Below are 907,559 nucleotides of genomic sequence, written 5' to 3' on the forward strand. Positions count from 1 at the left end.
CATCACCAATACGCGACGCTCGAGCATCTGTTGCTCTCCCTGATCGACGACTCCGATGCAGCCGCCGTCATGCGCGCCTGTAGTGTCGATCTCGACAAGCTCCGCACGAGCCTGGTTAATTATCTAGAGACCGAGTTCGAGAATCTGGTCACCGACGGCGCGGACGACGCCAAGCCGACAGCCGGCTTCCAGCGGGTGATCCAGCGTGCCGTGATCCACGTGCAATCCTCCGGTCGTGAAGAGGTGACCGGCGCCAACGTGCTGATCGCGATCTTCGCCGAGCGCGAGAGCCATGCCGCGTATTTCCTGCAGGAGCAGGACATGACGCGCTATGACGCGGTCAACTACATCAGCCACGGCATCGCCAAGCGGCCTGGCGTCTCCGAGGCGCGGCCGGTGCGCGGCGTCGACGAGGAGACCGAGACCAAGGGCGCCGAGGACGCCAAGAAGAAGGGCGAGGCGCTCGAGACCTATTGCGTCAACCTCAACAAGAAGGCGCGCGACGGCAAGATCGATCCGGTGATCGGACGCAATTCCGAAATCAACCGTGCGATCCAGGTGCTGTGCCGCCGGCAGAAGAACAACCCGTTGTTCGTCGGCGAAGCCGGCGTCGGCAAGACCGCGATCGCGGAGGGCCTCGCCAAGCGCATCGTCGACAGCGAGGTGCCGGAAGTTCTGGCGGCTGCCACGGTGTTCTCGCTCGACATGGGCACGCTGCTCGCGGGCACGCGCTATCGCGGCGACTTCGAAGAGCGCCTGAAGCAAGTGCTGAAGGAACTCGAGGCGCATCCCAACGCCATCCTGTTCATCGACGAGATCCACACCGTGATCGGTGCGGGCGCGACGTCGGGCGGGGCGATGGATGCCTCGAACCTGCTCAAGCCCGCGCTGGCCTCGGGCACCATCCGCTGCATGGGCTCGACCACCTACAAGGAATACCGCCAGCACTTCGAGAAGGACCGCGCTCTGGTGCGGCGCTTCCAGAAGATCGACATCAACGAGCCGACGGTCGAGGACGCCATTGCGATCCTCAAGGGACTGAAGCCGTACTTCGAGGACTACCACCGGCTGAAGTACACCAACGAGGCGATCGAGGCAGCGGTGCAGCTCTCCTCGCGCTACATCCACGACCGCAAGCTGCCGGACAAGGCGATCGACGTGATCGACGAGTCCGGTGCGGCGCAGATGCTGGTCGCCGAGAACAAGCGCAAGAAGACCATCGGCATCAAGGAGATCGAGACCACGATCGCCTCGATGGCGCGGATTCCGCCGAAGAGCGTGTCGAAGGACGATGCCGAGGTGCTCAAGCATCTCGAGCAGACGCTGAAGCGCACCGTGTTCGGTCAGGACAAGGCGATCGAGTCGCTTGCGGCATCGATCAAGCTGGCGCGCGCCGGCTTGCGTGAGCCGGAGAAGCCGATCGGTTGCTACCTGTTCTCGGGTCCGACCGGCGTCGGCAAGACCGAGGTTGCAAAGCAGCTCGCGGCAAGCCTCGGCGTCGAGCTGTTGCGCTTCGACATGTCCGAATACATGGAGCGGCACACCGTATCTCGCCTGATCGGTGCGCCTCCCGGCTATGTCGGCTTCGACCAGGGCGGCCTGCTCACCGACGGCGTCGACCAGCATCCGCATTGCGTGGTGCTGCTCGACGAAATCGAGAAGGCGCATCCTGATCTCTACAACGTGCTGCTGCAGATCATGGATCACGGCCGGCTCACCGACCACAACGGCAAGCAGGTCAATTTCCGCAACGTGATCCTGATCATGACCACGAACGCGGGGGCTTCCGATCTCGCCAAGCAGGCGTTCGGCTTCACGCGCTCCAAGCGGGAAGGCGACGACCACGAGGCGATCAACCGGCAGTTCGCGCCGGAATTCCGCAACCGTCTCGATGCCATCGTCTCGTTCGGCCATCTCAGCGTCGAGGTGATCGGCACCGTGGTCGAGAAGTTCGTGCTTCAGCTCGAAGCCCAGCTCGGCGACCGCGACGTCACCATCGAGCTGTCCGAGCCCGCCAAGGCCTGGCTGGTCCAGCATGGTTACGACGAGCAGATGGGCGCACGTCCCATGGCCCGCGTGATCCAGGAGCACATCAAGAAGCCGCTCGCCGACGAGGTGCTGTTCGGCAAGCTGAAGGGCGGCGGCCACGTCCGCGTCGTCCTGGTCAAGGACGAGGCTGACGAGACCAAGGAGAAGATCGGGTTCGAATTCGTCGAGGGCCCGGTCACGCCGAAGCAGGAGAAGCTGCCGGGGGCCCGCAAGCGGCCGCCGGGCAAGTCCAAGCCGGGCGGTCCCGGCGGCTCGAAGGGGCCGACCTCCAAGGGCCCGCTGGTCAAGGCTTGATCCAGCGCTCATCATGAACAGAAAGAGGCCGGCTGCGAAGCCGGCCTTTTTTGTTTCCGAGGCTGTGTGTGACCCTTACGTCCCGGCTTCGGGCGCGGCCGCTGGCGGACGCGGCTTGCGCGGCGCGGCCGGCCGCGCGCTGCGGGCGGGGGCGGTCGGCTGCATCGTCACGATGACCGGATTGGGCTTGTGATCGGTGGCCGCCCCGGTCGCGGCATCAACGCCCATGCCGATGACGCCGCCGGCGAGGAGATTGCCGGCGAAGCCGGCGGCGCCCGTGCCCGACACTTCCTTGGTGAGTTGCACCGTCTGGGGTTGATAGCCTTCCTTTTCGAAGGTGATCGTGATGTCGGCGCTACGCTTGGCGACGATGGCGCAAGGTGTTGTGCAGGTTGTCGGCACCTCAAGCCCGCTGACCACAGCCTCCACGCCCGACGGTGTCGATGAGATGCTGATGTTTTCGGTCGTGCCGCGCGTCACAGACGCGCAACCGCCCAGCATGACGCTGAGCGCCACAATTCCCAATGAACGCATGAAGTGCCCCTTATTCCCCGCGCCAATCAAGCGCAACCGGAGCGCGAGGGCAATAGGTCATTGGTCCTGATAGTTAAGCCACGCAGGGGTTGTGCACGGGAATAGCAGGCACCTGAAGGTGGGCTCTGTCAGTCGCCCCGCAGGCGCTGATCGTCCTGCACGCGGACGTGTTCGGCGCCGCGCGCGCCAGCCGGAGACAGCCGCAACATGCTCAGCACCGCGCCGCAGAGTGCAAACCCGACGCCTGCGAGCAGTGCCAGCCTGGTCCCCTCAACCGGATACCGTCCGAGCAACAACGCCACCAGCGCAGCGCCAGTGGTCTGGCCGAGCAGACGCGCCGTGCCAAGCATGCCGCTGGCGCCGCCGGCGCGCTCGCGCGGGGCGGCTGCGATCATGGTGCGGTTGTTGGGGGTCTGGAACAGACCGAATCCGGCACCTGCCAGCGCCATGCGCCAGATCACGTCGAACGGTGTGGGGTCCGCGGGCAGGAAGGCGAGCGCGGCGAGGCCGCAGGCGAACAGCGTGAGCCCGATGCCGCCGAGCAGGCCGGCCGGATAACGCTCGACCAGGCGGCCGGCCAGCGGCGCCGCGAACGCCACCGCGATCGGCCATGGCGTGATCAGGAGGCCCATATGCACCGCCGAATAGCCGAAGCGGCTCTGGAGGTAGAAGGGGATCGCGACGAAGGCCAGCATCTGCCCGCAGAACGAGGCGATCGAGGTCGCGATCGACAGCGCGAACACGGGGATGCGCAACAGGTCGACCGGCAGCAGCGGCGAGGTCATGTGGGTTTCGCGCCAGATCAGCAGCGCGCCTGCGACCAGAGCGATGGCGAACTGGATCAGGCAGGTGATGGCGGCCTCGCCATGACCGACGCTGTCGACGGCTGCGATCCCGACGCCGAAGGTGATCGCTGAAAGCCCCGCGCTCTGCCAGTCGAACGAATGGCTGGCGGGCTTTGTGTGCGGCAGGCTGCGCAGGCCCAGCACCAGCGTCACCGCGCCGAGCGGCACGTTGATGGCGAACAGCCACGGCCAGCTTCCGACCGCCAGGATGCCTGCGGCGAGCGTCGGGCCGATGGCGGCCGAGAAGGCGACGACGAGCGCGTTGAGCCCGATGCCGCGGCCGAGCTGGCTGCGCGGGTAAGTGAAGCGCACCAGCGCCGCGTTGACGCTCATGATGCCGGCCGCGCCAAAGCCCTGGATGATGCGCGCGATCGTGAGCAGCGGCAGCGTATGCGCCAGCGCGCAGAAGGCGGATGCCAGCGTGAACAGCACCAGCCCGACCAGATAGACGCGGCGATAGCCGACGATCTCGCCGAGCGAAGCCAGCGGCAGCAGCGAGATCGTGATCGCAAGCTGGTAGCCGTTGACGATCCAGATCGAGAAGGCCGGACTGGCGTCGAGGTCGGCCGCGATCGTCGGCAGCGCGACATTGGCGATGGCGCTGTCGACCACCGCCATGATGATGCCCAGCGCAATGGTCAGCACCGCCTGGTTGCGCTGTGGCTGCGGCAGGCCGTCGGCGTGCTCGATGGGGGCGGACGACATGATGGAGGCGCGCTTGATTCGAGCCGTGTTCCGTCTCCCGATTAGGAAATTGCAGGATGGATCGCAACCCGGCAGGACACGGACGGTTCCTGTGCCGCAGGCGGTCGGCATCGACCGGAACGGCCGCGCACCCTACCAGCGTGCTGTCGATTTCCCGAACACGTAGAGCGCAATGAGGCCGAGCGTCACCATCGTCGAGACGACCAGGACGGCGCGGTCCCGGTCGATCCGCGTCCGCTCGGTGCGGGTGAGATTGAGGACCGTGAACAGAGCCTTCATGGCAGATCGGCGCATCGGCGGCCTCGCGGCCGCATTGTGCCACGGCCGGCGCGAGCGGGCTTGATGCAGCTCAACGAGGCCTACACCGCCGGCGGGTTCCGGTCGGTGAAGGTCGTGCGCTGGTGCCAGTAGGGATAGGGCAGCGTCACCTTGCTCGCCGCGTCGAGTTTTGCGACCTGGTCCTTGGTCAAGGACCAGCCGACGGCGCCGAGATTTTCGCGCAGCTGCGTCTCGTTGCGCGCGCCGATGATCAGCGTCGATACGGTCGGGCGCTGCAGCAGCCAGTTCAGCGCGATCTGCGACACGCTCTTGCCGGTTTCCTTCGCGACCTCGTCGATGGCATCGACGACACGATAGACGTGCTCGTCCGGCACCGGCGGGCCGAACTCGGCGGTCTTGGGCAGGCGGCTCACCTCGGGCTTCGGCTGACCTCGGCGAAGCTTGCCCGTGAGGCGTCCCCATCCGAGCGGCGACCAGACCACGGCACCTAACCCCTGGTCGAGGCCGAGCGGCATCAACTCCCATTCGTAATCGCGCCCGATCAGCGAATAATAGGTCTGGTTGGCGACGTAGCGCGGAAAACCGTGCTTGTCGGCAACAGAGAGCGACTTCATCAGGTGCCAGCCGGAAAAATTCGAAACGCCGACATAGCGGATCTTGCCGGCGCGCACGAGCGTATCGAGGGTCGCGAGCACCTCCTCCGGCGGCGTGAAGGCGTCGAAGCCGTGGAGCTGGAACAAATCGATGTAGTCGGTGCCGAGCCGGCTCAGCGAACCGTCGATGGCTGCGAGCAGATGCTGCCGTGACGAGCCGATGTCGTTCGGGCCGTCGCCGAAGCGAAACGTGGCCTTGGTCGAGACCAGCACCTTGTCGCGGCGGCCCTTGATGGCCTCGCCGAGAACGCGTTCGGACTCGCCGAGCGAATAGACGTCCGCGGTGTCGAACATCGACACGCCGGCCTCAAGGCAGACGTCCAGCAGGCGCCGCGCCTCGGTCGCGTCCGTCGTGCCCCACGCGGCAAGGCGGCCGACGCCGCCGAAGGTGCCGGTGCCAAGGCTCAAGGCGGGCACCATGAGGCCTGACCGGCCCAAGCGTCGGTATTCCATCGAAATGCTCCTCGGCTGCCGCTGATTGATCGTTGCGGCCTCGGCATCGAGGTTAGCGCAAGCGGGTGCCTTGTCCTATCACGCGCTCACATACCGGCCTTGCTCGGACGCCCTAATCGTGCCGAAGCATATCGTCGAACGCGGCGTCAACGATGCGCGGGCCGACAAGCTTCGCCGAAAGTTTCGGCTCGTCCCTTGCCTGGGATGGGGGAGCGCAGCCGAGCTCTCGATTGCGCGTCTGCTGCGGCAGCAGAGTCAAACCCCATCCCACCACGACCAGCACGGCGAGACGGATCGCGATGACGCTCAGCAACAGCTCGCTTCCGCTTATCGTCGTCTGAGTCCTCATGCGTGGCAGCCTGATCCACGCCGCAACGCAAGACAATCTGGAATTGGCGAGCGTTGCCTTCGTCCAGGACGAAGGCTTGCGAAGATGGCTGCTCAGTGCCGCAGTTGGCTCTGCCTGAAATCGCGCGGCGACATGCCAAAATGCTCGCGGAAGACGCGGCCGAAATGCGAGAGGTCGTTGAAACCCCAGGCAAAGGCGATCTCGCTGATGTGGCGATGGACGAGCATGGGCGAGGCGAGGTCGCGACGGCACCGCGCAAGGCGTTCGGCGAGGACGTAACGTTGGAACGAGGTCTCTTCGTCGGCGAGAAGGTCGTTCACGTAGCGCGGCGAAATGCCGAGCGCAGCCGCGGTCTCCGGCAATGAAAGGTCGGGGTCGGCGAGATGGGCGCGGACATGCGCCTTGAGGCGGTAGATCAGCGCAGAGCGGTGGGTCGAGGATGGCAGCGACGTCTTGCCGAGCCGCTCGCTCAGCGCCATCGCGAGCAGATCGACGGCCTGTTCGGACAGAACAGCGGCGTTGCCAGGGGCGAGCCGGTCGGCACTCTGGCAAAGCCGGAAGATGAAATCATAGGCGAGCCGCTCGAGCGGTGCCTCAGTGCCAAACGACATCGCGGTCAGCGTCTCCGTGCCGCCGAGCCGGCGCTGCAACATCTCGCGCGGCACCTTGAAGATGGTCTGCGTGAAGGCGTCGTTGAACTTCAGCTCATAGGGGCGCGTGGTGTCGTAGAGCGCGAACTCGCCGGGATGAACTACAGTCTCGCGGCCGTCCTGCACCACGCCGCCGTCGCCGCGATGGCCGAGCGCGACCAGGACGAAATCCTGATCCGAGCGCGCGATGCGGGAGGGCGTACGGAATACGTGCTGGCGATCGGAGCAGACCTCGGAGCATACGGCCTTGCCGAGCGGGATTTGCGTGACCGAGCCGCGAAAGGCGCTGCCGAGATCGGATTTGCAGTCGAGCCCGACGAAGACGTCGCAGACGATGTCCTGCCAGAGGGCGAGCCGCCGGTAGCCCGGGCTGCCGTCCGTCGTGAACTGGATTGGCATCGGCAGGCCTCCCTTTCACATCCAGCGAAATCGCATGTTGGCGCAGATCCAGCCCGATCCGAGGCAAATCCCGTACCGGGCCGAAATCCCGGCCGGTCGAGTTTTTGTTCCGCCGCGGTCGAGCGGCTGGTTGCCCGCTTTGGCCCAATAGACTGCATCGGAGATGGCTTCCGATCAACCGGCAATGGAGGCGGCAATGGGCATCGAACATCCGAAATACAAGGTGGCGGTGGTGCAGGCGGCGCCGGCTTGGCTCGATCTCGACGCCTCCATCGACAAGTCGATCGCGCTGATCAGGGAGGCCGCGGAGAAGGGCGCCAGGCTGATCGCCTTTCCCGAGGCCTTCATCCCCGGTTACCCCTGGCATATCTGGATGGACTCGCCGGCCTGGGCGATCGGCCGCGGCTTCGTGCAGCGCTATTTCGACAACTCGCTGTCCTATGACAGCCCGCAGGCCGAGCGCTTGCGCGATGCCGTACGCAAGGCCAGGCTCACCGCCGTGATCGGCCTGTCCGAACGCGACGGCGGCAGCCTCTATCTGGCGCAATGGCTGATCGGGCCCGATGGCGAGACCATCGCCAAACGCCGCAAGCTGCGGCCGACCCATGCCGAGCGTACCGTCTACGGCGAGGGCGACGGCAGCGATCTCGCCGTGCATGCGAGGGCCGACATCGGCCGTCTCGGCGCGCTGTGCTGCTGGGAGCATCTCCAGCCGCTGTCCAAATACGCGATGTACGCCCAGAACGAGCAGGTGCATGTCGCGGCCTGGCCGAGCTTCTCGCTTTATGATCCCTTCGCGCCGGCGCTCGGCGCCGAGGTCAACAACGCCGCTTCGCGCGTCTATGCGGTGGAGGGCTCTTGCTTCGTGCTCGCGCCTTGCGCGACGGTCTCGCAAGCGATGATCGACGAACTTTGCGACCGGCCGGACAAGCACGCGCTGCTGCATGCCGGCGGCGGCTTTGCCGCGATCTACGGTCCCGACGGCAGCCAGATCGGCGAGAAGCTGGCGCCGGATCAGGAGGGGTTATTGATCGCCGAGATCGACCTCGGCGCCATCGGTGTTGCCAAGAACGCGGCAGATCCGGCCGGGCATTATTCACGGCCCGACGTGACGCGGTTGCTCCTGAACAAGAAGCGGTACCAACGCGTCGAGCAATTTGCCTTGCCGGTGGATACCGTCGAGCCCACGGACATCGCCGCGGCGGCGAGCTGATCACCGAGATCGAGGGGAGGGTACGATCGTGGAATCTGCAATTCCTCGGCATCTCGAAAACCCGCGCACGCGCCACAAGCGCGTGCCTGATGATTACCAGCCGCCATATCCGTCCTTTGTGGCGCGCTACAGGCCCGGCGTGAGCCGTGTCGTGATGGCCTATTTCGGCGTGCAGCATCGCGGCACGGCGCCGGTGGCCGCGACGGAGGCGCTCGCCGACATCGCGCGCTATTTCGCTGCGGCAGGCGGGCCTTCGCATTGGGATCGCGCGCACTATGTCGATCAAGCCGGATACGAGACCGTCGTCTCGGTGGGCTATTGGGACGACATCGCACGCTTCGACGCCTGGTTCGAAGCGGCGCGCGAGGCCTGGACCGGACGGCAGCGCGAAGGCATCGGCACCTTCGTCGAAGTGCTGCGTCCCATTGTAGCGCGGCACGAGACACTGTTCTCCTCGCCCGACCGGACTGAGGGCGTCGCCTCGATCGCCGGCGGCATGAGCGGCGAGGTGCAGGAGCACGCTTACTGGGGCGGCATGCGCGACCGTATTCCGCTGTCGCAAACCGACGCGATGGCGCCCGGTGGCGCGCCGGAGCTGATCCGGGACGGTGCGCGGCTGCGCGTGACGGCGCACGACAATCTCTGCCTGATCAGGTCCGGGCAGGATTGGAGCGATACCGAGGCATCCGAGCGAAAGCTCTATCTCGATGATGTCGAGCCGGTGCTGCGCGAGGGCATGGATTTCCTGCGCGACGAGGGGCTTGCGATCGGCTGCTATGCCAACCGCTACATGGAGGTGCTCCAGGCCGACGGCAGCGTGAGCGAAAAGTCCTACGGCCAGAGCTGGTGGAAGAGCCTGGCGGCGCTCGAACGCTGGGCGGAGTCGCATCCAACCCATGTCAGGATTTTTGGTGCCGCGATGAAGTATCTGTCCACGCTCGGCCCGTCAGCCAAGCTGCGACTTTATCACGAGGTCACGGTGGCAGCTGCGGACGAGCAGTTCTTCGAATATCTGAACTGCCACGCCAAGACCGGCATGTTGACGGCGGTGGAGACCGTCAGCGCCTAGCCCACGCAATGACCGAGCAGCTCGGGATGTGCGGCGCAGATGTGATGCGCGCCGGCGTCCCTGAGCTCGGTCTCGCTGCCATAGCCATAGAGCACGCCGATCGCGGTCATGCCGTTGGTGCGGGCGCCGATCACATCGTGGCTGCGGTCGCCGATCATGATGGCGCTGCTCGCGTCGACCTTGGTCTCGTCGAGCGCGTAGCGCAGCAGATCGCGCTTGTCGACGCGGGTGCCGTCGAGCTCGGACCCGAACACGCGCTCGAAATACGGCTTCAGGCCGAAATGATTGACGATGCGGGTAGCGTAGACCGCGGGCTTGCTGGTCGCCACGAACATGCGCGGCGTCGTCGCGGCCACCGCGGCGAGCGTGTCGTGGATGCCCTGATAGAGCGCATTCTCGAACAGGCCGACCTCGGAAAACCGCTCGCGGTAGAGTAGCAGCGCCCGGTCAGCAAGTTCGTCGGTTCCGACGAGCCTCTTCAGGCTGGCATGCAGCGGCGGCCCAATGCACCAGGTCAGCTCGTCCTGGCTCGGGACCGGCTGGTCGAGTTTTTTCAGGGCATACTGGATCGAACCGGTGATCCCGGGCTTTGGATCGGTGAGTGTGCCGTCGAGATCAAAATAGATTGTCCGCATTTTGGCCGAGCTCAGCGTTGATTATTCCGGCCGTTGCTAGTTGCCTTGGGGCCCGAGTTCAAGGGCTTGGAGCGAAATGCAGCTTGGTGGGGTCCAGAGGCTGATCTGGCAGCTGCTCGTGGCAGCGTTCGTCTGCACGTCGGCGCTGGCCGAGGACGCACCGGTTCCTCCCACGCAGCTCGGCCCCGAAGCCCCCGCAAAACCGTCGCCATCGCCCGAGTCGGCGCGCGAGAGCGACACGCGGGAGTCGATCTGCCTGATCATCGAGGCCGCCGCGCGCGATGCCAATCTCCCGCTGGAATTCTTCGCCCGGGTGATCTGGCAGGAAAGCCGCTTCCAGGCCGATGCGGTAGGTCCCACGACACGCAGCGGCGAGCACGCACAGGGGATCGCGCAGTTCATGCCGGGCACCGCGAGCGAGCGCGGGCTGCTCAATCCGTTCAATCCGGTGCAGGCATTGCCGAAGTCGGCAGAATTCTTGAACGAGCTACGCAACCAGTTCGGCAATCTCGGCCTCGCGGCCGCTGCCTACAACGCAGGTCCGCGGCGCGTGCAGGAATGGCTCGCCGGCACCGGCGGCATGCCGGAGCAGACCCGCAACTATGTCTTGGCCATCACCGGCACCAGCGTCGATGCCTGGGCCAAGGCAGGCGCGACCGGCAAGGGCCCGCCGAGCGCGCCGCCGACGAGCTGTCGCGACCTGATGGCGCTGCTCAAGCGCGCGCCGAATGCTTTCGTCGCCGAGCTCGAGCAGCATGTGGAGCTTGCGGCCGCAAAGGCCTGGGGCGTGCAGCTCGCCGCCGGCTTCGACCGTAACAGGGCGCTGGCGATGTACTCCCGCGCGGTCACGCGGCTCGGTGCCGCGATCGGCGAGCGTGATCCGAGCCTGCTGAGTTCGGTGATGCGCAGCCGCGGCACCCGTGCGTTCTACCAGGTGCGCATCGGCGCCGACACGCGCGGCGAGGCGGATGATCTGTGCAACCGCATCCGCAAGGCCGGCGGGGCGTGCTTCGTACTGAAGAACAAGGGTGTCGCGGGGTAGGCTGTCATTCCGGGGCGCGACGAAGTCGCGAACCCGGAATCCATCGCGAGGCTGTCTCTGCGGCCCGATGGATTCCGGGCTCGCGCTTGGCGCGCCCCGGAATGACGGCGCTGGGTGCGTCACGCATGCCAGCCCCGCCGCGCGCTTCCTTGACGCGAGGCGCCGCATTGCCCGTTATGCGGGCACGATTCCGCAACCCGGCCAAGACTCCCGTGGCGCTTCCTCCGCTCGATTCACCACAATGGAATAGCCGGTGGCTTGCCTTCGGCTGGGGCCTGCGCTCGATCACGCAGACGATCCTCACCATCGTGCTGTTCGTGACCTATCTCGGCATCGGCGCGCTGGCCCATGACACCCATTTCAGTCTGGCCTGGGCGCTCGCCTCGACGCTGTTCGTCTGGGCGGGGCCGGCGCAGATCATCCTGATCACCACGCTCGGCTCCGGCGCCACCGTCATCCAGTCGGCGATTGCAGTCACCGTCAGCGCCATCAGGCTGTTCCCGATGGTGGTCTCGGTGCTGCCCTTGATGCGCACGCCGACGACCAAACGGCGCGAGCTGGTCTTTGCCGCGCATCTCACCGCGGTGACGCTGTGGGTCGAGTGTCACCGTTTCCTGCCGCAGGTGCCGCGTGAACGGCGCATCGCCTTCGTTCACGGGCTCGGCTGTGGCCTCGTCTCGGTGTGCCTCGTCGCCAACACCTTCGGCTATTTCCTCGCCGCCAACCTGACGCAGACGCTTGGAGCGGCGATCCTGCTGCTGACGCCGCTGTCGTTCCTGTTCTCGACTGCGCGCAACAGCCGCGAGGTCGCCGATGTCGTCGCGCTCGTGCTGGGCATCTTGCTTTATCCGCTGGCCGCGAAGATGAACTCCGGTGTCGATATCCTGGTCAGCGGGGTGGTGGCCGGCACGATCGCCTATGGCGTGCATTGGTCGCGGGAGGTGCGCGCGTGAGTTTTGCGCAAGCGATCGGCGACTGGCATGCGCTGGCGGTGCTGTTCGTCGCCGGGGTCGTTCCCAACCAGATCTGGCGCATGCTGGGCCTGTGGTTTGGCGGCGGCATCGACGAAGGCTCCGAACTGCTGGTTTGGGTGAGGGCGGTCGCCACCGCCATCCTCGCCGGCGTCATCGCCCAGATCGTGGTCGAGCCGCCGGGTGCGCTGGCGAGCGTGCCTGATACCTTGCGTTATGGCGCGGTGGCCGCCGGCCTCGTCGTGTTCCTGCTGACCCGCCGCTCGATCTTTGCGGGCGTCGTGACCGGCGAAGTCTTCATGCTGGCCGGCAAGTGGTGGTTGGGCTAAAACCGCCGGCGAACAGCCAAGGAACAGGAAATATGGTTCGCGAACAGGAGCTCCGCGAGGGCGAGGTCGCCATCGAGCTGCCACCGACACAGGACGCCGGTCTCGTTTTCATCGGCCGCATCCGCACGCCCTGGACCTCGCGGCTGGAGACGCCGCGGCAGGGACGTCAGGACGGCCCGATCTGCCGCCTCGAGATCTTCGAGCCGTTCGTGCCGGCCATCAAGGGCGTCGATTTCTACAGCAATCTCGAAGTGCTCTATTGGCTCGACCAGTCGCGCCGCGACATCATCCTGCAGAGCCCCAAGAACAACGAGAAAACCCGCGGCACCTTTTCGCTGCGCTCGCCGGTGCGGCCAAATCCGATCGGCACGTCGATCGTGAAGCTGGTCGGCATCGAGGGCAATGCGATCCTGGTGCGCGGGCTCGATTGCCTCGACAACACGCCGCTGATCGACATCAAGCCAGATCGGTGCGAGTTCACGCCATTGGCGGCGCCCCAGCCAGGGGATTTCGAGACGGAGTGATCTGTCATTCCGGGGCGCGCCGAAGGCGCGAGCCCGGAATCCATCAGGCGTCAGAGTCGGTGGTGAAATGGATTCTCAGGTGCGCAATTGCGCACCATAGCTCGCGCCAAGGGGGCGCGCCCCGGAATGACATCAACCCTTTAACGCCGCGATCAGCTTCGCCGCGTGCTCTTCCAGCACCTTGGCATCTTCCTTGCGGCTGGCGGGCGGCAGCATCGCCACGCCGTCGTGCCGCGGCATCACGTGCATGTGCAGGTGAAACACGACTTGTCCACCGGCGGGCTCGTTGAACTGCTGGATGGTGATGCCGTCGGCCTTGAATGCCTGCATCGCGGCTGCGGCGATCCTGTGCGCGCCGCGGGCGACATGGGCGTAGTCGTCCGGCTTGATGTCGAGGATGTTGCGGGCAGGGGCCTTCGGGATCACCAGCGTGTGGCCAGGGACGCGCGGCATGATGTCGAGGAACGCGAAGACGTGCTCGTCCTCATAGACCTTGGAGCAGGGCAGCTCGCCGCGTAGGATCTTCGCGAAGATGTTGTTGGTGTCGTAGGCGGTCATGGCGGCTCCCCGAGAAACTTGCGCTTGGAATTTTGCGCTTACTGTCACCAGCGACGGCGAGGCGTCAAGGCGCCTCGTCGGCGCCTTTGCGGAACGGGCCGAGCTCGGCGAGCTCGCGTCCGGCTTCGGCGACATAAGCGCGCTCGCGCTTGAGGTAATCATCAATCGCGCGGCGCAGGCCGGGATCGGCGATGAAATGCGCGGAATGGGTTGTGCGCGGCAGGTAGCCGCGCGCGATCTTGTGCTCGCCTTGCGCGCCGGCCTCGACATGGGTGAGGCCGCGTTTGATGGCAAAGTCGATCGCCTGGTAATAGCAGACCTCGAAATGCAGGAACGGATGATGCTCGACCGCGCCCCAGTTGCGGCCGAACAGCGTGTCCGAGCCGATGAAGTTGATCGCGCCCGCGATCCAGCGATTGTTGCGGCGGACCATCACCAGCAGCACGTCCTCTGCCATGGTCTCGCCGATCAGCGAGAAGAACTCCCGCGTCAGATAGGGACGGCCCCATTTGCGCGAGCCGGTCTCCATGTAGAATGCGAAGAAGGCGTCCCAGGCATCCTCGGTGATGTCTTTTCCCGTCAGCCAGTGGATGGTGATCCCGGCGGGGAGCGCATCGCGCCGCTCGCGCTTGATCGATTTGCGGTGACGCGAGTTCAGGGTGCTGAGGAAGTCGTCGAAGCTCGCAAAGCCCTCATTGTGCCAGTGGAACTGCTGGTCGGTACGCTGCAGGAAGCCGTGCTCGGCGAGCAGCTTCCATTCTTCTTCGCGCGCAAAGGTGACGTGGACGGAGGAGGCCTTGCTGACGCCGCAGAGCGCTACCAGCCCGCTCGCCAGCGCGTCCATGATGCGCTCGCGATCGACGCCGTCACGGACCAGCAGGCGCGGGCCTGTGGCCGGCGTGAAGGGAACCGAGACCTGGAGCTTCGGATAGTAGCGCCCGCCGGCGCGCTCATAGGCATCCGCCCAACCGCGATCAAAGACGTATTCGCCTTGCGAATGCGATTTCAGATAGCAGGGCACGACACCGGCGACGCGGCCGTCGACCTTGGCCACGAGATGCCGCGGTCCCCAGCCCGTGCGGATTGTCGCCGAACCCGATTTCTCAACGGCCGAGAGAAAGGCGTGTGAGACGAACGGGTTATAGGCAGGTTTTGAGAGGCCGAGGGAATCGCCTGGAAGTCCAGATGAGGTTCCCGCGCCAAGCCCGTTGCAGGCCTTTTCGTTAAGAACCTTGCCGGGATTGGCACAGGCGTCCCAGTCCTCCCGGGATACCTCGCCAATCGAAGGTAGGGCCTCGAGCGTGATTTCGGATGATGCCATCGTTGCCCAAGATCGTGCATTGCAGCAGTGACTTCAAGAGGGCGCGGGAGCACGGCTCTCGTGCCCCGGGCGCAGCGCAGCACGCAGTGGTGCGCTGCTGAGCCGAAGCGTTGCAGCTTGTCCGAGACACGAGCGTGCCCTACGGCACGAACCCCTCAAAGATCATCTGGTCGGCATATTGCCCGACCCGCGTCCGCTGCTCCGGGGTGCGGACCGTCCAGCCGAGCAGGGCGCAGCCGAACAGATTGCGGGCGATCCAGGGGGCGGGGGCCGGGAGGTCGTCGACCCTGAAGGCGACGAAATGGGGCTGGGTCTGGAAGCCGTGGCGCAGGTACAACATGCTATCGCGCTGCGGCTGCGTGAGCTTGGCCCAATAGTCGTCCTCATAGGTCCGCTGCGCGACGATGCCGCGCGGGCGGGAGGGCAGCAGCTCGCGCAGTGCCAGCACCTGGTCGGGATCGAACGACATGCCGACGGCGGGGCCGTCATAGGACGCCAGCACCTCGGCCATCCGCTTCACCAGCTTGCGGTCGCCGCCAAAATGGCTCTTCACCTCGATCACCAGGGGCACGCGGCCGGCGACCATGGCGCAGAGGTCGGACAGCGACATCATCCGCTCGTCGGTGTCCTTGAATTTGACGGCCTTCAGCTCCGCGGCGGTCTTCGACACGACCTCGCCGGTGGCCTCGGTGAGGCGGCCCAGCGCATGGTCGTGATGCACCATGGCCTCGCCGTCGGCCGAGAGCTGGATGTCGACCTCGATCGAAAAATTGCCTGCGATCGCAGCCTGCACCGCGCCCGGCATGTTCTCAACGATGCCACGGGAAATGTCATGCAGGCCGCGATGGGCGACCGGCCGGGCTGTCAGCCAATCAGGAGCGCGCATTGTCCGTCAGGCGACCTCGAACACGCCTTCGACCTCGACCGCCGCGTCTGCCGGCAACGAGGCGACGCCGACGGTGGTGCGGGCATGGCGGCCCTTGTCACCGAAGGCGGCGACCATCAGGTCGGAGGCGCCGTTCAGCACCTTCGGCCCGTCCAGGAAGTCCGGGGCCGAGTTGATGAAGCCGCCAAGGCGCACCACGCGCACGACCTTGTCGAGGTCGCCGAGCGCCGCCTTGACCTGGGCCAGCAAATTGACCGCGCAGCCGCGGGCCGCCGCCGCGCCGTCCTCGATCGAGACGCCGGCGCCCAGCTTGCCCTTGGCGATCAGCTTGCCGGCGGGGTCGAAGCAGACCTGGCCGGAGACGAACAGCAAATTACCGGTGCGCACGAACGGGACGTAATTGGCCACGGGCGTGGGGGCCTCATGCAGCTTGATGCCCTGTTCCGCCAGCTTTTGCTCGACCGTGCCCGCCATGTTCGACCTCGTTGTCCAGAAATTCCATTCGCCCCGGCATCCGTGGGAGGCCGGCCGCGCCCTGTTTCGCCCATCGTGCCGCCACATGCAAGCAACCCGCAGCAGGCTGCCTTTTGCCGAGGCGAGGCCGCAGGTTCAACGGTGGGGCCGCAACTTTACGTGAAACGGCCTCAGTTGCGACGCAATGGAACGGTCATTAAAATGTCGAATCTGCGCATCCCAAGACGCGTCCCCAAGGAACAGACATGGTGCACCTTTTCCGGACTTCGCTCGGTGTAATGGCGCTCGCGGCGGCCGGTTTAGGCCTCGCCGACGGCGCGCAGGCCGCCAACGGTCCGTTCCTTGCGCACCAGGCGCTTTACGATCTCAGCCTGGTGAAATCGCGCTCCAATTCGGTCAATAGCGCGCGCGGGCGCATCCTCTACAACTTCACCGGAAGCTCGTGCGAGGGCTACACCTCCGAATTCCGCCAGGTGTCCGAGCTCGACAGCGGGGAGGGCAAGGTCACGCTGAGCGACCTCCGCTCCAACTCCTGGGAAGACGCCGCGGGCAAAAGCTATCGCTTCAAGATCGAGACTCGCATGAACGAGGCCGATGCCGGCCGCGTCGATGGCTCGGCCGAGCGCGACGGGGACCACATCAACGTCAAGCTGAAGCTGCCGGCGCCGAAGAATTTCACCCTCGACGGCAAGATCGTATTCCCGACCGAGCAGATCCAGCGCATCATCGCCGCCGCCAAGGACGGCAAGCCGCTGCTCGAGCTCTCCGTCTATGACGGCTCCGACGACGGCCAGAAGGTCTACAACACGCTGACCGTGATCGGCCAGCCGATCCCCGCCGACCGCGCCGCCGCGCCGGATCCGTCGACCTCCGACGAGCACATGAAATCGCTCAAGCGCTGGCCCGTCACGGTCAGCTATTTCGACCGCGAGGCCCAGCAGAAAGAGGGCGAGCAGACGCCGGTCTACGCGATGGCGTTCGAGCTCTACGAAAACGGCGTCTCGCGCCAGCTCGTGCTCGATTACAACGACTTTGTCATTTCCGGCGCGATGGGCAAGTTCGACGTCAAGGACAGCAAGCCCTGTAATTGAGGGGGTCATGCTCTCTCCTCCGTCATTGCGAGTGTAGCGAAGCAATCCAGAATCCCTCTGCGGCTGGCAGTCTGGATTGCTTCGTCGCAAGAGCTCCTCGCAATGACGGGGCTGGCTCTCCCGTCCCTCACCAGCTACGCTCCCTCCCAACCAAAAACCCCAGGGAGGCAACCCATGCCCAAGCTCGATCATCTCCGTCCCAGCGGCCTGCATCACAATCCCGCCTATTCCCACGTCGTCACCGCGACCGGCGCGCGCACCATCTACATTTCGGGACAGGTCTCGACCGACGAGGAGGGGCGGATCGTCGGCGAGGGCGATATCGCCGCGCAGACCACGCAGGTGATGCAGAATCTCGGACACGCGCTGAAGGCAGCCGGCGCGAGCTATTCCAACATCGTGAAGATCACGACCTTCGTCGTGAACTACAAGCCGGAGCTGCGCCCCATCATCGGCAAGGCCCGCTCGGCCTTCTTCGAAGGCATGGAGCCGCCGGCCTCGACCCTGGTCGGCGTCTCCGCGCTCGCCGCGCCGGAATGGCTGATCGAGATCGAGGCGATCGCCGTCGCGGATTGATTTTCGTAGCCCGGATGGAGTGCAGCGCAATCCGGGAGGCCTGCCGCCGGGCTACAAGTGCCTCTCGCTCGAAATCCCGTGAAGAACAGCCATCGCTTCGTCGGCCCTGTCGTCGGGTACAAGCAGATGGTCGTGGTGGAAGGCCGACACCGCGTTCACGCTGATGCCGGCTTCAGCGAGACGGGCCGTGATCGCGGCCAAGAAGCCCACCGCGTCGAGTGCCGAGTGAACCGTCAGGGTGATCAGGCGCGAGGGGAACGCGTAGCGCAGCCCCGCCGCTTCGGCCTCTTCGCGAGAGATCACCAGCGTCGTGCCTTCCGGTTCGCGGAACGTCAGCTGCGGTTTGAGTGCTTCGGGAATGGCCTCGCTGGTCGGGATCGTGCAAAATACGAAGGTGCCGTCCAGCATCTTCGGCCTCATGTGTCTCAGCAGCGCGCCGAGATTGTGCTCGCCCGTCATGGTGCCAGCTCCTGCAGAATCGTTTGAGCCCTTGCGCAGCTATCGGCGCCGGCGGCTGTTGAAGCCATGACGGGCATACGTTCGTATATCTCCCCGAATCCTTCTCATGCCCCGATCTTACGCTCGTACAATTGAGTAACGGCGGCGGATTCTTACAATTTGAGTCCACTCGGGTCACTACGAGGAAGCTCAATGAATGTCGTCATTCGAAAGCTCAACGGTTTGTGGCACCTCATTGTCGGGTCTTGTCAGATCCGAACTCCGTTCCTGGAAACGCAGGATCGGCAGCTGGTCGTTCAATATGCCCGGCGCGTCTATCCGGGTGCGCGGATATTCGAACGCGATTGAGTTGAGCAGGTCTCGATCACTCGGGCTGTCCTGTTTCAGGGCCCTCATACGCGATCCCGCGGATCACCGCCGCGCTGCCGAATTTCTTGCGCAGGCTGTCCACGGCGCGCTCGGCGTGGGCGGCGCGGCGGTCGAGCATGTCGGTGTCGTCGGCGGGCGAGCCCTCGCGCAGTGCGCTGACGCCGGCGCCCATCAGGCGGAAGGCGGTGCCGTCGATCTCCTTGGCCAGCATCTCGCGGCAGATCGAGAAGATCTTTGCGGCGAGCTGGGTCGGGGCCGCGATCGATTGCGAGCGCGTGCGCTGGCGGAAATCGGCGGTCTTCAGCTTCAGCGTGACGGTCGAGCCGGCGAGTTCGCTGCTCTTGAGCCGTGACGATGTCTTCTCGCACAGCCGCCACAGGATCTTCTCCAGCGTCGCGAAATCGCGGATGTCGGTCTCGAAGGTGGTTTCGCTTGAAATCGTCTTGGCGCCCCGATCAGGCTCGACGCGGCGGTCGTCGATGCCGCGCGCGAGCCGCCATAGCCTGCGGCCGTCGCTCGGAAACTGCCGCATCATCTCGATCTCGTCGGCCTTTTGCAGATCGGCGATGATGCGGAAACCGCGCTGCACCAGCCGCTCCTGCGTGGCGGGTCCGACGCCGAAGATGAAGCCGACGGGCTTGTCGGCAAGCATCGATCGCGCTTCCTCTTGGTCGAGCGCGGCGAAGCCCCGGGGCTTGTCGAGGTCGGAGGCGATCTTGGCCAAAAACTTGTTGCAGGACAGGCCGACCGAGACGGAGATGCCGATGTCCCGCTCGACGTTGCGGGCAAAACGCGCCAGCACCTTTGCCGGGATCATGCCGTGGACCCGTTCGGTGCCGGAGAGATCGAGGAACGCCTCGTCGATCGAGAGCGGCTCGACCAGCGGCGTCAGGGCCTGCATGGCCTGGCGCACCTCGCGCCCGACCCGCACATACTTCGCCATGTCGGGCGGGATCACGACTGCATGCGGGCAGGCGTCGAGCGCCTTGAACATCGGCATCGCCGAGCGCACGCCATAGGTGCGTGCGATGTAGCAGGCGGCCGACACCACGCCGCGTTTTCCCCCGCCGATGATGACCGGCTTGTCGGCAATGTCGGGGTTGTCGCGCTTCTCGACCGTCGCATAGAAGGCGTCGCAGTCGATGTGGGCGATGGTCAGGCCCGCGAGCGCGCGGTGGCGGACGAGGCGAGGGGAACCGCAGGCGGAACAGCGCCGCACGCCCATGTCCAAATCGGCCAGACAGTCCCGGCAAAAGCAGCGGGGCCCGACCGCATCAGAGGCGGTCACGGCACGTCGCGCTCCCAGGAGGGGTCGCCGAGCACGTCACCGAGGACCTGTCGCGCTGCTGCGACGTTGGTCGGATGCAGTTCCGCGGTCGAGGCAAAGGCCTTCACGGTGGCGTCATCGCGCATCACGAAATCGAGCACGCTGAGCAGGAAATTCGGGTCCGCGGCGGCATTGCGCAGGGTCTCCGGACCGACCCCCGTCTCGGCGAGAAACAGGCCCAGCCGCTCGGGATCGCTCGCAACGAAAGAGAGCGCCTGAATCGCAACGATTTCAGCGACTTCGCGGGGGTTGTGAACAGGCTTTTTCAAGGGGACGGTTTGCCTTTCCGTTAACTTTCGGTCTCTAATTTGGAATCATCATGCCCGAGTCTCGGCCCTGAGTCTTCCGACCCCAGGCAAGCAACTGGAAACCACATCGCAGAAAGTCGACCCTCGGGTTTAACGAAACTCAAGCGAATCTGAGGCTAGTTTGAATCCAGTTTTCGAAGCGCCGGCGAGCGGCGCCTGAGGCGTTACATGTATGGGTCTGCGGACCAATCAGGAGGGCGGGATGGCTAAGACCGTCCTGATCGTGGAAGACAACGAGCTCAACATGAAGCTCTTCCGCGACCTGTTGGAGGCGCACGGCTACCAGACCTCCGGCACCAGCAACGGCTACGAGGCGCTCGACCTCGTTCGCAAGATGCGGCCCGACCTCGTGCTGATGGATATCCAATTGCCGCAGGTCTCCGGGCTCGAGGTGACGCGCTGGATCAAGGACGATCCGGAGCTGCGTTCCATTCCCGTCGTCGCGGTCACGGCGTTCGCGATGAAGGGCGACGAAGAGCGCATCCGCGAGGGCGGCTGCGAGGCCTATTTGTCCAAGCCGATCTCGGTCGGCAAATTCATTGAGACGGTCCGGCGTTTCATCGGATAGGAAGTGAGTTCACAGTGTCCGCGCGTATCCTGGTCGTCGATGACGTCCCTGCCAACGTCAAGCTGCTCGAGGCCCGCCTCTCTGCCGAATATTTCGACGTGATGACCGCCTCGAACGGCACCGAGGCGCTGGCGATCTGTCAACGCGCCGAATGCGACATCATCCTGCTCGACGTGATGATGCCCGACATCGACGGCTTTGAAGTCTGCCGCCGCCTCAAGACCGATCCGGCCACGCACCACATTCCTGTCGTCATGGTGACGGCGCTCGACAGTCCCTCGGACCGCAACCGCGGGCTGGAAGCGGGCGCCGACGACTTCCTGACCAAACCCGTCTCCGACGTCGTGCTGATCGCGCGGGTGCGCTCGCTGACGCGGCTGAAGATGATGACCGATGAGCTGCGCATGCGCGCCATCACCTCGCTCGAGATCGGCATGCAGGCGCCCGAGCGCAGCGCCGTGGCCGACACCGGCAAGGGTGGCCGCATCCTGCTGGTGGACGACCGTCCGTCCTCCTACGAGCGGCTGGCGACGATCCTCGCCGCCGAGCACACCATCGACGTCGAACCGAACCCGACGGAAGCGCTGTTCCACGCCGCCGAGGGCAATTACGATTTGCTGATCGTCTCGCTCGACCTCAACAATTTCGACGGCCTCCGCCTCTGCAGCCAGGCGCGCTCGCTGGAGCGCACGCGCCATGTGCCGATCCTGGCGATCGCGGACCCCGAGAACTCGACGCGGCTGCTCCGCGGCCTCGAGATCGGGGTCAACGACTATCTGCTGCGTCCCATCGACAAGATCGAGCTCTTGGCGCGGGCCCGCACCCAGATCCGCCGCCGCCGCTATACCGATCATCTGCGCGACAACGTGCAGAACTCGATCGAGATGGCGATCACGGACGCGCTCACCGGCCTGCACAATCGCCGCTACATGGAGAGCCATCTGGCGACGCTCGCCGAGCAGGCCGCGACCCGCGGCAAGCCGCTGGCGCTGATGATCCTGGACATCGACTTCTTCAAGTCCATCAACGACAATTACGGCCACGACGCCGGCGACGACGTGCTGCGCGAGTTCGCGGTGCGGGTGCGCAAGTCGATCCGCGGCATTGATCTGGCCTGCCGCTACGGCGGCGAGGAGTTCGTCATCGTCATGCCGGAGACCGATCTCCACGTCGCCGGCATGGTCGCCGAGCGCCTGCGCCGCTCGATCGCGGGCGAGCCGTTCGCGATTCACAAAGGGGCGAAGCGCATCGAGGTCACGATCTCGATCGGCCTGACCACGCTGGAGCAGAAGGGCGAGGCGGTCGCCGACGTGCTCAAGCGCGCCGACACCGCGCTCTACCGCGCCAAGCACGACGGGCGTAATCGGGTGGTATCGCAGGCGGCGTAAGGTCCGGCTGCGCAAAATCGCGAAAACAACCCCATGCACAGTAGCCGGCGTTAGCTCGATCAATAGGTTAGGCGAGGGCAGCGAAATCGCTCGTGCGGAGGAGCGCGCCGTTCGACGCGTCCGGGCAATACAGGAGTGTAACGAAGCATCACGGTCTGTCCCGATGCGGCAGCAAGAGTCCGGCCAGAGAGAAATCGCCAGACATTGCTTCCGGGCCTCGGCGGCCCGGGCAAAACAGCTCCGGAGTGACGGGGCGCGTGGGGTTACGGGACTGACCTGTGCAGTCCACTCCTCTCAGGAGCGCTTGGGGCGCTAGCCGATGAATTGCGTCTGCATCGCGGGATTAGTCGCGCCAAACTGGGCCAGATAGCAAAATCCTGCAGCCACTAACGTGAAGCCTCCTCCGAACATGCAAAGGGCGAGAATAAAACCGAAAAGTCCTGCGCTCGCTAGTGTGTTAGCCTCGGCTGATCGCTCTTCCTCTGTGATCGCGTGCCTCTCGACATTCCACGGCGGTGTTTATCTCCGCTCCTTTCAAGCAAGCCGCCCCCGCCTTGCTATCTCGTCCTCAAGCTTTTTCAGCAACTTGAGGAGTGCGGGACCGTCCATGTCCTCACGCGCGGCGCGCATATAGTGCTCCAAAATCGTCGGCCCGGTTTCTGACAAAGGCCCTGGCTTGTTTCCCATTACCGTCTCCGATCCAAGAAGGCGGGAGCATTTCGATCTCCGCCTTCTGCTGATATGCGATAAGCGGAAAAATGTCGCATATGCGGTCTTTGCAGGGTGGTCAATTTTGCTCACATTGAGCGGTGACCGCATCCCTTCAGGGGATCAAGCGTTCCAGAGAGACTGTGGCGGAGGTTGATGCCACGACCCGGCCTCCGCCGTCTCTGACCTCGATCTTGGTGAAGCCTGTCCTGCGGTGACGGGCGTGATCGAGAATAGCTTGGCCTAGAGCTCAAGAGCTCGCGTCTCGGCAGCGCTCAGATCGGTAACTTCGGCCCCTTCGTCACCGATAAAAACGCCGCCGTCATGGTGGATATCGAAGGGGTAAATTGGCATGGGCGTTCAATCAGCCCATGGCCTCAAGGTTCCTAAGGTCCAGCCCTCAAGGGAGCGGCTACTACGCCAGCAGCCAGGCTGCGACAGCGTGGACAAGCAAAAAGAGCACGTACAGCCAGCCGGACATCGCGATGGTTATGGTGGCAAAGAAGAGTGAGCCGAGGACTAAATCAGCCAATCTCCCGCTCGCGGCCTTGAGAGGTGCCATCGGCGGGATCGAGGCGGGTGCGATCGGGAAGTGTTCGACGCCGAACGGGTGGGCCATCTTTGCCCCTCTCATGGCTGGCAGGGGAGCGCAAAAGCGGTCTCTCAGCCACCGACGTCTGCAGGACGAGCCATTGATCGGTGATGCGTCTTCAATGCGCGATGATAGGCAAGGTTCAATTCGTCCCTGAGGAGTGCCATTCCACTCCCTCAGGGATGCTGGACCACTCTCTTGCCCCGTTTCATCGCCGGCTTCGCTTCCCCGCCCACATCCACCCCCGCATTCCGCAGCAGCACCTTCGCCGCTTCCTTCGCCGCACGCGCCATCGCCGGATCGTCGCGGACGAGGTCCTGCGCGATCGAGCCGTCGACCAGCAGCACCAGCTGCGTTGCGAGCGCATCCGCCTCCGCCACGCCGAGCTCGTTCAGGCGGTCGCGAAACCAGAGGCGGCGGCTTTCCTTGAAGGCGATCGCGATCTTCTTCACGGCACGGTCGGCCGGGCCGAGCTCGGCGACCGCGTTGACGAACGGGCAGCCGCGAAAGTCCTTGGCCGCAAACCGCCGCTCCAGCGAATCGAAGGTGGCGAGGATCTGCTCGGCCGGCGGCTTGTCGGAGGGGCGCGCGCTCACGAAGCGGCGCTCGAGGTAAGCCGCAATCAGCGCGTCCTTGGAGGGGAAGTGGTTGTACAGCGTGCGTTTGCTGATGCCGATCTCGGCCGCGATGGTGTCGACGCCGATGGCACGAATGCCCTGCAGATAGAACAGCTTGTCGGCGGTCTCGAGGATCCGCTCTTTCATCGTCTGTGGGGCGGGCGGGGGAGCCATGCAGTGGAATGCGTCCTGTTCGCTTGACAGCACAGGTCGATCATAGCCTAAGTACACAGGTCTGTGTAACCAAAATCAACCGATATTTCAGACGACGGCATTTGCGCCGTGTCCGCGAGGGAGAAGAATATGCCCCTGTTGCAGGTCCTGCGTCCGACATTGCCCATCCTGATCGGCGCCTCGATCATGCTGACGCTCAGCATGGGGCTGCGGCAGAGCCTCGGCATCTTCATGCAGCCGCTGACGCACGACATCCACATTTCGATCTCGGATTTCACGCTGGCGCTGGCAGTGCAGAACCTCGCCTGGGGCTTTCTCCAGCCGCTCGCCGGCGCGATGACGGTGCGCTACGGCTTCCGCCCGATCATGATCGTCGGCGCGCTGATGTACATCGCAGGCCTCCTTCTGATGGCGACCGCGAACGGCCTCGTCAGCATCATGATCGGCGCCGGCGTGTTGATCGGCACATCGCTCGCCTGCACCGCGGCCGCGATCGCGATGTCGGTGGCGGCACGCGCGGTGCCCGCAACGGTGCGCTCCACCGTGCTCGGCATCGTCTCCGGCGCGGGCTCGCTGGGCGCGCTGCTGTCGGCGCCGATCGGGCAGATGCTCAATGAGGGGTTTGGCTGGCGCGTCGGGCTCGCCGGCTTCGTCGTCATGTCGGTGCTGATGATTCCGGCCGCGTGGTACGCGGGGCGCGTCGACCAGGTCCCGCTGCCGAAGCCGGCTGCCGACGAGATCGACGATGCCACGGCTGCGACCGCGGCGAGGACCGCGTTCGGCAATGCCTCCTTCGTGGTGATGACCTGCGCCTATCTCGTCTGCGGCATGCAGCTGGTCTTCCTCACCACGCATCTGCCGTCATACCTTGCGATCTGCGGCCTCGATCCGATGCTGAGCGCGCAGACGCTCGGCATGATCGGCGGCTTCAACGTGCTCGGCTCGCTGTTCTTCGGCTGGGCCGGCGAGCGCTGGAACAAGCTGGCGCTGCTGGGTGCGATCTACATCCTGCGCTCGCTGGCGCTAGCCTGGTACTTCATGCTGCCGGCAACGCCGTTCTCGACGTTGCTGTTCGGCGCCATCATGGGCTTCCTCTGGATGGGCGTAGGGCCGCTGGTCGCGGGCGCGGTCGCCGAGATGTTCGGCCTGCGCTGGCAGGCGATGATCCAGGGCCTCGCCTTCATGAGCCACCAGATCGGCAGCTTCCTCGGCGCCTATGGCGGCGGAGTGCTCTACGACGCGCTCGGCTCCTACACCATGGCCTGGCGCATCGGCGTGGCGCTGGGCTTGGCCGGCGGCATCGTGCAGGTCGCGTTCGCGCTGCTCCGGCCGTCGCAACCTCCGTCGCCGGTGTTGGAGGCGGCGTGAGGCGTTCGGTCCCCGCGCGATGCTGTGCATCGCGCCACTCGCACCTCAGGCGACGACGGCTTCGCCGTCGCGCCGGGATGACGGATTGGGATAAGCGCTTGCAGCAACCGGCGAGCGGTATGGACTAGCGATGTCCCGACCGCTTGAGATCGGCGACCTTGAACCTGTTGCCGGCCTGCAGGCTGCTGCAAAACCAGTGGGCTCTGTTTCGAAACTCGCCCAGGAACACCTTCGTCTCGACGCAATTTTCGTAGGATGTGTGGGTGATGGTGTCTCGGCACGTCGGCGAGAAAGGTCCATAGTTCACATTGCCGCCCGACTCGCTGCATCCAATCCAGGGCTCCTTGCCGTGCCGGAAGCTTGATGCACAGCCACCGTTGCAGCTGCTGGCGACTTTCTCCAGGCTGGCTATCCTCCCCATCACAGAACCTGGTGCATAGGAAGGCGTGCGCGCGGTTGCCGTTCGAGTGGTTGACGCAGTCCGACGCGGCGCCGTTGTGTTCGCTCCCCGCTCCGACACGTGCGGCTTTGCCACCTGCTTCGGCGCATCGATAGTGACGGGGGGAAGCGTGGCGGCGGGGCCTGTCGGGATTTGCGACGCTGCCGGGGCGCACAGCAAGGCGGTTGACAAGACAGCGATCGTTGAAGGCACGACAAGGCTCGATGACAATCTCATGACCATGTCCTTCCCAAATCCGGGCGGAAATTCCGTGCCGGGAAGTGCACGGTAACAGACATTACGGGTCGAGCAACTGAAGGTTGAAGAGCCGTTTGCGTAATGATGGGCCATGGTGGTCAGGAGAAAGTGGAGCACGTCAATTCATTGTGCGCTGCAGAGCCGGGGCCCATGCGGCCGCAGCGTCGCGTATCGCGTTCTGGGTCCCGGCTCTGCGCAGCAGCGCAAAGGCGCGCTGCAGCGCGTCCGGGACACGAGAGGGCCAAAATGAAACGGGGCCCGAAAGGGCCCCGCAAAACGCTTCAATGCTTGTCCGCGATCTGACTTGATCTTTTACTTGATCTTGGCTTCGCGGAATTCGACGTGCTTGCGCGCGACCGGGTCGTACTTCTTCTTGACCAGCTTGTCGGTCATGGTGCGCGAATTCTTCTTGGCGGTGTAGTAGAAGCCGGTGTCGGCCGAGGACACGAGCTTGACCTTGATGGTGACCGCTTTGGCCATGTTCTGAACCTCAGAAAATTGGGGAATCTGGAGCCGGCCAAACGGCCCGCGTTGGCCGGCAACCTAGCCAGAAACCGACTGATGTCAAGGTTTTAGGGGGCGGAAACCACCCAAAACGGCCCGATTATCCCTCGAAGAACCGATTTTTGGGGCGCGGCAGGCCCAGATTCTCCCTCAAAGTGGGCCCTTCATACTCTTTGCGGAAAATCCCGCGCCGCTGCAGCTCCGGGACCACCTTGTCGACGAAATCGTCGAGCCCGGCGGGCAGGAACGGGAACATGATGTTGAAGCCGTCGGAGCCGCGCCCGACCAGCCATTCCTCCATCTGGTCGGCGATGGTTTTGGCGGTGCCGACGAAGGACAGCCCGCCATAGCCGCCGACGCGCTGGGCGAGCTGGCGCACCGTCAGCTTGTCGCGCTTGGCGAGGTCGACCATGCGCTGCCGGCCGCTCTTGCTGGCGTTGGTCTCGGGGATGTCAGGCAATTGGCCGTCCGGATCGAAGCCCGAGGCATCGGTGCCGAGGATGACCGAGAGCGAGGCGATGGCGCTATCGTAATGCACGCGGCTGTCGAGCAGCGCGCGTTTCTCCTTGGCCTCATCGACGCTGTCGCCGACCACGACGAAGGCGCCGGGGAGGATCTTCAGATGCTCGGGATCGCGGCCGATGGTCTCCATGCGGCCCTTGATGTCGGCATAGAGCTTCTGTCCGTCGGCGAGGCTGCCGCCGCCGGTGAACACGGCTTCCGCCGTTTCGGCGGCGAGCTGCTTGCCGTCCTCGGAGGCGCCGGCCTGCACGATCACCGGCCAGCCCTGCACGGGACGCGCGATGTTGAGGGGGCCACGTACCTTCAGATATTTGCCGTTGTGATCGAGCGTATGCATTTTCGAAGGATCGAAGAATAGCCCGCTCTCGACATCGCGCACGAAGGCATCGTCGGCGAAGGAATCCCACAGGCCCGTGACGACATCGTAGAACTCGCGGGCGCGCTTGTAGCGCTCGGCATGCTCCATGTGATCGTCGAGGCCGAAATTCAGGGCCGCGTCCGGGTTCGATGTCGTGACGATATTCCAGCCGGCGCGGCCGCCGCTGAGATGGTCGAGCGAGGCGAAGCGCCGCGCGACGTGATAGGGCTCGTCGAAGGTGGTCGAGCCGGTGGCGATCAGGCCGATCCGGTCGGTGACCGCCGAGAGCGCCGACAGCAGCGTGAACGGCTCAAAGGAGGTGACGGTGTGGCTGCGCTTGAGCGCATTGACCGGCATGTTCAGCACGGCGAGGTGATCGGCCATGAAGAAGGCGTCGAACTTGCCGGCCTCGAGCTTCTGGATCAGCTGCTTGATGTGCGAGAAGTTGAAATTGGCGTCAGGCCAGGCCCCGGGATAGCGCCAGGCGCCGGTGTGGATGCTGATCGGGCGCATGAACGCGCCAAGCTTGAGTTGCCGTTGTGCCATCGCCCGGTGTCCGTTCTTGGTGACGCTGAGGAAAGACATAGGGACGCCGGGGAGCTGCGCCATTGGGGGAGGCGGGAAGATTTTTTCGTTTTTCGATGTCCGCTCAGCACAATCGCGTCATTCCGGGGCGCGCCCCTTCGCGCGAGCCACGATGCGCAATTGCGCATCTGAGAATCCATCAAGCCGCGCACACCGAGGAGGGCTACTGCCCCCGGGCCCTTTGATCGAAGGCGCTCAGCACGGCGAGCGTCATCGCGGTGACGCCGGTCTGGATGGTCGGTTTCGGCACCGGGGCGAATTGCGGCGAGTGATTGCCGGGAAGCGGCGGGCCGCTGCCGTTGCGCGCGGCGGCGACGCGGTCGGGCTCATAAACGCCGATGTTGAAGAACATCGACGGCACGCCGGCGTTGACATATTCCGAATAGTCTTCGCTGGTCGTGTTCGCAGGGCTGACGTTGAGCTTGTCGCCGAAGGCCGCTTTCAGCACCCGCTCGGCCTGGCCGACCACCGCGGCATCGTTCACTACCGCCTTGGTGCCTTCGTCGAGGTGGATTTCGGGCGCAGGCGCATCCGCCATCGCCGCCACCGCTTTCGCCGTTCGCTCGATCCCGGCCAGCATCCTCGCGCGCACCTGCGGCTTGAAGCTGCGGATCGTGCCGATCACCCTGGCCTCGTCGGGGATGACATTGCCGGCGGTGCCGGCGTGGATCGCGCCGATGGTGACAAGGCCGAATTCGGTCGGGTCCTTCTCGCGGCTGATCACGCTCTGGACATCGACGACAAAGCGCGATGCCATCATCACGGGATCGATGGTCGCCTGCGGTATCGCGCCATGACCGCCGCGGCCGACGAATCTGATGAAGAGACCGTCGACATTCGACGATCCGACCCCGACCCTGTAGGTCACGGAGCCGTAGGCCCCACTGCCGTCGTGCAGGGCAAATCCCGCATCGGGCTTCGGAAAGCGGGTGAACAGGCCATCGGCGATCATCGCCCTTGCGCCCGCGACCTCTTCCTCGGCGGGCTGCGCGATGAACATCAGCGTACCGTGCCACTGGTCCTTGATGCCGACCAGGGTCTTCGCCGTGCCGACCCAGCTCGCCATGTGGATGTCATGGCCGCAGCTATGGGCGACGAATGTCTCGCGGCCCTGCCAGATCTGCTTGTCGCGGCTGGCATAGGGCAGGCCGGTCTTCTCCTCCATGGGTAGCGCATCAAGCTCGGTGCGAACCATGATGGTGGGACCGTCACCGTTCCTGTAGATGGCAACAAGGCCCGTCTTGCCGACGTGCTCGGTGACTTCAAAACCAATCGCACGCATCTCGCCGGCGAGTTTCGCCGCAGTCTTCTCCTCCTGGAAGGCAATCTCGGGATGGGCGTGGATGTCCTTATAGAGCGCGTCGAGCTTCGGATATTCGCTCTCGAAGGCGGTCTCGATGGTTTGCTTCAACCTGGCGACGTCGAGCTCCGCATGGGCGGACGGCGAGAGCAGGCTATACAACGCCACGGAAGCGAGTAGAGGCCTTACGAAGCGCATCATCCGATCCTCCGGTTGTTTTTAAGCGCTCTTTTATTCACCTAGCACATCTCGTCGCATCTTTCCGCCATAGAAATGGAAGAACGGCACCGGCGCATCGCGGCGGAGCGGGCTGTCGCGTTGAGCAGGTTGCGCGTCATCGGATGCAGATTGGCGAGCGGTTTTGAGCCGAGCCCGACCCAGAGCGGCTTGTCCAGCCCCGCATCGAGGCGTCTCTTCGAACCAATCCGCTGCTTGCGCCGACCAAGCCATGACCCCGCGAGGAGACCCTTCATGGCCGGCGCAATGACCTTGGACGGCGGCATCGTCCGCATCGACCGGCCCATGCCATGGGTCGGCCGGCTGCTGTCGCTGCCGCTGCTGGCGGCAAGCGGCTATCTGCTGTGGAATGTCGCGCTCGGCCTGCGCCAGGATTTCTTCGGCTTCGGAAGGCTCGCCGACGATCTCGTGCCGGTGCTGGTGTTCACGGGGTTCGGGCTGCTCGTCGGCATCCCCGGCATCATCCTGCTGACGTTCCGCTACTTCGTCGTGCTCAACGAGACGCTGCGCCAGATCGTGATCACCAGGCAGTTCGGCCCGCTGAACATTCGCTCGTCGCGCAATCTCGCCGACTATCACTTCATCAGCGTCATCGACGACTACGATACGGATCTGAGGACGTACGACGTCAATCTCTGCGGCAACAAGGGCATCGAGCCGATCACACTTCAGAGCTTCACGCGTCGAGAGGAGGCGGATCAGCTCGCAAGCGAGATCGGCCGCGTCCTCAAGCTGCCGACGCGCGATTATGTCGGCACCGAGCCGGACGCGGACTGACTAGCCCAAAATATCCTTCTGCATCTTGCCGCCGTAGAAATGGAAGAACGGCACCGGCGCATCGTGGCGCAGCGGGCCGGTGGCAAGGCGGGTGTGGAGCTCGTTGAGCACGTTGCGCGTCATCGGATGCAAATCGGCCAGCGGCTTGGAGCCGAGCTCGACCCAGACCAGTTCGACCAGTTCGGCATCGGCATGGATCACGCCGTCGACGCGGTGGGCGATCGCGGAGGCGTCCGCGGTGAAGAAGCGCGTGTCGAACCGCTTGACGCGGCCGGGCGGGGTGATCGCGCGCGCGATCAGGAACAGGCTGGAGGGATCGGGCAGCAGGCCCGCATCGGCAAACGGCTTCCAGGGGCCGTCGAGTTTTGACACTTTGCCCTCGGCCGTCCGCCCGAGGCAGAGGCCGGTTTCTTCGCAGGCCTCGCGGATCGCGGCAATGGCGAGCGACTTCGCGCGCGAGGCCGGCGTCTTTGGGCTGCCCTTGGCGAGATTGGCCTCCAGTTCGGCGGTGATGGGCGCAGCACAGGGCACGCGATAGTCGGCCTTGTCGACGCGTCCGCCGGGGAAGACGAACTTGCCGGGCATGAACACCACCTTGTCGTGGCGCTTGCCGACCAGCACTTTCGGAATGGCACCGCTGCGGTCGACCAGGATCAGCGTTGCCGCATCCCTCGGACGGAAATAGGGATGATGATCGGCTTCCTTCTCCTCGTGGACCTTGGCCTTCTCCGCGACTTGCGCAATATCCGTCATGTCCTCACCCAACGCTTTTTACTTCTTGCTTACACCGGCGGAATACCATCCGGAGGGTTCTCGTCAAACCCGTGCATGCGCAGAGCCCATTGCAGGCCGACCACAGCTCCCTTCACCGGCTGTAGCAGCGCGAGCGAGGCGACGAAGGTGAAGGGCAGATAGGCCGCGAAGCTGAGCCAGACCGGCGTCGTGTAATTGGTCTCGATCCAGAGGATCGTGGGCACCACGATGTGACCGACGATGACGATCACGAGATAGGCGGGCAGATCGTCGGCGCGGTGCGGCGTGAAATCGAGGCCGCATTTGGCGCAATCGTCTGCGGTCTTCAGGAAGGCGCGGAACAGTTTGCCCTCGCCACAGCGCGGGCAGCGGCCGCGAAAGCCGCGCTTCATCGCCGTCCAGAGATCGCGCTTCTCGACGAGACCCGTCTCGCGCGTCCAGATTTTTGGGGCCGTGCTCATCGTCACCATGCTTTGCCCTTTTTACCGCCGCCTTTGCCCTTGTTCTTTCCTTTATTCTTTCCCTGGCCCTTCTTCCCCTTGCCGGATTTTGGCTTTCCCGGCTTGCGTTTTCTATCCGGGCTGCGTCCGGGCTGCGCCTTGAACGAGGGGCGGCGCTGCGGACCGGATGGTCTGCGTTCGCGCGGCGCGGTCTCACTGGAGGACGACAGCAGCTCGAAGCGCAGCGCGCCCGCGATCGGCGCTGCCTCGATCAGGCGGACGTCGACCACGTCCCCCAGCTGATACATGGTGCGGCTGCGCGTGCCGACGAGGGCGTGTCGGCTCTCGTCATAGTTGAAATATTCCGTGCCGAGGGATCGGATCGGGATCAGGCCGTCGGCGCCGGTCTCGGCGAGCTTGACGAACAGGCCGGCGCGGGTGACGCCGGAGACCCGGCCCTGGAAACTCGCGCCGATGCGATCAGCCAGGTGATGGGCAATCAGCCGGTCGACGGTCTCGCGCTCCGCCTTCATCGCGCGGCGCTCGGTCACCGAGATGTGGGCTGCGACCTCGCCGAGGCTTTCCGGCGTCTCGCTGTCGGGCAGGGCGCCTTCGCCGAGACCGAGCGCTCGGACCAGCGCGCGGTGCACGACGAGGTCGGCATAGCGGCGGATCGGCGAAGTGAAATGCGCGTAGCGGCGCAAATTCAGGCCGAAGTGCCCGTAATTCTCCGAAGAGTATTCGGCCTGCGCCTGGGCGCGCAGCACGACCTCGCTCACCAGCGGGTAATAATCATGGCCTTCGAGCCGGGCCAGCACGCGGTTGAATGTGGTGGGACGCAGAGCGCCTGATTTGGCGAAGGGAACGTCGAGCGTCTCCAGAAATTCCGCGAGTGCGTGGACCTTTTCCAAGGTTGGCTCGTCATGCACGCGGTAGATCAGCGGGAGCGACTTCTTCTCCAGCATCTCGGCGGCTGCGACGTTGGCGAGGATCATGAACTCCTCGATCAGCTTGTGCGCGTCGAGGCGCTCGGGCACGACGACCCGGTCGACCGTGCCGTCGCTCTTCAGGAGGATCTTGCGCTCGGGCAGATCGAGATTGAGCGGATCGCGCTCGTCGCGGGCGCGCTTGGCGCAGGCATAGGCGGCATAGAGCGGCCTCAATATCGGATCGAGCAGGGGGCCGGTGGTGTCATCAGGCCGGCCGTCGATCGCGGCCTGCGCCTGCGCGTAGCTCAGCTTGGCCGCCGAGCGCATCAGGATGCGGTGGAAGCTGTGCGAGCGCTTGCGGCCGTCGGGGCCGAGCACCATGCGCACCGCGAGCGCGCCACGCGGCTCGCCCGGCACCAGCGAGCAGAGATCGTTCGAGATGCGCTCGGGCAGCATCGGCACGACGCGGTCGGGGAAATAGACCGAATTGCCGCGGTCGAGCGCGTCGCGGTCGAGCGCGCTGCCCGGCTGGACGTAGAAGCTGACATCGGCAATGGCGACGTTGACGATGAAGCCGCCCTTGTTGTTGGGATCTTCATCGGGCTGCGCGTGCACCGCGTCGTCGTGATCCTTGGCGTCGGGCGGATCGATGGTGAGAAGCGGCACGTCGCGCCAATCCTCGCGGCCCTTCAAATTGGCCGGCTCCGCCGCTTCCGTATCGCGCATCGCGGCGGGCGAGAATTGCAGCGGGATGTCGTGGGCGTAGATCGCGATCAGGCTGATCGCCTTCTCCGACTTGACCGAGCCGAGCTTCTCTTTCACCCGGCCGGACGCCAGCCCAAAGCTGCGCGTGCGGACGATGTCGACGCTGACGAGATCGCCGTCCTGCGCGCCGTGTGTGTCGGCCGCGGCGATGTTCAGCTCGCGGTCCGCGGACTTCTTGTCGACGGGCACGAGCCGTCCGCCGCCTTCGGGCAGGCTGCGAAACACGCCGAGGATGCGGCTCTTGGCCTTGTCGAAGACCTTGATGATGTGGCCGCGATAGGCGGGGCCTTCGGTCTCGGACGTCGGCTCGACGCGTAGCAGCACGCGATCGCGGACGCCGGCGACGGTGCCTGGCTTTGGCCGGCGCGGCATCTGGATGCGGATTTTGGGGGGCTCGCCGCTTTCGACCTCGTCCCATTCGGTGGGGGAGGCGATCAATTCGCCGTCCTGGTCGCGGCCGGTAATGTCGGCGACCAGCGTCGGCGGCAGCGCGTCCGGCTCGGACACCTTGTGGCGCTTCTTCTTGACGGTTCCGTCGTCGGCGAGCTCGCGCAATATGCGCTTGAGCTCGACGCGATCGGCGTTCTTCAGGCCGAACTCGCGCGCAATTTCGCGGGTGCCGACGTTTCCTTGATTTGCCTTGATGAAGGCGACGATGGCTTGCCTGTCGGGAAAGCCACGGTCATTCTTGCGTTTCACTTAACCTCTAATTCTTGATCTCAAGTCTTGCCGGCACTCTTCTTGGCCGGGGCCTTGGGGGCGGCTGCCTTGGTCGGCGACGTTTTTGCGGTCGACGACACGGCTGCGCGCGCCTTGCTGGTGGATTCAGTTTTCGATTTGGCCGCCTTCTTCGCGGCCGGTTTCTTCTTCGGCGCGGCGTCATCGCCGTCCGCAGCCTTCTCTGCAGTCTTCTTGGCCTTGGCCGGCTTCGCTGCCTTCTTCGGCTTCTTGCCGCCGCCCTTGGCAGCCCGCTCGTCGATCAGCGCGATCGCCTGTGCCAGCGTGACGGTGTCCTTTTCGAACTCGGCGGGGATCGTCGCGTTGACACCGCCGGCGGTGACATAAGCGCCGTAGCGGCCGCTCTTCACGGTGACGGTGCCGAGCGAGGGATGATCGCCGATCGCCTTGCCGGGATCGGCGCCGAAGCGGCGGCTCGGGCCCTTGGCGACCTTTTCCGCGATCAGCGTCACCGCGCGGTTGAGGCCGATGTCGAACACCTCGTCGCCGGCCTCCAGGCTGGCATAGGTCTTCTCATGCTTGACGAACGGCCCGAAGCGGCCGAGGCCTGCGGTGATCGGCTGGCCGGTTTCCGGATGCTTGCCGATCTCGCGCGGCAGCGACAGCAGCTTCAGCGCAAGCTCGAGCTCGACATCGCCGGGCGACGTGCCCTTCGGAATGCCGGCGCGCTTCGGCTTCTCGCCTTCCGCATAATCCTTCTGCTCGCCGAGCTGGATATAGGGACCAAACCGGCCGGCCTTGACCCAGACATCGAAGCCGGTGTCGGGATCCTGGCCGAGCGAACGGTCGGCGCTGGCCTCGCCATCGGCGGCGAGCTGGCGGGTGTATCGGCACTCCGGATAATTTGAGCAGCCGACGAAGGCGCCGAACTTGCCGGCCTTCAGGTTGAGCCGGCCGGTGCCGCAGTTCGGGCACTGCCTGACGTCGCCGCCGTCGGCACGGGGCGGATAGATGTGCGGCCCGAGCATCTCGTCGAGCACGTCGAGCACCTGCGCGACGCGCAGATCCTTGATGTCGTCGACGGCGCCGATGAAACCGGTCCAGAAATCCTTCAGCACCTGCTGCCAGGAGATCTCGTTGTTGGAGATGCGGTCGAGCTGCTCCTCGAGACCCGCCGTAAAATCGTATTCGACGTAGCGGGCGAAGAAGCTCTCGAGGAACGCGATCACGACGCGGCCCTTGTCCTCGCCGTGCAGGCGCTTCTTCTCCAGCTTGACGTAGCCGCGGTCCTTCAGGACCTGCAGGATCGAGGCATAGGTCGAGGGCCGGCCGATGCCGAGCTCTTCCATGCGCTTGACCAGCGAGGCCTCGGAGAAGCGCGGCGGCGGCTCGGTAAAATGCTGGGTGACGGACAGGCTCTGCCGCTTGAGCGCGTCGTTCGGGCTCATCGCGGGCAGGCGGCGGGAGTCCTCGTCCTCCTCGTCGTCGCGGCCTTCCTGGTAGAGCGCGAGGAAGCCGTCGAACTTGACCACCTGGCCGGTGGCGCGCAGCTCCAGCGTGCGGGAGCCTGCCTTCGCCGTGATGTCGACGGTGGTGCGCTCGAGCTCGGCCGATTCCATCTGGCTCGCGATGGTGCGCTTCCAGATCAGCTCATAAAGCCGCGCCTGATCGGCATCGAGCTTGCGGCTCATGCTGTCGGGGCGGCGGGACATGTCGGTCGGACGGATCGCTTCGTGCGCTTCCTGGGCGTTCTTGGCCTTGGCCTGGTACTGGCGCGGAGCGTCCGGCACATAGGCGTTGCCGTAATCCTCGCCGATCACCTTGCGCGCCTGGGTGATCGCCTCGGGGGCGATCTGCACGCCGTCGGTACGCATATAAGTAATGAGTCCGGTGGTCTCGCCGCCGATGTCGATGCCTTCATAGAGGCGCTGGGCGATGCGCATCGTGTGCGCCGGCGCAAAGCCGTACTTGCGGCTGGCTTCCTGCTGCAGCGTCGAGGTGGTGAAGGGCGCCTGCGGATTGCGCCGGGCGGGCTTCGCGTCTACCGAGGTCACGGCATAGGCGGCCGTCTCCAGCGCCTTCTTGAAGTCTTCGGCTTCCGCGCCGGTTCCGATGTCCAGGCGCTGGATCTTCTTGCCGTCGGCGCCGACGAGGCGAGCCTCGAACGCATCGCCGCGCGGGGTGAGCAGGGTCGCGATCAGCGACCAATATTCACGCGCGACGAATTTCTCGATCTCGAGCTCGCGGTCGCACACGAGGCGCAGCGCCACCGACTGCACGCGGCCGGCGGAGCGGGCGCCCGGCAGCTTGCGCCACAGCACCGGGGAGAGGGTGAAGCCGACCAGATAGTCCAGCGCGCGGCGCGCCATATAGGCGTCGACCAGCGCGCCGTCGATCTGGCGCGGATGCTTCATGGCGTCCGAGACCGCCTGCTTGGTGATGGCGTTGAACACCACCCGCTCGATCTTCTGGTCCTTCAGCGCGCGCTTTTCCTTCAGCACCTCCAGCACGTGCCAGGAGATGGCCTCGCCCTCGCGATCAGGGTCGGTGGCGAGAATCAGGCGGTCGGCGTTCTTCAGGGACTTGGCGATGTCGTTGAGCCGGCCGGCCGCCTTGGGGTCGACCTCCCAGATCATCTTGAAATTGGCGTCGGGATCGACGGAGCCGTTCTTCGCGGGCAGGTCGCGGACATGGCCGAACGAGGCCAGAACCTCATAGGACGAGCCCAAATATTTGTTGATCGTCTTGGCTTTCGCCGGCGACTCCACAATGACGATATTCATGTAGTTCCAGTAACTTACGGGAAAATCTGAGGCCGAAAACGAAAGGACTCGGGTCGGCCGTTTCGCCCCGAACATGGGTGGTGAGGCGGGTCCTGTCAAATCGAGGGCTGTTGAAGGTCGCCCGGAGGGGAAAAGTTTCATATCGAGAAAGTTGCAAAATACCACCTTGGAGTTGCGATCGCTATCGGCGTAATGTTTCTGCGGGGCATGGATTCGGGTGGGGTCTGGTGACTAAGCCAGGAAAGAAACGGGCGCGCGCCGCATCAGGCGCGCCGGGAGGCTCGCGTCACGAGGAACCGGGGGAGGGCGGCGTGGACGAAGCCGTCGCCTTCATCGCCGAGCAGGTCGGGGCATTGCGCAAGCTCGCCGAGCGCCACAAGCTCGACGTGCTGCATTATCTCCTAGGCATGACCAAGCTCGAGGCCGACGAGCATGTGAGGCTGCGGAGCAAGCGCAAGCTGTCGTGAGGACACTACCCAACCCGTCATCCTGAGGCTCGCCCTGCCTTGCAGGACGAGCGCCTCAGGTCGACGGTCAAAGAGTTGAGAGCGCTGCTCCATCCCCGTCATTGCGAGCGCAGCGAAGCAATCCAGACTGTCTCCGCGGAGAGATTCTGCATTGCTTCCGCCTTCGCCAAGGCTTCGGCGGACAAGTCGCTGCGCTCAATGACGATGACGTTAGCCGTTGCGGCTGGCCGTTGCCGCCAATCGCTGGCCGAGATATTCGGCCGTGCTGACGTCGCTTTGAGGTAACAAGCCGCCAACCAAGTGGGTAGCCAAGCCAAGTTGGCTGCCCAACCGATTCCGGCCGCTCGGATCCTCCCCGCCCGGAATATCCAGCCCGCACCAGAGCATGCCGTGCTGCGCAGCCAGAATGGAGAAGTAGGTCAAGGTGTGGAGTTGATCGCCCCCCGCGAGAGCGCCCGCGGTGAATCCGGCTGCGAACTTGTTGGCCCATCGCTGCTGGGTCCACCGGTCGCTTGAGGCGTCTGCGAAGGCTTTGAATTGCGCCGCTGCTCCGCCCATGTAGGTCGGGCTGCCAAATGCGACGGCGCTGGCGCGGTCGATCGTTTCCAATAAGCTCTCATTCTGGAAGCGGCCCGACACGATATCGTCGCCCGTGATGCGACACAGCGCGACGTGCGCAATGCCATCCGCTCCGCGCGCCACTGCATGCGCCAGCGACTCGGTGGTGCCGGAGATGGAAAAATAGACGATGGCGAGCAGGGGCATGGGTGCCACTTTCGGCTATTTGAGCATCTTCGACGCCGTCTGTATTTTGTACAAGTCCTTTCAAGCCGTCATTGCGAGCGCAGCGAAGCAATCCAGAGCCTTTCCGCAGTGGCAATCTGGATTGTTTCGCTGCGCTCAATGACGCTGTGGTGGCAACCGTGCGTCATCACGCCGACCGCCGCCGCGGCGGCCGCGGCTTCAACATGGTGTCGGCGGGCGTAAGCAGCCGTCCGTCCTCCGCACGCATTTCGAGCTTCTTCACCGGGCGGTGCTTGGCGCGATCCACCAACACGGTCGCGATCTCCTTAGGGTGATCGTCGAACTCCTCGCTCCATTGTCTGAGCGCCACCAGGATCGGGAAGGTGCCGCGGCCCTTCGGGGTCAGCACATATTCCTGATAGGCGCTGCCGTCGGAGGCGGGGGCGGTTGCCAGGATGCCGTGGTCGACCAGCGAGCGCAGCCGGACCGACAAGATGTTCTTGGCCATGCCGAGCTTGCTCTGGAATTCGCCGAAGCGGCGCAGGCCGAACAGCGCCTCGCGGATGATCAGCAGCGACCACCAATCGCCAAGCGCGTCCAGCGACCTCGCGATCGGGCAGGCATCGCCCTCGAAGCTGGTTCGTTTCACCATCGTTCCGATTCCTGTCGCGTTCGCACGATCGTCGGGCCGATCACGCGCTTGTGTGGTTGCATCATAAAACCATATGCCCTAGATGGCAACATAGTTTTATGATGCAACCACTGGAGGCGAACGTGAGACTGAAGAACAAGACGGCCCTGATCACCGGCGGCAACAGCGGCATCGGGCTGGCAACGGCCAAACTGTTCGTGGCCGAAGGCGCCAAGGTGGTGATCACCGGACGCAACAAACAGACTCTGGAGGCGGCGGCCAAGGAACTCGGGCCGAACGCGCTCGCGCTCGCTGCCGACGCCACCGACATCGCGGCGACGGAAGCTGCGATCAAGCAGGGCGCCGAAAAGTTCGGCAAGTTCGACATCGTGTTCGCCAACGCCGGCATCGCCGGCGGCACGCCGCTCGGCTCTGCCACGCTCGAGGTCTTCGAGAGGGTTATCAGCACGAACCTGACAAGTGTATTCTTCACGGTGCAGGCGGCACTGCCTTATCTCAGCGACAATGCCTCGATCATCCTCAACGGCTCGGTGATCTCCGTGCTCGGCATTCCCGGCTACTCGGCCTATGGCGCGGCGAAAGCCGGCGTGCGCGCGATGGCGCGGATCATGGCCTCGGAGCTGTCGCCGCGCGGCATCCGCGTCAACGTGGTCGCGCCCGGCGCGACCCGCACGCCGATCTGGGGACCTGCGACGGCAACACCGGAAGCCGAGAAGGCGTTCGAGAAGCGGATCGCGCTGTCGACGCCTCTGGGGCGCATCGGCGAAACCGATCACGTTGCGAAGACGGTGCTATTCCTTGCCTCCGATGATTCCGCGCATGTGCAGGGCCAGGAGATCTTCGTCGACGGCGGCGCGGTGGCCTCGCCGAGCGGCGCGCCGATCTATCGCGGATGATCGCCTGAGCGAACCTGGTCGGGCGCAACGAGCGAGTTGCGCCCGACAGGTAATCTGTGGCGAGCGCTAGGCTGCGCGCAGGCTCGTTGCCGACTGGAGCGCGCCGGCGATCGCCTTTTCGCGGTGCTCCGGCCCGACCTGGATGCCGTCGGCCGGGATGAATTCGACATTGGTGATACCCATGAAGCCGAACACCCAGCGCAGATAGGTTTCGAGATGTTCGCCGGCCGCGTATGGCGTCTCCGCGCCGTAGTAGCCGCCGCGCGAGATCGCCACGATCACGCGCTTGCCGCCGGCAAGGCCTTGCGGTCCATTCGCCCCATAGCTGAACGTCTTGCCCGCAATGAGGATGCGGTCGATCCAGGCCTTGAGCTGGCTGGGAATGGTGAAATTGTACATGGGCGCGCCGATCACGACGATGTCGGCGGCGAGAAACTCGTCCAGCACGGCCGCGCTCGCGGCGAGGTCGGGTCCGAGTTCCGCCGGCGTCGGCGCGCCTTGCGCAGCCGCCAGATGCGAGCCGGAAAGATGGGCGAGCGGGCTCTCGGTCAGATCGCGATAGGTGATGTCCAGCGCAGGCGTCGCCTGGCGCAAGCGGTCGACGATGGCTGCCGAGACCTGCCGGCTGACCGAGTGGGGGCCGAGGACGCTGGAATCGAGATGGAGCAGTTTCATTTGGGGTCACCCTGGTATAAGTTTGTAACCAGGACTACATGAGTGACTGTCAAAATCCCCGCAAGAACGCACTTTTTTGAGCCATGGGCACATCTTTGAAACTTGAGAACACTGGTTTTCCTGCGACGCCGAGGCCCGATCCAATGCCGCATCCCGACCATGCGGACTGCCGTGGGGTCGCCTCCGTGCTGTCTCGCGTCGGTGACAAATGGAGCGTGTTCGTCATCATGATGCTGAGCGACGGGCCTAAGCGCTTCAACGAGCTGAAGCGCATGATCAACGGCATCTCGCAGCGCATGCTGACCTTGACGCTGCGCGGGCTGGAGCGCGACGGCCTCGTCACGCGCACGATCTTTCCGACCATTCCGCCACGCGTCGATTACGAGCTGACCGATCTCGGCCGCGGGCTGCAACAGCCGGTGAAAGCGCTCGGGCAGTGGGCGATCGACCATCTGATGCAGATCGAGGCGGCGCGCACGCAGTTCGACCAGCGCAACGAAGGCTAAAGCAGCGACACCAACCCGCCGCCGTGACGTTCGAGCTTTCCGGCAAGCTCGAGCTCCAGCAGCACGGTGCGGACGATCGCGGGCGAGGCGCCGGACATCCGCACGAGATCGTCGATCGAGATGGGGGTGGGGCCGAGCAGGCCGGTGATCTGGTCGCGGTCGTGGCCTTGCGGATCGCTCTCGAACGGCTCGCTGTCAGGCTCGCTGACGGGGTGCATCAGCGGCCGCTCCATGATCGGTGCGACAGCATTGATGATGTCGGCAGCTTCGGTGACGAGGGTCGCGCCCTGCTTGATCAGATCATTGGCGCCGGCGGCACGCGGATCGAGCGGCGAGCCCGGGACCGCGAACACCTCGCGGCCCTGTTCGGCCGCCATGCGCGCGGTGATCAGGGAGCCCGAGCGGTGCGCCGCTTCCACCACGACGACGCCGAGCGAGGCGCCCGAGATCAGCCGGTTGCGGCGAGGAAAGTCGCGGGCGCGCGGCTCGTGGCCGAGCGGCATCTCGGAGATCGCAGCCCCCGCGTGGTCGAGGATCCCTGCGAGCAGGTCGCCATGCTCGGGCGGATAGATGCAATCATGTCCGCCGGCGAGCACCGCGATCGTCCCGCTTGCGACACTGGCGCGATGCGCGGCCTGATCGACGCCGCGGGCGAGCCCGGAGATGACGATAAAACCGGCTTCGCCAAGCTCGCGCGCCAGCAGGCCTGCGAATTTCAGCCCGGCGCCGGATGCGTTGCGCGAGCCGACGATCGCGATCATCGGCCGCATCAGGGTTTGGGCATCGCCGCGCACCGCGAGCAGCGGCGGCGCATCGTCGATCATCGCCAGCCGGGCCGGATAGCCGTCCTCGCCGGGCGCGCGCCAGGCGATGCCGAATTTGCGGCTCGCGGCGAGCTCGGCCTTGGCCTCGTCGGCGCTGCAGATGCGCCCCGATCGCTGGGCGCCGCCGCGGCGCGCCAGATCAGGCAGCCGCTCCAGCGCAGCACGCGGGCTGCCGAAATGATCCACCAGCGAACGAAAAGTGCGCGGCCCGACATTGTCGGAGCGGATCAGCCGCAGGCGGTCGATCCTGTCAGCCTCGGTCAGCTCCACGCTCGGATTGATCGCGTCCACGGCGTCTCCTTGTAGTCACAGCATGGAACAACCTGAGGGCGTTGCGCAACAGCGACCTGCGCTTGCCTGGTCCCGCCCCGATGCTAAAAGCGATGCCAATAAGAAGGGTTTTGCCATGATTTCACTCGCCGACCTCCAGCGCCGCATCGAAGCGGGGGAGCTTTCGCCCGAGGCCGCCATCGCCCAGTCGCATGCGGCGATAGAGGCCAGGGAGAAGGACGTTCGCGCCTTCGTCCGCCACGACAAATCCGCGAAGGCGCAAAGCGCCGGCCCGCTGCGCGGTATCGCCGTCGGCATCAAGGACATCATCGACACCGCCAATATGCCGACCGAGATGGGCTCGGAAATCTATCGCGGCTGGCAGCCGCGCGCCGATGCGCCTGTTGTCATGATGCTGAAGCGGGCAGGCGCCACCATCATCGGCAAGACCACCACGACCGCGTTCGCCTCGCGCGATCCGACCCCGACGCTCAATCCGCATAATTTCGGCCACTCGCCGGGCGGCTCGTCGGCGGGTTCCGCGGCGGCCGTCGGTGCCGGCATGATCCCGCTGGCTCTGGGCACCCAGACTGGCGGCTCGGTGATCCGGCCCGCGGCCTATTGCGGGACTGCCGCGATCAAGCCGTCGTTCCGGATGCTGCCGACGGTCGGCGTGAAATGCTATTCATGGGCGCTCGACACGGTCGGCCTGTTCGGCGCCCGCGCTGAGGATCTCGCGTGCGGATTGCTCGCGATGACCGGCCGCAGCGAATTTTCCGGCATCGTCCCGGCGAAGGCGCCGCGCATCGGCGTGGTCAGGCAGGAGTTCGCCGGCGCCGTGGAGCCGGCGGCCGAAGAGGGCCTGTTGGCCGCGGTGAAGGCGGCGGAGCGCGCCGGTGCCAGCGTGCAGACGATCGATCTGCCCGAGGCGGTGCAGGAGGCCTGGCGCATCCATCCCATCGTCCAGGACTTCGAGGCGCATCGCGCGCTGGCCTGGGAGTTTTCGGAGCGTCACGACGAGATCGCGCCGATGCTGCGGGCAAGCCTCGATGCCACCGCCCATCTGACGCCGAAGGACTATGACGAGGCGCGCCGGATCAGCCGTCGCGGCCGCCGCGAGCTCGGCGAATTGTTCGAGGGCGTCGACGTGCTCCTGACCTATTCGGCGCCCGGCACGGCTCCGGCCAAGGAGCTCGCGACGACAGGCGACCCCCGCTACAACCGGCTCTGGACGCTGATGGGCAATCCTTGCGTCAACGTTCCCGTGCTGAAGGCGGGTGGCCTGCCGATCGGCGTGCAGGTGATCGCACGCTTCGGCAACGACGCGCGCGCGCTGGCAACGGCGTGGTTCCTCGAGGATGCGCTGGCGAAATCAGGCTAGCGCGGGCTCGTTGCTCGCGATGTGCTGATCGGATGCAGGTGAAGCTGCACTGACGGCGGTGCCTTGCCCGAGCCAGCGCTCGGCGGCTGCGCGACCGTTCCGGTGCAGCAGGCGAATGAAGCCGCGGCCGAGATCGGTGGACGAACGTTGGGCCAGACCGTCAACGGAATCTTCCGCCGCGATCCTGGTGAGGCGCAGCGACGGCGCGGCATGAGCCTGCGCCCATTCGATCGCCGCGATCTCGGCATTGAGGGCGGCGTTGGCCGCGATCTGGTCCAGCCGGCGATCGATCGCGGCGAGCGTGATCGGCACGTAGCTGTCGCGCGCCGGCGTGACCTGGACGAGCAGGACGTCGGACGTCGTCGTGTCCTGCGTCAGCCGCAGCAAGGGTGGATTGCCGCCTAAGCCGCCGTCCCAATAGGCTTCGCCCTCGATCTCGACGGCGCAGTGAACCAAGGGCGGACAAGTCGAGGCCAGCGCGACGTCGGCGGTGATGGCATCGTTGCGGAAGATCTGCTGCTGCCCGTCGCGGATCCGTGTCGCCGCGATCAGGAGCTTCGGGCAGTCCGGATTGAGTAGCGCGGCGAAATCGATGTCGCGCGATAGCGCCTGCCGCAGCGGATCGAGATCGAAAGGATCAAACTGGCCGGAGCGCAGCGTCGGACCGAACGCGACCGAGCTTCCCGCCGGCGAAAAGCCGCCGACCAGCATCAGCGAGCGGAACGAGGCCTCGTGCATCAGGCGGATCCAGAACCGGCTCAGCCGGCTACGTGCAGCTTCGCGGCCGCCCTCGGCAAGGCCGGAGGCGAGCAGGAGCGCATTGATAGCGCCGGCACTGGCGCCGCTGATGGTGTCGATCTCGATCGGCTCTTCCAGCAGCCGCTCCAGCACGCCCCAGGTGAAGGCGGCAAAGGTGCCACCGCCCTGCAGCGCCAGCGAGAGCTTTCTCGGCGGCCATTGGCCGGCGGGTAGCTGCGCGGGCGCAACGGGCGCGGTCGCGGTCACTACCTCGGCCGTCACTGGCGCTCGCGCGATCGGATCAGGCTGCGGCGCTGGCGGCAAGACGGGAGGAGGCGCGGGAGGCGGCGAGGGCGCATCGGACCAAATGTCGGTGGTCGAGAGCAGCCGGCTTGCCGCGGTGCGCAACGCACCTCGCGAACCAACCCCGTCATGCGCGCCGACCATCTTCTCGCTCATTCTGAGCAACCGCGTAACGCCATCTCGACTGTCAGGATGACAGGCATGGAACACATTCGCTACTGCCTGCCGCGAAAGCGCCGGCAGTTGCGAACAGGATTTGACATATAACGCAGAGAGGGGGCTTCGGTATCCGTAGATGCCCCGGCTTTAGACGCGGACCTCGAAGCGACTACGCCTTCTCGCCGATCCGGCTTTCTTTGCCAGCTTGCAATCGCTTGATGTTCTCGCGATGCGCGTAGAACAAGAGCAGCGTCAGCACCGCGAACAAGGCTGCGAGCGCAAGGTGCCCGAACCACCACAGGAACATCGGCGTGACGAACGCCGCCACCAGCGCGGAGAGCGAGGAGTAGCGGGTGGTGAAGGCGGTCGCCAGCCAGATCAGGCAGAACACGACGGCGCCGGGCCAGAACAGTCCGAGCAGGATGCCGATATAGACGGCCACGCCCTTGCCGCCCTTGAACTTGAGCCAGACCGGGAAGAGGTGGCCGAGGAAGGCACCGAGCCCGGCCACCATGGCGGCATTGGGTCCTGCGATGTAGCCGGCGATCACCACGGCCACGGTGCCCTTGAGCGCGTCGAACAGCAGGGTGCCCGCGGCGAGGCTCTTGCGTCCCGTGCGCAGCACATTGGTGGCGCCGATGCTGCCGGAGCCGATCGAGCGGATATCCTGGGTGCCGGCGAGCCTGGTCAGGACCAGCCCGAACGGGATCGAGCCGAGGAGGTAGCCGATGACGAAGGCCACCGGCAGAAATGCTTCAAGCCCCATGGCGGCAGCTCCAAAGGCTGTATTTCACGTCAGACATGCTCGTAGACCGTGCGTCCGCCGACAATGGTGCGCACCACGCGGCCTGTAAAGCGGGCCTCGTCGAACGGGGTGTTCTTGCAGGGCGATTTGAGATCGGCGGGATCGACCACCCAGGGCACATCGGGGTCGATCACGATGACGTCGGCCGGGCTGCCTGCGCGCAGGGTTCCGCCCGGTAGCCCCAGGATTTCGGCCGGCCGGGTCGACATCGCCCGGATCAGCGTCTTCAGTTCCAGCTCGCCATTGTGCACGAGGCGGAGGCCAGCGGGCAGCATGGTTTCGAGACCAACGGCGCCGGGAGCGGCTTCGGCGAACGGCAGGCGCTTGACCTCGACGTCCTGCGGATTGTGGTCGGACATGATGACGTCGAGCAGGCCGGAGGCGATTGCGGCCACCAGCGCGCGGCGGTCGTCCTCGGTTCGCAGCGGCGGCGACAGTTTCAGGAAGGAACGGTAGGGGCCGATGTCGTTCTCGTTCAGCGCAAGATGGTTGATCGAGACCGAGGCGCTGACGGCGAGCCCGTCGTCGCGGGCGCGCTGGAGGATCTCGAGCGAGTCGATGCAGGTCAGCGAGGCCGCGTGATAGCGGCCGCCGGTCAACGCCACGAGGCGCATGTCGCGTTCCAGGATCACGGCCTCGGCGGCATTCGGGATGCCCATCAGGCCGAGCCGCGAGGCGAACTCGCCCTCGTTCATCACGCCTTCGCCGACGAGATCGGGGTCTTCGGTGTAGTGGACGATCAGCGCGTCGAAATCGCGCGCGTAGGTCAGCGCGCGCCGCATCACCTGCGCATTGGTCACGCTTCTGACGCCGTCGCTGAAGGCGATCGCGCCCGCGGCCTTGAGCAGACCGAACTCGGTCATCTCATCGCCGTGCATGCCCTTGGTGAGCGCTGCCATCGGCTGGATGTTGACGATCGCGGTGTCGCGGGCGCGGCGCATCACGAAGTCGACGGTCGCCGAATTATCGATCACCGGAGAGGTGTCGGGCTGGCAGATGATGGTGGTGATGCCGCCGGTCGCGGCCGCCTGGCTCGCTGTGGCAAAGGTCTCGCGATGGCTGAAGCCGGGCTCGCCGACGAAGGCGCGCATGTCGATCAGGCCGGGCGCGACGATCTTGCCGGAGCAGTTGACGATGTCGGTGCCTTCGGGGACGCCGGCCGCGCCGATGCCGCGGCGGGTCTCGCGGATGGCGCCGTCGGCGATGAGAACGTCGCCGACACCGTCGAAATCCCGGGAGGGGTCGACGACGCGGGCGTTGGCGAGCAGGATGGGGCGGCGATCGGTCAGCATCGGCATCACGCGTTCGGCAGGTTGCGGGCGAGCGCTTCCAGCACCGCCATGCGGACGGCGACACCCATCTCCACCTGTTCGCGGATCAGGGATTGCGCGCCGTCGGCCACGATCGAGTCGATCTCGACGCCGCGGTTCATGGGGCCCGGATGCATCACCAGTGCGTCGGGCTTGGCGTAGGCGAGCTTCTTCTGGTCGAGCCCGAAATAGTTGAAGTACTCGCTGGATGACGGCACGAAGGAGCCGTTCATACGCTCGCGCTGGAGCCGGAGCATCATGACGATGTCGGCGCCGTTGAGCCCCTCTCGCATGTCGCGCGCGACCTCGACGCCCATCCGCTCGATGCCCGGCGGCAGCAGCGTGGTCGGGCCGACGACGCGGACGCGGGCGCCCATCGTGTTGAGCAGGATGATGTTGGAGCGGGCGACGCGCGAATGCAGCACGTCGCCGCAGATCGCGACCACGAGCCCTTCGATCCGGCCCTTGTTGCGGCGGATGGTGAGCGCGTCGAGCAGGGCCTGGGTCGGATGCTCATGGGCGCCGTCGCCGGCATTGATCACGGAACCGTCAACCTTGCGCGCCAGCAGTTCCACCGCGCCGGAGGCGTGATGGCGCATCACCAGGATGTCCGGGTGCATCGCGTTCAGCGTCATCGCGGTGTCGATCAGCGTCTCGCCCTTCTTCATGGACGAGGAGGACACCGACATGTTCATGACGTCGGCGCCCAGGCGCTTGCCGGCGAGCTCGAACGAGGATTGGGTCCGGGTGGAGGCCTCGAAGAAGAGGTTCACCTGCGTCCGTCCCCGCAGGACGGTGCGCTTCTTGTCAACCTGGCGGTTGAGCTCGACATATTCTTCGGACAGGTCGAGGAGGCCGGTGATGTCGGCCGCGGAAAGGCCCTCAATGCCCAGCAAATGCCGGTGGCCGAGGACGAAGGTCGATTTCGATGTCATTAAAACGAGAGCTATAGGCGCGGATGCATGAGGGGGCAAGGGCCAATGCCGGGGCGGGGAGTTATCCCCTGAGGAGTCTGGTACACGGTCATTCCGGCATGGCGCGCAAGCGCCAGACCCGGAATTTCGAGATTCCGGGTTCGATGCTTCGCATCGCGCCGGAATGACAGGGAAGTTTAGATGCGCTCCATCAAATCGATTTTGATCGTACTTTTAACAATCGCCTCCATCTCATCCGCGTTGGCCCAATCGCTCCCCGGCGGCTTCGTCTATCTGCGCGAGATCGATCCCGGCATCATCCAGGACATCCGCTACGCCACCTCGAACAATTTCGTCGGCCGGCCGCTCGCCGGCTACAATGCCGGTGAATGCGTGGTGAAGCGCGAAGTCGGGCTGCGGCTGAAGGCGGTACAAGAAAGGCTCGCGGCGCAAAACCTCTCGCTGAAGATGTTCGACTGCTACCGGCCGGCCCGGGCCTCGCTCGACATGGTCAAGTGGTCGCAGAACGGCCATGAGACGGCCGCCGAGCGGCGCTACAATCCCAAGATCCCCAAGACCGAGCTGTTCCGCCTCGGCTACATCGCGAGCCGCTCGCAGCATTCGACGGGTGCCGCGCTCGATCTCACCTTGGTCGATCTCAAAGCCGACAACGCCGCCAAATATGATGCGGCAAAGACCTATGCCGACTGCACGGCGCCGGTCGAAGCGCGCGCGCCGGAAGGCAGCGTCGACATGGGCACCGGCTACGACTGCACCGACACGAGGGGCCATACTGCGGCACCGTCGATCACACCGGAGCAGCGCGCCTGGCGCAAGCGGCTGGTGGCTGCGATGGCCAGGCAAGGCTTTGTGAACTATTCGAAGGAGTGGTGGCATTTTTCCCTGCCGGGGGCAGGCGGGGCAGCCTATGATTTCCCGATTCAGCCGCGCCGGAACTAAAGTCCGAGCCGAGGAAACCTGATGACCCAGCCGAGCTTCGCGACCCACGAGGTCTTCAACCAGTCGCCGCCGTTCGAGGATATCGACCTGTTCGCCGTGGATCGGCCGCTGGTCGATGCGGTGAAGGTCAATGGCGGCGCGGCGGCGGAACGCGAGCTGTCGGAGTTCGGCAGGCAGTGGGGCTCGGCCGCGATGGCCGATCGCGGGCGCGTCGCGAACGAGAGCACGCCGAAGCTGCGCACCTTCGACGCAAAAGGCAATCGCCGCGACCAGGTCGAGTTTCACCCGGCCTATCATGAGCTGATGGCACACAGCGCTCATGCCGGCGTCCACAATTCGACCTGGACCGCGAACGGCAAGCCTGCGGGCGATGCCGCCGAAGTCATTCGTGCCGCAAAATTCTACATGGCCGCACAAGTCGAGACCGGCCACCTCTGTCCTGTTACGATGACGCGCGCCTCGGTCGGTGCGCTGGCAATGCAGCCGGACCTGCTCGGCAGGGTGATGCCGGTGCTGTCGACCCGGAGCTACGACCCGAGCTTTGCGCCGTGGTGGCAGAAGCGCGGCATGACTCTCGGCATGGGCATGACCGAGAAGCAGGGCGGCACCGACGTGCGTGCCAACATGACGCGTGCGGTGCGCGACGGCGAGGCCTATCGCATCACCGGCCACAAATGGTTCATGTCGGCGCCGATGTGCGATGCGTTCCTGGTGCTGGCGCAGGCCGAGCAGGGTCTGACCTGTTTCTTCATGCCGCGCTTTGCGCCGGATGGTTCGGTGAATGCGATCCAGTTCCAGCGGCTGAAGGACAAGCTCGGCAATCGCTCCAATGCCTCGTCCGAAGTCGAGTTCGTCGGTGCCTACGCCGAACGGGTCGGCGAGGAGGGCAAGGGCATCCGCACCATCATCCAGATGGTGCAGCTGACGCGGCAGGATTGCGCGATCGCCTCCGTCGGCCTGATGCGCTCGGGACTTGCGCATGCGCTGCATCACGCCCGTCACCGCAGCGTGTTCCAGAAACATCTGGCCGATCAGCCGCTGATGCAGGCCGTGCTGTCGGACATGGCGCTGCATGTCGAGGCGAGCACAGCCCTGGTCATGCGGCTCTGCCGCGCCTTCGACCGCACGCCGCACGATGCGGCGGAGGCCGCCTATATGCGGCTGCTGACCCCCGCAATCAAATACTGGACCTGCAAGAGTGCGTCGCCGTTCCTCTATGAGGCCATGGAATGCCTCGGCGGCAACGGCTATGTCGAGGACGGCATTCTGGCGCGGCACTACCGGGAATCGCCGGTCAACGCGATCTGGGAGGGCTCCGGCAACGTGATGTGCCTCGACGTGCTCCGGGCGCTCTCGCGCGAGCCGGAGGCGGCGACGGCTGTGCTGCAATCGCTTGCGGCCAAGACGAAGGGCTTGCCCGGAGCAGGCGAAGCGATTGCGTTCATCGGTCAGACCTTCCGCCGCGCCGATGGCGAGCGCGTCGCGCGGCTTGCGGTCGAGAAGCTGGCACTGCTTGCCGCCGCTGCGGCGCTCAACGGCGTGTCGCCGCGCCACGCCGAACTGTTTGCCGCCACGCGCCTCGCAGCGACCCACGCCAGCATGTATGGCGCGGTCGAGCTGGAGAGCGGCGAGATGCGCGCGCTGCTGGAGCGGGCGCTGCCGTGAGTCTTCCCAACGAAAGCCTCCTGATGGATTCCCTCAATCCCGACCATCCGCCGTTGACCGTGACGCCAGCGACGCCGCGCCTCTGGATGTTCTGGGGCACCGCGCTGTGGGGCCTCTTCGTCTTCGTGGCGATGTTCGTCGGGCAGATCGGCGCCGTTGTCCTGCTGGTGGTGCAGCGTGGTCTTCCCATGGACTTCGCCTCGCTCCAGGCGGTCGGCCAGGATCCGCAGGCGCTCGCGCTGTCGGTCATCATGGGCCTGCCGGCGACGCTCCTGGCGGTGTGGCTCGCCATTGCCATCAAGAAAGCCTCCTTCGTCGACTATCTCGCGCTGCACTGGCCGTCCTGGAAGCAACTGCTGTTCGGTGCGGTCGGCCTCATCCTGCTGGTGCTGGTCTGGGAGACGATGTCGCGCGCGCTCGGCCGCGAGGCGACGCCGGGCTTCATGACCGATCTTTTGAAATCGGGCCGCGACAAGGGCGCGGCGCTGTTGCTGCTGTTCGCCTTCAGCATGGCTGCGCCGATGTCGGAGGAGATCCTGGCGCGCGGCTTCCTCTATCGCGGCTGGTCGGCGAGCTTCTTGGGCGTGCCGGGCGCGATCCTGCTGTCGTCGCTGGTCTGGACGGTCGTGCACCTGCAATACGACATGTACTTCCTCGCCGAGGTCTTCACCATCGGCCTGTGGTTCGGCTACATGCGCTATCGCGCGAATTCGCTCTGGCTCACCATCGTGCTGCACGCGCTGAACAATCTCACCGCGGTGGTGCTGACGATGTGGCTAGGGAGCTAGGCCGCCAGCGCGATCGCGATCGGCATCGTGATCGCCGCCAAAATCGTCTGCAGCGTGATGATCTGCGCCAGCAGCGGGGCATCGCCGCCCATCTGGCGCGCCATCACATAGGCGCTGGACGAGGTCGGCACCGCCGCGCAGATCGCCACGATCGCGCGGCTGTCGCCCGACAGTCCGAACCAGACGGCCAGCGCCAGTGCCAGCGCAGGCATCAGCGCGAGCTTGAAGACGACGCCGATGGCCGCGGCCAGGCTTGGACGCAAGAGGCCTTCGAGATGCAGACCGGCGCCGGTGACGAGCAAGCCGATCGCGAGCGAGGAGCGGCTGAGCGCGTCCGCCACCTCGTGCCAGAGTTTTGGCAACGGCAGGTGGGTGACGTTGACGAAGAGCCCGATCGCGCAGGCCCAGATCAGGGGATTGCGGATCACCGTCATGACGATGGTCCGCGCTGACTGCTTCTCCGGCGCGGCGTAATGGGCGAGCACCACGACGCTCAACACGTTGACGAGGGGAATGATCGCGACCATCGCCACGGAGGCGAGCGCCAGCCCGACATCGCCGAACATGTTGGCGGCGACCGACAGCCCGACGAAGGTCTGCCAGCGCGTCGCGCCCTGGAAGATCGAGGTGAAGGCGGGGCCGTCGATATCGAGCCGGGCCAAGGCAGGGCGCAGCGCGAGGCAGAGCAGCGACATCGCCAGCGCCGACAGCAGCAGCGCGCCGCCGACACCCGCGACCGGCACCTTGGAGAGGTCGGCCTTCACCAGCGTCTGGATCAGCAGCATCGGAAACAGCACGAAATAGGTCAGCCGCTCCAGCCCGTGCCACTGCGTGTCCAGCCGCATCAGGCTGCGCTTCAGCACGATGCCGAGCACGATGAGGATGAAGACCGGCAGCAGCGCCGCAATCACGACGGCCATCGGTCAGGTGGTCCCTGAACGGAGATTGGCGAGGCGGTCGAGCGCGCCTTGCAGGATGAAGATCGCGGCGTGCTCGTCGATGACCTCGGCGCGCTTGGCGCGGCTGACATCCATGCCGATCAGCTCGCGCTCGACGGCCGCGGTCGAGAGGCGCTCATCCCACAGGCCGATGGGGAGGGCGGTCAGGCCGGCGAGATTGCGGGCGAAGGCGCGGGTGGATTGCGCGCGCGGACCCTCGCTGCCGTCCATGTTGATGGGCAGGCCGAGCACGAAGCCGACCACCCTGCGCTCGGCCGCAATCGCGAGCAGCCGGGCGGCGTCCTGCTTGAACTGCTTGCGCTGGATCGTCTCGACGCCGGTCGCAAGCCGCCGGTCCGGGTCGGATACGGCAACGCCGATGGTCTTGGTGCCGAGGTCGAGCCCGACCAGCGCGCCGCGGGCGGGCCAGTGGGTTGCAGCATCGACGAGAGGCAGGATAAGAGCCGGCATGGCGTAGCGCATATCACGCGTTACGCCGCGGAGTGAACCCGGAACAATGGATGCGCTGACATTATTCGGTCTGTTCGCCGTCACGGCGATGCTGGTCAGTTACGCCCTGGAAGATCGCGGCCATTGGTTCGTGCTGTGGTTCGCCGCATCCTGCGCGCTCGGCTCGGCTTACGGCTTTCTCCAGGGCGCCTGGCCGTTCGGTCTGGTCGAAGCGGTCTGGGCCGTCGTGGCGCTGCGGCGGTGGCAGCTGAAGCCGCAGATTATCGGCGGCCGCAACATGCGCGGGAAATCGTGATGCACAAAGTGCATCGATCATTTGTGGCAAATCTCACACGGGTGACGTCGCGGGCCATGGCATGATGTCGCGTCTCCGGCAGCGCGCATCGATTGACGCTATGGTTGTGAAGCGGTAGAAATGTAGGTCTAAAGTAGTGTGGGGCACGTGCCCCGATTTCCAGAACGATCGGCAGCGACCGGCAGTCCCGCCCGTGCTGCAACCTTGGCGCAAATTTTTAATGCGCCCCGACCACGTCCCATATTCGCCCAATCATTTGAGAGGTCACGATGCTCATCAAGCCAAGCCTGATCGCGGGCTCAGAAAGGCGATTCAAACAAGCCGAGTTCTCACCCGAAGCCCTGAACCGGAAACTGGGCGACGGTCCGATCGAGATGACCGTCGAGAAGATGCGCCTGCGCCAGCGCCAGCTGCTGGCGGAGACGCAGGACGTGGAGAAGGCCGAGATCGGCCTGGAGCGGATCATCCAGGGCAATGATCTCGACAGCATCAATTATCTCGCCAAGGGGACCGCGGCCTCGCGCTCGATCTGCCGCATTCAGCTCAGGGATCCCAAGTCGAATCTGCTCGGCTACGGCTCGGGCTTTCTGATCGGGCCGGGCCTGTTGCTGACCAACCATCATGTCTTCGGCAAGCCGGCCGAGGCCGCCAATTCGATCGCCGATTTCAACTACGAGCTCGACGTCTCTGGACAGGAGCGCGTGCCGGTGCGGTTCGGCTTCGAGCCGGGCAAATTCTTCTACACCAATGACAGGCTGGATTTTTCGATCGTCGCGGTGGCGCCGACCTCGCTGTCGGGCGGGGAGGAGCTCGAGGATTGGGGATGGCTGCCGCTCAGCGGCGCGCCCGGCAAGGCAGACCCCGGCGAGTACCTCACCATCGTCCAGCATCCCAGCGGGCAGATGAAGCAGGTCTGTGTCCGCGAGAACAAGCTGCTCAAATATGTCGGCGACTTCCTCTGGTACAACACCGATACGACGGCGGGATCGTCGGGCTCGCCGGCATTCAATCGCTTCTGGCAGGTGGTCGCGCTGCATCACAGCGGCGTTCCCCGGAAGGATGCGCAGGGCCGCACCCTGACCAAGGACGGCAAGGTGTGGAAGTCGTCGATGGACGAATCCTCGATCGACTGGATCGCCAATGAAGGCATCCGGATCAGCGCGATCGTCGCCGATCTCAAAGTGGCCGTCGGCTCCCATCCCCTGATCAAGCCGGTGCTGGACGAGGAGGAGCCGCCGAACCGGCAGGAGATCGAGAAGGTCCGCGCACCGGTCGCCGCGCCCGCTTACGGCGCCAACATCTGGGTCGAGCAGTCGCTCGACGGCGCCGCGCTGGTGGTCCCGATCCGGGTGCCGTTGCCGATGTTCAGGAAGGACATTCCGTTCGCTCCGCTGGTACCCGTGCCGGGTCCGGCTGGGGGTAACGCAGGGACGCAGAACGGCGGTATGCCGAACGGTAGCAAGCCGTTGATCGCTCCGCCGGCCGGCCTCCTGCCTCGCATCAGTGCGAACGGCCTGCCCATGGAGGCCGTGCATATCGATCAGAGCACGCTGAAATCGCGTCCCGGATACAAAGCGAATTTTCTCGGCACCGGTAAATTCTCGGTGGCCCTGCCGAAGATTCCGGCCGCTCTCAAGTCCCGGATCGCGACGCTGAAGGGAAGCTCCAGGCAGTCCGAGCTGAAATACTTCAACTACAGCGTCGTCATGAACAAGGAGCGCCGGCTCGCCTTCTTCAGCTGTGTCAATATCGACGGCGGACAGCAACAGGACGTCGGCAAGCGCGAAGGCGATTCCTGGTTGCGCGATCCGCGCATCGACGACGATGCCCAGATCGGCGACGAGTTCTACCGCAAGCAGGCCACCTTCGAGGCGGACCGCAGCAAGAACCCGTTCGATCGCGGTCATCTCGTGCGCCGCCTCGATGCGACCTGGGGCGACACCGTCGCCGCGGCCAAGCAGCACGGCGACGATTCCTTCCACTTCACCAATTGCTCGCCGCAGTTCTTCTCGTTCAACCAGGGCAAGCAGCTCTGGGCGGGCCTCGAGGATTACACGCGCGACGTCCTGCTCGAAGGGGAGGAGAAGGGCATCGTCATGAACGGTCCGGTGTTCGACGGGCCGGACGCCGACGGATCCGATCTGCCCAATCCGGCCGGCCGGCCGCACAAGGATCCAAGCTTCGGCGGCGTTCAAATCCCGAAATATTTCTGGAAGATCCTGATCCGACGCAACGAGGATGACGACGCTCTCAAGGCGGCAGCATTCCTGATGAGCCAGCGAAAGCTGGTCATGGAAATCGATCGCATCCAGGAGGTGGACCTGCGCGAAAAGATGTCGGAGGAGGATGTCAGCGTCTTCCAGGTCTCGATCGCGGACCTGGCGAAATTGACCAAGCTCGACTTCGGCAATCTCGCCGACGCGGATTCGCACGAGGCGACCTCGGTCGGTCCGCGGCGGATCGAGTCCTATGAGGACATTCGACTCTAGAACAGCGCCGCCTGACGCGGCGTCACCGCGTCAGGCCGCGATGACGTCCTCGTCAGTCTTCAGGCAAGCGGCAAAACTGCAGAGCGCGCTGGTTTGATGGCCGGCGCGACGCTGGATGAACAGTGTCTCGACCCGCGCTTGCGACGGGCTCAGGGTGTGGATCGAGACGGTGCCATTCATTGCGCTACGTTCGACGACCGCGCGCGGCAGCAACGTCACGCCCATGTCGGCGGCGACGCAGCCGATCATGCCGTCGAGCGTGCCGAGCTCGAAGCGTGCGGCGGAAGGCCAGCCGAACTCGACGAAGATCTGCTCGAGCCGCTGGCGGTAGGTGCAGCCGGTGCGGAATACCAGCGCGGTCGGGCCGGACTCCGGCGTGCCGGCGCGCAGCTCGGCAAGCGAGGCCCAGCGACGCGCGCTGACCAGCACCAGCTCCTCGCGGAAGGCGCTCGTCGCAGCGAGGTCGTCATGCGCGATCGGACCTGCGACGAAGGCACCATCGAGCGCACCTTCGAGCACGCCGGCGACGAGGTCGGCGGTCGGCGCGGTACGCAAGGAAAGGCGCACGGCAGGAAAGCGGCGGTGGAAATCGGCGAGCAGCGGCGGCAGCCGCACCGCCGCGGTCGTTTCCATTGAGCCGATCGCAAGCGGTCCCTTGGGCTCGCCATCGTCGCGCGCGGCCAGCACGGCCTCGCGCGACAGCGCCGCCATCTTTTGAGCGTAGGGCAGGAGGCGCTTGCCGGCGCCGGTCAGCGTCATGCCCCGGCTGTGGCGTTCGAACAGCGGCGTGCCGATCTCCGCCTCCAGCGCCTTCACGCGCTGGGTGACGTTGGATTGCACGGTGTTCAGCTCTTCCGCGGCGCGAGTGATGCCGCCGGCGCGGGCGACTGCGGCAAAGGTGTTGAGATCGCTGAGTTCCATGGCCCGTTTCTCTTTCGAGATGGCAGCGTTCTGTAGAATTCAATTTTGAAGAATGATATTCGCGCCTAATCTTCCTGTCCAGAGCAGGAGGACTCATGCCGATTGCCACGCCGCTGACGGAGTTGCTGGGGATCAGGCATCCGATCTTGTCGGCTCCCATGGATACGATCGCCGGCAGCCGGCTGACGCGCGCTGTCAGCGAGGCCGGCGGATTCGGCATCCTGGGTGGTGGATACGGTGACCGTGTCCGACTTCAGATGGAGGCCGCAGAGCTGAAGGGCTTTGCGCCGTTCGGCATCGGCTTCATCACCTGGAGCCTGGCGAAGCAGCCCGAGCTGCTCGACATCGCGCTCGACGCTCGCCCGCAGGCCGTGATGCTGTCGTTCGGCGATCCCGCGCCATTCGCGCCGCGCATCAAGGCGTGCGGCGTGCGACTGATCTGCCAGGTGCAGAGCGAGGACATCGCCAGGCAGGCGCTCGATGCCGGCGCGGATATCCTGATCGCGCAAGGCACCGAAGCCGGCGGCCATGGCGCATCGCGCACCACCGTCGATATCGTGCCGGCGATCGTCGATCTCGCGGCCGGACGCGTGCCGGTCGTCGCGGCGGGCGGGATCGCCGACGGCCGGGGCCTTGCCGCAATGATGATGCTGGGCGCAGCCGGTGTGCTGATCGGCACCCGTTTCTATGCGAGCGCGGAGGCTAACGGGGCGCAGGAGGCCAAGGAGCGCATTCGCAGCGCTGACGGCAATGACACCGTGCGCGGCGTCATTGCCGACTGGTCGCGCAGCCTGTTCTGGCCGGCCCCGTTCACCGCGCGAACCCTGGTCAATGATCACATCAGGCGCTGGACCGGCCGCGAGATCGAGCTGATGCAGCGCGCGAGCGAGGTCGCCGTCGAGTATGCTGCGGCGAAGGCCGCGGGCGATTTCGAGGTCGCCGCGGTCTTTGCCGGCGAGGCGGTTGGCCTGATTCATGATATTCCGCCCGCAGCCGAACTCGTCGAGCGGATTGCGATTGAAGCCGAACAGCTCCTTGCCGGACGGCGCAACTCCATTGCGTCAGTCGCCTGAACCTAGAGAGAACAACCATGTGGCCTGACCGTCGACTGATCGACCTCTTCAAGACCGAATTTCCGATCGTGCTGGCGCCGATGGCCGGTGTGATGGATGCGGAGCTGGTGATCGCCGCGGCGCAAGGCGGAGCGCTGGGGTCGCTGCCGTGCGCGATGCTGTCGCCGGACAAGATACGCGAGCAGGTCAGGATCATCCGCAACGGCGTCACAGCGCCGGTCAATCTGAACTTCTTCTGCCACACGCCGGTCGAGCTCACGGCGGAGGCCGAGGCGCGCTGGAAGCAACGCCTCGCGGGCTATTACAGGGAACATGGCCTCGATCCGGCGGCGCCGGTCAATGCCGCCAACCGGGCCCCGTTCGATGCGGCGACCTGCGCGCTCGTGGAGGAGCTGAAGCCGGAGGTCGTGAGCTTCCATTTCGGGCTCCCGGAGCAGGCCTTCCTCGACCGCATCAGGGCAGCCGGGTGTCTCGTGATCGCCTCGGCGACCACCGTGAAGGAAGCCGTCTGGCTCGACCAGCGCGGTGTCGACGCGGTGATCGCGCAAGGCGCGGAGGCCGGCGGCCATCGCGGCATGTTCCTGACCGAGAAGATAAGCGAGCAGCCCGGCAATCTTGCGTTGGTGCCGCAGATTGTCGATGCCGTGAAGGTGCCGGTGATCGTGGCCGGCGGCATTGGGGACGGGCGCGGCATCGCGGCAGCTTTCGCGCTGGGCGCCTCCGGTGTGCAGATCGGAAGCGCTTACCTGCGCTGTCCTGAATCCAAAGTGACCGCGGCGGGGCGCGCGGCACTGGCGGAAGGACGCGATGATTCCACCGTCATCACCAACGTCATGACCGGGCGGCCGGCCCGCGGCGTCCAGAACAGGCTGATGCGCGAAGCCGGTCCAATCTGCCCGGATGCGCCGCCATTTCCCCATGCGGCAACGGCGCTGGTGCCGTTGAAGGCGGCGGCGGAGAAGCAGGGCCGCGCGGACTTCACCAATCTTTGGGCGGGGCAGGCGATCGCCATGGGGCGGGACCTCCCCGCCGCCGAATTGACCCGGGATCTCGCCAAATCGGCGCTGGCCCGCATGAAAGCGCTGGCTGGGTAGCTCCGGCCCCGGTTGCGGCGCAAAACCGGCCTCTGCTATACGGCACATAGGTTTTGCCGTGAGAGGCCTTATATAATGTCCGTCGACGCCGCTACCGTCCGCCGCATCGCGCATCTGGCGCGCATCGCGGTTTCCGAGGGCGAGGTTCCGCATCTGCAGGGCGAGCTCAACGCCATGCTCGCCTTCGTCGAGCAGCTCTCCGAGGTCAATGTCGAGGGCGTGGAGCCCATGACCTCGGTCACCCCGATGCAGATGAAGAAGCGGCAGGACGTGGTCGATGACGGCGAGATCGCCGACGATATCGTTGCCAACGCGCCCGCGACCGAAGGTCACTTCTTCCTGGTGCCCAAGGTCGTCGAGTAATTTTTAGGACGTGGTCCGATGTGTCTGCTTTGCGACGATGAGAAGGCCTATCAGGCCTACATGAACTATCTCGACAAGATGGAGCGGCAGGGCAAGGCTGCCGATCCCAACGTCGCCGTCAATGCCGTGCTCGACGAGATCGAGGCCGCCGCCAATGCCGCCGCCAAAAAAGACGACCCGGCCAACGACAAGACCCTGTCTCCGTTCTTCTGCAGCCCGATCAATAAATGACCGATTTGACATCGCTGACGCTCGCCGAGGCCCGCAAGGGTCTCGCCGACAAGACTTTCACGTCCCTCGAGCTGACCGACGCGCATCTGAGCGCCATCGAAGCCGCGCGGGTGCTCAACGCCTTCGTGATGGAGACGCCGGAGCAGGCGCGCGACATGGCCAGGGCCGTGGACGAGAAGATCGCCAAGGGCGATGCCGGTCCGCTCGCCGGGATCCCGCTCGGCATCAAGGATCTGTTCGCGACCAAGGGCGTGCGCACCACCGCATGCTCGAAGATCCTCGGCAATTTCGTGCCGACCTACGAGTCCACCATCACCTCGCAGCTGTGGCGCGACGGTGCGGTGATGCTCGGCAAGCTGAACAATGACGAGTTCGCGATGGGCTCGGCGAACGAGACCTCGTGCTTCGGTCCCGTCGGCAATCCCTGGCGGCGCGAGGGAAGCAACACCACGCTGGTGCCGGGTGGCTCGTCCGGCGGCTCTGCCTCGGCGGTGGCGGCGCTGCTGTGCATGGGCGCGACCGCGACCGACACCGGCGGCTCGATCCGCCAGCCGGCGGCGTTCACCGCGACCGTCGGCATCAAGCCGACCTATGGCCGCTGCTCGCGCTGGGGCATCGTCGCCTTTGCCTCCTCGCTCGACCAGGCAGGTCCCATTGCGCGCAGCGTGCGCGATTCCGCGATGCTGCTGCGCTCGATGGCCGGCCATGACCCGAAGGACACGACCTCGGTCGACATTCCCGTGCCCGATTACGAGGCGGCGATCGGCAAGTCCGTGAAGGGCATGAAGATCGGCATTCCCAAGGAGTACCGCCTCGACGGCATGCCGGCCGAGATCGAAAAACTCTGGAGCGAGGGCGCGGCGTGGCTGAAGGCGGCCGGCGCCGAACTGGTCGAGGTGTCGCTGCCGCACACCAAATACGCACTGCCGGCCTATTACATCGTGGCGCCGGCGGAAGCGTCCTCGAACCTCGCGCGCTATGACGGCGTCCGCTACGGCCTGCGCGAGCAGGCCAAGAACATCACCGAGCTCTACGAGAACACCCGCGCCGAAGGTTTTGGTGCGGAGGTCCGCCGCCGCGTCATGATCGGCACCTATGTGCTCTCGGCCGGCTATTACGACGCCTACTATTTGCGCGCCCAGAAGGTGCGCACGCTGATCAAGAAGGATTTCGAGGATTGCTTCGCCAGGGGCGTCGACGCGATCCTGACGCCGGCGACGCCGTCGGCGGCCTTCGGCATCGGCGAGAAGGGCGGCGCCGATCCGGTCGAGATGTATCTCAACGACATCTTCACGGTGACCGTGAACATGGCGGGCCTGCCCGGCATCGCGGTGCCCGCCGGCAAGGATGCGCAGGGCCTGCCGCTCGGCCTGCAGCTGATCGGCCGTCCGTTCGAGGAGGAGACGCTGTTCTCGCTCGGCGAGGTGATCGAGCAGGCGGCCGGCCGCTTCACGCCCGCGAGGTGGTGGTGAATGCCGCGGCGTTCATCGCGAGCCTCGACGGCGCGGCGCCCGCGCCACACCTGAGCGCGCCGCTCGCCGGCCTGTGGTGGGCCGCGAAGGGGGACTGGGACCGCGCCCACAAGATCGTCCAGGACGAGCAGGGTCGCGACGCAGCCTGGGTGCACGCCTACCTGCACCGCGTCGAGGGCGATCTCGGCAACGCCGGCTACTGGTACCGCCAGGCCGGCCAGCCGGCTGCAAAGGATTCATTGGAAGCGGAGTGGGAGCGGATCGCTGTCACGCTGCTCGGGAGCACGACATGAGCACGGCCACGCACAAGCTTCTCAAGGGCGCCACCGGTGACTGGGAGGTGGTCATCGGCATGGAGATCCATGCTCAGGTGACGTCGAAGTCGAAACTGTTCTCGGGCGCCTCCACCGCGTTCGGCGGCGAGCCGAACACGCACGTCTCGCTGGTCGATGCCGCGATGCCGGGCATGCTGCCCGTCATCAACGAGGAATGCGTCAGGCAGGCTGTCCGGACCGGGCTCGGTCTCAACGCGCAGATCAATCTGCGCTCGGTGTTCGACCGCAAGAACTATTTCTATCCAGACCTGCCGCAGGGCTACCAGATCAGCCAGTACAAGTCGCCGGTCGTGGGCGAGGGCGAGGTGATCGTCGATCTCGACGGCGGCCGCAGTGTCTCCATCGGCATCGAGCGGCTGCATCTGGAGCAGGATCCGGGCAAAATGCTGCACGACCGGTCGCCGTCGCTGTCCTACATCGATTTCAATCGCTGCGGCGTGGCGCTGATGGAGATTGTCTCGAAACCGGATATCCGCGACGCCGAGCAGGCCAAGGCCTATGTGACCAAGCTGCGCTCGATCATGCGCTACCTCGGCACCTGTGACGGTGACATGGAGAAGGGATCCTTGCGCGCCGACGTCAATGTGTCCGTGCGCAAGCCCGGCGCGCCGCTCGGCACCCGCTGCGAAATCAAGAACATGAACTCGATCACCTTCATCGGCCAGGCGATCGAGTATGAAGCGCGGCGCCAGATCGAGATCCTGGAGGACGGCGGTCAGATCGAGCAGGAGACGCGTCGGTTCGATCCCAACAAGGGCGAGACCCGCTCGATGCGGTCCAAGGAAGAGGCGCACGACTATCGCTACTTCCCCGATCCCGACCTGCTGCCGCTGGAGTTCAGCCAGGAATTCGTCGACGAGCTGAAGGCTGAGCTCCCCGAGCTGCCGGACCAGAAGAAGACGCGCTTCGTCGCCGATCTCGGCCTGTCGGCCTATGATGCGAGCGTGCTCGTCGCCGAGCGCGAGAGCGCGGTGTTCTACGAGACAGTGCTCGACAAGCTCGGCAACCGCGCGCGCGACGGCAAGATGGCGGCGAACTGGGTGATCAACGAGCTGTTCGGCCGTCTCAACAAGGAAGGCCGGGATATTACGGGCTCTCCGGTGGGCGCCGAGCAGCTCTCGGGGATCATCGACCTGATCGGCGAGGGCACGATCTCGGGCAAGATCGCCAAGGATCTGTTCGAGATCGTCTGGCAAGAGGGCGGCGATCCCCGCGCGCTGGTCGAAAGCCGCGGCATGAAGCAGGTCACGGATCTTTCGGCGATCGAAAAGGTTGTCGACGACATCATCGCGGCCAATCCCGACAAGGCCGCGCAGGTGAAGGACAAGCCGCAGTCGCTCGGCTGGTTCGTCGGCCAGGTGATGAAGGCCTCCGGCGGCAAGGCCAACCCGCAGAGCGTCAACGACCTGCTCAAGTCCAAGCTCGGCGTCTAGCGTCGCGCGTTCGAACGAGGTGACGGACACGCTTCGTCACCTCGCTTTCGGTTCGTGATGCGACGCTCGCGCGCATCCTCAGCGGCAAACTTCATCCCGACCAGAGGCGATGCGACGGCCGAATCGCCGTCACGCGATTCGCGCAAAAAGGCGGCTCGCACACGCTCTGGCGAGCGCTCGCGCCGTTAAGCATGAAAATAATTTCGTTGCCAAAAATCGCGACTCAGAGTCCGCGAAACGCCTTTGCAAGGTGATCTCGACCGTCACGATGCGCACCGTCGGGTCGATCGTGCGCGATGCGCGCGTGCAGGAAAATACTTGCTGCATAGAGTTTTCTGCAATCGCATCTCTCGCAGACATCGACGATGCGGGCACTCTGTGCGATCGTGCAAACGCGTCATGCAGCGTGCTTGCATCGCGCTCGCCAAGCGCACGCGCCTTGCGCCGTCAACACTTCTTTAAGCGAGACGCTGTTTTTTTCGTTGTGTTGGTGTATTCGGGATGAGTGTGCACTCGATCCCCGAATGCATGCAGCGATTAAGCCATCTCACACATCGGAGGGCAACATGGCCAAGAAAGCTAAGAAGGCAAAGAAGGCGAAGAAGGCGAAGAGCGCAGTGAAGAAGACTGCGAAGAAGACCCGCAAGGTCGCCAAGAAGAAGTAACTTCGCTTCTGAAGTTGCCGGCTCCTCGAGAGCCGGCACGTCATCAGCGCCTCCCAGAGGTTCTGGTCGACGATAGAGGGTGTCGGCGAGACATCAGGTCAACGGTCGGATCGCTCTCTTCGCGGTCCGGCAGAAGAAACAAGTTTTCTTCGTTCGGTGCGGGGCCGGTTCTCCGGTTCTGCAATTTCACGAGTGGCCTCACGGTCAAAGTGGAATCTGGTCCTGACGTGTTCGCCGACGCCCTCGTTCTCCTGAGGCCGGGGTATTGCCGGCATTCCTTTTCCCCACATTGCTGATTTGACCACAGCGTCATCGTTGCGCTGGCCGCTCCACCTTGGGCAGGCGAGGGCTGCGGCCCGATTGCGTGCTGCCGTGGCTTATCGAGCGACGTTGCAGTCTCTGGAATGCCGGGTCGTCCGCCCGCCGCATTGCTGAAGCTTCGGCATTCTAAGACGACGGGCCTCGGCGAAGCCTTGGCCGTAGCCGGGACGCCGGTGACGACAGCGAGTTGGGGACGCCGCAGGATGCGCCCACCGTACGCGATGGTTATCGATGTCCCAAAATCCCAGGGTAAACCAAATCTGACGAATCGCGGAAGTGCCTGCAAACCAGGGACTTCTAGAATTCTGTGCGCCGGCGCCGCGCGCTCGCGTTTACGTCTGCTTCATCGCGATACTTAAACTGCCATTCAAATTTGCCCGCCATCATCGCCTCCAACAAGCCGGCAAACGGCGTTGGGTAAAAAGACTAAGGGATGAGTTGAACAGTGCACGGTCCCGGGAAGGGGCATGCACATCAGAGTTGGACGGGAGCCGCGCTCGGGGGAGCAAGGCACAAGAAAAAGGGGATGCGTTATGTTTCAGGGTACTTTCGATCTGGAGACGGCAACGCCGATCGACGCGACCGCGCTGTCGGACGTGCTGTTCGAGCGGGGGATCTATTGGGCGAGCGGCCGTTCCGGGCTCGTCGATCTCGTCGCCGCACACAAATGGTTCAACCTCGCCGCCCTGAAGGGCCGCAAGGACGCCGTGACGCTGCGCCAGGAAGTCGCCGGGCAGATGTCGGATGCCGAGATCTCGGCCGCGCAGCGCGAGGCGAGGGCGTGGGTCTCCACGCACTGAACCGAGAATTGCATCCGCACCCGTGTTCGCACGGGTGGGCCTGGTTGCGCTGAATCAAGTTTCTTCGTCGTGCCGCCACATAAGACCCGTGCGGCATGAGCGAGCCCGACACTAAGAGACGATGGCTGCCGATTCAGATCGCTCCCGATGAGTGCGATCTGGAACTCGGACGTCCGCACAAGACGGGGATTCTGCCCTGGTCGTTCCCGTGCCGGCGCAGGTCCGGCGTCTGGTACAACGTCTGGGCCGGCGAGGCGGTGCTGATTTCGCCCTCGCATTGGCGGATCTGGCGGTTCCACCGGTAGGCACGGACCACACACATATAAGATGGCGCGAATCGAGCTGGAGCTCGCCGCGCCGATCCTTGCGCCAGGCTTTCGCGCGGCCTCACGAGCGCATTCAGGTGAAAGAACGCCCAGACTTTGATTGATTCTGCCGCTGGGTGGCGGAGAGGGAGGGATTCGAACCCTCGATACAGCTTGAGACCGTATGACGCTTTAGCAAAGCGTTGCCTTCAGCCACTCGGCCACCTCTCCGGTGCGAGCCTTATGCATCTAATTACTCGGGCCGGTCAATTTGGAAGCGTGTGTTTTCGCTCGAATATTCCCAGCGATTTTCGCAGCAAAGCAGTTTGCTCCCGGGGCGTGACCGTAACGTTGCGAGAATCGGGCACAGAGTTGGAGCGTCCGGCGCATCTCGAAGGATAGTTCCGCCCACGAGAACGTCTTAGCTCGCGTAAGGGACTGATTTTACTGGAAGAGTCGATTGAGCGGGGGCGGGCGGTCGAAAGTTCGATTCGTGGCATCTCCGTCAGCCGGCTCCAATAGCCCCGCTATCCACAAAGGTGCTCGTCGCGCACCTTAAAGCCACGCCTGCATCAGGCTGGGGAGGCGCGGAGCAGGTCGATGAGCTCTCCTTGAGTCTGCCTCCGATTCTACGATTCGAGTGCGTCAAAGCCCCTCCAGGCCGAGATCTCGCTTGCGGTGCCTTAAGTGCGGAACTTTGATGGCAAAAGGAATCGTCTCTAAAACATCAAAGAAAACAATTGGTTGCGAGGGCGCTCCGATCACATCTGCGTGTTATTTGTGCAACACCCGCCGGAAAACAAGCTTCATAGGCCCGTTTCAAAGCGTTCTCTTGTTGTGTGTGCAAGGACGTTCGGTAATTGTGACTGAGCGACGGAGGGGGGCATCCCGAGGTCGTCCCGTTTAGGTCATTTCGCTTAAGTCCCTCGCGTTCATGCGGGTGTGTCCGAAGACGCGAAGGAGCCCGGAGCGGTGATTTAGAGGGGGTTGGGGAATTGGCCGTCCGGTCAGTGACCTTCCCTGAAGAGCAACTTGGAGGTTTAACATGAAGTTGGTTAAGAGCCTTTTGCTCGGCTCAGCGGCGGGTCTGATCGCCGTGGGCGGAGCTCAAGCAGCCGATCTGCCCGTGAAGGCCAAGGCGGTCGAATACGTGAAGATCTGCTCGCTGTACGGCGCGGGCTTCTACTACATCCCGGGCACCGACACCTGCATCAAGCTGGGTGGTTATCTGCGCGCTGAAGTCGCGCTGAACACCAACTCCAGCTTCAGCGGTCAGCTCACGTCGAACAACGGTTCGCGCAACCGTCTGACGAACTACTACACCATGCGCGCTCGTGAAGATCTCAACATCGACACGCGCACCGCGACCGAGTACGGCGTCGTCCGTACCTTCTTCGACGGCGTGTTCTCCTGGACCACCGGCAACTACGCCGGTACGGGCAGCGCGACCGGCACGACCGCCTACAGCGGCACGCTGGCTCTCAACACCTCCGGCGCCACCCCGGCGCTCGTTGGTTCGTCGATCAACGGCACCGACGGCAACACCTCGGGCGGTTCGCTCGGCGTGTACTACGCCTTCATCCAGTTCGCTGGCTTCACCATGGGTAAGGCCGTGTCGCAGTTCGACGCGCCCTGGACCAACTATCCCGGCAACAACTTCGACAGCCTCGTCGGCGGCAGCGGCACGGTCACTGGTGTCAACCAGTTCACCTACACCGCTGACTTCGGTCAGGGCGTGACGGCGTCGTTCTCGGCGGAAGACGCGACGGCTTACTACCAGGCCGGCAACCTCAACATGACCGGCGCTTCGGCGACTGGCATGATCGGCGGTTCGTATGGCTCGAACGCCATCGGCGGTTCGCGTTCGCCGAACCTCGTCGGTATGGTTCGTGTCGACCAGGCCTGGGGTCTGTTCCAGGCGTCGGTCGCCGCGCATGACAACCACGTTGCCTACTACGGCGCCACCGAGCCGACTGGCCACCCCGACGACAAGTGGGGTTGGGCTGTTCAGCTCGCTCTGTCGATCAAGAACATCCCGACTGGTGCGGGTGACGTGATCAACATTTCGGGCGTCTACACCGACGGCGCGTCCCGTTACAACTTCCAGAACCTGTCGGGCGGCAGCTACTCGATGTTCGGCAGCTCGGGCGTTGCCTACCAGAGCGTCGGCTTCGCCATCGCTCCGGACACCGTGTTCGTGACCGGCTCGTCGCAGGAGACTGTGAAGACCTGGGGCTTCCGTGGTGCCTACACCCACAACTGGGATCCCTACTGGAACACCGCGCTCTACGGTGCCTACGCTCAGGCACAGTTCGGCTCGCTGGCCAAGACCACGCTTTGCGGCGCCGGTGGTGCTGGCGGCGTGTTCGGCGGTCTCGCCGGTGTGACGGGTTGTAATCCTGACTTCGCCATCGGCCAGGTCGGTATCATCACCCGCTGGACCCCGGTCAAGAACCTCACGTTCTCGGCTGACCTGAACTGGACCCATCTCGACCAGAAGTACTCCGGTACGGTTGGTTACGCTGGTGCCGGCACGACGGCCAAGCCGGCCGCTGTGTACGAGCTGAAGGATCAGGACACCATCACCCTGCTCCTCCGCGCTCAGCGCAACTGGTAAGTTCGGTCTAACGACCTGACAGAGAGCCCCGGCGGGAAACCGCTGGGGCTTTTCCTTTGCCGCGATGCTTGCCTTCTCGCTTGGCGCAATGGGCCAAGTTTGGCGCATCGCTCTCCATTGACGGTCTTCGTTGCGATCTGATGGAAGTCGTGGTGGGAGGGCAGGGCAATCGCACACGGCGTTTTCCGCCAACTGAGCGCGCGCCTCGTCATTCGAGACGACCGCGAAGCCTGTCATAAGGCCGCCCTTTGCGCGGCCCCGTGGCGGTCTCCTGAGGCTGAGGCCAAGCGGCATCAGTGCCCGTCAAGACTGCTGCCGCACACTCCGTCCTCATCCTGAGGGCCCGCCAACGGCGGGCGTCTCGAAGGTTAGCTACAGAGGGGGCGCTCCCAAATGCGATTGCTCCGGGGTGGGAGAGGGAAGCTCCGCGCTTCCCATCCCTGGCAGTGGCGCGCGGGCGGAGAGCTGCGCTGGCCGGCGCGGCCGCGCATACGCTTCGCTGGTCTGTCTTTGCAGCGGTGGCGACAGGCCCTTCATCTGCACCGTGAGGCAACGGCAGCGCTCGCAACCCATGCTCGCGGCTGCGAATCGAAAGAGCGGATCGCTATTCCACGCTGCCGGCGCCACGACGCAGATCGGCTTCGATCTGTAGCCGCGTGCCGCCGCCGAAGCGGGCACGGTAGACTTGCAGGTTCTCCATGATCCGCTGCACGTAGTTGCGCGTTTCGGAGAACGGAATCAGCTCGACCCAGTCGACCGCGTCGACCTTGGGGTCGCGCGGATCGCCGTAGCGCTCGACCCACTTCTTCACGCTGCCGCGGCCGGCATTGTAGGCGGCAAAGGTCATGATGTAGGAGCCGCGGTAATCCTCGAGCAGTCCGCCGAGCTCGGCCGAGCCGAGCGTGGCGTTGTAGACCGAATCGTTCTTCAGCCGCCCCAGATCGTAAGTCGCGCCGTGACGCTTGCAGACATAGCGCGCGGCGTCGGGCGTCACCTGCATCAGGCCGTAGGCCTGCGCCGGCGAGACCACTGACGGATTGAATGCGCTCTCCTGCCGCGCGATCGCATAGACGATGCTGCGCTCGACGTCGGGACCGATCGGGGTGAACTGCGGAATGCCGTTGACGGGGTAGGCGTAAAAGTCGAACGGCAGGCCGCGATTGAGCGCGGCCTTGCCGAGCAGCAGCATGCCGCGCGCATCGTTGTAGCGCTGGGTCAGCTCGCCGAGGCCGGCGAGTGCTTCGGGATCGCCGTTCTCGCCCATGTCGGCCAGCAGCGGTATCGCCATCTCGCGCTCGTCGAGCTCGTAGAGCAGGTGCGCGGCGCGCACGATCTCCAGCCGCTCGGCGCCGCGGCCGCGCGGCTGGCTGTTGAGCTCGATCTGCGGCAGGCCGAGCTTGGCCCGGGCGAGCTGGCCGTAATAGCTGGTCGATTGTTCGGCCGCGCGGGCATAGGCGTTGCGCGCCTCCTGCTGGCGCCCCGCCGCTTCCGCGGCGCGGCCCTGCCAATAGCCGGCACGCGCCAGCGCGGTCGGATTGACGCTGCCGACGCCGATGCGGGCGAAATGCTGGGTGGCGGCCGCGGGGTCGTTGAGGAAGCGCAGCGCGATCCACCCGGCCGTGAACTCCTGCTCGGTCTTGTAGATGTCGCGCGAGGGCAGTGCGGCGTCGCGCGCGATCAGATAGGCGCTGCGGAATTCCTCGGTGTCGATCATCTTGCGCGCCAAAAGACGCCGCTCGATCCACCATTCGTCGAGATTGTGGAGCCGGTTCGGATCCTTCGGCGCCGACAGCATGAGCTGGGCTGCTTCGGCGAACTTCTCCTCGCGGCGCAGCAGCTGGATCCTGCTGAAGGTGAAGCCGGGGTCGTTGTGCAGCTCGCGGGGCACGGCGTCGAGCAGCGCGCGCGCGTTCGGCGCCTTCTTGACGGCGGCGATGCGGGCCTTGGCGAGTGCGACATAGCCGGCGCCCAGGCGCTTTGCGGCGCGCAGCGCGGCCTCGTTCTCGCTGCCGTAGAGCAGGGTGTCCATCCGCGCCTTCTGGTCGCCCGGCGTCAGCAGGGCGCCGAACTGGTCGAGCGCGTTGTTCTCGGTGTCCTCGGACATCGGATCGCTGCGCCAGGCCTCGCGCACCAGCCGCTCGGCATTGGCGCGGTCGCCGCGCGCCAGCATCGCCTTGGCGAGCGTGAACCGGCCCTTGGCGGAGATCGGAGATTCGTTCTCGAACCACGACCACGCGACGGAATCGTCGCGCCTGTCGTCCCACATCGCGGCCTCGAGGCGCCGGCGCAGGAAGGTTTGCGACGGCCAGCTCGGATTGGCGGAGAGGAAGGCGCGGTAGCGCTCCACGGTCGCGCCATTGTCCTCGCTGCGCAGGATGATCCATTCCGCGAGTTTTCGCGCGACCGGATCCGAGATGCCCGCTGCGACGCTGCTGGCGTCACCCGCCTTGCGCTTGCGCACGAGCTCGATGACGCTCTCGAGGGCGTCCTTGTCACCCTGGGGCGTCGACGACGTCGCAGCGACCGCGGCCGGTATGACCGGCTTGCGCGGCGCGGCATGCTGGCGCGTCGCCGGGGCCAGCACGGGCGCTGCGGCCGGTCTGGCCGCGGGGGCGGAAGGTCTGACGGTGGCGGTCACGGCCGGCGCGGGGGCCGTTTTCGGCGGCGAACCGCTGGCGGCCGGATGCGATTTCGGCGCAGGGGTCGCTACGGCGGGCTTTGCGGCAGGCGTTGCTGCAGGCTTGGGCTTGTCCTTCGCGGGCTCTGTTCCGGCGCTCTTGCCGCCGTCCTTGCCGATCTCCTTGGCCGGTTTCTTCGCAGCGTCCTTCGCCGGAGCGCCAGCGGCACCCTTGCTCGCGCCCTTGCTTGCTCCCTGGCTTGCTCCTTTGGCCGCGTCCTTCGAAGTTTCCTTGCCGGTTCCCTTGGACGAGCCCTTCGCGCTGTCCTTGGCAGCGTCCTTGGCGGCTGGCTTCGCGGTGTCCTTGCCGGCTTCCGCCGTCGTCTCATTGGACTTGGCCAGGGCGGCGCAGCCGACCGACAGCCCTGCCATCAGGCACACGATGAGACCGGTGGATCGCCAGGCGGCACGAGGGAATGAGGTCACGGGTTTGGTCGCCCCGAATCAGTCAAGTGGCTCAAGATCTAGCTGTATTTGATTGAATATGCGGACAAAATACCAACAGCGGCTTACCGCGGGCGGGTTTGCACCACTACCACGGCAAAATCGCGGCCTAAACGGTGCGTCACACGGAAGCGGGCCTTTTACCGGCGGGATAGACCCGATATGAAAGGGGCTTGCTCAAGAGATAGCCGCGTACGGAGGAAGTCCATGGCAGCCAAGACGAAATTCCGGGGGTCGTTCACCGCCTTGGTCACGCCGTTCAAGAACGGCTCGCTGGACGAGGCGGCATTCCGATCCCTGGTCAACTGGCAGATTTCGGAGGGCACCAACGGCCTGGTCCCGGTCGGCACCACCGGCGAGAGCCCGACGCTCAGCCATGACGAGCACAAGAAGGTGGTCGAATGGTGTATCGCTGAAGCCAAGGGCCGCGTGCCTGTGATCGCCGGTGCTGGCTCCAACTCGACCAAGGAGGCGATCGAGCTCGCCCAGCACGCGGAGAAGGCCGGCGCGGACGCCGTGCTGGTGGTGACGCCCTACTACAACAAGCCGACCCAGGAAGGCATGTACCAGCACTTCAAGGCGATCAACGACGCGATCGGCATTCCGATCATCATCTACAACATCCCGCCGCGCTCGGTGATCGACATGTCGGTCGACACCATGAAGCGGCTGTGGGAGCTCAAGAACATCGCCGGCGTGAAGGACGCCACCGCCAGCATGGTGCGCGTGTCGCAGCAGCGTGCGGCGATGGGCGAGGATTTCAACCAGCTCTCGGGCGAGGACGCGACCATCATCGGCTACATGGCGCATGGCGGCCACGGCTGCATCTCGGTGACGTCGAACGTCGCGCCGCGCCTGTGCTCGGAGTTCCAGGCCGCCTGGGCGAAGGGTGACCATGCCACCGCGCTGAAGATCCACGACAAGCTGATGCCGCTGCACAACAACCTCTTCATCGAGAGCAACCCGGCGCCGATCAAGTACGCGATGTCGCTGCTCGGCAAGCTCGACGAGACGCTGCGGCTGCCGATGGTGCCGGTCTCCGAGCCGACCCGCGTTGCCGTGCGCAGTGCCATGGTTCATGCTGGGTTGATCAACTGATGGGTTGACCAATCGGGGGGGGCCGTTCATGAGCGTCGACGAGAAGGGCAGGCGGATGCTCACGGAGTTCCGCGAATTCGCCATGAAGGGCAACGTCGTCGATCTCGCGGTCGGCGTCATCATCGGTGCGGCCTTCGGCGCCATCGTCACCTCGCTGGTCGGCGACATCATCATGCCGATCATCGGTGCAGCGACGGGCGGCCTCGACTTCTCGAACTACTTCGCCCCCTTGTCGAAGGCGGTGACCGCCACCAACTTAGCGGATGCGAAAAAGCAAGGCGCCGTACTTGCTTACGGTAGCTTCCTGACGCTGACGATCAACTTCATCATCGTCGCCTTCGTGCTGTTCCTGGTGATCCGCGCCATCAACACGCTGAAGCGGAAGGAAGAGACCAAGCCCGCGGAGCCGCCGAAGCCGTCGGCGGAGGTCGTGCTGCTGACCGAGATCCGCGATCTCCTCAAGAAGTGACGCGCGCGCTTCATCCAAACTGTTAGCATCGCTGCGCATCGCGCTCAGGTTTCGTCGCCATGGCTGAAAAGAACGAACGTCCGATCAAGGTCATGGCGGAAAATCGCAAGGCCCGCTTCAACTATGCGATCGAGGATACGATCGAGGCGGGGATTGCGCTGACCGGCACCGAGGTCAAGTCGATCCGCAACGGCAAGAGCACGATCGCGGAGTCCTATGCCGATTCCAAGGACGGCGAGATCTGGCTGATCAACGCCACCATTCCCGAATATCTGCAAGGAAACCGCTTCAATCACGAGCCCAAGCGGCCGCGAAAGCTGCTGCTGCATCGCCGGCAGATCAACAAGCTGATGGGCGCCGTCGACCGTGAGGGCATGACGCTGATCCCGCTCAAGCTCTATTTCAACGAGCGTGGTCGCGCCAAACTGCAGCTTGCGGTTGCAAAGGGCAAGAAGCTCCACGACAAGCGCGAGACCGAGAAGAAGCGCGACTGGAGCCGGGAGAAGGGCCGCCTGATGCGGGCGAGGGGATAGCGAGATGAACCAACGGAACCTGCTCGAGGTCGATTGGAGCCAGATTCCCGCACCCGAAGACGACGGCGCCGCCGCGCATCTGACCGGCATGACGTTGCCGCCGATCGGCCTGCTCGCGACCAACGACACCTCGGTGACGCTGTCGGCGCTGCGTGGCCGGACTGTGGTGTTCGCTTATCCCCGCACCGGCGAACCCGGCAAGATTTCGTTGGTCGACGATTGGGACATGATCCCGGGCGCGCGCGGGTGCACGCCGCAGACTTGCGCATTTCGCGATCTGTTCGCCGAGCTGAAGGGCGCCGGCGCCTCCCACGTGTTCGGCCTCTCGACCCAGAGCAACGCGTACCAGACCGAGATGGCGTCACGGCTGCATCTGCCGTTCCCCGTGCTGTCGGACGAGAAGCTGGCGCTGACGCGCGCGCTCAATCTGCCGACGATGGAGGTCGCGGGCCTGACGCTGATCAAGCGTCTTGCGCTGATCGTCGACGACGCCAGGATCACGCATGTGTTCTACCCGGTGTTTCCGCCCGACCGGAACGCAGGCGACGTCCTGGACTGGCTCAAGGCCAATCCGGCCAAAGCCTGAACCCGGGCGCTAATCGAGATCGGCCTTCACCTTCGCGAACACCGACCGGAACATGTCCGGCGTCAGCACGCCGGTATTCGTGTTGTAGCGCGAGCAGTGATAGCTGTCGTAGAGCCTGAACGCGCCGGCCTGATGCACGGCGCCGTGGCCGAAGGGGGCCTGCGAGGCCTTCAGGTTCAGCGGCTTGAGCACGCTGTCGTGCGCAATCCGCCCGAGCGCGATGATCGCGCGCAGCTTCGGCATCGTCTCGAGATTCGCGACGAGGAACTGGCGGCAGGTGTTGATCTCGACCGGCAGCGGTTTGTTCTGCGGCGGAACGCAATGCACTGCATTGGCGATCCGGCAGTCGACCAGCTTCAGGCCGTCGTCGGGACGCGCCTGATAGGTGCCCTTGGCAAATCCATATTCGAGCAGCGTGGCGTAGAGCAGGTCACCGGCGTAGTCGCCGGTGAACGGCCGTCCCGTGCGGTTGGCGCCCTGCATCCCCGGCGCGAGGCCGACGATCAACAGGCGTGCCTTGACGTCGCCAAAGGGCGCGACCGGCGCGTTGTGCCACAACGGCTCGCGCGCCCGGTTCGCCTCGCGAAAGGCGACCAGGCGCGGACAGAGCGGACAATTGCGGTCGGGAACGACGGTTGGAGCCTGGCGACTTGACCGGGCCGCCTCACTCCTCGAAGTCGTCATCGCCCCTCGGCGCCACGGTGGTTGCGCGCTGGAGGAATTGCGGGGCGTGGTGGCGGGCCTCGCGATCGCCGCGGTCGCGCGGGGCGGGGCGTTCGGAGGGATCGCGGCCGAGCTTGGATTGCAGCTCGACGAGGTCGGTGAAGACGTCGGCCTGGCGGCGCAGCTCGTCGGCGATCATCGGCGGCTGGCTGGCGATGGTGGAGATCACCGTGACCCGCACGCCGCGGCGCTGCACGGCCTCGACCAGGGAGCGGAAGTCGCCGTCACCGGAGAACAGCACCATCTGGTCGATGTGCTCGGCAAGCTCCATGGCGTCCACGGCGAGCTCGATGTCCATATTGCCCTTGACCTTGCGGCGGCCGGAGGCGTCGATGAACTCCTTGGTCGCCTTGGTGACGACGGTGTAGCCGTTGTAATCCAGCCAGTCGATCAGCGGGCGGATCGAGGAGTATTCCTGATCCTCGATGATGGCGGTGTAGTAGAACGCCCGAAGCAGCGTGCCGCGGCTCTGAAACTCCTTCAGCAGGCGCTTGTAGTCGATGTCGAAGCCCAGAGTTTTCGCCGTCGCGTAGAGATTGGCTCCGTCGATGAAGAGCGCGATCTTGTCGGTAGAGGAAGGTGACATTCAGTTTGCTCGCGTAGTGTTCGTGATTGATCGTTTATTGTTGGCGCGGCGGCAGGAGGCCGCGCAATTGTAGAGTGCCGCTAAAACCCATCGAAACCGCAAATCCGGAGAAGTCGGGGCAAACAAGGTATAGTTATGGCGGACTTTCCATACACCCGGCGCCGCCATCGATGGCAGCCCGGGTAACCACCCATCCCAGCCCCAATGTGGGGGTAGCAGAGCCGTTTGGCGAGGCCAAATCACAAATTGGCCTTGCGAAACCGCCCCAGCCCCTATAACTAGCCCCAATCATCCACATATTTCGTCCCACCCACAACGGAGCGACAGTCCATGGCTCGCGTCACCGTAGAAGATTGTATCGACAAGGTCGACAACCGGTTTGACCTGGTCCTGCTGGCCGCCCACCGTGCCCGCATGATTTCGTCCGGTTCACAACTAACGGTTGACCGCGATAACGACAAGAACCCTGTTGTGTCTTTGCGCGAAATTGCTGACACGACCATTTCGCCCGAGGACCTGCGCGAGGAGCTGGTGCACTCGCTCCAGAAGTTCGTCGAGGTCGACGAGCCCGAGCCGGATACGGTGCCGTTGATCGGTTCCGCGGGCGCGAGCGTCGATGCGGACGATACCGAAGTCGCCGTCGAGCGCATGACCGAAGAGGAGCTCCTGAAGGGACTCGAAGGCCTTGCGCCGCCCGAGGAGCAGCCCGAGGAAGACGAGTAAATCGTCCGTCGCGATCGTCGATGTCTTGTGATTTTATCAAAGGCCCGAACCGGTGTTCGGGCCTTTGCTTTTGTTGACGTTTTCGTGGTTACCATGCGTTGTACTTGGCGATGCGTCCTGTCACTGAATTGATCGGACACAAGCGCGATCGGAGCTAAGATGTATACAGCGGGCCGGCTCGGGCTCGTTTGAAGGCAGGACGGGATGGTATATCGGCGCCGCAGATCCACGCAGATGCAGGCCGCAACCGAATCGGTTGCCGTGGCCCCGACTGCGCCGGTCGCGCGCCCGGCCAAGCCGCGTGCGCGCATGATGCGTCAATATGACCTCGTCGAGCGCGTCAGGTCCTACAATCCCAACACCAACGAAGACTTGCTGAACCGCGCCTATGTCTACGCCATGAAGGCGCACGGCTCGCAGACCCGCGCCTCGGGCGATCCGTATTTCTCGCACCCGCTCGAAGTGGCAGCGATTCTCACCGACCTCAAGCTCGACGACGCCACCATCGTGGCCGCGCTGCTCCACGACACCATCGAGGACACCGAAGCGACGCGGGCCGAGATCGACCAGATATTCGGGCCGGAGATCGGCGCGCTGGTCGAGGGCCTGACCAAGCTGAAGCGGCTCGAGCTGGTGTCGCGCGAGGCCAAGCAGGCCGAGAACCTGCGCAAATTATTGCTGGCCATTGCTGACGATGTCCGCGTGCTCCTGGTCAAGCTCGCCGACCGCCTGCACAACATGCGTACGCTGGATTTCGTGCCGACGGAATCGCGCAGGCGCATTGCCGAAGAGACGCTCGACATCTATGCGCCGCTGGCGGGCCGCATGGGCATGCAGGAAATGCGCGAGGAGCTGGAGGATCTGTCCTTCCGCACCCTCGATCCCGAGGCCTATTCGGTGGTGATGCAGCGGCTCGACGCGCTCGCCGAGCGCAACCGCAACCTGATCGGCGAGATCGAGGACCAGCTCTCCAACAATCTGCGCCACCGGGGCTTAGGGGCGCGGGTCTATGGCCGCCGCAAGAAGCCGTTCTCGATCTGGACCAAGATGGAGCGCAAGTCGGTCGGCTTCGAGCAATTGTCCGACATCTTCGGCTTCCGCCTCGTCGTCAACGACATCGAGGCCTGCTATCGCGCGCTCGGCATCGTCCACACCACCTGGCCGGTCGTGCCGGGACGCTTCAAGGACTACATCTCGACGCCGAAGCAGAACGACTACCGCTCGATCCACACCACGGTGATCGGCCCCGGCAACCAGCGCGTCGAGCTGCAGATCCGCACCGAGGCGATGGACCAGATCGCCGAGCGGGGCATCGCCGCGCACGTCTTCTACAAGGAGGGCGTCGGCTCGCCGACCGAATTCCTCAAGCGCGAGTCCAATGCGTTCGCCTGGCTGCGCCACACCATCGGCATCCTTTCGGAGAGTGCCAACCCGGAGGAATTCCTCGAGCACACCAAGCTCGAGCTGTTCCACGACCAGGTGTTCTGCTTCACCCCCAAGGGCAAGCTGATCGCGCTGCCGCGCCACGCCAACGTGATCGACTTCGCCTATGCCGTGCACACCGACGTCGGCAATAGCGCGGTCGGCTGCAAGATCAACGGCCAGTTCGCGCCGCTGTCCTCGGAGCTGCAGAACGGCGATGAGGTCGAGGTGCTGACCTCGGAAGCGCAATCGGCGCCGCCCTCGGCCTGGGAGACGCTTGCGGTCACCGGCAAGGCGCGCGCCGCGATCCGCCGTGCCACGCGGACTGCGGTGCGCGATCAATATGCCGGTCTCGGCCGGCGCATCGTGGAACGCCTGTTCGAGCGCGCCAAGATCGAATACGCCGACGACAAGCTCAAGGGCGCGCTGCCGCGGCTCGCGCGCACCTCGATCGAGGACGTGATGGCGGCGGTGGGCCGCGGCGAGATCAAGGCCTCCCACGTCGCGCGCGCGATGTACCCCGACTACAAGGAGGAGCGCATCGCGCGCTACGGCGTCAAGAAAGGGCTTGCCGCCAAGCTCAAGGAGAAGTCGTCGGAGCCGCCGCGCAGCCCGGTCGCGATCCCGATCCGCGGCATCAATTCCGACCTCCCGATCAAGTTCGCGCCGAATGGCGGCGCCGTGCCGGGCGATCGCATCGTCGGCATCGTCACGCCGGGCGAGGGCATCACGATCTACCCGATCCAGGCGCCGGCCCTGAAGGATTTCGAGGAGGAGCCGGAGCGCTGGCTCGACGTCCGCTGGGACATCGAGGACTCCGCGCCGCAGCGCTTCCCCGCCCGCATCAAGGTCGAGAACGTCAACGAGCCCGGTGCGCTTGCCCAGATCGCGACCGTGATCGCCGAGCACGACGGCAATATCGACAACATCAGCATGCAGCGCCGCTCGCCTGATTTCACGGAGACGACGATCGATCTCGAAGTCTACGATCTGAAGCACCTCAGCGCGATCCTGGCCCAGCTGCGCGCGAAGGCGGTCGTCGCCAAAGTCGAACGTGTTAATGGATAGACGTCTTCCGCAGCCGTCCGTCCCCCGATTTCGTGAGTTTCTGAAATGCCCGCAATTCCGCTTCGCCTCGGCGTCAATATCGATCACGTCGCAACCGTGCGTAACGCGCGCGGCGGCCGCCATCCCGATCCGGTGCGCGCGGCGCTGATGGCCATCGAAGCCGGCGCCGATGGCATCACCGCCCATTTACGCGAGGATCGCCGCCACATCCGCGATGAGGACATGGCGCGGCTGAAGGCCGAGATCTCCAGGCCGCTCAATTTCGAGATGGCGGCGACCGACGACATGATGCGCATCTCGCTCGCGACCAAGCCGCACGCGGTGTGCCTGGTGCCGGAGCGCCGGCAGGAGGTGACCACCGAAGGCGGGCTGGATGTGGTCGGCCAGCACAACGCGCTCGCGCCCTACATCGCCCGGCTGAACGATGCCGGCATTCGGGTCTCCCTGTTCATCGCCGCCGATCCCGCCCAGATCGAGATGGCGGCGCGGCTGCGCGCGCCGGTGATCGAGATCCACACCGGCGCCTGGTGCGATGCCGTGGTCGACGGCCACACCGCCAAGGCCGAGGCCGAATGGCAGCGGATCGTGGCGGGGGTGAAGCTGGCGAAGGCCGCCGGGCTGGAGGTTCATGCCGGGCACGGGCTCGACTATGCGACGGCGGAGACGATTGCCGCGCTTCCAGAGATCATGGAGCTCAACATCGGCTACTACATGATCGGCGAGGCACTGTTCGTCGGTCTTGCCGAGACGGTGCGCTGCATGCGCGCGGCGATGGACCGCGGCCGGAGCCGGGCATGATCATCGGCATCGGCTCCGACCTGATCGACATCACCCGCGTCGGCAAGGTGATCGAGCGCCATGGCGAGCGCTTCCTCGATCGCATCTTCACCGCGGCCGAGCGGGCCAAGGCGGAGCGGCGGGCCAAGAACGAGAAGATGGTGGTGGCGACCTACGCCAAGCGCTTTGCCGCCAAGGAGGCCTGCTCCAAGGCGCTCGGCACCGGGATCCGGCGCGGCGTCTGGTGGCGCGACATGGGGGTGGTCAACCTGCCGGGCGGGCGGCCGACCATGCAGCTGACCGGCGGGGCGCTGGCCCGGCTCCAGGCCCTGACCCCGGAGGGGTTCGAGGCGCGGATCGACCTGTCGATCACCGACGACTGGCCGCTGGCGCAGGCCTTCGTGATCATTTCCGCCGTCCCGCTGCCGAAACCCTGAGGGGGTCCGGCGATTTTACGATTTGTGTTGTAAGTCAATAACTTATCCAGTTTTGATGCGATCCTTGATTGCGTGGCCTCCGACAACCGTCTAAAAGTCCGCGGACACAAAATCAGCTTGGGCGAATTCGGCTTTACGCCGGAATTGGCCCTCACTATCAGAATCAGGACAATCTCCTTGCGCCGCGAACCGGTGGGCCGTTCGCGGGAGGAGGGCGCTCTGTGATCGCCGGGCGGAATTGAGAGAGCAATGAGCGTGACTTCAGGAACGAAAACTGAGAGCGGCGTCGGTGAAACGATCCGGGTCGTGATCCACGCTCTCCTGATCGCGCTGGTGATCCGCACCTTCCTGTTCCAGCCGTTCAACATCCCGTCCGGCTCGATGAAGGCGACGCTGCTGGTCGGCGACTATCTGTTCGTCTCGAAATATTCCTACGGCTACAGCCACTATTCGATTCCGTTCTCGCCGCCGCTGTTCTCCGGGCGGATCTGGGGCTCGGATCCGAACCGCGGCGACATCGTCGTGTTTCGCCTGCCGAAGGACGATTCCACCGATTACATCAAGCGCGTGATCGGCCTTCCCGGAGACCGCATCCAGATGCGGGACGGGCTGCTCTACATCAACGACACGCCGGTCGAGCGGCAGCGCATGAGCGAATATGTCGGCGAGGAGCCCTGCGGCTCGGAAGGTGGCGGCATCTCCCGCGTGAAGCGCTGGAAGGAAACGCTGCCGAACGGGGTGTCCTATGAGACGCTCGATTGCGCCGACAACGGCTACGTGGACAACACCAACGTCTACACCGTGCCAGCCGGCCATTTCTTCATGATGGGCGACAACCGCGACAATTCCACCGATAGCCGCTTCCTCGGCCAGGTCGGCTATGTGCCGCAGGAGAATCTGATCGGCCGCGCCCAGATGATCTTCTTCTCCATCGCCGAAGGCGAGCATGCCTGGATGTTCTGGCGCTGGCCGTGGGCGGTGCGCTGGAATCGATTCTTCAAAATCGTCCGATGAAAGACGAAGCCAAGGACATCGCGATCCAACCGACCGAGGCGCAAGCCGCTCCTGAGAGCGAAGCTGCAGCGAAGACGCCTGCAAAGAAGAAGCGGACACGGAGCAGCAAGGCCAAGGGCACCGATGCCAACGCGGCGCTCGAGGCGCGCATCGGCCATAGCTTCGCCGACCCGAATATGCTGATGCAGGCGATCACGCATGTCTCGGCGCTGAAGTCCGGGCGCAAGCGGGGCGACAGCTATCAGCGCCTGGAATTCCTCGGCGACCACGTGCTCGGGCTGGTCGTCTCCGACATGCTCTATCACGCGTTCCCGAACGCCGATGAGGGCGAGCTGTCCAAGCGTCTTGCCGAACTCGTGCGCAAGGAAAGCTGCGCCGACGTCGCCAAGTCGCTCGGTCTGCTCGACGACATCAAGCTCGGCTCGGTCGGCTCCAGCGCCGACGCGCGCCTGCGCAAGTCCATCCTCGGCGACATCTGCGAGGCCGTGATCGGCGCCGTCTTCCTCGACGGCGGGTACGCGGCGGCGTCCGAGTTCGTCAAGCGCAACTGGACCGAACGCATGCACAAGCCGCGCCGTCCCTTGCGCGATCCCAAGACCGTGCTGCAGGAATGGGCGCAGGGCAAGGGACTGCCGACGCCGGTTTACCGCGAGGTCGAGCGCACCGGCCCGCACCACGATCCGCAATTCCGCGTCGCGGTGGACCTGCCGGGGCTCGCGCCGGCCGAGGGCATCGGCGGCAGCAAGCGCGCGGCAGAGAAAGTAGCAGCTTCAGTGATGATCGAACGTGAAGGCGTTGGCGGCGGCAATGACGGCTGAAACAAGCGGCGAGGCGCCCACTGCCACGCGCTGCGGCTTCGTTGCGCTGATCGGCGCGCCGAATGTCGGCAAGTCCACGCTGGTCAACGCGCTGGTCGGGGCCAAGGTCACGATCGTCTCGCGCAAGGTGCAGACTACGCGCGCGCTGATCCGCGGCATCGTGATCGAGAACAACGCGCAGATCATTCTGGTCGACACGCCCGGCATCTTCCTGCCGAAGCGCCGGCTCGACCGCGCCATGGTTTCGACCGCCTGGAGCGGGGCGCATGACGCCGATCTCGTCTGCGTGCTGCTCGACGCCAAGACCGGGATCGACGAGGAGGCGGAGGCGATCCTCACCAAGGCGGCCAGCGTCAATCACGAGAAGATCCTCGTCATCAACAAGGTCGACCTGGTCCAGCGCGAGAAACTGCTGGCGCTGGCGCAGGCCGCCAACGAGCGCATGAAGTTCGCGCGGACCTTCATGATCGCGGCGATCTCGGGCGACGGCGTCGACGACCTCCGCAAGACTCTCTCCGAGATGGTGCCGGCGGGTCCGTTCCTTTACCCAGAGGACCAGATGTCGGACGCGCCGATGCGGCAGCTGGCGGCCGAGATCACGCGCGAGAAAATCTATCAGAAGCTGCACCAGGAATTGCCCTACCAGTCCACGGTCGAGACCGACAAGTGGGAGGAACGCAAGGACAAGTCGGTGCGGATCGAGCAGACGATCTTCGTCGAGCGCGAGAGCCAGCGCAAGATCGTGCTCGGCAAGGGCGGCGCCACCATCAAGTCGATCGGCGCGGACTCGCGCAAGGAGCTGATGCAGATCCTGGACGTGCCGGTCCACCTGTTCCTGTTCGTCAAAGTGCGCGAGAACTGGGGCGACGATCCCGATCGCTACCGCGAGATGGGCCTGGACTTTCCGAGAGAATAACCAAGAAAAGATCGGTATCCGATGAGCGTGCCCAGCAATGTCCGGCGCTTCGAAGCGCTGCTCTATGCGTCGTTGATGCTGGACGCCTTGTCCGTTGCGGTCCAGGACCGCACGCCCAGTGCCGAGGTGACCGAGCAGATGATCATGACGGGGACCTTGCTCGCCGGCGGCATGATCCTGCTCCTGGTCTACTTCGTCTGGTTAGCTGCGCATTGGCGCAAGAACTGGCCGCGCTGGGTGCTGGCGGCGGCGCTCGTGCTGTCGGTGATCTCGCTCGGCCAGATCATCGGGGAGAAGGGCATGGAGCTCGACAGCGCCATCGAGATCGTCTCCTGCGCGCTGACGACGGTAGGCCTGTATTTCTCCTTCAGCGGCGACGCGCAAGGCTGGTTCAACGCGTGAGGTTTTGCGCGGTGCCGTAGGGTGGGCAAAGGCGCCCTTGCGCGCCGTGCCCACCACAATCAATTAGCATCGGGTGGATCAAATTGGTGGGCACGCTTCGCTTTGCCCACCCTACGACAGCTCGAAATGCGGTAAGGTTCCTCCCATGGAATGGACCGACGAAGGCATCGTGCTGGGCGTGCGGCGGCATGGCGAATCCAGCGCCATCGTCGAGCTCCTGACGCGCGGGCACGGTCGTCATCTCGGCCTCGTCCGCGGCGGCGCCGGCTCGCGGATGCGGCCCTTGCTGCAGCCGGGCAACAGCGTCAGCGCGGTGTGGCGGGCTCGGCTCGACGAGCATCTCGGCACCTATGCCATCGAGGGATTGAAGCTGCGTGCGGCCACGTTGCTCGGATCATCCCATGGCGTCTACGGCGTCACCCATCTCGCCTCGATTGCGCGCCTCCTGCCGGAGCGCGATCCGCATGAGGAGATCTTTGCGCTGCTCGAGCATTCGCTCGACGATTTCGACGACATCGGGGGCGCCGCCGTGCACGTGATCCATTTCGAGCTGGCGATGCTCGCCGAACTCGGCTTCGGGCTGGCCCTGGAAAACTGTGCGGTGACCGGCGAGACCACGGACCTGATCTATGTCTCGCCGAAATCCGGCGGCGCGGTGTCGCGCGGCGCGGGCGAGCCGTGGCGCGACCGCTTGTTGCGCCTGCCGCCGTTTCTGCGCCAGGGCGAGACCGCAAGCGACCTCACCGAGCAGGATCTCCAGGACGGTTTTCGGCTCACCGGTCTGTTCCTGCTCCGCCATGTGCTGGAGCCGCGTGGACTGGGCCATTCCGACGCGCGCGCGGGCTTCATCAACGCCTTGATCCGGCAGCAGGCGAAAGCGGCAATTCCCGCGCCATGAGCCGAGCGGGACTCTGCTTTGCCTCCGGGCATGGAGTTCCCGGGAACGAAGTAGGGCTGGTTGAGTTCGCTTCCTCAGGTTCCATAGCGGGGACAGCCTAAATGTTGATCAGAGGATTCGCCTTGTCCGCGGCGCTGCTTGCGTTTGCGCCTGATGCAATGGCCGGCGAGCCGCAACCCGGCGTGTTTCGCCGGGCGTCCTGTACGGTCGTCCGGTACTATGTGGCGAAATATTCTGCTGCGGCCGCAGAGACATGGGCGCGGTCGAAGGGAGCGACGGAGGCTGAAATCGAGGCCGCCCGGCGGTGCCTGACCAATGTGCCGGCGCCGGCCCAAACGCCTGGTGGGACCCAGACCCAGACCGTGACAGCCGGCTGGGCCGGGCATTAGCCGCCCACAGGGAACCAATCCATCCTTGCCCGATTCGCTTCCACGGTTTAACCGGGCGGCATGGGAAAACGAATCGTTCCGCCGGAAGAACCGGCCGAAATTCACGAGGTGCCGCTGCGTGAAGCGCTCGAGGAGCGTTATCTCGCCTATGCGCTCTCCACCATCATGCACCGCGCGCTGCCCGACGCGCGCGACGGCCTGAAGCCGGTTCACCGTCGTATCCTCTACGGCATGCGCCTGCTCAGGCTCGACCCCGGCACGGCCTTCAAGAAATCCGCAAAAATCGTCGGCGACGTGATGGGCTCGTTCCATCCGCATGGCGACCAGGCGATCTACGACGCCATGGTCCGCCTCGCGCAGGACTTCTCCTCGCGCTATCCGCTGGTCGACGGCCAGGGCAATTTCGGCAATATCGACGGCGATAATCCCGCCGCCTACCGCTACACCGAAGCGCGCATGACCGACGTCGCGCGGCTTCTGCTCGACGGCATCGACGAGGATGGCGTCGAGTTCCGCGCCAATTACGACGGCCAGTCGAAGGAGCCGGTCGTGCTGCCCGGCGGCTTCCCGAACCTGCTCGCCAACGGCGCGCAGGGAATCGCGGTCGGCATGGCGACCTCGATCCCGCCGCACAACGCGGCCGAGCTTTGCGAAGCCGCGCTGCATCTGATCGAGAAGCCGGACGCCAAGTCCAAGGCGCTGATGCGGTGGGTCAAGGGGCCCGATTTCCCGACCGGCGGCATCTGCGTCGATTCCAAGCAGGCCATCGCCGAAGCCTACACCACCGGCCGCGGCTCGTTCCGCGTTCGTGCGCGGTGGGAGCAGGAGGAGGGCGCGCGAGGCGCCTGGGTCGTCGTCGTCACCGAGATTCCCTTCCTGGTGCAGAAGTCGCGGCTGATCGAGAAGGTCGCCGAGCTGCTCGACCAGAAGAAGCTTCCGCTGGTCGGCGACATCAGGGACGAATCGGCCGAAGACGTCCGCATCGTCATCGAGCCGAAATCGAAGAACGTCGATCCCGCGCTGATGATGGAATCGCTGTTCCGTCTCACCGAGCTCGAAAACAAGATTCCGCTGAACCTCAACGTGCTGATTAAGGGCCGCGTGCCCAAGGTGGTGGGTCTTGCGGAGTGCCTGCGCGAATGGCTCGACCATCTGCGCGACGTCCTGATCCGCCGCAGCAACTACCGCAAGGCGCAGATCGAGCACCGGCTGGAAGTCCTCGGCGGCCTCCTGATCGCCTATCTGAACATCGACAAGGTCATCAAGATCATCCGCACCGAGGATGAGCCGAAGCCGGCCTTGATGAAGGAGTTCAAGCTCACCGAAGTGCAGGCCGAAGCCATCCTCAACATGCGCCTGCGCTCCTTGCGCAAGCTCGAGGAGATGGAGATCCGCACCGAGGACAAGAACCTCCGGGCCGAACTCAAGGGCATCAACGCGGTGCTGGCCTCGGAAGCCGAGCAGTGGAAGAAGGTCGGCGAGCAGGTCGGCAAGGTCCGCGACATGTTCGGACCGAAGACGCCGCTCGGCAAGCGCCGCACCACTTTTGCCGACGCGCCCGAGCACGATCTGGCCGCGATGGAGGAGGCCCTCGTCGAACGCGAGCCGGTGACGGTCGTGGTCTCCGACAAGGGTTGGATCCGCACCATGAAGGGCCATGTCGAGGATCTCTCGGGGCTCGCCTTCAAGCAGGACGACAAGCTCGGCTTCGCGTTTTTCGCCGAGACGACCTCGAAGCTGCTGCTGTTCGCCACCAACGGCAAGTTCTACTCGCTCGATGTCGCGAAGCTGCCAGGCGGCCGTGGCCACGGCGAACCGATCCGCCTGTTCATCGACCTCGAGCAGGAGGCGGCGCCCGTCGCGCTGTTCGTCAACAAGGGCGGACGCAAATTCCTGGTCGCGAGCAGTGAGGGCCAGGGCTTTGTCGTCAACGAGGACGATTGCGTCGGCACCACCAAGAAGGGCAAGCAGGTCCTCAACGTCGACATGCCGAACGAGGCGCGCGTGGTGACCGAAGTGCTGGGCGACACCGTCGCGGTCATCGGCGAGAACCGCAAGATGCTGATCTTCCCGCTCGACCAGGTGCCGGAGATGGCGCGCGGCCGCGGCGTGCGGCTGCAGAAGTACAAGGACGGCGATCTCTCCGACGTTGCCGTGTTCGAGGCCAAGGCGGGCCTGACCTGGAAGGACTCCGCGGGCCGCGAGTTCTCCGCGACCATGAAGGAGCTGGCGGAGTGGCAGGGCACCCGCGCCGACGCCGGCCGCCTGCCGCCGAAGGGTTTCCCGAAGTCGAACAAGTTCGGCCGGGGGATCGGGTAGGGCGGGCTCGCGTCCCGGACGCGCTGCAACGCTCTTGGCGTTGCTGCGCAGAGCCGGGACCCATGCTGCACGGATTGCTCTGAGACATGGGCCCCGGCTCTGCAACGCACCGCCGAAGTGGCGCTGCGCTGCGTCCGGGGCACTCGTCAATGTGTGGTACACATCTGTCTCCCCTTCGCCATTGCGAGCGAAGCGACTTGTCCGCCGAAGCCTTTGGCGAAGGCGGGTGCAATCCAGAATCTCTCCGCGGCGGCAGTCTGGATTGCTTCGTCGCTTCGCTCCTCGCAATGACGCGCGGCGAAAGCGCCACTGTCCAAATGCCATCCTGCTGATATCATCAGCCATCCCGGTATTCTCCGTTGAGACCTAACGCGATGTACGATGTCATTGTTGTCGGCGGCGGCTCCGCTGGCGCGGCTGTTGCGGCACGGCTGTCCGAGGATCCAGCGCGGCGCGTGCTGCTGCTTGAGGCCGGCCGCGACTGGCGCGCCGATGAGGCGCCCTGGGAGGTGCGGACGCCGAATCCGATCCCGATCATCCACAAGCGCGAGTACCAGGAGAAATGGCAGTGGCCTGATCTGTTGTCGCGCCGCGTTGCCGGGCAGGAGGCGCGCTTCTACTGGCGCGGCAAGGGGCTCGGCGGCTCCTCGATGATGAACGGCCAGATCGCGATCCGCGGCGTTGCCGATGCGTTCGACGAATGGGCCGCCAATGGCTGCACCGGCTGGTCGGCCAGGGAGGTGATGCCGCTATTCTCCGTGATCGAGGACGATCTGGAGTTCGGCGATGCCGAGGGCCACGGCCGCGGCGGGCCGCTGCCGGTCTATCGCGCGCCGCCGGAGACTTGGGGACCGATCGATCGCGGCTTGCGAGATGCGGCGCTGGCGAGCGGCTATCCCTGGTGCGCCGACCTCAACGGCCCCGATGGCGAGGGCGTTGCCTGCTATCCCATCAACAGCCGCAACAGCCGCCGCATCAGCACCAATGAAGGTTATCTCGAGCCGGCGCGCGGGCGCGCCAATCTGGAGATCCGCGGCCATGCGCTGGTCGATCGCGTCCTGATCAGCGACGGAAGGGCAACCGGAGTCCGTGTTCATGTCGAAGGGCAGGGCACCCACGAGATCATCGCGCGGCAGATCGTGCTGTGCGCCGGCGCCATCCACAGTCCGGCGATCCTGTTGCGCTCGGGCGTCGGCCCGGCCGAGGAATTGAAGGCGATGGGAATTGGCGTCGCGCGCGACCTGCCGGTCGGCCGCCACTACTTCGATCACCCGCTGTTTCGCACCACGATTCAGCTTCGCGAGGAGCTGCGTCCCACCGACCCCGACACCCGTCACACCAATTGCTGCGTGACCTATTCCTCGGGTCTCGCCGAGGGCGGCAAGCGCGACATGATCCTGATCGCCTTCAATCATCGCGGCATCGGCAATCCCGGGGCGATCGGTGCGGGCCTGTTCAACGCCTATTCGCGCGGCACGCTGAAACTGGCCTCGACCGACCCCGCGATCGATCCCGTGGTCGAGGAGAACATGCTGGCCGATCCCCGCGACATGCTGCGCATGATGGATGCGGTGAGACGGCTCGCCGTGATCACGTCGCAGTCGGCGCTCTCAGGCATCGCGGACTGGATCCGGCTCGCCGACACCGATCTGACGCTGCCGCAGGCAGCTGCCCTGCCGGATCACGAACTCGATGCGGTGCTGCGCCGTGAGACCGGCGACATCCAGCACGCCGCCGGCAGCTGTCGCATGAGCGGCGCCGGGGATGCCGACGGCGTGGTCAATCCTGATGGCGCCGTGAAAGGCATCTCCGGCTTGCGTGTCGCCGACGCCTCGATCATGCCGTCCGACTGCCGCGCCAACACCCATTTCACCACGGTGGTGATCGGCGAAGCGATCGCGCGGATGATGATGCGGTAGCGGAATTGAGGGAGGCGCAGGGCGTCACAACACCGGTGTCATGCCTCGGCTTGACCGGGGCATCCAGTACGCCGCGGCGTCTTTTATCCGTCACGATTGCCTCTGAGATACTGGGTCGCCCGGTCAAGCCGGCGACGACACCGCGGGTGAGGTCAGGCCACCGTCACGTCAATGGTCATTTCCAACAGCAGGCGCACGTTCGCATTCTCGCGGCGCGTCTCGCCCGAGTCTTGCTTCTCGCACGCCCTCGAAAATGACAAGGGCGCAGGGAAGGCCGGGCGCCGGCTGGCACCCGAGATCCGTGCGCGACAGAAATGCACACGGGGTGGACCACAGGTGATGCCGGTCGCCCGGCCTTCCCTGCGCGAATGGTTTTAACGGTGTCCTTCGTGCTCTCCTCGGGGAGCGTTGCACTATTGCCCCCGTCGCCTTGCGGATGATCGATGCGCGCGCCGGTCGGCCGCCACATCACCGCAAGACTTGACGCACAGACCCCGGGCGTCGGGACCACACGACTTCTCCGTCCGCGCACGTCCTCGCTGGGAATCCGAGGGGTGGCGTGTGCTCGCCCCCGAAGCCATGCGAAGACGCTGTCAGCGTCGTGTCGTTCGCGCGGAAAGCCATTGCTCACGGCTGAAGCCGCCCTGCAATGCCCATCGCGCCCGACGCCGTCGCGTCCATCGCTGCCCAGCCCGCGGTTCGTGACGATCGCGATCCGCCCCTCGTCTCGGGCCAGGGTGATCAGTCTGTACGACAAATCCGAATTTCGGTAAAGTGGAATATTTTGCGGGACGGGGCTTGACAGGCGACGTAGCGGAATTGGCCGGCTGTTTTGCCCGACGGGCGCGCTGCGACGAGCGTTTTTTTGAGGACGGGTGTTCGCGAATGGCAGCTTCCAAGGGCAAAGCGGAACTCGTTCCGCTTGGTCGCCATCGACGGCTTGCGACCCGGACCGGAAGCTGACCGAGTTCGTGTATGAACCATTTGAATTGTGACCCCGACCAAGGGTCGAAGAGGGTTCGGGGAAATAGCAATAGGCTATCTTCGGCCGCTCCCGACGCCGCAGAAGCGATCGGGCGAGTGAAGAAGGCTTTGAGCCAAAAATGGTGAGCAATCGAGCTATGCAGAAGCGCTCAACCTTCAATGTAAGGCAATTCGGAGTTGATGGTCGAAAGACGTTCTTCTTGCTGCTTCTCCTTTTCGCGATCCCCGCGGGCGACTGCTCCGCGCAGACACCTCCGCCCCCAGTCAGCGAACATGCGTTCGAGCGCGTGCCGCCGACAGTCGTGAAGAGATTGGCGACCCGCTTTTCGCTAGGCGCATTCGCCGGCCGCTTCGAGGAGACGCGGCTCGGCGCGGTTCGTGAAGCCGTGGGCGAAGGGACCGTCCAACACCAGGGCGACGCTGGAGGTAGCATCTATTGGCTGTGCTATAGGCGCGCGCAGCATCGATTATGGGTCGTGTCCAGCGGAGAGATGGGCGGCCCGGACCATCTTGTCACAGAGGTCGTGGAAGAGCTCACCGAGAAAGACACCGAGACCTCGGCAGATTGCGCCATCATCCCGGAAAAGTTCGCGCCCCTCGTCTTCGACGGCAAGCTGCATTTGGGTATGTCGCGTTTGGAGGTAGTCAAGGCGCTGGGACCGCCGTCGAAGTCGGAAGCTGCTCAGATGGTGTATTACCACGAAGGAAAGCTCGCGGACGGTTTCGATGAGACCGCATGGTTCGTTCTCCGATTTCGTGAGAAAAAGCTCGTGTCCATGCGCGGCGGCAAGACCACGACGAATTGAAGTGGCAGCTATCCGCTCAATCTGGCGCTAAAGAGACGTTGTCTCTCGGTCATAAAGCAGACGCCACTTCGGGCGCCAAGGTCCGCTTTTGCCCCTTGCCGAAGGTCTCGCTGGTCATTGGAATGTCGCCCCACAGAGGTAGAGCGGACATCGTTTGGTTCGGCTGGAGGCGCGGCTTTTGACCCGAAGCAGACGTCGCGGCCGATTGGGTGTCACCATCGATTCCCTCAATCGCTTCCTACCGGCCGTGCGGCGGTCGAGCACATCAATTTTCGACTGAATTTCGCTGGCCTGACGCGGAATGAGGTGCGACACTCGCGTCGCGCGGTTTTTGTCACGCAGTAGGCCAGCATGGCTGACATCCCGGCCACTCGCTATGTTAAAAGTGACGACGTCCATATTGCCTATCAGGTGATTGGTGACGGTCCGCGCGACCTGCTGTTCGTCCCGGGTTTTGTCTCCAATCTTGAGGCGCTCTGGCAATCGCCGGCGCGCACCGCCTTTTTCTGCAGGCTTGCAAGGTTTGCGCGGATCATCATGTTCGATAAACGCGGCACCGGAATGTCCGATCGCGGCTCCCAGATATTCACGCTTGAACAGCGGATGCACGACGTGCAGGCAGTGTTGGACCAGGTCGGCTCCCGACGGGCCACCTTGTTCGGAATATCAGAGGGCGGTCCGATGTCGTTGCTCTATGCGGCGACCTATCCCGAGCGCACGTCGGCTCTGGTGCTTTACGGCACCTATGCACGACGCTCGTGGGCGCCTGACTATACATTCGCATGGACAGATGCGCAGTGGAGCACTTTCCTGGATGACATAGAGCACCACTGGGGCACGACTGATGCAATGAGTTTGCTGATGTGGGCGCCCAGCGTTGCCGGGAACAAGCACGCAGTCGAGCAAATTGCTGCCTACTTCAGGGCCTCGGCAAGCCCAGGCGCGGCATCTGCAATCATGCGTATGAACCGGGACATCGATGTCAGAGATATCCTGCCTGTCACGCGCGTACCGACGTTGATTTTGCATCGCACCGACGACCGCGTCATCGACGTAAAGCATGCCCGCTACATGGGCCAGCGGATTCCGCGCGCCAAACTGATTGAGCTCAACGGCGAGGACCATATGGTCTGGGTTGGCAATCAGGATGCAATTCTTGACGAGGTCGAAGAGTTCGTCACCGGGCATCGGCAAACAGCGGAGCCCGACAGGGTGCTTGCGACTGTGCTGTTCGTCGACATTGCGGGATCGACGGAACGCGCCGCCGCACTCGGCGACGGCGCCTGGCACGTGCTGCTCGATGCGTTCTATGCCAAAGCGCGGGGCGCGCTCGGCCAGTATCGAGGGCGCGAAATCAACACCGCCGGCGACGGGTTTCTTGCCACGTTCGACGGCCCGGCCCGCGCCGTGCGTTGCGCCAGCGCAATCCGTGATGCGGTGCGCCCGCTCGATCTGAAGATCCGTTGCGGTTTGCATACCGGCGAATGCGAATTCGTCGCTCACGACATTGTCGGCATTGCTGTACATATTGGCGCGCGTGTAGCGGCGCTAGCTGCCCCGGGTGAAGTTCTGGTCTCGCAAACGGTCCGCGATCTCGTGGCAGGATCCGGATTGGCCTTCGAAGAGAAAGGTACTCACCTGCTCAAGGGAGTCCCCGACCGTTGGCGTCTGTTCCGCGCCGTAACGGGCGAGCGCTTCGGTTGACGGCCTCTTTCATATTAGGCCAAGTCTGCGATGTCGCTTGTTGGCCCATCAGCGAAGTGACGCGCTCTCGGATTGACGTCCGCTCCGTGCGGCATGGCGGACTGGATCTGCTCACCCCGAGTTCTTCGCATTTTGACCCCGACTGAGACATTGGCGCTGGGCGTCTGTCGCTCGTTTTGCGTTCAGGACCAGGGCGGCTCTTCGCTCGTCCCGGCTGCCTCGTGGCGGATCGTGACATCCGCCGAACGCAACCCGGTCAGCAATACAGTTCTGACAGTGGCAGCATCAAATCCAATATCCTTGGCATTTGGTGGATGTGCCTCGCTGTTCTTCAATCGGAGCGCAAGGTGCAATTGCTCGCAAAGGTGCTGAACGATGAGATTGACCTGATCGTCAGTCATGATCGGCTTCTCCTGCGGCCATTCCGCTACCCAACCAGGTAGCGCACTTGAGAATCGGACGGTACGCGATTGGACCGCCCATGGGATCACCCTGTGCGATGACCATGGGCGGATGAATGAGACGCATTCGGTTCGCTGCAAGGCGCGAGTCCGAAATTCGACGACATCAGCAAGAGGGCGGCGCTCCCACGCAACTGTCGGCGTTTACGGCTACTTTATGCCCGAGGACCCATTAGGCTCTATGTGCACCAAAACCTCGCCGGTTGTGATTTCGGGAACTCCAAGATCGAGGTCAGGCAGACTTGCTTGAACAAACGCCAGTATCTTGGCATTTGCTGCATTGGCGCTTTCGCGGTCGTCAAATATCATCACGGCGATACCAGCACCGTCGCCCGCATCCAGCACAGAGTAAGATTTGAATCCGGGCGATTGCCTTAGGATCTCGCCGACGCCGCTCTTGGCGCGACGAGCAGCGTCCGCGACCGAACGAACCTTGGTATACTTGCGAATGACCATGTACATGGGGCCACCACGCGCCACACGCCCGCACGCATCAAACCACATCGGCCCTAGTCGGACTAGGGCCTACTACGGGATGGGTCACAGCGCCCGGTTGGGCGGACCGCGCAACGCGCTTTTTCCAATGAGCCATCCTCGCCCCGCAAGTGGAGGCCGAGGTGCTGAGGCTCAGGAGCCCTCGAACTTGAACGACACGGTGAGCTTGGCGCGATAGGCCTCAACTTTTCCGTTCTCATCCAGTTGCATATCGAGCTTGATGACCTCTGCAACGCGAAGATCCCGGAGAGATTTCGCAGCTTGCTCGACCGCATTGGCGGCCGCCTTCTCCCACGAGTCGCTGCTGGTACCGACCAGTTCTATGACCTTGTAGACGCTATCAGGCATGTCGTCCTCCTGTTCGGTATGACCGAGGAAATCTAGCATCAGGATCTCGACGCTGATACGCGGCTCTTGGCTCCGAATGGACTGCCGGGCCTGCGCCATCGTGTCCGTTCATGGCGGATCGATGGAAAAGCGTCCGATTGGCTGTCTCTTTTCAGTCTGCCCGGACCGGGAGGCAGCACGATCCGGTTGGCGCGCAAGCTCACGCTCGAACAAAACGGCTATGGCTCGCGCCGATCGCGAGAAAGATGCCCCAAGGAAGGAAGCTCTGGCTCGCACGCGGACCATCTCGGTCACCTGCCTCGCCGAAAATGGGGTAAAGTGCCCCAGGGCTCACATCCGAGGAGCAACAACATGACCCTACTCCCCGAGCTGGTTCCCGCCAGGATCGACTGGCATGTCTTCGCGGTTATGAGCAACGCGATGCCGCCTCGAGATCCTGATGACGACGAAGAAGATGACGACGAAGAGGATGAGGACGAAGAGGATGAGGAAACCGACGAATCGCCGGTCGTGCGCGAGCCGGACGAAGACTAAGCGGGATGCTTGGAGGTAGCCTGAGCTTCAGTGAGGGCGATCCCCAGCCTTGCGTGCGGCGCACTGGTGCGTCCGGCGGCTTTCAAGGTCGGTCTGATTTCGAGAGCCGCGGATAGACGCTGAATGGACCAAAGTTTCGGCGCAGCTCTATCGGCGTTCACGGGTAGAGGAGGTGAGCATGACCCTCATATGGCTTGGTGTGCTGCTTGTTTTCGGCGGCATACTCCAGATGGCGTTTCAGCCCATCTGGCGAGGCCGATTCAGCGGTGGAAGGTGGCTTCGCTCCGGGCGTGACACGCTGGAGCCTGAAAGGCCAGGTGGCGGCTTCGGCATCAAATCGAACTGGCCTGGACTTGTAATGGTCGCACTTGGCGGCACTTTCTTGCTGGCCGGAGCTGCCATCTGAGCTGAAATGAATGTCTCGGGCGTCGCCCGTTTTCTGGCCGCGCCAATGTGCTGGGGCCGTGTCTCTTCCTGGCCCCAAAGCCACCATGCAGCTCCGTCGGCTTCGATGTCGCCTTCCAACCGCAAACCCGACACAACGAACCGACGAGTACGTGCCTCAAATCACCCCCGCCATCCGCAGCGCCACCCCGGCCGCGCATGAGCCCGCAAGCACGGTCAGCATCCCCAGCTTGAACCGGAAGATCGCAGTTGCTGCCGCGATTGCCAGCACCAGTGCGGGGAGATCGACGCTCGTCAGCACCGGCCTGTCGAAATCCAGCGGAAACGCATGCACCGGCACCGTCTCGCGGAACAGCGTGTGCAACGCGAACCAGATCGAGAGGTTGAGGATCACGCCGACGACGGCGGCGGTGATTGCGCTGAGCGCGCCGGCGAGGCCCGTGTTGCCGCGGAGCCGCTCGATATAGGGCGCGCCGACGAAGATCCAGAGGAAGCAGGGCGTGAAGGTGACCCAGGTCGCGAGCAGTCCGCCATACGTCGCAGCCAACAACGGCGACAGGCCGCCCGGATCGCGGAACGCGGCCATGAAGCCCACGAACTGGAGCACCATGATCAGCGGGCCCGGCGTGGTCTCGGCCATGCCGAGGCCGTCGAGCATCTCGTGCGGCTTCAGCCAATGATAGTGCTCGACCGCCTGTTGGGCGACATAAGCCAGCACGGCATAAGCGCCGCCGAAAGTCACCAGCGACATTTTGGAGAAGAACAGCGCGATCTGGCTGAACACGTTGCCTTGCCCGAGCGCGAGCAGCAACACGACCACCGGCACGAGCCAGAGCGCCAGCCAGAACGCGCCGACGCCGATCGCGCGCGCGGTGTTGGGACGCACATGCTCGGGCACGGCTTCGCCGAGCATGCTGTCGATCAATGCCGTGCTGTCGCCATGGCCGTGACCGGCGGGGGCGAATTCGCCACGGCCGCTCCGCGCGCCAGCGTAGCCGATAAGGCCGGCGGCGATGATGATGATCGGGAAGGGGACGGCGAAGAAGAAGATCGCGACGAAGGCGATTGCCGCCAGCGCGATCATGACGCGGTTCTTCAACGCGCGCTTGCCGACGCGCACCACGGCCTCGACGACGATGGCGAGCACGGCGGCCTTCAGCCCGAAGAACAGCGCCTCGACGAAGCTGACATTGCCGTAGATGGCGTAGATGTAGCTGAGGCCCATGATGGTGATGATGCCGGGCAGGATGAACAGGCCGCCCGCCATCAGTCCGCCGGCGGTGCGATGCATCAGCCAGCCGACATAGGTCGCGAGCTGCTGGGCCTCCGGTCCCGGCAGCAGCATGCAGTAGTTCAGCGCATGCAGGAAGCGGCCTTCGGAGATCCATTTCTTTTCCTCGACCAGGATGCGGTGCATCACCGCGATCTGGCCCGCAGGCCCGCCGAAGCTCAGGCAGGCGACGCGGAGCCAGACGCGAAAGGCTTCACCGAAGCTGATGCCGTGACCGGCATCAGCTCCAGCTTGAACGTTACGGGTGTCCATTAAGCCTTCACCTTGTTGGTCGGCCAGTTGTGGGTCTCGGTGGTGGCATCACGGCACCAGCGGTAGAAGGCGTCGTACAGCGTCATGCCGGCCTCGAGCTGCGCGAGGTCGTCGTCATACATCCGCGACAGCCCGAGCGAGGCCGCGAGCAGGCCGGGCGCCTCCGGCGCGAGGTCGGGCCGCGCGGTGTCGGCGCCGCGCACCAGCGTGGCCAGCCGCAGCAAAGGCGGCGTTGCAATGCCGAACTCCTCGATCATCACGTCGAAAGTGCAGAGCTCGCCGCGGTGGCTCCAAAACACGTTCTCGATGTCGAAGGGGGCAGCATTGAATCGCTCGCCGACGGCGACCACCTCGGACGGCGCCACGTACAGGAACACCGCATTGGGATCGACGAAGCGGCGGATCAGCCAGGGGCAGGCGATGCGGTCGACCTTGGGTCGGGCCCGCGTGACCCAGACGGTGCGGCCCTTGGCATCGCGTGGCGGCAGCTTGCGGGCGTCGACCAGCGGCAGCTTGGCCGCCTTCCAGCCCTCGAAGCCGCCCTCCAGCGTCTCGGCCTCCACGCCGAGCTGGCGGAGCCAGGCCGCCGTGCCCTGCGCGAGCTTCTCACCGCGGAAGCACGAGACGACGGCCCGGCGGCCGGCGAAGTCGCCGCCCCAGTCCGTCACATTGTCGTGGCTGAGCTTGATGGAGCCGGGGATCAGCCGTCGGTCGGCGGCAAAATCCTCGTCGGTGCGCACATCGATCAGGGCAGGGCCGTTCGCCGTGCCGATCAGCCGTGCCAATTTGTCAGATGATATGGTCGTGAACGTAGACATGATGCGTCCTCGCATAAATCGAACGGGACGCGATACTTGGGCATGTCGCCTCGTGGGGAGATCGCTCAAATCCCCATGGCGCGGATTACAGCGAAACTAGGAAGCACTGTCAATCCGTGGGATGATTGGACCTTCGAAAAGTGATGCACGGCGACTATACTGTCCGCCAACAGAGCTGAATCTCCTGGAGAATTCGATGCATTCCCATTCCATCGAACAATGGACCCACGACCACGCCTTCCTCGGCCAGAAGCACGACGAGAACGAGCGGCGCACCTGGTTCGTGGTCGTCCTGACGCTGGTCATGATGGTCGGTGAGATCGTGGCCGGCTCGCTGTTCGGCTCGATGGCGCTGCTGGCCGACGGCTGGCACATGGGCACGCATGCCGCCGCGCTCGGGATCGCCGCCTTCGCCTATCGATTCGCGCGGCGGCACCTGGGGAATGCGCATTTCACCTTCGGCACCGGCAAGTTCGGCGATCTCGCCGCCTTCGCCAGCGCAATCATCCTCGGCCTGATCGCGGTCGAGATTGCCTATGAGAGCGTGCTGCGGCTGATCAATCCGGTGCCGATCGTCTATGGCGAGGCGATTGCGGTGGCCGCCCTCGGACTGTGCGTCAATCTCGCCAGCGCGTGGCTGCTGCGCGACAGCCACGATCATCACCATCACGGCCATGATCACGGCCACAGCCATGCGCATGATGACCACGACCATGATCATCACGGCCATCACCATCATCACGACAACAATCTTCGCGCGGCCTATGTCCATGTCATGGCCGATGCCGCGACCTCGGTGCTGGCGATCGCAGCTCTTGCCGTCGCCATGTATTCGGGATGGGTCTGGGCCGATCCGGCGGTCGGCCTGATCGGCAGCGTGGTGATCGCGAGCTGGGCGTTCGGCCTGATCAAGACGTCAGGCGCGGTGCTGCTCGACGTGCGCGCCGACGAGAAGCTGGAGCGGGTGATCCGGGCGCGCATGGAGGTCGGCGACGACCGCGTCACCGACCTGCATCTCTGGCAGGTCGGCCCCGGCCATTGCGCCGTCCTGCTCTCGGTGGTGTCCGACAAGCCGAAGCAGCCGGCGGTCTACAAGCGGCGGCTCGCCGGATTGAAGGGCCTCAGCCACATCACGGTGGAGGTCGAGACATGCCCGCATTGACGTGAACCGCGCAAGCGGAATTCCGCGGCGCGGCCGGGGTTGATCCTCGGTCGCAGCCCGCATAGCTCTACCGGAGGAACAATGATGCCCAGGATCACGTTCGCTGTCGCCATCGCTGCACTCGCTTTGTCCGGTTCCGCGGCGCTGGCGCAATCGGAAAAGGCCGGCGTCGAGAAGCTCTATGTGCTCAACTGCGGCGAGGGCACCGCAGGCGATATCTCGCGCTGGACGCCAGGCTTGAACGAAGGCAAGACGATGGACTTCGTCGACACCTGCTATCTCGTCAAGCACAGCAAGGGCTGGTTCCTGTGGGACACCGGCATCGCCGATTCCGTCGCAAGCATGCCCAATGGTCTCGTGCCCGCCGATCCCAAGGCCGTCACCTGGCGCCGGCCGAAGACGCTTGCCGCCCAGATCGAACAGCTTGGGCTGAAGCCCGATGACGTCAAGGCGATGGCGGTCTCGCACACGCATCCCGACCACACCGGCAATGTCGAGCTGTTCCCGCAGGCGACGCTCTTCGTGCAGAAGGCAGAATATGATTGGCCCGGCGCCAACAACGAGCCGCGCTTCAAGCCCTCGCACCCGGTGGAGCTGCTCACAGGCGACAAGGACGTCTTCGGTGACGGCAGCGTGACCATCCTGTCGACGCCCGGCCACACGCCCGGACACCAGTCGCTGCTGGTGAAACTGCCGAAGACCGGCGCGGTGGTGCTGTCGGGCGACGCCGTCCATTTCAAGGATAATTGGGACAACCGCCGCGTCCCCAGCATGAACGTCAACAAGGACCAGAGCGCAGCCTCGATGCAGAAGATCGCCGACACGCTGGCCAAGGAGAAGGCGCAGCTCTGGATCAACCACGACAAGGCCCAGCGCGACAGCCAGAAAATGGCGCCGGAGTTTTACGACTAGGGCGGATCAGCCTTTCGGTGCCGTCACTGTGGGCGGGCTCGCGTCCGGCGTCTTCTTGGGCTTGAGGGTGCCGGCGTAGAATGAGATCAGCCAGATCAAGAGGAGGGCGAGGAGGTAGACGCCCCAGGCCTGCGGCGGGGTGGTGGCCCAGCGCAGGAGGCTTTTGAATGTGCGGGGCGGGCCAGCGTCCTCGGTCATGGCCCGCTTGTGCTTGAAACCTCGGGCATGGTCAATCGGGCCGCGGCTTGGTGCGAACCAGGAACAGCGCCGCCAGCGCCGACAGGCTGAGCGCGGACGAGACGATCAGCACCTTGGCGCCCATGAGGTCGATCAGCAGGCCGAAGGTCAGCGGCGCCACCGCCTGCGCCATGCGTGCCGGCGCGCCGATGATGCCGAGACGGTAGCCGAAATCCTTCGGGCCGAAAATCGACAGCGGCAGCGTGCCGCGCGCGATCGTCAAGATGCCGTTGCCCGAGCCGTGGAACAGCGCAAACGCGCTCGCCGCGGCGCCGCCGAAGATCGCCACGATCACCGCGCCGATCGGGTGGGTGAGGCAGGCGAGCCGGGTCGACCACAACGGATGGAAGCGGCTGAGGAAGCCGGCCTCCAGGATGCGCGCGCCGACTTGCGCCGGGCCGATCAGCGCGCCGGCCGCGATCGCCTCGACCGGCGTTGCGCCCGTCGTCTCGAGGATGCGGGGGAAATGCGCGGCCATCGCGCCGGTGACGGTCCAGACCGCCGCGAAGATGAAGGCGAGCAGGATCATGGTGCGGTCGAGCGGCAGATGCGGTTTTTCCGCCGTGGCCGCCGCCTGCTTGGCGCCCTTGATCGTCGGCAGCACGAAGAAATTGAGCGGCAGGCCGATCAGGATGTTGGCGGCCGCCCAGGCAAAGCAGGTCTCGCGCCAGCCGATATGCGACAGGCCCCAGGCCGTGAGCGGCCAGCCGACGGTGGAGGCGAAGCCCGCCATCAGCGTGATACCCGTGATGGGCCTGCGCGCCTCGGTGCCGTAGATGCGCCCGAGGGCGGCGAAGGCGGCGTCGTAGAGCCCCATCGCCATTCCGATTCCGAGCACGAGCCAGGCGAACACCATCACCGGGACGGACTGCGCGAAGCCAAGCAGCGCGAGGCCGGCGGCAATCGTCAGGTTCGAAGCCGACAGCACCTGCCGGCCGCCGACGAGATCGATCTGACGCCCGATGCGCGGGCCGAGCATCGCCGAGATCACCAGCGAGGCCGAGAACGCGCCAAAGATCCAGTTGGAGGAGACGCCGAGGTCGCGCGCCATGGGATCGGCGATCAGCGCCGGCAGATAATAGCTGGACGCCCAGGCCAGGGTCTGCGTGGTCCCGAGCGCCAGGATGATCGGAAGCTGGCGCTGGCTCATAGTCTTGTATTTCTGGTCGGCAGGGACATCGGTTCCATTTGCAGCCGGCACGACACTGCGTCAACAGCGGTTGCGGCATATTCGACCTGCTGCAGGCGGGCGCCTTGGTTGCATGACGTTCGCGCGTGGCCTTCCGCTCGTCACGAATGCACGCCATAATGGCGCATGCAATTGACCTCGCGCCTTGCGCTGATGAACTGGCTGACCGGCCAGGGGCTCACGGGCCTTCCCGAAATCGACCTGCTCCGCGGCTTCTGCGAGCGCTGCCGCGCCGAGGGGCTGGAGCTGTCGCGTGCGCTGGTCGTGATCGATACGCTGCATCCGATCTACGAGGGCCGCGGCTTTCGCTGGAGCGACCGTCCCAGCAACGAGAGCGACGCGTTCGAATACGGCTCGACCGCCGAGGGCGACGCCGCCGCAAGCTGGCGCCGCTCGGTGTTCTTCCACATGCTGGAGCACGGCCACGACGAGATGGTGATCGATCTGGCCGACGCGCCGTCGATGGATTTCTCGCAGATCGGCGAGCTCGCCGAAAAAGGCCACAAGCACTATCTCGCCTTCGTGCACCGCTTCGGCGAGAACGGCGCGCTCGGCCTGATGGACTGCCTCTATTCCTGCTGGACCACGCGCCGCGACAGCGGCTTCAGCGACGGTGAGTTGGAGGCGCTGCGCGATCTCGTCCCGGTGCTGGGGCTCGCGATCAAATCGGCGCAGCAGGTCGACATCGCGCGCACGCTCGGGCGCGTCTATCTCGGCCGCGACGCCTCCGAGCAGGTGCTGCGCGGCCGCATCTCGCGCGGCGTCACCGAGCGCATCAACGCCGTGCTCTGGTACTCCGATCTGCGCGGCTCGACCGGAATCAGCGAGAGCATCGGCCCCGACGAGATCATCCCGTTCCTCAACGATTATGCGCAGGCCGTGATCGACGCGATCCACGAGGCCGGCGGCGACGTGCTCAAGCTGATCGGCGACGGCGTGCTCGCGATGTTCTGGGGTGAGGACATGGCGGATGCGCGGCGCGCTGCGCTCCGCGCCGAGCATCTGTTCCGCAAGAACGTCGCGGCGCTGAACCGGCGGCGGGAGGCCGACGGCCGTCCCACCACGTCGGCCTATATCGGCCTGCATGTCGGCGAGGTCTTCTACGGCAATATCGGCAGCGAGGACCGGCTCGATTTCACGGTTGTCGGGCCGACGGTGAACGAAGTCAGCCGCATCGCCTCGATGAGCCGCTCGGTCGACCGCGAGCTGCTGGCATCGGCGGAATTCTACAAGGGCCTGGATGCCGCCGGCCGGCGCTATCTCGTGTCCACCGGCCGCTACGCGCTACGCGGCATCGGCCGCGCGCAGGATCTCTACACGCTCGATCCCGAGGTCGATGCCAGCGAGCCTGTGACGGGGAGCTACGAGCGATATCTGGCGAATTAGCCCGGCTGCAGCAAACACACACCGTCAGTGCGAGCGCAGCGAAGCAATCCAGGGTCTTTCTACGGAGGGATTCTGGATTGCTTCGTCGCGAAGAGCTCCTCGCAATGTCGGCGTAACTAGCAGCGCACCGCCACCTCATCCCCCACCATGTCCGGCTGCCGGTCCAGCGCCACGGCCGGCGACAGCCAGATCACCAGCGCCTGCACGCCGAATACGGCGGCCGCGAGATAAAGGCAGGCTTCCGCGCTCCAGAGGCCGCCGACGATCGCGCCCAGCGCCGAGCCGAGCGGGCGGGCACCGTAGCTCATGATGTTGATGGCGGAGACGCGGCCCAAGAGGCGCGGCGGCGTCACCGACTGGCGCAGCGTCGTGGTCGAGATCACCCACAGGATCGGCCCGACGCCGAGCAGGAAGAAGCTCAACGCCGCGAGCCAGGGCGAGGGGATCAGTACCGTCAGCGCCATCACAACAGCTGCAACGAAACCCGTGACCGGGCCGAGGCCGACGACGGTGCCGAACGCGAGCCGCTGCATCACGCGCGTTGCGAACAGCGCGCCGATCACCATGCCGACGCCGTACATGGTCAGCACCGTGCCGACGCCGGCGGCGGTGAGGCCGAGATGGCGCACGGCATAGGGCACGAACACCGCGATCTGCAGGAACCAGCCGGTGTTGAAGATGAACTGGGTGATGAACACCGGCCGCAGCAGCGGATGGTGGAATACGAAGGCCGCGCCTTCGCGGATGTCCTGGAGCGGATGGCGCCGCGGGGCGGGGGCACGCGCGGGTTCAAAGATGCCCGAGAGCAGCACGACAGCGATGGCCGAGAGCGCCGCGGCAAAGCCGAAGGCCGGGCTGGCGCCCCACCATCCCACAAGTGCGCCGCCGAGGACGGGTCCGCTTGCGAAGGCGACGGTTCGCGCCAGCTCAATGCGGGCATTCGCCGCCGGCAGGAGGTCAGAGCTGACCAAGGACGGCACCAGCGCCGGCGCGGCCACGCTGTAGACCACTGTGCCGCACACGGCTGCGAAGCCGAGCAGCGCCAGCAGCGGAAGATTGAGGGCGCCGAGCGCGAGCAGCAGCACGATTGTCCCGAGGGCCACCGCCCGCAGCGCCTCGGCCCCGGCCATCAGCGAGCGACGCGAGATGCGGTCGGCGAGCAGGCCGGCCGGGATCGCGAACAGCACGAAGGGCAGGGTCAGTGCGGTCTGCAACAGGCCGGTCTGGCCTTCGGCGACCCCGAGCGTGAGCACGGCGACGATGGGAGCTGCGGCCAACGCGATCTGCTCGGCTGACTGCGCCGCGAGGTTGGACCAGGCGAGGCGGCCAAAGGTGTCGGGGAGGCGAGGCGGGTTTGACATGGCTCATTTCCTGCAAAGTCGGGTAGGCGCCAGTATCCGGCGCCAACGGCCGTCAAACCCACCCGCTTCCCGACACGGCGGCGAATAACGGCAGGAACGGGAACCCATGCCGCTAGATGCAGTTGCAAATGAGTTGCAATAAGACTCGATTTCGGTATTCTCGCCCCATGGATGCCCGATCGCCTGATTTGAGTCCCGACGCCGCCGGCTGGCGCGCTGATGCGCCCGTCACCAAAAGTCTCGCCGAGGTCAACGCCACGGTCGCCGTTCCGGCCGCTGGCCGCTGGTGGCGCCGGCTGCTCGCCTTTGTCGGCCCAGGCTATCTGGTCTCAGTCGGCTACATGGACCCCGGCAATTGGGCGACCGACCTCGCCGGTGGCTCCAAATTCGGCTACACGCTGCTGTCGGTCATCCTGCTTTCGAATTTGATGGCGATCCTGCTGCAGTCGCTGGCGGCACGGCTCGGCATCGTCACCGACCGCGACCTTGCGCAGGCCTGCCGCGCCACCTATTCGCCGGCGGTGAATTTGCTGCTCTGGCTGGCCTGCGAGGCGGCGATCATCGCCTGCGATCTCGCAGAGGTCATCGGCACGGCGATCGCGCTCAAACTCCTGTTCGGCATTCCCCTGATCGGCGGCGCGCTGCTCGCGGCGCTCGATGCCTTCCTGCTGCTGCTCCTGATGAACCGCGGCTTCCGTTTCCTCGAAGCCTTCGTCATCGCGCTGCTGGCGGTGATCGCGGTCTGCTTCGCGGTCCAGATCGTGGCTGCGGCGCCGCCGGTGGCGGAGGTCCTGCACGGCTTCATGCCGAAGAGCGAGATTTTCACCAACCCGGAAATGCTCTACATCGCGATCGGCATCATCGGCGCGACGGTGATGCCGCATAATCTCTATTTGCATTCCTCGATCGTGCAGACGCGCGCCTATGAGCGCAACGACACCGGCCGGCGCGAGGCGATCAAATGGGCGACGACGGACTCGACCATCGCCCTGATGCTGGCGCTGTTCATCAATGCTGCGATCCTGGTGGTCGCAGCCGCAACCTTCCACAAGAGCGGCCATTCCGACGTTGCCGAGATCGGCCAGGCCTTCGAGCTGCTGTCGCCGCTGCTCGGCCTCGGCATCGCCTCGACGCTGTTCGCGGTGGCGCTGCTCGCCTCCGGCCTCAACTCGACGGTGACGGCGACGCTCGCCGGCCAGATCGTGATGGAAGGCTTTCTGGACCTGCGTCTGCCGAGCTGGGCGCGCCGCCTGCTCACGCGCGGCATCGCCATCGTTCCGGTGATCGTTGTTACGGCGATCTATGGCGAGCGCGGCACGGCGGATCTGCTGGTGTTCAGCCAGGTCGTGCTGTCGATGCAGCTGCCCTTTGCGGTGATCCCGCTGGTCCGCTTCGTCTCCGACCGTCGCAAGATGGGGCAGTTCGCGATTCCGGGATATGTCGCGGCGATCGCGTGGATCGTCGCGGGCGTCATCGTGATTTTGAACGTGAAGCTGCTGGTGGATACGCTGTTCGGGTGAGAGCGGCGGCTATTTGTCCGGCCCGTTCAAGTGGGCCTTGCCCGGACGGCCCCCCGATCAGGCAGCGAGCATGACCTTTGCGAAAGCGAGCGTCTGCCCGGTTTGATGTGTTGGCTGGCGACGTTGCTTCCGTTTCGCGCGCAGGGGTTGCAAAACCTGGCGTCGGAACTCGATTTGGCAAACTGTCACTTTTCAATCTGTGCGGCGCGCGTATACTAGTTGCAATTGCTGACCGGGCGTACAATAATAACCCCTGTTTCAGCATTGATTTTGCTTCCGGCGGGATGATCGGCGGGTCCTGCGCCGGACCAAGAGCGGCCACTGCAAATCTCCGGGCTCATCTATCGGTTGTGCGCGAATATGGTTGGCGCACGAAATTTTTGGTTTGATCGTTTGGATTGATCGACAGCTTGTTTTTCTGCTGAGCGGGTTCACGCCCCGAAGGGGCGATGTTCAAGCCAGAACGCGTTGGTAATTTCGTTCAAGTCATTGATGAGTGTGTGCTGCCGTGACCAGGTGTCCCGCTTGTTCAGCCCGTATTTCCCGCGAGCATCGCTTCTGCTCTCAATGTGGCGCGAGTCTCAATCGTAACGCGGAGGAGCCGGGCGCCCCCGAGCGCGATGCGCACGTCGTCCAGCTGCACCATCATCTTCCCGTTCGCTCGCAGATGCTGACTGAAAACAAGCAGGTCAGCGTGCTGTTCGTCGACGTCTGCAACTCGACCTCCCTTTTGCAGCATGTCGACCCCGAGGAAGCCCGCGCCTATCTCGGCAGGGCACTGGACCGGCTGGCTGAGGCGGTCGAGACCTATGGCGGCACGGTGAGCCAGTTGCTCGGCGACGGCCTCGTCGCCTTGTTCGGCGCGCCCGTGGCGCAGGAAGACCACGCCCTGCGGGCGTGCCTTGCCGCTCTCAAGATGCAGAGAGCATCCATTCCAGCCCATGACGTCGGAGGCGTTGTGAGCCCGACGCTGCGCATCGGTATCAATTCGGGCGAGGTGCTGGTCGGTATCGTCGGACAATACCGGTGGTCCCATTACGGCGCGGACGGAAAGACAATCCATCTCGCCTCGCGGCTTGAAAAGATGGCGCCGCCCGGCGGCATCCTGATCAGCGCCGCGACGCAGCGGCTGGTCGCGCAGCAGATCGACACGCGTACGGCCGGCGTGCGGATCGTGCGCGGACTGGATGATCCGATCGAAGTGCATGAAGTCGTGGTCGAGACCGAAAGTTCGGCGGCAGCGCCGTTGACGCGGAAACAGCGCTGGGCGCCTCTGATCGGACGCGAAGACACGTTGAGGATCCTGGAAGGGACCCTGGAGACCGTTCAAAGGTCCGGAATGCGAACCATCGGGTTGTGCGGCGATGCCGGGATCGGCAAGTCGCGCCTGATCGTCGACTGGATGGACAGCCTCGCGCGGGAGGGGGTGGAAGTCTGCTTTTCCCAGGCGAGAGGATATGCGAGCACGCGGGCCTACAGCACCGCCACCGATCTGACCGCAAGTTTGGTCGGGCTTCCGCAAACCAGCGCGGCGGACATTCGGCATTCCGCCAAGCAGACGTTGATCGCGAAATGGCCCAATGACGGCGCCGAGCATCTGGCGGCGGTCAATGATCTCTTGGGACTTGCGGCGCCGGATGAGGCCTGGCTGGCGCTGAACCCGGCGCAACGACGGCGCCGGATCGGCGAGGCGCTGCTCTGGCTCGTGCGCAGACGCGTGCGGTCCGGCGCGTTCCTGCTCGTGCTCGAGGACGTCTTCCTGGCCGACCGCGAGAGCCGGCGGCTGTTCGAGGGCCTGCTTCCCAAACTTCAGGCGCTGCCGGTCCTGATTTGCGTCACCTATCGCCCGGATTTCGACCATCAGTGGCGTCGAGCCTCCTGGTTTTCCGAGCGCGTGATCGAGCCGCTGGGCGACGGAGAAATGCTCCAGCTCGCGCGCGCCTGTCTCGGCGATGATCCGTCCGTGCTCGGCGTCATGACCGAACTGGTCGCGCGTGCCGACGGCAATCCCTTCTTCCTGGAGCAACTGGTCTTCACGCTGATCGATGACGGGTCGTTGGAAGGGACCCCGGGCGCCTACCGTTTGCAGAGGCCTTTCGGAGAGCTGCGCGTGCCGGGCTCCATTGCGGCGGTGATCGGGGCGCGGGTCGACAGGCTGCCCGAAGCCGCAAAATCGGCGCTCGAGGCTGCGGCCATCCTGGGCGATCCCATCACGCACGATTTGGTTGCCGCGATGCAGGCCGTGGACCTCGAGCGCGCCGAAGAACTGCTAGGCCTTTGTGTCGCGTCCGGATTGCTGACGAGTCCGGATCAGGCGAGGGGCTCGCACGGATCGCACGCCTTCGCGTTCCGCCATGCGCTGGTCCGTGACGTCGTGCTCGGGGTGCTCACGCGCGCCAGGCTCAAGGCACTTCATCGCCAGGCCTTCCTGGCGCTGCACGCCCAGCCCGGGGCCGCCGATGTCGATGCCGCGCCGGCACTGGCGCATCATGCCTTCGGGGGCGAGGAATGGGAGCAGGCGGCAAGATTTGCCGTCAAGTCGATGGCTCGTGCCATCTCGCGCTCGGCCAATCAGGAGGCCGTCCAGCTGCTGGAAAAGGGCATCCAGGCGGCACGGCGCGTCGAGGGCGCGACGACCGCCCAGACCCTGGAGCTCGCGCTTCGGCTGGAGGCCATTGGCGCAATGCTGGCTCTCGGGCAGATCGACGAGATCTTCGACAACATGGAGCGGGCTGAAGCCATCGCAGTGCAACTGAACGATCAGCGTGCAAGGGCGGCGGTTTCGACCGAGACGGCGGTGTTTTTATGGATGCGCGGGCGTTTCGAGCAAGGTCTCGGCTACGCTTCGCAGGGACTGGAAGCGGCTCGCCTCGCACAGCGTCGTCACATGATGATGGCGGCGCATCAGACCCGCCTCATGCATCTGCATGCGCTCGGGCGGTACGCGGACGCGGCGGCCGAAGGTCACATCCTGCTGTCGGACTACGAACCGGAATTGTCGGCGCATTATGTCCAGTCCGGCTGGGCTGCGATTCCGATCATCAACCTGTACGCATTTCATGCCAGCACGCTGTGGCGCCTCGGGGATGGCGGCGCCGCGGACGATTTCTGCGCCAAGAGCTATGAGATTCTGTCGAACATCGATCACCCATATTCCCGTCTGTTGATCGACACGGTCCAATCGCAGATCTGGGTCGAACGCGAGGAGCTCGACCGTGCCGAGTCCCTGATGCGCACGGGTGTGCAGCAATGCATGACGCACAACGTGCCGACGATGCTGTCCGTGTGCACCGGCGTTCTCGGCAGCGCGCTGGCGCGCAATGGCAAGGCTGCCGAAGCGGTGCCCATGCTGGAGAAGGGGTTCGCCGATCGCATCTACGAGGCGGCCGGCCCCTATGGCAGGACGTTCATGCGCGTGAGCCTGGGTGTCGCCTATCGCAAGCTCGGACGACTGGATGATGCGATCGCTGTCGGACGCAAGGCGGTCGAGCAGGCCGCTGAGGAATACGGACACCAGACCGAAGCCCTGTACGAGCTCGCCGAAACGCTGCGGCAGGCCGGCGATCAGGCCGGGGCCGAAGCGCATTTCAAGCGAACCGCCGAGGCGGCGGAGCGTCTGGGTATGCCTCACTACCGGAAACGGGCCGCTGCGGCGCTCGCAGATCGGCGGAAGGACGGGTACGCAGCATGAAAATCTCAGCTGGCACTCCTGATGCAATGCCGCCGGGGCTCCGCAGCCTCTCCTATGGGATCTTCTGTTGGGCCAATCGCCGTCCGAGGGCATTGCGAACCGTCGGTGCCCTGTTTCGGCTCTGGCCGTTAGCGGGCGGCTGGTTCGGCATGGCGGCCCGCGCCAGTGCGGTCAAGGGTGTGCTGACCAGGCCGCAGAGTTTCTCGAACTCGGCTCATGCGGCCAATCTGGCCGCCGGCGATTACCTGATTGGCATGGATCCGGGTCCTACCTACCACGACGACAGGCGTCTGCTCGATGACCGGTTGGCTTTGCTGGCTGCGAGCCTGCCGGCCGCGGCCGATCAGGAGGTTCAGCGACGCGTCCAGCAGCTTGGGCAGCGCGGGACGAACAAGTCGTTCGACCTCATTGACGATTACCTGATGTGGATCGTGTTTCGAGCGATGGATCCGCTGTTCGGGGCGGCAACGGGCAAGGTGGTGGCGGGCGCGCATGGCAACGTCAACGATCCCGGGCTGCAACGGCAATATCTCCTGGAAATCAGGTATGTCGCAGGCCAGCTGCTTGCCGGAAGCACTGCGACGCTGAGGGTTCAGCGACGGGCGGAACTCTGCTCGGACGCGTTGCGGGCACGTATCGCCGCCGTGAGCCGCGACATCGAACAGGCTTGGGGTGTCCAGAGCACCGCCAGCACCATCACGCGGAATGCCGCCGGTCTTGCCTGGATTTCGCATCCGGTCACGGTGCAGTCGGGGGCACTGGCCGTGCAGGAGTTGCTCGGGCGCTCCAGGGTTCACCGGGCCTTGCGGGCCGAAGCCCAGCGGCTCGGGCCGGCCGGCGTTTGGCAAGACGCCAAGTTCCGCGATCTGGTGCGCGAGCACATGCTCGAGCTCATGCGCTTTCGACCCATCTTTCCGCTGCTCGCGCGCGACGTGCCGCGCGATACGGAATTCGAGACCGGGGCGCGGCACAACGCGCCGTGCTCCGCTGGCGGCAAGATGGCGATCTGGTCGATCGCCGCCCTGTTCGATTCCAGGGTGGTCAAGAAGAGCGGTCGGTTCTGTCCCGCCCGCAATTGGGGGCCGCACCAGGATTTGCGCTGGCTGATGTTCGGATACGGCACCCGCCAATGTCCCGCCAAGGATTACGCGGTCGAGATCCTGACGAGTGCGCTGATTGGTCTGCTGATCCTGCCCGAGTTGCGGCTCACGCGGGGCGAGGGCAAGGCCATCGCCTATGACGGCCCGCTGATGTCTCGCATGCGCGTGAACTTCGTCTGACGGATTGGAAGGACAATCCATGCTCAAAATGGTCCGGCAGCAGATGATCTGCATCATTGCGCCAGGCTGGCGCGGCGCGGTGGATTTTTCGGACTCCGGAGACATGCAGTCCGCGCTGAATGCACTTCTTCAGGACGTTGCGGTCATTCAGTTCGCGTCCATCGCCCTGTTGCCGGCGCGCACGGACGCACGGGAGCAGGCGCCGTCGCTGATGCTCGAGCTTGCCGTCGAGGAAGGCATCGATCCCAAGGACATGCTGTACAGGCTGGTCCATCATCCCAGCGGCGCGATGTGGTCGCTCTTCAGCTCCTATTGGCCCGGCGGCGGGCCTCCGCTGGTGAGCGCGCGCAACGGGCAATTGTTCGACAAGCTGATCGGGTGGCTCAGTCTCGCCGATGGCGGCTTCGTCGGTCCTCGCGACAGAACGGCCCGGCAGATCAGGAAGGAGCACGATCTCCTGATATGGACCCGGGATGAGGGACGCAAGTTGAGAGCCATGTACGGCGATGATCGTGCATCGTTCGCGCTTGCGCTGGCGCAGCGGGCATTCCAGGACCCGCGCTTCGGCTGGGCGATGCAGCCTGCGCCGCGCTCCTATTGGCGCGGGAAGGGTGCGAGCATCTCCGCAAAGGTCGGCTATGGGCTCGTGGTTTTCGGCTTGTGGCTGGCCCTCGTCTGGCTCCTGGGCGCACTGCCGCGCGGGTTGTTCGGCGCCATCACCTGGTTCGTCGGCGCATCCTATCCCCCGGTGCAGTCCGTGGTGGACGTCATCAGCAGTGTGAGCATGTGGATCGTGTGGGCGAGCGTCAGGGCACTGCTCGCCTTTGTCGGGCTGCTGTTCCTGGGATGGCTGCTCCTGGTCGCGCTGCCGGCCCTGTTCGCGCCGTGGCGGCGCTGGGTGGACAGCGTCCGCCGCGAACTCGAACGACCGACCGAGACGTGGTCGTCATTCTCCACCCGTGTTGTCGGCTGGATCGTGGTCGTCCCGTTGCTCCTCGCCATCCTGGTGTGTGCGGTGGTCTTCGTCTTCTATCCCAAGCCGATCATGGACGGGATCGAGGCTTTGACCGCGCGGGTTCCGGGATGGGAGCTCGCCCTCTTCGGCGTGCTTGCGATCGTCGCGCTGCTCTGCATCGGGTCCTTTTTCTCCTGGATCAATCGCCGGTTTGCGACCTTGAGCAAGTGGTTCTTTCATCCCTACGAAGACGATGTCACCCGGGCCCAGCAGGTTCATCCGTCAATCGACCAGTGCGAAGCGCTGTTGGCCAGTGGGACCGCGCACATGGTCAGCCTGACCGATATCCGCAGCCCGAACGGCTGGAGCGCCTGGTGGATCCGCGTGTCCCTGCGCGTCGTGACGTTCTTTGGGCGGGTGTTCTTCACGGAGGGGCGGCTCGGTGATGCACCGGGTATCCATTTTGGCCATTGGCACATTATCGAGGACGGTCGGCGCTTTCTATTCTGCTCGAACTATGACGGCAATTTCGGCGGTTACCTCGACGATTTCATCAACGGCGCGACGATAGGGACGACGTTGGCCTGGCGATGGACGACGCTGAGGCCGCGGGGATCGGCGGCGGTCGGGCAGCCGGACATCAAGGTGCCGCGCGATTTTCCGCCGACGCGTTTCGTGCTTTTTCGCGGCGTGAAGTGCGAGTTGAAATTCAAGTCCTACGCCCGCGACAGCATGCTTCCGCACATGTATCGCTTCGATGCGTGCAACGCGACGATCGAGGAGATCGACCTCGCGACCGGGCTGCGCGACGCCCTGTTCGGCGAGCGCAACGACAGGAACGACGACTTCATCATGAGGGCGATCGAAACATGAAGGCCTCGCATCTCTCCGAACAGCTCGCGGACATTCAGGGAATGCTCGGAAGCGGCTATGGCTGGTTGAAGACCAGCCGCTTCTGGCTGCTGACGATCAAGGCGGGCCGCGAGGACGATGCCCGGGCGTGGCTCGCAGGGCTCGTCGACAAGAAGCTGGTGGTCAGTGCCGCCGATGTCAGGAAATCGAGGACCCACCCCGTCGACGATGCCGTCGCGATCGCTTTCAGCTATTTGGGGCTGGCAAAGCTCGGATGCGACGAGACTGCTGCGCATCCGTTCCCGTCCCCGTTCAGCAGCGGCATGGGCTGCGACCTGCGCGCGTTGCTGTTGAGGGACAGTCCGCGAGAATGGCGCTGGTCCGATGTTGAAGGCGGTGCCGGCGGCCCCGTGCATGTCCTGGTTGGCGAATGGAGAATGCGACGGAGCGCTGCCGAGATGGCGAGCGCGCCGGAGAAGTCGGCAGAACTGGATCCTGATCCTGATGTGTTCGATGTCATCAAGGTCGACAACGATCCCTGCGCCTTCCAGCAAAAGGCGGGCGACGAGGAAGAAAGATTGTACGAGTCCTTCGGGTTCCGCGATGGCCTCGCGCAGCCCGTGATCAGCGAGCTCAGGGAGGAGCGCGGCGCCGAGCGCAAGAAGATCAGGCGGGATGCCGGCATCCTGTACGAGGACCGCGTCGTCGCCCCGGGGGAATTCATTCTGGGCTATCGCAACGAATACGACGAGCTGACCTATTGCCCCAACGTCAAGCGATGGCCCGGCGACGCCACGTATACGAGCGGCCGCTTCGCGCTGAACGGGACCTATCTCGCGGTTCGCCAGATCGAGCAGGATGTCGATGCGTTCGCGAAATTTGAAGCGGTATACGGCCAGGCTGTCTGCGAGAAGGTGATGGGCCGTCGAAAGAATGGAAAGCCATTGTCGTGGCAGGGCGATCCCGACGTTTCGATTTCGGATTCGGAAGCCGATGCATTTCGCTTTCGTGTCGACGACGCGAACGGCTTTGGCTGTCCGAAGGGAGCCCATATCCGCCGCGTCAATCCGAGGGATACGCTCGGCATCGACCTGCAATCGAGCATCAAGTCGGTCAAGCTGCACCGGCTGCTGCGCCGGGGGCGGCCCTATCGCGAGGAGGTTGCGAACGAAAAGCCGCGCAAGGGCATTTTCTTCATCGCCTGCAACGCCGATCTCGAGCGGCAGTTCGAGTTCATCTACCAGCGCTGGTTGCGAAATCCCCGGTTCGTCTGCCTCAACGACCAGGACGACCCTCTCGTCGGCAAGCCCGCTGCGACCAGGAGCTTCTCCATGCCGGGATTGGCAAGCGGCGAGGAAGTGTCCCTGGCCGCGTTTACGCAGACGCTGGGGGGAGGCTATTTCTTCCTTCCAGGAATCTCTGCGCTCAAATTCATCCTCGGGCGCGAGGGCAGTTCGAAGGCGGTCGGCCCAGAGGCCGTCGTAGCCTTGGCGCGCTGAAAGCCGGCGCGAGGCTGGACGGGGCAATCGTGAGGGTCAATCCTGCGGCTCGGACGCCGCGTCGCCCTGTGCGTCGACGCGCAGCCAGCCCGAGGGCGCGAGGCGCTGCTGCGGCAGGAAGCGGGCCTTGTAGTCCATCTTCTTCGAGCCCTCGATCCAGTAGCCGAGATAGACGTAAGGCAGCCCCTGCCGGCGGGCGCGGGCGATGTGGTCGAGGATCATGAAGGTGCCCATCGAGCGGCTGACCTGGCCCGGCTCGAAGAACGAATAGACCATCGACAGGCCGTCGCTGAGCACGTCGGTCAGCGCGACCGCGATCAGCTCCTCGCCACGGCCGGTGATGCCGCTGTCGGGGCCGCGCTTGCGGTATTCGATGATGCGGGTCTCGACATGGCTGTCCTCGACCATCATGGCGTAGTCGAGCACGGTCATGTCGGCCATGCCGCCATGGCGGTGGCGGGCGTCGAGATAGGCGCGGAACACCGAATATTGCTCGGAGGTCGGCACCGCGCTGCGCTGCTCGCCGATGATGTCGGAGTTGCGCGCCATCACCTTGCGGAAGTTGCGCGAGGGGCGGAACTCGTTGGCGACGACCCGGACCGAGACGCAGGCGCGGCACTGGTCGCAGGCCGGCCGGTAGGCGATCGACTGGCTGCGGCGGAAGCCGCCATGGGTCAGGAGGTCGTTGAGGTCACCGGCGCGCTCTCCCACGAGGTGCGTGAACACCTTGCGCTCATGCCGGCCCGGCAGATACGGGCAGGGGGACGGCGCCGTAAGGTAAAATTGGGGGGTATCGCGCGAGTGCTGGGTCAAGGGACGTCGTGGGCCTCCGAAGTGAGTATCAGCATCGCGCTACGGAAGCTCCCGGTCAATTGGTCAGCTTGGCAAGTCAGGTCAGCAGTCAGCTTAGAGGATCCCGGTTAGTAGGCCGTTGATCACCAGGTCCTCGCGGCCTGCGGCACCGGCGCGCGGACGGAATTGTTGATCACGACCGTTCCCAGCACGAAATCCTGCAGCAGGCGCCGGCGGCCGTTGAACAGGCCGAGCAGCACCACGAAGGGCGTCAGGAACGAGACCGACACCCAGAACAGCACGGCATGGGTGGCGCCCAGCACGAAATAGCCGGGTGCGCCGTACCAGGTGCGCAGCTCCAGATCCATCACCCGCATCCCGATCGTCGCGGAGGAGGGGCCACCGATACAGGCGCCGTAATAGACGATCGCCCAGATCACGGAGGCCGGCCAGGCCAGCCAGAACAGCGCCCAGCCGATGCCGAGCGTGACCACGCCAAACAATGCGATGAAGATGTAGCCGAGGATCACCGGCACCGAGATCACGACCATGTCGATCAGGAAGGCAAACACGCGCCGCGTCGCAACGCCACGGAACAGCTCCGGGTGCAGATAGGGGTCGTAGGCGTGCGGCTGCGCCCCGCCGTCATTGCGCCAGGCTCCTGAATTGCCCGAGTCGTACGACATGATCCGTCCTCCCAAGGGGGAAACAGAGGGGAAAACCCTCGAGGCAGGACATGGGAACAGGCTTTCCCCCTGCCAAGGGCGCAGGCGCATTAACAAGCCGAAATATTCCGGCGATTCGGGGGCGGGGGAGGGCACGATATTGGCGCCGCAAACACCGGTGTCGTCCCGGACAAGCGAAGCGCAGATCCGGGATCCATAACCACAGGGAGGAGTTTGGCGAAGACCGTTAGTTGATTTCGCCGGTACGAATACGGCGGATCACAGTTAGATCACGCGGTATGGGTCCCTGCGTACGCAGGGACGACAGTGAAGGTGCCCCGCCAGCTTACCCCTGCGCGCGCAGCTTCTCCGCCGCCTTCGGCGCAAAATAGCTCAGCACGCCGTCGGCGCCGGCGCGCTTGAAGGCGAGCAGGCTCTCCATCATGGCGCGCTCGCCGTCGAGCCAGCCGTTGTTGGCGGCGGCCGCGATCATCGCGTATTCGCCCGAGACTTGGTAGGCGAAGGTCGGCATCGCAAAGGTGTCCTTCACGCGGCGGACGACGTCGAGATAGGGCATGCCGGGCTTCACCATCACCATGTCGGCGCCTTCGGTGATGTCGAGCTCGACCTCGCGCAGCGCCTCGTCGGTGTTGGCGCTGTCCATCTGATAGGTGCGCTTGTCGCCGGTCAGCGTCTTGGCCGAACCGATGGCGTCGCGGAACGGGCCGTAGAAGGCGGAAGCGTATTTGGCGGCGTAGGCCATGATCTGCACGTCGAGCAGGCCGGTGCGGTCCAGGCCCTCGCGGATCGCGGCGACGCGGCCGTCCATCATGTCGGAGGGCGCGATGATGTCGCAGCCGGCTTCGGCCTGCACCAGCGCCTGACGCACCAGCACGGCGACCGTCTCGTCGTTCAAGATCCTGCCGTCCGAGATCAGGCCGTCATGACCGTGGCTGGTGAAGGGGTCGAGCGCGACGTCGCAGAGGATGCCGATCTCAGGAAACTCCTTCTTGATCGCGCGCACCGCCTGGCAGACCAGATTGTTCGGATTGGTGGCCTCCGAGCCTTCCTCGTCGCGCAAGGACGGCTCGGTGTAGGGAAACAGCGCGAGGCAGGGGATGGTGAGCTTCATGGCGCGCTCGGCCTCCCGCACCGCCTGGTCGACGCTGAGGCGCTCGACGCCGGGCATCGAGGCGACCTGCTCGCGCTTGTTGTCGCCGTCGATCAGGAACAGCGGCCAGATCAGATCGTCGGTGGTGAGGACGTTCTCGCGCACCATCCGCCGGGCCCATTCGGCCTTGCGGTTGCGGCGCGGGCGGACGGTCAGATCGAGGGCATGGGGCACCGCCGCTCCCTCGCGGCGCGAAACCTCGCGCAGTTCGATCGGACGTCCGTATTTGATCGCCATCACTCTTCCTCCGGCTGGAATTATTCTTATACCAGCTCGCATGGTTCCCGTCACCGCGGCTTGACCTGCCGCAACGTGATGGCAGCCGATTGATTTTGCGGGCCGAAGCAGCCAGAAGGGGGCCATGTCCGAGATTTCCACCCGCGATGCGGCCCGTGACGGCAGCCCCAGGGACGCCGTCAGAGACAGCGCCAGAGACAGCGCGATGTCGGTGGCTGCGATCTCGTCGGAGCGCTCGGAGTCCGACGACAATGTCTGGACTCGCCGCCTCGTGCTGTTCCTGCGGGTGATGGCGCTGCTCTCGATCCTGAAAGGTCTCTATCACTGGGCGCAGGTGACGGGCTTCGTCGGCGGCGAGGACGAGGCGTTCGAGAACCAGTCGATGGCCTGGCAGGCCGCGACCGTCTACTTCGCGGTGATCGAGCTCGTCGCCGCGGTCGGCCTGTGGCTGGCGACGCCGTGGGGCGCGGTGGTGTGGCTGACCACCGTAGTGTCGATGGCGGTGATCGAGCTGATGTTCCCGGGAATCTACGGCGGCAGCCTGATCGTCGTCGGCGTCGAAGCCTTCATGCTCGCCGCCTATCTCGCGCTCGCCTGGATGGCCGCGCGCGAGCGACCGCCGTAGGCGACACCTTCGATACATAGATACTCTCGTGCCCCGGACGCGACGCAGCGCGCCGCACTTGCGGCGTGCTGCGTTGCAGAGCCGGGGCCCATCTCTCCGCGATCCCGCTTTTGGCTTTCGGGGTCCCGGCTCTGCGCTCCGCTTGTCCGGGACACGCGAGTGGAGCTTGCGGAGTTGTGCCGGTTTGGTTGACCGTTGGTTGCCTAAAATTTGCGGTAAGTTCTCGTTGACCAGCCGGTTCCGCCACAGCCGTTACGCGCCCGTTTCGAAACGAAGCGGGGCTGTTCTGGAATGCGACAGTTGCGGCGGACGGAGGGTGAACAGGACCTTGCGAAGGTCAACAGAGCGTTGCGAAAAGTGCTTGTGGCACAGGCTTAATCCGCAATTCACTGTCTTAAATTCATGATCTCTTTATTCTCTTATTTAAGCCGATCTTCAAACGAGCCCCTTAAGTTGCACCTATCAGACGGGACACAAGTTTCGTCGAATAAGTGTCGATAAAAACGACAACAGGGGAAGTGTCATGATGAAAGCCGTCGCAACTGCGGCAGATACCGCAGAGCGCGTCTCCGGCCAGCAGGGTTCGGTGCAGTCGCTCTATCTGGAAGCTTTGACTCTGGTGGAGCGGCTGCATCGCCGGCTCCTCGACGTGATCAAGGACGAATTCGATCGCCGCGGCCGCGCGGACATCAACTCGGTGCAGGCTCTCCTGCTCTACAACATCGGCGACAAGGAGCTGACCGCGGGCGAGCTGCGCACGCGTGGCTACTATCTCGGCTCCAACGTCTCCTACAATTTGAAGAAGCTCGTCGAGCTCGGCTTCCTCGATCATCAGCGCTCGCGCGTCGATCGCCGCTCGGTGCGCATTCGCCTGACCCCGCAGGGCCAGGAAGTCCGCCGCATCGTCGATGCGCTCTACCAGAAGCACGTCAAGACGGTGGAGCAGGTCGGCGGCATCTCCGGCGAGGAATTCTCGACCCTCAACAAGTCGCTGCACCGCCTCGAGCGGTTCTGGACCGACCAGATCCTGTATCGGCTCTGAGTTTCCAAGGGATAAGGCCAAGCCGGCCCGCAACAAGACCGGCAAGCCGCCCGAACGTGCCTCAACTTCCCCAGCGCGCCGGCCCGGAGTTGCCCCCGGACCGGTGCGTTTTGCATTTTGCACCTGCGAAGAAAATTTTGCGACCCCGAGGAACCAGTTCCGGGCTTGGCGCTTATCTCCTTCGGATCGGAGACAGGGCGATGCTGGTCGAGCGCGGGTTGCAGGCGATGAACGTGGAACTCGTGAGCGAGGCCTACGCCATTGCCGCGAACTACCTTCGCCGGTCCGGCGCGATTGCCGATACGCTCGTGACCGACGAACATCTGCTCGGGATCATCATCAAGCTGCTCCAGAACGGGGAGTTCAACAAGATCCGGCTCGCCAACACGGCGATCGCCCGGTTCCAGGCGCAGGCCGAGGCCCGCGCGGTTGCCTGATCAACAGTCGCAAAATACCGACGAACCAAGAATATCGCACGAACCAGAGGGTGCCATGGAAGCCGCCATCGACCGCATCATGCAGACCTATGACCTGCTCGCCAACCGCACCGCCGCGGCCAGCGAGGAGGCACGGGCCAAGGTCACGAACTACCTCACCACCCTGATGGAAGCGGGCGAGAAGGACCCGCACAGGTTGACGGTCTGCGGCCTGACTTATCTGCGCCAGCTCGACGGCAGCGTGGACCCTGTGAAGGCGGGGTATACCGGGCTGTGATAGACAGCCGGCGGCTCCACGGATGAGGAGTTAGGGCCCAAAGCGGCCCCATTCGGGAGGGGTGGACGGGCGGCTCCCCAGAGCCGGCCCAAGTGCCGAAAACCGCCACCCTCCACCATATCTTGCATAAATATCAGGCCCGACCCGCAAATGCTTGGCCTGTTGCGGGCGATGTGGTAGATCGCGCTCGCCGCTTCCGATCGCCACACCAGACCCGCCCGTAGCCCGCCAAAAGGCTGCGGCGGTGGAGATATTCGCAAGATGACCGCACCCAAAACCGCCTCCGCGCCCGATTCGTTTTTCACCGCTCCGCTCGAGCAGGCCGACCCGGAAATCGCCGCCGCCATCAAGGGCGAGCTCGGCCGGCAGCGCCATGAGGTCGAGCTGATCGCCTCCGAGAACATCGTCAGCCGGGCCGTGCTGGAAGCGCAGGGTTCGGTGATGACCAACAAATACGCGGAAGGCTATCCGGGCGCGCGCTACTATGGCGGTTGTGAGTGGGTCGACGTCGCCGAGAACCTCGCGATCGATCGCGCCAAGAAGCTGTTCGGTGCCAAATTCGCCAACGTGCAGCCGAACTCCGGCAGCCAGATGAACCAGGCGGTGTTCCTGGCGCTGCTGCAGCCCGGCGACACCTTCATGGGCCTCGACCTTGCGGCCGGCGGCCATCTCACCCACGGCTCGCCCGTCAACATGAGCGGCAAATGGTTCAAGGCCGCGCACTACACCGTGCGCCGCGAGGACCAGATCATCGACATGGACGCGGTCCAGAAGCAGGCCGAAGAGGTCAAGCCGAAGCTGATCGTCGCGGGCGGCTCGGCCTATTCGCGTGCCTGGGACTTCAAGCGCTTCCGCGAGATCGCGGACAGCGTCGGCGCGTATCTGCTGGTCGACATGGCGCACTTCGCGGGCCTCGTCGCCGGCGGCGTGCATGCCTCGCCCGTGCCGCATGCCCACATCACCACGACGACGACGCACAAATCGCTGCGCGGTCCGCGCGGCGGCCTGATGCTGTGGAATGACGAGGCGCTGACCAAGAAGTTCAACTCGGCGATCTTCCCGGGGCTGCAGGGCGGCCCCCTGATGCACGTGATCGCGGCCAAGGCGGTCGCCTTCGGCGAGGCGCTGCGTCCGGACTTCAAGATCTACGCCAAGAACGTCGTCGAGAACGCCAAGGCGCTGGCCGAGGCGATGAAGAGCCACGGCTTCGACATCGTCTCCGGCGGCACCGACAACCATCTGATGCTGGTCGATCTCAGGCCGAAGGGCCTGAAGGGCAACGCCTCGGAGAAGGCGCTGGTTCGCGCTGCCATCACCTGCAACAAGAACGGCATTCCGTTCGACCCCGAGTCGCCGTTCGTGACCTCCGGTATTCGTCTGGGCACGCCGGCGGCGACCACCCGCGGCTTCGGCGTCGCAGAATTCCAGCAGGTCGGCGGCATGATCGCCGAGGTCCTCAATGCGATCGCGCAGTCGGACGACGGCAAGGCGCCGCTGGTGGAAGCCGCGATCAAGGAACGCGTCAAGGCGCTCACCGATCGGTTCCCGATCTATCAGTAAGGCTGGGCCACGAGGATGCGCTGTCCGAACTGCAATAGTCTCGATACGCAGGTAAAGGACTCGCGTCCGACCGAGGACTCTTCCGTGATCCGCAGGCGGCGCGTGTGCGTCGCCTGCAATTTCCGCTTCACCACCTTCGAGCGCGTGCAATTGCGCGAGCTCACGGTGATCAAGCGCAACGGCCGCCGCGTGCCGTTCGACCGCGACAAGCTGATGCGCTCGGTGCAGATTTCTTTGCGCAAGCGGCAGGTCGAGCCGGAGCGGGTGGAGAAGATGGTCTCCACCATCGTGCGCGAGCTCGAGACCGGGGGCGAGGCCGAGATCTCCTCCGAGGTGATCGGCGAGACCGTGATGGAGCATCTGCGCACGCTCGACGACGTCGCCTATGTGCGCTTCGCCTCGGTCTATCGCAATTTCCGCGAGGCCAAGGATTTCGCCGACGTGCTCGGCGAGCTCTCCGGTGAGGAGGAAGCGCGGCTCGCCGCGATCCGCAAATGATCTTCCGTATCCTGGAGGATCAGTTCGCGCAGAAGGCCCGCGAGGCCAGGGACGCCGATCGCCGCTTCATGGAGCTGGCGCTGGCGCTCGGACGCCGCGGGCAGGGACGCACCTGGCCCAACCCGGCGGTCGGTGCCGTCGTCGTCAAGGACGGTGTCATCGTCGGCCGCGGCTGGACCCAGGCGGGCGGGCGTCCGCACGCCGAGCCCGAAGCCCTGCGGCGGGCCGGTGAGACCGCACGCGGCGCCACGCTCTACGTCACGCTCGAACCTTGCTCGCATTTCGGCAAGTCGCCGCCTTGCGCCGATGCGGTGATCGCGGCCGGCATCAAGCGGGTGGTGGCGGCGATCGAGGATCCCAATCCTGAGGTCGCGGGGCAGGGCCATGCGCGCCTGCGCGCCGCCGGCATCACAGTAGATGTAGGCCTGTGCGCGGCGGAAGCCGCCTTCGACCATGCCGGGCATTTCCGTCGCATCCGGGACAAGCGCCCGCATGTGATCCTGAAGCTGGCGGTCTCGCCCGACGGCAAGATCGGCGCCGCCGGCGGCAAGCCGGTCGCGATCACGGGGGAGGCGGCGCGCAATCGCGTGCATCTCCTGCGGGCGCAGAGCGATGCGATCCTGGTCGGCATCGGCACGGTGCTGGCGGACGACCCGCTTCTCACCTGCCGCCTGCCGGGCATGGCGGCGCGCTCGCCGGTGCGCGTAGTGCTCGATCAGAGCCTGCGCATTCCCGGGGGAAGCAAGCTCATAGGCTCCGCGCGCGAGACGCCGCTCTGGGTGATGGGCTCCGACCTTGCGGAAGCCGCGGCAGCAACACGTCTCGGCGCGACCGGCGCGCAAGTGATCCGCATCCCGCCGGCAAGTGCCTCCGGGCTCGATTTGCCGGCCGCGCTGCATGCGCTGGCCGGGAAGGGCATCACCCGCCTGATGGTCGAGGGCGGCAGCCGCGTTGCGGCTTCGTTCGTCGCGGCCGACCTCGTCGACGAGATCTGGCTGTTCCGCGGCACGGAAGCGGTGGGCAGCGGCGGCGTCGATGCGCTCGATGCATTGCCCCTGTCGAAAATCACGCAGTCGCAGGCCTACAAGGTTCATGCTAGCGAAACATTCGACAAGGATACTCTCACCATCTACGAGCGCGCGTAATGTTCACCGGCATTGTCACCGATATCGGCGAGATCGTCAGCTTCACGCCTGTGGCGCAAGGGCAATTGCACCGGCTGCGCATCGCCTGCCGCTACGATCAGACCACCATCGCCGACGGTGCCTCGATTGCCAGCAACGGCGTCTGCCTGACCGTGGTTGCCTCCGGCGTCGCAGGCGGCAAAACCTGGTATGACGTCGATGCGGCGGCCGAGACGCTGGCGCTGACCACGGCAAAGCACTGGAAGCTCGGAACGAAGCTCAACCTCGAGCGCGCGCTCAAGATCGGCGACGAGCTCGGCGGGCACATCGTCGCCGGCCATGTCGACGGTATCGCGACCCTCGTCAGCCGCGAGGATCTGCCCGACATGGCGCGGTTCGAGCTCTCGACCACGCGGGAGCTGGCGCGGTTCATCGCCACCAAGGGCTCGATCACGCTCGACGGCGTTTCGCTCACGGTCAATACGGTCAGGGACGTGACTTTTTCGGTGCTGATCATCCCGCACACGCTCTCGGTCACGACGATCGGTGGCTGGAAGGCGGGGGACGAGGTCAATATCGAGGTCGACCTGATGGCCCGCTACGCGGCGCGGCTGACGGAAATGACGGCGTAGTCGTCATTCCGGGTTCGCTTCGCGCCCCGGAATGACAGTCTTTGAACTTGGCTTACGTGCCCGCGGCGACTACATAACGCGCCGACCCCAGTAAACGGATTGAGACGATGGCAGACGCGCGGCGCGCACCCCTGAAGGACCAGACCGACATTTCCGGCGCGCGCGCGCTGATTGTCGAGGCGCGGTTCTATGACGATCTCCAGGACGCGCTTCTGGACGGCGCGGTGACCGAATTGAAGGCGGCGGGCCTGACGCATGACGTGATCACGGTTCCCGGCGCGCTGGAGATCCCTGCGGCAGTCGCCATCGCGATCGACGCGGCGGCGGCGAACGGAAAGCCCTATGACGCGGTGATCGCGCTCGGCTGCGTGATCCGTGGCGACACCATCCATTTCGAGATCGTGTCGCAGGAATCCTCGCGCGCGCTGATGGATCTTGCCGTGGCGCGAAAGCTGCCGCTCGGCAACGGCATCCTCACCGTCAACAATGAGGCGCAGGCCTGGGCGCGGGCGCGCGCCAGCGAGCTCAACAAGGGCGGCGATGCCGCACGTGCGGCGCTTGCGATGCTGCGCATCAAACGCCGCATGGCGCGGGCCTGAAGCCATGGCTGATCCCACCAAGAAGCCGGCAGGGCCAAACGAGAAGAAGGCGAACCGGCGCGGCGCGGCGCGGCTCGCGGCGGTGCAGGCGCTGTACCAGATGGATATCGCCGGCGCCGGCATCAACGACATCTTCGCCGAGTTCGAGAGCCATTGGCTCGGCAACGAGGTCGAGGGCGACACGTACCTGCCGGCCGAGGCGGCCTTCTTCCGCGACGTCGTCTCGGGCGTCGTGCGCGACCAGAAGAAGCTCGATCCCCTGATCGACGAGGCGCTGTCGAAGGGCTGGCCCTTGAAGCGGATCGAAGCGATCCTGCGCGCGGTGCTGCGGGCAGGGGCCTATGAGCTGGAGCACCGCAAGGACGTGCCGGGCCGCGTCGTCATCTCCGAATATGTCGACGTCGCCAACGCCTTCGTCGACCGCGAGGAGACCGGCATGGTCAACGCCGTGCTCGACCAGATCGGCCGCCAGTTTCGCGGCGACGAGTTCGGACGGGGGTAGACATTCACTCCGCTGTCATCACCCGCGAAAGAGGGTGATCCAGTACGCCGCGGTAGCGGTGATTGATAATCGGCTTCGCGGCGTACTGGATCGCCCGGTCCTGGTGCGCAAGTGCGCACTGGCTGGGCGATGACAGCGAAGTTTGAGGCCGGCGCCGATGACGAACACGCAAAACCCCTCCGCCGAAGACTCCCTCATCGCGCGCTATTTCAAGCCGCTGGCGACCGATCCCGGCGCGTTCGGTCTGGTCGATGACGCGGCGGTGCTGTCGTCGTCCGGCGACGACATCGTCGTCACCACCGACGCCGTCGTCGAAGGCGTGCACTATCTTGCCACCGATCCCCCTGACACCATCGCGCGCAAGGCGCTGCGGGTGAACCTGTCCGATCTCGCCGCCAAGGGCGCGACGCCTGCAGGATTCGTGCTGACGCTGGCGCTGCGCAGCAGGGAGGATGCCTGGCTCGGGCCCTTCGCGGACGCGCTGGGCGAGGACGCAAAAGAATTCGCCTGTCCGCTGCTCGGTGGTGACACGGTGTCGACGCCGGGTCCGCAGATGATCTCGATCACCGCCTTCGGCCGCGTGCCGCAGGGGCGGATGGTCGGCCGGACCGGCGCGAGGCCAGGCGATCGCATCCTGGTGACCGGCACGATCGGCGACGCTGCGCTCGGCCTCGACGTGCTCACGGGCGGTGCCGCCGCGGCAGCGCTCGCGACCGATTCCGCTGCAAGGGAAGCCCTGGTCTCCCGCTATCGCGTGCCGCAGCCGCGCAACCCGCTGGCATGGGCCGTGCGCGATCAGGCGACCGCGGCGATGGACGTCTCCGATGGGCTCGCCGGCGATCTGACCAAACTCTGCGCAGCATCCGGGGTCTCGGCCATGGTCGACGTGGCAAGCGTGCCGCTCTCGGCCGCGGCAGCAAGCCTGATTGCCCACAACGTCGTTTGCGTCGAGACGCTGCTTGCGGGGGGCGACGATTACGAGGTGCTGTGCACCGTCCCGCCCGCGCAGGCCGATGCGCTGATTGCCGCGGGGCGGGCGGCCGGTCTTGCCGTCACCGCGATCGGCACGATCGTCGCGGGCAAGCAGGGGCCGCGCTTCCTGGACGGGCAGGGCCAGGACTTGGTCTTGAGGCGGCTGTCCTACAGCCACTTCTAGGAATTGCTCCAAACCGGCATCTTAGTTCGCTGCACTTGGTCTAAATACCTGCCGAGATCGGCGTTTTCGGCCTTATCCGGCGTTGCACCCTCAATTTGATTTTGGCAAGCTTGCGACCGACTAAGGCCGCCCCTTTTGGGCAGGGGGCGGCTTTGTTCGAAATCAAGGCGCCGCACCGCTCGACGGACAACAAAAGGCGCCGGGGGTACATCAAGGATCTGAGGCAAAAATCACATGACAGCATTATGGTTGATAGTGCTCTGCGGAGTGCTTTCCGTCGTCTACGCGATTTGGGCGACGTCTTCGGTGTTAAGTGCGGATGCGGGGTCGCCGCGCATGCAGGAGATCGCGGGGGCGGTCGCTGAGGGTGCACAGGCGTATCTGCGGCGCCAGTACACGACGATCGGCATCGTCGGCGTGGTCATCTTCCTCTTGCTTGTCTATTTCCTCGGAATCTACGTCGCCATCGGCTTTCTGATCGGCGCCGTCCTGTCGGGGGCGGCCGGCTTCATCGGCATGAATGTCTCGGTCCGCGCCAATGTGCGGACCGCCCAGGCGGCGACCACCTCGCTCGCCGGCGGCCTCGAGCTAGCCTTCAAGGCGGGCGCGATCACCGGCATGCTGGTGGCAGGTCTCGCATTGCTCGGGGTGACGCTCTATTTCGGCTTCCTGGTGCATTCGCTGAAGCTTGCGCCTGACAGCCGCACCGTCATCGACGCCATGGTGGCGCTCGGCTTCGGCGCCTCGCTGATCTCGATCTTCGCCCGTCTCGGCGGCGGCATCTTCACCAAGGGTGCGGACGTCGGCGGCGACCTCGTCGGCAAGGTCGAGGCCGGCATTCCCGAGGACGATCCGCGCAACCCGGCCACCATCGCCGACAACGTCGGCGACAATGTCGGCGACTGCGCCGGCATGGCCGCCGATTTGTTCGAGACCTATGCGGTGACCGCGGTCGCCACCATGGTGCTCGCCGCGATCTTCTTCGCCAAGACGCCGATCCTCGCCAACATGATGACGCTGCCGCTCGCGATCGGCGGCATCTGCATCATCACCTCGATCATCGGCACCTTCTTCGTCAAGCTCGGGCCGAGCCAGTCGATCATGGGTGCGCTGTACAAGGGCCTGATCGCAACCGGCGTCCTGTCGCTGATCGGCATCGCCGGCGTGATCTACAGCCTGATCGGCTTCGGCAAGCTCGATGGCGTCGACTATACCGGCATGGCGCTGTTCCAATGCGGCGTGGTCGGCCTCATCGTCACCGCGCTGATCATCTGGATCACCGAATACTACACCGGAACCGACTATCGTCCGGTGAAGTCGATCGCCCAGGCCTCGGTGACCGGCCACGGCACCAACGTGATCCAGGGCCTTGCCGTCTCGATGGAGGCGACCGCGCTCCCCGCGATCGTGATCATCGCCGGCATCCTGGTCACCTATAGCCTCGCCGGCCTGTTCGGCATCGCGATCGCGACCGCCACCATGCTGGCGCTGGCCGGCATGGTCGTCGCGCTCGACGCGTTCGGCCCGGTGACGGACAACGCGGGCGGCATCGCCGAGATGGCGGGCCTGCCGAAGGAGGTGCGCAAGTCGACCGATGCGCTCGACGCGGTCGGCAACACCACCAAGGCGGTCACCAAGGGCTACGCGATCGGCTCGGCCGGTCTCGGTGCCCTCGTGCTGTTTGCGGCCTACAACCAGGACCTCAAGTTCTTCGTTGCAGACTCCGCGCACCATCCCTACTTCGCCGGCGTCAATCCGGACTTCTCGCTCAACAACCCGTATGTGGTGGTGGGCCTGCTGTTCGGCGGCCTGTTGCCGTATCTGTTCGGCGCGATGGGCATGACCGCGGTGGGCCGTGCCGCGGGTGCGATCGTCGAGGAGGTCCGGCGCCAGTTCCGCGAGAAGCCGGGCATCATGCAGGGCACCGACAAGCCGGATTACGGCAAGGCGGTCGACCTGCTGACCCGGGCGGCGATCAAGGAGATGATCATCCCCTCGCTGCTCCCGGTGCTGTCACCGATCGTCGTCTACTTCCTGATCTACGCGATCGCGGGCGGCGGCGCGGCCGGCAAGTCGGCGGCGTTCTCCGCCGTGGGTGCCATGCTGCTCGGCGTCATCGTGACGGGCCTGTTCGTCGCGATCTCCATGACCTCGGGCGGCGGCGCCTGGGACAACGCCAAGAAGTACATCGAGGACGGTCATTTCGGCGGCAAGGGCTCTGACGCCCACAAGTCGGCGGTGACCGGCGACACCGTCGGCGATCCCTACAAGGACACGGCGGGTCCCGCGGTGAACCCGATGATCAAGATCACCAACATCGTGGCCCTGCTGCTGCTGGCGATCCTGGCGCACTGAGCGGCGCAGACGAGACAAGACAAACCCCGCGGCGCGAGCCGCGGGGTTTTTGTTTGTCGTGACAGTGCGTAGGGCGGATTAGCGAAGCGTAATCCGCCGCCGCCCAAACTGCATCGAAGGCGGATTACGCTTTCGCTAATCCGCCCTACAGATCGCGGCCGTGCGTCACTGCACGTCCATCTGCAGCCCTTCCTTCTGGATGATGCCGGCGAACTTCTTCGTCTCGGCATCCACGAAGGCGGCGAACTGCTCGGGCGTGCCGTAATCGGCGCGGGCGCCCATGGCGGCGATCTGCTTCTTGATGTCGTCGCGCTCCAGCATCGCCTTGACCTGGAGATTGAGCGCGCTCAGCACCTCGGGCGAGACGCCCTTCGGCAGGAAGACCGAGAACCACGACGAGACGTCGAAATTCGCCAGCTCCGGTGCGCTCTCGCGCATGGTCGGCAGGTCTTTCGCAAGGTCGCTGCGCTCGGTGGTGGTGACGCAGAGGCCGTTGAGCGTGCCGTTCTGCACCTGCGGCAGGCTCGGATAGAGATTGTCGAACAGGATCTGGATGTCGCCCGCCAGTGCAGCTTGAAGCGCGGGGCCCGCACCGCGGAACGGGATGTGCGTCATCTTGAGGCCGGTGAGCTGGAGGAACCAGGCGCCGGTGAGGTGAGGGCTCTGGCCGACGCCGGAGGAGGCGTAGCTGAGCTTGTCCGGATTGGCCTTGAGATAGGCGATCAGCTCGGCGACCGACTTGATGCCGGTCTTCGGATGCGCCGACACGATGTTCGGGATCCGGATCATGTTGGAGACCGGCTGGAGCTGGTCCGGCTTGTAGGTCAGATTCTTGAAGATGCTGTAGGCGATCGCGTTCGGACCGGGATTGCCGACCAGGATGGTGTGGCCGTCGGGCTTGGCACGAACCACCTCGGCGGTGCCGATCGTGCCGCCGCCGCCCGAGCGGTTTTCCACGACAGCCGACTGGCCCCAGGCGGTTTGCAGATGCGCGGCCAGGAGCCGGCCCAACACGTCGGTCGAGCCGCCGGCCGCAGCCGGCACGACGAGGCGGACGTTTTCGGTCGGCTTCCAGTCCGCAAGGCTCGATCGCGGCAGGATCGCTGCGGCCGAAAGGCCGGCCATTCCGGTGAGCACGCGACGTCGGGACAAAGTCTTAGGCACGAATCCACTCCCTGCTTTCTTTGCAGGGAGGGTAGGAAACCGCAGGTGCGACGGCAAGTCGCGCGCGGCGGTCAGTGCCGCGTGGACGGCGGCACGACGCCGCAGGCGAGGGCCATATACCTTCCGGCGGAATTGGAAGGCGTTCTGGGTGCTTGTCTTGAAGCGTTTTCCTGATGCGAGCCGGTCCCCGGCTTCACCCGAAAACGCTTCGGGGACTCAGTTGAAGCTGAGCAGCTTGAACAGCGGCGTGAGGTAGCTCATCTCCTGGCCCGACGTCGGCGTGGTGCGGCTGATGAAGTCGAAGATCTTGCCGTCCTGCAGACCGTAATTCGCGAGACGCCGCACGCGCCGGTTCTTGTCGAAATAGATCGCGATGACGCGCTGATCGACCACCTTCTGGTTCATGAAGGCGACCATGCGCTCCGAGCGCTGCGAGATGTAGTAGAACACCTCGCCGTCGAGGGTCGCGACCGTGGAGGGCGTGCCCATCACGATCAGCACCTGGTCCTGGCTCGCGCCGATCGGAATCTGCTCCAGCGCGCCGGGCGGCAGGATGTAACCCTTCTGGAATTGCTCGCCGGTGCAGCCCGTGAGCGCGGCGCCGACCAGGGCGACGGCGGCGAGCATGCGCAAGCCGCGCCAGCGAGCATGAAGGCCGCGCCGCTTGTCCGCGCGCAGGCTGATCTGGTTCGTTGTCGTCATAGCGGAACTGATTCCGTCCCCTTGCGTCGCGCGAGGCGCTGAAGTACCGGGCTGGGCGTCTGAATGCAACTCGCGCGCGCCCGCTTGCGGAAATCACAATGCTTTGGCCGTTCAATCACTTCAGGAAACCCCGGCTAACCCCGTCGGGCACCATTGAAGCCATCTATGGCATGATCGTGACGCAGGCGCGAGAACCCATATTTTACCGCGACTTGGGCGTGCCCGATACGGTTAACGGGCGTTTCGACCTGTTGCTGCTGCATCTGTGGCTGCTGCTGCGGCGCCTGCGCACGGTTCAGGGCGCCACCGAGCTGTCGCAGGCGCTGTTCGATCGCTTCTGCGAGGACATGGACGACAATCTGCGCGAGATGGGGGTGGGCGACCAGACCGTGCCGAAGCGGATGCGGGCCTTCGGCGAGGCGTTTTACGGCCGCGTCCAGGCCTATGACCAGGCCATCGAGGCCGGCGAGGCCCTGGCAGAGGCGATCCGCAAGAATATCTTGAACGGGACCGACCTGGACCAGGCGAGGCGGCTTGCGGCCTATGCGCGGGTCACCGAGGCCGATCTCGGCCGGGCCGACGAGGCCGCGCTGCTGCGCGCCTCCTTCAGGTTTCCTCCAGCGCTTCCCGAGGGCGACAAGCCATGAGCCGACCAAATACCGAGCCAGATCCCTGGCGGGTCCCGATCATCGTTGCGCAAATCCCCGACACCGGCCTGCACCGCAAGCTCGAGGCCTCGGCCGCCGAGCGGCAGGCGATGGCCGGGCTTGCGGGCCTCCGCGAAGTCCTGTCGGCCGAGGCCGAGTTCGACGTGGTGCCCAGGAGCGGCGGCCGGATCCAGGTGACCGGCAGCGTCCGGGCCCGAATCGGCCAGACCTGCGTGGTCACGCTCGATCCGATCGAAAGCGAGATCGAGGAGGAGGTGGACCTGATGTTCGCCCCCGAGGCCGAGGCGCGGCGTCTCGCCGACCTGATCGCGGAGGGGCAGGACGAGGAGGCACCGTCTGAGGTCGCCGACCCGCCCGAGGCGATCGTGGGTGGCATCATCGACCTCGGCCGGCTCGCCACCGACGCCCTGTTCCTGGCGATCGATCCCTATCCGCGCAAGGAGGGGGTCGTGTTCGAGGCGGAGGTCACCGCCCCCGACCCGGAGGACCATCCATTCGCAGCCCTGAAGGCGCTCCAGGACAACAAGAAGGGCCGATAGCCGGGCATTTCCCCGCGGGATCGTCTTGCGGGGGTGCGCCAGGCATTTGCCGGGATGGTTTCAAAGCGCTCTTTATCTGACTGATTTCAGTGTGTTTCTTGCAAATTTCGCGGTTCGCGGCCGGATCGCCCCGGATGCAAAAGCCTGGGGGCAAGAGGTTGTTTCGGGGTAACAAAACGCTATTGTCGCGCCCCGGCCCGGGTGCGGCGTGGCGCTTGGCCGGCCGCCATGTCCGTGGCGAACTCATTTTGCGGTCCCGCTGATCCAAGACCGCACCAGACCAGGTTTCCAGGACTTTTATGCCAAGCAAGGTTCGCATCGCGCTGGACGCCATGGGGGGCGACGCCGGCGCCGCCGTGGTCATTCCCGGCGCCGCCATCTCGCTTCAGAGGCATCGCGAGACCGAGTTCCTGCTGGTCGGGGACCGCGCCAAGATCGAGCCCGAGCTCGAGAAGCATCCGGCCCTCAAGGCCGCTTCGACGATCATCCACACCGACGTGGCCGTCAGCGGCTCGGACAAGCCGAGCCAGGCGCTGCGGCGCGGCCGCAAGACCTCCTCGATGTGGCTCGCCATCGATGCCGTGAAGAAGGGCGAGGCGGATGTCGCGGTCTCCGCCGGCAATACCGGCGCGCTGATGGCGATGTCGCGCTTCCACCTGCGCACGCTGAAGGGGATCGATCGCCCGGCGATCACGGGCGTTTGGCCGACCAGGCGCGGCGATTCCATCGTGCTCGACCTCGGCGCCACCATCGGCGGCGACGCGCACCATCTGGTGTCGCTCGCGGTGATGGGCGCGGCGATGGCGAGCGTGCTGTTCGACAGGAAGCGCCCCACGGTCGGGCTGCTCAATATCGGGGCCGAAGAGATCAAGGGGCACGAGGAGATCCGCGAGGCAAGCGAGATCCTGCGTGCCAGGAACCTGCCGGAGCTCGACTATATCGGCTTCGTCGAGGGCGACGGCATCGGCAAGGGGCTGGCCGACGTCATCGTGACCGAAGGTTTCAGCGGCAACATCGCGCTCAAGGCCGCCGAGGGAACCGCGCGGCAGATGGCGGACTTACTCCGCAACGAGATGCAGCGGAGCTGGCTGTCGAAGCTCGGCTATCTCTTTGCACGCAGCGCCTTCCAGGCCCTGCGCGACAAGATGGACCCGAACAAGTCCAATGGCGGCGTGTTCCTGGGTTTGAACGGATTAGTGGTCAAGAGCCACGGCGGAACCAGCGCCGAAGGCTTTGCCTATGCGATCGATGTTGGCTATGAGATGGCTCACTACGATCTCCTGAACAAGATCAATCAGATGCTCAACCGCGAGGGTGGTGCACTCAATTCCGTGCAGGCCGCGCAGGAGGCTGTTTCGTGACTCAAATTCGTTCGGTCGTGCTCGGCTGCGGCTCCTATCTGCCGGAGCAGGTGGTGACCAACGCCCAATTGGCGGCGCGTATCGACACCTCCGACGAGTGGATCGTGCAGCGCACCGGCATTCGCGAGCGCCACATCGCGGCCGAGGGCGAGTTCACCTCGCATTTGGCGATCAAGGCGGCGCAGGCCGCGCTGACCGATGCCGGCATGGACGCGCAGTCGATCGACCTGATCGTGCTCGCGACCTCGACGCCGGACAACACCTTCCCCGCGACGGCGGTCGCCGTGCAGCACGGACTCGGTATCACCCACGGCGCGGCCTTCGACCTCCAGGCGGTATGCTCGGGCTTCGTGTTCGCGCTCGCCACGGCCGACAATTTCCTGCGCACCGGCGCCTTCAAGCGCGCGCTGGTGATCGGCGCCGAGACCTTCTCGCGCATCCTCGACTGGAACGACCGCGGCACCTGCGTGCTGTTCGGCGACGGCGCCGGCGCGGTGGTGCTGGAGGCGCAGGAGCAGCCGGGCAAGGCCGCGACCGATCGCGGCATCGTCACCACGCATCTGCGCTCCGACGGCCGCCACAAGGCAAAGCTGTTCGTCGACGGCGGACCGTCCTCGACCCAGACCGTCGGCCATCTGCGCATGGAGGGCCGCGAGGTCTTCAAGCATGCGGTCGGCATGATCACCGACGTCATCGTCGACGCCTTCCAGGCCACCGGGCTCAATGCCGAGACCATCGACTGGTTCGTGCCGCACCAGGCCAACAAGCGAATCATCGACGCCTCCGCCCACAAGCTCCACATCGCGCCGGAGAAGGTGGTGCTGACCGTGGACCGTCACGGCAACACCTCGGCCGCCTCGATTCCGCTGGCGCTGTCGGTGGCCCGCAGGGACGGCCGTATCAAGAAGGGCGATATGGTCCTGCTGGAGGCCATGGGCGGCGGCTTCACCTGGGGCTCCGCGCTCGTGCGCTGGTAGAGCCACAGTCGATAAAATTTTGCCGGATTTTGCCGCGATTATCGATGCGTCTGCATTGATGAGCGCTGTTGACCGCCGTATCGTAACCTCATAATTTCAGACAACAATTGTTCGCCGTGATGTGGGGCAGGGCGATGACCGATCAAAGTAAAACCGTAACGCGTGTCGACCTGTGCGAAGCCGTCTACCAGAAGGTGGGCCTGTCGCGCACGGAATCGTCCGCTTTCGTGGAACTCGTGCTGAAGGAGATCACCGACTGCCTGGAAAAGGGCGAGACGGTGAAACTGTCCTCGTTCGGGTCCTTCATGGTCCGCAAAAAGGGTCAGCGCATCGGCCGCAACCCGAAGACCGGCACCGAGGTGCCGATCTCGCCGCGCCGTGTCATGGTGTTCAAGCCGTCGGCGATCCTGAAGCAGCGGATCAACGGCCAGCACCGCGCCAACGGTGACGCCAGCAAGGCTCAACAAGAGGCGTAACGCCTTCGGCAAAGGATTTGGCATTTGGACAAGGCGCCGGATGCGTTCCGAACCATCAGCGAAGTAGCGCAGGAACTCGACATTCCGCAGCACGTGCTGCGGTTCTGGGAGACCCGATTCTCCCAGATCAAGCCGATGAAGCGCAGCGGCGGCCGCCGCTATTACCGCCCCGACGATGTCGACCTGCTCAAGGGCATCCGCCGGCTGCTCTACGGCGAGGGCTACACCATCCGCGGGGTGCAGCGGATCCTGAAGGAGCACGGCGTCAAATCGGTGCAGGGCCTCGCCGACAGCGCCGCCGCGGTCTCGTTCGGCGCCATCGAGGACGCCATCGGCGCCAGCCTGATGGAGCCCGAGGACGAGGAGGCGCCCATCAAGGGCGTCGCCGACAGCGACGATGACGACTACCAGGGGGACGAAGAGGAAGGCATCGACTTCCGCTTCACCGAGGTCGACGACGAGGAAATCCTGACCACCTTCCGCAAGGGCGGCACGACGGCCGCAGCCCCGGCCGGCCCCAGTGCGCTGGACCGGGAGCGCCTCGGACGCGTCCTCGCCGACCTCGTCGCCTGCCGCGAAATGCTGGATCAGGTGCTGAAGGACGGGTGAAGGGCGGGTTCAGTCGGCTTTGCCGGCAGTTCCGGGCGCTTGGGCTCCGAGCCCATGGAGGGAGAGGCACCAAAATGCTGCGGCCTCGCCTTGCGCATCGCGCCGATCCTAGCTAATGGAACGACGTTCGGAGCGTGGCGCAGCCCGGTTAGCGCACTAGTCTGGGAGACTAGGGGTCGGAGGTTCAAATCCTCTCGCTCCGACCATTTCAAAGAATCAAATTTTCGGGCGGGCTACCGCGGGCCGCACGTTTGCGGTTGCAACGTTCCGCGAGTGTTGCCTTGACGTCACAGCGTGCAGCGTCAACATGATTTAAGAGTTTCGGGCGCGTTGGAATCGCGGAGGGGGCGTCCCGTGAGAAGAGTGCTGGCTGCTGTAGCAGTCTTGGCGAGTGTCGCGTCGGGGGCGGAAGCTGCTGACCAAAGCCCTTCACTTTTCACGAAAGCGCGCACAGCTGACCCCAGCCCGAGCTGGACGGGATTTTATATAGGCGGCAACGTTGGCGGCGCATGGGCAAACCGGTCCGTGGGTTTTACGAGTGACGCCGCTTCCGCTTTCCTTTTCAATCCCGGAGTTCCGCTTGTAGCTCCGTTTGCGGGGCAGGTTGCTCTCAGCGCTCACGATTTTTCGATGAATGGTGTAACGGGAGGTTTGCAGGCGGGCTACAATTGGCAGCTGGGTGGCAAATGGCTCGTCGGCGTTGAAGGCGACTTGAGCGCATCCAGTTTGCGCGGAAGCGGTCGCGAAACCGCGCCGATTCTGCCCCCAGCTTTCACACAGACCATCTCGGCCGAGCAAAAGATTGACTGGTGGGGGAGTATTCGTGGGCGCTTTGGGGCGCTGGTCTCGCCTAGCGTTCTTCTGTATGGGACCGGCGGCTTCGCTTTTGGTCGGGTGGCGACATTTGACGACTACATCGTAAACGGACCGCCTGGAGGCTTCAGTATCTCCGTCAGCGGCACTTCATTTGCTTGTACAACGGGATTGACGTGCTTCACGGGGAGCAATTCCCGCATTCAGACCGGCTGGACGTTGGGTGGAGGCGGCGAATGGCGCTTTGCGCCTCGTTGGAGCTTCAAGGCCGAATATCTTTACGTTGACCTCGGCAAATCGTCAGTGACGGCCAACGCACTCGCAACGGGTATTGGTCCGAACCTGTCCAGATACACTGCGAATTTCGGCCGGGCGGATTTCCACGTGGCGCGAGTGGGCGTGAACTATCACTTTTGAGCTTTGGAGCAGATCTCCGTAAGGGCCGCCTACCTCAAATACCCCACCACCATCCGCGTCGTCTCGTCCACCAGCGTCCGCACCATCTTCTCCGACAGCATCTCGGCGCCGTGCAGCACCGTGTTGTGCGCGATCGCTTCGATCGCGCTGACGCAGATGAAGGTTGCGACATCGAGATCGACCTTGCGCATCTCCTTGCGGCGGCTTTCGAGATAGGCGCGCACTAACGTTTGGATCTCTCGGTTGTAAGCTTCGACGTCTTTGAGCTGGCCGGTGCGTGGGATCTGCTCGGCGAGGACGCGGTGTAGCTTCGGATTGATGCGGTGGGCGTCGATCGCGACGGTGACGAGTTTTCGCACCGCCTTGTCGATCGGCAGATCGGCGACTTCAACGAGCGCGGCGCGGACGATGCCCATGATCTCGTCGTTGTGACGGTCGATCACGGCGGCGACGAGCGCTTCCTTGCTTGGAAAATACTGGTAGAGCGAACCGACGCTGACGCCGGCGATTTCGGCGATGCGGTTGGTGCTGGCCTTCTCAAAACCTTCGCGGACCAGAATGCGAGCGGTCGCCTCGACCAGAGCGTCGATGGTGGCGCGTGATCGCGCCTGCGAGGCATTTTTCCGGGGTTTTGTCGGCGGTTGGCGAGCCACGATCTTGTGATCCGAATGCGAGTAGGAAAAGCGAGCGAATACTCGCATTATATCGGCAGGTGGCGGTGGGTCGGCAAGCCCCTTGTCGCCGTTTCGAAAGTGCCAGATGGGGATGTGGCCATGAGCGTTGCCAGACTAGTGTCGGCCTTGCAGTTCTGCCCGGGCGGTTGCGTGTTCGGTCCACCGGCCCGGCGCGATCCCGCCCCAAGCCTGCAAAGTCGCGTCTTCAACATGCTGCTCGCCCTGCTGCCCTACAAGCAGCAGCTGGCATCAATCGAAGCCGTGCAGGCGCATGTGCAGAAGCTCGCCTTGCAGCCGGCCTCTTACGAGCCGACGGGCCTGGGGCGCGGCGTCGAGGCGACGCTGACCAAGATGGGCGGCTGGCCGGTCTATTACACCGCGCCGTCGTCGGGCTTTGAGGACTGCAACTACGTCATGTTCCTGCACGGCGGCGGCTTCATCAACGAGATCGCGCCGGCGCATTGGCGCTTCGTCGGCGAGATGACGCGCAAGGCGCGCGTGTCGTGCGTTGTGCCGATCTATCCGCTGGCGCCGCGCGCGACTGCCAAGGACGTCGTGCCGGCGACGGGCGAGCTGTTGCGCATGCTGCTGGAAGACGCCGGACCCGCAAAGGTCACGGTGGTCGGCAATTCGGCCGGCGCTGGCCTCGCGCTCGCCGCGTGCCAATGGCTGCGCGATCGCGGTCATCGACAGCCGGCGCGGCTGGTGCTGATCTCGCCCGCGGCAGATGCGTCGGTCAGCCGTCCCGAGCAAATCGAGATCGCCGCGCGCGATCCGATCCAGGACATTCCGGGGATCGTCGAGGCCGGGCGGCTCTATGCCGGCGAGCTCGATGTCGGCCATCCCTTCGTCAGTCCGCTCAACGGCGCCTTCCGCTTCCTGGCGCCGATGACGATCTTCGCTGGGACTCGCGATCTGCTCTATCCCGACAGCGTCGATCTCGCCGAGCGGGCGAGGGCGGTGGGCGTGCCGGTCGAGCTGCATCTGCTGCGTGACCAGCCACACAACTACGCGCTGATGCCGACGCCGGAAGGGCGCAAGGCGCGTGCGCTCATCATGCGCATGGTGGCTTAGGGGGACGGTGTGACCGTGGTCACAGGGCGCGCCGCCTCGATGGGGCTGGCGCTGACGGTGCTCGCGCGGAGGGCACGGCGGCCCCCGGGCGTTTCCTCGGATCAGTAGTTTTGCGGGGCCTTAGGCGTGGCCCTTGATCTCGTAATGGCCGGGCACGCATTTGTACCGATCCAGGCGCCAATTGGCGTGATAGATCGGATGCTCGCCCATCCATTTCGCGAGCGGCGCCTGTGCGCCGATCGCACATTGCATCATCGACATCTCGGGCGTCATGTTGCTGTCGGTCACGATTTCCTCGATGCAACTGCCTGAGCTGGCTGCACTCAGCCGGCAGAGCACGGCAACGACGGTCACGAACATTCCTGTCACCTCATCGGTAGTTTCAGACCACGAAGAGGATGCAAGCGGAGTGCCAGAGCCTGTGACACGCAAACAACACGCTGGCCTGGCCGACTCGACCCAGCGTCCGGAGTCCATTTGATGATTCGGATTGTAAAAAAAATGCCCATAAACCGAAGCCGGACAAATACGGGAACCGGGCATTTTTGCCCGACTGTGGCGGCAGCGACGCGGGCGCTCTCTCGCAACGGCCGGGCTATCGCGTGTGCTTCCTGGCGATGGCCGAGCAAGCGCCTCGTCCTTCGAGACGACCGCTGCGCGGTCTCCTCCGGATGAGGCTGATGAACATCGGTGCTCGTTGAAGGTGCTGCCACGCACCGAGTCCTCATCCTGAGGGCCCGCCAACGGCGGGCGTCTCGAAGGATGTGCCGCGGGCGAGGCTGCCTCACATGCACGGACCGCGTGGCAACAGCATCGGAACGGCCAATAGTCCGCGCGCCGAAATAACTGATGCTGAAGATTGCCTCGCCGATCCGCTTTCATTTGCGGATGCGGCGCTGCTACATTTCGTGCGCGCTCCAGTGAGTGCGCGATGACGAAGAAACATACCGACAAGGGAGGGGCCGAAAGTCCCATGAAGGATTTCGCAGGAAAGATCGCAGTCATCACCGGCGGCGGCACGGGAATGGGGCGCGAGCTCGCGCGGCAACTCGTCGCCGAAGGCTGCAATGTCGCGATGTGCGACGTCTCGGAGGCCGCGATGGCGGAGACCAAGCGACTCTGCGAGATCGAGAAGCTGCCGCAGGGCCTGCGCGTCACGACGCATGTCGCGGACGTCTCGATCGAGGATCATCTGAAGCGCTTTCGCGACGAGCTCGCCGAGCAGCAGAAGACCGACAGGATCCACCTGCTGTTCAACAATGCCGGCATCGGCGGCGGCGGCAGCCTGTTCACCAACACGCGCGAGCAGTGGGAGCGCACTTTCAACATCTGCTGGGGCGGCGTCTATCTCGGCGTGCGCACTTTCCTGCCGATGCTGGTCGCGGCGGACGAGGCCCACATCGTCAACACCGCGAGCGTCAACGGCTTCTGGGCCTCGATCGGCATGGGCCAGGCGCACACCGCCTACAGCTCGGCCAAGTTCGCGGTGAAGGGATTTACCGAAGCGTTGATCAACGACCTCCGCCTGCATGCGCCGCACGTCAAATGCTCGGTGGTGATGCCCGGTCACATCGGCACCTCGATCGTCTCCAACTCGCGCAAGGTGCAGAGCGCCGACGGATCGGAGCGACTCAATGCCGACGAGGTCGCGCTGACCCGCAAGCGGATGGTCACGGCCGGCGTGCCGGATGCCGACAAGATGTCGGACGAGGACATCCAGGCGGCGTTCGCCGAACGCGCCCGCAGCTTCCTGGAGGATGCGCCGACCACGGCTGCGCAAGCCGCGAAGATCATTCTCGACGGGGTCAAGGCGGAGCGCTGGCGCATCCTCGTCGGCGAGGACGCTGAGCGACTCGACGAACGCGTGCGCGCCACGCCGGAGCAGGCCTATGACCGCGCCTTCTACGAAAGCTTTACGCAGGAGGTCGGCTGGCGGCTCGGTTGAGACCGCCTCGAAAGGCGTGCCGATATAGGTATGATAATCATCATGGCAAGAGGCGCGCAGGTAATTGTACGTGCCACCTCCTGCCAATGTTCGTCGCCTCATGACGAATTGGAATGTCACGCATGCGAGGGGGCCGTTTCGTTCAAGCGATGGTGATCTCGAACGGCTCTCATTCGGTGCACGGCTGCTTGGTCGGTAAACTGAAATAGTTTACTCAATCGGGGATAACGCGATGATAGAGCGTAGCTCCGATGATTCCCGCATGCCTCTCCGACGACTGGATCCTTTGCCCGGAGCGGGAGGACATCTCCGCTGAATTTACGCGGCTCTTGACCGCGGCCCAGGAGGGCGGCGCCACGATCGCCGAATGCCTGATGATCGCGCGGCAGCTGAAGCGCGGTGACGACCGGTCCTGGCATCGCGAGTGGAAGAAGCTGGCGCAGGCCAATCGGCAGCGCGCCGAGGCCGCGTTCGCGGAAGGCCACATGGCGAGCGCGCAGCGCAACTGGCTGCGCGCCATGAACTACTACGGTGCGGCGGCGATGCCGCTCGACCCGGCCGACGAGCGCCGCTGGGTTGCGGTGCTCGCGATGCAGGAATGCGCACGCCGCTATCTCGCGGCGCGCGGGCCCGCCGGCGAAGTCGTGACCATCCCCTGGCTCGACGGACATGCGTTGCAGGGCTACTTCGTTCCCGCGCCGACGGGAAGCGGACGGGCTCCGACCGTGATCTGCATCGGCGAGCCCGGCCATCGCAAGGAGGAATTCCTGTTCAAGCTCGTGCCGCATGCGCGCGAGCGTGGATTCTCGATGCTGGCGCTCGATTTGCTCGGCGACCAGCGCGACGACTATCTCGACGCGCTGTTGCGGCGCCGGGATCTCGAGAGCGCAATTCCCGGCGTCATGGACTATCTGGAGACGCGCGGCGACATCGATTTCGCCCGGGTCGGGATCATCGCTGACGGCTGGGGCTCGTCCTTCGTGGCGCGCGCGGTGTTGCAGGAGCCGCGGCTCGCCGCCGCCGTCTGCGACGGCGGCCTGTGGGACCTGCACGAGCGGGCCTTCTTTGCCAGCCGATTCGCGATGAGCGATGTCAGCATCGTGCCGGTGCCGCATGCGCCGCTGATGGCCTCCAGCGCCGACTGCCCGGTGCTGATCACGCTCGGCGAGGACGGCTGGCTCAAGGCCGACCGGGCGCGTCAGATCGTCGAGAACTCCCGGCTCGCCAGTTCGGATGTCATGCTGAAGGTGTTCAGCGCGGCCGAGACCGGCGCGGCGCAGGCCCATGCGGACAATCCGAGCCTTGCCAACGAATACATCTTCGACTGGCTCGAATCGCGGCTCGGCACCGCCGCGCGGCGGATCTGAGCGCGGGGCCCTAAAGCATGATCCGGAAAAGTGCGCAGCGGTTTTCCGAAAAGATCATGCTTAAACAACAACCTGAAGCGCGATGACGATTCATCCTGATCGCATCGCGCTTTAGAAGTCGAGTGAGATCCGGACGCAGGCTTTCTGGAGGCGGTTCTTCAGCGTCGCGAGCTTGCCGGTGAATTCCGTCAATTCGTTCTCGTCGAACTCCTGGAAGACGAATTCGCGGATCGTCTTGTACTGCTCGTTGAGGCTTGCGATGTGCTTCTGGGTCTTGTCGGTCAGGGACAGCCGGACCACCCTGGCGTCGGTCGGCGAGGGGCGACGGCGGAGCAGGCCCTTCTTTTCGAGCAGCTTGGACTGGGTGGTGACGAAGGACGGATCCACGTGGAGGAGCTTGGAGACCACGTTGACCGGAATGCCGTCGTCCTTGTCGAGGTCGGAGATGGCCATCAGGATCAGCCATTGCGGGCCGCTGATGCCGAGCGTCTTCGCCCAGAACTGACGCAGTTCCTCCAGATACATGTTGATCGACGATATCTCCCAGGTGAAGCGCCTGATGATATCCAGGTTGCCGATCGAGCGCAGGCGCGCTCCTTCTTTCCTCGTCGCGGACACAGCGTCACTCCCGTGAACCGATTGTTCAGGCCGGTGTTCGTGGAGGGCCATAGTCCACGCAAGCCTGCTCTGACGCAAGTGCAGGGCAGGGTAATTTCGTCACTAAAACTACAAAGATGATCAGCTCAGCGATCGGCTTGGTCCCGGTGTTGCGCGCGGGGCACAGGCTTAGCGAAAACCGGAAAGCTGACTTAATAAAGTATTTTGATTAGCGAACGACGCAGGCATATTGGTGCGCGACGGTGGGGGGTACTCGATCGTCCCGTTGCAGGTGGTTCGCTGACGTTGCTCGCGTCGAAAGCGGGTGTGTCCGAAAGCGGCCGAGCGGATTGATAGAGACGGGGATCTTGGGGGGCCTCACGGTCCGGTCTCCGTAAAATGAGCAACTTGGAGGTTTTTAAGATGAAAGTGGTGAAGAGCCTTTTGCTCGGCACTGCGGCGGGTCTGATCGCCGTCGGTGGAGCCCAGGCGGCCGATCTTCCGGTCAAGGCCAAGGCAGTCGAGTACGTCAAGATCTGCACGCTGTACGGCGCGGGCTTCTACTACATCCCGGGCAGCGACACCTGCATCAAGCTCGGCGGCTATGTGCGTGCCGAAGTGGCGCTCAACGCCGGCGGCAATTACAGCGCCCAGTACAACGGCGTGTTCGCGGCCAACAACCGCCTCACCAACTACTACTCGATGCGCGCTCGTGAAGACCTCAACATCGACACGCGCACCGCGACCGAGTACGGCGTGGTCCGCACCTATTTCGACGCGGTCTTCACCTGGACGACCGGCAGCTATGGCGGGACCGGTTCGGGCACGGGTGCGACCCAGTACAGCGGCACGATCGGCCTCAACGCGGCCGGCACCGGCCTCACCGGCTCGAGCGGCGGCAACATCAACGGCACCGACGGCAATCTCTCCGGCGGCGCGCTCGGCGTCTACTACGCCTTCGTCCAGTTCGCCGGCTTCACCATGGGTAAGGCCGTGTCGCAGTTCGACGCGCCCTGGATCAACTATCCCGGCAACAATTTCGACCAGCTCGTCGGCGGCAGCGGCACCACCAACGGCGTGACCCAGTTCACCTACACCGCCGACTTCGGCCAGGGTGTGACGGCCGCGTTCTCGGCGCAGGACCAGACGCAGGTCTTCCAGACCAACATCTGGAACACGGCGGGCATGTCGACCACCGGCGTTCTCGGCGGTGCCTACGGCTCGAACGACATCGGCGGCACCCGCTCGCCCGACCTCGTCGCCATGGTTCGCGTCGACCAGGCCTGGGGCCTGTTCCAGGCGTCGGTCGCCGCGCATGACAACCATGTCGGCTATTACGGTGCGACCGAAGCCACCGGTCATCCCGAAGACAAATGGGGCTGGGCCGTTCAGCTCGCGTTGGGCATCAAGAACATCCCGACCGGTGCCGGCGACGTGATCAACATCTCGGGCGTCTACACCGAAGGCGCGAGCCGCTACAACTTCCAGGAGCTGGCCGCGACCAGCTACTCGATGTTCGGCAGCTCGAACGCCGCCTATCAGAGCATCGGCTTCGCCGGCGTGTCCGATGCGGTGTTCGGACCGGGCGGCCAGCTCGAGCTGACCAAGACCTACGGCTTCCGGGGTGCCTTCACCCACAACTGGAGCCCGTACTGGAACACGGCGCTGTACGGCGCGTGGGCTGCGGTCAATTACAGCGGCACGGCGAAGAGCATGATCTGCGGCAGCGCGGCGTTCGCCACCCTGACCGGCTCCTGCAACCCGGACTTCAACATCGGCCAGGTCGGCGTCATCACCCGCTGGACGCCGGTGAAGAACCTGACCTTCTCGGCTGACTTCACCTACAGCCATCTCGACCAGAAGTATTCGGGCGTGATCACGACCGGAGCACTGACGGGCGTCGCCAAGCCGGCGGCGACCTACGAGCTCAAGGACCAGGACACCTACAGCATGCTGCTGCGCGCCCAGCGCAACTGGTAAGCTCGAGGTCTTCTCCGATCCGACACGGCCCCGGCGGGACACCGCCGGGGCTTTTTTTGTGGGAGCCTTCGGAAATCCGAATGGCCCGTGCGGAAGGCGAAGACGAGCTATGCGATTCCGTCGGCCCCGATTTATTTACTTACATGAGTTACTAAGCTATATATCTCGCAGCCAAATACGAAAGTTGCGGCTCTTAGCTTCATGCTAAGCCTCCAGAAACCTCCGGCGATGCCCCGCCGGAGGTTTTTCGTTTTTGGGAGGCACAGCGTTTTCGAGCGAAGTGGATACCGGTTCGCGTCAAGAGAACGCGTCAAACAGATGCTAGCCGCGCATCACGCGGGCGCGTGAGTTCGGCCGGTAGGCGAGGCGGCTATGGCCGGCGCAATAGGGCTGAGCGTCGGGCGCGGCGTTGCCGCAGAAGCAGAAATCCTCGGCGCCCGGCGTCGAGATCGGCCAGCGGCAGCGGTTCTCGGCCAGCTCCATCAGCGAGCAGCGATTGGCGTCGTCGATCGGACCTGTGGCCACGGGTGCGTCGGTTTCGCCATAGATCGTGGCGAGCATCTCATATTGCAGCCGCGGCACGGCTCTCGGCGCCCGCGCCGGCCTGTCCTGAACCTTGCGCTCGTCGATGGTGCGGCCGCGCGTGAGATTGAGGCGGGACAGCTTGCCGATCACCGCGTTGCGGCTGACGCCGATGTCGGCGGCGATCTCGCGGCAGGAGAGGCCGGCCTCGAAATGCCGCTTCAGAAGTTCGATGCGCTCGTCGGTCCAGGTTTTCGAGGAATAAGTCCTCGCGGAATAAGTGCTTGAGGAAGACGTCGGCGCAGGACAGGTCGATGAAGACGTTGGTGAGAGAACAGGCATGTGTCACGGTCCCAGGTTGCAGATGTGGCCATCCGCCTTGCCGAGATCCGTCCGCCTCGCATTCGGCGCGCGCTCACGTCCTGCCATTGTCGCGAATCGACAAAAGCCCGTCCTTGATGGCGAGACGGATGCCTTCCTCGATCAGGGTACGTGCGACGCCGGGAACGCTGGTGCCGTGGGTGCCCTGTCTCACCAGCTTCTCCAAATAGGTGATGGTCGAGAGCGCCAAGGTTACGGGAATACGGTCAGTCTCGGCTTTTTCGGTGGCCATGGCGCGAACGCTAGCCTCTTACTCGGGTACATAAAAGTAACGATTAAGACTCTATTTAGGTTCGGGGGTGGAAGTCAAATGCAGGCTGAGCTTGATGCTCAGAACGTTGGAATCGCACGGGAAATTAGACGCGGCGAGGCGCGCCGCGCGGGAGTCCCGGCGGCGGCGTGGCGTCGACAGGTCAGGAGGTGCGGGCCGGCTCAGCCGTGCACGATCGCCTTTTCGATCATGCAATGGATGCCCTTGGCGCCGTTGACGGTCTGGGTCACCCTGAGATCTGCGGCCAGGCTGCACAACGTGTAGGCATCCTCGCGCGACAGGTTTCGCCGCTCGCCGAGCAGCGCGATCATGCCCCGCAGCGCGCGTACGACGCACTGGTCGAGGTCGGGATCCATCGCCATGGTCATGTAGTGGGTCGCCGTCTCGGCGCGGGGATAGTCGAACTTCAGGTCCTTGCGCAGCGTCAGGCGGAAGCGGCCCTGCAGCGCGGTCTCGATCGCGGTGACGCACACCTCGCCGTCGCCCTGCACGCCGTGGCCGTCGCCACAGGAGAACATCGCGCCCGGCACGAACACCGGCAAATAGAGCGTCGCGCCGGCGCCGAGCTCCTTGTTGTCGAGATTGCCGCCCATGGCGCGCGGGATCAGCGAGGAGATGCGGCCCCAGCCAGGGGGCGGCGACACGCCCATCACGCCGAAAAACGGCTTGAGCGGCAGGTCGAGGCCCCACGGCATGCGGCCGGTCATCCGCGTCCGGTCGAGCGGGATGTTCAGGATGCGGGTCTCGTGGAAATCGTCGGGCAGGGTGCCGGACAGTGGCTTGATCATGTTCCAGCCCCAGTCCTGCCGGAGCTGGACGTCGAGGATCTCGACCGCGAGCACGTCGCCGGGCTCGGCGCCTTCGACCGCGATCGGGCCGGTGAGAATGTGGCCGGGCAGCATGCGCTCGTTGTTGGCGTGAACCTCGAACATCTCGGGGGGAATGTGAAACTTGTCGCGGTCGGGCAGCATGTCGGGGCCGCCGCTGATGGTGTCGACCGTCACCTCGTCGCCGCTTTTGATCGTCAGCACGGGCTTGAGCGCGGCTTCGAAGAAGCCCCAATGGCAGGTTTTGGGGCTGGAATGCAGGTGGTGATGGGTCATGTGCCGCGTCCGGTCGCTTTCATCAGGCCGGGCTTGACCCGGCGATCGATCCTCTTTCAAGAAGATTTCTGAAGATCGCCGGGCAGGTCAAGCCCCGCGCGGACCGGCCAGTTCATTCCAGCGAGGCTCCCCTGTTTTTCGTCCTTTCCAAGACGCTTGGCACCGCGTTGCTGCCGATCAACTTCATGGTCGAGCTCGGCATCCTGTCGCTGGTGCTGATGGCGACGCGCTTTGCCGCGCTCGGCCGCAAGCTTGCCGTGACCACGCTGGTGCTGCTGGCGCTGGCGGCGTTCTCGCCGCTCGGCAATCTCCTGATCTATCCGCTGGAGTCGCGCTTTCCGGCGTGGGACCCTGCGCGCGGCGCGCCCAACGGCATCATCGTGCTCGGCGGCTCCGTCGACACCGATCTGTCGGCGGCGCACCGCACGCCCGTGGTCGCGCACGCTGCCGATCGCCTGTTTGCGCCGGCCGAGCTCGCGCGCCGCTATCCGAATGCGCGCATCGTGTTTACCGGGGGGACCGCGAACCTGGTCGCGACAGACGCGAAGGAGGCCGACTACTCCGCGCCGATCCTGGAAAATCTCGGCATACCGAAGCAGCGCCTGATCCTCGAGCGCAATTCCCGCAATACCTGGGAGAATGCGATCTTCACAAAGGAGCTGGTGGCGCCGAAGCCGGGCGAGCGCTGGCTTCTGGTGACATCGGCCTTCCACATGCCGCGCTCGATGGGGATCTTCCGCAAGGCCGGATTCGACGTCGAGGCCTATCCCGTGGACTGGCGGATGGGCGGACGTGACGATCTCTTCGCCTTCACCAATATGGGCGCGGACGGGCTGGGCCGAACCGAAGTCGCGGTGCGCGAGTGGATTGGCCTCGTGGCCTACCGTCTGATGGGCAGGACCGGCGAGTTGCTTCCGGGACCGGGCAAGGACTAGAACGAGAGCTGTAAAACAAGAACACACGGCGCACGATCGCCGGGCCGGAGGAAGCCATGCAACAGCAGAGTGCAGACAGCATCGATCTTGGCGGCCTCGTCGCCGATCTCAACAGCCTGCTGCGGCTGAAGACGACAGTGATCGGCATGAAGCTGTTCGCGCAAGCGGCAGAGATGGAGGCGATCCCGAAAATCCGGCGGCCGAATGCGATCCATACCACCGACCAGATCGTCAGCATGGCCGCGCGCCTGGGCTGGACCGTCGGCATCACGGCCGATGACCTTGTCGGCGCGCAATGCCGCGCGGTGATCGGGCTCGCGCCGCAGGACGAGAAGTGGCTCGCCGGCGAAAATTATGTCGGGGTCTGGCACGGCGCGGCGGAGGACGCGCGCAAGCGCCAGGAGGCGCTGGACGTGGTTCCGTTCGGACACTATCAGGCGCTCGCCGTCAGTCCGCTCGCCAGCGGCCGGCTCGATCCGCCCGACATCTGCCTGGTCTATGCGACGCCGGGACAGATGATCATCCTGATCAACGGGCTGCAATATACCGGCTACAAGAAGTTCGAATGGGGCGTGGTCGGAGAGACGGCTTGCGCGGATTCCTGGGGGCGGGCGCTCAAGACCGGGGAGCCCAGCCTGTCCTTGCCATGCTATGCCGAACGGCGCTATGGCGGCGTGCCGGACGAGGAGATGCTGATGGCCTTGAAGCCGTCGCATCTCGCCAAGGCAATTGAAGGCATGAAGGCGCTGGCCAGGAACGGCCTGCGCTATCCGATCCCGCCCTATGGCATTCAAAGCGACGTCCGTGCCGGCATGGGCGTGAGCTACGCGAAGAAGTAAAGGCCAGTCATGAGCTCTGCGAAATTCGACATCGTCGTCTACGGCGCGACCGGTTTCACCGGCCAGCTCGTCGCCGAGTATCTGGCGGCACATTACAAGGACGACAAGGCGCTGACATGGGCGATGGCGGGCCGCAGCCTCGACAAGCTCAAATCGGTGCGCGACGCCATCGGCGCGCCCGCGGATACGCCGCTGATCGTGGCGGATGCGTCGGACGCTGCCTCGCTGAAGGCGATGGTGGCGCAGACCAGATCGGTGATCACGACGGTCGGACCGTACCAATTCTACGGTGAAGAGCTGCTCGCAGCCTGCGTTGCACAGGGCACAGACTATTTCGATCTCTGCGGCGAGCCGGTCTGGATGCGCCAGATGATCGACAAGTACGATGCGGCGGCCAAGGCGAGCGGCGCGCGCATCGTGTTTTCCTGCGGCTATGATTCCGTGCCGTTCGAGCTCGGCACATTCTTCGTGCAGGAAGAGGCCAGGCGCGTGTTCGGCGCGCCTGCTGCGCGCGTCAAGGGCCGCGTGCGCGACATGCGCGGCACGCTGTCAGGCGGGACAGCGGCGAGCGCGAAGGCGACCTTCGATGCCGTCGCCAAGGATCTCAGCCTCGTCGCCATCCTCAACGACCATTTTGCGCTGACGCCCGGATTTACCGGTCCGAAGCAGCCGAAAGGCAACAGAGCGGCTTACGAGGAGGATCTGCAATCCTGGGCCGCGCCGTTCATGATGGCGCTGATCAACACCCGCAACGTCCATCGCTCCAACATGCTGATGGGCTTTCCCTACGGCCGCGAGTTCGTCTACGACGAGATGGTCCTGACCGGTCCCGGCGAGAAGGGCGAGGCCAACGCGAAGCGCGTGATGGCGGTCAATGCCGAGAAGACCGGGCCGAATGCGCCGAAGCCAGGCGAGGGGCCGTCGAAGGAAGAGCGCGAGAACGGTCTATTCAACCTGCTCTATGTCGCGATCGCGCCCGACGGCCGCATGGTCCGCGCCGGCGTCACCGGCGACCGCGATCCCGGCTACGGCTCGACCTCGAAGATGATCTCCGAATGCGCGATCTGCCTGCTGCGCGACGCCGCGGACGTTCCGGCCGGCTTCTGGACCCCGGGCGCAGCGATGCAGCACAAGCTGATCAAGCGGCTGCAGGATCATGCCGGGCTGAGGTTTACCGTTGAGAGCTAGCTCGGTGCCGTAGGGTGGGCAAAGGCGCAACGGGCCGTGCCCACCATTGTCCCGATTTGCCCTGCGGCAGCGTTCGTGCTGCTTACACCGCCCGCGCATCATACGCGTACATGAACTCCATGCTTTTCGATCCCAGCGGCAGCAGCCATTTCAGCATCTGATTGCGCACCCACGCGCCGGTGGCGCTGAATTCGCGCTTGCTGTTGCCGTTGCGGCGCGCCATGGCGACGATCTTCTCGGTGCGCGGGCGACGCTCGGCCTCGAAGGCCTGGAAGGTGGCGCCGAGCTCCTGGCCGTCCTGCATCAGGCGGGCAAGGCGCATCGCATCCTCGAGCGCCAGCGAGGCGCCCTGGCCGGCATGGGGGCTGGTCGCATGCGCGGCGTCCCCAATCAGCAGCGAGCGCTTGCGCGACCAGGTCGGCAGGCTCGCGACGTCGAGCGTGTCGGTGACCACGATGTTCTCGGCGGCCTCGATGATGTCGGGGATCGGGTCGTGCCAGCCGCGGTGGAAGCCGCGCAGATGCTGCTTCAGCGTCGATGGGTCGAGCGCGCGGAACATCGCGGCGTCCATGCCGTGCGCGGGCTGCGTGCTCCACCACATCACGCCGTCCGTGGGATCGGGGCTGCAATAGCCGTAGCCGAAGAAGCCGCTCTGGCCGAACGTGGTCTCGACGTGCCGGCCGATCGATCTGCCGTCGAGCACGGCGTGCGGCACGAAGCCGCCGAAGCCGATCAGTCCGGTGTTGAACGGCTGGGGTCCGTCCGGCACCACCTGCCGACGTGTGATCGAGTGCACGCCGTCGGCACCGATCAGGAAGTCGCCCTCGGCGGTGGTGCCGTCGGAGAAGTAGGCGATGATCGGCTGGTCGCCGCGATCCTCGACCTTGATCAGGCGCTTCTCGAAATAGAGCGAAACGCAGGCGCACCAGGCCTTGTCGATCAGGATTTCGTTCAGCGTGGCGCGGCAGACGTTCACCGCAGGCTGGCCGAAGCGCCGTTCCATGTCGCGGTTGATCGAACCGAGCCTCACGCCGCCTTGCGAATAGAAGTCGAAGGATTCTGCGACCGAGCCGCGGCCGATCAACTCATTCGCCAGCCCGATCTCGTCCATCACATGCATGCCGTTCGGCGCGATCTGAAGGCCGCCGCCGATGCCCTTCGAATAGGGCCAGGCCTCGAAGATCGCGGACTCGATGCCGGCGCGGCGCAGCAGGATCGCGGCCACGGGGCCGGCAATGCCGGCGCCGATGATCAGGGTCTTGCGAGGTCGATAGGACATGGCTTGCTCCCGACGTTTCCGTGGTGCTAGGAGGAATTACGGTCGCTAAATATCTTAGTTACTAAGATATATATCGCCTAAGATATGAGGTCGGCCTTGTCAAGGACGAAGGCGCGCAACGCGCTGCTGCAGGAGCTCGAGGACGCCATGCGCCGGTCGTCAGCGCAAGGCGTGCTCTATGGGCAAACCGTTGCCAACGTTGCCGGAATCGCCAATTCCGATCTCGAATGCATGGACATCCTGTATCTCGAAGGACGCGTCACTGCAGGGAGGCTCGCCGAGGTCACGGGCCTCACGACCGGTGCGATCACCGGCGTGGTCGACCGGCTCCAAAAGGCCGGCCTGGTTCGCCGTGAACGGGATGAGAAGGACCGCCGCAAGGTCTTCATCGCGGTCGTGCCGGACGCGGCGATGAAGATCGGCCAATTCTACGTGCCGATGCAGCAGGCGATGGAAAAGGTATTCGGCGGCTATTCCGACGAGGAATTGAGGCTGCTGCTGCGTTTCGCCAACGAGGGCTACAAGGGTGTGCTCGCGGCAACCGAGGCGCTGAAGAGCCTGCTCGACACGCCGCCGGAAAAACGTCCGGCTCTCAAGCTGAAGACGCGTCCTCGCCAGCCCTGATCTTGCAGATCTGCGCGGCCGCGATCATGCCCCACATCGCGCCCAGCATCATCCAGAAGTGCCGCCAGTGGTCGGTGTCGATCACGAAGCTTTCGCCGACGGTGCCGACGAAGGCGGAGAACACGGCGAGATAAGCGCGCTGCCAGGGCACCGGGACGAAGATGTGCCGGAAGCCCATGATGACGGTGGTGAAGACCAGCGCGGGATAACACACGCCGGACAGCCAGCCGCCGGACATGAAGGCGTTGAGATAGGAGTTGTGGGTGTCCTCGGGGAAGAAGCGGTGGAATTGCAGGGGGCCGATGCCGAACGGCAGGTCGAGCGCCATCTCTGCGCCCAGGATGTGGCGGCCGAACCGGCCGAAGCGGCCCTCGTCGTAGCTCTGGTCGAAGCTCGCGCGCTGCTTGAACATCTCGGCGGTGGAATCGAACGACAGCAGCACCGCGATCAGCGCGAGCCCCAGCACGGCGGCGACGATCGCCATGATGATGATGCGCGAGCGCTGCGCGTTGGTGCGGCTGGTCAGCACCATCAGCGCCAGCATGAAGGCGGAGGTCAGCACGAGGCCGCCCCAGGCGGCACGTGAGAAGGCGAGCAGGATCGCGAGCGACATGATGCCGAAGGCGATGACGTTGCGGAACGCCTTGCCGAGCTTGTCCGAGACCACGCTCTGCAGCGCGAACAGCGCCGGCAGGATCAGGAAGGCGCCGAGCACGTTCGGGTCCTTGAACGTGCCGCGCGCGCGGCCGTAGAGCGTGAGGAGGTCGTTGCCGCCGGGCACCAGGTGGAAATAGCCGGCGACCGCCAGCAGTGAGGCGATCATCGCGCCGACCACGAGGCCGCGGCGGAGCATGTCGAGCCGGGCCGCGGTGTCCTCGGACGTGACCATGGCGAAGAAGACCACCGTCACCGCCATGTACCAGGAGGTTGCGATCCAGCTCACCACCTCGGGCTGCTCGAACAGCGGGATCGCGCTGATGGTGTAGCCGACATTGAGCAGGACCAGCATCAGCACCAGCGGCATCAGCGCGAGCCGCAGCCGCAGGCCGGTGGCGAAGAACGTGACGGCTGCGAGCAGCGTCATGATCTCGTAGGGGCTCGGCTCGATGAAGACGACCGCCCCGGAGGCGCCGACCAGCCACACCAGCGCGCGCTGCAGCGCCAGCACGCCGGGCGCAGCCGGTACGGCTACGTTCACTCCACCGGCTGTCGCCGCATACGCCATCACATGCTCACGCTATTCGGACGCCAAACACCGCTGTCATCGCCCGGTCAAGCCGGGGCATGACGGAAAACTCAATACGCGTTCTCGTTCTTGGTCAGCAGCGAGATCGGCGTCTTCAGGAGAATGTAGAGGTCGAACAGCACCGACCAGTTCTCGATGTAATAGAGGTCGAACTCGACGCGCTTCTGGATCTTCTCCTCGTTGTCGATCTCGCCGCGCCATCCATTGATCTGGGCCCAGCCGGTGATGCCGGGCTTGACGCGGTGGCGGGCGAAATAGCCGTCGACGGCTTCGTCGAACAGCCGGCTCTGCAGCTTGCCCTGCACCGCATGCGGGCGGGGGCCGACCAGGGAGAGATTGCCGGAGAACACCACGTTGAAGAGCTGCGGCAGCTCGTCGAGGCTGGTCTTGCGGATGAAGCGGCCGACGCGGGTGACGCGCGGATCGTTCTTGGTCACGACCTTGGAGGCCGTGGGATCGGCCTGATGGTGGTACATCGAGCGGAACTTGTAGACGTCGATGCGCTCGTTGTTGAAGCCGAAGCGCTTCTGGCGGAACAGCGCCGGGCCGGGGCTGTCGAGCTTCACCGCCAGCGCCACCAGTCCCATCACCGGCAGCGCCACGAGCAGCGCGAGACTGCCGACGACGCGGTCGAACAGCCATTTCATCACCAGATCCCAGTCGGTGATCGGCGCCTCGAACACGTCGAGCGTCGGCACCTCGCCGAGATAGGAATAGGAGCGGGGCCGGAACCGCAGCTTGTTGGTGTGCGCGGAAAGGCGGATGTCGACCGGCAGCACCCAGAGCTTCTTCAGCATTTCCAGGATGCGCGTCTCCGCCGAGATCGGCAGCGCGAACAGCACGAGATCGACGCGGGTGCGGCGGGCGAATTCGACGATGTCGTCGACCTTGCCGAGCTTGCGCGCGCCGGCGCAAGTGTCGAGCGCGCGGCTGTCGTTGCGGTCGTCGAACACGCCGAGCACGTGGATGTCGGAATCCTCCTGCGCTTTGAGCGCTTCGACCAGCTGCTCGCCGTTGCTGTCGGCGCCGACGATGATGGTGCGGCGGTCGAGCCGGCCCTGGCGCGCCCAGCCGCGCACCAGCGATCGCAGCACCAGACGCTCGGCAAGCAGCGCGGCGAGCCCGAGGAAATAGAAGGCGGCAAGCCACAGCCGCGAGATTTCGCTGCCGTATTTGGCGAAGAAGGAGATGCCGATGAACAGCAGGAAGACGAACGACCAGGACGAGATCATCCGTGTCATCTGCCGGAGCTGACCGCGGAACAGCTGCACCTGATAGATGTCGGCGGCCTGGAAGCAGATCACGGCTGCGATCGATACGGCGATGACCTCGGCGGGATAGACCCAGCTGAAGCCGGAGAGCGGCATGACGTAGCCGACATAGAGCGCGATACCGACGAGGCTGAGCAGCGCGAAGTCGGCCACGCGCACGAAGCCGGCGATCACGATCGGCGAATAGGCGCGGGCGACCTTCTGGTTGACGACGTCGAGGGCTGCGGGCGAGAGCCGGCGGCGGCGCTCCACGAAGGGTTGGTCAGCGGGTTTCGCCGCGGCACTGGTCGCGGCATCGAGCATCGAGCGTGCGTTGAGCGGTTCCACGGGCGTCCACGTCCATTTCAAGCACCCGCGGGCCAATGGCGTTGGCGCCCCGGGCGGCATCCCCCGGTCCTTCGATTATCGAACAAATCGGAAGATTTTCTAAAGCGGGCTTAAGGATGGTTAATGATTGGCAAATGCATCGCGATAGCCGGCGATCACGCCGTCGACCATGGCGGCTTGCGAGAAATGCGCCGAGATGCGTTCGCGCAAGGACACGGCGCGCTGCGCCGTTGCGGTGGGATCGTCGAGTGCGGCCGCGATCGCCTCGGCCATGGCCTCGGAATTGCTCGGCGCGAACAGGGCCGGACTGTCGGAGCCGAAGATCTCGGGAATGCCGCCGATGCGCGATGCGATCATGGGAATGCCGGCCGCGCCGGCCTCGATCACGACATAGGGCATGGAATCGCCGCGCGAGGGGACGACCAGCAGCCGCCCCTTGGAGAAGCCGTAGCGCGCCTTGACGTGACCGATGAAGCGGATGGCGCCGGACAAACCGAGCTTCTCGACCTGCGCCTTCAGCGCCGCCGTCTCCTCGCCGTCGCCCCCGAGCGTCAGCGTGACCTTCTTGCCGCCCTCGTGCAGGCGCGCCACGGCATCGACCAGGAGATCGGCGCCCTTGATGTGCCTGAACTCGCCGACATAGGCGAGGTCGGTCGCATCGTCGGTGGTCACGACCGGCTCGAACTCCTCGGGCGTGACGCCGTTGAAGACGCAATGCACCACGCCCTTGGGCGTGCCGACGATGCGTTGATAGGTGTCGCGGGCAAACGCGCTTTCGAACAGGAACAGGTCGGTCGAATCCATCAGCGAGCGCTCGAGTCGCGCGTAAAACTCGCCCTTCAAGGTGTTGAGGGGATAATGCAGCGAGCCGCCGTGCGGCGTGTAGATGCGGATGGTGTCGTCGGAGCGTCGCCGCATGCGGATGAAGGCGCCGGCCTTGGCGCCGTGGCCGTGCATGACGTCGGGCTTCAGGGTGGCAATCAGGCGCCGCATGCGAAGCCACACCAAAACGTCGTCCGGAGAGGGCTCGCGGCGGATCGCCATCCGGTGCACGCCGAGCTTCAGCCGCGGCGCGAGCTCGGCGAGGGCCTTGTCGGCGCGCTCGCCGCCGGTGAGGCTATCGGCGAGGATGCCGACATGGTGGCCGCGGTCGACCTGGCCGTTGGCGACGTCGAGGATGTGGCGGAAGATGCCGCCGACCGGAGCACGCACGGCGTGCAGGATACGAAGCGGCCGGTCAGGAGAGGGGGGCATGAATCAAAACCAGCGCTCGACGGCGAATGCCGAACAATTCCTAGGAAAATATCGAGACGGATTAAGGGGCCTCGTGGTTAACAAACGGTGACGCGTGCGCCTGCGCAAGTCGCCGCATGCCGCGATTAACCCAGCGGCAACCTTAATGGAGTGTAATCGCCGGGGTTGAGGTAGCTTAGTGGCGTTGCCCCTGCGGGAGTGTTCGATGCGTTTAGCGTTCTGGCGTGCCGGCAAGGACAAGGCGGTGGTTGCGCGGGCTGTTGGAAAGTCCAAGGCCGAAGTCGCGCCCAAAGCTGACGTCAAGGCTGAAGTCCAAGTCGAGCCCAAGATCGAGCAGAAGATCGAAGTCAGGCCTGCGCCGATCGTCACGAAGCAGGCCCAAGTCGAGTCCGGCGATATCGACCTGCACGCGCTCGGCGCGGCATTGGCGCGCAAGCGCGGCTGGATCATCGTGCCGACGGTGCTGGCGCTGGTCGCATCCTTTGCGATCGTCAATCTCGTCACGCCGCGCTACAAGTCCGAATCGCGCATTCTCATCGACGGCCGGGAGAACGTGTTCCTGCGTCCGAGCAGCGACCGCGCCGAGGAGCGGCAGGCGCTCGACGCCGAGGCCGTCACCAGCCAGGTGCAGCTGGTGCTGTCGCGCGATCTCGCGCGGGAGATCATCAAGAAGAACAAGCTCGCCGAACGCCCCGAGTTCGATCCGGTGCTGCAGGGCATCTCGCCACTGAAGTCGCTGGCCGCGATGATCGGTATCGGCCGTGATCCGTTCTCGATGACGCCGGAAGAGCGCGTGCTCGACGCCTATTACGAGCGCCTGCAAGCCTATGCCGTCGACAAATCGCGCGTCATCGTGGTCGAATTCCAGTCCGCCGATCCGGATCTTGCCGCCCGCGTCGCCAATTCGATCGCCGACGGCTATCTGGTGCTCCAGCAGAATGCGCGCCAGGACCAGGCCAAGAATGCCAGCCAGTGGCTCGCCGGCGAGATCGAGAGCTTGCGCAAGAAGGTCTCCGACGCCGAGGCCAGGGTGGAGGACTTCCGCTCCAAGTCGAGCCTGTTCATCGGCACCAACAACACCACGCTGTCGAACCAGCAGATGGGCGAGGTGAACACCCAGCTCAACAATGCGCGCTCGCTGAAGGCGGATGCGGAATCCAAGGCTAGGCTGATCAAGGAGATGCTCCAGAGCGGCAAACCGATCGAGGCATCCGAAGTCGTGAACTCCGAATTGATGCGGCGGCTGTCGGAGCAAAGGGTGACGTTGCGTGCGCAGCTCGCCGAGCAGTCGTCCACGCTGCTCGGCAATCACCCGCGCATCAAGGAGCTGAAGGCGCAGCTTGGCGACCTCGACAATCAGATCCGCGACGAAGCGGCCAAGATTTCCCGCTCGCTCGAAAGCGACGCGCGGATCGCCAGCGGCCGCGTCGATGGCCTGACCGTGAGCCTCGAGCAGCTCAAGAAGCAGGCGACCTCGACCAACGGCCAGGACGTCCAGCTCCGCGCACTCGATCGCGAGGCCAAGGCGCAGCGCGATCTGCTGGAAGGCTATCTCGCCAAGTACCGCGAGGCCAATACCCGCGAGACCATCGACACGGCGCCGACCGACGGCCGCGTCATCTCGCGCGCCATCGTTTCGAACACACCGGCCTACCCGAAGAAGCTGCCGATCGTGCTGATCGCGACGATCGCGACGCTGCTGCTTTCGTCCGGCGTCGTCGTCACCGGCGAGCTATTGCGCCAGACCGCACCGCGCGCTGTGGCCGCGGTCGGCCCGGCGCAAACGCAGGCACCGGTGCGCCGGGAACCGGTTGTCCAACCGGTCGTCCAGCCGGTTGTGCGGCCCGAGGTCGAGCCGATCGCCGATCCGGTCATGGCAGAGGCCGCGCCGCTTCAGCCGGAGATGACTGATCATGCCGACGTCACCGAATTCACCGAGATCGAAAATCTGGCCGGCAGCCTGCGCGCCGCGGGCGCTGCGGCGAAGAAGGTCACGGTGCTCGGCACCGCCTCCGGCGAAGCCATTACGCTGTCGACGCTGACGCTCGCCCGGCATCTGGCGCGCGAGGCGCGCGTCGTCGTGATCGATCTCGCTGCGTCCTCGCCGACGATTGCCGCGGTGTCCGTCGATGCTTCGGCGCCCGGCCTTGCCGAGCTGATGCAGGGCCAGGCGTCGTTCGCGCAAATCATCACCCGGGACAAGCTGTCACGGCTCCACCTCGTCATGGCCGGCCGTCCCGGCTTCGACCGCAGCGTGCTGCAATCGCCGCGGGTGACGCTCGCCATCGACGCGCTGCTGCGCGCCTATGATCACGTGCTGGTCGACGCCGGCAGCGCCTCCGACCTTCCGGCCGAGCTGCTGACGGCGCATGCCCGCGCCGTCGTGGTGCCCGATGCCTCGATGGCGAGCGATGCGCGCACGCTGATGTGCGAGCAGCTCCGGGCGGTCGGCTTCAGCGAGGTGACGATGCTGAGCAAGCCCGTGCAGGCTTCGGATGCGGTCGACGCGCCGCGCGTGGTGGCGGCGTAGGCGTTTCTTTCTCTCTCCGCGCACTCGGAATCGTAGGGTGGGCAAAGGCGCGTTCGCGCCGTGCCCACCACCTATTCGATACAGTAACAGAAGACGTGGGCACGCTTCCGTCTTCGCTCTGCGAGCTACGGCGGACAAGTCGCTTTGCCCATCCTACGATATCGGCGTTCGCGGAGAGGCTTTACCCGAACGCCTGCCGTAGTCGCCTGGCCAGATCAAACAGCATCTGGTTCTGCTTCACCAGCCGCTTGCCGTGGCTGAGCGAGGACATCGCCATCGCCGCGAGCTTGCCGCGCGAGGTCAGCGGGACAAAACTGTCGAAGATGTCTTCGTCGTCCTTGCAGAACATTCGCTTGTAGTCGTCCGAACCGATACCGAGGTCGAGCGAGCGGTAGCCGCGCTCGCCGTAGCGATCGATGATGTAGCGCATCAGGATCAGGCCGGGGCTGTAGCGGGCGTGCTCGGACATCGTGTAGGTGTTGAACATCATCGAGAAGCGCTCACCGTCGGCGACGCCGGCGAAGATCGCGATCACCTCGTCGCCGCATTCGAGCGCGTGGATGTCGATGACGCGGCCTTCGCCGCGCGGCGCAAGGCAAGCGCTGCGGACGAACTGCTCGACGCCCGGCTCGGCGAAGACGTTTGGAAGCTTCTGTTCTGCCATCCGCACCGGCTTGACGCGGAAGAACCAGTCGAGCAGGCGGGTGACGTCCGCGTCTGACGTGGCAAGGTGATAGCGATAGCCGGCGAGCGCCTGGAGCTTCTTTTCCTTGCTCTTGAGGCGGCGGCGGAAGGAATTGCTGATCCGCGATGCCGGCGGCCCGCCCGGCTCCAGCACCAGTTGCGGGCAGCCGTTGATCGGGCTCTGCCGCGGCAATAGGGCAAACGGGTTCTGCTGGCCGTGCCAGCGCTGCGGCTGCTGCGTCAGCGCGAGCACGTCGATGTGCTCGCGCAGCGGCGCAAGCAGCGTATCGAGATCTGCGGCAGTGGTCTGCGCAGCACACGCGGCGTTCCACAGGCCCATGTTGAAGGTCGTATGCTTGCCGCCCATGAAGCAGGCCGTACGCACGCCGTGGCTTTGGCGCAGCGAGAGCGGCAGCAGCATCAATGGCGTGTGATCGGCGTCGCGGCCGATCACGACGAAGGGCCGCGCGCCCTCGCGCTCGCCGACCAGTCGCTGCCAAGGGCTCAGCAGATCGAACCGCTGATAGGGCGTGAAGAGATGGCCGGGCTCCTCGAAGGCGCGCCAGACCGCCTCCGCGGCGCCGAGATCGGTGACGATATCGACATGCGCGATACGGCTCGCTTTCGACCGCGCTGGCGCTTCTGCCGTCCGGCTTTGCATCGCCGCAGCCATGGTCATTCGCGAAACCTGTCGAGAAATCAAAATAGACGTAATTCGGCCTGTGGCCGACCTTTGCAAAGAAATGTCAACAAAGGGTAAGGACAATGGAGAGGGAACGGGCGCCTTCAGGGCGCGAAGGGTCAAGATTTTGGCATCCGACGACAGATGGCTGGAACGGCTGCGCCTCGAGCTGGCCTGGTTCACCGGCCAGGCTGCGCTGCGCAGCCGCGGTGCCGGCGCCATCCTGCGCTTTGCGCGGGTGCGGCCACGGCGGCGCGGCGGGTTTCAGCCGCTGCGCGCGGACGAGATCACGCCGCAATTTCTCGACCGCGCCGTTCGCGCGTTGAAGCGCTGGAACTACGATTTTCTCGGCATGGACGAGGTCTGCCGGCGCGCGGTGACACTGCCGGAGAAGCGGCGTTTCGTGGCGCTCACTTTCGACGGCGCGAACAAGGATCTGATCGACTTTGCCTATCCGGTGCTGGCGCAGCACGCCGTGCCCTTCACGATCTACGTGCCCACCGCGTTTCCCGATGGCGTCGGGCAGGCCTGGTGGCTCGGGCTCGAACAGGTGATCGCGCGCGAGAGCCGCATCAATCTGATAATGGGTGAGAAGGAGCAGCGCTTCACCGTCACCGGCAATGCCGAGAAGAAGGCGCTGTTTTCTCATCTCGAGAGCTGGCTGCGCTCGCTGTCGCCGGCGGATCTGTCGGCCGCGATCGCCGATCTCTGCACGCGCTACCGGATCGATCTCGCCGCGCTCTCGCGCGAGGCGTCGATGGATTGGGAGGATCTGGCCAAGCTCGCCGCCGATCCGCTCGTCACGATCGGCAGCGCTACGGTGAACTATCCGGTTCTCGCGAACATGAAGGATACGGCAGCCTCGCGCGAGATGGCGATGGGCAAGGCCGTTGCCGAAGCGGCCTTCCGCCGCGATGTCAGGCATCTCGCCTTTCCGTTCGGCGATCGTACCTCGTTCCGGCGCGGCCACGTTGTGATGGCGGAGGAGGCGGGCTTTGCCAGCGCGGTGTCGACGATCCCGGGCATCGTGGACGCGGAGGGGCGGACCAATCTGCGCGCGCTGCCGCGGATTTCCTGGGACGGTCGCGTGCGCTCGCTGCGCATGTTGCGCGTGCTGGTGTCGGGTGTTGCGTTTGCGCCGGTGAGGCCGACCGCTACGAGCCAGACTTGATGCGATCAGGTCGCTGCATCCAGCTCACGATCGGCATCGCCGGCAGCACCCAGCCCATGCCGACCACCACGTAATAGATCGCCTGCCGCCAGCCGGACTCGGCGATCCACGGCATCTGCGCCGCCGCCATGCCGAGCAGGGCCCAGACCGTGGCCAGCACCAGGAGCAGGATGGCGCCGAGGAACTTGCGGGTGCGGATCGTCATGGCTGACTATTACGGCCTTCGCGTAACTTGCGCTGCGGGAGCGGGGGACTATAAGGGGCACGCAGTCCGGTTCAAGCCCTGGTTTTAGCGCCTTGACGACGAATTCCGTTCCAACCAACTCGCATCGCGCCGTGCGCTGGTGGCTGATCTCCGTCGCCGCGCTGATCGCGCTGATGGTGCTGGTCGGCGGCGCGACGCGGCTCACGGAATCCGGCCTTTCGATCGTCGAATGGAAGCCGGTCACGGGCAGCGTTCCGCCACGGTCGGAGGCGCAGTGGACCGAGGCGTTCGAGGCCTACAAGAGAATCCCGCAATATCGCGAGCTCAACGCGGGCATGAGCCTGTCCGAGTTCAAGCAGATTTTCTGGTGGGAATGGAGCCACCGGCTGCTCGGCCGTTTCATTGGCGTCGCCTATCTCTTGCCGTTCCTGTTCTTCCTGTGGCGCGGTGGCCTGTCCGGTGAATTGAAACGTAGACTGTGGCTTCTATTCGCGCTTGGCGGTCTCCAGGGCGCGGTCGGCTGGTGGATGGTCGCCTCGGGTCTCACCGAGCGGGTCGAGGTGTCGCAATATCGGTTGGCGACGCATCTTGTGCTCGCGCTCCTGATCTTTGCTGGCATCGTCTGGACGGTGCGGCGGCTCAAGGAGCGGCCGCAGATCGCGGCGTCTGCGCGGTTGCGCTTCACGGGCGCGCTGCTCCTCGTCGTGACGTTCGTGCAGATCTATTTCGGTGCGCTGGTTGCGGGCCTGCGCGCCGGGCGCGCCTACAACACCTGGCCGCAGATCGACGGCGCGTTCATTCCCTCGGCCGAGCGGCTGTGGTTCGAGACCCCGTGGTGGCGCAACATGTTCGACAATGTGCTGACGGTGCAGTTCGAGCACCGCATGACCGCCTATGCGCTGTTCGCGCTGGCCGCGCTGCATGCGATCGACGCGGTGCGTTCGCGCGCAGGTGCGGCCGCAAGCGGCGCGCTCTGGCTGTTCGCGGCGGTGAGCCTGCAGGCGGTGCTCGGCATTCTCACGCTGCTCAACCAGGTGCCGATCGACCTCGCGCTGTCGCATCAGGCCGTCGCAATCGTCGTGTTGACGCTCGCGGTGATGCAGGTGGAGCGGCTCGCTTCGCGGCGATCTGCGGAGGCGCAGCCGCGTGCGGTTCCGATTAGCCAGCCCGGCTGATCAGCAATAGCCGTAGATGCCGCACGCGTAGGGTAGGCGCCAGAAATAATCGACCTGCTTCCCGCCGTAATACGCGCCCTGATAGTCGTAGCTCCAGGGGCGGCCGTAGTAGCCCGGCAAGGTGTGCGAGCCCGGCAGCAGCGGCGTGCCCGGCAGATTGCGGATATAGCTGCCGATGCCATAGGCCGGCGAGATCAGCGCATCCGGGTCGGTATCGACATAGACCTGCGGCGGCTCCTGTGGCGGAGCGGCGGCGCGCCGCTTCGGCGTGGCCGGCAAGTCAGCGGCAACGGCGGCTGAAACCGTCAGCATCGCCGCAAGGGCAGGCACCATCCAGCGCAGCATCGTCGGCTCCGAATCAAAAGGGCGATCCAAGGACGATGTATGGGGCAGATATGGTTAATGACTGTTAACCGGGACGTCATTCCGGGGCGCATTCAGGCGTCCCGGAATGACCGGGAAAGCTACGCCCCCAGCGCCTGTTCCAGATCGGCGATCAGGTCTTCCTTGTCCTCGATGCCGATCGAGAGCCGCACCACGTCGGGGCCGGCGCCGGACTTCACCTTGGCGGCGTCGTCGAGCTGGCTGTGCGTGGTGGACGCCGGATGGATCACCAGCGAGCGGGTGTCGCCGACATTGGCGAGATGCGAGAACAGCTGCAGTTTCGACACCAGGCTGACGCCGGCGTCATAGCCGCCCTTCAGGCTGAAGGTGAACACGGCGCCCGCGCCCCTCGGTGCGTATTTGCGCGCGAGCTGGTTATACTTGTCGCTTGCCAAGCCCGCATAGCTAACCGACGCCACCGCCGGATGGCCGGCGAGGAATTCGGCGATCGCTTTCGCATTGTCGCACTGCTTCTGCATGCGCAGCGGCAAGGTCTCGATGCCGGTCAGGATCATGAAGGCGTTGAACGGCGACAGCGCGGGGCCGAGGTCGCGCAAGCCCAGCACGCGGCAGGCGATCGCGAAGGCGAAATTGCCAAAGGTCTCCTGCAGGCGGATGCCGTGATATTCCGGCCGCGGCTCCGACAGCATCGGATATTTGCCGCCCGTCGACCAGTCGAAGGTGCCGGCATCGACGATGATGCCGCCGAGCGAATTGCCGTGACCGCCCAGGAACTTCGTCAGCGAGTGCACGACGATGTCGGCGCCGTGGTCGATCGGGCGGATCAGGTAGGGCGAGGCCAGCGTGTTGTCGACGATCAACGGCACGCCCGCCTTCCGCGCCACCGTCGAGATCGCCTCGATGTCGGTGATGCTGCCGGCGGGATTGGCAATGGACTCGATGAAGATCGCCTTGGTGCGCGGCGTCACCGCGCGCTCGAAGCTTGCGATATCGTCGGGATCGGCCCACACCACGTTCCAGCCAAAGCTCTTGAAGGCGTGCGTGAACTGGTTGATAGAGCCGCCATAGAGTTTTCGCGCGGCGATGAACTCGTCGCCGGGCTGCATCAATTGCTGCAACACCACGACCTGTGCGGCATGGCCCGAGGCCACCGCAAGCGCGGCCGTGCCGCCTTCGAGCGCGGCGACGCGCTCTTCCAGCACCGCGTTGGTGGGATTGCCGATGCGGGTATAGATGTTGCCGAACGCCTGCAGGCCGAACAGCGAGGCGGCGTGGTCGGCATCGTTGAACACGAACGACGTCGTTTGATAAATCGGAGTCGCGCGCGCGCCGGTGGTGGGGTCGGGCTGTGCACCGGCATGCACGGCGAGGGTTGAAAATCCCGGAAGGCGATCGCTCATTGAGGGCGTCCTGTTCTCTTGGTCTGAAATCGCGCGGCATGCTGATGGGCGCCGCGCTCGGCGTCAAGGCGCCGTGTCACATCAAGACCATTTGGGAATGATCTTGCTACGCATTGTCGCGTTGGCAAAATGAATCCCTCGCAATTGCGTCAGCTTTGCTCGGTCTTGTTTTTGGCGGCACGATCGGAGGCCGCAGTGTCGCCGCCGCCGACGCTCATCCGATTGAGGGATAGCCGCATGCCTTGCGTCGGTGCCGGCGCGCGCTTGGAGCTGAGCGTGCGCGAATTCACGCCCATCCAGGAGATCTCGGACGACAGGCGGCCATATTCGATCTTGGGGCAGCGGTTCATCACCACCTTGATACCGACCGACTCGGCTTTCGCTGCCGCCACGTCGTCACGTGCGCCAAGCTGCATCCAGATCACCTTCGGCAGCGGGTCGAGCGTGAGCGCTTCCTCGACGACAGGCATGATGTGGCTGGAATTGCGGAAGATGTCGATCATGTCGATGGGACGGCCGATGTCGGACAGCGAGGCGATGAAGGGCTTTCCGAGCAGCTCCTTGCCGACATGGCCGGGATTGACCGGGATCATGTCGTAGCCACGCTGCGCCAGATATTTGAACGCGAAATAGCTCGGCCGCACATTGACCGGCGAGGCGCCGACCATCGCGATCGACTTCACGCTGTTGAGGATGGCGCGGATGTAATTGTCGGAATAGGCGTCGTGGTTCATTTGTTCTTTTTCCTTGTCATTGCGAGGAGCGAAGCGACGAAGCAATCCAGTCTTTTTCCGCGGAGGGATTTCTGGATTGCTTCGCTTCGCTCGCAATGACGAATTCTATTCATCCCGCCATGTCGGCGTGCGCTTCTCGATGAAGGCGCCGATGCCTTCCTCGGCATCGCGTGCCATCATGTTCTCGGTCATTACCTCTGCGGCATAGCGATAGGCATCCGCAAGGCTCATCTCGGCCTGGCGATAGAACGCCTCCTTGCCGAGCTTGACGGTGTAGGCCGATTTCAGCGCGACCTGCTCCGCCAGCGCGATCGCGGCGTCGCGTTCGGTGCCGGCGGGCACCACGCGGTTGATGAGGCCGATCTCGCGGGCGCGCGCGGCCGTAACAGGCTCGCCCGTCAGCAGCATCTCCATCGCCTGCTTGCGCGGCACGTTGCGCGATAGCGCCACCATCGGGGTCGAGCAGAACAAGCCGATGTCGACGCCCGGCGTTGCGAATTTCGCGTCCTCCGAGGCGATGGCGAGATCGCAGCTGGCCACGAGCTGGCAGCCGGCCGCGGTCGCGATACCCCGGACGGATGCGACCACAGGTTTTGGCAGGTGCACGATCGCCTGCATCATCGCGCTGCAGGCGGTCATCATCTCGGCAAAGAAGGCGCGGCCACGATCGGGGTCAGTGCGGCGCGCGGTCAGCTCCTTCATGTCGTGGCCGGCGGAGAAGGCGGGACCGTTGGCGGCGATCACGACACCGCGGACGGCCTTGTCGCTGCTGATATCATTGAGCTCGGCATGCAGGCTTGCGATCATCGCCGCCGACAGGCTGTTGCGCGCGGCGGGGCGGTTCAGCGTCAGTACGGCGATCGGGCCTACGGTCTCGCGCAGCAGGATCGGCGGTTGCGGGGAGGGAGCGCGGGCAGCCTGGGCCGACATCGAAGCGTTTCCGTTGGATTATTGCATTTGAATGACGCAGATAACTTAATGTAACAGGGCAAGTGAAGCGAGGGTGGGGAACAGCATGGCGTTAGCGAAAATGAGCGTGGCAGAGGTCGAGCAGTTCCTCCGCCACGAGTTTCCCCAGGCCTTCAGCGGCGACGACATCACGATCGAAAGCGCGGACGGCCAGACCTGCCTTTTGCGCCAGCGCTACAGCGAAAGGATGCTGCGACCGGGCGGAACCGTGTCCGGCCCGACGCTGATGGCGCTGGCCGATTTCGCGATGTACGTGGTCCTCCTGTCCGCGATCGGGCCGGTCGGGCTCGCCGTCACCACCAATCTCAACATCAACTTCCTGCGCAAGGGCGGGCCCGGGCAGGACGTGCTGGCGGAGGCGCGGCTGCTCAAGCTCGGCAAGCGGCTGGCGGTCGGGGAGGTGAAACTGTTGTCCGGCAGCTCGCCCGATCCGATCGCCCATGTCACCTCAACCTATTCCATTCCAAATGTTTGAGCTTTTTGCAGGTAATATAGCACCATATTTTTAAGTCATTGATATTGTGGTACTAATTTCCGCTGCCGGGCATTGACCGTTGCGTGTCTCTTCTCTAGAAAACCGCGCAGTCCGGTGCGGTGTTCGCGCCGATGCTCCCCGTCCACGGAAACTCTGACATGAAAACCTTTTCGGCAAAGCCGGCTGAGGTGACGAAGAAGTGGGTGCTGATCGACGCCAAGGGTCTGGTCGTCGGCCGCCTCGCCACCATCGTCGCCATGCGCCTGCGCGGCAAGCACCTCCCGACCTACACCCCGCACGTTGATTGCGGCGACAACGTCATCATCATCAATGCGCAGCATGCGGTCCTCACCGGCCGCAAGCGCGAGCAGAAGACCTATTACAAGCACACCGGCTATGTCGGTCACGTCAAGGAGCGCACCGCGCGCCAGATCCTCGAGGGCAAGCATCCCGAGCGCGTGCTCGAGAAGGCCGTCGAGCGCATGATCCCGCGTGGCCCGCTCGGTCGCGTCCAGATGGGCAATCTCCGCGTCTATGGCGGCGCCGATCATCCGCACGAGGCACAGACGCCCGAGAAGATCGACATCGCCAAGTTGAACCGCAAGAACACGAGGGCCGCATAACATGGCCGAATCCATCCAGTCGCTCGACCAGCTCTCGCAGCTCAAGACGGCGGCGGCGCCCGATGCGCCCAAGCACGAGAAGAAGGTCGACAAGTTCAACCGCGCCTATGCCACCGGCAAGCGCAAGGACGCGGTCGCCCGCGTGTGGATCAAGCCGGGCGCCGGCAAGGTCACCGTCAATTCGCGCGAGGTCGAGGTCTATTTCGCCCGTCCCGTGCTGCGGATGATGATCGAGCAGCCGTTCTCCGTGGCCGCGCGTTCGGGCCAGTACGACGTGATCTGCACGGTTGCCGGCGGCGGCCTGTCCGGCCAGGCCGGCGCGGTCCGTCACGGCATCTCCAAGGCGCTGACCTATTTCGAGCCGGAGCTGCGCTCTGTGCTCAAGAAGGGCGGCTTCCTCACCCGCGACTCCCGCGTGGTCGAGCGCAAGAAGTACGGCAAGGCCAAGGCCCGCCGGTCCTTCCAGTTCTCGAAGCGTTAATCGCTTCGGTCACATTCGCCGCGAAAGCGGCTTCAATGAGATGCAAAAGGGCGCTGATTTCAGCGCCCTTTTTGTTGTTCGTTTGTATGCAAATTGATGGCGTGTTTCCCGAAAACTTGGCCTCCCGCGAAAACCTGAATGGAACTCGCGCGACCTAGCGTCGCATTCGGAAGGGCGCGCAAATCGGCTGGGCCGGTCGCGCAACTGCTATGTTCTAGAGGGGGCCGACATGATGTCGCTCGATAGCATCACGCTCTATTTGGTCGCCACCATGGTTGCCGCACTGCTCGGCGCCATGATGGTGTTTTTCGGCAGGCAGGAGAACAGCCCTGCACTGAAATGGTGGGGCACCGCGTATCTGCTCGGTGCCGCCTCCGTCGCGCTGTGGACCGCGGCCGGCGACAGGCTGGGCCCGCATCTTTACCTTGCGCTGAACGCGGTCGGCTTCGTCGCCTGCGGCATGGTGTGGAATGCGGCGCGGGTCTTCCACGGCCGCAAGCCGAACTGGCCGGGTCTCGTGCTCGGCGCGCTCGCCTGGGTCGCCGCCGTCACGCTGCTCGACCCCGAGGCATCCATGTTGCGGATGATCATCGGCGCCGGCATCGTCTCGGTTTACGCGGCATTGACCGCCAGCGAGCTCTGGACCGAACGGCGCAAGAGCCTGCAGCGGCGCTGGCCGGCCTTCGTGATGCCGGTGATGCATGGCTGCGTGTTGATGCTGCCGGTCCTGATCGGCAGCTTCCTGCGTCCGCACGATGCCGGCTTCTCCCAGAGCATCTGGGTCAAGGTGTTCGCGGTTGAACTCATCCTCTACGCCGTCGGCACCGTGTTCGTGATCTTCATGCTGGTGTCCGAGCGCACCGTGACCGCGCACCGCACCGCCGCGTCGACCGATCCCCTGACCGGCATGCTCAACCGGCGCGGCTTCTCGGAAGCCTGCGGCCGCGTGATCGAGCGCGAGGCCAAGGCCGGACGTCCCGTGACCGTGATGATCTTCGACATCGATCACTTCAAGTCGATCAACGATCGCTTCGGCCACCCCGCCGGCGACGAGATGCTGAAGCTGTTCTCCACCGTCGTCGTCAGTAATTTGCGCATCACCGACATGTCGGGCCGCATCGGCGGCGAGGAGTTCGCCGCGCTGCTGCCGTGCTCGCTGGAGGAGGGCGTGCTGGTCGCCGAGCGCGTGCGCGAGGCGTTCGAGACCTCCGGCGTCGTAGTCGACGAAGGCCCGGTCGACACCACCGTCAGCATCGGCGTCGCCGGCGGGCCCGCCGGCACCGAGCTCGAGGTGCTGCTGGCATCCGCCGACACTGCGCTCTACCAGGCCAAGCGCGGCGGCCGTAACCGCGTCGAGGCGGCGGAGGAGCTGCCGCTGTCGCTGGAGAACTGGCGCCGACAGAGCGCCGCGCGGATCAGTGCGCCGCAGCCGCGGCCGGCCACCGCCTGAGACGCGGGGGCAGCACCCGCGGTAATCCTCTGTTTACCATTCGATCCCTACCATTGCGGTCATGGAATCGATCCGTCGACAGAACCCGCAAGCTGCCCTGATGTCGCTCGAAGCCGCTGCGGCCTCGGCACGCAGCGGCTTCGCCTGTCTGTTCTCCACTGCGGATGAATACGAGAGCGCGCTGATCACCGAGCGCCGCGCGCAGGGGCGTTACACGCAAGGCCGCCGCAGCTACTGGCCGCTCGCGCTGTTCATCGGCTGCGCCCTGATCGTGGCGGGCACCGTCCTGCTGCTGATCTGAGAGACCTGCATTTTTGGGCCGACCAGGGCGCCGTTTCGGCGCCTTTTTCTTTCTTGCTGCCTGCGCTAGACACGCCCATCGAACAAAAAGGGTGGAAACCGATGATCACCGAGATCGCGCAAATCGACGTCAAGCCGGGCAGCGAGAAGGACTTTGAGGCCGCCGTCGCCAAGGCCAGGGCCGCCTTCGGCCGCTCCAAGGGCTTTCACGGCTTCGAGCTGCACAAATCGATCGAGAAGCCGCAGCGCTACCGGCTGATGGTGAAATGGGCGACGCTGGAAAATCACACCGTCGATTTCCGCGGCTCGGAAAACTTCACCGAATGGCGGGGCCTCGTTGGCCAGTACTTTGCCTCGCCGCCCGAGGTGGAGCACACCGAGACCGTGCTGACGACCTGAGGGTTTATTTCTGGAGCATGATCTTATCGGAAAACCGCTGCGCACTTTTCCGGATCATGCTCTAGGCCGCTTCTGCCAAAGGCGGCGCCTCATAGGTCTTGAAATGGTCGATCATGACCTTGGCGATGGCGACCAGCGGCAGTGCCAGCGCCAGGCCCCAGATGCCGAACACGACGCCGAGCACGATCTGGAACGCGAACAGGGTGGCCGGCGGAATGTCCAGCGCCTGCCGCTGCAGGATCGGTGTCAGCACGTAGCTCTCCATGGCGTGCACGCCCATGAAGAGCAGAAAGGCCGATAGCGCCGGGATCCAGCCCGAGGCGAGGCTCGCCAGCACCACGACGACGCCGGCGATGATGGCCCCGATGGTCGGGATGAAGGCGAGCAGGCCGGCCTGAATTCCCAGGATGAACGAGCTGGGGATGCCGATGATGGCAAGCCCGATCCAGGTCACCACGCCGACCGCGAGCATGACGATGATCTGCGCGATCAGCCAGCGCTCCAGAGTCTCACTGATGCGATCGATGATGAGGGCGACGCGGGTGCGGTGCCTGGCAGGCGCCAGGAATAGCAGACCATCGTGATAGACGGCCGGCTGGGCGGCGAAGGCGAAGCCCAGGAACAGCACGATGAAGATGTTGCCGACACCGTGGATGGTGCCGAGCAGCAGCTTGAAAGTCTGGCTCACGATCGCCCCGCCACTGGAGGCCAGCGCGCCGGCGCCGGGCAGGGGACCGCGCGAGGGCGCTGCTGGTGCGGGCGCCGTCTCCGACGGCGCAGTGGCCGAGGCGTCGGTCGCGCCGTTGCCGAAATCGAAGAAGCTGGTGTCGATGCCGTGGTTGTCCAGGAAGGACTTCACGTTCCCGATCTGCGACTTGATGGTCTTGCTCAGCAGCGAAGCCTGTTCGGCAATGGTGGCGCCGCCGAGATAGGCGATGCCGGCCAGCATCAGGGCGAGCGCGGTGCAGACGATCGCGAGCCGCACCGGATGCGGCAGGGGCACGCGGCGGCCGAGCGCGCCTGTCAGCGCGTTGAGGCCGAGACCGAGCAGCATGCCGGTGAAGATCAGCAGCAGGGTGGCGGCGAAATACCAGGTGAAGGCGAGCAGCGCGGTGAACAGCACGACGCCGATGCCCCCGACCGAGATCGCCCAAGCGAGGTCGCCGCGGGTCCGGGAGCGTTCATCTTTGGACGACATGGTCACATCGGGTCCTTTTCAGCGCAATGCGCGCTGCACTCTCCGGGCAAACGCGCTTCGGATCAAGACCGCGTCAACACGCTGGTTTGACGTCGGCGTGCCGACGGTGCAGAGCGATGAGGAAAGAGCAATGGGGGCGGTTTGAGCTTCATCAGCAAATGGGCCGGTCTGCTCGGGCTTCTCGCCGTGCTCGTGGTCGGCGACCAGATCCGGATCAACCGGCCCGGCCACAAATTTCGTCTCACGGTCGAGGTCACGACGCCTGACGGGATCAAGGCCGGATCCGGCGTTCTGGCCGTCGTGCCCGACCGCAACTATAACCGTGGCGGCCGCACCACGATGCGCGGGGAGGCGGTGTTCGTCGATCTCGGTCAGAGCAAGAATCTGGTGGCATTGCTGGCGCACCGGCAGGACGCCAAGCTGGACTTCGACGACATCAACTATGTCGCGCTCCGTGCCTATGGCGCCGCGCGCGGCAACCGCGTCTCGTTCAACGATATCCACCGGCAGACCGGCGTTGTCCCGGTGCAGGCAGACCTCGTGCCGGTGCTCGTGAGCTTTGGCGATCCCAAGGATCCTAAGACGGCCCGCCTTGTCGCCGGCGACCATGCGGAGGCGGTTCTGGGCGAGGGCTATGCGATCCGGGGCATCACTGCCGAGGTCGAGCCCAACGGGTTCTGGCCGATCGATTTCGGTGGGGTGCTCGGAGAGCCCGTGACGCGCGGCATCGATGCGAAACTGCCCTGGCTGGCCGCCCCGGGCGATCCTGCCGCAACCGCACTGCAGGCCGCCGGGCTGCCCGCCGGGGGCGAGGCCCGGGAGGCATTTGCGCGAAAATAGCATTGCCGTCCCGCGATCCCTTCTGTTGAATTTGTTCCAGCCCAAGGGCATGTTTGGAGAATCTTCTTATCGGAGAGGCGCGGAACGACAGATGAGAAAGCCGGTCGTCGGCGTGATCGGGAATGCCTATCGCGTCGAAAATCGATTTCAGGTCCAGATGGTCGGCGAGCGCAATTTGCGCGCCGTGGCCGAGGTTTCCGGTGGCCTGCCGATGATGTTCGCGGGCGCGCCTGATATCACCGATATCGGCGCGCTGCTCGACGTGGTCGACGGCATCGTGCTCACCGGCGCCCGCGCCAACGTCCATCCGACCCGCTTCAATGTCGATCCCTGCGAGCGCCACGAGCCGTACGATATCCATCGCGACGAGGTGGCGCTGGCGCTTTCGGTCGCCTGCGTCGCCCGCGGTGTGCCGCTGTTCGGCATCTGCCGCGGCCTCCAGGAGATGAACGTCGCCTTCGGCGGCTCGCTGCATCCCGAGATCCGCGAAATTCCCGGCCGCATGAACCATCGCATGCCCAGGCTCGAGAACGGCGAGATCCACCCCGATCCGACCGTGGTGTTCGCCGACCGTCACGACGTCGAACTGACGCCGGGCGGGGCGTTCGCAAAACTGCTCGGCTGCGAGAAGATCAGGGTCAATTCGCTGCATGGCCAAGGCATCCTCGATCCCGGCAAGCGCGTGCTGGTCGAGGGCGTCGCCGAGGACGGCACCATCGAGGCGATCCGGATCGCGGAAGCCCCGACCTTCGCGCTCGGCGTGCAATGGCACGCCGAATACGATCCCCAGCGCAATCCGGTCAACCGCAAGCTGTTCGAAGCCTTTGGCGAAGCCCTGGTCGCGCGGCAACGCGCGGCGGCGTAGGGTACTCTCGTGTCCCGGACAAGCTGCAACGCGTATGCGTTGCGGCGCAGGGCCGGGACCCAGCGCCGCACCGCGCACCGCTGTGACGTGGGCCCCGGCTCTGCAGCGCACCGCTAAGGGGCGCTGCGCTGCGTCCGGGGCACGAGAGGCGGCTGAGGCGCTTTCTCCCACCGTCATTGCAAGCGTAGCGACTTGTCCGCCGAAGCCTTGGCGAAGGCGGAAGCAATCCAGAATCTTTCCGCGGTGGGATTCTGGATTGCTTCGTCGCAAGAACTCCTCGCAATAACGGAGCAAGGTGCATCGTCGGCATCTCCACGCTCTCAGCGCAACTCGCAGACACGCCTTCGCGCTCTCGCGGCGCGTTTCGCCCGAGGCTTGCTGTCGTTCGCGCTCCTTGAAGACCAAAGGGCGCAGGGAAGGCCGGGCGCCGGCGGCACCCGCAAGTCCGTGCGCGACGAAGATGCACACGGGGTGGACCACAGGTGATGCCGGTCGCCCGGCCTTCCCTGCGCGGCTGGTTTTAACGGTGTCCTTCGTGCTCTCCTCGGGGAGCGATGCACTATTGCCCCCGTCGCCTTGCGGGATGATCGATGCGCGTGCCCGGTCGGGCCGCCGCATCACCGCAAGCCTTGACGCACAGACCCCGGGCGTCAGGACCACACGACTTCTCCGTCCGCGGACGATCCCGCCGAAATCCCGGAAGGCTTGCGTGTGCTCGCCCTCTGGCATCGACGAAACCGCTGTGACCGCGCCGTGTCGTATCGCGTGGCCTGAGGACTCACGGTTGCCCGCCCTGTCATCATGCCGAGCCGCGCCGGCGCTACCGCGTCCACCGCCACCCGGCCCGCATCTCGTGACGATCGCGAAGCGCCCCTTTGGCAGGGGCCGGGATGGGCGAGGGTATGCCACAAATCCGAAATTCGGGAAAGCGGAATATTTTTGCGCCAAGGGCTTGACCGGGTGTTTTGCCCGACGCGTCTCGGGGAGTGATCCCCATCGCTGACCGAGCGGACCGGAAGGGATTGCGCTATCCCAATGCCGGTAGCTGCTTTATCGGGAAGACTTGTTTGGTGGATTTGGCAGATACAACTAAAGTTCTGCCCAAGACGGAGGATGACCTTCATGAGCAGACCTGTGAAGACGGAAAGCGAACTGATCGCCATGGCGAAGGCCGAGTTGAAGGTCCACGCCGATTGTCCCGATGGAATGACAATCTCGATCCTCCGAGATGGTACTTCCTGGGAGTTTCGAGCCAGCGCGGACCAGGCCACCTCGGACCGGCCCGGCTACCCTGAATGCGTTGCCATGCTGGTCCAGATCGGTGATCACCTCTGCAAGCAGTACGACGTGGAAGGGTAGGCGCGCCCGCGCTTCGACCATGCCCCGCAGGTCAACCCGTTAAGCACTGCGACGATGTTTTAGACCCCGCTGCGGCAAACTGTCCAATTTTCCTGTTGACCCGGAATTGGGCGACGGTAATGGTGGCCTCGCTTCACGCGGCGGGCGAGACCTGAACGTGTCTTGTCTTGCCCAAAACAAGAACGGGCGGAAGCATCAGGAGGGGAACTAGCTCCCGCGCAGAAATGGAAGGCTGCTGCTGCAGCGCCATGGTCCTGCTCGCCTGGGGGGTAGCACTCAGCGAGCGGGGAAAAGGCATCGATGCGCCCATTGTTGGCGGTAAGTACGGCTATCGACTGGCTGAATGAAAAAGTCGGCAACGTCTGCAACGTTTTGGTGCTCGCGGCCTGCGTGGTCAGCGCTGCAAATGCGATGATCCGTTATGCCTTCAGTTACAGCTCCAACAGCTGGCTCGAGACGCAGTGGTATATGTTCGCCGTCGTCGTGATGTTCGGCTCGTCCTATACTTTCAAGCGTAACGAGCATGTGCGCGTCGAAATCATGTACCTCATGCTTTCCGAGCGCGGCCAGCTGTGGCTCGACCTGATCGGGACATTGGTATTCCTCGTCCCGGCGTGCCTGCTCCTCAGCTACCTCTCATGGGCGATGTTCCACAACTCGTTCATCATCGGCGAAATGTCCAACAATGCCGGCGGCCTCCTCCGGTGGCCGATCAAATTTGTCCTGCCTGCGGGATTCTTCATGCTGGCTTTGCAAGGCGTCTCGGAGGCCATCAAACGCATTGCGGCCTTGCGTGGTGAAGTCACGATCGATGCGAAATACGAGCGGCCGACCCAATGATCACGATTGAAATGATGCCGCCGATGATGTTCGGCGGGCTGGTCCTGGCCATGCTGATCGGATTTCCGGTCGCCTTCACGCTGGCCGCTCTCGGGCTTTCGTTCGGATTTCTCGCGATTCACGAGGGATTTTTCGGGTTCAGCTTCCTCCAGGCCATCCCGGAGCGCATCTACGGCAGCGTTCTGGCCAACGAGCTGCTGCTGGCAATTCCTTTCTTCACGTTCATGGGCTCGATCCTCGAACGATGCGGCCTCGCCGAGGATATGCTGGATTCAATGGGGCAATTGTTCGGTCCCATTCGCGGCGGCCTCGGCTATTCCGTGATCATCGTCGGCTTCATCCTCGGCGCCATCACGGGCACCGTGGCGGCGCAGGTCATCGCGATGGCGCTGATCTCGATGCCGGTGATGATCCGGTACGGCTACAACATGCGCTACATCACCGGCGTGCTCGCAGCCTCCGGCACCATTACCCAACTGGTGCCTCCCTCGCTGGTTCTGATCGTGCTCGCGGACCAGCTCGGGAAGTCGGTCGGCGATATGTATCTGGGCGCCTGGGGCCCCTCGATCCTCCAGATCGCACTGTTCGCCGGCTACACGTTTGCGCTGAGCGTGATCAAGCCGGGCCATGTTCCGGCCGTGCCCAAGGAAGCAAGGACGCTCACTGGCTGGGCGCTCTGGCGCAAATGCCTTTTGGGCATCATTCCGTCCGCCGTCCTGATCTTCGTGGTGCTCGGTACGATGATGCTGGGCCTCGCCACCCCGACCGAAGCAGGCGCGATGGGCGCCGTCGGCGCGATCGTCCTTGCCGTCATCCATCACAAGGATTTCAGCCTGGCTGGCCGCAAGATATTGCTCGTCGGCGTTGCGGCGGCGGGTGTCGGCACCATCATCGGGATCTACTTCACGCAGAATCTGGCGTTCAAGATCGCCTTCGCGATTGCCTATCTCGCCGTCGCCTGGGTCTGCATCGAGGCGGTCAGGATTCCGGACCTGCGCACCCTGGTCAAGCAGGGCTACGAGACCACGATGCGCATCACCTGCATGGTGACGTTCATCCTGATCGGATCGACCTGCTTCTCGATCGTCTTTCTCGGTTGCAACGGTGGTGTCTGGCTGGAGCACATGCTGACATCGCTGCCGGGCGGGGTCTGGGGATTCCTGATCTTCATGAACCTGTTCATCTTCTTCATCGCCTTCTTCCTCGACTTCTTCGAGATCGCCTTCATCATCATCCCGATGATCGCGCCGATCGCGCAGAAGCTGCTCACTCCCGTCGTCGGGGCGGATGCTGCCTTGATCTGGTTCGGTGTCATGCTCTGCGTCAACATGCAGACCTCCTTCCTGCATCCGCCGTTCGGCTTCGCCTTGTTCTACCTGCGGGGTGTTGCGCCGAAGGAGGTCAAGAGCTCGGACATCTATTGGGGCGCTATGCCCTGGATCGGCCTGCAGGCGATCATGGTTGCGGTCGTCATCGCATTCCCGATCACGGTCACGGGGCTGCTGGATGCTCCGAGGAAGGTGGATCTGGACAAGATCAAGATCGAAATTCCGGACATCGAGCTGCCGCCGCCGCTTGATTTCGGCCAGCCGAAGAATTGAGGAAGTATCTCCGCCCGGGGATTGATCCAAAGATATTGGAGGGCTGCCGGTGACCTGCGAACGCTGCCCTTGCACGGGGAGCGGCGGATCTCGATTGCGACGTCGCAACTGATCAGCAGGCTGGCGGAGTAGACGGTCGCCTCGCGCTGTGGCTAAGTCCGGGCCCAGAGCAGCGAAAGGGGCGCCCGATGCCGTATTTCCCGTCTGGACACGACCGAGACTTCCGCGTCTGCAAGGTGCTTGCCGACCTGTTTTGCGCAATCTTGCTCGGGACCTTTTCCATCGTCTTCTTCGGCTGGGTCGGCGGCATTGTCGCGTTCGTTGTCCTCGAAGTGTGCCTGATCGGGCTCGATTGGCTGATCCCGAGCACGGACGACGCGGCTGGCGTTGTTCGCTAAGGGCAGCGATGAAGCGCAGCGCCACCGTCACGGTCCTTCTCCTGCTCGCATCCTCCGCATTCGCCCAGAGCGGGCCGTAGGGCGGATTAGCCGAAGGCGTAATCCGCCATCTTGTCTTGATTGGGCAGCTTCAATGCCAAACTATCGCCGTGCATTTGTTGCGGGTGGTTGCTGGTTCTTCACGGTCAATCTTCTCGACCGCAAGCAGAGGCTGCTCGTCGAGCACATCGCAGCGCTGCGCGCGGCTGTTGCAGCGACGCGTCGGGACTATGCTTTCGCGATCGATGCGTTTGTCGTTCTTCCGGACCACCTTCATGCAGTCTGGACGCTTCCGGACGGCGATGCCGATTTTTCCATGCGGTGGAGATTGATCAAGACGCGCTTCGCGAAGACCTTGCCGAAGACGGAGCCTTTGACCGCGGTACAGATCGCAGGACGGGAGCGTGGCATATGGCAGAACCGATTCTGGGAGCACCTCATCCGCGACGAAACCGACTACGCACGCCATGTCGAGTATTGTTACATCAATCCCGTGAAGCATGGTTATGTGACCCGCGTGTTGGACTGGCCGCATTCGTCGTTCCACCGAGATGTCGAGGCGGGCCTGTTTCCTGAGGATTGGGCAGGAGAGAGCAGCACGGACGGTGACTTTGGCGAACGCGCGTGAGCGTCGCGAGCAGTCGGCGGATTACGCCTTCGGCTAATCCGCCCTACGTAAACCAATCAGTAGGAATTGGTCCGCCCTGATTTTTGCGGCTCTGATTTGTTCTTTGAGAACGAAGTGGAGTCGGATGCGGAACGAAAGCGGACGGCTCGAAGGCGTGTCACATCGTCCGCTCCATCCGTCGCGCGCGATAGGCCTGCGGTGACATCAAAGTGAGCTTGCGGAACGCCTTGCGAAAGCTGCTCTCGTCTTCATAGCCGGTCGTGCGTGCGATCGCCTTGATCGGCTGTGTCGTCGTCTCCAGCAACGTGCGCGCGTGCTCGACGCGGCGGCGCATGATGAAGGCCTGCGGCGGCTCGTGCGTGAGCTCCTGAAACTTCCGGTTCAGCGTCCGCTCGCTGAGGCCGAGCGCGCCGGCAAGCCGTTTGACCGTCATGGGAGCCTTGCCGGTGCGGCGAACCAGGAGGTCGGCCCTGGTCAGCAGCGGGTCCTGCGAGAGCAGATAGCCGACGGGCATGAAGATCGACTGGGTGCGCTGCGCGGTATCGATGACGACGTAGTCCGCGCATAGTTTTGCGGTCTCCTTGCCCTCGACCAGCTCGATCAGCCTGAGCAGCAGGTCGACCCACGACATCGGGCCGGCTGCGCAGACGATGCGGTCCGCAACCGTGATGACGGCGTCGGCGGCGAGGTCGATGGTGGGATGACGCTGCCGCAGTTCGCCCTGCAGCCACCAGGTGATGGTGGCGCGGCGGTTGTCGAGCAGGCCGGCGCCGGCCAGCAGGAACACGCCGCTGCAGAACGCGCCGATCAGCCGGCCGTTCGCGTGTTGCTGCCGGAGCCAGGCGCCGGCCCGGGCATATTGCGGTTGCAGGCGCTCGGCCGTGACGTGATCGACGAGGTTACCGGGGACGAGGATCGCGTCGAAGCGAGCGCGTTGCCCGATCCCGCCATCGACCACGACCATCCGGCCGCCGCCGGCGCGCACGGGTTTGCCGTCGAGCGAAAGCGTCTGCCAGCTGAAGCGGGATTTTGCGCCGCTCTGCTGCATGACGTGATTGGCCAGCGACAGGATGTCGGCGACGCCGGCGATCGCCGAATGCATGCAGCCTTCCAGTGCCAGAATTGCGAGCTTCATGAGACCCCCCGGGGTTGACGCCGCGATCCTATCCGATGGGGTCCGCGGGCGCGTGGCGGAAATTGCCTGATCTCTGTCTTATCCGCCACTGCCTTGCGGAGAGCGTCCGGTCCAATCTGCCGCCGTCGTCAACCGACATGATTGGAGAGAGACATGCCTTACGTCACCATTTCCACCGTCCGCGGCATTCTGGATGCCGCGCAGAAGAAGACGCTGCTCGAACGCGTCACCGACCTCCTGGTCGAGGTCGAAGGGCAGGGCAGCCCGGATTTCCGCCGCAACGTCTGGGTCAGGATCGAGGAGCAGGAGCCCTCGCACTGGTCGCTCGGCGGCATGCAGCCGACAGCTGAGATCATCGCGAGCACGTTCGGCCCGATCGGGACGGACGGGGTGCGGATCGCGCGGCGCTAGCAGCACGGAATGCGTGGGCGGATCAGCTCAAGGCATGGTCCGCCCGCCACCGCCCCGTGCTCAACCGATCTACGGGGCGGTTTCCATTGCATCGCACAATCAGGACAAGGGCCTACACCAGCACACGGCTGCATTGAGGTTCGAGAGGCGAACACCATATGCTCTGCAAGGGAGCCCTGCCGTGCAGACCATGAAGGCGGCCCTCGTTGCGGCGATTGGCGTCGTGGCTTTGATCTGCTGCCTCCTTCCCAGTTCAGCGGAGGAGAACGGCCGTCTTGCACTGATTGTGTCGATCGACGGAGCCATCGGCCCTGCGTCGGCCAGTTACGTGAAGGAGGCCTTGGCCAAGGCAAGCGAACGGCGCGCCGAGGTCGTGCTTCTGAGAATCAACACGCCCGGCGGCCTCAATACCAGCATGCGCGAGATCATTGCGGATGTGCTGGCCTCGCCCGTGCCCGTCGTCGGTTACGTCGCCCCCTCCGGCGCCCACGCGGCGAGCGCGGGGACCTATATCCTTTATGCGACCCACATCGCGGCGATGGCGCCGGGCACCAATATCGGTGCGGCAACGCCGGTGCAGATTGGCGGACCGCTGCCGGGGCTGCCGGGCGGTACACCGGACAAGGGCGGCAAAGACAAGAAGGACGGCGACCAGCAGAGCGAGAAGGATCAGCCCAGAGATCAGCCCAAGGATGCGATGACGGCAAAGGTGACCAATGATGCGGTTGCTTTCATCCGCAGCCTTGCGGAGCTGCGTGGCCGCAATGTGGACTGGGCGGAGAAAGCGGTCCGTGAGGCCGCCACTCTCTCTGCCAACGGCGCGCTGCAGGCCCACGCCATCGAGCTGGTCGCGCGCGATCAGGCTGAATTGCTGAGGCAGCTCGATGGCCGTGTGGTCGAGGTTGCAGGTGGCAAGACGCAACGTCTCGCGACCAAGGATGCGGTCGTCGAAGCCATCGACCCCGGATGGATATCCCGCTTCCTGGCGGTCATCACCGATCCGAATGTGGCGTTCATTCTCCTGATGGTCGGCATTTACGGCCTGATCTTCGAGTTCATGTCTCCCGGAGCCGTCGCTCCCGGCGTGGTCGGCGCGATCTGCCTGCTGATCGGTCTCTATGCGCTCAATTTGCTGCCGATCAACTATGCCGGCCTTGCCCTGATGCTGGTCGGCATCGTGCTTCTCACCGTCGAAGCCTTCAATCCGACGGTGGTGATCGGTCTCGGGGGCATCATCGCTTTCGTGCTGGGAGCGCTGATGCTCTTCAGGGTCGAGGCGCCCGGCTACCACCTGTCGTGGTGGGTGATCGGCATCACGGCAGCCGTGTTCGCCGGCTTTGCTCTGGTCGTGCTCGGTTCGCTTCGGCGTGCCGCCCGGGCTCCGGAACGGGTCGGCGCGCAGGCGATGCGAGGTTTGCCCGCCGAGGTTCTCGACTGGAGTGGGAGCGAAGGTCACGTCTTCGCCCATGGCGAGCGCTGGCAGGCGCGTGGCGCCGAAACGTTCAAGCCCGGAGAGACGGTCGAAGTCGCGAACGTCGTCGACCTGACGCTGCTGATACGGCGCGCACCGGCCAGGACCGGTGAGGGAGGTACATCATGATGCTGGAATATCTGACCTATGCGGCGCTTCTGCTGCTCGTCATCATGTTTCTATCCCAGGCCATTCGGATCCTGCGCGAATACGAGCGTGGCGTCATCTTCACGCTCGGCCGTTTTACCGGCGTGAAGGGCCCGGGCCTCATCATCCTCATTCCGGTCGTGCAGCAACTCGTCAAGGTCGACCTCCGCGTGATGGTGCAGGTCGTGCCGCCGCAGGACGTGATTTCGCGGGATAACGTGTCCGTCAAGGTCAACGCCGTTCTGTACTTCCGCATCGTCGACCCCGAACGTGCCATCATCAAGGTCGGTGATTACATGGCCGCCACCAGCCAGCTCGCGCAGACCACGTTGCGCTCGGTGCTCGGCAAGCACGAGCTCGACGAGATGCTGGCCGAGCGCGACAGGTTGAACGCCGACATCCAGGAGATCCTCGACAAGCAGACCGACGTCTGGGGCATCAAGGTGACCGGCATAGAGATCAAGGACGTCGATATCAACGAAACCATGGTGCGCGCGATTGCCAAACAGGCCGAGGCGGAACGGTTGCGGCGCGCCAAGGTGATCAATGCGATGGGCGAGCAGCAGGCTGCCGAAAAGCTCGTCGAGGCCGGCCGGATTCTCGCGCAGGAGCCTCAGGCGATGCAGCTGCGTTATTTCGCGGCCCTGCACGATATCGCGGGCGAACGGTCGTCGACCGTGGTCTTTCCGCTGCCGACGGGCCTGCTCGACCATTTTATGCCGCGGCGGGACAATCCTTAGCGACAAGCAACAGGCCGACCCATCTTCGGCCCCATTGGGCGTATCGAATGTCGATCCCAACTTGAACGGGAGGAGAATTCGATGACGCAGCATGCCGCCAGACCCGCAATCCACCGCCGAAATCGGCCGTCGATCCTCGCCGCTCCGCTGATCGCCCTCGCACTTTGGTCGTGGGGGATCGCCGCGGCGCAGGCCGCCGAATCGGGCAAGGACGCGATGGCTGCCGGCCTGCCGCGCATTCTCGTGCTTGCGACCGGCGGCACCATCGCAGGCCAGGCCGACGCGCGTGCGACCGGCGCCTACAAATCCGGCCAGATCACGGGCGAGCAGCTGATGCAATCGGTGCCGGGCCTGGACAAGCTCGCAAAGCTGAATGCCGAGCAGATCTCGTCGATCGGGTCCCAGGACATGAACGACAAGGTCTGGTTTGCGCTGGCCCGTCGCATCCAGGAGGCCTTCGACAAGAACGAGGCCGATGCGGTCGTCATCACCCATGGCACCGATACGCTCGAGGAGACCGCGTTCTTCCTCGACAACGTGGTGCGCGGCGACAAGCCGGTGGTGATCGTCGGCTCGATGCGGCCGGCGACGGCCGTCAGCGCGGACGGCCCCGGCAATCTCTACGAGGCCGTGCAGGTGGCGGCCGACCCACGGTCGCGCGGGCGCGGCGTGCTGGCGGTGCTGAACGACAAGATTCAGGGCGCACGCTCGGTCACCAAGACCAACACCACCAGCATCGAGACGTTCAGCTCGGCCAATGACGGGCCGGTCGGCTATGTCGACAGCGCCGGTGGCATTCGCTTCATGGCGCAGGCTCAAGGTCTCAAGCGCGCGACCTATCAGCTTCCAGCCGGCGAGCAATTGCCGCGCGTCGCGATCGTGTACTCGCACGCCAACATGGACGCCGTTCCGATCGAGGACGCCATCTCGCACGGCGCCAAGGGCATCGTGCTGGCCGGCGTCGGCGACGGCAACACCTCGAAGCCGGCGCTCGATGCGCTCGAAGCTGCGGCGAAGAAGGGCGTCATCGTGGTTCGCTCGACGCGGGTTCGGTCGGGCTTCGTGACGCGGAACGTCGAGGTCGATGACGACAAGAACGGGTTCGTCGTGTCCGAGGACCTCAATCCGCAGAAGGCGCGGGTGCTCACGCAATTGCTGATCGCGGGCGGCGTGACCGCGCCGGCAGAGCTGCAGAAGGCCTTTACGGCGACGTGGTAGCGGGCAGGTCGTACACCCTACGATTCAAACGAAAAGGCGCTCCTTGCGGAGCGCCTTTTGCTTGTCGGATACCTTCCGGGCCGTTTAGCCCGAATAGTACATCTCGAACTCGACCGGATGCGGGGTCATTTCGAAGCGGGCGACTTCGGTCATCTTCAGCTCGATATAGGCGTCGATGAAGTCGTCGTCGAACACGCCGCCGGCCTTGAGGAAGCCGCGGTCCTTGTCGAGGTTTTCGAGCGCCTCGCGCAAGCTACCGCAGACGGTCGGGATCTGCTTCAGCTCTTCCTTCGGCAGGTCGTAGAGGTCCTTGTCCATCGCCGGCCCCGGATCGATCTTGTTCTTGATGCCGTCGAGGCCGGCCATCAGCATCGCGGCGAAGCCGAGATACGGGTTGGCCATCGGATCGGGGAAGCGCACCTCGACGCGCTTGGCCTTCGGCGAAGCGGTGTAGGGGATGCGGCAGGAGGCCGAGCGGTTGCGCGCGGAGTAGGCGAGCAGCACGGGGGCCTCATAGCCCGGGACCAGGCGCTTGTAGGAGTTGGTCGACGGGTTGGTGAAGGCGTTGATCGCCTTGGCGTGCTTGATGATGCCGCCGATGTAGTGCAGGCAGGTCTCCGAGAGGTCGGCGTATTTGTTGCCGGCGAACACCGGCTTGCCGTCCTTCCAGATCGACTGGTGCACGTGCATGCCCGAGCCGTTGTCGCCGAAGATCGGCTTCGGCATGAAGGTGGCGGTCTTGCCGTAGATGTGCGCGACCTGGTGGATGCAGTACTTGTAGATCTGCATGTGGTCGGCCATCAGCGTCAGCGTGTCGAACTTCATGCCGAGTTCGTGCTGGGCGGACGCGACTTCGTGGTGATGCTTCTCGACCTTGACGCCCATCTTGGCCATGGCGCCCAGCATCTCCGAGCGCATGTCCTGCACCGAGTCCTGCGGCGGGACGGGGAAGTAACCGCCCTTGGTGCGGATGCGGTGGCCGAGATTGCCGCCTTCATATTCGGTGTCGGAGTTGGTCGGCAGCTCCGAGGAGTCGAGGCGGAAACCGGTCTTGTAGGGCTCGGCCGAATAGCGCACGTCGTCGAACACGAAGAACTCGGCCTCGGGGCCGACGAACACGCTGTCGCCCACGCCCATCGACTTCACCATGGCCTCGGCCTTCTTGGCGATGCCGCGGGGGTCGCGGTTGTAGGGCTCGCCGGTGGTCGGCTCGAGCACGTCGCAGGTGATGACCATCGTGGTCTCGGCGAAGAACGGGTCGATCGTCGCGGTGACCGGATCGGGCATCAGGCACATGTCGGACTCGTTGATCGCCTTCCAGCCGGCGATCGAGGAGCCGTCGAACATCGTTCCTTCGGCGAAGATGTCATCGTCGATCATGCTGACGTCGAACGTCACATGCTGCCACTTGCCGCGCGGATCGGTGAAGCGCAGGTCGACGTACTTGACGTCGTTGTCCTTGATCGATTTCAGGACGTCTTTGGCGGTCTTCATGCATACCCCTTTTGGCTCTGCGGGTCGGTTTCCAGATGAGCAAAATTATTCTCGCTCGGGCGAGTTTTGCGCGACCGCACAAACGAAATCAGGCCGCCGAAGCAGCCTTCTTTCTAGTCGGAGTGTCGCAAAATTCGGGATAGCACCCGGCTCAGATAGCGTCCAGCCCGGATTCGCCGGTTCGGATGCGGATCGCCTCTTCGATGTTGGAGACGAAGATCTTACCATCGCCAATGCGTCCGGTTTGCGCGGCGCGGCGGATCGCGTCGATGGCGCGCTCGACCAGATCGTCGCCGATCACGATCTCGATCTTCACCTTGGGCAGGAAGTCGACGATGTATTCTGCGCCGCGGTAGAGCTCGGCGTGCCCCTTCTGCCGGCCAAAACCCTTGGCTTCGGTGACGGTGATGCCCTGAAGGCCGACTTCCTGAAGCGCTTCCTTCACCTCGTCGAGCTTGAATGGCTTGATGATGGCTTCGATTTTCTTCACTGCGCGCCTCCGGCCTTTCGATCAAATAGCAACGTCTTCGTCAGGATGCGCTTTTCTTAACGCACGATCTTGTCTTCGCTATGCCTGAAACCCTGACCAGTCCGGCAACAACGGCCGGCCACACCCTGATAGATGCCAGTGAGCACGACGAACCGAAGCGGCTTCCTCGAAAGCAGGGTCTATGCCAAGTTGCACATGTCCTGATTGTTGGAGCGTTATCAGCCTTTTAACGAGCATCTCTGAGTAGTGGTGCCGACCTGCACAAAATACCGAAGACTACGAAATAGGCAAACGGTTCAATAAGTGTGCAGATCGATGTTCCCCAGGGTGGGGCGGCGCGGCATGTGCCTGTTGAAAAGGCGTTTGGACCAGGGAAGTGGCATGGAAGTTCTGACCACCGCTGAAATGCAGCGCGCCGACCAGCTCACCATCGCGGCCGGCACGCCCGGTTTCAAGCTGATGCTGAGCGCGGGCCAGGCCGTCGCCGAGGCCGCCCAGGCGCTGGTGGAGGAGGGGCCGATCCTGATCGTGGCCGGCCCCGGCAACAATGGCGGTGACGGTTTTGTCGCAGCCGCCGAGCTCGCCGCGCAGGGGCGGGAGGTCTCGGTCATCCTGATGTGCGAGCGCGACCAGCTCCAGGGCGACGCGGCCTCCGCGGCGCGCGGCTGGAAGCATCCGGTGCTGCCGTTCAATCCACAGGCGATCGGACGCCCGGCGCTGATCATCGATGCGCTGTTCGGCGCAGGCCTCAGCCGTCCCGTCGACGGCGAGGCGCGCGCGATGATCGAGGCGATCAACGCCAACGGCGCCCCGGTGCTCGCGGTCGACCTGCCGAGCGGCATCAACGGCACCAGCGCGGCGGTGATGGGCGCGGCGGTGAACGCCACCGAAACCGTCACCTTCTTCCGCAAGAAACCGGCGCATCTCTTGCTGCCCGGCCGGATGCATTGCGGCCGCGTGCGCGTCGCCGACATTGGCATCGACGCGCAGGTGCTGGACGAGATCGCGCCGCAGACGTTCGAGGACGATCCGGATGTCTGGGGCGCCGCTTTTCCGGTGCCGCGCATCGACGGCCACAAATACGCGCGGGGGCATGTGCTGGCAGTCTCCGGCGATGCGGCGGCGACCGGCGCTGCGCGGCTCGCCGCGCGCGGCGCGCTGCGGGCAGGGGCGGGTCTGGTGACGCTGGCGAGCCCGCGCGATGCGCTCGCGATCAACGCGGCCGCGCTCACGGCGGTCATGGTTCGCCCCGTCGACACCGTCGTCGAGTTCGGCGAGCTGCTCGGCGACAAGCGCTACAACACCTGCATCATCGGCCCCGGCGCGGGCATCGGTGAGCGCACCTGCGATCTCGTTCACACCGCGCTCGGCGCGCAGCGTCATCTGGTGCTCGATGCCGATGCCCTGACGAGCTTTGCCGCAACCCCCGAGCGCCTGTTCGAATCGATCAAGTCATCGCAAGACAACGCGGTGGTGCTGACCCCGCACGAGGGCGAGTTTCCGCGCCTGTTCTCGGACCTCAGCAACAAGCACCCGGGCCGCTCCAAGCTGGAGCGCGTGCGCGACGCCGCCGAGCGCTCCGGCGCGGTGGTGCTCCTGAAGGGCCCGGACACCACCATTGCCGCCCCCGACGGCCGCGCCACCATCGCCGCCAACGCGCCGGCCTGGCTCGCCACCGCCGGCGCCGGCGACGTGCTCGCCGGCATCATCGCCGGCCTGCTGGCGCAAGGCGTGCCGGCCTTCGAAGCCGCCAGCATCGGCGTCTGGATGCATGGCGAGGCGGGACGAGAAGCCGGGCCGGGCCTGATCGCGGAGGATCTCACCGAGACGCTGCCGGCTGTGCACCGGCGGATCTATGATGCGCTGGGGGTGGAGTACTAGTGCTCAGACAGCTTGCGCTCGCCGACATGGGCGCGGCAGCGCAAGTCCATCGGATCGCATTCGACCAGGCGATGCCGTCGCTCCTCGGGCTACGCACGCCGGATGAGGAGTTCTACCGCGAGCGCGTCTTTCCGACGTGCCGCGTGTGGGGACGGTTCGAGGGTGATGTGCTGAGCGGGATCATCGCGGAACGAGGAGAGAGAACCGGACACCCGCTACGTTTGGAGGCGCAGAACACTTGATTTGTGTTTGCTTGTAGTCTAAAAACTACAGGTGGTCGAGCTCAAGCAGACTTGAAACATTTCGGAAGTGGCGATCGCGACTCAAGGATGAGCGTGCCAAAGCACGGATTGCGTCGCGATTGGACCGGTTGGCACTAGGCCACGCAGGCGATGTCGAGCCGGTGGGCGATGGAATAAGCGAACTGCGTATCCATTACGGCCCCGGCTATCGCATCTATTTCCAGAAGCGCGGCAGCCTGATCATCGTTTTGCTGTGCGGCGGCGACAAGAGCACGCAGGCGAAAGACATCAAGGCGGCTAAACGCCTTGCCGAGACGTGGAGCGAATGAGATGGCCGAGAAGCTGACGACTTATGACCCGGCCGAGGACCTCCAGTCCGACGAGGCCATTGCCGTCTTTATGGAAGAGGCGTTCAAGACGGAGGATGCAGCCTATATTGCACATGCCCTTGGGGTCGTCGCCCGCGCCAAGGGGATGACGCAGATTGCCAGGGATACCGGCCTGTCTCGCGAGCAGCTCTATCGCTCGTTCAGCACCAACGGCAATCCGACGCTCAAGACGACGATCGCGGTGATGAAGGCGCTTGGAATCGAACTCACGGCCAAGCCGCACGCCTAATCGCGGCCTCACTCCACCCCATACCATCGCACCAGCCGCGGCGCGGCCCAGTCGGTTGCGACGGATTCGATCAGCCATTGTCCGGGGGAGGTCGCCGCGAAGGCGATGCGCTGGGTCTGGCCGGGCTCGATGGCGAGCGTGTCGAGCCAGTACGGCTTCCAGCCGTCGTCGAGCTTGTCGAGCAGGCGGAAGTGGTGGCCGTGGAGGTGGAAGACGGTCGTCACCGGGCCTGTGTTCTTGAGGGCCAGCACGACGGTGCGGCCCGCCTTGGCGCGGAGGGCCGGGGCGGAGGATCTGGAGAAGTCGGCACACCGTGCCCATCCAGTGTCGGCAGCGCCGAGCGCGACATCGAACCGCAGGGCGCCTCGGAGATCCAGCTTGTCGGGCAGGTCGTTGGAAGGGAGCGGCTGCGGCGGCAACAGCGGCGCGCGGCGCTCCAGTCTGCCGGAGACCGCAAGCGAGCCGATCCGGTGCGCCTCCTTGCCGTCATGGAGCAGAATCGGGGCCGAGCTGGCCGCATCCACAATGGCATCGGCACGCCCGCCCGGGGCCAGGACCAGAGCGCCGTTGCGCGCCGGGAACGGTTCGGCGGGTTGTCCGTCCAGGGCCATTACCCGGACGTCGTGGTTTTCCAATTTGATCGCCAGAACAGTGCGTTGGGAGCCGTTGATGAAGCGCAGCCGCAAACGCTCGCCAGCTGCAGCTGAGAGTTCAAATGAAGTCTGTCCGTTAAGCGTATAGAGCGGCGTCACGTCTTTTGGGGCCTGTCCCGGGGGGAGTGCGGTGCCGTCCGGCCGCAACCGCCACTCCTCGATCAGCAGGACCTCGTCGCGATCGACCGCGCCAGCGTTTGCCTCCTGCGCGATGACCGGAAGCGGGCGCGCAGGCCGCGTCAGGACGTCCTCGAAGAGGCGGAAGTCCGCCAGCAGGGTTCCCGCGCTTGGTACTGAAATAATTGAGGTTTCGGTCGCGCCCGGGGGAGCGGGCGCGCGCCCGCGCAACGGGTCGGCCGTGGCCGGGCCATTGAGGCCGTACCAGGCTGGGGCAAGTGGGACAGGCAGGTCGTTGCGAAACACCACCTCGCAGCGGTCGCCGCGCTTGAGACGGACGCTCCCGAGGTGGCTTACGGCGGCCAGCTCCCAGATTGGTGTAGCTGGTTGACCCGGCCTGAGAGCCAGGGTTTGCGGCCTTGCCTGAAGGGAAAGCTGGGCGGTCAGGGCCGGGGCGGCACTGCTGGCGACCAACCCGGCCGCCGAGGCGCCAAGCCCGGCGGCAAGGCCGGCCAAAAGCTCACGTCGGGTCGGGTCGAAGAACCGCGTTTTCATGGGCCGATCCGGACCACGCTACGCTGGATAAGTCCAGCCGTCGTGCCTACGTAAAGCCTGCCTCCATCGGGCCATTTTTTTGCTGCGAACAGTCAGGCACATGTTATAAGCCCGGCCGCCCGCGGCATCGCGGCCGGTCTTGATGCAAATTTACGCGGGCGTGGCGGAACTGGTAGACGCGCTGGATTTAGGTTCCAGTGACGAAAGTTGTGGGGGTTCGAGTCCCTCCGCCCGCACCAAGCGCTTATCGCGTTTGCACGGATTACGAGACCTGCTTTCGCGCGGATGTTTGTCCGCCGGGAGCCGGTTCGATGAAGCACCGGCGTTGAGGCGTTTGCCTCGCGCCGGATCGATTAATGACAGCGTCCCGACGCATGCGCGCCGGGACCGAACGGGAAGAAGATTGGACGCCATGCAGGTCACAGAAACCCTCTCGGAAGGTTTGAAGCACGAGTTCAAGATCAGCGTTCCCGCGTCTGATCTCGACGCCAAGGCCGGCGCCAAGCTCGTCGACCTCAAGGACAAGGTCCGCATCAACGGCTTCCGCCCCGGCAAGGTGCCGGTCACTCACCTGAAGAAGGTCTACGGCCGCTCGGTGATGGCCGAGACCATCGACCAGACCATCCGCGACACCAATACGCAGCTGTTCTCCGAGCGCGGCTTCCGCCTTGCGACCGAGCCGAAGATCACCATGCCGAGCGAGCAGGCCGAGGTCGAGGAGCTGCTGAGCGGCAAGACCGATCTGACCTACACGGTCGCGATCGAGGTGGTGCCGGCGATCGCGCTCGCCGACTTCAAGACCTTCCAGGTCGAGAAGCCCGTGGCCGACGTCACCGACGCCGACGTCGACGAGGCGATCAAGCGCATCGCTGATACCAACCGCGGCTATGCCGCGAAGGCCGAGGGCGCCAAGGCCGAGTCGGGTGACCGCGTCACCATCAACTTCAAGGGCTCCATCAACGGCGAAGTCTTCGAGGGCGGCACCGGCGAAGGCATCCAGGTCGTGATCGGCTCCAACACCTTCATTCCCGGCTTCGAGGAGCAGCTGACCGGCATCGGCGCGGGCGAGACCCGCACGCTGAAGGTGTCGTTCCCGAAGAACTACATGAACGACAAGCTCGCCGGCCAGCCCGCCGAGTTCGAGACCACCGCGACCTCGATCGAGGCGCCGCAGGACATCGCGATCGACGACGAGTTCGCCAAGACGCTTGGCCTCGAATCGCTGGACAAGCTCAAGGAAGCCGCGCGCGAGCGTCTGAACGTCGAGTTCGCCGGCGCGACGCGCCAGCGCGTCAAGCGCGCACTGCTCGACCGCCTCGACGAAGCCCATCGCTTCGAGGCGCCGCCCTCGCTGGTCGACGAGGAGTTCAATCTCATGTGGAACTCGGTCAAGGCCGAGATGGACTCCGCGGGCAAGACCTTTGCCGACGAGGACACCACTGAGGACGCCGCCAAGGAAGAGTACCGCAAGATCGCCGACCGCCGCGTGCGGCTCGGTCTCGTGCTCTCCGAGATCGGCGAGAAGAACAAGATCACCGTGACCGACGACGAGGTCGGCCGCGCCGTGATCGAGCGCGCCCGCTCGATGCCCGGCCGCGAGAAGGAAGTCTGGGACTATTACCGCAGCAACGCCCAGGCGTTGGCCCAGCTCCGTGCACCGATCTATGAGGACAAGGTCGTCGACTTCATCCTCGAGCTCGCCAACGTGACCGAGAAGAAGGTCTCGCGCGAGGACCTCTACAAGGACGACGAGGCGGAAAAGACCGCAGCCTAAGGCCCGTTCCGATACCATCGGAATGGGGCTCTGAGGCAGCCATCCATTAAGGATGATCGGCAAAGAGGCCCAGCTAGCCAGATGGCCGGCTGGGCCTCTTCGTACGAATCAGCTTCAACTGCCCCGCGGATTAAGCCTTAATGCGCTCCGCACTTGTCAGGTGCGAATTGGGCTATATCTGTCGGTACGCCTTCTACCTCTACCAAGTTCCTGCATCACGGGACGTGCATCGGCCTTCAGCAGATCCAGCCCAAACTGGCAGTCAAGACTGGCGATGTCCGCCTCTTAAAAACCCTAGGTGACTCATGCGCGATCCGGTTGAAACCTACATGAACCTCGTGCCCATGGTGGTCGAGCAGACCAACCGTGGCGAGCGCGCCTACGACATCTTCTCGCGCCTCTTGAAGGAGCGCATCATCTTCCTGACCGGTCCGGTCGAGGACGGCATGTCGACGCTGGTCGTCGCACAGTTGTTGTTCCTCGAGGCGGAAAATCCGAAGAAGGAAATCTCGATGTACATCAACTCGCCGGGCGGCGTGGTGACGTCGGGCCTTGCGATCTACGACACCATGCAGTTCATCCGCCCGCCGGTCTCGACGCTGTGCACGGGGCAGGCGGCCTCGATGGGCTCGCTGCTGCTCGCCGCCGGCGAGAAGGACATGCGCTTCTCGCTGCCGAACGCGCGCATCATGGTGCATCAACCCTCCGGCGGCTTCCAGGGCCAGGCCACCGACATCATGCTGCATGCGCAGGAAATCCTGAACCTGAAGAAGCGGCTCAACGAGATCTACGTGAAGCACACCGGCCAGACCTACAAGGCGATCGAGGACGCGCTGGAACGCGACAAGTTCCTGACCGCGAACGACGCCAAGGAGTTCGGCCTGGTCGACAGGGTCATCGACAAGCGTGCCGAGGAACCGGCGGCGGCGAAGACCCCGTAGCACTACTGGGGCTGCGGCGATCCCTTGTTAGACCCTCGGGCATCGCCGGGCACCATCAGGGCGGCGTTCACGTTTAGGACGCGTGTGCGCGTCGCAAAACGGTATTTTGCGCCCTGCGGCAAGCAGAAGGTTCCGCTTTCGTGCTTGTTTTTCGTGGCAATCCAGCAACGCCGGGGTGATTTCGATCACTTCGCCCGTGCCAAGACCGGAAATCACGGTATTGTCACGGGTAGCCGGCGACCCCCGATTAGCGAATTCTTGATAGTCGGGTGACAGCATGGTTGGCTACGAATGATCGGCTAAGATCGCGGAGAATCGAGTGACCGTGATTCGCACGGGATGTAACGCGTAGGGTCTTTTTTGGTACGGAATTTGCTCTAGTTAAGCTTCATGCCGACCATCGTGTCGGAATGGAGCGATCGAGCGGAACGGGATCGAACCGCGGACGGAGACATGAATGAGTAAGGTCGGCACGAGCGACTCCAAGAACACGCTATATTGCTCGTTCTGCGGCAAGAGCCAGCACGAAGTCCGCAAACTGATCGCGGGTCCCACGGTCTTCATCTGCGACGAGTGCGTCGAGCTCTGCATGGACATCATCCGCGAGGAGAACAAATCCTCGCTGGTCAAGTCGCGCGACGGCATTCCGACGCCGAAGGAAATCTGCAAGGTCCTGGACGACTACGTGATCGGCCAGAGCCATGCGAAGAAGGTCCTGTCGGTCGCGGTGCACAACCACTACAAGCGCCTCAACCACCAGACCAAGCACAACGACGTCGAGCTCGCGAAGTCGAACATCCTGCTGATCGGTCCGACCGGCTCGGGCAAGACGCTGCTCGCGCAGACGCTCGCCCGCATCCTGGACGTGCCGTTCACCATGGCCGATGCGACGACGCTGACCGAGGCCGGCTATGTCGGTGAGGACGTCGAGAACATCATCCTGAAGCTGCTCCAGGCCGCCGACTACAACGTCGAGCGCGCCCAGCGCGGCATCGTCTACATCGACGAAATCGACAAGATCAGCCGCAAGTCCGACAATCCCTCGATCACGCGCGACGTGTCGGGTGAGGGCGTGCAGCAGGCGCTGCTCAAGATCATGGAAGGCACGGTGGCTTCGGTCCCGCCGCAGGGCGGCCGCAAGCATCCGCAGCAGGAGTTCCTGCAGGTGGATACCACCAACATCCTGTTCATCTGCGGCGGTGCCTTCGCCGGCCTCGAGAAGATTATCTCGGCGCGCGGACGATCGACCTCGATCGGCTTCGCAGCCCAGGTGATGGCGCCGGAAGACCGCCGGACCGGCGAGATCTTCCGTCATGTCGAGCCTGAGGACCTCCTGAAGTACGGCCTCATCCCCGAGTTCGTCGGCCGTCTGCCGGTCGTGGCGACGCTCGAGGACCTCGATGAGACCTCGCTGAAGAAGATCCTCACCGAGCCGAAGAACGCGCTGGTGAAACAGTACCAGCGGCTGTTCGAGATGGAGAACATCGAGCTGACCTTCGCCGACGAGGCGCTTGGCGCGGTTGCCCGCAAGGCGATCGAGCGCAAGACCGGTGCGCGCGGATTGCGTTCGATCCTCGAGGCGATCCTGCTCGAGACCATGTTCGATCTGCCGGGCCTGGAAGGTGTGGAAGAGGTCGTGATTTCGCGCGAAGTCGTGGAAGGAACGGCGCGTCCGCTCTACATCTACGCCGATCGGTCCGATCGCGCCGTCGAGAACGCCAGCGCCTGATCTTTCGGCGCTGGAACGCTCCAATTGTATCCTCAAAGTGGGCTGCGGAAGTGTATCTCCGCAGCCGACGTTGCGTCGCTTACCGCGTTGCGTAAGCGCCTGATGGCGCGCGTTTTTCAATGACTTGACACCCCCCGGGTCGATAGCCACCTAATGTCGGCGGCGAGCGAAAATTCTCTTCCAGATTCGCCTCAGTTCCGATCCGGCGAGCCGGTCCAACGCGAAAAACGGACCGATCGGTTTTGCGGATCACCTCGGCACCTTGTGGCGGTTGCGCATGAGCATGGCGGGCTGCGTGCAAGGGGGCAAAGCAAAAGGAAAAGGCCATGACTAATCCAAAACCCAGGCCAACCATCGTTCATGGCGAAACGCACGCCTATCCCGTGCTGCCGCTGCGCGACATCGTCGTCTTCCCGCACATGATCGTTCCGCTCTTCGTCGGTCGCGAGAAGTCGATCCGCGCGCTCGAAGAGGTGATGAAGAACGACGCGCTGATCATGCTCGCGACGCAGAAGAATGCGTCCGACGATGATCCGGCGCCCGACTCCATTTACGAGACCGGTACGCTTGCCAGCGTGCTGCAGCTCTTGAAGCTTCCCGACGGCACCGTGAAGGTGCTGGTCGAAGGGCTCGAGCGTGCGCGCGTGCAGAAATACACCGATCGCGCCGACTATTACGAAGCGACCGCCGTTGCGCTGGCCGACACCGATGCGAAGTCGGTCGAGGCGGAAGCGCTGTCGCGCTCGGTCGTGTCCGACTTCGAGAGCTATGTGAAGCTCAACAAGAAGATCTCGGCCGAGGTCGTCGGCGTCGTGCAGGCGATCACCGATTTCGCCAAGCTCGCCGACACCGTTGCCTCGCATCTCGCCGTCAAGATCGCGGATCGCCAGGGTATCCTGGAGACGCTGTCCGTCACCACGCGCCTGGAGAAGGTGCTGGGCCTGATGGAGAGCGAGATCTCGGTGCTGCAGGTCGAGAAGCGCATCCGCTCCCGGGTCAAGCGCCAGATGGAGAAGACCCAGCGCGAGTATTATCTCAACGAGCAGATGAAGGCGATCCAGAAGGAGCTCGGCGACGACGACGGTCGCGACGAGCTCGCCGATCTCGAAGAGAAGATCGCCAAGACCAAGCTCTCCAAGGAAGCGCGCGAGAAGGCGCAGCATGAATTGAAGAAGCTGCGGCAGATGTCGCCGATGTCCGCGGAAGCGACCGTCGTGCGCAACTATCTGGATTGGCTGCTGTCGATCCCGTGGAACAAGAAGTCCAAGGTGAAGAAGGACCTGGAATCGGCGCAGGCCATCCTGGACTCCGATCACTACGGGCTGGAGAAGGTCAAGGAGCGCATCGTCGAGTATCTCGCCGTGCAGTCGCGCGCCAACAAGCTCACGGGCCCGATCCTGTGCCTGGTCGGGCCTCCCGGCGTCGGCAAGACCTCGCTCGGCAAGTCGATCGCGAAGGCGACGGGGCGCGAATTCGTGCGCGTCTCGCTCGGCGGCGTGCGCGACGAGGCCGAGATCCGCGGTCACCGCCGCACCTATATCGGCTCGATGCCCGGCAAGATCATCCAGTCGATGCGCAAGGCGAAGTCGTCCAATCCGCTGTTCCTGCTGGACGAGATCGACAAGATGGGCGCCGATTTCCGCGGCGATCCGTCCTCGGCTCTGCTCGAGGTCCTCGACCCCGAGCAGAACGGCACCTTCAACGACCACTATCTCGAGGTCGACTACGATCTGTCCAACGTGATGTTCATCACGACCGCGAATACGCTCAATATTCCCGGGCCGCTGATGGACCGCATGGAGATCATCCGGATCGCGGGCTACACCGAGAACGAGAAGGTCGAGATCGCGCGCAAGCATCTGATCCCGAACGCGGTGTCCAAGCATGGCCTGGACTCCAAGGAGTTCTCGATCGACGACGACGCGCTGCTGCTTTTGATCCGCCGCTACACCCGCGAAGCGGGCGTGCGTAATCTGGAGCGTGAGCTCTCCACACTCGCCCGCAAGGCGGTGAAGGAGCTGATGATCTCCAAGAAGAAGTCGGTCAAGGTCACCGAGAAGACTCTGGAAGAGCTGCTCGGCGTGCCGAAGTACCGCTTCGGCGAGATCGAGAGCGAGCCGCAGGTCGGCATCGTTACCGGCCTTGCCTGGACCGATGTCGGCGGTGAGCTGCTCACCATCGAAGGCGTCATGATGCCCGGCAAGGGCAAGATGACGGTCACGGGCAATCTGCGTGACGTGATGAAGGAGTCGATCTCGGCGGCGGCGTCCTACGTCCGCTCGCGGGCGATCAACTACGGCATCGAGCCGCCGATGTTCGACCGCCGCGACATCCACGTGCACGTGCCTGAGGGCGCGACGCCGAAGGACGGCCCGTCCGCGGGCGTCGCCATGGCCACCGCGATCATCTCGGTCATGACCGGCATCCCGGTCCGCCACGATGTCGCGATGACCGGCGAGATCACGCTGCGCGGCCGCGTGCTGCCGATCGGCGGCCTGAAGGAGAAGCTGCTGGCTGCGGCCCGCGGCGGCATCAAGACGGTGCTGATCCCCGAGGACAACGCCAAGGATCTCACGGAGATTTCCGATGCGATCAAGGGCGGCATGGAGATCATCCCGGTCTCGCGCCTCGACGACGTCGTCGCCAAGGCGCTGGTGAAGAAGCCTGTGCCGATCGTCTGGGAAGAGGACACCAAGGTGACGGTGAAGCCGGACGGCGATGAAGCCGCCGGCGGCCTGACCGCTCACTGAGGTTCGGCGAAAAAATGATAGAACGGCGCCTTCGGGCGCCGTTTTTGTTTTGGGGGCAAGGGGAGGAGGGCGATGCAGATCGACGGGCAATGCCATTGCGGGACAATCACCTTCGAGGCCGAGGTCGATCAGGAGGAGGTCTCGGTCTGTCACTGCACCGATTGCCAGACGCTGACCGGCTCGCCGTTCCGGGTGACGGCCGTCTGCTCCGGCGTTGATGTCCGCCTGACCGGCGGCACGCCCAAGGTCTACGGCAAGCGCGGCGACAACGGCCGGATGCGCTTCCAGCACTTCTGCGCCGATTGCGGTTCCCCGCTGTTCACCAGCGGGGAGGGCGATGAGGCCGACGATTGGGGCATCCGCTGGGGCTCTATCCGCCAGCGCGACAAATTGCGCCCCGTCAGGCAGATCTGGTGCCAGTCGGCGGCGGTATGGATCGACGCGGTGCCGCTGCTGCCGGCGAGGCCGCAGGATTGAGGTTGGCCTGCCGAGCCGTAGCTCTCACGGCTCAAAGCCCGCCTTCGCCCGTTGGGCTTCGGCGCGGCAGCCTTCGCTCACTTTCGCGCCACGAGCACGAATGCTGGCCTGCCGAGTTGCCGGCTTGCCCAGCCGTAGCTCGCGAAGCGAGCGAAGGCTGGTGGGCGGTCACGGATTCGAACCGCGGACCCTCTCGGTGTAAACGAGATGCTCTAACCAGCTGAGCTAACCGCCCCACGGCGCCTCTTTAGCGCCTCGGCGGGTGTCGGAGCAAGGGCCGAGCGCGCCCGAGAAGGCGGCGATCGTGCTCGCCGCTGCTGCGCAACGCCTCGGCCCGGAACCCCGCCTGATTGTCAGGCTGTCTTGGTGAACATCGTCAGGACACCATCGGCGATGTTGATCGCGACGACTTGTGACGAGCTCAAGCCCTTGGCCTTGAGCACGGAGGCTGCTTGCGGTGTGGCGTCGATGGACTGCCGGAGCGACTGGATGTCCTTGTCGCTTGTGTGCGCCACGAGTTCATCGACCTTCGCGCGCACGGCCGGCTGCAATTCCTTGACGTCCACAACCTGTATGCTCCGGATCTCGGTGCTGGACTGCGTGGACGGCTGTTCCGCGCCGGGTTGCGACGATGCGCCCTGTGCCTGCACCAGAGCCGGTGTTCCGAGACAGAGAGCTGCAACGATGACGGATGCCGTGAAGCTGCGCATGGTCATGCCTTTTCCAGTTTGAGGAACGGCAAAACCTATCGACGAAATCTGGTTGGCATCTGATTCCGATGTGGCCGTTCGGTGAAACCAATGCGGCCGTAATGCGCACGGATGAGACCGGCTGCGCCGGGTCTGGTGATGTCTACGGCAAGGGGTTAGCTCAGCTGGTTAGAGCATCTCGTTTACACCGAGAGGGTCCGCGGTTCGATTCCGTGACCGAAAGTGAAGAACAGCCAACTCTGGGGCCGAAAAATTCGACCCGGCTAAACTCCTGAAGCTGCCGAAGAGTTAGGGACACACTTCCCTGTATCCGACCGATCCCGCACCCGACGAGCTCCCACTCTCGACCCGGCATCCCGATTTGACCGGACGACAGCCTGCGTTGCCGCATATAAGCTGCCCGCTTGCCTGAGGCTTGGATGGTTTGGCTTCCGTTTGCTTGCGCTCAGTATCCCGCTTCTTGGCGTCCTCGCGCGTCGCGACCGGCTTCTTGTCCTGCACCTTCTCGCATTCATTGTCGTCATTGACGCGGTAGCCGGCGCGGCAGGCGATCTTGGTGCAGGTGTCGCCGTCTGCCCTGAAGCCGCGGTCGCAGATCAGCGGACAGACGCGGCCGGGCTTCGCCTTGATCGCGTCCAGCGCATCGAAGCTTGCAAGCTTGGCGTCGAATTTGGTGCCGGCATATTTGTTGAACAGCGCCAGCGAACGCTGTGATGAGGCATTCCAATCGCCGTCTGCGGAAGCTGTCAGACAGCCGACACGGCGGAGCTCCGACTGAACCAGCTTCGTCGTTTCCTGCGGCGACATTGTCGGCGGGGTCGAAGAGGGCGCTATCGCTGCGACCTTCTGCTCCGCGCTGGCAGAGGCTTGTTTCTCCGCGGCCAGCTTGGCGGCCGTCTCGGCGGTGGCCTTGTCGTTCGCCAGCTTCTCGGCGAGCGCCTTCTCCGCGGCCAGCTTCTCGGCGAGGGCCTTCGCCGCTGCCGCCTCGGCGTCCTTCCGGCGCTGCTCGGCTGCGGCGGCCTTGGCTTCCTCGACGTGCTTGGCCTTCTCGGCCGCAAGACGCTTCTCCTCGGCCGCCTTGGCCGCGGCCGCCGCCTTCTCCTGCTCGGCCTTGGTGGCGCGCTCGGCTGCGAGCCGGGCCTTCTCCTCTTCCGCCTGCCGAGCCTTGTCCGCCGTGGTCGCGCGGGTTTCTTCGGCAGCGATCTTGTTCAACTGGCCTTTGGCAAGATCGGTATAGAAGCTACTCGGAAAGCGGTTGAGGAAGGCTGTCCAGCCGTCACGCGTACCGAGCTGAAGCGCCAGTTCGTAGTCGCGCCGGATCTCACTGTCGGGGTTGGCCTGGGGGCCGGCGACGACCGGTTTCGTCGCAACCAGCGGCACGTCGTCGCCGCCCAGCGAGCCATAGACATAGGGCTCCTGCTTGTAGCCGGTGTTCTTGAGGACATCGTCGCGCACGAAGCCGAAGGCCTTGCGCAGGTCGAGCCCCGGCGTCGGCAGGCGTTCGACCAGCGCTGCGGCAAACGGGCTGTTTTTGGCGTCGCCGTCCGAAGCGGTCGAGCCCGCCTTCGCCGCGAAGGCGACCATGGTGTTCGGGCTGGTCGGCTCGACCTTGGCGAGGCCGCGGCCGATGGCGCGCGCGGCGATCGTGCGCTTCATGGTCTTGGCAAAGGGATTGTCGCGGCAGGCATCGAGGATGACGAGGCGGAGCTGCTTGGCCGGTTCGACCGCGAACAAAGCGCGGTCCAGCGGCAGCGTCTCGTCGAGGACGTCGCTGTCGGTCTCGAGCGTTGCGTCGGTGGGGATCAGATAGTTGGTGCCGTCGAGCTCGATGCCGTGGCCGGCATAATAGACGACGGCGACGTCGGCCTCACGTGCTTTGCCACCGAAGTCGCGCAGCGCACGCCGCATCTCGGCGGCATTGAGATCGAGCTTGATGTCGACGAGGTCGAATCCGGCCTTCTTCAACATGCCGCCGACCGCGGAGGCGTCGTTCACCGGATTGGCGAGCCTCGGCGCGCTCTTGTAGGCGGAATTGCCCATCACCAGGGCGACGCGCTTTTCCGCGTGCGCCGGGCCGCAGCCCAGGCACAAGACCGTCAATAAAAATAGAAAAAACCGAAACACGCCCATTGCAGCCCCAAATCGCAATGTGACCAGAATAGTCCAGAGCATGCCATCAAGGCAAAGCCCCCTATGTGACCAACGTCACAGGCGTCCGGGCCAGCCCGCGTGGGGTTAATAGGTGGCGATGCGGTTGGCTCAGCTGGTTAGAGCATCTCGTTGAAACCGGGAGGGTCCGCGGTTCGAATCCGTGACCGCCCACCACCAGCCGATCAGTTGCACACTTCAACCTGATGCGCTGCAGACCCGTACTGGCCTCCGACCCTCAAACGCTCGATTCGACACCCGGGCTTCACTGCCCGGCAGCCGGCGTCGTTGCAGAGGATTTGACCTGATGCTTGCGGCTTCGCCGGTGCGGTTTCGACCTGCCTGCGCTGCTCATCCCGCTTCTTGGGTTCATCGCGCGTGGCGACCGGCTTCTTCTCCTGCACCTTCTCGCATTCGTTGTCGTCATTGACGCGGTAGCCGGCGCGGCAGGCGATCTTGGTGCATGTGTCGCCGTCGGCCTTGAAGCCGTGGTCGCAGATCAGCGGGCAGACGCGCCCCGGCTTGGCCTTGATCGCGTCGAGCGCATCGAAGCTCGCGAGCTTGGCGTCGAATCTGGTGCCGGCGTATTTGTTGAACAGCGTGAGCGATCGCTGTGAAGAGGCATTCCATTCGCCATCCGCAGCGGCGGTCAGACAGCCGACGCGGCGCAGCTCCGATTGGACAAGCTTGGTCATTTCCTGCGGCGACATCTCCGGCGGAGTCGAAGAGGGCGCAACGGCCGCGATCTTCTGCTCCGCATTGCCTGAGGCCTGTTTCTCGGCGGCCTGCTTGTCGGCCAGGGCCTTTGCTGCTGCCGCCTCGGCGTCCTTCCGCCGCTGCTCGGCTGCGGCCGCCTTGGCTTCCTCGATCTGCTTGGCCTTCTCGGCGGCGAGACGCTTGTCCTCGGCCGCCTTGGCCGCGGCTGCCGCCTTCTCCTGCTCGGCCTTGTTGGCGCGCTCGGCGGCGAGGCGGGCCTTCTCCTCTTCCGCCTGCCGGGCCTTGTCTGCCGTGGTCGCACGGGTTTCCTCGGCGGCGATCTTGTTCAACTGGCCTTTGGCGAGATCGGTATAGAAGCCGCTCGGAAAGCGGTTGAGGAAGGCGGTCCATCCGTCGCGTGTCCCAAGCTGAAGCGCCAATTCGTAGTCGCGCCGGATCTCGCTATCGGGATTTGCTTGGGGTCCGGCGACGACAGGCTTCGCCGCGATCAGCGGGACGTCGTCGCCGCCGAGCGAGCCGTAGACATAGGGCTCCTGCTTGTAACCGGTGTTCTTGAGGACGTCGTCACGGACGAAGCCGAACGCCTTGCGAAGGTCAAGGCCGGGTGTCGGCAGCCGTTCGACCAGGGCTGCGGCAAACGGGCTGTTCTTGGAGTCGCCGTCCGAGGCCGTCGAGCCGGCCTTGGCGGCGAAGGCGATCATCGTGTTCGGGCTGGTCGGCTCGACCTTGGCGAGGCCGCGGCCGATGGCGCGCGCGGCCACCGTCCGTTTCATCGTCTTGGCGAACGGATTGTCGCGGCAGGCATCGAGAACGACGAGGCGAAGCTGCTTGGCCGGCTCGATGGCGAACAGCAGCCGATCGAGCGGGAAAGCCTCGTCGAAGACATCGGTATCGGTTTCCAGCGCGGCGTCGGTCGGAACGAGATAATTGTTGCCGTCCAGCTCGATCCCGTGGCCGGCATAATAGATGACGGCGACGTCGGCCTCGCGCGCCTTGGTGCCGAACTCGCGCAGGGCCTTGCGCATGTCGACGACGCTCAGGTCGAGCTTGACGTCCACGGTGTCGAAGCCGGCCTTCCTGAACATGCCGCCGACCAGCGAGGCGTCGTTCACCGGATTGGTCAGCCGGGGCACGCTCTTGTAGGCGCAATTGCCGATGACGAGAGCCACTCGCTTTTCAGCGTGCGCCGATCCGCAGCCCAGGCAGAATATCGCCAGAAAAAATAGAAAAATCCGAATCGTGCCCATTGCAGCCCCAAATCGCAATGTGATCAGAGTAGTCGGAGTATGCCCTGGAGGCAAAGGCACCTAATGTGACGAACATCACAGGCGCCCGTACGGGCATAGGCCAATGTCCGCTCGCAAGTCACAACGGAGGGTTGGCCAATGTGCGCTCTGCTGGATCTCATCTACCGACGTGTCTGCCGGGCGTGCCTGCGCGAAGCGCGTCGCATGAGCCGAGACCGTTCGACCATCGCAATCTCGTAATTCCGGGCCCGGCGCGCGACCCGCCTTGACTCCTTGAAGGGGTGCGCCCGCCATCCCGACGTGGTATCGCCCCTGTGCGGTTGCAAAACCGACGGGATGGGCATCGCGAATGGGAATGACCGGGAACACCATGCAGCAGCCGAGCGGACACGAGCAAAACGCCGACCAGATCGCCTATTGGAACGGCCCGAGCGGCCAGCGCTGGGCCGATCGCCATGCGGCGCAGGAGAGCCTGCTCGGACCGATTGCCGCGGCGCTGATCGACCGCGCCAAGCCGAGGCCCGGGGAGCGCGTCCTCGATGTCGGCTGCGGCTCCGGTGCGACGACGTTCGCGTTCGCCAAGGCGGTGGCGCCCGATGGGTTTGCGCTCGGCCTCGATGTGTCAGAGCCGATGCTGTCCCAGGCGCGCGCGTTCGCGCCAAAAGGCCTGCCGCTCGATTTCGTGCTGGCGGATGCAACGGTGCATCCGTTCGAGCCGGCGAGCTTCGATCTTTTGGCCTCGCGCTTCGGCGTGATGTTCTTTGCCGATCCCATTGCGTCCTTCAGCAACTTGCGGCGCGCGCTGAAGCCGACCGGGCGGCTCGCCTTCGCCTGCTGGCGCGAGCCAAAGGAAAACCCGTGGATGATGGCGCCGCTGATGGCGGTCTACAAGCACGTGCCGAAGATGCCGCCGGTCGGGCCGGAGGAGCCGGGCCCGTTTGCGTTCGCCTCGGAGGAGCGTGTGATGCGCATCCTGAAGGGAGCGGGTTTCGTCGACATGGCGATGGAGCCGCATAATCTGGAGATGGATGTCGCGATCGGTGGCGGCCTCGATGCCGCGGTTGACGGTGCCCTGCAGATCGGCCCAGCCAGCCGCGCGCTGCAGGGACACCCGCCGGAGACGTATGCGGCCGCAAAAGCCTCGATCCGCGAGATGCTCGCGCCCTTCCAGAAGGAGCAGAGCGTCGCGTTGCAGGGCGCGATCTGGATCGTGACCGCGAAGGCGACGTAGTCGCCCCCAACTCCCGGTTGCGAGCATTGAAGATGAATCCAGCACTGAACCAGCGCACTGGTCTTTGGTCCGCCTTGCCCCGGTGGGTGAACTCCATCGCGTGGTTCTGGGTCTGGGTTTGCGCGATCGGCCTGGCCTTGATGGTTCACCTTGCTTTCCTGATGAACTGGCCGGATCACTTCATCCATGAGGACAGCGCGGCCTATATCATACAGGCCGAATCCATCCTGAGAGGACAATATCTCGAGGATATGATGAAGCGGCCGTACGGTGTGGCCGCCTTCCTTGTGCTGCTGTCAAAACTGTTCGGCCCGCACATCCTCGTCTTCGTCATCGCGCAGCACCTGATGAGCGTCGGCACTGCGCTTTTCGTTGCAGGGATCGTGCGTTTTGCCGGCGCGCCGCGTTTCTTCGCGCTCGTGGCCTTTTGTCTGGCGGCGTTGCACGGCCGCATCGTCCACTACGACAACACGATCGGTGCGGAGACGATCTCCAACTTCCTGGTCAGTCTTGCGGCTTTCATCGCCGCGGGCGCCGCCTTCAGGAAATGGCCGGCGTTGCCGGCCGCAGCGGCCGTGGGCTTGACGCTCGGCGCCGTGATGACATGCCGGTCGGCGGCGATAGGTCAGGCCGGGGTCATTCTGTTGTGGCTGGTGGTGGTGCTGGACGCAGGGCTCCTGCGCCGGCTTGGCGTGCTTGCACTGGCAGGCTTTTTCGCTTCGGCCGTCTACCTGACGCCGGCGGCGATCAACTTGGCGATCGGCAAACGCCCCGCCGGCAACGAGATCGTGGCCGCGATGGCCTTCGTGGTCGGCTATTCCGGCGATTTCGAGCACGGCGTTCATCTCGACCGGAAGGCGCAGGCGCGGGGATACGTCGAGCAGATGCGGGCTGCGGACACTCCTCAGGGATGGCCCGACACCGGTGTCTATCAGTGGCCGTTCGGCGCGATACACCGGCTGGCGAAGCCCGGCGACAGCGAAGTGGATCTCGAGCGGGTCGTGCGTGACATCTTCATCGAAACGCTGACGACGCCATCGACGCTCTATCGACACCTCACGAAGCACTTTTTCCGGGAAATGTACTTCCTGCTGTTCGACGCAAATTCGGTTGCGCGGCGGACGCCCAATCCGCAGGGCTACGAATATTTCATGGACCGCGACAGGTTCCCGTTCTTTGGCAGCCCGACCGGGTTGAAGTCCGGACAGTTGGTTCACGACTACTACAAACCCTGGTGGCCACTGTCGCGGCTGCTCTCCGCGGATCGGCTTCAGCTCACCCTGAACCGCCTTTTTGCGCGTGGCTACGCGCCCAACTCGGAGCTGGTCGCGCTGTGCTGCGGGGTGGAGGTTTCGACCGAATACGACGATTTCCCGGGTCCGATCTGGTGGCTGTCCGCGGCGACACTCGGCCTCGCTCTCGTGCTTCTGATTGGCGTCCCTGCGAGCCATGCGGGTTTGGTGCGGTGGCCGACCGGCCGCCTTGTTGCCGGCGGTAGCTTGATGATCCTGCTGGCGTTGGCCAGCGCCGCATTTCCGACCTTCCTCGTTTATGGGCTCAATCGCTACGCGTACTACGTCATTCCCTTCCTCGCCGGCTCGAGCGCAATCCTGGGGAGTGTGCTGTTCGATTGGCTCAGGGCCGGGGCCAAGTCCGAGCGGGCCGAGCGCGGCGAGGCATAGACGCGGTCACACCACATCATCCGGCGCCAGCGCGCAGCCATTGTCCGGATGGGTCTCGACCTGAAGCGTGGTGTGGCCGATGCGATGGGTCGTCTTCAGGAGCTGCGCCGTCTCCATCAGGAAGGCATCGCCAGCCCCAGTGGGCATGACGAGGTGGCAGGTCAGCGCCGTCTCGGTGGTCGAGATCGGCCAGACATGGAGATCGTGGATCGCGGACACGCCGGGACGCGCGAGCAAGAACGACCTGATCGCGGCGAGGTCGGTGCCCTTGGGCGCTGCCGCCATCGACATGTCGATGGAGCCGCGCAACAGGCTGGTCGTGCTCCACAGGATGGTGGCGCAGATGACGAGGCTGGTGAGGGGGTCGAGCCAGAGCCAGCCGGTCCAGATGATCAGCGCCGCCGAGACCACGACGCCAAGCGAGACCGCTGCGTCGGCGGCCATGTGCAGATAGGCGCCTTCGACGTTGATGTCGTCCTTGCGGCCGCTCGCAAACAGCATGGCCGTGAAGCCGTTGATGAGGATGCCGATGCCGGCGACCACCATCACCGTGACGCCCGCGACCGGCTCCGGCTCGCGCAGGCGCAGGATCGCCTCCCAGCCGATTGCGCCGGTTGCGACCAGCAGGAACACCGCATTGGCCAGTGCCGCCAGAATGGTGGAGGCGCGAAAACCGTAGGTGAAGCGTCCGCTCGGCGCGCGCCGTGCCGCGATCGAGGCGCCCCAGGCCACGACCAGTCCGAGCACGTCGGACAAATTATGGCCGGCGTCCGCGAGCAGGGCGGTGGAATTGCCGAGATAGCCGTAGACCGCCTCGGCCACGACGAGGGCGGCGTTGAGCGAAATGCCGATCGCGAACGCCTTGCCGAAATTGGCGGGCGCATGGACATGGCCGTGACCGTGGTCGTGACCATGACCAGGACCATGGTCGGCGTGATCATGGTGATGATGACCGTGATGGTCGTGGCTGCCCAATTCTAGCGCTCCCCGGACGTCGCCAAATCAGCTGCCATTGTAGGCGTTTCGTTTGCGACGTCACGGCGGAACAGCACGTAGAGCGCGGGCAGCACCAGCAATGTCAGCACGGTCGAGGAGATGATGCCGCCGATCACCACGGTCGCCAGCGGCCGCTGCACCTCGGCGCCGGCACCGGTCGCGAGCGCCATCGGCACGAAGCCGAGCGAGGCGACCAGCGCGGTCATCAGCACCGGGCGCAGCCGCGTCAGCGCCCCCTCGCGCACGGCGTCCGCGATGGGCCGCCCCTCGCTGCGCAGGCGCTCGATGAAGGCGATGATGACGAGGCCGTTGAGGACAGCGACGCCCGACAGCGCGATGAAGCCGACGCCGGCGCTGATGGAAAGCGGAATACCGCGCAGCAAGAGCGCGGCGACGCCGCCGGTCAGCGCCAGCGGCACGCCGGAAAACACCAGCGCTGCGTCCGCCGCCGACCCCATGCCCATGAACAGCAGCAGGAACACCAGCAGCAGCGCCACCGGCACCACGATCATCAGCCGTTTTGTCGCGGAGACCAACTGCTCGAACTGGCCGCCCCAGCCGATCCAGTAGCCGGGTGGCAGCTTGACCTTCTCCGCGACCGCCGTCTCGGCTTCGGCCACGAAGGAGCCGAGGTCGCGCGCGCGGACATTGGCCGTGACGACGATGCGCCGCTTGCCGTTCTCGCGGCTGATCTGGTTCGGGCCGGGCGTGGCATCCACGGTTGCGACCGACGACAGCGGCACATAGCGCATCTGGGTGAGCGGGGAGGCGGACAGCGCGGTGCGAACGGCCGTGCCGGTTGCTGCGTCCTCGCCGGGCGGCAGAGGGATCGGGATCGCCCGGATCGCCTCGAGATTGCCGCGTAGATGCTCCGGCAGGCGAACCACGATATCGAAGCGGCGGTCGCCCTCGAACAGCTTGCCGGCCGATTTGCCGCCGACGGCGATCTCGACGATGCCCTGCACCTCACCGACGCTGAGGCCGTAGCGGGCGAGCGCCTGGCGATCGAGGCGGACGGTGAGGATCGGAAGCCCTGCGACCTGCTCGATCTTGACGTCGCTGGCGCCGCGGACGCCGCGGATCGCGGCCTCGACCTGCTTGGCGGCGCCTTGCAGGATGTCGAGGTCATCGCCGAAGATCTTGACGCCGACGTCGCTGCGCACCCCCGAGATCAGCTCGTTGACGCGGAACTGGATCGGCTGGGAGATCTCATAGGCGCTGCCGGGAATGTCGTCGGCGGCCTTGTCGATCGCTTCGATCACCTCCGATTTCGATTTGCCCGGGTCGGGCCATTCGGCGCGCGGCTTCAGCATGATGTAGCCATCCGTCTGCGCCGGCGACATCGGATCGGTCGCGATCTCGGCGGTCCCGATGCGGGTGAAGAACTCCTTCACCTCCGGAATCTGCGTGATGCGCTTTTCCAGCGCCTTCTGCAGGTCCAGCGATTGCGTCAGACTGGTGCCGGGAATCCGGATCGAGGCCAGCGCGACGTCGCCTTCGTCCAGGCTCGGAATGAACTCGCCGCCCATTCGCGAAGCGGCGATGCCGCTTGCGACCACGATGAATGCGGCCATGACGGCGACCGCGAGCCGGTTGTCGATGGCAAAGCGGAGCAGGGGGAGGTAGGCGCGCTTGGCCATGCGCATGAACAGGTTTTCGTGCTCGGACACCTTGCCGGTGACGAAGATGGCGACGGCCGCCGGCACGAAGGTGATGGAGAACAGCACCGCGGCGCCCAGCGCCATCAGCACGGTCAGCGCCATCGGCGTGAACATCTTGCCCTCGACGCCCGTCAGCGTCAGCACGGGCAGATAGACCACGGCGATGATCAGCGTTCCGAACAGGCTCGGCTTGATCACCTCGCTGGACCCGCGCAGGATCGCACGGAGCCGCTCAGAGGTCGTGAGCAGGCCGCCTTTCTCGCGCTGGGCCGCGGCCAGCATGCGCAGGCAATTCTCGACGATGATCACGGCACCGTCGACGATGATGCCGAAGTCGATCGCGCCGAGGCTCATCAGGTTCGCGCTGACTTTCGTCTCGACCATGCCGGTGATCGTCATCGCCATGGACAGCGGAATGACGCAGGCCACCACGAGGGCGGCGCGGATGTTGCCGAGGATCAGGAACAGCACCGCCACCACCAGGGCGGCGCCTTCGAGGAGGTTGTTCCTGACGGTACGGATGGTGGCTTCGACCAGATCGGTGCGGTCGTAGACGGTTCGCGTCACGACGCCATCGGGCAGCGATTTGGCGATGTCCTCGAGCCGGGCCGCGACGCGGCGGGCCACCGTGCGGCTGTTCTCGCCGATCAGCAGCATGGCGGTGCCGAGCACGGTCTCCTCGCCATCGCGCGTCGCCGCGCCCGTGCGCAGATCGCGGCCTTCCGTGACGGTCGCGACATCCCTGATCCTGACGGGATTTCCGCCGCGCGAGCCGATGACGATGTCCTGGATCTCGCCGATATTGCCGACCTGGCCGGGGGAGCGAACCAGATATTGCTCGCCGTTGCGCTCGATATAGCCGGCGCCGACATTGGCGTTGTTGGCGGCGAGCGCCGTCATGACGTCGCGAAAGCCGAGCCGGTAGGCCATCAGTTTGCCCGGGTCCGGCAGCACATGGAATTGCCGCTCGAAGCCGCCGATGGTGTTGACCTCGATCACCCCTGGCACGTTGCGAAGCTGCGGCTTGATGATCCAGTCCTGCACGGTGCGCAAATCGGTCAACGAATAGTCGTGACCGCCTTGCGTCTTCGCGCCCGTCTTGACTTCCACGGTGTACATGAAGATCTCGCCGAGCCCGGTCGAGACCGGGCCCATCGCGACCTCGACGCCAGCCGGAAGCTGGTCTTTCACCTGCTGGATGCGTTCGCCGACGAGCTGGCGGGCGAAAAAGATGTCGGTGCCGTCCTTGAAGACGACCGTCACCTGGCTGAGGCCGTAGCGCGACAGCGAGCGGGTATAGTCGAGCTTGGGCAGGCCGCCCATCGCGGTCTCGACGGGGAAGGTGATGCGCTGCTCCGTCTCGAGCGGCGAATAGCCGGGCGCGCGGGTGTTGATCTGGACCTGGATGTTGGTGATGTCAGGCACCGCGTCGATCGGAAGGCGCTGGAAATTCCAGGCCCCGAAAGCAATGGCGCCGAGCGCCAACAGGAGTACCAGCCAGCGCTGATGCAGCGAGACGGCGATGAGGCGCTCAATCATGTTCGGCCTCGCCCTTGCCCATCTCCGCCTTCACGACGAAGCTGTTCTCGGCGACGTAGTGCTCGCCGGCCGACAGGCCGGCCTTGATCTCGACATGGCGCGGATCGGAATCCCCTGTTTCAACCGGGCGTGCCTCGATCTTGTCGCCGTCCTCGCGGACGAACACGATGGTCCGGTTCTCCAGCGTCTGGATCGCGCTGCGGCGTACGGCGACCGCGACGTTGCGCGCGGCGAGGATCAGCCTCGCCGTGACGAACAGGCCGGGCCGCAGGCGGCCATCCGGATTTTGCAGCACCACGCGTGCAAGCGCTGTCTGGGTCTCGCTGGAGCCGATCGGCGCCATGTAGGAGATCGTGCCCTTGATCTCGCCGCGGCCATCGTCGGGATCGATCAGCACCTCGTCGTTGAGGTGGACGCGCCGGAGATCCTGCCGATAGATCGACAGGTCGACCCAGATGGTCGAGAGGTCGGCGACGACGAAGGCCGGCTTCTGTTCGGAGGCATATTCGCCGAGCGAGATTTGTCGCTCGATGATGGTTCCGGCAATGGGAGCTTTCAGCTCGTAGACGGTGAGGCTCTGGTTGCTCTCGATCGCGGCGAGCAGATCGTCCTTGCCGACCTTGTCGCCGATGCGCTTCTGGATCGATTTGGCGAGGCCCGGAAAGCGCGGCGTCACCTGCACCACGGCTTCCTGGTTGGCACGCAGAATGCCATTGAAGGCGAGCGTGTCGGTCAGGGTCGCGCTCGCGGCCTCGGCGAGCGTGACGCCCGCGGCCGCCAGCTTGACGTCGGAGATGCGGATGCGGTCGGCACCATGCTCATCCTGCTCGACATGGTCGTTCGGCTTCTTTTCGGAATGCTCAGTGTGCTCGGTATGCGCGGGCGTGGCCGGCGCGAGCAGGGAATAGCCGTAAGCGCCGAGCGCGGCGGCAACGATGGCGACGAGAATGGTGGAGGACGTCTTCATCGTGCGCTCTCCCGCGCCAGCGTGAAGGGATTGCCGACGAGACCTTCGATGGTCGCAACGCCTGCGTGGAAATTCTGAAGCGCCTCCTGCTCGCGCAGCCGCGCCTGGGTGACGCTCGCCTCGGCGTCGAGTACCTCGAGCAGGGTGAAGCGGCCCTGGCCGTAGCCTTGCGAAATCGCCTCGGACGCCTCGACGGCCTTGGGAATGGCGGTCTCACGCAGCACGGCGAGCTCGCGCAGCGAGCCCTGCAACGAGTCGTAGGCGCGGCCGGCAATCACGATCAAGGTGTTGCGGTTGGCCTCGCGCTCGGCCTTGGTCTTGGCGAGGCTTTCCTGCGCCGAGAGGATATTGCCCTGGTTCTGGTCGAACACGGGGATCGGCACCGAGAGGGAGAGCCGCACCGCATCGTCATTGGTCTCGTTGAAGTGGCGCCAGCCGGCGGCGATCCGCACGTCCGGATAGGGCTTGAGCCGGGCCAGCAGCAGCTCGGCATTGCGCTGGGCGAAGACGGCGGTCCAGCGCACCAACTGCGGATTGGCATCGATGGCGGCGACCACCGACTGGAACGTCGGCGGCTTGCCCATGGTGTCGAGACGGCCGGAGACCTCGCCGAATTTCGCGGATGCGTCGCCCATCAGCACGGCAAGCTCGCGCCGGGCGCTGGCCAGCGTTGCCTTGAAGCGTTCGCGGTCGGCCTTCACCAGGGCGGAGGCCACTTCGGCGCGGCCAGTCTCGGCCGGCGAGGAGGCGCCGGCCTCGACGCGGCGGCGCAGGAGCGGCGTCAAGCGGTCGATCGCCGCAATCTGCTCGTCGAGGATCTGGATGCGTCGCTGCGCGCCGAGCACGCTGAGGAAGGCGATCGCGGTCTCCGACAGCACCTCCAGCCTGACCGCCTTGCGCTGGATCGCGGCGACCTCGATCCCGGCCGCGCCGGCCGCGATCCGCGCGTCGCGCTTGCCGAACAGCTCAAAGGCCTGGCTGATCTGGAGCGTGGTCTCGGCCGATCGGGTCCCGCGATATTTGCCGGAGCCGAATGAATCGTCCTGCTCGTAGGACAGTTCCGGATTGAGCAGGGCGCCCGCCTGGATGCGCTGGCCCGTGGCGATGCCGACGTCGCGCTCCGCCGCCGTCAGCCGTGGGCTCGCGGCCAGCGCGCGCGACAGCGCGCTCCGCATCGTCAAAGTCTGGGCGTGCGACGGCGCAATCGCCGATCCAGCAATCAGACACGCCACCGCGCACGCCAGGCGCGCGGCCATTCTCCTGCGCAACATAAAACCGACCTGTGAAGGATGAACCTAATGGGCGCGGACGCCCCGACCAATCCGTTCAGGCAATATGTTTGGGAGGCGGGGAATCGGTATCGGGGGTAATTCCAGCGAGCCGGGGTACAGGCTGCGGGCTCGATGCGGCTGCAGGCGCGACCGAAACGGCCGCCGGCGGCGGCTGTGTCACCGTCAGCGAGAAGCAGCCATGGCAATGATGTCCGCCGATGGCCTTGTGGTCGCTGTGGCCCGTGGGGCCATCAAGGACCGCTGCGATCTCCGAGCCGCCGCCCGGCGTGGTGACGTCGATGTCGTGCGAGCCATGCAGCGCGCTCGCGAGCAGGTAGGCAACCGCGATCAGCACAGACAGCAGCCCGCGCCAGTTGCGCCGGCGGCAAGTTGCTGAGGGCTGGCGGTTCGCGGGCACGACGTCACTCTGGTTGCGGTCTATGCCCGGCCTAGCATGGGGGTGGGAACAGTGTCGACCTGCAACATTGTTACGTCCCTTGAAGAATTGCCGCAGTGCTGGCCGCAAACGCCAACACGCGTCTCATTGGCGCGTGATCAGGCCCAGTTGAGCGTCGGCTGCTGCTTCGCATGCCACCTCTGGAAGATCGCCGGTGTCGCCGGCTTCGGCCGAGACGATTGCGCAACGGCCGGCTTCCATCGCCGCTCCAGCCATTTGATGGCTTCATTGACCCATCTGTCGTGCTGCTCGGGATCGGCGATCGCCTTTTCCCGAAATGCATCTGCCTGATGAAGGCACGCCGTTCTGCGGTCCACGCGGCTCTCCCCGATCCGGAGGTTCCGCCCCGGTGGCATCCTTTATGATCGCAGAGCCGGCGTCGCTAACATAGGACAGGAAGCGCAAAAGGAAGGCCCCAGCCCGGGGCTGACCGGCTGAGGCCTTCGTGCTCACAATCTTCATCCTTGGGACTCGAACAGGCAACGCCCGTCTCGCCGGTTCGTTCCGCAATTGATGCCGAATTAGGAACGTTCCTCATATCTCGCGATTTAGCGAGCAGGAGAAACTGAGGAGGACGGGACTATGGACGGACTGATTTATCTCATCGGCTTGATCGTCGTGGTCATGGCGATCCTGTCGTTCTTCGGCCTGCGCTGAGAGAACGGCAATGGAAACCCTCGTACGCGACAACATGATGGAGCGCGGTGCCACGGCTGCCGACGACCGCCGGACCATCCAGTGGAGCTCGGTGCTCGCAGGCGCTCTCGCCGCCGGCGCAATGTCGTTCATTCTGGTCGGCTTCGGTGTCGCGGTCGGCTTGGGTGTCAGTTCGGCCTCGCCGACTTGGCGCGATGCCTCGGCGGCGCTGGCGCTGCTCTCCGGGCTCTATCTGATCGTCCAGGCGATCATCAGCTTCGGCTTCGGCGGCTACATCGCTGGCCGGACGACGCGACCGGCGCCTGCGCTTGCAACGATCGAGGATGATGGCGAGCGGCGCGACGGGCTGCATGGCCTGACCGCCTGGGCATTGGCCGTGCTGGCTGGCGCAGCTCTGCTGGCGCTTCTTGGCGCTGCTGCGATCGACCGTTCGCCGATGCGCAGCTCGGCGAGCAATACCTCCGCAGCCGAGCCGCTGCTGAGCTATGAGCTCGACAAGCTGTTCCGCGCGCCCCGCCGCGCGCCAAACACGGATCTGAGGGAAGCCCGCGCCGAAGCGGGGCGTGTCCTCATGACGTCATCCAGCCACAGCGGCGTCAGCGCCGATGACCGGACCTACCTCGTGCAGCAGGTTGCCGCAGTAACGGGACTGGCGGCCCCTGACGCCGAACGGCGCGTCGATGTGCTGATCGCAGACTCGAAGACGGCCATCAACCGCGCGCGGCGCAACGCGATCATCGTGGCCTTCTCGGTCGCAGCCGCGACCCTGATCGGCGCCGCGGTGGCTTGGGCTGCGGCTGTCGCTGGCGGACGGCATCGTGACGGAGAGCCGTTGCCGAACTGGATGGCGAGCTCAAATCGCTTCCACCGCAGCCCGCGCGCAATGCCGGTGCCGTAGGTTCCAAAACAAATGGCCGGGCGCAAGCCCGGCCATAACGGACGCCTGCAGGAAGTTTCAGGCTTTCTCCTCCCAGATCATCGCGAGATGCACGATGGTCTGCACGGCTTTTTCCATGTCCTGCCGGCTGACCCATTCGAGCCGCGAATGAAACGCGTGCTCGCCGGCAAAGATGTTGGGGCAGGGCAGGCCCATGAAAGACAGGCGCGAGCCGTCGGTGCCACCGCGGATCGCGGTGCGCATCGGGCGCAGGCCGGCGCGGCGGATCGCCTCGATAGCGTATTCGAGCACGTGCGGGTGACGGTCGATCACCTGCTTCATGTTGCGGTACTGCTCCCGCACCTCGAACGTGTAGGTCGAGCGCGGATAGTCCTTCATCACGTCCTTGACGATGGTCTCGAGCAGGACCTCCTTCTCCTTCAGCCCTTCCTCGGTGAAGTCGCGGACGATGAACGAGAGCCTCGCCTGTTCCAGCGCACCCTCGATGCCGATCGGATGCAGAAAGCCCTGCTTGCCCGAGGTCGTCTCCGGCGAGCAGCCTTCCTTCGGCAGCCGCTCGACGATGGCGGCCGCGATCTTGATCGCGTGCTCCATCTTGCCCTTGGCGTAGCCGGGATGGGCGCTGACGCCGTTGATGGTGATGGTGGCGCCGTCGGCCGAGAACGTCTCGTCCTCGACGCAGCCGGCGCTTTCGCCGTCCATGGTGTAGCCGAAATCGGCACCCAGCTTGTTGATGTCGACATTGTCGACGCCGCGGCCGATCTCCTCGTCCGGCGTGAACAGGATCTTGATGGTGCCGTGCTTCACATCGGGATTGTTGATGAAGAAGTGCGCGGCATCCATGATCTCGGCAACGCCCGCCTTGTTGTCGGCGCCCAGCAGCGTGGTGCCGTCGGTGGTGATGATGTCGTTGCCGATCTGGTTCTTCAGCGCGGGATGCTCATTGAAGCGGATCACCTGGCTGGCATCGCCCGGCAGGGTGATGTCGCCGCCGCGATAGTTCCTCAGAACTTGCGGCTTCACGTCCTTGCCGGTGACGTCGGGCGAAGTGTCCATGTGCGAGCAGAAGCAGATCACCGGCACCTTCTTGTCGGTGTTGGCCGGGATCGTTCCGTAGACGTAGCCGTAATCGTCGAGATGCGCGTCCGCGACGCCCATGGCCTTCAGCTCGGCGGCGAGCACGCGGCCGAGATCCTTCTGCTTCTCGGTCGAGGGCGAGTGAGGGGATTCCGGATCGGACTGGGTGTCGATGGTGACGTAGCGCAGGAAGCGCTCGGTCACGGTATGCGAAAAGGTGAGGGAGGACATTTCTGGTCAAACCGCCGGGGTCAGGGAAGCAGCCGGTATACCAGAAAAGCGGGCCGCGTTGCGGCAGGAAGGAGGTGGGATCAGGCTTAACGAAGAGTAGCCTCAGATCGCCTCTTTCAGTTCCTTGACCGGGCGGAAGGTGACCTTCTTGCTGGCCTTGATGTGGATCGGCTCGCCGGTGGCGGGATTACGGCCGGTCCGGGCGGCGCGCTTGCGGACCTGGAGGATGCCGAGCCCGACGATGCGGACCCGATCGCCCTTCCTGAGGTGCTTGGCGATCAAATCGACCATGTCGGTCAGGACCGCCTCGGCGTGCTTTTTCGACAGATCCTGGCTCTCGGCGATATCGGCGGCGAGCTGCTTGAGCGTGATGGTGGCGGGAGCGGCTGCCTTCTTCGCCGAATCCTTCTTGGCCGAATCCTTCTTAGCCATGACTGGCCTCCCCGGTTGTCCAATGACAGGGAATCCCTGGAAAAGCCGAGAATGCGTGGGGATCCCTCTAAGTCCTTTGAGACGTAGACGATTCGGGCGCGGGCTGACTATGCCGAGAGTTCCCGCCAGCGGCAGGGAATCGCCGGCGCAGATGCGGCAGAAGTCGAGAAGTTCAAGCTAAGACTATGAAGGGGTTGCCAAAATGGCGCGAGAGACGGGGCTCGAACCCGCGACCTCCGGCGTGACAGGCCGGCGCTCTAACCAACTGAGCTACTCCCGCGTGGTTCGCTCGATGCGCGCGGAACGAGGGGGGAATTAAAGGCGGGGCTGAGTGAAGTCAAGGACGTTGCGCTGGCACGGTGTATCTCGGCTAAGCATTGCTCTGGAAAACGAAAAGGCCGCCCGGAGGCGGCCATCGGTCAGCCCGGAAGCGGACCTTTCAGCGAATCTCGGACATGCCGGCGCTCGTCACCACCACCGGCTTGCCGGCCTTGATCACGTGGGTGGACTGGGCGGTCTGGCTGTAATCGGCATTGGTGCGGGCTGCGATCCCGAAGGCCGCCACTGTGATGCCAGCCACCAGCGCCACCACCACGATCTTCAGGTGGGTCGCACGATCAGCAGAGTGAATTGAGTGGTTCATCTGAGCCTCCCGACGGGCTTTGCCGCCGTCTATGGGCTCATGTCTTAAGGACCATCTGTTTCCGGATGGTTTCGCGGGTTCCGCAAAATGGTTTCATCTCGCCGCCCGGCCTGTTTCGCCGGGCGGGCCCAACCGGGCCGGTCTCAGGCCGCGGCACGGCCGATGTCGTCCCGGATCGCGCGGGCGGCCCAGATGAACAGGAGTGCGCCGAGCGTGGTCGTGACCGCCGCCGAGAGCAGGGAATAGCGCACGGCCTCTGCGCCATAACTGCCCTTCAGCGCGTCATTGACCATGCCGACCGCGAGCGGGCCGACACCCTGGCCGAAGCAGGTGGCGGTGAGCGCAATCAGCGCGGAGGCGAGCGCGCGCATGCTGGGCTTGGCCACCGTCTGCGCGATCGCGAAGATCGGGCCGAGATGGAAGCCGACCAGGAACGAGGTCAGCGCGAGCATGGCGACCATCATCGCGAAATCCTGCGTCAGCATGCACAGCGCGAACACCGGCCCGGCGAGTCCCGAGGTGATCGCGGGCGCCCACAGCTTCCAGCGGTCGTCGCGGCGGCTGACCTGCGCCACGACGAAACCGCCGAGCAGGGTGCCGGCCATGCCGGCCAGGCCCTTGAAGGTGCCGGCATAGGTGCCGATCTCGGCGCTCGACAGATGATGCACGCGGGCCAGGAACGGCGGGATCCAGGCCGCGGTCGCGTAGTTCGTGTAGGTGGTGAGGCAGAAGCCGATCAGGACGATGATGAAGCTGCGCTGCGAGGCGAGAAAGCGCAGCGTCGGCCCGAGCGGCTCGGGCACGAAACTCTCCTGCATCGCGCCGCGCTTCGGCTCGGAGATCGTCAGCCACAGCACCAGTGCGAGCAGGATGCCGGGCAGGCCGGCGACATAGAAGGCCATCCGCCAGCCATAGTGCTGGTTGACGTAGCCGCCGATGAAATAGCCGAGGAAGACGCCGAGATAGGTGCCGATGGCGTAGATGCCGAGCGCGCGCGGGCGCTCGTTCTTGGCGAAGAGGTCGGCGACGATCGATTGCGAGGCCGGCGAGCCCGCGGATTCGCCGACGCCGACGCCGATGCGCGCCAGCGCCAGCGAGGTTACGCTGGTGGCCGCGCCGCACAGCGCGGTCATCGCGCTCCAGAACGCAAAGGCCAACGCCACGATGTTGCGGCGGTTGAGCCGGTCGGCAACACGCGCAATGGGAATGCCGAGCAGAGAATAGAACAGCGCAAAGCCGAAGCCCGCGAGCAGGCCCATCATGGTGTCGCTGAGGGCAAACTCCTTCTTGATCGGCTCGATCAGCACGTTGAAGATCGTGCGGTCGAGGAAGTTCAGCGCGTAGATGATGGTGAGCAGCCCCAGCACGTAATAGCGCCGCGCCGGGGGCTTTGCCGCGGCAGCCGTTTGCACCGACATCTGTGACGTCACATCGACCATCGCTTCCCCCAATCTGTCGTTGTTATCGTTGTCGGTCCAGCTCCGTTTGGAGCTGGTAGATCAGCCTTCGCGGATGTAATTCCCCGCTTCGAATGCGACCGGAGGCGCGCCGGCATCGAACGAGACGCCGATCGGATCGCGGCCCGCGGCGAGCGCATCGAGCTGGTCGCTCAGCATGCGCCGGATCAACAGGATGCCGCGGTCGCTCTGGCCGAAATGCTCCTCGGAATGAACGGTGACCTCGCCCTGGCCGACCTGGGCCTCGTAATCGCCCGGAAATTGCTGGTGCTCTTGCTCGGTCATGTCCCACCAGAACTTGCCGTTGAACTTCGAGCGCATGCGGCTGATGTCGCCGGAGTTCTTGACGCGACCGGCGACATAGATCCGGAAGGAGCCATCGTCGATCGGAAGAACCCAGCCGATCGACTCGACGCGGGCGAACTGCGCGACGCGCGGGTTCGGCACGACGCGTAAGGTCGGCAGCGCGGCCTCGCTGACGCGATAGAACACCTTGCCGTCGTCCTGCTTGCGCTCGGAGCGGACGAGGACGCCGCGCGGCGATTTCTCGAACGTCACCTCCGGGATCGACGCCATCATGTTGGTGAATTGCGGGCCCGAGAACGAGCCGTGCAGCACCGGCACGTGATAGGGATCGACCACGTTCTCGAAATGCTGCAGCCAGTTGCACGGAATGATGGCGGGGCCACCGCCGCCGATCGAGGAATCATCGGCCTCGACCAGCTCGCCGTCGTCCATTGTCTCCAGGCATTCGTAAGCCGGCAGCACCGGGCGTTTCTCGGCCGGGCCCATATAGGCGAAGATCAGTCCGTAGCGTTCCTCGACCGGATACCAGGGCTGGCGCACCTTGTCCTTGAACTGACCGCCATCGGGCTCGCAGGGCTGCTCCAGGCAGTGGCCCTCGGTGTCGAACTTCCAGCCGTGATAGCAGCAACGGATGCCGTCCTCCTCGACCTTGCCATAGTAGAGCGTAGTGCCGCGGTGGCAGCAGCGGGCGTGCAAGAGGCCGGCGCGGCCATGCTTGTCGCGGAACAGCACCAGATCCTCACCCAGTGCGCGGACCTTCCTCGGTGTGTCGGTGGCGTCACCGACGAGCCCGACCGGGTGCCAGTAACGGCGCAGCAGTTCGCCCATCGGCGTGCCGCGCACGACCGAGGTCAGCTCGGTGCGGGTGTGCGCCGGCTTCATCGCATAGGCCGTGCCGAGATCGCGATCCCGCTGGGTGATGGTCATGCTGGTCCTCCCGCTTTGGCCGTGATGGCCGGGGCCTTTTCGATGCCTTGGATCCAGTGAAAGATAATTCGATGACAATGTCAACGATCTTCCAAATGCCTCTTAGTCGCATTTGATGAGGCGGGCGGCGGGGCTTGGCAGGCTCGGGCTTGGCAGGCTCGGGCTTTCTTGGCAGAGGTGGATCATGAGCCAGACCGAGAGCAGGGGCGGGGCGACGTCGCCCGCAGACGAGAACGAACCGTCGGCCCCGATCACCGTGATGCTGTCGTCGCGGCTGATGGTGCTTGCCAATCTGCTCAAGCGTGGCGCGATCCTGCGCTACAAGCGCCTCACCGGATTGTCCTCGGTCGAGTTCGGTCTCGTCGCCTCGCTCGGCCGCCGGCCGCCGATGAGCGTGGCGCGGCTTGCCGAGGCCGTCGGCCAGGACAAGGGACAGATCAGCCGCGCGCTGGCAAATCTGCTCTCGCGCAAGCTGATCGTGAAATCGGCTAATCCGAAAGATAGCCGCGAAGTGCTGATCTCGCTGACGGCGGCGGGCCTCGCCGCGCATGATGCGATCGTCGACGGCGCGCAGGAGCGCAACCGGCGCCTGCTGGAACAGCTGAGCGAAGCCGAGTTCCACACGCTGCTGGGTCAAGTCGATCGGCTCACGGCGATCGCCGCCGAGATGCTCGAGAGCGAGAAGAACGCACGCTGATCTCGCAGCGCTCTCTCGACAGGTTGGATCCCTTCTAAGAGTCCTTCTAAGAAGCTTTCAATTAGGGAATTCTCGCGCCCTCCCATAAGCGTCGCCGGTGAGCGCATGCCGTCCGGGGACAGGCGGCATGACGCATCGAACATGCAGCTTCGGGGTGGCGCGTTGAACAGTCTGGGAATGCTGCGGTCGGCCGTGTTGGCGACCGCGTCCGCTTGGGTTTTGATGCCGCAGGCATCGCTTGCACAATCGTCCGCGCAGGGTGGCGCAGCGAGCCTGCCGCCGGTGACCGTCACCGCGCCGGAAGCGCGCCGCCGCGCCGCCACGACCCCTCAGCGCCGCGCGCCGCGGTCGTCGGAGCAGACTGCCAACAGGAACAGGCCGCAGCTGCAGCGCAACGTCGGCTTCGTCGAGACGCCGCGCGGCCCGGTGAACGGCTACGTCGCGGGTCGCAGCTCGTCCGGCACCAAGACCAACACGCCGATCATCGAGACGCCGCAGTCGGTGTCCGTCATCGGCGCCGAGCAGATCCGCGACCAGAAGCCGAACAAGCTCGATGAGGTCCTGCGCTACACCGCCGGTGTGCGGGCGGGAACGTTTGGCACGGACACCCGCAACGATTGGTGGCTGATCCGCGGCTTCAAGTCCGAGGACATCGGACTGTTCCTCGACGGCATGCAGCTGTTCTACACCTCCTATGCGAGCTGGAAGCTCCAGACGCCGAACATGGAGCGGGTCGAGGTGCTGCGCGGTCCGTCCGCGGTGCTCTACGGTGGATCGAGCCCGAGCGGCATCGTCAACGTCATCAGCAAGTTGCCGCCCGCCGAGCCGATCCGCTACGTCGAGACCGGCGTCAACAATTTCGGCAACGCCTATGTCAGCTTCGATTTCGGCGGGCCGGTCGCGACCAGCCCCGAGAACGGCAAGCTGTTCGCCCGCGTGGTCGGCCAGGTCCAGAACGGCGGCACGCAGGTCAACTTCACGCCCGACAACAACTACTTCATCGCGCCATCGTTCACCTGGAAGCCGGACGCCGACACGAGCTTCACGGTGCTGGCCTCGGCCTCGAAGCAGGACACCCGCGGCATCAACTTCCTGCCCTACCAGGGCACGGTGACCAACGCACCGTTCGGCAAGATTCCGACCAGCTTCTTCGTCGGCGATCCCAGCGTCGACAAGTTCACGCGCGAGCAGGAGATGCTCGGCTATCAGTTCGCGCGCAATCTCACCGAGGACCTGACGTTCCGTCAGAACGCCCGCTTTGCGCATGTCGACATTACCTACCGCGGCTATGTCGGCAACGATTGGGCCAATATCAACACGGCCACGCTCAATCGGTACAATTGGTATGCAAAGAACACTGCCAATCAGGCCAATCTCGACAACCAGCTCGAGTATCGCTTCAATACGGGCCCGGTCAGGCACACGATGCTGTTCGGCGTCGACCTGAAGGGATACCAGATCGACGACTACCAGGCCTTCGGGGGTGGCGTGCCCGCGATCAACGTCTTCAATCCCGCCTATGGGGCGGCCGAGGTCGCACTGCCGGCCGCTCCGTTCCGGAACTTCCTGATCACTCAGAAGCAGGCCGGCACTTATCTTCAGGACCAGATGAAGCTCGGCAACTTCACGCTGGTGCTGAGTGGCCGCAATGACTGGGTCGAGACGACGCAGGAAACGCGTGACACCGGCGCCACGGTCGGGAGCCGCAACGACAGCAGGTTCAGCGGCCGCGCCGGGCTGATCTACAATTTCGACAATGGCATCGCACCCTACGTCTCCTATTCGACGAGCTACAATCCGATCATCGGGCTCAACGCCCAGAACCAGCTGTTTCTGCCGGAGACCGCCAAGCAGGCCGAAATCGGCGTAAAGGTCGCGCCAAAAGGCTTCGACGGTTATTTCACGGTCTCGGCTTTCGATCTGGTCCGTCAGAACGTCGCGACGACGTTGCCGGGCAGCGTTCCAGTCCTGCAGAACCAGACGGGCGAGGTGACCTCGCGCGGTATCGAGCTCGAAGCGGTGGCCAATGCCACGAAGGAGCTGAAGTTCATCGGCTCCTTCACGGCCTATCATCTCTTCAACAGCAAGGATCTAGATCCGACGCTCGTCGGCAAGACACCGACCAACACGCCTGAGCTCCTGGTCTCGGGCTGGGCCGACTACACCTTCAAGGACGGACCGCTGGAAGGATTTGGTTTCGGCGGCGGCGTTCGCTACATCGGCGCGTCCTGGGCCGACACTGCCAATACCCTCGAGGTTCCCGCGGTGGTGCTCGGCGATCTCGCGGTCCATTACGAATGGCAGAACTGGCGGACGGCGCTCAACGTGATCAACGTGACCGACAAGATGTATGTCGCGAGTTGCGCGTCGACCACCTCCTGCTTCTACGGCGACCGCCGGCGCGTCACCGCCAGCGTTTCCTACAAATGGTGAGGACAGGTGAGGGCGGCTGACATCTGGTGCCGCCGGTCCTCCACCACGAGATAGATGAGCACCCGGGCTATGCCCCCCAGCCCGAAGCTCATCGGAGCGCGGCGCGCGCGACGGCCCTCCACGTCGCCGCTCGCCGCGCTCGCGACCGGTCGGGCCGCAATATATCGCAAGCCCGAGTTGTCTTCGCAGCAGGCAGGCCCGGTCCGGCCCCGATGCATGGCTCGTCAGATCGCTTGCGCCTGTGGATAGGTGTCTTTGCTCCGGGGCGCTCGGCATTATGTCGCCGGGGTGACAGTCAGTCGGGGCCTAATGGCGGCCGCAGCTCGGTTTGGGTGCGCTGCCGCACCAAAAAACCAGGTGCTTTTCTCGTGCAATGCGTGGCAAAAAGCTGCCTTGGCTCGCGCGGCCGCAATCTCAGAACGGCTGCCCTGCAAAACGGTGGCCGCCCTTGCTGGCCTTGGCGATCTGCTCCATACCAGCGCGGGGTGATTCCGGGATTTTCACCGTTCTGGGGGCGGCAAAGGGCCTAAAAAGAGCGTGTCTTGCGCCCATTGGTGCACTGCGCTAAGGCTCAGAATAATTCCAAATCGGACGAATCCGTGGCTGTCCCGAGGCTGCGGGAAAAAGGGCTCGCCATGAGCGGCATTCTGCAGAACTATCTTCCACTCGTCGTCTTTATAGGGGTAGCGGGCCTCATTGGCCTCGTGCTGCTGATTGCGCCCTTCGTCGTGGCGTTCCAGCAGCCGGACCCGGAAAAGCTGTCGGCGTATGAGTGCGGTTTCAACGCCTTCGACGACGCGCGCATGAAGTTCGACGTCCGCTTCTATCTGGTCGCCATTCTCTTCATCATCTTCGATCTCGAGGTGGCGTTCCTGTTTCCCTGGGCGGTGGCGTTCGGCAAGCTTGGCGCGACCGGCTTCTGGTCCATGGTGGTGTTCCTCGCCGTGCTGACGGTCGGGTTCGCCTATGAATGGAAGAAGGGAGCACTCGAATGGGATTGAACCCCGTGTCGTCCACAGGTCCGGCTATCGCGCCGGCCCCCAAGGGCATCCTGGATCCGTCGACCGGCCGGCCGGTCGGGGCCAATGATCCGTTCTTCCTCGAGGTCAACTCCGAGCTGTCCGACAAGGGCTTCTTCGTGGCCGCGACCGACGACCTCATCACCTGGGCCCGTACCGGCTCCCTGATGTGGATGACCTTCGGTCTCGCCTGCTGTGCGGTCGAGATGATGCAGGTGTCGATGCCGCGCTACGACGTCGAGCGCTTCGGCTTCGCGCCGCGTGCCTCGCCGCGCCAGTCCGACGTGATGATCGTCGCAGGCACGCTGACCAACAAGATGGCGCCGGCGCTGCGCAAGGTCTACGACCAGATGCCCGAGCCGCGCTACGTCATCTCGATGGGCTCCTGCGCCAACGGCGGCGGCTACTATCACTATTCCTACTCGGTCGTGCGCGGCTGCGACCGCATCGTGCCGATCGACATCTATGTGCCGGGCTGCCCGCCCACGGCGGAAGCGCTGCTTTACGGCGTGCTGCTGCTGCAGAAGAAGATCCGGCGCACCGGCACCATCGAACGCTAAGGTTTTACGTCATGGACGACGCCAAGCTCGACGCCCTGGGGCAGACGATCGTTAGCGCGCTTCCGGGCGCCGCCATCGGTCATTCGGTGGCCTTCAACCAGCTGACGGTTGATGTCGAAGCCAGCAAGATCGTCGAGGTGGTCAAGTACCTCCGCGACGACCCGAACTGCCGCTTCATCAACTTCACCGACATCACGGCCGCGGACTATCCGTCGCGCGAGAAGCGCTTCGACGTGATCTATCACTTCCTGTCCCCGACCCTGAACGCGCGGATCCGGCTCAAGGCCCAGGCCGACGAGACCACGCAGGTGCCGTCGCTGATCGAGGTGTTCCCCGGCGCCGACTGGTTCGAGCGCGAGGCTTACGACCTCTACGGCGTGTTCTTCGTCGGCCATCCCGACATGCGCCGCATCCTCACCGATTACGGGTTCGAGGGCCACCCGCTGCGCAAGGACTTTCCGACCACGGGATTCGTCGAGGTCCGCTACGACGACCAGGAGAAGCGGGTTGTGTACGAGCCCGTCCGGCTCAACCAGGAATTCCGCAAGTTCGACTTTTTGTCTCCGTGGGAGGGGGCCGATTATCCGGTCCTTCCAGGGGATGAAAAAGCGGGACCGAAGGTCTGATCATGAACGAGCAACCCGAACAGCTTCGCAACTTCACCATCAATTTCGGTCCGCAGCATCCGGCGGCGCACGGCGTGCTGCGTCTGGTGTTGGAACTTGACGGCGAAGTCGTCGCCCGCGTCGATCCCCATATCGGCCTGCTTCACCGCGGCACCGAGAAGCTGATCGAGCAGAAGACCTACCTCCAGGCGATCCCGTATTTCGATCGGCTCGACTACGTCGCGCCGATGAACCAGGAGCACGCCTTCTGCATGGCGGCTGAAAAGCTGCTCGGCATCGAGGTGCCGCGCCGCGGTCAGCTCATCCGCGTGCTCTATTGCGAGATCGGCCGCATCCTGTCGCATCTGCTCAACGTCACCACGCAGGCGATGGACGTCGGCGCGCTGACCCCGCCGCTGTGGGGTTTCGAAGAGCGCGAAAAGCTGATGGTGTTCTACGAGCGCGCCTCGGGCAGCCGTATGCACGCAGCCTTCTTCCGCGTCGGCGGCGTGCATCAGGATTTGCCGCAGAAGCTGGTCGACGACATCGAGGCCTGGTGCGATCCGTTCCTGAAGGTCGTGGACGACCTCGACCGGTTGCTCACCGCCAATCGCATCTTCAAGCAGCGCAACGTCGATATCGGCGTGGTCCCGCTGAAGGAAGCCTGGGAGTGGGGCTTCTCCGGCGTGATGGTGCGCGGCTCGGGCGCGGCCTGGGACCTGCGCAAGTCGCAACCCTATGAATGCTACGCCGAGATGGATTTCGACATTCCGATCGGCAAGAACGGCGACTGCTACGACCGCTATCTGATCCGCATGGAAGAGATGCGCCAGTCCATCCGCATCATGAAGCAGTGCATCCAGAAGCTGAACGCGCCTGAAGGCAAGGGCCCGGTCGTCGTCGAAGACAACAAGGTCGCGCCGCCGCGCCGTGGCGAGATGAAGCGCTCGATGGAAGCGCTGATCCATCACTTCAAGCTCTACACCGAAGGCGTCCACGTGCCGGCCGGCGAAGTCTATGCCGCGGTCGAGGCGCCGAAGGGCGAGTTCGGCGTCTATCTGATCTCCGACGGCACCAACAAACCCTATAAGTGCAAGATCCGCGCGCCGGGCTTTGCGCATCTGCAGGCGATGGATCACATCTGCCGCGGCCATCTGCTCGCCGACGTCTCGGCAATCCTCGGCTCGCTCGACATCGTGTTCGGAGAGGTCGATCGGTGATGGGGCAGCAGGCGCCAATCCAGTTTGACCGCGCCTCGGGGGCCCTTGAAGGGGCCAACCTGTGGGAGCGGACGGCTGCCTTGGCGCTGGTGACGGGATCGAAGATCTCCTCGCACTTCTCGCATATGGGCTACATCGCCTGCGCGAATTTGCTGCGGAAGACGCTGCCCGAGCGCAACATCGCGATCAGGCTCAATCCCGACGCCGTGTTCGAATTCCCTTACGGCGACGGCTATTGGAGCAAGCTGCTCAACCGCTCCTACAATTACGAGGACGAGCTCGAACTGCTGTTCGCCGATTCCGTCGACGTCGACTACACGCTGCTCGATTGCGGCGCCAACTACGGTTATTGGTCGGTGCTGGTGTCGAGCAGGCCGTTCGGTTCGCACAAGGCGATCGCGATCGAGCCGTCGGGGCAGAACTATCCGAAGCTCGCCAACAACGCCCGCGTCAACGGTAATCGCTTCGAGACCATGAAATGCGCGATCGGCGCCAGCCGCGGCACCGCGCGTCTGTCAGGCACCAAGCACGAAGCCTTCAGCATCGCCGGCGATCCCTCCGCGGGCGGTGAGGAGGTGCCGGTCATCGCACTCGACAATCTGATCGAGGACGGCAAGGTCGCAAGCACCGGCAAGTACCTGATCAAGCTCGACGTCGAGGGCGTCGAGATCGAGGCGATCAAGGGCGGCGCGCGTCTGCTCCAGGCCGACAGCGTCATCATGTGCGAGGAGCACGGCAGCGACCGCTCTCATGCGGTGTCGCGCTTCATCCTCGAGCAGACCCCGCTGAAGCTGATCGTGTTCGATCCGCGCAGCAACCGGATGGAGACCGTGACCGAGCTGTCGATCCTCGACCGCATCAAGGTCTCGACCCACGTCGGCTACAACGTTTTCGGCACCGCAAGCGCATTTTGGCAGGACAGGATCGAAGCCCTGAATGCGAAAACAGCGCGCCGCATGCAGTGAGAGATTGAAGAGATGTCCGTTCGCCGATTAGCACCGAAGGAAGTCCAGCCCGCGAGCTTTGCGTTCACGGAGGAGAACCTCGCATTCGCCAAGCAGCAGATCGCGAAATATCCGGCGGGACGTCAGGCCTCCGCCGTCATCGCCATCCTCTGGCGTGCCCAGGAGCAGCACGACGGCTGGGTCTCGGAAGCCGCGATCCGCGTCATCGCCGACATGCTCGACATGCCCTACATCCGCGTGCTGGAAGTCGCGACCTTCTACACGATGTTCCAGCTTGCCCCCGTCGGCAAGAAGGCCCACGTCCAGGTCTGCGGCACCACGCCGTGCCGCCTGCGCGGCGCCGAGGATCTGATCCACGTCTGCGAACACCGCATCCATCACGAGCCCTTCCACCTGTCCAAGGACGGCAATTTCAGCTGGGAGGAGGTCGAGTGCCTCGGTGCCTGCGTGAACGCGCCGATGGTGCTGATCGGCAAGGACACTTATGAGGACCTCACCAAGGAAAGCTTCGGCAAGGTGCTCGACGGTTTCGCTTCGGGCAATCCGCCCAAACCCGGTCCGCAGAACGGCCGCCAGTTCTCGGCGCCGATCACCGGGCCGACCACGCTGAAGGAGAGCACCTGATGGGTGGTCTCTCGCAGCCTTCCGTGCAGGGGAGCGGTGCCATGAAAAAGTGGGGCTTCATCGCGTTGCACGCCGCCGTGGCGGCCGCTTTCATTTTCCTGCTGCAGCGTTTCAGCCTGAACGCGTCGCTGGAATCCAGTCTGCTCTGGGCGCTGACCTTCGCCGTCTGCGCCGCCGGACTTGCCTACAAGCAGACCATTCGTTGATCGGAAAGCACTGATATGCTCGAGGACAAGGACCGCATCTTCAAGAACCTCTACGGCCTCCACGATTGGGGGCTCGAGGGTGCGCGGCGCCGCGGCGCCTGGGATGGCACCAAGAACATCATCGACAAGGGCCGCGACTGGATCATCAACGAGATGAAGGCGTCGGGCCTGCGCGGCCGCGGCGGCGCCGGCTTCCCGACCGGCCTGAAATGGTCGTTCATGCCGAAGGAATCGACCGACGGCCGGCCGAGCTATCTCGTCGTCAACGCCGACGAGTCCGAGCCCGGCACCTGCAAGGATCGCGAGATCATGCGGCACGATCCGCATCTCCTGATCGAGGGCTGCCTGATCGCGAGCTGCGCGATGAACGCGCATGCCTGCTACATCTATGTCCGCGGCGAGTTCATCCGCGAGCGCGAGCATCTCCAGGCCGCGATCGACCAGGCCTATGAGGCCAAGCTGGTCGGCAAGGACAACGTCAACGGCTGGCCGTTCGACATCTACGTCGCGCACGGCGCCGGCGCTTACATCTGCGGCGAGGAAACCGCGCTGCTCGAAAGCCTCGAGGGCAAGAAGGGCCAGCCGCGGCTGAAGCCGCCGTTCCCGGCCAATGTCGGCCTGTTCGGCTGCCCGACCACCGTCAACAACGTCGAGTCCATCGCGGTTGCGCCCGACATCCTCAGGCGCGGCGCGGCGTGGTTCGCCGGCATCGGCCGTCCGAACAATGTCGGCACGAAACTCTTCTGCATCTCCGGCCATGTCGAGCGGCCCTGCAACGTCGAAGAGGCCATGGGCATTCCGTTCCGGGAGCTGATCGACAAGCATTGCGGCGGCATCCGCGGCGGCTGGGACAACCTCAAGGCCGTGATCCCCGGCGGCTCGTCGGTGCGCATGGTGCCGGCCGAGCAGATCATCGACACGCCGATGGATTTCGACAGTCTGAGCAAGCTGCGCTCGGGCCTCGGCACCGCGGCTGTGATCGTGATGGACAAGTCCACCGACCTGATCCGCGCGATTGCCCGCATCTCCTATTTCTACAAGCACGAGAGCTGTGGCCAGTGCACGCCGTGCCGCGAGGGCACGGGCTGGATGTGGCGCGTCCTCACCCGCATGGCCGAGGGCCGCGCCCACAAGCGCGAGATCGACATGCTGCTCGAGGTGACCAAGCAGGTCGAGGGCCACACCATCTGCGCGCTCGGCGATGCTGCGGCATGGCCGATCCAGGGCCTGATCGCGCATTTCCGTCACGAGATCGAAGCGCGCATCGACCAATATTCGCACAGGGCCGACATCGACGATATCGGCGTCCGCGATCCCGTGAACATGGTCGCGGCGGAGTAAGAAGAATGACCAAGCTCATCATCGACGGCAAAGAGATCGATGTGCCCGCCGAGTACACGCTGCTTCAGGCGTGCGAGGCGGCCGGCGCCGAGATTCCGCGCTTCTGCTATCACGAGCGGCTGTCGATCGCCGGCAATTGCCGGATGTGCCTCGTCGAGGTGAAGGGCGGCCCCAAGCCGGTCGCAAGCTGCGCCTGGGGTGTGCGCGACTGCCGTCCGGGCCCCAAGGGCGAGCCGCCGGAGATCTCGACGCGTTCGCCGATGGTGAAGAAGGCGCGCGAAGGCGTGATGGAATTCCTTCTGATCAACCATCCGCTGGATTGCCCGATCTGCGACCAGGGCGGCGAGTGCGACCTGCAGGACCAGGCGATGGGCTATGGTGTCGACACCAGCCGCTTCGCCGAGAACAAGCGTGCAGTCGAGGACAAATATCTCGGCCCGCTGGTCAAGACCTCGATGAACCGCTGCATCCAGTGCACGCGCTGCGTCCGCTTCTCGGCGGAAGTCGCCGGCGCGCCCGAGATGGGCGCCACCGGCCGTGGCGAGGACATGGAGATCACGACCTATCTCGAGCACGCGCTCACGTCGGAGCTTCAAGGCAATCTCGTCGACATCTGCCCGGTGGGCGCGCTGACCTCGAAGCCCTACGCCTTCGCGGCGCGTCCGTGGGAGCTCGGCAAGACGCAGTCGATCGACGTGATGGACGGCGTCGGCTCGGCAATCCGCGTCGACACCCGCGGTCGTGAGGTGATGCGCGTGCTGCCGCGCATCAACGAGGCCGTGAATGAGGAGTGGATCTCCGACAAGACCCGCCACGTCGTCGACGGCCTGCGCACCCAGCGCCTGGACCGGCCCTATATCCGTGAAGCCGGCAAGCTGCGCGCGGCGAGCTGGACCGAAGCCTTCGCCGCGATCGCCGCCAAGGCGGCGCGCACCGACGGCAAGCGCATCGGCGCGATCGCGGGCGATCTCGCCGGCGTCGAGGAGATGTTCGCGCTGAAGGATCTGCTCGCCAAGTTCGGCTCGACCAATATGGCGGTGCAGGGCGGCGACGCCTTCGACCCCGCGCTCGGCCGCAGCTCCTACATCTTCAACCCGACGCTGGTGGGGGTGGAGCAGGCGGATGCGCTGCTCATCATCGGCGCGAACCCGCGGAAAGAGGCGGCCGTGTTCAACGCCCGCATCCGCAAGCGCTGGCGTGCCGGCGGCTTCAAGGTCGGCTTGATCGGGGCCAAGGTCGATCTGACCTACGACTACGATCACCTCGGCGCGGGCACCGAGACGCTCGGTGATCTCGCGGCCGGCAAGCATTCCTTCATGGACGTGCTGAAGAACGCCAAGCACCCGATCATCCTGGTCGGCGCGGGCGCGGCTTCGCGTCACGACGGCGCCGCCATTCTCGCCAGCGCCGCCAAGCTCGCGCTCGACGTCGGTGCGGTCAAGGACGGCTGGAACGGCTTTGGCGTGCTGCACGAGAGCGCCTCGCGCGTTGGTGCGCTCGATATCGGCTTCTCCGCGACCGGCGGCGGCCTGAACGCCGCGCAGATGACGACGTTCGGCACGCTCGACTTGCTGTTCCTGCTCGGCGCCGACGAGATCAACGCGCCTGACGGTACCTTCGTCGTTTATATCGGCACCCATGGCGACCGCGGCGCGCATCGCGCCGACGTGATCCTGCCGGCGGCCGCCTACACCGAGAAGTCCGCGATCTACGTCAACACCGAAGGCCGCGTTCAGATGACGGGCCGCGCCGCGTTCCCGCCGGGTGAAGCCCGCGAGGACTGGGCGATCGTCCGGGCGCTGTCGGAAGCGCTCGGCAAGAAGCTCGGCTATGACTCGCTTTCGGCGCTGCGCCAGGCGATCTTCAAGGCCGTGCCGCACCTGATCCGTCTTGACCAGATCGAGGCCGGCTCGGCCGACCAGATCAAGAAGCTGGCGGGGAAGGGCGGTTCGCCCGAGAAGGCACCGTTCAAGCCGCTGGTCGAGGACTTCTATTTGACCAACCCAATCGCGCGTGCGTCCGCCGTGATGGCGGAATGCTCGCGCCTCGCCTCCGGGCACATGCTGACCGCAGCGGAGTGAGCGTGATCTGATGGAATTCTTCGAAAGCGCATTCTGGACCGGGTTCCTCTGGCCGCTGATCATCATGATCGCGGAGAGCGTCTTGGTGCTCGTCGTCCTCCTGGTCGCGATCGCCTACATCCTGCTCGCCGACCGCAAGATCTGGGCGGCGGTGCAGATCCGGCGCGGCCCGAACGTGGTCGGCCCCTGGGGCCTGCTGCAATCCTTCGCCGACTTGCTGAAGTTCGTGCTGAAGGAGCCGATCATCCCGGCCGGCGCCAACAAGGGCGTCTTCCTGCTGGCGCCGCTGGTCTCCTGCGTGCTCGCGCTTGCCGCCTGGGCGGTGATCCCGACCAATCTCGGCTGGGTGATCTCCGACATCAATGTCGGCATCCTCTTCATCTTCGCGATCTCGTCGCTGTCGATCTACGGCATCATCATGGCCGGCTGGTCGTCGAACTCGAAGTACCCGTTCCTGGCCGCGCTGCGCTCGGCGGCGCAGATGGTGTCTTATGAAGTTTCGATCGGCTTCGTCATCATCACGGTGCTGCTCTGCGCCGGCACGCTGAACCTGTCGGCCGTTGTCGAGGCCCAGCATGTCCGCGGCCTTGCCAGCCTGATCGGGCTGCCGCAGCTCACGATCCTGAACTGGTACGTCTGGCCGCTGTTCCCGATGTTCGTGATCTTCTACGTTTCGGCGCTGGCGGAAACCAACCGCCCGCCGTTCGACCTCGTGGAAGCCGAATCCGAGCTCGTCGCCGGCTTCATGGTCGAGTACGGCTCGACCCCGTATCTGCTGTTCATGCTCGGCGAGTACGTCGCGATCGTCACGATGTGCGCGATGGCGACGATCCTGTTCCTCGGAGGCTGGCTGCCGCCGGTCGACCTGCCGCCCTTCAACTGGGTGCCGGGGATCATCTGGTTCTCGCTCAAAGTCTTCTTCATGTTCTTCCTGTTCGCGATGGCAAAGGCGATCGTGCCGCGCTACCGCTACGACCAACTGATGCGCCTCGGCTGGAAGGTGTTCCTGCCGCTGTCGCTGGCGATGGTGGTCGTGGTGGCCGGCGTGCTGCATTTCGCCGGCATCGCGCCGAAGTGAGGGCCGTCATGGGTATCAACGTCAACGCCACTGCACGCTCGCTTCTGCTGTCGGAATTCGTCTCGGCGTTCTTCCTCGCCATGCGCTATTTCTTCCAGCCGAAGCCGACCCTGAACTATCCGTTCGAGAAGGGCCCGATCTCGCCGCGCTTCCGCGGCGAGCATGCGCTGCGCCGCTATCCGAACGGCGAAGAGCGTTGCATCGCCTGCAAGCTCTGCGAGGCGGTCTGCCCGGCGCAGGCCATCACCATCGAGGCCGGCCCGCGTCGCAACGACGGCACCCGCCGCACCGTGCGCTACGACATCGACATGGTGAAGTGCATCTATTGCGGCCTCTGCCAGGAGGCCTGTCCGGTCGACGCCATCGTCGAAGGTCCGAACTTCGAGTTCGCGACCGAGACCCGCGAGGAACTGTTCTATGACAAGGCCAAGCTGCTCGCCAACGGCGACCGCTGGGAACGCGAGATCGCGAAAGCGATCGAGCTCGACGCGCCGTACCGGTGAGGTGAGGGCATGATCCTTCCCGCGCTGTTCTTCTATCTCTTTGCCGGCGTCTGTGTCGCCTCGGCCGTGATGGTGATTGTCTCGCGCAATCCCGTGCACTCCGTGCTGTACCTGATCCTGGCCTTCGTCAACGCCTCCGGCCTGTTCGTGCTGATGGGCGCCGAGTTCCTGGCGATGATCCTGATCGTCGTCTATGTCGGCGCGGTCGCGGTGCTGTTCCTGTTCGTGATCATGATGCTCGACGTGGACTTCACCGAGCTGCGCGAGGGCTTCATCGAGTACCTGCCGGTCGGCCTCGTGATCGGCGGCATCTTCCTGTTCGAGCTACTGCTCACCGTCGGCTTCTGGGTCATCAATCCCGGCGTCGCCAAGACGATCACGGCGGCGATCCCGGCCAACGTCTCCAATACCGAGGCGCTCGGGCTCGTGCTCTATACGAAGTACATCCACTACTTCCAGCTCTCGGGCATGGTGCTGCTGGTCGCCATGATCGGCGCCATCGTGCTGACGCTGCGGCACAAGGCGAGCGTGAAGCGGCAGGACATCAACGTTCAGAACGCGCGCACGCCCGACATGGCGATGGCGATGCGCAAGGTGGCGCCGGGGCAGGGGCTCCAGGACTCTGACGCGGCGGAGTGGGTGAAATGACGATCGGGCTCGGACACTATCTGGCGGTCGGCGCGATCCTGTTCACGCTCGGCATCCTCGGCATCTTCCTGAACCGCAAGAACATCATCGTCATCCTGATGTCGATCGAGCTGATCCTGCTCTCGGTCAACATCAACCTCGTCGCGTTCTCGACCTTCCTCGGCGACATCGTCGGCCAGGTCTTCGCGCTTCTGGTGCTGACGGTCGCTGCCGCTGAAGCCGCGATCGGTCTCGCCATCCTGGTGGTATATTTCCGCAACCGCGGCTCGATCGCGGTTGAGGACGTCAATCTGATGAAGGGCTGAGCTCTCAAATGGTTCAGGCAATCGTTTTCCTGCCTCTGCTGGGCGCCATTCTGGCCGGGCTGATCGCGCTGTTCGGCGCGCATGCCCGCAACCCCTCGGGTGACGAGGTCGAGCATCACGGCGATCACGGTCATGGCGATGCCCATGCCGCGGCCGCCCATGACGACCATGGCCACGACGATCACGCCCATGACGACCACGGCCACGGCCCGGTCGAGCCGCCGGCGGCGGGCTCGCGCGGCGCCGAGCTGATCACGACGGGTCTGCTGTTCGTGTCGGCGGCGCTGTCCTGGATGACGCTCGTCGACGTCGGCTTCATGCACCATGACGCCCGCATCCAGCTGCTGCCTTTCATCTTTTCCGGCGACCTCCAGGTCTGGTGGACGCTACGCGTCGACACGCTCACGGCCGTGATGCTGGTGGTGGTGACGACCGTGTCCTCGCTCGTGCACCTCTATTCCATCGGCTACATGGACGAGGACCCGAACCGGCCGCGCTTCTTCGGCTATCTCAGCCTGTTCACCTTCGCCATGCTGATGCTGGTGACGGCGGACAACCTCGTGCAGCTGTTCTTCGGCTGGGAAGGCGTGGGTCTGGCGAGCTATCTGCTGATCGGCTTCTGGTACCAGAAGCCGTCGGCGAATGCGGCCGCCATCAAGGCCTTCGTGGTCAACCGCGTCGGCGACTTCGGTTTTGCGCTCGGCATCTTCGCGATCTTCATGCTGACCAGCTCGACCGATTTCGAGACCATCTTCCATGCCGCGCCCGGCCTGACCGGCAAGACCATCAACTTCCTCGGCTGGCACGCCGATGCGCTGACCCTGACCTGCCTGTTGCTGTTCATGGGCGCGATGGGCAAGTCGGCGCAGTTCCTGCTGCACACCTGGTTGCCGGACGCGATGGAAGGCCCGACGCCTGTGTCGGCGCTGATTCACGCCGCGACCATGGTCACCGCGGGCGTCTTCATGGTAGCGCGCCTGTCGCCGCTGTTCGAGCTCGCCCCGAACGCGCAGGCCGTCGTGATGTTCTTCGGCGCGACCACCGCGTTCTTTGCCGCGACCATCGGCCTCGTCCAGAACGACATCAAGCGCATCGTCGCCTATTCGACCTGTTCGCAGCTCGGCTACATGTTCGTGGCGATGGGAGCAGGGGCCTATTCGGTCGGCATGTTCCATCTGTTCACGCACGCCTTCTTCAAGGCGTTGCTGTTCCTGGGCTCCGGCTCGGTGATCTACGCGATGCACCACGAGCAGGACATCCGCAACATGGGCGGCCTCTGGCGCAAGATCCCCTACACCTATGCGGTGATGGTGGTCGGGACGCTGGCGCTCACCGGATTCCCGCTCACCGCCGGCTACTTCTCCAAGGACGCAATCATCGAGTCCGCCTACGCCTCGCACAATCCGTTTGCGATGTACGGTTTCCTGATGACGGTCGTCGCCGCCGGCCTGACCTCGTTCTACTCCTGGCGCCTGATCTTCAAGACCTTCCACGGCGAGCCGCATGACGAGCATCACTACGAGGCCGCACATGAGGCCCCGCTCTGGATCCTGATCCCGATCGGCGTGCTCGCGGTCGGCTCGATCATCGCCGGCTTCCCGTTCAAGGAGCTGTTCGCAGGTCACGGCATCGAGGAGTTCTTCCGCGAGTCCGTGAAGATGAGCCCGCACATCATCGAGGAGATGCACCACATCCCCGAGACCATCGCCGTCCTGCCGACGGTGATGATGGTGCTGGGCTTCCTCGTCTCGTACCTGTTCTACATCCGCCGGCCGTACATCCCTGTGCAGCTCGCTAAAGAGCAGCCGATGCTGTACCAGTTCCTGCTCAACAAATGGTACTTCGACGAGCTCTACGACATCATCTTCGTCCGTCCGGCGAAGTGGATCGGCTATCAGCTCTGGAAGAAGGGCGACGGCTTCATCATCGACGGCCTCGGTCCCGACGGCGTTTCGGCCCGCGTCCTGGACGTCACCCGCAACGTCGTGAAGATCCAGACCGGCTATCTCTATCACTACGCATTCGCCATGCTGATCGGCGCCGCCGGCCTGATCACCTGGTTCATGTTCGGCTTTGGAGGCCAGTAAATGACAACCTGGCCCATCCTATCGGTCACGACGTTCCTGCCGCTGGTCGGCGCGCTGATCGTCTATCTCAGCCGCGGCGATGACGAGGCGGCCAAGCGCAACTCGCGCTGGATCGCGCTCTGGACCACGCTGATCACCTTCGCGGTGTCGGTGATCCTGGTCATGCGGTTCGACCCGACCAATCCCGACTTCCAGTTCGTCGAGAAGGCGAACTGGCTCGCGACCGGCATCACCTACCACATGGGCGTCGACGGCATCTCGCTGCCGCTGGTGATCCTGACCACCGCCGTGATGCCGTTCTGCATCATCGCGAGCTGGAAGGCGATCACCAACCGCGTCCGCGAATACATGATGGCGTTCCTGATCCTGGAAACGCTGATGATCGGCACCTTCTCGGCGCTCGATCTCGTGCTGTTCTACCTGTTCTTCGAAGGCGGCCTGATCCCGATGTTCCTGATCATTGGCGTCTGGGGCGGTCCGCGCCGGGTCTACGCGTCGTTCAAGTTCTTCCTCTACACGCTGCTCGGCTCCGTCCTGATGCTGCTCGCCATCATGGCGCTGTACTGGAATGGCGGCACCACCGACATTCCGACCCTGATGCACACCGCCGTGCCGCGCTCGCTGCAGACCTGGGCCTGGCTCGCTTTCTTCGCCTCGTTCGCGGTGAAGATGCCGATGTGGCCCGTGCATACCTGGCTTCCCGACGCGCACGTCGAGGCGCCGACGGCCGGCTCCGTGGTCCTGGCCGCGATCCTGCTGAAGATGGGCGGCTACGGCTTCCTGCGCTTCTCGCTGCCGATGTTCCCGCTGGCCTCGCACGACTTCGCGCCGCTGATCTTCACGCTGTCGGCCATCGCCATCATCTACACCTCGCTGGTGGCCTTGATGCAGGAGGACATGAAGAAGCTGATCGCGTACTCCTCGGTCGCGCATATGGGTTTCGTCACCATGGGCATCTTCGCCGGCACCATGCAGGGCGTCGCCGGCGGCGTGTTCCAGATGATTTCGCACGGCATCGTCTCCGGCGCGCTGTTCCTCTGCGTCGGCATCGTCTACGACCGCCTGCACACCCGCGAGATCGCGGCCTATGGCGGCCTCGTCAACCGGATGCCGCTCTACGCGCTGACCTTCATGGTCTTCACCATGGCCAATGTCGGTCTGCCCGGCACCAGCGGCTTCGTCGGCGAGTTCATGACGCTGCTCGGCACCTTCAAGGTCTCGATCCCGACCGCGTTCTTCGCCAGTTTCGGCGTGATCCTGTCGGCGGCCTACGCGCTGTGGCTCTACCGCAAGGTCGTGTTCGGGGCGCTGGTCAAGCCGTCGCTGGCGAGCATGAAGGATCTGACCCTGCGTGAATGCGTGATCCTGTTCCCGATGATCGCGCTGACGATCCTGTTCGGCGTCTATCCGAAGCCGGTGCTCGACATGTCGGCCGCCTCGGTCCAGCAACTCGTCAACAACTACAACACCGCTGTGACGGCCGTGAAGGCCGCCGCACTGCTCCAGTGATCGGGCAGGTCAGGATATCGCCATGAGCTTTGAGACTGCAGGTTATCAACTGGCGCCGGTGCTGCCCGAGATCGTGCTCGCGATCGGCGCCATGGCTCTGCTGATGCTGGGAGCCTATCGCGGGCAGGGGACGACCGGTGCGGTCACCTCGCTGGCGGTCGTGCTTCTGGTCGTGGTCGGCGTGCTCGAGTACATGCTGCCGGCGGGCAAGCAGGTGACCTTCGGCGGCAGCTTCATCGTCGACGACTTCGCCCGCTTCATGAAGATCCTGGCCCTGATCGGCTCGGCGGTGACGCTGGTGCTGTCGACCGAATTCCTGTCCGACCCGTCGCGCCGGATCTTCGAATACGCCATCCTGGTGCTGCTCTCGACGCTCGGCATGATGGTGCTGATCTCGGCCGGCGACCTGATCTCGCTCTATCTCGGCCTCGAATTGATGTCGCTGGCGCTCTATGTCGTGGCGGCCTCGAACCGGGACAACGCCAAGTCGACCGAAGCCGGCCTGAAGTATTTCGTGCTCGGCGCACTGTCCTCGGGCATGCTGCTGTACGGCGCCTCGCTGATCTACGGCTTCACCGGCACGGTCAGCTTCACTGGTATCGCGGCGGCCGCGACGGTCTCGAATGTCGGCCTCGTCTTCGGTCTGGTCTTTCTGCTCGTCGGCCTCTGCTTCAAGGTTTCGGCCGTGCCGTTCCACATGTGGACCCCTGATGTCTACGAGGGCGCGCCGACCCCGGTCACCGCCTTCTTCGCGTCGGCGCCGAAGGTCGCCGCGCTCGCCGTGTTCACCCGCGTCACGCTCACCGCTTTCCCGGGCATCGTCTCGCAGTGGCAGCAGATCCTGGTGTTCGTGGCGATCGCCTCGATGGCGCTCGGCTCCTTCGCCGCGATCGGCCAGAGCAACATCAAGCGCCTGATGGCCTATTCCTCGATCGGTCACATGGGCTTCGCGCTGGTCGGCCTTGCCTCCGGCACGGTCGAGGGCGCGCAGGGCGTCCTGATGTACATCGTGATCTATGTCGCGATGACGCTGGGCTCGTTCTCGATCATCCTTGCCATGCGCCGCAACGGCCAGGCGGTCGAGCAGATCAGCGATTTCGCCGGCCTGTCGCGCACCAATCCGCTGCTCGCCTTCATGTTCGCGATGCTGCTGTTCTCGCTCGCGGGCATTCCGCCGCTCGCGGGCTTCTTCGCCAAATGGTACGTGTTCGTCGCCGCCATCAAGGCGAATTTGTTCACGCTCGCCGTCGTCGGCGTGCTGACCAGCGTGGTCGGCGCCTACTACTATCTCGCCATCGTCAAGACGATGTATTTCGACGAGCCGGCCGGCCAGGTCGATCCGGTGCGCGTCGAGGTGAAGACGGTGCTGGCGGTGTTTGGCCTGTTCAACATCCTGTTCGCGCTGTTCGCAGGTCCCGTGGTGAGCGTCGCCTCCGCCGCGGCAAAGTCGCTGTTCTAGGATGGGGTTCGCGCTCGGTCCTCGCGCATCATCCGCGGGCTACAGGCTCGCGGCCTTCGAACGGACCGGCTCGACCAATACCGAGGCGATCGAGCAAGCCAGGCGCGGCGAGCGCGGCCCGATGTGGTTCGTCACGTCGGAGCAGACCGCCGGCCGCGGCCGCCGTCAGCGCGCCTGGATCGCGCCGCGCGGCAATCTCGCCGCCAGCATCCTCGAAGTCATGGACGTGGCTCCCGCCGTCGCCGCAACCCTCGGCTTCGCCGCGGGCCTCGCCGAGGAGGCCGCGCTGGAAAAGGTCAGCCTCGAGGCCGCAATCCGCCTCGGCCCTGATCGTCCGCGCTACGCCCTGAAATGGCCGAACGACGTTTTGGCCGGTGGCAAGAAGCTGGTCGGCATTGGCCTCGAAGCCGAAGCCATCGGCGACCGCCTTGCCGTCGTCGTCGGCATCGGCACCAATGTCGTCGCAGCGCCCGAGGGCATGCCGACGCCTGCGGTGTCGCTGGCCGCGCTCGGGGTGCAGATCAGTGCGGAGGAACTGTTCTCGGCGCTCTCCGACGCCTGGGTCGAGTTCCGCGGCATCTGGGACAATGGAAGCGGCTTTGCCGCGATCCGCAAGCTGTGGCTGGAGCGCGCCGCGGGGCTCGGCGAGCGGGTCGCAATCCACACGGGAGCGATGACGCTGGAAGGCATTTTTGACACGATCGACGACACCGGCTGCCTGATCGTCCGCACTGCGGAGGGCCGCCGCGTGCCGGTGGCCGCGGGCGAGGTGTTCTTCGGTTCGGCCGCGTCCGTAGGAGCTGCGTGATGGCGAAGCCCGAAGAACTGGTGTTTGCGCCGCTGGGCGGCGTCGGCGAGATCGGCATGAACCTGTCGATCTATGGGCTCGGCAGCCGCCAGCAGCGCGCCTGGATGGCGGTCGATCTCGGCGTCTCCTTCGGCGACGAAGAGCACCTGCCGGGCATCGACCTGATCATGCCCGACATCAGCTTCCTGGAGAAGGAGCGCAAGAACCTGATGGGCCTGGTGCTGACCCACGCCCATGAGGACCATTTCGGCGCGATCATCGACCTCTGGCCGAAGCTGAAATGCCCGATCTACGCGACGCAGTTCAGTGCGGCCCTGTTCGAGGCCAAATGCGCCGCCGAGCGCAACGCGCCGAAGATCCCCGTGACGGTGGTGCCGTCCGGCGGCCGCGTCGACGTCGGCCCGTTCAACGTCGAGTTCATTCCCGTCGCCCACTCCATTCCTGAAGCGCATGCGCTGGCGATCCACACCGAAGCCGGCACGGTGCTGCACACCGGCGACTGGAAGATCGATCCGACCCCGACCCTGGGGAGCCCGACCGACGAGAAGCGTCTGCGCGAACTCGGCGAGGAGGGCGTGCTCGCTCTGATCGGCGATTCCACCAATGCGGTGCGCGACGGCCGCTCGCCGTCCGAGGCCGAGGTCGCCCGCACCATCATCGATCTGGTGAAGGCCGCAAAGGGCCGCGTCGCGGTGACGACCTTCGCTTCCAACGTCGCGCGCATCAAGGCCGTCGCTGCCGCTGCCAAGGCCGCCGACCGCGAGGTCGTCGTGGTCGGCCGCGCCATGGAGCGCGTGGTGCAGGTCGCGCGCGAATGCGGCTATCTCGACGGCGTGCAGAATTTCCGCTCACCCGAAGTCTACGGCCATCTGCCGCAGGACAAGGTGCTGGCGCTGTGCACCGGCAGCCAGGGCGAGCCGCGCGCGGCGCTGGCGCGCATCGCCAATGACGATCATCCCGAGATCACGCTGAACCGCGGCGATAGCGTCATCTTCTCCTCGCGCACCATCCCGGGCAACGAGAAGGCGGTCGGCTCGATCATCAACAATCTGGTGCTGCAGGGCGTCGAGATCATCACCGATCGCGACCATCTCGTCCACGTCTCCGGCCATCCCCGCCGCGACGAATTGCGCGACATGATTGGCTGGGTGAAGCCGCAGCTCCTGATCCCCGTCCACGGCGAGGCGCTGCATCTGAACGAGCACGCCAAGCTGGCGCGCGCCGCCGGCGTGCCGCGTGTGCTGGTGGTCCGCAACGGCGACCTGATCAAGCTCGGCCCGGGCGATCCCGGCATCATTGGCGAAGTGCCTTCCGGCCGCCTCTACAAGGACGGCACGATCCTGGAGGATTCCAAGTCCCGCGCCGTGGTCGAGCGGCGGCGCATGGCGTTTTCCGGCTGTGCCTTCGTCGCCATCGCCATGACCGAGCAGGGCGAGCTGGCCGACGATCCCGAGGTCGATCTGGTCGGCATCCCCGATAAGAACAGGGCAGGCGAGCCCTTCGACGACCTCGTCTTCGATGCCGTGGTCTCCACCATCGAGGGCCTGCCGAAGGCGCGCCGCCGCGACCCCGACGCATTGGGCGAGTCTGTGCGACGTGCTGTCCGGGCCGTGATCAACGAACATTGGGGCAAAAAGCCCCCCTGTCTGGTACACGTACTGACAGTATAATTTGGGCATGATCTTCTCGGAAAACCGCTTCACATTTTTCCGGATCTTGCCTTAGGGGAGAAGACACATGCTGGGCCGGCTCAACCATGTCGCGATCGCGACCAAGGACGCCGTCAAGGCCGCCAGGATCTATGGCGCCGCGTTCGGCGCCGAGATTTCGGAGGCTGTCGCGCTGCCAGAGCACGGCGTGACCACCGTGTTCGCGACGCTCCCCAACACCAAGATCGAATTCATCGAGCCGCTCGGCGAGACCTCGCCGATCGCAAAATTCCTCGAGCGCAATGCCGACGGCGGCATCCACCATGTCTGCTACGAGGTCGTCGACATCGTCGCCTCGCGCGACACGCTGGTGAAGGAGGGCGCGCGGGTGCTCGGCGACGGCGTGCCGAAGATCGGCGCCCATGGCAAGCCGGTGCTGTTCCTGCACCCCAAGGATTTTTCCGGCGCGCTGGTCGAGATCGAGCAGGCATAGGGCCGAACCATGGCCATCCAGATCTCAACCGCGATCGCAATCTACTTCGTCATCTGGTGGGTCGCGCTGTTCCTGACGCTGCCGTTCGGCGTGCGCAGCCAGCACGAGGATGGCGTCGGTGCGCCCGGCACCGACCCCGGTGCGCCGATCCTGACGCGGATGGGCCGCAAGCTGATCTGGACCACCATCATCTCGGCGATCATCTACGGCCTCGGCCTCGCGGCCTATCACGCCGGCTATCTCTCGATCGAGCGCCTGTCGAAATTGATGGGAATGCCTTTCTAGACGTTCTTGCTAGACGTTTTTGCCGACGACATTGTTTGGGGGGAACGAATGACTTTTCAGAGGATCGTCATTGCACTTCTGGTGCTGATCGTCGCCGGCATCGGCGCCATCGGCTATTTCGAATGGCGGATGGCCGCGCAGGTGCGCACCCTGAAGGCGTTCGTCGAGGGCTATGTCTTCAACGAAGCCGTGATGGCCTGCGAGCAGGCCAAGAGCTCGACGCCGTTCAAATGGAACGGGGGCAAGAGCACCTCGGTGATCGGCCTGAACTCGGCCAAGCTGGACAAATACACGGTCAGCGCCAGCTACACGCTGGTGGCGGACAGCGTCTACTGTGATTACGATCCGATCAAAAGAAAGGCCGAGATCGGCTCCAGCTTTTTGGAGCGGGAGTAACGATCCGGCGCTGGCAGGCATGAGCGCGCCGCCGCCTGCTCGATGCGGCGCGAGTTCGCGCACGCCCGATCGGCCGCTTACGCAGTCGGGCTAGATCGCTCGGCGTTGTCGGCCGGCGATGAGCCCGTAGACGAACAGCACGATGATCGCGCCGACGACTGCACCGATCAGTCCCGCACCTTCTTCGGCACGATACCAGCCGAGCGCCTGCCCGAGATAAGTCGCAACGAAGGCGCCGACGATCCCGAGGATGGTCGTCAGGATGAAGCCGGACGGCTCGTTGTCGCCAGGCATGATGAACTTGGCGATCACGCCGGCGACGAAGCCGATGATGATTGTCCAGAGAACACCCATTTCCACACCTCTTCCAGGTTAAGCGGCAACAGCTATGCCTCAGGCAGACGTCCATCCGGCGTGTATTTGTCGACCGCCGAGGGCAATTCCCGGGATAGCCTTGTGAGGATCTCGTCTTGCGAGAGCCCCGTCTGCTGTTCGAGCTTCTCCAGAACGTCGGAGCCGATCGCATTCCTCAGCTCAGGCGACGAAATCTCCTTGTTGGGTCCGGGCTTCACCCATGAATCGGCGACTTCACCCTGGCCGTTCTGGTTGAACCGCTCCAGGAGCTCGCCAATACCGCCATTGAGCAGGCCCCCGATCCCGCCCGCGCCGAGCATGCCGCCGAGATTACCAAGCACTCCCCCAGGCGGCTGCTGACCGCCCGCGGACGAGCCGCCGGTCGCACCTTTCAGCAGCTCAGCCAATTTGTCGCGATTCTGATAGCCGGCCATCGCCAGCATCGCCAGAAGGGCAGTCATGGAGGGCATCCCGCGGTTCATTGGCAACTCCTTTAAAATCTCAGAAACGCAAAACTGTCTCAGCCCGCTTGTGTTCCAAAAATCGGCAAATCGTGGGCTCGCGACCGCGCGGCCCGGCCTGGTCGCCCGACACGGAAAACTTTGCCTGCAACTGCTCCTGGCGTGCGCCGGCGACACTCAGGTGGCGGACCGCCTTGATTGCGATTACGATCCGATCAAAAGAATGGCCGGGATCGCCCAAGCTTCCCAGGAGCGGGAATTGCGATCAGGCCATGCCAAGCATGGGGTGGGATCGTCATGACCGGGGACCGGGCAGGGGACTATCGAATTCTGCATGAAGCGGCGCTGCGGGATTATCTGGCAGGCCTTCCTGATATCGCCGCACTCCTGGGCGGCGAGCCGGCCTCATGGGAGATCACCGAGGTCGGCGACGGCAATCTCAATCTCGTCTTCATCATGAAGGGCGCGCGCGGCGGCGTCGCCGTCAAGCAGGCGCTGCCTTATGTCCGCCTCGTCGGCGAGAGCTGGCCGCTGCCGCTGTCGCGGGCCCATTACGAGTATCTGGCTCTGTCCCGGCAAGCCCAGCTCGCGCCCGGCCTCGTGCCGGCTTTGCTGCATCACAACGAGGCCCTGGCGCTGACGGTGATGGAGCTGCTCGAACCCCACATCATCATGCGCAAGGGGCTGGTTGCGGGAACGCAATACCCAGGCTTCGTCGGTGACATCACCACCTTCATGGCGCGAACGCTGTTCTTCACCTCCGACCTCACGCTGTCCGCGGCCGAGAAGAAGCAGGGCATCGCCGCGTTCGCCGGCAACCATGCGCTCTGCAAGATCACCGAGGATCTGATCTTCACCGATCCCTACCGCATCGCCGAACAGAACCGCTGGACTGCGCCGTATCTCGATGCCCTCGCTACAAGCCTGCGTGATGACATGGAGCTGCATGTCGCGATCTCCCGGCTGAAGCTGAAGTTCATGGCAGGCCCCGAGGCGCTGCTCCACGGCGACCTCCACACCGGCTCGATCATGGTGACGGACAACCAGACGCGGGTAATCGATCCCGAATTTGCGTTCTATGGTCCGATGGGGTTCGACGTCGGCGCCGTGATCGCCAACCTCGTGATGGCTTATTTTGCCTCCGCCGGCCACGAGCGCTCACCGGGCGAGCGGGCTGCGTTCGAGGCCTGGGTGCTGGAGACGGTCGAACAGGTCTGGAACGAGTTTGCACGAAAGTTCCTCGACCTCTGGCGGGCGAATGGCACCGGTGATGCCTATCCGGTCTCACTCTTTGCCGGCGCGCAGGGCGCTGCGCGCCTGGAGGCCGAGCGGCAGGTCTACATGCAGCGTCTGTTCGCCGACACCGCCGGCTTCGCGGCCGCAAAGACCATCCGCCGCATCTTCGGCCTTGCCCACAACATCGATTTCGAGCTGATCGAGGACCCGAAGAAGCGCGCCGTCAGCGAAGCCCGCGCGGTGCGGCTCGCACGGGCGATGATGGTGGAGACGGGGACGTTTCGGACGATCGCCGACGTTACGAGTGCTGCGCGAAAACTGCGGGATTGGCAGCCGGAGCTAGCGGGTTGAAGACGTCGCGAAGGATGGACCCGCATACTCCGTCATTGCGAGGAGTCGCGACAAAATTGCGTAGCAATTTTGCGCTAATGCGACGAAGCAATCCAGACTGCCACCGAGATTCTGGATTGCTTCGCTTCGCTCGCAATGATGGGGAGGGAGCGCAGGCTGGCCCTCAATACAGCCGCATCGGCAGCGGGACGCCCTCGGGTCCGACCAGCAGCCCCCAGGTCTCGTTGACGGCGACCTCGAACGCACGCGTCTGGGCCGCGCTGCCTTTGAGCTTGAGGGTGATCTTGTACTTGCCCGGCGGCAGATCGATCTTCTGGCCATCAGGCAATTTGTCCGCGGCGGCGTCGGAGTCCATCAGGTTCTCTCCGGCGTGAGCCGCCAGTCTGATGGTTCGCTCATTGACCGTGATGTCGGCCGCTTCATCGGTCTTGTTGCCGAGCAACAACATCACTTGTCCCGGCGCCGGCCGGATTTTGGCCGTGGCGGCCAACGGCTTGCGCAGCGCAAGGTCGGCGATCGTTGTGTTGTCCTGACGGACGAGCCGGAGCAGCGCCGGCCCGTCCGACGTCGTGAAGGCGACAACGGCCCTGTCTGGCTCGACGACGGCACCGTCGTTCTCGGTCCAGCCGCGTTTTTCGAGTGCAGCGCGATAGAAGCCGAGCACGGCCTCGAGACCGAGCGGCGTCTCGACGTGAGCCGACCTCATGAAGGGCGAATTCTTCGCGGTCATCAGGGCCCAACGGTCGACCAGCGGCAGGCCCATGTCGTCGGACATTTTGGCCTCGAATGTCCGGCCCGTGGCTTGTGTCAGAAGCCCGATAGTGCCGCAGAGCAGGCGCTCGCCAAGATAGTCCGGGGCGCAACGGTCCCTTGTCGCCCACCATGTATCGTCGACAAATCCGCTTGACCGCTTGGTGTGGGACCAATTGATTTGAATGTTTTTCGTCGCGCCGTCGCGGGCAGGGTCCAGCGTGACGGGGATCGCCATCGCCGCTGTCGCGGCGACCAGACTGCCGGCGAGCAGAATACCTAGCGTTCGGCGGGTCATTTTTTGCGCGATCCCTTGGGCTCAGATAACGATCCTGAGCTTGGTCGCGTCGATCACGGAAAATGTTCACTATCCCTGGTCGCCGGATGACGCACCGCGTCAATCGACGGCTTGCATCGCCGGACGGATGCAACCTGACTTCCGGGTCCTCCATCGAAGAGCCGCCTTCCGGAACTGACATTGGTCTCCATCAAAAACGAAGCTTGCGCTCGACGGGCAACGAATGATCAAATCCCTGATCGGAATACCTGCGCTGGTGGGGACACACACACATGATGTTCAGGATGATGGCGATCGTCGCGGGCTTGGGACTGGCGCTCGCTGGATCTGCGGAGGCCCAGACGCCGCGCAAGGGCGGAACCATCCGCATGACAGCGCCCTATGGCTCGAGTTTCACCAGCCTGGACATTCACACCACACAGCGCGCCCAGGACGAGATCTACGCCAAGGCGCTGCATCGTTCGCTCTACATCTGGAATTCTGCGGAAGGAAAGCCGGTCCTGGAGCTTGCCAAGGAGGATGTGGTCTCGGGCGGAGGCCTCGTTCACACCTTCAAGCTGCGCGATGACGCCTATTTCCACCATGGCCGCAAGATGACGGCCGACGATATCATCTGGTCGTACACCCGCATCATGGACGGCACCAAGGCCTATCCCGGCGCGCGGTTTGTCCGCGTGATCGAGGGCGCGGCCGCGGTCGAAAAGGGCCAGGCCAAGGAGATCTCCGGGCTGAAGAAGATCGACGACCTCACCGTTGAGATGAAGCTGACCGAGAAGGTCGATCCCGGCTTCTACTTCTTCACCGCGCTGACCTCGATCTATCCCGCCGACGAGGGTGCCAAGGAGAGTTTTATCCAGAAGCCGATCGGTCTCGGGCCCTTCAAATTCGTCGAGCACGTACCGGGATCGCGCATTGTCCTGGAGCGGTGGGACCGGTTCTACAAGCCCGGCAAGCCCTACGCCGACAAGATCGTCGTGTCGATCATGGGCGAGGCCGCGGCGCGCGATGTCGCCTTCCGCAACAAGGAGGTCGACACCTCGGTGCTCGGGCCCGCGCAGTATGTGGCCTACCAGTCCGACGCCAATCTCAAGGGCACCATCGTCGAGGTCGCCGAGGTCTTCACCCGCTACATGGGGATGAATCCGTCATTCAAGCCGTTCGCCGACAAGCGCGTGAGACAGGCGATCAACTACGCGATCGATACCGACCTGATCATCAACAAGCTGGTCAAGGGCAAGGCCTATCGCGCCACCAGCTGGCTGCCGCTGACCTCGCCCGCTTACGACAAGGCGATGAAGCCGTACGCTTACGATCCCGCCAAGGCGAAGCAGCTGCTTAACGAGGCCGGCTATCCCAACGGCTTCGAGTTCGAATGGACCACCAGCCAGAACGAAAGCTGGGGCTTGCCGATCGTCTCGGCCGTGATCCCCATGCTGGACAAGGTCGGCATCAAGGCGAAGGTCAAGCAGGTTGAGACCGCGGTGCTGGCGGAGGTGGTTCGCACCGGCGACTACCAGGCCTTCATCTATTCCCAGGCGAGCGGCCCCGATCCCCAGGCGGCCCTCAAATGCTTCCACTCGTCGACGCCGCAGCCAGCCTGCAACTACATGATCTTCAAGAACGCCGATTTCGACAAGATCGTCGACGAGGCCGGGCAGGCCGACGACCCGGCAAAGCGCGCCCAGCTGCTGCAAAAGGCCAATGCGCTGCTCTATGAGGAGGCACCGGTCTGGTTCTTCAACTACAACAAGGCGGTCATGGCGGTGCAGCCATGGCTCAAGGGGATTCAGCTGAACGCGACGGAGCTGACCCATCAGAACGTCGAAGACCTCTGGGTCGACGAGACCTCGCCCGCGAAGTGACATGCGCTCTCGCGCTCTCTCCGTCGCCACAGACGATGGAGGGAGAGAGGAAAAGTGCCGATGCTCTCCTTCCTGTTCCGTCGCCTGCTGCAAACCGTTCCGACCGTGCTTGCCGTCGTGCTGCTGGTCTTCGTGTTGTTCAGCGTGGTTCCCGGCAGCATCGTCTCCTCCATGAGCGACGACAGCGATCCGCAGGTCGAGCTGCGCATGAAGAAGCAGCTCGGCCTCGACGATCCCGTTTACGTGCGTTTCGGCGTCTACATTGCCAAGCTCGCGACCGGTGATTTCGGCACCTCGTTCCGGACCCGCGAGCCTGTCACGACCATGATCGCCAAGCGGGCTTGGCCGACGCTGCAACTGATCTTCGCGGCCATGGCGTTTTCCGTCGTGATCGGCGTGCCGCTTGGCTTCATCGCGGCACTGCGACCGGGCGGAATCGTCGATACGCTTGCCATGGTCGTCGCGGTGTCGGGCCTTTCCATCGCCAAATTCTGGCTCGGACTTGTTCTGATGTACCTGTTCGCGTTGAAGCTCGGCTGGCTGCCGAGTTTCGGCTATGGCGACGGCGGACTGAAATATCTGCTGCTGCCGGCCGTGACCCTCGGCGTCTCGCCCATGGCGCTGTTTGCCCGGACGACGCGCGCCGCGGTCCTCGAGATCATGACCGCCGATTTCGTCCGCACCGCGCGCTCCAAGGGCATGAGCGAGACGCGGGTGGTGAAGTGGCACGTGATGCGCAACGCGCTCGTCATCATTCTCACCACCGTCGGCCTGCAATTCGGCGCGCTGATGGGGCAGGCGGTCGTGGTCGAGAAACTGTTCTCGTGGCCAGGCATCGGCTCATTGCTGGTCGACAGCGTCTTGCAGCGCGACATTCCGGCGGTCCAGGGCTCCATTCTCGTGGTGGTGCTGGCCTTTCTCGCGATCAATCTGCTGATCGATTTGCTCTACGGCGTGATCGATCCCAGGATCAGATACGCATGAAGCTCCGCGCCAATCTCGTCATCGGTGGGGTGTTGTTCGCGCTGGCGATCCTGGTCGGTTTGCTCGCGCCCTGGCTGGCGCACACCGATCCCGTCATGGACGCGAATTTGATGAACGCGGAGGAGCCCCCGAGCTGGACCTGGTGGTTCGGGACCGACGACCAGGGCCGTGACATCTATTCCCGCGTCGTGTACGGCGCGCGGGTTTCGCTGACGGTCGGCATCATCTCGCAGCTCATCAACAGCGTCATCGGCGTGGCCTTGGGGCTGAGCGCCGGCTATTTCGGCGGTTGGTGGGATGATGTCGTCAACGCCCTGACCAATCTCATGCTCGCGATCCCCTCGTTGATCTTCGCGCTCGCGATCATGGCGGTGCTCGGACCCGGCCTGACCAGCCTGCTCATCGCGCTCGGGCTGACCAACTGGTCCTTTACGTGCCGGATCGCGCGGGCCTCGGCGCTGTCGCTGAGGAGCCAGGGCTATGTGCAGGCTGCGACCGTGCTGGGCTACGGCGATCTGCGTATCATGATCACGCAGCTGCTGCCGAACATGCTGGGCCCCATCATCGTTATCGGCACGCTCGGCATGGGCAGCGCGGTGTTGTCCGAAGCTGCATTGTCGTTCCTCGGCCTCGGCGTCCGCCCGCCGTTTCCAAGCTGGGGCAGCATGCTGTCGGAGGCCCGCGAGCAGATCACGACGGCGCCGTGGCTCTCGGTGTTTCCGGGCCTGGCCATCTTCCTGACGGTGCTTGGCCTCAACCTGCTCGGTGATGGCCTGCGCGACATTCTCGATCCCCAATCGCGGAGCCGGCGGACATGACCGGCTCGCCGCTGATCGAAGTCGAGGATTTGCGCATCGATCTCGACGACGGATCGAGGCGCGTCGCGGCGGCCGAGGGCGTTTCGTTCCGCATCTCACGCGGCGAGACGTTCGGCCTCGTCGGCGAATCCGGTTGCGGCAAGAGCATCACGGCGCTGGCCTTGATCGGGCTGTTGCGGCCGCCGCTCTCGATCGGCGGCGGCGTCATCCGGTTCGAAGGACAGGAGATCCAGCACCTCTCCGCCGCCAGGCAGCGGGAGTTGCGCGGCAACCGCATTGCCATGATCTTCCAGGAGCCGATGACGGCGCTGAACCCCGTCTCGCCCGTGGGTCGGCAGATCGCCGAGATGTTCGTGCTGCACAAGGGCAAGAGCTGGCGGGAAGCGAGCCGGCTGGCGGTCGAGGCTCTGGCGAGCGTCCGCGTCCCCGCGCCCGAGCGCCGCGTCCACGATTACCCGCATCAGCTCTCCGGCGGCATGCGACAGCGCGTGATGATCGCGATTGCGCTCGCCTGCGGTCCGGATCTCCTCATCGCCGACGAGCCGACCACGGCGCTCGACGTCACCGTGCAGGCCGAGATCATCGAGCTGATGCGGAATTTGTGCGCCGAGCGTGGAACGGCCATCCTGATGATCAGCCACGATCTTGGCCTGGTCGCAAACGTCTGCCGCCGCGTTGCCGTGATGTATGCCGGCCGCATCGTCGAGGAGCGCGGCTCAGCCGATATTTTTCGAGCTCCCTCGCACCCCTATACGCAAGGCCTGGTCGCCTCGCTGCCGCGGCTCGGCAGCCGCGCTGCGCTCGGGCGCACCAAGCTCAAGGAGATCGCGGGCGTCGTCCCGGCGATCACGAATTTCCCTGATGGCTGCCGGTTCAATCCGCGCTGCGCGCAGGCGACCGAGATCTGCCGGACAGTCGTGCCGGAGACGGATGTACTGGACGCGGGCGGTCTGGTCAGGTGTCATCACCATGCATGAGCCGCAAAGCATGCTGGGTGACCGAAGGCCGGACGATGACCTCATCCTCAGCGTCGAGGATCTCGCGGTTCACTTTCCGCTCGGCGGCGGCCTGCTGGGCCGCGGCAAGCGGATGCTCCGGGCTGTCGATGGCGTCGATCTCAAGCTGAAGCGCGGCGAATGCCTCGGCCTCGTCGGTGAGTCCGGCTCCGGCAAGTCGACGGTCGCATTGTCGATCCTTGGGCTGCTGACGCCGACGCGCGGCCGCATTGTGCTGGACGGGCAGGTTGTGAGGAGCAGGCAATCCGGCGATCGGAAGGCGTTGGCGCGCACCGTGCAGATGGTGTTTCAGGACCCCTACGCCTCGCTCAATCCGCGCCAGACCGTTCGCCGCACGCTGGAGGATCCCCTGCGTGTGCACGGCGTCACGGCGAAGAGCGAGATCGAGGATCGCGTCGCGACCATGCTGCGGCATGTCGGCTTGCGGCCCGAGCAGTCGGGCCGCTACCCGCATGAATTCTCCGGTGGCCAGCGCCAGCGCATCGGCATTGCGCGTGCGCTGATCCTCAACCCCAAAATCGTCATCTGCGACGAGCCGGTCTCGGCACTCGACGTTTCGATCCGCGCCCAGATCATCAACCTGCTGCTGGAACTGAAGGACACGCTCGGCCTGTCCTACATCATGATCAGCCACGACCTCGGCGTCGTCGAGCACATGAGCGACCGCGTCGCGGTGATGTATCTCGGCCGCATCGTCGAGAACGGCCACTGGCGCGAGATCTTCGAACGTCCGGCGCACCCCTATACGCAGGCCCTGATCGCCGCCATCCCCGATCCCTTGCGCCACGCCCCGCTGGCGACCACCGGCGGCGACCTTCCCAACCCGCTCAATCCGCCGAACGGCTGCGCCTTCAGCCCAAGATGCCGTTATGCGGAGGCGGTGTGCCGCCGCGAGCCGGGGCCGCTGCTGGAGACGCGAGCCGATGGACATGCCGTGAGGTGTTGGCGGGCAGACGAGATCGGTGCAGCGGGCCTTGCCCTATCACCGTCACCCTGAGGTGGCCGCTTCTTCAGCGGCCCTCGAAGGACGACGGCCCGGCTGGCAGCGTGGCCGTTCATCCTTCGAGGCTCCGCATGCGATGCTTTCGCATCGCCTGCTCCGCACCTCAGGATGACGGGTCCTCGCACGACGTTTCACTTCAGCCCGGCCAACACGACATCACGCACCACCCGGACAGGCGGCATCCATTGCTGCTCGTCGGCGTAGTTTCCGCAGGTGATGGCGACCACGATGCCGAGGTCGGGCATCGCGAACAGCCGCTGGCCGCCATAGCCGAAGCCGCCGATCCAGTGCGTGATCGGGCGGTTCGGCGGCTGGCCGTATTGAAGGTCGCCGCTGTACCAGAAATAGCCGTATCGGCGCTGCTCGTCACATGGGACGTAGGGCTGGAACGATTTCGCGAGCCAGTCCGACGAGACGACCTGACGCCCATCCCATTGCCCGCGGTTGAGGATCAATTGCCCGATGCGCGCGAGATCGCGCGGCGTCATACGCAGTCCTGAGGCGGGCGCGGGCTGCCCGTTGAATCCCTTGGTCCATTCGGTCGGACCGATCCCGAGGGGATCGAACAGGTTTGCGCGCGCAAAATCCGGCAGCGACTGGCCGACGCCCTTCACCAGCAGATGTCCGATGAGCTCGGTGCCCGCCGCGCCGTAGATCCAGCGGGTGCCGGGATCGGAGATGAAGGGCCGACTGAAGATGTAGCGCAGGCGATCGGGCGACTGCTCCATCTGAATTTCGCTGTTGGTCGGGTCCTGGTAGGGAATGTCCTCGTTCCAATCGAACCCCAGCGTCATGGTGAGCGCGTGCGCAACTGTCAGACGCTGGAGACGGGGATCGGTCGCGGCGTCGGCGCATTCGGGGAATTGCGCGATCAGATTCTGGTCGGGCGCGGGCACCTTGCCGAGGTCGAGCGCGATGCCATAGAGCAGGCCGAGAATGCTTTTCGTGACCGAGCGCAGGTCGTGCAGCGTGTCGGGGCCGAAGGCGACGCGGCCGCGCGGAGCACCCCAGACTTCGTCCTCGCCGGTGAAATAGCGTTCGAGCACCAGCTTGCCCATGCGCGTCACGACGACGCCATGCAGGCCCCAGGCGCGCTTGTCCGCAATCGCCTTGTCGAGCCGTCCATCGAGGTCGGGCGCAAAGCCGGCGTCGGGTGGGGTGATCGATCGCCATTCGAACGGAGCGGAGGCAAGCGGGCCTGTCGTCAAGAGAAGCGCTCCTGCACCCGCAAGGGCAGCGCGACGATCGATGGCAGCCATTCGGGCGCTCGCTCCACGGGGCACGCGATCGGTGCCATGATGAAGTTGTGCTCCTGCTTTGCCCGACGTGTCAAACGTCAGCGCGGCGGCAGTCCCTCACTTGCAGGTTCGGTAAGCGGCTGAATTCTCTCACAGTTTCTACTGTGCATGGGGTTGTTTTCGCGTTTTTTGTTTTGGGCTCGTCTAGTCCGCCGCCTTTTCCCTCAGCCGCTGCGCATAGACGTTGATGACAAGCGCTGCCAAGAGGATCAGGCCGCGGATCAGGATCTTCAGGAAGCTGTCGATGTTGACGTGGTCGAGGCCGTTGTTGAGAACACCGAGCACGAAAAGCCCGACGATGGTGTTGCCGATGCCGCCGCGGCCGCCGAACAGGCTGGTGCCGCCGACCACGACGGCGGCGATGGAGTCGAGCAGATAGGTGTCGAACTCGTTCTGCTGCGCGCTGCCGAAATGGGCTACGCCCAGCATGCCGCCCATGCCGGAGCACACCGCCGAGATCACCATGACGGCGCCGAGGATGAGCTTGACGTTGAGGCCGGAATATTCGGCCGCTTCGCGGTTGCCGCCGACCATGTAGACGTAACGGCCGAAGCGCGTGTAGGTCAGCACCAGATGGCCGCCGAGCAGCATCAGCGCGGCGATGATGACGAGCCAGGGGATGCCGCCGATCGAGCCCGAGCCGAGCGTGGTGATCAGGCTGGGCACCTTGTAGGCGATCTGGCCGCGCACCAGCAGCGCGGAGATGCCGGCGGCGATCTGCATCATCGCCAGCGTCATGATGAAGGAGGGGATGCCGATCACGGTCAGCCCCAGCGCGTTGACGAGGCCGAGCAGGGCGCAGAGCAGGATCGACAGGATGATCGCGACCGCGCCGGGCAGGGGAATGTTGGCGATGTTGACGTAGGATTCCTGCAGCGTGAAATAGGCGACCGCGATGCCGGTGACGTTGGCGATGCTGGCGATCGAGAGGTCGATCTCGGCGCAGAGGATCACGAAGGTGAGGCCGACCGCGATGATGCCCGTGACCGACACTTGCGTGAGGATATTGCCGAGATTGTCGAGCGTCGCGAAGGAGGGGCTTGCGAAGGCGAAGAAGCCGGACAGGAAGATCAGGGTCAGGAACGGGGCGATGTTGCGCATCTGCGAGCGCAGGAAGGGCGCAACGCCTCGCGCCCGCTGCCCCGCCGCCAAAGCCGTTTCGCTGCTCATGTGCTTCTCCGTCACGCCGCTTCCAGCAGGCGGTCCTTGCTGACCGGCTCGTTCTTGAATTCCCGCACCAGTGCGCCGCGCTTGAGCACGAGAATGCGGTCGGCCAGCGACAGCACCGTTTCAGGCTCAGTCGACAGCACGATGATCGCAAGCCCCTTGGCGCGGAGGTCGCGGACGATGTTGATGACGTCGTTCTTGGCGCCGACATCCATGCCGCGGGTCGGCTCGCACAGCACCAGCAGCTTGGGCGGGTAGGTCAGCCATTTTGCCAGCGCCACCTTCTGCTGGTTGCCCCCGGAGAGCATGCCGAGGTCGAGGCCGACCACCGGCGGCCGGATCTGCAACTGCTCGACCTGGCGCTGCGCGATGTCGCGCTCCTGCGCCGGCTTGAGCAGCAGCGCCGAGATGCGGTCGAGAATGCTGATCGAGATGTTCTTGTAGACCGGCTCCTGGTGAAACAGCATGTCGCGGCGGCTCTCGGGCACCAGCGCCACGCCGGCGCGCCGCGCCGCCGCCGTGCTGGCAAAGGTTTTTGGCTTACCCTCGACGAGAAGCCCGCCGCTATCAGGCTTCAGCTTGCCGAACAGGATTCTCGATAGCTCCTGCTGGCCGCAACCCATGAAGCCGTAGATGCCGAGCACCTCGCCGGCGCGCGCCTCGAAGGAGATGTCCTTCAGGCTACGGGCCAGTGACAGCTGGTCGACTTTCAGAACGACCGAGCTGTCGCTCGGCTGCGGCAGCATAAGGTCGTCGGTGTAGCTGTGCTCGAGCGCCTCGCCGCCGCGCCCGATCATGGCCTCGATCAGCGCGCCCTTGCTGGTTGCGGCGCTTGCCGTCTCGGCGACCTTCCGCCCGTTGCGGAACACGGTCACCGTGTCGGACACGCGCAGGATGTCCTCGATGAAATGCGAGATGAAGACGATGCTGGTGCCTTCTTCACGTAGCCGCCGCAGCGTCGCGAACAGCCGCTCGACCTCGGGCGGAGAGAGGGCGGAGGTCGGCTCGTCCAGGATGACGATGCGGGCCCCGGAGAACAGCACGCGCGCAATCTCGATCAGCTGCTGCAGCCCGATGGGCAAGTCACCCAGCCGGCTCATCGGATCGACGTCGATGCCGAAGCGGGCGAGCTGCTCGCCGGCCTCGCGCGCCATGCGCCGCCACTGCACGAGGCCAAGGGCGTTGGTTGGCTGGTTGCCCAGGAAGACGTTCTCGGCGACCGTGAGATCAGGCGCGACACTGAGCTCCTGATGCACCATGGCAATGCCGGCCGCGTGCGCATCGCGCGCCGAGCGGAAATGCGTTTCCTGACCGTCGATCAGGAAGCGGCCGGAAAATTCGGTGTGCACGCCGGCGATGATCTTCATCAGCGTGCTTTTTCCCGCGCCGTTCTCGCCGACGAGACCATGGATCTCGCCGGGATGGAGCGCGAAGTCGACACCACGAAGCGCTTCGACGCCGCCGAAGCTCTTCGTGATGCCCTGCAGTTCAAGGATGGGCGAACGCACCTCGGGCATGAAAGTTCAGATCAGGAAGTGATCCTGCATCCACTGCATCCCGGCGGCATTGGCCTTGGTCACCACCGGGCCGTCGGTGACGACGTTCTTGGGAATGCCCTGGCCGCTCTTCTCGCCGCCGACCACGGCAGAGACGCCCGCAATGATGGCGCCGCCATGGATGCGGCAGGAGGGATTGCGGACGGTCGCGAACATGCGGCCTTCGCTCACCGCCTGGATCGCCGGCGGCATGGCATCGACGCCGCCGATCAGGATGTTGGTGCGGCCTCGCGCCTTCATGATGTTGGCCGCCGCGAGTGCCATGTCGTCATTGTGGAAGAACGCCGCATCGATCTGCGGATACTTGGTCAGATATGTTTCCCAGAGGCGCGCGGTCTTGGAGACGTCCCAGTCGGCCGGCTGGGTGTCGAGCACCTCGATCCCCGGGAATTGCTTGACCACAGAGGTGAAGCCCTTGGCTCTTCCTTGCGCGCCTGTATGCCCGAGCGCGCCCTGCGTCATGATGATCTTGCCCTTGCCGCCCATGGCATTGCACAGCGCCTGGGTCACCGAGGCGCCCATGAACTCGTTGTCGGGGGCGAGGAAGGAGTGGACGTTGATCTGGTCGAGCGGCGCGATCAGCGTGTCCATGTCGATCACGGGCGTGCCGGCGTCGATCATCTTCTGCACGGGCTGGGTGAGGGTGCCGATGCCGAAGGCCTGGATCGCGACGAAGTCCCATTTCTGCGAGGCCATGTTGTCGATCGCCGCGCGCTGCTTCACGGCGTCGAGCTGGCCGTCGAACCAGGTGACTTCGACGTTGAACAGCTTGCCCCAGAATTCGGCGGCTTGCTTTCCTTGCGCGCACCATGTGGCCTGCAGGCCCGCATTGGAGAACGCCGCCTTCAGCGGCTTCTCGCTTCGCCCGACCTCGGCGGCCAATGCGGGGTTTATGCCCATGCTGCCGAGGAGGGCAGCTCCGGCGCCGGCGGTCGCAGCCGCCTGAAGAAGATCGCGCCTCGTCGTCGAGAAATCTTTCGTCCCGGACATCGCTCGCTCCCATAAACTTTATCGTCGACGCGTCATTGATTGCGCGACCGATGTCGAAAGTGTCTCACAAGAGTTGATGCCACTCAATCTGCAATCACACGCGCCATCGCAGTACGCCGCGTGGTGCAGCGCAAAGCGTCAGGCGGTCGATCCGGTGAGTGCGTCGATGTCGACGAGCAATGTGTCCCAGGCTCGCGCGATCTCGATGGACCATTCATCGCCGAGCAGATCGCGCAGCGTATCCCTGATGATGGTGAAGAAGGCGGTGAACAACTGGCGCGACATGCCATAGGCGTCGTGCGAGGCAAGTTCGCAGGCAATCAGACGGAAATGCCCATGACGCATCCCGGCAAAATCGAGAATCGCCTCGATCGTCAGCGCGAGCATCGATCCCTTCACGAGGTCGCTGCCCTTCGAGCGGAACATCGCCTGCGTTTCGGGATGCTCGTCGAACAGGCGCTTGTAGACGAGGGGCGTGAGATCCGCGCAGCGCGAGGCGGCGAGTTCAAAGCTGAGTTCGACTGGATTGGAGGGCATATTCATCGGCGAAAGTGCCATGCAGACAAAAAAAGAGCGGGGCCCTGGCCCCGCTCAAAAATTGTGTCGACCCTATTATCCCCGATTCTAAGATTTGCTCTTGATTGACGGGGCGACGCTGCGTTTTGCGCGCCAGGGGCTCCTCCCGAGACTTGGACCACCAGACTTCGACCTCACGGCCAGCCTGAGCAAGGGGGATGCTAGATCAACTTTTCTCACTTGTCATCATTTTCGGCAACGAATGTTCAAAATTCGAGCAATAGACGAAATGATCGGGCTTTTGGCCCTGCAAGTATATGACAAATATAAGAAATCTGTGGATGTCGGGCCGTTTGATTTGCCTCAAACGCCCCCGCTCGGTGCCGTGCTGGGGTACCACGGTCACAGTTTTCGCCAATTTGCGCTGGGCCAAGAAGGCGGCGGAACTGATCTCGACTTGGGCCCGGCGCGGTGTTTAGTTAGCAGACGAACGAACGGTTCGGCAGATGCGCGCGCGGTTACAGAAATTCCTACCCCTGGTCCTGCTCGCCCTGGCGATGCAGGTGCTGGCGCCGATTGCCGCCTGTTGGGCGACGGGCCAAGCCATCGCCGATCCGCTGTCTGCCGCCGTCATCTGCCACAGCGCGAGCGATCAGGGTGGCCTCGACGATCGGACGGGGACCCCGACCGCGCATGCCGGCGCGTGCGCCCTGTGCTGCCTCGCCCAGGCGGGCGCGTCGCTCGATTCGCCGACGCACGCGGCACTCTCGATTCCCTTCCGCCATGCCGCGCGCGTGGTGTGGCAGCCGGCGGATGCGTCCGCCATCGCCGCTCCCAGGGGTTCGAGCGCTCAGGCCCGCGCCCCACCTCAATTTTCCTGACGTAGCGACAAACCGAACCGTTGGCGCGCGCCGTTGCCGCCGATGGCGTGCTCAATGGACCGGCCGAGGCGCCGGATGTCAGGAATTCAAGAGATGTTACGCATTCGTGCGATCGGAAGTGCGGGCTTGCCCGTGCTTTTCGGGCTGGTGTCCCCGATCGGTTCAGACGCGCTCGCCCAGGCTGCGTCGGAAGCGATTCCCGCAGTGACGGTCGAGGCGCCTAAGGCGTCCCGTCCCAAACCAATCACCCGGCCAGCGCGGCTGCGTTCCGCTTCGGCGGCGCGCGCAGCGAGGCCGGTCGCGCCGATCGGGACCGATGGCGCCCAGGGGCAGAACAACACGATGTCCGCCGGCGCAGTGCGAGCCGGTCTCAATCAGGCGCCGGCCGGCCAGACCGCGACGACCATCGATCGCAGCCAGTTCGACAACCGGCCCTCGTTTTCGGTCAGCGACGTCTTGCGGGACAGTCCGGGCATTTCGATCAAGCAGGGCAACGGTCCCCGGGACTTCGGCATCTCGATTCGCGGGTCCAACGCCCGGAACGGTTTCGGCATCCGCAATCTCGTGATCTTCGACGACGGTTTCCCCGTCACGCAGCCGGACGGCCTGTCGCGCAGCGACCTGATCGATCCCCACGCCTATGGCGCGATCGACGTGATCCGCGGCCCCTCGTCGGCGCTCTATGGCAATTACGCGACCGGCGGCGCGCTCAATTTTCGCACACGGCCGGGCGGCACGATCGACGGTGTCGAATACGGCGTCGACGGCGGCAGCTATGGCTACCTCAACAATTACCTGGCGGCCGGCAAGAAGGTCGGGAATTTCGAGGGCTCGCTGTTCGCGAGCGACACGCGAGGCGACGGCTATATCGGCAATAGCTGGTTCAACACGCAGACCGTCAACTTCCTCGGCACGCTCAAGGCGACGCCGGACGACCGTTTCACGGTCAAGATCATCAACAACGATCTCAGCGCGCGGCTGCCGCTTCGCTCCACGCTGAACCAATACTATCAAAATCCCTTCCAGCAGGGTTGTGCGACCGGTGCCACGGCCGCGCCCGGATGCGGTACAGTCAGGCTGTTCAACAATGGCTTCAACGCGACCGCCGGAACCGATACGGAGACGGCCGTGCAGGCCGGGCTCGGCCGCAACGACCGCCGCACCATCGTCGGGGGCCGGTGGGAGCACGATTTCGACAACAACACGACGTGGCGCAACCAGTTCGTGTTCGACGACCGGAACATCAATCAGCCAACTGGCTCAACCAGCTCGATCGGCGACTTCCCGTCGTACAACTACATGAGTGAGCTCACCAAGCGCGGAGAGATTCTCGGCCTGGAGTCCACCGCGTTCTTCGGCGCCTTCTACAATACCCTGACGGCGTCGAGCGACACGCGAAACGTGATGCCGGGAGGCAACGCAACACTCGGCAGGCTGTCGAGCAATCTCTACAGCGAGACGACCAATTATGGCGTTCGTGCCAGGGAAGAGCTCAAGCTTACATCGTCGCTAACGGCCGTTGCAGGCATCGGTTGGGAGACAACCTTGCTCAAGGGCACCAATACGGCCTATTCGTACGCCGGTCCAACCGGCATCACCACGACAACGCCGACGACCGCGGACCGGCAGTTTCAAAATACTGCACCAGAGTTGGCGCTGCTCTACAATCTCAGTAATGAATGGCTATTCCGGGCACGCGTTGCCACGGGGTATGGCACACCGCAGGTCTCGAATCTCTTTGTCGCTCAGACAGGATTGTCGGGCAACAATACCCAGCTCCAAGCCCAGAAGAATCTTGGCTACGATCTCGGTTTCGATTGGACGCCGAACAGCGCGCTCAAACTCAGCGCGACTGGCTTTTACGAGTTCTTCCGTAACGAGATCGTCAACCAGGCGACGCCGGTCGCGGGCGTAAGCTATTCGTTCAACGCGCCGCGGTCGGAGCACCGCGGCATCGAGCTTGCAGCCTATTGGAAGTTCTATCCGGGCTGGCGGTTCATGGCGGCCTATACCTATCTCGACGAGGTCTACACCGAATATGTCGAGAACATCACCAATGGCGCCGTCTTCAGCTTCAACCGTGCCGGCAACAAAATTCCCGGTATCTCGCCCAACGAGCTGACGGCTCGAATTGGCTATGACGAGTTCGCCGGGCCGCTGGCAGGCCTCGGGGGCTTCGTCGAGGTCCAGTGGAAGGACTCTTTCTACATGGACAACGCGAATCTGCTGAAGGCGCCGGGCTACGAACTGGTCAATGTGAATGTCCACTACAAGACCGACTTGGTGTCCGACACCTTCAAGTCACTCAATCTGTTTCTTGAGGTCAGGAACGTGTTCGATCGCACCTATGTTGCGTCGGCAAACAACATCGCAAACACGGTGACGGCGGCCGGCCTGCAAATTCCAGGGAGCACGCTCGCAAGCACGGCGCCCGGATCGATCTATGCGGGCTCGCCACGCCTGTTCGTTGCAGGTATGAAGGTGGCCTTCAAATGATCCGGGCTCTCGAAGGGAATAGGGCCATGATCCGAACTGGCTTGCTCGCGATAGCCGCTCTCGCCTGCCTGCAAGGTGCGGCGCTGGGGCAGATGCACGGCAAGCACGCGTCCGAAGCCGCGTGCGAGGAGCCGACGCTGCGCTGTGCGACCAAGGCGACGCCTGCCTTCGGTCCGGACGGCGCGCTGTGGCTGGTCTGGATGGCGGGAGGGCAGGTCTCGGTCGCAAGTTCGCAGGATGCGGGCCGAAGTTTCTCGACGCCCACGCAGGTCACGACGACGCGGCTGAACCTCGATTGGGGGCCGGATGCGCGGCCGAAGATCGTGGTCGACCGCAAGGGGGGCATTGCGCTCGCGTTCTCGACCTTCAGGGACGAGGCCTTCAACGGTCAGGTGCTCACCACGCGCTCGGCCGACGGCGGGAGGAGCTTTGCCGAGCTGAAGCCGATCACCGCCAGCAACGAGAGCCAACGTTTCGAGGCGCTGGCGCTCGATCAGGATGGAACAGTATTTGCGGCGTGGTTGGACAAGCGCAATCGCATTTTTGCGAAGGAAGCGGGACAGAAGTACGAGGGAGCCGGGCTGTTCTTCACTTCGTCCAGCGACGGCGGCACCACCTACGCAGAAGCGAAGCTGGCGCGCGAGGGCACCTGCGAATGCTGCCGGTTGGGGCTGGCATTCGCTGCGTCCGGGCGGCCGGTCGTGATCTTCAGGAACATATTTGAGGGCGGCGTGCGCGACCACGCGGTGATGACCTTCACGGACGTCGCGACGCCAGGCGAAGTCCGTCGGGTCAGCAACGACGACTGGCAGATCAATGCCTGCCCACATCATGGGCCGAGCCTCACCGTTGCCCCGAACGGCACCTATCACGTCGCCTGGTACACCAACGGGAAGGCGCGGAAGGGATTGTTCTACGCCCACTCGCGCGACGAAGGCCGCACGTTCTCTTCGCCGATGGTGTTGGGGCGGCCGGATCGTAATCCGACGCGCCCCTTCGTGCTCGCGGGCGCGGCGGGAACGGTGATGGTCTGGAAGGAGTTCGACGGTGAAAAGACCTCGGTCCAGATGACGGTCTCCCGCGACGATGGCGAGACGTGGTCGGCGCCGAAGGCGATATCGAGCACGACCGACACGTCCGATCACCCTTTGCTGGTCTCCAGCGGCAAGCAGACCTACCTGTCGTGGATGACGAAGGCGGACGGCTATCGGCTCACGGCAATCGAGGACCAACCATGAGATTTCGATTTGCAGGCATTGCCAGCCTTGTTGTTCTGATCGCATCGGCGGCTGCGCTCGGCGCATCTCCGGCTCTGAAGCCATTCGAACGCGGCACGTGGCAAGGCGTCCTGAGGGGGCACGCCGGCCGCCCCGTGCTCGTGCATTTCTGGGGTGTGACCTGCGGGCCTTGTAAGGTCGAGCTGCCGCTGCTCGGGCGGTTTGCAAAGGAGCATCCGGAGATCGACGTCGTCACGGTCAGCGCCGATCTCGTGCCGAACCTGCCGGCCGCCACGCAATCGATGCTCGACAAGGCGGGTCTGGCGTCGACCGAAAATTTCATCTTCAACGACGGCTTTGTCGAGCGCTTGCGGTTCGAGATCGATCCGGCCTGGCAGGGCGACATCCCCAGGACCATGCTCATCTCCCCGGAAGGGACCGTCACGACGATCGAAGGCTCGGCCGAAATTGCCGATCTCGAAAAGTGGTCGGCGCAACAACGCTCCAAACACTGAAGTTAAAGACTGCAAAGGGAATACCGACATGAAGACAATCTCGAAAAACGTGCTGCTCGCCGCGTTCGCTCTCGCGATCTCCGCAGCCCCGGCGGTCGCCGACGACGTCAAGGCCGGCGATCTCGTCGTCTCGCAGGCCTGGAGCCGTGCGACGCCGGGCGGTGCCAAGGTCGCCGGCGGCTATCTGACCATCGAGAACAAGGGCACTGCGGCCGACAGACTGGTCAGCGTGTCCGCCGATATCGCGGGCAAGGCCGAGATCCACGAGATGGCGATGGACAGCGGCGTGATGAAGATGCGCCCGCTCGACAAGGGGCTGGCGATCGATGCCGGCAAGACGGTGAAGCTCGCGCCCGGCGGCAACCACTTGATGCTCCAGGAGCTGAAGGGCGCGTTCAAGCAGGGCGACAAGGTGCCGGTGACGCTGCAATTCGAGAAGGCCGGCAAGGTCGCCGTGTCCCTCGACGTCCAGGGCGTCGGCGCGCAGGCGCCTGGCGATGCCGGGCATTCAGGTCATATGGACATGAAGAAAATGCCGGATCACTCGGGAATGAAGATGAAATGAAACGGATCTGGACTCTCGGGAGGCCGAACATGTCGAAGCAATCCTGCCTGATCCTGATTGCCGCGCTCGCCGCCTCGCCGGCGGCGGCGCACGTGTCGATCGAGACCAAGCAAGCCACGGTCGGTACGTCCTACAAGGCCGTCTTCACCGTGCCGCATGGCTGCGCGGGCTCGCCGACGGTGAAGATCCGGGTGCAGATTCCGGAAGGGGTGATCGCAGTGAAGCCGATGCCGAAGGCCGGCTGGACCATCGATGTCGTCGAGGGCAAATATGCCGGGGAGTACGACTATCACGGCAACAAGCTGTCCTCCGGCGTCAAGGAGGTGGCGTGGTCCGGCGGCAAGCTGCCGGACAAGAACTATGACGAGTTCGTCCTCAGCACGTTCCTGACCGATAGCCTGAAGCCGAACACGGTTCTGTACTTCCCCGTCGTTCAGGAATGCGAGGCCGGCGTCAGCCGCTGGATCGAAATTCCGGCGGCGGGGGCAGGGCATTCACATGAGGGCAAGTCCGAGGGCAAGTCGCCGGCGCCGGGCGTGAAACTGTTGCCAAAACCCTGATGCGCCTCTTCGCCGCGCTTGCGACGCTGCTCCTCGTTGCCGGCTTCGCAAGCGGTGCGTCGGCGCATGCGGCGCTGGTCTCGGTCGAGCCGGCGAGCGGCAGCATGCTCAAGGCCGCGCCCAAGGCGGTGGAACTGCGCTTTAACGAGGCGGTGACGCCGGGCGCGATCCGGCTGATCGATGGCGCGGGCAGGGCACGAAATGATGCGCGCGTCAGCGCATCGGGCGAGACGATTTCGGTCGTGATGCCGGTGGATCTGCCTGAGGGCACCGCGGTCGTCAGCTATCGCGTGATCTCGCAGGACGGCCATCCTGTCACCGGATCGGTGATCTTCTCGATTGGCATGCCGACCGCGACGAAGCCTGCCGCCGCTGATTATAGCGGGTTGAACGCGCTGATCTGGCTGGCGCGCGTCGGCCTGTACGTTGGGCTGTTCATTGGCGTCGGCGGCGTGTTCTTCGCGCGCTGGGTTGCGTGGTCGATGACCCGCATGGCCGTGCCGCGCATGGCGCTCGCCATCGGCATCCCAAGCGCGGTGGCGTCCGTCGGCGCGTTGGGCCTCGATCTCCTCGGGCTGCCACTGGCAGCCCTTGCGACCGCCGCTCCCTGGAAAGTCGCGCTCGCGACCAGTGCCGGCCCTGCGCTGCTGGTTGCTCTGCTTGCGATGCTACTCGCGTTGATGGCGCTGCGCAGTGCGTGGTACGCGCGTGCTCTTGCGATCATGGCGTTGGTCGGCGTCGGTCTGTCGCTCGCCATGACCGGGCACGCCGCAACGGCACCGCCGGAGGCGTTGACCCGGCCTGCAATCTTTCTCCACGGCCTCGGTGTCACCATTTGGATCGGTGCTCTCGCGCCGCTCGTGGCGCTGGTGTCGAAGCCGACGATTGCGACGCTCGCGATTGTGAACCGCTTTTCCCGCATTGCTGCGCTCGCGGTCGGCGTGTTGGCCTTGACCGGCCTCGCACTCGCGATCGTGCAACTCGAAAAGCCTGAAGCGCTGGTCGGGACCCGCTACGGGCTAATCCTCTCCGTCAAGCTAGTTCTGGTCACGGGATTGCTGGCGCTGGCCGCGCTCAATCGGTTCCGGCTGACTCCGGCTCTGGCCCGGAACGAGACAGGGACGCCCGCGCTCAAGCGCTCCATCGTGCTGGAAGGTACGATTGCTCTTGCCATCCTGGCCGTGGTCGCCGGCTGGCGCTTCACGCCGCCGCCGCGGACGATCGTGCCGGAGACACCTTTGGCGATCCACATCCATAGCGACAAGGCGATGTTCCAGGTCCTGGTCTCGCCAGGCAAGGCGGGGGCCAATGATGTCGTGCTCCAGCTCATGACCGGCGAGGGGACGCCGCTGGCGGCCAAGGAGGCGACGTTGACCCTGAGCCTGCCCGAGCGCGGCATAGAGCCGATGGAGCGAAGGGCCTCGCTCGGGCCCGACGGCTATTGGCATGTGCGCAAGGTCGAACTGCCGTTTGCCGGCCGCTGGCACGTGCGGATCGACGCGCTGGTGACCGACTTCGAGCAGATCACGCTCGAGGATGAACTCGACGTCACGCCGTCGTGAGACGCAGCTTGGGCCGAACCTGAAGTCCGACGGAAAAATGACAGGAATTCCGTTGCGTTAGCGGCTTTTCCTCATTCCCGGTCTTGTGTTTTCGCTCTCAATCCGGTTTCACTGCAACCCATCACTGATTCCCAGAGTATTACCATGCGGTTGTCGCGGTTCTTTCTGCCCATCCTGAAGGAAAATCCGAAAGAGGCTGAGATCGTCTCGCATCGGCTGATGCTGCGCGCCGGCATGATCCGGCAGGAGGCCGCCGGTATCTATGCCTGGCTGCCGCTTGGCTTCCGCGTGTTGAAGAAGATCGAGCAGATCGTGCGCGAGGAGCAGGACCGGTCGGGCGCGCTGGAGCTGTTGATGCCGACGCTCCAGCTTGCCGACCTCTGGCGCGAGAGCGGCCGCTATGACGCCTATGGTCCGGAGATGCTCCGCATCGCCGACCGCCACAAGCGCGAGCTGCTGTACGGGCCGACCAACGAGGAAATGATCACCGAGATCTTCCGCGCCTATGTGAAGTCCTACAAGAACCTCCCGCTGAATCTCTATCATATTCAATGGAAATTCCGCGACGAGCAACGTCCGCGTTTCGGCGTGATGCGCGGCCGCGAGTTCCTGATGAAGGACGCCTATTCGTTCGACCTCAACGAAGCGGCCGCGCGCGTCGCCTACAACAAGATGTTCGTGGCGTATTTGCGCACCTTTGCGCGGATGGGGCTGAAGGCGATCCCGATGCGCGCGGAGACTGGCCCGATCGGCGGCGACCTCAGCCACGAGTTCATCGTGCTGGCCGAAACCGGGGAATCCGGCGTTTTCATCAATCGCGACGTGCTCGACCTGCCGGTGCCGGGCGAGGACGTCGACTACGACAGCGACCTGACGCCGATCATCAAGCAATGGACCTCGGTCTACGCCGCCACGGAGGACGTCCACGACGCCGCGCGGTTCGAGCAGGAAGTGCCGGCGGACAAGCGGGTGAACACCCGCGGCATCGAGGTTGGGCAGATCTTCTATTTCGGCACCAAATATTCCGACGCGATGAAGGCCCTGGTGGCGGGCCCCGACGGCGTCGACGTGCCGATCCATGGCGGTTCCTATGGCGTCGGCGTCTCGCGCCTGCTCGGCGCGATCATCGAAGCCTGCCATGACGATGCCGGCATCAAATGGCCGGAGGCCGTCGCGCCGTTCCGCGTGTCGATCCTCAATCTCAAGCAGGGTGATGCGGCGGTCGATGCGGCCTGCGAGAAGCTTTATGCCGAGCTCACGGCCAAGGGCGTCGACGTGCTCTATGACGACACCGACCAGCGCGCCGGAGCCAAATTCGCCGCCGCCGACCTGATCGGTATCCCCTGGCAGATCATGATCGGGCCGAAGGGGCTCGCCGACGGCAAGGTCGAGATCAAGCGGCGCAGTGACGGCTCCCGCGAGACTATGTCGCCAGCGGACGCGGTCGCAAGACTTGTGGGCTGATAAGCCTGGTCGGCTGAATATTGTTCATCGCGATATCGCGGCCGCCAATCCGGCCACAATTGACCCCGAATCATGGGATTATCGAGCGATGGATGAGACCATGACCGAGACCGTGCAAACCGCGCCTTTTGCGCCATTCGAGTGGATGCTGTCGGCGCGCTATTTGCGGGCGCGCCGCAAGGAGGGATTCATCTCGGTCATCGCCGGGTTCTCCTTCCTCGGCATCATGCTGGGTGTGGCGACGCTGATCATCGTCATGGCCGTGATGAACGGCTTCCGCAAAGAGCTGCTCGACAAGATCCTGGGGCTGAACGGGCACATCCTGGTGCAGCCGCTGGAATCGCCGCTGACCGACTGGAAAGACGTCGCCGACCGCCTCAGCCAGGTCAAAGGCATCCGGCTCGCCGCGCCCGTGGTGGACGGCCAGGCGCTGGCGTCCTCACCCTGGAACGCCTCGGGCGTGCTGGTGCGCGGCATCCGCTCCGACGACCTCAACAACCTCACCTCGATCGCCAAGAACATCAAGCAGGGCTCGCTCGAGGGCTTTGACGACGGGCAGGGTGTCGCGATCGGACGGCGCCTCGCCGACCAGCTGTCGCTGCATGCCGGCGACAGCATCACGCTGGTGGCGCCGAAGGGCGCGGTCACGCCGATGGGCACGACACCGCGCATCAAGCCGTACAAGATCGTCGCCGTGTTCGAGATCGGCATGTCCGAATACGATCTCGGCTTCGTGTTCATGCCGCTCGCGGAAGCGCAGGCCTATTTCAATCGCAGCAACGACGTCACCTCGATCGAGGTGTTCACCACCAATCCCGATCAGATCGTCGCCTTCCGCCAGGCCGTGACGGAGGCTGCGGGCAGGCCGGTGTTCCTGGTGGATTGGCGGCAGCGCAATTCGACCTTCTTCAACGCGCTCCAGGTCGAGCGCAACGTGATGTTCCTGATCCTGACCATGATCGTGCTGGTCGCGGCTCTGAACATCGTCTCAGGCCTGATCATGCTGGTGAAGGACAAGGGCAGCGACATCGCGATCCTGCGCACGATGGGCGCCTCGCAGGGCTCGATCATGCGCATCTTCCTGATCACGGGCGCCTCGATCGGCGTGGTCGGCACGCTGGTCGGCTTTGTCGTCGGCCTCGTGATCTGCCTCAACATCGAATCCATCCGGCAATTCCTGTCCTGGCTGACCAGCACCGAGCTGTTCTCGCCAGAACTCTATTTCCTTTCGAAACTGCCCGCCGAGATCGACGTCGGCGAGACCACGGCCGTCGTCATCATGGCGCTGACGCTGTCGTTCCTGGCGACGCTGTATCCGTCGTGGCGCGCCGCGCGCCTCGATCCTGTCGAAGCGCTGCGGTACGAGTGAGGGGTTGATGGAGCAGCAGCAGGGGGCGGAAGACGTACCGGTCATTTATCTCCACGAGATAAAGCGGCAGTACTTGCAGGGCGAGGTGCCGCTGACGATCCTGGACGGCGCCAAGCTCGCGCTGTGGGCCGGGCAGTCTGTCGCGCTGGTGGCGCCGTCGGGCTCGGGCAAATCGACGCTGCTGCACATCGCGGGGCTGTTGGAAGCACCCGATTCCGGCGAGGTCTATGTCTCGGGCGCGCCGACCTCGCAGCTGCCCGACATCGAGCGCACCCAGCTGCGCCGCACCGATATCGGCTTCGTCTACCAGTCGCACCGGCTATTGCCGGAGTTCTCGGCGCTGGAGAATGTGATGATGCCGCAGATGATCCGCGGCCTGAAGAAGTCCGAGAGCGTCAAGCGCGCCAAGGAGATCCTCGGCTATCTCGGTCTCGGCGACCGCATCACCCATCGCCCGGCCGAGCTGTCCGGCGGCGAGCAGCAGCGCGTCGCGATCGCGCGCGCGGTGGCCAACGCGCCGCGGGTGCTGTTCGCGGACGAGCCGACCGGCAACCTCGATCCGCACACGGCCGATCACGTGTTCCAGGCGCTGATGCAGCTGGTCAAGGCGACCAAGGTTTCGATGCTGATCGCGACCCACAACATGGAGCTCGCCGGCCGCATGGACCGGCGGGTGTCGCTGTCGAACGGCCAGGTGGTCGAGCTCGAGTAGAAAATCGCGAAAACAACCCCATGCACAGTAGCCAAGTGCTTGGGCCGACTGACGAAAAAATCGATGACGACGGGCACGCCGTCGTCTGAATTTTTCAAGGCCGGATCACCGTCATTTTGAACGGCCCGCCATTGGCGGCGGCGTGCGCCACCGCCTCGTTGGCATGGTCGAGGTCGAAGGCCGTCGTCTCGTATTCCTCCAGCCTGAGCAGACCCGCACGCACCAGCGCGATCAGACGGCTCGCGGCATCCGGCGGGTACATCCAGACGCCGTGGATGCTGATGCAGTTGCGCATGATCCAGGGGTAGGGCAGCTCGAGGCCCGCGCCGCCGGCCATGCCGACGCCGCCCATCAGTACGACGCGCCCATAGGGGCGCACCGTCATGATCGCTGCACGCACGACGTCGGTGCTCACGGAGGGCGGCATGATGTCGAACGCGCAATCGATCGGGCCGGGCGCTGCGCGCTTCATCGCCTCGCGGTCGTGATCTTCATTGCCAGTAAGCTTGACCGGTTGCACGCGGCTGCCGAAGCGTCGGACGAGGTCGGCGAGGATTTTCTCGTTGCGGCCGGGCGCGACCACGCTGGCTGCGCCCATCGCCAACGCAACCGAGACGGCGGCGCTGCCGAAATTGCCGGTAGCCCCGCTCACCAGCACGGTCTCGCCCGCTCTAAGGTTCGCAGCGAGGAAGCCGCCGTAAGGCACTAGCAGCGTGCCCAGCGCGCACCATTGCGTCGCGTCCTCGGGCGTGATCGCACCGAGCCGCTTCACGTTCTCGGTCGGCACCCTCATTTGTTCGGCAAAGGAGCCGTGGCGAAAATGCTGTTGCAGCCGCATGCCGCCGGGCCCGGCAGCGGTGAGCCCTTGCAGAGCGATATCGGGCGCAACGGTGTCGTCGCGCGAGCGCACCGTCGGGTCGCAGAACACCCAGTCGCCCACGCCGAGCTTGGTGGCATCCGGGCCGACCGCGCGCACCCGGCCGATGCCGCCGGGACCGGGGATAACAGGCAGATCGAGCGCGTAGTTGCGTGTCCCGTCAAAAACCTCGTTCATGTACGACAGGACGCGCGTGGCGACGATGTCGACAACGACTTCGCCGGTACCGAGGGTCGGCTTCGGAACGTCCTCGATCACCAGCGGCGATCCAAGGGATTTGAGTACGGCAGCTTTCATGGATGTTCACCTCAAAGTCGCGGTGAATCCCATATGCGCCGCCTTGGAGGGGCCAAGAAGGCCTGGTATTATCCTAGTATTCCAAAGACCCTCCATGTGGGAGCGACATCATGGCCGATCCGCGCCGCGTTGAATTCGGCGACTTCCTGAGGTCTCGCCGCGAAAAGCTGTCGCCGAAGACGGTTGGTCTTCCGGTCGGCCGGCGCCGGCGCACCGCGGGGCTACGCCGCGAGGAGGTCGCGCAGCTCGCCGGCATCGGCGTCGACTGGTACATCCGCCTCGAACAGGGCCGCACCGTCAGCCCGTCGGTGACCACCGTCGATGCGCTGGCCCGCGCACTCCGCCTCAGCAAGACCGAGCATGCGCATTTGAAGGCGCTGGCGCGCGACGGCGCCAGGGGGGCGTTCACGCGCGAGACCGTGCCGCCGCCCATTCGGCGGATGATCGAGAGCCTGCACCAGCCGGCCTATATCACGGGGCGCCGCTGGGATGTGCTGGCCTGGAACGCGGCGGCCGAGGAGGTCTTTGCCTTCGGTCAGTTGCCCGAGCAGGATCGCAACACGCTGCTGCTGGTGATGACCAACAAGCAGACGCGAAAATTCTACGGCGCGAGCTGGACCGACGTCGCCAGGAGCATGGTCGCGATGTTCCGCGCCAATCACGACGTCTGGGCCGGCGATCCCGCTTTCACGGAGTTGCTGACGCGGCTGCGCCAGGGCAGTCCGGAGTTCGTCAAATGGTGGGAAGCCCACGACATCCGCAACACCGCCTCAGGCCTCAAGACCATGAACCATCCGACCAGGGGCGTGCTCCGGTTCGAGCACACCAGCTTCCAGGCCAACGACGATCCCGCGCTGAAGCTCGTGATCTACACGCGGGTCGAGGGCTGAGGGAGGGGGCAGGCTTCAGCTCTTGAAGACTGTTGCAAGCCTGCGCGCTACGGCGCAGGCGTTGCGCTGACGTTCGGCAGGGTACCACCTGCTTTCCATGGACTGTCCGTCCAGGGTGTCGGCTGCAGAGAATTCGCCGGCCAGGGTTTTGCCGGGCCCGTCGCCACTGAAGTGCACGACGTCCCGAGTTGCGTCCACACCGACGCCAAGCCGGTCGTGTCGATGTTGAAGCTTGTGACGTCAGCCCGTCCCTCTGGTTCCGGCGTGGTTTCCCGGACCTGCAGGGAGTGCGAGGCCAGCACCGCCTTGACCATGTCCGGGTCGACGGCGCCGTTCCAGACCTCGTACTTCCCGAACCGCACCGGAGGCCCTCCCGCTTGCTTGCTCATGTCGGCGCTGGCCGCGATCAGGATCGTTTTCTTGCCGGCGGCCGATGCGTCGATCTCACCCGCGAACATCAGCGGCACGCGCTTCTTGTTTTCGCAATACAGGCGCCATTCCATGGTCCGGAACGAGGCATCGTTCTCCTTCTTCACCGCGGCGATCTTGCTGATGAACGGTCGCGCTCCCTTTTCCAGCCGCCACATCGTCTCGGCCAGCGGTCGCGTGTCGATCCCGAACCGGTAGAGTTCGGGCCGCGTCAGCACGTGCAGGTTTTCGAATTTCACGGTGCTGATCAGTGCATCGAGCTCGCGACTGATTCTCATCGCCGCAATGAACGCGGCGCGGTCGCGGTCGGCACCGGCGATCCGGCGCCGCCGCGCTTCGGCGACCACTTCCGGAGGCGGATTGCCTTGAAACCGGAGGATGAGCCTGGAGTTATGGACCGCCAGCGCGGCATCGGGCGCAACCTCGCGAGAGGTCGCTCCGAGAAACAGGTAACCGCAGGCCGAGTTGCACATCGCATGATAGGTGCTGAGTTCGGCCTCGACCTCGCCGTTCCCGTTCTTGATCTTCTGGCATGCGGCGTCGATCTGCGTGCCCGCGGCGCACGCCGTCGCGATCGTCCGGCCAACCCGGGCGATCGCCTTGCGGCTGCGCAGCAGCCGGGCGATCACATAGGACTGCTCAACGTTTCCGCCGGGCGAATGGAGGTAGATCGGGCGCTGCAGGTCCTTGACGCCGGCGAGGAAGCGGCGAATGCGGGACGCTGCGTCTTGATCGATCTGGCCCTCGATCGCGATCCAGCGGTCGCAGCCCGGCCCGCACGCGTCGGGCGCGCCTTTGGCAAGATAGATCGTCAGCCTGGAGGCAAAGCCGGGTTTCTCGGCCGGGGTCCCTTCGGCACGCAATGCGCCGGGAAGCGACAGCAAGGCCAGCAGAAGCAGGGCACGGACGAGCATGAATTGTGAGACCACGAGGTGCATCCTGATGCTGACGCTATACGACCAAGGGTGCGTCCACAACTTGCGGTGGCGCGGGCAGTCGCGTTTATTTTCTGCCGACACCTGCAGATGGCCGCGTCCGGGGACACGCAACTTTGACGCCGGCAGCGTGTCCATCGGCCCAGGCGCTCACGCTGTTGCGGCGAGGCGGTCGAGGTCGCGGCAGCATGCGCTAACTAAGCACTGACGTCGTGATTTGCTCGAGCCCGCGCATGGCACAGGCCGGGCCGGAACCTTGATGCCTTCATGAAGTTATCAGAACGCGCGGGTGCCACTCTCCCGCTGGCATCGTCGTCGGCCTGAAGCGGATGCCGCAAGAAACGCTATTCGGTGACGAGCCAAGTGTCAGGGGAGGTCAGATGACATCGACGGCCGGGGAGAACTCGACCGATCGCAATGCCGTCCTGGCTGCACTTGGCGATTACATCCGAGAGATCGCCAACCCCGACGATCTCGCTTATGCCGCGGCAGAGCTGCTCGGCCGCAGCCTCAAGGTCAGCCGGGCAGGCTACGGCACGGTCGACACATCGGCCGAGACCATTACCATCGCCCGTGACTGGAACGCGCCGGGCATTTTGAGCCTGGCGGGGGTGCTGCACTTCCGCGACTATGGCAACTACATCGAAGATTTGAAGCGCGGCGAGACGGTCATCTGTGCCGATGCGGAGAAGGATCCTCGCGTTGGCGACCGCGCGCGCGCGCTCGAAGCGATATCCGCTCGCGCGCTTGTCAACATGCCGATCTCCGAGCCCGACGGAGTCGTCGCGCTGCTCTACCTCAACAACGCAACCCCGCGGGTCTGGAGCTCCGAGGAGCTCGAGCTCATCCACGATGTCGCCGAGCGCACGCGAACCGCCGTCGAACGTCGACGCGCCGAGGCGGCGGTGCGGGAGAACGAGATCCGTCTGCTCTTCCTTGACGCCCTCAACAAGGAGACGGCCAGGACCCGCGATGCCGACGGCGTGATGGCAGTGACGACGAGAATGGTCGGAGAGCACCTCGGCGTCTCGAACTGCGCTTATGCCGACGTGGATCCCGATCAAGACGGCTTCACCATCCGCGGGGATTGGGCGGCTCCTGGTGCGATGCATATCCTTGGCCACTACAGCCTGGCCGACTTCGGTGAGAAGGCGGTGCGAGAGCTCAGTGCTGGCAGGCCTCTCGTCATCAATGACAATTTGAAGGAGATCGCGCCGGAGGAGGCGGCCACCTTTCAGAACATAGGAATAGGTTCGACGATCTGCATGCCCTTGGTCAAGGAAGGGCAGCTCACGGCCTTGATGGCCATTCATCACCGCGGCCCGCATCGGTGGACGGCGCGCGAGCTCGCGTTGCTCACGGAGGTCACCGAGAGATCGTGGGCCCACATCGAGCGGGTTCGTTCGGAACAGGCGGCGCGAGAAGCTGCCGAACGCCTGAGTCTTGCGAACAGGGCGGCTGGTATAGGCATCTGGGACTATAATCCGGTGACCGACGTTCTTGGATGGGACAACCGCTGCAAGGAGGTGTTCGGTTTGTCGCCGGACGCCGAAGTGAGCTACGAAGGGGCGTTCCTGAAGGGTCTCCATCCAGACGACAGGCAGCGGGCACACGAGGCCGTCTCCGCAGCCCTGACGCCGGATTGCCCGAAAAGCTACAACATTGAATTCCGAACCATCGGCATCGAGGATGGTGTCGAACGCTGGATCGCGGCGACCGGGCAGGCGATCTTTTCCAATAGGCAGGCCGTCCGGTTCATCGGGACGGTTCTGGATATTTCCGCGCAAAAGAAGACCGAACGCCAGCTTCGAATACTGAATGATACGGGGGCGTCGGTCGCCCGCGAACGCGACCTCGAGAAGATCGTGCAGATCGTTACAGATGCCGGCGTGGAGCTGACGGGCGCCCAGTTCGGAGCCTTCTTCTACAACGTTCTGGCGCCGGACGGCGGCAGCTACATGCTGTATTCGCTGTCCGGAGCGCCGCGATCCGCCTTCGAGAAGTTTCCTATGCCGCGCAACACCGCGGTGTTCGAGCCCACGTTCAAGGGTACGGGCGTGGTGAGGTCTGACGACATCCTGCAGGACCCGCGCTATGGCAGGAACGCGCCGCGTAAAGGCATGCCGGAGGGGCATCTTCCAGTCCGATCCTACCTCGCGGTCCCCGTCATCTCGCGAACGAGCGAAGTCCTCGGCGGACTCTTCTTCGGCCATGCAGAGACGGGTAAATTCCAGGCAGAGCACGAAGCCGCCTTGCTCGGGATTGCCGGCCACGCCGCCACGGCTATCGACAACGCTCGGCTCCTGACCCGGCTCGAGGCGCTCAATGCCGAACTGGAGCAACGTGTCGCCGACGAGATTGCCGAACGCATGAAGGCCGAAGAGCAGTTGCGCCAATCCCAGAAGATGGAGGCCGTGGGGCAGCTGACCGGAGGCATCGCCCACGACTTCAACAACATGCTGGCCGTGATCCTCGGCAGCTTGAATCTCGCCAAACGACGGCTCGGCAAGGGAGAGGTCAACATTGACCGCTTCATCGAGGGTGCAATCGACGGCGCAAATCGCGCGGCCACTTTGACGCAGAGGCTGCTGGCGTTCTCGCGCCAGCAGCCTCTGGCGCCTGAAGTCGTGGACATCAACAAGATGATCGGGGGGATGAGCGAACTGCTCGAACGCTCGCTCGGAGAGCTTATCCGCCTCGAGGCAGTCCTGGCGGCCGGTCTTTGGCGCGTCAAGGCAGATCCGGCCCAACTGGAAAGCGCCGTGATCAATCTTGCGGTCAATGCGCGCGATGCCATGCCGAAGGGCGGGCGGCTGACGATAGAGACCAGCAACGCCTCGATCGATCGGAAATTTGCCCGGGAATATGCCCTGTCGCCCGGACAATATGTTCTCGTTGCCGTGACGGATAACGGCACCGGAATTCCGCCCGACGTGCTGGGAAAGGTGTTCGACCCGTTTTTCACGACCAAGGTCGTGGGTAAGGGCACCGGCCTCGGCCTCAGTCAGGTCTACGGCTTCGTGCGGCAGTCGGGCGGCCACGTCAAAGTCTACTCGGAAGTCGACGTTGGCACGACGGTGAAGATCTATCTTCCACGCTTCGCCGGCGACGAGGGAGTATCGACCCCATCGCAAGGAGTGACGCATCCCGGCGCAAGCCTTCAAAGTGAGACCATTCTCGTCGTCGAGGACGACGAGCGGGTCCGCAGCATCTCATCCGAAAGCCTGCGGGAGCTTGGTTATACGGTCATCGAGGCCGCGAGCGCCAAGGAGGCGATCAGGATGATCGAAAACGGTCTCGTCCCGGATCTGCTGTTTACCGACGTCGTCATGCCCGACATGACCGGCGCTGAACTTGCGGGCGAACTGTCGAAACGATACCCGGCTTTGAAGGTGCTGTTCACCACCGGCTACACGCGCAACGCAATTGTTCACAACGGCATGCTCGATGCCGGCAAGCATCTGCTGTCCAAACCCTTTGCGATCGAAGATCTGGCCGCGAAAGTCCGTGCCTTGCTGGACGAAATTTGATCGTCTATTCGGTCCGGCAAATCCAGCCGGTCCAGCCGACGGGTATCCATTCAAGCCCTGATGCTCTCGTTTGCAGCCGACTGGCGAAACCGTCGGCCTGCATGCGGCACGGTGGCCCCGGATTCCTCGAATGGCGAGGGCCGCACGAGATCCGAAACACGCATCGGTCTCAACATCATGACTTGGCCGATGTTCGACACCAAGAAACGGATCAAGGGTCTGATCGCAGCCACTCCGAAAAGGCTCGGATGGTTCTTGCGCGCGGATGGCCTGCCTTACTGACCACATGGAAGCCGTAGCCAGGCAAGCTCAACTTGAACGCCTTCACGAGCGTACCGGCGGCGAGGTCGTGTGCCGTGAGCACATCACTGAACACTCCTATTCCTTGTCCTGCGATCACCGCCTCGATGGCGTGCAATTCCTCGCGGAAACTCAGGTGCTGCATGTCCTTGAACGGGGGGACGTCACGCCATCTGCGCTGAGCCGCGGCGAGCCATCGCTGCCAGGTGGGCGGCTCACGATCGGCCGGCGACCAATAAGAGTGGATCAGGACGTGATTTGCGAGGTCGACCGGTCGCATCAAGCGCCCCGTTGCAAGCAGGCGCGGACTGCAGACGGCCCAGAATGTATCGGTGAAGAGATCTTCGACGATGCCGTCTGTCGGCCGTACTCGGCTGGTCGCGTAGCGAATGGCGACGTCGCCGTCTCCGGCCTGCAGATCGAGCACCGTGTCAGTGCCGATGACCTCCAGCGGCACGTCGGGATGCAACTTGCGCCACAGGGGCAGGCGGGGCACGAGCCAGCGGCTGGCGAACGCGTTGGTCGTCGTCACGCGGAGAGGCTGTTGGGCGCCTTCCTGCTTGACGCTCGCAACGGCGGCGGCAAACGCCTCGAGCCCGCCGCGTATGACGGGGAAAAGCCGCGCTCCGGCATCGGTCAGCGAGAGTGGCCGTGGTCTGCGGCGGAACAGAGCGCGACCGCAATATTGCTCGAGCAACCCGATCTGGTGGCTGATCGCCGTTGGCGTCACGCCGAGTTCTGCCGCCGCCTTCTTGAAGCTCAGATGGCGGGCGGCGGCTTCAAAAGCGCGAAGCTCGATCAGGGGCGGGAGCTTGTGCATGCCGGCCAGTCTAGGTGAAATCAATTCATCGTCACCTGAATTCTTCGGATTTGCGCGGAGATCGTGCGCGGCCAAGGATATGGCGGGTCAAGCTGAGGAGATCAGGTCATGTCGTCCATCGCATCTGTCGCCAGCGCTGCCGCCGATCTTGGCGCCTCCTTCGGAGGACAACTGCTCAAACCGGCGGACGAGGGCTATGAGGAGGCGCGAAAGGTCCATAACGGGCTGGTCGACAAGCGGCCGGCATTGATCGCCAGGTGCCGCAGCGTGGCCGACGTCGTCGACGCCGTCGCTCTTGCGACCAGGCTCGGCCTCGAGGTCGCCGTTCGCGGCGGTGGCCACAATGTAGCAGGACGCGCAACCATCGACGGCGGGATCATGATCGACCTCTCGCCCATGAAGGGCGTCCGGGTCGATCCGGTCGGCAAGACCGTCTGGGCGCAGGGCGGGGCCACCTGGGGCGAGCTCAATCGCGAAACGCAACTTCACGGACTTGCGGTCACCGGCGGCGTGGTCTCGACCACCGGGATTGCCGGCCTGACCCTCGGCGGAGGACTGGGCTGGCTGATGGGCAAGTACGGTCTGGCACTGGACAATCTGCGGGCCGTCGAACTCGTCACCGCCGATGGCAGGGTTTTGCGCGCCAGCAGGCAAGAGGAGCCCGATCTGTTCTGGGCTCTCCGCGGCGGCGGCGGAAACTTCGGGATCGCCACCAGTCTCGAATACGATCTTCATACAATCGGGCCGATCATCACCGGCGGCCCGATCGTCCATCCCATCGAACGCTCCCGCGAGGTGCTCGAATTCTTCCGGACCAGCACGCGGTCGCTCGCGGACGAGCACATGCTGTTCGCATCCCTGACGCATGCGCCAGACGGCTCCGGCACGGAGGTCGCGGTCCTGGTCACCAGTCACTGCGGACCGCTGGCGGATGCCGAACGAGCGGTGCGGCCGCTGAAACAGTTCGGGACTCCGATCCTGGATGCAGTCGGGCCGATTCCCTATTGCGACCTCAACCGCATGCTCGACGCCAACTATCCGAAAGGCGCCTTCAACTATTGGAAATCGAACTTCCTCGCGGAGCTCAGTGATGGCGCGATTGCGACCATGATCGAATGCTTCGCGCGCTGCCCGACTCCCATGGGGCAGTTTCTGGTCGAACACGTCCACGGCGCGGCGGCCCGCGTCGATGCCGTGGATACGGCATTTCCGCATCGGCAGGAGGGCTATAATTTCCTGATTCTCGCGCAGTGGATGCAGGCCAGCGATACCAGCCGCTGCATGTCCTGGGCGCGCGACACCTACGAAAGGATGCGGCCCTTCTTCGCCTCCGGCCGCTATGTCAATTATCTCGATGATGACGAGACGGGCGATCCCGTCGCGGCCGCCTATGGACCGAACTACCGGCGACTGCAGCGGATCAAGGCGAAATACGACCCGACCAACTTCTTCCGCATGAACCAGAACATCCGGCCCCTGGCCTGATTGCCGGCTGAGGATTTCGTCGCTCCCATGGGCCGTGTTGATCTCTTCGGGAGGATTCGAGAATGGCTGTCGTGTGCCGGCCCGCTTGTAGCGACGATTTGGCGAGAGCCGACGAGATCGTGGTCGCCAGCATCAACGAACTCACGGAACGGCGGGGGTTCGGCAAGATGGCATCCTCTCGCCCGCACCATTTTCAGGCCTTCTCGCTTGCGGATGATCCCGAAGGTCTATGGGTTGCCGATGACGACGGAGACATTGTCGGCTTCGCGTGGAGTTGGGTGTGTGGCGAGCTTTGGTTCTTGGCGCAGTTGTTCGTGGCGCCTGATCGCCAGAGCGACGGCATTGGCAATCAATTGCTCGGGAAGTCATTCGCTCACGCGGCGACGCGCGGAGCATCCGTCAAGGCGTTGATTACCTTCACCTTCAACAACGTGTCTCAAGGCCTCTACATCCGTCACGGATTATTCCCGCGCTGTCCGATCTACATGGTCAGCGCGCCTCGTGACCGCCTGGCGTCACGGTTGGCTGAGCCGCTCCTGCGTCTTGAACCTCTTGCCGCCGCGACGGCCCGGTTCGAGGACCTGGTGCCCATTGATATCAGCGCTCTCGGCGTTTCCAGAGCGAAGCATCACCGATATCTCCTGGGCGACAGCACGACGAACGGGTTCACCATTCACGCCGGCCGCGAGTGCGTCGGGTACGTCTACGTTTCGGATGGACACATTGGTCCGCTCGCGGTCCGCCGGCAGGATCTGGTTGGCCCCGCCCTTGCGGCTGCGCTGTCGCTCGCGGCACGGGGCGGTGTTCCAACCATCTCGGCCTTCGTGCCGGGTACGAGCGAGCCGGCGCTCAAAGTGGCGACCGACCACGGCATGCATCTGACGCTCCCGATGCTGCTGATGTCCAATCGGCAGTTCGGAGATTGGGTTAGTTACCTCCCGCGTAATCCGGGTTTCATGTAGATCTTGCGATCCCGCGTTGGCGGAACGCTGACTAGGCCGCGCGAACGATTCTGGCGTACACGCTGCGTTTGCAAGCCGACCTCGCAGGGGCTATGTCCGGGCCTCCCGGACAAGAGCCCTGACATGACAATCTCCGATGACAACGACCTGACGCGCCTGAAAGAGATCGGTCGCATCGTCGCCAATACGCTGGAGGCGATGGGCAAGGCGATTGAGCCGGGCATGAGCACCTCCGAGCTCGACCAGATCGGGCGAAAGCTCCTGGAGGCCGCCGGCGCGCGTTCGGCCCCGGAGCTGGCCTATGATTTTCCCGGGGCGACCTGCATCAGCGTGAACGAGGAGATCGCTCACGGCATTCCGGGCGAACGGCGGATCGCGCGCGGCGACCTCGTGAACATTGACGTGTCAGCCGAGAAGAATGGCTTCTTTGCCGATACGGGTGCTTCCTTCGCCGTTCCCCCCGTAAACCGCGCGATCGAACGTCTTTGCCGGGACGGCCGACGGGCGATGTGGACCGGCCTGCAGCAGGTCGGCGCCGGCAAACCGATTGCCGGGATCGGCCAGGCGATCGGGACCTTTGCGCGGAAGAAAGGCTACAGCCTGGTCAGGAATCTGGCCAGTCACGGCGTCGGCCTGTCGCTCCATGAGGAGCCGACGGAGATTGCAACCTGGCCCGACCGCTCCGAACGCCGCATCATGAACGATGGCCTCGTGTTCACCGTCGAGCCGTTCCTCTCCATGGGTGCCGAATGGGCGGAGAATGGCGACGACCCATGGACGCTCTACAGCAGCCCCGAGGCGCCGACCGTTCAATACGAGCACACCGTGATCGCCACCCGCAACGGACCCTTGATCGTGACGCTGGCGGGTTAAGCTGCCGACGCCGGAGTCGGATCACGTAGGCGGTCGATGATCTGAAGGAGCCGGTCGCAGGACGCCTCGATCCTTTTGAGTGGAGACGTCGCGACGCCTAGCAACAGTCCCGGGCGCGCCGAAGCCTTCGAGGCATACCAGAGCGAGAGCGGCGTGGGCGCAAGTCCGAACGATGCAGCTTGCCTGGCGATGGCAAGATCAGGCGCTCCGTCCGGCAAGCGCAGGACCGCGGCCAGTCCTGCAATCGCAACGTTCGTGGTGCGCGTTCGAAGCTGCTTCAGCAGTGCATCGCCTTGCGCGGTGTAGGCGCGCTTGGTGCGCCGCAGATGCCGCAGATAATGGCCCTCGCGGATGAAGTCTGCCGTGGCGAGCTGCACCGCGGGGCCGGGTGCCGGCGCGAGGCACGCTGCGGTCTCGGCGAATCGCGACGCCAGAGCGGCCGGTGCAACGACAAAGCCGAGCCGTAGGGCAGGGGTTACGGTCTTGCTGAAGGAGCCAATGTGAATGACGCGGCCGGCGCGATCGAGCGAGGCGAGCGCCGGCGTGGCCCGGCCCTTGAGCTGAAGTTCGCTGAGATAGTCGTCCTCGATCACCCAGGCGTTGTTTTGGTTCGCCCAGTCGAGCAGGCGCGATCGACGTGCCAGTGACAGCGTGGATCCGAGCGGCGCCTGCTGCCCCGGTGTCACGACAACCAGCGCGGCGTCGGGCGCTTGTTGCAGGCCGTCATCGACATCGATCCCATCTGCGTCAACCGTGATTGGCACGATCGACAGGCCCGCAAGTTCGAGGCCGTGCCGGGTGAAGGGAAAGCCGGGATCCTCCATCCAGACTTTCTTCCTTTGCCCGAGGTCGAGGACACGGAGCGCCAGGCCGAGGCCGCCGCTGAAGCCGCTGGTGATGATGATCTGGGACGGTGCGCATTCGATCCCGCGCGCCAGCGCAAGGTAGGCCGCGATCTCGCGTCGCAAGTCCAGTTCGCCGCGCGGGTCGGGGTAGATCGCAGGTGCGCTCATCTCGACGCGAACCGCCCGTGCGCGCATTCGCGCGAGCAGCGTCGCAGGAAAGGTCTCCTGCGAAGGAACGCCCATCTGGAAGATCGCCGGCCCCGCCGTGAGCTCCTGGTACATCTCCATGAACGAGCCGGGGTCCGGCGCCTTGTCGCGCCGCACGGGAATGGACGGTCGGTCGGCGACATGCGTGCCTGTCGCGCGGGCCGCGATGATCAGTTGGGCCGATGAGAGCTTTTCATAGGCTGAGCGCACGGTGCCGCGCGCGACGCCAAGCTGGGCCGCCAAATCCTGCCATGAGGGCAGGCGCGCGCCCGGGGCGAGCACGCCGCGCTCGATGGCGGCCCTGATCCCCCTGTGGATTTGCTCCGCCAGCGGCGTCTTCGCCGACCGGTCGAGCTTCAGCCGCAGCGATCTGGTCATGATCCTTGGTACACGATTTTCCCGTGTTCTTGGTCCTTTTTTATAGACCACGGCAGGGGCATCTGAGGGAGGAAAGAGGGGCTCCGTCGATCATCAAGGAGAAAGCGGATGAGTGAACGCCTCAACTACAACCACATTGCACCGGCAGGCGCGAAGGCACTGGGCGGCGTCTATGGCTACGTCATGCAGAGTGGGCTTCCCGCGACGCTGGTGACCCTCGCTTACCTGCGCGTCTCACAGATCAACAACTGCGCCTACTGCCTCGACATGCACACGCGGGATCTGCTGAAGAGCGGTGTGAAGGTCGAAAAGCTCGCGCTGCTGCAGGCTTGGGCCGAGGCCGGCGATCTCTTCGACGACCGCGAGAGCGCGGCCCTCGCCTGGGCCGAGACTGTCACCCGCGTCGCCGAGACCAACGTGCCCGATGAAGCCTATCAAGCCGCCCGCAAGGTCTTCAGCGAGCGCGAGCTTGTCGATCTCACGATCGCAATCAGCCTGATGAATGCGTACAATCGCATGTCGATCAGCTTCCGAAATACTCCGCAGGCCGCGCTCGAGAAGGCGGCCTGACGGATCGCGCGGCATCAGTCGAAATGCAAAGTAGGAGCTTGAAGATGATGAGCGTGATTTCCAGCGTCAAAATCCCCGACAGCAAGCTGGCGCGCGAGGCGGCTGAACTGGTGCGCAGCCACGAAGACGACATGCTTTTCAACCATTCCGTCCGAGTCTACGTCTTCGGTGCCATGAAGGGGCTGCGTCAGCAGCTGAAATTCGATCCCGAACTTCTTTACGTCGCGGCGTTGTTTCACGATCTAGGCCTCGTCGACCATTACCACACGCAGACAAAGCGATTTGAGGTTGACGGAGCCGACGCTGCGCGTGAGTTCCTGCGGGCGCGCGGCATCGCCGAGCCGCAAGCCGATCTGGTGTGGGAGGCAATCGCGCTGCACACCACGCCCGGCATTCCGCAATTCATGCGGCCGGAAATCGCGCTCACCAACGCGGGTGTCCTGGTGGACGTCGTGGGCATTGGGTATGACGACTACACGCCGGAGCAGCGCGACCAGGTGATCTCGGCGTTTCCGCGCGGCGACTTCAAGAACGAGTTCCTGAAGGTGCAGACCTGCTCGGCGCTGAAGAAGCCGCAGACGACGTTCGGGACGGTCAATTTCGACTACATCGAGGATCACGATCCCAGCTTCCGCAAGCCGAATGCGTGCACGCGCATCCGCAGCACGCCCTGGCAGAGCTGAGCCGATGACGGCATTCGCCGCACGCCTACGCCGCCCTATCTCCGGCGGAAACTGAACGGTTAGGATCCGGGGCGAGGCGGCGCGCTCGAGCGGCGAGGGCGCGTTGGTTTCTTCAGCGGAAAATACGGGTTCACCACGCAACTCGCCGAGCGTCCGACGGCGAGATATCGGCACTGCTCGAGCGAGCCGTAGCGGCAGTCGAAATAGCCGACGGGGCCGTAGATCTGCATGCACACGGGATAGCTCGGATCGTAGGTCTGCGCGGGTGCAGATCCGCCCGCGAGAAGCAGGCCGATCACGACCAGTGCGAGGCGAGCCCGGCGCATCTCAGCGCAGGAAGTAGCCTGGTGAATAGCCCGGCGTCTGCGCGCGCGGACGATTCTGGTAGGCGTAGGGGTCGTCGCTCTGCCCGACGAAATACGGATTGGCGATGCAGGTCAGCGCGCGTCCCGATGCGCTTGCCTGACACTGCGCGTAGGTGTCGAACCTGCAATTGCTCAGGCCCGGCCATTCATCGCCGGTGAGGCAGAATGGATGATGCGTTCCGAACGCGCGTGCGGGTGTTGATGTGCTCGACACGAGCGCAAATGTGGCGGTAGCGAGCGAAAGTGTGGCGACAATGGGGAGGACAATTCGTCTGCGCATCTTCAATTCTCCATCACGCGAATGTGCGCGCGACGTTGTTACGCGCGCATGCAATTTATCTCGTGTCGCCGACAATGGAACTACAGAAAACACTTATTTCAAAGGGTTTCCAGAACGCGCTGATAAATCTTCATTAATGAAGCGCGGGCCTTTGGAGCGAACTGTTGCGTCGAGGTTACAGCAATTCCGTCGATCACTGTTATGACCACGCTGCGGCCAGGGGGCCTAACGACGAAACTGGAACGGGACTCAAATGAAGAAGAATTTGTTGCTTGCCGCTGTGAGCCTTGTCGCGCTGAGCGCGACTGCGCCGGCGCTGGCTGCCGACCTCGCAGCTCGGCCGTACACCAAGGCGCCGCCGGCGGCGATCGCCGCGGTCTATGACTGGAGCGGCTTCTACATCGGCATCAACGGCGGCGGCGGTTCGTCGCACTCGACCTGGGATCTCGTCGGCGGCGGCCGCGAAGGTTCGCATGATGCGACCGGCGGCACGGTCGGTGGTCAGATCGGCTATCGCTTTCAGTCCGGCCAGTGGGTGTTCGGCGTGGAAGGTCAGGGCAACTGGGCCGACTTCTCGGGCGACAATGTCAGCGCGCTGTTCGCAACTCGCAACCGCTCGAAGATCGACTCGTTCGGTCTGATCACCGGTCAGGTCGGCTACGCCTGGAACAACGTCCTGCTCTACGTCAAGGGCGGTGCGGCTGTGGTCGGCGTCAAGTACGACGTTTCCAGCACGGTCTCGGGCGCGCTGCTGTCCTCGAACGACCAGACCCGGTGGGGTGGTACGGTCGGTGCCGGCCTCGAGTACGGTTTTGCGCCGAACTGGTCGGTTGGCGTCGAGTACAACCACATCTTCCTGTCGGACAAGGACGTCACCTTCGCCGGCCTCGCGGGTACCGACCGCATCAAGCAGGACGTCGACATGGGTCTCGTCCGCCTGAACTACAAGTTCGGCGGCCCGATGATTGGCCGTTACTGAGACTGATCGTTCTTCGTTGAGCGGTCCTCGAAAGCCCCGGCCTTGGCCGGGGCTTTTTTATTGCGTGAATTCAGCGAGTTAACCATTGCTCCTGGAGGTCGTCCGCCGCGCTTGACTCTTGAGAACGAAATGAGAACAATGTTCTTCATACGTTCCAACAAGGGAGCAAGCCATGTTCAGGGTTTTCGTGGAAGAGGCCGCCGCACTGGCGTCGATCACGCTGTTCGTCGGGATGATCGCGATCTGGGCGCAGGTCATACCGCAGCTCTAGGGGCAGCGGTTTTGTAAACCGCAGCTCCCCTTTACCGGTGCCCCCTTGGGGAAAAGCAGGACGACGCGGCCAATTGGCCGCTCCGGCGTAGACTCTGAAGCTGCGACACCTCACCATTGCGAGGCGAGTCGGCAAACGAAGGCAAACGGCGAGTGCATGATGCCTTGAGGAGCCGGCGACCGCTCCATTCCATCTGCAAGAGGCCGTCACGCGACCATGCCGAGCGCCGGATTTGTCCACCTTCACGTTCACTCGGCCTATTCGCTGCTCAAGGGCTCGATCAAGATCGCCAAGCTCGCCGAGCTTGCCAAGAAGGACCATCAGCCGGCGCTGGCGCTGACCGACACCGACAATCTGTTCGGTGCGCTGGAGTTTTCCGACAAGATGGCGGGCTCCGGCATCCAGCCGATCGTCGGCTGCGAGCTGGCGATCGATTTCGGCGACCAGGATCCGAATGCGCGCAACGCGATGGGGCCGTCGCGCGTGGTGCTGCTGGCCGCGCAGGAGCGCGGCTATCGCAGCCTGATGCGGCTCAACTCGCGCGCCTTCCTCGAATCGCCGGATAGCCATGCTCCGTTCGTCAAATTCGACTGGTTCGAGGGCGAGACCGAGGGGCTGATCGCGCTGACGGGCGGACCTGACGGGCCGATCTCGCTGGCGCTGGCCGGCGGTCATGCCGAGCTCGCCGCCTTGCGCTGCGAGCGTCTGGCCGGCCTGTTGGGCGACCGCCTCTACATCGAATTGCAGCGCCACAACACCGAGAAGGAGCGGCGCGTCGAAAGCGGCCTGATCGACCTCGCCTACGCCAAGGGACTGCCGCTGGTTGCGACCAACGAGCCGTATTTCGCCGCGACCGACGATTACGAAGCGCATGACGCGCTGCTGTGCATCGCCGGCGGGCGGCTGATCGCCGAGACCGAGCGCGAGCAGCTCACGCCGGATCATCGCTTCAAGACGCGCGCCGAGATGGCGGTGCTGTTCGCCGACATTCCGGAGGCGCTGGCCTCGACGGTGGAGATCGCCGAGCGCTGCTCGTTCCGCCCGATGACGCGCAAGCCGATCCTGCCGTTCTTCACCGTCGGTGCCGCGCAGAGCTCGGACGCCGCCGCGGTCGAGGCGGCGGAACTGAAGCGCCAGGCGGAGGAGGGGCTCGTCAATCGCCTGCGGGTCCATGGCCTGTCGCAGGGCATGACGGACGAGGATTACAGCAAGCGCCTGGCGTTCGAGCTCGACGTCATCATGCGCATGAAATACGCGGGCTACTTCCTGATCGTGTCCGACTTCATCAAATGGGCGAAGGGCCAGGGCATTCCGGTCGGGCCGGGCCGCGGCTCCGGCGCAGGCTCGCTGGTCGCCTGGGCGCTCACCATCACCGACCTCGATCCGATCAAGTTCGGCCTGCTGTTCGAGCGCTTCCTCAATCCCGAACGCGTCTCGATGCCGGACTTCGACATCGACTTCTGCCAGGACCGCCGCGGCGAGGTGATCAGTTACGTGCAGCAGCGCTACGGCCGCGATCAGGTGGCGCAGATCATCACCTTCGGAACGCTGCAGGCGCGCGGCGTGCTGCGCGACGTCGGCCGCGTGCTGCAGATGCCCTATGGCCAGGTCGACAAGCTGACCAAGCTGGTGCCGCAGAATCCCGCCGCGCCCGTCACGCTCGCGGCCGCGATCGAGAGCGAGCCGAAGCTCCAGGCGTTCCGCGACGAAGACCCGGTGGTGGCGCGCGCCTTTGACATCGCCCAGCGCCTGGAAGGCCTGACCCGCCACGCCTCGACCCACGCCGCCGGCATCGTGATCGGTGATCGCCCCCTGAGCGAGCTCGTGCCGCTCTACCGCGATCCCAAATCCGACATGCCGGTGACCCAGTTCAACATGAAATGGGTCGAGCCCGCCGGCCTCGTGAAGTTCGACTTCCTCGGCCTGAAGACGCTGACCGTGCTCGACGTCGCCTGCAAGCTGCTCAAGCCGCGCGATATCCATGTCGATCTCGCCACGTTGCCGATCGACGATGCCGAGAGCTACCAGATGCTGGCGCGCGGTGAGGTGGTCGGCGTGTTCCAGGTTGAAAGCCAGGGCATGCGGCGCGCGCTGGTCGACATGCGCCCCGACCGTTTCGAGGACATCATCGCCCTGGTGGCGCTGTATCGCCCGGGCCCGATGGCGAACATCCCGACCTATTGCGCGCGCAAGCACGGCGACGAGGAGCCGGAATATCTGCATCCCGTGCTGGAGCCGATCCTGAAGGAGACGTTCGGCGTCATCATCTACCAGGAACAGGTGATGCAGATCGCGCAGGTGATGTCGGGCTATTCGCTCGGCGACGCCGACCTGCTGCGCCGCGCCATGGGCAAGAAGATCCGCGCCGAGATGGACAAGCAGCGCGACATCTTCGTCGCGGGTGCGGTAAAGAACGGCGTGCCGAAGGCGCAGGCCGAGACCATCTTCGAGCTGCTCGCCAAGTTCGCCGACTACGGCTTCAACAAGAGCCACGCGGCGGCCTATGCGCTGGTGTCCTATCACACCGCCTACATGAAGGCGCATTATCCGGTGGAGTTCATCGCGGCGTCGATGACGCTCGACCTCAACAACACCGACAAGCTCTCCGAATTCCGCGCCGAGGCGCAGCGCCTCGGTATCAAGGTCGAGCCGCCGAACATCAACCGTTCCGGCGCGACCTTCGAGGTCGGCGACAAGGTCATTTACTACGCGCTCGCAGCGTTGAAGGGCGTCGGCATCCAGGCGATCGAGCAGATCATCGAGGAACGGGCCAAGCGCGGACTGTTCACCTCGCTCGCCGACTTCGCCGCGCGGGTCAATCCGCGCGCGATCAACAAGCGTATCATCGAAAGTCTTGCCGCCGCCGGCGCCTTCGACACGCTGGAGACGAACCGCGCCCGCGTCTTCGCCGGCGCGGACTCGATCCTCGCCGCCTGCCAGCGCGCGCATCAGGCCGAGACCATCGGTCAGAACGACATGTTCGGCATGTCGGCGGATGCGCCGACCATCATGCTGCCGCAGATCGAGCCGTGGCTGTCGGCCGAAAAGCTCCGCCGCGAATACGATGCCGTCGGCTTCTTCCTGTCGGGCCATCCGCTCGACGATTACGCCACCGTGCTGAAGCGGCTGCGGGTGCAGAGCTGGGCCGAGTTTTCGCGCGCGGTGAAGACCGGTGCCACCGCCGGCAAGGTCGCAGCCACCGTGGTCTCGCGCATGGAGCGGCGCACCAAGACCGGCAACAAGATGGGCATCATGGGGCTCTCCGATCCCACGGGCCACTTCGAGGCGGTGCTGTTCTCCGAAGGCCTCGCGCAATATCGCGACGTGCTGGAGCCGGGCGCTGCCGTGCTGCTGCAACTCGGCGCCGAGCTTCAGGGCGAGGACGTCCGCGCCCGCGTGTTGCATGCCGAGCCGCTGGACGATGCCGCCGCCAAGACGCAGAAGGGCCTGCGCATCTTCCTGCGCGACACCAAGCCGCTGGAATCGATCGCCAAGCGTTTGGCCGGGCCCGACATGGCCGCCTCGAACGGCGCCGCGCCGAAAGTCGGCAGTCCGGGCATCGCACCGCGCTCGAATGGCGACGGTGAGGTCTCGCTGGTAATGATGCTCGACCTCGAGACCGAGGTGGAGATGAAGCTGCCCGGCCGCTTCAAGGTCTCGCCGCAGATCGCCGGCGCGATCAAGGCGGTCGCGGGCGTGGTAGACGTGCAACAGCTCTGACATTGCGGGCCCCGCCGCAAACCAAAGCTTAACTATTTGGCCCGCGCCCGGTTTCGAAGTCGCTCGCGCGCAGCTATCAGTTGTTGTCACGAGAATCGCGTTGGGCGGGAAGCCAGGAAGAACAACAACCATGTGCGACAAATGCTCCGAAAATCTGCTTCAATCGACCGCTCCTTCGCGGCGCTCCATGATGCTCTTTGCCGCTTCGGCGCTCGGAGTGGCAGCGTTTGGCGGGACCGCGTTGGCCAAGGAGGCGAAGGCGCCGCCCAAACCTCAGAACGTGCTGTCGCCCGATGCGGCGCTCAAGAAGCTGATGGAGGGCAATGCGCGCTACGTGTCGGGTGTGTCGCGCCGCCACGACTTCACGCATGAGCGCGAAGCGCTGGTCGGCGGTCAGAATCCCTACGCGGCCGTTTTGAGCTGCGCCGATTCGCGCATCGCGCCCGAATATGCCTTCGACAGCGGACGCGGCGATCTGTTCGTGTGCCGTGTCGCCGGAAACTTTGCCGGCGACGAGACCGTCGCGAGCATGGAATATACCGTCGCCGTGCTGGGCACGCCCCTCATCCTGGTGCTCGGCCATGACAATTGCGGCGCGGTCGATGCGACCATCAAGTCGCTGAAGGACGACAAGCCGCTGCCGGGACACATCCCCACGCTGGTCTCCGCGATCGCACCTTCGGTGAAGACGGCGGCCGGGCAGAGCGGTAACGCGCTCGACAACGCCATTCGCCAGAACGTCATCGACAATGTTGCCAAGCTGAAATCCGCCGCCCCGCTTCTCAACGCAGCGGTCGAACAGGGCAAGCTCAAGGTGGTCGGCGGTATCTATCGGTTGCGCACAGGGGCCGTCGAGTTGATCGCGCAGGGCTAAAGCCCAGCTTCGGGAACACCGGAGCCAGGCGGTCGGCCTCCGTCGGGCAAGAGGCCGGCCGCCATACAGCCGTCTGTGGGATCCGCGCAAGGGTCGATCTGATCGCGCAGGGCAGGGACTTGAAGGAGCCTTGCGAAGTTTCTAGGCTCGCGGCCTTGAGGCTGGCGTGAGCTGATTTGCAGCTGACCTGAAGCTGACGCCAGCAGCCGCGTGGCCACGCCACCGCCTCAATCCGAGCTTTTCGTTCAACCGCCGTTCAGCCGGCTGCGCGCCTCATGCGTGGTGGCACCTCAACTACAGTAGCGGGCAAGCAAGCCATGCGTGGGACGTTTCGAGTCGTCATTTGCCTTCTCCTGCCGATCGTGGCCCTTGCCGCCGGCGCGCCGGGAGCAGCAAACGCGCAGCAGCAGGAGAAGCGCATCGCACTCGTGGTCGGCAACGGCGCCTATGCCAAGTCGCCGCTGGCAACGACCGCGAACGACGCCGGCCTGATCGCGCAGACGCTGCAGGCAGCCGGCTTCGACGTCGTCGGTGCGCGCGATCTCGACGGCGATACGCTGCGCAAGAGCTTTCGCGACTTCATCCAGAAGGCCCAGGCCTCGGGGCCGGGCACCGTCGCGATGATCTATCTTTCCGGCTACGGCGTGCAGCTGGCCGGCGAGAACTATTTCATCCCGGTCGATTCCAACATCACCCGCGACACCGACGTTCCGACCGAGGCGTTGCGGATCAGTGACTATGTGCGCCAGCTCGCCTCGATCCCGCTCAAGGCCAACATCGTCGTGCTCGACGCGGCCCGCGCGCAGCCCTTCATCGAGGGCGGCCAGCCGATCGCGAGCGGTCTGGCGCTGGTCGAGCCCGAGCCGAACATGCTGATCGCGTTCAACGCCGCGCCCGGCACGGTCGCGCCGGAGGAGGCGGGGCCTTACGGCATCTACGCCCAGTCGCTGGCCGAGATGATCCGGACCGGCGGCCTGCCGCTGCCTGAGGTGTTCGACCGCATTCGCCTGCGCGTCAATGAGGCCTCCAAGGGCGCGCAGGTGCCCTGGAACGAGCAGAAGATCTCGGCGCCATTCTCGTTCTTCGAGCGCGGGCCCGACGCGCCGCCCCCGGAGGCCGCGCCCGACCAGGTCGCCGCGATCCGGAGCAAGCCGATCCGCGACCTCGGCGTGCGGGATGCCTATGCCGCCGCGCTCGAGCGCGACACGCTGCCGGCCTATGAGGAGTTTCTCGCCGCCTATCCCGGCGATCCCCTGGCGAAGCGCGTGATGGCGATCGTCGCGGCGCGCCGCGAAGCGATCACCTGGAGGCGCACCTACCGGAACGATACCCCGGAAGCCTATTGGTCGTATCTGCGCCGCTATCCGCGCGGGCCGCATGCGGCGGACGCGCGCCGGCGCCTCGCGATCCTCACCGCGCCGGCCGAGCCGCCGCCGAGCTTTGCGATGATCGACTACGACGTGCCGCCCCCGCCGCCGGAGGAGGTGGTCTATGTCGACCGTCCCGTGCTGTATTTCAGCGATCCCGATTTCGGCTTCGCGCCGCCACCGCCGCCGCCGGTCTACTATCTGCCGCCGCCGCCGCCGGATTTCGTCGTGCTGCCGCCGCCGCTGCCCGTGGTCGGCCTGTTCGTGCTGCCGCAGCCGGTGTTCGTGCCGATCCCGGTGTTCGTCAGGCCGCCGGTCTATGTCGCGCCGCCGCCGAACAACATCATCTACCAGAACATCCATAATACGACGGTGATCAACACCGTGATCAACCGCCTGCCGGCACCAGCACCGGCTACGGGGGCAGGGGCCGGACCGGGCAATCTGGCGCCAGCGATTGCCGGCCGTGCCAACCCGGCCGGGCCTGCCGTGCCGCAGGCGGTCGTGCAGCGCGCCGCGCTGATCCAGCAGGGCAAGGCGCCGATGCCGCCGAGCGCGGCGATCCAGCCGACGGCGAGGCCCGGCCCGCCTCCGGTGACGCCGACGACGGCAGTCGCGCCGACCGCAGCGCCATCCGCTGCGCCGCAGACGGCGCCGACACTTGCTCCGCAGACCAGGCTGCCCCAGGCCAACACGCTGCCGGTTCCTGGTGCCCATGGTGGCCCGCCGCCACCGCCGGCCGGGGCAGGGGCTTTGCCGGGCGGAAGGCCCGTGCCGCCGACGGCGACCGCACCCGGTGCGACACCGCCGGCTCGTCCGGGGGCGCCGACCACAGCTGCACCCGGCACAACGGCTGCTCCTGGCACAACACTGCCTGCCCATTCCAATGCGCCAACGGCTGCCGCGCCGGCAACCGCTGCGCCCACTGTGGCCAACCCGACTGCTGTGCCCGGCCAGGCGCCCAAGCCGCCGGTGGCACAGACGCCGCCCGGCGCCGGGCCTGCGGATCGCGCCAAGTCTGCGACCCGTGAGCCTGCAGGCTCGCCGCCCGCCGCCGCGGGCGCGCCGGCGACACCTCCGGCCGCGGCCGGGAGGCCGATCGCGCCGCCGCCTTCAGCGGCACGTGAGCCGATCAGGCCGCAGCATCTGCCATCGGCGGCCCCGCCGCAGGCGGCCAGACCGGCTGCACCGCCGCCGCGGCCGCAGGCCGTAGCGCGGCCCACGCCACCACCCCCGCCGCGGGTGTCGGCGCCGCCACCGAGGATGGCCGCACCTCCGCCGCCACGCCCGGCTCCTCCGGTTGCCGTCGCGCGCCCGGCGCCTCCGCCCATGGCGCGGCCCGCACCCCCGCCGCCGGTGGCTCGACCGGCACCCCCGCCGCAGCCGCGTATGGCCGTTGCACCACCACCCCCGCCGCGCCCGGCCGCGCCTCCACCGCGCCCCGCACCCCCACCGCCGGCGGCCAAGAAGTGCCCGCCGAACCAGCCCAGGTGCTAGTCAAGTGTTAGTCACGTGCTAATCAAGTGCTAGTCGGGCGTTAGGGAGCGGCCCGGTCTCCAGGGAAAGGGCCTCTCGCGGGCGAAATCCGCCCCCGAAAGGCCCTTATTTCCTTGCTTCTGGCCGAAATGGCGCTATACAGCGCCGCATCTCACACGGAAGCATGGCTCACAAGGCCGTCCGGTGGCAGCCGGGGCGACAACGCTCCGTTTTGCTCACACGCTTCCGGAGGAACCAACCGGAGAACTAGAACGATGGCGCTACCCGATTTCACCATGCGTCAGCTGCTTGAAGCTGGCGTGCACTTTGGTCACCAGTCTCACCGCTGGAATCCGAAAATGGCTCCGTTCATTTTCGGCGCTCGCAACAACATTCACATCGTCGACCTCGCGCAGACCGTGCCGATGCTGCACACGGCCTTGCAGGCGGTCAGCGACACCGTCGCCAAGGGCGGCCGCATCCTGTTCGTCGGCACCAAGCGCCAGGCGCAGGACGGCGTCGCGGACGCTGCCAAGCGCTGCGCGCAGTATTTCGTCAATTCGCGTTGGCTCGGCGGCACGCTGACCAACTGGAAGACGATCTCGGCCTCGATCAAGCGCCTGCGTCACCTCGACGACGTGCTGTCGGGCGGCGATGCCAGCTCCTACACCAAGAAGGAGCGTCTGACGCTTCAGCGCGAGCGCGACAAGCTCGACCGCTCGCTCGGCGGCATCAAGGACATGGGCGGTCTGCCCGACCTGATCTTCGTGATCGACACCAACAAGGAAGACATCGCGATCCAGGAAGCCCAGCGGCTCAACATCCCGGTCGCCGCGATCGTCGACACCAATTCGGACCCGAAGGGCATCACCTATGTGGTGCCGGGCAATGACGACGCCGGCCGTGCGATCGCGCTTTATTGCGACCTGATCGCGCGCGCTGCCATCGACGGCATCTCCCGCGCTCAAGGCGATTCGGGCATCGACGTCGGCGCCTCGGCCCGTCCGCTCGCTGAAGAGCTGCCGGCAGCTTCGTCGAGCGGCTTCCAGGGCCTCGCAGGTCCGCGCGGCACCGCCGACGACCTCAAGAAGCTCCCGGGCGTGTCGGGTGCGATCGAGAAGAAGTTCAACGACCTCGGCATCTTCCACTTCTGGCAGCTCGCCGAGCTCGATCACGACACCGCGCACACGATCGGCGAAGAAGTCGGTCTGCCGAGCCGTGCGGACGCCTGGGTGGCCAAGGCCAAGGCGCTGACCGCGGAAGCGGAATAGTCAAGAGAGCGATGGGTTGGCCGGACAAGATCCGGCCACCATTTCAGTTGACGCGAATCCCTGAGATGGACCGCGGCGGGGCGCTTCGATGCCACGCCGCGGCGAACCAGCAGGCACAAAGGATTTTCAACGATGGCAACGATCACAGCTGCGATGGTCAAGGACCTGCGCGAGTCGACCGGCGCGGGCATGATGGACTGCAAGGCCGCGCTGACCGAAAACGACGGTAACATGGAAGCGGCGCAGGATTGGCTGCGCAAGAAGGGTCTGTCCAAGGCTGCCAAGAAGTCGGGCCGCGTCGCGGCCGAGGGCCTGATCGGCGCCCTGACCAAGGGCACCAAGGGTGTCGTGGTCGAGGTCAACTCCGAAACCGACTTCGTCGCGCGTAACGGCCAGTTCCAGGGCCTGGTCAAGATGGTCGCCCAGGTCGCATTCGACGCCGGCTCCGATGTCGAGAAGATCAAGGCCGCCAAGGTCGGCGACGTCACGGTCGAAGCCGCCATCAATGACGCGATCGCCACCATCGGCGAGAACATGACGCTGCGCCGCGCAGCTTCGCTCGAAGTGAGCCAGGGCGTGGTGTCAAACTACGTCCACGGCGCGGTCGTCGAGGGCGCCGGCAAGATGGGCGTGATCGTAGCGCTGGAATCGCCCGGCAAGGCCGACGAGCTCGCAACGCTCGGCCGCCAGATCGCGATGCACATTGCCGCCGCGAACCCGCTGGCGCTCGATCCGTCCGGCCTCGATCCGGCGGTCGTCAAGCGCGAGAAGGACGTGCTCGCCGACAAATATCGCCAGCAGGGCAAGCCCGAGAACGTGATCGAGAAGATCGTCGAGTCCGGCCTCAAGACCTACTACAAGGAAGTCTGCCTGCTCGAACAGGCCTTCATCCACGACACCGGCAAGTCGGTGGCGCAGGCGTTGAAGGAAGCCGAGGGCAAGGTCGGCGGGGCCCTGAAGATCGCCGGCTTTGTGCGCTATGCTCTTGGTGAGGGAATCGAGAAGCAGGAAAGCGACTTCGCGGCCGAGGTCGCTGCGGCCAGCGGCAAGAAGTAAGCGCCGGAACACCTCCTTCCGGCGTGCCGCCGGAAGCGGCGCCCGGACAAGGAAAGTGCTCATGTCTGATCCGGTCTATCGTCGCGTCGTGATCAAGCTGTCCGGCGAATATCTCGCGGGACAGCAAGGCTTTGGCATCGATCAGCCGACCGTCGACCGGGTTGCGGACGACCTGATTGCGGCCCGCAAGCTCGGCACCGAGGTCGCGGTCGTGATCGGCGGTGGCAATATCGTGCGCGGCGTCGAGGTCTCCGCCCGCGGTGTGTCGCGCCCGACCGGCGACACCATGGGCATGCTCGCCACCATGATGAACTGCCTCGCGCTGGAAGCGGCGATCGAGCGCAAGGGCACGCCGGCGCGCACACTGTCGGCCTTCGTGATGCCCGAGATTTCCGAGCTGTTCACCCGCACTGCGGCGCACAAATATCTCGCCGAGGGCCGGATCGTGCTGCTTGGCGGCGGGACCGGCAATCCGTTCTTCACCACCGATACGACCGCGGTGCTGCGCGCCGCCGAGATCGGCGCCCAGGCGGTTCTGAAGGCCACCAATGTCGACGGCGTCTACTCGGCCGATCCGAAGAAGGATCCGGCCGCCACGCGGTTTGACCGGCTGACCCATTCGCAGGCGATCGAGGGCGGCTACAAGGTGATGGATGCGACCGCCTTCGCGCTTGCCCGCGAGACGTCTCTGCCTATCATCGTATTCTCGATCGCGGAGCCGGGTTCGATCGGCGCGATTCTACGTGGCGTCGGCCACGGAACCATTGTCGCCGGCTGACCGCTCATCTGTCGCGCGCCTTCAGGGAAGGTCGCGGGAGCGGTCGCCGGGATCTTGAAGGAGAAACGTGATGTCCACGGGTACTTTCGACCTCAACGAAGTGAAGCGCCGCATGCAGGGCGCCGTCCAGTCCCTCAAGCACGAGCTCGGCGGCCTGCGGACGGGGCGCGCCTCCGCCTCGATGCTCGATCCGGTGCAGGTCGACGCCTATGGCAGCCACATGCCGCTCAACCAGCTCGCCACCGTCAGCGTGCCGGAGCCACGCCTGATCTCGGTGCAGGTCTGGGACAAGTCGATGGTCAAGGCGGTGGAGAAGGCGATCGTCGATTCCAACCTCGGCCTGTCGCCCGCGACCGAAGGCCAGGTGCTGCGCCTGCGCATCCCCGAGCTGAACGAGGAACGGCGCAAGGAACTGGTGAAGGTCGCGCATAAATATGCGGAGGCCGCCAAGGTTGCCGCGCGCCACGTCCGCCGCGATGGCCTCGACGTTCTCAAGAAGCTCGAGAAGAACCACGAGATGTCCGAGGACGACCAGAAGCGCCACGCCGACGAGGTGCAGAAGGCGACCGACGGTACGATCACGGAAATAGACCAGTTGCTGGCCGCCAAGGAAAAAGAAATCCTCACCGTTTAAGGCCACCTTCAATGTCCAACGCCGCCGCGCCCGCAACGGAAGGACCCGACCGGTCCGAGGCGCCCGCGCACGTCGCCATCATCATGGATGGCAATGGGCGCTGGGCGGCCGCGCGCGGTTTGCCGCGTGCGGAGGGGCATCGCCGCGGCGTCGAGGCTCTGCGCCGCGTCGTGCGTGCCTCGCACGAGCTCGGCATCCGCTACCTCACCATCTTCTCGTTCTCGTCGGAGAACTGGTCGCGTCCGGCGAGCGAGATCGGCGATCTCTTCGGTCTGCTCCGCCGCTTCATCCGTAACGATCTCGCCAGCCTGCATCGCGACGGCGTCAAGGTCCGCATCATCGGCGAACGCGATGGGCTCGAGAGCGACATCTGCGCGCTGCTCAACGAGGCCGAGGAGCTGACGCGTGACAACACGCGCCTCACGCTCGTCGTCGCCTTCAATTACGGCTCGCGGCAGGAGATCGCGAAGGCGGCGCAGAAGCTCGCGCGCGAGGTCGCCGAGGGCACGCGCAATCCCGATACGATCGACGCCGAGACGCTGGGAGCGCATCTCGATGCGCCCGACATTCCCGATCCCGATCTCATCATCCGCACCAGCGGCGAGCAGCGCCTGTCCAATTTCCTGATGTGGCAGGCGGCCTATAGCGAGCTCGTGTTCGTGCCGATCCACTGGCCCGATTTCGACAAGGCGGCGCTGGAAAGTGCGATCGCCGAATTCGCCAGGCGCGAGCGCCGTTTCGGCGGCCTGGTCGCGAAAACCGCCTCGTGAGCGAACAAGACGCCGCACCGGCGGGCGCCAAGCCTGCCCCGAGCAATCTGGTGATGCGGGTCCTCGCAGCGCTGGTGCTGGCGCCGCTGACCATCGCGGTCGCTTATGCCGGCGGCTGGTTGTGGGCGCTGCTCGTCACCCTGGTGTCGATCGGGCTGTTCGCGGAATGGCTGACGGTGGTGGGCGCGGGCTCGGCGGCGCTGACCGGGGCAGGGACGATCGTCATCGCGATGATGGGGGCTGCGGTCGCTTTTGGCGGGCTCAAGACCTCCGTCATCGTCGGCCTCGTCGGCGGCGCGATCGTGACGCTGATCGCGCGCGGCAAGTTCATCTGGGCTGCGACGGGCTTTGCTTATGCAGCGGCAGCGCTGCTGGCCTCGATCCTGGTGCGAAAGGATCTCGTCAACGGCTTCTCCGCGCTGATGTTCGTGCTGCTGGTGGTGTGGGCGACCGATATCGGCGGCTATTTTGCCGGTCGCAGCATCGGCGGGCCGAAGCTCTGGCCGCGCGTCAGCCCGAAGAAGACCTGGTCCGGGGCGCTGGGCGGCTTCGTCGCAAGCCTTCTGGTTGCGGTGGGGTTTGCGGCTTGCGGGTTCGGAAAGATGGGGCCATTGCTGCTGGTCAGCGCCATCCTTTCGGTGGTGTCGGCATTGGGCGATCTGTTCGAATCCGCGGTCAAGCGGCGCTTCGGTGTCAAGGATTCCAGTCACTTAATTCCCGGCCATGGCGGGCTTATGGACCGCCTGGACGGTTTTGTCGCCGCCATCCTGGCGGCATGGATTATCGGCTTTCTCCGCCATGGTGTGCATAGCGCCGGAAGCGGTCTTATGGTTTGGTGAGGATATGAGCGCGGTCCCATTGCGTAATAACAAGGCTGCGGCGTCCAGCGTCCGCAGCGTCACAGTTCTCGGCGCTACCGGCTCGATCGGCGACAGCACGATGGATCTGCTGCGCGCTTCGCCCGAGCGCTATCGCGTCGAGGCGCTGACGGCGAACGGCAATGTCGAAGCGCTGGCAAAGCTCGCGAAGGAATTTTCCGCGCGCTTCGTCGCGATCGCCGACACCTCCAAGCTCGCCGAGCTCAAGGCCGCGCTCGCCGGGACCAGCACCGAATGCGGCGCCGGCGAGAGCGCGGTGATCGAGGCCGGCGCGCGTCCGGCCGATTGGGTGATGGCGGCCGTGAGCGGCGCTGCCGGATTGAAACCGGCGCTGGCGGCGGTCGATCGCGGCGCGCATGTGGCGTTGGCCAACAAGGAATGTCTGGTCTGCGCCGGCGATTTCTTCATGCAGCGTGCGGCCAAGGCCGGCGCCTGCATCCTGCCGGCCGATTCCGAGCACAATGCGCTGTTTCAGGCGCTTGCTTCGGGCAATCGGGATGAACTCGTCCGTGTCATCATCACCGCCTCGGGCGGCCCGTTCCGCACCTGGAAGCCGGCTGACATCGAGCAGGCGACGCTCGAGCAGGCTCTGAAGCACCCGAACTGGAGCATGGGCCAGAAGATCACGATCGATTCCGCGTCGATGATGAACAAGGGGCTCGAGGTGATCGAGGCGTCCTATTTGTTCGCGCTGTCGCCTGACGAGATCGACGTCCTCGTGCATCCGCAGTCGATCATCCACGGCATGGTCGAGTTCTCCGACCGTTCGGTGATGGCCCAGCTCGGCGCGCCCGACATGCGCACGCCGATTGCGCATTGCCTCGGCTGGCCCGACCGGATCAAGGGGCCGGCGGCCAAGCTGGACCTCGCCAAGATTGGCCAGCTGACCTTCGAGGCACCGGACTTCGAGCGCTTCCCCGGATTACGGCTGGCTTTCGATTCGCTCCGGACCGGGAAGGGGGCGACCACCGTCTACAACGCGGCCAATGAGGTCGCGGTCGCCGCCTTCATTGCCGGCAAGATCCGGTTCGGCGCGATTGCCCGGCTGGTGGAGGCAACATTGGATGACTGGATCCGCAGCGGGAACCAGGCGCCCCTGACGTCGGCCGATGATGCAATCTCTGTTGACCATGTTGCTCGAAATAGAGCTGCCGCCCTATTGCCTCAAATTGCCTTAAAGGCATCCTAGATGGTTCGGGGCCAGGGCCTTGCGGCGCTGGATGAGGGAATTCGATGATCGACTTTTTTGTCCATAGTTTCAATACGTTGAGCCATGGGCTCCTCGGCTACGCGGTTCCCTTCCTGTTCGTCCTGACGATCGTCGTGTTCTTCCACGAACTCGGCCATTTCCTGGTCGCGCGCTGGGCGGGCGTTCGCGTGTTGACCTTCTCGCTCGGTTTCGGACCTGAGCTGGTAGGTTTCAATGACCGCCACGGCACCCGCTGGAAGATCTCGGCCATCCCGCTCGGCGGCTACGTCAAGTTCTTCGGCGACGAGAGCGAGGCCTCGACCCCCTCGGCCCAGACGCTCGCGGCCATGACGACCGAGGAGCGCGCCGGCAGCTTCCACCACAAGAAGGTCGGCCCGCGCGCCGCCATCGTCGCGGCCGGACCGATCGCCAATTTCATCCTGGGCGCGCTGATCTTCGCGGGCATGGCGCTGTATTACGGCAAGCCGAGCACGATCGCGCGGGTCGATGGCGTCGTCGCCGATGGCGCCGCGGCTGCGGCCGGCTTCAAGATCGGGGACGTCGTCGTCCAGATCGACGGCAAGCCGATCGAGAGCTTTGCCGACATGCAGCGAATCGTTGCGATGAATGCGGGTTCGGCGCTTGCCTTCCAGGTGAAGCGGGACGGCGCCATCGTCTCGCTGACCGCAACGCCGGCGCTGCTCGAGCGCAAGGATCCGTTCGGCAACAGCCACCGTCTCGGTGTGCTCGGTGTGGAGCATAAATCTCAGGCCGGCGAGGCCTCGACCGCCCCGGTGGGCATCGGCGAGGCGCTCAAGATCGGGGTTGAGCAGGTCTGGTTCATCATCACCAGCACCTTCAAGTTCCTGGGCTCTCTGTTCGTCGGAAACGGCAATCCGAACGAGGTCAGCGGGGTTCTGGGCATCGCGAAGATGTCGGGGCAGGCGGCCAGCGCCGGGTTCCAGTTCGTGATCAATTTGTGCGCGGTGCTGTCGGTGTCGATCGGCCTGCTGAACCTGTTCCCGATCCCGCTGCTCGATGGCGGCCACCTGATGTTCTATGCGGCGGAGGTCGTCCGCGGCCGACCCCTGTCCGAGCGGACTCAGGAGATGGGGTTCCGAATCGGGCTCGGTTTAGTGCTGATGTTGATGGTGTTTGCGACCTATAACGACATCCTGCGGATGGCGGCATCTTGATGGAGGCTTTTTTGTGGCGTTGCTGATGAGCAACGTCTTGGAATGAAATTGAAATTACGGCGCTTTCGGCCGTTTGCGGCGTCGGTGAAATTGGCTACAAGCGGCCTGAACTTGGGGAATCTTCCAGACCGGCGTTGGGGTTGGGTCTGGCTCGGAATGATAAGGGCGCGTTGCGCGATGAAGTTTGGACTGCGACTCCGGGGGGGCTTGCTCGCAACCCTGATCATGTTCGGCGCGCCGGTGATTGCCCCGGTCGGGGCTGTTTTTGTGTCTTCGTCTGCGCTCGCTCAGACCGTGCAGTCGATTTCCGTCGAAGGAAATCGCCGGGTCGAGGTGGAGACGATCCGCTCCTATTTCAAGCCGGGTCCGGGCGGGCGCCTGGATCAAGGCGCCATCGACGACGGCCTCAAGGCCTTGATCGAGACCGGCCTGTTCCAGGACGTGAGAATCAACCGCGGCGGCGGCGGCCAGATCGTCGTCTCCGTGGTGGAAAACCCGGTGATCGGCCGGATCGCCTTCGAGGGCAACAAGAAGATCAAGGACGAGCAGCTCACCACTGAAGTCCAGTCCAAGGCGCGCGGCACCTTCTCCCGCGCCATGGTGCAGTCCGACACGCTGCGAATCGCTGAAATCTATCGCCGGTCCGGCCGCTACGACGTGCGCGTCACGCCCGAGGTCATCGAGCAGCCGAACAACCGCGTCGACCTCATCTTTACGATCGAGGAGGGCGCCAAGACCGGCGTCAAGTCGATCGAGTTCGTCGGCAATGTCGCATTCTCGTCCTATCGCCTCAGGGACGTCATCAAGACCCGCGAATCGAACCTGCTGAGCTTCCTGGCCAGCGGTGACATCTATGATCCCGACCGCGTCGAAGCCGACCGCGACCTGATCCGCCGCTTTTATCTCAAGAACGGTTTCGCCGACGTCCAGGTGGTGGCCGCGCTCACCGAATACGATCCGGAGAAGAAGGGCTTCAACGTCACCTTCAAGATCGAGGAAGGATCGCAGTACCGCGTCGGCGCGCTCGACTTCCGCTCCAGCATTCCGAACTTCGATCCCTCGTCGATGCGCGCCTATTCGCGCGTCAATGTCGGCTCGCTCTACAACGTTGAATCGGTCGAGAAGTCGGTCGAGGAGATGCAGATCGAGGCCTCGCGCCGCGGCTACGCCTTCGCCGTGGTCCGGCCCGGCGGCGACCGCAATTTCGAGGCGCACACCGTCTCCGTCGTGTTCAACATCGACGAAGGTCCGCGCACCTATATCGAGCGCATCAACCTGCGCGGCAACACGCGTACCCGCGATTACGTGATCCGCCGCGAGTTCGACATCTCCGAGGGCGACGCCTACAACCGCGCCCTGGTCGACCGTGCCGAGCGGCGCCTGAAGAACCTCGACTACTTCAAGAGCGTGAAGATCACGACGGAGCCGGGCTCGTCGAGCGATCGCGTGGTCCTGATCGTCGACATGGAAGAGAAATCGACCGGCGACTTCTCGATCTCGGGCGGTTACTCCACCACCGACGGCGCGCTGGCCGAAGTCTCGATCTCCGAGCGCAACCTGCTTGGCCGCGGTCTGTTCGCCAAGGCGTCGGTGACCTACGGCCAATATGCACGCGGTTACTCGCTGTCGTTCGTCGAGCCGTATCTGCTCGACTACCGCGTCGCGCTTGGCCTCGACCTCTATCAGCGCCAGCAGCTGTCCAACAGCTACATCTCCTACGGCACCAAGACGCTCGGCTTCTCGCCGCGCCTCGGCTTCTCCTTGCGTGAAGATCTGGCGCTGCAGCTGCGCTACTCGATCTACCAGCAGGAAATCACGCTGCCGTACTACCTGGCGAACTGTAACAACAATCTGGGTACGTCGGCCTTCAATCCGAGCCCGGCCTTCGTCAATGCCAATGGCGGCGTTCCGGATCTCAGCTCGACCAACGGTCTCGGCTGCTACAGCGACGGCGAAGCTTCGCTGCCGGTGCGCAGGGAGCTCGCCAACGGCAAGACCCTGACCTCGGCGCTTGGCTATACGCTGACCTACAACACGCTGGACAACAACAAGAACCCCACCGACGGTCTGCTCGTCGACTTCCGTCAGGATTTCGCCGGCGTCGGCGGCGACGTCTCCTACCTGAAGTCCGTCATCGATGCGAAGTACTATACTCCGCTGGTGTCTGACATCGTCGGCCTCGTCCGCGTGCAGAGCGGCATGCTGAACAAGATGGGCAGCGATCTGCGCATGCTCGATCACTTCCAGATGGGTTCGAACCTCGTCCGCGGCTTTGCCCCGAACGGCATCGGCCCGCGCGATTTGAACCCCTTTGGTACGCAGGACGCCCTCGGCGGCACCAAGTACTGGGGCGCTTCGCTCGAACTGCAGATGCCGTTCTGGTTCCTGCCGAAGGAAGTGGGTCTGAAGGGCGCGGTCTATGCCGATGCCGGCGGCCTCTACGACTATAAGGGACCGACCGGCTGGACCACGACCAACGAAGTCAATGTACCGGGCTGCATCCCCTCGAGCATCAATCCGTCGTCTGCGGGCACCTGTACCGGCCTCGTCTACGACGACAGCAAGGTCGTCCGCTCGTCGGTTGGTGTCGGCCTGATCTGGCAGTCGCCGTTCGGTCCGCTGCGCTTCGACTACGCCGTGCCGCTCAGCAAGGGCAAGTACGATCGCACGCAGGAGTTCCGGTTCGGCGGCGGCACCACGTTCTAATTCGATCAGCACGGCACGATCCGGATCACTGGAACCGGTTTCCGAAAGGGATCGTGCCGATCCAAGAGATGGAGCATGATGCGGCTCGACCGCTTCATGCCGAAGCCGGACCGCGACGGGGTGGAATGGCGCAGCCGACCTTCTTCATAAAGCCGCCTGCCTCAACGCTGGCTGACATTGCCACGCTGACCAAGGCGCAGCTGGTCGATCCCGCCAGGGGCGACCACATCATCACGGGCCTTGCTTCGCTTGACGAAGCGGGCCCGATGCATCTGGCGTTCTTCGACAACCTCAAATACGCCGACGAGATCAAGGGGACCAAGGCCGGCGCTTGCCTGGTGAGCCCGCGCTTCGAGCCCCAGGTGCCCGCGCACGTGGCCGTGCTGCGGGTGGCGCAGCCGTTCCGGGCCTTTGTCAGGATCGCGCGGGAATGGCACGGCGAAGCGCTGAGGCCCCAATCCTGGGTCGGCAATGACGGCATCGCGCCGTCGGCGATCATCGATCCCTCGGCCCGGCTCGAGGACGGCGTGATCGTCGATCCCCTGGCCGTGATCGGCCCGGATGTGGAGATCGGCAGCGGCACGGTGGTCGGCGTCGGGGCGGTGATCGGGCCCGGCGTCAAGATCGGCCGGGACTGCAATGTCGGCGCGCGCACCGCGATCCAGTGCGCCCTGATCGGCAACAATGTGCTGATCCATCCCGGCTGCTCGATCGGCCAGGACGGCTACGGCTTCATTTTTTTCGGCCCCGAGGGCCATCTGAAGGTGCCTCAGACCGGGCGGGTGCTGATCCAGAACGATGTCGAGGTCGGCGCCGGGACCACGATCGACCGCGGCAGCTTGCGCGACACCGTGATCGGCGAAGGCACGAAAATCGACAATCAGGTCCAGATCGGTCACAATGTCACGATCGGCCGGCATTGCCTGCTGGCCGCCCAGATCGGGCTCGCCGGCAGCCTGTCCATTGGCGACAACGTGGCACTCGGAGCGAAGGTTGGCATCAACAACCACCTCAAGATCGGGGACGGGGCCCAGGTGACCGCGATGAGCGGCGTCAAGGACGACATCCCGCCGGGCGGACGCTGGGGTGGTTTTTTCGCCAAGCCGACCAAACAATGGTTCAAGGAGATCATCGCGGTGGAGCGCTTGGTACGCGACAGCAGGGCTGATCCGAAGGATGAGGGACGGGAATGACGGAGGAATCACCTGTTAAGTTCGAGCTGGTGGACATCAATGCCATCCTCCAGACGCTGCCGCACCGTTTCCCGATGCTGCTGATCGACCGCGTGATCAACATCCGGGCCGACTACAGCGGCATCGGCATCAAGAACGTCACCTTCAACGAGCCGGCCTTCCAGGGGCATTTCCCGGAGCGACCGGTCTATCCCGGCGTCATGATGATCGAGGCGATGGCGCAGACCGCGGGCGTGATCGGCATCAAGTCGGTCGAAGGCACCGACAAGCCGCGGGCGGTCTATTTCCTCACCATCGACAAGTGCAAATTCCGCAAGCCCGTGCTGCCGGGCGATACCATCGAGTATCACATGCGCTCGCTCGGCCGCCGCAAGGCCATGTGGTGGTTTCACGGCGATGCCAAGGTCAACGGGCAGGTGGTCGCGGAGGCCGACGTCGGCGCCATGCTGACGGACTGAGCGGCACGCGGTCCTCGCTGGACGGGCTCACGCGCCGCAATCGTAGCGGCCGCCAGGAGCCTCGCGCTTAATGTTTTGGTTGAAGAACTGACCCATGGATGGCGCGCCCAGGAGACGGTCGGCGGTCTCGGCCGCGACGCCGCAATAGCGCGCATAGCTGCCGCCAGTCGCGACGACGAGGTCGTGATGCGCGCGGTCGTAGCAGACCCGCTGAAGCACAGTGCTGCGGCTGATGTCGCGGCATTCGAATGTCGCGAGGTCGATGCGGCGGCGTTCGCCGGTCTCGACCGTCTCGGACACGATCGGTGCGGCCGCGAGCTGTGCGAGCAGAAGTGCCAGGGCCCTGACCATGAAAGCTGAAGCTCCGCATGAAGTTGTTGAGGAGCCGGGACGACCGCCTCATCCGGCACTTGAAACCGGCAGAGATGATACGTCACTGGACAGATCGGGCATAGTCGCGCTAACCACCGGAAATCTGAGCGACTTCAACGCATAACCAGACCTTCTTGAAGAGTAAGATTGCTTGATGAGCAAGATTGATCCCACCGCACGGGTCGCGGACGGCGCCGTGATCGGCGAGGGCACCGAGATCGGGCCCTATTGCATCATCGGCCCGAATGTCGTGATCGGCGCGAACTGCAAGCTGATTGGGCATGTTACCGTCATCGGCCATACGTCGATCGGGGACGGCGGCGTGATCTCGCCGTTCGTGGTGCTCGGCGGCGCGCCCCAGGATCTCAGCTACAAGGGCGAGCCGACGAAGCTCGAGATCGGCTCTGGCTGCGTCATCCGCGAAGGCGCGACGATGAATGTCGGCACCATCAAGGGCGGCGGTCTGACGCGCGTCGGCAACGGCGGCTACTTCATGAACAACAGCCATGTAGGCCATGACTGCATGGTCGGCAACAACGTGATCTTTGCGACCTCGGCGACGCTCGGCGGCCACTGCGAGATCGGCGACGCCGTCTATATCGGCGGCCTCTCCGCAGTGCACCAGTTCACGCGCATCGGCCCCTACGTGATGGTCGGCGGGGTCTGCGGCGTACGCGACGATGTCATCCCGTATGGGCTCGTTAACGGCCAGTATGCGGTGCTCGAGAGTCTCAACCTGATCGGCATGAAGCGGCGCAAGTTCACCAGGCAGCGACTGGCGACGGTGCGCGGGTTCTACCAAAAGCTCTTCCATGGGCCCGGCACATTCGCCGAGCGGTTAGAGGCGTCCAGGCCGCTTGCAGGCGAAGATCCGGCGATCGCCGAAATCCTCGACTTCATCGGCAAGGGCAAGCGCCCGCTCTGTCTTCCTGCCCTCGCGAAGTGATTTTGGGATGGCCGCGGACATGACATCGGCGGCGTCGGACATCTCATCGCCGGTCGGCATCGTCGCCGGCGGCGGCGCGATGCCGTTCGCAGTCGCCGACTCGCTTGCCGCGCGCGGCATCACGCCGGTGCTGTTTCCGCTGCGCGGGGCCTGCGATCCCGCGCGGGTGGAGAAATTCCGCCATCGCTGGATCTCGGTCGGCCAGCTCGGTCGCGCGATGCGACTGTTCCGCGAGGAGGGCTGCCGCGACCTGATCTTCATCGGCACCTTGGTGCGGCCCTCGCTCTCCGAGATCCGGTTCGACGTCAAGACGATGCGGCTGCTCGGCAATGTCATCCGCGCCTTTCGCGGCGGCGACGATCATCTCTTGTCCGGCGTCGGCCGCATCCTCGAGCAGGATGGCTTTCGCATGGTCGGCATCAAGGACCTCGCCCCCGATCTCCTGATGCCCGAGGGCTGCATCAGTCGCGCCTGGCCCAGCGATACCAGCAAGACCGACATCGCGCGCGGCCGTGCGGTGCTGACTGCGCTCGGTCCGTTCGACATCGGCCAGGCTGCGGTGGTGATCGACGGCCATGTGGTCGCGGTCGAGGACATCGAGGGCACCGATGCGCTGCTCGCGCGCGTCGCGCGGCTGCGCGAGGAGGGGCGCATTCGCGCGGCCGCCGGCCGCGGCGTGCTCGTGAAGGCGCCGAAGAGCGGCCAGGATCTGCGTTTCGACCTGCCGACGATCGGCCCGCGCACCATCGAGGGCGTCGCGGCGGCCGGCCTTGCGGGCCTCGCCGTCATCGCCAGCAACACCATCGCCGCAGAGCCGCAGGCGATGATCGCCCTCGCGGACGCCAAATATCTCTTCGTCATCGGTCTGCCGGCGTGATGCAGTCGCGCGATCCCAAGCGCAAGATCTTCCTGATCGCCACGGAGGAATCCGGCGACCGGCTCGGCAGTGCCTTGATGAAGGTCCTGCGCCAGCGTCTCGGCGACGGCGTGCAGTTCGTCGGCGTCGGCGGACGTACCATGGCGCGCGAAGGGCTGGAATCGCTGTTTCCGATCGAGGAGCTGTCAATCGTCGGATTTGCCGCGGTGGTGCAGCAATTGCCGAAAATTCTGCGGCTGATCCGCGAGACGGCCGACGCCGTGGCCGACGCCGCGCCGGACGCGCTCGTCATCATCGACAGCCCCGATTTCACCCATCGCGTCGCCCGCCGCGTGCGCGCGAAGAATCCTGCGATCCCGGTCGTCGATTACGTCTCGCCGCAGCTCTGGGCGTGGCGGCCGGGGCGGGCGCGGACCATGCTCGGTTATGTCGACCATGTGCTCGGTCTGCTGCCGTTCGAGCCGGAGGAATACCGCAAGCTCGGCGGACCGCCATGCAGCTATGTCGGCCATCCCTTAGTCGAGCAATTGCCCTCGCTGCGGCCGAACGCGGAGGAGCAGGCACGTCGCGACGGCGATCCGCCGGTGCTTTTGGTGCTGCCCGGCAGCCGCCGTAGCGAGGTCAGGCACCATCTCGATGTCTTCGGCGGGGTGCTCGGCCGCTTGCAGGCGGAAGGCCACGCCTTCGAACTGATACTGCCGACCATGCCGCATCTCGAGGCCACCATCCGCGAGGGCATCGCGAGCTGGCCGGTCAAGCCAAGGGTCGTGACCGGCGAGAACGAGAAGCGCGCCGTGTTCCGTATCGCGCGTGCGGCGCTGGCCAAATCCGGTACGGTGACGCTGGAGCTCGCACTGTCGGGTATTCCAATGGTGACGGCCTATCGCGTCGGTGCGATCGAGGCCTTCATCCTGCGTCGCGCGATCCGCGTCTCCTCGGTGATCCTTGCCAATCTCGTGATCGGCAAGGATGTCATTCCGGAGTACCTGCAGGAGGAGTGCACGCCGGAGAAACTGGCGCCGGCACTCGCCGAGGTGCTGACGGATTCGCCGCTGCGCAAGCAGCAGGTCGAGGCCTTTGCCCGGCTCGACCAGATCATGTCGACCGGCCACAAATCACCGAGCGTGCTCGCCGCCGACATCGTGCTCGAGACGATGCGCAAGGGACGGCGGTAACAGAGGTCTCGTAGGGTGGGCAAAGGCGCGTCGCGCCGTGCCCACGATTCGTCGCGATGAGAAGAATTCGTGGGCACGCTTCGCTTTGCCCACCCTACGAGACCGTGAACGTTGCGCCATTGTGGCCGGATCAAGTTCTACGCAAGTCCTGCATCCACCCGAAAACACTGGCTGGTGATGCGCTGGCTTTCGTCGGAGGCGAGGAATAGCGCCATGTTGGCGATGTCCTCGGGCGTCACTGCATCCGGAACGGCCTGACGGGAGCGCATTTCGGTGATGACCTGCTCGTCCGGATACCACAGCCGGCGTTGACGTTCGGTGATGACCATGCCTGGCGCAATCGCGTTGACGCGGATGCGGTCGGGGCCGACCAGCCGGGCCAGCGAGTTGGTGAAACCGACGATCGCCGCCTTTGCCCCGGCGTAGACCGGCAGCGCCGGTGCACCGCGCATCCAGGCGATCGACGACATGTTGATGATCGAGCCGCCGCCGCGCGCCTGCATCTGCGGCACCACCGCTTGCGCCGCAAAGAAGACGTGCTTGAGATTGAGGCCGATCATCCAATCGAACTCTGCCGGCGTCACCTCGGCCAGCACCTGGCGTTGATCATTGGCGGCATTGTTGACGAGGACCGCGGCATCGCCGAGCGATCGCTGCACCTGTGCCATTGCGGCCCGCAAGGCCTCGATGTCCAGGAGGTCGCATGGCACGAACAAGGGCGCGGCTTCGGACGCAGCGCTCACCTCCGCGACCAGCGCCCCGCCGGCTTCTTCATCCACATCGAGGAACGCGACGCGCGCTCCCTGGGCCGCGAAGGCGCGCACGAAGGCGGCCCCGATGCCGCTGGCGCCGCCGGTGATCAGTACGACGCGGTCCGCAAGTCCGGCATAGCTCGTCTTTGTCATGCGATCAGTCGCTCCGTCTCGGGGTCGAACAGGCAAATGCGGCGCGTGTCGAGCGCGAAGGGGGCTGCCGTCCCCGGCGGGGGGCGGATGTCCGGCGTGATGCGCGCCAGCGCGGACTCGCCGCCGAGCCGCAGCAGCACGATGGTTTCGGCGCCGGTGGGCTCGACCATCTCCACCGGCGCGTGGACGACGATGGGCGGACCGCCGGAGAACACGCGGTTGCCCTCCGCGATGCATTCCGGCCTGATCCCGAACACCACCTCGCGGCCAAGATAAGGGGCCGCCGCATCGTATCCCTGTAGATGAAGGCGAACCTCGTCCGGCCGCCCCGCGCCGATCACGACCACGGGACCGCCGGCGTCGGCCTCGAGCCGCGCCGGCATGGTGTTCATCGGCGGGGAGCCCATGAAGCGTGCGACGAACAGATTGGCGGGATAGCGGTACACGGTATCGGGATCGGCAAACTGCTGCACCACGCCGCGATGCATCACGGCGATCCGCGTCGCCATCGTCATCGCTTCGATCTGGTCGTGGGTGACATAGATGATGGTTGCGCCGATGCGCTGGTGCAGCCGCTTGATCTCCATCCGCATCTCGACGCGCAGTTTTGCGTCGAGATTGGACAGCGGCTCGTCGAACAGGAAGAGCAGGGGATCGCGCACCAACGCACGGCCCATCGCCACGCGCTGGCGCTGGCCGCCGGAGAGCTGCGACGGCTTGCGGCCCAGCAGCGCCTCGATCTGGAGCAGTTTGGCGACATTCGCGACCGCAGAGTCTTGCTCCGCTTTGGGTACGTGACGGCATTCCATGCCGAAGGTGATGTTCTGGCGTACGGTCATCGACGGGTAGAGCGCATAGGACTGGAACACCATGGCGATGTCGCGGTCCTTGGGCGGGACGTCATTGACCACGCGTCCGCCGATCTCGACGGTCCCTGCGCTCGGATGGTCGAGCCCGGCGACGATGTTGAGCAGCGTGGACTTGCCGCAGCCGGATGGCCCGACCAGCACCGTGAACTCGCCGCTTTCGATGTCGAGATCGACGCCCTTCAGCACCTCCAGATTGGCGTAGCGCTTCGACAGGGTTCGAATGCTCAGTGCTGCCATGACAACTCCATCATTTCACGGCCCCGGCAGTCAGGCCGCGGACGAAGTATTTGCCACCGAGGAGATAGATCAACAGCGTTGGGAGCGCCGCGATGATCACCGCGGCGCTCTGCACGCCGTGCTGCGGGATGTCTGCGACTGCAGCGGACAGCGCGATGAGAGCGGCCGTGACGGGCTGCTGCTGGCCGCTCGTGAACGTCACGCCATAGAGGAATTCGTTCCAGATATGCGTGAACTGCCAGATCACGGTGACGATCAGGATCGGCGGCGAGAGCGGCAGGATGATGCGCCAGAAGATGCGGAAGAACCCGGCGCCGTCGATGCGCGCGGCCCTGATCAATTCATGGGGGATGGCGACATAATAGTTGCGGCAGAACAGCGTGGTGAAGGAGAGCCCCTGGATGGTGTGAATCAGCACGAGGCCCGCCAGCGTGTTGATGAGACCGATGTCGCGCAGCACGATGGTCCAGGGAAGCAGGCGCATCTGCTGGGGCAGGAACAGGCCGAGGGTCACGATGCCGTAGATCCAGGTGTCGCCGCGAAAACGCCAGAGCGACACGGCGTAGCCGGCAATGGCACCGAGCAGGGTCGAGAAGATCGTCGCAGGAATCGTGACGAGGGCGGAGTTCAGCATGTACGGCCGGATGCCGGCGCAGGTCTCGGCAACGCAGAAGCCGCTCCAGGCAGCCAGGTAGTTGCTCCAGGCCCAGTGCTGCGGCCAGCCGATCATCGAGCCCTGCGCGATCTCCTCGTTGCTGCGGAGCGAATTCAGCACCACAACAGCCAATGGCGCGAGCCATGCTGCAGCGATCAGCAGGACGATGAGGTAGATCAAGATCCGGCTTGGTGCGAAAGTCCGCTCACGCATGGGCGGCCCGCCGTCGCTGAACATATCGCCACGCCGCATACGGCAGCAGCACCGCGAGAAGAATGAGCAGCATGAGCACCGCCGCCGCCGCTCCCCGGCCGAGCAGGCTGCGCTGGAACATCAGGTCGTAGACGACCAGTGCTGGCAGCTGGGTCGCGATTCCCGGCCCGCCGTTGGTGAGCGCGCGCACGAGGTCGAACGTCGAAATCGCGAACTGCAACTGGATCACGACGACGGTGATGGTGATCGGCCAAAGCGACGGCAGAATGATGCGCCGGTAGATTCGAAATGTTCCGGCGCCGTCGATCTGCGCGGCCTTGATGATGTCGGTGTCGACGGAGCGAAGGCCGGCAAGGAACAGCGCCATGGCGAAGCCCGAGGATTGCCAGATCGCGGCGATCACGATGGTCCAGATCGCCATGTCGCGATCGATCAGCCAGTCGAACTTGAAGGAGGTCCAGCCGAGGTCGTGGACGAGCTTCTGGATTCCGAGGCCGGGATTGAGCAGCCAACTCCAGACCGTGCCGGTGACCACGAACGACACCGCAAGCGGATAGAGGAAGACGGATCGCAGCAGGTTCTCGCCGCGAATGCGCTGGTCGAGCAGGATCGCAAGGGCGAGGCCGGTCACCAAACTCAGCAGCACGAAAGCGCTGCCGAACAACAGCAGATTGTCGAAGGCGATCTGCCAATTCCGCGATGCCGCCACCGCCGAGTAGTTGCGCAAGCCCACCCAGCCCGTAACAGGGACCAGCGTGGATGGCGTGAACGAGATCCAGATCGTCCACAGCGAGAACGACACGAGGTGCGCGGCTGACAGCAGCAGCGGCACCCAGATCATCAGATATTCCGGCAGCCGGCGCACCCATTCCGGAAGCGCCGGCCGGCCCGGTCTTATCGCGGCGGCATTGCTCAACGTGCGCCCTCGACGGCCTCGGCCAGACGAGTGGCTGCCTGCTCCGGCTTGATCGTCTTGTTCTTTACGTACTCCGTGATCACGTCGATCATCGCGGCGGTCATGCCGTTTTCCTGCGCCATGTTGTGCGCGAGGCTCAGGACCGCCTGGTTGCTGGCGATTGCGTCCTTCAGAGCTGCCGCGGTGCGCCGCTGACCGTCCGACCAGCCTTCGCCGGACAGATCGACGTCGGTACGCACGGGGATCGATCCCGTGATCTGCGAATACATGGTCTGGATCGCCGGATCCATGACGAGCTGGGCCATCAGCGTCTGGCCGGCCTGCAGGTCAGGCTCCTTGCGCTGCCAGAAGATGAAGGCATCGGCGTTCAACAGGAACACCGGCTTGCTATTGTCGCTCGGACCTGGCGCGATCATGAAGTCCTCGAACTTGAAACCGGCATTGCGCAACACGCCCTGCGCCCAGCCGCCCATGATCATCATGCCCATGTCGCCGTCGATGAAGCGCTTCAAATTGGTCGAGAAGTGCTGGGCGCCGACGTTGGGGTCCATCCAGTCGGCGATCTTGCGCACCTGTGCGAACGCAGCCTTGATCTCGGAGCCCTCCAGGGCCTTCTTCTCGAGATTCATGATGGCGGCGCGGTATGCGAGGGGACTGATGCCGGCCAAGGCAGCCTCGAATTTTTGCCCGTCGTCGGGGCGGGTGCCGCCGTTGGCGATGGGATAGGGGACGCCGCCCGCTTTCATCTTGTCGGCGAGCTCGTTGAAGTCTGCCCAGGTGACGGGGATCTTGTCGGCCTTGGCCTTGTCCATCGCGCGTTTCGAGAGAAACAGCATGTTGGTGCTGTAGATCTGCAACGGCAGTGCGATCCATTTGCCGCCCGGCTTGTGCAATTTCGCAAGGTCCGGCGCGACCACCTTCTCATAGCCGGCGGCAGCGACGACGGCGTCGAGATCGACGGTCGGGGCAATCTTCGACCAAGCTGCGATCTCGGGACCCTTGAGCTGCGAGCAGGCCGGCGGATCGCCGGCCATGATCTGGGCGCGCAGCTTGTTCATCATCTCGGTGGTGAACCCGGGGACGGGCGAGTGCTGCCAGACGCCGCCCTTCTCCTCGAACTTCTTGCCGAGCGCGGTGATGGCTGCCCCATCGCTGCCCGCGGACCATTGCGAGATTGCGGTCAGGCGCGGCTTGACCGCGCCTTGCGCGCGGGCAAAGGCCGGCAGTGCGAGCGCGGCAGCGGATCCAGCGAGCAGACGGCGCCTTGTTGTCGTGATCGGCATGGCAGTTCCTCCCGGTGTGAACTCTCTTGCGCGCGAGCCGCGCAGCTTCAGGCCGTCTCAGGCGGCCTCCGTCGACGCGGCCGGCATGCCGCCGCGGCAGGCGAGGCAGAACGCGGCGAAGGCCAGCGCGGCCCTGGGATCATTGCCGTTCGACGGCGGCACGAAAGCCAGCGACACCTGCGCATGCTTGCGGCCGCCGAGCAGGCAGGCATCGACGCCGTCGACCAGCGCTTTCCGATCGCCTTCCGCAAGGAGCGAAGGCCAGCCGGAGATGGCGACGCCGTGACAGGGCTTGACGTTCAGCGTGTTGCCGATCGCGAGCCCAAGGCGATACAGGCGATGCCGCAGCTCCTGACGCACGCGCGAGGAGATCGGGATCGCGCTGACCCAATCGCTGCCGAGCTGGAGCAACTCCGGCTCGGGCACGCCGAGAAGCTCGGCCAGCGCCGGAAGCGAAGTATAGGCCTCGACACAGCCGAGGTGGCCGCAGCGACAGCGCGGCCCGCCTTCGCCAAACACCATGTGACCGAGCTCGATTGGCTGGAGCGCGTCGGTCTCGACGGGATCATCCATCCAGGCGCCCGCAACGCCATGGCTGACAAAGACGAACAGGTGCGTGTCATTGAATGGATAGTTTTCGGTGCGACAGCGATGGAATGTGGCGTGCGCCACGACCGAATTGGTAAATTCGACGGGCACGTCGGCGAACATCTCGCCGAACATGTCGCTGATGCGCCCGACGTCACAGGGAATGATGGGGTTGCCCGCGGCGCTGAGCCGGCCGAGGCCCGGAATGGAGACGCCGACCTGAGAGAGGACGACGCCGCGGCGCCGCGTCCAGTCGCGCAGCAATGTCATCGCTTCGCGAAACGCCCGGTCGACGGTCTCGACGGTCGGCGACTTCGGCAGGGGCACGCGCTCGGTGTAGTGCAGCTCGCCCGACAGGCCGCCGACGCCGAGGCTGAGGTGCTGAGCGGTCAGTTCGAAGGCTGCGAGGGCAACCGAGCCGTCGAGCGACACGAGTCCGGTCGGGCCGCCGACGTAGGGGGCAGGGCGCCGCACTTCCTCGATCAGGCCTTCGGTCTTCAGGTCAAGCAGGATGCGCGACAGGCTCGCTTCGGACAGGCGCACGGCCTTGGCCAGCGGCGGGCGAAACGAGCCACCCGACTGAAGCAGGTGAGTCAAAATGGCAGCGCGCGTCTGCCGCCGACTTCTCGGCTGCTCCGGCATTTCCATCCCTGTCGTCATTCTTACTTAGTGTAAGAATTTGCGCGCGGAGCGCTCTGACTGTCAAGGCGTTTGCGGCCGCAGGTGTGGACTTTGTTGTTGTGCGCGGCAGCAAGCGTGTCACGGCCCGATTGGTCTCGTAGGGTGGGCAAAGCGAAGCGTGCCCACGACTTCGTATCTGTTGCGGAGAGGTGGTGGGCACGCTGCGCTTGCGCACCCTACGGCACCTCCATAAACAAAAACGGCGCCATCTTGCGATGGCGCCGCTTCGAAAGCCGTATCGGCTTGGAGTTTACTTGCGATCCCTGATCGCGACGTAGTCGCGGCGGGTGACGCCGGTGTAGAGCTGGCGCGGACGGCCGATCTTCTGCTGCGGGTCCTCGATCATCTCGCTCCACTGGCTGATCCAGCCGACGGTGCGGGCGACCGCGAACAGCACGGTGAACATCGAGACCGGGAAGCCCATCGCCTTCAGCGTGATGCCCGAATAGAAGTCGACGTTCGGGTAGAGCTTGCGGTCGATGAAGTACTGGTCGCTGAGCGCGATCTTCTCGAGTTCGAGCGCCACCTTCAGCATCGGATCGTCGCCATGGCCGGTCTCCTTGAGCACGGCGTGACACATCTTCTGCATGATCTTGGCGCGCGGATCGTAGTTCTTGTAGACGCGATGACCAAAGCCCATCAGGCGGACTTCGGAGTTCTTGTCCTTCACCTTGGCGATGAATTCGGGAATCTTGTCCACGGAGCCGATCTCGGCGAGCATCGCGAGGGCTGCTTCGTTGGCGCCGCCATGCGCCGGACCCCACAGGCAGGCGATGCCGGCGGCGATGCAGGCGAACGGGTTGGCGCCGGACGAGCCGGCGATGCGCACCGTCGAGGTCGAGGCGTTCTGCTCGTGGTCGGCATGCAGGATGAAGATCTTGTCCAGCGCGTCAGCGAGCACCGGGTTGATCTTGTAGTCCTCGCACGGCACGGCGAAGCACATGTGCAGGAAGTTCTCGGCGAACTTGAGCGAGTTCTTCGGGTACACGAAGGGCTGGCCGACCGTGTACTTGTAGGCCATCGCCGCCAGCGTCGGGATCTTGGCGATCATGCGCATGGAAGCGATCATGCGCTGCTTCGGATCGTTGATGTCGGTGGAGTCGTGATAAAACGCGGCGAGCGCGCCGACCGCAGCCACCATGATCGCCATCGGATGCGCGTCGCGGCGGAAGCCCTGGAAGAAGCGGGCCATCTGCTCGTGCACCATCGTGTGATGGGTCACGCGGTCGTCGAAATCCTTCTTCTGCGCGGCGGTCGGCAGATCCCCGAACAGCAGGAGATAGCAGGTCTCGAGGAAGTCGCCGTTCTCGGCGAGCTGCTCGATCGGGTAGCCGCGGTATTCCAGCACGCCCGCGTCGCCGTCGATATAGGTGATCTTCGACTGGCAGCTCGCGGTGGAGGTGAAGCCGGGATCGTAGGTGAACAGGCCGGACTGGCCGTAGAGCTTGCCGATATCGACGACATCAGGCCCGACGCTGCCGCTGTGGATCGGGAGATCGTAGTTCTTGTTTCCGACCGTCAGCGTAGCGGTCTTATTGCTCGGTTTTGCGTCCATCGTAGGTCCCCGATGAAATGTGAAGCGGGCCGGAGCCGGAGGCCCCCTTTGCGAGATGATGGGGCAGGCCGGATGTTCCAGAAGGTACGGGGGAGATGGGTATATTATTGCTGTGTGCGCTGCAAGATCACCGCACGCATGCTCGACTTACGTCTTAGTCTGGTCCTTGGACTGATCCTCAAGCCGGCCGAGGCTTTCCTGGCGTCCCAGGACGTCCAAAACCTCAAATATACCAGGCGACGTCGTCCGCCCGGTCAGCGCGGCCCGCAAGGGTTGGGCGACCGCGCCGAGCTTGAGACTATTTTCCTCGGCAAAAGCGCGTAGCGCGGCTTCGGTGGTGGCGCCGCTCCATATCTCGACTTTCTCCAGCGCGGAATGAAGCTGGCCGATCAGCTTGCGGTTCTCTGGCGTCAGCAGCGCTTGTGCCTTGGGATCGAGCTCCAGCGGCCGGTCGGCGAAGATGAAATAGGCGCTGTCGATCAGCTCGATCAGCGTCTTGGCGCGCTCCTTCAGGGCCGGCATGGCCTTGAGAAGCTGGGCGCGCGTAGTGTCGTTTAATTTGGCCTTAATCTCGTCGCGTGCGGGCACGAGATGGTCGAGCACGTCCTCGAACATCTTCACGAGTGATTGATCGTCGGCGTGGCGGATGTAGTGGCCGTTGAGGTTTTCCAGCTTGGCGAAATCGAAGCGGGCAGCGGCGCGGCCGACGCTGGCGAGGTCAAACGCCGCGATCATCTCCTCGGTCGAGAAGATCTCCTGGTCGCCATGGCTCCAGCCGAGCCGGACGAGGTAATTGCGTAGCGCGGCCGGCAAATATCCCATGGCGCGGTAGGCATCGACGCCGAGCGCGCCGTGACGCTTGGAGAGCTTCGAGCCGTCCGGGCCGTGGATCAGCGGAATGTGGGACATGCTCGGCAGAGCCCATCCCATCGCATCGTAGATCTGCTTCTGGCGCGCGGCGTTGATCAGATGGTCGTCGCCGCGGATCACATGGGTCACGCCCATGTCGTGATCGTCGACCACCACGGCGAGCATGTAGGTCGGGTTGCCATCGCCGCGCAAAAGCACGAGGTCGTCGAGGTTCTCGTTCTGCCAGACCACGCGGCCCTGGACCTGGTCCTCGATCACGGTCTCGCCGGTCTGCGGCGCGCGCAGGCGGATCGTCGGCTTGACGTTGGACGGGGCTGTCGCGGGATCGCGGTCGCGCCACATCCCGTCATAGAGGCGGGTGCGCCCTTCCGCGCGCGCCTTCTCGCGCATGGCGGCGAGTTCCTCGGCGGTGGCGTAGCAGCGATAGGCCTTGCCGTCGGCGAGCAACTGCTCGGCGACCTCGCGGTGGCGCGCGGCACGGCTGAACTGGTAGATGACCTCGCCGTCCCAGCCGAGCTCCAGCCATTTCAGACCATCGAGAATGGCGCCGATCGCCGCCTCGGTGGAGCGCTCCCGGTCGGTGTCCTCGATCCGCAGCAGCATCTTGCCGCCGTGCTTCTTCGCGTACAGCCAATTGAATAGCGCTGTGCGGGCGCCCCCGATATGGAGGAAGCCGGTCGGCGAGGGAGCGAAGCGCGTGACGACGGAATTGGTCATTCTTGGCAGGGCCTATGCTTTGGAGGCGGTGGTGTATAGCAGGAACGGGACATAAACAAAGCCCGTCGGCGGACCTGCCAGGCCCCGCTTGAGGCCTGCTTAAGCTCTTGGCTCAGCCTCCCGAATTTGGCAGAAGAACCGCTGATTTCCCGACAGGATTTTCGTAATGACAGAACCGGTGGCAGCTGAGGTTGGGCGCGATTTCATTCGTGACATCGTCCAGGCCGACCTCGACCAGGGCAAATACAGGGAGATCGTGACCCGGTTCCCGCCGGAGCCGAACGGCTATCTGCATATCGGCCATGCCAAGTCGATCGCGCTGAATTTCGGCATCGCCCAGGAGTTTCCGGGCCGCTGCCATCTGCGTTTCGACGACACCAACCCGGTCAAGGAAGAGCAGGAATATATCGATTCCATCCAGGCCGACGTGCGCTGGCTCGGCTTCGACTGGGGCAAGAACCTGTTCTTTGCCTCCGACTATTTTGACCGCCTGTACGAATGGGCGGAGCAGCTGATCCGCGACGGCCTCGCTTATGTCGACGACCAGACCCAGGAGGAGATCCGCCTCTCGCGCGGCACGCTGACCGAGCCCGGCAAGAACTCGCCGTTCCGCGACCGCAGTGTGGACGAAAACCTCGGCCTGTTCCGCCGCATGAAGGCCGGTGAATTCCCGAACGGCACGCGGGTGCTGCGGGCCAAGATCGATATGGCAGCCGGCAACATCAATCTGCGCGATCCCGTGCTGTACCGCATCCTGCATGCGCATCATCCGCGCACCGGCACCAAGTGGCACATCTATCCGAGCTACGATTATGCGCACGGCCAGTCGGACGCGATCGAGGGCATCACGCATTCGATCTGCACGCTGGAGTTCGAGGACCACCGGCCGCTCTACGACTGGTTCATCGAAAAACTGCCGGTGCCGTCGCAGCCGCACCAGTATGAATTCGCGCGGCTCAACCTGACCTATACGCTGCTGTCCAAGCGCGTGCTGACCCAGCTCGTCCGCGACGGCCATGTCGCGGGCTGGGACGATCCGCGGATGCCGACCATGGCGGGGATGCGCCGCCGCGGCGTGCCGCCGGCCGCGCTGCGTGAATTCGTCAAGCGCATCGGCGTCGCCAAGGCCAACAGCGTGGTCGACGTCGGCATGCTCGAGTTCTGCATCCGCGAGGAGCTGAACCGCACGTCGCAGCGACGCATGGGCGTGCTGCGGCCGCTCAAGGTGGTGATCGAGAACTATCCGGAAGGGCAGACCGAGGAGCTCGAGGCGATCAACCATCCGGATGACCCGTCCGCCGGCACGCGCAAGATCACGTTCGGCCGCGAGCTCTATATCGAGCAGGACGACTTCATGGAGAACCCGCCGAAGAAGTTCTTCCGCCTGTCGCCGGGCAACGAGGTGCGACTGCGCTACGCCTATTTCGTCAAGTGCACCGGCGTGATCAAGAACGACAAGGGCGAGGTGGTGGAGCTGCGCTGCACCTATGATCCCGCGACCAAGGGCGGCAACGCGCCCGACGGCCGCAAGGTCAAGGCGACGATGCATTGGCTGCCGGCGGCGGCGTCGGTGCCCGCGGAGATCCGCATCTACAACCAGCTGTTCGCCAATCCGAGCCCGGACGCCCAAAACTTCGCGGCCGATCTCAATCCGAACTCGCTGGAGATCCTCAGCGACGCGCGGATCGAGGCATCGGTCGCAGCGAGCAATTCGACCGAGCCGATGCAGTTCGAGCGGCAGGGCTATTTCGTCCGCGACAAGGACTCGACGCCGGGCAAGCCGGTGTTCTCCCGCACCATCGGCCTGCGCGACACCTTCGCGAAGGAAGTCGCAAAGGGGTGATGCGCATATGAGCAACGAAGCCGACGCCATCGTTTCCGCCATCATCGCGAAATGGTGCGCCGGCTTCGCGACGCTCGATGCGGCCGCGCTCTCGTCGCTCTATGCGAAAAACGCGTTCTTCTTCGGCTCGAACCCGAAACTCTATCGGGGCAGGGACGGTGTTGCCGATTACTTCAACGGCCTGCCGCGCTGGCGCAAGCCGAGCGCCGTATTCTCCGACGTGAACGCAGCGCAGGCCGGCCCCGATCTGATCAACATGGCCGCGACCATCTCGTTCGACCTTGCCGGCGAGCGCCCTGATCTCGTCGTCAAGATGAGCTGGGTCATCGTCCGCGAGGACGGCGACTGGAAGATCGTCAATCACCACGCTTCGGCGAAGGCGCCGCTGATCTGATTGGCGCTCTTCATCAGTTTGTCATTCCGGGATGGCCCGAAGGGCCAGGCCCGGAATCCATAACCCCAGCTTGTGGTTATGGATTCTCCGATGCGCAATTGCGCATCATAGCTCGCGCCAAGTGGCGCGCCCCGGAATGACAGCAGAATACGAACCGAAGCTCTCTCCGCGCGTTGAGGTGGCTCCAACCAAGGATCCCACCATGCAGAACATTGCAGAGCATATGGAAGTCATCGGCGCCGACGGCGTTCATGTCGGCACGGTCGACAAGGTCGAAGGCAATCGCATCAAGCTGACCAAGAAGGACAGCGGCGAGGGCAGCCACAAGGGCCACCATCATTTCATCGACAAGGGCCTCGTCGCCGGTGTCGAGGGTAACAAGGTGCGGCTGTCGGCCAAGGCGAATGTCGCCGTGACGATGGAAGAGGAAAAGTAGGGGGAGGCCCCCGTCGTTCTCGATTTGTACCGCTATTCGCGCGGCCGCACGTTCCGGTAGCCTTGGCGACAATCGCGTCGCGTAGGGTGCAGGGATATGGCGGAGCCGGGCCGGCCAGCACGGTCCCAGGGTATAGCCGGGACGTGGCCGGTCGGTCGTGCTGCGCAGGCGGGCGGCTTGGTGCCGGCGGGCTTTGGCGCCTGGTCGGCAATCGTCGAGACGCTGCGTGAATGGGCCCGCGCGGAGGCCGGCGCCGGGCGACTGTTGCCGTGGGTGCCTGTCGCCTTTGGCGGTGGCATCGCACTCTATTTTGCCGCCGATCATGAGCCGGTGCTGTGGGTCGTTGCCGCGACGGCTATCGCGCTCACGTTTGGCGCGGTGCTGTTGCGGCGGAGCCGGCTGTTTGCGCCTGCGATCATGATTGCGGCGGTCGCTTCCGGCTTTGCCGTGGCAACCTGGAAGACGGCGCGCATCGCCCACCCCGTGCTGGCCAAGCCGCTCTATTCAGTGTCGCTGTCGGGTTTCGTCGAGGCCCGCGATATCCGCGAGCGAACCGATCGTTTCGTGCTGCGCGTCACGGCCATGGAGGCGCAGCGCAGCGAGGTCAAGCTGGAACGCGTCCGCCTGTCGGTGCGCAAGGGCACTGCGCCCGAGGTCGGCAGCTTCGTGCAGCTCAAGGCGCGGCTGATGCCGCCGCTCTCGCCGGTGCGCCCCGGCAGCTACGATTTTTCGCGCGACATGTTCTTTCAGGGCATCGGCGCCTCCGGCTTCGTGATGGGCGCGATCACGGCTTCAGTCCCGCCCGATGCCGGCGGCCTGCGGCTGCGTTATGCCGCCTTCATGCAGGGCCTGCGCGATGCGATCGACGCCCGCATCCGCGCCACGCTCGAGGGCGACAACCGCGCGATCGCGACAGCGCTGCTCACCGGGCGGCGCGATGCGATTTCCACGCCGGTCAACGACGCGATGTTCATCTCGGGGCTCGGCCATGTGTTGTCGATCTCCGGCTATCACATGGCGGTCGTCGCCGGCGTCGTCTTCTTCGCGGTGCGCGCACTGCTGGCCTTGATCCCGGGACTGGCGGCCGGCTTTGCCATCAAGAAATGGTCGGCGGCCGCAGCGCTGGTGGCGGCTGCGTTCTATCTGCTCTTGTCTGGCGCGGAGGTCGCGACGCAACGTTCGTTCTTCATGACGGCGGTGGTGCTGATCGCCGTGATGGTCGATCGCCGCGCCATCACCTTCCGTACGCTCGCGGTGGCGGCGCTGATCGTGCTCGCGGTCGCGCCGGAAGCGCTTGTGCATCCGAGTTTCCAGATGTCCTTTGCCGCGACGCTCGGTCTCGTCGCGCTGGTACAGATCGGCATGCCGAACCTGTTTGCCTCACCCGATCATTCGGCGACCGCGCGCGTCGCGATGTGGGGCGGCCGCGAGATCGCGATGCTATTCCTGGCCTCGCTGATCGCCGGGCTTGCGACCACGCCCTACGCCGCCTTCCACTTCCACCGCGTCACGCCCTACGGCGTGCTCGCCAATCTCGGTGCGATGCCGGTGGTCTCGGCGCTGGTGATGCCGGCGGGGCTGCTGGGATTGCTCGCAGCGCCGTTCGGGCTCGACGGCGTGTTCTGGTGGCTGATGGGGATCGGCATCGACTGGATGGTCGCGGTCTCGCGCTGGGTGGCGGCATTGCCGGGCGCGGTCGGCCGCATCCCGGCGTTCGGCATCGCGCCGCTGATCGCAGCGAGCCTGGGGGTCATCGTGATGGGCCTGTTGCGTACGCCGTTGCGCTGGGGCGGTGCCGTCGTGCTGCTGGTTTCCATCGGCTGGGGGCTGTCGGTGCGCCAGCCCGATATCCTGATTGCCGGGGACGGCGCGAGCGTCGCGGTGCGGGGCGGGGACGGGCGTTTGCATCTGATCAGGGCAGGCAAGGACAATTTCGTGCTGAGGGAGTGGTTGGCTGCCGACGCCGATCCGCGCGATGCCGGCAGTAGCGCGCTGGCGAGCGGCATATCGTGCGACGAGTCGGGCTGCGTAACGCCGCTCGCAGACGGACGGCTGGTCGCGCTGGCCTCGCGCATCGACGCGTTGGCGGACGATTGCAACCGGGCTGCACTGGTGGTGACGTCAAGGCCCGCGCCGCCCGATTGTGCGGCGATGGTGGTGGATCGGCAGCGGCTCGCTCGCCAGGGCGCGCTGGCATTGACCCGGCGTGGCGACGGCTTTTCGGTTCAGGCGGTGAGGGCAAGAGGCACGAACCGCCCGTGGTTACCGGCCGGTGCGGGCGAAGGTGACTTCGACGGCAGCCTTGCGCAGAAGGCGGCTCCCCGCAGCCGCGACGCAACGCCATCGGAGACCGACTTGCAGGCCGACGATTGACGCCATCGATTACAGATACCAGGCCAGCACGGCTTCGAGCTTTGCCTTGCCGATGACCGGCAGGGCCACCATTCGGCTCAGCCCGGCTGCGCAGGCCTCAGAGCCCGCGATCGAGCCGTCATGAGTGAGATCGTCGTTGAGCGCGGGCATGCCGGCGGCCCAGGCGCCGCCGATGCTGCCTTCGCCTCTGGCAATGGAATTGGCGGCATAGCGGGCGGCAAGGTCGGTCTGCGCGCTGCAATCGCCGGCGCGAAAGACCAGCGCCGAACGGGCCTCGTTCGGGACCCAGATCTCGAAGCGTCGCGCAATCGGCGTTGCCTGCGCGGAGAGGAAAGTCAGGACCCAGGTTTGGTCGGTGCCGGTTCGGTAGGGCACGCCGACACCCAGATTGATCCCGACCTTGGCTGCGTCCTCCCAGCGCAGGAAGCTCTTGGCGTCGTGCAGGTCCTTGATGATCAGCGGCAGGCCCGCCTTCCAGGTGCGTCCGGGAAGTCCGAAGCCGCGAGGAAATTTAGTGTGGCGCGAGTTGAATTCGAACATGTCCGCCGCGCCGTAATAGCCGTCGACGAGGCCCATCTCGTGGGAGAGATCAGGATCGTTGTGCCAGAGTTCGATCGCGCCGACATGCGCCTCGTCGTCGCCGCAGAACAGCACCATCACGGCTTGCAGAAATTCGCCTGCAAACACCGGCACCGCCACGCCGCAGGTGAGGCCGGCGGCGACGGCCTGATCGGTCCGCTTGAAATAGGAGTTGGCGAATTTCGTGAGGATGACGGGATGGCCGCAGGCCCAGGTCTTGCCTGGAAGCCCCTCGTCATATCCGAAGTGCAGCTCTTCGCTGACGGCCTTGAACGCGGACAGCCCTTCATCGTAAAGGCCGCCGCCGAATTCCAGCCGCATGCGCGTCCGGTCAGGCACCCAGAGTTCAACAACGCGAATAAAGGTTTTCATCGAGCGTGTCCGCCGCCTCAAACCACGACAGCATCGGTCATTTGGCTGCGGAGCGGAGGTTCAAAATTCAGGCAGGACGGCCCAAACTTCGTGCGGCGACGAGGTGCGGCGGCGCTCGCCGATCGAATTTCGTGAAACACAAACCCACCGGGCTCGCCGGCATCGGCCGGCGACGGCATTTCAATCCTGGCCCCGGACCCGCCGGGCCGGAGGGCGTCAGCCGATCGGCAGTCGCGTGACCGTCGGGCGACTGTCGGCGATGATCTGCGGCTTGTGCTCGCGCTCGCCGATCGGCTGGGTCACCGGCAGTTGCAGCACGGTTGCGCGCTGGCCCTCGACGAGCTGCGTCACCAGCACGGATTTGCCGTCCGGGAATTCGATCGCATCATGATGGCGATCGGGAATGTGCGGATCGATCTTGCCGAACTTGCCGACGCGGGAGTTGACGGTGCGCGTCCAGATCCAGCGGTTGTCGTAACGGACGTTATCGGCGAAGGCGAGCTCCGTTCCCGGCAGCAGGCAGACCGCGACGGAGAGATCGGCTTCGGAGGCGAAGCCGCGCGTCGAGGTGCCGCGGAATGTTGTCGTGACGATCGTCTCGCCGACTTCTGCGGGGCGCGTCGCGACGGCATGCAGGCTGTAGTCACACATCGGGTGCTCCTCTATGCAGAGATAGCGACCCGCACCCCTTTTGGAGGCGCAGGCCCCTACCAGAGTGGAAGCACGTGACGGTCTGCTTGGTTGTAGGCAAATCTGCGGCTGGGATCCGCGAGCCCCGATCACATTATCTTTTCCATCTTTTCCGAAGTCGATAGGAACAAAGTCGGCTTCCGTGCATTTGGCAGGCGCGCGTCAACGAGGCGAAACCAGCCAGCCCGAGTATCGTCAGCTCGGCTGCGTGCGCGCTGCATTGCGGTCGTTGCGGATTTTCTGGATCACGGCCGTGTCCTAGCCGACATGATGATGCGACATGATGCGACCAGCGTTGCTGCGGCTGCGCTCAAACGATCCGGCGCATTTGGGCTGTCCCCCTCGAACTCGAAAGGCCGCGAAGCGATGTTGCTTCCCGCGGCCTGCCGAGGATGTCGCGAAAGGGGGAGGGGCCGGACAATCTGGGCAGAACCAGAAAGACTATCCAGCCGGAGCGGACCATCATCCGCTCCAATCTCTGATCGGCGATGCCGACCGAAGGCGCGCGCGAGGCGCTGAAGACTCCGGTATCAGTACTTGCGGTAAAGCCCGATCAGCTTGCCCTGAATCTTCACGCGGTTCGGCGGCAGGATGCGCACCTCGTAAGCGGCGTTGGCGGGCTCCAGCGCGATCGAGGCGCCGCGGCGGCGGAAGCGCTTGAGCGTGGCTTCCTCGTCGTCGATCAGCGCCACCACGATGTCGCCGGTATCGGCGCTCTCGTTGCGCTGGATCAGCGCCATGTCGCCGTCGAGGATGCCGGCCTCGACCATGGAATCGCCGCGCACTTCGAGCGCGTAATGCTCGCCGGAGCCGAGCATGTCTGGAGGCACGCTGATGGTGTGGCTGCGGGTCTGCAACGCCTCGATCGGGGTGCCGGCCGCGATGCGACCCATCACGGGCACCGCAACGGGCCGCTCGCCCTCGTCCGCGGACGGGCTGGAGCTCGCGCGTAGCTTGCCGAGATTGCCCTCGATGACGCTTGGCGTGAAGCCGCGTCGGTTGCCGGCGGCAGCCTGGAGCTCCGGCAGCTTGATCACTTCGATGGCCCGGGCGCGGTTGGGCAGCCGGCGGATGAAGCCGCGCTCCTCCAGTGCGGTGATTAGGCGGTGGATGCCTGACTTCGAGCGCAGGTCGAGCGCATCCTTCATCTCGTCGAAGGACGGCGGCACGCCGCTTTCCTTCAAGCGTTCGCTGATGAACCGCAGAAGCTCGTATTGTTTGCGCGTTAACATCTCGACCAAAGTCCCCCGGTTGATGTCGTTCGATTCCGAGACGATGAGTTCAGCGATAAGCCGCTACATCCTCGAAACAAATCATGAACGGACACTATATGTTCGATACATGTTCCGCAACTGCTTAATTTACCGTGAACAGAGCGAAACTCGCGGAATGCGTGTGGCCGCGCAGTTCAGACGGGGAGCCGCAGCACTTCGCAGGGGCTGCCGGCCTCGGCCTTTGGCGCAAACGGTGCGCGCACGAGAAGTACCTGTGCTGCAGCAAGATTCGCAAGCAGAGAGGAGTCTTGATGGCTGACGGGAAGGGCGACGAGCGTGCCGTCGTCGCGCGGCTCCAGGCGCGCGCGCAGATAATCCTCGCGCTGGTCATTGGCGCCGAGATCGCGGCCCAGCACGGCGCGCTCGCGATGGTGATGAATCACCGAACGGCCCGACAGCGCGCGAATCAACGGCACCATGAACAGGAAGGCGCACACGTAGGACGACACGGGATTGCCGGGCAGGCCAATGACGCCCATCGTCCCTAAGCGTCCGTGCATCATCGGCTTGCCGGGCCGCATCGCGATCTTCCAGAACGCCAACGCGATGCCTTCGTCCTTCAGCGCCTGCTGGACCAGATCGTGGTCGCCGACCGATGCGCCCCCGGTCGTGACCAGGACGTCGGCGCCGCTTTCGCGCGCGCGGCGGATGCCGGCGGTGGTGGCCTCCAGCGTATCGGCGGCAACACCGAGGTCGATGGTCTCGGCGCCCTCGCTGCGGGCGAGCGCGTGCAGGGCATAGCCGTTGGAATAGACGATCTGGCCGTGCCCGGGCGTCGAGCCCGGCATCACCAGTTCATCGCCGGTGGCGAGGATCGCGACCTTCGGACGACGGCAGACGGCGAGTTGCGGGTGATTCATTCCAGCGGCGAGGGCGAGATCGCGCTCTGTCAGACGGGTTCCCTTGCGCAGGAGGACGTCACCCTCGCGGAAATCAACGCCGGCGGGGCGGATGTGCCGACCCACGATCGCGGCTTCCTTGATCGTTATGTGCTTGCCCTCGGCGATCGTGTCCTCCTGGATCACGACTGCGTCGGCGCCGTCGGGAACGACGCCGCCGGTGAAGATCCGCACGGCTTCGCCGGCGCCGACCCTTTCCGTGAACGGACGGCCCGCTGCGACCTCACCGATCATCGTCAGCCTGGAATCGATCGTTGCCGCATCGGCCGCGCGCACGGCGTAGCCGTCCATCGCCGACATCGCCTGGGGCGGTTGGGTGCGCCGCGCAGCGACGTCCTGCGCGAGCACGCGATGGTAGGCTTCGTCGAGTGAAACCATCTCTGCAGGCAGCGGCTCTGCACCCGCCAGCACCGCAGCAAGGGCGTCGGAAACCGGCATCAAGGCCACGGCGAAACTCCTGCTCGGCACGTTCGGACGAAATTTTCCGACAGTCTTCTAGCCGAGCGCGGGAGCAGAGGCAAAAATGCGGGCACAATTTATCTTGCCGCTTTCCGGCCCTGGATCGAAGGCAGGCTCAGGCCTGGCGTGGCATGATCCAGAGAACGAGGCCGATCGGCAGGAGGGTGGCGATGGCGAGGACGAGAATGACGAGTGCCACGGCCGGCATCGCTCAACTCCCGCTCGGCCGGTCCGGCCCGTCGTCCATCGCGACGTCGGGAGCCTTCGGCCCTTGATCCTTGTCGGGCAGCGGATCGGCCTGGGATTTCAGGTCGGCGGCCTTGCTGATCAGCTTGGCGGAAAGGTCAGAATCCGAGGTGGTTCTTGCGAATTCAAGCAGGAGAGAGGCTTGCTTGGTGAGATAGGTTTTGCCCAGCACGTCCATAAGTCCGGTGTAGAAGTCCCAACGGACTCAAGAGTCCGGAAGGGGCCATTCCGTTCCCGGAACTCCGTACAAAAATGCACAAAGCGCTCTGGTTCCTCATTTTGGGCAAAATTGGGTCCGGGAAGGCTGCCCGACGTTGGCGCCTCCCGATGAGCGGAGATCGTCAGATGCCCAATGCCTTCAAGGCGTTCTCGACGTCGCGCGGCGACGTCACATGCACCGCCGTCAGCCCGCGCGACCGCGCGCCTTCGATGTTCTCGGCGAGGTCGTCGAAGAACACGATACGTGCTGCGGGCACGCCGATCGCGGCGACGACATGGTCGAAGGCTTCCGCGTCGGGTTTGCGCAGGCCGATGCTGGACGACAGATACAGCGCGCGGAAATGGCCGAGCAGTTCGCCATATTCCTTCGAGAAATAGTCAACATGCGGCCGGTTGGTGTTGGAGAAGGCATAGAGCGGCATCTGTTTCGCCGCGCGCGGCAGCAGCTCGGCGATATCAGGCATCTCGCCGGCGAAGATCGCGTTCCAGCCTTCCAGGAACTGGGCGTCCGAAATGCCGATGCCGAGCGAAGCACGCAGCGAAGCGAAATAGTCCTCGTCGCTGATCTTGCCGACCTCGTGCAGCCGGTAAGCCTCGTCACGCACATAGCGCGCGACGATGGCCTCGGGCTGGCAGCCGGCATGTCCCGCCCAGCAGGCGATCGCCTTGGAGAAGTCGATGTCGAGCACCACGCGCCCGAGATCGAACAGCAGCGCATCCGCGCTGCCGGGAGAGAGCGATGTCATTGCGTCCTTTTCACTCAGTATCGATACGGATCGTGGTCGAACAGCGGGAATGCGCTGAACACGCTCGGCGCGTTGGTGGCGGTCGCCGGATGCAGGCAGGATTTGTCGACCTCGGCAAATGACGTGGCGCCCAAAAGGCCGAGGCAGCGCAGCACCTCGTCCTCCAGCAGCTCCAGCATCCGCGCGACGCCGGCCTCGCCAGCCGCCGCCAGCGCCCAGCATTGCAGCCGGCCGATCCCGACCATGTCCGCGCCCGCCGCGATCGCCTTGACGATGTCGGTGCCGCGACAGATGCCGCCATCGACCATGATCTTGGCGCGGCCCTTCACGGCATCGACGATCTCGGGCAGCACATGCATGGCGCCGCGGCCATGGTCGAGCTGGCGGCCGCCATGGTTGGAGACGTAGATCCATTCGACGCCGTGATCGACCGCGATCTGGGCGTCCTCGGCGGTGGCGATGCCCTTCAGGATCAGCGGAATCCTGAACTTGTCCTTGATCATCTTCACGGTCCGCCACTCCAGGCCCTTCTGGAAATCGCCGCCGGTGGCACGCAGGCGGCTCTCGCGAACGTAGCGCTTGGCGATGTCACGCTCACGACGGCTGTAATGGGCGGTGTCGACGGTCAGGCAGAAGCCGGCATAGGCGTTCTTCTCGGCCCGGCTGACGACATCCGCGACAAAAGCATCGTCGCCGCGGACATAGAGCTGATAGAGCCGCAGCGCATCCGGCGCGGCTTCGGCGGTCTGCTCCAGGCCTGGCTCGGACACCGAGCTCAGCATGTGCGCCGCGCCGAAGGTGCCGGCAGCCCGCGCGACGCTCGCCGCGCCATCCGGGTCGAAGATCTCGAGCGCGCCGACGGGGGCGAGCACCACCGGCAGGCGCATTTTGCGGCCGAACTGCTGAACCGAGCCGTCGACCTTTCGGACGTCGCGCAGCACCCGCGGGCGGAAGGCGATCTCGTCCAGCGCCATGCGGTTGCGGCGCATCGTGGTTTCGGTCTCGGCGGCTCCGACGATGTAGTCCCAGGCGTTCTGGTTGAGGTTGGCCCGCGCTTTCCGAATGAATTCGTGCAGGTTCTGGAACGGCTCGTTGCTGGCGCCGAGCTCGACGTTCCGTTCCGGCCGGATCCGGGGTGCTTCGTTCATTGTTATCCTCCCGAGAATTTGAAGCCTTGTGTCATCGCCTAACCCGTCCAGCGTTCCAAAACCATCCTAAAATGGCATGGCTGCGCGGCGTGGACGGGCGCACCGATTCCCCCTTTAGGTCCCTTTGGGGGCGGGCCAGTCCTGCAACGTTGCCAAAAGTTTAGGCCCGAACGAAGCGATTTTTGCGGTGTACCGGTCGGCGGTGCACCCCGGCCTTGAAGAAACCAGAATGGTATTGTGAAAAGTGGACTGGATCGCCAATTGCATGGCGCCTCCCAAGTGTGCTTCCCAGGTCTCGAGAGACGAGCCCAAGCAAGCTCAAGCGAACCGCCAAGCAAAAAGGCAAGCCCATCCATGCGGAAAACCCTGCTGTTCCCTCTGGGCGCGCTCACCGGAGCGTGTCTCACCCTTCTGGTCGCCAGCCCGCACGGTGGTGTATGGGCGGCACGGGCGGCAGCGAGCGCGGACGATGCCTATTCCCAGCTCAACCTGTTCGGAACGGTGTTCGAGCGCGTCAAGGCGAGCTATGTCGAGAAGCCCGACAACGCCAAGATGATCGAAGGCGCGATCACGGGCATGGTGACCTCGCTCGATCCGCATTCGCGCTACATGAACGCGAAGGCCTGGACCGAGATGCAGGAGACCACTTCCGGCGAGTTCGGCGGCCTCGGCATCGAGGTCACCATGGAAGACGGCCTCGTCAAGGTCGTTTCCCCGATCGACGATACGCCCGCCTCGAAGGCCGGCCTGATGTCCGGCGACCTCATCAGCAAGATCGACGGCGAGGCCGTGCAGGGCATGACGCTCGAGCAGGCCGTCAACAAGATGAAGGGCCCGGTCGATACCAAGACCAAGCTCACCATCGTGCGCAAGGGCGCTGACGCGCCGCTCGATGTCGCGATCACGCGCGAGATCATCCATGTGCGCCCGGTGCGCTTCCACGTCGAGAACGGCGACATCGGTTATATCCGCGTCACCTCGTTCAACGAGCAGACCACCGACGGCCTGAAGAAGGCGATCGCCGCGATCGCCAAGCAGGTGCCGCAGGAGAAGCTCACCGGCTATGTGATGGACCTGCGCAACAATCCGGGCGGTCTGCTCGACCAGGCCGTGTCGGTGTCGAGCGCCTTCCTCCAGCGCGGCGAGGTCGTTTCGACCCGCGGCCGCAGTCCGGAAGAGACCCAGCGCTTCACCGCGCATGGCGGCGACCTCACCAAGGGCAAGCCGCTGGTGGTCCTGGTTAATGGCGGCTCGGCCTCGGCTTCCGAGATCGTGGCCGGCGCACTGCACGATCACAAGCGTGCGACCATCATCGGCACGCGCTCGTTCGGCAAGGGTTCGGTGCAGACGGTCATTCCGCTCGGTGCCGGCAATGGCGCGCTGGCGCTGACCACCGCGCGCTACTACACGCCGTCCGGCCGCTCGATCCAGGCCCAGGGCATCGCCCCCGACATCGAGATCCTGCAGGACGTGCCGCCGGAGCTGAAGGGCCGCATGGACACCATGGCGGAGTCCCAGATGCGCGGGCATCTCTCAGCCGGCGAGGGCGGCGAGCAGACCGGATCGCAGTCCTATGTTCCGCCGAAGGAGGAGGACGACAAGGCCCTGCATGCCGCGTACGACTTCCTGCACGGCGTCACCGCCAACGCGGTGGCCGCCAAGCCCGCGTCGAAGGCCGCGGTTCCGAACTAAGGTCTTCGACTTTCAGAGATCGATATCGCCCGGGAGTGGATGTCCGCTCCCGGGCGAATTCGTTTTGGGCGTTCGCGAGCGGCGGAATCACTGCGCGATCGTCATTGCTGCTTCTTCGGACCCGTGTGATGCGGGACTTCGGTCTTGGGTCCGCCGCCGTAATGGTGGCTGCCGCCAGATCCGCTGGTCGTCCCGCCGTCGCTCTCTTTCTTGCCCATATGGTGAGGGACCTCGGTCTTCGGTCCGCCCGAGTAGTGATGGCCGTTCTTCTCATCGGCCGTGCTCGTCTGTGCCATGGCGGGCAACGCAACGAACGACATGATCGCGGCGGCGACGATCAGCTTGCGGTGACTCATTCTGGTTTCTCCTGTTGATCTCGTCGAGTTGGTGTCAATCAAGTCCCGGTGGCTCGATCGAGCAGCAACCAAACCCGGAGCTTGATTGTGTAGGTTGAGCAAGATCAAATGTCGACGCGCGCACTCGCGAGCGTCGTTGCGCGGATCGCCGTGTTGCCGCAGGCGACGAGAAACGTCGATCTTCTTACAGAGAAAAATTCCCGCCGCTGCGAGAAATCGCAGGTCGCGCGCAAAGCCCGCGAGCATGCCGAGAGATATCGTGGCCGATGGCTCTTCCGGTGGAGGACGACGGGCGCCTCGATTCATTACGCGCTTGAATCACAAAAAGATTTGGCTGGTGCGCCGATCGGGTTTGATGTCCGTCAAACCTGCGTCGATGACGCAACCTAGCGTGCCGCGCGAATGAGCGGCGACACGGTTGCGATCCGACAAAAATTGACCGCAGAGATGGAGAACGCACCGTTGACTGACGAGACCATTCACGCCCCCGGTCGGCCCTTGCAAGTTGCGTTTCTCCGGTTGTGGGAAACGATCACGATCAGGTCGGTGCTGGTCAAGCAACGGCGCGATGTGCGACTGGATCTGTTTCGCGGTTTGGCGAACTGGTTGATCTTTCTCGGGCACATTCCAGATTCTGCGCTCGCCTGGTTCACGACGCGAAACTACGGCTTCAGCGATGGCGCCGATCTGTTCGTGCTGATCTCCGGCTACACCGCGACGTTCGTATTCGGCTCGATGATGATGGAGCGTGGCTTCGTCATCGGCGCAACCCGGCTGCTGCGGCGGGTGTGGCAGCTCTATGTCGCTCACCTGCTGTTGTTCCTGGTCTATCTCACGGCGGTGCACTACATCGCGCACAGCTTTGACGATCTTCATCTGATGGATCAGTTCAACGTCGCGCCGCTCATGAACTTTCCCGTCGAGACGCTCTCGCAGGGCCTGATACTCAAGTTCAAGCCGCTCAATCTCGACGTTCTGCCACTCTACATCGTGCTGATGGCCGCGTTTCCCGTCGTGCTCTGGTTCATGCTGCGATGGCGCAATGCAGTGATGATCGGCTCGCTCGGTCTCTATCTGGCCGCCCGACATTACGAATTGAATCTGCCGTCCTATCCGGCCGGAGTCTGGTATTTCAATCCGTTCGCCTGGCAATTGCTTTTCGTATTCGGAGCCTGGCTGGCGTTGGGAGGGGCGGCGGCAAGCCGCTGGCTGCTGTCGTCCCGCACGCTGCTCGTCCTCAGTAGCGGCTTCCTGATCCTTGCGCTCGCGATGACGCTGGCGGAACGAGTTCCGGGACTGCGGGACTACATTCCCGAGGGGCTCGCCGCCGTCTTCATTCCAAACGACAAGACCAATCTGGGGCCTTATCGCGTCATCCATCTGGCGAGCCTGGTGTTCATCGTCGGCTCGCTCATTCCGATCGACTGGCCCGGTCTGAGGTCACCGGTGCTCCAACCCTTGATCAGATGCGGTCAGCAGTCGCTGTCCGTGTTCTGTGTCGGCCTCTTTCTGTCGTTCGTCGCGCATTTCGTGCTCGAGTCCGGATCCGAGGGGTTGTGGGCCCAGCTGCTGGTCGGTGCCGCCGGCCTGTGGATCATGACGATCGTCGCTTACTACCGGACGTGGTCGAAGGGCGTGGACAGAAGCCGATCGTCCGAGCAGCGCGGGGAGGCTGGCGAATGACGACCTCCGAGTTGGTCGCAGCGGCCTTTGACACCTTCGTGCGTAAGAGTTGCCGGCGCTTCGCGTCTATATGGCCTGACCCGCCCCACGCTGTCCTCATCGCAGATCTCGATGAGCAGAGAACCATCCGAATCAAACCCCTGGAGAAAGACCATGGACCTTTCGAGAAAATTCGCCTTGAGCGCAGCCGCCTTTGCCGTCCTTGCCCTGGGGCCGGTTGGGCTGTCGTCCGCGATCGCCGCTGGCCATACGCAGTCCGCGATGATGGATGACGACAAGATGTCGAAGATGCCGGCCCCGTCGGATTCCAGCGACAAGATGAACATGGGCCAGCCAGCGGGGCAGCCGCAGAACATGAGCGGCGGTCGGATGAACGACGACAACAAGATGAAGATGCCGCCGCAAGGCCAGGACAATTCCGGCATGATGCAGATGATGCAAATGATGGAGAAGATGATGCGCGGCCAGATGGGTTCGTCCGGCAGCAGCGGTGCGATGAGCGGCCCCGTGGATGTGACAGAGCGGATCGAGGGGCGGATCGCCTTCCTGAAGGCCGAGCTGCAGATCAGCGACAAGCAGGCGGCCGACTGGAACGGTGTCGCCGACGCCTTGCGTTCGAGCCGGCAGCACCTGCTGGAAGCGCGCAAGATGCTCGCGATGGATGACAGGTCGGGAAGCGCCGATCGTCTGGAGCACTACGAACGGCATTTGTCCGAGCGTCTGGAGGCCATCAAATCGGCCCGTCAGGCCTTCACGCGGCTCTACGCGTCATTGAACGAGAGCCAGAAGCAGACGGCCGACACGATCCTGCTGCCCTTGATTGCATCGTTCTGAACTCCGGAATCGAGAGCGAGATCATGTTCGGTCTGCCCCTTCGATGTCGAGCCGGCTTGTCTGCGCTCGTCGTCCTGACGAGCCAGCTTGTGGCGAATGCGGCGCTCGCTTCGGACTTCGGCCTCGGCCGCGCGCATCCGACGGGGCAGGTCGCTCAGCGTTGGGAGCTGGCGCAGGCAGAGGACGACCACGCTACACATCATCCCGCAGCGTCCGGCTCCACAGGCGGTGCGGCCGATGTGCCGCCCAGCGGCGCCGCGCCGGGGATGATGGGTGGAATGGACGGCATGATGGGCCGGCCGCGCAAGGAGTTCTACCCGGCATTGATGGACATGCCGGCGCTGTCCGCCGAGCAGCGGAGCAGGCTGGAGGTTCAGGCGCGCGAGCGGATCAGCGCGGAGGCCGATCGGCTGGCGACTGCCAAAATGGATCTGCGGCACGCTATCGCCGGGGGCGATAGCGTCGCGGCGGATCAGGCGTCGCGGCGGCTTCGCGAGTCCCTGAACGCGGTTCAGAGCGGCGTGGTCGCGCTGCGTTCGTTGCACGAGGGCAAGCCGCCGCAGCAGATCACGCAGGCGTGGTTCAAGTCGCAGATGAACCTGCTGCCCCAACGCGGTGCTATGGCTGCGGATGACGACACGCAGGGAATCTCCTGGTTTCACGTCACGACCATGGCGGTGCTGGTGCTGTTCTCGCTCACGCTGATTGCCGTCTATGTCGCGCGCATGCGCCGGGCGAACGCGCTGGTCGATCGGCTGACGCGCGCTGCGGCCGTTCCGGCTGTTGCCGCGGCCGGCCCATCCGCGACGGCCGTCAGCTCGCCGGACGAGAAGGCCGTGGTGACACCTGCGCAACAGACAAATCGCGACACTGCACGAGTCGAACCGGGCCGCTCCTGGAAGGGCAGACTGAAGATCTGCGCGATCTATCAGGAGACGCCGAACGTGAAGACCTTCCGTCTGCAGGCACCGGACGGCGGCGCGATTCCTTTTGCGTTCCTGCCGGGACAGTTCCTGACCTACGCCATCGAGATCGACGGAAAGACCGTCAGGCGCTCCTACACGATCGCGTCGTCCGCGGCCCAGACCGCCTATGTCGAGACCACGATCAAGCGCGAAGACGGCGGGCTTCTGTCGGACTACATGCATGGCCAGCTGAAGGCGGGAGACCTCATCGAGGTTGCGGGCCCCTCCGGCGGCTTCACGTTCACCGGCGTGGAAGCCGACAGCGTCGTCCTGATCGGCGGCGGGGTCGGCATCACGCCACTGATGGCGGCGATCCGGTATCTCTCGGACATCGCGTGGCCCGGCCAGATCTACCTCGTCTATGGCGCGCAGACGACCGAGCAATTCATCTTCCGGGACGAGCTGGAATATCTCCAGCGCAGGATGAACAATCTGCACGTCGCGGCCACGATGGTGCGGGCCGCGGGCACGTCGTGGATGGGAAGCGAGGGGCAAATCACGGCCGAGTTCCTGACGCAGGCTGTGCCTGATCTCACCAGACGACGCGTTCATTTGTGCGGTCCGCCCGGCATGATGGACGCGCTCAGGAAAACCTTGATCGGGCTCGGCGTGCCGCGCGAGCAGATCAAGACGGAGGCCTTTGGGCCGGCCCGCGGCGCCGTTCCACCTCCCGGCAAAGTCGCGGCCGAAGCGCAAATGCCGGCGACTGAGGCGAGCAATCAAGGGGCTGCAACAATAGGTCCGGCAACGGCGACCATTCGCTTTGCGACATCCGATAGGGTTGTGGCGCTGCCTCCGGACAAGAGCGTCCTGGAGGTGGCCGAAGGTGCAGGCGTTTCGATCGATTATTCCTGTCGGGTCGGGGTCTGCGGCGTCTGCAAGACACATCTGTTGCAAGGAAACGTCACGATGGAAGTCCAGGACGCCCTGACCGCGGACGACAAGGGGAACGGTCTGATCCTGGCCTGCCAGGCGAGATCGGTCGGCGATCTGGTCGTTGAGGCCTGACATGATGGATCGGAGAGGGCGCCTGATCGCCGACGTCACTCTGGCGGCCCTGTTGTTGCTGGTGCCGGCGTTCCTGCTGCACTCCGATATCAGGTTCGCAGGAAGCCTCGCCGGCTTTGTCCTCGGGGCCGGTGCGGCCGTGCTGATGATTCTTCTTCTCGTCTATCCCATGACGAAATACAGCGTGGGTTTGAAGGCCCTGGTCACGCGATGCGCGTCGATGCCGACGCTCCTGGCATTTCACGCCTATGCAGGAATCGTCGCGGCATTTTTCGCGCTTCTGCACACGGGCCACAAATTTCAAAGTCCGCTCGGGATCGCGCTGGTGGCCAGCATGCTGGTCGTAGTCGTCACCGGATTTGTCGGGCGCTACTACCTGCCGCAGACCGCGATGGAACTCCGTCAGCAGCAGTCGCATCTGGCGACCTTGAGGTCGGCCTATGAGCACATGGCGTCGGCTATGTCGTTGCCCGATCGGGGGGTGCGTGACGGGGCCGCCGTGCCTGCATCGGCGTTGCAGAATGTGCCCGTGCTGCAGCTCGTCGATGGCATTTCCGACCTCGAATCGGCGATCGGATCGAGCGAAGCAATCAAGAGAATCTTCCTGCAGTGGATCGGGCTGCATGTCATGGCGGCGATCGTCATGTATGCGTTGCTCGTGGTGCATGTGGCGGCCGAGGTCTACTACGGGCTGCGGTGGCTCGCGTGACGATCAGGGGCGTGCTCTACGCCGTGGTCGCGACACTGGTCGTCGCGAGCGCGGCGGTTGTGTTGATCGCTCTCTATCGGGGCAGCTCCGAGGTCGTTCCGGGGTGGACGAGGCTTGTGACGCCAGGGCCGCTTTCCGAGAAGCATGCATTTCTGTCCGACAAATGCGAGAGCTGCCACACGCCGGTCAGAGGCGTCGATCCGGTGGCCTGTATTTCCTGTCATGCGCCTTCCGCCGGGGATCTCGCCAAGCAATCGACGGCGTTTCACGCCGCGGCGGGCGGTCAATGTTCCGGCTGCCATCTTGAGCACATCGGCGAGCGGCGGCCGATCAGGATGGATCACGCCTCACTTTTGCAAATCGCAAGGCCTCCCCCCGGCGGGGCATGGTTCGACCGGGCCGCTTCCGACCAACTGACGGCGGACCTGAAGACATTTCTGGGCCTGCCAAAGTCCGACCGGCGGGAAAGGGCGGAGCTCGATTGCGTCGGCTGCCACAGCAACCGGGAGCCGCACCGCGAATTGTTTGGACGGGACTGCGCGGAATGCCATGGGCTCGCGTCCTGGAAAATCGCAGGCTTCCTGCACCCCTCGCCAACGTCGAGGGACTGCGCCCAATGCCATCAGGCGCCGCCGAGCCACTATATGGGCCACTTCGTCATGATGGACCGGATGATCACGGGGCAGGAGCACGCATCGGTCAATCAATGCTTTCTGTGCCACAGGACCGACTCGTTCAATGACATCAAGGGCGTCGGCTGGATGAAGCATCATTGACCGGTTCGAGCGTGCGACGGAGATGGGTGCTGCACATTACAGAATTCGGCAAAAGAAATATGAGGCTCATTTCGCGATGAATCGCGCGGCCGGATAGAGGCGCCGAACCTTGAAATCCTGCGCAGAGCACGACGCTCATCGTCGCTCTTGCATTGACGATGCCGCGCGTGTCGTTTTCTGTTGGCCGTCCCTGCAACCAGAGCTATATGTTCCGGGTCGAGGCAGTGGGTGCACAGATGATTGGCTTGAGAAAGCCAAGGCGAAGGTGGTGGGGATGGCTTGTCGCCATCGCATATCTGCTTGCCTCGATGACACCGTCGCTTGCGATCTCGACCGCTCTGGATGCATCGATTCAATGCGAGCATCCGGCCGATCAGCCCGCGCATGAGCACGCGCACGATGAAGGTGCCACTGTGCATTCGCATGACGTTGCGATGGCCGGGGATTGTGACGACGATCAGGGCCGGCCTGGCGACCGGCATGCCACCTGCTGCGGCTCGGTGCTGTGCTTCAGCGCCGTGTCGCCTCAAGCTCCCGCGATTGCGGAGTTCGTCGTGCCCCATGCGCGTTGTGAAGCGCAGCCTGATGTGATCGGCGACGCGGGTGCGTTCCGCCGTCACTACCGGCCCCCCATCGCCTGAGATAGCTCCCGAAGATCGAACTGCGTCGCTCCAGGTTTGAGCGCGGATCGGCACGTCTGCGAGGGGCGCCATGCCCCGGCGGATGACGGCGATGCGTACCCAGACTTCGCACACCGCGATGCGACAGGACCGGTCTCGGTCGTTGATCGCGTGCGCCGCGTGTTGAGCGGAAGAACGCCGACGTCGCGATCATCGGCTTGCGGAAGGCGAGGTGACCGCGTGAGCGACGTTCGAGCGGTGATCTTCGCGACTCTTGTTCGGGGGCTGCCGCATCCGCGGATCGCCGCCGTGACCGATTTGACGCGTTCCCGCTCCAACGAAGCAATCTACCGAATGTCACGCAAGGACGATGCGTCATGAAATCGCCGAACGAGAGTCTGCCAGTGCGGACAGTCGGCTCCCCGGATGCGCAGGACGCCGTCGTTCGTGCCGCCCTCGTCGGCAGTTACGATCGCCTCCGCAGCTATCTGCAGCGACGCTTTGGCGGGAAGGCGGAAGCGGAGGAGGTGCTCCAGGCGTTCATGCTGCGCGCGCTGGAGCGGTCCGGCGACATTCGCGACGCGGATTCGGTCCGAGGCTGGTTGAGCAGGGTCCTGGCGACCACCATCGCCGATTTTCACCGTCAGATATCAAAGAGCAGAACGCGGGAGATGCCGTTCCCGCATGAGCTCAACGAGCGTCTCGCAGCCGATCCGGAGGCCGCGGCGAATGCCGCGGTCTGCGAGTGCCTTCATACCCATCTATCCCTGCTGAAGCCGGAGCATGCCGAAGTGATCAGAAGGGTGGACCTCGGTGGTGAGTCGCGGGAGCTCGTCGCGGCCGATCTGGGCGTGACCGTCAACAACCTGACCGTTCGCCTTCATCGCGCGCGACACGCCCTGAAAGAGCGTCTCGAGCAGACATGCGTTGTATGTCTCGAGGAAAGCTTCTGGGAATGCCGCTGTGCCGACAACCGAGGTCCGACCTAGCTCGCCTCGCGGCGACGGGCTTTCGCGCCGCCGCGCTGGGCGAGCCGGCTGCGATGCAGCGCGAACAGCTCCAGCACCTTGTCGGCGGGCTTCGCGGCGCTGAACAGATAGCCCTGCATCTCGGAGCAGCCGAGCGCGCGGAGCAGACGCTGTTGCTCCTCGGTCTCGACGCCCTCGGCCGTGGTGGTCATGCGGCGCGCGGCCGCCAGGTTGACGACGGCCTGGACGATGCTGGCCGAGCCGTCGGGGCCGCCGATGTCGTCGACGAAGCAGCGGTCGATCTTGATCTTGTCGAACGGGAAGCGGTGCAAATAGCTCAGCGACGAGTAGCCGGTGCCGAAATCGTCGAGCGCGATGCGCACGCCGATGGCGCGGAGCTGGTGCAGGATCGCCAGCGCCGTGTCGTCGTCGCGGATCAGCACCGCCTCTGTAATCTCGAGCTCGAGCCGGCTCGCCGGCAGGTTGGAAGCAGCGAGCGCCGCCATGATCTTCAGCGCCAGCGTGCCGCTCTTGAACTGCACCGGCGAGACGTTGACGGCGAGGCGGATGTCGTCGGGCCAGTTCGCAGCGTCCCGGCAGGCGGTCGCCAGCACCCATTCGCCGATCTCGTTGATCAGGCCGGTATCTTCGGCGATCGGGATGAACTCCGCCGGCGAGACCATGCCGCGCGCGGGATGACGCCAGCGCACCAATGCCTCGCAGCCCGTGATGCGATCATCCTTCAGGCTGAGGCAGGGCTGGTAATAGACCTCGAGGCCGCCATCGCGCCGCCCTTGGGCGATGGCGTGGCGCAGGTCGCTCTCGAGCTGCCGGCGCTCGCGGATTTTGGCGTCCATCTCCGGCTCGAAGAAGCGATAGGTGCGGCGTCCGGCGGACTTGGCGGCGTACATCGCCATGTCCGCGTTCTTGAGGACCTGGTCGAGCGCCGTGCCGTGTTCCGGCGCAAGCGCAATGCCGATGCTGGCGTCGGTGGTGAGATGATGGCCCATGCAGTCGAACGGCGCGCGGATGGCCGCGAAGACCCGCGCGACGAGCTCGTTGACCTGGTCGAGCGACGTCACCGCGCTCTGGACGATGGCGAACTCGTCGCCGCCGAGTCGCGCCACGAAATCCGCCGGGCCGGCACAACGGCGCAGGCTTGCGGCAATCGATTTCAACAGCTCGTCGCCGACGAGATGGCCGAGCGCATCGTTGACGCCCTTGAACTCGTCGATGTCGATGTAATGCACCGCGATCTGTTCGTCGCTGCCGACTGCGGCCAGCTCTTCGCGCAGATGCTCGTGGAACATGGTGCGGTTCGGCAGGTCGGTCAGCGCGTCGTAATGGGCTAGGTGGGTGATGCGCTCCTCGATCCGGCGGCGCTCGGTGATGTCCTCATGGGTCGCCACCCAGCCGCCGTCCGTGAGCGGCTCGTTGAGGATGTGGATCGAGCGGCCGTCGGAGGTGTCGACTACCATGGAATTGCGCGTATGGACGCCCTTCAGCACGCGCACGACATAGTCGTCGATGTCGCCCGTGAACGAGCCGGTCGCCTTGCGATGGGCGATGATGTCGTGGAAGCTCGAGCCGGGCTTCACGATCTCGGCCGACAATCCGTACATTTCGAGATAGCGCTGATTGCAGACTACCAGCCGCTGCTCGGCGTCGAACAGCAAGAGGCCCTGCGTCATGTTGTTGACGGCGCGATCGAGCCGCTGCTTTTCCAGCGTCAGCCGTTCCCGCGAGAGGCGGTGCTGCTCCAGAAGCTTGCGCACGACCGCGATGAGCACGCCCGCGATGGCGAGTGCGGAAGAGGCTGCCACCGAGATCAGGATGCCGATCTGCTCGCGCCAGTCCGTCAAGGCGGAGGCGCGCGTCGTGGTGGCCATCATCAGGATCGGGAAGTGGGGCAGGGCGCGCGAGGAGATCAGCCTGTCTTCGCCGTCGACGGGGCTCATGAATCGTCCGGCGAAGTGATCGAGGCCGAAGACTCTCTGCTGCGCGGACGTCCCGTTCTTGAAATTCCGCCCCATCAATTCGCTGGAATGGGGATAGCGGGCGAGCAGCGTGCCGTCCCGATGCAGCATCGAGATCGTCGCGCCTTCGCCGAGCACGACGGAGGCGAAGAACTTCTCGAAATTGGCGGGCTCGATGCCGCGCCCGACGACACCCAGGAACTCGCCGTTCGGCCCGACGATCCTGCGCACGATCAGGACGGTCCAGGCGCCGGAGATGCGGCTGTGCAACGGCTCGATGAGGACATCCGGCGAATAGGGATCGTATTTGAAGGTGCGAAAATAGGCGCGGTCGGCAACGTTCACTTTCGGAGCCGGCCATGCCGTCGATGAATTGATCAGATTGCCTTCGGCATCGATGATGTTGACGCCGCCGATGTAGGGCAGCGCCTCGATCTTCGAGCGCAACATCCGGTGGACGTCCTCGCCGGCGAGGCGCTTGCGATAGTCCTCCACGGTCCTGATTCCGGTCGTGCGGACGTGATCGACGAAGTCCTTCTGGATGACCGCGAAATCCTGCAATTGCTGATCGAAATGATGGGCGAGCAGCAGCACGGTGTTTTCCAGCTCGCGGCTGGAGTTGCGCAGCGCCCGCTCGCGGAAATTCTGCGCCATCAGGACCGAGCCAATGGCGATGGCGGCGATCAGCAGGGCGCCGCCCACCACCAGCCAGCGGATCGGTCCGCTGCGCACGAAGGCGTGGTCAAAGAGGCGACTGCCGAATCTCGTCATCATGCTGGATCATTGCCGTGCACACGTCAGGATCAATTCTTGGCCCCGAAGACACCCGTTGGTTTACGGGAACGGTGTGGAGGCGAAGTTAGGAAGCGCGGTTAACGCTGTGTGAACGGCCGCGCGCAAATGCAACCGAGGTCCGCGATTACAGCGGGCAGGAATTGCCGAAGGCGTTCGAGGGTGCCGGTCAGTTCCTGCCGGCTATCCCACAATCAACCAAGGCCTAACCATCTAACGTGTTGAGGATCCTCGCCTCGGCATTGGCACGTGATTTGCGAGATGCCCGCTGACGACACAGAGAGGACGCAACGATGAAAAACAACCTGAAGAACTTCCTTGCCGACGAGCGTGGGGCAACCGCGATCGAGTACGGCCTGATCGCGGCCGGCATCGCGCTGGCCATCATCACCGTCGTGAACGGCATGGGCGCCAAGCTCAACAGCAAATTCACCGCGATCAGCGCGTCGCTGCGCTGATCGCGTGGGTGCCGCTGTGCGCCAGTATCGCCACCACGATCAGCGCCGCGACGATGTTCGCGGCGGCACTGATCAGGATCGGCATCGTGTAGCTGTGGTTGACGTCGTAGGCGAAGCCGGCCGCACTCGGGCCAATCAGCGTGCCGAACGCCACGCTGGTATAGAGAATGCCGATGATTCCGCCGACATTGCGTCCGCCAAAATAGTCCATGACCACAGAGGGCAGCACCGCGACCCAGCCGCCGTAGAACACGCCGTAGATGAAGGCAAAAGCGGCGAGGGTCCAGACATCAGCGGCAATGGCCCAGATCGCCATCGCGAGCGCCATTCCGGTCAGGACCATGATCAGCGCGCGGTCGCGGCCCATCCGGTCGGCGAGTGCGCCGAGAAAGAAGCGGCCTGCGGTGCTGCCGGCCCCGATCACGCCGAGCAGCAGCACAGCGGAGGATGCCGCGACCCCGCGGTCGCGGGCATAGGGCGCGAGGTGGACGAACGGGACGAAGGCTCCGAACGAGCAGACCAGGCACGATAGGTAGAGAGCGACAAACCGCGTCGACCGGATGGCCTCGCGCACGGATGCGCCGCCGGCGTTGTTGGCGCCCGCGGCATCGCGAGGCGGATCACCGTCGGGTCCGAGCCCGCGGTGCTTCGGATCGTTCTCGATGAGCAAGGACATCCCGCCGCCCAGCACCAGCGCAATCGCGCCCAGCACCAGATAAGCGCCGCGCCAGCCCACCGAGGCGATCAGCAATGAGGCGAGCGGCGGCATCGCCAGCGTACCGAGCCCGATGCCGCTCACCGCGAGCCCGGAGGCAAAGCCGCGGCGTCTGACGAACCAGCGTTGCACCGCGCCGATGGCTGGGACATAGGCGCAGCCGACGCCGAGACCGACGCCGAGCCCGTAGGCGAGATAGACCTCGACGACGGACCGGGCAGCGCTCGCGGCCGCAAGTCCGACCGCGACCAGGATCATGCCGGCGACGGCCAGCGGACGCGAGCCAAACCGGTCGGCGAGTGGACCGCTGACGAGGCCGAGCGCGAAGTACAGAAAGCCCGCGATCGAGAACACCAGCGAGATCGAACCGCGCGAGGCGCCGAAATCGCGCTGAAGCGGCTCGAGGAATGCGCTGAACGTGTAGGCGGAGCCGAAGCCGACGAACATGACGGCAAATGCCGCCGCGACGACGAACCAGCCATGGAAAATGTTTCGCTGAGCGAGCGTGGATCGAGTGGTCAATGCTGCCTCCGCGAGGTGAGGGAAGGATGGCGACGATGCCAGGACGTGACCCGCTGGAAGGCCGCGCCGGCGCGCACGAGCGTGGCCTCGTCCAGATGGGCGGCGACGAGTTGGAACGCGATCGGCAGTCCGTCCGCGGACGCACCACCTGGCAGCGTGATGGTGGGATGACCGGTCATGTCGAACGGGCAGGTGTAGCGCTGCAGCTTCGCGATCAGATCCGGCTGTTCGCCGAGCGTCTGGATCATGGCAAGCGTCACTGGCGGGAACGGGTGCACCGGGATCAGCAGCAGGTCGATGGTCTCGAACAGCGCAGTCACCCGGCCGCGTAGCGCCAGCCGTCGCAGCAGGATCTTCTGATAGTCGAGAGCAGAGAGAGCGCGGCCGGTCTCGAGCACGGAGGCGAGGATCGGACCATACTCATCCTTGCGGGCGGGATAGGTCGCCTCATGAGCGACCGCAGCTTCCACCGCACAGTTCGGCGTCCAGTCGGCGATCGCCTGCGTGACGTCGGGAAATCGGACATTGACGGTGTCGGCGCCAAGCGCGCGGAAAGCATCGATGGTATCCGCCAGCATGCGCTGGGTCGCAACGTCCACGTCGTCGCTGTTCCAGGCGGGATCGACGCCGATCCGCAAGCCCCGCACGTCCTGTGCGGCGGCGGCCAGATAGTCGGGGACCGGATCGACCAGCGACGTCGGGTCGTTCGGATCGTGTCCGGCGATGACGCCGAGCAGTGCGCCGGCGTCGGCGGCGCTACGGCCGATCGGTCCGACATGGTCGAGCGTCGCGGCAAGCTCGAAGGTGCCGTGGCGGCTGACGCGGCCCCAGCTCGGTTTCACTCCGGTCAGGCCGTTGGCGGCGCAGGGCCAGCGGATCGAACCGCCGGTGTCGGAGCCGAGCGAGCCGAAGCAAAGTCCGGCAGCCGTTGCGACCGCCGAGCCGCTGGACGAGATGCCCGGCCAGTAGCTTGCATTCCACGGATTCTTCGGCGGTTTCACCAGCGGATGGTGATCGGCATAGGCGCCCTCGGTGAGTTGCGCCTTGCCGAGGATCACGGCGCCCGCGCTCTTGAGCCGGCGCACGACGGTTGCGTCTTCACTGGGACGAAAGTCGCGATGAAGCGTGGTGCCTGCCGCCGTCGGAATGCCCTCGGTCCAGAACAGGTCCTTGAGCGCAATCGGCACGCCATGCAGGGGCCCCCGATACCGGCCCTGCGCGATGTCGGCGTCCGCGGTTTCCGCCTCGGCCATGGCCGTTTCCGCCATCACGTGAACGTAGCTGTCGAGATCGCAGTCGATGGAATCGATCCGGTCAAGTTGCGCGCGCGTCACCTCCAGCGCCGAGATTTCGCGCGCCTTGAGGCGTGCCGCGAGCGCGGTGAGTTCGAGATAGTGCAGGGCGTCGGCCACGGCTCGATTCTCCATTCCGATGATTGGAGGCGCTCGACCCCGAAGGATCGTTCGACACCAGTATAGATAAGATACAGGTGTTGATTGCTGTCAACCGGTAAATCTGTTTTACTGGTGTTCAAAATCTTTGGAGTTCCGATGTCGAAAGAGTCGCGCAAATTCCAGGTTCCGGACGCGTTGGCGAACCTCTACGATTTCGCCAACACGCTCGATGTTCGCCACTTCACGCATTTCGGCGTGGAGCACCCGGAGAGCGATGCGCTTGGCGGCCCGAAGGACCTGGCGGACTGGATGCGGGAACGCGGCCTTGGCGCCAAGGGCGGCCATGTCACGCCCGCAATGTTCGAGACTGCGCTGAGGATGCGCGAGGCCTTGCGTGCCTATCTGCAGTGTGAGCCGAGCGAGCGGCTCCGGAACAAGAGCGTTCTCGGCACGCTCAATGACGCGCTGGCGCCGTTTCCGTTGCGGGTGGAGGCGCACGCAGGCCGTGGCGCGACGCTGTCAGCAGCGCGCGAGGATGCGCTCGCCGGCCTGTCGGCCATCGCGATCGAGCTTCATGACGCAACCCTCGTGGGAACGCTGGACCGGCTGAAGATGTGCGCGTCGGAGGAATGCCGCCGGGTGTTTTTCGACCGGTCGAAGCCATCGACGCGGCGGTGGTGCATGTCGACGCTATGCGGCAACCGGATGAAGACGCGCGCTTATCGCGAGCGGCAGCGCGAGGCGAAATAGAGCGGATTGCGCAGTCAGGCGCGGTAGTGGCCGGACTTGCCGCCGAGCTTCTCGACCAGATGGATGCCCTCGATGCGCACGCCGCGCTCCACCGCCTTGATCATGTCGTAGATGGTGAGGCAGGCGACCGAGACGGCCGTGAGGGCCTCCATCTCGACGCCGGTCGGACCCGTTACCTTGACGCTGGCGCGGACGAGGCAGCCCGGCAGTTTTGCGTCGGGCTCGATGTCGAGCGTCACCTTCGACAGTGCCAGCGGATGGCAGAGCGGAATCAGCTCCGAGGTTCGTTTGGCGGCCATGATGCCGGCGATGCGGGCGGTGCCGAGCACGTCGCCCTTCTTGGCATTGCCGGACACGATCAGATCGAGCGTCGCCTTGGTCATGACGACCCGGCCTTCCGCGACCGCAAGCCGCTCGGTCGCCGGCTTGTCCGACACGTCGACCATGCGCGCCTCGCCGGAGGCGCCGATATGGGTGAGGGCCGGGACGGCCTTCTTGGCCGGATTACGCGCCATATCAGCGCGTGCCCGTCGCGCGCGCCGTCGTCTCGCGCGCGAGCAGCGTGCGCGTCGCGGCGGTGACGTCGGCCTGCCGCATCAGGCTCTCGCCGACCAGGAAGGTCGACATGCCGATGCGCTCGAGCCGGGCGAGATCGGCGGGCGTGAAGATGCCGCTTTCGCCGACCATCAGCCGATCCCCAGGGATCAGCGGCGCCAGTGTTTCGCTGGTCGCGAGCGTGGTCTCGAAGGTGCGAAGATTGCGGTTGTTGACCCCGATCATGGGCGAGCGGAGCTTGAGCGCGCGGTCGAGCTCGGCGCGGTCGTGGATCTCGATCAGCACATCCATGCCGTAGGCGAGCGCGGCGTCCTCGATGTCTTTTGCCGTGGCATCATCGAGCGCGGCCATGATGATCAGGATGCAATCGGCGCCGTGCGCGCGCGCCTCAGTCACCTGATAGGTGTCGAACATGAAATCCTTGCGCAGCACCGGCAGTGCCGTCGCTGCACGCGCCGCCACCATGAAGTCGAGATGGCCCTGGAACGAGGGCGTGTCGGTCAGCACCGACAGGCAGGCCGCGCCGCCGGCCTCATAGGCCTTGGCGAGCTGGGGCGGATCGAAATCGGCGCGGATCAGCCCCTTCGACGGCGAGGCCTTTTTCACCTCCGCGATCAGCGCGTAGTCGCCATTGGCGTGCTTGGCCTTGATCGCGCGCACGAAGCCGCGCGGTGCGGCTTGCGCCTTGGCCTTCACCTCGACCGCCGACAGCGGCTGCGCGCGCTTGGCGGCGGCGATCTCTTCGCGCTTGTAGGCTTCGATCTTGGTCAGGATGTCCGACATGTCAGGCTCAGCCGTTCGAGATCGCGATCAGGTGCTTCAGCTTCGCGTTGGCGGCACCACTGTCGATCGATTTCATGCCGATCGCGACGCCCTCCTTGAGGTCCTTGGCGCGGCCGGCCACGACCAGCGCGGCGGCGGCGTTCATCAGTGCGACGTCGCGGTAGGCGCTCGGCTTGCCGTCGAGCACGCTCTGCAGGGCGATTGCATTGGCGTCGGCATCACCGCCTTTGAGCGCGCCGGCCTCGCAGCGCGGCAGGCCCGCGTCCTCCGGCGTCACCTCGAAATTGCGGATTTCGCCATTGTGGAGCGCGGAGACGAAGGTCGGGCCGGTGAGGGTGATCTCGTCGAGACCATCGGAGCCGTGCACCACCCAGGCGGATTCGGAGCCGAGGTTCTTCAGCACCTGCGCCAGCGGCTGCACCCATTGCCGCGAAAACACGCCGACCATCTGCCGCTTCACGCCGGCCGGGTTGGACAGGGGGCCGAGCAGATTGAAGATCGTGCGTGTCGCAAGCTCGACCCGGGTCGGGCCGACGTTCTTCATGGCCGGGTGATGGGCGGGAGCGAACATGAAGCCGATGCCGCATTCGCGCATGCAGTGGCCGACCTGATCGGGCCTGAGGTCGATTTTCACCCCGAGCGAGGCCAGCACGTCGGCGGCGCCCGAGCGCGACGACAGCGCGCGGTTGCCGTGCTTGGCCACTGGCACGCCGGCGCCCGAGACGATGAAGGAGGCGCAGGTCGAGACATTGACCGAGCCGGAGCCGTCGCCGCCGGTGCCGACGATGTCGACGGCTTCAGGCGGTGCCGTCACGCTCAGCATCTTGGAACGCATCGCCGTAACGGCGCCGGTGATCTCGTCCACGGTTTCGCCGCGCACCCGCAGCGCCATCAACAGGCCACCCATCTGCGAGGGCGTGGCCTCGCCCGACATCATGGCGTCGAAGGCGGAAGCCGCTTCCTCACGCGACAGGCTGGCGCCGGTCGCCACTTTTCCAATGATCGATTTCAGGTCGTCCATCGCGTGCTTTCAACTTACTGCTGGTTCGCGCCGGTCACCTGCGCGAAGGCGGCCTGATTAATGGTGGTCCCGATGTCGGTTTCAAGCTTGTTGACGTAGGAAGCGACCTGCTCCTCGGTCTGGGCACGGTCGAGGCTTTCCTTCAGCTTCTTGACCGCGTCGGAGGCGGCGTCGACCGCGGGTTCGACGATGTCGGTGACGCGGAAGACGATCACCTCGGTGCCGCCGGTCACCGGCGTCTGTCCGACGCCGTCCTTGGCGGTGCGGAAGGCAGCCGCCACGACGGCTGCGGGCACGCTGGCGGGCGTATCGTCGCGCTTGAAGCCGGTTGCTGTCTCGACCTTGGCGCCGATCGCTGCGGCTTCATCGGCAAGCTTGCCGCCTGCTTCGAGCTTCTGCACCATCTCGGTCGCCTTGGCCTTGAGCTTGGTGGCGATCTGGTCCTGGCGCCAGCGCGCCTCGACCTGGTCGCGGACCTCGTCCAGATTGCGGTCGCGCGACGGCGTGATGGCGAGCACGTCGTACCAGACATAGCCGCCCTTGAACGAAATCGAGTCGTTGTCGACGCCGACATCGGTGTTGAAGGCTTGCGACACCACGTCGAGGCCCTGCGGAATGTTGGCGACCGGCTGGCCATTGGGGGCGCGGCCGGAGCGGTCGACCGCGTCGATGGTCACGGCGGTGAGGCCGAGCTTCTGCGCCGCGTCGATCACGCTGGCGCCGCCGCCGCGCTCGTCTTCCATCTTGTCGCGGAGATCGGCGACCTTGACGCGCGCGCGCTCGGTGGCGATCTCGCGCTTGATGTCGCCGGCAAGGCTGGCGTAGTCCGCCTCTTTGCCCGGCTCGATCTTGTCGACCCTGACGATCGCGACGCCAAGCCCGCCCTGGATCGGCTGGCTGATCTCGCCGGCGGGAAGCGCGAAGGCGGCATCGCCGACGGCGGCAGCGAGCGAAGACTTGGTCACGAGGCCGAGGTCGACGTCGGAGGCGCTCAGCCCGCGCTCCTTGCCGAGATCCTCGAACGACATTCCGCCGACGAGGCGCTCGCGTGCGGCCTGCGCGTCGGTCACGTTGGGAAACACGATCTGCTGGATCTGGCGCTTCTCCGGCGTGCCGAGCCGGTCCTTGCGCTGCTCGAACACCTTCTTGGCGTCCTCGTCGGAGACCTCGCTCCACTTCCCGATGTCTTCCGGTGAGACCACGACGAAGGAGATCTTGCGGTATTCGGGCGCGCGGAACTGGACCTTATGATCCTCGAAATAGGCGGCGAGCGTCTCGGGCGAGGGCGCGTCGATCTGGCCGGCCTGGGCGGCGTCGAGCCTGACGAATTCGATGGCGCGCTGCTCGTTCTGGAAGCGCGTCAGCACGTCGATCATGGCCTTCGGCGGCTCGAGGCCGGCGCCGATCGTGCCGGTAATCTGCCGGCGCAGCGACACCTTGCGCTGCTCGGCGACGTAGCGCTGCTCGGTATAGCCGAAATTGCGGATCACGGCCTGGAACCGGTTCGCATCGAAGCTGCCGCCGACGCCCTTGAAGTTGGGGTCGTTCATGATGACCTGGCGGATCTGGTCGTCGGACTGGCCGAGCCCGAGCCGGCGCGCCTCTTCGTCGAGGGCGGCTTCGGCGATCGTCTGCTGCAGCACCTGGCGGTCGAGGCCGAAGGCACGCGCCTGGTCGGGCGTCAGCGGACGGCCGAACTGGCGGCTGATCTGTTGCAGGCGGTCCGTGTAGATCTGGCGGAACTCGTTCAACGAAATCTCGGTGCTGCCGATCTTGGCCACCGTGGACTGCCCGAAGCCCTTGAAGATGTCGGCGATGCCCCAAATGCCGAAACTGACGATCAACACGCCCATCACCACGGCCATAATGGTCTTGCCGAGCCAGTTTGATGAGGCCTTGCGCATTCCTCGAAGCATTTGGTCCAACTTGTTTGAGCAGGAGGGGAACGGGAGCGCGTCTTAATGCAGATTCAGCAAAAGCGCGTCACCAAATTGATCAATCATCATAAAGTGGTGGCTTTCCCCCCGCAACCTCGGGTCCGGCGACCGTTTGCGGCTGCGGTTAAAAGCCTCTGGTCTCTGGAACTGCAGCAGGTCCTCTGCTAGCGCATGCACAAACCTCATTTTGCTGGAAATTGACATGACCGACGCCATCCGCCCCCTGATCGCCGGCAATTGGAAAATGAACGGCCTGAAGGCCCAGGCTGCCGAGTTCGACGCCATGCTCGACGGTGCGGCCGGGGTGAGCGGCAAGGCCGATCTGCTGGTCTGCCCGCCTGCGACCCTGATTGCCACCTTCGCCGACAAGGCGCGCGGCAAGAAAGTCGGGGTCGGCGCCCAGGATTGCCACCCCAAGGCCTCCGGTGCCCATACCGGCGATATCGCCGCCGAAATGCTGGCTGATGCCGGGGCAACGGCCATCATCGTTGGCCATTCCGAGCGCCGCGCCGACCACGGCGAGGGCGATGCCCTGATCCGGCAGAAGGCCGAGGCCGTCTGGCGCGCCGGTGCGACGGCGATTGTCTGCATCGGCGAGACTCAGGCCCAGCGCGACGCCGGCCAGACCCTGGACATCCTGCGCGGGCAACTCGCCGGCTCGCTGCCTGAGGGCTCGACGGCCGCGAATCTCATCGTGGCCTATGAGCCGGTCTGGGCGATCGGCACCGGGCTCACCCCCACAGCCAAGGATGTCGAGCAGATTCATGGGTTTATCCGGGAGGTCCTGACCTCCCGGTTCAAAACCGACGGGGCGAAGATGCGCATCCTCTATGGCGGCTCGGTCAAGCCCTCGAATGCGGCCGAGCTGATGGCGGTCAAGAACGTCAACGGCGCCCTGGTCGGCGGCGCCAGCCTGAAGGCGGCTGATTTCCTTGCGATCGCCAAGGGCTGCCCCTAGCTAACCTCAAAGCGGCTGATCCGGACCTGATCGGGGGTGGCAATGCCCCCTCTGATCGTGTAACACCGCGCAACTTCAGGAAAACCCGCGAAGCGCGATCGGCCGCCGTCAGGCGCCGCCCGCTTGTGACGGAAGGATACTATGCAGACCGTTGTCATCGTCATCCATCTCATGATCGTCGCCGTCATGATCGGCGCTGTCCTGCTGCAGAAGTCGGAAGGCGGCGGCCTCGGCATGGGCGGCGGCGCAGGCTTCATGTCGAGCCGCGGCACCGCGAACCTCTTGACGCGGACCACAGCGATCCTCGCCGCTGGCTTCTTCCTCACCAGCATGTTCCTGTCCTGGCATGCGGGCTACAGCCGCGCGCCGTCGTCGATCATCGGCACGCCGGCGTCGCAGGGCCAGCCGGCCGGCGGATCGCCGATCGCGCCGCCGACCTCGGGCGGCATCCTGGATTCGCTGAAGAAGGCCGACGAGCAGCAGCAGGCGCCGGCTCCGAGCGGCCCGCAGGTGCCTCGTTCGCAATAAAGCAGGGGGGCCATGCAGGGCGGTGGCTACCGTCCTGCATCAACAATCCCCATCAAGGCACTGTCACCACTCTTAGTTTTGGCTCACCCACAGGCCCGCAGAATCTTTGGGGCGGAATACGAATCGCTTTGGCGAATCGAATTCGAGGGATTAGAGGTTAAGTCCCATGGCGCGGTACATATTCATCACCGGCGGCGTGGTTTCTTCGCTCGGCAAGGGTCTGGCTTCAGCGGCACTCGGTGCGCTGTTGCAAGCCCGGGGCTACAAGGTCCGCCTCCGCAAGCTCGACCCCTATCTCAACCTCGATCCCGGAACGATGTCGCCGTATCAGCACGGCGAAGTGTTCGTGACCGATGACGGCGCGGAGACCGATCTCGATCTCGGTCACTACGAGCGCTTCACCGGCCGACCTGCGACCAAGCAGGACAACATCACCACGGGACGCATCTACCAGGACATCATCTCCAAGGAGCGCCGCGGCGATTATCTCGGCGCGACCATCCAGGTGGTTCCGCACGTCACCAACGCCATCAAGGAATTCGTCCTCTCCGGCAACGACGATTACGACTTCGTGCTGGTCGAGATCGGCGGCACCGTCGGCGACATCGAGGGCCTGCCGTTCTTCGAGGCGATCCGCCAGCTCAAGAACGAATTGCCGCGCGATCACGCCATCTACATTCACCTCACGCTCCTGCCTTACATTCCGAGCGCCGGTGAGTTGAAGACCAAGCCGACGCAGCACTCCGTGAAGGAGCTGCGCTCGATCGGCATTCAGCCGGACATCCTGCTCTGCCGCACCGACCGCGAGATCCCGAAGGAAGAGCGGCGCAAGCTGGGGCTGTTCTGTAACGTGCGCGAAAGCGCCGTGATCGAGGCGCGCGACGCCGACAGCATCTACGCCGTGCCCGAAGCCTATCACGCGGCAGGCCTCGACGACGAAGTGCTTGCCGCCTTCGGTATCGAAGCGCGCATCCCGCCGGTGCTCAAGAGCTGGCACCAGATCAACGAACGCATCCGCAATCCCGAGGGCGACGTGACCATCGCCATCGTCGGCAAATATACCGGCATGAAGGATGCGTATAAGTCGCTGATCGAGGCGCTCTCGCATGGCGGTATCGCCAACAAGGTCAAGGTCAACCTCGACTGGATCGAGAGCGAGATCTTCGAGAAGGAAGATCCCGCGCCGTTCCTCGAGCACGTCAACGGCATCCTGGTGCCCGGCGGATTCGGTCAGCGCGGTGCGGAAGGCAAGATCCGCGCGGCGCAGTTCGCGCGCGAACGCGACGTGCCGTATTTCGGCATCTGCTTCGGCATGCAGATGGCGGTGATCGAGGCCGCACGAAATCTCGTCGGCATCGAGGACGCCAATTCCACCGAGTTCGGCCCGACCAAGGAGCCGCTGGTCGGCCTGATGACGGAGTGGCTGCGCGGCAACGAGCTCGAGAAGCGCTCGCAGGCCGGCGATCTCGGCGGCACCATGCGGCTCGGCGCTTATCCCGCTGCGCTCAACCGCGGCAGCCGCGTCTCGCAGGTCTATGGCGGCGCGACCGAGATTTCCGAGCGCCACCGCCATCGCTACGAGGTCAACACCGCCTACAAGGCCCGCCTCGAGCAGCACGGTTTGAAATTCTCAGGCCTGTCGCCCGACGGCGTGCTGCCTGAGATCGTCGAGTACGAGGACCATCCCTGGTTCATCGGCGTCCAGTTCCACCCCGAGCTGAAGTCGCGGCCGTTCGAGCCGCATCCGCTGTTCGCCTCGTTCATTCAGGCGGCGATGGTGCAGAGCCGGCTGGTCTGACGGCTCAGCGCGCGGCGGAGTAGTCGCGCGCGCGCTGCATCGGCTCCAGCGCGGCCCGTGCGGATGATTCAGGCGCAACCGATCCCGCGACGATCTTCATCTGCGGCCGCCGCGTCAGCCTGTAGACGGCGGCAGGTGGCACGTTCAGCAAGGCGCGATCGACGAGCTTGGCGCGCAGGCCGAGCCGATCGAGCACGGGCCGCGGCACCGGGCAGCTCATGCCGTAGGTGAACTGGTAGAAGGCGCCGCCAGGGCGGACATAGCTGAAAGCGCCACCGATGATCGAGACGACCTTGCGCGTTGACATGTTGAGCAGCGGCAGGCCGCTCACGACGGCGCCGACGGGAGCGCCATCATAGAGGCGCTCGGTCGCAAGCCGGCCTGCGTCCATCCACAGCACGCGCGCCCCGGGAAAGCGCATCTGCAGGAGCTTCATGAAGTCGGAGCCGTATTCGATCAGCGTGAGGTCCTGCGGACGGACGCCGCGCTTGAGCAGCTTGTAGGTGAACGCGCCGGTGCCGGGACCGAGCTCGAGGATCGGACCCGTCGTTGCGCTGATCTCGCGCGTGATGAGATCGGCGAGCGCCGCACCCGACGGTGCGACCGCGCCAACCCGACGCGGGGACGACATCCAGGACAGGAAGAAGGAAAGAAAATCGTTGGGCATGCGCACTCCCGAATCTTGCTTTGCACCTCAATGAGGTGCGACGCATGCAGTGTCGCGGGAGCGCATTGCGACAGCATTGCGCTGACCCGTGCGAATGCGAATTGAATCAGCTCTGCCGCATTTCCGGCAGCGTCATCCGGAAACAGGCGCCGCCCTCCGGTCCGTCCGCGACCGAAACGTGGCCGCCATGCAGCTGCACGATCTCGCGCACCATGTTGAGGCCGAGGCCGGCACCGCGATCGAGCGGCGTCAGCCGGTAGAACGGCTCGAAGATCTGCTCGCGCTGACCGGCGGGAATGCCGGCGCCTTCGTCCGCGACCTCGATGCTCGCAGGCCTGCTGACGCGAATCCCGATCGTGCCGCGGCGCGGGCCGTGCTGGATTGCATTCTGCACGAGATTGGTCAGCGCGCGCTCCAGCGCCGCCGCATCGCCGATGGTCTCGATCGGTGTCGCCGGCGCGTCGAGGGCCAGCTCGTAGCCGGCGGCAATCGCCAGCGGCGCGAGATCGGCGCCGACGCTTTGCGCAACGGTGACGAGATTGACGCGCGTGAAGGGATGGCCGCAGCGGTCGATCCGCTGGATATCGAGCAATTGTTCGGCGAGCGTCGCCAGCCGCGCGGAATCCTCCAGCAGACGGGTCTTGTCCGGCCCAGGGGCCAGTGACTCCAGCCGGGTGTTCAGGATCGCGATCGGCGTACGAAGCTCGTGCGCGGCATCGGCGACGAAGCGTTTGTGGCGGGCATAACCCTGGTCGAGCCGCGCCAGCGCGTCGTTGATCGCGCTCACGAGCGGCATGACCTCCAGCGGGATGCGCTCCACCGGCAGCCGCGCGCCGCGCTGATGGATGTCGATGCGCCGCGCCTCGTCCGCCGCGCTATCGAGCCCCCTGAACGCGCGCCGCACGATCATCGGCGTGGCGATGAACGTCGCCGTTCCCATCAGCAGCAGGCCGGGCAGGGCGATGCCGAGGAACGCAAGTGATGTCATGTACAGCGCCCTGGCGCCGGTCAGACGTCCTTGTGTCGCCGTGATGACCTGCACGTTGCCCGCATCGGTGTCGACCCGCTTCAGCCGTGCCGCCGGCTTGTGCGGATTGTCCTCGAACATCTGCCAGCCGAGCCGCGCCTGGCTGATCTGGTCGAGGCCGTTGCCGATCGCAGCGAATTCGGCCGGCACGGTGCCTTCGCTGAGCGAGTGGCCTTGCCGGTCGCGCACCAGAAACCAGAGGTCAGGTGTTTCACTGCGCAACTGCTTCAGCTCTGCGGTCGGCTGCAAGGCCAATCCGCCTTGCGCCTCGCGTGTGAGCGCGTGCTGGACGACGTCGATGACGCGGTCCTCGTCGCGCTCGGCCAGCACGAAGCCGGAGGCACAGAGCCCGGCGAGGACGACCGCAACCAGCGCGACCAGGATCGCGGCCTGAAGCGAGAGCAGGCGCCAGCTCAGCCGCGAGCGCAGGCAATAGGGATCGTCGTGCTTGCTCATATCAGCTTCTTGAGAAGATAGCCGACGCCACGGATTCCGTGGATCTCGATGCCCGCATCGGCTTCCGCGAGCTTTCGTCGGAGCCGCGACACGTGCGTGTCGAGCGCGTTCGACTGGATCTCGTCGTCGAAATTGTAGACCGCCTCTTCGAGCGCCGAGCGCAGCACGGTCCGGCCCATGCGCCGGACCAGGGCCTCGAGCACCAGCAGCTCCCGGCGCGGCAGTTCGAGCGGCACACCGTCGATGCTGGCCTCGCGGTGACTGAGGTCGAAGGCGAGGCGGCCGGCGCGGATCACATCAGGGGAGAGGCCGGCCGGCCGCCGCAGCACCGCGCGCAGCCGCGCCAGCAGCTCCTCGACGGCAAACGGTTTGGCCAGATAGTCGTCGGCGCCGCGATCGAGCCCGGCGACGCGGTCGGCGACCTCGCCGCGCGCCGTCAACACGATGATCGGCACCCCGTCGGCGCGGGCCCTCAGCTTCGGGATCAAGGCGAGACCGTCGCCATCGGGAAGCTGGCGATCGAGCAGGACGGCGGCGTGGACGTCGGCAGAAATGGCCTCCTCCGCCTCGGCGAGCGTTGGGGCATGGTCCACCACCATGTCGTAGCGCTTCAGCGCCGACGCCAGCGCGTCGGCCATTTCGGCCTCGTCCTCGACGAGCAAAATCCGCATGATCCGGCACCTCAACCTCACCCGTGCCATTCTAGCGGCCGTACCATTGCGGCAGCATTGCGGGAACCGGCCGCGACAGAGTGGCCTTGAGCGGGCCCCAGCCATGCGCGGAACGCGACAGGGGCGGTCGGGCGGGGCTCAAGACACCGTCAGGGCCAGTCGTTATAACCGCCGAACTTGGTCAGGGAGAAACAAGAATGATCTACGAAATGCGCATCTATCGTTGCGTGCCGGGCCGTCTGCCGGCGCTGCTCAAGCGATTCGAGACCGCGACGCTGAAGATCTGGGAGAAGCACGGCATCAAGCAGGCCGGATTCTTCACGACGCTGATCGGTGACTCCAATCAGGAGCTGACCTATTTCCTGGCCTGGGACTCACTCGCCGAGCGCGAGAAGAAGTGGGGCGCGTTCATGACCGATCCGGATTGGATGAAAGCACGCGCCGAGAGCGAAGCGGACGGCCAGATCGTCGGCAATATCGTCAGCCAGCTCCTGACGCCGACTGCCTTCTCGGCGGTGAAGTAGGAACCTGCCGATGCAAGGGCGGCGCCGGGGACCCCGGCGCAACCCTGATATTCGACCGGCCCTGGCCGAATAGGGTTGATCCGACCCTCATGGCGGCTATGGTCGCGCCGAAACGAGGGATTTGCCTTGAGCTCTTCGCATTCAGCGGCGCCGGTCGTCACCATTGGCACGGTCAAGTTCGGCAATGATCTGCCGATCTCGATCATTGCAGGACCATGCCAGCTCGAAAGCCGCCAGCATGCGCTGGAGGTGGCTTCCGCGCTGAAGGAGATCGCGGCGCGGCTGAACATCGGCCTCGTCTACAAGACCTCGTTCGACAAGGCCAACCGCACCAGCGCGTCGGCGGCGCGCGGGCTGGGCCTCGCGCAGTCGCTGCCGATCTTCGCCGAAATCCGCTCCTCGCTCGGCCTGCCTGTCCTGACCGACGTGCACGATGCCGCGCAATGCGCCGAGGTGGCGCAGGCCGTGGACATCCTGCAGATCCCCGCCTTCCTGTGCCGGCAGACCGATCTGCTGCTGGCTGCCGCCGCAACCGGCAAGGTCGTCAACGTCAAGAAGGGGCAGTTCCTGGCGCCCTGGGACATGGCGAATGTCGTCACGAAGATTACCAGCGCTGATAATCCCAACGTGCTCGTCACCGAGCGCGGGGCGTCCTTCGGCTACAACACGCTGGTCTCCGACATGCGTGCGCTGCCGATCATGGCGCGGACCACCGGCGCGCCTGTCATCTTCGACGCCACCCATTCGGTGCAGCAGCCGGGCGGGAAGGGGACCTCGTCGGGCGGCGAGCGCGAATTCGTGCCGGTGCTCGCACGCGCCGCCGTGGCGGTCGGCGTCGCCGGTGTCTTCATCGAGACCCATCCCGATCCCGATCGCGCGCCGTCCGATGGGCCCAACATGGTGCCGCTGCGCGAGTTCGAGGGGCTGATCGCCAGGCTGAAGGCGTTCGACGCGCTGGCAAAGAACCTGCGCTGATGCAGCAAGGCGAGGCGCGGTCGCACGATCACGGCCTGCCGACAGCGCTCTACGTCATATCAGGAGCTAGCTTCGCCGCGGCGCTTTCGGCGCGCGCACTCGACCCGGTGTTGCCGCACGTCGCCGAGGATTTTGGCGTCAGCATTGCCACCGCCGCAGGCTTTGCCGCGGTGTTCGCCTTCACCTTCTCGATCATCCAACCCATTGTCGGCGCTGCCGCCGATCTGTTCGGCAAGACGCGGCTGATGATCGGCTGCCTCGCGCTGCTCGGCCTTGCCAACATCCTCGGCGCGCTCTCGTCCTCGTTCTCGGTTCTGTTTGCGACCCGCATCCTCGCCGGCATCGGTTCCGGCGGCGTGTTTCCGGTGGCGCTGAGCCTGACCAGCGATCTCGTCGGGCCCGAGAAACGCCAGGTCGCGATCAGCCGCACGCTTGCCGGCGCAATGACCGGCAATCTGCTCGGTGCCTCGGCCTCCGGGCTGATCGGCGACCTTCTCGGCTGGCGCGGCGTGCTCGCGGTGCTCGGCGCGCTCGTGATCGTGGCGTCTATCGCGGTCGCTGCCGGCTTTCGCGGCGCCAAGGTCAAGCACCCGCCGAAGACGAGCCTGTCGGCGCTAAAGGCCGGCTATCGCACCATCTTCACCAATCCGAACGCCTATGTCTGCTATTCGGCGGTGTTCATCGAAGGCTGCTGCGTGCTCGGCCTGTTTCCCTACATCGCTTCGTTCCTGTTCGAACTGGGGCAGACCTCGCTGTCGATCGCCGGCATGGTCATCGCGGGCTTTGCGGTCGGCGGTTTGTTCTACACGCTGACGGTGTCGCGCCTGCTGCCCTGGCTGGGCATGAAGGGCATGATGATCGCGGGCATGACGCTGGTCGCCTCACAACTCGTCGCCGTGGCCTTCGGGCCGCGCTGGGAGGTCCAGGCGCTCAATCTCATCGTCATGGGCTGGGGCTTCTACATCGCCCATGGCTGTCTCCAGGTGTTCGCCAGTGAGCTCTCGGTCGAGGCGCGCGCCACCGCGCTGTCGCTGCATTCGTTCTTCTTCTTCATGGGACAGACGGTCGGGCCGCTCGCCTATGGCTTCGGGCTCCAGCATGCCGGCAAGATGCCGACCCTGTTCGCGAGCGCCGCGATCATGGTCGTGCTGGGCTTCGTCTGCGCTCGGCTGCTCAAGCAACGTGCGCCGGCGGATGCGCGCGTTTGAGAGCTGTGGCGTGGGACTAACCCGGCAGCCATCTGTCGCCCCTGCCGCGATGGGCTGTCGGGCGAGAGGCGCCTGGTCTATTGTCCAGATCATCACCTGTGTGTCCTGCGCCATGTCAACGCAATTTGAGATCGAAGACCTTCACCGCGAGCCGAAAAGGGACGCGCTGCTCCACCTGAACAATGCGAGCGCGCGCGAGACTTCGTTGCTCACGCCGGAGCGGTTCGACCGATTGATCGGATCGGCGCGGCTGGCGCTGTTCGTTCAACCCGGCGCAGCGCTTCTGCTGGCGTTCGAACAATCCGACGACTACGACGGCGGACACTTTCTTTGGTTTCGCGGTCGGTTCGACAGATTTCTCTATGTCGACCGGGTTATCGTTGCCGAGGCGTACCGGCGCCACGGTATCGGACGCTTGCTCTACGCCCATCTGCTGGAGCGCGCGGGGGAGCTCGACCATACCCGCGTCGTTTGCGAGGTGAACCTCGATCCGCCCAACCCTGTCTCCGACAGATTCCATGCAGCCCTGGGCTTTGTCGAGGTTGGAAGGGCAACCATCGAAAACGGCGCGAAGACCGTGCGCTATCTCGCCGCCAGTTTGTAGGACGAGCATGGTTGCCAGCGCGGCTTTGTCGCGTTCCAAAGCCGCGGAAAATGCGACCGGTTGGCCGCTAACCCCGCCCGCGATACGGCGCAACGCCTTGCTCGGGCACCCACAGGCCCTTGGGCACGCGGCCGGTCTGCCAGAACACGTCGATCGGGATGCCGCCGCGCGGATACCAGTAGCCGCCGATCCGCAGCCATTTCGGCTTGATCTCGCTGGCAATGCGCTTGCCGATCATCACGGTGCAGTCCTCGTGGAATGCGCCGTGATTGCGGAAGCTCGCGATGTAGAGTTTGAGAGATTTCGATTCCAGCAGCCACGCACCCGGCGCGTAGTCGATCATCAGATGCGCGAAATCCGGCTGGCCCGTGACCGGGCAGAGCGAGGTGAATTCCGGCACGGTGAAGCGCACCAGATAGTCGGTGCCCTTTTGCGGATTGGGCACGCGGTCGAGCTGGGCATCTTCCGGTGTGTGCGGCCACTCGACCGCGCGGCCGAGCTGGAGGGATTTCTTCGCCATCGTCGTCACATCCTTTGGAGCATGATCCGGACCCGAAGGGCCGCGTTAGCGCAAAGTGGGCACCGGTTTTCCGAAAGATCATGCTCAACAGAAATCGGAGCGCGACAAGATCGCGCTCCAGAGGATGCCGGGATGGACGCAAATGCCGCTGCCGTCAACCGGCGGCAATTGTCTGGATCAGCACGATGCGATCGTTGCCGGACTCGCAGCCCCAGAGTTCGCCCGGTCGGCCGTCGAGCTGGCGCACATTGGCGTTGGCCTTGTCGCTCGCGAACACGTTGAACCGCTCGGTGGCGGGATCGAAGCGGACAATCGCGTTGGCGGAGAAATCGGTCAGCCAGACCTTGTCCTTGTCGTCGACGAAGACGGCGTAGGCGCGGGGACGTTCGCCCGGCAGCTTCCAGCTCTTCCACGACCCATCGGCGGGATCGTGGACCGAGACATGGCCGCTGTTCCACTCGCTGACCCAGATCCGGCTCTTCGAATCCGACCAGACGCGCCGCGATCCCTGGCTTGGCGTTGGCGGCTCGACAACGCTGGCATGGCCGGTCGCCAGATCGATCCTGGCGATATAGCTGCCGGCAAGCGAGGCGTACCAGACCTCGCCCTTGGGCGTCACGGTGATGCCATAGGGGCCGACGCCCTTGGGCGCCCTGAACACATTCATGTCGCCGGACTTCGGCGCGAGCCGACCGTAATAGCCGGACTGGCCGGTGAACCAGTAAGTGCCTTCCTTGTCGAACACGCCAGTGTTGAGATTGGCCGAGGCGAACTTTTCCGGCAGGCGGAACAGCGTGACCTTGAGATCGCCGGGATCGACCCGTGCGATCGCGTTCTGGCCGCCCTCGGTGATCCAGGGCGCGCCATCGGGGCCGATGGTCACGCCATGCGGAGCGGCGCCCTGACCGAGGCCGACGGTCTTGAAACTGCCATCCCGGGGATCGAGCCTGCCGAGCAAGCCCTTGCCCTGCGCCGTGAACCAGACCGAACCGTCAGGGGCGGGCGTGAGATCGTGCAGGCCGATACCGGCACTGATCGGGAAGTATTTTGTCCGGAACGGGCCCTCTTGGGCAAAACTTGGGCGAACCACGAACAGGGCGGTGCTGGAAGCAAGAAACTGGCGGCGATTCATGGCGTTACCCCGACTGCTTGGGATTGAGGATGCACGCACAGACCCGATGCCCGCGACCTTAATCCTGGCGACTTCACGCGTCAGTCGAAGTGCCACCCTCAAGCGTTCACATTTGCTTGCGGCCCGTGTAAGACCCGCGGCGAACCGATCAGCTCCAACGAACGGAAGTGCACATCATGACCGCCATCATTGACATCATCGGCCGCGAAATCCTCGATAGCCGGGGCAATCCCACCGTCGAGGTCGATGTCGTTCTGGAGGATGGCGCGCTCGGCCGGGCCGCGGTGCCGTCGGGCGCCTCCACCGGTGCCCATGAGGCGGTGGAGCTGCGTGACGGCGACAAGGCTCGCTATCTCGGCAAGGGCGTCTCCAAGGCGGTCGGTGCCGTCAACGGCGAGATCTTCGAGGCCCTCAGTGGTCTCGATGCCGAGCAACAGGCCCAGATCGACCAGATCATGATCGACCTTGACGGCACGCCGAACAAGAGCCGGCTCGGGGCCAACGCCATCCTTGGCGTCTCGCTCGCCTGCGCCAAGGCGGCCGCGAATTCGCTCGACATGCCGCTCTATCGGTATGTCGGCGGCACCTCGGCGCGCTTGTTGCCGGTGCCGATGATGAACATCATCAATGGCGGCGTGCACGCCGACAACCCGATCGACTTCCAGGAGTTCATGATCCTGCCGGTCGGCGCGTCCTCCTTCGCTGAAGGCCTGCGCTATGGCGCTGAAGTCTTCCACACCCTGAAGTCGGAGCTGAAGAAGGCCGGCCACAACACCAATGTCGGCGACGAGGGCGGCTTCGCCCCGAACCTGCCGTCGGCCGACGCCGCGCTGGAATTCGTGATGAACGCGATCGGTAAGGCCGGATTCAAGGCGGGCAGCGACATCGTGCTCGGGCTCGACTGCGCCTCGACCGAGTTCTTCAAGGGGGGCAAGTACGTCTATGAAGGCGAGGGCAAGACCCGCTCGATCTCGGAGCAGGCCAAGTACCTTGCGGACCTTGTCGGCCGTTATCCCATCGTGACCATCGAGGACGGCATGTCGGAAGACGACATGGACGGCTGGAAGGAGCTCACCGATCTCATCGGCAAAAAGTGCCAGCTCGTCGGCGACGACCTCTTCGTCACCAACGTCAAGCGCCTCGCCGACGGCATCAAGACCGGCCGTGCCAACTCGATCCTGATCAAGGTCAACCAGATCGGCACCCTGACCGAGACACTCGCCGCCGTCGAGATGGCCCACAAGGCCGGCTACACCTCGGTCATGTCGCACCGCTCCGGCGAAACCGAGGATTCCACCATCGCCGACCTCGCGGTCGCCACCAATTGCGGTCAGATCAAGACCGGCTCCCTTGCACGTTCCGACCGCACCGCCAAATACAATCAGCTCCTGCGCATCGAGCAGCAGCTCGGCAAGCAGGCGCTGTACGGCGGCAAGGCGGCACTGAAGGCGCTGGCATAAGCCAGCGCTTCGACTCGAGAAAAGACGGACAGGGGAAGATCGACATGAGCGACGGCAAGACCGGACTGCAACTGCGTTCGCTGCTGAAGAAGAGCGGCGAGCTGGAATTGTCGCTCGTGAATGTCCCGACGCCGGAGCCGGCCGACGATGAGGTCGTGGTTCGCGTCGAGGCCACGCCGATCAACCCGTCCGATCTCGGCCTCCTGATCGGGCCCGCCGACATGTCCGCCGCCAAGGCGTCCGGCACGAAGGAGATTCCGGTCATCACCGCGACAATGCCGGAGGCTGCGATGCGGATGATGGGAGCCCGGCTCGATCAGTCGCTGCCGGTCGGCAACGAGGGCGCCGGCACGGTGATCGCGGCCGGATCGTCGGACGCCGCGAAGGCGCTGATCGGCAAGACGGTGTCGATGATCGGCGGCGCGATGTACACGCAGTACCGCGTGCTGAAGGTCCGCGACGTCATGGAGCTGCCGGCGGGCACCACGGCCGCCGACGGCGCGTCCTGGTTCGTCAATCCGCTGACCGCGCTCGGCATGACCGAGACGATGCGGCGGGATGGCCACAAGGCGCTCGTGCACACGGCGGCTGCGTCCAATCTCGGCCAGATGCTCAACAAGATCTGCATCAAGGACGGCATCGGCCTCGTCAACATCGTCCGGAGCAAGGAGCAGGCCGATATCCTGCACAAGATCGGCGCCAAGCACGTCGTGGATTCCAGCGCGCCGAGCTTCACAGACGATCTCACCAATGCGCTGGTCGAGACCGGCGCCACGATCGCCTTCGATGCCATCGGCGGCGGCAAGCTGGCCAGCCAGATTCTGACCGCCATGGAAGTTGCCGCCAACAAGACGGCGAAGGAATACAGCCGCTACGGCTCCAACGTGTACAAGCAGATCTACATTTACGGCAGCCTGGACAACCGTCCGACCGAATTGAGCCGGTCGTTCGGACTGACCTGGGGCGTCGGTGGCTGGCTGCTGACGCCGTTCCTCCAGAACATCGGCCCGGCCGAGATCGGACGGTTGCGCCAGCGCGTCGCGTCCGAGCTCAAGACCACCTTCGCCAGTCACTACACCAAGGTGGTGTCGCTGACCGAGGTGCTTGATCCCGCCAACATCGCCGTGTACGCCAAACGTGCCACTGGCGAAAAATTCCTCATCAACCCAAATAAATAATCGTGATCTGCGACGGCAGGTCATCGAAGGAAGGTCTTGCCTTCTGAGCGAAGCGGGGGATTATTCCGCCGCCATTGAATGCGGAAAACCGCAAGGCTCAGAAGGGGACTCCATGACCGATCTCAATCGTCGTCATTTGCTCGCTGGCGCCGCTGCCGTCGGCGCGGCCGCAATAACCGGCCTCCGACCGGCCGCCGTCAATGCCGCGGTGCCGCAGGCCGGGACGCAGGCGCCGGGCTTCTATCGCTACAAGGTCGGCGCTTTCGAGTGCACGTCGATCAATGACGGTGCGCGCACCTTCCCGATGCCGGACAAGTTCGTCGCCAACCTGCAGAAGGACGAGGCGCTGGCCGCCGGCGAGGCGGCCTACATGCCGAAGGGCATGGTCACGGTGCCGTTCAACCCGCAGCTCATCAACACCGGCTCCAAGCTCGTCTTGATCGACACCGGCAACGGCATTGCGAATTTCGAAGCCAGCAAGGGCGCCGTCGGCCGCACCCTGCAAAATCTCCAGGCTGCCGGCGTCGAGGCGAAGAACATTGACGTGGTGCTGCTCTCACATCTGCACCCCGATCACACCAATGGCATTCGTCTCGCCGACGGCGCGCTCGCATTCCCCAATGCGGAGATCATGGTGCCGGGCAAGGACTGGGAGTTCTGGACCAGCGAGGGCAACGCCGCCAAGGCCGAGTCCAATCCGATGATGAAGAATTACTTCGCCAACGTGAAGAAGACCTTCGCCGGCCTCGAATCCAAGGTGACCAAATACGAGTGGGGCAAGGAGGTCGCGCCGGGTATCACCTCGATCGCAACCCCGGGCCACACGCCGGGCCACACCTCGTTCGCTGTCGCGTCCGGCGATGCCAAGGTGCTGATCCAGTCCGACGTCACCAACATCCCGGAATTCTTCCTGCGCAATCCCGACTGGCACGTGATGTTCGACAACGATGCCGCGCTGGCGCAGGAGACCCGCCACAAATTCTACGACATGGCGGCGGCGGAGAAGGCGACCGTCATCGGCTTCCACTTCACGTTCCCGGCGGTCGGCCATGTCGAGAAGGACGGCGCCAAATATCGCCTGATCCCGTCGGCGTGGAATCCGACGATCTGATCGGGACCTGCAGCTTTGCGCGTACGTTCGGGCCGCCACTTGGCGGCCCGATTGTTTTGGATCGCATCCACGAGCACTGAATTGTAGCCCTGATGGAGCGCAGCATCATCCGGGACCGGCGTAGCTTGGGGTAGGGCCCTGGGTTACGCCGGCGCTCCATCCCGGCGACGGCCCAAACGTCTGCTTTCGCGAAACACAGCGTTTCCAAATCGGGCGGGTTCATGCACTTGCATCCACCACACGAGATCGCTTAAGTGCCGTCGCGGCACTCCAGCTCAAGCCCTCAAGGACAATCCATGGCCTACAACATCGTCACGATCGCCGGCAGCCTGCGCAAGGACAGCTTTTCGCTGAAGATCGCCAATGCGCTGGCCAAGCTTGCGCCGGATACGCTCAAGCTCGAGGTCGTCACGCCGGCGGGCATCTCGTTCTTCAACCAGGACCTCGAGGGCGCGCCGCCCGCGGACTGGCTGGCCTTCCGCGACAAGCTTCAGAAGTCGGACGGCGTCATTTTCGTCACGCCGGAATACAACCGCGCGATCCCCGGCGTCCTGAAGAACGCCATCGACGTCGCCTCGCGGCCCTACGGCAAGAGCTCGTTCAACGGCAAGCCGGTCGGCATCGTCTCGAACTCGCCGGGTCCGCTCGGCGGCGTCAGCGCCGCAAAGACGCTTCAGAACATCCTGCCGGGCATTGCAGGCCCGATCATGCAGCAGCCGGAGATCTATCTGAATGCGGTCGGCGACGCCTTCGACGCCGAAGGCAACCTCACCAAGGACTCGCTGAAGCCCGTGCTCCAGGCCTATATCGACGCCTTCGCCGCGCACGTCGCCAAGCACCACGGCTGAGGCTTTTCCGCCGAAGCTTGCCCAACTCTCCGTCATGGCCGGGCAAAAGCGCGAAGCGCGTCTTCGCGCTGGATGTCCCGGCCATCCACGTCTTGGCCCCGAGCGACGAAGAACGTGGATGCCCGGGCCTTCGCCGCGCCGAAGCGGCTTCGGCCGCGCAGGCGGGACAAGCCCGGGCATGACGACGGGCAGGGGCAATTAGCACTCCCTTAACCAACCTGTCTCATCTTCCCAAGATGGTCTCCCGCGCGCGCCTGAAATCGATCCTGACCGGTCTTGCCCTCTACGCGATGGCGGCCGCCATCGTCGGCTATTTCGGCGTCAACGCCTATACCGGCAAATACGGCCTCAACGCCCGCCAGGAGCTCGACCAGGAGATCATCGCGCTGACCAGCGAACTGGCCCAGCTCAAGCGTGAGCGCGCCAGGAGCGAGCAGCGGGTGTCGCTGCTGCGGTCCGAGCGGATCGACCCCGACATGCTGGACGAGCGGGCGCGCTTCCAGCTCGATTACGTCAATCCGCGTGATCTCGTTCGGATGATCCCGGCGAAGTAGCGTTTTCCGCAAGCTTTCGAAACCGACAGCGAAAGCCGCCGCCGAAATCCGACCACCGTGCCTTTCCTCCTGCGAAGGTCGTAAGTCCGGAACCGGGCGACCGCCTTGACGGCAGTGCCGCGGCGGGGGCATGGCTTCTGTGGCGCTCGCCGAAGTTGACGCAGATCAAACGGGCGAGGCCGGCACGATCTAGTCTGTCATCCGGAGGAAACAGTGATGAATGGGTCAATGCCCCGGCATCACGCGGCCCGCGTCGAGGCCGCCATCGCGTCAGGCCAGGCGGCACGATCCGCGCTCGTGGCCTCGTGGCGCCGTTCGTCCAGATTGCATCATCTCGATCCCGGCGGCCGCACCTCGCCGATGCGGCTGACCGAAGCCGAGCTGCACGAGGCGCGCGAGCGCATCGCGCCGCTGCTGGCGGCGGCGCAAGGCGCGATGGACCGGCTCTATCAGGCGGTCGGCGCGAGCGGCTGCTGCGTGCTGCTCGCCGACGGCGAGGGCGTGCCGGTCGATCGTCGCGGCACAGCGGCGGATGACGCGACGTTTCAATCCTGGGGCCTGTGGACCGGTGCGCTCTGGAGCGAGGAGCACGAGGGCACCAACGGCATCGGCACCTGCCTCGTCGAGCAGCGTCCGCTGACGATCGACCGCGACCAGCATTTCTTCACCCGCAACACGCTTCTGAGCTGCACCGCCGTTCCGATCTACGACCATGAGGCGGCGCTGGCGGGCGTGCTCGACGTCTCCTCCTGCCGCGCCGACCGCACCGACGCGTTTTCCAGTCTGATCGCGCTTGCGACGGGCGAGGCGGCCAAGCGTATCGAAGCCGATCTGTTCCGCAGGGCGTTCAGCCATGCCCGCATCGTCTTGACGCAAGCTGCGGACGGCCAATGCGGCGGCCTCATTGCGGTCGATGCGGACGATCTCGTGATCGGCGCGACCCGCTCCGCCCGGGCGGCGCTGGGAATCGCGCCCGGCCGGGCGTTGCAGCCGGTGCCCGCAGCCGATCTGCTCGGCGGCGAACCCGCGCGCGATCATCTTGCCGGCGGCCAGCGCGCGGTGGTGCAGAGGGCGCTGCTCCGCGCCGGCGGCAATGTCTCGGCGGCCGCCAAGGCCCTCGGCGTCAGCCGCGCCACGCTGCACAGGAAGCTCAAGCGGTTCGAGCTGAACCACTAGGCCGCGCTATTTCCTGAAATCGTGCGCTCGAAATTCCGGTCTCGTGCCCCGGACGCAGCGCAGCGCGTCGCACTTGCGACGTGGTGCGCTGCAGAGCCGGGGCCCATGTCTCAGCATTCTCCCGTGCCGCCTGGGTCCCGGCTCTGCGCAGCAACGCGAAGAGCGTTGCAGCGCGTCCGGGACACGAGAATGAGCCGGGACACGAGTGTGTGTCGCAGAACTGCGACAGGTCGGCCCCGCCATCGCTCCCATCGGGGCTGACAGAAAACATCTCCCGCGACATCGTCGGCGCAAGTCGCGACCACGCGACGAATTGCGCAAACAGCAAACATCGGGAGTGATCAATGAACAAGGTGGAATTCCTCAATGTGACCAAAGTTCCCTTTGCCGAACGCTATGACAACTTCATCGGCGGCAAGTTCGTCGCGCCGATCTCCGGCAAATATTTCGACAATGCCTCGCCGGTGAACGGCCAGATCGTCTGCAAGATCGCGCGCTCGGACGCGCAGGACGTCGAGGCGGCCCTCGACGCGGCGCATGCCGCCAAGGGCGCCTGGGGCCGTACCAGCGTCGCCGAGCGCGCCGCGGTCCTGAACCGGATCGCCGACCGCATGGAAGAAAATCTCGAGCGTCTCGCCATTGCCGAGACCTGGGACAACGGCAAGCCGATCCGCGAGACCCGCGCCGCCGACATCCCGCTCGCCATCGATCACTTCCGCTACTTCGCCGGCGTCGTGCGCGCCCAGGAAGGCTCGATCGGCGAGATCGACCACGACACCATCGCCTATCATTTCCACGAGCCGCTCGGCGTGGTCGGCCAGATCATCCCCTGGAACTTCCCGCTGCTGATGGCCTGCTGGAAGCTCGCCCCCGCGCTCGCCGCCGGAAATTGCGTCGTGCTGAAGCCTGCCGAGCAGACCCCGGCCTCGATCATGGTCTGGGCCGAGATCATCGGCGACCTGCTGCCGCCCGGCGTCCTCAACATCGTCAACGGCTTTGGTCTGGAAGCCGGCAAGCCGCTGGCCTCGAGCCCGCGCATCGCCAAGATCGCGTTCACCGGCGAGACCTCGACGGGCCGGCTGATCATGCAATATGCCAGCCAGAACCTCATTCCGGTCACGCTGGAGCTCGGTGGCAAGTCGCCGAACATCTTCTTCAACGACGTCACCGCCGAGGACGACGATTACTTCGACAAGGCGATCGAAGGCTTCGTCATGTTCGCGCTGAACCAGGGCGAGGTCTGCACCTGTCCGAGCCGCGCGCTGGTTCATGCGGACATCTATGACCGCTTCATGGAGCGGGCGCTGAAGCGCGTCGCGGCGATCAAGCAGGGCGACCCGCGCGATGCCGCCACCATGATCGGCGCCCAGGCATCCGGCGAGCAGCTCGCAAAAATCCTGTCCTACATCGACATCGGCAAGCAGGAGGGGGCCAAGGTGCTCGCCGGCGGCGGACGTGCCGAGCTCGGCGGCGATCTCGCCGGCGGCTTCTACGTCAAGCCGACCGTGTTCGAGGGCCACAACAAGATGCGAATCTTCCAGGAGGAGATCTTCGGCCCCGTGGTCTCGGTCACGACCTTCAAGAACGACGACGAGGCGCTCGAGATCGCCAACGACACGCTCTACGGCCTCGGGGCCGGCGTCTGGAGCCGCGATGCCAACCGCTGCTACCGCTTCGGCCGGGCGATCCAGGCCGGCCGGGTCTGGACCAACTGCTACCACGCCTATCCTGCCCATGCGGCGTTCGGCGGCTACAAGCAGTCGGGCGTCGGTCGCGAGACCCACAAGATGATGCTCGATCATTATCAGCAGACCAAGAATCTCCTGGTCAGCTACAGCCCGAAGAAGCTCGGCTTCTTCTGATCGAGGTGCGGAGAGGGCGGCGCCATCCTGGCGACGTCCGCTCCGAAGGCCCGGATCGGCATGGTCCATAATTCTTGATCCGGTCACGAATCCACAGGCGCACATGGCGCGCATAGATTTGTTGCCCGATCAGCGCCAAAGATTTTCCAATATTTCGACCACGTTGCACTGCGGCATAATGAAAGTCGTGTCATGCCGCTGCGGTGCTTTCCAAGGGCGTTTGAGTTGGGTTAGAGAGGACGAAAGTTTTCTCTGACCCGGAATTCCCATGGCCGCACCCAAGAAAGCCGCCGCAAGCACTCCACAGGACAAGACCGACGGCGGTTCGCCCCCGGAATTCACGAGGGAGCAGGAGCTCAAGGCGCTCCGCGACATGCTCCTGATCCGGCGGTTCGAAGAAAAGGCCGGCCAGCTCTATGGCATGGGCGCGATCGGCGGCTTCTGTCACCTCTATATCGGCCAGGAGGCCGTGGTGGTCGGCATGCAGATGGCCCTGAAGCAGGGCGATCAGGTCATTACCGGCTACCGCGATCACGGCCACATGCTTGCCACCGGGATGGATGCCAACGGCGTCATGGCCGAGCTCACGGGCCGCCGCGGCGGCTATTCCAAGGGCAAGGGCGGCTCCATGCACATGTTCAGCAAGGAGAAGCACTTTTACGGCGGCCACGGCATCGTCGGCGCCCAGGTATCGCTCGGCACGGGTCTGGCATTCGCCAATAACTACCGCGGCAACGACAATGTCAGCGTCACCTATTTCGGCGACGGTGCGGCCAACCAGGGCCAAGTCTATGAGAGCTTCAACATGGCGGAGCTCTGGAAGCTGCCGGTGATCTACGTCATCGAGAACAACCGCTATGCCATGGGCACCTCGGTCTCGCGCGCCTCGGCGCAGCAGGATTTCTCCAAGCGCGGTGCGTCCTTCAACATCCCCGGCAAGCAGGTCGACGGCATGGACGTCCGCGCCGTCAAGGCCGCCGGCGACGAAGCCGCCGCCTGGTGCCGCGCCGGCAAGGGTCCCTTCATCCTGGAGATGCAGACCTACCGCTATCGCGGCCACTCGATGTCCGACCCTGCAAAATATCGCACGCGCGAGGAGGTCGAGAAGGTCCGCCACGACCAGGACCCGATCGAGCAGGTGCGTAACCGCCTCTTGGCTGCCAAGGTCAGCGAGGCCGATCTCAAGGCGATCGACGCCGAGGTGCGCGACATCGTCAACGCGTCCGCCGATTTCGCCCAGCATGATCCCGAGCCGGATGCCGCCGAGCTCTGGACCGACGTTTACCGCTGAACGCGCGCAAGCTTTCTTTTGGAGTCGATATGCCAATTCAAGTGCTGATGCCCGCGTTGTCGCCCACGATGGAGAAGGGCAACCTCGCCAAATGGCTGAAGAAAGAGGGCGAGACGATCAAGTCGGGTGACGTGATCGCCGAGATCGAGACCGATAAGGCGACCATGGAGGTCGAGGCGACCGACGAAGGGACGCTCGGCAAGATCCTGATCCCCGAGGGGACCGCCGACGTCGCGGTGAATACGCCGATCGCGACCATCCTCGCCGACGGCGAAAGCGCGGCCGATCTTGCCAAAGCGCCTGCACCGGCCGCGCAGAAGGCTGCCGAGTCCGCTCCGCCTGCCGCCGCAAAGGCCGAGGTGCCCGCGCCCAAGGTTGCGCCGGCCCCGCAGGCTGTCGCCGAGCCGGATCCGGAGGTGCCTGCCGGTACCGAGATGATCACGCAGACCATCCGCGAAGCCTTGCGCGATGCCATGGCCGAAGAGATGCGCCGCGACGCCGACGTCTTCGTGATGGGCGAAGAGGTCGCCGAATATCAGGGCGCCTACAAGGTCACCCAGGGCCTGCTCCAGGAGTTCGGCGCCAAGCGCGTCATCGACACCCCGATCACCGAGCACGGCTTTGCCGGCGTCGGCGTCGGCGCCGCGATGACGGGCCTCAAGCCCATCGTCGAGTTCATGACCTTCAACTTCGCCATGCAGGCGATCGACCAGATCATCAACTCCGCGGCCAAGACGCTCTATATGTCCGGCGGCCAGATGGGCTGCTCGATCGTGTTCCGCGGGCCCAACGGCGCCGCTGCGCGCGTCGCCGCCCAGCACAGCCAGGATTATTCGGCCTGGTACTCGAACGTCCCGGGCCTGAAGGTCGTCGCGCCATTCTCGGCCGCCGATTACAAGGGTCTTCTGAAGGCTGCGATCCGCGATCCCAATCCGGTGATCTTCCTCGAGAACGAGGTGCTCTACGGCCACACCGGTGAGGTGCCGAAGCTCGACGATTTCGTGATCCCGATCGGCAAGGCCCGCATCGTGCGCTCAGGCAGCCATGTCTCGATCATCTCCTGGTCGAACGGCATGACCTATGCGCTGAAGGCGGCCGATGAACTTGCCAAAGAGGGCATCGAGGCCGAGGTGATCGACCTGCGCACGCTGCGTCCGATGGACACCGAGACCATCATCAACTCGGTGAAGAAGACTGGCCGTGCCGTCACGGTGGAAGAGGGTTGGGCCCAGAGCGGCGTCGGCGCCGAGATCGCCGCGCGCATCATGGAGAACGCCTTCGACTATCTGGACGCGCCTGTGACGCGCGTCTCCGGCAAGGACGTGCCGATGCCCTATGCCGCGAACCTGGAGAAGCTCGCGCTGCCGTCGGCGGCAGAAGTCGTCGAGGCCGCCAAAGCCGTCTGCTACAGGTAGACCATGGCGGGCCCGAAGGAGCAGCCACTTCCGCCCGACGTCATGACCCGCGACGACGCGGTCGAGATCCTGCGCGTGTTCGTGCTGGACGGCGGGCTGTCGATGGCGTTCCAGCGCGCCTTCGAGGAGCCTGACATGTGGGGCCTGCTGCTCGTCGATCTCGCCCGCCACGCCGCGCGCGCCTATGCGCGCGAGAGCGAATATACCGAAGAGGACGCGCTGAACCGGATCCTGGAGATGTTCCAGGCCGAGATCGAGCGTCCCACCGACACCGGCACCACGACGCCGCGCGGCAAGGGACACTGACCGTGGCGATCGAAGCTCATCATTTCGATTTCATGCTGGAGGCGATCCGCGAGGCGGAGGCCTCGATCGCACAGGGCGGCCTGCCGATCGGCGCCGTGCTGACGCGCGACAACAAAATCATCGCCCGCGGCCACAACAACCGCGTGCAGGAAAACAATCCGATCCTGCACGGCGAGATGAGCTGCCTGCGCGAGGCCGGCGCGATCTCATTCCACGACACCGTCATGTACACCACGCTGTCGCCATGCTCGATGTGCGCCGGCGCGCTGGGGCTGTTCAAGGTCAAGCTCGTGGTGATCGGGGAATCCGTCACCTTCGAGGGATCCAAGGACATCCTCGACAAGTTCGGCATCCCCTGGATCGATCTTGCCGACGACCGCTCGATCACCATGATGAAGAATTGGCGTTCCATCCCTGCCAATGAGCGCCTGTGGCAGGGCGACATCGGCAACTAAACCTGGTCTGTTCGTCTCCGCTGTCGGAGGCGACGTTTTGCAAAGTTCTTCTTGAGGTCAGCATGCCCATCAACATCCTGATGCCCGCTCTCTCGCCGACGATGGAGAAGGGCAACCTCGCCAAGTGGCTGAAGAAGGAAGGCGACAAGGTCAAATCCGGCGACGTCATCGCCGAGATCGAGACCGACAAGGCGACCATGGAGGTCGAGGCCATCGACGAGGGCACGATCGCCAGGATCCTGGTGCCCGAGGGCACGCAGGACGTCCCGGTCAACGACGTGATCGCGGTGCTCGCCGGCGAAGGCGAGGACGTGAAGGCGGCGGGTGCCGCCAAGCCCAGCGCTTCGGCCGCACCTCCGAAGGCGGCCGAGGCTCCTGCTGCGGCGCCGGCTCCCGCAGCTGCGCCTGCCGCGCCCAAAGCCGCGCCGTCGCCGGCTGCTGCACCTGCGCCGCAGGCCGCTACTCCGGCCGCGCAGAGCAACGGCCAAGGTGGTCGCGTGTTCTCCTCGCCGCTGGCGCGGCGTCTCGCCAAGGACGCCGGCATCGACGTGTCGATGGTAACAGGCACCGGCCCGCACGGCCGCGTGGTCGCCCGCGACGTCGAGCAGGCCAAGTCGGGCAAGGGCCTCAAGGCGCCCGCCGCGGCACCATCAGGTGCGCCCTCGATCGCGCCCACCATGTCGGACAAGCAAATCCTGTCGCTGTTCGAGCCCGGCTCCTACGACATCATTCCGCATGACGGCATGCGCCGTACCATTGCGCAGCGCCTGACTGCATCGATCCAGAACGTCCCGCACTTCTACCTGACCATCGACTGCGACATCGGCAAGCTCCTCGCTGCCCGCGAGGAAATCAACGCTGCCGCGCCGAAGGACAAGGAGAAGAAGCCGCTCTACAAGATCTCGGTCAACGACTTCGTCATCAAGGCGATGGCAGTGGCGCTGCAGAAGATCCCGAACTGCAACGTCAGTTGGACCGAAAGCGGCATGGTCAAGCACCATCATTCCGACGTCGGCGTTGCGGTCGCAATGCCGGGTGGCCTGATCACCCCGATCATCCGCAAGGCCGAGACCAAGACGCTTTCGACCATCTCCAACGAGATGAAGGATTTCGCCGCGCGCGCCCGCTCGCGCAAGCTCAAGCCCGAGGAATACCAGGGCGGCACCACCGCAGTTTCCAACCTCGGCATGTACGGCATCAGCCACTTCACCGCCGTGATCAACCCGCCGCATGCGACCATCCTCGCGGTCGGCACCAGCGAGGAACGCCCTGTGGTACGCGGCGGCAAGATCGAGATCGCGCACATGATGAGCGTGACCTTGTCCTGCGATCACCGCGCCATCGACGGTGCGCTCGGCGCCGAGCTGATCGGCGCCTTCAAGCAGCTGATCGAAAACCCCGTCATGATGATGGTCTGACGCGGCGGCAGAGGGCGCAATTTTGCATGTCCGTACCCGCTGGCCATGGATATCGCTGCTGCTCGGAGCCGCGGTTGCGCTTAACCCGATCGGGCTCGATTTTCTGCACTCTGCGTTCTTTGCCGGTGAGCAACTGGCACGGAACATCGCCCAGCCCGTCGTGCTCATCGCTCTGGCCGTCATGGTCCTGGCGGTGATGCTCGAATGGCTGGTGAGGTCTTTTCTGGTCAAGCGCCGCGCCCGCGGCGCCTCTTGAGTTGAACGGGAGCCGCCATGGCCGACACATCCTTCGACGTCATCATCATCGGCTCCGGTCCCGGCGGCTATGTCACCGCGATCCGCGCCGCTCAGCTCGGCTTCAAGGTCGCGATCGTCGAGAAGTCGTATCTCGGCGGCATCTGCCTGAACTGGGGGTGCATCCCGACCAAGGCGCTGCTGCGCTCGGCCGAGATCTATCATTACATGCAGCATGCCGGGGATTACGGCCTGTCGGCGGAGAAGGTCTCGTTCGATCCGGAGGCGGTGGTGCAGCGCTCACGCGGCGTCTCCAAGCGGCTCAACGACGGCGTCGGCTTCCTGATGAAGAAGAACAAGGTCAGCGTGATCTGGGGCGCGGCCACGATCGACGCGCCCGACAAGGTCACGGTGAAGAAGTCCGACGTCGAGGGCCCGAAGGGTGCGCTGGGCGAGGGGACCTATCAGGCCAAGCACATCATCGTCGCGACCGGCGCGCGGCCGCGCGTGCTGCCGGGGCTCGAGCCCGACAAGAAGCTGGTCTGGACCTATTTCGAGGCGATGGTGCCGGAGCGGATGCCGAAGTCGCTGCTGGTCGTCGGCTCCGGCGCGATCGGCATCGAGTTCGCCTCGTTCTTCCACACCATGGGTTCCGAAGTCACCGTCGTCGAGGTGCTGCCGCAGATCCTGCCCGTCGAGGACGCCGAGATCGCGGGGCTCGCCCGCAAGCGCCTGGAGAAGCAGGGCATCAAGATCATGTCCTCGACCAAGGTCACGAAGCTGGAGAAGAAGTCCGACAGCGTCGTCGCCACCATCGACGACGGCAAGGGCAAGCCCGTCACATCAGAGTTCGAGCGCGTGATCTCCGCAGTCGGCGTCGTCGGCAATATCGAGAATCTCGGCCTGGAAAAGCTCGGCGTGAAGACCGACCGCGGCTGCATCGTGATCGACGGCTACGGCAAGACCAACGTCCCCGGCATCTATGCCATCGGCGACGTCGCGGGGCCCCCGATGCTCGCACACAAGGCCGAGCATGAGGGCGTGATCTGCGTCGAGGCGATCAAGGGACTGCATCCGCATCCCATGGACAAGAACATGATCCCGGGCTGCACCTATTGCCAGCCGCAGGTCGCCTCCGTTGGCCTCACCGAAGCCAAGGCGAAGGAGAACGGCCGCGAGATCCGCGTCGGCCGTTTCCCCTTCGTCGGCAACGGCAAGGCGATCGCGCTCGGCGAGGACCAGGGCCTCGTCAAGGTGATCTTCGACAAGAAGACCGGCCAGCTGCTCGGCGCCCACATGGTCGGCGCTGAAGTCACCGAGCTGATCCAGGGCTACGTCGTCGCCATGAATCTGGAGACGACGGAAGAAGAGCTGATGCACACGGTCTTCCCGCATCCCACGCTGTCGGAGATGATGAAGGAAGCCGTGCTGGATGCGTATGGAAAGGTGTTGAATATTTGATGGAACGAGGGCTGCGGCGCAGCGTGCTGCCATCAGTCCCGTCATCCTAAGGTGCGAGTTCGGCGGCGCACCGCGCCGCCGAGTGACCCTCGAAGGATGAACGGCCGAGCTGCAGCAGCCGGGCTCGTTGCCCTTCGAGGCCTCCGCTTCGCTCCGGCGCCTCGGGGTGGCGGGTTTGATAGAGAAATACGAAAACAACAAAAGGGAATGAACCCATGCACGACAACGACAACCTCATCGTCGAACGCCCGACCTTCGTCACCCATCTCGAATGCGCAATGGAGGGCGATCATTACGCCGCCGACCAGGTCCACAATCTCTCCAAGGCCGGCAAACCGCTGCTGGTACGCTACGACCTCGCAGGCGTGAAGAAGGCGCTGACCAAGGACGCGCTCGCGCAACGCCCCGGCGACATGTGGCGCTACCGCGAGCTGCTGCCGGTGCGCAAATGCAAGGACATCGTCTCGCTCGGCGAGGTCACCACGCCCCTGATCCGGCTGCCGAAGCTCGGCAAGAAACTCGGCGGCGGCGAGATCATCGTCAAGGACGAGGGACGGCTGCCGACCGGCTCGTTCAAGGCGCGTGGCCTCGTGATGGCGGTGTCGATGGGCAAGGCGCTCGGCATCAAGCACATGGCGATGCCGACCAACGGCAACGCGGGGGCTGCGCTGGCGGCCTACGCCACCTCCTGCGGCATCAAGACCACAATCTTCTGCCCGGCCGATACGCCGGAGGTGAACGTCAGCGAGATCGAGCTGCAGGGCGCGACCGTCTACCGCGTCAACGGCTATATCGACGATTGCGGCAAGATCGTCGGCGAGGGCAAGGCCAAGGTCGGCTGGTTCGACACCTCGACGCTAAAGGAGCCGTACCGCATTGAAGGCAAGAAGACGATGGGCCTCGAGCTTGCCGAGCAGCTCGGTTGGGACGTGCCCGATGTGATCTTCTATCCGACCGGCGGCGGCACCGGCCTGATCGGCATGTGGAAGGCCTTCGACGAGCTCGAGAAGATCGGCTTCATCGGTTCGAAGCGCCCGCGCATGGTCGCGGTGCAGGCCTCGGGCTGCGCGCCGATGGTGCGGGCCTATGACGCCGGCACCGAGCACGCCACGCGCTGGGAGGACGCCCACACGATCGCCTCGGGCATCCGCGTGCCGCAGGCAATCGGCGACTTTCTCATCTTGCGCGCGGTCCGCGAGAGCAAGGGCTTTGCCATCGCGGTCGACGACGACAAGATCTCGTCGGCGCTGAACGAGGTTGCGCGCGAGGAGGGGCTGCTGCTCTGCCCCGAGGGCGCCGCGACCTATGCCGCCTACAAGGACAGCCTCGCCGATGGCCGCGTCTCGAAGGGTGACCGCGTCATGCTGTTCAATTGCGCGACCGGCCTGAAATATCCGCTGCCGCCGGTGACCCGCACGCTCGATCGCCACGAGCCGATCGATTACACACAGTTCTAGCTTGCTTCTCCTTCGCCCCGCTTGCGGGGAGAGGGTTGGGGTGAGGGGGAGTCTCCGCGGGGGCGGTGACAGCTGAACCTGCGGAGACCCCCCTCACCCGAATTGCTTCGCAATTCGACCTCTCCCCGCAAGCGGGGCGAGGTGAAGAAAAACAAGAACGACATCGCTGGGGAGAAGACAATGACGAAGGCCGTCTGGGCTGCGCTGTTTGCTATTCTCGCTGTGACCGGCGCCGCGCGCGCCGATGACTATCCCTCCCGTCCCATCACCATCATCGTGCCGTTCGCAGCCGGCGGCCCGTCGGATGCGATGGCGCGCGTGCTCGCCGAGCGGATGCGCACTCCGCTCGGCCAGCCCCTCGTGGTCGAGAACGTCACCGGTGCGGGCGGGTCGATCGGCGTCGGCCGCGCCGTGCAATCGCCGCCGGACGGCTACACCATCTCCTTCGGCCATCTCGGCACCCACGTCGCCAATGGCGCCGTCTACAAGCTCAAATACGACCTCGTTGCCGACCTCGAGCCGGTGGTGCTGCTGCCGAGCAATCCGATGATCGTCGTCAGCAAGAACGCGGTGCCGGCGACGTCGCTGAAAGAGCTGATCGAATGGCTGAAGTCACGGCCGTCGCCGCCGACAGCGGGCACCGCCGGCGCCGGCTCCGGCAGCCACATCGCCGGCGTCTATTTCGAGAGCGTCTCCGGCATCAAGCTGCAATACGTGCCGTATCGCGGCACGGCACCCGCGTTGAACGATCTCATCGCCGGCCAGATCGACGTCATCATCGACCAGACCTCCAACTCCATCGCGCAGGTCCGCGCCGGCACCATCCGCGCCTACGCCATCACCGACAGCAAGCGCCTTTCCTCGGCCCCCGAGATTCCGACCGCGGAGGAGGCAGGGCTCAAAGGCTTCAACATGACGCTGTGGTCGGGCATGTGGGTGCCGAAGGGCACGCCAAAGGAGATCGTTGCCAAACTCAATGCTGCGGCCGTGGAGGCGCTGAACGATCCTGCCGTGAGGAAGCAGCTCGAAAGCCAGGGGCTGGAGATGACGCCGAAGGACCAGCTCACGCCCGAAGCGCTCGGCACCCGTCAGAAGGCCGAGATCGCCAAATGGTGGCCGATGATCAAGGCGGCCAACATCAAGGTGGATTGAGCATGCCGCATGGCCGCAGACATGTCGTGGCCGTGGGGACGCGGGGCCGCCGCATCACATCGTGGCGTCACCGGGGTCCGACAATGCGGTCTCCAGGCACTGGATCAGGGCTGGGGTTGAAAACGGCTTGGCGAGAAAGCAGATCGCGCCGGCCCTGAGTGCGCGGTCGCGTACGGCCTCATCCGGAAAAGCCGTCATGAAAATGAAGGGCGTGACGCGCCCGAGGCCGCGCATGTGCGTCAGCAGCTCGACGCCGCTCATGACCGACATCTGCACGTCCGTGATCACGCAGCCGGTCGTCTCCAGTTCGGCGGATTGGAGAAATTCGTGAGCCGAGCCAAAGGTGTGGACCGTATACCCGCGCGACGTCAGGAGGTTGTTCGTCGCAAGACGAACGGAGGGATCATCATCAATGACGGAAATGATCGAAGACACTGGCAATATAATGCTCCTGCACGGGGAGCCGCCGGCTGCGATTCAGCCGCTTGAGGGAAGGTGGGCCACCGGAGCGAGATTGGAAAGCATACTTAGGTTTGCAAATGACCCCTGTTGCGCGGAATTCCGAGCGCGTCGGTCATTCTGACGAGGTCGGCCAACGACTTCGCCGCCATTTTCCGCATGATCTGGCCGCGATAGATCTTCACGGTGATTTCGGCCAATCCAAGCTCGGCGGCGACCTGCTTGTTCATCAGGCCGGATGCAACCAGGGCGAGGACGTCGCGTTCGCGCGCCGTCAGTCCCTCGAAACGGGATCGCACACCCGAGATCGACTGCTCGGCATCGCGCCGCTTGCGATCGCGTTCGATCGCCGCCTGCACGGCATCCAGCATGTCCTGGTCGCGCACCGGCTTGGTCAGAAAATCGACGGCACCGCTTTTCATGGCTCTTACGGTCATGGGAATATCGCCGTGACCGGTGATGAAGATAATGGGCGTGTGAATATTGGCTTTGGCGAGGTCCGCCTGGAGGTCGAGGCCACTCAAGCCCGGCAGGCGGATGTCGAGCACCAGGCAACTGGGGACCGCCGGCGGTTTGGCTTCCATGATCTCCGCCGCCGAGCTGAAGGCTTCGACCTTGAGGCCGACCGATTGAAAGAGATTGGTGAGCGCACGGCGCATCGACGGATCATCATCGACGATCAGGACGATCGGATCACCGGCGCTCGCCTGGGCCTGCTTGGCATGATCAGTCACGACGTGTCCTTGTGTGGCAAGGGCAGGGCGATCTGGAATGTTGCTCCGCTCCCTTCATTTTGAATGGCCGAAAGCCGGCCCGCATGAGCCTCGATGATCGATCGGCAGATCGAGAGTCCCATTCCCAGACCGCCCGATTTCGTCGTGAAGAAGGGGGTGAAGATGCGTTCCTTGACGTCTTTGCCAAGGCCGACACCGCGGTCTGTCACGGTGAGGAGCAGGCGGTCGTCGTCCGTCCGGCTCGAGCGGATCGCCAGCTCGCGCGGGCGGTCGACATTGGCATGCATGGCTTCGATGCCGTTCACCACCAGGTTGATCAGCACCTGCTGAAGCTGGATCCGGTCGCCGCAAATCCTCGGCAGGTCGGACGCCAACTCCATTCGCACCGACACCGCATGGATCGCCAGCTCGCGCCGAACCAGCGCCACTGCCTCCCTGACGACCTGGTTGATGTCGAGTGGAGCCATTTCGATCTCGGTCTTCTTCGCAAGCGCTCTAATCCGGCGGATCACCTCGCTTGCCCGATTGGCATCCTCGACAATCCACTCTGCGGAACGGCGCGCGGCCTTCAGGTCGGCGGGGTCGCGGTCAAGCCAAGCGATGCACGCGTCCGCGTTGGAGATCACCGCGGCGATGGGCTGGGTGATTTCGTGGGCAATCGAGGTGGTCAGTTCCCCGAGCGTCGTGACGCGGGTGACGTGGGCGAGCTCGCCTTGCGCCTTGCGCAGCGCCTCTTCCGCCTGCTCGACGCGGATCGCCGCCGTGACGTCGCTGCTGACGCCGCGATAGCCGAGAAAATTGCCTGTCGCATCATGGAACGGCTTGCCGCTGGTCCGCACGTAGATTGGAGATCCGTTACCATCCCTGCTGCGGTAGATCAGATCGCGGAACGCAACGTGGGCATCGAGCGCCGCGCGATGCTGCTCCCATTTCTCCGGCTCGAACTCGGCGTCGGGCGGAATGTCCCAGCGGGCCAGGCCGATCAGGCCCTTCGGCGCAGCGCTGGAGGTTTCGGCGTGCTCCGATATCCTGGTAATGCGGTGGTCCGGCCCGGTCTCCCAGAACCAGTCCGATGCGGTTTCGGCATAGTCGCGGAAGCGCTGTTCGGATGTCTTGAGCTCATCGAACGCCTGATGCAGGGCATCTTTCGCCGCGAACTGCTCGGTGACGTCCACGTGCGTGCCGATGATTTCCATCACCTCGCCGTCGCGGCCGATCACAGGATGTCCCTCGCTGTGGACGTGTCTGATCGAACCGTCGGGGCGCACAATCCGGAAGTCGATCTGGAAGGGCTGCTTTTGCCTGACAGCTTCACGTTCCACCTCGACAATCCGCCGAAAGTCCTCCGGCAGGATACGTTGCTGAAAAGCCCGGGCCGGGACATCGGTCTGGTCCAGCTCAAATCCGAACAGGCGGTACAGTTCAGCCGACCGGTAGGCGAACTCCTGACGATGAACGTCCCAGGCCCAGCTGCTCGTATGGCTGAGGCGTTGGGCTTCGGCCAAATAGGCTTCGCTGCGACGCAGCCTCTGTTCCGCTTCCTTCGCAATCGTGACATCGGTCACCGCTCCGACGAACTCGATGCGCCCGGACGGGTGCCGCACGGCGCGCGCCACGGAATGGAGATATTTGATCGATCCGTCGGGCATCAGCAGGCGGTATTCGTGGTCGAAATCCTCCGCCAGCCGGTAGGCCCGATCAAGGGTGCCGCGGACTATGTCGCGATCTTCCGGATGGATGCGCTGAAAGGCGAAGTTCAGGGTCGGCTTCGTCGCAGGGTCGCATTGGAAGATGCGGAAGGTCTCCCTCGACCAGACCGCCTCGCCGGTGGCGAGGTTCAAGCCGAAGCTGCCGGTGTGGCTCAATTCCTGGGCCTGGGCGAGGTAGGCCTCGCTCTGTCGCAGCGCATCCTCGGCTTCCTTGCGCTGGGTGATGTTCTCGCAGGCGACCAGCAGGATCGGCGTGCCGTCGCCGCGCAGCATCGCCTTGGCGTTTTCGCGGACCCAGAGCACCGACCCGTCCTTCCGGAACTTGCGAATCTCCCAGGTATGCGACTGGTCCACGGTCGTCAGGCACAAAGCGACGCATTGACGAACGAAGTCGTGGTCTTCCTCGAAGAAGACGTTCAGCACGGATTGGCCGATCAGCTCGGCCGTCGAGTAGCCCAATTGTGCGGCGCCAAACGTATTCACGTTGAGCACCGTTCCGGACGGATCGACCATGAAGTACATGACCGGATTGTGCTCGAACACCTCGCGCCATTGCTTCATGGCGTCGCGCAGATCGGTGTTCTGCCGCGAGGCGTCTGCGACCGCGGACCGGTCCTTCTCGCCGTTGCCGAATGATCGAAGCGCCGCAAGGCCGCCGAGCAGGAATTGTGCGGCCGAAGTCCCGATTTTCGTGATTTGGCCAGGCATCATCGCAAGCGTCCCGGCGCGCTAGCGTCAAGGCGAGTAGAGCACTTTGCCAGAACAGGGGCAATTGCCCCCGACCAAAGTCGGATTCCCGGCAAAGCTCCCGGTTGCCGTGCAGCTTGCGCGCGTTGCGCCGTCTCGTTGCGCGGGTGGGCCAGGACCGCAAAACTACGGCACAAACCTACGTATAGCTCGCACAACCCTAGTTCTAGCGCGCATTTACCTCCGTACAATTGAGCGATGCGGTGCAGGCGGCCTAGTTTTGCGGTCAATCGAGAGGAGACGATTGCGGAGCACATTCGCTGAAAGGCTCGGGGTGTTGCCCCCAAAGAGCCAGGCTCCGCATCCGCCCCTGACTTGCCGGACGAATTGGCGGTCACGATTGAGAAGCCGCATTTTCCGTGACGACCGTGGCGACCCGAGCTTGCGCACAAGGAAGCCGGGACCCCTGAGAGGTCAAGAGGAGAGGATGATGTGCGATAGCCCAGAGCATTCCGAGCGCCGTCCCGAGACCAAAGGCTGTGCCGTCTGCACGGCGAAGTTTGGCCTGATCCGATACTATTCCTGGCGGACGCCGCTCTGCTCGAGGAAATGTCTCGACCGGTTCAGGGCGCGCCGCGAGCGCGACCGCCGCTGGTTGTTCCGATATCAGGCGGCCTGAGGACCAGCCGCCGCGCCTGCCACCTCAGGCAATTTCTTCGTCGGGAGGCTGCGTTGAACCGTACCTGCAAGCTCCTGTTGGCGATCGCGCTGCCGCTTCCGCTGGTGACGGGCGTGGAGGCCGACGAAGCCGGAGGGGATGGGCCACATCGTCACCATCCGCCCCAGGATCAACTGCTGCACGAGAAGTTCTATTCGAGCTGGCACATGCCGGACAATCCGGTTCTGAGCTGCTGCAACAATGCCGATTGCTACCCGACCGAGATTCGCTACGTCGACGGCAGGATCTACGCGCGGCGCCGGGAAGACGGCAAATACATCCTGATCCCGTCCCAGAAGGTCGAGCGCAACAGGGACAATCCCGATGGCCGCAACCATATCTGCGCGCCACCGCCGTCCGCCTCTCTGGTCGACTTGGTCTACTGTTTCGCGTTGGGAGGTGCCACGTGAGATTCATATTGGTGAACGGCAGAACCCCGTTCCGCAAGACGTCGTGCCTTTGGTGCTGCGAGGAGATCGATGGTGGCTATCTGCGGGACGCCAGGACGCTGCTGCGCTACTGCGGCTACGAGTGCTTCGCACTTCATCACGAGGCCGCGCCGTTGATCGAGGGACGTACGCGCGCGGCATCTTGAGCCGTCAGGCTGGCAGGACGCATTCGGCAGGAGAGGACACGGCATTGAGATTCATGCTCGTCAATCAGGAACATCCCTGCCACGGCGTCTGCGGCGCATGCGCGCGGCCGCTGGGTGCGAGTTACGTCCGGCATGTGTCCAAGCAAGAGCGGTATTGCGACTACGGTTGCTACCGTCAGCAGACGGCCATGGACATGCTGTGGCCCCGCAGCCCGTTCGAGGCGTTCGCGGTGCTGACGGCGATCTCGAGCTGGGGCTGGATGATTCAGATGGGCGCGCTGTCGCGCTCATTGGCCGAGGCATATCTGCGCGAGTACGACCTTCTGACCATGGAAGGAGGTGACGGCTAGCTCGATGACGGCCGCGCAGAACAGTCGGCCGCAGTCACCGCGTCCAGCCCGCGCCGCGTCCAGCCCCGGCGGTGGCGAGGCTAGGGCGAGGGGGCTGCGGCCGATCCCGTTGGTGCCGCGCTCACTTCCTGCGTCGTGACGCGCTGGTCGGACTTGCCGGCGATCATGCTGCTGCCCTCGAACCTGGCGCGGTACACCAGCACGTTCTCCATCACGCGCTGGACGTAGTTGCGCGTCTCCGACAGCGGAATGCGCTCGACCCAGTCGACCGGATCGACCTTGGGATCCCTGGGGTCGCCGCGCGCCTGCACCCATTCGCGCACGCGGCCGCGGCCGGCATTGTAGCCGGCAAAGGTCATGATCTGGTTGCCGCGATATTCCGACAGCAGCGCGCTGAGCTCGGCCGCGCCCATTTGCGTGTTGTAGACGGGATCGGAGACCATCTTGTCCCAGTCGTAAGTCAGGCCAAAGCGCTTGGCGGTGTCGCGGCCGGCTTCAGGCGTCACCTGCATCAGCCCGACCGCATTGGCCGGCGACTTGTCGCGCTGGTCGAACGAGCTTTCGGTGCGCGCCACCGAATAGATCACGCTGGTCTCGATCGCGGGCGCGACCTGCTGGTGCTCGGGGATGCCGATGGTCGGAAAAGCGTAATGGTCGAGGGCGAGCCCGCGCGCCAGCGCCGACTTGCCGACCTCCAGCATCACGCGCGCATCGCGGCGCTGTCCGGCGAGTTCGCCGAGGCCCTCGAGGGCCGCCACGTCGGTGCTCTCTCTGGCGAAATCCTCGGCGTAATAGAACACCGTGTCGCGCTCGCCGATGCCGTAGAGCATGTCGGCGGCGCGCACGCGCTCGTCTGCGGGCGGGGTGTCGAGCGCGGCCAGCACGGGCGAGGGCGGTCGCAGCTCGATGCGATCGAGGCCGAGCTTTGCGCGCGCAAGCTGGCCGTAATAGGCGGTCGGATAGCGCGCGGCCGCCCGGTAGCTCATGCGCGCATCGGCCGTCGCCCCCATCGCCTCGGCGGCACGGCCGCGCCAGTAATGGGCGCGCGACAGCGCGATCGGATTGGCCGAGCCTTCGTCGATGGCGGCGAAGTGCACCATCGCCGCCTGGGGATCGCCGAGGAAGCGCAGCGCGATCCAGCCGCACATGAAATGATAATCGACGCGGTAGACTTCCTTCTCGGGCACCGCGGCGGTGCGCACCACGTCATACGCCGTCTTGAACTTGCCCTGGTCGAGCAGCTTGCGCGCGAGCAGGCGACGCTCGCGCCACCAGGCGTCGGTGTCCTGCGCGGCCATGGTGTCGGGCGCGGCGGCCAGGATCACCTCGGCGGCGTCGTCGATGCGGTCCTTCTGGAGGTGCCATTGGGCGCGGCACAGCACATAGCCGAGATCGCGGCGCGCTTCAGTCGGTACGTCCTCGAGATCATCCTTGGCCTTGCTGGCCTTGCCGGTGACGGCGGCGCAAGCCTTGACGATCGCCAGCGCATCCTCGCCGAGCCGTTTTGCCGCGCGCCGCGCACCGGCATAGTCCTTGGCGCCGAGCCGCTTGTCCATGCGGGCGCGATGATCCTCGGAGTTGAGCAGATCGCGGAACGCTTCGTAGGAATCCTCCTCGCTCCGCTCGGACAATTCGTCAGTGCGCCAGGCCTCGCGCACGAGCCGGGTAGCCCTGTCGACGTCGCCTTCAGCGAGCAGCACGCGGGCGAGGGCGAACTTGCCCTTGGCGCTGGTCGGGCGGTCCATGGTGAATTTGTGCACGGTGGCCGCGTCGGCCTTCTCCTGCCACAGCCGCGCCTCGGCGCGGCGGCGGAGCAGGGCGCTGCTCGGCCAACCCGGATTGGCGGCAAGGAAGGCGGCATAACGCTTGAAATTCGCCGTGCTCTCGGAATGGCGCAGCATGAACCAGTCGGCGAGCTTCTGACCGGCGGGATCAGTGATGCGGTCGCGCGCCGCGCTCGCGTCATCCGTCTTGCCCTTGCGCGCGAGGTCGATCGCATCCTTCAGCGCGGCGAGGTCGCCGGTGAGGGGCGGGGCGGCCGGTTTCTCTGATGGCTCGTCGCCGGTCTTCTTCGACTTGCGCTTGGCCTCGGCATGCTTGCCGTGACGGGACTTGGCCACGGCATGTCGCTGCTTGCCGGCTTTCGCCTCATGCGACTTTTTCGGCGCAGACGATTTGTGGCTGCTCTTCGCCGCCAGCTCGGTGGGGAGGAGGGCCATTGCGGCCACGGCAACGAGACACGCGAGCGAGCGTAGGCACTGGTTCATCCCATGGTCCCCCTGCGAAACCACTACAAACCAAGGTCCGCGACGACATGCGGCTTGAGAATCAACGACATCGAGAACGATGCCACGGCATCGTTTCGCATTCCTCACGCTGTCGCAACAATGCGGCAAAATACGGATGTGACGAGGGAACTTCCGCTGGGGGGCAGTTCCTTTAACCTTTGTTAACGATCCGGGCTCGCGCGACGACCGGCCATGGTCTGGGCGCCAGGAGGAACCAGATTGCGCGTGTTCCCGCAGCAAGATCCGGTGTATGGAGTTCCCTTGCTCCGTCCCTTTGGCCTTTGTCCCCTGCAGCTATGCCGATTTTCAACCAGTCGATCAGGCGCAAGATCGTCGGTATCGCCCTCGGATTGATCGTCCTGATGCTGGTCACCTCGATCCTGTCGATGGTGATGTCGAGCCAGGTCGGCGTCCTGCTCGACGAGCTGACCAACCGCTACATCCCGGCCTATGGCGATCTCGCGCGCGTCAACATCCGCTCGCTGGAGCGATCGGTGGCGCTGCGGCGGATGATCATGACGAAGATGCAGGCGTCCTCGGACGAGGAGGCCTATGCGGCGCGCCTTCGCGAGTTCGAGGACGCCGACCGCAAGATCGAGGAGGAGGCCGAGCGCGCGCGCAAGCTGATCAACGCGATCATAGACGACCCTCGCACGCCGTCCGACAACGCCGCGCTGGCACGGATCGAGACCCGCATCGAGACCGCCGTCGGCGAGCTGCGCCGCGATCAGAAGGAGAGCCACGCGAAACTCCTCAACCAGATCGACGCACAGCAGATGGCGGAAGCGCGCATCACGCTCGAGCATATCGACGCGCTGCGCGACCAGTTCAACCAGAAGATCGATGCGATCCGGGCCGATATGCTCAAGCAGGTCTTCGCCAGCACGTCGCAGGTGATCGGCCATCAGCACCAAGCGATCATCGTCTCTGGCATCGTGACGTTGCTCGCGGCGATCGTCGGCTTTGCCTTTGCGCTCCTGGTGTCCAGCGGCATCACGCGCCCGGTGCGGCTGCTGCTCGCCGGCACCCGCGAGGTCGAGGCCGGCCGCTTCGACAAGACCATCACCGTCTCCACGCAGGACGAGATCGGCGAGCTCGCCGCGGCTTTCAACCGCATGACCGAGCAGCTCAGGCACAATGAGCGCATCCGCGAGACCTTTGGCCGCTACATCGATCCCAAGGTGGTGCAGGGGCTGATCGACCGGCCCGAGGTCGCGATCGACGGCGAGCGCCGGGTCATGACCATCATGTTCTGCGACATGAGCGGCTTCACCTCGATGAGCGAGGGCATGACCCCGCGCGGCCTCGTCAGGGTGATGAACCACTATTTCACGGTGATGTCCGGACCGATCAGGGGTAATCGCGGCATCATCGACAAATATATCGGCGACGCCATCATGTCCTATTGGGGCCCGCCCTTCATCGAGGAAGACGAGCAGGCGCTCCTGGCCGGCATCGCCGCAACCGAGATGGTCGACCAGGTGCCCGCGCTGCAGAAGCAGCTGCCCGACCTGCTCGGCATCCGCGCCATGCCGGCGCCGTGTGACCTGCGGATCGGCATCGCCACCGGCGAGGTCCTGACCGGCAGCATCGGCTCCGAGCTGATGATGAGCTTCACCGTGATGGGCGACGCCGTGAACCTGGCCTCGCGGCTGGAGGCCGTCAACAAGGTCTACGGAACCCGCATCCTGATCTCGCAGGCAACTGCTGACGCGATCGGAGCGCGGCTCGAATTGCGCGAGATCGATCGTCTGGCGGTCGCGGGCCAGAGCGCGCCGCAGCCGATCTTCGAGGTGATGGCGCGGGCGGGCGCACTCACCGGCGCGCAGGACAGCCTGCGCACGCATTATGCCGAAGCGCTCGCCGCCTATCGGGCCCGCCGCTTCGACGAGGCGCGCGCCGCCTTCAACGCCGCGCTCGAAGCCGTCCCCGGCGACGGCCCCTCGCGCACGATGCTCGGCCGCATCGCGCAGTTCGAGGCCAAGCCGCCGGAAGAGGGGTGGGACGGCGCCTGGCGGCTGGAGCAGAAATAGCCGTTTTTGTTGCGCCAGCTCGCCCTGTCCGGAAAAAACGTTTCTACTCGATAACGATGTTCGCCGTGACCTATTTCCCGGGCTTAGGTTGGATGTCCTTGAGGCGTTTGACGGGGACACGCCGATGACGGAACTTCAGGACAGGCTGGAACGGTTCGAGACGCTCACCGCCGAATGCGAGCTGATCGCCAAGCTCGCCACCGACAGCACCAAGCGCGAGTTCTATCTGAAACTCTCGGAGCAATACCGTCAGCTGGCGGTGGACATGCGGCAGGCGATCGCGACCAAGGCTGCTGCCTGACGCCGGCTGCAATCCGTTCTTAAGGTTTGGCGCGCATCCTTGACCTCGCGAGCGATCGCTCGTGGTGGAAAGGCCGGGGTTCGCTGCAATGCAGCGCACCTCGCGAGTGTCATTTGCCATGCTTGACAGGGCAATCACATGCGCCTCGTTGCCGTGATCATATTCGCGCTCATGACGGCGGCCTGCGACCAGGAGCAGGATATCACCGGCTCGACGCCGACCTGCCCGATGCGGAACTACAGCTACAATCCCCGCGACATGAACCAGTGCGTCAATGCCTGCAAATCGTGCGATCGCGGCACCACGGTCACCTGCACGACCTCCTGCACCCTCAAGGGCGCGCGCTGAGCGCACCGCCTTCTGCCTTGTAGGGATGCAACCAGTGGAATGGGCGGTGCCTGGGCACCGGAACGATTCACATGGGTCAATCATTGAAGCAAGTGGGCAGGACGCGGAGTCCGATGGAAATGGGTATGCTCGATCCCGGCCGGTTTCTGGTGTCGTGCTCGCATTGCGATGCCTGGCCGATGGCAGCCAACGTGAAGCGGTCGAGTTGGACGGCGTCTCCACACGAGGTGCGCTTTGTCTGCACGCGCTGCCGGCGCGAGGAGACCGCGATCGTCTCGGCCTCCGGCGAATTGACCCCGATCAAGCGCGTCGATGTTCCGCCGCGCGACGTCGCTGCCGCCTGGGCCCAGGCGCAACGGGTGCGAGGGCGGACCTGAGCGGCCGGCACCTAACGGTCGATTGACTCCCGGGGCGAACGGCTCGTAAATGATCGGCGACGGTTCTCCTCATGGAGATCAAAAGGGAATGTGGTGCGGGATTGTCCCAACGCCGGGATTATCTCAACGCCACGGCTGCCCCCGCAACTGTAAGCGGTGAATCTTTCGTCTCATGCCACTGGGAAACTCGGTCCTGGGAAGGCGACGCAAGGTCACGACCCGCGAGCCAGGAGACCTGCCGTCAGCCGTGGTCACACGCGAAGATGTCGGTCGGGGAGTACAGACATTAGCTTCACCGGAGCAATCCATCGCTCTGCCGTGAAACCTCGTTCGCTGTGACGTGCCACTGACGTCATACCGAGGTTACCATTGTGTCCCGTCTCGTCTCTGCCGCCAGGCGCTTTGCCGCCGGCCTGCTCGCATCCGTTTCCCTGCATTCGCTCGATCCGTCCTCCGCCTTCGCCCAGCAGGCGCTTGCCGAGCAATTGCCGCCGATCGAGGTGACCAGGTCCGACGATCAGAACCGAACGCGCGCCAGGGCGATCGGCGATGGCGAGGCGGGGGTGAGGACGAATGTCGCGCCGGCAGGCAATGGCGCCGGCTCATCCGGCTCCGGCGGTGAGGCTGCCGCCGGCAGCGGCGGCATCGTCGGGGCCGCGACGACCGTCATCACGGCAGCCGATATCGCGCATTCGCCATCGCAGACGCTCGCCGAGATCATTGCGACGCAAACGCCGGGGGCCCAGATCACGACGTTCTATGGCGGCCAGATCGGCGCCAAGACCAGCGTGGACCTGCGTGGCTTCGGCGCCTTTGCCACTGCCAACACGCTGGTGCTGGTCAACGGCCGGCGGCTGAACGACGTCGACATGGCGCAGGTGGATCTCTCCACCATCCCGCTCAATTCCATCGAGCGCATCGAGGTGACGCGCGGCAATTCCGGCGCGGTGCTCTATGGCGACAACGCGGTCGGCGGTGTGATCAACATCGTCACCAAAAACGGCGTCGGCGGACCGCCCGTGACCGCGCGCATCGAGGCCGGCTTCGGCTCGTTCAACACCAGGCTCGGCAACGTGTCGACCTCGCTCAATTCCGGTCGGTGGTCGACCTCGTTCTACGGCAATACGGTCAGGACCGATGGCTATCGCGACAACAACCGCTATTCCCAGCAGAATGGCGTCGGCAATCTCAATTACACCACGCCAGGCCTGACTGCTTTTCTCACGGTTACCGGTGATAATCAGGAGCTGCGACTGCCGGGCGGCCGCACCGTCGATCCCTCGATCGGCCTCGACGAGCTCAGGGCCAACCGGCGAGGGACCAGCACGCTGTTCAACTACGCCAACCAGCAGGGTTTTGGCGCGACTGCGGGTTTCACCAAGACCCTGATCAGCGGCGTCGATCTCATCGTCGACGGCGGCGTGCGCGACAAGAAGCAGCAGAGTGCATTCTTTTCCAGCCCGACGCCGGTTCCGGCCTTCTTCTCGTCGACCTATGTCGGTTCCCATCTGACGACATGGTCGATCACGCCGCGGCTCAGCGTGAAGAGCCTGCTGCTCGGCATGCCGTCGCAGCTTCTGACCGGCATCGACTATTACGATGCGAGCTTTGAGCAGAACCGCGGCGCCGGGCAGGGGCTCGCCCCCTGGCACAATTACGACCTCAGGCAGCAGACGGTTGCGGGTTATTTCCAGCACACATTGGGAATCGCCCCCACGACAGACATCTCCTACGGCGCGCGGTTGCAGAACGTCAGTCTTGCGGCACGCGACAATTTCGACCCGGCAGCTCCGTTCAACGCCGACATCGGCGCGTTGCCGCTGACGAGCAACGAGACCCAATATGCGCTGCATCTCGGCGCCGAGCATCGCCTGAACGACCAGGTCTCGCTGTTCGGCCGCGTAGCGCGCGCGTTCCGCACGCCTGATGTCGACGAGCGCCTGTCCTCAGGGCCTTCGTTCGATCCCTTGACCTTCGCTGCGATCCCGCAAACGTTCCAGCTCAAGACCCAGACCTCGCAGGACATCGAGGGCGGTGTTCGCATCAAGGGCGGCGGGTTGCAGCTGCAGAGCAGTCTCTATCTGATGGATCTCACCAACGAGGTCCATTTCAATCCGGTCCTGTTCTACAACACAAATCTTGATCCGACCCGCCGCTACGGCTCTGAGACCAGTCTGTCCTATCGCGTCAACGACGCCCTGCTGCTGCGCTCCGGCGTGGCCTATACAAGTGCGGTCTTCCGCGAAGGTATCTGGGCCGGCAACGACGTGCCGCTGGTCTCGCGCTACACGGCGAGTGCGGGTGTCACCTGGAACATCTGGCAGAATTACGTGGTGCTCGATGCCACCGCGCGCTTCTGGAGCGAGCGTCGCATGGACAACGACCAGGCGGGCACCCAGAAGCCGATCCCCGCCAACGGCACGATCGATCTCAAGCTCAGCGGCCAGGTTGAGCGCTACTTCTGGTCCCTCAGCGTCAACAATGTGCTGAACGCGCTCTACTACGACTACGCCATCGCGAGCACCTTCACGGACGGCCGCTTCAGCGCCTATCCGCTGCCCGGCCGCACCTATCTGCTCAAGGCCGGCGCAACGTTCTGATTTTCGCCAGGGCCGTCACACGCCCTCAAACGGACTAGAATTCGAAGAGAAGGAGATTCAACCATGGCTCTCGGCATCCTGCCGTCTGGTGACGATCGCTCCCGGCTTCACCCGGTCGCGCCGCGCCTTGCGCCGATGTTCTGCTTTGCGCTGCTGACGGCGTCATGCGCGCTCGCAAGCTTTGCGTTCGCGTGCGCCACGCCGTTCGCGGCCTTCGCCGTCATTGCCGCGGCGATGCTGCCGCAGCGTCCGGCGCTGCTCGTCGTCACCGGCGCCTGGCTCGTCAACCAGATCATCGGTTTCGGCGTGCTGCATTATCCCGTTGATGCCAGCACGATTGCCTGGGGCTTCGTCATCGGCGCGGCTGCGCTTCTGGCGACCGCGGCAGCTTCGGCGGTGCTCGGCCTGCTGCCGCAGGGCCGCACGCCGTTGGCGCTGCCGATCACGCTCATCGCCGCCTACGGGATTTACGAGATCGCGCTGCTCGCCGCGACGCCGTTCCTCGGCGGCGAGGGCGCCTTCACCGCCGCCATCGTGACGCGCATCGCTCTGACCTGCGCCGTCTGGCTCGCCGGCCTCGTCGCGATCTGCGAGATCGTCCGTCTGGTCGACCCGGCCGGACGCAAGCGTGCGATGTCGGCCTGAGCGGCCGCTCGTGGCCGTAGCCTGTGTCGCCCTCTGTCAATCCGCGTCGCTGAAAATATTCCACTTTACCGAAATTCGGTTTCGGCGTATGTGTGGTCCATCCCGGCTCACCAAGAGGGGCGATCATGTGTCGTCACGCATCGCGAGCCGGGCTTGCGGTGGACGCGGCAGCGTCGGCACGAGAGGCGCGGGCAGGGCGGGGTGTCCCTGTGAGCCCGAGGCTTCGTGCGACGAGCGGCGCTGTCAGGCTTCGTCTCGTCTGTAAGTTTCCGGCTTCGTCGACAGGGCCAGGAAAAACTGCGGCGAAATGGCGGGCCGCGCGTACGGCAAAACCGTGTGGTCCTGGCCGTCGTTGCTACGGTCAAGCTTCCGCGGAGGTGCGAGCGAGCCCAACCGGGCAGACTGCATCATCCAATTCGCGGGGCGAGGGAGGCCAGAAGGAATGGTCGGCTCCCGGGAGATCACGGCATAAGCCGTCCAGCCACCGCGCAGGGAAGGCCGAGTGATCGGCCACACCTGTATGCTGCTGTGCGGTTCTTTCTGCGTGTGCATTTCGCGCAGCGGACCGCGGGTGCGAGCCAGCACCCGGCCTTCCCTGCGCCCTCTTGGATTGGAGGGTGGAGAGTTGAATCAAAGCTCGGGCGAAATCCGCCGCGAGGACGCGAAGACGTGTCTACGATTTAAATGCAGGTTGGAGGAGTGCCGCCACCTCATACTCCGTCATTGCCGAGCAGGAGAGAGCCTACGTCAAACTCTCGTCTCGTGCCTCGGACGCAGCGCAGCGCCCCGGCGATGCGAAAGCATCGTCCGGTGCGCTGCAGAGCCGGGGCCCATGTCTCCGCGAGCGCTATCTGTGGTTTCTGGGTCCCGGCTCTGCGCCGCAACGCTCGCGCGTTGCGACTTGTCCGGGATACGGGAGGGAGTAGCCAACGAGCGGAAGGGCACACCGACTCACTTGCGCACGCCTGGTCGCCGAGGAGGAGTTGGGCGCAGTGTGCGTGCCACAAAATCTGAAGTTGTGGATCGTCATCTTCCTGAGGGTATTGCAGTAATCCAACCCGTGTCTTCCCGGTAACGATTGTGCTGTCTCCGCAACACTCATCCCGGATTTAACCCTCATCACCGGCGGTTCGCATCGCCGCCGCTTTTTGGCCACACCCGAACATGAATAAAATCACTCTAATGTTTTACGGGCAGCGGCGGTCTTCGAAGGGCCACGAGAAAATCCCAAGGTCGATTCAAATCTTGGCTCTGATTTTTCGGGTCTGAAAGGGTTGACCGAGGAAACTGGTTTGCGATGAACGCGAAGACCGACATCAAGCAGAGGCTGCCGAGCCGTCACGTGACGGAAGGCCCTGCGCGCGCGCCGCATCGGTCCTATTTCTACGCCATGGGTCTGACCACCCAGCAGATCCACCAGCCTTTCGTCGGCGTTGCCTCCTGCTGGAATGAAGCCGCTCCCTGCAACATCGCGTTGATGCGCCAGGCGCAGGCGGTGAAGAAGGGCGTGGCGTCGGCCGGCGGCACCCCGCGTGAGTTCTGCACCATCACCGTCACCGACGGCATCGCCATGGGGCATGACGGCATGCGCTCCTCGCTGCCGTCGCGCGAATGCATCGCCGACTCCGTCGAGCTGACCGTCCGCGGCCATGCCTATGACGCCCTGGTCGGGCTCGCCGGCTGCGACAAGTCGCTGCCGGGCATGATGATGGCCATGGTCCGCCTCAACGTGCCCTCGATCTTCATCTATGGCGGCTCGATCCTGCCCGGCACTTTCCGCGGGCAGCAGGTCACCGTGCAGGACATGTTCGAGGCCGTCGGCAAGCATTCGGTCGGCGCCATGTCGGACGAAGACCTCGACGAGATCGAACGCGTGGCGTGCCCCTCGGCGGGCGCCTGCGGCGCGCAGTTCACCGCCAACACCATGGCGACCGTGTCCGAGGCGATCGGCCTCGCACTGCCTTACTCGGCCGGTGCCCCGGCCCCCTATGAAATCCGCGACGCCTTCTGCATGACCGCGGGCGAGCAGGTGATGGACCTGATCGCCCAAAACATCCGGCCGCGCGACATCGTCACCCGCAAGGCGCTGGAGAATGCCGCCGCCGTGGTCGCCGCCTCTGGCGGCTCGACCAATGCTGCGCTGCACCTACCGGCGATCGCGCATGAGTGTGGCATCAAGTTCGACCTGTTCGACGTTGCCGAAATCTTCAAAAAGACACCATATGTCGCGGATTTGAAGCCGGGTGGCCGTTATGTCGCCAAAGACATGTTTGAAGTAGGTGGCATACCGCTTCTGATGAAGACGCTGCTCGACAACGGCTTCCTGCACGGTGATTGCCTTACCGTCACGGGCCGTACGATCGCCGAAAACCTCAAGAGCGTGAAGTGGAATCCGCACCAGGACGTGGTGCACCCGGCAGACAAGCCCATCACCGTGACAGGCGGTGTGGTCGGTCTGAAGGGCAATCTGGCGCCAGAAGGTGCGATCGTGAAAGTCGCGGGAATGTCCAACCTCAGGTTTACCGGTCCGGCCAGGTGCTTCGACCGCGAGGAGGATGCTTTCGAGGCGGTCCAGAAGCGCACCTACCGCGAAGGCGAAGTCATCGTGATCCGCTACGAGGGGCCCAAGGGCGGCCCCGGCATGCGGGAAATGCTCCAGACCACCGCGGCGCTGACCGGCCAGGGCATGGGCGGCAAGATCGCGCTCATCACCGACGGCCGCTTCTCGGGCGCCACCCGCGGCTTCTGCATCGGCCATGTCGGGCCGGAAGCTGCCATTGGCGGCCCGATCGGGCTGCTCGAGGACGGCGACATCATCGAGATCGACGCGGTCGCCGGTACCCTTAACGTAAAATTGAGCGACGCCGAGCTCGCCCAGCGCAAGACCAAATGGACCGCTCGCGCGACTAACCACACGTCGGGTGCGCTCTGGAAATATGCTCAACAGGTTGGACCAGCGGTCGGGGGGGCAGTGACCCATCCGGGCGGCGCGCACGAGAAACAGTGCTATGCGGACATCTAGGCGTGCCATAGTTGCGTTTGTGTTGGGGGTCGGTGCGCTGGCCGCGCCGGCGCTTGCCTTCGACGGGGCTCCGGTCAACCCGAAGGACGCGACCATCCCGGTCGTGACCACCTTGCCGGGGAGCGCGGCGACCGCACGCGGCAAGGTCGCGCCGGCGGCCGTGCCTCAGGCGACCTCGCTTAGTGCGCTGCAATATGCCGCCGAGGGTGGTCACCCCATCGCGCAGTGGAAGCTCGGCCGCATGTACGCCAATGGCGACGGTGTCGCCCAGGACGATCTGCGTGCCTTCGAATATTTCAGCCGGATCGCCAATGCGCATGCCGAGGACAGCCCGTCGGCACCGCAGGCGCAGATCGTGGCCAACGCCTTCGTCGCGCTCGGCCGCTACTATCTGAGCGGCATCCCGAACTCGAAGGTCAAGTCGGACCCGGAGCGGGCGCGGGAGATGTTCTCCTATGCTGCCTCCTATTTCGGCAATGCCGACGCGCAATACGATCTCGCCCGGCTCTACCTGAAGACGCCGGACGCCTCGCGCGAGGATTTCCGCTACGGCGCGCGCTGGCTCGGCCTCGCCGCGCAGAAGGGCCAGCACGAGGCGCAGGCGCTGCTCGGCCAGATGCTGTTCAACGGCGACCGTCTGCCGCGACAGGCCGCGCGCGGCCTGATGTGGCTGACGCTGGCGCGCGACAGCGCCGGTGCCGACGAGACCTGGATCAAGGAAAGCTACAGCCGCGCCTTCGCCAAGGCCTCCGACGACGACCGCGCCATGTGCCTGCAAATGCTGGAACAGTGGGTGCAGGGCGGCCGCCGCGAGTAGGGCGGCAACTCGGTGCCGGTAGGGTGGGCAAAGCGCAGCGCGCCCACCAACTCTGCGGACGTTAGGCTGCCTCCAGATCCAGATCCGCCCACACCGGCACGTGGTCCGAGGGCTTCTCCCAGCCGCGCACATAGCTGTCGATCCCGACATTGGCCAGCCGGTCGCTGGCCTGTGGCGACAGCAGCAGATGGTCGATCCGCAGGCCCTGGTTCTTCTGCCAGGCCCCGGCCTGGTAGTCCCAGAAGGTGTAAAGCCCGGGTTCATCCGTGACGGCCCGCAAGGCATCGGTGAGGCCGAGGCCGAGCAGGGACTGAAAGCTCTCCCGCGTCTCGGGCTTGAACAGGGCGTCCTCGGTCCAGGCGGCCGGATTGTGCACGTCGCGGGCGTGCGGGATGACGTTGAAATCGCCGGCGAGGATCAGCGGCTCCTCGGTCTTGAGGCGCTCTTTCGAATAGTCAAGAAGCCGGGACATCCATTTGAGCTTGTAGGGATATTTCTCCGTCCCGACCGGATTGCCATTGGGCAGATAAAGGCAGGCGATGCGCAGCACCCCGCGCTTGAGCGTGACCACACCCTCGATGAATCGGGCATGGGCGTCCTCGTCGTCGCCGGCGAGCCCCGACTTGGTCTCGTCGAACCGGAGCTTGGAGAGCAGCGCGACGCCATTGAACGTCTTCTGCCCGTGCGTGACCACGTTGTAGCCGAGCGCCTCGATCTCGAGCCGCGGGAAGGCCTCGTCGACGCATTTGATCTCCTGGAGGCAGACGATGTCCGGCTGGCACTCCCTCAGCCAGGTCAGCAGGAGGTCGATCCGCTGCCGGACCGAGTTCACGTTCCAGGTGGCAACTCTGATGGTCATGTCGGCGGGCTCCGGGCAGGGGCCATGGTTAGAACAAACTGCAAACGCGCCCGTCAAGGACGCCGCAAAATCTCCCACAAAATTAACCCGGCTTAAGCAGGCGGCAGGCCATTGATCGTCAAAAGGTTCCGCGAATGGGATGGCCGGACAAATCGATGAAGCGAACCGAGCCGCGTGACGGCCTGATCGGCGCGTTCCTGTATTGGCTCGGCGGCTTCGAGATCGAGGACGGCCTGACCGCCGATCTCAGCGAGCGCGAGATTCGCCGCATCCGCGCCAAGCAGATCGACGCCGTAACGCGGCTGATCCCCGTGACGATGGCGGTGACGATGCTGAACGTCGCCATCGTGCTGATCCTGTTCTGGGGCCGGGGATGGAACGACTTCCTCGCGATCTGGGGCCTGACGCTCGCCGCCACCGCCTCGCTCGCGGTGCGCGCCTGGCGGCGGTCGCATCAGAACCCGCCGCAGGAGGCCTCGCCCCGCGCCGCGCGGCAGATGCTGCGGCAGGCGGTCTTGCTCGCCGCGATCTGGGGCGCGTTGCCGCTCGCTCTGTTCAGCCGCATCGAGCCGACCAGCCAGCTGATCCTGGCCTGCCTGATGGTCGGCATGATGTCGGGCGGCGCCTTCACGCTGTCGACGTTCCCGCGCGCCGGCCTCGTCTATCTCGCCACCATGACGACCGCCTGCGCCGGGGCGCTATTGCTCTGCGGCGCCGGGCCGTATCTGGTGACGGCGGTGTTCCTGCTGCTGTTCGCATTCTTCATGGCGCGCAGCATCGTCTCGCAGGGCAATCTGTTCCTCGGCAATCTCAAGGCCCAGCTCGAACTCGAACGCCAGACCGAGATCATCTCGCTGCTGCTGAAGGACTTCCAGGAGAACGCCAGCGACTGGCTGTGGCAGACCGATGCCGAAGGGCATCTGGTCGATGTGCCCGAGCGCTTCGCGGACGTCGCTCAGTTGCCGCTGCCGCTATTGAAGGGATCGCATTTCGCCGACGTGCTCGACATGCTGTGCCCCGAGGACAAGAGCGCGGCCTACAACGTCGTCGGCCTGATGGAGCAGAACGAGCCGCTGCACGAGATGAACCTCAAGGTCGTCGCCGGCGGCGAGGCGCGGCTGTGGTCGCTGACGGCCAAGCCGGCCTATGATCGCGAGGGACAATTTTTGGGCTATCGCGGCTTCGGCCGCGACGTGACCGAACGCTGGCGCGCGGAAAAGGCCGAGGCCGAGAGCCGCGCCAAGTCGGACTTCCTCGCCGTGATGAGCCACGAGATCCGCACGCCCATGAACGGCGTGCTCGGGCTTGCCAGCATGCTGCTCGAAACCAAGCTCGATCCGGAGCAGCGCGAGGCCGTGACCACGATCCGCGAGTCCGGCGACAATCTCCAGCGCATCCTCAACGACATCCTCGACCTGTCCAAGCTCGAGGCCGGGCGCTTCACCTTCGAAGTGATCGACTTCGCCCCGCAGGCGCTGGTGGAGGCTGTCGTGACCGTGGTCCGCGCGAGCGCCAAGGGCAAGGGGCTGACGGTCAAGCTGGCACTCGACCCGAACCTGCCGCCGACGCTGCGCGGCGACGTCGCGCGCATCCGCCAGGTGCTGCTCAACCTCGCGTCCAACGCGGTGAAGTTCACCGATGAAGGCGAGGTGACGATCTCGGCGACCTGCCAGGCGCGCCGCGATCTGCTGGCGACCGTCGAATGGACGGTGACCGACAGCGGCATCGGCATCGCCCCCGAAAAGCTTGGCCAGCTCTTCAGCGACTTCGCGCAGGCCGACGCCTCGATCAGCCGCCGCTTCGGCGGCACCGGGCTCGGGCTTGCGATCTCCCGGCGCATCATCGAGCAGATGGGCGGCACCATCGGCGTCACCTCGACGCCGGGCGAGGGATCGACCTTCCGCTTCACGCTGGTCCTGCCCTGGAGCCAGGCGCAGGCCTCCGAGCAGACGGCCGGCCACGATGAGGCCGACGAGCTCAAGACCCGTATCGCCGGTCTCGATCGGCCGCTGAAGGTGCTGGTCGCGGAGGACGATGCGGTCAACCGCATGGTCGTGAGCAAGATGTTGGGGGCCTTCGACGTCGAGCTGCGCGTCGTCACCGACGGCACCGAAGCCGTCGCGGCAGCATCCGAAGGCAATTACGATGTGGTGCTGATGGACGTGCGCATGCCCGACATGGACGGGCTTGCCGCCACCCGCGCGATCCGCGCGCAAGGCGGGCGCTGCGAAGCTTTGCCGATCGTCGCGCTGACCGCCAATGCCTTCCCCGAGGACGTCAGGATCTGCCGCGAGGCGGGCATGTCGGACTTCCTCGCCAAGCCGCTGCGCAAGCCGGCGCTGGTCGCGGCCTTGCTGCGTGCGCTCGACGGCCACGTGATGTCCGAGGACGCGCCGCTGCAGCCGGAACTGTTGCCGGCCGAGATGGAGTGGACGGATGAGGAGAAACAGATAACCGGCGTTTAGCCGGTCAGACCGAGAAGCTGGTGCCGCAGCCGCAGGATGCCGTTGCGTTCGGATTGTTGACGCGGAACGAGGCGCCGATCAGATCGTCGACGAAATCGACCTGCGACCCCGCCAGGAATGGCTGCGAGGCGGAATCGACCAGCACCACCGCATGGTCCTGCTCGATCACGAGATCGTCGTCGGTTCGCGCACGGTCGATGTCGAATTTGTACTGGAAACCCGAGCAGCCGCCGCCCTCGACCGAGATGCGCAGCATCGCGCCAGAGCCTTCGCCCTTGAGGATCTCCCCAATCCGGCGTGCGGCGCGGTCACTGATGGTCACGTCGGTCGTCATGGCTCGTCTCCGATAGTCCCGCGGTCATACCAGGTTCACTTGCCCAATTCATTTGGTATCCCGCGTCCGGCATAGTTAAGTGCAAGGATACGCAGAATCAAATGGATAGGGACTAAATTCGTCGTGTCCGTCGGAATGGCTGCCCCCCATGCGCCCTATGCCTGCGATCCCGACCGCAGCCGCGGCCGGCTGGTCGCGGAGCCGCCGAGCCGGACCCGCAGCCCGTTCCGGCGGGATTGCGACCGGGTGATCCACTCCACCGCGTTCCGCCGCCTGAAGTACAAGACCCAGGTGTTCGTGTTCCACGAGGGCGACCACTACCGCACCCGGCTGACCCATTCGCTGGAGGTGGCGCAGATCGCCCGTGCGCTGGCCCGGCAGCTCGGGTTGGACGAGGATCTCACCGAAACCCTGGCGCTGGCCCACGATCTCGGTCATCCCCCGTTCGGCCATGCCGGCGAGCGGGCGCTGGACGCCTGCCTGAAGGATTTTGGCGGCTTCGACCACAACGCCCAGACGCTCCGCGTCGTCGCTTCGCTCGAGCATCGCTACCCCGATTTCGACGGGCTCAACCTGACCTGGGAGTCGCTGGAGGGCATCGTCAAGCATAACGGTCCGCTGACCGACCGCAGCGGCGCGCCGGTGGGGCGCTATCGCGAGCACGGCATTCCCGTCGGCATCGCCGACTATATCGAGACCTACGACCTCGAATTGTGGAGCTTCGCCTCACTGGAGGCGCAGGTCGCCGCCATCGCCGACGACATCGCCTATGACGCCCACGACATCGACGATGGTCTGCGTGCCGGCCTGTTCCATCTCGACGATCTCAAGGTGATGCCGCTCACGGCTGAGATCATCGCCGAGACCTCGGCGCACTATCCCGACCTCGAAGACCTCAGGCGCGGTGCCGAGCTGGTGCGCGAGCTGATCTCGCACCTGATCGGTGCGGTGTTCGCGCAGGCGCAGAAGAACCTCGCCGCGGTGAAGCCCCAATCGGCCCAGGATGTCCGCCAGCAGAGCCGGGCGCTGGTCGCATTTCCGGCCGAGGTCGCCGAGGAGGAGGCCGCCATCAAGACCTTCCTCTACCAGCACATGTACCGTCACAAGCGGGTGATGCGGGTGATGGGGGAGGCGGAGCAGATCCTGTTCGACCTGTTCGCGAAATACCTGAAATCCCCGGGCGAGCTGCCGCCGGAATGGCTCTCGGGGGCGGAGGCTGACAATGAGGGTGACCGGGCCCGCCGGATCGGCAATTTCATTGCCGGAATGACCGACCGTTTCGCCCTGACCGAGCACCAGCGGCTTTTTGACTCGACCCCGGATTTGCGTTAGGCGGCGGCCATGCCCGACACATCCTCAGCACTGCATTTGTTCGCCGACGTGCTTGCACGCGTGCACGCCGCCTGCCGTACGCTGGCGGCGGAAGCCAACTGGCCCGAGGGCATCGATTTCTCGCGCGTGGTGGTCGAGCCGCCGCGCGATCCCTCCCATGGCGACATGGCGACCAACGCCGCCATGGTGCTGGCGAAAGAGGCAAAGGCCAAGCCGCGCGACCTCGCCGAGCAGATCGCCGAGCGGCTGCGCGCGGACGCGCTGATCGCCAAGGTCGACGTCGCCGGTCCCGGCTTCATCAATCTGACGCTGCAGCCCGCTGCCTGGGCCGAGGCGCTGCGGATGGTCCTGCGCGAGGGCGCCGATTACGGCCGCGTCCGCGGCGGCTCCAAGGTCAATATTGAATACGTCTCGGCCAATCCGACCGGGCCGATGCATGTCGGCCATTGCCGCGGCGCCGTGTTTGGCGACGCGCTGGCGAGCCTGCTCCGTTTCGCAGGCCACGACGTCGCGCGCGAATATTACATCAACGACGCCGGCGCCCAGGTCGACGTGCTCGCGCGCTCCGCGTTCCTGCGGTACCGCGAGGCGCTCGGCGAGGACATCGGTGCGATCCCGGAAGGCCTCTATCCGGGCGACTATCTGAAGCCGGTCGGCGCGGCGCTGGCGAAAGAGCACGGCGACAAGCTCCTCGCGATGAGCGAGGTCGAATGGCTGCCGACGGTGCGCGCCAAGGCGATCGCGATGATGATGGACGAGATCAAGGACGATCTCGCCGCCCTCAACATCCGTCATGATGTGTTTTTCTCGGAGCGCTCGCTGATCGAGACCGGCAACAACAAGGTTGCCGAGACCATCGATTTCCTGAAGGCCAAGGGCGACGTCTACGAAGGCCGCCTGCCGCCGCCAAAGGGCGCGCCGGTCGAGGATTGGGAAGACCGCGAGCAGCTGCTGTTCAAGGCGACGGCTTACGGCGACGACGTCGATCGTCCGCTGATCAAGTCGGACAATTCCTACACCTACTTCGCCGCCGACATCGCCTACCACAAGAACAAGTTCGACCGCGGCTTTGCGGAAATGATCGACGTCTGGGGCGCCGACCATGGCGGCTATATCAAGCGCATGCAGGCGGCGGTAAAGGCGACGACGTCGGGCAAGGGCTCGCTCGACGTCAAGATCGTCCAGCTCGTCAAGTTGCTGCGCAACGGCGAGCCGGTGAAAATGTCCAAGCGGAGCGGGGACTTCGTCACCTTGCGTGAGGTGGTGGATGAGGTCGGCCAGGACGCCGTCCGCTTCATGATGCTCTACAGGAAGAACGACGCCGTGCTCGACTTCGACCTCGCCAAGGTCATGGAACAGTCGCGCGACAACCCGGTGTTCTACGTCCAGTACGGCCACGCTCGCGGCCACTCGATCTTCCGCAACGCGCGGACGGAGGTGTTCCCGGAACTGCCGGAGGATGCCGGCGAGCGGATCGCCTGGCTCGCTGAGTCGGCGGTGGAACGGCTCTCAGACCCCGTCGAGCTCGACCTGCTCAAGCGTCTCGCAATATTTCCGCGCATGCTGGAAGCCGCAGCCGCGGCCCACGAGCCGCACCGAATTGCCTTTTATCTCTATGATTTAGCCAGCGAATTTCATGCACTTTGGACGAAGGGGCGCGATTTGCCCTATTTACGCTTCATTATCAATAATGATGCAGAGCTTACAAAGGCGCGACTGGCCATGGTCCAGGGCGTCGTCTCGGTTCTGGCATCGGGCCTCGCCATCCTCGGCGTCCATGCTCCGAACGAGATGCGGTAGTTTGGGGCGAACTACTTAAGGGGAATATCGGGGGTAACCGGCAGAAGCCGGATCGCTTAGACTTGGTTGAAAGCCTTGTGGGTCGAAAGCCGTGCCTTGGTCGAGGGGCGCGCGGCTTTCCCGAAGGGACGCATCATCACGATGGCCGAACGATATCAGGACAGACCGTTGCCCTCCGATGACTATGGTCGCGGCGGCGCCCAGCATGGCAAGGCGGAGAGCGATCCCTTAGCCGAGCTCGCCCGCCTGATCGGACAGACCGATCCGTTCGCAGCTCAGGGGCGGCCCGGCGCACATCCGCCGGCAGCCCCCGCGCCCGCGCAGGGCTATCAGGACGACGACTATCGGCAAGAGGATCGACAGGACGATTATCAACAGGACTATGCCGAGCAGGCCCCCCCGGCGCAGCCCGGGCCGCCCTCATGGATGCGGCGGGCCAACGTGCAGCCGCAGCCGGCGCCAGCTCCCGAGCCAGACTATCCCGTGTCCGTAAACCCGGTCCACCCGTTGCACCGCTATTCAGCCCAGCCTGCCGCGCCCGAGCCTGAACTTCATCAGCCCCAGGCTTATCAGGATCACGCCTATCAGGCGCAATCCTACCAGGATCAGGCCTCCCAGCAGGATCAGGCTTACCAGCAACAGGCCTATCAGGAGCCACATCAGCAGCCCGATCCGGCGCGTTACGACGATGCGCTCTACGGCCGGCTGGAGGCAGGCGAGCAGGATTATCAGCGCGATCCCGCCTATCCCGACGATCCCTACGCGTATCAGAGCGACTATCCGGAGGCGGAGCTCGAAGAGCCCAAGAAGCAGCGCGGTGGCATGATGACGGTCGCAGCGATCCTGGCGCTTGCCGTGGTCGGCACCGGCGCCGCCTTCGCCTACAAGACCTATGTCGGCTCGCCCCGCAGCGGTGAGCCGCCGATCATCAAGGCCGACAACACCCCGACCAAGATCGTGCCGGCGCCGACGGATTCCTCGGCCAAGGTGCCGGATCGCATGGTGAGCGGCGATGGCACCGAGAAGATCGTGCCGCGGGAAGAGGCGCCGGTCGACGTCAACGCCAAGGCGGGCGGTCCTCGCGTGGTGTTCCCGCCGCTGAACCAGAATGCGAACCCGCCGTCGGTGGCGAGCGTGTCGCCGTCTGCGGTGCCGCCGCCGAGCACGGGCGCGAGCAACGGCACGATGTCGAACAATTCGCCGCGCCCGATCAGGACTGTCGCCGTGAAGGGCGATCAGACCGACAGCGCCACGCCGCAATCGGCCGCTGCCGCCAGGCCAACGGCTGCGCCGAAGCCTGTGGCTGCGCCCGTTGCGCCGGTCGCGCCGCGCAATCCGCCGACCTCGGCCAATGCCAGCGCCAACCAGCCGATGTCGCTGGCGCCGCAATCGGTCCCGGCAGCCGAACCGCCGCAGCGGATGGCTGCGACCACCCCGACGCAAATCGCGCCCGCCAGCAGCGGCGGTGGCGGCTACATCGTGCAGGTCTCCTCGCAGCAGAGCGAGGATAGCGCGGCCGCGTCGTATCGCGTGCTTCAGAGCAAATATGGCAGCGTGCTCGGCTCCCGTTCGCCGGTGATCAAGCGGGTCGACCTCAGCGACAAGGGCAAGGGGGTCGTCTACCGCGCCTTCGCTGGGCCCTATGGTTCGGCAGAGGAAGCGACGCACGCCTGCAACAGCCTGAAGTCCGCAGGCTTGTCCGCCTGCTTCGTCCAGAGGAATTAACGGCCGTTTCCTTGACCCCCTCGCGGGTCAGGGTTAATCGGCCGTTATGAGCACGCGGGCCTTCATTACCGGTGTATCCGGAACGGAACTGACCGCCGTCGAGCGGGAGTTTATCCGCGACCAACGCCCATGGGGCTTCATCCTATTCAAGCGCAATGTCGCAACGCCAGCTCAAGTCGCTGCACTGGTTGCGGAATTGCGGACGGCGGCAGGTGCTGCCGACGCGCCCATCCTGATCGATCAGGAAGGCGGTAGGGTACAGCGGCTCGGTCCGCCGCACTGGCCGGTCTATCCGCCGGGCGCCGTTTTCTCGACCTTGTACGGCACTGATTCGGCGCTCGGGCTCACCGCGGCGCGCCTGTCCGCCCGCCTGATCGCGGCTGATCTTGCCGATCTCGGCATCACCGTGGATTGCCTGCCGCTGGCCGACGTGCCCGTCGAGGGTGCCGATGCTGTCATCGGGAACAGGGCCTATGGCACCGAGCCCGGCAAGGTCGCGGCGATCGCGCGCGCGGTCACCGAGGGCCTAGCGCAGGGCGGCGTGTTGCCGGTGCTCAAGCACATCCCCGGCCATGGCCGGGCCACTGCCGACACCCATTTCAAGCTGCCGACGGTCGATACGCCCAGGGACGAGCTGGAACGGACCGACTTCGCCGCCTTCAAGCCGCTGTCGGACCTGCCGATGGCCATGACTGCACATGTTGTGTTTAGCGCGGTCGACCCCGCCCATCCGGCGACGACATCTGCGACAATGATTGCTGACGTGATTCGCGGCGCAATCGGGTTCCAGGGTTTGTTAATGAGTGATGACGTGTCGATGAACGCGCTGTCGGGGAATATCGCCGAGCGGACCCGCGCCATCTTCGCGGCCGGCTGCGATGTGGCCCTGCATTGCAACGGCAATATCGAGGAGATGCGCGAGGTCGCCGGCCAGACACCTGAGCTGTCGGGCAGGGCGCTGGAGCGGGCGAACGCCGCGCTCGCCGCGCGCAAGGCGCCGCAACCGCTCGATCGCGTCGCCGCACGCACTGAGCTGGACGCATTGATCGCACGGGCAAACACGGCATCGGCATGACCGCAGAAATTCTATCTTTCGAAACCGGGCGGCCCGCAGAGCTTGCCGAGGGTGAGCCGGCGTTGGTGGTGGACGTCGAGGGCTATGAGGGTCCGCTCGATCTGCTGCTCGCGCTGGCGCGGCAGCAGAAGGTCGACCTCGCCAAGATCTCGATCCTGGCGCTGGCCGACCAGTATCTCCACTTCATCGAAGCCGCGCGAAAGATCCGGCTCGAGCTCGCCGCCGATTACCTCGTCATGGCGGCATGGCTCGCCTTCCTGAAGTCGCGCCTGCTGCTGCCGGAGCCGCCGAGCGCGGAAGGCCCGAGCGCCGAGCAGATGGCGACGGCGCTCGCCAACCGCCTGCGCCGGCTGGAGGCCATTCGCGAAGCCGCCAACCGGCTGATGAACAGGCAGCAATTGCTGCGCGACATCTTCCCGCGCGGCGAGCCCGAGCAGATCGCCGAGATCAAGCACCCGAAATACACGGCGACGCTGTACGATTTGCTCACCGCCTACGCCTCGCAGCGCCAGTCGCGCGTGCTGGCGAGCGTGCATCTGGCCAAGCGCACGGTGTGGTCGCTCGCCGAGGCGCGCGCCACGCTGGAGCGGCTGGTCGGCAGCATCAGCGAGCAGGACGATTGGGGCGTGCTCGACGACTTCCTGGTCCGGCACGTCGCCGATCCGACGCAGCGCGCGACGGTGTTCGCCTCGAGCTTTGCTGCTGCGCTCGAATTGGTGCGCGAGGGTCAGCTGGAGCTGAACCAGAAAGAGGCGTTTGCGCCCATCTATTTCCGGAAGGGGCGCCCCAAACCGGTGCCGGACGCAGCTCCTGCGCCTGATGCGCCGGTCGGTTAAGTGCAAGAAGGAGAAGCTGCCATGGCAAGCCTGGCTGAAGTGCGGGTAGAAGAGGCCGAGCCGATGGAGAACGAATCCCAGGCACGTCCCGAGGAATTGCGGCTGCTGGAAGCACTGCTGTTCGCTTCGAGTGAACCGCTGGATACCGCGACGCTGGCCAAGCGCATGCCCGAGGGCGTCGACGTCAAGGCCGCGCTCGAGCAATTGCAGGCGGACTATTCCTTGCGCGGGGTGAACCTCGTTCGCGTCGCCAACAAATGGACCTTCCGCACCGCCGGCGATCTCGCCTGGCTGATGACGCGGGAGAGCACCGAGACCCGCCGCCTGTCGCGCGCGGCAATCGAGGTGCTGGCGATCATCGCCTATCACCAGCCGGTGACGCGCGCCGAGATCGAGGAGATCCGCGGCGTCGTCACCTCGAAGGGCACGCTCGACGTGCTGCTGGAGACCGGCTGGATCAAGCCGCGTGGCCGCCGCAAGACGCCGGGCCGTCCGCTGACCTTCGGAACCACCGAGGACTTCCTGTCGCAATTCACCCTGGAACAGCTCGGCGATCTGCCGGGCCTCGAGGAGCTGAAGGGCACGGGCCTCTTGGATTCGCGCCTGCCGACCGGATTCAGCGTGCCGACGCCGTCGGACGACCCGCAGCTCCGCGAGGACGAGGATCCCTTGGAACCGGGCGAGGATCTCGATCTGGCGCTGGCGCCTGCGGTTGAGCCCGAGACTCCGGAGGAGGCACCGGAAGGCGGCCAAGAGGAGGGCGGCGAAGGCGGCACCGAAGAGTGAGGCCTTTGCGTTTTACCGGTGCCCTGCGACCGGTTAACACTAGCAAGATTACGTAGTGCCAACAGCGAATTGGCGCTGCCTTGGTCCTTGTTTTTGACACCCGCCAAGCCTAGGTTTCAGTGAAGATCGGCCGGGTCCCCGGCCATGCGCGTTTGGAGGGTTGCAGGATGGGTTCACTCAGCATTTGGCACTGGATCCTGGTGATCGCAGTGGTCCTGCTGCTGTTCGGCCGCGGCAAGATTTCGGATCTGATGGGCGACGTGGCGCAGGGCATCAAGGCGTTCAAGAAGGGCATGCAGGACGACGACAAGCCCGCCGAGAAGCCCGAGCCGGCCAAGTCCATCGAGCACAACAATGCGCCGACCGCGGCGCGGTCCGACGTCGGCAGCAAGGCCGTCTGAGCCAAAGAGCACGCGAGACGCGGGGTGCGGCCCGATCCTGCGCGCAAGGGATTGGGTCGGCTGCGGCTTCGCGTGAACGGAAGACCTCATGTTCGACATCGGGTGGAGTGAACTGGTCCTGATCGGGGTCGTGGCCTTGATCGCCATCGGCCCGAAAGAGCTGCCGGGCGTGCTGCGCATGGTCGGACAGTGGATGGGCAAGGCCCGCAAGATGGCCGCCGAATTCCAGGGCCAGTTCCAGGAAGCGATGCGCGAGGCCGAAATGGCCGACCTCAAGAAGAGCTTCGACGAGGTCAAGGAAGCCGCGACCGGCTTCAATCCGCTGTCCTCGCTCCAGAAGGACGTCAGCGACGCGCTCCGCGTCGACGCGCTGGACAAGCCCGCCGAGACGCCGACCACGACGGCTGTCGAACCACCGGCGACTTCAATTGAAGCGCCTGTCACTCCTACCACTCCGGAAGCGCCGACGCCCGCGACCTTCATGGAAGCCGAGGCGCATGCGGCTGCGAACGAGCCGCTCGCCATCACCCGTGAGGTCGAGCAGGCGCAGGTTGCGCAGGACACCGCGCCATCCGAAGCGATCAAGGACGCCAAAGCGTCATGAGCGACGCCGATATCGAGGCCAGCAAAGCCCCGCTGATGGACCACCTGATCGAGCTGCGCTCGCGGCTGATCAAGGCGCTGCTCGGCTTTGGCGTGGCCTTCATCTTCTGCTTCTTCTTCGCCAAGCAGATCTACAACGTGCTGGTCTGGCCGTTCGTATGGGTCGCGGGTCCGGAGAATTCCAAGTTCATCTACACGGCGCTGCTGGAATATTTCATCACCCAGCTCAAGCTCGCTTTGTTCGGCGCCGGCTTCATCTCGTTTCCGATCGTGGCGACGCAGATCTACAAATTCGTCGCGCCCGGGCTGTACAAGCACGAGAAGCAGGCCTTCCTGCCGTACCTGGTCGCGACCCCGTTTTTCTTCGTGCTCGGCGCGGCGCTGGTCTATTTTGTCGTGCTGCCGATGCTGGTCCGCTTCTCGCTCGGCATGCAGCAGGCCGGCAGCGACGAGACCGCGCAAATCCAGCTTTTGCCCAAGGTCGGCGAATATCTGTCGCTGATGATGTCGCTGATCTTCGCCTTCGGCATCGCCTTCCAGCTTCCGGTGATCCTGACGCTGCTCGGGCGGATCGGCATCGTGACCTCGAAGATGCTGCGCGAGAAGCGCCGCTATTTCATCGTCATCGCCTTCGTCATCGCGGCGGTGCTGACCCCGCCGGACGTGCTCAGCCAGTGCTCGCTCGCGCTTCCCTTGCTCTTGCTCTACGAGGGTTCGATCATCGCGGTGGGGATGGTGGAGAAGAGGGCGGCGGCAGCCTCGCAGGCGACCACCGGCACCGACGTGTCGACGCCGGCCAATCCGGCGGAGTAGGGCGCTTTCGCTCTATCATAGCGCCATTCAGCCCATGATTCGTCATACCCGGGCTTGACCCGGGCATCCACGACTTGATCTAAGGCGGCAGATACGTGGATGGCCGGGATTAACCCGGCCATGACGGGAAGGCAGCCATGCACGACATCAAATCGATCCGCGACAATCCGCAAGCCTTCGACGCCGGCCTCGCCCGGCGCGGCCTGAAGCCGTTGTCGGCCTCGCTGCTCGCGATCGACGAGACGCGGCGCGCGGCGATCCTGGCCTCCGAGCAGGCGCAGGCTCGGCGCAACGCGGCCTCCAAGGAAATCGGCGATGCCAAGAAGGCGAAGGACGAGGCGCGCGCGGCCAAGCTGATGGCCGAGGTCGCCGAGCTCAAGACCACGATGCCGCAGCTCGAGGCCGCCGCGAAAGCCGCCGATGAGGAGCTGACCAAAGAGCTGTCCGCGATCCCGAACATTCCGTTCGACGACGTGCCCGATGGTGTCGACGAGCACGGCAACGTGCAGCACCACGTGTTCGGCAACAAGCGCAACTACGGCTTTGCGCCGAAGCTGCATGACGATCTCGGCACCGCGCTCGGTGACATGGATTTCGAGGCGGCGGCAAAGCTCTCCGGCGCCCGTTTCGTCGTGCTGAAGAAGGGACTGGCGCGGCTCGAACGCGCGCTCGGCCAGTTCATGCTGAATCTGCATGTCGACGAGCACGGCTATACCGAGATCAATCCGCCGCTGCTGGTGCGCAACGAGATCATGTTCGGCACCGGACAATTGCCGAAGTTCGAGGATGATCAGTTCTGGGCGATCAAGGGCGAGCTCCTTGCCTCGCCCGACCAGGAGCGGCTGAGGACAGAGCGCCTCGGCCTCATTCCGACCGCTGAGGTGTCGCTGACCAACCTCGCGCGCGAATCCATCCTCGACGAGAAGCAGTTGCCGATGCGGCTCACCGCGCTGACGCCGTGCTTTCGTGCCGAGGCCGGCGCGGCCGGACGTGACACGCGCGGCATGATCCGCCAGCACCAGTTCACCAAGGTCGAGCTGGTCTCGATTACGACGCCGGAGGTGAGCAAGGACGAGCTGGAGCGCATGCTGTCCTGCGCCGAGCAGGTGCTGCAGCGGCTCGGGCTGCATTATCGCGTGATGACGCTTTGCGCAGGAGACATGGGTTTCTCGTCGCAAAAAACCTATGACATCGAGGTCTGGATGCCGGGGCAGGGCGAGGGCGGGGCATTCCGCGAGATCTCGAGCTGCTCGGTCTGCGGCGACTTCCAGGCACGACGCATGGATGCGCGCTCGCGCGGTCCCGACGGCAAGCCGCGTTTCGTCCACACGCTGAACGGCTCCGGCACCGCGCTCGGCCGCGCGCTGATCGCCGTGATGGAGACCTATCAGCAGGAGGACGGCTCGATCGCGGTCCCCGACGTGCTTCAGCCCTATATGGGCGGCGTGAAGGTGATCGGGCGCGAGTAGGGCGTGTTACCTGCCTGAAACGCAGAAACGTTTGGTTGCGAAGATCGGGCGGCCGGCTATCCTGCCGGCCACCCGCAACGCGAACCCTCCGTTCATGGCCTTGCACCGCGACATCTTCTGGGTCGGCCGACAATGGGCGGTGACGGGGGCCGGGATCCAGGCCGTCGATCAGCGCCTGCGCGGCGTGCTGGACATCGAGATCGCCCGGCTCTGGGACGACGATCTCGTGCAGAGCCGGCGGGCCAAGCCCGGTGTGAACGCTGCCGACTTCGACAACGCGCTGACGGTGGCGCGCGAACGCTTTCCGCGAGAGCCGGAGCCGGATGCGTTCGTTGCGCAATTGGAGGCGCTCGGCGTGATCGAGGCTGCCGTCGTCAGTCCGGCGGTGCCTGCGATGAGTCTGCGTGCTGAGGGGCGGCTGGCGCGCTTCCTTCCACAATGGCGCATCCGCCGCTAACGGGTTCAGGCAGGAACCCCTGATCAGCCGGTTTGCCTGATCGGCCGGAGCCGGATAAGACGGCTTGGACCCCGCTTTTTTGGAATCGAACCTCCGCATGCGCATTCTCTGCACCAATGACGACGGCATTCACGCCCCCGGCCTCAAGGTGGTCGAGGAAATCGCGCGCGCGCTGTCCGACGACGTCTGGGTGGTGGCGCCCGAGCTCGACCAGTCCGGCGTGTCGCACTCGCTGTCGCTGAACGATCCCTTGCGCTTGCGCGAAGTCGGGCCGCGGCACTTTGCCGTGCGCGGCACGCCGACCGACTGCGTCATCATGGGCGCGCGCCATATCCTCGGTGCCAAGCTGCCTGACGTCGTGCTGTCCGGGGTCAACAAGGGCCGCAACGTCGCCGAGGACGTGGTCTATTCCGGCACCATCGCCGGCGCGCTGGAAGGCACCATCCTGGGGTTGCCGTCATTCGCGCTGTCGCAGGAGTTCAGCGTCGAGACCCGCGAGCGCCCGCCATGGGACACCGCGCGCAAGTTCGGGCCCGACATCCTGCGCAAGGTGATTGCCGCGGGCATTCCGAAGGACACGGTCATCAACGTCAATTTCCCGTCCTGCGCGCCGGAGGATGTGCTGGGCATTCGCGTCACGCGCCAGGGCAAGCGCAATCTCGGTTTCCTCAGGATCGACGAGCGCCAGGACGGCCGCGGCAATCCCTATTTCTGGATCGGATTCGAGCGCGCCGCGATGATGGATACGCCGGCCGACGGCACTGATCTGGCGGCGCTTCGCGAGCGCTATGTCTCGGTCACCCCGCTCAGGCTCGACCGCACCAACGAAGCGTTTTCGGAAGAGCTCAGCGCGACGCTGAAGTAACGCTAAAGCGCGATGCGATCAGGATGAATCGTCATCGCGCTTTAGGTTGTCGTTTAAGCATGATCTTTTCGGAAAACCGCTGCGCACTTTTCCGGATCATGCTTTAGCCACCGCGAAGCGCGGCTTCGATGGTCTTGCCGAGCGCGTCGAGCTGGAACGGCTTCTGGAGCGCCGGCCGGTCGCGGTACTGCTCGGGCAGGCCGGAGGAGCCGTAGCCGGTGGCGAAGATGAACGGGCAGCCTTTCGCCTTGATCACATCGGCGACCGGCGAGATCACCTTGCCGTTGACGTTGACGTCGAGAATGGCGATGTCGAACTCGGTCGCCTGGGCGAGCCGCATGGCCTCGGTGATGTCGCCCGCCTCAGCTGCGACCTTGTAGCCAAGCTCCTCGAGCATGTCCGCGACCATCATCCTGATCATCACCTCGTCCTCGACGAGGAATACAGAGCGGCCGGAAAGCCCTGTCGCGGTCATAGTTGAGTCCCTTGCCCATTGCCAAAAACGTTCGCAGATAACACGAATTGACGCAATGCGCGTTTCGACGAACGGATACCTGAAAATGGTCATCGCGGCTCGCCCATGGCAAGCCAATTTGTGGTCAAATGCTCCAGGCGAAGGTTATCATGGGTTCCTGAGCAGGAACACGATTCCTGCGCCCGGGCTTAACGTCCACCGGACCCGGCACGACAGCACAAGCAGGCAATGACCCCCGATCAGCATCCCCCGGAAAAGATGATGTTTCAGCTCTCGCTGAGGCGTCGGGGCATCAGCGATCAGGCGGTGCTGCGAACCATGGAGGAGGTGCCGCGCGAGCTTTTCGTCGACGAGGCCGATCGCGAGGGCGCTTATCGTGACAGCGCGCTGCCGATCGCCTGCGGGCAGACCATCAGCCAGCCCTTCGTCGTGGCCTACATGACCGAGCAGCTCCAGCTTCAGAAGCGGCACCGCGTGCTCGAGATCGGGGCAGGTTCCGGCTATCAGGCCGCCGTGCTGTCGCGGCTCGCCGGCCAGGTCCTGACCGTCGAACGCTATCGCAAGCTTGCCGATACGGCGCGCGCTCGGCTCGAAAAGCTCGACTGTCACAATGTCGAGGTGATGCTCGGCGACGGGCTCAATCTGGCGCCCAATATCGGCCCGTTCGACCGCATCATCGTCACCGCCGCAGTGGAGCGGCTTCCGGACAATTTGGTCGAGCGGCTCGAGGTCGGCGGAATCCTGATCGCGCCGGTCGGCCCGCATCAGGGCGTGCAGACGCTGGTCCGCCTGACCCGCACCGAAGCCGGGATCGAGCGCAAGGAACTCGTCGAGGTCCGCTTCGTGCCGGCACTGCCCGGGGTGGCGCGGGAGCTGTAGATTTCCGGATCGGCTGCGCGGCCAACATCTTATTGGGAGGGTTAAGCCGTTATTTACTCGGCGCGTGTTTACTTAAAACACCAGTTCTGTTGCGTACGAGTGAGTAACCATGTCCGTCGTCGCCGAGTTGCTTTACTCGCGCCGCGTACCGCAGGTCGCGGTGCTGGCGCTGATCTCCTTCAGCTTCGCAGGGTGCAGCGCCGACATGTCGTCGCGGCTGTCCCAGTCGAACTTCTCCAACCCCTTCTCCTCTGACCAGACCGGTTCGGTGCAGCAGGCCCCGCCGCCGCAGCAGCGCGAGCTGCCGCAATATTCGCGGCCGCAGACGCAGCCGGGCTATTATCAGTCGCAGCCCTTGCCGCCGCCGGCGGTGGCCGCACCGCAATCCTATCCAGTCACGGGTGGTGGTGGCGTGTCCGGAGGCGGGCGCGGCGTCAGCTCCTACGCGCCCCCGGCGCAGCCGCATCTGGAAACCACGGCCACCGTGCCGCCGCGTTCCGTTGCCGCGGCTCAACCGGCCGGAGGGACCAAGATCATCGTCGGCACCAGCGATACGCTCGACGTGCTCGCCAAGCGTTATCGTGTCACGCCGCAGGCGATCCTCGCGGCCAACGGCTACAAGGGGCCGCGCTCGCTCTCGCCCGGCCAGCAGCTGATCATCCCGCATCCGGCCACCGCCGCTGCACCCGCGCCCGCGTTGGCTCCCGTCGCGGCGGCTCCCGCGATGGCGCCTGCAGCCAAGCCGGTTGCGGCGTTGGCTGCGCCGCTGAGCACCCACTTCGTCAATCACGGCGACACGCTCGCCAGCATTGCCCGCAAGAACCATATATCGTCGGCTGAGCTCGCCCGTGCCAACGGCCTCGATCCGTCGGCCAAGCTCAAGCTCGGCACCAGGTTGACCGTGCCCGGTGCCAAGACCGCTGTCCTCGCGGCGCCGGTTGCGGCGGCTCCCGTGGGGGCTGCTCCGGTTGTCGGGACGCTCCAGCCGGTTGCTGCCGCTCCTGCGCCCGCCACCAAGATGGCGGCTATCGCCGCACCGGTGCAGAGTGCTCGGCTGGCTCAGGCCACGACCAATGTCGAAGAGAAGCCCGCCGAGGCTCCGGCGAAAGCCGCGGAGACCACCAGCGCGCTGCCGACCTTCCGCTGGCCGGTGCGCGGCAAGGTGGTCACCACCTACGGCGCCAAGACCAACGGCAAGTCCAATGACGGCATCAATCTCGCGGTGCCCGAGGGGACGCCGGTCAAGGCGGCCGAAGACGGCGTCGTCGCCTATTCCGGCAATGAGCTGAAAGGTTACGGCAATCTGGTCCTGGTTCGGCACTCCAACGGCTACGTCACCGCATATGCCCATGCGAGTGAGCTGATGGTGAAGCGCGGCGATACCATCAAGCGCGGTCAGGTCATTGCCAAGTCGGGTCAATCCGGGGAGGTGGCGTCGCCGCAGCTCCACTTCGAGATCCGCAAGGGATCGAGCCCGGTTGACCCGCTTCAATTCCTGAACGGGGCGTAAGGCCTAAATTGCCTCCGCATTGAAGCTGTCGTCGCCCGGCCTGGCCGGGCGACCCAGTATTCCAGAGACAGTCATTGTTGAGCCGAAAAGCCGCGGCGTACTGGATTCCCGCTCCGGTGCGCAATTGCGCACAAGGCGGGGAATGACAGTTGTGGGCGGGGCTATAGCTAGCCTTACTTCGCCGTCAGCTTCACGCCGAGCCGGCCCGCCAGCTCCTGCACGAACTGCCAGGCGACGCGGCCCGAGCGGGAGCCGCGGGTGGTCGACCATTCCAGCGCCTCGCGCTCCAGCGGCTCATCGTCAACTTCAATGCCGAAATGGCTGCAATAGCCGCGCACCATGGCGAGGTATTCGTCCTGGCTGCAGCGGTGGAAGCCGAGCCACAGGCCGAAGCGATCTGACAGCGAGACCTTCTCCTCGACGGCTTCGCCGGGATTGATCGCGGTCGAGCGCTCGTTCTCGATCATGTCGCGCGCCAGCAGATGGCGGCGGTTGGAGGTGGCGTAGAGGATGACATTCTCGGGCCGGCCCTCGATGCCGCCTTCGAGCACGGCCTTCAGCGATTTGTAGGACGCGTCATTGCCGTCGAAGGAGAGGTCGTCGATGAACACGATGAAGTGGAAGCTGGCGTCCCGGAGCTTCTCCATCAGCATCGGCAGCGTTTCGATGTCCTCGCGGTGGATCTCGATCAGCTTCACCCTGTCCGCCGGCTTGCGCTCCGCGTTGATGCTGGCGTGCGCCGCCTTCACCAGCGACGACTTGCCCATGCCGCGCGCGCCCCAGAGCAGCGCGTTGTTGGCGGGCAGGCCATTGGCGAAGCGCTCGGTGTTCTCCATCAGGATGTCGCGCATCCGGTCGACGCCCTTGAGCAGGAACAGCTCGACGCGGCTGACCCGCGGCACCGCGGCGAGGCGGCCGTCGGGGTGCCAGACATAGGCATCGGCCTGCTTGAAGGACTCGCGTTCGAGGGCCGGCTTGCCCTGGGCGGACAGGTGCGCCGCAATGGTCTCCAGCGCGCGGACGATGCGCTCCTGGGAGAGGTCTGGGGCGGCCTTGACGGCCCCCTTGGTCGTCCCCTTGGGGCGTTTTGCCGCGACGGGGGCGGGCTTGCGGGCAGGGGTGCGGGGGCCTTTGCCGGCCGGGCTTTTGCTAAGGTTTTTGGGCATGTCCGAAGTTCCTGAGAACGCAGCCTTATCGGGCCTGACGGCGCGCCGCAAGGTGGGTCAAAAGGGCAGTCTGGCAGCGTTGCAATTGGGGCAATGGCCGCTATAGTCCGCGCGAATTTGACCGAACCGGTCGCCTTTGAGGGCCTGACCGGCTTTCCCCCGTTCTCACGAGGATCGTCCGAATGCTGATTACCCCTGCGTATGCCCAGGCCGCGGGCGCCGGCGACACCAACAGCATGTTGATGTCGCTGCTGCCGTTCGCCCTGATCTTCGTGATCATGTACTTCCTGATTCTGCGTCCGCAGCAGAAGAAGGTCCGTGATCATGCCGACCTCGTGAAGAATATCCGCCGCGGCGACACCGTCGTGACCTCGGGCGGCCTCGTCGGCAAGGTCACCAAGGTCGTCGACGACGACCAGATCGAGTTCGAGATTTCCGACGGCGTCCGCGTGCGGCAGATGCGCCAGATGATCTCGGGCGTGCGCGCCAAGGGCGAGCCGGCGAAGGAATCCAAGGATAGCAAGGAAGCCGCCAAGGACGACGCCGCCTCGAAGTGAGCGCGTCCGCGAGCATCTCAAGTCTCCTGATCTGACAGGTCCAGTCGATGTTGTATTTCACGCGGTGGAAGGCGCTCGGGATCATCCTGACGGCGCTGATCGTGTGCCTCTGCGCGGTCCCGAACTTCTTCCCCGAGGCCCAGGTCAAGACCTGGCCCGCCTGGGCGCAGCGCCGGCTCGTGCTCGGCCTTGACCTCCAGGGTGGCTCCTACCTGCTGCTCGAGGTCGATTCCAACTACGTGAAGAAGGAACGGCTCGACCAGGTCCGCGACGACGTTCGCCGCACGCTGCGCGATGCCAAGATCGGCTTTACCGGCGGCGTCACCGTGCGCAACGACGCGGTCGAGGTTCGCATCACCAAGGAATCCGACGCTCAGGCGGCGCTCGCCAAGCTGCGCGAGCTGTCTCAGCCGCTGGGCGGCCTGATGGGATCCAGCGGTCAGCGCGACCTTGAGGTGACCGATGCCGGCGGCGGGGTGATCCGCCTGAGCGTCCCGCAGGCCGCGATGCTCGATCGCCTGCGCAAGACCATCGAGCAGTCGATCCAGATCGTCGAACGCCGCGTCAACGAGCTCGGCACCGTCGAGCCCGTGATCCAGCGCCAGGGGAATGACCGCATCCTGGTGCAGGTCCCCGGACTTCAGGACCCGACCCGCCTGAAGGAACTGCTGGGCAAGACTGCGAAGATGGAATTCCGCATGGTCGACACCTCCGTGCCGCCGGATCAGGCGCAAGCGGGCAGGTTGCCGCCGGAATCCGAACTCCTGATGAGCGCATCGCCGCCGCCCACGCCCTATGTGGTCAAGAAGCAGGTGCTGGTCGCCGGTGGCGATCTGACCGACGCCCAGGCGAGCTTCGACCAGCGCACGGGCGAGCCGGTCGTCAGCTTCAAGTTCAACACCTCGGGTGCGCGCAAGTTCTCGCAGGCCACACAGGAGAACGTGGGCCTGCCGTTCGCGATCGTTCTGGATAACAAGGTGATCTCGGCGCCCGTCATCCGCGAGCCCATCACCGGCGGCCAGGGCCAGATCTCCGGCAGCTTCACCGTGCAATCGGCCAACGATCTGGCGATCCTGCTGCGCGCCGGCGCATTGCCGGCGCCGCTGACGGTGGTCGAGGAGCGCACCGTCGGTCCGGGCCTCGGCCAGGACTCGATCGAGAAGGGCGAACTCGCGGCCTATGTCGGCTCCATCCTCGTCATCATCTTCATGCTGCTGACCTATCGGCTGTTCGGGGTGTTCGCGAACATCGCCGTGGCCATCAACGTCGCCATGATCTTCGGCCTGCTGTCGCTGCTCAACGCCACGCTGACGCTGCCCGGCATCGCCGGCATCGTGCTCACCGTCGGCATCGCCGTGGACTCCAACGTGCTGATCTACGAGCGCATCCGCGAAGAGCTGCGCGGCGGTCGCAACGCGATCTCGGCGATCGACGCCGGCTTCAAGCGGGCGCTCGCGACTATCCTCGATTCCAACATCACAACCTTCATTGCCGCCGCGGTGCTGTTCTACATCGGCACCGGCCCGGTGCGCGGCTTCGCCGTGACGCTCGGCATCGGCATCATCACCACGGTGTTCACCGCCTTCACGCTGACGCGGCTGATCGTCGCCTGGTGGGTGCGGTGGAAGCGGCCGCAGAGCGTGCCGATCTAGGAGCCTGATCGTGACTCACACCGTTCTCATCGGGCTCGGCGTCCTCATTGCCGTCCTCACCGTGGTTGCCGCGCTCGGCCTGCTGCCGTCGCTGCGTATCGTCCCTGACGAAACGCATTTCGATTTCACGCGCTTCCGCCGCATCAGCTTCCCGATCTCGGCGGCGCTGTCGATCGTCGCGATCACGTTGTTCTTCACCCATGGCCTGAATTTCGGCATCGACTTCCGCGGCGGCACGCTGCTGGAGGTCAGGGCGAAGTCGGGCGCCGCCGACATCGCCGCGATGCGCACGACGCTGGATGGATTGCGTCTCGGCGAAGTGCAGTTGCAGCAGTTCGGCGATGCCGCGAACGTCCTGATCCGCGTCGCGGAGCAGCCGGGCGGCGATGCCGCGCAGCAGGAGGCGGTGCAGAAGGTTCGTTCCGCGCTCGGCGATTCCGTCGAGTATCGCCGCGTCGAAGTGGTCGGCCCGCGCGTCTCCGGCGAGCTGCTGGCCTTCGGCATGCTCGGTCTGATGCTCGCGATCGTCTCGATTCTGATCTATCTCTGGTTCCGGTTCGAATGGCAGTTCGCGTTAGGGGCCATGATCGCCAACGTGCACGACATCGTGCTCACGATCGGCTTCATGTCGATCAGCCAGGTCGATTTCGACCTGACCAGTATCGCCGCGCTGCTGACCATTCTCGGCTATTCGCTCAACGACACCGTCGTCATCTACGACCGAATCCGCGAAATGCTGCGGCGCTACAAGAAGATGCCAATGCCGCAGCTGCTCAACGAGTCCATCAACTCGACGCTGTCGCGCTCGATCATCACCCACTTCACGGTGACGCTGGCGCTGCTGGCGCTGCTCCTGTTCGGCGGGCACGCGATCCACAGCTTCACCGCGGTGATGATGTTCGGCGTGGTGCTGGTCGGCACCTACACCTCGATCTTCATCGCGGCGCCGATCCTGATCTATCTCGGCGTCGGCGAGCATCGCGAGGATGCGCCCGATACGGCACCACCGGCGAAGAAAAGCAAGGCATGATCCGAACCGCATGCCCTCGCAGGCGTTTGCGAGGGCAGTAAGCCCATTCGGACGAAGCTCATGGCCGGCGATCCCAATGCACCGCATTTCCCGCGCTCGGCGCCGATCGAGGCCTATGGCAAGGGCGGCTTCGCCTTCGCCGGCATGTCGCATCGGGGCTCGCTGCTTTGCCTGCCCGACGCGATCTGGGCCTGGGACGTGACGGATCCCCAGAAGATCGACCGCTATTCGCTGGACCGGGTCTTCACGGCCGCCAACAGCATCGACACGCTCCTGATCGGCACCGGAACCGGGGTCTGGCTGCCGCCGCCGGCGCTGCGGCAGGCGCTCAAGGCGGTGAGGGTGGTGCTGGATACGATGCAGACCGGCCCTGCGGTGCGCACCTACAACATCATGATCGGCGAACGGCGGCGGGTTGCCGCTGCACTGATCGCGGTGCCATGAACAGCACATGAGCAGCGCCGCGCCGCCGCCCGATTCCGTCACCTTCTGCGCCGATCTCGTGCGCAGCCATGACTTTCCGCGCTACGTCGCGACGCTGTTCGCGCCCGCCGCCGAGCGCCGCGCGCTGCTGGCGCTCTATGCCTTCAATGTCGAGATCGTCCGCGTCCGCGATCAGGTGAGCCAGCCCTTGCCCGGCGAAATCCGCTTTCAATGGTGGACCGACATGCTCTCCGGCCACGTCCATGGCAGCGCCGAGGGCAATCCGGTGGCGGCGGAGCTGCTGCGCGCGATCCGCGATTTCGACCTGCCGGTCGAGCCGCTGTCGCTGCTCGTCGACGAGCACCAGTTCGACCTCTACAACGACCCGATGCCGACCATGGCGGCGCTGGAAGGCTATCTGGCCGCGACCTCATCGGCGCTGTTCGCTCTGGCGGCGCAGATCCTGGCGCCGCCCTCGGACGCCACCGAGCATCTCGCCCGTCATGCCGGGCTGGCGCAGGGCATCGTCCAGGTCATTGCAAACCTGCCGCGCGACGCCGCGCATCGGCAATTGTTCCTGCCGCAGCAGGTGCTGACGAGCCACGGTTGCAACATGGAAGATGTGTTCGCCGGCAAGGAGACGCCGAATTTGCGTTCCGTGCTGGAGCAGCTCGCGGGCGAAGCGAGGCAGCATCTGGCTACGGCCCTGTCGTTGCTGCCGGAGGTGCCGGCAGCGGCGCGGGCAGCATTTCTGCCGATTGGACAGGTGCGGGCCGACCTCAAGCTGCTGTCGCAACCCGGGCGCAATCCCTTCACGCCGAGGCCATCGTCCCGGCTGCGCACGCTGTGGACGCTGTGGCGGGCTTCGCGGTCGCGCGAGTTTACCAAATAGCGGCTGGCTTATCGCCTGAGCCGGCCAAATGCCCTATGCTGTCCTATGGCTGACTTGTCCCCAATCCCACCCTTTGATCTCAGCGGTCTGCCGGTCGCCCCAAGCGACATTGCTGCCGCAGCCGAGACGATCAGGGGCGCCGTCGTCGAGACGCCCTGCAGCTACAGCCGCACGCTGAGCAGCATCTGCGGCTGCGAGATCTGGCTCAAATTCGAGAACCTCCAGTTCACCTCCTCGTTCAAGGAGCGGGGCGCGCTCAACCGCCTCACCGCGCTAACGCCGGAGGAGCGCGCGCGGGGCGTGATCGCGATGTCGGCCGGTAACCACGCGCAGGGCGTCGCCTATCACGCCAAGCGGCTCGGCATTCCCGCCACCATCGTCATGCCGGTCGGCACGCCCATGGTGAAGGTCGAGAACACCAGGCATCACGGCGCTGAAGTGGTCGTCACAGGCGCGACGCTGGAGGAGGCGGCCGCGTTCGCGCGAAGCCACGGCGAAGCCAAAAGCATGATCTTCGTCCACCCCTACGACGATCCGCTGGTGATCGCGGGGCAGGGCACGGTCGGGCTGGAGATGATGAGGGCCGTGCCGGAGCTCGACACGCTGGTCGTGCCGATCGGCGGCGGCGGCCTGATCAGCGGCATCGGCATCGCGGCGAAATCGATCAAGCCGTCGCTGCGAATTCTGGGCGTCGAGGCCTGGCTCTATCCCTCGATGTACAACGCCATCCATGACGGCAATCTGCCGGCGCGGGGCGACACGCTCGCCGAAGGCATCGCGGTGAAATCGCCCGGCAAGATCACGACCGAAATCGTCCGACGCCTCGTCGACGACATTGCGCTCGTCAACGAGGCCGAGCTCGAGCGCGCGGTCGCAACCCTGATCTCGATCGAGAAGACGGTCGTCGAGGGCGCCGGCGCCGCCGGCCTTGCCGCGCTGATGTCCGATCCGTCACGCTTTGCCGGCCAGAAAGTCGGTCTCGTCCTGAGCGGCGGCAATATCGACACGCGGCTGATCGCATCCGTCCTCACGCGCGAGCTGGCGCGCGAGGGGCGGCTGACCCAGCTCTCACTCGACATTCCAGACAGACCCGGGCAATTGGCCGCCGTCGCGGCCCTTTTGGCCGAGGCCGGCGCCAACATCATCGAGGTTTCGCACCAGCGGACCTTCTCCGACCTGCCGGCCAAGGCCACACTCCTGCAACTCGTCATCGAGACCCGCGACAGCGCCCATCTCGACGAGGTGATGGCGAAGCTCAGTGCGTCCGGACTGAGCGCGCGCTGCACCTAGGGCACGTTGAAGACGCCAGGCCGAGCCGAGCGCTACTCCGGAAGGCCTGCGATGCGGAGGGCGTCGCCGAGCGAGGAAGCAAGCGCTGGCGCGCAGTTGACGCCCTGAAATTGACGGCCATAGCGGAACGTCGGGTGCAGCTCCAGCACCCGCGCGGCCGCCGCCTTCGCCTCCTGCAATCGTCCAAGCTTTGCCAGCGCCGCGGCCAATTGCACATGGGTGATGCTGTGGCGAGGATTGGCCTGAACCGAGCGGTAAGCGGCGCGGCACGCATCCTCATATCGGCCGTGATGGAAGTGCCCGAGAGCCTGGGCGTCGAAAGCGGCGAAAGCCCATGGATCGAACGGGCTGAGCCGCAGGCCTCGTTCGCTCCATTCGATAGCGCGGTCAGCATCTCCGCCCCAGCCGAGCATGACGCTGCCGAGGATGTAGGTCAGCGCCGATGATGGGCTGATGGCGAGCGCGGCCTCGAACGCGATGAAGGCTGCGGGGCGATCGTGCCCGTCCATGCCGATCGAAAAGCCTGCGAGCGTGAGAGCAAGCGCATCATCCTGGCCATGGGCGATGGCCGAGCGCGCGTGGCGGATCGAGGCCTCGCGATTGGCCTCCTGCAAACCGGCTCGAAGAAACAGGCAATGATGGCACATCGCTGCATTGCCGTGCGCAAGCGCATACGCAGGCTCGAGCGCGATCGCACGTTCGAGCAGCACGAGCGCCTGGGTGACCTGGGCTGGCATGCCGGAATCAACGTCCGGCTGGGCGCGCAGGACGAGATCATAGGCATCCAGGCTGTCCGGCCGCTTGCGCCTGACCCTGTTGATCTCGGCGCGCCGCAGGCTGGGTGCGATCGCACCGACGGTCGACGATGCGATGTCGTCCTGGAGGGCGAAGACGTCTTCGGACCGGCGGTCAAATCGCTCGGCCCATACGTGCATGCCAGTCGACGCATCGATCAACTGACCGGTGATGCGGACCAGCGTGCCGGTCTTGCGGACACTGCCTTCCAGCACGTAGCGTACGCCAAGTTCGCGGCCGACCTGCTTCACGTCCACCGCGCGGCCCTTGTACGCGAACGTGGAATTCCGCGCGATCACGAACAGCCAGTTGATGCGCGAGAGGCCGGTGATGATGTCGTCGACCATCCCGTCGGCAAAATAGTCCTGCTCCTCGTCGCCGCTCAAGTTCGTGAAAGGTAGCACTGCGATCGACGGCCTGTCGGGCAGTGACAGCAACGGCGCTTGCGGTGTTGCTCGTGCGGGATCCGGATCGGGCTTCGTCACGGTCGGACCGACATAGCGATAGCCACGGCGCGGCAGCGTTTCGATCCAACGCGCCTCGCCGGAGATGCCCGCCAGCGTGCGCCGCACCGCCGCGATCTGGACGGTCAGGTTGCTGTCCTCGACGGCCTGGGCTGGCCAGGCCGCCTCGATCAAGGCCTCCTTCGAAACCGGCACACCAGCCTGCCGGACGAGGACCGCCAGCAGCAGCACTGCGCGCTGGCCGAGAGCGGTCGGCTCAGCACCGTGGAACAGGATCCCCGCATCGCCATCGAGCCGAAAGGGACCAAATTCAAGGATCGTGGCCATCGCCGAAGAAGGCCACATTTCGCAGGTTTTTTGCAACGTTTTCCGAACGGCTTCGCGACTTTCCGGCTGGACGGGACCACCATCGCGCGAGCCGTGAGGAACGCTGCAACAGCGATGGAGGTGTACATGACCGCGAAACACGTCATCCGCAGGCCCGGCGAGACCGAGGGGGTCACGCTGCGCGGCCAGCCAATGGCCTTCCTGGTGACGGGCGAGGACACCAGGCACACGAGCATGTTCGACTGGACAATTCCGGCAGGATTCGCCACCGGCCGGCACGTTCATCGTGTTCAGGAGGAGACCTTCTACATGCTCGAAGGCGAGTGTGAATGGTTCGTCGGGGATGAGATTGTCCGGGCAACCCCAGGAACCTTCCTCTTCATTCCTCCCGGTGTTCCCCACAACATCACCAACGCGAGCGAGAAGCCCGCGCGTGTGCTCATGACCGTATCCCCGCCGGGACACGAGCATTACTTCGAGGAGCTGGCGAAGCTGACAGCAAGCGGTCGCCCGGATGCGAAGGCCATCAGCGAGCTACGCGCCCGCTTCGATACCGACCAGCTCTCGGCGCTGACGACAAGAGCTTGAAGCCCAGACGGCGCGACTGTGGACCGACTTCAAGGCCCGGCCGCGCCGGCCTTTTGTTACCGTGCCGCCAGATCCGCCAGATGAGCGATCAGTCGATCGATCTCGGCTTCCGTGTTGTAATAATGCGGCGATGCCCGCACGACATGCGGCAAGGCGCGAAGTTCGGCATCGATGCGCGTGCTCGACGGATCTGAAGCGCCGATGGTGATGCCTGCTGCAGCGGCACTGGCGACAACGGCGTCCGCCTCGTGCCCGTCCAGCGTGAAGCTGACGATGGCACCCGGCGCGCGTCCGAGGTCGCGAATGGTGATGCCGGGAAGGGCCGCGAGGCCGTTGCGAAGACGGCCGGCAAGCATTCGGCAGCGTTGTTCGATCGGAGCGATGCCGATCTCCAGGGCGTAGTCGACGGCGGCGCCGAGGCCCAGCCGGGCCGCGTAATTGTTCTCCCAGGTCTCGAAGCGGCGTGCATCGTCGCGAAGCCGATATTCATCGCGCGAGACCCAGGGCGCGGCGAAGTGATCGATCATCGGCGGCTCGAGCCGTTGCAGCAGTGCGCGGCGAACGTAGAGAAAGCCGGTGCCGCGCGGGCCGCGCAGGAATTTGCGACCCGTGGCCGACAGCATGTCACAGCCGATGGCTTCGACGTCGACCGTCATCTGGCCGACCGCCTGGCAGGCGTCGAGCAGATAGGGAATGCCGCGTGCCCGCGCGATCTTGCCGACCGCTGCCGCCGGATTGACCAGTCCGCCATTGGTCGGGACCCAGGTGATCGCGATGAGCTTTACGCGCTCATCGATCATGCGCTCGAGCGCGTCAACGTCGAGCTCGCCGCTGGCATCGCTCGGCACGACGTCGATCGTCGCGCCGGTCCTCTTGGAGACCTGTAAGAACGCGACATAATTGGCCGCGTATTCCGCCTCAGCAGTCAGGATGCGGTCACCCTTGCGAAACGGAAGCGCGTAGAACGCCATCTGCCAGGCGACCGTCGCGTTCTCCACGAGCGCGATCTCGTCGGGTGCGGCATTCAGCAGACGCGCCACCGAGCCGTAGACCGCTTCGAGCCGGTCGGTCTCGCGATCCGCGGCCGCATAGCCTCCGATCTCGCTTTCCAGATCGATATGCTGCTTCATCGCCGCGACAACGGAGGTCGGCATGAGCGCCGCCCCCGCATTGTGGAGATACGCGAGCCGACTGGCGGCCGGTGTGTCAGACCGAATTTGGTCGATGTCGATCACCAACGCCTCCACTTCTCGCGATCCCTCATGCATGAATTAGACGCGCCGAAGGGGCCGAGCAAGACGTCAGGCCAGGGACGTCGGCTGGATCTCAGATGCAGAGGCCGAGCAGCTTGACGTGGCAGTTGCTCGATTTGGGCTTGCTTGCGGGCGCAGCTTCCCGCTTCACGGCAATTAGGGGCTCCTTGTCCTTGTTCTTCTTGCCCTTGCCCTTCGGCTCATAATCGCCGGCGATCACCATGGCCCAATAGGTGCGCTTGCCGCTGGCATTCCTGGCGCTGGCGATGCCGACGCGGGAGGCGTTGTGCAGCAACAGGTTCTTGCGGTGCCCGGACGAGTCGATCCACTGTCCCAGGGTCTTCTCGAAATTGTCGTAGCCGTAGGCGATGTTCTCGGCGGCGCGGCCCGCGCCGGCGGGCGCGACGCGGCGATTGAAGGGGCCGAGCGCGTCGTGACTGAGGTCATCTTTCGCCGCCATCGCGCGGGCCTGGTCCATGGCGATGCGGTCGAGGGTGGAATCGCGGACGACGCGAACTTCACCGTGCTTGAGGCGGAAGCTGGAGATCAGCTCGGCCGGGGTCTCGGCCATTGCGGGCGCGGCCGCCAGCAGCAGAAGGCCGGCAATCAGGCCGCCCACCAGATGATGCATCATCGTCCCCTGAGCGCCCATGACCCCGCCGCGCCTGCCTTGTCCGACCGCTTCTCTATCGCCAATGTGGACGCTTCAAGGCGAGGGGGGCCGTCAGTGAGTTGGCAGATCCGCCTCGAAGTTGAAGCGGTCGCGCAGATTTTTTCGCTGTTCCAGGATGTCCTTGAGGAAAGCTCGGTCCTGGTCGTTCTTCATCATCGGCTCGATCAGGTCGAGCTGGTTCATGGCAACCAGTTGCAGGATCTCGGTGCGCGGCTTGCCGCCGGCGTCGCGCGGCAGCGCGTGCACCACTTGGATGTGCTCCGGCGGTTTCGGCCCCTTTGCGGCCGCAAGCTCGTTCCGCAACTGGCCTTCGAGCGTGGCCTGGTCGGCTTCGACGAAGGCATAGAGCCCGACGCCGGAGCGGCGGTCCGCGAAAGCCACGATGGCGGTGTCGCGCACGGCCGGGTTTTTGCGGATCAGCTCGGTCAGCACCGGCGCGTCATTCACGAGCCTGCGGCCGCCGCCCTCGCGATCGGTGAAGTTGAACAGGCCGCGCGTGATCGCGCGGTAGATCTTCTTGCCGGTGACAAGCCACAGGCTGGCGGCAAATGACTTCTTCGCAAGGATCTTTCGCTCGCGCGGCGTCAGCGCCTCAGGTGCGTAGGAGCGCTTGTGCTTGAGCAGATGCCGAAGGTCTTCATAGGCCAGGATGCGATAGAGCCGGCCGCGCCGTGCAAAGCAGGCGGCGAGCTGGAAGTCGGTGACATAGGCGAGGCCGTCGCGGCCGACCAGCCAGTTCTGTTCCTTGGCAAGATCGTTGTGGCAGATACCGGCGCGGCGCAGCCGGCGCAGGGCCGCCTTGGCCGAGCGGAAATAGGCGAGGTCGCCGTGCGGCTTTGCCAGATGCAAGGCGACGCCGTCGACGAAGCCGCGCACCAGCGCACGGCGTCCGGCCCACAGCAGCTCCGGACCAACGTTGAGGCCTTTGGCGAGCGCCAGAGCGTGCTTCTCGCGGGCGAACAGATGGCGCGCCAGGAGAAACGACCACCACGGCACCTCGTCGAGCCGGCGCAGCACGGCATCGACCTCGCCGCTCTCGCCGCGGAAGCGCCCGCGCTCGACGGTCGAGAACACGTCGCGCTTGAGCAGCACGCCCTCGGTCCAGCGCGCCGAGAGCGTCGCGGCGTCGTCTTTGGGGAGGCTCATCGCAAACTCACGCGGCTGCGGCAATGCGCAAATGATCGGCGATCCAGCGATCGAGATCGGCGAGTGCCAGTGCGCTCATCGCCTGCTTCTTGGCCACCGTCTTCTCGTTACCGCGCAGGCGCGTGCCGTCGGGTTTCTTCGTCGGCGCGGTCGCAAGCGGTGGGAATAGACCGAAATTGATGTTCATCGGCTGGAACGACCGTGTGCCGGGCTCGATGGTCTCGATATGGCCGCCGGTGATGTGGCCGAGCAGCGATCCGAGCGCGGTCGTGCCAGGCGGGCTGACAAGCGTCTCGCCGCGCGCGTCCGCGGCTGCATAGAGACCGGCGATCAGGCCGACGCTGGCCGATTCCACATAGCCCTCGCAGCCCGTCATCTGGCCGGCGAAGCGCAGCCGCGGCTGCGCGCGCAGGCGCAGCTGACTGTCGAGAAGCTTTGGCGAGTTCAGGAAGGTGTTGCGATGCAGGCCGCCGAGGCGGGCGAACTCGGCCTTCGCCAGCCCGGGAATGGTGCGGAAGATGCGCTGCTGCTCGCCATACTTCAGCTTCGTCTGGAAGCCGACGATGTTGTAGAGCGTACCGAGCTTGTTGTCCTGGCGCAGCTGCACGATGGCGTAGGCTTTGGTCGTGGGATCGTGCGGATTGGTGAGGCCGACCGGCTTCATCGGGCCGTGGCGCAAGGTCTCCGGGCCGCGCTCCGCCATCACTTCGATCGGCAAGCAGCCGTCGAAATAGGGCGTGTTGGTCTCCCACTCCTTGAACTCGGTCTTCTCGCCGGCGATGAGCGCAGCGACGAAGCCGTCATACTGCTCCTTGGTCATCGGGCAGTTGATGTAGTCCGCGCCGGTGCCGCCGGGGCCGACCTTGTCATAGCGCGACTGAAACCAGGCCACCGACATGTCGATGGATTCGCGGTGCACGATCGGCGCGATCGCGTCGAAGAAGGCGAGCGCGTTCTCGTCGGTCAGCTCGCGGATGGCATCGGCCAGTGGAGCGGAGGTGAGGGGACCGGTTGCAACGATGACGTTGCTCCAATCGGCCGGCGGCAGGCCCTTGACCTCGCCACGGGCGATCTGGATCAGGGGATGGTCGTTCAGCGCCTTGGTGACGGCCGCGGAGAAGCCGTCGCGGTCGACGGCGAGAGCGCCGCCAGCAGGCACCTGGTTGGCGTCGGCTGCACGCATGACCAGCGAATCGAGCCGGCGCATTTCGGCATGCAGCAGGCCGACGGCGTTGTTGGCGGCGTCGTCCGAGCGGAACGAATTGGAGCAGACGAGCTCTGCGAGCCCGTCGGTGCGGTGCGCTTCGGTCATGCGGGTCGGCCGCATCTCGTGCAGCACCACGGGCACGCCGGCCTTGGCCACCTGCCAGGCGGCTTCAGAGCCGGCAAGGCCGGCGCCGATCACGTGCACGATGTTGGATTGAGGTCCTGTCATGGGGCGGACAGGTAGCGCTTTTCGGCGGGGAGTGGAATCGCCGAGATCGAGTTTTCTGCCGCTAGATGCGACAACGCCCGCACGAGGCGGGCGCTATCGGTCCGTTCCGGTGGAAGGGCTGAAACGATATCAGCCCTGATACTGACCGGCGGCAACGCGCGGGATGTCCGAGCGATCGAGGCCGATATCGGCCAGTTCGCGATCGCTGAGCTGGGACAGCTCGGCAACATTGCGCTGATAGTCCCGGAAGGCCTGGATCATGCGGATGAGCGAGAGCAGCATTGGTAGTCTCCTGTAGTTCGATTCAGCCCTTGCCCGGACTGCATCGTTGAAATGAATATAAGTGAGAGTGGTGCAGTGCGAAAGTTCCGATGTTGCGATGCAGCTAAGCGAGTAACGCATACCGTGAGTAAGGGACGCTTAACCTCTCGCCAGCCTCGCCCAAGGCTTCGGCCGTATGCATCGAATCTAGCCACAAACGCCCGTGTAATCACGGGTTTAAGGGCTGTCGATTGATCTCGATCATAGCCGAAATAGGTTGCATTCCTGTCACCGGCAAGTCGGACGCTCAGCTTCTATACCCAAGTCCGGCATGCGTGATTCGCATGAGACGAACCTCGCCGATCTGAATTTAAATTCACTTCTTGTAATGGTCCTAGGGGCTTTGCCGGAGCAGGTTGGGCGACGAAATGCAGCGGAACGGCCCATTCGCACCCCACGATAACGCAGCGCACACACGCCGAGCGTGTGGCGATGATTACCGAGATGTAATGAAAATCAGAAATTTCGCATGCGGCTCTGCGTGGCGCGCAACATCACGCAATTCTCGCGGGGAATTTATTGCGGCAAGTTGCCGCGTCGGGAGGAAAGTCATGTTGCAGATTCCGGCAATGTCGCCGGGTCTGTCCCAAGATCAAGAGAAGGAAGGTAACGTCATGACGAAGTTACTCGGGGTTATCGCAATCGCCGCCGTCGCGTTCGCCGTCGCGCCGGCCCAGGCCGCCAAGCACGCCACGGGCGGTTGCAGCTCGGCCAATCTGGAGAAGACGGAGACCGCGATCGAGAACATGGCCGACGGTGACAGCAAGTTTGTGGCGCAGAAGGAGATCGCGGCTGCGCAGGATTCGCTGCTCAACGGCAAAATGGGCGCATGCGGCGCGCATCTGAACAAGGCGATGCACGCCACCATGGGCAAGTGATGGGTAGGTAGACGCACAAGAGAGGGCCGGTCGCCGGGCGATCGGCCCCTACGCGTTTGTTGATGGGTGTTTAGGGGGCGCGCGCCAGCTGGGTGGCGAAATAGGCGACGGTTTTGGAATAGACCTCGCTCTTGTTCCACTGCTGCAGCACCGCGAAATTCGGACTGCCCGGCTGCCAATCCTTGCCCTTTTGCCAGCCATAGCCGGCAAGATAATTGGCGGTGGAGGCGAGCACGTCGGGCGCGTTGTGCAGGAGGTCGCGCTTGCCGTTGCCGTCGAAATCGACGGCGTATTTCATCCAGGACGACGGCATGAACTGGGTCTGGCCGAGCTCGCCTGCCCAGGCGCCCTTCATCTCGGCTGGCACGAGATCGCCGCGCTGGACGATGCGCAGTGCGTCCAGCAGCTCGGCGCGAAACTGCTCCGCGCGCCGGCAATCATAGGCCAGTGTTGCGAGTGAGCGGATCGTGCCGAACTTGCCGGTGTTGACGCCGAAATCGGTCTCCAGGCCCCAGATCGCGACCAGGACCTCGCCGGGAACGCCATAGGTCTGCTCGATGCGCGACAGCACCGAGCCGTACTGCTTCATCCTGTTGGAGCCGCGTTCCAGACGCGGCGGCACCATGCGGCCGGAAAATTCCTCGAAGGTCTGGGCGAAGACCTTTTGCGAGCGGTCGCGGTTGAGCACGCTCTGATCGAGCGTCACGCCGGCGAGACCAGATGCAATGGCCTGCTGTGAAATGCCCTTGGCCGCAGCGTCGGTCTTGAAGTCCGCAAGCCAGGCATCGAAATTGCCCGAGCCGCAGGCAACCGCGGCGAACGCTGGCTGGGCGGACAGGATTGACGCGGAGAGAGCGAAGGCTGCGAGAGCGAGACGAGAAATCGTCGAGGTCATTCGAGGTAATGAATTCCGTGAAGCGATCTGGCCGGCCGGCAATCTCGATCGGAACCGCGGCCAAAGCAAGGCGTGCGACAGGCCGCGATCCTGCCCGAACCAGGGCAGGATCGCATGTCACGATATCGTCAGGCGTCCGTCCTGTTACGCCAGGGGAAGAGGTTGGCCGGGAAGTCGGCAGCCGGCTTGCGCGGACGATGCGGCGGGGGCGGCACCGGACGTGCACCGGGCTCCGAGACGATCACCTTGCGGTAGAGATGCCAGGTGGCATGGCCGAGCAGGGGGATCACCACGGCAAGGCCGAGGAACGCCGGGATCGTGCCGAGCGCGAGCAGGACCGCGACGATCAAGCCCCAGGCCGCCATCGGCACCGGGTTCCTGGCGACCACGCGCAGCGAGGTGCTCATCGCCTCGAACGCGCCGGCATGGCGGTCCAGCATCAAGGGGAACGACACGGCGCTGATGCACAGCGCGGCGAGCGCGAACAGGAAACCGACGCCGCAGCCGACCACGATCAGCCACCAGCCCTGCTGCGTCGTCAGCACGCGCGTCATGAAGTCCGAGAGCCCGGTGACGCCCTCATAGCCGAACGCCGCGACATAGATCGCCTGCGCGGTCGCAACCCAGGTCACGAACAGCGCGAGCAGCAATGTGCCGAGGCCGAGCATCGCCCCGAACGAAGGCGAGCGCAGCACCTCCATCGCATCCCAGGCGCTGGCTTCCTCATAGCGTTCGCGCCGGCTGGAGAGCTCGTAGAGACCGAGGGCCGCGAAGGGCCCGATCAGCGCGAAGCCGGCGGCCAGCGGAAACAACAGTGGCAGCACCGAATAGCCCATCACCACGCGGGCGAGCACGAGGCCGAGCACCGGATAGATCACGCAGAGAATGATGGCGTGGCTCGGCACGGCCTTGAAATCTTCCCAGCCGCGCCTCAGCGCATCGTGCAGATCGGACAGCTGGATGGTTCGGATCACCGGTCCAGCCGCATCAGTGGGCTGGGCCATCGTGGGGACATTGCCCTGGTAGAGTGTGGCCATGGTCGCTAGCTCCCTTGCCGAGCGGCCGAATTCGGCGCCGGCAAACGGCGCGAGCGGCCGCCATTCTCTGAAGTCCCGCGATCCCGACCAGACGCGAATTCCGGATGACATCGCGAGCTGAGCTGGAAGCGTACGCCCATTTGCGAGTCCTGTCCCTCACGCTTGGGTGAAATTCGATGCCGCAGCGCAACTCGACGGTGTCATTCGGTCGTCATTTCGCCGCAGATAAGCTGATGCTGCGTGCTGGCTCGCGGAACTTTGCGGGCGCTACGCAGTAACTTGGTCTATAAGTGCCACTCAAGGCCCTTCCAACGGATCCTTTTCGGGGAGCAGACATGAGCATTTTCGGGAAAATCATGAGCGCGATCTTCGGCAGCCAGCCGGCTTCCGCCGCGCCCGCCGGTGGCGCAGCGCCGGGCAGTGCGCCCGCAGGCGCCGCGCCGGACGCTTCGGCTCCGGCAGGCGCGCCCATGGCCGCGGTCGACGTGGCAGCGATCGTCGACAAGGCGGTGGCCGCGCACAAGGGCGAGAAGCTGGAATGGCGTACCTCGATCGTCGACCTGATGAAGGCGCTCGACATCGATTCCAGCCTCGCTGCGCGCAAGGATCTCGCCAAGGAGCTCGGCTACAGCGGCGACATGAATGACTCTGCCAGCATGAACGTCTGGCTGCACAAGCAGGTGATGTCCAAGCTCGCCGCCAATGGCGGCAAGCTGCCGCCGGAGATCAAGCACTGACTGCAAGCACTGACCGACCGCCGGTCGTGTCGCAAGGGCCCGCAGTCGCGCGGGCCCTTTTGCTTTCAGGCGACCAGATCCGCGTCCTCCGGATGCCTGTCGAGATAGTCGACGACGAAGCCGCAGCCGGCAATCACCTTGCGGCCGTCGCGCCGGATCAAATCCAGCGCGCCCTTGATCAGCTCGGAGGCGATGCCGCGGCCGCGCAGCGCGCGGGGCGTCTCGGTGTGGGTGATGATGACCGCCGTCGGGGTCAGCCGGTAACTGGCGAAGGCGACCTCGTTGCCAACACCGAGTTCGAAGCGGCTCCTGTCCTTGTTGTCCCGTACCGATGCCACCATGCAAGATCCTTCCGCCGTGCGTCTGACGCGTTGATCTAGGAGCCCGTCCCCGTCCTTGGCAAGGCGCGGCCATGGGAGCTTGCCGCACGGCAGATATCTGCAAACGCGCGTGCCTGTAGCTGCAGCGCAGTACGAGAAGCCATCCTTGGTGAACACCACGCCGGCTCCAATAATTACCGGCGACACCCTTGCAAGTTCCACGGCGGCTCCCACGTCCTCTCAAGGACATACGCCCGAATGCGGCCGGCAGGGTCGCTAGACATTCGGAGTGTCATGATTGCCAGCCGCAGACGTATGCCTCTTTGCAGGAGGTTACGATGTCGGACTTTGGTTTCTTGAATACTCATCGAACATGGGAAGACTGGTGCGGGATGCTGCTCGGCGCGCTCATCGTGGCTTCGCCGTGGTTTCCCATCCAGGATCCGGCGATTGCCGGGCACCCGACGGCGATCCTGAATACGGTCGCAATCGGCCTGGTCGTATTTGGCATCAGCCAGCTCGAATATGTCGCCTTGCAGCGCTGGCAAGAGGTGACGACGATCCTCGTCGGACTGTGGCTCATCGCCTCGCCTTACGCCCTCGGCTATTCCGCTGACGGCTTTCTCCGCATCTACCACACGAGCCTCGGCGCGGCGGTGGTGCTGCTGGGCATCCTTCAGCTGTGGCAGGACTGGGATCTGAACGATCAGGACATGCTCAAGCACGGACGATAGGCCGTAGATGTCGGCAGGCCCGCTGGCTTCGGGCGGCGGGCCTGTGCTCTCACCTCGCCACGAGGTCGGAATAGTCCGGATGCTTTTCGATCCATGCCTTCACGAACGGGCATTGCGGGATCAGCTTCAATCCGGCGGCGCGGACCTGGTCGAGAGCGCCTTGCACCAGCTTCGAGCCGACGCCCTTGCCGCCGAGCTCCTTCGGCACGTCCGTATGCTCGAATGTGATGACGTTGCCATCGAGCTTGTAATGCTCGGTCGCAAGATTGCCATCCACTGCGAGCTCGTAGCGGCAGTGGTCCTTGTTGTTGATGACGTTGCTCATGTTGTCGCCCCTCCAGCTGCCAGCCTCGCGCACCAAGTCATAACGCACGGTCGCGCCGGCCGGTTAGATGTTGAGGTCGTTCGGTTCAATCGGCCGCTTTGGCGAGCCTGGAATCTTCGGGCTGCTGCGGCGGGCGCAGGCATCCCTGGCAGATGACCAGGGAGCGGTTGACCCTGGCATCCTGCTCGGCCTCGCTGGCATCCTGCGCCTGCCACCATTCCTTCGACTGAGGCTGAAGTCCGGCCTGCGATGTGTTGCGCTCGGATCGCGCCGCGGTCCGTGCTGGTTGTGCGGCTGCCCGCGGCCGATTGGGATCCTCGCCGGCGCCATCCCAGGCGTAACGCGCAGGCTTGAAGGCGGGATCGGAGGCCAGATGCGCCTGTGGCGCCACGGCACATCCGGCGAGCGCCAGCGACAACAGGAGGAAGGCGGGCGCTTTGACCATGACGCGGCACTCTTTACGCGAGAACTGAGCGAGGGTGCGCCGATCATGTTTAAAATTCCCTGAACGATTGCGGCCGCGCCGGCGACAAACGCGCATGCGCTATTTGATGCTTCTGCTCGCTCTGTTCGTCTCCGCCGCGCGCGCGGAGGATGCAAAGCCGTTCAATCCCTCCGACTATCCGCCCGGCGTGCAGAAGGCACTGCGCTACGCCAACGAGGAATGCACCAGCCAGGACGGTGGCGAGGTGACCTTCGCGCCCGATACGGTGCGTAAGATCGACCTGACCGGTGACGGCCGCGACGACTACATCGTCGATTTCCAGGACACCAAATGCGGCGATCGCGAGACGACCTATTGCGGAACTGGCGGCTGCGTCATCAACATCCTGGTGGCGCTGCCGGACGGCAACGTTCGCCCGGTGTTTGACGGCTATGTCCTCCGCTACAAGATCATGGCCCCGCCGATGAAGCGCGGCGCTGCGCGCACCGTCCGCTTCGATCTTCATGGCAGCTTCTGCGGCGGCTTTGGCCCGCAGACCTGCGTCAAGCAGAAGGCGATCACGGCGACGCCGTTTGCGTTCAAGCAGCCGTAGGGGAGCCGTGCATCCGCCGGCCTTGCAGGGGCGCGGGCGATGGCGATAAATGGGATGCAATGAGCCGGCGGCCAGCGCGCCGTCCGCCCTCGAAGAGGAATCCCCATGCAGCCCCTGCGCATGTCCCGCCGCGTCATGAATCTCGCTCACATGCTGACCCAGAATGCGCGGCGGCATGGCGCGCGTCCCGGTTTCGTCTGGGGTGACAAGTCCTGGAGCTGGCGGCAGATCGATGCGCAGGTCTCGGCGCTGGCGGCGGCGCTCGCCGCGCGTGGCATTGCCAAGGGCGACCGTATCCTGGTCCATTCCAAGAATGGCGACGAGATGTTCTTCTCGATGTTCGCCGCGTTCCGGCTCGGCGCGGTCTGGGTGCCCACCAATTTCCGCCTGATGCCGGATGAGGTCACCTATCTCGCAGAGGCCTCCGGCGCCAAGGCGTTTCTGTGCCATGTCGATTTTCCCGAGCATGCGGCGGCCGTGAAAGGCGGCGCGCTCGAGTTCACCTGGAGCGTCGACGGCAAGGGCGCGTTCGGCGAGCGCTCGGTTGCTGAGGCCATTGCCTCGCAGGCCGGCGCCAATGTCGCGAATGTCGCTGTCGAACACGACGATCCCTGCTGGTTCTTCTTCACCTCGGGCACCACCGGCCGCTCCAAGGCCGCGGTGCTGACCCACGGCCAGATGGGCTTTGTGATCACCAACCATCTCGCCGATCTGACGCCCGGCGTCACCGAGAACGACGCCTCGCTGGTGGTGGCGCCGCTGTCGCATGGCGCCGGCGTGCATCAACTGGTGCAGACCGCGCGCGGCGTCTGCACTGTCTTGTTGCCGACCGAAAAATTCGACATCAACGAGGCGTTCCGCCTGATCGAGATCCATCGGGTCGCTAATCTCTTCACGGTGCCGACGATCCTGAAGATGATGGTCGAGCACCCCGCCGTCGACAAATACGATCATTCCTCGCTGCGTCACGTGATCTATGCGGGGGCACCGATGTATCGCGAGGATCAGAAAACCGCGCTGAAGAAGCTCGGCAAGGTCATCGTGCAGTATTTTGGCCTCGGCGAGGTCACCGGCAACATCACCGTGCTGCCGGCAGCGCTGCACGATCCCGAGGACGGCCCGCACGCGAAGATCGGCACCTGCGGCTTCGAGCGCACCGGCATGCAGGTCTCGATCCAAGACGACGAGGGCCGCGAGCTCGCGGCCAACCAGAGCGGCGAGATCTGCGTGATCGGGCCGGCGGTGCTCGCAGGCTATTACGACAATCCCGAAGCCAATGCGAAGGCGTTCCGCAACGGCTGGTTCCGCACCGGCGACCTCGGCCACATGGATGAAGAGGGGTTCGTCTACATCACGGGCCGCGCCTCCGACATGTACATCTCCGGCGGCTCCAACATCTATCCGCGCGAGATCGAGGAGAAGATCTTGACGCATCCCGCGGTCGGCGAGGTCGCCGTGCTCGGCGTACCCGATGCGACCTGGGGCGAGGTCGGCGTCGCCGTCTGCGTGGCGCGTGCCGGCGAGAAGGCAGTGAGCGAAGCCGAAATGGCGGCGTTCCTCTCGCCGAAGGTGCCGCGCTACAAGATGCCGAAGCGGTTCTTCTTCTGGGAGGCGCTGCCGAAATCCGGCTATGGCAAGGTCCCCAAGCGCATGGTGCGCGACGAGCTCGAGGCGCGCGGGCTGCTCGATCTCGACAAGACGAAGACAGGCTGAGCGCAGGTGATGAGGAGTATCACGCAGCCGGGCGCGCCCATCGCGGAACGCATTCAATGGGTGGAGGCGAGGGGGCGCGCCTTCTCGTTCACGCTTCCGGCAGGTCTGCCGCTGCTGGAAGCCGCGCGGCGTGGCTTTGCGGCGGAGGGATTTGCCGGCGGCGTGCTCAACTTCCGGCACGGCGCGCTCGGGCCGTTCGCCTATGTCATGCCGGCGCTGTCGAAGACCGGCGAGAACGCGGCGTTCTATAGCGACACGTACTGGCCCGGCGGCGTGACGCGCACGAAGCTCGGGAGCATGACGCTCGGCATGCGCGACGGCGTGCCGTTCTTTCACTGCCACGGGCTGTGGACGGAGGCGGACGGCAAGGCGAGAGGTGGCCACATGCTGCCGGACGAGACTGTTGTCGCCGAACCGTTCGAGGTCGAGGCCTTCGGCCTTGATGGCGCGATGTTCGCCGCCGAGTCCGATCCCGAGACCAATTTCAAGCTGTTCGGGCCGGTGGCGGCTGCGAGCAGCGGCGCGCGCACCACGGCCAGCGCCTTCGCGCTGCGGCTGCGCCCCAATCAGGATCTTGCTGGCTCCCTCGAAGACTTCTGCCGCACGCATGGCATCGCGCGCGCGAAGATCCATGGTGGCGTCGGCTCGACCATCGGCGCGCGCTTCAGCCATGGCGGTGTGACCGAGCCGTTTGCGACCGAGCTTGCGGTGACGGCCGGTCTGATCGCGCCCGGGCACTCCGGTGCGATCGAAGCGGCGCTCGACGTCGCGCTGGTCGACTACACCGGCGGCTTGGCGGAGGGGCGGCTGGTCCGCGGCGACAATCCCGTGCTGATGACGATGGAGCTGGTGCTGGAGGCGCTGGACTAGGTTGCGACCGGGGCTCGCCGGGAGCCCCTGCCACTTGCGCGGCATCATTGTTCCCGTTACGTTCCGGTTTGAGATCGCCGGTGGCGGAACGGACGGAGAGACGACCATGAGCCGGCGAGGTCATCGCACGATCAACCTGCCGGCACCGTATCTGAAGCGGGTCTGGCTCGACCCGTCGAAAGTTCACGATCGCGAGGCCTATCCGTTTTGCCTGCCCATCTTCCCGGATGATTTCGAGCTCAATTTCGACGCTGCCATCACGATTATCGTTGGAGAGAACGGCACCGGGAAGTCGACGATCCTCGAGGGCATCGCATCACTCGCCGGCTACGACGATGCCGGCGGCGGCAAGGGCTATATGCCGGTCGACCATTCCGAGGCGCGCGAGAAGATGGGCGGCCAGCTCGGCAAGGCGCTCCGCGCGAGCTGGCTGCCGAAGATCAGCAATGGCTGGTTTTTTCGTGCCGAGAGCTTTTTCTCGGTCGCGCGGTATCTGGACAAGGCCGCGCGTGATGCCGGCCAGGCCGGTCCCGATTTCCTGTCGCACTCCCACGGCGAAGGCTTCCTGCGCTTCTTCGAGGAGCGTTGTCAGCGCCAGGGCATCTTCATCTTCGACGAGCCGGAATCGGCGTTGTCGCCGGCGCGCCAGATCGAGTTTTTGAAGCTGCTGCGACGCATGGAGGATTCCCGGATCTGCCAGGTCATCATGGCGACCCATTCGCCGATGCTGATGGCTTACCCGAATGCGCGGCTGCTGCGGCTGGCGAAATATGGGCTGGAGCCGGTGACGGTCGAGGAGACGGATCATTACCGGTTGATGCGGGAGTTTTGTGCTGACCCGCGCGGGTTTGTGGAGGCGACGCTGGAGGAATAGCTGAACGTGTCTGACGGCTGTTCTCTCCGCTGTCGTTGCGAGGAGCCCTTGCGACGAAGCAATCCAGGATCTTTCCGCGGCGGCAGTCTGGATTGCTTCGCTGCGCTCGCAATGACGGTAGGTGAAGTAGCGGCATTTTCCGCTCTGGTGTCCCGGACAAGCTGCAACGCGCATAGCGCGTCGAAGACGCGCGTAAACGCGCTTATGGCGGCGCAGAGCCGGGACCCAGGAGCCTCACATATCGCTGTTGCATGGGCCCCGGCTCTGCAGCGCACCGCCGAAGGGGCGCTGCGCTGCGTCCGGGGCACGAGAGTTGTATCCATCTCGCATTCCTATCCAGATCTCGCGCGGTTTTGCGTTCTCGCGGCCTGTTCGGCCCGAGCTTTGTGATCCTTTCCGCCCTCAAAAGTGCCGAGGGCGCAGGGAAGGCCGGGTGCCGGCTGGCACCCGCGGTCCACTGTGCGAAAGCGTGTGCTTAAAAAGCTGCACAGCGGCATACAGGTGTAGCCAAACATCCGGCCTTCCCTGCGCAGTGGGTTTACGGCTTATGTCGTGCTCTCCCCGGGGAGCGATGCACTATTGCCCCCGTCGCCTTGCGGATGGCTGATGCGCGCACCCGGTCGGGCCGCGACATCACCGCAACACTTGGCGCACAGACCCCGGGCGCCAGGACCACACGATTTTGCCGTACGCAGGCTGCACCGGTCGTGTGCGCGTTAGTCCTTGCTCACGGTGTGACCCGCCCTGCAAACCACCTTCGCGCCGACGCCGCCTGCGTCCACCACGTCCCATCCCGCGTGTCGTGACGATCGCGTTGCGCCCCTCGGCCGGGTTGGGATGATCGTCTATACGATAATCCGAAGTTCTGATAAAGAGAAATATTTCGATTTGGTGGCGTTGACCCTCCCGTGGGTGTTTTGCCCGCCGGGTCGCGCAAGGGCTTGTGGGTCGCGCCGGGCTCCGCCGCAACGGCGCCACGAACCGGTCTCCCCTCGGCCCCAAAATGCGCTAGGATGACCGCAGCGCGCATTCCAAGTCGCGCACGATCAACTGGACGTAAGAGGAAACGAGATGAGGGTGACGATTGGACGGCGCACGGCTGTGGCTGGCGCGCTGGCTGTGTGTGGGGCGGCAGGCTTGACGGCAGCCTTCGGGCCGTTTTTTTCACCGGCGGCCTGGGCGCATGGGCCGACCCGGCAGAAGGTGCGGGAATCCATCGAGATCAACGCGCCGCAGGACAAGGTCTGGGCTGCGATCCGCAACTTCCAGGACATGGGCTGGCTTCCGCCTGTCACCAAGACCACCGGCGAGAAGGGCAACGAGATCGGCGCGACGCGCCAACTGACGCTGACGGGCGGGGCGACTGTCGATGAGGAGCTCTACAAATACGAGCCCGACATGATGAGCTATTCGTACCGTATCACCAAGGTCGACGTGAAGGTGCTGCCGGTGACCAATTATTCCTCGACGTTGACGGTGTCGCCGGCTTCCGACGGCAAGTCCAAGCTGGAATGGGCCGGGGCATTCTACCGCGGCTTTCCCAACAACGATCCGCCGCCGGAGCTGAGCGACGAGGCCGCGGTGAAGGCGGTGAGCGGGCTCTACAAGGCCGGCCTCGAAGCCCTGAAGAAGAAGATCGAGAGCGGTAGCTGATCGTGCGGATGCTGGTTCTGGCGGCGCTCGCCGCCAGCCTTTGTCATGCCAGCCTCGGCAGCGCCGCTGCCGAGGAGGCGTTCGTCACCAACCAGCTCAGCGACGATCTGATGGTCGTGGATCTCGCCGCCGCGCGTAGCGTCGCGACCATCCCGATCGGCGGCAAGCCGGCCGGCGTCGCCGTCAGCGCGGACGGCCGCTTTGCCTATGTGACGAGCCCGGACGCCAAGGCGGTGACGGTGGTGGACGCCGCAGCCCGGCAGGTGGTCGGGCGGATCGAAGTCGGCGGCGGGCCGCTCGGCATTGCCGTGGCGCCCGATGGCCGCACCGTCTATGTCGCCGATTGGTATGCAGCCGCGGTGCGGGTGATCGACGCCGCGAGCCGCAGCGTCACGGCCAGCATCGCGGTCGGCGCCTCGCCATCGGGCCTGGCGGTGACGCCGGACGGCAGGCTGCTGCTCTCGGCCGACCGCGACGATGACAGCGTCTCGGTCGTGGACATGGCGACGCGCCAGCGCAAGGCGACCATCAAGGTCGGCACCCGACCATTCGGTGTCACCATCGATGCCGAGGGCAAGCGCGCCTACACCGCCAATGTCGGCTCCGACGACGTCTCCGTGATCGACATCGCCGAAGGGCGCGAGATCGGCCGCGTGTCGGTCGGCATGCGCCCCTATGCGGTGGCGCTGACGCTGGGCCGCGGCTTCGTCACCGACCAATATGGCGGCACCGTCAGCGTGTTCGATCTGGCGAGCCTGAAGCCGGTCAAGCGCATCAATGTCGGCGACTATCCCGAAGGCATCGCTGCGACCGCCGACGGCAAGCGCGTCATCGTCGCCTGCTGGGAGAGCAACACGCTAAGCATCATCGACGCGACTGATGTGAAGGTGATCGGCGAGATCAGGACCGGCGACGGCCCGCGCGCGTTCGGGGCGTTCCTGCGCAAGACGGAGTAGGGTGTGTAGGGTGTGTAGGGCGGATTAGCGAAGCGTAATCCGCCATCTTGCATCGACGATCGGTCGGCGGATTACGCTGCGCCAATCCGCCCTACGATTACACAACACGTCCGCAATCTCGTCCATCCGCTCGAACACGTGATCCGGCCCGTGCGCGCGCAGCGCCGCCGGGGCCGCATAGCCCCAGCACACCGCGCCGCAGGCAATGCCCACCGCGCGTGCTGCCTCGATGTCACGAACCTCGTCGCCGATAGCGACGACCTGGTTTGGCGCCACGCCGGCGCGGCGGATGACGCGGTGGAATTTCGCGGGCTTGCCGAACAGCGATGCCGAGCAGTCGAAATGCGAAAACAGCGCGGCGGCCTCGCCAAGCTTTTCGCGCGCATTGGCCTCGCTGTCCGACGTCACCAGCGCGAGCTGCACGCCGTTGTCCGCCAGCGTCCGCAGCATCGCCTCGACGCCCGCAAACAGCGGGATCTCGCTAGCTGCCTCTCCCTTCAGCCGCCGCGCATGCCGCGCGATCGCCGGTAGCTTCCACAAGGGTACCTCAAGGCGGCTGAGGATCTCGCGCGTCGAGGCATGCCGCAGCTCCTCGACGTCCTCATCCCGCACGCGGCGAAAGCCGAAGCGGTCGGCGATGTCGTTGACGGTGCGCAGGAACCACGGGAAGCTGTCGGCCAGCGTGCCGTCGAGATCGAAGATGGCGAGGGTGTAGGGCATGGAGGCGAGGGCTACGTCGGCCAAGCTGGTCTCACTTCTGCATGCAGGTCTCTTGCAAGGAAAGGTTGTAAGCGGTCTAGTGAGTAGCTATTGGTACTAAGATTCGGTCTCTGCGACGTGCAGGAGGCGGTCTGTTTACAGCTCAGATTGGTTGTTAAAGTCGTGGCTCGCATATTCCTGTCTTATTCGAAGTCTGATGCGAACTTCGCGCTACAGCTGGCCGAACGTCTTAAGTCGCTTGGCAATGAAATCACAGTTGATGTTGAGTCTTTGACCGCAGGGCAGGATTGGCGCACACGCCTATCTGAAGGACTGAGGCGGGCGGAGCTCTTCGTCGTGCTGATATCGCAGTCCTCGATAAGGTCGCCGTCGGTATTGCAAGAGATCGGCGCGGCTAGGGCATACGCCGTTGAATCAGACCGGATGCTCGTGATCCCCGTCCTGATTGATGACATATCAATACCATCTGTCGTCCAGGACATACTCGTTCTCATGGCGGCCGATCGAGATCTCGATAAAATTGTTTCCGATATCTCGGTCTCAATTTCGCAGTTCGTCGGCCGGAAGGCCGCTAAGGACGAAAGAGCGGCAGAAGTCGCAAAGAGAATCGAGATCAATGCCGCTTCCTACATTGATGATGCTGTGCTGTCTCAAAGCAATGCCGAGGCGAGAAACCGCGTCATGGGAATCATTTGGTATGTCGCGGGGTTCATTTCCCTTCTAAGCGGCATTGCGTTTGCCGCGTTTGCATTGGCGCACGGAGACGCAAACAGGCCGACCGAATGGACAGATTTGGCAGTCGCAACCTTAAAAGGCGTTGTCGTCATTGGTCTCTTAGCTGCATGCGCAAGGTATGCGTTCTCACTGGGGAAGTCTTACGTCAGCGAGGCATTAAAGTGCTCGGACCGCATTCATGCGATCGCGTTTGGGAAGTTCTACTTGCAGGCCTATGGCGATAAGGCAACCTGGGTAGAGCTAAAGGAAGTATTTCAGCATTGGAATATTGATAGAACATCAACATTCTCGTCGCTGGATACTGCTCAAATTGATCCTCAAATCTTGAGCCTGCTAGGCGACGTGGTTAAGACCGCCATCGGAAAAGCGAAAAGCCCGCCTTAGCGCGGTCGAGATAACGGTTAGGCGATGCGCCTCACTCCGCCGCCTCGCTCGTGCTCCGCCGCTTCGGCTTCCTCGCCTTCTTCAGCACCGGCTCCAGAAACTTGCCCGTGTAGCTCCGCGGCGCCTTGGCAATGTCCTCCGGCGGGCCCCAGGCGACGATCTCGCCGCCGCCGTCGCCGCCTTCGGGGCCGAGGTCGATGACCCAGTCGGCGGTCTTGATGACTTCGAGATTGTGCTCGATGACGACGACCGTATTGCCCTGCGCGACGAGCTCGTGCAGCACTTCCAGGAGCTTCTTGACGTCGTGGAAGTGCAGGCCGGTGGTGGGCTCGTCCAGGATGTAGAGCGTGCGGCCGGTGGCGCGCTTCGACAGCTCCTTGGCGAGCTTGACGCGCTGGGCTTCACCGCCCGATAGCGTGGTAGCCTGCTGGCCCACGTGGATGTAATCGAGCCCGACGCGGTGCAGGGTCTGAAACGTCTCGCGCACGCGCGGCACCGCCTTGAAGAACTCGGCGGCTTCCTCGACGGTCATGTCGAGGACGTCGGCGATGCTCTTGCCCTTGAATAGCACCTCCAGCGTCTCGCGGTTGTAGCGCTTGCCCTTGCAGACGTCGCAGGTGACGTAGACGTCGGGCAGGAAGTGCATCTCGATCTTGATGACGCCGTCGCCCTGGCAGGCCTCGCAGCGGCCGCCCTTGACGTTGAAGGAGAAGCGGCCGGGCTCGTAGCCGCGCGCCTTGGATTCGGGCAGGCCGGCGAACCATTCGCGGATCGGCGTGAAGGCGCCGGTATAGGTCGCGGGGTTGGAGCGCGGGGTGCGGCCGATCGGCGACTGGTCGATGTCGATGATCTTGTCGATGTGCTCGAGGCCCTCGATGCGGTCGTGCGGGGCCGCGCCCTCGCTGGCATTGTTCAGCTTGCGGGCGATGGACTTGTAGAGCGTGTCGATCAGCAGCGTCGACTTGCCGCCGCCGGACACGCCGGTGACGGCGGTGAACAGGCCGAGCGGAATTTCGGCGGTGACGTTCTTGAGATTGTTGCCGCGCGCGTTGACCACCTTGATGGTGCGGCGATGGTTCGGCGGCCGCCGCTCCGGCACCTCGACCTCGAGCTCGCCGGTCAGGTACTTGCCGGTGAGCGATTTCGGGTTGCGCATGATCTCGGCGGGCGTGCCTTCGGCAATGATGTTGCCGCCATGCATGCCGGCGCCGGGGCCGATGTCGAGGACGTGGTCGGCGAGCAGGATGGCGTCCTCGTCATGCTCGACCACGATCACGGTGTTGCCGAGGTCGCGCAGCCGCTTGAGGGTGTCGAGCAGGCGCGCGTTGTCGCGCTGGTGCAGGCCGATCGAGGGCTCGTCCAGCACGTAGAGCACGCCCGTCAGGCCCGAGCCGATCTGCGAGGCCAGGCGGATGCGCTGGCTCTCGCCGCCGGACAGCGTGCCGGAGGAGCGGGATAGCGTGAGGTAGTTGAGGCCGACGTCGAGCAGGAAGGTGAGACGCTCGCGGATCTCCTTCAGGATGCGGCCGGCGATCTCGTTCTGCTGCGCGTTGAGCGCCTCGGGCACGGTCTCGAACCATGCGCCGGCGCCCTTCACCGACAGCTCGGAAATCTCGCCGATATGCTTGCCGCCGATCTTGACGCAGAGCGCCTCGGGCTTGAGCCGAAAGCCCTTGCAGCCCTCGCAGGGCACGTCGTGGAAATACTTCGCCAGCTCCTCGCGCGCCCACTCGCTCTCGGTTTCCCGATAGCGGCGGTTGATGTTGGTGATGACGCCTTCGAACGGCTTCTTGGTGTCGTAGGAGCGCACCCCGTCCTCGTAGGAGAACTTGATCTCGTCCTCGCCGGAGCCGTGGAGGATGGCGTTCTGCGTCTTCTTGGCCAGGTCCTTCCACTTGGTGGTCAGCGTGAATTTGTAGTGCTTGCCGAGCGCAGTCAGCGTCTGCACGTAATAGGGCGACGACGATTTGGCCCAGGGCGCAATCGCGCCCTTGCCGATGGCGAGCTCCTTGTCGGGGATGACGAGGTCTTCGTCGACATGCTGCTCGACGCCGAGGCCGCCGCAGGCCGGACACGCGCCGTAGGGGTTGTTGAACGAGAACAGGCGCGGCTCGACCTCGGGGATGGTGAAGCCGGAGACCGGGCAGGCGAACTTTTCCGAGAACAGGATGCGCTCGGGTCCGCTCTTGTCGTGGATCTTGGCGGTCTTCTTCTTTTCCTCGGCGGGAGCCGCCGCCGGCGCGTCGGCGAATTCGACGACGGCGAGGCCTTCGGCGAGCTTCAGCGCGGTCTCAAAGCTCTCGGCGAGGCGCTGGCCGATGTCGGCGCGCACCACGATACGATCGACCACGACGTCGATGTCGTGCGGGAATTTCTTGTCGAGAACAGGCGCTTCCGCAAGCTCGTGGAAGGTGCCGTCGATCTTGACGCGCTGAAAGCCCTTCTTGAGCCATTCGGCGAGCTCCTTGCGGTACTCGCCCTTGCGACCGCGCACGACGGGGGCGAGCAGATAGAGGCGGGTGCCCTCGGGCAGCGCCAGCACGCGGTCGACCATCTGCGAGACGGTCTGGCTTTCGATCGGCAGGCCCGTGGCCGGCGAATAGGGCACGCCGACGCGGGCCCAGAGCAGGCGCATGTAGTCGTAGATCTCGGTGACGGTGCCGACGGTGGAGCGCGGGTTCTTCGACGTCGTCTTCTGCTCGATCGAGATCGCCGGCGACAGGCCGTCGATCTGGTCGACGTCAGGCTTCTGCATCATCTCCAGGAACTGGCGCGCATAGGCCGACAGCGATTCGACGTAGCGGCGCTGGCCCTCGGCGTAGATGGTGTCGAAGGCGAGCGAGGATTTGCCGGAGCCGGAGAGGCCGGTGAACACCACCAGCTTGTCGCGGGGAATCTCGACGTCGATGTTCTTGAGGTTGTGCTCGCGCGCGCCACGGATCGTAATTGCGCGCAGGCTGGAGCCCGCGTTCTGTTGTTGGCGCTTCGCCTTGATCACTTCATCCATCCGAGTTGCCCTCAAGGAATCCCATGGGTGCGCGACCGCGCCAATAAAAAAGGCGCGCTCGCCCGGAACCGGGATCGGCGCCGATGGGGTTGTCAGCGAACGTAGGAAGAACGGAGACGGATTTCCAGTGGGACTTGCGAATCGTCAACGGAATGTTGGCGCGCTGGCGGCATCTGGCAGCAGTTGCTTTTGCGGAACTGCGCGGCAAGTGCCGCGAAAACAAAAAGGCCGGCGCAAGGCCGGCCTTTCGTGACGATGGGACGTCGGCAGCGATCAGGACTTCAGATCAATACCGGGCGACCACGGGGCCGCCGAAAGTGTAGTTGAGGCGGACGGTGCCCATGTCGACGTCCTGCTTGATCCGATCGATACGGTCGTTGACGCCGAGGATCGTGAACGAGTTGTTGCGCTTGCCCATGAACAGATGGTCGTATTCGATCGCCACGGACCAGTTCGGTGCGAAGCCGAATTCGATGCCGGTGCCGACCGCGCCACCCCAGCGCGTCTCGCTTGCGCTGTCGAGGACCACGCCGCCCAGCAGGCCGTTATATTTGGCGTGCGTGACGGCCGCGCCACCCTTCACGTACCAGAGCACGTTGTTCCAGGCATAGCCGACCTGGCCGGTGAACAGGCCAAGCGCGTCGATCTTGGTCTGGTTGACCAGCGGCCCAAGCACCACGCTCGTATTCGAGCCCTTCAGGTTGGCCCAGTCGCCTTGGGCTTCAAGGCCGAACACCCAGTTGGCCGACTGCCAGCGATAACCGACCTGTCCGCCGACGACGCCGCCGGTCGCATTGTGACAGCCTTCAGCCGTGTCCGGACCCGCAACACCGAAGATGTTGTTGACGTCCCAGCAATTGCGGCTCGAGGCGCCGCCGCCGTTGATACCGATGTAGAAACCGCTCCAATTGTACATCGCGATCGGCGCGACCGGAGCCTTGGTGTAGGGGCGGGCCGCCAAATCGGCCGCCGAGGCCGGTGCCAACGCGCTGAGTGCGAACAAACCGGCCGAAGCCAGCAAAAGCTTCTTCATATCCATTCCCCAGTTCCGTTTCTCTTTCTGATCTTCCGGAAAGCGGAAGAGCCAGCGGACCTATGACCCGACTAATGTCACTGCTTTACACCATTAAAGCCAAAGGTTGTGTCACCCGGGCGCCACATCTCTCCGAAAACGCGAGCGAGCCGGTTGGCTCGCGAAAAAACAAAAAGGCCGGCGCGAGGCCGGCCTTTCGTGACGATGTGACGTCGGTAGTGATCAGTGCTTCGCAGATCAGTACTTGGCAACCACCGGGGCGCCGAAGTGGTAGTTCACGCCGACCTGCACGGTGTGGAAGTTGAGCGTGCCGGTGGTGATCGGAGCGCCGAGACCGGAGAAGTAGGTCTCGCCACCGAGGCTGCGATAGAGGTACTCGCCCTTGACCGACCACTGCGGAGCGAAGAACGCCTCGACGCCGGCGCCGACGGTCCAGCCCGAGTGGAACTTGCTGTCGGAGACAGTCACGCCGAGCGCGCTGACGCTGACCTTGTTGTCGATCCAGGCGTAACCACCGGTGCCGTAGAACAGCACGTTGTTGACGGCCCAGCCGATGCGGCCGCGGACGGTGCCGAGCGCGTCGGTCTTGGACGACACGGTGAGGCCGAGAGCGGTCGCCGAGGCGCTGACGTCAGCCCAGGAGCCATCGGCCTCGATGCCGAACACGACGTTGCCGGTCTGCCAGTTGTAGCCGGCGGTGCCACCGACGAAGCCACCCTTCATCTTCGGGTCGCCGGAAGCGCTTTCCCAGGCGCCGCCACCGACGATACCGAGGTAGAAGCCGGTCCAGTTGTAGACGGCCGCCGCCGGAGCGATCGGAGCCTTGGTGTAGGGGCGGGCTGCGAGGTCGGCCGCCGAGGCGGGCGCAGCGAGAGCGAACAAACAGGCCGAAGCCAACAAAACCTTCTTCATTTTCAACTAATCCCAGTCCCAGTTTCTGTTGTTGCCTTCCTGACCGGAAGGGCAGCGGACTCAACGGCCCAACTGACGCCGTGCTTACACCACCAAAGCCGCAAGTTGTGTCTCCGAAAAGCCACAGCGGTCGAAAAGGTGATGGTTACTGACTTATTGCCTCCCGTTCATGTCGCGCCAAACGAAAAAGGCCGGCGCGAGGCCGGCCTTAGACGTCAATGATATCAGATGGATATCAGTAGCGCGCGGCGACCGGCGCACCCCAGTTGAAGTGATAGTTCACACCTGCCTTGACCGTGTGAACGGTATCGGTCCACTCGGAGCGGTTGGTCACGACGGGGCTGTACTGAATCGTGCTCTTGCCGAAATCGATGTAGTTGTATTCGACCTTGGCCGACCAGTTCGGAGCGAACATGTATTCCGCGCCGGCGCCGACGGTCCAACCCCAGCGGGTGTTGTTCTGGATAAAGACGTTTCCGGGGATGCCATCGTAGCGATGCTGAATGTCGCCGACCGCAGCGCCGCCGCTGACGAACAAGAGAGCGGGGCCGGTCGAGTAGCCGAGACGGCCCTTGATGTCGCCGAAGCCGCGGATTCTCGTGAAATAGGTGTCGCCGAGGCCGGCATTGATCTCGGCCGAACGACCGTTGATGTCAGCCCAGTGATAGTCGCCCTCGATGCCGAACACCCAGTTGGCAGCCTGCCAGTTGTAGCCGACTACGCCACCGACAAAGCCGCCGGTGGTGTCGTAGTTCTGACTTCCAGCAAAGATCGCCGTATTCGGACCGCCAAAGAAGGTTTCGTCGCTGCGGCCCCAGGCACCACCGCCCTGCACACCAATGTAGAAACCGGTCCAGGTATAGATCGGAGCGGGGGGCGCGATCGGCGCCTTTGTATAGGGACGGGCTGCAAGGTCGGCAGCACCGGCCGGAGCCGAGAGGGTCAGCGCAACCGCGCCGGCAAAGCCAATCAAAATCTTCTTCACTGTAATCTCCCCAGTCGTGTCCGCCTCTCTGAGTTCCCCAAGGCGGACTATCAGGCGCGAGGCCCATTGCATCAATTCCAAGCACGACGATAGCTCGATTCTGCGGCAGAGTCCGTGCCCGGAGTGCAACAGTTGGGTGTAATCGACCTACTTCTAACTTAATGAATGTTAAGTGATTTTGCCGTTCACGGGAACCCCGATTTGGTTCCATCCCAATTGCCATCACAGCGCCATATAGACGCCATCCCGTCTCCACATTTGGCGGCGATTTCTGCAGGAACAAATCTGGAACAGACCGCCGGTCGGTGCTATATGTGGGGATAACCTTGGGGGTGACGGGCTGAGCAGCCCCTGCAAGCGTATAGGGTCGCCCTAACAGGGCGCAGAGGAACGCGGGCAGCGCGCTCGGCCTTAGGAAATTCAGTGGCATTCGGAGTGGAGAGCGGCGATGGCGGGAAGCGTCAACAAGGTCATTCTGGTTGGAAATCTCGGCAAGGATCCTGAAATCCGCCGCACCCAGGACGGGCGGCCGATCGCGAATCTGAGCATCGCGACCTCCGAGACCTGGCGCGACAAGAACAGCGGCGAGCGCAAGGAAAAGACCGAGTGGCATCGCGTCGTGATTTTCAATGAAGGGCTCTGCAAGGTCGCCGAGCAGTACCTGAAGAAGGGCGCGAAGGTTTACATCGAGGGCGCGCTGCAGACCCGCAAATGGACCGACCAGAGCGGCGTCGAGAAATACTCGACGGAGGTCGTGCTCCAGGGCTTCAACTCGACGCTCACGATGCTCGACGGCCGCGGCGGCGGCGGAGGCGGCAGCTTCGGCGACGAGCCGGGCGGCGATTTCGGCTCCTCCGGACCCGTCAGCAGCGCACCGCGCCGTCCCGTGGCCGCCGGCGGCGGTGGCCGCAACAGCGACATGGACGACGACATCCCGTTCTGAGCAGGGACCGGACGATGAGGGGGCGCAGGCTGGCTGAGCGGCGCCTTCCCATTTCGTGTCAGCAAACCTTACTAATCGGCAGAAAGGGCTCGGGATTTCCGGGCCCGCTTCATGTTTGGGTTGAACTCGGATTGCGCCAGAGCAATCGCGTCGATGGCGCGCGCCGGCCGCGCGATTGACGAGGTCCCGGAGGTGATTTCGGAAGGCCTGTTCCGGGTCCCTCCGAAACGCTCTCCGTAAGGCCGTAAGTTGTTGGAAAAATAAGCGGAAAAAGCGCTTCCCTGAAGCCTGCGAGGGTGGTTATCAGGGTCTCGATGCGCTATATGATTCCCAGCTAAAACCTCACCGGATTTCCCCTTGGCTGACGACGACAAGCCCGGCGACCAGCCGGCGCAACCCTCGGATATTCGCCCCGTCTCCATCTTCGAGGAGATGAAGAAGTCCTATCTCGACTACGCCATGAGCGTGATCGTGGCGCGGGCGCTGCCTGATGCCCGGGACGGTCTGAAGCCGGTGCACCGCCGCATCCTGTTCTCGATGAACGAGCAGGGGCACACGCCCGACAAGAAGTACGTCAAATCCGCCCGCGTGGTCGGTGACGTCATCGGTAAGTACCACCCGCACGGCGACCAGTCGATCTACGACGCCATGGTCCGCATGGCGCAGGACTTCTCGATGCGGGTGCCGCTGATCGACGGCCAGGGCAATTTCGGCTCGGTCGACGGCGATCCCCCGGCTGCCTATCGTTACACCGAAGCGCGCCTGACTAAGGCCGCGCTGGCTTTGCTGGCCGACATCGACAAGGACACCGTCGACTTCCAGCCGAACTACGACAACAACGAGACCGAACCGTCGGTCTTGCCGGCCAAGTTCCCGAACCTTCTCGTCAACGGCGCCGGCGGCATCGCGGTCGGCATGGCCACCAATATCCCGCCGCACAATCTCGGCGAGGTCATCGACGCCTGCGTCGCGCTGATCGACAACCCCGCGCTCACCATCGACGAGCTCATCAACATCGTGCCGGGACCGGATTTCCCGACCGGCGGCGTCATTCTCGGACGCGCGGGCATTCGCGCCGCCTATCACCTCGGCCGCGGCTCGGTCGTCATGCGCGGCAAGGTCGCGATCGAGACCATCCGCAAGGAGCGCGAGGCGATCATCATCACCGAGATCCCCTACCAGGTGAACAAGGCGACGATGGTCGAGCGCATCGCCGAGCTGGTCAAGGAAAAGAAGATCGAGGGCATCGGTGACCTGCGCGATGAATCGGACCGCGACGGTTACCGCGTCGTCATCGAGTTGAAACGCGACGCCGTGCCGGATGTGGTGCTGAACCAGCTGTACCGTTTCACGCCGCTGCAAACCAGCTTCGGCGTCAACATGGTGGCGCTCGACAGCGGCCGTCCTCGGATCATGCATCTGAAGGACCTGCTCGCGATCTTCGTCGACTTCCGTGAGCGGGTCGTCACGCGTCGCACCAAGTACCTGCTCGCCAAGGCGCGCGATCGCGCCCATATTTTGGTTGGTCTCGCGATCGCGGTGGCCAATATCGACGAGATGATCCGCGTGATCCGGACCTCGCCGGACCCGACCACCGCGCGCGACACCCTGATGTCGCGCGACTGGCCGGCCCGGGATGTCGAGGACATGCTGACCCTGATCGACGATCCCCGTCACCGCATCAGCGCGGACGGCACGATCCGGCTGTCGATGGAGCAGGCCAGGGCCATTCTCGATCTGCGCCTTCAGCGCCTCACCGCGCTCGGCCGCGATGAAATCCGCGACGAGCTCGACAAGCTTGCCGGCGAGATCGCCGATTATCTCGACATCCTGCGCTCGCGCGAGCGCGTGCTGGGCATCATCAAGACCGAGCTTGCCGAGGTGAAGGCCGAGTTCGCCACACCGCGGCGCACCGTCATCATCGAGCAGGAAGGCGAGGTCGAGGACGAGGACCTGATCCAGCGCGAGGACATGGTCGTCACGGTGTCCCATGCCGGCTACGTCAAGCGCGTGCCGCTGTCGGCCTACCGGGCCCAGCGCCGCGGCGGCAAGGGCCGCGCCGGCATGCAGACCCGCGACGAGGATTTCGTCAGCCGCCTGTTCGTGGCCTCCACGCACACGCCGGTCCTGTTCTTCTCCTCGCGCGGCCAGGTCTACAAGGAGAAGGTCTGGCGTCTGCCGATGGCCGCGCCGAACGCGCGCGGCAAGGCGCTGATCAACATCCTGCCGCTGGAGCAGGGCGAGCGCATCACCACCATCATGCCGCTGCCGGAGGACGAATCCACCTGGGGCAACCTCGACGTGATGTTCGCCACCACGGGCGGCAACGTCCGGCGCAACAAGCTGTCGGACTTCGTCGACGTCCGCCGCTCCGGCATCATCGCCATGAAGCTCGACGACGGCGAGTCGATCGTCGACGTGCAGATCTGTACCGAGCGCGACGACGTGCTGCTGACCGCCGCCGGCGGCCAGTGCATCCGCTTCCCGGTCCCCGATGTGCGCGTGTTCACCGGGCGGACCTCGATGGGCGTGCGCGGAATCGCGCTCGGCGAAGGCGACAAGGTGATCTCGCTGGCGATCCTGCGCCATGTCGAGACCACCTCGGACGAGCGTTCGGCCTACCTGAAGATGCGCCGCGCCGTCGCCGGCGAAGCTGCGGCCGAAGACGCCGCCGTGGACGCCGAGGCCGAGGAGACCTCCGGCAGCTTCCAGCTCGCGCAGGAGCGTTACGCCGAGATGTCGGCGCAGGAGCAGGTCGTGCTGACCGTCTCCGTCAACGGCTATGGCAAGCGGACATTGTCCTACGAGTACCGTACCACCGGCCGCGGCGGCAAAGGCATCGTCGCCATGAGCGTCAACAACCGCAACGGCAATCTGGTCGCGTCCTTCCCGGTGGAGGATGCCGATCAGATCATGCTGGTCACCGACAAGGGCCAGCTGATCCGCTGCCCGGTCGAAGGCATCCGCATCGCCGGCCGCTCGACGCAAGGCGTGATCGTGTTCGACACCGCCGAGGACGAGCATGTCGTCTCGGTCGAGCACATCACGGAAGAGGCGGAGAGCGGGAACGGAGCGAACGGGGAGTCGAGCGGGGAGTGATAAGTCACTCCCTGTGGCCCGGATGGAACGAAAGCGAAATCCGGGGCTCTCACGCCTGGCGAAAATCCCGGATTGCGGTTTGCTCCATCTGGACTACGAAGCTCGCTAAATCTCCAGCTCCGTGCCGAACTCCACCACCTGCTTGTCGGCACGCCGAAGAACGCGGCAGAGCGTTCGGCGTTGCGCTGGAGGAAGGCGAACACGCCTTCGCGCCAGACCCACATGCCCGGAATGTCCTCGCTGGGAATGATGGTCTCGCGGCCGACATAATAGGTGATGTCGGAGAGGTCGATGCCGGGCAGCTTGCTCTGGCGGCAGACGAGATTCAAGCCTTCATAGATCGTCGGGTTCTGCATGAAGCCGTAATGCAGGATCACGCGGGTGATGCCGGGAATGATCTCGATCACCTCGCCGCGTTCTTCGTCCGCGATGTGCGGCAGCTCCTCGATCAGCACGGTGACCAGCAGCACGCGTTCGTGCAGCACGCGGTTGTGCCTGACGAACTGGGTGAGCGCGAGCGGCACGCCGCGCGGTGCGGAGGCCAGGAACACGGCGGTGCCGGGCAGCCTTGCGCTGCACTTGTTCACGGCGGTCTCGATCAGATCTTCCTCGGGCTGCCGCAGCCGGCCCCTCGCGGCCTCGACCAGCTTCACGCCGGCGCGCCAGGTCAGCATCAGGAAGGCGACGAGGCCGGCGAGCAGCAGCGGAAACCAGCCGCCCTCGAACAGCTTGATCGAGTTGGCCGAGAAGAAGATCACGTCGATGACGAAGAAGGCGCCGTTCACGGCCACCACCAGCCAGGGCGAATAGCCCCACTGGATCGCGACCAGCGCGGCGAGCAGCGTCGTGATCGCCATCAGCAGCGACACCGCGATGCCGTAGGCGCCGGCAAGCGCGTCCGACGTGCCGAAGCTCAGGACCGCCCCGAGCGTCGCAGCCGCAAGCAGCCAGTTCACCAGGGGCACGTAGATCTGGCCGATCGCGTCGCTCGTGGTGTGACGGATCAGCATGCGCGGCAGGAAGCCGAGCTGGATCGATTGCTGGGTCAGCGAGAACACGCCGGAGATGATCGCCTGCGAGGCGATCACGGTCGCGACCGTCGAGAATGCGACCAGCAGATAGTGCAGGGCGTCGGGGCAGAGCTGGAAGAAGGGGTTCTCGATCATCGCGGGATCGGTGATCAAGAGCGCGGCCTGGCCGAAATAGTTCAGCACCAGCGCGGGCAGGCAGATGGCGAACCAGGCGAGGCGGATCGGCAGGCGGCCGAAATGTCCCATGTCGGCATACATGGCCTCGCCGCCGGTCACCGCGAGAAAGGCCGCGCCGAGAATTCCGAACGAGATGTGGAAATCCTGGTGGATCAGGAAGTCGAAGGCGTAGAGCGGGCTGAGCGCCATTAGCACCGCCGGCGCCTTGACGATGCCGTGGATGCCGAGCGCCGCGAGCACGACGAACCAGGCCAGCATCACCGGCCCGAAGATGCGGCCGATGAAGCCGGTGCCCTGCTTCTGCATCATGAACAGGCCGATCAGGATGGCGACGGTCACGGGTACCACGGCCGGCGCAAGCGAGGGGGCGTCGACCTTGAGGCCCTCGATGGCCGAGAGCACCGAGATGGCCGGCGTGATCGCGCCGTCGCCATAGAGCAGCGCAGCGCCGACGAGCCCGACCACCAGGAGGTGGGCGCGCCATGTGCCTGGCTCGGCGTGGCGGGCATGGAGCAGCGCCAGCAGCGCGACGATGCCGCCTTCGCCGCGATTGTCCGCGCGAAGGATCAGCAGCGCATATTTCAGCGAGATGATGAGCAGCAGGGCCCAGAGGATCAGCGAGGCAATCCCCAGGACAGCGTCGTGACTGAGTGTGCCGCCATGGGCAGCCGCCTTGGCGGCTTCCTTCAGGGCATAGAGCGGGCTTGTACCGATATCGCCATAGACCACCCCGAGGGCGCCCATGGTCATGGCAAGCGGTAGCGGATCAGGATGGTGGCCGGAAGCGACAGCGGGCGTACTGGACAATGGCAACCCCCCGATGGGATCGCGCCCGACGGGCCATTCCGGCGGGCGCGAGCAAACCAGTCTGCGACGAGACGTCGCAAAACTCCATCGGGATTATGTGACGTGAAGCTGACAGGCCAGCCTACGGGGTGCGGTTGGCGGTCACGAGGCGAGCCTCGCGGACATTCGCCTTGGTGCCGGCCTTGCGCAGGCAGGAGGCCTCGAAATTCGGCCAGGCCTGCTGCGAGCAGTCCTTGCCGATGGCGCGGATATCGAGTCGGTCACTCTTGGCCAGCGGCTGCGGCACGCTGGCCTCGACGCTCGGGGCAAAGCCGGGCAGGAGGGTAAGGGCGGCGGCGACACACGCAGACAGAGCGATCGCTGAAAGAGCCTTGATCATTTGACAGTCCCCTGTGATGCGGCCGCCTACGCCCAGTGTGCGGCCCGTCATTCGTTGGCCGGATTAGTAACCATGGCCAGTTTCCGGACGTCTTCGCCGGCACGGGAAATGGTTTCGTGTCCGCGCCGCTTTGTTTCGTGGTCGCTCTCAGGACGAAACAAACCGGCCATCGCCGACACGGCCGGCGGGATATTTCGCCGGAAACGGCTGGGGAACCGGCCCGGCTTGCCGGGCCGGGCCGGGCGCGGTAGGAGGGGGCCATGCCGCGCATTGCCTTCTATCCCGGTTCCTTCGACCCCATTACCAACGGCCATCTGGACGTGGTCCGGCACAGCGTTTCCCTGTGCGACCGGCTCGTGGTCGCGATCGGGGTCCATCCCGGCAAGAAGCCGCTGTTCTCGACCGAGGAGCGGCTGCAGATGCTCCATGACGTCTGCGGGCCGCTGGCCGCCAAGGCTGGTTGCGTGCTCGAAGCTGTGACGTTTGACGATTTGTCGGTCACGGCGGCGCGCAAGCACGGTGCGACGATCATGATTCGGGGCCTGCGTGACGGCAGCGATCTCGACTACGAGATGCAGCTCGCCGGCATGAACGAAGCGATGGCGCCGGAGGTGCACACGGTCTTCCTGCCGGCCTCTCCCATGGTTCGCCCGATCACCGCCACTTTGGTGCGGCAGATCGCCGGCATGGGCGGGGACGTCTCGGCCTTCGTCCCGCCGCAGGTCGTGGCCCAGCTCAAGGCAAAATTCGCCGCATAACGGCGCGCTTCCTTTTTCTCTCTGATCCGGAGTTGTCATGATCCGAATTCTCGCAGTTCTTGCCGCGCTTCTGTTCGCGGTGCCGGCGGTGGCGCAGCAATTGCCGGCCAACCTCGACAAGGCCAACGCCATCGTCATCGACACCACCAAGGGCCGCATCGTCATCAAGCTGCGCACCGATATCGCGCCCCAGCATGCCGAGCGCATCAAGCAGCTCGCGCGCGAGGGCTATTACAACAACGTGCCGTTCCATCGCGTCATGGACGGCTTCATGGCGCAGACCGGCGACGGCCAGAACTTCAACGGCACCGGCGGCTCGAAATATCCGAACCTGAAGCAGGAATTCTCCAAGGTGCATTTCGCCCGCGGCATCGTCGGCATGGCCCGGCGCGGCGACAGCGTCGACAGCGCCAACTCGCAGTTCTTCATCATGTTCGCCGACGGCGGCAGCCTCGATAACCAGTACACCGTGATCGGCGAGGTCGTGCAGGGCATGGACGTCGTCGACAAGCTGAAGAAGGCTCCTCCCGGCTCGGCCGGCGGCGCCGTGACCGATCCCGACAAGATGGTGAAGGTGCAGGTCGCCTCCGACATCAAATAGGAGACGGCGATGGCGCGCTGTGGCGACAAGCTCCTGCTGGTTGCTGTGGTGCTGTTGCTCGGCGTGTCCAGTGCGGCCGCCGAGGATAGGCAGGTCAATACCATCCAGGATATCTTCCGGCATCTGCGCACCTGCTGGAAACCGCCGCCGGCCGCCAAGGCCCGCCCACTCGACATCACCGTCGTCGTGAGCTTTAACCGGTCCGGCGACATTCTGGGCCATCCGAGGATCTCCTATGAATCCGCGGAGGCCTCCGACAATGACCGGCTGCAATACCGGATCGCGGTGATGGAGGCGTTGCAACGCTGCACGCCGATGCCATTTACCGAGGCAATGGCCGGCGCCGCCGCGGGACGTCCATTCGCGATCCAGTTCCGCAGCCGCAAAACGCCTGACAAGACTTCACCTCCAACTCAAGAGAGACGAGCATGAGCGCCACCGAAAACACCCTGATCCTCGAGACCACCCAGGGCCCGGTCACCATCGAGATGCGGCCCGACCTCGCGCCCGGCCATGTCGCGCGCATCAAGGAACTGGTCCGGGAGGGCTTCTACGACGGCATCGTGTTCCACCGCGTGATCGACGGCTTCATGGCGCAGACCGGCTGCCCGCAGGGCACCGGCACCGGCGGCTCGGGCAAGAAGCTGAAGGCCGAGTTCAACAAGGAGCCGCATGTGCGCGGCACCACCTCGATGGCGCGCGCCGCGAGCCCGGATTCCGGCGATAGCCAGTTCTTCATCTGCTTCGACGACGCCCGCTTCCTCGACAACCAGTACACGGTGTGGGGCAAAGTCACCGAAGGCATGGAGAACGTCGACAAGATCAAGCGCGGCGAGCCGGTGCAGAACCCCGACAAGATCGTCAAGGCGCGGATGGCCGCGGACGCTGAGTAAGCGCCGCCCCTCATCCTGAGGAGCGCGGAACGCGCGTCTCGAAGGATGAAGGCCACCCTGCTGCAGTTCGGCCTTCATGGTTCGAGACGGCGCTACGCGCCTCCTCACCATGAGGGTCTGGCTCCGTCGCGCCCGGCACCCACATGCGCACCGATCTGTTCGATTTCGACCTGCCCGCCGAGCGCATCGCGTTGCGCCCGGCGAGCCCGCGCGACTCCGCGAAGATGCTGGTCGTGGAGAGCGGCGCGCTGCGCGACCAGACCATCGCCGACCTCGCACAATGGCTGAAGCCGGGCGACCAGCTCGTCGTCAACGACACCAAGGTGATCGCGGCGCAATTGAAGGGCCGCCGCATCGGCCGCGAGACCGAGCCGAAGATCGAGGCGACCCTGATCAAGCGGCTCGACGGCTCGCGCTGGCAGGCGCTCGTGAAGCCTGCGAAGAAGCTCACAGCTGGCGACCGCATCCGCTTCGGCAATGAAGGCAAGGTCTGCCTGCTCGGCCATCTCGATGCCGAGGTCGAGGCCAAGGGCCTCGAGGGCGAGGTGACGCTGTCGTTCTCGTTCCACGGCCCGGCGCTGGATCAGGCCATCGCCGAGCTCGGCAGCCCGCCGCTGCCGCCCTACATCGCCTCCAAGCGCACGCCCGACGATCAGGACCTCGCCGACTACCAGACCATGTTCGCCGTGAACGAAGGCGCGGTCGCCGCGCCGACCGCTGGATTGCATTTCACCCCGGCGCTGGAGCAGGCGCTGCGCGCGCGTGGCGTCGACATCAACCAGGTCACGCTGCATGTCGGGGCAGGGACGTTCCTGCCGGTGAAGGTAGAGGACACCGAAGGCCACAAGATGCATGCCGAGTGGGGCACGATCTCGGCCGAGACGGCGGAACGGCTCAATAGCGCGCGGAAAAATGGTGGCCGCATCATCGCCGTCGGCACCACGTCATTGCGCTTGCTCGAGAGCGCAGCGCGCGAAGACGGCACCATCCAGCCCTTCGCGGCCGAGACCTCGATCTTCATCACGCCCGGCTATCGCTTCCGCGCGGTCGATATTTTGATGACGAATTTCCATTTGCCGAAGTCGACGCTGTTCATGCTGGTGTCGGCGTTTGCGGGGCTGGAGACGATGAAGGCGGCGTACGCTCATGCGATTGCGAGCGGGTACCGGTTTTATTCGTATGGCGATGCGTGCTTGCTCTTCAGGTCGCGCGGCTAAGCGCCGGCGCTGCAGGGTGGGCAAAGCGAAGCGTGCCCACGTCTTTCTTGAATAGGGGGGTAAGAGTGGTGGGCACGGCGCTTGCGCGCCTTTGCCCACCCTACGATACCTGTTCCTACGGCGCCGGTTACGCCATCACCCGCTGCGGCAACAGCTCCGCGATCTGAACCGCATTCAACGCTGCGCCCTTGAGCAACTGATCCGCCGCCACGAACATCGAGATCGAATGCCCGGAGGGATCGCTGAGATCCTTGCGGATGCGGCCGACCAGGACGTCGTCCTGGCCCGAGGCGTCGATCGGCATCGGGAAGTAGTTCTTGGCGCGATCGTCGACGACCTTCACGCCGGGCGCCCGGGCCATGATGGCGCGGACCTGGTCCTCGGTGATCTCCTTCTCGCATTCGAAGGTGATGGCCTCGCAATGGGCGCGGAGCACCGGCACGCGCACGCAGGTGACGCCGATCGCGATGGTCTCGTCCTCGAAGATCTTGCGGGTCTCCTTGATGACCTTGGTTTCTTCGTCGTTGTAGCCGGTGTCAGGGTCGACGGCGGTGTTGTGGTTGAAGAGATTGAAGGCGTAGGGGTGCGGCATCACCTTCGGCGTATAGACCTGCCCGTTGAGATTGGCGCGGGTGGATTCGACCAGCTCCTCCATCGCGGCCGCGCCGGCGCCGGAAGCGGCCTGGTAGGTCGAGATGATCACGCGCTTGATGCGGTTCTTCTGGTGGATCGGCCACAGCGGCACCAGTGCGGTGATCGCCGCGCAGTTCGGGTTGGCAATGATGCCCTTGTGGTCGCGGATGCGGTTCGCGTTGATCTCGGGGATCACCAGCGGCACGTTCGGGTCCATGCGGAAGGCGGAGGAATTGTCGACCACGACCGCGCCGGACTTCACCGCGATCGGCGCATACTTCTTGGAGATGCTGCCGCCGGCGGAGAACAGGGCGATATCGACGCCTTCGAAGGAGCGCTCATTGAGCTCCTCGATCACGACCGGCTGGCCGCGGAACGACACCGTCTTGCCGGCCGAGCGGGCACTGGCCAGCGCCTTGAGCTTGCCGACGCGAAAGCCGCGCTTGTCCATGGTGGCGATGAATTCGGCGCCCACCGCACCGGTGACGCCGACAATCGCGACGACGGGATCGTTACTCACTTTGTCCTCCATTGAATTTGCGAATGAGACAACAAAAAAGCCCCGGACCAACGAGGGCGGGGCTTGCCGTAGAGCTGATGCGTTTTAGTCGACGACTACGCGCGCACGCCTCCCCGGGCCCCTGAGGCCGTGGTGGTTTTGGTCGTGCGTTTGGTGGTCGTGAACATGGTGGCGACTTATGCGGGAGAGTTTTGCGCCCGTCAATGGCTTTTCACCCCGGTCGATGCCCGGGGCCGGACTCCCGCTATTTCGCCCTGGCGCCCGGCGGCTCGAGGGTGACCTCCTTGAGGTCGTCGCCGCTGACGACGACGATCGAAAAGTTCAGCCGGCCACGTTCGCGCACCAGCCCGCCGCTGATCGCCTTGCCCGAGGCGGCGCGTTCGGCGACGCGCACGGCATCGGCGAGGCGGTGCCTGATCGCACCGAGCGCTGCGAGGTTGTCGCGATCCTCGTGGTCGAGCTCAGTGAGGGGGAGGGCGGCTTCGCCGCCGACGAGCTCGCCGGTCGTGGCATTGATGGTGTGGCGCCAGATCCGGTCGTTGTGCAGGGTCTTCACCCGATACACCGGCACGCGGGCGGCCCCGTCGAAACTCACATCCGCCGTGGTGGCGCCGGCGTGCCGGGCTTCGGCGATCGACATGGCCTGGCTGATCGAGATCGACGAGCTGCGGAAACGCTCGATCTCACGGCTGACGGCTTGGCGGTCGGCCTCGGCATCACCATCTGTGTCGCTGTGAAGGGCGGTCGGCGTACCCGCGGTCACGATCGCCCGCGCAGGCGCGACGATGAGCAGCGCAGGCAAGGCGATCACAAGCAATCGCGAGGTCCATCGTTTGGCTGTCGTCATGCTCGAAACCCTCGGCCAGCGAGTGTGCCGGATGATCGTAAAGAATTCGCGGCCGGCCTTGGGCATCGGCCGGCCGCGGAGCGCCGCACCGGGCTGTACCCGGCACGGCGATCTCAGCGGTACGGGCCACTTTTGGGGCTGGTGAAAAAAGCGGTCCGTATCGCTTATAACTAAACCATACCGTATCGTTTTATTTTGGTCAACGGCGCGGGCGGTTTCCCATGGGGAAAGCGCGCAATCTCACGGAATTGTCAGCGCGGGGGGCGTCGCCGCGACGAGGCTTTGGTGGTGCTTTGGACGCGGTCGGCAGGTCCTAGCGCCCCGGCGAGGAACAGCTTGATGGCGGTGCGCATCCGCTTTTCGGCGGCCTTCAATTCGAGCGCAGTCCCGAACGTCGCCATGCGGTGGGTGTGACCGACGACCACGTCGAGAAACACCTCGGCGGCAATTGTGGTGTCCTCGATGTCGAGCGCGCCTTGCGCCACCAGACGGTCGAAGAAACGTGCCGTGGTGGCGACGGCTTTCATCCAGCCTTCCTCCTTGCCGAGCTTGGCAACGTCGGGGAAGTTGATGGCCTGTGACGTCATCATACGGCTGAAGGCGACAGCGTCGGGTCCGCAGGTGAATGTCAGCATCTCGCGCCCGATCTCGACCAGCCGCTGCTCGACCGAGATGTCGGAGGCGCTGGAGAGCTGCGTCTCGGCGGCGGCCGACAATGGGGCAAGCCAGCGCGCGATCTCGCGTCTCAGCACGGCGGCAAACAGGCCGCGCTTGTCGCCGTAGCGGGAATAGACGGTGGGCTTGCTGACCCGGGCCGCTTCCGCGACCGCGTCCAGCGAGGTGGCGTCGAAGCCGCGGTCCAGGAACAGGCGGGTGGCGACCTCGATCAGCCGCAGGTCGCGCTCGATGGCGGCGGTTTTCGTCGGCCGGCCGCCGCGGGATTTCGGCACTTCGCGCCGCGGCCCTGCCGGTCTCGTCCTGGTCGCAGTCAATCCCATGCCCAGTGATTCCTGCGCGTTTCTGACAGTCGTCATTCGCTCTATATCGCGCAGGAGCGGAGGCGTCATCGCGAATCTGGCCGGATTGGCCGCATCGTCAACGGTTTCGGCAGGGCCTCGTTCCGTCTCACGGCACCGTCGAGCCCCAGGCCTGACCGGCAGCGGCCTTGTCATAACCGTATTGATAGAGCGCCCGCATATAGCCGGTGTCGAAGCCTTCCGACGGCGGCGCCGGATACTCGCGCGCGATGTAGGAGAGGTGGAAGCCGAGGCGGTTGCGCTTGGCGAAATCATAGGTCGAGAAGATGATCGAGCGTGTCTGCGACTGGGTGATCGCCGACAGGCTGCGCGAGGCGACATCGATGGTGCCGTTGGAGACCAGCTCGAAATTACGTTCGATCTTCTTGTTGACGAGGATGTAGATGTCCATCTTCGCATTGCCGGGCAGGCGGCTGCCCTGGAACAGCAGGGCTTCCGGCAGCGTCAACACCGGGGCGGTCACGCCGCCGTCGACATGCATCTCCTGAAACTTGCGGCCCTGGCCCTCGGCGTCGATCATGATCGGCGGAAACACCAGGGGAATGCTGGCGGAGGCCGCCATCACGTCGCGAAACAGTTTGAGCGCCTCGGGTGTGCCGACCGCGGCGATCTTGCCCATGTCCCAGATCGCGGTGCGCTGGGTATCGAGATCGGTCGTCACCACCAGAAGCTTCCGGCCCTTGGCATTCTCGCGCGCGACTTGCGCCATGATCTCCGGCCCGACATAGCGGGCGACGAGCTCGCGCAGCCTCGTGTTGCCGAACAGGCCGGATCCGAACAGCACGCGCATGATGCTGGGATCATTCAACAGGGTCTCGGCGATGCCGCTGGTATAGACCTCCTTCAGCGTGTCGTCGTATTGCGAGCCCAGAAACGCAAACGGCGCGATCAGGCCGCCCGTGCTCACGCCCGAGACGACGGAGAAGGTGGGGCGGGTTCTGGCCGCGGTCCAGCCGTTGAGCACGCCGACGCCGTAGGCGCCGTCGGCGCCGCCGCCGGAGAGCGCCAGATAGGACTTCGTCGCGGTGCTGGTGTCCTTCTCGAAGCTGAATTTCGTGATGGGCTCGTCGGCGTAGCGCCTGAGGCCGTCGATCTCCAGCACGCGCGAGGTGCTGGCTTCTGCGGCCGTATAAGGCGTGCGGGGCAGCGAGGTACAGGCGCCGAGCACCAGGCTGCACGCCAGGAGCAGAAATCCGGCCAGGCGGCCGCCTGTCTGCCTGATCCAGTCATGCGGGCGGCCGGCGACATCAGTCGAACAGGAAGCGAAGGGCATTGTCGGTGGCTGGCGATCACGCATTTACCGCCGCCGGCAGATTTGCCGCGGCATTCTCGTCCAGCCCCCAGGATAAAACTACACTGTATCGTTTTGTTTAACAAGGGCGGTGGCGCTAAAATCCACCGTGTCCCAGTCTGAAGCACCCGCCGGCTGCCGCGTGGCGGGTTGATCGGCCTTCTCCGACACGCAATAAGCACGGCCATGAATCCGGACCATGATCTTCCCAATCACTTTGAATTGCTCGGCACTGATGGCGCCGCGCGGACCGGGCGCCTGACCACGCCTCATGGCGTGGTGCGCACGCCCGCCTTCATGCCGGTCGGCACCGCCGGCGCCATGAAGGGCATGCACTGGCGCGAGGTGCGCGATGCCGGCGCCGACATCGTGCTCGGCAACACCTATCACCTGATGCTGCGTCCGAGCGCCGAGCGGATCGCCGGCCTCGGCGGCCTGCAGCGGTTCACCGGCTGGAACGGGCCGATGCTGACGGATTCCGGCGGTTTCCAGGTGATGTCGCTGTCGGACTTGCGGAAGGTCACCGAGAACGCCGTCACCTTCCGCTCGCATATCGACGGTGCCAAGGTCGAGCTGTCGCCGGAGCGCTCGATCGAGGTGCAGCGCTTGCTCGGCTCCGATATCGCCATGCAGATGGACGAGTGCGTGCGGCTGCCGGCCGAGCGCGCCGACATCGAGCGCGCGATGCAATTGTCGCTGCGCTGGGCCGAGCGAAGCAAACGCGCCTTCGAGAGCGCCCCCGACGGCTATATGCTGTTCGGCATCGTGCAGGGCGGCGACATCCCGCAGCTTCGCCACGAGAGCGCGCGAGGTCTCGTCGCGACCGGTTTCCACGGCTATGCAATCGGCGGCCTTGCCGTCGGCGAGCCGCAGGCGGTGATGCTGGCGATGATCGACGAGACCGCACCATTGCTGCCGAAAAAGCGCCCGCGCTATCTGATGGGCGTCGGGACGCCCGACGACATCCTTGAAGCCGTCAAGCGCGGCATCGACATGTTCGATTGCGTGATGCCGACGCGCAATGGCCGGCACGGTGTCGCCTTCACGCGCTTCGGCCAGGTGAATTTGCGCAATGCGCGCCACGCCGACGATCCGCGTCCGCTGGATGAGGAGAGCTCATGGCCGTCGGCGCGCAACTGCGCGCGCGCCTATCTGCACCATCTCGTCAAGGCGGGCGAGACGCTGGGCGCGATGCTGCTGTCCGAAATCAATATCGCTTACTACCAGTTCCTGATGCAGGGCATCAGGGACGCGATCGCGCAGGGAAGGTTCGACGAGTTCTACCAGCGTACGCGCGCGGACTGGGCGAGGGGCGATATCGCCCCGCGCTAGGTCAACGGTCCAAGCTCAATTGCACACGATCCGCTGCTTGACGGCGTGCTTGGTGACGAAGCCGTAGCCGCAATTGTCGCAGGTCCAGAGATAGCTGATGACGTGGTCCGAGATGTAGGCGGATGCTTCGGCGGCGACCATGGAATCGGCGCAGACGGGACAGGTCGGCAATTCGCTGCAACGCGGATCACGCCTTAGCGCTACGGTCGGCATCACTTCAGCAACTGCTGACATCGTGTGACCTCCCTGCTTTGAGACCTAAGTCTAACATAAGCAGAATCAGTTGACGAGGTCGCAACACAAATGCGTTGGTTTTCTGCTAAATAAAGCTCACGCGATTTTGCGATGCAGCGTATTTAACATGTGCCGCAATTGTCGCTTGCGTGTCGTCGCAGGCTATCCGTAACTGCGCATGAGCCGCGTAAGAAGCGCAAATGTGGTCACAGGGAGTTCATCATGGACGCATCGTCCAACACGGGTGCAGCGCACCAACCCGGCCGCGGCCGGATCTATGACTCGATTGTCGAGGCCTTCGGCAATACACCGACTGTGCGCTTGCGCCGGCTGCCCGGCATGCACGGCGTGAACGCGACCATTTTGGCAAAACTTGAATATTTCAATCCGGCCGCAAGCGTGAAGGACCGCATCGGCGCGGCCATGATCATCGCGATGGAGAAGGCGGGCATCGTCAAGCCCGACACCGTGCTGATCGAGCCGACCTCCGGCAATACCGGCATTGCGCTCGCCTTCGTGGCGGCTTCGCGCGGCTACCGGCTCAAGCTGGTGATGCCGGAATCGATGTCGATCGAGCGGCGCAAGATGCTGGCATTTCTCGGTGCCGAGCTGGTGCTGACGCCCGCGGCGCAGGGCATGAAGGGCGCGATCGCCGCCGCCGAGGAGCTGTTGAAGACGACGCCGAACTCGGTGATGCCGCAGCAGTTCAAGAATCTCGCCAATCCCGAGGTGCACCGTCGCACCACCGCAGAGGAAATCTGGAACGACACCGGCGGCAATATCGATTTCTTCGTGGCCGGCGTTGGCACCGGCGGCACGATCACCGGCGTCGGCCAGGTGCTCAAGCCACGCAAGGCCTCACTGCGCGTCGTCGCGGTCGAGCCGGAGGAAAGCCCGGTGCTGTCGGGCGGACAGCATACGCCGCACAAGATCCAGGGCATCGGCGCCGGCTTCGTCCCTGACATCCTCGATCGCGCCGTGATCGACGAGATCGTGAAAGTCAACTCGACGACGGCGATCGAGACCTCGCGCGCGCTGGCGCGGCACGAGGGGATTCCGGGCGGCATCTCCTCGGGCGCGGCGATCGCGGCCGCGCTCCAGATCGGCAAGCGGCCGGAAGCGGCGGGAAAGACCATCCTGGCGATCGTGCCGTCCTTCTCCGAGCGGTATCTTTCGACAGCGCTGTTTGAGGGAATCTAGGACATGGCGGATCAACCACCGAGGCGGCCGCGCACACTCGGCGATGCCAGGACAGAGGCCGAGGCGGCGTTCAAGAAGGTGACGGCCAAGGTCGCCGCGGCGCCGCCGAAGCCGAACGTGGCACCGGGGATCAAGGAGCAGGTGACGCTACGCATCGATCAGGACGTGCTGGAGTTCTTCCAGGAGGGCGGCCCCGGCTGGCAGGACCGCATCAACGAGGCGCTGCGCAAGGCTGCGGGGAAGTAGCCAACCTCGTCATTGCAAGCGCAGCGAAGCAATCCAGAAATGTATCCGCAGAGAGATTCTGGATTGCTTCGTCGCAAGAGCTCCTCGCAATGAGGAGCATGCTGCGACACCGTCGCACAATAGAAAAAGCCCGGCGCGAGCCGGGCTTTTGTGTTTTCAACCTCACCGCATCTCAGCGGCGGAACATGCCGCCCATCATGCCACCGACGACGCCACCCACGAACGCCGCGCCGGCGGCATCGCCGGGATTGCTGCGCTGGGGAGCCGGTGCCGGTGCCGGTGCGCTGCTGCCTGCGGGCGCGGCGGCACGGCGGGCCGCCTTCTGGCTGGTGTCGCTCGCGGTCGGCGGGGCGGCCTGGACCTCCGAGATCAGGGCCTTGTGCTGGTGCTTGTTGAGGTAACCCGATGAGGGATAGCCGCGCGCGGCCTGCCAGCGCTTGAGCACGGTCCGGGTCTCATCGCTGAACACGCCGGTCTGCTTGGTATCGAAGCCGAGCCCGGTGAGACGACGCTGCACGTCGCGGCGCTGGGTCTTGTCGAGGCCGATCTGATCCTCGGTGAGCTGGGTGGCCTCGTCGGTGAAGGTCGCAGGATCGACGCCGGCGTTGAGGGTGCGCGTCGCGGTCGAGGGACCGCTCTTGATGGCCGCAAGGCGTGCCAGCGCCAGCGCCTTGAACTGACCGTTGGGATAGGCGGCGAGATAGGCGTTGAGCTCTTCCGGCTTGTTGGACTCTTTCACCGAGCGCCAATATTCGAGCTCGACGCCGTCTGAGCTGCCGCTCGCCGCCGGCACGATGCCAGAAGCGGTCGGCGCCGCGTTGGCGACCTGGGTTGTCGGAGCCTGGTTGAGATAGACCGAGCCGGTCAGGTTGGTGTGGCCCCAGGGCAGCTGACCCTTGCGGGTCTCTTCATTGACCTGGGCGCGCACCGACGTCATCGCCTGCTGGATCTCGATGCCGGGCTTGGTGATGTTGTCGATCAGCGCACGGGTGAACGGGCTGTTGTTGCCCTCCTGACCGTCGAGCGCGGTCTGGCCGGGGCCGGTGGCGAACGCGATGAGAGTGCCTTCGCCGGATTTCATCTCGGCAAGACCGCTCTGCACGTTGACGCTGCGCGTCGCGGAGTTCGACTTGATCTTGGCGGCGAACGGATTGTCGCGGCAGGCATCGAGGAACACGAGCTTGACCTTGGCATCGCCCATGGTCTGCTCGAGCGTCAGGTCGATGTTGATGGCGGCGCCCAGCTTGACGTCCATCTCCGACTTGATGTCGGCGTCGACGGGCAGCAGGTAATTGGTGCCGCTGACGGCGATGCCGTGGCCGGCATAATAGAACAGCGCGATGTCGGAGCCCTGCGCCTTGCGCCCGAAGTCGAGCAGCTTCTCCGTCATCTGGTCGCGGCTGAGATTGGAGCCTTCGATCACCTCGAAGCCGACATTGCGCAGCGTCGACGCCATCGCCTTGGCATCGATCGGCGGGTTCGGCAATTGTGCGACGTTCTTGTAGGAGCCGTTGCCGACGACGAAGGCGACGCGGCGGTCGGCCTTCGCGGCACTGACCGACAGCGCCATGCACATCAGCGAAGCGAGGAGGGTGAGGTAGCGCATTCTGAAATCCCCAGAATCGAATTGCAGGCAGCAACGAATTGGCAACGAACCTACACGAAGTGCCCGACTTCGCGCCACCGAAACGGCGGTCCGTTGCATGCAACCCGCTGCTGTGTGGCCGAATGTGCACGATGGGAATGTTTCCCAACGTGATCCAAATCACACGGCCACTTTGTTTTGTCGCGCGAGGCAGCGCGAGGTTCACCCCGCGCGGGCGGGAATCGCTGAGACCGGCTTCAAATTCAGGAGATTGCCGCACAGGATCAGCACAGCACCGAGCACGGTCCAGGCGTCGAGCCGCTCGGAATACAGCAGCCAGCCGACCGTCGCCGTCAGTGGAACCCGGAGGAAGTCCATGGGAACCACGATCGTTGCGTCGGCATATCGGAGCGCGCTGGCAAGGCAATAGTGCGAGAAAGTGCCGCAGACACCGATGACGAAGAGCCATCCCCAAAGGTAGGCTGACGGCCAGGTCCACACATAGAGCGTCGGCAGCAGGCCCACGACCATCTGCACGATGATCATCCAGAACAGGATCGATAATGCGCTCTCGGTTCGGGTCAGCGATTTCGCCAGAATCATGGATACGCTGAAGCCGATTGCGGCTCCGAGCGCGATCAGCTGGCCGGGATTGATCTCCCCGGTGGCGGGCCGCACGATCATGACGACGCCGACGACGCCGAGCACGACGGCGGCGATCTTCCAGACCGTCATGCGTTCAGACAGGAACGTTGCGGCCAGCACCGCAGTCCAGATCGGCATGGTGAACTCGATCGCCACGACCTGGCCGATTCCGATCAGCGTCAGTGCGTAGAACCAGCCGAGCTGCGCGAAATAATGGACCCCATTGCGTGCAAGGTGCTGCGGCAGGCGTTTGGTCGCGACCGCCTTGAAGCCGCCGGCGCGGTAGATGAGCGGCAGGAGCAGCGTGAGACCGATCACCGAACGCACTTCCATGATCTGGAAGACGTTGAGCTCACGCGTGGTCTCGCGCCCGGCAACCGCCATGACCAGCATCAGCGACAGCCAGCCGGCCATCCACAATGCAGCCATCGTTTTGGACGGTGTCGCGCTCATTGGGCAGGGGTTTGGGGGGCAGGGTGTTGGAGGTTGGAATGTGAAAGGACGGCCGGTATCGACGACATCGCCACCGTTTGCAACGGCCAAATCTGCGGATGCAGCGATGCAGGGCGACGTGCTAAGGCATCAACGAACAACGACAAAAAATGGGAGAACTCCGCTCATGCAGATCTTGCAGCCGGCCGAATGGAAAAAACCGCGCGGCTTCTCTCACGGCGTTGTGGCGGAGGGCCCTGGTCGCTGGGTGGTTCTGGCCGGCCAGACCGGCGGCGACGAGACGGGTAGCTACGCGCCCGACATGGCGGTGCAGGTCGGAGCCGCGCTGAAGCGGATCATCAAGCTTCTGGCCGAGGCCGGTGCCGGCCCCGAGCACATCGTCCGCCTGACCTGGTATCTGACCAGCCGCAGCGAATACGAGGCCGCGGGCGTGGGTATCGGCGCAGCCTGGAAGGAGACGCTCGGCCGCAATTTCCCGCCCTCGACGCTGCTCTATATCGGCGGCCTCGTGGACGAGCGGGCCAAGGTCGAGATCGAGGTCACGGCGTTCGTGCCGAACGCATAAAAAAATCGATCCGGCGCGGGCGCCGGATCGATTGCCGTGTCACTCTACAGTCTTACTTCGACAGCGAGATATTGGCGCCGCGGAACTGGCTGTCCGCGCGGATCGAGACGTTCTGCTTGTTGCCGCTCGTCTTCAGCGCGATGTTGGCATTGAAGCCGGCCGCGGAGGCGACCACTTCGAAGTTCCCGCCGCCGCCGCGGCCCTGGAGCGAGCCGGAGATGTTGCGGCTGGCCTCGGACCAGCTGCCGGTGATGGCGCTGCCCTCGGCCCTGACATTGGCTCCGAGGTTGAACTTGTAGGCATCGCTGGCACAGGTCAGCGACATCTCCATGGTCGGGCCGATCGGGGCGTATTTGGCCCGGCAGCGGATCCGCTCGGTCGAGCCGTCGTCCAGCGTGACGACGCCGCCGCCGCTCCAGCTTCCTGCCATCGGGGCGAACGGGCCGGACTGGGCCTTGCTTTCAGAGTTGGCGATCCCTGCCGCAAACAAAACGGCGGCCGCGATCAGCAGCCGCCGCTTCCGGGCGCGAGCCACACTTGGTTTACTGGCGCGATGCTTCCCACCGCCCGCTGCACGGTATGCCTGCAGATGCTCCATTCCACTTCCCCGATCCGGCGTTGCCGTTGAGTTGACCGTTGGCATATGCACCATTGATCGAAACTTTCACAAGTCCCCCGCTACCGATGGTGCCGGAAACGTTAGCGCCGGGCGCGGTGATCCTGCCGTCGGCAACTGTCAGCATGGAGCTTGCGGTCGGCTCGCAGGTGCCGCTCTTGGTGACGATGACGACCTGCCAGTTGCCGTCATAGGGGCTCTGGGCGAGGGCGGGAGCGGCGAGGGTGCCGGTCAAAACTGAAGCGGCACAGAACGCCGCGATGCGACCAAAACGCATGAATTCCGTCCTTGAATTTGTCTGATATGCTGACGCTTATTCGGACGAAATGTGACGGAAATTTGTTGCAATGCCAAATCGAAAATTGTTCCTGTGGAAACAATGGTTTATTTGCGTTCCCGGTTCCGATTTTCTAAGCGGAATCAAGGCCCCCTCACGTTAAGGGTAAACGTCAGGACAGACTCGGTGCAGAAGTCGCGAACTGCTCGTCCTGAGTCTTGGACGGCAGCGCCTTGTGGACCTTGGCATAATCGATCACGTCGGCCAGCAATTTGAGGCCGAGCGGAGCGAGCGCGCGCTCCCAGAGTTCGCGGGCGGTCTCGCCCTTCCTGACGAAGCACCAGTCCTGGGCGGCGATGGCGCCGGCGTCCATGCGGTCGGCGAGATGATAGATCGTGCCGCCGGCAATCGGATCGCCTTCCTTGATGGTCCATTCCACGGCGGCCTTGCCGCGATGGCGTGGCAGCAGCGAGGGGTGATAGCCGATCCCGCCGAACTTGGCGGCGGCGAGCGCGTCCTTGCCGATCCGGGCGTGGCTGTGCGCCGTGATGATCAGGTCGGTATCGGGGGCAATCTCGGAGGCCACCACCAGCTTCGGATTGGCCTGGACCGCGACGTCGATACCGGCCGCCTTGGCGGTCGCGGCGAGCCGATCCTCGGCATCGGCGACGACGACCCGGACGACCGAGACGCCGTGCTCCCGGAGCATGTTCAGGGTGGTCACGCCGAAATGGCGGGAGCCGACGAGGGTAATGCGCATGGGTGTCCGATCCGGTCTCGCAACTGCGTCATCCCCCGATAACACGTCCGGACGCCCTGTCACCACCCGCGCAGCGTTTGCGCCGGTTATCAACAATGTGCCGGCGCGGGACGCGACGCATTTCGCGATTGCGCAGGCGGCCGTTCCAGTGCTCCATACCTGCATTGCACGGCTCGGGAGCGAGTGCATGCGAGGCGCCTGGCTTTTCCTTTTCGCGACACTGATCGTAGCCCCTCCGGCTCATGCCGGCGGGCCGTACCCGGCCGTGCCGCCGGAGACCGGGGTCGCGCCGTTCATGGGGCCGACCTGGGACGCCTATCGTTGCGCCGGAGGGACGGTCACCAACTTCTATCACGGTGCCTATTACGGTGAGGAGCCGCCGGCGCTCTATCGCGGCTATGCCTACCGGCCGTATTATCGCTACGGCGCCTATCGCAGATATCCGCGCACCTATTTCTGCGTCACGGACTAGCGTTGCCGCGCGGCCACGACAGGCCGGCAAGGAGGCGATAAAACCGGTTCCTGTGTTTGGTTTTTAACAGAGGTATTCGCGGCCGGCTGCTAGACATGCGCCCACCGGGGCTGGCGACATTTCAACCCGCATCCGTTTTCGAACCCGGCTTTGGCCGCTGGCGTATTCGCCAGCGGCCTTTTCGTGCCACCCATCACGAAATCATCGAATGGTAACACGATCTCAACCAGCCTGGCGTATCGACGAATCCGTCGCGGATTTGTATTGCGTACCGCGACACCGAAAATGTCCCGCCGGCCTTTGTGCGCCGCGCGGGCCTTTTTCGCCGGGACAGATTTCATGCCGAGCGCAATTGAGCAGATCGTCGACAGCTATGTGCGGCTGAAGAACCGGCGCGGGCTCGACGAGCTGATGATGCACAGGCAGCGGCTCGCGGTCGATCTGAAGAGCAGGTCCGGCTATGATTTCAGCCTGCCGATCGGCCAGATCGACGAGGAGATCGCGATCATCGAGGCCGGCCTCAGCCGGCTCAAGGCGGAAAATTCCAGCCCGGTCTAGCGGGGGCGGCGAGGCGGGCTCTCGCGTGGCGTGGGGACGACGCATCGTCGCAGCCGGAGGCCGGTTCATGCATGGTTCAGGCCGGCCATGTCTCAATCCCCGGGTTGTTTCGTGGGACACGAATCCTGCTAGGCTTGTCCCCGTGATTTGGAGGAGACGTCATGATCGAGCTTGCGCTGGCCGGCCTGCTTGCCTTTGCAACCGTGCCTGCGGCATCGCCGGAGCCCATGGTGGAGCAAGTTCAGTTCAGGGCTGCTCCGGGCGGACGATGCCCGGACGGCTATGATTTCAACCACTCGAACGGCCGCTGCTACCCCAACGATTATCATGCGCCGGGTGTCTACACGCGGAATCCCGGGCCGCACGAATACTACGGACGCCAACGCGGCGGCGGCCTCTGTCCGCACGGCTACGATTACAACTATTCGCGCGGACAGTGCTTTCCGAACGGCGCACGCGCGCCCGGCATGTACGGGCGGTAATCGATCGCCGAGCTGAGGCGGTCGCGCTCAGTCGCTCCGGCCGCCGTCGATCACCGTGAACAGCGGCCGAGCCGGGGTCGGCTCGACCAGCAATTCCTCCACCAGCGCGGTGGCTGCATCGACATATTTGCGTGTCGGCTTGTCGAGGGGGCGCTTGGCCTCGTCGTCGAGCGCGATCTTTGCGGCTTCGACCAGCTTGCGCATCCGCGCCGCATGGTCGTCGCCCGCCGTCAGCGTCGCGCGCGCCAGCGAGCGCAGCACGAACAGCTCGCCCTCGAGGCGGAGCAGGCGGTCGTTGAGCCTGGTAAGGACGGCGTTGAGATCGGCCATGTCTGCTGTTCGGCGCGGAGGATCCGTCCTGATCTAGCGGCGATCGGTGAACGGAGTCCAAACGGTTCCGGTGCAATTCGGCCGATCCCGGTCCGTCCAGGATGACCGGCGCGGCGCAATCACAGCGCCGTGGACTGCCTACCACTCGACGTCGGCCCAGCGCCTGCCGAACACGGGCGGCCGTGTCTTCACCGCCTGCCAGCCGAAGAAATGATGCTTGCCGGACCAGGCGTGCACCACGCCGCTACAGATGCTGCATTTGAAGCTGCCGGTGTGGGCTTCGCTGTGCTCTTCCCTGGTCGCGGTGTAGTTCATGCCGCAACCCGCACAGGTGAATTCTTCGATCGTCCAGATGCTGTTGGCCATTTGACGGAATGCTTTTTGTTGTCCTCGACCCACGGTAGTCATGGGCATTTGCAGCGGCGTAAACCAGGGCAGGGAAATCCGGTTAACGGGCGTTAGCCACGCCCGGCCGCCGTCGCGGGCCATGCGAGATCGGCGCGACCTCGCAGCCGGATCAGCTGTCGCTTCGCATATCCCGGTCGATGCGCATCTGCACCCGCCTGACCGCGAGCTGCCGCAGCCTGCCTTGCACCCGTCCGGAGCGGACCCTGGCGCCGATCGCATAGGCATATTGCCAATAGCCCGGCGCGGCGTTCGGCCTCAGGGAATAGCGGATGCCGCGGTGCATTCCCGCGCGTGCATCGGATTCTCCGGGAGGGTCTGTCATCGCCTTTCGAATGCGGGATGGCCCCGATGTGTTCCTAATCGTGGCCCCGAGCAGTTCCAGTCGCCTTGACGCCGGATGCGTTGCTGGCAATAACGGCTGGACCTCGCAAGCACCGGAAGTTGCGTTCATGCCGCAAGGAAAGCAGTGCCCGTGAAAAGTCTCCGTCAGCTCCTGACGGGAGAGGATGTCATCCAGCTCGTGATCCGGCTCGGCCTGCTCGCCCTGCTGATCATCTGGACCTTCCTGATCATCCGCCCGTTCGTGCCGATCCTGGCCTGGAGCGGCGTGCTCGCGGTCGCGTTCTATCCGGCCTTCAGCTGGGTCGCAAAAATCCTCGGCGGCCGGCCCAAGACCGCAGCAGTGATCCTGACCCTGATCACGCTCGGTATCGTCATTGGCCCGGCCACCTGGCTTGGCATCAGCGCGGTGGACGGCGTGCGTGAGCTGGCGCATCAGCTCGGCACCGGCGATCTGGCGCTTCAGGCCGCGCCCGAGCAGCTCAAATCGTGGCCGCTGGTCGGCCCCTTGCTCTACGAGCTCTGGGACCAGGCCTACACCAACGTCCGCGCGGTGGTACGCGAGGTGGCGCCGTATCTCCAGCCGTTGGCGGGCCCGCTGCTTTCGCTCGCGGGCGATGCCGGCGTCGGCACGCTCCAGTTCCTGGTGTCGGTGTTCGTGGCCGGCTTTTTGTTTCCACATGGGCCGCGGCTGGTCGCGGCCAGCCGCGGTTTCCTGTTTCGCATCGTGCCCGAGCAGACCGAGCATTTCCTGTCGCTCGCGGGTGCGACCATCCGCGCCGTGGCGCAGGGGGTGATCGGCGTCGCGATCGTGCAGGCGCTGCTCGCCGGCATCGGCTTCAAGCTCGCCGCGGTGCCGAGCGCCGGCCTTCTCGCCTTCATCGTGCTGCTGCTCTCGATCGTGCAGATCGGCGCCTTCCTCGTGCTGCTGCCTGTCATCATCTGGATCTGGACCGCCAAGGATGTCACCACGGCGCTGCTGCTCACCGTGTTTCTCGTCGTGGTCGGCTTCCTCGACACCATGTTGAAGCCGCTCGTGATGGGGCGCGGCCTGACCACGCCCACTATCGTGATCTTCGTCGGCGTGATCGGCGGCACGCTGGCCCACGGCATCGTCGGCCTGTTCATCGGGCCGATCATCCTGTCGGTGGCCTGGGAGATGATGATGGCCTGGATCAGGACCGAGGATCGGGCGGGAGCGGCCGAGGGCTGATCTTGCCTCGATCGGCGCGATCTTTCCGCCGTGCCGCCAGGACCAGACGGATCGCGGCCTGTGATCAAAACGTGCCGGGAACTTGTCTGTTCGACTAGACAAGTTACGATCGGGACGATTCTGGTTTCAATGACGGCAGCAATGGCGAAGTCTTCCAAACTGGTAGCCGCCCGGCGCGGCAAGGTCTTGTTGGTCAGACGCCGGTCGGACGGCCTGTGGATGTTCCCGGGCGGCCGCAAGCGCGCGCGAGAGTCCGACAAGGACTGCCTGCGGCGGGAGATCAGGGAGGAGCTGCCCAAGCTGAAGCTCGGCAGGATCAGCCTCTGGAAGGAAGTGACGGCGAGGAACAAGCGCTCCGGTCGTAAGATGAGCGACGCGATCTTCATTGCCAAGACGGCTAAAGGCAGGCTGGCGATCGGCGACAAGAAGGAGATCGACCGCGCCGCCTGGCAGAAGCCGCGCGGCATCCGTCTGACGCCGACCTCGCGCTATATCCGCGACCGCCTGTTTCCGAGGAAGCAGAAGCGGCGGTGAGCTAGTCCTCGCGTCCCGCCGATCGTGTTCGTCCGGCGAACCTCCTCGACTGCTGCCCCTGCGGTTCGGGCGCCGCCAGCTTCGCGGCCTCGGCCTCGCGCATCTCCTTGCGGACCTTGCGCGCATCGCGCATCGCGCGCTTGACGAAGGGATGCTGGGAATCCTCGGCGAAGAACAGCACCACTTCGCAGCTCGGACATTGTCTGGAATAGCCGTCCTGCAACCGCCCGGCGCGATCGCGAAACACGTTCTTGCACCGCGTGCACTGAATCTGGACCGAACTCATGCGCGGACAACAATGATTTTGGGAAATGGATCGTCAGATGATCCCAAATGTCTGAAGAAAGCTTGAATGCCTTCGTGGTCGGATGCTCGCGGATCGCGCGGGCAAGCGCCATCGGCCGCGGCCGGCGGCGGAAGAGGCCGGTTGGAAAACGGTCAGCCGCTATTGCTTGGCCGCCATCGTGTCCAGGCACTGGTTGAGAAAGGCGGTGCGATCCCTGGGCAGCACTTTCTCGAGATCCGCCTTCAGCGCGCATTCGCGCTGGCGCAACTGCTCGGCCCGGCGCTTCTCGGCCGCCTCGCGGAATTCGGGAGCAACCTTGTTGGGATCGACCAGCGGCTGTGAGCGGGCGGGAGCCGTCGCAAGCAGTGCAATGGCGGCAATGAAAAAGATTGGTTTCAAATGAGCCTCCGTAAAAGAAGGCATCCTAGCGCGCGGCGGGGGCGTGCTCAAACCGGGGGAGCGCGGTACCCCGTTCCGGCGCGATTGGCCGCGCGGGCGAACCTCCAGCGGCGGCTTTGGAACGACTGGGCGCTGCAGGCGTCGAATCCAGGCTCGCGGCCCATCCCTAAGTCCCCAAAGCCCCCGGGCCGCGAGAAAACCTTCCCCACAAAGGTTGGCGACCTCGGTTCACCGGGGTCGTTTGTTTGCCGCAACATGTGAACCAGTTCACAAGCGCGGGGTGAAATCGCTGCTATGAAGACGTCATTGCTTGACCAGTTCATTTTGCTCGAAACGCCCCAGCGTGGCTCCAAGCGCTGGGGTTTTTCGTTTCTCTCCGGGCGCAGAATGTTTACAATCGCGCCAAGCGTCGCATCGACAGACGCAGATCTCGCGCCGCGCTAGTTCCGGCCCGAGCTCGATCAACAGCCAAATTGTCGGGATCGCGGCGCCGCGCCGAACGTTGCCACCAGGCGTGCGTTCATCGGGCAAATCCCATATGCAAGGCGAGAAGTCGCCGAATCGGAATGAGGGCGGCTGGCGTTCAGTTGACGACGGCTTACGACCAGAAACGGATTCAAGTGAGGCTTACCAAAAAGGCGCGGGTGGCCAAGACGCCGCCGAAGAAGGCGTCACCGCACAAGACGTCACCGAACAAGACAACGGCGAACAAGAGGTCGCCACGCAAGGCGCTGCCAAGGAAGAGCAAAGATGCGCAGCGCACTGCGATCTCGTCCTCTTCGCCGCTCGGCGTGCTGGCACTCCATCTGCTTGCCCAATGGACGCAGTCCGGACGCAGCGGCATCGTTTTTCTCGCCGAGAGCGAGAACAGGGCGGAGCGGCTCGGCAGTGTCATTCACGCGCTCGACCCCTCCTGTGAGGTGCTGGTATTTCCGCGCTTGAACACTCTGCCGTTCGATCAGCTCGAGCCGTCGCACGAGCTGGCGGGGCGCAGAGCTTCCGTTCTCAGGCGCCTTGCAAAATCCAAGAAGCCGCTCTTTCTCGTCTCGACGGCGGAAGCCGTGATGGAGCGACTGCCGCTGCCGGCGAGCCTGTCGCGCCTGAGCGTGAGCCTGAAGGTGGGCGGCACGTTCTCCGAACAGGATCTTGAGACGCGCCTTGAAGCCCTCGGATACGATCTCGATGACGAGCCGGATTATCCGGGTGGGGCGCTGTTTCACGGCCAGACCTTCGAGATTTTTCCCGCCGGCGCGCTGGGGCCGTTCCGGATCGAGCATTCGGATCGCGCGATCAGGCGGATCGTGGCGTTCGATCCGAACGAGCACAGGATCATCTTCGAGACCAAGGAGCTTGTCGTCGATCCCATGTCGGAGCGGCTTGGCCTTGCCGGCAAACGCAGCAAGCGCGCGAACCTGTTCGACTATTGCGGACGCGCCAAATGGATTGCCGATGCCGGCGTGCCGATGCATGCCGACGGCTGGTTTGACACGATCGAGGAGGCCGCGCCGCGTGCGGAACGTGAGCGCGAATATCTCGGACGGCGCGACTGGAAGCAGCTCTCCCGGGGGATGAAGGTGTTGCCGCGCGCGTCGTCCTTCCAGACCATCCCGGAGTTTTCGAAATTGACATCCTCCCGGAAGGCGCTGCGTGCCTTCGTCGAGGAGACGCGCCGGGCCGGATCGCGACTGATCCTCGCCGCAGCGCATGAGGACGATCTGCGCGTGATGGAGCGGATGAGCGGCCTCAAGGCGCCGCGCTGCGAAGATTGGGACGACGCGGCGCGCGGGCGCAGCGGCGAGGCAGCGCTGCTGGCCGATCTCGATGCCGGTTTCGTCATGCCGGGGAAGAAGCCTCTCGTCGTCGTGACGGCGTCCGACGTGCTCGGCAGCCGGGCGCATCATCCGCAGCCGATGGCGCGCGCCTGGAGCGCGGCCTTCGACCATGCCGACGTGCCCGAGCAGGGTACGGTGGTCGTCCATCTCCAGCGCGGCCTCGGCGTGCTCGACGGCCTGCAGACCGTGAACACCGGCGGCGGCGCAATGCGGGAGATGATCCGCCTGAAGTTCGCCGGCGACAATGCGGTCCTGGTGCCGCCGCCCGATCTGGCCCTGATGTGGCCCTACGCGGCCGAGCTCGGCAAGCTCTCGCTCGACAAGGCGGACGGCAGCACGTGGTGGGCCCGCCGCGGTGAGGCCGAGCGCGAAATCCAGGTGGCAGGCAAGGCGCTGGCCAAGCACATCAGCCAGCGCCGCAAGCGGCGCGGCGACAAGCTGGTTCCGCCGGGCTCGGCCTACGAGAAGTTCGTCGCGCGTTTCCCTTACTTCACGACGACCGACCAGGCCAAGGCGATCGCCGACGTGCTGGACGATCTTGCGTCCGGTCACCCGATGGACCGGGTGATCTGCGGCGACGTCGGCTTTGGCAAGACCGAGGTAGCGCTGCGTGCGGCGGCCGCCGTCGTGCTGTCGGGCAAGCAGGTGGCGATCGCGGTGCCGACGACCGTGCTGGCACGGCAGCATGTCGCAACGTTCCAGAAGCGATTTGCACCGTTCGGCATCGAGGTGGGAAATCTGTCGCGGGCAACCTCGGGCGCGGAGCTGCGCGAGACCAAGGAGGGACTGCGCAGCGGCCGGATCAAGGTCGTGATCGGCACGCAGGCGCTCGGTGGCAAGGACGTCAGGTTCGACGATCTCGGCCTCGTCATCATCGACGAGGAGCAACATTTCGGCGCGGCCGAGAAGGCCAAGCTGTCCGGCCTCGCCAAGAATGTCCATGTGCTGATGATGAGCGCGACGCCGATCCCGCGCACGCTTGCCGCGGGCCTGGCCGGCTTCCGCGACCTCAGCGTGATCGCTTCGCCCCCGGTGCACCGTCTGCCGGTCGCGACCAGGATCGCGCCGCTGTCGGATGCGGCGATCGCCTCCGCGCTGCTGCGTGAGCAGCGCCGCCACGGCCAGAGTTTCCTGATCTGTCCGCGCATCCAGGATCTCGATCCGATGCTGGCGCGGGTGCAGGCAGTGGCGCCGGACCTGCGCATCGTCTGCCTGCACGGGAGACTGGCGGCCGACGAGATCGACGACCGCATGATGAGCTTCGTCGAGGGCAGGGCCGACGTGCTGCTCGCGACCAACATCGTCGAAAGCGGCCTCGACATCCCCCGTGCCAACACCATCGTGGTCTGCTGGCCGGAGAAGTTCGGCCTCGCCCAGCTGCATCAGCTGCGCGGGCGCGTCGGCCGCGGCGGCATCCGCGCTTTCGCTCATCTGTTGACCGAGACGCAGTCCGGACAATCCGAGAAGCGGCTGGCGGTGCTCGAAGAGTTCAGCCGGCCCGGCGCCGGCTTTGCCATCAGCGAGCGCGACCTCGATCTGCGAGGCGCGGGCGACCTGTTCTCGGAGCAGCAATCCGGCCACGTCCAGGTGTTCGGGCCGGTGCTCTACAGCCACCTCCTGAAGATGGCCTCGGAGAAGCTCGATGAGGGGCAGGCGGTGTGGGTGCCGGACCTGAACCTGCCGGTCGCGGACATGCTGCCCGAGACCTATGTGCAGTCCGAGCCGGTGCGGCTCGAGCTCTATGCGCGCGCGGCAAGATGCACGGACGAAGACGACCTCGAAGACCTCGAAGAGGAAACCTCCCGCCGCTTCGGCCCGTTGCCGAAGGTCGCGCGCGACTTCTTCGCCGCAGCCAGGCTCAGGCTGGAGTGCAAGCGCAGAGGTATCATCCGCCTCGACGTCGGGCCTGAAGCTGCGGCCGCGACGTTCCTGCCCGGACGCTTGCGGAAGTCGAAGGGAAGGTCGCTTCAACGCGACGGCGACCGCGTGGTCCATTACGCCAAGATGCAGGATGCACCATTCGAGCGGGTCGAGGAGTTGTTCGAGGTCCTGGACGAGGGGTGAGGGGCTCGCGCGTTCGTCAGCGCGAACAACTGCGAATTCGTAGCGGAATCCCTGTTCCACCCTTATAGTCAGTTGGGGCGTGGCGAAGGAGATTGTCCGATGTCACATGCCATTCCTCCAATCATCGCGATTGTCGCAAGCTCGTGTCTGTTGGCCCTGGTGCAAGCAGGCGGCGCAAATGCCGGGTCGGCAGGAGCTGGCATGGGAACCGGGCCGGGTAGCGCTGGCGGCTCGGCGCCTTCTGGAATGGGGACGAGTGCGGGCAATGCAGGTCCTTCCGCACCCGCGGGGATGGGGACAAAGGACAGCGCCGCCGGCGGCGATCTGGGCACCAACAGCCAACCGACCAATCCGAACGTTCAGCCCGCCACGCCCGCAAGGTCGCGGGCGGCAGCTCAGGCCGCGAGAAATGCCGGGGCTGGTCACGCTCAAAATGGCCTGCCGATCGGCGCGATTGGGAGCGGCACGAGCAATGAGGATCAAACGGCCACTGGTTCGGCGTCCTCCCAAAACAGATTCCGGCCGGCAACACAGGCTCAGGGAAACAGCGGCGTTGGTTCGGTTGGTCTGGCAGGGAGAGGCTCGACCCTTTCAGAGCAGCGAGCCGCACGAGCTGGAGACAAGGTGCTGGATGCCAAGGCCCAGGTCGAGCGGCGAACGACTTTGTCGCGCAAACGCGCTACGAGCCCGATAGGACCAGATTTGTAATCTGCGAGCGGATGGAGGAGCTGTTCCGAGTGCTCGATGAGGGGAGAGCGCATCAAAATGCGAAAACAACCCCATGCACAGTAGCTAAGTGCTGCTGGCGCAAGGTGTTTTGAATCCGGCGGCAACGCCCGTTTGCTTTGTCGGGCAAAACGGTGGCATGATGCCATCTTCGGGAAATCCGCTAGTCGGGATGCGGACTTAGGAACGGCTGCCGTAGGGTAGGCAAAGGCGCAAAGCGCCGTGCCCACCATGCATCCAAGCCCCGGCGATCGAAGCGGTGGGCACGCTTTCGCTTTGCCGACCCTACGGCAATGTCAGCGTAGCGCCTCCTCTTCGCACGGTCCCCCGTAGTCGGCCGGGGGCGGCGTGCTCGGCCGCTAACGTGGAATTAATCGGAAATGCTCACAATTTTTGACAGTTGTGTAAGGGTGCTGCGTACAAGGGGTCGTCGCGAGGACGGTCCAGGGGCGGTTTCCTGTTGCTCGCTCACTGGGGTCAATGCAAATGACCACGACCTTCGAAATGCAAAGCTTCGCCGAGGAACTCGACGCTGCAGCACTTGCAGCCGCCGCAGCAGCGGACGAACCCGAAATCTCCGAAGCTCCAGCCCTGATCAAACGGTCCAGCCGGAAATCGGTCCTGGCCCTGTCGGTCTGTGCCCTGGCCATCAACGGCGCGGCGGCGATCTACACATCGCCTTCCGATTTTAGTTCGCTGAATGTCGGCAGGCTGGCTGAGCTGCTTCCGCGTTTGGAGGCGTCCGAACCAAAGCCGGATCCCGTTATCGCTGCGTTGAAGGACATTCAGGCGGCCCAGCGGCAACACACCGCGTTACTGCAACAGACCAATCAGGCAACGGACCAGAACTCGGTTATGCTGCAGCAGGATTCGATGGTGCTGCTGTCGCTGCGGCAGAGCATCACGGACGAGCGGGTCGACGTGAGGAAGATCTCGTCGCAGCTGTCCACGTTGATGGCGAAGATCGATGCGCTGCAAAACACGACGACGTCGGACGTCACCTCGTCCATCCGACGAGCGCATGCGCGCTACGGACTGTCCGCCGCGATGCGCAAGCGGATGGTTCGGGAAGCAAAGCCCCTGGGTCCCGTTTCGGTCGGAGGCGCCCCGCTGACTGTGCCGGCTGCGACGGCTGCTCCGGAAAGCTGACGACCAACTTCCGGATTGACCGAGTCGAGCCGAAATTGGCCGTCAGGTCCGACAGTCCGTCACTTCGCGGCGTGGTCGATCTTGTGCTGCAGATGCCCGGTGTCGTGATCGCGACGCAACTGGCTCAGCGACGTCTCGTTCAGCTGAAGCAGGACCTCGCTGAGCTCAGTCGTATCGGGATAGCCGGCCGCAAAACCTCTTCCGTAAATCTTGCGCAACGTGCCGACCAGCGTGTTGCCGTGCTTCTTGCCGATCGCGCCATCCTTGTCGCGGTGGCGGCCATCCAGGCCGTGTTCCTTCATGGTTCGCTCCCTGTGCGGCGTCTTGAGCGCCTCGAGAGAGCCTGCTCCCAAACGAGTTGACTGGCAATGGCATGGCGCGCGGCAGTTGCGAGCTGCTTGCACCAGCGCAGGTGCCCGCGCTTCTCTCCTGCTTGTGAAGCCGCAATCGGTTGTGGTGAGCCGATCGGGCATCAGATGACAGCGGGCGATTGCTCGATTGGAGTTGCTGCGATGCGCGCTCTTATTGCCATGGGTCTGTTGCTGGCGCTGTGCACCTCCGCAAACGCCGCGCCGGTGCATCACCCCCGCGCACGCCATCCTGCGGTGGACCGGCCCCGCGCGAATGCAACTCCGCCGGCGCGCTTTGCCGTCCCTGGCTGGAGCGACGATGCAACGCTGCGCTGGCTGAACAACGCCTCGTCAAACGTCGGCCGAGGCGGATAGCCGCGGAAGCGGAGGCTGGTGATGGCTCGAATGGCGGGGCGGCTAGGCGGCCTGCTCTTCAAACGAGGTGTAGATCCGGCCGGCGGGATCAACGACCCGAACGTCCCAGCACCCGTCCTCTGTAAGCTCTTTGGCTTTCTTGAGGGCGGCGGCGAGTGACAGCCGCTTGAGACTGACGACGCCCGCCGTGTCGAAACCGTTGATTTCAAACATGCCGTTCCTCCGGTTTTGGTGAATCCTACACGTTTCCGGCGGGTTGTCAGCGGGTTTTTGGGGGCGGGCCTGGGCGAACGGCGAGCTCAGAAAATCTCGCAGCATCGGCAGGCGCAGCCTTCCGCAGGCGTGTCTTTCAATAAGCGGCGCGCCTTTCTAGGGCCGAGACGGGGCAGTCGCGGTCTTCCGCTCGAGCATGGCCATTTCAACTTGGTCAGCCAGGACCGTGAGGTGGCTTGCAAGCCGGTCGAACAATTCGCGCTTGCCTGGATCGGTTGCCAAATCGCGGATCAGGGCGCATTCGGCCGCATCTTTCCGAAGTTTCTCGATCTGGACGAGATAGTCCTTCATCGGCAATTGCTCCGTTCCCCGCAAATGGAATGGTACAGGCAATGTACGAAAGCGAACAGAAGTGATTGCCGCTTTTTCCTAGTCTACGCTTGCTTCGGCCCTTCCCAAAAGGTCCAGGCACCTCCAGCGGCCCCGGCCTCCACCCCAGAAGCCCCCACAGCCGGGGCCGTCACTGGCAATGGAGCCCGCTCGATCCCCCGTGAATCTGACCTTCTGCGCGTTCGCGATAGGGGGCGTTGAGCCTTTTGCAGCGCACGCCCGCGCCTACGGCGCGGCACTTTCAATAGGAACTGTCCCCTCGCCACCGCATTTCCGATTTGCATAGTTTTCCCGGTTGTCTCGGTCGATCTTCGAGTAGCCCAGGGGGCGTACAATGGGCACTGGTGATCACGCCGCTGTGCTGAAACAGCGTTTCGACGAGCTTGCTTCCGGGCTTTCCGAGTTAGAAAATCTGCGCTCCCGCGTGATCGCGGCTGAGCAAATGCAAAAGATGCGTAGCGCCGACCGCAAACCGGCCGCATCAATCCACCGGACTGCTAAACTCAAATCATCGTCGGCAAAATCCGATCGGCCAAAGAGGCGCCTGGCGCGGCCGCCCAGCGTCGGGCAATGACGTCGACGCCGGGCTTCCGGCAATGCCAATGCCGGCTAGACTTTGGCAACCGTCATCAGCATTCGAGCGTGGCCAAAATACTCAACTAGTGAACTACGCGGAGAAAATAGTAGCCGACGCCGCCGATGACGAGCACCGTAGGGACGGCCCAGAGTATGAATACCGGCATGTCTACCTCCTTCAGTTACCTCCGGTAGCGGGATAACTTGGCAGAGATGGTGCCGTTCCCGCCTTATAAAGGCGGGGATAATCTTCGCGTTGCACACGCGTTGCACGGCTTGAGCAGGTTGAGCTTCGAGAGATTCGGATTGGCGCGTTACGGGTGTAGCACTTGCGAAACCCATCGCTGGCAAGTCGGTCGGCCACTTCGCTGCCTTTTGAGGATTGCTCCGATAACCGATGGCGGATCGCAGCGGCGCTGATCGCAACGAGTGACGGGTTTTGCAAGAGCTCAAACCGACTTAGGCGCCGAGTGCTATGCCAGCGGAATGGTGTCGACGCGCAGACAGGGGCGGCACTGGAAAGCATGGACTGCAGGCAGATTGAGGATGGCAGGAAGCGTCGCCAAGAACGTCATCGGCCGTCCGCACTTGGAGCAGATCAGAACGGGCGGGCTGTCTTTCGCTGCGCAGACCATCGCCAAAATGCCTGAAGGGGTAGGGCACAATAGGCGGATGCTGCGGGGAGTTCATCTCGGGGCGACTACTGGGGTTTTTATCGGAATCTGGCACGCTCGTTTGCGGCGACCAGCTACCAGAGCTCTATTGCGCATGAACTAGAGCGCGAACCATGCTCGGCGTCGAAATCGCGACCGGCCGTCGTCGAATTGTACATTCCTCAGTCCGGAGACGTCGATTGCGTTTTTAGCCTCACGCCGCGCTACCTTCCGAAGTTCGCGCGCGACGAGGTCGCAGGGGGAGGTGCTTCTCAGCTCTGCTCAAGCGCAATTAGCAGGTCAGAAGTCCCCGGTCGGGTGCGCTTCTACAGCGGCAAGTACGGACCAGCGACAGAAAAGTGCGATTTTTTGAAACCCGCTGTCGCTAGACGTCAGCGCATGTCGAGATGGAACGACACTCCGCTCGGAGACCGTGTTCTCGGGCTGTGGGACTGACGCGCCAAAGCGCCCTCCGGAAGGGGATGCGGACTTTTCGCGTAGGTCTAGTGCAACACGCGGGCGGCCTCGGCGAGCCGAACCCTTTCTCTCAGCTCCTCGAGCTCCTGAAGCATTTTCAGGAGATCGGGCAGGACGTTTGCCCGCTTCAAAATTCGGGTCGTTTGTCCCATCGCTATACGCCTCCATAGCCTCCTGACGGCGAGCCACATCAAGGCGCACAGAGGCAAATTTTCCCCTGCAAGGGAATGAACAATCTTAACCAGATCAGGGTGGGATGATCGCGGAGCCTGGACAACGCGAAGCGATCCTATGCCGGGGATTGCGCGTCATCCGCGATAGGCGGACCATCGGCCTTGCCGGGCCTCATCGGCTCAGCGGTTGCCACAGCCAGCGTAGACAAAGCGCGGCTCGATATCAGACAGGCGGACATCATCAGGCCAGCGATCGGCGCTCAGCGCTACGTGATGGCCGCAGTGGCGGTAGACCACGACGCCCTGCAAGCCCATCTCGCGCATCTTGCCGAACATGATCTTCACTGCTCGGCCGTCCGCGTGCCTCCGTGATGATTGCGCCCACGCGTCGAGATAACGCGCAACCGTCGCGGGTATGTCCTTAAACTCCGCAGGAATGTTCTTCATGTTCACGCGCAATCGATTCGCCAACACGGGGCCCACACAGAGCTTTTCGGTTCGGTTGGTCTTGTCGGCTAAGCAGTCGATCCGGCCTTTGGTGAGCGCGCTGGGGCTCGAACCCAGGACCCCGTGATTAAAAGTCACGTGCTCTACCGGCTGAGCTACGCGCTCCCATGGCCGCTGATGGCTTAAAGAGATCGCCATCGTGGTCGGACATTCGAGAAGCATGTCTTGCCGCTGCGCTTAAGCTGGCGTCGCGGGGAAAAACCGGCTGTTTCCGGATCATGCTTTCGGCTCGCGCTGTGTAGGGGGATGGGGCACTGAGGTCAATAGCGAGGGTGGTTGCCGAAAGTCGCGGCAGGGGCGGGGATTTGCTTGCTAACTCCGCTGGTTAGGCGGGGAGTTTCAACCTGAATGGCGGCCGTCATCCACGCTGAAGTGCGGGAGGTCGCCGGAAGAGTTCGGCCCGCATGGTTCGCCCGGCGATGCGGAGCATCGTCCGGAGACGCCCGCTTTGGCGGACTCCTCACATGAGGGTTCGGCAATCTCGCCGCGGGCTCGACCTCATCCTGAGGGTGCCCGCCGGAGGCAGGCGTCTCGAAGGAGGGCTGCAAGCGAACCTCAGCCCGTCACTGGGTTTCCCGCCGCACCTCGTTCGGCACCGGCTGCGGCGTGCCGGGGGCCGGCAGCGCGACCGGACGCAGGCCGATCAGCTCGGCGGTACGGATCGCGCTGTCGCGCCAGAACTGGAACGAGTTGATGCGGCTGAGCTCGAGGATGGCGATGGCGACCGCGGCCAGGAACGGCAGGCTTTGCAGCACCAGCACGCCGGCGAAGATGTAGATTTCGGTGATCTGGCGGTAGCTGTTGGTGGCGATCAGCACGCCCGCGCCGATCAGGAGCAGGGTGCCGATCACGGCCTCCCAGAACGCCTGGAACTCGATCGACATCCGGGACAGGCCGCCCTTGGAGGTGCGGGCGAAGGCGATGTGCTCGGTGATGAGGCCCTGCGCCACCGCGCGCGACACCGTCCACTGCACGCTCATCGCCGCGATCATGGCGCCCAGCATCTGGCCGGGCTTGATGGCGACGCGGGCGCGGTACATCGACAGGAAGTGCGCCAGCGAGACGATGAAGGCGCCGATGATCGGCAGCGTCAGGATCTTGTCGGGAATGGCGATGTCGGCGAAGGCGACGATCGGCACCCAGACGAGGTTGAGCAGCGCCACGACCACGCCGAGGCTTTCCGCGCCGAGCCAGTTCAGCCAGCCCAGGCCATATTCGCGCTTCTGGTCGGGCGTCAGCCGGCTCTTGCCGGGCAGGAAATAGCGCCAGTGCTTCTTGACGATCTGGAGGCCGCCATAGGCCCAGCGGTGACGCTGCTTCTTGAAGGCCTCGTAGGTGTCGGGGAGGAGGCCCTGGCCGTAGCGGTGGTTGGTGTAGTGGGTGGTCCAGCCGAGCTCCTGGATCGCAAGGCCGAGATCTGAATCCTCGCAGATCGTGTCGGACGACCAGCCGCCGGCCATGTCCATCGCCGCGCGGCGGATCAGGCACATCGTGCCGTGCACGATGATGGCGTTGGCCTCGTTGCGCTGGACCATGCCGATGTCGAAGAAGCCGGCATATTCGCCGTTCATGATGTAGTGCATGATCGACAGATCGCCGTCGCGATGCTCCTGCGGCGCCTGCACGAGGCCGACACGCGCATCGGCGAAGGCAGGCACGAGGTCCTTCAGCCAGTCGGGATCGACGGCATAGTCGGCGTCGAGGATGCCGATGATCTCGGCATCGGCGGCGGTGCGCTCCATCGCAATCCGAAGAGCGCCGGCCTTGAAGCCCTGCACCTTCTCGGCGTTGATGAACTTGAAGCGTTCACCGAGCGCGCGGCAATGGTCCTGGATCGGCTGCCAGAACGCGGGATCCGGCGTGTTGTTGATGATGACCACGCATTCGTAGTTCGGATAGTTCAGCCGCGACAGCGCATCCAGCGTCTGCTTGAGCATCTCGACCGGCTCGAAATAAGCGGGGATGTGGATCGAGACCTTTGGGCAGTAATTCTCGGGAACGTTCTCGACCGGCTTGCCCTTGCTGAGCAGCCGCTGCGGCGACCGGCCGAAGGCGACGGCTGCGATCTCGTCGATGCGCGCCATCGCAATGAGGACGAGGGGCACAAGCAGGATCATGCCGAGCGTGAGCGCGAAGGCCGAGCCGATGATGAAGTAATGGCTGTTCCAGAACGCGAACACGGTCGCGGCCCAGGCGCCGACGCCGTTGGCGGTCGCCGACAGCAGGAAGGCCTGCTTCGCGGTCGGCTTTTCAATCCGCAGGATCGGCAGCGACAGCAGGATGCCGACCAGGAGCGCGATGCCCATCAGCTTCCAATAGTCGGGGTTCTCGACCGGACCGGTCCAGGCGAATTTCGGCTCGCGGCTGGCGTTGAGGATGCCCCAGTAAGGACCGACGCCGCCTTCGAAGAATTTCCAGGGCTGATCGATGGCCTCGACGATGTTGTATTCCATGCCGATGGCTTCGGCGCGGCTGACGAAATTGCGCAGGATCAGGGCTTGCTGGAACGGACCCGGATCGGCGTTGCGCAAATTGTAGCCCTGGCTCGGCCAGCCGAACTCGGCGATCACGATGCGCTTGCCGGGGAACAGGTTGCGCAAGAGATTGTAGCGGTCGACGGCCTGGTCGACCGCCTGGTCGGAGCGGAAGTTTTCCCAATAGGGCAGCACGTGCGCGGCGATGAAATCGACGCTGGAGCCGAGGTCGGGATTGTCGCGCCAGATGTTCCAGATCTCGCCGGTGGTGACGGGCACGCGGACCGAGCCCTTCACCTTCTTGATCATGTCGATGAGGTCTTCGACCTTCTGCTCGCCGCGGTAGATCACCTCGTTGCCGACGACGACGCCGACGACGTTGCTGTTCTTGCGGGCGAGCTCGATGGCGGCCTTGATCTCGCGCTCGTTGCGATCCTTGTCCTTGTCGATCCAGGCGCCGACGGTGACCTTGAGGCCGAACTCGGCCGCGATCGGCGGCACCAGTTCCACGCCGCCGGTGGACGAATAGAGGCGGATCGCGCGCGTCATGGTCGACAGCGTCTTCAGGTCGGCGCGGATTTTCTCGACGGTCGGGATGTTGTCGATGTCGGGGTGGGCCGAGCCCTCGAACGGCGCGTAGGAGACGCTGGGCAACAGGCCCTTGAAGTCGGGCGCGGGTTCCTTGTCGCGCAAGACTCCCCATAGCCCTGCGTGAAGCGCAGACACGAGCAACAAAACGGCGGCGACAACGCGCATCGCGGCTAAACCAAAAGGGGCTGAGGGGGCAGGGAAGCGGATCCGCCCCCGAGATCCGACCAAGTCCGCGGCAAAGGGAGCATATCTCCGTCGCACGGTTTCACAACTGTCATGGCCTCATGTCCTTATGAGGGCATGGCCTTTTTCGAACGACGCGCGGCGGTGCCAACCGCGTCTATGGCCGATCGTTTCTGAACGACAGCTGAAACGATCGCGGCTATTTCTGGGGCGCCGGTGTCGGGCTTGCCGCGGGCGATGGGCTGGCGGCCGGCTGCGGCTGCGCATTGTTGGCCGCGGGAGCGGCCGGCTGTGCCGCTGCGGCCGCCGCCTGCTGCGGCTGGGCCGCCGGGTTGATCCAGCAGGCATGCACGCGGCTGTCCAGGGTCTCGGCGACCTTGGGATCGATCTGGCCGCCGAACCGGGTCAGGCAGCGGAAGGCCGCCTGGATGTGGCCGCCGGGGCAGCCGAAGCGGTCATAGAGGTCGAGATGGCGGAACGCGGTATCGAGGTCATCCCGCCACATCAGCCGCACCACGCGCCGGCCGAGCCACACGCATTCGGGATTGCCGGCCGGGCCGCTGATGACCTGGGCCGCTTCGGCGAATTCGTCGGTGCGGCGCTGGTTCTGGGCCGCATCCTTGGCGGCGTCGGCGGGCTGGGCGGCGGCCTTGCCCTGGTCCGGCGCGGGCGTGCCGCTCTGGGCGGAAGCGCCACCGAGACCGGCGAGAACGAGAAGAAGGCAGGAGACGGCCAAGGTGGCGGCGAACTGCCGCAGGACCGCATTTCGTGACTCGAACACCCGTTGCCGCATGAATTCCCCAATGTATCCGCTGGCCGTCCGCGTCAGGATCCCGCGGACGCGCCGGTGATGGCGTCCAAATGGGTCTCCAATGCGGCGGAAAAGTCTTTCCGAGTCCATGACCTGTATTTGGAATTTTGTCCAGCAAAGTCACGATGCTAGGCCCCGGTCGAACAGCCGCAGCCCCATTCCTTTGGGGCAGGCGCGGATCCTTGAGAGTGGATCGGCATTTGGACACCCTCTTTGGACACCCCCTTGGCAGACGGCGTGCAAGCAGGTAATCGACGGACCCTTCGCGGAGGACGGAACCGATTTCACTTCGTACGCCACTGGCGCTTCTGCTCGTTTCACTGGGTGCGATTGCTGCCGTGTGGTGGTGGTTGGCGACGCCGATCACGCTCGCGCGCGCCCCGATCGATCCCGCCGAGAAGGTCCAATGCGTCTCCTACGCGCCGTTCCGCGGCGAGCAGACGCCGCTGAACGCGTGGACCCATATCGAGGCCGAGCAGATCGAGCAGGACCTGCGCCAGCTCAAGGAGATCACCGACTGCGTCCGCACCTATTCGTTGGAGAACGGGCTCGACCAGGTGCCGGCGATCGCCGCCAAGGTCGGCGGGCTGAAAGTGCTGCAGGGCATCTGGCTCTCCAGCAACCGAGCCAAGAATTTTGAGCAGGCCGCGCTCGCCATTCGTCTCACCAAGGAATTCCCCGCGATCATCACCGCCGTCATCGTCGGCAACGAGGTGCTGCTGCGCGGCGAGATGACGACGGCGGACCTCGTCTCGATCATTCGCCTGGTGAAGACGCAGGTCAGCGTGCCCGTCACCTATGCCGACGTCTGGGAATTCTGGCTGAAGAACCGCGAGGTCTATGACGCCGTCGACTTCGTCACCATTCACATCCTGCCCTATTGGGAGGATATGCCGGTGAAGGCGAAGTTCGCCTCCGCCCATGTCGAGGCGATCCGCGAGCGCATGGCGGTGGCGTTTCCGGGCAAGGAAATCCTGATCGGCGAGACCGGCTGGCCGAGCGAGGGGCGCATGCGCGACGGCGCGCTGCCCTCACGCACCAACCAGGCGCGGGTGGTCTCGGAAATCCTGGCTCTGGCGAAGGCGCAGAAGTTTCGCGTCAATCTGATCGAGTCCTACGACCAGCCGTGGAAGCGCAAGCTGGAAGGCACCGTCGGCGGCTATTGGGGCCTGTACGACTCGGTGCGCCGCAGCTTGAAATATCCGCCGGGCGAGCCGATCAGCAATTTCCCGTACTGGAAATGGTACATGGGCGCCGGCATGGGCCTTTCCGTGCTGGTGTTCGCGGTTGCGCTCATCACGTTGCGCCGGCGGCCGTGGACGCCGCGCTTCTCGGCCTGGCTCGGCGTCGCCATCTCGGCGACGACGGCGGGCAGCCTGCTCGGGATCGGCGCCGACAAGCTTTATTATGAGAGCTACGGCATCGGCGGCTGGCTGCTCTGGGGCGCGCTGCTCGCGGGCGGTATCCTGTCGCCGATCTTCTGCGCGCAGGCGATGGTGATCGGCCGCAGCCTTCCGACCTTTCTCGATCTGCTCGGTCCGCGCGAGGGCCGAAAATGGTCGAAGCTCACCGCGGTGCTCGGCCTGACGCTCGCGGTGACGGCCGTGATCGCGGCCGCGACTGCGCTCGGTTTCGTTTTCGACCCGCGCTACAAGGATTTTCCCTACGCCGCGCTGACGATGGCGGTCGTGCCGTTCGCGCTGTTGATGCTGAATCGGCCGCAGATCGGCCAGCGTCCGATCGCGGAATCGGTGTTCGCGGGCGTGCTCGCGTTGTCGGCGGTGTTCGTGCTGTTCAACGAGGGCCGCGACAATTGGCAGTCGCTGTGGACCTGCACGATCTATCTGTTGTTCGCGCTCACGCTGTGGCGGGCGCGGGCCGAGCAAACCCAAGAATGAACAGGCCGATCGCCAGGCCCGACAGCACGACATTGTAGAGCACGATGCCGAGGCCGGCGGCGATGATGCCGACGGTGAGCAGCACGATCGACGGCCGCATCAGGTTCAGCGTCGCAACCACCAGCGCGACGATGCCGAACACCGAATTCTTGAACAGCACCGTCGAGACCGACCGCGCCTTGCAGATCATCGTCTGAAGCCCGGCGTCGCAGGTGAGAGCGACCTGCGACAGCTCGATCGCAAGGTAGCGCAGATAGAGCGCATAGCCGACGGACGCGAAACCGACGACGATCAGGAACTGCACCTGGTAGGGCGAGAGGCGGAAGGGCTTTTTTGTCATGGCTGCAATATGGTCGTGATGGCGCGGGCAGGCAACAGGGCAGGCGATGTTTCTGTTGATCCGGCTCGCCCACGACGTGCGCGAGGGGCCGTCAAAGCCGGCTTTGCGTCGCCCGATTCTGGTCCGCGAGCCGTCGCTCGTATTTCTCAGCCAATGCAAGCAGGCGTTTTCTGATGTAGGGGTCCGCCTGCTCGGCCAGCTCGCGGATCAACGCGAGTTGCTCCCGCAGAAACTTCGCGTCCGTCATCTCCGCTCCGAATCAAAATCCGTCGCGGATACTGCCGCCTTACGCGGACCTCTTCCGTATCATTTGGTATGTTTGCTATTTCAATCCCAGCCGGCGCTCGACCCAGCCAAGAACGAACAGCACGAGCAGCGTGACGGCGATCGCTGCGGCGACCAGCAGCCAGGCTCCGAGCGCGCAGGCAATCCCGAGGCCCGCCGCAATCCAGACGGTTGCCGCGGTCGTGAGGCCGTGCACGGTCTTCGCCTTGGCGTCGTGCAGGATGACGCCCGCGCCGATGAAGCCGACACCGGTCAGCACGCCGGCAACGACGCCCTGAATGACCCGGGAGATCGCATCGGGGTGGTCACGCAGATTCTGGAACTCGATCACGGAGATCGAGACCAGCGCGGAGCCGAGAGCGACAAGCGCCAGGGTGCGCATTCCGACCGGCTTGTCGTTCATGTCGCGGTCGATGCCGATCAGCAGCCCTGTTCCCGCCGCGACGAGAAGCCTCAGCACATCATCCAGTTCGTTCATCGAAGCTCGTGCGTTTCGGGAGACGGACGCTTGGCGTGCGCCCGGCAGATCGGGACTAAACGCCAACTTGGTGAGAAAGAGCCGCTGAGATCCAAGCGTCCGATGGTCGCATGCCCGCGAACTCCGAGCGATCATCGGCGATCAGGCAGCGCGAGCCGCCGTTCGACAAGGCGATGGCGCCGACCAGCCTGGTCGACGCCATCTGCCAGAGTAGAACGCGACCGCGCACCATCACTTCTTGCTGGTGTTCGAGCCCGTGGTGGTCTGCATCTTCTGTCCCGGCGCGCTCTCCGAGTGGCCCGGTCCCTTGGTGGTATTGGTCTGGTGACCAGGGGCGTACTCGGACGCGCCGGGTCCCGTCGAAGGCTTCTTTGTGTTGTGCATTTGCTGACCCGGCGCGTTGCTCGAGGCGCCCGGCGATTTCGTCGTTTGCGCAAGCGCCGGAGATGCCGCCAGAAGCGCGGCCGTTGCGATGATCAATGTCTTCACGTGGGTTTCTCCCGAGGTCATGGAGGCGGGCGCGCGTGATTTCTCACATCGGCCGCTCCGGTTCACGACCGGGACAACTTGGCAATTGGCGGGTGGTTTCTCTTCTCGGACCGAAATTTAGGTTCATCGGCGCGCGCAAAAACACGCCGGCATTCACCGCCCGTTCAGGTGCAATGTTTATCGCCTGAAGAACGACGACAGCGTCGATCCCGCGGACGCAGACGCGGTCTCCGGCTTCGCCGGCGCGGGCTGCGCCGCAGGCGGGGGCGCGGGCTCTTCGCGCTTCGACGAGCGCTTGGAGGAGTAGCTGCGGCGGCGCTGCGGCTTCTCGGGCTTTGCACTCGGCGCGGGCGCGGTTTCGGCTTGCGGGACCGCGTCCTGGTTCTTCTCGGAGTTCTTCTCTTGAACTCTGTCCTGGGACTTCTCTTGTCCCTTCTCCGATCCGCCGCGCATCGAGAGGCGCTGGCCGTCGAAGACGGCGGTCTCGCAGTGACGATCGTTCTCCGCGAGGCTCGCGCAGAATTTTGCGGCGGCGGCGGCGTTGACCAGCGGACCGGCACCCAGGCGAAGCTGCATGCCGAGGCCGGTGTTGCCTTCCTTGATCATGATGATCGGTCGCAGTGCTGCGATTTCCGGATTGGATTTGCTCAGGCCGCGCCAGAGCGCGCGCAGGCCGTCGATCGAATTGGCGCCGCCGAGGTCGATCGCAAAACGCGTCTGCTGGACCGCGATGGCGGGGGATTCGTTCTCGGCTGCCTCAGGTGCCTTCGCGGCTGTCGCGACGACTTCGGTCGGGGCGGGCGCCGGCTCGACTTTCTTCTCGGCGGCCTTCTCGTTTGTCTCGGGTTGAATCAATTTCGACGCGGCTGGATCGGGCGGCGCCATGATCGACTTGGACGGCACCAGCGGTATGGTCGGCAACGCCGAAGTCGTTGCCAGCGGCTGCTGCACGAGCGAGGCGGCGGCGGCAGTCTGCGGTGGCAGGCTCGACGGCTCCTTTGCAACTTCCTTGAGCGTATCCTTGACCGTGACCGTATCCTTGGGCGTGTCCTTGGGCGTGTCCTTGGCGGCCTCGGTGCGGGGCTTGTCGCCGGCGGAGGCGGGGGTCGAAGCGACCGGCGCGACGCTGGGCGCCGTCGGCGTGGCATCCTGCGGCTTGCCGGGCTGCGGTGGTGCGGTGGGTTGCTTGGCGATGGCGCCGGTGACGGAATCGAGCCCTTGCTCGACCACGGTGACACGGGAATAGAGCCGGTCGCGATCCGTGTTCAGCGTCTCGATGGCGGCCGCAAGCCGGCGGGCCTCGTTCTGGCTCTCCTTGGCCAGCGCCTGGAGCCGCTCTGCCTGGCGCGCGAGATCGGCGGACGCAACCTGGTCGCGCCGCCAGCCGAGTTGGGCCTGATTGGCCATCACCGCGATGACGACGGCGCCTACGGCTGCCACACCCCAGGAGCCCAGCCGCCACATCATGCGGCGGTCGAACGCGCTTTCCTCGGCCACAAGTCCGGAGAACAGCCCGCCGGTCTCCTTGGTGCCGAAGGCATCCGCCAGTGGGTCGGAATCCTTTGCCATGAACGTTAAGTGCCCAGCCCTGTCCGGCTTCCCCGAATCAATCAGGGAACATTAACAGGAAAAGCGTGTCGCACTTGAATTCCGGGCGTTTGCGGGGGTAGCAAGGCAAGAGCTTTTGAGGGTGGCTGCCCGCCCGTCGCGCCAATTGATTCGGCCGTATCTGACAGGATTTCGATGACCGCCCGTTCCAGCCTCACGATCGTGCTCGCCGCCGGCGAAGGCACGCGCATGCGATCGAACCTGCCGAAAGTGCTGCATCCGGTAGCCCACCAGACCTTGCTCGCCCACGTGCTCGCCGCGGCACCCCAGGGAACCGGCACCTCGCTCGCGGTCGTGATTGGCCCCGATCACCAGGCGGTCGCGGACGAGGCAAAGCGCATCCGGCCCGACGCGCTCACCTTCGTGCAGGCCGAGCGGCTCGGCACCGCGCATGCGGTGCTGGCGGCGCGCGAGGCGATCGCGCGGGGCGTGGACGATCTCCTAATCGCCTTCGGCGATACGCCGCTGATCTCGGCCGAGACCTTTGCACGGCTGCGCGCGCCGCTCGCCAGGGGCGCGGCGATCGCCGCGCTCGGCTTTCGCGCCGCCGATCCCACCGGCTATGGCCGCTTCATCGTCGAGGGCGAACGCCTGGTCGCGATCCGCGAGCAGGCCGATGCCAGCGCAGAGGAGCGCAAGATCGATCTGTGCAATGCCGGCGTGATGGCAATCGACGGGCGCCGGGCGCTCGAAATCCTCGGGCAAATCGGCAATGCGAATTCAAAGGGCGAGTATTATCTGACCGACGCGGTCGAAATCGTCCGCAAGCAGGGATGGGAGTCCGTGGTGATCGAGACCAGCGAGGATGAAGTGCGCGGCATCAACACCAAGGCGCAGCTTGCGGAAGCCGAAGCCGTGATGCAGGCGCGCTTGCGGAAAGCGGCGATGGAGGCCGGCGTCACGCTGATCGCGCCCGAGACCGTTTATCTGTCCGCCGACACATTGTTCGGCAAGGACGTGATGATCGAGCCTTTCGTGGTGATCGGCCCCGGCGTGTCGATCGCCGACGGCACCGTGATCCACTCGTTCTCGCACATCGTGCAGACCACGCTTGGCAAGAACGTTTCGATCGGCCCCTATGCGCGCTTGAGGCCCGGCACCTCGCTCGGCGACGGCGCGCGCATCGGCAATTTCGTGGAGACCAAGGCGGCGACGCTGGAGGCCGGCGTCAAGGTCAATCATCTCTCCTACATCGGTGACGCCACCGTCGGCGCCAATTCCAACATCGGCGCCGGCACCATCACCTGCAACTACGATGGCTTCAAGAAACACAAGACAATCATCGGGCAGGGCGCCTTCGTCGGCACCAATTCCTCGCTGGTCGCCCCGGTCAAAATCGGCAATGGCGCCTATATCGGCTCGGGCTCGGTGATCACCCGCGACGTGCCTGACGATGCGATGGCACTGGAGCGCAACCAGCAGACCATCCGCGAAGGCGGCGCTGCGCGCTATCGCGAGCTGAAGACGGGCGGCAAGAAACCGGAGAAATAGGCACTATTCTGTTGTGTCGCAGCACACGCCGCCCTCATCCTGAGGGCCCGCTGGAAGCGGGCGTCTCGAAGGAGGGCCGCGGGCGAGATGCGGGGGCTTCATGGCTCGAGACGCGCTTTGCGCTCCTCACCATGAGGGTCTTCGTCCGTAGGCGCTATTCGTCGTCGGCGAATTCGGAGAAGATCGCGCGGGTCAGGCGCCAGCCGCGCGGCTTGGCGCGTTTGGCCGGCTCGCCTTCAGCGTGCTTCAGGAAGACCGGCTTGCTTTCCTTGCCGCGCTGGGGCGGCGGCCAATGCGCCAAATGCGTGCCCGTGGTCTCGCTGGCACGCAAGTACATCGATGACAGACCTTTGCGGTCGGACGAGCCTTTCATGGCTTTGCTCTCCTGCACCGGAATCGTTGGTCAAACATATTGACAACAAGTTAACGTGCGCTGTCTAAGGCCGGCCAATTCGACGCAGGCGAAGCTCAGGTTGCGGTCCATGCTGTCTCAATCCGCAATAATTATTGAGTATATGGTTCCCTGGGATTTTCGCTAAAAACCGGGCGCGTCGTTTAGGCGATTTTTCGACGATTTGGGGGATAGTGATCCGCATGTGCGGGATTGTCGGCATTCTCGGGCGCGAGCCGGTTGCAGAGCAGCTGGTGGATTCGCTCAAACGTCTTGAATATCGCGGCTATGACTCGGCGGGCGTCGCCACGCTCGAAGGCAAGCACATCGAGCGCCGTCGCGCCGAGGGCAAGCTGAAGAACCTGGAGAAGCGGCTGGAAGCCGAGCCGCTCCAGGGCACCACCGGCATCGGCCATACCCGCTGGGCCACCCACGGCAAGCCCACCGTCAACAACGCCCATCCGCACGCGACCGAGCGCGTCGCCGTGGTCCACAACGGCATCATCGAGAATTTCCGCGAGCTGCGCGAGGAGCTCGAGAAGAAGGGCACGGTGTTCCACACCGAGACCGACACCGAGATCGTGCTGCACCTGGTCGACGATTTGCTCACGCGCGGCAACAAGCCGGTCGAAGCCGTCAAGCTGGCGCTGGGGCGACTCCGCGGCGCCTTCGCGCTCGGCTTCATCTTCGCCGGCGACGGCGACCTGATGATCGGCGCCCGCAACGGGCCGCCGCTGGCGATCGGCTATGGCGACGGCGAGATGTATCTCGGCTCGGACGCCATCGCGCTCGGCCCGTTCACCGACACGATCAGCTATCTCGAAGATGGCGACTGGGTCGTGTTGACGCGCAAGAGCGCGTCGATTTTCGACAAGGACGGCAATGCCGTCCAGCGCGACAAGATCAAGCATGCCGCCTCGACTTCGCTCGTCGACAAGGCGAACTATCGCCACTTCATGGCGAAGGAGATCCACGAGCAGCCGGAAGTGGTCGGCCACACGCTGGCGCGATACGTCGACATGGCGACCGAGCGCGTCGCGCTGCCGGTCAAGCTCCCCTTCGACTTCAAGAACATCCAGCGCATCAACATCACGGCCTGCGGCACCGCGAGCTATGCCGGCTACGTCGCAAAATACTGGTTCGAGCGCTTTGCGCGCGTGCCGGTCGAGGTCGATGTCGCCTCCGAATTCCGCTACCGCGAGGCGCCCTTGCGCAAGGGCGATCTCGCCATCTTCATCTCGCAGTCGGGCGAGACCGCCGACACGCTTGCGGCACTGCGCTATGCCAAGGCCGAGGGCGTGCATACGGTCGCCGTCGTCAACGTGCCGACCTCGACGATCGCGCGCGAGAGCGAGACCGTGCTGCAGACGCTCGCGGGCCCCGAGATCGGCGTCGCCTCGACCAAGGCCTTCACCTGTCAGCTCATGGTGCTCGCAAACCTCGCGATCGCGGCCGGCAAGGCGCGCGGCGAATTGTCCGACGAGGATGAGACCAAGCTGGTCCATGGCCTCGTCGAGGTCCCGCGCCTGATGGCGGATGCGCTCACCACCGAGCTGCAGATCGAAAAGCTCGCGCACAGGATCGCCAAGTCGCGCGACGTGCTCTATCTCGGCCGCGGCACCAGCTTCCCGCTTGCGCTCGAAGGCGCGCTGAAGCTGAAGGAGATCTCCTACATCCACGCCGAGGGGTATGCTGCCGGCGAGCTCAAGCACGGGCCGATCGCGCTGATCGACGAGACGATGCCTGTCGTCGTCATCGCGCCTTACGACCGGGTGTTCGAAAAGACGGTCTCCAACATGCAGGAGGTCGCCGCGCGCGGCGGCAACATCATCCTGATGACGGACGCGAAGGGTGCGGAAGAGGCGACCGTGGAGTCCCTCGTCACCATCGTCATGCCCGACATGGCGGCGGCCTTCACCCCGATGGTCTATGCCGTTCCCGTGCAGCTGCTCGCCTATCACACGGCTGTCGTCATGGGGACCGACGTCGACCAGCCTCGCAACCTCGCGAAATCGGTGACCGTGGAATAGGCAGAAGGGATATCAGTCGGTCGCGGACTTCCAAAACCTGCTAGAAGACCCTAGCTTGTGTGCTGCGACCGACCTGGAACCCGAATGACCCCCCGCGACGACGCGCCTGCGCCTCTTGATCCCCTCCCGGAACCGCATACCGGCCTGATGGGCCGCTTCCGCAACTATTTTCTGACTGGCCTCGTGGTGACGGGCCCAATCGCCATCACCCTGTATCTGGTCTGGTGGTTCGTGACCTGGGTCGACGGCGTGGTGCGGCCGTTCGTGCCGCTGGCCTACCGGCCCGAAACCTATTTGCCGTACGTCATTCCCGGCTGGGGATTGGTCGTCGCATTTTTCACGCTGACGCTGGTCGGATTCCTCGCCGCCAACCTGATCGGCCGGACGCTGGTCGATGTCGGCGAGACCTTCCTCGGCCGGATCCCGGCCGTGCGCGCCATCTATCGCGGCCTGAAGCAGGTGTTCGAGACGCTGTTCTCGGGCAAGGGCTCGAGCTTCCGCAAAGTCGGGCTGGTCGAGTTTCCCTCGCCAGGCATGTGGTCGATCGTGCTGATCTCGCAATCGCCGAATGAAGAGGTCGCGCGCAGCCTGCCGGGGCAGGAGGAGCATGTCTCCGTGTTCCTGCCGTGCTCGCCGAACCCGACCACCGGATTCTTCTTCTACGTGCCCAAGAGCAAGATCGTCGAAGTCGACATGAGCACCGAAGACGCCGCGACCTTGATCATGTCGGCCGGCGTGGTGCAGCCGGGCTCGGCACCCGATCCGAAAAAGGCCGCCGCGCTCGCGGGCATGGCGAATGCCGCGCGCATCGCCAACGCCTCGGCGCTTCGGCCCGAGCCTGCGAAGGTGGAGTAGGGCCATTCCGCTGCGGGATGGCCGCCGATCACGCGCGCGTTCGCATCCTCTGATATTCTCCGGTTCGCCTGAGCGCCTCGCTCGGAATCGATCTGGAGTATATGATGTCCAAAACCATTGCGATCCTCGCACCCGGCGCCATGGGCAGCGCCGTCGCCCGCCGCTTCAGTGAGCACGGCGCGCGCGTGCTGACGTCTTTGGACGGGCGGAGCGAGGCGACGCGGAAACGCGCGGCGGATGCCGGCATGGTCGACGCCGATGACAATCAGATTGCGGGCGCCGATATCATCCTCTCGATCGTGCCGCCGGGCGAAGCCGTCGCGCTGGCTGAGCGGCTGGCCGCGCTGATCGTCAGGCGCGAGAAGAAGCCGGTCGTCGTCGATTGCAATGCGATCAACGTCGACACGGTGCAAAGGATCGAGGAGATCATCGGCTCGGCGCAGGCGCGGTTCGTCGATGGCGGCATCATCGGCTTTCCGCCGCAGCCCGGCGGCAAGAGCCCGGCCTTCTACATGTCCGGCGAATACGCCAAGGAGGTCGCGGTGCTGAAGGATTTCGGCCTCGACGTGCGCATCGTCGAGGGCCCGGTCGGCGCCGCGTCGGCTTTGAAAATGTCCTATGCCGGCATCGTCAAGGGCCTCGCCGGCATCGGCTCGGCGATGGTGGTCGCGGCGACGAAAGCGGGCGCAGCGGACGCGTTGCGTGACGAACTGGCGCTGAGCCAGCCCGCGATTCTGGCGCGGCTCGAGGTCGCGCTGCCTGACATGATCCCGAAAGCGTATCGCTGGGTCGCGGAGATGCGGGAGATTTCCGGATTCCTCGGCCCGGATCATCCGGCCAGCCAGATCTATGAGGGCTTTGCGAGATGGTTCGAGCATCTCGCCGAGGATGCAAATGGTGAGGCGGCGGATGCCGCGCTGATGAAGGCGTTCGCTGCGGGGATCGCGCAGAAGAAAGCCTAGTCGCTCCCGCGAGCCGGTTTGCTTCAGATGTAAAGGTCTCTCTCCACACGAGGGGGAGTCTCCGCGAGTCCCTTTGCGACGATCTTTGCGGAAGCCCTCAGCCCGCGCCGATCAGCGGGATCGCCTCGTCGCGCTCATACAGATACAGCAGGCACCGCAGCGCCTCGCCGCGCTCGCCCTTCAGCTTTGGATCGTCCTTGAGGATGCGAAGCGCCTCGTCGCGCGCCTGGGTGATGAGCTGGCCGTGGACCTCCGAGCGCGCGATGCGGTAGCCGGGCAGGCCGCTCTGGCGCACGCCAAGCACGTCGCCTTCGCCGCGCAGCTTCAAATCCTCCTCGGCGATACGAAAACCGTCGGTGGTCTCCCGGATCACCTTCAGCCGCGCCTTCGACATCTCGCCGAGCGGCTCGGAGTAGAGCAGCAGGCAGGTCGAGGCCTCCGAGCCGCGTCCGATCCGGCCGCGCAGCTGGTGCAGCTGGGCGAGGCCAAAACGCTCGGCATTCTCGATCACCATGATGGTCGCCGCCGGCACATCGACGCCGACCTCGACCACGGTGGTCGCGACCAGCAGGCCGATCTCGTGGGCGGCGAACTGGCCCATCACGCGGTCCTTCTCGGTGCCCTTCATCTGGCCGTGCACGAGCCCGACGCGCTCGCCGAACCGCTTCTGCAGGCTCTCGAAACGCTTCGTCGCGTTGGTGAGGTGCTCGGTGCCTTCGGCCTCGGATTCCTCGACCAGCGGGCAGATCCAGTAAACCAGCTTGCCCGCCTGCAGCGCGCGGCCGATGCTGTCTGTGACTTCGGCGAGGCGGCTGATCGATATGGTGCGGGTTTCGATCGGCTGGCGGCCGGCGGGCTTTTCGCGCAGCTCGGAAATGTCCATGTCGCCGAAATAGGTCAGCACCAGCGTGCGCGGGATCGGCGTCGCGCTCAGCACCAGCACGTCGACGGCCTCGCCCTTGGACGTCAGCGCGAGCCGTTCGCGCACGCCAAAGCGGTGCTGCTCGTCGACGATCGCGAGGGCAAGATCGTGGAAGATCACATCGTCCTGGATCAGCGCATGGGTGCCGACCAGGAGGTCGATCTCGCCGGCTTCGAGCTGCGCGATGATCTCACGCCGCTCCTTGCCCTTTTCGCGGCCGGTGAGGATCGCAACCCGCATGCCGGCGCGCTCGGCGAGCGGGGCGATGGTCTTGATGTGCTGGCGCGCCAGGATTTCGGTCGGTGCCATCAGCGCGGCCTGCTTGCCGACCTCCGTGACGGCCGCGGCCGCGAGCAGCGCGACCACGGTCTTGCCGGAGCCGACGTCGCCCTGGAGCAGGCGCAACATGCGCACGGGCTGTTGCAGATCGCTGGCGATCGCCGCGGCCGCGTCACGCTGGGACAGCGTCAATGCATAGGGCAGGGCGTCGATGATCTTGTTGCGCAAGTGCCCGTCACCGGAATTGCGCACGCCGGCGGGCCGGCGCAATTGCGCGCGGATCAAGGCGAGCGCGAGCTGGCCGGCCAGGAGCTCGTCAAAGGCGAGTCGCGACCAGAACGGCTGATCGGGCAGGATGTCCGTGAGCTCGACCGGCTGGTGCACACGGTTGAGCGCCTCGGTGATCGCAGGAAGATTGCAGCGGCGCATCACCTCCGGGCTGATCCACTCCGGCAAAGCCGGCAGCTTCTGCAGCGCCTGCGCGATCGCGCGGCGGAGTGAGCCGAGCGCGAGGCCCTCCGTCAGCGGATAGACCGGGTCGATGCCGGAGAGCTTTGCGATCGCCTCCTCGTCCAGCACGCGGTCGGGATGCACCATTTGCGGGATGCCGTCGTACATCTGCAGCGTGCCGGAGACGTAGCGCTTCTCCCCCATTGGCAGCAGTTTTTCGACATAGCCGGGCTTGGCGCGGAAGAAGGTCAGCACGACGTCGCCGGTGTCGTCGCTGGCATAGACGAGATAGGGTGCGCGCGCGTTGCGCGGTGGAGGCGGGCGGTGGCGGTCGACGGTGACCTCCAGCGTCACCATGGTTCCGACCGCGGCGTCGCGGATCTTCGGCCGGGCGCGGCGGTCGATGACCTGGCTCGGCAGATGCAGCAGCAGGTCGACCAGCCGCGGCGTCTCGCTGCGGCTGAGCAAATATTGCAGCAGCTTGTCCTGCTTCGGACCGACGCCGGGCAGGCTGGTCACGGGAGCAAACAGCGGATTGAGCAGGCTGGGGCGCATGGATGCGAATCTAGGATCGTTTCGGCCCGTCATGCCCGGCTTTATGCCGGGCATCCACGGCTTTTTTCGCGGCCGCACCCGGGCGGCAGGCTTGCCAAATCGAGGGCTGACACGGCCACCCCGAATGGCTATATCAGCCCCGCCCGGCACGTCCGGGCTTTCTGCGTTTGACTGGATTTGAGACATGACGGGAACGACACGATCGAGCAGCGGGCTGGACGACCGCCGCAAGCGGCTTTTGTTCCGCTGCTGGCACCGCGGCACGCGCGAGATGGACCTGATCCTCGGCCGCTTTGCGGATGCCGAGATCGGCAATCTGTCGGACGCCGAGCTGACCGAGCTCGAGACCTTGCTCGAGGTCAACGATCCCGATCTCTATGCCGCCATCACCGGCGACAAGGTGCTGCCGGCTGATGTCACCGGCGCGCTGTTTGCCCGCATCAAGGCCTATCCGATCGCGGACCGCGACGCATGAAGCAGGGAATGAAATCTCCGGCCGAGCTGCTTGCGCCCGGCCGTGTGCTGACGCTTGCCAATGTCGCGGAAGGCGCCGAAGGCCTGGTCGTCTCCGATCTCGCCCGCGCCATCGCGGCGCGGCCGAAGAAGCCGGCCGTCAGCCTTGCCGTGGTCTGCCGCGACGGTCCGCGCATGCAGCAGCTCGAACGCGCGCTGCAGTTCTTCGCGCCCGATCTGCCGGTGCTCCAGTTCCCGGCCTGGGACTGCCAGCCCTATGACCGCGTCTCGCCGCATGGCGGCATTTTGGCACAACGCCTGACCACGCTGGCGCGGCTGGCCTCGCTCACCGGCAGCGACAAGCCGCTGATCGTGCTGACCACGGTGAATGCGATCGTGCAGCGCGTGCCGGCGCGTGAACTCGTCGCGGCGCAGGCGCTGTCGGTGGCACCCGGCAACGTCGTGCCGATGGACACCATCGTCGCCTGGCTCGAGCACAACGGTTACAACCGTTCCTCGACCGTGCGTGAGCCCGGTGAATATGCCGTGCGCGGCGGCATCCTCGATCTGTTTCCGGCCGGCCTCGAGCAGCCGGTGCGCTTCGACTTCTTCGGCGACAGCCTGGAATCGATCCGCTCCTTCGACGCCGAGACCCAGCGCACGCTGCTCGACATGCGCTCGCTCGACCTCGTGCCGATCTCGGAATTCCAGCTCGTCACCGACACCATCCGCCGTTTCCGCATGGGCTATGTCGCCGAGTTCGGCGCGCCCGAGCGCGACGATGCGCTGTATGAAGCCGTCAGCGAAGGCCGCCGCCATCCCGGCATGGAGCACTGGCTGCCGCTGTTCCAGGACCGGATGGACACGCTGTTCGATTATCTGCAAGGCGCGCCCATCGCGATCGAGCCGCAGGCCGAGGACGCCGTCCGCGAGCGATTCAAGCAGATCCAGGACTATTACGAGGCCCGCCGCGATGCCATGGAGCATCCCGCCGGCGGCGCCATCTACAAGCCGCTGCCGCCGGACCGGCTCTATCTGACCAGCGAGGAATGGACCAGGCGCGAGAGCGACATGCCGCTGCTGCGGTTGACGCAGTTCTCGGTTCCTGCCGACGGGACCAGTGTCATCGACGCCGGTGCCCGCAAGGGCCGCGATTTCGCGCCGGAGCGCAACGACAACACGGTCAACGTGTTCGAGTCCGTCGTCAGCCACGTCATGGCGCTGCACGCCCAGCGCAAGAAGGTCGTGATCGCGCTCTGGAGCGAGGGCTCACGCGACCGCATGAATTCGATGCTGCGCGACCACAAGCTGGCCCACACCACCAGCGTCAACAGCTGGCGGACGGTGCAGGCCACCCCGCGCAACGAGACCATGCTGGCCGTGCTCGGCCTCGAAAGCGGTTTCGAGACCGATGAGATCGCGCTCATCAGCGAGCAGGACATCCTTGGCGATCGCCTGGTGCGGCCGCGCAAGGCCAGCCGCAAGCTCGACAATTTCATCTCGGAGATCACGAGCCTTGCCGCGGGCGACATCGTCGTCCACGTCGACCACGGCATCGGCCGCTTCGTCGGCCTCCAGACCCTCGACGTCGCCGGCGCGCCGCACGACTGTCTCGAGCTGCATTATGCCGCCGAGACAAAGCTGTTCCTGCCGGTCGAGAACATCGAGCTGCTGTCGCGCTACGGCTCCGACCAGACCACGGTCGAGCTCGATCGCCTCGGCGGCGGCGGCTGGCAGACCCGAAAAGCAAAACTCAAGAACCGCATCCGCGAGATCGCGGGCGAATTGATCAAGATCGCCGCCGCGCGCCATTTGCACGAGGCGCCCAAGCTGCCGGTGCAACCGGGCCTGTACGACGAGTTCTGCGCGCGCTTCCCGTATGACGAGACTGAGGACCAGCTAGGGGCGATCGAATCCACGCTGAAGGATCTCGAACTCGGCCGTCCCATGGACCGGCTGATCTGCGGCGACGTCGGCTTCGGCAAGACCGAGGTGGCGTTGCGCGCGGCCTTTGCCGTCGCGCTCGAAGGCAAGCAGGTCGCCGTGGTGGTGCCGACCACGCTGCTCGCGCGCCAGCACGCGAAGACCTTCACCGAGCGCTTCAAGGGCTTTCCGGTCAACGTGGCGCAGGCCTCGCGCCTGGTCGCGACCAAGGAGCTCAATTTGGTCAAGAAGGGCATCGCCGACGGTTCGGTCGACATCGTCGTCGGCACTCATGCACTGCTCGGCAAGGCCATCAAGTTCCGCGACCTCGGCCTCGTCATCGTCGACGAGGAGCAGCATTTTGGCGTGACCCACAAGGAGCGGCTGAAGGCGCTGCGCTCCGAGGTGCACGTGCTGACGCTGTCGGCAACCCCGATTCCGCGCACGCTGCAGCTGGCGCTGACCGGGGTTCGCGAGCTCTCGATCATCGCATCGCCCCCGGTCGATCGCCTCGCGGTGCGCACCTTCGTCGCTCCGCATGATCCGCTGATGATCCGCGAGGCGCTGCTGCGCGAGCGTTATCGCGGCGGGCAGGCGTTCTACGTGGTGCCGCGCATCGACGACCTCGCCGAGGTCAAGGATTTCCTCGACAAGAACGTGCCGGAGATGAAGGTCGCGGTCGCGCACGGGCAGATGCCGCCTGCTGTGATCGAAGACATCATGACCGCGTTCTACGACGGCAAGTTCGACATCCTGCTGTCGACCACGATCGTCGAGTCCGGCCTCGACATCCCCAACGCCAACACGCTGATCGTGCACCGCGCCGACATGTTCGGCCTCGCCCAGCTCTATCAGCTGCGCGGCCGCGTCGGCCGCTCCAAGCTGCGTGCGTATGCGCTGTTCACGCTGCCGGCGCAGCAGAAGATCACCGCGCAGGCCGAGCGCCGGCTCACGGTGCTGCAATCGCTGGAGACGCTGGGCGCAGGCTTCCAGCTCGCCTCGCACGACCTCGACATCCGCGGCGCCGGCAATCTGCTCGGCGAGGAGCAGTCCGGCCACATCAAGGAGGTCGGCTTCGAGCTCTATCAGTCGATGCTGGAGGAGGCGATCGTCAACCTCAAGGCCGGCGTCTCCGAGCCCGCCGCCGACCGCTGGTCGCCGTCGATCACCATCGGCATGCCCGTGCTCATTCCGGAGGATTATGTCGGCGATCTCTCGGTGCGGCTGTCGCTGTACCGGCGGCTCGCCGATCTCGACACCGAGGAGGAGATCGAGAATTTTGGCGCCGAGATGCGCGATCGCTTCGGCGTGCTGCCGGACGAGGTGCGCTACCTCTTCAAGGTCGCCGCGATCAAGGCGTTCTGCCGCCGCGCCAATGTCGGCAAGATCGATGCCGGCCCGAAGGGCGCCGTCATCGCCTTCCGCGACAATTCCTTCGCCCATCCCGATCGTCTGGTGAGCTTCATCCGCAGCTACGGCCAGGCCGCCAAGGTGCGGCCCGACATGAAGGTGGTGTTCCTGCAGGATTGGGAGACGCCGGAAGAGCGCCTCGTTGGGACGACGGAGATCATGCGCCAGCTGGCGCAGCTCGCGGAAAGCAAGAAGGCGGCGTGAGGCGCTGTGATATCTGCAGAGGCGATGCGGCTTGAATCGTTGCGCGGCCTCTGGATCCGAAGACAATGACGTATGGTCACTTGCGGAATGACCGAGCAGTATCTATATCCAAATCATCGAGTTTCGGCCGAACGACTTGGCCTCGCCGCTTTCAAGCGCGCCTGACTGACGACCCTCCCTCCAGATCTCGACGACATCGACCGCGCTTTTGAGCGTGGCCAAACGCTTATCTATCGTAAAGGACGACCCCATGACGACGGGAACTGTGAAGTGGTTTAACAGCCAAAAGGGTTTCGGATTCATTCAGCCCGACCAGGGCAGCCAGGATGTGTTCGTTCATATCAGCGCCGTTGAACGCGCCGGCATGAATACCCTCAACGAAGGGCAGAAGGTTTCATTCGAAATCGTTGCAGACCGCCGGACCGGCAAGTCTGCTGCTGAAGATCTGCGCGCCGCATAGGCTGTCGCAATCGACATGACGTTGCTTTGACCACGGATGTACTGGCAGAGCTTCGGATCTCTTGACCCGCGACGGTTCACCGGCCGCGGGTTTTTTGCACCGGTTACCGCCTGATCGCGAATGCGAATGGTGGCGTTTCGCGCGAAAATACCCATATAGACTTCATGACCAATTGGCAGAAGTCGACCACACGACAAGCACCCAAGACCAAGGCAGAGCTCCGCCTGATGCTGACCGAAGCGGTCCGCAATACGCAACCGAGCCTCGAGTCAGAGCGAAGATTGAAAGCCAGGAAGATCGCGGCCGGGACGGCTCGCGCCGATCCAGCCTCCGGGGTCGCCTTACCGGTTCGCTAAGCCGCGAGAAGGAGCAGCATGCGCAAGCTTCCCCAGCCCACCGAGCAAGAGCTTCGGGAGGGCCCTCAGGCGGTGTCCTTCCAGATCGCGAACGGGAACACGCGGCAGAGCTGTATTCTTCAAACAAATTTCCCGACCAAGGCGCAGGCGCAGAGATACCTTCTGGCGAACTGGCCGGCCGTCGAGAAGATGGCGCGCGACGCTCTCGCGATGGGGACCGTCGAGGACGGCCAGATCAAGCTCATGATGGTTTGAGCGATCGAGCCGTGCCGGCGGATGCTACGATGCCGCCCGCGACGCATCCGCCGACAGCCGCCCCAGCAGCGACCTTGCCGTATCCGACGGCGACAGCGAATCCACGCTGACCACGGGCTCGCTGCGCATCTCGTGCTTGCCGTTGGAGGTGTGCCGCATCACCGCCGAGAGGCGGCGGGCGATCATGTGGGCGGTGCGGAAGTCGGTCTCCGCGAACACGACGATGACCGAGCCGTCCTTCTGCGCCGCGCCGAAATCCATCTGCCGCATCAGGCGGCTGAGGATCCGGGCGGCATCGAGCTGGGCGCGGGAATTGCCGGGGTCGAAGGCGAACCGCGCGACCGACAAACCACCGCCGCGGGCGAGCGTCTGCTCGACCGCCTTGGCAAAATCGCGGGCGAAGGCTTCAACCGTGAGCAGGCCGCTGCGCGGATCGAGCCAGCCGCCGGCATCGATCGAGCGGAGCGTGCGGCTCAATTGTGCTTCCATCGCATGCTGGCGGATCAGGGGCAGCGCATTGGCCGCGACGTTCGCCGGCTCGCCCGGGATCAGCTCGAGATTGGGCAGATCGTAGGTCTGTGTCAGCTGGTGCGCGGTGACGACGACGGGCAGGCTGCGGAAGCGGGAGTCCTCGGCGAGCACCGTTAGAAAGGCGTCGGTGACGCGCGCGGTAAAACCTTCGGCGAGCACGACGCCGTCGAGGTCACGGGTGTTGAGATGTTTCGCGGCGGCCTCGATCGAGAGCGCGCCGACGACGCCGGCACGTTCGCCGAGCGCGACGGAGAGCGCGGGATAGGCCGAGCCGCGGCCGATCAGGAGCACGGTGGCATCGCGGGCGGGATCGCCTTGCGGCAGCGCGACCTTCACTTCCGGCAGCCGGCGCAGCACCGTGGCATGCAGGGTGCGCACGCGCAGAGCGGCGCGAAGGCGCGCGATCAGGCGGTCGGAATTGCCGCCGCGCGAGGAGAACGGCAGGGCGTTGTGGGGCAGCGTGCCCGCAGCATCGAGGGCCACGAAAGGAAGGTAGAGCGACTGGTCGGCGATCTTCTTGGCGAGCGGCGCGATATGCGGCTCATGACCGCCGGACATCTGGGCGAGAACCGCGGCCGGCTGGACCTGCTCGACCGCGCGCGCTGCGCTGGCCCAGTCGGTGTCGACGACGGGAAAGAGCCGGGCCTCGTCCAGCGCCGCAATGAAGGGCGGCCGCTCGGCATTGGACACAAACAGGATCGGGCCCGCCTGGGACATTCGCAAAACTCTGATCACGCGACAGATGCCCCGCAATCTAGTTTGGCCGCCTTAATGCAGCGTCAACGTACCAGGCGAAACCGCGCCTAGCCGGGGCCGGAACGGTCGCGAAAAGCTTCGACCATCAGGGGGTTAAGCCCGAGCTCGCTGAGCGCTTCGCGGGCCCGGGTATTGTCCTGGGCGCGTCCGGCCAGCCGGTGGCCGGAAAGCCGGTCGGGCAGCGCGGTGAGCAAGGCGCCCTGGCCGAGCCGGCGAGCCCATTCCTGGAGGTCGTTGGAGAGGAAGCGGTAGCCGCCGACGGCCATGATGCCGGAGGGGGGCGCGGTGATGCAGATCGCGCCGCTCGGACGGTCGAGCCGGGCGGCGTAGCCGGTGTCGACATAATCGCGCGGCGGCTGCGCGATCAGCGTGTCGCCGACCGGCTGCGGCGGGGCATAGGCCGCGATCGGCACCATCGCGCCGCGGAGGCCGAGCGTGCCCTTCGGCGTCAGCAGGATCTCGCCCGCAATGGACGAGCCGGATTGCTCGCGCGGGGCGCCGTGCGGCCCGGGCATCACCGCAACGGGCATACCGTCCTCGCCGCGGCGGGCGCCGAACAGCCCGGCCTCGCCGAACAGGTAGACGTCGGTCAGCGGGGCATGGGGCGCGATCCAGGCATCGCTCGCCGCCACCTGCTCGGGCGCGCGCCACAGGCCGATGACATTGCGCAAGGTCGGCATCCGCGCCGCCAGGTCGGCATCGCCAAGACGCAGCGCGAGCTGCGCCGGCGCGATCAGCACCTCGCATTCATGCTCGTTGATCTGCTGCTCCAGCACCTCGTTCTCGAACGGATGATGCAGCGCCAGCGCGCCGCCGGAGAGCAGCCACACCGCGAGCGAGGAGGCGAGCCCTGCGAACGACATCGGCGTGAACGCCGCCATCACGGTCGCGCCCTGCCTGATGTCGGCTTCCAGCGACATCGCAAGCCCGCCGGCGATCAGGCTGAAATGCGGCCGCGGCACCGGGCGAAAGCCTTCGGCCGTGACGTCGAAGGAGATCATCGCCGCCTTGCGGCCGTCCTGAATCACGGCGCGCGTGGTGCCGGGCGGGCGGGCCAGCACCTCGTCAAGCGAAGCCATGCCTTCCGGTAGATCGGTGCCGAAGCCGCAGACGTGACGGATCGAGAAGGCTTCCGCGGCCGCATGCATCGCCAGATCGGCATAGCTGACGCCGTCGACCGTGCTCATGGTGACGATGGCGCGCGCCGCGGTGCGGTTCAGCGCGGCGGTCAGTTCCGCGTGCCGCCAGAGCAGCGGCAGCACCGCGACGACGAGGCCGGCGCGATGGGCGGCGAGCACGGTGAGCACGAACTCGACCGTGGCAGGCAATTGGATCGCGATGACGGAATTGGCCGGCAGGCCTGATTCGACGAAATAAGCCGACAGCGCCTCGATGGCCGTGTCGGCTTCGGCATAGGTCATCCGCCGCGGCTGGTGCCCGGTCACGCGGGCCTTGTTGAGGGGATCAAGCAGGGCGGGCGCGTGCGGCTGCCGGATCAGCGTGCGCTGAAACAACGTGTCGAGCGTCGGCGATACGGCTGGCTGGTTCACGGCGTCACTTTGCTTGATGAGCTTGCGGCTGCCCCTTCGACCACCAGGTCTCCGGCAAATAGCCTGAGAGCGAGGTGGCCTTGGGCCGTTCTATCCGATTCCAGCGCGCGATCCATTGCTCGGATACGTTAAACAGGGGGATTGTGTAGAAGCCCGCGATCAGAGCGCGGTCGAGCGCCCGCACCGACGAGACGAAATCCGTATGTTCCCGGGCCTCGAGCAGGGCGGCGATCATGGCATCGATCGCCGGATCCCTGGCGCCCATGTAGTTGCGGGTCCCCGGATTGTCCGCGCCAGCGCTGCCCCAGTAGAAATATTGCTCGTTGCCGGGTGACAGCGACTGGTCCCAGCGGTTCTGGATCATGTCGAATTCGTAAGCGAGCCGGCGCTGATCGAACTGCACGGGGTCGACCGTTCGCACGCTCGGCTCGATGCCGGCGCGCTTGAGGTCGCGCTGGAAGGCGAGCGCGATGCGTTCCTGGTCGCGGGTCGTGACCAGGATCTCGAAGTTGAGGGGCGCCTTGGTCTTGCGATTGCGCAGCACGGTGCCGTCGAGCTCATAGCCGGCGTCCGACAACAGCTTCAGCGCGGCGCGCAGCGTGGTGCGGTCGCGTCCCGATCCGTCAGTCACCGGCAGACGGTAGCTGCCGTCCATGACATCGGGCCGAATTTGCGCGGCGAAGGGTTTGAGCAGCTCACGCTCGCGCGCGTCCGCGGGCCGGCCATAGGCCGACAGGTCGGAGCCGGCGAAATAGCCGGCAACGCGCGAATAAAGCCCGAAAAAGTAATTGCGGTTGACCAGCTCGAAATCGAACAGAAGCGTCAGCGCCTGGCGGACGCGGATGTCGGCGAAGATTGGACGGCGGGTGTTGAACACCAGGAATTCGGAGGGTTGCGGCAGGCCCGGCTTGACGCTGTCGCGGATCACCTCGCCGCTTTTGGCGGCTGGAAAATCGTAGCCGTCGTGCCAGCGCAGCGGCTCGTGCTCGACGCGGAAATCATAGAGGCCGCGCTTGAAGGCTTCGAACTGGCCGTTGGCCTCGCGAAAATAGTCGAGCCGGATCTCGTCGAAATTGTAGAGCCCGCGGTTGATGGGCAGGTCGCGGCCCCAATAATCGGGATTGCGGGTGAGCGTCACGCTGGCCCCGGGCTTCACCGCGGTGATGCGATAGGGGCCTGAGCCAATCGGGCTCGTCAGCGTCGTCTCCTCGAAGGTCGCGACGTCGACGGCTTGCTTCGACAGGATCGGCATCAGGCCGAGGATCAGCGGCAGCTCGCGGTCGTTGGCGCCCGCGAGGTCGAAGCGGACGGTGAGGGGATCGGGCGCCTCGGCCTTGGCAACCTTGGCATAGTATTGCCGAAGGTTCGGACGACCGCGGTCGCGCAGGAGCTGCCAGGAGAACAGCACGTCTTCGGCCGTGACCTGCTTGCCGTCGGAAAAACGGGCACGCGGATCGAGACGGAACGTGACGAAGCTCCGCTCATCGTCGGTTTCGACGCTCCTGGCGAGCAGGCCATAGAGCGTGAATGCCTCGTCATTGCCGCGCGCGAGCAGGCTCTCGACCACGTAGCCCCGCATCTGCTGCACGGCTAATCCCCTCACGATGAAGGGATTGAGGCTGTCGAAGGTGCCCAGAACACCCCAGGTCAAGCGGCCGCCCTTGGGGGCATCGGGATTGGCGTAGGGCATGTGGGTGAAATCGGCCGGCATGGCCGGCTTGCCGTGCATGGCGATGGCGTGGGCTTCCTCGGCCCGCGCGCTGCCAGCGCACAGCCCACCCGCGAGCATAGAGGCAAGGACGCAAAGGCGGAGACCGGGGCCCTCGAAAAGGCGCTGGAACTTGAACATCGGCACACGTTGATTCGAGGACCGGCTAGCCTCGAATCCTATCACAGGGAATTTCACCGGGCGCAGCCGCGGATGTGGCCAAAGACGGTTGTCGGCATTGATCTTTTCGTCGGCCACGTTAAGAAGGCGGGCAATCGCGCAAGAGCGCCGAGCCCGTCACTTATCTGCCTCAATTGACGGGAAGAGAGCCGCGCCCAAGGCGGCTTGGTTCGGCGCTTCGGAGCGGTTCGGGCGCTTCCCGTTCAGAAAGGGTTTTCCGCAATGAATTTCCGTTACTTGGCCGCGTCCGTCCGGCCGCGTGGGCGACTTCTCGCCCTGTTGACGGCGACGGCGTTGGCCGTTCCGTTTGCCGCCGAGGCCCAGACCCCGGCGCCGGCCCCGGCCCCGGGTGCGCCCAAGGCGGCTCCGGCCCCGAAAGCGGCTCCCAAGGCCGCCCCGAAGGCTCCGGCACCGGCCGCTCAGGCCCCCGCGCAGCAGGCTCCCGCTGCAGGCGCTCCGGCGCAGCAGGGTGCGGCTCAGCCGGCCGACCAGCAGATCCAGCTGATCTACGCCCCCTGGACCAAGTTCTGCCTGAAGGGCCAGGACGCCAACGCCAAGCAGGTCTGCTTCACCGGCAAGGACGGCCGCATCGAATCGGGCCAGCCGGTCATCGCCGCCGTGATCATCGAGCCGGAAGGCGAGCCCAAGAAGATCCTGCGCGTGACGCTGCCGCTCGGCATGCAGCTCGTGCACGGCACCCGCATCATCGTCGACAGCAACGCGCCGCTGCAGCAGCCCTATGTGATCTGCTTCCAGAACGGCTGCATGTCCGATTACGAGGCGACGCCCGAACTCATCAACAGCATGAAGAAGGGCCAGAATCTCGTTGTCCAGGCGATCAATGCCAACGGCGCGCCACTGACGCTGCCGCTGCCGCTCGCCGGCGAATTCCAGAAGGCTTATGACGGTCCGCCGACCGATCCGAAGGTGTTCGAGGAAAACCAGAAGAAGCTCCAGGAAGAGCTTCAGAAGAAGGCTGATGAGCAGCGCAAGAAGCTTGAGCAGAGCGGTGCTGCCCCGGGCGCGGCTCCGGCCGGCCAGAAGTAATCGGGCGTCAGACGTCCAGACATGAAGAAGGCGCTCATCTCGAGCGCCTTTTTTGCTGGCTGGGTGCTGGTGGTGAAAACCTAGTTCAGCGACGGGTTGCGCGGGCGATAGCCGCCGGCCTTGTCCTTGATGAAGATCTCGGCGACCTGGGAATGCCGGACCGGCTCGCCGGAATCGTCGGGCAGAAGGTTCTGCTCCGAGACATAGGCGACGTATTCCGATTCCGCGTTCTCAGCGAGCAGGTGGTAGAACGGCTGGTCCTTGTGGGGCCGCACCTCCTCGGGGATCGACAGCCACCACTCCTCGGTGTTGTTGAATTCCGGATCGATGTCGAAGATCACGCCCCGGAACGAGAAGATCCGGTGGCGCACGACCTGTCCGATCTGGAATTTGGCGGTCCGCGCTTTAATCATTCCCCGTCGATAGACCAGGATTGTGGCCGATGCTAGTGGCCTCATCTGGAATTAACGTTCACTTTGGGGGCAGATAGCCCCCAAGTCTTCAGAAAACACTTCATCAATGGTCGATATCCTCAATCTGGCGCTACCTTATTTCGGCTTGATCTTCGTCGGTTTTGCCTGCGGCAAGGTCAAGTCCCTGCCGGAATCGGGTCTCGCCTGGATGAACTTCTTCCTGCTCTACGTGTCGCTGCCGGCGCTGCTGTTTGCGATCATGTCGAAGACGCCGTTTGCGGAATTGAACAACCCGCCGTTCCTGATAGCGACCACGCTCTCCACCGTCGCCGCGTTCACACTGGCGCTGGTCGTGGGCAAGGTTTTGGGACGGCTGACATTGCGCGAGGCGACGCTCGCAGGCCTCTCCGGCGGCTACGGCAATATCGGCTATATGGGGCCCGGCCTGGCGCTCGCCGTGCTCGGGACCAAGGCGGCGGCGCCGACCGCGCTGATCTTCTGCTGCGACAGCATCTTCCTGTTCACGATCGTGCCGCTCTTGATCGAGCTGTCCGACCGCGACCATCCCTCGATCGTGCACGCCTTCGGCGTCGTGCTGAAGCAGATCGTGCTCAACCCGCTGATCATGTCGGCCTGCTTTGGCGCCGCGGTCGCGGCGCTACATATCGAGATGCCGGTCGTGCTCGACCGCACCATCACCTTCCTCCAGAACGCCGCCGCGCCGACCGCGCTGTTCGTGCTCGGCGTGACCGTGGCGCTGCGTCCGTTCGACCGGGTGCCGTGGGAAGTGCCGGGCGTGATCGCGGTCAAGCTCCTGATCCATCCGCTGGCGGCGTTCGGCCTGATGCTGGCGTTCGGCCCCTTCGCGCAGCCCTGGGCTGCGACCGCCGTGCTGATGGCCTCGCTGCCGCCGGCGCTGAACGTATTCGTGATCGCCCGGCAGAACGATGCCTGGATCGAATCGGCGTCCGTCGCGGTGCTGCTCGGCACCTTCGCGTCCGTGGTCACGCTGACCAGCGTGATGTGGCTGCTTCAGAGCGGACGGCTGGTGTTTCCGTGAGAGAAGTTACCGCCGCCAGGTCGGCGTCAGGCCTTCGCGCATCGCAAAACGCCGGAGCGGGCCGATGGCGCCGAGCAGGTGCATGCCGACGGCACGGACCGGCTGAAGCGGAAGGAAATCGTTGAGCAGCGAGCGGTTGGCGATGTCGATCGCAAAGGTGCGGCTCAAAACGTCCGGACGCCGCGCGCGGTCGTAGCGTTTGAGCACGTCGGGCGCGCCGGGATCCTGGCCGGCTGCGATGACCTCGCCCGCGAGCCTGGCAACATCGGCGGCATCGCGCAGGCCGAGATTGAGGCCCTGGGCGCCGATCGGCGGAACCACATGGGCGGCTTCGCCAACCAGCGCGATGCGGTCGCGGCCGAAGGATTTCGGACGTTCGATCGCGAGCGGAAACAGGTTGCGGCCGGGCTCGACCGTCATGCGTCCCAGGATCGAATGCGACTGTTTCTCGATCGCGGCCGACAGCTCGGCATCGCTGAGGCCGCGGAGCCGCTCCGCCTCCGCAGGCGCCGAGACCCAGACGATGCTGGAGCGGTCGCCGGGCAGGGGCACGAACACGCAGGGTCCATGCGGTGTGTGGAACTCGGTCGAGACGTTGCGATGCGGCCGCGTGTGACCGACGTTGAAGGTCAGCGCCGTCTGCGTCAGCTCGCGCCGCGTCACCGCGATGCCGGCAGCTTCGCGGCACAGCGAATGTCGGCCGTCGGCGCCGACCACCAGGCGGGCCGAGAGAAACTGCGCCGAGGCGGTGCGGACCGCGACGTCGTCGGCTTCGATGACGATGGTTTCGGCCTCGTCGTCGAAACGGACGAGATTGGGCAGCTCAGCCGCACGCTCTTCCAGAGCCAGCATCAGCGAGCGGTTGTCGATGTTGTAGCCGAAGGCGTCGAGCGCGATTTCGTGACAGGAGAACCGGACCTCCGGCGCGCGGAACAGCCTGCCGGTGTCGTCGACGAGGCGCATGACCTCGAGCGCGGCGGCCTTGTCCTTGCAGCGGGACCAGACGTCAAGCGTCTCCAGCAGCTCGACGGAGGCGCCGAGCAGCGCGGTGGTGCGATTGTCGGCATAGGGAACGCGCCGCGCCACCAGCGCGGTCCGCGCACCCGCCTGCGCCAGTGCGATGGCCGCCGCAAGTCCGGCCGGTCCGCCGCCGATCACGGCGGCGTCATGGAGTGTCGATGCGTCTGTCATGGAGCGACAAATGACACGCTCCGCGGCAAATTCAAGCCCGCTGATTGTGCCTGATTTTATGACAGATTGTGCGACCGGGCGTCGCAATGGCGGATGTGCAAACCGGCCTCATTCTGATAGCAGAAGCCATGGATACCCAGCAGGATTCCCTGAAGCCGAAACCGGCGATCCGCGCCGCGGCCTTCTCGGTGCACATCTTCACCGCGTTCGGCGCGGCGATCGCGCTATTGGCGATGCTGGAGGCCGTGCGCGAGCACTGGGCGGCGATGTTTCAGTGGCTGGGCGTCGCCCTGATCATCGACGCGATCGACGGGCCGATCGCGCGTCGCCTCGACGTCAAGAACGTGCAGCCGAACTGGTCTGGCGACGTGCTCGATCTCGTGGTCGACTTCGTCACCTATGTCTTCGTGCCGGCCTACGCGATCGTCGCCAGCGGCCTGCTGCTGCCGGTCGCAGCTCCCTTGCTCGGCGTCGCCATCATCGTCACCAGCGCACTATATTTCGCCGATCTGCGCATGAAGGCGGACGACAATCATTTCCGCGGCTTCCCGGCACTGTGGAATGCGGCTGCGTTCTATCTGTTCCTGCTGCATTGGCCGCCGCTGTGGTCGACGCTGCTGGTGGCCGCGCTCGTCGTGCTGACCTTCGTGCCGTTCCACGTGCTGCATCCGGTCCGCGTCGTGCGGCTGCGCTGGCTGACGATGTCGCTGATCGCGATCTGGGCGCTGCTTGGCCTCTACGTGCTGGAGATGGATTTCCGCGTCGGCGCCGGCGTCACCATCGCACTCTGCGCGATCGCGCTCTGGATCAGCTTCAGCGATGCGCTGATACGTCTGGTAAGATCGTTCGCATGATGCATCTGTTGACCAGTCCCGAAGCCTGGGCCGCGCTGCTCACCCTGACCGCGCTCGAGATCGTGCTCGGCATCGACAACGTCATCTTCCTGTCGGTGATCGTCTCGCGCATCCCCCAGCAGCAGGCGGACCGCGCCCGCAAGATCGGACTCGCTCTCGCGCTGATCTTCCGCATCATCCTGCTCAGCGTCCTGGTCTGGCTGATCGGCCTGACCGCGCCGGTTTTTTCATTCAAGGGCGCGGACTTCTCCTGGCGCGACCTCATCCTGATCGGCGGCGGCCTGTTCCTGATCGCGAAGGCGACGCACGAGATCCACGCCGAGGTCGAGGCCGATGACGGCGAGGCCGATCAGAAGTCCGGCGGCAGCGCCTTCTTCTGGGTGATCATCCAGATCATCGTCATCGACATCGTGTTCTCGCTGGATTCGATCATCACCGCGATCGGCATGGCCCAGGATATCGAGATCATGATCGCGGCGGTCGTGATCGCCTGCCTGATCATGTACATTTCGTCGGGCCCGGTGTCGCGCTTCGTCGCGGAGCATCCGACCACGAAAATGCTGGCACTGGCGTTCCTGGTGCTGATCGGCGTCGCGCTGGTCGCGGACGGATTCCAATTCCACATTCCGCGCGGCTACATCTATTTTGCAATTGCGTTCTCGGCCGCCGTCGAATTCTTCAACGTGCTGGCCAAGCGCAACCGCAGGAAGATCAGCAAGCCGTCGGTTTAGGCGTTCCAGCTACATCGAGTTGACAAGGCGGGCGCGATGTCTTTCGCTGGCCTTTGAGAAGAGGAGGTCAGGTGATGACCAAAGCGGTCCGTGTGCACAAGGTCGGAGGCCCCGAAGCCCTGGTCTATGAGAGCGTCGATGTGCCGGCGCCCGGGCCCGGCGAGGTGCGCATCCGCCAGCATGCGGTCGGCCTGAACTTCATCGACGTCTATTACCGCACCGGTCTCTACAAGGCGCCGGGGCTGCCCTTCATTGCCGGCAACGAGGCCTCGGGCGAGGTCGTCGCCGTCGGGCCCGGCGTGACGCATTTCCATCCCGGCGATCGCGTCGCCTACTACCACAATCTCGGAGCCTATACCGGCGAGCGCAACCTTCCCTGGGAGAAGCTGGTCAAGCTGCCCGATCACATCACCCACGAGCAGGGGGCCGTGCTGATGCTCAAGGGCCTGACGGTCTGGTATCTCCTGCACAAGACCTTCAAGGTCGAGCCGCATCATCGCGTGCTGATCCACGCCGCGGCCGGCGGCATCGGCCTCTTGGCCTGCCAATGGGCGAGGGCGCTCGGGGCCCACGTCATCGGCACGGTCGGCTCGCGCGAGAAGGCCGAGCTCGCCGAGGCCAATGGCTGCGATCACGTCATCCTCTACAACGAGGAGGACTTCGTCGCGCGCGTCAAGCAGATCAGCCGCAACGAAGGCTGCGACGTCGTCTATGACGGCGTCGGCAAGGCGACCTTCCCGGGCTCGCTGTCGTGCCTGAAGCCGCGCGGCATGTTCGTCTCCTTCGGCAACGCCTCCGGCCCGGTGCCGCCGTTCTCGATCGCCGAGCTCAACAATCACGGCTCGCTGTTTGCGACGCGGCCGAAGCTCAACGACTACGTCGGCACGCGCAAGGAGCTGCTCGAAGGCGCCGACACGCTGTTCGCCGCCGTCATCAACGGCAAGCTGCACGTACCGATCAACCACGCCTACGCGCTGAAGGATGCCGCGAAGGCGCATATCGATCTCGAGAGCCGCAAGACCACGGGGGCTTCGATCTTGAAGCCGTAGCGCTCGTGTCCCGGACCAGCCGCAACGCCTGAAGCGTTGCGGCGCAGAGCCGGGACCCAGATGCAACACGCACTGCGGAGAGATTGGCCCCGGCTCAGCAGTGCACCGTCGAAGAGACGCTGCGTTGCGTCCGGGGCACGCGACGGGTGCTACGCCACGCGCCGTGCCGCGCCGGCCTTGGTCAAGATCCCGTCGAGACAATCGATCATCTCGGCGATCTCTGCCTTCGCGACGTTCAGCGCAGGCATGAAGCGCAGCGTGTCGAGCTGCGGCGCATTGAGGAGCACGCCGGCTTCGAACGCTTGCGCGACGATGCCGGGCGCGATCGGCAGCTTGAGGTCGAGCGCGAGCAGCAGCCCGCGTCCTCGCACGCCGCCGAGCCCATGCCGGGCCGAGACCTTCTGCAGCTCGCTTTCGAGCAGCAGGCCGGTCTCGGTGACCTGTTTCAGGAAGTCCGGCTTGCCGACCTCCTCGAGCACGGCGAGCCCCGCCGCGCACATGATCGGGTTGCCGTTGAACGTGCCGCCCTGGTCGCCGTGCTCGAAGCAGGAGGTATGCTCGGTGGCAAGCAGGGCGGCGAGCGGCACGCCGCCGCCGATGCCCTTGCCGAGCGTCATGATGTCGGGCGCGATCCCGGCGTGCTCGTAGTGGAAGAGTTTTCCGGTCCGGCCCATGCCGGTCTGGATCTCGTCGAAAATGAGCAGCAAGCCGTGGGCTTTGGTCAGCGCGCGCAGCTGTTGCAGGAACTGATCGGTCGCTGGCCAAACGCCTGATTCACCCTGGATCGGTTCGAGCATCACCGCGACGGTGTTGTCATTGATCAAGCTCTCGACCGAGGCGATGTCGTTGAGCTTCGCCTTCTTGAAGCCTGCGACCTTCGGCTCGAACAGCGGCTCGAACGCCTTCTTGCCCGAGGCCGACATCGTCGCCAGCGTTCGGCCGTGAAAGCCGCCTTCGAAGCTGATGATCTCGAACGCGCCGCCTTTGTGCAGGGTGCCATATTTGCGCGCGAGCTTGATCGCGCCCTCGTTGGCCTCCGCGCCGGAATTGGCGAAGAACACCTGGTCGAAGGCGCTGTTCGCGACCAGCGCTTGCGCCAGCTTCAGGCTCGGCTCGTTGTAGAAAGCCGGGCTCGGCGTCAGCAGCCGCCTGGCTTGCGCACTCAGTGCGTCGGCGATCGCAGGCGGGGAGTGGCCGAGGCAGTTCACGGCCCAGCCCTGCACGAAATCGAGATAGCGCTTACGGCCATCGTCCCAGAGGTAGGAGCCCGCGCCGCGGACGAACACGGCCTTGGGCCGTGCGGTGATGTCCATCAGCGCGTCGTACGGTTGCGTGGTCATGTCGAACTCCTCTGGAGGCGGGTGGAAAACGGGCGCAAAAAGCAGAAAGGCCGCACCTTGCGGGTGCGGCCTTTCTCGAAAACTTCAGCTGAATTCAGTGGTTCAGCGGCGTCGTCGGACATGGCGCACCCTCTCATCGTCGCGGGAGCGACGACGGAGCATTTCGGTGCGCAGGTGGGTCCGGGAATTGATCATGGGGCGGGTCCCTACAGCCGAATGGCAGGGCTTGTCAAGCGGCCGTTTTGCAAAACACCCGCCTGGCGTGCATCGATCAGGTCCATCTTCGTTGCCCAAGAGGCTTACTCGACGCCGTAATGTGCGAACTCATCGACGATCCCAGCGTTGATCGCTTTCGCTGCCGCGATGTCGCGCTCGGCGCCTTCGTTGTCGCCCTTCTTCCGCTTTGCGAGCCCACGGCCGTAGAGCGAGCTGTCGTACGCGGGCTTGGTGCTCAGTGCCGCGTCGTAGTCCGCAATCGCCGCGTCGAGATTGCCGAGCTTGAGGTAGGTGAGGGCGCGGCTGTCCAGGGTGTAGGGATCGTTCGGGGCCATCTTCAGCGACTGATCGCAATCGGCCAGCGCCTCCTGCAGACGGCCGAGGATCGCGCGCGTCATGCAGCGCGAATTGAATGCGCCGGGATAGCTCGCATTGGCCTTGATCGACCGATCGTAATCCTCCAGCGCCAGCGCATGATCGTGCGCATCGAAATACATGTTCGCGCGCGCATAGAAATCGCGGTCGTTGTTCGGGCTGAGCTGCAGCGACTTGGCGAAGTCAGCCAGCGCGCGGACCCGGTCGCCGCGATCGCGGTAGAGGCGTGCGCGGTTGCCGTAAGCCGGGCCGTAGGTCGGGTCGAACTTGATCGATAGATCGAAATCCGCAAGCCCGCGCTCGTCCTCGCCGTGGTTGCGATAAGCGGTGCCGCGGTTGAAATAGGCCAGCGCGAATTTCGGGTCGAGCTTGATGGCCTGATCGTAGTCGGCGATTGCGCGCTCGTAGTCGTTCTTGTCGATGAGGGAGTTGCCGCGGTTGTTGTAGTAGAGCGGGTCGCGGGCGTTGAGCCGGATCGCGCGTGTGTAATCGGCAATGGCGTGATCTTTCTCGCCGAGATCGTCATGGGCAATCCCCCTGTTATACCAGAGGTCGGAATGTCCAGGATTGAGCTCGATCGCACGGTTGAAGTCCACCAGCGCACGCGCGGCGTCGCCCCTTCGCCGGAGCATTTCGCCGCGATTGGCGAGCGCATGCACATCGTTGGGATTGGCCTTGAGCACCGCCGAGCAGCCCTCGACGCGCTGCTCCTCGCGGCTCCCGTCGTCGTCCGCGTAGCACCATTGGCGCAGCTGTGCGGCTGAGGGGGATCGCGCCGCAGCGGGGGCGGATAGCGCGAGCAGGGCCATCGTGAGGCCGATGGCCGACAGCTTGAACCAAATTGCTGATGTTTCGTCGTATTCCATTTGCGTACCGCGTCGAAACCATTGCGCCTCTAGCGCGTTTGTGATCGAAGGACGCGACTTGGTTCGAACCGGACGCAACTCGGGCGAGACCAAGAGGGACGGGACCAACCAGACAGTTTTCAGCCTTGTCCGATACGCCTTATCCCATCGACCTCGACAGCATTCGCGGCGCATTTCCGCCGGGTATCGAAGTGCCACCGCTGCTTGTCGACTTTGCCACCTGGCTCAAGGGGCGTCCCTGGGGCAGCGTCGGCTGCTTCTCGCTGCAGGGGCAATTCTCGGATCACGCGCCGATCACCGACGGCAGTCCCTTGCGGGACAGGTTTTCGCTGTTCATGCGGCTGCCGGACGGCTCGGCCGTCGGCGGCTGGTACGGCGCCGGTCTCGACCGCGACAATCCGCCGATCGTGGGACTGGGCTCGGAGGGCGACTACGAGCTGCTGGCGGCGAGCCTCGACGGCCTGCTCGCCAAACTGACGTCGCAACAATTCGACAATGCCTGGAGCGATCTCAAACCGCATGACGAGGTCGAGCCGCAGACGGTCGAGCTTGCGCAATGGCTGGCCGGACGGCCGCTCGGCGAGCCGGCGACGCCCGACGACAATTCGTCGGAACTGCCCGATTTCCGCGGCTTCATGGAAAAATGGAGCCGGGATCGCGAAGATTACTGGGCCAATCATCGCCTGATGGCCGAGCTCGGCTGGCGGCTGGCCGCCCATCTGCCCAAGGGCAAGAAGCCCTGGGACCGGACGAGATTCGAGATCGCGATCGTCGGCAAGCAATACCAGGCGCGCGTGCTCTCGCACGGACCACAGCCGTTCGAGGAAGCCGCCTCGGTCGAATCCCTGCTGCGCGACCTGCGCGAGGAGATGCGCCGCGCCCAGCCCGAGCTTGGCCTGTGGTACGCGATGAATTTTGGGCTCTATGCCGACGGCCGCGTCATGCCGAATTTCGAGTACGATCTACGCCCGACCATCGACGGCGATCCAGCGTTGCTCTCCGAGGCGAAAGCCGATCTCGCCCGCGCACCCCGGCCTGAGCGCTGGGTGCCGAAATGGCTGACGGAAGCCTGAAGTCTCGGAATTCCGCGACGCTGCCGTGCAGTCGGCACGCCGAGACCTTCTGCTGTCGCACCATCAGTGCGTTGTAACTCTTGCTTGACCTCGCGGGGACGGGCACCTTCGATCCCTCTTGACTTAGAGCGCGCTCGAAGGGGTATCTGTACGTGCGTCAGTACGAGAACGGGCACACATGAAGATCGGCGACCTCGCAAGACGAACCGGCTTGTCGACCCACACGCTGCGCTACTATGAGCGCATCGGGCTGCTGCCATACGCTGACCGGGATCGCTCCGGTCAACGTGACTTTGACGCATCGATCCTCACATGGATCACATTCATCGGTCGGCTCAAGACCACGGGAATGCCGATCCGGGACATGTTGCGTTATGCGGCGCTTCGTGACGACGGCGACGCCACCGGGCCAGCCCGGCGGCAGATGCTGGAAATCCATCGCGAACAGGTTCGCACGCAGATTGCCGAACTCCAGGAATGCCTGCTCGTCCTTGATACCAAGATCGCCGGCTATGCCGGCGACGAACAGAGGACGAAGGAAAATGACGCACGCCCCGACACATGCCGAAAGCCGCTTCGATCGCGGCCAGCGGGCCCTGTCACGCATTGACGGCAAGGCCGGCGAAAAGGTCGTCGCCTCACTCGCCGACATCGCTCCGGATTTCGCACGCTACGTGATCGAGTTTCCCTTCGGCGACATTTACTGCCGCCCGGATCTCGGCCTGCGCGATCGAGAGATCGCGACGATCGCCGCGCTGACGGCGCTCGGAAATGCCGCGCCTCAGCTCAAAGTGCATATCGAGGCGGGGCTGAACGTCGGGCTTTCTCGCGACGAGATCGTGGAGATCATCATGCAGATGGCCGTCTATGCGGGCTTCCCGGCGGCGGTGAACGGGCTGTTCGCAGCCAAGGAGGTGTTCGCCGCGCAGGACGGACGGCAGGCGTCGGGAGACGCGACCTGACGAACGTCGGCGCGGTGTATCGTGCATCGCCGTAGTTCAGTGCGCGCAGCCTGAACGCGGGCAAGTTGAATGGCTGGGCGCGCGCCGGTCGCGCCCGCGAGCGCTGGGGACCGCAATGGCTGTCGGCGCCTTGGAACCTCAGAACCCCGCGACGCTGCCGTGCAGGTCGTACTGGTCGGCGCGCTCGATCTTCGCGGTGACGATCTCGCCGACGCGCAAGGGGCGGCGGCTCGTCAGATAAACCGCGCCGTCGATCTCCGGCGCATCGGCCTTGGAGCGGCCCTTGGCGACGGTCGGGCCGACTTCGTCGATGATGACCTGCTGGCGCGTGCCGACCTTGCGCTTCAGCCTGCGCGCGGAGATCTTCTGCTGCCGGGCCATCAGCGCGTTGTAGCGCTCCTGCTTGACCTCTTCCGGCACCGGGTTCTCGATCGCGTTCGATGTCGCGCCTGCAACCGGCTCGTATTTGAAGCAGCCGAGGCGATCGATCTCGGCCTCGTCGAGCCAGTCGAGCAGATAGGCGAAATCGGCATCGGTCTCGCCGGGGAAGCCGACGATGAAAGTCGAGCGCAAGGCGAGATCGGGGCACTCTTCGCGCCAGCGCTTGATCCGCGCCAGCGTCTTGTCCTGCGCCGCCGGGCGCTTCATCGCCTTCAGCACCTCCGGGCTCGCATGCTGGAACGGGATGTCGAGATAGGGCAGCACCTTGCCCTCGTTCATCAGTGCGATGACCTCGTCGACATGCGGGTAGGGGTAGACATATTGCAGCCGGACCCATGCGCCGAGCTCGCCGAGTTCGCGCGCGAGGTCGAGGAATTTGGCGCGGACCTGGCGGTCCTTCCACGGGCTCTCGGCATATTTGAGATCGACGCCATAGGCCGAGGTGTCCTGCGAGATCACCAGCAATTCCTTGACGCCGGCGCCGACCAGGCGCTCGGCCTCGCGCAGCACGTCATTGGCCGGGCGCGAGACGAGGTCGCCGCGCAGCTTCGGGATGATGCAGAAGGTGCAGCGGTTGTTGCAGCCCTCGGAGATCTTCAAATAGGCGTAGTGGCGCGGCGTCAGCTTGATGCCCTGCGGCGGCACCAGGTCAACATGCGGATTGTGCGCCGGCGGCAGCGCGCGGTGCACGGCGTCGAGCACGCTCTCGTATTGCTGCGGGCCGGTGATGGAGAGCACGCCGGGATAGGCCTGCTCGATCTGCTCGGGTTCCGCGCCCATGCAGCCGGTCACGATCACCTTGCCGTTCTCGGCCATGGCCTCGCCGATCGCCGAGAGCGATTCCTGCTTGGCACTGTCGAGGAAGCCGCAGGTGTTGACGATGACGATATCGGCGCCATCATGCTTGCGGGCGAGCTCGTAGCCCTCCGCGCGCAAGCGCGTGATGATGCGCTCGGAATCCACCAATGCCTTGGGACACCCGAGCGACACAAAGCTGACCTTGGGCGCAGCCGCCTGATCCATATCCAAATCTGCCTGATTGACCGGCCTGAGCTAGTCCCAATTGCCCACAATTACAACCCTTTGCAGGGCGTTCCGGCGTGCTATGGATGAATCACCTGCCGTGAGTGAGCCATGAGCGCCGAACAGTCACCCAAAATCGTGATCGTCGACGAAAGCCCGATCCGGGCTGCGATCCTGGAGGAGGGATTGCGGGAGGCCGGATTCACGCAAGTGGCCCACATCCGCGAGATGCAGAGCCTGCTCGCCCGTATTTATGCGGTGGACCCCGACATCATCCTGATCGATCTGGAGAACCCCAGCCGCGACGTGCTGGAGGCGATGTTCCAGGTCAGCCGCGCCGTGAAGCGGCCGATCGCGATGTTCGTCGACCAGAGCGATTCAGCCTCGATCCAGGCCTCGGTCGAGGCGGGGGTATCCGCCTACATCGTAGACGGGCTGAAGAAGGAGCGCATCAAGCCGATCCTCGACCTCTGCGTGTCGCGCTTCAACGCCTTCGCCAAGCTGCAGGAGGAGCTGGAGCGCACCAAGTCGCAGCTCGAGGACCGCAAGATCATCGAGCGCGCCAAGGGCATCCTGATGAAGGTGAAGGGCCTCACCGAGGACGAGGCCTACGTGCTGCTGCGCTCCACCGCGATGCGCGAGAAAAAGAAAATCGGCGAGATCGCCCAGTCGATCATCACCGCGTCGGAGATGCTGAAATGACTGCTCCCCTCCGCATCGGGTTCATCCCGCTGGTCGATGCCGCAGCCCTGATCGTCGCCGTCGACAAGGGATTTGCCGCCGCCGAAGGGCTCGAGGTCGAGCTGGTGCGCGAGGTGTCCTGGTCCAACGTCCGCGACAAGCTCAATATCGGCCTGTTCGACGCCGCGCATCTGCTCGCGCCCGTCGCGATTGCGTCCTCGCTCGGGCTCGGTCACGTCAAGGTGCCGATCGCAGCCCCCTTCAATCTCGGCATCAATGGCAATGCCATCACGGTGTCGCCGGCGCTTCATGCGGCGCTGATGGGGGAGATTGACGGCGATCGCTTTGACCCGATGGTTACGGCGAAAGCGCTGGCGAAAGTGGTGGCCAAGCGGCGCAAGGCGGGTGCCGAGCCGCTGACTTTCGGCATGACCTTCCCCTTCTCGACCCACAATTATCAGCTGCGGTTCTGGATGGCGGCGGCCGGCGTCGATCCCGACGAGGACGTGCGCCTCGTGGTGCTGCCGCCGCCCTACATGGTCGACAGCCTCAAGAGCGGCCATGTCGATGCATTCTGCGTCGGCGCGCCCTGGAATTCGGTCGCCGTCGATCTCGGCATCGGCCACATCCTGCATTTCGTCTCCGACATCCTGGTGCGCGCCGCGGAAAAGGTGCTCGCGGTTCGTCAGGTCTGGGCCGACAAGAATCCGGACGTGGTCGCTAGCCTGGTGCGCGCGGCGGTGAAGGCCGCCGCGTTCATCGAGAGCCCAGCGAACCTGGCCGAGGCGGCGCAGATCCTGGCGCGGCCCGAGCGGATCGGCGTCGATGCCGAGGTGATCCAGCGCTCGCTCATCGGCCGCCTGAAGATCTCGCCCGAGGGAGAGGTGCGCGAAAGCGGCCGCTATCTCCTGGTGGGGCGGGAAGAGGCGGGGCGGCCCGATCCGGTCCAGGCCGCCTGGCTCTATGCGCAGATGGTGCGTTGGGGGCAGACGACGCTCAGTCCGGAGGGCGTCAAGACGGCGATGGCCGTGTTCAGGCCCGACCTCTACGATGCGGCCCTCGGCCGCCGGCCGCCCGAGCAGGCTCCCGCCGCGTTCGGGGCGTTCGCCGGGCCCGTCTTCGATCCCGACGACATCCGGGGGCATCTCGAGGCCTTCGAGGTCCGGCGTTGGAAGGCCTGATTCGGAGCCGCGCCTTTTTTAGGCAAGAAGTTTCATTGCCTAAAGTTTGATCCGGCTGCCCGAATTTCGTGAGAGTGCGCCGCCCGGGGTTTCCGGGGGAGGCGTCTAATCATCTGAAATAGCGTTGTTTTCCATTTTGGCCAAGCTGGCACGCAACTTGAATGTTGCAGTGCGGCCAGCTTGTCACAGGTGCCTGCTGAGCCGAGTCCCGCAGCAACGAAGCTGATCGGACCGTTGGGTAACGAAGCCGGCTCTTAAGGGCCAGCCCAGTTCCTCACGGGTCGCGCCAATGTCCGTCGATGCCACCCAGGTGGCCGCAGGAGCTTCGTTACCGACCATGAAAATCGATACGCTCGCAGTCGACTTTACCGACGAGCAGAAACGCTATCTCGAAGGTTTTACGACCGGTTTGCAGATCAGCCGGGTCGGTCGTGGTCTCGGCGGTGGAGGCGGCGCCGGCAAGGCGAACGCCGAGCCTGTTGGCCCCGATGCCGTGCACATCAAGGCGCAGGACAAGGTGATCGCGTCGGGCAAGAAGCTCGCCGATCAGGAGAAGTTCAAGCGCGACGAGCATCCCTTCGATGCTTATCCGCGGCTTCGCCAGCAGGCGCACGACAACACGCCGCCGAGCCCGGCGGACAATTTCCGCTGGCGCTATTACGGCATCTTCTATGTCGCGCCGACGCAGGACTCCTACATGAGCCGCCTGCGGATTCCGAACGGCATCATGAAGCATTGGCAGATGTCGGGTCTTGCCGATCTCGCCGATGAGCTCTGCGGTCCCTACAGCCACGTCACGACGCGCGCCAATCTCCAGCTTCGCGAGATTCCGCCGAAGAACGCCGTGAAGCTGATCGAGGGTATCCAGGACCTCGGCCTGTGCTCGCGCGGCTCCGGCGCCGACAACATCCGCAACGTCACGGGAACGCCGACGGCCGGCATCGATCCGCAGGAAATCATCGACACGCGGCCCTATGCGCGCGAATGGCACTACCACATCCTCAACGATCGCTCGCTCTACGGCTTGCCGCGCAAGTTCAACGTCGCCTTCGACGGCGCCGGCAGGATCGCGGTGCTGGAGGAGACCAACGACATCGCCTTCACGGCGTATGAGGTGAAGGAAGGCTTCGGCGTCGAGCCCGGCATCTGGTTTCGCCTCGGCCTCGGCGGCATCACCGGCCACAAGGACTTCGCTAAATATTCCGGCATCATCGTCAAGCCGGAGCAGGCGACGGCCGTCGCCGATGCCATCGTGCGCGTGTTCATCGACCATGGCGACCGCACCAACCGCAACAAGGCGCGGCTGAAATATGTGCTCGACGCCATGGGTCATGACGGCTTTCTCAAGCTCGTCGAGGAACGATTGAAGACACCGTTCACGCGCGTGCCGGAGGAGGCGTTCCAGCCGCGCCCTGCCGCGGACCGCATGGCGCATGTCGGCGTACACAAGCAGAAACAGGACGGCCTCAACTGGATCGGCGTTTCTCTGCCGCTCGGCAAGCTTACCTGCGACCAGATGCGCGGTCTTGCCAAGGTCTCGCGCGACCTCGGCGACGGCGAGATCCGCCTGACCGTCTGGCAGAACCTTTTGATCTCGGGCGTGCGCGACGAGAATGTCGCGCTCGCCGTTGCGGCGATCAAGCAGATCGGGCTTGCGGTCGAGGTCTCGCACATCCGTGCCGGCCTGATCGCCTGCACCGGCAATGCCGGCTGCCGTTTCGCGGCGTCCAACACCAAGCGCAGCGCAGCCGAGATCGGTGATTGGTGCGAGCCGCGCGTCGCCATGGACAAGCCGGTCAACATCCACGTCACCGGCTGCCACCATTCCTGCGCGCAGCATTACATCAGCGACATCGGCCTGATCGGTGCGCGCGTGCCGGTGAACGAGGACGACACGGTCGAGGGCTACCACCTCTTCACTGGTGGCGGGTTCGGCCCCGACGCGGACGTCGGGCAGGAGGTCTATCACGACCTCAAGGCCGAGGACGCGCCGAAGACGGTCGAGGGACTGCTCAAGGCCTATATCGCCCATCGCTCGTCGCCCGACGAAACCTTCCTCTCCTTTGCGCGCCGCCATGACGGCGAGACGCTGCGCAAGCTTGCCGATGCACAGGTGTCCGCATGAACCAGATCACGCCTCCGCCGAAACTCGATATCATTCCCGCCAGCGCACCGTTCTCCGATGCGCAGCGCTCTTGGCTGAACGGCTTCTTTGCCGGGCTGCTGTCGCCTGATGTCGCCGCGCCGCTGTCGGCGGAGCAGGGCGCCGCCGTCATGCAAGGCGCAGCCGGCGACGGTGACGACGGTGAAGCACCGTGGCACGACCAGACCATGCCGATCGCCGACCGGATGAAGCTCGCTGAGGGGCGCCCGGTGCGCCGCAAGATGATGGCGGCGATGGCGCAGCAGGATTGCGGCCAGTGCGGCTACAATTGCCACGACTATTCGGAAGCGATCGCGGGCCGCAGCGAGGCGCGGCTCAATCTCTGCGTCCCCGGCGGCAAGGAAACCGCGCGGATGCTGAAGTCGCTGTACGAGGAGCTGGACAAGGCCCCGGCGGCCAAGACGGGTGACAAGGCAGCTGACAAGACGGATGCGGTGACCGCGCCGGCCGTGACCGTGACGATCGCAGAGCCGGGCCGCTCACGCGACAACCCCGTGACCGCGACCTTCCTGTCGCGCCGTCTGCTCAACAAGGGCAAGTCGGAGAAGGAAACCTATCACGTCGAGTTCGATCTCTCCGAGAGCAAGCTCGACTACGTCGTCGGCGATAGCTTTGGCGTGTTCGCGCGCAACGAGGTCGGCCTCGTCGACCAGATCATCGCACTGCTCGGCGCCTCCCACACCACCAAGGTCAACGGCAAGACGTTGCGCGAGGTGCTGATCGACGACGTCTCGCTGTCGCCGGCACCCGACACGTTGTTCGAATTGATCTCCTTCATCACCGGCGGCGCGCAGCGCGAGAAGGCGCGGGCACTGGCGCAGGGCGAGGATCCCGACGGCGATGCCGCCACGCTCGACGTCATGGCGGCGCTGCAGAAGTTCTCGGGCACGCGGCCGCATCCGGAGGCTTTCGTCGAGGCGCTCGAGCCGCTGCAGCCACGGCTCTATTCGATCTCGTCCTCGCACAATGCGACGCCCGGAAAGCTGTCGCTGACGGTCGATTCCGTGCGCTACGTCGTCGGCAAGCGCAAGCGCCTCGGCGTCGCCTCGACCTTCCTCGGCGAGCGCATCGGTGAAGGCGAGAATCTCAAGGTCTATGTGCAGAAGGCGCACGGTTTCGGCCTGCCGCAGGACCCGAAGACGCCCGTGATCATGATCGGTCCCGGCACCGGCATTGCGCCGTTCCGCGCTTTCCTGCTCGACCGCAAGGCGACCGGCGCACCCGGCAAGAACTGGCTGTTCTTCGGCCATCAGCGCAGCGATTGCGACTTCTTCTACCAGGAGGAGCTCAATGCGATGAAGACCTCGGGTCTGCTGACGCGCATGTCGCTGGCCTGGTCGCGCGACGGCGAGAAGAAGTTCTATGTGCAGGACCGCATGCGCGAGGTCGGCCGCGAGGTGTGGACGTGGCTCGCCGAAGGCGCGCATCTCTACATCTGCGGCGATGCCAAGCGCATGGCCAAAGACGTCGAGCGCGCGCTGGTCGACATCGTCGCCCAGTTCGGGGCGCGCTCGACCGACGAAGCCGTCAGTTTTGTCGCCGAACTCAAGAAGACTGGCCGCTTCCAGGCCGACGTCTACTAAAGCGATCGTCAGGCTGCCGTCATCCGGGCCGGTTCCAAACGGCTCGGATTTGAACGAATAAGATTCTCGGAACCTGCGCCTGGAGAGAATTTACGTCTGCAATGCGGCCGCTTCGGAGGAGGCGCATCGCTATTTCCTCCGGCATCTTGCCTCCCGCCCTGGTTGATCCCTCATAATCCCGCAAATGGGGCGTTGGAGATCGACCATGCGCGAACTATCGGCGGAAGCCAGGCTGCACTTCTACGCGCGCTCGCTCTCGCGGCGGACCGGGGCGAGCATGCATCATTTCGCGCTCTACAGTGCGTTTGCCGTGATCGCTGCGATCGTGTTCGGCACGTTGTCGGTACATCCGTTCTAAAGCTCTCGTAGGGTGGGCAAAGCGAAGCGTGCCCACCAACTGCCTCAATCATGTAGACATCGTGGGCACGGCGCTATGCGCCTTTGCCCACCCTACGGCACCTGTCTTGCTTCACCCGCGCTTGAACGGCGCGACCTCGATCCCCGCATCCTTCAAGGCCTGACGCAAGGTCCGCGCGATCTCGACGGCGCCGTGCGTGTCGCCGTGGATGCACACCGTGTCCGTGCGCATCTTGATCACCTTGCCCGTCACCGAAACCACCGCGCCGTCCTGCACCATGCGCACCACGCGGTCGGCGATGGCCTTGGCATCATGGAGCACCGCGCCGGGCTTTTTGCGCGAGACGAGGTTGCCGTCGTCCTCATAGGCGCGGTCGGCGAACACCTCGTGCACCATCGGCAGATTGGCGTCCTCGCCGGCCTTCACCAGCTTCGAATTGGCGAGCACGACGAAGATCAGGCTGGGATCGACCGCCCTGATGCCGGCGGCGATCGCCTTCGCCGTCATGTCGTCCTCGCAGGCGACATTGGAGAGCGCGCCATGGGCCTTCACATGCGTGACCTTGTGGCCGGCAGCGGTCGCAATCGCCTGCAATGCGCCGATCTGGTAGGCGACGAGGTTCTCGATCTCGGACGCCTTCAGGCCCGCGATCGGATGGCGGCCAAAACCGTGCAGGTCGCGATATCCGGGATGGGCGCCGACCGAGACGCCGCGCGCCTTCGCCAATTCCACCGTCCGGCGCATGATGTCGGGGTCGCCGGCATGGAAGCCGCAGGCGACGTTGACCGAGCTTGCAAGCTCGATCATCGCGGCGTCGTTGCCCATCTCCCACGCGCCAAAACCTTCGCCGAGGTCGCAATTGAGATCGATCGTCTTCATGGGTGCTCTCCGCCTTTGGTCGTCGTGTCGTTTATGGCTCCGCCGTCACCTGCCAGGTTCCGGCATCCATGGCGCTCACAGCATAGCCCGCGACGTTGGCATCGCTGAGCGCCTCGATGTTGAGTGCGACACTGTCGGCAGAGCGCAGACGGGCGGGCAGGTTGCGGATCAGTTGCGCAAACTTCCTCGCCTCGTCCTGCGCCTCGGCCATGCTGACCGCCCTGAAGCGGAACGCGGTTCCCGCCGAGGTCTGGGCGAGGCGGCCGACATCGGCCGTGATCACGGTTGCGATCTTGGGATAGCCGCCGGAGGTGCCGCGGTCCATCATCAGCGCGATCGGCGAGCCGTTGCCGGGCACCTGGATGCTGCCGTTGACGGTGCCGTCGGAGACGATGTTGTGGCCGTGCAGATGCTTGATGGCGGGGCCCTCGAGCCGGTAGCCCATGCGGTCGGAGGTCGCCGAGATCTTCCACTCGCTGCCCAGGAACAGCGCCTTGTTGGCGTCGTCGAACTCGTCGTCCTGCGGACCCAGCACGACGCGGATCGGACCGCTAATGGGCTTGGGCAGTTCGATGCGCAATTCGCCCGCACCGCTTGCAGCATCGACCGAAAATTCGTCACCGGCCTGGAGCGGGCGCGGGTAGGGGCTGCCGAGGCCGGCGCGGGCATTCACCGCGAGACTGCCGAACACCATCTCGCCTTTGATGGCGCCTTCGATGGCGAGATACGTAAATGCGCCGCCGCGGGCAAAGCCCAGCGTCAGCGTCTCGCCGTCCTTCAGCGTCACCGATGTGTCCATCGCGACCGGGTTGCCGGCGACGTCCGCATTGCGCGGCGCGCCTGAAATCGCCACGCGCACGGCGCCATCGCGCGCGGTGAACGTGGCGCCGAACGGACCGATCTCGACGCTGGCCGCGAACGGCTCGTTGCCGACCAGCGTATTCGCCGCCGCCAGCGACAGCCGATCCATCGCACCACTCACCGTCAAGCCATAGCGCTGCGCGCCGTGGCGTCCGCCGTCCTGAACGGAGCTTGCCGGGCCGATGCTGGCGACGACGAGCCGGCTCATGCGTCCACCTGCTCGGCGACGATCTCTCCGGCTTCCGCAGCGCGGTCCAACTCCTCGAACGTCTTGTGGTCGATGGGGAAGAACGTCACGCGGTCACCGGGTTCGGTGAGGAAGGTTGGATCGCGGTGGAGTTGATAGGTTCTGACAGGCGTGCGGCCGAGCAGATGCCAGCCGCTGGGGGCGGCGAGGCACTGGATCCCGGCCTGGACGCCGCCGATCGAGATCGTGCCGGCGGGCGTGAGCAGCCGCGGATTTTGTCGGCGCGACATGTGCAGGGATTTGTCGAGGCCGCTGAGATAGGACCAGCCCGGCGTGAAGCCGATCATGGCGACCTTGTAGTCGCCGCCCGCGTGCCGTGCGACGATGTCATCAGGCGTGGTGTTCAGCGCCCTGGCGACATCCTCGAGGTCGATGCCGTGCTCGCCGCCATAGGCGACGGGAACGCGCCAGCGCCGCGCCTTGGTCACCGGCGGCGGCGGCTGAATGGCGACCGGCAGCAGCTTTTCGCCGAGCGCGTCGAAACCGATCTTGCCCGGATCGTAATGCACCAGCAGCGAGCGATAGGTCGGCACCGTCTCGGTGATGCCATCGATGGGGCTTGCTGCGAGCGCCTTGTCCAGCGCCAGCACGCGCTGGTTGGCATCGTCGTCGATGGTGCGGCTGAACTCGACCGTGACGGCGCTGTCGCCACTGGGCAGAAGGCGGGGCGGGGGGAGCGTCGCGGCCATTGAGCTGTCGAAGAGCTGTCGAAATCGGGCTTTTGCGGGAGCGGGCTCGAAGTTCCGCTCACCCCTGCTTCGCGTAAATGCGCCCGCAAGTCCAATAAATTAATGCAGGAGGCCACGATAAGGCTTTGTTATCGCGTCGCATAACAGCCCACCGGCCCTGCATTATTGATAGCCTCTTGGCCCTTGACGCAAAGCGCCCGGCTCGCAAGATGCGCCCGTTCTTTCCCGCCCATCCGGAGCTCGTCTGTTTCCATGTCGCTGTCCCCCGAAGCCCGCAAGATCCTCGCCGGCATCACCACTGCCACCATCACCACGGTCCTGCTGAAAAAGGGCTTGCGCAATGTGTGGATGCGGGGCGCGCGGCCGCTGCGCCCGGGCCTGCCGCGTCTGGTGGGGCCGGCCTTCACGCTGCGCTTCGTGCCGGCGCGCGAGGATCTGGCGACGCCGGAATCCTGGTCCTCGCCGATTTCGACCCGCACCGCGATCGAGGCGATGCCGGAAGGCTGCATCGCCGTGGTCGACGCCATGGGCATCACCGATGCCGGCATCTTCGGTGACATCCTCTGCGCCCGCATGATGAAGCGCGGCGTCACCGCGCTCGTCACTGACGGCGTCGTGCGTGACGTCGAGGGCGTGCTCGGCACCAATCTTCCGGTGTGGTGCGACGGCTATGCCGCGCCGCCCTCAGTGGCTGGCCTGACCTTCGTCGGCTGGGGCGAGCCGATCGGCTGCGGCGGGGTTGCCGTTTTTCCGAACGACATCGTGGTCGCCGACCAGGACGGCTGCGTGCTGATCCCGCAGGCGATGCTCGACCACGTCCTCAACGAGGGCGTCGAGCAGGAGCGGATGGAGGCCTGGATCGTCAACGAGGTGAACAACGGCGCCGTGCTGCCGGGTCTCTATCCCATGAACGCCGAGACCAAGGCGCGCTACGCCGCCAGCAAGAAGTAACGGAAGCGAGGTCATCCCCATGGAAATCACTGTTGCCGGCACGCGGCCGACCCGCCGCGCGCCCAAGGAAAACTTCACCGGTACCGTGTGGCAGGATCCCGTGATCATGGCGCCCGCGCCGGCACGGCTGAACTGCTCGCGCGTCGCGTTCGAGCCGGGGGCGCGCACCAATTGGCATCACCATCCGCTCGGACAGACGCTCTACGTCATTTCCGGCGTCGGCCGCGTCCAGACCAAGGGCGGTCCGGTCAGGGAAATCCGCCCCGGCGACACCGTCTGGATCCCGCCGGGTGAGCTGCACTGGCATGGGGCCTCGCCGACCAACGGCATGTGCCACATCGCCATGCAGGAAGCACTCGACGGCGTCTACTCGACCTGGCTGGAGCCGGTGACGGACGCGGAGTACGGCGCGGCGCTGGGCTGAGGCGCACATGTCCCGGATCGGCGGCCAGCGCTACAACGCTGCACCGCGTCCGGGACACCGCAACCTACATCCGTTCCGCCGTCCACGTGCCCCTGCACAGCGCACCGCGCCAGGTGCCGGAGCCCGAGGTGCCGCTGAGCCGGCCGAAGCCGACGGCGCGCTTGATGCCGGTGCTCAAGGTGACGTTGATGCTGCCGGCGTCCGCCACACGGCCCGATGCCGTCACCGCGGCGCTGGTCGATGCGATCTGCCCATTGTTGATACCGATCGCGACGGTGGCGCCGTTGCCGCAGGTCTCGCTCGAGGACGAGATCCGCACGTTCCAGGCGCCGTCGAAGCTCGTCGATGCTGCATTTGCCTGTCCGCAGAGCAGGGCGATGGCCGAGATCGCGGCAAAGATACCCTTGCAAGGAAGTCGCATGACACGCCCCATTGGCTGAACCTGGGGGAAATCGTGTCACGACGCGGGGCGGACCGATGTGAGGGGTGTCACGGATGCGGTCGAACGGCGCCGACGCGATCGTGTCCTAGCGTCAGCCGGGCAGAGGCGTGAAAGCAGGCGTTCGCGCCATCACCTTGCTTTCGCGGTGCGATTGAGCACGCGCGCCAGCGAGACGGCGGAGCTTGTATCGACCAGAGGGGCCTTGCCGACAGTCTTTCGCAATGCGAACGCCTCGGACGCAAAAAGCTTGTCCGGATCGTCCGGGGCGTCCTTGATGCCGGTGAGCAGGCGGATTTGCATGCCCTTCAGGAGCTCTGTCACGGCCGGTTTGGCGATTGTCTTGTCGTTGGGGTCGGCCAGGAGTGCCTCTTCCCAGCCGCGGTGAGCATTTTTCGGTGTCACGCGCTCCACGAGCTTGTCGTAGCTGGTCTGGTAGGCGCCGATGGCCACGAGACGATCGTTTTCGGCGAGCTCAGGCGAAGTGATCACTTCGGAGCGCAGCGTCAGCATCTGTTCGTCCGCATGCTCCAGCTCCCGCTTCATGATGCTGCTTGCAACACCCTGCCAGTGTCGATGAAATCCGAGCTGGGTGAGAGGGTTGATCGTATCCGGCCCCTCGGGCAGCAGGCTGGCTGTGAACTCAATGGCCAGGAGGCAATAGTCCAGGCCAGACACACGCTGACCGTCCAGCAGCAATCTGTCGTCGGTCACCACCAGCCGCTTGGCAACCGCTTCGTCGAGATCGGAGCCGGCAACCAGGAGATAGCCGCTGCGGCCGAGCGCATTGCCGTCGGCGTAGGAGAACAAGGGCGTGACGATGTTGAGTCCGAACAGGCCCGCGACCCGGTCGTAGATCTTTTCAGCCACGCGCAACCCGTCGGAAACACCCGGCGCGAGCCCGGTCTGTGTGGTCAGGTCGGCGGCCAATTGCAGGACCTGTTGCGCGACGTCGTGAAACGGAAGGCGGAACAGCCCGACGAACAGGGACAAATTGTCCTGCTTCATGGGCGCGCGCCTGACGGCGTAGATGTTCTTGAAGTCGACGTAACCAGGAGCGGCACCGGCCGCCTTCAGCTGAGCGGCGATCTCGTCGTTGCTCAGGATCGTGGGCCGGCGCTGACGCCCGTCGCCGAAGCTGAACTCGGTGAGCACGACGCCGAGCGGAAGGAACGAGCTGAAAAACTTGCCGCCCTCTCGCAAGCCCATTTCGACCATGCGCACGCCGAAATAGCTCGCTTCGGGCAGGAAGGTCTGTCCCGCTGTCATCGCGTTGCCACCGCTCGATGCGACGTAACCGACGTATGGGCGCCGCAACTCGCGGCTCGCCCAGTGCTCCACGACGTTCTTGAGTGTGGCCCAGACTGTCATGACATCCTTCCACTCCAAGCTGCCCAGTGGTTGCTCACTGGCAGCGTGCTGCCCAATCGGTCGACTGCGCCAGCAAGATCGGCGAGAGCCAGATCGGGCTCTCTTCGTCGTAGTTCAGGCTTTCCCACGATGCGCGGCAGGCTTTGCGGAACGCGACGCAAACGGACCGCGTCTTGTAGAGCTCGTCATAGAACTCCCTTGCGAACTGAGGCGCGCGTTCGTCCTCGACATTCCAGCGGAAGCCCAAGGCGTAGGGGATCCCGTTCATCACCAGTTGCTGAACGCAGCCCTTCGAGATGCCACGGCAGGCCGAGAGGTAGACCAGAGTCGTCGTTGAAAGCCCGTCGGATGCCGCCACCCTGTCGAGCTTCAGGCCGACCGCTTGCTGCGGTTGCAGTCCGGGAAGGACGAGGGTCGCGGTCTGCTGGCCATCGCTCCAGGCGTGACCGGCGTAGTGGAGAATGGTCGGCCGGAATGCGTCGAGCTGCTTCAGCAGATAGGGGGCGGCCTCGCCCGGAGGGGCGTCCGACAAGTTGACGATCTTCAAATCGAAACAGCCCGCGGCACCCAGCTGTTTCACATGCTCCAGTTCGGTATCGATGTTGCCAAGCTTGTCGAATTTCTTGCCATCGCAGATCGCACTGTCGAGCTTCAGATCGGGATGTTCACCGATCTGAGAACGAACGAACATCAGTTTTGCGCCCTGTTTGATCCGCGCTCGTTCGCTGGCCCTTCCGCGGACAAAGGACGGGATGCGCCGGACAATCGGCGCGTATAGAAGCACGAATGGCCCATTTTCCTCCGAGAGATAACGTACACTCGCCTCGAAGGGCACCGGATAAAAGCCTGCGTCGCTGATGACGAACCGGAACGACAGTCCCACCAATCCGCCCGCGGACTTCTCGATCTGCGAGAACAGATGTTCGCCGATCGCTTTGACAACGAAGCTCTTGAACAAGCGTGTTCCGATGTCCCGCGTTTGGCCGAGCCAGTTGTTCAGCGGCATCTCATCGCGCGCATAGGTCTGGGCGGCAGATTTGAGGTCATCGAGATCGCTGATGGTGTTCCAGCGAAGCATAGGAGAGCCGTCTTCACCCGTTCCGAGCCGGCATTCGACCTTGGCGCTATGGATTTCGATCTCGATCACGCGGAACGCGCCCGGAATCGCATTCGTCTCGTCGGGATGCCCGGTGAGAATCGCAATGAACGGGCGCAAGATCCGATGCCGGTGCAGCTGCAGCGCGTCCATCGGCAGGATTAGGGCGTTGCCTGCTGCTCTGCACTCTTCCTCCAGGTCCGCGCAGGTTCCGAACGAAGGCGCGATGACCAGCACGGAGGTGTGGGGGTCCTGGGCCAGGACGACGGTGTTGAGCACGTGCTTCGCGCCGAGTGTCGTACGTGTGTCGTAAACGGCGCTGGGATCAGTCGGCAACCGGGCGTCGAGCACGAGCAATTCAGTCTCATTCGCGATGAGCCACTCGCTGGTCTGGTCCGGGGTCATCAAAGGCTTGTCGTACAAGTCCTCCAGGGCCACTCCTGCCGCGAGCAGATGTCCCCGTAGCGTTTCGAACATGTTTGGTTCGGCGGTGGCTATGGCAATCTTTGCTGTCATACCGGTGCCTCCTGCACGCACAATGGCAGGTTGAACTCGAATCCCGCGCCGTCCAGCTCGATCAGATCGCCGTCGTGCTGCTCGGCAGCCTTGCGAATAGCCTCGACCGCGACGCTGGCCATCTGCCGTGCCCGGTGCTGGCTCTGCTCGATCGGGTCCGTCGCCGACGGTGTCAGAGCGTCGGCAATTGTCGCGGGTAAGCGCATGGACACCGAGAGACGATGCGGCGGCCGTTCCGCGATCGTCACGGTCAACCTGTCGTTCGGCGTGATGCGCAACAACAGGAGGGAGCTGAGCGCAGAGCGAAACGCAAAGCTCAACCTCTTCGTCCATCCCTTGACAAGCACCGGACGACGCATCGCAATCTCGTCGACGACGTGGATTGCGTCACGATCCTCGACGGGAAGGCCTTCGACCTCGTGATAGAGCACTTCCAATACGTCGAATTGCTCGGGGGCTTCCTGCGGCGTCTGCTGAACGGTCAGACGATCGGACAGACGTTCGAAAGTCAGGTCGGCCCTCAGCAGGTGGTTGGCGGCCTGCTCGAGCAGCTCGGCGCAATTTCTCATGAGCTCTGGTTTGCTCAGGAGCGATGCGGCGCCGCGCAGCAGGCCATCGGCCATCAACAGTGGGGCGCGGGTCTCGCGTGCGACGGCGGTGACGGTCTCTTCCAGATAACCCCAGTCGCTCTCCCGGCTTTGGTCGGCAAGGCTGGTGAACAGCCAGAGTTGATGACCATAGTCGTCATTCAACGGCTCGCGATTTGCGAGAGTCGTCAGCTCGGTGCGCGGTGCGTCGCCGATCGTCAGGTGGATGTGAAGGCGGTGCTGGATCCCGCATTCCGACAGTTGCATGGAATCTTCGTTCCGGGCGCCAAATGACGAGAGCTTCTTGTCACGCGCCCGGCCGAAGATGTTCTCCGCTGCACCATTCATGTGGCAGATCGTGCCGACGGCGTCCACGATGACGGCCGCCTGCTCGATTCTATCCATGAGCGCGTGCTCGATCGCTTCGTGCCAGCGAGCCGCAAAGATCTGTTCGCAGTCAGCGGCGAGGCCACTTGCCGCGTCCTGATCAGGCCCACGGAACGCGTTGAGCTCCGATGACTCCATGTCCAGAATCAGTTCGATCTTGCCATTCACGAACAGGGGAACTGTCATGGCGGATCGCTGATCGGGTGCGGTTTTGATGAAGCCGTAGTTCCGCTCGGTGTCGCTGATGTCAGGAACAACCAGAATGCTCCGCTCGGCCAGGCAGCTGCCGAGCATGCCGCTGGACAGCTCCTGGGTATATTCGGCCTTGCGGTCAGCTGCTTTCACGAGCAGGTTCCGGTCGTTCTTGACGTGCTCGGCGACCAGCACGAACTTGCTGCGGCGGCGATCGACCCGGAACACGCCGACATACTCCCAGCCCAGGCATTTCGTGGTGCCTGTGGCGAGCAGTTCAGCGATGGCGCGTGCGCTCGCTGCCTTGTTCAAATCGTCCTTGAGTTTGCGCAAGGCGCGTGCCTGGGCATGTTCCATGGCGGCGTCTGCGGCCTGCAATATCTCCTCGACGCCGAGATTTTGCAGCGTGCGCAGATCCGAGGCGGAGTATTTGTGCTTGCGGGACAGCAGAGCCAGTGAGCTTCCAAACCGGCCTCCGGCTTTGCGGATCGGCAATACGAGCATCGACTCGAATTCGTCGGCGATGATGGCCTTGCTCACCGGGTTGTCCATTTCCTCCGGATTGAGGCGCTCGACGAACGCGGCCAAATTGTTGTCCCACGTCTTGCCCTGCTCGAGCCAATCGATCACGCCGGGCGGCACCTTGAACCAACGCGTGCTCCACTCCCAGCCAGGTCTTGGAAAGACAGTGACCGCTCGCCAGTAATCGCTGAGATCGTTGTAGACCCCGAACGTGCTCATTTCGAATGGGATGACTTTGCCGATGACCTGAAGCGTTGCCTCGATGATCTTCTGCGGATCAGCGTGCTCGGCCAAAATCGTCTTGAGCTCGCGACGGGCGCGATCTTCGGCAAGAGGGGCGAACAGCACCAATAACCCGGCCGAGCTGTTCGGTGCTTCCATGTAGGGCGTTCCGCTGACCCTTGCCAGGACAGAACGACCGTCTTTTGGGCGGAGCCTGACGAAACTCGAGAAGCCCGTCTCCTTGGTGATCCATTCGGCGAACGGATTCGTCGTTCCCTCGTCCTCGGGTCCGAATACGAGGGAGAGCGACATCTCCTTGAGCTCTGATTCCGAGAAGCCCAGAACCTGCACCGCGCGCTCGTTTGCGAACCGGATCTTGCCTGTGAGGTCGGTGCGGAGCACGCCATCCTGCAAGGCATCGAGGCGGCTCTGTTCAGCGCTCTGGTCGAGAAGAAGTGCGTAATTGCCCGGCTTTCCGTCTTCGTCGCGCAGCGGGCCGATCTCGACTCTGACCTGACGAACCGCTTCGTCGGTCTGGATGTCAGCGCGCAAACTCGTGTTGTGATTTGCCCGGAGGGCCATGCACACATCGGCTGCACGGGATCCGAACAACCCGGAGAAAGCAGCGCCGCGCCTGCCGGGAATGAGCTTGTCGAATGCCGCGTTCGAATAGACGATGCGGCCGTCGTTCGCCAGTTCGACGAAGGGAAGCTCGCTGTAATGTGCGGCTTCATCGAGCGCGTCATACCGATCCGACAATACGCTCAGCATGGCATTTTGCGATTGCAGGATCTTGCCCACGGTCTGAGCGTCGAAACCGAACTCCGAAACGAGCATCCGCATTTGCTCGTCGACCAGAGGCTGCAGCGCGGTCGTCAAGCTTGTCTGCCGACTACGGAGCGCGCCGATCACATGGCGTCGTATGCTTTCCTCCGACATCAACAAGCCGGGGCCCCAGTCACCTGAGACTAGCGATGGCGTCGCACGGAGTTCCTCCATAACAACCTCGCTCGCTTACGCAACTATCGGCGCCGAAAGAAGATCGGCAAATGGTTCTTTTCGGTCTACTCAATCTCGGCGAAACGGCGCCGACTGCGCGGTAATCAGGTCGCAAATAGTCTGGCTATCAATCCAGACTAGAAGCAACGATGGCGGGCAGAGTATGAAATGGTTCACAGTGGGGGCATTTGAATCGAGCGGTCGTACGCACGAGGTCCCGGCGGGGATAGCGACGACTATCCCGGCAGTCGGATCATCGATTGCAGGTTGTGGAGCGAAAAAGCGTCAGCCTGGCTGCGCCATGTTGGCTCACGTGCTATCAGCCGCTCAATTCACGCGCGTCCAGGTCTGGCCGCCGCAGAACATGCCGCCGAAGGCGCAGCCCTGCACGCGCAGGCGGTCGGTGCCCTTCATCGCGATCGTCGAATCGTAGGTCGAGCCGGAGTTCGGATCGAGGATGCGGCCGGACCATTTCTGGTCCTTGCTGGGCTTCATGTTGATCAGAACCTGCTCGCCATTCTGGTTCGATTTGCCGTCGACTGAATAACCACACAGATTGGTGCCGCATTGCTCGATGCGGACCTTGCCTTCCTTCTCCTCGGTGAGCCAGACGCCGAGCGGTGAATTGAGATCGCGCGTAGGCGCGGTCGCAGGAACTGGTGGAGCGACGGCGGCGGCCTGAACGGGGGCAGGGGCCGGTGCGGGCGGTGGAGGCGGGGCCGCAGCCGGAGGTGCGGCAGCCACGGTCGGGGCCGGCGGCGGCGCGGCGGGCGCTGCCTGCTGCTCGACCGGCGCAGGGGCCGGAGGAGAGGGCGCGGGCGGCGGCGACACGGCGGTCTCGGCCGGCGCATTGCTGGCGGTCGCGGCCGGAGGCAGAGCAGGCGGCGGGGGTGCTACGGCGGCGGGGGCAGGCGAAGGCGCCTGCGCAGCCGCTGGCGGCGGGGCGACCGGCGCAGGAGCGGGAACTGGCGCAGCCGGCGTTTGCGGCTCGACGGTGGCTTGCTGCGGCGGCTGCTGGCCCGGGGTGGTCTCGTTCTTCTTGGCCTTCTTCGCCTTGCCCTGGCCGGTGTTGTCGTACACGCCCGGAATCTGCACGGTGCCGCGGTCCGGGTCGATGCGGATGGTGCGCCCGCCATATTCGAAGGTGTACTGCGCCTGCGCAGCGGTGCTCGCCAAAAGGAATGCGGCCGTGGCCAACAGCTTCCTCATTTCCATCTCCTGAAAAGGTGGTCCCCGCACCGACGCTTACGCGCCGGCTCGATCGTAAAAAGTGATCTAGATCACTGTCACGGTATGAGTCGTCGTCCTGCGGTTCCGGGTTCAATAGGCCAACAGCCGGTCCAAAGTTTGGCGGGGGCAAGCGACAGGAGGACGCGGCTGGAGCCCATTCAGTTCCGACGCAATCGGGACGGGGCTCTCGTTGCGCGAACCGGTACCCACTTCGTCCGAAAACGCTCTAATCGAACCAGGCGGCGTAGATTTTCCTGTAGCTGCCGTCTTCCATGGAAATGTGCAGCCATTGGTCGACGAAGGCCTTCAACGCCATGTCGCGCTGGAGCCAATAGGCCTTCTCGGAGAAGTCGAACGGCTTTTCGGGATGCACCGCGCAGAGCACGCCGGCGTGCTGCTTCTGCTGGTAGCGCGTCTCGGAGGCGTCCGTCATCATCAGATCGGCGTTGCCCTTGGCGATCTCGTCGAAGATCACGGTATTGTCGGAGAAAACGCTGATCTCGGCGTCCTTGATGTTGGCACGCGCAAAGCGCTCGTTGGTGCCGCCGGGATTGACGATCACGCGGGTGCCCTTCTTGTCGATATCAGGAAGCGTCTGGTACTTGCCGACGTCGGCGCAGCGCGTGATCGGCGTCTTGCCCTCGCGCATGATCGGCGTCGAGAAGAATCCCTTTTTCTGACGATCGAACGTGACCGAGACGCCGCCCATGGCGACGTCGAACTGGTCGGCCTCGAAATCCTTCATCAGCTTCGGCCAGGCCGTCGGCACGAACTCGACCTTGACTCCGAGCGCCTTGCCCAGTGACTCCGCCATGTCGACATCGAAGCCGCTGAACTGCTGCGTCGCCTTGTCCAGATAGGTGAAAGGCTTGTAGTCGCCGGTCATGCCGACGCGCAAGGTGCCGCGCTTGACGATCTCGTCGAGGCGCGAGGGCGCCTGCTGCGCGTGAGCCGAAAGGTTTGCCAGCAACGCCACGGCCGCAGCCACCACGATTCGAACAGCCATCCGAACGATCATCTCTTTTCCACCCCTGCGCGAGCTGTCATTGTGCCGCCCTTGAGGGGTGGATTTAGACCAGATGCCGGTCGCTGGCGAGATGGAATTGAAGGGAATCTGGACGTGACGATCTCGATGTACGAGGCCTCTGTCGGCCTCTTCGTCCCGCATTTGCGCAACCTGTCGGGGCTGCTCGACAAGGGTGTGGCGTATGCGGAGACCCGCAAGTTCAATCCGGCCGTTCTGCTCGGTATGCGGCTGGCCCCGAACATGTACGATCTGGCGCAGCAGGTCGGCGAGGCCTGCCGGCATGCGGTGGTCGCCCCGGCCTTGCTGGCGGAGCTCGAGCCGGTGGCGCTGCCGGCGCTGGAGCACAACATGGCCGGGCTTCAGGCGCGGATCGCAACCTCGATCGAGTTCATCGAAAGCCTGCCGCGCGCGGAGATCGATGCGGCGGCGGAACGGAATGTCTTCTTCAGGCTGAAGAACGGGACCGAGCTGCCCTTCACCGGGCGCGCGCTGCTGCTGACGTTCAGTGTCCCGCAGTTCTTCTTTCACGTCACGACGGCCTACGACCTGCTGCGGCACGCAGGCGTCGAGCTCGTGAAGAAGGATTATCTGGGAAGGAAGTAGTTGCCGAGGCTCGGCGTACACCTCTCCCTTCGGGAAAGGTGTACCGAGACCTCCGGCCGGAGCGCTAGGCTTCGCCCTTGCGCTCGTAATCGGCGAGCGAGCTGCGGCCGGCGATCTCGCTGCGCAGCTGCTCGAAGCGCCTGTTCGCCTCGTCCTGCTGGACGTCGACGAAATGTACCGCGGCCTCGCTGGTCATGGGGCCGCTGACCACGGGCGTGGACTGTTCGCCGATGGTCTCGTGGACGTAATACTGGCCGTCATCGCCGCGATGGACCGTCCATTTCAGGCGGATCGCCACCATGGGCCCGGGCCCGACCTTGCTGTAGCCGTCGGCATCGGTGTGCTCCGGCACCAGCGGCTGTTCCTCGACGACCGGATGCTCGTCGAGAGCCGGCTGTTCGTCGATGACTGCCTGCTCGTCGGAAGCCACATGCTCACGCTCGCCGGCGACCACGATTTCGGTCTCGGTGTGGCGGACGACGAGGACGGGCTCGGGGTGCTCCAGGATGCTGGCGATGGTCGCCAGCGCGTGGTCGGTCGGGTCGATCTCTGACAAGGTCCATCCTCCAGCTCGACGCGGCCGGCCAGTCTGTCCCACTGCCGCCGCGGCCGGGAACATTAGGCGCGTTTGATTAAGGCTGAGTTGGGGCTCGATCTGCACCAAAATGGGACGCATTCTGGCCTTCCGAAGGCGGGTAGATTAATCCGCCCGCCTTCGGCTTGTTCAGCCCAGCACGTCCTGATTGATGATGTTCTGCCTGATGGGATCGCCGTCCAGCACGCTCAGGATATTGCGCGCGGTCTGCTCGCTCATCCGGCTCACCGCCTCCACCGTGACGCCGGCGACGTGCGGGGCGATGATGACGTTGGGCAGCGCGAACAGCGCGTTGCTGACCGGCGGCGGCTCCACCTCGAACACGTCGATGCCGGCGCCGGCGAGCTTGCCGGAGACCAGGGCGTCGTACAGCGCGGCTTCCTTTACGATGCCGCCGCGCGCGGTGTTGATGAGATAGGATTTCGGCTTCATCCGGCGGATCCGCGCCGCATCGAACAGGCCGACCGTTTCCGGCGTCTTTGGGCAGTGGATGGTGACGAAATCGGCGTGAGGCAGCGCGGCGTCGAGGTCGGCGACAGGCTCGCAGCCGGCGGCCTTGATCTCGGCGGCTGGCTTGTAGGGATCGTAGACCTGCACGGTCATTTCCATCGCCAGGCACCGCTTGGCGGTACGGCTGCCGATGCGGCCGAAGCCGATGATCAGCGCGGTCTTGCCGTAGAGATCGAACGGCAGCATGCCGAGCCGGTCGGCCCATTTGCCGTCCTTGACGCAGGCGTGCAACTCGTTCGCGCGCTTGGCCAGCGTCAGCATCATGAACAGCGCCTGCTCGGCGACCGAGGGCGAGTTGGCGCTGCCCGCGACCATCAGCGGCACCTTGCGGCGGGAGAGGGCGGGCACGTCGACGGCGTCGTAGCCGACGCCGATGCGGGTCACGACCTTCATGTCCTTGGACGCCTCGAGCTCGGTCTCGCCGAAGGCGGTGGCGCCGAGCGCCACGCCATGGACCGGCGCATGGCTCTTCAGCAAGGCCTCGAAGTCCTTTGCCGAGATTAGGTTCGCAAACTCGACGAGTTCGATATCGTCCCGCTGGGTGAGGAGGGCGCGTGCCCCTTGCGACAAAGTTTGTGTAATGAAAATCTTCTTCTTGTTGGTCGCCATCGTCCCCTGCCTGCGCGAGTTTCTTGGACCGGCGTCACAACACGACGCCGGTCGCCTCGTTTAGCAGGTGCATGTTATTGAGGTCCATCGCCAAACGCATGGGTGCCCCGTCCTTGGCGCCGGCGTTGGGATCTACGCGGCCGCAGATCGGCGTGCCATCGAGCCCGAAATAGACCAGGGTCTCCATTCCCATCGGCTCGGTGACGTCGAGCACGGTGTCGAAGCTCTCGACGCCCGGCCCCAGATGCGCATGCGACTCAGTGAGATGCTCGGGCCGCAGGCCGAGCAGCAGCTTGTCGGTGCGCGGCAGCGCGTTGTAGCGCGCCGCGCGGGCCGGCGGCAGCGCGAACGCGATGCGGTCGGTGAGCCGGATCTGTAGCGTGCCGCCGGCGTCCTCGAGCCGGCACGGGATGAAGTTCATGGCGGGCGAGCCGATGAAGCCGGCGACGAAGCGCGTGGCCGGCTTGTGGTAGAGCTCGTTCGGGGTGCCGATCTGCTCGATCTTGCCCTTGTTCATCACCACCACACGGTCGGCCAAGGTCATCGCCTCGACCTGGTCGTGGGTGACGTACACAGTCGTGGTGCGGACCTTCTGGTGCACCTTCTTGATCTCGATCCGCATCTGCACGCGCAGCTTGGCGTCGAGATTGGACAGCGGCTCGTCGAACAGGAAGACCTTCGGGTTGCGCACGATGGCCCGGCCCATCGCGACGCGCTGGCGCTGGCCGCCCGAGAGCTGCTTCGGCTTGCGGTCGATCAGGTCGGTGATGTCGAGCAGGCGGGCGGCTTCCGTCACCCGCGCCTTGATCTCGGCCTTGGGATAGTGCTTCAGGCGCAGCCCGAACGACATGTTCTCGGCGACCGTCATGTGCGGATAGAGCGCGTAGTTCTGGAACACCATCGCGATGTCGCGGTCTTTCGGCGGCACGTCGTTGACGACGTCGCCGTCGATCATGATGTCGCCGTCGCTGATGTCCTCGAGCCCCGCGATCATGCGCAGCGTCGTCGACTTGCCGCAGCCGGAGGGGCCGACCAGGACGATGAACTCATGGTCGGCGATATCGAGATCGATGCCGCGCACGGCTTCGACGTCGTCGTAACGCTTAACTACCTTCCGCAATGCAACGTCAGCCATCAGACATCAACCCTTTGTCGCGCCGGCGGTCAGGCCGGCAATGTAGTAGTCCATCAGGAAGGCGTAGATGACCAGCGGCGGCGCAGCGCCGAGCAGCGCGCCGGTCATGATCTGTCCCCAGTTGAAGACGTCGCCCTTGATCAGCGTGGTGGTGATGCCGACCGGCAGCACCAACTGATCCACCGATGTCGTGAACACCAGGGGATAGAGGAACTGCGCCCAGGACACCGTGAAGGCGAAGATGGTGGCGGCGATCAGGCCGGGCAGCGCGACGGGAATGAAGATCCGCGTCAGCGTCTGGAGCCAGGAGGCGCCATCGATGAGGGCCGCCTCATCCAGCTCCTTCGGGATCGAGGCGAAATAGCCGATCATGATCCAGGTGCAGAATGGCACTGTCAGCGTCGGATAGATGAACACCAGCACGTACCATCGGTTAAGCAGCGTGATGCCGGTCAGGTCCTGGACCATCCCGAGCACCTTGAACAGGGGGATGAACAGAAGGCTGTCCGGAATCAAATAGGTGAGGAAGACGCCGGTGGCCAGCGTCGCCGAGCCCCAGAACTTCATCCGGGCCAGCGCGAAGGCCGCGGGGATGCTGATCATCATGGTTACGATCACCACGATGATCGAAATGATCGACGAATTCCAGAAGAAGCGCAGAAATTGGTTCGAGCTCAACAGCTCGACATAGTTCGATAGCGTCGGATGAAACACCCACCAGGGGTTGGTTGCCGCCGAGATCTCCGCGCTGCTCTTGAGTGAGGTGATCAGCATGTAGACCGGCGGCGTCAGGAAGAAGATGGCGAACAGCACCAGGAAGAAATAGGACCAGCGAAGCGCCCAGATGCGGTCGCGGCTCATGCTGCCGTATTTGACCTTGCGGGACGGTCCGGCCTTGTCGATTGCGAGCGTGCTCATCAGGCTTCGTTTCCGCGTTTGTTGACATCGCGCAGGATGAAGATCGCAGCGACCGCCAGGATCGGCACCATGAACAGGGAGACGCAGGCGCCGAGCGGAATGTCGCTGCTCTGGATGCCGACCTGGAACGCCCAAGTGGCGAACAGATGCGTCGTATCCAGCGGGCCGCCCGACGTCAGGATGCGCACGATGTCGAAATTGGCGAAGGTGACGATCAGCGAGAACAAGGTGGTGATGGCGATGATGTTGCGCATCATCGGCAAAGTGATGTGCCAGATCTTCTGCCACCAATTGGCGCCGTCGATCTCCGCGGCCTCGTACAGCTGGTCGGGCACGGATTTCAGCGCGGCCAGATACATGATCAGGAAGAACGGCGCACCGTACCAAACGTTGACGAGGATGACGGAGAAGCGCGCCCAGAAAGTGTCGCCGAGCCAGGGGATCGGACCGACGCCGAAGAAGGACAGCGTGTAGTTGAAGGCGCTGTAGGAGGGGTCGAACAGCCACAGCCAGGCCAGCGTGCTCATCGCCGGCGGAATCACCCAGGGCACCAGCAGCATGCCGCGCCATTTGCGTTGCTTCTTGCCCGGAATGTTGTGGACGAAATGCGCGACGATGAAACCGATCAGCGCCTTGAAGACCACCGCGGTGATGGCGAAGATGCAGGACTGCCGCACCACCATCCAGAACGTCTCGCGCTTGAACAGGAAGGTGAAGTTGCTGAGGCCGACGAACTTCGTCATCGCCTTGTTCAGGGTCGCGAGGTAAACCGAGTAGAAGGCGGGATAGAGCACGAGCAGGACGATCAGAAGGATCAGCGGCAGCGTCAGGAAGAACGCCACCGTCGATTTTCGCCCGAGCGCGTTGCGCAGGCTTGATCCCTTCCGCGCGCCCCTTGCACGGGCGACGCGACCTTGCTCGACGACGACATCGGCCATCTCAGCTTCCTTGAATCAGCTCTATCTACTTCTTTGTCCACCTCGAAGCCGGCCATTGGGGTCGGCTTCCCGGCCATGCGAATCCGATGACGGGATGCAGGCGGCTCACGCAGATGGCGTGAACCGCCCGCACACCCCGGCTAGCTCCGCATGAAGCCTTCGCACTCGCCCTCGGCCCAGGCGAGGGCCTGATCCATGGTCTCACCGCGCGCAAAACGCAGCGCCATCTTGGTCAGCGTCGCCTGGAAATAGATCTGCTGGGCGATCTTGGGCGGTGCTGGGGACGCCGCGATCGACAGCGTCTGATGCTTGTAGGGGTCGGGATAGTGAAACAGCGTTCCCTGCGGCGGTCCTTCCTCGGCCCAGGTCTTGAGCTTGGTCATGTTGGCGTAGGCCGGCAGGTCGTAGCCGCCGCTCACCGCGACGAACTTCTCGATCGACGACGGCGAGGACATGTGAACGAGCAGGCTCTTGGCCGCCTCCTTGTTCTTGCCAAAACTCCAGACACCCCAGAAATAGGGCAGGTACGGTGCAAACCGGCCCTTCGGACCGGACGGGAAGCCGTGCGTCCAGCACTGCTCGGCCACCTGCGGCGCATCGCGCTTGGCGACGGCCCAGGCGCTCGGCGGATTGAGGATCATCGCGCCGCGGCCGGAGATCAGCCATTTGTTGTTTGACGCGTCGTCCCAGGACGGCGCATCCGGCGGCAGGAACGCGATCAGCTTCTTGTAGAACTCCATGGCCTGGCGAACGGCATCGGTCTTCACCGTGATGTCGCCCTTGGCGTTGACGAGCTCGGCGCCGAACGACTGGAAGATCGCGCCGGCGGTGTCCACGCTGTCGGTGGTCTCGCCGAGACCGATGCCGAACGGAACGCCGGCCTTGTGGCAAGCCTCGGCTGCCTTCAGGAAGGTCTCCATGGTCCAGTTCTCGACCTTGGGTGGGCCGCCGGCCGGGTACATCTCCTGCACGTCGATGCCGGCATGCTTCTTCATCAGGTCGATGCGGGAGCAGGGACCCTTGATCTGGCTGCCGGGTGTCGCGGGCACTGCGAGCCATTTGCCGCCCGACTGACCGAGATATTTGACGGTGCCGTTCACCTCACCGTTCTGCTTGAGGAGCGGCTCCATGACGTCGTTGAGCGGCTCGAGATTCTCCGAATAGGCCTGCGGCCACCAGCTCGGCATCTGGAGGATGTCGTGACCGGACTTGGCCTGGGCTTCGGCCGCGGCGGTCAGCTCGATCTTCTTGTTGTTGCTGGTGATGTAGTCGATGGAGACTTCGACCTTCTCCTTCGCGGCCCATTCATTGACGAGATCGGTGGAGGCCTTGTTGGCGCCCGGCACCCAATGGTCCCAGAAGCCGATCGAGAGTTTGCCGGCGGCGTAAGCGCCCCGGACATAGGGCGCTGTGATCAGCGCCGCGGAGGACATTGCAGTGGCAGCCACAAATTGACGTCGCGTCAGTGTCTTGCGTGACATCTCGTTTCCTCGCCTGGGTGTTTGTTGTTGGAGTTTCCTCTAAGACTTCTTTTCCGAGCTCTTGTTGGATTTTCTTATTGATGCCATCGGCCCGAGTGAACAATTCACGCAGGCCGCAGCAAATTGGTAGCGCGATCAGATCATGATTGACCGCGTCTGTCGAGAAAGCCGAACGTCTCGCGCCTAGAACTAACGTTGCGTCCCCGAACGCGGCAGCGCTGTGCCGGTCGTGAGCTGCGATCGCTTGTTTTGCGACGCACACTTCGCGTGAACCGGCCCCGAACGATCCGTGCGCAATTACGCCGCAGTTTCGAATAAGCCTGCATAACCGCTTCGCGCGAAAGACTTTTCGGACGTGGACAGCATTCGGCTGCGTCTGGACCGCGAAGCGGCGGAAACGATAGAGTTGCAGCTGGCGGGTGACTCCGCCCTAACAGGCCAGTCAGATCGACGATGGAGACGAGAATGATCAACCCGGCGCCGTCTGCGCGGCTTCACATGCGGCGATGGCTTGCTCTGGGGGCCGTGCTTACGCTGCTGCTCGGTGCGGCCGCAATGGCCCAAGCTCAAGGCTTGGTCAAAGGCGTTCAGGACGGCGCGGCGGCCGGAAACAAGGCGGCAGGTCCCGTCGGTGGCGTGCTCGGCGGTGCAATCGGCGGTGTGGTCGGCGTTTTCACCGGCGTGCTCGGCGTCGGCAACAACAATGGCAATCAGGCCCCGGCCGCCAAGGATGCAGGCAAGGACGCCAAGCAACAGGGCGCGGCCAAGGACAAGGATGCAAAGGACAAGGATGCAAAGGGCGCCAAGGCAGGCAAGGGCGCCAAGGCGAGCAAGGAGGCCAAGAACGCACCGCAGGGCAAGGACAATAAGGATGTCACCGTCCTCACTCAGACCGGCGCGCCGCAGCAGACCGCCGAGCAGATCGTCGCCAACAGCGATTCCTATATCGAGCGGATCAAGACTCAGCTGAACCTCACGGCTGATCAGGAGAAGCACTGGTACGGCTTCTCGAGCGCAATGCACTACCTTGGGCATAATGGTGCAGAGCGGCTCAACTTGCGGGTTGCGCGCGCCAAGCGGGATCCGCCCGACGACATTATCGAGCAGATGCGCAACGAGGCGCAGTTCCTGATCGACCGCGCCGCCGACCAGCGCAATGTCGCCGACGCCGCCGAGCCGCTGTTTTCGAGCCTCGATGACAAGCAGAAGCAGGTCTTCATTCAGGAGATGGTGCGGCTGAGCCACGAGCGAGGATTGGATTGATCAAGTTGAATCGGATCGGGCGCGTGTGAATTAACGGCGCCCGCCACGAATTCGTGAATCTTCTCCGCAATTGAGTTATGATTAGTTTGGCAAGCTGACTGCGGGGTTGATATGGCGGACGGACTCTCCGTTTTCCTGGTCGAAGACGAGGCGTTGATCCGGATGATGATCGCCGACATGGTGGTGGAACTCGGCCACCACGTCGTCGCGGAAGCGGACAATGTCCGGGACGCAAGCGCGTTCGCCATGACCGCGCAATACGATATGGCCATCCTCGACATCAATCTGATGGGCGTTTACGTCGATCCCGTCGCCGACCTGATCGAACGTCGCGGAAAGCCGTTCATGTTCGCCACGGGATACGGTCCCGAACTGCTGCCGTCCTTGCTCCGGCGCAGGCCGATCCTGCGCAAGCCGATCGCAATGGATCAGCTCAAGGCGATGATCGATTCCATGTTTCCGGGAGCCCCGGTCAAAGCGCCGCACTGAGTGACGGCAAGGCGCCGCACTGGTGACGGCGAAGACGCCGCACTGAGATAGCCCAACGAAAATGGCCGCCCGTCGGGGCGGCCATCTGGCGACGGAATTTGTCGCGGTCTCACATCAGGCCGGCGCCGAGGTCGATGCCGTACGTCATCAGGCCGAACGAGGCGACCAGGCCCGTGCAGCAGAACAGCAAGATGGTCTTGAAGGACGAATCGGCGAAACGCGTTTCGACGACGGCCGGCATCGCGGCGATCGAAATCATGCTCACATTGCCCCCTTGTTTGACCCTGAATTGCATCAGGTGAGGGAACCCTAGAGCAAAAAGTTTGACGTCAGATTGCGGGGCGTCCTTAACGGAATCCCAATAGGATGCCGCGTTCTCCGGCGTCGCGGGCCGGATTGCAAGTCTCAGTTGCGGCCGTTCTTCAGCACCCTGGCAATGGTGTGGGCCGTCATGGCCGCGCGGTCCGAAGCGCGCTGGGCGGCCAGCCGGTCTCGCGCCTTTTCCTCGATCAGCAAGTCGATCAGGGCCAGCCGCTTGTCTTCGTCATCCGCCTCGCTCAGCAGGCGATGATAGCGGTGGTAGTCGAAACCCAAATCCTGCTTACGCATGTCACGCCCCCGCAACTACGCCACACACAAACACACGGCAGGATTGTTTCTCATCCGGAACACGCAGGCAAGCACGTTCCTGCGTGGAACCGCGTGTGCGCTGCAATCAGCTGTGTATTAATGGAACCATGAGCAGGGAGGACGACCGACTTCAGTTTGGATTGGAGTCGGCGAACATCTTCAGGCCGACGAAGCTCGCGTCTGGCTTGGTCACGAGCTTGGTCGGGATGTTGCGCAGATAGTCCTGGAAGCGCCCCTTGGCTTCGAAGCGCGCCCGGAACGCCGAAGCGAGAAGGAACTCGGGGAAGCGCGGCACGATTCCGCCGGCGACATAGACGCCGCCGCGGGCACCGAACGTCACCGCGAGATTGCCGGCGACCGACCCAAGGATGGCGCAAAACATCTCCAGCGTCGCGCGGCTGACGGGACAGGTGCCTTCCAGCGCGGCCTTGGTGATGGCGGCAGCGTCGCGGTGCGGCACCTGGGCGCCGTCAACCTCAGCCAAGGCTTCGTAGAGGTTTTGCAGCCCGGAACCCGAGAGCGCGCCACGCTCGATGGAGACGTGGCCAAGGCGTCGGCGCAAGCACGCAATCACACGTTCCTCGCGTTCGTTCTCCGCCGGCAGGGTCGCATGTCCTGCCTCGGTGACGACGGCGAGGCGCGCGCCATGGCGTTCGACCAGACAGGAGACGCCAAAGCCGGTTCCGGGGCCGACCACCAGCAACGGCTCGCCGGGCAGGCCATCCTGTCCGCCGAGCGAAATCAGATCGGCAGGCCGCAAGGCGGGCAGGGACCAGGCCACCACCTCGAAATCGTTGAGCACATGGACGCTGTCGAAGCCGAGAGCCGGCTGCAGCTCGTTGCCGTCGATGACCCAGGGACTGTTGGTCATGACGCAGCGGTTGTTGGTGACGGGACCTGCCACGGCCAGCACGGCTCTTTGCGGCTGCTCGCCGCCGGACCGGCGCGCCAGCACGTCCGCGATGGCTTCCCGAACGGTCGGGAAGTCGGCGACCTTCACATAATCGATCGGTCCGGTCTGGTCGCCGTTGCCGAGGTCGCCGTGGCCCAATTCGCTCCGGATCAGCGCGAAGCGCGCATTGGTGCCGCCGATATCGGCGAGAAGTATCTGTCCTGTCTTGCCGATATTCATGACTCCGTGGCTGCCGCCGCCTTGCGGCACGACAACCCTGTCCTCCAGTCCTTCGACCCGATCCGCGCAGTCGCGGACAGTGCGAGAATCCGCCCTTGGGTGCGCCTAGTCAACACGGACGAGGCCAAACCGTTGCATCATGGGGGTTTCCCCATGACCAATTCGCGCGGGGCTTCGCACGGCGTGGGCGGTTGCGAAGCGGCGCGGGAAGGCCGACACTCAGCGGACTTGTCCGGCGCCGGCGCGCCGGGCACATCGAATGAGCCCGGCGATGAAGATTTCCGACCGCGACGTGTTGCTGGTGATCGACGTGCAGAACGATTTCTGCTCCGGCGGGGCGCTTGCCGTTCCCGGCGGCGAGAAGGTCGTCCCTGCCATCAACCGAATCGCCCAAAAATTCGCCAATGTGGTGCTGACCCAGGACTGGCATCCGCGCGACCACGTCTCGTTCGCGCCGAACCATGCGGGCAAGCAGCCGTTCCAGACCATCGAGCTCGACTACGGCACCCAGGTGCTCTGGCCGGCGCACTGCGTGCAGGGTACCTCGGGTGCGGAGTTCCATCGCGATCTCGACGTGGTCGGGGCGAGCCTCGTGGTGCGCAAGGGCTTTCGCCGTGGCATCGATTCCTATTCTGCGCTGTTCGAGAACGACAAGCGGACGCCGACGGGACTGCTTGGATATTTGCGCGAACGCGAGCTGAAGACCGTGTTCGTCGCCGGCCTCGCGCTTGATTTCTGCGTCCGCTTCTCGGCGGAGGATGCCCGCAAGGCAGGGTTCGAGGTCGCCGTCATCGAGGACGCCTGCCGCGGCATCGATCTCGACGGCTCCGTCGCCGCGGCCCATCGGAGTTTTCGCGACCTCGGCATCTCCATCGTGAGCCTCGAGGCGTTCCTGTGACGATGGTGAGATAGCCATGGTGAATCAGGCCGGCAAACAGAGCGGCGCGCAGGGGCCCGTCCCGGACGACCCGCTGCTGTGGCCGTTGGCAGCGGCGCGCCTCGCCATGGACAGCTGCTTCTGGTGGCTGGAGCGCGGTCCGGCGGAGCAGGGCGACAGCACTTTGTCCTGGACGACCCCGAGCACCGTGGCGCTGGAGCTCGCGACCATGCGCCTGCGCGATTGCTCGCAGGCGCGGTCCGGCCAGCCGGCGCTGGTCTGCGCGCCCTATGCGCTGCATCGGGCCCTGATCGCCGATTTCGCCCCCGGCCACAGTGTGGTGCAGTCGCTGCAGACCGGCGGCATCGACCGGGTCTATCTCACCGACTGGCGGTCGGCGACGCCGGATATGCGCTATCTCTCGATCGACAGCTATCTCGGCGATCTCAATGTCGCCATCGACGAGATCGGCGCGCCGGTCGATCTGGTCGGCTTGTGCCAGGGCGGCTGGCTGTCGCTGCTTTATGCGGCGCGCTTTCCGGCCAAGGTGCGGCGGCTGGTGCTGGTCGGCGCTCCCGTGGATCTGTCGATTGAATCCTCGTTGTGCCGGCTCACCCGCAACGCGCCCGAGATGGTCTACGACCAGCTCGTCGCACGCGGCGGCGGCAATGTCCGCGGCGAGGAGATGCTGCGCTTCTGGTCCAAGGCGCCGAACCGCGACGACATCGTAACGGCGTTGCAGAGAGACCTCTCGGACGAGGAGGGCGCGGCGCTGCTCGCGCGGTTCGACCGCTGGAACGCCGAGACGCTCGATCTGCCGGGCAAATACTATCTGGAGATCGTCAACCGGATTTTCAGGGAGAACCAGATCGCTAGCAGCAGTTTCGTCGCTCTTGGTCGCACGGTCGATCCGACGGACGTCAAGGCGCCGGTCTTCCTGCTGGCCGGACTCGACGACGAGGTCGTGCCGGCTGCGCAGGCGCTCGCCACCGCCGGTCTCCTCGGCACGCCGCCGGCCTTCATTGCGGCGGCTTCCGAGCCGAGCAATCATCTCGGCCTGTTCATGGGCGCGCGCACCCACGCGCACGCCTGGCCGCGGATCGCCGCGTGGCTGCGCGACGATCTGTCCGGCGTGCTGGCCCGCAGCGCCTGAGCTCGCCAAGGTACCGGGCAGACCAAGGCGCTGGGCAGATGGCGCTGGGCAGACCGCGGCGCAAATCCGTTATGCATGACGGCGGATGGCCTGCACGGGACCGGGTCGATGGGCTACATAGGGTCTGGAGCTGACGGCTTCGGCAGCGAAGAGATTAAGGGTACTGCGCTCGATGACTTTCCACTCGATCTACGCCCACGGATTTGCGCGCGTGGCGGCCTGTGTCACCACGTCCCATGTCGCCGATCCCTCGGCCAACGCAAAGGCCGTGCTGGCGGCGGCCGATGCCTGCCATGAGCAGTCGGTGGCGGTCGCGGTGTTTCCCGAGCTGTGCCTGTCCGGCTATGCGATCGAAGACCTGGTCAAGCAGGATCCGCTGCTCGATGCGGTCGAGCGCGGCCTCGTAGGCCTCGTTGAGGCCTCAGCGGGACTGATGACGGTCCTGATCGTCGGAGCGCCGCTGCGCTTTGGTCATCGCATCTACAATTGTGCCGTCGTCATTCACCGCGGCAACATCCTCGGCGTGGTGCCGAAGACGTACCTGCCGACCTACCGCGAATTCTACGAAGGGCGGCATTTCGCCTCCGGCGCCGGCATGGTCGGAGAGACGATCGCGTTCGGCGGGCTGCATGCGCCGTTCGGCGTTGACCTCTTGTTTGCGGCCGAGGACGTTCCGGGCCTCACCATCGGCGTCGAGATCTGCGAGGACATGTGGATTCCAGTGACGCCGGCCTCGGAGCTGGCGCTTGCGGGCGCGAGCGTGCTGATCAATCTCTCGGGCAGCCCGATCACGATCGGCCGGGCGCGCTCGCGTGCGCTGCTGTGCCAATCGACATCGGCGCGCTGCCTCGCGGCGTACGTCTATTCGGCGGCTGGGGCCGGGGAATCGACCACGGATCTTTCCTGGGACGGCCAGACCTCGATCTACGAGAACGGCGTGCTGCTGGCCGAGGGCGAGCGGTTCCGCCAGGGCGGCCAGATCACGCTGGCTGACGTCGATCTCGATCTGCTCAGGCAGGAGCGTGCCTCGATGGGGACGTTCGATGACAACCGCCGGCAGCGCGAGGCGTTTTTCCGCAAGGTGACATTCGCGCTGAAGCCGCCGGCCGCCGACATCGGCTTCCTGCGCAAGGTCGAGCGCTTTCCGTTCGTGCCGAGCGACGAAAGCCTGCTCGAGCAGGATTGCTACGAGGCCTACAACATCCAGGTCGCCGGCCTCGTGCAGCGCATGCGCGCGACCGGCACCAAGCGCGTCGTGATCGGCGTGTCGGGCGGGCTTGATTCCACCCATGCACTGATCGTCGCCGCCAAGGCAGTCGACCTGCTCGGCCTGCCGCGCGAAAACATCCTGGCCTACACCATGCCGGGCTTTGCCACCGGCAGTGAAAGCAAGACCCATGCAATGGCGCTGATGCAGGCGTTGCAGACGAGCTGGCAGGAGCTCGATATCCGCACCACCGCGACGCAGATGCTGAAGGATATCGGCCATCCCTTCGGCAATGGCCAGAAGGTCTACGATGTCACCTTCGAGAACGTGCAGGCCGGCCTGCGTACGGATTACCTGTTCCGGCTCGCCAACCATCACGGCGGCATCGTCATCGGAACCGGCGATCTCTCCGAGCTCGCGCTCGGCTGGTGCACCTATGGCGTCGGCGACCAGATGGCACATTACAACGTCAATGCCGGCGTGCCGAAGACGCTGATCCAGCATCTGATCCGCTGGGTGATCTCATCGAAGCAGTTCGGCGACGACGTCAACCGGACGCTTGGCTCGATCCTGGCCGCCGAGATCTCGCCTGAGCTGGTGCCGGTTGAGCCCGGCCAGAAGCCGCAGAGCACCGAAGCATCCGTCGGCCCTTACGAGCTGCAGGATTTCAACCTATTCTACACCCTGCGGTTCGGCATGCGTCCGTCCAAGATCGCCTTCATGGCGCAGCACGCGTGGAAGGATGTCGCCAAGGGCGAATGGCCGCCGGCGTTCCCGAGCGACCGGCGCAAGGCCTATGATCTCAAGGACATCCGCCGCTGGCTCGAGGTGTTCCTGCGCCGCTTCTTCGCCTTCAGCCAGTTCAAGCGCTCGGCGATGCCGAACGGCCCGAAGGTCTCGGCGGGCGGCTCGCTGTCGCCCCGCGGCGATTGGCGTGCGCCCTCGGATTCGAGCGCGGCGGCATGGCTCGAGGATCTCGAGCGGAACGTGCCGAACTGATCGGGGAGGCGGATCGTTGGGGAGATGATCTGATGTTGGCAGGGGATGGAGCGGAAGCGGAGGAGGCCAGGGTCGTCAACGGCCTCTACATCTTCGACATCGAGATGCGCGACGGCAAGCGCGGGCAGGCGAGAGGCGTCGTCGTGCTGTGCGACGGACGCATCATGGGCGGCGACAGCTATTTCTACTACACCGGCACCTACACCTTCCGGAACGGCAAGTGGCGGGGCGACATGATCGTCAATCAGCATACCGAAGCGGTCGGCAGGACGCTTGCGTTCGGCGGCAGGGAGGTCACCTGCGGCTTCTCGGGCGACTATTCCGCAGGCGGTGCCGAGGTCGAAGGCATGGCACTGGTCGGCAAGACCAGCGTGACATTCACGGCCCGCCTCACATTGAAGAAGGACGCGATTTAAATCCGCGTGATCGGCCCTCGTTCCTGCTCAGGAACCTTCGCACCCACAGAGCGTTCGCGTCTGTTGTTGCGAATTGTCGAGGAGAGGGACCATGCGTCAACATTTGATGTTATCGACTGCGGCCGTCGGGCTCATGCTCGCGTCCGGCATCGCCTACGCCCAGGCGCCCGGTGAGCGCAGAGACGAGCCAAAACGGACCGAGGAACCGGCGAAAGGCGCCGCGCCCCGCGGTGGTGCAGCTCAAGAACGCGTCCAAGATCGCGCCCAGGGCGCACAAGAGAAGGTGCAGGGAGCCGGCCGCGAGGAGAAAGGCGGCGGCCGCCGTGCGGAGGAAGAGAAGGGACGACAAGGCACCGCCGCCGAACGCGGCCAGCCCAATGCGAAAGAGCAGGCCCAGGAGTCTCGCGAGCCATCGCGAGATCGCAACCGAGAAGCCGACACGGCGAAACAAGGTCGCGAGACCGGCAAGAGCAGCGCCGAGACGAAGCAGGATAAGTCTGCGCCGCAGAAATCAACCGCCGAGTCCGAGAAATCCAAGACCGGCCCCGCTGGCCAGCAGAACGAGCGCACGGGAGCTGCGGCCAACCAGAAAGAGCAGAACCAGCCTCCGCGCAATGCCGCCGAGCAACAGCCGGCGCAACAGAACAACCGGCCGGCCACCGCGACGGACACGAACCGCGCAGCTCCGACCACCAATGCGCAAACCGCACCTTCCGGTACGCAGACCAATCAAGCCAATCAGACCACCCAGACCAACACGCAGGTTGGTCAGCAGACCAGCGTGACCACCGAGAAGCAGGTGCGGATGTCTGAAACGGTGAGCCGCGCGCGATTGGCGCAGCCGGAGCGCAACCTGAACATCTCGATCCGGATCGGCGAGACGATCCCACCGCGCGTGCGTCTCTACCGGCTGCCGCCGGAGATCGTCACGATCGAGCCCCAATATCGGGATTACGAGTATTTCGCGACCGACGATGACGTCGTCATCGTTGAGCCGCGGACGCATCGCATCGTCAGCCAGGTGCCGCGCGATCCGTCGCGAGCCCGCGCGCAGATGGGCGGCGCGGCCTCGTCGAACGTGGCAGCCGCCGGCAGCGCGACGAACAATAGCGTGAATTGTCAGATCATGCGGCGTGATGCGTCGGGCAATGTCGCCCAGGCAGAGCCGTCAACGGTCGGCTCGACCGCGCGCACGGATTCGCTGAGCGTGACGGTTCAGATGCCGGATGGCAGCTCGTCCGCACCGGTCGCCCTTGGGGCGGCCGCCGGCAATATCGTGGTCGCGACGCAAGGGCAGGGCGACTGCTCGGTGACGATCGAGCCGCAAACGCGCTGATCGAAAGACGACGCTGAAACGACAACGCGCCGCCCGGATGCCCCAACCGGACGGCGCGTTGCTGCGTTCAATCTGAAAGTTTCGAGGTCCGGAGTGCCTAGGAGTCCGGACCTCGTCACCTTGCCCCAGCCTTCAATCCCCCGCCCCATGTGGTCCCCCAACCCCATGTAGCGCGATCAGAGGGTGATGCCCGTGGAAGTGGCCGCCGATCGATGCACGCGATGTACGTGACATCGCGATAGGATTCCATTCCGGATCACTACGGACATAGATACCGCTTGCCATGTGCCCGTTCTGCATCGGTGGTCTGATCGCTGTTGCCTGGTCCGCGGCACGCGATCGGCAGGATGTCCACATCTCCTCGGCGCCGCGCAACTCGAATTCACGGGCCTGTCATTGAACTGGTCTAGCGCTGCTCCCGTCATCGCTGACGGCGAAGGAGCAAGCCATGTCGAAGCCGGTGCTGGGCGCCGCATTGTCCATCAAATCGATCCCTGCACATCGCGACTGGCTCCTCGACCGGCAGCGCGATCTCGAAATCCAGGATTTCTTCCGCGCCGATCTTCTCGACAGCGACTGGCGGAGCACGGCCGGCGAGATCAAGCAGATGCTGGTAGGCCATACCGGCCGGCTCGGCATTCACGGCCCGTTCTGGGGCTTCAAGATCGACAGCCACGATCCCATGATCCGCCAGGCCGTGACCAAGCGCCTGCTTCAGGGCCTCGACGCCGCCGAGTTCCTCGGCGCGACGCAGATGGTGATCCATTCGCCGTTCACGACCTGGGACCACAACAATCTCGATCTCTATCCTGACAATCGCGGCAATCTGGTCGAACGTGTCAAGGCGACGCTCGCCGAGGTGATCGCGCGCGCCGAGACCATCGGCTGCGAGATCGTCATCGAGAACATCGAGGACAAGGATCCGCGCGGCCGGGTGCGCCTCGCCAGGGCGCTGGAAAGCGCCAAGGTCCGCGTCTCGCTCGACACCGGGCACGCCAACTACGCCCACATCTCCACCGGCGCGCCGCCGGTCGACTATTATGTCGAGACCGCTGGCGACATGCTGACCCATGTGCATCTGCAGGACACCGACGGCTTTGCCGACCGGCACTGGGCACCGGGCGAAGGCAACATCCCCTGGGTCGCCGTGTTCCGTGCCCTTGGACGGCTGAATTCCAACCCGCGGCTGATCCTCGAACTCCGCAACCACGACGACGTCCGCGCCGGCGCAGCCTATCTGGCCGCGCTCGGTCTCGCCGAATAACCGCATCATCTGGGGCTACCGCCATGAGCAAATTCACCCGTCGCGCCATCCTGAAAACCGGCGGCGCCGCCGCAGGTACGCTGCTGCTGCCGCGCTTTGCGATCGCGCAGGGCGACAACCGTCCGTCGGTGACGATCGCCGTGCAGAAGGTGACGAATGCGAACGTGCTCGACGTGCTGCGCGAGCAGTCCAATGTCGGCGAGCGCGTGTTCTTCTCCTCGATCTGGGAAGGCCTGATCTCCAAGAACTGGCGCGGCAGCCTCGAGGCCGTGCCCGGCCTTGCCACCGAATGGCGCCGCATCGACGACCAGACCGTCGAGGTGAAGCTGCGCCAGGGCGTCAAGTTCCACAACGGTGACGAGTTGACCGCAGAGGACGTCGTCTTCACCTTCAGCCGCGAGCGCATGTTCGGCGAGACCGAGGCGAAGAGCCGCTCCACCATCCAGGCCTTCGAGAAGATCCCGACGCCGCGGCCGGGCAAGGAATTGCCGCCGGACGTCCCCGCGGTCGCACGCCGGATTTGGCCGGACCTCGTGCGGGTCGATGCGGTCGATAAATACACGGTGCGCTTCTACAACGCGACGCCCGACGTCACGATCGAGGGCCGGCTGTCGCGCTACGGCTCCGACATCATGAACCGCCGCGCCTGGGACGAATCCGCGAGCTATCTCGATTGGGCGCGCAAGCCCGTGACGACCGGCCCCTACAGGGTTGTCGAGCTCAAGCCCGACGTGTCGCTGACGCTGGAAGCGCACGACGAATATTGGGGCGGCCGTCCGCCGCTCAAGCGCATCCGCTTCCTGGAAGTGCCGGAGGTTGCCAGCCGCATCAACGGGCTGCTCTCGGGCGAGTACCAGTTCGCCTGCGACATCCCGCCGGACCAGATCGCCGGCATCGAGAAGAACGCCGCGTTCGAAGTGCAGGGCGGCACCATCCTCAACCACCGCCTGACCGTGTTCGACAAGAACCACGCCCAGCTCGCCAATCCCTTGGTGCGGCGCGCCTTCACCCACGCGATCGACCGCCAGGCCATCGTTGACAGCCTGTGGGCCGGCCGCACCCGCGTGCCGAAGGGGCTGCAGTGGGAGTTCTACGGCGACATGTTCAACGCCGACTGGAGCGTGCCAGCCTATGATCCAAAGCTGGCGCAGGATCTGCTCAAGCAGGCCAATTACAAGGGCGATCCGATTCCCTATCGCCTGCTCAACAATTACTACACCAACCAGGTTGCGACCGCACAGGTGCTGGTCGAGATGTGGAAGTCGGTCGGCCTCAACGTCCAGATAGAGACCAAGGAGAACTGGTCGCAGATCATGGAGCGCGCGCCCACGCGCGCCGTGCGCGATTGGTCTAACTCGGCCGCCTTCAACGATCCGGTCTCCTCGCTGGTCGCCCAGCACGGCCCGAACGGCCAGCAGCAGCAGATCGGCGAATGGACCAATGTCGAGCTGAACAAGCTCTCGGAATTCCTGGAGACCTCGACCGACCGTGCCGCCCGTAAGAAGGCGTTCCGCCGCATGCTGGAGATCGCCGAGCGCGAAGACCCCGCCTACACGGTGCTGCACCAGAACGCGACCTTCACGGCCAAGCCGAAGTCGATCAAGTGGAAGGCCTCGCCGGCGTTCGCGATGGATTTCCGCGCCGGCAATTTCGAGGCCTGAGGTGTCACCACTGGTCAGCATTGCAGGCCTGAGCGTCGCCTTCAGCGGCGTGCCGGTCCTGCGCGGCGTCGATCTCGCTCTTGGCAAGGGCGAGGCGCTCGGCCTCGTCGGCGAGTCCGGATCGGGCAAGTCGGTGACCTGGCTTGCCGCGCTCGGGCTGTTGCCACGGCATGCCAAGGTCTCGGGCTCGGTGCGGCTCGACGGACGCGAGATCCTGGGCGCGCCGGCGGCCGAGCTCGACACGGTGCGGGGCGGGCGCGTCGCCATGATCTTCCAGGATCCGGCGAGCGCGCTCAACCCGGTCTTGACCATCCGCAGGCAGCTCTGTGAAGCGCTGGCGCTGCATCGCGATCTCCAAGGCAACGCCGTGAAGGCGGAAGCGCGACGGCTGCTCGATCTCGTCGGCATTCCCGATGCGGGCCGGCGGCTGGAGGCCTATCCGCACGAATTCTCCGGCGGCCAGGTCCAGCGCATCATGATCGCGATGGCGCTTGCCGGAAATCCGGATCTCCTGATCGCGGACGAGCCGACCACGGCGCTGGATGCCACCATTCAGGCCCAGATCCTGGAGCTGCTCTCGACGGTCCGCCGCGAACTCGGCATGGCGATGGTGCTGATCAGCCATGATCTCGGCGTCGTCGCGGAGAATTGCGACCGCGTCGCGGTGATGTATGCCGGCCGCATCGTCGAGCAGGCCCCCGCCAACCAGCTGTTCGCCGATCCCGTGCATCCCTATGCCCAGGGCCTGATCGGCGCGCTGCCGCCGCTCGACGGACCACGCCGCCGTCTCACCGCCATTCCCGGCACCGTGCCCGATCCCGCGATGATGCCTGATGGCTGCGCCTTCGCGCCGCGTTGTGCGATGGCGGCCGAGGCGTGCGGCGTTTCCGCGCCGAGTCTGGCGCCCATCGCCGATGATCGGGCTGTCGCCTGCATCCGCGCCGAAGCCTCGCGCCGCGCGCTGCTCGGGATCGCGGCCGAATGAGCCCGCCGCTCGTCGAGGTGTCCGCGATCGCTCGCAGTTATTCCCAGCGTTCCGGGATGTTCGGCCGCAGCACAGCCGTGCACGCGGTCGATGGCGTGTCGCTGACGATCCGCAAAGGCGAAACGCTGGGCCTCGTCGGCGAGTCCGGTTCGGGCAAGTCGACCACCGGACGCGTCGTGCTCGGCCTCGAGCCGCCCGATAGCGGCGAGGTGAGGTTCGACGGCAAGCCGATGGCTGCGCCGGGCACGCCGGCTTGGCGCGCAGAGCGCGCCCGCATGCAAATGATCTTCCAGGACCCGCTCGGCGCGCTGGACCGCCGTTTGCCGGTCGCGGCGCAAATCCGTGAGCCCCTCGACATTCACGGCGTCGGCTCACCCACGATGCGCGATGAGCGCGTCCGCGAATTGCTGCGCGCCGTCGAGCTGACGCCTGCGCATGGCGCGCGTTATCCGGGCGCACTGTCCGGTGGCCAGCGTCAGCGTATCGTGCTGGCGCGGGCGCTGGCGACAAAGCCCGATTTCCTGGTCTGCGACGAGCCGGTCAGCGCCCTCGACGTCTCGATCCAGGCGCAGGTGGTGAACCTGCTTTGCGATCTCCAGGCCCAACTCTCGCTCACCTTGCTGTTCATCAGCCACGATCTGCGCGTCGTCAGGCAGATCAGCAATGTCGTCGCCGTGATGTATCTCGGCCGCATCGTCGAGGTCGGCAGCGCCGACGATCTGTTCGCGCGACCGGAGCATCCCTACACCCAGGCGCTGGTGTCCGCCTCGCCGGCACCGGGCCGCCGCAGCGCAGGCCGCATCGTGCTCGCGGGCGACCCGCCGAACCCAGCCGCGCGACCGCAAGGCTGCGCCTTCCATCCGCGCTGCCCGCGCGCGATCGCGCGCTGTGCGCGCGAGGTGCCGGCGCTCGCGGCTGTCGGTGGCAATAGGCAGGTCGCCTGCCATCTCGTCACGGGCGCCGAGACACGGGACGCGGCGTGATGGGACGCTACTTCGCCATTCGCATTGGACGCGCGGCGCTCACGATCGTGCTCGTCGTCACCTTCGCCTTCGTCGTGCTGCGTCTGTCTGGCGACCCTGCGCTGATGATTTTGGGACCGGAGGCGCCGCCCGAGGTGCTCGCGGCGTTCCGCAAGGCCTGGGGCCTCGATGATCCCATCTGGTTTCAGTATCTCGATTATTTCGGCGCCATCGCCAAGGGCGAGCTCGGCCGCTCCATGCGCGACGGACGGCCCGCGATCGAGCTGGTGCTGGAGCGGATTCCGGCGACGCTGGCGCTGACCTTACCGGCCTTCGCCTTCAAGGTCGCGCTCGGCGTTCCCGCCGGCATCTACGCCGCGCTGCACCGGGGCTCCGCAATCGACCGCGCCGTGATGATGACGGCGGTGGCCGGCTTCACCGTGCCGAGCTTCGTCCTCGCGCTGCTGCTGGTGCTCGTGTTCGCCGTGCAGCTCGGCTGGCTGCCCTCGGGCGGGCAGGACAGCTGGCGCCACGCGATCCTTCCCATTGCGACGCTGAGCCTCGGCGGCGCGGCCGTGCTGGCGCGATTCACCCGCAGCGCGATGCTGGAGGTGCTGGGCCAGCCCTATATCCGCACCGCATCCGCAAAGGGCGTGCCGTGGCGCAGGGTGGTGACATCGCATGCGCTGCCGAATGCGGCGATCCCGACCGTCACCATTCTCGGCTTCATGGTGGGCACGCTGATCGCAGGCGCGGTCGTGGTCGAGAGCGTGTTTGCCTGGCCGGGAGTAGGGCGGCTTCTCGTCGTCGCGGTCGCCAACCGCGACCTCGCCGTCGTGCAATGCATCTTGCTGCTGGTCGCCATGACCATGGTCACGTCCAACCTCATTGTCGACTTCCTCTACGGTTTCCTCGATCCGCGGTTGCGCGCCAAAGGAGTGCACGCATGACCGACGCCACGCTGAAAGACACGGCCAGCGGCCGCCGCATCAGCCTGCCGGCGATCCCGGTCTCGGTCCTGCTTGCGGCCGCCTGGATCGTCGCGATGCTGGTGGTTGCGGCTTTCGCGGAGAAGATCGCGCCCTACAGCTTCACCCAGCTCGACCTGCGCAATCGGCTGGCCGCGCCCGGCAATGTCGCGCACTGGCTCGGCACCGACGAGCTCGGCCGCGACGTGCTCTCGCGCCTTCTGGTCTCGATCCGCATCTCGCTGCTGATCGCCTTCGGTGCGACCGCCATCTCCGCGATCGTCGGCACCACGCTCGGCTTCCTCGCCGCGCATTTTCGGGGCGCCGTGGAGCAGTTCGTGCTGATGCTGACCGACTTCCAGGCCAGCATGCCGTTCCTGATCATGGCGCTCGCGGTGCTCGCCTTCTTCGGCAATTCGCTGCCGCTGCTGATTGGCCTGATGGGCATGTTCGGCTGGGAGCGCTACGCCCGCATCGCCCGCGGCCTTGCCATCTCCGCCAATGCGCAAGGCTACGCCGCGGCGGTCCGCCAGTTGGGGGCGACGCCGCCCCGGATTTACCTCCGGCACATCCTGCCCAACATCGCCTCGACCCTGATCGTCTCGACCACGCTTGTCTTCCCCGAGGTGATCCTGATGGAGTCAGGCCTGTCCTTCCTCGGCCTCGGCGTGCAGCCGCCGATGACCAGCCTCGGCAACATGGTCGGCTACGGCCGCGAATACCTGACCCGGGCCCCCTGGATCATGCTGGCGCCGGCCGCCACCATCGTCGTGACCACGCTGGCAGTTTCGGTGATCGGCGACTGGCTGCGCGACCGGCTCGATCCGACGTTGCAGTAACGGATGCGCCTCGGGATCATCCGCCGTCATTCCGGGGCGCGCGAAGGCGCGAGCCCGGAATCCATTGTCCCGCGGGTGCTGCCGCCCGATGGATTCCGGGTTCGATGCTGCGCATCGCCCCGGAATGACGGAGAGAGGTAGGCTAGGCGCCGAAAACCCCGCGCCGGGAGCAGGGGAGCCCTGTCCGCCCCAAGTTCCCGTTGCGCGCGTTCCCCGCGTGCGCTATCCGGCCACAAAGGCCTGAGGCGGCACCAGATTTTCCCGCCCGGCCGGTCAAACCGAGGACGGAAACCGCCATGCCAGCCTATCGCTCCCGCACCACCACCCACGGCCGCAACATGGCGGGTGCCCGCGGCCTCTGGCGCGCGACCGGCATGAAGGACGCCGATTTCGGCAAGCCGATCATCGCGGTCGTCAATTCCTTCACCCAGTTCGTGCCCGGTCATGTCCATCTCAAGGACCTCGGCCAGCTGGTCGCCCGCGAGATCGAGCAGGCCGGTGGCGTCGCCAAGGAATTCAACACCATCGCGGTCGACGACGGCATCGCGATGGGCCATGACGGCATGCTCTACAGCCTGCCGTCGCGTGAGCTGATCGCCGACAGCGTCGAGTACATGGCCAACGCGCACTGCGCCGACGGCCTCGTCTGCATCTCCAATTGCGACAAGATCACCCCCGGCATGCTGATGGCCGCGCTGCGGCTCAACATCCCCGTCGTGTTCGTCTCGGGCGGCCCGATGGAGGCCGGCAAGGTCAAGCTGCAGGGCAAGACCAAGGCCGTCGACCTCATCGACGCCATGGTCGCCGCAGCCGATTCCAAGGTCAGCGACGACGACGTCAAGGTGATCGAGCGCTCGGCGTGCCCGACCTGCGGCTCCTGCTCGGGCATGTTCACCGCCAACTCCATGAACTGCCTGACCGAGGCACTGGGCTTGGCACTGCCCGGCAATGGCACGGTGGTGGCAACCCATGCCGACCGCAAGCGCCTGTTCGTCGAGGCCGGCCACACCATCGTCGATCTCGTCCGCCGCTATTACGAGCAGGACGACGCATCCGTGCTGCCGCGCAACGTCGCAAACTTCAAGGCGTTCGAGAACGCGATGACGCTCGACATCGCCATGGGCGGCTCGACCAACACCGTGCTGCATCTGCTCGCCGCCGCCCATGAAGGGCAGGTGGAATTCACCATGAAGGACATCGACCGGCTTTCCCGCCGCGTGCCCGTGCTGTGCAAGGTCGCGCCGTCGGTCGCCGACGTGCATGTCGAGGACGTGCATCGTGCCGGCGGCATCATGGGCATTCTGGGCGAGCTCGACCGCGCCGGCCTGATCGACACCTCGGTCTCGACCGTGCACGCGCCGACCATGAACGACGCTCTGGAACGCTGGGACATCAAGCGCTCCAAGAGCGAAGCGGTCCGCACCTTCTTCCGCGCTTCGCCCGGCGGCATCCCGACCCAGGTCGCCTTCAGCCAGGAGCGCCGCTACGACGAGCTCGATGCCGACCGCGAGAAGGGCGTGGTGCGCGACCTCGAGCACGCCTTCAGCAAGGACGGGGGCCTTGCCGTGCTCTACGGCAACCTCGCGCAGGACGGCTGCATCGTGAAGACCGCCGGCGTCGATGCTACCATCCTGAAATTCTCGGGCCCCGCGCGCGTGTTCGAAAGCCAGGATGCGGCCGTCGAAGGCATCCTGGGCGGCAAGGTTGTCGCCGGCGAGATCGTGGTCATCATCTACGAAGGTCCGCGCGGCGGCCCCGGCATGCAGGAGATGCTCTATCCCACGAGCTACCTGAAATCGATGGGCCTCGGCAAAGCCTGCGCGCTCGTCACCGACGGCCGCTTCTCCGGCGGCTCCTCCGGCCTGTCGATCGGCCATCTGTCGCCGGAAGCCGCCGAAGGCGGCAACATCGGCCTGGTGCGCACCGGCGACCGCATCGCCATCGACATCCCGAACCGCAGCATCAGCTTAGAGGTCTCCGACGAGGAGCTCGCCAAGCGCCGCGCCGCGGAAGAGGCGAAGGGCGATGCCGCCTGGCAGCCGGCTGCGCGCAAGCGCAACGTCTCGACCGCGCTGCAGGCCTACGCTGCGCTCACCACCAGCGCCGCGCGCGGCGCCGTGCGCGAGGTCAAGCGGCGATCGAAATAGCGCCTCGACACGCCTCAGGCGGGAGTCGATTTCTCCGAAGCGCTCGCGGTCCCCCCGCGAGCGCGCAGATGCGCTTTGCAGGACAGACAAATGAAGCCGGGACGGGTGGTAAAGAAACGGCCCCCGCCTCCTGGGGTGTGGGCTATTGGGGGGTGGAGGCGAGAGCCGCTTTGCGAAGTGGGCACCCGACGTGCGGGCTCGCCCGCCAGGCCCTGTGAATTTAGTGTATTTGTTCCCACTTTGCTATTTAATTTTTATTTATTTTCGTTGTTTTTTTATTTAATCGTGCAATCCTAAGAAAAATAGCCGAAATCCATTTTTCCGAATCCGGCCAGGCGGTCGCCGAATCCTCCGCAACAGTCCGGATGCCATTAGCGGAGTAAGCCATGAGTCAATCTCCATCGCTCGTGCCGCACATGACGACAGACCGGGACGTCTATCTCGTGCTCGATGATTTCGGCCGGCGGCTCGGCCGCGCCTGGTGTGAAACTGCCGAGGAGGACGCCAATCGGGCGACCCTGCTCAGACATCTCGTCGAGGGGCAATATCTCCATCCGGCACGTGTCGTGGCCTTCAATACCGCGGAAGGATGGTCACGAGATGCCACCGCAGAAATAGCGGACGAGCTGCGCCGCCGCTTTGTCGAATTCGAGGAGACAGATCCCTCGCTGCTGGAGTTTTTGGAAAGAGCGGCGAGGCGCTGAAGCGCGAGCTTGACGGAGGCGGATGAGGGCCTTTCGCGTTAATACGCGTGGTCAATGAGTTCTTACCGGGTGGCCGCGATCGGCCATTCGCATTAAGGATGCCCCGACGAAGTTCGGCAGCCCTGGATTTTGCGGCGTATACTGCCCTGCGACCTTCGCAAATCCATTTTTGGGCAACTGGGGCACCACCGCAATGTCTCGTACTCTCGCTGTTGTTTTCTCGACCGCCGTCGCCGCGATTTCCATGACGGGCGCAGCCTCCGCCGGCTGCTACAATTGCTACGCACCGCCGCCGTGCCAGACCTGCTATCAGCAGCAATACGTGCAGCCGCAATACCGCACCGTCGACGAGACCGTGATGGTCTCCCCGGGCTCCGTCGTCGCGCACCGCTCGCCCGCGCAGTACCGCACCGTGATGGTGCCGCAGACCGTGATGGTCGCGCCGCCGAGCGTCCAGTACGAGCGCATCCCCCCGCAATACGCCACGCGCCAGCGCGTCCAGATGGTCTCGCCGGGCTATTCCTATTACGCCCCGGTGCAGATGGGATGCGCGTCCTGCGGGTACTGAGCTAGAGGCAGTCACGAAGAACATTTGCGCGGCGCTCCTCACGGGGCGCCGCTTTCTTTTGCGCGGTGTAAAGGGAGCGGATCTTTGAACCGGTAAGCCCTTGTTGCCGAGCTACATGTATCAGAAGGCGGCAGTGTTTTGCGCGAGCTTGAGGCGTCGTCCGAGAGCTTCTATCAGGTCAGCGTCAGTACCATATGGACCGTATCAGCTTCGCGGCGTTCTGCGCGTTCGAACCCAAATCTGCCAAGAAGACTGAGCATCGCAGCGTTGTCCGGCAGCACCTCCGCGGTCAGTTTCTTCAGCCTGGCTTCGCGGGCAAGGCTGATCAGGTGACGCAGCAGCAGTCCGCCGATGCCGCGTCCTTGCCAGGCGTCGATCACCATGAAGGCCGTCTCGGCGCAGCCCGGCCCGGCTGCGACATATCGCGCGCCGCCCACGATGGTGCTCCGACCTGCATTCGCCACGCACGCGACCAGCGCCACATGGTCCTTGAAATCGACCTCGACGAAAAAGGCGCGTTCCTTCTCGGAGAAATGACGCTTTAGCATGAAGAAGCGGCGCTGGAGGGACTGTGTGCCCACCTCGCCAAGCGCGGCCAGCATGGCGGCCTGGTCATCTGGCCGGAGAGCACGGATCTCCACGGCCGTACCGTCGCGGAGCTGTTCGTTTCGCGCGTAATTTGCTGCATCCGACATGCGTTCGCGTCGCAATTGTTGAGCCGCTACGTGACAACGGCACCCGTCCGATCAGGCCGCTTTCAGTCCTTTGCCGGTTGATTTGGATCAAGCCTGCAGTCCCGGTCCGGCCGCTAGGCTTTCCGCATGGAGCCAATCAGCCGGGCGCAGGCCGCAGACCTTGAAGACACTTCGCCAACTTTTTTCCACCAGCGACGTCGTTCAGCTCGTGATCCGGCTCGGCTTGCTTGCGCTGCTAATCCTGTGGACGCTCCTGATCATCCGTCCCTTCGTGCCGATCCTGACCTGGAGCGCGGTGCTTGCCGTGGCATTCTATCCGGTCTTCAGCTGGCTCGCGAAATGTCTGGGCGGCCACCCGCGGACAGCGGCGGTGCTCCTTACCTTCACCATGCTCGGCATCGTCATCGGTCCGGCGGCCTGGCTCGGCCTCAGTGCGGTTGAAGGGGTCAGGGAGCTTGCAGGGCAACTCGGTAGTGGCGATCTCGCGCTGCAGGCGGCGCCGGAGCGGATCAGGGACTGGCCGCTGGTCGGGCCGCAGCTCTACGATCTCTGGAATCAGGCCTACACCAACATCCGCGCGGCCGTGCGCGAAGTTGCGCCATATCTGAAGCCGATTGCCGGCATGATGCTGTCATTCGCAGGCAGCGCCGGCCTTGGCACCCTGCAGTTCCTGATGTCGGTGCTGGTCGCCGGATTTCTCTTTCCATATGGTCCGCAGCTCGTCAGCGCGATCCGCGGTTTCCTGTTCCGAATCGTGCCGGAACAGAGCGAACATTTCCTCGAGCTGGCGGCTGGGACCATCCGGGCGGTGTCGCAAGGCGTCATCGGCGTCGCCATTATCCAGGCGCTGCTCGCCGGCATCGGATTCAAGCTGGCGGTCATCCCAAGCGCGGGGCTGCTCGCCGTCATTGTTCTGCTGCTGTCGATCGTGCAGCTCGGTGCAGGGATCGTCCTCATTCCGGTCGTCATCTGGATCTGGATGGACAAGGACGTCACCACGGCGCTGCTCCTGACTGTGTTTCTCGTCATCGTCGGTCTTCTCGACAACATCCTGAAGCCGCTGGTCATGGGACGGGGCCTCTCCACGCCGGCGCTCGTCATCCTGATCGGAGTGATCGGTGGCACGCTCGCGCATGGGATCATCGGTCTGTTCATCGGACCGATCATTCTTTCGGTCGCCTGGGAACTCACAGCGGCCTGGATCAGCATCGACCGGGCCGTGCGGCCTGCGCAGCTTGTCGCTGACCGTTGACTTAAATCAACGCCTCAGCGATGGCGGCGCCTCTTGAATGCCTTGCACGACGACGCAGCGTCCTCTTTTTGGACATCAAGCGCCAGCGCGGCGATTATTGGCAACTGAACCTGCCCGCAGGGTAATTCCTACTATCGCTATTGATGAACGCAGAAGCGCAAGTGAGGTCGGTTATGGCCGGAACGAACAAGCTCTCGGTCGAGAAAGCTCTCGAAAAATTGCGCCAAGATGATCGGATCAAATCGAGCGGAGAGCAGCGTGACGAAAAGAGTGAAGACCTGCGTCGAGAGATCAAGCGCATGAGGGCGCAGCGATCGCGGCTTGATCGCGCGCCCTCCAAGTAAAGCGTAGCTGTGTCCAGGCGTGACCATCTAAGTGCGCACGGATCGAGCCGGCCAAGGCTGGAGTAAAGCGATGTGGGTGCTGATGTATGTCTTTTCCTACTCGATCAGTCCTGCCGCGACGAACGACAAGGCGGAATGGCGACTCCTTCCGACTGTCGTCTTCCAGGAGTTTTCCAACGAAGAGCGGTGCCGGAAGGCCAAAGCCACGCTTGAAGGAAGCTTGAGCGGGGCGGGCGCCAAGCTCCGAATCGGCTTGGAGGATCTCAAGAGCCTGGGTAAAGCGGATCCAGCTCAGATCATCATCGCGTACAACGTGGAATGCCTGCCGAAATAGGCCCCTAGGCCGCGGTGTAGCCCAGGTGCCCGCATCTGTGGATGCGAACCGGCAATCGGCATGAGACCGCCGGCATCGTACCGATCGGTCCAAATTGGGTCCAAGTTCGCGTTGCGCTCAGTCCAAAGCTAAGCTAACTCCCTGGCATTGTTACGAGGGAAGGGTGGCCGAGTGGTTTAAGGCACCGGTCTTGAAAACCGGCGTGCCCGCAAGGGTACCGTGGGTTCGAATCCCACCCCTTCCGCCAGTATATTGTTCTCCACTGTTCGCAGTCGTTCGAACTCCACAGCAAAATCAGTACCTTGCGCCGAAGATCTGTACTTCGCAGTTCGTCGGTGTTCTCCCTAATCGGGATGCTGACCGTAGCTTTAGACCGTGGGTTCGGAGGACGGTTTTCCCGGAGGAACAATGGCTGGAAGGCTGAAACCACTTGACGTAGAGCGCCAAAACAAGCCCGGCAAATATGCCGACGGCGGGGGTCTCTACTTGATCGTCAACGGACCGACATCGAAGAGCTGGTCCTACCGATATTGGAAAGACGGCAAGGAGCGATGGCACGGCCTCGGCTCCTTCAAGGATGTGTCGCTAAAGGATGCGCGGCTCGCGAGGGATTCAGCCCGGCTCCGCGTGAAAGGCGATCGGAGCACCGCTGGCGTGGACATCGTGCAGGAGAGGCGAAAGGAACGCGAAAAGACAAAGGCCGTCGAAGCCAAGGTGGTGTTGTCGACGTTCGAGGAATGCGCGGAAGCGTACATCCGGACGAATTGGTCGACCTGGAGCGAGAAGCATCGCAATCAGTGGCCATCCTCTCTCAAGCGCTACGCCTATCCCACCATCGGCAAGCTGACGATTCCGGAGATCAAGCCGAGTCACATCCATGATCTCTTGCAGCCGATCTGGGTGGAGAAGCGCGAGACTGCGAACCGCGTTCGCGGCCGGATTGAAACTATCATTGCGAAGAACGTCGATATCGACGATCCAGACTTTCGCAACCCGGCCGAACTGACGAGGCAATTGCGTGAGAAGCTGCCAAAGCGCCCCAAACGGGTGGTCCGCCATCATCCAGCCTTGCCATATAGCGAGGCTCCGGCGTTCATGAAGGTCCTTGCGGGCGCGTCTGGAACGGCCGCCGCCATGCTGCGCTTCCTGATCTTCACGGCCTGCCGCACGAACGAGGCCGTAGAAGGGCGTTGGTGTGAAATCGATAGTCCGGCCGCCACCTGGAAAATCCCTGGCGAGCGGATGAAGATGGATCAGGACCATTACGTTCCCTTGACGGGTCCCGTCCTTGCGGTGCTCGACGAGATGCGCAATGGCAGCCAAGGTGAGCTGATCTTTACTAATCCCGATGGCGGAGCATTCTCCGAAAATGCGATGCTGGCGGTACTTGATCGTCTCGGTTACGGACACGTCACGGTGCATGGCTTCCGATCTACCTTCGCCACCTGGGCCGAGGAATGCACCGACTATCCTGATGGAGTTCGCGAGGCTGCGCTTGCCCATAAGTACAAGAGCGAGACTACTGCGGCCTATCAACGTGGCCAGAAGCTGGAAAAGCGACGAGCTCTGATGAACGATTGGGCTGCATTCCTATCCGGTAGCAATGTGATTCAATTGGCTGATCGGAGGGCAGGGTAGGGCGCAACCCGTTCTGGCCGCAGATGAAGAGACTCTGGGTGACCGAGGAAGTCAAACCGAAGTCTGTGCTCCCCCTAAAACGGCCCTAAGACGGGGTCGTGGACCGCGGCGGTTGAAGTGAGGACGGCCCGCGTCCGGGCGCACGGATAGCGGAAGTCTCAATGGCCTCCGCCTTGTTCGCATGACGGCATGCGGGAGTTATGAGATGGAGAGACCGAGGACGACCAAGAAGAAACAAGAACGCAAGCGCAGACCGCCGCCGGAGCCAGAGCACACGCTACTCGCGACTGTGAGATCGGTGACGGTAAGTTACTACGTGGGAAACTTCGGCGATGGTCTCTCCGACGAAGCCATCACCGATGTGCTTTGCGAAATCGTTGCGCTGACGCCTGACATGCCCGAGCATCTCGGCAAGGAAGTGACCTGCTCGCTCATGTGCTCGCGCCAGTATGGTCGCGTCGATGATCCTGACGAAACGGGATGGCCGCGTATCGGTAAGGGGAAGACTGTCCCGGAAAGGCCCTTCTTACTCAACATGCGGCTCGGCAGCGATGGAGGCTTGTTTTCCGCCTACCTGCCGGAGGCTGCATACTGGGCTTTGCAAGCCGACCTTAAGATCGGGAGGTTGAAGTTCATCGAGGTGAAATTCATCAGGTCGCGGCACGGGCATGGTGATTTGACCAGTATCTACTTGTCAGAAACACTGCCGGAGAAACCGTGAAAAGCATCCGCAATCATGGTCCGTGCATCTGGTGCGCCGAGTGCCAGCCCTGCGCCGTTTGCTGTGGGTCCAAAGCGGCGATCCAGCCAATTCGGCCCGGCGTCCGGTCTGCGGCGCTCGCAGATTTTGAACGGAGGTTCGCTTTCCTGTAACGCAACAGTCCGGAGACCTGCGATTCCACCTCTAGCTGGTTTCAAGGAGTGTTGCATTTCAAGCCACCTCGCTCGGCGTGCTGGCTGGCTAGACTGTTATTTCGGTGAGCCTTGTCCGTCCTGGATCTCGATTACTTTCGAGAGCAGATCGGCCGTCACTTGTAAGCTATTCCGCACCTCCGCGAGCCGTTGATTGGATAGCAGTGGCGGTCGATGCGACAGTTCTAGGATGAACTCGAAGACCCGATCCGAATTGCGCAGGAGCTGCAATAAATGCTCTCCGCTAGGGCCGTTCGTTCCAGAGAGCCAATTCTTAGCGGTTCTTTCATTCGCCCCCGTCCATCGCATCAAGGTCTTCTGAGCTTGATGGCTGTTGCCTAGCTCGGCCTTGAGAACATCTGCGATCAGGCTTGCGTAAGTCGGCGGCGCCTTTCCGCCGTTCGGAAACGTCCTGCCCGTTTTCGGAAACATGTTTCCCCCCGAGCTACGTTATAGTTTCAGATACTCGATCATTAATTTTTGACGCTAGTAGGGCGATGATGTTGGAGGAAACGTCTCATTCACGCGCTGAACCGGAGAGCCAGGCTGCTCAACCCGCGGCTGAGTACGTGCGTATGTCGACCGACCACCAGCAATACTCAACGGCGAACCAGTCACAGGCCATTCGCGAGTACGCTGCTCGTCACGGCTTTCGGATTGAGAAGACGTACGAAGATAGTGGCAAGAGCGGCCTCAATCTCGATGACCGACAGGCGCTAAAACAGCTCATAGAGGATGTTCAAAACGGGAAGGCCGATTTCTCAACCATCCTCGTTTACGACGTCAGTCGCTGGGGGCGCTTTCAGGACGCCGACGAAAGCGCCTACTACGAGTACATCTGCAAGCGCGCAGGCATATCGGTTCGCTACTGCGCCGAGCAATTCGAGAACGACGGCAGCCCCGTCTCAACCATTGTCAAAGGCGTCAAGCGCGCGATGGCTGGGGAGTATAGCCGAGAACTGTCAGTCAAGGTTTTCGCCGGGCAGCGGCGTTTGATCGAACTCGGCTACCGCCAAGGCGGCCCCGCTGGATATGGATTGAGGCGGCAGTTGATCGATCAGGACGGTGCCGCCAAAGCGGAGCTGGCTCGCGGCGAGCATAAGAGCATCCAAACAGACCGAATCGTTCTCATTCCTGGTCCGGAGCAAGAAATCGAGACTATTCGGTTCATTTACGATGCCTTTGTCGCTCAAGGCAAAAGCGAGCGAGAAATTGCAGACAGCCTCAATGCCAGAGGGATCACGACCGATCTGGGGCGCTCCTGGACCAGGGCGACGGTGCATCAAATCCTCATCAACGAGAAGTACATCGGCAACAATGTTTGGAATAGATGCTCATGCAAGCTCAAGGGGCGACGAATTCACAATCCTCCTGAACGCTGGATTCGTCGGGACCAAGCCTTTGAACCGGTCGTCGATGAAGATACTTTTAGATCTGCCCAAGCAATCATCTCCGAACGCTGCAGGCGCTACTCCGATGAAGAGCTCCTAGATGTGCTCCGCGGCCTGTTGGAGCAGCACGGTTATCTCTCTGGCATCATCATCGACGAACTCGAGGTCGGTCCGTCCAGCAGCATCTATCGCACGCGCTTTGGTAGTTTGATCCGCGCCTATGAGCTCATCGGCTTCAGTCCAGAACGCGACTATCGTTATATAGAGATCAATCGCGCGTTGCGCCGAATGTATCCCGACTTTATTGCCGCGACGGTGCACGGAATTGAAGAGATCGGAGGAGTGGTCCGCGCGAACCCGGAAACGGACCTTCTCACAGTCAACGACGAATTCACCGCTTCGCTCTGCTTGGTCCGATCGCAGGAGACCATAACTGGTTCTCACCGGTGGAAGATCCGCTTTGACGCGGGCCTGCGACCGGACATTACGGTGGCGATTCGAATGAACCAGATGAACAGCGCTGTGCTCGACTACTATCTGCTGCCCCGCTTCGAGATGGAGGCTGAGCAGGTCGCCTTGGCCGAATATAACGGGCTGGCGCTCGATGCCTATCGCTTCGACACCCTTGACATGCTGTTCGAACTGGCTGCTCGCTCGCAGTTGATGGAGGTCAGCTATGGGATCGGCCCAATGCATTGAGATCATTCCGGTCGGGGCCATCGACGTGGTCAACCCGCGCGCACGAAACCGACGGATTTTTAAGGAGATCGTCACGAGCGTCGCGGAGCTCGGACTGAAACGGCCGATCACGGTCAAACGGAAAGCTTGCGAGGGCGAGCCGCGCTACGATCTTGTGTGCGGTCAGGGCCGGTTGGAAGCGTACCAGGCACTTGGGCAGCGCGAAATTCCCGCTGTCGTCGTGGACGCCACCAACGAAGACAGCGCGATTATGAGCCTGGTCGAGAATTGCGCTCGCCGGCAGCACCGCGCAATCGACCTTTTACATGATATCGAGGGGCTGCGAGGGCGTGGCTATGAGTTCGATGACATCGCCCGCAAGACCGGATTGAGCATCGAGTATGTCAAGGGCGTGAGTAGCCTGTTGGAGAACGGGGAGCACCGGCTGCTCCGTGCCGTTGAGGCCGGACAGATGCCGGTCAGCATTGCCGTCATGATTTCCCAAGCTCAGGACGCCGACATCCAGTCCGTGCTGCAGCAAGCTTACGAAGAGAAGCTCCTCAGGGGCCAACGGCTCCTCGCAGCCAAGAAGCTGATTGAGCAGCGGCGGCGTCGGGGCAAGGGGTATAAGAGCGGTCCAAGACGGACGGATGGGGCGCCGATGAGCTCCAATGCGCTGTTGCGAGCCTACCGGCAGGACGTCGACCGCAAACGGGTGCTGATCCGCAAGTCGAATAGCACCAAGGCCCGGTTGATCTTCATCCTTGAAGCCTTGCGAAAGCTCCTGGTCGAGCCGGAATTTCTAGCCATTCTGGAGGACGAAAAGCTCGATACCTTGCCTAAAAACCTTGCATTGCGGCTGCATGGGCAGGGATAGACTATGGCACGTCGGCCTCACATTTCGGTTCGCATGGGCTTCGAAGAACGCACGTCGGTGGTGAGGTTGGCCGACATCCAGCCGTTAAAGCTGGTGTCCGAGGAGGTGAAGCGCTCGCCAAAATATCGCCAAATCGCGGCATCGGTTGCCGAGATCGGGCTGGTCGAGCCGCCCGTGGTGGCGCGAAGCCGCGACGGCCAGACTAAGTTCCTTCTACTCGACGGCCACTTACGCTTCGAGGTTTTGCGAGACCGCGGCCTCTTGGAAGTGGAGTGCCTGATCTCAACCGAGGACGAGGCGTTCACTTACAACAAACGCGTCAACCGCATTGCCATCATTCAAGAGCACCGCATGATCTTGAAGGCGATTGAGAACGGCGTGTCAGAAGCCAGGATCGCCAAGGCGTTGAATGTCGACGTTGCCAGCATTCGCAGGCGACGCAAGTTGCTGGATGGCATCTGCGTCGAGGCGGTTGACTTGCTCAAAGAGAAGCACCTGACCCTCAACTCGTTCTCGGAGCTACGCAAACTTGCGCCGCTGCGCCAAATCGAGGCGGCCGAGCTGATGATCGCGATGAACAATTTTTCTAACAGCTACGTGCGCTCGCTGGTGGCGGCGACGCCGCGCAGCCAGTTAGCTGCCGGCTACACGCCTCGGGCGCCTAAGGGATTGTCGGACGAGCAGCTCGCGTTGATGGAGCGGGAGTCAGCTTCCCTGGCCCGCGAATTCAAGGTGGCCGAACAGACATATGGGACCGATCATCTCGATTTGGTGCTGGCGGTCGGCTACCTGTCAAAACTGCTCCGCAACGGCAAAGTGGTTGGCTATCTCGCCAAGCACTTTCAGGAATTGCTGTTTGAATTCCAACGGATCACCGAATCCGAAGCCACTGCCGCTTAGGTGCTCGACGAGTTTGGCCGCATCAGCGCATGCGTTGTTATGAAAGAAACGCCGGATGCTTTGTAGGCCGCGCAAATGAACGCATTGGCTCAATAGGTGGCCGGGGCCGCCTAGGTCGCGCATTCAAGTGCGGTGTCTTGGGACCCATATCGTGGATAACGGCCGTGGCTTTGGACGAACGCGCCGAATAACGCCGATCTGCCAAGGGAATGTGGAGGAGGGAGTATCCTCAAAGAATGCACCAACCGCGGAGTTACCCGCGCAACTATGCTCGAAAATCCTAAGCACTTTCAGTGGCTTGCTAAGAACAAATAATTTCTATTTTGCCGAATGAAAAAATAGGTAGGAATTTCAGGAACTTATTCGGGTGCGATTTCGCCCGCAGGTCGCGCGGTTTTTGGATGCCCTGTTACCAAGGCAAATAACGTTGAGTTCGTTAGAAAGGAGCTGCGCCCAACGCCCTAGAAATGTTCAGTCGCCGAATACTGAACATCTAGGAACAGGGCGATGATTTCTACGAAAACGGAAGGCGAGCGCGCCGTAGTCGCGACCGTTAATGAGACTATGTTTGCGCTCAAGGTCGGTCGCGCGAAGCTCTACGAGCTGTTGCATTCGAGAGCGTTGGACAGTTACCGCGAAGGTGCTTCACGAAAGATCACTTGGAGCAGCATCGACGCATACGTCGAGCGCCGTTTGGCGGAAGAATCTAAACGGCGGGGCAGCGAGTAGTTTCATGCCCACGATCGCATCCCGAACAGCGACAGTGTCCTCGAACGGCGGTAAAGACGCTGCGAGGCAGGTGCCATTCCCTAGCGAAGGGAGGATTTTACGCATTTCGGGGCACTTAGGCTGGAGTTTGGGCCAAGCCCGCTTCATTGAAACTCAACGTGTTTCAACCCTGGCTCCCAAATGGCTTACCTTGGAAGGCGAGGAGGGCTGGCCTGCGGCCGCACCTTGCCGTTCGAACAAAGCCGACTTCGGCTTAGCCATTCCTGAACCGGACCCGCCAGACAAAAGAGAGCGCCCCCCGAGGGCAAATCGGGAGGCGCCGGCTTTCTTTAGTACTTGGGCAGCTGCTGATTCTGCATACCCGAACGAGGAGCTCCGTTCAAGCGCCCCAGCAATGTGGGGGCGTCCTTGAGCGAGAAATTCGACTGGGATGACGGGTGCCTCGTGGTGCCGTTCTATCCGGCGCAAAACAAAACCGCCGTATACACGAACCCTTATGGGGACATCGTGCTGCGGCAACACAATCCGGATTCCTGGAAGGACGATGAAGATAACGTCCTAATCTTCCGACCAGAGCATACGGAAACCATTGTTCGCGCGATCATTCAGGAGGTCGGGCTCCCTTACGTCCTGGTGCCAGAAGTTGCGGAGAACGCTTGTTCTCGCGATACAAGCCTCAAGGACAGGACCGCCGCGGAACGCCAGCGCCGCCGGCGCAAGAAGCTGCGCCAAGGCCGTGACTCCAATCGTGACGACAGCGTTGCCGTCACGGGAGTCACGTCCGATCAGCCGCTGGTCCTGCCCGATCGTGCCAACCTTGTCCTCCTGCGCGCTCCTGATGAGCAAGACGAGGAGAAGGTCCAAGACACGGCGCTCACGCGCTGACCGAACCGCCGCGTTCGGACGGCCGTGGGCTCCGCGATTGCGGGTCCGCTTCGGAGGCTCCCGCCGCAATCAAGGTACTTTGGCCGACCGTCGCGAGAATAGCGACGAGTCGAGATCGGCCATGATCTCGTCGCCGGGGAGGGAAGAGCACGACTCTTTCCCCCGCCGATGAATGACCGCCAGCGCGCCGCGAGCTCAAACAGCGGCAGCGAGCCGGACGCTACACGCCATTTGGCGATCGGAAACAAAATGCGCGGGTTCAGGTGTCCCCATTCCTCCCCGCGGCCTTCAGGTGCCCGGCACCCCCGGGAGCGGTTGAAGGCAAGTCGCGCCGTCAGCGGGATGACAACCCGAACCGGTCGACTTGCGGGATGAGCCGAAAAAATCATCCCAATCGTCACGCCCCTCCACAAGGCGCGACGGGCGGACGCGGCGGGGCCAACGGCGCGCGAACCCCACGAGGGTTCGAAGGGCAACCAAGTACGCGAGGCCGAGCGGGCCTTCTCCCTCGTCAGGAGCTTCAGAGTGGGACTTTCCCAGACTGAAGGCGGAAAGGGGCGGAGCTGTGCCCGCGAAGGCGATGTAGGGGCCTGCCATGTAACGCGGGACAAAGATCCGTTCGCAGCAGGCTCTGTATCGAGGCGTTGGAGGCTGGAAATTGAGACGTTTGGGAGGGGCACCAGCCGCGGCGCGGGCGCCGTCGCCGACGTGATCTATGAAATGAGACCCCGCGACTTGAGACGCCGATCCACATCTGACCACCACTAGCCGGAAGCTCACCGAGCGGCGTACCGGACGGTTAACCGCCCGCTCAAGGCAACAGGGAGCGACGAGCTGACGCGCAAAGGGCTAGAGTAGGTGACCAATGCTCGGCACGGAGCTCGCCGCTTAAGCCGGGCGAGGCATCGCGCTTGGGAAGGGGTGAGACAGGCGGTGAGACACTTGCGAATTAACTTGGTGTCTCACCGCGGGGACTCGTGGAAGCATGGAAAAACATTCGAGCTTGCGGCCGCGACAAGGCAATGACGGACCTAGGCACGCACCGAGGGGGTGTTTTGGATCGAATTCGACCGGCGAGACACCCCGAGTCACCGCGCCCGCAAATGAGACAGGTGTCTCAGGCCAGATTGAGAGAAAAATGGGGGTCTGAAGGCTGAGGGGAGAATGCCAGAGTCGGCACGCTCACCTCAGAGAGGTGTCTCCCGCCCGGGGGCGGCTGCGTCGAGAGCACCGGCAAGATTTTGCCCCGGGAGGGGCTCTTGGCTAAGCGGCGCGAGACACCGCCCGACTCGTGATCGAGATGAGACAGGGCTGCTACGCCGTCGACGAGCCGTGGGACCGCGGCAACATCTGAAGCCAACACCAAGCGAATGGGAAGCCACTGGCTTACCCATTGGCTAAGACACCGCAACAGGAGACGACATTGGACCGCAGCATGATGCTCGAACACCTGGAGTGGCTGGCGCTCGCCGGGCCTTACTCCCAAACGCCGGGACTGGCTGGGGGCCGAATGCTCAGGCGCCTGCGCTCGCCGAGGTGGCTGCGGCTGCGCTTGACGCGATCAAGGGCGGCTTCGACCCGCGCTGGCGGGCGCCATAAAGCGGCAGGAGCGCACCCGAGCAATGGAGCAGGGCAGGGCTAGCGACTGGCGCCCGATCGAGAAACGCCGATCCTGCTGGGGGGGGGGCGCGGCGACCGATACTTCTGAACGACCAGTGAGACACCGCGAGTCACCGCGCGCCCTCCGATGAGACAGGTGTCTCAGAGGCCGCCCGGGTGGAAACCCAATGCGAAAGAAAGACTTAGCATTGAGACCCCCCTCCAGCTTGCCGGTGAGACACCGGGGGGCAGTGATGCGAACCTATGCCTAGCAGCCAGTCGCTCAGCTATTGAGTGATCCTCGCTTCAACACATCCATGTTCCTAGCGGGTGCTGCTCGTCACGCGCTCTCCTTGCCTCTATCATCGTGTCGTAGGTACGCCTTAGCTCGGATCCGGGCGGCGCCTCGGCCCCTGTCTGATTCCATTCGGGCATAAGGGCCAATTGGAAGCACCGCCCAGGCTCGGCCGCACTGCGTCGGAAATGCTGGTCAGTTACTGCAATCCGCATTAGCTACGACTGGATGCTCGGCCGCTGCCTTACGGTCCTCAAGAAGATGGTCGACGAGCGCCGCGGTCGAGAGAGGAGGCCGCAATGCGCGGCCGACATCGTAGCGAGGTGCGCCCAGCTCTTGCCCGAGCAAAAAGCGATTGTCACGGTCGAGATTCACCGCATTCTGGCGGAGCGCGACGGCGCTGGCCTGTTTCTGAGCGCCGTGGCCTAGTTTCATTTTGGGAGTGGCCAAGTTTGGGAAAATTCCATGGCGCCCATGTTCAGCCGCAGTTCCGTCTTGGGATGTCATACCCGTCAAATGGACGGCTCATACATACAAGGGAAATACGCACATGGACCATATGGAGACCACCTATAGGCTAATCGAGCTTGGTGATCGTACAAATGCTGGCCAGACAGCACTTACCCCGGAGCTAGCCCGATTGGTTCCGGGAGATTTGGCGCGCTATGCAGACACGCGGCTTGGGATAGAGCGAACTGATTGGGTAGAACACTTCGGCAAACCAAAAATTGCACGCACCATTCTTATAGAGGCTGAGACACATCCTCACGAATGGAAGATCGGCGTCGATCCAGAAACCGAAACGGGACCACGACTTCGATTGAATAGAACCGCTGGATAGTGTCTGGACTTAGTAAATAGCTGGAGGCCGCCAACTGAGGCGGCCTCTTTCATTTCAAGACATCTTCGCGCGTTGGCAAGCCCTGAGACTTGCGGTCCACACATCACCGGATTTCGGCAGCCGCCGCTAAAAGACCCGCGATAATCGGATCGATTGGAGGCTGCTTTCCTCCGCCGACTGCACAGGAAGCGCGATCGTCAGCGACTTATGACGCACCGCCGGCAGTTGCGGGGCCCGCCGGTTAAAACTGGCGGGCCTTGGACCCCGTTTGATCACGTGTATCAAAAATGAATACACGCCTCGGTTTTACGGTTTGTTCCACTTTTTCCCGACTGGCGCGTGGCTTCGGTCCGCTCATAGGTCGCGCTCCATCGCCTGATAGCTGCGTTCTTGACCTTGATCCAGAACTTCTGCCGGCCGCCGCGGTACGGCCGGTCGAGGCGCTTCGAGCGCGCAACAGCTTAGGCTTGTCTGGTTCAATTTGGGTGTGCCCCATGCAAACCAGACTTTTGCATGGTTCAATAATATGTTTTGACAAACCTAACTGAACCATGTTCATGTGAACCATCCAAACCAGACTCGCAGGGGTTTACATGTTCATCCGAGCCTATCTTCGCGCCTCAACCGACGATCAGGACGCCAACCGCGCTCGCGATCAGCTCAAGACCTTCGCTGCCGATCGCGGCTTGAAGATTGCCGCCTGGTACGTCGAGAGCGAGAGCGGCGCCAAGCTGGCGCGGCCGGAGCTGTTCCGACTGATCGCCGACTCACAGCCCGGTGACGTTCTGCTGATCGAGCAGGTCGACCGCTTGAGCCGTCTGACGCAAGCGGACTGGGAAAGGCTCAAAGCCGAGCTGACGGCACGCCGCCTCCGCGTGGTCGCGCTCGACCTGCCGACCAGCTGGATGATGGCGGCGGGCAACGGCGACGAATTCACCGCCCGCATGTTCGACGCCATCAACGGCATGCTGCTCGATATGCTCGCCGCGATCGCGCGCAAGGACTATGAGGACCGTCGCCGCCGGCAGGCGCAAGGACAGGCCAAGGCGAAGAAGGAGGGCCGTTATAAGGGCCGCCCGGCGGACACCGAGCGCAACGCTGGCATCGCTCGCATGCTCGGCGCTCGCATGTCCTGGAGCGCTATCCAGGCCGCCACAGGGTGCAGCCGCGCCACCATAGCGAAGATTGCCAAGCAGGCCGCCTAATTCCCATCCGACAGCAACGTCTCGACGGGCCGTCTATGCGGCCCGTTTCGGGCAGCGTGCGGACCGCCGGTGAGAGGAACCTCAGGGACGGCGGGCAGTTATCGGCAGTATCCCCAGACAAGCGGAGTTCTCCCATGCGCGAGAAGCGCAGCATGGCAGCACCAGCAACCTCCGCCCGCACAACCAAGGCATCGATTGAACCTCTTCGGACCGGTTATGCCTTAATCGTCGACGGTCATGTCAAGGCGACCTTCACGGCGAAAGCGAGCGCCCTGGAAGCTGGCCTACAGCTGAAGAACCGATCCCCTCGGCTCCAGGTCAAGATCTACGACGCCGCAAACAAGGTCAGCGAGGTTGTTGAGATCGCCCGCGCTTGACGAGCAGATCGGCGGGCCGTTCGGAGTTGGTACCATGAGCGCCTCGCGCACAGGCGACAATCGAGCCATGAATATCTTGCGCGAATTGCACGAGGCCGAGAAAGAGTTAGTTGGCAAGGCTGTCGTCTTGACTGATGGCAAGGCTGGCACAATCGATGGCGTCTTCCTCGATGATGAGCATGGGCTCCGCATCTCGATCGCGGGGCACGAGGGTCGATGGCCGATCGCGGCGGTGAAGCACATCGAGAGCTGATCGCCCGCCGCCTTGCAGCCGCGCTGGCGTTCGGTTCGCGAGACACCGCGAGTCACCGCGCGCTCTGCCGCGGAAGTACCTAAACAATGCTACTCAGTCTGATGCATCCCGCTCAGTTAACCCATGAAGCGATTTAGTTGGTTCATGAGGCCGGTGAAGAGGCCCTAGATACTCGGCCAGTCGGCGCAATCCTACTGCCATGCCGTTCAGGCGGGCCGCTTCATAATCGCGCAAATTCGGCGTGCAAGCCCAGCCTTCGCACATGTCGGCAAGATGGTCGAGCTGTGAGCTCGATAGCAAGCCCAGTGTGCCCATTGGCGGAACGGCGAAAAAATCAATCAAGCTCAGCGCATCCGCTCTGGGTATTGACTTTTCCAGTGCTCCTCCTCGATCAACAATGACCTTCAAGAACTCTGGGAGCCTCCACATCCTGCATCGTCGTTCAGCTTTGGCCTCTGCGAGAGCGGCTTCTTTGATGATAGCGAGCTTGTGTTGCATCTCGGCGATCTCGCCAGCCGACGAGCTTGCTGCGATGTTCTCAGTGATCTGGGCGTACTTTTGCGCGCACAGCTGGATGTAATATTCGGGCTCGGATTTTCCAACCATTAAGACCTGCCAGCACAGTCGGTAATGCCGATTGGGGCGTTCAGACCGGTGCTTCCTGTTTGTTCAGGTTCACGCCCATCTTGCAGGTAGTCAGCTTCCCTTCGATCTTCGAGTCTTCTTCGTCCCTTCAGCGAAAATTTCCTGAAAGCTCACGCCTAGCGCTTGCGAGACATGCCAGAGCGTCACGATAGTCGCGTTACGGGTCCCAAGTTCAAGTCCGCTTACGTAAGAGCGATCGACACCCAACCGATTGGCCAATTCCGCCTGCGATAGCCCAGCGGCAGTGCGAAGCCGCCTAACATTATCTCCAACCAGCTGTCGCACGTCCTCTGCCATGGACACAATGCGACAGACCGTGCAATACATTGCGACGCATTATAGTGCACGGGGGAGGGCATTCCGGTGTGCAAAACCGCGCTAGCTAGCCTAGTTCTCTATTGCTTGCTGTTCTCATTTATAGATCCTGCTCAGGCAGGGGTTGTTGGGAAGATCTCATGCGACGGCCGATCGGTTGGCTTTGCGATCGATATCACTGGGCCAATAGAGCATGCTACCTTCGACGAAGTCCGCGAGGCATTTACGAAGTACCACCAGCAACAAAATGAAATTGCCAATGGCAGGATTTGTCCTGAGAAGGCTCTCAAGGACAAACCGCTCGATTTCAGTGCCTATGGTCGCCGCTTCTCGATCGACAGCACGGGCGGAAGTGTGATCGCGGCGATGAAGATTGGTAGGCTCTTGCGGCAAGAACGGGAGTCTGTGATGGTCGAGGGTGTCTGCTTCAGCGCGTGCGTGTTTGTGCTTGCCGGTGCGGTCGATCGAGCCGTCTTTCCCCCTGGCAAAGTTGGTATCCATCGTCCTTATTTAGCTTCATATACTTCTGATGCTCGGCGCGAGATCGAGAGTGCTTTGCACCTGATGCGCGACTATCTTCGCGAGATGGGTGTGTCTCCGCAACTGGCGGACGACATGATTGCTGTTGAACCAGAGGACAACAGGGTACTTACCGCTTCTCAGCTAGCAAGCTACGGACTCTTGGGCGTCGACCGCGCGGAGAAGCAACAGCGGGCGGTCGATCAGGAAGTGAAGGATCTGGAAGAGGCGAAGGCATTGGGACTGGATCGGCGGGAATACAATAGGCGCAAGTCTCGCGCCAAACTTCTTTGCTCTGGGCCCGAGGCGTCTCCCGATTGTCGGAAGATGATTTTGCAAACGGGGCAGCCATGAAGCTGTGCTTGCAACCATGGCTAGAGGCGCACTAATTTAGGCACGCATATCTTTGGGGGCGGGCCAACCATGCGAATCGTATCCATATTGCCGTGCCTAGCAGCGGTTTTATTGTCCGGCTGCATCACAACGTCTATGCAGGGTTATGCCGATCGAGATCTTCCGGCGCGCCCCGTCAAACACATAGCTGCCTACGTAGTTGCGCCAACGGGTCTAGCAACAAGTTTCCAGTCGAGTATTGCGCAAGAAGCCGCGAAACGCGGCATTCTGGCAGATGATGCCTATACGTTGTTGCCGCCTACTCGCAGTTACAACGATGCGGAAATCAGAAAGGTGCTCGTCGCAAGCGATATCGATGCCGTTTTAATCATCAACGTTGGCGACACGGGCGTTGTCAGAGAGTACGCAGGGACTTTCTTTCAAACTGAGTATTCTGGTTCTACCGATATGAGCGGGACTGTTACTAGAAACGGGAACGTTTCAAGTGTGGCCTTGACCGGAAGCACTTCGGGCACGGTGACTGGAATCTCCTCGCCAATTCATCGTTACAGCCGACAGACGGCTTTCAAGGCTCGCCTAGTTGAACCGGCGACTGGGCGTAGTCTTTGGGTCGGGTCTGGCGAGGTGAGCGCGGGCGGCCGCCTTTTTGTTGGAAACGGCAGTAGTGCATCTAGCTCGGCAACTGCGATATTCGATGATTTGAGCGCGAAAAGGATAATCTAAATCAAATCGCCCCACGCCGCACACACGGCTAGACGTTGAATCCTCTGACTGATCTTGCCCCCGCATAGGCACTGAACGGGAATTCCCATGAACCTTCCTGATCTCGACGAACCGTTCGATGTGGATTCGTTGTCTGTAAAGATGTGGGCGAGGGTCCCAGAGCCGGTCCGGCAGAAGGTCGAGCTGCATGTGGCAGCTCACCTTCCAGCCGAAATGCTTGCGAGGGTTCGCGGCCTGTACGCCCGCGGAATTAATATCAGTTCTGATCCGGAGTTTTTCCATTTTGGCGCCGGCATGGTCGTCCGAAACCTGTGCCGAGAACGGCTCAGCGACGACGAGCTGGTGATCTACTGTCCATTCGGCGGCGATTGGGACCACTGTTATCTCGGAGTGCTTACCGCCATTGCTGCGATGTGCCAAAGCGCTGACTGATCACGCACGCAACGCCGCTAGGCAGTGGAGCGCCAATCAGAATGTCGGGCAACAGCGGACGATTTTTGGAGTTAACAGCGCCCCAAGAAATGGGGAGCCGGTCGCAGATGCCGAAACATCCGGAGCGGTGAGGCGGATCGCCCAGGAAGGGCCGGACAGCTGGCCCCGCCGATACTGGTATCATCATACTCATGAGCGGCGGCGCCCCCGGGCAGGGGCGACGGCAATCGGTCGTTTTTTGACAGACCCGCTTTACAGAACCACATGCGTCGAAAGGCGGTGCGCGTCGAGGTTGAATAACTCGGCTGAGTTGTGGTGAGACTAAAGCGCTTGCGGGTTGAGAGATTCGTTTGGGGATGGGAATGGTCGCGAACTTGGTGGGGTCCACATGGAAGAAATGGGACCTGCACGTACATACACCGGAGTCCTTCTATCAGAATTATCCAGGGGGCGGAGAAGAGGCTTGGGCAGCGTTCTTAGCAGACATTGAGAGCCTAGCTGATGAATTCAAAGTCATTGGCATCAACGACTATGTGCTCGTTGATGGCTATGAGAGGGTGTTGAAAGCGAAGCGCGAGCAGGGCAGGCTGAAGAACATCGACCTGATCCTGCCAGTTGTGGAGCTGCGGCTGGATAAATTCGGCGGTGTCGTCCAGGGCGGAAAGAGCGGTAGGGCTCCGTCAAGTTGGAGCAGGATCAACGTCCACGTCATCTTCGATCAGGTGGACCCGGATTTTATCCGCCAGCAGTTTATCTCCGCAATTGCTCCGAGCTACCGTCTTCTTCCAGGGTCGACTGGCGAAGGAAAATGGAATTCTGTGATCTCCCGGCAAAGCATTGAAGCTTTAGGCGCGGCCATCATCGAATCGGTGCCTGCAGACAAGCGGGCGGAGTATGGGAGTCCTTTGATCGAGGGATTCAACAATCTCAACGTAAGCGCGGATGGCTTGCGCAGAGCTTTAGAGAACGACGCTCTCAAGGGCAAGTTCATCGTCGCAGTCGGCAAAACCGAATGGGAGAACCTAAAATGGGACGATCACTCAATTGCGGAGAAGAAGACGCTCATCAACGACGCCCAGCTCGTCTTCACCGCAGCTGCATCTCCAGAAGACTACGATAAGGCACGCGAGAAACTAAGCGCGGCAGGCGTCAACTCCAACTTGCTCGACTGCTCGGATGCTCACTGGCTTAGCAATTCGACTGACAAGGATCGAATCGGCAATTGCTTCACCTGGATCAAGGCGGACTCAACTTTCCAAGGTCTGTGCCAAGCGATCCAGGAGTTCAAGCATCGGGTCTATGTCGGAGACAACCCGCACAAGCGGGCCCTCGTCGCGATGAACAAGACTAAGTTCATTCGTTCGGTGAAGGTTACGAAGAAGTCAGACTCGACGCTTTCGGAACCATGGTTCAACGTCGATTTGCCGTTGAATCCTGACTTGGTCGCGATCATTGGCAACAAGGGAAGTGGCAAGAGCGCGCTGTCGGACGTCGTGGCCCTAGTGGGCAACACGAGGCACCATCAGAAGTTCTCTTTCCTCAAGGACACGAGATTCCGCAGCCCCAAGACCAGGTTCGCGCACCACTTTGTCGCGGAGCTTACGTGGCATGATGGCGCTCGAACCTCGCGAGACTTGGACGATGATCCAGACCCGATCGGAGTGGAGCGCGTCAAATACTTGCCACAGAGCTACCTTGAAGACCTCTGCAACGAGCTTGGCGACGGTGGATCAGCGACCTTCGACGCTGAGCTGCGCAAGATCATCTACTCTCACGTTGAGGAGGCCGACAATTTGGGCAAGCCCTCAATGGATGAGCTCCTTGAATTCAAAGTTGCGGAATTCAACAAAGCTCGCCATGCGCTGCGGCTGAAGGTCACCAAAGTGAATGGAGATATTGTGGAGGCGGAACGCAGGTTAACGCCTGAGTTCAAGCGGAGTTTGGAGGAGCAGCTCGCAGCCAAGCAGGCGCAATTGACCGCTCTCGCGATGCCTCAAGTCGTTGAAGACCCGAGCGCTTCCGAAGAGGCTCTGGCCGAGTCCAAGGAGGCCGCCGACCGCATCCAAGCTCTGGAAGGCGAGATCAAGAAGGTTGAGCAAGAGGAGGCTGATCTGCGCGACAAAAAGGTCGTTGCCTCCAAGAGGCAGGCGACCGCGCTGCGTATTCACCAGGCTCTCACGAACTATAAGAAGCAGCACGAGACCTTCCTTGGAGAATTGCAGCCTCTGCTCGCAGGGCTTGGTGCGGACATTTCCGCCGAAGCCGTGGTGCAGCTTCGTGTCGATCTTGAGCCTGTCGATGCGCTCGCCAAGAAGATGCAAGCGGAAATCGACGCGATCGATGCAAGCCTGCAAAGTGAGGAGCCGGGCGGTTACGCCAAGCGAAAAGAGCAGCTTGCCGCTTCCATCGTGGCGGCGAAAGGCAAACTCGGTGAGCGCCAACGGCAGTTTGTTCTGTACAAGGAGGATTTTTCCAAGTGGGAGAGGGCCAAGGCGGAGCTCATTGGCGGGCTAGACAAGCCAGCAACAATCGCGTGGCTGCAGGCGGAAATCGCATCGATAGAAACTATTCCAGAGCTGCTTGCCACGTTGAAGAAGACGCGGTCAGACTTGGCGACAGAAATCCACGGCCAGATCCAGGCCATGGTCGACGAATACAAGCGCCTCTATGGCCCGGTCCAAGGTTTCGTCAATTCGCCAGAACAGCGGGAGATGAACCTGCCGCTCGATTTTCAGGTGCGCATCGAGGAGTCAGGATTCGCCCAGCAGCTCTCCAACCGGCTCAATCAGCGTGTCCGTGGCTCGTTCTCAGGCGTTGAGGAGAGCAACCAAATTCTGAGGTCTCTGTTGCAGGAGGCAAGCTTTGCTACGCCTAGCGATGCGGTCACGTTCGCGGAAACGATCGACGACATGCTCCACTTCGACCGGCGGGAGGGGCAAGACGGCCGCGAGATTCGGCTGACCGATCAGCTTAGCCGTGGAACAACCGCACAGGATGTTCTCGATTTCGTCTTCGGACTCGAATACCTCTCTCCGCGCTATTCATTGACCTACGATGGTCAGGATATCGGTCAGCTCTCGCCTGGTGAGCGCGGGCTCTTGCTGTTGGTCTTTTACCTCTTGGTCGATAAAGACGACATCCCGATCGTTATCGACCAACCAGAGGAGAACCTAGATAACCAGACGATTTTCAAAGTTCTGGTCAGATGCATCAAGAGGGCGAAAGAGCGACGCCAAGTGATCATCGTCACCCATAACCCCAACCTTGCTGTGGTCTGTGATGCTGAACAACTCATCTACGCCTCTTGCGACAAGGCAAGTAAGCGTTTCGACTACGAGGCCGGAGCCATCGAGAACCCCAGCATGAAAGAGCGGGTCGTGGAGATCTTGGAGGGAACAGAGCCCGCATTCAGAAACCGGCAGTCGAAATACGCGCTCTCGTGAAATCGATTGCGCAGAACCTTAGGTGAGGCTGTATAGTGGCAGACATTCCCGATGACGGGGAGCCGTTGTCATGACCGCATGCGCTGTGGGGCAACAACTCGCTTGCTCAGCCACTGCGCTTTGGGGCGTGGGATCGCCGCATGAAACGTCCTGCAACTAAACGGGCGGCTGGTCCGTTTCCAGTGCAATACCTTGACCGCAAGGCTATTCACCTTTTGCTCGGGCATGTCCTCCACGGTCGCATCGGATCTCTGCCGGTGTCGCTGTTATTTTTCCAGCTGGAAGCGTTTTTGAGGAATTCTGAGCGCAACTTCGCGCCCGCAGTTGGCGCCATCCCGAGACGCCTGCTGGAACACAACAGGCAGCCCAGAAAGCTTCACGTGTGCGAAATGGCACAAATCGACGCTGACGTTGTCTTCACCTACGACGCGAGCACTAAGCGCACCGACATGCAGTGGAAGGCTTACTTCGAGAATCCTCAGTTCGCTCGTCCAGAGGGCCATCAGCGTGTGGTCCTGCACATTAGGGTCAAGGAGGAGAGCGGGCTGATGCGCAGTGTTAGCATTCCTCTTCAGCCATTGATGGTGGGCTATGGTGACGTAGCCGAGGGACACCAAGGCTACGCCCACAGTATTACCTTCCTGGACCCGACAGGTGAGATTCTCGACCAAGTGTACTACATCGGCGTGACCGGCAGGAATTGGCTGATCCGAATGGAGGAGCACCTGGCGGAAATCCGAGGTGGCAGCAATAAGCGCTTCCACGCTGCTTGGCGCGCATATGCCGGTGATGCCAACGTAATGCTCGGTTCTGAGTTGATCGTCTTGAACCACACTTTCCAAGGCGTCATGGCTTGGGAGGAGGAGCAGGTCGATGCAGTGATGGAAGCAGAAAAGTCGTTGAACATGATCCCCGGCGGTTTCAAGGGCATGCGCTTTTTACACGAGCAGCGGGTGACTGACAGAGTCGACATCAGCCTAGAGGAGCGCGACAAGGCCATTGCCGAGTATGTGCGCCGAGTTGGGGTAAGGGCTGGCGTACCGAACCTGTTCCTAGCCGAATTGTGGCGCGACGACGAGTTTTACCTGAAGGTGCTGTCGGGGCGCTCTGATGTGCTCACGCCAGGGCAGGTGCTCGCCATTCGTGATTTGGCTGCTAAAGGACGCACGGCTCAACAGATATTCGAGGCCGTGGGCGCTAGGAACGTTGAACAGGTGCAGCGCGTCTTGCGGGGCAAGACCTATAAGCGCGTTCAATTTGAGACGATGACCAAGCCTGCAGCAGCCGATGGTGACCTGCAAGCCGACTAGCCCCGCGCCGAGGGGCGTTTTCAGGTGCGTTTGCTACTTCACGCAGCCAGCCCCTTCACTAGCTCCCGCAGCTCCGCCGACGGCTGCCAGATAGCTCATCAGCCGCGCATCCAGATCGGAGTCCTGCACCTTCTTCATCGCACATTTGATGGCCGGGAGAATCCTGGCGGGTTGCCGAGAGCGCTCGACCAGCAAGGTGACGAGCACGATATCGGTTGGTCGCTTCAGCCACATGTACGACCGCTTTCATGCAGATCGAGCCAGCCTTGATCGACCCCAGCTATTTGGTGTCTCAAATAGCCGCGGGCAAAGTAATAGGATGCTTTGCAATAACGCTGTCAATTTTCGTTGAGGTGAAAGTGTAAGATTTGAGCGACGTGTTCGAAAGGGTTTTCGTTGCTTTAATATTCTCCTTAAGTCCCAGCACGAACGCATCGACCAATTCATTGATCAGATATGCATTAGCTTCGACGATTTTGAGTGCATCGTTGGAGAAACGTATGTCATTCGATGCGAGCTTTTGCTCGTAGCCGCTTTGGTCCAGCCCAGGATCCTTCATTCCCACAAGCACGCGGCTCAATTCTCGAATTTTGGACATGTCGTCTGAGGCGGTCGTTTCAAGAAAGCGCTTGCACAGCGACGGCTGACATTTTCCCTTCCCATCCAGGGATTGTGCCACGGACCCAGCATAAAGGACTGTCAGGCGCTTCTCGATAAACTCAATCGCATCAGTCATCTTGGGAAATGATAGGTGGTGGTCGGAATCGGCGCCGGCGCTATCAGGTTTTAGAACGATACTCCCGGGAGGGAAGCCAAGAGCTCGCCCGACGACGACATGGCCACACTCATGACGGATCATGTCACGGACTTGTTCCTCCGTGAGGTCGGCAAAAAGAAAAACATTCATGGAAGACTCGATGCTTTGGTTGGGAAAACGTCAGGCGGGTAGACTCCGCACTACGCAATTATACTCTCCAAGGTTGTCCGCGCAAATGAGCAGCGGATGAAGCGAGGCAAACTGTCGATTACTGGTGGCTCGGAGCGCGTGACGGGGGCGGCCTGGCGGGTGTCGATTGAACGGGATAGGCCGAGCCGAGGGCTCGCACTCCTGGGGAGCACCTACCATCCATAATCCCCAAATATCGAAAGCTAGAGGATATCCGCTCCTCCCAATCGGAGTGACCAACGCATTGATGGTTTGCAATTTCTGGCGTTCCGCAGAAGGCTTGTATGATTAGCTACGGCGACAAGCTATAAACTCTTATCAATGCGACCCTGTCCGACACAAAAGAGGGACTTCGCAATTCGCCAAAGCTGGCTGAAGGGCCACTTTCGGAGCGAAGCGGATATTTGGTCTCAGCTTGGCGTCCCCGATGGGACCAAGACCTGCTCTGTCAGGCTCCCGAAGATGACGCAGGCGCGCCGGCAGCCGCAACAGGGGGGCGGGTGGGTCATGTGCGGTATTTCGCGCGATAGATGAACGCGAATTTGTCCTCCGCTTCCAATTTCTCGTCGATGTCAATCTCGACGTTCGCCGGCGTATCGAGGCGTGACAATATTTCGGTTGGCTCGACGAACCCCACTTCTTTTCTCGGAACGCGGATGACTGTCCTCACACTTCGATACTGCTGATGCAGCAGTTGGCCTTCTCTCAGCGACTTGTTCGTGAAGAATTGCCGGAACTCCGGGTCAATGCGAGAAAGATGCTCCTCTCCAACAACCCTCTCCAAAGTCGGCCTCGGACTCTCCGTCAGCCACACAGTATCGGTAGCTTCTTTTGCCTCCACTCGGAAAACACCTTGTGAGGGGGTGTTGGTATGTGGAGTAGGCTCCGTCAAACGTGGCACTCCAGCTCTCCATTCAATGACGTAGTCGGCGGCGCTCCAGCCTGCAGAAATGCCACGATGCCGAGGATGGCGTTCGGTGAAATTCAACGCGGTAAGAGTGCCAGAATAGGCTACAATAGCAGATGGCCGGCGAGTTCCAGTTTTAAGCACCCCGGGTTCATACAGATAAAGCCATACCGCAGCCGGCGGTCGCATCGCTTTGTCATAGTCTGTGTTGTCCGGTCGGAGATGCACGAACCACGGATGAGGTTTCAAGACCGTGTGGCATTCCGCGTGGATCACCAACGTCTGCTCGGAGGGCAGGGGCGGTGGCGGATTGAGTGGATCAAAAAGGATTGCCTCCGCTCGGCACTGGTTAAGGTGCGCTAGTGCGTCGGCGAATACGGCCTCACCGCTGGTGCCGTCAATAAGAACGGCCGCTTCACAGTTCACGCCCTGCATCGCTGATGCGGTCAGGTTATGACTGCCCGTCCACAGCCGACACTGCTCGCCAGCTCTAGCATAAAATACTTTTGAATGCATGAGTCCCGGTCCGACGCCACGCTCGACCGGCGTCAGCGAGCCCAAATGGACATAAAGGTTGCCGGGAATAAATGTGTGAAGCTCGTTCAGGGCGTCGAGACTGGTGGGAGTGTCCCATGCCACAACCACGAAGGAATTCTGTTGTTTCAGACGGGCGGCATGTGGCTTCAGCGTTTCCACTCCGCCCGGAGTCAGAAAAGCACACGCGATAGCCAGTTGATCCGTTCCATAGGAGAGCAGATTATCTAAGTCTGGTTGCGCTCGATTTCGTGGGGCAGGTGCAATAAAACGCACATTCATGGTTCGATCTCATCGCTTCGGTTTGTTCGAGCGGCTTGTGGGTCGAGACTGAGGTGAAGTCGGGGAAATTACAGGCAGGTGGGGAATCGCTGCCTGATCAGGCTGGCGGTCAGCACGTGCGCCGTCAACAGCGGTCCGGGGCTCCTGCATCCGCGCGACTGGCGCGCTCCGTTTGCCGAATGGACTTCCACTTTAGGGTCAGAAGGCGACACAGCTAGATGGGCCGGTTTCCGACTAAAGCAAACGTCAAACGCCGGTAATGCCTGATCGCCGAAAAGAGGACGGTAACAATTCGCAACTGATGGACGAGTGCATGCTTGTTTGGCGAGGCCGAGGCGCTATTCGAGAGGCTGAAAACTACGGTTCCGATGATGCTGAGGCGGTCGTTGAGCTATTGATCCGGGGCGCAAGAAAAAGCGAGTTAGATCAACAAGGTTGACTAGACACCCCTTCTTGGACCCCGAACGTTGTTTTTGGTTAAGCGGACGTTCGTTGTGGGCCAGCCGACTATTGGGGGCTCGTCTTGGCAGAGACCATAGAGGCAATCGACGAAGCTGAAAATCTTACCCCGCGCTCGTTAGTAAAGCCCAGTTTGGCGAGCTCGTCGGCGACCTGACGCAGCGAGCGCTGGTGCCCCTTTGGCGATCGCCGGCGGAGGCGCTTTGCCGTTGCGACCAGCTCCGGATCGAGCTCCGCCCAACTCTTTCGACCCTCGACCTTTCCGATCGCCTCACGCTTGCGCTGACGCGCCGCGCGCAGCTTGGCCACCGTAGTCGCCTTCTCGAATTGGGCGATGGCACCGAGCACTTGGCGAACTAACACCGCCGTTGGAGTATCCTCGATAAAGAAGTCAGGCGAGCTTGCCGGAATCAGCGTGACGCCGAGGCTGCGGAGGTGATCGTGTCCCGCTAGCTGGACCGCTAAGTCGCGTGCAAAGCGGTCAGGGCTCTCGACTAGGATCGTCCTGACGCCATTGCCGGCGATGCGATTGAGCATTGCGGCAAAGCCAGGCCGCTCGGCGATCGGGTCGGCACCACTCACCGCCGCGTCGTAGAACTCTTCGACGAGCTGGTACCCATTTGCCTCTGCGAAGCTCTCGATCGCAGCGCGTTGACGGCGATCACTGTCCTTGTCGGTCCCCACGTTCGCTGCCGAGGAAGTCCTCAGATAAGCGAGAGCTTCCACCTTTTTTGCTTTTCTTCTCATGACGTTGCGCCTCTTATTGTACAGATTTCTTGAGAACACCGGACGATAACTTCCGCCGCCAGACGGCGGAGGTCTCCACATAATCGCAAAGGGGAGGGGTCGACGGAACGGGGCTCCTCCGCACCGGCTTCGCTATGCGATTGAGTTGAATTCGTTTTTGCGCAGAGCCCAGACGCTCGCCGGAAGCATCTACGGCGGAAAACTACGAATCGCGTTTTCCCAACTTACAGACGCCGCCGCTATTCCGCGCGTCGCTACCGCCGGCCTGCCTGCGGGTACCGCATGGCCCGGTCGACCAAGCTTCCGGAGGCTTGGTCCAAAGTAGGGTAAGGCCCTGAATATCAAACTGATTTTGTGAGTTATTTGCCTGAGAACCAGTCCGGGCCCTTCCCTTGGCGCGAACTTCCGTGCAACTTACGCGCGTCCTAGGTTGGGGACTGGGGGAAATGCAATATATATCAAATCCGCCCGATGCGGCGTCGTTGATGACGTCTGCCCGAAGCTTCGGCAATTATGATCTGCCGAGTGCTCTGGCGGATCTGATCGACAACAGCATCAAGGCGCGCGCCCGAAACGTTCACATAACCTGTCTCTACCAGTCGGGGTCACCTGCAATCAGGGTGCTCGACGACGGCTATGGAATGTCTCGTTCCGAACTGCACGCTGCCATGCGTCCGGCCAGCACCAATCCCGCGGAAGAACGGTCGCCTGATGATCTTGGTCGCTTCGGCTGGGGACTGAAATCCGCGTCCTTCTCCCAATGCAAAAAATTGACGGTCATTTCCCACAAGGATGGAGTGCTCTCGGGGGCGGAATGGGATCTCGACGAAATTTCCAATTGGAAAATGGGGGTCCTGACAGAGCGGGAGGTCAAAGGGCTGGCATCCAAAGCGCTTTCGACCGACGCAGGGACAGAAATCATCTGGTCGAAGTGCGATAGGCTATCAGAACACGGATCGCTTACCGCTGCCGAGTTCAATGATCTCGTCGTGTACGCAAGAGACAGGATCGCGCTTGTCTATCATCGCTATCTCGGGGGACTCGTCCGCGGACATTCGATCAGAATTTTTTTGAATGATCAGGAGATCAAGGGCTACGATCCGTTCTACAGCGATCATCGTGCTACGCAGCAGCTTGAAACCGAAGAGGTTCGGATCGAGAGCAAGCGTGTCAGGATTCAACCTTTCATTCTTCCCCATTATTCAAAGATTACGCTTTCAGAGTACGACCGGTTGGGCGGGGAGGAGGGGTTCCTCAGAAACCAGGGCTTTTACGTCTACAGAAATCACCGGCTGATTATTAACGGAACATGGTTTCGCCTCGCCAAGCATGGCGAGCTTTCGCAGCTCGTCCGTATCAGCGTGGATATCCCGAATTCGCTGGACAGCATCTGGAAGATCACCATCGACAAGGGAGATGCACAACTCCCTGCGGTATTGAGAAACCGACTGAAAGGCATAGTGGATGGACTGAAGAAGCGTTCTTCGAAAGTCTTCCGGTCAAAAGGTGGCCGTCTCGACCGGGACGAGAGCACTGTCTGGCAGAGACATGCAAGAAATGGAGAAATTCACTACTCGATCAACCGCGAACATCCTCTGATCGCAGTGTTCCTGTCAGCGGACGACGAAACAAGAGTGGCAGCGAAGGCTGTGATCGAAGTGATCGAGCAAAGTTTTCCGGTCATTGCGTTCAGTGACGATGTGACCAGGCGTCCGCTCGAAATTCGTCAGACCGAAACTGATCCGCGCGCCTTCCGCGATCAGGTCGAGACAGCTCTTCCCCTCATGCTGAACGATGTAGACGGCGATTTTTCCCGACTGTGGGATCTTCTGCGACACACAGAGCCGTACTCAAGCAATTGGGCCGCGGTCGAAGAGATATTGAAAGAAAAGGGTTGGACAAGTGCGCGCGCTTGATAGCGAGATAGCCTATTTCAGAATTCGGATTGCCCAACAGTTTGCGGCCCAGCTCAGTTCGTCCGAGCCGATACCGGAAGGTGCTATCCGGAACGAGGTTGTAAACGGCCCATTCAAGCTGCCGGACGAAGAGCTGGAAGAAATTATCAGGGAGCTGGAAAGCAATTTTACGACCAGCCAGAAGCGCGGTGCTGCCGTAACGAGCGACTACAAGCCTTGGCTTTCATCGAGGCGCAGCGCCATTGATTTCTATTACTGGAACCGTCTTCGCCGGTACTACCTTGAAGGTGGCATTCTGGCACCTCAAGTCGTGGCAACGCTTGACGCAGTAACCGATGAAGTTCTTGACTACCTCGGCGATCCCGCAAATGAGGGGTCTTGGTCCCGCCGCGGAATGGTGATGGGGCATGTCCAGTCCGGAAAGACAACGAATTATTCAGCGTTGATCTGCAAGGCGGCGGACGCCGGCTACAAGGTGATTATCCTGCTCGCCGGGATAACAAACTCGTTGAGATCCCAGACCCAGGAGCGGCTCGATGAAACGTTCATAGGGAAAAAATCGGTATTCCAGGCAACCGCACAAACAGCCTTGCCGCTTTTGACGTACGCGACACTCAAGCGGTTTCCTGCTTACGGAACTTCCCGTGATCAGGATTTCAACAAACGGTCTGCTGGCGTGATCTTCTCCCTGGAGGCGCACAGCGAACCTATGATCTTCATCACAAAAAAGAATAGAGGACCGCTCGACAGCCTTCAGTCGTGGCTCAAAGAGCAGGCACATGGGGACAAGATCAGCGCTCCATTGCTGCTGATCGATGACGAGGCCGACAACGCATCGATCAACACGTCGAAAACTCCTGCTGAAACGACAGCCATAAATGCCGGCATTAGAAGGATTCTGAATCTGTTCGAACGTTCCTCATACGTAGGATACACGGCGACGCCGTTTGCGAACATTTTTATTGATCCCGACAGCGATCAGCAGATGCTGTCTGATGATCTTTTCCCGCGCAACTTCATCAAGGAGCTTGATCCTCCTTCGACATATGTCGGGGCGGCGAGAGTATTCGCAGAAGACGGCGAGTTACGACCGGCGATGGTAAGGGTCATCGATGATTTCGCTGGGATACTGCCACTCGCGCACAAGAGAGACCTTCAGCCTGCGGCACTCCCGCCCTCGCTCTATACCGCCATTAGAATCTTCGTTCTGGCGCTGGCAATGCGGACCCTGCGAGGACAGGGAAAAAAGCATTGCTCGATGATGATTAACGTCAGTCGCTTCAACGACGTCCAGGAGCGCGTGCTGGGGCTTGTCTACGAATATCTCCACAAGCTGCGCAACTCCTTGATCGTGAATGGCGCAGTGCCTCCGGCGAAGAGCGGTGATCCCGAGATCATTGAGCTAAGAAAAGATTTCGAACGCGAGTTCAAGGCAACAGAATTCAAGTTCGCCGATGTGCTCAAGGCGTCAAGCGACGCTGCTGCCACGATCTCGGTAGTTACAATCAACATGAAGGGAGGAAAACTGGATTATCAGCAGCATGGGCAGGACGGACTGCATGTTATTGCAATCGGAGGTCTCGCGCTCTCGCGTGGCCTTACTCTAGAGGGACTGACAGTCTCGTACATTCTTCGAAATACGGCGGCGTCGGACACGCTCATGCAAATGGCGCGCTGGTTCGGCTACCGCCCGGGCTACGAAGATCTGTGCCGCGTGTATTTGCCTGAGGGGTCACTCGACCACTATGCCTACATACACGAGGCGATTGAGGAGCTGCGTACAGAGGTTCGCCGGATGCAGGCAATAGGGCTGACACCTCAACACTTTGGACTCAAGGTACGCCAGAGCCCTACCGCAATCCGGATTACCGCGGCAAACAAGATGCGCTCCGCATCTTCGCTGACGCTGGCCCAGGATTATTCGTCGAGGCACGTGGAAGGCTACTCTCTGGTCAATGATGACGCCGTGAACCGACGTAATCTCGAGCTCGTGCAGTCTTTCGTTCGGAGGGTGGGGTCTGCCGGCAAGTTCGAAGACACCACCAAGGCTCTGATCTGGCGAGATATTGCAGGATCGGAGGTGCTTGAGTTGTTCAGGAAATTCAGGTTTGCGGATACCCATCCCGACCTTGGACGAATTTCGGCAGACGCAAGTCTGTTGCAGGACTACATTGCCGACCGTATCCACGCTGATCTGAAGACTTGGGACGTAGCAGTCCCGTTTCCGGCGGGAGGAGAGCCGAGATCAGACATTCTGTCGGGGCAAAGTTTTCCCTTGCGGAGACGTGACTCGGGAATAATGGACGAGTTCGGAGCTTATCGCGTCACCAGGAAGAACAGGTTGGCAGACCCGGATGATGCCCGTCTGGCGCTGTCGGACAAGCAGCTCGCCGACGCAGAAGAGGAAAAAAGGCGCGAGGACGGCTTGCAGGGTGATCGAGCCTATTCGGCCCAGCGAAGCAAGCCTCTGCTCATAGTCCATCTCTTTACAGCAGAGAAGCCGCTTGGACTCCAGATTAAAGGTCCCGTTGTCTCGCTCAGCGTCTCTTTGCCAAAGACCGAGGTAGCGGCTCGTTCGCGACAGTACCAGGTCAACAAGGTCTATCAGAAGCAACTCCAGGAACTTCAGCCTGAGCCAGAGGACGACGACCAGATGCTGGAAACACCTCCGGATGCTTGATCCCTGGAACGAAATACCCGCGAGCGTCGACCCGGGCGTGGATAACGTTCGCCGGGTAGAGACAGCATACCCCATCGACTTCCGGAGGGGGCGAGACTTTCTCGGCAGGTACATATTTATTCTGGAAGGGCGGGCGCAGGTCGGCGAACTTCCATCAGCGCCCCGGCTCAGCGGCATTGACGTGGAGATAAGCTTTGATGCCTCCGGGACGTGCAGGCTCGTGCTCACGCTTCTCGATCGCGCTGATTTCGAGCTGTTCAAGGTGTTGTGTCATGATCTGCTGACGTCCACGTCAGGTCTCGCTCGGGGTGAAAACGGTCGAGGGCTGGTGGTTGTGCTTGCTCGGCTGGGCCGCTGGCAGGATCTGCTGAGGCGTCGTCAGGACCAGCTTCTCTCGGCAAATCAGATCATCGGACTTTTGGGTGAACTCCTGTTCTTGAGAGACCACGCCCTGCCTGCGCTCGGGAACGTTGCAATAAACACCTGGCGTGGACCGTTCGGGGATGAGCAGGACTTCGTCATCGGTGGCTGGATTGTTGAAACAAAAACACAGTTGAGTACGGCCGATCAGCGAATTCATGTCAGTTCGGAAGCTCAGCTCGACACGTCCTCGGGACGAATTCTCCTCCTGCATCAGACCATTGGTGCATCGGCTGATAGCAATCCGCTTTCGCGAAGCCTCAACGGACTTGTTCAGGAAATACGCAGTGAGCTCGCTGCTAACGATGCGGCACTGGTCAGCTTCGAGTTGGCACTGGTTGAATCCGGCTACAAGACGCGCCCGGAGTACGATGACAGCAATTACGTACTTGTTCGAAGGGTGGCTTACGAAGTCCGGGACGAATTTCCCAGGATTACGCCAACGATGCTAATGCCCGGCATCGAGAGGGTCAGATATCAAATCAGCATAGAGGCATGCCGTAGGTTCGAGATCGGCATGGAGAAAGCAATGGAGCTTCTGATTGGACAGCGAAACTGATTCTGCACAGGCGCATGACGAGTTCTGGGAGGACCTGTTCGTCGAGGCTGATCTATCCGGCAGCCCACAACAGGAGGCATTCTTTCGGCTCTACGCCCGAATGGCAGGCGAGGCCGGGGAGTGCACAGACCTGGTTTACACTCCAGCAAGAAAAGACGGACGTGGGGCGTACCAGATTGATGGGTATGCCCTCGAAAAGGACACTGAAGAGCTGTATGTCGCAGTATCGGATTTTCGGGAAGGTCGCGATCAATCCCTTAACGTGAGCCAGATTGAGACGCTGCTGCAGCGTACCAAGAACTTTCTGGAGCTTGCCGTCTCATCCGAATTCATTACAGCTCTCGAAGAAACCAGTCCGGCTTTTGAAGCTGCGTATCCCGTCTACTCGAACACTAAGAGTATTCGTCGCATCCGGATCATTGTCTTCTCGAACGCACGGCTTTCGACTCGTCGGCCACCTGAACATGCAGCGGAAATTATCGGCCGCCCGGTGGTGCTGAGCATTTTCGATTTTGCCCGTTATGACGCGATGAAGCGCTCGATGGGGCGCACCGAGGCCATAGAGATCGACGTCGCAAAGCTGAACGAGAAACCGTTGCCGGCGCTCGAGGTAATAACGGGCGAAAGCGGCTATTCGGGTTATCTCACGGCGATACCGGGTCCGCTCCTTTCGAGTATCTACAGTCTATATGGCGCAAGACTCCTCGAGCAGAACGTCCGCACATTTCTTCAGGCAAAGACAAAGGTAAATCGCGGGATTATCGAGACCGCCTCCACGGAACCGGAGATGTTCTTCGCCTACAACAACGGCATTACAGCGACGGCTTCACGAATTGAAGTCAGCAGGTCTCCGGATGGCGCTTGCGCAATCAAGTCGATTTCGGACCTCCAGATTGTGAACGGAGGACAAACGACGGCGTCGGTACTCTACGCCAAGGACCGGTCAGGGGCCGATCTCGGTCGTATTCTGGTGCCAATGAAGCTATCGGTTATTGAACGCGAGCGGATCGAGGAAACTGTTCCGAAGATATCCAGATTTGCAAACACGCAGAACAAGATCAGTGAGGCGGACTTCTTCTCAAGCCACGGCTTCCACGTAAAAATGGAGCAGATATCGAGGCGGCTCGTTGCCCCTGCCAAACCCGGCTTTCTGTCGGGTTCGAAGTGGTTCTACGAGCGTGCTCGCGGTCAATACAAGGATCAGCTTGCGTATGGGACGCCGGCGACGAGGCGGAAATTCGAACATGAATTTCCAAAGGATCAGGTGATCGACAAGACAGACCTTGGAAAGTTTGAACTGTCGTGGCTTTGCCAGCCTCATGTCGTTAGCCTCGGCGAGCAAAAGTGTTTCGTGGAATTCACAGGCAAGATCGGAAAGGAATGGGAGAAAGACGAGTCAGCGTTTGATGAAGAATGGTTCAGAAGAGTGGTGGCAAAAGCTATTGTGTTTCGCTGGACAGACCGGATGGTAGCTGCCTCCGATTGGTACAAGGAGGACAGGGGCTATAAGGCACAGATAGTCACCTACACTCTTGCGTGGACAGTCGCGTGGCTCAAGAGGGCTCGGAATTCAGAGGTGTCGCTGGACCGGATTTGGACAAACCAGGCAATATCGAACGAACTGGGTGCCATTCTTGAACATGTCGCTCGCGAGGTAGCGAGCAAGATCAAGGATACGCCCGGAAACGTGAAGAATGTCGGTGAGTACTGCAAGCAAGCTGCCTGTTGGGCAGCCGTCGAAAAAATGTCGATTCGAATCGGCAATACGTTCCCGTCGGATGTCCGGACGATTCAGTCTTCGCGTCAGCAATCCCTGAATTCGGGATCCGTTCAGGCTGACACGATTTCTGACGAGCTCCCGGGCCAGGAACGCATTCTGCACATTAGGCAGATATTCAGTGGATCGAGCACTCTCAGTCGAGAGCGGGTGATTGTAAGACTAGGTGAACTGTCGGGCTATTCGCAACTCGATGACGTCAGTCGAAGAGAAATGGAGAATACAATCCGGACCGCGGTCCGGCGCGGGATCCTCGAGAGCCACGGCGATCAGCTTTCGATCCAAGCGCACGCCATTACAGATTTCGACAAGGATTTCCTGAAAGAGCAGTTTCTCTCGTCTCTGGGAGGACGGGGTTGGGTCGACAGACAGGAGAGCATTCGTAATTTTGCACGCTGGCTGGGATATCGAAGGACGGGCCCCTGGATTGACGAAGCAGCAAGGTCGATCATGAACGGATTGATCCGACAGGGAAAGCTGGAAGGGGATGGAGCGCGAATTCGCCGGGTCGCGTAGTTTATCAGAGTGCTCGGCGGCACGGTCGAGAACGGCGAAGACTGCTCACAGGTGGTGCGGCGTGGAGGTTCGTTGGTACATTCCTTCCGACGACTCTTCGGCGACAGAATAAGGGGGTGGTTGAGCGCGTGGCGATTCTTTTAACTATGGATTGTCTCATGCGTCTTCGATCGTACCGAGGCGGGCTCAGATCCCAACGAGCTAGCGGGCCATGACGGGATCAATCCGACATCTGCCTCGTCTTTATCAGATTCACGAAGCCCTCGACGTTCATCAACCAGCTTCTCTGGGACTCGCGGTAGGTGGCGTGCAGAGCGGCGGGCAGCACGAGTTGCAGTTTCTTCGCGCGCATCTCGTCGGTCTGGTTCTCCGAGATGCCGGGCTCCAGTGTTAGGAGGTGCTTGTGCGGGATGCGCTCGGCTTCCGACAATACCTGCCGCCACCTGTCCTTGCAGGTCGACTTTGAGCCAAGCATGGTCAGCTTTTCGGCCTTGAAATTCAAGTCCTGGTAGGCGGCTTTGCCGGGAAAGAGAAAGTCGGGTTTGTTTCGCAACTCGGTCTCGACACCACGCTCGAACTTCAGCTTGCGGGCAGAGAAGAGCGCAGCGACGTGATGCTCCAGCGACTTGCCGGCGCGGGACTTGCGCCTGTTCTGAACGCTGAGGGAAAATGCGATGAAGCCGTCCACATCAGGGACCTTGTCGGTCAAAAAGCCGGCTCGCAGACGGTCTGCCACGACAAGTCGCTCCAGCCGCCTGAACAGAAGCTCCTCGCGTTCGATCCACGCCATCAGGACGGCGTCCGCATTTTCGCTGGCGTTCACGTTGGCCAGCGAGTCCCGCGCCAGCTTCGAGAAGTCGGCAGTGGCGGGGAAGTTGACGCCGAAGGGTTCAAGAATGCTGTCGAGCTTGTCGGCTTCCGGCTCCTCGGCATCGATCCCAAGCTCGTCAAGGATGTACCGTGCCGCAAAGTCCAGCCGCGATGACTGGTCCTCCGGAATCTCCTTCACCTTGAACGTGAAGTCTGGTTGCTCTTCAAGGCCGAACAGATAAACAAGCTGGCTCTGGATCGTAGTGTCCTTGGGCGTGACGATGATCATCGCCGTCCCGTCGGGACGCATCGCCACGAAGAACGTATCGCCTTCGCTCATCAACGCTGTGATGCCGTTCGCATAATAGTAGAGACGGTATTCTGCGGACCTGTGCGCCTGCTTCCTCCGGGAGTCGTACCAGCTCACGACGCTGTCTTCGGAGATCGCTTCCTGTTCGTCGCTGAGCCAGATGAACCGGGCAGGGATCTTCAGCCGGTCGTCATCCCCGAGCAACTTGCGGAGATGGCCACCTTGGAATTCATGCTGGTGCGAGCGCTTGGGATCGGCCTCGACTGCGCTGAGGCACTTGACAGCAACTCCCTCGAAGTAGTCGGACAGAAGCCCGCGCTGCATCCTAAGACCCGGTGAGTTCAAAGCGTATTCTGTTGGATTTTAGCCACTTCGAACAACTCTCGATTGCGCGCGAAGAGTCAAGGCGGGTTCGCCCCTTGAGGGCGCATTCCCACACGATCCCGACCCGCCAGCCGGCTTCCAGCAGCTTCGTGATGTTCGCCTTGTCGCGCGCGACGTTGCCGCTGATCTTGAGCCGCCAGAATTCCGGGCGTGAGGAGGGCCATTTGAACAAATGGCAGTTGTGGCCGTGCCAGAAGCAGCCGTGAACGAAGAGCAAAGCATTCCACTTCGGGAAGACCATGTCGGGTTTCCCGGGCAGAGGCGCATGGATCCGAAACCGAAAGCCCTGAGCGTGGAGGCCCTTGCGCAGGAAGATTTCAGGCTTGGTGTTCTTTCCCCGGATGCCAGACATCATCCGGCTGCGAACCTCCGGGGAGACGACATCAGCCATTGGCGACGCGCAGGTCGAACGCTTGCTGCGCGTCCTGCTCCGGCTTGATGGCCTCGACGAGATGCGGCTTCATCGCCTTGGCCACGAATTCAACGACCGGCACAACGACGGCATTACCGAACTGCCGATAGAGCTGGGTGTCGGACACGTCCTTAAGGATGAAGGGCTTCCCGGGTCGGTCGAAACCCATCAGGCGCGCGCACTCAAGCGGCGTGAGACGGCGAGGGCGGTTGCCCTTCTGCTCCACCAGGATCTCCGAACCATCCTTGTAGTAGCGCTGCGAAAGTGTCCGCGTGACATCGTTCGGACCGAACAGGCTGTAACCGAAGCCATTGCCCGCGGCGTTGTGCTTTTTCTTGTAGTCCTGCAGATATTTCCAGAGGTGAGCGGTCAGCGTATACTTGGGATCCACTTCCGGCTCCAGGATGCTGCCGAGCTTCGGTCCCTTCTCGGCCGGCGGCAACTTTAGCGCCTTGAAGTCGAGCGTGGTCGGATTCCTGAAACCGACGATAAAGATGCGTTGCCGCTTTTGTGGTACCCAAGGTTCCGAGCTGATGACGCGGTGCTGGACGTGATAGCCCAGCTCTTCGTTCAGCACCTTCATGATGGTCTTGAACGTCTTGCCGCCGTCGTGGCTTTCGAGGTTCTTGACGTTCTCCAGCACGAATGCCGAAGGTTCGTGATGCTTGATGATCTGTGCTGTGTCGAAAAACAGAGTGCCCTGCGTCTCATCGAGGAAGCCGTGCTTTCTTCCCAGCGCGTTTTTCTTCGACACACCGGCAATGGAGAAGGGCTGGCAAGGGAAACCCGCCAGCAGCACGTCATGCTCCGGGATGAGATCGGGGCTGTCTGAAAATTCGCGGATGTCGCCGGCAATTGGGTGATTGTCCGGGAAGTTGTTGGCGTAGGTCTTCTGGCTGTTCTTGTCCCACTCGGACGTGAAGACGCATCTGCCTCCGATGCTCTCGAAGCCCTTCCGTAGACCGCCGATGCCGGCGAACAGGTCAATGAAGCGGAACCAGCCGGGTGTGTCGGCCACACGGGCTGCGGCGGCCTGCTCCAGGAGCTTCAGCTCGGCGCCTTCGAGCCTGTTCTTGCCATTCTGGTACCGGAACCCGGTGCTGCGGGAAACGCCAATCAAATGAATGGCTTCGTCGAAGGACAGGCCGGCCTGCTGGCGTAATGTCGTGAATCGCGTCAGTTTAGCGGCCACCATTTGTCCCCCGAATCTGTGTCAGCGAGTCTCACCGTGACACAAAGATTCCCAGCGAACAATTAGAAAGTTCCCTATATGTTCTTAGATCACAGATATATCTGTGTGTTTTGTGCTCCTCGAACCGCATCCTGCAGCCACGGCAGGTGAAGGAGAAGCCGCAGAGCCAAGATCGAGGCGAGGGCTACTGAGCTGGGCTCGCAGATGATGGCACCTCATCCTTCCGCTCAGCAACCAATAAGTATGGAAGTGTGCGTCTGGCGCTCTTGCGCGGTCCCGAGGATCACCGCTCCTCCAAACGGGAATGACCAAGGCATTGCGTACTCTGCATTTTTCGGCAGGCAGCCCGAGCTCCGCTTGAGTAGCTACGGTGACAGGCTACAGATCTGCTCGCCGCTGCGAGCGGGCCCGAGGGGCAGGGCACTTTAGCAATCCGTCAAATCGCAAGAATTGGCTGACGCTTTCGATAACTTATCGTGAGCTTGTCGGCTCTCGGCGTGGAGCGGACAATGGAGAGGTAGTGGAGGTCTCCGAAGGGCCGATGCTGTTGAAAAGTCGAAAATAGTACCGGCGCACAATCTTGCTGAAATCAGCGCCGGGTGAACTCCGGCAACAAAACCGTTCGCGGCAAAGCTAGGAAGATCGCAGAGCGATCCAGGCTGTATTGACGCGGTCCACCGTGTCTAACGGCGTCGACCGCATCGGTAGGCCCTAAAAATAGGAATGCGCCCACATAGGGCATTTTCAACAGAATCGGCCATAAGCAGACGCGGTAAGCCTCCCCGCAACTACGCGCCCCCTAAACGAATAAGGCTGGCTCAAGGCCGAGTTCAAATGATCTCAAGCTTCGCTCTGGTCGACTGCCGGCGGGCCTAGATGGGTCACGCAGCGCAATTGATTATTGACACATACTCAAGTCGTCCCAAGTACGTTGTAGGCGGTGATAGGACGATGTAAGCCCTTGAGCGTTAGTTCGCCTACCGGCTGTGTGGTCGTTCTCTCGTCGATCGCCGCGCGCACCTTGCTATCGATCAAAATCTGGCCATCGCGCGCTTCCGCGCACAGCCGGGCCGCGAGATTGACCACTGTCCCGATCGCGCTGTACTCGGAGCGGCCCTCGAACCCGATAGGGCCGAGCGTTGCATATCCATGTGCGATGCCGATCCCAAAACCAAGTTCGTGGCTTTCCCGCCGCCATTTGCTGGACAATTCAGATAGACGGGTCCGCATCGCGACCGCCATTTGAACAGCTCGTGCGCACGGATCGGGACAAGGAATCGGATCTCCGAAAATTACCATGATTCCGTCCCCCATAAATCGCTCCAACGTGCCTTCAAACTCATGGACGAGAGAGCCCAGAGCTGTGTGATACTCGCTCATAACGGCCATCACCTCCTCGGGCTCGGCAATTTCTGAGAAGGCGGTAAATCCTCGCAAGTCACAGAAGACTATCGTCACCTGTCTGCGATGGGTCGCCAGGGACTCATTTGGCGAAGAAGAAAGGATGAGTTCTGCGATCTGCGGGGAAAGGAAACGCTTCAAACGACTAACACGTTCGATCTGTGCGATCTGTTCGGCGACACGCTGCTCAAGCGTTCTATTCCACGACGCGAGTTCGGCCGCCTGGGCTTCTGATCGATCGTGCAGTTCTTTAATACGGAGCATGGAGTGCACACGGGCAATCAGCGCTGCATGGTCGACAGGTTTGGTCAAATACTCGTCGGCGCCTGCGTTAAGTCCCGTGACAACATCCTTTGAATCGGCTCGCGCCGTAACCATGATGATTGGAACAAACCCCAGCGAAGCATCGCGCTTTAATCGCCGACAGACCTCAAAGCCATCGATTTTGGGCATCATCACGTCGAGCAGAATGACGTCCGGCGTAACCTCGCGCGCGACCGCAAGCGCTCTCTCGCCGTCTTCAGCCTCCCTTGTCTCATACCCCTCTGCGGCGAGGCGCGCGACAAGAATGCAACGATTATTCTCGTTGTCGTCTGCAATCAAGATTTGAGGTGGATCATGCATTTCCGTTCCCGGTCGACGCGCACTGGAACCTATGTCAGGTATCCATTGATCATTTCGAGTAGTTTTCGTGCGCTGTAGGGCTTCGCGACATAGGCATCGCAACCTGCCGCGCGCGCCTTTTCTTCATCCCCGCTAAGCGCGTAGGAGGTAACCACTATGATTGGAATATGCTGGAGGTCCGCTTGTGCTTTTATGCGCCGCGTCGCCTCGTAGCCGTCAAGATTGGGCAGTTGGATATCCATCAAAATAAGGTCTGGCTTTTCGCTTCGCGCCGCTATGAGCGCTTCTTCGCCGTCGTACGCTTCAATCATTTCGTAACCGGCGCTCGCAAGGAGATCGCGCAGAATTTGCCGATTATCCTCCTGATCTTCGACCACCAATACGCGCTTGCTCATGTCTGTGTCGCCTGTTGCTCAAGCCGGGCTTGCACCCAGAAGGAGAATTTTGCGCCGCGACCGGGACGGGATTCTACCCAGATCCGCCCACCATGCATCTCCACAATGAGCTTTGCGATGGCGAGGCCCAATCCCGCGCCTCCCTTTGCCTTGGTGATTGAATTGTCGACCTGCTGAAATTCTTGGAAGATTTTTGCTTGATCGGCTTCGTCAATGCCCGGGCCCGTGTCCTGGACGGAGAATGTGTAGGAGTCTCCTTTGGCCTCGACCTCGATCCGAACCTCTCCCGCCTCGGTAAATTTGATCGCATTACCAACAAGATTGAGCAGAACCTGAGCCAGCCTGCGTTCGTCTCCCCGCGCCGGCGGTAGGCCACCAGGAACAGAAATTTTCAATCCTAAATTCTTTTCGGCGGCGAGGGACTCAACGGAGGCGTAAACACCACTAAGCAGTTCTTCCACGGAATAGTCGGCCAAACAGAGGCGAAGCTGTCCGGCTTCAATCTTGGAGAGATCGAGGACATCGTTGATCAGCCCAAGCAAATGTCTGCCGTTCCGTTGGATCCGTTCAAGGGCTGACCGCATTTTTTCCGGAGGATCGCCGTATATGCCGTCGAGCAGGAGCTCCGAAAAGCCGAGCACCGCGTTCAGCGGCGTCCGAAGTTCATGGCTCATGTTTGCAAGAAACTGCGATTTGTGTCGGCTCGCCTCCGCAAGGTTTTCGTAGAGCTGCTGCAGCTCTTTGCAGGTTAAGTTGACGTGCGCCGCAAGCTCCCCAAGTTCGTCCCGATTGGGAACCTCGATGCGCTGGCTGAAGTCACCAGCCGCTATTCGATTCAAACCGTTGTGGATGATGCGGACTGGGTCAATCACCGATCGGGAGATCGCATGTCCTAAGACCAGCGTAAGTATGAAACTTGCGAGCGCGACGGCGCCGACAAGTAGCTGAGATCTAACATAGGTTTTCTGGCTCGCATCTATGCCAGCCACCATGTCAGCTTCAGCCCGGTTGACCAATTGATTGGTCAACCGTTCCAACTTGTCCGCGAGGGGGCTGAGCTCCAGGAGTTCGCTCTGTTTGGCCTCAGTCGTTTGCCTATTGCGGATGAGATCGACGATGTGTGAGACTACAGCAATGAAGCGACCATACTCTTCGCGCAACTGATTGAGCAGCGCCACTTCATCTTTTGCGACGAACGAGACACGGTCAAGGTCGTAGCCAAACTGGTTGATCTGCCGCAGCGCAACGGCCAATGTCGTTTCGTTCGGAAACGCGAGAGCCGTGGAGACGACGTAAAGCTGTCGAAGCGTTGCGTGTTGCATTTGTCGGTACGCTTCGATCTTGTGCTGCAGGGCGACGACCTGGTTCGCCCTCTGATCAGCTTCCCGCAAGGAAAGAAGGCCAATAAGCCCAACCGAGACCAAGAGTGCCTCGATGACGAGGAAGGCCATCAGCAACTTTGTGCGGAGTGAAGGTCGCGATGCGAAGCCGAAGAGAGCGCCCTTCACTGACGCTCTGCCCCCACTTGCTCGCGATGTTGCAGCCAGTTCGCGTTGACCAAGAAACGAAGTGGGGTCAGCTTCCAAGTTCACGTCGAACCTCGTTGAGGAACCGCCAATCGACGGCATCCGCGATAATTTTCGCAGGGTTCGATTTCAGCATCTTCGCTTCGCGCAGACGAAGTGCGTAAAAACGGATCGTATCTTCGGGATCGTAGTCTCGCCAGCGGTTGTAGGGTACGTCCGCTAATGTCTGAATGGCATAATCGTGGCGGGGCGTGAAACCCCTGTCTACCATGCGCTGGGCAACCAGAGCCGGTTCGCTAACGCACAAATCCGTCGCGCGCAACATGGCACGAACCACGCGCTTGGTCGCGACGGGATTCTTTCGGACGAATTCGCGGTTACCCGCCAACATGCAGCAAAAATACTGCGACCATGGGCGATCCAGGGCACTGTTGACGATAACATGGCCGATGTGCTGCGCGCGCAAGCGCTGTGGTTCGGGCGGAAATCCGAGGAAGGCGTCGATCTTGCCCGCAGCAAACAACTCGATCGGTTTGACTGACGCGCTCGTCACCCACTCGATATCCTTGGCAGGATCGAGTCCGACGAGCGTCGCCATCGCGCTGATGAAAACGTGCGGGCTACTTCCGACCCCCTGCTGGCCAACGGTTCGACCCTTCAGATCGGCGACGCTGCGTATGTCCTCCTTGGCGAATAACTCAAAGCAGCCGACATGAACCCCAGCCACAACGGTAATGCTTGCACCCCGATCGATCTCGAGAAGAAGTGGACCGGAGAAATGCAAGGTGAAATCGATGTCGCCCTTCGCTATTGCTTTGGTTTGTTCCACGCCTGCATCAGAGTCTACGTAAACGACGTTTGTGAATCCCTCGGCATTCAAGAGGTCGCTCAGCACGTACTGAGGAGCAATGCAGATGCTCGGATTCTTCGCAAGGCGGATTGTTGTTGTCTCTGGTGGCGGATTGGGCTGTTCGGCGCTGAGCCGAGCGCTAGCGCTCCAGAAAAGGGCAATGGACGCAGCACAGGCCCCAGTCAACAGCAAGTCGCGACGGTTCGTATCCATAAGAACCTCCTCGAGATTGCCTCGGAATCAGCCTCCAAGTTCACGTCGAACTTCGCTCAGGAACCGCCAGTTGGTCCCGTCCGCGATGAGTTTCGCAGGGTTTGATTTCAGCATCCCTGCTTCGCGCAGACGGAGCGCGTAGAAGCGGATAGTGTCCTCGGGATCGTAGTCGCGCCAGCGGTTGTAGGGCACCTCCGCAAGTGTTTGAACGGCGTCGTTCAAGCGGGCTGTGGACCCTCTTTCTACTATGCGCTGGGCAGTAAGAGCTGGCTCGCTCACGCATAGATCCGTCGCCCGCAGCATGGCGCGAACCAGCCGTTTGGTGGCCACGGGGTTCTTCCGGACAAATTCCCGATTCCCAGCCAACATGCAGCAAAAATACTGCGACCAAGGGCGATCCTGCGCGCTGTTGACGATAACATGACCGATGTTCTGCGCGCGCAAACGTTGAGGCTCTGGGGGAAATCCAAGAAAGGCGTCTATCTTTCCCTCGGCGAACAATTCGATCGGCTTGACCTTCGCGCTCGTCACCCACTCGAAATCTTTGTTTGGATCGAGTCCAACAAGTGTAGCCATCGCGCTCAAGAACACATGCGGAGGCGACTCTAGCGATTGAATGCCGACGGTTCGACCCTTGAGGTCGGCGACGCTGCGTATGCCATCCCTGGCGAATAGCTCGAAGCAGCCGACATGAATCCCGGCCAGAATCGTAGTGCTCAAGCCTTTATCGATCTCCAGAAGAAGGGGACCAGAGAAATTTAGGTTGAAGTCAACATCGCTTTTCCAGATAGCTTTATCCTGCGACGCGCCACTACCAGTGTACGTGCCGGTTTCGACATAAACGACGTTGGTGAAGCCCTCGGCATTTAGCAGGTCGCTTACCACGTAGACAGGTGCGATGCAGATGCTTGGGCCCTTCGCGAGGCGGACTGTGGTGGTTTCTGGCGGGGGCTCGGTTTGTTGGGCCTTGAGCCGAGCGGCCGCACTCCCGAATAGAGCCGCGGAAGCGGCGCAGGCTCCTGACAATAGGAAATCGCGACGGTTCGCAAACATCGGAACCTCCTCGAAACCACCGTTGCGGCAACTGCGGGGGCGTCGGACCGATGTGATTTGCGTGGCACAAAACGGCCCCGCTTGGCACATAGATAGCATGGTAAGGACGTGCCGGATACGACTGGTCGTCTGACGTTTCCCGCAGTCCAATAATCTTTCAAGCGTCGATGTCTTGTAGGGTATGTCGACTCCTGTAGTTGGCTTCGGGTCACGACCAGGGGCGGTAATCCTCAATCATCGAAACTCAGAGGATATCCACTCCTCCAAACTACTACAGCCAAGCCATTGAATATTCGCCAGTCTTCCGAAAGCGAGCTTGGAGTGTTCTGGGGAGCTACGGTGAAGAGCTACGAATCGGCGCATTTTGCCTGGCGTGATGTCTTGAATCTCGTAAACCAGCATAAGCGCCCATCAAAGCAGACGCGCGGGGGAGGGCGGCTCGGACAGAGCATTTCTCAGACTCGTAAATCACGAGAAGCTCTTTGGAGTTCGCCGTGTTGCGGGCTCGGGCTTCAGTTCAAACTTCAATCCGTCGCTGTTGAGAAAAAACAGAGGCGCTGACTGTGTTGGACCAAATGCTGCTGCCGTAAGAGGTCCCCCGAAGCAAGCTCCCGTATCGAGGTTGACGTGATTGGCTTGAACGTCGGGAGCACGGGTTGCCGTTGGTGTATGGCCGTGCACCACGAGAGCTCCGTGCCACAGCCTTGAGGACAGGAACGGCTCACGTATCCACAACATGTCGTCCTTGGACTGGGCCTCCAAGGCAACGCCGGGTCTTACTCCGGCATGAACGAACAACCTGTACTCGTCGCGAAATTGCAGAGGCAACGCTCTCATCCACGCGAGGTGCTCCCCCGGAAGATCGGAGGGGTCGTCCATGCCGTAGGCATCCAGTGTCTGCTCGCCGCCATTCGTCCACCACTGAATGAGTTCGGCATCGGCGCGGCTCCGATCCGCGGCGAGGCAAAGCATATGGTCGTGATTCCCCATGAGGCAACGGAATCGCGACGGGGCGCTGGCCTGTTCTCGCATCAGATAAGCAATCACCTGGTCGGAGGCGGGCCCCCTGTCGACATAGTCGCCCAGGAACAGGAAATCGTGCGCAATGGCGCCCGCGCTGCTTCGGCAGATTTCGAGCAGAGACCTGAGCTCCTCGAAGCATCCGTGGATGTCTCCAATCGCGAAGGTCATTCGTTCGTTCATATTGACCGTCCATTGCAATCAATCTAGGTGACATCAGCAGGGGGGTCTTCGCCAGGCAAATATTTTTGAGAATATTCCATAACGTGTGAATTTCTCGGGGCCTCGATTGAATACGATTGGATTGAGCGGGGGCGAGGTCGCGTAGTGAGATTGCGAATCCATCGGGGTACGCGGGAGATTGGCGGCACTTGCATCGAGTTGGAGAGCGAGGGGGCCCGAATTCTGCTCGATCTCGGTCTTCCGCTAGACGCCAAGGACCTTGCTTCCACACCGCTGCCCGACGTCGATGGGCTTTCCGCCCCCAGTGGCAGCCTTCTCGGTGTCGTCCTGTCCCATGGTCATCGGGACCATTGGGGCCTGGTGCCGAAGGTAAACCCTGCAATTCCGCTCATCATGGGACAGGCGACCGAGAGCATCATCCGGGCGGCCGCCGATTTCGTTCCCGATGCCGTGGCCTTGAAGGCAAGTCACCACCTCGAGCACCGCAAGCCGATTCAGCTTGGCCCCTTCACCGTTACGCCCCGCCTCGTGGACCATTCGGGCTTCGATGCCTACGCCATGGAAATCTCATCCGGTGGCAAGCGCGTGTTCTATTCTGGCGATCTGCGCGCCCACGGCCGCAAGGGCAGGCTGTTCGACGCGCTGATCAGCGATCCGCCCCGCGACATCGACCTCATGTTGATGGAAGGATCGAGCCTCGGTCGTTTGGCTAATGACGCGACGTTTCCGTCCGAGAAGGACCTTGAGGAGACATTCGTCGCGCGGTTCGAGCAGACCGAAGGCTTCGCGCTGGTCGCCTGCTCGGCCCAGAACATCGACCGGTTGGTCACGATCTATCGCGCGGCGAAGCGAACGGGCCGCAGCCTCGTCATCGATGCCTACGCCGCCGAAGTGCTGAAGGCCACGGGACACGACAGCATTCCCCAGCCCGCGCCGGGATGGTCGAACCTTGCGGTCTACATCCCGCAAAGGCAGCGCGTTCAGTTGAAAGCCAAGGGGATCGCCGCCCTGGTCGACGGCTATCGCGGTTTTCGGGTATGGCCCGGGCAACTCGCCGGGAGCGCGCCGCGCTCGGTCATGCTGTTTCGGGGCTGGATGATGTCCGATCTCGCGCAAGCCAACGCGCTCACGGGAGCGCGGGTGTTCTGGTCGCAATGGGATGGCTATCTGGCCGACGGCCAGGCCGGAGCGGCCCTGCAGGCCGATTGCGAACGCCGCGGCATCCCGTTCGAAACGGTCCATACCTCGGGACACGCTGGTCCGTCCGACCTGAAGCGTCTCGCCGCCGCAGTGGCGGCGAAACGCCTGATCCCCATCCATACCTTTGAACGGCTTCGGTTTCCGGAACTTTTTAGCAACGTGGAATTGGCAAACGATGGTGAATGGATTGGCGTCTGAACTGAACTTCCTGAAGCGCGGACTGTCTGGCTCGCAGATCTCAGGTCTGAAGGGACTTGCGGAGAAATCGGCCGACAATTGGTGGAAGGACGTTCTGGAGAGCGAGGACTTGCTGCTGGCAGTCCGAAACGGATACCTGAATGCCTATGTCAAGGGTCAGAGCGTCTTCAAGATTGCTTTCGGGAAAGGCAGCAGCGATGCCGGCCAGCCCCGCCTAGCCATCCACTACAAATACCTAGTGAAGCCGGATCTTGAGAAAAAGGATCCCTACGTGTCGTTCGACGGAAAGGAGTTCAAACTCGACCCGAGGACCATCGTGAACACCGAGTATGAGTCCAAGCTGACCTTGCCGCAACTGATCAAGACGGCTGCACGATTTGCTGGGCCGGAGAAAAGCGGCGTGCACAAGATCGCCAGGAACGAACCGAAGGTCATTGATCTCGAAATTGCCTTCACGAAGGCCGCAGAGAACGGCGATCTGTCTGCGCCGCGGATGGACATCGCCGTTTTGGTGCAGGCGGAGCCGGGCAAGGCCGAGCTAGTCTTCTGCGAAGCGAAGTGCGCGGACAATCCCGAATTGTGGGGCCTAGAAAAGCTTCCCAAGGGAGTAAAAAGCCATCCTCCTTCGGAGCGTTTGACTGCCGTTATCGCTCAAGTCAGGAAGTACGAGCAGTTCATTCAGACCAAAGAAATCCAGGAAAGCCTTATTGAGGGCTACGTCAGGGTCTGCATGAATCTGGTGGAGATCAGTGAACAAAGCCCGGGCAGGCGGGTCGATGATCTCGTCAAACGGGTCGCCGAAGGGAAGCTCGAGCTGTCAATTCATCCGCACGTTTATCTCCTGATCTACGATTTCGGCGAGGATGAGAAAAAAGGCCGGATCAAGAACAAGCGGTTGGAGCTGAAAAAAGCGGGCGTAAGGACCATCGCCAAGGGCGATCCCGGCGCCTTCGAGCTGGCGAATGACGTCGTGCGGGCGAGGACGGAATGGACTGTTTCGAGCGGCTGATGGCTCCCCGCGAGAGCAACTAAGCCTCTAAACGTCGATCCACGTCCAGTGTCATCGAATGCGGGAGGCTTTAGAGATCATCTGATCGCTCGCTTGATGGGCAGGTCCGGCTCGACGATCACACTCGCCGTGTCTACTGCCTATTATCTGAAAGAGTCGCGCTCTTAGGTGGCGCTGTTGCCAGGCCCCGCCGGACCCGTCCAGCCGTGCACGGTTGGCGCGTTGGTCGCGCTAAGGGACGGTCCCAACGGTCCCATCGGAAGTCCTATTTGTTCCGGTCCGAGGTGAGCTGAGAGACCGGGATCCACTTGGGCCAGGAAGTGCGCGATCTCGTCCTCGAGCCAAATGATAAGGCTGGGATCGCCACAGTCCAACTTGCCACCGTCAGCTACCGGTCTGCCATCATCGAGATGAGTGATCTGATTGCAGATCTTCCCATAGTAGCTCTGCAGTTTCGCTTGATCATTCGGCGAGTAGTTGGGTGCTACGAGTTTAGGATCTGTTGCGTTTCGCTTACCCAGAAACATCTCAATGAGATTACGAGCGTGAAGCCAGAAGCCTTCAATGATCAAGTTCCGTAGGTGCGGATCCCGTGACCCGTACTGCGGGAGCAGTCGATAAGCAGCGCGAAGATGATCGATCTCATATGGGAGGTCGATAGTGTGCGTAGTGGTCAGAGTGACTTGTGACATCGATGCTCTCTGCCGAATTCATTCAGTTAGCTGTTAGGCCAACAAATAGTTGAACTTAGCCAATAACCCAACCCCCAAGATACAAACGATTTTGAGGAGCAGGTGCCCAAGGTCTGGCTGGAGACGAGGGGCTCCGGCGCCGCCCCTCTGCTGGAAACTACGGTTGCGAGACCGTCAATCAAGCCGTGGTTTGGACCGTAGAATGCTCGCGACGCTGTCGCAAAAAGTCGAGCGATTTCAGCATAATTGACAGGACACCCCTTCCGCCAGTCTATCCGAACGGGGTCTCTCGGTCGGGCTTTCCCGAGCAGGTGATCGGTGGACCAGGCGTTAAATCCGGACGGGCTCGGCAAGCTCAAGCTCCGCATTCAGGCGTTGCGCGCCAAGACCATCGCCAATGGCTGCACCGAGGACGAGGCGCTGTCTGCCGCCGCCAAGGTCGCCGAGCTGCTGGATCGCCACGATTTGTCACTCTCCGACGTCGAGCTGCGCGCCTCGCCGTGCGAACGGAGGGTCTATGAGACCTATCGCAAGAAGCGAATTCCGCTCGACGACTGCATCGGCGCGATCGCTCATTTCTGCGATTGCCGGGTCTGGCGCGAGAAGAACCCGGCCGGCGAGAACATCTATGTGTTCTTCGGTCTCGGCGCCGATGTCGAGGTCGCGCATTACCTGGCCGAATTGATCGACGGCGCCGTGCGCGCCGAACTTGGCCGCTTCAAGACCTCGGTCGACTACGCCCGGTTCCGGCACCAGGAGCGGCATCTGGCCAATGCCTCCTTCGCGCTCGGGATGGTGGCGTCCATCGCGCAAAGGCTGGTGGCGATGAAGGCCAGTCGCGATCAGGTCAACGAAAGCACCGGTCGCGGGCTGGTCGTCCTCAAGACCTCGGTGGTCGATGCAGAATTAGACAAGCTCGACCTCAAGCTCCGGACCGCGCGCAGCACCAGCCGGATGGTGTCGATGACGGCCTATGAAGCCGGCGGCGCCGCCGGCGCGTCGCTGGCCATCAATCCCGGCCTTGGCGAGTCGCAGTCAGAGACCGCTCGCAAGGGAAGCTGAGGGGCGCGGCTTCGGCCGGAGTCGAGAGCATGGCGATGTCGGTCGTCTATGCTGCCGGCGTGCTGATAACATGCAGCGTCACCGTAATTCGGCGGAGACTGTGAGAGCGGAAGCGACGAGGGGCGGTAGCGACTTCGTCGCGCAGCCGGCACCGGACTCGAAGTGGAACAGCAGCTACCGCGAAGCGTCAGTAGCTGGTAGGTTCGGCACGAAGTGAGGACCGACATCATGGCGACGGACCGCTGCGAACAGAGCGGCTCTTGCTGCAGCCCCCCACCATTGAACCTCGAACCTGTTCGGCGCACAGAGTGCGGGTCCGCAGAGGCGGCGTGTGGTTGTTCCGGCGGTGTTCCGGTCTTCGACGGAATGGACCCCACGTACAAGCGGGTCCTCTGGACGGTAATCGCCGTCAACGGCTCGATGTTCTTGATCGAGATGCTTGCTGGGCAATTGGCAGGTTCACAGGCGCTGAAAGCCGATGCTCTGGATTTTCTTGGTGACACGGTGACGTATGGGCTCAGCTTGGCCGTGATCGGGGCGAGCCTGCGACGCCGAGCTACAGCCGCCCTTTTCAAGGGTCTCTCTCTCAGCGTGATGGCGCTCTGGGTTGTCGGGTCGACTGTCTACCAAACGCTCATTCTCGGTACGCCAAAAGCAGAAGTCATGGGAGTGATTGGATTTCTTGCTCTTGCGGCCAATCTCGGTTCGGTCTTGATGCTCAGGCCGTACAAGGACGGGGACGCGAACGTCCGGTCTGTTTGGCTCTGCTCGCGAAACGACGCAATAGGCAACGTGATCGTGATGGTCGCCGCCTTGGGCGTTTGGGGGACCGACACAGCTTGGCCCGACCTCCTCGTCGCTGCCGTGATGGGTGGCATCTTCCTGACCTCCTCGATCCAGATACTCCGACAGGCTTGGAGCGAGTTCAACGCGGATAACTCCGCAAGCCAGCAGACCGCTGCCGCTCGTTGACAACTCGGGCGGCTAATTAAGATTGGAAGCTTGTCCGCCAACATGAACAGTGATGCCTAGAACGTGCGACTCTTGAACACCTGAGCATTGACCAAAGCGTACGAGGAAGGCGGATGATCTGCACCCTTCCTCGCGCAGCCGTGGCCCCACACGCTTGAGTCCCCCCGTCTGTTCTGACGGGCAGCTCGACTGGAGAGAAAGCCTCAGCTCTTCGGATCGCCGCCCTTCAGCGCGTTCCAGGCGGCCTGGTTCGCCTGGTCGAACGCCTTGCGGGATTCGGCGAGCGCGGCGCTCAGGACCGACCAAGATTCGCTGCCGGCCTGCTTCAGCTTCTGCAGACGCGCTTCTGCTTCGGACGCATCGGATTTCATCTGCTGGAGCGCGGCATCGACATCGACGGTGCGGGCTGCAGCCACTTTACCCGCGGCTTCGCGGAATTTGTCCGCCGCTTCGCGCCACGCCTTTGCCTGGGCCGCTGCAACGTCCTTGAAGGTGGCCTGCTGCTGCTCGAACTGTTTTCCGGCGCCTTCGAAGTAGGTTTTTACCTGGGCTTCGAATCCAGCCCACTGCTTCTCCAGGTCAGCCTTGGCGTCCGTCCAGGCGGCTTCACCTGCTTCCGCCTGGGTCTTGAGCATCGCCTGAAACGCGTCACGGCGCGTCGTCAGATCGGACAGAAGTTGATCCGTCTTCACCTTGGACTCTGCCTTGGCCTGACCGGCCTTGACCTCGAACGAGGCCAATGCGGCGTCCATCTCGTCGATCCGCTCCTTGGCCCAATTGAGGTAGAAGTGCATGCTGCTCTGCTGTGACATGGCCGTCTCCATCTGCTTGCCGACGGCAGGTTCCCAGAGCTTCGGCTTGCTCGTATTGACCTGTCTCAATGATCGTGATCTCACGAAATTGCGACGGCGGCTTCGCACAGCGCAGACCCAGCGCCAGACAACCTCGACCTCCTGGATTTGTGGAACCCCTTGAGCGTTCAGCGCGTTTAGACGCGAATGCGATTGCGAGGTCCACCTGCTTCAGAGCTCATCCACCCTGATCCCCGGCGACACCGTCTGGCGGCGGTGCAAGGCGCGGCACGTGGCGGTTCTGAACGATGCTGCCGCTTATTTCGCGGCCCTGCGCGAGGCGCTGCTCGCGGCGGAAGATATCGTCTACATCATCGGGTGGGACATCCACAGCGAGACCCGGCTGGTCGGAGCGTCGGGGCGGGCGGACGACGGCTTGTCGGAACTGCTCGGCCCATTTCTGCGTGCCCTCGTGCACCGCCGGCCGGACCTGCGGATCAACATTCTCGTCTGGGACTTCGTCTCGTTCTACGCCTCCGAACGGGAATGGAATTCCGCGGCCAAATTCACCGCCGACACGGACGGCCGAGTCCGATTTCATCTGGACTCCACGCTTCCGTTCGGTTCGGCCCAGCACCAGAAGATCGTCTGTATCGATGGTTCGCTGGCGTTCGTCGGCGGGCTCGATCTGACGATCAGGCGCTGGGACACGAGCGACCATCGCGCCGATCACGAACTGCGCTGCGACCCCCAGGGCCAGCCATACCCGCCGTTTCATGATGTTCAATGCGTGGTCGACGGGGATGCTGCCGCCTCGCTGTTCGAGCTGGCCGAGGAGCGCTGGCGCGCGGCAGGCCTACAGATGCAGGATCGGCGTGCGCAAAAGGGGATGCGCTGGCCGGCGGATGTGCCGGTCGAGGCTGAGCTCATGCCGGTTGGGATCGCCCGGACCGAGGTGGTCTGTCCTGCAGGTTCGACCATCAGGGAGGTCGAACGCTCCTTGATTGCAGCGATCCGTTCCGCGACGAGCTTTATCTACATCGAGAACCAGTTCACCAGCGCCATCAAGATCGCGCGTGAGTTGGCGGAGCAGATGCAGCGCGTGCCGTCGCTCCGGGTTCTGGTCGTCGCTCCAAAACTGCATTCCTCGTGGCTGGAATCCCAGGCCATGCAGAATGGCCGTGGCGCGTTCATCGACTGCTTCAGCGAGGCCGGCGTGGCAGATCGCATCCGCTTCGTCTACCCGGTCTCACGAGAGGGAGACACGGAAGCGGCCGTGATGGTGCACAGCAAGCTCATGATCGTCGATGACAGGATCTTGAGGATCGGCTCGGCCAATTTGAACAACCGGTCGATGGGCGCCGACAGCGAATGTGATCTGATCTTTGAAGCCGTATCCGACGAACATCGGGAGTCCGTCGCTTCAGTTCGGCATCGCCTGATAGCCCATTTTTGTGGCCTCGACGAACAGAGCGTCAGGCAAAACGACGATCGTCTTCTTGCTCTTATGGACGAGGTGTCGAAAGCCGATGGCCCGAAGACGCTGCGGGCAGTGGAAGCCTCAGTCCCGACCAGCACCCTTGCCACGATGGTTCAGCCGGTGGCGGACCCTGAGCGGCCCCTTCATCTCGAGCGGGCGGCATCGCGCATGTGGAGCACGAAGACCGTCATCGGGATCTTATCGATCGCCGTGGCGCTTCTTGGCTTGGCAATAGCCTGGTCGTACACCTCCTTGGGCGATTTCGCCGACACGGGCCGCATCTCGAATTTGCTGTCGACCTATTCCCAGTCCGTCTGGGGGCCGCCACTCGCAATCGCGGTTTTTGTCGTCGGCGGGCTGGTGGTGTTTCCGGTGCTCGTGCTCATTGCAGCAACGGCTGCCGCGCTTGGGCCATGGCTGGGTTTCGCCACGGCGATCGCCGGTGTCTTGCTCAGCGCCTTCATCCTTTTCGTGATCGGGCGCGCCCTCGGACGGCAGCGGCTTCAGCAGTTGCTCGGACGACGTGCCGCGCGGATCCAGGACCGCGTTGTCGGCAAGGGCGTCCTGGCTGTCGTCGTCATCCGGATGATTCCCATCGCACCGTTCTCGGTCGTGAATGTCGTGGCTGGCGCGAGCACGCTGCCTTTACGCGACTTCCTGCTCGGAACCCTGCTTGGCATGACGCCTGGTATTCTTGCCATGGCCGTGCTGGGGGCTCAGATCGCGGATTTGGCCCGCAACGCATCCTGGAGCAGCATGTTGCTGTTGGTGCTGGCGTTCCTGGGCTGGCTCGGCGTCTGCGCGGGCGCGCAATTCCTCGCGACCTGGCTCGCCGGGAGGCGCTGATGGCGCCGGTGCGTTTCATGACGTGGAATGTGCACGGCACGTTCAATCTCAATCCGAAGTTCGATCTGGAGGGGGTCTGCTCCATCCTTCGCAAATGGGCCCCTGATGTCGTCGCGCTTCAGGAGGTGGATTCGCGATCGAGGTCCGACGATCCGTTTGCGAAGCTGGCGAGTGTCGTCGGCGATCACCGCGTTCACGCCAAGTCGATTGTCACTGCGGATGGCGACTACGGTCAGATGCTCCTGAGCCGCTTTCCGTTCTCCGGGGTGCCCGAAATCGTCGACGTGTCGTATCGGGAGCGCGAGCCGCGCAGGGCCATTGCCACTGGCCTCCTGACGCCGGTCGGTGACGTGCGCGTGGTTGCCACGCATCTCGGCCTGAGCATCCACGAGCGATATGCCCAGGCACAAACCCTGGTGAGCCTGGTGAAACCCGGAAGGACCGTCGTCCTCGGCGATTTCAACGATTGGTTTTGGGTCAAGTCGGTGCGGCGGGTGCTCGCGCAGGCCTGCCCCAACCGTACGCGGCTGCGCACCTTCCCATCGCGCCTACCCCTTATGCGGCTTGACCGGATTTATGCGACGTCTGATAGCCGGATCGAGAAGGTCTGGACCGACGTGGAGGCGAGAGCCTTCTCGGACCATCTGCCCGTCATTGCCGATGTTGAGATCCAGGGGCCTTCGAGAACCCAAGAAAATCTTTATTATCCAATAGCATAGCTACTGTGCATGGGGTTGTTTTTCGATATTTCTTGGAGCGGCCTTCGGGCACGGCGAACAGCTCGAGTTCCAATTTGCGGGTCCGCGGGGTCCACCTTATGGAACCCTTTCGCCGCGTCTGCGTTGTCTCCGCATGACTGAAGACCTTTCCTTCCGACGCAAACCCCTGACCCCCGAGCAGCGCCAGGCGCGCGATGCGGCACGCCGGATCGAGGCCGAAAAGGCCATGCGCGACCATGAAGAGGCGCAGAAGGCGTTTTACGCCAACAAGGAGCGGTTGAGGGCCGAACGGCTGGCGCGCGAGGCGGCGGCGGCGAAGGCCTGATCCTGCGCGGGTCCCTCCGGCAATATTCTGACGCGATCTGTCCGGGCGATGCCGCCGGCTAGTGCCTGTTCGGCGTCCTCGTCGCGCTCCAGGCCAGCCTCAGCGCCTGGACGGCACCGGTGAACGCGCCACGGGGCGATTGCGCTTCGATGGCTTCGGCTGCGATGCGGCAATCGTCGGCGACCTTGAGCAGCCCGCTTCGCGCGAGGTCCATGGCGGAGAGGGCGGCCTGCTCCAGGCAGACCCGTTCAAGCCGTCGAAACTCCCGCAGCTCTTTGTTCATGCCTCAGCTCTCGGTATGCCCCAAGCCATGCGGCGCTGAGTCTGCTTAACGATCGGTAAACGGTCTCTGCCTAGCCAAGTCGGCTGGCGCCGGGCTTGTGCGGGCCATGCACGCGCCCGGCGCGGGGGCGCATCGGCAGGCTTGACGGCGTTTGGCTTCCGCCGGAAGCTTCAACTGATCCGAACTGACGTGAAGCACGGAGACGTTCGCCCCCAGCCAGTCCGACACCCATCAGCGCAAGTGCAAATGGAGCTGACCATGACCACGTTCGACAAGCGCGAGCAGGGCTTTGAGGCCAAATTCGTCCACGACGAGGAGTTCATGTTCAAGGCCACCGCCCGGTCCAACAAGCTGCTCGGGCTCTGGGCTGCAGGCCAGCTCGGGCTCAGCGGCGATGCCGCGGCAAGCTACGCAACCACGCTGGTGACGGACCATCTGGAGAGCCGGGCGATCGCCGATGTCGTGGACAAGGTGTCAGGCGATCTCGCCGCCAAGGGCATCGCGCGTGAGCAGGTCGCGCTGAAGCTTCAGGAGTGCCTGCACCAGGCGCTGGCGCAGCTCGAAGTGGACAAGCAATAAGGCCGACGTTGGTAACCTCACTCGGCCTGCTTGCGCGTGCCGGAGTCACCGAGCTTGTCGACATAGGCAATGCCGATCGCCGAAACGACGAAGGTGAGGTGAATCAGCACCTGCCACATCACGCCGGTCTCGGTGAAGCCGGCGCGGTTCGAGCCGAGATTGCCGGCCTCGATGAAGGTGCGCAGCAGCGCGATCGAGGAGATGCCGATGATGGCCATGGCGAGCTTGATCTTGAGGACGCTTGCATTGACGTGGCCGAGCCATTCCGGCTCGTCGGGATGGCCCTGCAGGTCGAGCCGCGAGACGAACGTCTCGTAGCCGCCGACGATCACCATCACCAGCAGATTGGAGATCATCACGACGTCGATCAGCGCCAGCACGCTCATCATGATCTGCTGCTCGGTGAGATCGAGGGCGTGCCAGGAGAGGTGCCAGAGCTCTTTCAGGAACAGCGCGATATAGACGCACTGCGCCACGATCAGTCCCAGATAGAGCGGCAGCTGCAGCCAGCGCGAGCCGAAGATGATCATCGGCAGCAGGCCCAGGCGCGGCGGGGGCGAACGGGGTTCGGCACGAGGTTCGGATTGGGGTGAAGGCTCAACCGACATTCAGGCTGCATCCTCGCAATCGAAACGATCGCTTTTATCTAGCCCGACAACATGGCCGGCGGAAGACGCCCCGCGTGTCTCGCCTTCGGCGGACCTGGCCATTTCGTGCTAGCGTGCCGAACGGCCATCGCGCGACGATGTGGATCGGGAGGCGGGGAGTGACGAGGAGCGGCTTTCGCAGATGGTCCGGCGGCATCGCGCTCGCCGGCGCGATCATGATCGGCGCGGGCACCGCGGAGGTCTCGGCGACACCGCTGACGCCGTTTCGCTACGAGGCGCAGGCGCAGCGTCATTGCCCGCACGACAAGGTGGTCTGGCTCGACTTCAGGAAGGGCATCTACTACCGCAAGGGTCAGAAGCGGTACGGCCAGGGGTTCGACGGCAGCTTCGTCTGCCTGAACGAGGCCCGTGACGGCTTCTATCGTCGCTCCGTGCTGGGCCTGCGCTGAGAGCGGCGCCTGACGCCGGCTATTTCTGCGCCGGCAGCCTGACCGGCACGTGCGGGGAGGTGCTGATGACCCGGGGGCTGCCGTCGGGATAGGAGCGGTCGCCGCGGATCAGGGATTCCAGGACCAGGAAGAATTTCTCGGCAAGCATTCGCGTCACCCTCGTTGGTGATGGCCTCTGGAAATGAGTCGAGGCAGCGAACGCGGGAATTCAATCAACGGATTGGGAGCGGGACATCGGCGCCTGATGCGCCTGATGGAGCTGTGCTGGAGGGTAACGAAGCGGAGCGGGGCTCAGGCGAACGCCAGTGCCACGAGGCTCGAGCAGAGCAGGACCAAGCCGCCGGCGGTCAATGCCAGGAAGCCGTCAGATACCAGGTCATGGTTGCGCATGTGACACCTGCCGCTCTCGTTTTCGATGCTCGGTCGGATCGATCAAAATTGTCCGAACGCGCCGCTTGAAAGAGGTGATGCTTGCCGATCGCGCGAGTGCCCTCAGGCCCTCGTGCGGTAACCTTCAAACGCATGGGCCAGGAAGATCCCCGCGCTTACCAGACCCATCAGTGCCGAAACCGTCTCGATCATCGTTAAATTCCAAATCCCACCCTTGCATCCGAGAGAACGCGTGCGGCCTTGCACAGTCAAAAGAATTCCAGTGAAGGCAGCGACAATGGGGGTGGAGTGAGGATTTGGCGCAACAGAATGTCCAGCCGTGGCACAGAGTCGGTGCCATCGCTCCGTAGAACAACGGAAAAATGCGAACGTCTCGTTTACCATCCCGGCGGGATCGCCGTGGGCTCCCCATTTCCGCCGTGTTCGGGTTGCGTTATCGTTACCGCTTCCGACGCGGTGGTGGGCCGCCTCGGATTAGAGGACCGGACAGCGCTCCCCGTGGCCAAAGCGGGTTGGGTACGCCTCCGGCAAAGTGGTATTTGGGGCGCATGGGGATCCGTCGGTCAGATTCGGTTTTGCGGGCCGCGCGTGGTGCTGCGGCGGTCGCGGCCTGCGTTGCGCTTGCCAATTGCGCCTCCTCCAACAAATTCGCCAGCCGCGTCGATCCGAAATACGGCGTATCCTCGAGCCCCCGGGTCGTGGCGTTCGGGGACCCGGTCCCGAAGGGCGGCGGCACCTACCGCGTCGGCAAGCCCTATGTCGTGGCGGGCCGGACCTACGTGCCGGAGGAAGACGTCAACTATCGCGCCGAGGGCATGGCGTCCTGGTACGGCGACGACTTCCACGGCCGCCTGACCGCCAATGGCGAAGTGTTCGACATGACCTCGCTGACCGCGGCGCATCCGACCCTGCCGATGCCGTCCTATGCGCGGGTGACCAATGTCTCGAACGGCAAGTCGCTGATCGTGCGCGTCAATGACCGCGGGCCCTATCACGGCAACCGCCTCATCGACGTCTCGAACAAGGCGGCCGAACTGCTTGAATTCAAAGGCAATGGCGTCGCCAAGGTCCGCGTCGAATATGTCGGCCGGGCGCCGCTCGAAGGCTCCGACGACCGCCAGCTTCTGGCGACCCTGCGCACCGGCGTTCCGGCGCCGTCGCCCTCGATGGTCCGGGTCGCCTCGGCCAAGCCCTTCGTGCCGGAATTGCCGGGATCGAGCCGCGTTGCCATTCGCGGCGACGTGCCGATGCCGGAGGGGCGGCCCTATAATCTCGGCACCACCTCCGCCGACATGGCCTCGCTCAACGCGACCTCGGAAATGTCGGCCTCGAGCCGCAGCCGGGGCCGGGCGGTCCACAACACCCGCGCCGTGTCCTATGAAGAGGACGGCCGCTACGCCGCCGAGAATGCGCCGTCGTCGGCCGACGGGGCCGCCGAGGCCCGCAGCATCCTGAGCGGCCGCGGGCTCTACTAGACTGCGCTTTCGTTCAGGAATTGCACCAGCGCCGCGTTCACCTCGTCGGGCCGTTCCTGCTGCACCCAATGGCCGGCGCCCTCGATGATCAGCTTTCGCTTCAGATTGGGCAGCACGCGCTCGAGCTCGTTGACGCGCTTGGCGCCGATCAGGCCGGTGATGACGGCGTCCCTGGAGCCGGCGATGAACAACGAGGGCTGATGGATCTGCGCGTCCTGCCAGGGCGCCGTCAGCTCCCAATTGCGGTCGATGTTGCGGTACCAGTTCAGCCCGCCGCGAAAGCCGGACTTGCGGAAGCTCTCGGTGAAATAGGCGAGATCTGCCTCGCCGAGCCAGGCGGGCAGCGGCTCCTCGGCGGTCGCGTGGCTGAGAAAGCCCTTGCCCTCCTGCACGAACATGGCGGCGGTGGGATCGGCAAGGCCGCGTCCGCCGAGCACGATGCGCATGGTGCGGGCGACGTCGCGTTCCAGCTCGGCCTCGGCGACGCCGGGCGCCTGGAAGTACTGCCAGTAGAAATTGGTGACGCCGCCCTGGCGCAAGAGGTCGAGCGGCTTGCCGCGGCCGCGGAACGGCGGCGGCACGCTAAGGCCGGCGACCGCCGTGAAGATGTCCGGGCGGAACAGCGCCGCGTGCCAGGCGACCGGCGCGCCCCAATCGTGGCCGACCACCATCGCCTTGGTTTCGCCGAGCGCCTGCACCAGGCCGACCACGTCGCCGACCGTGTCGAAGATCGAGTAGGCGGCAACCTCAGGCGGCGCGGCGCTTTGGCCGTAGCCGCGCATGTCGGGGGCGACGACGTGAAACCCGGCCGCGGCGAGCGCGGGGATCTGGTGGCGCCAGGAATAGGACAGCTCCGGCCAGCCATGGCACAGAACGACCAGCGGACCCTGGCCGGCTTCGCGGATGAAGAGATCGATGCCGTTGGCCTTGATCACGCGGGTGGAAGACATCGCTTTTCCGCCTTGTTTCAGGGGTTTGGTCGAGAAACATAAGGCGCCACGATAGGGGCGCGGCGAGAATCGTGCAATCTCGCGGCAGGCGTCCAACGTCGTGTTGTTCGCACCGGTTCCAGCTGTTAGAACGCCGCTCTCAGGGCTTGGCCATGGCATTTCGTCCTTCTTCGCTTCGTCGCAGCCGCTTCACCGCGAGGGCGCTGGTGCGCGGGCTGATCGCGACGGTTGTGGTCGTGGGCGTCGGCTGGAGCGGGGCACTTCTGGCCGCCAACCAGAGCATCCAGGGGGCCAAGAAGCCGGACGATGCCGGCTTCGACGGCGATGCCCCGACTGCGATCCTGATCGAGGCCTCCTCAGGCAGCGTGCTGTTCGAGAAGAACGCCGACGAGCTGCGCGCGCCCTCCAGCATGATGAAGCTGATGACGGCGGAAGTCGTCTTCAATGCCATCAAGAAGGGCGACATCAAGCTCACCGACGAGTACCGGATCAGCGAGAATGCCTGGCGCCGGGGCGGCGCGCCCTCGGGCGGCTCGACCATGTTTGCCGCCATCAACAGCAAGGTCTCGGTCGACGATCTCCTGCACGGCGCGATCATCCAGAGCGGCAACGATGCCTGCATCGCGCTTGCCGAGGCCATGGCCGGCAACGAGAAGATCTTCGCGGCCGACTTCATGACCAAGCGCGCGCGTGAGCTCGGCATGACCAAGTCGACCTTCGGCAACTCCAACGGCTTGCCCGACCCCGCCAACAAGATGACGGTGCGCGAGCTCGGAATCCTCGCCCGGCACATTATCCTGGACTTCCCCGAATTCTACAAACTGTTCGGCGAGAAGGAGTACACCTGGAACAAGATCCGCCAGCCCAACCGCAATCCGCTGCTCAACTCGATGGAAGGCGCCGACGGCCTGAAGACCGGTTATACGAAGGAGGGCGGCTACGGTATGGTCGGCTCGGCCGTGCAGAACGGCACGCGGCTGATCGTCGTCGTCAACGGATTGGAAGATCCCGAGGATCGCGCCACGGAAGCCAAGAAAATGCTGGAGTGGGGTTTCCGCAATTTCGAGACCCGCACGCTGATCGCGGCCGAGCAGCCGGTCGGCTACGCCAAGGTGTTCGGCGGCGAGAGCCGTTCGGTCAAGCTCGTCGCCAAGACTCCGGTGAAGGTGATGGTGCACAAGAACGGCAGCGACAAGCTGATTGCGCGCGTCGTCTATAGCGGTCCGGTGCGGGCGCCGGTCGAGGCCGGCCAACGGGTCGGCGTGGTCAAGGTCTGGCGTAGCGGCAACATCGCGGTGGAGACGCCGGTCTATGCGGCCGAAGCGATCGGCACCGGCTCGACCGTGCGACGTGCGATCGACGGCGCCAGCGAGCTCGTGATCGGCATGTTCCGCGCAGGCGCCGAGAAGCTCTGATCATGAGTGAGAGCGCGCCACAGCGGCCGTCCGGACGCGGACGCTTCATCACCTTTGAAGGCGGCGAGGGCACCGGCAAGTCGACCCAGATCAAGAAGCTCGCCGACCGTCTCAAGGCGGCAAAGCTCCGCATCCGCGTCACCCGGGAGCCGGGCGGCTCGCCGGGCGCCGAGATCATGCGTCATCTGGTGCTGTCGGGCATGGGCAGGCTGCTCGGCCCCGAGGCGGAGACGCTGCTGTTTGCCGCCGCGCGCGATGACCATGTCCGCACCGTGATCCTGCCTGCGCTCAACCAGGGGACCTGGGTGCTGTGCGACCGCTTCGCCGACTCGACGCGGGCCTATCAGGGTAGCCTCGGCCAAGTGCCTGAGGGCCTGATCAACGCGATGCAGCGGGTCACGATCGGCGATCTCAAGCCGGACCTCACCATCATCCTCGACCTGCCGGTCGAGATCGGCCTGCAACGCGCCGCCGCGCGCCGGGGCGGTGGCACGCCGGACCGGTTCGAGGGCGAGAAGCTGAGCTTCCACCAGGGCCTGCGCGAGGCCTATCGCAAGATTGCCGAGGACGATCCCGCACGCTGCGTGCTGATCGACGCCAATTCCGACCCTGACACGGTTGCGGGCCGTGTCTGGACGGCGCTGCGCGATCGTCTTCTTCCCACGCCAGCCTCGGCGGTTTCCGTATGAGCCCGCGTCAGACCGAGCGCGAAACCGGCATTCCGCATCCGCGCGAGACATCGAAACTGTTCGGTCATCGCGAGGCGGAGACCGCGCTGTTGACGGCCTATCGCAGCGGCCGCATCCCTCACGCCTGGCTGATCGGCGGGCCGCAGGGCATCGGCAAGGCGACCCTGGCCTATCGCATGGCGCGCTTCGTGCTAGCCCATGGCCAGCCGCTTGCGCCTTCCGTGCAGCGCGCCGAAGACCTCGCGATCGATCCCGATGACGCCGTGGCGCGGCAGGTGGCGGCCGGCTCGCATGGCGGCCTGCTGACGCTGGAGCGTACCGCCAACGATCGCGGCGTGATGCGCACCGTGATCACCGTGGACGAGACGCGCGAGACGATCGGCTTCTTCGGCTCGACTGCCGCGGCCGAAGGCTGGCGCGTCTGCATCGTCGATACCGTCGACGAGCTCAATCCGAACGCGGCCAACGCGCTGTTGAAAATCCTCGAGGAACCGCCGCAGCAATCGCTGTTCCTCTTGGTGAGCCACGCGCCCGCGCGCGTGCTCGCCACCATCCAGTCGCGCTGTCGCAAGCTTCGCCTGCGATCGCTCGCCACGAATGATGTGATCGGGGCGGCGGCGTCGGCGGCCGAGCTCGATCCGAACGATCCAGCGCTGCGCGAGGCGGCGGAGGCCTCAGAGGGCAGCGTTGCACGGGCTCTGACTCTCCTCGGCGGCGACGCGCTCAAGCTCCAGCAGCGCACGGCGGCGCTGCTCGCGCGCCTGCCGCAGGTCGATCCGCGCGAATTGCACACGCTCGGCGATTCGCTCGGCACCAGTGACCGCGTCGCGCTCGCGGCCTTCATCGACGGCATCGATCGCTGGATCGCGGAACGCCTGCATGCGGACGAGGCCAATGCCAACCAGAACCTGCCGCGCCTTGCGCGCCTAGCCGAGGTATGGGAAAAGATCGTCCGCGCCGCGCGCGACACCGAAACCTACAATCTGGAACGAAAGCCCTTGGTTTTCTCGGTGTTCGGCTGGCTGGCGGACGCAACGCGCTAAAGCATGATCCGGAACAGTGCGCAGCGGTTTTCCGAAAGATCATGCGCAAATCAATAATCGAACCCAGGTTCGTCTCCAGATTTCGAGAAGCCGGTAAAGGAATTCGTCGTGGCAACGCGAGCTAAGAAAACTGCTAAAGGCAAGGGCCGCAACAAGGCTGCGAAGAAAGCCGCAAAGAAGGCCGTGAAGGCGCGCGCGTCCAAGGCCAACGCCAAGGCGGCCAAGAAAGTCAAGAAGACCAAGAAGGCCACGGCCAAGAAGGGCGCGAAGAAGAGCGCCGTGAAGACGGCAAAGAAGGCGGTCAAGAAGGCTGCGAAGAAGCCGGCTGTCGCCAAGAAGGCTGTGAAGAAGGCCGCCAAGAAGCCAGCCAACAAATCAGCCAAGACCCCCGCCAAGTTACCTGCGAAGACGGTGGCCAAGAAGGCGAGGCTGGTCGCGCCTGTGATCGCAGCGCCGGCCCCCGCCGCCACGCCGCCGAAGGCTGCCAAGCCGAAGGCCCCGCGCGCGCCGAAGCCCGCTGCAGCTCCGCAAGCCGCAGCGCCCGCAGCCGCACCAAAGGCTGCCGCGCCCGTTGCCGCCCCCGCACGCGACAACGTCTTCTACATCACGACCGCCATCGCCTATCCCAACGGCAGTCCGCATATTGGCCACGCCTATGAGGCGATCGCGACCGACGTGCTCGCGCGTTTTGCGCGGCTCGACGGCAAGGACGTGTTCTTCCTGACCGGTACCGACGAGCACGGCCAGAAGATGGTGCAGACGGCGGCCGGCGAGAACATGGCCGTATCCGCGCTCGCTGCCCGCAATGCCGGTCGCTTCAAGGAGATGGACGAGCGTCTGAACGTGTCGTTCGACCGCTTCATCCGCACCACCGAGGAGCAGCATCATCGCTCCAGCCAGGAGATCTGGCGGCGCATGGAAGCGAGCGGCGATATCTATGCCGACATCTATGCCGGCTGGTATTCCGTGCGGGACGAGGCGTATTACGCTGAGGATGAGACGCGCCTGAACGATGACGGCGTCCGGCTCGGCCCGCAGGGCACGCCGGTCGAATGGGTCGAGGAGAAGAGCTATTTCTTCCGCCTGTCGGCATACCAGGACAGGCTCTTGAAGCTCTATGCGGAACATCCCGATTTCATCGGGCCGGATTCCCGCAAGAACGAGGTGGTGAGCTTCGTCAGAGGCGGCCTGCGTGATCTCTCGATCTCGCGCACCACCTTCGATTGGGGCGTCAAGGTGCCTGGCGACGAAGAGCACGTGATGTATGTCTGGGTCGACGCGCTGACCAACTACATCACCGGCGTCGGCTTCCCCGATGAGAGCGACAAAAACTGGCGCTATTGGCCGGCCGATGTGCACATCATCGGCAAGGACATCATCCGTTTCCACGCGGTGTATTGGCCGGCGTTCCTGCTTTCGGCCGGCATCCCGCTGCCGAAGCGGGTCTATGCCCACGGCTTCCTGTTCAGCAGGGGCGAGAAGATGTCGAAGTCGGTCGGCAACGTCGTCGATCCCTTCAATCTTGCCGACCAATACGGCGTCGACCAGGTGCGCTATTTCTTCCTGCGCGAGGTGCCGTTCGGACAGGACGGCAACTACAACCACGAGGCCATCGTGGCGCGCATCAACGCCGACCTCGCCAACGATCTTGGCAACCTCGCGCAGCGTTCGCTGTCGATGATCGCCAAGCAACTCGGCGGCGTGCTGCCCGAGCCCGGCGAATTCAGCGCCAACGACAAGGCAATCCTGGCGATGGCCGACGGCATGGTCGCCGCATCGCGCGAGGCCATGGCAACGCAGCAGATCCATCACTGGCTCAACGCCGTCTGGGCCGTGGTTGCGGAGGCCAACCGCTATTTCGCGGGCGAGGCGCCGTGGGCGCTCGCCAAGACCGACCCGGCCAGGCAGAAGACGGTGCTCTACGTCACGGCCGAAGTCGTGCGCCAGATCGCGATCCTGGCGCAGCCAGCGATGCCGACCGCTTCAGGATTGCTGCTCGACAGCCTCGGCATCCCGGACGGGGAGCGCAACTTCGTCATGCTCGGCGGTTCCAAGCGCATCGCACCCGGCTCGACCCTGCCGGCGCCAACGCCGGCGTTCCCGCGCTACATCGAGCCGGCAGCCTAGGACGTTTGCGCGATGCTGGTCGACAGCCACTGCCATCTGGATTTTCCGGATTTTGCGGAAGATCTCGACGGGATCGTATCGCGGGCACGCGCGGCCGGCATCGGCCGCATGGTCACGATCTCGACCCGGGTCCGGAAGCTCGACCAGCTTCTGGCCATCACTGAACGCTATGACGATGTCTACTGCTCGGTCGGCACTCATCCACATAACGCGGATGAGGAGGACGGTATCGCGCCGGACGAGCTGGTTGCGTTGACGGAGCATCCCAAAGTCGTCGCGCTCGGCGAGGCCGGGCTCGATTATTTCTACGACAACGGCTCGCCAGAGGCGCAGGCGAGGGGCTTTCGCGCCCACATCGCCGCCGCCCGCACCACCGGCCTGCCGCTGGTGATCCACACCCGCGAGGCCGACGCGGACTGCGCGCGCATCCTGGAAGAGGAGGCGGCCAAGGGGGCGTTTCGCGCCGTGCTGCATTGTTACACCGGCGGGCGCGAGCTGGCGCTGAAAGCGGTGTCACTCGGGCTCTATATCGGTTTCACGGGCATCCTGACCTTCAAGAAATCGGAGACCTTGCGGGCGCTGGCGGCCGAACTGCCGGCCGATCGCATTCTGGTCGAAACGGACTCGCCCTATCTTGCGCCCGGCAAGTTCCGGGGCAAACGCAACGAGCCCGCTCATGTAGTCGAGGTCGCAAAAGTGCTGGCCGCGACGCGCGGCGTGTCGCTTGACGAGATCTCGCGCCAGACCAGCGAAAACTTCTTCCGCCTGTTCTCGAAGGTGAAAGCTTGAAACCGGGAGCCGCATGACGCTGACGCTGACCATCCTGGGCTGCGGCTCCTCCGCCGGCGTGCCGCGCCCGGCGCTCGGCTGGGGTGCCTGCGATCCCAACAATCCCAAGAACCGCCGCCGCCGCTGCTCGCTGCTGGTCGAACGGACCTCCGAGCACGGCACCACGCGCATCCTGATCGACACCTCGCCGGATCTGCGCGAGCAATTGCTCTCGACCAATGTCGATCACATCGACGCGGTGTTCCTGACGCATGAGCACGCCGATCAGACCCACGGCATGGACGATTTGCGTTCGGTCGTGATGCACATGCGCCGTCGTATCCCGACCTATTTCAACCAGTCGACGGCCAAGGACATCCTGTCGCGGTTCTCCTATTGCTTCATCTCGCCGGAGGGCAGCGACTATCCGCCGATCCTGACGCGGCATTCGATCGAAGCTGGCGAAAGCCAGACCGTTCTGGGGAAGGGCGGCGCCGTGACGATGACGGCCTTCCTGGTGCAGCACGGCAACATTCCCGCGCTCGGCTACCGCATCGGGGATGCGGCCTACACACCCGACCTCAACGACATCCCGCGCGAGAGCTGGGGTGCGCTGGAGAATCTGGACCTTTGGATCGTCGACGGTCTGCGCTACACCAACCATGTCAGCCATTTCAGCATCAACGACGCGCTGTCCTGGATCGAACGGTTCAAGCCGAAGCGCGCGGTCATCACCAACATGACGGCCGACGTCGATTACGAAGTGATCCGGCAATCGCTGCCCGCGGGCGTCGTGCCCGCTTTTGACGGGCTGCGGCTCGAGACGCACTGAGCGCACCGGCCTGGCGCGATACGGCCTCGCCGGCAATGGAGCGGGAGCCTCAACGCTGCCGAGACTTCCCGGCGCCGCCGGCGTCGATCCGCATTTGAAATGGGAAATCAGCTCAGGCCGAGATCGCCTTCACTGATCCCACTTCGTTGCGCAGCAGGAACTTCTGGATCTTGCCCGTGGACGTTTTCGGGATCGGCCCGAACACGACGGCCTTCGGTGTCTTGAAGCCCGACATGTGTTTGCGGCAGAACGCGATGATGTCGGCTTCGCTCGCGCTGGCGCCGTCCTTCAACTCGACGAAGGCGCAGGGCACTTCGCCCCATTTCGGATCGGGCTTTGCCACCACGGCGGCAAACAGCACGGCCGGATGCTTGTAGAGGATGTCCTCGACCTCGACGGAGGAGATGTTCTCGCCGCCGGAGATGATGATGTCCTTGGAGCGGTCCTTGATGATGACGTAGCCGTGCTCGTCGAGCACGCCGAGATCGCCGGTGTGAAACCAGCCGCCCTCGAAGGCTTCCCTGGTCGCCTTCTCGTTCTTGAGATAGCCCTTCATCACGATGTTGCCGCGGAACATGACCTCGCCGATGGTTTCGCCGTCGCGCGGCACCTCTTGCATCGTCTGCGGATCGATGACGGTGACGCCTTCCTCGAGCGGGTAGGGCACGCCCTGCCGGCGCTTCATGCGCGCGCGCTCGGCCGGCGGAAGCTCGTCCCAGCCGGGCTGCTCGGCGCAGACGGAGGCGGGGCCGTAGACCTCGGTCAGGCCGTAGACATGGGTCAGCTTGATGCCGATGCTCTCTGCACCTTCGAGCACCGCGACCGGCGGCGCGGCGCCGGCGATCAGGCCGACGACGCGGCGGGCCGCACCGCCCTTGGGCGCATCGGGTGCGTTGATCAGTGTGTTGTAGACGATCGGCGCGCCGCACATGTGGGTGACGCCGCGGCTCTTGATCAGCTCGAAGATCCTGGTCGGCTCGACCTTGCGCAGGCAGACATTGATGCCGGCGGCCGCCGCGATAGTCCAGGGGAAGCACCAGCCGTTGCAGTGGAACATCGGCAGCGTCCAGAGATAGACCGGATGCTGGCCGAGATTGCCGGCAAGGATGTTGCTGACGGCGTTGAGATAGGCGCCGCGATGATGGGTGACGACGCCCTTGGGATTTCCGGTCGTGCCAGAGGTGTAGCTCAGCGCGATCGCATCCCACTCGTCCTTTGGCGGAATCGCCGTGAACGCGGGATCACCTTCCGCGACTGCCGCTTCATATTCGATCTCGCCGATGCGACTGCCGCCTTTGAACGATGCGTCGTCGACGTCGACGACGAATGGCTTTGGCCCGCTCATCTGCGCGAGCGCGTCAGTTATGACGCCCGAGAACTCGGGATCGACCAGGATGATCTTCGCGCCGCCATGGTCGAGCTGGAATGCGATCGAAGGCGCATCGAGGCGGATGTTGAGCGCGTTGAGCACGGCGCCGGTCATGGGCACGGCGAAATGCGCCTCGTTCATCGCCGGGATGTTCGGCAGCATCGCCGCCACGGTATCGCCGACGCCGATGCCCTTGCGCGCGAGCCAGGACGCGAAGCGCCTGCAGCGCTCATAGGTCTGCGCCCAGGTGAAGCTGCGGCCCTCATAGACCGTGCTGACATGATCGGGATAGACGGCGGCGCTGCGCGCGAGGAAGCTGAGCGGACTCAGCGGCACGTAGTTGGCGGGTGTCCTGTCGAGCCCGATATTGTATTGGTTCTGCCGCTCACTCATCGACACCCTCCGTCAAACGCCTCAAAGGAATCCGATCGAGATCCACGGGAAGATCGCGACGATGATCAATCCCACCAGCAGCGCCAGCAGATAGCCCCAGATCGGGCGGATGCCTTCGGCCGGATCGACGCGTCCGATGGCGCAGGCGGCATAATAGCCGACACCGAAGGGCGGGGCGAATAGTCCGATGCCCATGGCGAGAATGATCACCATGGCGTAGTGCACCTCGTGCACGCCGACGGCCCGGGCGATCGGAAACAGCAGCGGACCGAACAGCACGATCGCCGGGATGCCCTCCAGCACGCTGCCGAGGATGGTGAAGGCCAGGATCGACACGGCGATGAAGGTCGCCGCTCCCCCGGGCAATCCGGTCATGGCCGCCGCCAGCGAGCGCGAGAAGCCTGATTGGGTCAGGCCCCAGGCCATACCTGTCGCCGTGCCGATGATCAGCAGGATGGCGCCCGACAGCGCCGCAGTCTCGACCAGCATCGGAAACAGCCGCGACCAGTCGAACCGGCGGTAGACGAGGAGGCCGACCAGGGCGCCATAGACGATGCCGATGGTGGAGACTTCGGTCGCGGTCGCGATGCCCTCGACCACGGCGTAGCGGATCACGAAGGGCAGCGCCAGCGCGGGCAGGGCGACGAAGAACGTCTTGCCGATCTCGCCACCGCTGGCGCGTCGGACATGGCTCATGTCCTCGTGGCGGTAGCGCCACCACACCAGCATGCAGAGCGTGATCGCGAGCACGACGCCGGGCAGCAGGCCGCCGGTGAACAGGGCGGCGATCGAGACGCCCGTCACCGAGCCGATCGTGATCAGCACGAGGCTCGGTGGAATGGTTTCGGTTTGCGCTCCGGTCGCCGCCAGAAGCGCGACGAGATCGCCGGGCTTGGCGCCGCGTTGTTTCATCTCCGGAAACAGCACGGGCGCAACGGCCGCCATGTCCGCGGCCTTGGCGCCTGATATGCCCGAGACCAGGTACATGGCGCCGACCAGCACGTAATGCAGGCCGCCGCGGACATGGCCGAGCAGGCTCGCCAGGAACGCCACCATGGCCCGCGCCATGCCGGTCATCTCGATCAGGAGCCCCAGGAACACGAATAGCGGCACCGAGAGCAGGATGAGGTGGCTCATGCCCTCGTCCATCCGCCCGACCAGCACCATGACTGGCGTGCGCGTGGTCAGCGCGAGATAGCCGAAGATCGCAAGGCCGAAGCCGAACGCAATGGGAACGCCGGCAAAGACGCAGAAGCCGGCGACGCCGACGAAGAAGATGATGAGGTTGAGATTGCCGAGCGGCCGCAGCAACGGCTCCGCCAGCCAGAACAGGCCGGTAATGACGGCAACGCTGACGACGGCAGCTGCGACCATCCGGTAATCGGCCGCGCGCAGCAGTCGCAACAAGGCAAAGGCCGCCATCAGCCCGATGCCGGCCGGCAGCGCGGCGGCGCGCCACATATTGGAGATCTGCAGCGCCGGCGTCGTGATGTAGCTCTCTTCGTAGGCGTAGTCGCAGGCTGGCCAGACGATCAAGACCAGGAACGCCAGCGCCGCCGAGGTCGCGACCAGATCCAGATAGGCCCGCATGGCAGGCTTGGCGCTGGCGACGATCGCGGTCATACGCATGTGCTCGGAGCGGCGGAACGCCACCGCTGCGCCCAGCATGGCGAGCCACAGGAACAGGATCGAGGCGAGCTCGTCCGACCAGATCAGCGGCCGGTGCAGGCCGTAGCGCGCGACTACGCCTGCAAACAGGATCACGATCTCGGCGACGACCAGGATCGCCGCCGGGATTTCGACGACGAGACCGAGCATGCGCTCGACCGAAGCCAGCACGGAAGGTCGGCGAGGGGACTGAAACGCCGCCTCGCCCACCACTGCGGTCACCTCGACCTCGACATGAGCCATGATGGCCCCAACGCGTTACGACAGCTTGCCGACGGCCTTTTCCAGGAGGTCCCAGGCCTGATCGCCATACTTGCCCTTCCACTCGGCATAGAAGCCGGCGGTCCGCAGCTTGTCGCGGAACGGCGCCACCGTGGGCTGATTGAAGGTCAGGCCCTTGGCCGCGAGCTCCTGCTGCAGATTGGCATTGAGCTTGGCGGTGTCCTCGCGCTCCTTGACGGCAGCGGCGTTGATGTTCTTGGCGACGACGGTGCGCACGTCCTGCGGCAGCTTCTCCCAGGCGCGGCGGTTGGCCAGGAACCAGAAGCCGTCCCACATGTGGTTGGTCAGCGAGCAGTACTTCTGCACCTCGTAGAGCTTGGCAGTGGAGATGATCGCCAGCGGGTTCTCCTGGCCTTCGACGATCTTGGTCTGGAGCGCCGAATAGACCTCACTGAAATTGATCGAGGCGGGCGCCGCGTCGAACGCCTTGAACATCGAGGTCCACAGCGGCGACACCGGCACGCGGATCTTGAAGCTCTTGAGGTCATCAGGGCCGGTGATCGGCTTGCTCGACGAGGTGGTCTGGCGGAAGCCGTTGTCCCAGATCTTGTCCATGACCTCGAGGCCGGCCTTCTTGATCTCGCCGCGGACATGGGCGCCGAGGTCGCCGTCCATGGCCTTCCAGACCGTGTCGTAGTCCGGGAACGCGAAGCCGATGCCGTTGATGGAGGCCGCCGGCACCAGGGTCGACAGGATCAGGCCCGATAGCGTGAAGAACTCGACGCCGCCGGAGCGGATCTGGCTCAGCATGTCGGTGTCCGACCCGAGCTGGTTGTTCGGGAAGATCTGGAGGTCGAACTTGCCGTTGGTCTCGGTCTTGATCGCCGCCGCCATCTCCTTGGCGCGTACGTTCAGCGGATGGGTGTCCGGCAGGTTATTGGCGTATTTGTAGGTGAACTCGGCGCTCTGGGCGCGGGCCACATGGGGCGCACCGATGCCGCCCAGGACCGCGGTCGCGGCGGAGGCCTTGAGAAGCGTGCGTCGGGAAAAACTCATGGGTCTGCTTCCTCGGAAGTTTGTTGTTGTTCTGAGACGCAAACCTATACGGACGGAAGGCCTGAAGGTCATCTGCGATCTCGCGAGGCCTCGCTTATTGCAGCCGGACAAGGTCCCGGCAATATCGGCTTTCGCAGAGATGGGGCCGGATTCAAAATCTGAAAAACGACCCCATGCACAGGAGCCGTCGAGAACCGGGGCAGCGTCGAGGCCCGGACCGAAAATCGCGTGAGGGCGAAGGTGCGATGACAGGAATTCCGCCTAAATAATTGATCTAATTGCATATAAAAATATTCCATAATATACCTTATGCGAATTACGGATTGGGCTATGGCCGTACGCGGCCTGCCAGTCAGATCTCGCCTGAACTGAGCGCCTATCGCTACACCTGGTGTCTGTTCCGCAGCCGAAGGACCTGCGGCCACTGCCCCGGCCGAGCGGCCATGCGGCTCTGAAGTGCGGCAGCTCTGATTGTTGCCGTAAGCGCGTCACTCCGCCGCAAGCGATCGCAGCCAGGCCAGTCTCGAGATCGCGCGCTCGGCCAGGTGCTGCAGGCTTTCGAGGTGGGCTGCGTCGCTCGACCGCTCGGCGCCGTCGAGGTAGCCGTCGACCAGGGCTTCGGCGATCTCCAGTGGATCCTTTCGTTCCATGGAGGCCGGAAAGCTGCCGAGGCCCGCGGCGGCGTCGGCCATCGCGATCGTCTGTTGGCGCATGTCCCGTGTCCGGACCGCGGCCGGCCCGCTCAGGCGCCGTTCGATATCGCCAAGTTGAGCAATCAGGCGAAGCTCGAGCCGCCGCGCATCGATTTGTGGCGGCCGAGGTGTCGATGCGTCGGCGCTGCTCCGTTCGTGTTCGAGATGATAGGCGCGGCGCCTCTCCTTCCGCAGCGTCGCGACATGGCCGAGCTCTTCCCTGGCCATCGCCTCGGATGCTCTCTTGATGTCAGGGTCCTTGGAATAGGCGGCGAGATAGGACCAGAATGCGAAGGCTCGCTCTTCGTTGCGGACCGCCATGGCGAGCGCGCGGTACGGTGTCATCAGCCGCGATGTCTTGACTTCGGCGGCAGCTTCCGGGGCAAGCGCTTCCGGCGCTTCCCAACGCACCAAAGCGGGATCCGGGCTCTTGCCGCGGCGCGATTGCGACCACTGCGTGACGCTGTCCACGTGCTCGCGCTCGGCGGCCGCGAGCTTAGTGAATACCTTGGCGAGATCAGCCTTGCCCTGCCCGCGCATGTCTTGCGCGAGAGATTCGTACCTGTTGGCGGCTTCCTGCTCCACTGCATGCGCTAGCGCAAAGAGCTCGTCGAGAGACTCCAATACACCTGCGGGCTCAGCACTGAGCAATGATGTGCGTAGGAATGGCATACCAAGGACTCCACATGCAGATTTCTGAACCGGTTCCGCGCACGCACAAATCTCAAGAGCGGGGTTGACAGAGTCAGTCGCGCGCGATGAGTGTTGCATGTCAGCGGCGACAAATCATCGAAGAAGATATCAAGGCACGCGCGCCTCTGTCCGTCGCGCAAATCGCATTTGTATCGATATGTTGATGCGACCGGATGACGATACCGCCTTCGCAAGGCGTGCAGCGCTAGCGCTCGCAGGCTTGCTGCTGATGTGTCTGACTTATATTTCGCCCGCGTGCGCCGCCGGTGACTTACCAACATACCTGCCGAAGATTACGCCTGCGGAATTTTTCCCGAATGCGGACCGTTTCGGCCCGCCGCAAGGCGATCCGCCCATCGTACCAGTGTACCGCGGCGACCAGCTCCAGGGATTCATCTTCCTCAACTCCGATTTCGCGAACTCCGTCGGGTACTCGGGCAAGCCGATTCACTTGCTGGCCGGGATCGATCCGAAAGGCGTCATCACCGGAATCAAGCTCGTCGATCACAAGGAGCCGATCGTGCTGGTCGGCATTCCCGAGGCCCGCATCGTCGCCGCCATGAACGCCCTGATCGGCAAGGACATGAAGCCGGTCGCAAGTGGTGCCGAGAAGCCGCCGCAGGTCGACATCGTGAGCGGCGCGACCGTTACCGTACTGGTAATGGGCGACAGTGTCGTCCGTGCGGCATCCAAGCTCATTCGCAGCGGTCGCGTCGGTGGCGGCGACGGCGCGGCGGCTTCGGCAGCCCTTCCCCCCGTCGTCAAGACGCTCGATCTCGCGCGCAGTGACGTGCGCGACTGGGAGAGCCTCGTCGGCGATGGCTCGGTACGCCGGCTTCATCTCGGCATCGGCGACATCAACGACGCCTTTGCGAAGTCCGGCAGCGCCGCGGCGGGCCAGTATCCCGAACCGGGTGAAGCGAGCGATACCTTCATCGAGCTCTACGTGGCGCTCGTGACCGCGCCCACGATCGGCCGCAGCCTGCTCGGCGAGGACGGCTATCAGCGGCTGAAGGACAGCCTGAAACCGGGGCAGCAGGCCATCGTCGTCGCCGGCAACGGCCCCTACTCCTTCAAGGGGTCGGCCTATGTCCGCGGCGGCATCTTCGACCGCATCGAAATCCTGCAGGACGGCAACAGCACCCGCTTCCGCGACCGCAACCACACCCGTCTTGGCGCACTGGACGCGGTCGGCGCGCCCGAGTTCAGGGAAATCGGCCTGTTCGTCACCCCGCCTGAGTTCACCCTGGATCCGACGCAGCCGTGGCAGCTTCAACTGCTGGTGCAACGCAGCCTCGGCGGCCGCGACAAGGCGTTCCTGACTTTCGATCTCGGCTACACCCTGCCCGACGGTTATATACGCCGCGAGCAGCGTGCGGTGACGGTACCGGAGAGCGCGGCGCCTCCGGCCTCGCAGCAGGCCACCGCTGCGGCCGCCCCGCCCCCGGATGCAGACGAGCCGTTGTGGATGCGGATCTGGCGGTCGAGCACCGTCTCGATCGGCATCACCGCGTTCATGCTGGCCACCCTCACCGGCATCTTCTTCTTCCAGAATCTGCTCGTGCGCCGCCCGGTGTTCTACACCTGGGTGCGGCGGGGGTATCTCGCCCTCGTTCTGGTCTGGCTCGGCTGGTACGCAAACGCGCAGCTCTCCGTCGTCAACGTCGTCACCTTTACCAATGCGCTGGTGACGGGCTTCCGCTGGGAGTTCTTCCTCGCCGCTCCGCTGATCTTCATTCTGTGGGCTGCAACGGCCGGCGGGCTTCTGTTCTGGGGGCGCGGCCCGTTCTGCGGCTGGCTGTGCCCCTTCGGCGCACTGCAGGAGCTCACCAACACGGCCGCGAAATGGCTGAAGGTGCCGCAGATAACGGTGCCGTGGGGGCTGCACGAACGGCTATGGCCGATCAAGTACATCATCTTCCTCGGTCTGTTTGGCTTGTCGCTCTATTCGGTCGACATGGCCGAGCGGTTCGCCGAGGTCGAACCGTTCAAGACCGCGATCATCCTGAAGTTTTCGCGAAGCTGGCCGTACGTGGCCTACGCAGTCGCCCTGCTCGTCATCGGACTCTTCATCGAACGCTTCTTCTGCCGCTACCTCTGCCCGCTCGGCGCCGCGCTCGCGATCCCCGGCCGCATCCGAACCTTCGAATGGCTCCGCCGCTGGGAAGAATGCGGGTCACCCTGCCAACGCTGCGCCAAGGAATGCCCGGTGCAGTCGATCCATCCCGAGGGTCACATCAACGTCAATGAGTGCATCTACTGCATGCATTGCCAGGAACTCTATTACGACGATCACCGCTGCCCGCACATGATCCAGGTGCGGCTCAAGCGCGAGAAATTCGCGGCGATGTCCTCGCCCGCGATGCGCTCAGGCGGCAAGGGTCCCGCGACCGTCATCACCGCCGGCGGCAAGCCTGTCGTGGCGTCACCCGTCGCAACTCCACCACCAAACTGAACCGAAAGCCGAGGAGGCAATCATGAGCGAGAACGAACAGGCAAAGGGCGTTAGCCGGCGAGCAGTGCTCGGAACGACGGCGGCTGCGGCGGGCGTAGGCCTTGCGGGCGGAGTGGCGCTGAAGGACGGCGGCTTCGTCTCGTCTGCCGACGCGCAGACCAAGAACGCAGCTCCGAAAGCGCCGGCGGCAAGGCCGGCGGTGCAGAAGACCGAGGTCGCGCCGGGAGAGCTCGACGAATACTACGTGTTCTTCTCGAGCGGCCAGTCCGGCGAGATGCGCATCATCGGCCTTCCTTCGATGCGCGAATTGATGCGTGTTCCGGTGTTCAACCGCTGCAGTGCGACCGGCTGGGGCCAGACCAATGAAAGCCTCAAGGTTCTGACCGAAGGCATGCAGCCCGCCACCCGCGAATTCCTCAAGAACCGCGGCGGCACGTTCATGAACGGCGATCTCCACCACCCCCATATTTCGTTCACGGACGGCACCTATGACGGTCGCTATGCCTACATGAACGACAAGGCCAACAGCCGCGTCGCGCGGGTGCGGCTCGACATCATGAAATGCGACAAGATCGTCGAACTGCCGAACCAGCACACGGTCCACGGTCTGCGTCTGCAGAAATATCCGCGCACGGGCTATGTGTTCGCCAACGGCGAGGATGGCGTGCCGTTGCCCAATGACGGCAAGGTCCTCGACGATCCCAAGCAGTATCACTCCATCTTCAGCGCGATCGACGGCGAAACGATGAAGGTGGCCTGGCAGGTGATCGTCAGCGGAAATCTCGACAATGTCGACGCCGACTACCAGGGCAAGTACTGCTTCGCGACCTGTTACAACGGCGAGGAAGGCGTCACGCTCGCCGAAATGACCGCCAGCGAGCAGGACTGGGTCGTCATCTTCAACATCAAGCGGATCGAAGAGGCCGTAAAGAAGGGCGACTTCAAGGAAATGAACGGCGTGCCCGTCATCGACGGCCGCAAGGGCTCGGCTTACACCCGCTACATTCCGGTCTCGAATAATCCGCACGGCATGAACACGGCGCCCGACGGAATCCACATCGTGGCGGCCGGAAAGCTCTCGCCGACCGTGACCGTGATGGACGTGCGCAAATTCGACGATCTGTTCGACGACAAGATCAAGCCGCGCGACGTCGTCGTCGCGGAGCCCGAGCTGGGACTCGGACCGTTGCATACTGCCTATGACGGCAAGGGTAACGCCTACACGACGCTGTTCCTCGACAGCCAGGTCTGCAAGTGGAGCATCGACCTCGCCAAGCGGGCTTTCAAGGGTGAGAAGGTCAATCCCATCATCCAGAAGCTCGACGTGCACTACCAGCCGGGTCACAACCATTCCTCGATGGGCCAGACCAAGGAGGCCGATGGAAAGTGGCTGATCTCGCTGAACAAGTTCTCGAAGGATCGCTTCCTGAACGTCGGACCGCTCAAGCCCGAGAATGATCAGCTGATCGACATTTCGGGCGATCAGATGAAGCTGGTGCACGACGGCCCGAGCTTCGCCGAGCCGCATGACGCGACCATCGTCCACCGCTCGAAGATCAACCCGATCTCGATCTACGATCGCGCGGATCCGATGTTCGCCGATGCGGTCAAGCAGGCCAAGGCGGACGGCATCAATCTGGAGGCGGATTCGAAGATCATTCGCGACGGCAACAAGGTGCGCGTCTACATGACGTCCACCGCGCCCGCCTATGGCCTCGATCAGTTCCAGGTCAAGCAAGGCGATGAGGTCACCGTCTTCATCACCAATATCGACGCGGTCGAGGACCTGACGCACGGCTTCTGCATCGTCAACTACGGCATCAACATGGAGATCGGCCCGATGGCCACCTCGTCGGTGACTTTCACGGCCGACAAGCCGGGAGTCTACTGGTACTACTGCTCCTGGTTCTGCCACGCCATGCATATGGAGATGAAGGGCCGGATGTTCGTCGAACCCAAGTCGGTTTGACGTCGGTCTGATTGGAGCGACCTCGTGGGTCTTCTCTTACGCATGTTTCCGGCGGCGCTGGTCGCCGCCGGATTGTCCGGCTTCGCCGATGCGGAGACGTTGACGGCTGCGCCGGGGCAGCCGCTTCAGGCGCTGCTGGATGGCGCGCGCGCCGGCGACGTCGTCGAACTTTCCCCCGGGGAATATCACGGTTCGATCCGGATCGACCGTCCCCTGGAGCTGGTTGGGAGCCGTGGCGCGGTGCTCGACGGCGACGGCTCCGGCAACGTCATCACCGTCACCGCGCCCGACGTCACGATCCGCGGTGTGACCATCCGGGCATCCGGCCGCGACCTGCAGGAGATGAATTCCGGGATATTCCTGCAGAAGACGGCAGAGCGCGCCAAGATCGAGGACAACCGGCTGGTGGGAAACCTGTTCGGTGTCTATGTGCATGGCGCCCAGGGTTCGCGCGTCGTCCGCAACGAGATCGAGGGACTGCGTGGCGGGCGTCTCAGCGAGGCTGGCAACGGTGTCTCGCTGTGGAATGCGCCCGACGTCACCATCGCCGGCAACACGTTCCGCTACGGCCGCGACGGCATCTTCACGATTTCGAGCCGAAAGGACCGCTTCATCGACAACCGCTTCGAGCAGGTCCGCTTCGCCGTCCATTACATGTACACCAACGACAGCGAAGTCAGCGGCAACGTCTCGATCGGCAACCACGTCGGCTACGCCATCATGTATTCGAACCGTCTGGTGATCCGCGGCAACTCCTCCGATCACGACCGCGACCATGGGATGCTCTTCAACTACGCGAACTATGCCCAGATCGAGGACAACCGGGTCACGGGCGGCCCGCTCGGCTCGATGACACAGAGTGCGGAGGAAGGTCCCGCCGACGAGAGAGGCATGCTTCCGCAGCAGGCACGGGAGACCACTCTCAAGAGCGGCCCGGAGAAATGCGTGTTCATCTACAACACCAATCACAACAAATTCCGCAACAACTGGTTCGAACGCTGTGCCATCGGCGTGCACTTCACGGCCGGCTCCGAAGGCAACGAAATCACGGGCAACGCCTTCGTCGGCAACGCCAACCAGGTGAAATATGTCGGCACCCGGCACCTCGACTGGTCGACCGGGGGGCGCGGCAATTACTGGAGCGATAATCCGGCATTCGACCTCAACGGCGACGGTATCGCCGACACGGCGTACCGGCCGAACGACCTCATCGATCGCGTGCTGTGGACGGCGCCGGCTGCGAAGGTTCTGATCAACAGCCCTGCCGTCCAGGTGATCCGCTGGGCGCAGGCACAGTTTCCAGCGCTGCTGCCGGGCGGCGTGGTCGACAGCCATCCGCTGGTGTCGCCGCCGCGGACCTCGGCGAAGGAAACACGATGACCAGCACGGTACGCGTCAGCGATGTCACCAAGGCGTATGGCCGGGTCGAGGCCGTGCGCGGTGCGTCGTTCACGCTTGGCCAGGGCGAGCTGGTCGCCTTGATCGGGCACAACGGCGCCGGCAAGACCACGCTCATGAAGCTCATGCTCGGGTTGATCCGGCCGACCAGCGGCGCCATTGAGGTTCTCGGAGACAATCCCGCCGCAGGCGAATTCGCCGGCCGACGACAGCTCGGCTACCTGCCGGAAAACGTCTCCTTCGACCCCGCCCTCACCGGCCGCGAGACGCAGGCCTTCTATGCCAGGCTGAAACGAGAGCCGGTCGCAAAGTCGCTGGAGCTGCTCGACGCCGTGGGTCTCGGAGCCGCCAGCCGCCGCCGGGTCGGCACCTACTCCAAGGGCATGCGACAGCGGCTGGGGCTCGCGCAGGCGCTGCTTGGCGAGCCGCGCGTGCTGCTGCTGGACGAGCCGACCACCGGTCTCGATCCGGAGCTGCGCCAGACCTTCTACGACATCATCGCCCGGCTCTCCGCTGCGGGCGCGACCGTGCTGCTGTCGTCGCATGCGCTGACCGAGCTCGAGGAGCGCGCCGGCCGGGTCATCATCATGAACCGCGGCATCAAGGTCGCGGACGGATCGATCGACGAGCTGCGTCGCCTCGCCCGCCTGCCCACCAGGATCCGCCTCAAGGTGGCCGGCCTTGCCCCGAGCGAGATGCCGCCCTGGGCGCCCAAGGACGTGGCCTGCCGTCGTTTGAACGGCCACATCGTCGAGATCGACGCTGCGCCGGAGCGGAAGATCGAGCTTCTGCATCGTGCGACGGCCGCCGGCAATTCCGTCGAGGACGTCGACGTGGTCCCGCCCACCCTCGACGAGCTCTATGCTCATTTCCTCCGGCAATCGGAGCAGGCGCCATGAATGTCCTGATCATCGCCGCCAAGGAAGTCCACCAGGCCATCCGCAATCGCTGGGTGCTTGCCGCAACGCTCCTGCTCGCCGGGCTTGCGCTGTCACTGACCTTTCTCGGTAGCGCACCGACCGGGAACGTCGGCGTTCGCACCCTGGACGTGGTCGTCGTCAGCCTGTCGAGCCTGACGATCTTTCTCGTTCCGCTCATCGCGCTTCTGATCTCCCATGACGCCATCGTCGGCGAGATGGAACGGGGGACGATGCTGTTGCTGCTGAGCTATCCGGTCGCACGATGGCAGGTGCTGCTCGGCAAGTTCTTGGGCCACCTCGCCGTTCTCGCGTTTGCGACCTGCCTCGGCTACGGCGCGGCGGTCGGAGCGCTGGCGGCGACGGGCAGCCAGATCGATAGCGATAGCTTTCTCGCGTTCGCGGCGATGGTGGGCTCCTCGGTGCTGCTTGGCGCCGCTTTCGTCGCCATCGGATATCTGGTCAGCGCGCTCGTGCGCGACCGTGGAACGGCGGCCGGCATCTGCATCGGATTGTGGCTGCTGCTGGTGCTGATCTACGACATGGCGCTGCTGGGCGTGCTTGCGCTCGATCAGGGACGCAGCATCTCGGCGAGTGTGCTCAACGCCCTGCTGCTGTCGAATCCGACCGACGCCTACCGGCTCATCAACCTGACCGGATTCGCCAATGTCAGCACCTTCGCCGGCATGGCTGGCCTTGCCCAAACCACGTCCCTGACGATACCGGTTCTTCTGACCGCCCTGCTCTGCTGGACGCTGCTGCCGCTGGGGCTGGCCGCGCTCGCTTTCTCGCGGAGGGAGCTATGAGGCGCCGAACGATCCTCTTCGCCTTGCTCGTGCCGCTCGCACTCGCGGGCTGCAACGAGAAGCAGGCCGCGAAGATTCCGCCGCCGCATCGGATGACCGCGGAAGACATCGGCCATTACTGCGGCATGAACGTGCTCGAGCACCCGGGACCGAAGGGCCATATCTTCGCCGCGAGCCTGATGGAGCCCGTGTGGTTCTCGTCGGTGCGGGACACAATCGCCTTCACCATGCTGCCGGACGAGCCCAAGGACATTCAGGCGATCTACGTGTCCGACATGGGCAAGGCGCCGGACTGGGACAAGCCCGGCGCCGACAACTGGATTGAGGCGCGCAAGGCGCTGTACGTGATCGAGAGCCGGGTCAAAAGTGGCATGGGCGGAGACGAGGCCGTTCCGTTCTCGGACCGCGCGGCGGCGGAGAAGTTCATCGGAGAGAACGGCGGCAGGATTGTCGGCTTCGACGACGTGCCCCGGGACTATGTCTTGACGTCGGTGAATGTCACCGGCGCCGCTGCGGCCGGCGAAGCGGCCGAAGCCCCGCCGGGCGAACGACCGAGGAGGACGCCATGACGCGAGCACTGACGCGCCGACGCTTCATCCGGATCAGCGCGGCGGCAGCGGGCCTCGGCGCGCTTTCCCCGGGACATCCTGCTCGTGCGGAGGTCGCGCCGGTGACGTGGCGTGGCACGATGCTGGGCGCGGTCGCCACGATGGAGATCCATGACGAAGACCGCAGCCGGGCGGAGCGGCTGGTCTCGCTGGCCTGCGCCGAGGCGCGGCGGCTCGAGCGGCTGTTCAGCCTTTATCTGAACGATTCCGCCCTGGTCGCGCTGAACCGGACCGGTGTCCTGATCGATCCCGCCGCCGAAATCGTCGATCTGCTGTCGACCTCGCAGCACTATTCCACCCTGACGGGCGGTCTGTTCGATGTCACCGTGCAGCCGCTGTGGGATCTCTACGCCAGCCATTTCGCGCGAGATGACGCGGATCCGGCCGGTCCTGCGCCAGCCGAGATCCAGACCGCGCTCGCGCGCATCGGCAGCAGCCGACTGTCGATCAGCCGCGACCGGATCGTGATGCCCAAGGGCATGACCGTCACCCTGAACGGGATCGCGCAGGGCTACGTCACGGACAAGGTGGTCGACCTGCTGCGGGCGCACGGCATCTCGCGCAGCCTGGTCGACATGGGCGAGCCCCGCGCGATCGGCGCGCGTCCGGACGGACTGCCCTGGGAGATCGGCATCGCCGATCCCGACATCGTGGGCCGCACGAAGACGGTGCTGCCGATCGTCGACCGCGCCGTGTCCACCTCGGGCGGCTACGGCTGCCAGTTCGATTCCGGGGCGCGCTTCAACCATTTGTTCGATCCCCGATCGGGCGGCTGCGCCCACCGCTATCGCAGCGTGACGACTGTGTCCCGCAGCGCCACCGCCGCGGACGCATTGTCGACGGCGTTCAGCCAGATGCCGGAAGATGAGATTCGATCGCTCTTGCCGCATGTCGACATCGACCGCGTGCATCTGATCGATGGGGCCGGCCAATCGGTCGAATTGTCGGCCTAACCTGCGCGCTACTGCGGTGGCAGCAGCTCCAACTGGCTCTGCGCCTTCTTCACGGCCGCTGCGTACCAGCTCTGGCTCGGCGCTTCCTTGGCGAAGCATGTCGTGTAGGCGTCCATGGCCTGATCCTCGCGGGCCATGTCGCCGCGCGGATCCTTCTTGTTGACGGGTTTGGCCATCATCTGTTTCCACACGCGCTCGCAGGCCGGGATTTCAGCGGTCTTTACCGCGTCCGATGTGGCGAGGAAGTAGACTTTATCGCCCTTGATCGCGACGACGTCGATTTCATCGGGCGCTCCCTTGAGCCCGCCATTGCCGCGCAGGCCGAGCACGGCGACTGCAGCGCTCGCGGATGCGGGCTTTGTGATCGGCAGCTCGGCATATTTGGCGAAGGCGGCGTCCTGGATCGCCTGATAATAGAAGCGGTCGGACTTGAACGCGGCGCCGCTGTCCTGCGGCATGCCGTCCTCGCGATGCTCGCGTAGCCAGTGCGTGAGCAACCCCGTGGTGGTCACCACGGCCTGCATCTTGTCGCCTTCGGAAGCGAAACCGAGCCCGTCGAGATGGCCGAACCCGATATCACTCTTGAAGAGCGTGTCGACGTTCGACTTGCCGTCTGCGGGGAGCACCTTGATCGTGACCGGTCCCACCAGGCCGCGCAGCACGCCCGCCAGCTCCTTGAGCGCCGCATCATGCTGCTTGTAGATCTCGTCGCTCTCCTTGGCACTCGAGAATTTTGCGATGTAGCGGTCGCGCAGGTCCAGATAGTGCTGCTCGGGCGTGGCCGCATGGACGGGCGTCGCTAGGACGAGCAGGCAGAGCAAGGCAAGCGATTTCATTCGATGTCCGCGGACTGGGAGCGATCTCCAGTCTTTGTGCCCGCTGCAGGCGGGAAGGTTCATCCGCAACGACCTTGCGGGAGCCCTACTCCGCCGGCGTCAGCTGCCGGGTCAGACGCACCGCCGCGGTCTCGCGGACGCGGATGCGGGCGCGGCGCTTGCGCCACCAGATCACGACGCCGGTCACCGAGAGTGCGGCGACCACCAGCCCCATGATCGAGATCAGGATGCGGCCGAACAGTCCGACGATGCGACCCGAATGCAGCGGAAATTGCGCCTGGACGAAGATGTCGGCGGCAGTACCGACCCAGGGCAGCCGCTCGCCGATCGGGCGGCCGTCCTCGCTGTCGTAATAGAGCTGGGCCGGGCCGACGCCGCCGGCGCCGTGATCGTCGCCGGGGTGGAAGAAGGCGGCGGCATAGACGCCATGGGCCGGGCCGTAATTGACCGAGCCGACCGGGATCGTCCACCCCCGCGCCTTGCCGTCGGCGGCGGCGCGTGCGGCGATGTCGGCGAAGGTCACCTTGGGCTCGATGGGATCGTCGAGATCGCGATAAGGCCGCTGTTCATAGGGTGTCGGCGTGTAGTTCGAGACCATCTTCATCAGCGGCGAGAACACCTCGAAATAGAGGTTCAGCGAGAACGCCGTGAAGGCGATGACGAACAGCACGCCCCAGGTCCAGAGACTGAAGGCGCGGTGGATGTCGAAATTGATCCGGTAGGCGCTGCCGGAGGTCTTGATGGTCCAGGCCGGCGCCCAGCGCGCCCAGAAGCCGCGGTCGAGCTGGCGCGTGACGGCAGGCGCCCGCGCCGCCTTGGCGCGCCGGCGCGAGGGCAGCGTCAGATAGAAGCCGACGAAGCAATCGATGGTCCAGATGATGGCGATCACGCCGAGCACGCGCATGCCCCAGCGGTCGCTGCCCCAGAACTCCGGGATGTGCATCGTGTAGTGCAGCTTGTAGAGAAACGAGACGAAGTTCTCCCGCGTGACGGGCCAGACCGCGCCCCAATAGCGCCGGCCCAGCTCCGCGCCGGTGTTGGGATCGAGGAAGACCTGATTGTAGTCGAGGGCGTAGCGCTTGCCGGTCGCCGGATCGATCCGCGGCATGACGAAGAACCACAGCGAATGGCCCTGCTCCGGCGTCATGAAGAGGTAGACGACGCGCGCGCGGGGATCGCGCTGCTCGATCGTCTTGGCGAGCTCGATCGAGGGGATCGCCGGGCCTTTGCTGCTGACGTCGAACAGATGGCTGTTCAGAACGTCGTCGATCTCGTGATCCCAGGAGATGATCGCGCCGGTGATGCCGGAAAAGAACAGGAATCCGGCCGTGAGCAGTCCCGCCCAGCGATGCAGCTTGCCGAATATCGCTCTCATGGTCGTCAACTCTCATCAAGCGGTCCGGCTCGCCTTTACCGGGACCGTCCTCAGAATGAACTCACCAGCGGTAAGTCAGCTTGCCGATGGCTTTCCGTCCCTCCGCATAGAAGCAGCCGGACAAGCTGTAGCAGGCGGCGACATAGCGCGTGTCGGCGAGATTGGTGACGTTCAGCGACAAGCGCCAATTGTCCCTGGTGTAGACGAGCAGCGCGTCCAGGACGGTCGCCGATCCTACCTTGAAGGTGTTGGCATCATCGCCCCAGGTCGCGCCGACATAACGGATGCCGCCGCCGAACTGCAGGCCTGCCAGCAGTCCGCTCTGGAGCGTGTAGTCGCTCCACAGCGAGGCGCGATTGAGCGGCACGGTGACCGGCGCCTTGCCGACATTCACAGGATCCTGCGTGACCATCGCATCGACATAGGCATAGGCCGCGCGCAGGTTCCAGCCATCGGCAAGCGACATCGAGCCTTCGAGCTCGATGCCGCGGGATTTCACCTGCCCGGTCTGTTCGGCTAAGTTGAGCGGCGGCGCGTAGGTGACGACGTTGTCGCGGGTCAGGTCGAAGGCGGCGAAGGTGAACAGCGCATTCCAGCCGAGCGGCTGATACTTGACGCCGACCTCGTACTGGACGCCGGTCTCGGGATTGAGCATCTGTCCAGCCGGACCGGTCGCGAGCACCGGCAGGAACGACTCGGAATAGCTGAAATAGGGGGCGATGCCGTTGTCGAAATTGTACATCAATGCGGCGCGGCCGGTGAAGGCTGACGCATCTTTCGAGACCGAGGTGTTCGAGAGTCCGCTGTCGACCTGCGTCGTCACGAAATCCTGGCGCCCGCCGAGCTGGAACGACAGCCGACCGAGCTTGATCTGATCCTGCGCATAGAGGCCGACCTGCGACTGCTTGACGCCGGTGTTGTCGCTCATGCCGCCGATGGTCCAGTCGTAGCTGTAGACCGGGTTGAAGACGTTGATCTCGGGCGCTGATGTGCTGACGGAGAAAGCGGTGTCGCGGAACGATGTGTTACGGTAGTCGACGCCAACCAGCGTGGTGTGGCTGAGGATACCGGTGGTGAACCTGCCCTGGAGCTGGTTGTCCACTGCAAAGGAGTTGATGTAGGAGTTGCTGTAGCTGCCGAAGCGCGCGAGCTGCCCCGCTGCCTCGTCGGTATAGCCGCCGCCGTAAAACACCTTTTCCTCGTTGTGCTGATAGGCGTAACGCAGGTTCTGCCGGAAGGTGATGTTGTCGGTGAAATTGTGCGACAGCTGGTAGCCGGCGGTCGCGATCTCGGTGTTGAACGCGTTGAAGCTCGGCACGCCCGCGAAGAACGAGACCGGAATGGTGCGGCCGTTGTTCGGCCACACCGTGCCCGAGGCCGGCAGGAACTGAAGGCCCCACCCTGCCCTGTCCCTCTGATAGTTGGCGAGCAAGGTAATGGTGGTGTCTTCGTTCGGCTTGAACGTGACGGCGGGGGCGATGAAGACGCGGTTGTCCTTGGTGAAGTCGACCTGGGTCTGGCCCTCGCGGACGACGCCGGTGAGGCGCCACAGCACCGTGCCTTCCTTGTTGGCGGCGCCGCCCATGTCGAACTGGCCCTGATAGCGGTTGAAGCTGCCGCCGGAGATCGAGACCTCGCCGAACTGCTGCGCCGTCGGCAGCTTGGTCACGTAGTTGAGGATGCCGCCGGTGCCGCTGCCGCCATACATCGCCGAGGACGGTCCTTTGAGCACCTCTAGGCGCTCGGCCCCGTAGGGATCGAGGCCGTTGAAGTGGACGTAGTTGCTCGAGGGAATTCGCAGGCCGTCGACATAGAGACCCGACATGGTCGTGTCGAAGCCGCGGATCTGGAGAGCGCCGAAGCGGGTGTCCGAGCCGCCATTGACGTCGCCGCTGACACCGGCGGTGTAGCGCAGCGCCTCGCCGATCGAGACCGCGCCCTGGTTCCTGACCTGGTCGGTGGTGACGACTGAGACCGACTGCGGGGTTTCGATCAACGGTGTATCGGTCTTGGTGGCCGTGCCGCTTCGCGTGGCGACGAAACCGCGCACCGGGCCATTGGCACGTTCGCCCGTCGCGCCGTTCGACGAGGCCGACTGGGTTGGCGCGGCTGGTTGCGCAGATGAGCGACGATTGGCGCGAGAGGTGCGTGTTGCCGCTCTTCGCGACGAAGCAACCGCGGCAGGACGGGCGCGCTCAACCGGCGCATCGACGGTGACAGCGGGAATCTGTGTCTGCGCCTCCACGGAACCAAAGGGAACCACGAGCGAGAATGTACTGACCGCCCCGAGGAGCAGCACCCGAATCTGTCCACGACGCGCGCATTCACGCGAAGAAAGTTGGTAGTCGGTCACGTCTTTCGAGGCCCCACGCACTGCCGGCTTTGCCGGTATCGTTTTTGGTGTCCCGCCCTAACTCAGGCGGTTTGGGAGTGCGATAGGAACGAAGTTAGAATCTCTCCAGAGGCGTGCGCGGCGCGTGCGACGAATGCGCTCATGCCGATGCCGCGTACGGTCCACGCAGCCGTCGTGCTCCACACGTTTGGAATGCTTCTAGACAGAAACATTCCCTCACCATTCGGCGATGGTCGGAAACGATCAGCTTGCTACCGCGCGAGAATCGCCAATGACCACGCCGGTCGGCGCTACCGAAGAATCCGATCGAGCCCGATCGAACTCTATGACTTGCCGGCGCGGCAACAAGATTCGTCGGCAGTGTTGCTCGCGGTTGCGAGCACGCTGCGGCTGTTGCGGTCCGGCGGGATGTCGCCGGCCGCATTGGCGGCGAAAAAGCCGGTCGGCTTCAGCAGGAAGCCGGCATATTCCACCGGCATGATCGGAAAGTCCTCGGGCTTGCAGACATGGGTGTGGCCGAAAGAGTGCCACACCACGATATCGGCATTCTCGATGTTGCGGTCCTTCGCGGCATAACGCGGCAGGCCATCGCCGCCGGCATGGACGTTGGGATAATCGCCGCTTGCGTATTTCTCGGCCGGATCGAATGCAGTCACCCAGACATGCTTGGTGGCGAAGCCGCCGCGCTTGCGCACGTAACTGCCCTCCTGCGCCAGCATCAGCGGGCTCGGATTGACGACGAGCTTGTAGGCCGGAGCATTGCCGACCGAGTTGGTCTCGTTGGGATTGCTGATCTTCCAGAACCGGCCGGTTTGGCCATTGGCGATGCCCGCCGCGTCATGCTCGCGCGACAGCACCCGCGTCGTGGTGTCGAAGACATTGCCGTGCGGATTGTCGTCACCCCAGGGCCGCGGCACGAAATCGTGCTCGGTGACGGTGTTGCCGCCGCCGTCGAGATCCATGTGCAGGCGGACGTTGAAGAAGTGCTGGTGCGTCGGTCCGCCCAGATTGTCGTCAACCATGCCGCCCCATTTGTACGTCTCGCCTGATGGCACCGCGGCGGTCTGGATGATGCCGGTGAGCTTGGTCTCCAGCTGGATCGTGCCGTCCTGGTAGAGATACCAGTAGAAGCCGTAATCGTAATTGCCGACGGTGGCGAAGAACGAGATCACGAGCCGCCGCGAGCGGCGGACCTCGAACAGGCCGTTGCGGAACTCATAGTGTTTCCAGGCGATCCCATAGTCTTCCTCGTGCATGCAGATGGCGTTCTGCATGACGAAGGGCTCGCCCTTGCTGTCCGCCGCCGGTACGTCGAAATAGCGGATGTTGCCGAGACAGTCGCAGCCCAGCTCGAGCGCGTTCGCAAGCATGCCGAGGCCGTATTCGCCGGCATCGAACGCCGACTTCCAGAAATGGTTCGCGGTCGGATCGGCGTAAGGCACCACCATCTCGGTGACGCTGGCGCGATGGATCAGGGAGCGCTTGCGCGCGCCGTCCTGGTAGGCGAGCTGATGCAGCACGAGGCCCTCGCGCGGCGTGAAGCCGATGCGAAAGCTCCATTTCTGCCAGTCGACCTTCCAGCCATTGACGCGAAAGCTCGCGCCCTCGGGTTGCTCGATGTGCAGCGGCTTGATGTCGGTGCGCAGATTGGTCATCTCATGCGCGCCGTAGTTCCGCTTCTTGCGCGGAATCGGCACGATGGGATCCTCATCCGTGAGGTCGATGACCTTGCCGCCGATCAGGTCGACGACAGCGACGACGCCTTCGATCGGGTGCGCATAGCCGTTATCCTGGAGGTGCTCGCGAAAATAGCTGACGGCACGCACGATACGGGCGCCGCGCTCGAACTCCTTGTCGAAGAAACCCGACGAAAACGGATCGACCTGGATCAGCTCGATGTCCTTGTCGGAGAGCCCGCGCCGCGCCATCGCCGCGCGCCATCCGGGATCGGCCTTCACCACGGCCTCGCACTTGAAGAACTCCTCCAGCATCACCGGCGGCTGCCCGTAGGGCGCCTCGCGGTTCGGGACGACCTTGCGGCCGACGATCTCGCCACGTCCGAGATCGACGATATGCTCGATGGCCTCGCCCGTGGTGACGTCGAGCGTCAACGCGAAGGCGCGGCGCCCTGCGCCGCCTGCAGCCAGCTCATGCTTGGTCGGCTCCTCCAACCGGACCGTCGGGAAGCGGCAGTTCTCGGGTGAGGTCACGTCGGCGCGCACCAGCGTGCAGGCGGCGGTGATCTCCTCGGCCGTCAGCGGATCGAGCGGATGCGGCGTCGCGGTCTCTGCTTGCGATTTGGCTTTGACGGTATCGAGCATGGGGATGTCCAGAAATCAGGCGAGATGCGCGGTGATGGCGCTGAAGGCGGCAAACCAGCGCTGGTCGATCGGCACGTCCATCGCCTTGGGCTGTGTCGCGAGCTTGACGATGACGGTGTCCGTGTCGAGGTCGACATAGAGGTGCTGGCCATGAATGCCGATCGCGGTCAGCGCGTTGCGCGACGGATCGATCGTGAACCATTTGCTGCGGTAGCGCGCGCCCGGGAAGAACTCGGCGAGGTCGCCGTCGGCCCAGGCCTTGGGATCGCCGTTCTCGCGGATGTCGTCGATCCACCAGCCCGGCACCACCTGCCGCCCCTCGACCACGCCGCGGCAGCGGATCATCTCTCCGAAACGGATGAGGTCACGCGCGGTGACGGAGATGCCGCCGGCGATGCGGCCCATGCCGTGGCTGTCGAGCGTGAGCGAGCCGTCCTCCTCCGCGCCCAGGGGCTGCCAGAGATATTCGGAGAGGATGCGATGATAGGGCAAGCCGCAGGCACGCTCATAGACCCAGCCGAGCACCTCGGTATTGGGCGAGACGTAGTGGAACACCTTGCCGTGCGGCTTGCCGGTGCCGCGCAAGGTCGTGAGATAGGCGCGCTGGTGGCCTGCCTCGGCGCCCGGCGGTGGCACGTCCCAGCCCGAGGAGAACCGATAGCGCGCAACGTCGCCGGCGGGGTCCTCGTAATCCTCCTCGAACTTGATGGCGACGGCCATGTCGAGCAGGTTGCGGACAGTGCAGCCGGCGTAGACCGACGTCTCCAGCTCCGGCACGTAGCGCACCACCCTCGCCTCGGGATCGAGCAGCCCGCGCGCGGCGAGCACGCCGCCGAGCGTGCCGGCGATCGCCTTGCTGATCGAGCAGATCAGATGCGGTGTGGTCACGCCCATGCCGTCGCCGTACCATTCGTGGATCAGCGTGCCCCGGTGCATGACGAGGAGCGTATCGGCAAAGGTCTCGCGGAGCGTGGCTTCGATCGTGGTCGCTTTGCCATCAGGCGCGGTGAAGCCGAGTTTTGCCAGTTCGCGCGGCGCGCTTCGCATTAGCGTCGGCTGGGCCGAGCGGCGGATCTCTGCGGTCGGCAGCACTTCGCGGGTGTGGGTAAAGCCCCAGCGGATCGCGGGAAAGCTGCGCCAATTGGCGCGCGTCACCTGCGCCTCGGGCGCGGGCGGGCTGCCGCGCATGATCTCGGTCGGTCGCATCTCGATCCCTCCGCAAAGCGCCGTCCCGGCTGCGATGTCGGAACGGCAGGACCGAAGCCTGCACCGCGGCGCCATCGGACGTTATCGAGATCCGGCAATATTTTGCTGGACAGCGCCAATGGCCGTGCCAGTCTGGCGTGGTTCTTGCTGGCTCTCGGGTGGTGAATTTCGACGTGTCGTCATGCCCTTAGGCGCAACTCTTCCGACTCTGGACTCGGCTGCCGGCCTGTTTCAGGCCAGCAGCACCGATGTCGACGAGCATTGCGCTTCGCTTGGTCGCTGGCGGCTCAGCTACGACCAGATCAGCGCCGGAGCGTTCAGGGGCAGCTTCACCCAACTCTCCCTGCCCCAGCTCGACGTCTTCCGCGAGATCACCAGCCAGCAGGTCCGCCAATACGGCCAGCTGGGGGCCGACAGCTTCGGCATCGGTCTGCCCTGGCACAGTGACGGCGAGGTCAATTGCAACGGCGCCAGCGTTGCAGGTGCCCAGGTCATCGCCTGCATCGACGCCGAGGTCGATATGTGCACGCCGAAATCATTCGAGCTGCGCGGTGTTGTCGCCAGCGCGGCGCTGATCGAGGAGCTTGCGGCCCGGCTCGATATCGAGCTGCCGCGCGCAGTCTGGCACCAGTTGCGGGTGATCGAGATGGCGCAGGCACCGGTCGCGCGATTGCGCGCTCACCTTGCCGCGATCCACGAGACCATCTCGACTGCCCCCGAACGGTTCGACGATCCGGCCGTCGGGCATGCGCTGAAAGACGCCCTTCTCGTCGAGATCATGGACATGCTGCCGACCGCACGCCCCAGCGATCCCGGCCGCAGCGCCGCGGCGCGCAAGCGCACCGTCGATCGTGCGCGGGCGCTGATGCATGGCAGCGGCGATCGCTCGCTCTCGCTGCTGCAGGTCTGCAAGGCGGTCGGCGCCAGCCCGCGCAAGCTCGGCTATTGCTTCCAGGAGGTTTTGGGAACGAGCCCGATGCACTACTGGCGAGCAATGCGGCTGAACCGCGTGCGGCGCGATCTGAAACGCGCCGGCGGCACCGATGCCTCGGTCTACGACGTCGCCGTGCAGCACGGCTTCTGGCACTTCAGCCAGTTCTCGCTCGACTACAAGCGTCACTTCGCCGAAAAGCCCTCGGAGACGCTGCGACGCGCCGGGTTGGCGGCCTGACGCGCCCGCTCGCCTTACCAGGTCGGCAGATAGGTGCCCTTGAAGCGCTTCTCCAAAAACTCCTTCACCGGCGCGGAGTGATAGGCCTCGATCAGCGGCTTCACCCAGGGCTTGTCCTTGTCCTCTTCGCGAACGGCGAGGATGTTGACCCAGGGGCCGTCGGGATTCTCGCGGGCGATCGCGTCGGTCGCCGGATTGAGGCCGGCCTGCACCGCGTAATTGTTGTTGATGGAGACGACGTCGACGTCCTGCAGCGCGCGCGGCAGCTGGGCGGCATCGAGCTCGACGAAGCGCAGCTTCTTCGGGTTCTCGGTGATGTCGGCAATGGTCGAGGCGACGTTGTTGTTGTCCTTCAGCTTGATCACGCCGTGCAGCGCCAAGATCATCAGGCCGCGCGCGCCGTTGGAGGGATCGTTGGCGATTGCGACACGAGCACCTTCCGGCAGGTCGGCGAGCGTCTTGTATTTCTGCGAATAGACGCCCTGCGGCGAGCCGATCGTGTTGGCGACCTTGACGATCTTCCAGCCGGTCTTGGAGATCTGGTTCTTCAGATACGGCTCGTGCTGGAACGAATTGGCCTCGAGATCCTTCAGGGCCAGCGCCTGGTTCGGGATCACATAGTCCGTGAACTCGATCACCTTGATGTCGAGGCCGCGCTCGGCGCCGACCTTCTTCACGACGTCGATGATCTCGGCATGGGGACCGGCGGTGACGCCGACGCGGATGGTTTCGGCATGGACCGTGGTCGCAAGCAAGGCTGCAGCCGCAAGGGTTGCGAGAAAGCGCATTGAAGTCTCCAGTTTCAGGATGGTGGTATCAGTGATGCCGCAGCCGGCGATTGACCCGCCGCGCCAGATAATCGCCCGCGCTCTGGACGAGCTGCACCAGCGCGATCAGCACGACGACGACGGCCAGCATCATCTCCGGCATGAAGCGCTGATAGCCGTAGCGGATGCCGAGATCGCCGAGGCCGCCGCCGCCGACCGCACCGACCATCGCGGAGTAGCCGAGCAGGCTGACCACTGCGAGCGTCAGCGCCAGCAACAGGCCCGGCAGCGCCTCGGGGATCAGCACCTTGAACACGATCTGAAGCGGCGAGGCGCCGAACGAGGACGCCGTCTCGATCAGGCCGCCATCGACCTCCCGGATCGCAGCTTCGACCAGACGCGCGATGAACGGCGCCGACGCGATCGTCAGCGGCACGATTGCGGCGGTCGAACCGATCGAGGTGCCCGCGACAAGGCGGGTGAACGGGATGATGGCCACGACCAGGATGATGAACGGCGTCGAACGCGTCGCATTGACGACGATGCCGAGCACGCGGTTGACGAGTGGGGCCGCGAACAGCTCGCCCTTCCGGCTGGTCGCCAGGAAGACGCCGAGCGGCAAGCCGAAGACGGTGCCGAGCAGCGCCGCGATGCCGACCATGTACAGGCTCTCGAAGGTAGCCTGGATGATCAAATTGATGAGTTCAGGCGACATAGCCGAGATGCTCCGCCGGGAATTGATATTGAGACAACCAGGCAAGGACCCGCGCCTGCGCGTCCTCGCGGCCGGGAATGCCGAGAACGAGCGAGCCGACATGCTGGCCGCCGATCTCGTCGATGCGCGCCGACAGCAGCGCGACGTCGAGGCCGAGCTCGCGGGCGAGCCGCGCCACCACGGTGTCGCCGGCCCCTGCCCCGCGGACCTGGACGCGGATCACGGCCTGCCCGCCAACGGGCGGCTCCGCTACGATCCGGCTCGCCAGCGAGACCGGCAGGCTGTCGCCGATGACCTCCGCGAGGAAGGACTGCGTGATCGGATGTTTTGGATGGGTGAAGATGTCGGCGACATGGCCGCTCTCGACCACGTGGCCAGCGTCGAGCACGACCACTTCCTTGGCGAGCTGGCGTACCACGGACATTTCGTGGGTGATCAGCACGATGGTCACGCCCAGCTCGCGGTTGATGTTGGCGAGCAGATCGAGGATCGCGCGTGTCGTCTGCGGATCGAGCGCGGACGTCGCCTCGTCCGACAAGAGCACGCTCGGCCGCGTCGCCAGCGCGCGGGCAATGCCGACGCGCTGCTTCTGGCCGCCGGAGAGCTCCGAAGGATAACGGTCGTGCTTGTCGGCGATGCCGACGAGCGCGAGCAGCTCGGTGACGCGGGCCTTGATGTCGGCCTTGGACCAGCCGGCGATCTCGAGCGGCAGCGCGATGTTGTCGGCGGCAGTGCGCGACGACAGCAGGTTGAAGTGCTGGAAGATCATGCCGATCGAGCGCTGCGCCAGCCGCAGCTCGCGGCCCGCCAGCGCCGAGATGTCGCGGCCGTCGACGACGACTCGTCCCGTGGTCGGCTTCTCCAGCCCGTTGATGAGCCGGACCAGGCTCGACTTGCCGGCGCCGGAGCGGCCGATCACGCCGGTGATGGAACCGCGCGGGATTGCGAAATCGATATCTTGCAGCGCGTTGACGCCGGGCTTGCCGCGATAGGCCGGATAGATTTTCGAGATGCCGGCGAAGCGAACCATCGCGTCCGGCTCGGCTGTGGCAGGTGAAATCGCTTCAGGCGGCGCAATCGGCTGTCCGACGGCGAGCGATTGGTGAGCGTTCATGGAGACGGCCTTCATGCACAATAGTTCTCTCGCCCACCCGAAAAGGCAAACGAAAGCCGGGTCGCATCAGCGACTGGAGATGGAACAGCAGCAAACGCCTCTGGGGGCAGCGCGCTGCACCGCAGCACGCACCATCGCCTTTTCCAGTCTTTCTTGCAATTTCAGATATTTGCGAGGAGATGGACGAAGATTCCCCAATCCCTCTCCGGAGAAGAATATTCCTTCGCAGAGGGTATCAGTCTCCCGCCCGGGCTCATCCCATCTGCAACCAGGGCAGCACGATCAGCAGAAGACCTGCGAAATAGAGCAGCCCGAAGAGCAGGCCAAAACCCCAAAACTGGCCCTTTCCGATATAGCCGCTGCCGAAATACATCGGCGCCGGTCCTGTCGCGTAAGGCGAGATCACGCCCATCAGGCCGAGCGAGTACATGCAGAGCATGGCGAGGGTCGTGACCGGCAGACCGGGAATGCCCGATCCGACCGCGAGCACGACGGGCAGCACGGCGGCGGCATGCGAGGTGATGCTCGAGAAGAAATAGTGGATCCAGAAGAACAGCGCGACCAGCAGCAGCATCGCGGTCGACGGCGATAGCCCGGCGAGCGGCTTTGCGTATTCGGTCGCGAACCATTTGATGAAGCCGATCTCGTTGAGGCCGGAGGCCAGCGTCAGCAGCGAGGTGAAATAGAAGAACACCTCCCAGGCACTCTTCTCGCTGACGATGTCGGCAAACTCGATCACACCGGTCACCAGCATCAGGGAGATCACGATGAACACCACGGTGGTGGCATTGACGAAGTTCGAGCCGAGCACGGGCACGTGGATGTCCGGGCTGGAGCCCGCGATCCACAGGAACATCGCGAGCACGATCAGGCCGAGCATGATCCACTCGTTGCGCGACATCGGGCCCATCCCGGCGAGTTCCTTCGCCGCCCATTCGGTGATTTCCGGGCTGCGCTTCACCTCGGGACGGCAGACCAAATAGCTGAGCAGCGGCACCAGCACCATCAGCAGGATGCCGAGCGGCGCGAAGCCGAGAAACCACTGGCCCCAGCTGACCTCGACCCCGGCGGTCTTCTTGGCGATCGCCAGCGCCGCCGCGTTGGGCGCAAGCGCGGTGAAGAACAGCGAGCTCGTGACGGCGGTCGCGGCGAAGGCCGTCCACATCACATAGGTGCCGATCCTGCCGGCGGTCGGCCCCGGCTCGGAGCCATAGATGCGCGGGATGTTGCTGATGATGGGATAGACGATGCCGCCGCTGCGCGCGGTGTTCGACGGCGTCGCCGGCGCGAGCAGGAAGTCGGACATCGCCACGGCATAGCCAAGGCCGAGCGTGTTGCGGCCAAGGCGCTGCACCAGCACCAATGCAATGCGCCGGCCGAGCTGGCTCTTGCGATAGCCGATCGAGAACACGAAGGCGCCGACGATGAGCCAGACCGTGCTCTCGGCAAAGCCCGCCAGCATCCAGCGCAGCGACTTGCCGGGATCGGGATCGATATAGCCGGCAACGCCCGCGACCGTGAGGCCGATGAAGCCGACCGCGCCGACCGGCATCGATTCCAGGATGAGCCCGGTGATGACGGCCGCGAACACGGCGAAATAGTGCCACTGATTGACGTTGAGCCCTGCAGGCACCGGCCACAGATAGATCACCAGCCACACCGCGAGCGGCGCGACCAGTTTCCAGCGAAAGCCTTTCGCCTCCGGCGCCTGCGAGCTAGCAGTCATGGGCCCTCCCCCTCGATCGTCGTCGCCTGTGCGGCCCGTGGGCGAGCCTGCTCTTGTCCCTGCGCCGCGTATACGAACTGCCGGTTGTGCGATCAATGGCCTGGCATCAATCTATCGCCCCTTGAAGCGTGGCTTGCGGCGGCCCAGGAACGCCTCGACGCCCTCCTTGTGATCCTCGCTGAGGCTGGCGAGCGCGAACTGGTCGACGTCCATGTGGCTGGCGAGATCGTCCAGCGCATGCGCGAGCCGGTTGACGGTCAGCTTGGTCATCGCGACCGAGAGCGGTGGCTGCGCGGCGACCTTGCGCGCAAGATCCATGGCGGCATCGAAGGCACGGCCGGGATCGACCACCTGCTCCACCAGGCGCCATTGATGGGCCTCATCCGCTGAGATGCGCTCATCAGCCAGGATCACCGCCTGCTTGGTGCGGGCCGGCCCCATCAGGTGCAGCATGCGCGGGATGCTCTGCCAGCTCATGTTCATGCCGAGGCCGATTTCGGGCACGCGCAGATGTGCATCGCGGCCCATGATGCGGAAGTCGAGCGCGACGGCGAGGGCCACGCCGCCGCCGACACAAAAACCCTCGATCGCCGCGATCGTGATCTGCTCCATCTCTTGCCAGGTGTGCGTTAGGCGCGGTCCGAGCTTGAGGTGCCGCCGCAGCGTGCCGAGGTCCATCTCCTTGCGCGAGCGCCCTTCGGCGTCCTTGAGGTCGAAGCCGGCGCTGAACGCGCCCGAGCTGCCGGTCAATACGACGACCGACGTCGCGGCATCGTCCTCGAAGCTGCGCGCCGCCGCGGTCAGCTGCCGCATTGCCTCGGGTGACAGGGCGTTGATGCCGTCGCCCCGATCGAAACGCACCACCGCAATCCGTCCCTCGGGTCCGAGGCCCTTTTCGATCTTCACGTAGTCCGTCACCAACGTCTCCCCATCTGCTTTGCGGCGATGCTAGCCTACATCCGGCCTCACGAATATGGGACCCGGTTGCGCCGCAGCGCATACTCGACAGGCCTGGGCCATTGCGCTTAATCTTCGCCGCCATGAGCCATGATCACGACCATCACCACCACCACGATCACGACCATTCCGAGCTGTCGGAGACCGAGCTGCGCGTGCGCGCGCTCGAGACGATCCTGACCGAAAAAGGCTATGTCGAGCCCGCCGCGCTCGACGCCATCATCCAGGCCTATGAGACCAAGATCGGCCCGCACAACGGCGCACGCGTCGTCGCCAAGGCCTGGACCGATCCGGCGTTCAAAAAGGCGCTGCTCGAGGATGGCTCCAAGGCGATCGGCACGCTCGGCCATGTCAGCCGCGTCGGCGACCATCTCGTCGTGGTCGAGAACACGCCTGCGCGCCACAACATGGTCGTGTGCACGCTGTGCTCCTGCTACCCCTGGGAAATGCTGGGGCTGCCGCCGGTCTGGTACAAGGCGGCGCCCTATCGCTCCCGCGCCGTGAAGGATCCGCGCGGCGTGCTCGCCGACTTCGACGTCACCCTGCCGAAGGACATCGAGATCCGGGTGTGGGATTCCACCGCCGAAACGCGCTTTCTGGTGCTGCCGATGCGCCCCGAAGGTACCGAGGGCTGGAGCGAGGAACAGCTCGCCGAGCTCGTCACGCGCGATTCCATGATCGGCACCGGCTTCCCGCGACAGCCCGGAGCGCCGTCATGAACGGCGTGCACGACATGGGCGGCATGGACGGGTTCGGCAAGGTCGAACCCGAGCCCAACGAGCCGGTGTTCCATGCGGAATGGGAATCCCGCGTGCTGGCGATGGTGCGTGCAATGGGCGCGGCCGGCGCCTTTAACATCGACACCTCGCGCTTCTATCGCGAGATGATCCCGCCGCACGTGTATCTGTCGAGCTCCTATTACAAGAAATGGTTTCTCGGGCTCGAGGAGATGCTGATCGAGAAGGGCTACCTCACCCGCGAGGAACTCGCCGCCGGCCACGCGATGCAGCCTGCCAAGGCCCTCAAGCACGGCAAGCTGAAGGTCGAAGGCGTCGAGCGCACCATGGTGCGCGGCAAGTTCGCCCGCCCTGCCCCCGCGCCCGCCAAGTTCAAGATCGGCGATCGCGTGCGCGCCAGGAACATCCATCCGGCCACGCATACGCGGCTGCCGCGCTATGTGCGCGGCCATGTCGGCGTGGTCGAATTGAACCACGGCTGCCACGTGTTTCCGGATTCAGCGGCGATGGAGCTCGGCGAGAACCCGCAGTGGCTTTACACGGTGGTGTTCGAAGGCCGTGATCTCTGGGGCGAGGATGGTGATCCCACCCTGAAAGTCTCGATCGACGCGTTCGAGCCCTATCTGGACCCGGCGCGATGAGCGGTACCGCTGCTGCCGCAGCCACCGCGGCCATACCCAGCATTCCCCGCGATGACGACGGCCCGGTGTTCCGCGCGCCGTGGGAGGCGCACGCGTTCGCGATGGCATTGACGCTGCACGAGCGCGGCGTCTTCACCTGGCCGGAATGGGCAGCAAGCCTGGCCTCCGAGATCAAGCGCGCGCAGGCGGCCGGCGATCCCGATACGGGCGAGACCTATTATCTGCACTGGCTCGCCACGCTGGAGGGTCTGGTTGCGCGCAAGGGCGTCGCCTCGACGGAAACCCTGCACCGCTACCGCGACGCCTGGGACCATGCGGCCGATCGCACCCCGCACGGCAAGCCGATCGAGCTCAGGCCGGAGGATTTTGGTTAGCTGGCGCGAAGTTCGGCGTTGCGACGCTCGTGTCCCGGACAAGCTGCAACGCGCAAGCGTTGCGGCGCAGAGCCGGGACCCAGACGGCGACACGATACCTTGCGGAAGCATGGGCCCCGGCTCTGCAGCGCACCGCTGCCGGACGATGCTTCGCATCGCCGCGGGAGCGCTGCGCTGCATCCGGGGCACGAGAGCAGTGCAACGAATCTACCTCCCCGCCACAAACTCCCGCCACCCCTTCGCCCGCAGGCTGCACGCCGGGCACTCGCCGCAGCCATAGCCCCACTCGTGCTGCGCGCCGCGTTCGCCGAGATAGCAGGTATGGGAATGCTCGCGGATGAGGTCGACCAGCCCCTCGCCGCCGAGATCCTGCGCCAGCTGCCACGTCGCGGCCTTGTCGATCCACATCAAGGGCGTGTGCAGCTCGAATGGTCTGGCCATGCCGAGCGAGAGCGCGGCCTGCATGGCGCGGATGGTGTCGTCGCGGCAATCGGGATAGCCGGAATAGTCGGTCTCGCACATGCCGCCGACGATATGGGTGATGCCGCGCCGATAGGCCAGCGCCGCGGCGAAGGTCAAAAACACCAGGTTGCGGCCGGGTACGAAGGTGTTGGGGAGGCCGTCGGCGCCCATCGCGATCGCGACATCGCGCGTCAGCGCCGTCTCGGACACTGCCGCCAGCGTCGGAATCGACAGCGTATGGCTCTCGCCGAGTTTTGCGGCCCAATCGGCGCGCAAGCCCTTGATGCCGTCGAACAGCCGGTCGCGGCAATCGAGCTCGATGGCATGGCGCTGGCCGTAGTCGAACCCCAGCGTCTCCACGCGTGCAAAGCGGCTGAGCGCCCAGGCGAGGCAGGTGGTGGAGTCCTGGCCGCCGGAAAACAGCACCAGCGCGGTTTGTGATGAAATTGCGTCGCTCATGGTCCGCGCTTTAGCACTGCGGACGCGGCCCGCCAATCGGTGGAAATCGGCCCGTTCCGCGCCGCGACGCTGGGAACGGCGGGCCGCTTTTGGCATAAGGTTTTGGAGCCAGGAGAGCGCCCCGCAATGACCCCTTCCCGCGACATTTCCCGCCTGATCGAGATCATGGCGGCGCTGCGCACGCCGGTGACCGGCTGCCCCTGGGACCTCGAGCAGGATTTTGCGACGATCGCGCCCTACACGATCGAGGAGGCCTATGAGGTGGTCGAGGCCATCAGCCGCGGCGATCTCGACGATCTCCGTGAGGAACTCGGCGACCTCCTGCTCCAGGTGGTCTTCCACGCCCAGATGGCTTCGGAGCAGAACGCCTTTGCTTTCGGAGATGTCGTCGAGGCGATCACGCGAAAAATGATCCGGCGCCATCCCCACGTCTTCGCCGACAAGGACGGCAATCTCGCCTCCTCCCATGTCAAGGAAGTCTGGGACCGCATCAAGGCGGAGGAAAAAGCCGAGCGCGCCGCGCGCCGGGCGCCGGAGGACATGCCTGCGCACAAATCGCTGCTGTCAGGCGTCAAGGCCGGCCAGCCCGCACTGACCCGCGCCATGGAGCTGCAGCGCAAGGCCTCCACCGTCGGCTTCGACTGGAACGACCCGCGCGCGGTGCTGCAAAAGATCCGCGAGGAAGCCGACGAGATCGAGGCCGCGCTCGACCGCAACGACAAGCAGGAGATTGCGGAAGAGACCGGTGACCTGATGTTCGCCCTCGTCAACCTCGCCCGCCACGTCGATGCCGATCCGGAGGCCGCATTGCGTGCGACCAACGCAAAATTCGAGCGGCGCTTTGCCTACATCGAACGGTCGCTGGAGGCGCAGGGCCGCACGCTGGAGCAGGCGTCGCTGGCGGAGATGGACGCGCTGTGGAATGCGGCGAAGACCGCCACTTGATACGGGGCACGCAGTGGACATCAGGCAGGACGATCCGAAGGCACCGCATGTCGCCGACTTGTTGGCACATCACCTCGAAGAACTCCGCAGCGTCATGGGCGAGCACGCGCAGGCGCTCGACGCGAGCGGCCTGTCGGCCTCGTCGGTGACGTTCTGGACTGCTTGGCAAGACGGAGTGCTAGCTGGCTTCGGTGCCCTGAAGCAGCTGGATGAGACGCATGGCGAAGTGAAGTCGATGCGGGCCGCGCCCACTGCGCGGCGAACCGGGGTCGGGCGAGCTATTCTGGACCACATCGTTGCCGAAGCCCGCAAGCGCGGTTATGCGCGTCTCAGCCTGGAGACCGGCACTGCGCCGCTGCACGGCCCCGCGATCTCGCTCTACCGCAGTGTCGGCTTCGTGCCCTGCGCGCCGTTCGCCGACTATCAGGCGAGCCTGCACAACCAGTTCATGAGCCTCGATCTGTCGAGGTGATCTTCTCAGGCAGCAGCGCCTAGGCCGAGAGGCGTGGCACTGCGTCGAACCTGTTCACCACGATATCCCGCTTGGTCTCGTCGACCCGTACGGTCATGTCGAAGCGGCCGTCGTGCAGCTCCTTGGCCAGCACCTCGGCATTGCGGTGCAGCCAGCTGATGCCGGCGCCGTCGGCGGCGTCGATGGAGAGGTCGAGCGTGGTGCGCTTGGCCGCTAACCGCTCCTCGATCGCGGCAAGCAGGGCGTCGACCCCCTCGCCTGACACGGCCGAGACCAGCATCGCGGGATGGTCCTCCGGCCTGCGCGCGGCGATGTTCAACAGCTCTTCGCGCTGCTCGGAATCGTAGCGGTCGATCTTGTTCCAGACTTCGATGATGCGGCCGGAATCATCGGGGTTGATGCCGAGCTGGCGCAGCACGGCGTCGACGTCGCTCTGCTGGGCCTCGGCATCTTCATGGGATATGTCGCGCACATGCAGGATGACGTCGGCTTCGAGCACCTCTTCCAGCGTGGCGCGGAAGGCGGCGACGAGCTGCGTCGGCAGGTTGGAGATGAAGCCGACGGTGTCCGACAGCATCGCCTTGCCGCCATGTGGCAGGTTGAGGGCGCGCAGCGTCGGGTCGAGCGTGGCGAACAGCATGTCGGCAGCCTGCACGTCGGCACGCGTCAGGCGGTTGAACAGCGTCGACTTGCCGGCATTGGTGTAGCCGACCAGCGCCACGACACGATACGGCACGCGCTGGCGGCCGGCACGATGCAGCCGCCGCGTCGCCTGCACCTTCTTCAGCTCGCCTTCGAGCTTGGAGATGCGCTCCTGGATCAGGCGTCGGTCCGCTTCGATCTGCGTCTCGCCGGGACCGCCCATGAAGCCGAAGCCGCCGCGCTGGCGCTCCAGATGGGTCCATGATCGCACCAGGCGCGAGCGCTGGTAGTTGAGATGCGCGAGCTCGACCTGGAGCGAGCCTTCCTTGGTCTTGGCGCGGCGGCCGAAGATCTCCAGGATCAGCCCGGTGCGGTCGAGCACCTTGGCGTGCAATTCCTTCTCGAGATTGCGCTGCTGGATCGGCGCCAGCGCGCAATCCATCACCACGAGCTCGACATCGAGGCTCTTGGCGAGTGCGGCGATCTCCTCGACCTTGCCCTTGCCGATATAGGTCGCGGGACGGATCTGGCTGATCGGCGCGATGATGGCGTCGGCTATGACGAGATCGATCGCACGCGCGAGGCCGGCGGCTTCATCGAGCCGGGCCTCGGCGTTGCGCTGGATATGAGTCTCCGATTGCGCGTCGGCACCGCCTGCGCGCACCCGCAAATAGGGGCCGATGACAAGCACCCGCCCCGTCTGCTTAGCCCCTGCCGACCGCGGACGGTCGGCATCCCCGTCGAAATTCCGGGGTTCCAATCAGATCACTCTCAAGCCGGCTGATCCTCGCCGCCTTCGAACAACTGGATCGGCGCACCCGGCATGATGGTCGAGATCGCATGCTTGTAAACGAGCTGCGAATGACCGTCGCGCCGAAGCAGTAAACAGAAATTGTCGAACCAGGTCACGATGCCCTGGAGCTTCACTCCGTTGACCAGAAAGATCGTCAGTGGCGTCTTGGTTTTGCGAACGTGATTAAGGAAGGTGTCCTGTAGGTTTTGTGCGCGGTCTGCCGCCATTGTTTTTTTCTCGCTTTGAGTTTCTTTTTATTGCGCCGGTTGCGGCCCTCTTTGTGAAGGTCGGAGCCTCTCCCGGTTGCCGTTCCTCATGAGATCCCCCTCGGAAGGAACAGCTGTGCAATTAGAGGACAGGTGGACCTATTAGGCAAGCCGCTTCACGCGGCAGCTGGCGCGGTATTGCCCCGAAAAACTACGGAAATCGATGAATTTCCTCGTTTTCGTCAAAGGTGTCGCCGCAACGTCGCGGCGTTAGAATCTTGTTTCGACGGCGTTTTCCCTGCACAAAAACGCGCTAGCCGACACCGAGCGCTTTCAACTTTCGATGCAGCGCCGACCGTTCCATGCCAACGAACTCGGCTGTGCGAGAAATATTTCCTGAAAAACGGCTGATCTGTGCAATCAAATAGTCGCGCTCGAACACTTCGCGGGCTTCGCGCAGCGGCAGGCCCATGATGTGCTCGCCATTGTTGCTGGTCGGCATCGCCGGCACCATGGACCCGACGTCCTGCGGCAACATGTCGGCCGTGATGATGACCTCCGGTCCACCGGCGGCGAGAATCATGACTCTTTCAACGTTGTTGCGGAGCTGGCGCACATTGCCCGGCCAGACATGCGATTGCAGCACCGCCATCGCGTCCTGCCCGATCTGCCGCTTGGGCAGGCCGCTGCCGGCCGAGATCTGCTCCATGAAATAGTCGATCAATTCCGGGATGTCCTCGCGCCGCTCGGAGAGCGCAGGCACGCGGATCGGCACCACCGAGAGCCGATGATAGAGGTCCTCGCGGAAGTGGCCGGCCGCGATCTCCTCTTCGAGATTGCGCGCGGTCGAGGAGATGATGCGCACATCGACCTGCACCTTGGCGGTGCCGCCGACGCGCTGGAACGATTGCTCCACCAGCACCCGCAGGATCTTGTTCTGGGTCTCGCGCGGCATGTCCGCGATCTCGTCGATGAACAGCGTGCCGCCATGGGCTTCCTCGAGCGCGCCGGGCTTGCGCGCCTGTTCGCCGTTGGACTGCTCGACGCCGAACAGCTCGTGCTCCATGCGCTCGGGCGTGATCGCGGCGGCGTTGATGACGACGAAGGGACCGTCGGCGCGGCCCGAGGCCGTATGCAGCGTGCGTGCCGTCAATTCCTTGCCGGCGCCGGCGGGACCGACGATCAGGATGCGGCTGTTGGCCTTGGCCGCGCGCTCGATGGTCTGGCGCAACTGGTTCATACTCGGCGAGCGGCCGACGAGCTGGCTTGCGCTCGGCGCCAGCTGCTTCAGCTCCTTGACCTCGCGCTTGAGCCGCGAGTTCTCCAGCGCCCTGGTCGCGACCAGGATCAGCCGGTCGGCCTTGAACGGCTTCTCGATGAAGTCGTAGGCGCCGCGCTTGATCGCGGCCACCGCGGTCTCGATGTTACCGTGGCCGGAGATCATCACGACCGGCAGGTCGGCATTGTCCTTCTTGACCTGCTCCAGCAGCTGCAAGCCGTCGAGCTTGGAGCCCTGCAGCCAGATGTCGAGGAACACCAGATGCGGCCGCCGGTTGGCGATTTCAGCCAGTGCAGAGTCGCTGTCGCGCGCAGTCCGCGTGACAAAACCCTCGTCCTCGAGAATGCCTGCGACGAGATCTCGAATATCGGCCTCATCATCGACAATCAGAATTTCACTTGCCATGGGTCGCGCCTGTCTTGTCAGATGCCTGTCGAGGCTTCGATTTTCGTTGAATCATTGGTCTTTTCAGCGGCCTCTTTGGTTTCGGCCGCCAGCTCTTTTGTTTCCTGCGCCGGGTCCTTGCCAGGAGCGCCGGCCTGCTCGCCGGTTGCTTCCTTGACCGCGGCCGCCGGGGCCTGCTCGGCTCCCTCGGACTTCGCGGGTTGCCCGGAGATCGCAAAGCGCATCCGCATCCAGGCACCGCGCTGGCCCTCGCGGAAGTCGGAAGCATCTTTCAGCTCGATGCGTCCGCCATGGTCTTCCAGCACGCGGCCGACGATCGCAAGGCCAAGGCCGGTGCCCTTGGCGCGCGTCGTGACATAGGGCTCGAGCAGCCGCGAGCGCGCGACCTTGGGCAGGCCGATACCGTTGTCGATGACGTCGATCAGTACGTCCTCGCCCTGACGCGACACCACGACGTCGATATGACCTTTGCCGAGCTCCTCCGGCGGGACCTGCTCGATCGCTTCGGTGGCGTTCTTGACGATGTTGGTGACCGCCTGCGAGATCAGCCGCCGGTCGAACTGGGCGCGGAGCGGATCCTCTTTGAATTCGGCCTCGATATCGATCTCGGGATGGGCGACCTTCATCAGGAACACGGCCTGCCGCACGGCGTCGGCGACGTCCTCGCCCTCCATCACCGGTTTCGGCATCCGTGCAAAGCGCGAGAACTCGTCGACCATGCGGCGGATATCGTCGACCTGTCGCACGATGGTGTCGGTGCACTGCTCGAAGATCTGCTTGTCCTTGGCCTCTGTGATGCCCTTGCCGAACTTGCGGCGAATGCGCTCGGCCGAAAGCTGGATCGGCGTCAGCGGGTTCTTGATCTCATGCGCGATGCGCCGCGCCACGTCGCCCCAGGCCGAGGTGCGCTGCGCCGAGACCAGCTCGGTGATGTCGTCGAGCGTGATGATGTAGCTGTCATGCGGCTGGTTCTTCTCGGCGCTGACGCGGACCGAGAGATTGCGCTCGGTGCCGTCGCGGGTGATCGTGATCTGGCCCTGCACCAGACGCTGGCTCCCTTCCCGCGCCGCCTTCATCATCTCGTCCAGCTCGGGCAGCACGTCGGAGAGCGGATGACCAAGCGTCTCCGATTCGGCGTGCCCGATCAGCTTCTCGGCCGAGCGGTTCAAAATGCCGACGCTGCCGGAGGTGTCGACGCCGATGATGCCGGCGCTTGCGGAGGACAGCACCGCTTCGATGAAGCGGCGGCGGCTGTCGATCAGGTCGCTGGCGTTGACGAGCTCGTCGCGCTGGCTGCGCAATTCCTGCGTCATCTTGTTGAAGGTCTCGCCTAGCTGGGCGAGATCGCCTTCCGACTGGTGCACCGGCACCTGGACATGGAGGTCGCCGGTCGAGACCGTGTGGGCCGCGTTCATCAGCCGCCGGATCGGCGAGACCAGTGAATTGGCGAAGTTCAGGCCGATCAGCACCGAGGCCATCAGGATGGTCAGCGCGATCACGGCGAACATCAGCGCGAAGGCAACCTGGATTCCGAGCCTGCGCGACTCGATCTGGGCGTATTCGGCGACGCTGACCTCGGTCTGCTTGAGCTGATTGACGACATTGGGATCAAGCGGACGGGCGACATAGAGGAAGGTGTCGCTGAAGGCGCGCAGCCGGATCACGGCGGCCACGAAGCTCGCATCGGGAAGGACCGCGATCTCGGGCTCGGACTCGTTGACGTTGCTGAGGAAGTCGGACGCGGGCGGTGAATAGGCGAGCCGCATGCCGGTGTCGGCGGATTCCAGGATGTTGGTGTTCTTGTCGATGATCATCGCGCCCGGCAGGTTGCGGGAACTGGCGCTGGCGCTCAGCATCTCCCGGAACGAGCGGCGATCCTGGTCATAGAGCGGCCGGGCATGCGCGATGTCGTTGGCCATGCCGAGAATGTCGCCGCGGATCAGCTGCGCATGGTCCTGCATATAGGCCCGCGCGATCGTCAGCGAATTCTGGATCACCTCCTTGGTCGGGCCGGAGAACAGCCGGTCGAGGCCGCGTTCGATGGTGACGTTGGCGACGACGGCGACCAGCACCGCCGGCAGCACCGCCACGATCGAGAACAGGCTGACGATCTGGACATGGAGCCGCGCCGCCGCCCTGCCCCGCCGCCGCGCCAGGATCAGCTGCCAGAGCTCTCGGACGATGATTCCGACCAGCAGCAGGATCGTGGCCGCGTTGATCAGGTAGATCGAGCGGACCACCGCCGGCGTCGGCTCGATCGTGGTCAGGCCGGTCAGAACCAGGAAGGTCAGGAAGGCCGAGAGCAGCGCCAGCGCCACGGCAAAGGGCGCCAGCCAGCGCCGCGCCGACCAACGCCGGGGCTCTTCCGCTGGGGCCGTGTCAAAGTGTGCGGCCGAGGTGTCTGCGCTGGTCATTCCGGCAATGGTGGTGCTGAAAACGGGTCCGCGATGGGCGGATACTGATGTATTCGTACCACATTGTTGCCGAATTGCGACAATTCCGCGGCGCCGCCGCCGCGGCGGAGCGGCGCATCCACAGCTCTGGCGGTGCGTGTCGTGATCTGATCGGTCAGCAATCGTACCGTCTCTGGACGGAATTGGACAAAGGCACCGGCATCGTCATTCGCGAACGAGGGTGAGCCTTGACGCAGATCAAGGGTGCGCGGTGGCCGCTCGCGCCAATGTGGCTCATTGCCCGACCGGAGTTCCGCCCATGAAGGCTGTGGCCGTTGAAGAAGCCGTTGCGATGATTCCCGCTGGCGCCAGCGTGATGGTCGGCGGCTTCATGGGCATTGGAACACCGGAGCGCTTGCTCGATGAACTGGTCCGGCAGCAGAAGACCGGATTGTCGGTGATCTGCAACGATGCCGCACTACCGGGTAAAGGCGTCGGCAAGTTGTTTGACGCATCGCTCGTGTCGCGTCTGACCGCGACGCATATCGGGCTCAATCCCAAGGCCCAGCAGCAGATGCTGGCGAACCAGATCGAGGTCGATCTCGTGCCGCAAGGCACCCTCGTCGAGCGCATCCGGGCCGGTGGTTGCGGCCTGGGCGGCGTCCTGACGCCGACCGGCGTCGGTACCGTTGTCGCCGAAGGCAAGCGAGAGATCGAGATCGAGGGCAAGCCGTTCCTGCTGGAGACGGCGTTGACGGCGCAATACGCGCTGCTCCACGCGTTTCTCGCCGACCATCTCGGCAATCTCGCTTATGCGCTGACCGCACGCAATTTCAACCCGATCATGGCGATGGCGGCCGATACGGTGATCGTGACAGCCGAGCACATCGTACCAGTCGGCGTGATCGCGCCCGACCATGTCATGACGCCGGCGCCGCTCGTCGATTACCTCGTTATGAACGGGTGACCCATGGACCCGCAGATCATTATCGCCCGCCGCGTCGCCAGGGAGCTCCGCGAGGGCAACCTCGTCAACCTCGGCATCGGCATCCCGACGCTGGTTGCGAACTACGTGCCCTCCGATCTCAAGGTTTTCTTTCAATCGGAGAACGGCCTGATCGGCACCGGGCCCATTCCCGAGCCGGGAATGGCGCATCCGCTCCTGACGGACGCCGGCGGACGCCCGATCAGCGCGCTACCGGGAGCCAGCACATTCGACAGCGCGATGTCGTTCGGGCTGATCCGCGGCGGCCATGTCGACGTCACCGTGCTCGGCGGCCTCCAAGTCGACGCGCAGGGCCGCCTCGCCAACTGGATGATCCCCGGCAAGATGGTGCCCGGCATGGGCGGGGCGATGGACCTCGTCAGCGGTGCCAGGCGGGTGATCGTCGCCATGCAGCACGCGGCCAAGGGCAAGTCGAAGATCGTCGCCAAATGCACCCTGCCCCTGACCTCGGCGCGGTCGGTCGATCTCGTCGTCACGGACTTGGCCATGATCGGCTTCTCCGGCGGCAAGGCGACGCTGCTGGAGACCGCGCCCGGGGTCAGTGTCGGCGACGTCATGGCGCTCACGGAAGCCGAGCTGGCTGTTCCCGACAACGTCCCGGAAATGAACGTCTGATCCGTCGGCGGCCTCAATCGATGATGTGATAGCCGCCGTCGATGTAGAGCACGCCGCCCGTGATCAGCTTGGCGCCGTCGAGCGCGAGGAACGCGGTGGCATTCCCGACATCGTCGATGCTGACGAGACTGCGCGCCGGCGCCTTCGACTGCGCCTTGTCCATGAGCTCATCGAACTCGGGAATCCCCGAAGCCGCGCGGGTGGCTAGCGGACCCGGCGAGATCGCGTGCACGCGGATGCCCTTCGGGCCGAGCTCCGCGGCGATATAGCGGACCGAGGCTTCCAGCGCGGCTTTCGCGACACCCATCACGTTGTAATTCTCCACCACCATCTGGCTGCCGTAATAGGTCATGGTGAAAAGCGTGCCGCCGTTCTTCATCAGCGGCTCGGCGAGATGAGCCATCCGCAAGAACGACCAGCACGAGACGTCCATGGTCTTGAGGAAGCCGTCACGGCCGACGTCGACGACACGGCCGTGCAGCGCTTCCCTCGGCGAGAAGGCTATGGAATGAAGCATGAAATCGAGCTGCCCCCATTCCGACGCGATGCGCTCGAACACCGCCTCGGTCTGCCCTTCGGCCATCACGTCCAGCGGCATGAAGATCGGCGCTTCCACCGCCTGCGCCAGCGGCTGGACATGCTTCTTGGCGCGGTCGTTCAGATAGGTCACCGCGAGATCAGCACCGAGCGCACGAAACGCGCGCGCGCATCCCCAGGCGATCGACTGGTCGTTGGCGATGCCGACGATCAGTCCCTTCTTTCCCTTCAGGGCGACCTTGCTGTCCGGAAATACTGGGATCATGACACCCTCTTAGGTCTCGTGTTGATCAACTGACCGTCCATCAATAGCGATAGCGTATGCTGTGCGATCATCAGCTCCTCGTCGGTCGGAATGACGTAGACGGGGACGCGGCTGTCGGCTGCCGAGATCAGGGGCGCATGGTGAGCGTTCTCACCGGCATCGAGGCGGACGCCGAGCCAACCGAGCTGCTCGGCGATACGTGCGCGGATCGATGCCGAGTTCTCCCCGATGCCGGCAGTGAAGACGAAGGCATCCAGGCCCTGCAAGGCGGCAGCCAGCATGCCCGCGTTGAGGCCGATCCGGTAGACGAAATGGTCGATTGCGAGCCGCGCACGCGGGTCCGTGCTCGCTTCCAGCTCGCGCATGTCGTTGCTGACGCCGGAAAGCCCCTTCAGACCGCAGTCCCGATAGAGGAAGTCTTGCACCTTCGCGGCTGGCATGCCCTTCTCGGCGATGAGATAGAGGATGACCCCGGGATCGATCTGCCCTGGACGCGTTCCCATCGGCAGCCCGTCGAGCGCCGTGAACCCCATGGTACTCTCGACGCTGCGCCCCTCCTTGATCGCGCACATCGAGGCGCCGCTGCCGAGATGGGCAACGATGACCCGCCCCTTGGCGATCTTGGGCGCCACGCCGGGCAGCGCGCGGGCGATGTATTCGTAGGAGAGCCCGTGAAAGCCGTAGCGCCGCACACCCTCGGCATAGAGCTGCTGCGGAATCGCGTAGTGATCGGCGACGAGATCATGCGTGCGGTGAAATGCCGTGTCGAAGCACGCCACCTGCGGCAGCCCAGGGAAATTCGCGAGCAGCGAGCGGATCGGCGCGAGATTGTGCGGCTGATGCAGCGGCGCCAAGTTGACAAGGCGTTCGAGGCGGGAGACGACGCCGTGGTCGATCAGGACCGGGCGGACATGGTCCGGCCCGCCATGAACGACGCGATGACCGACCGCGATCGGCGTAATCCGAAGCTCGTCGCGCAGCCAGTTGCCGGCAACCGACATGGCGGCGGGCACATCGGGCACAGCTTCAACCGAATAGGCGCGATCGGCCAGCGCATCGCCGCTCGCAGCGCTGGCGCGCAGGCGCGGGCGGCTGCCGATGCCGTCCATCTGTCCCTTGATCTGACGCCGGAGCGCACCGTCGCCCAATGCCGAATAGACCTGAAACTTGACGCTCGAAGAACCGGCATTGACGACCAGGATCGTGTCCATAGCGATCACGCGGCCACTGACGGCGCCTTCTGGCGCCGGGCGCGCGCGTAGAGCGCCGCCACCGCACAGGAGGCCATGCGCGCACGCGGCGTATCGGCGCGCGACGTCAGGACGACGGGTACCCGCGCGCCAAGGACAATGCCGGCACCATCCGCCTTGGCGAAATAGGCGAGATTCTTGGCCAGCATGTTGCCGGACTCCAGATCTGGAACGACCAGGATCTGTGCACGACCGGCGACCTCGGACTCGATGCCCTTGATGCGTGCCGCTTCCGGGTCGATGGCGTTGTCGAACGCCAGGGGACCGTCGAGCACGCCACCGGTGATCTGGCCGCGATCGGCCATCTTGCAGAGGGCGGCGGCTTCGATGGTCGAGGGAATTTTGGACGTCACGGTCTCGACCGCCGACAGGATCGCCACGCGCGGCGTTCGGCCAAACCCGGCCTGATTGTAGAGATCGATCGCGTTCTGGATGATGTCGCGCTTGGCATCGAGATCGGGAAAGATGTTGATCGCGGCGTCGGTGACGAAAATCGTCTCGGCATAGGTCGGGACATCCATGACAAAGACATGGCTGATGCGCCGATCCGTGCGCAGGCCGCCAGTCTTTGCCGTGACCGCGCGCATCAACTCGTCGGTGTGAAGGCTGCCCTTCATCAACAGCTCGCCTCTGGCGGCATGGATGAGCTCCACGCCCTTGGCCGCGGCGTCGTCACTGTGGGCAGCATGCACGATCTCGAAGCTTGATACGTCCAGATCGAACCTCGCGGCGGTGTCCATGATCTTCCCTTCCGGCCCGACCAGGATCGGACGGATGATCCCCGCGCCGGCGCTGTCGATCGCCCCGCGCAGCGAAGTCTCGTCGCAGGGGTGCACGACGACGGTCGATGTCGGGGGCGCAGCCCTCGCCGCCGCGATCAGCCGGTCGTACTTGCCGCCGGTCTCGTGCGTCATATCGGCCGACATGAGGTCACTCCCGCTTTCGCCAAACCGCGCTACGACGCTCTTGCCTGAGGATCGAATGGCGCGACGTTCGACGTCATGTCGCCCTCTCCGTCCAGGCCAAACAACTCGGCGACTCGCCTCAGGCGATTGGCGCGCTCGCCGGTGATGTCCGCGCTTGCCGAGAGCACCTCGCGCATCGCCGCGAAGGCCGCGCGCCGCCGGTTCATGTCCTCGGGCAACAACCTTGGAATGGCCGCCACGGCGCCCTCGCGGTCGAGCAGCAGCATGAAGAACTGCTCGCGTACCAGCATCTTGAATTCGGACAGGGTCATCCGGGAGCCGGCATGGTCGCGCCTGACCTGGCGCAGCGCCTCGATGCTGCGCTCGTCCACCATGCCGCGCGCGGAGCCGACATAGAGCAGCGCGCGGATAGCAGCCTCCCGCAGGCCGCCGTCACCAATCTTCGCCCTCAACTCCGCAATCCTGCTTTCGAGCATGGCGCGATGCTCGTCCGACATCTCGCGGCGCCGTGTCGGCACGGCGTTGGGGTCGATGCCGACCGCGGCCTGGAGCGCAGGTGAGCCATAGACGTTGAGGAAGAGGGTCTCGCTCAGCGCCTCCTGGGCATCGCGCCAGCTATCGAGCGCATGCACAATCTGCTTCGACACCTGCTCCTGGAAGGCCAGGAACGGATTGTCCTGCGATACCGGCCTGCGCGTCTCTTCGGCGCGATCGGCCGCCGCCTTCACCATGGACATCCATGGATTCTGACTGCTGAAAGCCTCATATTGCATGCGCAGCGGATGCATGCCGCGCGCCCAGTTGGCCGCCTCTGGCGTCACCATCTTCTTGATCCAGGGCTGCACGAATTTCTGATAGGCTGCAAGATTGAGCTCCGAGATGCGCTTGGCGGTGGCGAACCGCCGCTCGTCCTCGGGGGAATTGCCGCCCATGGCCCGGATGTCGCCGAGCGTACGGGCCTCGCAACGCATTACCCATTGTCCCGTTGCAAGGTCGGCGTTGAGCGTCTCGCTGCCCCTCGCCTCGAACGTCGCCTCGTAGAGCCCGGGCGGGAGCACGTCGATCAGGTCGATGTTGCTGGAGAATTCGGCATGCTCCTTGTTGGCGACGCCGCCGGACACGAAGATCCCGAGATGACCGATGCTTTCGTGAATGGTGTAAACGATGGTCTGGCCATATGCCCTGATCTCATCGACGTCGGCGTAGCAGTCGAGGATCCAGTCCAGCGCCTGCTGCGGCGGGGTGACGTTGTCGCCCTTGGAGCAGAACACCACGATCGGCGAGCGGATATTGCGCAGGTCGACCTTCTCCCCGTCCGACATTTCGATCCGGCCAGCGGCGAGGTTGTTGCCGATGAACAGTTCGTCGACGATGAACTGGATCTCTTCGGCATTGAGGTTGACGTGACCGCCCCACCATCGCTCGAAGTCCAGATAACGGTCGGCCTCGGTGTCGACTTTGGAATAGACGTTGTATTGCTTGGTCCAGAGCGTGTTCGAGGGGTTCTGGTTCTCGAAATTCTGCACCAGCCAGGCGCCGTCGAACTTGCCGGCACCGAGATCGCTCGTCAGCGCCGTCAGCCAGCTTCCGCCCAAGAGGCCGCCGGAATAGCGCATCGGATATTTGCCATGGACGCCCGCCCAATAAGCGAGCGGCGCGCCGGCGATGATCAGCGGTCCGAACAGCTCCGGCCTTAGCGACGCCAGGATCATGATCGCCCAGCCGGCCTGACAATTGCCGATGACGCAAGGCTTGCCGTCGGCGTCGGGGTGACGGCTGATGACAGTTTCAAGAAACTTCGCTTCGGCTCGCGCAATGCGCTCGATCGTCTGGCCGGGCATGGGTTCGGGCAGAAACCCGATGAAGTAGCAGGGATGTCCCGCCTTCATCGCGACACCGATTTCGCTGTCCGCCTTGAAGCCGCCGATGCCGGGACCATGGCCGGCGCGCGGATCGACGACGACGAACGGCCGCCGCCTCATGTCGATCGCGACATTCTTGGGCGGGATGATGCGCACGAGCGCGTAGTTGACAGGCTCGTCGAGTTTGCGGCCGTCCGTAATCAACTCGGCGGCATATTGCAGCACATGCGGTGCGGTCTGCGCGACGTGCTCGCGATATTGGTCGCCGCGCTGTCGCATGATATCCAGAAACAACACGCTCCGCTGTCCGGCATCGACCAGATACTCCACGGCGGAGGTGACCAACCCCGACATGGGACCGGCAGGCAGCTTCAGATTTTCCATCGCAATCTGACCTCGTTGTCGTGCGAGGCCAGTCAAGGAGAGATGTCACCGGCGACGTTGACATAGGTCAACGGTCGGCGGTTCCGGGCATAGCGGACGCCAGAACCTTAGAACCTTCTAGAGGTAGATCGATAATGTCAGACGGGGAACTGTTTCCGGCCCTTCCGGCTTGACCCGGCATGGATAGGTTCTTCCTGGCGATAATGGTTTCTGCCGTTCTGCTGCTGATCGTGGCGTCCGATCTGCTGGTCAACGGTCCTGGTCTGCAGGAGCCGACGACAGACGTCGCGCGCCTGGTGCCGTCGACCGAACGACTGTTCAGGTGATGGATTGCCGTCGCGGGCGGCTGAATGCCTCACCCTTGTGTGACCGCGGAACATGTGTGACCGCGGAACATTTCGGCCCCCTTCCGACTTCAGCTCACCGCGTCAGCCAAAACGGCCAGCGCGATCCGGACAGGCTCAGCTCCGCTTTGGTAGGGGGAGCTGAGCCACCGTCCGCGTAATCGCGTTTGGCGTTTGTCGCGAGGGAACTAGCCGCCGCTGCGATAGACCTGGATATCGAGATCCCGGATCTTCTTGCGCAGCGTGTTGCGGTTGAGGCCGAGCAGGTCGGCGGCGCGGATCTGGTTGCCGCGGGTGGCGGCGAGCGCGGCCGTGAGCAACGGCACCTCGATCTCCTTGAGGATGCGGTGATAGAGGCCGGGCGGCGGCACGCCGTTGGGAAAGCCCTGGAAGTGCGAGGACAGATAGGCCTCCACGGCGCCGCCGAGATTGTCGACGCCCTGCTGGACCGCGGCACCCGGGCTGACCGAGGGCGGCGCGAGCTCGCCATCGATGACGGAAGCCGTGATCACGTCCTGCGGATAGAGCGCGGCGAGGCGCCGGGCGAGGTTTTCCAGCTCGCGCACGTTGCCGGGCCAGCGGTGTTGCTTCAGCCGCTCCAGCGCCAGCACGTCGAGCTTCTTGGGCGGCAGGCCGTCCTTCTCGGCCAGCGCGAAGAAGTGACGGATGAGATCGGGCAAATCCTCGATGCGCTCGCGGAGCGGCGGCAGCCGCAGCGGAACGACGTTGAGGCGGAAGAACAGATCTTCCCGGAACAGGCCCTGCTGGATCAGGACGCGCAGATCCTTGTTGGAGGCCGCGACGATGCGCACGTCGGTCTTGATCGGGGTGCGGCCGCCGACGGTGGTGTATTCGCCCTGCTGCAGCACGCGCAGCAGACGGGTCTGTGCCTCCATCGGCATGTCGCCGATTTCGTCGAGGAACAGCGTGCCGCCCTCGGCCTGCTCGAACCGGCCTGAGGCGCGGGTGTTGGCGCCGGTGAAGGCGCCGCGCTCATGGCCGAACAGTTCGGATTCGATGAGGTCGCGCGGGATCGCCGCCATGTTGACCGCGACGAACGGGCCGTTGCGGCGCTTGCCGTAATCGTGCAGCGCGCGGGCCACCAGCTCCTTGCCGGTGCCGGACTCGCCCGTGATCATTACCGTGAGATCGGTCTGCATCAAGCGCGCGAGCACGCGGTAGATTTCCTGCATCGCGGGCGAGCGGCCGACCAGCGGGATCGCCTCCATCTCGGCGTCCTCGTCCGGCGTCGAGACCCGCTCCTTCGGCTCGGCCAGCGCGCGGCCGACGATGGCAATCAGCTCCTTGAGGTCGAACGGCTTCGGCAGATATTCGTAGGCCCCGCGCTCGGAGGCGCGGATCGCCGTCATGAAGGTGTTCTGCGCGCTCATGACGATGACCGGCAGATTCGGCCGCATCTTCTTGATCCGCGGCAAGAGGTCGAAGGCGTTTTCGTCCGGCATCACCACGTCGGTGATGACGAGATCGCCCTCCCCCTGGCTGACCCAGCGCCACAGCGTTGCGGCATTGCCGGTCAGCCGCACTTCATAGCCGGCGCGGGACAGTGCCTGATTGAGAACGGTGCGGATGGCGGTATCGTCATCGGCCACGAGAATGCTACCTGCGGGCATCGTTAATCCTCATTTCGCCCCCTGTGACGCAGGCGACGGCTTCCCGGCAGAGTCGGCGCGACTGCTTTGATCGGCATGTTTCACCGATGTGGAATACATCGGCATCAGCACGCGGAAGGTGGTCTTGCGCGGCTGAGATTCGCATTCGATGATGCCCCCGTGATCGCCGACGATCTTGGCGACCAGCGCCAGGCCGAGCCCCGAGCCGGTCTGCTTGGTGGTCACGAAGGGATCGAACAGGTTGGGCAGAAGATCGTCGGGCACGCCTGGTCCGTTGTCCTTCACGCAGAATTCGAGCGGCAAGGATACCCGGGATTTTTGACCGGGGACTGACAGGCGCACGCCGGGGCGGAACGCGGTGGTGAGCTGGATCTCGGCGTCGGGGACGTCGATCAGGGCTTCTGCGGCGTTCTTCACGAGATTGAGGAACACCTGGATCAACTGGTCCTGGTTCGCCAGCACCGGCGGCAGCGAGGGATCGTAGTCCTCGATGAAGCGGATGTTGCGGGCAAAGCCGGATTGCGCCAGCCGCTTGACGTGGTCGAGCACCGAATGGATGTTGACGGGGCCGCGCAACACGGGACGCTCGTCGCCGAACACCTCCATGCGGTCGACCAGCGTCACGATGCGGTCGGCCTCGTCGCAGATCAGGCGCGTCAGCATGCGGTCCTCGGACGAGGCCTGCTGCTCGAGAAGCTGCGCCGCGCCGCGGATGCCGGAGAGCGGATTCTTGATCTCGTGCGCCAGCATCGCGGCCAGTGCGATGACCGAGCGCGCCGCGCTGCGATGGGTGAGCTGGCGGTCCATCTTGTCGGCGATGGAGCGCTCCTGCAGCATCACCACGATATGGCCGGGCCGCTCGGTCAGCGGCGCGACATGCAGATCGACCTGGCGGTCGCCGCCCATGCGCGGCGTGCCGAGATCGACCTTGTATTCGTTGACCGGCGAATTCGACGAACGCACCTGCTCGATCAGCGCCAGCAAGGGGCTGCCGAACGGCACCAGCTCTTTCAGCGACTGCCGCTTCAGGAACTGCGTCGAGATGTCGAAGAAGGCTTCGGTCGCGATATTGGCGGCGACGATCTTGCCGTCCGGCCCGATCATGAGCACGGGATTGGGCAACGCATCCAGGATCGCGTCGCTGTCGGCGGGCCGGCGATGGTCAGCGGCGGAGCTCATGCAGCAGCGCTCCATCCGAAATCGTCGAAGGCATCCTGCAGCGACTGGTGGACGAGGCGCGGATCTTCCGAGGTCAGGATCTTCTGGCGCCAGGATTTCAGCTTCTCGACCGGAGCGCCGCTCGCAGCCGCGGCGACGTCGAGCGCCCAGCCGAGATGTTTTCGGGCGTGCTTGAGGCCTACGCGCAGGCCGTAAAGCGCGCAGACGCCTTCATAAAGCGTGCGGACGTAATGCAGCTGGGTGGCAAGCGTCGGCATGGCCTCAGCCACCCCGCCGTTCAGGCGGCGCCCGATCTGGCCGGGCAGCCAGGGTTGGCCCTGTGCGCCGCGGCCGATCATCACGGCATCGGCGCCGGAGGCCTCGAGCGCCGCAAGCGCTTTCTCGTAGGAAGTGATGTCGCCATTGACGACGAGTGGAAGGCAGGTGGCCTCGCGCACGGCGCGGATCGCATCCCAATCGGCCTCACCCTTGTAGAACTGGCTGCGGGTGCGGCCATGCACCGTGACGAGCTTGACGCCGGCGGCTTCCGCGCGCCGCGCCAGTTCCGGCGCGTTGCGGCTGCGGTCGTCCCAGCCGAGCCGCATCTTCAGCGTCACCGGCACCTTCACCGCCGCGATAGTCGCATCGATCAGGCTGACGGCATGGTCGAGGTCGCGCATCAAGGCCGAACCGGACTGGCCGCCGGTGACGTGGCGGGCCGGACAGCCCATGTTGATGTCGATGATGTCGGCGCCCTCGGCTTCGGCGATCCGGGCACCCTCCGCCATCCAGTGCGTCTCGCACCCGGCGAGCTGGACCACGTGCGGGCCGATCCCGGTGGCTTCGCAGCGCAACCGGGACATCCGGTGGCCGCTCGCGAGCTCATCGCTGGCCGTCATTTCGGACACGACGAGACCCGCGCCAAGCTCGGCAGCCAACCGGCGGAAGGGCGAGTCCGTCACCCCCGACATCGGTGCCAGGAAGACCGGGGTGGCGACATCAATATCGCCTATTTTCAACGGCTTAGAGCCGGATGCTGCCGAACCGGTCACAGGGGTCTCGTTGACTGGGCAGGGCCTCATCGCGCCTGCCATGACCTATCTTGCGCACAATTCTTGTGCAGTCAAGCGTCATGCCTACAGTTTAGACAATTCTGCAAATCTTTCAAGTGCAGTGCAGCAAAATGCTGTTTCCAACAATCCGGGGAAACCCCCTTTTTTTGCGGGCCTGCCGTGCTAGAGGCATGCGGCAATCACCCCACTCCCCGACTCTTCATCACCAACCGAGTATTCGAGTCCTATGGCGAAATCACAACGCACCGCAGTCGTCCTCGTGGCAGCCGGGCGTGGACTGCGTGCAGGCGCCGGCGGGCCGAAGCAATATCGCGAGATCGGCGGCGTGCCCGTGATCTATCGCGCCATGGAAACCTTCAGCCGCCACGCCGACGTGTTTGTGGTGCAGCCGGTGGTGAACCCCGATGACAGCGCCATGTTCACGGCCGCGGTCGCGGGGCTCAAGCATGAGCCGCCGACCAATGGCGGTGCGACCCGGCAGGCCTCGGTGCTTGCCGGCCTCGAGGCGCTGGTCAAGTACGAGCCCGACATCGTGCTGATCCACGACGCCGCGCGCCCCTTCGTCTCGGAAGGATTGATCTCGCGTGCGATCGAGGCGGCGAGCCGCACTGGCGCTGCGATCCCCGCCGTTCCCGTCACCGACACCATCAAGCTCACCGGCGATGGCGGCAATGTCGAGGGCACGCCGGACCGCGCGCGCCTGCGAATCGCGCAGACGCCGCAATCCTTTCGTTTCGACGTCATCCTCGAAGCGCATCGTCGCGCGGCGAAGGACGGCCGCAGCGATTTCACCGACGATGCCGCGATTGCCGAATGGGCGGGATTGACGGTTGCAACCTTTGAAGGCGATGTTGCCAACATGAAGCTCACCACTCCCGAGGATTTCGTGCGCGAGGAAGCGCGCCTGGCTGCCCAGCTCGGCGATATCAGGACCGGCACCGGCTATGACGTGCACGCCTTCGGCGAAGGCGACCATCTCATGCTCTGCGGCGTGCGCGTGCCGCACACCAAGGGTTTTCTCGCCCATTCCGACGGCGACGTCGGCCTGCATGCGCTGGTCGATGCCATCCTCGGCGCGCTCGCCGACGGCGACATCGGCTCGCACTTTCCGCCGAGCGATGCGAAGTGGAAGGGCGCCTCTTCCGAACAGTTCCTGAAATACGCCATCGAACGCGTCACCCAGCGCGGTGGCCGCGTTGCCAATCTCGAGGTGACCATGATTTGCGAGCGGCCGAAGATCGGCCCGCTGCGCGACACCATGCGCGCGCGCATCGCCGAGATTTCCGGCGTCGACATCTCGCGCGTCGCGGTGAAGGCGACCACCAGCGAGCGGCTCGGCTTCACCGGCCGTGAGGAAGGCATCGCGGCCACCGCGAGCGCCACCATCCGTCTTCCCTGGAGCGTCTAGGCCATGGGCGGCAGCGACGCACGCGCCCTCTCCCGCTCGCTGCTCGACCTGTGCCGGATGCGCAAGCTGACGATCGCGACGGCTGAATCCTGCACCGGCGGCCTCGTCGCCGGCGCGCTGACCGATATCCCCGGCTCCTCCGATGTGATCGACCGCGGCTTCGTCACCTATTCCAACGACGCCAAGCGCGCGATGCTCGGCGTCGAAGCCGGCACGCTCACGAACTTCGGCGCCGTCAGCAAGGAGACCGCGACCGCGATGGCGGTCGGCGCGCTGGAGCGTGCCGGCGTCGATCTCGCCGTCGCCATCACCGGCATTGCCGGTCCCGGCGGCGCGACGCCCGGCAAGCCGGTCGGTCTCGTGCATTTCGCCGTCGCCGCGCGCGACGGCCGCATCATCCACCGCGAGCATCGCTTCGGCGCGATCGGCCGCAGCGCGGTCCGCGCCCGTTCGGTGGTCGAGGCGTTGCGCATGCTGATGGATCTGGCCCGCGGCCCGCAAGTTGCCGCCAAGCCGAAACGCGCCGCCGCAGTCACCCGCTTGCGCCCGCGCGTGACACGCTCGCCGCGCCGACATGTGGCCAAACGCCGGACGCCACGGTCGCCGCGGGGCTGAGCACCCCCGCTTACACCTTGCGCGCAATCACACGGATCGCAGCCAGATTGGCGCGATGCTGCTCGAACACCCGCCGCATTGCCAGCACCCGGCGCCGCGCCGCCCGATCCAGCAGCAGGTTCCTGGCGAGCCGCAACGCGCCCACCAGGCCCTCGTCCTGCACCAGGCGCCGGGGTCGGAGCAGATGCATCGGCGCGAACTCGACCGCCTCGATCTGAAAGCCGACGCTCTCCAGCAGCCCTCTCCATCCTTCGCCGGACAACGGACGTGCCCCGACATGGATGGCGCCGGAGAGCGCGCGATCGATCGCCTGCCTTTGGCCGAACGGCATGTCGTCCGGCGTCACGGCGAGCTCGTGGATGCCGTAACGCCCGCCGGGGCGAAGCAGCCGGAATGCCTCCGCCGCGATGCGGCGCTTCTGCTCCTGGGTCTGCATGCTCAACATCGCCTCGCCGATCACGATCGACGCAGAGCCGGCCGGCAGGGTCGTCTGATCGGCGGTCCCGACGACGACCGAGACGTTTCCCTTCGCCGGAAGCTGCCGGCTCGTCCACGCGGCAGCCTGCGCATCGCGCTCGACGCCGACATAGCGCCGCGGGCCTCGCTCCAAGATCAGGCGTGCGGTGACGCCGAGCCCCGGCGCAAACTCGACGACATCATCTTCGGCGCCGATCACCAGCCCGTGCAGCAGCGCGCGCGTCAGGCCAAGCCCGCCGGGACGCAGCACGCGCTTGCCTAGCCGGGCCAGCAGCCAATGGCCCGGCATCTTCGCCACGTCGAGATCAGCGCCCGGCAGTTCGACCGATGGCATCGTGTGGTCTGCAATCGTGGGTGTCTCCTTTGCAAGTTAGAACCGCGCCCGGATGCCGCCGTAATAGCCGCGTCCGTCGCCGGGCATGAACGCGGCCTGGTCCGGCCGCGCCTGATCGACGATCAGGGTCGACGCGGCATAGGTCGCGTTGAACAGATTGGTGATCTCGCCGAACACCGCGAAGCGCTCGCTGATCCGGTACTCGGTGCGCACATCGGCGACCACGAACGGATCGGCAAACAGCGTGTTCATGTTGTCGACCGGCATGTGGCCGGGGCTCCAGCGCACCGCGCCTTCCAGCTTCCAGGCGTCGGTCGCCTGATATTGCAGGACCGCGTTGACGAGATGCGGCGGCGCGCCGGCCAGACGGTTGTTGCCGCGCAGCGGATCGTTGTCGAAGCGGAAGTCCTGGTAGGTGTAGGCGACGCGGCCGGTCAGCCGCGGCGTGATCCTGACGCCGAGGCCGAGCTCGACGCCGAGATGCGTGGTGCGGTCGGCATTGAACGCCGCCATCAGCGCGCCGGTGGAGTCGCGCAGGCTCAAGAGCTCGTTGTCGACCCAGGAATAGTAGCTGACCGCGTCCCACGACAGGATGCCCGCGCGGCCGCGCCAGCCGCCCTCAACGGTGGTGGCGGTCTGGGCCTTCAGATCGGGCGTCGCGAATGCCGCTGCGACGAGGCCCGGATTGCCCGGCGTCGGCCGCCCGGCACTGCTGTTCGGCGTCCCGTTGACCGTCGCGAGCAGATCGTCATGCGAGGGCGGCTCGAAGCTGCGGCTGACCGCGGCAAAGATGGTTTGGCCGGCCACGGGGCGGAAGGTCACGCCGAGGCTGGGGCTCCACGCCGAATAGCTGAGCGCATAGCTCGAGCTCTGCGTCGGCACCGCGCCGTTCGGCAGCAGCATCGTCGGATTTGCCGGATTGTAGGCAATCGTCGGCCGCGTCGCACTCCGGTAGACGTCGTCATTGTCGCGCGTGGCGTAGCCATAGGCGATCGCCGGCGAGACGGTGATCCGGTCCCAGACCGGCAAATTGAGGCCGGTATGCAGCGCCAGCGTGGTGGCATCGAGCCGGCTCTCGCCGAACTTGGCGCCGGTCTGCCCGGCCTGGTTGATGAAATTCTCCCGATCCGCCGATCCCACCGAATATTGCGCGGTCGTTTCGAGCAGCGGTAACGCCGCCGCGCTGTCGGGCTTGTAGGCGTAGCGGAAGACGCCGGTCGCATCGTCACCCCGCGTGGCGCGAACGCCTGAGGAGATCGGAAAGCGGAACATGTCGTCGGTGTGGGTATAGCCGAGCGCGACGTCGAACAGATGCGCGTCGAACGTCGCGGTGGTCCGCGAGCCCGCCACGAACTGCTCGGCCTCGCGGCGCGGCCGGTCACGCACCACGTTGGGGCCGGGATTGATCGAGGTCGACGGCGGGATGAAGGTCGGCCCGGCAAACACCTGCCGCGGATTGGCCTGCATTGCGCTCTTGGTCAGCGGTCCCGCCACATCGAAGCCGAGATCGGTGTAGCCGATGAAGAAGCGCGTGCTGACGTTCTCGGACAGCACGGCGCCGACATTGGCATTGAAACTGCTGCGCTCGGAGCTGTTGTAGTCGCGAAAGCCGTCGCGACGGCTGAAATCGGCCTGCACCAGCGCGTCCACATTGTCTTTCCTGCCGCCGGTCTGCGCGCTGGCATTGATCTGGCCGAAGCTGCCGCCGCTGATGGCGGCCTGCGTGCCCGGCGAGGACGATCCCGTCGGCGATACGAAATTCAGCGCACCGCCGAGCACGGTGGCGCCGAGGCGGTTGGCGATGTAGCCGCGATAGACCTCGATGGCCTCCGCCTGTTGCGGGTTGGCGAAGCCGACGATGTAGGAGCCGTCGGCCCGGTTGATGGGCAGGCCGTTCTGGAGCACCAGCAGCCCGCGCTCGACCGGATTCTGCTGCAGACCGGAGCCACGGATCTGGATACGCGGCTGGTCGTTGCCGCCGAAGAAGTTCTGCACCACGACACCGGGAACCCCGCTGAGGGCACGCGACGCGGTCGGATTGCCGGTGGGTGAGAGATCCTCGCGCCGGACCAGCGCGACGCCGCCCGCGAGCGCCTCGAAGCGCTCCTGCACCGATGCGGCCGGGGCAGCCGGCCCCGCAACCTCGTCGCCGAGGTTGGCACCGCCGCGCGGTTGCGGCTCGGCGGCCCGGCGCCGCGCCGCGACCCGCTCGCGAGATACCGCCGCGGGCTTCGCCGCGCTCTTCGGCGCCTCCACCACGACAGGATCGAGCTGGACCGCCGCGCCCGGCGCCGCCGATTGCGCCAGGCAAGCCTCTCCGGCAAGGGCCGGCAGCAGCAAGGCAGACGCTGTCCAGGACAGCAGCACCGTGCCTTGCGTTCTGCCTGTGCGCCACGAACGCCCTCGCCCCAACGACGGACTCATGATCCTACTTCCCACTCCAGCCCCACTTTTTCCCGCGGGCGACGCTGAACGCCGTCGCGATCTCGCGCGAAGCTCGCCGCGCGCACCGGGAATCTGGTTGCGCTGGGACAAACAGCGCGCTGCTTGGAATTAGTTTCGTTCCAGCTTCGGCACGAACAGCACGTTGAGAACTCGCGATGCCGCGACATGATCGCGGTGCGGATCGAAGCGGAACACGGCACGAAACACGTCGTAGGGGAATTAGCGAAGCGTCATCCACCTCTTCTCATGCCTGCTCGGCAGACATGGTGGATTACGCCTTCTCCCAACCCACCCCGCGCACCTACAAGCGGTTGCGTTGCCCGACGGGCAAAACACGCTAGCGGTAGGGCAAGGCGCGCAGGCGAAAATATTCGCCTTTACAGAATTTCGGCTTTGTCGCATTGTCCCGCCACCTCACCCCGGTCAGAGGGGCGTATCGCGATCGTCACGAAACGTGGGGTGAGCTGCGGTGGACGCTAGTCACATCGGCGCGAGAGGCATTGCAGGGCGGGCAACCGTGAGCGACAGGCCTGTTGCGCACACGACCGGTGTGACATGCGTACGGCAAAACCGTGTCGTCCTGACGCCCGGGGTCTGTGCGTCAAGTCTTGCGGTGATGCGTCTTGCCCGACCGGGTGCGCGCGTCAGCTATTCGTGAGGCGACGGGGGCAATAGTGCATCGCTCCCCGGGGAGAGCTCGGCATAAGCCGTCAAACCACTGCGCAGGGAAGGCCAGGTTGTCCTGGCTACACCTGTATGCCGCTGTGCAGCTTCTTGTCACGCAGGATTCGCACAGTGGACCGCGGGTGCCAGCCGGCACCCGGCCTTCCCTGCGCCCTCTGACATCTGAGGGCGACATGACCAATGCAGGACTCGGGCAGGAACTGTCGCGAGACCGCAGCGTTATGCTCAGTTTTCAAAAAAAAGCACGCAAGTTCGTCCAATTCGATCGGAATCGCGAATGCAGACGGCGCGACCAAACGTCATCACGCGTCTCCGATCTTGCGCGAGAAAATATTGGCGCAATAATGCCGCTCTACGTTGTGATCCGGAATCAACCGGACCAGCATTTTGGAGGGCGACGAACTTGTTCGCTCGCGCCGCGGCCTCGGTCGCCGTGACCATCACCTTGGCCACCATTGACGGTGCGGCCGCACAAACGGCCAACCAGCCGCCGGATACGATGGCGGCGCGGGTCGAGGCCTGCACGCCCTGTCACGGCAACAAGGGCGAAGGCACCAGCGACGTCTATTTCCCGCGGCTTGCCGGCAAGCCCGCCGGCTATCTCTACAATCAACTGCTCGCCTTCCGCAGCGGCCGCCGCAAATATCCGCCCATGAACTATCTGCTGGAGTTTCTGCCTGATCCGTATCTGGAGGCGATGGCGGAATATTTTGCCGGCGAACATCCGCCGCTGCCGCAGCCGGCGCCGAGCGAGGTCAGCAAGGACGTGCTGGCGCAGGGCGAGCTGCTCGCCACCAGCGGCGATGCCAGCCGCAATATTCCGGCCTGCGTAAGCTGCCATGGCCCGGGACTCGCAGGCATGCAACCCGGCATCCCCGGCCTGCTCGGCCTGCGCGCCAATTACATCAGCGCCCAGCTCGGCGCCTGGCGCTACGGCACTCGCACGGCGAAATCGCCAGACTGCATGCAGCAAGTCGCAGGCCATCTGACCGAGGCCGACGTCACCGCGGTCGCGGCCTGGCTCGCGACACGACCGGCGCCCACGAACCCGGCTCCCGTGCCGAAAGGCAGCTACGCGCTGCCTTTCGGCTGCGGCAGCCAGCCCAACTGACGAGGCGGATGATGGGCTCGAAACTGTCGACCGCACTCATATCGATCAAGCTCCTGGCCCTCGCCGCGCTCACCACGGCCGCGCAGGCGCAAGACAAGGCTCAAGACAAGAGCAGCGACATCATCGCCCGCGGCGAATATCTCGCCCGTGCCGGCGATTGCACTGCCTGTCATACCGCGCCGGAGGGCCGCCTGTTCGCCGGCGGCCGCGCCATGCCGACGCCGTTCGGTACACTCTACACCTCCAACATCACGCCGGACCCGGATACCGGGATCGGCAAGTGGAGCGCCGACGACTTCTACAAGACCATGCACAGCGGCCGTTTCCCGGACGGCGGGTTGATCTATCCGGCCATGCCGTTCGCGTCCTACACCAAGGTCACGCGCGCCGACAGCGATGCGATCTTCGCGTATTTGCGCTCGATCGCGCCGGTGAACCAGAAGAACAAGCCGCATGAGCTGCGCTTTCCCTACGACAACCGCCAGCTCATCCTCGGCTGGCGCACGCTGTTCTTCAGCGAAGGCGAGTTCAAGCCCGATCCGAAGAAATCAGCGGAATGGAATCGCGGCGCCTATCTGGTCGAAGGCCTCGGCCATTGCGGCATGTGCCATTCGCCGATCAACGCGCTCGGCGGCACCTCGCAATCGGATGCCTTCAAGGGCGGCCTGATCCCGATGCAGAACTGGTACGCGCCCTCGCTCACCTCAAACCGCGAGGCCGGCCTCGGCGACTGGAGCATCAAGGACATCACCGACCTGCTGCAGACCGGCGTTTCCATGCGCGGCGTGGTCTACGGCCCGATGGCCGAGGTCGTGCACAACAGCCTGCAATATCTCAACGACGAGGACACCAAGGCGATGGCGGTGTACCTCAAGGGCATCGCGGAGCCCTCGCCTCCGCCGCCGGCAAGCTCGACGCTGCCGACCACCGAGAGCAGCCTGCTGATCAGCCTCGGCAAGACCGTCTACGACAAGCAGTGCGCGAGCTGTCATGGCACGCAGGGCGAAGGCAAGCCGCCGCACTGGCCGCCGCTCGCCAACAACCAGTCGATCGAGATGCAGTCGGCGGTCAATCCGATCCGCATGGTGCTCAATGGCGGCTATCCACCGGGCACCAAGGGCAACCCGATGCCCTACGGCATGCCGCCTTTCGCTGGCCTCCTGTCCGACAACGAGATCGCCGCCGTCGTCTCCTACATCCGTACCGCCTGGGGCAATCGCGGCACGCCGGTCTCGGCGCGCGAGGCCAACGAGCTGCGCTCCGCACCGCTGAATTGAGAATCACATGATCAACTCCGATCCGCCGACCAGCCCTGCTAGCGCCGACCAGGCCGTCGAGGAGGTCGTCGCGCAAGGCCCGTCCGGCGCGATCGTGCTCGCCGGCATCGCCACCGCCTGCGTGGTCGCGATGTGGCTCGCCTTCTATCTGTTCGTCTTCCTGCCCCGCGGATCGCTGCAATGAGCGCAGGGGAAACTCATCACGACAGCGCCGAGGTCGCGGCCCGCGTCGAGCGGCGCTGGGCGACCATCGCCGTGATCATCATCGTGATGATGGCGCTGCTGGCGGCTTTCGCCGGCATCCATCGCGCGACCATGCCGCAGCCGCGCGTCGAGATCACCGATCCCTCGCGCCTGCATCTGTCCGGCGAATTCGTCGAGAGCAATCTCGGCAGCGTGCTGGAGGCCAACGGCAACGTCACGGTGCGTGCAATCGGCCAGCAATATTCCTTCACGCCTGCCTGCATCGTGGTGCCCGCGGATACGCCGATCACGCTGCGGGCCACCAGCGCCGACGTCGTCCACGGCATCCTCATTCAGGGCACCAACGTCAACACCATGCTGGTGCCGGGCTACATCTCGGAGCAGCTGATGCGCTTCGCGAAAACCGGCGACTATCTGATGCCCTGCCAGGAGTTTTGCAGCTTTGGCCACGAGGGCATGTGGGGCAAGGTCAAGGTGATCGACAAGACCGATTTCGCCGATCGCGCGAAGGGTGGCGGGAGGCTGAGCTGTGTTGGTCAATAGGAAGCTCATCCTCGCCCATTTCTGGCTGGCCTTCGCCGTATTCGGCATCGCGCTCACGCTCGGCGCCTGGCAGATGTTCATCCGCAGCCCGATCGGCACCTGGCTCTCCAACCCCGAGCTCTATTACCGCTCGCTGACCGCCCACGGCACGGTGATGGGCTACGTCTTCCCGACCCTGGTGGCGATGGCATTCGGCTACGCCATCAGCGAGTCCGCGCTGCAGCAGCGCCTGGTCGGCGTGCGCTGGGCCTGGGCAGGATTCTGGTTGATCGTCGCCGGCAGCATCATGGCGGTGATCCCGATCGCAATGGGGCGTGCCTCGGTGCTCTACACCTTCTATCCGCCGCTGATCGGCAACGTCTTCTACTATCTCGGCGTCGTCCTGGTGGTGGTCGGCTCGTGGATCTGGGTCGCGCTGATGTCGATTAACTTGCGCGTCTGGCGCAAGGCCAATCCCGGCGCGCCAGTGCCGCTCGCCATGTTCGCCAACGTCGCGGGCTCGTATTTGTGGGCTTGGACCGCGGTCGGCGCCGCGCTCGAGCTGCTGCTCCAGATCATTCCGGTTGCGGCAGGCCTCAAGGCCACCATCGATGCCGGCCTGGCGCGCATCTTCTTCTCATGGACACTGCACGCCATCGTCTATTTCTGGCTGATGCCGACCTACATCGCCTATTATACCATCGTGCCGCGCGCGATCGGCGGTCGCGTCTATTCCGACTCGATGGCGCGGATCTCCTTCATCCTGTTCCTGGTGGTGGCGATGCCGATCGGCATGCACCACACCTTTGCCGATCCGCAGGTCGGTGCCGGCTTCAAGTTCATCCATTCCGCCTTCACGGCGCTGGTCGCGCTGCCGACGCTGCTGACCGTGTTCACGATCTGCGCCTCGGTCGAGATCGCGGCGCGGCTGCGCGGCGGCCGCGGCATGTTCGGCTGGATCGGGGCCCTGCCCTGGGACAACCCGATGATGCTGGCGCTGGCGTTCTCCTTCGTCATGCTCGGCTTCGGCGGCGCCGGCGGCCTCATCAACATGAGCTATCAGCTCGATGCCTCGATCCACAACACGCAGTGGATCACCGGGCATTTCCACCTGATCTTCGGCGGCGCCATCGTGATCATGTATTTCGCGATCGCCTATGATCTGTGGCCGCATCTGACGGGCCGGGAGTTGATCGATATCCGCCTGATCCGCACCCAGCTCTGGCTGTGGTTCATCGGCATGATCGTCACCACCTTCCCCTGGCACTGGGTCGGTATTCTGGGGATGCCGCGCCGCATGGCCTATTTCGACTTCGGCGATCCCGCGATCGCACCGCAGGCATTCTCCGTCACCCTGTCGGCCATCGGCAGCTTCATCCTGCTGGCCTCGGGCATCATGTTCATCGTCATCTTGGCGCGTGGCATGCGCGCGCCTCAAATCGACGCCGGGCCCTATCGCTTCGCGCTCGCCGTGCATGAACCAAAGACGGTGCCGGTCGCACTCAACACCCACGCGCTATGGGTGGCACTGATGATCGGCCTCACCCTCACCAATTACGGCTATCCGATCCTGAATCTGGCGCTGAGTTCGGGCACCTCGGTGCCGGCCGTCTATGTGGGAGCGCAGTGATGAGCACGCGCGACCTCTTTACTCTCCGCAACAGCCATTTCAGGACTGGCGTCGGCATCACCGCCGCGATCCTCGTCGTCACCGCGATTGCCGGCTTCATTGTGCTGCCTTTCGCACAGCCCTGGGTTCAGTTCGCCGGCGTCTGGGATGCGATCTGCAGCGCCGCTGGCGTACCGCAGCGTGCGGCCAGCGTCACGGCGCCCGAGCAGGCAAAACGCCTGTCCGAGGTCGTGCTGACCTCGAACACGTTGTCACGTCCGAGCCAGGAGGCGATCGGCCGCGGCGCGACGCTGGCGCAGCGCTGCGCGATCTGTCATGGCCCCACCGGCGTCAGCCGCGCGGACTCGCCCAATCTCGCCGGCCAGTATGCGGCCGTGATCTACAAGGAGCTGCACGATTTCCGCTCCGGTGCGCGCGCCAATGCCGTGATGTCGCCGTTCGCGATCAACCTGACCGACCAGGAGATCGCCGATCTCTCCAACTATTACGCCTATCTGCCGCGGCTTCCGGCCTATCATCCGACGCCGCAACTGCCGAAACCCAACATCGTCATCTACGGCGCGCCGATGCGCGGCATCGCGCCCTGCGGCTCCTGCCATGGCAGCCTCGACAACAAGACCGGCAGCCCGTGGCTGGAGGGGCAGTCCGAGGCCTACATGAAGGCGCAGCTTCACGCCTTCGCCTCAGGTGAACGGCGCAACGACATCAGCCAGCAGATGCGCAACATCGCCCGCGCAATGACGCCGCACGAGATCGAGCAGGCCGCGGCGTACTACGCCTCGCAGCCGCCGGATGTGGTGAAGGCGGTGGATTGAGGATGGCTCTCGTGCCCCGGACGCGGCGCTGCTTCAGCGGTGCGCTGCAGAGCCGGGGCCCATCTTTCCGAGGCGTTCGGGCGGCGTGGGTCCCGGCTCTGCGCAGCAACGCTGAGGGCGTTGCAGCGCGTCCGGGACACGAGAGTTACCTACGACGATGCCAGCTTCGGCCGGCCGTAGATCGCATCCGCGCGCTTTTCGAACGCGCTCGAAAACCGCGCGAAGGCGGCGTCGAACATCGAGCCCATCAGCAGCGCCAGCATGCGGCTCTTGAATTCGTAAGACAGGAAGAAACCGACGTCGCAAACGCCCTCACCTTTGGGCTCGAACGTCCAGCGGTTTTCCAGGTTGCTGAAAGGACCTTGCAGATATTCGACCAGGATCTTCTGATTGGCGCGGTCGAGGCTCACGCGGCTGGTGAAGGATTCCTTGACCAGCTTGAACGAGACCGTCATGTCGGCGACCAGCACCTCGGTGCCATCAGGCTTGGCCATGCGCTGGCGCACCTTCAGCGCGCTGCAGAGCGGCACGAATTCCGGGTAGCGCTCGACGTCGGCGACCAGATCGAACATCTCGGAGGCGCTGTGATTGACACGGCGCTTGCTCGAAAATTTGGGCATGGCGGTTCAGCGGGCGGTTGCGGCCCGCGCGGCCCTCAGTCTCGCAAAATCCTCGCCGGCATGATGCGACGAGCGGGTGAGCGGGCTCGCCGACACCATCAGGAAGCCCTTGGTGTAGGCGACCTTCTCGTAAGAGGCGAACTCGTCCGGCGGCACGTAGCGCATCACGGCGTGGTGCTTGCGGGTCGGCTGCAGGTACTGGCCGATGGTCAGGAAATCGACCTCGGCGGAGCGCAGATCGTCCATCACCTGCTGCACCTCGTGGCGCTCCTCGCCGAGGCCGACCATGATGCCGGACTTGGTGAAGATGGTGGGATCGAGCTCCTTGACCCGCTGCAACAGCCGGATCGAATGGAAATAGCGCGCGCCCGGCCGCACCGTGAGATAGCGCGACGGCACGGTCTCGAGATTGTGGTTGAAGACGTCGGGCTTGGCGGCAACGACCACCTCGAGCGCCCCCTCCTTGCGCAGGAAGTCCGGCGTCAGGATCTCGATCGTGGTCGAGGGGCACGCCGCCCGGATCGCGCGGATGGTCTGGGCAAAATGCTCGGCGCCGCCGTCAGCGAGATCGTCGCGGTCCACGGAGGTGATGACGACATGGGCAAGGCCGAGCTTGGCGGTCGCCTCGGCGACGTTCTCAGGCTCGGCTGCATCCAGCGCATTGGGCAGGCCGGTCTTGACGTTGCAGAAGGCGCAGGCGCGGGTGCAGGTGTCACCCATGATCATGAAGGTGGCGTGCTTTTTGTCCCAGCACTCGCCGATGTTCGGGCAGCCCGCTTCCTCGCACACCGTGTGCAGGCCGTTGGCGCGCACGATGTTGCGGGTCTCGCCGTAGCCGCGGGTATTGGGCGCGCGCACGCGGATCCAGTCCGGCTTCGGCGGCGAAGCGGAGTCAGGGCGATTCACCTTTTCGGGGTGGCGCGGGCGCAGCGGGTTCGTGATGGTATCGACAATAACGACCATGGGGTGTCCGGTCTGTTCAGGTCCTACCTAGTCGGTCTCGCCACGCATCGCAACCCGGCTCGCGCCGCTTCAGGGAACATGGCAGATATGGGCAATATCCTGCTCTGTTCTCAAGCGATTCTCACCTCGAATGGCTCCAGTATCGAAGACTTCCACACCGCGGCTGGGCAAGGTTCTGAAGCGGGCCTTTTTCCACCGCGACGTCCGCGAGGTCGCCCGGGACCTGATCGGTGCCACCATGCTGGTCGACGGCGTCGGCGGCCTCATTGTCGAGGTCGAGGCCTATCATCATACCGAGCCGGCGGCGCACTCCTACAAGGGTCCGACGCCGCGGAACCAGGTGATGTTCGGCCCGCCCGGCTATGCCTATGTCTATCGCTCCTACGGCATCCACTGGTGCGTGAACTTCGTCTGCGAGGAGGAAGGCTCGGCCAGCGCCGTGCTGATCCGCGCGCTGGAGCCGACGCACGGGATCGCCGTCATGCGCCGCCGGCGTCGCCTCCAGGATGCGCACGCGCTGTGCTCGGGTCCGGGCAAGCTGACCGAGGCGCTCGGCATCACCATCGCGCACAACACGCTGCCGCTGGACCGGCCTCCGATCGCGCTGCATGCGAGGACCGAGGAGTTGGAGGTGGTTGCCGGCATCCGGATCGGCATCACCAAGGCCGTCGAGCTGCCCTGGCGCTATGGCGTCAGGGGCTCAAAGTTTTTGAGCAAGCCGTTTCCGAAATAGCGTCCTCAGGACGCCTGCTTCAGCCGCTCCAGCGCCTCGAGCAGCTTGGCCTTGCGCGCCAGCGCGGCCTCGCGCTTTTCGCGCTCCTCCTCGACGACCTCCTCGGCCGCGTTGGCGACGAATTTTTCGTTCGCGAGCTTGGACTCGGCGCGCTTGATGTCGGCGTCGGCCTTGCCGATCTCCTTGTCGAGACGCGTGCGCTCGGCGGCGACGTCGATCACGCCCTTGAGCGGCAGCGCGGCCACCTCGCCGCGGACGAGCAGCTGAACCGCTCCGTCGGGCGCGCGATCGGCGAAGGAGATGTCCGACAGCCGCGCCATGCGCTTGATGACGTCGGTCCAGCGCGGCGCGCGCTCCCTGGTTTCGGCGGAAGCGCCGACGAGCACCAGCGCCGTCAGCGTCGCCGGCGGAATGTTCATCTCGGCACGCACCGAACGGATCTGCGTGATCAGGTCGATCACCCAGCCGATCTCGGCTTCCGCCTTGGGATCGGTGAAGTCCGCGTGGTCGAAGATCGGCATGACCAGCATCGGCGACATCAGCGGTTCGGTCGGTCCGGCCGCTGCGGCGAGGATTGCGAGCTGCTCCGGGGTCGGCTCGGCCGGCTTCAGCGGCCATTGCGCCAATGCGAGCAGACCGTCGCGCTTGGCCGTCACCTCCCACAGCTCTTCTGTGATGAAAGGCATGAAGGGGTGCAGCAGCTTCAGGATCTCGTCGCGCGCCCAGGCGACCATGGCGCGGGTCTCGTCCTTGGCGGGGCTGTCGGGGCCCAGCAGCACGGGCTTGGCGAGCTCGACATACCAGTCGCAATAGACGTTCCAGACGAAGCGATAGATCGCGCCGGCGGCATCGTTGAAGCGATAGGCCTCGATCGCCTCGGTCACCTCACGCGTGGTGTGCGCGCTCTCATGCGCGATCCAGCGGTTCAGCGTCTCCTTGGCCTTCGCCGGCTCGAAACCCTCGGGCACGGCGCAATGGTTCATCTCGGCGAACCGCGAAGCATTCCAGAGCTTGGTCGCGAAATTGCGGTAGCCTTCGACGCGGCTGGTCGCGAGCTTGATGTCGCGGCCCTGCGCCGCCATCGCGGCCAGCGTGAAGCGCAGCGCGTCGGCGCCGTATTCGTCGATCAGGTTGAGCGGATCGATGACGTTGCCCTTCGACTTCGACATCTTGGCGCCCTTCTCGTCGCGGACGAGGGCGTGGATGTAGATGGTCGAGAACGGCACCTCCTTCATGAAGTGCAGGCCCATCATCATCATGCGGGCGACCCAGAAGAAGATGATGTCGAAGCCGGTCACCAGCGCATTGGTCGGGTAATAGCGCTGCACCTCGGGCGCATCCTCGGGCCAGCCGAGCGTCGAGAACGGCCACAGCGCCGAGGAGAACCAGGTGTCGAGCACGTCCTCGTCGCGCGTGATGAAGCCCTCGCGCTTGTTGCGGTCGAGCGCCATCTCGCGGCCTTGCTCGGCCGTGATGACCTCCTGCTCGACGTAGTAGCCGAGCGCGTGGCTGATTGCCTCTTCCTCGGTCTCGGCGACGAACACCTTGCCATCGGGGCCGTACCAGGCCGGGATCTGATGGCCCCACCAGAGCTGGCGCGAGATGCACCAGGGCTGGATGTTCTCCATCCACTCGAAATAGGTCTTTTCCCAGTTTTTCGGCACGAACGACGTCTCGCCCGAACGCACCGCCGCGATCGCGGGCTTTGCCAGCGTCTTGGCGTCGACGTACCACTGGTCAGTCAAATACGGCTCGATCACGCTGTTGGAGCGATCGCCGTGCGGGACCATGTGGGTGTGCGGCTCGATCCGCTCGACGAAGCCGAACGATTCCAGCCGCTCGACGATGCGCTTGCGCGCGGCGAAGCGGTCGACCTTGTGGAATTCCTCGGCGAATTGTCCGGCGCCTTCCGGCAGGTCGCGCAGATAATCCTCGTTGTCGACGAGATCGAGACAGCCTTCCCTGTCGATCACGCTGATCCGGCGCAGGCCGTGGCGATTGCCGACCTCGAAGTCGTTGAAGTCGTGCGCCGGCGTCACCTTGACCGCACCCGAGCCCTTCTCGGGATCGGAATAATCGTCGGCGACGATCTGGATCTTGCGGCCCACCAGCGGCAGGATCACGTTCTTGCCGACCAGCTTCAGGTAGCGCTCGTCCTCGGGATGCACGGCAACGCCGGTATCGCCGAGCATGGTCTCGGGGCGCGTGGTGGCGACGACGATGAAGCTCGAGGGATCCTCAGGGCTGAATGTCTTGCCCTCGATCGGATAGCGCAGATACCAGAGATGGCCCTTCACCTCGGTCTGCTGCACTTCGAGATCGGAGATCGCGGTCAGCAGCTTGGTGTCCCAGTTCACCAGCCGCTTGTCCTTGTAGATCAGGCCGTCGCGGTGCAGCTCGACGAACACCTTGATGACGGCCTTCGACAGGCCCTCGTCCATGGTGAAGCGTTCGCGCGACCAGTCGCAGGAGGCGCCGAGCCGCTTGAGCTGGTTGATGATGGTGTCACCGCTCTCGGCCTTCCACTGCCAGACGCGCTCGAGAAACTTCTCGCGGCCCATCTCGCGGCGGCCAGGCTGCTGGCGCTCCATCAGCTGCCGCTCGACCACCATCTGGGTGGCGATGCCGGCATGGTCCGTGCCGGGCTGCCACAGCACGTCGCGGCCGCGCATGCGCTCGAACCGGCACAGGATGTCCTGCAGCGTGTTGTTGAGGGCGTGGCCCATGTGCAGCGAGCCCGTCACGTTCGGCGGCGGGATCACGATGGTAAAGGGCACGGCGTCGCGGCGGTCGGGGCGGCCGGCCTTGAAGGCAAGGCTGTCCTCCCACACCACGGACATGCGGGCTTCGATATCGGCGGGCTGGTAATTTTTCTCGATCATGGGGCTGTTAGAAAGCCGCGTGTGCGGGTCAAGTCAACGGGAAGCTCAGCGGCAAAGGCTTTCCAGCCCGGTCCGCAGACCGAATATGCCACAGGAGCAGGGCTTTATCGGGGCCGCACGACCGTCTCAGCGGCCACCGCGCGAGACCCGCTCGATTTCGGCCTTCACGATGCGTTCAACGAGCCCCGGCAAATTGTCGTCGAGCCAGGATTTCAGCATCGGACGCAGCATCTCCTTGACCAGATCCTCCAGCGTCCGTGCATTGCTGCTGAGCACCGTATGGGCCAGGGAGTTGAAGGCGGATTCGACCGCCGAGACCGTCGACTGCGCGAGCATGGGCTGCTGCGGCGGCAGCGGCGGGGCATCGAAGTCCACCGGCGCGTAGGACGGCGGCGGGGTCGGACGCGGCGGCGGCGATTCGGCGAATTCGAGGTCGTCGCGCGGCTCGACCTTGCGGAAACTCGGCGGCGGCGGAGGCGGCGTCGGGTCCATCGCCATCTCGTCGGTCAATTCGAGCACGTCGGGCTCAGGCTCGGGCTCCGGCTCAGGCTCGCGGACCTCCGGCGCAGGTGTTGCCGCATCGAGCCCCGCCAGCAGCGCGTCGATATCGTCCTGGTTATTGGATGCATCCGCCGCAGGTGCAGGCGGTGGGGCCGGTGCTGGCTTTGCGGCAGGGGGTGGCGCGGGTTTTTCAGCGGCAGGCTTGGCAGGGGCAACCTTGGAGGGCGGAATGTCGTTCATCGCCTGCGGCTTGGGTGCGGGCGCAGCAGGAGCTGGCGCCGGCTTTGCAGCCTCAGCCGGCGGCGGCTTGGCCTCATCGTCGGCAATGATGCGCCGGATCGAGGCCAGAATCTCCTCCATCGAGGGTTCTGTGACCTTTGCAGGCTGCGTCATCTCCGACTCCACATCATCAACGCCCTCGCATGCGTTGTTTTACACCAAGCACGACAGGATTGGCCGGTTCCGGATGGGTGGCCCGACATTTTCGTCGCGGCAGCCCGACTTGTCCCCAGATCACGGCTCAACGTGCAGCGGTGCGCCCCTGCCCCCGGCACTCAAGCTTTACGCATACAGCATCACTGCGAGGCGAATCGACCCGCATCGTCTTGGAAAGGCTATGTCAGGGATTTTGGTGATTGCAAGCAAAGCGCCGGTCGGCCTCGGCAATTCACGAGGCCGACCGGACGAGTACGGGAATCAGCGCCCGTCAGGCGTACGCACGCCGGCCCAGCTATCGCGGACCTGATGGTAGTGAACGCTGGGATCATAAACCGTCGTCCCAAGGCCGAGGACCTGCGGCGCCAGACGGCCGACGGCGGCGAGGACGTTGTACGATGCGACGACACGGTCGTGCTGCGCGGTCACGAGCGCGACGCGCGCATTGACCAGCGCTTGCTGCGCGTTGAGCACGTCGAGCGTGGTGCGCTGACCGGCCTTTGCCTCTTCACGCACGCCGTTCAGCGCGATCTCGGACGCCGTCACCTGCGCTTGCGCCGATTGCACCTGCGCCTTGCCGGCCTGCAGCGAACCCCACCACTGCACGACGGTCGCGCGGGTCTGATCCCGCGTGTTTTCGAGGTTGAGACGTTGCTGCGCCAGGTTTTCCTTGGACTGGCGGATCAGCGAATATTCGGAACCACCCTGATAGATCGGCACCGAGATCTGCGCGAGCGCGGAAGCGCTGAGCGAGCGGTACTGAATCAAAGATTGTTCGTAGGCCTGGGTCACGCCCGCCTGCAGGGTGACCGTGGGCAGCAGAGCGCCCTCGGCAACCTTGACCTGCAAGAAATTGACGTCAATGCCGAACATCGCGGCCGTGACGTTCGGATGCTCGACGAGGCCGAGCTCGACCGCGGCAGCGAGCGTCGCAGGCAGGAAGCGATCCACCGGCGAGCCGGGTGCCAGATTCGTCGGCTCGTTGCCGATGATGCGACGGAAGTTCGCGCGCGTCGTGGTGAGATTTGCTTCCGCGGTCAGGGCCTGCGTCCTGCCAGCCGCCAGCTGTGCTTCCGATTGCGCAACGTCGGTGCGCGTCACCTCGCCGACATTGAAGCGATCACGGGTCTGCTTGAGCGTCTGCTCGAGCACGCGCACGTTGCTGCGCTGGACTTCGAGCGTCGCCGCGTCGCGCAGATAGTCCATGTAGGTCGTGGCGGCCTGGAGCAGCACGGTTTGATCGAGGCTGCGCAACGCTTCGCGGGAGCCGGAAACCTGACTCTCCGCGGCGCGCGTTCTGTTGGCGGTCTGGTTGCCGTTGTAGAGCGTCTGGGTGGCAGTCAGTCCCACGCTTCGGGGATAGCCCTTACCGTTAATCGGATCGCTGTTGGTGGCACTTTTGAAGTCCGAGTACTGAATGCCCCCGCTCGCCGTCAGCGAGACCTTCGGGCGATATCCCGACAGCGCCTGCGGCACGTTTTCATCGGTCGAGCGCACCTGGGCGCGCTGTGCGTTGAGCTGTGGATTGTTCTGATAGGCGCGCACCAGCGCGGACTCGATCGTGTCCGCCAAGGCAGGCGTCGGCCCGGCAAGCGCGAGCAGCAGGACCGAAACCGCAGCTCCGGTGAAGAGCTTCACCCCATGCATCCCAAAAATTCCGTTCATTCTAACGCCCGGCTCGTGCCCGCGAGCTGGGTTACCGTCTACGAGTGGAGTCGTTGCCCCGCCGCAACATAAGACGCGGTCAAGCGCGACGGAACTACCTGAGGGTAGTTCTCGGTGGAAACTCTTCACGTGCAGCATCCCGGCCACACTTCTGATTCAGAACGGGATTTTATCGCGTTTTAGGCGTCAGAAGACGAAGGCGGCCGCCCGCTCCAGCCCGGGAAGGACCGGAGCGGCAGCGTCGAACAGGGCCCGATGGCCGAATTCACCATGGGTATGGGTCACGATTATGGCGCGCGGCGGCCTGGATTCGGCCGACACCCCCACCAGACGCCCGCCCTCCTTCAGCTGCCCGAGTAGCGCTTCCGGGGTCACCTCAGTCGCGCCATTGAGGATGATCACGTCATAGGGAGCGGCGGACGGATCGCCGTCGGCGCAGGCCGCAGCCTTGCAGGTGACGTTGGCAAGGTTCAGGGCGGCCTTGGCTTTCGCGGCCAAAGCCGAATCGCATTCGGTGGCGGTGACCTGGCCGGCCAGCTTGGCGGTCAGCGCGGCGAGGTAACCCGTGGCGCAACCGACCACCAGCACGTTGTCGCCCTCGCCGATCTCGGCGGCCTGGAGCAGCTTGCCGGTCAGCTGCGGCTTGATCAGGAACCGCTTTGCAGCGCCTTCGCTCACGTCGAGATCGAGATCGAGATAGGCCAGCGCCTGCCGGTCGGCCGGCACGAAGGCCTCGCGTGGAACCGTGAGCATGGCATCGAGAACACGACGATCTGTGACGTCATTGGTGCGCACCTGGCCATCGACCATTTTGAGGCGCGCGGTCGAGAAACCGGACATTTGCGGACCCTGCAAGGCGGACGATGCCGCGGACGAAATTCGCGGCATCTTTGGAGCATGCACGGCCAAAACGCAACACGGCCGTTAGCCTGCGCAGCTAGGGCATCCGCATGTTACCGCATCAGGGTCGGGACGGATTATTCGATGGCCACCGCGAGGCGGCCGATGAGAGCGGCGACTTCGTCCAGCCGCGCCGAATCGGGCGTCTCGACCGCACGCGCCAGACAGGCGAGGCATTCGTCGTCGCTGAGCTCGGGAATGTCGGCCGGCAGAATCGAGGGGGCCATATGGTCGACCTGGATGTCTGGCATGGGAATCAGCTCCGTTGAGATCCGGCAAACCCGAGGCTCGATTTCAATTGAGTCGATTTGGCGCCACCCGCATGGCGTGACGGCGCCCATGCACACATCTGCTTGAGGATGATTCCGGGCAAGAATCTATGGATGCGCGGCTCAGAGAGCAAGACAACGACGTCGCGCGCTACATGAGGGCGCGGCCATAAATCATTGAATCTGCGGCAGAATTTGGCTCCCCGGGCTGGATTCGAACCAGCGACCATCCGATTAACAGTCGGATGCTCTACCGCTGAGCTACCGAGGAAAAGGCGAACCAGTCGTTCGCGCGCGGCTGCGTATAACAAAGCCGCTTGCGCTTGCAAAGGACGAATTCGTCATCATCCGCAATGCGCCGGAGGAAGGCTGGGACGCCCCCTCCTCCGGGCCGTGTCGGCCAAACGCTACTCGGCGAGGAACGAGGTGGTCTTGGTGCCGGGATCGTAGCGCAGCCGAAGCGCGGTCATCTTGCAGAGGTTGACGTTTTTCCAGAGCACGGCTTCGTCGTAGTTCTGCCAGTCGACGCGGATGTTCCAGACGCAGCCCTCGTCGTCCTCGTCGAACTCGACATAGGTGCTGGCCTGGTTCTGCAAAACCTTCTCGAGTTCATTGTCCCATTCGTCCAGGCCATCGTCCGGCGCGTTGAAGCCCAGGAATTTGATGGCATAGCCGGTCTCGTTGACGACGGTGACGTTGCGGGCATCGGCCGCGAACGAGGGCATGGCGGCGATCGAAAGGCCGATCGCGATCAGTCCAGACAGAAAATATTTCATATGAAATTCCCCGATCGAAACAGGCTTCAGCGCCTGGCGTCGATCGGCGCAGGCGCCGCGGCAACCAATGTCGTTGCCTTGGAAGGTTCGTCCGGAGTGCGATCGAAGGTTCAAGACGATCGATCGTCACTCCGGCACGTTGCGCGACGCGAGACGCGCTCAGCCTGTTTATCGATTCGAATTCTCCGCAGCAATGAACGGGCATTCATAGATCGGCGGTGTTCGTCTTCTCCGGTGCCGGAGCCGGCACGGCGGCGCCGTTGCTCTTCCCCGTCACGGCGCCGACCAGCGCCTTCACGGGATCGTCGTCGGGCGCAAAGCCGCTCTGGCGCAGGATCTCGTCGATCATCGGACGCAGCGCATGCACCTTGAGGAGTTCGCCGGCGAGTCCCTCGCCGAAGCCGACATTGCCTCCACCGGCGCCGTTGCCGCCGAAGGCGCCGCCGGTGTGCAGGATACGGACGTCCTTGAGGTTGGCGATCGGCTTGACCATCTCGGCCAGCGCCGACGGCATCGTCTCGATCCGCTTCTTGGCGATCTCGAAGTCGATGACGTTGCTGCCGAGCTTGTTCTGCGCCTCGTTCTTCATGGTGATGACGGCAGCTTCCGCCTCACCGATGTTGCGCACGCCGACGGCCTTGATCTTGTTGGACTCGGCTTCGGCCGTGGCCAGCGTCTTCACGGCCTCGGCGCGATCGAGCGAGGCCTTCTTCTCGGCTTCGGCCGCGACGATCAGCTCCGTCGATTTGCGCTCGGCCTCGGTCCGCGCGGCCAGCACCTGGGTGAGACGGGCGCGATCGGCGACCTCGACCGCGCGTGCGGTCACGACTTTTTCCTCCGCGGAGACCGCGATCGCTTCGGCGGTCTTGGCCTCGGCGACGGCTTCAGAGGTCTGCTTGCTCTTGGAGGCGATCTGGATCTCGTTCTCCTGGGTCGCGATCTGGATCTCGCGCTGGGCGTCGGTCTTGCGCTTGTTGATCGCCAGATCCGATTCGATCACCGCGGTTTCCTTGACCTGCTTGGCGCCGGCTTCCTTCTCGGCAACGGCACGGTCGGTATCGATGCGGGCATTCTCCTCGGTCAGGCGCGCGGTCTGCGTCGCGGTTGCGACCTCGGCGCGGGTGCTCGCGGTCTTGTTGGCGATGTCGCGCTCCTGCGACAGCTCGGCCTCCTTCTTGGTCCGCTCGATGCCGAGGGTCTGCTGCCGCGCCTCGAGGTCCTTCTGGGCGATCGCCACCTCGTTGTCGCGCACGATGGCGTTGCGGTCGCGCCGGCGCGTCTCGGTGACGGTCTTGAGCTGGGTGAGACCTTCGGCGTCGAAGAAGTTTTCCGGGTTGAAGAACTTGACGTCGGTCTGGTCGAGTTTTGTCAATGACACCGATTCGAGCTCGAGGCCGTTCGACTTGACGTCGGACTCGACCGTGGCCTGCACGTGCTTGACGAAATCGCTGCGCTTTTCCTGCAGCTCCAAAATGGACATGGTCGCCGCCACCGAGCGCAGGCCGTCGACGAATTTCGCCTCGACCTGGTTGCGCAGGGCCTCGGCGTCATTGGTCAGCGCGCCCAGCGTCTGGCTTGCAAGCGCGATACTCTCATCGTCGGGACGGACGCGCACGTAGAATTCGGCGACGATGTCGACGCGCAGCCGGTCCTTGGTGATGAGGGATTCCCGCTCCTTGCGTTCCACCGTGAGCCGCAGTGTCTTCAGATTGACGCTGGCATAGGAGTGGAAGATCGGCAGGATCATGGCGCCGCCGTCCAGCACGACCTTCTTGCCGCCGAGGCCGGTGCGCACGAAAGCCTCGTCGCGGGTGGCGCGCTTGTAGAGGATGGTGAAGACGATCCCCAGGACGACGATCAGCGCGACGCCGATCATGGCCGGGACTGCGATGTCGAACATGATGTTCTCCGATGATGACTTGCTAGCTGTTTAGAGTGGGCTTGGAAGGTTTGAGTTCATCGTCGGCCTTGACCGCCACGAAGCGGGTGCCGTCGCGGTCGACCAGCAGGACCATGGTTCCCTGTGGCAGGGGCGATGACGCCGGCGCCGCAACCGCCCAGACGAAATGGCGGTTGCCGTGGACGTCGGCGACGCTGACGCGCCCGGGCGGCCCCTGGTCGAGCGGGCCGATGACGACCTCACCGATGCGGCCGACGAGATCCCCGAGGCCAACGGCATAGCTTTCATCCCTGGGAATGGCCCGCGCGATCGCCCTGCTGGCAGCGCGGACCAGCGGAACCGAGACCGCGACGGCCCCGACCGAGGCGAGCGTTGCCGGCAAGGGCCCCGCAACCATTCGCGCGATGTCCTGGATCAGGAAGCCGGTGATGGAGAAGGCGCCGAGCAGCAGCAGCAGGAAGATCAGAAGCGGCACGCCGCCGACATTGATCCAGGAAATGGCGTTGATCACGCCATTGTCGCTGGGGTGAGCGAAATCGATGTTGGTGCCGAGCATTTCGCTCAAGGAAGCCCCGACCAGCATCGAGACCACTTCGATCGAGCCGACGATGAGGATCATGGCCGCCGCGATCGCGAACGGCCTGACCTCCGGCGACATGACGTGTTCGAGCAGAGCGCTCATGACACGGTACTCAGGAGCGCGACTTCAATCGCGCGAGCCTCGCCGCAATTTCCTTGTCGCGATGCAGCGTGCTGAGCTCGTCGATGTCGCTCGAATAGGGAATACCCGGCGGCACGCCGGTGGCGCGTGCCACCGCCCTGCCCGCCCGCAGCGCCTTCGCTGCCGCAGAGCCGCCGCCCTGTTTTCGGGATGACGTCGAGGCCTGATGGATTACCGCCGCCTCGCTCTTTTCGAGATCGGCACGGCGCTGCTCGGCGTCCTGGAGCGCAGACAGCACCGCGCGCAGCGAGGTGATGCATTGCTCGATCTTCTCGTTGTTCTCGTCGATGGCCCGGGAGAGCACATCGAACTGCGCCTCCAGATCCATCTGCCGCGCGATGCCGGCGCGGGCGAGATCGTCGCGGCTGTCAGCGATCGCGCCCTCGATCTTGGGGGCGAGATCGGCCATCTCGCGTTCGATCTCGGTACGGCGCGCGTTGAGGCGATACTCCTCGGCACGCGCAGCGGCCAGCCCGTCGCGCGCTTCGCTCTCGGCCCGCTCGATCTCGCGGATGGCCTGCCCGACCACTTTCAGCTTGTTCTTGCCTTCCGCCTGCTCGATCGCGTCATAGGCGATCCCGGCGATCAGGCGCCCGACCCGGGACAGGAAGTTTTCGGGAGCGGCAGCGATGGTATCCATGGCGTTCTCCTCCTCTGGCAGATTGTTCGGCGTGACGCCGTAGTGAACTTCAAAGCCGTCGTCGGTGCGGATGAGGCGCGCGGGCACGCTTTGCCCCCAGCCCTCGGCATAGCCGGCATAGTCGAAGGGCACGCTGAAGCGTCCCTCGACGGTCGCAATCGAGATGGTGGCCGGCCCCTTGATCTTGGCGAGCTTGTCGTCGAGCGGCAGACGGCGGCCCTGTGCCGCGCGATACTCGGCGCGGTCACGCAGGCCCAGCGTCACCAGGCGCGAAGGCAGCGCGGTCTGTTTGCGGATCGGGTCATAGGCGTGGGCATGCAGCAGGACGACATTGGAGCCGACATTGTGGCTCCGCGCGACCTCATCGAGGATCTCCATCATGCGGTCATAAGCCCTGAACGTCGCCTCCAGCGCGGCCTTGGCGGCCGAATCAGGGGCAAGCCTGTAACGCAGCGCGGACGGCGCGTTTCGGGGCGACTGGCTCATGGAAAGCACTAAAGCACCATTTTGGTGCTTTAGAAAGAGGAGGCGCAATCACGTTTCCCTGACCCTCATGCACGCTACTTATTAGTCGTTGTGCCAGGGACCCACGTTCAAGCCGGGCGTTCACCCCTAGATCACACCCGATCAAGACTTCTTGCACGCGCGGGTTGCAATTTGAAACGAAATGCAGGGAGGGTTCGGCAAGCCGGTTGCGGCTCGCGCAGCCTTCGTGTCCCGGACAAGCTGCAGCCGTCAGCGTTGCGGCGCAGAGCCGGGCCCCGGGAAGCCGCGCACCTTGCTGATGCATGGGTCCCGGCTCTGCAGCGCACCGTCGAACCGGACGATGCTTCGCATCGCCGGGGAGACGCTGCGCAGCGTCCGGGGCACGCGAGACTAAGCGCTCCCCCACGCAACGCCTCGCTCCACCAACTTGCAATGTGTAACGCAGACACAGATCCGCATCCTCGCGGCTCACTCTGCCCGAGCTTTGCTCATCTCATCGCCCTCTTTGTCAGAGGGCGCAGGGAAGACCGGGTGCCGGCTGGCACCCGCGGTCCACTGTGCGAAACCTGCGTGACAAGAAGCTGCACAGCGGCATACAGGTGTAGCCAGGACAACCCGGCCTTCCCTGCGCAGTGGTTTGACGGCTTATGTCGTGCTCTCCCCGGGGAGCGTTGCACTATTGCCCCCGTCGCCTTGCGGATGGCTGATGCGCTTGCCCGGTTGAGCAATACACATCACCGCAAGACTTGGCGCACAGACCCCGGGCGCCAGGACGACACGATTTTGCCGTACGCCGATCACACCGGTCGTGTGCGCGAGGTCTTTGCTCACGGCGCTCCGCCCTGCAAAACCCTTCGCGCCGATGTGACCCACGTCCACCGCAGCTCACCCCACGTTTCGTGACGATCGCGATACGCCCCTCTGACCGGGGTGAGGTGGCGGGACAATGCGACAAAGCCGAAATTCTGTAAAGGCGAATATTTTCGCCTGCGCGTCTTGCCCCACGGCTAGCGTGTTTTGCCCGTCGGGCAGCGCAACCGCTTGTAGGCTAGGAGCCGGATTGCGCTGCGATCCCATCCGGGTGACGGGAGCTGCGGCCCCCGTTGATCCACAGGCTGTCCGCAGCATATCCACAGGACCGCCATCGCGAATTCGTCAGCCGGCGCGAGCCACTTGCTGCGCACAAATCCACAGGTCCTCAGCCGCCGGCCTGATCGAACACGCTGCGGCAGGCTTCGCTCAGGCTCGAGCGGTTGCGCCGCAGGCACGCCGTGATGGCGCGGACGTTGGGGATTTCGCCGGCGCAGAGCCGGTAGACGTCGGGCGTGCAGGCCCGGCGCTGTTCGGCTGTCCCCTGCGCGTGGGCGGCGGAAGCAAACAGCGTCAGGAACAGCCCGACCGTGGAGGCGCGGCGCGCCCGGCTCTTCACACCCGCAAACCGCAAGAACCTCGCCTTCATGACCAGTCTCCCGTTCCGCCGTGCCCGCTCCAGCCTGCATCGGGCCGGTATGCGAAGGGGTAGGAGAAATAAACCGCCGAGGATGTGATCTCTTTCACATTGCCGGCGCGGCGGAGGAACCTAGAGTTTCCCAGGGGATTTTTTACAAACCGCTAACCAATCGGGACCCGATCGCCGGATCGTTAAAATGCGAACGATCCGCTCAACCGGGTAACAAACCGGCTTTGCGACATTGCGCCGTCCGCGTTCTGCGAGGGTGCGATGAGAAGCGAAGCCGAATTCAACTTGTTGCTGGATGCCGTCCGGGACGCCATGGTCATTGAAGACTTTGCTCCCGCGCCGGAGGAGGAGTTCGTGCCCCGCTCGTGGAGTTTTGACGCGACGCCCAAAGCCGCCAATGACAACGAGGGCGCCTGGCCCCTCCTGCCGTTCCCCGACGGATGGTACGCAGCCTGCTGAGGGCTGCTTTCACGGTGAGCCGTAGCGCCCGCTTTCGCGGGCGTTTTGCCGTCGCCGGAAATCGGGTGGCGCGCCGATCAGGTCTTGACGCGTTCCTCGCCATCCTGCGGCGCCCGGTCGGGTGCGGCCGATGGAAAGATGCTGTCATAGATCGCACGGGCCTCGCGGATGAGGCGGGCCCGCTCCAGCTCGGATTTCGGGACAAATCGGACGATGTCGCCCACGGGTGCTCCAGCGCTCGTTGATGTCGGTCGCATCACTTCGCAGATGCGAAGTCTATGCCAACGGGCGTGAATCGGGGGTTCCAGCGAGCTCCGGACAAACCCGGTGATCGATCCGCCTCTCACGTCGGCAGAACGTTGCGCGCAGCATCAGCGGCGCCGGCGGCGAAATCGAATTATGCTGGGAAATCAGAGGGATATGATGGAGGCCACGACCAGAATTGAACTGGTGTACACGGTTTTGCAGACCGTTGCGTAACCACTCCGCCACGTGGCCCCGTAAGGCCGGAGCAATATAGGGGATGAAGGGTTTAGGCAACCGCCTTCGTCCGATTTTGGCTGGAGGCCGCCCCGTCAGGGGGACCTTCGAACCGCTACGCCTTCTTCCCGCCGGACCCCGCCAGATATTGCGCGAGAATCGTATCGGTTGCGCCGGCCGCGATGATCTTCCCCTGCTCCAGCAGGATCGCCCGGTTGCAGGTGCTCTGGATCAGCTCGATGTCATGCGAGGCGAGCACCAGGATGCCGGCGCGGGCGACGATCTCATCCAATCGCTGCCGCGCCTTCTTGCGGAATTGCTGGTCGCCGACGCCGATCCATTCGTCGAGCAGCACGATCTCGCCCTCGACCGCGGTTGCGACCGCGAAGATCAGGCGCAGCATCATGCCGCTGGAATAGGTGCGCAGCGGCAGGTCGAGCCGGTCGCCGAGCTCGGTGAACTCGGCAATCTCCGCCCGCCGCGCGTCGATCTCGGCGCGGCGCGCGCCGATCACGAGCCCGCGCCGCATGATGTTCTCGTAACCGGTCGCTTCCTCGTCGAAGCCGGCCTGCAAATCGAACAGCGACAGGCAGCGGCCGCGCACGTCGATGCTGCCCGCCGTCGGATGATAGATGCCGGCGAGAACCCGCAGCAGCGTGGTCTTGCCGGCACCATTGGCGCCGATGATGGCGAGGCGGTCGCCGGCGCGGATATCGAGGCTGACCTCGTTCAATGCCTTGACGAGGTGCGAGACCGCCGCCTTCCGGCGCAGCGTCACGGCGCCGACGAACCGGCTGCGCAGCGAGCGGTCGCGAAACGACAGCACCGGAAACGTGACCGAGACGTCGCGTAGCACGATGTGGGCCGTGGTGGTCATGCGCATCACAGCCAATACGCCACGCGATGGCGGTATTTTGCGTAGCAGCCGAGGCCGATGACGGCCACGACGATCGCATAGAGGGCCCCTAACAGCCATTGCTCCGCATCGGTCGGCTGCGACAACAGAGGCCGCCGCACCAGATCGAGCAGCGTCGCGAACGGATTGACCCGCGTCAGCCAGTGAAACGCGGTGCCGCGCGCGCTGTCCTCGGTCCAGATGATCGGCGTGAGAAAGAAGACGAATTGCAGGCCGCTGACGATCGCCGAACCAATGTCGCGAAAACGCGCGCAGAGCATGCCGAGTGCGACCGAGCCGCCGAGCAGCGCGAGGAACAGGATCGCAAACCCGGGCAGCGCGAGCAGCATGCTCCAGTGCAGCGGCCAGGGCATCACGACATAGAGCAGCACGACGATCACCAAATGATGCGCGAAGATGAGGACGTTGCGCGCGATCATCTGGAGGATATGAACGATCAGCGGCGCCGGCACCGCCTTGATGAGATGGCCGGACGCCACGAAGATGTTGGAGCCCTCCTGGAGCGTCGTGGCGATCAGGGTCCAGACGATCAGGCCGACCGCGAAGGACGGCAGGAAGGTGGCGATGTCCTGCCTGAACAGCGCCGCATAGACGGTGCCGACACTTGCGATCGTCGCGGCCAGCGTCAGCGTGATCCAGAGCGGGCCGATCACGGTCCTGCGGTAGCGCAGCGAAATGTCCATCAGCGCGAGCGTGCCCCAACGATCGGGCCGCGCCGCCTGTGCCAGAATTTCCTTTGCTGCGAGCTGAATACGACTGCCCCTCAGGTTCTCGCTCTCCGATGCCGCAACAGGAGAGCAGATCGAAACCGGTGTCGGCCGATCGTCTCTAGACGCCCGGCCCTCGCGGTGCAATCGACCGTACAGATGAACTAGGCCGAAGTCAGGCTCGTTTGCGCCGCCGGAAGTCGCGCCGGCCCTTCGGGGCAGGCTTGGGCGCCAATTCCGGCATCTCGGCCTGGACCTCGCGGTAGCGTGTTAACAGGCGTTCAAAGCTCGCATTCAGCGTCTCGGCGATGTCAGGACGCCGCTCGAGCCCGGCGAGAATCGTCGCCGCAGCCTCGATCGTGGAGAGCCCGTCCTTGCGCGGCTCCTTGCGCAGACGCCCATAGCGCGAGGGATGCGCCGGGTTGAGGATCACGCGCTGGCATTTGAGCATCCAGGGATTGCGCCACCACAGCGCCTTGGCCTGGCTCCAGGTGCCGTCGAGCAGCACGATTCCTTCGAGCTTGCCGAGGATTCCGCGCTGGTTCTCCGCGACCTCGCCCTTGCGGTTGAGCGCGACGATCTCGCCTTCCGCTTCGAGATCGGCGGCGCGGGCCGAGCCGAGATAGAGCACGGCCCAATGCGAGGCGTTCTCGACCGGCCGTCCCAGCGCCTTGGACAGGCTCGGCCAGGACAGGCCGACCCGCACTGTGGCATCGGCAAAATGCCGGGCCAGCAGCCGCGCGGTGCCGAGCGCCCTGTCCTGCTCCTGCGGATGCTGCAGGATCAGGAGCCCGAGGCGGCTCTTTTCAATCGGCGTGACGCTGTCGCAGATGCACAGCGGCATCGGCTTCTGGCAATGCGGGCACTCGGGGATCGGATCGGCGGCGGCAATATCTGGCGGGTTCGACATGGGCGCCGCTATACGCTTGATGCGGCGCTTCAACAACCTATTCCGCCGGCGCAGGCACCGGACGCGGCTCCGACCGCCGCCGCAGGCGGTCGATCAAGAGGTAGATCACGGGCGTGGTGTAGAGCGTCAGGATCTGCGAGACGAACAGGCCGCCGATGATGGTGATGCCGAGCGGACGGCGCAGCTCGGTGCCGGGGCCGGTCGCGACCACGAGCGGAATGCCGGCGAACAGCGCCGCCATGGTCGTCATCAGGATCGGGCGGAAGCGCGCCTGGCAGGCCTCGAAGATCGCCTCCGCCGAGGACAGGCCGCGCTGGCGCTCGGCGTCGAGCGCGAAATCCACCATCATGATGCCGTTCTTCTTGACGATGCCGATCAACAGGATGATGCCGACGAAGGCGATCACCGTCAGCGGTGTGTTGGTGAGCTGCAGGGCGAGCAGCGCACCGAGCCCGGCCGAGGGCAGCGTCGAGATGATCGTGAGCGGATGGGCGAGGCTCTCATAGAGCACCCCGAGCACGATATACATCGCCACCAGCGCGCCGAGGATCAGCAGCGGCTGCCGGCCGCTGGTCTTGGCGAAGTCGCCGGCATTGCCGTCGAAGCTGCCGCGGATGCCTTCGGGCATGTGCAGTTCCTCCACCGCCCGCTGGATGTTCTGGGTCGCTGCCTGAAGCTGCACGTCCGGCAGCAGGTTGAACGACACCGTCGTCGAGGGAAACGACTGCGAGTGATAGACCGCGAGCGCGGCCAACCCACGCGTCGCGTGCACCACGGCCGACAGCGGCACCTGCGCGTCGCCCGCACCGGCGACGTAGATGCGGTCGAGATTGGAGGGATCGACCTGGAATTTCGGATCGATCTCCAGCACGGTCATGTATTGGTTGCGCTGGGTGTAGATGATCGAGATCTGCCGCTGCGAGAACGCGTTGTTCAGCGCATTATCGATATCCTGGACCCTGACGCCGAGCGCCGAGGCCTTCTGGCGGTCGATCGCGAGCGTGAGCTGAAGCCCGCCGGGATCGCGGTCGCTGGAGATGTCGGTGATGCCCTCGACGCTCTCCATGCGCTTGGCCACGATCGGCGCCCATTTCTGCAGCAGACCGAGGTCGGTGCTGGTCAGCGTGTACTGGTAGTCGGAATCGCTCTGCCGCCCGCCGGCGCGGACGTCCTGGGCGGCGAACATGAAGAGGCGGATGCCGGGCACGGGATACAGCGCGCGCCTCAGACGGTCGATCACGACCTGCGTCGAGACGTGGTCGCGCTCCTCCGGCGGCTTCAGGCTGATATACATGACGCCGCGGTTCGAGGTCGCTCCCCCCGGCCCGCCTCCGGCGCCGACGGTCGAGCCGATGCCGGCCACGGCCGGGTCCTGCATCACGATGTCGGCGAGCCGCTGCTGCAGGCCGAGCATCGACTGGAACGAGATGTCGGCCGAGGCGCGCGTCGCTCCGATCACGAAGCCGGAATCGTCGGTCGGGAAATAGCCCTTGGGGACCTTGATGTAGAGCGTCACGGTGAGACCGATGGTGGCGAAGAACACCAGCAGCGTCGCCAGCGGGTAGTCCAGCACGGTGCGCAAGGTTCGGGCGTAGAAGGCGACGATACGCGTCAGCGAGCCCTCGATGACACGGTCGAACAGCGTCGCCGTGCCGGACGTGGCCTGCCGGATGTAATGGGCGCAGATCATCGGCGTCACCGTGAGCGACACCAGCGTCGAGACCAGGATGGCGAAGGTCAGCGTCAGCGAGAATTCGCGCAAGAGGCGACCGACGATGCCGTCCATGAAGATCAGCGGCGTGAACGCCGCGATCAGCGACAGGCTGATCGAGACCACCGTGAAGCCGATCTGCCTCGCGCCCTCCAGCGCCGCCCGAAGCGGCCGCATGCCGTGCTCGAGATTGCGATACATGTTCTCGATCATGACGATGGCGTCGTCGACCACGAAACCGACCGAGATCGCGAGCGCCATCAGCGACAGATTGTCGATCGAGAAGCCCGCGACCCACATGCCGGCGCAGGTTCCGGCCAGCGCCAGCGGCACCGAGATGCCGGCCGCGATCGTCGGCGTCAGCCTGCGCAGGAACACGAACACCACGACCATCACCAGAACCGCGGTCGCCAGCAATGTCCATTGCATGTCAAGCACGCTGGCGCGGATCGTCCCGGTGCGGTCGACCAGGGTGGAGATCTCGACGCCGGCCGGAATCCACTGATTCAGCTGGGGGACCAGCGCCTTTACCCTGTCGACGGTATCGATGACGTTGGCATCGCCCTGCTTGGTGATCTGGATCAGCACCGCCGGCTGCTTGTTGAACCAGGCGATCGAGCGGGCGTTGCGGACGGAATCCTCGATGTCGGCGACGTCGGACAGCCGCACGAAATTGCCGTTGGCGCTCTTGATGACGATGTCGCGGAACTCTTTCGCCGTGCGCATCTGCTTGTTGAGGGCCAGCGTCTCGCTCTGGCGCTCGCCGTTGAAGATGCCGACGGGGCCGAGCGGGTTGGCGTTGACGATCGCGGTCCTGACGTCGTCGGTGGCGATGCCGGCGTTCGACAGCGCGACGGGGTTGAGCTGGACCCGCACGGCCGGCTGGTCGGCGCCTGATACCGTGACGTCGCCGACTCCAGGCACCTGCGAGATGCGCTGCGCCAGCACCGTGTCGGCGACGTCGTAAATCGCGCTGGCGGATAGCGTCTTGGAGGTCAGCGCCAGCACGAAGACGGGCGCGCCGGCGGTGTTGGCCTTGCGGAAGCGCGGCAGCGTCGGCAGGTCGCTCGGCAAGTCGACCATCGCGGCGTTGATCGCTGCCTGCACGTCGCGCGCGGCCTTGTCGATGTTGCGGCCGATGTCGAACTGGAGCTGGATGCTGGTATTGCCGAGCGTCGAGGTCGAGGTGATCTGGTTGATGCCCGAGATCTCGCCGAGCCGCCGCTCCAGGGGTGAAGCCACCGTGGCCGCCATCACCGACGGGTCGGCGCCGGGCCGGCTGGCCGAGACGAAGATGGCGGGAAAGTCGACGTTCGGGACCGAGGCGACGGGAAGGAAATCGTAGGCGACCACACCCAGCAGGAACAACCCGATCGACAGCAGCGTGGTGGCAACCGGGCGGCGGATGAAGGGCTCCGAGATCGATGCCATCACTGCATCCCCTCGGTCGCGCCCGCGACCGGTGGTCCGCCGGATTCGGCCGGCGGCAGCGCCTGCTCGAGGCGGCGGTTGATGCGGTCGAGCGCGAGGTAGATCACGGGCGTGGTGTAGAGCGTCAGCAATTGGCTGAGCAGCAGGCCGCCGATGATGGAGATGCCGAGCGGAAAGCGCAGCTCGGCGCCGGTGCCGCTCTCGATCGCCAGCGGCAAGGCGCCGAACAGCGCCGCCAGCGTCGTCATCATGATCGGACGGAAGCGCAACAGGCAGGCCTGCACGATCGCCTCGTTGGGCGACATGCCCTGCCCGCGTTCGGCCTCGAGCGCGAAGTCGATCATCATGATCGCGTTCTTCTTGACGATGCCCATCAGCAGGATGATGCCGATCAGGCCGATCACCGAGAGGTCCTGCCCGCACAGCACCAGCGCCAGGATCGCCCCGACGCCGGCCGAGGGCAGCGTCGACAGGATCGTGATCGGGTGGATGTAGCTCTCATAGAGCACGCCGAGCACGATGTAGATCGTGATCACGGCCGCGAGCAGCAGCCAGGGTTGTCCCGCCAGCGCCTTGGCGAACTCGGCGGCATCGCCGGCATAGACGCCGACGATGCTGTTGGGCATTTCGATCCGGGTCTCGATCGCTTTGACGGCGTCGACGGCATCGCCGAGCGCGGCGCCCGGCGCGAGGTTGAAGCTGAGCGACACGGACGGGAATTGCGCCTGGTGCGAGATCGCGAGCGGCGCGGTGGTGCGCTTCAGCGTCGCCACGGCCGACAGCGGCACCTGGGCGTTGGGCGCGCCGGCGGTCGCGCTCGCGGCGCCCGGCAGATAGAGTTTTGAAAGGATCGAGGGATCGCGCTGGTACATCGGCAGCGCCTCGAGCACCACGCGGTACTGGTTGGCCTGGCCGTAGATGGTCGAGATCTGGCGCTGCGCGAAGGCGTCGTTGAGCGTATCGGTGATGCCTTGCAGGCTGACGCCGAGCTGGCCCGCGCGGGTGCGATCGACGTCGAGTTGCGCCCGCAATCCGCCCTCCTGCGCCTCCGAGGAGACGTCGCGGAACAGGGGATCGCGCCGCATCTCCGTAACCAGCTTGCGCGCCCATTCCGACACCAGCGCCGCATCGGTGCCGGTCAGCGTGTACTGGTATTGCGAGCGGCTCGACTGGGTCGAGATCTGCACGTCCTGCACCGGCTGGAAATAGACGGTCATGCCGGGAATGCCCGCCACCCGCTGCTTCAGCCGGGTCACGACCACGCTGACATCGTCCCGCCGCTCGCCGCGCGGCTTCAAGGTCATGACGAGACGGCCGACATTGGTGGTCGGATTGACCGAGCCAGCGCCGATCACCGAGACCACGCCGACCACGTCAGGGTCCGCCTTGATGGTGTCGGCGACCTCGCCCTGCCGCTTCTGCATCTCGGCAAACGACACGTCCGGCCCGGCCTCCGTCACCGCCGTGATCGAGGCGGTGTCCTGCAGCGGCAGGAAGCCTTTTGGGGCAACGACGTAGAGGACGAGGGTCGCAATCAGCGTGGCGAAGGTCACGACCAGCGTAGTCCGCTGGTGCTGCAAAACCACCAGCAGCGTCCGGTGATAGGCCTCGACGGTGCGGTCGATGAAGCGGCTGATGGCGGCGAGGCCCGGCACCGCCAGCTCCTCATGGGCGTGCTTGAGCAGGCGCGAGCACATCATCGGCGTCAGCGTCAGCGAGACCACGGCCGACGTCACAACCGCGATCGTCAAGGTCAGCGCGAATTCGCGGAACATGCGCCCGACGAGGCCGGACATGAACAGCAGCGGGATGAACACCGCGATCAGCGACACCGTCAGCGAGATCACGGTGAAGCCGATCTCGCTGGCGCCCTTCAGCGAGGCCTCCATCGGCCCGTCGCCATTCTCCATGTGGCGGACGATATTCTCGATCATGACGATGGCGTCGTCGACCACGAAGCCGGTGCCGATCGTGAGCGCCATCAGCGACAAATTGTCGAGGCTGAAGCCGGCGAAATACATGATGCCGAAGCTGGTAATCAGCGACAGCGGCAGCGCCACGCCGGCGATCAGGGTCGCCCGCAGCGAGCGCAGGAACAGCAGCACCACCAGCGTCACCAGCACGACACTGAGGACCAGCGTGAACTGCACGTCGTGGACCGAGGCGCGGATCGTCACGGTGCGATCGGACACGATGGTGAGGTTCACACCTGCCGGGATCGCGCGCTGCACTTTGGGGATTTCGGCGCGGATCTGGCCGACGACGTCGATGACGTTGGCACCGGGCTGGCGCTGGATGTCGATGATGACGGCGGGCGTGCCCTGGTACCAGCCGCCGGTGCGATCGTTCTCGAGGCCATCGACGATCTGCGCGACGTCGGCGATGGTGACCGGCGAGCCGTTGCGGTAGGCGATGATGACGGGCTTGTAGGCGTCGGCGGCGGCGATCTGGTCGTTGGCCGCGATGATGTAGGATTGCTGCGCGCCGTCGAGCGAGCCTTTCGGCCCCGAGACGTTGGCATTGGCGATTGCGGTGCGCAGATCTTCCATGGCGATGCCGTAGGCGGCAAGCCGCGCCAGATCGGCCTGGATGCGCACGGCCGGTTTCAGCCCGCCGAGCACCGAAACGCGCCCGACGCCGGAGATCTGGCTCAGCCGTTGCGCCAGCAGCGTGTCGGCGATGTCGCTCATCGCCCGCAGCGAGATGGTGTCGGAGCGCAGCGCCAGCGTCATCACTGGCGCGTCCGCCGGGTTCACCTTGGCGTAGGTCGGCGGATACGGCAGCGTCTTGGGCAGCACGCCTGCCGCGGCGTTGATCGCGGCCTGCACGTCCTGGGTCGCACCGTCGATGTCGCGGTTGAGATCGAACTGCAGCGAGATCTGGCTGACGCCGAACGAGCTGGTCGAGTTCATCGCCGACAGCGACGGGATCTGCCCGAGCTGCCGCTCCAGGGGCGCCGTGATCAGCGAGGCGATCACGTCGGGGCTCGCGCCCGGAAGCTGCGTCGTCACCTGCACGGTCGGGAAATCGACCTGCGGCAGCGCCGAGACCGGCAGCGCGAAATAGCCCAGCAGCCCGCCGATCAGCAGCGCGATGCCGAGCAGCGAGGTCGCGATCGGACGGCGGATGAAGGGTTCGGAGACACCCATGGGATCTGCCTGCCGCTTCAAGCGGCTGTTGTCGGGATCATGGCTGCTTGGCTCCACTTCCCGATGCCCCCGGACCTGGAGCCGGCCCGGTCTGTCCTTTTTGGTCGCCTTCGCTGCTCTTGCGCTTGGCGCGGAACTCGCCGTCCTTACCCTGTCCGTCCTTCTGGTGCTCCTTCTGCCCTTCCTTGGCACCATCCTTCTTCTGGGCGTCGGGCCCGCGCGAGCGCTTGCGCGGGGCAAGATCAGCCGACGGGGTCTGGTCGTCGCGGCCGACGGTCACCTTGGAGCCGTCGGACAGATTGGCAAAGCCCGTGGTGACGACCCTGTCGGTCGCCGACAGGCCGCTGGCGATCACGGCGTCATGCTCGTTCTGCTGGGTCACCGTCACAGGCTTGGCCGAGACGATATTGTCATCGCCGATGACATAGCTGAACGTTCCGATCGGGCCGCGCTGCACGGCTGATGTCGGCACCACCAGCGCCTGCATCAGCGTCTCGACCTTGAGACGGACATTGACGAACTGGCCCGGCCAGAGCTGGTAGTTGGCGTTGGGAAATTCCGCCTTGAGCTTGAGCGTGCCGGTGGTCTGGTCGACCTGGTTGTCGATGCCGGTGAGCTTGCCGGTATCGATCACGGTGATGCCATCATTGCCGAACACGTCGACCGCGAGCGTGCCCTTGGCGGCCGCGGCGTTGACGCGCATGATCTGTTGCTGCGGCAGGCTGAACCACACCGCGATCGGCTGCAATTGCGTGATCACCACGAGGCCCGTGGTGTCGGAGGCGTGGATGATGTTGCCCTGATCGACCTGGCGCAGGCCGGCTCGCCCCGAGAGCGGCGCCACGATCTTGGTGTAGCTCAGCGTCGCCGCCGCGTTGTCGATCGCAGCCTGGTCGGCCTTGACCAGCGCCTCGGTCTGCGCGACCAGCGCGCGCTGGGTGTCGGCCTGCTGCTTGGAGCCGGCGTTGGAGGCAGCGAGCTGCTCGTACCGTGTCAGGTCGATGCGCTGGTTGGCGAGCTGGGCCTGGTCCTGCGCCTTCTTGGCGACCGCCTGGTCGTAGGTGGCCTGATAGAGCGCAGGATCGATTTCGCCGAGCACGTCGCCCTTCTTGACGTCCTGGCCCTCGGTGAAGTTCACGGCGATCAGCTTGCCGTCGACCTGCGAGCGCACGGTCACGGTGTTGAGCGCGCGGATCGCGCCGACGCCGTCGAGATAGACCGGAACGTCCTGAACGCGGGGCGTGGCCGCGAGCACGGGCACCGGCAGATCGAGCCTCTGGTTGTTGCGGTTGTTGGCCTGCTGCTGATGCGTGGCAGTCCAGCCGAGATAGAACAGGCCGCCGAGGATCGCGAGCGTGATCAGGGTCATGATGAAGCCGCGGCCGCGCGCCTTCTTCGCCGTCCCCTCCTTCGCGTCCTTCGTATCCGGCTTAAAGAGCATTGACCGGTTTCTCCATTCGCGGCTCCCAGCCGCCGCCGAGCGCCTGATACAGGCTGACGATGGCGAGCAAGCGGGCCAGTTGCGCCTGTGACAGCGCGTCTTCCGCCTGGAACAGGGTCAATTGAGTGTTGAGCACGGTCACGATGTCGGCGGTGCCGGCGCGCAATTGCTGCTCGGAGAGATCGAAGGCGCGGCGCGAGGCGACGACGACGTCGCGCTGCAATTGCAGCTTGATCGTGGTTTGCTTGATCGAGAACAGCGCATTGTCGACGTCGGCAAACGACTGGATGATGGTCTTGCGGTAGGTCTGGAGCAATTCGTCCTGCCGCGCCTTGGCGAACTCGAAATTGCCGAGGATCTTGCCGCCGTCGAAGATCGGCTGCGTGGCGCTGCCGACGAGCTGGAAGAAGGCCGCATGGGGCTGGAACAGCGAGACCAAGGCCGAACTCTGATAGCCGCCATTGCCGGTGAGCTGGATGGTCGGAAAGAACTGAGCACGGGCATTGCCGATATTCGCCGTCGCCGAGGCGAGCTGCGCCTCCTGCCGGCGGATGTCGGGCCGCTGCGTCAGGAGCTCCGACGGCAGGCCGGGCGTCACGCGCGGGATTGCGATCCGGTCCAGCGAGCCGCCGAGCACGCGCACGCTCTCCGGCGGGCGCGAGACCAGCACGGCGAGTGCGTTGACGTTCTGGTCGAGCGTCTGGCGCAGCGGCGGCACCAGGGCCTTCTGGTTGGCAAGCACACTCTCCTGCTGGGCGACGTCGAGATCGGTGCCGGTGCCGGCCTTGCGCCGCTCCCTGACCGCATCGAGGATGCGCTGCGCGCTCGCAATGTTGCGCTGTGAGGTCCTGATGCGATCCTGCGAGGCCAGCACCTGGAAATAGGCATTGGCGACGGCCGCCAGCGTCGTTAGCGCGACCGTGTCGCGATCGAAGCGGTTGGCGTTCGCGGTCTCCTCCGCTGTCTGCAGCGCGTCGCGATTCTGGCCCCAGAAGTCGAGCTGGTAGCTCGCGCTCAGCGATGCCGAGTAATTGACGACCTCGCGCCCGCCGATGGAGAGGCCGGACGCGCTGGAGCCCGAAGTGCGCGAATAGGTTTCCAATCCGCCTGTCGACACGCTCGGCAGCAGCGCCGCACCCGCCTGCCGCGCTTGGGCGTCGGCCTGGACGATGCGCGCAACGGCGGCGGCGATGTCGAGGTTCACGGTCTGCGCCTCCTCCATCAGCTGCGTCAGCTCCGCGGAGCGGAACCCGCGCCACCAATCCAGTGACGGCGGCGCATCACCCTTGCCCGCATATTTGTACTGCGTGGGAACGTCGAGGGCGGGATCGGGAAGGTCCTGGGTCAGCACGCAAGCACCCGAACCGGCGGCAAGGCACAACACCGCAATCCAGCGCGCCGCGCGCAGCGTCCGGGATGCAGAACCTTCAGACCGCCGCATGGCGATCGCAGGAACATCCTCTGTCACATCCATCCCCCGCCGGGCAGATCGAACCGCCGCGCAGCCGGATTAGCCGATTCGCAGCGGGGCAGTCGGGGGGCTTTGGACAACTCGTTCACAGCGGCGGTGCTTTCTGCGGAACCTCGAAAAGCATACTAGCCGTGCGCTGACCAGCGGGACAGTCCCGCAGTTGCGAGATGGCCACGCCAATCAGGTGCGATCGAGCCGATATGAATTCGAAAGGTGACTGTCTCGCAGGGATTTCTCTCATTCTGAAACATTGGGATACGCGATCAAGCTTACCAAGATTTCATGTGTTATTGCTGCCACAGTGGCATCTGAGCCTTTCCATCCGACCGCACCAGCCCCGCGCGGCGTCGGTTCAGTCGTGCGCTCCGGCCGCTCCATCTCGCCTGGCCTTCAATTCCCGAAAGGGAGCCATCCCTCGTGCAGATATGATTTCGGCCATCCAGACCATCCACGTCCCTCGGGTTTCGGCTGATCTCACCCTTGGAAAAAAGCGGTCGTGAAGCGGCTGGTGGCGACCGTCATCTTCCGTGCTCTGGCGGAGTTCAGCCATTTCCTCCTATCGATATCTCGCCGCGTGGCCGAACACATCATCGCCGGCCTCGCTTCTCGAGAATATCGCTGTTTGGACAGGCGCTTCAGCCGGTTTCGCCGCAGCGCAAAAGCCTTCCCCTTTGGCCTCCCAAGCACTAGGTTCTGACCAACCAGATCAACCCCCTTGGTAGCGATTTCCCCGACATGACCATTCGAAATGACGTTGTCGAAGCCATCGGCAACACCCCGCTGATCAAGCTGAAGCGCGCCTCGGAACTGACCGGCTGCACCATTCTCGGCAAGGCCGAGTTCATGAATCCCGGCCAGTCGGTCAAGGATCGCGCCGGCAAATGGATGATCCTGGAGGCCGAGAAGCGCGGCGAGCTCAAGCCCGGTGGTCTCGTGGTGGAAGCGACCGCCGGCAATACCGGCATTGGCCTTGCGGTCGTCGCAAGCGCCCGCGGCTACCGCACCCTGATCGTGATCCCGGAGACGCAGAGCCAGGAGAAGAAGGATTTCCTGAAGCTGTGCGGCGCCGAGCTGATCGAGGTGCCGGCCCTGCCCTACGCCAATCCCAACAACTACCAGCATGTCGGTCGCCGTCTTGCTGACGAGCTGCGCAAGACCGAGCCGAACGGCGTGCTGTTCGCCGATCAGTGGAACAACCTCGACAATGCCAAGGCGCATTACGAGTCCACGGGCCCCGAAATCTGGGAGCAGAGCGGCGGTAAGGTCGACGGCTTCGTCTGCTCGGTCGGCAGCGGGGGCACGCTGGCTGGTGTCAGCCGTTACTTGAAAGAGAAGAACAAGAACGTGCGGATCGCATGCGCCGATCCGCACGGCGCCGGCATGTATGAATACTTCAGGACCGGCGATCCCAAGGCGACGCCGGGTGGCTCGATCACCGAGGGCATCGGCCTCAACCGGGCGACCGCCATCGTGGAGACCGCGAAGGTCGATGATGCCTATCTCATTCCCGATGCCGAAGCCGTCGGCGTGATCTACGAGCTGCTGCAGCACGAGGGCCTGTGCCTCGGCGGCTCGACCGGTGTCAACATCGTGGGCGCCATACGCCTCGCCAAGCAGCTCGGGCCCGGCAAGACCATCGTCACCGTGCTTTGCGATTCCGGCAGCCGTTATCAGTCGAAGCTGTTCAACGCGGACTTCATGCGCGCCAAGAACCTGCCGGTGCCGGAATGGTTGGAGAAGCGCAGCAACATCAAGCCACCCTTCGTGTGATCGTCACGCGCCCCCTCGGGTCGGGGACGCGGGTCCACAACGTCAGCGCCGTTCGGCCGGTCTACGCGACTTCGCCGCGTTCCGAGGCCGCGGCACAATAGTCGCGCCAGAACTGGCGGTAGCCCTCCTCGACCCTGCGCGTGTAGATCGCGACATTGCCGGCCGCCGAGGCTGCGATCTGAGCCGGCAGGCCTTCGCGCAACTTCGCGAGATACTCGGGCTGCGAGGCAAATTTGCGGGCGATCTCGACATAGCCGTCGTCATCCTCGGCGACCCAGTCGTCAAGCCCGACCGCCGCCACGATGGCACCGCCGGCGCGCGAGGAGGCGCCGTGGCCGAGCTTGGCCACGACTGGAACGCCCGCATAAAGGGATTCCCAGGTGCTGACGCCGCCATTCTGCGGAAATGGATCGAGCGAAATATCGACTCTCGCGAAGGCCTGAAGATGTTCCGCGCGCGCTGACGAGCCCAGGCAGGTGATGTTCTCTTCTGGGATGCCCTGGTTCACCAGTCGCGCAAGAAGGCCATCGCGTACCAGCGAATCGTCAAGCAGCGTATGTTTGATGATGATCTTCGATCCGACCACCTCGCGCATCACTTTCGACCACACGCGGATCGCCTCGTCCGAGATCTTGTTGACGCGGTTGAACACGCCGAAAGTCACATGGCCGTTGCGGAGCATGGGAAGCTCCGAAGCGGGCACATCCAGGATCGGATCGATCGTGATCAGGCACGGCAGATCGTAGACCTTTTCGGCCAGCAGATGACGGGCCGATTCCGGAATGAAGATCGGATCGGCGAGCACGTAGTCCATGGTCTGAAGGCCCGTGCCTGTGGCGTGTCCAAAGCCCGTGACCTGAATCGGGGCCGGCTTGCGGGCGAAGACCGGAAGCCTGTTGCCGGTCGTATGCCCGGACACGTCGATCAGGATATCGACCTTGTCGGCCTCGATACGATCGGCCAGCTCATCGTCCGAAAGCTGCGTGGCGTCGACCCAGACGTCCGCCAACGACTTGAACTTGGCTGTCATCTCATCTCGTACCGGCGAGCACGAATAGCAGACGATCTCGAACTTGGCGTGATCATGGTGGCGCAGCACCGGTAAGAGGCCAAACGCCGCCGAGTGGTACCAGAACTCGGCCGCGACATACCCGACCACGATCCGCCTGCCGGGATCGAGCTGCCGGGGTGCGAGCTTCCTCTGTGGCAATCTGGCGCCGATCGCATCCCACCAGGATTTGCGCGCGGCCTGCTGGACCGCGAAATCGGCCTCGGAGAGAAAGTCGAGAAAGTAGATCTTCCGCGCGATCAAGTCCGGCTGGTCCGGCGCAATTGCCAGAGCGGCGTCGAGATGTTCGATGGCGGCTGCGATCTCTCCCTGGTTGGCAAAGCAGGAGCTCAGCAGCGCCAGGGCGATCGCCGAGCGCGGATTTTCCTCGAGCAACGCCGTGCAGGCCAGGATCGCCTGCGCCGTATTCCCCACGCTCAACGAGACTTCGGCCTTCCCCCGCAAAGCCACTTCGAGCTTCGGTGAAAGCGCCAGTGCCGCGTCAAAATCCGCAGCTGCCTGTTCGGGCCGCGACAGCGCGAAATTGAGCCGTCCGCGGTGCGCGAGGAGCTTTGCCGAACCTGGCCTGATCGCGAACGCCGCTGCGAGCGCGGCTTCCGCCTCGTCGTAATGCTTGAGCTCGATCCCGACCACGCCCTTGCCGATGAGGGCTTCGGCGTGACGCGGCTGAAACAACAGCGCGCGCTCGAAACTCTGTCTGGCGCGGTCAAATCGGCCCAGCGCCAGCTCGGCCAGACCCCGATTGCAGAGCGCATCGGGGTAGTCGGGCTTCAAGGCGATGGCGCGGTCATACAGTTCGATGGCTTGTTCCGGCAGGTTCATCTGGAGCAAGGCGTTGCCGAGGCCGGCCAGGGCCGGCGGAAAATTCGGCTTCAGCGCGATCGCTCTTTCCTGACACGCGCGGGCGGCCTCAAATTTCTGAAGGGACAGGTGGACAGCGGCGAGATTGTGATGCGCCTCGTGCGAACGTGGATCGATTGCGATCGCGCGCTCAATCAGTTGTTGCGCCTCCTCCAGGCGCCCGCCCTGATGCACGCTGAGGCCGAGCAAATGAATGGCGTCAAAATGATCCGGAACGGCTTGCACGATCTGGCGGCAGAGCGCTTCGCTCTCCGCATATCTGCCCTGGCCATAAGCGCTCGCCGCGGCGGAGATGATGGCGTCGGCCTGCTTCTTCAATTTCTTCTGCAATCGCGCATTCTGAAATGCACGTGCGCCGGCGCTGCTCTGCAAGGTGTCTCTCCGGGAGATGGCCCATTGGCGAGTCTAGCTGATTCGCGCGGCAGGCCGGCCGAACAGAAATCCCTCCGGGATATCCCGGGCTCCCCAGGACTTGCCTGCTCAGGAACCGCTGGGTGGGTCTGCCTCGCCTGCTACAGCATCGCCGCACTCTGCAGCCGCGGCACAATAGTCGCGCCAGAACTGGCGGTAGCCCTCCTCGACCCTGCGCGTGTAGATCGCGACATTGCCGGCCGCCGAGGCTGCGATCTGAGCCGGCAGGCCCGCGCGCAACTTCGCGAGATACTCGGGCTGCGAGGCAAATTTGCGGGCGATCTCGACATAGCCGTCGTCATCCTCGGCGACCCAGTCGTCAAGCCCGACCGCCGCCACGATGGCGCCGCCGGCGCGCGACGAGGCGCCATGACCGAGCTTGGCCACGACAGGAACGCCCGCATAGAGGGATTCCCAGGTGCTGACGCCGCCATTCTGCGGAAAGGGATCGAGCGAAATATCGACTCTCGCGAAGGCCTGAAGATGTTCCGCGCGCGCTGACGAGCCCAGGCAGGTGATGTTCTCTTCTGGGATGCCCTGGTTCACGAGTCGCGCAAGAAGGCCATCGCGCACCATGGGATCGTCAAGCAGCGTATGTTTGATGATGATCTTCGATCCGACCACCTCGCGCATCACTTTCGACCAAACGCGGATCGCCTTGTCCGAGATCTTGTTGACACGGTTGAACACGCCGAAAGTGACATGGCCGTTGCGGAGCATGGGAAGCTCCGAAGGCGGCACGTCCAGGATCGGATCGATGGTGTTGAGACACGGCAGGTCAAAGACCTTTTCGGCGAGCAGATGCCGTGCCGATTGCGGGATGAAGACGGGGTCCGCGAGCACATAGTCCATGGTCTGCATGCCCGTGCCCGTCGCGTGTCCGAATCCGGTGGCCTGGATCGGGGCCGGCTTCCGCGCAAAAACCTGCAGCCTGTTGCCGGTCGTGTGGCCCGAAACGTCGATCAGGATGTCGACCTTGTCGGCCTGGATGCGATCGGCGAGCTCGTCGTCCGAAAGCTGCCATGCATCGACCCAGACGTCCGCCAATGAGTTGAATTTGGCGGTCATCTCGTCTCGTGACGGCGAGCACGAATAGCAGATGATCTTGAAGTTGACGTGATCGTGATGAGCAGCACCGGCAGCAAGGTGAGTCCCGCCGAGTGTTGTCGGAATTCGTTAGCGACATAGCCGACCACAATCTGCCTTTCCGGATCGAGCGACCGCTTCGGCAGCGTCCTTTGCGGCAGCCTGGAGCCGATCCGATCCCACCAGGATCTTCGTACCTCCTGCTGGACCGCGAAATCGGCCTCGGCGCGGAAGTCCTGCAAGAAGATCTTTCCCCGGATCGCATCTTCATAATCCGGCCGGATCGCCAGCGCGCGATCAAGATATTCGATGGCGGCGTCCATTTCTCCCTGGTTCGAATGAGCAAAGCCCATCAGCGCCAGCCCCGTCTCCGAGCGCGGATTTCGTTCGATCAGGGCGGCTGCGGCCGCCATCGCCTGCGCTGTCTTTCCCATCACGAGGCAAGCCTGTGCCTTGCCCCGGAGAGCCAGTTCGAGCTTGGGCGAAATCGCAAGCGCCGCCTCGAAATCGGCAACCGCCGGCTCCAGGCGCTGCAGCTCGTAATTCAGCCGCCCGCGTTGCGCCAGTATCTTCGCCGAACCGGGCCTGATTGCGAGCGCCGCTGCGAGAGCAGCTTCCGCGTCATCGTAATGCTTGAGCTCGAGGCCGACCACGCCTTTGCCGACGAGCGCCTCGGCGTGACGCGGTTGAAACAACAAAGCACGCTCGAAGCTTTGCCTGGCGCGCTCAAACTGGCCCAGCGCCAGCTCGGCCAGACCACGATTGCAGAGCGCATCGGTATAATCGGGCTTCAGCTTGATGGCGCGATCGTACATTTCGATCGCCTGTTCGGGCAGGTTCATCTGGAGCAAGGTATTGCCGAGGCCCACCAGGGCCGGCAGAAAATTCGGCTTCAGCGCGATCGCCTTCTCCTGGGACGCACGGGCGGCCTCAAATTTTTGAAGGGCCAAGTGCACAGCCGCGAGATTGTTATGGGCCTCGTGCGAACGCGGATCGATCGCGATCGCGCGCTCGAGCAGCTGTTGCGCCTCCTCCAGGCGCCCGCCGTGTTGCGCGCTCAGGCCGAGCAGATGCGCAGCGTCGAAATGATCCGGCCTGCAGGATCTGACGGCAGAGTGCCTCGGTCTCCGCATATCTGCCCTGGCCATAGGCATTCGCCGCGGCAGGGATGATGGCGTCGGCCTGCTTCTTCAATTTCTTCTGCAACCGCGCATTCTGGAATGCGCGCGCGCCGGCGCTGCTCTGCAAGATGTCTCTCCGGAAGATGGCCCGCGGCGAGTCTAACTGATTCGCGTTCCGGGCCGGCCGGTCGGCGGGACTGGAAATCCTTCCGGGCTATTCCGGGGCTCGCTGCAGGATCCGGCTCAGGAACCGCCAGGTGCGTCTGCCCCGCTTGCCGCAGCCTCGTCGCTCTCCGCGGCGGCGGTACAATAGTCGCGCCAGAACTGACGATAACCCGCTTCGAGCTCGCGCGTGTAGATCTCGACATTACCGGCGGGCGAGGCTGCGATCCGAGCCGGCAATCCCGCGCGCAACTTCGCCAGATGCTCGGGCTGCGACGCAAATCTGCGGGCGATCTCGACATAGCCGTCGTCATCCTCGGCGACCCAGTCGCCGAGACCGACGGCGGCCACGATGGAGGCGCCGGCACGCGAAGAGGCTCCAATGCCGAGCTTGGCGACGACGGGAACGCCCTTGTAGAGGGATTCCCAGGTGCTGATGCCGCCATTCTGCGGGAACGTGTCGAGCGAAATATCGATCTTGTCGAAGGCCATCAGGTGGTCGTCGCGCGAGGTGGTGCCGAGGCAGGTGATGTCCTCCTCTGCAATGCCCTGCGCGATGAAGCGTGCGATCAGGCTATCGCGCAGCAGGGCATCATCGAGCAAACCATGCTTGAGGATGATCTTCGATCCCGGCACCTCCCGCATGATGCGCGACCACACACGAATCGCATCATCCGAAATCTTGTAGATGCGGTTGAACACGCCGAAGGTGACGTAGCCGTTGCGGAGCATCGGCAGCTCGGAGGGCTGCAGATTAGTGACTGGCTCCATCGTGATCAGGCACGGCAGATCGTAGATCTTTTCCGGAAACAAATGCCGAGCCGATGGCGGAATGAAGATGGGATCCGCGAGCACATAGTCCATGGTCGGCATGCCCGTGCCCGTCGCGTGTCCGAATCCCGTGGCCTGGATCGGAGCCGGCTTCCGCGCGAAGGCCTGCAGCCTGTTGCCGGTCGTGTGGCCGGAAACGTCGATCAGAATGTCGACGTTGTCGGCCTGAATACGATCGGCGAGCTCGTCGTCCGACATCTGCCAGGCGTCGACCCAGACGTCCGCCATTGACTTGAACTTGGCGGTGTACTCGTCCGCTCCCGGCCAGGAATAATAGCAGATGATCTCAAACTTGGCGTGATCGTGGTTGCGCAGCACGGGCAGCAGGGTAAGTCCCGCCGAATGCTGCCGGAATTCGGCGGCGACGTAGCCGACCACGATCCGCTTGTCCGGATCGAGCGGCCGCTTCGGCAGCGTCCTTCGCGGTATCTTCGAGCCGATCGCATCCCACCAGGACTTGCGCACCGCCTGCTGGACCGCGAAATCGGCGTCCGCGAGGTAGTCCAGCAAGAAGATCTTGCCCCTGATCGCGTCTCCATAATCCGGTCGGAGCGCAAGCGCGCGATCGAGATATTGGATCGCGGAGTCCATGTCTCCCTGGTTGGAATAGGCGAAGCCCAGCAGCGCCAACCCCATCTCGGAGCGCGGATTTCGCTCGATCAAGGTCGTCGCCGCCGCCATCGCCTGCGCGGTCCGTCCCATGACGAGGCAGACCTGCGCCTTGCCCCGAAGGGCCAGCTCGAGCTTGGGCGAAATCGCAAGCGCCGCATCGAAGTCCGCAAGCGCGGGCTCCAGGCGCTGCAGCTCGTAACTGAGCCGCCCGCGCTGGGCCAGGATCCTCGGCGCGCCGGGCTTGATCGCGAGCGCCATGGCGAGCTTGGCTGCCGCCTCCTCGTGGTGCCGCAGTTCCATGCTGACCATGCCGCTGCCGACGATGGCCTCCGCGTGACGCGGCTGAAACAGCAGGGCCCGATCGAAACTCTCCTTGGCGCGCATGATCTGCCCAAGCACGATCTCGACCATGCCGCGATTGCAGAGTGCGTCGGCATAATCCGGTTTGATCTTGATGGCGCGCTCGTGCAGCTCGAGCGCCTGTTCGTATAGCCCGAGATGCATCAGCGTGTTGCCAAGATTGGTCAGCGCAACCGCGAAATTGGGCTTCAGCGCGATCGCCCTCTCCTGGCATCGCCGCGCCTCCTCGTAATTGCCGAGGTCGAAATGCACGGTTGCGAGGTTGTTATGGGCATCGTGCAGGCGCGGATCGAGCGCAATCACGCGCTCCAGCAGCTCTTTCGCCTCCTCGAGGCGCCGGCCGTCATGGGCGCACATGCCGAGCAGATGCACAGCGTCGACGTGATCCGGAAGGGCTTTCAGGATTTCGCGGCACAGCGCCTCGGTCTCGGCATAGCGGCCCTGGCCATAGGCGTTCGCCGCAGCGGCGATGACGGCGTCGGCCTGCTTCATCAACTTCTTCTGCAATCGCGCATTCTGGAATGCGCGCGCGCCGCCGCCGCTGTTCTGCAAGGTGTCTCTCCGGAGGATGCCCTGACCCGGAGTCTAACTGATTCGCAGCCCTGGCCGGCTCGTCAGCAGACCAGCATCGCCTCCGGGATTTCCCGGGGCTCAGCTCTGGCTCGCCACCTCGCCGCGTTCCGAGGCGCCGGCACAATGATCCTGCCAGAACCGGCGATAGGCCGCCTCGACCTCACGCGTATAGAGTTCGACGTTGCCGGCAGGCGAGGTTGCGATCCGAGCCGGCAGTTCCACCCGCAACGTCGCCATATGAGCGGGCTGCGCCGCATATTTGCACGCGATCGCGGCGTAGCCGTCGTCATCCTCGGCGACCCAGTCGTCGAGGCCGACGGCCGCCACGATCGAGCCGCCGGCGCGCGACGAAGAGCCGTTGCCGAGCTTGGCGACGACCGGAACGCCCGCATAGAGGGATTCCCAGGTGCTGATGCCGCCATTTTGCGGGAAGGTGTCGAGGGAGATGTCGACTTGCGCAAAGGCCAGCAGATGCTCGTGGCGCGTGGTCGAGCCCAGGCAGGTGATATTGTCTTCGGCAATGCCCTGGGCTGCGAACCGTGCGATCAGGCCGTCGCGCAGCAAGGGATCGTCGAGCAGCCCGTGCTTGATGATGATCTTCGAACCCGCCACCTCGCGCATCACTTTCGACCACACCCGGATCGCCTCATCCGAGATCTTGTAGATGCGGTTGAACACACCGAAGGTCACATGGCCGTTCCGGAGCATGGGAAGCTCCGAGGGCGGCACGTCCAGGATGGGATCGATCGTGATCAGGCAGGGCAGATCATGGACCTTCTCGACCAGCAAATGGCGCGCCGAGTGCGGAATGAAGATTGGATCGGCGAGCACGTAATCCATGGTCTGAAGGCCCGTGCCCGTGGCGTGTCCGAAACCCGTGACCTGTATCGGGGCCGGCTTGCGGGCAAATACGGGGAGCCTGTTGCCAGCCGTATGCCCGGACACATCGATCAGGATATCGATCTTGTCCGCCTGGATGCGATCGAGGAGCTCGTCGTCCGAAAGCTGCGCGGCGTCGACCCAGACGTCCGCGAGGGGCTTGAACCTCTCGGTGATCTCATCCTGCAGCGGCCAGCAGGAATAGCAGACGATCTCGAACCTGGCGTGATCATGATGGCGCAGCACCGGCAACAGCGCGAACGCTGCCGAGTGGTTCCTGAATTCCGACGCGACATAGCCGACGACGATCCGCCTGTCCGGATCGAGTTCCCGGGGCGGCAGTGCCCGTTGCGGCAGTCGGGCGCCGATTGCATCCCACCAGGATTTTCGCGCCGCCTGCTGGACCGCGAAATCGGCCTCCGGCAGATAATCCAGGATGAATATCTTGCGTGCGATCGCATCCGCATAGTCCGGTGAGATCTCGAGCGCCGCGTCGAGATGCTCGAGTGCCGTCGCGACGTCTCCCTGGTTCGCATAGCAGGCGCCGAGAAGCACGATTGCGTAATCGGACCGCGGATTGTCCTCGAGCAGGATCTTCACGGCCGCGATCGCCTGCGTCGTGTTCCCCAAGAGAAGGTTGACTTGCGCCTTGCCACGCAGCGCGAGCTCGAGCCGCGGCGATTGCGCCAGTGCCGCATCGAAGTCCGCCGCCGCCTGCTCCAGGCGGTGCAGATCGAAATTGAGCCGCCCGCGCTGGGCCAGAATCCGCGGTGAACCCGGCTTGATCGCGAGCCCTGCCGCGAGGGCGGCTTCCGCCTCCTCATAATGCCGGAGCTCGATGCACACCATGCCCTTGCCCGCGATCGCTTCCGCATGACGCGGCTGAAACGACAGGGCGCGATCGAAACTCTCCTTGGCGCGCTCGGACCGGCCGATCAACAGCTCTGCCATGCCGCGGTTGCAAAATGCATCGGCATAGTCGGGCCGCAGCCCGATCGCGCGTTCGTGCAGCCCGATCGCCTGTTCGCCGAGGCCGACATTCAGGAGCGTATTGCCGAGATTGGTCAGGGTGATCGGACAATTCGGCTTCAGCGCAATGGCCTTCTCCTGGCATGCGCGGGCGTCCTGAAATTTCTGGAGATCGAAATACACGGCGCCGAGATTGCCATGGGCATCGGGCGAGCGCGGATCGAGCGCAACCGCGCGTTCGAACAGTCGTTGCGCCTCCTCCAGCCGCCCGCCCTCATACGCGCGCAGGCCGAGCAGGTGCGTGGCGTGGAAATGATCCGGAACCTCCTCCACAATGCCGCGGCAGAGCGTCTCGGCCTCGGCAAATCGGCCCTGCCGCAGCGCCTCGACCGCGAGCGACATGACGGCGTCCGCCTGCTTCCTCAACTTCTTTTGCAATCGCGCATTCTGGAATGCGCGCGCGCCGACACTGCTCTGCAAGGTCTCTCTCCGGAAGATGGCCCGGAAAGAGGCACAGCTGATTCGGATGGTGCCAGGCTGGCGGGTCAGTCAGGCCGGCGCGGGCTCCGGATGGCGAGTGCTCAGCGCAGGATCTGGCTCAGGAACAGCTTCGTGCGGGCGTGCTGGGGCGCCGCAAAGAACTCGTTCGGCGTGTTGGCCTCGATGATCTGGCCGGCGTCCATGAAGACCACGCGGTTGGCGACCTCGCGGGCAAAGCCCATTTCGTGGGTGACGACCAGCATGGTCATGCCTTCCTCGGCGAGGTCCACCATGGTGTCCAGCACCTCCTTGACCATCTCCGGATCGAGCGCCGAGGTCGGCTCGTCGAACAGCATGACCTTCGGGTTCATGGTCAGGGCCCGCGCGATCGCGACGCGCTGCTGCTGGCCGCCGGACATCTGACCCGGAAACTTGTTGGCCTGATGCGGGATCTTGACCCGCTCCAGGAACTTCATCGCGTTGATCTCGGCGTCCTTCTTCGGGATGTTGCGCACCCAGATCGGCGCCAGCGTGCAGTTCTCCAGCACGGTCAGATGCGGGAACAGGTTGAAGCTCTGGAACACCATGCCGACTTCCCGGCGCACCGCGTCGATGTGCTTGAGGTTGGGGCCGAGCGCGATGCCGTCGACGACGATCTCGCCCTCCTGGAATTCCTCCAGCGCGTTGATGCAGCGGATCAGGGTCGACTTGCCGGAGCCCGAGGGTCCGCAGATCACGATGCGCTCTCCCTTCTCGACCGCGAGGTCGATGTCGCGCAGCACGTGGAAGTCGCCGTACCATTTGTTGAGGCCGGAAATCTTGACGATGGGGTCGGACATGGTGACCTCGATCAGTTGCGACGGTGGGCGTTGAGGCGGTGCTCGACGAACAGCGAGTAGCGCGACATTCCAAAGCAGAAGATGAAGTAGATGATCCCGGCGAAGGCGAAGCCGGTGAACGCGGTCGAAGGCGTTGACCATTTCGGGTCCGAGAACGAGGCCCTGAGCGAGCCGAGCAGATCGAACAGCGCCACGATCGAGACCAGCGAGGTGTCCTTGAACAGCGAGATGAAGCTGTTGACGAGGTTCGGAATGACGTGACGCAGCGCCTGCGGCAGCACGATCAGCGAGGTCGTCTTCCACCAGGACAGGCCGAGGGCCGCGGCGGCCTCGCCCTGCCCGCGCGGGATCGCGGCGAGCCCGCCGCGGACGTTCTCGGCCTGATAGGCGCCCGTGAACAGCGCGATGCCGATCAGCGCGCGGACGAGGCCGTCGACGGTGAAATTGCCGGGCAGGAACAGCGGCAGCATGTAGGTGGCGAAGAACAGCACGGTGATCAGCGGCACGCCGCGCCAGAACTCGATGAAGGCGATCGAGAAGATCCGGATCAAGGGAATGGTGGAGCGGCGGCCGAGCGCCAGCGCGATGCCGATCGGCAGCGAGGTGACGATGCCGGTGACGGAGACCACCAGCGTCACCAGAAGGCCGCCCCACAAATTCGTCGTCACGACCGGCAGTCCACCGCGATCGAGCCCCATCAGCTTGATCACGATAGCGATGGCACCGAAGGCAACGATGCTCGAGGCCAGAGCGCGCCAGCCGGTGCGCAAGCCGCCGCCGAGACCGAAGGCGATCAACGACACGACCGCGGTGGTGACGGCGAAATCGGCCCAGATCGACTGACCCGCGCCCTGGATCTGATCGCGCAGCCAGGTCAGCGGAAGGATCAGCCAGGAGATCGCCGTGCCGACCAGCACGATAAAATTCCCGACCAACCACAACAACGGCGCGGCGGCGGATGTCTTGCTGAGACCGAGCACGGCCTGCCCGGCGCCGATGATGCTGTCGTCGAACAATTCCAGCAGGCCGGCGGTCCAGCTGAGACCAAAGCCCTTGATGCCGCCACCGTGCAGCAGAAAGAACGCGACCACAGGAAATGCGAAGAAGAACAGACTGGCGTTGAGCCCCTTCGCCGGCAGACGGGGCACGAGCAGCGGCACCAGCAGGGCCACCGCAAGAATGAAGGTGAGGTTGACCCGCCAGCGCTCGGCCTCGGGATAAAAACCGTAGATCAATTGCGGCAGCTTGGCCTGGATGTAGGGCCAGCAGGCGCCGACCGCAAAGCCGGCGTTCTCCGCGAGGCATGCCGTGCGGTCCTTGCCGCTCCAGACCGCATCGACCATCAGGAACCTGACCGAGGGAACGATGGTGAACCACAACAGCAAGGCGCCAACGATCGTGAGCAGGATGTTGGTCGGCGAGTTGAACAGGCGCGTGCGCATCAGCCCGACAAAGCCCGTGGTCTTCACAGGCGCGGGACGTTCGGTGAGCAGGTCCCGGCGGACGAAGCTGCTCGAGGCGATATCGCTCATGCGCCCAGACTCCGGCTGACGCGCCACCCGTAGACGCTCATGATCGCGCTGGTGAGCAGCGAGATCAGGAGATAGATGCCCATGGTCATCGCGATGATCTCGATCGCCTGCCCGGTCTGGCTCAGCGACGTGCCGGCGAACACCGAGACGAGGTCAGGATAGCCGATCGCGACCGCCAGCGACGAGTTCTTGGTGAGATTGAGGTACTGGTTGGTCAGCGGCGGCACGATGACGCGCATGGCCTGAGGCACGACGACCAGCCGGAGCGTGGTGCCGCGGCTGAGGCCGAGCGAGGCCCCCGCCTCCATCTGCCCCTTGTGGACCGACAGGATTCCGGCGCGCACGATCTCGGCGATGAAGGCGGCGGTATAGGTCGACAGCGCCAGCGTCAGCGCCACGAACTCCGGAATGATCCGCGATCCGCCGGCGAAATTGAAGCCCTTCAGCTGCGGCAGCTCGAAGGTAAAGGGCAGACCGAACACCAATATCGTGGCGAGCGGCAGGCCGAACAGCAGGCCAAGCACAGTGGGCCAGATCCGGATCATCCGCCCTTCCTGAAACAGCGCGCGCCGCGCATAGAAGCGCAAGGCCAGGGACGCGACGATACCGAGCGCCAGCATCGCCAGAAATGGCTCCAGGCCGCTTCCGCCGACCGGGCTTGGAATGACGAGGCCCCGATTGCTGATGAAGGCAACGCCGAGCAGCGAGATGCTCTGCCGCGGATTGGGCAAGGCCGCCAGCACCGCGAGGTACCAGAACAGGATCTGGAACAGCAGCGGCAGGTTGCGGATGAGCTCGACATAGATCTCGCCGACGCGGGACAACAGCCAATTGGGTGACAGCCGGCACAGCGCGACGATGAAGCCGATCAAGGTGGCGAAGACGATGCCCACCACCGAGACCACGAGCGTGTTCAGGAGCCCGACCACGAACACGCGCAGGAACGTGTCCGAGCCGGTATAGGAGATCAGGGTCTGGTTGACGTCGAAGCCGGCATTATTCCTGAGGAAGCCGAAGCCGGCGGCAATGTGCTGGTTTTCGAGGTTGGCGCGGGCATTGGAGACGATCTCATAGCCGATCCAGCCCAGGATCGCCGCGAAGGCAAACTGGACGGCAACGCCGTTCCAGCCTGCCTTGCCACCCAGAACGCGCCTGATCTTCAGCGCGATCTGGGGTGGCGGTTTTCGGGCCTCGGTGCTCATGCCGCTGCCAGCGGATCAGGATGATCAGCGGATCGGCGGCGCGTACTGAAGACCGCCCTTGTTCCAGAGATTGTTGAGACCGCGATTGATGGCGAGCGGCGAGCCCGCGCCGACATTGCGATCGAACACCTCGCCGTAATTGCCGACCGCCTTCACGATCCGCACCACCCAGTCCTTGGTCAGGCCGAGCTGTTCGCCGAAATTGCCGTCGGTGCCGAGGACGCGCTTCAACTCGGGATTTTCCAGCTTTGCTTTCTCGTCGACGTTCTTCGAGCTCACGCCAAGCTCTTCGGCGGTGACCATCGCGAACAGCGTCCACTTCACGATGTCGAACCACTGATCGTCGCCGTGGCGCACCATGGGGCCGAGCGGCTCCTTCGAGATGATTTCGGGAAGCACCATGTGGTCGTTGGGATTGGCAAGCTTCAGGCGATTGGCGTACAGGCCCGACTGATCGGTGGTGAAGACGTCGCAGCGTCCGGCCTCATAGGCCTTGACCGTTTCGTCGTTGGTGCCGAACGCGATCACCTCGTACTTCATGTTGTTGGCTTTGAAGTAGTCGGCCAGATTCTGCTCGGTGGTAGTGCCGGTCTGCACGCAGACCGAGGCGCTGTTGAGCTCGAGCGCCGAATTCACCTTGAGCGACTTCTTCACCATGAAGCCCTGCCCGTCATAATAGGTCACGCCGGTAAAATTGGCGCCGAGCGAGGTATCACGCGAGATGGTCCAGGTGGTGTTGCGCGAGAGCACGTCGATTTCGCCGGATTGAAGCGCGGTGAAGCGGTCCTTGGCGGACAGCGGCACGTACTTGACCTTGGTCGCATCGTTGAAGATCGCCCCGGCGATCGCCTTGCAGACGTCGACGTCGAGGCCGGTCCAGTTGCCCTTGTCGTCGGGCGAGGAGAATCCCGGCAGGCCCTGGCTGACGCCGCAGGACAACATGCCCCGGTCCTTGACCGTCTTGAGCGTTTGCGCATCGGCGGCCTGGGCGGAGAGGCCGGCGGCGAGAGCAAGGGTGAGAGCCAGGGTTACGCGTTTCATGGGCTTTGGGCCTTTCAAAGTCGTATCAAGGAACGTTGTCTCAGGATCATCCCTGCCAGGGCCAGGCGTATCAAGGCCAGCCCTGCAAGAGTCATGCTGGAAAACCTTGCCGAACACCCGCCGATCCCGAAAGGCCATACCTTAATCCCCGCCGCAGCGCCGGCCGATATGGCTGTGACGCAAGGTCCGGTCAGACGATGGATCGAAGGTCGCGGCAGGCCCCTCAACATGCGGCGACTGAATAGCACCTGCGCATCACAGAACGACTGGCGTGCCGGGTCAAGGGGTTGACGGGACTCTTCTGTGTTCTGTTATTAACGACAGCGGCCTTTCGGCCAGCCCGTCAGGCGCCAAGCCCGAGCGGAAACGCGGTTTTGAAAGCAGACGCATGGATTCCTCGCACCCCCAAGAGCAGCAGGCCGAGACCCGGCTGGTCACCTCCGGCCGCGACACCAAGGCGCAGAAGGGGTTCGTCAATCCGCCGGTCTTTCATGGCTCGACCGTGCTCTACCCGACTGCGGAGGACCTGCACGCCCATCGCGGCGAGTTCACGTATGGCCGCCACGGTTCCCCTACCACCAAGGCGTTCCAGGAGACGCTGATGGCGCTGGAGGGACCACAATGCGCCGGCGTCGGCATCGTCCCGTCGGGGCTGTCGGCGATCTCGACCACCCTGCTCTCGGTGCTCAAGGCCGGAGACCATCTCCTGGTCTGCGACAACGTCTATCGGCCCTCGCGCAATTTCTGCAACGGCATGCTCACCCGCCTTGGCGTCGAGACCAGCTATTTCGATCCGATGATCGGCGCCGGCATCGACAAGCTGTTCAAGCCCAACACCCGGGCCGTTCTGGTGGAGGCCCCGGGCTCGCAATCGTTCGAGATGCCGGACATTCGCGCCATCGCCGAGGTCACGCATCGGCACGGCGCGCTCGTCATCGACGACAATACCTGGGCGACGCCGCTCTATCACCGCTCGCTCGAACAGGGCGTCGACATCAGCATGCAGGCCGCCACCAAATATATCGGCGGCCATTCCGACATCATGTTCGGCACCATCTCGGCCAATGCCAAGGCCTGGCCGATGGTCACTGAAGGCATCCGCCTGCTCGGCGTCTGCGCTGGACCCGACGACGTCTTCCTGGCGCTGCGCGGCCTGCGCACGCTGTCGGTGCGGCTGGCACAGCATCACCGCTCCGGGCTCGACATGGCGCGTTGGCTCGCTGCTAGACCCGAGGTCGCGCGCGTACTGCATCCGGGGCTCGAGACCGATCCCGGCCACGCGATCTGGAAGCGTGACTTTACCGGCGCGTCAGGCCTGTTCAGCATCGTGCTGAAGCCAGCACCGCAGAAGGCCGTCGACACCATGCTCAACACGCTCAAGCTGTTCGGCATGGGTTTTTCCTGGGGTGGCTTCGAGAGCCTCGCGATTCCCTTCGACTGCGACGCCTATCGCACCGCGACCAAGTGGGCGCCGGGCGGCCCGACGCTGCGTCTCCACATTGGCCTCGAGAGCGTCGACGACCTCAAGGCCGATCTCGACCGCGGCTTCGCTGCCCTCAAAGCGGCAATGTGAGCCTGCTCACAAGGCATCTCGACCGCGGACGCGCCAACGCGCGCCGCGACGGACGCGCAATGCGCGCCGTGGGAACGTGCAGCTGGCGTAAACGTTAACGCCGACGCGCCAACAAAAGGTTTGAACCTCAAGCATTTGGCGCTAGCCTCACAAATCGACTCCAATCCGGACACGGAGCATGGGAACGTTGGTTCTGCTCGATCTGATGGGCGGCGTTGCGCTGTTGCTGTGGGGCCTGCACATGGTCCACAGCGGGATCTTGCGCGCCTTCGGTCCTGACCTCAGGCGGCTGCTCGGCAAGGCGCTGAGCAACCGCGGCAGCGCTTTCGCCGCCGGCCTCGGCCTCACCGCGCTGCTCCAGAGCAGCACCGCGACCGCCCTGATCACGAGCTCGTTCGCAGCCGAGGGGCTCGTCAGCCTTGCCGCGGCGCTTGCCATCATGCTCGGGGCCAATGTCGGCACGACGCTGATCGTGCAGGTGCTGTCGTTCAACATCGCAGCCGTCGCGCCGGTCCTGTTCGTGCTTGGCCTCGTCGCCTTCCGCTCCGGCCCGCGATCGCGGATCAAGGACATCGGCCGCGTCTGCATCGGCCTTGGCCTGATGCTGCTCTCGCTGCATATCCTGCTCGACACGCTGGCGCCGGCGGAGAACGCACCGGGCGTCCGCATCGTGATGTCGGCCATCACGGGCGATCCCATATTGTGCATCATCATCGCCGCCCTTGTCACCTGGGCCGTGCATTCAAGCGTCGCCAGCGTGCTGCTGATCATGTCGCTGGCCTATTCGCAGTTCGTCACGCCCTACGCGGCGCTGGCGCTGGTGCTCGGGGCCAATCTCGGCAGTGCCATCAATCCCGTGTTCGAGGGCGCCAGGCGTGACGATCCCGCGAGCTACCGCCTGCCGGTCGGCAATCTCGTCAACCGCGTGATCGGGATTGCGCTCGTCCTGCCCTTCCTCGGCACGATCGCCGAGCACATGCACGCCTGGCAGCCTGATCTGGCCAAGATGACGGCGGCTTTCCACATCACCTTCAATGTCGGCACGGCCGTCGTCTTCATCGGCCTGCTCGACACCATGTCGCGCCTGTTGACACGCCTTCTGCCGGATCGCGTGCAGGAGGCCGATCCGGCCCGCCCGCGCTATCTCGACGAGACTGCGCTGGAGACGCCATCACTGGCGCTCGCCGACGCCGCTCGCGAGACGTTGCGGATGGGAGATCTCGTCGAGGTCATGCTGCGGAAGGTGATGGCGGCGATGATGACCGGCGACCGTGCGCTGGTCGACCAGGTCTCCAAGATGGACAATTTCGTCGACGGTCTCGACGAGGCCATCAAGCTCTACGTGACCAAGCTGATGCGGGGCAGCCTCGACGAGAGCGAAGGGCGGCGCGCGATGGAGATCATCTCCTTCGCCATCAACCTCGAACATATCGGCGACATCATCGACAAGAGCCTGAGCGAGCTCGCCACCAAGAAGATCAAGCGGCGCTTCCAGTTCTCGGCGGAAGGGGCCGACGAGCTCGCCGCCTTCCACAAGCGCACCATGGACTCGCTGCGGATCGCCTTCGGCGTCTTCATGTCCGGCGACGCCAACGAGGCGCGCAAGCTACTGGTGGAGAAAACTGCACTGCGCAACACCGAGCTTGCCGCAGTCGAGCGCCACCTCGACCGCCTGCGCGAGGGCCGCCCCGAGACCATCGAGACGACCTCGCTGCATCTGGACGTGCTGCGCGATCTGCGCCGCATCCACTCGCACATCTGCTCGGTCGCCTATCCCGTGCTCGACGCGGCCGGCGTGCCCTATCGCAGGACCGAGGCGGAGACAGCCGCCCTGCCAGCCTCAGGCGCGGCCTCGGCGTTGCCGCGCTAAAACCTGGGCTCAGCGATCGAGCGTTTTCGAGGCGCGGCCGCGGTTCTTGATGATCAGCATGATGTTGCGGATATAGATGATGGTCGCGAGCGATTGTCCGAGGATGATGACCGGCTCGCGCTTCACGACGCCGTAGACCAGCGTCATCAGTCCGCCGCCCATCGAGCAGAACCAGAACGCCATCGGCACCACGCTGTTGCCGGCGCGCTCGCTCGCGATCCACTGCACCAGGAAGCGCGCGGTGAAGAACAGCTGCGCGACAAGGCCGAACGCCAGCCAGAAATCGAACTTGGCGACGAAGACGTCGTAGAGATAGTTGCTCAGCGCCTGACCGTATTGAATGATCATGCGTTCACCTCAGTCACATCTGGTGTCGGCTTCTTGCGGCGGATCAGCCACCATACGCCGGCGAGATCCATGATGCCGATCCAGAGCCGGTCGAAGAAGCCGTAGTTGGACACGCCGGAATGGCGCGGCCGGTCGATCACGTCGACATAGGCGATGTCGTAGCCTTCACGCCGGACCAGCGCCGGCAGGAAGCGATGCAGCCCATCGAAATAGGGCATCATCAGGAAGACCTCGCGCCGGAATGCCTTCAGCCCGCAGCCGGTATCCCGCGTGCCGTCCTTCAGGATGGAGTTGCGGACGCCGTTGGCCACGCGCGACTGGAGTTTCTTGAAACCGGTATCCTTGCGTCCGACACGCTGCCCCGCGGCGAGGCCGACGCGCCCTGCTCCCTTCTCGACCGCCGCGATCAGGTCGGGCAGGAAGGCCGGATTGTTCTGGCCGTCGCCATCGAGCGTCGCCACGATCGCCCCGCGCGCCGCGCGCACGCCGCTGCGCACGGCCGCGGATTGGCCACCTGATCTGGCATGGCGAAGCTGGCGCAGATTGCTCCGCTGCGCCATGATCGCCGCGAGCCGCTCGCCGGTCGCATCGGTCGAGCCGTCGTTGACGTAGATGATCTCATAGGCCCAGCGGCCATCGAGCGCCGCGCCGATCTCCGCGATCAGCGGCGCGATGTTGTCGGCTTCGTTACGCACGGGAACGACGATGGAAACCGAGGGCTGGGAAACCGAAGGCTGGGACGACGACAAATCGAGGCTCGTGGTTGGAATGGACCTTCCCGGGGAACCGGCGGCCCCGACAGGCAGCCGCTTTTATGGGGCGGATGCCCCGCGGGCAACCCTTTTGAGATGGCCCGAAACCGCCCCGGCAAGAGGCACAATGGTGCCATCGGCGCAGATGGCAAAGCCCAGCCGCCTGGCCGCGAACCAATAGCGGACCGCCATGGCGCCGACCGTGCCGACCAGGGCGCCGGCCACGACGTCGCTCGGGTGATGCGCGACCAGCACCAGACGCGTCAACAGGATCACGATTGCGTAAGTGAACATGAACACGCGCAAGCGCGGCCACAATGCCGATACTGCAAATGCCAGAGCGAACGCCGCCACGGCATGGCCCGACGGCAGGCTGGCATAAGCCCCCGTCCCCTCGAACGGCATGAAGTTGAACGGATTGGCCTTGCCGCCGACAAACGGACGTCCGCGGCCGATGATATATTTCAGGACCTCGGCAACGAATGCCGACACGGCAATCGACAGAAACACAAACTGCAGCCGTGTGCCGAGACCGAGGAGCAGCGCGCGGCTTGTGCCGTGAAGCCCGGCCGCAACGAACGCCAACACCACCAGCAAGCCCCCGAGGACCGAGAGCAGATACTCGTCCTTGCCGAAATCGGTGAGGATGCGGATCGGCCACAGGCTTGGCGTGCCGCGAGCCGGCATCAGCTGGATCTCGGTCTGGTCGAACGCGAGCATCAGCGCGATGACGAGAGCCGCGCCCGCCGCACTGAGCCACAGCGAATGCCGCGCCAGTTTTCGCGCGGCCTCTGCGCGGCGCGAATGCGAGGGCGTGCGGACGAGCTGCGCCAGCGCGCTCCGGGACACGGCGAGCAATTGCGCGGGATAGCCCGGACGGGGCGCGGGGCTGGTCGTAACAGGCATCCTATTCGGTGCCTTCCGAGCGGAAGATCGAGATCGAGATCGCGCGCCCTTGCGAGAAATTGTAGCCGTCGATGCGGGTGCCGACCTTGTAGCGCAGCCCGATCGCCTCGGCGCGCTGCACGAAGCTCCGCTCCGAACGCTGCTCGATCAGCGCAAAGCGGCAGCTCCCCTGCCTCAGGAAGTCGGCCGCGCCCGACCCGTCCGTGAGCAGGGTCTGGGTGCCCGTCAGGAAGACGAGGCTCGGCTCGTGATAGCCGGCAGCCGCCGCCTTCGGCCCGACGCAGGTGACGTTGCGCAGCGCGCGCGCGATCTCGATGCTCGGAAACAGGGGCGTCAAGGACGGCAGCACGATGCCATACACCACCACCGCCAGCATCAGGGCCGCGACCAGCGCGTTGAGCAGCGAGCGCTCGGCGCGGTTGTTGTCGTAGAGCCACCAGGCGAACAGGCCGAAGATCAGCGATGCTGCGATGAACGGCCAGGCCACAAAAGCCGGCTGCCGCGTCAGCATCACCGCACCGACCACCGCGATGATCGAGGCGGCCGCGGGGATCGCGAACCACCAGGCCGAGCCGCGCATCAGCCAGGAGCGCGACAGCACGCGCCGCTCCACCGCACCGGCGGTGAGAATGGCGATCGCCGGATACAGCGGCAGCACGTAATGCGGCAGCTTGGTCAGCACCGCCTCGAACACGATCCAGGACGGGATCAGCCAGGCCAGCAGAAACTGCGCGCCGGGCTCACGCCGCGCCCGCCACACCGCGGGTGCCGCCATCGCCGCGAGCGGCGCGCCCGGCCAGAACGTGATCCAGAACAGCGCCAGATACATACCGGGCGGCGCGCCGTGGGATTCCTGGGCGCCGATCTTGCTCAGCATGTCGCCGCCGACGGAATCGGCGAAGAAGGCATCGCCCGCGCGCCAGAAGATCGCGACGAACCAGGGCAGCACCAGCACCAGCATCCACATCAGGCCCCAGACCGGACGCAGCTTCCACAGCCAGGAGGCATCGCGGTCCTGGATCGCGAGCGCGACGATGGTCAACCCCGCGAACATCAGGATCAGCGGACCCTTGATCAGGATGCCCACCGCAAGCGCGGTCCAGAAGATCGCAGGCCAGCTCCACGGCGGATGCGTCTCGTCCTCGGCGCGCTGCCAGGACAGATAGGCGCGCGCCATCGCACCCATCGCGGCGGTCACGCAAAACAGCAGCATCGCGTCGGTCTTGGCCAGCCGCGCCTCGACGCCGAGCAGCACCGAAGCGCACATCATCAACGCCGCCAGCACCGCGGCGCGCCGCGTGACGAATCCGAGCGCCGCCCAATAGGTCATGAGCACGGCGCCGATCGCTCCGAACAGCGACGGCAGCCGGTAGACCCAGATCCGCAATTCGGCCTTCGGCAGCTTGAGCATCGAGGCGGCTTCGACCGTCGCCGATTGCAACCAGTAGATGCCGACCGGCTTCTTGTAGCGGACGTCCTCCTGGAAGCGGATATCGACATAGTCGCCGCTCTCGACCATCTGCTTGGTGGCCTGGGCGAACCGCGCCTCGTCGCGATCGATCGGCGGGATCGTGAAGAAGCCCGGCAGGAACAACAGCAGCGCGCACAGCACCAGGAAGGCGACGGCGCGGGCATGGCTGGCCGTGGCGACATCGAGCATGCTCACGAGCCGGCTGCCCGGATTTGCGGGCGATTTCGGCTCGCGGGGCGCTCCAAAACGGGGAGTAGGATAGGTCTCGGCCATTGGTTCCGCTTACGCTGAAACCGCCATCGCCACAACCGCTTGAGGCAGGGTCATTGAATTCGAATGACGACTGTGTCCGCGGCGCCCGTGGCGTCGATCACGGTGAGCCGCGCAAAGCCCGGACCGGGCGGATCGATCAGGCGCTGGCGGCGGCCATCGATCTCGCCGAGCGCCGTGCCGTTAACCATGACAGTCATGGGCAGCACGCCGCCAGCGACCTTGACCGGCATCGCGGCGCTCTCCTGCCCCCCGGAGCGATCGACGTCGATCCGCGAGCCATTCAGCGGAAACTGGATATGCAGCGCCTGCTCACGGCCGGTCCGCACCAGTTCCCCCACCGGGCGGAACCGCTTCAGCGGCAGCGGCAGCTTGGCGTTGCTGGCAACCAGGGTTCCCCTTGGCGGCTTCGGCAAGGCGGCCAGCGTCTTGCCGGTGCGGGCGAAGGCATCGAACAGGATCGGAGCGGCGGCGACGCGCCCGATCAGGCCCGGAACCGGCGCACCATCGGGCCGGCCGACCCAGACGCCGACGGTCATCCGGCCGTCGAACCCGACCGACCAAGCGTCGCGATAGCCATAGGAGGTGCCGGTCTTGAAGGCGATACGGTTGTGAGCGGCGTTCTCCGGCGGCGGCGTGCCCAGCAGCACGTTGCCGACCTGCCAGGCCGCGACCTGGTCCAGCAGCCGGAGCGGCTCGCGGTCGTCCTTGTCAGCCATCACCTCGCGCAGCGGCTTGGTGGTGCCGAGGCGGGCAAAGCCCGTATAGAGCTGGGCAAGATCCTGCAGCGTCACGCCGACACCGCCGAGCCCCATGGCGAGCCCCGGCGCTTCGTCCTTGGGCAGAACCAGATTGCCGCCGGCCTGCCGGAGCCGCGAGGCCAGTCGGCTGGAGCCGACGCGGTCGAGCAGCACGATCGCGGGCACGTTCAGCGAGAGTTGCAGCGCCTTCCTCACGGGCACCGTGCCCTGGAAGGTCATGTCGAAATTTTCCGGCGCGTAGGAGCCGAAGCGGACCGGCCGGTCGTCGATCAGGCTCTCCGGATGGACGAAACCGTCCTCGAAGGCGAGCCCGTAGATGAAGGGTTTTAGTGTCGAGCCCGGCGAGCGGATCGCGCGGGTCATGTCGACCTGCCCTGCCCGGCTCTCGTCGAAGTAATCGGCCGACCCTACGCGTGCGAGCACGTCGCCGCTCTCGTTGTCGACCACGATGATGCCGACGGAGATGTTCGGCCCGAGCGCAATGGCGCGGTCGCGCGCCAATGGCTCCAGCACCTTCTGCAAATTCGCATCCAGCGTCAGCTTGATGACCGGCGTATCCTTGACCGTCGACAGCGCAGTGTCGGACGCATGCGGCGCCAGGATCGGCATCGGCCTGCGCAGTCTTGGCACGGGCACGGCCTTGGCCTGCCTTGCGTCGTCTGCGCTGACCACATGCTCCTCGACCATGCGGTCGAGCACGCGATCGCGCGCCTTGCGCGCTGCCTCCGGATGGCGATCGAGGCGGCGCGTCTCCGGCGATTGCGGCAGCGCGACCAGCAGCGCGGCTTCGGCCAGCGACAGGCGCTTCGGCTCCTTGCCGAGATAGCCGATCGAGGCGGCGCGGATGCCCTCGAGATTGCCGCCATAAGGCGCCAGCGCAAGATAGAGGTCGAGGATCTGCTCCTTGCTCATGCTGCGCTCGATCTCGATCGCGCGCACCATCTGCCGCAGCTTGGCGTAGAGCGAGCGCTGCCGCCGCGGCTCCATCAGCCGCGCCAGCTGCATACTGATGGTCGAGCCGCCTGAGACGATGTGGCCGCGCGTTGCCAGCTGCAAGGCGGCGCGCCCGAGTGCGAGCGGGTCGAGCCCGTTGTGGGCGTAGAAGCGCTGGTCCTCATAGGCGAACAGCAGCTTCAGATAGGTCGGGTCGACGCTGGATTTGGCATCGACCGGCAACCGCCAGCGGCCGTCGGCCATGGCGTAGGCCCGCAGCAGCTTGCCGTTGCGGTCGACGATGGTAGTGGACACGTGCCGGGCCTCGTCGAGCGGGAGAGGTCCGAGCGAATAGACCCAGGTCACGAAGCCGACGATGGCGAGGATGAGGGTGAGAGCAGCGCCGGAGAGGATACGAAGGCCCCTGCCCCGGACTCCGTCATGGCCGGGCTTGTCCCGGCCATCCACGCTCTTGCCGGCCGCGCCGCAGTTCGTGGATGCCCGGGCCTTCGCCGCGCCGAAGCGGCTTCGGCCGCGCAGGCGGGACAAGCCCGGGCATGACGACTGAGTATGTGGCTCCGCTGCGCTCATCCCATCAGCACTCACTTCGCCGGCCGCACCTCGACCGTTCCCGTGCCCGTCCGCCCATAGCGCGAGGGATTGTACATGTCCTCGACATAGGCTTGCGGCAGCACGTATTTGCCGGGCGAGACCACGCGCACGATATAGGCGACGGTGAAGACCGACTTCGAATCCGAGGCGCGATCGACCGCCGCAGTGAAGCGGTCGTCGCGGAACTCGGTCTCCTCGGGCTCCTCGCCGTCCTCGATCCAGTCCAGCGTGCCGCTGTCGCCCGACGACACCAGCTTCGGGTTGTCGATCTCCAGGCCCGCCGGCAGATAGTCGGACACCATGATGTGGCCGTACTCGGGCTTGGCCTCAGTGATCTTCAGTACCACCGCGAAGCGCTGGTTCTGCTTGACCTTGCTGATGTCGGCCGGCTTGCCGTCGAGCGTGAAGTAGTTGCGCTCGATCTTGAAGCCGTTGGATGCAGCCGGCTCCGGCGTCACCGGCGAGCCCGACACCGAGACCACCGCCTGCACCGGCGCATCGCCGGTATTGGTGATCTTCAGCGGCTTGCCCTCCAGCGTCGCGGCCTTATAGCTGCGGTACAGCGCGGTCTTGACCGGCTGACCGTCCACTTCCATGGACAGGTTCTCCTTGGCCAGCGCCCGCGCCGCCAGCACCAGCCATGCATTCTCCTGCGTGGAGGTGTAGGGCGTCAGCCCGCGCGCGGTCTCGACCCGCGACACCGCCTGCGTCAACGTCGCCTTCGGCGCGTTGCCTTCGCTGGCAAGCGACACCAAAGCCGCCGCATCGCGAAGCTGCGAGCCGTAGTCGGTACGGCCGAACTCCAGCACGGGCTTCGGCGCGAGGCTGTCGAGCGCGGCGCCGTACACGCGTTCGGCGCGGTTGCGATCGCCGACCAGAGCGAGCGCCGCCGCGAGCTGCGACTTCGCGATCGGGGTTGCGAGGTTGCTGAGCTTGGTGTCGGCGAGATAGCGGAGATCGCCGATCGGCGCTGCGCCGTTACGTGCGAGCACATAGACGCCGTAAGCGAGATCGCGCCCGCCGTCCTTCTCCGGCTCGTTGCCGTTGACGACGGAGTTTCTGACACGGTCGAGCGCGTTCTTGAACAGGACGTCCGGCACCGCAAAACCCTTCTCACGGGCACGGGTCAGGAAGTCCGTCACGTAAGCGTCGAGCCAGGCGTCGTCGCCGCCGGCCGACCACAGGCCGAACGAGCCGTTCGAACCCTGACGCGCCAAGAGCCGCTCAATCGCATCGCGGATGCGCTGATCGACCTCGGTGTCCATGGCCAGATGCGCGCCGGCAGCAAGGTCGTTGACATAGAGCAACGGCATCGCGCGGCTCGTGATCTGCTCCGAGCAGCCATACGGATAACGGTCGAGCGCTTTCAGGATCGTCGCCGCATCGAGCGCGGTCGACAGGCTGGCCGAAACGGAGACGCTGCCGGTGCCCGGCACGAGGTCGGAGAACATGTCCGAGGTCAGCGTCAGGCTCTCGCCTTTCGCCAGCGTCCGGATCGACCGCCGTGCCAGGACCTGCGTCGCCGCCTTGACGTCGAACGCGTAATGGCGCGCCAGCGTCAGCCCGTTCGGCCCCCTGATGTCGACGTCCAGCGTCGCCTGCCCGGCCGCGGTCGCGTCGATCGCCAGCGCAAACGAGTTGCGCTGCTTGGCGGCGAGCTTGACCGTGGTGGCGGGATTGCCCGTCATCTTCACGGGGCCGCCGGTCTTCACGTTGATGACGTAGTCGCCGGCCTGTCCCTCGACATTGTCGATCTCGAGGTTGACCGTGCCGTGGTCGCCATTGAGCAGGAAGCGCGGCAGGGTCGTGGTGAGCACGACGGGGTCGCGGATCACGACATCGGTGTTGGCGCGGCCAAGCTTGGTCGCGGTCCACGCCACCGCCATCACGCGCGCAGTGCCGGCGAACTCCGGAATGTCGAAGCCGACTTCCGCGCTGCCATCGGAGCCAACCGTGACGATGCCGGAATAGAGCGCCAGCGGCTTCTGCGCGGGCGGCGAACCCTGCAACTCGGCAGCTCCAGCGTCACCACCGGACTTGATCTGGCCTCGCGTGCCGGACATGCCGTCGATGAGCTGCCCATAGAGATCGCGGATCTCGGCGCTCAGGCGGCGCTGGCCGAGATAGTAATCGTCCGGCGCCGGCGGCTTGTAATTGGTGAGGTTGAGGATGCCGACATCGACCGCGGCGATGACGATCTTGGCGTCCTCGCCCGGATTGAGTCCGTCGAGCTTGACCGGGATCTTCAACGTTGCGTTGGGCCGGATCAGCGCCGGCGGCGACAGCTTGACCTGCAAGGTGCGGGCCTGCTTGTCGATGCCGAACCATTTCAGCCCGATCGCCCGGCCCGGCATGCGCTGGGCAGCGGCATCGAGCGGGCGGCGCAGCGTCGCCACCACGTAAGCACCTGTGCCCCAGTCCTTACCAACCGGGAGCTTCACCTGGGCAGTGCCTTCCTTGACGTCGATCGTCTGCGTCGTCAGCAGGCGGTCGCCGAGCACGTTGACGGTCAGCTTGCCGGCGCTGCGGACGTTGACCGACACCGTCATGGTGTCGCCGGAGGAATATTGCGGCTTGTCGATCGAGGTCTCCAGGAGGTCCGGCGTGTCGGCGCTGCCGTCGGAATACCAGCCGACGTCGAACTGCACCGAGGTCACCGGGCCATCGGCGTCGTTCGACTTCACATCGAGACGGTAGCGGCCGGGCTGGGGAGTGAGCGAAATCCGCGCCGGCTTGTCGGCCGTAACGGTCACATCACCGTCGGCAACGCGCGAGGTCGACTTGACCGGCTCGTACTCCCAGTAATTGTTCTGGCGATACCACTGGTAGCGCGACTCCATCTTCAGGAGCTCGTAGCGCAGGCCGTCGCGGCGCAACCTCTCGCCCTCGGGCGAGACGAACAGGACATCGAACTCGGCCTTGTCGCCCTCGGCGACGTTCTTGTCACCGAATAGCGGCTTGACGCCGATCAGGGCGGTCGCGGGCGCCACCGGCAGCACGATCTTGCGCTCGACGGCGCGGCCGCCGGTCTCCACCATGCGGACGAAGATCTGGGCTTCCTGCGGACGGGTCGAAGCCGGCTGCTTGTCCAGCGTCACCGGGAAGGTCGCAACGCCATTGGCGTCGGCCTCGGGCAGATTCTCGAGCGGCGTGCGCTCGTTGGAGGTGGTCTCCTCGTCGGCGACGCCGAACTGGTAGCCGGCAAAGCCCGGACGTTCGCTCGCGGTCGCGACCAGCATGTCGCCTTCAAGCTGCAGGCCGGACGCGGGCGCGCCATAGAGGAAATGGCCGTCCGCCTTAAGCTCCACTGGAGCGTTAGCTTTGATCAGCTTGTCCTTGGCGGACAAGTCGAATTCGATCCGATCAGGAACGTAGTCCTCGACCATGAAAGTGGTCTCACCGACCGAGGAGCCTTTCGGGTCGGTGAAGGCGCGCACCCGCCACGTCCCGGTCGGAACGGCCGAGTTGAGCGGCACGGACAGCGTACGGCCGCCGGCGCCCTGGTCGGCGAGCACGGCACGTCGGTATTCGACGCCATCAGGGCGCTCGATCACCAGCGTCAGCGGCCCGCCGCTGACGGCATTGCCCTGCCCGTCGCGCAACAGCGCGGTGAGATAGACGGTCTCGCTGGAGCGGTACACACCACGCTCGGCATAGACGAAGGCGTCGGCGCCTGCAGGCACCACGCGGCCTGAGACGCCGCGATCGGACAAATCGAAGGCGGAGGACTTCAGGCTGAGGAAGGCATAATCGGCCTTCTCGCCCGTGACCGTCAGCATCGCCGGCGACAGGCCGCCCTCGCCGCGCGCAAGGCCCGCCTCGAACAGCACATGGCCGCTGTCGTCGGTCTTGCGCGTCGCCAGGATCTCGTTGTTGCGGGCAACGAGCCGCACCTCGGCCTTGCCGACCGGATCGGTCGAGGCCAGCGAGTTCACGAACACGTGGATACCGTCATTGCCGGAATAGGCTGACACCCCGAGATCGGAGACGATGAACCATTGGGTGGCGAGCTGGTAATCGTCGTCCGAGCCCGGACCCTTGGCGGCGGCCGTCATCACGTAGACGCCCGGCTGAAGCTCGCCGAGCGCCTGGTCAACCGGAAAGGCCGTGGTGACGTCCTGGTTCAGCGTCATCGCGGTTGCGAGCTCGCCGGTCCAGACCTTCACGCCGCGCTCGCCGCCGAGATCGGAGAGCTGGTATTTCGACAGCGTCTTCTGGAAATCGCTGTCGACCACAGTGTTGATCAGATTGCGGTCGCCGATCCGGAACACGTTGATGTTGACCGCGGGCGTGTTGACGCTGACCACGGGAATGCCGCGCTGGCCGGTCCGCGGCAGCACATAGGCCCGGCTGGTGAAGCGCACGAACGGCTTGCGGTCGCGCACATAGACGTTGAACTCGGCCGATTTCGGCAGCCCCTCCTTCACGGTGGACGGCAGGCCGGCGCGCAGACTGATGTTGTAGCGCTCGCCGTGCTTCAGCCCGTCGACGCAGAGCTGCTTGCCTTCGGCCGACAGCGCCGGCTTGTCCTGGCCCGCCAACGCCAGGAACGGAGCAAAGTCGATGCGTTTTGCCAATTCCTCGGAGAACTGGAAGCAGGCGCGCGGGCTCGCCGAATCCGAGTCCACGGTATAGTCGAGCAGCCGGAAGCCGTGCTCGTCGCGCATCTTCTCATATTGGCCGCGGACGTCGGCGACCTCGCGCATGTCGAGCGACAGCCGCAGCGAATCCAGCGCCGGCCGCCACAGCTTGCGTTCCGACAGCGACTTGCCGAGCACGGCGAGGGCGTCGGCCTCCTCGCCGGGATTGCCGGCGCGCTGGTAGGCGATGTAGGCCGCGGTCGAGGCGCGTTCCAGCAGGAAGGTCTGCTCGCTCGAGCTCTTCGGCGATATCTGGAAGATGACCTTGGCGAGCCGTAGCCAGTTGGCGGCGTCCTCCGGCGTGGTCGCGGCGATCTGGCCGAGCACCGACAGGCCGGTGCGATAATCATTGCGCCGGAAGGCGGCGTCCGCGTCGGTGCGCAGCGTCGCGTTGGACTTGGCGACCGGCCCGGCCTCGCTCTTGATCTGGGCCTCCAGCTTGATCGCGGAATCGGCGAGGTCGTCGCGCTTGAACGCCTTGTCCGCGGCATGCGCGGCGGCGAGGCCGAGCGCCAGCGTGGCGCAGAGTGTGACGGCGCGAACAAGACCGATCATGATGGACTCCCGGAAATCGCGGACAGCCGCCCGCGGGCAGCATGAAATGCGCGGAAAGGTGACGGACTCAAGGCGATGGAACCAAAGGTGCAATTCGTCGCATTCGCCATGGAAAGGCAAGCCCAGAGGAGACCGATCAAGATACCGCCGCTCACACCGTCCTGATGGCGCAGCGATACCCGACCCGTCGACCGGCGGCCACATCCCGGAAGCTGGCCAGCGTTCCCGGCGATGTGATCCATCGTCCAGTCCGCTGCCGCTCAACCCGGCACCCTGACATGCCACCGTCTCGCTTTGTCGCGGCTCTGAGGAAAACGGTTCGGTTCAGACTTGGCGAAAGACGATATTTTTCATATTTGGCATGGTAGATGAACCAGCCGGCCTCCAAACGGAGGCTGGCGCAGCGACGGTCCCATAGCTCAACTGGATAGAGTAGCGGATTTCTACTCCGCGGGTTGCAGGTTCGAGTCCTGCTGGGATCGCCAGTCTCATTTCTAAATCCACCGCCCTTCACGAACGCGTGGGTAACCATACGCGGGCCTTTGAACCGTGCCGATCAGCCCTATGTAAGCGGCGGGCGAATTGCGCCCGCGTTAAGGACTTCGATGCTTCCTGGCGAATGGACGAGAATGGCCATCGCATCTGCGGTGGCGATCGTCGCGATGTCGTTTTTGGCAATCGACGCAGGCGTTGTGAACACCAGTGTGGTCACCAGGCCCATCAAGGTGGCTCAAGCATCGATCATTGGCGCCGCCATGGGCCAGCATCACCTTTCCTTCGCCGTTCAGGAGTGGGCGCGTCCCAGCCGCGATAACAGCGAAAAGCCGGCCTTGGAGCACTGCCTGGCGATCGACTGATCGAGGCGCCCTCTTCCGCGCAAGCGCCGACATTCATCCTCGGCCACCTGTCGACTGACGAGCGTGCCACCATCGCGCAATCGCCGCGGTGAGATCATCCCAGACCTCCGTCGGCAAGTCCGAGACCGCCACCCGCACGCTGTATTGGTCCGTGGTCGCGTCGTGAAACCACTCGGTCGCGGCGAAGTCGAAACCGAAGCTGCCGGCATGGCGAATCGGGAGGCCCTCGGCGCGCAGTTCGTTGCTCATGTCCTCGGCGGCCTGCCGCGCGCTCGCCTCGTCGAGAGGGCTCCTGCCCCGCAAGGTGACATAGAGACCGTGGGCGAAATGGAGTTCGGCAGAGAGCGCCGGGAGTGTTGCAGCAAAATGGCGGGCCATGCTGCGGCCGTTGCGCAGGATCGCCGCAACGCGCCTCTTTGTGAGGGCCCAGTAGACCGCGCTGCCGACAAAGGGCGGGAAGTGCGCCGGCAACGCCGCGCCGCCAAGCAATCGCACCGCGTTGCGGGTTTCGGCCGCGAGACGTGTCCATTCAGGCCGCCCTGCCCGCTGCAGGTCATCATTCCCCTGCACGAAAACCGCCGAGCCCAGGCGGCCATATTCCGCCCCGAGCGAATCGAGCTTGTTGTGGCTTCGCACCAGCACCAGTGGAATTCCGTATCGCCGGGCCCAACTCAGGACGCGCCGGATCCGGCCCGAGCTGCCCGCGAAGCATGTCGTATCGAAAATCACGAGATCGAGACTCGAGCCGTCGCTTCGGGTCGCCGCCTCAAAAGCGCCGGCGCGGGAGCAGGAATCCAAAAGCAGAATTTTCGGCGAATTCGCCGAAGCAAACGCATCACCCAACGGCGGCCTCAAAGCCACGAGCCGCAAATGAGGAACAAGGCCCCGGATCAGCTCCAGCGTCTCGCCATAGGAGCCGGGAAGCACCAGCAAATCAGCCCTCTCGACGATTTGCGCGGAGGCCAGCAGGACGGCGGAGATCGCAGCCATGCCCGAGGCAGTATAGATCGCCGCGCTCATGCAGCCGCATTCGAACTCATAGAAGGAAGGACCGCGCACCGTAAGATCGGCCCGCTGGTAATCGTAACTGAACTTGAACGGCCCGCTGACGGGATCGGCGCTGTGCGACCAGGCTGTTTCCGTTGCCTTCCACTCGTGCAGCTCGTGCTCTGCCCTGAGCGCCGCAGTGATCTGGAATTTGGACCTGACGACCTCGTCGACCGATCGCGGACGCGTCAAATCGAGCCGATGGCTCAGGCAGTCATTCAACAGCCTGAGTTCCCTGTGCTTCCGTTCCAGATAGGCCTGAATGGTCTCCATGCGAGTCTTGGGCAGATCCGATCGGACGTCAACGTGCGGAAATCGCCTTGGGTCCAACGCACGCCTGCTGCAACGAACAACGATCCTGGCCGTTGAGACGGTGCAAGGAGGACAACATGTCTGAGATCAGAGAGCACATGAAAATCATCGGCAAGGACGGCGCACATGTCGGCACCGTCGACCGCGTCGAGGGCAACCGCATCAAGCTGACGCGCAAGGACAGCCCGGAAGGTCACAAGGACCATCATCACTACATCGACATGAAATATGTCGGTGCCGTCGAAGGCGATGTCGTCAAGCTTTCAATGAATGCCGACGCCGTACCGAAGACGGAAGCCGCCTGAACATTGAGCCGCCTGAACATTGAGCCCCTTCGGGGGCTTTTTGTTTGTTCACGATCCGACTCCGCTTCGTTCCAAAAGCACGAATCGTAATCGTAATGTCGGCGCCGCGCATTTCTTAACGTCGCGTTTCGTCGGATCGATCACGTCGCCATTCACGTATCCATGGGCACGAGCGTCGGCCGCAGCAGGTAGGCGTCGATCGCGGCGTTCGACAACAACAGCCTGCGGCGCTCTCCTCGCAGCATCAACCGATCGATCCTGTTCAGGATGAAGCGAGCGGAGTCCTCGTGCTCGCCTGTGAGCAAGCCGGATCGGTCGAGATATTTCCAGGCAATGTCGAAGGACTGTGCGCGTAACTCGGGGTCGGTCATGGACGGCCAACGTCCGCGGGGAACGGAGGTTCCTGTTCGAGCGCGAGCGAGGCGGGTCGCCTTGCGCAATGCCAGGCGTATCGAACGCGGCACAACAAAATGAGCAGCGGCATGGAACGAGATCACGACCGGCACGTTGGATGGCTTGAAATCAAGTGGTGCCGACCTGCCAGCCCCGGTCGGCTTTGAAGGGCCCCGTGCTTGTCCCCCGAGCACGGGGCTTTCTCATGCAGATCAGCCGGCCGGCCGAGTTCGGCCCGTCATCGTCGGACGCGAAATTCCCCTAAGAATGCCCGCAGTCCGCCCGCTCATCGCGCCGGTCGCGGGCCAGCTCGTGCCAGGCCAGAGCCAATTGGATCAGCCTTTGCCGGTCGGCACCTTCCGATGCCGCAGCCCGCTTCATCGCGGCCTCCGCTTCGTGCTGTGGGTCGTACTTGGTATACATGCGACCGACTCTAGCCGGCCATCTGGACAAGCCCATGGCAATTTCGTCCGTATGATTGCGGGGTAACGTCCGCGTCTCCCGGACCGAGGCAAACGCTCCGGCACAATTGCCTCACTGCACGCATGCGCTGATTGCGAAGCCATTCGGCTGGGCTTCATCCAGGCGATCTGTGAATTGTGTCACAGTCCGCGACCTGCATCTCGGTTAAACCATGTTTCGACGCTCCAGCAGCACGCGGAGGCATCGATGGTATTTCCCGTCATGACACAAGAAGCAGCAGCTCCGGCCAACGTCCCGACGCAACGACGAAGGACCGACCTGCTCGGCATCGCCTATCTCGGGACCATCGGCATCGTGATGCTGGCCTGGATCGCCGGCCTGGTCTGGGGCGCAATTGCGTTCTTCAACTGGCTCGTGTGACGCAGAACGATCCGTCGCGTTGGCGAGTAAGGCTCGCGGCCGGCTTCGTTCGCTAAACCAGGCAGTGCAGCATCTGCCCCAGCTTGATCCCGCCGCAAACGATCATGGCCCAAAGCGCCAAGCTGATCTGGATTGCATCCAGCATGTCCCACGTCCCCGCGAATCGTTTTCCCAACGTTTTTTCTTTTGAGAATCGCGTGAAGCGGCACCAGGAGCCAGTGCTATTTTGAGGCAGTTGTTGTGCGCCGCCGAACGTCGCGCCGACATACGCATCGAGACAATCGGTTGACGGCGCCAGAACAAAAAGAGGCGGGCTTTCGCCCGCCTCTTTCAGGTCAGGATGCGAGCAGTGCCTTAGCGGCACGCTCGCGGATCGGTCGCCACGTACTGCCCGTCCGGATAGCGGTAGTAGCAATTGCCCTGCGCCCAGTAGTAGCCCGGCTGGGATGCGGCGGTGGCACCGGCGATGGCTCCGGTCGCGCCGCCGAGGACCGCGCCCGCGGCAGCCCCTGTTGCGTTGCCCGAGATCAGTCCGCCCAGCACGCCGCCGACGATGGCGCCGCCAAGTGCGCTCGCGCCGGGATCAGCCGGCGGCGGCGGAGGTGGCGGTGCATAGGCGACCGGAGGCGGCGGCGGGGCATAGGCCACCGGCACGTCGTCGTAATATTCCTCGGAGATGTAGGCCGGCGGGCCGGCCATCCGCTGCGGATAATAATACCAGACGCCGCCAACGTCCCACCACCAGCCGGAGCGGCCGTTGTGGACTTCGTGGCGCCAGCGCCCGCCATCCCAGGAGCGATTGCCACGATAGGCATGTCCGCCCCAGTCGCGCGTCGGAGCGGGACCACGGGCGACATAGCGTCCCGGCGGCGGGCCGCCGGCGCTGTGCGGGCCGGGACCAGCATGGGGCTGGCCACCGGGCTGCGGCGCGGGTCGGGCCGCCTGCTGCGGCGGCGAGCCCCTGCGCATGTTCTGACTGTCCGGAGGGGGTGCTCCTGCGCCCGGGCGGGCCGGAGGCTGGCCGGCGTCCCTCGACGGCCCCGCGTCCCTCGACGGCCTGGCGTCCTGGGCCTGTGCCGAAAGCGCGAGCAACGACATGGCCGAAACCAAGGAAATGATGATCTTCATGCGGCTGGACGCACTCATGCGTGCTTAACCCCTACTCTTTCGATTGCTCTCGCAATTGCCGTGGTGCCTGGCGCGATAGACGATTCGGATCGCGCACGGCTTGATGCCGGCTGACATAGCTGACCTGCTTTGTTCGGCTAAGTCGCGTTACAAATGATTAAGATCACGGCAATTTTTCGGCTCGACGGGCCGCGCTGGAGTGCTTCTAGCGGGCCGGCTCGATCACGTTGCAATTGCTCCGCCCGGACATCAGGCAGTCTTGCATCTTGCTGGCCGCGGTAAGGTCCCGCGCGAGCCACCAGCCGACACCGAGGATCAGGATCGCGATGATCAAGCCGGCGATCGCGCCGCGGCGGTTATCGCCGGATTGAGGCTTCGGCCGGGATTTCGGCTTCTCGCCCGGTTCGGGCTTGGACTCGAGCTTGGACGTGGACATGGCTACCTACCGTGCGGGCGCCGGCTTACCACCTCTGCGACGTCCCGTCACATCCCGATCGGTCCAGCTCGTCAGGTTCAGCCTCGGGTCGCCCGGATCGCATCCTTGCGCGAGGTTTCGACCGCCGGGATCGCCTGCTGGAGCCGCGGTGCACAGGTCGTGAGCACGAACGCGGTCTGCGTGCATTCCCAGTCGGCCCCCAGGACGGCGCTCTGGATGGGCTGGGGACGAGCGAGCAGCAGCGCGGCGCCGGCCACGGCTATCAGAGCCAAGGCGATTGCCAGCGCCTTCTGGCGGAAGCGGAAGATCGTCATGCCCGTGCTCCGTCTCGTATCGGGGCGGACGCTAGGCGTCGCCCCTCGTGCTCCCTTATGAGGGACATCACAATTCGGCAGTTTTTCCGGGCTACGAGATCGTCGGGGCGACGATTTTTCGTCTACCTGATCGGCTGCGATTATGGGTGGCTTCGCGACGCGCGCCGATGTACACGCTTCTGCGTCGCGTGGCGCCCGCTATGCCCAGCCGACGTACCAACACGCAGTGATGTAGGGCTGAAAGTGAGGAAGACAAGGTTCGTTCGATGAGTGGATTCAGGGAACCAGGCTTCTCCGACCGACAAAAGGCGGCGCAGGAAGCACGCAAAAATCTTTTGAACAAATTCAAGTCGCAACCGGGTCATGACGATCCGGCGGTCGCGGCACGACGCGCCGAGCGCGAGGCCCTCGCGGCCAAGCGCGCCGAGACAAAGGCAGCGCGCGAGGCCGAAAAGGCCGAGCAGAAGCGTATCGCCGAAGAAGCCGCAGCCGCGGAGGCAGCCCGGATCGCCCGCGAGGCGGAGGAGGCGGTCGCCAAGCAGGCTGAAGTCGAGGCCGAGCAGAAGGCCAAGCGCGACGCCCGCTACGCCGCCCGCAAGGCCAAGCGCAAGTAGCATTCACGGTCGCGTTCAACTGAATTTGAACTGACTATCCGGGGCGGTCCACGTGACCGCCCCTGGATTTTCGACGCACGTCCGTCTGCTGCGGACCACAGTCGAAGATCAGTTCTTCTTCATCATCCCGTCGTCCTTCTTCATCCCGTCCTTCGACATGTGATCCTTCTTCATGCCGTCGTCCTTGGACATGGTGTCCTTCTTCATCATGCCGTCCTTGGACATCGTGTCCTTTTTCATCATGCCGTCATCCTTGCCCATCTTGTCCTGAGCAAAGGCGGCCGGCGCGAGCGCGAGTCCGAGCGAGAGAGCGGCAGCGGAGACGCCGAGCACGATACGGGTGCGAATGGTCATGGATCATCTTCCCTTCGAGATGGTGTTTGTCAGCGACGGACGCCGCTATTCAATCTCGACGGATGCGAGTCCCGCATTGTTACCCCGCCGCCGATAAATTTTTGACGAGCCCGCTGCGATCCGACCTTCGGGGGAGTCCAGAGCCTGCGGCGGTAAGAGTAAGAGGATGTGTGCAGCGCAGCACGGCCACCCCCTTGCCGTGGCATTCGGTCTCGAACTATCAGATGAGAGAATATCGGGTGAAAGACCGGCTAGGATGGGCCTACGTGCCGGTCACATGACCCGCCCAAATCACGCCAACAAGAACCGTTCGAAGAAACGTTCAGAGGGATCACACCATGCTCACGCGCCGCCATCTGCTCGCGACCGCGGTCGCCGCACCCGCCATTCTCCGCTTCGGCACCGGCACCGCGCAGGCCGCGACCACGCTGAAAATCTCGCACCAGTTCCCGGGCGGCACCATCGACAAAGGTGATTTCCGGGACCGGCTCTGCCGCATGTTCGCTGCCGAAGTCAGTAAGCGCAGCAACGGCGACATCGCCGCCGAGATCTATCCGAACTCTTCGCTGATCAAGACCAACGCGCAGTTCTCCGCGATGCGCAAGGGCGCGCTCGACATCAGCCTCTACCCGATGCCGTACGCTGGCGGTGAGCTGCCGGAGACCAATATCGGCCTGATGCCCGGCCTCGTGACTACCTACGACCAGGGCCTGCGCTGGAAGAAGGAGCCGGTCGGCAAGGCGCTGACCGACTTCCTCGCCGACAAGGGCATCATCCTGCTCTCCTGGGTCTGGCAGGCCGGCGGAGTCGCCAGCCGCTCCAAGCCGATCGTCGCGCCGGAAGACGCCAAGGGCCTGAAGGTGCGCGGCGGCTCGCGCGAGATGGACATGGTGCTCCAGACCGCCGGCGCCTCGGTGCTGTCCGTGCCCTCGAACGAAATCTACGCGGCGATGCAGACCGGCGCCTGCGATGCCGGCATCACCTCCTCGACCAGCCTGATCTCGTTCCGTCTGGAAGAGGTCGCCAAGTCCCTGACCTCGGGCGCAGGCGCCTCCTACTGGTTCATGCTCGAGCCGCTGATGATGTCGAAGGCGATCTTCGACAAGCTGCCGAAGAACCAGCAGGACATCCTGCTCGCGGTCGGCACCGAGCTCGAGGCCTTCGGCCGCAAGGGCGCGCAGGACGACGACGTCGAGGTCGCCAAGGTCTACGAGAAGGCCGGCGCCAAGGTCTCGGTGCTCGACGCCGCGACCGTCGGCAAGTGGCGTGACATCGCCCGCGACACCGCCTGGAAGGACTACAGCGCCAAGACCGCGACCTCGGCGAACCTGCTCAAGCTCGCCACCGACGTCGCCGCATGAGCCACGGTCCGCTTCCGGATCGTGACGATCAAACCAGCGCGGCCGCAAGGACAGGCCTTGCGGCAGCGATCGATCGTGGTCTCGCCATCCTCAACAGCATCATCGTGGTGTTCGCCGCGATCGCGCTGGTCGCGGCCTGCGCCATCCTGAGCTACAGCGTGCTCAGCCGCGCCTTGTTCAAGGCCGCCAATTACTGGCAGGACGAGGCCGCCGTGTTCCTGCTGGTCGGCGCGACCTTCATGACGGCCGCCTATGTGCAGCAGAACCGCGGCCATATCGGCATCGAGGCCTTTGTCGGCCTGCTCTCGCCGCTCGCGAACCGGATCAGGCTCTGGCTGGTCGATGCCGCCACGTTTCTGTTCTGCGCCTTCTTCACCTGGAAGTCCTGGACACTGGCCCACGAGGCCTATGTCGACGGCCAGGTCTCGAACTCGATGTGGTCGCCGCCGCTCGCCATTCCCTATTCGCTGATGGCGTTCGGCATGAGCCTGCTCTGCATCCAGATCCTCGTGCAGCTTGCGCTGCCGTTTACCGGAGCCAAGCGTCCATGAGCGTGTTCGGTATCGGCGTTGCCTACGGTGTTGCGACGCTGCTCGTGATGTTCTCGGGCATGCCCATTGCGTTCGCGCTCGGCGCGGTCGCGGTCGTGTTCATGGGCATCTACATGCCGGCGGCGTCCCTCGATACGGTGACGCAAAACGTCTACGAGGAAATGGCCTCGATCACGCTGTTGTCGATCCCGCTCTTCATCCTGAAGGGCGCCGCGATCGGCAAGTCGCGCGCCGGCCAGGATCTCTATTCGGCCCTGCATGCCTGGCTGCATCGCGTTCCCGGCGGGCTCGGCGTTGCCAACGTGTTCGCATGCGCGCTGTTCGCGGCGATGGCGGGCTCCTCGCCTGCGACCTGCTCGGCGATCGGCTCGGCCGGCATTCCCGAGATGCGCAAGCGCGGCTATTCCGGCGGCTTTGCCGCAGGGATCATCGCTGCCGGCGGCACGCTCGGCATCCTGCTGCCGCCCTCGATCACCATGATCCTGTTCGCGGTCGCAGCCGAAAAATCGCTCGGACGGCTCTTCCTCGCCGGCATCGGCCCCGGCCTGCTGCTGGTCTCGCTGTTCGGCGCCTACGCCGTGATCCGCTTCCGCCAGGAATATGCCGCCGCAGAAGCGATCTACAAGAACGGCGGCCCGGAAGCAGCGATCCTCGCCCGCGACGAATACACGCTCGCCGAACGCTTCAGCGTGCTGCCGCGCGTGATCCCGTTCGTGCTGCTGCTCACCGGCGTGATGATCGCGCTCTATGGCGGCTACGCCACGCCGTCAGAGACCGCCGGCCTCGGTGGCCTGCTGGCACTGGCGCTGATCGCGGCGATCTACAGCGTGTGGCGGCCGAGCGACCTTGCGCCCATCATGAAGTCGACGATCCGGGAATCGACCATGCTGATGATGATCATCGGCATGTCGCTGCTCTATTCCTACGTGATGAGCTATCTGCACATCTCGCAATCGGTCGCCGAATCCATCGTCGCGATGCACCTGCCGCGCTGGGAGCTGCTGTTCGCGATCCTCGTCATGGTCGTCGTGCTCGGCTTCTTCCTGCCGCCGGTCTCGATCATCCTGATGACGGCACCGATCATCCTGCCGCCGCTCCGTGCCGCGAACTTCGACATCATCTGGTTCGGCGTGGTCATGACCATCGTGATGGAGATGGGGCTGATCCATCCGCCCGTCGGCCTCAACATCTTCGTCATCCGCAACGTCGCGCCGGACATCCCCTTGCGCGAGGTGATCTGGGGCACGCTGCCCTTCGTGCTGCTGATGATGCTGGCAGTGCTGCTGCTGTGCTTCTTCCCGGCGATTTCGACCGGGCTGCCGGATCTGGTGATGGGGCCGGACGGGAGCAGGTAACGGCGTCACAGGTGCCGTAGGGTGGGCAAAGCGCAGCGTGCCCACCACCTGTCGATGATCACGGAGAGATGGTGGGCACGGCGCGATGCGCCTTTGCCCACCCTACGCGTGCAGCGATTACGGCTCGGTCTTCCGCCGCACCTTCGGCGCGACCACGCTGCCGGCCACCACCTGCAACAGATCTTTGCGCACGGCTTCGATGTGCCTCTCCAGGAAGCGGCAGGCCTCCTCGACCTTCTGCGCGCGGCAGAGCGCGATCATATGGGCGTGCTCCTTTTCGGCCGTCCCCATCGCTTTGGTGTTGGAGAGCTGCAGCCGCGTGTAGCGGTCGCTGGTCTGGAGCAGCGACAGCACGATCGCGCGCGTGCGCGGCTGCGGGGCGTGAACATAGAGCGCCAGGTGGAAGTCGGCGTTGAGCTGGCCCCATTCGCTGACATTGCGCGCCTTGATCGCCTTCTCGAAACTCTTGTGGATGTCGTCGAGCCCGTCGAAATCGTCAGCAGTGAAATGCGGCGCCGACTGCGCCAGGAGGCGCGGCTCCAGAATGCGCCGCAGATCGAAGACGTCGTTGATCTCGTCCAGTGACAGCTCGGAGACGATGGCGCCTTTCTGCGGAACAATCCGCACCAGGCCTTCGGCCTCGAGCTGAAACAGCGCCTCGCGCACCGGGATGCGGCTGACGCCATAGGCCTCGCCAAGGGCATCCTGCCGCAACTGCGATCCGGCCGGATAGGTACCGTCGAGGATCGCCTGCCTGAGCTGGTCGACGATCGCGGCCGACAGGGTGCGATGCTTCAGAGGCTGTTTCATCTGACCTTCTGTTGTCCTTCCCGACTCGTCCGGCCGAAGCGGTCTCTCTCTTGCATGTCGGGCGCTCCAGCAAAAGCCGGGTGCCCCGCAAAGCGGCGTGCCCAGCAAAAGCGCGGCCTGCCGCCGAAATGACCCCAATCTCCGTTTGACACCCAAATTGTATAAATTATACATTTGTCGATAGCACGACAATTTTCGGGGTGTGGGGCCTCTTTCATGATCGAGCAGACGATCCCGGCCAACCGCGCGTTCAGCGTTCGACGGATGGTCATTCGCGCCTCCAGCGCCCTGCTCGCCGTGGAGCGCCTTGCGCTGATGGGCCTGATGTACGTGCTGACCGGCCTGATCCTGGTGAACGTCGTCACCCGCTACGCGCGCTTTCCGATCTACTGGATCGACGAATCCGCTGTTTATTGCGTGGTCTGGCTGACCTTCATCGGCGCCTCCGCGATGACGCGCCTGCGGCTCGACTTCGCGGTGACCATGCTGACGGAACGTCTTTCGCCGCAGCACCAGAAGATCGCGAAGGTGATCTCGACCGGCCTCGTCGTCGTGTTCGGTGCCGCCCTGATCGTCACCTGCATGCTCTGGATGGATCCGGTTGGCCTCGCCCGCGCCGGCTTCGACGGGCGCAAGCTCGCGGCCGAAACCTTCAACTTCCTCTACACCGAGCACACGCAGACGCTGAACTGGCCGACCTGGGTGCTCTACCTGACGCTGCCGATCTTCGCGGTGTCGATGACCGTTCACGGCCTCGCCAATTTGCTGGAAGATCTCGGGCTGGTGCCGCGCGTGCCGCCAAAGGGCTTCCAGCTCTCCGAGCTCGACGGGGTCAACTGATGATCACGTCAGCGGCCTTTATGGTTTTCATGCTGGTCGGCGTGCCGATCGGCCTCTGCCTGTGCCTCGCCGGGCTCGTCTACATCGCGGCATCCGGCAATCCCGTGCTGTTCCAGTCCTATCCGCTGCAGCTGTTCGGCGGCGTCGACAGCTACGGCCTGATCGCCATCCCGCTCTTCATCCTGATCGGCGAGATCATGAACGGCGGCGGCATCACACGGCGCATCGTCGACATGGCGATGGCCTTCGTCGGCTCGCTCAAAGGCGGGCTCGCCTACGTCAACATCCTCGCCAACATGTTCATCTCCTCGATCCTGGGATCGGCGACCGCACAGGTCGCGATCATGGCCCAGATCATGGTGCCGGAGATGGAGAAGAAGGGTTACGACAAGACGTTTGCGGCGGGACTGACCGCCTATGGCGGCATGCTCGGACCGATCATACCGCCCTCGGTGATGTTCGTGGTCTACAGCGTGCTCGCGCAGGTCTCGGTCAGCGACATGCTGATCGCCGGCATCGTGCCGGGCGTCATCCTCACCGTGATGTTCTGCCTCGTCATCGCGCTGATGGGCTACGTCTACAACTATCCGCGTGCGGACTATCAGACACCGCGCCAGCGCGTCATGACGATCCTGCGGACGTCGCCGACGCTGCTGATCCCGGTCGTCATCGTCGGCACGATTCTGAGCGGCCTTGCCAATGCGACGGAATCCGCCGCCGTCGGCGCGGTGGCTGCCGCACTCGTCGGAAAATACTGGACCAGGGAGTTCGAGTTCTCGCAGCTGCCGCAGATGATGCTACGCAGCGCGATCTATTCGGCGATCGTGCTGTTCCTGGTCGCGGCCGCCGCCGTGTTCTCCTGGGTCCTGATCTTCGGCAAGGTGCCGCAGGAGACGGCTGCCTGGATCCAGACGGCTGCCAAAGACCCGGTCAGCTTCATGCTGATCTGCAACGTCATCTTGCTGGTGATCGGCACGGTCATCGACGGCATTCCCGGCCTGATCATGACGGTGCCGATCCTGCTGCCTGTTGCAACCGAGGTCTATCACATCGATCCCCGGCATTTCGGCGTCGTGGTGGTCATCAATCTCGTGCTCGGCCTGCTGTCGCCGCCGGTCGGGCTCTGCTTCTTCGTCGCGGCCGCCGTCACCGGCGCCAAGCCCGGCAAGATGTTCATGGTGACGCTGCCCTTCTTCGTCATCTCCTGCGTCCTCCTCGTGCTGCTCTCGCTCTATCCGTCGCTCTCGCTGATCCTCATCAAATAGGCCCGTTCAAAAGGAAGCCCGACCATGCCGCTTACACGCCGCCGCTTTCTCGCCGCCAGTGCCGCCACATCGGTGTTCGCACCGTCGTTGGCGCTCGCCCAGACCAAGGAATTCCGCCTCGGCCTGATCACGCCGAACGGCCATTCCTGGAATAAGGCCGCGCTCAAATTCGGCGACGATCTCAAGGCCGCAACCAACGGCCGCCTGACCTTGACCGTGTTCCATTCCGGCCAGCTCGGCAACGAGCCCGCGATGATGCAGCAATTGCAGTCCGGAGCGCTCGACATGGGCTTCATCCAGGCCGCCGAGCTCGGCTCGCGCGTGCCGCACATCGCCGCGATCAACGCGCCCTACATCGTGCGCTCGACGCCGGCGGTGGCGAAATTCGTGCGGCATCCGGCGGCCGTCAAACTGTTCGACGTGCTGCCGCAGGAAACCGGAACGATCGGGCTTGGCTGGGGCATCACCGGCATGCGCGCGGTGTTCTCGTCGAAGGATTTGACGACGCTCGCCGACATCAAGGGCATGAAGCTGCGCATCAACCCGACGCCGGTCTATCGCGACTTCTACTCGTCCCTCGGCGCTGCGCCGACGCCGATCCCCACGCCACAGGTGTTCGACGCCATGGCCAACGGCCAGGTCGACGGCCTCGAGGCCGATCTCGAATTCTCCTGGAACCAGCGTTTCGACAAGGTCTCCAAGGTGATCCTGCAGATGAATGCCGTCTTCATGCCGATGGCGGCCGTCGTCTCCGGACGGGTCTGGCAGTCGCTCCCCGCTGCCGACCGCGAGCTGATCGCCAAGACGGTCAAGGCGACGCTGGATGCGCAGATCGACGAACTCGCCGGCAACGAGCCCGCGCTGATCGAGAATTTCAAGAACGCGCCGATCCCGATCCGCCAGGTCCCCGCCGGCGACACCGAAGCCGTCATTGCCGAGTTCGACAAGATCTGGCTGCCCAAGGCACCGGTTCTCGCCGAGCTGCGCAAGGTCGGCGCGACGCTCTGATCCCACCCGTCAGCCTCTTCACCACGCCCGGCGGATCCAGCCCCCCGCCGTCAATCTTACTTGGAGTCAAATCAATGAGCCGCCGCGTTTCCTGGGAAGGCGTCTTCCCGGCCGTCACCACGCAATTCCACGACGATCTCTCGCTCGACATCGATGCAACCGCGAAGGTGATGGACGGTCTGATCCGCGACGGCGTCTCCGGACTGATCGTCTGCGGCTCGGTCGGCGAGAACACCTCGCTGGAGCGCAAGGAGAAGGTCGCGATCATGGAGACGGCCAAGTCGGTCGCCGCCGGCCGCGTGCCCGTATTGTGCGGCATCGCCGAATTCACCACGGCGTTTGCGGTCGAGACGGCGAAGGAAGCCGCGCGCGTCGGCATCGACGGCGTGATGGTGATGCCGGCGCTGGTCTATTCGTCCAAGCCGCACGAGACTGCCGCGCATTTCCGCGCCGTTGCCTCCGCGACCGACCTGCCCGTGATGCTCTACAACAATCCGCCGATCTACAAGAACGACGTCACCCCGGACATTCTCGCCACGCTCGCCGACGTCGAGACCGTAGTCTGCTTCAAGGATTCGTCCGGAGACACGCGGCGCTTCATCGATACCCGCAACATGGTCGGCGACCGCTTCGTGCTGTTCGCAGGCCTCGACGACGTCATCGTCGAGAGTATCGCCATGGGCGCCGTGGGCTGGGTCTCCGGCATGTCGAACGCCTTCCCGCGCGAGGGCGAGACGCTGTTTCGCCTCGCCAAGGCCGGCCGCCTCGCCGAGGCGATGCCGATCTACGAATGGTTCATGCCGCTCTTGCACCTCGATGCGCGCCCCGATCTCGTCCAGTGCATCAAGCTGTGCGAGCACATCATGGGCCGTGGTACCGCGCTGACCCGCCCGCCGCGCCTCGCGCTGCTGCCGCGAGAGAAGGCCGAGGTCGAGGCGATGATGGCCAAGGCGCTGAAGAGCCGGCCGCGTCTGCCGGATGTGGGGCTGAAGGCGGCCTGACGGGAGGTCTCGTAGGGTGGGCAAAGCGAAGCGTGCCCACCACCTGTCTCAACAATCGAAAGATGGTGGGCACGGCGCTTCGCGCCTTTGCCCACCCTACGGAGCTGAAGTCGCGGCCCGCTTCTTCTTCGCATTCAGTGCGGACGCGACCCGGCTCACCGGCGGCTTGCCCAGCACGCCGCTCATCTCGTTGGTCGCTGCCAGCAGCTTCTCCATGTCGACGCCGGTCCTGACACCCATGCCCTCGAGCATGTAGACGACGTCCTCGGTCGCGACGTTGCCGGTGGCGCCCGGCGCGTAGGGGCAGCCGCCGAGGCCGCCGGCCGCGGCGTCGATGACGCGGACGCCCTCCTCCAGGCCGGCATAGAGATTGGCGAGCGCCTGGCCGTAAGTGTCGTGGAAATGCATTGCAAGCTTGGCGGCGGGAATGTTGGCGGCAACCGCGCGCAGCATCTCCTTGGCCTTATCAGGCGTGCCGACGCCGATGGTGTCGCCAAGAGAGATCTCGTAGCAGCCGAGCTCCGACAACGTGCTCGCAAGATCGGCGACGGCCTTCGGCTTGATCTCACCGTCGAACGGACAGCCCAGCACGCAGGAGATATAGCCGCGCACCCTGACGCCGTCAGCCTTGGCACGAGCCAGCACCGGCCTGAACCGCTCAATGGACTCCGCAACGGTGCAATTGATGTTGGCGCGCGAAAAGCCCTCGGACGCCGCCGCGAACACCGAAACCACTTTCGCGCCCGCGGCGCGCGCGGCGTCATAGCCCTTCTCGTTGGGCACCAGCACGTGGAATTCGGCGCCCTTGATGCCGCTCACGCCGCGCAGCACGGCATCCGAGCTTGCCATTTGCGGGATCGCCTTGGGTGAGACGAACGCCCCGACCTCGACCGTATCGAGGCCGGCCGCGACCAGCGCCTCGACGAAGGCGATACGGGCTTCGACGCTGACGGGCGTCTTCTCGTTCTGGAGGCCGTCGCGCGGCCCCATTTCGATGATGCGGACGGGGTCGCTCATGTCACTCTCCCGCAGGATCGACCACCGCGAGTTCGACGCCCTCCTGCACGATGTCGCCGACCTTGCACTTGATGGACTTCAAGACGCCGGCATAGGGCGCGCGCAGCGTCTGCTCCATCTTCATCACTTCCAGCGTCAGGATCGGCGCCCCCTTCTCGAGCTTGGCCCCCTCCTCGGCCAGCACGGCGACGACGGTGCCCGGCAGCGGCGCTGCGATCTTGTCCTGGCCGGTCTGCTCTTCGGTCTCACCGCCGAACGGATCGACCCAATGCAGGTCGAAGCGGCCGTTGCGCGTGCGCAAGTAAAGCTCATGGCCGGCGATGACTGCGGCGACCGAGGATTTGACGCCATCAAGCGTCAGGTCGAAGCCGCCGTCGCGTGGCGTGATCGCGAACGCCAATTCGCGTTCGCCGATGACAAGCGTGGACGGGCCGCTGCCGTAGTTCAGCACGATCTTCTGCTCGGGGCCGTGACCGACGCGAAAGGCAAAGCTGCGCTGCCGGCGGCCGACCGGCTGCCAGCCAAAGGTTTGCCAGGGCGAATTCGCCTCCGCTTGGGCGGCCCGCTGCTCGTCGCTGATGATAGCGGCCACTGCGGCGCACAGTTCGAGCTCACCCGGCGCCGGCGCGGCCTGTGTCAGCACCGCCAGCTCACGCTCGATGAAGCCGGTATCGATCGCATTCGTCCGCACCTTCGGATGCGTCATCAGCGCCGACAGGAACGGGATGTTGCTGACGATGCCGCGGACATCGGACTCTTCCAACCCGCGGTTCAGCCGTTCGATCGCGACATCCCGCGTCGGCGCCCATGCGATCATTTTTGCGAGCATGGCGTCATAGTAAGGCGAGACGCTATCGCCCTCGCGGTAGCCGGCGTCGATGCGTAGGCCACCGGTCTCGGCGGGCAGCCGCCAGGTCGAGATCCGCCCGACCGACGGCATGAAGTTCTTGGTCGGATTCTCCGCGTAGACGCGCGCCTCGACGGCGTGGCCGTTGAGCTTGATGTCGTCCTGCTTCAGCGGCAGCGCCTCGCCGAAGGCAACGCGCAGCTGCCATTCGACGAGGTCGATCCCGGTGATCAGCTCGGTCACGGGATGCTCGACCTGCAGGCGCGTGTTCATCTCGATGAAGAACACGTCCTTGCCGTCGGAGACGAACTCGATGGTGCCGGCACCGACATAGTTCACCGCTCCGGCCGCCTTTCGCGCGGCGGCACAGACTGCCTCGCGCTGGGCGGGATTGAGCGTCGGCGACGGCGCCTCCTCGATCACCTTCTGGTGGCGGCGCTGCAGCGTGCATTCGCGCTCGAACAGCGACAGCAGATTGCCATGGCTGTCGCCGATGATCTGCACTTCGATATGCCGGGGATTATCGACATACTTTTCGATCAGCATGCGATCGTCGCCGAACGCGGCCTTGGCCTCGCGCTTGGCGCTGACGATCGCAGGCGCAAGCTCGTCGGCCGAGCGCACGATGCGCATGCCGCGGCCGCCGCCGCCGGCGGACGCCTTCACCAGGATGGGAAAGCCGATCTTGTCGGCCGCCTTCGAAAGCGTCGCCTCGTCCTGGGCTTCGCCGTGATAGCCGGGCACCAGCGGCACGCCGGCCTTCTCCATCAGCTCTTTCGAGCCGGACTTCGAGCCCATCGCCGTCATCATCCCGGCGGTCGGACCGACGAACACCAGCCCTGCATCGAAGCAGGCCCGTGCGAATTCGGCATTCTCCGACAGGAAGCCGTAGCCGGGATGCACGGCCTCGGCGCCGGTCTTGCGCGCGGCCTCGATCAGCCGCTCGACATTGAGATAGCTGTCGCGGGCCCGCGCCGGCCCGAGCAGCACGGCCTCGTCGGCGAGCGCGACATGCATCGCGTCGCGGTCGGCCTCGGAATAGACCGCGACCGTGCGCAGCCCCATGGCACGCGCGGTGCGGATGACGCGGCAGGCGATCTCGCCGCGGTTGGCGATCAGGAGCGTGCGAAAACGACGGTAGAGCTTTGAGTGGTCCATCGCATCACATCCTGAACAGGCCGAATTTCGTCGGCTCGATCGGCGCATTCGACGCCGCCGAGAGGCCAAGGCCGAGCACGAGGCGCGTGTCAGCGGGGTCGATCACGCCGTCGTCCCACAGCCGCGCGGTCGCGTAGTACGGGTGTCCCTGGCTCTCGTATTGTGCGCGGATGGGCTCGCGGAATTTGTCTTCCTCTTCCTTCGACCAGCTATCGCCCTTGGCCTCGATATTGTCGCGCCGGACCTGGCTCAGCACCATCGAGGCCTGCTCGCCGCCCATCACCGAGATGCGCGCGTTCGGCCACATCCAGAGGAAGCGCGGCGAGTAGGCGCGGCCGCACATGCCGTAATTGCCGGCGCCATAGGAGCCGCCGATCACGACGGTGAACTTTGGCACCGAGGCAGTCGCAACCGCGGTCACGAGCTTGGCGCCGTCGCGCGCGATGCCGCCGGCCTCGTATTTCTTGCCGACCATGAAGCCGGTGATGTTCTGCAGGAACACCAGGGGAATGCCGCGCTGGCAGCACAGCTCGATGAAATGGGCGCCCTTCAGTGAACTCTCACTGAAGAGAATGCCGTTGTTGGCGATGATGCCGACCGGATAGCCCCAGATATGGGCGAAGCCGCAGACCAGCGTCGTGCCGTAGAGCTTCTTGAACTCGTCGAACTCGGAGCCATCCACGACGCGGGCGATGATGTCGCGCACGTCGAACGGCTTTCTGCCGTCGACCGGCACCACGCCGTAGATCTCCTCGGCCGCGAACAGCGGATCGCGCGGCTTGTGCATGTTGAGGTTCGGCCGCACCGACGGCTTCAGCGTGCCGACGATGCGCCGCGCGATGCCGATCGCATGGGCATCGTTCTGGGCATAGTGGTCCGTGACGCCCGACTGGCGCGAATGCACGTCGGCGCCGCCGAGCTCCTCGGCGCTGACGACCTCGCCGGTCGCGGCCTTCACCAGCGGCGGGCCGCCGAGAAAGATGGTGCCTTGATTGCGCACGATGATGCTCTCGTCCGACATCGCGGGGACATAGGCACCGCCGGCGGTGCAGGAGCCCATCACGATGGCGATCTGCGGAATGCCCTGGGACGACATCTGCGCCTGGTTATAGAAGATGCGGCCGAAATGCCGCTCGTCCGGGAAGATCTCGTCCTGCAGCGGCAGGAAGGCGCCGCCGGAATCGACCATGTAGACGCAGGGCAGATTGTTCTGCCGCGCCACGTCCTGCGCGCGCAGATGCTTCTTCACCGTCATGGGGTAGTAAGTGCCGCCCTTGATGGTGGCGTCGTTGGCGACGATCATGCATTCGCGCCCCGAAATACGACCCACCCCCGTCACGACGCTCGCCGAATGCACGTCGCCGCCATAGAGGCCATAGGCCGCGAGCGGCGACAGCTCCAGAAACGAGGTGCCGGGATCGACCAGCAGGTCGACGCGCTCGCGTGCCAGCATCTTGCCGCGCGAGGTGTGGCGGTTGCGCGAGGCCTCGCCGCCGCCGCCTGCGACTTGGGCGAGCTTTTCGCGCAAGTCGGCGACAAGCGTGCGCATGGCTTCTGCATTGCGCGAAAAGTCTGATGAAGATGGATCGATGCTGGAATGGAGCGGCATGTTGATTCCAATGAGGTGAAGGTTTTAAGCCGTCTCGGACATCAGTTCGCGGCCGATCAGCATGCGGCGAACTTCGGACGTCCCCGCGCCGATCTCGTAGAGCTTGGCGTCGCGCCAGAGACGCCCCACGGGGAATTCGCTGGTGTAGCCGACGCCGCCAAGCGCCTGGATCGCCTCGCCGGCCATCCACGTTGCCTTCTCCGCGGAATAGAGGATCGCCGCCGCCGCATCCTTGCGCAAGCTGCGGGCGTGGTCGGCGCGGTCGCAAGCGCGTCCCACCGCATAGACATAGGCGCGAGTGGCCTGCCACGTCGCATACATGTCGGCGAGCTTGCCCTGCATCAGCTGGAAATCGCCGATCGGCTGGCCGAACTGCTTGCGCTCGTGCATGTAGGGCACGACCGCGTCCATGCAGGCCGCCATGATCCCGAGCGGACCGCCCGACAGCACCGTGCGCTCATAGTCGAGGCCGGACATCAGCACCTTGACGCCCTCGCCCACCTTGCCGAGCACGTTCTCCTCCGGCACCTCGCACTCGTCGAAGAACAAGGGATAGGTGTTGGAGCCGCGCATGCCGAGCTTGTCGAGATGCTGGCCGTGGGTAAAACCCTTGAAGCCCTTCTCGATCAGGAAAGCGGTCATGCCACGCGGGCCGGCCGCCGGATCGGTCTTGGCGTAGACGACGAGCACGTCAGCGTCGCCGCCATTGGTGATCCACATCTTCGAGCCGTTGAGGACGTAGCGGTCGCCGCGCTTGTCGGCGCGCAACTTCATCGAGACGACGTCGGAGCCGGCGCCCGGCTCGGACATGGCGAGCGCGCCGACATAGTCGCCGGAGATCAGCTTCGGCAAATAGCGCTGGCGCTGCGCGTCATTGCCGTTGCGCCGGATCTGGTTGACGCAGAGGTTGGAATGGGCGCCGTAGGACAGCCCCACGGCAGCGGAGCCGCGCGAAATCTCCTCCATGGCGACGATGTGGGCGAGATAGCCCATGTTCGAGCCGCCATATTGCTCCGGCGCGGTCATGCCGAGCAGGCCAAGGTCGCCGAAGCGCTTCCAGAGGTCTGCGGGGAACAGATTGGCCTTCTCGATGTCGGCCGCGCGCGGGGTGATCTCCGCCTCCACGAAGGCGCGAAGCGTGTCGCGCAGCATGCCGACGTCTTCGCCCAGTTCGAAGTCGATGCTCGGGATGTTCAAGGCGATTCCTCCGTATTTGACCTTCGAACCTAGCCGGATCGAAGCCCTCTTGCGGTCGAAAAGGTTGCATTTTCCGCCAAACTTGGCGAGGATTTTCGAGAGGAATTCCCAAAGGTTCGCAATGCCTTTTCAAGCCGCCACCGCGACCTCGCGCCGCGCCGTAACCCCCACCGCCTTCGTGCGGGGCGTGGTTGCCGCCTATGCGCGATACGGACGGGATCCGGCCGAAGCGCTGCAGCGGGGACAGGTAGCGCCAGACCTTGTCAATTCTCCGGGTGGGCGGATCACCGCCGCCCAGTTCGAGGCGTTGGCGGGCCATGCCATGCGGGAGCTCGACGACGAGGCGCTCGGCTGGTTCTCGCGCCGCCTGCCCTTCGGTACCTACGGCATGCTGTGCCGCGCCTCGATCACGGCGCCGACGCTGGAGGTCGCGCTCAAGCGCTGGTGCCGGCATCATCGTCTGCTCACCGAGGACGTGCTGCTCGATCTCGAGCTCAGTGAGGAGACCGCGGTCGTCTCGATCCGGGAACTGCGCGACCTCGGGCCCTTGCGCGAATTCTGCCTCGTCACTCTGCTCCGCTACGCCCTCGGCTTCTCCTGCTGGGCGGTCGATTCCGCGATTGCGCTACGCGCGGCGGAATTCCCTTATCCTGAGCCGGGACACGTTTCGGTCTACCCGACCATCTTCTGCAAAAGCGTCCGCTTCGACGCGGACTGCGCTCGGATCGTCTTCGACAAGCATTATCTATCGCTGCCGCTGACGCGCAGTCCGGCCGATCTCGACAACATGCTCAAGGGCGCGCTGCGGTTGACCGTGCTGCCCTATCGGCGCGACCGGCTGCTGGTCGAGCGTGTCCGCCGCGTGCTCCGCAATGCGCGCGGACGCAGTCTCGGTGCCGAGGATGTCGCAAGCGAGCTTGCGCTCTCCACTCGCACCATGCATCGGCGCCTGCGCGAGGAGGCCACCTCGTTGCGCGACCTCAAGGAAGAGGCAAAATTCGAACTGGCAAAACAGGAGCTGATGCGAGGCCGCACGCCGATCAAACGCATCGCGGAGATCGCCGGCTTCCGCAACGAGAAGAGTTTTTCGCGCGCCTTCCGCAACTGGAGCGGCGCCAGTCCCCGCGAGTTTCGCGGGCGGTATCGCTAAGACATCATCCGGAAAGCACGTCGCGGTCTTCCGTGCGTGCCGAGAGGGCGAGCCCCCCTGAGGCGCCGTACTCCTCAGACGTTTACGGCCCCCGGGATCACTCCCGAAGGCCGTAAAGGTCGAAACCACCAGTCCTATCTCTGATCAATTCGAGTTGGTCTGTGCGCCGCTCCGAAGCTTGCTGCGCGACTGCTTCGGCTGATAGGCGAGAGAGTCGGTCGCGCTCTTCCCACCGCTCTGCGCGCACGTTCCACCGATACCGCCGGCAGCGGCGCGGCAGGCTTCCATCGTCGGATAGCCGCAGCCGTGAGCGGCCTGGGCGCCGTTCGTGATGCAATAATCTTCCGCTTTCGCAGTCGGTGCCGTCAGCACCAGAAACGCGGACGCAAACAGCGTCGCGGCGGAAACTGCGAACGTCTTCGAAACCGAGGTCATGATGTCTTTTCCTGCTTAAGAAGTCCCACATGCGAGCCCTCGACTCGCAACGCGCGCTGAGGCTCACACCTCGCATGTAGGCCAACCACGGGAACCATCAATCACGGCTCAGCGCATTGCTGGGATGTGATAATCACATTTCTCAATTAGGTGAGTTGATCAGCATTATAGTGCCACCAGGGCGATCGCCTCCAACTCTTTCGCAATTGATGCAAATGCAGTGCAGGCTGCCCTCGGGCGTGGCCTGCCGCTAGCCCGCAGACGCCGCCGCGACGTTCTGCAACGGCAGTGGCACGTCCTTCGCGACACCCAGCACGGGGAAGCTCCGAACGTTCTTCACGTCAGGCATCGCCGCGAAATGCAGCAGCTGCTGGCGCATGCTCTCGACGCTCGGCGCCACGCATCTCAGGAGATAGTCGGTGTCGCCCGAGATCCGCCAGCACTGCTGGATGCGCGGGATCGCGGCGATCGAGCTCTCGAACGCCTCCAGCACCGGCTGGGCCTGGCTGCCGAGCTGGATCGAGACGAACGAGACCACCTCATAGCCGAGCCGCCGCTCGTCGATGACCGCGCGCACCGCCCGGATCACGCCACGGCTGAACAGCGATTTTAGCCGCCGCAGGCAGTTCGGCGCGGATACGCCGACGCGCAGCGCCAGCTCGTTGTTGCGGATACGCCCGTCCTGCTGCAGCTCGGACAGTATTTTTAGATCGACGCCGTCGAGCTGGTCACGCCCGGCCATAGCCGTACCCTCGTCATGGTCGTGTCATGCGGGGCAGCGAAGCACGCGGCGGAATTGGTGCCAAGGGTCCGAACCCGGGGCGCGACGCCATCGCGTTCGGGAGGAATGCCTTCCCCCACCGTCATGGCGGGCCTGTCCCGGCCACCCATGTTCGTTCACGCGCTCAAAACGTCGATGCCCGGGCCTTCGCCTCGCCGAAGCGGCTTCGGCCGCGCAGGCGGGACGGGCCCGGGCATGACGAGTACATCACGTCGATTAACGTCGCAGCAGCCGCCCCTCAATGCGTCCAGGGCTCGCCGCGGCGGAAGGAGAAATTATCGGCATAGGCGGCCGGGCGGCGGATCGAATCCTGCGGCTCGATCACCTGGTACGCGATGCCCTTGCGCTCACAATAGGCGATCGCCTCTTCCTTGCTGTGGAAGCGCAGCGTGATCTGCTGCTTCATGTCGCCCGACGAGGTCCAGCCCATCAGCGGCTCGACCGAGCGGGGCTGCTCCGGCTCGTAGTCGAGCTGCCATTCCTTCGTCTTGGACCGGCCGGATTGCATCGCGTTCTTGGCGGGCTTGAAAATGCGTGCGGTCATTGGCGGTCCGGCCTCTTCGTCTTTTCGTTCGATTTCGATGCGTCACGGTAGCAGTTGGTGGAAACCTCAGGGATAGTATACAGACACCGATTGGGAACTGATCGGTGATTCCGGCCCCGGGCAACCTTCTCCGACGGTATAGTCATTATGCTGCACCGTGACAATTGCGTACCCGCCGTTCGCGCTGGGGTCCCGCCCGGCGGCACTGCTTCGCCGACATCAGCGTAACCGCCCCTCCGAGAGCTTCCGTCGCATGGCCTTCCTGAACATCAACGCCACGCTCCCTGAAAAAGGCCGTGACCTCAGGCTCGACCTGTTTCGCGGGGTCGCCAACTGGGCGATCTTCCTCGACCACATCCCCGACAACGTCGTGAACTGGGTCACGACGCGCAATTACGGCTTTTCCGACGCCGCCGACCTGTTCGTGTTCATTTCCGGTTATACCGCCTCGTTCGTCTATGCGCGGATGATGCTGGAGCGTGGCTTCCTGGTCGGCGCCACCCGGCTGACCAAGCGGGTCTGGCAGCTCTACGTCGCCCACATCATCCTGTTCGTGATCTATATCGCCTCGATCAGCTATCTGGCGCTGCGCTTCGGCGATAGCGAGATGATCAACGAGTTCAACGTCGCCGGCCTCGTCGACAACGCCACCGAGACGCTACGCCAGGGCCTGTTTCTGCGCTTCAAGCCGCTCAATCTCGACGTGCTGCCGCTCTACATCGTGCTGATGGGCCTGTTCCCGCCGGTGCTGTGGTTCATGCTGCGCAAGCCCGATTTGACGATGGTGCTGGCGATCGTGCTGTGGCTGGCGGCGCGTCACTTCGGCTGGAATCTGAATGCCTATCCGGCCGGCCAGTGGTACTTCAACCCGTATTGCTGGCAGGTGCTGTTCGTGTTCGGCGCCTGGTGCGCGATGGGCGGCGCGCGGCGCTCGATGACGCTGATCAACGCGCCGATCACACTCTATCTCTGTCTCGCCTATCTCTTGTTCGCGCTGGTCATGACCATGGCCGGCCGCTTCCCCGCGTTCGGCGGCATGTTCCCGGAATGGCTGTTCTCGGCCTTCAATCCCAACGACAAGACCAACCTTGCGCCCTACCGCTTCCTCCACTTCGTCGTGATCGTGATCCTGGTGATCCGCTTCGTGCCGAAGGAATGGCCGGGACTGGAATGGAAGGTGTTCGATCCCCTGATCGTCTGCGGCCAGCAGTCGCTCGCCGTGTTCTGCGTCGGCGTGTTCCTGTCGTTCGTCGGCCATTTCGAGCTGTCGATGAGCTCGGGCTCGCTGCTCGCACAGATCTTCGTCAGCGTCGCCGGCATCGCGATCATGACGACGGTGGCCTATTACATCTCGTGGTCGAAGAAGCAGGACAAGCCGCTGAAGCCACCGCCACCCAAGCCGGCGGCAGCCGCGGCGAAGGCGGCCTGATCCGGCAACGCCTGGCGGTTGAAGCGCGGCCTTCAGCCGCCATGGGCCAAGATCGATGGCCTCAGCAATGGACCAAGGCGCGACGATGGTTCGTCGCGCCTCATGCGGCTTCTTCGCCGTCGAACTCGGTGAATTTCTTGTAGATCCAGTCGCGGCCGTCATGGCGGCGCCAGACCTTGCCGACCACGAGTTGCCCGTTGATCGAGCGGCGGGGCACGATCACGGTCCAGAGGTGCCAGATCTCGCTCCAGCTCGATTGCGGACCGACGGTTTTGAAGTTGCGATCGAAAGACATGACGCAGAACTCACAGGATACGCGCGCTGCGACGAACCGTGACCTTGTGTGAGCACGAATTGCAGGCAGCCCATCGCGAGCCGGAATCGATCTGATAACGATCGCCGAAGCGGCCGCAACAACCGCTCATCCTTAACCTAACCGGTCAACCTTACTTCTCCCGGCCTGGGGCCGAGATCGGTTGAAAGCCGGCGCCGACTTATCTACAATACGCGCACGATTTGAGAATGACCGCGCCATCTTGGGCGCGTGGCGATTTGATTGAGCTGACGTCCAATTTTGTGAATTGAAATTTCGAGAATCTCGTCAGGGCGACCACAATGAATTTGCAGTGTGAACGTCTGCGCCTGGCGCTGCGATCGACACCTCCTGCGCCAATCGCAAGGACGCCGGCGCAAGAACCGACGAAAGCCGCCAACGACAACCACGGGATATGGCCGCTGCTGCCGTTTCCGCTCGGCTGGTACGCCTCGAGCTGATTGGCCGGATCCGAAAAGGCGGCAGCCGAAAAGCGCAACGCCGCTCAAGCGGAATATCATCGCTTGGCGGCGTCCGTTTAGACATTGGGCGCTGAAATCCCCAATACACATATGTCTGTGGCGACAGCGAAAGGTTCGATGCTGCGTCGGAAATTCTGTCCCGGTCAGCGCGCCGCAACCGCTTGAAACATCGCGCCGAAGTCGCGGAAACGCCGCCTGTCAGATCACGTCGGAGGTCGGATGGAAAAAGTCCAGGAGATTCACCCTCGGGACTGGTCGGGGCAGCTGGATTCGAACCAACGACCTGCAGTACCCAAAACTGCCGCGCTACCAGGCTGCGCTATACCCCGAATGTCCGGCGAGCCCCGTCGATACACGCTTCCCAAGGCGCCAGCAAGGCTTCCAAGGCGCCAGCAAGGCTTCCAAAGCGCCGGCAAGGATTCCAAAGCGCCAGCAAGGCTTCCAAAGCGCCGGCAAGCTTCCAGGGTCCGGCAGGCGCTCGCCCGCCCGCCTATTTGCTGCCGAACAGCGGATGGCCGACGCGGTCGCCGGGGCGGATGCCGTATTTCTGCGCTGTTCCCGCCACCACCTCCAGCACGGCCCGGGCGGGCCCCCGGGACGAGATGATCTTGGTCGACATCGGCTCGGTATTCTCGGCGATGCGCAGGATGCGGCCGTCGGCGCGGATGAAGATCATGTCGAGCGAGACATAGGTGTTCTTCATCCACATCGACACCTCCTGCTCGGGGTTGAAGTCGAACAGCATGCCTTTGCCGTCCGCCAGCTCCTTGCGGTACATCAGGCCGGTCTGCTTCTCCTCCTCGGTCGTCGCCACTTCCACCGAGAACACCTGCACGCCGTTCTTGGTGACGATCTCGAGCGGCTGGAAGCTGGCGGCGCCGGCGGGCGCGCCGGCAACAGCACAGCCGGCGATGACGAGGATGGCGGCAAGCCAGCCCTTCAGGGCAGACCAGACAGCCTTTCGATCAGGATTCATGGGGGCACTCGAGGCGTGGGACTGGACCAGTCCTTACGCGGCGGTCGCCGGAAAAGCCAGAGGCGCACCGGTCTGCCGACGCGGCCCTGCTCACGATTGCGGGAAATGAAGCTTGGGGGATTTGAAAGCTTGCAGGGACTTGGACGCCAGAGCGCGAGTCTCCTCGCGCTTAGTGCGACTGCAATCCCGGCGATCCGGTCTCGGGATGGATCTCGGCCGCCATCATGCCCTTGGAGCCGGGCCCGAAGCGGACCAGGACATACTGGCCGGGCCTGAGCTCGGTCATGCCGAAGCGGCGCAGCGTCTCCATGTGCACGAAGATGTCGGGCGTGCCCTCGCCGCAGGTCAGGAAGCCGAAGCCGCGCAGCCGGTTGAACCATTTGACCTGGGCCCGTTCCAGCCCGCTGGTCGCGGTGACCGTGACATGGGTGCGCGGCGGCAGCATCTGCGCCGGATGGATCGCGGTCGACTCGTCCATCGAAACCACGCGGAACGCCTGGTAACCCTTGGCGCGCTGGATGCACTCGACGACGATGCGGGCGCCTTCATAGGCGGTCTGGAAGCCGTCGCGCCTAAGCACGGTAACGTGTAGGAGCACGTCCGGCCAACCATTGTCGGGAACGATGAAGCCATAGCCCTTGGAGGCGTCGAACCATTTGATGACGCCGTGGACTTCAACGAGATTGGCGCTGGTCTCGCCGAGCCCGCTGAACGGACTGAGCCCGCTCTCGCGACCGGCACTGCCGTGCTCGCCCGGCGTGATCCGCCCGGGCGATGCCCCCTGCCCGGGAACCCCGAGCTTCTTGGACTCAAATCCGTCCGACGACCCCATAACCCCGGACCCCACACTGTCATGCGACCCGCCTCAGCAGCGGTATCGAATCACGCGTCTTTCGAGAACCTTCTCAACTGGACGCGACGCGAATCTTTCGACTCAAAAGATAACACTCCCGGTTGCGAGGCATAGATAAAAAAGAGATTCGCCGGAACCTATGAACAGCTTGCACAGCCGCGAATCAAATTGATGCCTCAATTGCCGACAAAGGGCCCGAGTGCTTCGCCGATGTCGTGGTGGATGACGAGATCGGCAATGTCGTCCTGCTCGGTCGGCTCGCGGTTGATGATCACCAGACGTGCACCGGCGTTCTTCGCCATCATCGGAAAGCCCGCCGCGGGCCACACCACGAGCGAGGAACCGATCGCGATGAAGAGGTCGCAGGCCTGCGACAATGCGGTCGCGCGCTGCATTTCATCATCGGGCATCATCTGGCCGAAGGAGATCGTGGCGGTTTTCACCGGCTCACCGCACGCGGTGCAGTTTGGCGCGAGGCCGTCGCCGTCGAAGCGACGCTTCACCCAGTCGAGCGGATAGGCCTGCCCGCATCCGATACAACGCGCATAAGTGGTATTGCCGTGAAGTTCAATCACGTGCTCGCCGGCGAAGCCGGAGGCCTGGTGCAGATTGTCGATGTTCTGGGTGATGATGGCGGGAACCTTGCCGGCGCGGTAGAGCGAGGCCAGCGCCCGATGGCCGCGGCCGGGTTTTGCCGCCGCGAAGACCTCCTCCATCGCAAAACGGCGGCGCCAGGACTCGTCCCGCGCTGACTGGCTCGCGACGAATTCGTCGAACGGGATCGGACGGTTGCGCGTCCAAATTCCGCCCGGCGAGCGGAAGTCGGGAATGCCGCATTCGGTCGAGATGCCGGCGCCGGTGAACGGCACGATGACCCTTGCCTCGGCGATCATGTCGCCGAGCCGTTCAACGCCGCTCTGAAGATCCGATGCAATCAATCGCGGCCTCCGATTCGTTTCGCCTGACAAGCATCATGCACAAGCGGCAAGATTGTTGACGCTCTTATCAAGCGCTAACGCGAGATGCTCGGCAATTTTTTCCGACCTTCGCATATCACAATCCTGCAATGCCTCCTCCCCATTGACGCCCCATTCAGGAGCCCCAATGGATGGGTCAATGCGACTCAAGATGATGCGGCGGCAGCGCTTGAGTTGAGTTAAGTAAACCCGAGGGGATGGTCATGACCGAAGACGAAGAACGCAAAGCTCGTGAGCGCGACGAAATCGCCGCCCGTGTCGCCGCCTTCCGTGCCACGCAGGAAAAATTCAAGCGCGAGCGCGAAGAGTATTTCGTGTCGACCCTGGAGAACGCCCGCAAGGTCGAACGGCCCTCGCTCTGGCCGTAATTCACGTCCCGATCAATGCACGTGAAAAAAGCCCGGAGCATCGCTCCGGGCTTTTCGCTTGAAAGAGACTACCAGTGGCGCCAGTGGCGGTGGTGCCGGTAGTACGGTCCGCCGCCGTAATAGGCGTAGGAGCCCGGCCCGTAATAATAGTCGGGGCCGTCGTAATAGCCGTAGCGCGGGCCGTAATAGCCGTACGGATGGGACGCTGCGACCGCACCCGCGGTGATCGCGCCGGCGGCGAGGCCGAATGCGAGGCCCGGGCCAATGCCGCGCCCGCGCGCCTCGGCAGGCGCAGGGGCCGCAACCGCGGTCACGCCAACGGCTGCGACGGTGGCCAGAACTGCCAGTGTTTTTTTCATGCTCTCCTCCTTCGCGTCTCGCGGAGATAACGACGAGCACCTGCGATGGTTGCGCGCAGGGCGCGGAACCGGCCACAGCAAAAAAGGTCGATCCAGCCGGAACGAAATCGCCGGCCGGGGATTGCCTCCTCAAGTGCGGGAGCCTCCGCCATCCGGGTCGAGGCGACAGCACGAAGCCCCGTCAGCATCTCCGCGATGCTGGCGGGGTTTTCAGTTTCACGGGAGCAGATGGCAGCAGACCACGATTGCTGCCAGCGGGGCGAACGACCGAGGAGGAGAGTTTGCCGTTATCCGCTTTGCTGGCCCGAATCCGCAGGCTGGTTCCCAGATCCGACGATCAGCACTACGATGAGATCGTTCGCAGCTTCGGTGTCGGGACGCTGCACCCCCCGCCGACGCCGATGAGCGACGGCGAGCTGGCGCGGGCGATCGCCGAGTTCCTGAAAGAGCAGCCGTCGAGCGAATCCGTCGCGACCCTCGGCCGCCGGCTCGACCCCTCTTCTCCGCTTTGAGTTTCCTTCGAATTTCTTCCGCATTTCCTGGCAAGAGCACGGAACCAGAAATGCGCGCGGACGTTGAATCCCCCTTCACGCAGAGAGCGGAAGAGGCCCGACATGCCCGCGTGGCTCGAAGTTTTGCTCAATTTGTCCGGCTATGCCGGTTTCGTGGCGCTCGCCTCGCGCGGCACCGCGAGCCCGCAGTTGCCGGCAGACGATCGCATGTACAGCGACGATCGCTAGCGCCGCTTTAATTGGCGTGCGCCACCTGGCCCGCCGTGCGCACCAGCCGGTCGGCCTTGACCGCGACGCGCGTGTCCTCGAGCTGCGGCCGCAGCGAGAAGCTGATCACCACGAAAGCGAGACAGAACAGCGCGCCGACGATGGCGACGCGCCGGTAGGTCTGTCGGTCGCCTTGGTAAAAGGACGGCTCTGAAAAAGGTGTCATGATAAAATGCTTCTTGGCAAAGGTCGTTTCTTGCTTGTCCTTGCCAGACACCTACCGCAACGAGCGACAAGCGCAACGCGATTGGGCTTTTAACCTAACCGAATAGGGTTATCGGCTTCCGCGCAAATGATCGTTAGGAGTTTGCGGAGCGCCTGCGATTTCCAGCGAGCCGCTTGCCATATCGCAGGAAGCCGAAGCGACCGCAGCCTGGCGACCGGCTTTGTTCCAGCTTCGACACCATTTCGTTCTCGAAGAACGAATCGGAATTGAAGAAATCGGCGCGGAGCAACTCTTAACAGAACGTGCGCGCAGGCACGACGATCGGCTCACGTCGCATCGGGAGACGAGGCCTCGGGAGATTTCGATCCCGGCGGCGGCACTTGCGGCACCGACGGCTTGCCGTTGCGCAAGCGTGGGTGTCGATCGTACCAGAACACTTTCGCGATCTCGGCGAGAAACCAGCACGCATTCATGTCGCTCTCCCTCGCCTCACTCCTTACGGAGGAGGCGCGGGCGGGACTGTGCGAAGCATCACGTTGTCTCGTCTTGATGTGTGTGGCCGCATCGCGCGCGGCAGGCGCAACATGTTCTGCATCCGACTCCATTTCGTTCTCAAGGAACGAATCGGAGTCGGAAAAATCAGGGCGAAGCGATTCCTAACGATCGATGAAAGCGCGCGACGCAACCTCTTCAGCGGCGTGACTCGCCGTCGGCACAATCTTCGGCGGCAGGAATTTCGAGACGACCGCAAACACGATGACGATCTCGCGGCAAGGTTCGCATCGAAAGCTGTTGGCGGACGTCGCCATCATCGGCTTGGCGCATCGCGGGCATGTCATGCAGGCCGAACGCTGACGGCACATGTTCGTTCCTGAAGCATCAGCGGCGAATGCTCGCGCCGGCAACCACACCCGCCGAGACGAACTTCAAGTTGGTCGCCTCGTCGCCCCTGCGCAAGCCGCCGATCAAGCGCGAGCCGTCAGACCAGACGGCGCTTGCCGGGTCCCCTGGTGTCGTCGGCGTCCGCCAGAACAGATCAAGCCGCCCGCTTCACTTTTTCCTTTTCCGAGAAGCATTCCAGGATCTGGATGCGGAGCTCTTCCGCGGCCGGGCCCTCGAGCTTCCTGAGCTCGTTCCAGAGCCTGATCACTTCGCGCTGTTTTTCGACGGTCATGAGTCCACCTCCCAAGCGGTCCTTAAGGCGGCTCACTAGAACAAAATGAGAACAAAAAGTCCAGTCCCTCGCGCGCGATTTCCGGCATGTCGCGTTGAACCTTTTCAACGCCGCCTGGACCCATGGAAGCTGGGGATTTCAGCGCCCAGTCATATGGCAGCGCTGCGGTGAACGAACATATTCCGTCATCGCGGCGCTGTTGCTTTTTGGGCTTTCAACTTTAAGTTAGAAATACGGCTGGCGGCCAGGCGCTGAAATCCCAATGCCGTCAGCCAGAAGAGCCCCGTGCGAAAGCGCGGGGTTTTTCTTTGAGGGCAACGGCTGCCTGCCCAGGTGCAGCGGGTCGTAACGGGAACGAATCTTCCAACATTCGCATTGACCGGCCGAATGAGGCGGCATCCCGCGTTTCCGCGTCCGGCCCCAGAGCCGATGCCCCGCGCCCTTCACGATCGAGGCGCCCATGATCTGCGAGTTCTGTGAGACCGAGATCCCGATCGGCCTTTCGGTCTGTCCGGCTTGCGGGAAACCGCAGAGCGCGCCGGGACGAACCGACCGGCGCGCTCTGTGGTTCGTCCTGATCGTCGTGGTGACGTTCGGCATCGCCGTCGCCGAGCATCACCTTGTCTTCAGCCATTGATCGTTGCGGCATCGCCCGCCGCAACGACATCGCCAGCGCCTTAGACGGAGTCCTTGGCCACCTTCAGCGGCGAGGCCTTGACCGACTTGCTCGCCGGCTTGGCCGCGAACTGCATCGGCTCCTTGGTGAAGGGATTGACGCCCATGCGGGCTTCGGTCGCCGGCTTGTTCACGACCGACATCTTCACGAAACCGGGAATGACGAACTCGCCGGACTCGTTGAGCTCCTTGTAACCAACCGTCGCCATGTACTCGATCACCGACTTCACGTCGTTCTTCGAAAGCTGCGTGCCCTCGGCAATTGCATCAATCAATTGAGTCTTCGTCATCTTCGCCATGTCTGAATTCCTTTTGTGCGCGCGAGCAACTCTGCTGGGGACGCGGCCTGAAGCGCGGGGGCGCGCTGATTTCATGCCAGTGGCATGAAGTGACGGGGCTTAGAACCCATCGAGGCCGAAAACGCAAGCAGGGGTTCTGCGGGGTTCCCGACTTCCTGTGAAGATGCCGCAGGACCTTCCGTTTTTCGCTTGAACCATTTTGCGGCTGGCGCGTCATATCATTGAAGTCCCCAAAGAAATCCCCAAGCTTCACCCCACCAGAAAGCCCCGCTTCCCCCAGGCGGGGTTTTCGCTTTTGGGGGCATGGTAGAACGGCCCGGCTGCCTATAATGGTCTGAAGGTTTCTCGTGGGGTGCTCATGAAGGTCGCTATCGTCATCGCAGGTTTGATCGTTGTGGCCGTCGCAGCCCTCGTCGCGATCCAGCCGAGCTTCCTGAAGCCTGCGTCCCTCGCCCTCGTGAAGAAGTCTGACATCTTCGGCTTCTCGCCCGGGATGACATTCGACGAGACCAGCAAGCTCGTCAGTCAACGCCGCTATCTCTGCCGCCGGAGCCGCGACTCCTACACCTTCGAATGCGACATCAACGGCGCCAAGGTCACGGTCGACAGCGAGGAGGCCGACGCCAGGCACCCGATCTGGCGCGTCAAGGCGGAGTTGAGCAATCCGGGGGCACAGGACGCCGCCGTCAAATCGATCTCCGACCAGTTCAACGCGCAGGCCATCAAGGACCGGGAGGGATGGACATGGATCGTCGGCCGCGGGCTCAAGCTGAGTTATGACGGCCTCACCTTGAACCTCGTGGACGAGGCCGCGGAGGCCCGGCTTCGCAAGGACGAAGCAAAGCGCTAGAGCGTGAAGTCACCTCGTCGTGAAACTTGTGGCTCGGCACGCCTTGTTGACACTTCAGTAACCCAACGCCGCCAAGCTCCATTCAGTCTCGTTGCGTTGGAGTAACCCCACAGTGCTGGATTTTGACGAGCTGCGTGAACTCGCGGCTGATGTTCGTGTTTTCGTCGACGTCGCCGAGGACAAGGCCGAAGCACTCAGGGCCGTCATCGCGGCCTATGACGTGGTGCTGGCAATCTTCCCCACTGACGAGGGCATGGGCCTTCACGTCATCAAGGGCAAAGAGATCCTGGACAGGATTGCAACATCACGCAGCCATGCGATCTACAGCCACACGGCGATCGCGGTCCCCGACCTGCAACACGCCCAGGCGCTCAAGCTGCTGACGGCCCCGGTCGAACAACGCATTGCGGCCTGATCGAAGGCGGCGGCTCCAGCGGCCATTGCCGGGCGATGCTCTGCATCGCCGGGCGAACCCTGCGGGCCGAGCAGTTCGGCCGCCTCGCCCCGCAACTGACAGCCCCCATGCTTCGGCTAGTCGCGAAGCCGGTTGACGATCTGGAGCGGGATCCATGATCCCAGCACGATGACGATCGCAACGAGTGTGACCACGACATACTTCACCGGATTTTGCGAGGACGCGAGCGAACCTTCGAGCTGAAGGTACGGCAGCATCGCGTCCATGCCCATTCCGATGAGCGCAACCCCAAGCAGGCCGCCAAAGGCGGCGGCGACGATGTTGACGACCCAGCCGATTGCGCCGCGTCCGTTCGACCAGGCCTCGTAAATCGCGACAGCCAGCACGACGAGGGCAAGCACCAGCATGAAGCTCATCGAGCCGCCGACGCTCGACGTCGGGCCGAAGACCTCCAGCAGCACCACGGCCGCCACCGCAAGCAGTGTGATCGTCTTCACGACGCTCCCCCGTTAGTGCCCAAACAACAACACCACAGAGCCGATCGCGATGCAGACAAGACCGAAGACGGCCGTCGCGATCTCGACGGCGTTTTCCAGGCCGAAGAACCTGACGACCGCGCTCCATGCGGCAGACAGGAGAATATCCACGATCGCGCTAAGCAGGGCATGAAGCATAGCAATTGGTCGCGCCGCCGGCGTTGGGGTTCGGTGACGGTGTATCAAATTCATCAGCCGTCGCCCCTCAGCATGAGCAAGATTATGGTGACAGTGCTGGCCTGCTCACCCGCAGGCTCTGCGGATTCGGTCCACGCTTGGCTGGTCTGTTTCCACCAGCCGCTTCCCCTGGCGCGCCCGCCCCCTGCCCCTCCTGCCCGTTTCCTGCTATCTCCTGTCCCCGCCGTCCCGGCCCAAAGCAAAACCCCACCCGTTCCAGGGAGCAACAACCATGCGATACCTCCACACCATGCTGCGCGTGCGCAATCTCGATGTCGCGCTGAAATTCTATGTTGATGCTTTCGGGTTGAAGGAGGTGCGGCGGATCGAGAACGACAAGGGGCGGTTCACGCTGGTGTTCTTGTGCTCGGCGGACGATCTCGAGGCGCTGAAGGCGCAACCGCAGTCGCGCGGCGCGCCGCTGGTCGAGCTCACCTGGAATTGGGACGAGGAGAAGTATGGCGAGGATCGCTTCTTCGGCCATCTCGCCTATGAGGTCGACGACATCTACGCCACCTGCGCACAGCTGATGAAGGCCGGCGTCACCATCAACCGTCCGCCGCGCGACGGCAACATGGCCTTCGTCCGTTCGCCGGACCTGCATTCGATCGAGCTGCTGCAGAAGGGCGAGCCGAAGCCGCCGCAGGAGCCCTGGGCGTCGATGCCCAACACCGGCCACTGGTAGGTTCGAGACGCTGGAACAAGCCCTCGCCGCCTGCGTTCACTCTCCGACAATGCGATTGGAGGAGAAAATCATGGGACGCGGAATTCTATTGTGGATGCTTGGCGTGCCGATCCCGGTGATCATTCTGTTGTGGCTGTTCTTCGGCCGCTGAGCGACGGGTTCAACTTGCCGGTTTGTTTCGCAACGAAAGCTCCGCCTCGGGCGGAGCTTTTTGCATGAGAGGCGCGCCGCAATCGCGCATCGCTCCGAACGGCGAATTCCGCTATCACCCGCGGCAAGCGACAACGCCGCGGGAGACGCTCCATGCCTGACACCAAGCTGACGATCTGGGGCCGCGCCAATTCGGTCAACGTGCAGAAGGTGCTGTGGTGCCTCACTGAGCTCGCTTTGCCCTATGAGCGTATCGACGCCGGCATGAGTTACGGCCGGACCCGCGAGGCCGACTATCTCGCGATGAACCCCAATGCGCGGATCCCGACGCTGGCCGAGGGCGACTTCGTGCTGTGGGAGTCCAACTCGATCATGCGCTATCTCTGCCTCGCGCATGGAAGCGGCACGCCGATCTACCCGGAGGCGCCGAAGAGCCGCGCATCGGTCGACCGCTGGCTCGACTGGACGCTGTCGACGGTGCAGCCGGTCGACCGCCCGGTGTTCTGGGGCATCGTGCGCACGGCGCCCGCCGAGCGCGACATGATCCAGGTGCAGCGCGATGCCGATGCCGCCGCCGAGGTCTGGGCGATCGCCGACCGCCTGCTCTCCTCGCGCCGCTTCATCGAGGGCGATGCGTTCACGCTCGCGGACATCGCGCTCGGCTCCTATGCCCGCCGATGGCTCGGCGTCGAGGGCATCACCCGGCCGGCACAGCCGCACCTGACGCGCTGGCTCGCCGAGCTCGGCAAACGGGCCGGATTTGCACAGCATGTCGCACCGCCGATGTCGTGAGCCGGCAGGGCTGCATAAGCCGCGGTGAGAGCGCGATGAATCCGCGCTTCGGCGCAATCCTCCGGCGCCAACTCAGCACTTGACGCTACTGTGCATGGGGTTGTTTTCGCGTTTTTGTTTTGGCTCAGCGCCAGCCGCGCTCGACCAGCAGCACGCAGACGATCAGCACCAAGGTCACCACCGCGGTCGCCAGCCGCGCCGTCCAGCTCAGGCCGCGGCCGACCCACCACAGCAGCGCGCAATACATCAGCACGGGAACGATGAGGTCGAGGCGCAGCAGATCCACTGGCATGGGCCTCTAGCGCCTCACGGTGGTGTCGATGCTGATTGAGCCGCCGATCTTCACGCAGGTCCCGGTGCTCTCCACCATGACGAAGCGCGGGCCGTAAGTGGCGCAGGAGCCCGCTCGTGCCTTCCCGGCCGCATCCTTCAGCGGCACGGCCGTGCCTGCCTTCGGCTGCTCGGCAGGCGGCAGACGCAGGGCTTCCGCCGCGGCGGCGGACGTGGCGAAGAACGGGATCAGGATGAGGAGCGACACGCGCATGGCGGCCTTCTAGCCCGGACGGGCGCCGCGCGCCATCGGGGCGGCCGCGGCCGCGATCAGATGAACTTGATGCCGGCGGATTTGCCGCGGCGCCAGACCACCTGGCAGCTCCGCCCGGTGCGTGCATCGCGTGCGAAGGCGAGCCGGATCACGCCCGGGAGCTGGCTCGCGTCCTCGTCCAGCGTGATCTTGGCGCCGGAATCCGAGATGTCCTGGACCAGGCAATGCCGCGCGGCGAAGCCACCGTCGAGGGTGATCCAGGCATGCTGCGACAGCAGCTTGCGGGCTGCGCGCTTTTTCGGCGGTGGCATTGGCAAAGATCTCCCGCTCCAGCGCTACTCAGGGAACCCTAAGAAACCGTTGAAATCGCCTCTGGATCACCCCGGCGCCGGCGCTGTCCACCGGGGCCAAAAGACCGTCCCGGACGGCTTGCCGGGAGCCAGAAAGGCCACTATACGTTCGCCCGCTGCAAGCCGCCGGGTTCGACTCGGCCGGCCAGCGGCTGTGCCGGGGATAACGGCAGGGCCCTGCGTTTGCTCCCTTCGTCTATCGGTTAGGACGCCACCCTTTCACGGTGGAGAGAGCGGTTCGATTCCGCTAGGGAGCGCCAGTGCACGCGATGGCGCCGCACTGAGCCGCTACGACCGCCCGGCTGCAATTTCCGCCGCTCCCGCATGAACCTTCCCGCTGCTCGCCACCGACCAATGTCAGTTGGAACCGGTCCCATGGCACAGCGTATTCCCGAGATTGAAGGTTCGTCCGACACGTCCGCAATGACGCCGCGCCTTCCGCCATGGCTGAGCCAACCCCACCAGCATCCATCGGACCGGCGCGCCAAAATGCTGCAGCACATGGCGCGCGCCAGGTCGCTTGCGCAGCCGCAGCCAGATTCTGCGCCGGCCGCGCTCGTGCCGTCAGGCGAGAGCGCCAAGAACGTGGTCGGCGACCTCATTGGCCACGTTATCCTGTTCGGTATCCTCGCCCTGCTCTTCCAGTCGCGCATTCCGCTCTATCTCGGCGCGTTCGTCGTCCTGACCGACGGCGAGCGCATCGAAAGCGCGCTGGCAACGATCGGTATCCGCCTCGAGCCCGAAACGTTCGGCCCCGACATCGTCAAGCGCTCGGCATTCTGGTTCGGCTGGTTCGCGTTGCTCGCCACTTTGAAAGGCTCCGTCCCGGCCTGGCTCGCGCCATGGATGCCTCCAGCTGAGTCGTGGTCTTTCATCGCCGGCATCGCCCTCCTGCTCGCCATCGTCGAAGCCTTCACGGCGCTGGCGATGCGGCGCGCGTTGCCGCCGCTGGGATTGCAGATCAGCTCGAACGGCCTGACATGGACGACGATCCAGTTCGCGATGGCCGTCAGCGCGTTGGCTTTGCTGGTGCTGTTCGGAGCTCTCTAGGCGCCGCGGCGCGTCGTTGCTTCACTGCGCCATCAATGACGATGTTGTGAGCCGGCCTGCAGCATAACGGGTCCTTATGCCGCGCTTTCCGCCGGGCGTGCGAAGCGCGCGTTTACCGGAAATTTACCCCTGCTCCAGTGCGCTGGTATCATTTGCTTAGAATTTGACAGCTACCGTGGAATTACGGAAGCAATCCCGAACATCATTGGCACCTCATGTCCGTCGCAGAGTTCCTCAGGCAGCGTGCAGTGGACGTCACGGTCAGCGGCAGCTACTCGCTGCCCCGCTGGTATGATTGCGAGGGCAAGCTGCGCAGCTTCGCCTGCCGCACCAAGCGCGTCTCACCCTTCCGCATGATCGTGGACGTGCCCGTCGTCGGCAAGGTCGGCGAGCGCCTCACCTCCTACTTCCAGGATTTCGGCGAATTCCAGTGCACGATCAGCGCGACGCTGAAGTCGGGTTTCCTGATGGAGCTCGACATGACGCGGGCGCGGCGCGCCTGGATGTCGGAAAAGCTGACCTGGCTCGAGAAGAAGCAGAAGGACGCCAGCGTCCAGGAGCTGCGGAACGACGCGCGTTTCGTACCTCAGGTCTCGCACACCTTCCTGACGCTCGCCAACGGCAGCAGCCATCCGTGCTTCATCATCGACGTCTCCACGGCTGGCGTCGCAATCTCCTGCGAATACGATCCGCCGCTCGGAACCCCGCTTGCGGTCGGTGCTTGCGTCGGGCGCGTGATCCGCAAGTTCGAGCACGGGTTTGCGGTCAAATTCGCCGAAAAGCAGTCACGGGATGACCTCGTCCGTCTGATCGTCCGCACGCCCTTGCTGCAGTCGGCCTGAAGCCGGCCCGATCAATCTTAACTCTTTCTTAACTAAATACTGGAGATGGCGACCCCTGCGCGGTAGGGTGTGGCCCGGTGCGTCCGCAATCACTGCGGGCCTCGAGTATTGGAAGCCCCGGAATGTCCATCGCCGACGCCGAGTTCGCCCCGGCAGAGATCGCGCCGAACGCGCCCGTCGCACCGAAGCCGCAGCTTCCACCCGGCGTGGTCACCGAAGGGCCGCTGGTCCAGGCCAAGTTGCGCGAGAGCTATCTCCTGCTCGGCATCCTCTATGTGGGTGCGGTTGCCGGCATCATCTGGGCCGTGACGCAGGGCGTCGGCAAGGTCGAGCTGTTCACGTTCGCCTGGATGTTCGCGCTGACGACGTTCGGCATCGGTGCCGGCATGCATCGCCTGTTCGTGCATCGCAGCTTCCGTACCGGCCCGATCATGCGTGTCTTCTTCTGCGCCATCGCCCAGATGGCTGTGCAGGGCTCGATCGCCAAATGGGTCGCCAACCACCGCCGCCACCATCTCTACGCCGATGACGTCGGCGATCCCCACAGCCCGCAATTCGACGGCTTCGGCAATCGCTATGTCAGCGCGCTCAAGGGCTTCCTGCATGCCCAGGGCAGCTGGGTATTCGACCAGGCCACCACCGACAACGAGTACTATGCCAAGGATATCCTCGCCGATCCGATCGCGATGTTCTTCGTGCGCACGCGCTGGGTCTGGTACGGGATGTCGGCCGTCTTCATCCCCGGCGTGATCGGCTACACGTTCGGCGGCGTGCACGCCATGATCGGCTGCGTGCTGTTCTCCGGCCTGCTTCGCGCCTATCTGCTGATCCTCACCAGCCAGCTCACCGGCTCGGTCTGCCACGCCTATGGCTATCGCCGCTTCGAGGTCGACGACGCCTCGACCAACGAGTTCGTGACCACGATCCTCACCTTCGGCGAGGGTCTGCACAACAACCATCACCGCTTCCCGCGGGACGCCTACATCTCGCACGCCTGGTGGGAGATCGATCTCAACGGCCTGATCATCCTGGGCCTGGAAAAGATCGGTCTCGTCCACGACGTCTTCCACGCCTCGCACCGTCAGCTGGAGCGGGCGGCCGAAGCAGAGGCGGCCTCGACGGCGCGCTGAATCGGCGGGCAGCGGCCACCGCCGGGCCGTCTTGCCCCCGCATCGCCGCCCTATCGCGGCCCCATTGCGGGATCAGCTTTTGATCGTCCGTGCCTCCAGGCCGGGCGTCATTTGCAGACTTGCGATCGGGGGACCGAATGGCAGTCGACAAAGTTACAGTGGACAAGATCACCTGGGACAGGGTCGGCCGGGTCACTGAGCCCGGACGCTACATGTACACATTCGGCTGGCTCACCATCACCGCCGGCGATCTGGAGATCTGGAAGCTCTACCCGCAGGCCGCGTTCACGCTGCTGGCGCAACCGGGCGAAGCCGACACATCCCTCGGCGAGGAATTCCATCTCGGCGCCTTCGACGTCGCTCCCGGGGCGCCGCCGCCGCTCAACACACACTGAAAGCGGAAAGCGCCGGCCGTTGCGGGAACGCATGGCATGGGCGTTGCTTTATCATCGCCATGATACACATCCCCGCTGTCGACCAGGCCTTCCTGCTGGTGCTCGTCGTCTTCTGCCTCGGCACCTGCCTCGTCCGCGCCTTCTGGGAGCTGGAGCAGGCGCGGACGCGCCGGCTCGCCTCACCGCCCCGCAAGGGCCCGGCGAAGCGCGGCTAGCTGGCCTACCCCGCGCGCACGCCTGCGTCGTGAATCGAAGAAGCCTGCGCACCTCCTTGATCTGGCTTGCCAATCGCGTTCCAACCGCGGTCGGGCCGTCATTGCTATGGATGACGAACAGGTGCTGTCATGCAATTGATTACGCGTGTATTTTACACCGCCACGTGCCGTAGCGGATGAACGGAAGCTATCGCCCTCATTAAGCGAGCCGACAGCAAGCGCATGACACATGGTCGCATCGGTGAATGTAGATAAGCGGATCAAGGGAACCTATTTTCGGCGCCGATGTACCTGATTGAAGCATTGCCCACCGTCATCGGAACGGCCGCCATCGCCCCGGCGCTGCTGATGCTGTGGCTTGTCATCGCCGCCGAAGAGCGCCCTGGCCCGCCGGCCCAGGTCTGGACTGCGTTCCTGTTGGGGGCGGCCAGCATCTCGCTGCTGGGCCTCGCCCGCGCCCCCTTCGCCAAGATGGTCGCGGCGCCCGACGACCCCTGGGCGGCGCTGGCCATGCATTCGATCTTCGGCGTCGCGCTGCCTGAGGAAGCCGTCAAGGTGATCGCCATCGTGGTAATTTCCTCGACCAAGCGGCGGACCTTTGCCAATCCGATGGACACCGTGGTCTATGGCGCCGCGGTCGGCCTCGGCTTCGCCGCTTACGAGAACCTCGCCTATCTGGTCCAGCACGCCGAGATGTGGCGCTCGCTGGCCGCCTTGCGCAGCGTGCTGACCGTGCCATTCCACGGCGCGCTCGGCATCATCGCGGGCGCCTACCTGACGATCGCGCGCGCCGGCACGGCGCTGGGCGCGAACCGGCACCATCGCGACTGGGCCCGCCTCTCCAGCCGCCTCCTGATGCTGGCCGGCCCGCTTGCGCTGCATTCGGCCTTCGACTTTCCACTGCTGACCCTGCAAAGAATGCCCGACCTCGATCCGACGCTGCGGATGTGGCTGGGCGCCTCCAGCCTCTTGATCGGCTTCAGCTCGATCGCCTTCGCCATCCGTCTGGTCCGGCGCGTCGCCCGCCACCACGCTCCCCGGACCGATGTCGCGCGGGAGCGGCTCAGCCAGCTCCGGCGGATGTGGGCGCTGCTGCTCGCCGGCGGCGGCGTCGGCTTTCTCGGGCTCGCCTTCGTGCTGACCTCGATCCATCACTGGCTTATCAACCCCGAGCGCAATCTGACGCTGGCCCTGATCCCGATCGGTTTCGTCTCGATCCTGCTCGGCCTGGCGCTTCTGATTGTCACAACGGCGATCTATGTTCTCGGCCGCAACCGCATCCGCACCAGCGCGGAGGGTTTTTCCTCGGCGCCCGGCGGCGGGTGAGCCGCGGGATGGCGAGCGCGCTGCGCGCATACTAGATTGAGCGCTGACCTTTCGATCCGGAGCCTGCCGATGACGTCGCCCGAGGATTTTTCGCGGCTGCAATCCATGATGAGCCAGACGGTCAAGGCACACTGGAAGGCCTTTCTGTTCGAGGGCATCCTGCTCGCAATTCTCGGCGTCGCGGCGCTGATCCTGCCGCCGCTCGCAAGCCTTGCAATCGCGATCTTCCTCGGCTGGATGTTCCTGATCAGCGGTATCGGCGGGCTGATCGTGACCTATTGGGCGCGCAGCACGCCGGGCTTCTGGTGGTCGCTGATCTCGGCTGCGCTCGCCGTGCTTGCCGGCATGCTGCTGCTGGCCCGCCCGATGCAGGCCGTGCTGACGCTGACTATCGTGGTCGGCGCCTACTTCCTGGCCGAGGGCGTCGCCACCATCATGTACGCACTGGAGCACCGCCGCGAACTCAGCGGCCGCTGGTCATGGCTGCTGGTCTCGGGCCTCGTCGACATTGCGATCTCCTTCATGGTGATCACGGGGCTGCCGAGCTCGGCGGAATGGGCCATCGGCGTCCTCGTCGGTATCAACCTCCTGTTCGGCGGCGCCAGCCTGATCGGCCTGGCGCTGGCGGCGCGCAACAGCAACACCTGACCCGCCTCGTCACCTGCCGCGCCGATTGGGGGGTGACAATCCGCCGATGGCGCGCTATATGCCCTCCATGATCACCGTCGCCACCAGCTATTTTTGGTACTTTAGCTACGACAGCTCGCTGGCGGCAGGAGGATCGCGCTCAATCTGAAAATTGCAGCAAACGTCCGAACAAGCCGCCAGACCTGGCGGCTTTTTTATTGGCCGGCAGGTTCAAAACAAACAGGAGCCCGCCGTGCTGAGCACGACCGACGATCTTCGTATCCGCGAATTGAAAGAGCTGAGCACGCCGGATGAGGTGATGCGCGAAGTCCCGCGCACGCTCACCGCGACGCGCGTGGTGATGGCTGCGCGTAACGCCATCCACGCAATCCTCAATGGCCAGGACGACCGCCTGCTGGTCGTGGTCGGCCCCTGCTCGGTGCATGACCCCAAGGCCGCGCTCGAATATGCCGAGCGGCTCGCGAGCTTGCGCGAGGAACTCGCCGACCAGCTCGAAATCGTAATGCGGGTCTATTTCGAGAAGCCGCGCACCACCGTCGGCTGGAAGGGCCTGATCAACGATCCCGATCTGGACGGCAGCTTCGACATCAACAAGGGCCTGCGGTTGGCGCGCAACGTGCTGTCGGCGGTGAACAATCTCGGCCTGCCCGCCGGCACGGAATTCCTCGACATGACGACGCCGCAATACATCGCCGACCTCGTGTCCTGGGCCGCGATCGGCGCACGCACGACCGAGAGCCAGATCCATCGCGAGCTGGCCTCGGGCCTGTCCTGCCCGGTCGGCTTCAAGAACGGCACCGATGGCAATGTGCGGATCGCAGCGGACGCCGTGAAGTCGGCCTCGCATCCGCATCACTTCATGGCGGTGACGAAGCTCGGCCGCTCGGCGATCGCCTCGACCGCGGGCAACGAGGACTGCCACATCATCCTGCGTGGCGGCAGCAAGCCGAACTATGATGCGGCAAGCGTCGCGGCCGCCTGCAACGAGCTGACCAAATCCGGTGTCGCGCCGCTGGTGATGATCGATGCCAGCCACGCCAATTCGAGCAAGAAGCCCGAGAACCAGCCGCAGGTGGCGGCCGACATCGCCGGCCAGATCTCAGGCGGCGAAGGCCGCATCATGGGCGTGATGATCGAGAGCAATCTCGTTGCCGGCCGCCAGGACGTCGTGCCGGGCAAGCCGCTCACCTACGGCCAGAGCATCACCGACGGCTGCATCGATTGGCCGACTACGGCGACCGCGCTCGAGCAGCTCGCCGACGCGGTGGAAATCCGCCGCAACGCCCGGCGCGCCGGACTGCAGGAGCGCTCGGCCTAGCTCATGGCGAACGCGCGTTCGCTCTCCTCACCTCTCCCCAACGGGGAGAGGTGAAAGGATCAGCAGCCGCGGCAGATGCTCTTGATCTTCCGATCGAGCTCCGCGTCTTCCTTGTTCGCGGGGGTGTTCGGATTGCTCAAATTCTTCTCGCTCGGCACGTCAGCCGCGCGCGGCTGGCGGTGACCGACCGGTGCCGGCAACACCGATCCAGAGGCTCCGCCGCTACCGCCGGACGTCGACCCCTTGGAACCGCCGGTCTGTGCTGCCGCCGCGCCGCCGAGCAAGACCACGAGCGATGCTGCCACCATGATCTTCTTCATTCTTGCTTCTCCATTCTCGAACCGGCGCGCTCTCCATCACCGCTCAGGTCTCGGGCGGATAGAGATGAACGTCGCCGCAATAGTCCACGATACGATAGCGCGTTTCGGCTCCCGCATCACCCGCATGGGGTGCGGTATTTTGCGGCGCCAAGACGTAGCTCGGCCCCACCGGGGATTTGCCGGCGCCGCCGGGAATGTCGATGACATAGTCCGGCTGACAAAGCCCTGACACCCGCCCGCGCAACTGCCGCATCAAATCCTGTCCTTCGGCAAGGGTCGTGCGAAGATGCGCGGTGCCCGGCGCGAGGTCGCCGTGATGCAGATAGTAGGGCTTGATCCGGCATTCGACGAAAGCTCGCATCAAATCCGACAGAGCGGCGATGTTGTCATTGACCCCGCGCAACAGCACCGACTGGCTCACCAGGGGAATTCCGGAATCGACGAGCCGCGCGCAGGCGGCGCGCACCGGTCCCGTCAGTTCGCGCGCGTGGTTGGCATGCAGCGCCACCCAGGTGGTCGCGCCCTCGACCTTGAGCGCCGCAACCAACTCGTCGCTGATGCGCGCGGGATCGGCCACGGGCACGCGGGTGTGCAGGCGGATGATCTTGACGTGATCGATTGCCGCGAGTTCGGCCATGATCTCGCCCATCCGGCGCGGCGACAGCATCAGGGGATCGCCGCCGGTCAGGATCACTTCCCAGATCTCATGATGCGAGCGGATGTAATCGATCGCCGCGCGATAGGCAGTGTCCGACAGCGCGCTCTCCTTGCCGGGGCCCACCATCTCGCGGCGGAAGCAGAAGCGGCAATAGACCGCGCAGACGTGAACGAGCTTGAACAGGACGCGATCGGGATAGCGGTGCACGATCCCCGATACCGGCGAGTGCGGATGATCGCCGATCGGATCGGCGTCCTCGCCCGGCTGCATCTCCAATTCGCTTGCACTCGGAACGAATTGCCGTGCGATGGGATCGTCAGGGTCGGACGGATCGATCAACTCGACCAGCGCCGGCGTGATCGCCACCGCATAGCGCGCGGCAACGCGTTCGAGCGCCGGCAGCGCTGCTGCGGGCGCCAGACCTTCGGCGACGAGCTCAGCCGGCTCGCGCAGAGTGCGTGCAAGGTTCGTTTTCGTCATGTCTCACTAGACGCTTCAGTAGCAGGTGGCGTCCAAACCACCTGATCGATCCGCGATGCACCGCTTGCCAGCATCACCAGCCGGTCGAGGCCGAGGGCGACGCCGCTCGCCTCCGGCATTGCGGCGACCGCAGCCAAAAAGTCCTCGTCGAGCGGATAGGCTTCGCCGTAGCGGCGCTGCTTTTCCGTCATCGATTCCGTGAAGCGTTTTCGCTGCTCCCAGGCATCGGTCAGTTCCCCAAAGCCGTTGGCGAGCTCGACGCCGCAGGCGTAGACCTCGAAGCGCTCGGCAACCCTGGGATCGTCAGTCTTCACTCGTGCCAGCGCCGCCTCTGGAGATGGGTATTCGAACAAGATGGTCAAACGCCCCTGCCCCAGACGCGGCTCGACGTGCTCGACCAGCACCTTGCTGAAGATGTCGGACCAGGTGTCGTCCTCGGCCACACGGACCTTGCCACCGGCCGCCTCGGCGAGCGCGGCACGGTTACCCTCGCCGTCCCTGATTGTCGACAGCAGGTCGATGCCCGCGAAGCGTTCGAAGGCGCCCGCCACCGTCAGGAGTTCCGGCTCGGCGAAGGGATCGGCGGTCCGCCCCCGGAACGAGAAGGTGCCGATGCCGGTCGCCTGCGCCGCACGGGCGATGACGACGACGCAATCGGCCATGATGGCGTCATAGGAGGCGCCTGCCCGATACCATTCCAGCATGGTGAATTCGGGCAGATGAAGGTCGCCGCGCTCGCGGTCCCGGAACACCCGGGCGAGCTCGAAAATCCGCGTCTCGCCCGCCGCAAGCAGCTTCTTGCAGGCGAATTCGGGCGAAGTGCGCAGATACCGGAGGGCTCGGCTGCCGTCCGGCCGCATGATCTCGGTCCGGGGGGCGTGCAGATGGGTCTCATTGCCCGGAGACACCTGAAGAACGGAGGTTTCGACCTCCACGAACCCCTGCTCGGCGAAAAAGGCCCGTAGAGACCCGGTAATGGCCCCCCTGGCCTGGAGGAACGGCCGACGGTCGAGGTGCCGCCCGGGCGACCAGAACGGTGAGATGGGCTTGTCCCCAGCCATTACCCGACCGCCCCAGACCCGAGCAAAACGCTGGCATCTAACGGCAAAATCAGTATGTTGCGGCCCGAAACGGGCGCCGAGGTCCGATTTGAGGCCCCAAGTCCCCCATCGATTTGACCACGTCCTGGCCGGTGCCGGGCCAAGCAAGCAGGAAATATAGCTTTGAGAGTCATCGCCAGTTCTATTCGCAAAGGCAACGTGATCGAGCAAGACGGCAAGCTCTATGTCGTCGTCAGCGCCGAAAACATCCACCCCGGCAAGGGTACCCCGGTCAGCCAGATCGAAATGCGCCGAATCTCGGACGGGGTAAAGATCTCCGAGCGCTACAAGACCACCGACCAGGTCGAAAAGGCCACCATTGAAGAGCGCAACTACACGTTCCTGTATGAAGATGGCGACGGCTTCCACTTCATGAACCCCGAGACCTACGACCAGGTCCAGGTCTCCAAGGACGTCGTCGGCGACGCGGCCTCGTATCTTCAACCCGACATGACCGTCAAGCTGTCGACCCACGATGTCAACGTGGTCTCGCTCGCGCTGCCGCAGCGCGTGACGCTGGAGGTGGTCGAAACCGAGCCGGTGACCAAGGGCCAGACCGCCTCGTCTTCCTACAAGCCGGCGGTGCTTTCCAACGGCGTGCGCACCACCGTGCCGCCGCACATCGCGGTCGGTACCCGCATCGTGGTCATGACCGAGGACGGCTCCTACTCCGAACGCGCCAAGGACTGACGGGGAACAGAGCGATCGCAGGTGCCGCCGGGGGGCGAGACAGTGGTTGGGAAGGGTTTCCGCTTCGTCTCGCTTCTTTTGGCGTCGCTTTCGCTCCTCATTGCCGCTCCGCTCGCTGCGGATGAATTCCGCAGCCCCTCGCTCACGGCCCTGCGCGTCGACTGGCGCGCAGCGCTCGACCAACTCCGCACCGAGATCAACAGCCGCCCCCGCGTCGCGGACGATTTCATCTTCGCACCTCGCCGTTCGGTGCCGCGCTACGATCCGCGCGCGATGCCCGCCCTGGTGCAGCTCAACGCGGTTTCCTCACGATTCTTCACCGGCATCACCCGCAGTCCCGTGCCGGTGCTGCTGCCGTTCGACGCCGCCGCTTACCTCGAGGCGCAACGCAGCGGCGCGACGGCGACGCTCGCGCTGTCGCGCTATCAGGCGGACTTCAATCCCGTCGACATGTTCGATGCCGGCCCCGCCGGCTACAGCGCGACTTTCTCGCTCGAGCCCGGCGCCGGCGACGGCATGCCGGGCCGGGTGTTCACAAGGCCGGTCGAAGTGCAGATCACGGGATCGGCGCTCGTCTACGACATCGCCGATCCCGCCGGCGGCAAGGGCGAGCAGATCAAACCGCTCGCAGCACTCTACCCGGACCTGCGCAGGTTCATCCGGGAAGGCTATGTACGCTACGCTTTCACCCGTTTCGGCGTCGCCTATGTGGTGTCGATCCAGTGCCTCGACAGCGTCGCCAAGCCGCGGCGGCTGGCCTGCAAGGAAGCCTATCCGGTCGCCGAGCGCTTCCTGAGGGCCCTGCGCGTCGCGGGCGGCCAGCGCATGCGGCCATTGACGGACATTGCCTCCAACATCCTCGATCGCCCGACGGGCCGTTCGGCGGATTTCAGCTACCGGCCGAGCGGCGATATCATCCCGAACACCGGCTACCGCAAGCAGGGCGGCCATCCCGACGCAATGGCCTATGCACAAATCCGCTTTCCGCTCGAAAAGGCGCCCGCCTTCGTCCGCTCGCAATCCTATGCCAAGCGGGACAAGACGGAGAGCGCGACCGTCTATCCCTGGCGCGACAATTTCTGCGAGTCCCGCAGTTTCGAGGTCTGGCAATGCGCGGGCGGTTACGGCCATCAGGGCGAGGACATCCGCGCCGCCGACTGCCCGCCGCACGGCGAAGGCCGCGAGCCCTGCGATCCCAAGCAGCGCGGTGTCGTCGCCGTGCGCGACGCCATCGTGATCCGCGCGTCCAAGGACCAGGCCGCGACGCTTCAAGTCAACAGCCGCACCGAGCACATCCGTTTCCGCTACATGCACATGAATCCGCACGCAATGAACGCCGATGGCGTGCTCAATGGCCGCATCGTCACCGAAGGCGAGAAGATCGGTGTGATCTCGAATTATCTCGATCATCCCGCCGGCACCTCGATGCATCTGCATTTCGACGTGCAGGTGTTCACACGCGACGGCTGGATCTGGGTCAGCCCCTACGTCACCCTGGTCTCCGCCTACGAACGACTGATCCGCGCCCGCGGCCGGGAGGTCGGCCCGGAGATCGCGGTCACGTCGCAACCGGTCGCCCATGCGCTGCCGGACGACGTGATCAAGCCGGATCTGCGCGAGGGATCGAGCGGCGAGGAGAATTGAGGGCTTGCTCGCTCCAATGAAGGGCGGTGCAAGAGCTTGTTGTCGCGCGCACCGCCGGCTCAAACAAAAACAGGGATCGGGGTGATGAGTGTCGGACTGATCGGTCTTCTCGACGATATCGCGGCGATTGCAAAGGTGGCAGCGGCCTCGCTCGACGATGTAGCGAGCCAGGCTGCCAAAGCGGGCGCAAAGGCGGCTGGCGTGGTCATCGACGACGCTGCCGTCACGCCGAACTACGTCATCGGTTTTGCCTCGAAGCGCGAACTGCCGATCGTCGGCAAGATTGCGGTCGGATCGCTGCGCAACAAATTGCTGATTCTGCTTCCCGCTGCCCTGCTGCTTGGTTATTTCCTTCCCACCGCGGTGACGCCGCTGCTCATGCTGGGCGGAGCCTTTCTCTGCTACGAGGGTACCGAGAAGGTGCTCGAAGCCGTGATGCCGCATCATGCGCACCACCACGAAGCCCAGCTCGAGCCGATCGCGCTGAATGCCCGGTCGGTCGAGGACGAGAAGGTCGCGAGCGCCATCAAGACGGATTTCATCCTGTCGGCGGAAATCATGGCGATCACGCTGGCGGCCCTTCCGGCGGGCAGCATCTGGATGCAGGCGCTGGTGCTGGCGCTGGTCGGCTTCGGTATCACGGTCGGGGTCTACGGCGTGGTGGCCCTGATCGTGAAGGCGGACGATGCCGGGTTGGCCCTTGCGCGCTATGACGGCGCCTCAGTCATTGGCGCCGCGATCCGCTCGCTTGGACGCGCGCTGGTCCGCGGTATGCCCACCTTCCTGGCGGTGCTGAGCACCATCGGCACTGCCGCCATGATCTGGGTTGGCGGCGGCATCATCCTGCACGGCATCGAAAAATACGGCCCGCCGGTGGTCGGCCGCACGGTCCATGCCGCAACCGAGGCGGCCGCGCACGCCCTTCCATCCGTTGCCGGCATCATCGAATGGTCGGTCGAGGCAGCCATCTCAGGCGTGCTTGGACTACTTGTCGGCGCCGTTGCGATTCCGGCAGTCCAATACGGTCTCTCGCCGGCATGGAAACGGCTGAGGCGATCGCAGGACCGCGCCTCCTAGCCGCCATCCGGGCGACGGGTGCGGGCTACTCCAAGAACGTCGTGAGCTGCGCGCCCTCGTCCGCAACGAACACCGCGATCAATTCCGCGGGCTCCGTCGCGCTGGCGTTGGCCGAGACCAGGTGCGTCGAGCCCGGCGGTTCGAAGAAGGACTGGCCGACGCCAAACGTCGCGACAGGACCGCCGCCGAGCTGGGAGCGGATCTCGCCCTTGGTGATGTAGGCCGTCACGGATCCAGCGTGACGATGCGGCCGTGAAAACCCGCCCGGACCATAGGTCACCCGCACGATGGTGACGCGCTTGCCCGGCACGTTCGGCAATGCGTAGGAGCCGATCGGTTCGACCTTGTCGAGCGGCGAGCTCTCCGCCGCCGTGGCGCAGAGCGGCGCCAGCGCGCCGGAGACGGCATCCATCGTCACCGGCAGCGCTTTGCCGATCGCCAGCGCACAGGCCAGCCCTGCAACGACGGCGAGCGCCGTCGAACGCGACGGCGCCGGACGCTGTACGGCAGATAAACTCATTGCTGTCATCATAACCTCCCTTCGTGCCGATCAGGATGCCGCAGCATTCGCGGCCACCGGCCGCGGCGCCGGCGTCCAGCGAAACGCAGCCCCAAAGCGATTCCAGACATTGATCGAGGCGACCGCCGAGGTCAGGTACATCAGCTCGGTCTCGGAGAACTCCCGGGCAGCTTCGGCATAGACGTCCTCGCTGACGCCGTCGGGCAGGACAGTCAGCGCCTCGGCCCAGGCCAGCGCGGCGCGCTCACGCGGCGAAAAGATCGGCGCCTCGCGCCAGACTGCGACCAAATGGAGCTTGTCGACGGGAACGCCGATCCGTTCCGACAGCAGGACATGATGCTGCACGCAGAAGGCGCAGCCATTGATCTGCGAGGCGCGCAGCTTGACGAGCTCGATGAGCTGCTTGTCGAGGCCGGCTTTGGCCGCAAGCTGACCCAGCGCCAGCACCAGATCATAGACGTCAGGAGCGATCTTCTTGAAATCCTCGTATTCGCTACGGGCATGTGACATTGCCGTTCACCTCGTCTTATTGTATGAAGGCTTACATCTTATAAGAGCTCTTATATGTCACGCAAGTCCGCAGCCGCCGCAAGACCCAAAACCGCGTACAAGGCGACCGCACCTAGCGGCGACGTGCGTGTACCCGCGCCCGGAGAAGGCAAGCGTGGCGAGCAAGGTTATCTCGGCTATCTCCTGCGCCAGGCCCATGCCGCGGTCCGCCTGACGATGGAACGGGCGCTGGCCGATCTCGGCGTGACATCGCCACAATTCGCGGTGTTGACCATGCTCAACGCGTATCCGGGACTATCAGGCGCCGACGTCGCCCGCCTCACCTTCCTGACGCCCCAGACTGTCGGCGTCATCATCCGCAACCTCGAACGCGACGGCGCGATTCTGATGACGCCCCATCCAGTCCACGGCCGCATTCAGCAATGGACGCTGACGCCGCGCGGCGCGACGCTGCTGAAGGACTGCCGCGAGCGTGTGATCGCGCTCGAGAAGCGACTTACTCGGGGTTTGGATAGCAAAGCGGAAACGACAATCCGGCGCTGGCTCGCCGGAATTGCGACTGATTTACAGCAGGACCAGGTGGATTGACGTTCGTCTCTGGCGAAGCCCTACCCGTCCTTCAACGCGTCCTTGACGTCGCCGGCGGGCCAAGTCTCGGTCGCGGCGATCACCCGCACGCGGGATCGATCCGTGGCATTGACCAGCACGTGCGAAGTCACCCGGTCGCGGCTCGGCTCCAGGTGCAGAGTGGTTTCGGGCTTCCAGCTCAGCGTGATCGCCAGATCGCCCGGAAAAATCTGCCAGCGCGATCCGTCGTCGAGCTCGACGACATGGCTTTCCGCATGCGCTTGTATCTTCATTCCACCTCGAATTCTCGATGACAGGCTGCGTGCGCGGAAGAGGCCCCGGCGATCAGCCGGGGCCTGCTCCGTTAGTCGTTGTCGTGATGAATCACGGTCTTTTCGCGATTGCCGAATTCGTCCTGCTTCTTGATCACCGTGGTGCGATCAGAGGGCGCGCGCTCCCTGATGACGGTGGTGCGGTCGCGATCGCGGTCCCGCTCGCGGTACTCGTGGGACTGACCGACCGTCACGCCAGCGCCGACCGGGCCGACGTGAACGCCGACTTCATCTGCGAACGCGGGCGTCGCGACGGCGGTGATCATGGCGGCGGCAAACAGATATGTCCTCATCATCTCTTCCTCCTTCCGGATACGAAGGGAATGCGGGAGTGCGACAGTTTGTTCCGACAGAAAGCCTGATCCCGGGCCGCGCAGAATCAGCCGTGCGGCTGTTCCAGGAACCGACCCACACAGGCCATGTTTCGGGCTACAATGTGCCCATGACGCACGCTGATTCCTCCCTCCATCCGACTCGCCGCAGCCTGCTGCAATCGACGTTCGGTGCAGCCGCTCTGCTCGCATTCCCGACACGCGTCCTCGCCGCGCCTCCAGGCTTCGACGAATGGCGCGAGAGCTTCCGCGCACGTGCGATGGCCAAGGGCATTTCGGCCGCGACCTGGCAACGCGCGATGGGACGGGTCGAGCCCGACATGAGCGTGTTCAAGCAGATGCGCAGCCAGCCCGAATTCCACGAGCAGGTCTGGCAATACATCAATCGCCGCGTCTCCGACTGGCGCGTCATCAACGGCAAGATTGCGCTGAAGAACAACGAGGCGCTGCTGGCGCGCATCGAGCGGGATTTCGGTGTCGAGCGCGGCACGCTGCTGGCGCTGTGGGGCGTCGAGTCCGCTTATGGCGATCCCCTGGTGCAGCAGAACCACATGACGCCGGTATTTCCCTCGCTCGTCGCACTCGCCTGGAACGAGCCGCGCCGGAAGGCCTATTGGGAGACCGAGCTGATCAACGCGCTACGCATCGTCGACAAGGGCTGGAGCACGCCCGAGCAGATGCAGGGCTCCTGGGCCGGCGCGATGGGCCATTCGCAATGGATGCCGGAAGTCTGGCTCAATGTCGGCATCGACTATGACGGCGACGGCAAGGTCTCGCCCTTCGGCAAGCCCGACGACGCGCTGGGTTCGACCGCAAAATATCTCGTCAACCGCGGCAAATGGCATCGCGGCGAGCATTGGGGCTATGAGGTGCGCGCCGCCGGCAATATGAGCGGCAGCCGCACCTATGCGGCCTGGGCGTCAGCCGGCGTCACCCGCGCCGACGGCCAGCCGTTCCCGCAGCCCAACGCATCCGCGCAAATGTGGACGCCGGTTGCGGGCGGACCGACCTTCCTGCTCGGACCGAATTTCTATTCCGTGAAGAGCTACAACCCTTCCATGAACTATGCGCTCGCGATCTGCCATCTCGGCGACCGCTGCCTGGGGGCGCCGCCCTTCATCCAGCCCTTCCCCGGCTCCGAGCGCGCGCTGACGCTCGCCGAGGTGCAGGAGATGCAGACGCGCTTGACGAAAGCCGGTTTCGACACCGGCGGCACCGACGGCCGGGTCGGCAACGACACCATGAAGGCGATCAAGGATTTCCAACAGCGCGCCGGCATCACGCCGGCGGATGGCTACGGCGGGCTGAAGGTGCTGGCCAAGCTGCGGCAGGGGTCGTAGGTACGCCGTCATTCCGGGGCTCGCGTAGCGAGAACCCGGAATCCATTCCTCCACATTGCTTGCTGCACAATAGATTCCGGGCTCGCGCCGAGTGGCGCGCCCCGGAATGACAGCCTGCCTCAATGCCGGTACTGCGGCTCCTCGGCATCCAGCTGCCTGCGGATCGCGGCGAGATGCAGCCGCGCGGATTCGGAATCGCCCTCGCGCATCTGCCTGTAGGTCTCGGCCGCGATCGCGGGATCGACCGGCAGCACTTTCCGCCCCGTCGACATCGCCAGCACCTGTACCTCGGCGGCGCGTTCGAGGTAATAGAGATCGTCCCAGGCTTCCGCGATGGTGGGCGCCAGCACCATCACGCCGTGATGCTTCATGAAGACGATGTCGGCATCGCCGACGGCGGAGGCGATGCGCGCACCCTCCCGATTGTCGAGCGCAAGGCCGTTGTAGTCGCGGTCGACCGCGGTGCGGCCGTAGAATTTCAGCGCGGTCTGGCCGGCCCAGATCAAGGGATCGCCCTCGGTCATCGACAGCGCCGTCGCATAGGGCATGTGGGTATGGAACGCGACCTTGGCGCGCGGCAGGCGCTTGTGCATCTCGGCATGTATGTAGAACGCGGTCGCCTCCGGCACGCCCTCGCCGTCGAGCACGTTGCCGTGGAAGTCGCAGATCAGCAGCTTGGACGCGGTCAGCTCGCGGAAGGCGTAGCCGTAGGGATTAACGAGGAACAGATCGTCATGACCAGGCACGACGGCCGAGAAATGGTTGCAGATGCCTTCCTCAAAACCGTTGCGCGCGGCCATGCGGAAGCAGGCGGCGAGATCCTCGCGTGCGGTGCGAATTGCATCGGTGGCGAGGTCCGGCCGGTTCGAGCGGAATGGCGCTGACGCGGGTGAGGAAGCGTGGAGGCTGTGCGCCATGGCGAAGGACACCTCTGTCGGTCGAAAGCTGCCGTCTTGTACAGGGGCGGCGCCTGCGCGTCAGCCCCTGCGACCGCCACCCTGCCCTGCGCGGCTCAGGCCCGCCGCGGCACGCCGCCGGCATTCATGCCGCCGTCGATGACGAGCTCGCTGCCGGTGACGTAGCGCGAGGCATCGGAGGCCAGATAGAGCACGCCTGAGGCGATCTCCGCCGCCTGCCCCGCGCGGGCGAGCGGCGTGACGACCTTGGCACGCTCCTCGGGATCGATCGGCGCGTTCTGGCCGGCGCCGGTCGCACCGGTCGGGATCTTGCCCCAGATCGGGGTATCGATGATGCCGGGATGCACGGAATTGACTCGGATGCCGTCGCCGGCCGCCGCGCATTCCATCGCGATCGACTTGGCGAACAGCCGCACGCCGCCCTTGGTCGCCGAATAGGCGGACAGACCCGGCGAACCGCGCAGGCCCGCGAGCGAGGACATCATGACGATCGAGCCGCCGCCATGCTTGCGCATCAGCGGCAGGCAATGCTTGACCGAGAGAAACACGCCGTCGAGATTGATCGCGTTCTGCTTGCGCCAGTCGGCGAGCGTCATGTCGACGATCGATGGCACGGCGATGCCGATGCCGGCATTGGAGACGAGAATATCGAGCCTGCCGTAGAGCTTGGCGATGTCGGCGACGATATCGATCCAGCGCTCCTCGCTGGTGACGTCCTGTTCCAGGAATACCGCCTTGCCGCCGGCTTTCGTCACGCGCTTGGCGAGCTCGGGCCCGCGCAGCTCATCGATGTCGGTGATGACAACGGTCGCGCCCTCGCGCGCGAACAGCTCGACGATCGCCTCGCCGATACCCGAGGCGCCGCCGGTCACCAGCGCGACCTTGCCCTCAACCTGCCCTGCCATGTTCACTCCCTTTTTTGTTGTTTGAGGCCGTTATCTTTTACGCATGATCTCTGCGCAAACGCGTTCCGCGTTTGTCGCATCAGATCTTGCGTCATCTAATCACGGATGGCCCCTGGTCCGGTAGCGCGACGTCGATGACGCGGAACTGCACCCGCTCGACGCCTTGGTACCGGTCGACCGAAAGCGAACCGGCGACATGCAGTTGCTGGCCGCGGTTGGCGAGCAGCGCGTTGCCGAGCTTCTGGCCGATCGAGCGGAACGCGATGCCGTTGACGATGGCGCCATCGCCCGACTTGAAGCGCAGACGCAGATGCGCCTGCCCGACCTCGTCGGCAAAAACGAGCTGGTGTGCCGGCAGCGCCAGCACGGCTTCCGGATTGCCGCTGCCGAACGGACCGGCACGGTTCAACGTCGCCGCAAGCTCAGTCGTCACCGCGCGCGCGGAGACCGCGCCATCGATATAGAGCTCGTTGACGTGGCGCGCCTCCGCGACGTCCTGCGCCAGCGCGTTCTCGAGATAGGCGCGGAATTCGGCGAGCTTCTCTTTCCGCAATGTCACGCCCGCGGCCATCGCGTGGCCGCCGCCCTTGAGCAGAATTCCGTCAGTGACCGCCTGCCGCACGGCTTTGCCGATATCGACGCCCGCGATCGAGCGGCCCGAGCCGGTGCCGATGCCGCCTGGCTCCAGAGCAATGGCGAAAGCGGGCCGCGAGAACTTTTCCTTCAGCCGGGAGGCCACGAGGCCGACGACGCCGGGGTGCCAGCCTTCGGACGCCGTGACGATGACGCTGAGCTTGTCCTCGAGCCCGATCGAGGCCAGCGCCTCGGCTTCGGCTTGCGCTTCGGCCGCCTGCTCGATGACGCGGCGCTCGCTGTTGAGGCGGTCGAGCTCGGCGGCGATCCGCGCGGCCTCGACGCTGTCGCCTTCCAGCAATAGCCGCACGCCGAGATCGGCGCGGCCGATGCGACCGCCGGCATTGATGCGAGGCCCCAGCATGAAGCCGAGATGCCAGGCCTCCGGCGGCCCGTTGAGCCGCGCCACATCCATCAGCGCGGTATGGCCGACATGGTCGCGGCGCCGCATCGCGATCAGCCCCTTGGCGACGAAAGCGCGGTTGAGGCCGATCAGGGGCGCGACGTCGGCAACCGTCCCGAGGGCGACGTGATGCAGCATGCCGAGCAGATCGGGCTCGGGCATCTCCGTGCTCCAGAAGCCGCGCTGACGCAGCTCGCGGTTGACCGCAACCAGCGTCACCAGCACGAGACCGACAGCGGCGAGATGGCCGAGGCCGGAGAGATCATCGAGCCGGTTCGGATTGACCAGCGCGTCAACCTCCGGCAGCTCGGTGCCGGCCTGGTGATGGTCGATCACGACCACGGACATGCCGAGCCGTCTAGCTTCCGCGAGCGGCTCGATGCTGGTGGTGCCGCAATCGACGGTGACGAGCAGCGTGGCGCCCTTTGCCGCCAGGCCACGAACCGCTTCGACATTGGGCCCGTAGCCTTCGAAAATGCGGTCGGGAATGTGGATCAGCGGATCGAGTCCGCAATGGCGCAGGTGCCAGGCGAGCAGCGCTGCCGAGGTCGCGCCGTCGACGTCGTAGTCGCCGAAAATCGCCACCTTCTCGCCCTTCGCCGCGCCATCCGCAATCCGCTTCGCCGCGGCCTCCATCTCCGTCACGGTAAAGGGGTCCGGCAGGAGCTTGCGGATGGTCGGATCGAGGAAGTCGGCGACTGCGTCGATGTCGACGCCGCGGCCGGCCAATACCCGGGCCAGCAGTTCGGGAAGCTGGTGCCGCTGCACCATGGCGAGCGCCTGGGCCGCTCCGCGGGGATCCAGCCGGTCGCGCCAGAGCTTGTCGGTCAGCGAGCGCGCAACGCCGAGAAACGCCTGGGGCGCTTCGACGGGCAAGGCGGTTGCAGGCGGCGTCATGGGTCGCAATTGGTTTGAGGAACCCGGAGCCGACGGTATCGGTCCGGCTTGCAGGACGATTGACCCGGAATCCTCAGGGATTTGCAATCTCCGCGCCGCACAAAGCGGTGGATTGCCGATTTGCTGCGCCGACTGACTATCATTTGGGCATTCGGCGGAACAGCAAATTAAGCAGGCGTTAGGCGGAATCCTCGAAAAAGAATCGTATTCGATCTGTAAGCGATTATTCCGGGTTCATTGCAGATCAGACCTCATTGCCAAGGGAAATCCCCGATGTCTGCTGCGCTGGGTCTGAAAGCCAAGCCGATCGCCACCGAACCCGCTGACGATGATTCCGACATCTCCGCGCTGATCAACCGCCTCACCGCGGAGGTCAACCAGATCGCGGTCGACAAGACCAAGTCGATCCAGCAAATCACCAACCAGATGAAGATGCTGGCGCTGAACGCGCTAATCGAGAGCTCGCGCGCCGGCGCGCAGGGCGCGGGTTTTGCGGTGGTGGCGCAGGAGGTGCGCGGCGTCGGCCAGCAGGTCGAGACCATCGCGCGCGAGCTCGAAAGCCAATTGACCAAACGCACCGGCGATCTCGTCGCCTCGATCGACCGCATGAGCCAGCGCTCGCGCGGCGAGCGGATGGTCGACCTGTCGCTCAACGCCATCGAGCTGATCGACCGCAACCTCTATGAGCGCACCTGCGATGTGCGCTGGTGGGCGACCGATTCCGCCGTGGTCGATTGCGCGGCCTCGCCGTCCGCCGCCGCAGCGATTTCCCACGCCTCGCAGCGCCTGGGCGTGATCCTCGGCGCCTACACCGTCTATCTCGATCTCTGGCTCTGCGACCTCGACGGCAACGTCATCGCCAATGGCCGCGCCGACCGCTTTCGCGTGGTCGGCCAGAACGTCGCCCACACCAAATGGTTTCGCGAGGCGCGAACCTTGCGCTCCGGTGACGACTACGTCGCCGGCGACGTCGAGAACCAGCCGCTGCTGGGCAATGCGCAGGTGGCGACCTATTGCGCCAGCGTCCGAGCCGGCGGTCAGGCCCACGGCGCCCCGATTGGCGTGCTCGCCATCCACTTCGACTGGGAGGCGCAGGCTCGCGCCATCGTGCAGGGCGTGCGCGTCGGCGACAGCGACAAGGCCCGCGTCCTGCTGGTCGATTCGAATTTCCGCATCATCGCGGCGTCCGACGGCCAGGGCATCCTCAGCGAGCGCATCTCGATCTCGCTGAACGGCCAGCGCTCCGGCTTCTACCATGACCGCTCGGGTGCCCTGGTCGCGTTCCATGCGACCCCGGGCTATGAGACCTATCGCGGGCTCGGCTGGTACGGCGTGATCGTCTGCGGGGCGTGAGACAGCCGGCCGATTCAAAAACCCGAAAACAACCCCATGCACAGTAGCCAAAGGGCTGCTTTCATTGGTGTTTTCAGCTGGGCTTGCTTCCTCGCTCTCTCAAACATTTTGACACGTCGGGCAAAACAGGGGCAATCTGCGAGCATCGCAGATCGTGTTTGCGGCATGAGGGAACGACCCTTCGCGGTTTTGTGACATCGCCCCCCGGCTTCTGAAGCAGTTTCCGGCAAGCCGCGCCCGTTACAGGCAAGAGGCCCGCGTCCGTGATCGAATAGAGTCGCCTCGCATCACGTTAATCGACGTGAGCGAGTCCGCCCTGGCTAACCATCTCGCGCTCGTCACATGCCAAGGAGACATGCCATGAAGATCGTCGTGATCGGCGGAACCGGATTGATCGGATCCAAGCTCGTGGCGAAGCTCAAGCAGCGGGGCCATGACGCGGTAGCGGCCTCGCCGAAATCAGGTGTGAACGCCGTGACCGGGGAAGGCCTCGCGGCGGCGCTGGCCGGCGCGGATGTCGTGGTCGACGTGGCCAATGCGCCGTCTTGGGAGCCCGCCGCCGTGCTCGAGTTCTTCGAGCGCTCGAGCCGAAATCTCGCCGGGACCGAGGCCGCCGCAGCCGTCAAGCATCACGTCGCGCTCTCGATCGTGGGGACCGACCGCTCGCCCGACATCGCGTATTTCCGTGCCAAGCTCGCCCAGGAGACCATCGTCAAGGCCTCCGCGGTCCCCTACTCTATCGTCCGCGCCACGCAGTTCTTCGAATTCCTCGGCGCCATTGGCGAGGCGGGAGCGGCCGGAGACAAGATCGTCGTTCCATCGGCGCTGTTTCAACCGATCGCCGCCGACGACGTGGTCGATTGCCTCGCAGAGATCGCAACGGGGCGGCCGCTGAATGGCACCATCGACATCGCAGGCCCCGAGAAGGCTCCCTTCAATGAGTTCGTCGCGCGCCGCCAGAAAGCCTCCGGCGACAGCCGTACGGTGGTCGGCGACCCAAAAGCGCAATATTACGGCGCCTCCATTCAGGACACATCGCTGAACCCGCTCGGCGAGGCTCGGCTCGGGAAGACGCCGCTCGCAACATGGCTCGCGCGCCTCTGAGGGGCCGCCAGTCCCGCAATCAATAAAGAAACGGCAATGAAGGAAATCCCATGCCCAGATTGCTGATCGCAACGGCGGTTTACGCCGCGTCTGTCCTGACGGTCCATGCGGCCGAGACGGCAGCACCATCGGCCAAGGTCACCGTCGTATTTGACCAGGCGCTGCCAAATGTCCCCGGCAAGAGCATGAAGGGCGTGCTGGTCGAATATGGTCCCGGGGGCTCGTCGCCGGCCCACATCCACGCGCCCTCCGCCTTCATCTACGCCACCGTCCTGGAAGGCGCGATCCGCAGTCAGGTCAATGACGGCCCGGCCAAGGTCTTTCAAAAGGGCGAGAACTTTTCCGAAAGCCCCGGCGACCGCCACGGCATCAGCGCGAACGCCAGCGATACCGAGCCTGCCAAGCTGCTGGCCGTGTTCGTGGTGGATACGGCCGACAAGCAGCTGACGACGCCTCTTGCGAAGTAGCGCCAGACCGGCAGGCTGGCTGGCGATTGCCACCAGCGTCAATTGGGACTCTCGACGAAAACGACTGGCGTGCCTTTCGACAGGCTCGCCGCGACGCGTTCGGCGTCCCAATTGGTGAGACGCACGCAGCCGTGAGATTCCGCCTTGGAGATCTTGCCCGGCGAAGGCGTGCCGTGAATGCCGTAGCCTTCAGCCGACAGGTTGATCCAGACAGTGCCGACCGGATTGTTCGGACCAGGCCTGATCTTGAAGGGCGTGCGGGAACGGACGCCCTTGAAGTGATAGTCGGGATTATAGCGATAGTACGGATTGCGGCTGATTTCCGTGACTTTGAGCGTGCCCGAAGGCGAAGGCTTGTCTTCGCTTCCGACCGTCGCGGGATAGAATCCGATCATGACATTTGATTTATCGAACAGCTTTACCGTCTGCCTGACCTTGTCGACCTCGACCCTGTCGGCCTTGGCAGGTGCACCATTGCCCTCGTTGCCAATGTTCACCACGACGATAATCTCGCCCGCCCGGTCGAAATGGCGCCCGGGGTTGAGCATCTCCAGGAGTTGCTCGCTCATGTGAAACTTCTCGGCCAGCGCTTCGCGCGGGCTGGTGTAGCCGAGCTTCGGGATGTCCTTCATGTCTTCCATCTTCGACGGGAGTCTGGTCAGGAAAGGACCCGCCACGTCCTGCTGGGCGATGGTGTAGGTCGCGGTCGCCGGCCGGTCATCCGCTTGCAGCGCCTTCCAAACATCGTCCGATAGGGTATCGGAACTCGGCAATTGCTGCGCTTCCGCATAGGCCCGCAGCGCTTTCCTGGCATTCTCGCCGAACTTGCCGTCGATCTCGCCTAGCGAGAAGTGCGCCCGATCCAGGAGGACCTGCAAGCGCACGCCCGCCGGGGTCGGCTTCTCATTCGAAAGGCTCTTCTTCGTTGGCTGGGCAGAATTGACGGCATCCGCCGACATCTCGGCAGCAAACGCTGGCGGGGCCGCCAGGGCAAAGACAAGTAAGATGCAAATCTGCCCCGTTTTCGTCAGGGACATCGCCGCCTCCTTTCAGGTTTCCTGCGGTTGCATGTTGAACCCTGGGGCTGCAGCGGCAACCAGCTCGCGATACCGTTGTTCATACTGCCGCGCCATTCGGCGTGCGGTGAAGCGTTCCTCGAAGCGGGCACGCACCTTCCTTCGATCCAGCTTGCCCAGTTCGTCGACGGCCTTGACCGCCTGCTCCTCGTTCTCGACGATGAAGCCGGTCACACCGTGTTCGATCACCTCAGGGACGGAGCCGGAACGGTAGGCGATCACGGGCGTGCCGCAGGCCATCGCCTCGATCATGACCAGCCCGAAAGGTTCCGGCCAGTCGATCGGAAACAAAAGCGCGGCCGCCTCGCTGAGGAAGGCCTGCTTTTTGATGTCATCGACTTCACCGATGAGCTGGATCTTTTCGCCGTCGATCCGGGGCTCGAGGTGCTTCCTGAAGTAGGCGGTCTCGGCGCGTGGGATCTTTGCGGCGATGCGGAGAGGCATCCGGGCCGCGTGCGCGATCCGGATAGCGTCCTCCGGCCCCTTCTCGGCGGTCAGACGACCAAGAAATGCCAGATAGGATCCGTCCTCATAGGAGGGGCGCAACAGCTCCGACGGCAATCCGTGCTGAATCGTTCCAATCCATTTCGCATCGGGAAGCGGCAAGCGCTGGTGATCGGAAATCGACACGAAGCTTGCCTCGGGGAATTGCCGGATCACGTCCGGTAACCCCGGCAGGTCGAGGCGGCCGTGCGTGGTCGTGAGGAACGGCACGCCAAGGCGAGTGAGCAGCGGCAGTGGCAGCCAGTCGACATGCGCGTGGATCACGTCGAATTCCCTCGCCCGCTTCGCGATCGCTTCCAGCAGCATCGCGCTGGCCGCCCCGGGATCCGCGCCCTTTCGGCCCAGTCGCAGCGCGCGTGGCCATACCGGGTGAAGCTTGCCGGTCGTCCGGGAGTCGCCACTGGCAAATAGCGTGACGTGGTGTCCAAGCTTGACGAGGTCGTCGACCAGCCAGGCGACTACCCGCTCGGTGCCGCCGTAGAGCTTTGGAGGGACGCTTTCGGCCAGGGGAGCAAGCTGAGCGATACGCATGATAGCCCGCCGCTATATCGCTGATCGGACGATCAGCACGATGGCTGCGGACAGGAGGTTCGAAATCGCGAGCAACGTCCAAGCCGGTCTGGCGCTTGCGCGCGCCAGGCGGCACAGGAGTCTCTCAAGCGACATCAACATGAGTCATCGGAAAGCCGCTCGAGATAGGCCAGCCCGAAACCCGTGAGTTCCTGGGCGTCGCCGTCGCTCTCTCGCGCTTCCCGTCTCCCTCGCAGATGGCGCTCGAGCAGGCAGCGACGGCCGTCGGCAGCATCGACATCGCGATGCCGCGCGCGGTACACGCACCATGCGGTATCGACCGCTGTTCGTAGCGGGCCGTCGTCGACCATGTTCCCAGCTCCGACGTGAAGATGTTCATGGGACGCCAACTCGTCGCGACGGCGGAAGTTTCCAGTTTTTCCCGAAAGTCTAATACTGCCCGCAAGGCGAGTGCAGCAAGCGCTTGCTCCCTGGTGCGTGCAATCAGGCGGCGCGCCGCGCGGCCATCCCCGCGGCGAGCAGCAACGCGGCCCGGCTGGCTCCGATCGACGCGACGCCTTGCCCGGCAATGTCGTAAGCCGTCCCGTGCGCTGGCGTGCAGATCGGGAATGGAAAGCCGCCGAGCAAGGTGACGCCACGGTCGAAGCCCATCAGCTTCATCGCGATCTGGCCCTGGTCGTGATACATCGTCAGCACGGCATCGAAGGCGCCGCCCTTGGCGCGCAGGAAGACGGTGTCGGCGGGAAACGGTCCCTCCGCGGCGATGCCCTCGCGCTGGCCGGCCGCGACCACGGGCGCAATGATATCGATCTCCTCGCGGCCGAAATTTCCGCCATCGCCCGCGTGCGGATTGAGACCGGCGACGGCGATGCGCGGCCGCGCGAAACCGGCGTTGCGCATGCAGGCATCGGTCAGCTGGAGCGCACGATGGATGCGTTCGCTGGACAACTTTGCAGCAACGTCCCTCAGCGGAATATGGGAGGTGACTCGCGCGTTCCACAGCCGGTCCAGCACGTTGAACTCGCTCGCCGCGGTCTTGAGGCCAACCACTTCGGCCGAAAACGCGATCTCGTCGTCGTACTCGGCGCGGGCAAGCCGCATCGCCTGCTTGTTGAAGGGGGTGAAGCAGACCGCCTCGACGCGGCCGTCGCGGCCGAGCTCGAGCGCGTGCTTGTAGTTCGTCAGCGCAAATTTTCCGCCGGCAAGGGTCGCGGTCTTCGGCTCGACCTCCTTGGGATCGAGATGGCCGAGATCGACGAACAGCGCCTCGCCCTCCGCCGCGCGAAGATCGGCCCCTTGCTCGACCATCTTCAGCGCCGGCTTGACGCCGGCAATGCGCGCGCCCTCCTCGAAGATGCGGCGGTCACCGATCACGACGAGCCGGCAGCCCGCGCGGATGTCATCCTGCGCCACCAGCTTGGCCGTCAGCTCCGGGCTGATGCCGGCGGGATCTCCCATTGCCAATGCAATCAGCGGCTTTGCGGTCATATGATCACCTTCTCCTGGGCGGTCGTTTCGGTCGCGGGGGGGGCTTGCGCCAGAGACGCGCGAGCTGCAACGCGAGCGGAAGCAGCAGCAGCGCGATGCCGGCCATGATCAGGCATGTCACCAGCTTGTTCGCAACGAAGATCCCGAGCGATCCCTTCGACATCAGCATCGACTGCCGGAACGCATCCTCGGCCTTGTCGCCGATGACGATCGCGAGCACCAGCGGGGCCAAGGGATAGAACAGCTTCTTGAAGAGATAGCCGACGATTCCGAAGCCGAGCATCATGACGACATCGAGATAGGAGTTCGACACCGAATAGGCGCCGACGACGCAGATGATGACGATCAGCGGGGCGATGACCACGAAGGGAATCCGCATCAAGGCGGCAAACACCGGTACGGTCAGCAGCACCAAGGCGACGGCGACGATGTTGCCGACATACATCGAGGCGATCAGGCCCCAGACAAAGTCCTTCTGGTCGACGAAGAGCATCGGCCCGGGATTGAGGCCCCAGATCATCAGCCCGCCCATCATGACGGCCGCGGTCGCCGAGCCGGGAATGCCGAGCGAAAGCATCGGCAGCAGCGCGCTGGTGCCGGCTGCATGGTCAGCCGTCTCCGGCGAGATGATGCCTTCGACCTCTCCGGTGCCGAAATAGCGGCCGCGGCGCGAGAAGCGGCGGGCGATGCCATAGCTCATGAAGGACGCCGCGGTCGGCCCGCCCGGGGTGATCCCCATCCAGCAGCCGATTGCGGCGCTGCGCAGCAAGGCAACGCCATGCCGCGGCAGGCGGCCGACCGCGCGGAGCACCTCGCGCCAGTCGATCTTCGAGGACACCGCGCGGGCGTGGAATTCCTCTTCGACCGCAACCAGCAGTTCGCCGATGCCGAACAGGCCCATCACCGCGACGACGAAGCTCACGCCCTTGACGAGCTCGTCGACGCCCATGGTGAGGCGGACGCTGCCGGAGACGGTGTCGATGCCGATCGCGGCGATCGCAAAGCCGATCGCCAGCGCCACGAGGGTCTTGATCGGCGCGGCGCCGCCCATGCCGACGAAGCTGGCAAAGGCCAGGAAGTAGACGGCAAAGTATTCCGCCGGCCCGAAGGCGAGCGCGACCTGCGCCACCCAGGACGCGAGGAAGGTAATCAGGATGACGCCGATCAGCGCGCCGAACGCGGCCGAGCCGAAGGCGGTGGCGAGCGCCGTGGTCGGCCTTCCGTCACGCGCCATCGGATAGCCGTCGAAGGTGGTCGCAACCGACGACGGCTCGCCGGGAATGTTGAACAGGATCGAGGTGACCGAGCCGCCGAATAGCGCCCCCCAATACATGCTGGAGAGCAAAATGATCGCCGACACCGGCTGCATGCCGAAGGTCAGCGGCAGGAGCAGCGACACCCCGTTCGGCGCACCCAGCCCCGGCAGCACGCCGACGAGAATGCCGAGCAGCACGCCGACGACCATCAGCACCAGATGCGGCACGGTGACCGCGATGCTGAAGCCGTGGAGGAGTTCCCCGAGATTGTCCATCGGCCCTCCGTCAGAACCCGAAGGCGGCTGCGAGCGCGCCGTGCGGCAAGCTCACCTGGAACATGCGCTCGAACACGACGTAGAGCGCGAGCGCCGTCGCCGCCGCCATCCCCAGCGCGCGCGGCACCGATTGATGTCTGGGGATCGCCAGCACCGCGAAGACATAGAGCGCCGAGGCGACGTACATCCCGGCGAGCGGGATCGCGGCCACGAAGATCGCGGCCGGCACGAACAGGCCGGCAAGCCGGCGCAGCTCGATCGACGTGATCGCGATGGGAACGTTTGCCAGGGACGCAACCGGCAACACGCCCCGCACCAGGTTGTAGAGGCTGCCGAGCACGATGACGATGCCGGTCAGGAACGGAAACGTGCCGGCATCGACGCCCGCGCTCGACCAGCCGATGCCGTTGTCGAAGCTGGAGACGACGACGGCGACACCGAAGCCGCCGGTGAGGACGGCGGTCGCAAGTTCAAGCGCGCGGCGCGAGATCATGGGGGGCTCCGCTCAGAGGTCGGGCAATTGCCCGCTGTAGCCACGCATCCTTCCCCGGCGCTCGGTGTCGTCCCTGCGAACGCAGGGACCCATAACCCCAGGGAGGAATTTGACGAAGACTCAAGGTCACGTCGGTACAGCGACCGACACTTCTCGACAGATCACGCGGTATGGGTCCCTGCGCCTCCGCGCGCAATTGCGCGCTAGGCAGGGACGACAGCGGCGGATTTGGCATGATGGTCGACATGCTGCGGGAAGCCCTGCCCACATCGTCACCCCCGCTGCATGCGCCCCGCCTCACTTGACGAGCCAGCCCTGCTCGCCCGCCACCTGCTTGACGTGCTCGAGATCCTCCTTGATGAACTTGTCGAACTCGGCACCCGTCAGGAAGGTGTCGACCTGGGACGTCTTCTCGATGTAGTCCTTCCACTCCGGCGTCGCCTGCACCTTCTTCATGAGGTCGACATAGAACGCGGCCTGGTCCGGCGTGACCTTGCCGGGCAGCCACACGGTGCGCGGCTGCTCATATTGCTTGATGTCGAGCCCTTGCTCGACGCAGGTCGGAACATCGCCCCAGCCTTCGGTCGCGGTGACCTTGGCGCCCTGCGGCAGCCGCTTCGGGCTGAAAACGCAGAGCGGCCGCTGCGTGCCGCCGCGCCATTGCCCGAGGCTTTCGCTGGGATTGTTGACGTGAGAATCGAGATGTCCGCCGGCGAGCTGCACGGCGGTCTCGGCGCCGCTCTTGAAGGGGATATAGGTCAGCTTGACCTTGCCGGCCTTCTCGATCATGCGCGTCAGCACCTCGTCGGTGTCCTTCGACTGGGCGCCGCCCATCTTGAACTCGCCCGATCCGGCCGCCTTCAGATAGTCACCCGCCGTTTTGTAAGGCGCGTCCTGCTTGACCCAGAGCAAAAACTCGTCCTGCGCCATCGCCGCTACGGGGGTGAGATCGGTGTAGTTGAAGGCGACCTTGGAGACGAGCGGCTGCTGCCAGGCGTTCGAAGTGCCGAAAATCACCTTGTAGGGATCGCCGGCGGAGGCCTTGCCATAGACATAGCCTTCCGCGCCGCTGCCGCCGCCCTTGTTGACGACGACGATCGGCTGCTCCGTCAGCTTGTGCTTGGTGATGATGTTCTGCACCGCGCGGGCGAGATTGTCGGTCCCGCCGCCCGGTCCGGCGGTGGCCACGAACTCGATCGGCTTTTGCGGTTGCCAGGCGCTGAGCGCCGGCATCGTGCCGGCGAGCATCGTCGCGGCTGCGGAGAAGAATATCGACGTCCGACCCATGATTTCCTCCAGCGGATCTTGCCTTTTATCGTTGTCGTATCGACGCCCGGTCAGGCGACGCGTTCCTCGCGTCTTCCTGCGCCTAAGACGATTGCGCCTTCTTTTTCGAGCGCTTCGATTTGCTTCTGGTCGAACCCGTACTCGGCCAGCACCTCGCTCGTATGCTCACCATAGACCGGCGCGCCCGAGAGGACTTTGCCTGGGGTCTCCGAAAACTTGACGGGCAGACCGATCGTCTTCACCGGGCCGAGCGTGGAATGCTCGACCTCGACGACCATCTCGCGCGCCAGCGTCTGGGGATCCCTGAGCGCCTCCAGCATGTCATGCACCGGTCCGCACGGCACGCCCTTCTCGTCCAGTGCCGCGAGCCAGTGCGCTCGCGACCGGGTGCGAAAGCGCTCGCTCAGGACCGCTTCGAGCACTTTCAGATTTGCCATGCGGTCGGCCCCGGTGACGAAGCGCGGATCGGCGGCGAGTTCGCTGGCGCCAAGGGCTTCCAGCATCAAGAGCCAGTGCTTCTTGTTGGCGCCGCCGACCACGAGCCAGCCGTCGGAAGCCTCGAACGCCTGGTACGGCGCATTGAGCGGATGGGCCGAGCCCATCGCGCGCGGCGCGGTCCCCGCGGCGAGCGCGATGGTCGATTGCCAATAGGTTTGCACCAGGGCGGCCTCATAGAGCGAGGTCTCGACCCACTGCCCCTCGCCGGTCTTGAGGCGATGTGTATAGGCTGCGAGGATGCCCATGCTGGCGAGCAGGCCGGCGGTGATGTCCGAGAGCGGCGGGCCGCATTTGACCGGCGGACCGTCGGGGCGTTCGCCGGTAAAGCTCATGATGCCGCTCATGGCCTGCGCGACGAGGTCGAAGCCGCGGCGGTGCTTGTAGGGACCGGTGCGGCCGAAGCCCGACAGCGAGCAGTAGATCAGCGCCGGGAATTGCTCGTGCAGCGCCTCGTAGCCGAAGCCGAGGCGCTCCATCGCGCCCGGCGCAAAGTTCTCGACCAGCACATCGGCATCAGCGATCAGCCGCCGTAGCACCTGCTTGCCGCCTTCGGTCTTCAGATCCAGCACGATGCCGCGCTTGTTGCGGTTCATCATCAGGAAGGAGGCCGCCTCCTCGCCGATCTTCGGCGGTACCGAATGGCGGGTGTCGTCGCCGTTCGGCGATTTCTCGATCTTGATGACGTCGGCGCCCATGTCGGCGAGCATCAGGGTGCAGGTCGGCCCGGCCATGACATGGGTGAGGTCGACGACCCTGAGGCCGGCAAGCGGTCCCGAACGGCGAGAATTGGATTGCGATCGATCGCTTTGCATCGGGCCCGTCCTATTGGCCGCGCCATTGCGGCGCGCGCTTGTTGAGGAAAGCATCGAGCCCTTCGCGAAAATCCTGGCTCGTGTAGCACATCAGGATGAGATCCTCGCCTTCGTCTCCCGTCAGCCGCTGTTGCAGCCGGCCGACCGCCTGCTTGGTCGCATTCAGCGTCAGCGGCGCATGACTGGCGACGAGCCGGGCCACTTCGTCGGCGCGCCGGTCCAGCGCAGCAAGATCCTCGACGATCTCGCCGAGCAGTCCGACGCTCGCCGCCTCCGTGGCATCGACAAGACGTGCGGTGAAGATCAGGTCCTTGACGCGCGCGGCGCCGATGAGTGCGGTAAGACGGCCGACATTGGACATCGACAGGCAATTGCCGAGCGTCCGGGCGATGGGGAATCCAATCTGGGCACTGCGTGTGCCGATGCGCAGGTCGCAGGCCGCGGCGATGCCGGCGCCTCCGCCGGTGCAGAACCCGTTGATCGCCGCGATGGTCGGCACCCGGCACTGTTCGAGCGTGGTCAGGACGCGATCGATACGGTTCTCGTAGTCGATCGCATCCTGCGGCGACTTGAACTCGCGGAACTGGTTGATGTCGGTGCCCGCGGCGAACGCCTTGTCGCCGGCCCCGCGCAGCACCAGCACCTTGATCGCATGATCGCTGTTGGCCTCTTCGCAGATCGCGGCGAGCCGCTCGTACATGGCGAAAGTGAAGGCGTTGCGGGCCTGGGGGCGGTTGAAGGTGATCCGCCCGATGCCGTCGTTGCATTCAAAAACGAGGTCGTCTGCCCCTACCGCCCGGTCCATTTCCTCATATCCTCTTGTTTTTTACATTTTTGAATGCAAAATCTGCGATTAGCAAGCTGGAACTTCGAAATATCGATCGGATACCTCAGTTTTGCATTCAAATTGGAGCGCTGGTCCCCCATGCTTCACGAGGACGTCGTCGGCCGTATCCGGGCCATCCTGCTCGATGGCGAAATTCCGCCTGGCGCGCGGATTCCCGAGCGCGAGCTATGTGAACGGCTCGAGATCTCGCGCACGCCGCTGCGCGAGGCACTCAAGGTGCTGGCCGCCGAAGGCCTCGTGCAGTTGCTGCCGCATCGCGGCTCGCGCGCGGCAAAGCTGACCGACAAGGACATGCGCGACCTGTTCGAGGTCTGCCAGGGCCTGGAGGCCCTCGCCGGCGAGCTCGCCTGCGAACGCATCACGGACGCCGAGATCGACGAGATCGCCGCCGCGCATGCGGCCATGGTGCTGCATTATCGCGACGGCGATCTGATCCAGTACTACCGCGGCAATCGCGCCATCCACGAGGCCATCGTCACCGCAGCCGGAAATCCCGTGCTCGCGGGGCTCTACACATCAGTGACAGCGCGCATCCGGCGCGCGCGCTACGTCACGCCGATGACGCCGCAGCGCTGGGCGCTCGCCGTGAAGGAGCATGATGCCATCCTGAACGCGCTCCAGCGCCGCGACGGCCTCGGCCTCTCCCACATTTTGCGCGCGCATCTCCGCCACAAGCGCGAAGAGGTCTTGCAGGCGGGTTTTGCCGAGACGGAAGGGAACGATCTCACGCTGAAAATTGCGTAAGGCGCAATTCGCGTTGTCCTGGCCAGTGAGTGCGTCACACGTGGCCTTCCCGCCCGGCAGCTCGTTCTCGCTCCGCGTGAATCTGCGCACTAATTCCACTTGCTAGCTTGTCGCGGCCGGAGCAGCATACTTCTCTGCCGACCTGCGGCCGCGTGGCCCGATCAGGCCGGTCCCAACGCGCGAACAATCGCGCAAAACAAAAGACAAAAGCGGAGGAAACGCATGACAATCGATGTCTCCCGTCGATCCCTACTCGCGCTCGGAGCTGGCCTTGGTGCCAGCGCCATGCTCGGCACCAGCGCGATGGCGCGGGCTCCCAAGCTCGGCACCCAGACGCCCTACTGGCACCGCTTCGTTCTCGGCGATGCCGAGGTCACCGTCGTGTCCGACGGGCCGCTGCCGCTCGGCGATCCCTCCGGAACCTTCACCGGCGTTCCCAAGGAAGAGGTGAAGAAGATGCTGGCGGACAATTTCCTGTCGCCGGACAACGTCGTGCTCGAACAGAACTCGCCGATCGTGAACACCGGCGACAAGCTCATCCTGTTCGATACCGGCATGGGCTCATCGAAGATGTTCGGCGCCAGCACCGGCCGGCAACAGAAGAGCATGACCGAGGCCGGCATCAAGCCGGGGGACATCGATGCCGTCGTGTGCTCGCATGCCCATATCGACCATATCGGAGGCATCGTCGACGAAGGCGGCAAGCCGCTGTTTCCGAACGCGCAGATCTACATCTCGCAGACCGATTTCGACTTCTGGACCGACGAAGGCAAGCTCGGCAGTCCGGCCAAGGACTTCGTCGTTCACGCCCGCAAGAACCTGCTGCCGGTCCGTGACCGGATCGTGTTCTTCAAGGACGGCCAGGAATTCCTGCCGGGCGTGCAGGCGATCTCCGCGCCCGGTCACACCGTCGGCCACACCATCTTCTTGGTGTCGTCGGCCGGCAAGTCCTTCGCCTTCCTCGGCGACCTCTCGCACCATTCCGTGCTGCTGCTCGAGCGGCCGCGCATGGAATTCTCCTACGACACCGATCCGAAGCAGGCCGCGGAATCGCGCGTCAAACTGCTGACGATGCTTGCGGCCAACAAGACCCCGGTGATGTCCTATCACTTCGCCTGGCCGGGCTACGGCCATGTCGCCAAGGCCGGTGAAGGCTTCCACTATTATCCCGAACCGATGCAGATGACCTTGTAGCTCGTCAGGTCCGGGCGGCGCGCGCCGCCCGGATCATGACTGCTCCTATTCCGCGGGCTCCGCGACCCCAGGAAGATTCGAGGTGGCGACGTCCGCCCGGGCACCGGGGAATATCCGCTTCACCAGCACGAACAGCGCTGGCACGAAGAAGATGCCGAGCACGGTCGCCGCGATCATGCCGCCGGCGACGCCGACGCCGACCGCATTCTGGCTGGCCGAGCCGGCGCCGGTCGCCACCGCCAGCGGCAACACGCCGAGGATGAAGGCGAGCGAGGTCATCAGGATCGGGCGCAGGCGCTGACGTGACGCGTGCAGGGTGGCATCGACGAGGCTCCGGCCGGCCGCGATCTGCTCCAGCGCGAATTCGACGATCAGGATCGCGTTCTTCGAGGCGAGGCCGATCGTCGTGAGCAGACCGACCTGGAAATAGACGTCGTTGGCCTGGCTGAACAGCGTCGCCGCGAGCAGCGCGCCGAGCACGCCGATCGGCACCGTCAGCATCACCGCGAACGGGACGGACCAGCTCTCGTAGAGTGCCGCAAGGCTCAGGAAGACGATCAACAGCGAGATCGAATAGAGATACAGCGTCTGGCTGCCGGTGAGCCGCTCCTGGAACGACAATCCGGTCCATTCGTGGCCATAGCCCTTGGGCAGCCTAGCCATCTGCTCCTCCACCGCCTGCATGGCAACGCCCGAGCTGATGCCCGGTCCCGCCTGCCCCTGCAGCTCGACGGCGGCAACGCCGTTGTAGCGCTCAAGGCGCGGCGAGCCAAAGCTCCAGCGATCGGTGGCGACCGCCGAGAACGGCACCATCGAGCCCGAGGCGTTGCGCACATACCAGCGGCCGATGTCGCTGGTATCCATGCGGAACGGCGCATCGCTCTGCACATAGACCTGCTTGACGCGGCCGCGGTCGATGAAGTCGTTGACATAGGCTCCGCCCCAGGCCGCCGACAATGTGGTGTTGAGATCGCTGAGGTTGACGCCGAGCACGGTGGCCTTGGCCTGGTCGACGTCGAGATTGAATTGCGGCGTATCGTCCTGACCGTTCGGCCGGGCCTGCGCCACGCGCTTGTCCGCCGCGAGCTGCCCGAGCAGCTGGTTGCGCGCCTGGATCAGCGCCTCGTGACCGTTGCCGCCGGTGTCCTGGAGATAGACGTCGAATCCGCCGGCATTGCCGAAGCCGGGGATCGACGGCGGCAGCACCGCGAACACCATGGCGTCGCGGATTTTCATGAACGCCCCCATGGCACGGCCGGCCACGGCCTGCGCCGAGGCCGCAGGACTCTTGCGCTCGTCGAACGGCTTCAGGCTGACGAAGGCGAGGCCGACATTCTGCCCCTGCCCCGCGAAGCTGAAGCCGCTGACCGCGAACACGCCGTCGACGGCATCCTTCTCGTTGTCGAGATATTGATGCTCGACCTGCTTGATCACGTCGAGCGTGCGCGTCGACGTCGCGCCGACCGGGAGCTGGATCAGGGTCATGATCGTGCCCTGGTCCTCGTCGGGCAGGAACGAGCTCGGCAGCCGCTGGAACAGCAAGACCATGCCGGCGACGATCGCCGCGAAGGCGATCATCACCCCGGCGATGCGCCTGATCGCGGCGCCCGTGGTGCGCTGATAACCGTCGGCCATGCGGTCGAAGCCGCGGTTGAACAGGCCGAAGAAGCCGCGCTGCGCGCCATGGTGTTGCGGCGGCTTCAGGATCGTGACGCACAAAGCCGGCGTCAGGATCAGCGCGACCAGCACCGACAGCAGCATCGCCGTGACGATGGTGAGCGCGAACTGCCGGTAGATGATGCCGACCGAGCCGTTGAAGAACGCCATCGGGATGAAGACGGCCGAGAGCACGACGCCGATCCCGACCAGGGCCCCGGTGATCTCGCGCATGGATTTCTCGGTCGCCTCGCGCGGGCTAAGCTGCTCCTCGGCCATCACGCGCTCGACGTTTTCGACCACGACGATGGCATCGTCGACCAGGAGGCCGATCGCCAGCACCATCGCGAACATCGTCAGCGTATTGATGGAATAGCCGGCGAGCGAGAGCACGCCGAAGGTCCCGAGCAGCACCACCGGCACGGCAATGGTCGGAATGATGGTGGCGCGCCAGCTCTGCAGGAACACGAACATCACGACGAAAACCAGCGCGATCGCCTCGAACAGCGTGTGGATCACCTTCTCGATCGACAGCTTGACGAAGGGCGTGGTGTCGTAGGGGTAGACGACGCGGAGCCCCTCCGGCATGGTGGCGCTGAGCTGGGCAACGCGCGCCTTCACCGCTTCCGAGGTCGCGACCGCATTGGCGCCGGTCGCAAGGCTGATGCCCATGCCCGCGGCCGGCTTGCCGTTGTAGCGCGCGGCGGAATCATAGGACTTCGAACCGAGCTCGACCCGCGCGACGTCGCCGATACGGACCGTCTGACCGGTCGTGGCCGTGCGCAGGATGATGTCCTTGAATTGCTCGACCGTCTGCAGGCGGCTCTGCGAGGTGATGGTGGCATTGAGCTGCTGGCCGCCGACAGACGGCAGGCCGCCGAGCTGGCCGGCGGTCACCTGCGTGTTCTGGGTCTGGATCGCCGCGGTCACGTCGCTGGGCATCAGATTGTATTTGGCCAGCTTGTCGGGATCGAGCCAGATGCGCATGGCGTATTCGGCGCCGAACAACGTCACCTGCCCGACGCCGGCAACGCGACTGATCGGATCGTTGACCGAGGAGGCCACGTAGTCGGCGATGTCGCTGGCGGCAAGCCGACCGTCCTCGGAGACGAAACCCAGCACCATCAAGAAGCTCGCCGAGGACTTCACGACCTTGATGCCCTGCTGCTGCACGACCTGCGGCAGCAGCGGAGTTGCAAGCTGCAGCTTGTTCTGCACCTGCACCTGGGCGATGTCGGCATCGGCCCCGTTGGTGAAGGTCAGCGAGATCTGCACTTGGCCCGTCGAGGTGCTCGACGACGACATGTATTGCAGATAGTCGAGACCGGTCATGTTCTGCTCGATGACCTTGGTCACCGAGTTCTCCGCGGTCTCGGCATTGGCGCCGGGATAGGTCGCCGTGATCGTGACGACGGTCGGCGCGATCTGCGGATATTGCGCGATCGGCAGCCGCATGATCGCGAGCACGCCGCCCAGCATGATCAGGATGGCGATGACCCAGGCGAAGATCGGCCGCTTGATGAAGAAATGGGACATGACGGTTACTGCTCGGCTGTGGCGGCTGCAGGCCGCGCGTCGGCCTGCCGCGTCGGATTCACGGCAAGACCGGTTGCGGGATCGACCGCGACCTCGACGGTCTTGACCGGCGCGCCGGGGCGAGCCTTCTGCGTTCCCTCGACGACCAGGCGGTCGCCCGCCTTGGCGCCGGAGCGCACCAGCCAGTTGCTGCCGACATCCTCTCCGAGTTCCAGCGTCCGCTGCTCGACCTTGCCGTCCTTGTCGACGAACATCGCCACCGCCTGCCCCAGCGGATTACGCGAGACCGCCCGCTGCGGCACCAGGATCGCGGCCGTGTCCACGCCGGCGACGACGCGGGCGCGCACATACATGCCCGGCAGCAGCGCCCGCTCGGGATTGGCGAAGACCGCGCGCGACGAGACCGAGCCGGTGCTCTCGTTGACACTGGCATCGGTGAAGCCGTACTTGCCCTTGTGGCCGTAAGCCCTGCCGCTCTCCATCAAGAGCTCGACCTGCACGCCTTCGGCAGGACGCTTAAGCCGGCCACTGGCGATCTGGTTGCGCAGGCGTTCCATCTCGGAGGTCGACTGATCGAGGTCGACATAGACAGGGTCGAGCTGCTGGATCGTCGTCATCGCGGTCGCCTGGCTGGCGGTGACCAGCGCACCGGGCGTGATGCTCGACTTGCCGATCCGGCCCGAGATCGAGGCCGTGACCTTGGTGCGATCCAGCGAGATCGCAGCCGTGTCGCGGTTGGCCTCCGCCGCCTTCACGTCGGCCTCGCCCTGCTTGTAGGCGGCGACCGCATCGTCGACATCCTGCTGGCTCGCCGCATTGGTTTGCAGAAGCTGGGTCTTGCGCGCGGCCTTGAGCTTGACGCTGACGAGCGTTGCCTCCGACCTCTGCACCGCGGCCTCGGCGCTGGCCAAGCCCGCCTTGTACTGCACCGGATCGATCTCATAGAGCAGGTCGCCTTCCCTGACCTCGGCGCCTTCCACGAAGTCGCGCTTGAGCAGAATGCCCGTGACCTGCGGCCGGACCTCGGAAACCTGGTAGGCGACGACGCGGCCCGGCAGCACCGTCGAGATCTTCGCTTCCTGCGGTTTCAGGGTCATGATGCCGACCTCTGGCACCATCTGCTGCAATGCCGCTTGCGGGTTCTGCTCCCCGCAAGCGGCAAGCAGCAGGGCAATCAAGGGAACAGCGCGGACGATCGGGGAACGCATGAGACGATCCATGGGTAAGTTGCGGCCCCTGAAGGGCATCGCGCGGAAACATTTGGAAACTATTCAGTTTCCATTGGGAAACTTGGTAGTTTCCTTCCCTGAAGTCAAGTGCTAGGCTGCCTGCACAACGGCGTTCAAGCAGTCGTGAAGCAGCTCAAATTCAAGCGGGTACGTCCATGGCGAAAGAAGCCAGCAGTCAGAGGCGCATTGCTCCGCCGTCGGAGCGGACCAAGCCGACCGTGGGCCCCGCCCCCGACGCTCGCATGAGGCAATTGCTGGCGGCGGCGAAGGACACCTTCACCAGCAAAGGGTTTGCCGCGACGACGATGGACGACATCGCCGGTGCCGCCGGGATGTCGAAGAAGACGCTCTACAAATTGTTCGAGAGCAAGACCGAGCTGTTCCGCGCCATGCTGCTGCGCAGCTTGCTGGAAGCCGATTACGCAGACACCCCTTCGGAAGGATCACCAGTGATCCGGCTTCGAAACATGCTGCGCGAGGCGGCCAACGTCGCGCTGTCGCCTGGCGAGATCGCCCTGCAGCGTTTGATCATCGGTGAACGTCAGGCGTCCCCGGAGCTGGGGCGTATGTTCGCCGAGGTCATCATGGAAAGCGGCACGGAGCATATCGTCGAGCTACTGAAGGCAGTTCGCCTGGAGCCCCGTTTTCAGGGCGTGCCGCTCCGCCTCATTGCCGAAATGCTGTTCGGCATGGTGTTCAGCCACGATCATTTCAGGCTGCTGACAGACACCGCATTCAAGTTCAATCGCCGCGCCCTGGACCGGCGGATCGATCTTGCCATTGCAACCTTCTGTGCGGCCGACGAATAAGCGTGAGCCGCCTCGCTCGGCTTGGAAGAAGGTCAGCAGCCGAGCCTATCGGCGATCCCGCCAAAGTCCTTGGCGACGATGTCCCACTTGCCGGTGGCTTCGAAATCGACCTTCTGGAGCGGACCGTACTCCGTCGGCCGTGCGACGAACGCGGTCTTCAGGCCGTTCTTCTGCGCCGCCGCGAGATCGCCGTTGTGGGCGGCGACCATCATCACCTCCTCCGGCTTGAGGCAGAGCAGCCTTGCTGCGCCCAGATAGGTTTCCGGATCGGGCTTGTAGTGCTCGAACAGCTCGGCCGACATGACGAGATCCCACGGCAGGCCGGCAAACTTCGCCATGTTGGTGAGCAGCGCGACATTGCCGTTCGATAGCGGCGAGATCACGAATTTCGACTTCAGCCGGGTGAGGCCCGCGACGCTGTCTGGCCAGGGATTGAGGCGATGCCAGCCCTTGGTGAGATAATCGAGATCGGCGTCAGTGAGGCCCTTGATCGCGAACTGCGCGACCAGCTTCTCTAGCGAGCGGCGGTGCAGATCATCCAGCATGACATAGCCGCGCTCGGGATGTTTGCGCACATCGTCCATCGAGGCCATGTACATGCCGCGCCAGCCGTCGACGAGCGCCGTCCAGTCGGCACTGATGCCGCGCTGCCTGCTCCACCACATGAAGTCGGTGATGAGGCTGGTGCGCCAGTCCACAACCGTGCCGAAGACGTCGAAGACAAGGGCTTTGACGGCGGAGAGTTCGGACATGGCGCTTCCCGTGATTGTTCTTGTTGTCATTCCGGGATGCGCCGTTAGGCGCAGGCCCGGAATCCATACTCCCGATCGTGGTTATGGATTCCGGGCTCGACGCTTTGCGTCGCCCCGGAATGACGGGCAGTTGTTATGCCCTACTTAGTCCAGATGGAACTTCGCAAGCTCGCGATGCTCGGCCTTGATGTAGCGCACGGTGCCGGTGACCGAACGCATCACCACCGTCTCGGTCTCGATCACGCCGTCCTTGCGAAATTTGACGCCCGAGAGCAGCGAGCCCGTGGTGACGCCGGTGGCGGCGAACAGGCAGTCGCCGCGCGCCATGTCCTCGATGCCGTAGATCATCTTGGGATCGTTGACGCCCATCTTGGCGGCGCGTTCACGCTTCTCGTCGGAATCGAGGATGAGACGGCACTGCATCTGGCCGCCGATGCAGCGCAGCGCCACGGCCGCGAGCACGCCTTCCGGCGCGCCGCCGGTGCCGAGATACATGTCGACGCCGGTGTTATCGGGGTCGGCGCAATGGATCACGCCGGCCACGTCGCCGTCGGTGATCAGGCGCACGGCGGCGCCGGTCGAGCGCACGCTCTCGATGATGCTGGCATGGCGCGGACGATCGAGCACCAGAACCGTGATGCCGTCGGGCTGGACACCCTTGGCCTTGGCGAGACGGCGGACGTTGTCGGCCGGCGTTGCATCGAGATCGACGACGCCCTTGTTGTAGCCCGGCCCGATCGCGAGCTTCTGCATGTAGACGTCGGGGGCGTGCAGCAGCGTACCGCCGTCGGCCATCGCCATGGTGGCAATCGAGCCCGGCATGTTCTTGGCGCACAGCGTGGTGCCTTCGAGCGGATCGACCGCGATGTCGACCTGCGGGCCGGCGTTCAGGCCGACCTTCTCGCCGATGAAGAGCATCGGCGCCTCGTCGCGCTCGCCCTCGCCGATCACGATGGTGCCCTCGATCGGGAGCTTGTTGAGCTCGCGGCGCATCGCATCCACCGCAGCCTGGTCGGCCGCTTTCTCGTTGCCGTGCCCGCGCAGCCGCGCCGACGACACCGCCGCCCGCTCCGTCACCCGCACGATCTCCAGCGTGAGGATGCGCTCGAGCAACGCGTGCGGGGGGACTGAAATATGGGTCGACATCGGCTCACTCCTTCGAAACGGTTTTGGACAGAAGTCTCTGCCCGCATCAACTCTCAACGCCCACGGTTCGTTCGTTCAAACCGCCTCATTGTTTCAGCATGACCTTTCCGGAAAACCGCTTCGCACTATGTGCTGGCGCGGTCCTTCGGATCCGGGACATGCTCAGTTCTTCTCGATCCGGATCACCTGCGGCCGTCCGCTGATCACCTTGTCCTTCTGCACGGCGGCGAGCGCGCGGCGCACCGCGTCCTCATGCGTCGCGTAGGTGATCAGGATGACGGGCACAGGAACCGCCTTGCCGTCGGCTGGCGCAGCGCCGCCATTGGGATGACGCTGCACGATCGACTCGATCGAAATCTTCTGCTCTGCCAGCCGCGTCGCGATCGCAGCCGCGGTGCCGGGGAAATCGCGCGCCAGAAGGCGGATGTAATAGCCGCCCTCGTGCCGCTCCATCGGCGCCTTCTTGGTGTCGCGCAAATGAGAAATGGGCCGGCCGAACGGATTGGCGCGGATTCCGCGCGCGACATCGGCGATATCGGCGACGACGGCGGATGCCGTCGCGGCACCGCCGGCGCCGGGGCCGACCAGCGTGATCGGCGGAATGCCCTCGCCGTCGATTGTGACCGCATTGGTGACGCCCATCACCTGCGCGATCGAGGAGGATTTCGGAACCATGGTCGGATGCACGCGCTGCTCGATGCCCTTGGCGGTGCGCACCGCAACGCCGAGCAGCTTGACGCGGTAGCCGAGATCGGCCGCCGCGCGCAGATCTTCCGGCGCGATGGAGGAGATGCCTTCGACATACACCGCGCTTTGAGCAACTTTCGTGCCGAAAGCGAGGCTGGCGAGAATGGCGAGTTTTTGCGCGGTGTCATGGCCGTCGACGTCGAAGGACGGGTTGGCCTCGGCATAACCGAGCCGCTGCGCATCCGCGAGGCATTCGGCGAAGGACAGGCCTTCCTGCTCCATCCGGGTCAGGATGTAATTGCAGGTGCCGTTGAGGATGCCATAGACGCGGTTGATGCCGGTTCCGGCAAGACCCTCGCGCAACGTCTTGATGACGGGGATCGCGGCGCCGACGGCTGCCTCGTAATTCAGCGCACCGCTGTGCTTTTCAGCGGCCTTTGCCAGTTTCAAACCGTGCTTCGCGAGCAGCGCCTTGTTTGCCGTGACCACTGACTTGCCGGCGCTGAGCGCGGCCTCGACCGCCGACAGCGCGGGATCGCCGGCGCCGCCCATCAGCTCGACGAAGCAATCGATGCCGGGATGCGTGGCCAGCGCCAACGGATCCTTGACCCATTCGACGCCGCGCAGGTCGATGCCGCGCTTCTTCGCCTTCGAGCGCGCGGTGACGGCGACGACGCGGATACCGCGGCCGCTGCGGCCTGCGAGCACGCGGGCCTGCGTTTCAATCAAACGGACAACTTCGGCGCCCACGGTGCCGAGCCCCGCTATGCCCACTTTCAGGGGTGCAACCATGATGACTTAGAAAACCTGCCGAAGAGAACTTAACGCCGATTGGCGAGCGGAACGACGTTGTGCAACGTTTCGATGCCGCTTTCAAGGAAGCGTCGCACGCCGCGCGCGGCCTGCCTGATCCGTTGCTCGTTTTCCACCATGGCGATGCGGACATATCCTTCACCATGCTCGCCGAAGCCGACGCCGGGCGAGACCGCAACGCCGGATTTCTCCACCATCAGGGTCGCGAATTGCATGCTGCCGACGCTGCGGAAGGCTTCGGGCAGCGGCACCCAGGCGAACATCGAGGCCTCCGGCGGCGGGATCTCCCAGCCGGCGCGGCCGAACGATTCCACCAGCGCATCGCGGCGCTTGCGGTAGGTGTCGCGCATCTCCTTGATGCAATCGTCGGGACCGTTCAGTGCGGCGGTCGCCGCGACCTGCACCGGCGTGAAGGCGCCGTAATCGAGATAGGATTTGACGCGGGCGAGCGCTGCGATCACGCGCTCGTTGCCGACCGCAAAGCCCATGCGCCAGCCGGCCATCGAATAGGTCTTCGACATCGAGGTGAACTCGACGGAGACGTCCATCGCGCCGGGCACCTGGAGCACCGAGGGCGGCGGATTGTTCTCGTCGAAATAGACCTCGGCATAAGCGAGATCGGACAGGATCAGGATCTCGTGCTTCTTCGCGAACGCGACGAGGTCCTTGTAGAAATCCAGGCTCGCGACATAGGCGGTCGGGTTCGAGGGATAGCAGACGACGAGCGCCAGCGGCTTGGGGATCGAATGCACGATCGCCCGCTCCACCGCCTCGAAGAACTGCGGCGTCGGCTCCGACGGCACCGAGCGGATCACGCCGCCCGCCATCAAAAAGCCGAAGGCGTGAATCGGGTAGCTCGGGTTCGGACAGAGGATGACGTCGCCGGGCGCGGTGATCGCCTGCGCCACGTTGGCAAAGCCTTCCTTCGAGCCCAGCGTCGCGACGATCTGGGTGTCGGGGTTGAGCTTCACGCCGAAGCGGCGGGCGTAGTAGCCGGCCTGGGCCCGGCGCAGTCCGGGGATGCCGCGGGACGCCGAGTAGCGATCGGTGCGCGGCTTGCCCAGCGTCTCCTTCAGCTTCTCAAGCACATGCGCCGGGGCCGGCAGATCCGGGTTGCCCATGCCGAGGTCGATGATATCGGCGCCGGCATTCCGCGCGGCCGCCTTGGCCCGATTGACCTGCTCGAACACGTAAGGCGGAAGGCGGCGGATGCGGTAAAATTCTTCCATGGCTCTCTGGGCTCCGGGGCAACCGGTCAGGACAGAATCGACAGGCCAGGACGGCGCTTCGGAAAGGCGTCCATTTTCGCCGTGAAAATTACTCAAAATCAAATGCTTAGAGCAATCATCGACGACGAAGACTGAAGTCGTTCGCCCTGACTCTCGGCTGAACGTGGTCTTTTAGCACGGCAAGGCGGGGGCGCCAGCGATTACCTTGGAGCGGCTCATTTCGCATCCTTGCCGGCGACGGCCTGGCGATCGCGCGCGGCGGCGAGCTCAGCCTCGATCTTGGCGCGCTGCTCCGGCGGGATGACCGCTTGATCACGATCCGGCGGCAGGTCGTGCACCGGCAGGTAGGTGCCGGGCTCCCTGGGATGCGCCTGCGCGTCCGCGGGGGTCATATCCGCGAGCTGGCTCGAGCAGCCGCCAACGGCGAGCGCCGCGATCAGCAGCGCGCCGCGGATCGGCAGCGTCTTTTGCAGGTCCCACAACGCCAACACTTGGGAAATCCCCTACTCGTCCCAAAGCACGGCCCCGGGCAACCTTACCCAAGACCGCGCCCAAGCTCAAACCATTGCTGCCCAAATGGTGCGAGCGAGAAAACAGCCATTGCCCACCAAGCCGAGCGGTGCGGCCCGAATGTGACGGAACCAAGAAGATTTGTCGCAGTGCAACACATCTTCGAGAGTGTTTAACGTCAAACATGCGAGCTTCGCGGTGACGAATACGGAATGAACCGTTACTGTTCTGCTCATGAGCATGGCCACGACCGATACGCCCAAACCCGAGACGAAGTTCGATGCGGAAGCCTTCGCGATGAATGTCGCGCGGGCGATGGAGAGCGGCGGCAAGGCGCTGGCCGCCTACCTCAAGCCGCGCGAGAGCGGCGAGGTGCAGGATCGCCCGCCGGCCGAGCTCGCCGAGGTCGTCAAGACCTTCACCTCGGTCGCCGAATACTGGCTGTCGGATACGTCCCGCTCCTCCGATCTGCAGACCAAGCTCGCCAAGGACTATCTCGACCTCTGGGGCTCGGCGGTGCGCCGCATGGCCGGCCAGGACGCAGCGCCCGCGATCGCGCCCTCGCCGCGCGACAAGCGCTTTGCCGACCCGGAATGGAAGTCGAACCAGTTCTTCGATTTCGTCATGCAGCTCTATCTGCTCACGACCAGATGGGCGCAGGAGCTGGTGCGCGACGCCGAAGGGCTCGATCCGCAGACCCGCCGCAAGGCGGAGTTCTACGTCCAGCAGGTCATCAACGCGATCTCGCCGTCCAACTTCGTGCTGACCAATCCGGAGGTGCTGCGCGAAACGGTGGCCAGCAGCGGCGAGAACCTCGCCCGCGGCCTGAAGATGCTGGCCGAGGATATCGCAGCCGGAAAGGGCATGCTGAAGATCCGCCAGTCCAACCCGGACAACCTCGTCGTCGGCGTCAACATGGCGACGACGCCGGGCAAGGTGATTTACCAGAACGAGATGATGCAGCTGATCCAGTATTCGCCGACCACGGAGACGGTGCTGCGCACTCCGCTCCTGATCGTGCCGCCCTGGATCAACAAGTTCTACATCCTCGATCTCAAGCCGGAGAAATCCTACATCAAGTGGTGCGTCGACCAGGGCATCACCGTGTTCGTGATCTCATGGGTCAATCCCGACAAGCGGCTCGGCAACAAGAGCTGGGAAGACTACATGAAGGAAGGCCCGCTCACGGCGATGGACGTGATCGAGAGGGTCACCGGCGAGATGAAGGTGCACACCGCCGGCTATTGCGTCGGCGGCACCATGCTCGCGACCACGCTGGCCTGGCTCGCCGAGAAGCGCCGCCAACGCGTGTCGTCGGCGACGTTCTTCGCCGCACAGGTCGACTTCACCCATGCGGGTGACCTCCTGGTGTTCGTCGACGAGGAGCAGATCGCGGCGCTCGAGCAGGACATGAAGGCGGCCGGCGTGCTCGAAGGCTCGAAGATGGCGATGGCCTTCAACATGCTGCGCTCCAACGATCTGATCTGGTCCTACGTCGTCAGCAACTACCTGAAGGGGCAGCAGCCGAGCGCGTTCGACCTCTTGCACTGGAATTCGGACGCGACGCGCATGACCGCGTCGAACCATTCCTATTATTTGCGCAATTGCTATCTGGAGAACCGGCTCTCCACCGGCACGATGGTGCTCGACAACACGCTGCTCGATCTCTCCAAGGTCAAGGTGCCCGTCTACAACCTCGCCACCCGCGAGGACCACATCGCGCCCGCTGAATCGGTGCTGTACGGCTCGCAGTTCTTCGGCGGTCCGGTGAAATACGTGCTGTCCGGCTCGGGCCACATCGCCGGCGTCGTCAATCCGCCCGCCTCGAACAAGTACCAGTACTGGACCAACGACAACATCAAGGACGTCAACGTCGCCCAATGGATGAAGGACGCGGTCGAGCACAAGGGCTCGTGGTGGCCGGATTGGCGTCAATGGCTGGGCGAGCTCGATCCGGAGCAAGTCCCGGCGCGCAGCGTCGGCAGCGACGCCCTGCCGGCGATCGAGGACGCGCCCGGCAGCTATGTCAGGGTTCGCGCATAGCGGAATCTTCCGCGCTTTTGTATAGACTCGCGCTCAACGCAGCGACGACAGAGGGGACCCGACCATGACGCGCGAATTGTTCTGGCTGACACTGACGGTGATCCTGACCGGGATCCTCTGGATCCCCTACACCATCAACCGCTGCCAGGTCCGCGGCCTCAGCGGCGCCATGGCCAACCCCTCGCGCGGCGACAAGCCGCAGGCGGAATGGGCGAACCGCCTGATGTTCGCGCATGACAACGCGGTCGAGAACCTCGTGCTCTTTGCGCCGCTGGTACTGATCCTCAACGCGATCGACTATTCCACAAAATGGACCGTGCTCGCCTGCGCCGTCTATTTCTGGTCGCGCGTCGCACATCTCATCGTCTACGCGATCGGCATCCCGGTGTTCCGCACCCTGGCCTTCACCGTCGGCTTCCTCGCCCAGGCCGTGCTGGCGCTGGCGATCTTCAAGGTGGTTTGATTTCGTGTCCCGGACGCGCGAAGCGCGAGCCGGGACCCAGAACGCCGCAAACGAAACAGAAAACATGGGCCCCGGCTCTGCAGCGCACCGCTGAAGGAGCGCTGCGCTGCGTCCGGGGCGCGAGACTGCCCTACTCCTCCGGCAATCCCAGCATCAGCCGCATGTTCTGCACGGCGGCGCCCGAGGCGCCCTTGCCGAGATTGTCGAGCCGGGCGACCAGCACCGCCTGGTGATATTTGTCGCTGGCGAAGACGTAGAGCTCGAGCATGTTGGTCTCGTTGAGCGCCTCCGGCTCGATCCGGCCGCCTTTGGCCGCCTCGTTCTGCAGCGGCATCACCTTGACGTAATTCGAGCCGACGTACCGCTTGGCGAGCGCAGCCTGCAGATCGGTACCGCCGGGCTTGCCGGGCAGCGTGTCGAGCTGCAGCGGCACCGAGACCAGCATGCCCTGCCGATAGTTGCCCACCGACGGAATGAAGATCGGCCGCCGCGTCAGGTTCGAATAGAGCTGCATTTCCGGCAGATGCTTGTGCTCGAAGCCGAGGCCGTAGAGCTCGAAGGACGGCGCGCTGCCGTCCTCGAAGCTCGCGATCATCGACTTGCCGCCGCCGGAATAGCCGCTCACCGCGTTGACGGCGACGGGATAATCGGGCGGCAACAGGCCGGCATCGACGATCGGCCGCAGCAGCGCAATCGCGCCGGTCGGATAGCAGCCGGGATTGGAGACCTTCTTCGCCGCCTTGATCTTGCCGGCCTGGTCAGCCGTCAGTTCCGGAAAGCCGTAGGCCCAATCGGGCGCGACCCGGTAGGCGGTCGAGGCGTCCAGCACCTTCGGGCCCGAAGCGCCCATGCTGTCGACCAGCGCAACCGTTTCCTTGGCGGCATCGTCGGGCAGGCAGAGGATGACGAGATCCACCTCCTCCATCAGCGCCTTCTTGGCCGCGGGGTCCTTGCGCTTGTCGTCGGCGATCGTCCTCACGACGACGTCGTTCTGGAGTTTCAGCCGCTCGTTGATGCCGAGCCCGGTGGTGCCGGAGCCGCCGTCGACGAAGACGGTCGCGGGTTTGGTGGCAGCGCCCTTCGGGGCCTGTTTGATGTCAGCGAGGCTCATGGTGCGCTCCCTTCGAGCATGTTCGTGTCGTCTGCAAAAACCTGCGGCCTGGCCTGCCGCATCAAAAGTGAGATCTGCTTGGCGTCGGCATCGCCGGCGCCGAGCGCATTGGCGATCGCCGTGTAGTCGGCGTCGGACTTGTGCTGGTTGAGCTTGAAGCTGCCTTCGACCTCCTCAACCGTCATCACCAGACCCACGATCGCCTTCTTCATCGCCTCGAGCCGTCCGGCCGTCATCTTGTCCGATGTCCACGGCTTCTTCGGCCGCAGCCAGTTCTCGAACTTGTCGCTGAGCGTGTCGATCTGCACCGCCAACTCGTCGTCAGACAACATCCGCACCGGCCCGCTCAGATGCACCGACTGGTAGAGCCAGGTCGGCACCTGGTCCGGCGAGACGTACCAATCCGGCGATACATAGGCATCGGGGCCATTGATCGCGAGCAGCCAGGACGCTGCGCCATCCGCAAGCTTTAGCAGCGGATTGTGACGGGCGACATGAAAGGCCGCCTGCGGCGTGCCATCGGCCGCATAGGTCAGATAGAACGGCAGCGGGGAAGCGACCGGCTTGTGACCGTCAAAGGCGCACATGGTGCCGAAGCCGCGCTCTTCGGCGAACTTCAGGCTTGCGGCGCGGTCCTGCTTGAAAAAGGGTGGCGTGTACATCGTGGTCTCCTGCTGGGCCTCCTTGGGGGGCCGCCGGATCAGATCGCGCTGACAGGAGAGAGAATGCCGCGGATCGGATCCAGCGGCAAAGACGATGATCTCAAACGCGATCGACCGCCCAAACCGCTAAAGAGCGGCGGCGGCGACGAGCGAACAGGATGGTCGCGGCGTTGATCATGGCGCGCGGCTATAAGGCCAGATCGGGTTTCCGTCAAGGTTTCGGCGTCAGATCACCCGCCAGATCCATTCCATGATCTTCGCGAGCACGTCGCCGAACATCAGGAGCACGGCGGACCAGATCAGGGCCGAGACGAAATTGGCGGCCTGGAAGCTCCAATAAGGCATCTCGAAGATGCCGGCCGCAAGCGGCACCGAGGCGCGCAAGGGCCCGAAGAAGCGGCCGATGAAGATGCTGGGGATGCCCCAGCTGCGCACGAAAGCCTCGCCCCTGGGCAGGAGCTCCGGATAGCGCGAGAGCGGCCACATCTGGGCGACCTTCTCCTTGTAGCGGTAGCCGAACCAGTACGAGACCCAGTCGCCGAGCGCCGCGCCGAGGCCGCCGGCGATCCAGATCGGGTAGAAGCTGATGCCGCTCGCCCCGATCAGCGCACCGATCGCGACCAGCGCGCCCCAGGCCGGGACCAGCAGCGAGATGAAGGCGAGCGATTCCCCGAAGGCGAGCAGGAACACGATCGGAGCCGCCCAGGCCTGGTGAACGCGCACGAAATCGGCCAGGGCGTGCGCAAATTGCTCCATCTAAAAAAAGCCTTCCCGCCCCGTCTCAAGGTGCTGCTCGATGAAAAAGACTGGTAAGCCAAGGGCTTGTGTGACATCAAGTCACAAAACTCGCTCGGCGCCGACGGTCCGGTCAAATTGCCGGGAATTGCAGGGCCTGCGGCGTAAAATCGCCGGGATTGACTCCCAACCAAACCGCCCCGGCCGCCCGCGGTAACCTTTCCAAGTCAGAAGTGGCATAGTCGGCCTAACCGATTCGCCGCTTATGCGGCCCTCAAAGCGTATCAAGATATATGTCCAAACAGTTGAAACCCAAAGCAAAAGACGATTTTTTCGGCGGCGATGAGCCAAAGCCTCGCACGCCTGCCAAGGCGGCTTCGCGCGGAACCGGCGGCGAAGCCGACTACACGGCAGCCGACATCGAGGTGCTCGAAGGCCTGGAACCGGTGCGGCGCCGACCCGGCATGTATATCGGCGGCACCGATGAGAAGGCGCTGCATCATCTGTTCGCCGAGGTCATCGACAACTCGATGGACGAGGCGCTGGCGGGACATGCGACCTTCATCGGCGTCGAACTCTCCGCGGACGGCTTCCTGACCGTCACCGACAACGGCCGCGGCATCCCGATCGACCCGCATCCAAAATTTCCGAAGAAATCGGCGCTCGAAGTCATCATGTGCACGCTGCATTCGGGCGGCAAGTTCGACAGCAAGGTCTACGAGACCTCCGGCGGCTTGCACGGCGTCGGCATCTCCGTGGTGAACGCCCTCTCCTCGCTGCTCGAGGTCGAGGTCGCGCGCAGCCAGAAGCTCTACCGCATGACCTTCGAGCGCGGACACCCCAAGGGCAAGCTCGAGGATCTCGGCAAGATCAACAACCGCCGCGGCACGCGCGTCCGCTTCAAGCCCGATACCGACATCTTCGGCGCCAAGGCTGCGTTCAAGCCGCAGCGCCTGTTCAAGATGACGCGCTCGAAGGCGTATCTGTTCGGCGGCGTCGAGATCCGCTGGAATTGCGCGCCCGAACTGCTCAAAGGCGTCGAGGACGTACCGGCCGAAGCGACATTCCACTTCCCCGGCGGCCTCAAGGATTATCTGGCGGCAGCAATTCACGCCGACACGCTGGTCCACCCGGATATCTTCTCCGGCAAGTCGGGCCGCAACGGCGCGCATGGCGCCTGCGAATGGGCGGTGGCCTGGACCGCGGATGCCGACGGCTTCCTCTCTTCCTACACCAACACCGTCCCGACACCCGATGGCGGCACGCACGAATCCGGCCTGCGCAGCGCGCTGCTGCGCGGCCTGAAGGATCACGCCGAGCGCGTCGGACAGGGCAAGCGCGCCTCGTCCATTACGTCGGAAGACGTGATGGTCGGTGCCGCCGTCATGCTTTCCGTGTTCGTGCGCGAGCCCGAATTCCAGGGCCAGACCAAGGATCGTCTCGCCACCGCGGAAGCGCAGCGCATCGTCGAACAGGCGATGAAGGATCCGTTCGATCACTGGCTGTCGGGCAATCCGAACATGGCCAACAGGCTGCTCGATTTCGTGATCGACCGCGCCGAGGAGCGGCTGCGCCGCCGCCAGGAAAAGGAGACGGCGCGCAAGACCGCCGGCAAGAAGCTGCGGCTGCCCGGCAAGCTCGCCGACTGCACCGATGCCGGCACCGAAGGCTCCGAGCTCTTCATCGTCGAAGGCGACTCGGCCGGCGGCAGCGCCAAGCAGGCGCGTGACCGCAAGACTCAGGCCGTGCTGCCGCTGCGCGGCAAGATCCTCAACGTCGCCTCCGCCGGCAAGGACAAGCTGACGGCCAATGCCCAGCTCTCCGACCTCGTGCAGGCGATCGGCTGCGGCCAGCTCCTGCAATACCGAGAAGAGGATCTGCGCTATCAGCGCATCATCATCATGACCGACGCCGACGTCGACGGCGCGCACATCGCTTCGCTGCTGATCACATTCTTCTACCGGCAGATGCCGCGGCTGATCGACGAGGGTCACCTCTTCCTGGCCGTGCCGCCGCTCTACAAGCTCACGCACGGCACCAAGTCGGTTTACGCGCGCGACGACAAGCACAAGGAAGAGTTGATCAAAAGCGCGTTCAACGCCAACGCCAAGGTCGAGGTGAACCGCTTCAAAGGCCTCGGCGAGATGATGCCGGCGCAGCTCAAGGAGACCACCATGGATCCGAGGAAGCGCACGCTGCTCAAGGTGGTGCTGCTCGCCGACGATCGCGACACCACGGCGGATTCGGTGGAACGGCTGATGGGCACCAAGGCCGAGGCGCGCTTCGCCTTCATCTCGGACAAGGCCGAGTTCGCCAGCGAGGAGCTGCTGGACGTTTGAGCCCTCGGCCCTGTAGCGCTCCGTCAAGAGCCCCGGCGAAAAGCCGGGGCTCTTTTGCTTTGCGGGGGCGATGACGTCGCTGCGGTCCGTATGGCCTTGAGCGATTCCCGGAATCGTCGTTGCGACTCGGCCAACGACTCACGGCGCTCAGGCGGAGGCACGACTGCCTCCATTTCGGACAAGGCCGGTTTGCTAACGAAACCTTACCCAAGGTTGAATTCCAAAAATCTCGGTAAGGCTTTGAATTTATGTAACTATTACAGATCTTGACAGCCGCGGCGGAAATACCCGCGTATCGGCGTTTTCCGGCAACTGTGCCTGCCCGGCAACAGCATTCCGGCAGGAAACGTCTATAGTCCGAGCATCAGATGACACGAACTTCAGTGCGCTCGCGCTGCTACACAGACCAAGGTTGGGGATTTTAACATGAAGAAGGTTTTGCTCGCTCTGACCGCGGTTGCCGCGATGACCGGTTCGGCCTCGGCGGCCGATCTCGGTGCCCGTCCCTACGTGAAGGCCCCGATGCCGGCGCCCGTCGCCAACTGGACCGGCTTTTACGTGTTCGGCGGCGGCGGCGGCGGCCTCTCCAATGCCGACCAGCACGTCCAGACCACCGTTGGTGCGGTTCCGCTGACGATCGACCAGCGTCAGGGCGGCTCCGGTTGGTTCGGCACCGTCGGCGCCGGTTACGACTGGCAGTTCAGCGGCACCTGGGTCGCCGGTGTGTTCGCTGACGGCCAGTTCGGCAGCATCCGCGCCACCATCCAGGATCCGATCGTCGGCATCACCGGCAACCAGAAGCTGGAAACCTCCTGGGCCGCGGGCGTGCGCCTCGGCTGGCTGGTCGCCCCGAACGTTCTCTCCTACGTCAACGGTGGTTACTCGGGCGCCCACTTCGGCCAGACCAACTTCACGACGCTGGGCGGCACTCCCGCCGGCATCCACCTCAACAGCTACAACCGCAACGGCTGGTTCGTCGGCGGCGGTGTCGAGAACAGCCTGAACATCTTCGGCGTCTCTTCGCCCGGCTGGTTCATGAAGACCGAGTATCGTTCGGCCTTCTACAACGCCAAGACCTCGAACGAGCTCTTCGACGGTACCAACGCGCTGGTCGGCCGCGACATCCGCGCCAACAGCTGGAACCAGACGATCTCGACCTCGCTGGTCTACCGCTTCAACTGGACCGGTCCGGTCGTCGCCAAGTACTGATCCGACCAAGTACTGATCCGAACGCAAGTTCAGACGTCAAAGCCCCGGCATCGCCGGGGCTTTTTCGTTATGGTCAGTCGGCGACCAAAGCTCGACTTCAGCGTCGTACGCAGCGGCGAGCTGAGCTTCGATCACTCACATAACGTTGGTGACCGCCTGCCCCCCCGCATCGCGCCATGCGCTGGGCTTCGCCGCGTTGGCTTCTGCCGGCGGCGCCATTGTATCCGGACCAAAGCTACGGCTACTGTGGGCCCAAGCTCTCCTGACCGTGGCGATCGATGCCGCGGGTCGCGACGGAAGCGGACCGACGGGGAGGAATGCATGCGCAGATTTCTGCTTGTAGCAGGCCTGTTTGCCCTCGCCGTCGGGCTGCTCTGGATCGGACAGGGTACGGGTACGGTGCCCTGGCCGCGATCGAGCTTCATGGTCAACCAGCTGCATTGGGCCGGCTATGGCGCCGCCATGGCCGGCTTCGGGCTGGTGCTGATCTGGCAGAGCAACCAATAAAAGAAACCAGGGAATACAAGCATGACATCCAGCCGGTTCGAGCTCCGCGGCAAGGTCGCGGTCGTAACAGGAGGCAATGGCGGCATCGGGCTCGGCATGGCGCGCGGCCTTGCCGATGCCGGCGCCGACATCGCCGTGGTCGGACGCAACGAGGCCAAGTCCAAAGCAGCCGTCGAAGATCTCAGGCAGCGCGGCGTCAAGGCGATCGCGATTGCGACCGATGTCACCGATAGGGCCGCCATCGAAGCCATGATCGCGCGCGTGGTGAAGGATCTCGGCCGCATCGACATCCTCGTCAACAATGCCGGAATGAGCATCCGCAAGCCGCCGCACGAGCTCGAGCTCGACGAGTGGAACAAGGTGATCGACACCAACCTCACCAGCGCCTTCCTGTGCTCGAAGCTTGCTTATCCGGCCTTGAAGGCGTCAGGCAACGGCAAGGTGATCAACATCGGCTCGATGATGTCGATCTTCGGTGCGAGCTTCGCCACCGCCTATGCGGCGAGCAAGGGCGGCATCGTGCAGTACACGCGTGCCTGCGCCAATGCCTGGGCGCCCGACAACATCCAGGTCAATGCGATCCTGCCGGGCTGGATCGACACCGACCTCACCCGCGGCGCGCGGCAGCAGGTGTCAGGATTGCACGAGCGGGTGCTGGCGCGCACGCCTGCGGGGCGCTGGGGCGACATCGACGATTTCGCCGGCATCGCCGTGTTCCTGGCATCGTCCGCGTCGAACTTCGTCACGGGCACCGCGATCCCCGTCGATGGCGGTTTCTCGGTGATGGCCTGAGGCCGGGCCTGTCGGCCATTCAACAACGCAAAAAAGAAGCCCCGGACAAATCCGGGGCTTTAATTTAGGCAGTGCTTTTTTTGATCGTTGGTCGCGTTGCGTCGTCGACGTGCTCAGTAACGGGCAATGACAGGTGCGTCGAACTTGTAGCTCGCGCGCACGACGGCCCACTGGATGTCGCGCGGCTTGGCATCGAAGGTGTAATTCCCCGACGTGCCGCCGAGCTGATAGGTCTGGCTGCCGAAGGCCGCGTAATTGTATTCGAGGCCGACGATCCAGTTGCGGGTGACGCCATATTCCCAGCCGGCGCCGACGGTCCAGCCGTTGGCCCAGTGGGTCTGTCCGCCCGAGCCCGACACACCGACGGTGTCGCTGACCGACAGACGGTTGTTCGCGCCGGCATAGCCGCCCTTGACGTAGAAGAGGTTGTTCTGCACGGCGAAGCCGGCGCGGCCGACCACGGTCGCGAGCACGTTGGTGCGCCAGGAGAACACGTCGTCGCCCGCACCGAACGCGGTGTTCGTGAACGAGCCCTTGTTGTCGAGGCCGGAGATCGTGCCTTCCATGCCGAACACGTAGTTGTTGGCTTGCCAGTTGTAGCCGATCTGGGCGCCGCCCATGATGCCTGCGCTGCGCTGACGATAGCCCTCGCCCGGGACGAGATCGCCGAACGGCGCACCGGTCCCGTTGTTGATGAACTGCTGGTTGGTCCATGCACCGCCGATGTGACCGCCGACATAGAAGCCGGTCCAGTTGAACAGCGGCTCCGCATAGGCGGGCGCCTTGGTGTAGCGCGCACCGAGATCGGCGGCGGAGGCCGCGCCCGCCGAAACCAGAGCGGTCGTGCAGGCGAAGGCGGCAATCAATTTGTTACGCATGGTACAACCCCGTGTCCTTTGATGGACGCACGGTCACAGACGGGTGTTACTAAAATTCGAATCAACAGAGTTAACGCGGCGCATGGGCACGCGCTGGTCCGCAGATCCGTCGGCGCTGTTGCTCGCCCGCAACGCCGCACGCGCGATTTAACGCGACATTATCCCTACCGAATTCCTGGGCTACGATGCCGCTTTCGAATGCACGTGCTCGGGCCGCACGCCGAGCGCAAGCAGGCGCGCCGGAATGCCCTGCAGCCATGGCAGCGCGGTGATGAGGCGCACGATCAGCGGCACTTTGAGCGGCCGATCGCGCTCCTGCAAGGCACTGCTGATGATCTTGTTCTGCACGATCACCTGCATGCGCTGGGTCATCTTCACCGGGAATTCGCGGCGACGGCGCACGGCATCGAGATCGTTGTCGGACGGGCAGCCGTGCTGCATCTTGTCCGCCAGCAGATTGGCGGTCGCGACTGCGTCCTGCACGGCGAGATTGACGCCGACGCCGCCGACCGGAGACATCGCATGCGCGGCATCGCCGATGCAAAGCAGACCCGGCCGCGTCCAGCGCGTCAGGCGGTTGATCGCGACGGTCAGCAGCTTGACGTCGTCAAAGCTCTTCACGTCGGCGATGCCCGACCTGAGGATCGGGGCCATGCGCACGACGTCGTCGAGCAGTGCCTGCAGTCCCCTCGCCTTCACCGCTTCGTGCTGTCCCTTGGCGATGATATAGGCGCACTGCCAATAGTCGCCGCGATCGAACGTGATCATCATCTTGCCGGGCTCGACGCGCGCGAACACGCTTTCCGTCTCGTCGGCCTTGCGGCCGGCGCGGAACCACAGCACGTCCATCGGCGCGCCGATCTCCTCGACACCAAGGCCGGCGCGCTCGCGCACCGTCGAATGCCGGCCGTCGCAGGCGATGGTGAGATCGGCTTCGATGTCGACGACGCCGTCAGGCGTTTTCGCCCGCACCCCCGCGATCTTCTCGCCGCGGCGGATCAGATCGACCGCCTCCGTGCTCATCATCACCTCGAGTGAGGCAAAGCGCCGGCCGGCCTCGCGCAGGAAATTCAAAAAATCCCATTGCGGCATGAAGGCGATGAAGGGGTATTTGGTGTGGAGCCGGCGGAGATCGGCGATGCGCACCGGCGTACCGCCGAACAGGCCGTCCATCTTCTGCAGGCGTTGATGCGGCAGCTTCAGGAAGCCGTCGATCAGGCCGAGTTCGTCCATGACCTCGAGCGTCGAGGGATGCACGGTGTCGCCGCGGAAATCGCGGAAGAAATCCGCATGCTTCTCCAGCACCACGACCTCGATGCCGGCCCGCCCCAGAAGATAGCCGAGCATCATGCCGGCCGGCCCGCCGCCGACGATGCAGCAACGGACTCTTTTCGTCCGGTTCGGTTGTTGGTCGGAGGTCATTGCAGCCGCTATCCACGATGCGAGTATCGATCAAGATATGCCGGACGATTGTAACGCCGGTTCAGGTCGATCGCAGCCTCAATCTGGACGGGTCTCGGCAAGGACGGCTGGCAGCTTCGGATCACGCAGGCCCTCGCGGCCCCCGAATAAACCGCGGGCCCCGTTGTTATGGGGAATACGACCCAAACGGCATCAGCGGGAACGTTCAACGTGGCATGGTTGCTTGCAGGCGTGGCAGCCTGGCTGGCCATCAACATCGCGCTCGTCTATCTGCGCACGCGGCGAAGCGGCAATGCGGAAGAGAGCGAGCCGAAGGTCTAGCTTTGCCTGCGGCGACGGCCGCGCGCGGCTCAGCCTTTCTCGTCAGAGCAGCCGGTCGCCACTTGCGATGCAACGAGAAAGGCCCGCGCTGCGCGGGCCTTTCATGCAGCAGAGCCAGATTATTTCTGATCTTCATTGCTGGTCCCGGAGCCCGGAGTGCCGATCGGCAATCCGTTCGGCGCGTGACCAACACCAGCGTTCCGCTCAGCTTGCGCCGCTGTCGGCGACGTGCCGTTCGCAGTCGGCGACTGAACGTTCGGATTGTTCTGACCTCTGTTGGTGTTGACGTTGGCCCCGGTGGTGGTGCTATGCGTCCCCATTCCTGAAGGGGCCGACGGCCCTGAATTGGCGCTGCTGGATGACGTACCTACTCCGGCACCCGAGCTGGCCGCGGATCCCGCGCCGGCGCCGCCGGTCCCCGTACCGGCAGCGGCACCCGCGCTGGCGCCGCCCGCACCACCGCTGCCCGCACCACCGCCGCCTCCCCCGCCTCCCTGGGCAAAAGCGGACGTCGAAAGTGCAGCGCATGCGAAAGCTACGAGGATGGACTTGCGGATCATGGATCGTCTCCCTGGTTTGGTGGACAATCCAGGTGACCAAGGAGTTGTTCCTTCGCCTGCGGCGAACAGGCGCCCGCTACCTCAAGGCTTCGACTTCCGTTCCCATGGGCGCTTGCCGTCGGCGTCGCGGTCCCAGGGACGCGTCATCGGAGCTCCCTTTTCATCCTCGGCGGCCTTCGCACGGTCCGATTGGACGCGTTCCCGGTCGGTCAGTGGCGGCGTGGGGATAGGAGTAGTTTGCGCCAGAACCGGAAGCGTCGTGAGGAGCGCGACGAGGATGAATTTTGTCATCCCCGGCTCTAACATTTCCACCGTTGACTTGTCCGATTTAAGTTCGTCCATTCCGCCACGCCCGCCCGATCGACACGCCCTCAATTATTGCTGCGGTTCGCGCTGCGGAAACTCTTGATCTCCGAGACGCTGCCGTCGCGATAGGTCAGCTCTACGGAGACGGACTGTGTGCTCGGTGCGAGCTTCATGTAGAGCGGCATGCCCGCAGTGATCGCACTGGGGTCGCGCATGTCGCAAGCAGGCATCTTCAGCACCTGGTTGGGCACGGCAGTGTCGATGCCGATGCGCACCTCGCGGATGGCGCAGCGATAGGACACGAGGTGCGTGTAGTAGACCAGCAGCCCGTTGAACTCGCGGAACGACAGCCAGCTCGTCGATGTCATGTCGAGGATCTTGCGCTGGTCGCGGATCAGCGCGGCCTCGGGATCGAACCGGATCGGGAACGGCCCCTGCATGTCGCCGGACTGATCGACATAGCGGACCTCGATGGTGCCGGCCGCAGCATCCGGCGGCAATTCGATCGACGGGTTCGGCATCCGCTTGCGCGTGCGCGGATCGAGCGTGTCGATGAAGCCGGTCTCGCGGAAATCGCCCTTGCCGGCCATGCGCCAGGAAATGCCGAGCGTCGGGTCGGCGAACGAGAACACCACGCTCCAGCCGCCATTGTGCCGCGAGAAGCTCGCGATCGGCGCGTTGAGGGTCTCCTCCTTCGGCAGTTGCGGCACCGACACCGGCGGTAGCGCCGCGAGCTTCTGCGGTGGCGGATCAGCCGGCCGCGCGACGGCATCCTTCGCCATGCCGCTGAGGAAGACGTCGTCGACCATCTGGTCGAAATAGACCGGCACCTGCCTGTGCTTGACGGTATCGGCCATCTCGCTGACGGCACGGCGGGTGCGCTGCGCCACCTGCACGAGGTTCTCGCCGGGCTGAAGCAGCTCCTTGGCGAAGGTGCGCGTGAACACCGAATTGGGATTGGTGTCGTCGTTGGAGAGGCGGTCGAGCGCGGTCTGGCGGGGACCTGCCGAAAACACCGAGAACACACCTTCGGGCAGTTGCACCATCGGAGCAAGCCCGCCACCACCGGCCACCGCGCGGGTACCCTTGCGCTCGAACGGGTTGTTGCGGCAAGCGTCGAACACCAGGATCGAGGTCCGCGCCTTCTTGTTCTGGAGGCGCTCGACGATGCGGTCGGCCAGGATCGAGGCGTCACGCACCAGCTCTTCCTGCCCTTCGGTCGCCGCCGGCACGTCCGTCGGCAGCAGGTAGTTCTGGCCTGCGATCTCGAAGCCGTGGCCGGCGTAGAAGAAGAACGCGGTATCGCCCGGCTCGATCGCCTTGTCGAAGGCGAGCAGGGTCTCGGAGAATTGCTGCCGGCTCTGGTTCTCGGCGATCATCACCGAGAAGCCGAGCTGCTTCAGCGTATCGCCCATGGTGCGGGCGTCGTTGACCGCCTTGAGCAGCTTCGGGACGTTCCTGTAGTCGTTGTTGCCGACGACGAGCGCGACACGCTTCTCGGCATAGGCGGGAGCTGCGAAGCCGCTCAGGCCCGCCGCCAGGCCAAGGGCCGCCAGAATTCTGAAAAGCCGACGCGTCATCGCAAGATTCCCGTTGCAGAACGGCGCCAAGCCGCTTCCCTCGAACAGCAGTTCATTGGACCCCCTGCCGCTGTGTGATAGTCGGCCCAGACGTTACCGTGGTTCAAGGAACCTGGGCCGCGGTTCCATGATCTGGCTATGGCAGATTCCCGTGGAATCTGCTCTTTCTAGGGCAATTGCGCTGCAAGCGAGGGCTGCCGTGTATCGCTGGTGTACCGACGAGGTCGAGCCGCACGATCGCTTCGACTATTGGCGCGAGGTGCGCTCCAAGGGATTGTTCGGTGTCACTGCCGAACTCGCGCGCGAACGGCGCGCGGACTTCTTCGGCGAGTTCTCGCTGCGCCAGCTTGGCGGCGCCGGCCTCGTCGAGCTGAAGGCCTCGCAATATGCGGTCGAGCGCAGCACCTCCGACATCGCCTACGCACCCGGCGACAGCATCTGCGTCTACCAGCAGCTCGGCAGCGGCGGCTGGTTCGGCGGCATGCGCGGCAACGACTTCGCGATCGCCCCCGGCAGTTTCGCCACCAGCCATACCGACCTGCCCTACCGCACGGCGCCGCTCGGCGCCGGGGGCTTTCACCTGCGGATCCTGAAGATTCCGGTCAGCACCATCCCGGCGCAGGACAAGCGCATGCGCGAGCTTGCGCCCCGGACGTTCGGCGACCCCACCCTGGCGCCCCTGCTCGGGGCCTGCTTTGCCGAGCTCGGCGAAGCCTCAACGGATCAGGGCGACAGCGATGCGACCTCTCTCGTCCAGGCTTTGGCCCATCTGGCGCTGATCGAGCGCGGCATCGTCAGGCCCGGCAGCCGGCGCGGACAGGCCGCGCTGCGGACCGCCCGCCTCTCGCGGGCCCGGCGCCTGATCGCGGGCCACCTGCAAAACCCGGATCTGGCACCGACGATGGTGGCCGACGAGCTCGGCGTGTCCGTGCGCCACCTGCACATGCTGTTCGAGACCGCGGCGAAGAGCTTCTCACAGACCGTGACGGACGAACGCCTGAAACAGAGCCGCCGCCTGATGCGTGAGGCACCCGAGCGGCTGATCGCCGACATCGCGACCTCCTGCGGCTTCGAGAGCCTGGCAACCTACTACCGGGTCTTCAATGCCGCTTATGGCATGGCCCCGGGTGACTTCCGGGCGCAGGGCTCGGATAGGCGTTAGCCGCCGTTTTGGCGGCTCAGGCCGGAGCGCGGGGTTGGGCGGAAAAACCCCAGTCGCACCCGCTATTTGGTAAAAACCTCAGGTTTTTTAGGACCTTCCCGCGCCCGCTCCATTGACTTTGGCCGATTCCCGCCTATGTTCCGGGGCGACGCGGCTCAGATCGAAGACCGATTCCTGAGCCTGGCGCTTTGTTCGCGTGAGTCAGCACCCCCAGCTTCTTTGAGAGCGCGCCGTTTCGGGGTGGAACGCGACAGCCTTATTACCCTCGATTCCGAACGGCGGTTTCGACCAGAGGCTCAATGTCCTTTTCAGATCTCGGACTGTCCGAAAAAGTCCTCGCCGCAGTGGCGGCCACCGGTTACACCACCCCCACCCCCATTCAGGAACAGGCGATCCCCCACGTCCTCGCACGCAAGGACGTGCTCGGCATCGCCCAGACCGGCACCGGCAAGACCGCGGCCTTCGTGCTGCCGATGCTCACCATCCTCGAGAAGGGCCGGGCCCGGGCGCGCATGCCGCGCACGCTGATCCTCGAGCCGACCCGCGAGCTCGCGGCCCAGGTCAAGGAAAACTTCGACCGCTACGGCGCCGGCCAGAAACTCAACGTCGCGCTTCTGATCGGCGGCGTTTCCTTCGGCGACCAGGATGCCAAGCTGACGCGCGGCGTCGACGTGCTGATCGCCACCCCCGGCCGTCTGCTCGACCACACCGAGCGCGGCGGTCTGCTCCTCACGGGGGTCGAGCTGCTCGTCATCGACGAGGCCGATCGCATGCTGGACATGGGCTTCATCCCCGACATCGAACGCGTCTGCAAGCTCGTCCCGTTCACGCGACAGACCCTGTTCTTTACCGCGACCATGCCGCCGGAAATCCGGCGCATCACCGAAGCCTTCCTGCACAATCCGCAGAAGGTCGAAGTGTCCAAGCCTGCCACCACTGCCGTGACCGTCACGCAATCCCAGGTGCCAGCCGGGCGCGAGGCGCACGAGAAGCGCGAGCTGCTTCGCCGCCTGCTGCGCGAAGCCAAGGATCTCAAGAACGCGATCATCTTCTGCAATCGCAAGCGCGAAGTCGCCATCGTTCACAAATCGCTCCAGAAGCATGGTTTCAGCGTCGGCGCACTGCACGGCGACATGGACCAGCCGGCCCGCATGGCGGCGCTCGAACAGTTCCGCAAGGGAGAGCTACCGCTCCTCGTCGCCTCGGATGTCGCCGCCCGCGGCCTCGACATTCCCGAGGTCAGCCACGTCTTCAATTTCGACGTTCCCCACCATCCCGATGACTACGTCCACCGCGTCGGCCGCACCGGCCGCGCCGGTCGCACCGGCACCGCGATCTCGATCGTGACGCCGCTCGACCAGAAGTCGATGGTGGCAATCGAGAAGCTGATCGGCCAGAGCATTCCGCGCGCCGAAGGCGACTTTGAAATCCACGCCGAAGCCTCCGATGGGACCGAGCGTCCGCGCGAGTCGCGTGGCCGCGAACGTTCACGCGGCGGACGCGGCAAGCCGCAGCGCGGCCGCGACCGTGAGCGCAGCCACGAGCCGCGCGAGCCCCGTGGCGAGGCAAGACATGCTTCCGAGGCCAAACATTCTTCTGAAGCAAAGAGTTCTTCGGAGGCAAGACAGCCCGCCGAAGCAAGGCATCGTTCCGACGACAAGCGCAGGGCGGAGCCGCGTCACGACGCGCGCCAGCAGGCCAATAATTCGCACGTGCCGTCGATCGGCCGTCCCGAGCCCCGCCGCCAGCGCGAGGCCGACAGCGAGCCGGGCGATCACTCGCATCTGCCGGCGTTTCTGCTGCGGCCGGTCCGCTCCCCCGCCGGAGCCTGAGGCGCGAGGCGCCCCAGGTTTCGGTTGAGCAAAGCCGCCGCACAATTTTTTAGATGCATTCGTGAACGTATATTTACGGGGTGTTCACGATCGTCCGTTAGCCTACGAACATAATTTAAGCATTGCTGCGGTCGACGGCGCACCGACCGCTGTGGGGTATGTTCCGTGGTCAAGGTTCTCGACGAACACGAACGCACGATGGCGTTCGCCGAGGTAGCGCTCGGGCAGATCCGATCGCTGCGGCAGACGGCAATTCCCCGCAACTATGAGATTTGGTACGTCTACGCCACCGGCTACAACGCGCCGCTCAACAAGATCGTCAATGAGACGCTGGCGCGCAGCGGCAAGCTGACTGAAGCCGATCTCGAGCAGATCTACGAGACCTATCTCTCCCACATCAAGACCACCGACCGCATCGACAAGGTCGGCGCGCGCGTCATCGGCGAGATCGACGACGTGATGAAGGTCTTGAGCGATGCACTCGGCATGACCGGCTCCTACGATGCCAGCCTGTCGGGGGCCACAGAGAAACTGGCGTCGGCCAAGAACCGCGAGCAGATCAAGGCGATCGTCGAGACGCTGCTCCGTTCGACCAGCGAGATGCGCGAAACCAACAAGACGCTGGAAGACCGGCTGACGCTGTCGAAGAACGAGATCAGCAATCTCCAGCAGAGCCTGGAGGCGATCCGCGCCGAGAGCCTGACCGATCCGCTCACGGGCCTTGGCAACCGCAAATATTTCGACCGCATGATCGACATGGCGGTGCAGAGCGCCCTCGCCTCGGGCGAGCCGCTGTCGCTGCTGCTGTTCGACATCGATCATTTCAAGTCGTTCAACGATTCCTACGGCCATCTCACCGGCGATCAAGTGCTGCGGCTCGTCGGCCTGTCGCTGAAGCAGACCATCAAGGGCCAGGACATCACCGCGCGTTATGGCGGCGAGGAATTCGCGGTCGTGCTCCCCAACACCGCACTGCGTCAGGCCCTCACGGTGGCCGACCACATCCGCCGCGCAGTGATGGCGAAGGAATTGAAGAAGAAGTCCACGGGCGAGATCCTCGGCCGCGTCACCATCTCGGTCGGAGTCTCCATGCTCAAGCAGGGCGACGACACCGACGCGCTGATCGAGCGTGCGGATGCCTGCCTCTATGCCGCCAAGCGTAACGGCCGCAACCGCGTGATCTGCGAAGCCGATCCGGAATACGCGGTCGAGACCCACAGCCGGGTGGCGTGACGCGATCGCGGCATGCCGAACGGCTGCGCTTGACATTCCAACGTGACGACCGCCATCTTCTGCGCCGCCAGACCGCGAGCGTTGAGGACTTGTCGTCGTGCCTAATCCCCATGATTTTCACACGCCGCAACCGTCCTACACCAGGGACGAACTGCTGAAATCGAGCGACGGCGGCTATTTCGGGCCGGGCAATGCGCAACTGCCGGCCCCGCCGATGCTGATGATGGACCGCATCACGGAAATCAGCCTGGACGGCGGCGAATTCGGCAAGGGCCATATCGTCGGCGAGCTCGATATCGTGTCGGACCACTGGTTCTTCGATTGTCACTATCGAGGTGATGCGATGATGCCGGGGAGCCTGGGTCTGGATGCGATGTGGCAGATGGTCGGCTACTGGCTCGGCTGGTCGGGCTCACCGGGCAAGGGCCGCGCCATCGGCGTCGGCGAAGTCGAGTGCACGGGCACCATCACTCCGGAGACGCGACGCGTGCGCTACGAAGTCGCCATGCGGATGGTCCGCCGCGGCAAGCTGGTGCTCGGAATTGCCGATGGCCGCGTGCTGGCAGATGGCATATCGATCTTTGTGGCGAAGGATATGCGAGTTGGTCTGACTAAGGCTACAGACTGAGATCCCATAGGGTGGGCAAAGGCGCGTAGCGCCGTGCCCACGATCTCTCGCGATGACATCCTGATCGTGGGCACGCTCCGCTTTGCCCACCCTACCGCACCTTCCTTTTGGCTGCCTTCTTGGCCAACCGCTTCTTCGGCGCGGCTTTTTTTGCCGCCGCCTTTTTCTTCGGCCGCGTCTTCACCTTGGCGCGCTGGGCGGCGGCGAGTGCCGCCCTCGCCCATTGGGCGAGCTCGGCGGAATCGTCGAACAGGCGCGCCGGCAGCTCCCAATAGGAGTTGACCACCACGGTCCTGGCGCGGGTCGAGTACTGAAACGGCTTTGAGCCTTCGGCTTCAAAGTCCGGGATCGTCACCTCGTCGGCGCGCAAGAACAGGCCGGCACGCAGTGACAGCGCGAAGTTGATGCCGTCGGCGGAGATGCCGTAGCCGGAGAACATTTTCCGGATGGTGACGGGCCCGAAATCGGCAAACAGGTCGGTCAGGAATTCGCGGTCCATGGGCCCCCTCGTGCCCCGGACGCAGCGCAGCGTGTAACGATGCGCTGCTGAGCCGGGGCCCAGTCTTTTGCGCTGGTGACTATAGCGTGGGTCCCGGCTCTGCGCAGCAGCGCGAGGAGCGCTGCGGCACGTCCGGGACACGAGAGTCTTGGGAAGGCGTTATCCGTCGATCTTGGCCGGCCGCAACTCAACCGACTCGCCGCAGCCGCAGGCGGAAATCTGGTTCGGATTGTTGAAGACGAACTGGGCCTGCATCTTGTCGGCCTTGTAGTCCATCTCGGTGCCGAGCAGGAACAGCACGGCCTTGGGATCGACCAGGATCTTGACGCCCTTGTCCTCGACGACCTCGTCGGTCGGGCGGACGTCGTGGGCGTATTCGACCGTGTAGGACTGGCCGGCGCAGCCGCCGTTCTTCACGCCGACGCGCAGGCCGACGATCTCCGAATCGGCGCGCTGGGTCAGCTCGGTGATGCGCTGGGCAGCAGCGTCCGTCAGCCGCATCACCTGCGGGCGCGGCCGCCGCGGCTTCGGAGTGGATGCTGGTGTCGCCTGGGTCATCTTATCTATCTGGTCCGTTGCGGAGCAAATTCAATGCTGAGATTAAGCGTCACCACATGTTGAGCACGAGGCGCGCCTCGTCGCTCATGCGCTCGGGCGACCACGGCGGCTCCCAAACGACCTTGACGTCGACCACGCCGACGCCGGGGACGCTGGCAACCGCGTTCTCGACCATGGTCGGCAGCTCGCCGGCGGCCGGGCAGTTCGGCGTCGTCAGCGTCATCTGGACGTCGACGGAGCGATCGTCCTTGATTTCGACCTTGTAGATCAGGCCGAGCTCGTAGATGTCGGCCGGGATTTCCGGGTCGAACACGGTCTTCAGCCCGGCGATGATCTCCGTGGTCAGCCGCTCGGTCTCCTCCGGCGGCAGCGCCGAATGGGTCTCCATCGGACTAGCTTTGATTTCGGCCGTGTCACTCATGCGAACAAATCCCGCGCCTTCAAAAGCGCCTGTGCCAGATGATCGACTTCTTCCCGCGTATTATACATGCCGAACGAGGCTCGGCAGGTGGCTGTTACGTTGAACCGCTCTAAAAGCGGCATCACGCAATGGGTGCCGGCGCGCACCGCGATGCCCTGGCGGTCGATCACGGTGGCGACATCGTGGGCATGCGCGCCCTTCAGCTCGAAGGAGATCACCGGGCCCTTGCCCCGTGCCGTGCCGATCAGCCGCAGCGAATTGATCTCGCGGAGCCGATCCTGGGCATAGGTGGTGAGATCGTGCTCGTGCGCGGCGATGCGCTCCTTGCCGATCGAATTGACGTAGTCGATGGCAGCGCCAAGGCCGACGGCCTCGACGATCGCGGGCGTGCCCGCCTCGAATTTGTGCGGGGGGTCGCCATAGGTCACGACATCGCGCGAGACCTCGCGGATCATCTCGCCGCCGCCGTTGAAGGGGCGCATCGCGACGAGGTGGTCGTACTTGGCCCAGAGGATACCGATGCCGGTCGGCCCGTAAACCTTGTGGCCGGTGAAGACGTAGAAATCGCAGCCGATGTCCTGGACGTCGACGGGCAGATGCACCGCGCCCTGGCTGCCATCGACCAGCACGGGAATGCCGCGCGCGTGGGCGATTCTGACGACCTCCTTGACCGGCACGATGGTGCCGAGCGCGTTCGACATCTGCGTGATCGCGACCAGCTTGGTCTTGGCCGTCAGCAGCTTCTCGAACTCGTCGATGAGGAAATTGCCCTCGTCGTCCACGGGCGCCCATTTGATCACGGCACCCTGGCGCTCCCTCAGGAAGTGCCACGGCACGATGTTGGAGTGGTGCTCCATGATCGAGATGACGATCTCGTCGCCTTCCCCGATGTTCGGCCCGCCCCAGGACGAGGCAACCAGATTGATCGCTTCGGTCGCGTTGCGGGTGAAGATCACTTCTTCCGTACGGGGCGCGTTAATGAACTGCGCCACCTTGGTGCGACCGCCCTCATAGGCTTCGGTCGCGGCATTGGCGAGGTAATGCAGGCCGCGATGCACGTTGGCGTATTCGCTAGTGTAGGCCTGCGTCATGCGATCGAGCACGGCGCTCGGCTTCTGCGCAGAGGCGGCGTTGTCCAGATAGACCAGCTTCTTGCCGTAGACCTGCATGGCGAGCGCCGGAAAATCCTGGCGCACGCGCGCGACGTCATAGGCACCGTTCCTGACTGCGGGATGCGTGCTCATGACCGCCGCTCCAGCCAGCGCTCGGCGATGCCGATCACGTGCTCGCGCAAACCGTCATCGGCGATCTGCTCGATCGCCTCGCCCACGAAAGCCTGGATCAGCAGCGCCTGGGCCTGCTTCTCCGGCAGGCCGCGGGCCTTCAGATAGAACAACAGGCTGTCGTCGAGCGCGCCGGCGGTGGCGCCGTGGCCGCAGGAGACGTCGTCGGCAAAAATCTCGAGCTCGGGCTTGTTGTCGGCCTCGGCCTCATCCGAGAGCAGCAGCGCGCGCGTCATCATCTTGCCGTCGGTCTTCTGCGCATCGGGACGGACGATGATGCGGCCCTGGAACACCGAATGGGCGCGATCGTCGATCACGGCGCGGAAAACTTCGCGGCTGACGCAGTTCGGCACGGCGTGGTCGACCACCAGCGTGGTGTCGCCGTGCTCGGTCTTCTGCAACAGGTTGACGCCGTTGGCCGAGAGCTCGCTGCCCTCGCCCGCCAGCGTGATGAAGCCCTGGAGGCGGCTGACCGCGGCGCCGGTCGTCATGTTGAAGAAGTTGAGCTTCACGTTGGCGCCGACGGTGACGAAGTGCGACGAGACATTCAGCGCGTCAGGCGCATCATCCATCAGGCGGATATGGGCCACGTCGGAATCGTCGCCGACCGTCACCAACACAGCGTCATGGACCTGGTAAGTCTTGGCGCCAGCCGCGACAAAACTCTCGATGATGGTGGCGCGCACGCCCTTCCCGACCGCGACCTGCGAACGGGTGAAGGCCGACGCCGACGCGGCCGTCGCAATGTGGATGATCTGGACCGGCGCGGACAGCTGCGCGCCGTCGGCAATCGACAGCACCACGCCATCGGTCGCCATCGCCGCGTTCAGCGCGATCACGGCATCGGTGGACGCGGTCTTCAGCAGACCGGCATCCTTCTCCAGCGTTTCCCGCAACGTGCTGAAGCCCGCCTCGGCTGCCAGCGCCTTCACGTCGGAGAGATCGGCCGCGAACACGCCGTCGACCAGCACCAGCTTGCGGGCGCCCGCGATCGCATGCACCTTCACAGCGTCCGCGGCGCGCTTCAGCGCGGCCGCGTCGGGCGCGGCCGCAAGCGGCAGCACCTCGCCGACCAGCGCGCGCAGGTCGGTGTATTTCCATTCCTCGATCCGGCGGTGCGGAAGGCCGAGACGCTCATAGGTCTCGAACGCCTCGCGTCGCACGGCGGTGACCGCGGTCGAACCCGGCAGCCGGCCCTCGGCGCTGGTGAAGAGATCGCTCACCGCGCGGCCCTTTCCGGTCTTTGCCACAGCAACGTTCATCGCAAAATTCCTTACGCGGCGTCCTCGAACTGGGCATATCCGGAGGCTTCCAGCTCCAGCGCCAATTCCTTGCCGCCGCTCTTCACGACACGGCCCTTCGACATCACGTGCACGACGTCGGGCACGATGTAGTTCAGCAGCCGCTGATAATGGGTGATGACGACCATCGCGCGCCCCGGCGAACGCAGCGCGTTGACGCCGTCGGCAGCAATGCGCAGCGCGTCGATGTCGAGGCCGGAATCCATCTCGTCGAGGATGCACAGGCTCGGCTCGAACAGCGCCATCTGCAGCACCTCGTTGCGCTTCTTCTCGCCGCCGGAGAAGCCGACATTGACGCCGCGCTTGAGCATGTCCTGCGGGATGTTCAGCGACTTCGAGACCTCACGAACCTTCTTCAGGAAGTCCGGCGTCGAATATTCGCTCTCGCCGCGTGCCTTGCGCTGGGCGTTCAGCGCGGTGCGCAGGAAGTTCATGGTGGCGACGCCGGGGATCTCGACCGGATACTGGAACGCCAGGAACACGCCCTTGGCGGCGCGCTCGTCAGGCGACATCTCCAGGAGATCCTCGCCCCTGAACAGGATCTGGCCGTCGGTGACCTCGTAACCGGGCTTGCCGGCGATCACGTGGGAGAGCGTCGATTTGCCGGAACCGTTCGGCCCCATGATCGCGTGCACCTCGCCCTCGTTCACGGTCAGCGTCAGCCCGTGGAGGATCTCACGCTCCTCGACACGAACCTTGAGGTCTTTCACTTCAAGCAAAGCCATTTTGGTGTCCAGTCTATTCAAATGATGCATGGAGCGCTTAAGCGCACCGCGAGGGTCGGTATTAACCGACCGACCCTTCAAGCGAGATCGAGATCAGCTTCTGCGCTTCCACCGCGAATTCCATCGGCAGCTGCTGCAGCACGTCCTTGACGAAGCCGTTGACGACGAGGCCGACCGCCTCCTCCTGCGAAAGGCCGCGCTGGATGCAGTAGAACAGCACGTCCTCGGAGATTTTCGAGGTCGTCGCTTCGTGCTCGAACGTCGCCGAGGAGTTCTTGGCCTCGATGTACGGCACGGTGTGCGCGCCGCATTTATCGCCGATCAACAAGGAGTCACAGGCGGTGAAGTTGCGCGCGCCGGTCGCTTTCCGGTGCGCGGTGACGAGGCCGCGATAGGTGTTCTGCGACTTTCCGGCGGCGATGCCCTTGGAGATGATGCGGCTCGACGTGTTCTTGCCGAGATGGATCATCTTGGTGCCCGAATCGACCTGCTGGAAGCCGTTCGAGATCGCGATCGAGTAGAACTCGCCGCTCGAATTGTCGCCGCGGAGAATGCAGCTCGGATACTTCCAGGTGATCGCCGAACCCGTTTCGACCTGGGTCCAAGAGATCTTCGAACGGTCGCCGCGGCAGTCACCACGCTTGGTGACGAAATTGTAGATGCCGCCCTTGCCTTCCGAATTGCCGGGGTACCAGTTCTGCACCGTCGAATATTTGATCTCGGCATCGTCATGCGCGACGAGCTCGACCACGGCGGCGTGCAGCTGATTCTCGTCGCGCTGCGGCGCGGTGCAGCCTTCGAGATAGGAGACGTAGGAGCCCTTGTCGGCGATGATCAGCGTGCGCTCGAACTGGCCGGTGTTGCGCTCGTTGATGCGGAAATAGGTCGACAGCTCCATCGGGCAACGCACACCCGGCGGCACGTAGACGAACGAGCCGTCGGAGAACACCGCCGAGTTCAGCGTCGCGTAGAAATTGTCCGAGGTCGGAACCACCGAGCCCAGATATTTCTGCACCAGCTCGGGATGCTCGCGGATCGCCTCCGAGATCGGCATGAAGATCACGCCGGCCTTCTTCAGCTCCGCCTTGAACGTGGTCGCAACCGAGACCGAATCGAAGACTGCATCGACCGCGATCTTGCGGCGGGCGGGATCTTCCTCGCCGGGCTTCGGTTCGACGCCCTCGAGCATGGCGACTTCCCGCAAGGGGATGCCGAGCTTCTCGTAGGTCTTCAGGATCTCCGGATCGATCTCGTCCAGTGAGGTGACCGTCTTCTTCGGCTTCGGTGCCGCGTAGTAGTAGAGGTCCTGGAAATCGATCTTGGGATAATCGACGCGCGCCCAGGTCGGCTCGGTCATGGTCAGCCAGCGCCGATAGGCCTCAAGCCGCCACTGGAGCATCCAGGCGGGTTCGTTCTTCTTTTGCGAGATGAATTTTACGATCTCTTCCGACAGCCCCTTGGGGGCCTTCTCGGAGTCGATCAGGGTCTCAAACCCATAACGATACTGGTCGACGTCGATGCGCTTCACGCGCTCGACCGTCTCTTGTACGGCTGGCATTCCATCCTCCGCTCGCGGTTTCAAGGACCGCGGTGGATCAAACTCGAACGATTATTACGGTGTCTATTACGATGTTTTTTGGCGGAAAGCACGCGCTTAGAACCGTTCAAGCCGTGTTTCATCGCTTAGCTCTTAAGTAGGGTATTACCGAGCTTTCGCCAAGCCTCTAACGCCCTATTGATGTCATCCGGTTCCGTGGACCAGCCCAGACTGAGACGCACCGCTCCCTGGGCCACGGCGGGATCGTATCCCATGGCGGACAGCACATGGGACGGCTGGACCTTGCCCGAGGAACAGGCCGAACCCGAGGAGACTGCGATGCCTTCGAGGTCAAAGCCGATCACGGCGGTCTCAGCCTTGAGGCCGGGCGCGGTGAAAAGGACGGTATTAGGCAACCTCTTGACCTCATCCGAGAAGATCGTTGCGCCGGCGATTCCCCGGATGCCATTTTCCAAGCGATTTCTGAGGGTTGCCACCTGCTCCGCATCTTCCGAAAGAGTCTGAAGCGCGGCTTTCACCGCTGCGCCAAAGCCGGCAATCCCCGCAACATTCTCGGTTCCGGCGCGCCGGTTCAACTCCTGGCCGCCTCCCCGCAACAACGGCTCCAATCCCGTCAGTCCCTCCGCCACGACCAGGGCGCCGACGCCCTTGGGGCCGCCGACCTTATGTGCGGAAAAAGTCGCAAGATCCGCGCCCATAGCGTTGATCTCGAATGGGATTTTGCCAAGCGCCTGGATTGCATCGACGTGCAGGAGGCCGCCGGCCTTATGGACGATCCGGGCGACCTCCGCGACCGGCTGGAGCGCGCCGGTTTCGTTGTTCGCCGCCATGACGGAAACCAGTGCCGGAGCGCCGTCGCGGAGCAGGCTCCTGAGATGGTCGAGGTCAACCACACCGGAACGCATCACCGGGATCAGGCCGATCTTGTCCGCCGCGAACCGGCCACCGGCCAGCACCGAAGCGTGCTCCACGGCCGAGACCAGCAGCCGCTCGACCGGGCCGCCGGATGACCGCCGCAGGCCAGGCGACAGCGCCAGCGCGTTGGCTTCCGTGCCAGCGGAGGTGAAGACGACGTTCCGCGGCAGCGCCCCTACCGCCACCGCCAGCGTGGCGCGGGCCTCCTCGATCAGCCGTCGCGCCTCCCGTCCCTCGGCATGGACCGATGACGGGTTGCCGACCAGATCCCAGGCGGCGAGCATTGCGCGTCGCGCTTCCGCACGCAGCGGCGTGGTCGCATTCCAGTCGAGATAAACGCGGTTCCGCATGTAGTATTATCTTACCTTGCCTGGCAACCCTAACCCGTTGGGGCCCATCCAGCCCGACATGGCGCCCCGACACGCGCTTGGCAACGGGCGATTCCATACCCGCGGCAGCTGATGACGCGACCATACACGCTAACATCTTGAGCCCATTGAGTGATGTTCAAGATGCTTGCTTTTTGACCCTCAGCCTATGTTAGAACCCGCACCGTCAAGTCACCGCACGCCTTCAGCGCATCACCGCAAGGCGCGCCTTCTCACCCTTCATTCGCGCTTCCGTCGGTACCTGCCGATGAGGCCACAATCGGTTGATTGCCGAGGATCGTCTCTCCAGCACATCAATCAAGAGATCATCGATGCCTGAAGTTATTTTCACTGGCCCTGCCGGCCGTCTCGAAGGCCGCTATCACCCGGCCAAGCAGAAGAACGCGCCGATCGCGATGATCCTGCATCCGCATCCGCAGTTTCACGGCACGATGAATCATCAGATCGTGTACCAGTGCTACTATGCGTTCGCGCATCGCGGCTTCTCGGTGCTGCGCTTCAATTTCCGCGGCGTCGGCCGCAGCCAGGGCTCGTTCGACCACGGCACCGGCGAATTGTCGGATGCTGCCGCCGCGCTCGACTGGGCGCAGACCATCAATCCCGAAGCACGCGCCTGCTGGGTCGCCGGCTTCTCCTTCGGCGCCTGGATCGGCATGCAGCTCCTGATGCGCCGCCCCGAGGTCGAGGGCTTCATCTCGATCGCGCCGCCGGCCAATCTCTACGACTTCTCGTTCCTTGCGCCCTGCCCGTCATCGGGCCTGATCGTGCATGGCGAGAAGGACGCGGTGGTGCCGCCGAAGGACGTCAACACCCTGGTCGAGAAGTTAAAGACGCAGAAGGGCATCGTGATCGACCAGCAGGTCATCCCCGGCGCCAACCATTTCTTCGACGCCAAGCTCGAGCCGCTGATGGAGACCATCACGGCCTATCTCGACATGCGTCTGGCCAACGTGCGCTAAGCGAGCTTTAGCGCGGCGATCCCCATCAAGACGAGCGCGATGCCCGCAAGCTTCATCGCGCTCAAGGTCTCGCCGAACAACACGACGCCCATCACGAAAGTGCCGGCAGCCCCAATGCCGGTCCACACCGAATAGGCGACGCCGACCTCGAGCACCTTCAAGGCCCGCCCGAGCAGGACAACGAAGGCCGCGAGCAGCACCACCGAAACGACGCTCCAGCCTAAGCGCGTGTAGCCCTCCGCATATTTCATCGAGATCGCCCAGCCGACGTCGAGCGCGCCGGCGATCACCAGCATCAGCCAGGCCAGGGATTGCGACATCGGCATCGTCTCAGGCGGCGAGCTTGAGCAGATGCGCGTCGTGCCGCACCAGGAAGGCGCGCAGCAATTGAGGATAGTCCGCGCCGACCGCGGTTCGTACGCTCGGACGCTTCGCAAGCTGCGCGCGCCACGCCCGCACCTTCGGAAGATCGGTGAAGATGCCGTGCTCGGTCAGTTCGTCGAACAGATCGAAATAGCGAAAGATCGGCGCGAACACCGCATCGGCCAGGCTGAACGCATCGCCAGCGAAATAAGGTCCCGCGCCGAGCGCCCCTTCGACACGCGCGAATTTCGCGGCGAGCGCCTGGCGCTTGGTTTCGAAGATCGCCGGATCCGTCGTCGTCTCCAGTCCCCAGAGATCGCCGAGGATCGCCGAGCCGAACTCCATCCAGGCGCGATGCTCGGCACGCTTCAGCGCATCCGCCGGATGCAGCTTCGCGCCGCCCTGTGTCTCCTCGATGTATTCACAGATCACGTTGCTCTCGAACAGCGCGACCTCGCCATGGTCCGTCGTCACCACCAGTACCGGCACCTTTCCGAGCGGCGAGAGTTTTAGAAACCAGTCGGGCTTTGCGGCGAGATCGATATCGATCCGCTCGAACGGCACGCCCTTTTCCTTCAGCGCGATCACGGCGCGCTGCACGTAGGGGCAAAGCTTGTGGCTGATGAGTTTCAGTGACGCGGTCATGGCCAAGATCCCGGCGTTTCGATGCAGCTGCACCCAACATAGATGCATTTGCATGCAACTGTCAAGATCAATGCAATTGCATTAATTTAGGGCCGGCCGATCACCCTGCCCGTCATCGGCATCGGCGCGCGTCGGGCAAAACACCCAAAACCCGTCAATCCCCGTCCGCAAAAATATTCCACTTTCCCGAATTTCGGATTTATGGCATACACACGCCATCCCGGCCCTGCCAGAGGGGCGCTTCGCGATCGTCACGAGATGCGGGCCGGGGTGCGGTGGACGCGGTAGCGCCGGCGCGATGTGCGTGAGGACAGGGCGGGCGACCGTGAGTCCCGGCACAACGCGCATACGACACGGCGCGGTCACAGCGGTTTGGTCGATGCTCTGGGGCGGGCACACGCAAGCCCCGGATGTTGAGGCCAAGCCGTCCGCGGACGGAGAAGTCGTGTGGTCCCGACGCCCGGGGTTCTGGCGTCAAGGCTTGCGGTGATGCGGCGGCCCGACCGGGCACGTGCATCAGCCATCCGCAAGGCGACGGGGGCAATAGTGCAACGCTCCCCGAGGAGAGCACGAAGGACACCGTTAAAACCATCCGCGCAGGGAAGGCCGGGCGACCGGCACACCTGTGGTCCACCCCGTGTGCGTTCTAATCGCCCACGGACCTGCGGGTGCCGCCGGCGCCCGGCCTTCCCTGCGTCCTCTGGTCCGATTGAGGGCGCCGAACGACAGCAAGGCTCGGGCGAAACCTGCCGCGAGAGTACGAAGGCGTGTCTGCAATCTTGAAAGCCGATTGGAAGGGCGAGGCAGTGCCCCAATTCGGGAAGCCGCCTCAGGGCCGCGCGATCACCCCGCCCGTCATCGGCATCGGCACGCCCGTGGTGGCCGGATAGGACAACGGCAGGCCCTTCAGCCCACGCGCGGCGAGGAAGCCGAAGGCCTGGGCTTCGATGGCGTCGGAGGCCCAGCCGAGCGTCTCGGCGGCCTCGACGGTCGCCGATCCCACCCGCTCCCGCAGCATCCGCAGCATGGTGAGATTGCGGGCGCCGCCGCCGCAGACGATCCAGCTCCGCGGCCGACGCGGCAGCAACGGGATGATGCGGGCGATCGCCGTCGCGGTGAAGGCGGTCAGGGTCGCGGCGCCGTCAGCCGGCGCCACCTCGCCGAGCTTCAGCGCGGCGAAATCGTTGCGGTCGAGCGATTTCGGCGGAGGCAATGCAAAGAATGGCAGCTCGAGCGCGCGCGCGATCCAGGCCTCATCGACCTTCCCGAGCGCTGCGAACTTTCCTTCCGCATCGAACGCCTGGTTCATGGTGCGGTACATGAAATCGTCCAGCAGCGCGTTGCCGGGGCCGGTGTCGCAGGCGATCAGCGTGTCGTTGCCGTCGATATAGGTGATGTTGGAGACGCCGCCGATATTGACCACGACGATCGGCCCCTCGCGATCCAGCGAGTTGGCGAGCGCGCGGTGGTAGACGGGTACGAAGGGCGCCCCCTGCCCGCCAGCCTCGACGTCGGCGGCGCGGAAATCATGCATCACGGGGATATGGATCGCTCTCGCCAGCGCCGGCGCGTCGCCGATCTGCACCGTCAGCCGTTTCTCGGGGCGGTGCAGCACGGTCTGGCCGTGGAAGCCGACGATGTCGATGTCCTCGGGCTTCATGCGGTTCTGGGCAAAGAAGGCGGCAACCGCCTCGGCATGGGCCCGTGTCACCGCGCGCTCGGCCTCGGCCAGGACGCCTGGCCGGGCGTCACGTTGCAGCAGGTGCACAGCCTCGGAGAGCGCCTGGCGCAGCAGATTGCGCTCCGCAGGGCTATAGGCCCGGTAGCCGGACGGCCCGAATGCCTTCACCTGTTTTCCATCGGTTTCGATCAGCGCGACATCCACCCCGTCCAGCGAGGTGCCGCTCATCAAACCGAGTGCCGTCAACATCATGGATCAGCGTCCTCAAGAGACCCCCTCCGGCATGCCGATCTTGTGCCAGAGGGACACATCTTATAATGCCACAGGCCAAAGTGGCGGGCAGCAATCGAGTTCCCACGGAAGACCCTTAAATTGCGCCCAAAACAGTAAACCAAGAATTGTCAGGCACGCCGACAGATGACTGCATTTAAATCGGATTTCCTCAACACCCTGCAGGAACGTGGATTCATTCACCAGTGCTCCGATTTCGAGGGGCTGGACGCGCTCGCCGCCAAGGGCGAGGCGACCGCCTATGTCGGCTACGATTGCACCGCCCGCTCGCTGCATATCGGCAATTACCTCACCATGATGATGCTGCACTGGCTCCAAGAGTCCGGCAACAAGCCGATCACGCTGATGGGCGGCGGCACCACCATGGTGGGCGATCCCTCCGGCAAGGACGAGACGCGCGCGATGCGCACCGTCGCCGAGATCGAGGCCAATAAGGAATCGATCCGCGGCGTGTTCGCCAAGGTATTGCGCTATGGCGAGGGCAAGAGCGACGCCATCATGCTCGACAATGCGGAGTGGCTGACCAAGCTGAACTGGATCGAGATGCTGCGCGACGTCGGGCGACACTTCTCGGTCAACCGCATGCTGACGATGGACTCCGTGCGGCTGCGCCTCGAGCGCGAGCAGGAGATGAGCTTCATCGAGTTCAACTACATGGTCTGCCAGGCCTACGACTTCGTCGAGCTCGCCAAGCGCACCGGCTGCAAATTGCAGATGGGCGGCTCGGACCAGTGGGGCAACATCATCATGGGCGTCGATCTCGGCCGCCGCATGGGCACCCATCAGCTGTTCGCACTGACGACGCCGCTGCTGACGACGGCATCGGGCGCCAAGATGGGCAAGACGGCGCAAGGCGCGGTCTGGCTCAACGCCGACGCGTTCTCGCCTTATGATTTCTGGCAGTACTGGCGCAACACCGAGGATGCCGACGTCGGCAAATTCCTGAAGCTGTTCACGACGCTGCCGATGGCTGAGATCAGGAAGCTCGAAGCGCTCGGCGGCTCGGAGATCAACGAGGCCAAGAAGGTGCTCGCCACTGAAGCGACCGCGCTGCTGCACGGCCGCGAGGCCGCGAACGAGGCGGCGGAGACCGCGCGCCGCACCTTCGAGGAAGGCGCGCTGGCCGAAACCCTGCCGACGGTGCAAATTCCGCAGGGTGAGATCGACGCCGGCCTCGGCGTGCTCAACGCCTTCGTCAAGGCGGGCCTCGTTGCCTCCAACGGCGAAGCCCGGCGCCAGATCAAGGGCGGCGGCCTTCGCGTCAACGACGAGCCGGTCACTGACGAAAAGATGGCACTGTCGGCAAACAATCTGACGCCCGAGGGCGTGATCAAGCTGTCCTTCGGCAAGAAGAAGCACGTCCTCCTTAAGCCTGCATAGGCGTATGAGCTTTTCGCTGCTTGTCAGGGCGCACGGATGCGCGCTCCGTGACGGACAATGGATCAGAACACGCCCAGGGAGAACGTCGCGAGCGATCAGCGGGACGCTGTTCGCACCGCGCTCGTCGTGCTCGCTCTGTGCTTCACGCTGGCCGTGCTCGGCCGCGGGCTCGGCGACAGCTTTACGGTGTTCCTGAAACCGATTTCGGAAAGTTTTGGCTGGGACCGCGCGCAGATCGTCTCGGTCTATTCACTGACCTGGCTCGCGAGCGGTCTCACTGCGCCCTTCGTCGGACGCCTGTTCGACCATTCCGGACCACGCATCGTCTATGCGCTCGGGCTGCTGCTGCTGGGCGCGGCGTTCCTGGTCGCAGCCCACGCGCAACATCTCAGGCAGTTCCAACTCTCGATCGGCCTCTGCGTCGGCATCGGCGTTGCCTTCATCGGCATCGTGCCGAACTCGATCCTGCTCGGCCGCTGGTTCGGCCCTCGTCTGCCGACGGCAATGTCGGTGGTGTATTCAGCGATGGGCGGCGGCGTGCTGGCGCTGTTGCCGGCTTCGCAACTCCTGATCGATCACATCGGCTGGCGCGACACCTACCAGCTATTCGGTTTTACGGCACTGGGCCTGTTGCTCCCGCTGATGCTGCTGCCGTGGCGGCTGTTCGCCGCGGGCTCGCCGCATGTCGTGAAGAGGACCGACCCTGATTTCGTCGACAATGGCTGGACCCTGCTCCGTGCCATGCGCCATCACGCCTTCTGGGCGCTGTTCTGGACCTTTTTCTTCACTGCCGTCGGCATGTACTCAATCGCCGCACAGATCGTGGCCTATCTGATCGACGCCGGCTTTCCGCCGCTGCAGGCTGCGACCGCCTGGGGTTTCTCCGGCGTCGTGCTTGTGTTCGGCATGCTCGGCGTCTCCGCGCTCGACGGCCTGATCGGGCGCCGGCCGTCGGTGCTGCTGAGCTACGCGATCTCGATCCTCGGCATCGTCCTGCTCTGGCTGTTGCAGTATTCTCCGAACATCCTGCTGCTCACCGGTTTCGTCGTCTGCTTCGGCAGCATGATGGGCTCGCGCGGCCCGCTGATCAGCGCCACGGCGATGAGGATTTTCCAGGGCAAGCGGGTCGGGACCATCTACGGCACCATCTCGATCGGCAGTGGCCTCGGTTCGGCGTTCGGCTCCTGGAGCGGCGGCCTGATCCATGACGCGACCCACGGGTACAACGCGCTGCTTGCTTTCGCACTTGCGAGCGTGGTGCTCGGGATGATCCCGTTCCTGATCGTGCCCGCCTTGCGGCGGTAGGTGTCCTGGAGGTAACTTGCGCGCATCCGCGTCACCGGGAAATTACGGATGGGCGCGACGCGGAATACGCGCGAAAGCTGCGGTCGTACGCGGCTGAAATCCTGGCCTGCGGTGTTTTGTCCGACATGACGAAAATGTCAGGACGAATCGAGTGCGCACGGCTTGCAGGGCGAAACCGAATGCGGTCCAAGTCGCAGCATTGGATGGAGGGCACAAACCAATGAACTTTCCGTATCTCACTCGCTTTCAACCGGTTCTCTTGAGCCTGTTTCGCTTCGTCACCGGATTGCTGCTGTTCCAGTACGGCATCGCAAAGATCTTCAAGTTTCCGGTGCTCCCCTACTTCGCCAACATCCCGCCGCTGATCTGGACGGCAGGTGCGCTCGAACTCGTGCTCGGCGCGCTTCTGATGCTCGGCCTGTTCACCCGCCTCACCGCTTTCATTCTCTCGGGCGAAATGGCCTTCGCTTACTTCATGGGCCACATGCTCAAAGGCGAAACGCCGGTGCTCTTGCCGCTGCTCAATGGCGGCACCGCAGCAATCCTGTTCTGCTTCGCCTGCCTCTACCTCGCGGCCGCCGGCGGCGGTTCGGTCAGCGTAGATGCGCTGATGGGCAAGGAGAGTGACGCGGCGGGCGATGCCTACGCACGGCGCTGAGGCGCTCGCAAATTAATCTGAACGCAAGACGGCACCGGCGGATCTGCCGGTGCCGACTCAGTGCGCGCCCAGCACGTTCCAGATCAGGACGAGGGCGGCCACGAGCAGCACGGCCATGACGATGCGGTGAACGAATCGGTTCATTGCCGCTCCGGCCGGGCTCGGTCACCACCACATTCCGACATCATCTGTCTCGGCGACCTGACGCGCCACGCACTGGCGAAGCGCGTTTCCGCCTGCATGCGTGCGCATCCGGCTGCGGACGCTGCGCGCGCGGCAGCACGTCGCACGCGTCCATTCATGATTGGTAAGAACTTCATGCTACCGACGCGAGCAATAACAACCATTTTTTTCGAGGCTGCGATGAAGCTGATGAGTCATCTCAAGATCCGGACCAAGCTCGCCAGCATGGTCTGTCTTTCAGCTCTCACAGTCACAGCCATCATCGGCGTATCGTCCGTCCTCAGCAAGAGCCGCATGATGGAGGACCGCGTCCAGCAGATGCGGACTGCGGTAGAGCTGCTCTACAACTACGCGCAATCTCTTCAGGAAGAGGTTACCGCCGGCAAGCTGACGTCGGCCGACGCCAAAGCCCAGTTCCACCAGCGTGGCCGCCGCATGAACTTCAACGGCAACCAGGGCTACCCCGTCGTCTACAACCCCGACACCTCCATCCTGGTGAACGGCGCCAATCAGCAGCTGGAAGGCAAGATCACCGGAGCCAAAGACTCCAACGGCGTCCTGATCGCCGACGCCATCATCAAGGCTGGCGGCGAGACCGCGCAGGGCGGAGTGACCTCCTATCTCTACCCCCGCCCCGGCCAGACCGAGCCCGTGCGCAAGACCGTCTTCGCGCGCAAATTCGCGCCCTGGAACGCGACCATCAGCTACGGCCTCTATGTCGACGACATCGACGCCGACGTGCGCGCCCTGACGCTGGAGCTCGGCGCGATCGGCGTCGGCCTGATGCTGCTGATGGCGACGCTGTCCTGGCTGATCGCTCGCGACGTGCTCGGCGCGCTCGACCGCCAGAAGAACCGCATGCAGGAGATTTCGGAAGGCGCCATCGATAACCCGGTCGAGGAGACCGACCGCGGCGACGAGATCGGCCGCATGGCCGAGACACTCGAAGTGCTCAGGCAGACCGCGCTGACGGCGCGGAACCTGGAAGCCGAGCAGGTCGCCGCCAAGACCCGCAGCGAGCAGGAGAAGCGCGACGCCCTGATCGCCCTCGCCGATCGCTTCGATGCCTCCGTCGGTCAGCTCGTCGGCCTGATGGCCTCCGGCTCCGGCGAGCTCGAGACCACCGCGAAATCGATGTCATCCACGGCTGAGGGCACCAACCGCCGCGCCGCCGTGGTCGGCACGGCCGCCACCGAGGCCAGCCAGCGCGTCCAGACCGTCGCGGCCGCCGCCGAAGAGCTCTCCTCCTCCATCACCGAGATCAGCCGCCAGGTCGCCCAGTCCGCAGAAGTCACGGGACGCGCCGTGGACAGCGCGCGCCGCACCGACACCATCGTGCGCGCGCTCTCGGACGGTGCCCAGCAGATCGAGCATGTCGCCGAGTTGATCTCCAGCATCGCGGCGCAGACCAACTTGCTCGCTCTCAACGCCACCATCGAGGCCGCGCGCGCCGGTGAAGCCGGCCGCGGCTTTGCCGTGGTCGCCTCCGAGGTGAAGTCGCTGGCGAGCCAGACCGCCGAAGCCACCCGCGAGATCGGCGACAAGATCGCGCAGATCCAGGGCGCGACCAAGGAGGCCGTGGACGCCATCGGCGGCATCACCGCCACCATCGAGGAGGTCAGCCGCATCGCCACCTCGATCGGTGCCGCCATCGAGGAGCAAGGCGCCGCCACCGCCGAGATCGCCCGCAGCGTCTCGCAGACCGCGGAAGCCACCAAGGAAGTCACCACCAATATCGGCGGCGTCTCTACCGCCGCGAACGAGACCGGCAATGCCGCCGGCATGGTGCTCGCCGCCGCCTCGAACCTCTCCAAGCAGGCCGAGCAGCTCTCCGGCGAAGTCGGGACATTCCTCGCAGGCGTGCGCGCGGCTTAGGCGGCCGACAACACTCCAAGCGATCTCCGTCATGCCCGGGCTTGTCCCGCCTGCGCGGCCGAAGCCGCTTCGGCGAGGCGAAGGCCCGGGCATCCACGTTCCTGGTGCCGTGTGTGAGGCGTGGATGGCCGGGACAGCCCGGCCGTGACGCCGGAGACAGCCGCCCCTACTGCCGCCGCGTCAGGCTGCAGCCGCTCGAGAGCTGGCGCGTCGAGCCGGTCGAACCGTCGTTTGACTGCGAGGGGAATTCTTCGAACGGCGAGTTCTGCTTGCCGGTGTTGAACTCGAAGATCTTGCGGAACAGGCCCGGGGCCATCGCCGAGATCGGATTGACGCGCATCACGGGCGCAGCCGGCGTGCCGACGACCTCATAAGTCACGCCGATCAACCCTTCATTGTTGCCGCCGCCGAGGAAGATGCCGAACAACGGGATCTGGCCGAAGATGTTGTTGACGCCATACATCGGCACGAAGGTGCCGCTCATGCAGACCTGGTTGCCGGGATAATCGATCGAGCCCTCGATGGTGGCGCCGATCATGGGACCCTTGACTACGCCGTCACGGACCGTGAGCGCGCCGTTCTGCCGTGTGAACTCGGCGCGGAGCGCGCTGAACGAGACACCGTTGCCGGTGCCGTTGGGCGCGCCGGCGGCAACGCGCTCGAGCTGCGCCTCGCCCTTCACCGTGAAGTCGCGGACGTTGATGAGGCCCTCGCGCGAGGTGTTCGGCTCGGATGTCGGCGGCTCCATCGCCACCACCATCTGGCCGCCGACCGCCTTGGTATAGGTATCGGTGAAGCGCAGCAGCGCGCCGGCATCGTTGGTCTGGAGGTAGATCACCTCGCGGTTGCCCTGTGCACGCCCGCCGCGCAGATCAGCCGCCACCGGCGTGTCTTTGCCGACCTTGCCGCTCAATGTTAAGGCCTTGATGGCACCATTGCGTTTCGACATCTTGGCATCGACGCTGCGCATGGCCTCGCCGTTGAAACCCGCGACGGCGCCGAGCTTCACGTCGATGTCGAAATCGACGTTCTTCATCTTGTTCTTGTCGTCCTTGGAATTGCCGGAGATCGCCGACTTCAGGAAGCCACGGCCGTCGAACACGTCGCCGCGCATGGTGCCCTTGATGACGCCATCCTGGCTGCGCTCCACCTTCAGCGACGCCTTGTCGCCATCGGACGGCGAATAGGTCGGGAAGTTCGCGCTCATGAGATCGCCGTTCGCGTCGACCTCGAGCGAGCCCTTGATCGAGGCGCCACCACCTTCGATGACGATGTCTTCCAGACGCGTCGATTGCGCGGTCGGCACGACCTTGAAGCTGGCCTTGCCCGACTTGCCCGGCAGCTTGACCCAGCCGGGCAGGATGTTGTCGAGCTTCACCGAGGTCAGGTCGGCCTCGACGCCGAGCTTCGTCGTCTGGTCGGGGCCGCCGGCGATCTTGCCCGACAGCTTGATCGGCAACGATCCACTGACGGCGGGGCTGAGATCGAATCCCAGGCGCGCCCGGCTCGCATCGTCCAGCGTTGCCTGCAACCTGACATCCGCGTCGCCCTCGGCCGGCTTGCGATAGTCGAGCGAGGCCGCCTGCCCGTTGATCTTGACGTCGCCCTTGACCTGATAGCCCGTGTTGCTCGCGACGATCTTGAGAGTGTTGGCCTCCAGCTTCTGGTTCATCACCAGCTTGTCGGCGGCAAAACCGTTGAGGTCGGCGGTGACGGCGTAAGTCGTGTCCGCCTTGGTCAGCTCGCCCTTGACCGGGAGGCCGAGCTGGATATTCGCCGTGAAAGTCCCCTTGCTGGTGTTGGGATCGACGACCGTCGACGACAGATCGCTCAGGCGATCATTCGAGAGCATCTCGGCGGCCGCCGGCACAGGCCCCTCGACGCGGAACCTGGTCCGCGACGGCGACGGCTTGGGCGCCATATCAGGCACCTCGAAGACGAAATCGGAAATCGTGACCTTGCGGCCGGCTGGCGTATCGGCAATGCCCTGCCCGATGGTCACGGTCGCGGTGCGGCCGGTCACGCGCGCCTTCAGATCGGCATCGTGCACAACAGGCATGCCGTCCACGGGACGGACCGCGACGCCGCTCGCCACGATGTTGACCGAGAGGCCGTCGTCAGGAATGGGCGGCCCCTTGCGCGGAAGGTTTTTCGTGGGCGAATTGACGCCGATCTCGATGCGCTGGAGCGTTCCGCGCTCGATCCGCTCGATCACCCATTCGCGCAACTCGGGAACGACCAGCGTCGGCCACATCCGCTTGAGCGCGGAGGCCGACATCGGCGTTCCCGCAAAGCCCAGCGTCAGCCGCGGCTCGCCGGAATAGTCGATCGCACCCGTGCCGGCGACGCCGATCTCGCCATTGCTGATGTCGGCCTGCGTCAGCAAGAGGCGCTTGTGGTCGGTGTCGAAGCGGAAGCCGATCGCGATGCGGTTGAAGACGAGCGGCGGCTCGTTGTCGATGCCGCCGAGCAGGATCGAACCGCCGCTGAAGCCGAGCTGCCAGTCGTTGATGGTGCCGTTGGGCGGCTCGAGATGGGCCAGAAGCGTCAGGCGGTTCGCGCCCGACAGGATCTTGAACGGTGCCACCAGCACCCGCCGGTTGGCGTCCCACTCGACGTTGATCTCGGCCTGGTCGATCGCCATCGGATAGTCTGGCGTGTCGGTGTCGATGATATTGCCGGCGCCGACCGCGAGCTTGCCGCGGAAGAAGGTCGGCACGCCATCGCGGCCGAGTTCGCCCTTGAGCTCGCCCGTCAGCGGCAGGTCGGCCGTGTAGGTGAGATCCTTGACCCGCAACGCCAACAGGATGTTGGAGGTCGAGACCTTGTCGGCCTTGATGTCGACCGAGCGCACGCCGTTCTCGGCCGGCCCGATCGTGGCGCGCAGCATCCATGGGCGCGCGCCCTCTTCGCCCAGGCTGAGCGTGACGCCCCCGCGGCTCGGCCGGCGAAGGCTGAGCGTGATGTTCTCAAACGACCATTTGCTGCCGCGCTGCTGATCGTCGACGATCAGGTTGCCGTTCTTCAGACCGATCTCGTTGAGGTTCTGGCCGTCGAGGCCGGTCATGCTCAGACTGTCGAGCCAGTCGAGGCCCTGAAGGATGCCGCTCTGCGCCGTCGCCTGAGGCGGGCCTTGAGAGGCGGATTGTGATGGATCCTGGCTCGCGGGCCCCGTGGCGAATGGCGGCGGCGGGACGCCATTGCGCGGGAACGTCGGCGGCAGACCCGCGTCCTTCTTCGAGGCGACGCCGGTTGCCAGCGGCTTTGCGGTATCGCCGGCGGACACGGTGACGGTACCGTCGGGCGCGATGCGGATCGCAAGCTCAGCATCGACTAGATTGAGGCTCTCGGCGCGCAAATGCCCCATCAAGAGGCCCGCACCCGATAGCTTCACTTCAGCCTTCGGCGCGCTGGCAACGACGGCGTGATCGCGATCGCGGACGATGATGTCTCGGATGCGGACGGCGATGCGGACCCGGCCGGCGCGCTCGATCTGGGTGCCTCCGATCTCAACCGTGTTGCCGTGACCGATATTGTCCTCGATCGCGGCCGCCAGCCATGGCGTTGCAATGTCGAGATTGATGGGGCCGGCACCGAGCCGCCACCACAGCGCGCCGAAGCAGCCGATGAAGATGACGGCGAGAGTCCCGACGACAAGGACAACGCGCTTTAGCCAGCGATCGGCCGCCAGCCAGCGCCGCAACGCGCCAAAACCGTCACCGAAGCGATGAAAGCCCGAATTGGAACGCGACAACAGCCGGCGCGCGCGATGGCCCGCGGCCGCCTCCTGATCCGGATCCCAATCGGCGTCGTCCCATTCCTGCGGCTGTTGCTGAACGCCGCGCCGATCGAAGTCCCGATTGAAATCCTGGGGCGACTTATTCCTTGCCATTGCCTCTCGATACAGGCGCCCGTCAGAGGATTGAGCGCCGCCGGGACCGCAGCCGTCCACGGGAAGCGAAGCTCCCTGCGCCGGCATTGCCGCCATACCTCGAATATTCCTGCTGTTCGTCATTTCGCCCCGGGAGCGCGTTCAACGAGCAGTGGGGTGGTGCGTGGAATTCCTTGTAACCATACTCCGGCGCCGCCAGACTTGCCCAGCCGAGGGCGCGATTCCGGCACACCGGACGAGAGCTGCAATACCGTTTCGGTTGACCCGCCGAAAGCGTCGAAAGGAAGGCGTATGTCCAAGAAATCCCGAGCGAAATCGTCCAAAACGCCCTCCGGCAGTCCGACGGCTAAAAAGAAGGCCCTGAAACCGCGGGCCTCTACTCCGACAAAGTCCGCGAAAACACAGCGGACACCGGCGACCAAATCAACCGGGACCTTAGCAAAGGCAGGATCACATAAGGCCGCATCGAAACAGTTAAATTCCTCCAAATCAGTGGCTCCGCCCGCCAAGGCGAAGTCGGGCCTGGCCGAGGGCCAGAAGGCCCCCGCCTTCCGCCTGCCCCGCGACGGCGGCGAGGTGGTCACATTGGCGGACTATGCCGGCAGAAAGCTCGTCCTATTCTTCTACCCCCGCGCCGACACCCCGGGCTGCACCCGGGAGGCGATCGACTTCACTCGCCTCGCCGGTGCCTTCGCGGCCGCCGATACCGCCGTGCTCGGCGTCTCCGCCGATCCGTTAAAGGCTCAGGAGAAGTTCCGCGACAAGCACAAGCTCGGTATCCCCCTGATCTCGGATGAGACGCACCAGATGCTGGAAGCCTATGGCGCGTGGGGCGAAAAGTCCATGTATGGCAAGAGCTTCCTTGGGATTCTTCGCACCACGATACTGGTCGGGGCGGATGGCAAACTGGCCAGGATCTGGCGCAACGTCCGGGTCGACGGCCATGCCGACGAGGTGCTGGAAGCGGCAAGAAGTCTTTAACCAGTCCTTTAAATTCGCGCGTTCCCATTTCCGGAAAATTAACCATGACCGGCCCAGATTGCTGCGGCAATTAGGCCGTACGGACTCATCCGACCGGCGCGGGAGTGCCGATGTCGAAAAGTTCTGCCCAATACTCGCAGTACGCCCAACATCATCCTCACGACCACGGACGGGCCTTCCAACGCCGTCCTGCCCTCGCGGCAGCCGCAGCGATTCCCCTTCCCGCGACCGACGACGCCTACACCATCGTCCATGCCGGCAAGCAGGTGCGCTTCGGGCCCGTGGTGTTCTGGATCGTGGTCGGCACGGTGGTGCTGCTCGGTCTCTGGTCGGCGGCAACCGCCACCTATTTCGCCTTTCGTGACGACGTCCTGACCCGGCTGATCGCCCGCCAGGCCGAGATGCAATACGCCTATGAGGACCGCATCGCCGAGCTGCGCGCCAAGGTCGACCGCACCACCAGCCGCCAGTTGCTCGACCAGGAACAGTTCGACCAGAAACTCGACCAGATCATGAAGCGCCAGACGGCGCTGGAGTCCCGGGCCACGGCGCTTGGGGCCATGCCTGACGTGACCGGTTCGATCCCCCGCGCGGCCCCGCAGCGCGGCGAGGCGAGCCAGAGCACGCCAAAACCCTCGCCGATCAGCGACACCGTGATTTTCGTGGCACCGCCGGACCGTGAGGCGCGGCTGGAATCGCGCGCGCCGACCGTGGCTGCTCCCCCGACCAGCCAATTCGCCAAGAATCAGGGTTTCGACAACGTCCTGGTTCGGCTCACGACCTCGCTCGACCAGGTTGAACGGCGCCAGATGGCGGCGCTCAGCGCCGTCGAGGAAGGCATGGATTCACGCATGCGCCGGATGCGCGGCGTGGTCAGTGATCTCGGCCTGAATCTCGCCAATCTCGAATCCGCCGTGCCGCGCAGCGCGATGGGTGGGCCGTTCGTACCGGTCAAACTGACGGCCAATGCCGGACCGTTCGAGAAGCAGCTCTCTCGCATCAACACCACTCGCGCCGAGATGGATCGTCTCAACCGCACGCTGGCGCTGGTGCCGTATCGCAAGCCCGTCATCGGCGAGGTCGAATTCACCTCCGGCTTCGGCGTCCGCAGCGATCCCTTCCTCGGCCGGCCCGCGATGCATACCGGGCTCGATTTCCGCGCCGCCACCGGCGATCCGGTTCGCGTCACCGCCAACGGCAAGGTGGTGTCCGCCGGCTGGTCCGGCGGTTACGGCCGCATGGTCGAGGTCGACCACGGCAACGGGCTTTCGACCCGCTACGGCCATCTCTCCGAGATCAACGTCAGGGTCGGCGAGACCGTGAAGATCGGCCAGGTCGTCGGTCTGGTCGGGTCGACCGGTCGATCCACCGGTCCGCATCTGCACTACGAGACCCGCATCGAGGGCGAAGCGGTCGATCCGCAGAAGTTCCTGCGCGCTGGCGTGCGTCTCAGCGCGGGCTAAGCCCGCGACCAAAGGCGCCTGTGCATGATCACTGGCTGCGCTCGTGGCCAACCTCGCCGGTGATGACGTCGCCGAACAGCTCCCAGGCTTGCCCGTTGAAGCGCATCAGCTGCATCTGCTCAATCGGGAAATAATCGTCCGGTGAGGTGTTGACCATGATGCCGGGCAGCATCAGGTCGGTGTGGAAATCCTTCAGGTTCGCGGCCTGCTTCATGACGTTCTCACGGGTGAGATTATCGCCGCACTGCTTCAGCACCTGCGCCATCGCCTCGGCCTGGACATAACCGTAGATGTTGTTGGAATTGGCCTTGTCGCCGTCGGGATAGTATCTGTCCATGAATTCGCGCCATTTTACCACGGCCGGATCCTTGTCCCAGGTCGGATCGGTCGGGTCCTTCAGATAGACCGTCGAGATGATGTCCTTGGAATAGTCGAGCCCGGCAGGCTTGAGCACCGAGGCGACCGAAGTCGCGGTGTTGGCGAGGAAGAATTTCGGTTTCCAGCCGAGCTCGCCGACCTTCCGGATCGCTTGCGCCGAGCCCTTCGGGGCGGCCCATGAGAAGAAGATGTCCGCACCAGAATCGTGCAGGGCGACGATCTGCGAGTCGATCGAGGGATCGCTGACCTCGTAGGACTTGTCGGCGATGATCATATTGGCCTTGTCGCCGAGCCCGTCCTTCAAACCCTTGAACTGGTCCTTGCCGGCGTCGTCGTTCTGCCAGAAGACGGCGATCTTGCTGCTCGGGAAATGATCGCGGATGTACTTGGCGTAGATCCGTCCCTCGCTCTGGTAGTTGGGCTGGAAGCCCATGGTCCACGGGAAGTTCTTGGGGTCGCCGAACTTGGTACCGCCGGAGGCGACGAACAGCTGCGGCACCTTCTTGGCGTTCATGTACTTCATGATCGCGGAATTCGAGGGCGTACCGAGCGGCTGGAAGATCAGCAGCACCTCGTCGCTCTCCACCAGCTTGCGCGCCTGTTCGATCGCCTTCGGCGGCGAATAGGCGTCGTCATAGCTGATGAAGTTGATCTTGCGGCCGTTGATCCCGCCCTGGTCGTTGATCATCCTGAAATAGGCGGCCTCGGTCTTGCCGATCACACCGTAGGACGACGCAGGCCCGCTATAGGGCATGATGTTGCCGATCTTGATTTCGGTGTCGCTGGCGCCGGGGTCGTATTTTTTCTGCGCCGAGGCCGGTGTCGTGATGAGCACTCCCGCAGCGAGCATGGCGAGGGCAGCAAGGCTTTCGCGACGACCCGGCATCGGTCTCTCCCCTATTTTGTAGTCTTGTTTTGTAGGGAGTGTCGCAAGGCCGTTGGCGGCTGGCAAGCGCTTCGATTTTCCGCGAGATGAAACGGCGGATCCGGAATTTTACTCGCTGCGCCGCGGCAGGTTCAAAACGCGTCCGTCGATCACGAGCAGCGCGCTGCCAATGACGATGGCGCCTGCGATCTCGCGCATCGAGATCGGCTCATCCAGCACCAGCCATCCCAGCAGGATGGCGGTGACGGGAATGAGCAGCGTCACCAGCATGACATTGGTCGCACCGGAGCGCCGTATGATCTGAAAGAAGACGATATAAGCGAGCGCCGTCGAGAGGCCCGCAAGGCCAAGCACCGCAAGCCAGGTCGTCAGGCCCGGCACCGGAAGACGCCAAGGCTGCTCCACCACGCCGGCGACGATCGCCATCATCACCGTCGACGCCATCAGTTGAAACGTCGCGGTGCCGAGCGGTGCTGCGTCCTTCAGCATTCGCCGCGCTGCCAGTGCGGCGAATCCATAGCTGAAGGCGCCGCCAAGGCAGAGCAGGATGCCGAGCCCCTGCCCCGGCCTCGTCTCGAGACCCCATCCGCGCAGGATGATCACGCCGGCAAGGCCGAGCGCCACGCCGGCCACGCGCCGCAGCTGCAAGGCCTCTTCGCCCGCCGCGGCCATCACGACCACCGTGAACAGCGGTGTCGTCGCATTCAGGATCGACGCCAGTCCACTCGGGATGAAAGTCTGTCCGGCCACGATCAGTGAGAACGGGATGACATTGTTCAGCAACCCGATCGCAAGGCTTCCAGCCCACAATGCTCTTGGGCAAGCCGATCCCCTGCATGTGCAGCAGCGGCAGCAGAATGCCCGCCCCGAGCGCGATACGCAAAAACACCAGCGTCAGCGGCGGCAATTCCCGCAACGCCGCGCCGTTGAAGAAGAACGAGCCGCCCCAGAGGACGGAGAGCACCGCGAGTAGCGACCAATCGCGCGCGTCGATCCTGTTGTCGTTTGGGGGCATGCGTTTCACCTCGGCGCAGTTGCTCGCCTAGGACAACGCGGAAAATTTCGCCACCCGGTTTGCGACAAAATTACTCGAGATCATTCCCGTGACCGCCGATCGCCCGCGATATCGGCAACAACCGCCCCAATCACCAACGCGCCGCCAATGAGCGCGTGGACGGCCGGTATCTCGCGGAAGGCAACCCAGATCCAGAACGGCATCAGCGGCGTTTCCAGCGTCGCGATCAGGGAGGCCTGTCCTGACGGCAGCAAGCGCGAGCCCGGCGCGGCCTTGCATCACCACGAGAAGCACCGTGATCAGGCTGCCGGCGAACAGGCCGCGCCAGAACAGAATGGTCCAGGGATCAAGCGGCAGAAGGCGTGTGAAGAACGGCGCCGTGCTCCAGGCAATCGCGGCGGCGACGACGAGGGCAATGCCGAGACCGCGTTCCGAACGAGGCTGCCCCATGTGGATGCGACCGGCTAGGACGGCTTCTTCGGCCGCGACACCAGCTCGATCATCCTGCCTTCGTCGTCGTCAGGCAACGCCGCCTTCGCCTGCGCGTAGGCCTCGACCGCGGCCCGCGAGACCAGCGGCTTGTCGGCCAGCAGGCTCTCCGCGAGTTTGACGGCATAGGCGGCATCCTTGTGCCGCAGCGCTGCCGTGAAGGTCGCGCCGGAAAAATCGCGGGCAACCATGCGCTTGGAGTGGCGCGCTACCTGCGGACTTGCGGCGACGCCCGCCTGAATCGATTCCAGCACGAGGCTCATGTCGAGCCCGGCCTGCTCGGCGATCGCGAGGCCCTCGGCGAGGCCGGCGATCTGGATCGCGCCCATGAGGTTGTTGATGAGCTTGTAGACGGTGCCGGAGCCGACCGCGCCGAAATGGCGGATGGTCGAGCCGATCGGCGTCAGATACGGCCGCGCGCGTTCGAGATCGGCCGCATCGGCGCCAACCAGCAGCGTCAGCTTTCCGCTGGCGGCGGCATCCGGCAATCCGGTCACGGGGCAATCGATATAGATGAGCCCGCGCGCATTCAGCTCGCGGCCCATCTCGCGGGCATGGTCATAGGAGACGGTCGAGCATTCGATCGCGATGGTGCCTGATTTCGCCGTCTTGGCCGCGCCCTTCGGCCCGAGCCAGACCGCGCGCGAGGCTTCGTCATCGGCAACCATGGTCACGACCGCGTCGGCATCGATTGCGGCGTCCTCGGGCGAGGTCGCCCAAAGCGCGCCGCGCGCGATCAAATCTTCAGCCTTGGCCTTGCTGCGATTCCACAGCGTCACCGTGAAGCCGGCATCGAGATAGCGGCCGGCCATGCCATGACCCATCCGCCCAAGCCCGATGAAGGCGACGCGTGTCATCGCTAATCCACGTCCTCGATGTCGGCACCAGTGGTGCCGAAGGCGCGCTGCGCCAAGGTTGCGGCCATGAAGTCGTCGAGATCGCCGCCGAGCACGCCCGAGGTGTCCGAGGTCTGCACCCCCGTGCGCAGATCCTTCACCATCTGATAGGGCTGCAGCACGTAGGAGCGGATCTGGTGACCCCAACCGATGTCGGTCTTGGCGGCCTGGTCGGCGGCGGCCTTCTCCTCGCGCTTCTTCAGCTCGATCTCATACAGGCGCGCGCGCAGCATGTCCCAGGCCTGAGCCCGGTTCTTGTGCTGGGAGCGGCCGGCTTGGCAGACCACGGCGACACCGGTCGGAATGTGCGTCAGCCGCACCGCGGATTCGGTCTTGTTGACGTGCTGGCCGCCGGCGCCGCCCGAGCGCATGGTGTCGACGCGGACGTCGGCTTCCTTGATGTCGATCTTGATGCTGTCGTCGATGACGGGGAATACCTGCACGCTCGAGAACGAGGTGTGCCGCCGCGCGTTGGAATCGAACGGCGAGATGCGCACCAGACGATGCACGCCCGCTTCCGTCTTCAGCCAGCCATAGGCGTTGTGGCCTGAGACCTGGATCGTCGCGGACTTGATGCCGGCCTCTTCGCCCTCGGACTCTTCCAGCACCTCGACCTTGAAGCCGTGGGTGTCGGCCCAGCGCGTGTACATGCGCAGCAGCATCTGCGCCCAGTCCTGGCTCTCGGTTCCGCCGGCGCCGGCATGGACTTCGAGATAGGAATCGAACCGGTCGGCTTCGCCCGACAGCAGCGCCTCGAGCTCGCGCCGCGCCACTTCCTTCTTGAGATTCTTGAGAGCCGCTTCGGCTTCCGCGACGACGCCGGCATCGCCCTCGGCCTCGCCGAGCTCGATCATGCCGATGTCGTCTTCGAGCTCCTGCTCGACCTTGCCGATGCCCGAGAGCGAATCCTCCAGCGAGGTCCGCTCCTGCATCAGCTTCTGGGCTTTCTGGGGATCATTCCATAGATTGGGATCTTCTGCGAGCTTGTTCAGCTCAGCGAGGCGCGCCGTCGATTTCTCGACGTCAAAGATGCCTCCTCAGCAGCCCGACTGACTGCTTGATCTCTTCTACCAACCGTTCGATTTCGGCGCGCATGTCGTTCTCTGATGTCGCGGAATTGGTCCGCGTTAGATTGCAACGGGATGTAGCGGCGGCAGCACCAAAGCGCAACCGCCGGAACCGGGATCGTTTGTCTTGTCCTAAGCCTTAGTACAACCCGCCGGTGCCCGGCCGCATGAAGAAGCCGGAATCCGGCTGCTGCTGCTGCGACGCCGGCACGCCGCCGCGCCCGTCGGCATCGGCAACGCCAATGACCGAGTAATTGTCCGGCGGCGCCGTGCCCGGCTTGAAGGCTTCGAGAATGGTTCCGCCAGTCTCGCCCGGACCTGCGCGCATGCCGGTTTTGGAGACGACGCGCACGAGCTTGATGCCGGCAGGCACCTTGAAGGGAACGGCGGGCTTGTCGGCGAGCGCGAGCTTGAGGAAATCGCGCGCGATCGGAGCGGCCAGATGGCCACCGGTTGCGGCATTGCCCTTACCCAGCGGACGCGGCTTGTCGTAACCCATGTAGATGGCGACGGCGACGTCGGGCGAGAAGCCGACGAACCAAGCGTCCTTGGCCTCGTTGGTGGTGCCGGTTTTGCCGGCGACGGGTTTGCCGACTTCCTTGATGACCGTGGCCGTACCGGCCTGCACCACGCCTTCCATCAGCTCTGTGATCTGATAGGCGGTCATGGAGTCCAGCACCTGCTCGCGGCGGTCGATCAGCTGCGGCTCGGCCTGGTTCTTCCAGCCGCCCGGCGCGTCGCAGCCGCGGCATTCACGCTGGTCGTGCTTGAAGATCGTGTGTCCGTAGCGGTCCTGGATGCGATCGATCAGCGTCGGCTTCACGCGGCGGCCGCCATTGGCAAGCATCGAGTAGGCCGTGACCATGCGCATCGCCGTCGTCTCGCCGGCGCCCAGCGCGTAGGACAGATAGTTCGGCAGCTCGTCATAGACACCGAAACGGCGGGCATATTCGCCGATCAAGGGCATGCCGATGTCCTGCGCCAGCCGCACCGTCACGGTGTTGAGCGATTGCCGCAGCGCGTTGCGCAGCGTCACCGGTCCCTGGAATTTGCCCGAGGAGAAGTTTTCCGGCCGCCACACGCCGGCGCCCTGCCCCTGGTCGATTTCGATGGGGGCGTCGAGCACGACGGTCGAGGGCGTATAGCCATTGTCGAGCGCCGCCGAATAGACGATCGGCTTGAACGACGAGCCCGGCTGCCGATAGGCCTGCGTGGCGCGATTGAACTGGCTCTGGTCGAACGAGAAGCCGCCGACCATGGCGAGCACGCGGCCGGTCCAGGGATCCATCGCCACCATCGCACCCGACACCTCGGGGATCTGGCGCAACCGGTACTGGCCCTCGACAGGCTGGCCGTCCTTGTAGAGCGGATCGGCATAGATGACGTCGCCGGGCTGCAGCACCTGCGACACCGCCGTCGGCGTCTTGCCTTTGGTTCCGCCCTGCACGGCTCGCGCCCACCGCACGCCGTCAACCGTGACGATGCCGGTCTCGCGCTGCTTGCTCACGGCGCCGCCAAGCTCACGGCTCGGCTGGAAGCCGATGCGCGCCGACTGGTCGCTGGTCTCCAGCACGACCGCCATACGCCATGGCGAGATGTCGGAGAGCGATTTGATCTCGGCGAGCCTCACGCCCCAATCGCCCGACGTATCGAGCTTGCTCATGGCGCCGCGATAGCCCTGCTGCTCGTCATAGTTCACGAGGCCCGAGACCATGGCCTTGCGCGCCATCACCTGGATCTTCGGATCGAGCGTGGTGCGGACGGAGAGACCGCCCTCATACAGCTTCTTCTCGCCGTAGCGCTCGAAGATGTCGCGGCGGACTTCCTCGGCAAAATATTCGCCGGCGAAGGTGTGGGCTCCGTTGGAGCGGTTGGTGACGGCCAGCGGCTCCTTGCGCGCCTTGTCGGCGTCGGCCTGCTTGATCCAGCCGTTCTCCACCAGACGGTCGATCACGTAGTTGCGGCGCTCGATGGCGCGGTCGCGGTTGCGGACCGGATGCAGCGTCGCCGGCATCTTCGGCAGCGCGGCCAGATAGGACGCTTCCGCCACGGTCAGCTCGTTCACCGACTTGTCGAAATAGACCAGCGAAGCGGCCGCGATGCCGTAGGCGCCGAGGCCCAGATAGATTTCGTTCAGATACAGCTCGAGGATCTTGTCCTTCGAGTAGGTCTTCTCGATCCGCATCGCGAGCAAGGCTTCCTTGATCTTGCGGGCGAAGGAGACCTCGTTGGTCAAAAGGAAGTTCTTGGCGACCTGCTGGGTGATCGTGGAGGCACCCTGCGGACGCCGGTTCGAGCCGTAATTCTGGATGTAGACCACGCCCGCGCGGGCCATGCCGGTGTAGTCGATGCCGCCATGCTCGTAGAAATTCTTGTCCTCGGCCGCGAGGAACGCATTGATCACGAGCTTCGGCACCGCCTGGATCGGCAGATACAGCCGCCGCTCCTTGGCGTATTCGCCGAGCAGCGAGCCGTCGACCGCGTGCACGCGGGTCATCACCGGCGGCTCGTAATCCTGAAGCTGAGAGTAGTCCGGCAAGTCCTTGGAGAAATGCCAGATCAGGCCTGCCACGGCCCCGACACCGACAAGGAACACCACCGTTCCCGCGGCGAACAGGAAGCCCATGAACCGCACCAGCAAGCGCATTATGTGTTTATCCGTTCAATCTCTGGATCAGCTCAGTATCAGCCCCTTGGCACCCAAACAGGGGCCAACCTTCACGTCACCAATTCACCGGCTTACGCAATACCATCAGTGCCGGACTTTAGACGCTTGCCGAGCGGGATTCTCTCCGATTCCGGAACCCCCTGCGGCGTTTTTATAAAGCGCCCGCTGTGGCCAAACTAGGGCTTTTGTGGCGGGACGGAAAAACCCTTTCAATTCGACGATCCCCCGGTCGTCAATTTGACGATCCCGGGGTCGTCAATTTGACGATCCCGGGGTCGTCAATTTGACGATCCCCCGGGTCGTCAATTTGACGATCCCGCCGTGGCCATCCGCTTGGTCAAGAACCCGTCGATGGCCTGCGCCATCGAGCCCACGGCACGCGACCGCCAGCCCTCGGAGACCAGATGCTCGAGGTCGCCCTTATTGGAGACATAACCGATCTCGACCAGCACCGACGGCACGTCGGGCGCCTTCAGCACCCGGAAGCCCGCCGACTTCAGGGGATGCTTGTGCATCCGCACCGTCGACTTCATCTCGCCCATCAGAAGACGGGCGAAACGGTTTGAAAAGGTGCGGGTTTCCCGCTGCGTGAGGTCGATCAGGATGTCGGCGACGTCGGTCGGCTCCTCGGCGAGGTTGAAGCCGGCGATCGCGTCCGCCCGATTTTCTGCGTCCGCCAGCCGCTGGGCCTCGGCGTCGGACGCCTTGTCCGACAGCGTATAGATGGTCGCGCCCTGCGCATCGCCCTCGGCACGGGGCAGCGCATCGGCATGAATGGAGACGAACAAGGCGGCCTTCAGATTCCGGGCGATCTTGGTGCGGTCATTGAGAGGAATGAAGGTGTCGTCGTTCCGCGTCATGACCACGCGGTATTTGCCGGCCTTCTCCAGCTTGTCGCGGAGCGCCAGTCCAAAGGCCAGCACCAGGTTCTTCTCGCTCTCGCCGCTCGACTGCGTGCCGTTGTCGATGCCGCCATGACCGGGATCGATCACGACCACCGGGCGGCCATCGGCCTTCTGCTGCGCCGTATCAGGGGTTGTCGTCGCGGGAGCGGTTGCGGGCTGCGCCTCGGCGATCGTGGGCCGCAGTTCGGGGCGATTTTCGGGTGCGAGCGACTGCACGAAGGCGGTCCGGTCGACCTCCTCCAGCTCCAGCACGAGCCGAGCCGGCTGGCCGTTGGCCGCCTCCAGCACATAGGAATTGGCGATCCGGGCCGGTCCCGTCAGGTCGAACACGATTCGCGAGCCGCCGGGCATGACGAGCCCGTAGCGGAAGGCCTTCACCAGGCCGCGCCCCCCGACCCCCGTGCCCGCGGGCAGCTGAAAATTGACCTGCGGCACGTCAACGACGACCCGGTACGGGTCCGCGAGCGTGACCGCACGGAAGGTAACGGTCTGGTCGATGTCGAGAATGAAGCGTGTCTGCTTGCCATCGCCGGCCAGCCGGGCGGCCGAGGCGACTGGAAAATTCGCTACCGCAACAGTGGGTTGCGGCTGGCTTTCCGCGGCGCTCAAGCGTGAGGAATCAGCGCACGGCAACGCTGCGGCGCACAGAAGTGCGCATCCCAGCAAAACCCGTTGATTTGTGCGGCTCGCCACCGATTCCGTGCCTCCGAGCAGCCCTTTTAACGCAATAGAACCACAGGGTTAATCGATCCTTAATGACAGAAACGCGAAACTCGCTGACTGTGACCGCCGTGCGACGCTCCCTTGCACCGATGGCTCATTCCTCGTATGTACGGAATGCTGACGGCCGATATTTCCGGTTGTGTCGCATTCAGCCTCCCGGTGCAGCGCCGGAACTCTCAAGGTTTGGGAATTCCAGCGTTTTCCGTTCCCCTCTAAGACCAGCGCGGTGCGCGGCAGCGAGGTGGAGCGGGTCAAGCGCCGGCGGCGGACGGTCCTGGGTTACCTCTCGCGTTACCGGGACAGTTCTGACAGCGACGTAACCCATTACCCGGTCCCTTGATCCCAGGGGAGCGGTTCGTGATCCCCAAGGCGAGCGCGCTCGCGCCATGCCTGGCCAGCAGCAACTGATTGAAGGGCGGCCTCGCCGCCCAATGTTTCATACGGGCCGACGCTTGATGCGCCAGACTGTGCCGACGAATTCTGAAGGATCATTCGCGACGCTGCGGAGTGAAAATCCCGCGCGCCGCCTTGATCCTGAAGCTTCCGGTTCGGCAAGGCGCGAGAGACGGCGTTTCGGCCTTCCCCTCACCCCCGAATCAGGTGGACCGTCGCGTCACCCGGCAGCGCAGCTCGCGCCCACGGTGAATCGCGCCCGCCGCCGCCAAGAGTTAAGACATGCCCAACAAGATGTTGATCGATGCCACCCACCCGGAAGAGACCCGGGTCGTCGTGGTCCGCGGCAATCGCGTCGAAGAGTTTGATTTCGAGACCGCGCAACGCAAGCAACTGCGCGGGAATATCTACCTCGCCAAGGTCACAAGGGTCGAACCCTCGCTCCAGGCCGCCTTCGTCGAATATGGCGGCAACCGCCACGGCTTCCTCGCCTTCAGCGAAATCCATCCCGACTACTACCAGATCCCGGTTGCCGACCGGCAGGCGCTGATCGAGGCCGAGGAACAGGCCCATCGCGAGGCCGAGGAAGAGAGCGAGAACCGCTCCCACGGCCGCCGCCGTTCGCGCCACCGCAACGCCCGCCGCCGCGGTCATGGCGAGCGCGTGCGCAGCGACATCGTCGAAGGCGCAGATCCGACGGCCCAGCCGATCGAAGGCGCGGTGCTGCCGGAGCATGCCGAGGGTGCCCTGCACGAAGGCGAGCATCTGCACGCCGACGCGGAGCATCACGGCGAGCACGAAGCTCACGATCACCACGATCATGATCATGGCGAGCATGATCACGACGATCATCATGCCCATGATGACGGGCACCATCACGCTCACGATCATGACCATGGTCACGACGGCGAGCATGATCATCACGACCACGATCACGCCGATGAGACGCCCGCGCCTGTCGCAACGATTGGCGCCGAGCCCGTGGTCGCTGCCGAACTGCAGGAGACCGCCGCCCCCGAAGCGCATGCGGAAGCTCTGGCTGAGGCCGTGACCTCCGCCGCCGAGCCGGCCGATGCCGTGTATGCAGCGGGCGAGAGCGCCGAGACGCCGCATGCCGAGGCTGCGGAAACGACCGGCGAAGACGACGAGGACGAAGACGAAGACGGCGAGGAAGCCGAAGAGGAAGTCGTTGAATCCGTCGGCGGCGACGACGTGCTGGAGGAAGTGCCGGAGCGCACTTTCCGCCCGCGCCGCCAGTACAAGATCCAGGAAGTCATCAAGCGCCGCCAGGTGATGCTGGTGCAGGTCGTCAAGGAAGAGCGCGGCAACAAGGGCGCGGCGCTGACCACCTACCTCTCGCTCGCCGGCCGCTATGCCGTGTTGATGCCGAACACCGCCCGCGGCGGCGGCATCAGCCGCAAGATCACCAGCGCTCAGGACCGTTCGCGCCTGAAGGAAGTGGTGCAGGATCTGGACGTGCCCGAGGGCATGGGCATCATCCTGCGCACCGCCGGCGCCGCCCGCACCAAGCCCGAGATCAAGCGCGACTTCGAATATCTGATCCGGATGTGGGAGACGGTGCGCGACCTGACGCTGAAGTCGCAGGCCCCCACCCTCGTCTACGAGGAAGGCTCGCTGATCAAGCGCTCGCTGCGCGACCTCTACAACAAGGAGATCGACGAGATCTCGGTTGCCGGTGAAGCCGGTTACCGCGAAGCCCGCGACTTCATGAAGATGCTGATGCCCGCCAATGTCAGCGCGGTGAAGCAGTATCGGGACGGCCAGCCGCTGTTCTCGCGCATGGGCGTCGAGAGCCAGCTCGACGCGATGTTCTCACCGACAGTGCAGCTGCGCTCCGGCGGCTACATCGTGATCAACCAGACCGAGGCGCTGGTCTCGATCGACGTCAACTCGGGACGATCGACCCGCGAGCACCATATCGAGGACACCGCGCTCAAGACCAATCTGGAAGCGGCCGAAGAGGTCGCTCGCCAGCTTCGCCTGCGCGACCTCGCCGGCCTGATCGTCATCGACTTCATCGACATGGACGAGAAGCGCAACAACCGTGCGGTCGAGCGCAAGCTGTCCGATTGCCTGCGGCAGGACCGCGCCCGCATTCAGGTCGGCCGCATCTCGCATTTCGGCCTGCTCGAGATGTCGCGCCAGCGCATCCGCGCCAGCGTGCTCGAGAGCTCGACCGATCCGTGCCCGCATTGCGGCGGCACCGGCCATGTCCGTTCGGTGTCTTCGGTAGCGCTGCAGCTGCTGCGCGGCCTCGAAGAGATCCTGATGAAGGGCGCGACCCACAATCTCGTGGTCCGCACCCGCACCGACGTCGCGCTCTATGTGCTGAACCACAAGCGCGGCCATCTGCGCGATCTCGAGAACGGCTTCAAGGTGACGCTGTCGGTCATCGCCGACGCGAGCGTCAGCGGACCGCAGGCCTATCTCATCGACCGCGGCGAGCAGGTGCATACGCTGGAAGCCGCCAAGGCCCTACTGGTGGCGCAGGCGGCAGCAAGCCCGCCGCCGATCGTTGAAGAAGCTTATGACGACGAGGAATTCGATTCCGAACTCGAATCCGAGGTCGAAACCGAGGAGACCGAAGGTCTCACCGAGGAGCAGGCTGCGGGCGAGGCAGCCTCCGACCAGGACGGCCAGCGCCGCAAGCGCCGCCGTCGCCGGCGCGGCCGCGGTGGCCAGCGCGACGGCGAGTTGCGTGAGGATAGCCCCGCGACCCTTCCCGAGGCGGCCGTTGCGGCCGGCGAAGGCGAAGAGGATGCCGAGTCCGAGCAGGATGGCGAAGAAGGCGAGGAACAGGCGGCCCGGGGCGAGCAGCAGGGCGGCGGTGATCGCCGCCGCCGGCGTGGTCGCCGCGGCGGACGCCGTCGGCGTGGCGGCAGCGAGGACGGTCTCGCCGGCTCCATCAGCGACGAGCTCGCGGCCAATGCGCCGCCGGAAGCGTCCGACGCAGTCGCCGATTTCGACGGCTTCGGCGGCGAGGCTGCGCCCTCGATTGCCCAGGCCGAACACACCGCTGAGCCTGAGGTCTCGCAGCCCGAGCCGCGCGTCGAGGTGCAGACCGAGGCGGTGCCGGCCCAGCCTCAGCCGATTGCCGCTGAGGAAGAGCCCGCCGACGACAAGGCCGCGCGGCGCCGCTCCACGGTCCGGGAAAAGGTGAGCTTCCTGTCGAGCAGCCCGAGCGAGCCGGCAGCCCCGGTTGCGCAGGCGCCCGAGCCGGCCGTCCCGCCGGCAGCTCAACCCGTGCCGGAACCGGCAAGCGAAACGCCGGCCGCGCCACGCCGCGCCGGCTGGTGGTCGCGCCGCTTCGGCGGCGGTGAATAAAGCCGAACACTCAAGAGAAAACGCCCGGGTCAAGCCGGGCGTTTTTTGATTTGGCGAGGTCAGTTCCAATGCAAAGCGCAATCGTTCTCGGCGGCGGCATGATCGGCGTGAGCGCGGCGCTGCATCTTCAGCAGCGCGGCTGGGCCGTCACGCTCGTCGACCGCAGGGAGCCGGGCCGCGAGACCAGCTACGGCAATGCCGGGATGATCCAAGCGGAAGCGGTCCGCCCCTATCCGATGCCGCGCGACCTTGCGACGCTGCTGAAGATCGCGACCGGCCGCACCAACGATGTGCGCTACAGCCTGTCGTCGCTTCATCTCCATATCGAGCCCCTGCTCCGCTACTGGTGGCATTCGGCGCCGAAGCGTCATCGCGAGGCGGTCGACGCGTGGGCGCGGCTGATCGCTTACGCGACGAGCGAGCACGACATCCTCATTCGCGAGGCCCATGCCGACAATCTCATCCGCCGCGCCGGCTATCGCATGCTGCATCGCGATGCCGCTTCATTCGATCTGGCGATCAAGACGGCGGAAGAAGACCGGCGCGAGTTCGGCGTGAATTTTCGCGTGCTCTCCGGCAAGGAGCTCGCGAGAGCCGAGCCGGTCCTGCGCGACGATCTTCCCGGCGCGATTCATTGGCTCGACACCTGGACCGTGTCCGATCCCGGCGCGCTGGTCACGGCCTATGCCGAGCTGTTCGAGCGCCGCGGCGGCACCATTGTGCTCGGCGATGCACAATCGCTGCAGCAGACCGCGACCGGCTGGTCAGTCGACACGGACCAGGGGCGTCTCGACGCCGCCCACGCCGTCGTGACCCTCGGGCCGTGGTCGCCCGATCTCCTCCACAAATTCGGCTATCGTATTCCCCTGGTGCGCAAGCGCGGCTACCACATGCATTACAGCGGCGGCGCGTCGCTCGACCTGCCGCTGATCGACAAGGCCGGCGGCTATGCCATGGGGCCGATGGCCAAGGGCATTCGCATCACCACCGGAGCCGAGCTGACGAGCCCGGATGCGCTCGCGACGCCGGTGCAGCTTGCCAGCGCGGAAGCATCCGCACGCGAGCTGATCGACCTCGGCAAGCGCGTCGAGCCGGATCCGTGGTTCGGCACCCGCCCCTGCACGCCCGACATGCTGCCGGTGCTCGGGCAAGCTCCGCATCATCCCGGCCTCTGGATGAATTTCGGCCACGGCCACCAGGGCTTTACCCTCGGACCCGCGACGGGGCGCCTGCTCGCGGAGATGATGAGCGGCGAGACGCCCGCGATCGATCCGACGCCGTACCGGCCGGAGCGGTTCTAGCCCAAAGAAAAAGGGCTGATCGAGGATCTCGACCAGCCCTATGACTTCAAAGTCCGACAGCGCAGCTCGCGCCGTCGGATCCTGATCAGTCTGTTGTGATCGCCGTTTCCATGTCGGTCGGATCGATCTGCTTGGAGAGGTTGGCGTTGAGCTTGTCGCGGTCGAGCTCACCCTCCCACCAGGCGACGATCACACAGGCGACGCCGTTGCCGCACAGATTGGTCAGCGCGCGGCACTCGCTCATGAACTTGTCGATGCCGAGCACGATCGCCATGCCCGGCACGAGGCGCGGATCGACCACGGCCAGCGTCGCCGCCAGCGTGATGAAGCCCGCACCGGTGATGCCGGAAGCGCCCTTCGAGGTCAGCATCGCCACGACCAGGATGGTCAATTGCTGGCTGAAGCTGAGATCGTAGCCGAGCGCCTGTGCGATGAAGAGCGTCGCCAGCGTCATGTAGATGTTGGTGCCGTCGAGGTTGAACGAGTACCCCGTGGGCACCACGAGTCCGACCACCGACTTGGAGCAGCCGAGCCGCTCCAGCTTTTCCATAAGGGACGGCAGCGCGCTTTCCGAGGACGAGGTGCCGAGCACGATCAGCAATTCGTCCTTGATGTAGGCCAGGAACTTGAAGATCGAGAAGCCTGCCAGGCGCGCGATGATGCCGAGCACGACGAAAACGAACAGCGCCGCAGTGAGGTAGAAGGTGGCGATCAGCCCGACCAGGTTGAGGATAGCGCCGGTGCCGAACTTGCCGATCGTGTAGGCCATCGCACCGAACGCACCGATCGGCGCCGCGCGCATCACGATGGAGATGACGCCGAACACGGCATGGGCGGCATCATCGATGAAGCTGCGGATGGTGTGGCCGCGCTCGCCGAGGCTCATGATCGCGAAGCCGAACAGCACCGAGAACAGCAGCACCTGGAGGATCTCGCCTTGCGCGAAGGCGCCGACCACGGTGTCCGGAATGATGTGCAGCACGAAGTCGACGGACTTCTGGCCGGCGGCCTGCTTGGCGTAATTTGCAACGGCGGCCTCGTTTGCCGCCGCATTGCCGAAGCCCGCACCCGGCTTGGCGAGATTTCCGACGATGAGACCGATGACCAGCGCGAAGGTCGAGACGACCTCGAAATAGACCAGCGCCTTGACGCCGATGCGGCCGACCTTCTTGGCATCCTGGATGTGGGCGATGCCGGAGACGACGGTGCAGAAGATGATCGGGGCGATCACCATCTTGATCAGCTTGATGAAGCCGTCGCCGAGCGCCTTGATCCATTCGTTGGTGGCAACCGTCGGCCAGAGCCAGCCGACGATGGCGCCGAGCACGATGGCGATCAGCACCTGGACGTAGAGAACCTTGTACCACGGCTTGGCGACGGGCGGCGCGACCGGCGCCCCCGCCATCGTTGTCGTCGTCATCGTTTCACTCCCCCTCAAAACACTGGGCCAGCCAAGATCAACTTGGCCGGCCCTGTCAATTGGAACCGCTTGCTGTTGCGCGTTTTACCGGCGGCGATCGATCAGCCTGCGCGCCGCCGGCATCAACGCCGCGCCAAGCGCGTTCTTGACCAGCGAAGCGGCAATGAACGGCACGATGCCGACCTGCCAGGCCTTCGCAATGCCGAGGCCAAGGCCGAACGCCAACCAGCCGAAGCCGGCGGCCAGAATGACGATATGGCCGACGGCCATCGCTGCGAAAAGCAGCATGACACTGCGATCCCAGCCGCGCTCGGCGAGCCAGCCGGTCACGAAGGCGGCGGCAATGAAACCGAACAGATAGCCCGCAGTCGGGCCAACCAGCGGTGCAATTCCACCCACCGGCCCGGCGAATACCGGCGCGCCAAGCGCGCCTTCGGCGAGGTAGGCGATCATGGTTGCGCTCCCAAGGCACCAGCCATAGGCGGCGCCGATCATCAGCACCACCAGCGTCTGCAACGTCATGGGCACATAAGGCAGCGGCAGGCTGACCTTGGCTGACAGCGCCATCAACGCAGTGCCAAGCGCAACCAGCACGACGGCGCGCACTGCGCCGACGGTTTCGCCCGGTCGGGTCGGCCACATCAATGCGGCGAGAGGAAAATGCGGTGTGGCAGCGGTCGGGACAGATCGGTCAGACAAGATGAACTCCGGGTGGTCGAAAACTGGCGGCTATTTAAGCCAGTGAGCGATCCGGTCAACTGCCTCTCGCATCTCCCCGGGCGAGCGCGCATAGGAAAGACGAATGAACGAGCGGCCGTGAACGGGATCGAAATCGAGCCCGGGCGTGGCCGCGACACGCGCCTGTTCCAGCATCTGCTTGGCGAACTCGAAACTGTCGGAGGTGAAGCCCGAGACGTCGGCATAGAGATAAAATGCACCATCGGCGGGCAGGAATTTGCTGAGGCCCGCCTTCGGCAATCCCTCGATCAAAATCCGCCGGTTTTCCTGATAGCCGTGCTTGATCGCCTCCATCTCGGCCGCGCCGTCGAAGGCGGCTTCTGCCGCGATCTGCGACAGCGACGGCACCGAGATCGACAGGTTCTGCTGCAGCCGCTCGATCGGCCGCACCAGAATTTCAGGCACGACCATCCAGCCGACGCGCCAGCCCGTCATGCAGAAATACTTCGAGAACGAGTTGATCACGAGTGCGTGCTCGGACAGCGCGGCCGCGGTGACCGCTGGAAACGCATAATCAAGCCCGTGATAAATCTCGTCCGAGATGAACCGGATGCCGGCATCTTCGGCGGCCGCCATCAAGCCGGCGAGCGCTTCGCGGGACATCATCGTCCCCGTCGGATTGGCGGGGCTGCCGACCAGCACGCCCTTCAGCGGCGCCTTGCGATGCGCCGCGAGCAATGCCTCGCCGGTGAGCGCATGGCGCGTCTCGTTCGTGGTCTCGATCAGCACCGGCTCGCAACCGAGCGCAGTGAGGATATGGCGATAAGGCGGATAGCCCGGCACCGTCACGGCGACGCGGTCGCCAGGCTCGAACATCGACAGGAAGGCCAGGATGAACCCGCCGGAGGAGCCGGTGGTCACCACGATCCTGTCAGGGCTGATGGCACAGCCATAGGCATCGCGATAATGGCGCGCGATGCGCTCGCGCAGACTGGGAATGCCGAGCGCGGAGGTATAATCGATCCGCCCGGCCTCGAGCGCCGCGTGGGCGGCCGCAATCGCGGTGCCGGGCGCCCCCGCCGCGGGCTGGCCGACCTCCATATGGACGACATGGCCGCCGGCGGCCTCGATTCGGGCCGCCGCGGCCATGACGTCCATCACCATGAACGGGGGAACATCGCTGCGGCGGGAGGGCTCGAGCCACTGCCCCAACCGGTTCCTCAATGTCGCATCGTGCATCGATTTCTGCTATTTCGCTGGCGGGCCGGAGCGTCCGGCCCGGGAACGGGGCGCTTGCGCCCCAGACTGGCCGCATTGTACGGCTCATAAGGGTAACGCTCACAAGGGCATATCGCGTATCCGGTCCGCCGCCAATCGCCAAAACCAATCACGAAACTGCTCTCCAGACCGTTTGATGTTTCTCCAGATCGCATTGCGCAAGAAGGCCTCCGCCCTCACCGCCCTCGTTACGGCTGCGGCGATCGCGCTGCTGCCGCTCCCGGCGGCGCGGGCGCAGCAGAAGGGGCCGCCGGTCTTGCGCGACACCGAGACCGAGCAACTGCTGCGCGAATATACGCGCCCGATCCTGCGCGCCGCGGGTCTGGAGAAGCAGAACATCCAGATGGTGATCCTCAACGACGGCTCGTTCAACGCGTTCGTCGCCGACGGCCGCCGCATCTTCGTCAATTACGGCGCGATCCTTCAATCGGAGACCCCGAACCAGATCATCGGCGTGCTCGCGCACGAGACCGGGCATCTGGCCGGTGGCCATCTGTCCAAGCTGCGCGAACAGCTCGCCGCCGCCCAGACCCAGATGATCATCGCGATGCTGCTCGGCGCAGGCGCGATCGCCGCAGGCAGCACCCAGCGCAGCAGCGCAGGCAACAACGGGCTCGCCAATGCCGGCGCCGCCGCGATCTCGGCTCCCCAGGAGGTGATCCGCCGGACGCTGCTGTCCTATCAGCGCCAGCAAGAGGAGAACGCCGACCGCGCCGGCGTGAAATTCCTGACCGCGACCCAGCAATCGCCGAAGGGCATGTACGAGACCTTCAAGCGCTTCACCAGTGAGAGCCTGTTCGCCGCGCGCGGCGCCGATCCCTATCTCCAGTCGCACCCGATGCCGGCCGAGCGCGTCGCCGCGCTTCAGGAATTCGCCAGCTCCAGCCCCTACTGGAACAAGAAGGACGATCCCGCGCTGCAGCTCCGCCACGACATGGTTCGCGCCAAGATCTCCGCGTTCATGGAGCGGCCGGAGACTGTGTACCGCCGCTATCCCCAGACCAACGACAGCATGCCGGCGCGCTATGCCCGCGCCATCAGCACCTATCTGCACGGCGATCTGCGCAGTGCGCTGGCCCAGATCGACGCGCTGATCCAGGTCCAGCCCAACAATCCGTACTTCTACGAGGTGCGCGGCCAGGCCCTGTTGGAGAGCGGCAAGGCCGCCGAGGCGATCGCTCCGCTGCGCAAGGCCGCACAGCTTTCCAACAACGCGCCCCTCATCGAGATGTTACTTGGGCAGGCTCTGGTTGGAACCGATAATAAGACCTACACCGACGACGCCGTTCGGATTCTCCGCGCCGCGGTGGCGCGAGAACCCGAGGCGGTGCTCGGCTATACCCAGCTCGCGATGGCCTATGGCCGGAAGGGCGACTATGCCGAAGCGGATCTCGCCTCGGCGCAAGCCGCTTACCTGCGCGGCGACAACAAGACCGCCCGCGAGCTCGCTACGCGCGCGAAAACCCGTTTCGCCGTCGGCACGCCCGGATGGGTCAAGGCCGACGACATCGTGGCGGCGAAGCCGCCGCGCAACTGACGCAACTCGAGCGACGCCCGATACCACGACGTCACGACACCGAGCTTAAGTCCGCCGGGACGTATTCCGAAACCTGCTTTGGAGAAGAGGATTTGCCTATGCCTTCGCTGCGCCTGATTGCTCCCGCGTTGTTTGCGCTCGCCCTGTTCGGCGCAGCCGTGCCCGCGTCGGCCGACAGTTTCTCCGACACCCAGCGCACCGACATCGAGAATATCATCAAGAACTATCTCATCAGCCATCCCGAGGTGCTCGAGGAGGCGATGGCCGAGCTCAGCAAGCGGCAGGCCGCGGCCGAGACGCAGAAGCACGAGGCCAGCATCGCGCAGAATGCGGACGCGATCTTCAACTCCCCGCGCCAGGTCGTGCTCGGCAACAAGGACGGCGACGTCACCTTCGTCGAGTTCTTCGATTACAATTGCGGCTACTGCAAGCGCGCGATGGACGACATGCTCACCCTCATGAAGGCCGATCCGAAGCTGAAGGTGGTGCTGAAGGAATTTCCGGTGCTGAGCCAGGGCTCGGTCGAGGCGGCGCAGGTCGCGGTCGCCGTGCGCATGCAGGACCCCTCCGGCAAGAAATATCTCGACTTCCACCAGAAGCTGCTCGGCGGCCGCGGCGCTGCCGACAAGGCGCGCGCGCTTCAAGCCGCCAAGGAAGCCGGCCTCGACACCGCCAAAATCGAAAAGGACCTCGCCAGCCCCGAGGTGCGCGCCACCATCGAGGAGAACTTCAAGCTCGCCGAAGCGATGGGCATGAACGGCACGCCGAGCTATGTCATCGGCAAGCAGATCGTGATTGGCGCCGTCGGCGTCGAAGGCCTCAAGGAAAAGATCGGCATTGCCCGCTGCGGCAAGGCAACCTGCTGATCATACGTTTTACGATCCTGAAACCCCGAAAAGGCCGGCTGGCAAGCCGGCCTTTCTCTTGCGCCGAACGTTCGTGCAAAGTCATTCATCTGGCATTCAACAAACAAATGCCGCGGAACAGGCGAAGTTCCGGAACAACTCAAATCTCCTTTCGTTGTCGGCGCACGGGCAATGACGCAAAGAAACACGTGAGGAGAATTCGATGTTGAACCGCTTTATGATTTCTGTCGCCGCAGTCGCCCTGGTCGCGGGCGCCGGTCTGGCGAACGCACAAGACAAGGGCCGTGACAGCGGCGCTGGCTCGCAGCAGATGCAGCACTCGCAGCCCTCCGGCGGCGCCGCCGAGCGCGGCTCGACGGGCCGCGATTCCATGAGCCATGACAAGGGCACCGTCGGCCAGGCCGGTGGCGCTGGCACCATGAAGTCCGATCGGTCTTCCGAGGACAAACCCGGCGCGATGAAGGACGAGCGCCCGGGCGGCGCGATGAACAAGAACGCGGCCGAGGACAAGGCCGGCGCCACCAAGGGCCAGCGCACTGACGAACGCGCGCAGGACAAGTCCCAGCAGGACAAGTCGAAGAGCATGAGCTCGGATTCGACGACGAAGTCTGACCCCGCCAAGTCTGCCAAGGACATGAAGGCCGAGGACAACAAGGCCGGCGGCGCCGCCAAGACCAATAATGCGGCTACGACCGACAAGTCCCAGACCACGACCGGCACCGCCTCCGCGACGGCTTCCGCGCCGCCGGCCGAAAAGCGGACTGAGATCTCGACGGCGATCAAGTCGACCAAGATCGAAGAGACGACGAACGTCAACTTCAACATCTCGGTCGGCACCGCGATCCCGGCCTCCGTCCGAGTCCATCCGCTTCCGCCCCGGATCGTGGAGATCTACCCGGAGTGGCGTGGCTATGAGGTGATTTTCGTCCGCGGTCAGTACGTGATCGTCCGTCCGCAGACGCGCGAAATCGTCTACATCATCGAAGGCTAAGCTGCTTCGCTGAAGCCCAAATGGGCCCTTGCCGAGAGATCGGCAGGGGCCTTTGGCCTATGCGACGCCCTCCCCTGCGAGCCTCCCTCCGGCAGCCACGATTAGAACTGGTTAACAAGCAATTTCCGTAGCTTCCGCACAGGTTTTTGCACCGGGGATGAGCTACCTGAAGCCCCTTGGGAGGCCCTTCAAGGCTTCCCCTAGGCCGCTTTGTTACCTATAACCCCGCCACGCCGAGCACCTCTTCCCGGGATTGGAATGGCAGAACCTGCAACCGATACGATCCTCGTCCTCAACGGGCCGAACCTCAACATGTTGGGGACCCGCGAGCCCGAGAAGTACGGCCACGCCACGCTGGCCGACGTCGAGGCACTGTGCCGGGAGACCGCGGCAACGTACGGCCTCAAGGCCGATTGCCGGCAGTCAAACCGCGAGGGCGAGTTGATCGACTTCATCCACGAGGCGCATGCGCGCAAGATGAAGGGTATCATCGTCAATGCAGGTGGCTATTCGCACACCTCGATCGCGCTGCACGACGCGCTGCTCGCGGTGCAGATCCCGACGGTCGAAGTGCATGTGACCAACATCCACGCCCGCGAGAGCTTTCGTCACCACTCCTACACCGCACGCGCGGCTTTCGCCTCGCTCTGCGGTTTCGGCATCGAGGGCTATCGCCTCGCCATCCAGGGCCTTGCCGCCAAGCTTGCCATCAAGCCCAAAGCCTGAAGCCCCCTTCATCAAACAGAACATTCGGATCAAAGAACATGGCGCGCCAGCCAGACGACAAAGCAGCCGCAAAGTTTTCCAGCGAGGATTCCGCGCTCATCCGCGAGCTTGCTTTGCTGCTCGATGAGACCAGCCTCACCGAGATCGAGATCGAACGTGCGGGCCTGCGCCTGCGCGTCGCCCGCAACGTCAGCGTTGCTGCGACCATGCCGATGCAGATGGCAGCCGCCCCCGCCGCCCTGCCGGTCGCCTCCGCCGTGCCTGCCGCCGCCGGTCCCGACCTGTCGAAGCATCCTGGCGCTGTCAGCTCGCCGATGGTCGGCACCGCCTATTGGGCACCGGAGCCCGGCGCCAAGCCGTTCATCGAGGTCGGCAGCAAGGTCTCGGTCGGACAGACCCTGCTGATCATCGAAGCCATGAAGACCATGAACCAGATCCCCTCGCCGCGCGCCGGCACGGTGACGCAGATCCTGGTCGAGGACGGTCAGCCGGTCGAGTACGGCGAGCCGCTCGTCATCATTGAGTGAGGGACTGGCGAATAGCGAGGAGCGAATAGTTACTCTTCCCTGTTCGCCAATCGCTATTCCCCGTTCGCCCCCTGAGGCACCATGTTCGACAAGATCCTCATAGCCAATCGCGGCGAGATTGCCCTTCGCATCCTCAGGGCCTGCAAGGAGCTCGGCATCGCCACCGTCGCCGTGCACTCCACCGCCGACGCCGATGCCATGCATGTGCGCCTGTCGGACGAAAGCGTCTGCATCGGACCGCCGGCATCCAAGGACAGCTATCTCAACGTGCCCGCGTTGCTCGCGGCCTGCGAGATCACCGGGGCCGATGCCGTGCATCCCGGTTACGGCTTCCTGTCCGAGAATGCCCGCTTTGCGGAGATCCTCGCCGAGCACAATCTGCATTTCATCGGCCCCAAGGCCGAGCACATCCGCCTGATGGGCGACAAGATCGAGGCAAAGAAGACCGCCAAGAAGCTCGGCATCCCCGTGGTGCCCGGCTCCGACGGTGCGGTCGGTCCCGATGACGACGCGCTGGCGATCGCCAGGAAGATCGGCTTCCCGGTGCTGGTGAAGGCGGCGGCAGGCGGCGGCGGCCGCGGCATGAAGGTGGCGCATAGCGAGGCCGACCTCCAGGTGGCGCTGTCGACGGCGGCCAACGAGGCCAAATCCGCCTTCGGCGATGCCTCGGTCTATCTGGAGAAATACCTCCAGAAGCCGCGTCACATCGAAATCCAGATTCTCGGCGACGGCCGCGGCGGCGCGATCCATCTCGGCGAGCGTGACTGCTCGCTGCAACGCCGCCACCAGAAGGTCTGGGAAGAAGGCCCCTCGCCTGTCCTTGCCGCCGCCGCGCGCGCCAAGATCGGCGAGACCTGCGCCAAGGCGATGCGCGAGATGAAATATCTCGGCGTCGGCACCATCGAGTTCCTGTTCGAGGACGGCGAGTTCTACTTCATCGAGATGAACACCCGCATCCAGGTCGAGCATCCCGTCACCGAGAGCATCACCGACATCGACCTCGTGCTGGAGCAGATCCGCATCGCCGCGGGCGGCGATTTGCCGGCAAGGCAGGAAGAGGTCCAGGTCATCGGCCATGCGATCGAGTGCCGCATCAACGCCGAAAATCCCCAGACCTTCCGGCCCTCGCCCGGCCGCATACTGCAATACCATCCGCCCGGTGGACTCGGCGTCCGCATCGATTCCGCGGTCTACCAGGGCTACACGATCCCGCCCTATTACGATTCCCTGGTCGGCAAGCTCATCGTGCACGGCAAGACCCGCGCCGAATGCCTGATGCGGCTACGCCGGGCGCTGGACGAGATGGTGGTGGAAGGCATCGAGACCACGCTGCCGCTGTTCCGCGCGCTGGTGCGTGAAGACGACATCATCAACGGCGATTATCACATCCACTGGCTGGAACAGTATCTGGCCGGCAAGACGGAACCCGCCCCGCGATAAATCACTTTCGTCGTGGAACCCTTTGGGCCTTATCGCGTTCTCGACGCGGGGACAGTTCCAAGGGGGCGTTTTGACTTCCGCTGAACGTGACAGAGCGAGGCCGTCGTGACGGCCGAGGCCCAACGACGGCGCGCATTTTGGCAGATCCTGCTGATCTCGGCGGGCCTCCTGATTCTGACTGTGATCAGCGCCGGCTCGGTCTACCTCGTCAACAAGGCGCGGGACGACAGCAAATGGGTGCTTCACACCATCGAGGCGGAGAGCCAAATCAACGCCCTGCTGCTCGAAATCCGCCGCGCCGAGAGCAGCGCCCGCGGCTTTCTCCTGACGCAGGGACCGGATTTCCAGTCGGACCACGAGAAGGCCGTCGCAGCGATCATTCCGGCACTCGATAAGCTCACGCGCCAGATCGGCGACAATCCGGCGCAACGCGACAGCATCGAGAAGCTGAGTGCGGCGATTGCGACCCGGCTCGACCAGTTTTCGCGCGAGATGAAGTTCGTGAAGGAGGGCCAACCGGACAGGGCCACAGCGCTGATCCGCGAGGCCGCGGCCGGCAACACCACGACGACGATCACCAACTTGGCCAACGCGATGATCCGCGAGGAGGAGCGGCTGTTCCGGGTCCGAACCGCCAACTCCGACCGGAGTCAGACCCTGGCTGCATCGATGACCGGCATCGGCTCCGGCCTCGTCGTGCTGCTGGCCCTGATCTCGACCTGGCTGGTGCGGCGCTCGGCCCGCGCCCGTGACGAGGCCGAAGCGCGCCTGCGCGATGCCAACGTCAATCTGGAGTCCGTCGTCGACGAGCGCACCGCGGACCTGCGCGAGGCCAACGCAGAGATCCAGCGCTTTGCCTATATCGTCAGCCACGATCTGCGCTCGCCGCTCGTCAACATCATGGGCTTCACCAGCGAGCTCGAAGAGCTCAGCGGCGATGTCTTCCGCCGCCTCGGCAGCCTCACCCAAGTCCCCGCCGGCGGGCCGCCGCTGGCGCCTGGCGCGCCCGGCGAGATCGTGCTCGAAGGCGCCGACAAGCAGCTCTCGGAGGATTTTTCCGAAGCGCTCGGCTTCATCAAGACGTCGATCGCCAAGATGGACCGGCTGATTTCGGCCATCCTCAACCTCACCCGCGAGGGCCGACGCGAATTCCAGCCGGTGAAGATCGACACCAGCGAGCTGATCGAGGCCATCGTGTCGACGTTGGCGCACCAGGCCGCCGAGGCACAGGCCCAGATTCACCTCGAGCCCCTGCCTGACATCGTCAGCGACCGGCTCGCACTCGAGCAGATCTTCTCCAATCTGATCGACAATGCGATCAAGTACCTGAAGCGCGGGGTGCCCGGCGAAATCAGAATTCGCGGGCGGACCAAACTCGGCTACGCTATCTTCGAGATCAGCGACAATGGCCGCGGCATCGATCCGAAGGATCATCAGCGGATATTCGACCTGTTCCGCCGCGCGGGAACCCAGGACAAGCCCGGCCAGGGCATTGGTCTTGCGCATGTGCGTGCACTTGTGCGTCGCCTCGGCGGCACCATGTCGGTATCATCGGAACTGGACGCGGGCAGCACCTTCACGATCACGCTGCCGATCGCCTGGAATGTGAGCAACCGGAACGCAGATCGATGACCCAGCCTGTCACCATCATCATGATCGAGGACGACGAGGGCCACGCCCGCCTGATCGAGCGCAACATCCGCCGCTCGGGGGTCAATAACGAGATCGTCTCGTTTCCCAACGGCACGGACGCGATGCAGCATCTGTTCGGCGCCGACGGCAGCGGGCTCGTGCAGAAGGGCAACGCGCTGCTGATCCTGCTCGACCTCAACCTGCCCGACATGACCGGGATCGACATCCTGAGGCAGATCAAGGAAAACAAATATCTGAAGGCTTCGCCCGTGGTGGTGCTTACCACCACCGACGATTCCCAGGAAATCAAGCGTTGCTACGAGCTCGGCTGCAACGTCTACATCACCAAGCCCGTCAACTACGAGAATTTCGCCAATGCCATCCGGCAGCTTGGCCTGTTCTTCTCGGTCATCCAGGTCCCTCCCGCCGCCCCATGAGCCAGCGCACGCCAACACTGCTCTACATCGACGACGATAGTGCGCTGGCGCGCCTGGTCGATCGCGGCCTGACGCGGCGCGGCTACAGGGTCGTCCACGCCGCGAGCGGCGAGGAAGGCCTGGAGCGCATCCGCCGCGCCGCGGTCGAGGGCGGCATCGACGTGGTGGCGCTCGACCAGTACATGCCCGGCCTCGACGGGCTGGAGACGCTGGAGCAGATCATGGCGATCCCGGGTGCGCCGCCCGTGGTGTTCGTCACGGCCTCGCAGGATTCCAGCATCGCCGTCACCGCGCTGAAGGCCGGCGCGGCCGATTATCTCGTCAAGGACGTCACGGGCGATTTCATCCCCCTGCTCCACGTCGCAACCGAGGGCGCGCTGCGCCAGGCCGAATTGCAGAAGGCACGCGAGGAAGCCGAGGCCGAGATCCATGCCTCGCGCGACCGCTACGCCGCCCTTGCCGCCGAACGCGAGCTGCTGCTGCGCGAGGTCAACCACCGCGTCGGCAACTCGCTCCAGATCATCGCCTCGCTGCTGCACCTCCAGGCAAGCTCCGCCGCGCAGGACGAGGTCAAGGCGGCACTGACCAATGCGATGGGCCGCGTCGCCGCGGTCGCGCAGGTGCACCGCCGCCTCTACACCTCGCAGGATCTGAAGAGCGTGGTCCTGAACCAGTATCTGGACTCGCTGCTCGAGGATCTCCGCCGCTCGGCCGAAGGCAACCGGATGTCGCGCCTGACGCTGAAGGCCGAGCCGATCGAGATCGATCCCGACCGCGCGGTCGCCGTCGGCATCATCGTCAACGAGCTGGTGATGAACGCGGTGAAATACGCCTATCCCGACGGCGCCGGCCCGATCCATGTCGAGCTGCACGCGCAGGGCGACGATGTCCTGCTGTCGATCACCGACGACGGCGTCGGTGACAACGTCAAGGCCGATCCGCGCTCCACCGGCATGGGCCAGCGCATCGTCGCGGCCATGGCCTCCAAGCTCGACGCCACGGTCGAGCGCGATCCCGCCCATTCCGGAACCCGGATCGTGCTGAAATTCGCGCGCATGCCGGCAGCCCCCGGCAGGACCAGCACCGCCGCCGCGAGCTGATCTCGCTGCCCTGCTCACCCCCATCGCAACCGCGTCGCGATCCTGCTATGGTTGCGAACCATGACTTCGCGCGACTCCGCCCCGTCTGAAATCACACCGGCCGTGCTGCTGCGCGCCTATGCCTGCGGCATCTTTCCGATGGCCGAGAGCGCCGAAGATCCGACCCTGTTCTGGGTCGAGCCGGAGCTGCGTGGCGTCATCCCCCTCGATGGATTTCGTGTCGCCTCGCGGCTCGCGCGCACCGTCCGCTCGGATGTGTTTCGCGTAACCGTCAACACCGCATTCAAGGCGACGATCGCCGGCTGCGCCGCGCCGCAGGCCGGACGCGAGGACACCTGGATCAACAAGCGCATCCGTGACCTCTATGGCGGCCTGTACGAGCTCGGCCATTGCCACAGTGTCGAGGCCTGGCAGGGCGAGGACCTCGTCGGCGGGCTGTACGGCGTCAGCCTCGGACGGGCCTTCTTCGGCGAGAGCATGTTCCACACCGCGCGCGATGCCTCCAAGGTCGCTCTGGTCCATCTCGTCGCGCGGCTCATCCATGGCGGCTTCGAGCTGCTCGACACCCAATATGTCACCGAACATCTGAAGAGCTTTGGCGCGGCCGAGATCTCGCGGCGGCGCTACACCGCGCTGCTCGACAAGGCGCTTGCGGGCGAGCCCGGCGATTTCCTGAAGCTCTCTGCGGGTGAGGCGATCCCGGGCGCACGCGCGCTCGAGATCATCGCCGCGCGGCAATAATCGATAGCAGGCTTAGCGGCCGAACCCCGGGGGATTTGGCCTAGCGGCCAAACCCCGGGATACCGAACAGACCCGGCCGCTGCTCCGGCGGCGGAGGCGGCGGTGCCGGTTGCTGCTGCTGGATCGGCGGCAGAGGCTGCGGCGGACGCTGCTGCACCTGCTTCGGCGCGGCCTTCTTCTGCGCGGGCGGCGGCGGAGGTGCGGGCTTGGTCGCGGGATCCGGCGCTGCGGTCGCAATGGTCTGCTGCGGCTCTTTGCAGTCGGTGAGCCAGATGTCGTAGATCGGGTGCTCGACGCCGTGCAGGCCCGGGCTTGCCGCGTACATCCAGCCCGAGAAGATCCGCTTCACCTCGCCCTGCAAGGTGATCTCGTCGACTTCGACGAAGGCGTCGGTGTTGGTGGCCTCGGTCGCCGGCCGCGTGTAGCAGGCGTCGGTCTTGACCCTGAGCGCGCCGAACTGGACGGTCTCGCCGATCTCCTCGTCGAAATTGATGATGCGCCCGGTGATCTTGTCGAGCCCCGAGAAAGTCGCCTTCTTGTTCACGATCTTCTGGGCCGGCGGCTCGGTGACAACCTCGTCGCCCGGCTGCAGGCTTGCCGGGGTCTGCGGCACGGCGCCACCCGGCCCGCCCTTTTGCTGCGGCTGGCGACCCGGCGCACCCGGCTGGCCGGCGCCCGGCGGCGCGACCGCCACAGGCGGCGGCTGGTTCGGCGGAGCGACGGTGGAGCCCGGCGGCGGCGCCAGCGGCTGGGTCTCGACCGGCCCTGGCATCACGTTGCCCTGCCGGCCCGGCGGCGGCGGCATCGGGCGCGACGGCAGCACGCGGCCCTGCGGCGGCAGCTCCGGCACCTCTTCGTCGTCGTCGGGGATCTGCTGCGGCTGGGGCTGGCCGCGTGGAATGTTGCCGGGCGGGCGCAGCGGCGGCGGATCGGAAAAGATCGTGCCGATCTGCGCCTGAGCCGGCGTCGCAGCCGTCAGCGCGGTGGCGGCCAAAAGCGCCGCAAGACCTGTCAGGGTAATGGTTCGAAACATCTCGCGCGGCTTCAACAGCGAATCGGGCTTGTTGGACATTCTACAGGGGATACCGCCGCTCGCAGGCCCTCCGGTTAACACGGGGAATACGGCGGGGGAAGGGCGGCATCCCTGCCCTGCCCGCCGTCCGCTGGCCAGGGCGGCCGACCGGTGGGATAGTCGGAAAGCCCTCCCAGGGGCGCGAGGCGGGCATCGCCCGAAAATGACATTCAACGATAACCGGAACCCCCGAGGTGCCCCCCTCCATGCCCGTTGTGCTCGATCCCGATGCCGCCGCCGTCTACAAGGCTTTCCAGGAGGCCGGCCGCCCCGCCTACGAGACTGACAGCGCCGGAAGCGCGCGCCTATTATGCTCAGGCGCGCTTTGCCACCAACCCCGAGCCGCCTGAGCTCGCGCGCGCCACGCCGCTATCGATCCCGGCGCCGCACGGGGTGATCCCCGCCCGCCTCTACGTGCCGAAGGAGCCGCGCCGGCACGACGGCCTATCGCCGGCGCTGATGTTCTTCCACGGCGGCGGCTGGGTGATCGGCGATCTCGATTCCCACGACGTCGTCTGCCGCCAGTTGGCCCACGCCGGCGCGCTGATCGTGATCTCGGTCGACTACCGCCTCGCGCCCGAGCACAAGTTTCCCGCGGCCACCGAGGACGCTATCGCCGCGACCCGATGGGTCGCCGCGAACGCGCGCGAGCTCGGCATCGACGCCTCGCGCCTGTCGATCGGCGGCGACAGCGCCGGCGGCAATCTCGCCGCGGTCGTTGCGCTCGCCGCGCGTGAAGCTGGCGGCCCCGCACTCGCGGGCCAGGTGCTGATCTACCCCGCGACCGATTTCGCCATGACGCACGGCTCCCACGGCGAGCCCGAGACCAGCGTGCTGCTGACGCATTCGGTGATCCGCTGGTTTCGCGACCACTACCTCAATGGCGCCGCCGACATCCATGACTGGCGCGCTTCACCGGCACGTGCGCAAGACCTTGCCGGCCTGCCGCCGGCCTATGTGCTGACCGCCGGCGCCGACCCGCTGCGCGACGAAGGCGACGAATATGCCGAGCGGCTGAAGCAGGCCGGCATATCCGTCACGTACAAGCACTATCCCGGCCAATTCCATGGCTTCTTCACCATGGGCAAGCTGTTGCAGCAGGCCAATGTCGCCGTCGGCGAGATCAGCGCGTGGCTGAAGGGATTGGGATAGCAACGCCGCGAGCATTGGCTTCGTCCTTGACCAGAGCCGCCAGGAGGCGCATATTCTAGCCAGAATTTCTAGCTAGAAAGTCTGAGTATGACCAAGCGAGTCTGGTCGGTGCAGGATGCAAAAAACCGCTTCAGCGAGGTGGTTCATGCGGCGCAGCGCGCACCGCAAACGGTGACACGGCATGGCAAACCCGCTGTGGTGATCTTGAATGCCGCAGAGTTTGAACGCTTGCAGGAGCTGCAACGCGCTCGGGCGCCCTCTCTGACCGATCTGCTTCTTGAAATGCCGCAAGACGACGGGGAATTTCCGCGCGCGCGTGTCGCGGATCGTGACATCGGCCTCTGATGTTTCTGCTCGACACCGTCACGCTGTCCGAGCTGCGTCGGACCAGACGCAACCCGTCGGTGGTCGCCTGGATGGAGCGGCAGCGAACGGCAGATCTTTTCCTCAGCGTCGTCAGCATCGGCGAAATCGAACGCGGAATCGAACGTCAGCGCGCTGCAGATCCGAGCTTTGCCGATGCGCTCGCCACCTGGCTGGATCGCGTTCTCGCTCTCTACGGCACACAGGTCTTGCCGTTTGACCTCCAGACCGCGCGTCGCTGGGGAGCTCTCAGCGCCGCGCTCGGCAATGACAGCGCAGATCTCATGATTGCCGCCACCGCGCTCGAGCATGGACTTACTGTCGTGACGCGCAATGTCTCGGACTTTGAGCCTACGGGAGTTCGCGTCGTAAATCCATTTGAAGGCAAGTAGCCAGCCAAGCTCTCGAGTTGCTCTCCCGGACGCCAAAATGCACCCTGCTCTCCTACATGCCCTCCCCATGCGCGGCCTGACATGGCTCGGCAGCCAGGGCACGCGCGGAGTCGCCGCTGTCGTCTTCATCGCGGCTGCGGTGCCACCGCTCGGCGCGCTGCTGCGTCCCTATCTGACCGAGGCGATCCTGTGCCTGCTCTGCATCTCCTTCATGCGGGTCGATCTGGCCGCCCTCTACGGCCATTTGCGCCGGCCGGCGCTGGTTGCAACCGCCACGGCCTGGACCACGATCGGCGTGCCGCTGATCGTCGGATTGATCGCCCACGCAACCGGGCTCACGGCTCGCGCCCCCGGGCTTTCGCTCGCACTGATGCTCCAGAGCATGGCCTCGCCGATGATGGCCTCCCCGGCCCTGGCCGCACTGATGGGTCTCGATGCCACGCTCGTGCTGATCACGCTGGTGACCTCGACCGCGCTGGTGCCCTTCACGGCCTCGCTATTCGCCGGCCTCTTCCTCGGCAACATGCTCAGCGTCACGCCGTTGACGCTGGGCCTGAAACTGCTTGGCATCCTCGCAGCATCGCTGCTGGCGGCGACCGCCATCAGATGGCTCTTCGGCGCGGCGGCGATCCAGCGTCACAAGGCGCCGATCGACGGCCTCAACATCATCATCCTCTTCATCTTCGCTGCTGCGATCATGGGCGATGTCGTCAGCGACCTTCTCGCACAGCCGCTGTTCACCCTCGGCCTCGCAGCTCTCTCGTTCGCGATCTATTTCACCCTGCTCGCGATCACCACGCTGCTATTCCGCCGCATCGGCTATGAGCGCGCGCTGGCGCTTGGGCTGATGGTGTCACAGCGCAATCTCGGCCTGATGCTGGCGGCTACTGCCGGCGCATTACCGCCCACCACCTGGCTCTATTTCGCGATGACGCAGTTTCCGATTCACCTTGCGCCTTACATGCTGATGCCGATCGCGCGGCGCCTGACGGTACGCGCGAACACCTCCAGCTCTGCTGCGACAAGCACCCCCTAACCCGCCCTCGCCGCGCGCCGCAGCGCCTGCGGCGGCTGGCCGAAGGCGCGGATGAAGGCGCGCCGCATGCGCTCGGGATCGCCGAAGCCGGTCGCCTCAGCGACCAGCTCGATCGCCTCGCGCGAGGACTGCACGCGCTCGCGCGCGACTTCGAGCCGCAGCCGCTCGATCGCTTTCGACGGCGTCGCGCCGGTCTCGGCGGCGAACGCGCGGGCGAAATGCCGTGCGCTCATGCCGGCGCGATCGGCGAGGTCCTCCACCGTCAGCGGCGCCTCGAGATTTTCGCGCGCCCAGGACAACAGCGCGCCAAAGCGGCCGTTCGGCGTCTTCAGCTCCAGCAGGGAGGAGAACTGCGACTGCCCGCCGCTGCGGCGATGGTAGAGCACGAGCTGCCGCGCGGCTGCCTGCGCGATCTCCTCGCCATGGTCCTCGGTGACCATCGCGAGCGCCAGATCGATGCCCGCCGTAATTCCTGCCGACGTCCAGACATTGCCGTCGCGGGTGAAGATCTGGTCCGGCTCGAACTTCACCTTCGGATAGCGCGCGACGAAATCGCGCGTCCGCCCCCAATGCGTGGTGGCGCGGCGGCCGTCGAGCAGCCCCGCCTCGGCCAGCACATAGGCGCCCGAGCAGACGCTCGCCACGCGCACGCCGCGCCGCGCCAGCCGTTGCACGAAGGCGCGCGTGACCTCGCAGCGCGCGGCATCCGCAACGCCCGCGCCGCCCGCGATCACCAGCGTCGTGATCGCATTCGCCGACTTGAAATCACGCGCCATCATCTCGACGCCCGACGAGCTGCGCACCAGTCCCGCGCTCGCGGCCAGCACGCGCAGCGCAAGCGTCTTGCCGGTGCAGCGCGCCGCGACCTCGAACACCGAGATCGGGCCGGCCGCATCGAGCAGCTGGAAATCCGGGAAGATCAGGATGCCGATCATAGGGTATGTCCGAAATAGAGGGAATTACGCCATTTCAGACACAACCGCACCATGCCAGTCTTCGCGCGTCAAGCTCATCTTTGGAGGACCTGCCGATGTCGTCACCGCTCCAGATCGGTCTTCTGGTATTTCCGCGCGTCACCCAGCTCGACTTCACCGGTCCCCTGCAGGTGTTCTCCATGGTGCCCGGCGCCAAGCTGCACCTGATCTGGAAGCGGATCGAGCCCGTGCCGAGCGATTCCGTGCTGACGCTGACACCGACCACGACGTTCGCCGACTGCCCGCAGCTCGACGTGATCTGCGTTCCCGGCGGCGGCGGCACCAACGACTTGCTCAACGATGAAGAGGTGCTGGATTTCCTGCGCAAGCAGGCCGAAGGCGCAAAATACGTGACCTCGGTCTGCACGGGATCGCTGGCGCTCGGCGCCGCCGGCCTGTTGAAGGGCTACCGCGCCGCCACCCATTGGAGCGCGATCGAGATGCTCGGCCAGTTCGGCGCCATGCCGACCAAGACACGCGTCTGCGTCGACCGCAATCGCATCACCGGCGGCGGCGTCACCGCGGGAATCGATTTCGCGCTGACGCTGGTCTCCCTCATGGTCGATCGCACCACGGCGGAAGCAATCCAGCTCCAGATGGAATACAACCCCGCCCCGCCCTTCAATTCGGGCTCGCCCGACACGGCGCCCGCTGAAGTCTTGGCCTTGCTGAGAGAGCGCGGCGCGCAAAACCAGGCGCGGCGCCTGGAAGCGGTCAAGCGTGCGGCGGAGCGGGTGAACTAGCGCGGGCCGATGCTCGCGTGTCCCGGACGCGCTGCAGCGAGCAACGCTGCTGCGCAGAGCCGGGACCCAGGAAGCCACGCGGATCGCTGTTGCATAGGCCCCGGCTCTGCAGCGCATCACTTCGTGCCGGGCAGCACCCGGGGCAGTGACCGTCGTGCTGGTCCCAACAGAAAAAGGCCGCTCGGTTTCCCGAGCGGCCTTTCCTGTCTTACGGCGGCTGCACATTCCATCGGGCGATTTCGGAACTTCCAGACCGGGGGCCTATCTCCCGATCGAGTCCTTACTCGGCGGCCGCTGCATCTCGGGACAGTCGCGAACTGTTGCCCGAACCGAACGCGATGGTCTCCCATCTCCGTAAGATGGGATCATTGAGCCGCATGGCTTGCCTGGCCGCAATGTCCGCGCAGACGCCATCCCCGCTGTTCCCGTTGTCCACAGCAGGGTGAGGCGGATGCGCGTGCATCCAACCGAACGATCGAGAGTCGATGGAGGACGGAGAGCCTAGCCAGGCGTCCAGGGCTGATAGTCGCCGGTCGCCTTCGGACGCTTGCCGCTAGCCAGCGTCGAGCCCGAGGGCCGATAGGCCTTTGCCGTGCCGGTGAGATTCGGCTGGTGCGGCTTTTCCCATTCGCGCGGCTGATAGTTGGCCTCGGTCGGCGGCACATCGACGACGTGATGAATCCAGCCGTGCCAGGACGGGGGGATCCGGCTGGCTTCCGCATAGCCGTTATAGACCACCCAGCGCCGCTCGAAACCTAGCGTCGGATCGACCGCCCCGCCGCGGGTGCGATAGTAGAGATTGCCCTGCTCGTCCTGGCCGACCAGCTCCCCGTACCGCTTGGTCCAGAGCTGGGTGCCAAAAGTCTGGCCATTCCACCAGGTGAAGAACTTGAGGAAGAATTGTTTCATGCGGCAAGGGCCCTGCTTCGTCGGGTCCTGATGCCATCCGGGCGGCGAAATGTCCAGTTCGGCGGGACGGCGGTGCCCTCGGCAAATGCGCCGGGCTCGCCAGGAACGCTGCCGCAAATCGGACGCGATCCGTTCATGCCGGGTACAGCCATTGAGAGCGAGGCTCCGTTCACGCGCAAACCGGCGTGATCCCAGGAACCCCAGCCCTTTCATAGGGTTTGCTTCCGGGAAAGGAGTTTTATCATGAAAAGTCTGAAAGTTTTGAGTGCCGCCGCAG

842 protein-coding genes, 13 tRNA genes, 8 pseudogenes and 1 riboswitch (2 of these 864 running past the window's edge) are annotated in these 907,559 nt (G+C 64.4%); of the genes and pseudogenes, 475 read left to right on the plus strand and 388 right to left on the minus strand.

Going from position 1 to position 907,559, the window contains the following annotated elements; all coding sequences use genetic code 11:
• Positions 1-2,343, plus strand: partial view of an ATP-dependent Clp protease ATP-binding subunit ClpA gene (gene clpA / locus GDN70_RS17580; RefSeq protein WP_028143973.1) — the 3' portion only. 66 nt of this gene lie to the left of the window's left edge; only the last 2,343 of its 2,409 coding nucleotides appear in the window; the start codon falls outside the window, past its left edge; it ends in the stop codon at positions 2,341-2,343.
• A 75-nt stretch (positions 2,344-2,418) separates the two neighbouring features.
• On the opposite strand, the gene GDN70_RS17585 is transcribed toward clpA, so the two are convergent.
• From GDN70_RS17585 to GDN70_RS17605, 6 genes are all read right to left on the minus strand, one after another.
• Positions 2,419-2,877 (minus strand): hypothetical protein, encoded by a 459-nt coding sequence (locus GDN70_RS17585; protein WP_028143972.1) that lies wholly within the window; start codon positions 2,875-2,877, stop codon positions 2,419-2,421.
• 128 nt (positions 2,878-3,005) lie between these two features.
• Positions 3,006-4,427 (minus strand): MFS transporter, encoded by a 1,422-nt coding sequence (locus GDN70_RS17590; protein WP_049806683.1) that lies wholly within the window; start codon positions 4,425-4,427, stop codon positions 3,006-3,008.
• A gap of 132 nt (positions 4,428-4,559) precedes the next feature.
• On the minus strand, positions 4,560-4,721 hold the full coding sequence (locus tag GDN70_RS34980) for a hypothetical protein (RefSeq protein WP_173015828.1): 162 nt from the start codon (positions 4,719-4,721) through the stop codon (positions 4,560-4,562).
• A gap of 65 nt (positions 4,722-4,786) precedes the next feature.
• Positions 4,787-5,812 carry an aldo/keto reductase gene (locus tag GDN70_RS17595; protein WP_038950336.1) on the minus strand — a complete coding sequence of 342 codons (1,026 nt, stop codon included), beginning with the start codon at positions 5,810-5,812 and terminating at the stop codon, positions 4,787-4,789.
• Positions 5,813-5,924: 112 nt separating this feature from the next.
• On the minus strand, positions 5,925-6,125 hold the full coding sequence (locus GDN70_RS17600; RefSeq protein WP_244429199.1) for a hypothetical protein: 201 nt from the start codon (positions 6,123-6,125) through the stop codon (positions 5,925-5,927).
• A 128-nt stretch (positions 6,126-6,253) separates the two neighbouring features.
• Complete coding sequence (locus GDN70_RS17605) at positions 6,254-7,210, minus strand: helix-turn-helix domain-containing protein (protein ID WP_028143969.1); 957 nt, start codon at positions 7,208-7,210, stop codon at positions 6,254-6,256.
• A 196-nt stretch (positions 7,211-7,406) separates the two neighbouring features.
• Here GDN70_RS17605 and GDN70_RS17610 point away from each other — a divergent pair, with 196 nt between their 5' ends.
• Positions 7,407-8,423, plus strand: a complete 1,017-nt coding sequence (locus GDN70_RS17610; RefSeq protein ID WP_028143968.1) for a carbon-nitrogen hydrolase family protein — start codon at positions 7,407-7,409, stop codon at positions 8,421-8,423.
• A 28-nt stretch (positions 8,424-8,451) separates the two neighbouring features.
• Positions 8,452-9,492, plus strand: coding sequence for a phenylacetaldoxime dehydratase family protein (locus GDN70_RS17615; protein ID WP_038950334.1), 1,041 nt, complete (start codon positions 8,452-8,454; stop codon positions 9,490-9,492).
• On the opposite strand, the gene GDN70_RS17620 is transcribed toward GDN70_RS17615, so the two are convergent.
• A complete protein-coding gene (locus GDN70_RS17620; protein ID WP_038950332.1) occupies positions 9,489-10,127 on the minus strand; it encodes an HAD family hydrolase in 639 nt (212 codons plus the stop codon). The genes GDN70_RS17615 and GDN70_RS17620 overlap by 4 nt on opposite strands.
• 76 nt (positions 10,128-10,203) lie before the next feature.
• Between GDN70_RS17620 and GDN70_RS17625 the strand changes: the two genes are divergently transcribed.
• The 4 genes from GDN70_RS17625 to tsaA all read left to right on the plus strand — a co-directional run bounded on the left by GDN70_RS17625 (position 10,204) and on the right by tsaA (position 12,993).
• Positions 10,204-11,169 (plus strand): lytic transglycosylase domain-containing protein, encoded by a 966-nt coding sequence (locus tag GDN70_RS17625; protein ID WP_038950331.1) that lies wholly within the window; start codon positions 10,204-10,206, stop codon positions 11,167-11,169.
• A gap of 212 nt (positions 11,170-11,381) precedes the next feature.
• A complete protein-coding gene (locus tag GDN70_RS17630; RefSeq protein WP_152102836.1) occupies positions 11,382-12,122 on the plus strand; it encodes an AzlC family ABC transporter permease in 741 nt (246 codons plus the stop codon).
• Positions 12,119-12,469 (plus strand): AzlD domain-containing protein, encoded by a 351-nt coding sequence (locus tag GDN70_RS17635; RefSeq protein WP_028143964.1) that lies wholly within the window; start codon positions 12,119-12,121, stop codon positions 12,467-12,469. The genes GDN70_RS17630 and GDN70_RS17635 overlap by 4 nt, the downstream gene beginning before the upstream one ends.
• A gap of 32 nt (positions 12,470-12,501) precedes the next feature.
• Positions 12,502-12,993 carry a tRNA (N6-threonylcarbamoyladenosine(37)-N6)-methyltransferase TrmO gene (gene tsaA / locus GDN70_RS17640; RefSeq protein WP_028143963.1) on the plus strand — a complete coding sequence of 164 codons (492 nt, stop codon included), beginning with the start codon at positions 12,502-12,504 and terminating at the stop codon, positions 12,991-12,993.
• Positions 12,994-13,125: 132 nt separating this feature from the next.
• Here tsaA and GDN70_RS17645 read toward each other — a convergent pair whose 3' ends face one another.
• From GDN70_RS17645 to GDN70_RS17660, 4 genes are all read right to left on the minus strand, one after another.
• Positions 13,126-13,551, minus strand: a complete 426-nt coding sequence (locus tag GDN70_RS17645; protein WP_028143962.1) for an HIT family protein — start codon at positions 13,549-13,551, stop codon at positions 13,126-13,128.
• Positions 13,552-13,615: 64 nt separating this feature from the next.
• Entirely contained in the window at positions 13,616-14,872 is a 1,257-nt protein-coding gene (locus GDN70_RS17650; RefSeq protein WP_095426298.1) for a GNAT family N-acetyltransferase, read from the minus strand.
• Positions 14,873-15,011: 139 nt separating this feature from the next.
• Entirely contained in the window at positions 15,012-15,758 is a 747-nt protein-coding gene (locus GDN70_RS17655; protein WP_028143960.1) for a glycerophosphodiester phosphodiesterase, read from the minus strand.
• 6 nt (positions 15,759-15,764) lie between these two features.
• Positions 15,765-16,232, minus strand: coding sequence for a RidA family protein (locus GDN70_RS17660; protein ID WP_014494672.1), 468 nt, complete (start codon positions 16,230-16,232; stop codon positions 15,765-15,767).
• Between the two features lie 245 nt (positions 16,233-16,477).
• Between GDN70_RS17660 and GDN70_RS17665 the strand changes: the two genes are divergently transcribed.
• Positions 16,478-17,323: a cell envelope integrity EipB family protein gene (locus GDN70_RS17665; protein ID WP_028143959.1), complete on the plus strand. Its 846-nt coding sequence runs from the start codon at positions 16,478-16,480 to the stop codon at positions 17,321-17,323.
• A gap of 174 nt (positions 17,324-17,497) precedes the next feature.
• On the plus strand, positions 17,498-17,899 hold the full coding sequence (locus tag GDN70_RS17670) for a RidA family protein (RefSeq protein WP_028143958.1): 402 nt from the start codon (positions 17,498-17,500) through the stop codon (positions 17,897-17,899).
• 51 nt (positions 17,900-17,950) lie between these two features.
• Here GDN70_RS17670 and GDN70_RS17675 read toward each other — a convergent pair whose 3' ends face one another.
• The 3 genes from GDN70_RS17675 to GDN70_RS17690 form a co-directional block, all read right to left on the minus strand.
• The gene (locus GDN70_RS17675) at positions 17,951-18,358 is read right to left on the minus strand and encodes an ACT domain-containing protein (protein WP_152102837.1); all 408 of its coding nucleotides are present in this window, start codon (positions 18,356-18,358) and stop codon (positions 17,951-17,953) included.
• Between the two features lie 364 nt (positions 18,359-18,722).
• Positions 18,723-19,952 (minus strand): DNA polymerase IV, encoded by a 1,230-nt coding sequence (locus GDN70_RS17685; RefSeq protein ID WP_246554498.1) that lies wholly within the window; start codon positions 19,950-19,952, stop codon positions 18,723-18,725.
• A gap of 59 nt (positions 19,953-20,011) precedes the next feature.
• Positions 20,012-20,323 (minus strand): DUF3572 domain-containing protein, encoded by a 312-nt coding sequence (locus tag GDN70_RS17690; RefSeq protein ID WP_152102839.1) that lies wholly within the window; start codon positions 20,321-20,323, stop codon positions 20,012-20,014.
• Between the two features lie 241 nt (positions 20,324-20,564).
• Between GDN70_RS17690 and GDN70_RS17695 the strand changes: the two genes are divergently transcribed.
• Together GDN70_RS17695 and GDN70_RS17700 are read left to right on the plus strand one after the other, a co-directional pair.
• Positions 20,565-20,930, plus strand: a complete 366-nt coding sequence (locus GDN70_RS17695) for a response regulator (protein WP_008130064.1) — start codon at positions 20,565-20,567, stop codon at positions 20,928-20,930.
• A gap of 14 nt (positions 20,931-20,944) precedes the next feature.
• Positions 20,945-22,318: a PleD family two-component system response regulator gene (locus tag GDN70_RS17700; protein WP_028143954.1), complete on the plus strand. Its 1,374-nt coding sequence runs from the start codon at positions 20,945-20,947 to the stop codon at positions 22,316-22,318.
• Between the two features lie 1,123 nt (positions 22,319-23,441).
• Here GDN70_RS17700 and GDN70_RS17705 read toward each other — a convergent pair.
• Together GDN70_RS17705 and GDN70_RS17710 are read right to left on the minus strand one after the other, a co-directional pair.
• Positions 23,442-23,645 (minus strand): hypothetical protein, encoded by a 204-nt coding sequence (locus tag GDN70_RS17705; protein ID WP_038972441.1) that lies wholly within the window; start codon positions 23,643-23,645, stop codon positions 23,442-23,444.
• Positions 23,646-23,794: 149 nt separating this feature from the next.
• The gene (locus GDN70_RS17710; protein ID WP_152102840.1) at positions 23,795-24,409 is read right to left on the minus strand and encodes a TetR/AcrR family transcriptional regulator; all 615 of its coding nucleotides are present in this window, start codon (positions 24,407-24,409) and stop codon (positions 23,795-23,797) included.
• Positions 24,410-24,538: 129 nt separating this feature from the next.
• On the opposite strand from GDN70_RS17710, the gene GDN70_RS17715 reads away from it, so the two are divergent.
• Positions 24,539-25,777 carry an MFS transporter gene (locus tag GDN70_RS17715; RefSeq protein ID WP_028143951.1) on the plus strand — a complete coding sequence of 413 codons (1,239 nt, stop codon included), beginning with the start codon at positions 24,539-24,541 and terminating at the stop codon, positions 25,775-25,777.
• A 1,009-nt stretch (positions 25,778-26,786) separates the two neighbouring features.
• On the opposite strand, the gene rpmG is transcribed toward GDN70_RS17715, so the two are convergent.
• From rpmG to GDN70_RS17740, 4 genes and pseudogenes are all read right to left on the minus strand, one after another.
• The gene (rpmG, locus tag GDN70_RS17725) at positions 26,787-26,954 is read right to left on the minus strand and encodes a 50S ribosomal protein L33 (RefSeq protein WP_008139339.1); all 168 of its coding nucleotides are present in this window, start codon (positions 26,952-26,954) and stop codon (positions 26,787-26,789) included.
• Between the two features lie 124 nt (positions 26,955-27,078).
• Positions 27,079-28,404, minus strand: coding sequence for an LLM class flavin-dependent oxidoreductase (locus GDN70_RS17730; RefSeq protein ID WP_028143950.1), 1,326 nt, complete (start codon positions 28,402-28,404; stop codon positions 27,079-27,081).
• Positions 28,405-28,606: 202 nt separating this feature from the next.
• The gene (locus tag GDN70_RS17735) at positions 28,607-29,944 is read right to left on the minus strand and encodes an amidohydrolase (protein ID WP_028143949.1); all 1,338 of its coding nucleotides are present in this window, start codon (positions 29,942-29,944) and stop codon (positions 28,607-28,609) included.
• A 30-nt stretch (positions 29,945-29,974) separates the two neighbouring features.
• Positions 29,975-30,147 (minus strand): annotated as a pseudogene (locus GDN70_RS17740) (NUDIX hydrolase); the annotation flags it as partial.
• Positions 30,148-30,214: 67 nt separating this feature from the next.
• Here GDN70_RS17740 and GDN70_RS17745 point away from each other — a divergent pair.
• The gene (locus GDN70_RS17745; protein WP_028143947.1) at positions 30,215-30,757 is read left to right on the plus strand and encodes a hypothetical protein; all 543 of its coding nucleotides are present in this window, start codon (positions 30,215-30,217) and stop codon (positions 30,755-30,757) included.
• Here the strand turns inward: GDN70_RS17745 and GDN70_RS17750 are convergent, their stop codons facing one another.
• From GDN70_RS17750 to topA, 4 genes are read right to left on the minus strand one after another with little or no spacing between them, the layout of a single operon-like run.
• Positions 30,758-31,510 (minus strand): NUDIX domain-containing protein, encoded by a 753-nt coding sequence (locus GDN70_RS17750; protein ID WP_028143946.1) that lies wholly within the window; start codon positions 31,508-31,510, stop codon positions 30,758-30,760.
• 29 nt (positions 31,511-31,539) lie between these two features.
• Complete coding sequence (locus tag GDN70_RS17755; protein WP_091967049.1) at positions 31,540-31,980, minus strand: DUF983 domain-containing protein; 441 nt, start codon at positions 31,978-31,980, stop codon at positions 31,540-31,542.
• The gene (gene rnr, locus GDN70_RS17760; RefSeq protein ID WP_152102841.1) at positions 31,974-34,343 is read right to left on the minus strand and encodes a ribonuclease R; all 2,370 of its coding nucleotides are present in this window, start codon (positions 34,341-34,343) and stop codon (positions 31,974-31,976) included. The genes GDN70_RS17755 and rnr overlap by 7 nt, the downstream gene beginning before the upstream one ends.
• 20 nt (positions 34,344-34,363) lie before the next feature.
• Positions 34,364-37,105 carry a type I DNA topoisomerase gene (gene topA, locus GDN70_RS17765; RefSeq protein WP_152102842.1) on the minus strand — a complete coding sequence of 914 codons (2,742 nt, stop codon included), beginning with the start codon at positions 37,103-37,105 and terminating at the stop codon, positions 34,364-34,366.
• 311 nt (positions 37,106-37,416) lie between these two features.
• Here topA and GDN70_RS17770 point away from each other — a divergent pair, with 311 nt between their 5' ends.
• Entirely contained in the window at positions 37,417-37,572 is a 156-nt protein-coding gene (locus GDN70_RS17770) for a hypothetical protein (protein ID WP_240536454.1), read from the plus strand.
• A 210-nt stretch (positions 37,573-37,782) separates the two neighbouring features.
• On the opposite strand, the gene GDN70_RS17775 is transcribed toward GDN70_RS17770, so the two are convergent.
• Together GDN70_RS17775 and GDN70_RS17780 are read right to left on the minus strand one after the other, a co-directional pair.
• Positions 37,783-38,337: a flavodoxin family protein gene (locus GDN70_RS17775; protein ID WP_028143941.1), complete on the minus strand. Its 555-nt coding sequence runs from the start codon at positions 38,335-38,337 to the stop codon at positions 37,783-37,785.
• 166 nt (positions 38,338-38,503) lie between these two features.
• Positions 38,504-38,968, minus strand: coding sequence for a helix-turn-helix domain-containing protein (locus tag GDN70_RS17780; RefSeq protein ID WP_028143940.1), 465 nt, complete (start codon positions 38,966-38,968; stop codon positions 38,504-38,506).
• Between the two features lie 122 nt (positions 38,969-39,090).
• On the opposite strand from GDN70_RS17780, the gene GDN70_RS17785 reads away from it, so the two are divergent.
• A complete protein-coding gene (locus tag GDN70_RS17785) occupies positions 39,091-39,864 on the plus strand; it encodes an SDR family oxidoreductase (RefSeq protein ID WP_173015829.1) in 774 nt (257 codons plus the stop codon).
• Positions 39,865-39,930: 66 nt separating this feature from the next.
• Here the strand turns inward: GDN70_RS17785 and GDN70_RS17790 are convergent, their stop codons facing one another.
• A complete protein-coding gene (locus GDN70_RS17790) occupies positions 39,931-40,539 on the minus strand; it encodes an FMN-dependent NADH-azoreductase (protein ID WP_152102844.1) in 609 nt (202 codons plus the stop codon).
• Positions 40,540-40,622: 83 nt separating this feature from the next.
• Between GDN70_RS17790 and GDN70_RS17795 the strand changes: the two genes are divergently transcribed.
• Complete coding sequence (locus GDN70_RS17795; RefSeq protein WP_152102845.1) at positions 40,623-41,045, plus strand: helix-turn-helix domain-containing protein; 423 nt, start codon at positions 40,623-40,625, stop codon at positions 41,043-41,045.
• On the opposite strand, the gene dprA is transcribed toward GDN70_RS17795, so the two are convergent.
• Positions 41,042-42,160 (minus strand): DNA-processing protein DprA, encoded by a 1,119-nt coding sequence (gene dprA, locus GDN70_RS17800; RefSeq protein WP_152102846.1) that lies wholly within the window; start codon positions 42,158-42,160, stop codon positions 41,042-41,044. The two genes, GDN70_RS17795 and dprA, sit on opposite strands and share 4 nt — an antisense overlap.
• A 115-nt stretch (positions 42,161-42,275) precedes the next feature.
• Here dprA and GDN70_RS17805 point away from each other — a divergent pair, with 115 nt between their 5' ends.
• Complete coding sequence (locus GDN70_RS17805; RefSeq protein ID WP_152102847.1) at positions 42,276-43,520, plus strand: amidase; 1,245 nt, start codon at positions 42,276-42,278, stop codon at positions 43,518-43,520.
• Here the strand turns inward: GDN70_RS17805 and GDN70_RS17810 are convergent.
• From GDN70_RS17810 to GDN70_RS17825, 4 genes are all read right to left on the minus strand, one after another.
• Complete coding sequence (locus GDN70_RS17810; RefSeq protein WP_173015830.1) at positions 43,512-44,717, minus strand: patatin-like phospholipase family protein; 1,206 nt, start codon at positions 44,715-44,717, stop codon at positions 43,512-43,514. The two genes, GDN70_RS17805 and GDN70_RS17810, sit on opposite strands and share 9 nt — an antisense overlap.
• 172 nt (positions 44,718-44,889) lie before the next feature.
• The gene (gene plsY / locus GDN70_RS17815; RefSeq protein WP_028143933.1) at positions 44,890-45,486 is read right to left on the minus strand and encodes a glycerol-3-phosphate 1-O-acyltransferase PlsY; all 597 of its coding nucleotides are present in this window, start codon (positions 45,484-45,486) and stop codon (positions 44,890-44,892) included.
• Between the two features lie 29 nt (positions 45,487-45,515).
• Positions 45,516-46,817 (minus strand): dihydroorotase, encoded by a 1,302-nt coding sequence (locus GDN70_RS17820; RefSeq protein ID WP_038972458.1) that lies wholly within the window; start codon positions 46,815-46,817, stop codon positions 45,516-45,518.
• A gap of 5 nt (positions 46,818-46,822) precedes the next feature.
• Complete coding sequence (locus GDN70_RS17825) at positions 46,823-47,770, minus strand: aspartate carbamoyltransferase catalytic subunit (protein ID WP_018321103.1); 948 nt, start codon at positions 47,768-47,770, stop codon at positions 46,823-46,825.
• A 180-nt stretch (positions 47,771-47,950) separates the two neighbouring features.
• On the opposite strand from GDN70_RS17825, the gene GDN70_RS17830 reads away from it, so the two are divergent.
• Genes GDN70_RS17830 through GDN70_RS17840 form a run of 3 tightly spaced genes read left to right on the plus strand, consistent with a single transcriptional unit; the run spans position 47,951 to position 51,162 of the window.
• Positions 47,951-48,709 carry a M15 family metallopeptidase gene (locus tag GDN70_RS17830; RefSeq protein WP_038972452.1) on the plus strand — a complete coding sequence of 253 codons (759 nt, stop codon included), beginning with the start codon at positions 47,951-47,953 and terminating at the stop codon, positions 48,707-48,709.
• 21 nt (positions 48,710-48,730) lie between these two features.
• Positions 48,731-50,374, plus strand: coding sequence for an acyl-CoA dehydrogenase family protein (locus tag GDN70_RS17835; RefSeq protein WP_038972453.1), 1,644 nt, complete (start codon positions 48,731-48,733; stop codon positions 50,372-50,374).
• Positions 50,375-50,397: 23 nt separating this feature from the next.
• On the plus strand, positions 50,398-51,162 hold the full coding sequence (locus GDN70_RS17840) for a CPBP family intramembrane glutamic endopeptidase (RefSeq protein ID WP_038972454.1): 765 nt from the start codon (positions 50,398-50,400) through the stop codon (positions 51,160-51,162).
• Here GDN70_RS17840 and GDN70_RS17845 read toward each other — a convergent pair.
• The gene (locus GDN70_RS17845) at positions 51,159-52,082 is read right to left on the minus strand and encodes an AEC family transporter (protein ID WP_038972455.1); all 924 of its coding nucleotides are present in this window, start codon (positions 52,080-52,082) and stop codon (positions 51,159-51,161) included. The two genes, GDN70_RS17840 and GDN70_RS17845, sit on opposite strands and share 4 nt — an antisense overlap.
• Positions 52,083-52,085: 3 nt before the next feature.
• Complete coding sequence (ruvX, locus tag GDN70_RS17850) at positions 52,086-52,571, minus strand: Holliday junction resolvase RuvX (protein ID WP_028143927.1); 486 nt, start codon at positions 52,569-52,571, stop codon at positions 52,086-52,088.
• Positions 52,572-52,617: 46 nt separating this feature from the next.
• Here ruvX and GDN70_RS17855 point away from each other — a divergent pair, with 46 nt between their 5' ends.
• Both GDN70_RS17855 and GDN70_RS17860 read left to right on the plus strand, forming a co-directional pair.
• Positions 52,618-52,866 carry a hypothetical protein gene (locus GDN70_RS17855; protein ID WP_038950294.1) on the plus strand — a complete coding sequence of 83 codons (249 nt, stop codon included), beginning with the start codon at positions 52,618-52,620 and terminating at the stop codon, positions 52,864-52,866.
• Between the two features lie 269 nt (positions 52,867-53,135).
• Entirely contained in the window at positions 53,136-55,355 is a 2,220-nt protein-coding gene (locus tag GDN70_RS17860; RefSeq protein ID WP_152102849.1) for a DNA/RNA non-specific endonuclease, read from the plus strand.
• Between the two features lie 30 nt (positions 55,356-55,385).
• Here the strand turns inward: GDN70_RS17860 and GDN70_RS17865 are convergent, their stop codons facing one another.
• The gene (locus GDN70_RS17865) at positions 55,386-56,276 is read right to left on the minus strand and encodes a LysR family transcriptional regulator (protein ID WP_152102850.1); all 891 of its coding nucleotides are present in this window, start codon (positions 56,274-56,276) and stop codon (positions 55,386-55,388) included.
• Positions 56,277-56,371: 95 nt separating this feature from the next.
• Here GDN70_RS17865 and GDN70_RS17870 point away from each other — a divergent pair, with 95 nt between their 5' ends.
• The 9 genes from GDN70_RS17870 to GDN70_RS17915 all read left to right on the plus strand — a co-directional run bounded on the left by GDN70_RS17870 (position 56,372) and on the right by GDN70_RS17915 (position 64,368).
• Positions 56,372-57,349, plus strand: a complete 978-nt coding sequence (locus GDN70_RS17870; RefSeq protein WP_038972461.1) for a nitronate monooxygenase family protein — start codon at positions 56,372-56,374, stop codon at positions 57,347-57,349.
• 17 nt (positions 57,350-57,366) lie between these two features.
• Positions 57,367-58,443 (plus strand): nitronate monooxygenase family protein, encoded by a 1,077-nt coding sequence (locus GDN70_RS17875; protein ID WP_038972462.1) that lies wholly within the window; start codon positions 57,367-57,369, stop codon positions 58,441-58,443.
• Between the two features lie 75 nt (positions 58,444-58,518).
• Positions 58,519-58,806: an Asp-tRNA(Asn)/Glu-tRNA(Gln) amidotransferase subunit GatC gene (gene gatC / locus GDN70_RS17880; RefSeq protein WP_028143922.1), complete on the plus strand. Its 288-nt coding sequence runs from the start codon at positions 58,519-58,521 to the stop codon at positions 58,804-58,806.
• An 18-nt stretch (positions 58,807-58,824) separates the two neighbouring features.
• Positions 58,825-59,037, plus strand: a complete 213-nt coding sequence (locus GDN70_RS17885) for a hypothetical protein (RefSeq protein WP_018321091.1) — start codon at positions 58,825-58,827, stop codon at positions 59,035-59,037.
• Positions 59,034-60,509, plus strand: a complete 1,476-nt coding sequence (gene gatA / locus GDN70_RS17890) for an Asp-tRNA(Asn)/Glu-tRNA(Gln) amidotransferase subunit GatA (protein WP_038950287.1) — start codon at positions 59,034-59,036, stop codon at positions 60,507-60,509. Before GDN70_RS17885 ends, gatA begins: the two co-directional genes overlap by 4 nt.
• Positions 60,500-60,802 (plus strand): hypothetical protein, encoded by a 303-nt coding sequence (locus GDN70_RS17895; protein ID WP_028143920.1) that lies wholly within the window; start codon positions 60,500-60,502, stop codon positions 60,800-60,802. Before gatA ends, GDN70_RS17895 begins: the two co-directional genes overlap by 10 nt.
• Positions 60,799-62,277: an Asp-tRNA(Asn)/Glu-tRNA(Gln) amidotransferase subunit GatB gene (gene gatB / locus GDN70_RS17900; protein WP_038972463.1), complete on the plus strand. Its 1,479-nt coding sequence runs from the start codon at positions 60,799-60,801 to the stop codon at positions 62,275-62,277. Before GDN70_RS17895 ends, gatB begins: the two co-directional genes overlap by 4 nt.
• A 1,519-nt stretch (positions 62,278-63,796) precedes the next feature.
• Positions 63,797-64,063 (plus strand): hypothetical protein, encoded by a 267-nt coding sequence (locus GDN70_RS17910; protein WP_018321086.1) that lies wholly within the window; start codon positions 63,797-63,799, stop codon positions 64,061-64,063.
• Positions 64,064-64,158: 95 nt separating this feature from the next.
• Complete coding sequence (locus GDN70_RS17915; protein WP_080670245.1) at positions 64,159-64,368, plus strand: hypothetical protein; 210 nt, start codon at positions 64,159-64,161, stop codon at positions 64,366-64,368.
• 138 nt (positions 64,369-64,506) lie between these two features.
• On the opposite strand, the gene GDN70_RS17920 is transcribed toward GDN70_RS17915, so the two are convergent.
• Positions 64,507-64,599 (minus strand) — tRNA-Ser (locus GDN70_RS17920).
• Positions 64,600-65,413: 814 nt separating this feature from the next.
• Between GDN70_RS17920 and GDN70_RS17925 the strand changes: the two genes are divergently transcribed.
• On the plus strand, positions 65,414-66,985 hold the full coding sequence (locus GDN70_RS17925; protein WP_038974922.1) for a porin: 1,572 nt from the start codon (positions 65,414-65,416) through the stop codon (positions 66,983-66,985).
• 604 nt (positions 66,986-67,589) lie between these two features.
• Here GDN70_RS17925 and GDN70_RS17930 read toward each other — a convergent pair.
• A complete protein-coding gene (locus GDN70_RS17930) occupies positions 67,590-70,034 on the minus strand; it encodes a lytic transglycosylase domain-containing protein (RefSeq protein ID WP_038972465.1) in 2,445 nt (814 codons plus the stop codon).
• 279 nt (positions 70,035-70,313) lie between these two features.
• Between GDN70_RS17930 and dapA the strand changes: the two genes are divergently transcribed.
• From dapA to GDN70_RS17950, 4 genes are read left to right on the plus strand one after another with little or no spacing between them, the layout of a single operon-like run.
• Positions 70,314-71,204, plus strand: coding sequence for a 4-hydroxy-tetrahydrodipicolinate synthase (dapA, locus tag GDN70_RS17935; protein ID WP_018320002.1), 891 nt, complete (start codon positions 70,314-70,316; stop codon positions 71,202-71,204).
• A 55-nt stretch (positions 71,205-71,259) separates the two neighbouring features.
• Positions 71,260-71,673 (plus strand): large conductance mechanosensitive channel protein MscL, encoded by a 414-nt coding sequence (mscL, locus tag GDN70_RS17940; protein WP_028144386.1) that lies wholly within the window; start codon positions 71,260-71,262, stop codon positions 71,671-71,673.
• Between the two features lie 59 nt (positions 71,674-71,732).
• Complete coding sequence (gene smpB, locus GDN70_RS17945; protein WP_018320004.1) at positions 71,733-72,206, plus strand: SsrA-binding protein SmpB; 474 nt, start codon at positions 71,733-71,735, stop codon at positions 72,204-72,206.
• 4 nt (positions 72,207-72,210) lie between these two features.
• Positions 72,211-72,792, plus strand: coding sequence for a peroxiredoxin (locus GDN70_RS17950; protein WP_028144385.1), 582 nt, complete (start codon positions 72,211-72,213; stop codon positions 72,790-72,792).
• Positions 72,793-72,801: 9 nt separating this feature from the next.
• Here GDN70_RS17950 and GDN70_RS17955 read toward each other — a convergent pair whose 3' ends face one another.
• Both GDN70_RS17955 and GDN70_RS17960 read right to left on the minus strand, forming a co-directional pair.
• Positions 72,802-73,476, minus strand: coding sequence for a uracil-DNA glycosylase (locus tag GDN70_RS17955; protein WP_038950895.1), 675 nt, complete (start codon positions 73,474-73,476; stop codon positions 72,802-72,804).
• Positions 73,457-74,101 (minus strand): NYN domain-containing protein, encoded by a 645-nt coding sequence (locus GDN70_RS17960; RefSeq protein ID WP_028144383.1) that lies wholly within the window; start codon positions 74,099-74,101, stop codon positions 73,457-73,459. Before GDN70_RS17960 ends, GDN70_RS17955 begins: the two co-directional genes overlap by 20 nt.
• A 330-nt stretch (positions 74,102-74,431) precedes the next feature.
• On the opposite strand from GDN70_RS17960, the gene rpoZ reads away from it, so the two are divergent.
• From rpoZ to GDN70_RS18035, 14 genes are all read left to right on the plus strand, one after another.
• Entirely contained in the window at positions 74,432-74,824 is a 393-nt protein-coding gene (gene rpoZ / locus GDN70_RS17965; protein WP_008133017.1) for a DNA-directed RNA polymerase subunit omega, read from the plus strand.
• A gap of 204 nt (positions 74,825-75,028) precedes the next feature.
• The gene (locus GDN70_RS17970; RefSeq protein ID WP_018320008.1) at positions 75,029-77,314 is read left to right on the plus strand and encodes a bifunctional (p)ppGpp synthetase/guanosine-3',5'-bis(diphosphate) 3'-pyrophosphohydrolase; all 2,286 of its coding nucleotides are present in this window, start codon (positions 75,029-75,031) and stop codon (positions 77,312-77,314) included.
• Between the two features lie 45 nt (positions 77,315-77,359).
• Positions 77,360-78,112: a pyridoxine 5'-phosphate synthase gene (locus tag GDN70_RS17975; RefSeq protein WP_038972469.1), complete on the plus strand. Its 753-nt coding sequence runs from the start codon at positions 77,360-77,362 to the stop codon at positions 78,110-78,112.
• On the plus strand, positions 78,109-78,528 hold the full coding sequence (gene acpS / locus GDN70_RS17980; protein ID WP_028144381.1) for a holo-ACP synthase: 420 nt from the start codon (positions 78,109-78,111) through the stop codon (positions 78,526-78,528). The genes GDN70_RS17975 and acpS overlap by 4 nt, the downstream gene beginning before the upstream one ends.
• 249 nt (positions 78,529-78,777) lie before the next feature.
• Positions 78,778-79,542, plus strand: a complete 765-nt coding sequence (gene lepB / locus GDN70_RS17985; protein ID WP_018320011.1) for a signal peptidase I — start codon at positions 78,778-78,780, stop codon at positions 79,540-79,542.
• Positions 79,539-80,360 carry a ribonuclease III gene (gene rnc / locus GDN70_RS17990; RefSeq protein WP_028144379.1) on the plus strand — a complete coding sequence of 274 codons (822 nt, stop codon included), beginning with the start codon at positions 79,539-79,541 and terminating at the stop codon, positions 80,358-80,360. Before lepB ends, rnc begins: the two co-directional genes overlap by 4 nt.
• Positions 80,350-81,276: a GTPase Era gene (gene era / locus GDN70_RS17995; protein WP_028144378.1), complete on the plus strand. Its 927-nt coding sequence runs from the start codon at positions 80,350-80,352 to the stop codon at positions 81,274-81,276. Before rnc ends, era begins: the two co-directional genes overlap by 11 nt.
• 21 nt (positions 81,277-81,297) lie before the next feature.
• Entirely contained in the window at positions 81,298-81,678 is a 381-nt protein-coding gene (locus tag GDN70_RS18000) for a hypothetical protein (RefSeq protein ID WP_038972470.1), read from the plus strand.
• 145 nt (positions 81,679-81,823) lie between these two features.
• Positions 81,824-82,576, plus strand: a complete 753-nt coding sequence (recO, locus tag GDN70_RS18005; protein ID WP_038972471.1) for a DNA repair protein RecO — start codon at positions 81,824-81,826, stop codon at positions 82,574-82,576.
• A 101-nt stretch (positions 82,577-82,677) separates the two neighbouring features.
• Positions 82,678-82,965 (plus strand): hypothetical protein, encoded by a 288-nt coding sequence (locus GDN70_RS35525; protein WP_028144254.1) that lies wholly within the window; start codon positions 82,678-82,680, stop codon positions 82,963-82,965.
• Positions 82,966-83,025: 60 nt separating this feature from the next.
• Entirely contained in the window at positions 83,026-85,284 is a 2,259-nt protein-coding gene (gene parC, locus GDN70_RS18015; protein ID WP_028144255.1) for a DNA topoisomerase IV subunit A, read from the plus strand.
• A 374-nt stretch (positions 85,285-85,658) separates the two neighbouring features.
• Positions 85,659-87,203: a GMC family oxidoreductase gene (locus GDN70_RS18020; RefSeq protein WP_038972472.1), complete on the plus strand. Its 1,545-nt coding sequence runs from the start codon at positions 85,659-85,661 to the stop codon at positions 87,201-87,203.
• Between the two features lie 1,184 nt (positions 87,204-88,387).
• Complete coding sequence (locus GDN70_RS18030) at positions 88,388-88,993, plus strand: hypothetical protein (protein ID WP_152036339.1); 606 nt, start codon at positions 88,388-88,390, stop codon at positions 88,991-88,993.
• Positions 88,994-89,344: 351 nt separating this feature from the next.
• Positions 89,345-90,697 carry an adenylate/guanylate cyclase domain-containing protein gene (locus tag GDN70_RS18035; RefSeq protein ID WP_028144258.1) on the plus strand — a complete coding sequence of 451 codons (1,353 nt, stop codon included), beginning with the start codon at positions 89,345-89,347 and terminating at the stop codon, positions 90,695-90,697.
• Between the two features lie 182 nt (positions 90,698-90,879).
• Here the strand turns inward: GDN70_RS18035 and GDN70_RS18040 are convergent, their stop codons facing one another.
• From GDN70_RS18040 to GDN70_RS18050, 3 genes are all read right to left on the minus strand, one after another.
• Entirely contained in the window at positions 90,880-91,098 is a 219-nt protein-coding gene (locus GDN70_RS18040) for a hypothetical protein (RefSeq protein WP_038972474.1), read from the minus strand.
• Between the two features lie 210 nt (positions 91,099-91,308).
• Positions 91,309-91,620, minus strand: coding sequence for a hypothetical protein (locus GDN70_RS18045; RefSeq protein ID WP_028144259.1), 312 nt, complete (start codon positions 91,618-91,620; stop codon positions 91,309-91,311).
• Between the two features lie 165 nt (positions 91,621-91,785).
• Positions 91,786-92,100 (minus strand): dodecin family protein, encoded by a 315-nt coding sequence (locus GDN70_RS18050; RefSeq protein WP_283807477.1) that lies wholly within the window; start codon positions 92,098-92,100, stop codon positions 91,786-91,788.
• A 252-nt stretch (positions 92,101-92,352) separates the two neighbouring features.
• Here GDN70_RS18050 and GDN70_RS34985 point away from each other — a divergent pair, with 252 nt between their 5' ends.
• Both GDN70_RS34985 and GDN70_RS18060 read left to right on the plus strand, forming a co-directional pair.
• Complete coding sequence (locus GDN70_RS34985) at positions 92,353-92,535, plus strand: hypothetical protein (protein WP_038950900.1); 183 nt, start codon at positions 92,353-92,355, stop codon at positions 92,533-92,535.
• Between the two features lie 178 nt (positions 92,536-92,713).
• Positions 92,714-92,941: a hypothetical protein gene (locus GDN70_RS18060; protein ID WP_026202141.1), complete on the plus strand. Its 228-nt coding sequence runs from the start codon at positions 92,714-92,716 to the stop codon at positions 92,939-92,941.
• A 156-nt stretch (positions 92,942-93,097) separates the two neighbouring features.
• Here GDN70_RS18060 and chrA read toward each other — a convergent pair whose 3' ends face one another.
• The gene (chrA, locus tag GDN70_RS18065) at positions 93,098-94,483 is read right to left on the minus strand and encodes a chromate efflux transporter (protein WP_038972475.1); all 1,386 of its coding nucleotides are present in this window, start codon (positions 94,481-94,483) and stop codon (positions 93,098-93,100) included.
• A complete protein-coding gene (locus GDN70_RS18070) occupies positions 94,483-95,301 on the minus strand; it encodes a chromate resistance protein ChrB domain-containing protein (RefSeq protein ID WP_028144262.1) in 819 nt (272 codons plus the stop codon). Before GDN70_RS18070 ends, chrA begins: the two co-directional genes overlap by 1 nt.
• Before the next feature lie 196 nt (positions 95,302-95,497).
• Here GDN70_RS18070 and dmeF point away from each other — a divergent pair, with 196 nt between their 5' ends.
• Entirely contained in the window at positions 95,498-96,463 is a 966-nt protein-coding gene (gene dmeF / locus GDN70_RS18075) for a CDF family Co(II)/Ni(II) efflux transporter DmeF (RefSeq protein WP_038950902.1), read from the plus strand.
• Positions 96,464-96,544: 81 nt separating this feature from the next.
• Complete coding sequence (locus GDN70_RS18080; RefSeq protein ID WP_152102851.1) at positions 96,545-97,375, plus strand: N-acyl homoserine lactonase family protein; 831 nt, start codon at positions 96,545-96,547, stop codon at positions 97,373-97,375.
• 6 nt (positions 97,376-97,381) lie between these two features.
• Here GDN70_RS18080 and GDN70_RS18085 read toward each other — a convergent pair whose 3' ends face one another.
• Complete coding sequence (locus GDN70_RS18085; protein ID WP_152102852.1) at positions 97,382-97,573, minus strand: hypothetical protein; 192 nt, start codon at positions 97,571-97,573, stop codon at positions 97,382-97,384.
• 31 nt (positions 97,574-97,604) lie between these two features.
• The gene (locus GDN70_RS18090) at positions 97,605-98,762 is read right to left on the minus strand and encodes an MFS transporter (protein ID WP_152103709.1); all 1,158 of its coding nucleotides are present in this window, start codon (positions 98,760-98,762) and stop codon (positions 97,605-97,607) included.
• Positions 98,763-98,927: 165 nt separating this feature from the next.
• Between GDN70_RS18090 and GDN70_RS18095 the strand changes: the two genes are divergently transcribed.
• Positions 98,928-100,187, plus strand: coding sequence for an adenylate/guanylate cyclase domain-containing protein (locus tag GDN70_RS18095; protein ID WP_152102853.1), 1,260 nt, complete (start codon positions 98,928-98,930; stop codon positions 100,185-100,187).
• A 116-nt stretch (positions 100,188-100,303) separates the two neighbouring features.
• Here the strand turns inward: GDN70_RS18095 and GDN70_RS18100 are convergent, their stop codons facing one another.
• The gene (locus GDN70_RS18100) at positions 100,304-101,548 is read right to left on the minus strand and encodes an MFS transporter (protein WP_152102854.1); all 1,245 of its coding nucleotides are present in this window, start codon (positions 101,546-101,548) and stop codon (positions 100,304-100,306) included.
• A 167-nt stretch (positions 101,549-101,715) separates the two neighbouring features.
• On the opposite strand from GDN70_RS18100, the gene GDN70_RS18105 reads away from it, so the two are divergent.
• The 5 genes from GDN70_RS18105 to GDN70_RS18125 all read left to right on the plus strand — a co-directional run bounded on the left by GDN70_RS18105 (position 101,716) and on the right by GDN70_RS18125 (position 111,345).
• Positions 101,716-103,068, plus strand: coding sequence for an Nramp family divalent metal transporter (locus tag GDN70_RS18105; protein ID WP_152102855.1), 1,353 nt, complete (start codon positions 101,716-101,718; stop codon positions 103,066-103,068).
• Positions 103,069-103,735: 667 nt separating this feature from the next.
• The gene (locus GDN70_RS18110) at positions 103,736-106,759 is read left to right on the plus strand and encodes an adenylate/guanylate cyclase domain-containing protein (RefSeq protein WP_244439227.1); all 3,024 of its coding nucleotides are present in this window, start codon (positions 103,736-103,738) and stop codon (positions 106,757-106,759) included.
• Complete coding sequence (locus tag GDN70_RS18115; RefSeq protein WP_152102856.1) at positions 106,756-108,039, plus strand: hypothetical protein; 1,284 nt, start codon at positions 106,756-106,758, stop codon at positions 108,037-108,039. Before GDN70_RS18110 ends, GDN70_RS18115 begins: the two co-directional genes overlap by 4 nt.
• Positions 108,040-108,058: 19 nt before the next feature.
• Positions 108,059-109,867, plus strand: coding sequence for a hypothetical protein (locus GDN70_RS18120; protein ID WP_028144272.1), 1,809 nt, complete (start codon positions 108,059-108,061; stop codon positions 109,865-109,867).
• Positions 109,864-111,345, plus strand: coding sequence for a Dyp-type peroxidase domain-containing protein (locus GDN70_RS18125; protein ID WP_152102857.1), 1,482 nt, complete (start codon positions 109,864-109,866; stop codon positions 111,343-111,345). The genes GDN70_RS18120 and GDN70_RS18125 overlap by 4 nt, the downstream gene beginning before the upstream one ends.
• A gap of 36 nt (positions 111,346-111,381) precedes the next feature.
• On the opposite strand, the gene GDN70_RS18130 is transcribed toward GDN70_RS18125, so the two are convergent.
• The 3 genes from GDN70_RS18130 to hemB form a co-directional block, all read right to left on the minus strand.
• Complete coding sequence (locus tag GDN70_RS18130) at positions 111,382-112,158, minus strand: arginyltransferase (RefSeq protein WP_028144274.1); 777 nt, start codon at positions 112,156-112,158, stop codon at positions 111,382-111,384.
• A gap of 122 nt (positions 112,159-112,280) precedes the next feature.
• Positions 112,281-112,823, minus strand: coding sequence for an RDD family protein (locus tag GDN70_RS18135; protein WP_038950910.1), 543 nt, complete (start codon positions 112,821-112,823; stop codon positions 112,281-112,283).
• Positions 112,824-113,148: 325 nt separating this feature from the next.
• Positions 113,149-114,210 carry a porphobilinogen synthase gene (gene hemB / locus GDN70_RS18140; RefSeq protein ID WP_152102858.1) on the minus strand — a complete coding sequence of 354 codons (1,062 nt, stop codon included), beginning with the start codon at positions 114,208-114,210 and terminating at the stop codon, positions 113,149-113,151.
• 124 nt (positions 114,211-114,334) lie between these two features.
• On the opposite strand from hemB, the gene GDN70_RS18145 reads away from it, so the two are divergent.
• The 12 genes from GDN70_RS18145 to GDN70_RS18200 all read left to right on the plus strand — a co-directional run bounded on the left by GDN70_RS18145 (position 114,335) and on the right by GDN70_RS18200 (position 125,017).
• Positions 114,335-114,835 carry a DUF6163 family protein gene (locus tag GDN70_RS18145; RefSeq protein WP_018320039.1) on the plus strand — a complete coding sequence of 167 codons (501 nt, stop codon included), beginning with the start codon at positions 114,335-114,337 and terminating at the stop codon, positions 114,833-114,835.
• A gap of 523 nt (positions 114,836-115,358) precedes the next feature.
• On the plus strand, positions 115,359-115,877 hold the full coding sequence (ldtR, locus tag GDN70_RS18150) for a transcriptional regulator LdtR (protein ID WP_018320040.1): 519 nt from the start codon (positions 115,359-115,361) through the stop codon (positions 115,875-115,877).
• A gap of 200 nt (positions 115,878-116,077) precedes the next feature.
• Positions 116,078-116,314, plus strand: coding sequence for a hypothetical protein (locus GDN70_RS18155; protein WP_028144415.1), 237 nt, complete (start codon positions 116,078-116,080; stop codon positions 116,312-116,314).
• A 55-nt stretch (positions 116,315-116,369) separates the two neighbouring features.
• Positions 116,370-116,591 carry a hypothetical protein gene (locus GDN70_RS18160; protein ID WP_028144414.1) on the plus strand — a complete coding sequence of 74 codons (222 nt, stop codon included), beginning with the start codon at positions 116,370-116,372 and terminating at the stop codon, positions 116,589-116,591.
• A gap of 261 nt (positions 116,592-116,852) precedes the next feature.
• Positions 116,853-118,151: a serine hydroxymethyltransferase gene (gene glyA / locus GDN70_RS18165; RefSeq protein WP_152102859.1), complete on the plus strand. Its 1,299-nt coding sequence runs from the start codon at positions 116,853-116,855 to the stop codon at positions 118,149-118,151.
• A gap of 15 nt (positions 118,152-118,166) precedes the next feature.
• Entirely contained in the window at positions 118,167-118,649 is a 483-nt protein-coding gene (gene nrdR, locus GDN70_RS18170; protein WP_011087793.1) for a transcriptional regulator NrdR, read from the plus strand.
• On the plus strand, positions 118,646-119,794 hold the full coding sequence (gene ribD, locus GDN70_RS18175) for a bifunctional diaminohydroxyphosphoribosylaminopyrimidine deaminase/5-amino-6-(5-phosphoribosylamino)uracil reductase RibD (RefSeq protein ID WP_038950914.1): 1,149 nt from the start codon (positions 118,646-118,648) through the stop codon (positions 119,792-119,794). The genes nrdR and ribD overlap by 4 nt, the downstream gene beginning before the upstream one ends.
• Positions 119,794-120,405 carry a riboflavin synthase gene (locus GDN70_RS18180; protein WP_028144411.1) on the plus strand — a complete coding sequence of 204 codons (612 nt, stop codon included), beginning with the start codon at positions 119,794-119,796 and terminating at the stop codon, positions 120,403-120,405. Before ribD ends, GDN70_RS18180 begins: the two co-directional genes overlap by 1 nt.
• 107 nt (positions 120,406-120,512) lie before the next feature.
• Complete coding sequence (gene ribH / locus GDN70_RS18185; RefSeq protein ID WP_028144410.1) at positions 120,513-121,004, plus strand: 6,7-dimethyl-8-ribityllumazine synthase; 492 nt, start codon at positions 120,513-120,515, stop codon at positions 121,002-121,004.
• A 4-nt stretch (positions 121,005-121,008) separates the two neighbouring features.
• Positions 121,009-121,506 carry a transcription antitermination factor NusB gene (nusB, locus tag GDN70_RS18190; RefSeq protein WP_028144409.1) on the plus strand — a complete coding sequence of 166 codons (498 nt, stop codon included), beginning with the start codon at positions 121,009-121,011 and terminating at the stop codon, positions 121,504-121,506.
• A 157-nt stretch (positions 121,507-121,663) separates the two neighbouring features.
• Complete coding sequence (gene thiL, locus GDN70_RS18195; protein ID WP_152102860.1) at positions 121,664-122,662, plus strand: thiamine-phosphate kinase; 999 nt, start codon at positions 121,664-121,666, stop codon at positions 122,660-122,662.
• Positions 122,663-122,896: 234 nt separating this feature from the next.
• Positions 122,897-125,017, plus strand: a complete 2,121-nt coding sequence (locus GDN70_RS18200) for a sodium-translocating pyrophosphatase (RefSeq protein ID WP_028144407.1) — start codon at positions 122,897-122,899, stop codon at positions 125,015-125,017.
• Positions 125,018-125,182: 165 nt separating this feature from the next.
• On the opposite strand, the gene GDN70_RS18205 is transcribed toward GDN70_RS18200, so the two are convergent.
• Positions 125,183-126,181, minus strand: a complete 999-nt coding sequence (locus tag GDN70_RS18205) for a tripartite tricarboxylate transporter substrate binding protein (protein ID WP_028141387.1) — start codon at positions 126,179-126,181, stop codon at positions 125,183-125,185.
• Between the two features lie 216 nt (positions 126,182-126,397).
• Positions 126,398-126,883, minus strand: coding sequence for an outer membrane protein assembly factor BamE (locus GDN70_RS18210; protein ID WP_018320052.1), 486 nt, complete (start codon positions 126,881-126,883; stop codon positions 126,398-126,400).
• A 98-nt stretch (positions 126,884-126,981) separates the two neighbouring features.
• On the opposite strand from GDN70_RS18210, the gene GDN70_RS18215 reads away from it, so the two are divergent.
• The 8 genes from GDN70_RS18215 (at position 126,982) to GDN70_RS18250 (ending at position 132,743) form a co-directional block, all read left to right on the plus strand.
• On the plus strand, positions 126,982-127,530 hold the full coding sequence (locus GDN70_RS18215; protein WP_038948792.1) for a ubiquinol-cytochrome C chaperone family protein: 549 nt from the start codon (positions 126,982-126,984) through the stop codon (positions 127,528-127,530).
• Positions 127,527-128,090: a DUF177 domain-containing protein gene (locus GDN70_RS18220; RefSeq protein ID WP_038973492.1), complete on the plus strand. Its 564-nt coding sequence runs from the start codon at positions 127,527-127,529 to the stop codon at positions 128,088-128,090. The genes GDN70_RS18215 and GDN70_RS18220 overlap by 4 nt, the downstream gene beginning before the upstream one ends.
• Positions 128,091-128,389: 299 nt before the next feature.
• The gene (plsX, locus tag GDN70_RS18225; RefSeq protein ID WP_028141390.1) at positions 128,390-129,451 is read left to right on the plus strand and encodes a phosphate acyltransferase PlsX; all 1,062 of its coding nucleotides are present in this window, start codon (positions 128,390-128,392) and stop codon (positions 129,449-129,451) included.
• Positions 129,448-130,428, plus strand: a complete 981-nt coding sequence (locus GDN70_RS18230; protein ID WP_028141391.1) for a beta-ketoacyl-ACP synthase III — start codon at positions 129,448-129,450, stop codon at positions 130,426-130,428. The genes plsX and GDN70_RS18230 overlap by 4 nt, the downstream gene beginning before the upstream one ends.
• 134 nt (positions 130,429-130,562) lie before the next feature.
• Positions 130,563-130,904, plus strand: coding sequence for an integration host factor subunit alpha (locus tag GDN70_RS18235; protein WP_028141392.1), 342 nt, complete (start codon positions 130,563-130,565; stop codon positions 130,902-130,904).
• Positions 130,905-130,928: 24 nt separating this feature from the next.
• Positions 130,929-131,513, plus strand: coding sequence for a MerR family transcriptional regulator (locus GDN70_RS18240; protein ID WP_152102861.1), 585 nt, complete (start codon positions 130,929-130,931; stop codon positions 131,511-131,513).
• Between the two features lie 128 nt (positions 131,514-131,641).
• Positions 131,642-131,719: transfer RNA gene (locus tag GDN70_RS18245), tRNA-Pro, on the plus strand.
• Positions 131,720-131,876: 157 nt separating this feature from the next.
• Complete coding sequence (locus GDN70_RS18250) at positions 131,877-132,743, plus strand: outer membrane protein (RefSeq protein ID WP_240536536.1); 867 nt, start codon at positions 131,877-131,879, stop codon at positions 132,741-132,743.
• A 29-nt stretch (positions 132,744-132,772) separates the two neighbouring features.
• Here the strand turns inward: GDN70_RS18250 and GDN70_RS18255 are convergent, their stop codons facing one another.
• Entirely contained in the window at positions 132,773-133,396 is a 624-nt protein-coding gene (locus tag GDN70_RS18255) for a TetR/AcrR family transcriptional regulator (protein WP_038948786.1), read from the minus strand.
• A gap of 120 nt (positions 133,397-133,516) precedes the next feature.
• Here GDN70_RS18255 and GDN70_RS18260 point away from each other — a divergent pair, with 120 nt between their 5' ends.
• Positions 133,517-134,491, plus strand: a complete 975-nt coding sequence (locus GDN70_RS18260) for an alpha/beta fold hydrolase (protein WP_038948785.1) — start codon at positions 133,517-133,519, stop codon at positions 134,489-134,491.
• Positions 134,492-134,611: 120 nt separating this feature from the next.
• Here the strand turns inward: GDN70_RS18260 and GDN70_RS18265 are convergent, their stop codons facing one another.
• Entirely contained in the window at positions 134,612-134,851 is a 240-nt protein-coding gene (locus tag GDN70_RS18265; protein WP_007611067.1) for a hypothetical protein, read from the minus strand.
• A 613-nt stretch (positions 134,852-135,464) separates the two neighbouring features.
• Between GDN70_RS18265 and GDN70_RS18270 the strand changes: the two genes are divergently transcribed.
• Complete coding sequence (locus GDN70_RS18270; RefSeq protein ID WP_028141397.1) at positions 135,465-136,436, plus strand: SDR family NAD(P)-dependent oxidoreductase; 972 nt, start codon at positions 135,465-135,467, stop codon at positions 136,434-136,436.
• A gap of 251 nt (positions 136,437-136,687) precedes the next feature.
• Positions 136,688-137,803 (plus strand): S9 family peptidase, encoded by a 1,116-nt coding sequence (locus tag GDN70_RS18275; protein WP_028141398.1) that lies wholly within the window; start codon positions 136,688-136,690, stop codon positions 137,801-137,803.
• A gap of 111 nt (positions 137,804-137,914) precedes the next feature.
• Here GDN70_RS18275 and GDN70_RS18280 read toward each other — a convergent pair whose 3' ends face one another.
• Positions 137,915-138,421, minus strand: a complete 507-nt coding sequence (locus GDN70_RS18280) for a MarR family winged helix-turn-helix transcriptional regulator (protein ID WP_026202299.1) — start codon at positions 138,419-138,421, stop codon at positions 137,915-137,917.
• 402 nt (positions 138,422-138,823) lie between these two features.
• On the opposite strand from GDN70_RS18280, the gene GDN70_RS18285 reads away from it, so the two are divergent.
• Positions 138,824-140,380, plus strand: a complete 1,557-nt coding sequence (locus GDN70_RS18285; RefSeq protein ID WP_028141399.1) for a porin — start codon at positions 138,824-138,826, stop codon at positions 140,378-140,380.
• 321 nt (positions 140,381-140,701) lie between these two features.
• Here GDN70_RS18285 and GDN70_RS18290 read toward each other — a convergent pair whose 3' ends face one another.
• The 3 genes from GDN70_RS18290 to GDN70_RS18300 all read right to left on the minus strand — a co-directional run bounded on the left by GDN70_RS18290 (position 140,702) and on the right by GDN70_RS18300 (position 142,657).
• A complete protein-coding gene (locus GDN70_RS18290; RefSeq protein WP_038948779.1) occupies positions 140,702-141,244 on the minus strand; it encodes a GcrA family cell cycle regulator in 543 nt (180 codons plus the stop codon).
• A 73-nt stretch (positions 141,245-141,317) separates the two neighbouring features.
• The gene (locus GDN70_RS18295) at positions 141,318-141,515 is read right to left on the minus strand and encodes a hypothetical protein (RefSeq protein ID WP_007603456.1); all 198 of its coding nucleotides are present in this window, start codon (positions 141,513-141,515) and stop codon (positions 141,318-141,320) included.
• 200 nt (positions 141,516-141,715) lie between these two features.
• The gene (locus GDN70_RS18300; RefSeq protein ID WP_038948778.1) at positions 141,716-142,657 is read right to left on the minus strand and encodes an acetamidase/formamidase family protein; all 942 of its coding nucleotides are present in this window, start codon (positions 142,655-142,657) and stop codon (positions 141,716-141,718) included.
• Between the two features lie 167 nt (positions 142,658-142,824).
• On the opposite strand from GDN70_RS18300, the gene GDN70_RS18305 reads away from it, so the two are divergent.
• The 3 genes from GDN70_RS18305 to GDN70_RS18315 are packed head-to-tail and all read left to right on the plus strand — an operon-like array spanning position 142,825 to position 145,619.
• Positions 142,825-143,592 carry a YdcF family protein gene (locus GDN70_RS18305; protein ID WP_038973482.1) on the plus strand — a complete coding sequence of 256 codons (768 nt, stop codon included), beginning with the start codon at positions 142,825-142,827 and terminating at the stop codon, positions 143,590-143,592.
• Between the two features lie 56 nt (positions 143,593-143,648).
• The gene (locus GDN70_RS18310) at positions 143,649-144,431 is read left to right on the plus strand and encodes a DUF169 domain-containing protein (RefSeq protein ID WP_152102862.1); all 783 of its coding nucleotides are present in this window, start codon (positions 143,649-143,651) and stop codon (positions 144,429-144,431) included.
• 9 nt (positions 144,432-144,440) lie between these two features.
• A complete protein-coding gene (locus GDN70_RS18315) occupies positions 144,441-145,619 on the plus strand; it encodes a trans-acting enoyl reductase family protein (protein WP_038948775.1) in 1,179 nt (392 codons plus the stop codon).
• Positions 145,620-145,701: 82 nt separating this feature from the next.
• On the opposite strand, the gene GDN70_RS18320 is transcribed toward GDN70_RS18315, so the two are convergent.
• Positions 145,702-146,898 carry an FAD-dependent monooxygenase gene (locus tag GDN70_RS18320; protein WP_152102863.1) on the minus strand — a complete coding sequence of 399 codons (1,197 nt, stop codon included), beginning with the start codon at positions 146,896-146,898 and terminating at the stop codon, positions 145,702-145,704.
• Between the two features lie 147 nt (positions 146,899-147,045).
• Between GDN70_RS18320 and GDN70_RS18325 the strand changes: the two genes are divergently transcribed.
• Positions 147,046-147,522: a MarR family transcriptional regulator gene (locus GDN70_RS18325; RefSeq protein WP_049806573.1), complete on the plus strand. Its 477-nt coding sequence runs from the start codon at positions 147,046-147,048 to the stop codon at positions 147,520-147,522.
• Here GDN70_RS18325 and GDN70_RS18330 read toward each other — a convergent pair.
• The 3 genes from GDN70_RS18330 to GDN70_RS18340 all read right to left on the minus strand — a co-directional run bounded on the left by GDN70_RS18330 (position 147,491) and on the right by GDN70_RS18340 (position 151,620).
• Positions 147,491-148,747, minus strand: a complete 1,257-nt coding sequence (locus GDN70_RS18330; RefSeq protein ID WP_038948772.1) for an O-antigen ligase — start codon at positions 148,745-148,747, stop codon at positions 147,491-147,493. The genes GDN70_RS18325 and GDN70_RS18330 overlap by 32 nt on opposite strands.
• 71 nt (positions 148,748-148,818) lie before the next feature.
• A complete protein-coding gene (locus GDN70_RS18335; RefSeq protein ID WP_028141408.1) occupies positions 148,819-150,366 on the minus strand; it encodes an undecaprenyl-phosphate glucose phosphotransferase in 1,548 nt (515 codons plus the stop codon).
• Positions 150,367-150,486: 120 nt separating this feature from the next.
• The gene (locus tag GDN70_RS18340; protein WP_028141409.1) at positions 150,487-151,620 is read right to left on the minus strand and encodes a glycosyltransferase family 4 protein; all 1,134 of its coding nucleotides are present in this window, start codon (positions 151,618-151,620) and stop codon (positions 150,487-150,489) included.
• Between the two features lie 205 nt (positions 151,621-151,825).
• Here GDN70_RS18340 and GDN70_RS18345 point away from each other — a divergent pair, with 205 nt between their 5' ends.
• Complete coding sequence (locus tag GDN70_RS18345; protein ID WP_152102864.1) at positions 151,826-154,150, plus strand: exopolysaccharide transport family protein; 2,325 nt, start codon at positions 151,826-151,828, stop codon at positions 154,148-154,150.
• 181 nt (positions 154,151-154,331) lie between these two features.
• On the opposite strand, the gene GDN70_RS18350 is transcribed toward GDN70_RS18345, so the two are convergent.
• Positions 154,332-155,513 (minus strand): GNAT family N-acetyltransferase, encoded by a 1,182-nt coding sequence (locus tag GDN70_RS18350; protein WP_152102865.1) that lies wholly within the window; start codon positions 155,511-155,513, stop codon positions 154,332-154,334.
• A 130-nt stretch (positions 155,514-155,643) separates the two neighbouring features.
• On the opposite strand from GDN70_RS18350, the gene GDN70_RS18355 reads away from it, so the two are divergent.
• Positions 155,644-156,687 (plus strand): polysaccharide deacetylase family protein, encoded by a 1,044-nt coding sequence (locus GDN70_RS18355; protein WP_152102866.1) that lies wholly within the window; start codon positions 155,644-155,646, stop codon positions 156,685-156,687.
• Here GDN70_RS18355 and GDN70_RS18360 read toward each other — a convergent pair.
• Positions 156,671-156,892: a DUF2842 domain-containing protein gene (locus GDN70_RS18360; RefSeq protein ID WP_152102867.1), complete on the minus strand. Its 222-nt coding sequence runs from the start codon at positions 156,890-156,892 to the stop codon at positions 156,671-156,673. The two genes, GDN70_RS18355 and GDN70_RS18360, sit on opposite strands and share 17 nt — an antisense overlap.
• A 92-nt stretch (positions 156,893-156,984) precedes the next feature.
• On the opposite strand from GDN70_RS18360, the gene GDN70_RS18365 reads away from it, so the two are divergent.
• Positions 156,985-158,067 carry a COX15/CtaA family protein gene (locus GDN70_RS18365; protein ID WP_152102868.1) on the plus strand — a complete coding sequence of 361 codons (1,083 nt, stop codon included), beginning with the start codon at positions 156,985-156,987 and terminating at the stop codon, positions 158,065-158,067.
• Here GDN70_RS18365 and GDN70_RS18370 read toward each other — a convergent pair whose 3' ends face one another.
• The 4 genes from GDN70_RS18370 to GDN70_RS18385 form a co-directional block, all read right to left on the minus strand.
• Positions 158,068-158,412 carry a hypothetical protein gene (locus tag GDN70_RS18370; RefSeq protein ID WP_028141414.1) on the minus strand — a complete coding sequence of 115 codons (345 nt, stop codon included), beginning with the start codon at positions 158,410-158,412 and terminating at the stop codon, positions 158,068-158,070. It lies immediately after the preceding gene.
• A 119-nt stretch (positions 158,413-158,531) separates the two neighbouring features.
• Positions 158,532-159,812, minus strand: a complete 1,281-nt coding sequence (locus tag GDN70_RS18375) for an O-acetylhomoserine aminocarboxypropyltransferase (protein WP_028141415.1) — start codon at positions 159,810-159,812, stop codon at positions 158,532-158,534.
• A 149-nt stretch (positions 159,813-159,961) separates the two neighbouring features.
• The gene (locus tag GDN70_RS18380) at positions 159,962-160,546 is read right to left on the minus strand and encodes a CoA-binding protein (protein WP_038973477.1); all 585 of its coding nucleotides are present in this window, start codon (positions 160,544-160,546) and stop codon (positions 159,962-159,964) included.
• Positions 160,547-160,651: 105 nt separating this feature from the next.
• The gene (locus GDN70_RS18385; protein WP_038973476.1) at positions 160,652-161,476 is read right to left on the minus strand and encodes an enoyl-CoA hydratase; all 825 of its coding nucleotides are present in this window, start codon (positions 161,474-161,476) and stop codon (positions 160,652-160,654) included.
• An 85-nt stretch (positions 161,477-161,561) separates the two neighbouring features.
• On the opposite strand from GDN70_RS18385, the gene GDN70_RS18390 reads away from it, so the two are divergent.
• The 6 genes from GDN70_RS18390 (at position 161,562) to GDN70_RS18415 (ending at position 165,243) form a co-directional block, all read left to right on the plus strand.
• Positions 161,562-161,990 (plus strand): PaaI family thioesterase, encoded by a 429-nt coding sequence (locus tag GDN70_RS18390; protein ID WP_028141418.1) that lies wholly within the window; start codon positions 161,562-161,564, stop codon positions 161,988-161,990.
• Between the two features lie 158 nt (positions 161,991-162,148).
• Positions 162,149-162,613: a 50S ribosomal protein L13 gene (gene rplM, locus GDN70_RS18395; RefSeq protein ID WP_008137961.1), complete on the plus strand. Its 465-nt coding sequence runs from the start codon at positions 162,149-162,151 to the stop codon at positions 162,611-162,613.
• Between the two features lies 1 nt (position 162,614).
• The gene (gene rpsI / locus GDN70_RS18400; protein ID WP_008547917.1) at positions 162,615-163,094 is read left to right on the plus strand and encodes a 30S ribosomal protein S9; all 480 of its coding nucleotides are present in this window, start codon (positions 162,615-162,617) and stop codon (positions 163,092-163,094) included.
• 229 nt (positions 163,095-163,323) lie between these two features.
• Positions 163,324-164,544, plus strand: a complete 1,221-nt coding sequence (locus GDN70_RS18405) for a diguanylate cyclase (protein WP_028141419.1) — start codon at positions 163,324-163,326, stop codon at positions 164,542-164,544.
• Between the two features lie 61 nt (positions 164,545-164,605).
• A complete protein-coding gene (locus GDN70_RS18410; RefSeq protein WP_038948765.1) occupies positions 164,606-164,845 on the plus strand; it encodes a hypothetical protein in 240 nt (79 codons plus the stop codon).
• A gap of 101 nt (positions 164,846-164,946) precedes the next feature.
• Positions 164,947-165,243 carry an antibiotic biosynthesis monooxygenase gene (locus GDN70_RS18415; protein WP_028141421.1) on the plus strand — a complete coding sequence of 99 codons (297 nt, stop codon included), beginning with the start codon at positions 164,947-164,949 and terminating at the stop codon, positions 165,241-165,243.
• 61 nt (positions 165,244-165,304) lie between these two features.
• On the opposite strand, the gene GDN70_RS18420 is transcribed toward GDN70_RS18415, so the two are convergent.
• Positions 165,305-166,441 carry an AI-2E family transporter gene (locus GDN70_RS18420; protein WP_085968110.1) on the minus strand — a complete coding sequence of 379 codons (1,137 nt, stop codon included), beginning with the start codon at positions 166,439-166,441 and terminating at the stop codon, positions 165,305-165,307.
• Between the two features lie 141 nt (positions 166,442-166,582).
• On the opposite strand from GDN70_RS18420, the gene GDN70_RS18425 reads away from it, so the two are divergent.
• From GDN70_RS18425 to GDN70_RS18460, 7 genes are all read left to right on the plus strand, one after another.
• Positions 166,583-167,281: a hypothetical protein gene (locus GDN70_RS18425; RefSeq protein ID WP_038948763.1), complete on the plus strand. Its 699-nt coding sequence runs from the start codon at positions 166,583-166,585 to the stop codon at positions 167,279-167,281.
• A gap of 91 nt (positions 167,282-167,372) precedes the next feature.
• Complete coding sequence (locus GDN70_RS18430; RefSeq protein ID WP_161966431.1) at positions 167,373-168,146, plus strand: gamma-glutamyl-gamma-aminobutyrate hydrolase family protein; 774 nt, start codon at positions 167,373-167,375, stop codon at positions 168,144-168,146.
• A 1,122-nt stretch (positions 168,147-169,268) separates the two neighbouring features.
• On the plus strand, positions 169,269-169,505 hold the full coding sequence (locus tag GDN70_RS18440; RefSeq protein ID WP_028141426.1) for a hypothetical protein: 237 nt from the start codon (positions 169,269-169,271) through the stop codon (positions 169,503-169,505).
• 300 nt (positions 169,506-169,805) lie between these two features.
• A complete protein-coding gene (locus GDN70_RS18445; RefSeq protein ID WP_028141427.1) occupies positions 169,806-170,345 on the plus strand; it encodes a TRAP transporter small permease subunit in 540 nt (179 codons plus the stop codon).
• Positions 170,342-171,946: a TRAP transporter large permease subunit gene (locus GDN70_RS18450; protein WP_038948762.1), complete on the plus strand. Its 1,605-nt coding sequence runs from the start codon at positions 170,342-170,344 to the stop codon at positions 171,944-171,946. Before GDN70_RS18445 ends, GDN70_RS18450 begins: the two co-directional genes overlap by 4 nt.
• A gap of 188 nt (positions 171,947-172,134) precedes the next feature.
• Positions 172,135-172,344 (plus strand): hypothetical protein, encoded by a 210-nt coding sequence (locus GDN70_RS18455; RefSeq protein WP_028141429.1) that lies wholly within the window; start codon positions 172,135-172,137, stop codon positions 172,342-172,344.
• Positions 172,345-172,477: 133 nt separating this feature from the next.
• Positions 172,478-173,011: a transposase gene (locus tag GDN70_RS18460; RefSeq protein WP_028141430.1), complete on the plus strand. Its 534-nt coding sequence runs from the start codon at positions 172,478-172,480 to the stop codon at positions 173,009-173,011.
• Positions 173,012-173,168: 157 nt separating this feature from the next.
• Here GDN70_RS18460 and GDN70_RS18465 read toward each other — a convergent pair whose 3' ends face one another.
• The gene (locus tag GDN70_RS18465) at positions 173,169-174,146 is read right to left on the minus strand and encodes a GlxA family transcriptional regulator (RefSeq protein WP_028141431.1); all 978 of its coding nucleotides are present in this window, start codon (positions 174,144-174,146) and stop codon (positions 173,169-173,171) included.
• A gap of 153 nt (positions 174,147-174,299) precedes the next feature.
• Between GDN70_RS18465 and GDN70_RS18470 the strand changes: the two genes are divergently transcribed.
• The 4 genes from GDN70_RS18470 to GDN70_RS18485 all read left to right on the plus strand — a co-directional run bounded on the left by GDN70_RS18470 (position 174,300) and on the right by GDN70_RS18485 (position 178,133).
• Positions 174,300-174,557, plus strand: coding sequence for a tautomerase family protein (locus tag GDN70_RS18470; protein WP_028141432.1), 258 nt, complete (start codon positions 174,300-174,302; stop codon positions 174,555-174,557).
• Positions 174,558-174,738: 181 nt separating this feature from the next.
• Entirely contained in the window at positions 174,739-176,157 is a 1,419-nt protein-coding gene (locus GDN70_RS18475) for a nodulation protein NfeD (protein ID WP_028141433.1), read from the plus strand.
• The gene (locus GDN70_RS18480) at positions 176,154-176,915 is read left to right on the plus strand and encodes a slipin family protein (protein WP_018320108.1); all 762 of its coding nucleotides are present in this window, start codon (positions 176,154-176,156) and stop codon (positions 176,913-176,915) included. The genes GDN70_RS18475 and GDN70_RS18480 overlap by 4 nt, the downstream gene beginning before the upstream one ends.
• Positions 176,916-176,996: 81 nt before the next feature.
• Positions 176,997-178,133: an asparaginase gene (locus GDN70_RS18485; protein WP_152102869.1), complete on the plus strand. Its 1,137-nt coding sequence runs from the start codon at positions 176,997-176,999 to the stop codon at positions 178,131-178,133.
• Between the two features lie 84 nt (positions 178,134-178,217).
• On the opposite strand, the gene glnA is transcribed toward GDN70_RS18485, so the two are convergent.
• On the minus strand, positions 178,218-179,627 hold the full coding sequence (glnA, locus tag GDN70_RS18490) for a type I glutamate--ammonia ligase (protein ID WP_018320110.1): 1,410 nt from the start codon (positions 179,625-179,627) through the stop codon (positions 178,218-178,220).
• 151 nt (positions 179,628-179,778) lie between these two features.
• Complete coding sequence (locus GDN70_RS18495; protein WP_007603495.1) at positions 179,779-180,117, minus strand: P-II family nitrogen regulator; 339 nt, start codon at positions 180,115-180,117, stop codon at positions 179,779-179,781.
• Between the two features lie 381 nt (positions 180,118-180,498).
• On the opposite strand from GDN70_RS18495, the gene GDN70_RS18500 reads away from it, so the two are divergent.
• From GDN70_RS18500 to GDN70_RS18515, 4 genes and pseudogenes are all read left to right on the plus strand, one after another.
• The gene (locus GDN70_RS18500) at positions 180,499-181,998 is read left to right on the plus strand and encodes a bifunctional ADP-dependent NAD(P)H-hydrate dehydratase/NAD(P)H-hydrate epimerase (protein WP_038971410.1); all 1,500 of its coding nucleotides are present in this window, start codon (positions 180,499-180,501) and stop codon (positions 181,996-181,998) included.
• The gene (locus tag GDN70_RS18505) at positions 181,998-182,240 is read left to right on the plus strand and encodes a hypothetical protein (RefSeq protein WP_240536361.1); all 243 of its coding nucleotides are present in this window, start codon (positions 181,998-182,000) and stop codon (positions 182,238-182,240) included. The genes GDN70_RS18500 and GDN70_RS18505 overlap by 1 nt, the downstream gene beginning before the upstream one ends.
• Before the next feature lie 31 nt (positions 182,241-182,271).
• Positions 182,272-182,569: pseudogene (locus tag GDN70_RS18510) on the plus strand (type II toxin-antitoxin system RelE/ParE family toxin).
• Position 182,570: 1 nt separating this feature from the next.
• On the plus strand, positions 182,571-182,858 hold the full coding sequence (locus tag GDN70_RS18515) for an addiction module antidote protein (RefSeq protein ID WP_038971411.1): 288 nt from the start codon (positions 182,571-182,573) through the stop codon (positions 182,856-182,858).
• Positions 182,859-182,866: 8 nt separating this feature from the next.
• On the opposite strand, the gene GDN70_RS18520 is transcribed toward GDN70_RS18515, so the two are convergent.
• Positions 182,867-184,183 (minus strand): multicopper oxidase family protein, encoded by a 1,317-nt coding sequence (locus GDN70_RS18520; protein ID WP_152102870.1) that lies wholly within the window; start codon positions 184,181-184,183, stop codon positions 182,867-182,869.
• A 154-nt stretch (positions 184,184-184,337) separates the two neighbouring features.
• On the opposite strand from GDN70_RS18520, the gene GDN70_RS18525 reads away from it, so the two are divergent.
• From GDN70_RS18525 to GDN70_RS18550, 6 genes are all read left to right on the plus strand, one after another.
• Positions 184,338-184,422: transfer RNA gene (locus GDN70_RS18525), tRNA-Leu, on the plus strand.
• Between the two features lie 173 nt (positions 184,423-184,595).
• The gene (gene tig / locus GDN70_RS18530) at positions 184,596-185,957 is read left to right on the plus strand and encodes a trigger factor (protein ID WP_028141437.1); all 1,362 of its coding nucleotides are present in this window, start codon (positions 184,596-184,598) and stop codon (positions 185,955-185,957) included.
• Positions 185,958-186,262: 305 nt separating this feature from the next.
• Positions 186,263-186,898 (plus strand): ATP-dependent Clp protease proteolytic subunit, encoded by a 636-nt coding sequence (locus GDN70_RS18535; RefSeq protein WP_028141438.1) that lies wholly within the window; start codon positions 186,263-186,265, stop codon positions 186,896-186,898.
• Between the two features lie 457 nt (positions 186,899-187,355).
• Entirely contained in the window at positions 187,356-188,627 is a 1,272-nt protein-coding gene (gene clpX, locus GDN70_RS18540) for an ATP-dependent Clp protease ATP-binding subunit ClpX (RefSeq protein WP_018320118.1), read from the plus strand.
• Positions 188,628-188,953: 326 nt separating this feature from the next.
• Positions 188,954-191,377, plus strand: a complete 2,424-nt coding sequence (gene lon / locus GDN70_RS18545; RefSeq protein ID WP_152102871.1) for an endopeptidase La — start codon at positions 188,954-188,956, stop codon at positions 191,375-191,377.
• A 72-nt stretch (positions 191,378-191,449) separates the two neighbouring features.
• Entirely contained in the window at positions 191,450-191,854 is a 405-nt protein-coding gene (locus GDN70_RS18550) for a GFA family protein (protein ID WP_152102872.1), read from the plus strand.
• A 158-nt stretch (positions 191,855-192,012) separates the two neighbouring features.
• Here GDN70_RS18550 and GDN70_RS18555 read toward each other — a convergent pair.
• The 3 genes from GDN70_RS18555 to GDN70_RS18565 all read right to left on the minus strand — a co-directional run bounded on the left by GDN70_RS18555 (position 192,013) and on the right by GDN70_RS18565 (position 194,694).
• Positions 192,013-192,089 (minus strand) — tRNA-Val (locus GDN70_RS18555).
• Between the two features lie 118 nt (positions 192,090-192,207).
• Complete coding sequence (locus tag GDN70_RS18560) at positions 192,208-192,570, minus strand: hypothetical protein (RefSeq protein WP_018320121.1); 363 nt, start codon at positions 192,568-192,570, stop codon at positions 192,208-192,210.
• A 282-nt stretch (positions 192,571-192,852) separates the two neighbouring features.
• Positions 192,853-194,694 carry a caspase family protein gene (locus GDN70_RS18565; protein WP_173015831.1) on the minus strand — a complete coding sequence of 614 codons (1,842 nt, stop codon included), beginning with the start codon at positions 194,692-194,694 and terminating at the stop codon, positions 192,853-192,855.
• A 117-nt stretch (positions 194,695-194,811) separates the two neighbouring features.
• Between GDN70_RS18565 and GDN70_RS18570 the strand changes: the two genes are divergently transcribed.
• Positions 194,812-194,889, plus strand: a tRNA-Phe gene (locus GDN70_RS18570).
• Between the two features lie 8 nt (positions 194,890-194,897).
• Here GDN70_RS18570 and GDN70_RS18575 read toward each other — a convergent pair.
• Positions 194,898-196,676, minus strand: a complete 1,779-nt coding sequence (locus GDN70_RS18575; protein WP_152102874.1) for a caspase family protein — start codon at positions 196,674-196,676, stop codon at positions 194,898-194,900.
• Between the two features lie 370 nt (positions 196,677-197,046).
• On the opposite strand from GDN70_RS18575, the gene GDN70_RS18580 reads away from it, so the two are divergent.
• A complete protein-coding gene (locus tag GDN70_RS18580; RefSeq protein ID WP_028141440.1) occupies positions 197,047-197,907 on the plus strand; it encodes a class I SAM-dependent methyltransferase in 861 nt (286 codons plus the stop codon).
• Between the two features lie 32 nt (positions 197,908-197,939).
• Complete coding sequence (locus tag GDN70_RS18585; RefSeq protein ID WP_152102875.1) at positions 197,940-199,589, plus strand: hypothetical protein; 1,650 nt, start codon at positions 197,940-197,942, stop codon at positions 199,587-199,589.
• A gap of 6 nt (positions 199,590-199,595) precedes the next feature.
• Here GDN70_RS18585 and GDN70_RS18590 read toward each other — a convergent pair whose 3' ends face one another.
• From GDN70_RS18590 to GDN70_RS18615, 6 genes are all read right to left on the minus strand, one after another.
• A complete protein-coding gene (locus GDN70_RS18590) occupies positions 199,596-200,564 on the minus strand; it encodes a cation diffusion facilitator family transporter (RefSeq protein WP_173015832.1) in 969 nt (322 codons plus the stop codon).
• A 2-nt stretch (positions 200,565-200,566) separates the two neighbouring features.
• On the minus strand, positions 200,567-203,785 hold the full coding sequence (locus tag GDN70_RS18595) for an efflux RND transporter permease subunit (RefSeq protein ID WP_152102876.1): 3,219 nt from the start codon (positions 203,783-203,785) through the stop codon (positions 200,567-200,569).
• Entirely contained in the window at positions 203,778-204,752 is a 975-nt protein-coding gene (ihpB, locus tag GDN70_RS18600; protein ID WP_028141444.1) for a divalent metal ion exporter adaptor subunit IhpB, read from the minus strand. The genes GDN70_RS18595 and ihpB overlap by 8 nt, the downstream gene beginning before the upstream one ends.
• On the minus strand, positions 204,749-206,023 hold the full coding sequence (ihpA, locus tag GDN70_RS18605; protein ID WP_028141445.1) for a divalent metal ion exporter subunit IhpA: 1,275 nt from the start codon (positions 206,021-206,023) through the stop codon (positions 204,749-204,751). The genes ihpB and ihpA overlap by 4 nt, the downstream gene beginning before the upstream one ends.
• A gap of 55 nt (positions 206,024-206,078) precedes the next feature.
• Positions 206,079-206,441, minus strand: a complete 363-nt coding sequence (locus GDN70_RS18610) for a hypothetical protein (protein ID WP_038948747.1) — start codon at positions 206,439-206,441, stop codon at positions 206,079-206,081.
• 137 nt (positions 206,442-206,578) lie between these two features.
• Positions 206,579-206,797, minus strand: a complete 219-nt coding sequence (locus GDN70_RS18615; RefSeq protein ID WP_244429127.1) for a hypothetical protein — start codon at positions 206,795-206,797, stop codon at positions 206,579-206,581.
• A 350-nt stretch (positions 206,798-207,147) separates the two neighbouring features.
• Here GDN70_RS18615 and GDN70_RS18620 point away from each other — a divergent pair, with 350 nt between their 5' ends.
• Positions 207,148-208,035 carry a hypothetical protein gene (locus GDN70_RS18620; protein WP_038948746.1) on the plus strand — a complete coding sequence of 296 codons (888 nt, stop codon included), beginning with the start codon at positions 207,148-207,150 and terminating at the stop codon, positions 208,033-208,035.
• A gap of 57 nt (positions 208,036-208,092) precedes the next feature.
• On the opposite strand, the gene pepT is transcribed toward GDN70_RS18620, so the two are convergent.
• From pepT to GDN70_RS18650, 6 genes are all read right to left on the minus strand, one after another.
• The gene (gene pepT / locus GDN70_RS18625) at positions 208,093-209,343 is read right to left on the minus strand and encodes a peptidase T (RefSeq protein WP_028141449.1); all 1,251 of its coding nucleotides are present in this window, start codon (positions 209,341-209,343) and stop codon (positions 208,093-208,095) included.
• A 102-nt stretch (positions 209,344-209,445) separates the two neighbouring features.
• Positions 209,446-209,775: an HU family DNA-binding protein gene (locus tag GDN70_RS18630; protein ID WP_028141450.1), complete on the minus strand. Its 330-nt coding sequence runs from the start codon at positions 209,773-209,775 to the stop codon at positions 209,446-209,448.
• A gap of 203 nt (positions 209,776-209,978) precedes the next feature.
• Positions 209,979-210,055 (minus strand) — tRNA-Asp (locus GDN70_RS18635).
• Between the two features lie 159 nt (positions 210,056-210,214).
• On the minus strand, positions 210,215-210,418 hold the full coding sequence (locus tag GDN70_RS18640) for a hypothetical protein (RefSeq protein WP_152102877.1): 204 nt from the start codon (positions 210,416-210,418) through the stop codon (positions 210,215-210,217).
• A gap of 143 nt (positions 210,419-210,561) precedes the next feature.
• On the minus strand, positions 210,562-211,857 hold the full coding sequence (locus GDN70_RS18645; RefSeq protein ID WP_028141452.1) for an MFS transporter: 1,296 nt from the start codon (positions 211,855-211,857) through the stop codon (positions 210,562-210,564).
• A 60-nt stretch (positions 211,858-211,917) separates the two neighbouring features.
• Positions 211,918-213,108, minus strand: a complete 1,191-nt coding sequence (locus GDN70_RS18650; RefSeq protein ID WP_152102878.1) for an aromatic ring-hydroxylating dioxygenase subunit alpha — start codon at positions 213,106-213,108, stop codon at positions 211,918-211,920.
• A 184-nt stretch (positions 213,109-213,292) separates the two neighbouring features.
• Here GDN70_RS18650 and GDN70_RS18655 point away from each other — a divergent pair, with 184 nt between their 5' ends.
• From GDN70_RS18655 to GDN70_RS18765, 23 genes are all read left to right on the plus strand, one after another.
• The gene (locus GDN70_RS18655; RefSeq protein WP_028141454.1) at positions 213,293-213,805 is read left to right on the plus strand and encodes a MarR family winged helix-turn-helix transcriptional regulator; all 513 of its coding nucleotides are present in this window, start codon (positions 213,293-213,295) and stop codon (positions 213,803-213,805) included.
• Between the two features lie 177 nt (positions 213,806-213,982).
• Positions 213,983-216,238, plus strand: a complete 2,256-nt coding sequence (locus GDN70_RS18660; protein ID WP_028141455.1) for a TonB-dependent siderophore receptor — start codon at positions 213,983-213,985, stop codon at positions 216,236-216,238.
• A gap of 635 nt (positions 216,239-216,873) precedes the next feature.
• Positions 216,874-217,239, plus strand: a complete 366-nt coding sequence (locus GDN70_RS18665; RefSeq protein WP_018320139.1) for an NADH-quinone oxidoreductase subunit A — start codon at positions 216,874-216,876, stop codon at positions 217,237-217,239.
• Positions 217,230-217,817: an NADH-quinone oxidoreductase subunit B family protein gene (locus GDN70_RS18670; RefSeq protein WP_026202310.1), complete on the plus strand. Its 588-nt coding sequence runs from the start codon at positions 217,230-217,232 to the stop codon at positions 217,815-217,817. Before GDN70_RS18665 ends, GDN70_RS18670 begins: the two co-directional genes overlap by 10 nt.
• An 11-nt stretch (positions 217,818-217,828) precedes the next feature.
• Entirely contained in the window at positions 217,829-218,443 is a 615-nt protein-coding gene (locus GDN70_RS18675) for an NADH-quinone oxidoreductase subunit C (protein ID WP_028141456.1), read from the plus strand.
• 2 nt (positions 218,444-218,445) lie between these two features.
• A complete protein-coding gene (locus GDN70_RS18680; protein WP_028141457.1) occupies positions 218,446-219,642 on the plus strand; it encodes an NADH-quinone oxidoreductase subunit D in 1,197 nt (398 codons plus the stop codon).
• Positions 219,642-220,607, plus strand: a complete 966-nt coding sequence (locus tag GDN70_RS18685) for an FkbM family methyltransferase (RefSeq protein ID WP_028141458.1) — start codon at positions 219,642-219,644, stop codon at positions 220,605-220,607. The genes GDN70_RS18680 and GDN70_RS18685 overlap by 1 nt, the downstream gene beginning before the upstream one ends.
• Positions 220,608-220,619: 12 nt before the next feature.
• Positions 220,620-221,231, plus strand: coding sequence for an NADH-quinone oxidoreductase subunit NuoE (nuoE, locus tag GDN70_RS18690; protein WP_018320144.1), 612 nt, complete (start codon positions 220,620-220,622; stop codon positions 221,229-221,231).
• Positions 221,231-221,437, plus strand: coding sequence for a hypothetical protein (locus GDN70_RS18695; RefSeq protein WP_028141459.1), 207 nt, complete (start codon positions 221,231-221,233; stop codon positions 221,435-221,437). The genes nuoE and GDN70_RS18695 overlap by 1 nt, the downstream gene beginning before the upstream one ends.
• Positions 221,438-221,452: 15 nt before the next feature.
• Positions 221,453-222,778 carry an NADH-quinone oxidoreductase subunit NuoF gene (nuoF, locus tag GDN70_RS18700; RefSeq protein WP_028141460.1) on the plus strand — a complete coding sequence of 442 codons (1,326 nt, stop codon included), beginning with the start codon at positions 221,453-221,455 and terminating at the stop codon, positions 222,776-222,778.
• Between the two features lie 5 nt (positions 222,779-222,783).
• Entirely contained in the window at positions 222,784-224,859 is a 2,076-nt protein-coding gene (gene nuoG, locus GDN70_RS18705) for an NADH-quinone oxidoreductase subunit NuoG (protein WP_152102879.1), read from the plus strand.
• 10 nt (positions 224,860-224,869) lie between these two features.
• The gene (gene nuoH / locus GDN70_RS18710) at positions 224,870-225,937 is read left to right on the plus strand and encodes an NADH-quinone oxidoreductase subunit NuoH (protein WP_095425440.1); all 1,068 of its coding nucleotides are present in this window, start codon (positions 224,870-224,872) and stop codon (positions 225,935-225,937) included.
• Between the two features lie 8 nt (positions 225,938-225,945).
• A complete protein-coding gene (gene nuoI, locus GDN70_RS18715) occupies positions 225,946-226,440 on the plus strand; it encodes an NADH-quinone oxidoreductase subunit NuoI (protein WP_191093171.1) in 495 nt (164 codons plus the stop codon).
• A gap of 9 nt (positions 226,441-226,449) precedes the next feature.
• Positions 226,450-227,088, plus strand: a complete 639-nt coding sequence (locus tag GDN70_RS18720; RefSeq protein WP_018320150.1) for an NADH-quinone oxidoreductase subunit J — start codon at positions 226,450-226,452, stop codon at positions 227,086-227,088.
• Positions 227,085-227,393 carry an NADH-quinone oxidoreductase subunit NuoK gene (nuoK, locus tag GDN70_RS18725; RefSeq protein WP_008547737.1) on the plus strand — a complete coding sequence of 103 codons (309 nt, stop codon included), beginning with the start codon at positions 227,085-227,087 and terminating at the stop codon, positions 227,391-227,393. Before GDN70_RS18720 ends, nuoK begins: the two co-directional genes overlap by 4 nt.
• A gap of 8 nt (positions 227,394-227,401) precedes the next feature.
• Complete coding sequence (gene nuoL / locus GDN70_RS18730; RefSeq protein WP_038948734.1) at positions 227,402-229,480, plus strand: NADH-quinone oxidoreductase subunit L; 2,079 nt, start codon at positions 227,402-227,404, stop codon at positions 229,478-229,480.
• Positions 229,481-230,989, plus strand: coding sequence for an NADH-quinone oxidoreductase subunit M (locus tag GDN70_RS18735; RefSeq protein ID WP_152102880.1), 1,509 nt, complete (start codon positions 229,481-229,483; stop codon positions 230,987-230,989). It abuts the gene before it with no gap.
• 22 nt (positions 230,990-231,011) lie between these two features.
• Complete coding sequence (gene nuoN / locus GDN70_RS18740; protein ID WP_028141465.1) at positions 231,012-232,448, plus strand: NADH-quinone oxidoreductase subunit NuoN; 1,437 nt, start codon at positions 231,012-231,014, stop codon at positions 232,446-232,448.
• 1 nt (position 232,449) lies between these two features.
• Positions 232,450-233,256 carry a biotin--[acetyl-CoA-carboxylase] ligase gene (locus tag GDN70_RS18745; RefSeq protein ID WP_038971427.1) on the plus strand — a complete coding sequence of 269 codons (807 nt, stop codon included), beginning with the start codon at positions 232,450-232,452 and terminating at the stop codon, positions 233,254-233,256.
• Positions 233,256-234,926 (plus strand): ribonuclease J, encoded by a 1,671-nt coding sequence (locus GDN70_RS18750; protein WP_038971428.1) that lies wholly within the window; start codon positions 233,256-233,258, stop codon positions 234,924-234,926. Before GDN70_RS18745 ends, GDN70_RS18750 begins: the two co-directional genes overlap by 1 nt.
• 67 nt (positions 234,927-234,993) lie before the next feature.
• Positions 234,994-235,398, plus strand: a complete 405-nt coding sequence (gene mce, locus GDN70_RS18755; protein ID WP_028141468.1) for a methylmalonyl-CoA epimerase — start codon at positions 234,994-234,996, stop codon at positions 235,396-235,398.
• A 9-nt stretch (positions 235,399-235,407) separates the two neighbouring features.
• Entirely contained in the window at positions 235,408-235,683 is a 276-nt protein-coding gene (locus tag GDN70_RS18760) for a DUF1467 family protein (RefSeq protein WP_028141469.1), read from the plus strand.
• Positions 235,684-235,731: 48 nt separating this feature from the next.
• Positions 235,732-236,079, plus strand: coding sequence for a hypothetical protein (locus tag GDN70_RS18765; protein ID WP_028141470.1), 348 nt, complete (start codon positions 235,732-235,734; stop codon positions 236,077-236,079).
• A 90-nt stretch (positions 236,080-236,169) separates the two neighbouring features.
• On the opposite strand, the gene GDN70_RS18770 is transcribed toward GDN70_RS18765, so the two are convergent.
• Positions 236,170-236,433, minus strand: coding sequence for a GlsB/YeaQ/YmgE family stress response membrane protein (locus tag GDN70_RS18770; RefSeq protein ID WP_028141471.1), 264 nt, complete (start codon positions 236,431-236,433; stop codon positions 236,170-236,172).
• 32 nt (positions 236,434-236,465) lie between these two features.
• Positions 236,466-236,915 (minus strand): YidB family protein, encoded by a 450-nt coding sequence (locus GDN70_RS18775; RefSeq protein WP_152102881.1) that lies wholly within the window; start codon positions 236,913-236,915, stop codon positions 236,466-236,468.
• Here GDN70_RS18775 and GDN70_RS18780 point away from each other — a divergent pair.
• Together GDN70_RS18780 and mtnK are read left to right on the plus strand one after the other, a co-directional pair.
• The gene (locus GDN70_RS18780; protein ID WP_152102882.1) at positions 236,893-237,195 is read left to right on the plus strand and encodes a hypothetical protein; all 303 of its coding nucleotides are present in this window, start codon (positions 236,893-236,895) and stop codon (positions 237,193-237,195) included. The two genes, GDN70_RS18775 and GDN70_RS18780, sit on opposite strands and share 23 nt — an antisense overlap.
• Positions 237,192-238,481 carry an S-methyl-5-thioribose kinase gene (gene mtnK, locus GDN70_RS18785; RefSeq protein ID WP_028141474.1) on the plus strand — a complete coding sequence of 430 codons (1,290 nt, stop codon included), beginning with the start codon at positions 237,192-237,194 and terminating at the stop codon, positions 238,479-238,481. The genes GDN70_RS18780 and mtnK overlap by 4 nt, the downstream gene beginning before the upstream one ends.
• A 163-nt stretch (positions 238,482-238,644) precedes the next feature.
• On the opposite strand, the gene GDN70_RS18790 is transcribed toward mtnK, so the two are convergent.
• A complete protein-coding gene (locus GDN70_RS18790) occupies positions 238,645-239,529 on the minus strand; it encodes a hypothetical protein (protein ID WP_028141475.1) in 885 nt (294 codons plus the stop codon).
• 272 nt (positions 239,530-239,801) lie between these two features.
• Here GDN70_RS18790 and GDN70_RS18795 point away from each other — a divergent pair, with 272 nt between their 5' ends.
• The 5 genes from GDN70_RS18795 to GDN70_RS18815 are packed head-to-tail and all read left to right on the plus strand — an operon-like array spanning position 239,802 to position 245,206.
• Complete coding sequence (locus GDN70_RS18795) at positions 239,802-241,391, plus strand: ABC transporter substrate-binding protein (RefSeq protein ID WP_152102883.1); 1,590 nt, start codon at positions 239,802-239,804, stop codon at positions 241,389-241,391.
• Positions 241,392-241,451: 60 nt separating this feature from the next.
• Positions 241,452-242,375: an ABC transporter permease gene (locus GDN70_RS18800; protein ID WP_028141477.1), complete on the plus strand. Its 924-nt coding sequence runs from the start codon at positions 241,452-241,454 to the stop codon at positions 242,373-242,375.
• Positions 242,372-243,193, plus strand: coding sequence for an ABC transporter permease (locus GDN70_RS18805; protein WP_018320167.1), 822 nt, complete (start codon positions 242,372-242,374; stop codon positions 243,191-243,193). The genes GDN70_RS18800 and GDN70_RS18805 overlap by 4 nt, the downstream gene beginning before the upstream one ends.
• Positions 243,190-244,170 carry an ABC transporter ATP-binding protein gene (locus GDN70_RS18810; protein WP_152102884.1) on the plus strand — a complete coding sequence of 327 codons (981 nt, stop codon included), beginning with the start codon at positions 243,190-243,192 and terminating at the stop codon, positions 244,168-244,170. The genes GDN70_RS18805 and GDN70_RS18810 overlap by 4 nt, the downstream gene beginning before the upstream one ends.
• Positions 244,163-245,206 carry an ABC transporter ATP-binding protein gene (locus tag GDN70_RS18815; protein WP_152102885.1) on the plus strand — a complete coding sequence of 348 codons (1,044 nt, stop codon included), beginning with the start codon at positions 244,163-244,165 and terminating at the stop codon, positions 245,204-245,206. Before GDN70_RS18810 ends, GDN70_RS18815 begins: the two co-directional genes overlap by 8 nt.
• 137 nt (positions 245,207-245,343) lie before the next feature.
• Here the strand turns inward: GDN70_RS18815 and GDN70_RS18820 are convergent, their stop codons facing one another.
• The 5 genes from GDN70_RS18820 to GDN70_RS18840 all read right to left on the minus strand — a co-directional run bounded on the left by GDN70_RS18820 (position 245,344) and on the right by GDN70_RS18840 (position 250,766).
• Positions 245,344-246,420 carry a serine hydrolase gene (locus GDN70_RS18820; protein ID WP_244625798.1) on the minus strand — a complete coding sequence of 359 codons (1,077 nt, stop codon included), beginning with the start codon at positions 246,418-246,420 and terminating at the stop codon, positions 245,344-245,346.
• Between the two features lie 234 nt (positions 246,421-246,654).
• On the minus strand, positions 246,655-247,680 hold the full coding sequence (locus GDN70_RS18825) for an ABC transporter permease (protein WP_095425457.1): 1,026 nt from the start codon (positions 247,678-247,680) through the stop codon (positions 246,655-246,657).
• A gap of 11 nt (positions 247,681-247,691) precedes the next feature.
• Positions 247,692-249,194 (minus strand): sugar ABC transporter ATP-binding protein, encoded by a 1,503-nt coding sequence (locus tag GDN70_RS18830; protein ID WP_152102887.1) that lies wholly within the window; start codon positions 249,192-249,194, stop codon positions 247,692-247,694.
• 6 nt (positions 249,195-249,200) lie between these two features.
• Positions 249,201-250,223: a sugar ABC transporter substrate-binding protein gene (locus GDN70_RS18835; RefSeq protein ID WP_028141484.1), complete on the minus strand. Its 1,023-nt coding sequence runs from the start codon at positions 250,221-250,223 to the stop codon at positions 249,201-249,203.
• 138 nt (positions 250,224-250,361) lie between these two features.
• On the minus strand, positions 250,362-250,766 hold the full coding sequence (locus tag GDN70_RS18840) for a globin (RefSeq protein ID WP_161966434.1): 405 nt from the start codon (positions 250,764-250,766) through the stop codon (positions 250,362-250,364).
• 479 nt (positions 250,767-251,245) lie between these two features.
• Here GDN70_RS18840 and GDN70_RS18845 point away from each other — a divergent pair, with 479 nt between their 5' ends.
• The 10 genes from GDN70_RS18845 to GDN70_RS18890 all read left to right on the plus strand — a co-directional run bounded on the left by GDN70_RS18845 (position 251,246) and on the right by GDN70_RS18890 (position 262,080).
• On the plus strand, positions 251,246-251,620 hold the full coding sequence (locus tag GDN70_RS18845; RefSeq protein WP_028141486.1) for a DUF2946 domain-containing protein: 375 nt from the start codon (positions 251,246-251,248) through the stop codon (positions 251,618-251,620).
• A gap of 342 nt (positions 251,621-251,962) precedes the next feature.
• Positions 251,963-254,116: a TonB-dependent receptor gene (locus GDN70_RS18850; protein WP_152103711.1), complete on the plus strand. Its 2,154-nt coding sequence runs from the start codon at positions 251,963-251,965 to the stop codon at positions 254,114-254,116.
• A 26-nt stretch (positions 254,117-254,142) separates the two neighbouring features.
• Entirely contained in the window at positions 254,143-255,354 is a 1,212-nt protein-coding gene (locus GDN70_RS18855; protein ID WP_095425449.1) for a sialidase family protein, read from the plus strand.
• Complete coding sequence (locus GDN70_RS18860; protein WP_152102888.1) at positions 255,351-255,848, plus strand: TlpA disulfide reductase family protein; 498 nt, start codon at positions 255,351-255,353, stop codon at positions 255,846-255,848. Before GDN70_RS18855 ends, GDN70_RS18860 begins: the two co-directional genes overlap by 4 nt.
• Before the next feature lie 28 nt (positions 255,849-255,876).
• Complete coding sequence (locus tag GDN70_RS18865) at positions 255,877-256,413, plus strand: copper chaperone PCu(A)C (protein ID WP_152102889.1); 537 nt, start codon at positions 255,877-255,879, stop codon at positions 256,411-256,413.
• 29 nt (positions 256,414-256,442) lie between these two features.
• Positions 256,443-256,973, plus strand: coding sequence for a YcnI family protein (locus GDN70_RS18870; protein ID WP_038948711.1), 531 nt, complete (start codon positions 256,443-256,445; stop codon positions 256,971-256,973).
• A complete protein-coding gene (locus GDN70_RS18875; RefSeq protein WP_038948709.1) occupies positions 256,973-258,535 on the plus strand; it encodes a CopD family protein in 1,563 nt (520 codons plus the stop codon). The genes GDN70_RS18870 and GDN70_RS18875 overlap by 1 nt, the downstream gene beginning before the upstream one ends.
• Positions 258,536-258,679: 144 nt before the next feature.
• The gene (gene proS / locus GDN70_RS18880; RefSeq protein ID WP_028141493.1) at positions 258,680-259,999 is read left to right on the plus strand and encodes a proline--tRNA ligase; all 1,320 of its coding nucleotides are present in this window, start codon (positions 258,680-258,682) and stop codon (positions 259,997-259,999) included.
• Positions 260,000-260,087: 88 nt separating this feature from the next.
• On the plus strand, positions 260,088-261,368 hold the full coding sequence (locus tag GDN70_RS18885) for a lipoprotein-releasing ABC transporter permease subunit (RefSeq protein WP_018320183.1): 1,281 nt from the start codon (positions 260,088-260,090) through the stop codon (positions 261,366-261,368).
• A 7-nt stretch (positions 261,369-261,375) separates the two neighbouring features.
• On the plus strand, positions 261,376-262,080 hold the full coding sequence (locus GDN70_RS18890) for an ABC transporter ATP-binding protein (RefSeq protein ID WP_018320184.1): 705 nt from the start codon (positions 261,376-261,378) through the stop codon (positions 262,078-262,080).
• A gap of 94 nt (positions 262,081-262,174) precedes the next feature.
• Here the strand turns inward: GDN70_RS18890 and GDN70_RS18895 are convergent, their stop codons facing one another.
• Positions 262,175-263,254, minus strand: a complete 1,080-nt coding sequence (locus GDN70_RS18895; RefSeq protein WP_152102890.1) for a zinc-binding alcohol dehydrogenase family protein — start codon at positions 263,252-263,254, stop codon at positions 262,175-262,177.
• A gap of 110 nt (positions 263,255-263,364) precedes the next feature.
• Here GDN70_RS18895 and GDN70_RS18900 point away from each other — a divergent pair, with 110 nt between their 5' ends.
• Positions 263,365-264,144, plus strand: coding sequence for a helix-turn-helix transcriptional regulator (locus GDN70_RS18900; protein ID WP_038948707.1), 780 nt, complete (start codon positions 263,365-263,367; stop codon positions 264,142-264,144).
• A gap of 47 nt (positions 264,145-264,191) precedes the next feature.
• On the opposite strand, the gene GDN70_RS18905 is transcribed toward GDN70_RS18900, so the two are convergent.
• On the minus strand, positions 264,192-265,487 hold the full coding sequence (locus GDN70_RS18905) for a hypothetical protein (protein ID WP_152103712.1): 1,296 nt from the start codon (positions 265,485-265,487) through the stop codon (positions 264,192-264,194).
• Positions 265,488-265,888: 401 nt separating this feature from the next.
• On the opposite strand from GDN70_RS18905, the gene GDN70_RS18910 reads away from it, so the two are divergent.
• Complete coding sequence (locus GDN70_RS18910) at positions 265,889-269,038, plus strand: GAF domain-containing protein (RefSeq protein ID WP_152102891.1); 3,150 nt, start codon at positions 265,889-265,891, stop codon at positions 269,036-269,038.
• A gap of 211 nt (positions 269,039-269,249) precedes the next feature.
• Here GDN70_RS18910 and GDN70_RS18915 read toward each other — a convergent pair whose 3' ends face one another.
• Complete coding sequence (locus tag GDN70_RS18915; RefSeq protein ID WP_028141499.1) at positions 269,250-270,158, minus strand: LysR substrate-binding domain-containing protein; 909 nt, start codon at positions 270,156-270,158, stop codon at positions 269,250-269,252.
• A gap of 108 nt (positions 270,159-270,266) precedes the next feature.
• Here GDN70_RS18915 and GDN70_RS18920 point away from each other — a divergent pair, with 108 nt between their 5' ends.
• The 3 genes from GDN70_RS18920 to map all read left to right on the plus strand — a co-directional run bounded on the left by GDN70_RS18920 (position 270,267) and on the right by map (position 273,478).
• Complete coding sequence (locus GDN70_RS18920; protein WP_028141500.1) at positions 270,267-271,643, plus strand: FAD-binding oxidoreductase; 1,377 nt, start codon at positions 270,267-270,269, stop codon at positions 271,641-271,643.
• Between the two features lie 62 nt (positions 271,644-271,705).
• Complete coding sequence (locus tag GDN70_RS18925; protein ID WP_038948701.1) at positions 271,706-272,605, plus strand: GNAT family N-acetyltransferase; 900 nt, start codon at positions 271,706-271,708, stop codon at positions 272,603-272,605.
• A gap of 123 nt (positions 272,606-272,728) precedes the next feature.
• Positions 272,729-273,478 (plus strand): type I methionyl aminopeptidase, encoded by a 750-nt coding sequence (map, locus tag GDN70_RS18930; RefSeq protein ID WP_038948700.1) that lies wholly within the window; start codon positions 272,729-272,731, stop codon positions 273,476-273,478.
• Here map and GDN70_RS18935 read toward each other — a convergent pair.
• Positions 273,475-274,908: a PLP-dependent aminotransferase family protein gene (locus tag GDN70_RS18935; protein ID WP_038948699.1), complete on the minus strand. Its 1,434-nt coding sequence runs from the start codon at positions 274,906-274,908 to the stop codon at positions 273,475-273,477. The two genes, map and GDN70_RS18935, sit on opposite strands and share 4 nt — an antisense overlap.
• A 108-nt stretch (positions 274,909-275,016) precedes the next feature.
• Here GDN70_RS18935 and GDN70_RS18940 point away from each other — a divergent pair, with 108 nt between their 5' ends.
• Positions 275,017-275,478: a carboxymuconolactone decarboxylase family protein gene (locus GDN70_RS18940; RefSeq protein ID WP_152102892.1), complete on the plus strand. Its 462-nt coding sequence runs from the start codon at positions 275,017-275,019 to the stop codon at positions 275,476-275,478.
• A 44-nt stretch (positions 275,479-275,522) separates the two neighbouring features.
• The gene (locus GDN70_RS18945; RefSeq protein ID WP_028141505.1) at positions 275,523-276,161 is read left to right on the plus strand and encodes an HD domain-containing protein; all 639 of its coding nucleotides are present in this window, start codon (positions 275,523-275,525) and stop codon (positions 276,159-276,161) included.
• A gap of 59 nt (positions 276,162-276,220) precedes the next feature.
• Here the strand turns inward: GDN70_RS18945 and GDN70_RS18950 are convergent, their stop codons facing one another.
• Both GDN70_RS18950 and GDN70_RS18955 read right to left on the minus strand, forming a co-directional pair.
• The gene (locus tag GDN70_RS18950; RefSeq protein WP_028141506.1) at positions 276,221-276,487 is read right to left on the minus strand and encodes a DUF3551 domain-containing protein; all 267 of its coding nucleotides are present in this window, start codon (positions 276,485-276,487) and stop codon (positions 276,221-276,223) included.
• 1 nt (position 276,488) lies between these two features.
• Complete coding sequence (locus GDN70_RS18955; RefSeq protein WP_028141507.1) at positions 276,489-276,806, minus strand: DUF3551 domain-containing protein; 318 nt, start codon at positions 276,804-276,806, stop codon at positions 276,489-276,491.
• 253 nt (positions 276,807-277,059) lie between these two features.
• On the opposite strand from GDN70_RS18955, the gene GDN70_RS18960 reads away from it, so the two are divergent.
• The 15 genes from GDN70_RS18960 to fabZ all read left to right on the plus strand — a co-directional run bounded on the left by GDN70_RS18960 (position 277,060) and on the right by fabZ (position 297,622).
• Positions 277,060-277,785, plus strand: a complete 726-nt coding sequence (locus GDN70_RS18960) for an outer membrane protein (RefSeq protein ID WP_028141508.1) — start codon at positions 277,060-277,062, stop codon at positions 277,783-277,785.
• Between the two features lie 487 nt (positions 277,786-278,272).
• Positions 278,273-281,776, plus strand: coding sequence for a DNA polymerase III subunit alpha (dnaE, locus tag GDN70_RS18965; RefSeq protein WP_152102893.1), 3,504 nt, complete (start codon positions 278,273-278,275; stop codon positions 281,774-281,776).
• Positions 281,777-281,906: 130 nt separating this feature from the next.
• Positions 281,907-282,650 carry a carbonic anhydrase gene (locus GDN70_RS18970; protein WP_028141510.1) on the plus strand — a complete coding sequence of 248 codons (744 nt, stop codon included), beginning with the start codon at positions 281,907-281,909 and terminating at the stop codon, positions 282,648-282,650.
• A gap of 317 nt (positions 282,651-282,967) precedes the next feature.
• Positions 282,968-285,514 carry a caspase domain-containing protein gene (locus GDN70_RS18975; RefSeq protein ID WP_028141511.1) on the plus strand — a complete coding sequence of 849 codons (2,547 nt, stop codon included), beginning with the start codon at positions 282,968-282,970 and terminating at the stop codon, positions 285,512-285,514.
• Positions 285,515-285,768: 254 nt separating this feature from the next.
• Positions 285,769-286,764: a 30S ribosomal protein S2 gene (locus GDN70_RS18980; protein WP_028141512.1), complete on the plus strand. Its 996-nt coding sequence runs from the start codon at positions 285,769-285,771 to the stop codon at positions 286,762-286,764.
• Between the two features lie 132 nt (positions 286,765-286,896).
• Positions 286,897-287,820, plus strand: coding sequence for a translation elongation factor Ts (tsf, locus tag GDN70_RS18985; RefSeq protein WP_028141513.1), 924 nt, complete (start codon positions 286,897-286,899; stop codon positions 287,818-287,820).
• 61 nt (positions 287,821-287,881) lie between these two features.
• Complete coding sequence (pyrH, locus tag GDN70_RS18990; protein ID WP_028141514.1) at positions 287,882-288,598, plus strand: UMP kinase; 717 nt, start codon at positions 287,882-287,884, stop codon at positions 288,596-288,598.
• Positions 288,599-288,668: 70 nt separating this feature from the next.
• Complete coding sequence (gene frr / locus GDN70_RS18995) at positions 288,669-289,232, plus strand: ribosome recycling factor (RefSeq protein WP_028141515.1); 564 nt, start codon at positions 288,669-288,671, stop codon at positions 289,230-289,232.
• An 11-nt stretch (positions 289,233-289,243) separates the two neighbouring features.
• The gene (locus tag GDN70_RS19000; RefSeq protein ID WP_028141516.1) at positions 289,244-290,002 is read left to right on the plus strand and encodes an isoprenyl transferase; all 759 of its coding nucleotides are present in this window, start codon (positions 289,244-289,246) and stop codon (positions 290,000-290,002) included.
• Entirely contained in the window at positions 289,999-290,841 is an 843-nt protein-coding gene (locus GDN70_RS19005; protein ID WP_038949772.1) for a phosphatidate cytidylyltransferase, read from the plus strand. The genes GDN70_RS19000 and GDN70_RS19005 overlap by 4 nt, the downstream gene beginning before the upstream one ends.
• A 4-nt stretch (positions 290,842-290,845) precedes the next feature.
• Complete coding sequence (gene dxr, locus GDN70_RS19010; RefSeq protein ID WP_038971459.1) at positions 290,846-292,069, plus strand: 1-deoxy-D-xylulose-5-phosphate reductoisomerase; 1,224 nt, start codon at positions 290,846-290,848, stop codon at positions 292,067-292,069.
• 44 nt (positions 292,070-292,113) lie between these two features.
• Positions 292,114-293,265, plus strand: coding sequence for an RIP metalloprotease RseP (gene rseP, locus GDN70_RS19015; protein ID WP_038949774.1), 1,152 nt, complete (start codon positions 292,114-292,116; stop codon positions 293,263-293,265).
• Positions 293,266-293,442: 177 nt separating this feature from the next.
• Complete coding sequence (bamA, locus tag GDN70_RS19020; RefSeq protein WP_028141520.1) at positions 293,443-295,971, plus strand: outer membrane protein assembly factor BamA; 2,529 nt, start codon at positions 293,443-293,445, stop codon at positions 295,969-295,971.
• Positions 295,972-296,096: 125 nt separating this feature from the next.
• Positions 296,097-297,164 carry a UDP-3-O-(3-hydroxymyristoyl)glucosamine N-acyltransferase gene (gene lpxD / locus GDN70_RS19025; protein ID WP_038971460.1) on the plus strand — a complete coding sequence of 356 codons (1,068 nt, stop codon included), beginning with the start codon at positions 296,097-296,099 and terminating at the stop codon, positions 297,162-297,164.
• Complete coding sequence (gene fabZ / locus GDN70_RS19030) at positions 297,161-297,622, plus strand: 3-hydroxyacyl-ACP dehydratase FabZ (protein ID WP_028141522.1); 462 nt, start codon at positions 297,161-297,163, stop codon at positions 297,620-297,622. The genes lpxD and fabZ overlap by 4 nt, the downstream gene beginning before the upstream one ends.
• A gap of 27 nt (positions 297,623-297,649) precedes the next feature.
• Here fabZ and GDN70_RS19035 read toward each other — a convergent pair whose 3' ends face one another.
• Positions 297,650-297,973: a KTSC domain-containing protein gene (locus GDN70_RS19035; protein ID WP_028141523.1), complete on the minus strand. Its 324-nt coding sequence runs from the start codon at positions 297,971-297,973 to the stop codon at positions 297,650-297,652.
• Positions 297,974-298,148: 175 nt separating this feature from the next.
• Between GDN70_RS19035 and lpxA the strand changes: the two genes are divergently transcribed.
• From lpxA to lpxB, 3 genes are read left to right on the plus strand one after another with little or no spacing between them, the layout of a single operon-like run.
• The gene (gene lpxA, locus GDN70_RS19040; protein WP_028141524.1) at positions 298,149-298,940 is read left to right on the plus strand and encodes an acyl-ACP--UDP-N-acetylglucosamine O-acyltransferase; all 792 of its coding nucleotides are present in this window, start codon (positions 298,149-298,151) and stop codon (positions 298,938-298,940) included.
• Between the two features lie 19 nt (positions 298,941-298,959).
• Positions 298,960-299,817: an LpxI family protein gene (locus GDN70_RS19045; protein WP_173015833.1), complete on the plus strand. Its 858-nt coding sequence runs from the start codon at positions 298,960-298,962 to the stop codon at positions 299,815-299,817.
• Positions 299,814-300,992: a lipid-A-disaccharide synthase gene (gene lpxB / locus GDN70_RS19050; protein ID WP_085971821.1), complete on the plus strand. Its 1,179-nt coding sequence runs from the start codon at positions 299,814-299,816 to the stop codon at positions 300,990-300,992. The genes GDN70_RS19045 and lpxB overlap by 4 nt, the downstream gene beginning before the upstream one ends.
• A gap of 137 nt (positions 300,993-301,129) precedes the next feature.
• Here lpxB and GDN70_RS19055 read toward each other — a convergent pair whose 3' ends face one another.
• The 8 genes from GDN70_RS19055 to gltX form a co-directional block, all read right to left on the minus strand.
• On the minus strand, positions 301,130-301,897 hold the full coding sequence (locus GDN70_RS19055; RefSeq protein WP_028141527.1) for an SDR family NAD(P)-dependent oxidoreductase: 768 nt from the start codon (positions 301,895-301,897) through the stop codon (positions 301,130-301,132).
• Complete coding sequence (locus GDN70_RS19060) at positions 301,894-303,003, minus strand: ABC transporter ATP-binding protein (RefSeq protein ID WP_152102895.1); 1,110 nt, start codon at positions 303,001-303,003, stop codon at positions 301,894-301,896. Before GDN70_RS19060 ends, GDN70_RS19055 begins: the two co-directional genes overlap by 4 nt.
• Positions 303,004-303,013: 10 nt before the next feature.
• Positions 303,014-303,871 (minus strand): carbohydrate ABC transporter permease, encoded by an 858-nt coding sequence (locus GDN70_RS19065; protein WP_028141529.1) that lies wholly within the window; start codon positions 303,869-303,871, stop codon positions 303,014-303,016.
• Entirely contained in the window at positions 303,864-304,787 is a 924-nt protein-coding gene (locus GDN70_RS19070; protein WP_173015834.1) for a carbohydrate ABC transporter permease, read from the minus strand. The genes GDN70_RS19065 and GDN70_RS19070 overlap by 8 nt, the downstream gene beginning before the upstream one ends.
• A complete protein-coding gene (locus tag GDN70_RS19075) occupies positions 304,784-306,070 on the minus strand; it encodes an ABC transporter substrate-binding protein (RefSeq protein ID WP_028141531.1) in 1,287 nt (428 codons plus the stop codon). The genes GDN70_RS19070 and GDN70_RS19075 overlap by 4 nt, the downstream gene beginning before the upstream one ends.
• A gap of 57 nt (positions 306,071-306,127) precedes the next feature.
• Complete coding sequence (locus tag GDN70_RS19080; RefSeq protein WP_173015952.1) at positions 306,128-307,306, minus strand: ROK family transcriptional regulator; 1,179 nt, start codon at positions 307,304-307,306, stop codon at positions 306,128-306,130.
• A 283-nt stretch (positions 307,307-307,589) separates the two neighbouring features.
• Positions 307,590-308,894: a citrate synthase gene (gene gltA, locus GDN70_RS19085; protein WP_095424074.1), complete on the minus strand. Its 1,305-nt coding sequence runs from the start codon at positions 308,892-308,894 to the stop codon at positions 307,590-307,592.
• A 147-nt stretch (positions 308,895-309,041) separates the two neighbouring features.
• Positions 309,042-310,481, minus strand: coding sequence for a glutamate--tRNA ligase (gene gltX / locus GDN70_RS19090; RefSeq protein WP_095424075.1), 1,440 nt, complete (start codon positions 310,479-310,481; stop codon positions 309,042-309,044).
• Positions 310,482-310,647: 166 nt separating this feature from the next.
• Here gltX and GDN70_RS19095 point away from each other — a divergent pair, with 166 nt between their 5' ends.
• The 4 genes from GDN70_RS19095 to GDN70_RS19110 all read left to right on the plus strand — a co-directional run bounded on the left by GDN70_RS19095 (position 310,648) and on the right by GDN70_RS19110 (position 315,527).
• Positions 310,648-312,324, plus strand: coding sequence for a glutamine--tRNA ligase/YqeY domain fusion protein (locus GDN70_RS19095; RefSeq protein ID WP_028141535.1), 1,677 nt, complete (start codon positions 310,648-310,650; stop codon positions 312,322-312,324).
• Positions 312,325-312,331: 7 nt separating this feature from the next.
• The gene (locus GDN70_RS19100) at positions 312,332-312,718 is read left to right on the plus strand and encodes an SgcJ/EcaC family oxidoreductase (RefSeq protein ID WP_028141536.1); all 387 of its coding nucleotides are present in this window, start codon (positions 312,332-312,334) and stop codon (positions 312,716-312,718) included.
• Positions 312,719-312,920: 202 nt separating this feature from the next.
• The gene (locus GDN70_RS19105; RefSeq protein WP_152102896.1) at positions 312,921-313,154 is read left to right on the plus strand and encodes a DUF2171 domain-containing protein; all 234 of its coding nucleotides are present in this window, start codon (positions 312,921-312,923) and stop codon (positions 313,152-313,154) included.
• Between the two features lie 96 nt (positions 313,155-313,250).
• Entirely contained in the window at positions 313,251-315,527 is a 2,277-nt protein-coding gene (locus GDN70_RS19110) for a ComEC/Rec2 family competence protein (protein ID WP_095424078.1), read from the plus strand.
• Between the two features lie 9 nt (positions 315,528-315,536).
• Here GDN70_RS19110 and GDN70_RS19115 read toward each other — a convergent pair whose 3' ends face one another.
• The 7 genes from GDN70_RS19115 to GDN70_RS19145 form a co-directional block, all read right to left on the minus strand.
• On the minus strand, positions 315,537-316,478 hold the full coding sequence (locus GDN70_RS19115; protein ID WP_028141556.1) for a GAF domain-containing protein: 942 nt from the start codon (positions 316,476-316,478) through the stop codon (positions 315,537-315,539).
• 216 nt (positions 316,479-316,694) lie between these two features.
• The gene (locus GDN70_RS34990; protein ID WP_028141557.1) at positions 316,695-317,129 is read right to left on the minus strand and encodes a hypothetical protein; all 435 of its coding nucleotides are present in this window, start codon (positions 317,127-317,129) and stop codon (positions 316,695-316,697) included.
• A gap of 569 nt (positions 317,130-317,698) precedes the next feature.
• Positions 317,699-318,400 (minus strand): transcriptional repressor LexA, encoded by a 702-nt coding sequence (gene lexA, locus GDN70_RS19125; protein ID WP_026202323.1) that lies wholly within the window; start codon positions 318,398-318,400, stop codon positions 317,699-317,701.
• A 176-nt stretch (positions 318,401-318,576) separates the two neighbouring features.
• The gene (gene glp / locus GDN70_RS19130; protein WP_038949786.1) at positions 318,577-319,788 is read right to left on the minus strand and encodes a gephyrin-like molybdotransferase Glp; all 1,212 of its coding nucleotides are present in this window, start codon (positions 319,786-319,788) and stop codon (positions 318,577-318,579) included.
• Between the two features lie 223 nt (positions 319,789-320,011).
• Entirely contained in the window at positions 320,012-320,218 is a 207-nt protein-coding gene (locus tag GDN70_RS19135) for a hypothetical protein (protein WP_038971469.1), read from the minus strand.
• Positions 320,219-320,387: 169 nt separating this feature from the next.
• The gene (locus tag GDN70_RS19140; protein WP_028141560.1) at positions 320,388-321,011 is read right to left on the minus strand and encodes an HAD-IA family hydrolase; all 624 of its coding nucleotides are present in this window, start codon (positions 321,009-321,011) and stop codon (positions 320,388-320,390) included.
• A 14-nt stretch (positions 321,012-321,025) separates the two neighbouring features.
• The gene (locus tag GDN70_RS19145) at positions 321,026-322,159 is read right to left on the minus strand and encodes an alpha-hydroxy acid oxidase (RefSeq protein WP_028141561.1); all 1,134 of its coding nucleotides are present in this window, start codon (positions 322,157-322,159) and stop codon (positions 321,026-321,028) included.
• Between the two features lie 354 nt (positions 322,160-322,513).
• On the opposite strand from GDN70_RS19145, the gene GDN70_RS19150 reads away from it, so the two are divergent.
• Complete coding sequence (locus GDN70_RS19150; protein ID WP_028141562.1) at positions 322,514-323,851, plus strand: S41 family peptidase; 1,338 nt, start codon at positions 322,514-322,516, stop codon at positions 323,849-323,851.
• A 101-nt stretch (positions 323,852-323,952) separates the two neighbouring features.
• On the opposite strand, the gene GDN70_RS34995 is transcribed toward GDN70_RS19150, so the two are convergent.
• Positions 323,953-324,207 (minus strand): hypothetical protein, encoded by a 255-nt coding sequence (locus GDN70_RS34995; protein WP_028141563.1) that lies wholly within the window; start codon positions 324,205-324,207, stop codon positions 323,953-323,955.
• 108 nt (positions 324,208-324,315) lie between these two features.
• On the opposite strand from GDN70_RS34995, the gene GDN70_RS19160 reads away from it, so the two are divergent.
• From GDN70_RS19160 to GDN70_RS19195, 8 genes are all read left to right on the plus strand, one after another.
• The gene (locus GDN70_RS19160) at positions 324,316-324,597 is read left to right on the plus strand and encodes a hypothetical protein (RefSeq protein WP_152102897.1); all 282 of its coding nucleotides are present in this window, start codon (positions 324,316-324,318) and stop codon (positions 324,595-324,597) included.
• A 72-nt stretch (positions 324,598-324,669) separates the two neighbouring features.
• A complete protein-coding gene (locus GDN70_RS19165) occupies positions 324,670-325,890 on the plus strand; it encodes an OpgC domain-containing protein (protein ID WP_152102898.1) in 1,221 nt (406 codons plus the stop codon).
• 153 nt (positions 325,891-326,043) lie between these two features.
• The gene (locus tag GDN70_RS19170) at positions 326,044-326,724 is read left to right on the plus strand and encodes a Spy/CpxP family protein refolding chaperone (protein WP_038949792.1); all 681 of its coding nucleotides are present in this window, start codon (positions 326,044-326,046) and stop codon (positions 326,722-326,724) included.
• Positions 326,725-326,747: 23 nt separating this feature from the next.
• Entirely contained in the window at positions 326,748-328,697 is a 1,950-nt protein-coding gene (locus tag GDN70_RS19175) for an FAD-binding oxidoreductase (RefSeq protein ID WP_152102899.1), read from the plus strand.
• Position 328,698: 1 nt separating this feature from the next.
• Positions 328,699-329,406, plus strand: coding sequence for an iron reductase (locus tag GDN70_RS19180; RefSeq protein WP_038971473.1), 708 nt, complete (start codon positions 328,699-328,701; stop codon positions 329,404-329,406).
• Positions 329,403-330,182 carry a cytochrome c3 family protein gene (locus tag GDN70_RS19185; RefSeq protein WP_038971485.1) on the plus strand — a complete coding sequence of 260 codons (780 nt, stop codon included), beginning with the start codon at positions 329,403-329,405 and terminating at the stop codon, positions 330,180-330,182. The genes GDN70_RS19180 and GDN70_RS19185 overlap by 4 nt, the downstream gene beginning before the upstream one ends.
• A gap of 167 nt (positions 330,183-330,349) precedes the next feature.
• The gene (locus tag GDN70_RS19190; protein ID WP_152102900.1) at positions 330,350-330,823 is read left to right on the plus strand and encodes a hypothetical protein; all 474 of its coding nucleotides are present in this window, start codon (positions 330,350-330,352) and stop codon (positions 330,821-330,823) included.
• Positions 330,824-331,179: 356 nt separating this feature from the next.
• A complete protein-coding gene (locus GDN70_RS19195) occupies positions 331,180-331,791 on the plus strand; it encodes an RNA polymerase sigma factor (protein ID WP_028141570.1) in 612 nt (203 codons plus the stop codon).
• Here the strand turns inward: GDN70_RS19195 and GDN70_RS19200 are convergent.
• Positions 331,788-334,520 (minus strand): EAL domain-containing protein, encoded by a 2,733-nt coding sequence (locus GDN70_RS19200; RefSeq protein ID WP_028141571.1) that lies wholly within the window; start codon positions 334,518-334,520, stop codon positions 331,788-331,790. The two genes, GDN70_RS19195 and GDN70_RS19200, sit on opposite strands and share 4 nt — an antisense overlap.
• 311 nt (positions 334,521-334,831) lie before the next feature.
• Between GDN70_RS19200 and GDN70_RS19205 the strand changes: the two genes are divergently transcribed.
• A complete protein-coding gene (locus GDN70_RS19205) occupies positions 334,832-334,996 on the plus strand; it encodes a Flp family type IVb pilin (protein WP_028141572.1) in 165 nt (54 codons plus the stop codon).
• Here the strand turns inward: GDN70_RS19205 and GDN70_RS19210 are convergent.
• Both GDN70_RS19210 and GDN70_RS19215 read right to left on the minus strand, forming a co-directional pair.
• Complete coding sequence (locus tag GDN70_RS19210) at positions 334,977-336,233, minus strand: MFS transporter (protein ID WP_038971474.1); 1,257 nt, start codon at positions 336,231-336,233, stop codon at positions 334,977-334,979. The two genes, GDN70_RS19205 and GDN70_RS19210, sit on opposite strands and share 20 nt — an antisense overlap.
• Complete coding sequence (locus GDN70_RS19215; protein ID WP_152102901.1) at positions 336,230-337,645, minus strand: amidase; 1,416 nt, start codon at positions 337,643-337,645, stop codon at positions 336,230-336,232. Before GDN70_RS19215 ends, GDN70_RS19210 begins: the two co-directional genes overlap by 4 nt.
• A gap of 138 nt (positions 337,646-337,783) precedes the next feature.
• On the opposite strand from GDN70_RS19215, the gene GDN70_RS19220 reads away from it, so the two are divergent.
• Positions 337,784-338,377 (plus strand): CGNR zinc finger domain-containing protein, encoded by a 594-nt coding sequence (locus GDN70_RS19220; RefSeq protein WP_028141575.1) that lies wholly within the window; start codon positions 337,784-337,786, stop codon positions 338,375-338,377.
• Positions 338,378-338,391: 14 nt separating this feature from the next.
• Here GDN70_RS19220 and moaC read toward each other — a convergent pair whose 3' ends face one another.
• From moaC to GDN70_RS19240, 4 genes are read right to left on the minus strand one after another with little or no spacing between them, the layout of a single operon-like run.
• Complete coding sequence (gene moaC / locus GDN70_RS19225; RefSeq protein ID WP_028141576.1) at positions 338,392-338,892, minus strand: cyclic pyranopterin monophosphate synthase MoaC; 501 nt, start codon at positions 338,890-338,892, stop codon at positions 338,392-338,394.
• A gap of 1 nt (position 338,893) precedes the next feature.
• Positions 338,894-339,715 carry an indole-3-glycerol phosphate synthase TrpC gene (gene trpC / locus GDN70_RS19230; protein ID WP_038971476.1) on the minus strand — a complete coding sequence of 274 codons (822 nt, stop codon included), beginning with the start codon at positions 339,713-339,715 and terminating at the stop codon, positions 338,894-338,896.
• 7 nt (positions 339,716-339,722) lie between these two features.
• Positions 339,723-340,736, minus strand: coding sequence for an anthranilate phosphoribosyltransferase (gene trpD / locus GDN70_RS19235; protein ID WP_152102902.1), 1,014 nt, complete (start codon positions 340,734-340,736; stop codon positions 339,723-339,725).
• Between the two features lie 14 nt (positions 340,737-340,750).
• On the minus strand, positions 340,751-342,652 hold the full coding sequence (locus GDN70_RS19240) for a SurA N-terminal domain-containing protein (protein WP_038971478.1): 1,902 nt from the start codon (positions 342,650-342,652) through the stop codon (positions 340,751-340,753).
• A gap of 223 nt (positions 342,653-342,875) precedes the next feature.
• On the opposite strand from GDN70_RS19240, the gene tpiA reads away from it, so the two are divergent.
• The 3 genes from tpiA to GDN70_RS19255 all read left to right on the plus strand — a co-directional run bounded on the left by tpiA (position 342,876) and on the right by GDN70_RS19255 (position 345,957).
• A complete protein-coding gene (gene tpiA, locus GDN70_RS19245; RefSeq protein WP_028141580.1) occupies positions 342,876-343,631 on the plus strand; it encodes a triose-phosphate isomerase in 756 nt (251 codons plus the stop codon).
• Positions 343,632-343,772: 141 nt separating this feature from the next.
• Positions 343,773-344,159, plus strand: a complete 387-nt coding sequence (secG, locus tag GDN70_RS19250) for a preprotein translocase subunit SecG (RefSeq protein WP_018320274.1) — start codon at positions 343,773-343,775, stop codon at positions 344,157-344,159.
• A 166-nt stretch (positions 344,160-344,325) separates the two neighbouring features.
• Positions 344,326-345,957: a CTP synthase gene (locus GDN70_RS19255; protein ID WP_028141581.1), complete on the plus strand. Its 1,632-nt coding sequence runs from the start codon at positions 344,326-344,328 to the stop codon at positions 345,955-345,957.
• 4 nt (positions 345,958-345,961) lie between these two features.
• Here GDN70_RS19255 and GDN70_RS19260 read toward each other — a convergent pair whose 3' ends face one another.
• The 3 genes from GDN70_RS19260 to GDN70_RS19270 all read right to left on the minus strand — a co-directional run bounded on the left by GDN70_RS19260 (position 345,962) and on the right by GDN70_RS19270 (position 348,778).
• Positions 345,962-346,624 carry a class I SAM-dependent methyltransferase gene (locus GDN70_RS19260; RefSeq protein WP_038949807.1) on the minus strand — a complete coding sequence of 221 codons (663 nt, stop codon included), beginning with the start codon at positions 346,622-346,624 and terminating at the stop codon, positions 345,962-345,964.
• A gap of 106 nt (positions 346,625-346,730) precedes the next feature.
• Positions 346,731-348,107, minus strand: coding sequence for a HAMP domain-containing sensor histidine kinase (locus GDN70_RS19265; RefSeq protein ID WP_038971479.1), 1,377 nt, complete (start codon positions 348,105-348,107; stop codon positions 346,731-346,733).
• The gene (locus GDN70_RS19270; RefSeq protein WP_028141583.1) at positions 348,104-348,778 is read right to left on the minus strand and encodes a response regulator transcription factor; all 675 of its coding nucleotides are present in this window, start codon (positions 348,776-348,778) and stop codon (positions 348,104-348,106) included. The genes GDN70_RS19265 and GDN70_RS19270 overlap by 4 nt, the downstream gene beginning before the upstream one ends.
• A 197-nt stretch (positions 348,779-348,975) precedes the next feature.
• Here GDN70_RS19270 and GDN70_RS19275 point away from each other — a divergent pair, with 197 nt between their 5' ends.
• The 4 genes from GDN70_RS19275 to GDN70_RS19290 all read left to right on the plus strand — a co-directional run bounded on the left by GDN70_RS19275 (position 348,976) and on the right by GDN70_RS19290 (position 352,089).
• A complete protein-coding gene (locus tag GDN70_RS19275; RefSeq protein WP_028141584.1) occupies positions 348,976-349,302 on the plus strand; it encodes an NIPSNAP family protein in 327 nt (108 codons plus the stop codon).
• 126 nt (positions 349,303-349,428) lie between these two features.
• The gene (gene kdsA, locus GDN70_RS19280) at positions 349,429-350,277 is read left to right on the plus strand and encodes a 3-deoxy-8-phosphooctulonate synthase (RefSeq protein ID WP_038971480.1); all 849 of its coding nucleotides are present in this window, start codon (positions 349,429-349,431) and stop codon (positions 350,275-350,277) included.
• Positions 350,277-351,485, plus strand: a complete 1,209-nt coding sequence (locus GDN70_RS19285; RefSeq protein ID WP_038971481.1) for an MFS transporter — start codon at positions 350,277-350,279, stop codon at positions 351,483-351,485. Before kdsA ends, GDN70_RS19285 begins: the two co-directional genes overlap by 1 nt.
• Positions 351,486-351,597: 112 nt before the next feature.
• Positions 351,598-352,089, plus strand: a complete 492-nt coding sequence (locus GDN70_RS19290) for a GNAT family N-acetyltransferase (protein ID WP_038971482.1) — start codon at positions 351,598-351,600, stop codon at positions 352,087-352,089.
• 67 nt (positions 352,090-352,156) lie between these two features.
• On the opposite strand, the gene queF is transcribed toward GDN70_RS19290, so the two are convergent.
• Positions 352,157-352,609, minus strand: coding sequence for a preQ(1) synthase (queF, locus tag GDN70_RS19295; protein ID WP_038949812.1), 453 nt, complete (start codon positions 352,607-352,609; stop codon positions 352,157-352,159).
• A 154-nt stretch (positions 352,610-352,763) separates the two neighbouring features.
• The gene (locus tag GDN70_RS19300) at positions 352,764-353,741 is read right to left on the minus strand and encodes a lyase (protein ID WP_028141589.1); all 978 of its coding nucleotides are present in this window, start codon (positions 353,739-353,741) and stop codon (positions 352,764-352,766) included.
• Between the two features lie 176 nt (positions 353,742-353,917).
• Between GDN70_RS19300 and eno the strand changes: the two genes are divergently transcribed.
• The 16 genes from eno (at position 353,918) to GDN70_RS19380 (ending at position 371,119) form a co-directional block, all read left to right on the plus strand.
• Positions 353,918-355,201, plus strand: coding sequence for a phosphopyruvate hydratase (eno, locus tag GDN70_RS19305; protein WP_038949813.1), 1,284 nt, complete (start codon positions 353,918-353,920; stop codon positions 355,199-355,201).
• Positions 355,202-355,245: 44 nt separating this feature from the next.
• Positions 355,246-356,379 carry a zinc-binding dehydrogenase gene (locus GDN70_RS19310; RefSeq protein WP_038971483.1) on the plus strand — a complete coding sequence of 378 codons (1,134 nt, stop codon included), beginning with the start codon at positions 355,246-355,248 and terminating at the stop codon, positions 356,377-356,379.
• Between the two features lie 112 nt (positions 356,380-356,491).
• On the plus strand, positions 356,492-357,490 hold the full coding sequence (locus tag GDN70_RS19315; protein WP_028141592.1) for an MBL fold metallo-hydrolase: 999 nt from the start codon (positions 356,492-356,494) through the stop codon (positions 357,488-357,490).
• A 296-nt stretch (positions 357,491-357,786) separates the two neighbouring features.
• Positions 357,787-358,338: an NADPH-dependent FMN reductase gene (locus tag GDN70_RS19320; protein ID WP_028141593.1), complete on the plus strand. Its 552-nt coding sequence runs from the start codon at positions 357,787-357,789 to the stop codon at positions 358,336-358,338.
• 236 nt (positions 358,339-358,574) lie between these two features.
• A complete protein-coding gene (locus GDN70_RS19325; RefSeq protein WP_028141594.1) occupies positions 358,575-358,892 on the plus strand; it encodes a septum formation initiator family protein in 318 nt (105 codons plus the stop codon).
• Positions 358,893-359,108: 216 nt separating this feature from the next.
• On the plus strand, positions 359,109-360,068 hold the full coding sequence (locus GDN70_RS19330) for a GAF domain-containing protein (RefSeq protein ID WP_161966439.1): 960 nt from the start codon (positions 359,109-359,111) through the stop codon (positions 360,066-360,068).
• Between the two features lie 344 nt (positions 360,069-360,412).
• Positions 360,413-361,930, plus strand: a complete 1,518-nt coding sequence (gene adh, locus GDN70_RS19335) for an aldehyde dehydrogenase (protein ID WP_028141596.1) — start codon at positions 360,413-360,415, stop codon at positions 361,928-361,930.
• 268 nt (positions 361,931-362,198) lie between these two features.
• Positions 362,199-363,221, plus strand: a complete 1,023-nt coding sequence (gene pdhA / locus GDN70_RS19340; RefSeq protein ID WP_028141597.1) for a pyruvate dehydrogenase (acetyl-transferring) E1 component subunit alpha — start codon at positions 362,199-362,201, stop codon at positions 363,219-363,221.
• A 29-nt stretch (positions 363,222-363,250) separates the two neighbouring features.
• Entirely contained in the window at positions 363,251-364,636 is a 1,386-nt protein-coding gene (locus GDN70_RS19345) for a pyruvate dehydrogenase complex E1 component subunit beta (RefSeq protein ID WP_038971488.1), read from the plus strand.
• A 3-nt stretch (positions 364,637-364,639) separates the two neighbouring features.
• Positions 364,640-364,942: a DUF5076 domain-containing protein gene (locus tag GDN70_RS19350; RefSeq protein ID WP_018320291.1), complete on the plus strand. Its 303-nt coding sequence runs from the start codon at positions 364,640-364,642 to the stop codon at positions 364,940-364,942.
• A gap of 2 nt (positions 364,943-364,944) precedes the next feature.
• On the plus strand, positions 364,945-365,397 hold the full coding sequence (locus GDN70_RS19355) for a nucleoside deaminase (protein WP_028141599.1): 453 nt from the start codon (positions 364,945-364,947) through the stop codon (positions 365,395-365,397).
• Positions 365,398-365,459: 62 nt separating this feature from the next.
• Positions 365,460-366,815: a pyruvate dehydrogenase complex dihydrolipoamide acetyltransferase gene (locus GDN70_RS19360; protein WP_028141600.1), complete on the plus strand. Its 1,356-nt coding sequence runs from the start codon at positions 365,460-365,462 to the stop codon at positions 366,813-366,815.
• Between the two features lie 22 nt (positions 366,816-366,837).
• On the plus strand, positions 366,838-367,071 hold the full coding sequence (locus GDN70_RS19365) for a hypothetical protein (RefSeq protein WP_038974895.1): 234 nt from the start codon (positions 366,838-366,840) through the stop codon (positions 367,069-367,071).
• Positions 367,072-367,088: 17 nt separating this feature from the next.
• Entirely contained in the window at positions 367,089-368,510 is a 1,422-nt protein-coding gene (gene lpdA / locus GDN70_RS19370; protein ID WP_152102903.1) for a dihydrolipoyl dehydrogenase, read from the plus strand.
• A gap of 215 nt (positions 368,511-368,725) precedes the next feature.
• Positions 368,726-369,967, plus strand: coding sequence for a threonine synthase (locus GDN70_RS19375; protein WP_028141603.1), 1,242 nt, complete (start codon positions 368,726-368,728; stop codon positions 369,965-369,967).
• 180 nt (positions 369,968-370,147) lie between these two features.
• Positions 370,148-371,119, plus strand: coding sequence for a tripartite tricarboxylate transporter substrate binding protein BugD (locus GDN70_RS19380; protein WP_028141604.1), 972 nt, complete (start codon positions 370,148-370,150; stop codon positions 371,117-371,119).
• 54 nt (positions 371,120-371,173) lie between these two features.
• Here the strand turns inward: GDN70_RS19380 and GDN70_RS19385 are convergent, their stop codons facing one another.
• From GDN70_RS19385 to GDN70_RS19395, 3 genes are all read right to left on the minus strand, one after another.
• The gene (locus tag GDN70_RS19385) at positions 371,174-371,554 is read right to left on the minus strand and encodes a response regulator (protein WP_095424097.1); all 381 of its coding nucleotides are present in this window, start codon (positions 371,552-371,554) and stop codon (positions 371,174-371,176) included.
• 92 nt (positions 371,555-371,646) lie between these two features.
• Complete coding sequence (locus GDN70_RS19390) at positions 371,647-372,312, minus strand: response regulator transcription factor (RefSeq protein ID WP_028141606.1); 666 nt, start codon at positions 372,310-372,312, stop codon at positions 371,647-371,649.
• A complete protein-coding gene (locus GDN70_RS19395) occupies positions 372,309-374,732 on the minus strand; it encodes a PAS domain S-box protein (protein ID WP_038949824.1) in 2,424 nt (807 codons plus the stop codon). Before GDN70_RS19395 ends, GDN70_RS19390 begins: the two co-directional genes overlap by 4 nt.
• A 708-nt stretch (positions 374,733-375,440) precedes the next feature.
• Between GDN70_RS19395 and GDN70_RS19405 the strand changes: the two genes are divergently transcribed.
• From GDN70_RS19405 to GDN70_RS35005, 3 genes are read left to right on the plus strand one after another with little or no spacing between them, the layout of a single operon-like run.
• A complete protein-coding gene (locus GDN70_RS19405) occupies positions 375,441-375,836 on the plus strand; it encodes a hypothetical protein (protein ID WP_038949825.1) in 396 nt (131 codons plus the stop codon).
• The gene (locus GDN70_RS35000; protein ID WP_049801976.1) at positions 375,833-376,021 is read left to right on the plus strand and encodes a hypothetical protein; all 189 of its coding nucleotides are present in this window, start codon (positions 375,833-375,835) and stop codon (positions 376,019-376,021) included. Before GDN70_RS19405 ends, GDN70_RS35000 begins: the two co-directional genes overlap by 4 nt.
• A gap of 44 nt (positions 376,022-376,065) precedes the next feature.
• Complete coding sequence (locus GDN70_RS35005; RefSeq protein WP_244625800.1) at positions 376,066-376,371, plus strand: hypothetical protein; 306 nt, start codon at positions 376,066-376,068, stop codon at positions 376,369-376,371.
• A gap of 80 nt (positions 376,372-376,451) precedes the next feature.
• On the opposite strand, the gene GDN70_RS19415 is transcribed toward GDN70_RS35005, so the two are convergent.
• Complete coding sequence (locus GDN70_RS19415; protein WP_152102904.1) at positions 376,452-378,638, minus strand: transglycosylase SLT domain-containing protein; 2,187 nt, start codon at positions 378,636-378,638, stop codon at positions 376,452-376,454.
• Between the two features lie 317 nt (positions 378,639-378,955).
• On the opposite strand from GDN70_RS19415, the gene GDN70_RS19420 reads away from it, so the two are divergent.
• The 8 genes from GDN70_RS19420 to GDN70_RS19460 all read left to right on the plus strand — a co-directional run bounded on the left by GDN70_RS19420 (position 378,956) and on the right by GDN70_RS19460 (position 388,802).
• Positions 378,956-380,692, plus strand: a complete 1,737-nt coding sequence (locus GDN70_RS19420) for an adenylate/guanylate cyclase domain-containing protein (RefSeq protein WP_028141610.1) — start codon at positions 378,956-378,958, stop codon at positions 380,690-380,692.
• Between the two features lie 124 nt (positions 380,693-380,816).
• Positions 380,817-380,993, plus strand: a complete 177-nt coding sequence (locus tag GDN70_RS35010) for a hypothetical protein (protein ID WP_018320305.1) — start codon at positions 380,817-380,819, stop codon at positions 380,991-380,993.
• Between the two features lie 138 nt (positions 380,994-381,131).
• Positions 381,132-381,341, plus strand: coding sequence for a hypothetical protein (locus tag GDN70_RS19425; protein ID WP_028141611.1), 210 nt, complete (start codon positions 381,132-381,134; stop codon positions 381,339-381,341).
• Between the two features lie 113 nt (positions 381,342-381,454).
• On the plus strand, positions 381,455-381,718 hold the full coding sequence (locus GDN70_RS19430; RefSeq protein ID WP_240536374.1) for a hypothetical protein: 264 nt from the start codon (positions 381,455-381,457) through the stop codon (positions 381,716-381,718).
• 43 nt (positions 381,719-381,761) lie between these two features.
• A riboswitch (cobalamin riboswitch) is annotated at positions 381,762-381,976 on the plus strand.
• Positions 381,977-382,089: 113 nt separating this feature from the next.
• Positions 382,090-384,318: a TonB-dependent receptor gene (locus tag GDN70_RS19435; protein WP_152102905.1), complete on the plus strand. Its 2,229-nt coding sequence runs from the start codon at positions 382,090-382,092 to the stop codon at positions 384,316-384,318.
• A 63-nt stretch (positions 384,319-384,381) separates the two neighbouring features.
• On the plus strand, positions 384,382-384,963 hold the full coding sequence (locus GDN70_RS19440; protein ID WP_028141614.1) for a hypothetical protein: 582 nt from the start codon (positions 384,382-384,384) through the stop codon (positions 384,961-384,963).
• A gap of 1,297 nt (positions 384,964-386,260) precedes the next feature.
• Positions 386,261-387,985 (plus strand): dihydroxy-acid dehydratase, encoded by a 1,725-nt coding sequence (ilvD, locus tag GDN70_RS19455; RefSeq protein ID WP_028145391.1) that lies wholly within the window; start codon positions 386,261-386,263, stop codon positions 387,983-387,985.
• Positions 387,972-388,802 carry a tetratricopeptide repeat protein gene (locus GDN70_RS19460; protein ID WP_028145390.1) on the plus strand — a complete coding sequence of 277 codons (831 nt, stop codon included), beginning with the start codon at positions 387,972-387,974 and terminating at the stop codon, positions 388,800-388,802. Before ilvD (GDN70_RS19455) ends, GDN70_RS19460 begins: the two co-directional genes overlap by 14 nt.
• Positions 388,803-388,863: 61 nt before the next feature.
• On the opposite strand, the gene xth is transcribed toward GDN70_RS19460, so the two are convergent.
• On the minus strand, positions 388,864-389,661 hold the full coding sequence (gene xth / locus GDN70_RS19465; RefSeq protein WP_038949167.1) for an exodeoxyribonuclease III: 798 nt from the start codon (positions 389,659-389,661) through the stop codon (positions 388,864-388,866).
• Between the two features lie 134 nt (positions 389,662-389,795).
• Here xth and GDN70_RS19470 point away from each other — a divergent pair, with 134 nt between their 5' ends.
• Entirely contained in the window at positions 389,796-392,126 is a 2,331-nt protein-coding gene (locus tag GDN70_RS19470) for an ATP-binding protein (RefSeq protein ID WP_028145388.1), read from the plus strand.
• Positions 392,127-392,130: 4 nt separating this feature from the next.
• On the opposite strand, the gene erpA is transcribed toward GDN70_RS19470, so the two are convergent.
• Positions 392,131-392,460: an iron-sulfur cluster insertion protein ErpA gene (gene erpA, locus GDN70_RS19475; RefSeq protein WP_028145387.1), complete on the minus strand. Its 330-nt coding sequence runs from the start codon at positions 392,458-392,460 to the stop codon at positions 392,131-392,133.
• A gap of 123 nt (positions 392,461-392,583) precedes the next feature.
• Here erpA and GDN70_RS19480 point away from each other — a divergent pair, with 123 nt between their 5' ends.
• The 12 genes from GDN70_RS19480 to surE all read left to right on the plus strand — a co-directional run bounded on the left by GDN70_RS19480 (position 392,584) and on the right by surE (position 404,622).
• The gene (locus GDN70_RS19480) at positions 392,584-393,792 is read left to right on the plus strand and encodes a deoxyguanosinetriphosphate triphosphohydrolase (RefSeq protein ID WP_038949165.1); all 1,209 of its coding nucleotides are present in this window, start codon (positions 392,584-392,586) and stop codon (positions 393,790-393,792) included.
• A gap of 9 nt (positions 393,793-393,801) precedes the next feature.
• Positions 393,802-395,592, plus strand: a complete 1,791-nt coding sequence (gene argS, locus GDN70_RS19485; protein WP_038949164.1) for an arginine--tRNA ligase — start codon at positions 393,802-393,804, stop codon at positions 395,590-395,592.
• Between the two features lie 141 nt (positions 395,593-395,733).
• Complete coding sequence (locus tag GDN70_RS19495) at positions 395,734-397,317, plus strand: SPOR domain-containing protein (RefSeq protein ID WP_028145384.1); 1,584 nt, start codon at positions 395,734-395,736, stop codon at positions 397,315-397,317.
• A 46-nt stretch (positions 397,318-397,363) separates the two neighbouring features.
• Complete coding sequence (gene nagZ / locus GDN70_RS19500) at positions 397,364-398,392, plus strand: beta-N-acetylhexosaminidase (RefSeq protein WP_028145383.1); 1,029 nt, start codon at positions 397,364-397,366, stop codon at positions 398,390-398,392.
• Positions 398,389-399,228: a ScpA family protein gene (locus tag GDN70_RS19505; protein ID WP_018317872.1), complete on the plus strand. Its 840-nt coding sequence runs from the start codon at positions 398,389-398,391 to the stop codon at positions 399,226-399,228. Before nagZ ends, GDN70_RS19505 begins: the two co-directional genes overlap by 4 nt.
• A gap of 21 nt (positions 399,229-399,249) precedes the next feature.
• Positions 399,250-400,014 carry an SMC-Scp complex subunit ScpB gene (scpB, locus tag GDN70_RS19510; RefSeq protein ID WP_028145382.1) on the plus strand — a complete coding sequence of 255 codons (765 nt, stop codon included), beginning with the start codon at positions 399,250-399,252 and terminating at the stop codon, positions 400,012-400,014.
• 167 nt (positions 400,015-400,181) lie between these two features.
• Positions 400,182-400,415, plus strand: coding sequence for a twin-arginine translocase TatA/TatE family subunit (locus GDN70_RS19515; RefSeq protein ID WP_028145381.1), 234 nt, complete (start codon positions 400,182-400,184; stop codon positions 400,413-400,415).
• A gap of 88 nt (positions 400,416-400,503) precedes the next feature.
• Positions 400,504-401,019, plus strand: a complete 516-nt coding sequence (gene tatB, locus GDN70_RS19520) for a Sec-independent protein translocase protein TatB (RefSeq protein ID WP_028145380.1) — start codon at positions 400,504-400,506, stop codon at positions 401,017-401,019.
• Positions 401,016-401,831, plus strand: coding sequence for a twin-arginine translocase subunit TatC (gene tatC / locus GDN70_RS19525; protein WP_028145379.1), 816 nt, complete (start codon positions 401,016-401,018; stop codon positions 401,829-401,831). Before tatB ends, tatC begins: the two co-directional genes overlap by 4 nt.
• Positions 401,832-401,968: 137 nt before the next feature.
• The gene (gene serS / locus GDN70_RS19530) at positions 401,969-403,300 is read left to right on the plus strand and encodes a serine--tRNA ligase (protein WP_028145378.1); all 1,332 of its coding nucleotides are present in this window, start codon (positions 401,969-401,971) and stop codon (positions 403,298-403,300) included.
• Between the two features lie 94 nt (positions 403,301-403,394).
• Positions 403,395-403,757 carry a hypothetical protein gene (locus tag GDN70_RS19535; RefSeq protein WP_028145377.1) on the plus strand — a complete coding sequence of 121 codons (363 nt, stop codon included), beginning with the start codon at positions 403,395-403,397 and terminating at the stop codon, positions 403,755-403,757.
• 97 nt (positions 403,758-403,854) lie between these two features.
• A complete protein-coding gene (gene surE, locus GDN70_RS19540; RefSeq protein ID WP_018317879.1) occupies positions 403,855-404,622 on the plus strand; it encodes a 5'/3'-nucleotidase SurE in 768 nt (255 codons plus the stop codon).
• A gap of 103 nt (positions 404,623-404,725) precedes the next feature.
• Here surE and GDN70_RS19545 read toward each other — a convergent pair whose 3' ends face one another.
• Positions 404,726-405,097 (minus strand): response regulator, encoded by a 372-nt coding sequence (locus tag GDN70_RS19545; RefSeq protein ID WP_008547195.1) that lies wholly within the window; start codon positions 405,095-405,097, stop codon positions 404,726-404,728.
• Positions 405,098-405,325: 228 nt separating this feature from the next.
• Between GDN70_RS19545 and GDN70_RS19550 the strand changes: the two genes are divergently transcribed.
• Both GDN70_RS19550 and GDN70_RS19555 read left to right on the plus strand, forming a co-directional pair.
• Positions 405,326-405,976 (plus strand): protein-L-isoaspartate(D-aspartate) O-methyltransferase, encoded by a 651-nt coding sequence (locus GDN70_RS19550; RefSeq protein ID WP_028144473.1) that lies wholly within the window; start codon positions 405,326-405,328, stop codon positions 405,974-405,976.
• A 109-nt stretch (positions 405,977-406,085) separates the two neighbouring features.
• Positions 406,086-407,486: a LysM peptidoglycan-binding domain-containing M23 family metallopeptidase gene (locus GDN70_RS19555; protein WP_152102907.1), complete on the plus strand. Its 1,401-nt coding sequence runs from the start codon at positions 406,086-406,088 to the stop codon at positions 407,484-407,486.
• A gap of 173 nt (positions 407,487-407,659) precedes the next feature.
• On the opposite strand, the gene GDN70_RS19560 is transcribed toward GDN70_RS19555, so the two are convergent.
• Entirely contained in the window at positions 407,660-408,652 is a 993-nt protein-coding gene (locus GDN70_RS19560; protein ID WP_038973366.1) for an ATP-binding protein, read from the minus strand.
• A 182-nt stretch (positions 408,653-408,834) separates the two neighbouring features.
• Between GDN70_RS19560 and yajC the strand changes: the two genes are divergently transcribed.
• From yajC to GDN70_RS19590, 6 genes are read left to right on the plus strand one after another with little or no spacing between them, the layout of a single operon-like run.
• The gene (yajC, locus tag GDN70_RS19565; RefSeq protein WP_014495068.1) at positions 408,835-409,209 is read left to right on the plus strand and encodes a preprotein translocase subunit YajC; all 375 of its coding nucleotides are present in this window, start codon (positions 408,835-408,837) and stop codon (positions 409,207-409,209) included.
• 47 nt (positions 409,210-409,256) lie between these two features.
• Positions 409,257-410,861 carry a protein translocase subunit SecD gene (gene secD, locus GDN70_RS19570; RefSeq protein WP_028144476.1) on the plus strand — a complete coding sequence of 535 codons (1,605 nt, stop codon included), beginning with the start codon at positions 409,257-409,259 and terminating at the stop codon, positions 410,859-410,861.
• Positions 410,862-410,871: 10 nt separating this feature from the next.
• Positions 410,872-411,891, plus strand: a complete 1,020-nt coding sequence (secF, locus tag GDN70_RS19575; protein ID WP_028144477.1) for a protein translocase subunit SecF — start codon at positions 410,872-410,874, stop codon at positions 411,889-411,891.
• A gap of 60 nt (positions 411,892-411,951) precedes the next feature.
• Entirely contained in the window at positions 411,952-412,335 is a 384-nt protein-coding gene (locus GDN70_RS19580; protein WP_028144478.1) for an Mth938-like domain-containing protein, read from the plus strand.
• Between the two features lie 7 nt (positions 412,336-412,342).
• Positions 412,343-413,206: a phytoene/squalene synthase family protein gene (locus GDN70_RS19585; protein WP_152102908.1), complete on the plus strand. Its 864-nt coding sequence runs from the start codon at positions 412,343-412,345 to the stop codon at positions 413,204-413,206.
• A gap of 45 nt (positions 413,207-413,251) precedes the next feature.
• The gene (locus GDN70_RS19590; protein WP_038973368.1) at positions 413,252-414,496 is read left to right on the plus strand and encodes a threonine ammonia-lyase; all 1,245 of its coding nucleotides are present in this window, start codon (positions 413,252-413,254) and stop codon (positions 414,494-414,496) included.
• A 32-nt stretch (positions 414,497-414,528) separates the two neighbouring features.
• On the opposite strand, the gene GDN70_RS19595 is transcribed toward GDN70_RS19590, so the two are convergent.
• Complete coding sequence (locus GDN70_RS19595) at positions 414,529-416,082, minus strand: winged helix-turn-helix domain-containing protein (protein ID WP_028144481.1); 1,554 nt, start codon at positions 416,080-416,082, stop codon at positions 414,529-414,531.
• Positions 416,083-416,208: 126 nt separating this feature from the next.
• Here GDN70_RS19595 and GDN70_RS19600 point away from each other — a divergent pair, with 126 nt between their 5' ends.
• Positions 416,209-416,670 carry a cupin domain-containing protein gene (locus tag GDN70_RS19600; RefSeq protein ID WP_038949151.1) on the plus strand — a complete coding sequence of 154 codons (462 nt, stop codon included), beginning with the start codon at positions 416,209-416,211 and terminating at the stop codon, positions 416,668-416,670.
• 56 nt (positions 416,671-416,726) lie between these two features.
• Here the strand turns inward: GDN70_RS19600 and GDN70_RS19605 are convergent, their stop codons facing one another.
• From GDN70_RS19605 to GDN70_RS19625, 5 genes are all read right to left on the minus strand, one after another.
• On the minus strand, positions 416,727-417,905 hold the full coding sequence (locus GDN70_RS19605) for an aminotransferase class V-fold PLP-dependent enzyme (protein WP_028144483.1): 1,179 nt from the start codon (positions 417,903-417,905) through the stop codon (positions 416,727-416,729).
• Positions 417,906-417,996: 91 nt separating this feature from the next.
• Complete coding sequence (locus GDN70_RS19610) at positions 417,997-418,554, minus strand: CAP domain-containing protein (RefSeq protein ID WP_028144484.1); 558 nt, start codon at positions 418,552-418,554, stop codon at positions 417,997-417,999.
• Positions 418,555-418,647: 93 nt separating this feature from the next.
• A complete protein-coding gene (locus GDN70_RS19615; RefSeq protein ID WP_028144485.1) occupies positions 418,648-419,742 on the minus strand; it encodes a serine/threonine protein kinase in 1,095 nt (364 codons plus the stop codon).
• A 7-nt stretch (positions 419,743-419,749) separates the two neighbouring features.
• The gene (gene trmFO / locus GDN70_RS19620) at positions 419,750-421,177 is read right to left on the minus strand and encodes a methylenetetrahydrofolate--tRNA-(uracil(54)-C(5))-methyltransferase (FADH(2)-oxidizing) TrmFO (protein ID WP_152102909.1); all 1,428 of its coding nucleotides are present in this window, start codon (positions 421,175-421,177) and stop codon (positions 419,750-419,752) included.
• Between the two features lie 129 nt (positions 421,178-421,306).
• Positions 421,307-421,459 (minus strand): DUF1127 domain-containing protein, encoded by a 153-nt coding sequence (locus GDN70_RS19625; protein ID WP_007590701.1) that lies wholly within the window; start codon positions 421,457-421,459, stop codon positions 421,307-421,309.
• Positions 421,460-422,049: 590 nt separating this feature from the next.
• Here GDN70_RS19625 and GDN70_RS19630 point away from each other — a divergent pair.
• A complete protein-coding gene (locus GDN70_RS19630) occupies positions 422,050-422,376 on the plus strand; it encodes a hypothetical protein (RefSeq protein ID WP_038949145.1) in 327 nt (108 codons plus the stop codon).
• Positions 422,377-422,446: 70 nt separating this feature from the next.
• On the opposite strand, the gene GDN70_RS19635 is transcribed toward GDN70_RS19630, so the two are convergent.
• Together GDN70_RS19635 and GDN70_RS19640 are read right to left on the minus strand one after the other, a co-directional pair.
• On the minus strand, positions 422,447-423,271 hold the full coding sequence (locus GDN70_RS19635) for a lytic murein transglycosylase (protein ID WP_028144488.1): 825 nt from the start codon (positions 423,269-423,271) through the stop codon (positions 422,447-422,449).
• A gap of 128 nt (positions 423,272-423,399) precedes the next feature.
• Entirely contained in the window at positions 423,400-424,308 is a 909-nt protein-coding gene (locus GDN70_RS19640) for a DUF2189 domain-containing protein (RefSeq protein WP_028144489.1), read from the minus strand.
• 335 nt (positions 424,309-424,643) lie between these two features.
• Here GDN70_RS19640 and GDN70_RS19645 point away from each other — a divergent pair, with 335 nt between their 5' ends.
• Positions 424,644-425,045 (plus strand): DUF3597 domain-containing protein, encoded by a 402-nt coding sequence (locus GDN70_RS19645; protein WP_028144490.1) that lies wholly within the window; start codon positions 424,644-424,646, stop codon positions 425,043-425,045.
• A gap of 65 nt (positions 425,046-425,110) precedes the next feature.
• Here the strand turns inward: GDN70_RS19645 and GDN70_RS19650 are convergent, their stop codons facing one another.
• Positions 425,111-425,386, minus strand: coding sequence for a GNAT family N-acetyltransferase (locus GDN70_RS19650; RefSeq protein ID WP_038973376.1), 276 nt, complete (start codon positions 425,384-425,386; stop codon positions 425,111-425,113).
• Between the two features lie 317 nt (positions 425,387-425,703).
• Here GDN70_RS19650 and GDN70_RS19655 point away from each other — a divergent pair, with 317 nt between their 5' ends.
• Complete coding sequence (locus GDN70_RS19655) at positions 425,704-426,099, plus strand: SPW repeat protein (protein ID WP_028144492.1); 396 nt, start codon at positions 425,704-425,706, stop codon at positions 426,097-426,099.
• Positions 426,100-426,148: 49 nt separating this feature from the next.
• On the opposite strand, the gene GDN70_RS19660 is transcribed toward GDN70_RS19655, so the two are convergent.
• Together GDN70_RS19660 and GDN70_RS19665 are read right to left on the minus strand one after the other, a co-directional pair.
• Positions 426,149-426,424, minus strand: a complete 276-nt coding sequence (locus GDN70_RS19660; RefSeq protein ID WP_028144493.1) for a GNAT family N-acetyltransferase — start codon at positions 426,422-426,424, stop codon at positions 426,149-426,151.
• A gap of 85 nt (positions 426,425-426,509) precedes the next feature.
• Positions 426,510-426,869 (minus strand): hypothetical protein, encoded by a 360-nt coding sequence (locus GDN70_RS19665; RefSeq protein ID WP_028144494.1) that lies wholly within the window; start codon positions 426,867-426,869, stop codon positions 426,510-426,512.
• 94 nt (positions 426,870-426,963) lie between these two features.
• Between GDN70_RS19665 and GDN70_RS19670 the strand changes: the two genes are divergently transcribed.
• The 6 genes from GDN70_RS19670 (at position 426,964) to GDN70_RS19705 (ending at position 433,527) form a co-directional block, all read left to right on the plus strand.
• Entirely contained in the window at positions 426,964-427,461 is a 498-nt protein-coding gene (locus GDN70_RS19670; protein ID WP_028144495.1) for a hypothetical protein, read from the plus strand.
• 105 nt (positions 427,462-427,566) lie between these two features.
• Positions 427,567-429,174, plus strand: coding sequence for an acyl-CoA synthetase (locus tag GDN70_RS19675; protein WP_028144496.1), 1,608 nt, complete (start codon positions 427,567-427,569; stop codon positions 429,172-429,174).
• Positions 429,175-429,183: 9 nt separating this feature from the next.
• Positions 429,184-430,044, plus strand: a complete 861-nt coding sequence (locus tag GDN70_RS19680; RefSeq protein ID WP_038973377.1) for a PCC domain-containing protein — start codon at positions 429,184-429,186, stop codon at positions 430,042-430,044.
• A 106-nt stretch (positions 430,045-430,150) separates the two neighbouring features.
• Complete coding sequence (locus GDN70_RS19685; RefSeq protein WP_028144498.1) at positions 430,151-430,918, plus strand: AAA family ATPase; 768 nt, start codon at positions 430,151-430,153, stop codon at positions 430,916-430,918.
• 1,071 nt (positions 430,919-431,989) lie between these two features.
• Positions 431,990-432,571: an SRPBCC family protein gene (locus tag GDN70_RS19700; protein WP_028144499.1), complete on the plus strand. Its 582-nt coding sequence runs from the start codon at positions 431,990-431,992 to the stop codon at positions 432,569-432,571.
• Between the two features lie 2 nt (positions 432,572-432,573).
• Entirely contained in the window at positions 432,574-433,527 is a 954-nt protein-coding gene (locus tag GDN70_RS19705) for a cytochrome D1 domain-containing protein (RefSeq protein ID WP_152102912.1), read from the plus strand.
• A 24-nt stretch (positions 433,528-433,551) separates the two neighbouring features.
• Here GDN70_RS19705 and GDN70_RS19710 read toward each other — a convergent pair whose 3' ends face one another.
• Positions 433,552-434,247, minus strand: a complete 696-nt coding sequence (locus GDN70_RS19710; RefSeq protein ID WP_152103715.1) for an HAD family hydrolase — start codon at positions 434,245-434,247, stop codon at positions 433,552-433,554.
• Positions 434,248-434,364: 117 nt separating this feature from the next.
• Between GDN70_RS19710 and GDN70_RS19715 the strand changes: the two genes are divergently transcribed.
• Positions 434,365-435,366 carry a toll/interleukin-1 receptor domain-containing protein gene (locus tag GDN70_RS19715; RefSeq protein ID WP_038949139.1) on the plus strand — a complete coding sequence of 334 codons (1,002 nt, stop codon included), beginning with the start codon at positions 434,365-434,367 and terminating at the stop codon, positions 435,364-435,366.
• Between the two features lie 31 nt (positions 435,367-435,397).
• On the opposite strand, the gene uvrA is transcribed toward GDN70_RS19715, so the two are convergent.
• From uvrA to GDN70_RS19735, 4 genes are all read right to left on the minus strand, one after another.
• Positions 435,398-438,373 (minus strand): excinuclease ABC subunit UvrA, encoded by a 2,976-nt coding sequence (uvrA, locus tag GDN70_RS19720; RefSeq protein ID WP_028144503.1) that lies wholly within the window; start codon positions 438,371-438,373, stop codon positions 435,398-435,400.
• 286 nt (positions 438,374-438,659) lie between these two features.
• On the minus strand, positions 438,660-439,406 hold the full coding sequence (locus GDN70_RS19725; protein ID WP_095424308.1) for an outer membrane protein: 747 nt from the start codon (positions 439,404-439,406) through the stop codon (positions 438,660-438,662).
• 237 nt (positions 439,407-439,643) lie between these two features.
• Positions 439,644-440,318, minus strand: a complete 675-nt coding sequence (locus tag GDN70_RS19730) for an outer membrane protein (protein WP_028144505.1) — start codon at positions 440,316-440,318, stop codon at positions 439,644-439,646.
• A 235-nt stretch (positions 440,319-440,553) separates the two neighbouring features.
• Positions 440,554-441,303, minus strand: coding sequence for an outer membrane protein (locus GDN70_RS19735; RefSeq protein ID WP_038949133.1), 750 nt, complete (start codon positions 441,301-441,303; stop codon positions 440,554-440,556).
• A gap of 448 nt (positions 441,304-441,751) precedes the next feature.
• On the opposite strand from GDN70_RS19735, the gene GDN70_RS19740 reads away from it, so the two are divergent.
• Both GDN70_RS19740 and gyrA read left to right on the plus strand, forming a co-directional pair.
• A complete protein-coding gene (locus tag GDN70_RS19740) occupies positions 441,752-442,246 on the plus strand; it encodes a single-stranded DNA-binding protein (protein WP_152102913.1) in 495 nt (164 codons plus the stop codon).
• 357 nt (positions 442,247-442,603) lie between these two features.
• The gene (gene gyrA / locus GDN70_RS19745) at positions 442,604-445,345 is read left to right on the plus strand and encodes a DNA gyrase subunit A (RefSeq protein WP_038973388.1); all 2,742 of its coding nucleotides are present in this window, start codon (positions 442,604-442,606) and stop codon (positions 445,343-445,345) included.
• 105 nt (positions 445,346-445,450) lie between these two features.
• Here the strand turns inward: gyrA and GDN70_RS19750 are convergent.
• Positions 445,451-447,303 (minus strand): annotated as a pseudogene (locus GDN70_RS19750) (potassium transporter Kup).
• 178 nt (positions 447,304-447,481) lie between these two features.
• Positions 447,482-447,739 carry a hypothetical protein gene (locus tag GDN70_RS19755; protein ID WP_018317917.1) on the minus strand — a complete coding sequence of 86 codons (258 nt, stop codon included), beginning with the start codon at positions 447,737-447,739 and terminating at the stop codon, positions 447,482-447,484.
• Positions 447,740-447,999: 260 nt separating this feature from the next.
• Here GDN70_RS19755 and coaD point away from each other — a divergent pair, with 260 nt between their 5' ends.
• The 5 genes from coaD to queA all read left to right on the plus strand — a co-directional run bounded on the left by coaD (position 448,000) and on the right by queA (position 451,208).
• On the plus strand, positions 448,000-448,497 hold the full coding sequence (gene coaD / locus GDN70_RS19760; RefSeq protein WP_028144510.1) for a pantetheine-phosphate adenylyltransferase: 498 nt from the start codon (positions 448,000-448,002) through the stop codon (positions 448,495-448,497).
• Positions 448,498-448,534: 37 nt separating this feature from the next.
• On the plus strand, positions 448,535-449,098 hold the full coding sequence (locus GDN70_RS19765; protein ID WP_028144511.1) for a peptidylprolyl isomerase: 564 nt from the start codon (positions 448,535-448,537) through the stop codon (positions 449,096-449,098).
• Between the two features lie 9 nt (positions 449,099-449,107).
• The gene (locus GDN70_RS19770; protein WP_028144512.1) at positions 449,108-449,530 is read left to right on the plus strand and encodes a hypothetical protein; all 423 of its coding nucleotides are present in this window, start codon (positions 449,108-449,110) and stop codon (positions 449,528-449,530) included.
• Positions 449,527-449,991: a peptidylprolyl isomerase gene (locus tag GDN70_RS19775; protein ID WP_028144513.1), complete on the plus strand. Its 465-nt coding sequence runs from the start codon at positions 449,527-449,529 to the stop codon at positions 449,989-449,991. Before GDN70_RS19770 ends, GDN70_RS19775 begins: the two co-directional genes overlap by 4 nt.
• A 143-nt stretch (positions 449,992-450,134) precedes the next feature.
• Complete coding sequence (gene queA / locus GDN70_RS19780; protein WP_152102914.1) at positions 450,135-451,208, plus strand: tRNA preQ1(34) S-adenosylmethionine ribosyltransferase-isomerase QueA; 1,074 nt, start codon at positions 450,135-450,137, stop codon at positions 451,206-451,208.
• 127 nt (positions 451,209-451,335) lie between these two features.
• On the opposite strand, the gene GDN70_RS19785 is transcribed toward queA, so the two are convergent.
• From GDN70_RS19785 to GDN70_RS19800, 4 genes are all read right to left on the minus strand, one after another.
• Positions 451,336-452,373 (minus strand): aspartate-semialdehyde dehydrogenase, encoded by a 1,038-nt coding sequence (locus tag GDN70_RS19785; protein ID WP_038970391.1) that lies wholly within the window; start codon positions 452,371-452,373, stop codon positions 451,336-451,338.
• Positions 452,374-452,605: 232 nt separating this feature from the next.
• A complete protein-coding gene (locus tag GDN70_RS19790) occupies positions 452,606-453,208 on the minus strand; it encodes a PepSY domain-containing protein (protein WP_028144516.1) in 603 nt (200 codons plus the stop codon).
• 251 nt (positions 453,209-453,459) lie between these two features.
• Positions 453,460-454,206, minus strand: a complete 747-nt coding sequence (locus tag GDN70_RS19795) for a TetR/AcrR family transcriptional regulator (protein ID WP_028144517.1) — start codon at positions 454,204-454,206, stop codon at positions 453,460-453,462.
• Positions 454,207-454,333: 127 nt separating this feature from the next.
• On the minus strand, positions 454,334-455,518 hold the full coding sequence (locus GDN70_RS19800) for a patatin-like phospholipase family protein (protein ID WP_244625801.1): 1,185 nt from the start codon (positions 455,516-455,518) through the stop codon (positions 454,334-454,336).
• A gap of 204 nt (positions 455,519-455,722) precedes the next feature.
• On the opposite strand from GDN70_RS19800, the gene tgt reads away from it, so the two are divergent.
• Entirely contained in the window at positions 455,723-456,868 is a 1,146-nt protein-coding gene (gene tgt / locus GDN70_RS19805) for a tRNA guanosine(34) transglycosylase Tgt (protein WP_152102915.1), read from the plus strand.
• 15 nt (positions 456,869-456,883) lie between these two features.
• Here the strand turns inward: tgt and GDN70_RS19810 are convergent, their stop codons facing one another.
• Positions 456,884-457,102, minus strand: coding sequence for a hypothetical protein (locus GDN70_RS19810; protein ID WP_028144520.1), 219 nt, complete (start codon positions 457,100-457,102; stop codon positions 456,884-456,886).
• Between the two features lie 222 nt (positions 457,103-457,324).
• On the opposite strand from GDN70_RS19810, the gene cysK reads away from it, so the two are divergent.
• Both cysK and GDN70_RS19820 read left to right on the plus strand, forming a co-directional pair.
• Positions 457,325-458,302 (plus strand): cysteine synthase A, encoded by a 978-nt coding sequence (cysK, locus tag GDN70_RS19815; RefSeq protein ID WP_152102916.1) that lies wholly within the window; start codon positions 457,325-457,327, stop codon positions 458,300-458,302.
• Between the two features lie 3 nt (positions 458,303-458,305).
• Positions 458,306-458,548, plus strand: coding sequence for a BrnA antitoxin family protein (locus tag GDN70_RS19820; protein ID WP_028144522.1), 243 nt, complete (start codon positions 458,306-458,308; stop codon positions 458,546-458,548).
• Positions 458,549-458,720: 172 nt separating this feature from the next.
• Here GDN70_RS19820 and GDN70_RS19825 read toward each other — a convergent pair whose 3' ends face one another.
• Positions 458,721-460,154: a caspase family protein gene (locus tag GDN70_RS19825; protein WP_038949125.1), complete on the minus strand. Its 1,434-nt coding sequence runs from the start codon at positions 460,152-460,154 to the stop codon at positions 458,721-458,723.
• A gap of 201 nt (positions 460,155-460,355) precedes the next feature.
• The gene (locus GDN70_RS19830) at positions 460,356-461,231 is read right to left on the minus strand and encodes a DMT family transporter (protein ID WP_152102917.1); all 876 of its coding nucleotides are present in this window, start codon (positions 461,229-461,231) and stop codon (positions 460,356-460,358) included.
• A 166-nt stretch (positions 461,232-461,397) separates the two neighbouring features.
• On the opposite strand from GDN70_RS19830, the gene GDN70_RS19835 reads away from it, so the two are divergent.
• Positions 461,398-461,796 carry a RidA family protein gene (locus GDN70_RS19835; RefSeq protein ID WP_028144525.1) on the plus strand — a complete coding sequence of 133 codons (399 nt, stop codon included), beginning with the start codon at positions 461,398-461,400 and terminating at the stop codon, positions 461,794-461,796.
• A 52-nt stretch (positions 461,797-461,848) separates the two neighbouring features.
• Here the strand turns inward: GDN70_RS19835 and GDN70_RS19840 are convergent, their stop codons facing one another.
• From GDN70_RS19840 to GDN70_RS19850, 3 genes are all read right to left on the minus strand, one after another.
• Positions 461,849-462,394, minus strand: coding sequence for a hypothetical protein (locus GDN70_RS19840; protein WP_028144526.1), 546 nt, complete (start codon positions 462,392-462,394; stop codon positions 461,849-461,851).
• A complete protein-coding gene (locus GDN70_RS19845; protein ID WP_080670293.1) occupies positions 462,339-462,689 on the minus strand; it encodes a hypothetical protein in 351 nt (116 codons plus the stop codon). Before GDN70_RS19845 ends, GDN70_RS19840 begins: the two co-directional genes overlap by 56 nt.
• 172 nt (positions 462,690-462,861) lie before the next feature.
• Complete coding sequence (locus GDN70_RS19850) at positions 462,862-463,449, minus strand: formyltransferase family protein (RefSeq protein ID WP_028144527.1); 588 nt, start codon at positions 463,447-463,449, stop codon at positions 462,862-462,864.
• A gap of 187 nt (positions 463,450-463,636) precedes the next feature.
• Between GDN70_RS19850 and GDN70_RS19855 the strand changes: the two genes are divergently transcribed.
• From GDN70_RS19855 to GDN70_RS19865, 3 genes are all read left to right on the plus strand, one after another.
• Positions 463,637-463,921, plus strand: coding sequence for a hypothetical protein (locus GDN70_RS19855; RefSeq protein WP_028144528.1), 285 nt, complete (start codon positions 463,637-463,639; stop codon positions 463,919-463,921).
• Between the two features lie 339 nt (positions 463,922-464,260).
• Positions 464,261-464,479: a hypothetical protein gene (locus tag GDN70_RS19860; RefSeq protein WP_028144529.1), complete on the plus strand. Its 219-nt coding sequence runs from the start codon at positions 464,261-464,263 to the stop codon at positions 464,477-464,479.
• Positions 464,480-464,640: 161 nt separating this feature from the next.
• The gene (locus GDN70_RS19865; protein WP_038949116.1) at positions 464,641-464,961 is read left to right on the plus strand and encodes a hypothetical protein; all 321 of its coding nucleotides are present in this window, start codon (positions 464,641-464,643) and stop codon (positions 464,959-464,961) included.
• Between the two features lie 27 nt (positions 464,962-464,988).
• On the opposite strand, the gene GDN70_RS19870 is transcribed toward GDN70_RS19865, so the two are convergent.
• The 3 genes from GDN70_RS19870 to GDN70_RS19880 form a co-directional block, all read right to left on the minus strand.
• Entirely contained in the window at positions 464,989-465,291 is a 303-nt protein-coding gene (locus tag GDN70_RS19870; protein ID WP_152102918.1) for a hypothetical protein, read from the minus strand.
• Between the two features lie 138 nt (positions 465,292-465,429).
• A complete protein-coding gene (locus GDN70_RS19875; protein WP_028144530.1) occupies positions 465,430-465,657 on the minus strand; it encodes a hypothetical protein in 228 nt (75 codons plus the stop codon).
• Positions 465,658-465,808: 151 nt separating this feature from the next.
• Positions 465,809-466,021, minus strand: coding sequence for a hypothetical protein (locus tag GDN70_RS19880; RefSeq protein ID WP_028144531.1), 213 nt, complete (start codon positions 466,019-466,021; stop codon positions 465,809-465,811).
• Between the two features lie 150 nt (positions 466,022-466,171).
• Here GDN70_RS19880 and GDN70_RS19885 point away from each other — a divergent pair, with 150 nt between their 5' ends.
• Positions 466,172-467,251, plus strand: coding sequence for an AI-2E family transporter (locus GDN70_RS19885; protein WP_370092373.1), 1,080 nt, complete (start codon positions 466,172-466,174; stop codon positions 467,249-467,251).
• 141 nt (positions 467,252-467,392) lie between these two features.
• A complete protein-coding gene (locus GDN70_RS19890; RefSeq protein WP_038970385.1) occupies positions 467,393-467,785 on the plus strand; it encodes an NUDIX hydrolase in 393 nt (130 codons plus the stop codon).
• A gap of 1 nt (position 467,786) precedes the next feature.
• Here the strand turns inward: GDN70_RS19890 and GDN70_RS19895 are convergent, their stop codons facing one another.
• Both GDN70_RS19895 and GDN70_RS19900 read right to left on the minus strand, forming a co-directional pair.
• Positions 467,787-468,071, minus strand: coding sequence for a hypothetical protein (locus GDN70_RS19895; RefSeq protein ID WP_028144533.1), 285 nt, complete (start codon positions 468,069-468,071; stop codon positions 467,787-467,789).
• A gap of 159 nt (positions 468,072-468,230) precedes the next feature.
• Positions 468,231-468,470 carry a hypothetical protein gene (locus GDN70_RS19900; protein ID WP_028144534.1) on the minus strand — a complete coding sequence of 80 codons (240 nt, stop codon included), beginning with the start codon at positions 468,468-468,470 and terminating at the stop codon, positions 468,231-468,233.
• Positions 468,471-469,261: 791 nt separating this feature from the next.
• Here GDN70_RS19900 and GDN70_RS19905 point away from each other — a divergent pair.
• Positions 469,262-472,366 (plus strand): DEAD/DEAH box helicase, encoded by a 3,105-nt coding sequence (locus tag GDN70_RS19905; protein ID WP_038970388.1) that lies wholly within the window; start codon positions 469,262-469,264, stop codon positions 472,364-472,366.
• Positions 472,367-473,572: 1,206 nt separating this feature from the next.
• The gene (locus tag GDN70_RS19915; RefSeq protein WP_028144536.1) at positions 473,573-474,241 is read left to right on the plus strand and encodes a hypothetical protein; all 669 of its coding nucleotides are present in this window, start codon (positions 473,573-473,575) and stop codon (positions 474,239-474,241) included.
• Between the two features lie 59 nt (positions 474,242-474,300).
• Here the strand turns inward: GDN70_RS19915 and GDN70_RS19920 are convergent, their stop codons facing one another.
• The 3 genes from GDN70_RS19920 to GDN70_RS19930 form a co-directional block, all read right to left on the minus strand.
• Positions 474,301-474,543 (minus strand): hypothetical protein, encoded by a 243-nt coding sequence (locus tag GDN70_RS19920; RefSeq protein ID WP_028144537.1) that lies wholly within the window; start codon positions 474,541-474,543, stop codon positions 474,301-474,303.
• Positions 474,544-475,008: 465 nt separating this feature from the next.
• The gene (locus GDN70_RS35015; RefSeq protein WP_162832273.1) at positions 475,009-475,179 is read right to left on the minus strand and encodes a hypothetical protein; all 171 of its coding nucleotides are present in this window, start codon (positions 475,177-475,179) and stop codon (positions 475,009-475,011) included.
• A 156-nt stretch (positions 475,180-475,335) separates the two neighbouring features.
• Positions 475,336-475,530, minus strand: a complete 195-nt coding sequence (locus GDN70_RS19930) for a hypothetical protein (RefSeq protein ID WP_028144539.1) — start codon at positions 475,528-475,530, stop codon at positions 475,336-475,338.
• Between the two features lie 373 nt (positions 475,531-475,903).
• Between GDN70_RS19930 and GDN70_RS19935 the strand changes: the two genes are divergently transcribed.
• The gene (locus GDN70_RS19935; protein ID WP_131233202.1) at positions 475,904-476,143 is read left to right on the plus strand and encodes a hypothetical protein; all 240 of its coding nucleotides are present in this window, start codon (positions 475,904-475,906) and stop codon (positions 476,141-476,143) included.
• A gap of 1,485 nt (positions 476,144-477,628) precedes the next feature.
• Here the strand turns inward: GDN70_RS19935 and GDN70_RS19940 are convergent.
• The 4 genes from GDN70_RS19940 to GDN70_RS19955 form a co-directional block, all read right to left on the minus strand.
• On the minus strand, positions 477,629-477,901 hold the full coding sequence (locus GDN70_RS19940) for a hypothetical protein (RefSeq protein ID WP_131233203.1): 273 nt from the start codon (positions 477,899-477,901) through the stop codon (positions 477,629-477,631).
• Between the two features lie 83 nt (positions 477,902-477,984).
• Positions 477,985-478,060 (minus strand) — tRNA-Lys (locus GDN70_RS19945).
• 458 nt (positions 478,061-478,518) lie between these two features.
• Positions 478,519-481,185, minus strand: coding sequence for a glycosyltransferase (locus tag GDN70_RS19950; protein WP_028144540.1), 2,667 nt, complete (start codon positions 481,183-481,185; stop codon positions 478,519-478,521).
• Positions 481,186-481,402: 217 nt separating this feature from the next.
• Positions 481,403-481,996: a hypothetical protein gene (locus GDN70_RS19955; RefSeq protein WP_038970384.1), complete on the minus strand. Its 594-nt coding sequence runs from the start codon at positions 481,994-481,996 to the stop codon at positions 481,403-481,405.
• A 356-nt stretch (positions 481,997-482,352) separates the two neighbouring features.
• Between GDN70_RS19955 and GDN70_RS19960 the strand changes: the two genes are divergently transcribed.
• Positions 482,353-483,912 (plus strand): beta-1,6-glucan synthase, encoded by a 1,560-nt coding sequence (locus GDN70_RS19960; protein WP_028144542.1) that lies wholly within the window; start codon positions 482,353-482,355, stop codon positions 483,910-483,912.
• On the opposite strand, the gene GDN70_RS19965 is transcribed toward GDN70_RS19960, so the two are convergent.
• The 5 genes from GDN70_RS19965 to GDN70_RS19980 form a co-directional block, all read right to left on the minus strand.
• A complete protein-coding gene (locus tag GDN70_RS19965; protein WP_028144543.1) occupies positions 483,872-484,252 on the minus strand; it encodes a hypothetical protein in 381 nt (126 codons plus the stop codon). The genes GDN70_RS19960 and GDN70_RS19965 overlap by 41 nt on opposite strands.
• Positions 484,253-484,343: 91 nt before the next feature.
• On the minus strand, positions 484,344-484,499 hold the full coding sequence (locus GDN70_RS35020) for a hypothetical protein (protein ID WP_161966444.1): 156 nt from the start codon (positions 484,497-484,499) through the stop codon (positions 484,344-484,346).
• A 75-nt stretch (positions 484,500-484,574) separates the two neighbouring features.
• Complete coding sequence (locus GDN70_RS19970; protein WP_018317958.1) at positions 484,575-485,015, minus strand: MgtC/SapB family protein; 441 nt, start codon at positions 485,013-485,015, stop codon at positions 484,575-484,577.
• Between the two features lie 231 nt (positions 485,016-485,246).
• Positions 485,247-485,504: a hypothetical protein gene (locus GDN70_RS19975; RefSeq protein ID WP_028144544.1), complete on the minus strand. Its 258-nt coding sequence runs from the start codon at positions 485,502-485,504 to the stop codon at positions 485,247-485,249.
• Positions 485,505-485,681: 177 nt separating this feature from the next.
• The gene (locus GDN70_RS19980) at positions 485,682-487,073 is read right to left on the minus strand and encodes a hypothetical protein (RefSeq protein WP_152102919.1); all 1,392 of its coding nucleotides are present in this window, start codon (positions 487,071-487,073) and stop codon (positions 485,682-485,684) included.
• Between the two features lie 174 nt (positions 487,074-487,247).
• On the opposite strand from GDN70_RS19980, the gene glmU reads away from it, so the two are divergent.
• Positions 487,248-488,603, plus strand: coding sequence for a bifunctional UDP-N-acetylglucosamine diphosphorylase/glucosamine-1-phosphate N-acetyltransferase GlmU (gene glmU / locus GDN70_RS19985; protein WP_152102920.1), 1,356 nt, complete (start codon positions 487,248-487,250; stop codon positions 488,601-488,603).
• 154 nt (positions 488,604-488,757) lie between these two features.
• Here glmU and GDN70_RS19990 read toward each other — a convergent pair whose 3' ends face one another.
• Positions 488,758-488,976 carry a hypothetical protein gene (locus GDN70_RS19990; protein ID WP_038970382.1) on the minus strand — a complete coding sequence of 73 codons (219 nt, stop codon included), beginning with the start codon at positions 488,974-488,976 and terminating at the stop codon, positions 488,758-488,760.
• A gap of 221 nt (positions 488,977-489,197) precedes the next feature.
• On the opposite strand from GDN70_RS19990, the gene glmS reads away from it, so the two are divergent.
• From glmS to GDN70_RS20005, 3 genes are all read left to right on the plus strand, one after another.
• A complete protein-coding gene (gene glmS / locus GDN70_RS19995) occupies positions 489,198-491,024 on the plus strand; it encodes a glutamine--fructose-6-phosphate transaminase (isomerizing) (RefSeq protein ID WP_152102921.1) in 1,827 nt (608 codons plus the stop codon).
• An 84-nt stretch (positions 491,025-491,108) separates the two neighbouring features.
• Positions 491,109-491,879 (plus strand): DUF502 domain-containing protein, encoded by a 771-nt coding sequence (locus tag GDN70_RS20000; protein WP_028144549.1) that lies wholly within the window; start codon positions 491,109-491,111, stop codon positions 491,877-491,879.
• A 104-nt stretch (positions 491,880-491,983) separates the two neighbouring features.
• Positions 491,984-492,841: an NAD(P)-dependent oxidoreductase gene (locus GDN70_RS20005; RefSeq protein WP_152102922.1), complete on the plus strand. Its 858-nt coding sequence runs from the start codon at positions 491,984-491,986 to the stop codon at positions 492,839-492,841.
• A gap of 97 nt (positions 492,842-492,938) precedes the next feature.
• Here GDN70_RS20005 and recG read toward each other — a convergent pair whose 3' ends face one another.
• Entirely contained in the window at positions 492,939-495,047 is a 2,109-nt protein-coding gene (recG, locus tag GDN70_RS20010; RefSeq protein ID WP_152102923.1) for an ATP-dependent DNA helicase RecG, read from the minus strand.
• 184 nt (positions 495,048-495,231) lie between these two features.
• On the opposite strand from recG, the gene GDN70_RS20015 reads away from it, so the two are divergent.
• The 4 genes from GDN70_RS20015 (at position 495,232) to GDN70_RS20030 (ending at position 500,108) form a co-directional block, all read left to right on the plus strand.
• Positions 495,232-495,522, plus strand: a complete 291-nt coding sequence (locus GDN70_RS20015) for a succinate dehydrogenase assembly factor 2 (RefSeq protein WP_028144552.1) — start codon at positions 495,232-495,234, stop codon at positions 495,520-495,522.
• Positions 495,519-499,037: a transcription-repair coupling factor gene (mfd, locus tag GDN70_RS20020; RefSeq protein ID WP_152102924.1), complete on the plus strand. Its 3,519-nt coding sequence runs from the start codon at positions 495,519-495,521 to the stop codon at positions 499,035-499,037. Before GDN70_RS20015 ends, mfd begins: the two co-directional genes overlap by 4 nt.
• Before the next feature lie 250 nt (positions 499,038-499,287).
• Positions 499,288-499,497, plus strand: a complete 210-nt coding sequence (locus tag GDN70_RS20025) for a cold-shock protein (RefSeq protein WP_028144554.1) — start codon at positions 499,288-499,290, stop codon at positions 499,495-499,497.
• Between the two features lie 374 nt (positions 499,498-499,871).
• Entirely contained in the window at positions 499,872-500,108 is a 237-nt protein-coding gene (locus tag GDN70_RS20030) for a hypothetical protein (protein ID WP_038949101.1), read from the plus strand.
• A gap of 24 nt (positions 500,109-500,132) precedes the next feature.
• Here GDN70_RS20030 and GDN70_RS20035 read toward each other — a convergent pair whose 3' ends face one another.
• The 3 genes from GDN70_RS20035 to GDN70_RS20045 form a co-directional block, all read right to left on the minus strand.
• Positions 500,133-501,356, minus strand: a complete 1,224-nt coding sequence (locus GDN70_RS20035) for a GGDEF domain-containing protein (protein ID WP_152102925.1) — start codon at positions 501,354-501,356, stop codon at positions 500,133-500,135.
• An 86-nt stretch (positions 501,357-501,442) separates the two neighbouring features.
• Positions 501,443-502,945 (minus strand): class I adenylate-forming enzyme family protein, encoded by a 1,503-nt coding sequence (locus tag GDN70_RS20040; protein ID WP_028144557.1) that lies wholly within the window; start codon positions 502,943-502,945, stop codon positions 501,443-501,445.
• 4 nt (positions 502,946-502,949) lie between these two features.
• On the minus strand, positions 502,950-504,794 hold the full coding sequence (locus GDN70_RS20045) for an extracellular solute-binding protein (RefSeq protein WP_173015953.1): 1,845 nt from the start codon (positions 504,792-504,794) through the stop codon (positions 502,950-502,952).
• 261 nt (positions 504,795-505,055) lie between these two features.
• Between GDN70_RS20045 and GDN70_RS20050 the strand changes: the two genes are divergently transcribed.
• Positions 505,056-505,880, plus strand: a complete 825-nt coding sequence (locus GDN70_RS20050) for an invasion associated locus B family protein (RefSeq protein WP_038949097.1) — start codon at positions 505,056-505,058, stop codon at positions 505,878-505,880.
• 80 nt (positions 505,881-505,960) lie between these two features.
• Here GDN70_RS20050 and hspQ read toward each other — a convergent pair whose 3' ends face one another.
• A complete protein-coding gene (gene hspQ, locus GDN70_RS20055; protein ID WP_008564941.1) occupies positions 505,961-506,293 on the minus strand; it encodes a heat shock protein HspQ in 333 nt (110 codons plus the stop codon).
• Positions 506,294-506,399: 106 nt separating this feature from the next.
• Between hspQ and GDN70_RS20060 the strand changes: the two genes are divergently transcribed.
• On the plus strand, positions 506,400-507,353 hold the full coding sequence (locus GDN70_RS20060) for an AEC family transporter (RefSeq protein WP_152102927.1): 954 nt from the start codon (positions 506,400-506,402) through the stop codon (positions 507,351-507,353).
• A 6-nt stretch (positions 507,354-507,359) separates the two neighbouring features.
• Here the strand turns inward: GDN70_RS20060 and GDN70_RS20065 are convergent, their stop codons facing one another.
• The gene (locus tag GDN70_RS20065; RefSeq protein ID WP_028144561.1) at positions 507,360-508,544 is read right to left on the minus strand and encodes a UbiH/UbiF family hydroxylase; all 1,185 of its coding nucleotides are present in this window, start codon (positions 508,542-508,544) and stop codon (positions 507,360-507,362) included.
• Between the two features lie 86 nt (positions 508,545-508,630).
• On the opposite strand from GDN70_RS20065, the gene pcsA reads away from it, so the two are divergent.
• From pcsA to GDN70_RS20080, 3 genes are all read left to right on the plus strand, one after another.
• Positions 508,631-509,398 (plus strand): phosphatidylcholine synthase, encoded by a 768-nt coding sequence (gene pcsA, locus GDN70_RS20070; protein WP_028144562.1) that lies wholly within the window; start codon positions 508,631-508,633, stop codon positions 509,396-509,398.
• Positions 509,395-510,129 carry a TerC family protein gene (locus tag GDN70_RS20075; protein WP_028144563.1) on the plus strand — a complete coding sequence of 245 codons (735 nt, stop codon included), beginning with the start codon at positions 509,395-509,397 and terminating at the stop codon, positions 510,127-510,129. The genes pcsA and GDN70_RS20075 overlap by 4 nt, the downstream gene beginning before the upstream one ends.
• Positions 510,130-510,203: 74 nt before the next feature.
• Positions 510,204-511,178 carry a quinone oxidoreductase gene (locus GDN70_RS20080; protein ID WP_028144564.1) on the plus strand — a complete coding sequence of 325 codons (975 nt, stop codon included), beginning with the start codon at positions 510,204-510,206 and terminating at the stop codon, positions 511,176-511,178.
• Positions 511,179-511,327: 149 nt separating this feature from the next.
• On the opposite strand, the gene GDN70_RS20085 is transcribed toward GDN70_RS20080, so the two are convergent.
• Entirely contained in the window at positions 511,328-512,518 is a 1,191-nt protein-coding gene (locus GDN70_RS20085) for an acetylornithine transaminase (RefSeq protein WP_038949093.1), read from the minus strand.
• Between the two features lie 299 nt (positions 512,519-512,817).
• Entirely contained in the window at positions 512,818-513,975 is a 1,158-nt protein-coding gene (locus GDN70_RS20090) for a tetratricopeptide repeat protein (protein ID WP_038949092.1), read from the minus strand.
• A gap of 125 nt (positions 513,976-514,100) precedes the next feature.
• Here GDN70_RS20090 and GDN70_RS20095 point away from each other — a divergent pair, with 125 nt between their 5' ends.
• The 3 genes from GDN70_RS20095 to GDN70_RS20105 all read left to right on the plus strand — a co-directional run bounded on the left by GDN70_RS20095 (position 514,101) and on the right by GDN70_RS20105 (position 516,010).
• Positions 514,101-515,048 (plus strand): hypothetical protein, encoded by a 948-nt coding sequence (locus GDN70_RS20095; protein ID WP_095424129.1) that lies wholly within the window; start codon positions 514,101-514,103, stop codon positions 515,046-515,048.
• A gap of 178 nt (positions 515,049-515,226) precedes the next feature.
• Entirely contained in the window at positions 515,227-515,658 is a 432-nt protein-coding gene (locus tag GDN70_RS20100; RefSeq protein WP_028144568.1) for a MerR family transcriptional regulator, read from the plus strand.
• A complete protein-coding gene (locus GDN70_RS20105; RefSeq protein ID WP_038970367.1) occupies positions 515,591-516,010 on the plus strand; it encodes a carboxymuconolactone decarboxylase family protein in 420 nt (139 codons plus the stop codon). Before GDN70_RS20100 ends, GDN70_RS20105 begins: the two co-directional genes overlap by 68 nt.
• A 138-nt stretch (positions 516,011-516,148) precedes the next feature.
• Here GDN70_RS20105 and rimO read toward each other — a convergent pair whose 3' ends face one another.
• Positions 516,149-517,474 carry a 30S ribosomal protein S12 methylthiotransferase RimO gene (gene rimO / locus GDN70_RS20110; RefSeq protein WP_095424130.1) on the minus strand — a complete coding sequence of 442 codons (1,326 nt, stop codon included), beginning with the start codon at positions 517,472-517,474 and terminating at the stop codon, positions 516,149-516,151.
• A gap of 111 nt (positions 517,475-517,585) precedes the next feature.
• Here rimO and GDN70_RS20115 point away from each other — a divergent pair, with 111 nt between their 5' ends.
• The 5 genes from GDN70_RS20115 to GDN70_RS20135 all read left to right on the plus strand — a co-directional run bounded on the left by GDN70_RS20115 (position 517,586) and on the right by GDN70_RS20135 (position 523,441).
• Complete coding sequence (locus GDN70_RS20115) at positions 517,586-518,176, plus strand: ANTAR domain-containing response regulator (RefSeq protein WP_027542860.1); 591 nt, start codon at positions 517,586-517,588, stop codon at positions 518,174-518,176.
• A complete protein-coding gene (locus GDN70_RS20120; RefSeq protein WP_028144571.1) occupies positions 518,173-519,336 on the plus strand; it encodes a CmpA/NrtA family ABC transporter substrate-binding protein in 1,164 nt (387 codons plus the stop codon). Before GDN70_RS20115 ends, GDN70_RS20120 begins: the two co-directional genes overlap by 4 nt.
• A gap of 337 nt (positions 519,337-519,673) precedes the next feature.
• Positions 519,674-521,461: a NirA family protein gene (locus GDN70_RS20125; RefSeq protein ID WP_038970365.1), complete on the plus strand. Its 1,788-nt coding sequence runs from the start codon at positions 519,674-519,676 to the stop codon at positions 521,459-521,461.
• Positions 521,458-523,083, plus strand: a complete 1,626-nt coding sequence (locus tag GDN70_RS20130) for a sulfite reductase subunit alpha (RefSeq protein ID WP_038949089.1) — start codon at positions 521,458-521,460, stop codon at positions 523,081-523,083. The genes GDN70_RS20125 and GDN70_RS20130 overlap by 4 nt, the downstream gene beginning before the upstream one ends.
• A 205-nt stretch (positions 523,084-523,288) precedes the next feature.
• The gene (locus GDN70_RS20135; RefSeq protein ID WP_173015837.1) at positions 523,289-523,441 is read left to right on the plus strand and encodes a hypothetical protein; all 153 of its coding nucleotides are present in this window, start codon (positions 523,289-523,291) and stop codon (positions 523,439-523,441) included.
• A 111-nt stretch (positions 523,442-523,552) separates the two neighbouring features.
• Here GDN70_RS20135 and GDN70_RS20140 read toward each other — a convergent pair whose 3' ends face one another.
• Genes GDN70_RS20140 through pxpB form a run of 3 tightly spaced genes read right to left on the minus strand, consistent with a single transcriptional unit; the run spans position 523,553 to position 526,117 of the window.
• Complete coding sequence (locus GDN70_RS20140; RefSeq protein ID WP_038970364.1) at positions 523,553-524,320, minus strand: LamB/YcsF family protein; 768 nt, start codon at positions 524,318-524,320, stop codon at positions 523,553-523,555.
• Between the two features lie 31 nt (positions 524,321-524,351).
• Positions 524,352-525,389, minus strand: coding sequence for a biotin-dependent carboxyltransferase family protein (locus GDN70_RS20145; protein WP_038970363.1), 1,038 nt, complete (start codon positions 525,387-525,389; stop codon positions 524,352-524,354).
• Positions 525,386-526,117, minus strand: a complete 732-nt coding sequence (gene pxpB, locus GDN70_RS20150; RefSeq protein WP_028144576.1) for a 5-oxoprolinase subunit PxpB — start codon at positions 526,115-526,117, stop codon at positions 525,386-525,388. Before pxpB ends, GDN70_RS20145 begins: the two co-directional genes overlap by 4 nt.
• Positions 526,118-526,369: 252 nt before the next feature.
• Here pxpB and GDN70_RS20155 point away from each other — a divergent pair, with 252 nt between their 5' ends.
• Positions 526,370-527,068 (plus strand): ribonuclease activity regulator RraA, encoded by a 699-nt coding sequence (locus GDN70_RS20155; RefSeq protein WP_028144577.1) that lies wholly within the window; start codon positions 526,370-526,372, stop codon positions 527,066-527,068.
• Positions 527,069-527,087: 19 nt separating this feature from the next.
• Positions 527,088-527,492: a cupin domain-containing protein gene (locus GDN70_RS20160; RefSeq protein ID WP_028144578.1), complete on the plus strand. Its 405-nt coding sequence runs from the start codon at positions 527,088-527,090 to the stop codon at positions 527,490-527,492.
• Between the two features lie 64 nt (positions 527,493-527,556).
• Here the strand turns inward: GDN70_RS20160 and GDN70_RS20165 are convergent, their stop codons facing one another.
• From GDN70_RS20165 to GDN70_RS20190, 6 genes are all read right to left on the minus strand, one after another.
• Positions 527,557-527,913: a hypothetical protein gene (locus tag GDN70_RS20165; protein ID WP_028144579.1), complete on the minus strand. Its 357-nt coding sequence runs from the start codon at positions 527,911-527,913 to the stop codon at positions 527,557-527,559.
• A 150-nt stretch (positions 527,914-528,063) separates the two neighbouring features.
• Positions 528,064-529,320, minus strand: coding sequence for a hypothetical protein (locus GDN70_RS20170; protein ID WP_038951088.1), 1,257 nt, complete (start codon positions 529,318-529,320; stop codon positions 528,064-528,066).
• A gap of 16 nt (positions 529,321-529,336) precedes the next feature.
• Positions 529,337-530,914 carry a CHAT domain-containing protein gene (locus GDN70_RS20175; RefSeq protein WP_038951089.1) on the minus strand — a complete coding sequence of 526 codons (1,578 nt, stop codon included), beginning with the start codon at positions 530,912-530,914 and terminating at the stop codon, positions 529,337-529,339.
• Positions 530,911-533,703 carry a PAS domain-containing protein gene (locus GDN70_RS20180; protein ID WP_161966446.1) on the minus strand — a complete coding sequence of 931 codons (2,793 nt, stop codon included), beginning with the start codon at positions 533,701-533,703 and terminating at the stop codon, positions 530,911-530,913. Before GDN70_RS20180 ends, GDN70_RS20175 begins: the two co-directional genes overlap by 4 nt.
• Before the next feature lie 447 nt (positions 533,704-534,150).
• Entirely contained in the window at positions 534,151-535,032 is an 882-nt protein-coding gene (locus GDN70_RS20185; RefSeq protein WP_152102928.1) for a DUF2147 domain-containing protein, read from the minus strand.
• A 247-nt stretch (positions 535,033-535,279) separates the two neighbouring features.
• A complete protein-coding gene (locus GDN70_RS20190; protein WP_028144584.1) occupies positions 535,280-536,059 on the minus strand; it encodes a transporter substrate-binding domain-containing protein in 780 nt (259 codons plus the stop codon).
• A gap of 126 nt (positions 536,060-536,185) precedes the next feature.
• Between GDN70_RS20190 and GDN70_RS20195 the strand changes: the two genes are divergently transcribed.
• Entirely contained in the window at positions 536,186-536,683 is a 498-nt protein-coding gene (locus GDN70_RS20195) for a DUF1993 family protein (RefSeq protein ID WP_173015954.1), read from the plus strand.
• A 64-nt stretch (positions 536,684-536,747) separates the two neighbouring features.
• On the opposite strand, the gene GDN70_RS35025 is transcribed toward GDN70_RS20195, so the two are convergent.
• The 6 genes from GDN70_RS35025 to GDN70_RS20225 all read right to left on the minus strand — a co-directional run bounded on the left by GDN70_RS35025 (position 536,748) and on the right by GDN70_RS20225 (position 542,869).
• Positions 536,748-537,239: a hypothetical protein gene (locus GDN70_RS35025; protein WP_028144586.1), complete on the minus strand. Its 492-nt coding sequence runs from the start codon at positions 537,237-537,239 to the stop codon at positions 536,748-536,750.
• A gap of 168 nt (positions 537,240-537,407) precedes the next feature.
• Positions 537,408-538,397 (minus strand): hydroxyacid dehydrogenase, encoded by a 990-nt coding sequence (locus GDN70_RS20205; protein WP_152102930.1) that lies wholly within the window; start codon positions 538,395-538,397, stop codon positions 537,408-537,410.
• 34 nt (positions 538,398-538,431) lie between these two features.
• Positions 538,432-539,532: an ABC transporter ATP-binding protein gene (locus GDN70_RS20210; RefSeq protein ID WP_028144588.1), complete on the minus strand. Its 1,101-nt coding sequence runs from the start codon at positions 539,530-539,532 to the stop codon at positions 538,432-538,434.
• A 6-nt stretch (positions 539,533-539,538) separates the two neighbouring features.
• Positions 539,539-540,450 carry a carbohydrate ABC transporter permease gene (locus GDN70_RS20215; RefSeq protein WP_028144589.1) on the minus strand — a complete coding sequence of 304 codons (912 nt, stop codon included), beginning with the start codon at positions 540,448-540,450 and terminating at the stop codon, positions 539,539-539,541.
• A complete protein-coding gene (locus tag GDN70_RS20220) occupies positions 540,450-541,388 on the minus strand; it encodes a carbohydrate ABC transporter permease (protein ID WP_028144590.1) in 939 nt (312 codons plus the stop codon). Before GDN70_RS20220 ends, GDN70_RS20215 begins: the two co-directional genes overlap by 1 nt.
• Before the next feature lie 140 nt (positions 541,389-541,528).
• Complete coding sequence (locus GDN70_RS20225; protein ID WP_038970348.1) at positions 541,529-542,869, minus strand: ABC transporter substrate-binding protein; 1,341 nt, start codon at positions 542,867-542,869, stop codon at positions 541,529-541,531.
• A 465-nt stretch (positions 542,870-543,334) separates the two neighbouring features.
• Between GDN70_RS20225 and GDN70_RS20230 the strand changes: the two genes are divergently transcribed.
• Together GDN70_RS20230 and GDN70_RS20235 are read left to right on the plus strand one after the other, a co-directional pair.
• Positions 543,335-544,132, plus strand: coding sequence for a Spy/CpxP family protein refolding chaperone (locus tag GDN70_RS20230; RefSeq protein WP_038970347.1), 798 nt, complete (start codon positions 543,335-543,337; stop codon positions 544,130-544,132).
• A 111-nt stretch (positions 544,133-544,243) separates the two neighbouring features.
• Complete coding sequence (locus GDN70_RS20235) at positions 544,244-544,621, plus strand: response regulator (RefSeq protein WP_028144593.1); 378 nt, start codon at positions 544,244-544,246, stop codon at positions 544,619-544,621.
• 109 nt (positions 544,622-544,730) lie between these two features.
• Here the strand turns inward: GDN70_RS20235 and GDN70_RS35030 are convergent, their stop codons facing one another.
• From GDN70_RS35030 to glk, 3 genes are all read right to left on the minus strand, one after another.
• Positions 544,731-544,886 carry a hypothetical protein gene (locus GDN70_RS35030; RefSeq protein WP_162832271.1) on the minus strand — a complete coding sequence of 52 codons (156 nt, stop codon included), beginning with the start codon at positions 544,884-544,886 and terminating at the stop codon, positions 544,731-544,733.
• A 140-nt stretch (positions 544,887-545,026) separates the two neighbouring features.
• The gene (locus GDN70_RS20240; protein ID WP_028136378.1) at positions 545,027-545,230 is read right to left on the minus strand and encodes a hypothetical protein; all 204 of its coding nucleotides are present in this window, start codon (positions 545,228-545,230) and stop codon (positions 545,027-545,029) included.
• A 151-nt stretch (positions 545,231-545,381) separates the two neighbouring features.
• On the minus strand, positions 545,382-546,383 hold the full coding sequence (gene glk / locus GDN70_RS20245; protein WP_152102931.1) for a glucokinase: 1,002 nt from the start codon (positions 546,381-546,383) through the stop codon (positions 545,382-545,384).
• Positions 546,384-546,642: 259 nt separating this feature from the next.
• Here glk and pncA point away from each other — a divergent pair, with 259 nt between their 5' ends.
• The 14 genes from pncA to GDN70_RS20315 all read left to right on the plus strand — a co-directional run bounded on the left by pncA (position 546,643) and on the right by GDN70_RS20315 (position 562,469).
• Positions 546,643-547,281: a bifunctional nicotinamidase/pyrazinamidase gene (gene pncA, locus GDN70_RS20250; protein WP_038951100.1), complete on the plus strand. Its 639-nt coding sequence runs from the start codon at positions 546,643-546,645 to the stop codon at positions 547,279-547,281.
• Between the two features lie 16 nt (positions 547,282-547,297).
• A complete protein-coding gene (locus GDN70_RS20255; RefSeq protein ID WP_038970344.1) occupies positions 547,298-548,413 on the plus strand; it encodes an alpha/beta fold hydrolase in 1,116 nt (371 codons plus the stop codon).
• A gap of 172 nt (positions 548,414-548,585) precedes the next feature.
• Positions 548,586-550,619 carry an NAD(+) synthase gene (locus GDN70_RS20260; RefSeq protein WP_152102932.1) on the plus strand — a complete coding sequence of 678 codons (2,034 nt, stop codon included), beginning with the start codon at positions 548,586-548,588 and terminating at the stop codon, positions 550,617-550,619.
• 32 nt (positions 550,620-550,651) lie between these two features.
• Positions 550,652-551,035 (plus strand): GrlR family regulatory protein, encoded by a 384-nt coding sequence (locus GDN70_RS20265; RefSeq protein ID WP_173015838.1) that lies wholly within the window; start codon positions 550,652-550,654, stop codon positions 551,033-551,035.
• A gap of 91 nt (positions 551,036-551,126) precedes the next feature.
• Positions 551,127-552,371, plus strand: coding sequence for a DUF1236 domain-containing protein (locus tag GDN70_RS20270; RefSeq protein WP_152102934.1), 1,245 nt, complete (start codon positions 551,127-551,129; stop codon positions 552,369-552,371).
• 448 nt (positions 552,372-552,819) lie between these two features.
• Positions 552,820-553,635: a sugar phosphate isomerase/epimerase gene (locus tag GDN70_RS20275; RefSeq protein ID WP_152102935.1), complete on the plus strand. Its 816-nt coding sequence runs from the start codon at positions 552,820-552,822 to the stop codon at positions 553,633-553,635.
• A 23-nt stretch (positions 553,636-553,658) separates the two neighbouring features.
• Complete coding sequence (locus tag GDN70_RS20280) at positions 553,659-555,296, plus strand: ABC transporter substrate-binding protein (protein ID WP_152102936.1); 1,638 nt, start codon at positions 553,659-553,661, stop codon at positions 555,294-555,296.
• Position 555,297: 1 nt separating this feature from the next.
• Positions 555,298-556,281: an ABC transporter ATP-binding protein gene (locus tag GDN70_RS20285; RefSeq protein ID WP_038951108.1), complete on the plus strand. Its 984-nt coding sequence runs from the start codon at positions 555,298-555,300 to the stop codon at positions 556,279-556,281.
• A complete protein-coding gene (locus tag GDN70_RS20290) occupies positions 556,278-557,264 on the plus strand; it encodes an ABC transporter ATP-binding protein (protein WP_152102937.1) in 987 nt (328 codons plus the stop codon). The genes GDN70_RS20285 and GDN70_RS20290 overlap by 4 nt, the downstream gene beginning before the upstream one ends.
• Complete coding sequence (locus GDN70_RS20295; RefSeq protein WP_173015839.1) at positions 557,264-558,193, plus strand: ABC transporter permease; 930 nt, start codon at positions 557,264-557,266, stop codon at positions 558,191-558,193. The genes GDN70_RS20290 and GDN70_RS20295 overlap by 1 nt, the downstream gene beginning before the upstream one ends.
• Positions 558,190-559,050, plus strand: coding sequence for an ABC transporter permease (locus tag GDN70_RS20300; protein ID WP_152102939.1), 861 nt, complete (start codon positions 558,190-558,192; stop codon positions 559,048-559,050). The genes GDN70_RS20295 and GDN70_RS20300 overlap by 4 nt, the downstream gene beginning before the upstream one ends.
• Before the next feature lie 296 nt (positions 559,051-559,346).
• Positions 559,347-561,197: a dihydroxy-acid dehydratase gene (gene ilvD / locus GDN70_RS20305; RefSeq protein WP_028144606.1), complete on the plus strand. Its 1,851-nt coding sequence runs from the start codon at positions 559,347-559,349 to the stop codon at positions 561,195-561,197.
• A 386-nt stretch (positions 561,198-561,583) separates the two neighbouring features.
• Entirely contained in the window at positions 561,584-561,901 is a 318-nt protein-coding gene (locus GDN70_RS20310; RefSeq protein ID WP_028144607.1) for a hypothetical protein, read from the plus strand.
• A gap of 244 nt (positions 561,902-562,145) precedes the next feature.
• The gene (locus GDN70_RS20315) at positions 562,146-562,469 is read left to right on the plus strand and encodes a hypothetical protein (protein WP_038970325.1); all 324 of its coding nucleotides are present in this window, start codon (positions 562,146-562,148) and stop codon (positions 562,467-562,469) included.
• Positions 562,470-562,642: 173 nt separating this feature from the next.
• On the opposite strand, the gene GDN70_RS20320 is transcribed toward GDN70_RS20315, so the two are convergent.
• On the minus strand, positions 562,643-563,164 hold the full coding sequence (locus GDN70_RS20320) for a GNAT family N-acetyltransferase (protein WP_028144609.1): 522 nt from the start codon (positions 563,162-563,164) through the stop codon (positions 562,643-562,645).
• 160 nt (positions 563,165-563,324) lie between these two features.
• On the opposite strand from GDN70_RS20320, the gene GDN70_RS20325 reads away from it, so the two are divergent.
• The 6 genes from GDN70_RS20325 to GDN70_RS20345 all read left to right on the plus strand — a co-directional run bounded on the left by GDN70_RS20325 (position 563,325) and on the right by GDN70_RS20345 (position 567,453).
• Positions 563,325-564,416 carry an AI-2E family transporter gene (locus GDN70_RS20325; protein ID WP_038970324.1) on the plus strand — a complete coding sequence of 364 codons (1,092 nt, stop codon included), beginning with the start codon at positions 563,325-563,327 and terminating at the stop codon, positions 564,414-564,416.
• 173 nt (positions 564,417-564,589) lie between these two features.
• Complete coding sequence (locus GDN70_RS35035; RefSeq protein ID WP_162832270.1) at positions 564,590-564,760, plus strand: hypothetical protein; 171 nt, start codon at positions 564,590-564,592, stop codon at positions 564,758-564,760.
• 70 nt (positions 564,761-564,830) lie between these two features.
• A complete protein-coding gene (locus tag GDN70_RS20330) occupies positions 564,831-565,094 on the plus strand; it encodes a hypothetical protein (protein ID WP_028144611.1) in 264 nt (87 codons plus the stop codon).
• A 157-nt stretch (positions 565,095-565,251) separates the two neighbouring features.
• A tRNA-Ser gene (locus GDN70_RS20335) sits at positions 565,252-565,341 on the plus strand.
• Between the two features lie 161 nt (positions 565,342-565,502).
• On the plus strand, positions 565,503-566,732 hold the full coding sequence (locus tag GDN70_RS20340) for an integrase arm-type DNA-binding domain-containing protein (protein WP_152102940.1): 1,230 nt from the start codon (positions 565,503-565,505) through the stop codon (positions 566,730-566,732).
• A gap of 205 nt (positions 566,733-566,937) precedes the next feature.
• Positions 566,938-567,453 (plus strand): hypothetical protein, encoded by a 516-nt coding sequence (locus GDN70_RS20345; protein ID WP_152102941.1) that lies wholly within the window; start codon positions 566,938-566,940, stop codon positions 567,451-567,453.
• 248 nt (positions 567,454-567,701) lie between these two features.
• Here the strand turns inward: GDN70_RS20345 and GDN70_RS20350 are convergent, their stop codons facing one another.
• Positions 567,702-568,076, minus strand: a complete 375-nt coding sequence (locus GDN70_RS20350; RefSeq protein ID WP_152102942.1) for a hypothetical protein — start codon at positions 568,074-568,076, stop codon at positions 567,702-567,704.
• Positions 568,077-568,219: 143 nt separating this feature from the next.
• Between GDN70_RS20350 and GDN70_RS20355 the strand changes: the two genes are divergently transcribed.
• The 5 genes from GDN70_RS20355 to GDN70_RS20375 all read left to right on the plus strand — a co-directional run bounded on the left by GDN70_RS20355 (position 568,220) and on the right by GDN70_RS20375 (position 573,104).
• Positions 568,220-569,734 carry a recombinase family protein gene (locus tag GDN70_RS20355; protein WP_244625802.1) on the plus strand — a complete coding sequence of 505 codons (1,515 nt, stop codon included), beginning with the start codon at positions 568,220-568,222 and terminating at the stop codon, positions 569,732-569,734.
• Positions 569,712-570,590, plus strand: coding sequence for a ParB/RepB/Spo0J family partition protein (locus tag GDN70_RS20360; RefSeq protein ID WP_152102944.1), 879 nt, complete (start codon positions 569,712-569,714; stop codon positions 570,588-570,590). Before GDN70_RS20355 ends, GDN70_RS20360 begins: the two co-directional genes overlap by 23 nt.
• Before the next feature lie 60 nt (positions 570,591-570,650).
• Complete coding sequence (locus GDN70_RS20365) at positions 570,651-571,490, plus strand: plasmid partitioning protein RepB C-terminal domain-containing protein (protein WP_244625902.1); 840 nt, start codon at positions 570,651-570,653, stop codon at positions 571,488-571,490.
• Between the two features lie 507 nt (positions 571,491-571,997).
• The gene (locus tag GDN70_RS20370; protein WP_152102946.1) at positions 571,998-572,219 is read left to right on the plus strand and encodes a helix-turn-helix domain-containing protein; all 222 of its coding nucleotides are present in this window, start codon (positions 571,998-572,000) and stop codon (positions 572,217-572,219) included.
• Between the two features lie 408 nt (positions 572,220-572,627).
• A complete protein-coding gene (locus tag GDN70_RS20375; RefSeq protein ID WP_152102947.1) occupies positions 572,628-573,104 on the plus strand; it encodes a hypothetical protein in 477 nt (158 codons plus the stop codon).
• Positions 573,105-575,193: 2,089 nt separating this feature from the next.
• Here the strand turns inward: GDN70_RS20375 and GDN70_RS20380 are convergent.
• Positions 575,194-575,448 (minus strand): hypothetical protein, encoded by a 255-nt coding sequence (locus GDN70_RS20380; RefSeq protein WP_152102948.1) that lies wholly within the window; start codon positions 575,446-575,448, stop codon positions 575,194-575,196.
• A 984-nt stretch (positions 575,449-576,432) separates the two neighbouring features.
• On the opposite strand from GDN70_RS20380, the gene GDN70_RS20385 reads away from it, so the two are divergent.
• The 3 genes from GDN70_RS20385 to GDN70_RS20395 all read left to right on the plus strand — a co-directional run bounded on the left by GDN70_RS20385 (position 576,433) and on the right by GDN70_RS20395 (position 577,674).
• On the plus strand, positions 576,433-577,044 hold the full coding sequence (locus GDN70_RS20385; protein WP_152102949.1) for a recombinase family protein: 612 nt from the start codon (positions 576,433-576,435) through the stop codon (positions 577,042-577,044).
• Between the two features lie 134 nt (positions 577,045-577,178).
• Positions 577,179-577,421 (plus strand): hypothetical protein, encoded by a 243-nt coding sequence (locus GDN70_RS20390; RefSeq protein WP_244625803.1) that lies wholly within the window; start codon positions 577,179-577,181, stop codon positions 577,419-577,421.
• A 34-nt stretch (positions 577,422-577,455) separates the two neighbouring features.
• The gene (locus tag GDN70_RS20395) at positions 577,456-577,674 is read left to right on the plus strand and encodes a PRC-barrel domain containing protein (RefSeq protein ID WP_152102950.1); all 219 of its coding nucleotides are present in this window, start codon (positions 577,456-577,458) and stop codon (positions 577,672-577,674) included.
• Positions 577,675-577,767: 93 nt separating this feature from the next.
• Here the strand turns inward: GDN70_RS20395 and GDN70_RS20400 are convergent, their stop codons facing one another.
• Both GDN70_RS20400 and GDN70_RS20405 read right to left on the minus strand, forming a co-directional pair.
• Positions 577,768-578,280 (minus strand): hypothetical protein, encoded by a 513-nt coding sequence (locus GDN70_RS20400; RefSeq protein ID WP_152102951.1) that lies wholly within the window; start codon positions 578,278-578,280, stop codon positions 577,768-577,770.
• Positions 578,281-578,370: 90 nt separating this feature from the next.
• Complete coding sequence (locus tag GDN70_RS20405) at positions 578,371-578,646, minus strand: helix-turn-helix transcriptional regulator (RefSeq protein ID WP_354267715.1); 276 nt, start codon at positions 578,644-578,646, stop codon at positions 578,371-578,373.
• A 75-nt stretch (positions 578,647-578,721) separates the two neighbouring features.
• Here GDN70_RS20405 and GDN70_RS20410 point away from each other — a divergent pair, with 75 nt between their 5' ends.
• The 5 genes from GDN70_RS20410 to GDN70_RS20430 all read left to right on the plus strand — a co-directional run bounded on the left by GDN70_RS20410 (position 578,722) and on the right by GDN70_RS20430 (position 585,415).
• Positions 578,722-579,507 carry an ATP-dependent Clp protease proteolytic subunit gene (locus GDN70_RS20410; RefSeq protein ID WP_152102953.1) on the plus strand — a complete coding sequence of 262 codons (786 nt, stop codon included), beginning with the start codon at positions 578,722-578,724 and terminating at the stop codon, positions 579,505-579,507.
• Positions 579,508-579,576: 69 nt separating this feature from the next.
• On the plus strand, positions 579,577-580,230 hold the full coding sequence (locus GDN70_RS20415; protein ID WP_152102954.1) for a hypothetical protein: 654 nt from the start codon (positions 579,577-579,579) through the stop codon (positions 580,228-580,230).
• An 87-nt stretch (positions 580,231-580,317) separates the two neighbouring features.
• Positions 580,318-580,662: a hypothetical protein gene (locus GDN70_RS20420; protein WP_152102955.1), complete on the plus strand. Its 345-nt coding sequence runs from the start codon at positions 580,318-580,320 to the stop codon at positions 580,660-580,662.
• 362 nt (positions 580,663-581,024) lie between these two features.
• Entirely contained in the window at positions 581,025-584,105 is a 3,081-nt protein-coding gene (locus tag GDN70_RS20425) for a TrlF family AAA-like ATPase (RefSeq protein WP_152102956.1), read from the plus strand.
• A gap of 140 nt (positions 584,106-584,245) precedes the next feature.
• On the plus strand, positions 584,246-585,415 hold the full coding sequence (locus GDN70_RS20430) for a hypothetical protein (protein WP_152102957.1): 1,170 nt from the start codon (positions 584,246-584,248) through the stop codon (positions 585,413-585,415).
• Between the two features lie 33 nt (positions 585,416-585,448).
• On the opposite strand, the gene GDN70_RS20435 is transcribed toward GDN70_RS20430, so the two are convergent.
• From GDN70_RS20435 to GDN70_RS20450, 4 genes are all read right to left on the minus strand, one after another.
• Complete coding sequence (locus GDN70_RS20435; protein WP_152102958.1) at positions 585,449-585,649, minus strand: hypothetical protein; 201 nt, start codon at positions 585,647-585,649, stop codon at positions 585,449-585,451.
• Between the two features lie 58 nt (positions 585,650-585,707).
• Positions 585,708-586,322, minus strand: coding sequence for a hypothetical protein (locus GDN70_RS20440; RefSeq protein ID WP_152102959.1), 615 nt, complete (start codon positions 586,320-586,322; stop codon positions 585,708-585,710).
• A gap of 544 nt (positions 586,323-586,866) precedes the next feature.
• Positions 586,867-588,084, minus strand: coding sequence for a hypothetical protein (locus GDN70_RS20445; protein WP_152102960.1), 1,218 nt, complete (start codon positions 588,082-588,084; stop codon positions 586,867-586,869).
• 507 nt (positions 588,085-588,591) lie between these two features.
• A complete protein-coding gene (locus GDN70_RS20450; RefSeq protein WP_152102961.1) occupies positions 588,592-589,290 on the minus strand; it encodes a recombinase family protein in 699 nt (232 codons plus the stop codon).
• 446 nt (positions 589,291-589,736) lie between these two features.
• Between GDN70_RS20450 and GDN70_RS20455 the strand changes: the two genes are divergently transcribed.
• The 4 genes from GDN70_RS20455 to GDN70_RS20470 are packed head-to-tail and all read left to right on the plus strand — an operon-like array spanning position 589,737 to position 597,158.
• Positions 589,737-591,206: an ATP-binding protein gene (locus GDN70_RS20455; protein ID WP_152102962.1), complete on the plus strand. Its 1,470-nt coding sequence runs from the start codon at positions 589,737-589,739 to the stop codon at positions 591,204-591,206.
• Positions 591,193-593,886: a Z1 domain-containing protein gene (locus tag GDN70_RS20460; protein ID WP_152102963.1), complete on the plus strand. Its 2,694-nt coding sequence runs from the start codon at positions 591,193-591,195 to the stop codon at positions 593,884-593,886. The genes GDN70_RS20455 and GDN70_RS20460 overlap by 14 nt, the downstream gene beginning before the upstream one ends.
• Positions 593,879-594,865 (plus strand): PD-(D/E)XK motif protein, encoded by a 987-nt coding sequence (locus tag GDN70_RS20465; RefSeq protein WP_152102964.1) that lies wholly within the window; start codon positions 593,879-593,881, stop codon positions 594,863-594,865. The genes GDN70_RS20460 and GDN70_RS20465 overlap by 8 nt, the downstream gene beginning before the upstream one ends.
• Positions 594,849-597,158 (plus strand): AIPR family protein, encoded by a 2,310-nt coding sequence (locus tag GDN70_RS20470; protein WP_152102965.1) that lies wholly within the window; start codon positions 594,849-594,851, stop codon positions 597,156-597,158. The genes GDN70_RS20465 and GDN70_RS20470 overlap by 17 nt, the downstream gene beginning before the upstream one ends.
• Positions 597,159-597,378: 220 nt before the next feature.
• Here the strand turns inward: GDN70_RS20470 and GDN70_RS20475 are convergent, their stop codons facing one another.
• From GDN70_RS20475 to GDN70_RS20515, 9 genes are all read right to left on the minus strand, one after another.
• Positions 597,379-598,602 (minus strand): type II restriction endonuclease, encoded by a 1,224-nt coding sequence (locus GDN70_RS20475; RefSeq protein ID WP_152102966.1) that lies wholly within the window; start codon positions 598,600-598,602, stop codon positions 597,379-597,381.
• Between the two features lies 1 nt (position 598,603).
• The gene (locus GDN70_RS20480; protein ID WP_152102967.1) at positions 598,604-599,053 is read right to left on the minus strand and encodes a very short patch repair endonuclease; all 450 of its coding nucleotides are present in this window, start codon (positions 599,051-599,053) and stop codon (positions 598,604-598,606) included.
• On the minus strand, positions 599,046-600,269 hold the full coding sequence (dcm, locus tag GDN70_RS20485; RefSeq protein ID WP_152102968.1) for a DNA (cytosine-5-)-methyltransferase: 1,224 nt from the start codon (positions 600,267-600,269) through the stop codon (positions 599,046-599,048). Before dcm ends, GDN70_RS20480 begins: the two co-directional genes overlap by 8 nt.
• A 909-nt stretch (positions 600,270-601,178) precedes the next feature.
• Entirely contained in the window at positions 601,179-602,291 is a 1,113-nt protein-coding gene (locus tag GDN70_RS20490) for an adenylate/guanylate cyclase domain-containing protein (RefSeq protein ID WP_152102969.1), read from the minus strand.
• Between the two features lie 29 nt (positions 602,292-602,320).
• Positions 602,321-602,686 carry a response regulator gene (locus tag GDN70_RS20495; RefSeq protein WP_152102970.1) on the minus strand — a complete coding sequence of 122 codons (366 nt, stop codon included), beginning with the start codon at positions 602,684-602,686 and terminating at the stop codon, positions 602,321-602,323.
• The gene (locus GDN70_RS20500; protein ID WP_173015840.1) at positions 602,683-604,137 is read right to left on the minus strand and encodes a cell wall metabolism sensor histidine kinase WalK; all 1,455 of its coding nucleotides are present in this window, start codon (positions 604,135-604,137) and stop codon (positions 602,683-602,685) included. The genes GDN70_RS20495 and GDN70_RS20500 overlap by 4 nt, the downstream gene beginning before the upstream one ends.
• Before the next feature lie 124 nt (positions 604,138-604,261).
• Positions 604,262-605,275, minus strand: a complete 1,014-nt coding sequence (locus GDN70_RS20505) for an ABC transporter substrate-binding protein (protein WP_152102972.1) — start codon at positions 605,273-605,275, stop codon at positions 604,262-604,264.
• Positions 605,276-605,302: 27 nt separating this feature from the next.
• Entirely contained in the window at positions 605,303-606,328 is a 1,026-nt protein-coding gene (locus GDN70_RS20510) for an ABC transporter substrate-binding protein (RefSeq protein WP_173015841.1), read from the minus strand.
• Positions 606,329-606,796: 468 nt separating this feature from the next.
• Positions 606,797-607,531, minus strand: coding sequence for a metallophosphoesterase (locus GDN70_RS20515; RefSeq protein WP_152102974.1), 735 nt, complete (start codon positions 607,529-607,531; stop codon positions 606,797-606,799).
• Positions 607,532-607,675: 144 nt separating this feature from the next.
• Here GDN70_RS20515 and GDN70_RS20520 point away from each other — a divergent pair, with 144 nt between their 5' ends.
• The 4 genes from GDN70_RS20520 (at position 607,676) to GDN70_RS20535 (ending at position 612,664) form a co-directional block, all read left to right on the plus strand.
• Positions 607,676-608,929 (plus strand): MBL fold metallo-hydrolase, encoded by a 1,254-nt coding sequence (locus GDN70_RS20520; RefSeq protein WP_152102975.1) that lies wholly within the window; start codon positions 607,676-607,678, stop codon positions 608,927-608,929.
• Positions 608,919-609,938, plus strand: coding sequence for a hypothetical protein (locus GDN70_RS20525; protein ID WP_152102976.1), 1,020 nt, complete (start codon positions 608,919-608,921; stop codon positions 609,936-609,938). The genes GDN70_RS20520 and GDN70_RS20525 overlap by 11 nt, the downstream gene beginning before the upstream one ends.
• 1,010 nt (positions 609,939-610,948) lie before the next feature.
• Complete coding sequence (locus GDN70_RS20530; protein ID WP_028144627.1) at positions 610,949-611,692, plus strand: DUF2786 domain-containing protein; 744 nt, start codon at positions 610,949-610,951, stop codon at positions 611,690-611,692.
• 228 nt (positions 611,693-611,920) lie between these two features.
• Complete coding sequence (locus GDN70_RS20535; protein ID WP_152102977.1) at positions 611,921-612,664, plus strand: cation transporter; 744 nt, start codon at positions 611,921-611,923, stop codon at positions 612,662-612,664.
• A 203-nt stretch (positions 612,665-612,867) separates the two neighbouring features.
• Here the strand turns inward: GDN70_RS20535 and GDN70_RS20540 are convergent, their stop codons facing one another.
• The gene (locus GDN70_RS20540) at positions 612,868-613,476 is read right to left on the minus strand and encodes a hypothetical protein (RefSeq protein WP_173015955.1); all 609 of its coding nucleotides are present in this window, start codon (positions 613,474-613,476) and stop codon (positions 612,868-612,870) included.
• Positions 613,477-613,747: 271 nt separating this feature from the next.
• Between GDN70_RS20540 and GDN70_RS20545 the strand changes: the two genes are divergently transcribed.
• The 3 genes from GDN70_RS20545 (at position 613,748) to GDN70_RS20555 (ending at position 616,825) form a co-directional block, all read left to right on the plus strand.
• A complete protein-coding gene (locus GDN70_RS20545) occupies positions 613,748-615,781 on the plus strand; it encodes a VTT domain-containing protein (RefSeq protein WP_152102978.1) in 2,034 nt (677 codons plus the stop codon).
• A complete protein-coding gene (locus GDN70_RS20550; RefSeq protein ID WP_152102979.1) occupies positions 615,781-616,500 on the plus strand; it encodes an endonuclease/exonuclease/phosphatase family protein in 720 nt (239 codons plus the stop codon). The genes GDN70_RS20545 and GDN70_RS20550 overlap by 1 nt, the downstream gene beginning before the upstream one ends.
• 133 nt (positions 616,501-616,633) lie before the next feature.
• Positions 616,634-616,825: a hypothetical protein gene (locus GDN70_RS20555; RefSeq protein ID WP_028144630.1), complete on the plus strand. Its 192-nt coding sequence runs from the start codon at positions 616,634-616,636 to the stop codon at positions 616,823-616,825.
• A 58-nt stretch (positions 616,826-616,883) separates the two neighbouring features.
• Here GDN70_RS20555 and GDN70_RS20560 read toward each other — a convergent pair whose 3' ends face one another.
• Entirely contained in the window at positions 616,884-617,108 is a 225-nt protein-coding gene (locus tag GDN70_RS20560) for a hypothetical protein (protein ID WP_152102980.1), read from the minus strand.
• Between the two features lie 258 nt (positions 617,109-617,366).
• Between GDN70_RS20560 and GDN70_RS20565 the strand changes: the two genes are divergently transcribed.
• Positions 617,367-617,687: a DUF1476 domain-containing protein gene (locus GDN70_RS20565; RefSeq protein WP_038970337.1), complete on the plus strand. Its 321-nt coding sequence runs from the start codon at positions 617,367-617,369 to the stop codon at positions 617,685-617,687.
• 17 nt (positions 617,688-617,704) lie between these two features.
• On the opposite strand, the gene GDN70_RS20570 is transcribed toward GDN70_RS20565, so the two are convergent.
• Positions 617,705-618,295, minus strand: coding sequence for a TIGR00645 family protein (locus GDN70_RS20570; protein ID WP_028144632.1), 591 nt, complete (start codon positions 618,293-618,295; stop codon positions 617,705-617,707).
• Between the two features lie 158 nt (positions 618,296-618,453).
• Here GDN70_RS20570 and GDN70_RS20575 point away from each other — a divergent pair, with 158 nt between their 5' ends.
• Complete coding sequence (locus tag GDN70_RS20575) at positions 618,454-618,744, plus strand: hypothetical protein (protein ID WP_028144633.1); 291 nt, start codon at positions 618,454-618,456, stop codon at positions 618,742-618,744.
• A gap of 19 nt (positions 618,745-618,763) precedes the next feature.
• Here GDN70_RS20575 and GDN70_RS35680 read toward each other — a convergent pair whose 3' ends face one another.
• Entirely contained in the window at positions 618,764-618,892 is a 129-nt protein-coding gene (locus tag GDN70_RS35680; RefSeq protein WP_256379428.1) for a hypothetical protein, read from the minus strand.
• Between the two features lie 790 nt (positions 618,893-619,682).
• On the opposite strand from GDN70_RS35680, the gene GDN70_RS20585 reads away from it, so the two are divergent.
• Positions 619,683-620,609 carry a septal ring lytic transglycosylase RlpA family protein gene (locus tag GDN70_RS20585; RefSeq protein WP_152102981.1) on the plus strand — a complete coding sequence of 309 codons (927 nt, stop codon included), beginning with the start codon at positions 619,683-619,685 and terminating at the stop codon, positions 620,607-620,609.
• On the opposite strand, the gene GDN70_RS20590 is transcribed toward GDN70_RS20585, so the two are convergent.
• Positions 620,606-621,559 carry an alpha/beta fold hydrolase gene (locus GDN70_RS20590; RefSeq protein WP_028144635.1) on the minus strand — a complete coding sequence of 318 codons (954 nt, stop codon included), beginning with the start codon at positions 621,557-621,559 and terminating at the stop codon, positions 620,606-620,608. The two genes, GDN70_RS20585 and GDN70_RS20590, sit on opposite strands and share 4 nt — an antisense overlap.
• A gap of 152 nt (positions 621,560-621,711) precedes the next feature.
• Between GDN70_RS20590 and GDN70_RS20595 the strand changes: the two genes are divergently transcribed.
• The 6 genes from GDN70_RS20595 (at position 621,712) to GDN70_RS20620 (ending at position 628,433) form a co-directional block, all read left to right on the plus strand.
• Positions 621,712-622,974, plus strand: a complete 1,263-nt coding sequence (locus tag GDN70_RS20595; protein ID WP_038970319.1) for a D-alanyl-D-alanine carboxypeptidase family protein — start codon at positions 621,712-621,714, stop codon at positions 622,972-622,974.
• 2 nt (positions 622,975-622,976) lie between these two features.
• Positions 622,977-623,663: a dTMP kinase gene (gene tmk, locus GDN70_RS20600; RefSeq protein ID WP_038946786.1), complete on the plus strand. Its 687-nt coding sequence runs from the start codon at positions 622,977-622,979 to the stop codon at positions 623,661-623,663.
• A complete protein-coding gene (locus GDN70_RS20605; protein ID WP_028144638.1) occupies positions 623,660-624,706 on the plus strand; it encodes a DNA polymerase III subunit delta' in 1,047 nt (348 codons plus the stop codon). Before tmk ends, GDN70_RS20605 begins: the two co-directional genes overlap by 4 nt.
• A gap of 108 nt (positions 624,707-624,814) precedes the next feature.
• Positions 624,815-626,833, plus strand: a complete 2,019-nt coding sequence (gene metG / locus GDN70_RS20610; protein ID WP_152102982.1) for a methionine--tRNA ligase — start codon at positions 624,815-624,817, stop codon at positions 626,831-626,833.
• A gap of 12 nt (positions 626,834-626,845) precedes the next feature.
• Positions 626,846-627,622: a TatD family hydrolase gene (locus GDN70_RS20615; protein ID WP_038946785.1), complete on the plus strand. Its 777-nt coding sequence runs from the start codon at positions 626,846-626,848 to the stop codon at positions 627,620-627,622.
• Positions 627,623-627,635: 13 nt separating this feature from the next.
• Positions 627,636-628,433, plus strand: a complete 798-nt coding sequence (locus GDN70_RS20620) for an MBL fold metallo-hydrolase (RefSeq protein WP_028144641.1) — start codon at positions 627,636-627,638, stop codon at positions 628,431-628,433.
• A 112-nt stretch (positions 628,434-628,545) separates the two neighbouring features.
• On the opposite strand, the gene GDN70_RS20625 is transcribed toward GDN70_RS20620, so the two are convergent.
• The 4 genes from GDN70_RS20625 to GDN70_RS20640 all read right to left on the minus strand — a co-directional run bounded on the left by GDN70_RS20625 (position 628,546) and on the right by GDN70_RS20640 (position 634,505).
• Positions 628,546-630,195 carry an acyl-CoA synthetase gene (locus tag GDN70_RS20625; protein WP_173015842.1) on the minus strand — a complete coding sequence of 550 codons (1,650 nt, stop codon included), beginning with the start codon at positions 630,193-630,195 and terminating at the stop codon, positions 628,546-628,548.
• A gap of 21 nt (positions 630,196-630,216) precedes the next feature.
• Positions 630,217-632,106, minus strand: a complete 1,890-nt coding sequence (locus GDN70_RS20630) for a TRAP transporter large permease subunit (RefSeq protein ID WP_095424157.1) — start codon at positions 632,104-632,106, stop codon at positions 630,217-630,219.
• Positions 632,107-632,121: 15 nt separating this feature from the next.
• Positions 632,122-633,141, minus strand: a complete 1,020-nt coding sequence (locus tag GDN70_RS20635) for a TRAP transporter substrate-binding protein (protein WP_028144644.1) — start codon at positions 633,139-633,141, stop codon at positions 632,122-632,124.
• 488 nt (positions 633,142-633,629) lie between these two features.
• Positions 633,630-634,505, minus strand: a complete 876-nt coding sequence (locus tag GDN70_RS20640) for a ferritin family protein (RefSeq protein WP_152102984.1) — start codon at positions 634,503-634,505, stop codon at positions 633,630-633,632.
• 250 nt (positions 634,506-634,755) lie between these two features.
• Here GDN70_RS20640 and GDN70_RS20645 point away from each other — a divergent pair, with 250 nt between their 5' ends.
• The 7 genes from GDN70_RS20645 to GDN70_RS20675 are packed head-to-tail and all read left to right on the plus strand — an operon-like array spanning position 634,756 to position 643,632.
• The gene (locus GDN70_RS20645; RefSeq protein ID WP_244625903.1) at positions 634,756-636,981 is read left to right on the plus strand and encodes a NosR/NirI family protein; all 2,226 of its coding nucleotides are present in this window, start codon (positions 634,756-634,758) and stop codon (positions 636,979-636,981) included.
• Positions 636,982-637,003: 22 nt separating this feature from the next.
• Positions 637,004-638,950 carry a TAT-dependent nitrous-oxide reductase gene (gene nosZ, locus GDN70_RS20650; protein ID WP_038974086.1) on the plus strand — a complete coding sequence of 649 codons (1,947 nt, stop codon included), beginning with the start codon at positions 637,004-637,006 and terminating at the stop codon, positions 638,948-638,950.
• A 24-nt stretch (positions 638,951-638,974) separates the two neighbouring features.
• Positions 638,975-640,330, plus strand: a complete 1,356-nt coding sequence (locus GDN70_RS20655) for a nitrous oxide reductase family maturation protein NosD (RefSeq protein WP_028144648.1) — start codon at positions 638,975-638,977, stop codon at positions 640,328-640,330.
• A complete protein-coding gene (locus GDN70_RS20660; RefSeq protein ID WP_028144649.1) occupies positions 640,327-641,247 on the plus strand; it encodes an ABC transporter ATP-binding protein in 921 nt (306 codons plus the stop codon). Before GDN70_RS20655 ends, GDN70_RS20660 begins: the two co-directional genes overlap by 4 nt.
• Complete coding sequence (locus GDN70_RS20665; protein ID WP_028144650.1) at positions 641,244-642,071, plus strand: ABC transporter permease; 828 nt, start codon at positions 641,244-641,246, stop codon at positions 642,069-642,071. Before GDN70_RS20660 ends, GDN70_RS20665 begins: the two co-directional genes overlap by 4 nt.
• The gene (locus tag GDN70_RS20670; RefSeq protein WP_038970316.1) at positions 642,068-642,640 is read left to right on the plus strand and encodes a nitrous oxide reductase accessory protein NosL; all 573 of its coding nucleotides are present in this window, start codon (positions 642,068-642,070) and stop codon (positions 642,638-642,640) included. The genes GDN70_RS20665 and GDN70_RS20670 overlap by 4 nt, the downstream gene beginning before the upstream one ends.
• Positions 642,637-643,632 carry an FAD:protein FMN transferase gene (locus tag GDN70_RS20675; protein WP_152102986.1) on the plus strand — a complete coding sequence of 332 codons (996 nt, stop codon included), beginning with the start codon at positions 642,637-642,639 and terminating at the stop codon, positions 643,630-643,632. The genes GDN70_RS20670 and GDN70_RS20675 overlap by 4 nt, the downstream gene beginning before the upstream one ends.
• Before the next feature lie 8 nt (positions 643,633-643,640).
• Here GDN70_RS20675 and GDN70_RS20680 read toward each other — a convergent pair whose 3' ends face one another.
• From GDN70_RS20680 to GDN70_RS20700, 5 genes are all read right to left on the minus strand, one after another.
• Entirely contained in the window at positions 643,641-644,468 is an 828-nt protein-coding gene (locus GDN70_RS20680; RefSeq protein ID WP_038970314.1) for a hypothetical protein, read from the minus strand.
• An 85-nt stretch (positions 644,469-644,553) separates the two neighbouring features.
• Positions 644,554-645,843, minus strand: coding sequence for a siderophore utilization protein FsrB (gene fsrB, locus GDN70_RS20685; RefSeq protein ID WP_038970333.1), 1,290 nt, complete (start codon positions 645,841-645,843; stop codon positions 644,554-644,556).
• Positions 645,844-645,904: 61 nt separating this feature from the next.
• Entirely contained in the window at positions 645,905-647,893 is a 1,989-nt protein-coding gene (locus GDN70_RS20690) for a TonB-dependent siderophore receptor (protein ID WP_173015843.1), read from the minus strand.
• A gap of 626 nt (positions 647,894-648,519) precedes the next feature.
• On the minus strand, positions 648,520-650,517 hold the full coding sequence (locus GDN70_RS20695; RefSeq protein WP_038970312.1) for a primary-amine oxidase: 1,998 nt from the start codon (positions 650,515-650,517) through the stop codon (positions 648,520-648,522).
• 15 nt (positions 650,518-650,532) lie between these two features.
• On the minus strand, positions 650,533-651,723 hold the full coding sequence (locus tag GDN70_RS20700) for a serine hydrolase (protein ID WP_038970311.1): 1,191 nt from the start codon (positions 651,721-651,723) through the stop codon (positions 650,533-650,535).
• 181 nt (positions 651,724-651,904) lie between these two features.
• On the opposite strand from GDN70_RS20700, the gene GDN70_RS20705 reads away from it, so the two are divergent.
• Positions 651,905-652,894 carry a helix-turn-helix domain-containing protein gene (locus tag GDN70_RS20705; protein WP_152102988.1) on the plus strand — a complete coding sequence of 330 codons (990 nt, stop codon included), beginning with the start codon at positions 651,905-651,907 and terminating at the stop codon, positions 652,892-652,894.
• Positions 652,895-652,908: 14 nt separating this feature from the next.
• Here the strand turns inward: GDN70_RS20705 and GDN70_RS20710 are convergent, their stop codons facing one another.
• From GDN70_RS20710 to GDN70_RS20730, 5 genes are all read right to left on the minus strand, one after another.
• On the minus strand, positions 652,909-653,682 hold the full coding sequence (locus tag GDN70_RS20710) for a MetQ/NlpA family ABC transporter substrate-binding protein (protein ID WP_038970309.1): 774 nt from the start codon (positions 653,680-653,682) through the stop codon (positions 652,909-652,911).
• Between the two features lie 28 nt (positions 653,683-653,710).
• Positions 653,711-654,376 carry a methionine ABC transporter permease gene (locus tag GDN70_RS20715; protein ID WP_038946766.1) on the minus strand — a complete coding sequence of 222 codons (666 nt, stop codon included), beginning with the start codon at positions 654,374-654,376 and terminating at the stop codon, positions 653,711-653,713.
• Entirely contained in the window at positions 654,366-655,505 is a 1,140-nt protein-coding gene (locus tag GDN70_RS20720) for a methionine ABC transporter ATP-binding protein (protein WP_028144661.1), read from the minus strand. The genes GDN70_RS20715 and GDN70_RS20720 overlap by 11 nt, the downstream gene beginning before the upstream one ends.
• Before the next feature lie 238 nt (positions 655,506-655,743).
• Positions 655,744-657,216 carry a DASS family sodium-coupled anion symporter gene (locus GDN70_RS20725; RefSeq protein ID WP_028144662.1) on the minus strand — a complete coding sequence of 491 codons (1,473 nt, stop codon included), beginning with the start codon at positions 657,214-657,216 and terminating at the stop codon, positions 655,744-655,746.
• A gap of 111 nt (positions 657,217-657,327) precedes the next feature.
• The gene (locus GDN70_RS20730; RefSeq protein ID WP_152102989.1) at positions 657,328-658,134 is read right to left on the minus strand and encodes an enoyl-CoA hydratase/isomerase family protein; all 807 of its coding nucleotides are present in this window, start codon (positions 658,132-658,134) and stop codon (positions 657,328-657,330) included.
• A 122-nt stretch (positions 658,135-658,256) separates the two neighbouring features.
• Here GDN70_RS20730 and nthA point away from each other — a divergent pair, with 122 nt between their 5' ends.
• The 3 genes from nthA to GDN70_RS20745 are packed head-to-tail and all read left to right on the plus strand — an operon-like array spanning position 658,257 to position 659,925.
• Complete coding sequence (nthA, locus tag GDN70_RS20735; RefSeq protein WP_028144664.1) at positions 658,257-658,892, plus strand: nitrile hydratase subunit alpha; 636 nt, start codon at positions 658,257-658,259, stop codon at positions 658,890-658,892.
• On the plus strand, positions 658,889-659,551 hold the full coding sequence (gene nthB / locus GDN70_RS20740; RefSeq protein WP_038970308.1) for a nitrile hydratase subunit beta: 663 nt from the start codon (positions 658,889-658,891) through the stop codon (positions 659,549-659,551). The genes nthA and nthB overlap by 4 nt, the downstream gene beginning before the upstream one ends.
• On the plus strand, positions 659,548-659,925 hold the full coding sequence (locus tag GDN70_RS20745; protein WP_028144666.1) for a nitrile hydratase accessory protein: 378 nt from the start codon (positions 659,548-659,550) through the stop codon (positions 659,923-659,925). The genes nthB and GDN70_RS20745 overlap by 4 nt, the downstream gene beginning before the upstream one ends.
• Positions 659,926-660,132: 207 nt before the next feature.
• Here GDN70_RS20745 and queC read toward each other — a convergent pair whose 3' ends face one another.
• Positions 660,133-660,846, minus strand: coding sequence for a 7-cyano-7-deazaguanine synthase QueC (gene queC, locus GDN70_RS20755; protein WP_028144667.1), 714 nt, complete (start codon positions 660,844-660,846; stop codon positions 660,133-660,135).
• A 126-nt stretch (positions 660,847-660,972) separates the two neighbouring features.
• Here queC and mazG point away from each other — a divergent pair, with 126 nt between their 5' ends.
• Both mazG and GDN70_RS20765 read left to right on the plus strand, forming a co-directional pair.
• On the plus strand, positions 660,973-661,791 hold the full coding sequence (mazG, locus tag GDN70_RS20760) for a nucleoside triphosphate pyrophosphohydrolase (protein ID WP_038946760.1): 819 nt from the start codon (positions 660,973-660,975) through the stop codon (positions 661,789-661,791).
• A gap of 13 nt (positions 661,792-661,804) precedes the next feature.
• Positions 661,805-662,263: a GNAT family N-acetyltransferase gene (locus GDN70_RS20765; protein WP_028144669.1), complete on the plus strand. Its 459-nt coding sequence runs from the start codon at positions 661,805-661,807 to the stop codon at positions 662,261-662,263.
• Between the two features lie 19 nt (positions 662,264-662,282).
• Here GDN70_RS20765 and hflX read toward each other — a convergent pair whose 3' ends face one another.
• The 4 genes from hflX to GDN70_RS20785 form a co-directional block, all read right to left on the minus strand.
• Positions 662,283-663,665 carry a GTPase HflX gene (gene hflX / locus GDN70_RS20770; protein ID WP_028144670.1) on the minus strand — a complete coding sequence of 461 codons (1,383 nt, stop codon included), beginning with the start codon at positions 663,663-663,665 and terminating at the stop codon, positions 662,283-662,285.
• A gap of 11 nt (positions 663,666-663,676) precedes the next feature.
• Positions 663,677-663,925, minus strand: coding sequence for an RNA chaperone Hfq (gene hfq / locus GDN70_RS20775; protein WP_007591126.1), 249 nt, complete (start codon positions 663,923-663,925; stop codon positions 663,677-663,679).
• A 292-nt stretch (positions 663,926-664,217) separates the two neighbouring features.
• Positions 664,218-665,588 carry a sigma-54 dependent transcriptional regulator gene (locus tag GDN70_RS20780; protein WP_018320442.1) on the minus strand — a complete coding sequence of 457 codons (1,371 nt, stop codon included), beginning with the start codon at positions 665,586-665,588 and terminating at the stop codon, positions 664,218-664,220.
• A gap of 17 nt (positions 665,589-665,605) precedes the next feature.
• Positions 665,606-668,002, minus strand: coding sequence for a PAS domain-containing sensor histidine kinase (locus tag GDN70_RS20785; RefSeq protein WP_038970306.1), 2,397 nt, complete (start codon positions 668,000-668,002; stop codon positions 665,606-665,608).
• Positions 668,003-668,049: 47 nt separating this feature from the next.
• On the opposite strand from GDN70_RS20785, the gene GDN70_RS35530 reads away from it, so the two are divergent.
• The 3 genes from GDN70_RS35530 to GDN70_RS20800 all read left to right on the plus strand — a co-directional run bounded on the left by GDN70_RS35530 (position 668,050) and on the right by GDN70_RS20800 (position 669,602).
• Positions 668,050-668,226: a hypothetical protein gene (locus GDN70_RS35530; protein ID WP_240536267.1), complete on the plus strand. Its 177-nt coding sequence runs from the start codon at positions 668,050-668,052 to the stop codon at positions 668,224-668,226.
• A 74-nt stretch (positions 668,227-668,300) separates the two neighbouring features.
• Positions 668,301-668,948 (plus strand): CoA transferase subunit A, encoded by a 648-nt coding sequence (locus GDN70_RS20795; protein ID WP_028144672.1) that lies wholly within the window; start codon positions 668,301-668,303, stop codon positions 668,946-668,948.
• 3 nt (positions 668,949-668,951) lie between these two features.
• Complete coding sequence (locus GDN70_RS20800; protein WP_038970305.1) at positions 668,952-669,602, plus strand: 3-oxoacid CoA-transferase subunit B; 651 nt, start codon at positions 668,952-668,954, stop codon at positions 669,600-669,602.
• A gap of 13 nt (positions 669,603-669,615) precedes the next feature.
• Here the strand turns inward: GDN70_RS20800 and fabI are convergent, their stop codons facing one another.
• The 4 genes from fabI to GDN70_RS20820 are packed head-to-tail and all read right to left on the minus strand — an operon-like array spanning position 669,616 to position 674,826.
• Positions 669,616-670,404: an enoyl-ACP reductase FabI gene (gene fabI, locus GDN70_RS20805; protein ID WP_038970304.1), complete on the minus strand. Its 789-nt coding sequence runs from the start codon at positions 670,402-670,404 to the stop codon at positions 669,616-669,618.
• Complete coding sequence (locus GDN70_RS20810) at positions 670,401-671,615, minus strand: acetate/propionate family kinase (protein ID WP_038970303.1); 1,215 nt, start codon at positions 671,613-671,615, stop codon at positions 670,401-670,403. Before GDN70_RS20810 ends, fabI begins: the two co-directional genes overlap by 4 nt.
• Before the next feature lie 5 nt (positions 671,616-671,620).
• Positions 671,621-672,580, minus strand: a complete 960-nt coding sequence (locus GDN70_RS20815) for a phosphate acetyltransferase (RefSeq protein ID WP_038970302.1) — start codon at positions 672,578-672,580, stop codon at positions 671,621-671,623.
• Positions 672,581-672,609: 29 nt separating this feature from the next.
• Positions 672,610-674,826, minus strand: a complete 2,217-nt coding sequence (locus GDN70_RS20820; protein WP_173015844.1) for a DUF3141 domain-containing protein — start codon at positions 674,824-674,826, stop codon at positions 672,610-672,612.
• 203 nt (positions 674,827-675,029) lie between these two features.
• On the opposite strand from GDN70_RS20820, the gene GDN70_RS35685 reads away from it, so the two are divergent.
• Complete coding sequence (locus GDN70_RS35685) at positions 675,030-675,152, plus strand: hypothetical protein (protein WP_256379429.1); 123 nt, start codon at positions 675,030-675,032, stop codon at positions 675,150-675,152.
• Positions 675,153-675,358: 206 nt separating this feature from the next.
• On the opposite strand, the gene ntrC is transcribed toward GDN70_RS35685, so the two are convergent.
• From ntrC to dusB, 3 genes are read right to left on the minus strand one after another with little or no spacing between them, the layout of a single operon-like run.
• Positions 675,359-676,801, minus strand: coding sequence for a nitrogen regulation protein NR(I) (ntrC, locus tag GDN70_RS20825; protein ID WP_028144677.1), 1,443 nt, complete (start codon positions 676,799-676,801; stop codon positions 675,359-675,361).
• A gap of 9 nt (positions 676,802-676,810) precedes the next feature.
• A complete protein-coding gene (locus GDN70_RS20830; RefSeq protein WP_038946751.1) occupies positions 676,811-677,980 on the minus strand; it encodes a nitrogen regulation protein NR(II) in 1,170 nt (389 codons plus the stop codon).
• A complete protein-coding gene (gene dusB / locus GDN70_RS20835; RefSeq protein ID WP_173015956.1) occupies positions 677,977-678,978 on the minus strand; it encodes a tRNA dihydrouridine synthase DusB in 1,002 nt (333 codons plus the stop codon). Before dusB ends, GDN70_RS20830 begins: the two co-directional genes overlap by 4 nt.
• Before the next feature lie 280 nt (positions 678,979-679,258).
• Here dusB and GDN70_RS20840 point away from each other — a divergent pair, with 280 nt between their 5' ends.
• Together GDN70_RS20840 and GDN70_RS20845 are read left to right on the plus strand one after the other, a co-directional pair.
• Positions 679,259-680,440 (plus strand): bifunctional 2-C-methyl-D-erythritol 4-phosphate cytidylyltransferase/2-C-methyl-D-erythritol 2,4-cyclodiphosphate synthase, encoded by a 1,182-nt coding sequence (locus GDN70_RS20840; RefSeq protein WP_152102990.1) that lies wholly within the window; start codon positions 679,259-679,261, stop codon positions 680,438-680,440.
• A 3-nt stretch (positions 680,441-680,443) separates the two neighbouring features.
• A complete protein-coding gene (locus tag GDN70_RS20845) occupies positions 680,444-681,055 on the plus strand; it encodes a CinA family protein (RefSeq protein WP_038946748.1) in 612 nt (203 codons plus the stop codon).
• 10 nt (positions 681,056-681,065) lie between these two features.
• On the opposite strand, the gene GDN70_RS20850 is transcribed toward GDN70_RS20845, so the two are convergent.
• Both GDN70_RS20850 and GDN70_RS20855 read right to left on the minus strand, forming a co-directional pair.
• Complete coding sequence (locus GDN70_RS20850; protein ID WP_095424171.1) at positions 681,066-681,866, minus strand: class I SAM-dependent methyltransferase; 801 nt, start codon at positions 681,864-681,866, stop codon at positions 681,066-681,068.
• A 36-nt stretch (positions 681,867-681,902) separates the two neighbouring features.
• Positions 681,903-684,290 (minus strand): TonB-dependent receptor, encoded by a 2,388-nt coding sequence (locus GDN70_RS20855; protein ID WP_152102991.1) that lies wholly within the window; start codon positions 684,288-684,290, stop codon positions 681,903-681,905.
• A gap of 1,108 nt (positions 684,291-685,398) precedes the next feature.
• Here GDN70_RS20855 and GDN70_RS20860 point away from each other — a divergent pair.
• From GDN70_RS20860 to GDN70_RS20880, 6 genes are read left to right on the plus strand one after another with little or no spacing between them, the layout of a single operon-like run.
• A complete protein-coding gene (locus GDN70_RS20860; protein WP_038970296.1) occupies positions 685,399-686,106 on the plus strand; it encodes a c-type cytochrome in 708 nt (235 codons plus the stop codon).
• Between the two features lie 8 nt (positions 686,107-686,114).
• Positions 686,115-687,383, plus strand: coding sequence for a cytochrome c (locus tag GDN70_RS20865; protein ID WP_085968201.1), 1,269 nt, complete (start codon positions 686,115-686,117; stop codon positions 687,381-687,383).
• 7 nt (positions 687,384-687,390) lie between these two features.
• Entirely contained in the window at positions 687,391-687,567 is a 177-nt protein-coding gene (locus tag GDN70_RS35040; protein ID WP_018320427.1) for a hypothetical protein, read from the plus strand.
• Positions 687,564-688,130: a cytochrome c oxidase subunit II gene (locus tag GDN70_RS20870; RefSeq protein WP_038970295.1), complete on the plus strand. Its 567-nt coding sequence runs from the start codon at positions 687,564-687,566 to the stop codon at positions 688,128-688,130. Before GDN70_RS35040 ends, GDN70_RS20870 begins: the two co-directional genes overlap by 4 nt.
• A complete protein-coding gene (locus GDN70_RS20875; protein WP_038970294.1) occupies positions 688,117-689,739 on the plus strand; it encodes a b(o/a)3-type cytochrome-c oxidase subunit 1 in 1,623 nt (540 codons plus the stop codon). The genes GDN70_RS20870 and GDN70_RS20875 overlap by 14 nt, the downstream gene beginning before the upstream one ends.
• A complete protein-coding gene (locus tag GDN70_RS20880) occupies positions 689,739-690,554 on the plus strand; it encodes a c-type cytochrome (protein WP_038970293.1) in 816 nt (271 codons plus the stop codon). The genes GDN70_RS20875 and GDN70_RS20880 overlap by 1 nt, the downstream gene beginning before the upstream one ends.
• 149 nt (positions 690,555-690,703) lie before the next feature.
• Here GDN70_RS20880 and GDN70_RS20885 read toward each other — a convergent pair whose 3' ends face one another.
• A complete protein-coding gene (locus GDN70_RS20885) occupies positions 690,704-691,174 on the minus strand; it encodes a type II toxin-antitoxin system RatA family toxin (protein ID WP_028144690.1) in 471 nt (156 codons plus the stop codon).
• A gap of 6 nt (positions 691,175-691,180) precedes the next feature.
• A complete protein-coding gene (gene lipA / locus GDN70_RS20890) occupies positions 691,181-692,137 on the minus strand; it encodes a lipoyl synthase (protein WP_028144691.1) in 957 nt (318 codons plus the stop codon).
• A 130-nt stretch (positions 692,138-692,267) separates the two neighbouring features.
• On the opposite strand from lipA, the gene GDN70_RS20895 reads away from it, so the two are divergent.
• Complete coding sequence (locus GDN70_RS20895; RefSeq protein WP_152102992.1) at positions 692,268-692,870, plus strand: DNA-3-methyladenine glycosylase; 603 nt, start codon at positions 692,268-692,270, stop codon at positions 692,868-692,870.
• 5 nt (positions 692,871-692,875) lie between these two features.
• On the opposite strand, the gene GDN70_RS20900 is transcribed toward GDN70_RS20895, so the two are convergent.
• From GDN70_RS20900 to GDN70_RS20960, 11 genes are all read right to left on the minus strand, one after another.
• Positions 692,876-695,752: a valine--tRNA ligase gene (locus GDN70_RS20900; RefSeq protein WP_152102993.1), complete on the minus strand. Its 2,877-nt coding sequence runs from the start codon at positions 695,750-695,752 to the stop codon at positions 692,876-692,878.
• A gap of 126 nt (positions 695,753-695,878) precedes the next feature.
• Positions 695,879-696,646 carry a PopZ family protein gene (locus GDN70_RS20905; protein WP_038946737.1) on the minus strand — a complete coding sequence of 256 codons (768 nt, stop codon included), beginning with the start codon at positions 696,644-696,646 and terminating at the stop codon, positions 695,879-695,881.
• A gap of 303 nt (positions 696,647-696,949) precedes the next feature.
• Positions 696,950-698,335: a TolC family outer membrane protein gene (locus GDN70_RS20910; protein WP_028144695.1), complete on the minus strand. Its 1,386-nt coding sequence runs from the start codon at positions 698,333-698,335 to the stop codon at positions 696,950-696,952.
• A 204-nt stretch (positions 698,336-698,539) separates the two neighbouring features.
• On the minus strand, positions 698,540-699,193 hold the full coding sequence (locus GDN70_RS20915; protein ID WP_038946736.1) for a protein-L-isoaspartate O-methyltransferase: 654 nt from the start codon (positions 699,191-699,193) through the stop codon (positions 698,540-698,542).
• A 137-nt stretch (positions 699,194-699,330) separates the two neighbouring features.
• Complete coding sequence (locus GDN70_RS20920) at positions 699,331-699,504, minus strand: hypothetical protein (protein WP_018320416.1); 174 nt, start codon at positions 699,502-699,504, stop codon at positions 699,331-699,333.
• 214 nt (positions 699,505-699,718) lie between these two features.
• Positions 699,719-699,793 (minus strand) — tRNA-Asn (locus GDN70_RS20925).
• Between the two features lie 136 nt (positions 699,794-699,929).
• Positions 699,930-700,298, minus strand: a complete 369-nt coding sequence (locus tag GDN70_RS20930) for a hypothetical protein (protein WP_028144697.1) — start codon at positions 700,296-700,298, stop codon at positions 699,930-699,932.
• A 205-nt stretch (positions 700,299-700,503) separates the two neighbouring features.
• A complete protein-coding gene (locus tag GDN70_RS20935) occupies positions 700,504-702,198 on the minus strand; it encodes a flotillin family protein (protein ID WP_028144698.1) in 1,695 nt (564 codons plus the stop codon).
• Between the two features lie 22 nt (positions 702,199-702,220).
• Positions 702,221-702,880 (minus strand): OB-fold-containig protein, encoded by a 660-nt coding sequence (locus tag GDN70_RS20940; protein ID WP_028144699.1) that lies wholly within the window; start codon positions 702,878-702,880, stop codon positions 702,221-702,223.
• A 10-nt stretch (positions 702,881-702,890) separates the two neighbouring features.
• The gene (locus tag GDN70_RS20945) at positions 702,891-704,054 is read right to left on the minus strand and encodes a PspA/IM30 family protein (protein ID WP_028144700.1); all 1,164 of its coding nucleotides are present in this window, start codon (positions 704,052-704,054) and stop codon (positions 702,891-702,893) included.
• Positions 704,055-705,243: 1,189 nt separating this feature from the next.
• Complete coding sequence (locus tag GDN70_RS20960) at positions 705,244-705,504, minus strand: hypothetical protein (protein WP_015686208.1); 261 nt, start codon at positions 705,502-705,504, stop codon at positions 705,244-705,246.
• A 261-nt stretch (positions 705,505-705,765) separates the two neighbouring features.
• Between GDN70_RS20960 and GDN70_RS20965 the strand changes: the two genes are divergently transcribed.
• The gene (locus tag GDN70_RS20965) at positions 705,766-705,963 is read left to right on the plus strand and encodes a hypothetical protein (protein ID WP_028144701.1); all 198 of its coding nucleotides are present in this window, start codon (positions 705,766-705,768) and stop codon (positions 705,961-705,963) included.
• A 77-nt stretch (positions 705,964-706,040) separates the two neighbouring features.
• On the opposite strand, the gene GDN70_RS35045 is transcribed toward GDN70_RS20965, so the two are convergent.
• The 9 genes and pseudogenes from GDN70_RS35045 to GDN70_RS21010 all read right to left on the minus strand — a co-directional run bounded on the left by GDN70_RS35045 (position 706,041) and on the right by GDN70_RS21010 (position 718,182).
• Entirely contained in the window at positions 706,041-706,187 is a 147-nt protein-coding gene (locus GDN70_RS35045) for a hypothetical protein (protein ID WP_162832223.1), read from the minus strand.
• Positions 706,188-706,387: 200 nt separating this feature from the next.
• Positions 706,388-706,461: transfer RNA gene (locus GDN70_RS20975), tRNA-Cys, on the minus strand.
• Positions 706,462-706,558: 97 nt separating this feature from the next.
• Positions 706,559-707,164 (minus strand): annotated as a pseudogene (locus GDN70_RS20980) (ABC transporter ATP-binding protein); the annotation flags it as partial.
• A 161-nt stretch (positions 707,165-707,325) separates the two neighbouring features.
• Positions 707,326-708,042: an ABC transporter permease gene (locus GDN70_RS20985; protein WP_028144703.1), complete on the minus strand. Its 717-nt coding sequence runs from the start codon at positions 708,040-708,042 to the stop codon at positions 707,326-707,328.
• Between the two features lie 199 nt (positions 708,043-708,241).
• Complete coding sequence (locus GDN70_RS20990; protein ID WP_028144704.1) at positions 708,242-708,976, minus strand: tRNA-uridine aminocarboxypropyltransferase; 735 nt, start codon at positions 708,974-708,976, stop codon at positions 708,242-708,244.
• Positions 708,977-709,013: 37 nt separating this feature from the next.
• Positions 709,014-712,118, minus strand: coding sequence for an efflux RND transporter permease subunit (locus GDN70_RS20995; RefSeq protein WP_152102995.1), 3,105 nt, complete (start codon positions 712,116-712,118; stop codon positions 709,014-709,016).
• On the minus strand, positions 712,118-715,267 hold the full coding sequence (locus tag GDN70_RS21000) for an efflux RND transporter permease subunit (protein ID WP_152102996.1): 3,150 nt from the start codon (positions 715,265-715,267) through the stop codon (positions 712,118-712,120). The genes GDN70_RS20995 and GDN70_RS21000 overlap by 1 nt, the downstream gene beginning before the upstream one ends.
• 37 nt (positions 715,268-715,304) lie before the next feature.
• Positions 715,305-716,708, minus strand: a complete 1,404-nt coding sequence (locus tag GDN70_RS21005; RefSeq protein ID WP_152102997.1) for an efflux RND transporter periplasmic adaptor subunit — start codon at positions 716,706-716,708, stop codon at positions 715,305-715,307.
• Positions 716,698-718,182, minus strand: a complete 1,485-nt coding sequence (locus GDN70_RS21010; protein ID WP_152102998.1) for an efflux transporter outer membrane subunit — start codon at positions 718,180-718,182, stop codon at positions 716,698-716,700. Before GDN70_RS21010 ends, GDN70_RS21005 begins: the two co-directional genes overlap by 11 nt.
• A gap of 732 nt (positions 718,183-718,914) precedes the next feature.
• On the opposite strand from GDN70_RS21010, the gene GDN70_RS21015 reads away from it, so the two are divergent.
• Entirely contained in the window at positions 718,915-719,949 is a 1,035-nt protein-coding gene (locus GDN70_RS21015) for a cysteine synthase A (protein ID WP_028144709.1), read from the plus strand.
• Between the two features lie 61 nt (positions 719,950-720,010).
• On the opposite strand, the gene GDN70_RS21020 is transcribed toward GDN70_RS21015, so the two are convergent.
• The 8 genes and pseudogenes from GDN70_RS21020 to GDN70_RS21055 form a co-directional block, all read right to left on the minus strand.
• Positions 720,011-722,251 (minus strand): glycosyltransferase family 41 protein, encoded by a 2,241-nt coding sequence (locus tag GDN70_RS21020; protein WP_173015845.1) that lies wholly within the window; start codon positions 722,249-722,251, stop codon positions 720,011-720,013.
• Between the two features lie 108 nt (positions 722,252-722,359).
• Positions 722,360-724,624: pseudogene (locus tag GDN70_RS21025) on the minus strand (tetratricopeptide repeat protein).
• A 116-nt stretch (positions 724,625-724,740) separates the two neighbouring features.
• Positions 724,741-727,014, minus strand: coding sequence for a tetratricopeptide repeat protein (locus GDN70_RS21030; RefSeq protein WP_028144711.1), 2,274 nt, complete (start codon positions 727,012-727,014; stop codon positions 724,741-724,743).
• A 99-nt stretch (positions 727,015-727,113) separates the two neighbouring features.
• A complete protein-coding gene (locus GDN70_RS21035) occupies positions 727,114-729,363 on the minus strand; it encodes a tetratricopeptide repeat protein (RefSeq protein WP_173015846.1) in 2,250 nt (749 codons plus the stop codon).
• 101 nt (positions 729,364-729,464) lie between these two features.
• Entirely contained in the window at positions 729,465-730,202 is a 738-nt protein-coding gene (locus GDN70_RS21040; protein WP_018323160.1) for an amino acid ABC transporter ATP-binding protein, read from the minus strand.
• An 11-nt stretch (positions 730,203-730,213) separates the two neighbouring features.
• Positions 730,214-731,734, minus strand: coding sequence for an amino acid ABC transporter permease (locus GDN70_RS21045; RefSeq protein WP_028144713.1), 1,521 nt, complete (start codon positions 731,732-731,734; stop codon positions 730,214-730,216).
• Positions 731,731-732,936 (minus strand): amino acid ABC transporter permease, encoded by a 1,206-nt coding sequence (locus GDN70_RS21050; protein ID WP_028144714.1) that lies wholly within the window; start codon positions 732,934-732,936, stop codon positions 731,731-731,733. The genes GDN70_RS21045 and GDN70_RS21050 overlap by 4 nt, the downstream gene beginning before the upstream one ends.
• A gap of 24 nt (positions 732,937-732,960) precedes the next feature.
• Positions 732,961-733,977, minus strand: a complete 1,017-nt coding sequence (locus tag GDN70_RS21055; protein WP_028144715.1) for an amino acid ABC transporter substrate-binding protein — start codon at positions 733,975-733,977, stop codon at positions 732,961-732,963.
• A 388-nt stretch (positions 733,978-734,365) separates the two neighbouring features.
• Between GDN70_RS21055 and metC the strand changes: the two genes are divergently transcribed.
• Both metC and GDN70_RS21065 read left to right on the plus strand, forming a co-directional pair.
• A complete protein-coding gene (gene metC, locus GDN70_RS21060; RefSeq protein WP_038946724.1) occupies positions 734,366-735,550 on the plus strand; it encodes a cystathionine beta-lyase in 1,185 nt (394 codons plus the stop codon).
• A 178-nt stretch (positions 735,551-735,728) separates the two neighbouring features.
• Positions 735,729-737,420, plus strand: a complete 1,692-nt coding sequence (locus tag GDN70_RS21065) for a Na/Pi cotransporter family protein (protein WP_152102999.1) — start codon at positions 735,729-735,731, stop codon at positions 737,418-737,420.
• 9 nt (positions 737,421-737,429) lie between these two features.
• Here the strand turns inward: GDN70_RS21065 and GDN70_RS21070 are convergent, their stop codons facing one another.
• The 6 genes from GDN70_RS21070 to GDN70_RS21095 form a co-directional block, all read right to left on the minus strand.
• Positions 737,430-737,768 carry a lipid-A-disaccharide synthase N-terminal domain-containing protein gene (locus tag GDN70_RS21070; protein WP_018323154.1) on the minus strand — a complete coding sequence of 113 codons (339 nt, stop codon included), beginning with the start codon at positions 737,766-737,768 and terminating at the stop codon, positions 737,430-737,432.
• Positions 737,765-738,517, minus strand: a complete 753-nt coding sequence (locus GDN70_RS21075) for a glycosyltransferase family 2 protein (RefSeq protein ID WP_038946722.1) — start codon at positions 738,515-738,517, stop codon at positions 737,765-737,767. Before GDN70_RS21075 ends, GDN70_RS21070 begins: the two co-directional genes overlap by 4 nt.
• A gap of 63 nt (positions 738,518-738,580) precedes the next feature.
• Complete coding sequence (locus tag GDN70_RS21080; protein WP_038946721.1) at positions 738,581-739,426, minus strand: phosphatase PAP2 family protein; 846 nt, start codon at positions 739,424-739,426, stop codon at positions 738,581-738,583.
• Between the two features lies 1 nt (position 739,427).
• Entirely contained in the window at positions 739,428-741,170 is a 1,743-nt protein-coding gene (locus GDN70_RS21085; RefSeq protein ID WP_028144723.1) for a glycosyltransferase family 39 protein, read from the minus strand.
• 50 nt (positions 741,171-741,220) lie between these two features.
• On the minus strand, positions 741,221-743,452 hold the full coding sequence (gene pbpC / locus GDN70_RS21090) for a penicillin-binding protein 1C (RefSeq protein WP_246554001.1): 2,232 nt from the start codon (positions 743,450-743,452) through the stop codon (positions 741,221-741,223).
• Between the two features lie 11 nt (positions 743,453-743,463).
• The gene (locus tag GDN70_RS21095; RefSeq protein ID WP_152103000.1) at positions 743,464-748,668 is read right to left on the minus strand and encodes an alpha-2-macroglobulin; all 5,205 of its coding nucleotides are present in this window, start codon (positions 748,666-748,668) and stop codon (positions 743,464-743,466) included.
• A gap of 408 nt (positions 748,669-749,076) precedes the next feature.
• Here GDN70_RS21095 and GDN70_RS21100 point away from each other — a divergent pair.
• Positions 749,077-749,153: transfer RNA gene (locus GDN70_RS21100), tRNA-Arg, on the plus strand.
• A gap of 144 nt (positions 749,154-749,297) precedes the next feature.
• Entirely contained in the window at positions 749,298-749,525 is a 228-nt protein-coding gene (locus GDN70_RS21105; protein ID WP_157158010.1) for a hypothetical protein, read from the plus strand.
• Between the two features lie 33 nt (positions 749,526-749,558).
• Here the strand turns inward: GDN70_RS21105 and GDN70_RS21110 are convergent, their stop codons facing one another.
• Positions 749,559-750,845, minus strand: coding sequence for a hypothetical protein (locus GDN70_RS21110; RefSeq protein WP_038970270.1), 1,287 nt, complete (start codon positions 750,843-750,845; stop codon positions 749,559-749,561).
• Between the two features lie 116 nt (positions 750,846-750,961).
• Between GDN70_RS21110 and GDN70_RS21115 the strand changes: the two genes are divergently transcribed.
• Positions 750,962-751,189: a DUF2171 domain-containing protein gene (locus GDN70_RS21115; protein ID WP_028144728.1), complete on the plus strand. Its 228-nt coding sequence runs from the start codon at positions 750,962-750,964 to the stop codon at positions 751,187-751,189.
• 152 nt (positions 751,190-751,341) lie between these two features.
• On the opposite strand, the gene GDN70_RS21120 is transcribed toward GDN70_RS21115, so the two are convergent.
• Positions 751,342-751,560 (minus strand): hypothetical protein, encoded by a 219-nt coding sequence (locus GDN70_RS21120; protein WP_028144729.1) that lies wholly within the window; start codon positions 751,558-751,560, stop codon positions 751,342-751,344.
• Positions 751,561-751,843: 283 nt separating this feature from the next.
• A complete protein-coding gene (locus GDN70_RS35050; protein WP_162832224.1) occupies positions 751,844-752,005 on the minus strand; it encodes a hypothetical protein in 162 nt (53 codons plus the stop codon).
• Between the two features lie 246 nt (positions 752,006-752,251).
• Between GDN70_RS35050 and GDN70_RS35055 the strand changes: the two genes are divergently transcribed.
• Positions 752,252-752,425 carry a hypothetical protein gene (locus tag GDN70_RS35055; protein ID WP_157158009.1) on the plus strand — a complete coding sequence of 58 codons (174 nt, stop codon included), beginning with the start codon at positions 752,252-752,254 and terminating at the stop codon, positions 752,423-752,425.
• A 52-nt stretch (positions 752,426-752,477) separates the two neighbouring features.
• Here GDN70_RS35055 and GDN70_RS21125 read toward each other — a convergent pair whose 3' ends face one another.
• From GDN70_RS21125 to GDN70_RS21140, 4 genes are all read right to left on the minus strand, one after another.
• Positions 752,478-752,789, minus strand: coding sequence for a hypothetical protein (locus GDN70_RS21125; RefSeq protein ID WP_152103001.1), 312 nt, complete (start codon positions 752,787-752,789; stop codon positions 752,478-752,480).
• A complete protein-coding gene (locus GDN70_RS21130; RefSeq protein WP_038970269.1) occupies positions 752,780-753,571 on the minus strand; it encodes a hypothetical protein in 792 nt (263 codons plus the stop codon). Before GDN70_RS21130 ends, GDN70_RS21125 begins: the two co-directional genes overlap by 10 nt.
• 187 nt (positions 753,572-753,758) lie before the next feature.
• Complete coding sequence (locus tag GDN70_RS21135) at positions 753,759-753,989, minus strand: hypothetical protein (protein WP_028144732.1); 231 nt, start codon at positions 753,987-753,989, stop codon at positions 753,759-753,761.
• Between the two features lie 77 nt (positions 753,990-754,066).
• On the minus strand, positions 754,067-754,303 hold the full coding sequence (locus tag GDN70_RS21140; RefSeq protein ID WP_038970267.1) for a hypothetical protein: 237 nt from the start codon (positions 754,301-754,303) through the stop codon (positions 754,067-754,069).
• A 266-nt stretch (positions 754,304-754,569) separates the two neighbouring features.
• On the opposite strand from GDN70_RS21140, the gene GDN70_RS21145 reads away from it, so the two are divergent.
• Positions 754,570-754,917, plus strand: coding sequence for a DUF6481 family protein (locus tag GDN70_RS21145; RefSeq protein ID WP_028144734.1), 348 nt, complete (start codon positions 754,570-754,572; stop codon positions 754,915-754,917).
• 108 nt (positions 754,918-755,025) lie between these two features.
• Here the strand turns inward: GDN70_RS21145 and GDN70_RS21150 are convergent, their stop codons facing one another.
• The gene (locus tag GDN70_RS21150; RefSeq protein ID WP_018323138.1) at positions 755,026-755,271 is read right to left on the minus strand and encodes a pentapeptide MXKDX repeat protein; all 246 of its coding nucleotides are present in this window, start codon (positions 755,269-755,271) and stop codon (positions 755,026-755,028) included.
• Positions 755,272-755,609: 338 nt separating this feature from the next.
• Here GDN70_RS21150 and dctP point away from each other — a divergent pair, with 338 nt between their 5' ends.
• The 3 genes from dctP to GDN70_RS21165 are packed head-to-tail and all read left to right on the plus strand — an operon-like array spanning position 755,610 to position 758,538.
• Complete coding sequence (gene dctP, locus GDN70_RS21155) at positions 755,610-756,632, plus strand: TRAP transporter substrate-binding protein DctP (protein WP_028144735.1); 1,023 nt, start codon at positions 755,610-755,612, stop codon at positions 756,630-756,632.
• Positions 756,629-757,183, plus strand: coding sequence for a TRAP transporter small permease (locus tag GDN70_RS21160; protein ID WP_038946715.1), 555 nt, complete (start codon positions 756,629-756,631; stop codon positions 757,181-757,183). The genes dctP and GDN70_RS21160 overlap by 4 nt, the downstream gene beginning before the upstream one ends.
• Entirely contained in the window at positions 757,180-758,538 is a 1,359-nt protein-coding gene (locus GDN70_RS21165) for a TRAP transporter large permease (RefSeq protein ID WP_018323135.1), read from the plus strand. Before GDN70_RS21160 ends, GDN70_RS21165 begins: the two co-directional genes overlap by 4 nt.
• A 117-nt stretch (positions 758,539-758,655) precedes the next feature.
• On the opposite strand, the gene GDN70_RS21170 is transcribed toward GDN70_RS21165, so the two are convergent.
• Entirely contained in the window at positions 758,656-759,348 is a 693-nt protein-coding gene (locus GDN70_RS21170) for a GntR family transcriptional regulator (RefSeq protein WP_038946714.1), read from the minus strand.
• A gap of 216 nt (positions 759,349-759,564) precedes the next feature.
• Here GDN70_RS21170 and GDN70_RS21175 point away from each other — a divergent pair, with 216 nt between their 5' ends.
• The 4 genes from GDN70_RS21175 to GDN70_RS21190 all read left to right on the plus strand — a co-directional run bounded on the left by GDN70_RS21175 (position 759,565) and on the right by GDN70_RS21190 (position 763,462).
• Positions 759,565-760,188: a TRAP transporter small permease gene (locus tag GDN70_RS21175; protein WP_038946713.1), complete on the plus strand. Its 624-nt coding sequence runs from the start codon at positions 759,565-759,567 to the stop codon at positions 760,186-760,188.
• Positions 760,188-761,453, plus strand: coding sequence for a TRAP transporter large permease (locus tag GDN70_RS21180; RefSeq protein WP_028144739.1), 1,266 nt, complete (start codon positions 760,188-760,190; stop codon positions 761,451-761,453). Before GDN70_RS21175 ends, GDN70_RS21180 begins: the two co-directional genes overlap by 1 nt.
• Positions 761,454-761,477: 24 nt before the next feature.
• Positions 761,478-762,461 (plus strand): TRAP transporter substrate-binding protein, encoded by a 984-nt coding sequence (locus GDN70_RS21185; RefSeq protein WP_028144740.1) that lies wholly within the window; start codon positions 761,478-761,480, stop codon positions 762,459-762,461.
• Positions 762,462-762,535: 74 nt separating this feature from the next.
• Positions 762,536-763,462, plus strand: a complete 927-nt coding sequence (locus GDN70_RS21190) for a dihydrodipicolinate synthase family protein (RefSeq protein ID WP_152103002.1) — start codon at positions 762,536-762,538, stop codon at positions 763,460-763,462.
• A 96-nt stretch (positions 763,463-763,558) separates the two neighbouring features.
• Here the strand turns inward: GDN70_RS21190 and GDN70_RS21195 are convergent, their stop codons facing one another.
• From GDN70_RS21195 to GDN70_RS21210, 4 genes are read right to left on the minus strand one after another with little or no spacing between them, the layout of a single operon-like run.
• Positions 763,559-764,479, minus strand: a complete 921-nt coding sequence (locus tag GDN70_RS21195; protein ID WP_152103003.1) for a hydroxymethylglutaryl-CoA lyase — start codon at positions 764,477-764,479, stop codon at positions 763,559-763,561.
• A gap of 1 nt (position 764,480) precedes the next feature.
• Positions 764,481-766,484: an acetyl/propionyl/methylcrotonyl-CoA carboxylase subunit alpha gene (locus tag GDN70_RS21200; protein WP_173015847.1), complete on the minus strand. Its 2,004-nt coding sequence runs from the start codon at positions 766,482-766,484 to the stop codon at positions 764,481-764,483.
• A gap of 4 nt (positions 766,485-766,488) precedes the next feature.
• On the minus strand, positions 766,489-768,093 hold the full coding sequence (locus GDN70_RS21205) for a carboxyl transferase domain-containing protein (protein ID WP_038946711.1): 1,605 nt from the start codon (positions 768,091-768,093) through the stop codon (positions 766,489-766,491).
• A 24-nt stretch (positions 768,094-768,117) separates the two neighbouring features.
• Positions 768,118-769,245, minus strand: a complete 1,128-nt coding sequence (locus GDN70_RS21210; RefSeq protein ID WP_085967564.1) for an isovaleryl-CoA dehydrogenase — start codon at positions 769,243-769,245, stop codon at positions 768,118-768,120.
• Positions 769,246-769,411: 166 nt separating this feature from the next.
• On the opposite strand from GDN70_RS21210, the gene GDN70_RS21215 reads away from it, so the two are divergent.
• Positions 769,412-770,440 carry an AraC family transcriptional regulator gene (locus GDN70_RS21215; RefSeq protein ID WP_028144746.1) on the plus strand — a complete coding sequence of 343 codons (1,029 nt, stop codon included), beginning with the start codon at positions 769,412-769,414 and terminating at the stop codon, positions 770,438-770,440.
• A 144-nt stretch (positions 770,441-770,584) separates the two neighbouring features.
• On the opposite strand, the gene GDN70_RS21220 is transcribed toward GDN70_RS21215, so the two are convergent.
• The 3 genes from GDN70_RS21220 to GDN70_RS21230 all read right to left on the minus strand — a co-directional run bounded on the left by GDN70_RS21220 (position 770,585) and on the right by GDN70_RS21230 (position 772,200).
• Positions 770,585-770,875 (minus strand): DUF3551 domain-containing protein, encoded by a 291-nt coding sequence (locus tag GDN70_RS21220; protein WP_038970262.1) that lies wholly within the window; start codon positions 770,873-770,875, stop codon positions 770,585-770,587.
• A 250-nt stretch (positions 770,876-771,125) separates the two neighbouring features.
• Complete coding sequence (locus GDN70_RS21225) at positions 771,126-771,617, minus strand: Lrp/AsnC family transcriptional regulator (protein ID WP_038946708.1); 492 nt, start codon at positions 771,615-771,617, stop codon at positions 771,126-771,128.
• A gap of 277 nt (positions 771,618-771,894) precedes the next feature.
• Positions 771,895-772,200 carry an ETC complex I subunit gene (locus GDN70_RS21230; protein WP_028144749.1) on the minus strand — a complete coding sequence of 102 codons (306 nt, stop codon included), beginning with the start codon at positions 772,198-772,200 and terminating at the stop codon, positions 771,895-771,897.
• 253 nt (positions 772,201-772,453) lie between these two features.
• Between GDN70_RS21230 and GDN70_RS21235 the strand changes: the two genes are divergently transcribed.
• On the plus strand, positions 772,454-773,629 hold the full coding sequence (locus tag GDN70_RS21235; RefSeq protein WP_038946707.1) for an OpgC domain-containing protein: 1,176 nt from the start codon (positions 772,454-772,456) through the stop codon (positions 773,627-773,629).
• Between the two features lie 100 nt (positions 773,630-773,729).
• Here GDN70_RS21235 and GDN70_RS21240 read toward each other — a convergent pair whose 3' ends face one another.
• The 5 genes from GDN70_RS21240 to GDN70_RS21260 all read right to left on the minus strand — a co-directional run bounded on the left by GDN70_RS21240 (position 773,730) and on the right by GDN70_RS21260 (position 777,191).
• The gene (locus GDN70_RS21240) at positions 773,730-773,924 is read right to left on the minus strand and encodes a hypothetical protein (protein ID WP_028144751.1); all 195 of its coding nucleotides are present in this window, start codon (positions 773,922-773,924) and stop codon (positions 773,730-773,732) included.
• A 752-nt stretch (positions 773,925-774,676) separates the two neighbouring features.
• Positions 774,677-774,753: transfer RNA gene (locus GDN70_RS21245), tRNA-Pro, on the minus strand.
• A gap of 161 nt (positions 774,754-774,914) precedes the next feature.
• Positions 774,915-775,400 (minus strand): DUF192 domain-containing protein, encoded by a 486-nt coding sequence (locus GDN70_RS21250; RefSeq protein ID WP_028144752.1) that lies wholly within the window; start codon positions 775,398-775,400, stop codon positions 774,915-774,917.
• Positions 775,401-775,569: 169 nt separating this feature from the next.
• On the minus strand, positions 775,570-776,232 hold the full coding sequence (locus tag GDN70_RS21255) for a cold-shock protein (RefSeq protein WP_026202878.1): 663 nt from the start codon (positions 776,230-776,232) through the stop codon (positions 775,570-775,572).
• A gap of 197 nt (positions 776,233-776,429) precedes the next feature.
• On the minus strand, positions 776,430-777,191 hold the full coding sequence (locus GDN70_RS21260) for an NAD-dependent protein deacetylase (RefSeq protein ID WP_028144753.1): 762 nt from the start codon (positions 777,189-777,191) through the stop codon (positions 776,430-776,432).
• Between the two features lie 242 nt (positions 777,192-777,433).
• On the opposite strand from GDN70_RS21260, the gene GDN70_RS35060 reads away from it, so the two are divergent.
• A complete protein-coding gene (locus GDN70_RS35060) occupies positions 777,434-777,598 on the plus strand; it encodes a hypothetical protein (RefSeq protein ID WP_162832225.1) in 165 nt (54 codons plus the stop codon).
• Between the two features lie 68 nt (positions 777,599-777,666).
• Here GDN70_RS35060 and GDN70_RS21265 read toward each other — a convergent pair whose 3' ends face one another.
• A complete protein-coding gene (locus GDN70_RS21265; RefSeq protein ID WP_028144754.1) occupies positions 777,667-777,957 on the minus strand; it encodes a hypothetical protein in 291 nt (96 codons plus the stop codon).
• A gap of 245 nt (positions 777,958-778,202) precedes the next feature.
• On the opposite strand from GDN70_RS21265, the gene GDN70_RS21270 reads away from it, so the two are divergent.
• Together GDN70_RS21270 and GDN70_RS35690 are read left to right on the plus strand one after the other, a co-directional pair.
• The gene (locus tag GDN70_RS21270) at positions 778,203-778,469 is read left to right on the plus strand and encodes a hypothetical protein (protein ID WP_244439101.1); all 267 of its coding nucleotides are present in this window, start codon (positions 778,203-778,205) and stop codon (positions 778,467-778,469) included.
• A gap of 102 nt (positions 778,470-778,571) precedes the next feature.
• Positions 778,572-778,697 (plus strand): hypothetical protein, encoded by a 126-nt coding sequence (locus GDN70_RS35690; protein WP_109866604.1) that lies wholly within the window; start codon positions 778,572-778,574, stop codon positions 778,695-778,697.
• Positions 778,698-778,704: 7 nt separating this feature from the next.
• Here GDN70_RS35690 and GDN70_RS21280 read toward each other — a convergent pair whose 3' ends face one another.
• The 3 genes from GDN70_RS21280 to GDN70_RS35070 all read right to left on the minus strand — a co-directional run bounded on the left by GDN70_RS21280 (position 778,705) and on the right by GDN70_RS35070 (position 780,076).
• A complete protein-coding gene (locus tag GDN70_RS21280) occupies positions 778,705-778,902 on the minus strand; it encodes a hypothetical protein (protein WP_152103005.1) in 198 nt (65 codons plus the stop codon).
• 326 nt (positions 778,903-779,228) lie between these two features.
• A complete protein-coding gene (locus GDN70_RS35065; RefSeq protein WP_162832226.1) occupies positions 779,229-779,375 on the minus strand; it encodes a hypothetical protein in 147 nt (48 codons plus the stop codon).
• A 563-nt stretch (positions 779,376-779,938) separates the two neighbouring features.
• Positions 779,939-780,076, minus strand: a complete 138-nt coding sequence (locus GDN70_RS35070) for a hypothetical protein (RefSeq protein ID WP_162832227.1) — start codon at positions 780,074-780,076, stop codon at positions 779,939-779,941.
• 460 nt (positions 780,077-780,536) lie between these two features.
• Here GDN70_RS35070 and GDN70_RS35075 point away from each other — a divergent pair, with 460 nt between their 5' ends.
• Positions 780,537-780,713 (plus strand): hypothetical protein, encoded by a 177-nt coding sequence (locus GDN70_RS35075; RefSeq protein WP_157158356.1) that lies wholly within the window; start codon positions 780,537-780,539, stop codon positions 780,711-780,713.
• Between the two features lie 40 nt (positions 780,714-780,753).
• Here the strand turns inward: GDN70_RS35075 and GDN70_RS21285 are convergent, their stop codons facing one another.
• Complete coding sequence (locus tag GDN70_RS21285) at positions 780,754-781,050, minus strand: HU family DNA-binding protein (protein WP_007591377.1); 297 nt, start codon at positions 781,048-781,050, stop codon at positions 780,754-780,756.
• Between the two features lie 358 nt (positions 781,051-781,408).
• Between GDN70_RS21285 and GDN70_RS21290 the strand changes: the two genes are divergently transcribed.
• A complete protein-coding gene (locus tag GDN70_RS21290) occupies positions 781,409-781,900 on the plus strand; it encodes a hypothetical protein (RefSeq protein ID WP_028144757.1) in 492 nt (163 codons plus the stop codon).
• A 112-nt stretch (positions 781,901-782,012) separates the two neighbouring features.
• The gene (locus tag GDN70_RS21295) at positions 782,013-782,315 is read left to right on the plus strand and encodes a hypothetical protein (RefSeq protein WP_028144758.1); all 303 of its coding nucleotides are present in this window, start codon (positions 782,013-782,015) and stop codon (positions 782,313-782,315) included.
• Positions 782,316-782,431: 116 nt separating this feature from the next.
• On the opposite strand, the gene GDN70_RS21300 is transcribed toward GDN70_RS21295, so the two are convergent.
• Positions 782,432-782,812 carry a hypothetical protein gene (locus GDN70_RS21300; RefSeq protein WP_095424190.1) on the minus strand — a complete coding sequence of 127 codons (381 nt, stop codon included), beginning with the start codon at positions 782,810-782,812 and terminating at the stop codon, positions 782,432-782,434.
• Between the two features lie 12 nt (positions 782,813-782,824).
• The gene (locus tag GDN70_RS35080; protein ID WP_154694134.1) at positions 782,825-782,989 is read right to left on the minus strand and encodes a hypothetical protein; all 165 of its coding nucleotides are present in this window, start codon (positions 782,987-782,989) and stop codon (positions 782,825-782,827) included.
• Positions 782,990-783,260: 271 nt separating this feature from the next.
• Here GDN70_RS35080 and GDN70_RS21305 point away from each other — a divergent pair, with 271 nt between their 5' ends.
• Together GDN70_RS21305 and GDN70_RS21310 are read left to right on the plus strand one after the other, a co-directional pair.
• Positions 783,261-783,713: a VOC family protein gene (locus GDN70_RS21305; protein WP_038970232.1), complete on the plus strand. Its 453-nt coding sequence runs from the start codon at positions 783,261-783,263 to the stop codon at positions 783,711-783,713.
• Between the two features lie 303 nt (positions 783,714-784,016).
• A complete protein-coding gene (locus GDN70_RS21310; protein ID WP_038970231.1) occupies positions 784,017-784,655 on the plus strand; it encodes a glutathione S-transferase family protein in 639 nt (212 codons plus the stop codon).
• Between the two features lie 124 nt (positions 784,656-784,779).
• Here GDN70_RS21310 and GDN70_RS21315 read toward each other — a convergent pair whose 3' ends face one another.
• From GDN70_RS21315 to GDN70_RS21325, 3 genes are read right to left on the minus strand one after another with little or no spacing between them, the layout of a single operon-like run.
• Positions 784,780-784,947, minus strand: a complete 168-nt coding sequence (locus GDN70_RS21315) for a hypothetical protein (protein ID WP_085967565.1) — start codon at positions 784,945-784,947, stop codon at positions 784,780-784,782.
• 6 nt (positions 784,948-784,953) lie between these two features.
• Positions 784,954-785,199, minus strand: coding sequence for a hypothetical protein (locus GDN70_RS21320; protein ID WP_038970230.1), 246 nt, complete (start codon positions 785,197-785,199; stop codon positions 784,954-784,956).
• Between the two features lie 56 nt (positions 785,200-785,255).
• A complete protein-coding gene (locus GDN70_RS21325; protein WP_018323099.1) occupies positions 785,256-785,510 on the minus strand; it encodes a PilZ domain-containing protein in 255 nt (84 codons plus the stop codon).
• A 224-nt stretch (positions 785,511-785,734) separates the two neighbouring features.
• On the opposite strand from GDN70_RS21325, the gene GDN70_RS21330 reads away from it, so the two are divergent.
• The 9 genes from GDN70_RS21330 to GDN70_RS21365 all read left to right on the plus strand — a co-directional run bounded on the left by GDN70_RS21330 (position 785,735) and on the right by GDN70_RS21365 (position 792,473).
• A tRNA-Glu gene (locus GDN70_RS21330) sits at positions 785,735-785,809 on the plus strand.
• 229 nt (positions 785,810-786,038) lie between these two features.
• Entirely contained in the window at positions 786,039-786,599 is a 561-nt protein-coding gene (locus GDN70_RS21335) for a hypothetical protein (RefSeq protein ID WP_244625805.1), read from the plus strand.
• A 215-nt stretch (positions 786,600-786,814) separates the two neighbouring features.
• Entirely contained in the window at positions 786,815-787,441 is a 627-nt protein-coding gene (locus GDN70_RS21340) for a PilZ domain-containing protein (protein ID WP_038946697.1), read from the plus strand.
• Between the two features lie 122 nt (positions 787,442-787,563).
• Positions 787,564-788,571, plus strand: a complete 1,008-nt coding sequence (locus tag GDN70_RS21345; RefSeq protein ID WP_038946696.1) for an acyl-CoA desaturase — start codon at positions 787,564-787,566, stop codon at positions 788,569-788,571.
• A gap of 137 nt (positions 788,572-788,708) precedes the next feature.
• Positions 788,709-788,966 carry a hypothetical protein gene (locus tag GDN70_RS35085; RefSeq protein WP_038946694.1) on the plus strand — a complete coding sequence of 86 codons (258 nt, stop codon included), beginning with the start codon at positions 788,709-788,711 and terminating at the stop codon, positions 788,964-788,966.
• Positions 788,967-789,025: 59 nt separating this feature from the next.
• Entirely contained in the window at positions 789,026-789,181 is a 156-nt protein-coding gene (locus tag GDN70_RS35090) for a hypothetical protein (protein ID WP_162130982.1), read from the plus strand.
• Positions 789,182-789,466: 285 nt separating this feature from the next.
• Positions 789,467-790,507 (plus strand): PrsW family glutamic-type intramembrane protease, encoded by a 1,041-nt coding sequence (locus tag GDN70_RS21355; RefSeq protein WP_028144767.1) that lies wholly within the window; start codon positions 789,467-789,469, stop codon positions 790,505-790,507.
• A 69-nt stretch (positions 790,508-790,576) separates the two neighbouring features.
• Positions 790,577-791,155: an HdeD family acid-resistance protein gene (locus GDN70_RS21360; RefSeq protein ID WP_028144768.1), complete on the plus strand. Its 579-nt coding sequence runs from the start codon at positions 790,577-790,579 to the stop codon at positions 791,153-791,155.
• Between the two features lie 232 nt (positions 791,156-791,387).
• Positions 791,388-792,473 (plus strand): 3-deoxy-7-phosphoheptulonate synthase, encoded by a 1,086-nt coding sequence (locus GDN70_RS21365; protein ID WP_038946693.1) that lies wholly within the window; start codon positions 791,388-791,390, stop codon positions 792,471-792,473.
• Between the two features lie 59 nt (positions 792,474-792,532).
• Here the strand turns inward: GDN70_RS21365 and GDN70_RS21370 are convergent, their stop codons facing one another.
• Genes GDN70_RS21370 through epmA form a run of 3 tightly spaced genes read right to left on the minus strand, consistent with a single transcriptional unit; the run spans position 792,533 to position 794,992 of the window.
• The gene (locus GDN70_RS21370) at positions 792,533-792,793 is read right to left on the minus strand and encodes a hypothetical protein (protein WP_028144770.1); all 261 of its coding nucleotides are present in this window, start codon (positions 792,791-792,793) and stop codon (positions 792,533-792,535) included.
• A gap of 43 nt (positions 792,794-792,836) precedes the next feature.
• Positions 792,837-793,931 carry a lysine-2,3-aminomutase-like protein gene (locus GDN70_RS21375; RefSeq protein WP_152103006.1) on the minus strand — a complete coding sequence of 365 codons (1,095 nt, stop codon included), beginning with the start codon at positions 793,929-793,931 and terminating at the stop codon, positions 792,837-792,839.
• Positions 793,928-794,992: an EF-P lysine aminoacylase EpmA gene (gene epmA / locus GDN70_RS21380; protein ID WP_152103007.1), complete on the minus strand. Its 1,065-nt coding sequence runs from the start codon at positions 794,990-794,992 to the stop codon at positions 793,928-793,930. The genes GDN70_RS21375 and epmA overlap by 4 nt, the downstream gene beginning before the upstream one ends.
• A 162-nt stretch (positions 794,993-795,154) precedes the next feature.
• Between epmA and efp the strand changes: the two genes are divergently transcribed.
• The 3 genes from efp (at position 795,155) to GDN70_RS21395 (ending at position 798,442) form a co-directional block, all read left to right on the plus strand.
• The gene (gene efp / locus GDN70_RS21385; protein ID WP_018323088.1) at positions 795,155-795,721 is read left to right on the plus strand and encodes an elongation factor P; all 567 of its coding nucleotides are present in this window, start codon (positions 795,155-795,157) and stop codon (positions 795,719-795,721) included.
• 21 nt (positions 795,722-795,742) lie between these two features.
• Positions 795,743-797,365: a peptidoglycan DD-metalloendopeptidase family protein gene (locus GDN70_RS21390; protein WP_028144773.1), complete on the plus strand. Its 1,623-nt coding sequence runs from the start codon at positions 795,743-795,745 to the stop codon at positions 797,363-797,365.
• Between the two features lie 84 nt (positions 797,366-797,449).
• Positions 797,450-798,442, plus strand: coding sequence for a DUF808 domain-containing protein (locus tag GDN70_RS21395; RefSeq protein ID WP_028144774.1), 993 nt, complete (start codon positions 797,450-797,452; stop codon positions 798,440-798,442).
• Positions 798,443-798,467: 25 nt separating this feature from the next.
• On the opposite strand, the gene GDN70_RS21400 is transcribed toward GDN70_RS21395, so the two are convergent.
• Both GDN70_RS21400 and GDN70_RS21405 read right to left on the minus strand, forming a co-directional pair.
• Positions 798,468-798,971 (minus strand): cupin domain-containing protein, encoded by a 504-nt coding sequence (locus GDN70_RS21400; protein ID WP_028144775.1) that lies wholly within the window; start codon positions 798,969-798,971, stop codon positions 798,468-798,470.
• Between the two features lie 21 nt (positions 798,972-798,992).
• Positions 798,993-799,472, minus strand: coding sequence for a carboxymuconolactone decarboxylase family protein (locus GDN70_RS21405; protein WP_028144776.1), 480 nt, complete (start codon positions 799,470-799,472; stop codon positions 798,993-798,995).
• A gap of 54 nt (positions 799,473-799,526) precedes the next feature.
• Here GDN70_RS21405 and GDN70_RS21410 point away from each other — a divergent pair, with 54 nt between their 5' ends.
• Positions 799,527-800,060 carry a MarR family winged helix-turn-helix transcriptional regulator gene (locus tag GDN70_RS21410; RefSeq protein WP_028144777.1) on the plus strand — a complete coding sequence of 178 codons (534 nt, stop codon included), beginning with the start codon at positions 799,527-799,529 and terminating at the stop codon, positions 800,058-800,060.
• 20 nt (positions 800,061-800,080) lie between these two features.
• Here the strand turns inward: GDN70_RS21410 and GDN70_RS21415 are convergent, their stop codons facing one another.
• Complete coding sequence (locus GDN70_RS21415) at positions 800,081-800,332, minus strand: hypothetical protein (RefSeq protein WP_028144778.1); 252 nt, start codon at positions 800,330-800,332, stop codon at positions 800,081-800,083.
• Between the two features lie 71 nt (positions 800,333-800,403).
• Positions 800,404-800,664 carry a hypothetical protein gene (locus tag GDN70_RS21420; protein WP_038970237.1) on the minus strand — a complete coding sequence of 87 codons (261 nt, stop codon included), beginning with the start codon at positions 800,662-800,664 and terminating at the stop codon, positions 800,404-800,406.
• Between the two features lie 149 nt (positions 800,665-800,813).
• On the opposite strand from GDN70_RS21420, the gene GDN70_RS21425 reads away from it, so the two are divergent.
• Positions 800,814-802,043 carry a lytic murein transglycosylase gene (locus GDN70_RS21425; RefSeq protein WP_152103008.1) on the plus strand — a complete coding sequence of 410 codons (1,230 nt, stop codon included), beginning with the start codon at positions 800,814-800,816 and terminating at the stop codon, positions 802,041-802,043.
• Between the two features lie 119 nt (positions 802,044-802,162).
• Here the strand turns inward: GDN70_RS21425 and GDN70_RS21435 are convergent, their stop codons facing one another.
• From GDN70_RS21435 to recJ, 3 genes are all read right to left on the minus strand, one after another.
• Positions 802,163-802,960 (minus strand): aldolase, encoded by a 798-nt coding sequence (locus GDN70_RS21435; protein WP_028144781.1) that lies wholly within the window; start codon positions 802,958-802,960, stop codon positions 802,163-802,165.
• Between the two features lie 95 nt (positions 802,961-803,055).
• Positions 803,056-803,865: an SDR family NAD(P)-dependent oxidoreductase gene (locus GDN70_RS21440; protein ID WP_173015848.1), complete on the minus strand. Its 810-nt coding sequence runs from the start codon at positions 803,863-803,865 to the stop codon at positions 803,056-803,058.
• A gap of 91 nt (positions 803,866-803,956) precedes the next feature.
• Entirely contained in the window at positions 803,957-805,798 is a 1,842-nt protein-coding gene (gene recJ, locus GDN70_RS21445; RefSeq protein WP_038946684.1) for a single-stranded-DNA-specific exonuclease RecJ, read from the minus strand.
• A gap of 273 nt (positions 805,799-806,071) precedes the next feature.
• On the opposite strand from recJ, the gene GDN70_RS21450 reads away from it, so the two are divergent.
• From GDN70_RS21450 to GDN70_RS21460, 3 genes are all read left to right on the plus strand, one after another.
• Positions 806,072-807,151, plus strand: a complete 1,080-nt coding sequence (locus tag GDN70_RS21450) for a methyl-accepting chemotaxis protein (protein ID WP_038970224.1) — start codon at positions 806,072-806,074, stop codon at positions 807,149-807,151.
• A 360-nt stretch (positions 807,152-807,511) separates the two neighbouring features.
• Positions 807,512-808,255 carry an SDR family oxidoreductase gene (locus tag GDN70_RS21455; RefSeq protein ID WP_038970223.1) on the plus strand — a complete coding sequence of 248 codons (744 nt, stop codon included), beginning with the start codon at positions 807,512-807,514 and terminating at the stop codon, positions 808,253-808,255.
• A 50-nt stretch (positions 808,256-808,305) separates the two neighbouring features.
• On the plus strand, positions 808,306-808,722 hold the full coding sequence (locus tag GDN70_RS21460) for a cupin domain-containing protein (RefSeq protein WP_038970222.1): 417 nt from the start codon (positions 808,306-808,308) through the stop codon (positions 808,720-808,722).
• Positions 808,723-808,760: 38 nt separating this feature from the next.
• Here GDN70_RS21460 and GDN70_RS21465 read toward each other — a convergent pair whose 3' ends face one another.
• The 9 genes from GDN70_RS21465 to GDN70_RS21505 form a co-directional block, all read right to left on the minus strand.
• Positions 808,761-809,759, minus strand: a complete 999-nt coding sequence (locus tag GDN70_RS21465) for a L,D-transpeptidase family protein (protein ID WP_038970221.1) — start codon at positions 809,757-809,759, stop codon at positions 808,761-808,763.
• A 12-nt stretch (positions 809,760-809,771) separates the two neighbouring features.
• Positions 809,772-810,833: a glycosyltransferase family 4 protein gene (locus GDN70_RS21470; protein ID WP_028144788.1), complete on the minus strand. Its 1,062-nt coding sequence runs from the start codon at positions 810,831-810,833 to the stop codon at positions 809,772-809,774.
• A gap of 134 nt (positions 810,834-810,967) precedes the next feature.
• Positions 810,968-811,183: a hypothetical protein gene (locus GDN70_RS21475; RefSeq protein ID WP_081494253.1), complete on the minus strand. Its 216-nt coding sequence runs from the start codon at positions 811,181-811,183 to the stop codon at positions 810,968-810,970.
• Positions 811,184-811,316: 133 nt separating this feature from the next.
• The gene (locus GDN70_RS21480) at positions 811,317-812,321 is read right to left on the minus strand and encodes a 4-hydroxythreonine-4-phosphate dehydrogenase PdxA (protein ID WP_038970219.1); all 1,005 of its coding nucleotides are present in this window, start codon (positions 812,319-812,321) and stop codon (positions 811,317-811,319) included.
• A gap of 4 nt (positions 812,322-812,325) precedes the next feature.
• Complete coding sequence (locus GDN70_RS21485) at positions 812,326-813,852, minus strand: tripartite tricarboxylate transporter permease (RefSeq protein WP_152103010.1); 1,527 nt, start codon at positions 813,850-813,852, stop codon at positions 812,326-812,328.
• Positions 813,853-813,862: 10 nt separating this feature from the next.
• The gene (locus GDN70_RS21490; RefSeq protein WP_028144791.1) at positions 813,863-814,345 is read right to left on the minus strand and encodes a tripartite tricarboxylate transporter TctB family protein; all 483 of its coding nucleotides are present in this window, start codon (positions 814,343-814,345) and stop codon (positions 813,863-813,865) included.
• A gap of 297 nt (positions 814,346-814,642) precedes the next feature.
• Positions 814,643-815,632 (minus strand): tripartite tricarboxylate transporter substrate binding protein, encoded by a 990-nt coding sequence (locus tag GDN70_RS21495; protein ID WP_028144792.1) that lies wholly within the window; start codon positions 815,630-815,632, stop codon positions 814,643-814,645.
• 50 nt (positions 815,633-815,682) lie between these two features.
• The gene (locus GDN70_RS21500; protein ID WP_028144793.1) at positions 815,683-816,942 is read right to left on the minus strand and encodes a CaiB/BaiF CoA-transferase family protein; all 1,260 of its coding nucleotides are present in this window, start codon (positions 816,940-816,942) and stop codon (positions 815,683-815,685) included.
• A 10-nt stretch (positions 816,943-816,952) separates the two neighbouring features.
• Complete coding sequence (locus tag GDN70_RS21505) at positions 816,953-817,747, minus strand: enoyl-CoA hydratase/isomerase family protein (protein ID WP_028144794.1); 795 nt, start codon at positions 817,745-817,747, stop codon at positions 816,953-816,955.
• A 120-nt stretch (positions 817,748-817,867) separates the two neighbouring features.
• On the opposite strand from GDN70_RS21505, the gene GDN70_RS21510 reads away from it, so the two are divergent.
• Positions 817,868-818,533, plus strand: coding sequence for a GntR family transcriptional regulator (locus tag GDN70_RS21510; RefSeq protein WP_038970218.1), 666 nt, complete (start codon positions 817,868-817,870; stop codon positions 818,531-818,533).
• Positions 818,534-818,755: 222 nt separating this feature from the next.
• Positions 818,756-819,727 (plus strand): MBL fold metallo-hydrolase, encoded by a 972-nt coding sequence (locus GDN70_RS21515; protein ID WP_028144796.1) that lies wholly within the window; start codon positions 818,756-818,758, stop codon positions 819,725-819,727.
• Positions 819,728-819,772: 45 nt separating this feature from the next.
• Here GDN70_RS21515 and GDN70_RS21520 read toward each other — a convergent pair whose 3' ends face one another.
• Both GDN70_RS21520 and GDN70_RS21525 read right to left on the minus strand, forming a co-directional pair.
• A complete protein-coding gene (locus GDN70_RS21520) occupies positions 819,773-822,919 on the minus strand; it encodes an efflux RND transporter permease subunit (RefSeq protein ID WP_152103011.1) in 3,147 nt (1,048 codons plus the stop codon).
• 5 nt (positions 822,920-822,924) lie between these two features.
• The gene (locus GDN70_RS21525) at positions 822,925-824,127 is read right to left on the minus strand and encodes an efflux RND transporter periplasmic adaptor subunit (protein ID WP_049801653.1); all 1,203 of its coding nucleotides are present in this window, start codon (positions 824,125-824,127) and stop codon (positions 822,925-822,927) included.
• 176 nt (positions 824,128-824,303) lie between these two features.
• Here GDN70_RS21525 and GDN70_RS21530 point away from each other — a divergent pair, with 176 nt between their 5' ends.
• On the plus strand, positions 824,304-824,957 hold the full coding sequence (locus tag GDN70_RS21530; RefSeq protein ID WP_244625806.1) for a TetR/AcrR family transcriptional regulator: 654 nt from the start codon (positions 824,304-824,306) through the stop codon (positions 824,955-824,957).
• A 32-nt stretch (positions 824,958-824,989) separates the two neighbouring features.
• Here the strand turns inward: GDN70_RS21530 and GDN70_RS21535 are convergent, their stop codons facing one another.
• The 5 genes from GDN70_RS21535 to GDN70_RS21555 form a co-directional block, all read right to left on the minus strand.
• Complete coding sequence (locus GDN70_RS21535) at positions 824,990-825,709, minus strand: haloacid dehalogenase type II (RefSeq protein ID WP_028144800.1); 720 nt, start codon at positions 825,707-825,709, stop codon at positions 824,990-824,992.
• 144 nt (positions 825,710-825,853) lie between these two features.
• Positions 825,854-826,855, minus strand: coding sequence for a class II fructose-bisphosphatase (gene glpX / locus GDN70_RS21540; protein WP_018323059.1), 1,002 nt, complete (start codon positions 826,853-826,855; stop codon positions 825,854-825,856).
• 162 nt (positions 826,856-827,017) lie between these two features.
• Positions 827,018-828,334: a homoserine dehydrogenase gene (locus GDN70_RS21545; protein WP_028144801.1), complete on the minus strand. Its 1,317-nt coding sequence runs from the start codon at positions 828,332-828,334 to the stop codon at positions 827,018-827,020.
• A 29-nt stretch (positions 828,335-828,363) separates the two neighbouring features.
• Positions 828,364-829,584, minus strand: a complete 1,221-nt coding sequence (locus GDN70_RS21550) for an LL-diaminopimelate aminotransferase (protein WP_028144802.1) — start codon at positions 829,582-829,584, stop codon at positions 828,364-828,366.
• A gap of 215 nt (positions 829,585-829,799) precedes the next feature.
• Positions 829,800-830,075, minus strand: a complete 276-nt coding sequence (locus tag GDN70_RS21555) for a hypothetical protein (protein ID WP_038946669.1) — start codon at positions 830,073-830,075, stop codon at positions 829,800-829,802.
• A gap of 253 nt (positions 830,076-830,328) precedes the next feature.
• Between GDN70_RS21555 and GDN70_RS21560 the strand changes: the two genes are divergently transcribed.
• Together GDN70_RS21560 and GDN70_RS21565 are read left to right on the plus strand one after the other, a co-directional pair.
• Positions 830,329-832,137, plus strand: coding sequence for an alpha/beta hydrolase (locus tag GDN70_RS21560; protein WP_038970212.1), 1,809 nt, complete (start codon positions 830,329-830,331; stop codon positions 832,135-832,137).
• Between the two features lie 64 nt (positions 832,138-832,201).
• On the plus strand, positions 832,202-832,600 hold the full coding sequence (locus GDN70_RS21565; RefSeq protein WP_028144805.1) for an MAPEG family protein: 399 nt from the start codon (positions 832,202-832,204) through the stop codon (positions 832,598-832,600).
• A 130-nt stretch (positions 832,601-832,730) separates the two neighbouring features.
• Here GDN70_RS21565 and argC read toward each other — a convergent pair whose 3' ends face one another.
• From argC to GDN70_RS21580, 3 genes are all read right to left on the minus strand, one after another.
• Positions 832,731-833,711, minus strand: coding sequence for an N-acetyl-gamma-glutamyl-phosphate reductase (gene argC / locus GDN70_RS21570; RefSeq protein ID WP_028144806.1), 981 nt, complete (start codon positions 833,709-833,711; stop codon positions 832,731-832,733).
• The gene (locus GDN70_RS21575; RefSeq protein ID WP_095424229.1) at positions 833,708-834,373 is read right to left on the minus strand and encodes an FMN-binding negative transcriptional regulator; all 666 of its coding nucleotides are present in this window, start codon (positions 834,371-834,373) and stop codon (positions 833,708-833,710) included. Before GDN70_RS21575 ends, argC begins: the two co-directional genes overlap by 4 nt.
• A 225-nt stretch (positions 834,374-834,598) precedes the next feature.
• Positions 834,599-835,129, minus strand: coding sequence for a DedA family protein (locus GDN70_RS21580; RefSeq protein ID WP_152103012.1), 531 nt, complete (start codon positions 835,127-835,129; stop codon positions 834,599-834,601).
• 272 nt (positions 835,130-835,401) lie between these two features.
• Between GDN70_RS21580 and parE the strand changes: the two genes are divergently transcribed.
• The 4 genes from parE to GDN70_RS21600 all read left to right on the plus strand — a co-directional run bounded on the left by parE (position 835,402) and on the right by GDN70_RS21600 (position 839,955).
• Complete coding sequence (parE, locus tag GDN70_RS21585) at positions 835,402-837,447, plus strand: DNA topoisomerase IV subunit B (protein ID WP_028144809.1); 2,046 nt, start codon at positions 835,402-835,404, stop codon at positions 837,445-837,447.
• 426 nt (positions 837,448-837,873) lie between these two features.
• A complete protein-coding gene (locus GDN70_RS21590; protein ID WP_018323049.1) occupies positions 837,874-838,656 on the plus strand; it encodes an outer membrane protein in 783 nt (260 codons plus the stop codon).
• A gap of 321 nt (positions 838,657-838,977) precedes the next feature.
• A complete protein-coding gene (locus GDN70_RS21595) occupies positions 838,978-839,163 on the plus strand; it encodes a hypothetical protein (protein WP_028144810.1) in 186 nt (61 codons plus the stop codon).
• A gap of 21 nt (positions 839,164-839,184) precedes the next feature.
• On the plus strand, positions 839,185-839,955 hold the full coding sequence (locus GDN70_RS21600; RefSeq protein WP_028144811.1) for an SDR family NAD(P)-dependent oxidoreductase: 771 nt from the start codon (positions 839,185-839,187) through the stop codon (positions 839,953-839,955).
• Positions 839,956-840,068: 113 nt separating this feature from the next.
• Here GDN70_RS21600 and GDN70_RS21605 read toward each other — a convergent pair whose 3' ends face one another.
• From GDN70_RS21605 to GDN70_RS21625, 4 genes are all read right to left on the minus strand, one after another.
• Entirely contained in the window at positions 840,069-840,833 is a 765-nt protein-coding gene (locus tag GDN70_RS21605) for an outer membrane protein (protein WP_028144812.1), read from the minus strand.
• A gap of 180 nt (positions 840,834-841,013) precedes the next feature.
• Positions 841,014-842,255, minus strand: coding sequence for an FAD-dependent oxidoreductase (locus GDN70_RS21610; protein WP_152103013.1), 1,242 nt, complete (start codon positions 842,253-842,255; stop codon positions 841,014-841,016).
• Positions 842,256-843,217: 962 nt separating this feature from the next.
• On the minus strand, positions 843,218-843,478 hold the full coding sequence (locus tag GDN70_RS21620; RefSeq protein ID WP_244625807.1) for a hypothetical protein: 261 nt from the start codon (positions 843,476-843,478) through the stop codon (positions 843,218-843,220).
• A gap of 29 nt (positions 843,479-843,507) precedes the next feature.
• A complete protein-coding gene (locus tag GDN70_RS21625; protein WP_152103014.1) occupies positions 843,508-845,022 on the minus strand; it encodes a caspase family protein in 1,515 nt (504 codons plus the stop codon).
• Positions 845,023-845,221: 199 nt separating this feature from the next.
• On the opposite strand from GDN70_RS21625, the gene GDN70_RS21630 reads away from it, so the two are divergent.
• The 4 genes from GDN70_RS21630 to fabA all read left to right on the plus strand — a co-directional run bounded on the left by GDN70_RS21630 (position 845,222) and on the right by fabA (position 849,877).
• Positions 845,222-846,184, plus strand: a complete 963-nt coding sequence (locus GDN70_RS21630) for a helix-turn-helix domain-containing protein (protein ID WP_028144816.1) — start codon at positions 845,222-845,224, stop codon at positions 846,182-846,184.
• A gap of 299 nt (positions 846,185-846,483) precedes the next feature.
• Entirely contained in the window at positions 846,484-848,016 is a 1,533-nt protein-coding gene (locus GDN70_RS21635; protein WP_038946660.1) for a DEAD/DEAH box helicase, read from the plus strand.
• 165 nt (positions 848,017-848,181) lie between these two features.
• Entirely contained in the window at positions 848,182-849,249 is a 1,068-nt protein-coding gene (locus tag GDN70_RS21640; RefSeq protein ID WP_028144818.1) for a GGDEF domain-containing protein, read from the plus strand.
• Between the two features lie 97 nt (positions 849,250-849,346).
• Positions 849,347-849,877, plus strand: a complete 531-nt coding sequence (fabA, locus tag GDN70_RS21645; protein ID WP_038946657.1) for a bifunctional 3-hydroxydecanoyl-ACP dehydratase/trans-2-decenoyl-ACP isomerase — start codon at positions 849,347-849,349, stop codon at positions 849,875-849,877.
• Positions 849,878-849,946: 69 nt separating this feature from the next.
• Here the strand turns inward: fabA and GDN70_RS21650 are convergent.
• The 8 genes and pseudogenes from GDN70_RS21650 to GDN70_RS21685 form a co-directional block, all read right to left on the minus strand.
• Positions 849,947-850,376 (minus strand): annotated as a pseudogene (locus GDN70_RS21650) (TfoX/Sxy family protein); the annotation flags it as partial.
• A 159-nt stretch (positions 850,377-850,535) separates the two neighbouring features.
• The gene (locus GDN70_RS21655; protein WP_018323036.1) at positions 850,536-850,934 is read right to left on the minus strand and encodes an iron-sulfur cluster assembly accessory protein; all 399 of its coding nucleotides are present in this window, start codon (positions 850,932-850,934) and stop codon (positions 850,536-850,538) included.
• Between the two features lie 49 nt (positions 850,935-850,983).
• Positions 850,984-851,355, minus strand: a complete 372-nt coding sequence (locus GDN70_RS21660) for an SUF system Fe-S cluster assembly protein (RefSeq protein WP_018323035.1) — start codon at positions 851,353-851,355, stop codon at positions 850,984-850,986.
• Entirely contained in the window at positions 851,352-852,599 is a 1,248-nt protein-coding gene (locus GDN70_RS21665) for a cysteine desulfurase (protein ID WP_038946653.1), read from the minus strand. The genes GDN70_RS21660 and GDN70_RS21665 overlap by 4 nt, the downstream gene beginning before the upstream one ends.
• Complete coding sequence (gene sufD, locus GDN70_RS21670) at positions 852,596-853,900, minus strand: Fe-S cluster assembly protein SufD (protein WP_038946652.1); 1,305 nt, start codon at positions 853,898-853,900, stop codon at positions 852,596-852,598. The genes GDN70_RS21665 and sufD overlap by 4 nt, the downstream gene beginning before the upstream one ends.
• 11 nt (positions 853,901-853,911) lie before the next feature.
• Positions 853,912-854,664, minus strand: a complete 753-nt coding sequence (gene sufC, locus GDN70_RS21675; RefSeq protein WP_038946651.1) for a Fe-S cluster assembly ATPase SufC — start codon at positions 854,662-854,664, stop codon at positions 853,912-853,914.
• A gap of 61 nt (positions 854,665-854,725) precedes the next feature.
• Positions 854,726-856,222 carry a Fe-S cluster assembly protein SufB gene (gene sufB, locus GDN70_RS21680; RefSeq protein ID WP_028144823.1) on the minus strand — a complete coding sequence of 499 codons (1,497 nt, stop codon included), beginning with the start codon at positions 856,220-856,222 and terminating at the stop codon, positions 854,726-854,728.
• Between the two features lie 125 nt (positions 856,223-856,347).
• Positions 856,348-857,487, minus strand: coding sequence for a cysteine desulfurase family protein (locus GDN70_RS21685; RefSeq protein ID WP_152103015.1), 1,140 nt, complete (start codon positions 857,485-857,487; stop codon positions 856,348-856,350).
• Positions 857,488-857,837: 350 nt separating this feature from the next.
• Between GDN70_RS21685 and GDN70_RS21690 the strand changes: the two genes are divergently transcribed.
• Positions 857,838-858,485, plus strand: coding sequence for an alpha/beta hydrolase (locus GDN70_RS21690; protein WP_014495555.1), 648 nt, complete (start codon positions 857,838-857,840; stop codon positions 858,483-858,485).
• Here GDN70_RS21690 and GDN70_RS21695 read toward each other — a convergent pair.
• The 3 genes from GDN70_RS21695 to GDN70_RS21710 all read right to left on the minus strand — a co-directional run bounded on the left by GDN70_RS21695 (position 858,482) and on the right by GDN70_RS21710 (position 861,426).
• Positions 858,482-858,805, minus strand: coding sequence for a multidrug efflux SMR transporter (locus GDN70_RS21695; protein WP_028144825.1), 324 nt, complete (start codon positions 858,803-858,805; stop codon positions 858,482-858,484). The genes GDN70_RS21690 and GDN70_RS21695 overlap by 4 nt on opposite strands.
• Before the next feature lie 10 nt (positions 858,806-858,815).
• On the minus strand, positions 858,816-859,493 hold the full coding sequence (locus tag GDN70_RS21700; protein ID WP_028144826.1) for a glutathione S-transferase family protein: 678 nt from the start codon (positions 859,491-859,493) through the stop codon (positions 858,816-858,818).
• Positions 859,494-860,322: 829 nt separating this feature from the next.
• Complete coding sequence (locus GDN70_RS21710; RefSeq protein ID WP_152103016.1) at positions 860,323-861,426, minus strand: anhydro-N-acetylmuramic acid kinase; 1,104 nt, start codon at positions 861,424-861,426, stop codon at positions 860,323-860,325.
• A 165-nt stretch (positions 861,427-861,591) separates the two neighbouring features.
• Here GDN70_RS21710 and tyrS point away from each other — a divergent pair, with 165 nt between their 5' ends.
• The 4 genes from tyrS (at position 861,592) to GDN70_RS21730 (ending at position 866,866) form a co-directional block, all read left to right on the plus strand.
• Positions 861,592-862,845, plus strand: a complete 1,254-nt coding sequence (gene tyrS / locus GDN70_RS21715; RefSeq protein ID WP_028144828.1) for a tyrosine--tRNA ligase — start codon at positions 861,592-861,594, stop codon at positions 862,843-862,845.
• 57 nt (positions 862,846-862,902) lie between these two features.
• Entirely contained in the window at positions 862,903-864,150 is a 1,248-nt protein-coding gene (locus GDN70_RS21720; RefSeq protein ID WP_152103017.1) for an MFS transporter, read from the plus strand.
• A 220-nt stretch (positions 864,151-864,370) separates the two neighbouring features.
• Positions 864,371-864,808: a DoxX family protein gene (locus tag GDN70_RS21725; protein ID WP_028144830.1), complete on the plus strand. Its 438-nt coding sequence runs from the start codon at positions 864,371-864,373 to the stop codon at positions 864,806-864,808.
• A gap of 363 nt (positions 864,809-865,171) precedes the next feature.
• Positions 865,172-866,866, plus strand: coding sequence for a methyl-accepting chemotaxis protein (locus GDN70_RS21730; protein WP_028144831.1), 1,695 nt, complete (start codon positions 865,172-865,174; stop codon positions 866,864-866,866).
• A 166-nt stretch (positions 866,867-867,032) separates the two neighbouring features.
• Here GDN70_RS21730 and GDN70_RS21735 read toward each other — a convergent pair whose 3' ends face one another.
• Positions 867,033-870,845, minus strand: coding sequence for a DUF3971 domain-containing protein (locus GDN70_RS21735; protein ID WP_173015957.1), 3,813 nt, complete (start codon positions 870,843-870,845; stop codon positions 867,033-867,035).
• A 204-nt stretch (positions 870,846-871,049) separates the two neighbouring features.
• On the opposite strand from GDN70_RS21735, the gene GDN70_RS21740 reads away from it, so the two are divergent.
• Both GDN70_RS21740 and GDN70_RS21745 read left to right on the plus strand, forming a co-directional pair.
• Complete coding sequence (locus tag GDN70_RS21740) at positions 871,050-871,739, plus strand: peroxiredoxin (protein ID WP_152103019.1); 690 nt, start codon at positions 871,050-871,052, stop codon at positions 871,737-871,739.
• Between the two features lie 110 nt (positions 871,740-871,849).
• Positions 871,850-873,202 (plus strand): M23 family metallopeptidase, encoded by a 1,353-nt coding sequence (locus tag GDN70_RS21745; protein WP_028144835.1) that lies wholly within the window; start codon positions 871,850-871,852, stop codon positions 873,200-873,202.
• Positions 873,203-873,230: 28 nt separating this feature from the next.
• Here GDN70_RS21745 and GDN70_RS21750 read toward each other — a convergent pair whose 3' ends face one another.
• Together GDN70_RS21750 and GDN70_RS35695 are read right to left on the minus strand one after the other, a co-directional pair.
• Complete coding sequence (locus GDN70_RS21750; RefSeq protein ID WP_028144836.1) at positions 873,231-874,466, minus strand: ABC transporter substrate-binding protein; 1,236 nt, start codon at positions 874,464-874,466, stop codon at positions 873,231-873,233.
• 108 nt (positions 874,467-874,574) lie between these two features.
• Positions 874,575-875,481, minus strand: a pseudogene (locus tag GDN70_RS35695) (DMT family transporter).
• A 147-nt stretch (positions 875,482-875,628) separates the two neighbouring features.
• Between GDN70_RS35695 and GDN70_RS35095 the strand changes: the two are divergent.
• Positions 875,629-875,949, plus strand: a complete 321-nt coding sequence (locus tag GDN70_RS35095) for a hypothetical protein (protein ID WP_028144838.1) — start codon at positions 875,629-875,631, stop codon at positions 875,947-875,949.
• Here GDN70_RS35095 and GDN70_RS21765 read toward each other — a convergent pair.
• From GDN70_RS21765 to GDN70_RS21780, 4 genes are all read right to left on the minus strand, one after another.
• The gene (locus GDN70_RS21765) at positions 875,946-876,827 is read right to left on the minus strand and encodes an NAD(P)-dependent oxidoreductase (protein ID WP_028144839.1); all 882 of its coding nucleotides are present in this window, start codon (positions 876,825-876,827) and stop codon (positions 875,946-875,948) included. The genes GDN70_RS35095 and GDN70_RS21765 overlap by 4 nt on opposite strands.
• A gap of 2 nt (positions 876,828-876,829) precedes the next feature.
• Positions 876,830-877,961, minus strand: a protein-coding gene (gene prfB / locus GDN70_RS21770; RefSeq protein ID WP_099091752.1) for a peptide chain release factor 2 whose coding sequence is annotated in 2 segments (ribosomal slippage) — positions 876,830-877,891 and positions 877,893-877,961 — 1,131 coding nt in all. Because the reading frame shifts where the segments join, the coding sequence is not laid out codon by codon here.
• 111 nt (positions 877,962-878,072) lie between these two features.
• The gene (locus GDN70_RS21775; protein WP_028144840.1) at positions 878,073-880,580 is read right to left on the minus strand and encodes a penicillin-binding protein 1A; all 2,508 of its coding nucleotides are present in this window, start codon (positions 880,578-880,580) and stop codon (positions 878,073-878,075) included.
• Positions 880,581-880,903: 323 nt separating this feature from the next.
• Positions 880,904-882,199: an N-acetylmuramoyl-L-alanine amidase gene (locus GDN70_RS21780; RefSeq protein ID WP_038946641.1), complete on the minus strand. Its 1,296-nt coding sequence runs from the start codon at positions 882,197-882,199 to the stop codon at positions 880,904-880,906.
• A 705-nt stretch (positions 882,200-882,904) separates the two neighbouring features.
• Here GDN70_RS21780 and GDN70_RS21785 point away from each other — a divergent pair.
• Positions 882,905-885,967 (plus strand): ribonuclease E/G, encoded by a 3,063-nt coding sequence (locus GDN70_RS21785; RefSeq protein WP_152103020.1) that lies wholly within the window; start codon positions 882,905-882,907, stop codon positions 885,965-885,967.
• 68 nt (positions 885,968-886,035) lie between these two features.
• Positions 886,036-887,268, plus strand: coding sequence for an FAD-binding oxidoreductase (locus GDN70_RS21790; RefSeq protein WP_152103021.1), 1,233 nt, complete (start codon positions 886,036-886,038; stop codon positions 887,266-887,268).
• A gap of 85 nt (positions 887,269-887,353) precedes the next feature.
• Here the strand turns inward: GDN70_RS21790 and GDN70_RS21795 are convergent, their stop codons facing one another.
• The 3 genes from GDN70_RS21795 to GDN70_RS21805 form a co-directional block, all read right to left on the minus strand.
• Positions 887,354-888,688, minus strand: a complete 1,335-nt coding sequence (locus GDN70_RS21795) for a dicarboxylate/amino acid:cation symporter (RefSeq protein ID WP_028144844.1) — start codon at positions 888,686-888,688, stop codon at positions 887,354-887,356.
• Positions 888,689-888,772: 84 nt separating this feature from the next.
• A complete protein-coding gene (locus GDN70_RS21800; protein ID WP_152103723.1) occupies positions 888,773-889,330 on the minus strand; it encodes a biotin transporter BioY in 558 nt (185 codons plus the stop codon).
• A gap of 87 nt (positions 889,331-889,417) precedes the next feature.
• Positions 889,418-890,605, minus strand: coding sequence for a pyridoxal phosphate-dependent aminotransferase (locus tag GDN70_RS21805; RefSeq protein ID WP_152103022.1), 1,188 nt, complete (start codon positions 890,603-890,605; stop codon positions 889,418-889,420).
• 175 nt (positions 890,606-890,780) lie between these two features.
• Here GDN70_RS21805 and GDN70_RS21810 point away from each other — a divergent pair, with 175 nt between their 5' ends.
• From GDN70_RS21810 to aat, 10 genes are all read left to right on the plus strand, one after another.
• Entirely contained in the window at positions 890,781-892,181 is a 1,401-nt protein-coding gene (locus GDN70_RS21810; protein ID WP_028144847.1) for a M48 family metalloprotease, read from the plus strand.
• A 98-nt stretch (positions 892,182-892,279) separates the two neighbouring features.
• Positions 892,280-893,047 (plus strand): DsbA family protein, encoded by a 768-nt coding sequence (locus tag GDN70_RS21815; RefSeq protein ID WP_028144848.1) that lies wholly within the window; start codon positions 892,280-892,282, stop codon positions 893,045-893,047.
• 202 nt (positions 893,048-893,249) lie between these two features.
• Positions 893,250-894,038, plus strand: coding sequence for a DUF1236 domain-containing protein (locus tag GDN70_RS21820; protein WP_028144849.1), 789 nt, complete (start codon positions 893,250-893,252; stop codon positions 894,036-894,038).
• 258 nt (positions 894,039-894,296) lie between these two features.
• Positions 894,297-894,764, plus strand: a complete 468-nt coding sequence (aroQ, locus tag GDN70_RS21825; protein WP_028144850.1) for a type II 3-dehydroquinate dehydratase — start codon at positions 894,297-894,299, stop codon at positions 894,762-894,764.
• A gap of 38 nt (positions 894,765-894,802) precedes the next feature.
• Positions 894,803-895,291 (plus strand): acetyl-CoA carboxylase biotin carboxyl carrier protein, encoded by a 489-nt coding sequence (gene accB / locus GDN70_RS21830; RefSeq protein ID WP_028144851.1) that lies wholly within the window; start codon positions 894,803-894,805, stop codon positions 895,289-895,291.
• 81 nt (positions 895,292-895,372) lie between these two features.
• Positions 895,373-896,731, plus strand: a complete 1,359-nt coding sequence (accC, locus tag GDN70_RS21835) for an acetyl-CoA carboxylase biotin carboxylase subunit (RefSeq protein WP_095424246.1) — start codon at positions 895,373-895,375, stop codon at positions 896,729-896,731.
• A gap of 105 nt (positions 896,732-896,836) precedes the next feature.
• Positions 896,837-898,363, plus strand: a complete 1,527-nt coding sequence (locus tag GDN70_RS21840; RefSeq protein ID WP_095424247.1) for a CHASE3 domain-containing protein — start codon at positions 896,837-896,839, stop codon at positions 898,361-898,363.
• Complete coding sequence (locus tag GDN70_RS21845) at positions 898,360-898,800, plus strand: response regulator (protein ID WP_018323001.1); 441 nt, start codon at positions 898,360-898,362, stop codon at positions 898,798-898,800. The genes GDN70_RS21840 and GDN70_RS21845 overlap by 4 nt, the downstream gene beginning before the upstream one ends.
• Positions 898,797-899,900 carry a sensor histidine kinase gene (locus tag GDN70_RS21850; protein ID WP_028144854.1) on the plus strand — a complete coding sequence of 368 codons (1,104 nt, stop codon included), beginning with the start codon at positions 898,797-898,799 and terminating at the stop codon, positions 899,898-899,900. The genes GDN70_RS21845 and GDN70_RS21850 overlap by 4 nt, the downstream gene beginning before the upstream one ends.
• A 60-nt stretch (positions 899,901-899,960) precedes the next feature.
• On the plus strand, positions 899,961-900,641 hold the full coding sequence (gene aat, locus GDN70_RS21855; RefSeq protein WP_028144855.1) for a leucyl/phenylalanyl-tRNA--protein transferase: 681 nt from the start codon (positions 899,961-899,963) through the stop codon (positions 900,639-900,641).
• A gap of 40 nt (positions 900,642-900,681) precedes the next feature.
• Here the strand turns inward: aat and GDN70_RS21860 are convergent, their stop codons facing one another.
• On the minus strand, positions 900,682-901,713 hold the full coding sequence (locus tag GDN70_RS21860; RefSeq protein ID WP_173015849.1) for a DUF2155 domain-containing protein: 1,032 nt from the start codon (positions 901,711-901,713) through the stop codon (positions 900,682-900,684).
• Between the two features lie 206 nt (positions 901,714-901,919).
• Here GDN70_RS21860 and GDN70_RS21865 point away from each other — a divergent pair.
• The 4 genes and pseudogenes from GDN70_RS21865 to GDN70_RS21880 all read left to right on the plus strand — a co-directional run bounded on the left by GDN70_RS21865 (position 901,920) and on the right by GDN70_RS21880 (position 904,656).
• Positions 901,920-902,865, plus strand: a pseudogene (locus GDN70_RS21865) (alpha/beta hydrolase).
• An 87-nt stretch (positions 902,866-902,952) separates the two neighbouring features.
• The gene (locus tag GDN70_RS21870; RefSeq protein WP_028144858.1) at positions 902,953-903,210 is read left to right on the plus strand and encodes a type II toxin-antitoxin system Phd/YefM family antitoxin; all 258 of its coding nucleotides are present in this window, start codon (positions 902,953-902,955) and stop codon (positions 903,208-903,210) included.
• Complete coding sequence (locus GDN70_RS21875; protein ID WP_028144859.1) at positions 903,210-903,620, plus strand: type II toxin-antitoxin system VapC family toxin; 411 nt, start codon at positions 903,210-903,212, stop codon at positions 903,618-903,620. The genes GDN70_RS21870 and GDN70_RS21875 overlap by 1 nt, the downstream gene beginning before the upstream one ends.
• Positions 903,621-903,657: 37 nt before the next feature.
• Complete coding sequence (locus GDN70_RS21880; protein WP_152103024.1) at positions 903,658-904,656, plus strand: Na+-dependent transporter; 999 nt, start codon at positions 903,658-903,660, stop codon at positions 904,654-904,656.
• On the opposite strand, the gene GDN70_RS21885 is transcribed toward GDN70_RS21880, so the two are convergent.
• Positions 904,653-905,591 carry a GlxA family transcriptional regulator gene (locus GDN70_RS21885; RefSeq protein WP_152103025.1) on the minus strand — a complete coding sequence of 313 codons (939 nt, stop codon included), beginning with the start codon at positions 905,589-905,591 and terminating at the stop codon, positions 904,653-904,655. The genes GDN70_RS21880 and GDN70_RS21885 overlap by 4 nt on opposite strands.
• A gap of 95 nt (positions 905,592-905,686) precedes the next feature.
• Here GDN70_RS21885 and GDN70_RS21890 point away from each other — a divergent pair, with 95 nt between their 5' ends.
• A complete protein-coding gene (locus GDN70_RS21890) occupies positions 905,687-906,373 on the plus strand; it encodes a DJ-1/PfpI family protein (RefSeq protein ID WP_028144862.1) in 687 nt (228 codons plus the stop codon).
• A gap of 501 nt (positions 906,374-906,874) precedes the next feature.
• Here GDN70_RS21890 and GDN70_RS21895 read toward each other — a convergent pair.
• Positions 906,875-907,282, minus strand: coding sequence for an NADH:ubiquinone oxidoreductase subunit NDUFA12 (locus GDN70_RS21895; RefSeq protein WP_028144863.1), 408 nt, complete (start codon positions 907,280-907,282; stop codon positions 906,875-906,877).
• Between the two features lie 243 nt (positions 907,283-907,525).
• Between GDN70_RS21895 and GDN70_RS21900 the strand changes: the two genes are divergently transcribed.
• A protein-coding gene (locus GDN70_RS21900; RefSeq protein WP_152103026.1) for a BA14K family protein crosses the window boundary here: on the plus strand, positions 907,526-907,559 show its start. 632 nt of this gene lie beyond the right edge of the window; only the first 34 of its 666 coding nucleotides appear in the window; it begins with the start codon at positions 907,526-907,528; its stop codon lies off the right edge, out of view.

It is taken from the genome of Bradyrhizobium sp. TM102 (assembly GCF_009176685.1).
GTDB classification, from domain to species: Bacteria; Pseudomonadota; Alphaproteobacteria; order Rhizobiales; family Xanthobacteraceae; genus Bradyrhizobium; species Bradyrhizobium ottawaense.

What these genes read in the sequence shown, in the direction of transcription:
- GDN70_RS17585 (WP_028143972.1), bottom strand. Translation starts at nt 2,877, where the DNA reads ATGCGTTCATTGGGAATTGTGGCGCTCAGCGTCATGCTGGGCGGTTGC.
- GDN70_RS17590 (WP_049806683.1), bottom strand. Translation starts at nt 4,427, where the DNA reads ATGTCGTCCGCCCCCATCGAGCACGCCGACGGCCTGCCGCAGCCACAG.
- GDN70_RS34980 (WP_173015828.1), bottom strand. Translation starts at nt 4,721, where the DNA reads ATGCGCCGATCTGCCATGAAGGCTCTGTTCACGGTCCTCAATCTCACC.
- GDN70_RS17595 (WP_038950336.1), bottom strand. Translation starts at nt 5,812, where the DNA reads ATGGAATACCGACGCTTGGGCCGGTCAGGCCTCATGGTGCCCGCCTTG.
- GDN70_RS17605 (WP_028143969.1), bottom strand. Translation starts at nt 7,210, where the DNA reads ATGCCAATCCAGTTCACGACGGACGGCAGCCCGGGCTACCGGCGGCTC.
- GDN70_RS17610 (WP_028143968.1), top strand. Translation starts at nt 7,407, where the DNA reads ATGGGCATCGAACATCCGAAATACAAGGTGGCGGTGGTGCAGGCGGCG.
- GDN70_RS17620 (WP_038950332.1), bottom strand. Translation starts at nt 10,127, where the DNA reads ATGCGGACAATCTATTTTGATCTCGACGGCACACTCACCGATCCAAAG.
- GDN70_RS17625 (WP_038950331.1), top strand. Translation starts at nt 10,204, where the DNA reads ATGCAGCTTGGTGGGGTCCAGAGGCTGATCTGGCAGCTGCTCGTGGCA.
- tsaA (WP_028143963.1), top strand. Translation starts at nt 12,502, where the DNA reads ATGGTTCGCGAACAGGAGCTCCGCGAGGGCGAGGTCGCCATCGAGCTG.
- GDN70_RS17645 (WP_028143962.1), bottom strand. Translation starts at nt 13,551, where the DNA reads ATGACCGCCTACGACACCAACAACATCTTCGCGAAGATCCTACGCGGC.
- GDN70_RS17650 (WP_095426298.1), bottom strand. Translation starts at nt 14,872, where the DNA reads ATGGCATCATCCGAAATCACGCTCGAGGCCCTACCTTCGATTGGCGAG.
- GDN70_RS17655 (WP_028143960.1), bottom strand. Translation starts at nt 15,758, where the DNA reads ATGCGCGCTCCTGATTGGCTGACAGCCCGGCCGGTCGCCCATCGCGGC.
- GDN70_RS17660 (WP_014494672.1), bottom strand. Translation starts at nt 16,232, where the DNA reads ATGGCGGGCACGGTCGAGCAAAAGCTGGCGGAACAGGGCATCAAGCTG.
- GDN70_RS17665 (WP_028143959.1), top strand. Translation starts at nt 16,478, where the DNA reads ATGGTGCACCTTTTCCGGACTTCGCTCGGTGTAATGGCGCTCGCGGCG.
- GDN70_RS17670 (WP_028143958.1), top strand. Translation starts at nt 17,498, where the DNA reads ATGCCCAAGCTCGATCATCTCCGTCCCAGCGGCCTGCATCACAATCCC.
- GDN70_RS17675 (WP_152102837.1), bottom strand. Translation starts at nt 18,358, where the DNA reads ATGACGGGCGAGCACAATCTCGGCGCGCTGCTGAGACACATGAGGCCG.
- GDN70_RS17685 (WP_246554498.1), bottom strand. Translation starts at nt 19,952, where the DNA reads ATGGGCGTGCGGCGCTGTTCCGCCTGCGGTTCCCCTCGCCTCGTCCGC.
- GDN70_RS17695 (WP_008130064.1), top strand. Translation starts at nt 20,565, where the DNA reads ATGGCTAAGACCGTCCTGATCGTGGAAGACAACGAGCTCAACATGAAG.
- GDN70_RS17705 (WP_038972441.1), bottom strand. Translation starts at nt 23,645, where the DNA reads ATGGCCCACCCGTTCGGCGTCGAACACTTCCCGATCGCACCCGCCTCG.
- GDN70_RS17710 (WP_152102840.1), bottom strand. Translation starts at nt 24,409, where the DNA reads ATGGCTCCCCCGCCCGCCCCACAGACGATGAAAGAGCGGATCCTCGAG.
- GDN70_RS17715 (WP_028143951.1), top strand. Translation starts at nt 24,539, where the DNA reads ATGCCCCTGTTGCAGGTCCTGCGTCCGACATTGCCCATCCTGATCGGC.
- rpmG (WP_008139339.1), bottom strand. Translation starts at nt 26,954, where the DNA reads ATGGCCAAAGCGGTCACCATCAAGGTCAAGCTCGTGTCCTCGGCCGAC.
- GDN70_RS17730 (WP_028143950.1), bottom strand. Translation starts at nt 28,404, where the DNA reads ATGGCACAACGGCAACTCAAGCTTGGCGCGTTCATGCGCCCGATCAGC.
- GDN70_RS17735 (WP_028143949.1), bottom strand. Translation starts at nt 29,944, where the DNA reads ATGATGCGCTTCGTAAGGCCTCTACTCGCTTCCGTGGCGTTGTATAGC.
- GDN70_RS17745 (WP_028143947.1), top strand. Translation starts at nt 30,215, where the DNA reads ATGGCCGGCGCAATGACCTTGGACGGCGGCATCGTCCGCATCGACCGG.
- GDN70_RS17750 (WP_028143946.1), bottom strand. Translation starts at nt 31,510, where the DNA reads ATGACGGATATTGCGCAAGTCGCGGAGAAGGCCAAGGTCCACGAGGAG.
- GDN70_RS17755 (WP_091967049.1), bottom strand. Translation starts at nt 31,980, where the DNA reads ATGGTGACGATGAGCACGGCCCCAAAAATCTGGACGCGCGAGACGGGT.
- topA (WP_152102842.1), bottom strand. Translation starts at nt 37,105, where the DNA reads ATGAATATCGTCATTGTGGAGTCGCCGGCGAAAGCCAAGACGATCAAC.
- GDN70_RS17775 (WP_028143941.1), bottom strand. Translation starts at nt 38,337, where the DNA reads ATGCCCCTGCTCGCCATCGTCTATTTTTCCATCTCCGGCACCACCGAG.
- GDN70_RS17780 (WP_028143940.1), bottom strand. Translation starts at nt 38,968, where the DNA reads ATGGTGAAACGAACCAGCTTCGAGGGCGATGCCTGCCCGATCGCGAGG.
- GDN70_RS17790 (WP_152102844.1), bottom strand. Translation starts at nt 40,539, where the DNA reads ATGAAACTGCTCCATCTCGATTCCAGCGTCCTCGGCCCCCACTCGGTC.
- GDN70_RS17795 (WP_152102845.1), top strand. Translation starts at nt 40,623, where the DNA reads ATGGGCACATCTTTGAAACTTGAGAACACTGGTTTTCCTGCGACGCCG.
- GDN70_RS17805 (WP_152102847.1), top strand. Translation starts at nt 42,276, where the DNA reads ATGATTTCACTCGCCGACCTCCAGCGCCGCATCGAAGCGGGGGAGCTT.
- GDN70_RS17810 (WP_173015830.1), bottom strand. Translation starts at nt 44,717, where the DNA reads ATGAGCGAGAAGATGGTCGGCGCGCATGACGGGGTTGGTTCGCGAGGT.
- plsY (WP_028143933.1), bottom strand. Translation starts at nt 45,486, where the DNA reads ATGGGGCTTGAAGCATTTCTGCCGGTGGCCTTCGTCATCGGCTACCTC.
- GDN70_RS17820 (WP_038972458.1), bottom strand. Translation starts at nt 46,817, where the DNA reads ATGCTGACCGATCGCCGCCCCATCCTGCTCGCCAACGCCCGCGTCGTC.
- GDN70_RS17825 (WP_018321103.1), bottom strand. Translation starts at nt 47,770, where the DNA reads ATGACATCGAAATCGACCTTCGTCCTCGGCCACCGGCATTTGCTGGGC.
- GDN70_RS17830 (WP_038972452.1), top strand. Translation starts at nt 47,951, where the DNA reads ATGCGCTCCATCAAATCGATTTTGATCGTACTTTTAACAATCGCCTCC.
- GDN70_RS17835 (WP_038972453.1), top strand. Translation starts at nt 48,731, where the DNA reads ATGACCCAGCCGAGCTTCGCGACCCACGAGGTCTTCAACCAGTCGCCG.
- GDN70_RS17840 (WP_038972454.1), top strand. Translation starts at nt 50,398, where the DNA reads ATGGATTCCCTCAATCCCGACCATCCGCCGTTGACCGTGACGCCAGCG.
- GDN70_RS17845 (WP_038972455.1), bottom strand. Translation starts at nt 52,082, where the DNA reads ATGGCCGTCGTGATTGCGGCGCTGCTGCCGGTCTTCATCCTCATCGTG.
- ruvX (WP_028143927.1), bottom strand. Translation starts at nt 52,571, where the DNA reads ATGCCGGCTCTTATCCTGCCTCTCGTCGATGCTGCAACCCACTGGCCC.
- GDN70_RS17855 (WP_038950294.1), top strand. Translation starts at nt 52,618, where the DNA reads ATGGATGCGCTGACATTATTCGGTCTGTTCGCCGTCACGGCGATGCTG.
- GDN70_RS17860 (WP_152102849.1), top strand. Translation starts at nt 53,136, where the DNA reads ATGCTCATCAAGCCAAGCCTGATCGCGGGCTCAGAAAGGCGATTCAAA.
- GDN70_RS17865 (WP_152102850.1), bottom strand. Translation starts at nt 56,276, where the DNA reads ATGGAACTCAGCGATCTCAACACCTTTGCCGCAGTCGCCCGCGCCGGC.
- GDN70_RS17870 (WP_038972461.1), top strand. Translation starts at nt 56,372, where the DNA reads ATGCCGATTGCCACGCCGCTGACGGAGTTGCTGGGGATCAGGCATCCG.
- GDN70_RS17875 (WP_038972462.1), top strand. Translation starts at nt 57,367, where the DNA reads ATGTGGCCTGACCGTCGACTGATCGACCTCTTCAAGACCGAATTTCCG.
- gatC (WP_028143922.1), top strand. Translation starts at nt 58,519, where the DNA reads ATGTCCGTCGACGCCGCTACCGTCCGCCGCATCGCGCATCTGGCGCGC.
- GDN70_RS17885 (WP_018321091.1), top strand. Translation starts at nt 58,825, where the DNA reads ATGTGTCTGCTTTGCGACGATGAGAAGGCCTATCAGGCCTACATGAAC.
- gatA (WP_038950287.1), top strand. Translation starts at nt 59,034, where the DNA reads ATGACCGATTTGACATCGCTGACGCTCGCCGAGGCCCGCAAGGGTCTC.
- gatB (WP_038972463.1), top strand. Translation starts at nt 60,799, where the DNA reads ATGAGCACGGCCACGCACAAGCTTCTCAAGGGCGCCACCGGTGACTGG.
- GDN70_RS17910 (WP_018321086.1), top strand. Translation starts at nt 63,797, where the DNA reads ATGTTTCAGGGTACTTTCGATCTGGAGACGGCAACGCCGATCGACGCG.
- GDN70_RS17915 (WP_080670245.1), top strand. Translation starts at nt 64,159, where the DNA reads ATGAGCGAGCCCGACACTAAGAGACGATGGCTGCCGATTCAGATCGCT.
- GDN70_RS17925 (WP_038974922.1), top strand. Translation starts at nt 65,414, where the DNA reads ATGAAGTTGGTTAAGAGCCTTTTGCTCGGCTCAGCGGCGGGTCTGATC.
- GDN70_RS17930 (WP_038972465.1), bottom strand. Translation starts at nt 70,034, where the DNA reads ATGGCAGGGCTGTCGGTCGGCTGCGCCGCCCTGGCCAAGTCCAATGAG.
- dapA (WP_018320002.1), top strand. Translation starts at nt 70,314, where the DNA reads ATGGCAGCCAAGACGAAATTCCGGGGGTCGTTCACCGCCTTGGTCACG.
- mscL (WP_028144386.1), top strand. Translation starts at nt 71,260, where the DNA reads ATGCTCACGGAGTTCCGCGAATTCGCCATGAAGGGCAACGTCGTCGAT.
- smpB (WP_018320004.1), top strand. Translation starts at nt 71,733, where the DNA reads ATGGCTGAAAAGAACGAACGTCCGATCAAGGTCATGGCGGAAAATCGC.
- GDN70_RS17950 (WP_028144385.1), top strand. Translation starts at nt 72,211, where the DNA reads ATGAACCAACGGAACCTGCTCGAGGTCGATTGGAGCCAGATTCCCGCA.
- GDN70_RS17955 (WP_038950895.1), bottom strand. Translation starts at nt 73,476, where the DNA reads ATGACGACTTCGAGGAGTGAGGCGGCCCGGTCAAGTCGCCAGGCTCCA.
- GDN70_RS17960 (WP_028144383.1), bottom strand. Translation starts at nt 74,101, where the DNA reads ATGTCACCTTCCTCTACCGACAAGATCGCGCTCTTCATCGACGGAGCC.
- rpoZ (WP_008133017.1), top strand. Translation starts at nt 74,432, where the DNA reads ATGGCTCGCGTCACCGTAGAAGATTGTATCGACAAGGTCGACAACCGG.
- GDN70_RS17970 (WP_018320008.1), top strand. Translation starts at nt 75,029, where the DNA reads ATGGTATATCGGCGCCGCAGATCCACGCAGATGCAGGCCGCAACCGAA.
- GDN70_RS17975 (WP_038972469.1), top strand. Translation starts at nt 77,360, where the DNA reads ATGCCCGCAATTCCGCTTCGCCTCGGCGTCAATATCGATCACGTCGCA.
- acpS (WP_028144381.1), top strand. Translation starts at nt 78,109, where the DNA reads ATGATCATCGGCATCGGCTCCGACCTGATCGACATCACCCGCGTCGGC.
- lepB (WP_018320011.1), top strand. Translation starts at nt 78,778, where the DNA reads ATGAGCGTGACTTCAGGAACGAAAACTGAGAGCGGCGTCGGTGAAACG.
- rnc (WP_028144379.1), top strand. Translation starts at nt 79,539, where the DNA reads ATGAAAGACGAAGCCAAGGACATCGCGATCCAACCGACCGAGGCGCAA.
- era (WP_028144378.1), top strand. Translation starts at nt 80,350, where the DNA reads ATGACGGCTGAAACAAGCGGCGAGGCGCCCACTGCCACGCGCTGCGGC.
- GDN70_RS18000 (WP_038972470.1), top strand. Translation starts at nt 81,298, where the DNA reads ATGAGCGTGCCCAGCAATGTCCGGCGCTTCGAAGCGCTGCTCTATGCG.
- recO (WP_038972471.1), top strand. Translation starts at nt 81,824, where the DNA reads ATGGAATGGACCGACGAAGGCATCGTGCTGGGCGTGCGGCGGCATGGC.
- GDN70_RS35525 (WP_028144254.1), top strand. Translation starts at nt 82,678, where the DNA reads ATGTTGATCAGAGGATTCGCCTTGTCCGCGGCGCTGCTTGCGTTTGCG.
- parC (WP_028144255.1), top strand. Translation starts at nt 83,026, where the DNA reads ATGGGAAAACGAATCGTTCCGCCGGAAGAACCGGCCGAAATTCACGAG.
- GDN70_RS18020 (WP_038972472.1), top strand. Translation starts at nt 85,659, where the DNA reads ATGTACGATGTCATTGTTGTCGGCGGCGGCTCCGCTGGCGCGGCTGTT.
- GDN70_RS18035 (WP_028144258.1), top strand. Translation starts at nt 89,345, where the DNA reads ATGGCTGACATCCCGGCCACTCGCTATGTTAAAAGTGACGACGTCCAT.
- GDN70_RS18040 (WP_038972474.1), bottom strand. Translation starts at nt 91,098, where the DNA reads ATGACTGACGATCAGGTCAATCTCATCGTTCAGCACCTTTGCGAGCAA.
- GDN70_RS18045 (WP_028144259.1), bottom strand. Translation starts at nt 91,620, where the DNA reads ATGTACATGGTCATTCGCAAGTATACCAAGGTTCGTTCGGTCGCGGAC.
- GDN70_RS18050 (WP_283807477.1), bottom strand. Translation starts at nt 92,100, where the DNA reads ATGGCGCAGGCCCGGCAGTCCATTCGGAGCCAAGAGCCGCGTATCAGC.
- GDN70_RS34985 (WP_038950900.1), top strand. Translation starts at nt 92,353, where the DNA reads ATGACCCTACTCCCCGAGCTGGTTCCCGCCAGGATCGACTGGCATGTC.
- GDN70_RS18060 (WP_026202141.1), top strand. Translation starts at nt 92,714, where the DNA reads ATGACCCTCATATGGCTTGGTGTGCTGCTTGTTTTCGGCGGCATACTC.
- chrA (WP_038972475.1), bottom strand. Translation starts at nt 94,483, where the DNA reads ATGGACACCCGTAACGTTCAAGCTGGAGCTGATGCCGGTCACGGCATC.
- GDN70_RS18070 (WP_028144262.1), bottom strand. Translation starts at nt 95,301, where the DNA reads ATGTCTACGTTCACGACCATATCATCTGACAAATTGGCACGGCTGATC.
- dmeF (WP_038950902.1), top strand. Translation starts at nt 95,498, where the DNA reads ATGCATTCCCATTCCATCGAACAATGGACCCACGACCACGCCTTCCTC.
- GDN70_RS18080 (WP_152102851.1), top strand. Translation starts at nt 96,545, where the DNA reads ATGATGCCCAGGATCACGTTCGCTGTCGCCATCGCTGCACTCGCTTTG.
- GDN70_RS18085 (WP_152102852.1), bottom strand. Translation starts at nt 97,573, where the DNA reads ATGACCGAGGACGCTGGCCCGCCCCGCACATTCAAAAGCCTCCTGCGC.
- GDN70_RS18090 (WP_152103709.1), bottom strand. Translation starts at nt 98,762, where the DNA reads ATGAGCCAGCGCCAGCTTCCGATCATCCTGGCGCTCGGGACCACGCAG.
- GDN70_RS18095 (WP_152102853.1), top strand. Translation starts at nt 98,928, where the DNA reads ATGCAATTGACCTCGCGCCTTGCGCTGATGAACTGGCTGACCGGCCAG.
- GDN70_RS18100 (WP_152102854.1), bottom strand. Translation starts at nt 101,548, where the DNA reads ATGTCAAACCCGCCTCGCCTCCCCGACACCTTTGGCCGCCTCGCCTGG.
- GDN70_RS18105 (WP_152102855.1), top strand. Translation starts at nt 101,716, where the DNA reads ATGGATGCCCGATCGCCTGATTTGAGTCCCGACGCCGCCGGCTGGCGC.
- GDN70_RS18110 (WP_244439227.1), top strand. Translation starts at nt 103,736, where the DNA reads ATGCTGACTGAAAACAAGCAGGTCAGCGTGCTGTTCGTCGACGTCTGC.
- GDN70_RS18115 (WP_152102856.1), top strand. Translation starts at nt 106,756, where the DNA reads ATGAAAATCTCAGCTGGCACTCCTGATGCAATGCCGCCGGGGCTCCGC.
- GDN70_RS18120 (WP_028144272.1), top strand. Translation starts at nt 108,059, where the DNA reads ATGCTCAAAATGGTCCGGCAGCAGATGATCTGCATCATTGCGCCAGGC.
- GDN70_RS18125 (WP_152102857.1), top strand. Translation starts at nt 109,864, where the DNA reads ATGAAGGCCTCGCATCTCTCCGAACAGCTCGCGGACATTCAGGGAATG.
- GDN70_RS18135 (WP_038950910.1), bottom strand. Translation starts at nt 112,823, where the DNA reads ATGTCGTACGACTCGGGCAATTCAGGAGCCTGGCGCAATGACGGCGGG.
- hemB (WP_152102858.1), bottom strand. Translation starts at nt 114,210, where the DNA reads ATGGCGATCAAATACGGACGTCCGATCGAACTGCGCGAGGTTTCGCGC.
- GDN70_RS18145 (WP_018320039.1), top strand. Translation starts at nt 114,335, where the DNA reads ATGTCCGAGATTTCCACCCGCGATGCGGCCCGTGACGGCAGCCCCAGG.
- ldtR (WP_018320040.1), top strand. Translation starts at nt 115,359, where the DNA reads ATGATGAAAGCCGTCGCAACTGCGGCAGATACCGCAGAGCGCGTCTCC.
- GDN70_RS18155 (WP_028144415.1), top strand. Translation starts at nt 116,078, where the DNA reads ATGCTGGTCGAGCGCGGGTTGCAGGCGATGAACGTGGAACTCGTGAGC.
- GDN70_RS18160 (WP_028144414.1), top strand. Translation starts at nt 116,370, where the DNA reads ATGGAAGCCGCCATCGACCGCATCATGCAGACCTATGACCTGCTCGCC.
- glyA (WP_152102859.1), top strand. Translation starts at nt 116,853, where the DNA reads ATGACCGCACCCAAAACCGCCTCCGCGCCCGATTCGTTTTTCACCGCT.
- nrdR (WP_011087793.1), top strand. Translation starts at nt 118,167, where the DNA reads ATGCGCTGTCCGAACTGCAATAGTCTCGATACGCAGGTAAAGGACTCG.
- ribD (WP_038950914.1), top strand. Translation starts at nt 118,646, where the DNA reads ATGATCTTCCGTATCCTGGAGGATCAGTTCGCGCAGAAGGCCCGCGAG.
- GDN70_RS18180 (WP_028144411.1), top strand. Translation starts at nt 119,794, where the DNA reads ATGTTCACCGGCATTGTCACCGATATCGGCGAGATCGTCAGCTTCACG.
- ribH (WP_028144410.1), top strand. Translation starts at nt 120,513, where the DNA reads ATGGCAGACGCGCGGCGCGCACCCCTGAAGGACCAGACCGACATTTCC.
- nusB (WP_028144409.1), top strand. Translation starts at nt 121,009, where the DNA reads ATGGCTGATCCCACCAAGAAGCCGGCAGGGCCAAACGAGAAGAAGGCG.
- thiL (WP_152102860.1), top strand. Translation starts at nt 121,664, where the DNA reads ATGACGAACACGCAAAACCCCTCCGCCGAAGACTCCCTCATCGCGCGC.
- GDN70_RS18200 (WP_028144407.1), top strand. Translation starts at nt 122,897, where the DNA reads ATGACAGCATTATGGTTGATAGTGCTCTGCGGAGTGCTTTCCGTCGTC.
- GDN70_RS18210 (WP_018320052.1), bottom strand. Translation starts at nt 126,883, where the DNA reads ATGACGACAACGAACCAGATCAGCCTGCGCGCGGACAAGCGGCGCGGC.
- GDN70_RS18215 (WP_038948792.1), top strand. Translation starts at nt 126,982, where the DNA reads ATGCTTTGGCCGTTCAATCACTTCAGGAAACCCCGGCTAACCCCGTCG.
- GDN70_RS18220 (WP_038973492.1), top strand. Translation starts at nt 127,527, where the DNA reads ATGAGCCGACCAAATACCGAGCCAGATCCCTGGCGGGTCCCGATCATC.
- plsX (WP_028141390.1), top strand. Translation starts at nt 128,390, where the DNA reads ATGCCAAGCAAGGTTCGCATCGCGCTGGACGCCATGGGGGGCGACGCC.
- GDN70_RS18235 (WP_028141392.1), top strand. Translation starts at nt 130,563, where the DNA reads ATGACCGATCAAAGTAAAACCGTAACGCGTGTCGACCTGTGCGAAGCC.
- GDN70_RS18260 (WP_038948785.1), top strand. Translation starts at nt 133,517, where the DNA reads ATGAGCGTTGCCAGACTAGTGTCGGCCTTGCAGTTCTGCCCGGGCGGT.
- GDN70_RS18265 (WP_007611067.1), bottom strand. Translation starts at nt 134,851, where the DNA reads ATGTTCGTGACCGTCGTTGCCGTGCTCTGCCGGCTGAGTGCAGCCAGC.
- GDN70_RS18270 (WP_028141397.1), top strand. Translation starts at nt 135,465, where the DNA reads ATGAAGGATTTCGCAGGAAAGATCGCAGTCATCACCGGCGGCGGCACG.
- GDN70_RS18275 (WP_028141398.1), top strand. Translation starts at nt 136,688, where the DNA reads ATGATTCCCGCATGCCTCTCCGACGACTGGATCCTTTGCCCGGAGCGG.
- GDN70_RS18285 (WP_028141399.1), top strand. Translation starts at nt 138,824, where the DNA reads ATGAAAGTGGTGAAGAGCCTTTTGCTCGGCACTGCGGCGGGTCTGATC.
- GDN70_RS18290 (WP_038948779.1), bottom strand. Translation starts at nt 141,244, where the DNA reads ATGCCTGTTCTCTCACCAACGTCTTCATCGACCTGTCCTGCGCCGACG.
- GDN70_RS18295 (WP_007603456.1), bottom strand. Translation starts at nt 141,515, where the DNA reads ATGGCCACCGAAAAAGCCGAGACTGACCGTATTCCCGTAACCTTGGCG.
- GDN70_RS18300 (WP_038948778.1), bottom strand. Translation starts at nt 142,657, where the DNA reads ATGACCCATCACCACCTGCATTCCAGCCCCAAAACCTGCCATTGGGGC.
- GDN70_RS18310 (WP_152102862.1), top strand. Translation starts at nt 143,649, where the DNA reads ATGCAACAGCAGAGTGCAGACAGCATCGATCTTGGCGGCCTCGTCGCC.
- GDN70_RS18315 (WP_038948775.1), top strand. Translation starts at nt 144,441, where the DNA reads ATGAGCTCTGCGAAATTCGACATCGTCGTCTACGGCGCGACCGGTTTC.
- GDN70_RS18320 (WP_152102863.1), bottom strand. Translation starts at nt 146,898, where the DNA reads ATGTCCTATCGACCTCGCAAGACCCTGATCATCGGCGCCGGCATTGCC.
- GDN70_RS18325 (WP_049806573.1), top strand. Translation starts at nt 147,046, where the DNA reads ATGCGCCGGTCGTCAGCGCAAGGCGTGCTCTATGGGCAAACCGTTGCC.
- GDN70_RS18330 (WP_038948772.1), bottom strand. Translation starts at nt 148,747, where the DNA reads ATGGCGTATGCGGCGACAGCCGGTGGAGTGAACGTAGCCGTACCGGCT.
- GDN70_RS18340 (WP_028141409.1), bottom strand. Translation starts at nt 151,620, where the DNA reads ATGCCCCCCTCTCCTGACCGGCCGCTTCGTATCCTGCACGCCGTGCGT.
- GDN70_RS18345 (WP_152102864.1), top strand. Translation starts at nt 151,826, where the DNA reads ATGCGTTTAGCGTTCTGGCGTGCCGGCAAGGACAAGGCGGTGGTTGCG.
- GDN70_RS18350 (WP_152102865.1), bottom strand. Translation starts at nt 155,513, where the DNA reads ATGACCATGGCTGCGGCGATGCAAAGCCGGACGGCAGAAGCGCCAGCG.
- GDN70_RS18360 (WP_152102867.1), bottom strand. Translation starts at nt 156,892, where the DNA reads ATGACGATCCGCACCCGCAAGTTCCTCGGCGCCATCCTGCTCCTGGTG.
- GDN70_RS18370 (WP_028141414.1), bottom strand. Translation starts at nt 158,412, where the DNA reads ATGCTGCGCTGGATGGTGCCTGCCCTTGCGGCGATGCTGACGGTTTCA.
- GDN70_RS18375 (WP_028141415.1), bottom strand. Translation starts at nt 159,812, where the DNA reads ATGAGCGATCGCCTTCCGGGATTTTCAACCCTCGCCGTGCATGCCGGT.
- GDN70_RS18380 (WP_038973477.1), bottom strand. Translation starts at nt 160,546, where the DNA reads ATGAACCACGACGCCTATTCCGACAATTACATCCGCGCCATCCTCAAC.
- GDN70_RS18385 (WP_038973476.1), bottom strand. Translation starts at nt 161,476, where the DNA reads ATGTCGGCCCAGGCTGCCCGCGCTCCCTCCCCGCAACCGCCGATCCTG.
- GDN70_RS18390 (WP_028141418.1), top strand. Translation starts at nt 161,562, where the DNA reads ATGGCGTTAGCGAAAATGAGCGTGGCAGAGGTCGAGCAGTTCCTCCGC.
- rplM (WP_008137961.1), top strand. Translation starts at nt 162,149, where the DNA reads ATGAAAACCTTTTCGGCAAAGCCGGCTGAGGTGACGAAGAAGTGGGTG.
- rpsI (WP_008547917.1), top strand. Translation starts at nt 162,615, where the DNA reads ATGGCCGAATCCATCCAGTCGCTCGACCAGCTCTCGCAGCTCAAGACG.
- GDN70_RS18405 (WP_028141419.1), top strand. Translation starts at nt 163,324, where the DNA reads ATGATGTCGCTCGATAGCATCACGCTCTATTTGGTCGCCACCATGGTT.
- GDN70_RS18410 (WP_038948765.1), top strand. Translation starts at nt 164,606, where the DNA reads ATGGAATCGATCCGTCGACAGAACCCGCAAGCTGCCCTGATGTCGCTC.
- GDN70_RS18415 (WP_028141421.1), top strand. Translation starts at nt 164,947, where the DNA reads ATGATCACCGAGATCGCGCAAATCGACGTCAAGCCGGGCAGCGAGAAG.
- GDN70_RS18420 (WP_085968110.1), bottom strand. Translation starts at nt 166,441, where the DNA reads ATGTCGTCCAAAGATGAACGCTCCCGGACCCGCGGCGACCTCGCTTGG.
- GDN70_RS18430 (WP_161966431.1), top strand. Translation starts at nt 167,373, where the DNA reads ATGAGAAAGCCGGTCGTCGGCGTGATCGGGAATGCCTATCGCGTCGAA.
- GDN70_RS18440 (WP_028141426.1), top strand. Translation starts at nt 169,269, where the DNA reads ATGAGCAGACCTGTGAAGACGGAAAGCGAACTGATCGCCATGGCGAAG.
- GDN70_RS18445 (WP_028141427.1), top strand. Translation starts at nt 169,806, where the DNA reads ATGCGCCCATTGTTGGCGGTAAGTACGGCTATCGACTGGCTGAATGAA.
- GDN70_RS18450 (WP_038948762.1), top strand. Translation starts at nt 170,342, where the DNA reads ATGATCACGATTGAAATGATGCCGCCGATGATGTTCGGCGGGCTGGTC.
- GDN70_RS18455 (WP_028141429.1), top strand. Translation starts at nt 172,135, where the DNA reads ATGCCGTATTTCCCGTCTGGACACGACCGAGACTTCCGCGTCTGCAAG.
- GDN70_RS18460 (WP_028141430.1), top strand. Translation starts at nt 172,478, where the DNA reads ATGCCAAACTATCGCCGTGCATTTGTTGCGGGTGGTTGCTGGTTCTTC.
- GDN70_RS18465 (WP_028141431.1), bottom strand. Translation starts at nt 174,146, where the DNA reads ATGAAGCTCGCAATTCTGGCACTGGAAGGCTGCATGCATTCGGCGATC.
- GDN70_RS18470 (WP_028141432.1), top strand. Translation starts at nt 174,300, where the DNA reads ATGCCTTACGTCACCATTTCCACCGTCCGCGGCATTCTGGATGCCGCG.
- GDN70_RS18480 (WP_018320108.1), top strand. Translation starts at nt 176,154, where the DNA reads ATGATGCTGGAATATCTGACCTATGCGGCGCTTCTGCTGCTCGTCATC.
- GDN70_RS18485 (WP_152102869.1), top strand. Translation starts at nt 176,997, where the DNA reads ATGACGCAGCATGCCGCCAGACCCGCAATCCACCGCCGAAATCGGCCG.
- glnA (WP_018320110.1), bottom strand. Translation starts at nt 179,627, where the DNA reads ATGAAGACCGCCAAAGACGTCCTGAAATCGATCAAGGACAACGACGTC.
- GDN70_RS18500 (WP_038971410.1), top strand. Translation starts at nt 180,499, where the DNA reads ATGGAAGTTCTGACCACCGCTGAAATGCAGCGCGCCGACCAGCTCACC.
- GDN70_RS18515 (WP_038971411.1), top strand. Translation starts at nt 182,571, where the DNA reads ATGGCCGAGAAGCTGACGACTTATGACCCGGCCGAGGACCTCCAGTCC.
- GDN70_RS18520 (WP_152102870.1), bottom strand. Translation starts at nt 184,183, where the DNA reads ATGAAAACGCGGTTCTTCGACCCGACCCGACGTGAGCTTTTGGCCGGC.
- tig (WP_028141437.1), top strand. Translation starts at nt 184,596, where the DNA reads ATGCAGGTCACAGAAACCCTCTCGGAAGGTTTGAAGCACGAGTTCAAG.
- GDN70_RS18535 (WP_028141438.1), top strand. Translation starts at nt 186,263, where the DNA reads ATGCGCGATCCGGTTGAAACCTACATGAACCTCGTGCCCATGGTGGTC.
- clpX (WP_018320118.1), top strand. Translation starts at nt 187,356, where the DNA reads ATGAGTAAGGTCGGCACGAGCGACTCCAAGAACACGCTATATTGCTCG.
- lon (WP_152102871.1), top strand. Translation starts at nt 188,954, where the DNA reads ATGACTAATCCAAAACCCAGGCCAACCATCGTTCATGGCGAAACGCAC.
- GDN70_RS18550 (WP_152102872.1), top strand. Translation starts at nt 191,450, where the DNA reads ATGCAGATCGACGGGCAATGCCATTGCGGGACAATCACCTTCGAGGCC.
- GDN70_RS18560 (WP_018320121.1), bottom strand. Translation starts at nt 192,570, where the DNA reads ATGACCATGCGCAGCTTCACGGCATCCGTCATCGTTGCAGCTCTCTGT.
- GDN70_RS18565 (WP_173015831.1), bottom strand. Translation starts at nt 194,694, where the DNA reads ATGGGCGTGTTTCGGTTTTTTCTATTTTTATTGACGGTCTTGTGCCTG.
- GDN70_RS18575 (WP_152102874.1), bottom strand. Translation starts at nt 196,676, where the DNA reads ATGGGCACGATTCGGATTTTTCTATTTTTTCTGGCGATATTCTGCCTG.
- GDN70_RS18580 (WP_028141440.1), top strand. Translation starts at nt 197,047, where the DNA reads ATGCAGCAGCCGAGCGGACACGAGCAAAACGCCGACCAGATCGCCTAT.
- GDN70_RS18585 (WP_152102875.1), top strand. Translation starts at nt 197,940, where the DNA reads ATGAATCCAGCACTGAACCAGCGCACTGGTCTTTGGTCCGCCTTGCCC.
- GDN70_RS18595 (WP_152102876.1), bottom strand. Translation starts at nt 203,785, where the DNA reads ATGATTGAGCGCCTCATCGCCGTCTCGCTGCATCAGCGCTGGCTGGTA.
- ihpB (WP_028141444.1), bottom strand. Translation starts at nt 204,752, where the DNA reads ATGAAGACGTCCTCCACCATTCTCGTCGCCATCGTTGCCGCCGCGCTC.
- ihpA (WP_028141445.1), bottom strand. Translation starts at nt 206,023, where the DNA reads ATGTTGCGCAGGAGAATGGCCGCGCGCCTGGCGTGCGCGGTGGCGTGT.
- GDN70_RS18620 (WP_038948746.1), top strand. Translation starts at nt 207,148, where the DNA reads ATGGAAACCCTCGTACGCGACAACATGATGGAGCGCGGTGCCACGGCT.
- pepT (WP_028141449.1), bottom strand. Translation starts at nt 209,343, where the DNA reads ATGTCCTCCCTCACCTTTTCGCATACCGTGACCGAGCGCTTCCTGCGC.
- GDN70_RS18630 (WP_028141450.1), bottom strand. Translation starts at nt 209,775, where the DNA reads ATGGCTAAGAAGGATTCGGCCAAGAAGGATTCGGCGAAGAAGGCAGCC.
- GDN70_RS18640 (WP_152102877.1), bottom strand. Translation starts at nt 210,418, where the DNA reads ATGAACCACTCAATTCACTCTGCTGATCGTGCGACCCACCTGAAGATC.
- GDN70_RS18645 (WP_028141452.1), bottom strand. Translation starts at nt 211,857, where the DNA reads ATGGTCGATGTGACGTCACAGATGTCGGTGCAAACGGCTGCCGCGGCA.
- GDN70_RS18650 (WP_152102878.1), bottom strand. Translation starts at nt 213,108, where the DNA reads ATGACCATCACCCAGCGGGATCGCGATCTCGGCACGGCCTATGCGATG.
- GDN70_RS18655 (WP_028141454.1), top strand. Translation starts at nt 213,293, where the DNA reads ATGAGCCAGACCGAGAGCAGGGGCGGGGCGACGTCGCCCGCAGACGAG.
- GDN70_RS18660 (WP_028141455.1), top strand. Translation starts at nt 213,983, where the DNA reads ATGCTGCGGTCGGCCGTGTTGGCGACCGCGTCCGCTTGGGTTTTGATG.
- GDN70_RS18665 (WP_018320139.1), top strand. Translation starts at nt 216,874, where the DNA reads ATGAGCGGCATTCTGCAGAACTATCTTCCACTCGTCGTCTTTATAGGG.
- GDN70_RS18670 (WP_026202310.1), top strand. Translation starts at nt 217,230, where the DNA reads ATGGGATTGAACCCCGTGTCGTCCACAGGTCCGGCTATCGCGCCGGCC.
- GDN70_RS18675 (WP_028141456.1), top strand. Translation starts at nt 217,829, where the DNA reads ATGGACGACGCCAAGCTCGACGCCCTGGGGCAGACGATCGTTAGCGCG.
- GDN70_RS18680 (WP_028141457.1), top strand. Translation starts at nt 218,446, where the DNA reads ATGAACGAGCAACCCGAACAGCTTCGCAACTTCACCATCAATTTCGGT.
- GDN70_RS18685 (WP_028141458.1), top strand. Translation starts at nt 219,642, where the DNA reads ATGGGGCAGCAGGCGCCAATCCAGTTTGACCGCGCCTCGGGGGCCCTT.
- nuoE (WP_018320144.1), top strand. Translation starts at nt 220,620, where the DNA reads ATGTCCGTTCGCCGATTAGCACCGAAGGAAGTCCAGCCCGCGAGCTTT.
- GDN70_RS18695 (WP_028141459.1), top strand. Translation starts at nt 221,231, where the DNA reads ATGGGTGGTCTCTCGCAGCCTTCCGTGCAGGGGAGCGGTGCCATGAAA.
- nuoF (WP_028141460.1), top strand. Translation starts at nt 221,453, where the DNA reads ATGCTCGAGGACAAGGACCGCATCTTCAAGAACCTCTACGGCCTCCAC.
- nuoG (WP_152102879.1), top strand. Translation starts at nt 222,784, where the DNA reads ATGACCAAGCTCATCATCGACGGCAAAGAGATCGATGTGCCCGCCGAG.
- nuoH (WP_095425440.1), top strand. Translation starts at nt 224,870, where the DNA reads ATGGAATTCTTCGAAAGCGCATTCTGGACCGGGTTCCTCTGGCCGCTG.
- nuoI (WP_191093171.1), top strand. Translation starts at nt 225,946, where the DNA reads ATGGGTATCAACGTCAACGCCACTGCACGCTCGCTTCTGCTGTCGGAA.
- GDN70_RS18720 (WP_018320150.1), top strand. Translation starts at nt 226,450, where the DNA reads ATGATCCTTCCCGCGCTGTTCTTCTATCTCTTTGCCGGCGTCTGTGTC.
- nuoK (WP_008547737.1), top strand. Translation starts at nt 227,085, where the DNA reads ATGACGATCGGGCTCGGACACTATCTGGCGGTCGGCGCGATCCTGTTC.
- nuoL (WP_038948734.1), top strand. Translation starts at nt 227,402, where the DNA reads ATGGTTCAGGCAATCGTTTTCCTGCCTCTGCTGGGCGCCATTCTGGCC.
- GDN70_RS18735 (WP_152102880.1), top strand. Translation starts at nt 229,481, where the DNA reads ATGACAACCTGGCCCATCCTATCGGTCACGACGTTCCTGCCGCTGGTC.
- nuoN (WP_028141465.1), top strand. Translation starts at nt 231,012, where the DNA reads ATGAGCTTTGAGACTGCAGGTTATCAACTGGCGCCGGTGCTGCCCGAG.
- GDN70_RS18745 (WP_038971427.1), top strand. Translation starts at nt 232,450, where the DNA reads ATGGGGTTCGCGCTCGGTCCTCGCGCATCATCCGCGGGCTACAGGCTC.
- GDN70_RS18750 (WP_038971428.1), top strand. Translation starts at nt 233,256, where the DNA reads ATGGCGAAGCCCGAAGAACTGGTGTTTGCGCCGCTGGGCGGCGTCGGC.
- mce (WP_028141468.1), top strand. Translation starts at nt 234,994, where the DNA reads ATGCTGGGCCGGCTCAACCATGTCGCGATCGCGACCAAGGACGCCGTC.
- GDN70_RS18760 (WP_028141469.1), top strand. Translation starts at nt 235,408, where the DNA reads ATGGCCATCCAGATCTCAACCGCGATCGCAATCTACTTCGTCATCTGG.
- GDN70_RS18765 (WP_028141470.1), top strand. Translation starts at nt 235,732, where the DNA reads ATGACTTTTCAGAGGATCGTCATTGCACTTCTGGTGCTGATCGTCGCC.
- GDN70_RS18770 (WP_028141471.1), bottom strand. Translation starts at nt 236,433, where the DNA reads ATGGGTGTTCTCTGGACAATCATCATCGGCTTCGTCGCCGGCGTGATC.
- GDN70_RS18780 (WP_152102882.1), top strand. Translation starts at nt 236,893, where the DNA reads ATGGAGGGCATCCCGCGGTTCATTGGCAACTCCTTTAAAATCTCAGAA.
- GDN70_RS18775 (WP_152102881.1), bottom strand. Translation starts at nt 236,915, where the DNA reads ATGAACCGCGGGATGCCCTCCATGACTGCCCTTCTGGCGATGCTGGCG.
- mtnK (WP_028141474.1), top strand. Translation starts at nt 237,192, where the DNA reads ATGACCGGGGACCGGGCAGGGGACTATCGAATTCTGCATGAAGCGGCG.
- GDN70_RS18790 (WP_028141475.1), bottom strand. Translation starts at nt 239,529, where the DNA reads ATGACCCGCCGAACGCTAGGTATTCTGCTCGCCGGCAGTCTGGTCGCC.
- GDN70_RS18795 (WP_152102883.1), top strand. Translation starts at nt 239,802, where the DNA reads ATGATGTTCAGGATGATGGCGATCGTCGCGGGCTTGGGACTGGCGCTC.
- GDN70_RS18800 (WP_028141477.1), top strand. Translation starts at nt 241,452, where the DNA reads ATGCTCTCCTTCCTGTTCCGTCGCCTGCTGCAAACCGTTCCGACCGTG.
- GDN70_RS18805 (WP_018320167.1), top strand. Translation starts at nt 242,372, where the DNA reads ATGAAGCTCCGCGCCAATCTCGTCATCGGTGGGGTGTTGTTCGCGCTG.
- GDN70_RS18810 (WP_152102884.1), top strand. Translation starts at nt 243,190, where the DNA reads ATGACCGGCTCGCCGCTGATCGAAGTCGAGGATTTGCGCATCGATCTC.
- GDN70_RS18815 (WP_152102885.1), top strand. Translation starts at nt 244,163, where the DNA reads ATGCATGAGCCGCAAAGCATGCTGGGTGACCGAAGGCCGGACGATGAC.
- GDN70_RS18825 (WP_095425457.1), bottom strand. Translation starts at nt 247,680, where the DNA reads ATGAGCAGCGAAACGGCTTTGGCGGCGGGGCAGCGGGCGCGAGGCGTT.
- GDN70_RS18830 (WP_152102887.1), bottom strand. Translation starts at nt 249,194, where the DNA reads ATGCCCGAGGTGCGTTCGCCCATCCTTGAACTGCAGGGCATCACGAAG.
- GDN70_RS18835 (WP_028141484.1), bottom strand. Translation starts at nt 250,223, where the DNA reads ATGTCCGGGACGAAAGATTTCTCGACGACGAGGCGCGATCTTCTTCAG.
- GDN70_RS18840 (WP_161966434.1), bottom strand. Translation starts at nt 250,766, where the DNA reads ATGAATATGCCCTCCAATCCAGTCGAACTCAGCTTTGAACTCGCCGCC.
- GDN70_RS18845 (WP_028141486.1), top strand. Translation starts at nt 251,246, where the DNA reads ATGCGCGCGCGGTTACAGAAATTCCTACCCCTGGTCCTGCTCGCCCTG.
- GDN70_RS18850 (WP_152103711.1), top strand. Translation starts at nt 251,963, where the DNA reads ATGTCCGCCGGCGCAGTGCGAGCCGGTCTCAATCAGGCGCCGGCCGGC.
- GDN70_RS18855 (WP_095425449.1), top strand. Translation starts at nt 254,143, where the DNA reads ATGATCCGAACTGGCTTGCTCGCGATAGCCGCTCTCGCCTGCCTGCAA.
- GDN70_RS18860 (WP_152102888.1), top strand. Translation starts at nt 255,351, where the DNA reads ATGAGATTTCGATTTGCAGGCATTGCCAGCCTTGTTGTTCTGATCGCA.
- GDN70_RS18865 (WP_152102889.1), top strand. Translation starts at nt 255,877, where the DNA reads ATGAAGACAATCTCGAAAAACGTGCTGCTCGCCGCGTTCGCTCTCGCG.
- GDN70_RS18870 (WP_038948711.1), top strand. Translation starts at nt 256,443, where the DNA reads ATGTCGAAGCAATCCTGCCTGATCCTGATTGCCGCGCTCGCCGCCTCG.
- GDN70_RS18875 (WP_038948709.1), top strand. Translation starts at nt 256,973, where the DNA reads ATGCGCCTCTTCGCCGCGCTTGCGACGCTGCTCCTCGTTGCCGGCTTC.
- proS (WP_028141493.1), top strand. Translation starts at nt 258,680, where the DNA reads ATGCGGTTGTCGCGGTTCTTTCTGCCCATCCTGAAGGAAAATCCGAAA.
- GDN70_RS18885 (WP_018320183.1), top strand. Translation starts at nt 260,088, where the DNA reads ATGGATGAGACCATGACCGAGACCGTGCAAACCGCGCCTTTTGCGCCA.
- GDN70_RS18890 (WP_018320184.1), top strand. Translation starts at nt 261,376, where the DNA reads ATGGAGCAGCAGCAGGGGGCGGAAGACGTACCGGTCATTTATCTCCAC.
- GDN70_RS18895 (WP_152102890.1), bottom strand. Translation starts at nt 263,254, where the DNA reads ATGAAAGCTGCCGTACTCAAATCCCTTGGATCGCCGCTGGTGATCGAG.
- GDN70_RS18900 (WP_038948707.1), top strand. Translation starts at nt 263,365, where the DNA reads ATGGCCGATCCGCGCCGCGTTGAATTCGGCGACTTCCTGAGGTCTCGC.
- GDN70_RS18905 (WP_152103712.1), bottom strand. Translation starts at nt 265,487, where the DNA reads ATGCTCGTCCGTGCCCTGCTTCTGCTGGCCTTGCTGTCGCTTCCCGGC.
- GDN70_RS18910 (WP_152102891.1), top strand. Translation starts at nt 265,889, where the DNA reads ATGACATCGACGGCCGGGGAGAACTCGACCGATCGCAATGCCGTCCTG.
- GDN70_RS18915 (WP_028141499.1), bottom strand. Translation starts at nt 270,158, where the DNA reads ATGCACAAGCTCCCGCCCCTGATCGAGCTTCGCGCTTTTGAAGCCGCC.
- GDN70_RS18920 (WP_028141500.1), top strand. Translation starts at nt 270,267, where the DNA reads ATGTCGTCCATCGCATCTGTCGCCAGCGCTGCCGCCGATCTTGGCGCC.
- GDN70_RS18925 (WP_038948701.1), top strand. Translation starts at nt 271,706, where the DNA reads ATGGCTGTCGTGTGCCGGCCCGCTTGTAGCGACGATTTGGCGAGAGCC.
- map (WP_038948700.1), top strand. Translation starts at nt 272,729, where the DNA reads ATGACAATCTCCGATGACAACGACCTGACGCGCCTGAAAGAGATCGGT.
- GDN70_RS18935 (WP_038948699.1), bottom strand. Translation starts at nt 274,908, where the DNA reads ATGACCAGATCGCTGCGGCTGAAGCTCGACCGGTCGGCGAAGACGCCG.
- GDN70_RS18940 (WP_152102892.1), top strand. Translation starts at nt 275,017, where the DNA reads ATGAGTGAACGCCTCAACTACAACCACATTGCACCGGCAGGCGCGAAG.
- GDN70_RS18945 (WP_028141505.1), top strand. Translation starts at nt 275,523, where the DNA reads ATGATGAGCGTGATTTCCAGCGTCAAAATCCCCGACAGCAAGCTGGCG.
- GDN70_RS18950 (WP_028141506.1), bottom strand. Translation starts at nt 276,487, where the DNA reads ATGCGCCGGGCTCGCCTCGCACTGGTCGTGATCGGCCTGCTTCTCGCG.
- GDN70_RS18955 (WP_028141507.1), bottom strand. Translation starts at nt 276,806, where the DNA reads ATGCGCAGACGAATTGTCCTCCCCATTGTCGCCACACTTTCGCTCGCT.
- GDN70_RS18960 (WP_028141508.1), top strand. Translation starts at nt 277,060, where the DNA reads ATGAAGAAGAATTTGTTGCTTGCCGCTGTGAGCCTTGTCGCGCTGAGC.
- dnaE (WP_152102893.1), top strand. Translation starts at nt 278,273, where the DNA reads ATGCCGAGCGCCGGATTTGTCCACCTTCACGTTCACTCGGCCTATTCG.
- GDN70_RS18970 (WP_028141510.1), top strand. Translation starts at nt 281,907, where the DNA reads ATGTGCGACAAATGCTCCGAAAATCTGCTTCAATCGACCGCTCCTTCG.
- GDN70_RS18975 (WP_028141511.1), top strand. Translation starts at nt 282,968, where the DNA reads ATGCGTGGGACGTTTCGAGTCGTCATTTGCCTTCTCCTGCCGATCGTG.
- GDN70_RS18980 (WP_028141512.1), top strand. Translation starts at nt 285,769, where the DNA reads ATGGCGCTACCCGATTTCACCATGCGTCAGCTGCTTGAAGCTGGCGTG.
- tsf (WP_028141513.1), top strand. Translation starts at nt 286,897, where the DNA reads ATGGCAACGATCACAGCTGCGATGGTCAAGGACCTGCGCGAGTCGACC.
- pyrH (WP_028141514.1), top strand. Translation starts at nt 287,882, where the DNA reads ATGTCTGATCCGGTCTATCGTCGCGTCGTGATCAAGCTGTCCGGCGAA.
- frr (WP_028141515.1), top strand. Translation starts at nt 288,669, where the DNA reads ATGTCCACGGGTACTTTCGACCTCAACGAAGTGAAGCGCCGCATGCAG.
- GDN70_RS19000 (WP_028141516.1), top strand. Translation starts at nt 289,244, where the DNA reads ATGTCCAACGCCGCCGCGCCCGCAACGGAAGGACCCGACCGGTCCGAG.
- dxr (WP_038971459.1), top strand. Translation starts at nt 290,846, where the DNA reads ATGAGCGCGGTCCCATTGCGTAATAACAAGGCTGCGGCGTCCAGCGTC.
- rseP (WP_038949774.1), top strand. Translation starts at nt 292,114, where the DNA reads ATGATCGACTTTTTTGTCCATAGTTTCAATACGTTGAGCCATGGGCTC.
- bamA (WP_028141520.1), top strand. Translation starts at nt 293,443, where the DNA reads ATGAAGTTTGGACTGCGACTCCGGGGGGGCTTGCTCGCAACCCTGATC.
- lpxD (WP_038971460.1), top strand. Translation starts at nt 296,097, where the DNA reads ATGGCGCAGCCGACCTTCTTCATAAAGCCGCCTGCCTCAACGCTGGCT.
- fabZ (WP_028141522.1), top strand. Translation starts at nt 297,161, where the DNA reads ATGACGGAGGAATCACCTGTTAAGTTCGAGCTGGTGGACATCAATGCC.
- GDN70_RS19035 (WP_028141523.1), bottom strand. Translation starts at nt 297,973, where the DNA reads ATGGTCAGGGCCCTGGCACTTCTGCTCGCACAGCTCGCGGCCGCACCG.
- lpxA (WP_028141524.1), top strand. Translation starts at nt 298,149, where the DNA reads ATGAGCAAGATTGATCCCACCGCACGGGTCGCGGACGGCGCCGTGATC.
- GDN70_RS19045 (WP_173015833.1), top strand. Translation starts at nt 298,960, where the DNA reads ATGACATCGGCGGCGTCGGACATCTCATCGCCGGTCGGCATCGTCGCC.
- GDN70_RS19055 (WP_028141527.1), bottom strand. Translation starts at nt 301,897, where the DNA reads ATGACAAAGACGAGCTATGCCGGACTTGCGGACCGCGTCGTACTGATC.
- GDN70_RS19060 (WP_152102895.1), bottom strand. Translation starts at nt 303,003, where the DNA reads ATGGCAGCACTGAGCATTCGAACCCTGTCGAAGCGCTACGCCAATCTG.
- GDN70_RS19065 (WP_028141529.1), bottom strand. Translation starts at nt 303,871, where the DNA reads ATGCGTGAGCGGACTTTCGCACCAAGCCGGATCTTGATCTACCTCATC.
- GDN70_RS19075 (WP_028141531.1), bottom strand. Translation starts at nt 306,070, where the DNA reads ATGCCGATCACGACAACAAGGCGCCGTCTGCTCGCTGGATCCGCTGCC.
- GDN70_RS19080 (WP_173015952.1), bottom strand. Translation starts at nt 307,306, where the DNA reads ATGGAAATGCCGGAGCAGCCGAGAAGTCGGCGGCAGACGCGCGCTGCC.
- gltA (WP_095424074.1), bottom strand. Translation starts at nt 308,894, where the DNA reads ATGGACGCAAAACCGAGCAATAAGACCGCTACGCTGACGGTCGGAAAC.
- gltX (WP_095424075.1), bottom strand. Translation starts at nt 310,481, where the DNA reads ATGACCAATTCCGTCGTCACGCGCTTCGCTCCCTCGCCGACCGGCTTC.
- GDN70_RS19095 (WP_028141535.1), top strand. Translation starts at nt 310,648, where the DNA reads ATGACAGAACCGGTGGCAGCTGAGGTTGGGCGCGATTTCATTCGTGAC.
- GDN70_RS19100 (WP_028141536.1), top strand. Translation starts at nt 312,332, where the DNA reads ATGAGCAACGAAGCCGACGCCATCGTTTCCGCCATCATCGCGAAATGG.
- GDN70_RS19105 (WP_152102896.1), top strand. Translation starts at nt 312,921, where the DNA reads ATGCAGAACATTGCAGAGCATATGGAAGTCATCGGCGCCGACGGCGTT.
- GDN70_RS19110 (WP_095424078.1), top strand. Translation starts at nt 313,251, where the DNA reads ATGGCGGAGCCGGGCCGGCCAGCACGGTCCCAGGGTATAGCCGGGACG.
- GDN70_RS19115 (WP_028141556.1), bottom strand. Translation starts at nt 316,478, where the DNA reads ATGAAAACCTTTATTCGCGTTGTTGAACTCTGGGTGCCTGACCGGACG.
- GDN70_RS34990 (WP_028141557.1), bottom strand. Translation starts at nt 317,129, where the DNA reads ATGTGTGACTACAGCCTGCATGCCGTCGCGACGCGCCCCGCAGAAGTC.
- lexA (WP_026202323.1), bottom strand. Translation starts at nt 318,400, where the DNA reads ATGTTAACGCGCAAACAATACGAGCTTCTGCGGTTCATCAGCGAACGC.
- GDN70_RS19140 (WP_028141560.1), bottom strand. Translation starts at nt 321,011, where the DNA reads ATGACATCGCTCTCTCCCGGCAGCGCGGATGCGCTGCTGTTCGATCTC.
- GDN70_RS19145 (WP_028141561.1), bottom strand. Translation starts at nt 322,159, where the DNA reads ATGAACGAAGCACCCCGGATCCGGCCGGAACGGAACGTCGAGCTCGGC.
- GDN70_RS19150 (WP_028141562.1), top strand. Translation starts at nt 322,514, where the DNA reads ATGCGGAAAACCCTGCTGTTCCCTCTGGGCGCGCTCACCGGAGCGTGT.
- GDN70_RS34995 (WP_028141563.1), bottom strand. Translation starts at nt 324,207, where the DNA reads ATGAGTCACCGCAAGCTGATCGTCGCCGCCGCGATCATGTCGTTCGTT.
- GDN70_RS19160 (WP_152102897.1), top strand. Translation starts at nt 324,316, where the DNA reads ATGTCGACGCGCGCACTCGCGAGCGTCGTTGCGCGGATCGCCGTGTTG.
- GDN70_RS19170 (WP_038949792.1), top strand. Translation starts at nt 326,044, where the DNA reads ATGGACCTTTCGAGAAAATTCGCCTTGAGCGCAGCCGCCTTTGCCGTC.
- GDN70_RS19175 (WP_152102899.1), top strand. Translation starts at nt 326,748, where the DNA reads ATGTTCGGTCTGCCCCTTCGATGTCGAGCCGGCTTGTCTGCGCTCGTC.
- GDN70_RS19180 (WP_038971473.1), top strand. Translation starts at nt 328,699, where the DNA reads ATGATGGATCGGAGAGGGCGCCTGATCGCCGACGTCACTCTGGCGGCC.
- GDN70_RS19195 (WP_028141570.1), top strand. Translation starts at nt 331,180, where the DNA reads ATGAAATCGCCGAACGAGAGTCTGCCAGTGCGGACAGTCGGCTCCCCG.
- GDN70_RS19200 (WP_028141571.1), bottom strand. Translation starts at nt 334,520, where the DNA reads ATGATGACGAGATTCGGCAGTCGCCTCTTTGACCACGCCTTCGTGCGC.
- GDN70_RS19205 (WP_028141572.1), top strand. Translation starts at nt 334,832, where the DNA reads ATGAAAAACAACCTGAAGAACTTCCTTGCCGACGAGCGTGGGGCAACC.
- GDN70_RS19220 (WP_028141575.1), top strand. Translation starts at nt 337,784, where the DNA reads ATGTCGAAAGAGTCGCGCAAATTCCAGGTTCCGGACGCGTTGGCGAAC.
- moaC (WP_028141576.1), bottom strand. Translation starts at nt 338,892, where the DNA reads ATGGCGCGTAATCCGGCCAAGAAGGCCGTCCCGGCCCTCACCCATATC.
- trpC (WP_038971476.1), bottom strand. Translation starts at nt 339,715, where the DNA reads ATGTCGGACATCCTGACCAAGATCGAAGCCTACAAGCGCGAAGAGATC.
- trpD (WP_152102902.1), bottom strand. Translation starts at nt 340,736, where the DNA reads ATGGACGACCTGAAATCGATCATTGGAAAAGTGGCGACCGGCGCCAGC.
- GDN70_RS19240 (WP_038971478.1), bottom strand. Translation starts at nt 342,652, where the DNA reads ATGCTTCGAGGAATGCGCAAGGCCTCATCAAACTGGCTCGGCAAGACC.
- tpiA (WP_028141580.1), top strand. Translation starts at nt 342,876, where the DNA reads ATGACCGACGCCATCCGCCCCCTGATCGCCGGCAATTGGAAAATGAAC.
- secG (WP_018320274.1), top strand. Translation starts at nt 343,773, where the DNA reads ATGCAGACCGTTGTCATCGTCATCCATCTCATGATCGTCGCCGTCATG.
- GDN70_RS19255 (WP_028141581.1), top strand. Translation starts at nt 344,326, where the DNA reads ATGGCGCGGTACATATTCATCACCGGCGGCGTGGTTTCTTCGCTCGGC.
- GDN70_RS19260 (WP_038949807.1), bottom strand. Translation starts at nt 346,624, where the DNA reads ATGCCCAACGATTTTCTTTCCTTCTTCCTGTCCTGGATGTCGTCCCCG.
- GDN70_RS19265 (WP_038971479.1), bottom strand. Translation starts at nt 348,107, where the DNA reads ATGAGCAAGCACGACGATCCCTATTGCCTGCGCTCGCGGCTGAGCTGG.
- GDN70_RS19270 (WP_028141583.1), bottom strand. Translation starts at nt 348,778, where the DNA reads ATGCGGATTTTGCTCGTCGAGGACGAGGCCGAAATGGCCGACGCGCTG.
- GDN70_RS19275 (WP_028141584.1), top strand. Translation starts at nt 348,976, where the DNA reads ATGATCTACGAAATGCGCATCTATCGTTGCGTGCCGGGCCGTCTGCCG.
- GDN70_RS19285 (WP_038971481.1), top strand. Translation starts at nt 350,277, where the DNA reads ATGCAGCAAGGCGAGGCGCGGTCGCACGATCACGGCCTGCCGACAGCG.
- GDN70_RS19290 (WP_038971482.1), top strand. Translation starts at nt 351,598, where the DNA reads ATGTCAACGCAATTTGAGATCGAAGACCTTCACCGCGAGCCGAAAAGG.
- queF (WP_038949812.1), bottom strand. Translation starts at nt 352,609, where the DNA reads ATGGCGAAGAAATCCCTCCAGCTCGGCCGCGCGGTCGAGTGGCCGCAC.
- GDN70_RS19300 (WP_028141589.1), bottom strand. Translation starts at nt 353,741, where the DNA reads ATGAATCGCCGCCAGTTTCTTGCTTCCAGCACCGCCCTGTTCGTGGTT.
- eno (WP_038949813.1), top strand. Translation starts at nt 353,918, where the DNA reads ATGACCGCCATCATTGACATCATCGGCCGCGAAATCCTCGATAGCCGG.
- GDN70_RS19310 (WP_038971483.1), top strand. Translation starts at nt 355,246, where the DNA reads ATGAGCGACGGCAAGACCGGACTGCAACTGCGTTCGCTGCTGAAGAAG.
- GDN70_RS19315 (WP_028141592.1), top strand. Translation starts at nt 356,492, where the DNA reads ATGACCGATCTCAATCGTCGTCATTTGCTCGCTGGCGCCGCTGCCGTC.
- GDN70_RS19320 (WP_028141593.1), top strand. Translation starts at nt 357,787, where the DNA reads ATGGCCTACAACATCGTCACGATCGCCGGCAGCCTGCGCAAGGACAGC.
- GDN70_RS19325 (WP_028141594.1), top strand. Translation starts at nt 358,575, where the DNA reads ATGGTCTCCCGCGCGCGCCTGAAATCGATCCTGACCGGTCTTGCCCTC.
- GDN70_RS19330 (WP_161966439.1), top strand. Translation starts at nt 359,109, where the DNA reads ATGAATGGGTCAATGCCCCGGCATCACGCGGCCCGCGTCGAGGCCGCC.
- adh (WP_028141596.1), top strand. Translation starts at nt 360,413, where the DNA reads ATGAACAAGGTGGAATTCCTCAATGTGACCAAAGTTCCCTTTGCCGAA.
- pdhA (WP_028141597.1), top strand. Translation starts at nt 362,199, where the DNA reads ATGGCCGCACCCAAGAAAGCCGCCGCAAGCACTCCACAGGACAAGACC.
- GDN70_RS19345 (WP_038971488.1), top strand. Translation starts at nt 363,251, where the DNA reads ATGCCAATTCAAGTGCTGATGCCCGCGTTGTCGCCCACGATGGAGAAG.
- GDN70_RS19350 (WP_018320291.1), top strand. Translation starts at nt 364,640, where the DNA reads ATGGCGGGCCCGAAGGAGCAGCCACTTCCGCCCGACGTCATGACCCGC.
- GDN70_RS19360 (WP_028141600.1), top strand. Translation starts at nt 365,460, where the DNA reads ATGCCCATCAACATCCTGATGCCCGCTCTCTCGCCGACGATGGAGAAG.
- lpdA (WP_152102903.1), top strand. Translation starts at nt 367,089, where the DNA reads ATGGCCGACACATCCTTCGACGTCATCATCATCGGCTCCGGTCCCGGC.
- GDN70_RS19375 (WP_028141603.1), top strand. Translation starts at nt 368,726, where the DNA reads ATGCACGACAACGACAACCTCATCGTCGAACGCCCGACCTTCGTCACC.
- GDN70_RS19380 (WP_028141604.1), top strand. Translation starts at nt 370,148, where the DNA reads ATGACGAAGGCCGTCTGGGCTGCGCTGTTTGCTATTCTCGCTGTGACC.
- GDN70_RS19395 (WP_038949824.1), bottom strand. Translation starts at nt 374,732, where the DNA reads ATGATGCCTGGCCAAATCACGAAAATCGGGACTTCGGCCGCACAATTC.
- GDN70_RS19415 (WP_152102904.1), bottom strand. Translation starts at nt 378,638, where the DNA reads ATGAACCAGTGCCTACGCTCGCTCGCGTGTCTCGTTGCCGTGGCCGCA.
- GDN70_RS19420 (WP_028141610.1), top strand. Translation starts at nt 378,956, where the DNA reads ATGCCGATTTTCAACCAGTCGATCAGGCGCAAGATCGTCGGTATCGCC.
- GDN70_RS35010 (WP_018320305.1), top strand. Translation starts at nt 380,817, where the DNA reads ATGACGGAACTTCAGGACAGGCTGGAACGGTTCGAGACGCTCACCGCC.
- GDN70_RS19425 (WP_028141611.1), top strand. Translation starts at nt 381,132, where the DNA reads ATGCGCCTCGTTGCCGTGATCATATTCGCGCTCATGACGGCGGCCTGC.
- GDN70_RS19430 (WP_240536374.1), top strand. Translation starts at nt 381,455, where the DNA reads ATGGAAATGGGTATGCTCGATCCCGGCCGGTTTCTGGTGTCGTGCTCG.
- GDN70_RS19440 (WP_028141614.1), top strand. Translation starts at nt 384,382, where the DNA reads ATGGCTCTCGGCATCCTGCCGTCTGGTGACGATCGCTCCCGGCTTCAC.
- ilvD (WP_028145391.1), top strand. Translation starts at nt 386,261, where the DNA reads ATGAACGCGAAGACCGACATCAAGCAGAGGCTGCCGAGCCGTCACGTG.
- GDN70_RS19460 (WP_028145390.1), top strand. Translation starts at nt 387,972, where the DNA reads ATGCGGACATCTAGGCGTGCCATAGTTGCGTTTGTGTTGGGGGTCGGT.
- xth (WP_038949167.1), bottom strand. Translation starts at nt 389,661, where the DNA reads ATGACCATCAGAGTTGCCACCTGGAACGTGAACTCGGTCCGGCAGCGG.
- GDN70_RS19470 (WP_028145388.1), top strand. Translation starts at nt 389,796, where the DNA reads ATGGGATGGCCGGACAAATCGATGAAGCGAACCGAGCCGCGTGACGGC.
- erpA (WP_028145387.1), bottom strand. Translation starts at nt 392,460, where the DNA reads ATGACGACCGACGTGACCATCAGTGACCGCGCCGCACGCCGGATTGGG.
- argS (WP_038949164.1), top strand. Translation starts at nt 393,802, where the DNA reads ATGCCCGACACATCCTCAGCACTGCATTTGTTCGCCGACGTGCTTGCA.
- GDN70_RS19495 (WP_028145384.1), top strand. Translation starts at nt 395,734, where the DNA reads ATGGCCGAACGATATCAGGACAGACCGTTGCCCTCCGATGACTATGGT.
- nagZ (WP_028145383.1), top strand. Translation starts at nt 397,364, where the DNA reads ATGAGCACGCGGGCCTTCATTACCGGTGTATCCGGAACGGAACTGACC.
- GDN70_RS19505 (WP_018317872.1), top strand. Translation starts at nt 398,389, where the DNA reads ATGACCGCAGAAATTCTATCTTTCGAAACCGGGCGGCCCGCAGAGCTT.
- scpB (WP_028145382.1), top strand. Translation starts at nt 399,250, where the DNA reads ATGGCAAGCCTGGCTGAAGTGCGGGTAGAAGAGGCCGAGCCGATGGAG.
- GDN70_RS19515 (WP_028145381.1), top strand. Translation starts at nt 400,182, where the DNA reads ATGGGTTCACTCAGCATTTGGCACTGGATCCTGGTGATCGCAGTGGTC.
- tatB (WP_028145380.1), top strand. Translation starts at nt 400,504, where the DNA reads ATGTTCGACATCGGGTGGAGTGAACTGGTCCTGATCGGGGTCGTGGCC.
- tatC (WP_028145379.1), top strand. Translation starts at nt 401,016, where the DNA reads ATGAGCGACGCCGATATCGAGGCCAGCAAAGCCCCGCTGATGGACCAC.
- serS (WP_028145378.1), top strand. Translation starts at nt 401,969, where the DNA reads ATGCACGACATCAAATCGATCCGCGACAATCCGCAAGCCTTCGACGCC.
- GDN70_RS19535 (WP_028145377.1), top strand. Translation starts at nt 403,395, where the DNA reads ATGGCCTTGCACCGCGACATCTTCTGGGTCGGCCGACAATGGGCGGTG.
- surE (WP_018317879.1), top strand. Translation starts at nt 403,855, where the DNA reads ATGCGCATTCTCTGCACCAATGACGACGGCATTCACGCCCCCGGCCTC.
- GDN70_RS19545 (WP_008547195.1), bottom strand. Translation starts at nt 405,097, where the DNA reads ATGACCGCGACAGGGCTTTCCGGCCGCTCTGTATTCCTCGTCGAGGAC.
- GDN70_RS19550 (WP_028144473.1), top strand. Translation starts at nt 405,326, where the DNA reads ATGACCCCCGATCAGCATCCCCCGGAAAAGATGATGTTTCAGCTCTCG.
- GDN70_RS19555 (WP_152102907.1), top strand. Translation starts at nt 406,086, where the DNA reads ATGTCCGTCGTCGCCGAGTTGCTTTACTCGCGCCGCGTACCGCAGGTC.
- GDN70_RS19560 (WP_038973366.1), bottom strand. Translation starts at nt 408,652, where the DNA reads ATGCCCAAAAACCTTAGCAAAAGCCCGGCCGGCAAAGGCCCCCGCACC.
- yajC (WP_014495068.1), top strand. Translation starts at nt 408,835, where the DNA reads ATGCTGATTACCCCTGCGTATGCCCAGGCCGCGGGCGCCGGCGACACC.
- secD (WP_028144476.1), top strand. Translation starts at nt 409,257, where the DNA reads ATGTTGTATTTCACGCGGTGGAAGGCGCTCGGGATCATCCTGACGGCG.
- GDN70_RS19580 (WP_028144478.1), top strand. Translation starts at nt 411,952, where the DNA reads ATGGCCGGCGATCCCAATGCACCGCATTTCCCGCGCTCGGCGCCGATC.
- GDN70_RS19585 (WP_152102908.1), top strand. Translation starts at nt 412,343, where the DNA reads ATGAGCAGCGCCGCGCCGCCGCCCGATTCCGTCACCTTCTGCGCCGAT.
- GDN70_RS19590 (WP_038973368.1), top strand. Translation starts at nt 413,252, where the DNA reads ATGGCTGACTTGTCCCCAATCCCACCCTTTGATCTCAGCGGTCTGCCG.
- GDN70_RS19595 (WP_028144481.1), bottom strand. Translation starts at nt 416,082, where the DNA reads ATGGCCACGATCCTTGAATTTGGTCCCTTTCGGCTCGATGGCGATGCG.
- GDN70_RS19600 (WP_038949151.1), top strand. Translation starts at nt 416,209, where the DNA reads ATGACCGCGAAACACGTCATCCGCAGGCCCGGCGAGACCGAGGGGGTC.
- GDN70_RS19610 (WP_028144484.1), bottom strand. Translation starts at nt 418,554, where the DNA reads ATGCATCATCTGGTGGGCGGCCTGATTGCCGGCCTTCTGCTGCTGGCG.
- GDN70_RS19615 (WP_028144485.1), bottom strand. Translation starts at nt 419,742, where the DNA reads ATGAGCCTCCCCAAAGACGACGCCGCGACGCTCTCGGCGCGCTGGACC.
- trmFO (WP_152102909.1), bottom strand. Translation starts at nt 421,177, where the DNA reads ATGACAGGACCTCAATCCAACATCGTGCACGTGATCGGCGCCGGCCTT.
- GDN70_RS19625 (WP_007590701.1), bottom strand. Translation starts at nt 421,459, where the DNA reads ATGCTGCTCTCGCTCATCCGCATGATCCAGGCCTTCCGGGACTATCAG.
- GDN70_RS19630 (WP_038949145.1), top strand. Translation starts at nt 422,050, where the DNA reads ATGTTGCAGATTCCGGCAATGTCGCCGGGTCTGTCCCAAGATCAAGAG.
- GDN70_RS19635 (WP_028144488.1), bottom strand. Translation starts at nt 423,271, where the DNA reads ATGACCTCGACGATTTCTCGTCTCGCTCTCGCAGCCTTCGCTCTCTCC.
- GDN70_RS19640 (WP_028144489.1), bottom strand. Translation starts at nt 424,308, where the DNA reads ATGGCCACACTCTACCAGGGCAATGTCCCCACGATGGCCCAGCCCACT.
- GDN70_RS19645 (WP_028144490.1), top strand. Translation starts at nt 424,644, where the DNA reads ATGAGCATTTTCGGGAAAATCATGAGCGCGATCTTCGGCAGCCAGCCG.
- GDN70_RS19650 (WP_038973376.1), bottom strand. Translation starts at nt 425,386, where the DNA reads ATGGTGGCATCGGTACGGGACAACAAGGACAGGAGCCGCTTCGAACTC.
- GDN70_RS19655 (WP_028144492.1), top strand. Translation starts at nt 425,704, where the DNA reads ATGTCGGACTTTGGTTTCTTGAATACTCATCGAACATGGGAAGACTGG.
- GDN70_RS19660 (WP_028144493.1), bottom strand. Translation starts at nt 426,424, where the DNA reads ATGAGCAACGTCATCAACAACAAGGACCACTGCCGCTACGAGCTCGCA.
- GDN70_RS19665 (WP_028144494.1), bottom strand. Translation starts at nt 426,869, where the DNA reads ATGGTCAAAGCGCCCGCCTTCCTCCTGTTGTCGCTGGCGCTCGCCGGA.
- GDN70_RS19670 (WP_028144495.1), top strand. Translation starts at nt 426,964, where the DNA reads ATGCGCTATTTGATGCTTCTGCTCGCTCTGTTCGTCTCCGCCGCGCGC.
- GDN70_RS19675 (WP_028144496.1), top strand. Translation starts at nt 427,567, where the DNA reads ATGCAGCCCCTGCGCATGTCCCGCCGCGTCATGAATCTCGCTCACATG.
- GDN70_RS19680 (WP_038973377.1), top strand. Translation starts at nt 429,184, where the DNA reads ATGAGGAGTATCACGCAGCCGGGCGCGCCCATCGCGGAACGCATTCAA.
- GDN70_RS19685 (WP_028144498.1), top strand. Translation starts at nt 430,151, where the DNA reads ATGAGCCGGCGAGGTCATCGCACGATCAACCTGCCGGCACCGTATCTG.
- GDN70_RS19700 (WP_028144499.1), top strand. Translation starts at nt 431,990, where the DNA reads ATGAGGGTGACGATTGGACGGCGCACGGCTGTGGCTGGCGCGCTGGCT.
- GDN70_RS19710 (WP_152103715.1), bottom strand. Translation starts at nt 434,247, where the DNA reads ATGCCCTACACCCTCGCCATCTTCGATCTCGACGGCACGCTGGCCGAC.
- uvrA (WP_028144503.1), bottom strand. Translation starts at nt 438,373, where the DNA reads ATGGATGAAGTGATCAAGGCGAAGCGCCAACAACAGAACGCGGGCTCC.
- GDN70_RS19725 (WP_095424308.1), bottom strand. Translation starts at nt 439,406, where the DNA reads ATGAAGAAGCTTTTGCTGGCTTCGGCCGGTTTGTTCGCACTCAGCGCG.
- GDN70_RS19730 (WP_028144505.1), bottom strand. Translation starts at nt 440,318, where the DNA reads ATGAAGAAGGTTTTGTTGGCTTCGGCCTGTTTGTTCGCTCTCGCTGCG.
- GDN70_RS19740 (WP_152102913.1), top strand. Translation starts at nt 441,752, where the DNA reads ATGGCGGGAAGCGTCAACAAGGTCATTCTGGTTGGAAATCTCGGCAAG.
- GDN70_RS19755 (WP_018317917.1), bottom strand. Translation starts at nt 447,739, where the DNA reads ATGATCAAGGCTCTTTCAGCGATCGCTCTGTCTGCGTGTGTCGCCGCC.
- coaD (WP_028144510.1), top strand. Translation starts at nt 448,000, where the DNA reads ATGCCGCGCATTGCCTTCTATCCCGGTTCCTTCGACCCCATTACCAAC.
- GDN70_RS19765 (WP_028144511.1), top strand. Translation starts at nt 448,535, where the DNA reads ATGATCCGAATTCTCGCAGTTCTTGCCGCGCTTCTGTTCGCGGTGCCG.
- GDN70_RS19770 (WP_028144512.1), top strand. Translation starts at nt 449,108, where the DNA reads ATGGCGCGCTGTGGCGACAAGCTCCTGCTGGTTGCTGTGGTGCTGTTG.
- GDN70_RS19775 (WP_028144513.1), top strand. Translation starts at nt 449,527, where the DNA reads ATGAGCGCCACCGAAAACACCCTGATCCTCGAGACCACCCAGGGCCCG.
- queA (WP_152102914.1), top strand. Translation starts at nt 450,135, where the DNA reads ATGCGCACCGATCTGTTCGATTTCGACCTGCCCGCCGAGCGCATCGCG.
- GDN70_RS19785 (WP_038970391.1), bottom strand. Translation starts at nt 452,373, where the DNA reads ATGGAGGACAAAGTGAGTAACGATCCCGTCGTCGCGATTGTCGGCGTC.
- GDN70_RS19790 (WP_028144516.1), bottom strand. Translation starts at nt 453,208, where the DNA reads ATGACGACAGCCAAACGATGGACCTCGCGATTGCTTGTGATCGCCTTG.
- GDN70_RS19795 (WP_028144517.1), bottom strand. Translation starts at nt 454,206, where the DNA reads ATGGGATTGACTGCGACCAGGACGAGACCGGCAGGGCCGCGGCGCGAA.
- GDN70_RS19800 (WP_244625801.1), bottom strand. Translation starts at nt 455,518, where the DNA reads ATGCCCTTCGCTTCCTGTTCGACTGATGTCGCCGGCCGCCCGCATGAC.
- tgt (WP_152102915.1), top strand. Translation starts at nt 455,723, where the DNA reads ATGAATCCGGACCATGATCTTCCCAATCACTTTGAATTGCTCGGCACT.
- GDN70_RS19810 (WP_028144520.1), bottom strand. Translation starts at nt 457,102, where the DNA reads ATGTCAGCAGTTGCTGAAGTGATGCCGACCGTAGCGCTAAGGCGTGAT.
- cysK (WP_152102916.1), top strand. Translation starts at nt 457,325, where the DNA reads ATGGACGCATCGTCCAACACGGGTGCAGCGCACCAACCCGGCCGCGGC.
- GDN70_RS19820 (WP_028144522.1), top strand. Translation starts at nt 458,306, where the DNA reads ATGGCGGATCAACCACCGAGGCGGCCGCGCACACTCGGCGATGCCAGG.
- GDN70_RS19825 (WP_038949125.1), bottom strand. Translation starts at nt 460,154, where the DNA reads ATGCGCTACCTCACCCTCCTCGCTTCGCTGATGTGCATGGCGCTGTCG.
- GDN70_RS19830 (WP_152102917.1), bottom strand. Translation starts at nt 461,231, where the DNA reads ATGAGCGCGACACCGTCCAAAACGATGGCTGCATTGTGGATGGCCGGC.
- GDN70_RS19835 (WP_028144525.1), top strand. Translation starts at nt 461,398, where the DNA reads ATGCAGATCTTGCAGCCGGCCGAATGGAAAAAACCGCGCGGCTTCTCT.
- GDN70_RS19840 (WP_028144526.1), bottom strand. Translation starts at nt 462,394, where the DNA reads ATGGAGCATCTGCAGGCATACCGTGCAGCGGGCGGTGGGAAGCATCGC.
- GDN70_RS19845 (WP_080670293.1), bottom strand. Translation starts at nt 462,689, where the DNA reads ATGCGTTTTGGTCGCATCGCGGCGTTCTGTGCCGCTTCAGTTTTGACC.
- GDN70_RS19850 (WP_028144527.1), bottom strand. Translation starts at nt 463,449, where the DNA reads ATGCGCATTACCCTCGTCGGCTCCCGCCATTTCGGCGTGACCACCCTG.
- GDN70_RS19855 (WP_028144528.1), top strand. Translation starts at nt 463,637, where the DNA reads ATGCGAGGCGCCTGGCTTTTCCTTTTCGCGACACTGATCGTAGCCCCT.
- GDN70_RS19860 (WP_028144529.1), top strand. Translation starts at nt 464,261, where the DNA reads ATGCCGAGCGCAATTGAGCAGATCGTCGACAGCTATGTGCGGCTGAAG.
- GDN70_RS19865 (WP_038949116.1), top strand. Translation starts at nt 464,641, where the DNA reads ATGATCGAGCTTGCGCTGGCCGGCCTGCTTGCCTTTGCAACCGTGCCT.
- GDN70_RS19870 (WP_152102918.1), bottom strand. Translation starts at nt 465,291, where the DNA reads ATGGCCGATCTCAACGCCGTCCTTACCAGGCTCAACGACCGCCTGCTC.
- GDN70_RS19875 (WP_028144530.1), bottom strand. Translation starts at nt 465,657, where the DNA reads ATGGCCAACAGCATCTGGACGATCGAAGAATTCACCTGTGCGGGTTGC.
- GDN70_RS19880 (WP_028144531.1), bottom strand. Translation starts at nt 466,021, where the DNA reads ATGACAGACCCTCCCGGAGAATCCGATGCACGCGCGGGAATGCACCGC.
- GDN70_RS19890 (WP_038970385.1), top strand. Translation starts at nt 467,393, where the DNA reads ATGGCGAAGTCTTCCAAACTGGTAGCCGCCCGGCGCGGCAAGGTCTTG.
- GDN70_RS19895 (WP_028144533.1), bottom strand. Translation starts at nt 468,071, where the DNA reads ATGAGTTCGGTCCAGATTCAGTGCACGCGGTGCAAGAACGTGTTTCGC.
- GDN70_RS19915 (WP_028144536.1), top strand. Translation starts at nt 473,573, where the DNA reads ATGCAAATGACCACGACCTTCGAAATGCAAAGCTTCGCCGAGGAACTC.
- GDN70_RS19920 (WP_028144537.1), bottom strand. Translation starts at nt 474,543, where the DNA reads ATGAAGGAACACGGCCTGGATGGCCGCCACCGCGACAAGGATGGCGCG.
- GDN70_RS35015 (WP_162832273.1), bottom strand. Translation starts at nt 475,179, where the DNA reads ATGTTTGAAATCAACGGTTTCGACACGGCGGGCGTCGTCAGTCTCAAG.
- GDN70_RS19930 (WP_028144539.1), bottom strand. Translation starts at nt 475,530, where the DNA reads ATGAAGGACTATCTCGTCCAGATCGAGAAACTTCGGAAAGATGCGGCC.
- GDN70_RS19935 (WP_131233202.1), top strand. Translation starts at nt 475,904, where the DNA reads ATGGGCACTGGTGATCACGCCGCTGTGCTGAAACAGCGTTTCGACGAG.
- GDN70_RS19950 (WP_028144540.1), bottom strand. Translation starts at nt 481,185, where the DNA reads ATGCGCGTTGTCGCCGCCGTTTTGTTGCTCGTGTCTGCGCTTCACGCA.
- GDN70_RS19955 (WP_038970384.1), bottom strand. Translation starts at nt 481,996, where the DNA reads ATGCGGCAACGGGTGTTCGAGTCACGAAATGCGGTCCTGCGGCAGTTC.
- GDN70_RS19965 (WP_028144543.1), bottom strand. Translation starts at nt 484,252, where the DNA reads ATGACAAAAAAGCCCTTCCGCCTCTCGCCCTACCAGGTGCAGTTCCTG.
- GDN70_RS35020 (WP_161966444.1), bottom strand. Translation starts at nt 484,499, where the DNA reads ATGACGGACGCGAAGTTTCTGCGGGAGCAACTCGCGTTGATCCGCGAG.
- GDN70_RS19970 (WP_018317958.1), bottom strand. Translation starts at nt 485,015, where the DNA reads ATGAACGAACTGGATGATGTGCTGAGGCTTCTCGTCGCGGCGGGAACA.
- GDN70_RS19980 (WP_152102919.1), bottom strand. Translation starts at nt 487,073, where the DNA reads ATGGCAAAGGATTCCGACCCACTGGCGGATGCCTTCGGCACCAAGGAG.
- glmU (WP_152102920.1), top strand. Translation starts at nt 487,248, where the DNA reads ATGACCGCCCGTTCCAGCCTCACGATCGTGCTCGCCGCCGGCGAAGGC.
- GDN70_RS19990 (WP_038970382.1), bottom strand. Translation starts at nt 488,976, where the DNA reads ATGAAAGGCTCGTCCGACCGCAAAGGTCTGTCATCGATGTACTTGCGT.
- glmS (WP_152102921.1), top strand. Translation starts at nt 489,198, where the DNA reads ATGTGCGGGATTGTCGGCATTCTCGGGCGCGAGCCGGTTGCAGAGCAG.
- GDN70_RS20000 (WP_028144549.1), top strand. Translation starts at nt 491,109, where the DNA reads ATGACCCCCCGCGACGACGCGCCTGCGCCTCTTGATCCCCTCCCGGAA.
- GDN70_RS20005 (WP_152102922.1), top strand. Translation starts at nt 491,984, where the DNA reads ATGTCCAAAACCATTGCGATCCTCGCACCCGGCGCCATGGGCAGCGCC.
- recG (WP_152102923.1), bottom strand. Translation starts at nt 495,047, where the DNA reads ATGCGCCCCAGCCTGCTCAATCCGCTGTTTGCTCCCGTGACCAGCCTG.
- GDN70_RS20015 (WP_028144552.1), top strand. Translation starts at nt 495,232, where the DNA reads ATGACGGGAACGACACGATCGAGCAGCGGGCTGGACGACCGCCGCAAG.
- mfd (WP_152102924.1), top strand. Translation starts at nt 495,519, where the DNA reads ATGAAGCAGGGAATGAAATCTCCGGCCGAGCTGCTTGCGCCCGGCCGT.
- GDN70_RS20025 (WP_028144554.1), top strand. Translation starts at nt 499,288, where the DNA reads ATGACGACGGGAACTGTGAAGTGGTTTAACAGCCAAAAGGGTTTCGGA.
- GDN70_RS20030 (WP_038949101.1), top strand. Translation starts at nt 499,872, where the DNA reads ATGCGCAAGCTTCCCCAGCCCACCGAGCAAGAGCTTCGGGAGGGCCCT.
- GDN70_RS20035 (WP_152102925.1), bottom strand. Translation starts at nt 501,356, where the DNA reads ATGTCCCAGGCGGGCCCGATCCTGTTTGTGTCCAATGCCGAGCGGCCG.
- GDN70_RS20045 (WP_173015953.1), bottom strand. Translation starts at nt 504,794, where the DNA reads ATGTTCAAGTTCCAGCGCCTTTTCGAGGGCCCCGGTCTCCGCCTTTGC.
- GDN70_RS20050 (WP_038949097.1), top strand. Translation starts at nt 505,056, where the DNA reads ATGAATTTCCGTTACTTGGCCGCGTCCGTCCGGCCGCGTGGGCGACTT.
- hspQ (WP_008564941.1), bottom strand. Translation starts at nt 506,293, where the DNA reads ATGATTAAAGCGCGGACCGCCAAATTCCAGATCGGACAGGTCGTGCGC.
- GDN70_RS20060 (WP_152102927.1), top strand. Translation starts at nt 506,400, where the DNA reads ATGGTCGATATCCTCAATCTGGCGCTACCTTATTTCGGCTTGATCTTC.
- GDN70_RS20065 (WP_028144561.1), bottom strand. Translation starts at nt 508,544, where the DNA reads ATGACAGACGCATCGACACTCCATGACGCCGCCGTGATCGGCGGCGGA.
- pcsA (WP_028144562.1), top strand. Translation starts at nt 508,631, where the DNA reads ATGGCGGATGTGCAAACCGGCCTCATTCTGATAGCAGAAGCCATGGAT.
- GDN70_RS20075 (WP_028144563.1), top strand. Translation starts at nt 509,395, where the DNA reads ATGATGCATCTGTTGACCAGTCCCGAAGCCTGGGCCGCGCTGCTCACC.
- GDN70_RS20080 (WP_028144564.1), top strand. Translation starts at nt 510,204, where the DNA reads ATGACCAAAGCGGTCCGTGTGCACAAGGTCGGAGGCCCCGAAGCCCTG.
- GDN70_RS20085 (WP_038949093.1), bottom strand. Translation starts at nt 512,518, where the DNA reads ATGACCACGCAACCGTACGACGCGCTGATGGACATCACCGCACGGCCC.
- GDN70_RS20090 (WP_038949092.1), bottom strand. Translation starts at nt 513,975, where the DNA reads ATGGAATACGACGAAACATCAGCAATTTGGTTCAAGCTGTCGGCCATC.
- GDN70_RS20100 (WP_028144568.1), top strand. Translation starts at nt 515,227, where the DNA reads ATGAAGATCGGCGACCTCGCAAGACGAACCGGCTTGTCGACCCACACG.
- GDN70_RS20105 (WP_038970367.1), top strand. Translation starts at nt 515,591, where the DNA reads ATGACGCACGCCCCGACACATGCCGAAAGCCGCTTCGATCGCGGCCAG.
- rimO (WP_095424130.1), bottom strand. Translation starts at nt 517,474, where the DNA reads ATGGATCAGGCGGCTGCGCCCAAGGTCAGCTTTGTGTCGCTCGGGTGT.
- GDN70_RS20115 (WP_027542860.1), top strand. Translation starts at nt 517,586, where the DNA reads ATGAGCGCCGAACAGTCACCCAAAATCGTGATCGTCGACGAAAGCCCG.
- GDN70_RS20120 (WP_028144571.1), top strand. Translation starts at nt 518,173, where the DNA reads ATGACTGCTCCCCTCCGCATCGGGTTCATCCCGCTGGTCGATGCCGCA.
- GDN70_RS20125 (WP_038970365.1), top strand. Translation starts at nt 519,674, where the DNA reads ATGAAAATCGATACGCTCGCAGTCGACTTTACCGACGAGCAGAAACGC.
- GDN70_RS20130 (WP_038949089.1), top strand. Translation starts at nt 521,458, where the DNA reads ATGAACCAGATCACGCCTCCGCCGAAACTCGATATCATTCCCGCCAGC.
- GDN70_RS20135 (WP_173015837.1), top strand. Translation starts at nt 523,289, where the DNA reads ATGCGCGAACTATCGGCGGAAGCCAGGCTGCACTTCTACGCGCGCTCG.
- GDN70_RS20140 (WP_038970364.1), bottom strand. Translation starts at nt 524,320, where the DNA reads ATGAAGACGATCGATCTCAATTGCGACCTCGGCGAAGGTTTTGGCGCG.
- GDN70_RS20145 (WP_038970363.1), bottom strand. Translation starts at nt 525,389, where the DNA reads ATGAGCCGGCTCGTCGTCGCCAGCATCGGCCCGGCAAGCTCCGTTCAG.
- pxpB (WP_028144576.1), bottom strand. Translation starts at nt 526,117, where the DNA reads ATGGCCGCGACGCTCCCCCCGCCCCGCCTTCTGCCCAGTGGCGACAGC.
- GDN70_RS20155 (WP_028144577.1), top strand. Translation starts at nt 526,370, where the DNA reads ATGTCGCTGTCCCCCGAAGCCCGCAAGATCCTCGCCGGCATCACCACT.
- GDN70_RS20160 (WP_028144578.1), top strand. Translation starts at nt 527,088, where the DNA reads ATGGAAATCACTGTTGCCGGCACGCGGCCGACCCGCCGCGCGCCCAAG.
- GDN70_RS20165 (WP_028144579.1), bottom strand. Translation starts at nt 527,913, where the DNA reads ATGCGACTTCCTTGCAAGGGTATCTTTGCCGCGATCTCGGCCATCGCC.
- GDN70_RS20175 (WP_038951089.1), bottom strand. Translation starts at nt 530,914, where the DNA reads ATGACAGCAAAGATTGCCATAGCCACCGCCGAACCAAACATGTTCGAA.
- GDN70_RS20185 (WP_152102928.1), bottom strand. Translation starts at nt 535,032, where the DNA reads ATGAGGAAGCTGTTGGCCACGGCCGCATTCCTTTTGGCGAGCACCGCT.
- GDN70_RS20190 (WP_028144584.1), bottom strand. Translation starts at nt 536,059, where the DNA reads ATGGCTGTTCGAATCGTGGTGGCTGCGGCCGTGGCGTTGCTGGCAAAC.
- GDN70_RS20195 (WP_173015954.1), top strand. Translation starts at nt 536,186, where the DNA reads ATGTACGAGGCCTCTGTCGGCCTCTTCGTCCCGCATTTGCGCAACCTG.
- GDN70_RS20205 (WP_152102930.1), bottom strand. Translation starts at nt 538,397, where the DNA reads ATGGCGACCAACAAGAAGAAGATTTTCATTACACAAACTTTGTCGCAA.
- GDN70_RS20210 (WP_028144588.1), bottom strand. Translation starts at nt 539,532, where the DNA reads ATGGCTGACGTTGCATTGCGGAAGGTAGTTAAGCGTTACGACGACGTC.
- GDN70_RS20215 (WP_028144589.1), bottom strand. Translation starts at nt 540,450, where the DNA reads ATGAGCACGCTCGCAATCGACAAGGCCGGACCGTCCCGCAAGGTCAAA.
- GDN70_RS20220 (WP_028144590.1), bottom strand. Translation starts at nt 541,388, where the DNA reads ATGGCCGATGTCGTCGTCGAGCAAGGTCGCGTCGCCCGTGCAAGGGGC.
- GDN70_RS20225 (WP_038970348.1), bottom strand. Translation starts at nt 542,869, where the DNA reads ATGTCACGCAAGACACTGACGCGACGTCAATTTGTGGCTGCCACTGCA.
- GDN70_RS20230 (WP_038970347.1), top strand. Translation starts at nt 543,335, where the DNA reads ATGATCAACCCGGCGCCGTCTGCGCGGCTTCACATGCGGCGATGGCTT.
- GDN70_RS20235 (WP_028144593.1), top strand. Translation starts at nt 544,244, where the DNA reads ATGGCGGACGGACTCTCCGTTTTCCTGGTCGAAGACGAGGCGTTGATC.
- GDN70_RS20240 (WP_028136378.1), bottom strand. Translation starts at nt 545,230, where the DNA reads ATGCGTAAGCAGGATTTGGGTTTCGACTACCACCGCTATCATCGCCTG.
- glk (WP_152102931.1), bottom strand. Translation starts at nt 546,383, where the DNA reads ATGAATATCGGCAAGACAGGACAGATACTTCTCGCCGATATCGGCGGC.
- pncA (WP_038951100.1), top strand. Translation starts at nt 546,643, where the DNA reads ATGAGCCCGGCGATGAAGATTTCCGACCGCGACGTGTTGCTGGTGATC.
- GDN70_RS20255 (WP_038970344.1), top strand. Translation starts at nt 547,298, where the DNA reads ATGGTGAATCAGGCCGGCAAACAGAGCGGCGCGCAGGGGCCCGTCCCG.
- GDN70_RS20260 (WP_152102932.1), top strand. Translation starts at nt 548,586, where the DNA reads ATGACTTTCCACTCGATCTACGCCCACGGATTTGCGCGCGTGGCGGCC.
- GDN70_RS20265 (WP_173015838.1), top strand. Translation starts at nt 550,652, where the DNA reads ATGTTGGCAGGGGATGGAGCGGAAGCGGAGGAGGCCAGGGTCGTCAAC.
- GDN70_RS20270 (WP_152102934.1), top strand. Translation starts at nt 551,127, where the DNA reads ATGCGTCAACATTTGATGTTATCGACTGCGGCCGTCGGGCTCATGCTC.
- GDN70_RS20275 (WP_152102935.1), top strand. Translation starts at nt 552,820, where the DNA reads ATGTCGAAGCCGGTGCTGGGCGCCGCATTGTCCATCAAATCGATCCCT.
- GDN70_RS20280 (WP_152102936.1), top strand. Translation starts at nt 553,659, where the DNA reads ATGAGCAAATTCACCCGTCGCGCCATCCTGAAAACCGGCGGCGCCGCC.
- GDN70_RS20290 (WP_152102937.1), top strand. Translation starts at nt 556,278, where the DNA reads ATGAGCCCGCCGCTCGTCGAGGTGTCCGCGATCGCTCGCAGTTATTCC.
- GDN70_RS20295 (WP_173015839.1), top strand. Translation starts at nt 557,264, where the DNA reads ATGGGACGCTACTTCGCCATTCGCATTGGACGCGCGGCGCTCACGATC.
- GDN70_RS20300 (WP_152102939.1), top strand. Translation starts at nt 558,190, where the DNA reads ATGACCGACGCCACGCTGAAAGACACGGCCAGCGGCCGCCGCATCAGC.
- ilvD (WP_028144606.1), top strand. Translation starts at nt 559,347, where the DNA reads ATGCCAGCCTATCGCTCCCGCACCACCACCCACGGCCGCAACATGGCG.
- GDN70_RS20310 (WP_028144607.1), top strand. Translation starts at nt 561,584, where the DNA reads ATGAGTCAATCTCCATCGCTCGTGCCGCACATGACGACAGACCGGGAC.
- GDN70_RS20315 (WP_038970325.1), top strand. Translation starts at nt 562,146, where the DNA reads ATGACGGGCGCAGCCTCCGCCGGCTGCTACAATTGCTACGCACCGCCG.
- GDN70_RS20320 (WP_028144609.1), bottom strand. Translation starts at nt 563,164, where the DNA reads ATGTCGGATGCAGCAAATTACGCGCGAAACGAACAGCTCCGCGACGGT.
- GDN70_RS35035 (WP_162832270.1), top strand. Translation starts at nt 564,590, where the DNA reads ATGGCCGGAACGAACAAGCTCTCGGTCGAGAAAGCTCTCGAAAAATTG.
- GDN70_RS20330 (WP_028144611.1), top strand. Translation starts at nt 564,831, where the DNA reads ATGTGGGTGCTGATGTATGTCTTTTCCTACTCGATCAGTCCTGCCGCG.
- GDN70_RS20340 (WP_152102940.1), top strand. Translation starts at nt 565,503, where the DNA reads ATGGCTGGAAGGCTGAAACCACTTGACGTAGAGCGCCAAAACAAGCCC.
- GDN70_RS20345 (WP_152102941.1), top strand. Translation starts at nt 566,938, where the DNA reads ATGGAGAGACCGAGGACGACCAAGAAGAAACAAGAACGCAAGCGCAGA.
- GDN70_RS20350 (WP_152102942.1), bottom strand. Translation starts at nt 568,076, where the DNA reads ATGTTTCCGAAAACGGGCAGGACGTTTCCGAACGGCGGAAAGGCGCCG.
- GDN70_RS20355 (WP_244625802.1), top strand. Translation starts at nt 568,220, where the DNA reads ATGTCGACCGACCACCAGCAATACTCAACGGCGAACCAGTCACAGGCC.
- GDN70_RS20360 (WP_152102944.1), top strand. Translation starts at nt 569,712, where the DNA reads ATGGGATCGGCCCAATGCATTGAGATCATTCCGGTCGGGGCCATCGAC.
- GDN70_RS20370 (WP_152102946.1), top strand. Translation starts at nt 571,998, where the DNA reads ATGATTTCTACGAAAACGGAAGGCGAGCGCGCCGTAGTCGCGACCGTT.
- GDN70_RS20385 (WP_152102949.1), top strand. Translation starts at nt 576,433, where the DNA reads ATGTTCATCCGAGCCTATCTTCGCGCCTCAACCGACGATCAGGACGCC.
- GDN70_RS20390 (WP_244625803.1), top strand. Translation starts at nt 577,179, where the DNA reads ATGCGCGAGAAGCGCAGCATGGCAGCACCAGCAACCTCCGCCCGCACA.
- GDN70_RS20395 (WP_152102950.1), top strand. Translation starts at nt 577,456, where the DNA reads ATGAGCGCCTCGCGCACAGGCGACAATCGAGCCATGAATATCTTGCGC.
- GDN70_RS20400 (WP_152102951.1), bottom strand. Translation starts at nt 578,280, where the DNA reads ATGGTTGGAAAATCCGAGCCCGAATATTACATCCAGCTGTGCGCGCAA.
- GDN70_RS20405 (WP_354267715.1), bottom strand. Translation starts at nt 578,646, where the DNA reads ATGTATTGCACGGTCTGTCGCATTGTGTCCATGGCAGAGGACGTGCGA.
- GDN70_RS20415 (WP_152102954.1), top strand. Translation starts at nt 579,577, where the DNA reads ATGCGAATCGTATCCATATTGCCGTGCCTAGCAGCGGTTTTATTGTCC.
- GDN70_RS20420 (WP_152102955.1), top strand. Translation starts at nt 580,318, where the DNA reads ATGAACCTTCCTGATCTCGACGAACCGTTCGATGTGGATTCGTTGTCT.
- GDN70_RS20425 (WP_152102956.1), top strand. Translation starts at nt 581,025, where the DNA reads ATGGTCGCGAACTTGGTGGGGTCCACATGGAAGAAATGGGACCTGCAC.
- GDN70_RS20430 (WP_152102957.1), top strand. Translation starts at nt 584,246, where the DNA reads ATGAAACGTCCTGCAACTAAACGGGCGGCTGGTCCGTTTCCAGTGCAA.
- GDN70_RS20435 (WP_152102958.1), bottom strand. Translation starts at nt 585,649, where the DNA reads ATGTGGCTGAAGCGACCAACCGATATCGTGCTCGTCACCTTGCTGGTC.
- GDN70_RS20440 (WP_152102959.1), bottom strand. Translation starts at nt 586,322, where the DNA reads ATGAATGTTTTTCTTTTTGCCGACCTCACGGAGGAACAAGTCCGTGAC.
- GDN70_RS20445 (WP_152102960.1), bottom strand. Translation starts at nt 588,084, where the DNA reads ATGAATGTGCGTTTTATTGCACCTGCCCCACGAAATCGAGCGCAACCA.
- GDN70_RS20450 (WP_152102961.1), bottom strand. Translation starts at nt 589,290, where the DNA reads ATGAGAAGAAAAGCAAAAAAGGTGGAAGCTCTCGCTTATCTGAGGACT.
- GDN70_RS20455 (WP_152102962.1), top strand. Translation starts at nt 589,737, where the DNA reads ATGCAATATATATCAAATCCGCCCGATGCGGCGTCGTTGATGACGTCT.
- GDN70_RS20465 (WP_152102964.1), top strand. Translation starts at nt 593,879, where the DNA reads ATGCTTGATCCCTGGAACGAAATACCCGCGAGCGTCGACCCGGGCGTG.
- GDN70_RS20475 (WP_152102966.1), bottom strand. Translation starts at nt 598,602, where the DNA reads ATGCAGCGCGGGCTTCTGTCCGACTACTTCGAGGGAGTTGCTGTCAAG.
- GDN70_RS20480 (WP_152102967.1), bottom strand. Translation starts at nt 599,053, where the DNA reads ATGGCTGATGTCGTCTCCCCGGAGGTTCGCAGCCGGATGATGTCTGGC.
- dcm (WP_152102968.1), bottom strand. Translation starts at nt 600,269, where the DNA reads ATGGTGGCCGCTAAACTGACGCGATTCACGACATTACGCCAGCAGGCC.
- GDN70_RS20490 (WP_152102969.1), bottom strand. Translation starts at nt 602,291, where the DNA reads ATGCATGATCCACCTCAAATCTTGATTGCAGACGACAACGAGAATAAT.
- GDN70_RS20495 (WP_152102970.1), bottom strand. Translation starts at nt 602,686, where the DNA reads ATGAGCAAGCGCGTATTGGTGGTCGAAGATCAGGAGGATAATCGGCAA.
- GDN70_RS20500 (WP_173015840.1), bottom strand. Translation starts at nt 604,137, where the DNA reads ATGGCCTTCCTCGTCATCGAGGCACTCTTGGTCTCGGTTGGGCTTATT.
- GDN70_RS20505 (WP_152102972.1), bottom strand. Translation starts at nt 605,275, where the DNA reads ATGGATACGAACCGTCGCGACTTGCTGTTGACTGGGGCCTGTGCTGCG.
- GDN70_RS20510 (WP_173015841.1), bottom strand. Translation starts at nt 606,328, where the DNA reads ATGTTTGCGAACCGTCGCGATTTCCTATTGTCAGGAGCCTGCGCCGCT.
- GDN70_RS20515 (WP_152102974.1), bottom strand. Translation starts at nt 607,531, where the DNA reads ATGAACGAACGAATGACCTTCGCGATTGGAGACATCCACGGATGCTTC.
- GDN70_RS20535 (WP_152102977.1), top strand. Translation starts at nt 611,921, where the DNA reads ATGGCGACGGACCGCTGCGAACAGAGCGGCTCTTGCTGCAGCCCCCCA.
- GDN70_RS20540 (WP_173015955.1), bottom strand. Translation starts at nt 613,476, where the DNA reads ATGTCACAGCAGAGCAGCATGCACTTCTACCTCAATTGGGCCAAGGAG.
- GDN70_RS20550 (WP_152102979.1), top strand. Translation starts at nt 615,781, where the DNA reads ATGGCGCCGGTGCGTTTCATGACGTGGAATGTGCACGGCACGTTCAAT.
- GDN70_RS20555 (WP_028144630.1), top strand. Translation starts at nt 616,634, where the DNA reads ATGACTGAAGACCTTTCCTTCCGACGCAAACCCCTGACCCCCGAGCAG.
- GDN70_RS20560 (WP_152102980.1), bottom strand. Translation starts at nt 617,108, where the DNA reads ATGAACAAAGAGCTGCGGGAGTTTCGACGGCTTGAACGGGTCTGCCTG.
- GDN70_RS20565 (WP_038970337.1), top strand. Translation starts at nt 617,367, where the DNA reads ATGACCACGTTCGACAAGCGCGAGCAGGGCTTTGAGGCCAAATTCGTC.
- GDN70_RS20570 (WP_028144632.1), bottom strand. Translation starts at nt 618,295, where the DNA reads ATGTCGGTTGAGCCTTCACCCCAATCCGAACCTCGTGCCGAACCCCGT.
- GDN70_RS35680 (WP_256379428.1), bottom strand. Translation starts at nt 618,892, where the DNA reads ATGCTTGCCGAGAAATTCTTCCTGGTCCTGGAATCCCTGATCCGCGGC.
- GDN70_RS20585 (WP_152102981.1), top strand. Translation starts at nt 619,683, where the DNA reads ATGGGGATCCGTCGGTCAGATTCGGTTTTGCGGGCCGCGCGTGGTGCT.
- GDN70_RS20590 (WP_028144635.1), bottom strand. Translation starts at nt 621,559, where the DNA reads ATGTCTTCCACCCGCGTGATCAAGGCCAACGGCATCGATCTCTTCATC.
- GDN70_RS20595 (WP_038970319.1), top strand. Translation starts at nt 621,712, where the DNA reads ATGGCATTTCGTCCTTCTTCGCTTCGTCGCAGCCGCTTCACCGCGAGG.
- tmk (WP_038946786.1), top strand. Translation starts at nt 622,977, where the DNA reads ATGAGTGAGAGCGCGCCACAGCGGCCGTCCGGACGCGGACGCTTCATC.
- GDN70_RS20605 (WP_028144638.1), top strand. Translation starts at nt 623,660, where the DNA reads ATGAGCCCGCGTCAGACCGAGCGCGAAACCGGCATTCCGCATCCGCGC.
- GDN70_RS20615 (WP_038946785.1), top strand. Translation starts at nt 626,846, where the DNA reads ATGCTGGTCGACAGCCACTGCCATCTGGATTTTCCGGATTTTGCGGAA.
- GDN70_RS20620 (WP_028144641.1), top strand. Translation starts at nt 627,636, where the DNA reads ATGACGCTGACGCTGACCATCCTGGGCTGCGGCTCCTCCGCCGGCGTG.
- GDN70_RS20625 (WP_173015842.1), bottom strand. Translation starts at nt 630,195, where the DNA reads ATGAGTGAGCGGCAGAACCAATACAATATCGGGCTCGACAGGACACCC.
- GDN70_RS20630 (WP_095424157.1), bottom strand. Translation starts at nt 632,106, where the DNA reads ATGGCTCATGTCGAGGTCGAGGTGACCGCAGTGGTGGGCGAGGCGGCG.
- GDN70_RS20635 (WP_028144644.1), bottom strand. Translation starts at nt 633,141, where the DNA reads ATGAGTTTTTCCCGACGCACGCTTCTCAAGGCCTCCGCCGCGACCGCG.
- GDN70_RS20640 (WP_152102984.1), bottom strand. Translation starts at nt 634,505, where the DNA reads ATGCCATTCCTACGCACATCATTGCTCAGTGCTGAGCCCGCAGGTGTA.
- GDN70_RS20645 (WP_244625903.1), top strand. Translation starts at nt 634,756, where the DNA reads ATGTGTCTGACTTATATTTCGCCCGCGTGCGCCGCCGGTGACTTACCA.
- nosZ (WP_038974086.1), top strand. Translation starts at nt 637,004, where the DNA reads ATGAGCGAGAACGAACAGGCAAAGGGCGTTAGCCGGCGAGCAGTGCTC.
- GDN70_RS20660 (WP_028144649.1), top strand. Translation starts at nt 640,327, where the DNA reads ATGACCAGCACGGTACGCGTCAGCGATGTCACCAAGGCGTATGGCCGG.
- GDN70_RS20665 (WP_028144650.1), top strand. Translation starts at nt 641,244, where the DNA reads ATGAATGTCCTGATCATCGCCGCCAAGGAAGTCCACCAGGCCATCCGC.
- GDN70_RS20670 (WP_038970316.1), top strand. Translation starts at nt 642,068, where the DNA reads ATGAGGCGCCGAACGATCCTCTTCGCCTTGCTCGTGCCGCTCGCACTC.
- GDN70_RS20675 (WP_152102986.1), top strand. Translation starts at nt 642,637, where the DNA reads ATGACGCGAGCACTGACGCGCCGACGCTTCATCCGGATCAGCGCGGCG.
- GDN70_RS20680 (WP_038970314.1), bottom strand. Translation starts at nt 644,468, where the DNA reads ATGAAATCGCTTGCCTTGCTCTGCCTGCTCGTCCTAGCGACGCCCGTC.
- fsrB (WP_038970333.1), bottom strand. Translation starts at nt 645,843, where the DNA reads ATGAGAGCGATATTCGGCAAGCTGCATCGCTGGGCGGGACTGCTCACG.
- GDN70_RS20695 (WP_038970312.1), bottom strand. Translation starts at nt 650,517, where the DNA reads ATGCTCGATACCGTCAAAGCCAAATCGCAAGCAGAGACCGCGACGCCG.
- GDN70_RS20700 (WP_038970311.1), bottom strand. Translation starts at nt 651,723, where the DNA reads ATGCGACCGACCGAGATCATGCGCGGCAGCCCGCCCGCGCCCGAGGCG.
- GDN70_RS20705 (WP_152102988.1), top strand. Translation starts at nt 651,905, where the DNA reads ATGCCCTTAGGCGCAACTCTTCCGACTCTGGACTCGGCTGCCGGCCTG.
- GDN70_RS20710 (WP_038970309.1), bottom strand. Translation starts at nt 653,682, where the DNA reads ATGCGCTTTCTCGCAACCCTTGCGGCTGCAGCCTTGCTTGCGACCACG.
- GDN70_RS20715 (WP_038946766.1), bottom strand. Translation starts at nt 654,376, where the DNA reads ATGTCGCCTGAACTCATCAATTTGATCATCCAGGCTACCTTCGAGAGC.
- GDN70_RS20720 (WP_028144661.1), bottom strand. Translation starts at nt 655,505, where the DNA reads ATGAAGGCCGTCTCCATGAACGCTCACCAATCGCTCGCCGTCGGACAG.
- GDN70_RS20725 (WP_028144662.1), bottom strand. Translation starts at nt 657,216, where the DNA reads ATGACTGCTAGCTCGCAGGCGCCGGAGGCGAAAGGCTTTCGCTGGAAA.
- nthA (WP_028144664.1), top strand. Translation starts at nt 658,257, where the DNA reads ATGAGCCATGATCACGACCATCACCACCACCACGATCACGACCATTCC.
- nthB (WP_038970308.1), top strand. Translation starts at nt 658,889, where the DNA reads ATGAACGGCGTGCACGACATGGGCGGCATGGACGGGTTCGGCAAGGTC.
- GDN70_RS20745 (WP_028144666.1), top strand. Translation starts at nt 659,548, where the DNA reads ATGAGCGGTACCGCTGCTGCCGCAGCCACCGCGGCCATACCCAGCATT.
- queC (WP_028144667.1), bottom strand. Translation starts at nt 660,846, where the DNA reads ATGAGCGACGCAATTTCATCACAAACCGCGCTGGTGCTGTTTTCCGGC.
- mazG (WP_038946760.1), top strand. Translation starts at nt 660,973, where the DNA reads ATGACCCCTTCCCGCGACATTTCCCGCCTGATCGAGATCATGGCGGCG.
- hfq (WP_007591126.1), bottom strand. Translation starts at nt 663,925, where the DNA reads ATGGCGGCAGACCGCGCACAAAACCTACAGGACACCTTCCTTAATCAC.
- GDN70_RS20780 (WP_018320442.1), bottom strand. Translation starts at nt 665,588, where the DNA reads ATGGCAAGTGAAATTCTGATTGTCGATGATGAGGCCGATATTCGAGAT.
- GDN70_RS20785 (WP_038970306.1), bottom strand. Translation starts at nt 668,002, where the DNA reads ATGACCAGCGCAGACACCTCGGCCGCACACTTTGACACGGCCCCAGCG.
- GDN70_RS35530 (WP_240536267.1), top strand. Translation starts at nt 668,050, where the DNA reads ATGTATTCGTACCACATTGTTGCCGAATTGCGACAATTCCGCGGCGCC.
- GDN70_RS20795 (WP_028144672.1), top strand. Translation starts at nt 668,301, where the DNA reads ATGAAGGCTGTGGCCGTTGAAGAAGCCGTTGCGATGATTCCCGCTGGC.
- GDN70_RS20800 (WP_038970305.1), top strand. Translation starts at nt 668,952, where the DNA reads ATGGACCCGCAGATCATTATCGCCCGCCGCGTCGCCAGGGAGCTCCGC.
- fabI (WP_038970304.1), bottom strand. Translation starts at nt 670,404, where the DNA reads ATGATCCCAGTATTTCCGGACAGCAAGGTCGCCCTGAAGGGAAAGAAG.
- GDN70_RS20810 (WP_038970303.1), bottom strand. Translation starts at nt 671,615, where the DNA reads ATGGACACGATCCTGGTCGTCAATGCCGGTTCTTCGAGCGTCAAGTTT.
- GDN70_RS20815 (WP_038970302.1), bottom strand. Translation starts at nt 672,580, where the DNA reads ATGTCGGCCGATATGACGCACGAGACCGGCGGCAAGTACGACCGGCTG.
- GDN70_RS20820 (WP_173015844.1), bottom strand. Translation starts at nt 674,826, where the DNA reads ATGGAAAATCTGAAGCTGCCTGCCGGTCCCATGTCGGGGTTGGTCACC.
- GDN70_RS35685 (WP_256379429.1), top strand. Translation starts at nt 675,030, where the DNA reads ATGGTTTCTGCCGTTCTGCTGCTGATCGTGGCGTCCGATCTGCTGGTC.
- ntrC (WP_028144677.1), bottom strand. Translation starts at nt 676,801, where the DNA reads ATGCCCGCAGGTAGCATTCTCGTGGCCGATGACGATACCGCCATCCGC.
- GDN70_RS20830 (WP_038946751.1), bottom strand. Translation starts at nt 677,980, where the DNA reads ATGAGCTCCGCCGCTGACCATCGCCGGCCCGCCGACAGCGACGCGATC.
- GDN70_RS20840 (WP_152102990.1), top strand. Translation starts at nt 679,259, where the DNA reads ATGGCGAAATCACAACGCACCGCAGTCGTCCTCGTGGCAGCCGGGCGT.
- GDN70_RS20845 (WP_038946748.1), top strand. Translation starts at nt 680,444, where the DNA reads ATGGGCGGCAGCGACGCACGCGCCCTCTCCCGCTCGCTGCTCGACCTG.
- GDN70_RS20850 (WP_095424171.1), bottom strand. Translation starts at nt 681,866, where the DNA reads ATGCCATCGGTCGAACTGCCGGGCGCTGATCTCGACGTGGCGAAGATG.
- GDN70_RS20855 (WP_152102991.1), bottom strand. Translation starts at nt 684,290, where the DNA reads ATGAGTCCGTCGTTGGGGCGAGGGCGTTCGTGGCGCACAGGCAGAACG.
- GDN70_RS20865 (WP_085968201.1), top strand. Translation starts at nt 686,115, where the DNA reads ATGATGGGCTCGAAACTGTCGACCGCACTCATATCGATCAAGCTCCTG.
- GDN70_RS35040 (WP_018320427.1), top strand. Translation starts at nt 687,391, where the DNA reads ATGATCAACTCCGATCCGCCGACCAGCCCTGCTAGCGCCGACCAGGCC.
- GDN70_RS20870 (WP_038970295.1), top strand. Translation starts at nt 687,564, where the DNA reads ATGAGCGCAGGGGAAACTCATCACGACAGCGCCGAGGTCGCGGCCCGC.
- GDN70_RS20880 (WP_038970293.1), top strand. Translation starts at nt 689,739, where the DNA reads ATGAGCACGCGCGACCTCTTTACTCTCCGCAACAGCCATTTCAGGACT.
- GDN70_RS20885 (WP_028144690.1), bottom strand. Translation starts at nt 691,174, where the DNA reads ATGCCCAAATTTTCGAGCAAGCGCCGTGTCAATCACAGCGCCTCCGAG.
- lipA (WP_028144691.1), bottom strand. Translation starts at nt 692,137, where the DNA reads ATGGTCGTTATTGTCGATACCATCACGAACCCGCTGCGCCCGCGCCAC.
- GDN70_RS20895 (WP_152102992.1), top strand. Translation starts at nt 692,268, where the DNA reads ATGGCTCCAGTATCGAAGACTTCCACACCGCGGCTGGGCAAGGTTCTG.
- GDN70_RS20900 (WP_152102993.1), bottom strand. Translation starts at nt 695,752, where the DNA reads ATGATCGAGAAAAATTACCAGCCCGCCGATATCGAAGCCCGCATGTCC.
- GDN70_RS20905 (WP_038946737.1), bottom strand. Translation starts at nt 696,646, where the DNA reads ATGACGCAGCCTGCAAAGGTCACAGAACCCTCGATGGAGGAGATTCTG.
- GDN70_RS20910 (WP_028144695.1), bottom strand. Translation starts at nt 698,335, where the DNA reads ATGCATGGGGTGAAGCTCTTCACCGGAGCTGCGGTTTCGGTCCTGCTG.
- GDN70_RS20915 (WP_038946736.1), bottom strand. Translation starts at nt 699,193, where the DNA reads ATGTCCGGTTTCTCGACCGCGCGCCTCAAAATGGTCGATGGCCAGGTG.
- GDN70_RS20920 (WP_018320416.1), bottom strand. Translation starts at nt 699,504, where the DNA reads ATGCCAGACATCCAGGTCGACCATATGGCCCCCTCGATTCTGCCGGCC.
- GDN70_RS20930 (WP_028144697.1), bottom strand. Translation starts at nt 700,298, where the DNA reads ATGAAATATTTTCTGTCTGGACTGATCGCGATCGGCCTTTCGATCGCC.
- GDN70_RS20935 (WP_028144698.1), bottom strand. Translation starts at nt 702,198, where the DNA reads ATGTTCGACATCGCAGTCCCGGCCATGATCGGCGTCGCGCTGATCGTC.
- GDN70_RS20940 (WP_028144699.1), bottom strand. Translation starts at nt 702,880, where the DNA reads ATGAGCGCTCTGCTCGAACACGTCATGTCGCCGGAGGTCAGGCCGTTC.
- GDN70_RS20960 (WP_015686208.1), bottom strand. Translation starts at nt 705,504, where the DNA reads ATGAAGGCGAGGTTCTTGCGGTTTGCGGGTGTGAAGAGCCGGGCGCGC.
- GDN70_RS20965 (WP_028144701.1), top strand. Translation starts at nt 705,766, where the DNA reads ATGAGAAGCGAAGCCGAATTCAACTTGTTGCTGGATGCCGTCCGGGAC.
- GDN70_RS20985 (WP_028144703.1), bottom strand. Translation starts at nt 708,042, where the DNA reads ATGGACATTTCGCTGCGCTACCGCAGGACCGTGATCGGCCCGCTCTGG.
- GDN70_RS20990 (WP_028144704.1), bottom strand. Translation starts at nt 708,976, where the DNA reads ATGTCGAACCCGCCAGATATTGCCGCCGCCGATCCGATCCCCGAGTGC.
- GDN70_RS20995 (WP_152102995.1), bottom strand. Translation starts at nt 712,118, where the DNA reads ATGGCATCGATCTCGGAGCCCTTCATCCGCCGCCCGGTTGCCACCACG.
- GDN70_RS21000 (WP_152102996.1), bottom strand. Translation starts at nt 715,267, where the DNA reads ATGGGTGTCTCCGAACCCTTCATCCGCCGTCCGATCGCGACCTCGCTG.
- GDN70_RS21005 (WP_152102997.1), bottom strand. Translation starts at nt 716,708, where the DNA reads ATGCTCTTTAAGCCGGATACGAAGGACGCGAAGGAGGGGACGGCGAAG.
- GDN70_RS21010 (WP_152102998.1), bottom strand. Translation starts at nt 718,182, where the DNA reads ATGGATGTGACAGAGGATGTTCCTGCGATCGCCATGCGGCGGTCTGAA.
- GDN70_RS21015 (WP_028144709.1), top strand. Translation starts at nt 718,915, where the DNA reads ATGACCATTCGAAATGACGTTGTCGAAGCCATCGGCAACACCCCGCTG.
- GDN70_RS21040 (WP_018323160.1), bottom strand. Translation starts at nt 730,202, where the DNA reads ATGTCCGACCCCATCGTCAAGATTTCCGGCCTCAACAAATGGTACGGC.
- GDN70_RS21045 (WP_028144713.1), bottom strand. Translation starts at nt 731,734, where the DNA reads ATGAGCGATATCGCCTCGAGCAGCTTCGTCCGCCGGGACCTGCTCACC.
- GDN70_RS21050 (WP_028144714.1), bottom strand. Translation starts at nt 732,936, where the DNA reads ATGAGCACCGAGGCCCGAAAACCGCCACCCCAGATCGCGCTGAAGATC.
- GDN70_RS21055 (WP_028144715.1), bottom strand. Translation starts at nt 733,977, where the DNA reads ATGAAACGCGTAACCCTGGCTCTCACCCTTGCTCTCGCCGCCGGCCTC.
- metC (WP_038946724.1), top strand. Translation starts at nt 734,366, where the DNA reads ATGGATTCCTCGCACCCCCAAGAGCAGCAGGCCGAGACCCGGCTGGTC.
- GDN70_RS21065 (WP_152102999.1), top strand. Translation starts at nt 735,729, where the DNA reads ATGGGAACGTTGGTTCTGCTCGATCTGATGGGCGGCGTTGCGCTGTTG.
- GDN70_RS21070 (WP_018323154.1), bottom strand. Translation starts at nt 737,768, where the DNA reads ATGATCATTCAATACGGTCAGGCGCTGAGCAACTATCTCTACGACGTC.
- GDN70_RS21080 (WP_038946721.1), bottom strand. Translation starts at nt 739,426, where the DNA reads ATGCCTGTTACGACCAGCCCCGCGCCCCGTCCGGGCTATCCCGCGCAA.
- GDN70_RS21085 (WP_028144723.1), bottom strand. Translation starts at nt 741,170, where the DNA reads ATGGCCGAGACCTATCCTACTCCCCGTTTTGGAGCGCCCCGCGAGCCG.
- pbpC (WP_246554001.1), bottom strand. Translation starts at nt 743,452, where the DNA reads ATGAGCGCAGCGGAGCCACATACTCAGTCGTCATGCCCGGGCTTGTCC.
- GDN70_RS21095 (WP_152103000.1), bottom strand. Translation starts at nt 748,668, where the DNA reads ATGATCGGTCTTGTTCGCGCCGTCACACTCTGCGCCACGCTGGCGCTC.
- GDN70_RS21105 (WP_157158010.1), top strand. Translation starts at nt 749,298, where the DNA reads ATGGCCATCGCATCTGCGGTGGCGATCGTCGCGATGTCGTTTTTGGCA.
- GDN70_RS21110 (WP_038970270.1), bottom strand. Translation starts at nt 750,845, where the DNA reads ATGGAGACCATTCAGGCCTATCTGGAACGGAAGCACAGGGAACTCAGG.
- GDN70_RS21115 (WP_028144728.1), top strand. Translation starts at nt 750,962, where the DNA reads ATGTCTGAGATCAGAGAGCACATGAAAATCATCGGCAAGGACGGCGCA.
- GDN70_RS21120 (WP_028144729.1), bottom strand. Translation starts at nt 751,560, where the DNA reads ATGACCGACCCCGAGTTACGCGCACAGTCCTTCGACATTGCCTGGAAA.
- GDN70_RS35050 (WP_162832224.1), bottom strand. Translation starts at nt 752,005, where the DNA reads ATGTATACCAAGTACGACCCACAGCACGAAGCGGAGGCCGCGATGAAG.
- GDN70_RS35055 (WP_157158009.1), top strand. Translation starts at nt 752,252, where the DNA reads ATGGTATTTCCCGTCATGACACAAGAAGCAGCAGCTCCGGCCAACGTC.
- GDN70_RS21130 (WP_038970269.1), bottom strand. Translation starts at nt 753,571, where the DNA reads ATGAGTGCGTCCAGCCGCATGAAGATCATCATTTCCTTGGTTTCGGCC.
- GDN70_RS21135 (WP_028144732.1), bottom strand. Translation starts at nt 753,989, where the DNA reads ATGTCCACGTCCAAGCTCGAGTCCAAGCCCGAACCGGGCGAGAAGCCG.
- GDN70_RS21140 (WP_038970267.1), bottom strand. Translation starts at nt 754,303, where the DNA reads ATGACGATCTTCCGCTTCCGCCAGAAGGCGCTGGCAATCGCCTTGGCT.
- GDN70_RS21145 (WP_028144734.1), top strand. Translation starts at nt 754,570, where the DNA reads ATGAGTGGATTCAGGGAACCAGGCTTCTCCGACCGACAAAAGGCGGCG.
- GDN70_RS21150 (WP_018323138.1), bottom strand. Translation starts at nt 755,271, where the DNA reads ATGACCATTCGCACCCGTATCGTGCTCGGCGTCTCCGCTGCCGCTCTC.
- dctP (WP_028144735.1), top strand. Translation starts at nt 755,610, where the DNA reads ATGCTCACGCGCCGCCATCTGCTCGCGACCGCGGTCGCCGCACCCGCC.
- GDN70_RS21160 (WP_038946715.1), top strand. Translation starts at nt 756,629, where the DNA reads ATGAGCCACGGTCCGCTTCCGGATCGTGACGATCAAACCAGCGCGGCC.
- GDN70_RS21165 (WP_018323135.1), top strand. Translation starts at nt 757,180, where the DNA reads ATGAGCGTGTTCGGTATCGGCGTTGCCTACGGTGTTGCGACGCTGCTC.
- GDN70_RS21170 (WP_038946714.1), bottom strand. Translation starts at nt 759,348, where the DNA reads ATGAAACAGCCTCTGAAGCATCGCACCCTGTCGGCCGCGATCGTCGAC.
- GDN70_RS21175 (WP_038946713.1), top strand. Translation starts at nt 759,565, where the DNA reads ATGATCGAGCAGACGATCCCGGCCAACCGCGCGTTCAGCGTTCGACGG.
- GDN70_RS21180 (WP_028144739.1), top strand. Translation starts at nt 760,188, where the DNA reads ATGATCACGTCAGCGGCCTTTATGGTTTTCATGCTGGTCGGCGTGCCG.
- GDN70_RS21185 (WP_028144740.1), top strand. Translation starts at nt 761,478, where the DNA reads ATGCCGCTTACACGCCGCCGCTTTCTCGCCGCCAGTGCCGCCACATCG.
- GDN70_RS21190 (WP_152103002.1), top strand. Translation starts at nt 762,536, where the DNA reads ATGAGCCGCCGCGTTTCCTGGGAAGGCGTCTTCCCGGCCGTCACCACG.
- GDN70_RS21195 (WP_152103003.1), bottom strand. Translation starts at nt 764,479, where the DNA reads ATGAGCGACCCCGTCCGCATCATCGAAATGGGGCCGCGCGACGGCCTC.
- GDN70_RS21200 (WP_173015847.1), bottom strand. Translation starts at nt 766,484, where the DNA reads ATGGACCACTCAAAGCTCTACCGTCGTTTTCGCACGCTCCTGATCGCC.
- GDN70_RS21205 (WP_038946711.1), bottom strand. Translation starts at nt 768,093, where the DNA reads ATGCCGCTCCATTCCAGCATCGATCCATCTTCATCAGACTTTTCGCGC.
- GDN70_RS21210 (WP_085967564.1), bottom strand. Translation starts at nt 769,245, where the DNA reads ATGCTGCGCGACACGCTTCGCGCCTTCGTGGAGGCGGAGATCACCCCG.
- GDN70_RS21215 (WP_028144746.1), top strand. Translation starts at nt 769,412, where the DNA reads ATGCCTTTTCAAGCCGCCACCGCGACCTCGCGCCGCGCCGTAACCCCC.
- GDN70_RS21220 (WP_038970262.1), bottom strand. Translation starts at nt 770,875, where the DNA reads ATGACCTCGGTTTCGAAGACGTTCGCAGTTTCCGCCGCGACGCTGTTT.
- GDN70_RS21225 (WP_038946708.1), bottom strand. Translation starts at nt 771,617, where the DNA reads ATGGCCGGGCGTGACCAGCTCGACGGCGTCGATCTAAAAATACTGTCC.
- GDN70_RS21230 (WP_028144749.1), bottom strand. Translation starts at nt 772,200, where the DNA reads ATGACCGCACGCATTTTCAAGCCCGCCAAGAACGCGATGCAATCCGGC.
- GDN70_RS21235 (WP_038946707.1), top strand. Translation starts at nt 772,454, where the DNA reads ATGGCCTTCCTGAACATCAACGCCACGCTCCCTGAAAAAGGCCGTGAC.
- GDN70_RS21240 (WP_028144751.1), bottom strand. Translation starts at nt 773,924, where the DNA reads ATGTCTTTCGATCGCAACTTCAAAACCGTCGGTCCGCAATCGAGCTGG.
- GDN70_RS21250 (WP_028144752.1), bottom strand. Translation starts at nt 775,400, where the DNA reads ATGAATCCTGATCGAAAGGCTGTCTGGTCTGCCCTGAAGGGCTGGCTT.
- GDN70_RS21255 (WP_026202878.1), bottom strand. Translation starts at nt 776,232, where the DNA reads ATGGGGTCGTCGGACGGATTTGAGTCCAAGAAGCTCGGGGTTCCCGGG.
- GDN70_RS35060 (WP_162832225.1), top strand. Translation starts at nt 777,434, where the DNA reads ATGACCGAAGACGAAGAACGCAAAGCTCGTGAGCGCGACGAAATCGCC.
- GDN70_RS21265 (WP_028144754.1), bottom strand. Translation starts at nt 777,957, where the DNA reads ATGAAAAAAACACTGGCAGTTCTGGCCACCGTCGCAGCCGTTGGCGTG.
- GDN70_RS35690 (WP_109866604.1), top strand. Translation starts at nt 778,572, where the DNA reads ATGCCCGCGTGGCTCGAAGTTTTGCTCAATTTGTCCGGCTATGCCGGT.
- GDN70_RS21280 (WP_152103005.1), bottom strand. Translation starts at nt 778,902, where the DNA reads ATGACACCTTTTTCAGAGCCGTCCTTTTACCAAGGCGACCGACAGACC.
- GDN70_RS35065 (WP_162832226.1), bottom strand. Translation starts at nt 779,375, where the DNA reads ATGAATGCGTGCTGGTTTCTCGCCGAGATCGCGAAAGTGTTCTGGTAC.
- GDN70_RS35070 (WP_162832227.1), bottom strand. Translation starts at nt 780,076, where the DNA reads ATGACCGTCGAAAAACAGCGCGAAGTGATCAGGCTCTGGAACGAGCTC.
- GDN70_RS35075 (WP_157158356.1), top strand. Translation starts at nt 780,537, where the DNA reads ATGATCTGCGAGTTCTGTGAGACCGAGATCCCGATCGGCCTTTCGGTC.
- GDN70_RS21285 (WP_007591377.1), bottom strand. Translation starts at nt 781,050, where the DNA reads ATGGCGAAGATGACGAAGACTCAATTGATTGATGCAATTGCCGAGGGC.
- GDN70_RS21290 (WP_028144757.1), top strand. Translation starts at nt 781,409, where the DNA reads ATGAAGGTCGCTATCGTCATCGCAGGTTTGATCGTTGTGGCCGTCGCA.
- GDN70_RS35080 (WP_154694134.1), bottom strand. Translation starts at nt 782,989, where the DNA reads ATGCTTCATGCCCTGCTTAGCGCGATCGTGGATATTCTCCTGTCTGCC.
- GDN70_RS21305 (WP_038970232.1), top strand. Translation starts at nt 783,261, where the DNA reads ATGCGATACCTCCACACCATGCTGCGCGTGCGCAATCTCGATGTCGCG.
- GDN70_RS21310 (WP_038970231.1), top strand. Translation starts at nt 784,017, where the DNA reads ATGCCTGACACCAAGCTGACGATCTGGGGCCGCGCCAATTCGGTCAAC.
- GDN70_RS21315 (WP_085967565.1), bottom strand. Translation starts at nt 784,947, where the DNA reads ATGCCAGTGGATCTGCTGCGCCTCGACCTCATCGTTCCCGTGCTGATG.
- GDN70_RS21320 (WP_038970230.1), bottom strand. Translation starts at nt 785,199, where the DNA reads ATGCGCGTGTCGCTCCTCATCCTGATCCCGTTCTTCGCCACGTCCGCC.
- GDN70_RS21325 (WP_018323099.1), bottom strand. Translation starts at nt 785,510, where the DNA reads ATGCCACCGCCGAAAAAGCGCGCAGCCCGCAAGCTGCTGTCGCAGCAT.
- GDN70_RS21335 (WP_244625805.1), top strand. Translation starts at nt 786,039, where the DNA reads ATGCTGCAGCACATGGCGCGCGCCAGGTCGCTTGCGCAGCCGCAGCCA.
- GDN70_RS21340 (WP_038946697.1), top strand. Translation starts at nt 786,815, where the DNA reads ATGTCCGTCGCAGAGTTCCTCAGGCAGCGTGCAGTGGACGTCACGGTC.
- GDN70_RS21345 (WP_038946696.1), top strand. Translation starts at nt 787,564, where the DNA reads ATGTCCATCGCCGACGCCGAGTTCGCCCCGGCAGAGATCGCGCCGAAC.
- GDN70_RS35085 (WP_038946694.1), top strand. Translation starts at nt 788,709, where the DNA reads ATGGCAGTCGACAAAGTTACAGTGGACAAGATCACCTGGGACAGGGTC.
- GDN70_RS35090 (WP_162130982.1), top strand. Translation starts at nt 789,026, where the DNA reads ATGATACACATCCCCGCTGTCGACCAGGCCTTCCTGCTGGTGCTCGTC.
- GDN70_RS21355 (WP_028144767.1), top strand. Translation starts at nt 789,467, where the DNA reads ATGTACCTGATTGAAGCATTGCCCACCGTCATCGGAACGGCCGCCATC.
- GDN70_RS21360 (WP_028144768.1), top strand. Translation starts at nt 790,577, where the DNA reads ATGACGTCGCCCGAGGATTTTTCGCGGCTGCAATCCATGATGAGCCAG.
- GDN70_RS21370 (WP_028144770.1), bottom strand. Translation starts at nt 792,793, where the DNA reads ATGAAGAAGATCATGGTGGCAGCATCGCTCGTGGTCTTGCTCGGCGGC.
- GDN70_RS21375 (WP_152103006.1), bottom strand. Translation starts at nt 793,931, where the DNA reads ATGACGAAAACGAACCTTGCACGCACTCTGCGCGAGCCGGCTGAGCTC.
- epmA (WP_152103007.1), bottom strand. Translation starts at nt 794,992, where the DNA reads ATGGCTGGGGACAAGCCCATCTCACCGTTCTGGTCGCCCGGGCGGCAC.
- GDN70_RS21395 (WP_028144774.1), top strand. Translation starts at nt 797,450, where the DNA reads ATGAGTGTCGGACTGATCGGTCTTCTCGACGATATCGCGGCGATTGCA.
- GDN70_RS21400 (WP_028144775.1), bottom strand. Translation starts at nt 798,971, where the DNA reads ATGACAGCAATGAGTTTATCTGCCGTACAGCGTCCGGCGCCGTCGCGT.
- GDN70_RS21405 (WP_028144776.1), bottom strand. Translation starts at nt 799,472, where the DNA reads ATGTCACATGCCCGTAGCGAATACGAGGATTTCAAGAAGATCGCTCCT.
- GDN70_RS21410 (WP_028144777.1), top strand. Translation starts at nt 799,527, where the DNA reads ATGTCACGCAAGTCCGCAGCCGCCGCAAGACCCAAAACCGCGTACAAG.
- GDN70_RS21415 (WP_028144778.1), bottom strand. Translation starts at nt 800,332, where the DNA reads ATGAAGATACAAGCGCATGCGGAAAGCCATGTCGTCGAGCTCGACGAC.
- GDN70_RS21420 (WP_038970237.1), bottom strand. Translation starts at nt 800,664, where the DNA reads ATGAGGACATATCTGTTTGCCGCCGCCATGATCACCGCCGTCGCGACG.
- GDN70_RS21425 (WP_152103008.1), top strand. Translation starts at nt 800,814, where the DNA reads ATGACGCACGCTGATTCCTCCCTCCATCCGACTCGCCGCAGCCTGCTG.
- GDN70_RS21435 (WP_028144781.1), bottom strand. Translation starts at nt 802,960, where the DNA reads ATGGCGCACAGCCTCCACGCTTCCTCACCCGCGTCAGCGCCATTCCGC.
- GDN70_RS21440 (WP_173015848.1), bottom strand. Translation starts at nt 803,865, where the DNA reads ATGGCAGGGCAGGTTGAGGGCAAGGTCGCGCTGGTGACCGGCGGCGCC.
- recJ (WP_038946684.1), bottom strand. Translation starts at nt 805,798, where the DNA reads ATGACGCCGCCTGCAACCGCCTTGCCCGTCGAAGCGCCCCAGGCGTTT.
- GDN70_RS21450 (WP_038970224.1), top strand. Translation starts at nt 806,072, where the DNA reads ATGTCTGCTGCGCTGGGTCTGAAAGCCAAGCCGATCGCCACCGAACCC.
- GDN70_RS21455 (WP_038970223.1), top strand. Translation starts at nt 807,512, where the DNA reads ATGAAGATCGTCGTGATCGGCGGAACCGGATTGATCGGATCCAAGCTC.
- GDN70_RS21460 (WP_038970222.1), top strand. Translation starts at nt 808,306, where the DNA reads ATGCCCAGATTGCTGATCGCAACGGCGGTTTACGCCGCGTCTGTCCTG.
- GDN70_RS21465 (WP_038970221.1), bottom strand. Translation starts at nt 809,759, where the DNA reads ATGTCCCTGACGAAAACGGGGCAGATTTGCATCTTACTTGTCTTTGCC.
- GDN70_RS21470 (WP_028144788.1), bottom strand. Translation starts at nt 810,833, where the DNA reads ATGCGTATCGCTCAGCTTGCTCCCCTGGCCGAAAGCGTCCCTCCAAAG.
- GDN70_RS21475 (WP_081494253.1), bottom strand. Translation starts at nt 811,183, where the DNA reads ATGGTCGACGACGGCCCGCTACGAACAGCGGTCGATACCGCATGGTGC.
- GDN70_RS21480 (WP_038970219.1), bottom strand. Translation starts at nt 812,321, where the DNA reads ATGACCGCAAAGCCGCTGATTGCATTGGCAATGGGAGATCCCGCCGGC.
- GDN70_RS21485 (WP_152103010.1), bottom strand. Translation starts at nt 813,852, where the DNA reads ATGGACAATCTCGGGGAACTCCTCCACGGCTTCAGCATCGCGGTCACC.
- GDN70_RS21490 (WP_028144791.1), bottom strand. Translation starts at nt 814,345, where the DNA reads ATGATCTCGCGCCGCGCGCTTGAACTTGCGACCGCCGTCCTCACCGGC.
- GDN70_RS21495 (WP_028144792.1), bottom strand. Translation starts at nt 815,632, where the DNA reads ATGGGTCGGACGTCGATATTCTTCTCCGCAGCCGCGACGATGCTCGCC.
- GDN70_RS21500 (WP_028144793.1), bottom strand. Translation starts at nt 816,942, where the DNA reads ATGCAAAGCGATCGATCGCAATCCAATTCTCGCCGTTCGGGACCGCTT.
- GDN70_RS21505 (WP_028144794.1), bottom strand. Translation starts at nt 817,747, where the DNA reads ATGGACCGGGCGGTAGGGGCAGACGACCTCGTTTTTGAATGCAACGAC.
- GDN70_RS21510 (WP_038970218.1), top strand. Translation starts at nt 817,868, where the DNA reads ATGCTTCACGAGGACGTCGTCGGCCGTATCCGGGCCATCCTGCTCGAT.
- GDN70_RS21515 (WP_028144796.1), top strand. Translation starts at nt 818,756, where the DNA reads ATGACAATCGATGTCTCCCGTCGATCCCTACTCGCGCTCGGAGCTGGC.
- GDN70_RS21520 (WP_152103011.1), bottom strand. Translation starts at nt 822,919, where the DNA reads ATGTCCCATTTCTTCATCAAGCGGCCGATCTTCGCCTGGGTCATCGCC.
- GDN70_RS21525 (WP_049801653.1), bottom strand. Translation starts at nt 824,127, where the DNA reads ATGCGTTCCCCGATCGTCCGCGCTGTTCCCTTGATTGCCCTGCTGCTT.
- GDN70_RS21530 (WP_244625806.1), top strand. Translation starts at nt 824,304, where the DNA reads ATGGCGAAAGAAGCCAGCAGTCAGAGGCGCATTGCTCCGCCGTCGGAG.
- GDN70_RS21535 (WP_028144800.1), bottom strand. Translation starts at nt 825,709, where the DNA reads ATGTCCGAACTCTCCGCCGTCAAAGCCCTTGTCTTCGACGTCTTCGGC.
- glpX (WP_018323059.1), bottom strand. Translation starts at nt 826,855, where the DNA reads ATGTCGACCCATATTTCAGTCCCCCCGCACGCGTTGCTCGAGCGCATC.
- GDN70_RS21545 (WP_028144801.1), bottom strand. Translation starts at nt 828,334, where the DNA reads ATGGTTGCACCCCTGAAAGTGGGCATAGCGGGGCTCGGCACCGTGGGC.
- GDN70_RS21550 (WP_028144802.1), bottom strand. Translation starts at nt 829,584, where the DNA reads ATGGAAGAATTTTACCGCATCCGCCGCCTTCCGCCTTACGTGTTCGAG.
- GDN70_RS21560 (WP_038970212.1), top strand. Translation starts at nt 830,329, where the DNA reads ATGAGCATGGCCACGACCGATACGCCCAAACCCGAGACGAAGTTCGAT.
- GDN70_RS21565 (WP_028144805.1), top strand. Translation starts at nt 832,202, where the DNA reads ATGACGCGCGAATTGTTCTGGCTGACACTGACGGTGATCCTGACCGGG.
- argC (WP_028144806.1), bottom strand. Translation starts at nt 833,711, where the DNA reads ATGAGCCTCGCTGACATCAAACAGGCCCCGAAGGGCGCTGCCACCAAA.
- GDN70_RS21575 (WP_095424229.1), bottom strand. Translation starts at nt 834,373, where the DNA reads ATGTACACGCCACCCTTTTTCAAGCAGGACCGCGCCGCAAGCCTGAAG.
- GDN70_RS21580 (WP_152103012.1), bottom strand. Translation starts at nt 835,129, where the DNA reads ATGGAGCAATTTGCGCACGCCCTGGCCGATTTCGTGCGCGTTCACCAG.
- parE (WP_028144809.1), top strand. Translation starts at nt 835,402, where the DNA reads ATGTCCAAACAGTTGAAACCCAAAGCAAAAGACGATTTTTTCGGCGGC.
- GDN70_RS21590 (WP_018323049.1), top strand. Translation starts at nt 837,874, where the DNA reads ATGAAGAAGGTTTTGCTCGCTCTGACCGCGGTTGCCGCGATGACCGGT.
- GDN70_RS21595 (WP_028144810.1), top strand. Translation starts at nt 838,978, where the DNA reads ATGCGCAGATTTCTGCTTGTAGCAGGCCTGTTTGCCCTCGCCGTCGGG.
- GDN70_RS21600 (WP_028144811.1), top strand. Translation starts at nt 839,185, where the DNA reads ATGACATCCAGCCGGTTCGAGCTCCGCGGCAAGGTCGCGGTCGTAACA.
- GDN70_RS21605 (WP_028144812.1), bottom strand. Translation starts at nt 840,833, where the DNA reads ATGCGTAACAAATTGATTGCCGCCTTCGCCTGCACGACCGCTCTGGTT.
- GDN70_RS21610 (WP_152103013.1), bottom strand. Translation starts at nt 842,255, where the DNA reads ATGACCTCCGACCAACAACCGAACCGGACGAAAAGAGTCCGTTGCTGC.
- GDN70_RS21620 (WP_244625807.1), bottom strand. Translation starts at nt 843,478, where the DNA reads ATGGACGAACTTAAATCGGACAAGTCAACGGTGGAAATGTTAGAGCCG.
- GDN70_RS21625 (WP_152103014.1), bottom strand. Translation starts at nt 845,022, where the DNA reads ATGACGCGTCGGCTTTTCAGAATTCTGGCGGCCCTTGGCCTGGCGGCG.
- GDN70_RS21635 (WP_038946660.1), top strand. Translation starts at nt 846,484, where the DNA reads ATGTCCTTTTCAGATCTCGGACTGTCCGAAAAAGTCCTCGCCGCAGTG.
- GDN70_RS21655 (WP_018323036.1), bottom strand. Translation starts at nt 850,934, where the DNA reads ATGACCCAGGCGACACCAGCATCCACTCCGAAGCCGCGGCGGCCGCGC.
- GDN70_RS21660 (WP_018323035.1), bottom strand. Translation starts at nt 851,355, where the DNA reads ATGAGTGACACGGCCGAAATCAAAGCTAGTCCGATGGAGACCCATTCG.
- GDN70_RS21665 (WP_038946653.1), bottom strand. Translation starts at nt 852,599, where the DNA reads ATGAGCACGCATCCCGCAGTCAGGAACGGTGCCTATGACGTCGCGCGC.
- sufD (WP_038946652.1), bottom strand. Translation starts at nt 853,900, where the DNA reads ATGAACGTTGCTGTGGCAAAGACCGGAAAGGGCCGCGCGGTGAGCGAT.
- sufC (WP_038946651.1), bottom strand. Translation starts at nt 854,664, where the DNA reads ATGGCTTTGCTTGAAGTGAAAGACCTCAAGGTTCGTGTCGAGGAGCGT.
- sufB (WP_028144823.1), bottom strand. Translation starts at nt 856,222, where the DNA reads ATGCCAGCCGTACAAGAGACGGTCGAGCGCGTGAAGCGCATCGACGTC.
- GDN70_RS21685 (WP_152103015.1), bottom strand. Translation starts at nt 857,487, where the DNA reads ATGCGGAACCGCGTTTATCTCGACTGGAATGCGACCACGCCGCTGCGT.
- GDN70_RS21690 (WP_014495555.1), top strand. Translation starts at nt 857,838, where the DNA reads ATGCCTGAAGTTATTTTCACTGGCCCTGCCGGCCGTCTCGAAGGCCGC.
- GDN70_RS21695 (WP_028144825.1), bottom strand. Translation starts at nt 858,805, where the DNA reads ATGTCGCAATCCCTGGCCTGGCTGATGCTGGTGATCGCCGGCGCGCTC.
- GDN70_RS21700 (WP_028144826.1), bottom strand. Translation starts at nt 859,493, where the DNA reads ATGACCGCGTCACTGAAACTCATCAGCCACAAGCTTTGCCCCTACGTG.
- GDN70_RS21710 (WP_152103016.1), bottom strand. Translation starts at nt 861,426, where the DNA reads ATGATGTTGACGGCACTCGGTTTGATGAGCGGCACCTCGCTGGACGGG.
- tyrS (WP_028144828.1), top strand. Translation starts at nt 861,592, where the DNA reads ATGACTGCATTTAAATCGGATTTCCTCAACACCCTGCAGGAACGTGGA.
- GDN70_RS21720 (WP_152103017.1), top strand. Translation starts at nt 862,903, where the DNA reads ATGGATCAGAACACGCCCAGGGAGAACGTCGCGAGCGATCAGCGGGAC.
- GDN70_RS21725 (WP_028144830.1), top strand. Translation starts at nt 864,371, where the DNA reads ATGAACTTTCCGTATCTCACTCGCTTTCAACCGGTTCTCTTGAGCCTG.
- GDN70_RS21730 (WP_028144831.1), top strand. Translation starts at nt 865,172, where the DNA reads ATGAAGCTGATGAGTCATCTCAAGATCCGGACCAAGCTCGCCAGCATG.
- GDN70_RS21735 (WP_173015957.1), bottom strand. Translation starts at nt 870,845, where the DNA reads ATGCCGGCGCAGGGAGCTTCGCTTCCCGTGGACGGCTGCGGTCCCGGC.
- GDN70_RS21740 (WP_152103019.1), top strand. Translation starts at nt 871,050, where the DNA reads ATGTCCAAGAAATCCCGAGCGAAATCGTCCAAAACGCCCTCCGGCAGT.
- GDN70_RS21745 (WP_028144835.1), top strand. Translation starts at nt 871,850, where the DNA reads ATGTCGAAAAGTTCTGCCCAATACTCGCAGTACGCCCAACATCATCCT.
- GDN70_RS21750 (WP_028144836.1), bottom strand. Translation starts at nt 874,466, where the DNA reads ATGCCGGGTCGTCGCGAAAGCCTTGCTGCCCTCGCCATGCTCGCTGCG.
- GDN70_RS35095 (WP_028144838.1), top strand. Translation starts at nt 875,629, where the DNA reads ATGAGCGCGTGGACGGCCGGTATCTCGCGGAAGGCAACCCAGATCCAG.
- GDN70_RS21765 (WP_028144839.1), bottom strand. Translation starts at nt 876,827, where the DNA reads ATGACACGCGTCGCCTTCATCGGGCTTGGGCGGATGGGTCATGGCATG.
- GDN70_RS21775 (WP_028144840.1), bottom strand. Translation starts at nt 880,580, where the DNA reads ATGCGCTTGCTGGTGCGGTTCATGGGCTTCCTGTTCGCCGCGGGAACG.
- GDN70_RS21785 (WP_152103020.1), top strand. Translation starts at nt 882,905, where the DNA reads ATGCCCAACAAGATGTTGATCGATGCCACCCACCCGGAAGAGACCCGG.
- GDN70_RS21790 (WP_152103021.1), top strand. Translation starts at nt 886,036, where the DNA reads ATGCAAAGCGCAATCGTTCTCGGCGGCGGCATGATCGGCGTGAGCGCG.
- GDN70_RS21795 (WP_028144844.1), bottom strand. Translation starts at nt 888,688, where the DNA reads ATGACGACGACAACGATGGCGGGGGCGCCGGTCGCGCCGCCCGTCGCC.
- GDN70_RS21800 (WP_152103723.1), bottom strand. Translation starts at nt 889,330, where the DNA reads ATGTGGCCGACCCGACCGGGCGAAACCGTCGGCGCAGTGCGCGCCGTC.
- GDN70_RS21805 (WP_152103022.1), bottom strand. Translation starts at nt 890,605, where the DNA reads ATGCACGATGCGACATTGAGGAACCGGTTGGGGCAGTGGCTCGAGCCC.
- GDN70_RS21810 (WP_028144847.1), top strand. Translation starts at nt 890,781, where the DNA reads ATGTTTCTCCAGATCGCATTGCGCAAGAAGGCCTCCGCCCTCACCGCC.
- GDN70_RS21815 (WP_028144848.1), top strand. Translation starts at nt 892,280, where the DNA reads ATGCCTTCGCTGCGCCTGATTGCTCCCGCGTTGTTTGCGCTCGCCCTG.
- GDN70_RS21820 (WP_028144849.1), top strand. Translation starts at nt 893,250, where the DNA reads ATGTTGAACCGCTTTATGATTTCTGTCGCCGCAGTCGCCCTGGTCGCG.
- aroQ (WP_028144850.1), top strand. Translation starts at nt 894,297, where the DNA reads ATGGCAGAACCTGCAACCGATACGATCCTCGTCCTCAACGGGCCGAAC.
- accB (WP_028144851.1), top strand. Translation starts at nt 894,803, where the DNA reads ATGGCGCGCCAGCCAGACGACAAAGCAGCCGCAAAGTTTTCCAGCGAG.
- accC (WP_095424246.1), top strand. Translation starts at nt 895,373, where the DNA reads ATGTTCGACAAGATCCTCATAGCCAATCGCGGCGAGATTGCCCTTCGC.
- GDN70_RS21845 (WP_018323001.1), top strand. Translation starts at nt 898,360, where the DNA reads ATGACCCAGCCTGTCACCATCATCATGATCGAGGACGACGAGGGCCAC.
- GDN70_RS21850 (WP_028144854.1), top strand. Translation starts at nt 898,797, where the DNA reads ATGAGCCAGCGCACGCCAACACTGCTCTACATCGACGACGATAGTGCG.
- aat (WP_028144855.1), top strand. Translation starts at nt 899,961, where the DNA reads ATGACTTCGCGCGACTCCGCCCCGTCTGAAATCACACCGGCCGTGCTG.
- GDN70_RS21860 (WP_173015849.1), bottom strand. Translation starts at nt 901,713, where the DNA reads ATGTCCAACAAGCCCGATTCGCTGTTGAAGCCGCGCGAGATGTTTCGA.
- GDN70_RS21870 (WP_028144858.1), top strand. Translation starts at nt 902,953, where the DNA reads ATGACCAAGCGAGTCTGGTCGGTGCAGGATGCAAAAAACCGCTTCAGC.
- GDN70_RS21875 (WP_028144859.1), top strand. Translation starts at nt 903,210, where the DNA reads ATGTTTCTGCTCGACACCGTCACGCTGTCCGAGCTGCGTCGGACCAGA.
- GDN70_RS21880 (WP_152103024.1), top strand. Translation starts at nt 903,658, where the DNA reads ATGCACCCTGCTCTCCTACATGCCCTCCCCATGCGCGGCCTGACATGG.
- GDN70_RS21885 (WP_152103025.1), bottom strand. Translation starts at nt 905,591, where the DNA reads ATGATCGGCATCCTGATCTTCCCGGATTTCCAGCTGCTCGATGCGGCC.
- GDN70_RS21890 (WP_028144862.1), top strand. Translation starts at nt 905,687, where the DNA reads ATGTCGTCACCGCTCCAGATCGGTCTTCTGGTATTTCCGCGCGTCACC.
- GDN70_RS21895 (WP_028144863.1), bottom strand. Translation starts at nt 907,282, where the DNA reads ATGAAACAATTCTTCCTCAAGTTCTTCACCTGGTGGAATGGCCAGACT.